This is a genomic window from Micromonospora echinaurantiaca, from assembly GCF_900090235.1.
Taxonomy (GTDB): domain Bacteria; phylum Actinomycetota; class Actinomycetes; order Mycobacteriales; family Micromonosporaceae; genus Micromonospora; species Micromonospora echinaurantiaca.
Genome location: NZ_LT607750.1, coordinates 4,686,594 through 5,596,665 on the forward strand (window position 1 = coordinate 4,686,594; position 910,072 = coordinate 5,596,665).

A 910,072-nucleotide genomic window follows, 5' to 3' on the forward strand; every position below is an offset into this window, starting at 1 on the left:
GTAGGCCCGGGTGGTCTCACCGATCTTCTCGGTCGGGAAGTCGGCGAAGCAGATCGAGATGTCCATCGCGGTGATGACCAGCTCGACCGACCTGACGAACTTCTCCACCTCGAAGTTGCCGTCGGCGCGGAGGAACTTCATCAGGTTGAGCGAGGCCAGGTTGCACGAGGAGTTGTCCAGGTGCAGGTACTCCGAGCACGGGTTGGACGCGGTGATCCGCCCGGTCTCCGGGCAGGTGTGCCAGTCGTTGATGGTGTCGTCGTACTGCAGGCCGGGGTCGGCGCACTCCCAGGCGGCCTGGGAGATGGTGCGGAACAGCTTCTTGGCGTCGATGGTGTCGATCACCGCGCCGTCCAGCCGGCCGCGCAGGTCGAAACTGCCGCCGTTCTCCACCGCCGACATGAACTCGTCCGAGACCCGGACCGAGTTGTTGGCGTTCTGGTACTGGACGCTGACGATGTCGGCGCCGCCGAGGTCCATGTCGAAGCCGGCGTCGCGCAGCGCGCGGATCTTGTCCTCCTCGCGCGCCTTGGTGACCACGAACTCCTCGATGTCCGGGTGGTCCACGTCGAGGATGACCATCTTGGCCGCGCGCCGGGTGGCGCCGCCGGACTTGATGGTGCCGGCGGAGGCGTCCGCGCCGCGCATGAAGCTCACCGGGCCGGAGGCGGTGCCGCCGGAGGAGAGCAGCTCCTTGGAGGAACGGATCCGGGAGAGGTTCACCCCGGAGCCGGAGCCGCCCTTGAAGATCAGCCCCTCCTCCTTGTACCAGTCGAGGATCGAGTCCATCGAGTCGTCGACGGCAAGGATGAAGCAGGCGCTGACCTGCTGCGGCGACGGCGTGCCGACGTTGAACCAGACCGGCGAGTTGAAGCTGAACACCTGGTGCAGCAGCATCCAGGTCAGCTCGTGGGCGAACACCTCGGCGTCGGCCGGGCTGGCGAAGTAGCCGTACTCCTCACCGGCGGTGCGGTAGGTGGTCACCACCCGGTCGATCAGCTGCTTGAGCGACCACTCCCGCTCCGGGGTGCCCACCGCGCCCCGGAAGTACTTGGTGGTCACGATGTTGGCCGCGTTGACGCTCCAGGACTCGGGGAACTCGACCCCGCGCTGCTCGAAGTTGATCGAGCCGTCCCGCCAGTTGGTCATCACGACGTCGCGGCGCTCCCAGGTGACCTCGTCGTACGGGTGCACCCCCTCGGTCGTCCAGACCCGCTCGACCTTCAGACCTGCCCCCGCCTTGCTCCGCGACCTGCTCGTCGTCACGACGTCCGCCCCCTCGTCTACGTGGTCACCCACCACGCGTCCCATCTGTCAGAAATCTGGAAAAACTCAACCGGCCCGGCCGGCGGCCTCGGCCGCGTCGGCCTCGGCGCCCTCCCGGACGCGCGCCCGCAGCGTCTCGATCTCCCGCTCGAAGTCGGCGAGCGAGTCGAACGACCGGTAGACGCTGGCGAACCGCAGGTAGGCCACCTCGTCCAGGTCCCGCAACGGGCCCAGGATGGCCAGCCCCACCTCGTGGCTGGGGATCTCGGCGGCCCCCTTGGCCCGGACGGTCTCCTCGACCCGCTGCGCGAGCAGCGCGATCGAGTCGTCGTCCACCGGCCGGCCCTGGCACGCCTTGCGCACCCCGCCGATGATCTTCGTGCGGCTGAACGGCTCGGTCACCCCGCTGCGCTTGACCACCGCGAGGACCGCCTCCTCGACCGTGGTGAACCGCTTGCCGCACTCCGGGCAGGACCGCCGCCGGCGGATCAACTGGCCGTCGTCGGCCTCCCGCGAGTCGACCACCCGGGAGTCGGCGTGCCGGCAGTACGGACACCGCATCGCCTGACCTCCTTCGTCGATCCACGGGCCCGATCCCACGCACCTCCGGGCACGCCGGACCTCGGCGGGGTCATCCTCCGATGACCGTCGCCGTGCCGGCGGTACGGGAGTGCGGTCGGTAGTCGAACCCAACCTGTAGGCGACTTACGCCCGTGTGACTACTACATCTAGGGGTCGACCGTATGCCGCCGACGATCGGAGGTCAAGTTGGGCGGCGTGTCCGGCGCGTCACCGGCAAACCCCGCCGAACCCCCCTTCCCGGTACCGCCCGAGGACCAACCGAACGGCACCGCCGGGGGTTACCGCCCGGCCGGACGGCACCCGTCGACGATCCGCCAGGATCGAACACCCGTTCGACCCGACGTACCATTACCAGAACGGGCGTACGAGCGACCGGCTTTTCCAGCCCGACACGCCGAGCCGAGGTCGTACAGATGTTTGAAAATGACCGATCTCACCTATACGGTCAGGAACAACCGGTCGCGGCACCCGCCGTACCGGCCAGCACAGCCCCGCCGCACGCACCACGAGCCGCCGAGGCACCCAGCGCCGACCAGGGAGGACGGACGTGACCGAGGACCGGGCCAGCCGGCCCAAGAGCCCGCAGCAGATCACCGAGGCGGGCCCGCCGGCCACCCGACGCCGGGCCGCCGCGCGCGGCCGGGCCGGGCAGCCCGCCGTGCGCCCGGTCACCCCGGTGGTCAGCGCATTCCCCGACCCGGCGACGGTCGACCTGACCGCCCGGCAGCGGCGGATCCTGGAGTTCATCCGCACCTGGGTGGACCGGCACGGCTACCCGCCGAGCGTGCGCGAGATCGGTGAGGCGGTCGGCCTGGTCTCCCCGTCCAGCGTCGCCTACCAGCTGAAGGAGCTGGAGAAGAAGGGCTTCCTGCGCCGCGACCCGAACCGGCCGCGGGCGGTGGACGTCCGCGCCCCGAGCGACGTGGTCGACGACGAGCTGGCCCGCTCGCAGCGCCCCGCCCCGGCCTACGTGCCGATGCTGGGCCGGATCGCCGCCGGTGGCCCGATCCTGGCCGAGCAGGCGGTGGAGGACGTCTTCCCGCTCCCCCGCGAGCTGGTGGGTGAGGGCGAGGTCTTCATGCTCCAGGTCAAGGGCGACTCGATGCTCGACGCGGCGATCTGCGACGGCGACTGGGTGGTGGTCCGGCAGCAGCCGACCGCCGAGGCCGGCGACATCGTCGCCGCCATGCTCGACGGCGAGGCGACCGTGAAGACCTACCGCCGGCGCGACGGCCACGTCTGGCTGATGCCGCAGAACCCGGCGTTCGACCCGATCCCGGGCGACGACGCCACCATCATGGGCCGGGTCGTCGCGGTGCTGCGCCGCATCTGACGCAATCCCCGGGTGGCCGCCGGTCGGCGGTCACCCGGACCGGCCCGCCCCGAACGTCCGGTCAGCCGGCCACCGCCGGACGGTCAGTACCGGTCGCCCCGGTAGCCCCGGCCGGGCACCTGCCCGTACGAGCCGCGCCCGTCGTCGTAGCCACCGTCGCGGCGACGCCCCGGCCGCTGCCCCCGAGGGTCCTGGTCCGGGCCGCCCCGACGCGGCGGCTCCGCCCGGCCACCACCGCCGTACCCGCCGCCACCGGGCTGGCCGCCGTAGACGCCGCCACCGCCGGCGGGCCGGCCGTTGGGGCGACCGCCCCCGTAGACGCCACCGTCGGCCGGGCGGCCGCCACCGTAGACGCCACCGCCACCGCCACCGGCACCGCCGCCCGCCGGGCGACCACCGGCGCCGCCGCCCGCCGGGCGGCCACCGCCGTAGACGCCGCCACCGGCCGGCGCGCCACCACGGGCACCACCTCCGCCGTAGACGCCACCGCCGGGCGCTCCCCCGTAGACGCCACCCCTGGCGGCGCCGGGCTCGGGGAAGTTGTCGTCCGGCCGGCCCCGCCGGTTGTCCCGGAGGTCGTCGTCGAGGTCGCGGCCGTCCGCGTCGTCACCGGACGACCCGGCGCCGCGCTTGCGGGCCCGCAGGATGCCGACGATGCCGGCGCCGACCAGCAGTGCGCCGATCACCCCGACCGCCGCGATGAGGTAGGTGATGTCCTGCAGCGACAGCGAGTCGAACCAGGACAGCGAGGCCTTCTTCTGCTGTGCGTCCTCCTCGCCGGCCACCGGCTTCGCGCCCTCGGTGGAGGGGGTGTAGCTGAGGATGTCGATCGGCTCGTCCTCCTCCATCTGCCCGCCATCGGAGACGGTGAGGAAGGACTTGCCGTCCGGGGTGTAGGCGATCGCCTCGCCGAACGGATCGGCGAGCGCGGTGACCTTGGGTTTGCCGGTGGTCACCGCGGCCAGTACGTCGCCGTTCGTCACGTCGTACTCGAAGGCGTCGGCGTACGTGCGCAGCACCACCCGGGTGCCGTCCGGCGACCTGGCGGCACCGGTGATCGCGACCCGGCCGAAGGTGTTGAACGGATTCTCCGTGGAGGTCTTCGGCAGGTCGATCTCGCCGACCTGCTTCATCGGTACCGGGTCGGTGTCGCCGGTCTTGAGCTTCCCGTCCGGGGTGAACACCTTCGCCTTGCCGCTGGTCACCTTCGTAATGATCAACGGGCTGCCGTCGGAGTTGATCAGCAGCGCCTCGGCGTCGTGGTGCTTGCCCTCCGGGTACGACAGCCGGTGCAGCTGCGGCTTCTTGCTGCCGCTGATCGGCATGCTCCACACCGCGACCCGGTCCCGCCGGTTCTTGCTGGTGACGTTGTCACCGGTGTCGGCGATCCAAAGCGTCTTGCCGTCCGGCGAGACCGCCAGGTCCTCGGTGTCGAACGGGCCGCCGCCGGAGTAGCTGACGTTCTTGGTGACCTCGCACTTGCTGTCGAGGAAGAACACCCGCTTGCGGCTCTCGACGTCGGTGCCGTCGTTGATCACGATGAAGCCGCTCGTGGTGGCCACCAGGCCGGACAACTCGCGCAGCCGCTCGTCGCCCACCGTGCACCGCTTCTTGCCGGAGGCGAGCGCGGACGGGAGCGCGGCGCCGGCGGGCGCCGCCAGGGCGGCTCCGCCGGACGCCACGGTCACCCCGAGCAGGCCGAGGGCAACCATGATCGACGAGACAGCGCGGCGCATGGGGCCAGTGTCGCATGCCCCGCGTTTCGGGCGGGTGACGCCGGGACGCCTCACCGGGCCCCGGCGACCGCCTGTCCCTCCTCCGCCCGGAACGGCGCCAACTCGGCGGCGAGGCCCTCGCCCACCCGTACGTGCAGCAACGTGCCCTCCGGCAGGTGGGCAGTGCTGAGCACCTCGCCCTGCCGGTGGACCCGGGCGACCAGGTCACCCCGGTCGTACGGGAGCACCGCCTGGACCTCCACCGCGGGGCGGGGCAGCCGCGCCTCGATCGCCTCGCGCAGCCCGTCGATGCCGCGCCCGCTGTGCGCCGAGACGAAGGTCGCCTCCGGCCAGAGCCGCTTCAACCGCAGCAGCGTCTCCTCGTCGGCCGCGTCGGTCTTGTTCACCACCAGCAACTCCGGCAGCCGGTCGGCGCCCACCTCGGCGAGCACCTCGCGGACCGCCCGGACCTGCTCCTCCGGATCCGGGTGGGTGCCGTCGACGACGTGCACCACCAGGTCGGCGTCGGCGACCTCCTCCAGCGTCGAGCGGAACGCCTCGACGATCTGGTGCGGCAGGTGCCGGACGAAGCCCACCGTGTCGGAGAGGGTGTAGAGCCGCCCGTCGGTCGTGGTGGCCCGGCGGGTGGTCGGGTCGAGGGTGGCGAAGAGCGCGTTCTCCACCAGCACGCCCGCCCCGGTCAGCCGGTTCAGCAGGCTCGACTTGCCGGCGTTGGTGTAGCCGGCGATGGCCACCGCGGGGACCGAGTTGCGGGCCCGGCGGGCGCGCTTGGTCTGCCGTACCGTCCGCATGCCCTTGATCTCCCGGCGAAGCCGGGCGATCCGGTGCCGGATCCGGCGCCGGTCGGTCTCCAGCTTGGTCTCACCGGGACCACGCAGGCCCACGCCGCCGCCGGCGCCGCCGCCGCGACCGCTACCACCGGTCTGCCGGGACAGCGTCTCGCCCCAACCGCGCAGCCGGGGCAGCAGGTACTCCAGCTGGGCCAGCTCGACCTGAGCCTTACCTTCCTTGCTCTTGGCGTGCTGGGCGAAGATGTCGAGGATCAGCGCCGTCCGGTCGACCACCTTGACCTTGGTGCGCTGCTCCAGGTTGCGCAGCTGGGACGGGGACAGCTCACCGTCGCAGATCACCGTGTCGGCGCCGCTGGCGAGGACCACCGAGCCGAGGTCGTCGACCTTGCCCCGGCCGATGTAGGTGGCCGGGTCGGGCCGGTTGCGCCGCTGGATCAGCCCCTCCAGCACCTGCGAGCCGGCGGTCTCGGCCAGCGCGGCCAACTCGGTGAGGGAGTTCTCGGCGTCGATCTGGGTGCCCTCGGTCCAGACGCCCACCAGGACGACCCGCTCCAGCCGGAGCTGGCGGTACTCGACCTCGGTGACGTCGGTCAGCTCGGTGGAGAGGCCGGGGACCCGCCGCAGCGCCTGCCGCTCCGACAGCTCGAACTCACCGGTGGTGGCGTCGAGCTCATCGTCGTCGAGGGGAACGTAGGTCTCCTGGTCTCGCAAGCTGATCTCCTGTCCGTTCTGTCAGGTACCGAGCAATCCTGACATGTTGCAACGCCGGACGCACCTGCTATATGCCCGCTCCGTACCGGCCGGTAGCGGGGTCGGATGCCGGCCGACCTGCGCGAGCGAGTAGAAATGCGGGGCGACACCCGTTCAGTGCTGACGGAGGGAAACCCGTGGCCATCACCCGACTTCCGAGTGCGGGGTTCTCGATCACCATCCGGATCGCCGTACCCGCCGACGCCTCGTCGATCGGCCGGCTGACCACCTCCGTCGGAGAGGCCGGGGCGATCGTCACCGCGCTGGACGTCGTCGACTCCGACCCCACCCACGTGATCGTCGACCTGACCTGTGACACCGCCGACGCCGGCCACGCCGACCAGGTGGTGGAGGCGCTGACCGGGCTGGACGGGGTGGACGTGCGGAAGGTGTCCGACCGCACCTTCCTGCTGCACCTGGGCGGCAAGATCGAGGTGAGCTCGAAGGTCGCGCTGCGCACCCGCGACGAGCTGTCCCGGGCGTACACCCCGGGGGTGGCCCGGGTCTGCCAGGCGATCGCGGAGAACCCGGCCGACGCCCGCCGGCTGACCATCAAGCGGAACACCGTAGCCGTGGTCAGCGACGGCTCGGCGGTGCTGGGCCTGGGCAACCTCGGCCCGGCCGCGTCGCTGCCGGTGATGGAGGGCAAGGCGGCGCTGTTCAAGCGCTTCGGCGGGGTGGACGCCTGGCCGGTGGTGCTCGACACCCAGGACACCGACGAGATCGTGTCGATCGTCAAGGCCATCGCGCCGGCGTACGGCGGGATCAACCTGGAGGACATCGCCGCGCCGCGCTGCTTCGAGATCGAGGCCCGGCTGCGCGAGGCGCTGGACATCCCGGTCTTCCACGACGACCAGCACGGCACCGCGATCTGCGTGCTGGCCGCGCTGACCAACGCGCTGCGGGTGGTGGGCAAGCAGCTCGCGGACGTCCGGGTGGTGGTCTCCGGCGCCGGCGCGGCGGGCACCGCGATCATGAAGCTGCTGCTGCGCCAGGGCGTGGGCGACATCATCGCGTACGACCGGCAGGGCGCCCTGCACCGCGGCCAGGCCGACCTGAACCCGGCCTGGCAGTGGCTGGCCGAGCACACCAACAAGGAGAACTACGCCGGCGACCTGCCCGGCGCGATCCGGGGTGCGGACGTCTTCATCGGGGTGAGCGCGCCCAACCTGCTCACCGGTGAGGACATCGCCGGAATGGCCAAGGACGCGATCGTCTTCGCGCTGGCCAACCCCGACCCGGAGGTCGACCCGCGGGAGGCGCGCAAGCACGCCGCGGTGGTCGCCACCGGCCGCTCCGACCAGCCGAACCAGATCAACAACGTGCTCGCCTTCCCCGGTGTCTTCCGGGGCATGCTCGACGCGCACGCCGAGGAGTTCACCGAGGAGATGGCGATCGCCGCAGCCCAGGCGATCGCCGACGTGGTCGGCGAGGACAAGATCAACCCGACGGTGATCGTGCCGAGCGTCTTCGACTCGCGGGTCGCGCCGGCGGTGGCCGCGGCCGTCCGGGCCGCCGCGCAGAACCCGCCGCCGGCCCCGGCCGCCGACCCCGGTCCGGCCGACCTCCCCGAGATCGCCGCCGAGGCTTCCGCCACCCCCTGACCCGCCCCTGCCCTCGCCTCCTCGCGCCACCTCGGCGTGACAGGACGGCGGCCTTTCGAGTCTGGGTGCATCTGTTGTCGCCAGAGCAGCAACAGATGCACCCAGCTCGCAGCGCCGATATGGCGGGCCGCCGGCGCAGCAGCAGGCCCGGACCGCCCGCCAGTGCGGGCGGCGGCCGCCCGGCCGCCCGTCAGGCGGGCATGGTCAGGGCGGTGGGGGCGATCTCGCCGGTGGCGACCAGCACGGCCGGGCCGGCGAGCCAGCACGAGTCCGCGGTGACGGTGACCGAGAGCCGGCCGCCGGGGACGTCCACCGCCACCACGCCGGTGTCCCGGCCGGCGTCGCGCAGGGCCACCGCGGCCACCGCGCAGGCGCCGGTGCCGCAGGAGAGCGTCTCCGCGGAGCCCCGCTCGTACACCCGCATCAGCACGTGCCCGTCGGTGCCCTCGACTTGGTCGCCGAGGGTGGTGAACTCGACGTTCACGCCGCCGGGGAAGGCGGCCGGGTCGACCTCGGGCGCCCGGGTGAGGTCGAGCCCGGCCAGGTCCAGCCCGGTCGGCAGCGTGCAGACCAGGTGCGGGTTGCCCACGTCCACCGCGGTGCCGGGCAGGGTCAGCCCGCCCAGCGAGGCGGTCGACGGGTCGGACAGCCGGGGACGGCGCATCTCGACGGCGATGCTGTCGCCGCTCACCCGCGCCCGCACGACGCCGGCCCGGGTGGCCACCGGCAGCGTCCCGTCCGCCGGGTCGGCCAGACCGGCGGCGATCAGGAAACGGACGAACACCCGGGCGCCGTTGCCGCACATCTCGGCGTACGAGCCGTCGGCGTTCCAGTAGTCCATGAACCACTCGGCGTCCCCGGCCTGCCCGGCCGCCTCGGGGTGCGCCGCCGACCGGACCACCCGCAGCACGCCGTCCGCGCCGAGCCCGCGCCGGCGGTCGCAGAGCGCGGCGACCATCCCCGGCGTCAACTCCAGCCGCCCGTCCGGGTCGGGCAGGATCACGAAGTCGTTGCCGGTGCCGTGCCCCTTGGTGAACTCCACGCCCCCATCATCGCGCAGCGGCGGGGAGCAGCCGCAGGGCCTCGGCAACCAGGTCCGGCGCGGCCGCGTCCAGCCAGTGGATCCGCGGGTCGCGGCGGAACCAGGAGCGCTGCCGGCGGACGAATCGCCGGGTCGCCCGGATCGTCTCGTCGTGCGCCTCGGTCTCGGTCAGCTCGCCGGCCAGGAACCGCAGCACCTGCTGGTAGCCGAGCGCCCGGCTGGCCGTACGCCCCTCGGGCAGGCCCCGGCCGACCAGCTCGCGGGTCTCGGCGACCAGGCCGTCCGCCCACATCCGGTCCACCCGAAGGGCGATCCGCTCGTCCAGCAGCGCGGTGTCCAGGTCGACCCCGACCTGCACCGACGGGTAGTACGGCGTCGGCTCGGGCAGCGCGGCGGTGAACGGCGCCCCGGTGAGCTCGATCACCTCCAGCGCCCGGACGATCCGCCGGCCGTTGCCGGGCAGGATGCCCGCCGCGGCGGCCGGGTCGGCCGCGCGCAGCCGCGCGTACAGCGGCGCCGGGCCGGCCTCGGCCAACTCCCGCTCCAGCCGTTCGCGGACCGCCGGGTCGGTGCCGGGGAACTCGAACCGTTCCAGCACCGCCCGCACGTACAGCCCGGAGCCGCCGACCAGCAGCGGCACCCGGCCCCGGGCCAGGATGTCGTCCAGCGCCGTCCGGGCCAGCCGCTGGTACTCGGCGACGCTGGCCGGCTCGGTGACCTCCCAGATGTCCAGCAGGTGGTGCGGCACCCCCGCGCGTTCGGCGGGGGTGAGTTTGGCGGTGCCGATGTCCATGCCCCGGTAGAGCTGCATCGAGTCGGCGTTGACCACCTCGCCGTCCAGGGCGTGCGCGAGGGCGATGCTCAGCGCCGACTTGCCGGCCGCGGTCGGCCCGACCACGGCCACCACCGTGCCGGCCGGCGGGCGGCTGCCACCGGCCTCGACCGGCCCGCTCACGCCGGCCCGCCGCTTCGCCGCGCGCGTCCGCGCGGCACCGCCGCGCGGACGTTCCGCCCGCTCACGCCGGCTCCCAGCCGGCCACGAAGTAGGTAACGCCGTAGGGCGCGGCGTGGTAGCGCAGCTCGCCACGCCAGGCGCCGCCGGCCGCGCGGGCCGCGCCGGCGAGCACCTGCCAGGGGGCGCGCCCGGCGACCTTCAGCTCCGCCGACAACTCCGGGTCCAGGCCGAGCAGGGCCGCGGCGTCCGCGTCGGCCAGCGCCCGGGCGACCCCCTCGTCGTACGGCTCGGCGCGCGGGTCGTGGTAGCCGGGCGACTTCTCCCCCCGGCTGGCGGAGCCGTCCCCCATCACCAGCAGCGCCACCCGGGGGCGGTACCCGTCGACCTGCCGGGCGAGCTCGGCCACCTCGTCGGCGGTCGCGTCCGACGCCACCTGGGCGGCGACCACCCGCGCGCCGACCCGGTGGCGGCCGAGCAGCCACGCGCCGACGGTCACGCTCGACGGCAGCGTCGCCGGCCCGTCGGGCAGCGCGGGGACCAGCGGCACGGTGAGGTCCACGCCGAACGGGCGGAACGTGCCGACCGCGGGCGGGACGATCCAGCCCGTCCCGGGGCCGGAGCCCAGCACCACGACGCAGTCCGGCTCGGTGGCCAGCAGCCGGGCGACGGCGGCGTCGCAGGCGGCCCGGAGGTCGGCCAGCTCGCCGGCGGCGGCGCCCGCCACCTCGGGCACGAGCAGGGGCGGATGCGGGCAGACGGCGGCGGCGACCAGTGGCACGGGTCCACGTTAGCGGGACGTCCCGGTGCGTCCCCGCGCCGATCCGGTCATTCGACGGCTAGGACACCGTATGGTCACGGTCGGCGATAGGCGCTCGACGTGGACGGGGGCGGACCTGTGACAATGCCGGGAGAAACTTTGCTGCGCCGTGGCGGCGATCGCGGGACTGCTCCCCGACGCCGGGAGAACGAGGATGGGCACATGAGCGACTGGACTGCCTTCGGACGGGTGGACGCGGACGGCACCGTGTACGTCAAGACCGCCGAGGGTGAGCGGGTGGTCGGTTCCTGGCAGGCGGGAGCACCGGAGGAGGGGCTGGCGCACTTCGCCCGGCGCTTCGCCGACCTGGTGACGGAGGTGGACCTGACCGAGGCCCGGCTCAACTCGGGTGCGGCGGACGCGGGCCACTCGCTGACGACGATCCGCCGGCTGCGTGCCTCGCTGGCCGAGGCGCACGTGGTCGGCGACATCGACGCGCTCGCCGCGCGGCTCGACAAGCTCGCCACCGTCGCCGAGGAGAAGGCCGGCGAGGCCCGGGCCGCCCGGGACGCCGCCCGTGGCGAGGCGCTGGCCCGCAAGACGGCCCTGGTCGAGGAGGCCGAGAAGATCGCCGCCGAGTCGACCGGCTGGAAGACCGCCGGGGACCGGCTCAAGGAGATCCTCGACGAGTGGAAGACCATCCGCGGGGTCGACAAGAAGACCGACGGTGAGCTGTGGAAGCGGTTCGCCGCGGCCCGGGACGGCTTCACCCGCCGGCGCGGCGCCCACTTCGCTTCCCTCGACGCGCAGCGCAAGCAGGCGCAGTCGGTCAAGGAGGAGCTGGTCACCGAGGCCGAGAAGCTGAAGGACTCCACCGACTGGGCGGCCACCGCCAACCAGCTCAAGGACCTGATGAACCAGTGGAAGGCCGCGCCGCGCGCCTCGAAGGAGGCCGAGCAGCGGCTCTGGGAACGGTTCCGGGCGGCGCAGGACGAGTTCTTCACCCGGCGCAGCGAGGTCTTCTCGGCGCGGGACAACGAGCAGCGGGCCAACCTGGAGCGCAAGCAGGCCCTGCTCGCCGAGGCCGAGGCCCTGGACGTCGACGGCGACCCCAAGGGTGCCCAGGCCAAGCTGCGGGAGATCCAGGCGCAGTGGCACGAGGCCGGCCGGGTGCCCCGGGAGGCGGCCGCCGGGCTGGAGCGCCGGCTGCGCGCGGTCGACGAGAAGGTCCGCGAGGTGATGGACTCGGCCTGGCGGCGGACCACCAAGGAGGACAACCCGCTGCTCGCGCAGATGCGGGCGCAGGTCGCCGAGGCGGAGGAGCGGCTGGCCCGCGCCCAGGCCGCCGGCGACGCCAAGCGGATCCGCGAGGCTGAGCAGGCGCTGGCCTCGAAGCGGCAGTTCCTCCAGCTCGCCGAGCAGTCCGGCTGAATCCGAACGGCCACCGGAGCGCCGGTCCCGCACGGGACCGGCGCTCCGGCGCATCCGGGACCCACCGGGCGCCCGACGACTACCTGCGGGCCGTCCCGCCGGCGCCGGGCCAGGATCGCGCTACAACAGGGATCGAGTGGCCTCGACGTGCGGTCGAGGGCAATCGATCCAGGTTGCAGCGCGATCTTGCGACCGGGCGAGGGTCAGTGCGCGGCGCAGCCCGTGGTCGGCGCGGGCGCCGCGGCCGGCGCGCCGATCGTGGGCAGCCCCAGCAGCACCCCGGGCGTACGCGGGGAGCGCCCCGCCTCGGCCGCGTCACCGGCGCGGGTACGCCGGTGCGCCAGCGGCTCGCCGTCGGCGTTGAGGTGGTGCGGGGCGGCGTACGTCACGGTGGTGTGCACGATGTCGCCGGGGCGGATCTGCCCGGCGTACGACCCGGCGTCGAAGTGCACGAGGCGGCCGTCCCGCGCCCGGCCGGACATCCGCCCGGTGCGCTCGTCCTTGCGCCCCTCGCCGACGGCGACCAGCACCTCGACGGTCTCCCCGACGAGCTTCCGGTTCTCCGCCCAGGTGATCTCCTCGACACAGGCGATCAGCCGCTCGTACCGCTCCTGGACGACCTGTTTGGGCAGCTGGCCGTCCATCGTCGCGGCCGGGGTGCCGGGGCGCTTGGAGTACTGGAAGGTGAACGCGGAGGAGAACCGGGCCTCGCGCACCACGTCGAGGGTGCGCTCGAAGTCGGCGTCGGTCTCGCCGGGGAAGCCGACGATGATGTCGGTGGTGATCGCCGCGTCCGGCATCGCCGCCCGCACCTTGGAGATGATGCCGAGGTAGCGCTCGGCCCGGTACGACCGGCGCATCGCCTTCAGCACGTCGTCCGAGCCGGACTGCAACGGCATGTGCAGCGAGTGGCAGACGTTCGGCGTCTCGGCCATCGCGGCGATCACGTCGTCGGTGAAGTCCTTCGGGTGCGGGCTGGTGAACCGGACCCGCTCCAGCCCCTCGATGTCACCGCAGGCGCGCAGCAGCTTGCCGAAGGCGAGCCGGTCACCGAACTCGACGCCGTAGGAGTTGACGTTCTGCCCGAGCAGGGTCACCTCCAGCACGCCCTCGTCGACCAGCGCCCGGACCTCGGAGAGGATGTCGCCGGGGCGGCGGTCCTTCTCCTTGCCGCGCAGGGCGGGCACGATGCAGAACGTGCAGGTGTTGTTGCAGCCCACCGAGATCGACACCCAGCCGGCGTACGTCGACTCGCGGCGGGTGGGCAGCGTGGACGGGAAGACGTCGAGGGATTCGAGGATCTCCACCTCGGCGGCGGTGTTGTGCCGGGCCCGCTCCAGCAGCACCGGCAGCGAGCCGATGTTGTGCGTGCCGAAGACCACGTCCACCCAGGGCGCCTTGCGGACGATGTCGCCGCGGTCCTTCTGGGCCAGGCAGCCGCCGACGGCGATCTGCATGCCGGGGTGCTTGTCCTTCACGGGGCGCAGATGACCGAGGTTGCCGTAGAGCCGGTTGTCGGCGTTCTCCCGCACCGCGCAGGTGTTGAAGACCACCACGTCCGGGTGCTCGTCGGCCTCGGCGGCGCGCACGTAGCCCGCCTGCTCCAGCAGCCCGGAAATGCGCTCGGAGTCGTGCACGTTCATTTGGCAGCCGTACGTGCGCACCTGGTAGGTGCGCGGGCTGCTCGCCGCTGCGGTAGTCATGACCCGGACAGCGTATCCGGGCCGGGAAGACCGAACCGAACGAGGAGGAGCCGTGTGCCGGAGCATCAAGACCCTGCGTGAGCCGTACGTCGCCGAGGTGACCCCGGCCGACGTCGACGCCGCGGCGTTGCAGTACGTCCGGAAGATCTCCGGGTTCCGCAAGCCGGCCGCGCACAACGCGGCCGCCTTCGACGCGGCGGTGACCGCCGTGGCGGCGGCCACCCGGACCCTGCTGGAGCAGTTGGAGGTCCGGGGCGGGCGGTCCACCGGCCCGACCCGCTGACCCGGGCGCGCGATCGGCCGCCCGCCGGTGGAGCGGCGGGCGGTCAGGCCGCGGCGAGCGCGGGCAGCACCGAGTCGGGCGCCCACCGCGAGCGGTGGCACTGGGACCAGCCCCGACAGCCGGCGTTGGCCTCGGTGCAGAGCCGCTGGTCGCCGAGGACCTCGCCGTCGTCGGTCTCCCGGACGGTGAAGTGCACCGGCCGGATCGTGCCGTCCGGCGCGACGAGCAGGTGCCGGCTGGCGTCGAGGGTGTCGTCGCGCAGCAGGCAGTTGCGGTCCAGCAGCCGCGCCAGGGCGGCGATGCTGGCGTGCTCGGGAAGCCGGTCCGGAACCCCGTAGCAGTCCACGATCGTGCCGAACTCGCCCGGCGCCTCCCAGACGTCGCAGATCACCGCGTACGTCGGCAGACGGGTCGGGTCGGCCACCGCCAGGGGCATCACCACCCGGCCGAGCGCCTCGGCCAGTGCCGGGTAGACCTGCACCGGCGCCGCCCGGTCGATTCTCCAGTTCCACAGCTCGGTCATGCCGCCTCCTCGCTGTGCTCGTCCCACCGGCCTCCGGATCGGGCCTTACTGACGATGGTGGGGTGCATTTGACCTCAGCCGGGGGCAAGTTACCGGTCTGTGACCATTCCGGGCAAAATTTACCCGAGCCGCGTTGCTCCGAGTAGCCGGAAGATGACAGTTTATCGGGTATGGTGCCCCGCCCGGCGCCACCCCGCGTCGCGTTTCCGACCCGTGCCGCTCACCCGACGACCAGCAGATGCTCGCCCCGCGGACGCAGTTCGCCGACCACGGTGGCGCCCGGGAGTTCGCCGGCCACCAGCAGCCCGCCGGAGGTCTGCGCGTCGGCCAGCAGCAGCCGGTCGTCCTCGCCGACCCGGCCGAAGTCCGTCCACGGGGTCACCCAGTCCAGGTTGCGCCGACTGCCGCCGCTGACGTACCCGTCCCGGACCGCCTCCCGGGCGCCGGGCAGGTAGGGCACCCGGGCCGCGTCCAGGGCGACCGTGAGCCCGCTCGCCCGGGCCAGCTTGGCGGCGTGGCCGAGCAGCCCGAAGCCGGTCACGTCGGTGCCGCAGCGCACGCCGGCGGCCACCGCCGCCCGGGCCGCGTCCCGGTTCAGCGTGGTCATCGCCGCCACCGCCTCCGGAAAGCGCTCCCCGGTGTGCTTGTGCCGGGTGTTGAGCACCCCGACGCCGAGCGGCTTGGTCAGCGACAGCGGCAGCCCGACCTGGCCGGCGTCCAGGGTGATCAGCTCGTCCGGCCGGACCACCCCGGTGACGGCCAGCCCGTACTTGGGGCCGTCGTCGTCCACGCTGTGCCCGCCGGCGAGGTGGCAGCCGGCGTCGCGGGCCACGTCCCGGCCGCCACGCAGCACCTCCCGGGCCAGCTCCAGCGGCAGCACGTCGCGCGGCCAGCAGAGCAGGTTCAGCGCCACCAGCGGGGTGCCGCCCATCGCGTACACGTCGGAGAGGGCGTTGGTCGCGGCGATCCGGCCCCAGTCGTACGCGTCGTCGACCACCGGGGTGAAGAAGTCGGCGGTGCTCACCAGGCCGGTGCGCTCGTCCAGCCGGACCACCGCGGCGTCGTCGCCGTGGTCCAGGCCGACGAGCAGCTCGGCCGTGCCGGCGGCCGGGCCGAGGCCGGCGACCATCGCCTCCAGTTCGCCGGGCGGGATCTTGCAGGCACAACCGCCGCCACGGGCGTACCGGGTCAGCCGTACCGGTTCGGTCATCCACACATGATCTCCTCGACCCGCCCAGGTCGCCACGAGGCGCACCAGGACGGTGGTCGAATTCGGACTTCGCGCCGTGATCACGAATGGTGTTACCGCTCCGTGACCAACTGAGTTGCATTCCGCCACATCCCCCCGCCTACAGTTGCCCAACCGGGGGTCATCCGACCCCGCTGGGGCGACGACAGGGACGGTGGACGACGTGACGACGGGCGAACCGCTCATCGTGCTGGACTCGGTCAACAAGTGGTTCGGGCCGCTGCACGTGCTGGACGACGTCTCACTCTCGGTCGGCAAGGGCGAGGTGGTCGTGGTGATCGGCCCGTCCGGCTCCGGCAAGTCGACGCTCTGCCGCACGATCAACCGGCTGGAGCCGATCAACTCCGGCACCATCACCTTCGACGGGCAGCCGCTGCCGGCCGAGGGCAAGGCGCTGGCGAAGCTGCGCAGCGAGGTCGGCATGGTCTTCCAGTCGTTCAACCTCTTCGCGCACAAGACCATCCTGGAGAACGTCACCCTCGGTCCGGTCAAGGTGCGCAAGGAGAAGCCCGCGGCGGCCCGCGAGCGTGCCCTCGCCCTGCTCGACCGGGTCGGCATCGCCAACCAGGCCGACAAGTTCCCGGCCCAGCTCTCCGGTGGTCAGCAGCAGCGGGCGGCGATCGCCCGCGCGCTGGCCATGCAGCCCAAGGCGATGCTCTTCGACGAGCCCACCAGCGCGCTCGACCCGGAGATGGTCGGTGAGGTGCTGGAGGTGATGACCTCGCTGGCCCGCGACGGCATGACCATGGTCGTCGTCACCCACGAGATGGGCTTCGCCCGGCACGCCGCCAACCGGGTCATCTTCATGGCCGACGGCCAACTGGTCGAGGACGCTCCCCCGGCCGAGTTCTTCGGCAACCCGCGCAGCGAGCGGGCCAAGGACTTCCTCTCCAAGATCCTCACGCACTAGGCGTCCGTACCTGGAGCGCGCCGTCCCCCGGCGGCTTCGTCGAAGAAGGAGAAGAGTATGCGTATGAAGCGCGTAGCGGCGCTCGCCGCGGCCGCCACCCTGGCGCTCGGCATGGCCGCCTGCGGTGGCGACGACGGCGGCGAGGGCACCGGCGCCGGCAGCAAGTCGTTCGCCGCCGGCACCACGATGGAGCGGCTGAACAAGGCCCAGTCCATCAAGATCGGCACCAAGTTCGACCAGCCCGGCTTCGGCCTCAAGGGTCTGTCGGGCAAGCCGGAGGGCTTCGACGTCGAGGTCGCGAAGATCATCGTCAAGGAGCTGGGCATCCCCGAGGACAAGATCGAGTGGGTGGAGGCCCCCTCGAAGGTCCGCGAGGACGTGATCGTCAACGGCACCGTCGACCTGGTCGCGGCGACCTACACGATCAACGACAAGCGCAAGGAGCGCGTCGCCTTCGCCGGGCCGTACTACGAGGCCGGCCAGAACATCCTGGTGAAGAAGGACGACACCACCATCACCGGGCCGGACTCCTTCAAGGACGGCACCAAGAAGGTCTGCTCGGTCACCGGCTCCACCCCGGCCGAGGAGATCAAGAAGTACGTCAAGGACGTCGCCACCCAGCTGGTGCTCTTCGACACGTACGACAAGTGCAAGGACGCCCTCAAGGGCGGCCAGGTGGACGCGGTGACCACGGACAACGTGATCCTGCTCGGCTACATCGCCAAGGACGAGGCGTCGTTCAAGCTGGCCGGTGACAACTTCACCAAGGAGCCGTACGGCATCGGGGTGAAGAAGGAGGACACCGAGTTCCGCAACTTCATCAACGACACGCTGGAGAAGGCGTTCGCCGACGGCAGCTGGAAGAAGGCCTGGGACGACACCGCCGGCAAGTTCGGCGCGGAGCTCGGCAGCGCCCCGACCGTCAACCGCTACTGATCTGATTCCGTCGATCTGGAGGGTGGGAAGGAAAACCGGCCCGTGAGTGTGCTCATCGACAAGTTCGACGTCTTCGCGGGTGGTTTCTGGCTCACCCTCCAGATCTGCGTACTCGCCGCGATCGGCGCCCTGATCCTGGGCGCCGTCGTGGCGGTACTCCGGATCTCGCCGGTCCCGCCGCTGCGGGCGGTCGGCACCGGCTACGTGAACGTCTTCCGGAACATGCCACTGACCGTGGTGATGTTCTTCGCCGCCTTCGGCCTGCCGGCGCTCGGCTCCAACGCGGACTTCCTCCGCATCCCCGGGCTGGACGCCATCTTCACCCGGCTCGGCACCGACCTGCCGTACTTCCGCTTCGCGCTGATCGCGCTGGTGCTCTACACCGCCGCGTTCGTCTGCGAGGCGCTGCGCTCGGGGGTCAACGCGGTGCCGGCCGGGCAGGCCGAGGCCGCCCGGTCGCTGGGGCTGACCTTCGGCCAGAACCTGCGGTACGTGGTGCTGCCGCAGTCCTGGAAGGCCTCCGTGGTGCCGCTCGGTTCGGTGATCATCGCGATGATCAAGAACTCGGCGCTGGTCGGCTTCTTCGGCGTGGTCGGCGACCTCTCCCAGACCGCCGACCAGCTCACCTCGGCCGAGGGCTTCGCCTTCGTGCCGGTCGCCATCGGCATCTCGATCGGATACCTGATCATGACCGTCCCCCTCGGCGCTCTCCTCGACCGGATCGAGAAGCGGCAGGCGGTGGCCCGATGAGCCAGCAGACCGTCCTCTACGACGTACCCGGCCCGCGGCAGCGCCGGATCACCCTGGTCAGCAGCCTCGTCGCCACCGTGCTGCTGCTCGTCGGCGCGTACTTCCTGGTCTACCGTCCGCTGGACGAGAAGGGCCAGTTCTCGATGGAGCTGTGGGGCCCGCTGCTGGACCCCGGCAACGAGAACTTCTCGCTGGTCTGGGAGCGGATCGGCATCGGCTTCAAGAACACGCTGATCGCCGCGGCGCTGGCCATCGTCTCCTCGCTGATCGTCGGCACGCTGCTGGCGATGCTGCGGATCCAGCTCAAGAGCCTGGCCCGGCGCCGCTTCACCGGGCTGGCCACGCCGTTGTCGTACCTGCTGCGCGGGCTGAGCGTGCTGCTCTCCGCGGTCACCCGGGTCTGCGTCGAGGTCTTCCGCGGCCTGCCGGTGGTCATCACGATCTTCTTCGTGGCCCGCGGCTTCCCGGAGTTCGGGGTCACCTTCGACACGCTGTGGTACCTGGTCATCGGTCTGACCATCTACAACTCGGTGGTCATCGCCGAGATCCTCCGCTCCGGCATGGAGGGTCTGCCCGGCGGGCAGGCCGAGGCGGCCGCGGCGATCGGTCTCGCCCCGTGGCAGACCACCCGGATGATCCTGCTGCCGCAGGCCTTCCGGATCATGCTGCCGGCGCTGATCAGCCAGCTCGTGGTGGTGCTCAAGGACACCTCGCTCGGCTTCATCATCAGCTACGAGGAGACCTTGAACATCGGCAAGCAGATCATCGGCGCGCTGGACAACCCGATCCAGGTCTACATCGTGATCGGCCTGATCTTCATCGTGGTCAACTACTCGCTCTCCAAGCTGGCCCAGTACGTCCAGCACCGGCTCGCCCGGGGCCGCAGGAGCGCCGGCACCCGCACCGGCGCGGCGGGCACCGAGCTGGAGACCGAGGCGGTCGCCGGCACCACCACCTGACGTCGGAACCGACAAGGGCCGGCCCGGATTCCCGGGCCGGCCCTTGTCGCGTGCTACGGGGTCAGCGGGCGATCTCGGTGACCCGGGACTCCCGGACCACGGTGACCCGGATCTGACCGGGGTAGGTCAGCTCCTCCTCGATCTGCTTCGCCACGTCCCGGGCCAGCACGGCGGCGCCGATGTCGTCCACGTCGTCCGGCTTGACCATCACCCGGATCTCCCGGCCCGCCTGCATGGCGAAGACCTTCTCCACGCCGAGCTTGCCGGCCGCGATCTCCTCGATCCGCTCCAGCCGCTTGACGTACGCCTCCAGGCTCTCCCGGCGCGCGCCCGGCCGGCCGCCGGAGCAGGCGTCGGACGCCTGGGTGAGCACCGCCTCGATGGTCTGCGGGGGCACCTCGTTGTGGTGCGCCTCGATGGCGTGCACCACGTCCTCGCTCTCGCCGTACTTGCGGGCCAGGTCCGCGCCGATGATCGCGTGGCTGCCCTCCACCTCGTGGGTGAGCGCCTTGCCGATGTCGTGCAGGAACGCGCTGCGCTTGATGGTGGGCACGTCCAGGCGCAGCTCGGCGGCCATCACCCCGGCGATGTGCGCGGTCTCCACCAGGTGCTTGAGCACGTTCTGCCCGTACGACGTGCGGTAGCGCAACCGGCCGAGCAGGGTGACCAGCTCCGGGTGGATCTCGGTGATGCCGACCTCGACCAGGGCGTCCTCGGCGGCCCGCTGGCAGAGCTCCTCCACCTCGTGTCGGGCCAGCTCGTAGACCTCCTCGATCCGGTGCGGGTGGATCCGCCCGTCCAGCACCAGCTTCTCCAGGGTCAACCGGCCGACCTCCCGGCGCACCGGGTCGAAGCAGGAGAGCAGCACCGCCTCGGGGGTGTCGTCGATGATCAGGTTGACCCCGGTGACCGACTCGAAGGCCCGGATGTTGCGGCCCTCGCGGCCGATGATCCGCCCCTTCATCTCGTCACCGGGCAGGTGCAGGACGCTGACCACGCTCTCCGCGGTCTGCTCGCTGGCCACCCGTTGGATGGCGTCGACCACGATGTGCCGGGCCCGCTGCTCGGCCGTGCTGCGCGCGTCCGCCTCGATGTCCCGGACCAGCAGCGCCGCCTCCCGCTTGGCCTGCGACTCGATGGCCTCGATCAGCTCGGCCCGGGCGGCGTCCGCGGTGAGCCCGGCCACCCGTTCCAACTCGCGCCGTCGCTGCTCCTCGGCCTCGACCAGCTCCGCCTCCCGGCGAGCCAGCGCGGCCTCCCGGGCGGCCAGCGCCGCCGTCGCAGCCGTCAACTGCCGCTCCCGCTCGGCGAGCCGCTCGACCTCCTCGGTGTGCAGGCGTTCCCGCTCGTCCATCCGGGCCGCCCGCCGCTCCACCTCGGCCGCCTGCTCGCGGGTGGTGGCGGCGAGCACCGCCACCTCACGCTCACCGCTGCGCCGGGCCGCCGCCCGCAGCTGCTCGGCGTCCGCCTCGGCCTGCTTGTGCGCCCGCTCCAGCACGGTGTCCGCCTCGGCGCGGGCGTCGTCGAGCACCCGGCGGGCCTCCGCCCGGGCCGCCTTCGCCTCCGCCTTCGCGGCGGCCGCCTCGGCCCGCGCCGCCGCGGCGGCGGACTTCGCCACGTCGATGGTGCTGTTCGCCTCGTCGGCCGCGCTGCGCAACGCCGCCAGGGACTGCTCCTGCCGGTCCTTCTCGGCGATGAAGGCCGGATCCTCGGGGGCCGGCGCGGCCTGGAAGCGGCGCAGCGTCCGGACCCCCAGCAGCACCGCCCCGACCACCACCACGGTCAGGATCAGCACCACCACGAGGAGCACGACATCGAATCCACTCATGCCGGGACCTCGTGGGGACCACCGGTGAACCTGTGCCGCCCCGCCATGGCCGCCTCCCCTGAACGTCGGCGCCGCAGAGACCGTGCCGGAAGGCACACTCCTGCGGCTCTGGACGCCCGACCGGAGCGACTGGCCGTGGGTAGCTCTCTCCGCCGGCGGTGCCCGAAGCATCGCCGGCGGCCGGGTGCAGTTGTCGCCTCAGCTCCGGACCGGCCTGTCCGGAGCTGCGGTGGTATGGCCGATGATGCTGGCCAAAGTGATGCTGTTCTGTTACGCGATCTATGTTGTGCGCTTAGCCTGCGCTGGTCGGGCAATGTGAGCCTGTATGGCGAGGCTAGGTCGCGAGGGCCGGTCTGGTCAAGAACTCATGATCAAACCCCCCGAACGGAGCGAAGTTGTGGCGTCACTTACCGCTGATGAAACGCCGGACACCAGCGGACAAACGCCACCGGTCGAGCCGGTGTCGGAGGGATGTCATCGCTGCTCAGCCCAGGCCGACCGGGCCGCCGTGCCGCGCACCAGGTTGATCGACTCCGGGTCGCGGGTGTGGCGATGTCCTGGCCCGCCCGATGCCGCCACCTCGCCGATCTGGCGTCCGCCCGGCTCAGCGGGCGCCGGCGGCCAGCGCGGCGCTGACGAGTGCCGGGTTGTCCGGGGCGGGCGTGCCGTCCGGTAGCTGGAGCGTGTCCTCCAGGCCGACCCGGGTGTGCAGTCCCCGGCGGACCGCCTCGGCGAGCACCGGCCAGGTGGCCGGCCCTTCGGCGTGCAGCAGCACCGACGGTTCGATCGGCCCCGCGGCGCGCGGCAGCGCGGCGAGCATCGCGGCCGCGTCCGCGAGCGCCACCGGCGGCTCCTCGGCCATGCACTCGATCAGCAGCCGCCCGGCCGGCACCCGCCAGGCCCGGTAGGCCGCCACCGCCCCGACCGTCCAGAGCCCGGCCTCCACCAGCACGCCCCGCTCGTGCAGCGCGGCGGCGACCGCCTCCGCGCCGTGCTCGTGGGCGTTGACCGACGCGAAGTCGGGCAGGGTCCGCCAGGCGCGGACGGCGGCCACCCGGGCGGCCGGATCCGGCTCGATCCAGGCGCCGGTGCTCACCCCCACCGGCAGCCCGGGCCGGGCGGCCCGGATCGCGGTGAGCGCCGCCGCGACGACGTCGGGACGCAACGACTCGGCGCCGGCGGCGTCGCGCGGGTGGACGTGCACCGCCGCCACGCCGAGGTCGGCGCAGCGGGCGGCGTCGGCGGCCAGCTCGGCCGGGGTGAGCGGAACCGCCGGGTGCTCGGCACGGCCCCGCCCGCCGTTGAGACACGCCTTCAGCACCGGCCGGCCCGCCCCGGCGTCGTCCCCCGCCGGCCGGCCACCGGGAGTGGCCCGCTCGGCCGTTCGCCCGGCCGGAGGGACATCACCCGCCCGGTCACTCGGCCGCCCGGCTGTCGCGGTCCAGTTCGCCCTCGGCGTCGGCGAGGGCGTCGGCGTCGATCTGCTCGGCGAACTCGGCCGCCTCGGCGCTCTGCGCGGCGAGGGCGTCCTTCACCGCCCGGATGGCCACGCCGGGCGGGTAGCCCTTGCGGGCCAGCATGCCGACCAGCCGGCGGAACACCGCGTCGGGCTCGCCGCGGGTGACCCGTAGCTTCCGCTCGACCAGGGCGCGCGCCGTCTCGGCCTCGGTGGTCTCGTCCAGCTCGCCGAGCGCCTCGCGGGCCACGTCGCCGTCGACCCCGCGCTGGCGCAGCTCGTTGGCCAGGGCCCGGCGGGCCAGTCCCCGGCCGGCGTGCCGGCTGCTCACCCAGGCCCGGGCGAAGGCGGCGTCGTCGATGATGCCGACCTCGTCGTAGCGGTCGAGCACCTCGGCCGAGACCTCGTCGGAGATGCCCCGCTTGGCGAGTGCCGCGGCCAGCTCGGCCCGGGTGCGGGGCCGGACGGCGAGCTGGCGCAGGCAGATCTCCCGGGCCACCTCCGCCTCGTCGCGCGGTGGGGCGGCGGGCGCCTCGGCGTCGGCCTCCTCGGACCGGCCACGGCGGCCGCGGCGAGGTCGCGGGGGCGTACTGGCGTCACCCGTACGGGGTGGGCTGGCGTCCCAACCCCGCCCCGTACGGGCGCGTCGTCCTGCCACGAGTCAGGTCAGAAGTCGACCGGCGGCAGCTCCGGGCCACCGGCGGCGTCGCCCGCGCCGACCCCGACGCCGAGCTTCTCCAGGATCTTCTTCTCGATCTCGGCGGCCACGTCCGGGTTCTCGCGGAGGAACTCGCGGGCCTTCTCCTTGCCCTGGCCGAGCTGGTCGCCGTCGTAGGTGTACCAGGCGCCGGACTTGCGGATGATCGCCTGCTCGACGCCGACGTCGATCAGCGAACCCTCGCGGGAGATGCCCTTGCCGTACATGATGTCGAACTCGGCCTGCTTGAACGGCGCGGCGACCTTGTTCTTCACCACCTTGACCCGGGTGCGGTTGCCGACCACGTCGGTGCCGTCCTTGAGGCTCTCGATGCGGCGCACGTCGAGCCGGACCGAGGCGTAGAACTTCAGCGCCCGACCACCGGTGGTGGTCTCCGGGCTGCCGAACATCACGCCGATCTTCTCGCGCAGCTGGTTGATGAAGATCGCCGTGGTGCCGGTGTTGTTGAGCACACCGGTGATCTTCCGCAGCGCCTGGCTCATCAGCCGGGCCTGCAGACCCACGTGGCTGTCGCCCATCTCGCCCTCGATCTCGGCGCGCGGCACCAGCGCGGCCACCGAGTCGATCACGATGATGTCGAGCGCGCCGGAGCGGACCAGCATGTCCGCGATCTCCAGCGCCTGCTCGCCGGTGTCCGGCTGGGACACCAGCAGGGCGTCGGTGTCGACGCCGAGGGCCTTCGCGTACTCCGGGTCGAGCGCGTGCTCGGCGTCGACGAAGGCGGCGATGCCGCCCGCCCGCTGGGCGTTGGCCACCGCGTGCAGCGCCACCGTGGTCTTACCGCTGGACTCCGGACCGTAGATCTCGACGACCCGGCCGCGGGGCAGACCGCCCACGCCGAGGGCCACGTCGAGCGCGATGGAGCCGGTCGGGATCACCGCGGTCTGGATGACCGGGCGCTCCCCCAGCCGCATCACCGAGCCCTTGCCGAACTGCTTGTCGATCTGAGCGAGAGCAAGGTCGAGTGCCTTCTCCCGGTCAGGCCCTGCTGCCATCGTTGCCACCCCTGCCTTCGCCGGCGTCTTTCCTGAGCTTCGCGTCACGCGGACACGCTAGGCGCTGGGTCCGACAGAAAACCAGCCGACGGGCCGCGAGCTGTGGACGAGCACCCCGCTGTGGACAATAGCCGAACAGGTGTACGAGTCGGCAAGCGACACGCGGGAGCGGCGAAAAGGCTGCTCAGCGTAGCCGGGCGGGCACCCGGTCGGGATAGGCGGCGACGACCGCCCGCCACACCACGTGCGTCTCCTCACCCGCGGCGAGCGCCTGCTCGATGGTCCGCCCGCCGAGCTGGGGCAGCACCTGGTCGGCGGCGATGCTGGCCGCGTAGCCCGGCCCGAACGCCTCCTCCAACCGCGCCCAGAAGTCGGTCAGCCGCACGTGATCAGTCCTCCTCGTCCGGTGCGCTCGCCGGCACCGCCCGCAACGCTAGCGCCACCAGCGGCACCACCGCGATCGCCGCGAGCAGGGTGAGCACCGGATAACCGGCGGCCCGCATGACAAACCCGCTGACCGCGGCGGCCCCCGCGCCGGCCAGCCCCATGGTCAGGTCGGAGAACCCCTGCACGCTCGGGCGGACCGCCGCCGGCACCGACTCCGACAGCAGCGTGGAGCCGGCCACCATGGTGCCGGACCAGCCCAGCCCGAGCAGGACCAGCCCGATCGAGAGCCGGGGCGTGTGATGCCCGGCCGTGCCGGCCACCGCGCACGCGGCGAGCAGCAGCCCGACGCCGGTGAGGATCACCGCGCGCCGGCCGAGCCGGTCGGTCAGCCAGCCGACCAGCGGGGAGAGGGCGTACATGCCGGCGATGTGCAGGCTCAGCACGATGCCGACCACCCGCAGCACGTCGGCGTCGCCGTGCGACTCGCCGAGCCGGACCGGCGTCATCGACATCACCGCCACCATCACCACGTGGCCCACCGCCACCGCCGCGATGCCGAGCCGGGCGGCCGGGCGGCCGCGTACCACCTGCCAGGCCGCCCGCATCCCGGCGCCGCGCCGGGCGGTCCGGGCCGGCGCGGCGACGGCCTCCGCCGGCGGGGTGACGTCCGGCGTTCCGGTGGCCACCGGGGCCGCGGCCGCCGCCAGCCGGCGCGCGGTGAGCAGCGGGTCGGGCCGCAGCAGCGCCAGCAGTACGCCCGCGGCGAGCACGAACGCGGCCGCGCTGAAGGCGAACGGGCCGGCCAGCGGCGGCAGCCCCCAGCCGCTGGTGGTGCGGTCGGCGAGCGCGGCGAAGTTCGGTGCGGCCACCGCGCCGATGGTGGTGGCCCAGACGATCAGCGAGAGCTGCCGGCCCCGGCGGGCCGGCTCGGCGAGGTCCACCGCGGCGTAGCGGGCCTGGAGGTTGGCCGCGGTGCCGCCGCCGAAGAAGAGCATGCCGAGGAAGAGCAGCGGCACGGACCGGGTGACCGTGGCGAGCACCACCAGCACCGCCCCGACCGCGCCGGCCAGGTAGGCGAAGGCCAGCCCCGGCCGGCGGCCGTGCGCGTTCATGATCCGGGTGACCGGGACCGCCAGCAGCGCCCCGCCCACCACGGCGGCGCTCTGCGCCAGGCCGGCCACCGCGGTGCCGGCCACCCGGGCGGCGAGCAACGCACCCACCGCGATGCCGATGGTGACGCCGATGCCGCCGATGATCTGGGTGCCGAAGAGCAGCCGCAGGGTCCGCCGCTGGATCGGCGCGACGTCGGGGGCGGCGACCGGGGCGGTCAGTTCCGTGGTCATCGCGGCTCCTGGGTGCGGTAAGGGGTGCTGGCCCCGTCTATCCTTGCGCAGCCACCGGGCCCGATGGCACCCGGTTTAGCTACAGGCCGAGCCCGCGGCCGATGATCTCCTTCATGATCTCGGTGGTGCCGCCGTAGATGGTCTGCACCCGCCCGTCCAGCCACGCCTTCGCCACCGGGTACTCCAGCATGTAGCCGTAGCCGCCGTGCAGCTGAACGCAGCGGTCGGCGACCCGGTTCTGCAGCTCGGTGGTCCACCACTTGGCCTTGGCCGCGTCGGTCACCGAGAGCCGGCCGGCGTTGAACTCGGCGACGCAGTGGTTGACGAAGGTCCGCGCGATGGTCACCTCGGTGTCCAGCTCGGCCAGGAGGAACCGGTTGTGCTGGAAGGCGCCGATCGGCCGGCCGAACGCCTGCCGCGAGCGGGCGTAGTCCAGGGTGACCGCGAGCAGCTTCTCGGCGGCGGCCACCGCGGCGACCGCGATGCTCAGCCGTTCCCGGGGCAGGTTGGCCATCAGGTGGTAGAAGCCGTGGTTCTCGGTGCCGATCAGGTTCTCCGCCGGCACCCGGCAGTCGTCGAAGAAGAGCTCGGCGGTGTCGTTGGCCTTCAGCCCCACCTTGGCCAGCCGCCGGCCCCGGGTGAAGCCGGGGGTGCCGGTCTCCACCGCGATCAGGCTCACCCCGTGCGCGCCCTGGTCGGCCGTGCGGGCGACCACGATCACCAGGTCGGCCAGCTCGCCGTTGGTGATGAAGGTCTTCTGGCCGTTGAGCACGAGCGCGTCGCCGTCGCGTACCGCGCTGGTGCGGACGCCGGCCAGGTCGGAGCCGGCGCCGGGCTCGCTCATCGCGATGGCGGTGACCAGGTCGCCGGAGCAGAACCCGGGCAGCCAGCGCTTTCGCTGGTCGTCGGTGGTCAGCTCGGTGAGGTACGGGGCCACCACGTCGTTGTGCAGGCCGAAGCCGAGCCCGGAGCAGCCGGCCGCGACGATCTCCTCCACCAGCACCGCGTTGTACCGGAAGTCCCGCTGACCACCGCCGCCGTACTCGGGGTCGACGTCCATGCCGAGCAGTCCGGCGGCGCCGGCCTTGCGCCACACCTCCCGGTCGACGATCCCGGCGGCCTCCCAGCGCTCGTGGTGCGGCACCGCCTCGCGGGCGAGGAACTCCCGGCACAGGTCGCGGAACTCGTCGTGGTCACGCTCGTAGAGATGCTGCTGCATGGCGGCAAGTGTGGCACCGGCCACCCGTGCGGAACAGTGCCCGGTGACCGACCGGCGGGTGCCCGTGCGGTCAGGACCACCAGGTGGCCCGGCCGACCGGCCGGAAGCCGAGCGAGTCGTAGAGCGGGCGACCGGCCCGGGACGCGGTCAGCGTGACCGGAGACCCGGCCAGCTCCGCCAGCACCGCGTGCAGCAGCGCCCGGCCGACGCCCCGGGACCGGTGCTCGGGCAGCGTGGTCATCCAGTACAGCCCGGCCACCTCGGCGCGCACGGTCAGGCAGGCGCCGGCGGGTACCCCGTCGACCTCGGCGAGCAGGAACCGGACCCCGGGCCGGTCGAGCAGGGCCACCGGGAACGCCTCGCCCGGACGGTACGGCTGCAGCCGGCTCAGCGGGAAGCCGGACACGACCACCCGCTCGACCGTCGCCAGCCGCTCCGGATCGTCGACCGGCGTCACCCGCAGCGACGGCGCCGGGACCGGCGCGGGCGGGCGGATCATGACCGGCAGGTTCCGGGGCGTCAGGCCCGAGCCGGTCAGGTCCGCCCCGCCGAACGGGTCCTCGACCGTCACCGGGCCCGCGCTCCGCTCCCGGACCAGCGCGGCGATCTCGGCCAGATCGTCCGCGGCGGGTTCCGGGGTGCGCAGCAGGACCCGCAGGCCGGCCCGGTCGTCGCCGTGCACGGCGAGGAAGCCGGGCCGGCGGGTCACCGGGTGCCGCCGGGTCTCGGCGAGCGCCGTCCAGAGCGCGGCGGCGTTGCCGGTGGCCAGCCCGAGCTCGGCGGCGTCACCGGCCAGCCGGGGCGCCGCGTCCGGGGCGGTCGGCGGGGCGGCCGTGACGTCGACCGGGGACGGGGAGCGGGTGCTGCGGTGGGTCGGGCTCATGCCGCCACGGTAGGCGCCCGGGCGGCCGTTCCCGGAGAGCCGATCCCCGGCCGCCCGACCGGACCAATCCGGCTTCATGGACGGTCACCGCCTCCCCCGGCGACCGTCCACCGTCGACGGCTGAGCCGGGGCGGACCGGTGTCAGGCGGCCAGCGCGCGGGCGGCCACGGTGAGGTCGGCGACCAGCCCGTCGTACGCCTTGTCCTGGTCGTCGGCGCGCAGCACGGCGGACGGGTGGATGGTGGCCAGCAGCCGGGCCTCCGGCGCGTCGGCCACCTTGCCCTCGGTGTCCACCGGCACCCGCTGGAAGTCCTCGGGATGCTGGGCCGAGGCGGGCCACGGCAGCAGCTCGCCGCGCTGACGGGTGACCCGGAACGTCGGGCCGAGCAACGCCTTGGCGGCGGTGGCGCCCAGCACCACCACGATCTCCGGGTCCAGCCGGGCGAACTCGGCGACCAGCCAGGGGCGGCAGGCGGTGATGTGCACCCGGTCCGGGGTCTGGTGGATGCGCCGCTTGCCGCGCAGCTCGAAGCGGAAGTGCTTGACCGCGTTGGTCAGGTAGATGTGCCGGGGGTCGAGGCCGGCGTCGTCGACCGCCTTGCGGAGCAGCCGGCCGGCGGGACCGACGAACGGCAACCCCTTCTGGTCCTCCATGTCGCCGGGCTGCTCGCCCACGAAGACCACCCGGGCGCTCTCGTCGCCCCGGCCGAACACCGTCTGCGAGGCGTCCCGGTAGAGCTCGCAGCCACGGCAGCCGGTCGCCGCCGCGCGGAGCGCGTCGATCGTGTCCGCCTCGGGCGGGATGAACCGCTGGGCGCCGGGGGCGCTCTCGGTCTGCTCGGCCATGTCGACTGTTATATACCCGTTCGGGAGACTCCGCCGGGCCCGGCGGGGTCAGTACCCGCCGCCACCGCCGTCACCATCGCCGGAAGCCACCGCGATGAGCACGATGATGATCACGATCACCGCCAGCGCGACGGCGATCCAGACCCCCCGCTTCGATCCCGAAGCCATGGTCGCTCACCTCCGACGCCGCGCTTACCCCCTGCCGGGCGACTCACGCCCTCGCGCCGCGCGGTGCCGCCGCGCGCCGACCCGACCGGCGCGGTGCCACCGCGCGCGCCGACCGATCGGGGCCGCGCCGGTCCGCGTCGGCCCGTGCCGGCCCGCGGTGGCGCCGGTCGCCCGGCCGGCACCGGGAACCGGCGCGGGGCGTCCTGGCGGCGCGGAGCCGCCGGTCAGGCGGTGAAGCCGGCGCCGGGGGCCGGGCGGACCGCGTCGGCCAGCGCGTCGGCGAGCGGCTCGACGTCGCCGTCGGCAAGCCGGCTGACGGTGATCCGCAGCCCGGGCGGGCCGGCGATCCGGTAGAGGGCGCCGGGTGCGACCGCCCAGCCGGCGTCGCGCAGCGCGGTCAGCGCGCTGGTCTCGTCCGCCACCGGCAGCCAGACGTTGATGCCGCTGCGGCCGTGCGCGGCCAGACCGCGCCGGGCCAGCGCGGCGAGCAGCGCCCCGCGGCGCCGCTCGTAGCTGCCGGCCGCCCGGTCGACCAGCTCGGTCACCGCCGGGTCGCGCCAGAGCGCGAGGACCAGCCGTTGCAGCACGGTGGAGACCCAGCCGGCGCCGACCCGGGCCCGGCCGGCCACCCGGGCCACCGTCGTCTCGTCGCCCACCAGCACGGCCAGTCGCAGGTCGGGCCCGAAGGGCTTGCTCACCGACCGGAGGAAGGCCCACGTGGGGGTCGCCCCGGCCAGCGGGTGCAGCGGTACGCGGGCCAGCTCGGCGGCGTGGTCGTCCTCGATCAGCAGCAGGTCGGGCCGCCCGGCGAGCAGCTCGCGCAGCTCGCCGGCCCGCTGCGCGGAGACCGCCGCGCCGGTCGGGTTCTGCGCCCGGCTGGTGACCACCAGCGCGCGGGCACCGGCGGCCAGCGCCGACCGGACGCCGGCGACCAGCGGCCCGTCGTCGTCGACCGGTACGCCGATCGGGCGCAGCCCGAGGGCGGCCACCAGGTCGAGCAGGTTGGCCCAGCCCGGGTCCTCGACCGCCACCGCGTCGCCGGGGCGCAGGTGGGCGCCGAGCAGTCGCTCGATGCCGTCGAGCGCGCCGCCGGTGATGGTCAGCTCGTCGGCCGGTACGCCGTCGGCGGCCAGCCGCGCGCGGGCCGCCTCGACCAGGTCGGGCAGCACCCCGGCGCCGGAGTAGCTCACCGGGGCACCGGCCGCCGCGGCGAGGGTGGCCAGGTGCGGGCCGAGCGGGGGCAGCAGCGTCGCGTCGGGTTCCCCGGTGGACAGGTCGCGCAGGCCGGGCGCCGGCGGTGGGCGCAGCGCCGAGCGGCGGGCCGCCACCGGCGGGCGGGGCCGCACGCGGGTGCCGTACCGGCCGGCGGTGACCACCAGCCCGCGCTGGCGCAGCTCCTGATAGGCCCGGGCGACGGTGGCCGGGCTGACCGCCAGCTCGGCGGCGAGGGCCCGGACCGGCGGGAGCGCGGCGCCGGGCGGCAGGGCGGCGGCCCGGATGCCGGACTCGATGCTGGCCGAAATCTCGACGGCCGTCGTACCGGTGACCTGATAGCGTGCTGACACAAACAGAGAATTGTACTAGAACAAAGGCGGGAGCATGTACCCACCGACCCCTCGGACCACCGCCAGCCGCACCCGGGACCGGATGAGCTACGACCGGGCCGCCGCGCACGCCCTGCTGGACGAGGCTTACCACTGCGCGCTCGGGTTCACCGTCGACGGCGAGCCACGGGTGCTGCCCACCCTGCACGTCCGCCTCGGCGACACCCTCTACCTGCACGGCTCCACCGGCAGCCGGCCGCTGCTCGCCGCCCGGGGCGACGGGCTGCCGGTCTGCGTCGCGGTCACCCTGCTCGACGGCCTGGTCTACGGCCGCTCCCAGTTCCACCACAGCGCCAACTACCGGTCGGTGGTCGCGCACGGCACCGCCCGGCTGGTCACCGACGAGCGGGAGAAGGCCGCCGTCCTCACCGCACTGGTGGAGAAGGTCGGCGCCGGGCGCAGCGCGGACAGCCGCCCGCCGAGCCGCCGGGAACTGGCCGAGACCGCCGTGCTGGCGCTGCCGCTGCGCGAGGTCTCGGTCCGCGCCCGCACCGGGGGCGTACGCGACGACGAGGCCGACCTCGACCTGCCGCACTGGGCCGGGGTGGTGCCGCTGCGGCTGACCGCCGGGGCACCGGAGCCGGACGCCGGCGTCACCGCCCCGGTGCCGGCGTACCTGCGGCCGGACCGGTCGCCGTGGCTGGAGCCGGCGGTGCTGCGCGGCGAGCACGTGGTGCTGGAGCCGCTGCGCCTCGCGCACGCCGACGAGTTGCACACCGCCACCGCCGACCCGGAGGTCTGGCGGCACCTGGGCACCACCCTGCCGGCCGACGCCGCCGGAACCGCCGAGGTGGTCGCCGCCGCGCTGGCCGCGCACCACCGGGACGAGCGGGTGCCCTGGGTGCAGCGCTGCGCGGTCACCGGCGCCGTGGTCGGCACCACCTCGTACTACGAGGTCGACCCGGACCGGCGGGCGGTGGCGATCGGGTACACCTTCCTGGGCCGGCCGTGGTGGCGCACCGGGATCAACACCGAGGCGAAGCTGCTGCTGCTCACCCGGGCCTTCGAGGAGCTGGGCGCGCTGCGGGTGGTGTGGCACACCGACATCCGCAACGAGCGCTCGCAGCGGGCCATCGAACGGCTCGGCGCGACCCGCGAGGGGGTGCTGCGGATGCACCGGCAGCGCCCGGACGGCTCGTGGCGGGACACCGTGCAGTATTCGATGACCGTCGACGAGTGGCCGAACGCACAGGTCACGCTGCGGGAAAGGCTTCGCCGGGCGGCGCCGGTGGCGTGATGATGTCGGGCGTGCTGGGCATCACCGACATCTGGACGTACGTGCTGGGCACCGTGGCGATCATCCTGCTGCCCGGGCCCAACTCGCTCTTCGTGCTCTCCACCGCCGCGCAGCGGGGCGTGGCGGCCGGCTACCGGGCCGCCGGCGGGGTGTTCGTCGGCGACGGGGTGCTGATGGTCCTCTCCGCCGCCGGGGTGGCCTCGCTGCTCCAGGCGTACCCACCGCTGTTCCTGGTGGTGAAGTACGCCGGCGCCGCATACCTCGGCTATGTCGGGCTGACCATGCTGCGCGGGGCCTGGCGGCGCTGGCGGGACCGCAACGACCCGACCACGCCGCGGCTGATCGAGGCCGCGGAGCCGGCCGCGCTGCGCAGCCCGTTCCGCAAGGCGTTGGTGGTCAGCCTGCTCAACCCGAAGGCGATCCTCTTCTTCATCTCCTTCTTCATCCAGTTCGTCGACCCCGGGTACGCCTGGCCGGCGCTGTCGTTCCTGCTGCTCGGGCTGATCGCCCAGGTCACCAGCGCGCTGTACCTGACCGCGCTGATCTTCGCCGGGACGTTCCTGGCGGCGCAGTTCCGCCGGCGCCGCCGCCTCGCCGCCGGCGCCACCACCGGCGTGGGCGCCCTCTTCCTCGGCTTCGGCATCAAGCTGGCCACCGCCACCATGTGACCCGGCGCGGCACCGCTCAGGTGCCGTCGCCGCCGCCGGATCCGCCGCCGATGCCGGCGCCGCCGGCCGTGCCGCCGAGGCCGAAGCCGGGGTGCAGGGGTTCGTCCGGCGGGCGGCTGACATGCGCGGACTCGGTGAGGTTCGCGGACCAGTCGGAGTGCGCGGCCGCTGCCGCGTGCCGGTTGATCGCGTGCCGCAGCCACCCGTCGACCGTCGCGACCCAGTCCCGCCGCTCCGCGCCGGCGTGCCAGACCCGGAACCGGCTGATGCTCTGGTGGGTGATCCCGGCCAGGGCCAGCCGGCGGTCCATCCAGAGGATCACCTCCAGCCCGGCCGAGTTCGTCACGAAGATCACCTCCAGCTCGGTGATCGGCCCGGCGTAGAGCGGTGCCACCCAGTAACCCAGCCGCTGGTGCATCGGCAGCGCCTGTTCCACCCCCGGCAGCCGGCCGTCCAGCAGGCCGGCCTGGCGCAGGCTGAAGCCGAGCGTGTCCAGCGCGGCCAGGATGTGCGCCTGGGTGGGCAGCGGATGCACGAAGACCGGGACCATCGCGCCCTGATCAAGCTGCGGCTCGACGGCCACCTCGGTACGCAACCCCATCCGCAGGCTGAGCAGCGGGACCCCGCCGAAGATGGTCACCGGCGTCTCCCACGGCATCGGGAACGTGAACGGCATGGTGCGGGCCCGCCCGGCCCGCACCACGAACCCGCCGGAGACCGCCGCCTGGTGGAACTGCACCAGCCGGCGGGGTGCCTCCGGATCGTCCGGCTCGACGGAGGTGACCAGGCCGAGCCGGACGTGCCGCACCGGCACGTCGAACCGGCCGGCGGTGATCGTGATCCGCCCGGGCAGCCGCAGCCCTGGACGGGTGCTCGGGTTGGCCAGGGCGGTCTGCACCGACAGCCCGGTCCAGCCGGACTCCGGCGACACCCCGGTCAGCCGCACCGCGCTCCCCCGTCCCGGCGGACCGGGCGGGGGCGGTCCCGCCCGGGCGGGACCGCCCCGCCGCCAGCCGGCTTACCCGGCGGGACTCACCGCAACCGCCGCCCGCGCGGCACCGGGTCGGTCTCGTCGTCGAACTCGCCGATGACCTCCTCGAGCAGGTCCTCCAGCGCGACGAACCCGATCGGCCGGGCCGGGCCGCCACCGTTGCGGACCAGCGCGAGCTGCGACTGCCGGGCCCGCATCGCGGCCACCGCCTCGGTGACCGACGCGGTCGCCGGCAGGGTGAACGCGGCGGTCATCAGCTCGCCCGCGGTGGCCGGCCGGCCGGTCGTGGTGGCCCGCACCGCCTCGCGTACGTGCACCAGCCCGCAGACGTCGCCGGCGCCGTCCAGCACCGCCAGGCGGGACCGGCCGCTGTCCCGGCTGACCTGCTCGATCCGGTCGGCGGCGTCGTCGCGGCGCACCGTCACCATCCGGTCGAACGGCTCCATCACCTGCGCCACGGTGGTGCCCTGCAGCTCCAGCATGCTGGTCAGCAGCTCGTGCTGCTCGGCGCCGAGCAGGCCGTGCTCACGGGACTGCTCCAGCAGGATGCGCAGCTCGTCCGGGCCGTGCACCTGGGCGAGCTGGTCCTGCGGGTTCACCCGGAACAGCCGCAGGATCGCGTTGGCCAGCGCGTTCAGCGCGGACAGCACCGGTCGGGCGACCCGGGCGAAGGCCCGGAACGGCAGCGCCAGCAGCATCGCCGAGCGCTCCGCGTCGGTGATCGCCCAGGACTTCGGCGCCATCTCGCCGATCACCAGGTGCAGGAAGGTGACAATGCTCAGCGCGAAGATCAGCGCGATCGCGTGGCTCGCCGCGTCGGGCAGACCGACCGCGTGCAGCAGCGGGCTGACCAGGTGCTCGATCGCCGGCTCGGCGAGCGCACCGAGGCCCAGCGTGCACAGGGTGATGCCCAGTTGGGCGCCGGCCAGCATCAGGGACAGTTCGCGTACCCCGTCCAGGGCGGCCCGGGCCGCCCGGCCGCCGCCGGCGGCCGCCTGCTCCAGCCGGTACCGCTTGCTCGCCACCAGGGCGAACTCGGCGGCCACGAAGAAGCCGTTCAGCGCCAGCAGCAGCACCGAGCTGAACAGCGCGATCCCGGGGCTCATGCGGACACCTCCCGGCGCTCGCCCGGCTCGGCCAGCCGCAGCCGCACCGAGTCGGCCACGTGCCGGTCGACCGCGAGCACCTCGACCAGGGCGCGCGGCTCCACCGCGCCGTCCTCGCCGTCGGCGGGCAGGCTGATCTCCAGCCGGTCGCCGACCTCGGGCACCCGGCCCAGCTCGCGCATCACCAGGCCGGAGAGGGTGTCGTACTCGGGGGCCTCGGGCAGGGCGATGCCGGTGCTGTCGGCCACCTCGTCGATGCGCCAGCGGGCGGGCACCACCCAGGACCCGTCGTCCTGGCGGGCCGGGGCGCGCTCCGGCGGGTCGTCCTCGTCGCGGATCGGGCCCACCAGCTCCTCGGCGATGTCCTCCAGCGTGATCACGCCGGCGAAGCCGCCGTACTCGTCCACCACGCAGGCCATCTGCCGGTGCCCGGAACGCAGCCGGTCCAGCACCGTGGGCAGCGGCAGGGTCTCCGGCACCAGCAGCGGCGGGCCGGCCACCGCGCCGACCGGGGTGCTCGCCCGCCGGGCCGGGGGTACGCCGAGCACGTCGGCGATGCCGACCACGCCGACCAGGTCGTCGACGCCCTCGGCGCCGCGCACCGGGAACCGGGAGTGACCGGTGTCGAGCAGCTCGACCACCCGGCTGACCGGCTCGTTCGCCCGTACGGTGTGCACGTCGACCCGGGGCACCATGGCCTCGCCCGCGGTCAGCTGACGGAAGTCGAGACCCCGGTCCAGCAGGGTCGACATCTCGGCGTCGAGGTGCCCCTCCTGCCGGGACTCGGCGATGATCTGTTCCAGGTCCTCCGGGGTGGCGCCGCTGGGCAGCTCCTCGATCGGCTCGATGCCGACCCGGCGGAGCAGCCGGACCGCTGAGCGGTCGAAGAGGGTGACCGCCGGCCCGGCCACCTTGAGGTAGATCAGGGTTGACCGGGCCAGCGCCCGGGCGACCGGCTCGGCCCGGGCGATGGCCAGGTTCTTCGGCGCCAGCTCGCCCAGCACCATCTGCACGACGGTGGCGATGAGCAGGGCCAGCGCCACGGAGAGCGGCAGGCTCACCGCGCGGGAGACGCCGGCCACGCCGAGCAGCTCGGTCAGCCCGGCGCCGAGGAACGGCTCCGCGACGTAACCGACCAGCAGCGCGGTGACGGTGATGCCCAGCTGGGCGCCGGAGAGCATGAAGGAGAGCCGGCCGGTGACCTCCAGGGCCCGGGCGGCGGCCTGGTCACCGTCGTCGGCGAGCTGCTTGAGCTTGCCCCGGTCCACGGCGACGTAGCCGAACTCCTGAGCCACGAAGTAACCGGTGGCGGCGGTGAGCACGATGATGAGAAGGAGACCGACGACGATCAGCACGGGACGCTCAGGGCTCCCGGGGACGTCGGGGTCGTCAGCTGCCGGGCACGACCCGGCTGGCTACTGCTGCCCTCCTGGGCAGAGGAGTCGATCATGCACGCCATTTTATCGGCGGCGGCTGTGCGTCCGCTGAAGGTGTGCGGAAGGACCCGGGGTCGCCCGGTCCGGGCGGCCCCGAGCCCTGTCGTCCGGTTTCAGCTCTGGGTGACCGCCATGTCGTCCACGGCCGCCTCGACGAGGCTGGCGGTGCCGGCGTCTGCGGCCTCGACCAGGATCCGGACCGTCTGGCCGCTCAGCGCCGAGACGTCGGCGGCGGCGCTCTGCCAGGACGCCGCCCGGTTGCTCGCCGCGCCGGTCACGGTCAGCGCGGTGACGGTGCTGGTGCCGACCACCCGCACCCGGAGGTAGTCGGCGCTGGTGGCGTTGTTCAGGTGGGCCAGGTACCAGGAGAACGACAGGGTGAGCGTGCCGGTGGCCGGCAGCGTGATCGCCGGCGAGCGGATGCTGCTCACCCCGCCGTCCAGGTCGTACGCCCCGGCGCCGCTACCCGCGGCCGCCCCGGTCACCAGGTCGTAGCTGCCGCTGACCGTGCTGCCCAGCTGGGTGGTCACGCCCGAGCTGCTGGTCGCCGCGGGGTCACCGCGCTCCCACTGGCCCAGGGTGGCGGTGTCGGTGCCGGACGGGTTGGCCGTCCAGCCGGTCGCCGTCTCGAAGGTGTCGCTCCAGACCGTGCTGCCCGGCGGCGTGCCGGTGCCGCCCAGCGTCCAGACCGTGTACGTGATCGCGTCGGCGTTGCGGTCCAGCGCGGTGTCGTTGATGTTGGCGGTGGTGTCGCAGGAGCGGTGGTAGCAGGGGTCGAACGCCTGACCCGCGGTGCCGCCCCAGAGCGACGCCTGCGCGCTGGACTTGATCCCCTCGGCGCCGGTGAAGGTGCCGCCGGCCGGGATGCCGACGCTGATGAACGGGCCGTAGTCGCTGCGGCCGTCGAAGTCGGTGCCCCGGGTCGGCACTCCGATCGACGTGAAGTACGCCTGGATGGTCTGCTCGATCTGGGCGGAGCCGGCCGGGCCGGGGCCGGAGCCGACCCCGTCGGAGTTGTCGCCGTCGTAGACGAAGTAGCCGGCGTTGGGCGAGCCGACCATGTCGAAGTTCAGGTACTGCTTGATCCTGGCGCGTTCTGCCGTCGGCAGGCTGTTCACGTAGTGCCGGGACCCGCGCAGGCCCAACTCCTCCGCGCCCCACCAGGCGAACCGCAGGTGCTTGGCGGGCGCGAAGCCGCTGCGGGCCACCGCCAGCGCCACCTCCAGGATGGCCGCCGAGCCGGAGCCGTTGTCGTTGATGCCGGGACCCGCGCTGACGCTGTCCAGGTGGGCTCCGGTCATCAGCACGGCGTTCGGGTCGCCACCGGGCCAGTCGGCGATCAGGTTGTAGCCGGTGGCGCCGTTGTAGCTGAACGACTGCACGGTGGTGGTGAACCCGACCGCGTCCAGCTGGCCCTTCACGTAGTTGACCGAGGCCAGGTAGCCGGGCCGGCCGTGCGCCCGGTTGCCGCCGTTGGCGGTGGCGATGGACTGGAACTGGGTGAGGTGTGCCTTCACGTTGGCCAGCGGGATGTCCGGGGCGGCGGCGAGCGCGGCGGGCGCGGCGGTGGGCGCCGGGGCGGTGGGAGCGGCGGCGGCCGAGGTGGCGGTCAGCGCGGTCGCGGCCACGACGGCCAGCCCGGCCAGCCAGCCGGGGCGGGGGGTACGGGATCTCATGGGTCCTCCGGGGTGCGGTGGTCCGGTTCCGCCGGGTGGGGCGTCGACCGGGTGGCGGCCATTGATCGATGACCATCACTGCGAAGCGTGCCGCCGGGCCCGGAACCCGGCAAGAGGGAAGACGCAGAATCGCCGCAGTCCCGGAATTGGGACGCGGCGGGACGCATCCCCGCGAGCGGCGGTGGATGCCACCCCGACGGACGACGCGGACAGCCGCGGTACGCCACGCCCGCGCGGCGGGGCTCAGCGGTCGGCGAGCTCGTCCACGTCGAGCAGGCTCGGGTCCACCCGACCGGTGCGGTAGGCGGCGCGGCCGATCATCTGCGCGGCGACCGGGGCGGTGGCCATCTGGAACATCCCGACCAGCGCCACCATGCCGAGGTCCTCCGGGTCGCGCAGCCGCAGCGCCACCCCGACGAGCAGCAGCAGCACCCCGAGCGTCTGTGGCTTGGTGGCGGCGTGCATCCGGTCCAGCACGGTCGGGAAGCGCAGCAGGCCGATGCCGGCGATCAGGCTGAGCAGCGCGCCGGCGATCAGGAAACCGGCACCCACCCAGTCGGCAAGCATGCCGAGCATCAGACCGCCCTCCACCCGATGGTCGGGACGGGCATCGGGACCCGGCCGGCGGGTGGGTCGAGCAGCGGGAACCGGCCGGCGGGCATGGCGGGCATCAGGACTCCTCCCGGACGGCGAAGCGGACCAGCGACACCGAGCCGACGAAGCCGAGCAGCGAGAGCACCACCAGCACCGGCAGGCTGGTGGCGTTCCGGTTGACCGCCGCCTCGGCGCCCACCGCGCCGATCATGGTGGCGAGCAGCATGTCGGCCGCGATCACCCGGTCCAGCAGGGACGGGCCCCGGTAGAGCCGGACCAGCGCGAGCAGCGCGGTGATCGAGAAGAGTCCGGTGAGGACGGTGGCGAGGACGGCGGTCACGAACGGTCTCCCTTCGGTACGGGATCGGGCTGCACCAGGCGCAGCTCCGCAGGCGAGCCGACGGCCCGGACGAGCTGCTGCTCGACGGCGAGGATCCGGTCCCGGCCGGCGGTCAGATCCTGCGGGCCGCGCACGTCGAGCACGTGCACGTAGAGGGTCCCGCTGTCCCGGTCCACCTCGATGATGAGCGTCCCGGGCACCAGCGAGATCACCTCGGCGGTGAGCGCCAGGTTCAGGTCGGTGCGCACCCGCAGCCGCACCGCGATGATCGCCCCCCGGGGCCGGAACCCCGGCCGCACGGCGATCCACGCGACGTGCAGGCTGGCCCTGACCAACTCGCCGGCGAAGCTGACGGCGAACACCAGCAGCGCACCGGGCCGCAGCCGGCCGCCGAAGGTCACCGGTGGCAGCGGGAAGAAGACCAGCACCGCGCCGCCGACCAGCAGCCCGCCCAGCAGGTTGCCGACGGAGAAGTCCCCCCAGAGCAGGATCCAGATCAGCACCAGCCAGCCGTACGCGATCAGCTGGTCGCGCCAGCGGACCACCCGACCGCGTACGTCCCGCCCCCGGTCCGCCGGCTGCGCGTTCACGGCGCTCCATGCGGTAGCACGGCCCGGACGTACGGGGTGCGCTGGCGCAGGTCCACGGCCGCGTCGGCGGTGACCCGGAAGAGCGGTCCGGCGACCACGGTCATCGCCAGCCCGAGGGCGACCAGGGCGACGGTGGCCCCGACCATCAGGCCGGGGGGCCGGACGGCCGGCTCGTCGACGGCCAGCCGGGGCGCCCGCCAGAAGGCGATGTTCCACACCCGGGACGCCACGTAGAGGGTGAGCAGGCTGGTCAGCGCCCCGGCCGCGATCAGCGCCAAGGGCAGCGGGCCGCCGGCGGCCACCCCGGCCTGGAACAGGCTGACCTTGCCGAGGAAGCCGGAGAACGGCGGGATGCCGGCCAGGTTCATCGCGGGCACGAAGAAGATCACCGCAAGCACCGGGGCCACCCGCGCCAGGCCGCCGATGCGGCGCAGGTCGGTGCTGCCGGCCCGGACCTGGATCAGGCCCACCACCAGGAAGAGCGTGGTCTGGATGGTGATGTGGTGCAGCACGTAGAAGATCGCGCCGGTGAGACCGGCGACGCTGCCCAGCGCCACCCCGAAGATCATGTAACCGATGTGGCTGACCAGGGTGAACGAGAAAAGCCGCTTCAGGTCCGACTGGGCCACCGCGCCCAGGATCCCGACGATCAGCGTCAGCCCGGCCACCACCAGCAGCAGCGTCCCGGCGTGGCCGCCCGGGAAGAGCAGCGTCTCGGTCCGGATGATCGCGTACACGCCGACCTTGGTCAGCAGGCCGGCGAAGACCGCGCTGACCGGGGCCGGCGCGGTCGGGTAGCTGTCCGGCAACCAGGCCGACAGCGGGAAGACCGCCGCCTTGATGCCGAAGGCGAGCAGCAGGGTCAGCTCCAGCATCAGCCGTACGCCCGCCGGCAGGGCGTCCAGCCGGTGGGCGAGCTGGGCCAGGTTGACGGTGCCGGTCGCCGCGTACACCAGGCCCACCCCGGCCAGGAAGAGCATCGACGACAGGATGCTGACCACCACGTACGTCGAGCCGGTGCGGATCCGGGCCTCGGTGCCGCCGAGGGTGATCAGGACGAAGCTCGCGGCGAGCAGGATCTCGAAGCCGACGAAGAGGTTGAACAGGTCGCCGGCCAGGAACGCGTTGGTCACGCCGGCGGTCAGCACCAGGTAGGTGGGGTGGTAGATGGTCACCGGCGGGACGTCGCCGAAGTCGCCCTGACCCTGCCCGATGGAGTAGAGCAGCACGCAGAGGGTGACCGCGGCGGAGACCACCAGCATCAACGCGGCCAGCTGGTCGGCGATCAGCACGATCCCCACCGGCGCCGGCCACCCGCCGATCTGCGTCACCACCGGCCCGTACCGGTACGCCTGCACCAGCAGCGCCACGGCCACCGTCAGGGTGGTGACCAGACAGCTCACGCTGATGGCGCGCTGCAACCGGGGCCGGCGGGCCAGCATCAGGGTCAGCGCGGCGCCCAGCAGCGGCACCACCACCGGCAGGCACACCAGCCGGCTCACCGGGCACCCCTGCGCGCTGGCGACGGATGCCCGGTCATCGTTCGCCGTCCGGTTCCGGCGGCCGGCGCGGCGGCTCCGGGTCGACCTGCTCGGGGTCGGAGTTCGGGCCCTCGCCGCCGAGATCGGCGGGGCCTAGTTCGTCGCGCTCGGCCCGCCGCCTGACCTGCCGATCCTCCAGGTCGTCCGGCACCTCGTCGTCGCCGGTCAGATACCAGCTGCGATAGCTGACGGCCAGCAGGAACGCGGTGAACCCGAAGGTGATGACGATGGCGGTGAGCACCAGGGCCTGCGCCAGGGCGCCGCTCATCTCGTCGGTCGGGGCGGTGCCCACCACCGGCGGGGCGCCCGGCCGCCCGCTGAGCAGGATGAGCAGGTTCACCCCGTTGCCGAGCATGATGACGCCGAGCAGGATCCGGGTCAGGCTGCGCTCCAGCAACAGGGTCACCCCGCAGGCGACGAGGATGCCGATGGCGAGCACCACGGTCAGTGTCGGGCCCGTCCCGCCGTCCCTCACGGCCGCTCCCCCTCGGGTTCGGCGGCCAGCCCGCCACCGGCCCGGTCGGCCGCCTCGATGTGCCGGTCCACCTGGGTGCCGAGGCTGCGCAGGATGTCCAGCACCAGCCCGACCACCACCAGGTAGACGCCGATGTCGAAGAAGAGCGAGGTGACCAGGTAGAAATCGCCGATCAGCGGCAGCGACAGGTCGATCTTCGCGCTCTGCAGCACCGACCCGCCGGCGGCCAGCGCGATCACTCCACTGCCCACCGAGACGGCGAGCCCGGCGCCGAGCAGGGTGCCGGCGCTGACCGGGGCCGCCTCGGCCAGCTCGTACCGGCCGCCGGCCAGGTAGCGCACCACCAACGCGAGGCTCGCCACCAGGCCGCCGGAAAACCCGCCGCCCGGCGCGTTGTGCCCGGAGAAGAGCAGGAACAGGGATAACAGCACCACGGTGTGGAAGATCAGCCGGGTGATCACCTCCAGCACCAGGGACCGGCGCCGCTCCTGGAGCCGGGCTCCGCCGCGCAGCCAGACCGGGCGCTCCGGGCGGGCCGGTCGGCCCGAGGGCTCCGGCCGGCGCGGACGCGGCCCGGTGCGGGACCGCTCGAAGATCAGGCTGGCCACCCCGGTCGCCGCCACCACCAGCACCGAGAGCTCACCCATGGTGTCCCAGGCGCGGATGTCGACCAGGGTCACGTTGACCACGTTGCGGCCGTAGCCCTCGCTCACCGCCAGGGCCGGGAAGGCGTCCGCGATGGGAGTCGCCTGACGCGCGGTCGCGGCGGTCAGGGCCAGGCCGGCGGTGACCACGCCGGCGGCCACCCCGATCGCCCGCCGCGCCCAACGGCTGCGCCGCAACGGCCGGGCCGAGAACCGGTCCGGCAGCCGGCGCAGCACCAGCACGAAGATCGCGATGGTGGCCGTCTCCACCAGGAACTGGGTCAGCGCCAGGTCCGGCGCGCCGTAGAGCACGAAGAGCATGGCGGTGCCGTAGCCGGTGGTGCCGACGAGCAGCATCGCGGTCAACCGGCGGCGGGCGTTGACGGCGAGCACCGCGGCCACGGTGATCACCAGGAGCACGACCGGTTGCAGCGGCGTGTACCACAGTGCGACGCCCTGCGCCCAGGGCCGGGCGAGCAGCATCGCTCCGCCGGGGACCACGACCAGCGCCACCAGGATGACGCCGAGGTACTGCGGCAGCGAACCCCGCTGGGTGACGGCGGTGACGTCGGCGGCGACCCGGTCGAAGCGGCCGATCACCCACTCGTACCCCTGGTTGCCGTTCACCGGCGCGCGGAGCCGGGCCAGCACCGGGGCCAGCGGACCGCGCAGCACGAAGAGCAGCGCGCCGCCGGCCACCGCGAGGGCGGAGAAGCCGAGCGCGGGGGTCAGGCCGTGCCACAGCGCCAGGTGCGCGCCGACGCTGCCGAAGAGTTCGGCGTACGGGTTGACCAGGCCGTCCAGCGTTCCGGCGGCCGGGCCGGCGACCAGCCCGACCCCGGCCAGCAGGGCGGGCGGCAGCAGCATCGGCCACGCGACCCGCCCGACGTCGGTGGTCGGCACCTGCGGCCGGGTGGCGAACGCGCCCCAGACGAACCGGGCGCTGTACGCCACCGTCAGCGCGGTGCCGGCGACCAGGACGGCGAGGGCGAGCGGCCGGTCGGTGAACGCGGCCAGCACCGCCTCCTTGGCGACGAAGCCGACCAGCGGTGGCAGGCCGGCCATCGACGCCGCGGCCAGCACCGCGACGGTGGCCAGCAGCGGCGCGGCACGGCCCAGCCCGGACAGTTCGGTCAGGTCCCGGGTGCCGGTGCGGTGGTCGATGATGCCCACGACGAGGAAGAGCGCCGCCTTGAACAGCGCGTGCGCGAGCAGCATCGCGACGGCGGCCAGCGCCGCGTCCGGGGTGCCCACCCCGGTCACCGCCATCAGCAGGCCGAGCTGGCTCACCGTCCCGTACGCCAGCAGCAGCTTCAGGTCGGTCTGCCGCAATGCCGCCCAACCACCGACGACCAGGGTGGCCAGGCCGCCGACCAGCACCACCGGCCGCCACGGGGCGACCGCGGCGAGCACCGGCGCGAGCAGCCCGACCAGGTAGACGCCGGCCTTCACCATCGCCGCCGCGTGCAGGTACGCGCTGACCGGCGTGGGCGCCGCCATCGCCACCGGCAGCCAGGTGTTGAACGGCAGCACCGCCGACTTGGCCAGCGCCCCGACCAGGATCAGCACCACCACCGTGCTGAGGTACGCCCCGTCGGGCAGCGGCCCGGCGGCGATCTCCGACCAGCGGTAGCTGCCGGCGTGCTCGCCGAGCATGACGAACCCGACCAGCATGGTCAGCCCGCCGAGCGTGGTGACGGTCAGCGCCTGGGCGGCCGCCCAGCGGCTGGACCGACGCTCGGTGCTGTGCCCGATCAGCAGGTACGAGAAGACCGTGGTGAGTTCCCAGGCGACGTAGAGCAGCAGCAGGTCGTCGGCGAGGACCAGGCCGAGCATGGCCCCGGCGAAGGCCACCATGACCGCGGCGAACCGGGCCAGCCCGAGCGAGCCGGGCCCGAAGTAGCGGGCGCTGTAGACCAGCACCAGGGCGCCGACCCCACCGATCAGCAGGGTCATCAGCCAGGACAGGGTGGTCAGCCGCAGCGCCAGCGCCATCCCGAGTTGACCGACCCAGGGGTACGTCTCGACCACCGCGCCGCCGTCGCGCACCGCGGGCGTGCGGGCCAGGGCCCAGCCGAACGCGGCGGCCGGTGCCAGCGCCAGCGGGTAACAGGCGCGCGGGCCCCACCACCGGACCAGCAGCGGCGCCACGAGGGCCGCCAGGAGGTGGAGGATCAGCAGTACGAGCACCCGCACTCCAGGTCGAGGTGGCAGCGGCACCGCTGTGGTGGGACGGCACCTACGAGCGATCAGACGCCAGTTCGCCGCTCGACGGGCGGTTTTGCCGGAAATCGCCCGCCCAACGCCGCGCCGTGCCGCCCGTGCCCCGCCGCTCCCGTGCGCGTCCGTCGGCTCCCGGGTCGCGGTCGGTCTCGTGATCGTCTGCTGGCTGGCAGGTCGTCGACGGACGGGCGTGCCTGCCGAGGGACAGACGATCAACGGGACGACTCGGGCTCCGGGCGAGCGCGACGCCGGCGCTGTTGGCCGGGGGCTTTCGGTGTCAGTGGAGCGCGACGTCGGCAGCGGGCAGCGCCTGCTCCCGGGCCGGCCGGTCCCACCGTGCCTCCACCAGCAGGTCGGGGCGGCCGAGCTGGCGTACCACCCGGTTGACCACCCGCTGGGCGGCGGTGAGCGACCGGACCGAGAGCAACCGGCCGCGGCTCTCCCGGCGGAGCACGAAGAAGTGCACCGCGGCGCGGACCTGGCCGCGGTCGGCGGCACTGGCCTGGGCGGTGGAGACCACCAGCTCGCGCAGGCAGGCGGCGAGGCGCTCGGCCAGCTCCAGCTCGGGGCCGGTGAGGCCGGCGCGGACGGCGGCGAGATGACTCTCGACCTTACGGATCAGCACGTCGGTGCCGGGCTCGAAGCTCCGCTGCTCGACCGCCATCCGACCCCTCCGCCCCGCTGCGCGTTGCGAGTGAAGTTACTTTATGTTGCGCCGCCCTAGCAAGCAGTTAAGTGAGACGTACCGCGTTCAACGTCGCATCCGTCGCGTATGAGCCGGACCCGGACAGACTCCCCGCCCGCCATGGGCGGGATGTCAGACCGCCGGGGCAGGATGGAGGGCGTGGCGGAGGTACGAGGCGGCGACGGTCCGGCGGAGCGTCCGGGCGACTTCCCGGCGATGCCGGCGGGCGACCCGGAGGCGGCCGCGGCGCTCGCCGGTTTCGGCCCGGCCACCCGCGAGTGGTTCCGCGCCGCCTTCGCCGCCCCCACCGCGGCGCAGACCGGCGCCTGGCGCTCGATCGCCGCCCGGCGCAACGCCCTGGTGGTGGCGCCCACCGGTTCCGGCAAGACGCTCGCGGCGTTCCTCTGGTCGCTGGACCGGCTGGCCCGCGAGCCGGCGCCGGCCGAGCCCCGGCAGCGCTGCCGGGTGCTCTACGTCAGCCCGCTCAAGGCGCTCGCGGTCGACGTCGAACGCAACCTGCGCGCTCCGCTGGCGGGCATCCGGCAGGCCGCCACCCGGCTGGGCGTCGCCCCGCCCGACATCACCGTCGGCATGCGCACCGGCGACACCCCGGCCGACGAGCGCCGCGCCTTCGCCCGTACCCCGCCGGACATCCTCATCACCACGCCCGAGTCGCTCTTCCTGCTGCTCACCTCCGCCGCCCGGGATTCGCTGCGCGGGGTCGAGACGGTGATCGTCGACGAGGTGCACGCGGTGGCCGGCACCAAGCGCGGCGCCCACCTGGCGCTCTCCCTGGAACGCCTCGACGAGCTGCTGCCCGCCCCGGCCCAGCGGATCGGCCTCAGCGCCACGGTCCGGCCGGTCGACACCTGCGCCCGGTTCCTCGGCGGGGCCCGGCCGGTCGACGTGGTCGCCCCGCCCACCGCTAAGACGATCGAGGTCACCGTCGAGGTCCCGGTGGAGGACATGACCCGCCTCGACGAGCAGGAGCAGCCGCCCGAGGACGACCTCGGCGGGCCGGGTCCGCGCCGCGCGTCGATCTGGCCGGCGGTGGAGGAACGCGTCTTCGCGCTGATCCGGGCGCACCGGTCGACCATCGTCTTCACCAACTCGCGCCGCTCGGCCGAGCGGCTCTGCGCCCGGCTCAACGAACTCGCCGTCGAGGAGCTGGCCGCCGCGGTGGCACCGGACGGCAGCCGCGCCGGGCCGGCGGGTGACCCGGATCCGTCAGTCCCGGGCGGCGATCCGGCGGCTCGGGCCGGCCGGCCGCCGGATGGAGCGGCCGGCCGGCGCGGTGCGGACGCCTGGGGCGGGCCGACGGGGCCGACGCGGGCGCCGCGCCAGCCGGCCGAGCTAATGGCCCAGGCCGGCGCGGTGGCCGGGGCCCCGCCGGTGATCGCCCGCGCCCATCACGGCAGCGTCTCCCGCGAGGAGCGCAAGCAGATCGAGGAGGCGCTCAAGTCCGGGCAGCTGCCCGCCGTGGTGGCCACCTCCAGCCTCGAACTCGGCATCGACATGGGCGCCGTCGACCTGGTGGTGCAGATCGAGGCGCCGCCGAGCGTGGCCGCCGGGCTGCAACGGGTCGGCCGGGCCGGCCACCAGGTGGGCGCGGTCTCCCGCGGCGTGGTCTTCCCGAAGCACCGGGGAGATCTGCTCTCGTGCACCGTGGTGGCCGAGCGGATGTCCGGCGGCGCGATCGAGGAGCTGCACTATCCGCGCAACCCGCTGGACGTGCTGGCCCAGCAGATCGTGGCGATGGTGGCGCTGGAGCCGTGGCGGGTCGGCGACCTCGCGGTGCTGGTCCGCCGGGCGGCGCCCTTCGCCGAGCTGCCCGACTCGGCGCTGCACGCGGTGCTCGACATGCTCTCCGGCCGCTACCCGTCCACCGCCTTCGCCGAGCTGCGGCCCCGGCTGGTCTGGGACCGCGCCACCGACCTGCTCACCGGCCGGCCCGGCGCGCAGCGGCTCGCGGTGACCAGCGGCGGCACCATTCCCGACCGCGGCCTCTTCGGGGTCTTCCTGGCCGGCGCCGAGCGCGCCGCGCGGGTCGGCGAGCTGGACGAGGAGATGGTCTACGAGTCCCGGGTCGGCGACGTCTTCCTGCTCGGCTCCTCCTCCTGGCGGATCGAGGAGATCACCCCCGACCGGGTGCTGGTGTCGCCGGCCCCCGGGCAGGCGGCGAAGATGCCGTTCTGGAAGGGCGACCAGCTGGGGCGCCCGGTGGAGCTGGGCCGGGCGATCGGCGCCCGGGTGCGGGCACTGCTGCGGCAGAGCGACGAGGCGGCGGTCGCCGCGCTGCGCGCCGGCGGGCTGGACGACTGGGCCGCCGGCAACCTGATGGCCTACCTGCGCGAGCAGCGGGCCGCCACCCGCGCCCTGCCGGACGACCGCACCGTGGTGGTGGAGCGGTTCCGCGACGAGCTGGGCGACTGGCGGCTGGCCGTGCACAGCGTGCTCGGCGCCCGGGTGAACGGGCCGTGGGCGCTGGCGATCGGGCGCCGACTGGCCGAGCGCTACGGGGTGGACGCCCAGGTGATGCCGGCCGACGACGGCATCGTCGTGCGGCTGCCGGACACCGCCGACGAGCCGCCCGGCGCCGACGTGGTGGTCTTCGACCCGGACGAGATCGCCCAACTGGTCGAGGAGTCGGTCGGCACGTCCGCGCTCTTCGCCGCCCGGTTCCGGGAGTGCGCCGCGCGGTCGCTGCTGCTGCCCCGCCGCGACCCGCGCCGCCGCCAGCCGCTCTGGCAGCAGCGCCAGCGGGCCGCCCAGCTGCTCGACGTGGCCCGCGATTACGCCGACTTCCCGGTCACCCTGGAGGCGGCCCGGGAGTGCCTGCAGGACGTCTTCGACCAGCCGGCGCTGGCCGAGCTGATGCGCGACCTGGCCGCCCGGAAGGTGCGGCTGGTCGAGGTGGAGACGTCCCAGCCGTCACCCTTCGCCCGGTCACTGCTCTTCGGCTACGTCGGCGCCTTCCTCTACGAGGGCGACGCCCCGCTGGCCGAGCGGCGGGCCGCCGCGCTGGCGCTGGACTCGGCCCTGCTCGGCGAGCTGCTCGGCCGGGTCGACCTGCGTGAGCTGCTCGACCCGGCGGTGCTGGCCGAGACCGAACGGCAGCTGCGCTGGCTGACCGAGCAGCGCCGCCCGCGCGACCCGGAGGACGTGGTCGAGCTGCTCCGCGTGATCGGCGACCTGAGCACAGACGAGCTGGCCGACCGCGGCGCGCCGGCCGACTGGCTGACCGAGCTGGCGGCGGCCCGCCGGGTGCTGCGGGTGCGCATCGCCGGCGAGGAGCGGTGGGTGGGCGTCGAGGACGCCAGCCGGCTGCGCGACGCGCTCGGCGTGGCCCTGCCGGTCGGGGTGGCCGAGGCGTACCTCGAACCGGTCGCCGACCCGCTCGGCGACCTGGTCGCCCGGTACGCCCGCACGCACGGCCCGTTCGCCGCCGCCACCTGCGCCGCCCGGTTCGGGCTCGGGGTGTTCGTGGTGGAGCAGGCGCTGCGCCGGCTCGCCGCCACCGGGCGGGTGGTCTCCGGCGAGTTCGCCCCGGACACCGTCGGCACCCAGTGGTGCGACGCCGAGGTGCTGCGCCTGCTGCGCCGCCGGTCGCTCGCGGCGTTGCGCCGGGAGATCGAGCCGGCGCCGCCCCGGGCGCTGGCCGCGTTCCTGCCGCGCTGGCAGCAGGTGGGCTCGTCGGCCCGCGGGGTGGAGGCGGTGGCCGCGGCGGTCGAGCAGTTGCAGGGGGCGGCGGTCCCGGCGTCCGCGCTGGAGCGGCTGGTGCTGCCCGGCCGGGTCGCCGACTACTCCCCCGCCCAGCTCGACGAGCTCTGCGCCAGCGGCGAGGTGGTGTGGGCCGGCTCGGGGGCGATCTCCGGTGGGGACGGCTGGGTCACCCTGGCGTACGCGGACGCCGCGCCGCTGCTGCTCCCCCCACCGGACGAGGCGCTCACCCGTACCCCGCTGCACGACGCCGTGCTGGACGCGCTCGGCGACGGTCAGGCGCTGTTCTTCCGGTCGCTGGCCGACCGGGTCGGCTCGACCGACGACGCCGCGCTGGCCGCCGCCATCTGGGATCTGGTGTGGGCGGGTCGGCTGACCAACGACACGCTCGCCCCGCTGCGCGCGGCGCTCGGCGGCGGCGGCGCGCACCGGTCCCGCCCGACCGCGGCGCGCACCCGCTACCGGCGCCCCGGCCGGGTGGCGCTGCCGAGCCGGGGCGGCCCGCCCACCGTCGCCGGCCGCTGGTCGCGGCTGCCCGACCGCGACACCGACCCGACCCGCCGGGCCGCCGCGCTGGCCGACGTGCTGCTCGAACGGCACGGGGTGGTCACTCGGGGCGCGGTGGTGGCCGAGCAGGTGGCCGGCGGTTTCGCCGCGGTCTACCCGGTGCTCTCCGCGCTGGAGGAACGCGGCGCGGCCCGGCGCGGCTACTTCGTGGAGGGGCTGGGCGCGGCGCAGTTCGCGGTGCCCGGCGCGGTGGACCGGATCCGCGCGCTGGCCGAGCCGGCCGACGGCGGGCCCGGTCGCGGCGGCGGGCCGACGCTGGTGCTCGCGGCCACCGACCCGGCCAACCCGTACGGGGCGGCGCTGCCGTGGCCGGAGCGGGTGGTCGACTCCGGCGACGGGGCGGCCCCGGCCACCGGGCACCGGGCGGGTCGCAAGGCCGGCGCCCTCGTGGTGCTGGTCGGCGGCGACCTGGTGCTCTACGTGGAGCGGGGCGGGCGGACGATCCTCTCCTTCACCGACGACGCGGACGCCCTCGCCGCAGCCGGCAAGGCGCTCGCCGACGCGGTCCACTCGGGCGCGTTGGGCGCCATGTCGGTGGAGCGCGCCGACGGCGAGGCGGTGCACTCCTCGCCGCTGCGTGACGCGCTCACCGCGGCCGGCTTCCGCACCACCCCGCGCGGGCTGCGCCTGCGCGGCTGACCAGCCGCTCGCCGGTCCAGGCGGGCCGCCGTCGACCGGGCGTGCCGGGGGTCACGCACCGCACCCCGGCCGCACCGGGCACGGTCGCTTCAGGCACGGCCGCACCGGGCCCGGTGGCCCAGGCACGACCGCCGGGCAGGGCGGCAGCAGGAACGGCCACACCGGGCACTGGCGCACGAGGCACGGCCACACGGTCGCCGGTCAGCGCAGGGTGGCCAGGACCTGCTCGTACCGGGCGCGGTCGGCGGCGGGAGTCTTCGCTTCCAGGTAGTTGAGCACCACGGCGCCGCGCCGGAACGACTGACCGCTCCATGTCTCGGCGATGTCGCCGGCGCTGGTCTCGTCCGGGAAGACGTAGACGGTGACCCCGTCGGTGGCGACGATCTCCGAGCAGCCCAGCCCGAGCCCGTCCGGCCCGCAGTCGGCCGAGCGGTCCCGCGGGTTGCCCGCCTTCAGCCCGGCCGCCCGGAACGCGGCGACGACCTGCCGCGCACCGGGCGCCCCGGCGGGCCGGGCGGGCAGCACCACCGGCGGCGGCCCGGCCGGACGGCGTTCCGTGGTGACGCTCGGCCCCACCGGCACGGCGCGGCCCGGCGGATCGGCAGCGGTGGTGCCGCCCGGGGTGGTCGGTGGCGCGGCCGGGACGGCCGGCCCGGTGTGTCCGACGCCGGTCGAGGCGGAGGCACCGGCGGCACCCGGCCGCTGGTCGCCGTCGTCACCGCAGGCGGCGGTCAGCGCGGCCGTGATCACGAGCACCGCGATGGCGGGCAGCTTCCGGTTGGTCACCCCGGCAGTCTGCGGACCGACCCGCCGACCCCGGCAGTGGCCGGTCGGCCAGTGCCGCTGTCCCATATTTGCCAGCACGTCCTGAAAATCCGGCGGACCCGCCCGGCCGGGTGCGGATACGATCCGGCCGGTCGCGGGCGGAGAGGCGGCGGTCGCGGGCGGGAGAGCGACCGTCGCAGACCGTCGCAGGCGGGGAGGCGGGATGGGCGGGGTGCGGGTACGGCCGGCCGGGCCGGAGGACCGGGCGGCGGTCGACGCGTTGCACGAGCGCGAGTGGGGCGGGCCGTACGTGATCGCCCACGACACCCGCTTCGACCTGCGTACGTTGCCCACCCTGGTGGCGGTGGACGGCGCCGGCGCCGTGGTCGGGGCGCTCGTCCACCACACCGACGCGGACGGCCTGGAGGTGGTCAGCGTGGTCGCGGCGACGCCGGGCGACGGCGTCGGCACGACGCTGCTGGCCGCGGCGGCGGAGGCAGCCCGGGCCGCCGGCGCGGCGCGACTCTGGTTGATCACCACGAACGACAACCTGCGGGCGCTGCGCTTCTACCAGCGGCGCGGGCTGCGGCTGGTGGGCGTGGACCGGGGCGCCGTGGACCGGGCCCGCCGGCTCAAGCCGAGCATCCCGACCGTCGGGGAGGACGGCATCCCGCTGCACGACGAGCTGATCCTGGAACTGCGCCCGGCCCCGGCCGAGCAAGCACCGGCCACGGACGGGGAAGCACCGGCCACGGACAAGGCAGCGCCGACCCCGGACGGGGAAGCGTCGGCGCCGGAGCGGAGGAACTAACCTGCCGGCATGGCACCGATCCCGTGGATCTCGCTGACCACCGACTACGGCCTCGCGGACGGCTTCGTGGCCGCCTGCCACGGCGTGATCGCCCGGCTGGCGCCGGCCGCCCGGGTGATCGACGTGACCCACCTGGTGCCGCCGGGCGACGTACGCCGGGGCGCGACGGTGCTCGCGCAGACCGTGCCGCACCTGCCGGTCGGGGTGCACGTGGCCGTGGTGGACCCGGGGGTCGGCACGGCCCGCCGCGGAGTCGGCGTGGCCACGCCGGGCGGACTGCTGGTCGGGCCGGACAACGGCCTGCTGCTCGACGCCGCGGCGGCGCTCGGCGGGATCACCGCCGTCGTCGAGCTGACATCAGCCGGATGGCTGGCGCCAAGGGTGTCGGACACCTTCCACGGCCGGGACGTCTTCGCGCCGGTGGCGGCGCGGCTCGCGCTCGGCGCGCCGCTGGCCGAGGCCGGCCCGGCCGTCGACCCGGACGCCCTGGTCCGGCTGCCCGCGCCGGTGCTCGACCGCGAGGCCGGCGGGTTCACCGCCGAGGTGCTGACCGTGGACCATTTCGGCAACGTGCAGCTCGCCGCGCCGGCGGAGCTGCTCGCCGGCCTGCCCGGCCGGGTACGGGTGGCCGGCCGGGACGCGGTGCGTGGGCGGACCTTCGGCGACGCCCCGGCCGGCGGGCTGGTGGTGCACGGCGACTCGGCCGGCCTGGTGGCGGTGGCGGTCAACGGCGGCCGGGCGGCCGAGCTGCTCGGCGTCGCGCCCGGCGACCCGCTGCGGGTCACCACTGCGGAGCCCGGCTGACCGCTCCGCGCCGCACCGGACGTCAGCCGGGAGCCCGACACCGGCACACCGGCCGCTCAGCGGGCCGGCGGCCCGGCGGCGGGTGGAGGATGGCAGGGTGCCCGAAGGTGACACCGTCTGGAACACCGCCCGCGTGCTGCACCGCGCGCTGGCCGGCGCCCGGCTGACCGGCAGCGACTTCCGCGTGCCCCAGCTCGCCACCACCGACCTCACCGGCTGGACCGTGCGGGAGTCGGCCAGCCGGGGCAAGCACCTGCTGCTCCGACTGGCCGCACCCGACGGGGCGCACTGGACGCTGCACTCCCACCTGCGGATGGAGGGCGCCTGGCGGGCGTACGCCCCCGGCGAGCGGTGGACCGCCCGCCCGGCCCACCTGATCCGGGTGGTGCTGCGCAGCCCCGGGGCGGTCGCGGTCGGCTACCACCTGCACGAGGTGGCGTTGGCGCCCACCGCCGAGGAGGAGTCGCTGGTCGGGCAGCTCGGCCCCGACCTGCTCGGCGCGGACTGGGACCCGGCCGAGGCGGTCCGCCGGCTGGCCGCCCACCCCGACGCGACGATCGGCGAGGCGCTGCTGGACCAGCGCAACCTGGCCGGCATCGGCAACCTCTACAAGTGCGAGGTGCTGTTCCTGCGCGGGATCTCGCCGTGGACGCCGGTGCGCGCGGTACCCGACCTCGCCGGCACGGTCACCCTGGCCCAACGGCTGCTCGCCGCCAACCGGGGCCGCTGGACGCAGAGCACCACCGGCTCGCTGCACCGCGGCCAGACCAGCTACGTGTACGGCCGGCAGGCCCAACCCTGCCGCCGCTGCGGCACCGCCATCCGCAAGGCTGAACTCGGCGAACGGGTCACCTACTGGTGCCCGGTCTGCCAGCCGGAACGCACCCCGGGCGAGGACGGAGGGTGACGCCGGCCGGGCCTGACCGACTGGGCCGTTCCGCGTCTGAGCCGTGGAACTTCCACGGCCCGGGCGACCCGCGACGAGCAGCGTCGATGCCCGGCGTCCTCGGGTGCGGCCGACGACCGGTGCCCGACAGCAGATACGGACGATTGGGTACTTCCTAACCCACCCGTCCGCGTCGCATGCTGCGGTTGAGTGCTCACCGATCGTCAACGCGAGCGCGACCGGGCCGCCACGCCGGGGTGGTGGCCGCCGCGCCCCGACCCCGGGGAGAGCCATGGTGATGTTCCGTCGACTCCGGATCCCCTGGGCGGCCCGCCTCGGCGCCACCGCCGGCCCGACCCCCACCGTCCCGGCGGCCCGCACCGCCGACCCGGTCGCCCCCGCGCCGGCCAGCCTCGACCCGGCCGCCGTGCCGCGCTGCTTCGGCCCGGTGCCGAACTTCGCCGGCAGTCCCCGCCCGGTGGTCGACGCCGACGGCCGGGTGACGGCGGGCACCGGCCTCCGGAAGTTCGTCGACGCGCTGCCCGGCCTCGGCGCGCTGGGCGCCAACGACCTCGGCGCGCACCTGCCGCTGGCCACGCCGGACACCATCAGCTACCCGGGCTGCGACTACTACGAGATCGGCCTGCAGGAGTACGCCCAGCGCCTGCACCGCGACCTGCCGGCCACCCGGCTGCGCGGCTACCGGCAGCTCAACCTGGGCACCGACGCCGACGGGCACAACACCGTCGCGCCCCCGGAGCGCCCCTGGCACCTGGGGCCGGTGGTGCTGGCCCGGCGGGGGCGGCCGGTGCGGATCAAGTTCATCAACCAGCTCCCCACCGGCCGGGCCGGGGAACTCTTCCTCCCGGTCGACCCGACCGTGTACGGGGCCGGCACCGGCCCGCTGGACGGCCCGGCGCCGTACCCGCAGAACCGGGCCGTGCTGCACCTGTCCGGCGCGCAGACGGCCTGGATCTGCGCCGGGAACCCGTGGCAGTGGATCACCCCGGCGGGCGAGATCACCCCGTACCCGAGCGGGCCCGGGCTGACCCACGTGCCGGACATGCCGCCGCCCGGAGCCGGCGCCACCACCCGCTACTACCCCAACGAGCAGAGCGGCCGGCTGCTCTGGTTCCACGACAACACCCTCGGCCTGGCCCGGCTGACCGTCTACTCCGGTCAGGTCGCGCTCTACCTGCTCACCGACCCGGCCGAGGAGCAACTGGTCGCCGACGGCGTGCTGCCGGCCGACCAGGTGCCGCTGGTGATCGAGGACAAGACCTTCGTGCCGGACGACACCCAGCTCGCCAGGGAGGACCCGACCTGGGACCGGGACCGCTGGGGCGCCCGGGGCAGCCTCTGGCACCCGCACGTATACCAGCCCCGACAGAACCCGTACCAGGCCAGCGGGACGAACCCGACCGGCCGGTGGGACTACGGCCCGTGGTCGCGTACCGCCGAGGTGGGCGGGCCGGCCGCTGCGGTCGACGGTGCCGGCCCGGCGCACCCCGGCCCGACGCCGGTGCCGAACCCGCACCACGACCCGGTGACCGACCCGGCGGAGCCGCCGTGGACGCCCGGCGTGCCGCACCCGTCGGCGGTGCCGGAGGTGTTCGGCGACACCATGCTGGTCAACGGCGCCGCCTACCCCTACCTGACCGTCGAACCCCGCACCTACCGGTTCCGGATCCTCAACGCCTGCCCCGACCGCAGCCTCAACCTGGGCCTCTACCGCGCCCGGTCGACCGGGCCGATGTGGGCTGCCGACGGCGGCCTGGCCGACGCCGACGCCGGCGAGGTGCCGATGGTGGACGCGGTCCGGGCGCCGGGCCGCCCGCCCGGCTGGCCGACCGACGGACGCGACGGCGGGGTGCCCGACCCGGCCGCCGCCGGCCCGGAGATGGTCCAGATCGGCAACGAGTGCGGGCTGCTGCCGGCGCCGGTGGTGATCCCGAACCGGCCGGTGGGCTACCGGTACGACCGCCGCGACCCCACCGTGCTCAACGTCGACGGGCACGCCCTGCTGCTCGCCCCCGGCGAGCGGGCCGACGTGCTGGTCGACTTCGCCACCGTCGCCCCGGGTAGCACGCTCATCCTGTACAACGACTGCCCGGCCCCGCTGCCCGGCTTCGACCCCCGTTACGACCAGCACACCGGCGCGCCGGACCGCACCGCCGAGGGCGGCGCGCCGCCCACCCGGGCGGGGTACGGCCCGAACACCCGCACCCTGCTCCAGTTCCGGGTGGCCGGCACGCCGGCGCCCCGGTACGACCTGGCCCGGCTGCGTGACCGGCTGCCCCGGGCGTACGCGGCCAGCCAGCGGCCGCGGATCGTGCCGCAACCCGGCCAGGACGCCGGCACCGGCCGGGCCACCCTGGTGCCGGCGCACGCCACCACGGTCACCTTCACCCCGGTCGGTGCCGCCGCCCCGGTGACCCTGCCGCTGCTCGGCAAGGTGGTGCAGCAGGTCTTCGAGCCCGGGTACGGCCGGCTGACCGGGCGGCTCGGCGTCGAGCACCCGCACGCCGGGCCGCTCTCCCCCGCCACCCTGCCGCTCGACCCGACCGACCCGGCCACCGAGATCCTCTTCGCCACCGACCCGGCGGTCGGGATCGGCGCCCCCGCCGACGGCACCCAGCTCTGGCGGATCAGCGGGCACGCCCGGCAGACCCAGCCGGTGCAGTTCGACGGCTGCGACGTGCAGATCGTCAACCGGGTCGGCTGGGACGGCACGGTCCGGCCGGCGGAGGGAGCCGAGCTGGGCTGGAAGCAGGTCGTCCGGGTCGACCCGCGGGAGGACGTGATCGTCGCCCTGCGGCCGGTCGCCCCCGCCCTGCCTTTCAAGATCGGCGACAGCGTACGGCTGCTCGACCCGACCCGGCCGGCCGGCGCCCGGACCGGCTCGACCCCGGTGAGCCCGGCCGACGGCCGGCCGGCGATGGTCCTGAACCACCTGGTCAACCTGGGCTGGGAGTACCGCTGGCACAGCCGGCTGGCCGGGCACCGCGACCAGGGCATGAGCCGGCCGCTGGTGCTGCGGGTCGCGCCGAAGGCGCCCACCGGGCTGACCGCCACGCCCGCTCCCGGCTCGGCCACCGCGCTGCCGGCCATCGCGCTGGCCTGGACCGGCAACGGCAGCCGCCCCCCGGCCACCAGCCACCTGCTCCAGCGGGCCACCGAGGCCACCTTCACCGAAGGGCTGACCGAGATCACCGTGGCGGCCACCGCCACCCGGTACACCGACGCCACCGTCACGCCCGGGGTGACCTACCACTACCGGATCCGCGCCGAGAACGCGGTCAGCTGCTCCGCCTGGTCGAACAGCGTGCCGGCCGCGGTGCGGCTGACCGCGCCCGCCGGGCTGGCCGCGGTGATCCCGCCGGCCGCGCCGCTGCGGGTCGCGCTGCGCTGGGCGAACCGCTCCTTCGCCACCGGCATCGACGTGCAGCGGGCCACCAACCCGACGTTCACCAGCGGGCCGGGCACCACCGCGATCGGCGTCGGCGACCAGCACCTGGACGCCGCCGTCGCCCCGGACACCACGTACTACTACCGGGTGCGGACGACGTACCTGGGCGCGGCCTCACCCTGGTCGACGGTGGCCACGGTGACCACCCCGCCGGTGCCCGCCACGCCGACCACGGTGAGCGCCACCGCCACCGCGCCCGGCCCGGACACCGCAACGGTGATCCTGGGCTGGTCGGCCAGCACCCCGACCGGGCCGGGCGCCGGGTTCATCGTGCAGCGGGCCCTGGACCCGGGATTCGGCCGCGAGGTGGCCACCTTCACGGTCACCGGCCGGGGGTTCACCAACACGGGCCTGGCCCGCGGGGTCATCTACCACTACCGGATCCGCTCGTTCAACGTCGTCGGCAGCTCGCCGTTCACCACGCCGGTGGCGGTCGCCACGCCGGAGTGACCGGCCGGCTCAGGGGGCGCGCAGCGGGGTGTTGACGGCGCGCAGCTCGGCCAGCGCCGCGGCGACGCCGTGCAGCAGGTCGGTCGCCTCGGTCAGCTGGGCGGCGGCCGGGTGCTCGGCATCCGGGCGGGCGTCCTCGGCCACGTAGCCGGCGGCGGCCACCACCAACCGCTCGTACGCGGCGACGCCGCTGTCGAGTTGCGCGGTGAGCGCCTGGTGCGCCTCGGCCAGCGGCGGGCGGGCGTCGGCCGGGGCGAGCCGCAGCGCGCGCTCCACACTGGCCACCCGGTTGGCGAGGTCACGCAGGGACCGGTCGGCCGTGGCCGCCTCCACCACCGCGGGCTCGGCGAGGCCGGTGAGCCGGGGCGCCATTCCGGCCAGGGTCAGCGCCGCCCGGTCCAGCCGGGCCCACGGCTCGGCGGCGCTGGTGCCGCGCAGCGCCACCCGGGAGCGGACCCGGCGTACCTCGGCGAGCACGCCCGGGCCGACGGGGAGCCGTTCCACCGCGGCGACCAGCCGGGCCCGGGACCGGGCGGCGGCCTCGGCCGGGTCGAGCGGCGGCGGCGCCGGCCGGGCGGCCAGCGCGCGCAGGTCGATCCAGCGCCAGGCGGCCAGCGCCACGGCGCTGCCGGCGCCGGCGGCCCAGGCCGCGTCCGGCAGCCCCAGGCCGGCGTACGGGGTGAGCACGGCGGCGGCGCCACCGAGCCCGCCGGCCAGCACGCTCCACCGGCGGGCGGACCGCCGCAGCCGGCTCAGCCGCCGGAAGTACCGGGTTCGCTCGTCTGCCACCTGTGCCTCCTCGACCCCCGGCCGCTCAGCCGGCGGCGGTGGTGTCCCCCGTGCCTCGTTCCCGGCTCATGCTGGCCCGGATCTCGTCGAGCCGGGCGGCGGCCGCCGGGTCGGCGGCCGGCTCGGCCGGCGCGGCCTGCTCGGCGCGGGGCGCGGCGGGCTGTTGCCGCTGGGCGCCGAGCTGCTCGCCGGCCATGCTGGCCCGGATCTGCTCCAGCCGGGCCGAGCCGGCCGAGTCCAGGGTCGCCTTCTGGATCTCCAGCATCCGACCCTCGACGGAGTTGCCGGCCAGTTCGGCCCGGCCCATCGCGTTGGCGTAGCGCCGCTCGATCCGGTCGCGCACCTCGTCGAGGGTGGGGGTGGTGCCGGAGGCGGTCAGCGCCGACATCGACTCCAGCGACTGGGCGACGCTCTCCTGCATCTTGGCCTGCTCCAGCTGGCTGAGCAGCTTGGTGCGCTCGGCGAGCTTCTGCTGGAGGATCATCGAGTTGTTCTCCACCGCCTTGCGCGCCTGCGCGGCGGCCCCGAGCGCCTGGTCGTGCAGGGTCTTGAGGTCCTCGGTGGCCTGCTCGGCGGAGACCAGCTGGGAGGCGAGGGTCTGCGCGGACTGCTCGTAGCGCCCGGCCTCGGCCTCGTCGCCCCGGGCGCGGGCCTGGTCGGCGAGGACCAGGGCCTGCCGGGCGTTGCCCTGCAACCGCTCGACCTCGGACATCTGGCGGGAGAGCTTCATCTCCAGCTGGCGCTGGTTGCCGATCACCGCGGCGGCCTGCTGGACCAGCGCCTGGTGCTGGCGCTGCGCCTCCTCGATGGCCTGCTGGATCTGCACCTTGGGATCGGCGTGCTCGTCGATCTTGGCGCCGAAGAGCGCCATCAGGTACTTCCAACCCTTGACGAACGGGTTCGCCATCTCCGCGGTATCCCCTCAGTCGCGTCGCTGCGCCGCACCGTGCCGCACGGCCCGACGGTTGCGGTGCGGCACTGGCTCCATCGTCCCAGCCGGACGCCAGCGGGGCATCCGTACCGGCCGGTGGGCAACACCGGCACCGTCCGCGATCAACCCTACGCGGCGCGGGCCACCGACGGCCACGGAGCGCGGCGGGCGGGGATCAGGCGGCGCAGACCACGTCGCGGTCGGCCTGGCGGACCCGGGTGCTGCGCAGGGTGGCCTTGAGCGGGGAATCCTGGTGGACCGAGACGGCGACCTTGCCGTCGGAGCTGACCTGGTGCACGGCGCGGCCGGTGGCCTTGCGGACGGCGGGTCGCGCCACCGCGGCCGGCTCGGCCGGCTCGTCCTGCACCGGCACCAGCACGCCCGGCATCTGCTCGGCGAGCGCGACGGTGTCGCTGACCTCGCGCAGCAGCTCGGACAGGCGCGCGCCGAGCGCGTCGCAGATGGCGGCCAGCAGCTCGCTGGAGGGCTCCTTCTGGCCGCGCTCGATCTCGGAGAGATAGCCGAGGCTGACGTTGGCCGCGGAGGAGACCTCCCGCAAGGTGCGGTGCTGCCCCTGCCGGCGCGCCCGCAGTGCGTCACCGATCACCCGGCGTAGCAGGACCATCGCACCTCCCCCTGAGGGACACCTCTGTCGCCCCCGGCCGCCCGGCCCGGCGCGGCGACCGCGCCGGCCCCGACCGCCGGAGCCTTCCCGCAACCGTACCCGTTGCCGCGCCCGGCGACATCCCACCCCGCCCGGGGATCGCGGGTTGTCTGCCGACCGCAGACCCGCTCCGCCGGCCGCCGCCGCCCGGTGACCCGGGAACGGGCATGATCAGCACCACCTCGCCGGCACGGGGGCGACGGCGGCACCGGGACACCGCGATGCCGGCGGGACGGGGTGGCTCACACGCCGGCGGCGGTCCGATCCGTGTCGGCCTCGTGGATCCGCTCGGCCAGCAGCCGCAAGGCCTCGATCACCGCCGCCGACCGCACGTGGTCCCGCCCGCCGTCCAGGTTCAACTGGCGCACGGTGCTGCCGCCCGGCCCCGCCACGGCCACGTAGACCAGCCCGACGGGCTTGCCGTCCTGCGGCTCGGGGCCGGCCACCCCGGTGGTGGCAAGGCCCCAGTCGGCGCCGCAGCGCCGCCGGCCGCCCTCGGCGAGCGCGACGGCCACGTCCGGGTCGACCGGCCCGCGCTCGGCGAGCAGATCCGCCGGCACTCCCGCCAGCTCGGACTTCAGCTCGGTGGCGTAGACCACCAGCCCGCCGCGGAAGACGCCGCTCACCCCGGCGATCTCCACGATCGAGGCGGCCAGCAGGCCGCCGGTGAGCGACTCGACAGTGGCCAGCGTCTCCGCCCGCTCGGTCAGGCGGTGCACCACCGCCGCCGCCGGGCTACCAACCGGCCGCTCCCCGTTCGCGTCGCTACTCCGCATGTCCTCAATCCTTCCCCCACCACCCCCGACCAACCACACCCCACCCGCCCGCCGGCCGGTTGATCATGAAGTTGTTGACGCCGGCACCGGCGTGTCGCGTCAACAACTTCATGATCGACGGGGTGGGCCCGGAGGTCGACGGGCGGGGGCGGCCCCGGGGTCAGGGGGTGCGGCGGAGGCGGAGGGCCTGGGCGATGTAGTCGAAGCCGGTGATGACGGTCACCGCCACGGCGGCGGCCATGATCCAGGGACCGACGGCGGCCAGCGCGGCCGGCATCGGCCAGAGGTACCAGGCGATGGCCAGGATCTGCAGCGCGGTCTTGATCTTGCCGCCCCGGCTGGCCGCGATGACGCCGCGCCGGATCACCCAGAACCGCAGGGCGGTGATGCCCAGCTCGCGGGCCAGGATCACCGCGGTCACCCACCAGGGCAACCGGTCGTACCAGGAGAGCAGCAGCAGCGCGGCGCCGGTGAGCGCCTTGTCGGCGATCGGGTCGGCGACCTTGCCCACCGAGGTGACCAGCCCGAACCGGCGGGCGATCCACCCGTCGACCAGGTCGGTCACCGAGGCGACGGCGAAGATCAGGCAGGCGGCCATCCGCCAGCCGGCGTTGCTCATCGCGGAGATCACCACGCTGGCCCCGAAGACCGGCACCAGCACCAGCCGCAGCGCGGTGAGCGCGTTGGCCGCGTTCAGCACCGGCACCCGGCCGACCACCGGGGCCGGCGTCGACCCGGTGGCCCCGGTCACCGCCGCACTCCGCACGGACCGCCGTGGCGTTCCCGGTACCCCACCACGTGGCCTCCCCGCTCCGTCCGGGCCCGCCGTCACCGTGCCGCGCCGGGCGCCGCCGAGATCATCTCATCCGGTACGGCGAGCAGATCCACCCCTTCGGTGCCGGTGACCGTGGCCCGGACCAGGTCACCGGGGCGCAGCGCGGCCAGGTCCACCCCGCCGCCGTCCGGGGCGACCAGGGTGGTGGAGCCGTCCACCTCGGGGGCCTGGTGCGCGGCGCGCCCCTCGACCACGCCGTCGGAGACCGAGTCGACCAGCACCTCGACGGTCGAACCGAGCCGCTCCTCGGCCCGCTGCGAGCAGAGCTCGTCGGCGAGCGCGCTGAGCTTGTCGTAGCGGCGCTTGACGGTGGCGGCGGAGACCTTGCCGGAGAGCCCGGCGGCCTCGGTGCCGTCCTCGTCGCTGTAGTCGAACACGCCGATCGCGTCGAGCCGCGCCGCGGTCAGGAACCGGACCAGCTCCTCGACGTCGGCCCGGGTCTCGCCGGGGAAGCCGACGATGAAGTTGCTCCGGGCGCCCGCTGCGGGCGCCAGCTCCCGGGCGGTGGCGAGCAGGTCGAGGAACCGGTCGGTGGAGCCGAACCGGCGCATCCGGCGCAGCACCGGCTCGCTGGAGTGTTGGAACGACAGGTCGAAGTAGGGGGCCACCCCGGGCGTGGTGGCGATCGCCTCGACCAGCCCGGGCCGGGTCTCGGCCGGCTGGAGGTAGCTGGCCCGTACCCGGACGATGCCGTCGATCGCAGCCAGCTGCGGCAGCAGCTTCTCCAGCGCCCGCGGGTCGCCCAGGTCCTTGCCGTACGAGGTGGAGTTCTCGCTCACCAGCACCAGCTCGCGGACGCCGGTCTTGGCCAGCCACTCCGCCTCGGCGAGCAGCTCGTCCGGCGTACGCGAGACGAACGCGCCGCGGAACGCCGGGATGGCGCAGAACGCGCACCGGCGGTCGCAGCCGCTGGCCAGCTTGAGCGAGGCGACCGGGCCGGTGTCCAGCCGCCGGCGCAGCACCTGGCGCAGGTGGGCCGGGGTGTGCGCGTCGGTCTCGACGGCGGCCCGGGCCGGGCTGCCGTGCCCGGGCAGCGACACCGCCGCGGCCCGCCGCTTGACCGGGGTGAGCGGGAGCAGCTCGCGCCGGTCCCGCGGGGTGTGCGCGTCCAGCGCCTCACCGGCGACGACGGCGTCCAGCCGGGCGGCGATGTCCGGGTAGTCGTCGAAGCTGAGCACCGCCTGCGCCTCGGGCAGGCTCTCGGCCAGCTCGCGGCCGTACCGCTCGGCCATGCAGCCGGCGGCCACCACCTTGGCACCGGTGTCGGCCGCGGCGAGCAGGGTCTGGATGGAGTCCTGCTTGGCCTTCTCCACGAAGCCACAGGTGTTCACCACCACCACGTCGGCGCCCTCGCCGTCGGTGGTCACCTGCCAGCCGTCGGCGTGCAGCCGGGCGGCCAACTCCTCCGAGTCGACCTCGTTGCGGGCACAGCCCAGGGTCAGCAGGGCGACGCGGCGGCCGTCGCCGACGGGCGACAGCTCGGACGACAGCTCCAGGTCGCGGCGCGGCGCCAGCCGCGCCGAGCTGGAGTTGTCGGACGGGGAGGTGGCAGACACCATCCGAGGGTACCGGGCGGGACGCCGGTCCCCGCCCGCGGCGGGCCGCCGGCAGTAGGCCGGCTCACATCCGCCCGGCCGCCTCACCTGGCGCGGCCCGGGTGCGCCGCCGGCGCGGACCGGACCGAGGTCAGGCCGCGGCCGCCGCGCCCACCGCGACCAGCCGGTCGAGCAGGAACACCTCGGTGCCGGCCAGACCGACGGAGCAGAAGACCGAGATCTGGTCCGCCCGGGTCCGGCCGGTGGCGGCGCCGGCCAGCACCGCGCCCAGGTCGAGCAGCCGGTGGGCGTACGGCGGGTCGGCCGCCAACATCGGCGGGGCGTACGCGGACGCCTGCGCCGGCGAGTCGGTGACCAGCAGGTCGGCGACGTCCAGCAGGTCGGTGCCGAACTCGGCCCGGTCGCGTTGCTTGAAGCCGACCGCGTTGACGTGGGTGCCGGGGCGCAGGTTGGCGGCGTCCAGCACCGGGGTCGGGCTGGTGGTGGCGAGCACCACCAGGTCCCGGTCGCGCACGGCGGCGCGGGCCGACTCCACCGCCCGGGCGGGGACGTCCAGCTCGGCGCGGACCCGGGCGGCGAACGCCTCCCGCCGGGCCGCGGAGCGGCTGTACACGGTCACCTCGCGCAGCGGGCGCACCGCGGCGGCGGCCCAGACCTGCGTCCAGGCCTGCCGTCCGGAACCGATCACCCCGAGGGTGGCCGCGTCCGGCCGGGCCAGCGCGTCCACCGCGACCCCGCCCAGTCCTCCGGTACGCCGCGAGCCCAGCTCCTCGCCGACGGCCACCGCCCGCACCGCCCCGGTACGCCCGTCGTGCAGCACCACCACCTGCTCCGCCTCCGGGTGGCCGAAGGTGTCGTACGAGCGGAAGCCGTACCACTCGCCGGTCAGGTGCCCCGCGGTCAGCACCATCCGCCCGCCGCCCAGCGACGCGGCCGCCCGGGGCGGGGCCACCAGCCGACCCGCGTACGCGGCCCGGAGGGCGTCCCGCATGGCGTCCACCGTGGTGCCGGCGTCCAGCGCGGCGGTGACCTCGCGGTCGGAGAAGAGCAGCGTCATGAACCCCATCCTGCAAGCTGAAGTGAGGTTCAGGTCAACGGACGGTGGCCCGGCTCACCCTCGCCCGGGCGGGCCGGCGGCCGGTGCTACCGTCGGCCCTGGTGGCCCGGTGTCGGGCCGCTCCGGACGAGTGGTGGGCGTACCCGGTCAGGCCAAGACGCCCCGCGTGACCTGCAGACTCGACTCGTCCCGGCCCCGGCGGTCCGGGCAGACCCGCAGAGGTGGACTCCGATGGCCTGGATCGTGCTGGTGGTCTCCGGACTGCTGGAGACGGCGTGGGCGGTGGCCCTGGACCGCAGCGCCGGCTTCACCCGCCCCGTCCCTTCGCTGGTCTTCGTGGTGACCCTGGTGCTCAGCATGCTCGGGCTCGCGTACGCGCTGCGCGAGATCCCGGTCGGCACCGGCTACGCGATCTGGGTCGGCATCGGCGCGTCCGGCACCGCCCTGGTCGGCATGCTGGCCCTGAACGAGCCGGCCAGCCTGCCCCGGATCGCCTGTCTGGCACTGGTCGTCGCCGGCGTGGTCGGGCTGAAGATCTTCCACTGATCCCCGGCGTGTCGACGTTTCGCGAGGCGTGCCGGGTCTACGTTGTGGGTAGAGATCGGCTGACATCGCAGGCTCTCCGACGGAGGCAGACATGGCCGACATGCCCAGCACCGCCCGTCCGCGCAGCAACGCCGCCCGCATCTGCACCATCCTGGGCTTCGTCTTCGCGGTCCTCGCGCTCCTGCTCAACCCGATCATCTTCGGCGTGCTCGGCGTCATCCTCGGCGTCGTCGGCGCGGTACTGGGCGACAAGCCGCTCGGCTGGTACGCCGCCGTGGCCAGCGTGGTCGGCGCGGTGATCGGCCTGGTGCTGGTGAACGCCCTCGTCAACTGATCGGTACCGCTCCCCCGACGCGACGGGCCCGCCGCACGCCAGCGGGCCCGTGCGTGTCCGGCGAACCCGCGCACGTCCGGCGGGCGTGTCCGCCGGGCCCGTGCGTGTCCGCCGGGTCGGCTGGCCGGCGTGGACCGGCCGGCTCAGGTCAGCGCTCGCCGGCCCAGCCGCGGTCGGCGACGATCACCCGGTGCCCGTCGGGGTCACGGACGACCGCCATCCGTTCGCCCCAGGGCTGCGTCGCCGGGTCCGCCAGCACCGTCACCCCGGCCGCGCGCAGCCGGGCCACCGCGGCGTCGCAGTCGCGGACGTACACCCAGAGCGCGATCCGGTCGTCGGGCGGCGGCCCCGGCTCCGCCTGGCGCCCGATGCCCAGTTGGCCGGCGCCGAAGCTCAGCGCGACGTACTCCGGCTCGCCCGTCTCCGGGAAGCGGTAGGTGACCGCGCCGCCGAGCAGGTCCCGGTAGAAGCCGAGCGCGGCCGGCAGGTCCGCGGCGGTGAGGATCGGAAACAGCTCCTCCGCCAACGGCTTACTCATCGCCACCGCGCAGGCCGACCAGGACCTCCTCCAACTCGTCCGGCTTGACCAGCACGTCGCGCGCCTTGGAGCCCTCGGACGGCCCGACCACGCCCCGGGTCTCCATCAGGTCCATCAGCCGGCCGGCCTTGGCGAAACCGACCCGCAGCTTGCGCTGGAGCATCGAGGTCGAGCCGAACTGCGAGGTGACCACCAGCTCGACCGCCTGCACCAGCAGGTCGAGGTCGTCGCCGATGTCCTCGTCGATCTTCTTCTTGCCCTCCTGCGCCACGGTCAGCACGTCCGGGCGGAACTCCGGCTCGCGCTGGTCCTTGCAGAACTTCACCACGTCGGCGATCTCGCGCTCGGTGACCCAGGCGCCCTGGATCCGGATCGGCTTCGAGGCGCCCATCGGCAGGAACAGCCCGTCACCCCGGCCGAGCAGCTTCTCCGCCCCCGGCTGGTCGAGGATGACCCGGCTGTCGGCCAGCGAGGAGGTGGCGAAGGCGAGCCGGGACGGCACGTTCGCCTTGATCAGGCCGGTGACCACGTCCACCGAGGGGCGCTGGGTGGCCAGCACCAGGTGGATGCCGGCGGCCCGGGCCAGCTGGGTGATCCGGACGATGGAGTCCTCCACGTCGCGCGGCGCGACCATCATCAGGTCCGCCAGCTCGTCCACGATCACCAGCAGGTACGGGTACGGCCGCAGTTCCCGCTCGCTGCCGGGCGGGGCCTTGATCTCGCCGTTGCGCACCTTGCGGTTGAAGTCGTCGATGTGCCGGACCCCGTTGGCGGCGAGGTCGTCGTAGCGCATGTCCATCTCGCGGACGACCCACTCCAGCGAGTCGGCCGCCTTCTTGGCGTTGGTCACGATCGGGGTGACCAGGTGCGGGATGCCCTCGTAGCCGGTCATCTCGACCCGCTTCGGGTCGATCAGCAGCAGCCGCACCTCGTCCGGGGTGGCCCGGGTGAGAATAGACACCAGCAGCGAGTTCAGGCAGGACGACTTGCCCGCGCCGGTGGCGCCGGCGATCAGGATGTGCGGCATCTTCGCCAGGTTGGCCACCACGTAGCCGCCCTCGATGTCCTTGCCGAGCGCGACCACCATCGGGTGGTGATCGCTGGTGGCGGTGCGGGAGCGCAGCACGTCGCCGAGCGCGACGTTCTCCGGGTCGGTGTTCGGGATCTCCACACCGACCGCGCTCTTGCCCGGGATCGGACTCAGGATCCGCACGTCCGGCGACTTCACCGCGTACGCGATGTTGCGGGAGAGCTGGGTGATCCGCTCGACCTTGACGCCGTGCCCGAGTTCGACCTCGTAGCGGGTGACCGTCGGGCCGCGGGTGAAGCCGGTGACCGCGGCGTCCACGTCGAACTGCTCGAAGACGCCGGTGAGCGCGGCGATCACCTCGTCGTTGGCCTTGCTCCGCTTCTTCGGCGCCGCGCCGCTGCTGAGCATGTTCGCCGGCGGCAGGGTGTAGTCGCCGGCCAGCCCGGTCAGCGCCAACTGCTCGGCCCGGGTGGGCGCGGGCGAGTGCTCCGGCGGCTCGACCGGCTTGCGGGTCGCCGGCACCTTGGCCGGCGCCTTGCGCGGCAGCACGATGGTGTCCTGCAGGTCGACGCCCTCGTCGAGTTCCTCGAAGTCGTCCGGGTCCACCGGGGGTGGCATCCGCTTCGCCGGGCGCTTGCGGGCGGGCGTGGCGCGGGCCTCGTCCGCCGCGTCCTCGGCCGCGGGCGCGCCGGTCACCGCGCCGGCCAGCAGGCCCAGCCGTTCCGGGATCTTGTTGATCGGCGTGGCGGTGACCACCAGCAGCCCGAAGACCAGCAGCAGGATCAGCAGCGGCACCGCCACCCAGGCGGTGACCGCCCGCTCCAGCAGGCTGCCCACCCCGGCGCCGACCAGCCCGCCGGCGAAGTCGCGCTGGGTCGCGTCGACCGGCTCCTGCCCGATGTGCAGCAGCGCGGCGGTGGCCACCAGCATCGAGCCCCAACCGACCAGCCCGCGACCGCGGTGCTCCGGGTCGGCCGGCTCGCGCATCAGCCGCCAGGCGCCGATCATCAGCAGCACCGGCACCACGATGGCGATCGCGCCGAGGAAGAGCCGGACGGTGTCGGCCACCCGCTCCCCGACGGGGCCGGCCGCGGAGAACCAGATGCCCACGGCGCTGAGCAGGGCGAGCCCGAAGACCAGCAGGCCGGCGCCGTCGCGGCGGTGCTCCGGATCCAGCTCCCGAGCCGAGGCGGCCTGCCGGCCGGCGGCCCGGACCGCCCAGCCGACGCCGTGCGCCAGCCCCATCCACAGTGCACCGATCGCCCGACCGACGTAGACCGCCGGGCCCGGGCGGGCTGCCGCGGTGCGGCGCCGGGCCGGGGTGCGGCTCTTCTTCGCCGGCTGGCGGGCACGGCTGTTCGTGCCACCGCGCGGCGACGCGCCGCGCCGCCGGCTCGCCTGAGAGGTACGGCCCGCCATAGCATCAACTTAACGGCGTGACCCGGCAGATCGCCGCTTTTCCGGGTCGTGTCCGCGCGTCGCAGCACGGACCTCGCCGTCGGCCGTGATATTCGCCCCCGAAGGGATGCCCCCATGGCGTCGCCGGAAATCGAGGACGGTCCGGACGGCCCCCTGGCCGGGCCGCCCCGGGAACTGCGGCCGTTGACCGGCGAGCTGATCGTCGCCGTGCTGGGCAACCGGGGGTACGTGGTCCAGCGCGACCCGGACGGCGACCTGGTCGGGCGGTGGGACGACAGCCTGATCTGGTTCCTGCGCCTGGGCGCCGCCGGAGAGCTGCTCCAGGTGCGCACCGTCGCCGCACCCACCTTCTCCATCGAGCAGGTTCCCGCGCTGTACGCGTTCTGCAACGGCTGGAACCACGACCGGCTCTGGCCCAAGGCGTTCGTGCACGTCGACGACGACGGCCGGGCCCGGGTCTGCGGCGAGGTGATCGCCGACCTGGAGCGGGGGGTCACCCCGCACCAACTGGACCAGCTGCTCGACTGCGGCATCGCCACCGGCTGCCAGCTCGCCGCCGAGGTGCGCCGGCTGCCCGGCGCGGTGATCGCGTGACCGGGCGGGGCGAGCGCCAGCGGGCGACACCGGGTGGGGCGGGCCGGCCCGGGCCGGCGGACGCGGCGCTGGCCGACGCGCTCGCCGACGCCCGGGACCTGCCCGACGGTGAGGCCCGGACCGCCGAGCTGGAACGCGTCGCCGCGCACGCCGACGCGGCCGGGGACGACCGTTCCGCGGTGGCGGCCCGGTTCGCGCTGGTCGAGGCGTACCTGCTGGACGGGGAGCGGTGGCGGCTGGTGGAACCGGTGCGCCGCTGCCTGGCGGCCGTCGACCGCCGGCCCGACCTGCTGCCCGCGGCCGACGTCGAGCTGCTGCTGCGCTACCAGCGGTACGCGGTGGAGGCGCTGCTCGGCACCCCCCGGGTCGGGCTGGACCAGGCCCGGTCCATGTTGGACGACCTGGCCGGCCGGACCGCCTCCGACGCGGGCGACGCCGCGGTGGTCGCGGAGCTGCGCTGCCGGATCGCCGACCACCTCGGCGACGAGCCGACCGCCCGCCGGTGGTACGACGGGTGGACCGCCGCCGCGCCCGGGCCGGCCGACGGGTGTCCCGGCTGCGCGCCGGTCCGCCGCGCCGAACTGCTCGCCGGTTGGGGCGACTGGTCCGCCGCGCTGGACGTGCTGCGGGACCCGCTCGACGGCACGGTCACCTGCACCGAGCAACCGGAGCGGGCGCTGGCCGGGGCGTTGCTGCCCTGGCTGCGGGCCGGCGAGCCGGAGCGGGCCGGCGCGGCGCACGTGCGGGCGTACCGGCGGCACCGGCGGGAACCGGCGGCCTTTCCGTACCTCTCGGCGCACCTGCGGTTCTGCGCGCTGGGCGGGCACCTCGACCGTGGGCTGGACATCCTCGCCGAGCAGCTGCCCCGGCTGGACCGCCCGGCCGACGACCTGTCGGCGATGGAGTTCGCCGCCGCCGGGGCGCTGCTCTGCGCGCTCGCCGTCGAGGCGGGCCTGGGCCACCGGACGCTGCGCCGCCCCGCCGCCGGCCCGCGACCGGCCGCCGAGCTGGACGTCGAGACGCTGGGGCACACCCTGCTCGGCACGACGACCCGGCTGGCCGGCAGCTTCGACGCCCGCAACGGCACCGGCCACCAGTCCGGCCGGATCGCGTCCTGGCTGGCCGAGCGGCCGCTGGCCGCCCCGGTCCCGCTGCCCGCCGACGACGCCCCGGACGACCTCGACGACCCGGACGACGGCGACGCCGGGCCGGCGGAGCTGGAACCGGTGCCGCTGACCCTGTCGATGATCACGGCCGAGCTGGACCGGCGCGGCGACCGGTACGACGTGGACGGCGGCGGCGCGGTGCTCGGCCGTTGGGGCGAGGCGCTGATCCAGTTCCGCCGGGCCGGTGAGCGCGGTGAGATCCTGCACGTACGGGTGGTCGCCGCGCGTCGGCTGCCGACCGGCCGGCTGGCCGAGGCGTACGCGTTCTGCAACGCGTGGAACCACGACCGGCTGCTGCCGAAGGCGTACGTGCACGACCTCGGCGGCGAGCTGGCGCTGGCCGGCGACGTCAGCACCGACCTGGCGCACGGGGTGGCCCCGGCCCAGCTCGCGGTGCTGGTGGACGCGGCCGTGCGCACCGGCGCCGGGTACGCCGAGGCGGTCGCCGCGCTGCCCTGACGCGCGAACGGCGCCGCGGGTTGCCGCCCCGACGTCCGGAGACCGCCATCCGACAGCCGCGCAACCTGATCCCCGGCCCAGGGGTGGTCTCCGTGTCACCGGCTCCGGGCCGGTCACCGACGTGCACGGGGATGTCGGCGACCGGCCCGGTCGGGTGGCGTCAGCCGGCGGAGAACGCCAGCGTGTAGTCGCCGGAGCCGCGCAGGGCGGTCACCCGGTAGCGGTAGGCGCCGGCCGGGCCCTCGGTGGCCAGCTGGGCCGCCGCCCCGTCGGTGTCGGCGCGGGCCACGGTCCGCCAGCCGGTGCCGGTCCAGCGCTGCAGGGTGAGCGCGAAGGTGGCCCCGTCCGGGGCGTCCAGGCAGGCCCGCTGCGGGCCGGCCGGGGCCCGGAACCAGCGGCCGTCCGGCTGGGTCTGGGTCCGCCCGGCGGCCAGCGAGCCGGCGCGGGTGACCTGGCCGGTGCAGTCGCTCTCGCCGCCGGCTGGCGGGGTCGGCGGCGGGGTGGTGGCGGCCGGCGGCTCGGCCGGCGCGGAGGGCGGCGGCACCTCGCCGCCGTCGGCGGTGACCAGGGTCAGCCGGTTGGCGGCGAGGATCTCGTTGACCGGCTGGAAGAAGGTGACCCCGCCCCGGGTGCAGTCGCCCGAGCCGCCGGAGGTGACGCCCTGGGCCTGGTCGCCGGAGAGCCAGGCGCCGCCCGAGTCGCCCGGCTCGGCGCAGACGTTGGTCCGGGTCAGCCCGGTGACCGTGCCCTCCGGGTAGTTGACGGTGGCGTTGCGGGCCTGGATCACCCCGCAGCGGGTGCCGGTGGTCGAGCCGGACCGGCAGATGGACGCCCCGATCGGCGCCTCCTGCGAGCCGGCCACCGGCACCGTGCCGCCGTTGAAGTCGTTCACCACGCCCTGCGGCGTCCAGTCGCCGTTCACCTCGACGAAGGCCCAGTCGTCGCCGGGGAAGGACGAGGCGCGGAAGGTGCCCTGGGCGACCCGGTTCGAGCCGGTGGTCCGGTCCCCCGGCCGCCCGCAGTGCCCGGCCGTGACGAACCCGCCGACCACCGAGAAGCCGACCGAGCAGCGGCCGGCGTTGTTGATGAAGTACGCGTCCCCGCCGCGCACGTCGAACAGCAGCCGCGGCTGTTCCGTCGCGGTCCGCACCGTGACCGCGCCCGCGGGCGCCCCGCCGGCCACGGCGAACCGCCGGCCGGCCGCCTCGGCGCCCGGCCGGGCGAGCACCACCACGCTGTTGTCGGCCACGTCCACGTACCAGCCGGCCACGTCCGGGCTGGCCTGGGCGCCGGCCCGGTCCAGCCGGCGCTTGACCGCGTCCAGCTCGCCGACGCCCCGGGCCACCTGCTTCGGCACCGCGCCGGCGGCGCGTACCCGGTCGGCGTCGGCCGGGTCGGCGACCGCCACGGTCAGCTGGCGGCCGTCCGCGCTGAGCCAGCTGCCGCCGTAGTCGGCGCCGAGTTCGGTACGGAGCCGGGCCACCGCCCCGGCCGCCTGACGCTCGCTGCGCAGCCGGTCGACCACCTGCTCCGGGCTGAGCGACAGGTCCCGCCGCATCGCGTCGAGCACCTCCGGCGCGACCCCGGCGGCCGCGCCGCCCGGCCGGTCCGCCGGTGGGGCGGTGCCCTCCCCGGCCAGCGCCGGCAGGGTCACCGCCGCCGCCGCTCCCGCCGTCGCCACCAGGACACCGATGGCTGTCATCCGTCTGCGGTCCATCCGCCACGCTCCTCCCGGCCGGCCTGGTCAGGCCTGCCGGGACGGAGTACGGGCGGACGGGGCGGACGGTTGAACGATCGACGGGAAACGATCCAGATCGGTCAGACCTCGACGACCGTCGGCACGATCATCGGCCGCCGGCGGTACGCGTCGTTGACCCAGCGCCCCACGGTGCGCCGGACGATCTGCTGGAGCTGGTGCGGGTCGGTGATGCCGTCCGCCGCGGCCCGGTTCAGCGCCTCGGTGACCAGCGGGATCACCGGGTTGAACGCCCCCGGGTCCTCGGAGAAGCCCTTCGCCGAGACGGTCGGGCCGCCGACCACCTTGCCGGTGACCGAGTCGACCACCACGGTGGTGGCGATGAAGCCGCCGTCGCCGAGGATCCGCCGCTCGGTGAGCAGCGACTCGCTGACGTCGCCGACGGCCAGGCCGTCGACGTAGACGTAGCGGCTCTTCACGTGCCCGACCAGGCTGGCCCGCCCCTCGACCAGGTCGACCACGTCGCCGTCCTCGCAGAGCACCACCCGGTCCGGCGCCACCCCGGACTCGATGCCGAGCCGGGCGTGCGCGCGCAGGTGCCGCCACTCGCCGTGCACCGGCATCAGGTTGCTCGGCCGCACCACGTTGAGCAGGTAGAGCAGCTCGCCAGCGGGCGCGTGACCGGAGACGTGCACCTTGGCCACGTCCTTGTGCACCACCACCGCGCCGGCCCGGGCCAGCCGGTTGATCACGCGGTAGACCGAGGTCTCGTTGCCGGGCACCAGCGAGGACGCGAGCACCACGGTATCGCCGGGGGCGATGGTGATGTGCCGGTGGTCGCCGCTGGCCATCCGGCCCAGCGCGCTCATCGGCTCGCCCTGCGAGCCGGTGGACATCAGCACGATCTGCTCCGGCGGCAGCGTGGTCGCCTCCTCGATGCCGATGACCAGGCCGGCCGGGATGTTGAGCAGCCCCAGGTCACGGGCGATGCCCATGTTGCGGACCATGGACCGGCCGATCAGCGCGACCTTGCGGCCGTGCTCGGCGGCGGAGTCGAAGACCTGCTGCACCCGGTGCACGTGCGAGGCGAACGAGGCCACGATGATCCGGCCGGTGGCCTTCGCGAAGATCGAGTCGAGCACCGGCCCGATCTCCCGCTCCGGAGTGACGAAGCCGGGGATCTCCGCGTTGGTGGAGTCGGAGAGCAGCAGGTCCACGCCCTCGGCGCCGAGCCGGGCGAACCCGGCCAGGTCGGTGATCCGGCCGTCCAGCGGGAGCTGGTCCATCTTGAAGTCGCCGGTGTGCAGCACCAGGCCGGCCGGGGTGCGGATGGCCACCGCGAGCGCGTCCGGGATCGAGTGGTTGACCGCGAAGAACTCGCACTCGAACGGGCCGAGCCGCTCCCGGCCGCCCTCCCGCACGGTCAGCGTGTACGGCTGGATCCGCCGCTCGGCGAGCTTGGCCTCGACCAGGGCGAGGGTGAACTGCGAGCCGACCAGCGGGATGTCCGGCTTGTGGGCGAGCAGGTAGGGCACCGCGCCGATGTGGTCCTCGTGACCGTGGGTGAGCACGATCGCCTGCACGTCGTCGAGCCGGTCCAGGATGGGGCCGAAGTCGGGCAGGATCAGGTCGACGCCGGGCTGCTCCACGTCCGGGAAGAGCACCCCGCAGTCGACGACGAGCAGCTTGCCGTCGTACTCGAAGACGGTCATGTTACGGCCGATGGCGCCGAGCCCGCCGAGCGGAATGATCCGCAGTCCACCCTCCGGCAGCGGCGGGGGGAGCTCCGCCGTGATGTGCGCCTCGGTCACGCGTCCACCTCATTCTGGGACGCCGTCACCGGGCGTCCGTCGTGTCGTTCGGTCATTCGGGGAGTGCCAGGCCCGCCGCCGCGCAGTCCGCGCGCAGCTGGGCCAGTTCGTCGTCGGTGGCGTCCACCAGCGGCGGGCGGACCGGGCCGGCCGGCAGGCCCTGGGCCGCGAGGCCGGCCTTCACCAGGATCACGCCCTGGGTACGGAAGATGCCGGTGTACAGCGGCAGCAGCCGCCGGTGCAGCTCCAGCGCGGTGCCGGTGTCCCCCGCGTCGTACGCCTCGATCATCCGCTTGGTCAGCGCGCCGGTGAAGTGGGTCGAGGTGCCGACCACGCCGACGGCGCCCACCGAGAGCGCGGGCAGGGTCAGCGAGTCCTCGCCGCTGTAGAAGGCGAGGCTGGTGCGGCTGGTCACCCAGCTGGTCGCGGTGAGGTCGCCCTTGGCGTCCTTGACCGCCACGATCCGGGTGTGCTCGGCGAGGCGGACCATCGTCTCGGTGGCGATCGGCACGCCGGCCCGGTGCGGGATGTCGTAGAGCATCACCGGCAGACCGGTGGCGTCCGCGACCGCGGTGAAGTGGCGCAGCAGGCCGCTCTGCGGCGGCTTGTTGTAGTACGGGGTGACCACCAGCAGGCCGTTCGCGCCGGCCTTCTCGGCGGCGGCGGCCAACTCGATGGTGTGCCGGGTGTCGTTGGTGCCCACCCCGGCCACCACCGTGGCCCGGTCGCCGACCGTCTCCACCACCACCCGGATCAGGCGCTCCTTCTCCGCGTCGGTGGTGGTCGGCGACTCGCCGGTGGTGCCGTTGACCACCAGCGCGTCGTTGCCCTGCTCGTCGACCAGGTGGTTCGCCAGCCGAGCGGCGCCGTCGAGGTCGAGCGAGCCGTCGGCGGTGAACGGGGTCACCATGGCCGTGAGCACTCGCCCGAACGGGCGGGACACCGCCCGGGCGGGGGTGTCAGGGTGGTCGTGCGTCATGCCATCCAACCTAGCGGACGACCACCGGGGCGCCGCCGGGGAAGGGCTCAGGAGAGCTCGGCGTGCGGGCTGGCCGCCACCTCGGTGCCGTCCGGCAGGGTCGAGATGACGAAGTCGGCGAAGACGTTCGGGGCGACCCGCTGCAGCTGGCGCAGGCACTCCACGGCCAGCTCGCGGATCTCCACGTCGGCGTGCTCGGTGGCCCGCATGGCGATGAAGTGCCGCCAGGCGCGGTAGTTGCCGGTGACCACGATCCGGGTCTCGGTGGAGTTGGGCAGCACCGCGCGGGCGGCCTGCCGGGCCTGCTTGCGCCGCAGGGTGGCGTTCTCCACGTCGGCGAAGCGTCGCTCCAGCCCCTCCAGCAACTCGTTGTACGCCCGCACGCTGGCCTCGGCGGCCTCGACGAACTTCTTGTGCAGCTCCGGGTCGTCGGCGATCACAGCCGGCTCGACCATGGCCGCGTCCCGCTCCGGCACGTACCGCTGGGAGAGCTGGGAGTACGAGAAGTGCCGGTGCCGGATCAGCTCGTGGGTGAACGACCGGGACACCCCGGTGAAGTAGAAGCTCACCGAGCCGTGCTCCAGCACCGACAGGTGCCCGACCTCCAGGATGTGCGCCAGGTAGCCGGCGTTGGTGGCGGTGGCCGGGTTGGGCTTCTTCCAGCTCTGGTAGCAGGCCCGACCGGCGAACTCGGCGAGCGCCTGGCCGCCCTCGGCGTCGGTCGACCACGGCACCTCGTCCGGCGCCTCGAAGTGGGTCCACGCGATCAACTTCACCTGCGGCTGCACCATGTCCGGCATTCCTCGGACTGTAGTGGTGGGGCTCGCCCCGCCCAAGTCCGGCTCGCCCCGATGCAACCTCGATCACGCCCGGAAGCGCCGCACCCGCCGTCGGACGCTGTGGAGCTGAGTCGTCCAGGACATCACCCGCCCGCCGAGCCGCGCCGGCCGCGCCGGCCGCGCCGGCGGCGACGGACGTGATGACGTGGGACGATTCAGCTCCAAAGGACGCGAGCAGCAAACCCACCGCCGCCGGCCGGGCGGATCCCCGGGCCGGCCGGTGACGACCGGCGGGTCGCGCTCAGGTCAGACGTAGAGCGAGGTGAACGGGGCCCAGGGCAGGTTGCGGACCACCGAGAAGGCCAGCCAGGCGCCGAGGAAACCGGCGATCACCTTGGGGCTGATCCGCAGCTCCGGCAACCGCCAGCCGAACGCCTGCCGGCCGGCCCAGGCGACGAAGAGGTACGCCAGGAAGGGCAGCGCGAAGACGAACAGGAAGTGGTGCCGGGCGGCGGCCGGCAGGTCGGCGTGCAGCAGGTACCAGGCCGCGCGGGTGCCGCCGCAGCCGGGGCAGTCCAGCCCGGTGGTCAGCTTCAGCAGGCAGGTCGGCGCGGCGTCCGGCGCCGACCGGGTCGGGTCGCTGATCAGCGTGTAGCCGATGGCGGCGGCGACGCAGCCGACCGCGGCCAGCGGCACGACCCAGCGCGGCGAGCGCTCGTAGAGCCGGGTCACGAACCGGGTGAGCCGATCGGGCTCGGCGACCGGGTAGGGCGGCACCTGACCCGCGGGCCACGCCGGGTCGTCCGACGCGCTGGTCGGCGACTGCGGTTGGCCGACCGGTCCGTCAACGCTCGTCACGCGCTCACCGTACACCGGCGACGCCCACCAGCGCGGCGGCCAGCGGGCCGGCCAGGTCACCGGCGGCCGGCGGGGCCACCGCGTCCAGGCCGAGCCAGCCGGCGAGCCGGTAGAGCTCGGCGGCGAGCGCCAGCGCGGTCTCGCCCGGCTCGGCGCCCGGTTCCGCCCAGGCGGCCGGCACCTGCAGCACCCGGGCCTTGCGGTCGGCCTTCAGGTCGACCCGCGCGGTGAACCGGTCGCCCTGCAGGAACGGCAGCACGTAGTAGCCGTACACCCGCTGCGGCGCCGGAACGTAGATCTCGATCCGGTAGCTGAAGTCGAAGAGCCGCTCGGTGCGGGCGCGTTCCCAGACCAGCGGGTCGAACGGGCTGACCAGGGTGTTGCCGCGTACCCACCGGGGCAGCCGGGCCTGCGCGTGCAACCAGGCCGGCTGCCGCCAACCCGCCACCGTGACCGGCAGCAGCTCGCCGGCCTCGACCAGCTCGGCGATCGCCTGCCGGGCACCGGCCAGCGGGAGGCGGAAGTAGTCGCGCAGCTCCGGCTCGGCGGCCACCCCGAGCGACCGGGCGGCGATCGCCACCAGCGTGCGGTACGCCTCGGCGTCGGTCGGTGTCGGCGCGTCGAGCGCGGCCGCGGGCAGCACCCGTTCGGGCAGGTCGTAGCGGCGGGCGAAGGAGGTGGTGCGCTCGGCGGCGGTCACCTCGCCGGCCCAGAACAGGAACTCCAGGGCGCGTTTCACCGCCGACCAGTTCCACCCCCAGTTGCCGGTCTCCCGGGGGCCGTCGTGCTCGATCTCGGCCGCGGTCAGCGGGCCCCGGGCGGCGACCTCGTCGCGTACCCAGGCGACCAGCTCGGGCTGCTCCTGGACGATCCGCCGCATGCCGCCCCAGGACTCGCTGTGCGCCCGGTCCATCCGCCAACGCAGCGCCGCGTGCAGCCCGACCGGCACCAGCGACGCCTCGTGCCCCCAGTACTCGAACAGCTCCCTGGGCCGGCGGTAGGCGGCGGTGTCGAGCAGCGTGGTCGGGTAGGGCCCGAGCCGGCTGTAGAGCGGCAGGTAGTGCGCGCGTTGCAGCACGTTGACCGAGTCCATCTGGATCAGCCCGACCCGGTCGAGCACCCGGCGCAGGTGCCGGCGGGTGGGCACCCCGGTGGGTGCCGGGTCGGCGAAGCCCTGGGCGGCGAGCGCCACCCGGCGGGCCTGGGCGAGCGAGAGCGATTCCGGTGCGGTCATCGTCGGCGACGGTAGTCCACCCCTACGACACCGGAGCGGCCGCTGGACCGATCGCCCGCGCCCGCATAGAACGGACACATGCTCACCATCCGCCGCGAAGAGCCCGATGACGCGGAGGCGGTCGCCCGGGTGCACGTGCACGGCTGGCAGGCCGGGTACGCCGGGCTGATGCCGGACGAGGTGCTGGCCCGGCTGAACGTGGCGGCCTGGGCACAGCGCCGCCGCGACGTCGGCACCGCCGACCCGGAGCACCCGTTCACCACCCTGCTCGCCGAGGTCGACGGCGTGCTCGCCGGCTTCACCACGTTCGGCCCGTACCGCAACAACCAGGACCGGGGCGACCTCGACCCGGCGTACGGCGAGGTGCTGGCGGTGTACGTCGAGCCGGCGCACTGGGGCGACGGCACGGCCCGGGCGCTGCTCGCGGCCGCCCGCGCCGGGCTGCGTGAGCGCGGCTGGGTCGAGTACCGGCTCTGGGTGCTGGCGGGCAACCACCGGGCCCGCCGGTTCTACCAGCGGGCCGGGCTGTCACCGGACGGTGAGCGGTCGACCTATCCGGTGCCGCTCGCCGGCGGCCGCCCGCCCGTCGGGCTCGTCGAGCTGCGGTACGCCGGCCGCCTCGACGGCTGACCCGGCGGGCGCCGCCGGACGGCGGATCGGCAGGAACGCCAGCAGGGCCAGGCTGATCCAGACGTACGTGTTGGCGCCGAGGAAACCGTCCACCCCGGTGAAGTCCTTCTCCCAGGCCCAGACGATCCGGCTGGTCAGGAAGCCGTACCCGACGGCGGCGGCGGCCAGCAGCACCCGGCGTCGGCGGCTGCCGGCCGGCGCGGCCATGCCGTTGTCCACCAGCAGGATCAGCCCGGGCAGCAGCCAGACCAGGTGGTGCACCCAGGTGACCGGGCTGACCAGGCACATCACCGCGCCGGTGAGGGCCAGGCCGGTCGCCTCGTCGCCGGCGGCCGCCGCGGCCCCGGCGCGCCAGGCCCACAGCGCCACCGTCGCGGCCACCAGCACCAGCCAGGCCAGGGTGCTCGGCCGCTCCGGGTCGAGCCGGGCCACCACCCCGCGCAGCGACTGGTTGGAGACGAACGCCAGCTCGCCCACCCGCCCGGTGTTCCACAGCGCCTCGGTCCAGAACTCCCGGGAGGCATCCGGGAAAAGCGCCGCGGCGACGAGGGTGGCCACGGCGGCGGTGACGATCGACGTGACCGCCGCCCGCCAGCGGCGGGTGACCAGCAGGTAGACGATGAAGATGCCCGGGGTCAGCTTGATCGCGGTGGCCAGGCCGATGCCCACTCCGGCCCACCGGCTGCCGCCGGGCAGCAGGCGCAGCAGGTCGACCGCGACGAGGAAGAGCAGCAGCGTGTTGACCTGGCCGAAGTTGACCGTCTCGCGCATCGGCTCGTACGCGGCGACCAGGCAGAGCGCGACGGCCAGGGCGAACCAGCGGGTCCACCCGGCCCGGCGGGCGACCGGGTCGAGCAGCCAGAAGATCAACACGGCGCTGGTCAGCACGCTGAGGGTCACGCTCACGGCGATCGCCGCGAGCCACGGCAGGTACGCCATCGGCAGCATGACCAGGGCGGCGAACGGCGGGTAGGTGAAGCCGTACTGGGTGCCCGGCTTGAGGAAGTCGTAGATCTCGCCGCCGTCGTGCACCCACCAGGTGAGCGCGCCGTAGTAGACCTTCAGGTCGAAGAAGCCGTGCCGCACGGCGGCCACGGAGAGGAAGGCGGTCACCGCGACGGCGAGCGCGAGCACGCCGACGACCTGCGCCGCCGTCCTTCTGGCACCCTGGGCCACCGTCGCCTCCCTCGCCCTGCGTAGGCTTCCGTCCCATGGCTCTCGGGTACGTCCGCCCGGCGCGTCCGGAGGACGCCGGCGAGATCGCACGCATCCAGCTCGCGACCTGGCGGGTCGCCTATCGCCGGATCCTGCCCCGGCACGTGCTCGACAACCTGGACGAGGCGTGGCTCGCCCGGCGGTGGAGCGTCGCGGTGCAGGAGCCGCCGTCGCCCAGTCACCGGGTGCTGGTCGCCGTCGAACAGGCCGAGCAATCGTATCTGGTGGGGTTCGCCGCCTCCGGTCCGGCCGACGCCGAGGCGCTCGCCCCGGGCGAGCCGGCCGAGGCCCTCGGTGCGGACGTGGTGGCGGTCACCGACCTGCTGGTCGAGCCGCGCTGGGGCCGGCGGGGGCACGGCAGCCGGCTGCTCGCCGCGAGCGTGGACCTGTGGCGGGAGGACGGTTTCGCCCGGGCGGTGGCCTGGGCGTTCGACGGCGACGAGGCGACCCGGAAGTTCCTCACCAGCACCGGCTGGGAGGCCGACGGCGCCGCCCGCGCCCTCGACGTGGACGACATGCTCGTCCCCCAGCTCCGCCTGCACGTCGCCGTACCCACCGAGCCGGTCCCCGCCGACTGACCCCCCCGTCCGGTGGCGGGGTTCAGCCCTTGTCGGAACCGTCGTTGGCGTCGCGGACGAAGTAGCGCTGGAACACCACGAAGATGATCGCGACCGGGATGGTGGCCAGCAGGGCGGCGCCGAGCTTGAGCGGGTACTGGCTGCCCTTGCCGAGCGAGCCGCTGACCAGGTCGGCCAGGCCGCGCGGCAGGGTGAACAGGTCCGGGTCCTGGACCGCCACCAGGCTGTGCGGGAACTCGTTCCAGGAGCCCTGGAACGACAGGATGGTCAGGGTGATCAGCGCCGGCTTCGCCATCGGCAGCACCACCGACCAGAAGGTGCGGAAGACGCCCGCGCCGTCGATCCGGGCCGCCTCCTCGACGCTGACCGGGATCGACTCGAAGAACTGCTTCATGATGAACACGCCGGCCGCGTCGGCGAGCAGCGGCACGATCAGCCCGGCGTAGCTGTTGTAGATGCCGAGCTGGTTGAGCACCAGGAACTTCGGGATCAGCAGCACCACGCCGGGCACCGCCAGCACCGCGACGACCGCGGCGAAGAGCCCGGCCCGGCCGCGGAACCGCAGCCGGGCCAGCGCGTAGCCGGCCAGCGAGTCGAAGAACACCCGGCCGGCCGTGACCAGCACGGTGACCAGCAGCGAGTTGCCCAGCCAGAGCGGGAAGTCGGTGCCGGCGAAGATCCGCTCGAAGCCGGCCAGCACCAGCGGGTCGGGGATCGGCGAGAGCGGGTCGGCCGCCGCGTTCGGCTCGGTCTTGAACGAGTTGCCGAGCTGGATCACGAACGGGTAGAGGAAGACCAGCCCGAAGAAGGCCAGCGTGGCGTACCCCAGGAAGCGGGAGACCAGGCCGCGGGGGTCGCGGCCGCGGCGCCGGTCGGGCGCCGCGGCCACCGGCGGGCGGTCGGTCAGCACGGCCATCTCACGACCCTTCCGGTACGCGTCGACGCCGCCAGCCCCGCCGCCGCCCGACCGGGTCGCGGTCGGCCATCGCCCGGCGCTGGATCAGGGTCAGCACGATGATGATCAGGAACAGCACGAACGAGATCGCGGCGCCGGAGCCGTAGTCGAAGTCCCGGAAGGCGGTGGTGTACGACAGGTACGCCGGGGTGAGCGTGGTCTTCGCCGGCTCGCCCTGGCTCATCACGTACACCTGGTCGAAGACCTGCCAGGAACCGATCAGGCCGAGGGTGAGCACCAGGAAGGTGGTCGGCCTGATCAGCGGCAGGGTGACGTGCCGGAACCGCTGCCAGCGGCCGGCGCCGTCGAGCGTGCTCGCCTCGTCCAGCGCCACCGGCACGTTCTGCAGGGCGGCGAGGAACATCAGCATGAAGGTGCCGGAGGTGGTCCAGACCACCAACGTGATGATCGACATCATCGCCACGCTCGGCCCGGAGAGCCAGTCCCACCAGGTCAGCCCGAACGGGCCGCCGCCGGTCAGCGCGGCCGGCGGGTCGTCCACGCCGACCGCTCCGAGCAGCAGGTGCAGCACGCCCCGGGAGTCGGCGAACCATTGCGGCCCGTCGACGCCGACCAGGGCGAGCAGCCGGTTGACCGCGCCGGAGTTGGCGAACAGGAAGAGGAAGACCACGCTGATGGCGACCGAGCTGGTGACCGAGGGGAAGTAGAAGGCGCTGCGGAAGAAGCCCTTGCCCTTGAGCATCCGGTTGTTGACCACCAGTGCGAGGCCGAGCGCGAGCGCGGTCTGTGCCGGCACCACGATCGCCACGTAGTAGAGGTTGTTCCGGATGCTGGTCATGAAGTCCCGGCGGTCCAGTCCGTCCTCGGTGAACAGCCGGGTGTAGTTCTCCGCCCCGACGAACGGCACCTGCCCGGTGAACGGGCTGCCCTGGCCGTTCCAGTCGGTGAGGCTGACCCAGAGCGCCATCAGGATCGGCAGCAGCAGGAACAGTCCGAGGATCACCACGACCGGCGCGACGAAGAGCCAGCCGGCCAGGTTCTCGTTGCCGCGGACGCCGGGCCCGCGCCGCCGGGGCGCGGCACCGCGTGTGGTGGCCGGGGCGGTCAGCGCCTCCGTTGCCATCTCCCCTCCCCTGGTGTGGAGGAGGTGCCGGGTCGGGCCCCCGGCGCGTCGCCGGAGGCCCGTCCGGTCACCTCAGCCGCCGAGCGCCGCCTTGGCGTTCTTGTCGAAGTTCGCCAGGATCGTCTTCGGGTCGCCGTTGGCCAGGCCCTGCAGGCCGGCCTCCAGGTCCCGCAGGACGCTGTCCATCTTGGGGGCGTTCACCGGGCCCTGGGCGTACGCGGCGCCGTCGATGAACGGCTTGTCCGCCGGGAACGCGCCGGTGTACTGGTCGCGAACCGACTGCCGGGACGGCATCACGCCGAACGCGGTGGCGAAGGCCATCTGCTGCTCGCCGCTGGTCATCGCCTCGACGAACTTGATCGCCTGCTCCTTGTACCTGCTCTTGGCGGCGATGCCCCAGCACTGGGTGAAGGAGAGGGTGCCCTTGCCGTTCGGGCCGGCGGGCAGCTCGACGACCTTGTACTTCACGTTCGGGAAGTCGTTCTTCAGGGCGCCCTTGATCCAGTTGCCCTCGATGGTCATGACGGCCGCGCCCTTGCCGAACGCCTCCCCCGACCAGCCCGCGTCGAGCTGCTTCGGAAAACGCGCCAGGCCCTCGGCGACCAGGCTCTTGACGTACTGGAGGGCGGCCAGGTTCGCCGGGGTGTCGGCGGCGGGCTGCTTGCCGTCGGCGCTCATCAGCCAGCCGCCGTTCTGCACCAGGAACGCGCCGATCCGGTCCCGGGTGTCGCCGAGCGCCAGCGGCACCTGCCCCTTCGCCTTGATCTTCCGGGCGGTGGCGGTCAGCTGGTCCCAGCTGGTCGGCACGTCGGCGTCGGTCAGCCCGGCCTTGGCCCAGAGGTCCGTGTTGATCTGCAGCGCCAGGGTGGAGAAGTCCTTCGGCGCGCAGTAGAGCTTGCCGTCGTAGGTGAACGTGCTGCGCAGGCTCTGGTAGAAGTCGTCGGTGTTGCTGATCTTGTCGCCGTACGGCTCCAGGGCGCCGACGCTGGCGTAGTCAGCGAACCGGGCGGCGTCGACGTAGAAGACGTCCGGCGGGGTGCCGCCGGCGAGCGCCTGGCCGAGCTGCTGAGTGAGGTCCTGCGCGGGGGTGACGGTGGCGTTGTTGCCCGAGCTGGCGGCCCACTTCGCCGCCGCGTCCTGCACGGCCTTGGTCTCGGCGTCGCCCGAGGAGCCGATCAGGATCTGCAGGTTGGCCGGGCCGCTGGACTGGGCGGTGTCACCGGAGTTGTCGTCGAAGCCGCTGCCGCAGGCGGTGGTGCCGAGCAGGGCGACGGCGGCGAGGCCGGCCACCGCCGCCCGGGTGAGGGATCGGTATGCCATCGGATTCTCCTGGTGGGGGATGGGGGTCATGCGGTGTGTCGGGGCACCAGCGCGGGCTGGAGCAGCACGTGGTCGGTGGTCCGGTGGGTGCCGTCGAGCACCGCGGTGAGCAACTCGACGCAGCGGGCGGCCGCCTCGCCCAGCGGTTGACTGACGCTGGTCAGCCCCACGGCGGCGGCCACCGGGGTGTCGTCGAAGCCGATCACGGCGACGGCGGGATCGGCGGCGCGGGCAACCTGGAGGGCGCCCAGGGCGAGGGAGTCGCTGGCGCAGATCACGGCGGTCGGCGGTTCGGCGGTGGCGAGCAGTTCGCGCATCAGCCGCTCGCCCTCGGCGATGCCGTCCTCGGTCTCCCGGTGCCAGCCGGACGGCTCGATGCCGGCCGCCCGCATCGCCTGTGACCAGCCCGAACGCCGGTCGTCACCGACACCGGAGCCGGTCGGCCAGCCGAGGAAGCCGATCCGGCGGTGGCCGCGGGCCAACAGGTGGCGGGTGGCCTCGGCGGTGCCGGCGGCACCGTCCACGTCGACCCAGGGGTGCGCCTCGGGGGTGTCCCAGGGGCGGCCGAAGGTCACGAACGGCACCCCCCGCGCGGCAAGCCAGGCCGTCCGCGGGTCGCCGTGGTGGGTGCCGGTCAGCACGAAACCGTCGAGGTCGTACGCGCTGAGCAGGTCGTCGTACGCGGCGATCTCCCGCTCGACGTCGGCGGCGGTGTAGAGCATGGTGCGGTAGCCGGCCGCCTCGGCGGCCTCGGTGAGCCCGTGCAGGAACCGGTCGAGCACCGAGCCGTTGATCCCGTCCCGGGTCGGTTCGATCCGCACCGCGATCAGTCGGGACCGGCCGGTGCGCATCTGCCGGGCGGCCTGGTTGGCCCGGTAGCCGAGGGCGTCGATCGCCTCCTGCACCCGCGCCCGGGTCTCCTCCCGCACGATGTGCGGGGCATTGATCACATTGGAGACGGTCTGGCGGCTGACGCGGGCATGCCGGGCCACCGTCGCGATGGTCACCTTTTCAGCCACTTGATCCCTCTCGCCGTCTTGAACGATCCAAATTAGATACGGCAGGATTGGATCGTTCAAGTTGCTGGAATGTTTCGCACTTTGCACCGCCTGGGGACCGCCTGTCAAGAGACCGGTCCGCCCGAGAAGGATCTGGAGCCCCACCGTGACCGAACGCCACCTGCAACCCCTGCTGCACGACCTGGTCGGGGCGGTGCACGCCCCCACCAGCGCGCTGGGGGACGCGGCCGGGCAGATCCGCCCGGTCGGTGTCCAGGGGGTCTTCCACGCCGACGCCCGGGTGCTCTCCCGTGCCGAGCTGCGGGTCGACGACCGCGAGCCGGAAGGGCTGGCCCGGGGCGCGGCCGGGCCGCACGGCGTGCGCTTCGTGACCCTGGCTCGCTGGCTCGGCGACCCCACCCCCGACCCGACCGTCCGGATCGACCGCACCCGCCGGCTCGAACCGGGCGGGCTCACCGAGGAAATCCGGGTCGTCTCCACCGCGTCCACGCCGGTCCGGGCCACGGTCAGCGTGCGGCTGGCGTGCGACCTGGCACCGATCGAGGTGGTCAAGTCCGGCGACGCCACCCCGGCGCTGCCGGCCCGGGCCGCAGGGCCGGGCGAGCTGACCTGGACGGCCGACGGGACGGTGGTCACCGTCACCGGCACCGACGCCGAGGTGCGCGCCGAGCCGGCCGAGACGCCCCGGCTCGCCTGGCCGGTCGAACTGGCGCCCGGCGCCGAGGTCACGTTGCGCTGGCGGCTACGGGTCACCGACTCCCGGGCGGCCGTGGTCAGCCCGCCGGCCGAGGTCGGCTGGGCACATCCGCGGGTCGACGCCGACGACCGGCGGCTGGTGCGGCTGCTCGACCGGGCGCTGGACGACCTGCGCGGGCTGCGGCTGGCCGACGCCGCCGCCCCGGCGGACGAGTTCCTCGGCGCCGGCGTGCCCTGGTTCCTCACCTTGTTCGGGCGGGACAGCCTCTGGGCCGCCCGGATGATGCTGCCGCTCGGCACCGACCTGGCCGCCGGCACGCTGCGGGTGCTGGCCCGCCGGCAGGGCACCCGGGTCGACCCGGCCACCGGCGAGGCCCCCGGCAAGATCCTGCACGAGCTGCGCCGGCACGAGATCGCCTTCGCCGGCGCCGGGCTGCGGCTGCCGCCGGCGTACTACGGCACCGTGGACGCCACCATGCTCTGGGTCAACCTGCTGCACGACGCCTGGCGCTGGGGGCTGCCCGCCGACCAGGTCGAGCCGCTGCTGCCGCCGCTGGAGGCGGCGCTGGGCTGGCTCGGCGAACACGCCGACGCCGACGGCGACGGCCTGATCGAGTACGTCGACACCACCGGGCACGGGCTGTCCAACCAGGGCTGGAAGGACTCCGGCGACGCGGTCCGGTTCCGCGACGGCCGGCTCGCGACCGCGCCGATCGTGCTGGCCGAGGTGCAGGGGTACGCGTACCAGGCCGCGGTCAACGCCGCCGACCTGCTGGACGCCTTCGGCCGCCCCGCCGCGGACCGCTGGCGCGGCTACGCCGACCGGCTCGCCCGGCGGTTCCGCGCCGCGTTCTGGGTCGACGGCCGCCACGGGCCGCAGCCGGCGCTCGCCCTGGACCGGGACAAGCGCCCGGTCGACTCGCTGACCAGCAACATCGGCCACCTGCTCGGCACCGGCCTGCTCACCGGCGACGAGGAGGCGCAGGTGGCCCGGCTGCTCGGCACCGAGGCGATGGCCGGCGGGTTCGGGCTGCGCACAATGTCGAGCGACGACGCCGGGTTCAGCCCGCTGTCGTACCACTGCGGGTCGATCTGGACCCACGACACCGCAATCGTGCTCGCCGGGCTGGCCCGGGCCGGGTTCCACGACACCGCGCTCGGCCTGGCCGACGGGCTGCTGGCCGCCGCCGAGGCGTTCGACTACCGGCTGCCCGAGCTGTACGGCGGCGACGACCGGTCGGTGCTCGGCCGGCCGGTGCCGTACCCGGCGGCGTGCCGGCCGCAGGCCTGGTCGGCGGCGGGGGCGGTGCTGCTGCTCCAGGCCGCCGCCGGACTCTACCCGGACGTGCCGGCCGGCCGGGTCACGGTGGCCCCGCTGGCCGGTCTGGGTGGGATCGCGGCCGAGGGCCTGCGGATCGCCGGCGCACCGGTCGCCGTCACCGTGGACCGGGCCGGCCACGCCACGGTGACCGGCCTGCCGTCCAGCCTGGCCATCGAGACGCCGACCCGCCCGGCGGTGCCCGCCCAGCGGCCCGCCGGCGCCCCGATCCCCCGCTGAGGGCCGCAGCCGTCCCGGCCGGCGGCGGCGACCCCACCGCCGGCCGGCGCGGTTCAGCCTGCGGCCGGAGCCAGTTCGGCGACCAGTTCGTCGTCCTCCATCGCCCCGGTGGGCCGGAAGCCGAGCGCCGTGTAGAGGCGAGCCGCGTCGGTGTTGTCGGGGTGGTACGAGAGCCGCACCGGCTCGCCCTGGGCGGCCAGCCAGCCGGCGAGGGTGGCCACGGCGGCGCGACCGACACCCCGGCCCTGCTCGGCGGCGTCGATGACCATGCCGCCGATCCAGCGGGAGCCGTCGTCGTCGACCCCCCACATGACGTGCCCGACCACCGTTTCGTCCGCGTACACGGCGAGCGAGGTCCACACCTCGGAACGCATGGTCAGCAGCAGGTAGCGGGCCGCCAGCGCGGGCACCCACTCCCGCTGGTCGTCCCGGGGGGCGACGTCGGCCACCGCCCGCCAGTTGTCGTCGTCCACCGGCCGCAGGGTGACCTGGCGCCCGGCCCGGTCCCGTTCTCCCGAATCGATCACCGGGGCAGCGTAGGGGCCGGCCGGGGACCGGGCCAGCGATTTCAGTCCAGCAGGGCGTCCAGGCCGACGGTCAGACCGGGGCGGTTGCGCACCGCGCGCACGGCCAGCAGCACGCCGGGCATGAACGAGGCCCGGTCGTACGAGTCGTGCCGGATGGTCAGCGTCTCGCCGGTGGTGCCGAAGAGCACCTCCTGGTGGGCGACCAGCCCGGTGGCGCGCACCGCGTGCACGCGTACCCCGTCGATGTCGGCGCCCCGGGCGCCGGCGACCTCGTCTTTGGTCGCGTCCGGCGCCGGCCCGAGCCCGGCCTCGGCGCGGACCGCGGCGATCAGCCGGGCGGTGTGCGTGGCGGTGCCGCTCGGCGCGTCCAGCTTGCGCGGGTGGTGCTGCTCGATGATCTCGACCGACTCGAAGTGCCGGGCCGCCCGCGCGGCGAACTGCATCATCAGCACCGCGCCGATGCCGAAGTTGGGCGCGATCACCACACCGACGCCGGGCTTGCGGGCCAGCCAGCCGCGCACCCGCTCCAGCCGCTGCTCGGTGAAGCCGGTGGTGCCGACCACCGCGTTGATGCCCTGGTCGATGCACCAGTGCAGGTTGTCCATGACGACGTCCGGAGTGGTGAAGTCCACGACCACCTCGGCACCGGCGTCGGAGGCGGCGAACAACCCGTCGCCCTGGTCGACCATGGCCACCAGCTCCATGTCGCCGGCCGCGTCGACGGCCTTGCACACCTCGACGCCCATCCGGCCCCGGGCGCCCAGCACACCGACCCGGATCGGCTCGGCCGCGCCCTTCTCCTGCTCGTCAGTCACGGGGCACAACCTATCCCAATCGGGACGACGTCACCCCGCGGGTGGGCCAGCGTCCCATCGGCGTCCGATCCGACCCGGCCCGCCGGCGCCGGGCCTTGGACCCGCCGGCCCGCCGGTGCCGGACCGACCCGCCACGGCCCGCCGGCGCCGGGCGAGCGGCGGTCGGGCGGTCAGCGGGCGGCGAAGTCGTGCTCGCCGAACGGGCCGACCACGGCCAGCGACATCGGCCGGCTCAGCAGCTCGGCGGCGAGGGTGTTGACGTCGTCCACGGTGACCGCGTCCACCCGGGTGAGCAGCTCGTCGACCGGCATCAGGTCGCCGTAGAGCAGCTCCCCCTTGGCCAGCCGGCTCATCCGCGAACCGGTGTCCTCCAGGCCGAGCACGAACGACCCCTTCGACATGCCCTTGCCCCGGGCGACCTCCGCCTCGGTCAACCCGTCGGCGGCCACCCGGGCCAGCTCGGCCCGGGTCAGCTCCAGCACCTCGTCGACCTTGCCCGGAGCGCAGCCGGCGTAGACCGCGAACAGGCCGGTGTCGGCGTACTGGCTGGCGTAGGAGTAGACCGAGTAGGCCAGGCCGCGGCGCTCCCGGATCTCCTGGAACAGCCGGCTCGACATGCCGCCGCCGAGCACGTTGTTGAGCACCCCGAGGGCGAACCGCCGCCCGTCGGTGCGGTCGATGCCGGGGGAGCCGAGGATGACGTGCGCCTGCTCGGTCTCCTTCGGCTCGACCAGGGTGGTCGGGAGCTTCGTCCGTACCGCCGGGGTGGCCGGCCGGTGCGGCGCCGGCGACGCCGGATCGGTGTCCAGCGGGGTGCCGCGCAGCGCCTGGCGGACCAGCTTGACCACGGCGGCGTGGTCCAGGTTGCCGGCGGCGGCGATGACGATCTGCGGCGCGACGTAGCGGCGCCGGTAGAAGCTCTGGATCTGCCGCCGGGTCATCGGGGTGACCGTCTGCTCGGTGCCGGAGATCAGCCGGCCGAGCGGGTGGTCACCGTAGACGGCCCGGGCGAACAGGTCGTGCACCTCGTCGCCGGGCTCGTCGTCGTGCATGGCGATCTCCTCGAGGATCACGCCCCGCTCGGTCTCCACGTCGGCCGGGTCGAGCACCGAGTCGGCGACCAGGTCGCACATCACGTCGATGGCCAGTGGCAGGTCCTCGTCGAGCACCCGCGCGTAGTAGCAGGTGTACTCCTTGGTGGTGAAGGCGTTGGTCTCGCCGCCCACCGCCTCGATCGCCGAGGAGATCTCCAGCGCGCTGCGCTTGCGGGTGCCCTTGAAGAGCAGGTGCTCCAGGAAGTGCGCGGCGCCGGACTGCGGGCCGGTCTCGTCCCGGGAGCCAACCGCGACCCAGATGCCGAACGACACGCTGCGCATCGCCGGAATCGCCTCGGTGAGCACGCGCAGCCCGCTGGGCAGCACGGTACGCCGTACCGTGCCGCCCAGCGGGTCGTCGCTCAGGGTCCGGGTCACCGCCCGGGCGGCACCGCCGCCGCGGGTAGCCCCGGCGGACGCGACCACCCCCCGTCGATCCGGCGGAAACGGCGCAGCTGCGGCCCGACTCACGTGGTGCTCCCAGATCGACGAGGGGTGGGTGGTGCGGTTGTCAGGCGTCAGCTGTGCCGGGTCCGGCGGCGCGGACGCTCGCCGCCCTCGCCACCCTCGCCCCGCTCCGGGCCACGGCCGCCCCGCTCGCCGCCGCGCTCGCGGTCACCCCGGTCGCGCGGGCCCCGGTCGCCCCGGTCCCGGCCGGCCGGCCGCTCGCCACCGGCGGCCTCGCCCTCGGCCGGCGCCTCGGCGCCCTCCGGGCGGACCTTGTCCAGGTAGATCTTGCCGCGCTGGTCGATGTCGGCGATCTCGACCTCGACCTTGTCGCCGACGTTGAGGAAGTCCTCGACCTTCTCGACCCGCTTGCCGTCGCCCACCTTGGAGATGTGCAGTAGACCGTCGCGGCCCGGCAGCAGCGAGACGAACGCGCCGAACGCGGCCGTCTTCACCACGGTGCCGAGGAACCGGTCGCCGACCTTGGGCAGGGTCGGGTTGGCGATCGCGTTGATCCGCTCCACCGCCGCCTGCGCCGACGGGCCGTTGGTGGCGCCGACGTAGATGGTGCCGTCGTCCTCGATGGAGATCTCGGCGCCGGTCTCGTCCTGGATGGCGTTGATGGTCTGCCCCTTCGGGCCGATCACCATGCCGATCTTGTCGACCGGGATCTTGACGGTGGTGACCCGCGGCGCGTAGTCGGACATCTCGGCCGGCGCCTCGATCGCCCGCTGCATCACGTCGAGGATGGTCTGCCGGGCCTCGTGGGCCTGCTGGAGCGCGGCGGCCAGCACGTCGGACGGGATGCCGTCGAGCTTGGTGTCGAGCTGCAACGCGGTCACGAAGTCCCGGGTGCCGGCGACCTTGAAGTCCATGTCGCCGAACGCGTCCTCGGCGCCGAGGATGTCGGTCAGCGTCACGTACTGGGTCTTGCCGTCGACCTCGTCGGAGATCAGGCCCATGGCGATGCCGGCGACCGGCGCCTTCAGCGGCACACCCGCGCTGAGCAGGCCCAGCGTCGAGGCGCAGACCGAGCCCATCGAGGTGGAGCCGTTGGAGCCGAGCGCCTCGGAGACCTGCCGGATGGCGTACGGGAACTCCTCGCGCGAGGGCAGCACCGGGATCAGCGCCCGCTCGGCGAGCGCGCCGTGGCCGATCTCGCGCCGCTTCGGCGAGCCGACCCGGCCGGTCTCACCGGTCGAGTACGGCGGGAAGTTGTAGTTGTGCATGTAGCGCTTGGACTTCTCCGGGGAGAGGGTGTCCAGCGACTGCTCCATGCGCAGCATGTTCAGCGTGGTGACGCCCAGGATCTGGGTCTCGCCCCGCTCGAACAGCGCCGAGCCGTGCACCCGCGGCAGCACGCCGACCTCGGCGGTCAGCGGGCGGATGTCCCGTGGGCCGCGGCCGTCGATGCGGACCTGCTCGCGCAGCACCCGGCTGCGGACCTCGGACTTGGTCAGCGACCGCAGCGCGGCGCTGAGCTCCTTCTCCCGGCCCTCGAAGCGCGGGCCGAGCTCCTCGGCCACCCGGGCCTTGATCCGGTCCAGGGCCTCCTCACGGTCGGCCTTGCCGGCGATCTTCAGGGCCTCGGCCACGTCGGCGCGGGCCAGCTCGGCCACCGCGTCGTACGCGTCGTCCTGGTAGTCCAGGAAGACCGGGAACTCGGCGACCGGCTTGGCGGCCACCTCGGCCAGCTCGCCCTGCGCCCGGCACAGCTCGCGGATGGCCGGCTTGGCGGCCTCCAGGCCGCTGGCCACGACCTCCTCGGTCGGGGCGGGGGCGCCGCCGGCGACCAGCTTCACGGTGTGGTCGGTGGCCTCGGCCTCGACCATCATGATCGCGACGTCGCCGTCGGGCAGCGCCCGGCCGGCCACCACCATGTCGAAGGTGGCCCGCTCCAGCTCCTCGTAGGTCGGGAAGGCGACCCACTGGCCGTCGACGTGGGCCATCCGGGTGGCCCCGATCGGGCCGGAGAACGGCAGGCCGGAGAGCTTGGTCGACATCGAGGCGGCGTTGATCGCCACCACGTCGTACGGGTGCTGCGGGTCGAGGGCCAGGACGGTCTCGACGACCTGGACCTCGTTGCGCAGGCCCTTGACGAACGACGGGCGCAGCGGCCGGTCGATCAGCCGGCAGGTGAGGATGGCGTCCTCGCTGGGCCGGCCCTCGCGGCGGAAGAACGAGCCGGGGATCCGGCCCGCGGCGTACATCCGCTCCTCCACGTCCACGGTCAGCGGGAAGAAGTCGAACTGCTCCTTGGGCTGCTTGCCCGCGGTGGTGGCGGAGAGGACCACCGTCTCGCCGAGCTGGGCGATGACGGAGCCGGCGGCCTGCCGGGCCAGCCGGCCGGTGGAGAAGGTGACCTCACGGGTGCCGAAGGACCCGTTGTCGATCACGGCGGTGCGGGACTGGGTGCCGAGGTTGGTCTCGGTCATGTGCGGTAGTGCTCCTTCGCATCGGGGGCCCACGACGCGGGGAGCTGCTCAGACGGCCGGTCTTCGATCGAAGCGCCCGGGTGGCGGCGAGATGCCGGGTGCCCGGGGGCCACTACCGGAGACCGGTACGCTGACCGGCTCCCTGTTCGGGTGGTCGCGCGGCCCTGTTCTTCTGTGGTGTGGAACGGGGGAGCGGCCTTGCGGCCACTCCCCCGTCACGTCACCGGCGCAGACCGAGCCGCTCGATGAGCGACCGGTAGCGGTTGATGTCCTTCTTCTGGACGTAGTTGAGCAGCCGACGGCGGCGGCCGACCAGCAGCAGCAGCCCGCGGCGGCTGTGGTGGTCGTGCTTGTGCACCTTCAGGTGCTCGGTGAGCTCCGCGATCCGCTTGGTCAGGACCGCGACCTGCACCTCCGGCGAACCGGTGTCGCCCTCGGCGGTCGCGTACTCCGCGCGGATCTTGGCCTTGGCTTCCTGGTCGAGCGCCATGTTCTCCCTGTTTCGTGGGTTGTTCGATGGTGTCCGTCGGATCGGTCAGGGGACCGGAGACGGACCGGTACCTCGCACCCGCGGCGTCGTGCAGGCACGCGAGGCCCCACGTCGGTCAGCCGACGTCTTCGCAAGACTACCAGCCCACCCGGGCCCCGGCCGGCCAAGGGCCGCGAACCGGGGCGTCCGCGCCCGGCGACCCGCCCGCCGAGCACGCTCAGCCGAGCGCCCGGCGGGTCCGCTCCACGTCCTGCTCGATCTGCGCGATCAGCGGCTCGACCGCGTCGAACCGGATCTGCCCCCGCAGGTGCGCCACGAAGTCCAGGGCCAGCCGTTCGCCGTAGAGGTCACCGGTGAAGTCCAGCGCGTACGCCTCCACCCGCCGCTCCCGCCCGGAGAAGGTCGGGTTGGTGCCGACCGACACCGCGGCGGCCAGCGGCTCACGCTGCCCGCGGCGCACCAACCGGGCCGCGTAGACGCCGTCGGCGGGCACCGCCGCGTACCGGTGGCAGAGCAGGTTGGCGGTGGGGAAGCCCAGCTCGCGGCCGCGTTGGTCGCCGCGGACCACCACCCCCTCCAGCCGGTGCGGGCGGCCCAGCGCGGCGGCCGCCGCGCCCACGTCGCCCGCGTCGACGCAGGAGCGGATGTAGGTGGAGGAGAAGACGGTGCCCGCCTCGGCGACCAGCGGACCGGCCTCCACGCCGAAGCCGAAGGTGCGGCCGAGCCGCTCCAGCAGCGCCACGTCGCCGGCGGCCCGGTGCCCGAAGCGGAAGTTGTCGCCCACCACCACCAGGGCCGCGTGCAGGTGCTCCACCAGCACGTCGTGCACGAACGCCTCGGCCGGCAGCCGGGAGAACTCCGGGGTGAACGGCACCACGCAGAGCACGTCGACGCCGAGCGCCTCGATCAGCTCCGCCTTGCGGGCCGGCTCGGTGAGCACCGCCGGGTGCGAGCCGGGACGGACCACCTCGGCCGGGTGCGGGTCGAAGGTGACCACCACCGACTTCACACCCAGCTCCCGGGCCCGGGCCACGGCGTGCCCGATGGTCGCCTGGTGCCCCCGGTGCACCCCGTCGAAGACGCCGATGGTGACGACCGACCGCCCCCAGCCTCCGGGCGCCGCGTCGTACCCCCGCCACCGCTGCATGCTGCTCCTGCTTCCTTTCACCGCTCACCCCTGTGCAGGGATGGGCGTGGTTGGATGATTCGCTCTCCGCCGTCGTTAGCCCGGCTAGAGTCCTGGATCGGCAGTCTGATCCGATGGCGATCGGCCCGTGCCCGCAAGATTCCCTTCACCCGCTTATGGGGGGTGTGGAGGGTGATGTCGGGGTCACCGTGTCTTCGCAGGACGTTGATCGCGGCGGCATGGTCCGCCTGCCACACGACCCCGCAACCGGTGCAGTGAAGCCGATCCCCGTCACGGTGGCCGAGGCCGCCGCATCGAGGACAAACTTGTGACGTGTAGGCGGCGTTTACCAGCACGAACGCAGAACCTCTGCGCTCCGACACATTCTCCAGCGCTTCGGCGGTGACACCCTTCGTCCATGCAGCGAGGCGCCGGCTCATGTTCTTGCCAAGCTTCTTGCGCCCGGCGAAAGTCTGGGTGAGGTCTTCGGCCACGACGAGGTTGGCCTTGTCGACCACGCTGTGGGCGGCTGTGAAGATCTCCGTCCGAATCTGGGCACGCCGCCGGGTAGCCTGTCGGTCCCGCTTTGCCGTGCCGAGGTTGTTCGCCTTGATGCGGGCGGCTTTGGCGTGCTTGCCACGCTGAGTGGCGTTGTTAGCGATCGAGCGAAGTTTCGCACGACGCCGGTTGCGCTGCGTCAGTCGGTCCGACGCGGCGGTCAGCAGCGCGCCTAGGTTGGCACCGTGGTGGTCGCCGTCGGAATCGGTGAGCGCTTCGGTGTAGCCCTTGTCGACACCAATTTTCCGGTCACCGCACGGTCGCCGCGACGACGGCATGTCCGCGGCGTCGTACTGGTAATGGACCTCGACGCGGCCGCCACGCAGGATCAGACGCAGCGTTCCCGACGGAGCGACTGTCGTGGACAGCGGAACCATGACCGGCTTGCGCGGTTCAAGGCCCGGGACGGCAAGCCACACGTTCCCGCCGTCGGTCAGGGTGTAGGTGCGCGCCTTATCGGCACGCACGATGATCTGGTCGTGGGTGTGGTTCTTGCCCCGCCGCCAGCGCCTACGCATCAGCCGGGACAGGTAGGCGTCCTCGGCCCACCGGTCGGCCTTCAGCAGGGCGAACAACCGCTTCCGCTCGACCGGATCAACCGTCCGTCGGGCGACCGTGCGACGAACGTCAGCCTTCGCGGCCTCGCGGTTCGCGGCGATGTCGGCCATCGCATCACGAAGGGTCTCCTTCCACGCGTTCGCCGGCACCCCGAACCGCCATGCGGCGCCGTCGGCCAGCCACCGATCGCGGACCTGCCGGTCCCGCAACGCCGCTCCGGCGACGGAGCCGAATCGCTGCCACACCACGGACCTGACCCGGCCAAGGCGCCGCGCCTGCTCTAGCAGAGCAACATACTTGCCCGGGTTGAGGCGAGCCGAGTAGGCGATGCGGGTGACCTTCACCGGCCACCGCCTGGCAACTCGTCTTTCAGGGCCCTCTCGAAGCGACGCAGACCGCGAAGGCGGCACGAGAAGGTGTGCACGATCGAAAGTAGATCCTCAACAAGCTCCTGCTGCGGCGATAACGACTCCTGGTTCGCCGCGATGATCTCGCAGTCGTTGCGGTTCGCGACATGCTCCAGGAAGTCGACCCCGAACCTGGCCAGTCGGTCTCGGTGCGCTACCACGATCGTGCTGACTTCGCCACGGTCCACGGCGTCCATGAGCGCGAGGAGCTTCTTGCGGCGCAGGTTCATGCCGCCGCCGATCTCGGACACCCACTCGTCGACCGCAAGTCCACGGGCGAGGCAGAACTGCTCCATGGCTGCGACCTGCGCGGCGAGATCATTCTTCTGACCTGGTGACGACACCCGGCAGTAGACGACGGTCCGACGGGCCTGTTCGGCGAAGTTGGGTCGGAGGACCTTCCGAACGTCGCTTTCGTCGAAGTACCGCTGCCCGGATGGGGTGCGTTTGCCTACGAGGCGCCCCTCGGACTCCCAGCGGCGCACAGTGCTCGTCGACCGCCCGATACGCTCCGCGAACTCTCCTATCCGATAGATCTTGCCCACATCAGCGAACTATACGCAACAGTAGACAAGAACTTCCCCACTGATCGGCCCCTCCTCCGCCGGGCGCAGGCTGAGCGACCTGGGGGCTCACCCTCCGGACCTCGCCCCGCCGTCAGGCCGGCGCGAGCACGATCTCCGCGCGGGCCCGACCGTCCCGCTCGCTGACGATAGCGATCAACGTGCCGGCCGGGTCGAAGACCGCGTAGGGGCCGGCGATCCCGACCGGGTCGAGCGGCCCGCCGTGGGAGAGCACCTTCGCCTCGTCCGCGCCGGCGTCGCGGCGCGGGAAGAACCGGTCGGCCGCCGCGGCCAGCGGCAGGTTGACCACCTCGGGCGCGCGCTGCTCCAGCTCGTCGAGGGTGGCGGCCTCGGCGAGGGTGAAACCGCCCACCGCGGTACGCCGCAGCGCGGTCAGGTGGCCACCGACCCCGAGCGCCAGCCCGGCGTCCCGGGCGATGGCCCGGATGTACGTCCCGGACGAGCAGTCCACGGCCACGTCCACGTCCACCACGTCGCCCGCACGGCGGATCGCCAGCACGTCGAGCCGGGACACGGTGACCCGGCGGGCTGGCAGCTCGACGCTCTCCCCCTCGCGCACCCGCTTGTACGCCCGCTGCCCGTCGATCTTGATGGCACTCACCGCGCTCGGCACCTGGTCGATCTCGCCGGTCAGCGCGGCCAGCGCGGCCCGGATCGCGTCGTCGGTGACCCGGCCGGCCGGGGTGGTGGCGATCACGTCGCCCTCGGCGTCGTCGGTGACGGTGGCCTGGCCGAGCCGGATGGTGCCGGTGTAGCCCTTGCCCGCGCCGATCACGTACGTCAGCAGCCGGGTGGCCCGGCCCACCCCGATCACCAGCACCCCGGTGGCCATCGGGTCGAGCGTGCCGCCGTGGCCCACCCGGCGGGTCCGGGCCAGCCGGCGGATCCGCGCCACCACGTCGTGCGACGTCATGCCGCCAGGCTTGTCGACCACGATCAGACCGTCTGTGCTCACGACCCCCAAGCCTGCCAGACGGCACCCGACCGGCCCGCGCCGCCGTACCCGGTGCGGATTGCCGACCAGCGGCTCAGCGCACCGCGCCGACCACGGCCCAGCCGCCGGAGCGCAGCCGCAGCAGCAGGGCGGCCAGTCGGAGCACGATGAACAGGGTCAGCCCGGCCCAGATCCCGCCCAGCCCGAGATCCAGGCCGTACGCCAGCCAGATCGCCGGCAGGAACCCGCCGAGCGCCGACACCACGGTGAGGTTGCGCAGGTAGCGCACGTCCCCGGCGCCGATCAGCACGCCGTCGAGGGCGAAGACCACCCCGGCCAGCGGCTGCATCGCGACGAACCACGGCCAGGCCACCATGGCCTGCTCGCGTACCTGCGGATCGGAGCTGAACCAGCCGGGAACCACGCCCGCTCCGGCGGCGATCAGCACCGCGAACACCACCCCGCAGGCCCCGCCGAGCAGCGCGACCCGGCGGGCCAGCGCGCGGGCGCCGACCGCGTCGCCGGCCCCGAGGGCGGCGCCGACCAGCGACTGGGCGGCGATGGCCAGCGCGTCGAGCACCAGCGCGGTGAAGAACCACAGTTGCAGGGCGATCTGGTGCGCGCCGACCGACGCGGCGCCGAACCGGGCGGCGACCGCCGTGGCGGACAGGAAGCTGGCCTGGAACGCCACGCCCCGGATCAGCAGGTCGCGGCTGAGCACCAGCTGGTGCCGGATCAGCCGCGGCCGGGGCCGCAGGGCGATCCGCTCGCCGACCAGCGCGGCGGCGAACAGCCCGCCGGAGATGGTCTGGGCGATCGCGTTGGCCACCGCCGAGCCGGCCAGGCCGAGCCCCACCGGATAGACCAGCACCGGGCAGAGCACCGCCGAGAGCAGGTTGGGGCCGAGCACGAACCACAGCGGCCGGCGGGTGTCCTGGATGCCGCGCAGCCAGCCGTTGCCGGCCGCGGCGAGCAGCAGGCCGGGGGCGCCGAGCGCCGCGATCCGCAGCCACTGCGCCGCGGCGTCGGCCACCTCGCCGGTGCCCCCGGCGAGGGTACGCGCCAGCGCGCCCCCGCCGAGCTGCATGCCGACCGCGACCAGCAGCCCGACGCCGAGCGCCAGCCAGGACGCCTGCACCCCCTCGGCCACCGCCGCGGCCCGGTCGCCGGCCCCGAACCGTCGCGCCGAACGACCCGTGGTGCCGTACGCGACCACGGTGCCGAGCCAGGCGGTGAGGGTCATCACGGTGCCGCCGACGGCGAGCGCGGCCAGCGGCACCCGGCCGAGGTGCCCCACCACGGCGGTGTCGACCAGCACGTAGAGCGGTTCCGCGGCCAACACGACGAGGGCCGGCAGGGCGAGCGCGGCGATCCGGCGGGGTGACGCCGACCGCGTCGCGGTGAGGGTGTCCTGGCTCATCGCCGCCGATCCTGACATGGCAGGGGTAAGGAGTGCAAGGGGCACGATCACTTACCGGCGCGGAGGTGGACGACGGTCACGGCACCGAGCAGCAGCGCTCCCCCGACGAACGCCGACGCGGGCATCGTCTCGCCGATGAGCCATCCGGCGAGCAGCACCGCGGTGAGCGGCTCCACCAGGGTCGCCAGCGCGGCGCTGCCACCGGTGGTGGTGCGCAGCCCGGCGTAGAACAGCACGTACGCCAGCGCGGTGGTGACCACCCCGAGGTAGACCAGCAGGCCGACGGGCACGGCCCGGGCCGGGACGTCGAGCCCGTCGAGCACCGCGACCGGCGCCAGCACCAGGGCGCCGACCACGGCGGACACCGTGGTGAGCGTCAGCGCGGCGACCCGCTGCGCGGCGTGCCGGCTCAGCACGGTGCTGGCGGCGTAGCCGACGCCGGAGCCGAACGCGGCGAGCAGGCCGAGCAGCGGTCGCGGCGCGTCGGCGCTCGGCTGCCCGGCCGACACCGTGATGAGCACGAGGCCGACCAGGCCGGTCACCAGGGCGCCCAGCAGGCCGCGCTCGGGCAGCCGCCGGGCGCGCAGCGTCTCCCAGCCGAAGACGAGGACGGGGGCGACCCCCAGGCTGACCAGGGTGGCCACGCCGACCCCGCCCGCCGCCACGGCGACGAAGTACAGCGCCTGGTAGGCGCCGAGGCCGACCCCGACCAGGACCGGGACCACCGGCGCCGACCGCAGCGCGGCCAGCATCGGGCCCAGCCGGCCGGCCAGCAGCGCGACGAGCACCACCGCGCCGATGGCCAGCCGGTAGAAGCCGATGCCGGTCGGCGTCAGCGCGGTGGACTGACGCAGCAGTTGAACGGCGACCCCGGTGGTGCCCCACAGGGCGGCGGCACCGGTGATGGACAGCAGGCCGACCCGCAGATCGGCCGAGGACGCCGGGCGTCGGCGAGCGGTGGGCAGGGTTGGCAGGGACGGAGAACGAAAGGATCGGGACATGCGTGCGCTCCAGGAGGATCGAGCCGCGGACAGATCGACATCTGTCGGAGCGCAGGCACGACGAGCAGAACCGTGGACCCCTCAGCGGGACGCGGCGGGAAACCCGTCACCCGGGCAGGCAGCCGTACGGGACCGGCGGTCACCCCACGGACGGGGGGACGCACACCGGCGGCGTGGCGCTCCGATCAGGAGCGCGGTGGGGGCAGCAGGCCCGGACGGCACGACATACCGGGGACACTAACGCACGCCTGCCGGCGCGATCATCCGTACCTCCCGCATGGCGGACACCGGCGGCCGGGCCCGGGCGGCGGCGACCCGGACGTGGAGCGGCGGCCGCCCGGAGGTGGCGGCGGTTCCGACGCGGGGCAGCGGATCGGGTCTCATCCCGGGGGTAGTGCGGCGAGCCAGCCGCGCACCTCGGCGCGGCTGCGGAGCCGGACCACCGGCAGCTCGGGCGCCCAGGCCCGCACGCCGCGCAGCAGCCGGGGGCGGGAGTCGAGGTGGATCAGCGGAAGGTCGAGCCGCCGCGCGACCTCGCGGGCGAGGGTGCTCTTGCCGGCACCCGGGCTACCGGCGACGAGGATGCGGTGCACCCGTGGACGGTAGCCACGCAGGCGCCCGGGCGGGAAGCACGACCGGGTGGCCGAGGGCCTGACCGGCCGGCGCCGAAGCTCACGGTGCCCGGCGGCCGGGCGGGCTGGGCGGCACCGGTCACGATGCCGGTGGGCCAGGTGGGGCGGTGACGTCGTCGGCGTGCGACGTCGGCGGCGTCACCGCCGGTCGGTCAGCGTCACTGACGGGTGTCCATCGACGTCTGCAGCGCGCGGCGCATCTGCTCGCGGGCCTCGTCGGTGGTCTCGGGCTTGGGCTTGTTCGGCATGGTGGTGATCCCCTTCCAGGGTGCGAGCCACCGACGGACGGCAGCTCTCACGGGCGGTCGTGCTGAGCGCCCGGCCAGCGGTCCGGGGTCACCGAAGCGGCTGGTGGGGCAGCGTGAGCCCGGGTCGGTCGACCCTGGAGGGAGGCGGCGCCGGGTGTGGCCCCACCGCCCACGGCCGCCGCCACGCCCGGCGCCGGCCGTTTCCCAAGCTATCGTTCAGGTCCACATGCTGCCCAAGGTTCCCGCCATTCGGACCTGATCAGGTCAGCGGGCCAGGAAGTGCCAGCCCAGCCACCACCAGAAGCCGAAGAGCCCGATCCGGCCGACCGGCACCGAGCCCACCTCGTACCGCATCACGTACGCGCACACCTCGCCCAGCGTGGGGATGCGCGAGCCCTCCCGGCGGGCGAGCCACTCGACGGCGGCGAAGAGCAGCAGCGCGATCAGGAAGCCCGCGATGGCCAGGGTCCGCATCATCGCCGCACCAGCCCCCAGAACGCGGAGAGCCAGACCAGCCAGCCCGCCGAGCGGACCAGTTGGTCCTCCAGCAGCGGGTCGGCCAACCGGGAGAAGGTGGGGAACTCGTCACCCGCGGCGAGCACGAAGGTGGCCCCCTCGAAGACGCCGAAGACCACCACCGGCAGGGTCCACCAGATCGCCCCGGAACCGAGCCGGAACGGTGCCGGCCGCCGGGGCACCCGGTTGCTCAGGCCCAGCCAGATCAGCACGCCGCCGGTGCCGAGGGTGTACAGATTCGCCTCCGTCGAGAAGGACGGGAACCGACCGCCGACCAGGGAGAGGCAGACCAGCACCGGGACGGCCACGGCGGGCCGGTCCCAGGCGCGGGGCGCGTCGACGGTGAGGTCGTGGGGCTGCTCCATCCCGCAATTCTCCCCGCCGTCACCAAACGCGGAAAGGTCAACACTCCCCGGAGCTGTCCCTGATCTATCCGCTCGCCACGCGCACCGGACACGCCGCCCGTGTTGATCGCGCCGCACGCGCCGCCTTCGTCGGCCACCGCACGCACCGCCCGTGTCTGGTCAGCGGGCGCGCGCCAGCCACGACACCGCACCCACGCTCCGCCGGCCGCGCCGCACGCGCCGGACCGCGCCGCCGTCAGGCGTTGGTCGGCTTCAGCAGCGCGCCGGGCAGTTCGGCCCGGATCCCGTCGACCACCTCGTCCACGGTCCCCCGGCCGGTGAAGCCGGCGGCGAACCGGTGCCCGCCGCCGCCGAGGGCAACAGCCACCCGGCTCACGTCGACCGCGCCCTTGCTGCGCAGCGACACCGCCCACTCGCCGGTGGTGGTCTGCTTGACCACGCAGCTCACGTCGGCCTCGGCCGTACACCGGACCGAGTCGATGAGCGCCTCCAGCACGTACGGCCGCTGGTCGTGCCGGGCCAGGTCGTCCTGGGTGGCGTAGGTCCAGACCAGACCGTGCCCGCCGGCCGCGGCCGGCTCCAGCCGGGCCCGGCCGAGCACCTCGCCGAAGAGCCGGACGGCGCCGAAGGGCCGGGTGTCGAAGACCCGCCGGGAGATGTCCCCGGGGCGGATGCCGGTGGCCAGCAGCCGGGCCGCCATCTGGTGCACCGCCGGGGTGGTGGCCTCGAACCGGAACGAGCCGGTGTCGGTGGTCAGCGCCACGTAGAGGCACTCGGCGATGCCGGCGTCCAGCGGCACGTCCAGCCGGGCCAGCAGTTCCTCGGCGACCACCGAGGTGGCCGCGGCCCGGGGGTCCACCAGGTTGACGTCGCCGAAGCCGGTGTTGGACGCGTGGTGGTCGAGCACCACCGCCGCGCCCGCGCCGGTCAGCCGGTCGGCCAGCTCGCCGAGGCGCGACTCGCTCGCCGCGTCGAAGCAGACCACCAGCTCCGGGTCCGGGTACGCCTCGGTGGCCGGCACCAGCAGGTCGAGCCCGGGCAGCCCGCGGAACGGCTCGGGCACCTCCGGCGGGCCGGGGAACGTCGCCTGCAACCGGCGTACGCCGAGCCGGCGCAGCCCGAGGCCGAAGCCGAGCATGCTGCCGAGCGCGTCGCCGTCCGGGTTGACGTGGCAGATCAGCAGCACCCGGGCGTCGGCCGGTAGCTGTCGTACGGCCGCCACGGCCGCCGTCCAGTCGGCCTCGGTGGGCCCGGCGTCGGCCGGAGGCGCCGCCGTGACGACGGCGCTGCCGGGCTGGCTGGCGGCGTCGGTCACCGCCGGTCCCCGCCCCGGGGCGGGGTCTCGTCCTCGGCGTCCTCGCCAACGGCGTCGGCGTCCTCGGACTCCTCCTCCAGCCGGTACGGCTGGGCCTCGCCCGCGTACTCGGCCCGGGCGGCCAGCCGCTGCACCTCGGCGTCGGCGTTGCGGGCCGCCGCGAGCAGGTCGTCGATGTGCTTGACCTGGTCCTGCACGTCGTCGAGGACGAACGTCAGGGTCGGCGAGTGCCGCAGCCCGAGCGCCTTGCCCACCGTGCTGCGCAGCATGCCCTTGGCGCTCTCCAGCGCGGCGGCGGTGCTGGACTGGGCCGCGGCGTCACCGAGCACGGTGTAGAAGACCGTGGCGTCGCGCAGGTCGGCGGTGATCCGGGCGTCGGTGATGGTGATCATCCCGAGCCGCGGGTCCTTGATCTGGCTCCGCACCACCGACGCGACCAGTTCGCGAATGCGCTCCGCGTGCCGGCGTACCCTGGCCGGATCCGTCATCTCCGCCACCTCCACGGCGTCCCGCTCCCGGCCGGGCGACGACGCCCGTGGCGCCGCCGGAGCCGACCGGCCAACATCTCGAACACTACCCGCGCGGCCCGGACCGCCGCGCGGCACCGGGTGGCCCGAGCCGGCACCCGCCGGGGTCAGTCCTCCGCGCCGTAGAGCCGGCGGCGCACCGACAGCAGCTCGGTCTCGGGACGACCGGCGACCAGCCGCTCGCAGGAGTCGAGCACCTCGCGGACGTGGGCCGCCTCGGCGGCCACCACGGCCACCCCGATCTGCGCCCGACCGTGCAGGTCGAGCGCGCCCACCTCGGCGGCGGACACCTCGAAGCGGCGCAGCGCCGCGACGATCGGGCGTACGTATGATCTCTTGGCCTTGAGCGACCGGGAGTCGCCCGGCAGCAGCAGGTCGAAGACCGCGGTTCCGGTGAACATCGCCCCGGACGATACCGGGACGTACCCCCACATGATCAAGGGGTTTACGCCTTCCGGCGTAAACCCCTTGATCAGTGCGTCACCTCGGGATCAGGCGCGCGGCTTCTCCCGCATCTCGAAGGTCTCGATGATGTCGCCGACCTGGACGTTGTTGTAGCCACCCAGAGTCAGACCACACTCGAAGCCCTCGCGGACCTCCGTCGCGTCGTCCTTGAACCGCTTGAGCGAGTTGATCGTGAGGTTGTCCGCCACGACCGACCCGTCCCGCAGCAGCCGCGCCTTGGCGTTGCGGCGGATGAGACCGGAGCGGACGATGCAACCGGCGATGTTGCCGATCTTGGACGAGCGGAACACGTCGCGGATCTCCGCGCTGCCCAGCTCGACCTCCTCGTACTCCGGCTTGAGCAGGCCCTTGAGCGCCGCGTCGATCTCCTCGATGGCCTGGTAGATGACCGTGTAGTACCGGATCTCCACGCCCTCGCGGTCGGCGATCTCGCGGACCTTGTTGGCCGCCCGGACGTTGAAGCCGATGATCGTGACCGCCTCGGACGAGGCGCTCGCGAGCATGACGTCGCTCTCGGTGATCGCGCCGACGCCCCGGTGGATGATCCTGAGCTGGACCTCCTCGGGGATGTCGAGGTTGAACAGCGCGTCCTCGAGCGCCTCCACCGAACCGGAGACGTCGCCCTTGAGCACCAGGTTGAGCGAGGTCTTCTCGCCCTCCTTGAGCTGCTCCATGAGCGTCTCGAGGGTGGCCCGGCCCCGGGAGTTGGCGAATGCCGCCGCCCGCCGCCGTGCCTGCCGCTGCTCGGCGATCTGCCGCACCGTGCGGTCGTCCTCGGCCGCCAGGAACGTGTCGCCGGCACCGGGCACCGCGGTCAGACCGAGCACCAGCACCGGACGCGCCGGCCCGGCCTCGGCGACCTGGTTGCCGTTCTCGTCGAGCATCGCGCGGACCCGGCCGTGCGCCCCGCCGGCGACGATCGAGTCGCCCGCCCGCAGGGTGCCCTTCTGCACCAGCACCGTCGCCACCGCACCGCGGCCCTTGTCCAGGTGCGCCTCGATGGCCACACCCTGCGCCGGCCCGTCGATCGGAGCGGTCAGCTCCAGCGACGCGTCGGCGGTCAGCAGGACGGCCTCGAGCAGGTCGTCGATGCCGATGCCCGGCTTGGCGGCCACGTTGACGAACATCGTGTCGCCGCCGTACTCCTCGGCGACCAGGCCGTACTCGGTCAGCTGCTGGCGGACCTTGTCCGGGTTCGCCTCCGGCTTGTCGACCTTGTTGACCGCCACCACGATCGGCACGTCGGCCGCCTTGGCGTGGTTGAGCGCCTCGATCGTCTGCGGCATCACGCCGTCGTCGGCCGCGACCACCAGGATCACGATGTCGGTGACCTGGGCACCACGGGCACGCATGGCGGTGAACGCCTCGTGACCCGGGGTGTCGATGAAGGTGATCGCCCGGTCCTCGCCCTCGTGCGGGACGTGGACCTGGTAGGCGCCGATGTGCTGGGTGATGCCACCCGCCTCGCCGGCCACCACGTTCGCCTTGCGGATCGCGTCGAGCAGCTTGGTCTTACCGTGGTCGACGTGACCCATGACGGTCACCACCGGCGGCCGGCTGACCAGGCGGTCCTCGTCGACCTCGGCGTCGAGGTCGATGTTGAACTGCGCGAGCAGCTCGCGGTCCTCGTCCTCCGGGCTGACGATCTGCACGTTGAAGCCGAGGTGCTCACCCAGCAGCAGCAGGGTGTCGTCGGAGCACGACTGGGTCGCGGTGACCATCTCGCCCAGGTTGAACATCTCCTGGACCAGCGAACCCGGATTGGCGTTGATCTTGTCGGCGAAGTCCGACAGCGAGGCGCCACGGGAGAGCCGGACGACCTGACCCTGACCCCGGGGAGCACCCGAGCTCATGGTCGGGGCCGACAGGTTGTCGAACTCCTGTCTGCGCTGCTTCTTGGACTTGCGACCGCGGGTCGGCTTGCCGCCCGGACGCCCGAAGGCACCCGCGGCGCCGCCGCCACGGCCACGACCGCCACCACCGGGACGACCCGCGCCACCGGCCGGAGCGCCGGGGCGGAAGCCACCACCGGCACCGCCGCCGGGGCCACCGCGGTAACCGCCGCCACCGCCGGCGCCACCGCCACCGGGGCCGCCACGGTAACCGCCGCCGCCGCCACCGCCACCGGGGCCGCCGCGGAAACCACCGCCGCCACCGGGACGACCGGCACCGCCGCCGGGCCGACCCGCGCCGGGGCCGCCGGGGCGACCGGGACGCTGGCTCGGCATGGAGGCCGGGCTGGGCCGGGGCGGCATGGACGCCGGGCTCGGCCGCGGCGGCATCCCGGCCGGGCTCGGCCGCGGACCACCCGCACCGGCGGCCGGCGGCCGCTGCTGCTGGCCGCCCTGGATACCGAACGGGTTGTTACCGGCGCCACGCGCCGGCGGACGACCGCCCGGACGGCCACCCGGACCCTGGGCCGGGCCGGGACGACCAGCGGTCGCCGGACCCGGACGGGGCGGGATCGCGTTCGGACCCGGTCGCGGACCGGGCCGGGGACCACCCTCGGCCGGGGGCTCCCGGCGGACGTTCTCGCGCTGCTGCTGGCGGGCGGCCTGCGCGGCCTTGACCGCGGCCTCCTGCTCAGCCTTCAGCGCGGCGGCACGCGCCTCGGCGGCCGCCACCTCGATGTCGTGGGCACTCGCCGGCTTGGCGACCGGAGCCGCCGGCTGCGGCGGACCGGGCACCGGCCCCTTCGGCTTCGGACCGGGCGCCGCCGGCCGCCGGGGCGGCGTCGGCTTCGCGGTGATCCGGGGCTCGCCGGGGGTCGGCGCCGGAGACGGCGCCGGAGCCGGGGACGGCGCGGCCGCCGGCGAGGCGGCCGGGGCCGGCGCGCCGGCGGAAGCGACGAATGCGCTGCGCAGCCGTCGGGCGACGGGCGCCTCGACGGTGCTCGACGCGGACTTGACGAACTCGCCCATCTCCTTGAGCTTGGCGAGAACGGTCTTGCTTTCGACCCCGAGCTCCTTAGCAAGCTCGTGTACGCGGGCCTTACCTGCCACTGCACTCCTCACTCCGAGGTCGTGCGGGCAGCACCCGCAGCGACCTCACTCGTGCACTTGAAGCCTGGTCATTTCTGCGACTTCATCGTGTGCTCATGTCGGTCGTCCTACCTTGCTAGCGACCCTCGTCCGGTCGGGTTGACCGGACGTAGTGGTTGGCGCATCGACGTGCTCCGCCAGCGCACCGTGGTCGAGGACCCCGGTGATGCGCAGCGCACGCCCGAAGGCGCGACGCCGCACCGCCAGCGCGAAGCAGGCCGGATCCGGGTGCATGTTCGCTCCCCGACCCGGCAGTCTGCGGGCCGGATCGGGCCGGAGGCTGTAGCCAGCCTCGTCGCCGACCGCGACGATCCGCAGCAATTCGCTGGCCGGCGCACGTCGCCGGCAACCCACACAGGTGCGCTCCGGCAGCGCGCGTCGTACCACTGGCGAAAGTCTACCCCTAGCTGCTCGAGATCGCGCCGCCCGGCTCCGGTACGTGATCAGCTTCGCCGCGGCCCGGTGCGGCCGCCTGCTCCGCGTCGGAACGGATGTCGATCCGCCAACCGGTCAGTCGGGCCGCGAGCCGGGCATTCTGCCCCTCCCGGCCGATCGCGAGCGACAGCTGGAAGTCCGGGACGGTGACCCGGGCGGTCCGGCTGGCCAGGTCGACCACCTCGACGCGTAGCGCCTTGGCCGGCGACAACGCGTTGCCCACGAAGGTCGCCGGGTCGTCCGACCAGTCGATGATGTCGATCTTCTCGCCGTGCAGCTCGCTCATCACCGCGCGGACCCGCTGCCCCATCGGGCCGATGCAGGCCCCCTTGGCGTTCACCCCGGGGGCGGTCGAGCGGACCGCGATCTTCGTACGGTGACCTGCCTCACGTGCGATCGCCGCGATGTCGACGGTGCCGTCGGCGATCTCCGGGACCTCCAGCGCGAAGAGCTTCTTCACCAGGGCCGGGTGCGAACGGGACAGCGTGATCTGCGGACCGCGCATCCCCTTGGCCACGTGCACCACCACGCAGCGGATCCGCTCGCCGTGCGCGTACCGCTCGCCGGGCACCTGCTCGGACTGCGGCAGGACGCCCTCCAGCTTGCCCAGGTCGACGCTGACGATGCCCTTCTCGGCCCGCGCCTCGTGCGCCTGCACCACGCCGGTGACCAGGTCGCCGTCGCGCCCGACGTACTCGCCGAAGTGCACCTCGTCGGTGGCCTCCCGCAGCCGCTGGAGGATCACCTGCTTGGCCGTCATGGCGGCGATCCGGCCGAAGTCGTGCGGGGTGTCGTCCCACTCCCGCGCCACACCGCCCTCGTCGTCCAGTTCCTGGGCGTACACCAGGGCGGCGCCGGTCTTCCGGTCGATCTCCACCCGGGCGTGCGGCTCCGCGCCCTCGGTGTGCCGGTAGGCGGTCAGCAGCGCGGTCTCGATCGCCGCGAGGATCGTGTCGAACGGGATCTCCCGCTCGCGCTCCAGTGCGCGCAGCGCCGCGAGGTCGATGTTCACCTCTCCTCGTCCTCCACATCATCGTCGTCGTCGAAGTCGTCTGTCCCGTCGAGCCCGTCGGTCTCCTCGACCTCGTCGAGGCGGGTGAACTCGACCTGCACCCGGCCCGGGCCGAGGTCGGCGTAGGCCCACTCCGCGCGGCCGGCGTCGGTCTCCAGCACCACGCGCTCGTCGTCGGCAGCGACCACCCGGCCGGTGACCTGCCGGTCACCGGCGGGACGCTCGCCGCGCTGCCCGGGCAGCCCGCCCCGGGCGGTCACCTTCACCAGCCGGCCCACGTTGCGCCGCCAGTGCCGCGGCTGGGTCAGCGGCCGGTCCACCCCGGGTGAGCTGACCTCCAGCTGGTACTCGCCGGCGACCAGGTCGCCGCCGGACTCCTCCGCGGCGTCCAGCGCCGCCGAGACGGCCCGGGAGACGTCGGCGACGGCGTCCAGGTTGATCCCGCCGTCGGCGTCGACGATCACCCGCACCACGTGCCGCCGGCCGGCCCGGGAGACGGTGAGTTCCTCCAGGTCGTAGCCGGCCGCGCCGACCACCGGCTCGATGACCTCGCGCAACCGGGCACGCCGGGCGGCCAGGTCACCTCGGGGGGCGCCGGCGCGCTCGACGCCACGCGGGCCGTCGGCCCGGCGGGGTCGTCCCGTCGGCCCCGTCGACCTGGTGGCTCGGCCACGCTGCGTCATCTGGCGCACCCTTCTCCTGGAGCGGCGGCGGCGATCTGCCGCCATGCCGGCACGCCACCGGGGCGGATGCGCCGGTGGCTGCGCAGAGCGTAACGCGCCGACGCCGTCCCGGACCGGGCGGCGCACCGACGCCTCTGGCCCACGTACCGCCACGGATGGTGTTGACTTGTCCGGTGGCGACGGGCAGAACGACACAACACAGTCAGAGATCCGGGCATTCCCGGCGAACGGTGCTGCGGGCCGGTGCCGTGCTGGTCCTCGGTGGCGCGACCGCGGCGCTGACCGGCTGTGATCTTTTCGACCGCGACGACCCGGCCCCCGGGCCCGACCCGCTCGCGCCACTGGTCGACGAGTCGCTCCGGCTGGCCGCCGGCCTCCGGGCGGCCGCCGGCGCCCACCCGGCGCTGGCCGACCGGCTCACCCCGATCGCCGAGTCGCACCAGGCGCACGCGGCCGAACTCGCCCGGGTGATCGGCACGCCGCTGCCGTCGGCGCCCGCGCCGACCCCGTCCGATCCCGCCGCGGCCGACCCGGACGCCGCCCTCGCCGGGCTGCGCGAGGCCGAGCGCGCCGCCCGGGAGACCGCGACGAAGGCCTGCGCGGCGGCGCCGGCCGAGCGGGCCGCGCTGCTCGGCTCGATCGCCGCCGCCCGGGCCACCCACGTGGAGGCACTGAAGTGACGCAGCCGACCACCCCGGCCGGGCCGCCCGCCGCCCTGGCCGACGCGCTCACCGCCGAGTACGCGGCCATCTGGGCCTACGGCCCGATCGGGGTACGACTCAGCGGGGCCGCCCGGGCGGCCGCCCGGGACGCCGAGGCCGCCCACCGGCGCCGGCGGGACACCCTGGTGCTGCGGTTGAGCACCGGTGGCACGGTCCCGGCGGACCGGGCCGGCTACGCGCTGCCGTTCCCGGTGACCGACCGGGCCAGCGCGCTGCGGCTGGCGGTGGAGGTCGAGGAGCGGACCGCGGCGTTCTGGCGGGCGGCGCTGCCGCACACCACCGGCGCCGACCGGGACCAGGCGCTGGCCGCGCTGGTGGAGTACGCGCTGCGGGCCACCCGCTGGCGGCGCACCGCCGGGATCACCCCGCTGACCGTGCCGTTCCCGGGCCGACCTGGCTGAACCCGGGCCGCCGCGCGGTCGCCTCTCCGGTTGCGGGTGGCATACCAGGTATGCATACTCCGTTTCCATGTCCATCCGTCACGGGCTGCTCGCCCTGCTCGAACGCGGCCAGATGTACGGCTACCAGCTGCGCGCCGCGTTCGAGGAGTCGACCGGCTCGACCTGGCCGCTGAACATCGGGCAGGTCTACACCACCCTGTCCCGGCTGGAACGGGACGGGCTGGTCCGGTCGCTACCGGAGAGCGAGGCCGGGCAGCGTCCGTACGAGATCACCGACGCCGGGCGGGCGGACCTGACGCTGTGGTTCGCCACCCCGATCAGCCGGACCGACCGCCCCCGGGACGAACTGGCGATCAAGCTCGCCCTGGCGCTCACCACCCCCGGGGTGGACGTCCGGTCGGTGGTGCAGAACCAGCGCAGCGCGACCATGCGCACGCTGCAGGAGTTGACCCGGTTGAAGTACGCCAGCGACCGGCCCGAGGACCTGCCGTGGCGGCTGGTGCTGGACGCGATGGTGTTCCAGGCCGAGGCGGAGGTGCGCTGGCTGGACCACTGCGAGACCAGCCTGGTGCGATACCGGCCGCCGGCCGGCGGGCCGGCGGCGACCTCCGGGGCGGTGGACCGGACCGACGAGGAGGCGCGCCGGTGAGCACCGACGGCGGACCGGACGGCCCGCGCAGCGCGACCGACGAGGCCGTGCTCGACCTGCGCGACGTGCACCGCACCCACGGCACCGGACCGGCCGCCGTGCACGCCCTGCGCGGGGTGAGCCTGTCGGTGCGGCCGGGCGAGCTGGTCGCCGTGATGGGTCCATCCGGCTCGGGGAAGTCGACCCTGCTGGCCCTCGCCGGCGGGCTGGACAGCCCGACCGCCGGCGAGGTGCGGGTCGAGGGCCAGCCGCTGGGCGAGCTGGACCGGCGGCGGCTGGCGCAGCTGCGCCGGCGCCGGATCGGCTACATCTTCCAGGACCTCAACCTGCTCGGCAGCCTCACCGCGATGGAGAACGTGGCGCTGCCGCTCGAACTCGACGGCGCCGGCGTGCGGCGGGCCCGCCGGCTGGCCGCCGACGCGCTCGCCGAGGTGGGCCTGCCGGAGCTGGGTGACCGCTTCCCCGACCAGCTCTCCGGCGGCCAGCAGCAGCGGGTCGCGATCGCCCGGGCGCTGGTCGGCGAGCGCCGGCTGGTGCTGGCCGACGAGCCGACCGGCGCGCTCGACTCGCAGACCGGCGAGGCGGTGCTGCACCTGCTGCGCCGCCGGGTGGACGCCGGCGCGGCCGGGGTGCTGGTCACCCACGAGGCGCGGCACGCCGGCTGGGCCGACCGGGTGGTGTTCCTGCGCGACGGGGTGCTGGTCGACACCACCGCGCCGCTGGTCAGTGTCGAACAGCTGCTCAGCGGCAGCGGACGGTGAACCCGGACCGCGCCGCGCGGCTCGCCGGGGCGGTCGGGTCCTGGCGGGCGGCGCTGCGCATCGCCCGGCGGGAGGCCCGCCGGGCCCGGGGCCGCACCGCGCTGGTGCTCGCGATGATCACCCTGCCGGTGCTGGCGCTGACCTTCGCCGCCGCCAGCTACGACATGTCCGAGCTGACCCCCGCCGAGCGGGTCGGCCGCCAGCTCGGAACCGCCGACGCGGAGCTGCGCTGGGTGGCCCGCGGCCCGGTGGTGCAGAGCGCCTGGGGGGACGGCTGGAGCCACGAGGGCGAGCCGGTCCAGGCCGCGCCGGTCACCGCGGAGCAGGTCGGCAGGCTGCTCCCGGCCGGCAGCCGAGTCCTGGAGATACGCCGCTGGGCGCCGGTTCCGTTCCGGATCGACGACCGGGACGAGACGTTCTCCGGCCGGATCGTCGACCTCACCGATCCGCTCGGCGCGGGGCTGGCCCGGGTGCTCGCCGGCCGGCCACCCGGCGGAGCCGGTGAGATCGCGCTGAACCCGGCGGCGCTGCGCCGCCTGCAGGTCCGCCCCGGTGACACCGTCACCGTCGCCGACGGCTCGGCCAGCTACCGGGTCGTCGGCGTGGTCGAGTTCCCCGAGGAACTGCGCCCGGTGGCGGCGCTGCACCCGGCCGCCGCGCCCGGGCCGCTGACGGAGCCGGACAACACCTTCCTGGTCGACCTGCCCTCGGAGCTCGACGGCGACCTGGTCCGCCGGCTCAACGCGTACGGCGTCGTGGTGACCGGGCGTACCCCGGCGCCGGTCGCCCCGCCGGCCGGCGACGCCGTGTTCGTGCCGAGCCGCTCCCCGGCGCTCGACGTCGAGCAGATGAGCACCATGGTGCTGGTCGGCGGGCTCGGGCTGCTGGAGGTCGTGCTCCTGGTCGGGCCGGCCTTCGCGGTCGGCGTACGGCGTCGGCGGCGGGACCTCGCGCTGGTCGCGGTGGCCGGCGGGGACGCCGCCCAGCTCCGCCGGGTCGTGCTGGCCGACGGGGTGGTGCTGGGCGCCGTCGGGGCCGCCGCCGGGGTGGTGCTCGGCGTCGCGGTCGCGTTCGCCGGCCGGCCCCTGGTGGAGCAGTACCTGTTCGGGGCGCGCTTCGGCGGGTACCGCTGCTGGCCGGTGGCGCTGGTGGCGATCGCCGCGGTGGCGGTGCTGGCCGGGGTGCTCGCCGCCCTGGCGCCGGCCTGGACGGCGGCCCGGCAGGACGTGGTCGCCGGGCTGGCCGGGCGGCGCACGGCCCCGGCGCACCGGCGGCGGTGGCTGGCCGTCGGGCTGCTGTTGACGGCCGGGGGCGCCGCGGTGGCCGCCGCCGGAGCGGCCGGAAGCACGCCGAGCGTCACCCTCGCCGGGCTGGTCGTCGGCGAGCTGGGGCTGGTCTTCGCCACGCCGACGCTGGTGGGGCTGCTCGCCCGGCTCGGCCGGGCGCTGCCGCTGGCCCCGCGGATCGCGCTGCGCGACGCCAGCCGCAACCGGTCCTCCACCGCGCCGGCCATCTCCGCGGTGATGGCCGCGGTCGCCGGCAGCGTCGCCCTCGGCGTCTACCTGGCCAGCGACGAGGCCCGCGCCGACCGGATGTACGAGCCGACCGTCCCGTACGGCAACGTGGTGGTCAGCTCGCCCGACCCGGAGCGGGCGGCGGACGCCGGGACGCGGGCCCGGGTCGTCGCGGCGGCCCGCGCCCACCTCGGCGCCGACCACGTGGCGGCACTGACCACGGCGGACTGCCCGCCGGCGGTCGACTCCTGTTCGGTCACCCCGGTGCTGCCACCGGAGCGGACCTGCCCGTGGCCGCCCGGCGACGGCCTCTCCGCCGCCGAGCGCCGGCAGGCGCTGGCCGACGCCCGCTGCCGGGACGCGCCGGCCGACCAGTACGGCCAGTACTTCGAGGTCGTGGTGGACGACGGGACCGCGCTGCCGATCCTCACCGGCGCCGACCCGGCGGACGTGGCCGCCGCCACCGCCGTGCTGCGCGCCGGTGGGGCGGTGGTGACCGATCCGCGCTACCTGGTCGACGACCGGGTGCGGGTGCTGGTCAACCACTTCGGCGACGACCCGGACGCTCCGCCGCCGGCCGCCGCCGCGCTGCCCGGTCACGCGCTGCGCACCGGGACCGGCATCGACCGGCTGCTGCTCTCGGCGCCGGCGGCCGACCGGCTCGGTCTGGTCACCCGGCCCGTCGGCTGGGCGGTCGACGGGGTGGCGGACCAGCGCCGGCAGGACCGCTTCGTCGCCGCGCTGCGGCCGCTCGGCCTGCAGGTGGAGATCGAACGGGGCCGGCCGGACAGCGGGGCGCGTCCCCTGCTGCTCCTGCTGGCGGCGGCGTCCGGGGTGGTCACCGTGGGGGCCGCGGGCATCGCCACCGGGCTCGCGGCGGCCGAGGGCCGCCGGGACCTGTCCACCCTGGCGGCGGTCGGCGCCGGTCCGGGCGTACGCCGGCTGCTGTCGCTCTGCCAGGCCGGGGTGATCGCCGTGCTCGGTTCCACGCTCGGCATCGTCGCCGGGCTCGGCACCGCCCTGATCATCCTCACCGCCACCAACCGCCGGTACGCCTCGACCTGGCCGGTGTCGGAGCCGTACCCGATGGTGGTCCCGTGGACCGTCCTCGGCGTCCTGGTGCTGGTGCCGCTGGTCGCGATGCTCGGCGCGGGTCTGTTCACCCGGTCCCGGCTGCCGGTGGAGCGCCGGCTCGACTGAGCACCGGGTGCCGGTTCCGGGGTGCCGCGGACGGCCGCCGGCCGGCACACTGGACACCGTGCCCGTACTGGGATCCCTCACCCGCCGGGTCGGCCACCACCGCTGGTTCGGTGCCGCCGCCCGCCTGCTCGTCCCCGCCGACCGGTTGGTCGGGCGGCTCACCCGGGGGCGGGTGGTCGCCCTCGGCCTGATCCCGTCGCTGGTCATCACCACCACCGGTCGCCGCTCCGGCAAGCCCCGCAGCAACCCGCTGCTCTACGTGCCCGACGGCGACGCGTACGTGGTGGTCGGCTCGAACTGGGGCCAGGCGCACCAGCCCGGCTGGTCGCTGAACCTGCTCGCCGACCCGGCCGCCGAGGTGGCCGTCAAGGGCCGCCGGATCCCGGTGCACGCCGAGGTGGCCACCGGCGCCGAACGGGAGCGGCTCTGGCGGCTGCTGGTCACCGAGTGGCCGGCCTACCGGGCGTACGTCCAGCGGGCCGGCGGCCGGGAGATCCGCGTCTTCCGGCTGGTGCCCACCGGGCGCGGCGCACCCGCCACCCCGGCGGAGCCTGACTAGGGTGGACCCGGCGCCCGGCCGACGGGCGGCACTCCGCACGAGGCAGGGGTGATCGGCGTGGACGCGAGCACCGCGAACGCCGGGACGGACGGGTACCTGGGCGATCCACGGTGGCCGGTGGCCGAGCGGGTGGCCGACGCCGTCCGGCGGCGGTTCCCGGCCGACGTGCTGGCCGTGGCGGTGCACGGCCCGCTGGCCCACGGCGACGACGACGGCGGCGGGAACGGCGAACTCGGGCTGCTGGTGGTGACCTACCGGCCCGGCGCCGGGCCGCCGGCGGCCACCCGCCGGGTGGACGGCGTGCTGGTCGACCTGACCGTCGCCGGCGCGGAGGACTACCTGGCCCGGGCCCGCGCGATCACCTCGCTGTGGCCGCTGACCGCCGACCGGTTCGTCACCACCCGGCCGCTGCACGACCCGACCGGCTGGCTGCGCACGCTGCGCGACGAGCACCTGGGCCGGCTGGCCCGGGCCCGGCCCGCCGAGTTCAGCACCGCCGCCCGCCGGGCGTGGTACCGGGGCAGCGCGGCGCACGCCCGGGCCGCCCGGCTGGCCGAGTGGTACGAGACGGACCAGGCCCTGCTGATGCTCGGCGAGGCGCGGCTGGCGGCGGCGAGCGTGAGCGGCCTGCTCAGCCGCACCTACTTCCGGGATCCGGGTGACGCGGTGCGGCGAACCGGCCTGGCCGGCGCGGACATGACCGAGGTGGGCGCCGTGCTCGCCCGGCAGGCCGAGGAACTCGCCGCGCGCGGCCGCCCGGTCGACGGCACCGTCGACGACCTGCTCGACGGCTGACCAAGCGCCGCCCCTCCCCGCCCTCCGATCGCCACTCATTCACTGAATGAGTGGCCATCTGCGCGGGAATGGCCACTCATTCAGTGAACGTGCGCGCCGCCGCGGCGGGAAGGCGGGGTCAGCCGAGGCCGCCCTGGACGCCGATCAGGGCGCCGATCAGGTAGGTGGCCGCCGCGGCGGCGGCGCCCAGCAGCAGCTGGCGCAGGCCGCTGGACCACCAGGGCCGGTTGGTGAACCGGGCCACCACCGCGCCGGCCGCGAAGAGCCCGAGGCCACCCACCCCGAGCGCCAGCCAGAGGTTGGTGAAGCCGAACAGGTAGGTCAGCAGTGGCACCAGGGCGCCGACCGAGAAGAACAGGAACGACGAGATCGCCGCCGCCCACGGGCTGGGCTGGTCGTCGGGGTCGACGCCCAACTCCTCCCGGACGTGCACCCGCAGCGCCTCCTCCGGGTTGCGCCGGACCGCCTCGGCGACCTGCGTGGCGAGGTCGCGGGGCAGGCCCCGGGCCACCCAGGCGTCGGCCAGCTCGCGGGCCTCCGCCTCGGGGTGGCGTTCCAGTTCCCGCCGCTCCTTGGCCACCTCGGCGGCGACCTGCTCGTTGGCGGAGCGGACGCTGGTGTACTCGCCCAGCCCCATCGAGATGGCGCCGGCCACCAGGCCGGCGGTGCCGGTCAGCACGATGCTGCGCGGCGACACCCCGCCGCCGCCGACGCCGGCGATCAGGGCGATGTTGGTGACCAGGCCGTCCATCGCGCCGAACACGGCGGGACGCAGCCAGCCACCGGACACGTCCGCGTGGTGTGCCTCGCGCAGGGCGGCCGGGGTCTCGGTCACGGCAGGGTGAGGATCTCGTGGCCGTCCTCGGTCACCACGATGGTGTGCTCGAACTGGGCCGTCCACCTGCGGTCCTTGGTGACCACGGTCCAGCCGTCGTCCCACATGTCGTACTGGTGGGTGCCGAGGGTGATCATCGGCTCGATGGTGAAGGTCATCCCGGGCTCCATCACGTCGGTGGGGCGCGGGCTGTCGTAGTGCGGCACGTAGAGCCCGCTGTGGAAGGACTCCCCGATGCCGTGGCCGGTGAAGTCGCGGACCACGCCGTAGCCGAAGCGCTTCGCGTACGACTCGATGACCCGGCCGATCACGTTGATCTGCCGGCCCGGGGCGACCGCGCGGATGCCCCGCATCATCGCCTCGTGGGTCCGCTCGACCAGCAGCCGGGCCTCCTCGCTCACCTCGCCGACGCAGAAGGTGGCGTCGGTGTCGCCGTGCACCCCGTTGATGTACGCGGTGACGTCGACGTTGATGATGTCGCCGTCCTCCAGCACCGTCGAGTCCGGGATGCCGTGGCAGATGACCTCGTTCAGGCTGGTGCAGCAGGACTTCGGGAAGCCCTTGTAGCCCAGCGTCGACGGGTAGGCCCCGTGGTCGCAGAGGAACTCGTGCACCACCCGGTCGATCTCGTCCGTGGTCACGCCCGGCTTGCAGTGCTCCCCGGCGAGCTGGGTGGCCTGCGCGGCGAGCCGGCCGGCGATCCGCATCTTCTCGATGGTCTCCGGCGTCTGCACGTGCGAGCCACGCCACTCCTGCGGGCGCTTCTTGCCCACGTACTCCGGGCGGGGGATGTGGGCGGGCACCTGCCGCCACGGGGAGAGCGTGCCTGGGGTCAGCGGCGCACGGACGGTCATGGCGCAAGCCTATCGCCGCGGCCGTGGTGAGCAGCGCCACCGCCCACCCGGTGGGGACAGTTGCCCAGCCAGGCAGCCTGTGCCATCGTGTTCGCGTGGATCAAGGGGTCACTCCTCCCGTCTTCTCGGCCAGCGCGGAGATCGACGGTGATCACCTCCGCGTCGTGGTCGTCGGCGAGGTCGACATGGCCACCGCCGACACCATGCTGCAGACCGCGCTGCGCGAGCCGGCCGAGCGGATCACGCTCGACCTGCGCGCGGTGACCTTCTTCGACTCGGCGGCGATCCACGCGCTGGTGCGGCTCGCCCAGCAGTTCCCGGGCACGCTCACCGTGCTGCCGTCGCGGCAGGTCGACCGGGTGCTGGCGATCGCCGGCCTGAGCGACCAGAGCTGGCTGCACTCCGCCTGAACGCACCCGCCGGGTCCGCCCGGCTCAGTCCTGCAACCGCCGGCGCAGCGTCAGCTCCGTCCCGTCCGGGGTGCGGTCGACGGTCAGCTCGCCCAGCGCCCTGATCAGCGACAGCCCGCGTCCGCGGAAGCCGGCCCCGGTCGACTCCCGCCACCGGCCGCTGTCCCGGATGGTGGCCACCACCGTGCGGTCCTCGATGGTCACCTCGATCCCGATCATCGCCTCGGCCGGGTCGACCGGATGCTCGATGGCGTTGGCCGCCGCCTCCGAGACCGCCACCGTCAGGTCGAACAGGTCCGTCTCGCCGACCCGGTGGGCGACCAGGAAGTCCTCCAGCCGCTTGCGCAGCACGCTCAGCCGGGTCGGGTCGGCCGGCAGCCGCAACGCGAACCGGTTGAGTTCGGTGGCCTCCAACGCGAGCACCGCGACGTCGTCCCGGCGGGGCCGCCCGGCGACCCGCCGCACCACCGCGTCGACCAGGTCGGCCACGTGTTCGCCGCGTTCCGCCGCGTCCGCGCGCAGCCGGGCCAGCGCCTCGTCGATGCCGAGCCGCCGGTCCTCGACCAGGCCGTCGGTGTAGAGCAGGAGTCGGCTGCCGGCGGTCAGCTCCCCCTCCGCCGTGCGGTAGGAGGTGCCGGGGATGGCGCCCACGGGTGGCCCGAGTGCCCGGTCGTGCAGGAACGCCACCTGGTCCCCTCGGATCAGCAGCGGGGACGGGTGACCGGCGCTGGCGTACCGGAGCCGGCCGGTGCGGGGACTGAACCAGAGGCAGACCACGGTGGCGAACGAGCGCCCCTCGGTTGTGCCGACGAGCCGGTTGAGTCGGGTCAGCGACTCGCCGGGGTCGAAGCCCTCCAGCACGTACGCCCGCAGCGCGTTGCGCAGCTGGCCCATGGCCGCGGCCGCCCGGACCCCCTTGCCGACCACGTCGCCGATCACCAGGACGAGCTCGTCGTCGCCGAGCGCGACCACGTCGTACCAGTCGCCGCCGACCTCCACGTCGGCGGTGCCGGGCAGGTAGCGGCTGGCGACCACGGCGCCGGGCAGCTGCGGCAGCGAGCGGGGCAGCAGGCTGTGCTGCAACGTGCTGGCGATCCGGTGTTCGGCCTCGTAGAGCTGGGCGTTCTCCAGCCGCACGCCGACCAGCCGGGCCAGCTGGGTGAGCGCGGCCTCGTCGGTGTCCGCGCCGTCCCCGGGCGCGCGCCAGACCCGCAGCTCGCCGAGTTCCTCGCCGGTGGTGCCGGTGAGCGGCAGCGTGAACGAGGGCTCGGGCGGGGTGACGCCGCCCGCGTCCGCCTCGTAGCGGGTCCCGCCGGCCGACACCACCACCCGGGCCGCCTCGGCCAGGTTCAGCGCGTGCCCCGCGGCGACCTGGCACACCTCGGCGGTGGAGCGGGCGCCGTTCACCGCCACCGCCGCGTCGGCCAGCCCGCGCAGCCGCCGGATGATCTGCCCGCGCAGCTGCCCCAGTTCGACGTTGGTCCGGACCCGGGCGACCAGTTCCTGCCCGGAGAAGGGCTTGGTGAGGTAGTCGTCGGCACCGACCGACAGCCCGGCGACCTCCTCGGCCGGGCCGGCCCGGGCGGAGAGCAGCACGATCGGCACGTACCGGGTCCGCGGATCGGCGCGCAGCGCCGCGACCAGCCCGAAGCCGTCCAGCCGGGGCATCATCACGTCGGTCAGCACCAGGTCGAACGGGCTCTCCACGGCCCGCCGCAGCGCTTCCAGGCCGTCGGGGACCGCCACCACCTCCCAGGTCGGGGAGAGCAGCCGGGTGACGTGTTCCCGCAGGTCGACGTTGTCGTCGGCGAGCAGGATCCGGCCGGCGGGCGGCCCGGCCGACGGGCCGGCCGGGGCCTGGTCGGTGACCGGCCCGGTCCACAGCGCGGTCTCCGCGACGTAGAGACCGGCCTGCTGCGGCTCGGCGCGCGGGTACGCCGCCGGGTCGGCCACCCGGTCCCCCGGCAGGTGCCGGGTGCCGAACGGGACGGTCACCGTGAACGTGCTGCCCGCGTCGATCCGGCTGCTGACGGCCACCCGCCCGCCGTGCATCTCGACCAGTTCGCGGACCAGCGCGAGCCCGATCCCGGTGCCCTCGTGGGTGCGCGAGCGGGCGCCGGGCACCCGGTGGAAGCGTTCGAAGACGTGCGGCAGCTCGTCCGGCTCGATGCCGACGCCGGTGTCGGTGACCTCCAGCCGGGCGGCGTCGCCGACCGCCGCGACCCGGACCCGGATCTCGCCGTCGAAGGTGAACTTCACCGCGTTCGAGACCAGGTTGAGCACGATCTTCTCCCACATGTCCCGGTCCACGTGGACCGGCGCCGGCAGCGGCGGGCAGTCCACCACCAGGCGCAGGCCGGCCCGCTCGGTCGCGGAACGGAACGTGCTGGCCAGTTGGGCGGTGTAGCTGGCCAGGTCGGTGGGCTGGTAGCGGGCGGTGAGCCGGCCCGACTCCAGCCGGGAGAAGTCGAGCACCGTGTTGACCAGCTTGAGCAGCCGCAGCGCGTTGCGGTGCATGGTGGTCAACCGGTCGGTGTACGTCTCGGTCAGCGCCGGGTCGGCGAGCAGTTCCTCCAGCGGGCCGAGCACCAGGGTGAGCGGGGTGCGGAACTCGTGACTGACGTTGGCGAAGAAGTTGGTCTTGGCCCGGTCCAGGGCGGCCACCTCCGCGGACCGGGCACGCTCCTGCTCGTACGCCAATTGCCGGCCGACCGCCCGGGAGAGCTGCGCGGCGACCAGGTCGAGGAAGTGCCGGTAGTCGGCGGTGAGCGGGAGCCGGCGCGCGACGCCGAGCACGACGGCGCCGACGGTCTCGTTGGCGGCACTGACCGGCAGCAGCAGCGCCTGCCCGGCGGCGCCGGCCGGCACCGCGTCCAGCAGGTCGGCGGCCTCGACGGCGGTGGCACCGTCGGGGTCGAGGCGGTCGAGCACCGCCGGCGGCGGCAGGGCCGCCGATCCGGCGGCCACCCCCGAGCAGCCGGCGAGGGTGACCGCACCGGCGGCGTCGGGCAGGTAGAGCAGGGCGAAGGGCAGGTCGGCGCGGTGCCGGTCGAGCACGCCGACGGCGGTACGGCCGAGTTCGGCCAGGCCGTTCACCTCGGCCAGCTCGGAGCCGAGCTCGGCCAGGGCCCGCAACCGGCGCTCGCCGAGCACCCGCCCGGTCGTCTCGTTGACGATGCAGAAGATGCCGTCGACCGTGCCGTCGAGGCCGCGGATCGGGTCGTAGGAGACGTTGAAGTAGGTCTGTTCCACGAACCCGTGCCGGTCCAGCAGGAAGAGATGGTCCTCGCCGCGGTAGGACCGGCCGGTGCGTCGGACGCCGTCCAGCAGCGGGGCCAGCACGTCCCAGGTCTCCGCCCAGTACTCGCGGGCCGGCTGGCCGAGCACCTCGGGATGCTTGGCCCCGATGGTCGGCCGATAGGCGTCGTTGTAGAAGGCCAGCCGCTCCGGGCCCCAGAACATCACGATCTGCGCGCTGGAGGCGAGCATGGTGCTGACCGCGTTGGCCAGCGCCGCGGGCCAGTCGCGCGGATGGCCGACCGGGCTGGTGGACCAGTCGAAGGCGGCCAGCCGCCGACCCATCTCGCCGCCGTTGGCGAAGGCGGCGGCGAGCTGCGGAGGAACATTCCCGTCGGCACCATCGAGGGGTCGATCCTCGTTCGCGCCCCCCAGGGCCGAGCTCATGCAGCCTCCCGCTTCGGCCATCCCCGCCTCGGCCGGTGATCGATCGATCGGCCGTGCCCCGCCCAGTACCCCGGCGAAGCGGCAAGGTAACGCATTACCGCCGGAGGACGCTGAATACCGGGCCGCCAACCCGCCGGTGGTGACCCGCCAGTGGGACGACCCCGGCCCACACCGTCCGCGACCCGCCTGGCGCGGGCCGCCCGGGATGCCAGCGAATGCCGGCCTCCCGGTCCTGTTGACGGGACTTACCCCGGGCGACGGAGTCGGATCCGCGGTCTAACTGTGACCTCGGTAACACTTCGGCACCGTCCACATCGCGCACCGGCCATCGAGGGCCGGACGCCACGGTGCGGGGACCGGGCGGCGACGCCGCGGGAACGGACCGGTCGCCGGGCGGCGACCCGCGGGTGGGCCGGTCAGCGGTCACCTCGGCGCGGTGGCGCGCCGGCCGGCGGCCCGGACCAGCGCGGTGAGCGGCCGGGGATCGGCCGCGTTCTCCGGATGCCACTGCACGCCCAGGACGAAGGGCCGGTCCGGGTCCTCCACCGCCTCCACCACCCCGTCGTCCGACCAGCCGGTGACCGCCAGCCGGCCCGGGTCGGCGACCGCCTGGTGGTGGTACGAGTCGACCCGGTCCACGCCGGCCATCACCCGGGCCGCCAGGCTGCCCGGGGCGAACCGCACACCGTGCCCGCCGTAGACGCCCGGCGCGGGGCGGTGCCCCTCGTGGCCGACCAGGTCGGGCAGGTGCTGGTGCAGCGTGCCGCCGCAGGCCACCACGAGCAGCTGCATCCCCCGGCACACGCCGAGCACCGGCAGCCCGGCGGCGAGCGCGCCGTCGAGCAGGGCCAGCTCCCCGGCGTCCCGCCCCGGCCGGCTCTCGGTCCGGGGCGCGGGCAGCTGGCCGTACCGGCCCGGGTCGACGTCGGCTCCGCCGGCCAGCACCAGCCCGTCCAGCACCCGCACCACGTCGGCGTCCAGGTCGTCCGGGGGCAGCACCAACGCCCGGCCGCCGGCCGCGGTGACCGCCCGGACGTACGCCTGCGGCACCAGCACCGCCGGGACCTCCCGCCAGACTCCCCAGCTGGCCGGCTCGACGTACGCGGTGACGCCGATCAGCGGCCGGGTCACAGCGGCGTCACGTACGCGCCGGTGATGCCGCCGTCGACGACGAACTGGGCGGCGGTCATGAACGAGGCGTCGTCGCTGGCCAGGAAGGCCACCGCGGCGGCGATCTCCTCCGGTTCGCCGAACCGGCCCATCGGCACGTGCACCAGCCGGCGGGCGGCCCGGTCCGGGTCGGCGGCGAAGAGTTCCCGCAGCAGCGGGGTGGCGACCGGGCCGGGGCAGAGCGCGTTGACCCGGATGCCCTCCCGGGCGAACTGCACGCCCAGCTCGCGGGTCATCGCCAGCACCCCGCCCTTGCTCGCGGTGTACGCGATCTGCGAGGTGGCCGCCCCCATCAGCGCCACGAACGAGGCGGTGTTGATGATCGAACCCTTGCCCTGCCGCCGCATGTGCGGGATCGCGTACTTGCAGCAGAGGTAGACGCTCGTGGTGTTGACCCGCAGCACCCGCTCCCAGGCCTCGATGCCGGTGGTCAGGATCGAGTCGTCGTCCGGCGGCGAGATGCCGGCGTTGTTGAACGCGATGTCCACCCGGCCGTGCCGCGCGGCCACCCCGTCGAACAGGTCCCGCACGGCCGCCTCGTCGGCCACGTCCGCCGCGACGAACTCCCCGCGGACCTCGTCCGCGGCCCGCTTGCCCGCCTCGGCGTCGATGTCCACGCAGACCACCCGGGCTCCCTCGGCGGCGAACCGCCGCGCGGTGGCCAGCCCGATCCCACTGCCCGCCCCGGTGACCACGGCCACCCGGTCCTGCAACCGACCCTGCACTGGTCCTCCCCCATCTGCTCGTCCGGCCGGACGTCCGCCGCCGGCTCCACCGTCCGCCGGCTCGACCGGCACCCGTTCCGTGCCGGCCGCCGGCTCAGCTCTCCGTCGCGATGAAGACGTTCTTGACGTCGGTGAAGGCGTGCAGCGCGTCCGGGCCGAGTTCCCGACCCAGCCCGGAGCGCTTCATCCCGCCGAACGGGGTCCAGTACCGCACCGAGGAGTGCGAGTTGACGCTGAGGTTGCCGGACTCCACCGCCCGGGCCACCCGCACCGCCCGGCCGACGTCCCTGGTCCAGATCGAGCCGGAGAGGCCGTACTCGGTGTCGTTGGCGAGCCGGACCGCGTCGGCCTCGTCATCGAAGGGCAGCACCGAGACCACCGGACCGAAGATCTCCTCCCGCCAGTGCCGGTCGGTGGGCGCCTCGGCGAGCAGCACGGTCGGGGGGTACCACCAGCCGGGGCCGGTCGGGCAGGAGCCGGTGTACGCCACCCGGGCACCGTCGACGTAGCCGGCGACCCGGTCCCGCTGGCCGGCCGAGATCAGCGGGCCCATCTCGGCGGTCTCCCCGGCCGGGTCCTCCACCCGCAGAGCCCGCACCGCGGGTTCCAGCAGTTCCAGGAACCGGTCGTACACCGGCCGCTGGACCAGGATCCGGGACCGCGCGCAGCAGTCCTGGCCGGCGTTGTCGAAGACCGCGTACGGGGCGGTCGCGGCGGCCCGTGCCAGGTCGGCGTCGGCGAAGACCAGGTTGGCGCTCTTGCCGCCCAGCTCCAGGGTGACCCGCTTCACCTGGGCCGCGCAGCCGGCCATGATCCGGGTGCCGACCTCGGTGGAGCCGGTGAAGCAGATCTTGCGGACCGCCGGGTGGGTGACGAACCGCTCCCCGACCACCGAACCCGCGCCGGGGAGCACGGTGAACACGTCCTCGGGCAGCCCCGCCTCGCGGGCCAGCTCGGCCAGGCGCAGCGCGGTCAGCGGGGTCAGCTCGGCCGGCTTGAGCACCACCGTGTTGCCGGCCGCCAGCGCCGGCGCGAAGCCCCAGGCGGCGATCGGCATCGGGAAGTTCCACGGCACGATCACCCCGACCACGCCGAGCGGCTCGTGGAAGGTGACGTCCAGCCCGCCCGGCACCGGGATCTGCCGGCCGGTGAGGCGCTCGGGCGCGCCGGCGTAGTAGTCGAGCACGTCGCGGACGTTGCCCGCCTCCCACCGGGCGTTGCCGATGGTGTGCCCCGAGTTGCGCACCTCCAGCCCAGCAAGTTCCTCCAGGTGCGCGTCGACCACCGCGGCGAACCGTCGCAGCAGCCGGGCCCGCTCGCCCGGCGCGACCGCCCGCCACCGCTCGAACGCCCCCGCCGCCCGCCCGATCGCCGCGTCGACCTCCCCGGCCGAGGCGCCCGCCACCTCGGCCACCACCTCGCCGGTGGCCGGATTCCTCACCTCGGTCACGACCGCCACCCTCCTGCTCGCCGATGCCGCCGCTGCCGCCCGGACGGCCGCCCGGCAGGGCGGAACCCGGGCGGGACGCCCGCGACCACCCGGGCCGACGCGGCGTCAGAGGCGTTCGAAGCCACGGACCAGTTCCCAGTCGGTGACGGCGGCGTCGAAGGCGGTCAGCTCGACCCGGGCGTGGTTGGCGTAGTGAGCGACCACCTCGGCGCCGAAGGCCTCGGCGGCCAGGGACGAGTCCGCCCAGAGGGCGAGGGCGTCGCGCAGCGTGCCGGGCACCCGCTCGGCGGCCCGGTCGTCGTAGGCGTTGCCGGTGCACTCCTCACCCAGCGGCAGTTCCCGTTCGATGCCGTGCACCGCCCCGGCGATCAACGCCGCGATGGCCAGGTACGGGTTCACGTCCGCCCCGGGCACCCGGTTCTCCACCCGCATGCCCTGGCCGTGGCCGACCAGCCGCAGCGCGCAGGTGCGGTTGTCGGTGCCCCAGCGCAGCGCGGTCGGGGCGAACGAGCCGGGCTGGTAGCGCTTGTAGGAGTTGACGTTCGGGGCGAAGAGGAGGCTGAACTCGCGCATGGTGGCCAGCAGCCCGGCCAGCACCCGCTGCCCGGTCACCGACAGGTGCGCCGGGCCGTCGCCGAGCAGGGCCGACCGGCCGGCGGTGTCGCGCAGCGAGAAGTGGATGTGGCAGGAGTTGCCCTCGCGGGCGTTCGGCTTGGCCATGAAGGTGATCGACATGCCCTCCTGGGCGGCGATCTCCTTCGCCCCGTTCTTGTAGATGACGTGGTGGTCGGCGCAGGCCACCGCCTCGTCGTAGCGGAAGGCGATCTCGTGCTGGCCGAGGTTGCACTCGCCCTTGGCGCTCTCCGGGGTCAGCCCGGCACCGGCCATCTCCCGCCGGATCCGGCGCAGCAGCGGCTCCACCCGGGCGGTGCCGAGCAGCGAGTAGTCCACGTTGTACTGGTTGGCGGGGGTGAGATCGCGGTAGCCGCGCCGCCACGCCTGCTCGTACGAGTCGCGGTACAGCACGAACTCCAGCTCGGTGCCGGCGTACGCGGTCAGCCCGTGCTCGGCGAGCCGCTCCACCTGCCGGCGCAGGATCTGCCGGGGCGAGGCGATCACCGGCCCGGCCCCGTCCAGCCAGGCCAGGTCGGCCAGCACCAGGGCGGTGCCCGGCTGCCAGGGCACCCGGCGCAGGGTGTCGAAGTCGGGCAGCATGGCGAAGTCGCCGTAGCCCCGCTCCCAGCCGGACATGGCGTACCCGTCAACGGTGTTCATGTCCACGTCGACCGCGAGCAGGTAGTTGCACCCCTCGCTGCCGTGCGCGACCACCTGGTCCAGGAAGTAGGGCGCGTGGAACCGCTTGCCCTGCAACCGGCCCTGCATGTCGACCAGGGCCAGCACCACCGTGTCGATCTCGTGCTCGGCGACGGCGACCCGCAGTTGTTCCAATGTGAGCGGCGCTCTCCTCATCCGCGGGCCTCCATCACCAAGGTCTACCGGCAGTACACGATCACCGTCAATGCCCGCCGGCCGGGTGCCGGCAAACCGCCGCCCGGCCGTCACTCACGCCGGCTCGTCGGCCCGATCGCCGTCCGCCCGATCGCCGTCGGCCGCGGCCCGGGGCGCCGGCAGGTCGACGGTACGCACCGGGCCGGTGAACCACCGCCGGGCCGAGGCGTACCACCAGAGCGCCACCAGCAGCAGCACCCCGCCCACCGCGATCGGCGCGTAGTTCACCGCCGACCAGGTGAAGTCGGGGTTGCCGGGCACCCCGGCGGGAACGATCGGCAGCACGAAGTAGATCGAGATCACCGCGATCTCGATCACCGCCATCCAGCCGAGCAGCTTGTACCGCGGGCCGAGCGTCCACGGCCCCGGGACGAATCGGTCCCCCATCCGCAGCCGCAGGTAGATGGGGATGATGAAGGAGAGGTAGAGCCCGATCACCGCGACCGACACCACCGCGTAGAAGGCGACCGGGATGCCGTCCGGGCTCTGGTAGAGGGCGGGCAGGGTGAGCACCAGGCCGGCCAGGGTGGCCCCGATGATCGCGTTCCCCGGGGTGCCGTTGCGGTCCACCCGGGACCAGAGCCGCCAGCCCGGTACGGCCCGGTCCCGGCTGAACGCGTACGCCATCCGGCTCATCGAGGTCACGCAGCTCATCCCGCAGAAGAACTGCCCGATGGTGGAGATGATGATGACCGTCTTGAAGAAGAACGGGGTCAGCGCGGACTCGAAGATCGCGCCGGAGAAGCCACCCGCCGCGTTGACCGCCTCGACGTCGGTGGCGGCGAAGAGGAAGGCCAGCAGCAGGATCCAGCCGCCGACGGCGGAGTAGAAGATCGACTGCCACAGGCCGCGGGCGGCGGCCTGGGAAGCGCCGCGGGTCTCCTCGGAGACGTGCGCGCAGGCGTCGAAGCCGGTGATCGTGTACTGGGTGAGCAGGAAGCCCAGCGGCAGCACGTAGAACCAGAAGGTCAGCCCGCTGGTGTCGCCGTCGCCGAAGCCGGAGTTGTTGAACCGCTCGGTGAAGACGAACTGGAAGCTCTGGTGGTCGTCCGGGACGAGGACCAGGATGGCCACCACGGCGGCCGCGCCGGCCACGTGCCACCAGACCGACACGTTCTGGAGTACGTCGATGATCCGGTGCCCGAGGATGTTGATCAGCCCGTGCAGCACCAGGATGATCACGAAGAGGATGAACGCCTGCCGCAGCGTCCCCGCCCAGCCGTCGAAGAGCGCGGACAGGGTGAGGTTGAGGAACGTCGCGCAGCCGTAGTCGACCGACGCGGTGACCGCGACCAGGCCGATCAGGTTGAGCCAGCCGGTGAACCAGCCGTGCACCGGCCGGCCCATCCGCGCCGCCCACCAGTAGATCCCGCCCGCGGTCGGGTAGGCGCTGACCAGCTCGGCCAGGCAGAAGCCGATGATCAGGATGAACAGCGAGATGAGCGGCCAGCCCCAGGAGACCGCGACCGGCCCGCCGTTGTTCCACGCCTGGCCGAAGGTGGTGAAGCAGCCGGCCAGGATCGAGATGATGGAGAACGAGATGGCGAAGTTGGAAAAGCCGCTCCACTTGCGGCGCAGCTCCTGCTTGTAGCCGAGTTCGGCGAGTCGTCGGGCGTCGTCGTCCATCGGCTGCTCGGCGGTCGGCGCGGGCGTCGTGGCCACTGCACACCTCCTCGAGGCGGATCCCCGGTGCGAGTGGGCAAAGTGTCGTCCCGCCGATCAAGGCGGTCAATACGTCACGGGTGGGAATGTCACCGCCGGCCGGGCTAATTCCGTTGCCGGCCCGGGTCGCCGGGGCGCATCCTTGACCTCGTGACCAGGCCCGATCGCGACGGGCCGACGCCGGGCGCTCGGACCGCCCCGGCACCGCGGCGGCGCGGGGCACGTCACCTCTCTCTCACCGTACGGCGGTGCGCCGTACCCGACACCCGCCCCGCGCCGCCACCCCGCCGTCAGGTCAGCAGCAGCCCGGCGACCCAGAGGGCGGCGATGAGCAGGCCGGCGAGGAACTCGACCAGCATCGCCAGCCCGGCCGCCGCCACCGCCTGCTTCGTCGCCGGCCAGGCCAGCCGCGAGTCGCCCAGGCGCAACCGTTCCGCCGCCCACACCCCGCCGACGAAGCCGAGCACCAGCCCGACCACCGGGACGACGAAGAAGCCGACCAGCCCCAGCAGCCCGCCGGCCAGCAGCGACGAGGTGGGCACGCCGGTGCGCTTCAGGTTCCGCCCCGGCCAGGCGTACTTGACCACCGTCCCGCCGAGGGCCACCAGGGTGGCGGCGGCGAGCACCAGCCAACGGCCGCCGCCCGCGCCGCCGAAGAGCGCCCAGACCAGCACCCCGCCCCAGCACAGCGGCAGCGCCGGCAGGCCGGGCACCACCACCCCGGCCAGCCCGGCCAGGATGGCCAGCGCGGCGAGCACCGAGACGGCCGCCTGCGAGTCGGTCAGGCTCATGCCGCCACCTCTTTGCCGCGCAGCCGGGCGGTTATCCGGTCGGCCGGCATCGGCGGGCCGAAGAACCGGCCCTGCCCGGTGTCGCAGCGCAGCGCCCGCAGCCGCTCGGCCTGCACCGGGGTCTCCACCGCCTCGGCGGTGACCCAGAGCTCCAGCGCGTGCGCCAACCGGACCAGCGCGTCGACGATCCGTTCGTCCCGGTGGTCGGCGGCCGCCTCGACGGCGTCCCCACGGATCCCCTCCACGAACGGCCCGGCCAGCTTCACGCAGTGGATCGGCAGCCGGCGCAGGTACGCCAGGTTGGAGTAGCCGGTGCCGAAGTCGTCGATGGCCAGCCGTACGCCCAGCGCGGCGAGCCGGTGCAGCGACCGCAACGGCTCCCCCGCGGTGCCCATCACCGCGCTCTCGGTCAACTCCAGCTGCAGCAGCTCCGCCGGCAGCCCGGTGGTGGCCAGCGCGTCCGCGACGGTGTCCACGATGGCCGGGTCGTCGGCCTGCCGGGCGGCCAGGTTGACGCTCACCACCAGCCGCGCCTCGGGGAACTGGCGCCGCCACTGCTCGGCGTCCCGGCAGGCCTGCCGGAGCACCCACTCACCCAGCCGGACGATCAGCCCGGTCTCCTCGGCCAGCCCGATGAACCGGTCCGGCCCGATCATGCCCAGCTCCGGGTGCTGCCAGCGGACCAGCGCCTCCACCGCGAGCATCGAGCCCTCCAACAGGGAGACGATGGGCTGGTACCGGAGCACGAACTCGCCCCGGTCCAGCGCGGCGGGCAGCCCGGCGGCGAGCGCGGAACGGGCGATGTCCCGGGCGCCACGCTCCGGGTCGTAGACCGCCCACCTGCCCCGCCCCTCGGCCTTGGCCCAGTACAGGGTGGTGTCCGCGGCCTTCATCAGCTCCGAGGCGCTGGTGCCGCCGACCGGGCACTCCACGATGCCGACGCTGGCCGACACGGCCAGCTGCTGGTCGCCGACGTGCACCGGGGCGGCGACCGCGGCCAGCGCGGCCTCGGCGACCGCCACCGCCTCGTCCATCCCGTCGCCGTCGTCGACCAGGATGACGAACTCGTCGCCGCCCATCCGGGCGACCAGGTGGCCCCGGCTGGCCACCGACTCGGCCAGCCGTCGGGCGATCACGACCAGCAGGCGGTCGCCGAAGTCGTGGCCGAGGCTGTCGTTGATCGCCTTGAAGCCGTCCAGATCCAGGAAGCAGATCCCGACCCGGTGCTCGGGGGACGCGGCGTCGAAGATCCGGCCGAGCGTCTCGAAGAACAGCGTCCGGTTCGGCAGGCCGGTGAGCGGATCGTGCAGCGCCTGGAACCGCAGCCGCTGCTGGAGTTCGTACCGCTCGGTGATGTCCTCGATCATGGCCACGGTGAACCGGGGCCGGCCGTCGTGGTGCCGGATCAGCGACACGGCCAGGTCGGTCCAGAGCACGCTGCCGTCCTTGCGGTGGTAGCGCTTCTCCAGCCGGGCGGAGTCCTGCTTGCCCTCGACCAGTTCCTGGTAGAGCTCCCACATCTCGGGTGCGTCGTCGGCGTGGAACAGCGACCCCACGTCCGTCTGCCGCAGCTCGTCGACGGAGTAGCCGAGCATGTCGGCGAACGCCTGGTTGACGTCGATGATCCGACCGTCCACCCCGGCGATGCCGATCCCGATCGCCGCGCCGGTGAAGACCGCGCGGAACCGGGCCTCGCTGTCCCGCAGCGCCTGCTCCACCTCGTCCCGGGCCTGCCAGGCCGACCGGGCGATCCGCTCCTGCTGGCTGAAGGTGCGGTCGCGCAGCGCCCGGGCGAAACCCTCGGCGAGCCCGCCCTGCAGGGCCGCGATCCGCCCGGTGGCCCCCTCTGGCCGCGCTCGGGCGGGCACCACCTCGGCGAGGAACCGGTCGCCGAGCGAGCGCACCGACCAGTCCAGCATCCGCGGCTCGGTCAGGTGCGCCTCGACCAGCGCCCGGCCGACCTCCTCGGCCGGCCGGGCGGAGAACCGTTCGGCGAGCAGGGCCTGGGCCAGCCGCACGGTGTGCACGAGCAGCAGCCGCTCGGTCTCGGCCGCGTCCAGCGGCACGAACCCGAGCCGGCGCAGCGCGCGGGCCCAGTCCGCCGCGTACCCCTGGGCGCCGGTCCGGCTGATCTCGTCCCCGCCGGGGTCCGGGACGGCGGCCATGGGTCAGCCGGCGGGCTGGTCGTACCGGGCGACGCCGCCGAAGGCGCCGAACCGCTCCGGGTGGTCGTCCACGTCGGACGGCGAGTCGGGCCGCCACAGCGGCATGTGCACCACGCCGGGCTCCAGGATGGTCCAGTCGCCGAAGAAGCCGGTGATCTCGGCCCGCGAGCGCAGGCTGATCTCGGTGTCGGTACGCGCCGAGAGCCGCTGCGCGTCGAGCATCTCCTGCGGCTGGTCCTCGTAGGTCGAGTGGGAGATCACCAGGTAGCTGCCCGGGGCGGCGGCCGCCCGCAGGGTGGCCAGGATCTCGCCGGGCCGGTCGGCGTCCGGGATGAAGTGCACCACCCCGGCCAGCAGGATGCCCAGCGGCCGGGTGAAGTCGAGCAGGTTCAGCTCCCGGGCCTCGGCGAGGATCCGCTCCGGCTCGCGCAGGTCGGCGTGGATCACCCCGGTCAGGTCGTTGCCGGCGAGCAGTTCGCGGCTGTGCGCCACCGCGACCGGGTCGATGTCGACGTAGACCACCCGCGCCTTCGGGTTGGCCGTCTGGGCCACCTCGTGCACGTTGCCCACGGTCGGGATGCCGGAGCCGATGTCGAGGAACTGGTCGATGCCGGCGTCGAGCAGCGCCCGGACGGCCCGGCGGAGGAACTCCCGGCCGGCGCGCATGGTGGCCGCGAGGTTCGGCGTCATGCTGGCGATCTGCTCGGCGAGCTGCCGGTCGATCTCGAAGTTGTGCGCCCCGCCCAGGAAGTAGTCGTACACCCGGGCCGCGCTCGGCCGGGAAAGGTCGATCTCGACGGGAAGTCCGTCCGGCATCTGCACTGTGGCACCCCAAGTCGTCGCCGCGGTGCGGGAGGGAACCGGTGCCGGGGACGCGTGCGGGGCACGCGGCGGCCGCACCGGCCGACCCGCGGATCGTGTGGTGCTGACCACAATAGGCCCGACCGTCCCATTACGGGGAGCTCGGCCGGGCCGGCGGGAACGACCCGCGGACCGGGCGGCGCGAACCGCCTCGCCCGGGCCGGGCAGCGCAGGCCCCGGTGCCGCGGGGCGCGGGAAGTCAGTCCACCGACTCCAGCAGCAGCGAGATGCCCTGCCCGACGCCGACGCACATGGTGGCCAGTGCCCGCCGGCCGCCCCGGCGGCGCAGCTCCAGCGCGGCGGTCAGCGCCAGCCGGGCACCGCTGGCGCCCAGCGGGTGGCCGAGCGCGATCGCCCCGCCGTTCGGGTTGACGTGCTCGGCGTCCTCCGGCAGGCCCAGCTCGCGCAGCACCGCGACCGACTGCGCGGCGAACGCCTCGTTCAGCTCGATCACGTCGACCGCGTCGAGGCCGGTGCCGAGCCGGTCCAGCAGCTTCCGGGTGGCCGGCACCGGGCCGACGCCCATGACCCGGGGCGGCACGCCGGCCGCGGCGGCCCCGCTGACCCGGGCCAGCGGGGTGAGGCCGTACCGGGCCACCGCCGCCTCGCCGGCGACCAGCAGCGCCACCGCACCGTCGTTCACCCCGGAGGAGTTGCCGGCGGTCACCGTGCCGCCCTCGCGGAACGGAGTGGGCAGCGCGGCCAGCTTCTCCAACGAGGTCTCCCGGGGGTGCTCGTCCACCTCGACCAGCCGGGTGCCCTTGCGGCCCTCCGGCACGCTCACCGGCACGATCTCCTCGGCGAACCGGCCGTCGGCCTGCGCCTTCGCGGCGCGCTGCTGGGACCGGTACGCGAACGCGTCCTGCGCGGCCCGGTCCACCCCGTACTGGGCGGCGACGTTCTCCGCCGTCTCCGGCATCGAGTCGATCCCCCAGTGCCGCTTCATCAACGGGTTGACCAGCCGCCACCCGATGGTGGTGTCGTAGACCTCGGCCGTGCGGGAGAACGCGGAGGTGGCCTTCGGCATGACGAACGGCGCCCGGCTCATGCTCTCCACCCCGCCGGCCACCACCAGCTCGGCCTCGCCGGCCACGATGGCGCGGGCGGCGGTGGCCAGCGCGTCCAGGCCGGAGCCGCAGAGCCGGTTGACGGTGCTGCCGGGCACCTCCTCGGGCAGCCCGCCGAGCAGCGCCGCCATCCGGGCCACGTTGCGGTTGTCCTCGCCGGCCTGGTTGGCGCAGCCCAGGATCACGTCGTCCACCCGGGCCCAGTCCACCGACGGGTGCCGGGCGACCAGCTCGCGGATCACGTGCGCGGCCAGGTCGTCGGGGCGTACGCCGGCCAGGGCGCCGCCGTACCGGCCGATCGGGGTGCGGACACCGGCCACCAGGTATGCCACGGTCATCGCGAGTCCTTCGGGGGTGGGAAGGGTGGGACGGGAGCGTCCACCGGGTCGCGGGGGGACGCCCGGCCGCCAGGATATCCACGCCCGGGGCCGATAGGTTGACGGCATGACCCGGGCCCAGTTCAGCGCAGAGACCAGCGGCGGTGGCCAGTTCGTCCGACAGCCCAACCGGTTCACCGACCGGGTCACCCCGCACTCGACGTCCCCGCCCGGCGGCGGGCCGGACGAGCAGGGGCGTTGGCCGCTGGAGGCGGGCCGCTACCGGCTGATCTGGTGCCGGGCCTGCCCCTGGGCGCACCGGGCCCGGATCGTCCGCAACCTGCTCGGCCTGGCGGACGTCATCTCGCTGGGCACCGTCGACCCGATCCGGGACGAGCGGGGCTGGCGGTTCAGCCTCGACCCGGACGGGTTCGACCCGGTGCTGGGCATCGGCTTCCTCTCCGAGGCGTACCTGGTTACCGACCCGGACTACGCGGGGCGGGTGACCGTGCCGGCGCTGGTCGACACGCTCACCGGACGGGTGGTCACCAACGACTATCCGCAGCTCACCCTGGATCTCTCCACCGAGTGGCGGCGCTTTCACGCCCCCGACGCGCCGGATCTCTACCCGGTGCCGCTGCGTCCTGAGTTGGACGCGCTGATGGCGGAGATCCACCGGGACGTCAACAACGGCGTGTACCGGTGCGGCTTCGCCACCTCCCAGCAGGCGTACGACGAGGCGTTCCGGACGCTGTTCGCCCGGCTGGACGCGCTGTCCGAGCGGCTCGCCGGGCGCCGCTACCTGATGGGCGACGCGATCACCGAGGCGGACGTGCGACTGTTCACCACGCTGGTCCGTTTCGACGTGGCGTACCACGGCCACTTCAAGTGCAACCGGCAGAAGCTGACCGAGATGCCGGTGCTCTGGGCGTACGCCCGGGACCTGTTCCAGACCCCTGGCTTCGGCGAGACGGTCGACTTCGACCACATCAAGCGGCACTACTACGCCACCCACGAGATGATCAACCCGACCCGGATCGTGCCGCTCGGCCCCGACCTGTCCGGCTGGACCACCCCGCACGGGCGTGGCTGAACCGGCGCGGCGCGGCGGGATCGCGTCCCGGGCCGCCGCGGCGGTCGCCGCCGGCTGCACCGTGGCCGGAGCGGTCGCGGTGGCGGTCGCCGTGATCGCCGGTCCGGGTCCCGGCCTGACCGGGTACGTCAGCGAGGCCGGCATCGCCGGCACCGGCTACGCCCGGACGTACCGGATCGGCGTCTTTGCCCTGGCCACGGCGCTGTTGCTGCTGGCCGCGGCGCTGCCGCCGGCGCTGCGCGCGACCGCCGGGCTGCTCGCCGCGGGCGGGGTCTGCACGGTGATCTCCGGCGCGGTGACGTGCAGCGCCGGCTGCCCGCTGCCGCCGTTCGAGCGGGCCACCGTGGCGGACCTGGTGCACGGGAGCGCGAGCATCGCCGCGACCGCCTCCGTGGTGCTGGCGATGCTGGCGCTGCTGACCACTCCCGGCGCGCCCGCGGCGCTGCGCCGGATCGCCGGCCTGGGCGCGGTGCTGGCGGTGCCGCTGGCCGCCGCGATCGGGCTGGCGATCCTGCTGGTGGGGCGGGGCGGGCTGGTCGGCACGCTGGAGCGGCTGCTGCTCGCGGTGGTGGCCGGCTGGGGTCTGGTCACCGCGACCACGCTCGGGCTGGCAGCCGATCGTGACGGACGGGTCAACCGGCCATGACGGGCATGTAAGGACCGTCACGCCTGCCACTCCTTCCTCCGCCGGAACGGCGCGGAGTAGCCTCGGCAGGCGATGACCAACGTCTGGCACCTGACCGTGCGCCTGTACGTCGACCTCCGACTGCAGGCCAGCGGCGTCTGTCCGGCGCAGCCGCTCTCCTGACGCTGCCCTGACCGACCCCCAGACCCCTTGGACACATCAGCATGCCTTCCACCCTCCGCAAGATTCCCTTCTCCGTGCAGATCCTGCTCGGCCTCGTGCTCGGTGTGGCGCTCGGCTTCCTCGCCCGCGCCAACGACCTGAGCTGGCTGGCCAGCACCCTCGACACCGTCGGCGGCCTCTTTGTCCAGCTGCTGAAGCTGGCCGTGCCGCCGCTGGTCTTCACCGCGATCGTGGTCAGCGTGGTCAGCCTGCGCGGCGTGGCCAACGCCGCCCGGCTGGCGCTGAAGACGCTGCTCTGGTTCGGCCTCACCGCGCTGATCGCGGTGAGCGTCGGCATCGGCCTCGGCCTGCTCACCGACCCCGGCCGGGGCGTCACCCTGGATGTCGCGGGCGCCAGCGCGCCGAAGAAGACCGGCTCCTGGACCGACTTCCTCACCGGCATCGTGCCGACCAACCCGGTCGGCGCGTTCGTCGAGGGCAACGTGCTCCAGATCGTCTTCCTCGCGCTGGTCGTCGGCGCCGCCGCGCTGCTGGCCGGCGAGGCCGCCGAGCCGTTCGTGGCGCTCAACCGCTCGCTGCTGGAGATCGTCCAGAAGGCGCTCTGGTGGGTGATCCGGCTCGCCCCGATCGGCACCCTCGGCCTGATCGGCAACGCCGTCGCCGCGTACGGCTGGGACCTGGTGGCCCCGCTGGCCCGGTTCACCACCGCCGTCTACGTCGGCTGCGCGATCGTGCTGTTCGTGGTCTACCCGCTGCTGCTGGCGGCGGCCGGCCGGCTCAACCCGCTGCGCTTCTTCGCCGGCGCCTGGCCCGCGATCGAGCTGGCCTTCGTCTCCCGCTCCTCGGTGGGCACCATGCCGGTGACCCAGCGCTCCGTCGAGCGGCTCGGCGTGCCCCGCGAGTACGCCTCGTTCGCGGTGCCGTTCGGCGCCACCACGAAGATGGACGGCTGCGCCGCGATCTACCCGGCGCTGGCGGCGATCTTCGTCGCCCAGGTCTTCGGGGTTGACCTCGGCGTCACCGACTACCTGCTGATCGCCTTCGTCTCGGTGGTCGGCTCGGCCGCCACCGCCGGCCTGACCGGGGCGATCGTCATGCTCACCCTGACCCTGAGCACGCTCGGCCTGCCGCTGGCCGGCGCCGGCCTGCTGCTCGCCATCGACCCGATCCTGGACATGATCCGCACCGCCACCAACGTGGCCGGGCAGGCGCTGGTGCCGACCATCGTCGCGGCCCGGGAGGGCACCCTCGACCGGGCCGCGTACGACTCGGCCGGCCGCCGCTCGCCGGTCGACCCGGTCGAGCCGGCCGCGGCGGCGGACCGGCCCGCCCGTACCGACCGGCCGAGCCCCGTTCCGGCCTGAGCCGATCCGGCGCGGACCCCCGGCCCGGGGGTCCGCGCCGCCGTACCGGGAGGATGTCGCCCATGAGTCAGCTCTTCACGCCCCTGGCCCTGCGCGGGGTGACGCTGCCCAACCGGGTCGCCATGGCGCCGATGTGCCAGTACTGCGCCGGGCCGGACGGCCTGCCCACCGACTGGCACCTGGTGCACCTGGGCGCCCGGGCGGCCGGCGGCGTCGGGCTGGTGCTGACCGAGGCGACCGCGGTGCTGCCGGAGGGGCGGATCAGCCCCCAGGACACCGGCCTCTGGTCCGGCGCGCACGTCGACGCCTGGCGGCCGGTGACCGCCTTCCTCGCCGCGCACGGCGCGGTGCCGGCGGTGCAGCTCGCGCACGCCGGGTTCAAGGCGTCGACGTACCGGCCGTGGGCGCCGCGGCGGGGCGGGGTGCCCGACGCCGAGGGCGGCTGGACCCCGGTCGGCCCGGGCATCGAGCCGTTCCAGCCGGACTACCGGGTGCCCACCGCGCTGGACGCGGCCGGCATCGCCGGCGTGGTCGAGGCGTTCTCCACCGCAGCCGGCCGGGCGGTGGACGCCGGGTTCGCCGCGGTGGAGATCCACGCGGCGCACGGCTACCTGCTGCACGAGTTCCTCTCCCCGCTGACCAACCACCGCCGCGACGACTACGGCGGCGACCGGGCCGGCCGGATGCGGCTGACCCTGGAGGTGGCCCGCGCGGTCCGCGCCGCGGTCGGCGAGGACGTCCCGGTGCTGGCCCGCATCTCGGCCACCGACTGGGTGCCGGGCGGCTGGACGGTCGAGGACAGCGTCGTGCTCGCCGGTGAGCTGGCCGGCGCGGGCGTGGACCTGGTGGACTGCTCGTCCGGTGGGGCCGCCGCCGGCGCGAGCATCCCGGTCGGGCCGGGCTACCAGGTGCCGCTGGCCGCCCGGGTCCGCCGGGAGGCGGGTGTCGCCACCGGCGCGGTCGGGCTGATCGTCGAGCCGGAGCAGGCCGAGCAGATCGTCGCGACCGGCGCGGCCGACCTGGTGCTGCTCGGCCGGGAGCTGCTGCGCGACCCGTACTGGCCGCACCGCGCCGCCGCCAAGCTCGGCGCCACCCCCACCTGGCCCGCCCAGTACCTCCGCGCCACCTGACCCACCCCTTCTGCTCCGTTGATCATGAGGTTAGCGGGGCGTTATGTCGGATTCTTTACCGCCAACCTCATGATCAACGCGGGCGGGGGGCGGGCGAGCCCGAAGGGCGGGGAGGTCAGCCGGCTAGGTGGGACCAGTGGGGTTCCAGGTCGCGCCAGGGGCCCTGGGCGGCGACCGTGCCGGCCTGGAGCACCACCACGTGGTCGGCGCGGACCAGGGCGGCCCGCTTGGAGGTCGAGCCGATCACCGTGACCCCGTGCTCGCGCAGCGCCCGCCAGAGCGCCAGCTCGGTGGTGACGTCCAGCGCCGAGGAGACGTCGTCGGCCACCAGCAGCTCGGTACGCGGAGCCAGCGCGCGGGCCAGCGCCAACCGCTGCAACTGCCCACCGGAGAGCCGGGTCCCCTTGTGCCCGATCAGCAGTCCCAGCCCGCCACCGGCGGCGGCCAGGTCGTGCTCCAGCTGGGCGGTCGTCACGGCCGCCGCGGCGTCCACCGGATGGCCCAGGGTGATGTTGTCGGCCACCGTGCCGGAGAGCACCCGGGGCAGCTGGCCCACGTAGCCGACCTGGTTGGGACGCAGGAACAGCTCCGGCTCGGTGACCGGCTCACCGTTCCAGGTCAGCCGGCCGGTGTGGTGCACGATCCCGGCCAGCGCCCGCAGCAGCGACGACTTGCCCGAGCCGACCGGGCCGACGACCAGCACCAGCTGGCCGCGTTCGACGGTCAGGTCGACGTCCCGGACGGCCACCGTGCCGTCCTCGTGCCGCGCCCCGAAGCCGGTCAGCTCCAGTCGGCGCAGCGGGTGCCGGGGCGGCACCGGCGGGGCCGGCGCGCTTCCCGCGCCCAGGTCCACCCCCGGCACCTCGGCCGAGTACGCCGCCACCCCGGTCATCGCTACCGTCCGCCGGGTCCACACGCTCGCCGACGGGTACTGGGACACCAGCGAGGCGGTGGTCCAGGCGAACCACCGGGCCGCGCCGAGCGTGGCGACCGCGACCAGGGTCGCCCCGGCGGAGAGCCCACCGGCCAGGAAGAGCGCCCAGGCGCCGATCGGCAGCAGCCCGCTGACCAGCGCCGGGGTGGACCGGGCCCACACCTGCACCGAGATCTCCCGGCGCTGCCGGTCGCTGCGCACCACGTCCAGGCCGGCGAGGTGGGTCAGCACCGGTCGGGTCGACCCGGCGAGCTTCACCGTACGGGCCGCCGACAGCGTGGAGACCAGCGCGGTCGCGAACGCCGCCCGGGCCGCCACGGTGGCCCGGGCGGAGCGCTCCAGCCGCGGCCCGAACAGCGTCGCGGCCAGCCCGGAGACCACCATCGTGCCGAGGAAGAACAGCGCCGGCACCACACTCCCGGTGACCACGGTCATCGCCACCACCAGCACCAGCGAGATGAACTGGTCCAGCAGGTTGTCGGCGAGCTGCACCACCCGCTCGGTGTCGCCGCCCTGGGCCACCACCTCGGCCGGGGTGTGCCCGCTGACCCGGCGCGGCCCGGTCTGCCCGTGCACCAGGCGCAGGCTGATCCGCAGCATCTGCCGCACCCACCACTGGGGGAACCAGAGGTTGGTGGCGTAGTGCATCGGCATGGTCGCCAGCAGCGCGACGACGATCCCGAGCGCGGGCAGGTACGGGTCGCCCAACCCGTCGACCAGGTCGGCCCAGAGCCAGGGCAGCACCGCCCCGTCCAGCCCGAGCACCATGATCGCGACGAACAGGGCGACCGCCACCAGGCCGTACCGGGCGTCGTTGCGGCAGAGCCGGAAGATCTCCCGCAGGGTACGGGCGGGCTCCGGTGGCGGCAGCGGCGGCGGTTCGGCCTTCGGCGGCGCCTCCACCCGGTCCGGCTCCGGCGCCCGGTCCGGCCCGCTCGGCGCCAGCCCGTCCAGGTTGGTCGGCGCCAGCCGGTCCAGCTCGCCGGGGGCCAGCGGGTCCGGCCCGGTCGCCGGCCGGTCCAGTTCGGCCGGCGGCCAGCCGTCCGCCGGCTCCGGCCCGGTCAGCAGGTCGGTGCCGCCGCCGGCCCGCACCCCCGACCCGACCTGGGCGTACGCGGCGCTGTGGCTGGTCGCCAGCAGCTCGGCGAAGCGCTCCGACTCGCGCAGCGGGCCGGCCTCGACCACCGTGCCGTCGGCCATCACCACCACCTCGTCGCAGCGGCGCACCGAGGAGAGGCGGTGGGCGATGACGATGCCGATCCGGTCGCGCAGCAACCGTTCGGTGGCCCGCTGCACCCGCGCCTCGGTGACCGGGTCGAGCCGGGCGGTGGCCTCGTCCAGGATCACCACGTGCGGGTCGCGGACCAGGATCCGGGCGAACGCGACCAGCTGCTCCTGCCCGGCCGACAGCACGTGCCCACCCTCGCCGAGCCGGGTGTCCAGCCCGTCGGGCAGCTCCGCGATCCAGCCGGCCAGGCCGAGTTCGCGCAGCGCCCGGGCGGCGTCGTCGAGCAGCTCCGGATCGAAGAGCGCGACGTTCTCGGCGAGCGTGCCGGCGAGGATCTCGGTGCGCTGCGGCACCACGGCGATCCACCGGCGCAGCTGTTCCAGGTCGAGGTCGAGCAGGTCGCGGCCGGCCAGGAATACGGTGCCGCGGGGCAGCTCGACCGCCCGGGTGAGCACCTTGGCCAGCGTGGACTTGCCCGATCCGGTCCGCCCCACCAGGGCGTACGAGCGGCCCCGGACGAAGGTCAGGTCGACGCCGCGCAGCGCCGGCCCGCGCTCGCCGTCCGGGTCGGTGCTCGGGTAGCGGAAGGTGAGGTCGCGGATCGCCAGGTCGCCCTCGGTCGGGCCCGACCCGCCGGTCGGTTCCTGCCGGGCGCCCTCCAGCAGCTGGACCCGGGCCCACGCGCCGAGCGCGTACTGCAGTTCCGGCACCATCCGGGCGACGTGCTCGACGGTCAGCCCGAAGCCGAGCGCGAGCAGCCACACCGCGGTCAGCCGGGCCGCGTCGACCCGGCCGGTGGCCAGCGCCCACGCCCCGCCGAGCACCACCGCGGCGATCCCGCCCCGGGTGACCCCGGCGGCCACCGTGGTGACCTTCGCCGACATCCGCCACACCCGGACGCCCCGGGACAGCACCTCGGCCGCCCGCCGGGCGTAGAGGCGCAGCACGTACGGCCGGGCCAGGCTGGTGCGGACGTCGTCCTGCCCGTGGATGGCCTCCTCCATCACCGCGGCCAGGTCCGACCACGCCTCCTCCTCGGCCATCCGGGCCGGGGCGATCCGGGCGGTCGGGCGGCGCAGCGCGACCGCCAGCACGGCGGTGAGCAGCAGCATGCCGACGCCGACCGGCCACCAGACGGTGAGCGCGACGGCCGCCGAAAGCACCCCCACGGCCAGCCCCTGGGCGATCCGTACGCCGTGGTTGCGCACCGACGCGGCCACCTGGTAGACGTCGCCGTCGATCCGGTCGAGCAGCTCGCCGACCGGGGTGGTCTCCAGGGTCGGCAGGTCCTGGCCGAGCGCCACCCGGCACAGCCGGCGCCGCACGTGCGCGGACCAGTCGGCGGTCAGTCCGGCCATCAGCAGGCTCACCGCGAGGTCGCTCAGCACGGCGGCGACCAGGCCCACCGCCAGCGCGGCGAAGAACCCGCCCGACCGGTGCACCAGCACCGGCCCGGCCAGCGCGGACGCGGCCGCCTGGCCGCCCGCGCCGAGCACGATCAGGCAGGTCACGATCGCCATCCGGCGCGGCGAGGTGGCCCACAGATCTCGGAGCAGGCGCATGGCAGGTCCTCCGGGTATCGGTGGGGGGAAACTCCAGCCTGCGGGTTCGCCGGATGCGGATCAACGGATTTACGCGGCGGGGAGAATGGGCGTCACCACTGTGGGTGACCGGCGCCGCCGCCCGATCAGGTCTGCGCGACCCGGCGGACGATGCCGAGCAGGGCCTCCTGCACGTCCTCGATCGGCCGGTCGGGCTGGAAGACCAGCCAGTCCACGGCCACCACCAGCCCCACCCCGAACAGCGCCGACGAGGCGGTCCGCACGTCCAGGTCGGCGGGCAGGTCGCCGCTGGCCACCCCGGCCCGGACCGTCTCGGCGATCACCTCGATCGCCTCGCCGCGCAGCAGCCGCAGCGTCTGCTGCCACTCCCGGTTGGTCCGCCACATCTCCGACAGCAGCAGTTGGGCGAAGGCCCGGTAGCGCCGGATGTAGTCGAGTTCGGCGCGGACCAGCGCGGCGAGCGCCTCGCGCGGCGGCAGGCCGGCCACCGCGTCCCGGAACTCGGCGGTGAGCAGCCCGATGCCGTGCCGGAGCAACTCCTCGAAGAGCACCGTCTTGGACTCGAAGTTGTAGTAGACGGTGCCCTTGGCCACACCGGCGCGGGCCGCGATGTCGTCCACCGTGGTCGCGGAGAAGCCCTGCTCGGCGATGAGTTCCACGGCCGCCTCGAAGAGGCGCTGCCGGGTGTCGACCCGCCGCCGCGACCGTCCGTCCGTCACTCGCCCTCCCGTCCGCGTCCCGCCCATCCTCACATGGTCAGCTCGGGATGCAGGGTGGCCGGGGTCAGCCGCCGGGACCGGCGAGCGGCGGCCACGGTGAGCGCCAGCGCGCCGGCCGCGAAGCCGGCCAGCACTGCCGCTCCGGTCAGCACCGGCCCGACCGGCCCGCCGTTGACGGTGTGCCGCAGGCCGGTCACCAGGTAGCTCATCGGCAACCACGGGTGGATGGCCTGGAAGAAGCCCGGCGAGGTCTGCACCGGGTAGGTGCCGCCGGAGGAGGTGAGCTGGAGCATCAGCAGCGCCAGCGCGGCCAGCCGGCCGGCCGGGCCGAGCTGCGCGCCCAGCCACTGCACGATCGCGGTGAACGCCAGCGACGCCAGCGCGAGCAGCCCGAACGTGGCGGCCGGGCGGGCCGGGTCCAGCCCGAGCGCCAGGGTGACCACCGCGGAGAGCATCCCGGCCTGGGCCAGCCCGATCGCCGCGGCGGGCAGCCAACCGGCCAGCGCGACCCGCCAGGCGGGCGCGCCGGACATCACATGCCGCCGGTTGAGCGGCCGCAGCAGCAGGTACGTGATCATCGCGCCGACCCAGAGCGCCAGCCCGAGGAAGTACGGGGCGAAGCCCACCCCGTACGCGCCGGCCGGGTTGCGGGTGCTGCGTTCCAGCGCCACCGGGTCGCCGAGCACGTCGGCGCGCGCCTCGGCGTCGTCGTACCCGGGCAGCCGGTCGGCGCCCGCGGCGAGGCCGTCGGCGAGCTCGCCCGCGCCGCCGCCCAGCCGGGTCAGGCCGGCGGACAGGTCACCGGCCCCGGACTCCAGCCGGGTGAGCCCGTCGGCGAGCCGTTGGCTGCCGTCGCCGAGCCGCGTCAACCCGCCGTCCAGCTCCCGCGCGCCGGTGGCGAGCCGGAACAGCCCGCCGCGCAGCTCGTCGGCGCCACCGGCCGCCGTACCGAGGCCGTCACGAAGCTCGGCGGTGCCCCGGGCCAGGGTGCCCAGCCCGGTGGCCAGCTCGTCCACCTTGGCCCGGGCGGCGGCCACGTCGTCGGCCAGGTGCGGCGCGGCCGCGGCGATCTCCCGGGCGGTGGCGGCCACCTGGGTCATCCGGTCGCGGAGTGCGGTCAGCTCGGCGTCGTCCAGCGTGGTGGTGACCGCCCGGGCGGCCTCGACCGCGGCGGCCGCGGCGGCCCGGGCCGCCACCACGCTCGGGTCGTCGGCCAGCTCGGGGTGCTCGGCGACCAGGGTGTCCAGCCGGTCGCGCACCTCCTCCGCCCGGGTGACCGCCGCCTCGGCACGGCGGGGCAGGGCATCGAGGCCGTCGGCGAGCGACTGCGCGCCCTCGGCGATGGCGGTCGCCGCCTCCTCGATCCGTTCGGCGTTGTCCCGCAGCACCGGCTCGATCCGGTCGGCCGCGCCGTTCACCCGGTCGGCCACGGCTCGGGTCTCGGTGGCCGCGCGGGCGGTGCCGTCGGCGAGCTGGCCGGCGCCGGCGCGCAGCTCGCCGAGGCCGGCGGCGAGTTCGTCGGCGCCGCGTACCGACCGGTCGAGTCCGGCGGCCAGGGTGTCCGCGCCGGCGGCGGCGCCGCCCAGCCCGTCGGCGAGCTGGCCGGCGCCCGCCTCGGACGTGCCCAGCCCGTCGGCGATCCTCCCGGCGCCGGCCTCCGACTGGCCGAGCCCGTCGGCGAGCCGCCCCGCCCCGTCGGCCGCCCGGGCTGTCTCGGCCCGGGCGTCGGTGAAGCCGACCAGCATCCGGGCGAAGTAGTCCTTCGCGGCGGACTCGGCGGCGGCGGCCCTGATCTCGCCGAAGGCCGAGCGGGCCAGCAGGCCGGAGAGGTAGTTGGTGGCGTCGTCGTTGACCAGCTTCAGCTCGCCCCGGCGGGCCGGCCGGTCCGGCTCCGGACTGGCCACCAGGGTGGCGGAGAAGTCCACCGGAATGGCGAAGACCAGGTGGTAGCGGCCGCTGCGCAGGCCGGCCGCGGCATCCCGGGAGTCGGTGACGTGCCAGCCGAACACCCGCCGGTCGAGCAGTTCGTCGGTGAGGTCCTGGCCGGCCTGTACCCGGCTGCCGTCGGTCGCGGTGGCCGGTCGGTCGGCGTTCACCAGCGCCACCGGGATCCGGTCCAGCTTCCCGTACGGGTCCCAGAACGCGTAGAGGTAGAGCGCGCCGTAGAGCAGCGGGATGACGGTGAGCACGGCGAGCGCCGCGCGGGGCAGCCGCCCCCGGGTCAGCCGGCGCAGCTCGAACCGGGCGAGTGGGAGCACGCTCATCGGGTCTCCTCGGCGGTCTCGGTAGCGGGTGCGGCCGGGCCATCGGGCGCCGGGGCGGCCGGTTCGGTCGTGGTGGCGCTTCCGGTGGCCGCCGGGGAAGGGTCGTCCTCCCGCCGCCGGCCGGCCGGCTCCGGCTCCTCCGGGTCACCGGCGCCGGCGGCGGCCGGGGCCGGGTGGGCCGAGGCGCGAGGCGGAGCGGGCACGGCGGACGGCGGGTCGGCGGGCGACTCGCCGAGCCGGTGCACGATCGCCCGGGTGTCCGGCTCGACGGCCCGGGCGCTGGCGACCACGGCGTACCCCTGGTCGGTCAGGCGGGCCAGGGCCGACCAGAGCCAGGCGCGCTCCGGCGCGTCCGCGCCGGCGTCCACGTCGTCGGCGACGATCAGGCCGGGCCCGCTCAGCGTGGCCAGCACGAGGCCGAGCACCTGGCGCTGCACCGGGGTGAGGTCGCGGCCCCGGGTGTCCGGGTCGAGCGGCGCGTCGTCGGCGAACCCGGCTCCGCCGAGCGCGGTGGCGAGCGCCTCCCGCCGGTACGCCCGCCGGGCGCGGACCGCCGCCACCGGCGTCAGCCGGCGGCGCCGACCCGGCACCGGACCGAGCAGCAGCAGCCGCTCGCGGACGTGCTCGGCGACGGTCAGCGCGGGATCGGGCTCGTGCACCCCGGCGACCTGCCCGAGCGCCGCCGGCCCGTGCCGGAGCAGCCGCCCCTCGCTGGTCGGGAAGCGCCCGGCCAGGGCGAGCAGCAGCGAGGTGCGCCCGCTGCCCGGCGGCCCGGTCACCGCGTGCAGTTCTCCCGGTGCGGCGGTCAGGTCGACGTCCCGGAACACCCAGCCCCGGCGGGTACGCAGCCCGATCCCGCTCGCCTCGACGACCACCATCGACCCGGCACCCCCTTTGAACTGACCAGTCAGTACAAAAACATGGCCAGCATAGCCCCGCCTCGCGCCGGAGGCCGGAGCCGGGTCAGAAGAGCACGGTGGCCAGGGTGCCGACCGGGCGGAAGCCGCACCGGTCGTAGACCCGGCGGGCAGGCAGGTTGAAGTCGTTGACGTAGAGGCTGACGGTGGGCGCCGCGCGCAGCAGCGCGTCGCGTACCACCGCCGCCATCGCCGCGGTGGCGATCCCCCGGCCCCGCCACTCCGGGGCCACCCAGACCCCCTGCACCTGGGCGGTCCGCCGGGTGACCACCGCCAGTTCCGCCTTGAAGACCACCTGGCCGTCGACGAAGCGGGCGTACGCCCGGCCGGCCCGGACCAGGTCGGCGACCCGCCGCCGGTAGCTGCGCCCGCCGTCGTCGGCGAGCGGTGAGACGCCGACCTCCTCGGTGTACATCGCCACCGCCGCCGGGAAGAGGCGGTCGATCTCCCCGCTGCGCACCCGGCGCACCTCGGGGTCGGCGGGCACCACTGGCAGCGCGTCGGTGGCCAGCAACGGCTGGTTGGGGCGTACGTCCCGGGCGGGTCCCCAGGCCTCGGCGAGGCGGTCCCAGAGCCCGAGCACGGCGTCGGCCCGGCCCACGATCGACGAGCAGAGCCGCTCCTCGCCGGCGAGCAGGTCGGCGTAGGCGGCCACGGCCGGCTCGCTGGCGAGCACCGGGGTGAGGTTGCCGCCCAGCCAGCAGACCGACTCCAGGTGGCGGCGGGTGCCGTAGCCCAGCACCCGGCCCTCGGCCCGCCACCAGGCCAGGCCGCGCGCGGCGACCCGCTCGGCGACCTGCGCGCCCGCGAACGGGTCCAGGTCGAGCAGCCGCTCCACCGCGCGGCGCTCCGATTCCCCCAGTTGCCGTACCGGCACCGTCAGCACGCCTACCAGCCTGCCATGACCGACCCCCGGTTCGCGGGTCGAGTGACGAGCCCGGCTAGCCCACGGGGACCGGGTCGGCCGCGGGCCCGGCCACCCGGGTCCGGGCGGCCCACCGGACCACCACCGGCACCAGCGCCCCGAGCAGCAGGAACAGCCCACCGAGCAGCAACCACCCCGGTACGCCCCAGCCGATCGCCAGCGTGGTCACCACGGCCGGCGCCAGCATCCGGCCCAACTCGAAGCCCATGCTGTAGGCGCCCTGGTACTGCCCGTGGGCGTGCTCGGGCGCCAGCCCGAACGAGATGCCCCAGCCCGCGGCGGAATGCCACAGCTCGCCGATCACGTGCGCCAGCGCCCCGCAGACCAGCAGCGCGATCGCGGCGCCGGTCGGCAGGTCACCCGCGGCGGCGAAGAGCACGCAGGCGACGGCGATGGCCACGCCCGCCCGCCGGGCCGCCCGGCCGGCCCCGGACAGGCTCTCGGTGCCCCGCGCGGCGCGCACCTGGAACAGCACCACCATGCCGGTGTTGACCAGCAGCAACGCGGAGATCACCCAGGCCGGCGCCCGGGTGTGCCCGGCGATCCAGAGCGGAAGGGCGATGTTGAGCAGGCTGAAGTGCATCGACATCAGCCCGTCGAGGACGGTGAACGCGAGGAAGGGGCGGTCCCGCAGCGCGATCAGCCGCGGGCCGTGCGCCGGGACCGGGGCCGGGGCGATCGCCGGAAGCCGGGTGAAGACCGCGGCGGCGGCCAGGTAGGTCCCCGCGGCGGTGAGGATCAGCGCCACGTAACCGGCGCGGGTGTCGAGGGCGATGGCGAACCCGGCGAGCACCGCGCCGACCGAGATCCCGACGTTGGTGGTGGCGCGCAGGTAGGCGCGGGTGCGTACCCGCTGGTCGGCGGGGACGGAGCCGGCGATCAGCGCGCCCCGGGCGCCCCGGTCGGCCGCGTCGGCCAGCGCGGTCGCGGCGCCGACGACGAGGAAGGCCGGAAACGACCCGACCGTCACCAGGGCGGCGGTCAGCACGCCGCCGGCCACCAGTGCGCCGATCTGGGTGCCGCGGGGGCCGAGCCGGTCGGCGAGGTAGCCGGTCGGGGCGCTGGCCAACAGGCCGACCAGCGCCGAGACGGTCAGGCCGAGCCCGACCTCGGTGGCGGTGAGCCCCACCGAGCGGGTGAGGAAGAGCGCGCTGGCCGCCAGCCAGAGGCCACGGCCGACGGTCCGGACCAGGGTGCCGAGGGTGAGGGTCCGGGCCGGGCCCGGTTCTGGGAGCAGTCGCACGCCCGAGAGCCTAACAAGACGTACGTACGGTTTGTTGGTGGCCTCCGCCACAGCCTTGTCGACGACACATTGCCGATATATCGTCGATGCATCAGCGACAGCACGAGAGAAGGTGAGGAACCATGGGGTTCCATCGCAAACTGCACGAACTGCATGAGGCGCGGATGCGCGGCTTCGGCTTCCCGCCCGGCCCGCACGGCCACGGCGGCCGGGGAGGTCACGGCGGTTGGGGCGGCGGCTGGGGCGGTCGCGGCCGGGGCCGGGGACGCCGGCCCAACGTCCGGCACGCCGTGCTGGCCCTGCTCGTCGAGCGGCCGATGCACGGCTACGAGATGATCCAGGAGATCGACTCCCGCACCGGCGGCGCCTGGCGACCGAGCCCGGGTTCGGTCTACCCCACCCTGCAGCTGCTGGAGGACGAGGGGCTGATCGCGGCGAGCACCGACGAGGCCGGCGGCGGGCGCAAGCGGTTCGCGCTGACCGAGGCCGGCCGGGCGGAGGCCACCGAGGCGGCACAGACCCCGCCCTGGGCGGAGTTCGCCCAGGACACGGTCAACAGCTGGCACGACATCCGGGACGCCGGCGCGCAGGCGATGCACGCGCTGCGCCAGGTGATGATGACCGGCACCGACGACCAGCGGGAGCGGGCCGCCCAAGTGCTCGACGAGACCCGCCGCAAGCTCTACGCGATCCTCGCCGAATCCGAGTGACCCGGGGCCGCCCCGGGCCGCCCCGGACCCGCTCGCTCAGACAGCGAAAGAGTGGCCATTCCACGGGGGATGGCCACTCTTTCTCTGTTGGTGCGTGCGCTCGGCCCGGTCGGGACGGCGAGGCGCCCGGTAGGTCAGTGGACGGTGACGGTGGGGCCGGGGAGCATGGCCCGCAGCTCCTCGGGCAGCTCGGCGCCCATCTCGTCGGCGATGCGCAGCGCCTCCTCGATCAGCGTCTCCACGATCTGCGCCTCGGGCACGGTCTTGACCACCTTGCCCTTGACGAAGATCTGGCCCTTGCCGTTGCCGGAGGCCACGCCCAGGTCGGCCTCGCGGGCCTCACCGGGGCCGTTCACCACGCAGCCCATCACGGCCACCCGCAGCGGCACCGGCAGCCCCTCCAGGCCGGCGGTGACCTCCTCAGCGAGCTTGTAGACGTCCACCTGGGCCCGGCCACAGGACGGGCAGGAGACGATCTCCAGGCCCCGCTCGCGCAGCCCGAGCGACTCCAGGATCGCCGCGCCGACCTTGATCTCCTCCACCGGCGGGGCCGACAGCGAGACCCGGATGGTGTCGCCGATCCCCTCAGCCAGCAGCGCGCCGAAGGCGACCGCCGACTTGATGGTGCCCTGGAAGGCCGGGCCGGCCTCGGTGACGCCCAGGTGCAGCGGGTAGTCGCACTTCTCGGCGAGCAGGCGGTAGGCCCGGATCATCACCACCGGGTCGTTGTGCTTCACCGAGATCTTGATGTCCCGGAAGCCGTGCTCCTCGAAGAGCGAGCACTCCCAGAGCGCCGACTCGACGAGCGCCTCGGCGGTGGCCTTGCCGTACTTGGCGAGCAGCCGCTTGTCGAGCGAGCCGGCGTTCACGCCGATCCGGATCGGCACCCCGGCGTCGCCGGCCGCCTTGGCGATCTCCTTGACCTTGTCGTCGAACTGCCGGATGTTGCCCGGGTTCACCCGCACCGCGGCGCAGCCGGCGTCGATCGCGGCGAAGACGTACTTCGGCTGGAAGTGGATGTCGGCGATGACCGGGATCTGCGACTTCTTGGCGATCGCCGGCAGCGCCTCGACGTCGTCCTGGCTGGGCACGGCGACCCGGACGATCTGGCAGCCGGACGCGGTCAGCTCGGCGATCTGCTGGAGCGTGGCGTTGACGTCGGCGGTGAGGGTGGTGGTCATCGACTGCACCGAGACCGGCGCGCCACCGCCGACCGGCACCGAACCGACCATGATCTGGCGGCTGGCCCGGCGCGGTGCGAGCGGCGGGGGCGGTACGGCGGGGATACCGAGACTGACAGCGGTCACTTCAGGCACTCACCTTGAGAAGAGCGTGATCGGGTTGACGACGTCCGCCGTGATGGTCAGCAGCGTGAACGCGCCACCGATCAGAATCACCGCGTACGTGAAGGGCATGAGCTTGAGGTAGTCGACCCGGCCCGGGTCGGGACGGCCGATCCGGGCGTAGAGCCAGGAGCGGGCCCGCTCGAACCAGGCGATCGCGATGTGCCCGCCGTCCAGCGGCAGCAGCGGCAGCAGGTTGAACACGCCGATGAAGAAGTTCAGCGACACGAACAACATGAAGAAGAGGTACCAGGCGTTGTTCTCCACGGCCTCGCCGCCGAGCCGGCTGGCGCCGACCACGCTGATCGGGGTGTCCACGTCCCGCTCGCCGCCGGTGATCGCCGTCCACAGGGCCGGGATCTTCTGCGGGATCCGCTGCAGGGCCTTGGCCGTGTTGACCGCCATGTCGCCGGTGAAGTCGGCGGTCGCGCCGAACGCGGCCACCGGCCCGTACGTCGTCCGCGTGGGGGTGCTGGGGATCAGGCCGACGCCGAGCGCGGCCACGTCACCGACGGCGCCGTTCGGGTCGTCCAGCGGCCGGCGCTGGGTCTTCGCCAGCACCGCCTCCGTGCCTCCCGGCTGGCCGTCCCGGACGTACGCGATCCGCGCCGTCTCGCCCGGCTTGAGCGTGCGCAGCGTGGTGAGCAGGTCGCCGTAGTTGTTGATCGGCGTGTCGTTGACCGCGGTGATCCGGTCGCCGTCGCGCAGCTGCGCCTGCTCGGCGGGGCTGGCCGCGTCGGCGGGCGTGCACGGGCGGATCGCGTTCTCCGGCACCACGCACTCGGAGAGCTGGATGACGGCCGGTTCCTTGCGGATCTCGGCCTCGCTGCTCGGGAAGTCGGGGTTGGGCAGGCCGGCGGTGACCGCGATCACCCAGAGCGCGACCAGCGCCAGGGCGAAGTGGGTGATCGAGCCGGCGGACATCACGATCGTCCGCTTCCAGACCGGGAAGCGCCACATGGCCCGCGGCTCGTCCGCCGGGTCGACGTCGTCGTCCTGCGGCGTCATCCCGACGATCTTGCAGAAGCCGCCGAGCGGGATGCCCTTGACGCCGTACTCCGTCTCGCCGCGCCTGAACGACCAGAGGGTCGGGCCGAAGCCGACGAAGTAGCGGGTGACCTTCATGCCGAACGCCTTGGCGGTGAGCATGTGGCCCGCCTCGTGCAGGCTCACCGAGATGAGGATGGCGAGGGCGAAGAGCACCACCCCGAGCAGGTACGCCATCAAGCTCCTTCCACCGAACCCGCGATGATGATCTCCTGCGCGTGCGCGCGCGCCCACGACTCCGCCGCGAGCACGTCCTCGACGGTACCTGGTTCGCCGAAATCGGGAGCCTCCTCGAGGACCCGTTCGAGGGTGTCGACGATGCCCAGGAACGGCAGCCGGCCGGCCACGAAGGCGGCCACGCACTCCTCGTTCGCCGCGTTGTAGATCGCCGGGCGGCAGCGGCCGGCCTCGCCGGCGGCCTTGGCCAGCGCGACGGCCGGGAACGCCGCGTCGTCCAGCGGCGCGAACTCCCAGGTGTGCGCCGTGGTCCAGTCGACCGCGGCGGCGGCGTCGGCGACCCGGTCGGGCCAGCCGAGGGCCAGCGCGATCGGCAGCCGCATGTCCGGCGGGCTGGCCTGGGCGAGGGTGGAGCCGTCGGTGAACTCGACCATCGAGTGGATCACCGACTGCGGGTGCACCATCACGGTGATGTCGGCGTACGGCACGTCGAACAGTTCGTGCGCCTCGATCACCTCCAGCGCCTTGTTCACCATGGTGGCGGAGTTGATTGTGACGACCGGCCCCATGTTCCAGGTCGGGTGGGCCAACGCCTGCTCCGGCGTGACCCGGGTCAGCTCCTCGCGGCGCTTGCCCCGGAACGGTCCGCCGCTGGCGGTGACGACCAACCGGCGGACCTCGCCGCGGCTGCCGCCGCGCAGGCACTGGGCCAGCGCCGAGTGCTCCGAGTCCACCGGGACGATCTGCTCCGGCCGGGTCACCGCGGCCTTGACCAGCGAGCCGCCGGCGACGAGGGACTCCTTGTTGGCCAGCGCGAGGGTACGCCCGGCGCGCAGCGCGGCCAGCGTCGGCGCCAGCCCCAGCGAGCCCACCACGCCGTTGAGCACGATGTCGCAGGGCCACTGCGCCAGCTCGGTCATCGCGTCCGGCCCGGCCACGATCTTCGGCAGCTTGAAGTCGCCGCTGGCCCAGCCCCGGCGGCTCGCCTCGGCGTAGAAGGCGAGCTGGAGGTCCTGGGCGGCGGAGGCCTTCGCCACCCCGACCGCGTCCACGCCCAGTTCGAGGGCCTGGGCGGCGAGCAGGTCGACGTTGCCGCCGCCGGCGCCGAGCGCGACCACCCGGAACCGGTCCGGGTCGCGCCGCACGATGTCGATGGCCTGGGTTCCGATCGACCCGGTGGAGCCGAGCAGGACCAGTTCTCGGGGGGAGGTCACCCGGCCATTCTTCCCCAGCCCGTCCGCGCGCCCGCCGGGAGCCTCAGCCCTCCCCCGCCGCCGACTCCTCCGCCGGCGCCTCCTCGTCGAGCAGATCCGCCGGGTCGACGGCGAAGTCGAACGGCGTCGTCATGGTGAACACGGTTCCCGCCGCGGCGGCGGAGAGCGGACGGTACTCGCCGTCGGCCAGCTCGAACAGGGCGATGGTCGGAACCCGGTTACGCAGATCGACGCGGAGAAAGAACGGCACACCGGCGGCCGCGTACTCGCAGGGCCGGTCGATGACGTCCTTGCGCCGGTTGCCGGGCGACACGATCTCCCCGAGCAGCACCGCCTGGCCGATGTCGACAGCGGAGCGGCCACCGCCCGAGGACCGGAGCACCGCGATGTCGGGGATGAACAGGTCCTTGCCCGACACCAGGTTGATCTCCGGGTAGACCCAGAGCCCGGCTCGGCGTGCGGCGCGATGCAGCAGGTAGGGCAGTTCCCGTTCGACCGATTGATGATCGATTCCAGCGTGTGGGGTCACGATGACGCTTCCGCTCAGGACCTCGACCTTGGGGCCGTTGGTCTCCGGCAAGAGGTCGAGGGCGAGCTGGGCGGTCCACGGCTCGTCGTGCCACCGCAACACGTCGAACGACGGCTCAGTGGGCTGCGGCGTCGGATCGGGCTCCGGCGTGAACGCGGCCTGGGCCATCCAAGCTCACCCCCTCAGCGGACCATCATCGTCAACCCAGCCTAGTGCCGCCGCCCCTCCGGCACCGGGTCGCACACCGTGTCCGACCTCGGGGAGCTTCGGGTGCCCGCTACGCCACCTCGACGAAGTCGAGTTCCGCCCAGCGGCTCCGGTGCGTGAACCGCAGCGTGTTGAATCCCGCGTTGAGCGTGACGTCGACGCCCGCCTGCCGCCAGACGTCCCACCCGGTGTTGGGATACCTGACGACCTGCGGACTGCCGCCGTTGACGGTCAGCGTGTGCTCAGCGTCGCCGTAGCCGGCGGCGTAGGCCACGTGGGCGCGGTACCCACCGGACCTGGGCGCGAAGACGGTCACCTCGACCCAGCTGTCCGCGTAGTCGATGTACGCCACCGCCTGCCCCTGCGACGCGCCCGGGGCGCTGCGCACCGAGCAGTGGTTGAGCCCGCCGCGCTCCGCCTCGTACCGCACCCGGCTGCCCCGCACGACGGGATAGCCACCCGCCCAGCCCAGCGCCGCCACGTACATGCCCCGCGCGGAGTAGTTGTTGATCCAGCCGTGGAAGACGATGTGGTCGCCGCTCGCCTCGCGCACCACGTCCGCGCCGCCCGGGCCGCGTACGGCCGAATCCAGCGACGCCGTGGTCATCAGCGAGCGGTACGCCTTGGTGTAAGGACCGGTCAGCGAGGTCGAGGTGGCGTAGCTGGTCTGGTAGCCGTCGCCGCCGTAACCGCCGAGCGAGTAGAACAGCACGTACTGCGCGCCGACCTTGGTCAGCACCGGCGCCTCGATGATGCCGGCCTCCTCGGGGCGGCCGCTGCGCAGCAGCTCGACCCGGGCCCCCTGCAGGGTCACCCCGTCGGCCGCGACCTGTTGCAGCCAGAGGCTGGTGGGCTGGCCGATGGCGTTGCCGTCGTCCTTGTAGAGCAGGTAGCGCAGCCCGGTGCTGTCGGTGAAGCTCGCCGCGTCGATGTCGCCGCCCTCGCCGGCGTTGCAGATCAGCGGCTGGGTGCCGACGGCGGTGAACGGCCCGAGCGGCGACGTGGCGAGCGCGGCGCCGATGCACTGCCGGCCGGTGGCCCGGCTGCGCGCGGTGTAGTAGAGCAGGTAGCGCCCGTCGGCCCGCTGGGACACGTCGGGGGCCCAGGTCAAGCCCCCGTTGGCCCAGGCGCCGAGGGTCGGCAGCGCGTCGGGCCGCCTGGTCCACGGTCCGGTCAGCGAGCTGGCCGTGGCGACCGGGACGTTCCCGTTGCCGTTGTTGGTGGAGTACGCGTAGTAGGTGCTGCCGAACCTGACGACGTCAGGGTCCGGAAAGTCGCTGGCGATGACCAGCGACGGCGTCGCGGTGGCAGCCGCGGCCACGCCCGGGCTGACGAGCAGGGGACTGGCGACGAGCGCGGCCGCCAGCCAGACGAGACCTCTCCGCATGACGAAAGTCAACCACAGACATCGATGCATTGAAAAGTTTCGCCATCAGGGCGATGGGCGAGGCGGACGTGCCGTCTCGGCCACCGCCGCCCACTCACCGCCGGCCGGAATCCGCCGGGGATGACGTGGCGGGGGCGGCCAGGACGAACGTCTCCAGCACCTCGCCGGCGTACCAGTCGGTGCGCTGGCCGAGGTGGGTCATGCCGAGGCGGCGGCAGACCGCCATGGACGGGTCGTTGCCGGGGGCGACCACGGCGTACACCTGTCGGGTGCCGGCGGCGAACTCGCGGGCCAGCACCGCCCGGGCCGCCTCGGTGGCGTATCCGTGGCCCCACGAGTCGGGGTGCAGGTGCCAGCCCACCTCGATGTCGTCGGTGGGCGTCACCCCGTCCGCGCCGGGCAGCGGCTTGAGGATCAGCGTGCCGGCCACCCGGCCGGTGTCGCGTACCTCGATCGCCCAGGTGCCGTACCGGCCGCCGTGGTCGGCGTGCCGCTCGCGCCAGATCCGCAACCGGTCGGCGGCCTGCGCCGGGTCGGTCAGCGGCAGCCCGGACGCGGCCAGCCAGCGGGTGATCTCGACCCGGGAGTAGATGTCCCAGATCCGGGCCAGGTCGGCCGGATCGGCGGTCCAGTCCCGCAGGACCAGGCGGTCCGTGGTGAGAACGGTCATGGCCGGCGATCTTAACGAGTCGGGGCGGCCGGGAGGGGAACGGCACGGCCGACCGGGGGTCACCATTCGACCGATGCGGATCTATGTAGCTCTCTTACGATCATCGATTGATATTGGTTAAATACCTTCACTCCACCGCCCCTCGCACCCCTGACCCCCGGGAGGGACCCCGTGAAACTCGCCACCGCCGCGCGCGCCCTGGTCGGCGGGCTGACCGCAGCCGCCATGGTGCTGCTCGGCCCGGCCGGATCCGCGTCCGCGGCGACCGTCACCGTGGACAACGCCACCGCCGGGCGCTTCACCGCCAGCACCAACTGGGGCACGTCGTCCTGGTCCAGCCAGAAGAACGGCGCGGACTACCGGTTCGCGACGCCGTACACCGGTGGCAGCGACGCCGCCTGGTTCAGCGCCTCGATCGCGGCGACCGGCGCGCACCTCGTCGAGGTGTGGTACCCGGCCGACGCCGGCTACAACGACGCCACCCCGTTCATCGTCGCGACCAGCAGCGGTAACCAGACAGTTGTGGTGAACCAGCGCGCCAACGGTGGCCGCTGGGTCAGCCTCGGCACCTTCACCCTGGCCGCCGGCGACCGGCCCGTGGTCGGGGTCAGCCGGTGGACCAACGGCACGGGCTACGTCGTCGCGGACGCCGTCCGGATCACGTCCACCTCCGGCAACCCCGCCTTCGCCCTGCCGCTGCCGAAGAGCGCGCTGCCGCGCAGCGAGTACGACGACCCGCACCACGACTATCCCGCCATCGACCTCCCGGTCGGCACCGGCACCCGGGCGTACGCGGTGCGGGCCGGCACCGTGACCATCATCAACGACAGCTCCTGCGGGCAGGGCGTCAACCTCACCGGCACCGACGGAGCGGTCTACACCTACTGCCACTTCTCGGCCTGGTCGGTCAGCAACGGCGCTTCGGTCGCGCCCGGGCAGCAGCTCGGCCTCACCGGCAACACCGGCAACTCCACCGGGCCGCACCTGCACTTCGGCATCCGCACCGGCAGCACCCGGCGGTGCCCGCAGAACTTCCTGCTGGCGCTCTACGACGGGGTGACCCCGCCCGCGGCGACCAGCCTGCCCACCACCGGCTGCTTCTACGCCACCCGCAGCACCAGCGAGGTGCAGCCGCTGGGCTGACCACCACGCTCCGTCCGCCGACCCCGCCCGGGCCACCCGGGCGGGGTCGGCCGCCTGTCACGACCGCGGGGATCTTGATGAGTGACGGCTGCCGCGAAGGGGTACGGAACCGGGATGGGTGGCGGATGGCGGCGAGTGAAGCGGATCGGCGCCGCGGCGTTCCGTCCGGTGCGTGGCCGGGACCTGTCGCTGCACGCCGCCGCCATCACGTTCTACGGCGCGATCGCCGTGGTCCCGGTGGCGCTGCTGGCGATCTGGTTGACCACCCTGGTCGCGGGCGCCGAGCGGGTCCGCCGGCTCACCTCGTACGCCGTGCGGACGCTGCCGACCGAGATCGGCGCGCCACGGGCGATGGCCGCCCTGGTCGAGGCCGGGGTGGAACTGACCCCGCTGCTGGCGCTGGCCTCGCTACTGCCGGCGTCGCTCTACGGCGAGGGGCTGCGCCGGGCGTTCGTCTCGGTGGCCGCCCCGCGCACCGACGAGTCGCTGGTCGGCTGGCGGGGCCGGCTGCTGCTGCTTCCGCTGCTCGCCCCGGCCCCGGCCCTGCTGCTGTCGATCCTGCTGGCGCTGCCGACCACCACCGGGCTGGTCCGCCAGGGCGGCTGGCTCGGGGCGCTCGGGGTGGTGCTGTCCTTCCTCGGGGTGTGGCTGGTGCTCACCCCGGTGCTGCTCTGGGTGTTCCGGGTGGTCGGGCCGGCGTCGCCGGACTGGCTGTCCGCGCTGGCGGTGGGCTCGTTCACGGCGGCGAACCTCTCCGGCTTCCTGCACGGGTTCGTGCTCTTCGCGTCGCTCCCGATCGACCTGGGCGCGCCGTTCGGCGGCTTCGACGAGATCGGCGCCGGCGTCGCGGTGCTGCTCTGGCTCTACCTCTTCCACGTGATCGTGCTGGCCGGCTACTCCGCCACCCTCGCCCTCTCCCGCTGGCGCACCCACCGCACCCACCCCACTCCGGAAGCGCGTTGATCATGAGGTTGGCGGCATCGGGGAGCGCTCGCCGATGCCGCCAACCTCATGATCAACGCCGCTACCCCCGGCGGGACCGGTCAGGAACGGAAGGGGCCGGTGATCTCGTAGGTGACGCCGGCGGAGCCGGTGCGGTCGCCGGTGGTGCCGCGCTGCGAGGAGAAGTAGAGGCGGGTGCCGTCGGGCGAGAAGGCGGGGCCGGTGAGCTCGGACTCCGGGTGGCCGTGCAGGCGCAGGAACGGGGTGACCACGCCGGCGGGGGTGATCATGTTGATCTCCATGTTGCCGCCGTCCTCGGCCACGTACAGGTCGCCGCCGGCGGTGCCGGTGATGTTGTCCACCCCGGTCAGCGGCGCCGCGCCGGCCGGCACCAGCGAGTCGTCGTACGCCAGGTCGAGGCGCTGCTGAACCGCGTCGTACGCCCAGACCCGGTTGTCGCCCTTCGTGGTGAACCAGCAGGTCCCGTCGGCGTACCAGCAGCCCTCGCCACCGTCGAAGTGCTTGGCCGCGCCGACCTGCCAGCGGGTGGGCACCGGGAAGCCGTCCCGGTCCGGGACGTCCCGCCAGGTCACCGGCCCGGCGGTGGCGTCGGCGGGTGCGCAGAGCACCTGCAACCGCCCGGTGCGCAGGTCGCCCCAGGTGTCCGGGAGGAAGCGGTAGAAGCAGCCGTCGCCCTCGTCCTCGGTCAGATAGACCACCCGGCGGTCCGGGTCGCAGGCCGCCGCCTCGTGCTTGAACCGGCCCATCCGGGTGCGCTCCTCCGCCTCCCGGCCGCCCTGCGGCCAGGTCTCGAAGACCCGTCCGAGCGGCACCTCCTCGCAGGAGAGCCAGGTGCCCCACGGGGTCGCGCCGCCGGCGCAGTTGACGTTGGTGCCACCGAGGATCCGGTACGCCGCGGCGATCGAGCCGTCGGCGGCGAAGCGCACCGCCGAGGCGCCGCCGGCCAGCGGGATCTCCGAGTTGGAGACGTAGATCCAGCCGGTGCCGGCCGGGTAGCAGGCGCCGCCGTCGGGCGCCCAGTGCCAGACGTACGAGGTGCCGGCGACCCGCTGCCCGGAACGGGCGATCACCCGGCTGGTGAAGCCGGCGGGCAGCTGGATCCCGTTGCCGTCGGCGGCGAGCAGTTCCCCGTACGGGCCGGGGCCGGGCTGGGCGGGGGCGGCCAGCGCGGCACAGGCCCAGAGGCTGCCCGAGAAGGCGGCGGTGCCGCCGGCGACGGTGGCGCGCAGGACGGTGCGACGGTCCATCGGAGACCTCCCGGTGAGAGTCGATGCCCCGTCGACGCTAGAGCCGACGGAGCATCGATGGAAGTCTCTATCCGGTGAACGCGGGGTGACGCTCCGCCGGGTCCGACTCGGCGCCCTCGCGGATGCCGTACCGGCGGTAGACCCGGCCGAGCGGGCCGGGCGCCCACCAGTTCCACCGGCCCAGCAGGCGCATGGTGGCCGGCACCAGCAGCGCCCGCACCAGCGTGGCGTCGACCACGATCGCCACGATCATGCCGACCCCGATCAGCTTGATGTACGCCATCCCGCCGGTGGCGAACCCGGCCACCACGATGATCAGCAGCAGTGCGGCGGCGGTGATGATCCGGCCGGTGTGCTGCAACCCGGCGGCCACCGAGGCGGTGTTGTCCCCGGTCCGGTCCCACTCCTCGCGGACCCGGGAGAGCAGGAACACCTCGTAGTCGGTGGCCAGCCCGAAGAGCACCGCGAGCATCAGGATCGGGTTGCTCGGCTCGATGAACCCGGTCGGGGTGAAGCCGAGCAGGTCGGCGAGGTGGCCGTCCTGGAAGATCCAGACCACCACGCCGAACGACGCGCCGATCGAGACCAGGTTCATCAGCACCGCCTTGACCGGCAGCACCACCGAACCGAAGGCGAGGAAGAGCAGCAGCAGGGTGGCCGCGGCCATCAGCAACGCCATCCACGGCAGCCGGTCGGCGAGGCTGTCCAGCAGGTCCCGGTCGGCGCCGGGCCGGCCGCCGACCAGCACCTCGGACCCGGCCGGCGCGGGCAGCTCGCGCAGGTGGCGGACCAGGTCCTGGGCGACCTCGCCGGTCGGCTCGCCCGGGTAGCTCACGGTCAGCAGCGTCGCCTCGCCCCGGTTCGCGGCCACCTGCACGCCGCTCACCCCGGGCAGGCCCGCGATCCGGTCGGCGAACGGGCGTACCGCCTCGGCCGGCGCCCCGGTGACCAGCACGTCGATCGGCGCGACCGTGCCGCCGGGGAACTCCGCGGCGATCCGCTCGGAGACCACCCGGGGCGCGGCGTCCGCGGGCAGCACCCGCTCGTCGAAGCCGCCGAACTCCATCCGCAGCGACGGCACGGCCAGCACGGCGAGCAGCAGCACCACCCCGACCAGGTAGCGCACCGGCCGGCGCATCACGCTGCGGGCGATCCGGGCCCAGGCGCCGCCGTCGGCCGCCGGCCGCCCACCCCGCCGCCACGGCAGCGGTACGCGCCCCGCGTCGATCCGCGGCCCGAGCACCGCGAGCAGGGCCGGCAGCACCGTGAGCGCGGCGAGCATGGCGACCAGCACCGCGGCCATCCCGCCGAGCCCCATCGAGCGCAGGAAGGACTGCGGGAAGATCAGCAGGCTGGCCATGGCGAGGGCGATGGTCAGCCCGCTGACCAGCACGGTACGGCCGGCGGTGGCCATGGTGCGCCGGATCGCGGTGGGGGTGTCCCGGCCGGCGGCCAGTTCCTCGCGGAACCGGCTGACCACGAAGAGCGCGTAGTCGACCGCCATGCCCAGGCCGATCAGCGTGATGATGTTGATCGCAAAGATCGACACCTCGGTGACGAGGTTGACCAGCCGAACCGCGACGAACCCGCCGAGGATCGCCAGCCCGCCGATCAGCAGCGGGGTGGCCGCGGCGACCAGGCCGCCGAAGATGAGCACCAGCAGGACCAGCAGCACCGGCATGGCGAGCAGCTCGGCCCGGGTGATGTCCTCCGTGGTCTGCCGGTTCGCCTCGTGCAGGAACGGCACGTTGCCACCCGTCTCGGTCCGTACGCCGGGCGTCTCGATGGCCGGGCGCAGCGCCTCGTACGCCGCCGTCTTGCCGTCCTCGTCGGCGGGCCGGAGCTGGATCAGCGCGTAGGTGGCCCGGCGGTCGGTGGCGAGCAGCGCGGGCGCCTGGGTGTCGTACCAGGTGGTGACGCTAACGACCTCGGGACGCTCGCGCAGCCGGGTGACGGTCGCGGTGACCGGGTCACGGAAGGCCGGCTGGTCGGCCGACACCGAGTCGCTGGACCAGAGCACGATCACGTCGGCCCCCTGCGGGCCCAGCTCGTCGGTGATCCGCTCGTACGCCCGGCTGGACTCGCTGGCCGGGTCGTCGAACCCGCCCCCGGTGAGCTGCCCGAAGACCCCCGCACCCCAGGTCGATCCGACCACGACCAGCAGCACGGCCGCGGCGAGCACCGCCCAGCGCAGCCGCACCACCATCCGCCCCCACCACGCGAACATGGCTCCCCCTTGACGGCTAAAATGTGACCATCGATCATTTCAGTGAACGCCGTTAACTATCGCAACGGCGTTCGCTTCGGTCAAGGGGGTAGCCGGATGACCGCACCGACCCGGCGGGAACGCCTGCGTACCGCCACCCTCGCCGAGATCAAGGAGGGGGCGCGCCGGCTGCTGGTGACCGGCGGCGCCGACGCGGTCTCGCTGCGCGCCATCGCCCGCGACATGGGCATGACCGCCCCGGCCATCTACCGCTACTTCCCCAGCCTGGAGGCGCTGGTCACGGCACTCGCCGGGGACCTCTACGACGAGCTGCGACGGTGCCTGGAGGCGGCCCGGGACGCCGCCGGCGGTGAGCCGGTCGACCAGCTGGTGGCCATGTGTCGGGCCTTCCGCGCCTGGTCGGTGGCGCACCCCGCCGAGTTCGGGCTGATCTTCGGCGCGCCGACCCCCGGGCTGGCCGCCTTCGTCGACGACTGCGTCGACCCGGACCATCCCGGCGCCCGGTTCGGCGCGGTCTTCCTCGCGCCGATGATCGAGCTCTGGCACCGGTCGCCGTTCCCCACCCCGCCGGCCGAGTTGCTCCGCGAGCGCCTCGGCGACCGGCTGGAGCCGCTGCGGCTCAGCCACGGCGACATCCCGATCGAGGTCACGTACACCTTCCTGGCCGGCTGGACCCGGCTCTACGGGCTGGTCGCTGCGGAGGTCTTCCAGCAGGTGAGCTGGGCGGTCACCGAACCGGAGGCGCTGTTCGAGCTGGAGCTGGAAGCGTTCGCCGCCCAGCTGGGCGGCGGCGACCGGCCGGGCGGCGCGATCCGCTAGGCCCGGCACGCGCTGGCTCCGGCGGCACGCCCGGGTGGCGGGCGGCGAAGGGCTGCCCGGCGGGCCCGGCGGGCACTAGGCTCCCGCGGCATGAGTGACGAGCTGCCGACCCGGGCCGACGTGGTGATCGTCGGGTCCGGGCACAACGGTCTGGTGTCCGCGATCCTGCTGGCCCGCGCCGGCCTCGACGTGCTGGTGCTGGAGGCGGCCGAGGTGATCGGCGGGGCCACCCGCACGGAGAACCCATTCCCGAAGGTGCCGGGCCTGCGCCACTCCACCGGTTCCTACCTGCTCGGGCTGATGCCGCCGGAGCTGCTCGCCACGCTCGACGTACGCATCCCGGTGCTGCGCCGCGACCCGCACTACTTCCTGCCCACCCCGGGCCCGGAGGGCTCCCCGTACCTGCTCTTCGGCAGCGACGTCGCGGCCACCCGGGCGCAGCTCGCGGAGTTCTTCTCCCCCGCCGACGTGGCCGCCGACGACGCCCTCCAGGCCGAGCTGGCAGCGCTGCGCGCCGACCTGGCGCCGGTCTGGCTGGCCGACCCGCTGCCCGTCGAGGAGACCGCCGAGCGGTTCGTCCGGCCGGCGCTGCGGCAGGTCTTCGTCGACCTGGTCCGCGGCTCGGTCGCCGACTACCTGGCCCGCTTCGACTTCCGCTCCGAACTGCTCGTCTCGATGTACGCGGTCACCGACGGCCTGTCCGGGCTGAACGCCGGCCCGGACGACCCGGGCACCGGCCACAACTTCCTGGTGCACAACATGTGCCGGCTGCCCGGCTCGGGCGGCACCTGGATGATCGCCGAGGGCGGGATGGGCACCGTCTCGCGGACCTTCGCCGCGGCCGCCCGCGCCGCCGGGGCCACGATCCTGACCGGTACGCCGGTCAGCGCGATCACCCTGGCCGGCGGTGCGGCCAGCGGGGTGGTCCTCGCCGACGGGCGGGAGGTGGGCGCCCGGGTGGTGCTCGGCGCGTGTGACCCGTACCGGCTGATGGACCTGCTGCCCGACGGCGCGCTCCCGGCGCCGCTGGCCGAGCGGATGGCGGCGGTCCGCCGTCCCGGCACCACGCTCAAGCTCAACCTGGCGCTGAGCGGCCTGCCGCGCTTCTCCTGCCTGCCCGCGGACGCGCCCAGCCCGTTCGGCTCGACCATCCACCTTCTTCCCGGCTCGGCCTCGCTGATCGGCGGCGGCGAGTCGCCGATGACCGCGCTGCGCGCGATGTGGGCGGACGTGCAGGCGGGCCGGCTGCCCGCGGAGCCGACCATCGAGTGGTACCTGCACACCACTGTCGACCCGTCGCTCTCCGACGGGCAGGGCCACCACTCGTCGGCGCTCTTCGTCCAGTCCGTCCCCTACGAGCTGGCCGGCACCAGTTGGGACGAGGCGCTGCCCGGGTACGTCGACCAGTTGATCGCGATCTGCGAGCGGTACGCACCCAACACCGGCGACCTGATCGCCGACGCGGTGCCGCTGACCCCGGCCGGCATCGAGGCGCACTTCGGCATCACCGGCGGGCACATCCACCACGTCGACAACACCGTCTCGTTCACCGACCGGATGCCGTACGTCATCGGGGTCGACGGCGTCTACGCCGGCAGCGCCGGCTGCCACCCGGCGGGCAGCGTCATCGGCGCCGCCGGCCACAACGCCGCCCGTCGCATCCTCACCGACCTAGGCCGCTGACCGATCCTCGGCCGTGGTGGCGGCGCTGGGCAGGGTGCCGGGACCGCGGATGAGGTAGAGGACGACGAGCACGAGGTAGAGGAAGAGGCTCAGGACCGGGTGGACGAAGACGAACGCGAAGGCGACCAGGTAGAGCAGCGGGCGCAGCAGTAGCCGGCGCGCGATCGCCCGGGTCAGCTGGGGATCCAGGTCGGGGTGCAGCAGCCGGTGTCGACGCGCGCACCACCAGATCAGGTTGAAGCAGACCGCCTCACCGAGCACGGTGCCGAGGTAGAGCGCGGCGGTCAGCCGCTGCTCCGCCGCGCTGCCGCGCAGATTGTCCGCGAGCAGGTCGGCGGTGAACGGGATGGCCGCGACGAACAGCAGCAGGAGCAGGTTGAACACCAGCAGCATCTGGTCGACCCGGACCACGTAGCGCCAGATGTTGTGGTGGCCGAGCCAGACCTGACCGGCGATCGCGAAGGTGATCACATACGCCAGGTAGGCCGGCCAGGCGTCGACGAGGGCTTCGGGAAGTTCCCTCCCGCCCACCCGGGCCGGACCGTACTGGAGCAGTTCGACGGCCATCACCGTCAGCACGACCGCGAAGATCCCGTCGCTGAACGTCTCGACCCGGGCGGGGTCCCGCGCCATCTCCTGGTTCCGCCGGTACCGGTACTTCCGCTGCCCAGGTCCAGCCCCGGTCATGCCCCGCCCCACCCTCGTGGATCATGAAGTGGTGGCGTCCCGGTGGGTGCCGGTTAGCGGCTGCTGCCGCCCACCACCCCTGCATGGTCGCCCACCGGGCAGGCCGCGCGGGTCGGGATCGGGGTACGGGGCCGGGGCGGGCCGGTCGCAGTCGCCCGGCACCGGCGTCAGCTGAGGGCTTCGCCGGCGGGGGCGGGAGCCTCGGCGTCGACCCGGCGGGCCCGGATCTTGTGGCCGACGCTGGTCAGGCAGCGGCCGCTGCTCAGGTCGAACCGCCACCCGTGCAGCTGGCAGGTGAGTTGGTCGCCCTCCACGATGCCGAACCGGGTCAGGTCCGCCTTCAGGTGCGGGCAGCGCCGCTGCACCACCCAGTCGCCGAGGGTGATGTCCTCGGCGTCGCTGGTCCGCTCGTGCTCGTCGTACCAGCCCTCGGCGTACTGGAGCCGCTCCTCCGACAGGCACTTGAAGAACGCGTAGACGAACTCGTTGTACTGGCCGATCCGGGCCGCGGAGAACCGGCAGGAGAGGAAGAGCGAGTTGACCCAGTCCACCTCGCCGATGTGCAGCAGGTGCTCGACCAGCGCCCGCTCGGTGCGGAACCGGTACCGGACCTTCTCGTCCGCGTACGGCCGGACCTGCTTGCCCGGGAAGTCCACCACGATCGACTCGACGCTCTCCCCGTCGTAGCCGACCAGGTCGAAGCGGACCGGGCCGCCGACCCCCTTGGCCAGGTAGATCGACTCGTCCAGCAGCGGCTCGACGCGCCGCTTCATCTCCTTCAGGATGTCGATCTCCGGGTGCCGCCAGGACGCCTTCTCCGCCTCGATGATCGGGCGCTTGCGCTCCCGCATCTCCTCCAGGTGGGCGACCTTGTTCGCGAAGAACTCCTCCACCGGCACCGGGTGGGTGGTGGTGGCGCCCTCCGTGGTGACCTCGGCGACGCTGCCGGGCAGCAGCACGATGCCGTTGGTGCCACCGACCTTCGCGTACTCGGCGAGGAACACCGACTGGTCCGGAAAGATGTTCCCCTCGTCGCCGAAGATGTCGTTGAACTGCCACAGCTCGTCGTCGAGGAAGCACGGCGGGCCGGCGATCGGGAAGACGTGCGAGGCGTTCAGGTCGTCGATGTACCGCCAGGTGCGGTCGAACTGCCGGTCACGCTTCTGCTTGCCGAACGCCGTCTTGGCGGCCTGCGGCAGCTCGTAGACCATCGGGTACCAGATCGCCCCGGAGAACTGGAGCATGTGCGCGTGCACGTGGCCCAGCTCGGCGAAGACGCTCAGGTCGGTGGGGCGGGCGTCGTTCTGGTTCAGCAGCCGGACACCGTCGTACTCGACCCAGAGCGAGGAGTCGCCGATCGGGCCGTCGGTCGGGCTGGTCAGCGCCTGAATCATGATCTTGAGGCCGCCGGGCAGCTCCACGACCTGCTCGTTCGGCGCCTTGAGGAACTTGGTGAAGCCCAGCTCCCGGAACTCGTCCTCCATCTCCGAGGTGGGGAACTCGGGGAGCAGCACGGTCGCGTCCTTCGACACGAAGTCGCGCAGGTGCTTGGCGTCGAAGTGGTCCCGGTGCAGGTGCGAGACGTAGAGGTAGTCGACCTGGCCGAGGGTCTCCCAGTCGAGCTGCGAATTGTCGGGGAAAGGGAACCATGAGGCGAAATAGGCCGGATTGACCCACGGGTCGCACAGGATGCTGCCCGCGGCCGTGTCGATCCGCATGCTCGCGTGCCCCGTACCGGTCACTCGCACCGCAGTTCTCCCTCGAGAAGACAGACAAGGTGTACGTCAGAACGCTACCGGAGGCAGTGTGGCCGCCGACCCGCGACGCCGGTAGTGCCGTTCCGCCCTGGTCGCCCTGGCCCCGGATGATCACGTTGGTCCACGTGCGGCGGGGACGGGAAGGCGCAGTCCCCGCTCCCCGGCGAGCGCGTGGTCCGCGCGCTCGCGCAGTTCGCGGTCGTCGGCGCCGGGGTATGGCCCCGACCCCGTCCGGTCGGACCCTGCGCCGGGCCCGGCACGGGGCGTGCCAGACTAACCAGAGATCCGATCGCGAGGGAAGGACCGACAGTGGCAGGAAGCGAGCCGGTAACGTCGCCAGACCAGCACAAGCCCGGGCACCGCAAGTCCGGGCGGATCGGCGCGGTGGTGACCGCGCTGGCGCTGCTGGCGATGATCTGCGGCAACCACGAGGGCAGGGTCGAGGACATCTGGCTGGTCGGCCTCGCCGTGCTGCTGCTGGTCATCGTCGTCGGCGACGCGGTGCTGCGGCGCAACGGCCTGCGCTCCTGACCGGAACGGCCGCCGGCTGCGCACCTCCCGCGACACGTACGAAGGGCCCGCCCCCCACCGGGGAGCGGGCCCTTCGTGACGGCGGTCAGCGGCCGAAGAGGATGTCCTGCACGTCCTTGAGCGCGGCGTCCACCTCGGCCTCGAAGTAGCCGCCCTGCACCAGGCCGAAGCGGAGCGTGTCCAGGTCCTTCGGGTTCACCGGCATCGGGTTGCGCCCGGCCATCCCGCCGAGCAGGCTCTCGAAGAACCGGTCGACCTGGTCGGGGTCGTAGCCGCTGCCGAACCGGCGCACCTGGAAGCTGCGGCGGATCTGGTCGACCCGGTAGAGGTCACTGCCGGGCGGGCCGGCCATCGGCGGGCCACCCATCGGCGGGCCACCCATCGGCGGGCCACCGGCCGGCGGGCCACCCATCGGCGCGCCGCCGAACCCCTGCTGCGGCATCGGCGGCGGTCCGGCCGGGCCACGACCCCGCGGATCCCGCTCCCGCTCCCGTTCCGGCATCCGGATCTCGGCGGTCATGTCGGTCCGGCCGCGCCGGCCCGCCTCGAAGCCGTCGAACCGCTGCTCGTCCGGGCCGTAGCCCTCCGGACCGTAGCCCTCCGGACCGTAGCCGCCGGGACCGGCGGGCAGGCCGCGCGGCGGCGGGCCGCCGTGCCCCATCGGGCCCGGGCCCATCGGCGGGTTCGGGCCGGCTGGGCCGCGCGGCGCGTCGTAGCCCCCACGCGGAGCGTCGTAGCCACCGGCGAAGGCGCCGGTCGGCTCGTCGTAGCGACCGTAGCGGTCCGCCGGCGGCGGGCCGGCCTGCGCCGGCATCGGCCGGGGCGGCAGCGGCGACATGCCCCGCTCGTCGCGCATCGGCGGCCCCATCCGGTCCGGCGGGCCGAGCCGGTCGCCCATCCGGGGGTCGCCGCCGCGCCCGCCGCGCTCCTCCAGCTCGGCGAGCTGCCGCTCCACGCGGTCCAGGTGCAGGTCGACCTGCCACTCGTCGTAGCCGTTGAACCGGACCCGGAAGACGACGTCGTGGACCTCCTGCGAGGCCACCGGGGCGCCGACCGGCTGACCGGCGAGTGTCGCCTCGACCCGGTCGAGGAAGGCATCCACCTCGTCGACCTTGTATCCCCGGCGGAGCGCCTTACGCCGGAAACGCTGACCCTGACTCGCCACTATGTCTCCTGGTCTCGTTCGCTACGGCCGGTCACGCCGTCGTCTCCGCGGTCCGGTCGGTGTCCCTGTCCTCGGCGGCGGCCAGCTGCCCACACGCTCCGTCGATCTCGCGGCCTCGGGTGTCCCGCACCGTCGTGGACACCCCGGCGTCGCGCAACCGCCGGACGAACTCCCGCTCGACCGGCTTCGGGCTGGCGTCCCAGCGGCTGCCCGGAGTCGGGTTGAGCGGGATCAGGTTCACGTGGGCCAGCTTGCCGGCCAGCAGCCGGCCGAGCAGGTCCGCTCGCCACGGCTGGTCGTTCACGTTCTTGATCATTGCGTACTCGATCGACACGCGCCGGCCCGTACGGGCCGCGTAGTCCCACGCTGCGTCCAGCACCTCGGCTACCTTCCAGCGCTGGTTCACCGGCACGAGTTCGTCGCGCAGATCATCATCGGGGGCGTGCAACGACAGCGCAAGAGTCACTGAGAGGTCTTCGCTGGCCAGTCGGCGGATGGCCGGAACCAGCCCCACCGTGGAAACGGTGATGTGCCGCTGGGACAGCCCGAGCCCCTCGGGCGCCGGCGCGATCAGCCGGCGGATCGCGGCGACCACCCGGTTGTAGTTGGCCAGCGGCTCGCCCATGCCCATGAAGACCACGTGCGACAGCCGCGGCGGCGACCCGGCCACCGCTCCGGAGGCGGCCACCCCGGCCAGGTAGACCGCCTGGTCGACGATCTCGGCGGTGGAGAGGTTGCGGGTCAGCCCGGCCTGGCCGGTGGCGCAGAACGGGCAGGCCATGCCGCAGCCGGCCTGGCTGGAGATGCAGACGGTGACCCGGTCCGGGTAGCCCATCAGCACGCTCTCCACCAGCGAGCCGTCGTGCAGCCGCCAGAGCGCCTTGCGGGTCGCGCCGTCGTCGCAGGCCAACTCCCGTACCGGGGTGAGCAGCCGGGGCAGCAGCCGGTCGGCCAGCCGCTCTCGGGTCGCGGCCGGCAGATCGGTCATCTCGGCCGGGTCGCGGACCAGCCGACCGAAGTAGTGGGTGGAGACCTGCTTGGCGCGGAACGCCGGCTCCCCCAACTCGGCGACCAGCGCCCGGCGACCGGCGAGGTCGAGGTCGGCGAGGTGGCGGGGTGGCATGCTCGCCCGGCGTGCGCCGGGGGCGTCCGGGTCCACGGGGATCAGGGGCAGGCTCGTCATGGCGCGTCCAGTCTGTCACGCCGGATGGCGGACGCACCTGTCCGGACGTGCCGAATCGACCCTGGCCTCGCGGAGGACCCCGGCACCAGGACGTGACCCATGCCTCAGCCCGCCACCGGCGCGACGACCACCAGCAGCAGGTACGCGGTCGGCAGGGCGAACAGGATCGAGTCGAGCCGGTCCATCAGCCCGCCGTGGCCGGGCAGCAGGTTGCTCATGTCCTTGATGCCCAGGTCCCGCTTGATCATGGATTCGGCGAGGTCGCCGAGGACCGCCGCGACCGAGACCGCCAGGCCGAAGAGCGCGCCCCACCACGGGGCGACGTCGAGGAGCAGCCAGAGCAGCAGGGCGCTGCCGAGCGCCGCCGCGGTGACCGAGCCGGCGAAGCCCTCCCAGGACTTCTTCGGACTGATCGCCGGCGCCATCGGGTGCTTGCCGAAGGCCACCCCGGCCGCGTACCCGCCGGTGTCGGAGAGCACCACCGCGACCAGGGTGACCAGCACCCGCAGGTGGCCGTCGTCGGGCACCGCCGCCAGCAGCGCGGCGAAACCGCCGAGGAACGGCACGTAGACCGCGATCAGCGTGGCCGCGGTGAGGTCGCGCTGGTAGCCGCCGGGACCGTCGCCCAGCCGCCAGACCATCGTGCCGAGGACGGTGACCAGCAGGCCGAGGCTGAGCGCGTCGGGGCCGGCGAACCAGGCCAACCCGACGGTGAGCACCCCGCCGGCGATCAGCGGCACCAGCGGCGGGTGGGCGCCGCTGCGGCGTACCGCCCGGGCCATCTCCCACACCCCGACGCCGACCGCGGCGGCGACCACCACCAGGAAGGCCGGCCGGTAGAGGAACAGCGGCAGCAGGATCGCGCCGACGCCGAGACCCAGGCCGACCGCGATGGCGGCGGGCAGGTTGCGCCCGGCCCGGCTCGGCTGGGTCGGCGGGCGGTCGGCGCTGGCCCGGCGCCGCCCGCGCGCCCGCCGGCCGCGCGGAGGCTCCGGGTCTGGCGCGGGCTCCGGCTCCCGGTCGGGCCGCACCGGCTCCAGTTGGGCGGTCGGGTAGTCGTCCGGGTCGCGGTGGCCGTTGATGCCGGCCGGCCGCTCGTCGTACGGCTGATCGCGGTACGCCTCCGGGTACGGATCGGCCGGCGGGCGGGTCAGCCCACGCGGCTCGGCGTACCGGTCCGGAACCGGGCGGCGGTCCCACGGGGCCGGTTCGACGTCCGGCTCGGGCCAGGGCAGGGCGGTCGGGCGGTCCGGGCGGTCCCAGCCGCGCGGCTCACCACCGTAGGGGTCGAGGTGGGACATCACGCACCGAGCGGAGCCGGTTCGAGATCCACCACATGACGCAAACGCACAACCATCCCCTACAGGCCCGACTGCTCCTCCGGTCGACCGGCCCGACGACCGGTCGATTCCCGCCGTTCACCGCGAGGTGGCCGGGAATCCTGCCGAGCCTACTGCACCCGCCGGGCCGGCACGGCGGACGATGTCCCGGCCTCCCGCCCGGCCCACCCGACACCCCGCCGACCAGGCACACAAGCCGGGGCGACGCGTCCCGTCGCCACCGCCGGCCCGGATCGGCACGAGGCCCGCCCCCCGGGCCGGGGACGGGCCTCGCCTGACGACGTACGGCTGGCTCAGACCTCGAGCAGCTCGGTTTCCTTGTGCTTGACCAGGTCGTCGACGTTGGCCACGTAGCGCTGGGTCAGGTCGTCCAGCTCCTTCTCGGCGCGGCGGCCCTCGTCCTCGCCGACCTCACCGTCCTTGACCAGCCGGTCGAGCTCCTCCTTGCCGCGGCGGCGGATGTTGCGGATCGCCACCTTGGCCTCCTCACCCTTGTGCCGGGCCACCTTGATCATGTCGCGGCGGCGCTCCTCGGTCATCTGGGGAAGCAGGATGCGCAGCTGGTTGCCCTCGTTGTTGGGGTTCACCCCGAGGTCGGAATCGCGGATCGCCTTCTCCATGGCGTTGATCTGCGAGTTGTCGTACGGCTTGATGATGGCCATCCGCGGCTCCGGGATGGCCACGGACGCCATCTGGGTCAGCGGCGTCGGCGTTCCGTAGTAGTCGATGATGACCTTGGAGAACATGGCCGGAGTGGCGCGGCCGGTGCGGATGGCCCCGAACTCCTCCTTGGCGTGCTCGACCGCACGCTCCATCTTCTCCTCGGCCTCGAGGAGGGTGTCGTCGATCACCGGTCTCCTCGCCTCCTTCTGTGCTCGTCGTGGGCTGTGCTGGGTGTCGGAGGACCGTCGGGTGGGCCGCGGAGCCCGCTCAGGCGGTGATCAGGGTGCCGATCTTCTCGCCCGCCACGGCACGGATGATGGTGTCGTCGCCCTGCGCGCCGAAGACCAGCATCGGCAGGCCGTTCTCCATGCAGAGGCTGAACGCGGCGGCGTCGGCGACCCGGAGGTTGCGCTGCAGCACCTCGGAGAAGGTGACCGAGTCGAACTTGCTGGCGGTCGGGTCGACCCGGGGGTCGGCGGTGTAGACGCCGTCGACGCCGTTCTTGCTCATCAGCACCACGTCGGCGCGGATCTCCAGCGCGCGCTGGGCGGCCACCGTGTCGGTGGAGAAGTACGGCATCCCGGCGCCCGCGCCGAAGATCACCACGCGGCCCTTCTCCAGGTGCCGGATCGCGCGCAGCGGGATGTACGGCTCGGCGACCTGGGCCATCGTGATCGCGCTCTGCACGCGGGTCTCGATGCCCTCCTTCTCCAGGAAGTCCTGCAACGCGAGGCAGTTCATCACCGTGCCGAGCATGCCCATGTAGTCGGCCCGGGCCCGGTCCATGCCGCGCTTCTGCAACTCGGCGCCGCGGAAGAAGTTGCCGCCGCCGACCACCACGGAGACCTGCACGCCGCGGCGGGCCACGGTGGCGATCTGCCGGGCGACGGCCTGTACGACGTCCGGGTCGACCCCGACCGCGCCACCGCCGAACACCTCGCCGGAGAGCTTCAGCACCACCCGGCGGGCACGGCCGGGAGGCGGCGCCGTCGGATCGTCCGCCGCCAGCGTCCGGTCACTCACAACCTGCGTCATCCGCCCCGCCCTTTCCCACGCGCGCGCCCCGTGCGCCGCATACCGCGAACCTGCCGCTGCCGACCCTATGTGACAAGGAGGCCGCGGTGCCTGTCACGTACACCGGCGGCCTCCTCGTCGACGTTCCTGCCCACGGGCGCGTCGCGCCCGATCAGGCGACTCAGGCCTGGCCGACCTCGAACCGCACGAAGCGGGTGACCTCGATGCCGGCCTCGGCCAGCATCTGCTTCACCGTCTTCTTGTTGTCGGCCACCGACGCCTGCTCGATCAGGACGTAGTCCTTGAAGAAGGCGTTGACCCGACCCTCGACGATCTTCGGCAGCGCCGCCTCGGGCTTGTTCTCCTCGCGGGCGGTCTGCTCGGCGATGCGCCGCTCCGACTCGACCACGTCGGCCGGCACCTCGTCGCGGGTGAGGTACTTCGGCCGCATCGCCGCGATCTGCATGGCGACCGCCCGGGCGTCCGAGTCCGACGCCTCGTCGTCCGGGGTCGACCGGCCGGCGCTCGCCGCGGCGGTGGTGTACTCCACCAGCACGCCGACGGCCGGCGGCAGGTCCTGGCTCTTGCGGTGCAGGTAGACCGCGGTGGTGCCGTCGACCTTGGCGAACCGGTTGAGCACCAGCTTCTCGCCGATCTTGGCGGACTGCTCCTGGATCAGGTCGGCGACGGTCTTGCCGTCCAGCTCGCTCGCCAGCAGCTCCTCGGCGTTGGTCACGCCGGTGCGCGCGCCGTGCTCGACCAGCTGCTGTGCGAGCGCGATGAAGGCGTCGGTCTTGGCGACGAAGTCGGTCTCGCAGTTCAGCTCGAGCAGCGCCTTGTCGGAGTGCGCGATCAGCCCGTTGGCGGCGGTACGACCGGCACGCTTGCCGACGTCCTTGGCGCCCTTGACGCGCAGGATCTCGATGGCCTTGTCGAAGTCGCCCTCGGCCTCGGTCAGCGCCTTCTTGCTGTCCATCATGCCGGCGCCGGTGAGGTCGCGGAGCTTCTTGACGTCCGCGGCGGTGAATTGGGACATGGCTCTCTCTTCGGTGTTGAGACGGCGTGTGGATGGTCAGAGGTGCCGGTTACCCGGATCCGGGCCGGATGTGCCCGGTGGGCCCGTCGCCACCCCGCCATCCGCCGAAACGGACGACGGGGCGGCGACGGTGCGCCTCACTCCGCGGCGGCGGCGGCCGGCTGCTCCGGCTGGTCCTCGGCCTTCTTCGGCTCCTCGAGCAGCTCACGCTCCCACTCGGCGAGCGGCTCGTCGGCGGCCACGCCCGGCTCCGGCTTCTCGTCGGTGCCCCGGCGGCGGCCGGAACGAGCGATCAGGCCGTCCGCGACGGCGGCGGCGACGACCTTGGTCAGCAGCTCGGCCGAGCGGATCGCGTCGTCGTTGCCCGGGATCGGGAAGTCGACCTCGTCCGGGTCACAGTTGGTGTCGAGCACGGCGATCACCGGGATGCCCAGCTTGCGGGCCTCGTCGACGGCGATGTGCTCCTTCTTGGTGTCGACCACCCAGATCGCGGCCGGGAGCTTCTGCATGTCCCGCAGGCCACCGAGGGTGCGGGACAGCTTCTCCTTCTCGCGGGAGAGCTGCAGGGTCTCCTTCTTGGTGTAGCCGGCGGCGGTGCCGCTCAGGTCACCGAGGGCCTCCAGCTCCTTCATCCGCTGCAGCCGCTTGTACACGGTCTGGAAGTTGGTCAGCATGCCGCCGAGCCAACGGTGGTTGACGTACGGCTGGCCGACCCGGGTCGCCTGCTCGGCGATCGCCTCCTGGGCCTGCTTCTTGGTGCCGACGAAGAGGATGCTGCCACCCTCGGCGACGGTGCCGCGCACGAAGTCGTAGGCCTTCTCGATGTAGTCGAGGGTCTGGCGCAGGTCGATGATGTAGATACCGTTGCGCTCGGTGAAGATGAAGCGCTTCATCTTCGGGTTCCAGCGCCGGGTCTGGTGCCCGAAGTGGACACCGCTCTCCAGCAGCTGGCGCATGGTCACGACGGCCATGGTGGGGTACTCCTTGCGTCCCTGGTTGTCCCGCCCGGCCGGCGGCCGGGCGTCCTGGCGCCCGGTCGCCGGCCATGGCGGGCCCGACCAAGATCGGGACCAGGGAGGCCGTCGCCCCACGACGGCTCGTGGAGAGGGCGCGCGAGGTCGACCGCGCGAGGCGGTCGCCAGTCGACCAGTGTACGCCCCTTCCCCGCCCGACGACCCCGGGGTGCGCGCGGCACCGGCCGGACGGTCAGTTCGCGGCGAGAGCGGCGGCGACGAAGAGCACCAGGCCGACCGTCAAGTACGCCGTCGGCGGGCGCAGCCAGCCCCGGCCCCCGTCCGCCAGCGCCAGCCCACCGGTGCGCAGCCCGTAGAGACCGACCGCGAAGATCGGCAGGCCGCAGACCAGGAACGTGCCGACGACCACGTCGGCGGCCGACACCGGATCACCCGTCACGCCGGTGAGCAGCACCCGCAGCGCGGGGATCTCGAAGACCGCCACCAGCACCGCGAAGAGCACAGCCAGCGCCGGCCGGCGGGTCCGGTAGACGCCGTCGCCGACCGGCACTCCCGGGCCGACCGCCGGCGGGTAGGCCAGCGGTTCGCCGCGCGGACCGACCGACGGCATCGGCCCGGTCGGCATCTCCAGCGGGTGCGGCGCCTCCGGGACCGGGCTGGCCGGCTGCGCCGGATGCGTCGGCTCGGCCCCCCGTCCGGGCGCCTCCCCGGAGCGGGCCGGCTCGGTCGCGCGGGCGGGCTCGACGATCGGATACCCGGCCAGCGGGGCCGGCCGCATCGGGTCAGCACCCGCACCGGGCAGCGGGGCCGGCCGCATCGGGCCGGCATCGGCGGCACCGGCACCGGTCGACGGGTCCGTGGCGAGCATGGCGGGCGTGGCGGGTGTGGCGCTGTCGCGCGATTCCCAGGCGGCCCGACGGCCCGGACGGTCGCCGGGCAGCTCACCGGAGGTCTCCACCGGGTCCGGTTCCGCCCGGCCCGAGCGGCCCGTCCGGTATCCGTCCGGCTCGCCCCGGCTGTCCCCCCGCGGGTCGACGGCGGCGTACCGTCCCGGGTCCACCGCGGCGAACCGCCCCGAGTCGGGCTCCGCCCCGAAGCGACCGGAGTCCTGCTCCGCCCTCAACCGCCCGGAGTCTGGGTCTACCGGGAAGCGTCCGCTGTCCGGCTGGACGAAGCGCCCGGTGTCGGGTTCCGCCCCGAAGCGACCGTTGTCCGGGTCGGCGCCGAAGCGACCGGGGTCTCCGTTACGGCCAGCGAGGTCGGCGTACCGGCCCGCCTCGGCGGCCCGCTGCTCCGGCGGTCGGAACTCGTCGTCCCGGTACCGCGGCCCGGCCGCCGCACGCCAGTCCGCTTCGCCGTAGCCGCGCTCCGCTTCACCGGAATACCAGCGCGGCTCCTGATCTTCGGCAGAACTCCGTCGTCCGTCCACGTCCGGCACCGTATGTGACCCGTCGGGCAGGCGCCATTCGCCCCCCGGCCAGGCATTCCACCTGCTCGGCCACCACCGCACTCCAAGATCGTCTGATGGTCAGCAGGTGCGGGTGAGCCGCTCTGTCCTGCTCAGCAGCAGACGATCATGGGCGGCCCGGCAACGCTGAGCGGGGGGCCGGACGGCGTGGCCATAGCACGGCGGGGGCATGATCGTCCGTTCGTCCACAGCCGCTCCCGCTGTCCACAGCCTGCCGGTTCGGGGCGGCGGGTACGGCCCGGTCCGCGGGACCGTGCCGGCATGACGATGCGGAACCAGGCGGTCGGCGCGTACGGCGAGCGCTGCGCGGTGCGGCACCTCATCGAGGCGGGGCTGCGCCCGGTGGCCCGGAACTGGCGCTGCCCCGCCGGGGAGATCGACATCATCGCCTGGGACGGGCCGGTACTCGCGTTCTGCGAGGTGAAGACCCGGGGCACGGGCGAGTTCGGCACCCCGGCCGAGGCGGTCGTCCCGGCCAAGGCCCGCCGGTTGCGCGGCCTGGCCGCCCGGTGGCTGGCCGAGACCGGCACCACCGCCGACGAGGTCCGCTTCGACGTGATCGCGGTACGGCTCGGCGACGCCGGGGCGGCCCGGGTGGAGCACCTGAAGGGGGCGTTCTGAGATGCCTGACGTGAGCGGGTGGTGCGGTCCGGCGGGCGGTCGGGGTGGCGCCGACGGGAGAGGAGTGCCGGCATGAGCTACGCCAAGGTGCTCTGTGTGGGGCTGGTCGGGGTGACCGGGCACCTCGTCGAGGTGGAGGCCGACCTCGCGCCCGGCCTGCCAGCGGTGGTGATCTCCGGCCTGCCGGACACCGCCTTGCACGAGGCCCGGGACCGGGTCCGGGCGGCCGTGGTCAACTCCGGCCAGCGTTGGCCGAACCGGCGGATCACCCTCAACCTGCTGCCCGCCACCCTGCCGAAGTTCGGTTCGGCGTTCGACCTGGCCATCGCGGCGGCCTTGCTGGGCGGCTCCGGCGAGCTGCCGCTACTCCCGCTGGAGCGGGTGGTGGTCCTCGGTGAACTGGGACTCGACGGCACGGTCCGGCCGGTGCGCGGCGTGCTGCCGATGGTCGCGGCGGCGGCCCGGGCCGGCGTCGACCGGGTGATCGTGCCGGCCGACAACGCCGCCGAGGCGGCGGTCATCCCCGGGATCCGGGTCCGCGCGGTGGACACCCTGCACCGGTTGGTCAGCTTCGTCCGCGACGGCGAGCCGCTGATCGAACCGGCCGCCGACGAGCCACCGCCGGCCGGGGAGGGCCCCGATCTGGCCGAGGTCGCCGGGCAGGAGCTGGGCCGGCGGGCGCTGGAGGTGGCGGCGGCCGGCGGCCACCACCTCGCGCTGCTCGGGCCGCCCGGAGCCGGCAAGACCATGCTCGCCGAGCGGCTGCCGTCGATCCTCCCCGAACTGGACGACGCGGACGCGTTGGAGGTCACGGCACTGCACTCGATCGCCGGACTGCTGCCGGCGGGCGGCCGGCTGATCCGCCGCCCGCCGTTCCAGGCGCCGCACCACAGCGCCACCGTGCCGTCGCTGGTCGGCGGCGGCTCGGGGCTGGCCCGCCCGGGCGCGGTGTCGCTGGCCCACCGAGGGGTGCTCTTCCTTGACGACGCGAAGTCAAACCTTTGACGCCGCCCCCCTGCTCACCTACCCTGCCCAAGCATCCAGTGGCAGGGGGAAACGTGGGCAGAGTTCTCGGCGTGATCCGGCTCTCTCGGGAGCGCGAAGAGTCGACCTCGGTCGCACGGCAGCGCGCGTACATCACGGCATGGGCTGAGCAGAACGGACACACGATCGCTGGGTGGGCCGAGGACGAAGGCGTGAGCGGCAGCGTTCCGCCGTGGGAGCGCCCGCAGCTCGGCGAGTGGCTGCCAACCAGCCTCGGCGGCAGGGCAGACGTCGCCCGGTTCGACATCCTCTGCGCCTGGCGGTTGGACCGGGTGTCCCGCCGGGTGCTGCACCTCGCCGCACTGATGGACTGGTGCAAGAGCACGGGCCGGGCCATCGTGTCGACCTCGGAAGGGTTCGACATCAACTCCCCGATGGGTGCGGTGTTCGTCAACATCCTTGCCGCGCTGGCGGAAGGCGAACTTGAAGCGATCCGGGAACGTGCCCGGTCATCGTTCGCCCACCTGATGAAGCAGGGTCGCTGGCGCGGTGGGTTCGTGCCGTACGGGTACCGGGCCGTCAAGGCTGAGACCGGCCAGGGTTGGCGGTTGGAGATCGACCCAGAGACCAGCAAGGTTGCGCGGGAGATCGTGCGCCGGATCATCGCCGGGGAGTCGGCCAACTCGGTTGTGCGCTGGCTCAATGAGACAGCCACGCCGAGCCCGCTCGACGCTCAGCGGGTACGCGCCGGGAAGGCAACGACCGGCACCGAGTGGCGCGTGGCCAACCTGCTCAAGATGCTGCGCTCTCACACCCTGCTCGGGTACGCCGAGATGACCGAGACTCGCACTCGGCCGGACGGCACCAGGGAGACGTTCGCTCGGCTGGTCCGTGGCGAGGATGGGTTGCCGTTGCAGCGTGCCGAGCCGGTCGTGAGCGCTGCCCAGTGGGAGCAGCTACAGGAAGCGTTGCGGAAGAACGCCAACCCGAAAGCAGGCAACCGAGTCGGCGGCTCTCCCCTGCTGCGCGTGGCGTACTGCGAGTGCGGGGAACCCCTGTACCGCAACCGAGGACGGCACGGCATGTACTACCGCTGCGGTCTGCGTGCCCGCGCTGGCCGGAACTGTCCCGAGGGCATGACCTCGATCCCCGCTCACGTCCTGGAGCAGATCACCGAACAGACCTTCCTACTCGTGGCCGGCGACCTGGAGGTGATGCGCCGGGTGTTCGTCTCCGGATCGGACCATGCCGCCGAACTCGCCGACGTAGAAGAGTCCCTTGCCGAGTTGCGGGAGCACCTCACCGCCGGTCTGTTCCGTGGCGAGCGAGGCAAGGCAGAGTTTGCCCAGATGTACAGCGCGTTGGAGGCTCGCCGGGAAGCGTTGGAGGCGTTGCCGTCCAAGCCGGATCGGTGGGAGTTGGAGCCGACCGGGCAGACGTACCGGGAGCGGTGGGCGACGCTGACCACGGCAGCGGAACGCAACCGGGAGATGCGGGAAGCCGGGCTCAAGGTGATCGTGTACGCGCTCCCCTCGGATGAAGAGTTGGAAGCGATGAACGATCCCGATGAGTACAAGCGGGTGCGCGTGATCATCCCCGAGGATCTGATGGAGCGGGTGCAGGCGAACGCAGCCAAGGCAGCCTGAGCGTCGCCTGCCGCCGGATCGAGCGTGCCGGTAGCGATGTGAACGGTTGGTAGCCTGCCAGCACCGGACAACCGTCGATCCCCTGGCAGGCATCGTGACTACCGCCGAAAAGATCAACATTGGCATTGCGCTTGTCGCTGCGCTCGGTGTCGGCGCACTGGTTAAGTCATGGGTAGATCACCTGTTGAACCGGCGAACCAGAAGGGTCGACATCGCTGACAAGTCAGTGCAAATCGCCGAGGCGATGATGTCCCGGATGGAGAGCGAGCTATCTCGCGCTCAAGAGGCGCTCGCCAAGGCGCAGCAGGAAAGCGATGAGCTGCGCGCAACGCTGGCAGAGACCAAGACAGCCAAGGGGAAGCTCAGCGAGCAGTTGCAAGAAATGAAGAACTCCCTGCGAGGGGTAGATACCCAGATCACGCATGCAAGTACTGCGATCAGCGGGATGCAAGGCGAGGTTCACCATTTCCGGATCAATGCCGCTGGACTGAAAGACCTCGCCCGTCGGGGCCGGTTGGCGTACACGCCGGAAGCCGAAGAGACGTGGAAGCGTCTGAGGCAGGCCAGCAACGCTGGGCAGGAGCCCGCTCCCGGCTCTGCGGGCGATGTGGCCGCCGGCTCCGCGCGAGATGTCGCCGATGATCTGGGTAGCGCACGCGAGCGTTGACCTCGGGGTGGGTGGGGGTATGACCCCCTGAGCAGGGATCTCCCTACCGCCGAGTCTTAGTCGCGGCCATCGGGCCACCGTCCCAGAGTCGACCGTGACCGGGCCCACGGACCCCCGCGCAGGGCCGATCTACGGGGGTTGCTCGGGAGGATCGCCGGGCATGCCGACCCCCAGGGTGTGAGGTGCCGAGAAATTCGGGAGCACCCCGAGGGGGTCGACGTGACATCGGCGGATCTACCGCAGGCCGGCTCGCTTCATCGCGCGGTGGTTGGCCTGCCGGCAACGATCGCCGCAGAACTCCCGCACGTACGCCCGATCCTCGGGCAGCGGCTCGGCGCACCAGCCGCAGAGACCCTGTTGCCAGCGCCGGATGCGCTCGGCATCGGTTGGGATCACGCTGCCACCCCCTCAACCTGGTCGCGGGTCGCCATGAACAGGGCAACGTGAGCGAGGGACGGACCACCCTCGGGCACCCTGCGGTGCGCGTTGTCGAACCGCTTGTGACAGGGGCGGCACATCGGCGAGTAGTGGTCAGGGTTGGTGCTGTACGGCTTGCGCGCCTCGCGACCCTTGATCATCGCTCGCTCGTCGTAGTCGGCATGCGAGTAGGCCCAGTCCTCGGCCTGGTTCCCGCAGCGGCAGGTGTAGAGGCTGGCGCTGCCTCGCTGAGCCTTCACGCGGTTGTGTGCGCCGTCGTACGTGAGCAGTTCCCGTCGCCGACTGTCCGGGTGGTTGGCCCGGTCGGCGCAGTTGGTCGTGATGCCGTTGGCAACGTTGTTGATCTGCAACGCCTTGACGTTCCCGCACTCGCAGCGGAACAGGGCCCGAGGGTCGCCGCTGGCGCTTGACTCGATCCGCTCGACCAAGGTCAGACTCCCGTACACGTTGCCCGGCTTGTGCTTCTGCCGGCTCGGCATGGTCGCAGCCCGAGGGGTCGGGACGTAGGCGCGCTGATGCTTGGCCTTGCCCTGGCAGATCTTCCCGCAGTAGCGCGGGGCGGGTCCCCGCTTGCCCGCAGGCTTGGGCGGGATGGGTCCGCCGCAGTGCTGGCAGGTCCGGTTGTCGATGTTCACTGTCTCTGTCTCCTGTTCGTCAGATAGGCCCGCGCGCCTTGCGCAGCGAGCCGTAGAGCCCCGATCCGCGGAGCGGGGTGGGTTGGTGCCGGTCCTGCTCTCAGCAGCCGTCAGAGGCTTGATGCGCAGCGGTGATCTCGCGTTGCTGGCGTCGCGCCCAGCGGTTCCGGTGGTAGTCGGTGCAGAACTTGGATGCCCTGCCGCTCTTGATCGGCACAGGCTTGCCGCAGTCGAGACACGCCGGACCGTCGCTCGGCTCCTGGCCGATGAGTAGCCCGAGGTGCCCGTGGTGCCGCCAGCGTCGCCAGTGCGTCTGGCAGAGCCCTCGGGCTCGGTGTGGTCGGGTGCAGTGCTCGACCAGGCACCCCCGGTCGGTGTGTTCGTTGTTCGCCATGTCATGTCCGCAGAGGGAAGGGGAGAGCAGGTGCGGACCTACCTGCCCTCCCCGTTGTCCCTCGGTCAGCCAGCCACCTGGGCGGCAGCCTCAACCCTGACCACCAACCGAACCTCGGTCTTGTGCGCCCGGTTGCTGAACTCCTGCCCCGGCTTGGCGTCCTCGACGGTCCCGTTGCGGCTCATCACGCGGGCGGCCTTGATCCGGCCGACGCCAGCGGCGAACTCATCGACCAGGGCGGCAACCGCAGCGTCGGTGTACTCGGCGACCTGGTCGGGCCGGTAGTGCTTGGTGGTCAGGTTGATCTCGGCCCGGATGGTGCGGCTCACCTTGTCGCCATCGCGAACCTGCTTGGTGACGCTGCACTCGCCGAGCGTCCAGTTGATCCGGTTGACGGTCATGTCGTAGAGCGGGTTGCCGCTGTCGTGCTTGACCGTGCCGCCCCGGCGAGCGATCGACTGAGCAAGGGTGCTGGCCAGATCCTCGACGTGCCGAGCGTTGATCTCCTCGGGCAGCGTCGGCAGGCTCGGCTTGAGGTTGGTGATGTCGACCGTCACCGAGACGCCCTCGGGGCTGAGGCTGGCGAGTCCCTGCACCTGGTCGGCGACACGCTCACGGTCGACGGCAGCCAGACCAGCCAGGATCGCCCCGCCGTCGATGGTCGCCCGGTTGGGGGTGATCACCCGCAGGTTGACCCGACCGGACATCAGGCCGGTCGACTGGTTGACCTTCGTCGCGTTCGACTGCGACAGGTACACCCCCGGCTCGCTCGGCTTGTCGGTGGTCACCCTGACCTGCATGCCGTAAAGACCGAACGCGAACCCGTCAGCCTCGATGCGCTCGGCGAGCCAGCGAGCGAGCGTCGGGTTGTCGATCGCCTCGGCCTTGTCCAGCTCCCGTTCGGCGGCCGGGACCGCACGCTTGGCAGCCTCGATCAGGTAGCCGAGACGGGCGATCTCAGCCTCGGCCGTCAGCAGGTCGAGAGCCGACACGCTCTCATCGCCTCGGGTCAGTCGGCCGACCAGCTCGGCGTGAGTCTCCTCGGCGGTCTCCTGTGCGGCCTCGCGGGTGGCGAGCAGGGCCCGAGCCTCGGCCAGCTTGGCGGCAGCGGTCTCGGTGGCGGTAGCGGTGCGGGCGGTGGTGTTCTTGCGGGCGGTAGCCACGGTGGTTGTTCTCCGTTCTTGGGTGGCGCCCCATGTCGGGGCATGAAAAAAGGCCGGCAGGTAGCCGGCCCGAGGGATGGATGGTGCCTGTTCGGTTGTTCGTGCGCTGGTGCCGCTCAGCGCAAGCGGGAACGCCTCGCCTCGCCGGTCACTGCCCGGCTCCCAGCGCGACGGCAGCGGACCAGTAGACCGCGCTGTACGACGGGCACTCGGGACGGTTGGCGCGGATCGTGGCCTTGTCGGTGGAGCGCAGCTCCATCACCACACCGGGCAGGCCGGCGAGGTAGTCAGGCAGCACGTAACCCCAGCGGTCGATCAGGTCCCGGTGGTTCGGCATGGGCGGCTCGTTGTCCTGAGCGAACGTGACGATGGTCAGCCGCTGAATCATCCGCCCGTTCGCGGTCCAGGAAGCGGCGCGGGGACGAACCCTGATCAGCGGCAGGGACTCAGCCGGGGGGAGGTGGTCACCCCGCTTGATCGCCGTCGCCTCGACAGTGAAGCAGTCACCGTAGGCGTTATACAACACGCGGGTCACCAGGGCGGGAACGATCATCATGTCGGCATCCCACTCCCTGGCGGGACGGATGCGACGGGAGCGGGGGCGGTAGGTCTCACGGTTCACAGTCGGTTGGTTTCTCCTGTTCGGGGTTGCGGGTGGTCAGTAGTTGGCGGCCCGAGCGGCTGCCTCGGCTTCCCGGTAGAGCGAGGTAGCCCGGCTCAGCGCCTCGGTCGCCTCGGCGATGTCGGCAGGGGTGGACTCGGGGTCAGCCATGATCCGGGCGAGCCTCGCAGCGGCATCGGACTTGGCATCGTGGGCGAGCGCCCAACGCTGGTGGGCGAGGTTGCGTGCCGCCTCGCGTTCCCGCTTGCCCTGCTTCGGGCTGCTCACTGGTCACCCCGGATGCGCCGCACAGCGGCAGTCGCGTCGGCGAGCAACCGGCGAGCGATGGCAACCGCCTCCATCGCGTCGCCGATGTCCTGCTGAGTGCCGGTGGCGTAGGCACGGACCAACCGACGCTCGGCCTCGGTCTGCCGATCGAACGCAGCGGCGTAGAACAGCTCGGCCAGGTCGAGAGCGTCGATGTCGTCGGTGGGTCCGGTGATGGTGAGGGGAAGAACGATCGGGGTCACGGTGAGGGGTCTCCGTTCATGGGTGATGGCCGGCTCTCGCCGGCCCCATCGGTTGATCGGGTGTGCTGTCGTGCCGTCGATGCCCGCTCACGCGGGCCCATCGGGTGACCTGATCTGTTGCTTGCTCTCGCCGCCGCATCAGTCCCGCAGGGACGGCCGTCGCGCAGCCGCACGGGGCAGCCGGCCCGTACCGGGCCGATCAGGGCAGGTCGCGACCGAGCGTCAGTCGCTCTCCGAGGCAGGCATGCAGGTGGGGGTAGATAGAGATAGAGGCGGTTTGCGTTTCCGCAGGTCAGCCGCTATCCCTGTCCCCCTCACAGGGGGACACTGTCCCCCTCACAGGGGGACAACCGGGCTACGGACGCCAGCAAGGTCCCGGATGTCGATGCCGTGGAACTTGCAGTAGGTGGTTCCCTTGCCGGTCTGAAACAGGGTGTGCGGCAGGATCAGGCAACGGATGCCGGACTCAGGCAGGATCAACCCCATCTGCTTGGCAGCCGCAACCGCCTTGTCGGTCGCCTTGTCTGCCTGCCGGCCGTAGCCGATGCTGAGCGCCTGAGCCAGCTCGCCGGGTCCGAACTCGGCGTGTCCGATCTGGTTGGCGTAGCCGAGCGCAGCGAAGTGGACTCGGAAGGCTCGGGGGTTGATGTTCTCGTCTCTCGCCATGCGGCGGTACTCGGGTTGATGGATCGCACCGAAGTTGCCGGCGAACTTGAAGCGGCTCACCGAGCGACACCCGTACCCACGGCGATGATCATCGCCAGGTTGCGCCGCCAGTAGTCGCGCATGGCGGCAAGCTGCTTGCCGGTGATGTCGCGCGAGCCGTCGCGGTGCCGCTTGCCTCGCCACTGCAAGGTGACCTCGGGCGGACACTCGTTGCAGTAGCCAACTCCCCAGACCAGGAAGTAGTTCACGGCTTGCGCCTCGTCGGCAGTGACGGTCACTCGCCGGCTGTCGGTGTTGGCGATGCGGTCGGCGGTCTCGCACCCGAGGCTCATCAGCCGGTTGTCGGGGTAGATCACGCCGTCTTCGTCTTCGATGGACACTGACTGACTCACCTCCTGGTCGTGGTTGGCCTGCCGCTCTTGCAGGGCAGGCAGGCTGTCAGGTCCCGCTCGCCGGTGATCCGGTCGACGTAGCGGAACAGGTACTCATGCAGTCGCTCCCGGCAGACCGGGCAGCGGTGGTAGATGTGGCGGAACGGCTCGACGGTCACGGGGTGCCGCCTCACTCGCCGCTGAGCAAGCCACGTAGCCGGGCTCGCTGGTCGGGTGTCAGGGGTGGTGCCTCGCTGGCGATGCGCTCGGCGATGCGCCGCAGTTCCTCGCTCAACGGCCGATCTCCCGTGCGTACCGCTCAACCTCGCTGACCGGGTAGAGCACCCTGCCGAGCTGCCGGATGTAGGTCATGGGAGAGCGAGCCTCGCTGCGCTGGTTCCGCAGGGTGCCGACGCTCAGCCCGAGGTGTGCCGCTGCCTCGCGGGCGGTCATGTACTCGGTGCCGTCGATGATGATCACGGGTGGTGTCCTTCCCGCCCGTTGCCGGGCATGGCTCGATGGGGACAGCCGGGATGGCTGCCCCCTGGTGGGTGGTGGTGGTTGATGCCCCGGCATCACTGGTCAGGGCCATGAAAAAGCGCCGCATCCCTGGTGGGACACGGCGTGCGTGGTGGTGCTGGTGGGTGCTCGGTGAGATGCCCTCACTATTGAGTCCGGCTCAGCTCGGCGTTCTGGCGGGCATCGTGACTGGGGTCACTTCCCGTCGCCTGGTCGCCTGCTCGGCGGGGTCTCGCTCAACCCCTCACTATTGAGTCGGTCCCAGGTCGGCGTTTTGGCGGAACCTGTGACCGGGGTCACGCGGGCCGCCTGGTGCGCAGGGGTCTCGCTCAACCCCTCACTACTTATTCGATCTCAGGTCGGCGTCAGGCAACGTCGGCGTGACCGGGGTCACTGGTCGACCTGGTGAGCAGTGGTCTCGCTCGAACCCCTCTACCTAGATATCGCGGGCAGACCGGCGTTTCAGGCGCAAGCGTGACCGGGGTCACTCACGACAACTGCCCGCCACCCCGAGGACCAGGGCGACGGGCAGCCGGTCTGCCGGTCGGGCTACTCGGTGACCACCTGGGCGACGGCAAGGAGATCCCGCCATGCCTCGGCAGCCTGGTCGACGCTCGGCAGCGAGGTGACCGGCTGTCGCCCGTACAGACCGATGACCGGGCGACCGTCAGCCGTCGTGCCGATGTGGACCAGGTCCCCGTCGTCATCCTCGCTCGGCTGCCAGCCTCGCCGACTCAGGTCACCGATGACGTGATCCCAGTCGGCAGCGTGCAGGCTGACCATGCCGCCGAGGTCGATGTCATCGGCCACCCGAGGCAGGACCAACAGACCCTCGCCGGTCATCGGGTCAAGGTGCGCGGTGTGGCTGGCGTAGGTCAGGGTCTCGATCACTGGCTGATCCTCTCTCCGGTCTCGCTGCCCGCCCACCGGGCAAGATCTGCTCTCGCGTACAGGTCTGCGTTGCCGCTCTTGCCCCTCGGCGTAGGCACCTCGCCCACCTTCCGCTGTAGACGCTTCTTCGCTGCATCCAACTTCCACGGGATCACCCCGGCGTCGATCGCCTGACGCAGCGTCAGGAAGTCCCCGGCAGGGCTTGATAGGCCGCTGACCTGGGAAGTCCCCGAGGACCGGGGACATGCCAGCCGGCGAGCGTCGGCAGCGGACAGGTACGCCACCTGCACCTCGGTCGCCTGCCCACCGATGACCACCTGCCACCGACCGAGGGTCCGGGATGCACGGGGCATGGCTGCCTCGGGAACCAACATCTTCCAGTTGTTCGCCGTGTATCGGGCGAGGCAACGGATGCCGAAGTTCTCCCGTGCCTCGGGTCCGCCAATGGCGCGAGCGGTCAGCATCTGCGCGATGGCCAGCACGTTGACCTTGGCGCTGCGCCCCATGAACAGCAGGTCAGCCAGAGCCGAGACAGCCGGCGACCGCTTGGGGTCACCCTTGCCGCGCACCTCGGCCCAGAAGTTGACCAGTTGCCCGATGGTGGCGTTCAACTCCTCGGCGATGACCAGGACTCGGGGACCGCAGTCCCAGTCTTCCGGCTCGTGCAGGGCCAGCGTGTTCCGCTCATCGGCAAGCGCAGCCAGCCTGACCAGGGCGTCATGCATCTGTGCCGGGCGGGTGCAGTAGTCGACGCCAGCCAGACCGAGCGCCCAGCGGTGCGAGCCCTTGCGGTCGAGGATGACCACCCGCCCACCTCGGGCGAGCACCTGCACGGCGACCAGCTCGGCAAGCACGCTCTTGCCCGCACCCGTCCCGGCAGAGACCGCGATGTGCGGGGAATCGTCCCGCAGGGACAGGATCACCGGCTGATCGCCTGCACCCTGCCCGATGTAGAACTCCCACTCAGCCAGCCGGGGCAGGTGCTCGGCGACCTGGTCGACACCGACCCGAGCCGGCGGACGCTTACGCACCGTCCACGTAGCCGTTACCCGCGGACCGACCTGGTGCCAGGACTCGACCAGGTCAGAGACCGGGATCTTGCTGCCGATGATCGAAGAGACCAGGTGCCGTTGCTCCTTGGTTAGATACGGGGTGTCGGCAACCAGCTCGATACGCGGACCCTTGTCGGGATCGGTCGGCCGGCGGAACACAGCCAGCCGAGAGGTGACCGGCTCTGCCTTGCGCTGGATCGCCCACGCTGCCCGCTGAGCCTGGTCGGGCAGCCACCGGATCACCGGCTCTACCCGCTCGCCGTACCAGGCACGCACGGCCACCTCAGCGGGTGACAGAGGCTTGGCCAGCCGAGGGGTGAGGTTGCCCAACGTCGGATCAACGTGCAGCCGTACGCCGGTCTGTAGACCCATCGCCGGGGCAAGGGCAGCCAGGGTCGGGGTGACGTACTCCCGGTTGAACCGGCGCATGGTGAACCGGCGACGCGCTCGCCAGCCGGCGACCAGTGCAGCCGAGCCGACCAGTGAGCCGACCTGCTCGGGCTGAGCCACTGCCAGCGCAGCCGTAGCCGGCACGCTGAGCCGGATCACCTGACGCTGCCAGCCGGCGAGCCGACCAGCACCCCGGCTCAGGTACGGGTAGCCGTCCCTGCCGGTGATGGGTCGACCCGACACGTAGCGGTAGACCAGCCGGGGCACGGTGTGCTTGCGCCGTAGCCGGCGGATGGCTCGCTCAAGCTCGGTCATGCCGCCACCCCCGCAAGCTCGGGCGTACCGCCGTTGACCGCAGTCGACGCAGGCTGCGCCGGGGAAGGCGAGCCAGCCGAGCGGGTCGGCCGGTACCGCTTCACCGTCGCCACCGAGACCCCGGCAAGCTCAGCGATCCGGGCGTGCGTCGCATCCGGCTCGGCGAGGTGAGCCGACATGATCCGGTCAGCCGACGTGAGCGAGCGGGGAACAGGCTTGCGGCTCGGCTCACTGGTCCGCTTGACCGGCTGAGCCTTGCTCGGGGTAGGGGTCACCTCGGCCGGCTCGGCTACGGGCTCAGGCGCAAGCGGCTCGACCCGCTCGACGGCCACCGGCTCAGCAACCTTGACCGGCTCGACCTGGTCGACCGGCTCAGGCCGGATCAGCTTGCCTCGACGGGACAGCACCTCGACGGCAAGCAGGAAGGCGACCGGGGAGACAGCGGCGACCAGGCGGGCAGTGATGGTCGGCTGCGCGCTGGCGATGTTGGCAGCCAGGGTCGCCACCACACCGAACGCCACGGCGAGCCGAGCGGACAGGCGAGGCTTCCGGCCGTTCCGCTTGTCGTCAAGCATCGCGAGCGTGCCGACCAGGATCAGCCCGTCGATGGACAGCGGGAGCACGGCAGCGACCGACGCTCGCTCGCCAGCCTCGCGGGCTACGTCGTAGATGTGGGTGAACGATGCGTAGCCGGCGACCAGGGCGACCAGGCCGGTAGTCAGTCGAGAGGTGATGGCAGTACGGGACACGGCAGGACTCCTCAGAAGCGGGTGGGGACGTTGGGAACGTCCGAGAGGTGGGCGATGTCGTCGGCGACCTGCTCTGCGTGCCGCTCAGCCAGCCGGCGAGCGATGACGAACGGCGCGAGCATCACGACGGGTCCGCCGATCAGGACCAGGACCAGGGCGTAGGCAGCGGTGTCGGTCACGCCGCACCCCCGATCGCCTCGCTGCGGCAAGGTCCGCAGTTGTTGGCGGGAGATCCCCGGTGCTTGGGGCACTGCTCGGCGCGAGGGTCGGTCGGCAGCGCAGCGCCGCCCCGAAGGGAGCGGCTGCGCGGGGATGGTTCTTGATGGTTCAAGGACGGTTCGTAGGAAGCCTGCTTCCGGCCGGTGCGGAAGCCTGCTTCCGGTCGCTTGGAAGCCTGCTTCCGGTCGGTCGGTACCGGGGGGAAGCAGGCTTCCGGGCGGTTATCCACAGGCTCGGGAACCTCGTTGGGTCGACCAGGCTGCGGCTCGGCGAACGGGTCGAGCGAGGTGGGTAGGGTGCGCCGACGCTCCATCGCGAGATCCCAGACAACCGGCCGCCGGTCGGTGGGCAGGTGCGCTACGTGCCGCTGATCGCCACGGCGGATGATCCCGAGCCGTTCCAGCGTCGCCAGGTCGGTACGCACCGAGCGGGTCGACTTCCGGGCGTAGTGGGCGAGCCGTTCCTGAGACGGGTACGCGGCTCGGCCGTTGGCGTGCGCGTGGTTGGCGAGACCGATCAGCACAGCCAGGCAGGCGGGGGGTACGTCGGGCGCATCGTTCAGCGCCCACGAGACAGCTTCTACACTCAAGGCGGGTCGACCTCCACTGTCGGCCAAGGCCCCGGATCACAGGTGTTGGCGCACCTGCCGGGGCCGCTTTGTAGATGTGGCGTCAATGGTGATCGCTCGACGAGGCGCCCGAGTTCAGCAAGGGGGCGCTGGACGCGCTGCGCCAGCCGTTGGAGAACGGCCGGATCCAGCTGGCCCGCAGCCGGGGCGGCACCGAATATCCGGCCCGGACCCAACTGGTCCTGGCTGCCAACCCGTGCCCGTGTGCCAAGCCGGGCGGCGACACCTACTGCGAGTGCTCACCGCTGGTGCGCCGGCGCTACCTCGGCCGGCTCTCCGGTCCGCTGCTGGACCGCATCGACGTGCAGGTGCGGCTGCCCCCGGTCCGGGCGGCCGAGCTGATGCAGGCGACCGTTGCGAGCGAGTCGTCGGCGGCGGTCGGCCGGCGGGTGGTGGCGGCCCGGCAGGCGGCGGCCGCCCGCTGGTCGGCGATCGGTCGCCGGCTCAACGCGGAGATACCCGGCCCGTTCCTGCGCCGCCCGCCCTGGCGACTCGCCGCCCCGGACACCGCCGAGCTGCGAGCGCGACTGGACTCCGGGTCGATCTCCGCCCGCGGCTTCGACCGGATCATCCGCCTCGCCTGGACCATCGCCGACCTGGACGGGCGGGACCGGCCCGACCGGGAGGACGTCCGGGAGGCCATCGGACTCAGGACGGGGGAAGGATCGTGAGCGGGGACGAGGAACGACTGGCCCGGGTGGCGCTGACCTGGCTCACCGAGCCCGGCACCCGCGCGGTGTACCGGCTGGTCCGGCGGCTGGGGCCGGTCGCCGCGCTCGACCTGCTGCTCGACGGCGGAGCGCCGGACGAGAAGCTGCGGGCCGCGGTGGCCGCCCGGTCGGCCGGCGGGGACGCCCGAGCCGTGGCCGCCGAGGCGGTGGAGCGCACCGAGCGGCTCGGCGCGCGGATCGTGGTGCCCGACGACGACGAGTGGCCGGCACGCATCGAGCAACTCAGCGACCTGCGGCTGCCGGAGGCGTACCGGCGGGTGGACGTCGAGACCGATCCGCCGCTTTGTTTCTGGGTACGCGGCTGCTGGCCGCTGGCCGAGGCGTTCGACCGGTCGGTGGCCGTGGTCGGCGCGCGGGCCGCCACGGCGTACGGCACCCACGTCGCCACCGAACTCGGGTACGGGCTGGCCGACCGGGACTGGACGGTGGTCTCCGGTGGCGCCTTCGGCATCGACGCGGCGGCGCACCGGGGCGCACTCAACGCCGGCGGCATGACCGTGGCGGTGCTCGCCTGCGGGGTGGACCGCCCCTACCCGATGGGCAACGCGGCGCTGTTCGACCGGATCGCCGACACCGGGTTGCTGGTCAGCGAGTGGCTTCCCGGTGCGGAACCGCTGCGGCCACGGTTCCTGATCCGCAACCGGGTGATCGCGGCGGCCACCCGCGGCACCGTGCTGGTGGAGGCCGCGGCGCGCAGCGGCGCGGCCCAGACCACCCACCGCGCGATCGCCCTCGGCAAACCGGGGATGGTGGTGCCCGGGCCGGTGACCTCGGCGATGTCCGTCGGCGCGCACGAACTGCTGCGCGAGTACCCGAAGGCCCGGGTGGTGACCGGCGTCGCGCACGTGCTGGAGGAGGTGGGGCCGATCGGTGAGCTGGCCCCCGTCGCGCGCGGTCCGCAGCGGCCGGCCGACCTGCTCGACGACGAGGCACGGTCGGTCGTCGAGGCATTCCCCCGGCGGGGCACCGTCGCGGTGGACGTGCTGGCCGCGCGGGCCGGCGTCGACGTGCGGACCACGCTGCGGAAGCTGTCCATGCTGGAGGAACTCGCCCTGGTGGTCCGCCGCGAGGACGGCTACCGGCTCGCGCCGCCACCGGCCGGGAGGGCCACCGGTGGCCGGGCACCGGACCGTGACGCCTCAGGGGCGGCCCGGCGGGCCACCGATTGACGACGGGTCCGACGGTGAGGTCAGGCAGCGGAGGAAGTGGCGGAACCGTCGCCGTCCGGTCGCGGCCCCGGCCGGCCGGTGGTGCACGACCCGTGCGGTGACGGGCGCCGCACCGGGATCGACCCGGATGCGGCGCCCGTCGCGGTGGTGCCACCCGCCCATGCCGTCAGCTCCCGTGGCACGGGCGGGATCCGGCTCAGCGGGCGGTCGCGTACGCGGCGCACCCGATCAGCTCGAGCGACACCTGGAGCCGCTCGAGGCTGATGTTCTTGGCGATGGTGTCCTCCGGGGTGTGGTACGGCGGCTCCAGGAGGGCCGGGGTTTCCTCGCCCCGCCAGGAGAAGTTGGCGCTGGCGATGCCGACCTCCTGGAAGGGCTGGTGGTCGCTGGAGCCGCGCTGCGTCACCGGCGAGATCCGCGGGTCGTAGCCGAGACGGGCCGCGGCGGCCGCCACCTCGTCGGTGGCCCGGTTGGCCTCGCCGGTGTAGGAGAGCAGCCAGTACCGGGTCGCCGGGTCCCAGCTGGTGGCCACCATGTCGTTCTGGTACACCGCGAGGATCCGGTCCCGCTCCGCCTGCGGGAGCTGCCGGACGTGGTAGCGGGAGCCGACCAGCCCCTGCTCCTCCGAACCCCACAGGGCGAACCGGAGGTTGGCTTCGACCGGGATCGCGCGCAGCACCCGGGCCAGCTCGAGACAGAGCACCGTGCCGGAGCCGTCGTCGTTGGCGCCGGGCGCGCCGATGACCGTGTCGTAGTGGGCGCTGACCATCACCACCGGTCCGCCGGCACCCGAGCGCCCCGGCCGGTCCGCGAGGACGTTGTGGGAGGTGAGGCCGTGGTGTGCGGAGGTGGTGACGCTCAGCGTGAGCCGACCGGCGGCGAGCAGAGCACGCAGCCGCTCCTTCTGCGCCTGCGCGACCCCGACCACCGGGATCGGTACCGGTGAACTGGCCGAGCCCGGCAGCGTCGGCGAGAACGTCCCGCTCCGCCGCGGGGGTACGCCATCGGCGGCGAGGAGCACGACGGCGGCAGCCCCACGGGCCAGCGCGGTGGCCACCAGTTGTTCCCGGCGCGCCGCCACGTAGTCGACCAGCACGACCCGGCCGGTCACGTCCGGGGGATAGTTCTCCGGCGCACCGGCGCCCACGTCCACCACGTCACCGCTGACCGTGGTGTCCAGCGCGGCGTGCGGGGAGGCGCCGACCTGCCAGTTCAGGTCGGCGGGAAGCCCCGCCGGCGAGGCGAGCTGGCCGAGGAACTTGTCCGCCACGGCGAACGGTTCCAGCTGGACGTCGTACCCCAGGTGGTCCAGCTCCTTGGCGATGTAGTCGGCGGCGCGGCGCTCGGACGCCGTCCCGCCGATGCGCGGCCCGATGTCCTCGCTGAGGACGCGCAGGTGCGACAGCGCCCGCTCGGCCGACACCTGCGCGATGACCTTGCGGTCGTCCGGGGTCAGCGCCGGCGGGCGGTACGCGCCGGGACGCTGGTCGTCGGCCGCCCACGCCGGTGCGGGCAGGGCCACGGTGGCGGCGCCACCGAGGGCGATGGTGAGCATCCGCCGTCGGTTCACGGTGGAGCGAACTGGGTCGGTTGAGGATGTAAGGGGATGGCCGCCGTTGGTCATGGGTCCTCCTGATCTTTCGCGGAGCCCGTCGACCGATGGTGATCGGGCTCACGGAAACTTGAACCTATCCACTCTTCCGCCGTCCTCCAAGATCCGATCGGAGGGCCGCCGGAGGACCGTGCAGCCGCCCTGACCAGGCCGGCTGGCCAGGTCAGAGCGGCGGAGCGCGCTGCGGTTCGGCGGCGAACTCCGTACGCCGACGACGCTGCCGGGCACACCGGGGAGAACGAGCAGAGTGGCCAGAGCACCGGTCGCGCCGACCGCTGAGGCATCAGCGTCCGCCATGGACGGCCGACGACCGCTGCGACCAGTAGACGACCGACGAGGGCACACCCAGCCAGCTAGCCACCGCTGGCGACCCGGTCCTCCTCACACGGGAAGTGCTGCCGCACGTGGCTGTGCGACAGGCGGTCCGAGCCCGATGAGGAGCGTCCCGTGGGCGGCCAGTCAGTCGCCCTCGAACCGGATCTCCATGTCCCGGTTCTGGCACCGCCGGGCGAGCCGGTCCAACCGGCGCACGTGGGTCAGTTCCGGGGTCGTCCGGGCCACCTCGGCCAGGCAGCGTAGTTCGGCGAGGAGCTGGACCACCTGCTCCGCGGGGACCAGCAGCTCACCGATCGGGTCCACCCGGTCGAGCAGCGGGGTACGGCCGCCACCCTGGACCCGCCGGACCAGATCCAGCAGCACGTCGTCCGGGTCGGGCAGCACCTCGGCCGGCACGTACGACGTCCGCCGCCGGCCAGGACCGGCACCGATCACCCGGTAGAGGACGACTTCCACCCCCATGGCCGGTCCCCCTTCGTCGAGCTCGGCCGGGTCGCACGGGTGGAGCCGATCCGGGCTCACCGCGCCCCGTGCAACAAGTCTGCTCGTACCGGCGGCCGGAATCCATCACTGGTGGGTGTGGACAGTCGAAGGAATCCCATATCCGCACCCGTGATCCGGCCCGGAGGGGCGGGCAGGGCCATCCAGCACTGCGCCGAGCCCGGCCGCGCACAAGGCGGACCCAGGGCTCCGACCGAACGCACGCACTGACGTGGGCAGCGCCGTCCAGCACTGCACAGAGGTGGGCGGGGCCATCCAGCACTGCGCCGGGGAAACCGTGTCGCGCCCGGACGCCAGGGCTCCGGCGATTCGCACTCAGCCGAAGGCGGGCAGAGCCATCCGGCATGGCGCGGGAGCCCGGGTCGCGTATCCGGACCGGACCCAGAGCTTCGGCTGCAGCACTCACCGAGCGGGAGCGTGAGGGTGATCGGGCTGAGGTGGCCCGGCACTGGTCCTCGGCCGGCGGCTGCGCCGACCGTAAGGTGGGTCTGTGCGATGTACCGCTACGGCTGGGCCACCAAGCCGACGTGACAGCGTGAGCCGGCCGGTCATGCGGGCGTGGGCGCCGGTCGTTTCGGTCGCGGGCCAGCCGGGAGCGGGGCAGGGGTGAGCCGGGAGTCGCACAGCACCCGGGCCATCCACGAGGCGCTGCCCGCGGCGATGCGCGAGGCGGTGGACGACTTCGCGGCCCACCTGGCCGGCGTGCGTAACCGCTCCGCGCACACCGTGCGGGCGTACGTCGCCGATGTGGTGTCGCTGCTCGACCACGCGCGCCGGATGGGCTGCGCCCAGCCGGCCGACCTCGATCTGACGGTGCTGCGCAGCTGGCTGGCGAAGCAGCGCACGACGGGTGCCGCCCGGTCGTCGCTGGCCCGGCGGGCGGCCGCGGCGCGGACGTTCAGCGCCTGGGCGCACCGGTCCGGGCTGCTTCCCACCGACGTGGCGGCGGCCCTGGCCAGCCCCCGCGCGCGGCGAGAACTACCCACCGTGCTCCGCGCCGACCAGGCGGCCGCCCTGGTCGAGGCCCCCGGCACGCCCGAGCGGACGCCGCCGGACGGGAACGCCGATGCGTACCCCGGTGGCGGCGACGCACCGGCGGAGCCGACAGCCGAGGCGGTGCTGTTGCGTGACCGGGCCCTGCTCGAGCTGCTCTACGGCACCGGGGTCCGGATCAGCGAGGCGTGCGGGCTGGACACCGCCGACGTGGACCACGGCAGGCGGGTGGTCCGGGTGCTCGGCAAGGGCAGCCGGGAGCGCGCCGTGCCGTACGGGATCCCGGCACAGCGGGCGCTCGACGAGTGGTTGCGCCGGGGCCGTCCGGTGCTGGCCGCGCCACACTCCCGGGACGCCCTCTTCCTGGGTGCCAGGGGCGGCCGGCTCAACCCGACCACCGCCCGGCGGATCGTCGGCACGTATGCCGAGGCGGCGGGTCTGCCCCGGATCAGCCCGCACGGGCTGCGCCACTCGGCCGCGACCCACCTGGTGGAAGGCGGCGCGGACCTGCGTGCGGTGCAGGAGCTGCTCGGCCACTCGTCACTGGCCAGCACCCAGATCTACACGCACGTCTCGGTGGAGCGGCTGCGAGCGGCGTACCGCCAGGCCCACCCCCGCGCCTGACGCCCACGGTGCCGTCCCGTGGCCCGGTCGAAGCGGGCAGTGGAAGATCGTCCAGCGGCTACGATCATCGGGTGAGCGTCCCGCAGCCGCCCGAGCCGATTCCGGGCGCCCGCCTGCTCTTCTCCCTCGACCCGGCGGTCAGCCACCTCAACCACGGCTCGTTCGGCGCGGTGCCCATCGGCGTACAGCGGGCCCAGCAGCGGCTGCGCGACGAGATGGAGGCCAACCCGCTGCGGTTCTTCACCCAGGGGCTCGTCGACCGGATCACCCACACCCGCCGGCACCTGGCGACCGCGCTCGGCGCCGACCCGGACGGCACGGCGCTGGTCGCGAACGCCACCACCGGAGTGGCGGTGGTCCTCCAGTCGCTTGGACTACGCCCCGACGACGAGGTGCTCACCACCGACCACGGCTACGGCGCGGTCGACCTGTCCATCCGGCGCGAGTGTCACCGCACCGGGGCGGTGACCCGGACCGTGCGGGTGCCGCTGGCCGCCACCGACGAGGAGCTGGTCGAGGTGATCCGGGCCGCGCTGCGCCCCGGCCGGACCAGGCTGCTCGTGGTCGATCAGCTCACCTCGGCCACCGCCCGGCTCTTCCCGGTCGCCGCGATCGTCGGGGTGGCCCGCGAGCACGGCGTTCCGGTGCTGGTCGACGCCGCGCACGCGCCCGGCATGCTGCCCACCCCGGTGGACAGCATCGGCGCCGACTTCTGGGTGGGCAACCTGCACAAGTGGGGCTACGCGCCGCGCGGCACCGCGGTGCTCGTGGTGGCCCCGTGGTGGCGGGAGCGGATCGAGCCGCTGGTGGTCTCCTGGGAGCAGGACACCGGGTTCCCGCAGCGGGTCGAGTGGCAGGCGACGCAGGACTACACCGCCTGGCTGGCGGCGCCGGCGGGCCTGTTCACGCTGCGCAGCCTCGGGGTCGACCGGGTACGCGCGCACAACGCTGCGCTCGTCGCGTACGGCCAGCGGGTGCTGGGGGACGCACTCGGGGTGGCGCCGGCCGACCTGCCGGACCCCGGCGGACCGGGGATCGCCATGCGGATCGTGCCGCTGCCACCCGGCCTGGCCACCACCATCGACGCGGCTCGGGCGCTGCGCGCCCGCGTCGCCGAGCGGATCGCCACCGAGGTGGCGATCATGGCCTGGGACGGGCGCGGCTGGCTGCGCCTCTGTGGGCAGGTCTACAACTCCGCCGACGAGTACGAGCGGCTGTCGGTGCGGCTGCCCCCGCTGCTCGCCCTGCGCTGACCCCGGCGGGCCACCCGCCGCCCACGCCACCGCTGACCCGACGACACCAGCGGGGGCCGCGCCGCCGGCAGACCCGCCGCGAACCCGGCCACCGGTCAGCGGCAGCAGCCGCACCGGCCCGAGGCCGAGCAGCACCAGCGGGTCGAGGTACTCCGCGCCGCGCCGCAGTCCCCAGTGCAGGCAGGCCGGCGCCGGGCAGCCGGCGTGCCCGGCCAGCAGCGTGCCCAGCGGAGTGCCGGCCGAGACCGGGGTGCCCGGGCGGACCGCCGGCTGGACCGGCTCGTGGGTGGTGCGCAGGCCACCGCCGTGCCCGACGGTGACCACCGGGCGGCCGGCGACCAGCCCGGCGAAGAGCACCGCGCCGGGGCCGGCGGCCCGCACCGTCGCGCCTGGCGCGGCGGCCAGGTCGACGCCCCGGTGGCCGGGCAGCCACGGCTGCGGCGGCGGGTCGAACCGGCGTGCCAGGGGCGGCGGGCCGTCCAGCGGCCACCGGAACCGCGCCTGGGCGGCACCGGTGGCCGGTGCCGCCGGACGATCCGTCGGGGGCGCTGTCCGCCGCCGGCCCGGCGGAGCGGCGGACCTGGGTGCCGCGCCCATCGGCGCAACGATCGCGGCCGTGGTGGCCCGCGCCGGCCCGGCGGTCGGTGGACGGGCGAGCGGCTCCGGTCCACCGGCCAGCAGGGCGGCGCAGAGCGCGGCGACGGTGCGGAACGAGGTGGGTCGCATGGGCGCAGCCTGCCCGGGGAGCGACGGACTTCGCCGCCCTCGGGCGGCCGGCTGTGGACGGCGAAGCCCGCTGTGGACGGCCGCCGATCCGGCCGACGATCTGCTATGTGCCGGCAGCCGACCCCGCCCCTAGGCTGGCTCGATGACCAAGGACTGGTACGCGTGGCACGACGACTACGACGAGCCGGCATCGGCGCTGTCCCGCCGGTTGGCCGAGCTGCGGACGCGGCTGCGGGAGGCGCTCGACAACGCCCGGCCGGGGCCGCTGCGGGCGGTGAGTCTCTGTGCCGGGCAGGGTCGGGACCTGATCCCCGTGCTGGCCGCGCATCCGCGTCGGGACGACGTGACCGCCCGGCTGGTCGAGCTGGATCCGCGCAACGCGGAGGTGGCCCGGGCGGCCGCCGCCGACGCCGGCCTGACCCGGGTGGAGGTGGTGGTCGGGGACGCCGCCAGCACCGACGCGTACGCCGACCTGGCGCCGGCGGACCTGGTGCTGGTCTGCGGGGTGTTCGGCAACATCTCGGAGTCGGACATCCGGCGCACCGTGCGGCACTGCGCGGCGCTCTGCGCCACCGGCGGGACCGTCTTCTGGACCCGGCACCGGCGCAGCCCCGACCTGGTGCCGACGATCTGCGACTGGTTCGCCGAGGAGGGCTTCGTCCCGGTATCGGTCAACAGCCCGGCGGACGGCGTCGGCGTGGGCGTGCACCGCTTCGCCGGCGAACCCCGGCCGCTGCCGGCCGGGGTGACCATGTTCGAGTTCGTCGGTCACGACCACCTGCCGTGACCCGGAACGGGGCAACCATCCCGAGGCGGCCCGCCATCCCGATCCGGAACAGGCAACCACCCCGAGGCGGCACGCCCAGCCCGGCCCGAACCGGGCAGCCACCGGCCGGATCGGCGGCTGGCCGGAGGTTCTAGGCTGGGCCGGGTACGGCGGGCGCCGCCGCCGCGGACCGGGAGGCCACCATGACCACTGTGGACGAGGTGAGCCGGCCGTCCCGGCTGGCCGAGCCGGACGAGGCGATCAGCGCCGAGGAGCTGCAACTGGCGGCCCGCAACCACGGCATCCCGCTGGAGGCGCTCCGCTACGACCTGACCCCGGCGGGGTTGCACTACCTGCTCATCCACTACGACATTCCGGACCTCGACCCGGCCGGTCACACGCTGCGGGTGGACGGCGCGGTGGCGCGGCCGCTCACCCTCGACCTGGCCGACCTGCGGGCCCGGCCCCGGGTCACCCACCGGGTGACGCTGGAGTGCGCGGGCAACGGGCGGGCGCTGCTGCACCCGCGCCCGGTGAGCCAGCCGTGGCTGGTCGAGGCGGTCGGCAACGCGGAGTGGACCGGCACCCCGCTGGCCCCGCTGCTGCGCGAGGCGGGCCTCGACGCCGACGCCGTGGACGTGGTCTTCACCGGCGCCGACCACGGCGTCGAGCGGGGTGTCGAGCAGGACTACCAGCGGGCGCTGCCGGTCGCCGACGCGCTACGCGAGGAGGTGCTGCTGGCGTACGAGATGAACGGCGCTCCCCTGCTGCCGCAGCACGGCGCTCCGCTGCGGCTGATCGTGCCCGGCTGGTACGGCATGGCGCACGTCAAGTGGCTGCGCTCGATCAGCGTGCTGACCGAGCCGTTCACCGGCTACCAGAACGCGGTGGCCTACCGGCTGCGGCAGGACGCCGGGGACCCGGGCGTGCCGGTGACCCGGATCGAGCCGCGCGCGCTGGTCCGACCGCCCGGCTTCCCGGACTTCATGTCCCGCACCCGGGTGCTCCGGCCGGGACCGTGCACGCTGGACGGTCGGGCCTGGTCCGGGCACGCCCCGGTGGTGGCGGTGGAGGTGACCACGGACGGCGGCGCGACCTGGGCGCCGGCCACCCTGGACGAGCCGACCGGCGGCGAGTTCGCCTGGCGGCGCTGGCGCTACGAGTGGGACGCGCGGCCGGGTCGGTACGTGCTGAGCGCCCGGGCCACCGACGCCTCCGGCCGGACCCAGCCCGTCGAGCAGCCCTGGAACCGCGGCGGATTCGCCAACAACGTCGTCCAACGAGTGGAGGTCGCGGTCATCTCCACCTGACCGTCGGGGTCGATCATGAAGTTGTTGTCGGCCGCCACGGCGTGTCGCGACAACAACTTCATGATCAACGCGGCCGTCTACCGGCGGCGCAGCGCGGGGAGGGTGGGGTGGGGCCGGCGGTGGGGGTGCCGACGGGGTGGGTCAGCCGCCGAAGCCGGAGTCGGCGGGCAGCGAGATGTCGGGCTTTTCCAGCTCCTCGACGTTGACGTCCTTGAACGTCATCACCCGGACATTCTTCACGAACCGCGCGGGGCGGTACATATCCCACACCCAGGCGTCGTGCATCTCGACCTCGAAGTAGACCTCGCCGTCGGAGTTGCGCACGTGCAGGTCGACCTGGTTGGCGAGGTAGAAGCGGCGTTCCGTCTCCACCACGTAGGAGAACTGGCGGACAATGTCGCGGTACTCCCGGTAGAGCTGCAGCTCCATCTCGGTCTCGTACTTCTCGAGATCTTCCGCGCTCATCGCACTCCGCCTTCCATGACCACATCTTCCCCCACCGGCGCCGAGGGCCGAGGCTGCTCGCCCAACGCCACGCCGACGGTACCCCTTGACGCGCCGAAGTGCTCCATCGGCTCGTCCGGGCTTGCGCCCACCGGTCGACGCGAACGCGGTGGGCGGCCGTCGCGCCCCGACACGGCGGCCACGTTGACGTACGAGAACCGGTGCTCCCGGCACGGCCCGCGCTCGCGCAGCGCCGCGCTGTGCTCCGGCGTGATGTAACCCTTGTGCTCGGCGAACCCGTAGCCGGGGAAGGCCCCGTCCAGCTCGACCATGATCCGGTCCCGGGTCACCTTGGCCAGCACGCTGGCCGCCGCCACGCAGGCCGCGACCCGGTCGCCCTTCCAGACGGCCAGCCCCGGCACGTCCAGGCCGTCCACCCCGAAGCCGTCGGTCAGCACGTACTCGGGCCGGGTGGTCAGCGAGGCCAGCGCCCGGCGCATCGCGGCCAGGTTGCACACGTGCAGGCCGCGGGCGTCGACCTCCTCGGCCGGGATGACCACCACGGCGTACGCCAGCGCCCGGGCGATCACCTCGTCGTAGACCCGCTCCCGGCTGGCCGGGGTGAGCAGCTTGGAGTCGGCGAGCCCGTCGATCTCGCCGCGCCGCCCCTCGGGCAGGATCGCCGCGGCGGCGACCAGCGGCCCAGCGCAGGCCCCCCGGCCGGCCTCGTCGGCCCCGGCCACGTGCCGGAAGCCGCGCCGCTGCAGCGCCCGCTCCAACGCGTAGAGCCCGGCCTCGCGGCGCACCACGGTGCGCGGCGGGGTCAGCACGGCGCACCCCCGGCGACCTCCGGCAGCACCCGGGCCAGCACCGCGGGCAGGTCGACCGGGTAGTAGCGCTCGCCGGCGCCGAGCAGTTCGTCGACCGGCCACCAGCGATGCCCGTCGACGCTGGCCCGCTCGACGTCGCTGAAGCCGGTCGTGTCCACCTCCCAGGTGGGCACCCGGACCAGGAAGAACTCCTGCTCCTGCCGGTACCAGACCCCGTCGAAGGTGAACTCGATGGTGTCCCGCCAGACCGGCTCGCCGAGCTGCTCGGGGGTCAGCCGCAGCCCGGTCTCCTCGACCAGCTCGCGGGCGGCCCCGACCGCCGGGGACTCCCCCGGGTCGAGCCCGCCGCCCGGGGTGAACCAGTAGCGGTGCTCGGGCCGGGCCGGGTCGAAGCCGGCGAAGAGCAGCACCCGACCGGCCGCGTCGACGAGCAGCACGCGGGCCGCGCGCCGAGGGGTGTAGACCGTCACCGCACCAGCCTGCCAGACGCCGCCGACAACGCCCACGCCCCCGCCGGGATCGGCCCGCCGCTCAGGAGTTGGGGATGCCCTCGTACTGCTTCGGCACGCTCAGCCAGGTGGCCCGGCTGACCGGCCAGAAGACGGTGAACGCCCGCCCGACGACCTCGTCCTCGTCGATGGTGGCCACGGTGATGTCCTGCCCGGACTGCTGCCAGTGCTCCAGCGAGTCGCCGGAGGCGGACCGGTGGTCGCCCATCACCCAGAGCCGGCCCTCCGGCACGGTGATGTCGAACTCCTGGTCGGCCGGCTTGTCCCGGTGCCCGTCGGCGGAGAAGATGTACGGCTCGTCGAGCGACTTGCCGTTGATCACCAGCCGGTCCTGCGGGTCGCAGCAGACCACGTGGTCGCCGCCGACGCCGATCACCCGCTTGATGAAGTCCTCGCCGTCGGGGTTGCTGCTCCACTCCAGCGGCGCCTTGAACACGATGACCTCGCCCCGGCGGGGCGAGCGGAAGTCGTACACCAGCTTGTTGACCAGCACCCGATCGTCGATCTGGAGCGTGTTCTCCATGGACGGCGAGGGGATGAAGAAGGTCTGCAGCACGAAGGCACGCACCAGTACCGCGACCAGGATCGCCACGCCCAGGAGGATGGGCAGCTCCTTCCAGAAGGAGCTGCGGGGCTTGTCGGTCTGCTCGTCAATCACGGGATGGAGCCTACGTTGCCCGGCTGGACGTCACCGTCCGGAACGCGCGAGAACCCCACAGCGCGGCCGTGAGCGGGAGGAGCAGGACGACACCACCCTCCGGGGTGGGCCGCACCGGCGGCGGCGCGTCCGGGGCGGCCACGGCCGGTCCGCGTACGTCGGCGAAGGTCTCCGGCACCGAGAGGGCGCTCCACCGCGACGACGGCCAGACCACCGTGAAGGCCCGGCCGACCACGTTCTCGATCGGCACCGGGCCCTGGCAGCGGGCGTCCTGGGAGACCAGCCGGTGGTCGCCCATCACGAAGATCTGCCCGGGCGGTACGACCACCTCCTCGAAGCGCCGGGAACGGCACTCGCGGGGGTTCGGTGGGATGTCCAGCGGGGAGTCGCGCACCACGTACGTCTCGTCGAGCGGGGTGCCGTTGACGGTCACCCGGCCCTGCGCGTCGCAGCACTTCACCCGGTCGCCGGGCAGCCCGATGACCCGCTTGATGAAGTCCTTCTCGCCGGGGCGACTCACCCCGACCAGGTCGCCGACGGTGCGGCCGAGCTTGCCGACGAAGCCCGGGGCGGGCTCCTCGTCGACCTGCGGGGCCCACCGGTCGGTGCCCCGGAACACCACCACCTCGCCCCGCTTCGGGTCGCGGACGTCGTAGACGACCTTGTTGACCAGGACCCGGTCGCCGACCAGGAGGGTGTCCTCCATCGAACCGGAGGGGATGAAGAACGCCTGGAGCAGGAAGGTGCGGATCAGCACCGCGAGGCAGAACGCGACGACCAGCAGCAGCGGCAACTCCTGCCAGAGCGGCATCTGCCGGCGCCCGCGGCGGGACCGCCGGCGCCACGGATCGACCGCGCCGCCCTCGTCAAGCGTCTGCACCACGCCACTCCCCGGTCCGCAGAAATGACACTACCGCCCGGGAACCCTGTCGAGGCTCCCCGGGCGGTAGTGGACGTCTCCCCGCCGCTGTCGCGGGGTGACCGCCCCGCCGCGCCCGTACGCCCAGCGTAGTGCGGGCCGGGTGGTACGACATACGCGCAGCTCGGGCGGCGTGGCGAGCAGAAGTCAGCTGGGCTGCTTCTCGCGCTTCTCCTTGATCTTGGCCTTCTTGCCCCGCAGCTCGCGCAGGTAGTAGAGCTTGGCACGCCGGACGTCACCGCGGGTGACGACCTCGATCCGGTCGATGGCCGGGCTGTTGACCGGGTAGGTCCGCTCGACGCCGACACCGAAGCTCACCTTGCGGACCGAGAAGGTCTCGCGCAGACCGTCACCCTGGCGGCGGATGACCACGCCCTGGAAGATCTGGACACGGGACCGGTTGCCCTCGACCACCCGGGCGTGCACCTTGACGGTGTCACCGGCCCGGAAGTCGGGGAGGTCGGTCCGCTTCGACTGGGCGTCAAGGGCGTCCAGGATGTTCATCGCAGCAACCTCGTGAGGCTCACGGCGCACCGTCAGTCGGTGCGCGGATGGGTGATTCTGATCCTCGGGTGGTGATCGGTGGCGCCGACCCCGGTCGGGGATCCTCGCAGCCGTCCGCGGCGCGGCCGGATGCGGCAACCCCTCTACTTTGCCACATCCCCCGGTGGCGGCTGAAATCCGGCCCGCTCCAACGCCGCGACGTCCCGTTTGTCCAGGCGCTCCGGGTCCAGCGCGGCGAGCAGGTCGGGCCGGCGGCGCGCGGTACGGACCAGCCCCTCCTCCCGCCGCCAGCGGGCGATCCGGCCGTGGTCGCCGGAGCGGAGCACGTCCGGCACGTCCAGGCCGCGCCAGCTCGGCGGCTTGGTGTAGACCGGGGCCTCCAGCAGGCCGTGCGCGTGCGACTCCTCGTCCAGCGAGCCGGCGTTGCCGAGCACCCCGGGCAGCAGCCGGGTGACCGCCTCCAGGATCACCAGCACCGCGACCTCACCGCCGAAGAGCACGTAGTCACCGAGGGAGACCTCGTTGACCGGCATCCGGGTGGCGGCGTGGTCGAGCACCCGCTGGTCGATGCCCTCGTACCGGCCGCAGGCGAAGAGCAGGTGCGGCTCGGCGGCCAACTCGTGGGCCAGCGCCTGGGTGAACGGAACGCCCACCGGGGAGGGCACCAGCAACCGCGGCGGGGTCAGCTCCGCCGGCGCGAGCGCGTCCAGCGCCTCGCCCCACGGCTCCGGCCGCATCACCATGCCCGGTCCGCCGCCGTACGGGGTGTCGTCGACCGTGCGGTGCACGTCGTGGGTCCAGGTGCGCAGGTCGTGTACGGCCAGCCGGAGCGTGCCGTTGGCCCGGGCCTTGCCGATGAGCGACAGCTCCAGCGGAGCGAGGTACTCCGGGAAGATCGACACGATGTCGACGCGCATGCGGGGATGCTCCGGCGGGTCAGAGGTCGAGCAGACCGGCTGGCGGGTCGACGACCACGCGACCACCGGCCAGGTCGACCTCGGGAACGATCGCCTTGACGAACGGGATCAGCGCGGTCTTCCCCTCGGGCCGGCGCAGCACCAGCAGGTCGGAGGCGGGTGCGTGGTCGATCCGGGCCACCTCGCCGAGCCGCTCACCGGCCGGGGTGACCGCGGCGAGCCCGACGAGCTGGTGGTCGTGGAACTCCTCCGGGTCCTCCGGCGGGGCCACGTCGGCGCTGTCCACCCCGAGCAGGGTGCCGCGCAGCGCCTCGGCGACGTCCCGGTCCAGCACGCCTTCGAACGCGACCAGCAGGCGGCCCTGGTGCCACCGGGCGGACTCCACGGTCAGTTCGGCGGGCACCCGGAACGGCACCCCCGGCCCCGCGGCCGGCGGGGTGGGCGAGGGCGTCGCCCCCGGCTCGGTGCGCAGCACCATGCCGGGGGCGAACCGCGCTTCGGGTTCGTCGGTCCGCACCTCCACGGTGACCTCACCGCGGATGCCGTGCGGCTTACCGATCCTGCCGACGATGAGCAGCATCAGTACGAGTCGACGATGTCGACGCGTACGCCGCGCCCACCGATGGAGCCGATCACCTGGCGCAGCGCCTTGGCGGTCCGGCCAGACCGCCCGATCACGGTGCCGAGGTCCTCCGGGTGCACGCGGACTTCCAGCCGCTTGCCCCGGCGGTTGTCGACCAGCCGGACACGGACATCGTCCGGGTGGTCGACGATGCCCTTGACCAGGTGCTCCAACGCCGGACGCAGAGCCACGTCAGGCCTGCTCGCCGGAGTCCGCACCGGCCTGCTCCTCAGTCTTCGGCGCCTCCTCGGCGGCCGGAGCCTCGGCCTTGGCGGCCTTCTTGGCCGGCTTGGCCGGAGCCTCGGCCAGCCCGGCGGCGGCCTTCGCCTCGGCCTCGTACGCCGCGGTGCGGTCGGCCCGCTCGGGGGCGACCTTCAGCGGCGGCGGGGCCGGCAGGCCCTTGAACTTCTGCCAGTCACCGGTCAGCTCCAGCAGCCGCTGCACCGCCTCGCTCGGCTGGGCGCCGACGGACAGCCAGTACTGGACCCGGTCCGACTTGACCTCGATCACCGAAGGGTCTTCCTTCGGCTGGTAGATCCCGACGAACTCGATCGCCCGGCCGTCGCGCTTGGTGCGCGAGTCGGCGACGACGATGCGGTACTGCGGGTTGCGGATCTTGCCCATCCGCAGAAGCCGGATCTTTACGGCCACAGTTGTTTCGCTCCTGTTGCGATCTCACCGGCCCGATCGGGCGGTGTGCACGGGTGAGCGCCGACCGGCACAGTGGGGTTGGGCCGGAGACTCTCGGTGGACTGGCGACGTGCCCGGGTTAGAGGGCGCCGGGCACACGCCGGATACCAGCCAGCCATTCTGCCAGATCCGACCCGGATCTCTCACACCGGACCGGCACGGGTCACCCGACGGGCGGTCGAGGTGACCGAGAACACACCTCCGGCCCACGGGTCGGCGGACCGGTCAGCGCACCGGCGGGCGGTCCCAGCCGGCCGGCAACGCCTCGGGGACGGCCCAGTCCGGCGGCGGGGTGAAATCGCACCAGGTGCCGTCGAACGGGAACTCCCCCGCCTCGGCCAGCGCGATCACCCGCTTGCCCTCGGCCCGGACCGCGTACTCGTCCGCCACCCAGTAGTCGTCGGGGTACGCCAGCCGCTCGACGAACTCCTCCTCGTCCTTCCACTCCCAGCTCCGGTCCGGGCGAACGAGCACGTCGAGGTCCTGGTCGACCACGTCGACCCCGGCGAGCGCGCCGTCGTCCCAGCGCACCCCCGGCTCCTCGAGGTTGACGTACCAGGTGGCGAACTCGTCGCGCGCGTCGCGGAACCACCAGACCGAGTGGGCCGCGCCGGTGGGCAGGAACTTCAGCAGCGGCGGCCCGTTCCACCGGCCCACCGCCAGCCGGTACGACGCGGCGATCCACTCGGCGAACGGCATCGCCCGCATGCCCAGCCCGGCCACGGTGACCTCGTTGGCCACCGGGGTGTCCCGGGCGATCCAGAGCAGCAGGCCCCGGTCGTCGTCGCTGACCACGCGGGCCGGGCGGACCCAGCCGATCCGGCCACGCCGCACGTTGCGGTGCACGATCAACCGCCCCGGTTCGAACCTCACGGTGCGACCCTACCGGCGGCCGCGAACGGCCACCGGGGGCCGCGCGAGAAGCGGGCCCGACGCCGGAAACGCTCCGGACGGGCACGGTCCTGCCGAAGCGAGGCCGCGCCCCGCGTGACGCGACAGGCGGCCCCGCGAGGCGGGACCGGCTGCCGGCCGGGTGGGTCAGTAGGCGCGGGCCAGGATGGCGACCAGGTCGGGCTCGTCCTCGCTGTCCGGCACCGAGCCGTCGGCACGGACCAGGCAGCGCACCGTCACGCCCTGGCCGTTCGCCTCCGCCTCGCCCTCGACGCCGACCGCCGACCACGGCACCCGGGCCCAGCCGGTGGCCGCCGCCTCGATCGCCTCCGCGAGGGTGCCCACCTCCACGGTCCGGGACTTCCGGTGGGCCAGCGCCTGGTCGTGCAGCGCCTGCTGGTCGGCCTCCAGCGCGGCCAGCACCGCGCCGACCACGTCGGCCACCGGCACCGGGGACTTCGAGCCGTCCGTACGCCGGACCACCACCGCGTTGCCGGCGGCCAGGTCGCGGGGGCCGACCTCGACGCGTACCGGGTAGCCGCGCAGCTCGGCGTCGACGGCCCGGCGGCCGAACGGGGTGTCGGTGCGGTCGTCGAGCGCGACCCGGACGCCGGCGTCGCGCAGCGCGTCGCGCAGCTTGGCCGCCGCCGCACCGACGCCCTCGCCGTCCTTGACCACCATGACGTACGCCTGCACCGGCGCCAGCTTCGGCGGCACCCGCAGGCCGTTGTCGTCGCCGTGGCACATGATCAGGCCACCGAGCATCCGGGTGGAGGTGCCCCAGGAGGTGGTCCAGGCGTGCTCCCGGCCGCCCTCGGCCGACGAGTAGCTGATGTCGAACGCCTTGGCGAAGTTCTGCCCCAGCTCGTGGCTGGTGCCCAGCTGGAGCGCCTTGCCGTCGCCCATCATGCCCTCGCAGGTGTAGGTGGCGGTGGCGCCGGCGAAGCGCTCGCGGGCGGTCTTCAGGCCGACCACCACCGGGATGCCGAGCACGTTGACCATCAGGTCCTCGTACGCCTCGTGCAGGATCCGCCGGGCGTAGGCGCGGGCGTCGTCGCGGGTGGCGTGCGCGGTGTGCCCCTCCTGCCAGAGGAACTCGCTGGTGCGCAGGAAGATCCGGGGGCGCAGCTCCCAGCGGACCACGTTGGCCCACTGGTTGAGCAGCAGCGGCAGGTCCCGGTACGAGTCGATCCACTTGGCCATGAACTCGCCGATGACCGTCTCGCTGGTCGGGCGGACCACGACCGGCTCGGCGAGCTGCTTGCCGCCGCCGTGGGTGACCACGGCCAGCTCCGGCGAGAAGCCCTCGACGTGCTCGGCCTCGCGCTTGAGGTAGTTCTCCGGGATGAAGAGCGGGAAGTACGCGTTCTCCGCGCCGGCCGCCTTGATCCGGGCGTCCATCTCGGCCTGCATCCGCTCCCAGATGGCGTAGCCGGCCGGTCGGATCACCATGGTCCCCCGGACCGGGCCGTTGTCGGCCAGCTTCGCCTTGGCGATCAGGTCCTGGTACCAGCGGGGAAAGTCCTCCGCACGGGGAGTGAGCACGCGTGCCATGACCGCACATCCTATGCGCCGCCCGGCCGCCCGACGCGATCGGGCGGCCCGCGCCACGCGCGCGTCGGGCCGGACACCCCGCCCGGCCGTAGACTTCGATCATCATGAACGAGGTACGGGACGCCGGACGCCAGCGGCTGCGGGACCAGATCGTCGTCGCGGCCCGGACGCTGACCGTGGACCGGGGCTGGGACAGCGTGCGGATGGGCGCGGTGGCGACCGCCGCCGGAGTGAGCCGGCAGACCGTCTACAACGAGTTCGGCAGCAAGGCCGGGCTGGCCGAGGCGCTGGCCCGGCGCGAGGTCGACCAGTTCGTCGCCGACGTGCGGGCGGCCCTGGTCGCGCACGGCACCGACGTGCGCGCCGGCGCGTACGCGGCGATCCGGCACACCCTGGCCGAGGCGGCCGCCAACCCGCTGATCAAGGCGATCCTGACCAGCGCGCGGGGCGGCTCCGACGAGCTGCTGCCCTTCCTCACCACCCGGTCCGGGCTGGTGCTGACCGAGGCGAACGGCCCGCTGCTGGACTGGGTCGCCACGCTGGTGCCCGGCGCCGACCGGGCCGCCCTGCGGTTCGCCGCCGACAGCGTGGTCCGCCTCGTGGTCAGCCACATCGTGCTGCCCGGCGCGAGCGTCGAGCAGACCGCCCGCGCCCTGGCCGACCTGGCCGTCCACCTCTTCACCCGCGCCGCGATCATCCCCCACTCAGCCGGTTGACCAGGACTCCGGCGGCGACCCGAACCCCCCGGAGTCAGCGGACGGGCCGGCCGCGCAGGACGATGCGGCTGGGGGTGCGGACCACGCGCAGGTCGGCGCGGGGGTCCTCGGCGTAGACGACGAGGTCGGCCAGGCCACCCTCGACCAGGCCGGGAAAGCCCAGCCAGTCGCGGGCGCCCCAGGAGGCGGCGGCGAGCACGTCCACCGCCGGCATGCCGGCCCGCTCGTGCAGCAGCAGCATCTCCTCGGCGGCGAGGCCGTGGTCGATGCCCCCGCCGGCGTCCGTGCCGACGTAGATCGGCACCCCCGCCTCGTACGCGGACCGCACCACCTCGGGGAAGCGGTCCCGCAGCGCCAGCATGTGGTCGGCGTACCCGGGGAACTTGGCCCGTGCCTGGTCGGCGATCCCACCGAAGGTCTGAATATTGATCATCGTGGGCACCAGCGCGGTGCGCCGCCGGGCCATCTCGTCGATCAGGTCCAGGCTCAGCCCGGTGCCGTGCTCCACCGAGTCCACCCCGGCGCGCACCATGATCTCGACCGCCGACTCGGAGAAGGTGTGCACGGCGGCGCGCACCCCGGCGGCGTGCGCGGCCTCGACGGCGGCGGTCATGGTGGCGGCGTCCCAGGCCGGCGCCAGGTCGCCGACGCCCCGGTCGATCCAGTCGCCGACCAGCTTGACCCAGCCGTTGCCGGCCCGGGCCTGCTCGGTCACCGTGGCCGCCACCTCGGCCGCGCCGACCTCGACGCCGATGTCGCGCAGGTAGCGCTTGGGCGGGGCGACGTGCCGGCCCGCGCGGGCCAGCCGGGGCAGGTCCGGGTCGTCGTCGAGTTCCGGGTACGGGTACGGCGAGCCGGCGTCCCGGATCGCCAGCACCCCGGCGTCCCGGTCGACCCGGGCCAGCTCCCGGGCCTGGTCGAGCGAGGTGATCGGCGCGCCGCCGCGGGCGATGCCGATGTGGCAGTGCGCGTCGATCAGCCCCGGCAGCACGAAGCCGCCGTCGGCGATGGTCTCCGCGCCCGGCACCGGTTCGAAGGTGACCCGGTCGCCGACCAGCCAGATGTCCCGGACCTCGTCGTCGGGGAGCAGCACACCGCGCACATGCCAAGCCATGAGCACAGTCCTACCGGATCACCCGCGCCCTGGTGCGGGCAGCCCGGCCCGCCGCGCCGGCCGGCGCAGATCGACTCCGCGTACAGCAGGTCGCGGTGTCCCCTCGCCCGGACACCGCGACCTGCCGCACCTCGAGTGGATCTTCAGCTCGGCACCGTGCGGTCAGCGGGGACGGTTGTCGCCCTTGCCGAGCTTGTTGAAGTCGATCTTCGGCAGCTTGAAGCCCGGGGGCAGCCCCTGGCCGGCGGCCAGGTCGTTCGGGTCCATCCCCGGCGGAAGCTGCGGCATGCCGCCCGGGAACCCGCCCGGCATCCCGGCGCCCGCTCCGGCGCGCGGCCGGTTGCCGCCCTTGGTGCCCTTGCGCTTGTTCTTCGGCGACTTGGTCGCCTTGCGCCGGCCGCCGCCGGGCAGGCCCATCATGCCGCCCATCTGCTTCATCATCTTCTGCGCGTCGGCGAAGCGGTTGAGCAGCTGGTTGACGTCCATCACGGTGACCCCCGAGCCGTTGGCGATGCGGGCCCGGCGGGAACCGTTGATGATCTTCGGGTTGCTGCGCTCGCCCGGGGTCATCGACCGGATGATCGCGGTGACCCGGTCGAAGTGCTTGTCGTCCAGCTCGGCGAGCTGGTCCTTCATCTGCCCCATGCCGGGCATCATGGCCAGCACGTTGGCGATCGGGCCCATCCGGCGGACCGCGATGAGCTGGTCGAGGAAGTCCTCCAGGGTGAAGGTCTCGCCGCCCATCAGCTTGGCGGTCATCTTCTCCTTCTGATCGGCGTCGAAGGCCTGCTCGGCCTGCTCGATCAGAGTGAGGACGTCGCCCATGCCGAGGATCCGGCTGGCCATCCGGTCGGGGTGGAAGACGTCGAAGTCCTCCAGCTTCTCGCCGGTGGAGGCGAACAGGATCGGCTGGCCGGTGACCTCCCGGACCGACAGCGCCGCGCCACCGCGGGCGTCGCCGTCGAGCTTGGAGAGCACCACGCCGGTGATGCCGACGCCGTCGCGGAACGCCTCGGCGGTGCGGACGGCGTCCTGACCGACCATCGCGTCGATGACGAAGATGACCTCGTCCGGGTCGACCGCGTCGCGGATGTCGGCCGCCTGCTGCATCATCTCGGCGTCGATGCCGAGCCGGCCGGCGGTGTCGACGATGACGATGTCCCGGGCCGCCCGCCGGGCGTGCTCGATGGAGGCGCGGGCCACCTGCACCGGGTCGCCGACGCCGTTGCCGGGCTCCGGGGCGTACACCTCGACGCCGGCCCGGCCACCGAGCACCTGGAGCTGCCCGACGGCGTTGGGGCGCTGGAGGTCGGCGGCGACCAGCAGCGGCTGGTGCCCCTGGGCCTTGAGCCAGCGGGCCAGCTTGCCGGCGAGGGTGGTCTTACCGGAACCCTGCAGACCGGCCAGCATGATCACGGTCGGCGGCTGCTTGGCGAACTGGAGCCGCCGCCCCTCGCCGCCGAGGACGTTGATCAGCTCCTCGTTGACGATCTTGATGATCTGCTGGGCCGGGTTGAGCGCCTGGGACACCTCCGCGCTGCGCGCCCGCTCCTTGACCCGGGCGATGAAGCCCTTGACCACGGGCAGGGCGACATCCGCCTCCAGCAGCGCGAGGCGGATCTCGCGCGCGGTGGCGTCGATGTCGGCGTCGGTGAGCCGACCCTTGCCGCGGAGCTTGGTGAAGATCCCGGAGAGGCGGTCACTCAAGGTGTCAAACACGCGAACATCCTGTTTGTCGGGGTTCCGGCGGGTAACGGGCCGGCGGGTGCGGGACACCCGGCCACCGCTAGGGTAGCCGCCCACCACCCCAGCCGCCGCGTCACCGCGCACTCCCGGCGATCTTGCCGGCGGGCGGGCCGCCGCCGGCCGGTGCCGGGCGGCCCGCCGGTCAGAGCTCGACCAGGCCGGACTGGTAGGCGTAGACCACGAGCTGGGCGCGGTCCCGGGCGCCGAGCTTGACCATCGCCCGGCTGACGTGGGTACGCGCGGTCGCCGGGCTGACCACCAACCGGTCGGCGATCTCCGCGTTGCTGAGCCCCTCGCCGACCAGCCCGACCACCTCCCGCTCCCGGTCGGTGAGCGTGTCGAGCCGGGGATGCGGCCGGGGCACCCGGGCCGGCCGGGCGGCGAACTCGCGCACCACCCGCCGGGTCACCGACGGCGAGAGCAGCGCCTCGCCGGCCGCCACCAGCCGGATCGCCCGCAGCAGCTCGGCCGGCCGGGTGTCCTTGGTGAGGAAGCCACTCGCCCCGTGCCGGAGCGCGTCGAAGACGTACTCGTCCAGCTCGAAGGTGGTCAGCACCACCACCCGGGTGGCGGCGAGCCCGGGGTCGGCGACGATCCGCCGGGTGGCCTCGATGCCGTCCACGCCCGGCATCCGGACGTCCATCAGCACCACGTCCGGTCGTTCCCGCCGGGCCAGCTCCACCGCCCGCAGCCCGTCCGCTGCCTCGCCGGCCAGCGCCAGGTCGTCCTCGCTCTCCACCAACGCGCGCAGCCCGAGCCGGACCAGGTCCTGGTCGTCGGCGATCAGCACCCGGATCACCGGACCGGCTCCACCGGCAGCCGGGCCGCGACCCGGAACCCGCCATCCGGACGCGGGCCGGCGGCCAGCTCGCCGCCGAGCGCGGTAACCCGCTCCCGCATGCCGGCCAGGCCGTGCCCCACTCCCCCACCGCCGCCCACCCCCCGGTCGAGCACCTCCACGGTGAGCGCGTCCCCGCCGTAGCCGACCGTCGCCTCCGCCTCGGCCACCCCGGCGTGCCGCAGCACGTTGGTCAGCGCCTCCTGCACCACCCGGTACGCGGCCAGGTCCACCGCCCCCGGCAGCTCGCGGGGCTCGCCGGTGACCCGCAGCGTCACGGCGAGCCCGGCGTCGGCCAGCCGTTCGCGCAGCGCGTCCAGCCGGGCCAGCCCGGGCACCGGCTCCCGGCCGCCGCCCCGGCGCACCGCGCCGAGGGTGACCCGCAGCTCGTCGAGCGCCTCCCGGCTGGTGCGGCTGATCGCGGTGAGCGCGATCTCGGCCTGCTCCGGACGCTTGCCGAGCAGGTGCAGGGCGACCTCCGCCTGCATGCTGATCGCCGCCAGGCCGTGCCCCACCACGTCGTGCACCTCCTGCGCGATCCGCAGCCGCTCCTCGTCGGCCTGCCGCCGGGCCGCCTCGGCCCGGCCACGGGCCGCGCTCTCCCGGTTGACCCGCACGGCGACCCCCAGCGCGAACGGTACGACCACCCAGGCCGAGGCGGGCAGGATCCCGAACCAGCCCGGCTCCGGCCCCCGAGACCAGAACGCGTGCACCAGCAGCACCGCCAGCGCCGACCCGACCGCCACCCCGGCCCGGCGCACCGGCAGCCGCACCGCCGCGGTGTAGACGGCGACCAGGAAGGCGAGCAGCACCGGCCCGTACGGATAGCCGAGCACCAGGTAGGCCGAGGTCGCCACGGTGACCACGGCGAGCGTGGCCAGCGGGGCGAGCCGGCGCGCCACCAGGGCCAGCGCCGCCACCGTCAGCAGGGCCCGGCAGCCGGCGTCGACCGGCACCGAGCCGGGCTGGTTGGCGCCGGCCAGCGGGGTGGCGAGCAGCCCGAACACCAGCAGCGCCAGGGCCAGGAGGGCGTCGGTGGCCAGCTGCCACCGGTTGTCCCGCTGCCGCTCCCGCATGGCGGTCATTCTGCCCCGGCCGGCACCCGCCGTCGTGCGTCCGCGGACGGCACCGCGGCTACGTCACCGGACGTACCCGGAGGGCTTTCACCGACGAGCGTGATGACTCTGCGGCATAAATATGCCGGAGAGTCATCGCGCTCGGACGGGCGACCGTCGCCGGACGCGCCACGCCCGACACGCCGCCCGCTCGACACCGAGGCGACGGCCGGGTCAGACCGCGCCGAGGACCGCGGCCTCCAGGCGGGCCCGGGTGTCGTCGTCCGGCCAGCCGCCGACCAGGTAGAACGCGTCCACCACGTCCCCGCCGAGGGTGGAGATGCGGGCGGCGCGCACCTGCGCGCCGGCCTCGTCGAGGGCGCCGGCCACCCGGTAGAGCAGGCCGGCCGCGTCGGCGGCGCGCAGCTCCAGCAGCACCGCGTCGGTGGCCGCCTCGCGGTGCCAGACCACCCGGGGCGCCGCCGCCGACCCGCGCGCGGCCAGCGCCCGGCCGCGCAGCCGCTGGGTCACCGAGACGTCCCCGGCCACCGCCCGGCGCAGGTCGCTGGCGAGCGCGATCGGATCGGGCGGCAGGCCGTAGCGCGGCTGCACCCGGCACTGCACCAGGGCCCGCCCGTCGACCGTGGTGGCGTCGGCGGAGATCACCTCCAGCCGGTGCAGGGCCAGGCAGCCGGCCACCGTCGCGAGCAGGCCCCGCCGGTCCGCCGCGGCCACCGCCACCTGGTCCCCACTCAGGTGTACGACCGGCAGCGGCCCGGCCACCAGCGCCGGGTCCGGGGCGGGCGGGGCGGGCAGCGCGCCGGTGTCCAGCGCGGTCCGGACCCGCCCGACCAGTTCGGCGACCAGCCGGCCCTTCCAGTCCGACCAGGCGGCCGGCCCGGTGGCGGCGGCGTCGGCGCGGACCAGCGCGTGCAGCAGGTCGAGGGTGGCCGGATCGCCGACCGCACCGGCCACCCCGGCGATGGTCTTCGGGTCGGCGAGGTCGCGCCGGGTGGCCACGTCGGGCAGCAGCAGGTGCAGCCGGACCAGCGTGCCGATCAGCGCCACCTCGGGCCCGGGCAGGCCGATCCGGGCGGCCACCGCCTCGGCGATCGGCGCGCCCACCGTGCTGTGGTCGCCGACCATCCCCTTGCCGATGTCGTGCAGCAGGGCGCCGAGCAGCAGCAGGTCGGGGCGTTCCACCTCGCGGGCGTACCGGCTGGCCTCGGCGGCGGTCTGCACCAGGTGCCGGTCGAGGGTGAACCGGTGCACCGGGTTGTGCTGGGGCAGGCTGCGCAGCCGGGTCCACTCCGGCAGCCAGCCGTCCACCAGCCCGTACCGGTCGCAGGTCTCCCAGGCCGGCACCAGCCCGGAGCCGGCGCCCAGCAGGGTGACCAGGGCGGCCCGGGCCTCGACCGGCCAGGGCGCCGGCAGCGGCGGGCAGTAGGCGGCCAGCCACTCGCAGGTGGCCCGGGCGATCGGCAGCCGGGTGGTGGCCGCCGCGGCGGCCACCCGCAGCGACAGGCTCGGGTCGGGGCGCGCCCCGATGGCGGTCCGGGCCAGCACCAGCTCGCCGTCGTGCTCCACCACGTCCCGGGCCACCGGCCGGCGCACCGGGCGCCCGTCGGCGCCCCGGCGGCGCCCGGACCGGAGTCGGTCCACCGCCCGGAAGGCGTCGTCCAGGGCGTGGCTGACGGTCCGGGCGTCACCGGCGACCCGGCGCAGCAGCGCGTCGCCGTCGTCCAGCCCGAGCAGCGCGGCGACCCCGTCGCGTTCCTGCGCCACCAGCCGGTCCACCCGGCGGCCGACCTGCTGGTGCAGCGCGTCGCGGGTGTCCAGCAGCCGCAGGTGCGCGGCGCGGACCGCGGGCCGCAGCGCGTCGGTGACACCGGCCAGCGCGATCGCCCGCAGGATGCCCACGTCGCGCAGCCCACCGGCGGCCTCCTTGAGGTCACCTTCGAGCAGGAAGGCCAGCTCGCCGTGGGCCTGCCAGCGGGCGGTGGTGGCCGCCCGCAACGCCGGCAGCTGGCGTACGGCGGTCCGCCGCCAGTGGTCGGCGGCGGACCGGACCAGTGTCTCGGCGAGCGTGGCGTCCCCGGCCACCGGGCGGGCGTCGAGCAGCCCGAGGGCCACCTTCACGTCGTCCTGCGCCACCGACAGTGCCTCCGGCACGGTGCGCACGGAGTGGTCCAGCCGCAGCCCGGCGTCCCAGACCGGGTACCAGAGCGCGGCGGCCAGTTCGTCGACGCCCGGCACCCCGGCGTGCACCAGCACCAGGTCGAGGTCGCCGTAGGGGGCGCACTGCCGCCGTCCCAGCCCGCCGACGGCCAGCAGCGCCACCCCGTCCCGCGGCGGCAGCAGCGACCGCAGCCAGCCGTCGTACGCCTCGGCCCGGGCCGCCCGGGCCGCGGCGCCGATCCCCCCGGGCACGCCGACGACCTCGTTGACCAGGTCCGCGTCGGTGCTGGACGCGTCCGGCCTGGTCAACGGGGTCATGTCGGTCGGTGCGTGATCAGAGGGCGTCGAGCCCGCGCTCGCCGGTACGGACCCGGACGACCTCCTCGACCCCGGTCACCCAGACCTTGCCGTCGCCGATCTTGCCGGTCCGGGCGGCCGCCACGATGGCGTCCACGATCTTCTCGACGTCCATCTCGTCGGTGAGCACCTCGACCCGGATCTTGGGCAGGAACTCGACCGTGTACTCGGCACCCCGGTAGACCTCGGTGTGCCCCTTCTGCCGGCCGTAGCCCTGGACCTCGCTGACGGTCAGGCCGGCCACCCCGAGGGCGTGCAGGGCCTCCTTCACCGCATCCAGCTGGTACGGCTTGATGACCGCGGTCACCAGCTTCATGTCCAACCCCTCCATCCCAGGAACGTTATCCGCCGACCTTCTCGTCCACCGGCTCGGACGCCGGCTCGGCGGGCGCCTCCACCGGCTTGGCGGCGCCCGCGGTCGCGCCGGGGGAGCCGATCCCGGCCAGCGCGAACGCGCCGCCGGCGCTGCCACCGGCCGGGGAGAGGTCGTAGCCGCTCTCCGCGTGCTCGGCGATGTCGATGCCCTCGACCTCGTCCTCCGGGCGGGCCCGGAAGCCGATCGTCTTCTCGATGGCGAAGGCGAGCAGCCAGGCGATGCCGAACGACCAGACACTGACGATCAGACCGGCCAGAGCCTGCCGGCCGAGCTGGGTCAGGCCGCCGCCGTAGAAGAGGCCGTCGGAGGCGCCGACCACGTCGGAGATGGCCGCGTTGACCGAGTTGGTGGCGAACAGGCCGAGCCAGAGCGAGCCGATCCAGCCGCCGACGAAGTGCACCCCGACCACGTCGAGCGAGTCGTCGTAGCCGAGCTTGTACTTGAGGCTGACCGCCAGCGCGCAGACCGCGCCGGCGACGAGGCCGAGCAGCACCGCCGCCCACGGGGCGATGAAGCCGCAGGCCGGGGTGATGGCGACCAGGCCGGCGATGGCGCCCGAGGAGGCGCCGACCATGGTCGGCTTCCGGTCCTTGATCCACTCGACGGCGATCCAGCCGAGCACCGCCGCCGCCGTGGCGAGCTGGGTGTTGAGGAAGGCGAGCGCGGCCACCGAGTCGACGGTCAGCTCGGAACCGGCGTTGAACCCGAACCAGCCGAACCAGAGCAGGCCGGCTCCGAGCGCGACCAGCGGGATGTTGTGCGGCTTCATGCCCTCCCGCGGCCAGCCGAGCCGCTTGCCGAGCACCAGCGCCACCGCCAGGGCGGCCGCACCGGCGTTGATGTGCACGGCGGTACCGCCGGCGAAGTCGAGCGCGTGGATGTCGCCGCCGATGATGCCGCCGCCCCAGACCCAGTGCGCGACCGGGAAGTAGACCAGGGTGGCCCAGCCGAAGGCGAACAGCAGCCAGCCGGCGAACTTCGCCCGGTCGGAGATCGCGCCGCTGATCAGCGCGACGGTGATCACCGCGAAGACCATCTGGAAGGCCATGAACACGTACAGCGGGACGCCGATGCCGCTGGGGTTCTCCGCCGTCGCGCCCCACAGGTCGGTCTCGGCGAGGAAGGTCTTGGTGCCGAGGTAGGCGCCCGGGTCGCCCCAGAAGCCGTTGACATCGCTACCGAAGGCGATGCTGAAGCCGTAGAACCACCACAGAACCGAGATGAGCCCGATCGCGGAGAAGCTCATCATCATCATGTTGAGTACGCCCTTGGCCCGGTTGAGGCCGCCGTAGAACAGCGCCAGTCCGGGCGTCATGAGCAGCACGAGCGCGGTCGACACCAGCAACCAGACGGTGTTGCCGGAGTCAATCGTCGGTGCTTCAGGCACGCTGGCCTCCTAACGGTGAAGTTCCCTCCTTCACGGCTTCCGGGGCAGCGTCGCCCGTACGCCGGATGCGCGGAAGCCTCGCCGCTGGCTGTTTCCTCCAGCGTCACCCGTCGATTTCCGTACGGTGACGGCTTGTTTCGGACGTGTGAAGAGAACCTCACCGCCGAGGCGGACGGCGGGAACGAGCCGGGGCGAAAGCGGCCGAACCGGTCAGCGGAGGGCGTACTCCAGGGCGTGCCGCTCGTAGTCGAGCAGCCGCAGGTCGCGCATCGGCCGGCGCAGGTGGCCCTTGTGCACGATCCGGACGAACGCCGGCTCGCCGGCCGCGGCCATCCGGCGGATCCCCTCCACGTGGTCGACGATCCGCTTGCGGATGGTCCGGATCAGCCGGTGCCGGTCCCGCGGGATCAGCCCGTACGCGTCGGCGAAGAGGCGCAGCCGGCGCGGCCGGTCCGGGTGCTTCCAGCCGAGCGTGATCGAGTCCCGGTCGGAGAAGATCGGCACCCAGGTCCAGGCTGCGTACGCCACGTCGTAGATCCGCGCGCCGGGCGAGGCCAGGTCGAAGTCGATCAGCCCGAGGGTGCCGTCCGGCCGCCAGATCACGTTGTGCGGAGCGGCGTCGTGGTGGCAGATCACCTCGGTGTCCGGCGGCGGCGGCCCGAACGAGCGCCAGACCGCCCCCGGCGGCGGGACGAAGCCGTACTGGGCGTCGTGGAACATCCGCAGCATGGTGGCGACGGTCACCAGCGCCTCGTCGGTGACCCAGTGCGGGGCCAGCGGGTACTCCCCGCACTCCCCCTCCAGGTACGACAGCACCTCGCGGTTGCGCTCGTCCATGCCGAGGGCGCGGGGGGCGCCGGTGAAGCCGACGTACTCCAGGTGCCGCAGCAGGGCGTGCACGCTCGGCGTCCACGGCCCGGCGTTGCGCCGCACCGTGTCGCCGACCCGGACCACGGTGCTGACGTTCCCGCCGTGCAGCGGGATCTCCTGCGAAGTCACGTACGGTCTCCCGAGGCGTGGCGCCGGGTGGCTGGGGTCGCGCCACCCCGCGTAGGCGCGATCGTCAGTCGTCACTTCGAGGTTACGCGTCCCGTCCGGGGGCTTCAGTGCCCAGCAGCGCATCGACGAACTGCGCGGGGTCGAACGGGGCCAGGTCGTCCGGCCCTTCGCCGAGCCCGACCAGCTTCACCGGGATGCCCAGCTTGCGCTGCACGGCGATCACGATGCCGCCCTTGGCGGTGCCGTCGAGCTTGGTCAGCGCGACGCCGGTCACGTTGACCACCTCGGTGAAGACCCGCGCCTGCTCCAGGCCGTTCTGCCCGGTGGTGGCGTCCAGGATCAGGATGGTCTCGTCGATCGGGCCGTGCTTCTCCACCACCCGCTTGACCTTGCCGAGCTCGTCCATCAGGCCGACCTTGTTCTGCAGCCGCCCGGCGGTGTCGATCAGCACGGTGTCCACGCCGGCGTCGATCCCCCGCTTGACCGCGTCGAAGGCGACGCTGGCCGGGTCGGCCCCCTCCGGGCCGCGGACGGTCTCCGCGCCGACCCGGCCGGCCCAGGTCTCCAGCTGGTCGGCGGCGGCGGCCCGGAAGGTGTCGGCCGCGCCGAGGATGACGCTGCGGCCGTCGGCGACCAGCACCCGGGCGATCTTGCCGCAGGTGGTGGTCTTGCCGGCGCCGTTGACGCCGACCACCAGCAGCACCGCCGGCGCGCCGAGCTTGGGCGCGGTGTGCAGGGAGCGGTCCAGCGTCGGGTCCAGGGCGTTGACCAGCTCGGCGGCGAGCAGGGCGCGCAGTTCCTCGCCGGAGCGGGTGCCGAGCACCCGGGTGCGCTCGCGCAGCCGGTCGACGATCTCGCGGGTGGCGTCGATGCCGACGTCGGCGGTGATCAGGCTGTCCTCGATCTCCTCCCAGGCGTCCTCGTCGAGCCGGTCCCGGCTGAGCAGGCCGAGCAGGCTCTTGCCGAAGACGTTCTGCGAGCGGGACAGCCGGGAGCGCAGCCGGACCAACCGCCCGGCGGTCGGCTCGGGCACCTCCAGCACCGGCGCCGGGGCCTCGACGACCGGCGGCTCCACCAGGATGCCGGTGGCCAGATCGGCCTCCGGTGCCTCCACCGGTGGGCCGGCCAGGTCCTCCTCCGCCCGGGTCCGCACCTCCTCCTTCGGCAGCGGCGGCGCCGGCCGCCGGCGCAGCCGCGGCACGACCAGCCCGATGGCACCGAGGATCAGCACGCCGAGCAGGGCGAGGGCGATGAGGAGGTATTCCGTCATGCCGAAATCCTGTCAGATGGCGGCGACGGCGTCCCAGCCACCGCACCCCGCGGGCCACATCCGCCGGCGGTAGGCTCGGCCGCAGCCAGCAGTGGTGCGACCGCCGGCGGGGTAGTAAAGAAGAAGTCCGCTCACCTCGGAGGTCCACCATGCCCGCGGCACACCTGCTCATCGGCCCCCTGCTGCGGCGGGTCGTCGGCACGCGGGCCACCGTCTGGGTCGAGACCAGCGCGCCCGCCGTGGTCACCGTCCGCACGGCCGACGGCGCCACCGGCACCGCGCCCACCTTCTCCGCGTACGACCACCACTACGCACTGGTGGTGGTGGAGGGGCTCACCCCGGACCGGTCGACCCGCTACGAGGTGCTGATCGACGGCGAGGTCGCCTGGCCGGTGCCGGACAGCGGCTTCCCGCCCAGCGTGATCCGCACCCGGGCGGCGGACGACCGGGAGCAGCCGGTCCGGCTGATCTTCGGCTCCTGCCGGGAGACCACCCAGCACGCCACCACCCGGCGGCTGCCGCCGGACGCGCTGGACGCGTACGCCCGGCGGTTGATGGCCGACCCGGACCCGGCCGCGTTGCCCGACCTGCTGGTGCTCCTCGGCGACCAGGTGTACGCGGACGTGACCTCGCCCACGGTGCGCCGGCTGCTGAAGCGGCGCCGGCAGCGGCCCAAGGACGCCCCCAGCGACCAGGTGGTGAGCTTCGACGAGTACACCAAGCTCTACCTGGAGTCCTGGCGGGACCCGGAGATCCGTTGGCTGCTCTCCACCGTGCCGAGCGTGATGATCTTCGACGACCACGAGATCATCGACGACTGGAACACCTCCGCGTCGTGGCGGACGGACGCCCGACGGCAGCCCTGGTGGGCGGAGCGGATCGGCAGCGGGCTCGCCTCCTACTGGGTCTACCAGCACCTGGGCAACCTCTCCCCGGACGAGATCGCCGCCGACCCGGTCTTCGCCAAGGTGACCGCCGCCGAGGACGCCACCGGCGTGCTGCGCGAATTCGGGCACCGGGTCGACCAGGAGAGCGACCTGGCGCACGACACCGAGCGCTGGCGCGCGGTGCAGTACCAGTGGAGCTACGCGCTCGACCTGGGCCGGACCCGGCTGGTGATGCTGGACAACCGGTGCAGCCGGGTGCTGGAGCCGGGCCAGCGCGCGATGCTGCCGCCGGGCGAGTGGTCCTGGTTCCTCGACCAGGCGCACGGCGTCTACGACCACCTGGTGGTGGGGTCCTCGCTGCCCTGGCTGCTGCCGCCGGGCATCCACCACGTGGAGTCCTGGAACGAGAAGTTGGCCGACTCCCGCCGGCGCTGGGTGGCCAACCTGTCGGAGAAGCTGCGCCGCGGGCTCGACCTGGAGCACTGGGCGGCGTTCCGCCGTTCGTTCGAGGCGCTCGGCGCGCTCTTCGCCCGGCTCGGCAGCGGCACCCCGGGCACCACCGGGGACCGGGTCGGCGCCGGTCCGGCGTACGCGCCGCCCGCCTCGATCAGCGTGCTCTCCGGTGACGTGCACCACTCGTACGTGGCCCGGGCCCGGTTCGACGACCCGGCGGTGGCCACCCCGGTGCACCAGCTCACCTGCTCCCCCATCCACAACCAGGTGCCGGCCGGGATCCGCCCGCTGATGCGGCTGGGCTGGTCGTCCGGGCCGGCCGGGGCCACCCGGGCGCTGGCCCGCTCGGCCGGGGTACGCCGCCCGGCGCTGCGCTGGCGGAAGCTGGCCGGGCCGTACTTCGGCAACGCGGTGGCCACCCTGGTGCACCGGGGCCGGACGGCCGACGTGACCATCGAGGGCACCACCAGCGACGGGCACCTGCGGCCGGTGATGCGGCGGCGGCTCACCGACGCCGCTTGATGGCGGCCGTACCCTCTACGGCGTGGACGACGAGCTTCCGGAGCCGCTGCGGGCGGTCGAGCACGAGCTGACCGTGCTGCTGCGCCGCGGGCGCGCGGTGTCCTGGGAGATCGCCCGGGAGGTGCACCCCAACCTGGAGCCGAACGCGTACGGCCTGCTGCTCTGGCTGCGCCGCTGCGACTCGATCCGGCTCACCGACCTGGCCGCCCGGCTCGGCATCGGCAAGGGCACGCTGAGCCGGCAGATCAACGGGCTGGAGTCGCTGGGCCTGGTCCGCCGCGACCCGGACCCGACCGACCGGCGGGCCGCCCAGCTCAGCCTGACCGAGCAGGGGCGGCAGCGGTTCGACGCGGCCCGGTCGGCCCGACTGCGGCAGTTCCGCCGGACGCTGGAGGACTGGCCGACCCGGGACGTCGAGGAGTTCGCCCGGCTGCTGAGCCGGTTCAACGAGATCCCGCTCTGAACTGACCCCGCCGGCCGGGAACAAAGCCTCGTAGGGCAGAGTTGTTGCTCTAGGCAACAAAGGCATACGGTTGCCCGGGGCAACGCCCGCCAGACTCCCTCGACTTCCTGCCGGAGGCAGCCACGATGAGCTCCGCGCCAGCGCCCGCCCGGGCGACCGCCGTCGACATGACCCACCGGCAGGTGCTGGAGGCCCTCTCCGGCCTGCTGCTGGGCATGTTCGTCGCGATCCTCTCCGGCACCGTCGTCTCGAACGCCCTGCCGAGGATCATCACCGAGCTGGGCGGCGGCCAGTCCGCGTACACCTGGGTGGTCACCGCGGCGCTGCTCGCGACCACCGCGACCACCCCGATCTGGGGCAAGCTGGCCGACCTGACCAACAAGAAGGTCCTGGTCCAGGTCGCCCTGCTGATCTACGTGGTCAGCTCGGTGCTGGCCGGGCTCGCGCAGGACACCGGGCAGCTGATCGCCTGCCGGGTGCTCCAGGGCGTCGGGGCCGGCGGCCTCACCGCGCTGGCCCAGGTGATCATGGCCACCATCATCGCCCCGCGCGAACGCGGCCGGTACAGCGGCTACCTCGGCGCGGTGATGGCGGTGGGCACCATCGGCGGCCCGCTGATCGGCGGTGTGATCGTGGACACCTCCTGGCTCGGCTGGCGCTGGTGCTTCTACGTCGGCGTGCCGTTCGCCCTCGCCGCGCTGGTGGTGCTGCAGAAGACCCTGCGGCTGCCGGTGACCAAGCGGAAGGCGACCATCGACTGGTGGGGCGCCACGCTGATCACCGCCGCCGTCTCGCTGCTGCTGATCTGGGTGTCGCTGGCCGGCGACTCCTTCGCCTGGGGTTCCTGGCAGACCGCCGCCATGGTGGCCGGTGCGCTCCTGCTCGGCGCGCTGGCGATCCGGGTCGAGCAGCGGGCCGCCGAGCCGATGATCCCGCCGCACCTGTTCCGGTCCCGGACGATCACCCTGGCCACCGTCGCCAGCATCGCGGTCGGCGTCGGCATGTTCGGCGCCTCGGTCTTCCTCAGCCAGTACTTCCAGATCAGCCGGGGGCAGAGCCCGACCATGTCCGGCCTGATGACCCTGCCGATGATCCTCGGCCTGCTGATCTCCTCCACGGTCACCGGGCGGCTGATCACCCGCACCGGCCGCTGGAAGCGCTACCTGGTCGCCGGCACGGCGCTGCTCACCGTCGGCTTCGCGCTGATGGGCACGCTCCGCGCCGACACCAGCTTCGTCCTGCTCGCCGGCTACATGGCGGTGATCGGCGTCGGGCTCGGCATGAGCATGCAGAACCTGGTGCTCGCGGTGCAGAACACCGTCGGCACGCACGAGCTGGGGGCGGCCAGCTCGGTGGTCGCCTTCTTCCGCAGCCTCGGCGGCGCGGTGGGCGTGGCCGCGCTCGGCGCGGTGCTCGCCCACAAGGTCAACGACTACCTCGTGGAGGGGCTGACCGCGCTGGGCATCCCCACCTCCCGCTCGGGCAGCGGCGGCGCGCTGCCGGACGTGCACACCCTGCCGGCACCGGTCCGGGCCGTGGTGGAGAGCGCGTACGGCCACGCGGCCGGGGACATCTTCCTGGTCGCCGCCCCGTTCGGGCTGATCGCCCTGATCGCTGTCTGTTTCATCCGGGAGGTGCCGCTGCGCCGGCACACCGGCGACCCGGTCGCCGCCGAGATCGAGCAAGAATCGACGGTGGCGGCCGGCGCCGGAGCCGCCGTGATCAAGACCGGAGAACGGAGCTGACGTGACCGTCGACGCCCCTCGGGAACGGGAGGACTACGGCCCCCGCACCCGTCCGCTGCCCTTCGAACGGGGCACGGACGGGCCCCGGGTGGTGCTGGTGGGCGTGGACGGCACCCGAACCTCCGAGCGGGCCGGCTGGTACGCGGCCGGCCTCGCCCGTCGGCAGGGTGCCGCCCTGGTGGTGGTGCACGTGCGCGCCAACGCCGGGTTCACCGCCCTGGTTCCCGGGGTGGACGCCGGCGCGCTGGAACGCTGCCACGACGAGCTGACCGAGGAGCTGCGCCGGGAGTGCCGGCGCGGCGCCGAGGAGCTGGGGCTGCCGGTGACCTTCGTGTGCCGGCGCGGTGACGCGTACACCGAACTGCGGGCGGCGGCCGACGAGTTCCGGGCGGACCTGGTGGTGGTCGGCGCGTCCGAGCAGGCCGGGCACCGGCTGGTCGGCTCGGTCGCCACCCGCCTGGTCCGCGCCGGCCGCTGGCCGGTCGTCGTGGTGCCCTGATATCCGGTCGCCGGTTGTCGGGGGCACAGAGCAGGATGGCCGGCATGACCTGGAGAGCGCCGGAGATCGTCCGGACCCCCGAGCCCTACGTCGGCGACGAGCGCACCATGCTGGAGGGCTGGCTCGACTACCACCGGCAGACCCTGCTGCTCAAGTGCGCCGGGCTGACCGCCGAACAGCTGCGCACCCCGAGCGTCGAGCCCTCCGGGCTCACCCTGCTCGGCCTGGTGCGCCACCTGGCCGAGGTGGAGGCCTGGTGGTTCCGGGAGAACTTCGCCGGCGAGACGGTCGACTACCCGTACTTCACGCCCGACAACCCGGACGCCGACCACGACGTGCGCGACGCCGACGCCGAGGCCGACTTCGCCACCTTCCACCGCGAGGTGGAGCTGGCCCGGGCCGCCGCCGCGGGCCGCTCCCTGGACGAGACCTTCACCGAGGTCGGGCCGAAGCGCCGGACCTTCAACCTGCGCTGGGTGTACGTGCACATGATCGAGGAGTACGCCCGGCACAACGGCCACGCCGACCTGATCCGGGAGCGCATCGACGGCGTCACCGGCGAGTGACCGCCGCCGCGGGCCGCCCGTCGCCGACCTGAGCGGCCCGGGCGGCCCGCAGCAGGTGCTCGCCCAGCGGGGTCAGCGCGTGCCGCACCGCGGAGCCGGCCCGGTGCGTGGTGATCAGTCCGGCCGAGCGCAGGGTGGTCGTGTGCTGGCTGGCCGAGGCGACCGAGATGCCGACCGTCCGGGCGACCTGCGAGGTGCTCGGACCGCCGACGATCGCGCCCAGCACCGCGGCCCGGGTCCGCCCGAGCAGGTCGGCGAGCGGCTGGCCGGTGGTCAGCTCCCGCCGCGTCGGTCGGATCGGGTAGGCCAGCACCAGCGGACCGTCCGGGTCGTCGAGGACGCAGGGCTGCGGCAGGAGGTAGGACGGCACCAGGGTGACGCCCCGGCCGTCCGGGACGACGTCCAGGTCGGTGCCGAAGGCGCACTCGTACGACAGCCGGTAGGTCGCGCCGGACGGCGCCCAGTGCAGGTACGGGCTGAGGTCGCGCAGCACCCGGTCGATCCCGACGTCCACCATGGTGTGCCCGCGCGCCGCCCGGTCGGCGTGCACCGCCGCCACGATCGTCGGCCAGTACGGCCCCACCGCGACGGCGTGGAAGGCGCCCATCGCCGCGCGGAGCCGCTGCCGCGCGACCGGATCCCCGGCCGCGAGGGGGGCGACCCGGGGCGGCAGGTCGCCGGCCTCGATCCGGGGTCGGAGTTCGGCACCCAGGGTCGCCGTCGGGGTGGCGGCCACCTCGTCGAGCGCGGCCGCGGCGTCCGTGGCGTGGTTGGTCGGGGTGAGGAAGTCCGGCAGCCAGTGCGGCAGCCGACACAGGTCCAGCAGGGGACGCATCCCGGGCCGCAGCGCCGCGCGGGTGCGGGCCCGCCACGCGGCGAGGTGGGCCGGGGCGTCCGGCCGGAAGACCCGCTGCCCCGCCGCGGCCAACTCCAGCAGCACCGACGGCGCCGACCGCACCACCGTGCGGCTGAGATCCGACGCGTTCAGGTGCAGGGTCAGCATGGCGCCGACGCTAGCCACCTTCGGCCGTACCCGAAAGGGGTGGAGCCGGGGCGCGCCCGACCCCGACGCTGCGGTCATGAAGACCTTCGTCGCCGCTGCCACCGCAGCCGTCACCGCCCTCACCGGCACCGTTCCGCTGCCCGCACCCGGGGACCGGCGCCCCGACACGTACGTGGTGTCCCGCGAGCGGGCGGTGCGACCCGAGGGCATCGCGGTGAGCCCCACCGGCACCATGTACGTCACCAGCGTCTCCGACGGCGCGGTCTACCGCGGTGACGTCCGGGACCGGGAGCTGCGTCCCTTCCTGCCCGCCGGCGCGGACGGCCGGACCCGCGCCGCCGGGGTGCGCCTGGACCGGCAGGGCCGGATCTTCGTCGCCGGCTGGGACACCGGAGCCCTCTTCGTGTACGCCCCGGACGGCACGCTGCTGGCCCGCCGGGCGGCCGCCGGAGCAGCCCTGAACGACCTGGCGATCACCGACGACGCCGTCTACGTCACCGACTCGGCCACCGGCGTGCTGTGGCGCGCGGAGCTGGCCGACGGCCGGGTGGGCGACCTGGTCCCCTGGCTCCCGGCCGCTGCCTTTCCGGCGGCCCCGGGCTTCCTCAACGGGATCGTCGTCACCGACGGCGGCCGCATCGCGCTCGTCGCCGACCAGGGCAGCGGCGAGCCGGGCAGCGAGCGGCTCTGGCGGGTGGACCTGGTCGCCCGGTCGGTCACCGCGGTCGACGTGGCCGGCGGGCAGCTCGGCGCCGACGGGCTGCTGCTGGAAGGGAACCGGCTCTACGGCGTGGTGAACTTCCCGGACGGGCAGGACGGCTGGGTCTTCGCGGTCAACCTCGCCGTGCTCGCCCCGGACGGGCGGACCGCCCGGGTGGTCCGGCAGTCGGATACGGCCGGTCTGGCCCAGTCGCCGACCACCATCGCCCGGGACGCCGACCGGCTGCTCTGGGTCAACAGCCAGCTCAACACCACCGCGCCGACCCCGCCGTTCACGGTGACCGAGGTGCCCGGCCTCTGCTGACCGGCGCCGAGGTCCGGCGGCGACACGGGGTGCCGCCGGACCGCGCACCGCCCTCAGTACGCCAGTGCCGCCCGCAGGTAGCGCAGGTCGCCCGGGCCGCTCCAGCGGTGCGCGGACAGCCCGGCCGCCCGGGCGCCGCGCACCGACCAGTCCTCGTCGTCGACGAAGAGCACCCGGTCCGGCGGGGTGGCCACCGCCTGGCAGGCGGCCTGGAAGTACTCCTTGGCCGGCTTGTTCACCCCGAGCCGGTACGAGTTGACCACGGTGTCGAACTCGCTCTCCAGACCGAGCGCGGCGAGGTCGGCGTCGAGCAGGTCGGTGGCGTTGGTGGCGAGGCCGACCGGGAGGCCGGCGGCACGCACCTCGCGGAGGAAGTCGAGCACCTCGCCGTCCACCTCACCCCGGTAGCGCTGCCACTGCTCGACCGCGGCCCGGGCCCGCTCCGGCCCGCCGGCCGGCCCGGCCAGCGCGTCGGCCACGCTGGTCATCCAGTCGGCGTGGCTGACCTGGCCGGTGAGCACCGGCTGGAGCCGGCCCCACTGCATGGCGATCTCGCTGAGCACGCCCTCGGAGAGGCCGTACTCCCGCTCCACGCCGGCGGCCACCGCCGGGTCCCAGCACCGCAGCACGCCGTCGAAGTCCACCAGCAGCGCCGTCGCGCGTTCCCGAGCCACTCAGTTCTCCTCGCCGCGGCCGTGCCGCTCGTCGTCCCCGTCGGCCCGGTTGAGCCGCTGACTGATCACCTGGGTGACGCCGCTGCGCATGGTCACCCCGTACAGGGCGTCGGCGACCTCCATCGTCCGCTTCTGGTGCGTGATGACGATCAGCTGGCTCTTCTCCCGCAACTGTGCCAGCAGCGTGATCAGCCGTCCCAGGTTCACGTCGTCGAGGGCCGCCTCCACCTCGTCCATGATGTAGAACGGGCTGGGCCGGGCGCGGAAGATCGCCACCAGCATGGCCACCGCGGTCAGCGACCGCTCGCCGCCGGAGAGCAGCGACAGCCGCTTGATCTTCTTGCCCGGCGGCCGCGCCTCCACCTCGACGCCGGTGGTCAGCAGGTCGTCCGGGTCGGTGAGCACGAGCCGCCCCTCGCCGCCGGGGAAGAGCACCGTGAAGACCTGCTCGAACTCCCGCGCGGTGTCGGCGAACGCGCTGGCGAAGACCTCCAGGATCCGGTCGTCGACGTCCTTGACCACGGTGAGCAGGTCCCGCCGGGTGGCCTTGAGGTCCTCCAGCTGCTCGGAGAGGAACTTGTAGCGCTCCTCCAGCGCGGCGAACTCCTCCAGGGCCAGCGGGTTGACCTTGCCGAGCAGGGCCAGTTCCCGTTCCGCCTTGGCGGCCCGCTTCTCCTGCACCGGCCGCTCGTAGCGGACCGGCTCGGGCGCCGGCCGACCCTCCTGCTCGGCCAGCGCGAGGTCCACCTGGGTGGGCGGCACCGGCTGGTCCGGGCCGTACTCGGCGACCAGCGTCTCCACGTCCAGCCCGAAGTCCTCGGCGGCCTTCGCCTCCAACTGCTCGATCCGCAGCCGCTGCTCAGCGCGGGCCACCTCGTCGCGGTGCACCTGGCTGGTCAGCCGCTCCAGCTCGGCGCCGAGCCGCTTGGCCGCGCCGCGTACCTCGGACAGCTCGGCCTCGCGGGCGGCGCGCTCCCGCGCCACCGCGTCGCGGTGCTCCTCGGCCGCGGCGATCGAGGCGGTCAGCCGGGTGAGCGCCTCCCGGGCGCCGCCGGCGACGGCCCGCGCGATCCCCGCGCCGCGGGTCCGCGCCGCCCGCCGCGCCGCCGCGCGTTCCCGCGCGGCCCGCTCGGCGGTGGCCTGGCGCCGCAGCGAGTCCGCCCGCCCGGCGATCGAGGCCACCCGCTCCTCGGCGGTACGCACCGCGAGCCGGACCTCCATCTCGTTCTGCCGGGCCTGCGGCACCATCGCGGCGAGCTGGTCCCGCTCCTCGGTGGACGGCTCGGCGTCCACCGGGGTCTCCTCGGCCAGCCGCAGCCGCTCCTCCAGCTCGGCGAGCCGCAGCAGGTCCTGCTCCCGGGCGGCCTCGGCGCGGGCCCGGGACTCGCCCAGACGCTCCGTCTCCGCCTTCGCCGACCGGGCGGCCGCGCCCAGCTCGGCCAGCCGGCGGGCGGCCGCGTTGCGCTGCCCCTCCGCCTCCCGCTTCGCGGCCGCGGCGTGCTGCACGACCTCCTTCGCGGCGGCCACCTCGGCCCGCGCGTCGACCAACTGCTCGCGCAGTTCAGCGCTGCTCCGTTCGGCGGTGATCCGGTTCGACCGGGCCTCCTCGACCGCCGCCTGCACCTCGATGAAGCTGGGTGCCTTGGCCGAACCGCCAGCCGCCGCGTACGCCCCGACCACGTCGCCGTCCGGGGTGACCGCGCGCAGCTCTGGGTTGCCGGCGGCCACCTCGGCGGCGGCCGCCAGGTCGTCCACCAGTACCACGTCGCGCAGCGCCCGGTGCACCGCCGGGCGGATCTCCGCCGCGCACTCCACCAGGTCGGGCGCCCAGCGCGCGCCGTCGGGCAGCTTCGGCCGCAGCGCGTCGGCGGACCCGTCCATGCCCGGCCCGGCGGGGCTGCCCACCAGCAGCCCGGCCCGGCCGGCGTCGGAGATCTTCAGCAGCCGCATCGCCTCGACGGCCTCGTCCACCCCGGTCACCGCCACCGCGTCGGCGAGCCCGCCGAGCGCGGCGGCGAGGGCGGCCTCGTGCCCGGGCGCGACGGTGAGCAGCCCGGACAGGCTGCCCAGCAGGCCGGGGACCTGGTCGGCGCGGGCCAGCAGCGCGCCGGCCCCGTCCTTGCGGCGCAGACCCAGGGCGAGCGCCTCCTCGCGGGCCTTCCAGGTGGCCGCGTCCTTCTCGGCCGCCCGCTCCGCGTCGGTCAACGACCGGACGGTGGCCTGCACCCGCTCCAGGGCGGCGACCGCCTCGGCGTGCCGGGCGTCCAGGTCGGCGTTGTCCCGGTCCGCCTCGGTGGACTCGGCGGCGACCGCGTCCAGGTCGGCCTGGGCCCGCTCGGACCGGGCCAGCGCGTCGGCGTGCGCGGCAGCGAGCCGCTCGATCTCCTCACCGGCGCTGGTGGTCCGCGCACGGGCCGAGTTGACCTGCCCGGTCAGCCGGGCCAGGCCCTCCCGCCGGTCGGCGATGGCCTTCGCCGCGGCGACCAGTTCCCGCTCGGCGGCGGCCAGCTGGCGCTCCAGCTCCTGCCGGTGCTCGACCGCCTCGGCGAGCCGGATCTGGTCGTCGGTGAGCGCCGCGCGCAGCTCCTCCTCCTGCTCACGGACCCGCTCCGCCTCGGCCTCCAGCTGGTCCGGGTCACGGCCCGGCCGCTCGTCGTCCGGGGTGGCGCTGAGGTGGCGCAGCCGCTCCCGGGCCAGCTGCTCGATGGAACGGAACCGCTCCTGCAGCGCGGAGAGCTTGTACCAGGTGTCCTGCGCGGCGGCGAGCAGCGGCGCGTCCTCGGCCAGCGCCGCCTCCAGCTCGCCGAGGCGCCGCTGCACCTCGCCGTGCTCGGCCTCGACCTGTTCCCGCCGCTCGCGCAGCGCGGTCTCGTCGGCGATCTCCTTGTCCAGGGTGGCCCGCAGGGTGGCCAGGTCGTCGGCGAGCAGCCGGAGCCGGGCATCCCGCAGGTTGGCCTGGATCGCGGCGGCCCGGCGGGCCACCTCGGCCTGCCGGCCCAGCGGCTTGAGCTGGCGGCGCAGCTCGGCGGTCAGGTCGGTGAGCCGGTTGAGGTTGGTCTGCATCGCGTCGAGCTTGCGCAGCGCCTTTTCCTTGCGCTTGCGGTGCTTCAGGACGCCGGCCGCCTCCTCGATGAACGCCCGGCGGTCCTCCGGCTTGGCGTGCAGCATGCCGTCGAGGCGGCCCTGCCCGACGATGATGTGCATCTCCCGGCCGATGCCCGAGTCGGAGAGCAGCTCCTGGATGTCGAGCAGCCGGCAGGAGTTGCCGTTGATCTCGTACTCGCTCTCGCCGGAGCGGAACATCCGGCGGGTGATCGACACCTCGGTGTACTCGATCGGCAGCGCGCCGTCGGTGTTGTCGATGGTCAGCGTCACCTCGGCGCGCCCCAGCGGCGCCCGGCCGGCGGTGCCGGCGAAGATGACGTCCTCCATCTTGCCGCCGCGCAACGCCTTGGCGCCCTGCTCGCCCAGCACCCAGGCGATGGCGTCGACGACGTTGGACTTGCCGGAGCCGTTCGGGCCGACCACGCAGGTGATCCCCGGCTCCAGCTTGAGCGTCGTCGCGGAGGCGAAGGACTTGAAGCCCTTCACCGTCAGGCTCTTGAGATACACCTTCTCGATCCTCGTCCGGTGGCCGCCGTACCGTCGCCGGCTGCGCGGACCTGGGTGAACCCGCAGACTAACCCGGAGCCGGGTACGCCGCCGCATGTGACCCGCCCCGACCGTTTCCGGCGGCGTCCGGTAATCGGGGAGACCGGTTCACGTCCGGACCCGTGGGAGCTGTTTTCCCGGCCCGGAGGATCGCAGTTCCGCGAACCCGGTCTGTTACAAGATCGCTTTATGGTCCGCGGAAAAGGGGGCGGACAGAGCTGCGCGCCGGCACAAATGTGTCGGCGCGCTTTTTCGCGTGGTGCGATTCAGTTTTCCCGGATCGAACTCAGGTGAGCGCCGGCTCGGCCAGCCGGAGCAGATCGTCCGCCTCCGAGGCGGCCGCCGCGAGCCGATCGTTCTCGGCACGCACCCGGGTGAGCTCGAACTCCAGTGCCTGAACCCTGGCACGCAGTCGGGTGACCTCGTCGAGCAGGCGCCGGTCGGGCGCCGCACCTACGTGGCCGTAGAGGGCCTTCGCCATGTTGACTCCTTGATATGCGCTGCCGGAAAGGCCGGCCAACGCGCGCCCATGTGTTCGCGGCTGTCATTCCAACTGTTCTTGGGCATGACCGGGCGCGACTGGCGACACCTATATATTGAGCCGATACCCCCTCCTTCGTCAAGTTCCCGCAGGCCGTAGATCATCTCCACGTCGACCTGTCCACTTGCCGGGGGGCCGCCACAAGGCGCAGACACGCTCTGTCCGGACTCCTTTACTGTACGCCTCGGTTCCCCGGAACTCCCTACCCGGACGCCCGACTTCCCCTTAACTCTTTCTTAGCCACGTTGCTGCAGGTCGAGGCCGCCCCGTACCGTCACCCCGGCCCGCAACCGACCCGTGGAGGCTACGGCGTGTACGGATGGACCGACCCGAACGATCCGGATGGCGCCCGTAGGCGCCCCGAGCCGCCGGCCGACGAGCCGGCCTGGCTGACCGACCGTCCGGCACCCCGGTCGTCCTACCTGTTCGGCGACGAGCCGGAGCAGCCGGCCGACGACCGGCACCCGCACCCGCCGACCGGCGCCTGGCACGACGACCGGCCCGCCGGTGGGTGGCACGACGACCGGCCGGGCGCCGCGATGGGCGAGCCGTACCGCGACCAGCCCACCGAGCAGTGGCAGCCGAGCGCCGCCTGGGACGCCGCCCCGCCCGCCGCGGGCGGCTGGCGGGAGCAGCCGGGCGACGCCTGGCGCACCGAGCCGGACCCGGCCTGGTACCGCGACCAGCCCACCGAGCAGTGGCAGCCCGGCGAGGCGTGGCAGGGTGACCGGCCGGGCGAGGCGTGGCACCAGGACCGGCCCACCGAGCGGTGGTCGGCGGTGCCGGACACCGGCTGGCACCGGGATCAGCCCGCTGAGCGGTGGGCCGGTGACCCGGCCACCGGGGAGCTGGACCCGACCGGCGGCTACCCGGCGTACGCCGGTGGAGCCGACCTCGGCGCGCACCGGGCGGCCGGGGTCGACGAGGAACCGACCGACGGCCGGCACCGCACCGGCCGCCGCTTCCCCCGGCCGGCGCTGATCGGCGGCGCCGCCGCGGCGGCCACGCTGGTGGTCAGCCTCGGCATCGGGGCCGTCGCGCTGGGCGGTGGCGACGACCGGCCGGACACCACCGCGACCGGTGACGACACGGTGGCCGCCGCGCCCTTCGACGCCGACGCGGAGTCGCCGGTCGACGCGCTGGCCGCGCCCACCCCGGGCGCCACGCCCACCCCGACGAAGCCCACCCCGTCTCCGACGAAGGCCACCAAGCCCAAGCCGGCGCCCGCCCGGACCACGGCGCCCTCGCGCCGGAGCCCCGAGCGCAGCACCGCGCCGGCCGGCGGTGCCGGTGTCGCCCCGGGCGGCAGCGTCAGCAGCCAGGCCCGCGAGGTGGTCAACCTGGTCAACGCGGAGCGGGCGAAGGCCGGCTGCGGCGCGCTGAGCATCGACGACAAGCTGATGACCGCTGCCCAGCGGCACAGCCAGGACCAGGCCGACCACCGGAACATGTCGCACACCGGCAGCGACGGCAGCGACGCCGGTGACCGGCTGGACCGGGTCGGCTACTCCTGGCGCACCTACGGCGAGAACGTGGCCTGGAACCAGAAGACCCCGGCCGCGGTGATGGACGCCTGGATGAACAGCTCCGGTCACCGGGCCAACATCCTGAACTGCGCCTTCACCGAGATCGGCGTGGGCGTGGCCAGCAGCAACGGGCCGTACTGGACGCAGGTCTTCGCCGCGCCGCGCTGACCGGCTGCGAATCGTGGTCGGGTCCGCGCTCGTTTGACCGGGTAGGTACGCCGGACCGGGCGTACCGGCTCGGGCGGTGGGATGCCGCCCGCGACCCGGGAGCTGCCGATGCGGATCCGGCCGCGTGCGCGCGCCGTCGGGCGCGGCCTGCGCCGGGCCCTGCCGGCCTGCCTGGCGCTCGCGCTGGCGGTCCCGCTGTACGCCTGCCGGGTCGAGCTGGCCCGGCCCGGCGCGCCGACCACCTGGCCGGCCGAGTCGGTCCGCCGCTGGCAGTGGCAGTGGCAGCTGACCGGGGCGCTGGACCCGGGGGTGGACGCGGACGTCTTCCTGCTCGACCCGGTGGCCACCACCGCGGCGCAGACCGCCGAGCTGCGCTCCCGGGACCGTCGGCTGGTCTGCCAGGTGCACGTCGGGTCGGTCCTGCCCACCGATCCGGACGCGGACCGCTTCCCGGCGCGGGTGCGCGGCTCCGCGTCGCGCCGTCCGGAGAGCAGCTGGCTGGACGTCCGGCAGTGGGACACGCTGCGGCCGGTGCTGGCCGACCGGTTCCGGCTCTGCCGGGGCAAGGGGTTCGGCGCGGTGGCGCTGGCCGACGCCGACGGCTACGCGCACCGGTCCGGTTTCCCGCTGGACTTCGACGACGCGCTGCTGTTCAACCGCCGACTGGCCGAGCTGGCCCGCGCGTTGGACCTGTCCCCCGGCCTGCTCGGCAACACCGAGCAGGTGACCGCGCTGGCGCCGGACTTCGACTTCGCGGTGGACGAGGAGTGCGTACGGCTGCGCCGGTGCGCGAAGCTGCTGCCGTTCGTCGAGGCCGGCAAGCCGGTCTTCCACGTCGAGTACACCGGCTCGACCGAGGACTTCTGCGTGGAGACGGTCGGCTACGGCTTCGCCTCGATCCGCAAGGACCGCGACCTCGACGCCTGGCGCGTCGCCTGCCCGGTGCTCTGACCGGCCGTCCCGCCGAGCGGGCCGGGCCGGCCGGCGCTGTCGGCGCGGCAGGGCCGGACCGCGTGCTGCGGTCCGGCCCTGGAGCGGGGTCGGTCAGCGGACGCCGACCAGTTCCGGCGCGGGCGCCGGCGGTTCGGTCGGGGCCGCCGCGGCGCGCGGGCGCAGGAAGCGCGGCGCCCACCAGTTGGCGTCCCCGAGCATGGTCATCAGCGCCGGCAGCACCACCGCGCGGATGATCGTGGCGTCCAGCAGGATCGCCGCCGCCAGCCCGATCCCGAGCTGCTTGAAATCGATCATGCTCAGCGTCGCGAAGATCGAGAAGACGCCGACCATCACGATCGCCGCGCTGGTCACCACGCCGGCCGACGAGGTGATGCCGTACGCCACCGCCTCCCGGTTGGGCATGCCGGCCCGGATCCCCTCACGGATCCGGCTGACCACGAAGACGTGGTAGTCCATCGAGAGCCCGAACAGCACCACGAACAGGAAGAGCGGCAGCCAGGCCACGATCGCGCCCATCGAGGTGAAGCCGAGCAGGCCCTCGGCCCAGTCACCCTGGAAGACCAGCACCAGCAGGCCGTACGCGGCGCCGGCGGAGAGCAGGTTGAGCAGGATCGAGCTGAGCCCGATCACCACCGAGCGGAAGGTCAGCACCATCACCAGGAAGGTCAGCACCAGCACGAAGCCCACCACGAGCGGCAGCTTGTCCCGGACGTGCTGCGCGTAGTCCTCGCTGGCGGCGATGTCGCCACCGACCGCGTACTGCACGCCGGGGACCCCGCCGAGCGCGGCCGGGACGAGGTCGTCGCGGAGCCGGTCCAGCGACTGCCCGGCCTCGGCGTCCCGGCTGGTGTACGGGGTGGCGACGGTCAGCACCGACACCCGCCCGTCGTCCGAGACCCGGATCTTCGGGCCGTCCGCCTCGGTCGGCGCGAAGAGCGGGTCCGCCGACGCCCGGGCGGCCAGCCCGGTCAACGCCGCCGACACCCGGTCGGCCTCGGCGGCCGGGGCCCGCACCGCCACGGTGTGGCTGGTGCCGTTGCTCGGGAAGGCCGCCGTGAGCCGGTCGTACGCCTGCATCGCCGCCGTGCTGCGCGGCACGTCCTCCATGCCGGGGAACTTCAGCTTCATGCCCAGCGCGGGCACGGCGAGAGCGAGCAGCAGCCCCACCGAGATCACCAGGGTGGCCATCGGAGCGCGCAGCGCGGGCTTCAGCACGGCCGGCCAGAACCGGGGCTTGGCGGGCTCGCCGTTCCGCCCGGTACGCGGCGCGGTCAGCCGCCACAGCAGCGGCACCCGGGGCCGGTCGACCCAGCGCCCGAGCTTGGCCAGCAGCGCCGGCAGCACGGTCAGCGAACCGGTCACCGCGACCGCGACCACCAGGATCGAGCCCACCGCGAGGGAGGAGAAGACCACGTCACCGGCGAGCAGCAGCCCGGCCATCGAGATGATCACGGCGAAGCCGGAGACCACCACGGCGTGCCCGGAGGTCTCCGCGGCGATCTCCACCGCGTCCAGGCCCGACCGGCCCTTGGCCCGCTCCTCCCGCTCGCGCCGCACGTAGAACAGCGAGTAGTCCACCCCGACCGCCATGCCGATCAGCAGGATCACGCTGGCCGTCGTGTCGGTCGCCGGCACCAGGTGCGAGGCGAGGGTGGAGAGCCCCATCGCCGCGGCCACCGAGGAGAGCGCCAGCAGCACCGGCACGCCGGCGGCGATCAGCGCGCCGAACGCGATGATCAGGATGGCCAGGGTCACCGGCAGGCTGAGCAGTTCGGCGCGCTTGAAGTCCTTGCCGAGCGTGTCGTCCAGCGCCTTGTTGATCGACGGGCCGCCGACCTGCTCGATCCGCAGCTGCGGGTGCCCGTCCTGCACCTGCGCGGTGGCGTCGCGCAGCGGCTGCACCCGGTCGGCGGCGGTCTCCGGGTCGCCGGACATGGTGATCGGCAGCAGCACCGCGGAGCCGTCCCGGGCCGGCACCGGCTCGCCGACGGAGGCAACCCCGGTCACCGAGCGCAGCCGGGCCGCCGCGTCGTCGGCCGCCGCCTTCGCGGCGGTCTGGTCCAGGGTGCCGCCGCGCGGGGTGATGAGGATGTTCTCCGTCGCCGGGTCGTCGAAGTTGCCGGCCTCCACGATCACGCCGGCCCGGCCGGACTCGCCGATGGCCTGGTCGGCCGAGGTGGCCTCGTTGAGCCCGGCGGCGCTCCCCCCGACGAAGCACACCGCCACGAACACCACCCACATCGCGACGGCGCGCCACGGATGCTCCGCGCTCCAGCGTGCCAACCGCACCGTCACCGGTCTTGCCCCCATCGCGGGTCCCCCTGTCACGTCAACCCCCTGTCAACGGGGCTGACGCTATGGGCGCGACGGGGTTGGGACATCAGGGAACGGCCCCGGTCCGGCCCGGAACCTGTGCGCGTCCGCACCGGGCGCCGCGACCGCACCGAGCGGGCGCAGCCGTACGCCACACCGGATCCTTCCCGGACCGGTCCGGGGCGACGCGCCGACGGCGACCCGGATCCGGCTCGGGGTCATCCCCGAAGCGACCCCCGAGGCCGGGGCTGGCAGCGCGGGCAGCTGAACGACGACCGGTTCATGAACGCCTCGCGGCGGATCGGCGCGCCGCACCGGCGGCAGGGCAGGCCCTCCCGGCCGTAGACGTTCAGCGCCCGGTCGAAGTAGCCGCTCTCCCCGTTGACGTTGACGTACAGGGCGTCGAAGCTGGTCCCACCCTCCTTGATGGCCTCGCCGAGCACGTCCCGGACGTGCCCGAGCAGCCGCAGCGCGGCCGGCCGGGTGAGCGCGTCGGTGGGCCGGGCGCCGTGCAGGCGGGCCCGCCAGAGCGCCTCGTCGGCGTAGATGTTGCCCACCCCGGAGAGCAGGGTCTGGTCCAGCAGCGCCCGCTTCACCTCGGTACGCCGCCGGCGCAGCGCGGCGACGAACTCGGCGTCGGAGAACTGCGGGTCCATCGGGTCCCGGGCGATGTGCGCGATCTCCGCCGGCAGCTCCGCCCCGCCGGCCGAGACGGACAGCCCGCCGAACGTGCGCTGGTCGACGAAGCGCAGCTCGGGGCCGTCGTCGGCGAACCGGAACCGGATCCGCAGGTGGGTCTCGTCGGGCGCGTCGGCGGGCTGCAGCAGCAGCTGCCCGGACATGCCGAGGTGCCCGATCACCGCGTCCCCGCTGTCCAGCGGGAGCCAGAGGTACTTGCCGCGGCGGCGGACGTCGAGCACGGTCCGCCCGGCCAGCACGTCGGCGAAGTGCCCGCCGCCGGGGGCGTGCCGGCGCACCGCACGCGGGTGGCGCACCTCGACCGAGGCGATCCGCCGGCCGGTGACCCACTGGGCCAGGCCCTGCCGGACCGTCTCCACCTCGGGCAGCTCAGGCACGGCGGGCGCCCGTCCCGGCCGCGCCGGACGCGGTGTCGGCGGTGCCCGGAGCAGCGTCGGCGGCCTCGGCGGACTCGGCCAGCTCGGCGGCGGTGGCCGCCCGCTGCCGCGCCGCTTGCTCCTGCTCCGCCTGCTCGGTCAGCATCCGCCAGGCCGACTCGGCGGCCCGCTGCTCGGCCTCCTTCTTGCTCCGCCCCTCGGCGCCGCCGTAGCGGTTGCCGGCCACCACCACCCACGCGGTGAAGGTCTTCAGGTGGTCCGGTCCGGTGCCCTCGATGCGGTACTCCGGCACGCCCAGCCCGTGCGACGCGGTCAGCTCCTGGAGGCTGGTCTTCCAGTCCAGCGCCGCGCCCCGCCCGGCCGACTCGGCCATCAGCGGGTCGAACAGCTTGTGGATCACCGCGGCGGCGGTGTCCAGGCCGTACTGGAGGTAGATCGCGCCGAGCAGCGCCTCGAGCGTGTCGGCCAGGATGCTGGCCTTGTCCCGGCCGCCGGTGGTCTCCTCGCCCTTGCCGAGCAGGAGGTAGGCGCCGAGCCCGTCCGGGCCCAGCCCGCGGGCCACGTCGGCCAGCGCGCGCATGTTCACCACGCTGGCCCGCAGCTTGGCCAGCTGGCCCTCGGGCAGGTCGGGGTGGTTGTGGAAGAGCGCCGTGGTGATCACCACGCCGAGCACCGAGTCGCCGAGGAACTCCAGGCGCTCGTTGGTGGGCAGGCCGCCGTTCTCGTACGCGTACGAGCGGTGGGTCAGCGCCCGCTCCAGCAGTTCCGGGTCCAGCGTGACGCCGAACGCCGCCTCCAGGTGACCGACGGACGCCCGCCGCCGCTTGTCGTTGGTCATAGTGTGCGTACCTCGGTGTCGGTGGTGCGGTCGATGCGGTCCGCCGCGGCGTCGAGCAGCGCGCAGACCAGGTCGGCGGCGCCCCGCCGCCACAGGTGGGCGGCGAGCGCGATGCCGGAGGCCACGTCGTCGGCCCCGGCGGCGCCGTGGCACACGACCACGGTCCCGGCCACCCCGAGCAGGGCGGCCGCCCGCGGCGCCCCGCCGCCGGCCGGTGGTCCGCCGGCCATCGCGTACGCGCCCTCGATCGCCTTGAGCAGCACGTTACCGGTGAACCCGTCGGTGACCACCACGTCGGCCCGGGCGCCGAGGGAGACGTCGTAGCCCTCGACGAGGCCGACGTAGCGGCCGCCGCAGGGCAGCGGCTCGGCGGCCAGCAGCGGGTCGGCGTGCCGGCGCAGGCGGTCGCCCTTGCCCGCCTCGGTGCCGACGGAGAGCAGCCCGACCCGGGGCTCGACGACGCCGTGCGCGACCGCCGCGTAGGCGGCGCCGAGCATGGCGTGCCGGGCGAGGGTGGCCGGGCGCGGGTCCAGCGAGCCGCCGACGTCGAGCAGCACGACCGGGCCGGCGACGGCCGGGAGGGTGGCGACCAGGGCCGGCTGGCGGACGTCCGACCAGCGGCCGAGGCCGAGCGCGGCGGCGGTGACGGTGGCGCCGGTCGAGCCGGCGGAGACCAGCGCGTCGGCGGCACCGTCGCGGACGGCGGTGACCGCGGCCCGGACGGTGCTGTGCGCGCGGGCAGCGCTGGGATGGTCGGCCATGCCGACGGCCGCCTGGACCGGTCGGATGGCGACCCGGGCGCGCTGCGCCGGGTCGAGGGCGGCGATCAGCTCGCCGGCGGCCTCGGCCGGGCCGACGAGCAGCAGGTGCAGGTCGGGGTCGGCGCGTACGGCCCGCAGAGCGCCGTCAACCACGACGGCGGGAGCGTCGTCCCCGCCGAGGAGGTCAACGGCGATCCGCGCGATGCCCGGCTCCGCCGGAACGCCGGCCGGAGCAGGCCGGCCGGCGTTCGTGGGAGCCGGGGCACCGGGCGTTCGCCAGGGCGCGCGCGCCGCCCGACCCGAGGTCGGGGGCGTCACTCGGCGTCCGGTCAGACCTCGAGGACCTGACGGCCGTTGTAGGTGCCGCAGACGGAGCAGGCGGCGTGCGGCAGCTTCGCGGACTTGCACTGCGGGCAGGCCACGGTCGCGACCGCCGCGGTCTTCCACTGCGCCCGGCGGGACCGGGTGTTGCTGCGCGACATCTTGCGCTTGGGGACGGCCACGGTTCTTACTCCTCTTTACGGGTCAGTTGCGACAGGCCCGCCCAACGCGGGTCGATCTGCTGGTGACTGTGGTCGGCCGGCAGCTCGTCCCGGTGCACCCCGCACTCGGGGCACAAGCCTGGGCAGTCCTCCCGGCAGCGCGGGTTGGTCGGCAGTGTGAGCACCACCGCGTCCCGCAGCGCCGGCTCCAGGTCGATCAGGTCTCCCTGCATCCGGCCCACCTCGTCCTCGTCGGTCGTGGTGTCCGTGGTGCTGTTCTCGTACGCGTACAGCTCCTGGATCCGCACGACCACCGAGTCGTTGATCTCGCGCAGGCAGCGCCCGCACTCGCCCCGGACGGGACCGCTGACGGTGCCCGAGACGAGCACGCCCTCGGACACCGACTCCAACCTCAGGTCGAGGTCGAGGTCCGCGCCCTCCGGCACGCCGATCAACTCCACGCCGAGGTCCGCCGGTGCCGGCACCACCCGCTTGACCGTACGCAACGCACCAGGCCGACGCGGCAGCTCCCTCGTGTCGAGGACCAGCGGCGACCTGGGGTTGAGTGAGGAAGGCGTGTGTTTGGGCATAGTCAGACTCCGGCCGGTGAGAGGCCGACAAACGAGGTTACCTGGGCGACCGCCGAACCGTCGAACCGGGGGCGACGCCCGCACCGCCCTGCCGGCTGCTGCGGTGCCGGTCAGAAGGGTAGCGGGCGCTCCGCCTCGTCGCCGGCGAAGGTGCCGATCTCCCGCAGCGCGTGCATCTTGTCGCGCCCGCGCTCGATCGAGGCCAACGCCCGGGTGAGGAACTGCTCGAAGTTGGCCAGCGCGGTGTCGACGTAGTCGTCGACCTCCTCGCGCAGCCGCTGCGCCTCGGCGCGGGCCTCGGCGATGATCCGGGCGCCCTCGTGTTCGGCGGAGACGGTGATCTCGTTCACCGAGACCAGGCGGGCGTGTTCCGCCTCACCCTCGCTGATGATCCGGTCGGCCTCGCGCTTGCCGGCCTCCATGATCTTGTCCCGCTCCTCCAGGAGGGCGGCCGCCCGGCGCAGGTCGGCGGGGAGTTCGCCGCGCAACTCCTCCAGCGCCGCGATCATCTCACCCCGGTCGACCATGCAGTTGTTGCGCGACATCGGGACGGAACGGGCCGTCTCCACCATGGCGATCAGTTCGTCGATGCGGTCGAGCGGGTCCACCGGTACCTCACTCCTGTCGTTCGTACGGCCGACCTACATCATGCGGGCTGCGGCCCGGTTCCCGCTCCACCCATCATCACCCGCACCATCCACCACCGCCCCCACCACCCCCGGCGCGTCGCACGCGCCCGGTCCACGCGATCGTGCACTTTCCGCCCCCGCATTTCGCCCATCACGGGATGAAAGAGGGACCGAAATCGCAAGATCGCGGCGGGGTGGGGCGGGATCAGTCGCGGGGCAGGTTGGGGGTGAGGCGGGTCTGCAGGGCGTGGCGGACCACGTCGGGGACGTGGGCGGAGATGTCGCCGCCCCACTTGGCCACGTCCTTGACCAGGCTGGAGGAGAGGAACGAGTAGAGCGGGTTGGTCGGCATGAAGAGCGTCTCGACGCCGGCCAGCCCGATGTTCATCTGGGCCATCTGCAGCTCGTAGTCGAAGTCGCTGACCGCGCGCAGGCCCTTGACCAGGACGCTCGCCTGCTGGGCGCGGCAGAAGTCGACCAGCAGCCCGCGGAACGACTCGACCCGCACGTTGTCGTATGAGGCGGTCACCTCGCGGAGCATGTCGATCCGCTCCTCGACGGTGAACAGGCCGCTCTTCGACTGGTTCACCAGCACGCCGACGATCACCTCGTCGAAGAGCCGGCTCGACCGGCCGATGATGTCGAGGTGTCCGTTGGTGACCGGGTCGAACGAGCCGGGGCACACCGCACGTCTCATGATCGGCGACCGTACCAAAGGGTGGTCTCGCCGTAACGGCGACTTCGCTCGCCGGTGACACCCGGCACCCACTCGACCGGCCCGGTCCGGCTGGAGCGCTCCACCACCACCAGCGCGTCCGGGGCCAGCCACCCGCCGTCGACCAGCGCGGCGAGCATCGCGGTGACGTCGGCGTCCGGCACCGCGTACGGCGGGTCGGCGAAGACCACGTCGTACGGGTCGCCGTCCGGGCCGGCCGCCAGCACGGTGCCGACCTTCCCGGTGACCAGCCGGGCGGCCGGCGCGGCGCGCAGGGCGGCCACGTTCTCCCGGATCACCCGGGCGGCCCGCGGGTCGGACTCGACCAGCAGCACGTGCCCGGCGCCCCGGGACAGCGCCTCCAGCCCGACCGCGCCGGAGCCGGCGTACAGGTCGGCGAAGCGGGCGCCGGTCAGGTCGACCTCGGCCTGCACGGCGCTGAACAACGCCTCCCGGACCCGGTCGGACGTCGGCCGGGTGCCCGCGCCGGGCGGGGCGGCGATCCGCCGCCCGCCGAGCGTCCCGGCCACGATCCGGGTCACCGTCTCCTCCTGCTCATGACCCCGACGCTACGCGAGGCCCGGGGACCCGCCGACGACACCGCCGGTATGCGCGTCGCGCCGGTCCGGCCACCCTTCGTATATCAATGATCTCGCATTCATAACATCATCCTTAGGTCCCGCTGAACGCTGTAACGCACGCGACGATCTCGCTAGGGTCTGCCGGGTGTCGGCGGTGGACGCCGGCCCACGGCACGGAGCGGCGCCCGCGCCGGACGCGCGGCACGCGACTGCGACCGACCGAACCCGCCCCACTCCGCGCCGACCCCCTTCAAGCTTCCTCACCCCGGGAGTACGCGTGATCCGTACCAGAGCGTCGCTGCGGCGACCACTGGCCGTGCTGGGGGCCGCCTTCCTCGGCCTCACCGCGGCCGTCGCGGTGGCCGCGCCGGCCAGCGCCCACCACACCACCATCACCGCCACCGCCGACTGTGACGGGCTCACCGGCGAGCGGGTGATCACCTGGACGGTGGAGAACAGCGAGCGGGACAAGGCGGCGACGCTGAAGACCGTGACCGCCGACCCGGCCACGCCGGTGAACCTGGCGGCCGACGCCAGCAAGCCGCTGGAGGGCGCCGTCGTCCCCAAGGGCGGCTCGGTGCAGGCGGTGCAGCGGGTGCCCGGCGACACCGCCACCGCGAAGCTGACGGTCTACGCGCTGTGGAAGAAGAACGGCCAGGACCGCACCAACGACGGCAGCATCAACCTGGGCGGCGACAAGCCCTGCACCCCCGCACCGAAGTGTGTGGACGCCAGCAAGGCCAAGTACAGCCACACCTTCGACGGCCCGAAGGGCACCGCGACCGTCAAGCTCGACGGTGACCTGCCGCTGTGCGGCGAGAGCAAGCAGTGGTTCACGCTGGTGTCGTACTTCGCGCCGCGGCCGCAGTTCGCCACCCCGCAGTACGTCTACGGCACGCCGGACAGCGACTGGATCGGCGGCACCCAGACCGAGATCGACCTGAAGGTCGACATCCCGGACTGCCACACCCAGGTGGACCTGATCTGGGGCGGCACCGACGAGATCATCGACCCGCTGGTCGAGGGCGGCAAGCGGTACGGCGACAAGAAGCTCGGTTCCAAGGGCGCCCCGGGCAACCGGTCCACCGGCCCGCAGGGCTGGTACAACGGCGGTGACAAGAGCTGCACCACCCCGGCCGCGACCTTCGCGTCCAACTGCGACGGCACCGTCACCGTGTCGCTGAGCAACGACGGCAAGATCTCCAAGTACCCGGTCGAGTTCGAGGTCCGGGGCGAGAACGGCTGGTCCAAGAAGGTCACCGTCGAGCCGGGCAAGGCCGACAACGGCACCGTGGTGCCGGCCGAGAACGCCGGCAAGGTCGAGGTGCTGGTCGACGGCAAGGTGATCGAGGACGGCAGCTACTCGTGGCAGCGTCCCGAGGACTGCCCGCTGCCCACCATCACCACCAAGGCCGACTGCGAGAACTTCACGCTGACCGCGACCAACCCGGAGGGTGGCCTGCCGGTCAAGGTGGTGTTCACCTACGGCAAGGAGACCGAGACCCGGACCGTGCAGCCGGGCGACTCGGAGACCGTCACCTTCAAGGCCGGCAAGGAGGAGACCGCGCTGGTCGTGCTCCCCGAGCTGGAGCTGGAGATGGAGGCCGTCTACGCCCCCGAGGGTGACTGCGGCGGCGGTGGCGGCGGCGAGGAGCCGGGCCTGCCGGTGACCGGCGCGGCGGCCGGCGGCATCGCTGCGGGCGCGGTCGCCCTGCTCGCCCTGGGCGCGGTGCTCTTCCTGATGGCGCGGCGGCGGCGAGTGCGCTTCACCGCGTGAGCTGAGCCGGACTGAGCGCTGAGGGCGCGTCGACCCACCCGGGTCGGCGCGCCCTCACCATGTCCCGCCGTCACCGCACAGGCGGGCCCGGACCACGACGAGGGCGTGGCCCGCCGTGACCGGCGGAGGGATCGAGCTTGACCGCCCGGAGCCGGTCGCGACGGGCCACGCCCCAACCGCGACCAACCACCGCGACCCGCGGCAGCACGGAACCGCGGTCCACTGCGGGTCGGCAGCGAAGCGCCACCCGACGGCCGCGACCGGAAGGGGTGGCGGGTCAGCCCTTCTCCAGGTATTCCGCGCGTTCCTCGTCGACCAGGGCGGCCACCGAGGCGGCCAGCGCCGGGTGCCGGGCCAGCTCCGGATCCTCCTCGACCAGGTTGATCGCCTCGGCCCGGGCGTCGCGGATCAGGTCGGCGTCGCGCAGCAGCGAGAGCAGCCGCAGGTGCGAGCGGCGCCCGGACTGGGTGGCCCCCAGCACGTCGCCCTCGCGGCGCTGCTCCAGGTCCAGTTCGGCCAGCTTGAAACCGTCGGTGGTGGACGCAACAGCGTCCAGCCGCTCCCGCGCCGGGCTGCCCTCGGCCGCCTCGGTGACCAGCAGGCAGAGCCCGGCCGCGGCGCCCCGGCCGACCCGGCCGCGCAGCTGGTGCAGTTGCGAGACGCCGAACCGGTCGGCGTCCAGCACGATCATCACGGTGGCGTTCGGCACGTCGACGCCGACCTCCACCACGGTGGTGGCCACCAGCACGTCGAGGTCGCCGGCGGCGAAGGAGCGCATCACCGCGTCCTTCTCGTCGGCCGGCAACCGGCCGTGCAGCACGCCGATCCGCAGCCCGTGCAGCGGCCCCTCGGCGAGCAGCGGCGCCACCTCGGTCACCGCCAGCGGCGGTCGCCGCCCGGAGTCGTCCTCCCGGGGCGCCTCCTCCTCCGACCCGGGACCGTCACCGATCCGCGGGCAGACCACGTACGCCTGGTGGCCGGCGGCCACCTCCTCGCGCAGCCGGCGCCAGGCCCGGTCGAGGAAGGCCGGCTTCTCGGCGGCCGGCACCACGTGCGAGGCGATCGGCGACCGGCCGCGCGGCAGCTGGGACAGCGTCGAGATCTCCAGGTCGCCGTAGACGGTCATCGCCACCGTGCGCGGGATCGGGGTGGCCGTCATCACCAGCACGTGCGGCGGCTGCTCGGCCTTGGCCCGCAGCGCGTCGCGCTGCTCGACACCGAACCGGTGCTGCTCGTCGACCACCACCAGGCCCAGGTCGGCGAAGTCGACCCCCTCGTAGAGCAGGGCGTGGGTGCCGAGCACGATGCCGGCGGCGCCGCTGGCCACCTCGGCCAGCGCCCGCCGGCGCGCCGCCGCGCCGAGCGAGCCGGTGACCAGCTCGACCCGGGTCGCGTGCTCGGCGGCGCCCAGCTCGCCGGCCCGGCCGAGCGGCCCGAGCAGGTCGAGCATGCCGCGGTGGTGCTGGGCGGCGAGCACCTCGGTCGGGGCGAGCAGCGCGGCCTGCCCGCCCGCGTCGACCACCTGGAGCATTGCGCGCAGCGCCACCACCGTCTTGCCCGAGCCGACCTCGCCCTGCAACAGCCGGTGCATCGGGTGCGGGGTGGCCAGGTCGGCGGCGATCTCGGTGCCCACGTCCCGCTGGCCGGGGGTCAGCTCGTACGGCAGCCGGGCGTCGAACGCGTCCAGCAGCCCGCCCTGTCGCGGCGGGCGGGGCCGGGCCGGCCAGTCGGCGGCCCGGTGCTTGCGCTGCACCAGGGTCAGCTGCACGGCGAACGCCTCGTCCCACTTCAGCCGCCGCCGGGCCCGGTAGAGGTCCTCCTTGCTGGACGGCCGGTGGATCTCGCGCAGCGCGGTGCCGAGCCCGACCAGGTTGCGGCTGGCCCGCACGGTGGCCGGCAGCGGGTCGTCCGGCGGGGTGAAGGTGTCCAGCACCACCCGCACGCAGCGGGCGATCACCCAGGTCGGCACCGCCGCGGCGGCCGGGTAGACCGGGATCAGCGCGCCGGCGAACTCCTCGATCTCCTCGCTGGCCGCCGCCTCGCCGTCGCCGCCCTCGCCGAGCAACACGTACTCCGGACCGTTGAGCTGCCGCTTGCCCCGGAACTCGGTGACCTTGCCGGCGAACAGCCCCCACCGGCCCGGGCGCAGTTCCCGCTCCCGCCACGCCTGGTTGCCGAAGAAGGTCAGGGTGAGCAGGCCGCCGGAGCCGTCGCCGACGGTCACCTCCAGCAGGTTGCCGCGCCGCTGCCGCATCGGGCGTACGGCGGTGCGCTGCACCTGGGCCAGCACGGTGACCTGCTCGCCGACGTCCAGCGACCGGATGTCGGTGTGCTCGCCGCGCTCGTCGTAGCGGCGCGGGAAGTGGTAGACCAGGTCGCCGGCGGTGTGCAGGTCGAGATGGCTGGCCAGCGCCTTCGCCGTCTTCTCGCCGACCAGCTTCTTCAGCGGCGTGTCCACCGTGGCCGTCTCGGGCATCACTCGACTCCCACCAGCAGCGGATAGTGCGGCTGGCCGCCCGGGTAGGCCTGCACCTCCACGAACGGCCAGTGCCGCCCGACGTGCTCCCGCACCGCGTCGGCCAGCCCGTCCGGGGCGTCCGCCCCGGCGAGCAGGGTGACCAGTTCACCACCGCCGCCGAGCATCCGGTCGACCACGGCGACGCAGGTGTCGAGCAGGTCGGCGCCGATCAGGTGCACCTCGCCCTCGACCAGCGCCAGCACGTCGCCCGGGCGGCACGGACCGGCCACGGTGAGCGCCTCCCGGCTGGCCTGGCAGACCTCGGCGTAGCGGCAGGCGCCGGCCGCCTCGGCCATCGCGATCACGTCGTCCTCGAAGCGCCGACCGGGGTCGCGTACGGCCAGCGCCGCCAGCGCCTGCACCGGCGAGCGGGTCGGCACCACGCTGACCTTGATGCCCAGCGCGTGCGCCTCGCGGGCGGCGGCGCTCGCCACCGTCTGGGTGTTCGGGTCGTTGGGCAGCACCACCACCCGGGCGGCGCCGGTCGCCCGGATCGCGTCCAGCAGCTCGCCGGTGGACGGGTTGCCGGGCACCACCGTCGCGCCCTCGCCGCCGAACAGCTCGGCGATGCCCGCGCCGGCGGCCACCACCACGGCGGCCCGCCCGTCCGCCGCCACGGCCGGCGGCACCGGTGCGACCTGGTCGGCGAAGCGGGTCACCGAGATCCGGTGCGGCCGGCCGGCGACCACCCCCGCCTCGATCGCCGCGCCGACGTCGTTGACGTGCACGTGCACGTTCCAGGTGCCGCCGCCGTCGCCCACCACGACCAGCGAGTCGCCCAGCCCCGCCAGCTCCGCCCGCAGCCGGGTCACCGCCGGCTCGTCGGCGTCGAGCAGGAACTGCACCTCGTAGGCGTACTCGTCGGAGCCGGTCTCGCGGACGGCGACGGCCGGCGGGCGGGCCGCCGGCCGCGCGGGCGCCGGCCGCTGCGGGCTCTCCCCGGTGATCACCTCGACCAGGGCGTCGAGCAGCAGGCACAACCCCCGGCCGCCGGCGTCGACCACGCCGGCCCGGGCCAGCGTGGGCAGTTGCTCGGGGGTGCGGGCGAGCGCCCGGGACGCCTCGCCGGCCGCCGCCCGGGCGACCACGCAGAGCTCGTCGCTGTCCGCCCGCTCGGCCGCCCCGGCGGCCGCGGCGACGACGCTGAGCAGGGTGCCCTCGACCGGGCTGGCGACCGCTGCGTAGGCGGCGGTGGTGGCGTCGCGCAGCGCGACCGCCAGCTCCCGGCCGCGCACCGCGGGCCGGGCGGCCAGCGCGTCGGCGAAGCCGCGCAGGATCTGCGACAGGATCACCCCGGAGTTGCCCCGGGCGCCGAGCAGCGCACCGCGCGCCATCAGCCGCAGCGCGTGACCGTGCGGGGTGGGCCCGTCGCCGGGGAGGGTGTCGAGGTCCATGGCCAGCGCCTGCTGGGCGGAGGTGAGGGTGAGCACCAAATTGGTGCCGGTGTCGCCGTCGGGCACCGGGTAGACGTTCAGGTCGTCGATCTCGCTCTGGTGCCGCTTGAGCGCGGCCAGCCCGCCCGCGCACCAGCGGCGGACCGCGGCGGCGTCGAGGGTGTCCAGCACGGCGTGAAGCCTACTGGCGCGCACCGACACCCACCGGGCTCGGCCGGGCCGGCGCGGCGTGTCCCGGGTACGACCGGCGGGCGGCCCGGCGCTACCCTTGCCGGGCGTCCCGCCGTGCCGCGGGCCGCTTTCCGCCACCCCCCCGGGAGGCCCTGCCGGAGCCGCCCGACCCCGGCGACCGGGCCGGTTGGGCGGGGCGTCGGTTCATCGGGTAACCTGACCAGGTTGCCCGGGCAGCGCCTGGCGGCGACCTCATGAACGTTTCAAACCCAGGAGTATCCCGTGGCTAGCGTGTGCGACGTCTGTGGCAAGGGGCCGGGCTTCGGCCACAACGTGTCCCACTCGCACCGGCGGACCAACCGCCGCTGGAACCCGAACATCCAGTCGGTGCGGACCCCGGCCGGTGGCGGCAACACCAAGAAGATGCAGGTCTGCACCTCGTGCATCAAGGCCGGCAAGGTCACCCGCGCCTGACGCGGTAACGCCGACCGACATACTCGCCAGCGCCGGCGGGCCCTCGTGGCCCGCCGGCTCTGTCGTGTCCGGCCACCGACGTTGACCGGTACGCGACGCTGCGTCGACGCACCCGCACCGGTCCGGTTAGGGTCTGCGTGCGCCGGCCGTCCCCTTCCCGGCGCGCACCCCGAGCACGGAGGACGACTGGTGCAGCTGGACCTGGGCCGAGACGAGATGATCATTGTCGGGGCGTCCCTCGGCATGTTGCGCTGGTACGCCGAGGAGCTGCCGGCCGGCTCCGTGGTCCTGGTCGAGGAGCCGGACGTGATCCAGCGGCGCGGCATCGAGCAGCTGGCCGGCGAGCTGGCGTTCATCTCCCGGGTGGTGCCCGCGCGCTACCAGACCGGCCTGGACGCCGCCGCCCTGGTCGCCCGCGAGCCGGCGCTGCGCTCCGCCCGGCTGGTGGTGCCCGGCCTGGAGTACGCGGTCGCCGGGGCGGCCCGGCTCGCCGCCGAACTCGGCCTGCCCGGCGCCGGGGCGGCGGCCGCCGACGTCTTCTCCGACAAGCACCGGATGCGGCTGCTCGCCGCCGAAGCCGGACTGGCCAACCCGGCGTTCGAGCTGGTCGGCACGGCCACCGAGGCGGTGGCGTTCGCCGAGCGGCACGGCGGCCGGTGCGTGCTGAAGCCGACCCGCCGCTCCGGCAGCCTCGGCGTGCAGATCATCACCGACCCGGCGGAGATCACCGACGCCTGGGCGGCCACCGCCTCCCCTGAGGCGCCGCCGGAGGCGACCGACGGGCTGCCCACCGGGGTGCTCGTCGAGCAGGTCCTGGACGGGCCGGAGCACAGCGTCGAGCTGCTGGTCGCCGACGGCGAGGTGATCTTCGGCAACGTCACCGACAAGCGGGTGCTACCCGGACGCTGCCCGGTCGAGACCGGGCACACCGTGCCCACGGCACTGCCCGCGGCCACCCGCCGGGAGCTGCTCGCGGTGGCGACCCGGCTGGCCACCGCCGCCGGCTTCCGCACCGGCGTGCTGCACAGCGAATGGATCCTCGCCGACGGCCGGCCGACGCTGGTGGAGTGCGCCGCCCGGCTGCCCGGCGACATGATCACCGCGCTGGTCTCGATCGCCTACGAGTGTGGCTTCATCGAGGCGTACCTGCGCGTGCTGCGCGGGGAGCGGCCGGCGCTGCGGCCACGGCCGACCGGCGCGGCGGCGGTGGAGTTCCTGCTCGCGCCGCCCGGCACGGTTACCGCCGTCGACGGGCTGCGCGACGCCCGCCGGGTGCCGGGGGTGCTGGACGTGCAGCTCGAGGTGGCGGTGGGCGACACCGTGACCGAGGTGACCTCGTCGCAGCGGCGCAGCGGCCACGTGCTGGCCTGGGGCATCGACGGCCCGGCCGCCACGGACGCCGCCGGCAAGGCCGCCGAGCAGGTTCGGATCACCACCGGCTGACGCCGCCGGTCACGGCCGCGTGCGGGGCGGTGGCTCAGAGGGTACGGCCGAACGAGAGGCAGCCCGGCTCGTCCTTGTAGAAGCCGAAGTTCGGGATCCGCTCGTAGCCGGTTGAGGTGTACAACCCGATCGCCTCGGGCTGCCGGTCGCCGCACTCCAGGATCAGCCGCTTGCGCCCCTGCTCGCGGGCGGACCGCTCGACCGCCGCCAGCAGCGCCCGGGCCACTCCCCGACCACGCGCCGCCGGCGCGGTGTACATCCGTTTCAGCTCGGCGGTCCCCTCGCCGTGGCTGCGCCAGCCGCCACAGCCGACCGGCTCGCCGTCCAGCCTGGCGATCAGGAACGCGCCGTCCGGTGGCTCGAACTCGGCGGCGTCGACCGGGGTGTCGTCGCCGCTGCCGCCGTACCGGGCGCCGAGGTCGGCCAGCGCGTCCCTGATCAGGCGCTGCGCCTCCGGCGAGTCGAAGCGCGCGGCGTGGATCTCGATCTCCGTCACGGAGTAAAGGTTACGACCGCTCGGGGGCCTTACCGGAAGTGGTCCCAGCCGGTGACCCCCTGGTAGGGCTCGCCGTCGACGGTGACGCCCGCGCCGGCCACCACCCGACCGATCGGGCGCCACTGCTCGGGCAGCGTCACCTCGGGCGGGAAGGTGGCGGCCAAGGCGTGGTCCTCACCACCGGCCAGCAGCCAGGTGTACGGGTCGACGCCGAGCGCCTGCGCCGCGTCGCGCATCTGCCGGGGCACCTCGAAGGCGTCCCGGCGCACGTCGACGCCGACCCCGCTGGCTCTCGCCACGTGCCCGAGGTCGGCGAGCAGCCCGTCCGACACGTCGATCATGGCGGTGGCGCCCAGCCCGGCGGCCTGCGGGCCGGCCGGGTACGGCACCTCCGGCCGCCGGTACGCCTCGACCAGCAGCCGCGGTGTCCGGAAGCCCCGGGAGAGCACGGTGAGCCCGGCCGCCGCGTACCCGGTACGACCGGCGAGCGCGACCACGTCGCCCGGCCGGGCACCGGAGCGCACCACCGGCGTCCGGCCGGCCAGGTCACCCAGGGCGGTCACCGCGATGGTCAGCGTGGGGCTGCCCGACATGTCCCCGCCGACCACGCTCGCGCCGACCGTCGCCGCCTCCGCGGCCAACCCGGCGGCCAGTTCCTCGGCCCATTCGATGGGCAGGTCCGCGGGGATGCAGAGGGCCACCAGCAGGGCGGTCGGGGTGGCCCCCATGGCCGCGATGTCGGCCAGGTTCGCTGCCGCCGCCCGGTGCCCCACGTCCCGCGCGCCGGACCAATCCCGCCGGAAGTGCCGCCCCTCGACCAGCACGTCGGTGGAGGCGACCACCCGCGCGTCCGGGGCGGCCACCAGCGCCCCGTCGTCCCCCGGCCCGAGCAGCACCGTCGAGCCGTACGACAACCGGGCGGTGACCCGGTCGATCAGACCGAATTCGCCCACCCCCGCGACACTCATGCCGGCACTCCGCTCCGCCCGCGGCCGGCATGCGGCGCCGGCGCGCTGAGCCCGACGATCCGCTCGCTCCTGCCGGCGCTCCGCCCCGCCGCACGTGCCCGCGGCACCGTCGCGCAGCCCCCGGTGATCCACTCCCTCATGCCGGCACCTTCCTCGCCGCCGGCGCCGCGCCCGGTCCGACGCCCCGCCCGCTCCTGCCGCGCTCGCTCACCGCTTCTCCTTGACCACCGATAGGGATCAGACCTGGTCCGTAAGGTACTTTCTCCTCTCGGGCCGCTCGCGGGCGGCGACGGACGGAGGTCGAGTCGTGGTACAGGCGTACATCCTCATCCAGACGGAGGTCGGCCGGGCGCGTGACGTGGCCGGTCTGATCGCGGACCTTGCCGGCGTGGTACGGGTCGACGCCGTCACCGGGCCCTACGACGTGGTCGTGCTCACCGAGGCGAACACCGTCGACGAGCTCGGCAAACTCATCGTCAGCAAGGTGCAGATGGTGCCTGGCATCACCCGCACCCTCACGTGTTCGGTGGTACGGCTGTAAGTGGACAAGATCACTGACTCTCCCCGCCCGGAGGCCGGCGGGGTGGACCGGCCCGCGTCCAAGGCGCCGGACGGGACCACCCGCCGCGCCGCGCTGATCGCGACGCTGGTCGCGCTTCCGGTCACCGTGGTGGTGGCCGGGCTCGCCTTCGCCCAGCTCGCGCCGGACGAGCCGGCCGCGTCGCCGAGCCCGTCGGCGACGACCGCCCGCGCCCAGTCCACCGCGCCGGTCGAGATGGCCGCGCCGGCCCTGGCCGAGCGCCCCGCGACGGTGTGCCGCGCGCTGCTCTCCCAGCTCCCGTCGACCGTCCGCGACCTGCAGCAGCGTCCGGTCACCGCCGGTCCGGAGCAGAACGCCGCGTACGGCGACCCGGCGCTGACCGTGGCCTGCGGCGGCGCCGAGCCGGCCGTCGGCGACACCGACGACGTCTGGCTGGTCAACAAGGTCTGCTGGCACGCCACCGAGCAGACCGACGCCACCGTGCTCACCACGCTGGACCGGGAGACCGCGGTCACCGTCCGGGTGCCGCGCGCCTACGAGCAGCCGTTGCAGTGGGTCGCGCCGATCGCCGACACCGTGGTCGCCTCCGTCCCATCCGCCGGCGAGGCCCCCACCGGCTGCCAGGGCTGACCCTCCCCGCCGCACCGGACGCCGCCCCCCGCGCCCCGCCCCCGTCCTGTGCGCACGTTCACCGAATGAGTGGCTTTCCGCGCTCGGGAGGCCACTCATTCAGTGAACGTGCGTGGACCGGGCGCGGCCGCGTGGAGGCCGGATCGCGCGGGGTGCGGGGCGGGCGCGTGGGTGGGTCAGTGCAGGCCGACGCCGCGGGTCAGGGCGGTACGGATCAGGCGGTCGACCAGCTTCGGGTACTCCAGGCCGGAGGCGGCCCACATCCGCGGGAACATCGACGTCGGCGTGAAGCCGGGCATCGTGTTGATCTCGTTGAGGTAGACGTCCAGCTCCGGGGTGACGAAGAAGTCGACCCGGGCCAGCCCGGCGCAGTCGAGCGCGGTGAACGCGCGGACCGCGTACTCCTGGACCTGGCGGGTCACCCGGTCGGGCAGGCCGGCCGGGATGTCGTACTCGCAGGCGTCGTCGAGGTACTTGGCCTCGAAGTCGTACCAGTCGTGGTCGGCGACCACCCGCACCTCGGCGAGCACGGACGCCTCCGGCGCCCCGCCGGCCTCACCCTCCAGCACGCCGCACTCGATCTCGCGCCCGACGATCGCCCCCTCGACGAGCACCTTCGGGTCGATCTGCCGGGCGGTGGCGACGGCCGCGTCCAGGTCGGCCCAGTCGTCGACCTTGGTGATGCCGAACGACGACCCGGCCCGGGACGGCTTGACGAAGACCGGCAGGCCGAGCCGCTGCTTGTCCTCCTCGCTCAGCGTCATCCCGTTGCGCAGCACCGCGTACGGGCCGACCGGGATGCCCTCGACGGCGCAGAGCTTCTTGGTGAACTCCTTGTCCATCGCGGCGGCGGAGGCGAAGACGTTCGCCCCGACGTACGGGATGCCGGCCATCTCCAGCATGCCCTGGATGGTGCCGTCCTCGCCGTACGCGCCGTGCAGCACCGGGAAGACCACGTCCACGTCGGCCAGCGCCCGCGGACCCTCGGTCGGGTCGAGCACCATCAGCCCGTTGCCGGTCGGGTCGGCGCGCAGCACGATGTCGGCGCCGGACTCGGCGGTGATCTCCGGCAGCCGGCGCGAGTTGATCGCCAGCTGCGACGGGTCGCCGCTGGTCAGGACCCACTGCCCGGCCCGGGTGATGCCGACCGGAACCACCTCGAACTCGTCCGGGTCGAGCGCGCCGAGCACACTGCCGGCGCTGACGCAGGAGATGCCGTGCTCCGGGCTGCGGCCGCCGAAGACGATCGCCACGCGGGTCTTGCCTGGGGTGGTCACTCCGGTCACCTCTCGGTACGCGACTGCGGGCTGGCGCTCACCCGGTTGACCTTACTGTGCGTGGCCGGAAACCGATGCCGATACCCGGGGAGATGCGACGCGCCCGGACAACCGGTCACCGAGCGCTTTACGGTGCGTAACCGGGGCATCCGGACGCCCCCGTCCCGGCCGGCACGCCCGGCGGGACCGGGGGCGAGGGTACGCCGGCTTCGCGGGACGCCCACTACGCTGCTCGTCCTATGAGCTCTGATCCCCTCATCGCCTCGCTCTCGGCGGCCCTCGACGCCCGCCCGGACGACCTGCCGCTCCGACTGCACCTCGCCGCGCTGCTGCTCGACGCCGGCCGGGCCGGCGAGGCGATCGCGCAGATCGGGCAGGCGCTGGCCCGGGATCCGGGCAACGGCGAGGCGCAGGCGCTGATGCAGCGGGCGCTGGGCGGCCCCGTACCCCCGGCCCCGGCGGCCCCGCAGTCGGCGGCCCCGCAGTCGCCGGCGGCTCCGACCGCGCCCGCGCAGCGGCCCGCGCCGGCCGGGCCGGACGTGCCGCCGGCCGCCGACGGGTCCGACCCGCTGGCCGCCTACGAGCAGGAACTGGCCGACATCGTGCCGCCACGCTTCGCCCGGGCCGGCGACGAGCCCGAGCCGGTGACCGGCGACGCCGACCGGGTGTACGACGTGGAGGTCTCCGGGATCCGGCTGGCCGACGTGGGCGGCATGGTGGCCGTGAAGGAGCGGCTGGAGCTGGCCTTCCTCGGCCCGCTGCGCAACCCGGAGCTGCGCCGGATGTACGGCAAGAGCCTGCGCGGCGGGCTGATGCTCTACGGCCCGCCCGGCTGCGGCAAGACCTTCCTGGCCCGGGCGGTGGCGGGTGAGATGGGCGCCAAGTTCATCTCGCTGTCCATCGTGGACGTGCTGGACATGTGGATGGGCAACTCCGAGCGCAACCTGCACGAGCTGTTCCAGGCGGCCCGGCGCAACGCGCCCTGCGTGCTCTTCCTCGACGAGATCGACGCGCTCGGCCACAAGCGCTCCCAGGTCAGCTCCAGCTCGATGCGGACGCTGGGCAACCAGCTGCTCGCCGAGCTGGACGGCATGGAGGGCAACAACGAGGGTGTCTTCGTGCTGGCCGCCACCAACACCCCGTGGGACGTGGACCCGGCGCTGCGCCGGCCGGGCCGACTCGACCGGGTGGTGCTGGTGCTCCCGCCGGACGCCGACGCCCGCCGGGCCATCCTCGAGTACCACCTGCGGGACCGGCCGATCGCCGGGATCGACCTGCGCAAGGTGGTCGCGGCGACCGAGGACTTCTCCGGCGCCGACCTGGCCCACCTCTGCGAGACGGCGGCCGAGTTCGCGATGGCCGACTCGGTACGCACCGGCGAGGTGCGGATGATCGAGCAGCGGGACCTGGAGCGGGCGCTGAAGGAGGTGCGGCCGTCGACCCGGCCGTGGATGGCCACCGCCCGCAACGTGGCCATGTTCGCCAACGAGGGCGGCGTCTACGACGACCTGGTGGCGTACCTGAAGCGGCGCAAACTGCTCTGAGCGCGGGGCGGCCCGGCGGGGCGCCGGGCCGCGCCGCCCGCCGGGCCGGGTCCACCACCGCGCGGATGCCGCGCGAGCTGTCACCGCGAGGGTGCCGCACGGCCTGTCACCGCGCGGATGCCGCGCGGGCCGGTTTCAACCGCGGGCGTGCCGCCGGCCGATGGCGATCACCTTGACCCGCTGCCGGCCGGCCCGCACCATGCCCAGCGCCATGAACGCGCCGGCGATCCGCTCGGCCGCCTCCCGGCTGCTCGCGCCGACCACCTGACGGCGCCGCTCGGGACAGGTCCGCTCGTTGCGCCAGCTGCCGTCGATCGGGCGGACGTCCGTGAGCACCACCAGGAACCGGGTCATCGCCGGCCGCCGGCGCGCTCGGCGGGATCCTGCTGACCAGTACGCACGTCGAGTCCCTTCCGGTGTGCGGCCGCCCTGGTGGCGTGGCACGCGGCGATCGGGTACGGGGGAGAAACCCGACCGCCGCGCGCCCCATCCCCTCCGGTCGCTCACCGCCGCCGTCGCCACGACAACCGGCGGTGAGGACGCGATGACAGATTGACACCTTCACAGCCATGAATGCAACTCTCATCGGCGTTCTCTCATGTACTAATTCCCGATACGTGTGCGACCATCGATGCATGGCTCCCAAGACCGCGCGCGCCCGCCGGCTCGGCATCGCGCTGCGCACCCACCGGGAGGCCGCCGGGCTCACCCTGGAGGCGGCGGCCGACGAGATCAACAGCACCCGGAGCACCCTCTCCCGCTACGAGAACGCCCAGACGCTGGTCAGCCCGGCCACGGTGCGCGCCCTGCTCACCCTCTACGGGGTCGCCGCGGACGACGTCACGGCGGCCGTGCAACTGGCCAAGGACGCCCGCAAGCCCGGCTGGTGGGTGTCCTATTCGTACCTGCTGGACCGGCGCACCATCGACTTCATCGCGCTGGAGGCCGAGGCGACCGGGATCGCCAACTTCGAGCCGTCGGTGGTGCCCGGGCTGCTGCAGACCGCCGACTACATCCGCGGCGTGATGCGGGGCGGCCCGCACACACTCGGCGACGACCAGGTGGAGCAACGGGTCCAGCTGCGGCTGGACCGCCAGCAGCGGCTCACCGGCGACGAGCCGCCCATCCTCGACGCGATCATCGACGAGGGCGCGCTGCTGCGTCCGGTGGGCGACCGGGGCGTGATGGAGGGCCAGCTGCGCCACCTGTTGAAGATGGCCGAGCTGCCCAACATCACCGTGCAGGTGATCCCGCTGGCCGCCGGCTACCACCGGGGCACCCGGGGCTCGCTGCACATCCTGGAGTTCGCCGACCCGGAGGACCCGATCATCGCCTCGGTGGAGACGGTGGCCGGGCAGATGGTCCTGGACCGGCCGGGCGACCTGCGTACCTGCACCAAGATCATGGAGCACCTGCGGACCGTCGCGCTCAGCCCGGCGGACAGCCGCGACCAGCTCCTTCAACTCCTGAAGGGACGGTAGGACCATGACCTCGACGACCAGCGCGGCACTGGCCTCGGCCGGGTGGCGCAAGAGCAGCCACAGCGGCGACGAGGGAGCGTGCGTGGAGGTGGCGGCGATCCCCGGCACGGTGGCCGTGCGCGACTCCAAGGACCCGGCCGGGCCGGCCCTGCTCTTCCCGCCCGCGGCCTGGGCGGCCTTCGCCGCGGCACCGCCGCGCCGCTGACCGTCCCGCGCCGCCGACAACCGTCGCGCACCACCGGCACCGTCGCGCGACGCGGTCGCCGGCGCCTTTCACCCGAAGCCGGCGGGCCGCCCGCCCCGGAGAGCGGCGGCCGCCCACCAGCGGTCGCGGGGCCGAGCCGGGCGGCGCGGTCGCGGGTGTCGACTCAGCCGCCCACCAGCGGTCGCGGGGCCGGCTCGGCGCGCAGCGCCTCCAGCGCCGCGATCGCCGCGCCCCGGGCGCCGGCCATGTCCCGCTCGGGCACCAGGGCGAAGGTGGCCACCTCGGCCTGCTCCGCACGCAGCACGGTGTGCTCGCGTACGGTCGCCAGGAACCAGTCCCGGAACTCCGGCTCCGCCTCCACCACGCCGCCACCGACGAAGTACGCGTGCGGGTCGGTGAAGTTCGCCGCGACGGTGAAGAGCCGGCCGAGCGCCATCGCCTGCTGGGTGAAGATCTCCCGGGCCAGCGCGTCGCCGCGCTCCCCGTAGCCGCGGACCAGCTTCGCCGCCCGGGCCGGCGGCTCGGCCGCGAGCGGGTGGCCGGGGTGGCGGGTCAGCCAGTACGGCAGCAGGTTGCGGGCGATCCCGGTCAGCGAGGCGATGCTCTCCGCGTCCCCGGCGAAGCCGCAGGCGCAGGTCGGCACGGGTTGGTCCGGGGCGAGCAGGCCGGTGAGCGGGATGTGCACGTGGCCCAGCTCCCCGGCCATCCCGGCGGCGCCGGCCACCACCCGGCCGCTCTCCACCACGCCGCCGCCCAGCCCGGTGCCGACGATCGCCGACACCGACGAGCGCCGCATCGCCTCGCCACCGAAGTACGCGTGGTGGGCGTAGAGCGCGGCCGCGTTCCCGTCGTTGTGGTAGACCACCGGCAGCCCGAGCCGCCGCTCCAGCGCGCCGCGTACGTCGAAGCCGCGCCAGGCCGGCTGGGAGAAGTTCGTCGACCCACGGGACGAGATCACCCCGGTCGCGCTGGCCGGGCCGGGGGTGTCCAGGCCGACCGCGCGCACCTGCCCGCGCGGGATCCCGGTCAACGCCAGCACCCCGTCGAACGCGCGGGCCAGCGCCTCGATCGCCACCTCCGGGCCGGCCAGCACCTCGCTGGGGGTCTCCACCAGGCCGTCCACCAGGAACCGGCCGTCCACGGTGAGCACCGTGGCGTTGTTGCTGGTGCCGCCGTTGTCCAGGCCGACGACCACCGCGCCCTCCACGCCGCCCACCGCGCCGCCTCCCGTCGTAGTGACCTGCCGGAAGGCTAGTTCCCGGCGCCGGGCTCCGCCATGCCCGCACCCCGGCCGAGCCGGTCACGCCACGGCATCCGCGGCCGCGCCCGTCACGCCCACCGCACCCGCGGTGGCAGGCGCGCCAGGCGACACCGGCGCGCCGGTACGGGCCGGACACCGACGGCCGCCGGAACGCGTCGCGCTCCGGCGGCCGCCGTCGTCGGTCAGCCGTTGTCGATCAGGCTGGCGATCTCGTTGTAGATCAGGTGAGCCTTGGCGCCCTGGTTCGACGGGCAGCCGCCGAGGTGGTGCAGGGCGATCACACGGTGACTGCCGTTCAGCACCGGAGAGCCCGAGTTGCCGCCCGAGGTGTCACAGCTGTAGCTGATGTTCCAGGTGTTGTAGTTCCCGTTCCGTACGGTGCAGAGCGCGCCGCCCTGGCTGTCCTCGTAGATCGACAGCCGCTTCGGCCGGCCGTCGCCGTGGCCCGGGATGTACATCCGCGTGCCGGTGGCGGTGGCCGTCGTCGCCAGGTACAGCGTGCCGAATCCCTGGATGCTGCTGAAGTTGTTGACCGAGAAGAGGGCGTAGTCCAACTGGCTGGAGCCGCCGGCGCTCACCTTGTACAGGGTGGCGCCGCTGACCTTCGTGCCGGCGCCCGGGTTGTTGCCGCCGCAGGTGGCGCACTGGTAGTTGAACTGCATCTCGCTGCCGCTGACGGTGGACTGCGTCGACATGCAGTGCTTGTTGGTCAGCATCCGGTTGGTGTTGCCGACCCGCCAGGTGGTGCACATGCCACCGCCGCTGATCAGCAACCGGGCCACCGCGTTGCCCCGGGCGTACTCGGTGGGGTGGCTGCTCTGGTAGCAGACCACGTCGCGGCGGGCGTCCGTGCTGCACACGGACTGGGTGGAGAAGTTGTACCGGCCGATCTCCGCGGCGTCGTACCCGCGCCAGAGCCGGTCGATGGTCGCGGCCGCACCGCCCGACCGGCGGTTGCTGTGCAGTTTCACCACCGCGGTGTCGCCGTCCACCGACATGGCCCAGAACCCCGGCCGCCCGTCGGTGGTGTAGTCCGAGCCGGTCGCCCGGTTCAGCGAGCGGTCGTACCGGTAGCTCTCCCGGCCGTCCGGGCTGGACACGGTGACGTAGTCGCCGTGCCCCAGCCGCAGCGAGCTGAAGTGCACCTTCACGTACGCCGCGCCGGGGTGCCGGATGACCTGCGTACGGCCGTCGCGGGCGTACGACAGCGACCCGTCGACCGTGCGCAGCTCACCGACCGTGGTGACGCCCTCGGCGGAGAACTGTTCCGACTCGGGAGCCCGCTCGGACTGCGGCGCGAGAGGCTGGTCCGGGTCCGCCGCGACGGCGGGCGCCGACACCAGGCTCAGCCCGAGCGCGCAGGCGGCGAACGCGACCGCCGCCGTCCGCACGCGGAGTCGAGATTGCTTCATCGTCGCTCCTCCCCAAGGAGGCGGCCCGTCGCCGCCCTTGCGGACTTCATACCGGAGCCGATCGATACATACAAGATTATCTATCTGATGGTATGGGTTCAGGTCCCCGCTCGCCGCCGGCGCGGCGTGATCGGGTCAGCCGTCAGCGTCGGGCAGTCGTTCGGCAGCGGCTGGCGGCCTCGGAGTCACGGTCGCGGCGGCCGCGCCGACGACAGCGGTGCGCTGGCCGGGATGGACCGCCTGGCCCGCCCGACCGGAGGGCCGGGCGGGCCGGGCGCGGGGTCAGGTGGGGCGGCGGGCGGTGACGGCGGTGGCCTCCAGGTCGTCGTCCCGCAGCACGGTCGGGATCAGGCCGGCGGCGGAGAGCAGCGCGCACAGCGCGTCCGCCTGGGCGCCGCTGGTCTCCACCACCAGGTGCCCGCCGGGGGCCAGCCGTTCGGCGGCGCCCACGGCCACCCGGCGCAGCACGGCCAGGCCGTCCGGCCCGCCGTCGAGGGCCACCGGCGCCTCGTGCAGCCGCGCCTCGGGCGGCATCAACGCCACCGCCGCCGTCGGCACGTACGGGGCGTTGGCCACCACCAGGTCCAGCCGTCCCCGCCAGGCCGGCGGGACCGGGTCGAACAGGTCGCCCTGGTACACCTCGACTCCGGTGCCGGCGAGGTTGCGCCGCGCGCAGGCCACCGCCGCCGGGTCGATGTCGGCGCCGGCCAGCCAGCGCGGCGCGAGCCGCCGGGCCAGCGCCAGGGTGGTGGCGCCGGAGCCGCAGCAGAGGTCGAGCACGGCGGCCGCCGGACCGGTCACCGCGACGGCGGCGTCGACCAGCAGGGCGGTCCGACCGCGCGGCACGAACACGCCGGGGTCGACGGCGACCCGCATGCCGCAGAACTCGGCCCAGCCGAGCAGGTGCTCCAGCGGCAGGCCGGCGACCCGGCGGTCGACCAGGTCGGCCAGCGCCCGCGGGGAGTCCGCGGCGGCGATCAGCAGGTCCGCCTCGTCCTCGGCGTAGACGCAGCCGGCGGCGCGCAGCCGGCGCACGAGGTCGGCGTGGTCGAAACGGTGGCGGGATGTCATGGGGTACCTCCGGGAACGCTCGTCGGCGCTCCCGGTCCGCCTATTCGGCGGCGACGTGGGAGGGAGCGCCGGTCCGGCTCATCTGGTGGATCGGACTCACCTCCTCGGTTCGGGGCCCCACCCGGGCCACGGTCGGGCCCGGTGCGGGCCACCGAGACGATAGCTCAACCGGCGGTCGCCGCACCGCCCGGTCCGGCGGCGTCCAGCGCGGTGGTGACGTCGGCGACCAGGTCGACGGTGTCCTCCACGCCGCAGGAGAGCCGGACGAAGCCAGGCGCGGTGTCGTCGCCCCACTGGGCCCGCCGGTCGGCGCTGGTGTGCAGACCACCGAAGGAGGTGGCCGCGGCGACCAGCCGGGCGGCGTCGAGGAACCGGGCCACCCGGTCGGCGTCGCCCAGGTCGAAGGAGAGCACCCCGGGCACCCGACGCAGCTGCGCCGACGCCACCGGGTACGCCGGGTCGTCCGGCAGCCCGGGCCAGCGCACCCCGGTCACGTCCGGGCGGTCGGCGAGCAGCCGGGCGAGCGCCTCCGCGTTCGCGGTCTGCCGGGCCAGCCGCAGGTCCAGGGTGGCCAACGAGCGGTGCGCCAGCCAGGCGTCGAACGGGCTGGGAATCGCGCCGGTGGTGGTCCGCCAGGCGGTGACCGTGTCGAGCAGTTCGGCCGACCGGCTGGCCAGGTAACCGAGCAGCAGGTCGGAGTGACCGGTCAGGGCCTTGGTGCCGGAGGCGACCACCAGGTCGGCGCCGAGATCGAGCGGGCGCTGCCCGAGCGGGGTGGCCGTGGTGTTGTCCACCGCCAGCAGCGCGCCGGCGGCGCGCGCCCGGGCGGCCAGCGCCGGCACGTCGACCACGTCCAGGCCCGGGTTGGCCGGCGTCTCCACCAGCACCAGCCGGACCCCCTCCAGGGACGGGTAGGGGCCGACGGTCGGTACGAAGGCCACCCGCACCCCCAACCGCTCCAGGGTGTCGCTGGCGAACGCCCGCACCGGGAAGTAGCCGTCGGCGGGGAGCAGCACGGTGTCGCCCGGCCGCAGCACCGCCAGCAGCAGCCCGGTGATCGCCGCCTGCCCGCTGGCGAAGACCCGGCAGTCGCCGCCCTCCAGGTCGCCGATCGCCGCCTCCAGCAGCCGCCGGGTCGGGTTGTCCGGCCGGCCGTACCCGTTCGGCGTCGCCGCCGGGCCCTGCCACGGGTCGAGGTGGTACGGCGCCGCGAAGACCGGCCCGGGCAGGAACGGCTCCCCCGGCACCGGGTCGGGCAGCCCGGCGTGCACGCACCGGGTTCCGTCGTGCTGGTCGGCCATCTCGCTCACTCCGGTTTCGTCGTACGGCTCATCAGGGCGGCCACCGCCAGTCTGGGGTCGACCCCCTCGTGGCAGACCAGTTCCACCTGCTCGGTGATCGGCATCTCCACCGCGTGCGCCCGGGCCAGGTCGCGGATGGCCAGCGCGCTCTTGACCCCCTCGGCGGTCTGCCGGGTGGCCACCCGGGCCTCCTCCAGGGTGGCGCCCCGGCCGAGGTGTTCGCCGAAGGTGCGGTTGCGGGCCATCGGCGACGAGCAGGAGGCGACCAGGTCACCCATCCCGGCCAGGCCGGCGAAGGTCAGCGGGTCGGCGCCGAGGGCCACCCCGAGCCGGGCCGTCTCGGCCAGCCCCCGGGTGACCAGCATCGCCCGGGTGTTGTCGCCGAAGCCCATCGCGGTGGCGATGCCGTACGCCAGGGCGATCACGTTCTTGACCGCGCCGCCCAGCTCGCAGCCGATCACGTCGTCGTTGGTGTACGGGCGGAAGTACGGCGTGGTGATGGAGCGCTGCACCAGCGTGGCCCGGTCCGAGTCGGTGCAGGCGACCACGGTGGCGGCCGGCTGCTCGGCGGCGATCTCCGGAGCCAGGTTCGGGCCGGAGACCACCACCACCCGGTCCGCCGCCACCCCGGCGGTCTCCACGATCACCTCGCTCATCCGCTTGGTGGTGCCCAGCTCGATGCCCTTCATCAGGGAGACCAGGGTGGCGTCCGGGTGCAGCTGCCCGGCCCAGCCGGCGAGGTTGCCGCGCAGCGTCTGCGACGGCACGGCCAGCACCACCAGCTCCGCACCGGTGATCGCCTCGGCGGCGTCCCCGGTCGCGGTCACCCCCGCCGGCAGCACCAGGTCCGGCAGGTACTCCGGGTTACGCCGCTCGGCGCGGATGGTGTCGGCAACCGGCTGACGGCGGGCCCAGATGGTGACGTCCCGACCGGCGTCGGCGAGGATCTTGGCGAACGCCGTCCCCCACGAGCCCGCCCCGAGCACCGCCACATGCCCGCTCATGCCGCCGCCTCCGGCCGCTGCCCCTCGCTCGGGGTCGGGCGGGTCGGTCGTTCCCACAGCGGCGGCGGGGTGCCGCCACGGATCTCGGCGAGCAGGTCGCGGATGCTCAGCATGATCGCGTCGGTCATCTCCTCGAGGGTGGCCCGGGTCGGGGTGGCGCCCGCCCACGCGCTCAGGTCGACCGGTGGTCCGGCGGCCACCGACACCGGGATCCGGGGCCGCAGGCTCAGCCGCGTGGTCCGCGGGTCGAAGATCCGCTCCGGCCCCCACATGGCGACCGGGATGACCGGGGCGCCGGTGGCCAGCGCCAGCCGGGCGGCGCCGGTCTTGCCCTTCATCGGCCACAGGTCGGGCTCCCGGGTGATGGTGCCCTCCGGGTAGATCACCACCGCGCCGCCCTCGTTCAGCGCGGCGATCAGGGCGTCCAGCGACCGGACCGCGTCCACCGTGCCCCGCTCGACCGGGATCTGCTTGCACCGGTGCAGGATCCAGCCGACCACCGGAACCTTGAACACGCTGGCCTTGCCGAGGTACTGCGGCCACCGCCCGGAGTCGTAGATGAAGTGCGCGGAGACCAGCGGATCGGCGTGCGAGAGGTGGTTGGGCACCACGATCACCCCGCCCTCGCGGCGCAGCTGCTCCATGCCGCGCCAGGTGCGCCGGGTCCAGACGGTCATCACCGGCTTGACCACCACCACGGCGAACCGTTGCCAGAACCCCAGCCTCCGCCGTGTCACTGCGCCTCCTCGTGCCGCCCCGACCCGCGCACCGGACCCGCCGGTGACACCCGCCGCGGGAAATCATGCCTGCTCGCCCTCGGTACGGCCAGTGAGGGTACCGCCGGCCGGCTGGCAGGATTGCGGGTGTGAGTCAGCCGACCTGGACCGTGGTGGTGCCGGTGAAGCGCCTGGCCGCCGCGAAGAGCCGGCTGCGGGGCGCGCTGGCGCGCGTACCGCACGAGGAGCTGGCGCTGGCCCTGGCGACCGACACCGTCGCCGCGGTGCGGGCCTGCCCGGCGGTGGCCGAGATCCTGGTGGTCACCGACGACGCCCGGGTGGCCGCGGCGGCCCGCGACGCGGGCGCCCGGGTGCTGCCCGACCGGCCGGGCGCCGGGTTGAACGCCGCGTTCCGGCACGGCGCGGCCGCGGCCGGCGGCGGGTGGGTGGCCGGGCTCACCGCCGACCTGCCCGCGCTGCGCCCGGCCGAGCTGGCGGCGGCGCTGCGGGCGGTCTGCGCCGGCCCGCCGGGGGTACGCCGGTTCGTGGCCGACGCCCCGGGCGACGGCACCGTGCTGCTCGCCGCGCCACCCGGGACGCCGCTGGACCCCCGGTTCGGGGTCGGCTCGGCCGGCGCGCACGCGGCGAGCGGGGCGCTGCCGCTGGTCGGGAACTGGCCGAGCCTGCGCCGGGACGTGGACACCGCCGCCGACCTGGCGGCGGCGGTCCGCCTCGGGCTGGGGCCGCGCACGGCGGCGCTCGCCGCGGCCCGCTGCCCGGCCTGACCCGCCCGGTGTACGGTGCTGGCATGCAGGGCACGGTGGCCACCTTCGACGCGGCGACCCGCAGTGGGCTGCTGCTCCTCGACGACGGCACCGAGCTGCCCTTCCCCGCCCGGGCGTTCGACGCCTCCGGGCTGCGGCTGCTCCGCCTCGGCCAGCGGGTGCGGATCGACCGGGACGCCACCGGTGCGGTCGTCCGGGTGACGTTGCCGACGATGGCCTGACCGACCGCGCCAAGTTCATTTTGCGTTAACCCGGGTCGGGTGATTATGAGCGGGTGAGCACCCCTCGCGAGCATCCCGCCGGCCCGCCGCGCGCCACCGAGCCGGCCGCCCCCCGCAACGGCACCCGCGCCCGGGGCGCCGACGGCCGCTTCCGTCCCGCCGGCGCCGCCGAGACCGCGCACGCCGCAGTCGACCCGCTCGGGCCGGGCACCGACGCCGGTGCCGCCTCGGCCGGGCTCGAGGAGGTGCTGGACCCGGAGGTCGGCGCGCCGGCCGTCGACGAGGCGCCCGCTGCCCCGCCGCTGCCCGAGGACCGCTTCTTCAACCGGGAGCTGTCCTGGCTCGACTTCAACGCGCGGGTGCTGGCGCTGGCCGAGGATCCCCGCACGCCGCTGCTGGAGCGGGCCAAGTTCCTGGCCATCTTCGCCAGCAACCTGGACGAGTTCTACATGGTGCGGGTCGCCGGGCTGAAGCGGCGGCTCCAGGCCGGGCTGCCGGTCCGCGGCGGCGACCGGATGCCGCTGCGCACCCAGCTGGAGCTGATCGCCGGGAAGACAGCGACGTTGGTCGCCCGGCACGCCGCCTGCTTCGTCGACGACGTGCTGCCGAGGCTGGCCGCCGAGGACGTCCGGATCCTGCGCTGGACGGAGCTGGACGACGCCGAACGGGAGCGGCTGCGCGCGTACTTCCGGGAGCAGATCTTCCCGGTGCTCACCCCGCTCGCGGTCGACCCGGCGCACCCGTTCCCGTACATCTCCGGGCGGTCGCTGAACCTGGCGGTGGCGGTCCGCGAGCCGGACGGCGGCTCGGAGCTCTTCGCCCGGGTGAAGGTGCCGAACAACGTGCCCCGGTTCGTCCGGGTGCACCGCGACCGGCCGGGCGTCCGGATGCTGCCGGTGGAGGACCTGATCTCGGTGCACCTGGGGCAGCTCTTCTCCGGCATGCAGGTGGTGGAGTGCCACCTGTTCCGGGTCACCCGCAACGCCGAGGTGGAGGTCGACGAGGACCGCGACGAGGACCTGCTGCAGGCGCTGGAGCGGGAACTCGCCCGCCGCCGGTTCGGCCCGCCGGTCCGGCTGGAGGTGGCCGCCTCGATCTCGGACCACATGCTGGAGCTGCTCGTCCGCGAGCTGGACATGGCCGACCAGGACGTGCTGCGGGTGCCCGGCCTGCTCGACCTCTCCGCGCTCTGGCAGGTCTACAACGAGGCCGACCGGCCGGACCTGAAGGACCCGCCGTTCGTGCCGGCCACCCACCCCCGGCTGACCGAGGGCGAGGTGCCGCGCAGCGTCTTCGCCACCCTGCGCGACGGCGACATCCTGGTGCACCACCCGTACCACTCGTTCGCCACCAGCGTGCAGCGCTTCATCGAGCAGGCCGCGGCCGACCCGGACGTGCTGGCCATCAAGCAGACCCTCTACCGCACCAGCGGCGACTCCCCGATCGTGGACGCGCTGGTCGACGCGGCCGCCGCCGGCAAGCAGGTGGTGGTGCTGGTCGAGCTGAAGGCGCGGTTCGACGAGGTGGCCAACATCGGCTGGGCCCGCACCCTGGAGCGCGCCGGCTGCCACGTGGTCTACGGCCTGGTGGGGCTGAAGACGCACTGCAAGACCGCCCTGGTGGTACGCCAGGAGGGCAACCAGATCCGCCGCTACTGCCACATCGGCACCGGCAACTACCACCCGAAGACCGCCCGGCTCTACGAGGACTTCGGCATGCTCACCGCCGACCCGGAGATCGGCGCCGACCTGACCGACCTGTTCAACGTGCTCACCGGCTACAGCCGGCAGACCGGCTACCGGCGGCTGCTGGTGGCGCCGCAGGGCATCCGCAGCGGCCTGATCGAGCGGATCGAACGCGAGATCGCGCACGTCCGGCTCGGCGTGCCGGGCCTGGTGCAGTTCAAGGTGAACGCCCTGGTCGACGAGGAGATCACCGACGCCCTCTACCGGGCCTCCCGGGCCGGTGTGCACGTCGACCTGCTGATCCGCGGCATGTGCACGCTGCGTCCCGGGGTGCCGGGGCTGTCGGAGAACATCCGGGTGCGGTCGATCCTCGGCCGGTTCCTGGAGCACTCCCGGATCTTCCGGTTCGGCAACAACGGCAACGCCGAGTTCTGGATGGGCTCGGCCGACCTGATGCACCGCAACCTCGACCGCCGGGTCGAGGCGCTGGTACGGGTCAGCGACCCGATCGCCCGGGCCGAGCTGGACCAGGTGCTGACCGCCGCGATGAGCCCGGAGGTGGACGCCTTCGAGCTGGCTGCGGACGGCACCTGGACCCGGCGTACCGGCACCGCGGAGGCGCCCCTGACCCAGCTGCAGGAACTCCTGCTGCATCGGGTCGCTGGCACCGCGAGCTGACCGTGGCGCGCATAGGCTGACCAGATGCTGGATGAGCGGGATTCGGCCGGCGCGGGCCGGACCGGGCCGGCCGACGATCCCGACGACGCGACGCGGATCCGGGCCGCCGGCGGGGTGGTCTGGCGTCCGGGCGGGCCGGACGGCCCGGCGGTCTGCCTGGTGCACCGCCCCCGCTACGGCGACTGGTCGCTGCCCAAGGGCAAGCTGGAACCGGGCGAGCGACCGCTGGTGGCCGCCGTCCGGGAGGTGGCGGAGGAGACCGACGTGCGGGCCGTGCCGCAGGTGCGGCTGCCCACCGTGCGCTACCGCAGCGAGGGCCGGCCCAAGGCGGTCGACTACTGGTCGATGCGGGCGGTGGCGAACGGCGGCTTCGAGCCCGGCACCGAGGTGGACGAGGTGCGCTGGCTCGGCGTCGACGAGGCGATCCGGCTGGTCAGCTACCCGCACGACGCGGAGGTGCTGGCCGCGTTCGCCGCGCTGCCGGCGGTCACCGCGACGGTGGCGCTGGTCCGGCACGCGCACGCCGGCCAGCGGGGCACCTGGACCGGCCCGGACACCGGCCGGCCGCTGGACGCCCGCGGCTGGTCGCAGGCGCACGCGCTGGTCCCGCTGGTGGCGCTGGTACGCCCGGCGCGGCTGGTGTCGGCCTCGGCGCGGCGGTGCGTGCAGACCCTCGACCCGGCGGCCGCCGAACTCGACCTGCCGATCGAGGTGGTCGGCGACCTGGACGAGCCACGGCCGGGCCAGCAGCCCGACGAGTGCGCGCTGGCCGCCGCCGCCCGGCTGGTCGAGCTGGCCGCCCCCGGCGGGTCGGTGGCGGTGTGCAGCCAGGGCAGGGTGATCCCGGGCGCCCTGGCCCGGCTCACCGGGCGGGCGGACGACTTCAGCACCCCGAAGGGCGGCGGCTGGCTGCTGGCGTTCGCCGGCGACCGCCTGCTCGCCGCCGACCGCCTCTGAGCCGGCGGGGCCGCGGGCCGCCGCCGGGGCACCTGCTGTTGCCCCGCGCCTCGGCAGGGGCGCTGCGCCGCCCGGACCCGTCGCGCCGCTGCGGCTCCGAGCGCCGGCGGCCCGGCTCAGGGCAGGGTGAGCGTCACCGCGACCGGCAGGTGGTCGCTGGCCTCGCTGCGCGGCGCCACCGCGTCCGTGGCGGCGAGACCGGGCGAGACGAGGACGTGGTCGATCTGCTGGCGCGGGTCGTCGGCCGGGCTGGTGGGCAGCGGCCGGGCCGCCGCCAGCGCGTCGACCAGGCCGGCCCGGGTGAACTCGGCGAAGGCCGCGTCGCCCGGTTCGGTGTTCAGGTCGCCGGCGACCACCAGCGGGCGGTCGGCGGCGTACCCGGTGGCGAACTCGGCGACCGCGCGGGCCTGGACCACCGGCTCCTGGCCGGGCGGGGGTTGCAGGTGGGTGCTCACCACCGCGAGCCGGACCCCGCCACCGAGGTCGAGGTCGACCGCGAGCGCCTGCGCCCCGGTGGGCGCGCCGACCGCCGGCAACGCCCGGGTGCGCGGCGCGCTGGTCGGCCAGCGGCTCAGCACGGCGTCACCCCAGACCGGGTCGGCCGCCGGCGCGAAGACGTACGGCATGTCGAGCCGCTTCGCCAGCAGGGTGAGCGTGTCGTGGCCGCCGTTGAGCAGCCAGGCCCGGTCCACCTCGCTGAGCACCACCACGTCCGGCCGTTCGGCGCGGACGACCCGGGCCAGGCCGGTCAGGTCGAACCGCCCGTCCAACCCGAAACCCATCCGCACGTTGTAGGCCACCAGCCGGACGGTCTGCGGCGGACCGGGACGGTTGCTCGACACCAGCCACAGCCCGTGCCCCCACGCGGCGAGCAGGGTCACCGCGGCCAGCACGGCGGCCGTCCGCACCGGGGGCAGCGTCGCCGGCGGGCGGTGCGCGGGCGTCGGGGCGGTCACGTCCACCCCGGCGACCAGCGCGGCCACGGCGACCGGCGCCCAGCCGTTGGGGTAGCCGAGGTCGTAGGCGGCGTAGTAGCCGATGGCGGCGACCGCGAAGACCAGCATCCCGGCGACGGCGGCGTAGCCCCGCCGCAGGTCCGCCCGGCCGTGGCCGGCGGCGTCCTCAGCCACGGTGGCCGGATCGCCGTCGGGTACGGGCGCGTCGGTGCGGGCCAGGCAGCCGCCGAGGCCGATGGCGGTCAGCAGGACCGCCGGGACGAGCAGCGCCGGCCGGTCGAGGGCGAAGAGCAGCGCGCCGAGCAGCAGGGCCACCGGCGCGGCCGGCCACCAGCGCCGTACCGGTGCCAGCGCGGCGAGCACGAAGAGCCCGATCGCCCCGCCGGCCAGCGCCAGGCCCAGCGGCGGTGGCCCGGCGATGCCGTCGCCCGGGCCGGACCAGTAGGACATCGCCGTGCCGGCGAGCGCCGGGGAGAGCGCGACCATGCCGGCCAGCAGCAGTCCCGGACCGACCAACAGCCAGGCCCGACCGCCACCGGCCGCCGGCTGCGCCGGCCGGCTCGACGGGTGCGGGAGCGCCGTGGCCAGGAAGAGCGCAACCAGCACGCCGCTGGCCGACCAGGCCAGCCAGTCGCCGCGCCAGACCAGGTCGTACGTGTCGAGCAACGCGTGCCCGACGGCGGCGAGGGCGAGCCCCAGCGCCAGCCCGGGCACCGGTCGGGGCGTGCCGGCGGCGACGCCGGCCAACCACAGCAGACCGGCCAGCAGACCGGCGGTGGCCAGCCACAGTTGGGCCCGGCCGCCCGGGGCGGCGGTCAGCGCCAGCCGGACCGCGGCCAGCAGCACCGCGGCGGCGAGGGTGATCCGCCGTACGCCGACCCGCCGGACCAGCGGCGGCGCGGCCAGCGCGAGCAGGAACCAGCCGAGCGCGAAGGCGCCCATCAGCTCCGCCGGAGTGGACGCCGCCTGCCCGAAGATGGTGATGATCGACGGCAGCCAGACCCGCAGCACGTCGGTGAGGAGGACGAGGCCCAGGGCGAGCGCGGCGGTGGTGAGGTGGCGGTAGCGCACCGGCGCCCTCTTCTCGTGACCGGCGGGGTTGGTCGGCACGGCGATTCTGCGCGCGGGACCGCTTTCCGGTCAACGGCTGCCGACTCCGGACCCGGTCGACACCGGATCGACGGCCATCATCGCCGAGACAGCGGTACGCCGAGACGGCGATACGCCGATACGCCGAGGGGCGCCCACCACGACGGTGGACGCCCCTGCGGTACGGGCCGGGTCAGCGGCGGGTCGCTGCCTTCTTGGCCGGGGACTTCTTCGCCGGCGCCTTCTTGGCCGCCGCGCTCTTGCTGGCCGTGGCGGTCTTCTTCGCCGCGGTGGCCTTCTTGGTCGCCGCGGCGCTCTTCGTCGCCGGGGCGGTCTTCTTGGTGGTGGTCTTCTTCGCCGCGGCGGCCTTGGTGGCCGCGGCACTCTTCTTCGCCGGGGCGGTCTTCTTGCCGGCGGCGGTCGCCTTGGCCCCGGTGGCCTTGGCGCCGGTGGTCTTGGCGGCGGTGGTCTTGGCGGCGGCCGTGGTGGTCTTCTTCGCCGCCGCCGTGGCCTTCGGCACCTTGCCGCTGGCCACCATCTCCTTGAACCCGGCACCCGGCCGGAAGGTCGGCACGGATGTCTTCTTGACCTTCACCGCCTCGCCGGTACGGGGGTTCCGCGCTGTTCGCGCGCCCCGGACGCGCTTTTCGAACGCTCCGAAACCGGTGATGGCCACCTTCTCGCCCTTGGTTACCGCCGCCTGGACCTCAGCGAGGACCGCGTCGAGCGCGGCCGTCGCCGTCTTCCGGTCCCCCAGGCGAACGGCGAGCGCCTCGATGAGCTCGGCCTTGTTCACGACTTCCTCCCGATTGTGCAACTGACTCGACGCGAGCCATTCTGCGCGCACGGTATGCCCTGTGCTGCCGGGACACAAACATTCGGTGGAAAAAAGCCCTTGTGTCGCAACGGATTCGCCCCCACCGGCAGAACCGGTGGGGGCGGAAACCGATGTGGGCTGGGGCGTACGGCTATCCGACGGTCGGCAGGAACGCCGGCCGGCGCGCCTCGAAAGCGCTGATCTCCGGCTCGTGTCGGAGGGTGAGTCCAATGTCGTCCAAGCCCTCCATCAGCCGCCAGCGGCTGAAGTCGTCCAGCGGGAACGACCAGGTGGCGTCCCCGGCCCGGACCTGTCGGGCGGCCAGGTCGACGGTGACCGGGGTGGTCGGGTCGGCCTCGACGAGAGTCCAGATTTCTTCGACCGCCTTCAATTCCAGCTCGACCGGGAGCAGACCTTCCTTGAGCGCGTTGCCGCGGAAGATGTCGCCGAAGCGCGGGGAGATCACGGCGCGGAACCCCCAGTCCCGCAGCGCCCAGACGGCGTGCTCGCGGGAAGATCCGGTGCCGAACTCGGGGCCGGCCACGAGAATCGACGCTCCCGAATACGCGAGATCGTTCAGCACGAATTGCTGATCTTCGCGCCAGGCGCTGAACAGACCGTCGGCGAATCCGGTCCGGGTCACCCGCTTGAGGTACACGGCCGGAATGATCTGATCGGTGTCCACGTTGGACCGGCGCAGCGGCACGGCGGTGCCGGTGTGGGTGGTGAACCTCTCCATCTGCGGTGTGCCCTTCTACAGATCGGCGGGAGCGGCCAGCCGGCCCACCACGGCGGTGGCGGCGGCGACCGGCGGGGAGACCAGGTGGGTGCGTCCGCCCCGGCCCTGGCGGCCCTCGAAGTTCCGGTTGGAGGTCGAGGCGCAGCGCTGGCCGGGGGTGAGGGTGTCCGGGTTCATGCCCAGACACATCGAGCAGCCGGCGAACCGCCACTCCGCCCCGGCGTCGGTGAAGACCTTGTCCAGCCCCTCCGCCTCGGCCGCCTCACGGACCGCGGCGGAGCCGGGCACCACCAGCATCCGGACGCCGTCGGCGACCCGGTGCCCGCGCAGCACGTCGGCGGCGGCCCGCAGGTCCTCCAGCCGGCCGTTGGTGCAGGAACCGACGAAGACCACGTCGATCGGCAGTTCGCGCAGCGCGGTGCCGGGACGCAGGTCCATGTACTCCAGGGCCCGCCGGGCGGCGGTCCGCTCGCTCTCGCTGACGAACTCCTCCGGATCCGGCACCGAGGCGCCCAGCGGCGCGCCCTGCCCGGGGTTGGTGCCCCAGGTGACGAACGGGGTGATCCGGCTGGCGTCCAGGGTCACCTCGGCGTCGAAGGTCGCCCCCTCGTCGGTGGGCAGCGTCCGCCACCAGGCCACCGCCGCGTCCCAGTCGGCGCCGCGCGGTGCGTTGGGCCGCCCCTTGAGGTACGCGAAGGTGGTCTCGTCCGGCGCGATCATGCCGGCCTTGGCACCCCACTCGATGGACATGTTGGCGATGGTCATCCGCCCCTCCATGGACAGCGACCGGATCGCCTCGCCGCGGTACTCCACGACGTGGCCGCGGCCACCCCCGGTGCCCACCTGGGCGATCAGGGCGAGCACCAGGTCCTTGGCGGTGACGCCCGGGCCGAGCTGCCCGGTGACGTTGACCGCCATCGTCTTCGGGCGGGCCTGCGGCAGCGTCTGGGTGGCCAGCACGTGCTCCACCTCACTGGTGCCGATGCCGAAGGCGAGCGCCCCGAACGCGCCGTGGGTGGCGGTGTGCGAGTCGCCGCAGACGATGGTCATGCCCGGCTGGGTGAGGCCGAGCTGGGGACCGATCACGTGCACGATGCCCTGGTTGTCGTCGCCCAGCGGGTGCAGCCGGATGCCGAACTCGGCGCAGTTGCGGCGCAGCGTCTCGATCTGCGTACGCGAGGTGGGATCGGCGATGGTGAGCAGGTCACCGCGCCGCGACCGGAAAGCCGGATCGGCGTACCCGGTCGGGGTGTTGTGGTCCTCGGTCGCGATCGTCAGATCGGTGCGGCGCACCCGGCGGCCGGCGAGCCGCAGTCCGTCGAAGGCCTGCGGGCTGGTCACCTCGTGCAGCAGGTGCAGGTCGATGAAGAGCAGATCCGGCTCGCCCTCGGCGGATCGTACGACGTGCGCGTCCCAGACCTTCTCGGCCAGGGTCCTGGGCGCCGGCTCGGGAGTGACTCCCACCATCTGGACATCCTAAATTCTGGGAGGTAAATTTCGGCTTGTGGGACACAGTATGAGCGGTGTCGGCGTTCTCGACAAGGCGGTGGTCATCCTGGCCGCCTGCGTCGACGGCGCCAGCCTGGCCGAACTCGTTGAACGCACCAAGCTGCCCCGGGCAACGGCGCACCGGTTGGCACAGGCACTGGAGATCCACCGAATGCTGGTACGCGACACCCAGGGCCGCTGGCGCCCCGGCCCGCGCCTGGGCGAGCTGGCCAACGCCGCGCCGGACGTGCTGCTGACCGCGGCGGAGCCGCTGCTGGCGGCACTGCGGGACGCGACGGGCGAAAGCGCCCAGCTCTACCTCCGCCGCGCCGACGAGCGGATCTGCGTGGCGGCCGCCGAGCGGGCCAGCGGCCTGCGGGACACCGTGCCGGTCGGCTCGGTGCTGCCGATGACCGCCGGGTCGGCGGCGCAGATCCTGCTCGCCTGGGAGCCGCCGGAGGCGGTGATGCCGCTGCTGCCCCGGTCCAAGTTCACCGGCCGCACGCTGGCCGAGGTCCGCCGGCGCGGCTGGGCGCAGAGCGTCGCCGAGCGGGAGGCCGGTGTGGCGAGCGTCTCCGCCCCCATCCGCGACCGCACCGGCCGGGTGATCGCCGCGATCAGCATCTCCGGCCCGATCGAACGCCTCGGCCGCCGCCCCGGCGAACGCCACGCCATGGCCGTAGTCCGCGCCGGCCAACGCCTCTCCGGCCTCTAACCCCCCACCGGCCCCCTCCCGACCCTCGCCTCGTTGATCATGAAGTTATTGGCCCGACACGCCGATGTGCGGAGCAATAACTTCATGATCAACCGGGCGGTGGGAGTGCGCGGGGGCGGCGGGTGGGGAGGGGAAGGGAACAGCCCGCCTCGCGGGAGCGAGGCGGGCTGTTGGGTGTAGCCCCGACCGGATTCGAACCGGCGCTACCGCCTTGAGAGGGCGGCGTCCTGGGCCGCTAGACGACGGGGCCAGGCACTTTCCTGCATTCACCGCCCTCGCGGGCGGCTGCCGCTGTAGTGTAGCGGCGTCCCCTCACCGGGTGTGGACCGGGTCGGGGCGGGTAGACCGGGCAGAAGCGGAACGGCCCGCCTCACCGAAGCGAGACGGGCCGTACCCGGATGTAGCCCCGACCGGATTCGAACCGGCGCTACCGCCTTGAGAGGGCGGCGTCCTGGGCCGCTAGACGACGGGGCCAGAACCTCTGTGTTGCCATGCCGCTCTGTCGAGCGGCGCCGCTGAACCTTACCAGAGACCTCGCCGATCCCTTCGCGGGACCGGCGCGGACTCCAACAGAATCCAGCGACCGACGTTCTCACGAACACCGGTTTGCTGGGGTACCAGGACTCGAACCTAGACTAACTGAACCAGAATCAGTCGGGCTGCCAATTACCCCATACCCCATTGGCCCCTTGCGGCGCCGGGGACAAACTTTACCCTCCCGGTGCCGACAGGCCAAATCGAGCCCCCCGAAACCGCCCTTGAGCTGCGGAAACGGGCTCTCGACGCGTCATGCGACGGGCACCACCGGGTTACTCAGCTCGCCGATGCCCTCGATTCGTACGGTGACCGTATCCCCGTCCGTGAGCGGGCTAACCCCCGCCGGCGTGCCGGTCAGCACCACGTCCCCCGGCAGCAGCGTCATCACGTGCGAGATGTACGACACCAGCGCCGGCACGTCGAAGACCATGTCCCGGGTCCGCCCCAGCTGGCGGACCTCCATCTCCTCCGGCCCGCGCCCCACCTCGCACCGGATCTCCAGGTCGCTGACGTCCAGCCCGGTGGTGATCCACGGCCCGATCGGGCAGAACGAGTCGAAGCCCTTGGCCCGGGTCCACTGGCCGTCGGAGCGCTGCAGGTCGCGGGCGGTGACGTCGTTGGCGCAGGTGTAGCCGAAGATGGCCCGCTCCGCGGCGGCGCGGTCGGCCCGGCGGGCGCCCGGCGCGCCGATCACCACCGCCAGCTCCGCCTCGTGCTCGACCTGCTTGGAGAAGATCGGCAGCCGGATCGCGTCCCGAGGCCCGATCACCGAGGTGGACGGCTTGAGGAAGAGCAGCGGCTCCTTGGGCACCTCGCTGCCGTGCTCGGCGGCGTGCTCGGCGTAGTTGCGGCCGACACAGACCACCTTGCTGGGCAGGATCGGCGAGAGCAGCCGGACGTCGGAGAGCGCCCACCGGGCGCCGCTGAAGGTGAGCTGGCCGAACGGGTGGCCCTCGATCTCGGCGATGGTCAGCCCCTGCGGGCCGGCCCCCAGCTCCCCCTCGACGACCCCGAACGACATTCCCTTGGCATGAGCGAAACGAGCGATACGCACCGGGCCAATCTATCCCCGTTCGGAGCCGTCCCGGCCGCCGCCACGGCCGGCGAGCGGTACCGGCGCGGCGCCCGGGCACGATACCCGGACCACCGGTCGGCGGGGCGGGATTCCCCGCTTCGTACCCGCACGACGTCCGGCCGCCCCTAGCGTCGGCTGCGGAGGTTCGTTCGTATGCCTGCATCGACACGACACCACAAGGCCCTCGCAGTGTTCGTCCACTGCCTCGGCGTCCTCGCCGCGCTGCCGGCGCTGCACCCGGCCCCGGAGGCGGCCGCCGCCCGGCCACGACCGGCGGCGGCCCCGCAGACACCCGCACCGGCCATGCCGTCCGCACCGCCGGCGGTGCCCACTCCGACCCGGGCCGCTCCGGCACCGGCCCCGTCACCGGTCACCGTGGCGGTCGCACCGGAGAGCACGCCGGCACCGCGCTACCGGATCCAGGTGCGCAACACCGGCAGCGCGCCGGTGGACACCACGGTCCGGCAGGAGCTGCCGCCGGGTTCGTCGGCCACCGCGATCTCCTCGGGCGGACGGGCCGTCCGGTCCGCCGGGCAGGCCTCGCCCATCGAGGTGACCTGGCGGCTCCGGCTGCCGGCCAAGAGCACCACCACCCTCGGTACCGCGCTCACCACCGCCGCGCCGGGCCGCCCGCTGACCGCGCCGGCCTGCGCCTTCGCCGGTGACGGCAGCCGGCCGTACGACTGCGCGACGGCGACCTGGAACGCGGCGCCGGTGCGGGCCGCCGAGGTGACCGAGGCTCCGGTGTGGCGCCAGACACCCGTGGTGCTGGCCGGACTCGCCGCGGTGCTGCTGCTCGCCGCGGTCGGCACCCTCTGGGTCTGGCGCCGCCGGCGCCGGCCGGTGGCCGCGGCCCTGGCCAGCGACGGGCCCGGCGCCGTGTACCCGCGCCCGGCCGCGCCCCGGCCGCCGGAGCGTCGCCGCACCCCGCCGGTGTGGCTGCTGGTCGGGGTGGCCGCGGCGGTGCTGGCCGGCACGGTCGGCGCGGCCGGCTGGACGGCCACCCAGCGGGTCGCCGCGGTCGACACCGACAGCCAGCCGACGAGCGGGGCGTGGATCGGCCGCGGGGTGAACGGCCCGGTCGGCGTGCCGCTGCGCGAGTCGGCCTTCGAGTTCACCGTCTACCGCCTCGCCTGCGACCCGGGGGTGGGCGGCCGGCGGTGCCAGGCCACCGTGGGGGTGCGCAACGTCAGCCCGGAGCAGCAGAGCTGGCACGGCCGGCTGCAGCGGGCGTACCTGCCGGACGGCAACTTCGTCAGCACCGACGAGCTGGCCACCCGGGCGGCCAACCAGGGCCGGGACGTCTTCGCCCGGCCGGTGGCGGCCGGCACCCGGATGGTGCTGCCGCTGGTCTTCACCGTCACCGGGCGGCAACCGCCGACCCAGTTGGAGCTGCGCAGCGGGGTCTTCTCCGCCGGGGTGCGGGTGGACGTGCCCTGACCTGCCGGCGGGCGGCGGTCGTACCCTGGGGTCCGTGACCGCCGCCCTCGCCCCCACCGCCGTGCTCGACGCCGCGGACTGGCAGGCCCGGCGGCGGGCGCACGAGGAGCGGGTGGACGCCTGGCTGACGCCGCACCTGGCCCGCCGCCGCCGGGGCGAGAAGCACCCGGTCGAGGACTTCCTCTTCACCTACTACTCGCACCGCCCGGCGCAGCTGCGCCGCTGGCACCCGGGCGCCGGCATGGTGCTGCGGGACGCGGACCCGGCCGAGTTCGGCCGGGACTACCGCCCCACCGCCGGCGGGGTGACCCTCGACACCGCCACGGTGCGCACCCGCCGAGCCGACTCGGTCGACTGGATCCGCTCGCTGCTCACGGCGACCGCCGGCCGGCCGGGGCACTTCGGCTGCTTCGGGATGCACGAGTGGGCGATGGTCTACCGGCAGACCCAGGCCGAGGTACGGCACAACTCCTGGCCGCTGCGGCTCAGCCCGGAGCAGACCGCGCGGACGGTCGAGGCGAACCGGATCCGGTGCAGCCACTTCGACGCGTACCGCTTCTTCACCGCGCCGGCCCGGCCGCTGAACCTGCTCACCCCGACCCGGGAGACCCAGCACGCCAACGAGCAGCCGGGCTGCCTGCACGCCAACATGGATCTCTACAAGTGGGCGTACAAGCTCTCGCCGCTGGTCCCGTCGGAGTTGGTGGCGGACTGCTTCGAGCTGGCCCGGAAAATCCGCACGCTGGACATGCGGGCCAGCCCGTACGACCTGGCCGCGCTCGGCTGTCCGCCGGTCCGGGTGGAGACGGCGGAGGGCCGGGCCGAGTACGTGACCGCCCAGCGCGGCTTCGCCGAGCGGGCGGCCCGGCTGCGGGAACGCCTGTTGGCGGCGGTGCCGGACGAGGGACCGGAGCTCGGCCGAGCCAGCGCGGAGGTCAACCGGCCGGGCGGGCGCGCAAGCCGTCCAGCAGGAGGGTGACGACCGCGTCGAAGTCGTCGTCGAGGTCGGGTTCGGCCCAGTCGGCGACGTGCGCCGGGTGGTGGAACCGCGCGGTGGCCTGGAGCAGGGCGCGGGCGGCCAGCGCGGGGTCGGCGACGCCGAATTCGCCGGCCGCCACCCCGTCGGCGACGACGATCGCGAGCTGCCCGGCCAGCTCGTCCAGGTGTCGTGCGACCACCGTGCGGGACTGGGTGGCCAGTTGCTGGAAGTTGTCGAACAGCTCCGGGTCCTCGCGCGCGATCCGGCGCTTGGTGCCACTCAGCTCGGCCAGCCAGCGGCGTAGCCGGGCCGGCGCGGGGTCGTCGGCGGTGGCCACCGCGACCAGCGGGGTGGAGACCCGGGCCAGCCAGCGTTCGGCGACCGCGTCGCGCAGCGCGGCCTTGCTCGGGAAGTGCCGGTAGACGCTGCCGTGGCTGACCCCGAGCGCCCGGGCGACGTCCAGCACGGTCGCCTTGGCCGGGCCGAACCGGCGCAGCACCTCCTCGGCCGTGTCGAGGATGCGCTCGGCGGTGAGGATCGACGGGTCGGTCATCAGCACAGCCTCCCTGACGGCGTGACCGGCCGGGACGCGGCCCCCACCCGGGGTCGCGTCCCGGTCGCGGGCTCACGACCGCTCGCTGTCCAGGTGCGCCATCTGCGCCTCGTCGTACCGGCCGCCGGCCACCTCCTCGACCGGCACGGCGGCCTCGATCGCGGCGAGGTCGTCGGCGCCCAGGCCGACCTCGAGCGCGCCCAGTGCCTCGGCCAGCCGGTCCCGCCGCCGTGCGCCGACCAGCGGCACGATGTCCTCGCCGCGGGAGAGCACCCAGGCGATGGCGATCTGCGCGACCGTGACGCCTTTGGCCTCGGCGACCTTGCGCAGGGCGTCGACCAGGGCCAGGTTGCGGTCCAGGTTCTCGCCGGTGAAGCGGGGCAGGTAGGTCCGGAAGTCGGTGGGCCCGGTGCCCCGTCCGGCCGTCCAGTGCCCGCTGATCAAACCCCGGGACAGCACCCCGTACGCGGTGACCCCGACGCCGAGTTCGCGGGCGACCGGGAGGATCTCGGTCTCGATGCCCCGGGAGATCAGGGAGTACTCGATCTGGAGGTCGGTGATCGGGTGCACGGCGTGCGCCCGGCGCAGCGATTCGGCACTCACCTCGGAGAGGCCGATGTGCCGGACGTGGCCGGCGGTGACCAGGTCGGCCAGCGTCCCGACGACGTCCTCGACCGGGACGTCCGGGGACAGCCGGGCCGGCCGGTAGATGTCGACGTGGTCGGTGCCCAGCCGGCGCAGGGTGTACGCCAGGAAGTTCTTGATCGCGGCCGGCCGCAGGTCGATGCCGTTCCAGCCGCCCTCGACGTCGCGCAGCGCGCCGAACTTGACGCTGATCACCGCGTTGTCCCGGTTCCGGCCGCGCAGCGCGTCGCGGAGCAGCATCTCGTTGTGGCCCATGCCGTAGAAGTCGCCGGTGTCGAGCAGGGTCACGCCGGCGTCGAGTGCGGCGTGGACGGTGGCGATGCTCTCGGCCTCGTCGGCGGCGCCGTACAGGTCCGACATACCCATCAGGCCGAGCCCGAGGCGGGAGACGGTCGGGCCGGTGGTGCCGAGTGTGCGGGTGTCCATGGGTGCGTCCTCTCACCGTGGTGGTTGACGCGATCGACGCTACATCGTCCGGGTGACAGATTCCAGATTTTGTCAGTCCAACGCATGAGGCGCCGCTCACAGGCGGTACTTCAACGAGGTGGACGCGCTAATCGCCGTCGACGCGGCGGTCCCGCTTGCGCTGCGACTGGCGCTTCTTCTCGGCCAGCCGACGCTCCTTGGCCCTCCGGGACGGCCGGGTCGGCCGGCGTGGCGGGGGCGGTGGGGCCACCGCCTCGCGCAGCAGGGCGACCAGCCGCTCCCGGGCGGCCTCCCGGTTGGCCAGCTGCGCGCGGTGCTCGCTGGCGGCGATGGTGAGCACACCGTCGACCAGCCGGTTGGCCAGCCGCTCCAGGGCGCGCGCCCGCAGCGACGCCGGCACGCTCGGCGACGAGCCGAGGTCGAAGCTCAACTCGACCCGGGAGTCGGCGGTGTTCACCCCCTGACCGCCGGGCCCGGACGAGCGGGAGAAGCGTTCCCGCAGCTCACCGGCGGGGACGACCCACCGGTCGGTCACCCGCAGTCCGTCGTCCACTCCTTGAGGCTAGCGGCCCGACCGCCCGCCGGTTGTGGCTCGGGGGTGGGCGACCGGCTAGCGGCCGGGGCGCCCGCTGGGCGTGACACTCGGGGTGGGCGACGGTTGCGCCGACTCGTCGTCGGCGCCGACCGCCGCGTACGCGACCGCGCCGACCAGCAGCAGGGCGATCACGCCGATCTTCGTGGTGACCGCCCGGATCAGCAGCCACGCGGCGCGACGCGCGCCGGGCACGCTCTTCTTGATGGTCTGGTAGTCGGCCCAACTTCGACGAGCGCGGGCGTACGCCGACCCCACCCCGCACCCGATGACCAGGCCCACCAGCAGGAGGACCGCGATGAGAGGACGCTCCACCCACGCCAGTATCCATACTCAGCGTAATATTTCCATGGCCCGATCATTTCGCGCCGGGTATCCGACACTTCCCGCTTTCCCAGCATGGCCCGCCGGCCCCGGCCGGCACGGCCGACCGGGCCGCCGGGCCGGCACACGCCCGGCGGGCGGCCGGGCCTCAGCCGCCCTTGCCGATGATGGTGTCGGCGGTCTGCTGCACCTGGTCGATCGGGATGGCGAAGCCGATGCCGATCGAGCCGTTGCCGTCGATGGTGGCGATGGCCGTGTTCACCCCGACCACCTCGCCGCGCGCGTTGACCAGCGGACCGCCGGAGTTGCCCGGGTTGATCGAGGCGTCGGTCTGCACCGCGGAGTGCCGGTTGTCCCCGAGCCGGACCTGCCGGTCCAGGGCGCTGACGATGCCGGCGGTGACGGTGCCGGGCAGCCCCAGCGGCGACCCGACCGCGAGCACCGGCTCGCCCACCCGGGTGGAACCGGGTTTCGCCAGCGGCAGCGCCGCCAGCCCGGCCGACGGCGGCACCTTGAGCACCGCCAGGTCACTGCGCGGCTCCCGGCCGACCACCTCGGCGGCGAACCGCCGGCCGTCCGGCAGTTCCACGGTGACCGAGCCGTTGCGGCCCTTGGCCAGGATGTGGTCGTTGGTGATGATGTGCTGCTGGTCGTCGACGGCGAACCCGGACCCGCTGGCCGACGCGCCGCCGGCCCCGCCGACCAGCACCGACACCACCCCGGGCACGGTCTTCCCGGCGGCGGTGACCAGCTCGGCCGGTACCGGGGCGGCGGACGCCGGCGTCTCGCCCGGTACGCCGTCCCGGCTGGCCACCCAGCCGCCGGCCGCCCCGCCCGAGACGGTGGCGAGGGCGACCACCGCCAGCGCGGCCAGCAGCCGGGTCCGCCAGCGCCGCCCCGCCGGATCCCGGCCCGCGCCGGCCCCGTCCCGCCCGCCCCGCCCGTCCGGGTCCAGCTCCGGCGAGATGAACCACGGGCCGCGCGGCTCGCCCAGTCCGGTCTGCACTGCCATGCGTACTCCTCACTGTTGGTGCGGCGGTCAGGGCAGGCGGGAGAACCAGCGCATCGAGCCGGCCGCCGCACCCAGCGCGAACACCAGACCGAGGCCGATGAACCGGGCCGACACGTCCTGCCGTTCGGTGCGGTAGCCGACCGAGCTGCCGATGTCGTCGTAGACCGCGCGCAGCTCGTCGCTGGTGCTGGCCTCGTGGAAGCCACCGCCGGTCTCCTCGGCGACCGCGCGCAGGGTCTGGCCGTCCACCGGCACCTGGATCGGCCGGCCGCCCCGGTCGACGAACCCGCTCGGCGTGCCGAACGAGATGGTGTGCACCGGGACCTCGACCGCGACGGCGTCCGCCGCGGCCTCCATCGGGTCCATCCCGGAGGTGTTCGCCCCGTCGGAGAGCAGGATGACCCGGGCCGGCGGCGGCTCCTTCGCCGCCTGGCTGTCCAGGCCCCTGACCGCACCGAGCGAGGTGCTGATGGCCTCGCCGATGGCGGTGCCCTGCACGCCGGTGGCGCCCTCGGCGAGCCGCTCGATCCCCTCGTGCAGCGCCTCCCGGTCGGTGCCCGGCGGCACCAGCACCGCCGCGCTGCCGGCGAAGGCGACCAGCCCGACGTTGAACTCGTCCGGCAGGCCGTCGACGAACCGGCGGGCCGCCTCCTTGGCCGCGCTGAGCCGGTCCGGTTCGACGTCGGTGGCGAGCATCGAGGTGGAGACGTCCACCGCGACCATCACCGTGGCGCGTTCCCGTGGCACCTGGACCTCGGCGGTCGGCCGGGCGAAGCCGACCACCAGCAGCGCCAGCATGGCCAGGAACAGCCCGGCGGGCAGGTGCCGCCGCCAGACCGGCCGTTCCGGCGCCACCCGGTCGAGCAGCCGCAGGTTGGTGAACCGGACGGCGTAGCGGCTGCGGCGCCGTTGGAGCATCAGGTAGCCGACCGCCAGCGCGAGCACCCCGACCAGCAGCCAGAGCCGTACCGGGGACAGCCAGATCACGCGGCACCTCCCCGGTTCGCGCCGGCCGGGGCGGCCGCGAGCCGGCGCTGCGCCCGCACGTGCCGCACGATGTCCGCCCCCCAGTCCCGGTCGGTACGCAGCGGCAGGTGCGTCGCCCCGCTGCGGCGGACCGCCTGGCGGACCTGCTCGCGTTGGGCGGCCGCGGCGGCCGCGTACCGCTCGCGCAGCCGCTCGTCGCCGGTCCACACCTCGCGCCGGCGGCCGGTCTCCGGGTCAACCAGGGTGATCAGGCCGACGTCCGGCAGCTCCAGCTCGCGCGGGTCGGTGATCTCGACGGCGAGCACCTGGTGCCGGACGGCGAGCCGGCGCAGGGCACGTTCCCAGGGCGGCTCCTGCGCCGGGTCGTCGGGCAGCCCGTCCAGGAAGTCCGAGACGACCACCACCAGCCCGCGCCGGGTGGCCACCCGGTGCACGGCGTCCAGCGCGTCGGCCAGGTCGGGCCCCGCTGGCGGTACGTCCGCCTCGTCGTACCCGCCGGCGCGAGGGGCGGCCAGCAGCGTGCGGAGCAACCCGAGCAGGTGGGTACGCCCGCTGCGGGCCGGATGGCGGCGCAACCCGTCCGGGCCGAGCACCTGCGCGCCGAGCCGGTTGCCGAGCCCGGCGGTGAGGAAGCCGACCGCCGCGACGGCCGCCACGGCCAGCTCGCGCTTGTCCAGCTCGGCGGTGCCGTACTCCATGCTGGGGCTGGCGTCGACCAGCAGCCAGGTGGTCAGTTCCCGGTCGGCGTCGACCTCGCGGACGTGCGGGACGGTGGTCCGGGCGGTCACCGCCCAGTCCATCCGGCGTACCTCGTCCTCACCGGGGCGGTACTCCCGGCTGCCGGCCGGTTCGCTGCCCGGACCGGGCAGCAGTCCCCGGTACTGTCCGTGCAGCAGGCCGTCGAGGCGCCGGGTCACGGTCAGCTCCAACCGGCGCAGCCGCCGGTCGGGGGTGAGGTCGGCCAGTCCGGGATCCGCCGGCGCCGGCGTGGTGGCCTCGCGCCACCTCATGCCGCCGCCAGGTCGTTCGCGTACTCCGGATGGTTGTTGGCGATCCGCGGTGGTGGCACCGCGTCGACCAGCCGGTGGACCACCGACTCGGCGGCCACCCCGTCGGCGATGGCGTCGAAGGAGAGCACCAGTCGGTGGGCCAGCACGTCCACGGCCAGTTCCCGGACATCCTCGGGCAGCACGTACTCGCGGCCGCGTAGCAGCGCCTGGGCCCGGGCGGCGGCCACCAGCCCGAGGGTGGCCCGGGGGCTCGCCCCGTACGCGAGCAGCGAGGCGATCTCCGGCAGCCCGAACCGGCCCGGGTCCCGGGTGGCCAGGATGAGCCGGACCACGTACTCGGCGATGGCGTGGTGCACGAAGATGTTGCCGGCGCGCACCTGGAGTTGGCGCAGCCGCTGCGGGTCGAGCACCTGGCGGGCGCGCGGCCGGTCGGTGCTCATCCGGTAGAGGATGGCCAGTTCGTCGGTGTCGCTCGGGTAGTCGACGACGATCTTCATGAGGAAGCGGTCGCGCTGCGCCTCCGGGAGCTGGTAGACGCCCTCCGACTCGATCGGGTTCTGGGTGGCCAGCACCAGGAACGGCTCGGGCACCGGGTAGCTGCGCCCGCCGATGGAGACCTGCCGCTCGGCCATCGCCTCCAGCAGCGCCGACTGCACCTTCGCCGGCGCCCGGTTGATCTCGTCGGCGAGCACCAGGTTGGCCATGACCGGCCCCAGCTCGATGTCGAAGGTCTCCTTCGAGGCCCGGTAGATCCGGGTGCCGACGATGTCGGACGGGACGAGGTCCGGGGTGAACTGGATCCGGGAGAAGGTGCCGCCGACCGCCGTGGCGAGGGTCTGCGCGGCCAGCGTCTTGGCGACGCCGGGTACGCCCTCCAGCAGGCAGTGCCCGTCGGCGACGAGGGCGGTGAGCAGCCGTTCGACGAGCCGATCCTGCCCGACGATCACGCGTTTGACCTCGAAGAGGGTCTGTTCCAGCTCGGCGCCGGTCGCGTCGGGATCGGCCGGGCTGGGCATGCTGGCCAGGGTGTCCGAGATGTCCGTCACGGTGCTTGCTTCCCGTGGCTGCCCTCGGACAAACGTCGGAATATCCGGCCCTGGGCCACCCATACCGCGCCGAAGCGGCGCGACGACCAGCAACGCCGCAGGCCGGCAGGAACCGGAGAAGCCGGCCCGCACGCTGGCGTGCGGGCCGGCTCCCGGCGGGGGTCGTCGGGTGGCGGAGGTCAGAGGTGTACGACGAGGTGGAACGGCAGGTCGACGGCCACCCCGGCCGAGTTGCGGGTCTGCACGAAGACCCCGTTCGGGGTGAGCAGCCGGGGCGCGACGGCGACCTCGCCGCCGGCCGGGATGCAGCACGAGTCCGGCCGGCCGATGGTGGCCAGGTAGACGCCCCTGGTGACGTTGTACGGGAACTGGACCTCGTACTGGCCCACGCCGTACTTGATCACGGTGCCGGTGCCCCGGGCCTTGGTGCCGTTGGCGTTGACGATGACGGTGTAGTGGGTGCCGGCGGCGGCGGTCGTCTGGGCGCCGGCGGCCAGCGCCGCCTTCGCCTTGCGCGCCGACTCCGCGGTCACCGGCGGCTGGCTGCCACCGCTGGCGCGGGCCGCGGGCTGGCTGCCCCCGTCCGGGGCCTTGGCGACGGCGACCCCGCCGCCGGCCAGGCTGAGCGCCAGGACGGCGAACGCCACCGCCACCGCCTTACGTCTGAAGATCGTGGTCATGACAGGTCTCCCCTTTTTTGACCGTGGTGATACTGCCGCACCCGCGCTGCACGGGACGGTTGATGCCCTTTTCCAGCCGGGACGATAATTGGCCGGAGTCGGCCGAATAATTGCCCGGCTCGCACCTGAACAGTTGATGACTTGTCGTTTTGCACCCTAGCTGAGCTGCGATAACTACTCACGGCTCCGATGTCTCAACCACGTGGAACGTAGCACCGCAAAAAGCTGGGCGTCAATAGTGACCCACCCTTTCCACGGTTGTCGAAGCGCTGTCGGATAATTGTGAGAAGCGAATGCATCCCCATTCACGAAAGGGGCTCGCCGTCCATTGCCGACACCGGAGGAGCCCCGGCGCGGCTAGTCTTCCTCCGTGATCACGGAGAACCTGTCGCGGCCGGCGGGCACCCACTCCGACCGGGTCCGCACGGCGCTCTGCTGGGTCGTCGTGGCGCCCGGGGCGGTCTGGGCCGCGGTGCGGCTGGCGGGGGTGGAGCGCGGGCCGCTGGTGCAGGCGCTCGCGTTCACCCCGTATGTGGCGGCGTGGAGCCTGCTGCCCCTGCTGCTCGCGCTCGGCCTGCGGCGCCGCTGGCCGGCGGTGGTCGCGGCGGTGACCGCGGTCGCGCTGGTCGCCGTGGTGGCGCCCCGGGCGCTGGGCTCGGCACAGCCGGCGGCCGCCGGGCCGACCCTGCGGGTGCTCACCGCGAACCTGCTGGCCGGCTCCGCGGACGCGGCGGCGCTGGTCGACCTGGTCCGCGCGCACCGGGTCGACGTGCTGGCCGTGCAGGAGTTCACCCCGGGCGCACAGGCCGAACTGGACCGCCTCGGCCTCGACCGGCTGCTGCCGCACCGGCAACTGAACCCGCAGGTGGGCACGCCCGGCTCCGGCCTCTACGCCCGCTGGCCGATCAGCGACGGCGGCGTACGGCAGCTGCGCGGCGGCTGGGGCTTCACCCAGGCGCACGGCACGGTGGCGGTGCCGGGCGGGCCCGCGGTGCGGGTCGAGTCGGCGCACCCGGCGGCGCCGTACGCGGTCGACCAGGTCGGCTACTGGCGGGACGACCTCGCGGCCCAGCCGCCGGCCACCCCGGACGGCCCGCTGGGCATCCTGGCCGGGGACTTCAACGCCACCCTCGACCACGCCCCGCTGCGCGCCCTGCTGGCCACCGGGTACGTCGACGCGGCCGACGCCGCCGGCGCGGGCCTGCGCGGCACCTGGGGCCCGTACGACGGCGACCCGATCCCCCCGGTGACCATCGACCACGTGCTGGTCGACCGCCGGATCGCCGTCCGCGCGGTGGAGGTGCACCCGCTTGCGCGCACCGACCACCGCCCCGTCCTGGCCACCCTCACCCTCCCCTGACCGGGCCGCTCCATGCTCGACGGACGGGTCAGACCCGGGTGCGGTCCAGGCCGTAGGTGAGTGCGTCGACCAGGGCGTGCCAGCTCGCCTCCACCACGTTCGGGTGCACGCCGACCGTCGTCCAGTCGCGGCCGGTGCCGTCGGCGGTCTCCAGCAGCACCCGGGTCACCGCGCCGGTGCCGGTGGTGCCCTCCAGGATCCGCACCTTGAAGTCCGCCAGCTCGAAGTCGCGCAGCTCCGGGTAGTGCCGGGCCAGGGCGACCCGCAGCGCCTCGTCCAGGGCGTTGACCGGGCCGTTCCCCTCGGCCGTGGCGATCACCCGCTCGCCGCGTACCCTGATCTTGACGGTCGCCTCGGAGACCACCGCCCCGTCTTCGCGGTGCTCCACCAGCACCCGGTACGACTCCAGCGCGAACGGCCGTACCGGGGCGGCGTCCGGCAGCTCGGAGCGGACCAGCAGCTCGAACGAGGCGTCCGCGGCCTCGAACGACCAGCCGCCGGCCTCCAGTTCCTTGACCCGCCTGGTCACCCGGGACAGCGCCTCCGGATGGCCGGCCAGATCCAGCCCGAGCTCGCGGCTCTTGAGCTCGACGCTGGCCCGGCCGGCCATCTCGGTCACCAGGATCCGCATGTCGTTGCCCACCACCTGTGGGTCCACGTGGTTGTAGAGCAGCGGATCCACCTTGATCGCGCTCGCGTGCAGCCCCGCCTTGTGGGCGAAGGCCGCGGCCCCGGCGTACGCCTGGTGGGTGTCGGGGGCGATGTTGGCGATCTCGGCGATGGCGTGGGAGACCCGCACCATCTGTTCCAGGCACCCCTCCGGTAGGACGGGCAGCCCGAGCTTGAGCTGGAGGTTGGCGACCACCGCGAAGATGTCGGCGTTGCCGGGGCGCTCGCCGTAGCCGTTCGCGGTGCCCTGGACGTGGCGCACCCCGGCCTCGACCGCGGCGACGGTGTTGGCCACCGCGCACGCGGTGTCGTTCTGGGCGTGCATGCCGAACAGTTCCGGGCCGACGCCGAGCCGGTCGGTCAGGTCGGCGATCGCCGTGGTGACCTGCGACGGGAGCATCCCGCCGTTGGTGTCGCAGAGCACCACCCGCTCGGCGCCGGCGGCCAGCGCGGTCTCCACCACGGCGGCGGTGTACGCCGGGTCGTGCCGGTAGCCGTCGAAGAAGTGCTCGCCGTCGACGAAGACCCGCCGGCCCTGGCCCACCAGGTGCGCGACGGTGTCGTGGACCATCGCGAGGTTCTCCGCGGCGGTGGTGCGCAGCGCGCGCTCGACGTGCCGCAGGTCGGCCTTGGCGACCAGGGCCACCGCCGGGGTCTGCGCGTCGAGCAGGCCGCGCACCTGCGGGTCGTCGGCGACCGCCACCCCGGCCCGCCGGGTGGCGCCGAACGCGACCAGCACCGCGTGCTTCAGGTCGAGTTCGCCGTACGCCCGGCGGAAGAACTCGGTGTCCTTGGGCACCGCGCCCGGCCAGCCGCCCTCGATGAAGCCGACGCCGAACTCGTCGAGCAGCCGGGCCACCGCGAGCTTGTCGACCACCGAGTAGCTGAGCCCCTCACGCTGCGCGCCGTCGCGCAGCGTGGTGTCGTACACCTGGAACGTCATGGGGAGTCCTTTCGGGGAGCAACAAAAAGACCCCCCGCGGGATGCGGGAGGTCTGCGCGCTCGGCGGAGGGGGGCCGGCGCGCTAGCTGCGAATAATCAGGACGGTGCTGGTCACGATCACTACTCTGCCACTCTCCGTTGGTTTTGGGAGGCAAAATCCACATGTCGGGACGGTGACGCAGAGTCGCGGCCCTGCGCAGTACCCGACTTCGGGACACAATCCGCCCCCGGTGATCGACTTCACAAATCACCCGGCCGCCATCAGGCGGAAACAACGCTGAGGAAGCATCTGGAACTGATCCAGTTACGGCCTCGTGCCGCTGTCAAGGAGGACCTGTGCTCACTGTCGGTGACCGCTTCCCCGAGTACGAACTCACCGCCTGCGTGTCGCTGGAGGCCGACAAGGCGTTCGAGACGATCAACCACAAGTCCCACGAGGGCAAGTGGCGGGTGGTCTTCTTCTGGCCCAAGGACTTCACCTTCATCTGCCCCACCGAGATCGCGGAGTTCGGCCGGCTCAACGGCGAGTTCGCCGACCGGGACGCCCAGGTCCTCGGTGTGTCGGTGGACAACGAGTACGTCCACTACGCCTGGCGCAAGGACCACCCGGACCTGCGCGAGCTGCCCTTCCCGATGCTCAGCGACATCAAGCGCGAGCTGACCAGCGCCTGCGGCGTGCTCGGCGAGGACGGCGTGGCGCAGCGGGCGACCCTCATCGTCGACCCGAACAACGAGATCCAGTTCGCCATGGTGACCGCCGGCTCGGTCGGCCGGAACGTCTCCGAGGTGCTGCGGGTGCTGGACGCGCTGCAGACCGACGAGCTCTGCCCGTGCAACTGGAACAAGGGGGGCGAGACGCTCGACGCCAACGCGCTCCTCGCCGGCGCCGGGGCCTGAGCATGGGCCTGGACGCGGTCAAGGCGGCTCTGCCCGAGTACGCCAAGGACATCAAGCTCAACCTCGGCTCCACCATCGGCACCTCGACGCTGAAGCCGGAGCAGGCGTGGGGCACCGCCCTGGCCTGCGCGGTCGCCGCGCGCAACCCGGTGGTGCTGCGGGAGATCGCCGCCGAGGCGGCCGACCACCTCAAGCCGGAGGCGATCGAGGCGGCCAAGGGCGCCGCCGCGATCATGGCGATGAACAACGTCTACTACCGGGCCAAGCACCTGATCGGCGACGAGCAGTACCAGTCGATCCCGGCCCGGCTGCGGATGCAGATCATCGCCCGGCCCGGCGTGGAGAAGGCCGACTTCGAGCTGTGGTGCCTCGCCGTCTCGGCGATCACCGGCTGCGGCGTCTGCCTGGAGTCGCACGAGAAGACGCTGCGCGCGGCGGGCTTCAGCCGTGAGCAGGTGCACGAGGGGCTGCGGATCGCCGCGGTCGTGCACGCCGCGGCGGTCACCCTGGACGCGCAGGCAGCGCTGGCCTGAGCGACCTCGCGAGGACCTGTCGGGCGATCCCGCGGGGTCGCCCGACAGGCCAGCGGGCCGGCCGGGTGCACCGGCCGGCCCTTTTCGTGGGGCACAGGTGTAGCGATCTCGACACCGGGTAGGACATGGGGCTGACAGGGCACCAACCCCCGATCAGTCGAGTAGAGGAGTGAAACGCCATGGAGCGGCTCGACCCTCGAACGACCCACGGGACGCCGGATCCGCTCGTGCAGGGTGGTCAGGGCGCCTTCCCGGGCGGCACGCCCGGCGGCACCTTCGACCCGTGGCGCTACCGCGACGACGCCGGGGTGACCGGCGCCGACCTGGTGGGCTACAAGGTCGAGGCGAGTGACGGCGGCATCGGCAAGGTGGACCGGGCCAGCCACGAGGTGAACTCCAGTTACCTCGTGGTCGACACCGGGCCATGGATCTTCGGCAAGAAGGTCATGATCCCTGCCGGCACCGTCAACCACGTCGACCACGACGAGCGGAAGGTCTACGTCGACCGGAGCAAGGACCAGATCAAGGCCGCGCCCGAGTACGACGAGACCGCCGACACCGACCCGGCCTACCGGGACAAGCTCGGTGGTTACTACGGCGACACGTACTCGGCCATCCCGCCGGGTACCGCCAGGTAACGGTTGATCCTGTTTGGACGGCCGGTGGGGCTCCGCCCCACCGGCCGTTACCGTGTCAGGGTGGACGCCATCGAGGTCAATCGCCGGATCCCCTTCTCCGCCATGTTCAACTTTCGGGACGTCGGCGGCTACGCCGGCCACGACGGCCGGACGGTGCGCCGAGCCCGGCTCTACCGCTCCGACTCGCTGCACCGCATCGACGAAACCGACCGGGAGGCGTTCGCCGCGCTCGGCATCCGGACCGTCATCGACCTGCGCCGGCCGTACGAGATCGAGCGCGACGGCCGGGGCCCCGACTTCCCCGGCCTCACCTGGCGGCACGTCGCGCCCGAGCACGACGAGTGGCACCTGTGGCCGTACCAGCCGGGCAGCGACCTGGCCCGCTACCTCGCCGACCGGTACGCCGACCTGGCCGAGACGGGCACCGCCGGGCTGGCCGAGGCGGTCGGGCTGATCGCCGAGGCGGGCAACGGCCCGGTGGTGGTGCACTGCGTGGCCGGCAAGGACCGCACCGGCACCGTCTGCGCGCTGACCCTCGCCGCGCTCGGCGTCGACGACGAGACCATCGGCGCCGACTACGCGCTCAGCACCGAGGCGGGTGAGCGGTTCCTCGCCTGGTTCGCCGGTACCGGCCAGCGGACGCCGTCGGGTCTGCCGCCGCTCGCCTGCCCGCCCGAGGCCATCACGCTCTTCCTGACCGAGCTGCGCGAGCGGCACGGCTCGGTGGAGGACTACCTGCGCCACGCCGGCGTCACCGACGCCCAGCTGGCCGCGCTCCGCGACCACCTGTTGGAGTGACGGCCGGGCCGCACCCGTGGGCCCGGCCGGGCCGCGGGCCGGGCCGCACCGCAGGCCGCACCGCATTGCGGGCCGCACAGCACCGCGGGCCGGCGCCCGTCGGCACCGCGGCGACCCGCGAGGGCCGCCGCGGCGACCGGGGTCAGATGACCCGGGTGACCCAGCCGTGCGGGTCGGCGACCTCGCCCCGCTGGAGGCCGACCAGCTGCCGGCGCAGGGCCATGGTGACCCGCCCCGGCTCGCCGCCACCGATCAGGAACTCGCCGTCCGGGAACCGCACCTCGCCGATCGGGGTGATCACGGCCGCGGTGCCGCAGGCGAACACCTCGCGCAGCCGGCCGCTGGCCGCGTCCGCCTGCCAATCGGCGAAGGTCACCGGCCGCTCCTCGACCCGGTGCCCGCCCTCGGCGGCCAGCGTGAGCACCGACTCCCGGGTGATGCCGGGCAGGATGGTGCCGGTCAGCGGCGGGGTGACCAGGGTGTCGTCGTCGTAGACGAAGAAGACGTTCATCCCGCCCAGTTCGTCGACGAACCGGCGCTCCACGGCGTCCAGGAAGACCACCTGGTCGCAGCCGTGCTCGATCGCCTCGGCCTGGGCGACCAGCGACGCGGCGTAGTTGCCGCCGCACTTCGCCGCGCCGGTGCCACCGGGCGCGGCGCGGGTGTAGTCGGGCGAGACCCAGACCTTCACCGGCTGGACGCCACCGGAGAAGTACGCCCCGACCGGCGAGGCGATCAGCACGTAGAGGTATTCGTTGGCCGGCCGGACACCGAGGAACACCTCGCTGGCGAACATGAACGGCCGCAGGTAGAGGCTGCCGTCCTCGCCCTCCGGGATCCACTCCCGGTCGATCTCGATGAGCCGGTGCAGCGAGTCGACGAACGCCTCCGGCGGCAGCGGCGGCATCGCCATCCGTTGGGCCGAGGCCACGAACCGGGCCGCGTTGGCCTCCGGGCGGAACATGGTGACCCCGCCGTCGGCGGTGCGGTAGGCCTTCAACCCCTCGAAGATCTCCTGCGCGTAGTGCAGCACGGCGCTGGCCGGATCCATCGGGATGGGCGCCCGCGCCTCGACCCGGGCGTCGTACCAGCCCTTGCCGTCGGCGTACCGGATGGTCACCATGTGATCGGTGAACACCCGGCCGAACCCCGGGTTGGCCAGCAGGGCAGCCCGGTCGGCGACGGATACCGGCGCGGGATTCGGACGGATCTCGAACTCGATCTTGTCACCACCGCTCATCGCGCTGACCTCCCTGCTGGGCAACGGCATGCGGGACCACACGCCGGGAAACTGTGCCAGAAACTTACCCCGAACGGTCGTTCAGCGGGTAGCGCCGCCCGGGCGTACCGGGACGGCCGAACCGGTCACGGCCCGCCGGGCAACGCCCGCCGGGCCAACGAAGACCCGCTCAGGCGACGGCGTAGGCCGCCAGCCGGTCGCCTACCTCGGCGGTGTGCAGCGGTACGCCCGGCGTCCGGGCGGCCAGCTCCTGACCGACCGCGGCGGTGACCCGGGCCGCGGCGTCGGCGTGGCCGAGCTGGTCGAGCAGGAGGGCGGCGGAGAGCACCGCCGCCACCGGGTCGGCCACGCCGCGCCCGGCGATGTCCGGCGCGGAGCCGTGCACCGGCTCGAACATCGACGGGTACGTCCCGTCGGGGTTGATGCTGCCGCTGGCGGCCAACCCGATGCCGCCGGTGACCGCGGCGGCGATGTCGGTGAGGATGTCGCCGAAGAGGTTGTCGGTGACCACCACGTCGTAGCGCTGCGGCTGGGTGACCAGGAACATCGCGGCGGCGTCGACGTGCTGGTACTCGGTGGTCACGTCCGGGTGCTCGGCGGCGACCGCCTCGAACGTGCGGGCCCACAGCGAACCGGCGTGGGTGAGCACGTTCGTCTTGTGCACCAGGGTGACCTTGCGCCGCTCCCGGCGCCCGGCGCGGGCGAAGGCGTCGCGGACGACCCGTTCCACCCCGTGCCGGGTGTTCAGGCTCTCCTCGGTGGCGATCTCGGCCGGGGTGCCGCGGTGCAGCGCGCCGCCGGCGCCGGCGTAGAGGCCCTCGGTGCCCTCGCGCACCACCACCAGGTCGACCTCGCCGGGCTTCACGCTGCCCAGCGGGCCGGCCGTGCCCGGCCAGAGCCGCGACGGGCGGAGGTTGACGTACTGGTCGAAGGCGAACCGGAGCTTGAGCAGCAGGCCACGCTCCAGCACGCCGGGCGGGACGGTCGGGTCGCCGACCGCGCCGAGCAGGATCGCGTCGTGCCCGGCCAGCTCGGTCAGCACCGACTCGGGAAGCACCTCGCCGGTGCGGTGGTAGCGGGCCGCGCCGAGGTCGTACTCGGTGGCGGCCACTCCGGGCAGCACGGCGTCGATGACCTTGCGGGCCTGCGCGACCACCTCGGGTCCGATCCCGTCACCGGCCACCACCGCGATGCGTGCCACGTCCTGTGCTCCCTCGATTCGCCGTCGCCCCGACGGTACGCCGCCATCCCGCCCCCCGGTACGGATCTTCCAACATTCGGGAATCGGTGATGCTCAGGAGGCTCCCAGGTGGGATTCATGCTGCGGTCAACTCCGCTGACTAGCGTGGCACCATGCGGATCGACGAGCAGCCCCGGACCCGCTGGGTGGACCAGTCGGCCTTCCACAGCCGCCGCCCGGACCTGCGACTCGGCCCACGCAGCCCGCGGTTCGACCGGCCCGGTGCGGTGACCGGCGACCGGATCGCCGTGCGACACACCGTCAGCACCTCCACCGCCGAATACGCGCTGCTGCTCAACGCCCCGGAGTGGCTCGGCCACCGCGGCGTCGGCGAGGCGCTGCGGGACGCGGTGGCCGAACTGCGCGCGATCGACCTCACCTACGGCCCCAACCGCCCGGAGAGCCTGGTCTCCCGGCTGCGCCGGGGCGAGATCAGCCCCGAGTCGTACCCGCCGCTGGCCGACCTGGTGGACCGGTGCGCCGCGATGCGGGCGGCCACCGACGGCTGGTTCGACGCCTGGGCGGTGCCCGGCGGCTTCGACCCCGGGGGCCTGCTCGGCGGCTGGGCGGTGGAGCGGGCGGCGGCCCGGTTGCGCGCCGCCGGCATCCACGACTACGCCGTGCTCACCGGCGCCGACCTGGTGGTACGCGGGCACGCCCCGCACGGCGGCCCGTGGCGGGTGGCGGTGCACCACCCCACCGACCGGCGCCGGGCACCGCTGGTGCTGGAGATGACGGCGGGCGCGGTCGGCACCTCCGGGGTGACCGGCCGGCAGGGACACGTGGTGGACCCGCACACCGGGGAGCCGGTCGACCAGATGGTGGCAGCCACCGTCGTCGGCCCCGACCTCGCGGTGGCCGACGCGTACGCCACCGCGCTCTACGCCGCCGGCCCCGCCGGGCTGGCCTGGTTCGGCAACGGTTCGGACTACCGGCCGCTCTTCGCCCACCGCCGCTGAGCGTGGCGCCGGATGTGCTGGCCCGCGATCGGCCCCCACGGCCGCGGCAACGACAGTGGAGGCCGGTCAGCGACGAGTGCGCGTGGCTCGCGCAATCGAGGGGTGCGGGCCGGTCGGGCCGGACGTCGACCTCGCCACCCGAAGACGGGCCGCCGCCGCGAGCTCGGCCAGTGACCGCACAGGTACGCTAGCGAATCGACGCAACTCGACGCAAGAGTCTCCACAGCGGACCGTCCCGACAGGAGGATGGCAGGCCGGCGGCCGACCCGCGGCGGGGCAGTTTCGACATGGTGAACGACTGATGGCACGCTGTCCGCCGTGAGTTTCGATCTGAGCGTGTGGGCCCTCGCGGACGGGGCGACACCCGAGGACGTCCGGGGCGCGGTGCAGCGGTGCCGGCAGGGACAGCACCAGGACCGGCACCCGGACCCCCGGGTCGTGGGCTTCTACCGGGCGATTACCGCCACCTACCCGGACCGGCACCCGGGGCCGGACACCCCGTGGGCGGTCACCCCGCTGCACGCGGCCCACGACCACGTCGAGCTGAACCTGCACCCGACCTGCGAGGACCAGGTGCTGCTCGACATCGAGCGGCTGGCCGGCGAGCACGGGCTGATGCTCTTCGACGCCCAGGACGGCACCGTCTACCCGCCCCCGGCGCGGCTGCCCTGAGCGCCCCGACCGGCACCACGGCCCGGTCGGCGTACGACAGCGGGGCCCGGCGGATCGCCGGGCCCCGCCTCGTCGTGCCCGCGACTACTCGTCGCGCAGGTCGGCGGCGCTGGCCGCGGCCGCGCCGATCGACTCCGCGGCCGAGGTGAGCAGGTCGGCGCCGAGCGCCTGGTCGACGGTGAGCGTCATCAGCGTCTCGCCGCCGGCCTCCCGGCGGGCCACCTGCATGGCCGCGATGTTGATGCCGGCCTCGCCGAGCAGCGTGCCGACGGTGCCGACCACGCCCGGACGGTCGACGTAGCGCAGGAAGAGCAGGATGCCCTCGGCGCCGATCTCCACGTCGAAGCCGTCGACCTCGGTCAGCTTGATGATGTCCCGGGTGCCGGCGGTGGTCACCGTGCCGGAGACGCTGACCGTACGGCCGTCCGGCAGCGCGCCGCGGACGGTGACCAGGTTCGGGTGGTCGGCCGTCTCGGCCTGGGTGACCAGGCTGACCTCGACCCCGCGCTCGGCGGCCAGGTGCGGCGCGTTGACGTAGGTGACCTGCTCCTCGACCACCGAGCTGAACAGCCCCTTGGTGGCGGCGAGCTTGAGCACCGAGACGTCGTGGTTGACGATCTCGCCACGCACCTCGACGGTGACGCTGGCGGCGACCCCGCCGGCGACGGCGGTGAAGGCCCGGCCGAGCTTCTCGGCCAGCGGCAGCAGCGGCCGGACGTCCTCGGCGACCACGCCGCCGGCCTGCACGTTCACCGCGTCCGGCACGAACTCGCCCTGCAGCGCCAGCTTGACGCTCTTGGCCACGGCCAGGCCGGCCTTGTCCTGCGCCTCGTGGGTGGAGGCGCCCAGGTGCGGGGTGGCCACCACGTTGTCGAAGGCGAACAGCGGCGAGGAGGTGCAGGGCTCCTTGGCGTAGACGTCGACGCCCGCGCCGGCGACCCGGCCCTCGGCGATCGCGTCGGCCAGCGCCTGCTCGTCGATCAGGCCGCCGCGGGCCGCGTTGACGATCCGTACGCCCGGCTTGACCAGGGCCAGCTCCTTCTCGCCGATGAGCCCGACGGTCTCCGGGGTCTTCGGCAGGTGGATCGAGATGAAGTCACTCTCCCGCAGCAGCTCCTCCAGGCCCACCAGACGGACGCCGAGCTGCGCCGCGCGGGCCGGCTGGATGTACGGGTCGTACGCGATCAGCCGGGTGCCGAAGGCGGCGATCCGCTGCGCGAAGAGCACGCCGATGCGGCCGAGGCCGACCACGCCCACGGTCTTGCCCTGGATCTCCACGCCGGTGTACTTGGACCGCTTCCACTCCCCCGCCTTCAGCGCCGCGCTGGCGCTGGCGGTGTTCCGGGCCACCGCGAGCAGCAGCGCGACGGCCTGCTCGGCGGCGGAGACGATGTTGGAGGTGGGCGCGTTGACGACCATGACACCCCGGGCCGTGGCGGCCGGCACCTCGACGTTGTCCAGCCCGACACCGGCGCGGGCGACGACCTTCAGCCGCGGCGCGGCGGCGATCGCCTCGGCGTCGATCTGGGTGGCGCTGCGCACGATGACGGCGTCGGCCTCGGAGAGCGCCGAGAGCAGGGCCGGGCGGTCGGTGCCGTCGACGTGGCGGACGTCGAAGTCGTGGGCGAGCACCTCGATGGCGGCGGGAGCGAGTTCTTCGGCGATCAGTACGACAGGAGTCATTGGTCCTCGTAGATGTCGTCAGAGCGGTCGGCCGGGCCGCCGGGCGCCGCACTGCGCCCCGCGCTGATCCGTGCCTTATGCCGTCAGGTGCCGGCTACGCACCTACCCGCGATCGTAGGGGGCGGGCCGGCCGGCATGTCGCGGACCGTGGGGTGAGTGCCCTCACAACCGCCGGTGACCGGCCGGTGAACGGCGACCGGCGCGCATACCCGGCTCGGCGTCCGGCGGCCCGGCAGCCCGGCGGGCGGGCTGAGGCGTTGGTCACCCGGTCCCAGCAGGTAGGCGACCGGCGCGGTGGTCCTGGCGGTCGCCGCCGGCCGGTCCCCTCGGCCGAACCGTGCGAACGGGCACCGACGCCCGACGGCCCCGGCCCGGCGCCGGGGAGAGCGCCGGGTCGGGGCCGTCGGTGCGGCGCCCGGTCGTACGCCGACGACCGGGCACCGCGGGCAAAGCGTCAGGCGGTCTCGGTGATCGGGCGGTCGACCCAGCTCATCATGCCGCGCAGCTTCCGGCCGGTCTCCTCGATCGGGTGCGCCGCGCCCTCGGCCCGCCACTTGGCGAAGTTCGGCCGGCCGGCGTCGTCCTCGGCGATCCACTCGCGGGCGAACTCGCCGGACTGGATCTCGGAGAGAATCTTGCGCATCTCCTCCTTGACCCGGGCGTCGACGACCCGCGGGCCGCGGGAGAGGTCGCCGTACTCGGCGGTGTCGGAGACGCTGTAGCGCATCCGGGCGATGCCGCCCTCGTACATCAGGTCGACGATGAGCTTCAGCTCGTGCAGGCACTCGAAGTAGGCGATCTCCGGGGCGTAGCCGGCCTCGGTGAGCACCTCGAAGCCGGTCTGCACCAGGGCGGCCGCGCCGCCGCAGAGCACCGCCTGCTCGCCGAAGAGGTCGGTCTCCGTCTCCTCGGTGAACGTGGTCCGGATCGCGCCGGCGCGGGTACCGCCGATGCCCTTGGCGTACGACAGGGCGAGCGCGAAGGCCGAACCGGAGGCGTCCTGCTCGACGGCGACCAGGCAGGGCACGCCCTTGCCGTCGACGTACTGCCGGCGGACCAGGTGACCCGGGCCCTTCGGGGCCACCATCGCCACGTCCACCTCGGCCGGCGGCTTGATCAGGTCGTACCGGATGTTGAAGCCGTGCCCGAAGAAGAGCGCCTTGCCCGGGGCGAGGTGCGGCGCGATCGACTCCGCGTACAGGGTGCGCTGCACGGTGTCCGGCGCGAGCAGCATGATCACGTCGGCCTCCGCCGCCGCCTCGGCCGGGGTGACCACCCGCAGCCCCTGTTCCTCGGCCTTGACCCGGCTCTTCGAGCCGGTCGGCAGGCCGATCACCACGTCGACCCCGGAGTCGCGCAGCGACAGCGCGTGGGCGTGGCCCTGGCTGCCGTAGCCGATCACCGCGACCTTCTTGCCCTGGATCAGGCCGAGGTCGGCGTCGTCGTCGTAGTACACCTCAACGCTCATGACTTCCCTTTCGCGTACGGCGGCCCGGGCGGCCCGTCGTGGATCGTTGCGTGTTGTGGGCGGGCGGCGGGCCGCCTCAGGCGGCCCGCAGCGCCGGCCCGGCGGTGATCGACCGCGAGCCGCGCCCGATCGCCACCAAGCCGGACTGGACCATTTCCTTGATGCCGAAGGGTTCGAGGTCGCGCAGCAGCGCGTCGAGCTTGTCCGGGGTGCCGGTGGCCTCGATGGTCAGCGTGTCCGGCGCCACGTCGACCACCCGGGCCCGGAACAGGTTCACCGTCTCCAGCACCTGGGCCCGGGCGGTGCGGTCGGCCCGCACCTTGACCAGCAGCAGTTCCCGGGCCACCGAGACCTGCGGGTCCAGCTCGACGATCTTGAGCACGTTCACCAGCTTGTTGAGCTGCTTGGTGACCTGCTCCAGCGGCGAGGACTCGGCGTTGACCACGATGGTGATCCGGGAGACGTCCGGATTCTCCGTCTCGCCGACGGCGAGACTGTCGATGTTGAAACCGCGCCGGGAGAAGAGTCCGGAGACCCGGGCCAGGACACCCGGCTTGTTCTCCACCAGCACCGAAAGCGTGTGCATCGTCATGCCACGACCTCGCTTCGCTCGGTCGCGCCCTGACGACCACGTCGACTGATCTTGATGATTCGTTCGCTTCGCGCACTCATGTCAGACATCGTCCTCATCGAAGACCGGGCGGACGCCGCGGGCGAACATGATCTCGTCGTTGCTGGTGCCGGCGGCGACCATCGGCCACACCATCGCGTCCTTGCCGACCACGAAGTCGATCACCACCGGGGCATCGTTGATCTCCATGGCGGCAGCGATGGTCCCGTCGACGTCCTCGGCCGTCTCGCAGCGCAGCCCGACGCAGCCGAGCGCCTCGGCGAGCTTCACGAAGTCGGGGATGCGGTGCTTGTGGGTACCGAGGTCGGTGTTGGAGTAGCGCTCCCCGTAGAACAGGGTCTGCCACTGCCGCACCATGCCGAGGTTGCCGTTGTTGATCAGGGCGATCTTGACCGGGATGCCCTCCAGGGCACAGGTGGCCAACTCCTGGTTGGTCATCTGGAAGCAGCCGTCGCCGTCCACCGCCCAGACCACCGAGTCGGGCCGGCCGACCTTGGCGCCCATCGCCGCCGGCACCGCGTAGCCCATCGTGCCGAGGCCGCCGGAGTTCAACCAGGTGTGCGGCTTCTCGTACGAGATGAACTGCGAGGCCCACATCTGGTGCTGGCCGACGCCGGCGACGTAGATGGCGTCCGGACCGGCGATCTCGCCCAGCCGCTTGATCACGTACTGCGGGGAGAGCGTGCCGTCGGCCGGCTCCTCGTAGCCCAGCGGGTAGCGCTTGCGCAGGTCGTCGAGCTGGGCCCACCAGTCGGCCAGGTCGGCACGCCGGCCGGCCTCCTGCTCCGCCGTCACCGCGCTGATCAGCTCGTCGATCACGTGCCGGGCGTCGCCGACGATCGGGACGTCGGCGTGCCGGTTCTTGCCGATCTCGGCCGGGTCGATGTCGGCGTGCACCACCGTCGCGTCCGGGGCGAACGAGTCCAGCTTGCCGGTGACCCGGTCGTCGAAGCGCGCGCCGAGGGCCACGATCAGGTCGGCCTTCTGCAACCCGTAGACCGCGGCGACCGTGCCGTGCATGCCCGGCATGCCGAGGTGCTGCGGGTGCGAGTCGGGGAATGCACCGAGCGCCATCAGGGTGGTGACCACCGGGATGCCGGTCAGCTCGGCCAGCCGGCGCAGCCCCTCGGTGGCGCCGGCCTTGAGCACGCCGCCGCCGACGTAGAGCACCGGCCGCCGGGCGGCGGTCATCAGCCGGGCCGCCTCCCGGATCTGCTTGCCGTGCGGGTGCAGGGTCGGCCGGTAGCCCGGCAGGTCCAGCGTCGGCGGCCAGGCGAACGTGGTGGCAGCCTGGAGGACGTCCTTCGGGATGTCGACCAGCACCGGGCCGGGCCGGCCGGTGGCGGCCAGGTGGAACGCCTCGGCCAGCACCCGCGGGATCTCGTCGGCGCTCTGCACCAGGAAGTTGTGCTTGGTGATCGGCAGGGTGATGCCCTGGATGTCCGCCTCCTGGAAGGCGTCGGTGCCGATCGACGGCCGGGCCACCTGGCCGGTGATCGCGACCACCGGCACCGAGTCCATGTACGCGTCGGCGATCGGGGTGACCAGGTTGGTCGCGCCGGGGCCGGAGGTGGCGATGCAGACGCCGACCTTGCCGGTGGCCTGCGCGTAACCGGTCGCCGCGTGCCCGGCGCCCTGCTCGTGCCGGACCAGGATGTGCCGGACGGTGGAGTCGTAGAGCGGGTCGTAGGCGGGCAGGATCGCGCCGCCCGGGATGCCGAAGACGACGTCCACGCCGAGCGCCTCGAGCGAGCGCACCAGCGAACCGGCGCCGGAAACCTGGGCCGGGGCGGGTGGGCGTACCCCCGGAACGGCCGGGGTGGCCGCGGCGCGGACGGCCGCGGCGTGGTCGGCGTCGCTCGCCGGCTCGGCGGCCGTGCGCGCCCGCCGGGCGGAGTGGGCGAGTGTTTCTGGCGTGGGTCTGGTCATGGCGGTTCAGGCCTTCGGCTGGAGTGGGTGAGGCTCTTCAGGCATTGGAACGCGGGCGGGGCCCGCTCCGACGGGTTTCGATGGCAACAAAAAAGCCCTCGTGCAGGATGCACGGGGCCAGCGCACTCTCAGCGGAGGAGAGTGCGCTCAGGTAAGTACTCGCAGCGACCGGGACATGGGGTCAAGCCTGACGCATCTCACGCGATGAGTCAACTGATCCCACATGTTGGTTAACGGACTTCGGCGCGTCGCCGCCCGACACGCCTGCGGCACCCGGCCCGACCTGCCCGGACGCGGCCTCGGCCGGGCGCGGGGCGGGCGGCCGGACCGGCCCGACCACCGGCGGGGTCGGGAACGGGGCGGACGGCCGGGCCGGGCGGGCGCCCGGCGAGGTGGCCGCCTCCAGCATCGCCTCCAGGTGCTCGGCCGGTACGCCCCAGCCGCAGAGCGCGCCCTGGCCGAACCGGCAGCCGGCGGCGACCACCGCGGCCAGCTCGGCCGGGGTGGTCACCCCCTCGGCGATCACCTCCAGACCGAACTGGTGGCCGAGCCGCATCACGATGTCGACCATCGGCGCGAACGCGGGACCGTCCCGCCCCACCGGCCGGACCGGCTCGTGCTCGGCGACCAGGCTGTGGTCGATCTTGAGGATGTCGATCGGCAGGCGGCGCAGCTGCCCGAGCGACGAGTAGCCGGCTCCGAAGTCGTCCAGCGCGATCCGCACCCCGGTCAGCCGCAGCGCGGTCAGCCGGCGGATCAGCTCGTCGAGGTCGGTGGCCACGGCGTGCTCGGTGACCTCCAGCACCAGCCGCTGCGGCGGGACGTGGTGGGCGCGCAACGCCTCGGCCACCTGCACCACGTACTCCGGGGCGTGCAGTTCACGTGGCGAGACGTTCACCGACACCCAGACGTCGTGCCCGTCGGCCAGCCAGCGGGAGAGCTGGTGGCACGCCTGGTGCAGCACCCAGGCGCCGAGCTTGGCGATCATCCCGCACTCCTCGGCCAGCGGGATGAACTCGTCCGGGCGGACGTTGCCCAGCTGCGGGTGGTGCCAGCGCAGCAGCGCCTCCGCGCCGACCGGGCGTACCGAGGGCAGCGAGGCGACCGGCTGGAACACCAGCCGCAGCTCGTCGCGCTCGATCGCGCCGCGCAGCTCGTGCTCCAGCGTGGTACGCCGGCGCAGCAGCTGGTCGTAGGCCGCGTCGTAGCGCTCGATCCGGTTCTTGCCACGCTGCTTGGCGTGCCGCAGCGCCAGGTCGGCGTGGCGCTGGAGCAGCTCCACGTCGGGCTCCCCGGCCCAGCCGGCCAGCCCGATGCTCACCGAGAGGAAGACCGGCCCCTCGGACTGGTCGTAGGCGCGGCCGAGCACACCGAGCAGCCGCTCGGCGACCCGGTCCGCCTCGGCCGGGCGGCCGTGCAGCAGCACCGCGAACTCGTCCCCGCCGAGCCGGGCGGCCACGTCGCCGGGGCGCAGGTTGCCGCGCAGCCGCCGGCCCACCTCGGCCAGCACCGCGTCGCCCACGTCGTGGCCGCGCATGTCGTTGACGTTCTTGAAGCCGTCCAGGTCGAGGCCGAGCAGCACGCACGGGGTGCCGGCCGCGGCGCAGCGGTGCAGCGCGCGGAGCAGCCCGCGCCGGTTGGCCAGCCCGGTGAGCGCGTCGGTGTGCGCCAGCTCGCGGAAGTGCGCCTCCCGCTCGGCCAGCCGGCCGGCGTAGCCGCGCACGTCGTGCAGGGTCAGGAACTGCCGGGTCACCAGGGCGAAGCCCTCCACGCTGCCGGCCGCGACGGCCAGCGCGCCGAACCGGCCGTCCTGGGACAGGTGGTAGACCGCGGAGGCGGCCATCGCGACGATCGGGAGCAGGGCGTACTCGCCGTCGCGGCCGATCAGGTCGAGGTCGGCCCGGTCCGGCGGGTCGACCCGGCGCAGCGCCAGCGCCCCGGTGAGCGCCCCGGCGGCGAGCAACGCCGCCGAGCTCACCGCCACCGTCGGCCCGGCCTGGCAGAGACCGGTCGCCATGCCCATCCCGCCGCAGGTCAGCGCGATGGCACCGGCGCCGGCGGCGGCGAGTCGGGCGCGCGACTGCGGCGCGCGGAAGACCACGATGAGGGCCACCCCGGCGGTGAGCGCCGCGGCCACCGTGGCGATCAGGATCGCCGGGCAGGCCATCGGGGTGGCGTCGCCGAGCAGCCGGGTCGGCTCGGTGAAGAGCACCCAGCCGACGAACCAGAGCGCGCCGGCCATGATCAGCCCGTCGAGGACCAGCCGGGCAGCCGCCGCGCGGGTCGGGGCGACGCCGGGCAGTCGGAGCAGCCCGGCGCAGAAGAGCAGCCCGCCGGCCGCGGTGCCGACCGAGACCAGCGTGGCCCAGTCGGTGCGGGAGCCCTGCTCGTGCTCCCAGTGCGCGGCCGCGTCGGACACCTCGGCGAGGCCGACCAGCACGGTCGCCACCGCCACCGCCCCGGCGGCGGCGAAGAGCAGGTGGGCCGGGCGCCGGGGGGCCGCGCGCCGCCGGGCGGTGGCGGCCAGCAGCACCGCGGCCGAGGCGGTCGCGAGCCCGCTCAGCACCGCTACCGCGACCATGCCCGGGGGGAGATGCACGTCTCAACTCTGCCGGATGAGCGCTCCCCGTGGGGGATCGGGTGCGCAACTGTTGGGACACGGCCCGCGCACCCGCCGGCCGGTGCGGTGGCGGTGCCAGACTGGTAGTCATGCCTGAGCTGCGGTCGAAGACCTCCACGCACGGTCGGACGATGGCCGGCGCCCGGGCCCTCTGGCGGGCCACCGGGATGACCGACGACGACTTCGGCAAGCCGATTGTCGCCATCGCCAACAGTTTCACCCAGTTCGTACCCGGTCACGTGCACCTCAAGGACATGGGCGGCCTGGTCGCCGAGGCGGTGGCCGAGGCCGGCGGGGTGGGCCGCGAGTTCAACACCATCGCGGTCGACGACGGCATCGCCATGGGCCACGGCGGGATGCTCTATTCGCTGCCCAGCCGGGAGTTGATCGCCGACGCGGTGGAGTACATGGTCAACGCTCACTGCGCGGACGCCCTGGTCTGCATCTCGAACTGCGACAAGATCACCCCGGGCATGCTGCTGGCCGCGCTGCGGCTGAACATCCCGACCGTCTTCGTCTCCGGCGGGCCGATGGAGGCCGGCAAGACGACGGCGATCGAGGGGGTCGTGCACAGCAAGATCGACCTGATCGACGCGATGATCGCCTCGTCCAACGAGGCGGTCACCGACGGCCAGCTCGGCGAGATCGAGCGGTCGGCCTGCCCCACCTGCGGCTCCTGCTCGGGCATGTTCACCGCCAACTCGATGAACTGCCTCACCGAGGCGATCGGGCTGGCGCTGCCGGGCAACGGCTCGACGCTGGCCACCCACGCCGCGCGCCGCTCCCTCTTCGTCGAGGCCGGGCGCACCGTCGTGGAGATCGCCAAGCGGTGGTACGACGGCGACGACGCCTCCGTGCTCCCCCGCACGATCGCCAACCGGGCCGCGTTCGAGAACGCGGTCGCCCTGGACGTGGCGATGGGCGGCTCGACCAACACGATCCTGCACCTGCTCGCCGCCGCCCGCGAGGCCGAGCTGGACTTCCACGTCGCCGACATCGACGAGATCTCCCGCCGGGTGCCCTGCCTGGCCAAGGTCGCCCCGAACTCGCCGCAGTACCACATGGAGGACGTGCACCGGGCCGGCGGCATCCCGGCCATCCTCGGCGAGCTGGACCGGGCCGGCCTGCTGCGCCGGGACGTGCACGCGGTGCACTCCCCCTCGCTGTCGCGCTGGCTGGCCGACTGGGACGTCCGGGGCGGCTCGGCGACGCCGGAGGCGGTCGAGCTGTTCCACGCCGCCCCGGGCGGGGTGCGCACCACCGAGCCGTTCTCCACCACCAACCGCTGGTCGTCGCTGGACACCGACGCGGCCGGTGGCTGCGTGCGGGACCGCGAGCACGCGTACTCGGCCGACGGCGGCCTGGCCATCCTGCACGGCAACCTGGCGCCGGACGGCTGCGTGGTGAAGACCGCCGGGGTGCCCGAGGAGTGCCTGACCTTCCGCGGCCCGGCCAAGGTCTACGAGTCCCAGGACGCCGCCGTCGAGGCCATCCTCAACAAGCAGGTCGTCGCCGGTGACGTGGTGGTGATCCGCTACGAGGGGCCGAAGGGCGGCCCCGGCATGCAGGAGATGCTCTACCCCACCTCGTTCCTCAAGGGCCGGGGCCTGGGCCGGGCCTGCGCGCTGCTCACCGACGGCCGGTTCTCCGGCGGCACCTCCGGGCTCTCCATCGGGCACGTCTCGCCCGAGGCCGCCTCCGGCGGGCTGATCGCGCTGGTCCGGGAGGGCGACGAGATCGTGATCGACATCCCGGGCCGCTCGATCGAGCTGAACGTGCCCGAGGACGTCCTCCAGGCCCGCCGCGTCGCCGAGGAGAAGCGGGACCGCCCGTACACCCCGGCCGACCGGCAGCGGCCGGTGTCGGCGGCGCTGCGCGCGTACGCGTCGATGGCCACCTCGGCCAGCGACGGCGCCTACCGCCGCGTCCCGGAGTAGCGCGCCCCCACGCCACCCTCCGGCGCCGGTATGGTCCGGCGTCGGGGGTGGGCGATCATGAGCTACGCGGGACTGGTCCGGCCGGTCGTCGACCGGGTGTACGTGGGCGCCCGGCAGGCGGCCCGGAGCCGGATCACCGCCTACTACGCCGAGCGCGGGCTCCGGCCCGGGTTCGAGGTGAGTTTCAACTTCGGGCTGCTGGCCCGGCCGATGCCGGCCCGGGCGCTCGACGACGTGCTGGTCTACGTCGGCGCGGACATGAGCGCCGAGCTGGCGCAGGGCGTGGCCGAGGTGGACGCCGACGGCGCCTGGCGGCTCACCGGGCTCGGCCGCGAGCTGGCGGCGGCCGTGCAGCGGATGACCGGCGAGGCGGCCGAGGAACGCTGGGCGGCCGCGCCCGCGTACCTGCCCGGCCTGGCCGCGGTGCCCCGGCTCGCCGACCTGGTCGGCCGGCTGCTGGCGCACGGGCTGACCACCGGCGGGACCGGGTTTCGGGCGATGGCCCCGGTGTACGAGCCGCCGGACGCCTCCCCGGCACTGCGGCTGACCTCGCGGCTGGGTGCGCTGCGGCACCACCGCGGCGACGCCCACCGGGCGGCGTGGCGGGCGGCCGGGCTGACCGTTGCGGAGATCACGGCGCTGCCGGACGGGTCCGCCCGCCGGGCGATCGAGGCCGAGACGGACCGCCTCGACGAGCCGGTCTACGCGGCGCTCACCGCCGAGGAACGCCTGGAGCTGCTGGCCGGGCTCGGCGCCCTGCCCGGCTGACCCAGCGGCGTCGGACCGGCACGAGATCCTGGTGAGGACGGCCCTTGACGGGGGCCCTGTCCTACCAGGACCTGGAAGCCGACCCGCCGACCGTCAGGCGGGGTCGACGACGCGGTCGACGACCAGTTGGGCCGCGCCCATGATGCCGACGTCGGGGCCGGTGACGACCCGCTCGATGAGCAGCGCCTGGGTGGCCAGCGGCAGGCACCGCTCATAGAGGGTGGCCCGCATGCTGGCCAGCAGTGGCTCGCACTCGGCGAGCCGGCCGCCGATGGCGACGACCTGCGGGTTGAAGAAGTTGACCACGACCGCGAGGATCTCGCCGATCGACCGGCCTGCTCGGCGGGCCAGCGCGGTGGCGTGCCGGTCGCCGTCGTCGATCAGCCGCATCACGCCGGTCAGGTCCTCGACCGGTACGCCCTGCTCGCACAACGCCGCGACCAGGGCCGCGCCGCTGGCCACCGCCTCCAGACAGCCGGTGTTGCCGCAACTGCACAGCGGCCCGGGGTCGGCCACCACCCGGCAGTGGCTGATGTCGCCGGCGGAGCCCTGGGCCCCCCGGTGCAGCCGGCCGCCGGAGATGACGCCGGCGCCGATCCCGGTGCCGGCCTTGACGTAGACCGCGTGGTCGAGGTCGCCGTGCACCGCCCGGTGTTCGCCGAGCGCCATCAGGTTGGCGTCGTTGTCCACCACCACCGGCACGTCCGTCCGGCGGGCGCAGAACTCGCGGACGTCGAAGCCGTTCCAGCCGGGCATCCGAGAGGGGCTGACGATCCGGCCGGTGTCGTACTGGACCGGGCCGGGGATGCCGATGCCGATGCCGCGCAGCCCGCTGCCGGCGGTACCGCCGCGCTGACCGGGCACCGTGGCGGCGGGCGCCAGCGCGGCGACCTCGTCGAGCAGCGCGCCGAGCACGGCCTCCGGCCCGTCCTCGATGCGTACCGGCCGGGTGCGGGCCTCGACGACCCGCCCGGTGAGGTCGAGGGTGCCGAGCCGGGCATGGTGCGCGCCCAAATCGATCGCCCCGATCAGCGCGCCGCCGGTGGGCACCGCGAGCTGCCGGGGCCGACGGCCGCCGCGGGACTTCCCGGCGCCCGTCTCCTGGAGCAACCCTTCGCTGATCAGTGCCTCGACCCGCTGCGAGACGGTGGACGGCGAGAGCCCGGAGAGCCGGGCGAGATCCGCACGACTGACCGCCGCTCCGCTGGCCACCAACCGGAGCAGCTCCCGTGGACCGCCGCGTAGGCCGTCACGCGGGGCGTCGTCAATCGTCACGCGAGGTTCATAGCATCCGAACTTTCTTCCGGCAAGCTGTTGACTTAGTTTGTGCTCTCGCATTAGATGGCCCCGTTGATTCGAGAAGTGCATAACTTTGTTCGGACGTCGTAGAAAGTGAGGCGAGCTGTGGCACCGACGGCGGCACCCGACCTCGCGGGCCGGAGCGAGCCCACCCGCCCGGGCCGGCCGATGGTGGCCGTCCGCGGCCTGCAGAAGTGGTTCGGCCCGCTGCACGTGCTCAAGGACGTCGACCTGACCGTGGCCGCCGGCGAGGTGGTGGTCGTGATCGGCCCGTCCGGTTCCGGCAAGTCGACGCTCTGCCGTTGCCTCAACCGCCTCGAGGTCGCCGGCGAGGGCAGCATCGAGATCGACGGCGAACCGCTGCCGGCCGAAGGACGCAAGCTCGCCCGGCTGCGCGCCGACGTCGGCATGGTCTTCCAGGCGTTCAACCTCTTCGGCCACCGGACCGTGCTGGACAACGTCACGCTCGGCCCGGTACGCGTCCGCCGGATGCCGAAGGCCGAGGCGCGCGAGCAGGCGCTGGCCCTGCTCGACCGGGTCGGCATCGCCGACAAGGCCGACCACTACCCGGCGCAGCTCTCCGGCGGCCAGCAACAGCGGGCGGCGATCGCCCGGGCGCTGGCCATGCGGCCGAAGGTGCTGCTCTTCGACGAGCCGACCTCGGCCCTGGACCCGGAAATGGTCAACGAGGTCCTGGACGTGATGGTCTCCCTCGCCGCGGAGGGGATGACCATGATCGTGGTGACCCACGAGATGGGCTTCGCCCGCCGCGCCGCGGACCGGGTCGTCTTCATGGACGACGGCCGGATCGTCGAGTCCGGCACCCCCGACGAGTTCTTCGCCGCCCCCAGCACCGAGCGGGCGCGCGACTTCCTCTCCAAGATCCTCCAGCACTGACCCCCGAGGAGGGTGGCATGTCATTTCTCCACACGAGCTTCACGCGACGCCGCGCGCTGACCGTGGCCGCGACGGCGGTGACCGTCGCGCTCGCCGCCGCCGGCTGCGGCGACGGCGGCTCGGCCCCGACCCTGCCCGGCAAGTCCGGCGGCGAGAAGGTGGCCCAGTCGGTGTTCGACGCCGCCCCGGTGGCGTCCGACGCCGAGATCCCGGCCGGCTCCACCATGGACATGATCCGCAAGCGTGGCTACCTGAACGTCGGCGGCTCGCTGGACGCCCCGCTGCTGTCCCAGCAGAACCCGGTCACCGGTGAGATCGAGGGCTTCGACGCCGACATGGCCAAGCTGCTGGCCAAGTACATCATCGGCAAGCCCGAGGTGAAGACGGTGACCATCGGCACCCAGACCCGGGAGGCGATGCTCCAGGCCAAGTCGGTCGATGCGGTCTTCCAGACCTACACGATCACCCCGCAGCGGGCCACCCAGGTCGCCTTCGCCGGGCCGTACCTGACCTCCGGCCTGGCCGTGGCGGTCCGCAAGGACGAGACCGGCATCAAGGGCGTCCAGGACCTGGCCGGCAAGACCGTCATCGTCGGCGCGAACACCCCGGCGGTCACCGCGCTGCCCACCGCCGCCCCCGGTTCGAAGCAGGTCGCGTTCGCCACCGACCCGCAGGCCGTGCAGGCGCTGCTGCAGAAGCGCGGCGACGCCTACGTGCAGGACTTCACCCTGCTCGCCTCGGGCGCCAAGGCGAACCCGGGGATGAAGGTGGTCGGCGAGCCGTTCACCACCGAGGCGTACGGCATCGGCCTGAACCGCGAGGACGCCCAGTTCAAGGAGTTCGTCAACAACTGGCTCAAGAAGATCCAGGCGGACGGCACCTGGGCCAAGGTCTGGGAGAGCACCCTCGGCTCGGTGGTGGAGGGTGGCACCCCGACCCCGCCGGCGATCGGCTCGGTCGAAGGTTCCTGAGGACCCCCACCCGCCATGGACGCCCTCACCGCCCACCTCGACGAACTCGGCCACGGGTTGGTCACGACGGTCCAGCTGACCGTCGTGACCACCCTCGGCGCGCTGTTGCTCGGCGTCGTCGTGGCCACCCTGCGGGTCTGCCCGGTGCCGCTGCTGCGCACCGTCGGCATGGTCTACGTCGAGGTGCTGCAGAACCTGCCGCTGCTGGCCCTGCTGGTGCTCTTCGTCTTCGCGCTGCCCACGATCGGCATCACGTTCCCGCTGTTCACCTCGGCGGCCATCGTGCTCGCCGCCTACGAGGGGGCGTACCTGGCCGAGGCGATCCGCGCCGGGATCAACACGGTGGGGGTGGGGCAGGCGGAGGCGGCCCGCGCCATCGGACTCACCTTCAGCCAGTCCCTGCGGTACGTCATCCTGCCGCAGGGACTGCGCGCGGTGATCCAGCCGATGGGCAACATCTGCATCGCGCTGCTGATGAACACCTCGCTGGCCGCCGCGGTCGGGGTGGTCGAGCTGACCCAGGCCGCCAACAACGTCAACCTCGTCGAGGCCCAGCCGATCGCCGTCTTCACCGGCGCCGGCCTGGCCTACATGCTGCTGGCGCTGCTGATCGGTCGGCTCACCGGCACGCTGGAACGAAGGTTGGCGATCGTCCGATGAGCTCGAACCAGCAGATCCTCTTCGACGTGCCGGGCCCGCGAGCCCAGCGCCGGATCCGGATCGCCACCGTGCTGGGCGCGCTCGCCGTCCTCGGCGGGCTCGCCTGGGCGGTGCACCGGTTCGCCAGCTACGGCGAACTCGCCGCCGACCGGTGGCAGCCCTTCACCACCTGGCCGATCTGGCGCTACCTGCTCGACGCGCTCTGGAACACCCTGCTCGCCGCCGCGGCGACCGCCGTGCTCAGCTCCGTGCTCGGGCTGCTGCTCGCGCTCGGCCGGCTGTCGGCGCACCGGCCGGTACGGTGGCTGGCCGGCGCGTACGTGGAGGTCTTCCGGACCGTACCGGCGCTGCTGCTGATCTACGTGACGCTCTTCGCACTCCCCCGGTACGGCCTGAACTTCCCGCTGTTCTGGAAGCTCGTGGTGCCGCTGGTGATCTCCAACTCGGCGGCCTTCGCCGAGATCTTCCGGGCCGGCATCAAGGCGCTGGACCGGGGCCAGACCGAGGCCGGCCTGGCCATCGGGTTGCGCCGGGGGCAGGTGATGCGGTTGGTCGTCCTGCCGCAGGCCCTGCTCCAGCTCACCCCGTCCCTGGTCAGCCAGCTGGTCGGGCTGCTCAAGGACACCTCGCTCGGCTTCGTGGTCAGCTACACCGAGCTGCTCTACAGCGGTCAGGTGCTCGCCTCGTACACCAACCTGCTGATCCAGACGTTCCTGGTGGTGGCGCTGATCTACCTGGTGGTCAACGCCTCGCTGTCGAAGTTCGCCCGCGTCCTGCAGGCCTGCAACGGGCGGTTCACCGCCCGCGGCCGGTCGGCCGGACCGGATGCGACCGTGCTCACCCGAGGGGGTAACCGGTGACCGACCGCCCGTACGCCGAACTGGCCCGGGTGACCCGCAACGGCTTCGTGGAGAGCCGGCACCACGGCAGCGTCGTGGTGCTCGACCCGACCGGCGCCGTCGCGCTGCGGGCCGGCGTACCCGACGAGCCGGTGCTGCCCCGCTCCACCCTCAAGCCGGTGCAGGCGCTGGCCTGCCTGACCGCCACGGCGGCCGCCGACTCCCCGCTGGCCGGCGTGCTGACCGGGCCCGCGCTGGCCATCGCCGCCGGCAGCCACACCGGCGACGACCGGCACGTGACCGTGGTACGCGACCTGCTGACCGCCGCCGGGCTGACCGAGGACGCGCTCGGTTGCCCGGTCGACTGGCCCGAGGACGAGGCCACCCGGGAGCGGCTGATCCGCACCGGCGAGCGGCGCAGCCGGATCCGGATGAACTGCTCGGGCAAGCACGCCGCCATGCTGGTCGCCGCCGTCGCCCGGGGCTGGTCGACGCCGGACTACCTCGACCCGGCACACCCGGTGCAGCGGGAGATCGCCGCCGCCGTGGCGCGGCTGGCCGGCACCCCGGTCAGCACCGTGGCGGTGGACGGCTGCGGCGCGCCGCTGTTCGGCCTGCCACTGACCGGGCTGGCCCGCACCTTCCAGGCGCTCGCCCAGGCTGCGCCGGGCAGCGTCGAGGAACGGGTGGCCGAGGCGATGCGCCGCCATCCGGAACACGTCGGAGGGTGGCACGGCCACCCGAACACCGACCTCATGCGGGCGCTGCCCGGGGTGCTCGCCAAGGGCGGCGCCGAGGGCGTGCTGGGGGTGGCGACCCCCGACGGCTACGCGGTCGCCGTGAAGGCGATCGACGGCAGCCCCCGCGCCACCACCGTGATCGCGCTCGCCGCGCTGGCCGAGGCCGGCGCGGCGGTCGACGGCGCCCCGGAGCTGCGCCGGGTGCCGGTACTCGGCGGGGGCGAACCGGTGGGCGCCGTCACCGCCGCCATCGACTGGACCGCGGGACCGGCCCGCACGGAAGAGGAAGACTGATGACGACATTCGAGATCTGCATCGACAGCGTCGAGGGAGCGATCGCCGCCGAGGCGGCCGGCGCCGACCGGGTGGAGCTCTGCTCCGCACTGTTCGACGGCGGGCTGACCCCCAGCATCGGCACCATCGAGACCGCGCTGCGCAGCGTGGACCGGATCCGGGTGCACGTCATCGTCCGCCCCCGGGCCGGTGACTTCATCTACTCGCCGGCCGAGGTCGACGCGATGGTGCGCGACGTGCAGGCCGCCGTGGCGGCCGGCGCGCACGGCGTGGTGATCGGGGCGCTGACCCCGGAGGGAGACGTCGACGTCCCCACCACCCGCAAGCTGATCGAGGCGGCCGGCGACGTCAGCATCACCTTCCACCGGGCGTTCGACATGGTCCGGGATCCGTTCCAGGCGCTGGAGCAGCTCGTCGAGCTGGGCGTGCACCGGGTGCTGACCTCGGGTCAGGAGGTGAGCGTGCTGGAGGGGGCCCCGCTCATCGCCGAGCTGGTCCGCCGGGCCGGCGACCGCATCGTCGTCATGCCGGGTGGCGGCATCACCCCGCGCAACATCGCCCGGATCATCGAGGCCACCGGCGCCCGGGAGTACCACTTCGCGGCGCTGGTCAGCTCGGACAGCCCCGCCGTGCACCGCAACCTCCGGCCGCTGATGGGCGGGGCCCTGAACCGGCCCGAGTACGAGCGCTCCGGCACCTCCGGGGAGCTGGTCGGCCAGGTGCTCGCCGCGGCCCGCGGCTGACCGCCCGGCCACCGAAGGCCTGACCGGACGATCCGGCGGGGAGGCGCCCCCGCCGGATCGTCGTCTTTCCGCCGACCGGCGCCGTCGGCTTCGACCCGAGCCCCAACCGAGCACGACGCCGACCGCGCCGGGAGCGCCTGGGAAGATCCGTTCGCCGGCCGGCCTCCCCGGTCAGCGGCCGGTGACGCCGGCGGGTGCGGCCTCGGCCGTCCGGTCACCGGCGAGCGCGATGGACCGGGCGTGCCGGATGGCGCTGGGGGTGTCCGGGAAGACCAGCCCGTCGCGGCGCAACTGGTCGGCCACCCCGAGGGCGGCCAGCACCTGGTCGTGCCCGGGCGCGATCCCGGAGAGCAGCACCGTGATGCCGCGCCCCTGCAACCGGAGGATGGCGTCGCCGAGGACCTGCGCGCCGGTGGCGTCGATGGTGGAGACCCGGGACATCCGCAGGATGACCACCCGCACGTCGGCGACGTCGGAGAGCTGGAGCAGGAAGTTGTGCGCCGCCGCGAAGAACAGCGGCCCGTCCAGCCGGTAGGCGACGATGTGGTCGGCGAGCAGCGCGTGCTCCTCGGCGCTGTGCTCACCCCGGTCCAGCGGCACCTGCTCCACCCGGGCCGTGCGGGCCACCGCCCGCAGGGCGATCACCACGGCCACGCCCACCCCGACCGCCACGGCGGTCACCAGGTCGAGCGCCACGGTGACGGTGAAGGTGAGCACGAGCACCAGCGCGTCGCCCCGGGTGGCCCGGGCCAGCGCCCGCAGCGAACCCGCCTCGACCATCCGCACCGTGGTGGCCAGCAGGACGCCGGCCAGCGCGGCCAGCGGGATCCGGCCGACCAGCGGAGCGGCGGCCAGCACGATGGCGGCGAGCGCGACGGCGTGGGTGAGCGACGCCAGCTTCGAACTCGCGCCGGCGCGCACGTTCACCGCGGTCCGGGCGATGGCGGCGGTCGCCGGAATCCCGCCGAACACCGGTGCGGCCAGGTTGGCCAGGCCCTGGCCGAACAGCTCCCGATCGGGATCGTGGCGCTCGCCGACCGTCATGCCGTCCGCGACGGTGGCGGAGAGCAGGCTCTCCAGCGCGGCCAGCGCCGCCACCGCCAGCGCGGAGGGAAGCAGCACGCCGACGGCGGCCGGGTCGAGGAAGCTCAGCGACGGCGCCGGCAGCCCGTTGGGCAACGCGCCGATCCGGGCCAGTTCGACCGGCACGGTCTCCGCCAGCACGGTGGCCAGCGCCACCCCGATCAGCGAGAACGGCAGGCCGGGACGCCACCGGGCGCCGAGCAGCATGAGCGCGGCGACGCCGAGGGCCACCGCGAGCGGCGCCGGCGCGGGGTGGGCCGCGAACCGGACCACCGCGTCGGCGGCGACCGCCCAGACCCGCTCGCCGTGCGCGTCGGCCACCCCGAGCGCGGCTGGCACCTGTTGCAGGGCGATGACCACCGCGATGCCCGCGGTGAACCCCTCGATGACCGGGACCGGCAGGTAGCGGACGTACCGGCCGAGGCGGGCCAGCGCCAGCGCGATCAGCACCAGCCCGGCCATCGCCCCGACCATCAGCACGCCGGTGGCGCCGAAGCGCTGCACCACCGGCACCAGCACCACGGTCATCGCCCCGGTGGGGCCGGAGACCTGGAGGTTGGAACCGCCGAAGACGGCGGCGACCGCGCCGGCGACCACCGCGGTCACCAGGCCGGCCTGCGCGCCCAGGCCGGAGGTGACACCGAAGGCCAGGGCCAGCGGCAACGCCACCACGGCCACGGTGACCCCGGCGAGCAGGTCCCGCCGGGGCGAGCGGCGCACGGCCCGCCAGTCGGCGGGTTGCGGCAGCAGGCCGAGCAGGCGGTCGCGGACCAGGCCGAGCGCGGCGGTCACCGGGCGGACCCGTCGGCCCGCAGCTCGCCGAGCAGCCCGTCCCGGTCGGTGAGGACCGCGCCGAGGATCCGCCGCCCGGCGGCGAGCAGGTCGGCCACGTCCGGGGTGCTGAGCGCGTACATGACCAGGGAGCCGTCCCGCCAGGTGCTGACCATGCCGGCCCGGCGCAGCACGGCCAGCTGCTGGGAGAGGTTGGACGCCTCGACGTCGATGGCCGCGAGCAGGTCGCGGACCGGTTTCGGCCCGTCCTGGAGCAGTTCCAGCACCCGGATCCGCACCGGATGCCCGAGCGTGCGGAACAGCTCGGCCTTCGCCTGGTACAGCGGCACTGACACGCCGTCGCCTCCCCCTGCCGCATGGCCACCCGCCGCACGACCCTGAAGACTTTAGCACTTGCAGAATTTTTCAAGTCGACAGCGCGATCCGGCCACCTCACCCTCCGCATTTTGGAAACGCTCCCGTAGATCGAGATACGTTGACTTAACCGGATAAGTGATGCCACCGTACGGTCCGGTTGCGGCAGTGTCAACGATCGATTACCGCCGACCTGTCCGATTACTCCGAGGGGTCATGGGAGCACGACCATCAGTGCTAGCCGGTGCTAACGGCGGCAGCTCCGCCACCACTTCGGCCTACTGGCAGGAGGTACTTAACCGAGAAAGCTCCCTGCCTCACGGCGGGCAGCGTCGGCGCGGCAGCCGAGCACCGGCCAGGTGCAGTACCGTGATCTCCGCCGGCCGCCCGGCGGGCGCGTCCCCGGGGCGGGCGGTTCCGCCGCGGGCGGGCAGGCAGCGCGCCGTCCCGCCGGCGGGCGGGAGGGAGGAGGAGCACGCCGGTGAAGCGGCCGACCATCGCCGACGTCGCCCGACGGGCCGGGGTCTCCAAGGGCGCGGTGTCGTACGCGCTGAACGGCCAGCCCGGCGTCTCCGCGGCCACCCGCCAGCGGATCCTCGACATCGCCGCCGAGATGGGCTTCAGCCCGAGCAGCGCGGCCCGGGCGCTCTCCGGAGCCAGCGCCGAGGCGGTCGGGCTGGCTCTGTGCCGCCCGGCCCGGACGCTCGGCATCGAGCCGTTCTTCATGGAGCTGATCAGCGGCGTCGAGGCGGAACTCGCCGCCCGGTCGTACGCCCTCACCCTCCAGGTGGTGACCGACCCGGCGGCCGAGATCGCTGTCTACCGGCGCTGGTGGGGTGAGCGCCGGGTCGACGGCGTGCTCGTCTGCGACCTGCGCACCGACGACCGGCGGGTGCCCGTGCTGGAGGAGCTCGGCCTGCCGGCGGTGGTGATCGGCGGCCCGGCCGGCACCGGCCGGCTGGCCAGCGTCTGGTCCGACGACGCGGCCGCGCTGGTGGAGACGGTGGAATACCTGGTCGCACTCGGGCACCGGCGGATCGCCCGAGTCGGTGGCCTGCCCGACCTGCTGCACACCGAGATCCGCACCGAGGCGTTCGACCGGGCGTGCCGGCGGCTCGGGCTCGCCGACGCGGTCACCGTGCCGTCGGACTACACCGGCGAGGAGGGCGCACGGGCCACCCGCCGGCTGCTCAGCTCCGCCGCCCGGCCCACCGCGGTGATCTACGACAACGACGTGATGGCGATCGCCGGCCTGTCGGTGGCCCAGGAGATGGGGCTGGCGGTCCCCGCCGACCTGTCCATCGTGGCCTGGGACGACTCGCCCCTCTGCCAGCTGGTGCACCCGCCGCTGACCGCGCTCAGCCGGGACATCCCGGCCTACGGCGCGCACGCCGCCCGGCAGCTGCTGGCGGTGATCGGCGGCGCCGACCCGGCCGGACTCCAGGACGAGACGGCACACCTCACCCCGCGCGGGAGCACCGCACCGCCGCGGAGCGGCTGAACCGACACCGGTGGCGCCTCAGCGGAACGCGGACGGGAACTCCTCGAAGTACGCCTCGACCCGCTCGGCGGTGGCCGGCCGGGCCAGCGCGAACCCCTGGCCGTACCGGCAGCCGGCCCGGCACGCGCCGTCGACGTGGGCTGCCGACTCCAGCTCCTCGGCGACGATCTCCAGCCCCAGCCGGTCGCCCACGTTCACCACCACGTCGATCAGCGGACGCTCCGGATCCGCCGGGTCGACCAGCTCCGGGCCGACCTTCAGCAGGTCGATCGGCAGCCGGCGCAGCTGGGCGAGCGAGGCGTGCTCGGCCCGGAAGTCGTCCAGGGCGGTCCGGATGCCGAGCGACCGCAACCCGGCCAGCCGGGCCACCACGGTCGGCAGCTCGGCGCCCACCCGCGGCTCGGCCACCTCGACCACCAACCGGTCCGGCGGCACCCCGAACGCGTCGAGCACCGCCGCGGTGCGCGGCACGAAGTCCGGCGAGACGAGTTCGGGAACGCTGACGTTGATCGCCATCCAGAGCTCCCGGCCGCCGGTGGACCAGGCGGCGAGCTGGCGGCAGGCCCGCTCCAGCACCCAGCAGCCCACCTCGCCGACGAGGCCCAGGTCCTCGGCCACCGGCAGCAGCTCGGCCGGCAGGACCGTGCCGAAGACCGGGCTGCGCCAGCGCAGCAGCGCCTCCGCGCCCACCGGCAGCCGGTCGGCCAGCCCGATCACCGGCTGGTAGACCAGGTCCAGCTCGCCCCGGGCGAGCGCCCCCGGCAGCTCCCGCTCCAGGTCCAGCCGGCGGACCAGCTGTTCCTCCAGGTAGGCGTCGTACCACTCGACCCGGTCCCGGCCGAGCTGGACGGCCCGCCGCCGGGCCAGGTCGGCCTGGCGCAGCACGTCCTCCGGCCCGGATCCGGCGACCTCGGCCAGCCCGATGCTCGCCCGCAGCCGCAGCACCGCCCCGGGCACCTGGTAGGGCTGGGTGAGCGCGGCCAGCAACCGGCTGCCCAGCGCGTACGCCAGAACCGGTCCGGCGGGGGTGAGCACGGCGAACCCGGCGCCGCTCGGCTCGGCGAGCAGGTCCCGGGGGCCGAGCACCGCGCGGGCCCGGCGGAACGCCTCGGTCAGCACGTCGTCGCGGACCGCGAACCCGGGCCCCTCGGCGGCGCCGGTCAGTTCGACGACCAGCAGCGCCCCGGACGGCGCGGGCGCGTCCCGCAGCGCGTCGAGGGCACGCAGCAGTTCCGCCCGGCCGGCCGGCACCGACGCGCGGGCGGCCGGCGGATCGGCCGGGGCCGGCCGGGCACCGAGCAGTCCGCGGAGCAGCAGCGGCGGCACCACCGCGAGCGCGAGCAGGACGGCCGTCGGGTCCGCCGCGCCGACGCGGAGCTGCTGCCCGGCGCCCAGCACGGCCAGCCCGAGCACGCTGGACGCACCGACCAGTTGACAGCGTCCCACTCCGCCGTACCGGTAAGCCTCGGTCAGCGTGACGAGCGCGCAGGCGGTCGGCGCGCCGAGGGCCGCCGCCACGGCGAGCCGGGTCGGGCCGGTGAGCGGGTCGGGCAGCAGCAGCCAGGCGGCGAGGACCAGCGCCACCGCCGGGCCGGCCGCGTCGGCGGCGTGGCGCCGGAGGCGTCGGGGCGCCGGCGGGAGGGAGGCGAGGGAGGGGTACGGAAGGGGCACGGCGATCGCCTTCGTGAGGGGGCACGGGGGCGGTGCGGGGCGCGGACGGCGGCGCGGAGCCGAGTCCACCGTCCACCTGAGCCGAACGACGGGCGGCCCGCCGGGTGACGGGCACCGGACAGTGACCCGCGTCACTACCGAGTCGATGTCCGGGCCGGGTTCCCGCCCGGCGGGAACGGCACCGGGCCGGGGTGGGATCATCGGAGGGTGAGCCGCTCCGACACCGTCCGCTTCCGCCACAACCAGGCGATCCTGGCCGCCGCGGTCATCGCGACCATCGGCGCCCTGCCGCTGGCCAGCGCCCGCTGGTACCTGCTGCCGGTGCTGCTCGTGCCGGTGGCGGTGGCGCTCTGGGCGTGGCGGGCCGGCACCGACGCCGACGCCCGGGAGCTGCGGCTGCGGGCGCTCGCCGGGCAGCGCCGGATCGGCTGGGAGCACGTCGTGGAACTGGCCACCGACCCGCGCGGGCGGGCGGTCGCCCGGCTCGACGACGGGCAGCAGGTGGTGCTGCCGGCGGTACGCGGCGCCGACCTGCCCCGGCTCGTCTCGGCCACCGGGCAGGCCCTGCCGGGCTCGGCCGGCTGAGCGGGAGCCGACCGCCGCGCCGCGGCGGCGTCCGGCGAAACCCACCACAGCGGCTGGGCGACCTGCGGCACGGGCCCGCGGCTCGCGGGCTGGTGGGCTGGTGGGCTGGTGGCTCAGTAGCCGTCGACCACGGCGTTGATCAGCGGCTCTCCGGCCGCGAACCGCCGCACCTGGTCACCGACCAGCCGGTACGCGCGCGGCAGCAGCCCCCGCACCGAACCGGCCACGTGCGGGGTGAGCAGCACGTTCGGCATCGCCCAGAGCGGGTGGTCGGCGGGCAGCGGCTCCGGGTCGGTGACGTCCAGCGCGGCGGAGATCCGGCCGGTGGACAGCTCGGCGACCAGCGCGTCGGTCCGGGTGACCGGCCCGCGAGCGGCGTTGACCAGCAGCGCGCCGTCCCGCATCGCGGCGAGGAACTTCTCGTCGACCAGACCCCGGGTCTGCTCGGTCAGCGGCAACAGCAGCACCACGACGTCCGCCTCCGGCAGCAGCCGCGGCAGCTCGTCGACGGCGTACACCCCCTGTTCGGGGCGGGCGGTGCGGGCGACCAGGGTGAAGTCGACCTCGAACGGGGCGAGCCGGACCCGCACCGCCGTGCCGATCGAGCCGGCCCCGACGATCAGGACCCGCTTGCCGGCCAGCTCGTCGGTCGGCGCCTCCGCGTCGTACGCCCACTCCCGGCGGGCCTGCGCCCGGGCGAAGGCGGGAAAGGCGCGCAGCTGGGACAGGATCGCGGCGACCACCCACTCGGCGGTGGACGGGTCGTGCACCCCCCGCGCGTCGCAGAGCGTCACCCCGCCCGGGATCCGGCCGACCCAGGCGTCCGCTCCGGCGGAGAGCAGCTGCACCACCTCGAGGTCCGGCAGCTCGCGCACCAGCGCCGCGGCGGCCGGACCGGCCAGGAACGGCGGCACCCAGAACCGGACGCCGGCCACCTCCGAGGGGAGCCGGGTCGGGTCCTCGGCCACCTCGACCGTGACGCCCGGCGGCGGCTCGCCGAGCAGCGCCCGCCCGGCCTCGTGCGGGATCCATACCTTCACGTCCGCCGACACTAGGCCCCCGCCCCGGCGCCAGGGCGGTCGGGGCGGGTCCCGGCACCCGGACGGGTGCCGCACGGTGGGCGAGCCGCCCCGGGCCGTCGGCGGGGTGACGCAGTCGGCGAGCGGGACCGCCCGACGGCACGCGTCGCGGGTGAGCAACCGGGGTAAGGGGGTGGCCGGAGCGCCGGTCGGCCTCCCTCCGCCCGCTCGCCAGACAGGTGCACGATGACCGACGGCCCCCGTGCAGAGCGCATCCCGCGCTCCCTGCCGATCACGGCGCTGGCCGACCCCGGCCGGCTGCGTTCGCTGGACGAGACCGGGCTGGGGCCGGCGGCGGACGAGGCGTTCGACCGGTTCGCCCGGCTGGTCGGTGACCTGCTCGACGTGCCGGTGGCGCTGGTCTCGCTGGTCGCCGCCGACCGGCAGTTCTTTCCCGGGGCGGTCGGCCTGCCGGAGCCCTGGGCCGCGCTGCGGCAGACGCCGCTGAGCCACTCGTTCTGCCAGCACGTGGTCGACCTCGAGGCGCCGATGGTGCTGCCGGACGCCCGGCTCGATCCCCGGGTGCGGGACAACCTGGCGGTGCCCGACCTGGGCGTGGTCGCGTACGCCGGGATGCCGCTGACCGACCTGCGCGGCCGGGTGCTCGGCGCGCTCTGCGCCATCGACAGCAAACCGCGCGCCTGGACCGCCGACCAGCTGCGTACGCTCGCCGACCTGGCCGCCGCCTGCTCGTCCGAGCTGCGGCTGCGGATCGCGCTGGACGGCGCCGAGCAGGCCAAGCGGCGGGCGGAGGAGGCGCACGCCCGGCTGGAGATGCTGGCCGGGTTGAGCGAGACGCTGGCCGGCACGCTGGAGGTGTCCGCCGCGCTGCGCCGGCTCGGCGCCACCATGGTGCCGCTGCTGGCCGACTGGTGCCTGGTGACGCTGGTCGGGCCGGACGGCTCGCCGTACGAGGTGGCCACCACCCACCGGGACCCGGCCCACGCCGCCGACGTGGCCCGCTTCGCCGAGCTGATGCGCACCCGGCTCAGCCCGGAGTCGATCACCCGCGCGGTGCTGCGGACCGGCCGGCCGGTGCTGGGCGGCACCGGCGGCCTCGCGGACGTCCGGCGCGGCAGCATCGGCCCGGAGATGCCGGAGATCGCCGCCCGGGTCGGCTTCGCCTCGCACCTGACCGTGCCGGTCGCCGACACCGGACGCGGCCGGGTGCTGGGCACCATCACCCTGGTCAACGGGCCGGGGCGGCGGAGCTTCGACGACGGCGACCTGCTCACCGCGCTGGACGTCGGCCGCCGCGCCGGGCAGGCGATCGGCAACAGCTCGATCTACGGCGAGCAGCGCCACGTCGCGCACGTCCTGCAACACAGCATGCTGCCGCGACTGCCGAAGACCCGGGACCTGGAGCTGGCCGCCCGGTACCAGCCGGCGGCCGACCGGGTGGAGGTCGGCGGCGACTGGTACGACGCGTTCGTCCAGCCCGGCGGGGACCTCGTCGCGGCCATCGGAGACGTCGCCGGCCACGACATCGAGGCGGCGGCGACCATGGGACAGCTGCGCAACCTGGTCCGGGGCAACGCCTTCGGCCGGCCGTACGCCCCCGGCGAGCTGATGACCCACCTGGACGAGGTGATCCGCGGACTGGGCATCCCCGCCGCCGCCACCGCCACCCTGCTCCGGCTGCGCCGCGACGGCGCGGGCGGCTGGTCGGTCAGCTGGTGCAACGCCGGGCACCCGGCCCCGCTGATGGTGCGGGCCGACGGGACGGTCCGGCCGCTCGCCGGGCGGCCGGAGCCGCTGCTCGGGCTGGCCCGGCCGGTGCCCCGCACCACCCGGACCACCGACCTCGCCGCGGGCGACACCCTGCTGCTCTACACCGACGGGCTGGTGGAACGCCGGGACCGGTCCATCGACCACGGCACGTCGGAGCTGCTCGACCGGCTGGCCGACCTCCACGCCCTGCCGCTGGCCGAACTCTGCGACCTGCTGCTGGCCGGCGCCGACAGCCGGGAGGACGACGTCGCGCTGCTCGCCGTCCGGGCCCGCTGACCGCGCGCCCGTTCGAGCCGGGGCGAACCGGACTCGCTGGGGCACCCCGGCGGCGCCCGCCTCGACCGCGCACCGCGGGTCGGCTCCGTCGGGCCGGTTTCCGGGCGCCAGCGGGCTAACCTTGGGCCGGTGAGCGCCCGTCCCCCGTACCCCCGCACCCGCCGCCTCCGGGCGGCCATCGCGGCGCCGTGCGCGGCGCTGCTGCTGGCGGCGACCGGCTGCAGCTTCGGCGAGCCGGAACCCGACCCGGCCGGCGAGCCACCCAACCTGCCGACCCCCTCGGCGACGGCCAGCCCCGGCGGGGCCGGCCAGCAGGTGGTCACCACCGTGCTGGCCAAAGGGCTGCGGGTGCCCTGGGGCATCGCCTTCCTGCCCGACGGCGGCGCGCTGGTCACCGAGCGGGACACCGCCCGGATCCTCAAGGTCGGCCCCGAGTCGGGGCCGGACGGGCTGAAGGTCACCGCGGTGCAGACCATCGCCGACGTGGCCGCCGCCGGCGAGGGCGGGCTGATGGGGATCGCCGTCTCCCCCGACTACGCCAAGGACCGGGCGGTCTTCGTCTACTACACCACCGAGCGGGACAACCGGATCGCCCGGCTGCGGCTCGGCGAGGAACCGACCCCGATCCTGACCGGCATTCCCAAGGCCGGCATCCACAACGGCGGCGGCCTCGCCTTCGGCCCGGACGGGCGGCTCTACGCCAGCACCGGCGACGCGGGTGACCGGCCGCAGTCGCAGGACCCGAAGCGGCTCGGCGGCAAGATCCTGCGGATCACCGCCGACGGCAAGCCGGCACCCGGCAACCCGTACCCCAACTCCCCCGTCTGGTCGATCGGCCACCGCAACGTGCAGGGCCTGGCCTGGGACGCCGGCAAGCGGATGTACGCGGTGGAGTTCGGCCAGAACACCTGGGACGAGATCAACGAGATCACCAAGGGCCGCAACTACGGGTGGCCGCAGGTCGAGGGGCGCGAGGACGACAAGCGCTTCGTCAACCCGGTCGTCCAGTGGCCCACCTCGGACGCGTCCTGCTCGGGAATGGCGGCGGTCGACCGGTTGTTGGTCACCGGGTGTCTGCGGGGCAAGCGGCTCTGGCTGGTCGAGCTGACCGACACCGGCACCGTCCTCGGCCAGCCGCGGGAGCTGCTGACCAACCGGTACGGCCGGCTCCGGGCGGTGGTCGCCGCGCCGGACGGCTCGCTCTGGGTGAGCACCTCCAACCACGACGGGCGGGGCGACCCGGCGCCCGAGGACGACCGGCTGCTGCGGTTGGTCTTCGCCGACGGCGGGGCCGGCCGAAGCTGACGGCAACCGCGGGTTTGTCAAGATCCTTCACTGGGCAGGTCGGTAACACATGGATGGGCAGCAGAACGAGCAGCACGGCGACGGCGGCGAGGAGACTCCGGTGACCGGCCACGCCCCCGACGTGCCGTTCGGCGCGCGCCCGCGCTCCCGGCCCGACTGGCGCCGGCCGCTGCGCCGGCTGGGGGTGACCCTGGCCGTGCTGGTCGTCACCCTGGTCGGAGTGGTGGTCGGGGTGCTGGCCGGCGGGCAGGTAGGCACCGACATCGGGCCGTTCCACGCCGACCTGCGGGTGTCCCCGGCGGTCAGCGGCGGCACCACCGTCGACATCCCGCCGTTGGGCGCGCTCCTGCTGGACAGCCACGACGGGCCGACCCACCTGACCGTGGAGCTGGGCGCGCTCGACCAGGGGCGCACCGAGGCGCTGCTCGACGACCCGGCGAGCATCAACCGGGCGAGCCAGTCGGCCGTCGACGACGTCCGCGAGGGAGTGATGCGGCTCGGCCTGCGTACCGTCGCCTCGGCCGTGCTGGTCACCCTGGTGCTGGCGCTGCTGGTGTTCCGGAACACCCGGCGGGCGGCCTGGGCCGGCACGCTGGCGTTGCTGGTCACCGCCGGCAGCCTCGGCACCGCCGCGGCCACCCTGCGCCCGCAGTCGATCGAGGAGCCCCGCTACGAGGGGCTGCTGGTCAACGCTCCGGCGATCGTCGGCGACGCGCGCCGGATCGCCAACGACTACACCCGCTACGCCGAACAGCTCCAGCGGCTCGTCGGCAACGTCAGCCAGCTCTACACCACGGTGTCGGCGCTGCCGGTCTACGAGCCCGAGCCGGACACCACCCGGGTGCTGCACGTCTCCGACATGCACCTCAACCCGACCGGCTGGCAGCTGATCCGCACCGTGGTGGAGCAGTTCGGCATCGACGTGGTGATCGACACGGGCGACATCACCGACTGGGGCAGCGAGCCGGAGGCCAACTACGTCGGCTCGATCGGGCTGCTCAAGAAGCCGTACGTCTTCATCCGGGGCAACCACGACTCGGGCCGGACGGCGGCCGCGGTGGCCCGCCAGCCGAACGCGATCGTGCTGAACAACAGCACCACGACGGTCGCCGGGCTCACCATCGCCGGCATCGGCGACCCGCGCTTCACGCCGGACAAGAACACCTCGCCGGCCGGCAGCGGCCTCACCAAGCAGGTCGCCGACCAGGTGATCGGCGCCGGCGAGCAGCTGGCGGCGACGGTACGCAGCTCGCCGCGGCCGGTGAACATCGCGCTGGTGCACGACCCGGCCTCGGCGGGCCCGCTCTCCGGGACCTGCCCGCTGGTGCTCGCCGGGCACACCCACAACCGGCAGGTGTCGAAGCTGCCGGAGGTGGCCGGGCAGATGCCGACCCAGCTGATGGTGCAGGGCTCGACCGGCGGCGCCGGGCTGCGTGGCCTGGAGGGCGAGAAGCCGACCCCGCTGACCATGAGCGTGCTCTACTTCGACAAGGACAAGCTGCTCCAGGCGTACGACGACATCACCGTGGGCGGCACCGGCCAGGCCCAGGTGAACTTGGAACGGCACATCGTGGAGGACCCGAAGGCCGGCGCCCCGGTCCCGGTCACCCCCACCCCGACCCGCTGATCCGGGCCGCCGAGACCTGCGGGGCGACCGCGCGGCCCGGCGACCCGGCGGCCCGGCGGCTCGCGGAGACCCGAGGCCGGAGCGAGGGCTGGCCAGCCTGCGGTCAGCGCAGGGCGAGGGCGGCCAGGGCGGCGTTGACGATGCTGCCGGGCAACAGGTCGTGCAGCTCGTACAGCTCGCCGACGCTGCCGGACTGACCGAACTCGTCCACCCCGAGCGGCACCGCCGGGGCGCCGAGCGCCGAGCCGAGCCAGGCCATCGCGTGCGACGCGGCGTCGTGCACGGTCACCACCGGCACCCGGTCGGCGAAGGCGGTGCGCAACGCGCCCGGCACGCTCGGCACTGTCGCGGTGCGGACGCCCTGGCGCAGGGTGCGCTGCCAGGCCCGGTAGAGCCGGTCCAGGCTGGTCACGTCCACCACGTGGGCGGCGATGCCCTCGTCGGCCAGCTCCGCCGCCGCCGCCAGCACCTCGGGCAGCACCGCGCCGGACGCGGCCAGCTGCACCACCGGCGCGTCCGCCAGGTGCGGGTACGCCTGGTGCGCGTCGACCAGCCGGTACGCCCCGGCGACCGCCTGCCGGCGCAGCACCGCGTCGCCCAGCCGGGCCCGGGCCGCCTCGAAGGGCGCCTGGTCGATCGGGCGGGTGCTGAGCCGGAAGTAGTACGCCCCGTCCTCGGCCGGCGCGGCGGTGGCCGACGGGCTCGCCCCGCCGGCGATCTGACCCAGCGCGTCGCAGAGCAGCCAGTCCAGGGTGGCCGCGTACGCGGGCTCGACGAAGGTCACGCCGGGCAGCTCCAGCCCCACCGAGGCGGTGATGGTGGACTGGTGGGCGCCGCCCTCCGGGGCGAGGGTGATCCCGGACGGAGTGCCGGCGACCACGAACCGGGAGCCGGAGTAGGTGCCGTACAGGAAGGCGTCCAGGCCGCGCAGCACGAACGGGTCGTAGACCGTGCCGACCGGCAGCAGCGGCTGGCCGGACAGGTCCCAGGCGAGGCCGAGCTGGCCGAGCAGCAGGAACAGGTTCATCTCCGAGATGCCCAGCTCGATGTGCTGGCCGGCGGGGCTCTCGGTCCAGCGCAGCATCCGGTCCTCGGTCCAGGAGCGCTGCTCGGTCGGGGCGAACACCCCGGTCTTGTTGATGAACCCGGCGAGGTTGGTCGAGGTGGCCACGTCCGGGGCGGTGGTCACCAGGTACTTCCCGACCTCGGGGTCGCGGGCCAGGTCCACCAGCACCCGGCCGAAGACCTCCTGGGTGGAGATCGGCTTGGTGGCGCGTACCCGGGTGGTCTCCGGGACGGTGACGCCCAGCGCCCGCTGCCGCGGCGGGCGGGACAGCGCCTCCCGGCGCTCGCCGGCCCGGATGCCGGCCGGAGACGCCGGGTCGAGGCGGTCCCACTCGGTCTCCGGCGCCAACCCGTGCGCGGCGCGCAGCGTGCCGACCTGCTCGGTGGTGAGCAGCGCCGAGTGGTTGCGCGGGTTGCCGGCGATCGGCAGCCCCCAGCCCTTCACCGTGTACGCGAAGACCACGCTGGGCCGGTCGGTGACCGCGTCGCACTGGGCGTACGCGTCGAGCAGCGCCGCCATGTCGTGCCCGCCGAGGTCGGTGACCAGCGGCCCCAGTTCCTCGTCGGGGATGTCGCCGATGAACTCCGCGATGCCGGCCGGCGCGCCGTCGAGGAACTGCTTACGCAACGCCGGGCCGGCCAGCCCGAACAGCGACTGGTACTGCTCGTTGGGCATCGCGTCGATCCAGGACCGCAGCGCCGCGCCGCCCGGGCGGGCGTACGCCTCGGCGAGCTTGCGGCCGTACTTGACCTCGACGACGTGCCAGCCGGCCGCCTCGAACTGGCCACGCCACTGGTTGATCCGCACCCCGGGGACGACCCGGTCCAGCGACTGGCGGTTGAAGTCGACCAGCCACATGACGTTGCCCAGCCCGGTGGTGGCCGGGTCGGCGACCGCCTCCCAGATGTTCCCCTCGTCCAACTCGGCGTCGCCGATCAGCGCGATGAACCGGGACCGCGGGCGCGGCCCGAAGTGCGCGTCCACGTAGCGCCGGGTGGCGGCGGCGAACAGCGGCGCCGCCGCGCCGAGCCCGACCGAGCCGGTGGAGAAGTCCACCCCGTCCGGGTCCTTGGTGCGCGACGGGTACGACTGGAGGCCGCCCCGGGCCCGCAGCTGCGTCAGGTACGACCGGTCCAGGTTGCCGAGCAGGTACTGGATGGCGTGGAACACCGGCGACGCGTGCGGCTTGACCGCCACCCGGTCCTCGGCGTCCAGGTGCGCGAACCAGAGCGCGGTCATCGCGGTGACCAGCGACGCGCTGGACGCCTGGTGCCCGCCCACCTTCACCCCGTCGCCGGTGTCGCGGTCGTGGTTGGCCGCGTCGACGATCCGGGTGGCGAGCCAGAGCACCCGCCGCTGGATCTCGTCGAGGACGTCGAGGTCGTGCTGGTTCACGGTGGCTCCATCCGGGCGTCGCCGTTGACGCCCTGCCGAGGGGTGGCGCGGATCGCGCGCGTTGCGGAAGTCGGCGGGACGGGCCGCCACCGGTCCCGGCGGCGGCCCGTCCGCGGGTGGTTCAGCCCTGGACGCCGAGGCGCGCCAGGATCAGCTCGCGGACCGTCTTCGCGTCCGCCTGGCCGCCGGTGGCCTTCATGACCGCGCCGACGAGCGCGCCGGCCGCGGCGACCTTGCCGCTGCGTACCTTTTCGGCGATCGCCGGGTTGGCGGCGATCGCCTCGTCCACGGCGGCGGTGAGCGCGCCGGTGTCCGAGACGACCTCCAGGTTGCGGTTGGTCATGATCTCGGTCGGCGAGCCCTCGCCGGCCACCACGCCCTCCAGCACGACCCGGGCCAGCTTGTCGTTGAGCTTGCCGGCGTCGACCAGGCCCTGCAGCTCGGCGACCTGCGCCGGGGTGGCCCCGACGTCGGCCAGCTCCACGCCGGTCTCGTTGGCCCGCCGGGACAGCTCGCCCAGCCACCACTTGCGGGCGGCGGCCGGGCTGGCCCCGGCGGCCACGGTCTGCTCGATCAGCTCGACCGCGCCGGCGTTGAGCACCGACTGCATGTCCAGGTCGGACAGGCCCCACTGCTCCTGCAGCCGGCGCCGGTGCAGCCGGGGCAGCTCCGGCAGGGCGGCCTTCAGCTCGACGACCCAGGCCGGGTCCGGCGCGAGCGGCACCAGGTCCGGCTCCGGGAAGTATCGGTAGTCGGTGGCGGTCTCCTTGGACCGGCCGGGCGTGGTGTCGCCGGTGTCCTCGTGGAAGTGCCGGGTCTCCTGGGTGATCCGGCCACCCGCGTCGAGCACGGACGCCTGCCGGATGATCTCCGACCGGACGGCCCGCTCGACCGACCGCAGCGAGTTGACGTTCTTGGTCTCGGTGCGGGTGCCCCACTCCTGCCCCGGCAGGTTGAGGGAGGTGTTGACGTCGCAGCGCAGCGACCCCTCCTCCATCCGCACGTCGGACACGCCCAGCGAGCGGATCACGTCACGCAGCTCGGTGACGTACGCCCGGGCCACCTCGGGGGCGAGCGCGCCGGTGCCGGCGACCGGCTTGGTGACGATCTCGACCAGCGGGATGCCGGCGCGGTTGTAGTCGACCAGCGACTCGGTCGCGCCGTGGATCCGGCCGGTGGCGCCGCCGACGTGCAGCGTCTTGCCGGTGTCCTCCTCCAGGTGCACCCGCTCGATGCCGATCCGCACCAGCTCGCCGTTCACCTCGACGTCCAGGTAGCCGTCGACGCAGAGCGGCTCGTCGTACTGGCTGATCTGGAAGTTCTTCGGCATGTCCGGGTAGAAGTAGTTCTTCCGGGCGAACCGGCACCACTCGGCGATGGAGCAGTTCAGCGCCAGGCCGATCCGGATGGTCGCCTCGATCGCCGCCTTGTTGGCCACCGGCAGCGAGCCGGGCAGGCCCAGGCAGACCGGGCAGACCCGGGTGTTCGGCGCGCCGCCGAAGTCGGTCGGGCAGCCGCAGAACATCTTGGTGTTCGTGCCCAGCTCGACGTGGGTCTCCAGGCCGATCACCGGCTCATAACGCTCGACAACCTCGTCGTACGACGGCAGGACGATCGTGCTCATCGGTACTCCAGCTCTCGACACCCGGACAGACCCGACCAAGCCTAGTGGCTGGTCCGGCCCGACCTCGCGCGGGATTGTCCGACGCCCGGAATATCGCGTATCACCGGCTCGGGCACGAAGTGGGCTGGCGGTGCGGCGACGATCGCGCGGGGCGCGCCCGCCCACCCGGTGGCGCTCACGCGTCGCGTCGATTCAGCACCAGGTAGCCGCCGACGAGGGCGGCGGCGGCCCAGAGCGCGAGGATGCCCAGTCCGGCCCAGGGGCCGTACGCGCGGGCCCAGCGCGGATCGTCCGGCGGCCCGGCCAGGTGCATGATCACCCAGCCGGCCTGGTCCGGCAGGAACTGCGTCACGGTCTTCAGCTTCGGGATGTTGCCGAGCCCCTGCCCACCGAGGAAGAGCAGCGGGATCAGGATCCCGAGCGACAGCGCCGAACTGCGCAGCATCGTCGCCACCCCCATGGCGAACACACAGATCAGCGTCAGATAGAGCCACGCGCCGACGATCGCCTGCGGCACCCCGTCCGCGCCGAGGGTCGTACCGCGCGGGCCGAGCGCCGCCTGCGCCACGACGAAGGTGGCCAGCACGGTGACCAGCGAGACGCCCGCGACCAGCAGCGCGCCGGCGAGCACCTTGCCGCCGTAGAACACGCCCCGGCGGGGTACCGCCGCCAGCGACGTGCGGATCGTGCCGGAGCCGTACTCAGCGCCGACCACGAGCACCGCGAACGCCACCAGCGCGAGTTGGCCGAGGGTGAGGCTGTAGAACGTGGCGAAGAGCGGGTCGAAGTATGCCGATCCGGTGGGCGAAGGCTTGCGGAAGCTGAGCCCGAACAGGGCGGCGAGGCCGACGCAGAGGGTGAAGCCCAGCAGGAGAAGCCAGCCGGTCGACCGGACAGTCCGTATCTTGGTCCATTCGGAGGTGAGGACTGCCCCGGCGCTCATCGCTGCCCTCCGACGGCCCGGTACTCGACGGTGTCCTCGGTGAGCCTCATGAACGCCTCCTCCAGCGTGGCCGACTGGGTGCTGACCTCGTGGACGGTCAGACCGTGCGCCGCCGCCAACTCGCCAATTTCCGGGGCTTGCGCCCCGTGTGTCTCCAACGCGCCGTCCGCCGCCTGCCGAACCCCGATGCCGGCCGCCGTCAGCGCGTCACGCATCCGCTCCGGCTCCGGCGTACGGATCCGGACGTACGAGTGGGCGTAGGCCTCGATGAAGCCACCAACGGTGGTGTCGGCGAGCAGCCGACCACGGCCGATCACGATCAGGCGTTCCGCGGTGAGCGCCATCTCGCTCATCAGGTGGCTGGAGACGAAGACCGTGCGTCCCTCGGCGGCCAGCCCTTTCATCAGGTTCCGGATCCACCGCACGCCCTCCGGGTCCAACCCGTTGACCGGCTCGTCGAACAGCAGCACCGGCGGGTCGCCGAGCAGCGCCGCGGCGATGCCGAGCCGCTGACCCATGCCGAGCGAGAAGCCCTTGACCCGTTTCCTCGCCACGTCGGCCAGACCGACCAGCTCCAGGACCTCCCGGACCCGGGCCGTCGGAATCCGGTTGCTCTGCGCCAGCCACAGCAGGTGGTGGTACGCGCTGCGGCCGGGGTGCACCGCCCCGGCTTCCAACAGGGCGCCGACCTGGCGTAGTGGTCCGGGCAGCAGCCGGTAGCGCGAGCCGTTGATCAGCACCTGACCGCCGGAGGGCCGTTCAAGATCGAGCATCATCCGCATCGTGGTCGACTTCCCGGCGCCGTTCGGTCCGAGGAAGCCCGTCACCTGCCCGGGCCGCACGGTGAAGGTGAGGCCGTCCACGGCGACCGTGCCCCCGTACCGCTTGCTGAGATTGCGCACTTCGATCACCGGAACCAGGCTAGGGACCGGGCGGAACGGCGACAGTCCTCGAAGGTCCTCGGTCTCCGTCACCAAAGTTGACCCGGCGTCGCGCGCTATAGCCTGCTAGTCGTGGCCAAGTATCTTCTCGCCGCCATCGTGGCCGCGGTGGACACCCTGCTCCTGATGGCCGCCCACTCCGATGGCCTGCCCCCGGCGGCCATCGCGGGATACGCGCTGGCCGTCGTGCTGGTGATCGCCCTGCGGTACCGGAGCCCCGCGGCCTCGTTCGTGGCCGCGCTGGCCCTGGCCACGCTGACCGGTGGCACGTACGTCCTGCTGCTCTGGGCCGCCTACCAGGCCGGGCGGGCGGTCTTCTCCGCGACCGGCACCGCCGTGACCGTGGGCGCGGCGGTCGGCGGTCTCGGTGCCCAGGTCGTGGCCGCCCGGGACGCGCACGGAATCGCCCCCGTCGTCGCCACGTTCGTCGTGTTCGTCGCGCTGCCGCTGCTGGTCGGCAGGTACCTGGCGCAGCACGAGCGGCTGGTGTCGGCGCTCGACCGGAGCAACCGGCAGCTCCGCCGGGAACAGGAGATCCTCGCCGAGCGGGAACGGCTCGACGAACGGCTGCGGATCGCCCGGGACATGCACGATTCGCTCGGTCGCCGGCTCAGTCTCGTGTCGGTCCAGGCCGCCGCGCTGGAGGTGGCGGAGCTGCCACCGCGGCAGCAGCAGGAGGTCCGCCAGTTGGCGACCGCGACGCGCACGGCGATGGTCGAGTTGTACGAGCTGGTGGGGGCGCTCCGCGAACGGGACGAGGCACCCGCCGGGTCGACGGGGGTGCCGGCGATCGGCCGGCTGGTGGCCGAGTTCCAGGCGGCCGGGGTGCCGGTGACGCTGCACGAACACGGCGAGGCGCTGCCGCTGTCGACCACGGCCGAGCAGGCGGCGTACCGGGTCGTCGAGGAGGGGCTGACCAACGCCGTCAAGCACGCCCCGGGTCAGCCGGTCACTGTCGACGTCGGCTGGGAGGACGACGCGCTGCTGCTCACCGTCGTCAATCCGCTGGCCGATCCGCCGACCCCACGCAAGGGCGTCGGGTCGGGCCACGGCCTGACCGGGTTGAGCGAGCGGCTTCTCCCGGCCGGCGGGTTCCTGGATCACCGCTTGGCCGAGGGGTCGTTCCGGCTCTGCGCGATGCTGCCCTGCCTACCGTCCGGCGTCGCGGAACAGCCCGCCGACGACGACCACCCGCTCACGGTCGGACGTTTCCGTATGGTCGCTGTCGGGTTCGCCGCCGCGGTGCTGATGTTCGTGTTCCTCCCCGCGAGCATCCTCACGGGGGTGGGCTGAGTGATCAGAGTGCTGGTCGCCGACGACGAACCGCTGATCCGGGCCGGCATCCGCACCGTGCTGGAGTCGGCGCCCGACATCACGGTCCTCGCCGAGGCGGAGAACGGCCGGACAGCCGTGGCGGAGGCCGTCCGGCACTGCGTGGACGTCGCGCTGATCGACCTCAAGATGCCGGTGCTGGACGGGCTGGGCGCGATCGAGGAACTCCGTCGGCAGGCGCCGGAGCTGCGGGTGGTGGTGCTGACGTCCTTCGGCGCGGAACCGAACGTGCTGCACGCCCTCCAGCACCGCGCGGCGGGATTCGTGCTCAAGAACTGCACCCCCGACGAGCTGGTCCGGGCGGTCCGGGCAGCGTACGTCGGCGACGCCTGGCTCTCCCCCGCCGTGACCCGCCTGGTGCTGGCCATGGTCACGCCGGTGACCGCCCGACGCCGGCAGGATGCCGGCGAACGGCTGCGCGCGTTGACGTCCCGCGAGCGGGAGGTCGTCGGGCTGGTGGCCGAGGGCCTGCCCAACGCCGAGATCGGCCGGCGGCTGCACATGAGCGAGACGACCATCAAGACCTATGTCAGCCGGATCCTCACCAAGCTGGACTGTGCGAACCGCGTCCAGGCGGCCCTGCTGGTCCGCGACACCGAGGGCCGGTAGGTGGCAGACCGGCCGCGCGGTGCCGGCCGGGACCCGGTCGGGATCCGGGCCGGCACCATGCGAACGACGCCGGCTACAGTGCCGGTGGGGTGAACGTGCCGACGGCGCTCTCCAGCGCGGCGGCGACCCGGTACATCCGGTCGTCGGCCATCGTCGGGGCCATGACCTGCAGGCCGACCGGCAGCCCGTCGGAAAGCCCGCACGGCACCGAGATGCCCGGGCCGCCGTACAGGTTGGTCGGGATGGTGAACAGGTCCGCCAGGTACATCTGGTACGGGTCGGAGGTGCGCGCCCCGATCGGGAACGCCACGAACGGGGTGGTCGGCGAGATCAGCGCGTCCACCTGCTCGAACGCGGCGGTGAAGTCGCGGGTGATCAGGGTGCGGACCTTCTGCGCCTGCCCGTAGTAGGCGTCGTAGTAGCCCGACGAGAGCGCGTACGTGCCGATCATGATGCGGCGCTTGACCTCGGGGCCGAAGCCGGCCTCCCGGGTCAGCGACATGACTTCCTCCAGCGACCGGTTGCCGTCGTCGCCGACCCGCAGGCCGAACCGGACGCCGTCGAACCGGGCCAGGTTGGAGGAGCACTCGCTCGGCGCGATCAGGTAGTACGCCGGCAGGGCGTACTTGAAGTTCGGGCAGGACACCTCGACGATCTCGGCGCCCAGCTTGGTGAGCGTGTCGACCGACTCGCGGAACGCGGCCATCACGCCCGGCTCGGCGCCCTCGCCGACGAACTCGCTGACGATGCCGAGCTTCACCCCGGTCAGGTCACCGGTCGCGCCGCGCTTCGCGGCGGCCACCACGTCCGGCACCGGCTGCGGGATGGAGGTGGAGTCGGCCGGGTCGTGCCCGCCGATCACCTCGTGCAGCAACGCCGCGTCCAGCACCGTACGGGCGCACGGGCCGGGGGTGTCCAGCGAGGAGGAGAACGCCACCAGGCCGTAGCGGGAGGTGCCGCCGTAGGTCGGCTTCGCGCCGACGGTGCCGGTGACCGCGCCGGGCTGGCGGATCGAGCCACCGGTGTCCGAGCCGATCGCCAGCGGCGCCTCGTACGCGGCCAGCGCCGCGGCGCTGCCGCCGCCGGAGCCGCCCGGGATCCGGTTCAGGTCCCACGGGTTGTGGGTCGGGCCGTACGCGGAGTACTCCGTGGAGGAGCCCATCGCGAACTCGTCCATGTTGGTCTTGCCGAGCATCACCGTGCCGGCCGCACGCAGCCGCCGCACGATCGTCGAGTCGTACGGCGGGCGCCAGCCCTCCAGGATCTTCGAGCCGACGGTGGTCGGCACGCCCTTGGTGGTGAGCACGTCCTTGACCGCGACCGGCACCCCGGCCAGCGGGCCGAGCCGCTCACCGGCGGCCCGCCGCTCGTCCACGTCGCGGGCCGCGGCCAGCGCGCCCTCGGCATCGACGTGCAGGAAGGCGTGCACCCGGTCGTCGACGGCCGCGATCCGGTCCAGGTGGGCCTGGGTGACCTCGACGGCGGAGGTCTCGCCCGCGGCCACCAGCCCGGCGATCTCCGTCGCGGTCAGCTTGGTCAGGTCGGTCATGACGCCACATCCTCATCCAGGATCCGCGGTACGCGGAACCGCTGCTCCTCGGCGTCGGGCGCGCCCGACAGCGCCTCCTCGGGGGTCAGGCACGGCGTCACCACGTCCTCGCGCAGGACGTTGGTCAGCGGCACCGAGTGCGAGGTCGGCGGGATGTCCGCGGCGGCGACCTCGCCGACCTGGGCGACCGCCTGGAGGATCACGTCGAGCTGGCCGGCGAAGGTGTCCAGCTCCTCCTCCGTGACGGCGAGCCGCGACAGTCGCGCCAGGTGCGCGACCTCCTCGCGGGAGATGGCGGCCATCAGTGCCCCCTTCGTGACTGTGCTGCTTCCTCCGGGCGGTGTGCCGACCACGCGACGTACAGCGTGACGCGCGGTGACCGGAGCGAGTCTATTGTTCCGCCCCGGCGCCGCGCCCCCGACTCCCCCTCCCCGCGCCGCGCGCCGTCCGGCGACCGGCTTCCGCCCGGGCGGGCCGGGTCAGCGGGTCGGCCGGCGCGGCAGGTCGTTGTCCGGGCCGCCGAGCGGCCGGACCGGGCGGTACCGGGCCAACCAGCCGACCAGTTCCTCGGCCGGCATCGGGCGGGCGTAGAACCAGCCCTGGGCGGCGTCACAGCCGGCCGCGTGCAGCATCCGCCAGGTCCGCTCGTCCTCCACGCCCTCGGCGACCACCCGCAGCCCGAGCGCCCCGGCCAGCTCGATCATCGAGCGGACGATCGCCGCGTCGTCGGCGTCCTCGGCCATCCCGAGGACGAAGGACCGGTCGACCTTCACCTCGGACAACGGCAGCCGGCGCAAATGTTGCAGCGACGAGTAGCCGGTGCCGAAGTCGTCCAGCGCGATACCCACCCCGATCCGGTGCAGCCGGGCGATGGTGGCCAGCACCCGGCGCGGGTCGGCCATCAGCGCCCCCTCGGTGATCTCCAGTTGCAGCCGCTGCGGCGGTACGCCGTACCGGGCGAGCCGGTCGGCGATCTGGTCGGCGATCTCCCCGGTGTGCAGGTCCCGGACGCTGACGTTCACCGCCGCCCGCAGCCCGATGCCGGCCGCCGACCACTTCGCGAGCTGTTCCACCACGTCGTCGACCACCCGCCGGGTGAGCAGGCGCATCACCGCACTCTGCTCGGCGACCCGGATCAACTCCTCCGGGTCGACCATGCCCCGCCGTGGGTGCCGCCAACGCAGCAACGCCTCGACGCCGACCACCTCGCCGGTGGCGATGGCGATCTGCGGCTGGTAGTACATGGTGATCTCGCCCGCTTCGGCGGCCGGCGCGGCGGGGTGGGCGGCCGGCAGGGCGTCGCCGTCCCGGCCGGGCAGGGACGCCACGCCGCCGGGCTGCACCCCACCGGCGGCGAAACCAGCCGGCTCGGCGTGGAGAACCTCGGCCGGCTCGCCCACCGGCGGCGGTCGCTCGGGCTCCGCCGCGCGCCGCCGGTCCACCGTGGGGGTGGCGGACGCCCGCCGCCGGATCGGGTCGGCGCCGGTGAGGATCCGGGCGATCAGCTCGTCGTCCTGGTGGGCCGGGTCGGGCCGCTGCCGCCGGCTCCGGGTCCACCACCGGCGATCGGGACGTCCCTCCGCTGACCGGCGCGAACGCCGCCCGCCCCCGGTCGCCCCCGCCCCGCTCGGCACCGCCGCTCCGCCCGGCCCGGTCGTCGCCGCGCCGTTCGGGACCGCCGCGCCGCCGGGCTGGGCGGTCGGGACATCGCGCCACACCGGCTCCCCGCCCGGCCCGGCCGGTTCCGCGCCACTCGGCGCCGCCTCCGCGCGCGACCGGGCATTCGCCGCACCGTTCGGCACCGGCTCCCCGCCGGGCACGGCGGTCGGGGCGCCGTTGCGCACCGCCTCCGCGGCGGGCAGCGGCGACGTGGGCAGGGTGGCGCCGTCGCCGCCGCGGGCGCCGCTCGGCCCGACGGGCCGCTCGACAGCCAGCGGCCCGGTGCCGGCCGAGCCGCCGCTCGACGGCCCGCCGATGGCCGGGCCGGACTCCAGCACCCGGCGCAGGTCGGCGAGGAGCCCGAGCCGCTCGGCGGAGTTGTGGTCGGACTCGGCGGCGTAGACCGCGACCGTGTCGTTGCGGTGCTTGGCGTCGTACATCGCCACGTCGGCGTGGCGCATCAGGGTGGCGAAGTCCTCGCCGTGCTCGGGGAAGAGGGCGATGCCGATCGACCCGCCGACGTCCAGCGGGAGCCCGTCCAGCGACACCGGCTCGGCCAGCACCCGTACCACCCGGTCGGCCAGCTCGCGCGCCTGCCCGACGTCGGTGAGCCCGGTCATCACGATGGCGAACTCGTCACCGCCGAGCCGTGCCACCATGTCCGGCTCGTCGACCACGGTGGTCAGCCGGGCGCTCACCTCGACCAGCAGCCGATCCCCCACCGCGTGACCGAGGGCGTCGTTGACGTTCTTGAACCGGTCCAGGTCGATCAGCAGCAGCGCCAGGTGCGCCTCCGGCTCGCCGCGCGCCGCCCGCTCGGCGTGCAGGTGCACCTGCTCGCCCACCTCGGCCAGCAGGGCCTTGCGGTTGGGCAGCCCGGTGAGCGGGTCGAGGGAGGCCACCTGCTGCTGCTCGACGGTGAGCCGGGCCATCCGGTACACGGCGAAGAGCGGCACCAGCACCAGCGGGATCAGCGCCGCGCTGGCCCGCGCCGCCGCCACCAGCACCGGCGCCAGCAGCAGCAACGAGCCGGTGGACAGCAACTCGAACGGCAGGCCCTGCCGGGCCGACGGCCACCAACGGTCGCCGAATCGCAGCCGTACGGCCGCGCTGACCAGGCCGTAGTTGACCGCGAACCAGGCCACCGTGGCACCGCCGACGGCCGCCACGTCGGCCCAACCCAGCCGGTGGCCGTCGAAGATGCCGTCCGGGCCGAGCCGGGTGATGCCGTACGCGGCGGCCAGCGCGCAGGCGTACTGGCCGGCGTTGAACGCGGTACGCCAGGCGGCGTGTCCCATCCGCCACCCGGAGACCACCACCGCCACGGCCTGCACCGCGACCGCCGGACCCAGCCCCCAACCGAGCAGGATGGCGAAGGTGAAGCAGGTCGACGGGAAGACCGCGGAGGACTGCCGTCGCCCCGGCGGGACGAACGGGCGGGCGTCGCAGCCGATCGCGAGCACCGCCATCGTCCAGAACGCCGCCGGCAGCCGGGCCAGCTGCTCGGGAAGCGCGGCCAACGACGGTGCCGAGACCAGTACGGCGACGGCGAGCACCGCGGCCACGAAGGCGGAGAACGGTCCGGTGCGTCCAGGTGGGACGGAGTTGCGCGGATCGGCGGTCTCCATCACACCTCCCGGGACGCCGTGGCGCGTTCACGCGCCGTGCACCAATGAAACGCCCTCGGTGCCGGGTTCCCCGGTATGACAGTCACGAATCGGTCGTAGTCGTAATTAAGTTGGTATACGCGGCCAGGTGCCCGCAAGATCCCCATCCGACCCGTTCGAACCGGGTGGCGGATCGAGTGGCAGTCACCCCTCGACGCGGGCGACCTCGCGGGCGGCGTCCGGCCCGGCGTCGAGGAGCACCTGGAAGCCCTCCTCGTCGAGCATCGGCACCTTGAGGCTGGCCGCCTTGTCGGCCTTGGAACCCGGGTTGTCGCCCACCACCACGAAGCCGGTCTTCTTGGAGACCGAGCCGCTCACCTTCCCGCCCCGGGATTGGATCGCCTCGGCGGCCTGGTCGCGGGAGAAGCCGGCCAGGGTGCCGGTCACCACCACCGTGACCCCCTCCAGCGGGCGCGGCCCCTCGTCCACGGCCTCCTCGGCCATCCGTACCCCGGCCTCGGCCCACTTGCGCACCACCTCGCGGTGCCAGTCGACGGCGAACCACTCGCGGATGCTGGCGGCGATCGTCGGGCCCACCCCGTCGACCGAGGAGAGCTCCTCCTCGCTGGCCTCGTCGATCGCCTCAATGGAGCGGAAGTGCCGGGCCAGCGCCTGCGCGGCGGTCGGGCCGACGTGCCGGATGGAGAGCGCCACCAACACCCGCCACAGGTCGCGTTCCTTGGCCACCGCCAGGTTGTCCAGCAGCTTGACCGCGTTGCTGCCCAGGGTGCCGTCCTTGTTGACGAAGAACGGCGACCGCGCCAACTGGTCGGCGTCGAGCAGGAAGAGATCGCCCTCGTCCTGGATGATCTCGGCGTCGAGCAGCGCGGCGGCCCCCTTGTAGCCGAGCACCTCGATGTCGAACGCGCCGCGGCCGGCCAGGTGGAAGACCCGCTCGCGCAGCTGCGCGGGGCAGCTGCGGGTGTTGGGGCAACGGATGTCGACGTCGCCGGACTTGGCGGGGGCGAGCGGCGTGCCACAGGCCGGGCAGTTGGTGGGCATCACGAACGGCCGGGCGTCGGCGGGACGCAGGTCGACCACCGGGCCGAGCACCTCGGGAATGACGTCGCCGGCCTTGCGGATGACCACCGTGTCGCCGATCAGCACGCCCTTGCGTTCCACCTCGCGGGCGTTGTGCAGGGTGGCCAGCGCGACCGTCGAGCCGGCCACGCGCACCGGTTCCAGCACCGCGAACGGGGTGACCCGGCCGGTACGCCCGACGTTGACGTCAATGTCGAGCAGCTTGGTGTTGACCTCCTCCGGCGGGTACTTGAAGGCGATCGCCCAGCGGGGCGCGCGGCTGGTCGAGCCGAGGCGGCCCTGGATGGAGACCGGATCGACCTTGACCACCACGCCGTCGATCTCGTGCTCGACGTCGTGCCGGTGCTCGGCGTAGTAGGCGATGTACTCGGCCACGCCGGCCAGGTCGGGCACCACCCGCCACCGGTCGCTGGTCGGCAGGCCCCACGCCTTCAGCGCCGCGTACGACTCGGACTGGGCGGTCGGCTGGAAGCCGCGGCGGGCGCCGATGCCGTGCACGACCAGGCGCAGCGGGCGGGACGCGGTGATCCGTGGGTCCTTCTGCCGGAGACTGCCGGCAGCCGCGTTGCGCGGGTTGGCGAACGGCGGCTTGCCCTGCTCGACGAGCCCCGCGTTGAGGTCGGCGAAGGCGGCCACCGGGAAGTAGATCTCGCCCCGGACCTCCAGGAGCTCCGGAATGTCGGGGAACTCGGCGGACGGGGTGAGCCGCCCCGGCACGTCCCGGATGCTGCGCACGTTGGCGGTGACGTCCTCGCCGGTGCGGCCGTCGCCCCGGGTGGCGGCCCGGACCAGCCGGCCGCGCTCGTAGGTGAGGTTGATGGCCAGACCGTCGACCTTGAGCTCGCACAGGTAGGGCACCGGGCCGCCGGCGTCGCGCTCGACCCGCTCGGCCCAGGCGGCCAGTTCCTCGTCGGCGAAGGCGTTGTCGAGCGACATCATCCGCTCGGCGTGGGTGACCGCGGTGAAGTCGGTGGAGAAGGTGCCGCCCACCCGCTGCGTCGGCGAGTCGGGCGTACGCAGCGCCGGGTACTGCTCCTCCAGCTCCTCCAGCTCACGCAACTGCCGGTCGAACTCGGCGTCGGAGATCGTCGGCGCGTCCAGCACGTAGTAGCGGTACTGGTGCTCGGTCAGCTCCTGGCTGAGCGTGGCGTGCCGCTCCCGCGCCTCCGGGGTGGGCTCGCCACCCGCCGCGGCCTCCTGCGCCGGGCTCACCTGCTGCGCGACCGCATCCTCGGACATCGCCCCGGACCCGTCGCCGTCTGTGGACACCTTGCCGTCCTTGGACACCTCGTGCGACCTCCCTGATCACGCTACCCCCGCACGGTATCCGGAAGGTGAGACAGTCCGCCGCCCACCCGCCGTGGCCCGGGCTTTCGGCGGGGCCGGCCGCGCCGTGCGAGGATCGCGCACGGCGGACCCTACGACCGCCGTGCGACGACACCGGCGAGTGACGGGGGTACGGATGCCTGAGTGGCTGCTCTGGGCGGCGGCGATCGTGCTGGCAGTCGCGGCGGGCTGGGCCTGGAGCGAGCTACGCCGACGCCCGAGCCGCCGCCCCCCGGCCGGCCGCCCCGACAGCACCGGCCCCGGTGGGCGGCCCGGCGCCCGTGGTGAGCCGGGACGACCCGGTGCCCGGCCAGGTCGGGGTGCCCCGCCCCGGTCCCCGGGTCGGTCGACCGCCGCACCGCGACCGCGCGGCGCCGACCGGGCACCCGACGGCGCGCCCCGGCCGGGCGACATCTGGTGGGCCGACGTGCCCTACGCCGACGGCACCGGCTCGAAGGTGCGGCCCTGCCTGGTGCTCCGGATCGACGGACGATCCGCCGAGGTACTGAAGATCACCAGTCAGGACAAGAGCGGCCGGGACGACCACGTCCGGATCCCCACCCGGGACTGGGACCGGGGCGCCGAGCACGACAGCTACCTCGACATCGGCGACCCGATCCGGGTCCCCCTGCCGGCCTTCCAGGACCGGGCCGGCCCCTGCGACCCCACCCTCTGGCGCCACCTCCGCACCCTCCCCCACCTCCCCCTCCGCTAGTCCCCGCTGCGCTGCGGGCCCGCCAGGGCGGCGAGTTGGTCGGCGTACTCGATGCGGGTGGCCCAGTCGGCGGGCCAGGCGGGCATGCCGGCGGCCGCGCCGACGAAGGCGCCGGCCAGGGCGGCGATCGAGTCGGAGTCGCCGGCCGTGGTGGCGCCCCGGGCCAGCGCGCCGACCGGGTCGTCGGCGTGCCGGACGGCGCAGTACAACGCCGTGGCCAGCGCCTCCTCGGCCACCCAGCCGTCGCCGGTGTGGCGGCACGGGTCGCCGCTGTCGTCGGGTCGGGCCAGCGCGGCGGTCAGCCGGTCCAGCGCCGAGCGGCACTCGTCCCAGCCGCGGGCGATGAAGTCGGCCGGCGACTGGCCGCCCGGCCGCTGCCAGAGGTCACCGAGCCAGTCCGTCCGGTAGGTGCGGCGCTGCTCCCGGGCCCGGTCGGTGAGCAGCCCGGGCAGTTCGGCCAGCGCGGCCCCCTCGCGCAGCAGCCGCACCGCGTACGCGGTCAGTTCGCTGGCCGCGAGACCGGTCGGGTGACCGTGGGTCAGCCCGGCCTGGAGCTGGGCCAGCCCGGCGAGGGTGTCCAGGTCGACGTCGAGCAGCCCGACCGGGGTGACCCGCATGTTCGCGCCGCACCCCTTGGAACCGGCCACCGTCGCCTCCTGCCAGCGCAGCCCCCGGCCCAGCTCGGCGCAGGCCCGCAGGCAGGTCATGCCCGGGGCCCGGTTGTTGTCGGGGCTGACCGCCCAGTCCAGGAAGCGCCGGCGCAGCAGCGGCTCGACCGCCTCCGGCGTCCACGCCGGGGCGTCGCGCAGCGCCCAGCCGACCGCGAGCGCCATCTGGGTGTCGTCGGTGACCAGCACCGGGTCGCCGGAGAGTTCCCGGGGGCCGGCCGGGCCGTATCGGTCGACGATCTCGGCGACGGTCAGGAACTCGGTCGGCCGGCCCAGCGCGTCGCCGTAGGCGAGGCCGAAGAGCGAGCCGGCGGCCCGCTGGAGCGAGGAGTCGATCACGCCCGCGATCATGCCCGCCCACCGCCACCCCACCCAGGGGCGGGTGGCCGCAGGGCGGTGCGCGCGGGTCAGTCCCAGCAGAGGCAGAACGGGTGGCCGGCGGGGTCGGCGTAGACGCGCCAGCCCTCACCCTCGCCGGGCAGCCGGCGGGCGCCCAGCGCCAGCACCGCCTTCTCGGCGGTCTCGATGTCGTCCACCGTGACGTCGAGGTGGAACTGCTGGGGCCGCTCCGGATCCGGCCAGGACGGCGGACGCAGGTTGGGCGCGTACTGGAACGCCAACCTCGGCTGGTGCCCGGCCCGGCCGCCGAGGACCACCCAGTCGTCCGCGCAGTCCTCCTCGATCAGCGGCAGGCCGAGCAGCTCGGAGTAGAACGCGGCCAGGGTCCGCGGGTCGGGGCAGTCGATCACCGTGGAGCGCAGCTGTCCAATCATGCCCGTCATCCTGCCCAGTGGGTACGACGGAAACGTCAGTCCTCGGCGAGCCGCCGGCCCGCGTCCCGGCAGGCGGTCAGCACCGCGCGGGCGTACTGCGGCGGCGCACCGGCGAGCCCGCAGGCCGGGGTGACCACCACCTGCTCGGCGAGCCGGCGGCGCGGGAAGCCGAGGCGGTCCCAGAGCTGGCGTACCCGGTCGGCGACCTCGGCCGAGCTGGGCGCGCGAGCGGGCGACGGCGGCCGGGTGGGCGCGGCGCCCGCCAGCAGGCCGAGCCCGGCGTCGATGGCCTCGCCGAGCGGGTCGAGGTCGGTGACCAGGCTCAGGTCGAGCGCCACCCCGACCGCTCCGGCCGAGCGGATCAGCTCCAGCGGCACGTCGGGAGCGCAGCAGTGCACCACGGTCGGCACGCCGGCCGCTTCGACCACCGTCCGCAGCAGGGCGCCGGCGGCGCCGGACTCCACCGCCCGGTGGGTGCCGAAGCCGCTCTCCGTGGGCACCCGCCCGGCCAGCACGGCCGGCAGCGACGGCTCGTCCAGCTGGAGCAGCACCGAGGCGCGCGGCAGCCGGCGGTTGACCGCCGCGACGTGCTCGCGGACCCCCTCGGCGAGGGATCCGGCGAGGTCGCGCACCGCGCCGGGGTCGCCCAGCAGCCGGCCGCCGATCGGCAGCTCCAGCGCGGCGGCCAGGGTGAACGGCCCGCCGACCTGCACCTTGACCGGCCCGGCGTACTCCTCGGCCTGCTCGGCGAGCTGGTCGAGGTCGCGTTCCATGAGGTCGCGGGCGCGGCGCAGGTCCCGGCCGGGCCGGGGCGCGATCCGCCAACGGGCGGCGTAGAGCTCCACCGGCAGCTCGACCAGCAGCCCGGCCGTCCGGCCGATCAGGTCGGCGCCGGGGCCGCGCGCCGGCAGTTCCGCGAGGTGCGGCAGGGCGGGCAGCTCACCGAGGACGATCCGCTGCGCCTCGGCGATGTCGGTGCCGGGCAGCGAGCCGATGCCGGTCGCCGCGCCGGACGGCCACGGCCATGCCTGGTCTGTCACGGCCGAAGACTATCCGGTACGCGGACCCCGGCACGCCGCCGCCGGCCACTCCGCCAATCGGCCGGCGCGCCGATCGGCCGGCGCGCCGTCGGGCGGCCGTGACGGCGGCGGCCCGCCGCCGGGCGGCCGTCAGGGCGGCGGCGCGTCCGTCCAGAGGCCGTGAAGGCGGCGTGAACGTCGGGAGCCGCCGAGGTCGCGGCGGACGGGGTGGTCAGCCGGCGATGGTGGCGGAGCCGAGCACGATGTCACCGGCCGGATCCGGCCGGTACGCCACCACGGCCTGCCCGGCGGCCACGCCCCGCACCGGCCGGCGCAGCTCGGCCTGGAACGTGTCGCCGTCCAGCGTGACGGTGGCGGGCACCACGTCGCCGTGCGCCCGCAGCTGCACCTCGCACTCCACCGGCGCCTCCGGACGCGGGCCGCCGGTCCACACCGGACGCTCGGCGCGCACCCGGGCGACCTCCAGCGCCTCGGCCGGGCCGACGGTCACCGTGTTGGTCTTCGGGGTGATGGAGAGCACGTAGCGTGGCCGGCCGTCCGGCGCGGGGCGGTCCAGGTGCAGCCCTCGCCGCTGGCCGACCGTGTACGCGTACGCGCCGGTGTGGCTGCCGACCACCGCGCCGGTGGTCGCGTCGACCACGTCGCCCGGGGCCTGGCCGAGCCGCTGGGCGAGGAAGCCACGGGTGTCGCCGTCGGCGATGAAGCAGATGTCGTGCGAGTCGGGCTTGTCGGCCACCGCCAGCCCGCGCCGGGCGGCCTCCTCGCGGACCTGCGCCTTGGTCGAGTCGCCGAGCGGGAACATCGACCGGTCCAGCTGCTCGCGGGTGAGCACCGCGAGCACGTACGACTGGTCCTTGGCCGCGTCGACGCTGCGCCGCAGCAGCCCATCGGCGCCGAGCCGGGCGTGGTGGCCGGTGACCACGGCGTCGAAGCCCAGGGCCACCGCGCGGTCCAGCACCGCGGCGAACTTGATCTTCTCGTTGCAGCGCAGGCAGGGGTTCGGCGTACGGCCGGCGGCGTACTCGGCGACGAAGTCGTCCACCACGTCGGAGTGGAACCGGTCGGCCATGTCCCAGACGTAGAACGGGATGCCGATCACGTCGGCGGCCCGCCGGGCGTCCCGGGAGTCCTCCTGGGTGCAGCAGCCGCGCGCACCGGTGCGGTAGGTCTGCGGGTTCCGGGCGAGCGCCAGGTGCACGCCGGTCACCTCGTGCCCGGCCGCCACGGCACGCGCCGCCGCGACCGCCGAGTCGACCCCGCCGGACATCGCCGCCAACACCCTCACCGGCTCACTCCCTTCACCCCACCGAGCCTATCCCCGCACCCACCCCACCCCCTCCCCCGCCCACCACCGCTACCCCGCCGCCCCCACCACAGCCGCGATCTTGCACTTCACGCCCGGGCAAAAGTTACTAATGCCGCGAATGAAGGGCCGAAAGTGCAAGATCGCGGGGGTGGGGGTGGGGGCGGGGGCGGGGGCGGGGGCGGGGCGGGGTGGGGTGGGGGTGGGGTGGGGGTTAGCGGGGGGTGCGGAGGGCGGCGGCGCGGCGGGCGCGGTCGACGGCCGCGGGGAGGGCGGCGATCAGGGCGTCGACGTCGGCCGGGGTGCTGGTGTGGCCGAGGGTGAAGCGCAGCGAGGAGCGGGCCCGGTCGTCGTCGGCGCCCATCGCGAGCAGCACGTGCGAGGGCTGGGCCACCCCGGCCGAGCAGGCCGACCCGGTCGAGCAGGCGATCCCCTGGGCGTCCAGCAGGAGCAGCAGGGCGTCGCCCTCGCAGCCCGGGAAGGAGAAGTGCGCGTTGCCGGGCAGCCGGCCGGCCGGGTCGCCGTTGAAGACCACCTCGGGCACCGCCTGCCGGACCCGCTCGACCAGGTCGTCGCGGAGGGCGGCCACCCGGGCCGCGTACTCCTGCTGGCCCTTCACCGCCGCTTCCACGGCGACCGCGAAGGCCACGATGCCCGCGGTGTCCAGGGTGCCGGAGCGGACGTCGCGCTCCTGACCGCCGCCGTGCAGCAGCGGGGTGGCCGGCACGTCCCGGGCGAGCAGCAGGGCACCCACCCCGGTCGGCCCGCCGAGCTTGTGCCCGGTGACGGTCAGCGCGGCGACGCCGCTGGCGGCGAAGTCGACCGGCACCTGGCCGACCGCCTGGATGGCGTCGGTGTGGAACGGCACACCGTACTCTGCGGCGACGGCGGCCAGTTCGCTGACCGGCTGCACGGTGCCGACCTCGTTGTTCGCCCATATCGCGGTGACCACGGCCACCCGGTCGCCGTGCTCGGCCAACTCGGCGCGGAGCGCATCGGGGGTGAGCCGGCCCGCCTCGTCGACCGGCAGCCAACCCACGTCGGCGCCCTCGTGCCCGGCGAGCCAGTCGACCGCGTCGAGCACCGCGTGGTGCTCGACCGCGCTGGAGACCACCCGGTTCCGCCGCTCGTCGGCGCCCCGGCGAGCCCAGAAGATGCCCTTGACCGCCAGGTTGTCGCTCTCCGTGCCGCCACCCGTGAAGATCACCTCGGACGGCCGGGCACCGAGCGCGGCGGCCACCCGCTCCCTCGACTCCTCCACCCGGCGACGGGCACGACGACCCGCCGCGTGCAGGGAGGACGCGTTGCCCACCTCGCGGGCGGTGGTGACGTACGCCTCCAGTGCCTCGTCGAGCATCGGCGTGGTCGCGGCGTGATCCAGGTAAGCCATCACGACTCAGCCTACGACCGTCGACGGACCGGCCGGACGCCGGAGGCCGGCCGGCACCGGGCCAGGGAGAGCGCACTCCCCGCCCCGGCGCCCCCGGCGATCACTCGGGCACGGCCGTGACGACGATGTCGTCGCGGTACCGGCGGACGTCGCCGGCGAGGCCCGGGTGTTCGACGACGGGCGGCTGCACCTGCACGTGGCGAATCTCCCGAACGTCCCGGGGTACTACGAGGTCTGGCTCATCAACCCACGGACCATGGAGATGTTCTCGGTCGGCGTACTCGGTGACGGGGCGGACGAGCTACTCCCGTTGCCACCGGCGGTCGACCTTCAGGCATACTCGGTTGTCGACGTTTCCGCCGAGCGGTTCGACAACAACACCGCCCACTCCGGCGAGAGCCTGTTGAGGGGCACCTTGACGGGCTGATCGGCGGGCCGGCTCAGCTCCCCGGCCCGCCGATCAGCTCCCCACCGCCCGCCCGGCCTGCTCAGCCCAACCGCCGGCCGAACCAGCCCAACCGCTTGTCCAGCGCGACGACGACGGAGACCAGCGCGGCGATGCCGAAGATCCGCAGCCACGTCGTCCCGCTGATCGGGGCGGTCCGGAACAGGTCGTTGAGCACCGGCAGGTAGGTCAGCGCCAGCTGGGCGAGGGCCTGTGCCAGCACCCCGACGATCAGCCAGCGGTTGCTGAACAGGCCCAGCCGCCATGGCGACCGGGTCAGCGAGCGGCAGCTGAACAGGTAGCCGGCCATCACGACGACGAACAGGTTCACCGCCGCGGTGCGCGCCTGCGCCAGCTCCGACCCGGCGTTCAGCTCCCACTCGAACAGCCCCCAGGCGCCGACCACCAGCAGCGCGGAGACCAGCAGGACGCGGACCACCAGCGCGGCGGTCAGCAGCGGCTGTTTCGGGTCGCGCGGCGGGCGGTCCATGATCCCGGGTTCCTTCGGCTCGAAGGCCAGCGTCAGGCCGAGCGCCACGGCGGTGGTCATGTTGATCCACAGGATCTGGCTGGGCAGGATCGGCAGCACCGTGCCGAGCACGATCGCCACCAGGATGACCATGCCCTCGGCGGCGTTGGTGGGCAGCGTCCAGGTGATGAACTTGGTCAGGTTGGCGAAGACACCGCGCCCCTCCTCGACCGCCGACTCGATGGTGGCGAAGTCGTCGTCGGTGAGCACGATGTCGGCGGCCTCCTTGGCCACCTCGGTGCCGCTGCGTCCCATGGCCACCCCGATGTTGGCCTGCCGCAACGCCGGGGCGTCGTTGACCCCGTCGCCGGTCATCGCCACCACCTGGCCGGCGGCCTGCAACGCCTCCACCAGCCGCAGCTTCTGCTCCGGCGAGACCCGGGCGAAGACCGACGCCTGGCGTACCGCGGCGGGCAGCTCGGCCGCCGGCAACGTCGCCAGGTCCGTCCCGGTGAGCACGTCACCCGGGCCGGGCGCGTCCCGGAGCAGGCCGAGCCGGCCGGCGATGGCGGTCGCGGTGGCGCGATGGTCCCCGGTGATCATCTTCACCGCCACGCCCGCCCGTTGACACGACCGCACCGCGGCCGCGGCGGCGGCCCGCGGCGGGTCGAGCATCGCGTGCAGGCCGGTGAACACCAGCCTGCCGGGCAGTTCCTCCTCCACCAGCCCGTCGGCCGGGCCGACCGGGCGCATCGCGGTGGCCAGCACCCGCAGCCCGTCGGCGGCCAGCTCGTGCGCGGCGGCCAGCACGGCCTCGACGTCGAGCGGGCCGGTCGAGCCGTCCTCGCGCAGCGCCGCGGCGGACCACTCGACCACCCGCTCGACCGCCCCCTTGACCAGCACCACCCGGCCGTCCTCGCGCCGGTCGTGCAGGGTGGCCATGTACTGCCGCTCGGAGGTGAACGGGACGGCCGCCAGCCGGGGCAGTTCCTCGGCGACCCGGTGCCGGCTCAGCCCCACCTTGGCGCCCACCACCAGCATGGCCCCCTCGGTGGGGTCGCCCAGCACCGCCCAGCGGCCGTCCTGCTCGTCCAGCCGGGCGTCGTTGCACGCCACCCCGGCCAGCAGCGACCAGCGCAACGCCCCCACCCCGGTCGGGGCCGGGCCGCCGTCGGCGTCCCGGATCTCACCCGTCGGGGTGTAGCCGGCACCGGTGACCTCGTAGCGGCCCTGCGGCGTCCAGAGCAGCTGGACCGTCATCTGGTTCTCGGTCAGCGTGCCGGTCTTGTCGGTGCAGATCACCGTCGTGCTGCCGAGCGTCTCCACGGCCGGCAGGCGCCGGACCACGGCCCGCCGGCGGGCCATCCGGGACACCCCGATGGCCAGCGTGATGGTCACCGCGGCGGGCAGCCCCTCCGGGATCGCGCCCACGGCCAGCGCGACCGCGGCGGTGAAGGTCTGGCCGGCGTCCTGGCCGCGCAGCAGGCCGATGCCGAAGGTCACCGCGGCCAGCACCAGGATCGCCACGGTGAGCAGCCGGCTGAACCGGGCCAGCTGCACGGTCAGCGGGGTGTCCAGCACCCGCGCGCCGCCGACCAGCCGGTGGATCCGGCCCAGCTCGGTCTCCGCCCCGGTGGCCACCACGACGCCGGCCGCCGAGCCGCCGGTGAGCAGGGTGCCGGAGTAGAGCAGGTTGCGGCGGTCGGCCACCGGCGTCTCGGCCGGTACGACCAGCTCGTCCTTGCGGACCGGCAGTGACTCGCCGGTCAGCGCCGACTCGTCCGCGCGCAGCTCGGCGGCGTGCACCAGCCGCAGGTCGGCGGGGACCTTCTCACCGGCCTCGACCAGCACCAGGTCACCGGGGACCACCTCGGTGGAGGGCACCCGCCGCTGGCGCCCGCCGCGCACCAGCCGCGCCTCGGTACGCACCATCGCCCGCAACGCGTCGAGGGCCGCCTCGGCCCGGGACTCCTGCAGGAAGCCGACCACCGCGTTGACCACCACCACCCCGAAGATCACGGCGGAGTCGACGTACTCGGCGAGCAGCAGGGTGACCACGCCGGCGCCGATCAGCACGTAGATGAGCGGGTTGTGGAACTGCCGCAGCAGCCGCCGGAACACCCCGCCCTGGGTGGCCCGGGGCAGCAGGTTCGGCCCGAACCGGCGGAGCCGGTCGGCCGCGTCCGCCTCCGTCAGCCCGTGTTCGACGTCCGTCCCGAGCAGCAGCACGACCTCGTGCGCGGCCAGGGCGTGGTGGTCACCCTCGGGCCTGGGGGCGGGCATGTCGCGCTCCTTCGTCCATCGGCGGGCGGGGGTGCGCGGGGGTGCTCCCCCGATGGTCCCAGTTCCGGGTACGCCGCGGGTGGTTCCCGGGAACGCGGAAGGCCGGGACCGAACGCGAAAGGCCGGGACCGAACGCGAAAGGCCGGGACCGAACGCGAAAGGCCGGGACCGAACGCGGAAAGGCCGGAACCGCGGCGCGGTTCCGGCCTTTCCTCGGTCGAGCCTCAGCTCACTTGCGCTTGCGGATCTCCTCCGCGGCCTGCGGGACCACCTTGAACAGGTCGCCCACCACGCCGAAGTCGGCCAGCTCGAAGATCGGCGCCTCGCCGTCCTTGTTGACCGCGACGATGGTCTTCGAGGTCTGCATGCCGGCCCGGTGCTGGATCGCGCCGGAGATGCCCAGCGCGATGTAGAGCTGCGGGGAGACGGTCTTGCCGGTCTGGCCCACCTGGAACTGGTGCGGGTAGAAGCCGGAGTCCACCGCCGCCCGGGACGCGCCGACCGCGCCGCCGAGCAGGTCGGCCAGCTCCTCGACCAGCTTGAAGTTGTCGGCGTTGCCGACGCCGCGGCCACCGGAGACGACCACGGACGCCTCGGTCAGCTCGGGACGCGAGCCCTTCTGCTCGGCGACCCGGTCCACCACCTTGGCCAGCTTGTCGGTGTCGGCCACGGTGACGGTGAGCTGCTCGACCGCCGGGGTGGCGGCGGCCGGCACCGGGTTGACCGAGTTCGGCCGCAGGGTGACCAGCGGCAGGCCGCGGGTGACCTTGGACTTCACGATGGTGGAGCCGGCGAAGGCCACCTGGGTGGCGGTGCCGTCGGCGTCCAGCGCGACCACGTCGGTCAGGATGCCGTTGTCCAGCTTGACCGCCAGCCGGGCGGCGATCTCCTTGCCCTCCTGGGAGGAGGCGAGCAGCACGGCCGCGGGCTCGACCCGCTTGACCAGCTCGGCCAGCACGGTGGCCTTGGGCGCCACCAGGTAGCCGTCGATCTCCTCGCTCTCCGCGGCGTAGATCTTCGCCGCGCCGTACTCGCCCAGCTTGGCGCTCAGCGCCTCGGCCGCGCTGGCGCCGCCGAGCACCACCGCGCTGGGCGTGCCCAGCTCGCGGGCGAGGGTGAGCATCTCCAGGGTGACCTTCTTGACGCCGAATTCCCGGGTGGCTTCGACGACGACGAGAACCTCAGACATGTCCGGACCCCTCACACGAACTTCTCGGTGGCGAGGAACTCGACCAGCTTGACGCCGCCCTCGCCCTCGTCGGTGATCTTGGCGCCGCCGGAGCGCGGCGGCCGCTTGCTGTGCTCCAGCACGGCGCTGGTCGCGCCGTCGAAGCCCACCTCGGCCGGGGCGACCCCGAGGTCACCGAGGGAGAGCGTCTGCACCGGCTTCTTCTTGGCGGCCATGATGCCCTTGAAGGACGGGTAGCGCGGCTCGTTGATGGTGTCCCAGACGGAGACCACGGCCGGGGTCGAGGCGGTGACCACCTCGTAGCCCTCCTCGGTCTGCCGCTCGACGGTGAGCGTGTCGCCGTCGACGGTGAGCTTGCGGGCGCCGGTCAGCGCCGCGACGCCCAGCCGCTCGGCGATCATGTGCGGCATCACCTGGACCCGGCCGTCGGTGGACTCGGCGCCGCAGATGACCAGGTCGGCGTTGAGGGTGCCCAGCGCGGCGGCGAGCACCTTCGAGGTCGCCACGGCGCAGGATCCGTGCAGCGCGTCGTCGACCACGTGCACGGCCTTGTCCGGCCCCATCGAGAGCGCCTTGCGGATCGACTCGGTCGCCCCGCCCGGACCCATGGTCAGGATGGTGACCTCGCCGCCGTGCGCCTCCTTGATCTTCAACGCCTCTTCGATGGCGTACTCGTCCATCTCGTTGATGACGTTGTTCGCCGAACCGCGGTCGACGGTGTTGTCGTCAGTACGCAGGTTGCGGTCCGCGCCCGAGTCGGGCACCTGCTTGACGAGTACGACGATGTTCATCGCGCTTCGACGACCCTCCTGTTTGGTGTAGCGATCGCTCGCCCGGTCTGGGGCGCAGCCTCGCGCGTCGGGTGACGCCGGTCAACCGCGGGCTGCTGTGCGGTTGCCCACGACGCCATGTTACCTGTCAGTAGCATCGCTCCCCCGGGCACTCAGAGTGACACAGCTCACCGGTCGTCCCGGAGCCGGGTAAGCTGGCAAATCGGGAGGTATCGGAACATGTCAGGACAGCGCGTGTCGGGGCGGACGGCTGCGACCAGGCTCGGCTGCCGGCGGGCGCTGCCCGAGTCGTACCGCTGCGGCTGCGGCCGGATCCGCGACCGCTGTGTGCGGGCGGCCGTCCGGGCGCTCTGGTCTTCGGCGCCGCCCTCCGCCGGCCCGCTCAGGCCGGCTCATCCAGCGCGTCCCTGATCCGGTCGATGACCGCCGCCTCGGCCGCCGCGACACCCCGGTGGGCCCGGGCCACCCGGTCCGCGGCGGCCAGCACCACCGAGCGGTAGACCGGCACGTCCTGCGGGGCCTTCTCGCGCAGGATCCCCATCGCCCGGCCCAGCGCCGGCAGCACCACCGACTCGACCTCCAAGGCCGAGTCCCGGGGTAGCTTCGGCAGCGGCCCGGTGGTCAGCGCCTCCTTCACCACGCCGCTGGCGCCCGACATCGCCCCGGAGGCGGCGAAGCTCTCCCGGAACAGCGCCAGCATGCCGGGATCGGCGTTCGAGACCAGGAAGACCGCGCCGAACGCGCCGGTCTTGAGGGTGAGAAGCTCCTCGGCCGTCAACCGCTGCTGCATGATCACGGAGTGTAGACGTACGGCGTGGTGGTGGTGACCGGGACGAGGCCGAGCCGCTCCAGGATCGGCCGGCTGTCCGGCGAGGCGTCCACCTGCAGCAGGGTCCGGCCGCGCTGGGCGGCCAGCCGGGCCCGGTAGGTGACCAGCGCCCGGTAGATGCCCCGCCCCCGCCACCCCGGCAGCGTCGAGCCGCCCCACAGAGTGGCGAAACCGGTGTCCGGCACGTACCGCACCCAGCCCGCGCAGACCACCGTGTCCGCCGCCTCCGCCACCACCACGGTGATCGACTGCGGGTCGGCGGCGATCTCCTTGGCCAGCCCGTCGGCCAGGTGGCCCCGGTCGGCCTGCCAGACCTCCTCCTCCATCGCCACGATCCGGTCCAGGTCCGCCCGGGCGGTCACCTCACGCAGACGTACGCCCTCGGGCAGCACCGGCAGCGCGGCGGCGAGCGGCGCGGCCGGGCCGATCACCACGGTCTCCAGCTCCTCCGGCACGAAGCCGGCCGCGCGCAGCCGGTCCGGGAGGTCCGCGGGCTCGTCGTGGCCGTGCAGCTTCCACTCCACCTGCTCGCCCCGGCGCCGGAAGAACTCCACCTGGCGGGCGATCAGCTCGTCCAGCGCCGCGCCGGTCAACCCGCCGAGGTCCCGGTAGGTGAGGAAACCGCCGTGGTCGAAGCCGAGGATCCGCACCAGAGGGCCGTCCCGCTCCACCGTCACCCCGGCCGGCAGCGGGTCCGGCACCGCGGCGCGCAGCTGGTTGTCGTACGCGTTCCGCAGGGTCGTCACATCAAGATCCGTCACCTTTCCAGGCTAGGCCGGGCCGCCAACGGATAATCGGAGTGTGTGGCAGTCGATCAGGCGGTGGTTCGACCCGCGGGAGTTGCGGTCCGTCGGCAGCACCCCGGACTACCGGTTCTCGCTGGCCAACGAGCGGACCTTCCTGGCCTGGCTGCGCACCGGGCTGGCGCTGGTGGCCGGTGGGCTGGCCGCCGCGCAGTTCCTGCCGCCGCTGCCGGTGGCGCACCTGCGCGAGCTGATCGCCGTGGCGCTGTTGCTGCTCGGCGGCGCCGTCGCCATCCACGCCGTCGACCACTGGGCGCGCACCGAGCGGGCCATCCGGCTCGGCGAGGAACTGCCCGCCTCCCGCTTCCCGGCGGTGCTCGCCCTGACCATCGGCCTCGGCGCGGTGCTGCTGGTGGCCGCGGTGCTCGCCCGGGCCTTCGGCGATTCGTGAGCGCCGACGACCGGGCGCCCGACCCATCGGAGCCGCCGACGCGGGCCGGCGCGGCGGGGCCGCCCGCCCGGCCGGTCGGAGCGCGTGACCCCGGGCTGCAACCCGAGCGGACCCGGCTGGCCTGGCGGCGGACCGCGCTGACGCTGACCGTGGTCCTGCTGCTGACCCTGCGGCTCGCGTTCCCCGCCGGCCTCGTCGGCGCGCTGCTGGCCGGGGCGGCGCTGCTCGGTTGGGGCGCGGCGGTCACCGTCTGCTGGCCCCGGGCCGCCGCCGCCGGACCGACCCGCACCGGCGGCCGGACGCTACCGCTGGTCGCCCTGGCCACCGCCGGATTCGCGCTGGTCGGCACCGCGCTGGTGCTACGCGGGCTGTGGTGACCGGCGCCCGTGCGCCATCATTGACGCATGGCCCGGCTGTACGTCCTCCTCTTCCTGGCGCAGATCGTCCTCGCCGTCTGCGCACTGATCAGCTGCCTGTCCGCCGAGGAGGGCGAGATCCGCGCCCTGCCCCGGATCGCCTGGGTGCTGATCATCCTGTTCTTCCCGCTGCTCGGCTCGATCGCCTGGTTCGTCGCCGGCCGGGACACCGCGGGCGCCCGCCCCCGGTCGGCCTGGCCGATGGGGAACGGCTTCGCCGAGCGGAAGCCGGCCCGGCCGGTCGCTCCCGACGACGATCCCGAGTTCCTGCGCTCGATCGAGGAACGCTCCCGGCGGCAGGATTCCGAGCTCTTCCGCCGCTGGGAGGAGGACCTGCGCCGGCGCGAGGAGGACCTGCGCCGCCGCGAGGGCGAGGAGGACCGCCCCCCGGCGTAGCCGACCCGCGCGGTCCTTGGCTGGTCACACCCGCCGCCGGAGCCCGCGTACCGCCAGCGGGGCGAAGATCGCGGCGAGGACGACCGCCCAGAGCAGCGACTGCACCACCGGCGCGGCCACCGGCCCGCCGACCAGCAGGCCGCGCAGCCCGTCGGCGAGGATGGTCACCGGGTTGACCTCGACCCAGGACTGCAGCCAGCCCGGCATGGTCTCGGTCGGCACGAACGCGTTGCTGGTGAAGGTGAGCGGGAAGATCACCATGAAGCCGAAGATCTGCACCTTCTCCGGCTCGTTGACCAGCACCCCGACCAGCACCGAGATCCAGGACGCGGCCAGCGAGAATGCCAGCAGCAGCGCGAACGCCCCGAGCAGGCCGAGCAGGCCGTTCTCCAGCCGGAAGCCGAGGATCATGCCGACGCCGACCAGCAGCGACACCGACCAGGCCTGCTTGACGGTGTCGGCGAGGATCCGCCCGGCCAGCGGCGCCCAGCGGGCGATCGGCAGCGCCCGCAGCCGGTCGAACACGCCTTTGGTGAGGTCAGTGTTCAGTCCGAAGCCGGTGGTCATGGTGGCGAAGAAGGCGTTCTGCACGATGATGCCGGGCAGCGCGAAGGTGAGGTACTCCCCCGGCGAGCCGGAGATCGCCCCGCCGAACACGTACGTGAAGAGCAGCACGAACATGACCGGCTGGATGCTCAGGTCGAGCAGTTCCATCGGGTTGTGCTTGATCTGCACCAGGCTGCGCCAGGCCAGGGTGAGGGTGTGCCGCAGCCCGGCGGTCGGGCCGAGCCGGCGCGCCGGGGTGAGCGGGGCGGTCACGGTGGCGGCGGTCATGCCACGCTCCCTTCCAGATCGGCCCCGGCGGGGGCGTCGGACTCGGCGCGGTGGCCGGTGAGCGAGAGGAAGACCTCGTCCAGGCTGGCGCCGCGCAACGACAGCTCGGCGACGGCGATCTCGGCCGCTTCGAGCCGGCTAACCACGGCGGGTAGCACACCCGGGTCGTTCACCGGCACGGTGACCGTGGTCTGGGCCACCTCGGGGGCCGCCCCGGCCACCTCGGCGGCGATGGCCACCACGGCGGGCAGGTCGTCGGAGTCGGCGGGGCGGACGGCCAGGGTCTGCCCGCCGGTCCTGGTCTTCAGCTCCTCCGGGGTGCCCTGGGCGATCACCCGGCCGTGGTCGACCACCGCGATCTCGCTGGCCAGTTGGTCGGCCTCCTCCAGGTACTGGGTGGTGAGCAGCACGGTCACCCCGTCGGAGACCAGGTTGCGGACGATGTCCCACAGCTCGTTGCGGCTGCGCGGGTCCAGCCCGGTGGTCGGCTCGTCGAGGAAGAGCACCAGCGGGCGGCCGACCAGGCTGGCGGCGAGGTCGAGCCGCCGGCGCATGCCCCCGGAGTAGGTCTTGGCCGCCCGGTCGGCGGCGTCGCTGAGCTGGAAGTCGGCCAGCAACTCGCGGGCGCGGGCCTTGGCGTCGGCCCGACCGAAGCCGAGCAGCCGGCCGATGAGCAGCAGGTTTTCGAAGCCGGTGAGCGTCTCGTCGACGGAGGCGTACTGCCCGGTCAGTCCGACCAGTTGGCGCACCCGGTGGGCGTCGCGCACCACGTCGAAGCCGCCCACCGTGGCGTGCCCCTCGTCGGCCCGCAGCAGGGTGCTGAGCACCCGCACCGCGGTGGTCTTGCCCGCCCCGTTCGGGCCGAGCAGGCCGAAGACCGTCCCGGTGGACACCGCCAGGTCGACTCCGGCGAGGGCGGTGGTGTCGCCGAAGCGGCGCACCAGACCCTCCGCGCGGATCGCGTGGTCCATCGCAACTCCTGTCGTGTCCGCTGGTCGCACCCCCGTGACCGGCGCTGACCTCCCACGGCGCTGACGTTACGGCGACAGGCGCTGACGGTCCGCTGATTTCCCGCTGGCAGAGCCCGTTCAGCTGCTGGTGAAAACGCGCCCGCCGCCGTCGCCGCGGTGGCGGCGACGGCGGCGGGCGGTGGATCAGGCCAGGTTCGACGAGCGGGGGTACGCGTCGGCCGGGTCGGTGAGCACGTTCACCAGGTACGGCACCCCGGCGTCGAAGGCCCGCTGCAGGGCCGGCCCGAGGTCGGCCGCCTTGGCCACCGTCTCGCCGGCGCCGCCGAGCGCCGCGACCACCTGGTCGTAGCGCAGCTCGGGCTGGAGGTCGGCGGCGACGTCGTAGCCGTACATGGCGCGCATCGGGTGCTTCTCCAGGCCCCAGATGCCGTTGTTGCCGACCACGATCACCACCGGCAGCTTCTGCCGGGCGAGGGACTCCACGTCCATCAGCGAGAAGCCGGCCGCGCCGTCGCCCATCAGCACGCAGATCTGCCGGTCCGGGTGGCTGACCCGGGCGCCCATCGCGTAGCCCATACCGGTGCCGAGGCAGCCGTACGGGCCGGGGTCGAGCCAGGTGCCGGGCTGCGCCGGCTCCAGGTAGCGGCCGGCGTACGAGACGAAGTCGCCACCGTCACCGATGGTGATGGCATCACGGGCGAGCACCTTGCGCAGCTCGCCGTAGACCCGGGCCGGGCGGATCGGGTCGGTCTCGGCGGCCATCTCCTCGGCGTCGCGGGCCTTCGCGGCGTCCTCGGCGGTGCGCAGCTCGGCGATCCAGCCGGCGTGGTCGGCCCGGTCGCCGGGGTGCTCGGCCAGCGCGCTGAGGATCAGCCGCAGGTCACCGGCGGGCGCGGCGGCCGGCTGCACGTGCCCGGCCCGCTGGCTCGGCGCGTCGACGATGTGCACCACCGTGGCGTCGCCGAAGTCGCCGAAGCCCAGCCGGAAGTCCAGCGGGGTGCCGATCACCACGACCACGTCGGCGCCCTTGAGGGCCACCCGGCGGGCCTTGGCGAAGGCGAGCGGGTGCTCCGGCGGCAGCGCGCCCCGGCCCATCCCGTTGGTGAAGACCGGCACCTGCAACGCCTCGGCCGCGGCGCGCAGCGCGTCGACCGCGTCGCCGGCGTAGACGTCGGAACCGGCGATGATCACCGGGCGGCTCGCCGCCGCGATCAGCTCGGCCGCCGTGCGCACCTCGTCCGGGTCGGCCTCGACGGGCGCGATGCCGGGCAGCGCCGGCAGTTCCGCGTCGGCGACCGAGAAGACCGCCTCCAGCGGGAAGTCCAGGAAGACCGGGCCGCGGTGCGGGGTGAGCGCGGTGGTCAGCGCCGCGGTCACCGCGCGCGGGATGTCGTCCGGACTGAACACCGTTCCGGCGTGCTTGGTGACCGGGGCGACCAGCGGCAGGTGGTCCATCTCCTGCAGGCTGCCGGAACCCCAGCGGAACTGCGGGGCCCGACCGCCGAGCACCAGCACCGGTGAGGCGTTGAAGTACGCGCTGGTCAGGCCCGAGATGCCGTTGGTGACGCCGGGGCCGGCGGTGAGCACGGCCAGACCGGGGCGGCGCTGGAGCTTGGCCACCGCCTCGGCGGCGAAGACGGCGGACTGCTCGTGCCGGACGTCGTAGATCGGGAAGTCGGTCTTGTGCGCGGCGTCGTAGAGCGGGAAGACGTGCCCGCCGGAGAGGGTGAACATCTCGCGCACCCCGTACGCGCGCAGCGCCGCGAGCGCCAGCTCGCCGCCGTGACCTTCGATCCGCTCCGTCATGCCGCTTCCCTTCGTCGCCCGGCCGGAGTCACACGCTACTGGCCGGTAGGCCGAATGTGAACCGCCGCCTGACGGCGGCGGTTCACCGGCGCAGGGGTCACCGGCCGGTGAAGTCCGGCTTGCGCTTCGCCACGAACGCGGCCATGCCCTCGCGCCGGTCGTCGGTGGCGAACAGCGCCGCGAAGAGCTGACTCTCCCAGGCCAGGCCGGAGTTGAGGTCCATGTCCAGGCCGCCGTCGACCGCGAGCTTCGCGGCGCGCAGCGCCTGCACCGGGCCGGTGAGGTACGGGCGGACCAGCTCGACAGCGGTGTCGTAGACCTCGGCGGCCGGGGCGACCCGGTCGGCCAGGCCGATCCGCAGCGCCTCCTGGGCGTCGACCATCCGGCCGGACATGATCAGATCCTTGGCCCGGGCCGGGCCGACCAGCCGGGCCAGCCGCTGGGTGCCGCCCGCGCCGGGGATGATGCCGAGCTTGATCTCCGGCTGGCCGAGCTTGGCGTCCTCGGCCACCACCCGCCAGTCGCAGGCCAGCGCCAGCTCGCAGCCGCCGCCGAGGGCGTAACCGGTAATCGCCGCGACGACCGGCTTGGGGATCCGGGCGATCGCGCCGAGCGCGCTGGACAGGTCGGCCGCCCGCGCCGCCATGTCCACGTAGGACATGTCGGCCATCTCCTTGATGTCCGCGCCGGCGGCGAAGACCTTCTCCCCGCCGTACACGATGACCGCGCGGACACCCGGGTCGGCGGTGGCCGCCGTCGCGGCGGCGCGCAACTCCTCCTGCACCTGGGTGTTCAACGCGTTCATCGGTGGCCGCTCCAGGCGGATGGTGCCGATCCCGTCCTTGGTCTCCAGCCGCACGAACTCGCTCACGCGCACCCTCACTTCCTCGTCGAAGTCGCGAGCCAACCTTACGGCGCGACCCGTCGGGGTAAGTAGTCTGGTATCAGCCCCGCTCAGGGAGTCCAGCGATGATCACGTACTACGACGACAGGTCGGTCCAGGTCACCTCCACCGCCGTACGGGTGGACGGCCGGACGTTTCCGCTCACCGAGATCAGCCTGGTGTGGCACCAGCGGGGCAGCCGGTCCTGGCGGGTGCTGGCCGGTCGGGGGGCGATCGGCGCGGCGCTGGCCGGGCCGCTGGTCGCGGCCGCGCTCGGCATCGCGCTGGCGCTCTGGCTGGACCGCTCGCCCACCGTCACGATCGCGATCGTCGGCGCCTCGGTGCTGGTCGGGCTCGCCGTCGGGCCGGTCGCCGACTTCCTCTTCGAGCACCTGGACCGCTCGTACGCCCGGGGCAGCCGGCAGCTGGAGCTCTGGGCGCGCTGGCGCGGCCACCCGGTACGACTGCTGCGGACCGGCGACGCGCTGCGCTTCGGCCAGATCTACCGCGCGGTGCAGCGGGCGGTGGAACGCAGCCAGCCGGCGGCGGCCCGCCGCGGTTAGCGCTCAGAACTCGATCGGACCGTCCGGCAGCACGCCCAGCCCGCGCAGCAGCCCGAACAGGTCCTGCTCGCCCCAGAACTGGACGATCACGCCACCGGCCAGCCGGTACATCTTGCAGGCGCTCTGCACCGCGGTCGCGCCGGTGGCGTCCCGCCGGTAGGTCTGCGCCAGCGAGACCACGACCCGGTCCCCGGCGGCGAAGAGTTCGACGATCTCCTGGTCGAGCACGGTCAGCCCGGGCGAGGCGACCGCCTGCTCGACGAAGCGCCGGCCCCGCACCGCGGTGCCGGAGCCGTAGATGGCCACGTCCTCGGCCACCACCGCGCGTACCTCGGCCAGATCCTTCGTCACGAAGGTCCGCAGGTAGCGGCGGACCGCCTCGATGTTGCGCTCCTACTCGGTCCCGATGTTGCGCTCCTGCTCGGCCACGAGCCGGACGCTATCCGACCGGCGGCCGCCGCACCGCCCCGGTCCGCCACCGTTGGGCGGGCCACTCCCGCGCGCACTGTGGGGCTGATGTCGTGGACGACTCAGCGCCACACCCGCGCCCTCGGGTCCCGGTGGTCGTTCGACGGGCCGGTTGGTCGTTCGACGGCCCGTGGGCGACGCGCCGGGTTGCCGGGAAGTGCTTAAGCTTAGTGATGACCCTCTATTACCGGGACGACGCGGTGCAGGTGACCTCCGAGTCGATCCGGGCGGGCGGCCATACCGTGGCGATCGCCGACCTGACGTACGTCTGGCATGACCGCGGGCGGACCACGGCGGCGGTCCGGGGGCGGGTGCTCGGCCGGGGCGTGCTGGTCCTGCTGTTGTCGCTGCCGCCGCTGCTCGCGGTGGTCTGCGTGCTCTCGCTGGCCTGGTCGGCGCAGGACCGGGGCGAGTGGCGGCTGGCGCTGGTCATCCTGGCCGCGTGCACGGTCGGCGCGCTGGCCCTGACCCCGTTCCTGGAGGTACCGCTCGGCTGGCTGGACCGCTCCTACGAGCGCGGCAACCGGGTGCACGAGCTCTGGGTGCAGCACCACGGGCGGGAGGAGCTGCTGCTGCGTACGCCGGACGCGCTGCGGTTCGGCCAGATCTACCGCGCCGTGCAGCGGGCCGTCGAGCAGCACGGGCCGGTCGGCTGACGCCGCCGGGCGGTTGTCGCGGCGACGCCGCACACTTGGTGCCATGGCGATTCCCCTCCCCCGGCCCGCCGCGGTCGTCGGTCTCACCCGCTCCGCCCTCGACCAGGCCCTCGGTTCGGCCGCGTCGTTCGCCGCCGTGCCGGTCCGCGCGTTCGCGGTGCTCGACGGGGTGGAGGCCCTGCTGGCGCGGATCAACGGCGTGGTGGACCGGATCGAGCAGACGCTGGACCGCACCGACCGGGTGCTCACCGACGCCGAGGCCGCGGTCCGCGAGGTCGCCGTGATCAGTGCCGCCGCGACCGCCGCGATCGACAACGCGACCGAGGTGGCCGCCGCGGCCACGGTGGTGGTCAACGAGGCCGACAAGGTGGCCCGGACGGCCGCCACGGTGGTCGCCGAGGCCGACTCGGCGGCCGGCCGGGTGACGGCCACGGTGGGCACCGCGGCGGAGGCGGCGGCCACCGCCGCGGAGCTGCTGGCCGCGTACGAGCCGGCGCTGCGCCGGGCCGCGCCGATGGCGAACCGCTTCGTCGAGCAGCTCAGCCACGAGGAGGTGACCGCCGCGATCCGGCTCGTCGACGAGCTGCCGAAACTCAAGCAGCACCTGACCTCGGACATCCTGCCCATCCTGGCCACCCTGGACCGGGTCGGCCCGGACCTGCACGACCTGCTCGACGTGACCCGCGACCTGAAGCTCGCCGTGGCCGGCATCCCCGGGCTGAACATGCTCCGCCGGCGGGGCGAGAAGCTCACCGACGACGCCGAGGGGTGACCGGCCCGGCGGCGGTCAGCAGTCGCAGGTGGTGGTGGCCCGGGGCGCGGTCAGGTCGTCGACCGGGCGGCGGGTCAGCCCCGTCCCGGTGACCACCGGCAACCCCTCGCGCACCCAGTACTCGTACCCGCCGATCAGTTCCTTGACGGCGAAGCCGAGCCGGGCGAACTCCAGCGCGGCCCGGGTGGCGCCGTTGCAGCCCGGGCCCCAGCAGTAGGTGACCACCCGGGACCCGGCCGGCACCAGGCCGGTGGCCCGCCCGGCGATCTCGGCGGTCGGCAGGTGCACCGCGCCGGGCAGGTGCCCCTGGGCCCAGGCGGCGGCGCCCCGGGAGTCGACCACCACCAGACCTGGCGTCCGGGCGGTCAGGTCGGCGTGCACGTCGCTGACGTCGGTTTCGAAGGTCAGCCGGGCGAGGAAGTGGGCGGCGGCGACCGTCGGCTCGGCGGCCGGTACGGCGAAGGTCTGTGTCATGCCCACGATCCTCCGGTGGTCTGGCCGGCCGGGCGAGTGGCGGGAACGACGACGAGCGCTAACATCTCGCCATGTCCCTGCGCGCCCCGGCCGACCGTAGCGTCGCCGTGCTGGCGTACCCGGGGATGTCGGTCTTCGAGACCGGCATCGTCACCGAGGTGTTCGGGCTGCCCCGGCCCGAGTTCGACGTGGACTGGTACCAGCTGACCGTCTGCGCCGAGCGCCCCGGCCCGGTGCCGGTCGTCGGCGGGGCCAGCCTGCACACCCCGTACGGGCTGGACGTGCTGGCCGGTGCCGCGACGGTGATCGTGCCCGGGGTGCCGGACGTCACCGTCGACCCGTCACCGGAACTGGTCGCCGCGCTGCGCCGGGCGCACCGGGCCGGCGCCCGGATCATGTCCATCTGCTCCGGCGCGTTCGCGCTGGCCGGTGCCGGGCTGCTGGACGGCCGGCGGGCCACCACCCACTGGCGGTACGCGGACCTGCTGGCCCGCCGGTATCCACGGGTCGAGGTGGACCCGGGCGTGCTCTACCTCGACGACGGTGACCTGCTCACCAGCGCCGGCAGCGCGGCCGGCCTGGACCTCTGCGTGCACCTGGTCCGCCGGGACCACGGTGCGGCCATCGCCAACGCGGTCGCCCGCCGGCTGGTGATCCCGCCGCACCGCGACGGCGGTCAGGCCCAGTTCATCGAGGCGCCGGTGACCGTCGACCCGGACGACGACCGGATCGCCGCAAGCATCGCCTGGGCGCTGGCGCACCTGGCGGAGCCGGTCACCGTCGACCGGCTGGCCCGGCAGGCGCACATGTCGCCGCGCACCTACCTGCGGCACTTCGCCCGGGCCACCGGCACCAGCCCGATCCGCTGGCTGGTCGACCAGCGGGTCCGGGCCAGCCTGCCGTTGCTGGAGGGCACCGACGCGCCGGTCGAGGAGATCGCCGCGGCCGTCGGGTTCGACAGCCCGGTCACCTACCGCCACCACTTCGGCCGGGCCATGCACACGTCGCCGTCGGCGTACCGCCGCGCCTTCCGCAGCGGCACGGCCGGCCACGCGGCCGGCCCGGCGGACGGACGTCCGGCGACAGTGGACGGGCGGACCGACCCGGCAGCCGACCGGACCGGCCTGGCCGGGCTGCGCACCGGGTAGCGCCGGTCAGCCCGGGACGTACAGCTCGTCGATCTCGGCCCGGCGGGGCAGCGCCACCGAGGCGCCGAGCCGCCGGGCGCACGCCGCGCCGGCGGCGGCCGCCCAGCGCACCGCGTCGACCAGGTCCCGACCCTCGCCCCAGGCGACCGCGAGGGCGGCGGTGAACGCGTCGCCGGCGCCGGTGGAGTCGACCACGTCGACCTTCACCGCCGGCACGTGCACGTCGGTGCCGTCCCGGTCGCCGTACCAGGCACCCTCGGCGCCGAGGGTGAGCACCGCCCGGGGCACCAGGTCGAGCAGGGCGCGCGGCTCGTCCCGGCCCCGGCCGGTGAGCGCCCGCGCCTCGTTCTCGTTGACCACCAGCAGGTCCACCGCGGCCAGCAGCTCGGCGGGCACCGGCCGGGCCGGCGCCGCGTTGAGCACCACCCGGGTGCCGGCCGCGCGGGCGGCCAGCGCCGCGGCGGTCACCGTCTCCACCGGCACCTCCAGCTGGGCGACCAGCACGTCCGCGTCCCGTACGGCGGCCAGTTCGGCCTCGGTGAGCCCGGTGAACGCGCCGTTCGCGCCGGGAGTGACCAGGATGGCGTTCTCCCCGTCGGCGTTCACCATCACCAGGGCGACACCGGAGGCCCCGTACACCACCCGCAGCTGCCCGGTGTCCACGCCGGCCGCGGTGATCCGGGCCCGCAGGGTGACCCCGAACGAGTCGGAGCCGATCGCGCCGAGGAAGGCGCAGGCGGCGCCGGCCCGGGCGGCGGCGACCGCCTGGTTGGCGCCCTTGCCGCCGGGCACCGTCACGAAGTCCGTGCCGAGCAGGGTCTCGCCCGGCCGGGGCAGGGCGGGAGCGGTGGCCACCAGGTCCATGTTGGCGCTGCCGACCACGACCACCCGGGTCTGCCGCACGCTGGCCTCCTTACCGCGGCCCTCAGGCCGCGCGAGCCGTGTACCGGTCGCCGGAGCGCTGGACCACCAGCGGCAGGCCGAAGGCCTTGGAGAGGTTGTCCCCGGTGAGCGTCTCGCCGAGCAGCCCCTGCGCCACCACACCACCCTCACGCAGCAGCAGCGCGTGGGTGAAGCCGGGCGGGATCTCCTCCACGTGGTGGGTGACCAGCACCATCGCCGGGGCGTCCGGGTCCTGCGCCAGCTCGGCGAGCCGGGCCACCAGGTCCTCCCGGCCGCCCAGGTCGAGCCCGGCCGCGGGCTCGTCGAGCAGCAGCAGCTCCGGGTCGGTCATCAGGGCGCGGGCGATCTGCACCCGCTTGCGCTCCCCCTCCGACAGGGTGCCGTAGCTGCGCTCCGCGAGGCCGCCGACGCCGAGCTGGCCGAGCAGCGCGCGGGCGCGGGCCTCGTCGGTGGGGTCGTAGCTCTCCCGCCAGCGGCCGACCACCGACCAGGCGGCGGTCACCACCACGTCGGTGACCCGCTCGTCGGCGGGCACCCGCTCGGCGAGCGCGGCGGTGGAGAGCCCGATCCGGGTACGCAGCTCGGTCAGGTCGGTACGGCCGATCCGCTCGCCGAGCACGTGTGCGACGCCGGTGGTCGGGTGCAGCCGGCCGGCCGCGATGTTGAGCAGGGTGGTCTTGCCGGCGCCGTTCGGGCCGAGCACGACCCAGCGCTCGTCCAGCTCGACCCGCCAGGTGAGGTCGTGCAGCAGGGCGGTGCCGGACCGGCGTACGCCGACGCCGTCGAGGCTGACCACCAGATCCGCGTCCACGGGCGGGGGTGCGGGTGCGGCGCCGCCGGCGCCGGGGATCAGGTCACCAGTCACCCGACCATCCAACCACGCAGCGCCGCGGTGCCCCCCATGGGCGGCGGGCCGGCCGTATGGTGGGGCGCCGTGTCGTTGGTCACCCCACCCGGAGGACGGTTCATGCCCGGTCGGAGCAGGGAGCCGCGCGGATGAGCGCGGTCATCGAGATCGAGGGTCTGCGCAAGACCTTCCACAGTCTGCGGCACGGCCGCCGGGTCGCGGTCGACGGCTTCGACCTGCTCGTGGAACCCGGTCAGATCCACGGCTTCCTCGGCCCGAACGGCTCCGGCAAGACCACCACGTTGCGCGCCCTGCTCGGCCTGGTCCGCGCCGACGCGGGGCGGATGACGGTGCTCGGCGCGCGGTCGCCGGAGCAGCTGCCCCAGGTGTCCGGGCGGGTCGGGGCGATCGTGGAGAGCCCGCAGTTCTTCGGCAACTTCACCGCCCACCGCACGCTGCGGCTGCTCGCCCGGGCCGGCGGCGTTCCGGTCTCCCGGGTCGACGAGGTGTTGACCCAGGTCGGCCTGTACGACCGCGGCCACGAGCGGGTCAAGGGCTACTCGCTCGGCATGAAGCAGCGCCTCGCCGTCGCCTCCGCCCTGCTCAAGGACCCGGAGCTGCTGATCCTCGACGAGCCGGCGAACGGGCTGGACCCGGCCGGCATCCGGGAGATGCGGGACCTGATGCGGTCGCTGGCCGCGGCCGGGGTGACCGTGCTGGTGTCCAGCCACATCCTGGCCGAGATCCAGCTGATCTGCGACCACGTCACGATCATCTCCCGGGGCCGACGGGTGGCGGCCGGCCGGGTGGACGAGGTGCTGGCCGGCTTCGACCGGCACGAGTTCCTGGTCCGGGTGGCCGAGCCGGCGCGGGCGGTCGAGTTGCTCGGCGCCGCCGGGCTGGCCGCCACCGCGCACGACGACCACCTGACCGTGGCCGAGGTGACCGACCCGACCGTCGTCAGCCGCACCCTCGGTGAGCAGGGCATCTGGGTGAGCGAGCTGACCCCGCTGCGGCCGGACCTGGAGAGCGTCTTCCTGGAGCTGACCGGCACGGCCGGGCATCCGGGGGTACCCCGGCAGGTCGACGACTCGGTGCTGCCCGACCGCCCGACGCCGGACGCGACGATCGACCTCGACGCGGGGGTCGGCGAGACCAGAGGAGTGGACGCGTGAACCTGGTCCGTGCCGAACTGGAGCGGCTGAGCGCCCGGCGCTTCGTCCAGCTCATGGTCGTCCTGCTGGTGCTGGCCTTCGGGATCACCGCGGCGACCACCCTGGCCGGCTCGCACCGGCCCACCGCCACCGAACTGGCCGAGGCGCAGCGGCAGGCGGCCGAGGAGCGGCGCAACCTGGAGGTCATCCACGAGCAGTGCCTCGCCCGCGAGCGCGGTGTGCTGCCGCCGGAGCAGGCCGACCAGTACTACCCGCCCAACTGCAGCGAGGTGGACCCGGCGCTGCGGGAGCGGCTGCCGGTGGCCGCCGACTACCTGGTCGGGGTGTTCACCTTCGCCACGGAGGCCCGGCCGCTGCTCTACTTCCTGATCGCCTTCCTGGTCCTCTTCGGCTTCCTGGTCGGCGCCTCCTACATCGGCGCCGACCTGAACTCCGGCGGCGTGGTCAACCTGCTGCTGTGGCGGCCACGCCGGATGACGGTGCTCAGCGCCAAGCTGGGCACGCTGCTGGGCGGGGTGCTGGCGCTGTCGCTGGTCGCCTCGGTGGTGTACCTGGGCGCCTTCTGGTTCATCGGGCAGGCAGCCGGGCAGCCGGGCCACCTCGACGAGGAGTTCTGGCGATCGCTGGGGACGCTCTGGGGTCGCGGGCTGGTGCTGGTGCTGCTGGCCACGGCGCTCGGCTTCGCCATCGCCACGCTGGGCCGGCACACCTCGGCGGCGCTCGGCGCGGTCGCCGCGTACCTGGTGGTGTGGGAGCTCGGCGCCCGGCTGGTGTTCGAGATCCTGGAGGTGGCCCGGCCCGATCAGCTGATGCTCTCCAGCCACCTGGCCGCCTGGCTGACCGGGCGGGCGGAGTTCTGGGACAACCAGGCCTGCGCAGGTGTCTTCGACGGCAGCTGCGACGGCTTCTACGCGCTGACCTGGGCGCCGGCGCTGGTCGTACTGGTCACGCTGACCGCCGCGCTCACCGCGGCGGCCTTCGCCCTGTTCCGCCGGCGGGATCTGATCTGAGCTGGCCGGGCACCCGGTCGGGGTGCGGCAAGACCTTGCAGCACCCCGACCGATGGTGAAGAATTCCTTCACATGACGGACGGCGCGGGCGACCACGCACGCCCCGCCGAGGCGGGCGCGGCGTCCCGCGCCGCCGCGACGGCATCACCCGGAGCGGGGGCGGGCCGGCGCGCCGGGTCAACCGACGGTGGAACCGAAGACCTCGTCACGGACGGCGTCCAGCGCGGTCCGCAGCGCGCCGTTGAGGATCGGCTCCTCGGTCAGCCCGGTCGGCACCACCCGGGGCCGGACCAGGGTGATCGCCGCCACCTCGTGCTGCACCCGCTCGGCCAGTGCCGCGCCGCCCGCCTGGCCGACCTCGCCGGCGAGCACCACCAGCGGCGGGTCCAGCACCACGCAGGTGCTGGCCACGCCGAGCGCCAGCCGCCGGGCCAGCTCGTCGAGCATCGGGCCGCCCGCCGTGCCGTCCGCGATCGCCGCGCGCACCGCCGCGGTGGCGCTGTCGCCGGGGTAGCCGTGCTCGCGGGCCAACGCGCGCACCGCGTCCCCACCGACCAACTGCTGGAAGGCCGGCTTGGCCCGGCGGGACACGTCACGCGGGATGGGCGCGCCGGGCACCGGCAGGTAGCCGATCTCGCCCGCGGCGCCGCTGCTGCCGTGGTGCAGCCGCCCGCCGAGCATGATCGCCAGACCGACGCCCGCGCCGACCCAGACCAGCACGAAGTCGGTCACCCCGCGGGCGGCGCCGGACTGCGCCTCGGCCACCGCGGCCAGGTTGACGTCGTTCTCGAAGACCACCGGGGTGTGCAGGTCGTCTCGGAGCGCGCCGAGCAGGCCGCTGTGCCAGCGCGGCAGGTTGAAGGCGAAGGTGATGTCGCCGGTGGCCGGGTCGACCAGACCGGGGGTGCCGAGCACGATCCGCCGGACGCTCGACAGCTGGGCCTGCGCGCTGCTGGCCGCCTGGACCACCGCGTTGTGCACCACGCCGACCGGGTCATCGGTGTCCCGGGTGGACTGCTCGACCCGGCCGATCACCGCGCCGGTGATGTCCGCGCAGGCGGCGACCACCCGGTCCGGGCCGACGTCCACCCCGACCACGTGCGCGCTGCCCGGCCGCACCGCGTAGAGCTGGGCGTTCGGTCCCCGCCCGCCGGCCTGCTCGCCGACCCGGGTGACCAGCCCGCGCTCCTCCAGCCGCTCGACCAGCTGGGAGGCGGTGACCTTGGACAACCCGGTCAGCTCGCCGAGCCGCGCCCGGGTCAGCGGCCCCTGCTCGAGCAGCAGTTCCAGCGCGGCGCGGTCGTTGAGCGCCCGCAGCAGGCGGGGGGTGCCGGGCAACCGGGTCGCACTCATGCCACGTCCTTCTGCTTCTATAAACTTTGCTAACTGTAAACCGACCGGTGAGCGGGTAGCCGTAGCGTATCGGCCACCGGGCACCGGAGAACTCGGACGACCCGGCACCGAATCACCGCCGGGACGGCCGCCTCCGTCACGACGTCCGTGCCGTCCGGGCACCGGAAGGGGAGATCACGTGGGGCTCGATCCAGGACTGCGCCGGCTCGCGCTCGGCACGCTGCTGGCCGCGTACCCGGGCCCGGTGCCACCGGACTGGGCGGTGGACCTGGTCGCCGAGGGGCTCGCCGGGCACACCCTGTTCGGCACGAACGTGCACAACCCGGCCCAGGTGGCGGCCAGCACCGCCGCGCTGCGGGCCGGCCGCGCCGACGTGCTGATCGCCATCGACGAGGAGGGCGGCGACGTCACCCGGCTCGCCCACGCCACCGGCAGCCCCTATCCCGGCAACGCGGCGCTCGGCGCGGTCGGCGACGTGGCGCTGACCCGACGCGTCTACGAGGCCATCGGGGCCGAGCTGGCCGCGCTCGGTATCACTGTCAACCTCGCGCCCACCGTCGACGTCAACACCGCCGACGAGAACCCGGTGATCGGCACCCGCTCGTTCGGCGCCGATCCGATCCGGGTCGCCGCACACTCCGCCGCCGCGGTGGCCGGGCTCCAGGCCGCCGGCGTCGCCGCCTGCGCCAAGCACTTTCCCGGGCACGGCGCCACGATCGCCGACTCGCACCACGAACTGCCCACCGTGGACGTACCGGTCGAGGTGCTGCGGGAGCGCGACCTGCCCCCGTTCGCCGCGGTGGTCGCCGCCGGTACCCAGGCGGTGATGACCGCGCACATCCGGGTACCCGCGCTGACCGGCGACGGCCCGGCCACCTTCAGCCGGGCCGTCCTGGTGGACCTGCTGCGCGGGGAGTACGGCTTCACCGGCACCGTGATCACCGACGCGCTGGAGATGAAGGGCGCCGCGATCGCCGCGGGCGGGGTGGGGCCGGCCGCCGTCCGGGCCCTCGCCGCCGGCGCCGACCTGCTCTGTATCGGCGCCCAGGTCGACGCCGAGCTGGTCGAGCGGGTGGTCGCCGAGATCGTCGCGGCGCTGGCCGACGGCCGGCTGGACCGCTCCCGGGTGGAGGAGGCCGCCGGTCGGGCCGCCGCGCTGGCCGCCTGGACCGGGGCCGCCGGCGGGATCTCCGCCGCCGCCACCGACCTGGGGTACGCGGCCGCGCGCCGCGCCGTCCGGGTGGAGGGCACCCTCACCGACCTGGACCGGCCGCTGGTGGTCCAGTTGCACGCCGCCGCCACCATCGCCGAGGGCCGGGTGCCCTGGGGACTCGGCCCGCACCTGGCCGAGGCCGAGGAGATCCGGGTGGTCGCCGCGGAGACCGAACCGGCCACCCTGCGCGGGCTCGCCGGGTCCCGGCCGATCGTGCTGGTCGGCCGGCACCTGCACCGGCTGCCCGGCGGTCCCGAGCTGGTCACCGCGCTGGCCGCCGAGCATCCGGTGACCGTGGTCGAGATGGGGTGGCCGGCGAGCTGGCGGCCGGCCGGCGTCCGGGCGTTCGTCACCACCTACGGCGCCAGCCACGCCAACGGCCGGGCCGCCGCCGAGGCCCTCGGGCTGACCGCCTGACGCCGGGCCAGCGGACCGCACCGCCGGGCGGGTCAGGCGGATCGCCTCGCCGGGCGGACGGCCGGGCGGACCGCCCCCGCCCGCCCGCGGACCAGGCGAGCAGCCCCGCCGGGTGGGCGGACCAGGCGGGCAGGCCGGGCAGCCCTGGGACCGGGCGGAGCCAGGCCGGGCATTGACCGGGCCGGCGCGGGGTATGCGGATGGGATGACCGCCTCCGACCCCTGGCGCCGGGCACTGGCCGACCTCGTGTCCCGGTCGCACCGGCTGCCGCCGGACGAGCTGGCGGTGGCGGTCGGCGTCGTACTGCGACCACTGGGCGCCACGGCCACCGTCTACCTGGTCGACGCCGAGCAGTGCGACCTGCGTCCGCTGCCCGAGCCGGGCCGGCCGGCGCCGGACGCGCTGCCGATCGACACCAGCCTGGCCGGCCGCGCCTTCACCCACGTCGAGCCGCTCATCGGGCACGGGCCGCCGCCCCGGCTCTGGGTGCCGATCGTGAACGGCACCGACCGGCTGGGACTGCTGGAGGTCTTCCCGGCGGCCGCCGTCGACCCGTCCGACTCGTCGCTCCAGGACGGCTGCCGGCTGATCGCCGGCCTGATCGGGCACCTGGTGACGAGCAAGATCGCGTACGGCGACGTGCTGCACCGGGCCCGGCGCAGCCGGCCGATGGCGGTCTCCGCCGAACTGCTCTGGCAACTGCTGCCACCGCTGACCTTCGCCGCCCCGAACACCGCGATCAGCGCCCTGCTCGAACCCTGCTACGAGGTCGGCGGGGACGCGTTCGACTACGCCCTGGACGCCGGGGTCCTCTCCCTGGCGATCCTGGACGGGGTGGGTCGCGGCCTGCCGGCGGTGCTCACCACCTCGGTCGCGCTCTCCGCGCTGCGCGCGGCGCGGCGGGCCGGCAGCGATCTGCCCGGGCTGGCCCGCTCGGTGGACACCGCCATCACGAGCCAGTGGCGCGACGCCCGCTTCGTCACCGGGGTGCTGGCCGAGTTCGACACCCGCACCGGCGTGCTCCGGTACGTCGTCGCCGGGCACCCGCCGCCGCTGCTGCTGCGGGGCGGGCGGGCGGTGCGGGAGATGACCGGCGGCCGGCGCCTCCCGCTCGGCCTGGCCGACCAGGCCGTGCCGGCGCAGACCCGGCTGGAGCGGGGCGACCGGTTGCTGCTGCACACCGACGGGGTCACCGAGGCGCGCAGTACGAGCGGCGAACTGTTCGGCCTGCCCAGGCTGACCGATCTCGCCGAGCGCCAGATCAGCTCCGGCCTGCCGGCGGCCGAGATCCTGCGTCGGCTGAGCCACGCGGTCACCGAGCACCTGGGCGGGACGGACCGCGACGACGCCACGCTGCTGCTGGTCGAGTGGTCGGCCGAGGCGTCCGCGAACGCCGAACCCTGACCGTCAGTCCGGCGCGGGCAAGCCGTGGTCGGCGTGGTCCTCGGCGCCCCCGTCGGTCAACCCGAGCAGGGCATCGACCGAGGTGATCCGCAGCACCCGGGCCACCACCGGCTGCGGCCGGGCCGCCCGGAGCGTCACGGCGCGCTCCCGGGCCACCACCGCGCCGTGGACCAGCACCCGAACCCCGCTGGAGTCGAGGAACGCGACGCCGGCCAGATCGACGAGGACTTCGTCGACATCGGCGGAACGCACCGCGTCCAGCAGTTCCCTCTCGAGGGCGTCGGCGGTGGACATGTCGATCTCACCGGCCGGCCGCAGCACCACCTGCCGCCGCTCCGCGTCCTGCGCCCGCACGTCGTCCACCGCCTCACCAGGGAGCCCGGCGCCCGTGCCGGTGCCGGTGCCAGCCGACCATACCCAGCCCGGGGTCGCGTGGCCATTCGTCGACGCAGTCTTGAACGTGTTCAACTCATCGCCTACGCTGAGCCAAATCGATTTGAACGCGTTCAAGAGAGGTTCAGGATGGACACGAAGGTCTGGATGTACCTGGTCTACCTGGCGATCAGCATCGGGCTCACCATCTGGGTGGCCCGGGCGCTCTCCCGCAACGGGCTGGTCTTCCTCGAGGAGGTGTTCGCCGACGAACGCCTCGCCAAGGCGGTGAACAGCCTGTTGGTGGTCGGTTTCTACCTGCTCAACCTCGGCTACGTCACGGTCGCCATGCGGCACCCCGACCCGGTGCGTACGACCAGTGGGGCGATGGAGGAGCTGTCGCTCAAGGTCGGCCTGGTGCTGCTGGTGCTCGGCGCGCTGCACTTCTTCAACGTCTTCGCGCTCAACCGCTACCGCCGGGGCCGGCTGCGCCAGTTCGCCACCCACCCGCCGCTCGCCCCGGTCGGCCAGCTGCCGATGACGCCCGCACCGCACGCCGGCCACCCGGTCGGCCCGCAGCCGCACGCCAGCCCGTACGCCGGCGGCCCCCGCCCCCAGCCCGGTCCGGCGGGCGGCGGCCAGCCCGGCGCCGGCCCGACCGCTGCCCCGCCGGCCCGATGACCGTCCCGCCCGCCGGCGCGGCGGGTCTCCCGGATGCCACCACGCACTCCGGTGGTGGCATCCAGGGGTTCACCGTCCTGTTCGACGCGCACTGCCCGCTGTGCCGGGCCGCACGCGGCTGGCTGGCGTCCCGGCCGCAGCTCGTACCGCTGGACTTCGTGCCGGCCGGCTCGGCGGAGGCCCGGCGGCGGTTCCCCGGCCTGGACCACGCCGCGACGCTGCGCGACCTCACCGTCATCGCGGACACCGGCGCGGTGTACGCGGGCGACGGCGCATGGTTCGCCTGCCTGTGGGCGCTGGCCGAGCACCGGTCGACGGCCGAACGGCTGGCCCGCCCGCACCTGCTCCCGCTGGCCCGGCGGGTGGTGGCGGTCGCCTCGGCGGTACGCGAGCGGGTCCGCGAGCCGTGGCCGGAGCCGACGCCCGACCCGCCGGGTTACGGTGGCCCCGATGACCGAGCAGACTGCGCCGACGACCGCTGCGGGTGAGCCGGCGACCGCCCGCGGCGAGCAGACGCGGCAGCTCATCCTGGACACCGCGATGCGGCTGTTCCGCGAGCGCGGGTACGCCCAGACCACCATGCGCGCGATCGCCCAGGAGGCCGGGGTGGCGGTGGGCAACGCCTACTACTACTTCGGCTCCAAGGACCACCTGATCCAGGAGTTCTACGCCCGCGCGCAGGTCGAGCACCGGGCGGCGGCCCAGCCGGTGCTCGACCGCGAGTCCGACTTCGCCGCCCGGCTCGCCGGGGTGCTGCACGCCGGCATCGACGTGCTCACCCCCTCGCACGACTTCGCCGCCAGCTTCTTCAAGACGGCCGCGGAACCGACCTCCCCGCTGAGCCCGTTCTCGGCGGAGTCCTCGGCGCCGCGCCAGGCGGCGGTCGCGCTCTTCGCCGAGGTGCTGGACGGCTCCACCGCCAAGGTGGACGCCGACCTGCGCCCCCAACTGCCGGAGCTGCTCTGGCTGGCGTACATGGGGGTGATCCTCTACTGGGTCTACGACCGGTCACCGGGGCAGGCCCGGACCCGGCAGCTCATCGACGGGGCCGTGCCGCTCATCGACCGGCTGGTGGCGCTGTCCCGGCTGCGGGTGCTCCGCCCGGTCACCCGCCAGGTCCTCGACCTGATTCGTACGCTGCGTCACTGAGCGGCCGGACCGGCCCCGTCGACTCCGCTCCAGGTCAAGTCCGCTATTCGACACTCCGAGTCGAGCACTGGCGTCTTGCCGTCGCGCATGTCGATACGTAGCGTAATCAGCGTCGCCCGACCCACGGGGACCTGGGGGGAGGCTGCGGACCGTGGATCCGGCCCGGGATCCACGGTCCGCGTCCTGCGCCGGCCGCCGGTCGGGACCGCTCCGCCCTCGGTCGTGGCCCGCTTCGCGGGTCAGCTCGGGTAGACCCCGAACGACCGCCATCCCCGGTCCGGGAAGCCGGCGGCCTCCGCCACCCGGGCCGAGGCGGCGTTGCGGAGATCGTGCAGATAGGTCGGTACGGCGCCCTCGTCGAGCACCCGGCGGGCCGCCTGGGCGACCAGGCGCCGGGCCAGGCCGCGGCTCCGGGCGGCGGGCACCGTCCCCACCGCCAACTCGTGGCCGTACGCGTCGTGCCGCTTGATCCCCACCCCGGCGAGGTAGTGGCCACGGTCGTCGCGGACCACCAGCACCGCCCGGTCGAACAGCCGCAGCCAGGCCGGCAGCCCCGGATCCTCCGGGGAGATCCACTCCCCCACGTCGGGCAGCGGGGCCGGCGCCGAACTCCACCGGAAGACGTCGTCGTGCAGCGCCCAGCCCCGGTGGCCGACCGCCGCGGGCAACTCCGGCAGCAGGCGCTTCGGCCGCCGGGCCAGCTCCCGGACCGCCGCGACCCGGTCCGGTGGCACCGACAGCACGGTGCTCGCGCCGGCCCGGACCGCGATCGCCGGGCGGAGTCGGCCGTCCCAGGCGGGGCGGGCCCGGCGGTGCGAACCGACCACGTGCAGACCCGGGCCGGCGGGCCACTGCCCGAGCCAGCTGGCCAGATGCAGGTGGAGTCGCCGGTCGAGCACCGATCCACCTCCCTGCGCCGTCGTCCACCGGACCGGAATCCGATCACGGTACGCCGGGCGGCTCCGCCCGGCGTACCGAACCGGTCAGCGCCGACCGCGCCCCGCGTCGTGCCCGGCGTGGTCGGCATGCCCCGTGTCGCGCCCGGCGTGGTCGGCGTGCCCGGCCTCCGCGCCATGCCCCGCGTGACCGGCGTGCTCGCCGTGGTCGGCATGCCCGGCGGCCGCGCGCCCTTCGTGCTGCCCTGCGTCGTGTCCGGCGTGCTGGCCGTGGCCGGCGTGGTACTGGTGGGTGACCGCGTGGCCGCGACCACGGGCGATCAGCGCGCGGTTGACCGGCACGGTGACCACGAAGGCCACCGCCAGGGCGCCGGCCAGGCTGGCCCAGAACACCCAGCTGGTCAGGCCCGCTTCCATGGCGCCGGGGATGGCCAGCATGACGCCGTTGTCGACCACCTCCATCACGCCGATGCTCACCGTGTCGGCGATCAGCGCCACCTTGACCGCCGTGCGCAGCGGCACGCCCGAGCGGAGCACCGGGCGGATGGTGAACGAGTAGCCGAAGAGGAAGGCCAGGCCGACCGCCAGCGCGATGGTGCCGAGGTCGGACCAGCCGAGGGCGGTGCCGATGACCATGCCGAGCACCTCGCCGATGGCGCAGCCGGTGAGGCAGTGCAGCGTCGCGGTGATCGCCAGTCGGGTCAGGTTCGCGTTGCTCATGCCACCGACCATATACCCCCCAGGGGTATTAGAGGAAGTGGTGCCCGTCACTGCGCTGGTCGAGCCGTAAGGAGATGGCAAGACCTGCGGCGGCGTACCTCTAGCTACGCTGGGCCGGCGCGAGGGAGGTGCCCGGTGACCCAGCGGGTGCTGGTCGTCGACGACGACCGGACGGTCAGCGACGTCGTCTGCCGCTACCTGGAGCACGCCGGATACCAGGTCGACCACGTCGGCGACGGCGCCGCCGCGCTGGCCGCGGTCGCCGCGGAGCCGCCCGACCTGGTGGTGCTCGACCTGATGCTGCCGGTGCTGGACGGCCTGGAGGTCTGCCGGCGGCTGCGCTCCCGGCCGGACGGCGTACCCATCGTGATGCTCACCGCGCGCGGTGACGAGGCCGACCGGATTCTCGGCCTGCAACTCGGCGCGGACGACTACCTGGGCAAACCGTTCTCTCCCCGGGAGCTGGTGCTGCGGGTCCGCTCGGTGCTGCGCCGGGCCGGCGGCGAGCCGGCCGGGACGGTGCCGCAGGTGCTCACCGACGGCGGGCTGGAGGTGCTCACCGGGCCCCGGGTGGCCCGGCTGCACGGGCGCGAGCTGGCCCTGACGCTGCGCGAGTTCGACCTGCTGGCGCACCTGATGCGACACCCGGCACGGGCGTTCCGCCGGACGGAGCTGCTGGAGCGGGTGTGGGGCTGGAGCTTCGGCGACGAGTCGACGGTGACCGTGCACGTACGGCGGCTGCGCGAGAAGGTGGAGGCCGATCCCGCGGACCCACGGCGGATCGTGACGGTCTGGGGCGTGGGCTACCGGTACCAGCCGACCGATGCGTGACCTGGCCCTGATCTTCGCGGCGGCGCTCGCCGCGGCGCTCTGCGTGGGCGCCGCCGGCGCGCTCGCCCTGCGGCTGCTGCGCGGCCGGTCGATCACCGTCCACATCGTGGTGCTGCTGACGGTCACCGTGACCGCGGTGGTGGCCGGCGTGGCAGTGGTCGCCGAGGCGATGTTCCTCTCCGCCCACGACCTCGAGGTGGTGCTGATCACCGTCGCGGCGGCGGCGACGGTCAGCCTGGCCGTCGGCTGGCTCTTCGCCCGCCGGCTCGCCGCCGCCGCGGTCTGGGCCGACCAGGCCCGCGAGCGGGAACGGCGGATCGAGCAGGGGCGGCGCGACCTGGTCGCCTGGGTGTCGCACGACCTGCGCACCCCGCTGGCCGGGCTGCGGGCGATGGCGGAGGCGCTGGAGGACCGGGTGGTGCTCGACCCGGAGACGGTCGCCGAGTACCACCGCCGGATCCGGGTCGAGACCGACCGGATGACCCGGCTGGTCGACGACCTGTTCGAGCTGTCCCGGATCAACGCCGGCGCGCTGCGGCTGTCACTGTCGGCGGTGCCGCTCGGCGACGTGGTCTCCGACGCGCTGGCCGGCGCCGCGCCACTGGCCGCCGCCCGGCGGATCCGGCTGGTCGCCGCCGAGACCGGCTGGCCGACCGTGCAGGCCAGCGAGCCGGAACTGGCCCGGGTGGTGAGCAACCTGCTGCTCAACGCGGTCCGCTACACCCCCGAGGACGGCACGGTACGGATCGACGGCGGGCGCGACGCCGACGCCGCCTGGCTGGCGGTGGCCGACACCTGCGGCGGGATCCCGGAGGACGATCTGCCCCGGGTCTTCGACGTGGCGTTCCGGGGCGAGCCGGCGCGTACGCCGCGACCGGGCAACGGGCACCGCGCCGGGTCGGGCGGGCTGGGCCTGGCGATCGTGCGCGGGCTGATTGAGGCGCACGGCGGCCGGGTAGACGTACAGAACCTCACCGACGGGTGCCGGTTCGTGGTCCGCCTGCCCGCCACGGGAACCTGATCCATCGATCCCGCGTCATATTCATTTCCATACATGTACAACTTTCTTTGGGACGGTAATGGTCATGCCGAATCAGCCGAATGACCGGTACCAGCAGGACACCGAGCGCCTCTGGCGGGTCCCCGGGACCGCCGGACGGTTCCCGGGCCAGCCGCCGTACCGGGGCAACCGGGCCCCCGCCGGCACCGATGCGCTGCCCTGGAGCGAGCTGAACAAGCTGCCGGCCGGCGCCTCCGCACGGCGCGGCCTCAACACCCGCTGACGCACCAGACCGCGCCGCAAGCTGGTGCCTCACGGCGCGACGGTGCTCCACTACGACGCCGACCAGGACCGGATCGCCGCGCTCACCGGCCAGCCCACGGAGTGGGTGGCGCCGAAGGGCAGCCTCTGACCCGGGCGACACTCCCGGGCGGTCCAACGGGGGCTTTCGCACACCTGTCGGGTAATTTCTTGGGGTCCGGAACCCGGCCCACGACAGGAGAAGCTCAGCGCATGGGCAAGAAGACGATCCACGTCTCCGACTTCAGCGGCACGGTGCTGCGCCCCGACGACGAGGTGGTCCGCGTCGTCGTGCTGGAGCACCCTGACCTGGTGGCCGGGCCCGTGCAACTGGACGCCACCCCGGTCGAGGTGGAGAGCATCGACGACGCGGCGCTGGACGTCGCGGTGGTCGAGATCCACGACCGGCACGGCGGCGGCGAACCGCGCCGGGTGGTACTGACCGCCAGCGAGTTCGACGCGATGGCCACCGACGTGCCGATGGCACAGCTGCTCAGGACCGCGGAGCGGGTCCGCCCGCCCAAGTCCCGCCGCAGCGCCGAGCGGCTCGACTACGGCACCGTCGAGCACGCCGGCAAGCCGCACCGGGGCCGGGTCACCGAGGAGGAGGCCCGGCTGGTGCGCGAACGGCTCGACGAGGTGAACAAGCGCCTCGCCGACGCCGGGATCCGCCAGATCGACCCGGCCGACCCGGAGCACGCCGCCCGGTACGGCTTCCCCGCCACCTCCTGACGACGCGTCAGGAGGCCTTCTTCGTCAGGGCTTCCAGCGCGGCGACGAGCCAGGTCTCGGCGGCGGTCTTGTCGACGCCGAGGCCGGCCAGCACGCCGCTGCCGTGCTCCAACTCCAGCAGGGCGAGCAGGATGTGCTCGGTGCCGATGTAGTTGTGCCCGAGCCGGAGCGCCTCGCGGAAGGTCAGCTCCATCGCCTTCCTGCTCTGCGCGTCGTACGGGATGAGGTCGGGGACCTCGGCGGCCGACGCCGCCGGCAGCGCGGCGAGCGCGGCCTCGCGGACCCGCTCCAGCGGGACGCCCTGCGCGACGATCGCCTTCGCGGCCAGCGCCTCCGGCTCGCTGAGCAGCCCGAGCGTGATGTGCTCCGGGCGGATCTCGGCGTGCCCGGTGGCCCGCGCCTCGTTCTGGGAGGCCATCGCCACGTTGCGGGCCCGCTGGGTGAACCGGCTGAAGCCCTGCTGCGGGTCGAGCGGCGCGTCGGCGGACTTCGGCACGAACCGCTTCTGCGCGGCCTGCTTGGTCACGCCCATGCTGCGGCCGATCTCGGTCCACGAGGCGCCGGAGCGCCGGGCCTGGTCCACGAAGTGGCCGATCAGATGGTCGGCCACCTCACCGAGGTGGTCGGCGACGATGACCGCGCCGGCCAGCTGGTCGAGCGCGTCGGAGTGCGCCTTCTTGATGGCCTCGATCAGGTCGTCGAGCCGGACCGGGTTGTTCATGGGAAGTGGATTGGTCATGCGTCAACCCTAAGTTGACGCTACTGGCTTCGTCAACCATCGGTTGACGATTGGTTGCCCCCGGTCGTCCGTGCGCGCGGGTCGGTCTCCGGGACGCCGGGGTCGCCGCGACGCACGGCATCGACGTGGCCGGACTCCCGGCCTCAGTCCCGACTCGCGGCGGCGACGAAGAGCGGGACGGCGACGAGGGCGCGGTCCCGCTCCGCCCGGCGCCGCTGGTCGGCGAGCCAAGCCTCCGCCTCCGCCCGGTTGACCACTCCTGCCGCGACCGCGGGGCCGGCGAGCCCGGCCAGCATCGGCAGGACCTCCTCGCCGGTGCGCACCCAGGTGTGCACCTCCACCTCCGGCGCCGCGAAGCCGGCGTCCAGCAGCAGGCCGCGGTAGCCGCGGGCGGCCCGCGGGCTGACGATGCCGTCGGCCCGGGCCTGCACGATGGCGCGGGTCAGCGCGGGTTCGCCGGAGTCGACCACGATGGCGTCCCAGTCCTGGCCGACCAGCACGATCCGGCCGCCGGGAGCGAGCACCCGCCGCGCCTCCGCCAGCGCCCGGTCCGGTCGGGCGAGGTCGTGCAGGACCTTGTCCGCCCGGTACCCGAGGACCGCGCCGTCCGGCAGCGGCAGCGCGGCGGCGTCCGCCACCCGCAGGTCCGCACCGGGCTGCCGGTCCCGGGCCACCGCGATCATCCGCGGGTCCCGGTCCACGCCGACCGGCCGCGCCCCGAGCGCTGCCAGCTCCGCCACCGCCCGGCCGGTCCCGCAGCCGACGTCGACCACCGGCGCGCCGTCGGTCAGGCCCAGCAGGGCGTACGAACGGGCGCGGAGCGCCGTCGCGTCCAGACTGTCGTCGCTGGCGTCGAGCAGCCGGATCAGCCGGTGGACCTCGTCGTACGTTGACATGCCGGCCATGGTGCGACTTCATGTCGACATGAAGTCAACCAGCGACCAGCCGGACCTGAGCATCGGCGAGATCGCCGCCCGGTTCGGGCTGCCCACCCACGTGCTGCGGCACTGGGAGTCCGTCGGGCTGCTCTTCCCCGCCCGGGCGGTGGCCGGCCGGCGGCGCTACGGCACCGCCGACCTGTACCGGATCGCGACGATCCTGCGGGCCAAGGAGGCGGGCTTCAGCCTGGACGACGTCCGCGCCGTGCTCGACGAGCCGGACCCGGCCGAGCGTCGGCGGATCCTGGCCCGGCAACGGTCCGCCCTGACCGAGCGGATCGCCCGCGCCCAGGCGTCGTTGGAGATCATCGACGTCGCGCTCCGGTGCGAGCACGAGGACATCGCCGAGTGCCCGCACTACCGGGCGAGCCTCGCGGCGCGAATCGGCGGGCGCTAGGCCGACGCCGGGCCCCTCCCCCGCCGGTGCCCGCGACCGGCCGGGCCGGTCCACCGTCGTCTTGCCGGTGTCACCGGCCCGGTCGGTGCGCCCCGGTCAGGCCCGCCCTTCGAGCAGCCGGTCGAGGTGGGTCGCGGTGCTGATCAGCGACAGGTGGCTGAACGCCTGGGGGAAGTTGCCGATCTGCTCGCCGCTGGGGGCGATCTCCTCCGAGTACAGCCCGAGCTGGTTGCTGTAGGTCAGCATCTTCTCGAAGGTCAGCCGCGCGTCGTCGAGCCGACCGGACTGGGCGAGCGCCTCGACGTACCAGAACGTGCACATGCTGAAGGTGCCCTCGTTGCCCGCGAGGCCGTCGGGTGAGGCGCCCGGGTCGTACCGGTAGACGAGGCTGTCGGAGACCAGCTCGGCGTCCATGGCGCGCAGGGTCGACCGCCACATCGGGTCGGTCGGCGCGATGAACCCCAGCGACGGCATGGCGAGCAGCGACGCGTCCAGCACGTCGCTCGCGTAGTGCTGCACGAAAGCGCCGCGCCCGGGGTGGAAGCCGCGCGTCATGATCTGCTCGTACGCGGCGTTGCGCGCGTTCCGCCACCGGGTGACGTCGCCCGGCCGCCCGAGCCGCTCGGCGAGCCGGATGGCGCGGTCGAACGCCACCCACGACATCAGCCGGCCGTAGGTGAAGTCCTGCCGGCCGGCGCGGGTCTCCCAGATCCCGTCCTCGGGCTGGTCCCAGTTGGCGCAGAGCCAGTCCACCAGGTGCACGATGTGCTGCCACTCCTGGTGGGAGCTGTGCAGGCCGCGGTCACCGGCGAGGTGCACCGCGTTGAGCGCCTCGCCGTAGATGTCGAGTTGCAGCTGGCGCGCGGCGCCGTTGCCGATCCGTACCGGCGCCGAGCCCCGGTAGCCCTCCAGATGGTCGAGGACCTCCTCGGTGAGGTCGGGCGAGCCGTCGACCCGGTACATGACCTGCAGCGGTGACTCGTCCTGCCGCGCCTGCCGGATCCGGTCGTTGAGCCAACCCAGGTAACCGTTGGCCTCGTCGGTGAAGCCCAGGCTGAGCAGGGCGTGCACCGAGAAGGACGCGTCCCGAACCCAGGTGTAGCGGTAGTCCCAGTTGCGTTCGCCGCCGAGTTGCTCGGGCAGCCCGGCGGTGGGCGCGGCGATGAGCGCGCCGGTCGGGGCGTACGTCATGAGCTTCAGCGTCATCGCGGACCGCTCGACCATCTCCCGCCACCGGCCCGAGTACTGGGAGCGGGCGAGCCAGCGCCGCCAGAAGTCACGCGTCTCCTCCAGCAGCTCCCGCACCTCCATCGGGGCGTACGGGCGTGGCGGCGTGGGCGCTGCGGTCTCCAGCACCACGCCCCCGGCCTCGCCCTCCTGGAAGGTGGCGGTCATGCAGATGCCGTCCTGCTCCCGGTGGATCTCCTCGTCGCGCAGGCGAGGCCGGTCGCCGTAGCGGACCGGGTTGAGGGTGAGCGAGAGGGTCGGGCTACGGAAGACGGTGCCGTCCGGATGGACCTCGAGCTGGTGCGGGTCACGTCCGTAGTTGAACCGCGGCCGGCAGTCGATCCGGAACCGCATGCTGCCGCGGACGACCCGCAGCATCCGGACCAGCCGGTGGTGCTCGGTCGCCCGCTCGCCGGCGACCGGCATGAAGTCGATCAGCTCCCCGACGCCGTCCGCGCTGAGGAACCGGGTGATCAGGATCGGCGTGCCGGGCAGGTAGAGCTGCTTGCTCACGTAGTCGATCCCGCACGGCGAGGCCTGGAAGTGGCCCCCCTTCCGCCGGTCCAGCAGCCCGCCGAACACGCTCGGCGAGTCGAACCGGGGCGCGCAGAACCAGTCGATGGTCCCGTCCCTGGTGATCAGCGCCGAGGTCTGCAGGTCACCGATCAGGCCGTGCGCCTCCACGGGGGGATACCTCTCCACCAGACCTCCCGGCTCTCGGCTGACGGAGTGAGGCGACTACCCGCCGGCCGGCCCGGCACACCTGCGGCCACGCTCCCGCGACAGCCCCGCTGACCTGGGCTTTCCGCCACTGCCGGGCACCCGGCCGGTCACGGCCCAACCACCGCGGCGGGTGGCGCGACATCGACGCCGGAGAGGCCGAGCCAGGACCCCAACGCGTCCAGTTCGGCGCGCACGGCCGCGGCCACGGGCGGGGTGAAGCGGACGTCCTGATGGACGGCGTCCACCCGCAGGACCGATGCCGGGCGGTCGGCCGTGGCGTCCACCTTGCCGATCAGCTGGTCGTGGTGCAGCACGGGCAGCGCGAAGTAGCCCCAGCGCCGCTTCGCCTTCGGCACGTACATCTCCAGGCGGTAGTCGAAGTCGAACAGCTCCAGCGCCCGGCGGCGGTCGTGGATGAGCCGGTCGAACGGGGACAGCAGCGCGGTGCGCCCGGCGAACGGCTCGCCGAGCTCCGCCGGGTCGACCCGCCACGTGCCCGACGTACCCTCGACCTCCACCGGTTCGCCGGCCTCGCCGACCAGCGACGGGCGGGCGATGCCCAGCGACCGCAGCAGCCGCTCGGCCCGGATCCGGCGGGCCTCCGGCGCCGGGACGACCGGCGTACCGGCCGGGTAGACCCGCTCCGCCAGGTCCCACCGTCGCTGCCGCCCGACCCGGTCGGCGACGGCGATCTCGCCCCGGGCGGCGAGGAACTCCAGCATCTGGGTGACGTTGCGGTTGTTCGTCCAGCCGGTCGACGGCCACGGCACGACGCTGCGGTCCGGCACGTCCCGCGACAGCAGCGGCCCGGAGTCGCGCAACAGGTCGAGCACGTACCGGCGGAACGCGTCGTTGGCCCGCAGCCACTCGCGCCGCCGCGCCTCCTGCGGCCACGCGGCCATCTCGGCGAGGTGGAGCCGGAGGTCGGACATCGGCCACACCATGGCCCGGTGCTCGAACAGGGCCCGATCGCGCTCCAGCGCCCGGCGCAGGTCGGCCGGCTGGTATCCGGCGCCGAGGCGGCCCCACGCGACGAGGTCGGCGCTGGGCGCCACCGCGGCTGTCGGGTCCAGCTGCAGGAACGTCAGCTGGCGGACGACCGCGAGCAGGTCGGCCCGACGGCGCGCGTCGAGCAGCTGGGCGCGCACGGCGATGCGCCGCGCCTGTGCGCGGGTGAGCCGGGTGAGCGACATGCCTGGAGGCTAGTGGGGACGGCCGACACCGAACCGGGGTGATCCGCACGACATCCGCGATGTCGCGGTATCGACGACGCCCCGACACCCCGTTGTCCGGGATACCGAGCGGATCAGCGCGCGGGAGAATGGGGCCCGGCGAGGGAGGCAGGCGATGAGCGAGGACCGAAAGCACCCCGACCGGTCGACGGACGACGAGTTCGAAGCCAAGCGGCACGTCCGGTTCGGCAAGCTGCCGGCGCGGGTCGCGCCGGAGGACCAGGTCGAGACGACCGACACGGATCCGCCGCCCGAGGGGCCGGGCGAGCCCCAGGTACGCCGCGAGTGGGGCTGAGCGCGGGCTCTGCCGGGCTGGAACGTCGGGGCGTACCCGGGCCGGATGGCCTGTGTCACGGCGGCTAACTAGTCATTGACAAGATTGCGGATGGGCGATAGCTTCGATCGTATCTTTACAGTGACTAGATGGGATCCGTCATGACCCTTCCCGTTCTCCTCATCGCGCTCCTGGGGCTACGCGGGCTCGGCGCGCTCGGCGTCCGTCGGTTCGCCACCTGGCCCGCCGCCGCGGCCCACGCCCTGGCGATCATGCTCGTCATGACCGCGAGCGCGCACTTCGTCCCGGCAGGCGTCACCGTCATGCCGACCCACGACGACCTTGTCCGGATGGTGCCGCCCGCGGTGCCGTTCCCCTCGGCGGCGGTCTATCTCACCGGCGTACTGGAACTCCTCGGCGCTCTGGGCCTGGTCATCCCGCAAACCCGCCGCGCCGCCGGCTACTGCCTGGCGCTGTTGTTCGTGGTGATGCTGCCGGCGAACATCTACGCCGCCACCGCCGACGTGCCGCTCGCCGACGAACCGGCGTCCCCGCTGTGGCAGCGCATCCCGGAGCAGATCCTGTACATCGCGGTCGCGCTCTGGGCCACTCGCGGGGCGAGCGCCCGCACCCTTCGCCGGGCACCCCACCGCAGCCTCGCCGCCCCGTCCCGAAGCTGACTCCCCCGACGCGCCCCGGCGGCTGGGCCGGCCGGTGACGAACCGCTGGTGCGCCGCGGGCCGCCGCTGCGCCTTTCGGATCAGGTGTTCTACGAGTGGACGCCGGCTGGTGCTGCGTCCTCTGGTGGTCGGCCCCATGCCTGTCGGGCGTCGGCCAGGGCCATGCCGAGCAGGATTGCGAGGGCGCCGATGGCCACGATCAATGGTGTGGTGAAGATCAATGGCAGTGCCGCAGCGGCCAGGGTGGCGATGCCGACGAGTCTGCGTCGGGCGAGCCTGTTGAAGACCACGCGTTCCAACACGATCCGGCCGACGACGAAGATGATGGGACCGCCGAGGATCGCGACCAGCCAGGCCGGCCGCACATGGCCACCCGGGTGGGCCAGGACGATTTCGTAGCCAACGGCCACGAGCACGATGCCTAGGACCATCAGCATGTGGGCGCGTCCGGTGTTCCGGCCGGCTCTGACCTGGTCGCCGGCCGAGTCGACAGCTTCGGGGAGCACCTGCCCGGCCCGGTAGTAGTAGATCCGCCACAGCAGCACCGTGGTGGCGAAGCCGACCACGAGTGCCAGCGTCGTGGCCAGTGACACCGGTGTGTCGGTGTAGCTGATCCCGAGGGACAGCACGCTCTCGCCGAGTGCGATCAGCAGGAGTTGCTCGTACCGGTCGGCGAGGTGATGGGTCTTGGTGGGTTCCCAGGCGCTGTCCAGTGTTCGGCTCATACCGGGCACCGGCCAGGCGGAGCGGGCCGCCAGGAGGTCGATCGTGATAGCCAGCGCCCACAGGCCCACCCGGTTCCAGTCCCCAACCAGGACGCCGGCCAGCCACGGCACGGCCGATACGGTGAACCAGAGCGCCGACCGTGTGTTGAGGCTTCGTTGTGCGCGATCGCGCACGAGCGTGTTGAGGACCAAGGGTCGTCCGACCTGAAGGACGACGTACGGTACGGCGAACGCGTAGCCGCGCTCGAAGAACGCGTACGGCAAGGCCGAGGCCATGAACACCACGCCCAACGCCGTGAGCAGCACCATTGCTTGGACGACCGGCCGGCGCGGATCGAAGCGGCTGGTGATGTGGGCGGTGGTTGTCCACAGCCACATGATCGGCAGGACCAGCACCAGGATGTACAGCAGGCCCGCCCACCGCTTGGCGACGCTGTCGGCGGACAGGTCCGGCGCCACCCGCGAGACGACTCCCGCCAACGCGAATACCAGCACCAGATCGAAGAACAACTCCAGGAAGTTCGCCCGGCGCCCGTCTCGCACGGCGCTTTCAGCCCTCCCCACGTCGTGCCTGGGCGGATCCGGATTCCGCCCTCCCCCTCCTTCCCGCCGACCACCGGCCCCACCCTCGGTCATCGATCCAGTTTTCCCTCGAACAGAGCTAATTACGGCGAGATCCATGGAAGAACGGGCTGGCAACTGCGACATCAGCGTTCGAGCCGAGATGGGCCCTCTGCGTTGGGAAGACCACTAGGCCGGGCGGTCCAACTCGTTCCCGCCCGGCGGATGGTTCAACGGCTCATGCCTGCCGGCGGCGAGGGGCCGGCGTGCTCCGGGTCGACGCGATCCACGAGGACGAGGCCCTCGACCGGGCCACACGCCACGCTGCACGCCGAGATCAGCGACTTGGCCGGCTCGAGGGGCCGCCCAACAGATCAGGGCCGGTCTAACCGACCGGCCCTGAGGGTGTTCCTGCTGGTGCGCCGCCAGGGACTCGAACCCCGAACCCGCGGATTAAGAGTCCGCTGCTCTGCCAGTTGAGCTAGCGGCGCTCGCTGGCAACGGGGAGAACATTAGCACGGTCGCGGAGCCGGGTTCCAATCCGATCCCGGGCTCCCCCCTTCGGTCGAGCTTAAGCCGCGAAAGCGACAAACACCCCGGTCCTACGGCCAGGGGGACCAGGGGAGCGCCGCGGATGCGGCACGATGTCCGCCAGGTACGCGAGAACAGAGGTGGGGATGGGCAGGTTCGCGCGGGCCGGGGCGATGGTGGGAGCCCTCGGCCTGGTGGCATCGCTGGCTCTGACGGGCTGCGGCGCCGGTCCGAAGAAGGCCGAATTCGTGGACGGGGCGGCGCCGAGCGCCAGCGCCGGCGCCTCGGCCGATCCGTCGACTCCGGCCGCCCCGACCGGCCCGGCGCTGTCGGTCAGCCCGGTCGACGGGGCGAAGAACCGGCCGGTCAGCTCGGAGATCGGCGCCAAGCTGCCGGACGGCGGGAAGGTGTCCAGCGTCACGCTGACCACCGCGGACGGCAAGCAGGTCGACGGCAAGCTGCGCACCGACGGCTCCTCGTGGGTGCCCTCGGCGCCGCTGAAGTGGGGCACCCGCTACACCGCCACCGTCACCGCGACCGGGGCCGACGGCCAGACCAGCCAGGGCACCAGCACGTTCACCACGATGGCCAAGCCCAAGTCGATGATCAGCTCCGGGCTCTACCTCTTCGACGACAAGACCTACGGCGTGGCGATGCCGGTGGTCGCCGAGTTCCACCCGGGCATCCCGAAGAAGGACCGGGCCGCGGTGCAGAAGCGGATGTTCGTCAGCACCGACCCGCCGCAGCCGGGCGCGTGGCACTGGGTCGACAACGGCACCCAGGCCTACTACCGGGCGCCGGAGTACTGGAAGCCGGGCACCACGCTCACCGTGCGGATCGCGCTGGCCGGGATCCCGCTGAGCAACGGCCGGTACGGCAACGTCGACCGGAAGGCCACGGCCAAGATCGGCCGGGCGTTCGAGATGAAGGTCGACAACGCCGACAAGCAGATGCGGGTGTACGAGGACGGCCAACTGGTCCGCACCCTGCCGGTCAGCCTGGGCAAGCGGAAGACCCCCTCCTCCAGCGGCACGATGGTGGTGATGGAGAAGAAGGAGTCCACCGTCTTCGACACCCGCGACGACCCCGATCCGGAGAACCGCTACGTCACCGAGATCGACTTCGCGCAGCGGCTCACCTGGGGTGGCGAGTACATCCACGCCGCCCCCTGGTCGGAGCACGTGCAGGGCCGGCAGAACGTCTCGCACGGCTGCGTGAACGTCTCGATGGCCAACGCCCGGTGGCTGTTCGGCAAGACGAAGATCGGCGACCCGATCACCATCAAGGGCACCGAGCGACGGCTGGCCCCCGGCAACGGCTGGACAGCCTGGAGCGTGAGCTGGTCGGAGTTCATCAAGGGCAGCGCCCTCCCGGTCCCCGACGGCGGCGCCGGCCCCACCCTCTAACCCCCCACCCCACCCCCCGGCCCCCCGCCCCACCCCACCCCCCGTTGATCATGAGGTTGGCGGTGCCGATTCCGACATTCCGCCCCGCCAACCTCATGATCAACCGTTTGGAGGCGGGCGGAAGGTGGGCGGGAGAGCCGGGGTGGGTGGAGTTGGTGTCGGGTATATCCAATTACCGACATGATGGTCGGGGTGTTTCAGGGCACCCCTGGCAACGGGTATCCCTCCCCGTGCGTCAGTTGAGAGACGATGGGCAACCGGGGACCACGACTGTGAGGGAATCATGCGAGCTGTCCAGGACCAGCTGAAGCGCCACGGTGGGCGGCGCCGCGGGCTCGCGGCGGCAGTGCTCGCCGCGGCACTCGCGCTGACCACGGCCTGCACCGACGGCGGCGGCGACAAGCCGTCGGGGTGGCAGGCCGGCAGCCAGAGCGCCGCGCCGAAGGCCGCGGCCACCATCACCGAGCCGCAGGCCGACGCCAAGGACGTGCCCGCCTCCACCGGCATCACCTTCACCACGAAGGACGCCCAGGAGACCAGCGTCGAACTCAAGGACTCGGCCGGCGAGGCCGTCGAGGGCGAGCTCGCCGCGGACGGCAAGAGCTGGCTCCCGGCCGGCGCGCTGGAGTACGGCGAGACCTACACCGCCACCGTCACGGCGACCGGTGACGACGGCCGGCCCGCCACCGCGACCAGCACCTTCACCACCATGAAGAAGCCGTCCAAGCAGGTCCGGGTGAGCAGCTTCCTCGGCGACGGCCAGGTGGTCGGCGTGGGCATGCCGCTGATCGTCAAGTTCAGCCGCGCCGTGCCGGAGGACCACCGCGACGACGTCCAGCGCCGGATGACGGTGACCTCGACGCCGGCCCAGGAGGGCATCTGGCACTGGGTCAGCCCCACCGAGATCCGCTACCGGCCGAAGGAGTTCTGGAAGGCCAACAGCACCGTCTCCTACCGGGTCCAGGCCGGCGGCCTGCCGATGGGCGACGGCTGGTACGGCCGCGCCGACCTCACCGTCGACATCAAGATCGGCCCGTCGTTGATCATGACGGTGGAGAACAAGACCAAGCGGATGACCGTCCGCAAGGACGGCGCCGTGGTCAAGACCATCCCGGTCAGCCTGGGCAAGAAGAGCACGCCGTCGTCCAGCGGCACGATGGTGGTGATCGAGAAGCTGCGCAAGACGGTCTTCGACACCTTCGAGGAGCTCGGCCCCGAGGAGGGCTACCGGACGAAGATCGACTACGCCCAGCGGCTCACCTGGGGTGGCGAGTTCATCCACGCCGCGCCCTGGTCGGAGGGGCAGCAGGGCCGGGTGAACGTCTCGCACGGCTGCGTGAACGTCTCGATGGCCAACGGTGCGTGGCTGTTCGCCAACACCCGCATCGGCGACCCGATCGTGGTCAAGGGCACCGAGCGGAAGCTGCAGAACGGCAACGGCTGGACGGACTGGAACATGAGCTGGGAGCAGTACGTCAAGGGCAGCGCCCTGCCGTACGAGCCGCCGGCCGCGCCGGGCGCCGACGCGACGGCCGACCCGGACGTCGCGCCGAGCACGAGCCCGACCGCCTGAGGGCGGCGCCCCGGCCGCCCCGGAAACGACGGAAGCCCCCTCCGCGGAGGGGGCTTCCGTTCGTGGGGTGACTGATGGGAATTGAACCCACGACAACCGGGACCACAACCCGGTGCTCTGCCAACTGAGCTACAGCCACCATGCCGTCCACCCGGTCGATCGCCCCGGGCGGGTGCGGACCAATCATAGCCGCACTCCGGCCCGCCGCGTCCAGCGGGTTACCCGCCGCCGGCGGGCGGCCGGTTCAGAGCTGGGCGGCGATCGCCTTGGCGCTCTCCACGTCCGGCCCGGGCAGCGGGACGAAGATCGTGCGCCGGTAGTACTCCAGCTCCCGGATGCTCTCCCGGATGTCGGCCAGCGCCCGGTGCGCGAGACCCTTCTGCGGCTGACCGAAGTACACCCGCGGGTACCAGCGGCGGCAGAGCTCCTTGATCGAGGAGACGTCGATCATCCGGTAGTGAAGGTGGGCGTCGAGGCGCGGCATGTCCCGGGTGATGAAGCCCCGGTCGGTGGCGATGGAGTTGCCGCAGAGCGGGGCGGTACGCGGATCCTTCACGTAGCGGGTGACGTAGTCGAGGACCATGTCCTCGGCCTCCGCCAGGGTCACCGTCGACCGGCGGACCTCCTCGGTCAACCCCGACTTGCCATGCATCGTCGCCACGATCTCCGGCATCGCCTCCAGCGCCGCCTCGTCGGCGTGGATCACCACGTCGACGCCGTCCCCGAGCACGTTGAGGTCGGGGTCGGTGACGAGCGCGGCCACCTCGATCAGCTTGTCCCTGCCGAGGTCCAACCCGGTCATCTCACAGTCGATCCAGACGAGGAGATCAGCCACCGGCACAGCCTACGCGCAGCCCACGATGCGCGGCTGCGCGCTCCCGGCCGAGCGGACCGTTAGGGTTTGCCCGTGCCAGCAAAACCCGCCGCACCGCCCGCCGTCACCACCGAGGACGCCGGCGGCGGCCGTCGGGTGCGTCGGATCCTCGCCGTGCTGGCGCTCGCCGCCGTGCTGCCGGCGCTCTACCTGCCGGGCCTGGTGCACGACTTCTTCGACCTGAAGATCTACATGCGGGCGATGGACTGGTGGGCCGCCGGCAATCCGCTCTACGACTACGTCCAGCCGGACCGGGTGCAGGGCGAGCTGTACTTCACCTACCCGCCGTTCAGCGCGCTGCTGCTGCTGCCGTTCGGGGCGCTGCCGCTGGGCGCCACCGTGGCAATCTTCACGGCGCTGACCGCGCTCGCCGTGGTGGTCACCACCCGGTGGCTGGTCCTGCCGGTGATCGACCGGCACCACCTGCCCCGGCTGTTCACCCTCGTGGTGGCGGTGCTGCTGGTGCTCGCCGTGGAGAGCACCCGCGAGACGATCACCTTTGGTCAGATCAACATGCTGCTGGTCGTGCTGATCCTGGCCGACCTGCTGTTCGCCGTACCGCAGGGGCGGAAGTGGGCGGGGGTGGGGGTCGGGCTGGCGACGGCGCTCAAGCTCTTCCCCGGCATCTTCATCGTCTACCTGCTGGCCACCCGGCGGTGGCGGGCCGCCATCGTGGCGAGCGCCACCGCCGCCGCGGCGACCCTGCTCGCCGCGGCCCTGGCACCACGGGACTCGTGGCGGTTCTGGACCCACGAGCTGTGGGCCACCGACCGCGTCGGCCGCACCGACTACACCGGCAACCAGTCGCTGTTCGGGCTGCTCAGCCGGATCACCGCACCGGAGCAGCCGTCCCGGCTGGGCTGGCTGCTGCTGGTCGCGGTCGTCGCCGGGTACGGGCTGTGGCGGGCGGCGCGGGCGGCCCGCGCCGGGGACGCGCTCGCCGGGCTGGCCCTGACCGGCCTGGTCGGGGCGCTGGTCAGCCCGATCACCTGGACGCACCACATCTACTGGTTCATCCCCGCGGTGGTGGTGCTGGCGGACGCCGCGTGGCGCGCCGATCCGTCCACCGTGGCCGGCGCCCGACGCCGCCGCCGGCTGGCCGCGCTGGCGGTGGGCACCACCGCCCTCATCGTGTACGGGGTGGTCACCTTCTACGACTGGGGGGTCGCCCCCGCGCGTACCGACTCGCCCGTGGAGTTCCTGGTCCGCAACACGTACGTGCTGCTCAGCCTGCTGCTGCTGGTCACGCTGCCGGTGCGACCCGGGGCACCCGCGCGGGAGTCGGCGCCGGGCCGGGAGAAGTCGCATCAAATGGACGGACTTCCCGAGTAGCACCGTTCACCGCTAATCTGGTCACAACTACCTCAGACGACTCTCGGGTAGCACCGATCCCCCGGTGAGGGCGGCCCTCCGCGTCGGCAGCGCGGAGGGCCGCTCGCCGTCGTCACCCGGGCTGACGGACGCCGGCGGCGCGCCGGCGCTCAGTCCGCGGTGTCGGGCCGGTCCGCCGGAGCGGCGGGGCCGGTCCGGTAGGCCACCTCGACCGGGCGGACCGTCTCCACCGGCCCGGTCGGCGGCCAGGCCAGCGTCAGGGTCACCCCGCGCGGGCGCGGGGCCTCCGCCGTGCCGGGCCCGGCCAGGTCGGCCAGGGTGGACGGCCGGCGGGCGGGCACCGACCCGATTGCCGGCCGGGTGGCCCCGGCAGCGCCGACCGCCGCCAGTTGCCGCCCGCCGACCAGAGACCGGTCGGTGTCCCGGGTCGGCTGCGCGCCCAGGCCGCTCAACGAACTCACCCCGAGCCGCCCGGCCAGCACCGGCACCTGGTCCGGCTCGACCACGAAGACCACCTCCCGGGGCCGGACCGGCCGCAGCAGGAGCAGCAGCGCCAGCGTCACCAGCAGCACCCCGCCGGCCAGCAGGCCCGCCGTGGCCGGAGCGGTCCAGCCGGACCGCAGTTCGGCCCGCAGCCGCAGCGTCAGGTCGGCCCGCCCGTCAGGATGCATCACCACCAGGCTCAACCGCCGGTCGGCCAACTCCTGCGGACTCCACTCCAGGGCGCCGATCCCCTCGCGTACCCAGAAGGAACGGCCGACCGGCGCCACGTCCGCGGCCGGCGCGACACCGGCGGCGGGCGCGACACCGGCCGCAGGCGCGGAGCCGGCGGGTGCGGGGTCGGCGGGCGCGGGGTCGGTGGCCGGGCCGGCGCGGTCCAGCCGGACCGGCAGCGGGCCCCGGGACAGCGCCACCCGGCGGACCGTGGCGTGCGGCACCGGGTCGAGCCAGCGCCGCACCTCGTCGGTGGGAGCCAGGCCGACGAAGGCCGGCCCGTCGGCGGTACGCGCCTCCAGCCGGAGCGTCGACCCGACCCGCGCGAACGGCGCCTCCGCGCGGAGCAGCGCGTCCACGTCCTGGACCACCACCGCGTGCCCGGCGGTCTGCACCGGCTCGAACCGGGCGGTGAACGCGCCGCCGGGGTCGGCGTGCCGAGCCAGCATCCAGAGCGCGCCACCGGCCAACAGCGCCGGAATCCCGAGGATCAACAGCACCGTTCCGAGCAGCGCCCGCACGACCCGCATCCGCTCCGTCCCCCTCCGTAGCCGAGTACCCGGCCGACCTTACCGACGTCGGCCTCTTGATCAGCGGATATCCACGGTCGAGGATCCGGAAAAGACGTCGGCCCGCCGGATCACCGGCGGGCCGAGGCGTCGATTCGTGACTCAAGCCGTCGGGTCCCGGCGGGTACGCGCGAACGCCAACCCGCCGAGCAGCAGGCCCGCCACGCCGGCGACCAGTCCGGCGATGCCGAGGCCGGTCGCCAGGCCCACGCCCTCGGCCTCGACCTCGTCGGCATCGTCGTCGTCCGCCGGGGCTCCGGCGGTGGGGCTGGCCGACGCGCCGGCCGCGGTGAGGGTGAGCACCGGCGCCGGGCTCTCCGGCTCCTCGGCACCGGGCGTCGGCTCCTCGATCCAGCGCTGCACGTTGCCGTCGGAGTAGGTCTGCAGCGTCTTGAAGACCATCCGGTCCACCTGCGGCAGCGGGCCCAGCGAGACCGGGAACTCCTGGAACTCGCCGGGCTTGACCCCCGCGTTCCCGGCGGCCGTCCAGGTCAGCTTCGACACCACCTCGCTGAGCTGGCTGCCGTGCACCTCCACCGGCGGGTCGACCTTGCGCTTCTCCACCGTCACCGTCCAGCCGGGCACCGGCATGGTCGACACCGAGCCGACCGGGGCGTTCTCCGGCAGCACCACCTCCACCTTGGTGGTCGACGCCGTGTCGCTCTCGTTCGGCACCCGGAACGCGATCCGGGCGTACCCGCCCTGCGCCGCGTCCTTCGGGTTGACCGTGACGTGGGCCGACGCGGGCGCCGCGAAGCCGAACACCGCGGTGGCGACGGCGCCGAGCGCCAGCGCGGCGACGGCAGTGAGGGAACGCCGGTGACGGGTCATGAACGAGGACCTCTCTAACGGATCGGCACGGTGGCGGTCACCGTGGCCTGGTCGATGTCGGACGTACGGGCGGTGACGCGCAGCTGCCACTCCCCCGCCGCCGGCAGGTTCATCTCGCCGGTGGCGTGGTTGTCGGTCAGCGGCAACAGCGGAACCTCGATCGGTTCGATCCCGGCCGACGGCAGCGCGGCGGTGGCCTTCCACTCGACCACCGGCTGCGGCCGGTTGTCCGGCGTGTACGCGTAGAAGTGCACGGTGTTGTTGCCCCGTTCGGCCGGGTCGATCTCGATCTGCAGGGAGTAGAGGGAGCTGGACACGGTGGTGGAGAAGTAGCCGGCCTCGGAGCCGGCCACGTCGGTGGCGGCGGTGCGGGCCGGGGTGGTCTGCACCAGGGTCGCGGTCGCGCCGAGCACCACGGCGCTGACGGCCAGCTCCACCCAGACCGCCCGGCGCACCTGCCCCGGCCGCTCCACCCCGGTACGCCGGCGCACCAGCTGACGGGAGTACGCGGCCACGCCGATCACCAGCGCGAACAGCGCGATCTTGGCCAGCACCAGCCGGCCGTACGTGGTGTCCACCAGGGCGCTCGGGGTGGCCACCTCGATCAGCGCCTGGACGGTGCCGGCGAGCAGCAGCGCGGAGACCGCGAGCGCCGCCCAGCGGGACCAGATCGGCAGGATGGCGCCCAGCTCCCGCTCGTCGGCCCGGGGCAGCAGGAAGCCGGCGAGCATCACCAGCCCGCCCAGCCAGACCGCCATGCTGCCCAGGTGCACCGCGTCGACGACCACCGAGACCGCCGGCGCCGGCGAGGCCGCCGGGTGCCCGGCCACCGGCCAGGTCAGCAGCGCGGCCCCGCCCAGCACGCCCAGGATGACCAGGTCGGCCCGGCCGACCGGCCCGGCCAGCAGCGGGCGGAGCAGGAACGCCGCCGCGGCCAGCAGCCCCAACCGGACCAGGTGCGCGGCGCCGAAGGCGCTGCCCAGCACCACGCTCAACCCCTCCCCGGTCACCTCGAAGAGCCCACCGCCGGCGGTGTACGGCACCTGGAGCAGCAGGGTCGCCACGGTGGAGAGCGTCACCAGGCCGAGGCCGACCCAGGCCAGCCGGGCCGGACCGCGCCGGGGCAGCCGCCGCGGCCAGAGCGCGGCGAGCACCAGCGCCGGGCCGACGAGCAGCAGCAGCCCGACGTAGCCGACGTACTTGGCGACCTTGACCGCGACGCCGACCACCGGGTCGGCGCGGCTGTCGTCGCCGGTGTCGACCGGGGGCGCCGAGGGCGCGCCGACCGAGTAGGTGAACGCCCCGGAGACCGGGTGGCTGTCGGCGGAGATCACCCGGAAGCTGACCAGGTAGGTGCCCCGCCCGCCGGCCGGGTCCACCGGGATGGTCACCACCGAGCCTTCGAAGGTCGGCTCACCCCGGTCGGCGCGGTCGCCGTCCGGGGCGATCACCCGGATCTTGCCGGGCACCTTGCGTACCGACTCGCTGAACGTCAGCACCACCTCGGCCGGCGCGCTCGGCACCACCGAGGAGGAGACCGGGCTGCTGCTCACCAGCACCGCGTGGGCGCTGGCCGGGCCGGCCGGGGCGATCAGCAGGGCGACGACGGTGACCAGCAGGCCGGCGGTGGCGGTCAATCGGGCGGACCAACGGCGGATGGCGGCAGTCATGCCGATCATGCTCGCCGACGATGGCCCACCGCGGCGACCCGGCGTCACCCGCGCCCCACCGCGGCGACCCGGCGTCATCCGCGCCCCGCCGCGACCGCCGCCGACAACGGCCGGTCCGGCTCGCCGCTGACCCGGCCGAGCGCCCAGAGCAGGCCCGCCTGGACCACGGCGGCCAGGTGGCCGACCTCGTGCACCAGGGCCGTGGTGGAGTTGGCGATGTCCACCGCGCTGGTGCCGGCCAGGCAGACCGCCAGCACCAGGGCCACCGGCACGAACGCGCGGGCCCGCTCGGGCCGCCAGGCGGCCAGTGCGAAGCCGACCGCGAGCGCCACGTCGAACGACGCCATCTCCCGGCTGGTGTGCGAATCCACCGACACCCCGAGCCCGGCGAGCAGGATCGGCAGCGCGATGGCCAGCTGGGCGACCGCGGCCACCGCGACCGCCACCCGCAGCAGCTGCCGGCGGGCCCGCGCCGCTGCCGCCGCCGTCCGCCCGGCGGCCTGCGGGTCGGCGGCGACCGCCGCCAGCACCGAGGCGGTCAGATCCGGTACGGCCACCGCCTGCACGCGTACCAGCCGGGTCACCCGCTCGGCCCGGGCCAGCCAGTCCCGGCAGCCCGGGCAGCCCTCGGTGTGCGCGTCCAGCGCCGCCGGCGCCGTCCGCGGATCCTCGCCGTCCAGCCGCGCCGACAGCGCCGCGCGTACGTCGTCGCATGTCATGAGCGGGTAGTCGGCCCGGGACCGGGAAAAGTTCCCGGCGTGGCGCAGGACATGGAAGGGCCGAACGACCCTCTCGCCCGGCACGGCGCCGCGTAACCTGGTCTGTCGTGATCCCCGCCCCGCGCGACGCCACCGCCGCCGGTCCGGCCGACCCGGCCGGTGCCGCCGGGCGGGAGTCGGCGACCGGCTGGGCGCTCGCCGCCCGCGACGGTGATCCGGTGGCCCAGGCCGCGTTCGTCCGGCTCACCCAGGCCGAGGTGTGGCGCTTCGCCGCCGCCCTGGTCGACCCGGACAGCGCGGACGACCTCACCCAGGAGACGTACCTGCGGGCGTTCCGGGCGCTGCCGTCGTTCGAGGGTCGCTCCAGCGCCCGCACCTGGCTGCTCGGCATCGCCCGCCGCACCTGCGCCGACCACCTGCGCGCCGTGGTACGCCGGCGGCGCCTCGACGAACGGCTGGCCAGCCACGCCTGGACCGACCGGCCGCACCCGGACCCGGCCGGCCACCTCGGCGCCGCCGATCTGGTCCGCCGGCTGCCCGCCGAGCGGCGCGGCGCGTTCGTGCTCACCCAGTTGCTCGGCCTGTCGTACGCCGAGGCCGCCGTGGTGGAAGGGGTCCCGGTGGGCACCATCCGCTCCCGGGTCGCCCGGGCCCGCGCCGACCTGGTCGAGGCGGTCGGCGACGCCCTCGCCGGGTGATCCGGGAACTTCCACCGGAGCCGGAACGACCAATGACCGTGACCGCACCGAGCATCCGGGCCGCCCGCTGGCCCGCCATCCGGCCCTGGCTCGGCATCGCCGCGCGGCTGGGCCTGGCCGCCGTCTGGCTGCTCGCCGGCGGTTCCAAGATCGACGACCTGGCCGCCTCCGGCCGCGCCGTGCACGCCTACCAACTCCTGCCGTACGACGTGGCGACCGTGGTCGGTGCCGCGCTGCCGTTCGTGGAGCTGGCGCTGGGCGTACTGCTGCTGCTCGGGTTGGCCACCCGACTCGCCGCCGGGGTCTCCGCGGCGCTGCTGGTGGTCTTCATCGCCGGCATCGCCTCGGCCTGGAGCCGGGGCCTGGCGATCGACTGCGGCTGCTTCGGCAGCGGCGGGCAACTCGCCCCGGGCCAGGCGCCGAGCTACCTCCCGGAGATCCTCCGGGACCTGGGATTCCTGGCACTCGCCGGATTCCTGCTGATCTGGCCCCGCACGCCCGTCTCGGTCGACGGCTGGCTGACGGGCGACGCACCCGTGGAGGACGAGGATGAGTAGTCGCAAGGCGCAGAAGGGTTCGGCCCGGGTGGTCCGCGAACAGCTCGCCCGGGAGCGGCGGCGCAAGCGGACGCTCTGGGTGTCGATCGGCGCCGTGCTGGTGCTGGTCGTCGCCGGCCTGATCGGCTGGAGCGTCTACTCCAGCCAGCAGGCCGACGAGTTCACCGCCCCGCCCGGCGCCAACGAGCCCGGCACCGGCGTCGTGCTCGGCAGCGGACCGGTCACCATCGACCTCTACGAGGACTACCTCTGCCCGGCCTGCAAGCAGTTCCAGCAGGTCAGCGGCGACACGATCGACCAGCTGGTCAGCGAGGGCAAGGCCAAGGTGGTCTTCCACCCGGTGGCCTACCTGAACCGCTTCTCCACCACCGACTACTCCACCCGGTCGTCGGCCGCCTCCGGCTGCGCGGCGGAGGGTGGCAAGTTCAAGGAGTTCACCGACGTGCTCTTCGAGCGGCAGCCGCCGGAGGGCGGCGCCGGCCTCAGCGACGACGAGTTGATCGACATCGGGGCGGGCGTCGGGTTGAACCGGGACGACTTCGGCTCCTGCGTGCGGGACGGCACGTACGAGCCGTGGACCGAGCACGTCACCGAGGAGGCCAGCAAGGCGAACGTCACCGGCACCCCGACCATCCTGGTCGACGGCAAGCCGGTCGCCGACCGCAGCCCGGAGGGGATCAGGGCGGCCGTGGAGGCGGCCGGGAAGTGATCCGCGTCCTGCTGACCCGCGCCGGGCTGGTGCTCGCCGGGGCGCTCACCGCCACGCTCGCCACCGCCGCGCCGGCCGCCGCGCACGGCGCGGACGCCCCGGACGGGACCGACTACCGCACCGCGATCACGTCGGTCACCCCGGCCCGGCCGGGGCTGAGCGTACGGGTGGTGGAGGCGGGCGCCCGGCTGCAGCTGACCAACACCGGCGACGCCGCGGTGGAGGTGCTCGGCTACTCCGGCGAGCCCTACCTGCGGGTCGGCCCGGACGGGGTGTACGAGAACCTGCGCTCCCCGGCGACGTACCTGAACCGGACCCTCGCCGGCGACACGAAGCTGCCGGCCGAGGCCGACCCGGCCGCCGCGCCGGACTGGCGGCGGGTCGACGACTCGGCGACGGTGCGCTGGCACGACCAGCGGGCGCTGTGGCGCGAGTCGGCGCCGCCGCCGCAGGTGCGGGCCGCCCCCGACCGGGAGCACCGGGTGCGGGACTGGGTGGTGCCGCTGCGCGCCGGCGGCGAGCCGGCGGAGATCCGCGGCACCCTCGACTGGGTGCCGCCGCCGGACGCGTACCCCTGGTGGGCGGCGGCCGTCGTCGGGCTGCTCGCGGTGGGCGCGCTCGGGCTGCTCCCGGCCCGGTCCGCGGCCGGCGGGCGGGCGCTGGCCGGGCTCGGTGCGCTGCTGGTCGCCGGCGGGCTGGCCGCCGTCGTGTTCACCGTGGGCCGTGAGGTCGACGCCGGGGCCCGGGGCGTCGGCGGGCTGCTCACCGGCCTGCTCGCCGGGCAGGTGTGGGCGTTGCTCACCGGGCTCGGCGCGATCGCCGCCGGGGTCTACGCGCTGGCCCGCCGGCCGGCCGCCGAGTTCGCGCTGGCGCTGGCCGGCGCCTGCCTGGCGCTCTTCGCCGGGGTGGCCAACGCGGCGGTCTTCGCCCGCGCCGTCGCCCCCGTGCCCTGGCCGGGCACCACGGCCCGGCTCCTGGTCGCCCTGGTCCTCGTCGCCGGCGCCGGCGCCGCCGCGGCCGGCGCCCTCCGCCTGCACGCCGCCTCCCGCCAGCCCACCCCGACCACCGCCCCCACCCCCCACCCCTGACAGATCCCCCCGCGCCGCCCCTTACCTCGTCGATCTTGCACTTTCGGCCCCCGATTCGCGGGTTACATCCGCTTGTGCCCGGGCAGCAAGTGCAAGATCGCGGGGCGCTAGCGCGGGGTGGGGGTGAAGCCGTAGGGGAGTTCGAGGCGGTGGCGGGAGAGGAGGTCGGGGTCGGTCAGGAGGTCGGGGGTGGGGGCGTCGGCGACGATCCGACCGGCGTCCAGGATCACCGAGCGCTCGCAGAGTTCCAGCGCGTACGGCAGGTCGTGGGTGACCATCAGCAGGGTGACCGGCAGGCCGCGGAGGATCTCGGCCAGCTCCCGTCGGGCGGCCGGGTCGAGGTTCGACGAGGGCTCGTCGAGCACCAGGATCTCCGGGTGCATGGCGAGCACGGTGGCCACCGCGACCCGGCGGCGCTGGCCGAAGGAGAGGTGGTGCGGGGCCCGGTCCCGGTGCTCGCCCATGCCGACCGCGGCGAGGGCCTCGTCCACCCGGGCGGCCAGCTCGGCGCCGCGCAGCCCGAGGTTGGCCGGGCCGAACGCCACGTCCTCGGCCACCGTGGGCAGGAAGAGCTGGTCGTCCGGGTCCTGGAAGACGATCCCCACCCGACGACGCACCTCGGCGAGGGTGGCCCGGTCCTGGCTCACCGCCAGCCCGCCGACGCGCACGCTGCCCTCGGTGGGCGTCAGGATGCCGTTGAGGTGCAGCACCAGCGTGGTCTTGCCGGCGCCGTTCGGCCCGAGCAGCGCCACCCGCTCGCCGCGCGGCACGGTCAGGTCGACCCCGTGCAGCGCCACGTGCCCGTCCGGGTACGCGTACCGCACGCCACGGACGTCCAGGCTGGGAGGTGTCGGCTGCACGACACCGATCATCTCAGCACGACGGCGGTGGCGGCGACGGCGGCCGCCAGGACCGGCACGGTGGCCGCGACCAGCCACTGCCCGGCCGTCGCCGCACCGGCACCCTGCCACACCGCCGGCATCCGCCCCGAGTAGCCGCGCGACAGCATCGCCAGGTAGACCCGCTCGCCCCGCTCGAACGCGCGCAGGAAGAGCGCCCCGACGCCGGCCGCGAAGCCGCGCAGCTGCCAGAGGAAGCGCGGGTCGTCGCCCCGGGAGACCCGGGCCACCCGCATCCGGCGGGCCTCGCCGACCAGCACGTCCAGGTAGCGCAGCATGAACGTCGCGATCTGGGTGAGGATCTGCGGGCAGTGCAGCCGGTCCAGGCCGACGATCAGGTCCCGGGTGGTGGTGGTCGCGGCCAGCAGCAGCGAGGCGAGCACGCCCAGGGTGCCCTTGGCGAGGATGTTCCACGCCCCGTACAGGCCGTCCTCGGACAGCCGCAGGCCGAGCAGCTCGACCCGGTCGCCGGCACCGAGGAACGGCAGCGCGACCGCGAACAGCACGAACGGCAGCTCGATCAGGGCCCGGCTGAGCAGCCAGCCGGGGCCCACCCGGGCCAGCGTCGCCACCACCGCCACCAGCAGGGCGTACGCGCCGAACGCCCAGAACGCGGTGCGCGGGGTGGCCACCACGGCCAGGGTGAAGACCACCATCGCCACGATCTTGACCTCGGGCGGGAGCCGGTGCACCGGTGAGCCGGACTCCCGGTACAGCACGTGCGCGTGCCCGGCGCCCATCGTCGTACCGCCGCTCAGCCGGCGGTGCCGGCGCGCTGCCGCCCGTCGGCGGCCTCGCCCTCGGCGGCGGTCTCGCCCCCGGCGGTGGTGGTCCCGCCTTCGGCGGCGGCCGAACCCCGGCGGCGGACCAGCCAGAAGGCACCGCCGGCCACGGCGAAGGTGAGCAGCACGCCGACCACCCCGGACAGGCCGGTGGAGAGGAACTCGTTGTCGAGGCCCGAGACGGCGTAGTCGGCCAGCGGGCCGCCGATCTCGTGCTCCTGCTCCGCCTGCGCGGGGCAGTTGCCGCCGGTGATGTTGTCGTCGGCGTCGAACGTGCAGCCCTCGCGCAGTGACGAGTCCAGCCCGTCCGGGTGCGACGAGGCGAAGTTGCTCACCACCCCGGCCAGCAGCAGGGCCACCAGCAGCCCACCGACGACGAACCCCCAGGAACGCTTCCTCACCGGACACCTCCGACGGCCGGAACGGGCGCCGGCGTGGCCGGCTTCAGGGCGCGCAGCGCGTAGACGAGGTCGGGCCGCACCTTGGCGACGGTGACCACCGTGGTCGCGGTGATCAGGCCCTCGCCGATGCCGATCAGCAGGTGCGCGCCGGCCATCGTGCCGGCCAGGCCGCCCAGGTTGCCGCCCAGGTCGGTGGTGCCGCCGAGCCAGTACTGGCCGACGAAGCCCATCGCCGCGATCACCACGCTGACCAGGGCGGAGACGAACGCGGTCACGCCGAGGCCGGCCGGGGTGCGTGGCAGCACCCGCAGCAGCAGCGCGATCAGCAGGTACGCCGCGGCGGTGCCGAGGACCGCCATGTTGGTGATGTTGAGCCCGAGCATGGCCACCCCGCCGTCACCGAAGACGAGCGCCTGCACGACCAGCACCACCGCCACGCAGAGCGCGCCGACCCACGGGCCGACCAGCATCGCGGCGAGCGCCCCACCGAGCAGGTGGCCGCTGACCCCGGCGGTGAAGATCGGGAAGTTGAGCATCTGCACGGCGAAGATGAAGGCGGCGACGAGGCCGGCCATCGGGGCGAGCCGGTCGTCCAGGTCGGCGCGGCCACGCAGGACGCAGAACGTCATCGCGACCAGCGCCACCGCCGCGAACACCGCGGCGACGGGACCGTCGATGATCCCGTTCGAGATGTGCATCGCCAGGGTTTCCACGCGACCTCCCACGCGACGGCGGGCCTCTCCACGCCGGCGGGCTCAGCCTATTTCCCGTACATCGCTGTTGCCAATATCTGGCAACAAGCCATGGTCCTGATCACCACCGCCTTCGGGCGCCGACGCTGATCCTCGCCCGGGACGACGCGACGACATCCGCGCTCCGCCTCGGCCCCGCTCGCCGGTCGGGGGCGAGCCGCTGGGGTGGCTGCGCGACACCGGGCCGGTCGCCACACGTCGCCACCGGCCCGGCCGGCCCGGGCGGCGGTAGGGTCTCAGCCATGACCGCGCCCGAGCGACTCTCTCCCGGCGACCCCGCGCCCGAGTTCAGCCTCCCCACCGACACCGGGGACACCCTCACCCTGACCGACCTGCGCGGCCGCAAGGTCGTGCTGTACGCCTACCCGGCGGCGATGACGCCCGGCTGCACCAAGCAGGCCTGCGACTTCCGCGACTCGCTCGCCTCGCTCCAGGCGGCCGGCTACGAGGTGGTCGGCATCTCCCCCGACAAGCCGGAGAAGCTGGCGAAGTTCCGCGAGCGCGACGCGATCACCTTCCCGCTGGTCTCCGACACCGACAAGAGCGTGCTCAGCGCGTACGGCGCCTACGGCGAGAAGCAGATGTACGGCCGCACCGTCACCGGCGTGATCCGCTCGACCTTCGTCATCGACGGCGACGGGAAGATCGAGCGCGCGCTCTACAACGTCAAGGCCACTGGGCACGTCGCCAAGCTGCGCCGGGACCTCGGGCTGGACTGAGGCTGTCGTACCGGGCCACTACGGTGCGTACGTGGTCCGGTACAAGTACACCCCCGAGGCGCTCGCCGCCGCGGCGGCCGTCGCGCGCAGCGTCACCGAGGTGATGCGGTTGCTCGGAGTGCGGGTCAGCGGCGGCTCGCACGCGCACATCAGCCGCCAGCTGAAACGCTTCGGCATCGACACCTCTCACTTCACGGGCGCGCTCAACGGTGCCGGGCGGCGCGAGCGGCGGATGACCTCCGCGCAGCTGCTGGTGCGGCTACCGGAGGGGTCCCGGCGCATTCCTGGCAGCCGGTTGAAGTGGGCCCTCGGCACCATCGGCGTGCCCGAGGAGTGCGAAGAGTGCGGCATCGGGCCGAGGTGGCAGGGCCGGCCACTCGCCCTGCACGTCGACCACGTCAACGGCGACTTCCTCGACAACCGCCCGCCCAACCTGCGCCTCCTCTGCCCGAACTGCCATTGCCAGACCGGGACCTACGCCGGGCGGAACCGCCGGTTGCGGGCTGGGAGTCGAGAGGTCAAGGCCGCACCTCGATCGGCCGGGCAGCGGCGAGTCCGTTCCGGCTCCCAGGCGCACCTTCGAGAGGAGCAGCTTGTCGAGCTCTTCGATCGGGTGGACGCGAAAGAGCTGACCATCACGGAAGTCGCCCGCGACCTCGGTTGTTCCCGCGCCCACCTGTATCAGGTGCGTGAACGCTTGCGAGAGGCCGGCCTGGTCGCGCCACGACCCGCTGTCCAGCCGCCATCCGTGAGGCGGGAACTGGTGCTCAGCCAAGCGCTCGCGCATCCGGAACTCGGACCGAAGCCACTGGCCCGTCTGCTTCGCGAGCTGCCAGGCGGATGCCATGTCAGTCACGGAACGATCTCGAACATCCTGCGGGAGGAAGGCCTCAACACCGCCGCGGCCAGACGCTCTAGACTCTCGGACGCAGGCGGGAGTGGCGGAATCGGCAGACGCGCAGGTCTTAGGAACCTGTGTCCGTGAGGGCGTAGGGGTTCAAGTCCCCTCTCCCGCACCAACGGTGTGGTCGCGAGCCGGCAGGGCTGTCTCAATCGCGACATCTCTGCCGGTCACGACGTGAACCGGTGCTGTCGGAAGCGTCACGATCGCGGGCTGCCGAACCGCCGTCCGGGCCAGGATGGCGGGCGTGAGTCTGCGTTTCGTCCTCGACCCCGAGCTGACCCCCGAGCTGCGCGAGCAGATCGTCGCGCTCTGGGTCGAGGTCAGCAACGCCGGCGGTGCCGTCGGTTTCGTAGCGCCGGTGACGGCGGCCGAGGTCCGCGCCACCGCCGACCCGACGTTCGCCGGCATCGTGGGCGGCCCGGACCGGCTGCTGGTCGGCTACGCGGACGAACGGCTGGCCGCAGTGCTGATCTTCAGCGACAACCGGTTCGACCTGAAGGCGCACTGGTGCGTGCTGAAGCGGGTGATGGTGCACCCGGGCACCCAGGGCCGCGGGTACGGCGCCGCGCTGATGCGCGAGGCCGAGCGGATCGGCCGCGAGCTGGGCTGGGAGGCGCTGCACGTGACGCTGCGCGACGGCCTCGGCCTGGACCGCTTCTACCGCGGCCTCGGCTACCGGGAGATCGGGCGGCTGCCCGGCGCGCTACGCGTCGCGCCCGGCGACGACCGCGACGAGATCCTGATGTGGCTGGACCTCGTCGACCGCCGCGGCGCCGCCTGACCAGCCCGGCATCGAGCGGCTGGTCCACCGCCGGCCCGGCCGGATCGGCGCGGGCGACGGTCAGCTGAGCGCCGGCTCAACCCTCGCCCTCTCAGGTCTGCCGGTAAGTGTGCAGGTGCAGGTCGCGGAGCAGGCACACCTCGGCCAGGTGGTGGATCAGCTCGCGGTTGATGTGCAACACCAGCGCCGCCAGCGGTTGCTCGGCGTACGGTCCCTCCGCCTCCCCGCACGGGCGGGCGAGGCCGGCCTCACCGAGGGACTCGACCCCGGCCTGCCACGTCGCGTACTCCGCGTCGAGCTGGGCCAGCGCCTCGGTGGCGGTGGCGGCGTACTCGAACGACTGGTAGTCGGTGGGGGCGCGACCGAAGTGCGCGGCGTTGCGCACGGCGAGCACGCCGACGATCACGTGCCCGAGTCGCCAGGCGATCGTCGTGAACGGCGGCGGGTCGGGCTGCGGCACCGCGAAGTCGATGGTCATCGCGCCCGATCCGGCCCGCAGCGGAGCGTCGCCGGCGCCGCCGGGGCGCACGCTCCAGCAGCCGGGCACCGGCTCCCAGAAGTACTCGTCGTCGGTGAGCCCGTCGAGGCGGTCGCGCAGCTGCCTGGTCCAGTGCCAGGCGAGTTGGTCTCGGAGCAGCGGGTTCCAGGTCTGGTCGGTCATGGACCCAGCCTCCCGCGGATAGCGGACAGGAACGTTCCGTGAGCCGTGCGACGATGTGCGCGTGACCGTCGAGGGGACCACCGAGCGGGTGCTGCGGTTGCTGGCCCTGCTGCAGCGGCGGCCGTCCTGGACCGCTGGCGAGCTCGCCGCCGAGCTGGGCGTCACCGACCGTTCGGTGCGCCGCGACGTGCAGCGGCTGCGCACGCTCGGCTACCCCGTGCACGCGACGGCGGGCGTCGGTGGTGGCTACCAGCTCGGTGCGGGTACCCGGCTGCCGCCGCTGCTCCTCGACGACGAGGAGGCCATCGCCACGGCGGTCTCCCTGCGGTTGGCGTCCGGTGGCACGGTCGCCGGGGCGGGCGAGGCGGCACTGCGGGCGCTGGCGAAGCTCGACCAGGTGATGCCAGCCCGGTTGCGCGCCGAGGTGCGGGCGGTGCACGGGGCCACCGAGACCCTCGTCGGCCCCGGGGTCGAGATCGACGGTGAGCTGCTGGTGACGCTCGCCCGGGCCTGCCGGGACGCCGTGCGGGTGCGGTTCCGGTACGCCGGCCGCGACGGCGGGGAGCGCGAGCGCACGGTCGAGCCGGTGCGGATGGTGACCACCGGCCGCCGCTGGTACCTGATGGCCCGGGACGTCGACCGCGACGACTGGCGCACCTTCCGGCTGGACCGGATGCGCGAGGTGGTGGCGACGACGTGGCGCTTCCGGGCGCGGGAACATCCGGATCCGGTCGCCTACGTGCAGCGGTCCGTCACCGAGGCGCCGTACCGGTATCTCGCCCGGGTGCGGCTGCACGCCGGGCCCGACCGGGTGCGGGAGCTGGTGCCGCCGCAGGTGGGGCGCGTCGAGGACGATCGCGACGGGTGGTGCGTGCTCGTCGTCGGCGGGGAGAACCTGGACTGGCTCGCCGCGCAGGTGGCCCGGCTGGGCTACGAGGCGGAGGTGTTGGAGCCGCCGGAGCTGCGGGAGGCCGCTGCCCTGCTCGCGCGCCGCCTCGCGGCGATGGCCGGGGGCGGCGCGACAGCTAGCCCGTGACCCGCCGGTCGCGCAGCAGCCGGGCGCAGTTCTCGGTCAGCTGCCGGATCGGCTCGGCGGCCTCCGGGCGGGTCCGCAGCGCGTCCTCCAGCCGCACCCGCCACAGTCCGGCCTCGACCAGCAGCCGGTCGCCGTCGGTGTTCCAGCGCAGCCGGTCCCGGGTGTCCCGCAGGGACTGTTCGTAGCCGGGCCCGAGCAGGTCGCCGAGTCCGGCGCCGAGCCGGTCGAGGACGGCGTCGTCGGTCACCGCCCAGACGAGCACCCGGGCCGCGTCCCACGCCACCCGAGGTTGGTGGATCACCGCCATGTCGACTCCTTCGCCGGTGTGACCGTTTCGGCCATCATCGATCCGCGCGGGCGCCGCCGGCAAGCCCCTGAACGGCGATGCCGCGACGGCCGGTCAGCCGTCGACGCGTACCGCGTCGCCGACGGCCACGGTGCCGGTCGTCGCGGGCACGAGGTGGAGTCCGAACAGCAGCTTCTGCTCGACCTTGCGGTACCGGGCGAGGGTGCGCAGCGGTTCCTTCCCGCGTACCCCGGTCTCCTGGTCGGTGGTGGTGACCACGCAGCGGTCGCAGCGCCCGGCGGCGCGGAAGCGGACCCCGCCGATCCACAGCGGCCGCCCGGCCCAGCCGTCCTCGGCCCAGGCCGGGGCGCCGTCGACCACCAGGTTCGGCCGGAACCGGCTCATCGGCACGGCCTCCTCGCCGGCCTCGGCGAGCCAGTCGTTGAGCGCGGCGAGCGAGGCGGTGCTGGCCAGCAGCAGCGGGTAGGCGTCGGCGAAGCTGACCTGGTCGCCGGTGTCGTACTCGCGGTCGCCGGCGGGGATGTGCCGGGTCGGTTCGGCCAGCCAGACCAGCCGGACCGGCCGGCCGAGCAGCCCGCTGAGCCAGCCGTCGGCCGCCGGCCCGGCGGGCAGCGCCGGGACCGGCAGCTTCCGGTTGCGGAAGGTCCGCACCGCGACCGGTGCGCCGCCGGCCGGCTCGGGCACGTCCAGGTCGGGCCGGCCCGGCGCGCGCAGTAGCAGGCCGCCGTCGCGGAGGGTGGCGCGCAGGGCGACCAGGCGGGTGCTCTCCCGCTGGGTGACGCCGACGCCGGCGGCGTCGACCACCATCCAGCGCCGGTCGCCAGCCAGGCCCCACGGTTGCACCCGCGCGTCGTCGTGGTCGAGCCGGTGACAACCCTTGACCGGGTACGTGTGGATCCCGCTCAGCCGCATCCGATCACCATGCCACGCCGATGCCGTCTCCCGGGTACCAGTGGTTGGCCGGGGTCTCCCGGTAGGCGAGGAACCGGCGGCCGGTGCGTTCGGCGTGCTCGGCGAGGACGTTGGTGGCGGTGACGTTGTCGGTGAGCAGCAGCGCGTTCGGGGCCAGTTTGCTCTCCACGGCCTCGAACTCGCGCCGCTCGTGGGCGCGGCTGTGGTCGCTGTCGTGCAGGAAGAGGTCCACCGGCCGGTCCAGCGCGGCGATGGAGGCGATCGAGTCGCCGATCACCAGGTCGACCACTTCGGCCCAGGGGGCGGTGCGGGCCAGATAGCCGGCCTCGGGGTTGATGTCCAGCGAGGTGACCCGGCCGGTGTGCCCCTCGGCGGCGTTGCGCAGCAGCGCGGCGGCGAGCACGCAACTGCCGAGTCCCTTGTCGACACCCGTCTCCACCACGTGCGTCGGGCGGCTGGCCCGGACGATGGCGTACCAGCCGATCCGGCGGGCGTAGCGGACCTGCTTGTCGGCGAGCCCGCGGCGGGCGGCGCCGGCGGTGGCCTGCTGGATGTGCTGGCGCAGGGTGTCGTCGGACTCGATCTCGTCGAGGTACGCGCGGACCTGCTTGACCGGGATGTCGCAGACCACGCTGACGAACCAGGCGAGGTGGTGCCGGCTCAGCTTGGTCAGGTCGTAGGTGTAGTTGTGATGTTCGCGCGACGTGAGCAGCCAGCGCGCCGAGGTGCGCAGCACCTTGGCGTCGTGGCGGGCGACCCGGGCCAGCCGCTTGGGGAAGGCGGCCACCGGGGCGAGCGGGGTGCGGGCGATGGCCCGTCGGAGCTTCGTTGCGTCCACCGGAGCGTTGTACCAGCCCGAGGGAAACGGTGGGTGTGAAAGTTTTCATTCACGGGGCGGGCTCATCGGCACGAACGGTGGGTACGCGAGCCGGAACCGGAATCAGTAGCATCGCGCCATGCGCCATCGCCAGGAGTACGCGGAGCCCGAGACCCGGTTCTTCGACGAGCAGTCAGCTTCGGAACCGACCGAGCAGCCGCGGCCGCGGCGGCGCCGGTGGCGCAAGGTCGCACTGATCACGCTGCTCGTGGTGGCCTTGCTCGGCGGCGGCGGCCTGATCGCCGGTGGCCTGTACTTCCGGTCGATCAACTCCGACATCGAGCGCGTCGACGCCTTCGACGACGTGCCCGAGGCGTCCCGCCCGGAGGTCGTGGCGAAGGGCGCCATGAACATCATGATCCTGGGCAGTGACTCCCGCGACCCGGAGAACAGTTCGGGCTCCCGCAGCGACACCATCATCGTGGCCCACCTGCCCAAGGACCGGTCGAGCGCGCAGCTCATCTCGATCCCGCGGGACACCTGGGTGCACGTGCCGAAGTCGAAGGACGGGCAGCACGGCGGCCGGGACGCCAAGATCAACGCTGCGTACGCCTGGGGTGGCGTTCCGTTGATGGTGCAGGCGGTGGAGAAGTTCACCGGCGTCCGCGTGGACCACGTGGCGATGGTGGATTTCGCCGGCTTCAAGGAGATCGTCGACGCGCTCGGCGGCGTCGAGATCGACGTGGAGAAGGGCTTCACCACGCGGTACTCGCTCAACGGCACCCGGACGTTCCCCCAGGGGCGGCAGACCATGGACGGGGCCGCCGCGCTCGACTACGCGCGCGAGCGGCACGCCTTTCCCGACGGCGACTTCGCGCGGATCCGTCACCAGCAGCAGGTGATCAAGGCGATCCTGGACAAGGCGGCCTCCGGCGGCGTGCTGGCCAACCCGGGCAAGCTGAACTCGTTCATGAAGGCCACCGCGAACGCGGTGGCGGTGGACAAGTCGATGTCCATCCTGGACCTGGCGATGGAGCTCCGGCACCTGCGCAGCGGCAACCTCGGGTTCTACACCTGCCCGGTCAAGGGCACCGGCCGGGTGGGCAGCGAGAGCGTCGTCTTCGCGGACACCGGCCGGGCCAAGCGCCTGTTCGACGCGGTGCGCCGCGACGCGGTCCCCGAGATCCAGGCTGCCGGGAAGTAGGACCCCGAATTGTCAGGCCGGCGATAGCGTTGCGGCTGACCTGGTCGTATCCTTCCCTCGCCCACTGGTCGTCGCGTACGCCCCGAGGGCTGTCACGGGGGAGGATCGACCATGTCAAGCCAACCGGCGATTAGTCGTCCGGCTGCGCCGGCGTCCCATTTGGGCGGAGCGACACAGCAGGTGGTGGAGCCGCCGCGGCACACCGCGGCCGGCGACGAGGAGAACGCGGCCCCGGCCGACCGGGCGAGCGGCCCGGCGGCCCGCGCCACCACGCGGGCCGGTCTCGACACGACGGCGGTGCTGCCGTACGCCGGCTCCCGGGCCTCGACGCGTACGCGCTGGCTGCGGGCCTGGATGATGACGGCCCCCATCGACGTCGTCGCGCTGCTCACTCCGCTGCTGATGAGCCAGGCCTACTGGCGGGGCACGCTGGCCAACGCGGTGCTGACGGTGGCCATCTTCGCCACCGGCGGGCTCTACCGGGCGCGCCGCCACCTCAGCATCCTGGACGAGTTGCCGATCCTCGGCGGGCGGCTGCTGGCCTCCGCCGCGGTGGTGGCCATCATCGCCGCCGAGCGGCACTCCTCGGTGTCGTACGTCGGTGGCTTCATGCGCGGTGTAGCGCTCTCCGCCGGGCTGGTGATCGTCGGCCGCGCGTTCAGCCGGACGCTCACCAACGTCCTGCGCAAGCGCCGGTGGGTGGAGCACAACGCGATCGTCATCGGCAACGGCCCGGTCGGCGCGGAGCTGGCCCGGCTGCTGCGCCGCTACCCGCAGTACGGCCTCCGCTTCGTCGGCTGTGTCGACGTGGCGTCCCGGCAGGGCGCGGGGGCCCTGCCGCTGATCGGCACCCTGGGCGAACTCGAACAGCTCGTCCGGCTGCTGGAGTGCGACGTCCTGGTCATCGCCGACCCGGAGTGCCCGGAGCCGGTCCTGATGGAGACGCTGCTCCAGCCGGCCAGCTCGCGCTGCGACCTCTGGGCCGTGCCGCGCCTGTGGGGTTCGCGCACCCAGGGCGGATACCCCGACCACATCGGCGCGATTCCGATCGTCAAGATCGGTGACACCTCGCTGTCCGGCCCGCGATGGGCCGTCAAGCGGGCCTCCGACGTGCTCTTCGCGCTGGTCGCGCTGATCGTGCTGAGCCCGCTGCTGCTGCTCTGCGCGATCGCCACCTTCCTCGACGGCGGTCGCGGCATCTTCTTCCGCCAGGAGCGGATCGGCCGGTACGGCAAGCCGTTCCAGGTGATCAAGTTCCGGTCGATGCGCCCGGTCGACGAGCACGAGTCGCAGACGAACTGGTCCATCGCGCACGACCGGCGGGTCGGGCCGATCGGGCGGTTCATGCGCCGTACGTCGCTGGACGAACTCCCCCAGCTCTGGAACATCCTGCGGGGGGAGATGAGCGTGGTCGGCCCGCGACCGGAACGGCCGTACTTCGTCGAGAAGTTCTCCGCCGAGTACCCCGACTACGCGATGCGCCACCGGGTGCCCGTCGGGCTCACCGGGCTCGCCCAGGTCAGTGGCCTGCGCGGCGACACGCCCATCTCCGACCGGGCGCGGTTCGACAACTACTACATCGAGAACTGGTCGCTGTGGCTGGACACCAAGGTGGTGCTGCGGACCGTGGCGGAGATCTTCCGTGGTGGCGGTCGCTGAGCCCACCGGGTCCCCGTCCGTCTTCTCGCCGACCAGGTCAAACGTTAGGGAGTTCAAGGTGACAAGCGAGGTCGTCGCGCCCAGGACCGGGCAGGTGCCGGCTCGGCAGCCGCAGGGCGGCGGGGCCCGGTGAGCACCACCGCCGGGCAGACCCCGCCGGTCGGGCAGCAGGGCGGGCTCCCCGCTCTCGCCGACTCGTCGGTGGCACTCGTCCACGAATGGTTCGGCGTCACCGGGGGCTCCGAGAAGGTCTTCCGGCACATCGCCGACCTCGTACCGCACGCGGAGCGGTTCGTGCTCTGGAAGGACTCGGGCGTCGAGGAGCCGCAGTTGCGGGAGTCGTGGCTGGCCCGGACCCCGCTGCGGCACAGCAAGGCGGCGGCGCTGCCGCTCATGCCGATGACCTGGCGGACCCTCACCCGGCAGCGCTTCGACGTGGTCATCTCGTCCAGCCACGCCTTCGCCCACACGGTGAAGCTGGGACCGCCGGAGACGACCCGGCACCTGAGCTACGTCCACGCTCCGGCCCGGTACATCTGGAGTCCGGCCTTCGACGGCCGCGGCTCCAGCCCGCTGCTCGCCCTCCCCCGACGCGCGCTCCAGGCCGTCGACGTACGGTTCAGCCGGCACGTGCACAGCTACGCGGCGAACTCCCGCGAGGTACAGGCCCGGATCCGCCACTACTGGCGACGGGACGCCGTCGTGGTCAACCCGCCGGTGGACGTGGACTACTTCTCGTCCGCGCCCGCCGCGGACCAGGCCCAGCCCCGGGACTACCTGCTCGGCGTCGGCCGGTGGATTCCGTACAAGCGGTTCGACCTGATCATCGAGATCGCCGAGGCCGCCGGCCTGCCGGTGGTCATCGCGGGCTCCGGGCCCGAGGAGGCCAACCTGCGGCGGCTCGCCGAACGCGTCCGCGTCCCGGTCACCGTCGAGGTCATGCCGAGCATGGAGCGCCTGCGCCAGCTCTACTGGGGGGCGCGCGCCCTGCTGTTCCCCGTGCACGAGGACTTCGGCATCATCCCGGTGGAGGCGCAGGCGTGCGGCACCCCGGTCATCGGCATCAACCGGGGCGGGTTGCTGGAGACGGTGGTCGACGGCGAGACCGGCTTCCTCATCGACTCCACCACCCCCGACCGGTTCGCCGCGCTGACCGCCCGCCTGGGCGAACTGCACACGGACCGGATCAGGGCCAACGCCGCCACCTTCTCCGCGGCCACGTTCGCCGCGAAGTTCTCGGCCTGGGTGACCGATGCCGTCGCGTAGGGTCGCCGGGGTGACGGCCCGATGAGCACCGTCGGTATCGCCATCGTCAACTACCTGAGCGCCGACGACACGGCGGAGCTCGTCCGGTCGATCGCGGCCCACACCAGCCCGCAGGGCCCGCGGGTGACGATCGCGATCGTCGACAACAGCGCCCAGGGCCAGCGGCTCGAACCGATCGCCGAGGTCGCGCGGGGCCACGGGCTGTCGGCCCGGGTGATCCACGGTCACGGCAACGTCGGGTACGCCGCGGGGAACAACATCGGCGCGCGCTGGCTCCTGGAGCAGGGCGCCGACGTGATCTGGGTGCTCAACCCGGACACCCGGATCACCGGCGGCGACCTCTCCGCGGCGCTGGAGGTGTGCCGCGCCGGGGACTTCGCGATCGGCGCGACGACGAGCACCGACGCCGCCGGGTTGACCCGCCCGGACCTGGGCGCGCTCGACCTCTGGACGGGGCAGAGCGGGCAGCCGTCGGCCGACACCCCGGGGTCACGCCGGCTGACGTACGTCGCGGGCCACTCGCTCCTCATCACCCGACTGGCGTTCGAGAAGCTGAACGGCTTCAGCGAGGACTTCTTCCTCTTCTACGAGGAGGCCGACCTCGCCGTGCGGTGCGCGCGCCTCGGCATCCCGGTCACCGTCGTCTCCGGCCTCGAGGTCGAGCACGCTGGCGGCGGCGCGACGGGCGCGAGCAGGGACATGAAGGCCAAGTCGCTGATCACCTACTTCCACGCCAGCCGGAGCTGCATGATCTTCTTCCGCAGGCACTACGGCCGCCGGCTGCCCCTGGCGGCCGTCGCCCGGCTGCTCTACGCGGGGAAGGCGCTGCTGGTGGCCGGCCCGGGGGCGGCGAGCGCGGTGGTCCGGGGAACGGTCGCGGGGTTGCGGGCATGACCCTGTCGTTGCGTGGTTCGGTCCGGCAGGCCGCCGGCAGCGCCACCATGATGTACCTCTCCGCCCTGGCGATGTCCGGCGTCGCCATCCTGCTCAGCGTCGCGCTGCCACCGGCCGAGCGCGGTCTGCTGGTGGCGACGACGACCAGCGCCACCATCGGCGTCGCCGTCGGCGGGTTGTCGTTGGAGACGTTCCTGCTCGCCCAGGGCCGGCAGTGGCTGGACGAGACGGCCGGTCGCCGCAGTCTGGCGATCTACACCGGCACGGTGCCGCTGACCGCGACGTTGGCGTGGATCTTCGCGCGTTACTCGGAGGAGGCGAATCCGGGCATCGCCGCCGTCGGCGCCGCGTGCATCGCGGCGAGCAACATTCCGGCCGCGGCCGGGCTCACGCTGGGCCAGTTCCTGAGCGTCTACCGGTATCGCGCCGCGTTCGCCGCCATCGCGCCGGCGCTCTATCTCGTGCTGATCGTCGCCGCCGTCGAGGACGCGGAGTTGTGGCTGCTCGCCTGGCTCGGGTGCCAGGCGCTGATGGCGGTCGCGCTCTGGACGAAGCACGGGTTGTCGCTGGTCCGGATGGCTCGCCGGCCGGCGCCGGAGCAGGAGCGGCTCGCCCGGCTGGGCCTCACCCACGCGGGAGCGGTCGCCCAGGTCTTCACCTACCGTTTCGACCAGCTCGCGCTGGCCCGTCATCAGGGGCCCGACGTGCTCGCCGTGTACTCGCTGGCGGTGGCGGCGATCGAGTTCACCCAGGCCGGCGCGGTGGTGGCGGCCCAGCGGACCCTCGGGGACCATGCGGACGGCTCGGCCCAGCGGCTGCAGGGCGTGTTGCGGCGGGCGCTGTACCTCGCCGTCGGAATGGGGTTGCTGGTCCTCGTCGGGTTGGCCGCGATCGGGGTGCTGACCAGCGGATACGAGGCGGCGCTCCTGCTCGGCCTCATCCTGGTCGCGCGCAGCGTGGCGGTGACCTTCGGCAAGATCCTGAGCGCCCGGCTGGTCAACCTCGGTGGCGAACGCGCGACCGCCGTGATCGCGGCCGGCACCGCCCTGGCCGCGGTCGTGGGCTATTCGTTCACCGCCCCCGAGTTCGGCGCCGCCGGTGTCGCCGTCATCTCCGTCGGGCTGTTCGCGCTGCACAGCACAGTCACCGCCGTCGTGCTGCGCAAGCGGTCCGAGCCGCAGGTCACGGCAGCTCCCCAGGCGGATTCCAGCGAACCTAAGGTTGGCAACGTTGTCTGACAGAGTCGTCGCAGTGATCCTCAACTGGAACTGCGCGGACGACACCATCCGGTGCCTCCGGGCCGTTCTCGGCGGCAGCCACGTGCCGGACGTCATCGTCGTCGACAACGGTTCGAGCGATGACTCGATCGGCAAGCTCGACCGGGTGGCCGAGCCGTTCACCCTGCTCCGGCTGGACCGCAACCTGGGCTACGCGGGCGGCATGAACGCGGGCATCCGCGAGGCGGAGGCCCGCGGCGCCGACCGGGTCTGGCTGCTCAACGCCGACGCGGTCCCCCGGCCGGACGCGCTGGCGACGCTGCTGCGGCACGCTGACCGCTTCGACGTGTCGACGTCGTTGCAGACGACCTCAGCGGCGCCGGACGATCCGGACGCCGAACCCTACGTCGTCGCCGCCATGCTGCCCAACGGCAAGGTCCGCCCGGTCCGGTGCGCCGGCTGCGACCAGGCGGCGCACGAGGTGGACATGGTCACCGGCGCGGCACTGCTCCTGCGGCTCTCCTCGGTCACCGGGGTCGGCCTGTTCGATGAACGGTTCTTCCACTACAAGGAGGAGTTCGACCTCGTCCGGCGGATCGCCGACGCGGGCGGCCGGATCGGGTTCGTGTGCGCTTCCGAGGTGTGGCACCAGCGGGGTGCCAGCCTCAGCGGGTCCAGTCCTCGGGCCCGCTACTACCACCACCGCAACGAGGTGCTGTACGTGTGGAAGCACTACCCCCACCCGTGGCGGCGGCTGCTGATCGGTGAGCCGATCCACTACAAGAACGTGGCGAACGCCCTGTTCCGGATCGCCGCCGGTGGCCGGGCGCGCAGACGGAGCTCGCTGGCGGTGCTGGCCGGCTACTGGGACGGCGTACGGGGCATCCACGGCCCCACCGAGAGGTTCTAGCGTGCACATCCTGTTCGTGAGTCACTCCGCCGAGCTGATGGGCGCGGAACGGTCACTGGTCGCGCTGGTGCGGGAGGCGGTCGAGGTCCGTGGTCACCGCGTCACCGTCTCGCTGCCGGACGACGGCCCGCTGCGGGCCGAGCTGGCCCGGGTGGGTGCGGACGTCGTGGTCCTGCCGACGCGGCTCTGGATGGGAAAGCGGCACACGCCGGTGGTCGGGCTGGTCCGATCGGCCCAGGCGGCGGTCTCCGTACCCCGGTACTGGCGCCACCTGCGGCGGGCCAGGCCCGACCTGGTGGTGACCAACTCGGCGGTCGTCCCGGCCGGGGCGATCGCCGCCCGGATGGCGGGCGTCCGCCAGGTCTGGACGATCAGGGAGAGCCTGCTGAGCAACCCGAACCTGCGGTCGGCGCTGCCCCGACGGACGATCGCCCGGATCATCGCCTCCCTACCCGACGGCGTCGTCGTGATCTCGAAGTACGTCGCCGGGCAACTGCTGAGCGCGGCCCCCGCCGCCGGACCGAAACTGCGGGTGGTTCCGCCGTCGGTGGCGCCACAGGCGGCGCCGGTGGCCGCCCGGCGGCCCGGTCCCGGGAAGCTGGAACGACTCGTCCTGCTCGGGCGCTACACGCCCGAGAAGGGTCAGGCGGACGCGATCGAGGCGCTCGGGCGGTGCCTGCGGGCGGGGCGGCCGCTCCATCTGAAGCTGGCCGGCGTGGGCGACGGCGCCGCCCGGCGGGCCGTCCAGGCGCTCGCCGAGGAGCACGGGGTCGGCCACCTCGTCGAGGCATCCGAGTGGACGGACGATCCACACGCGCTGTACTCGTGGGCGGACGCGACCCTGATGCTCTCCCGCAACGAGGCGTACGGCCGGGTGACCGTCGAGTCGCTGATGTCGGGTACGCCGGTGATCGGCTACCGGGCCGGCGCCACGACCGAGATCCTCGACGGCGGCGGCGGGGTGCTGGTGGCGCCCGACGCCGAGGCGTTGGCGCGGACCCTGCTGGCGCTCGCCGCCGGCGACGGGGCGTTCGACCGGCTCGCGAACGACGCACTGCTGCGGGCGAACGAATTGAACAACGCACCGTCGTCGGCGGGAGCCTTCGTCTCGTACCTGGAAGAAGTGCGGGCAGGACGGGCATGACGGCGTCGGTGCGGGCCCTCGGTCTGCCGGCGGTGCTCGCCCTCACGGTCGGCGTGCTGGCGAGCTGGCACCCCGTCCTGCTCGCCGTGCTGGGGCTGGCCGCCCTGCTCGTCTGGGGCCTCTGGACCCCGTCCCGGCTGATGTACGCGCTGTTCGCGGTGTTGCTGCTGGTGCCGGTCACCGCAGACCCGGGTTACCCCACCGAACCGGTGTGGGTCGTCCTGCTGGCCGCCACCGCGATCGCCCTGTTCGGTCGCATCCAGCGCTTCGACCCGGACCGACCGCTCGCGTCCGTCGGGATGGCCGGGTTCGTGCTGCCGGTGACGGGGGTGGTCGCCGGCCTGGTGCACTGGCACGGGCCAAAGACCTTGATCGTGTCCCTCATCCCGTTCGTCTGCTACGCCGTCATCGGCTGGCACGTGGTGGAGGAGGCGCGGCGCGACCCGGAGCTGGTGAAGCGGGTCGCCACGGCCGTCGCCTGGTTGGGTGTGCCCATCGCGCTGCTCGCTGTCTACCAGCGCGCGAGCGGGACCTGGCCGGTCCTCGACGCGCTGGCGACGAGCAACGCGTTCACCTCGTCCGGGGGCGCCGGCCGGTCGGTGGGCACGATCGGCCACCCGATCGTGTACGGCACGTACTGCATGATGTCGATGTGCGTCACGCTCGCCCTGCGCGGCCGCCTGTGGCAGGTGCCCTTCGCCGCCGGTGCGGTGGGGCTGCTGCTGTCCGGCTCGCGCAGCGCGTGGATCGGCATGGCCGGGGCTCTGCTGGTCTGGTACCTGTCGCAGGAGCGGAAGGTGACCCGCCGGGGTGTCGGCCTGGTCGCGGCCTTCGTCGCCGCCGGCGGGGTGCTGGTGCTGGCCGGCCCGGGGCCGGTGCGGGGCGCGGTCGACATCCTCCGTTCCCGCCTGTCCAACGTGACCGGCTCGTCCTCCGCCACCGCGCGGTACAGCCGCTACGACGTGGCGTGGTCGGGCCTGTGGGACCGCGTCGACACCGTGCTGTTCGGGTTGGGGCCGGAGGCGCACGTGCGGTACTTCCAGCAGGTGGGTATCGGCGACTTCCTGGCCCAGACCTTCGACAACAGTTACCTCACGCTGTGGTACGACTTCGGCCTGATCGCGCTCCTGCCGTTCGTCGCCATACTGGTCGCGCTGTTCGTCAAATCCAGGTCGTTGGCTGCCCGGATGCTCGTCGCGGCAATGGCGGCGCAAATCTTCTTCTTCGACTTCTACCTGTGGCCGTGTGCCGCCGCCGTCCTGATCCTGGCGGCCGGCCTGGCAATTTCCCCGGGTCGTCGAAACGGCACTCAGCAGGGGGTGCGCGGAATGGCGAAAGTCCCGCTCGCCCGGGCCGGATGAGCGAAACTCGCGGCGGCTGGAGCACTGCTAGGATGACGGCCGCCGCGGCTCGTGCGCACGAGTTGACTGTTGGCTCCTGCCAGGCGGCCAGCGACGCAGATGAGGATCAAGAGTGAGGCTTTCCGGCAAGCTGCTGCCAGCCAGGACGCCCGGTCGGCCAACGGATGATCTACGGGACCGCAGTGGTCTTCGCGGCGTCGTCGACATTTCCCGCCGGGCCGTACGTCAGTGGGTCGAGTTGACGCCTCGGCACTATTTCAAGGCCCTGCGCGCACGCCGGTGGATGGTGCTCACACTCCTCCTGATCAGCACGGCCGGTGGCGGCCTGGCCACCCTGTTGCAGACGCCGATGTACAAGGCGGAGGTGCAACTCTTCTTTTCGCCGAACTTCCCCACCAAGGACATTCGTCAACTCGACACCGGCGGAAACTACATCCTGCAACGGGTCCGGTCGTATTCCGAGATCGCCGACAGTCCCGAGGTCGCCACCACCGTCATCGAGCGGCTGGGCCTGCCGTACTCGTCGGAGGAGCTGCTGTCCCGGGTCAGCGTCACGGGCAAGGCGAGCACCGCCATTTTGAACATCGAGGTCCTTGATCCGGAGCCCGGGCGGGCCCGGGACATCGCCAACGCGATCGGGGCGGAGATGCCCGGCTTCATCGGCCGGCTGGAGCAGCCGACCGGGATCGACAGCCCACCGGTCAAGGTCTCCGTCGTCCGCCCGGCGACCGCGTCGTCGGCGCCGGAGTCGCCGCAACCCGTGGTCAACATCGGCCTCGCCGTTGCCGGCGGGCTGATCGTCGGCACGGTGACGGCGGTCACCGCGTACGCCCGGGAGCGCACCGTGCGGGACGCGGACCACGCCGCCGAGGTCGCGGACCTGACCCTGGTCGGGGTGGTCGAGGCCGCTCCCGGAGCGACCCGCCTCCTGGCGCCCGACGAGCGGTCCGCCCGCGCGGAGGCACTGCGGCAGACGCGGGCGACTCTGCGGGTCCAGGCGGTCGGCGAACGGCTGACCAGCGTCACGGTCATCGGCTCCGCCGGCGACGATGGTGGCGCACTCACCGCCGGGAACCTGGCGGTGGCGTTCGCCCGTGCCGGCGAGACGGTGGTGCTGATCGACGGGAACCTGCGGAACCCCGAGATCCACGAGTTGTTCGCCGTGCCCAACGAGACCGGACTGGCGAACGTCCTGCGGGGTGAGGCGTCCGTCAACGACGTGACGGTTCAGTGGCGTGCCGAATTCCCGCTCTATCTCCTCCCCGCCGGCCGGGACGAGTCGGGGCCGACCGAGCGGCTGTTCCAGCCCGACAAGATCGCCGACCTGATGCAGTCGTTCCGGCTGGGTCAGGTCTTCGTGATCGTCAACGGTCCGCCGCTGCTGTCGGACGCCGAGGCGACGTTCCTGGTGACGGCCACGGACGCGACGGTGGTCGTCGCCCGGGTCGGTACCACCCGGACCGACCAGCTGCCGACCACTGTGGACGCGCTGCGACGGATGCGCGCGAACCTGCTGGGTCTGATCGCGGTCGGCGGGACGAGGTAGCGACACCGTCCGGATCGGACGGACCCCCTCCGCGGTACCGGCCCGGTCCGTGGAGGAAGCTGCCGGTACGGGTGGCACAGCATGGTCCGTTAGACTGGCTCGCGCCTGGTCCCACCACAGGCAGTGGACGACCCGGACCGGTTCTGAGATCCGGCGACCTTTCCCTAGGGCGACGAGGATGCACGACGACGTCGGGATGCTGTTGCGGCGGGCGGGCTTCGGTCCGACGGCGTCTGAGCTGGCGGCCGCGAAGAAGGCGGGTTACCGGGCAACGGTGGCCCGGCTGATGGCGCCCGCCGGGCCGGACCGGGGCGCCGCCACCTCACCGATGCCGGAGCTCGGCCGGGATCCCTTCGACGATCTTCCTGATCCGACGACGGAGCAGCGGGCCGCGGCGGAGTCGCTCCGGAAGCAGCACACCGACGCGATCATCCGTTGGTGGCTGGACCGGATGACGGTCGCGGACCACCAGGCGAACGAGAAGCTGCTGTTCTTCTGGCACGGGCACTGGGCCACCTCCATCCGGAAGGTCGGCAGTCCCCAGTTCATGCTCGCGCAGCACCGGAAGATCCGCAGCTCGCCGAACTTCCGGGTGATGGCGCGGAAGCTGGTTTCCGATCCCGCGCTGGTCTACTGGCTGGATGGGCAGCTCAACACCAAGCACGCGCCGAACGAGAACCTCGCCCGGGAACTGATGGAGCTGTTCATGCTCGGCATCGGGAACTACACCGAGCAGGACGTGAAGGAGGCCGGGCGCGCGCTGACCGGTTGGAAGACCGACCTCGGCGTCCCGGAGACGGCCATCTTCTTTCCGGCCGACCACGACGCCAGCCGCAAGAAGATCCTCGGCACCACCGCACGGTTCGACGCCTACACCCTGGTCGACCACCTGGCGAAGCAGCCGGCCTGTGCGCGCTTCATCGCCGCCCGCCTGTGGTTCCGGTACGTCTCCTCGTCCGCGCCGATCGCCCGGTCCACCCAGGAGAAACTGACCTCGGCGTTCCCGGTGGGCCTGAACATGCTCCGGGTCCTCTTCGAGGACGAGCAGTTCCGGTCGGGCCGGCACCGGCTGGTGAAGCAGCCGGTCGAGTGGCTGATCGGCGCGATGCGCCAGTTGAACATCCGGCCGGCCCACTTCTCCGAGCAGACGCTGCACCAGGTGGTGAGTGGACTGACCGGGCTGGGGCAGGTTCCCTTCGCACCCCAGAGCGTGGGTGGCTGGCCGAGCGGAGCGGCCTGGCTGAACTCCGCGGCGGCCCAGGTCCGCCTCGGTCTGGCCGACCTGCTCGCCGGGCTGGCCGAGTTCGACCACCTCACCGCCGAGGGGCTGGCGACCGTCCTCGCCATCGACACCTGGACCAACCGCACCTATCAGACCTTGAAGCAGGCGAAGAATCCGCGACAGCTCCTGATCCTCGGGCTGGCCAGCCCGGAGTACCTGGTGAATTGACATGGACCCGTTGACCCGACGCAAGTTCCTTCTCGCCTCGGCCGGGGCCGGCGGCGCCGCCGCGATCGCCGCCAGCGGGTTCGGGTTTGCCGAGCTGCTCGCCACCGCCAGGGGAAACCACGAGGCGGATGCCGACGACGGTACCGACAAGCTGGTCCTGGTCACGCTCTACGGCGGCAACGACGGGCTCAACACCGTCATCCCGTACGCGGACCCGGCGTACCACTCCGCCCGACCGGAGCTGGCCTACGCCCCGGAGAAGGTGCTGCATCTCGACGACTCGCTCGGGCTGAACCCGGTGCTGACCGGGCTGAAGCGGTGCTGGGACAGCCGGCAGCTGGCCGTCGTGCTCGGCGTCGGCTACCCCAGGCCCGACCGGAGCCACTTCCGGTCGATGGACATCTGGCAGACCGGGTCACCGGAGGCGCCCGTTCCCACCGGCTGGGTGGGCCGGTGGCTGGACGGCACCAACGCCAACGCCGAGGCGGCGGTCAGCTTCGAGCCGGCGCTCCCGCCGCTGCTCGTCGGCGAGACGCGGGTGGGCGCCTGTGTGGCCGTCGGTGGGCTGCAACTACCCCGTGGGGTCGACGCGGAGCTGGTCGCCGCGCTCGGGCGGCTCCAAGACGGCGAGTCGGAGCTGCAGGTGCGCGCGGCGGAGTCGTACCAGGACTTCCTCCGGGTGAACGAACTCGTCGAACAGGCCGCGAACAGCCCGGCACCCCCGGAGGTGGCCGAACTTCCGCCCTTGCCGGCCACCGCGACCGGTGGAGCCAGCTCCCTGGCCGCCCAGCTCGCCCTGGTCAGCCGGTGCGTCGAGGCGGGCGTGCCCACCCGGGTCTACTCGGTGAGCCTGGGTGGCTTCGACACCCACGCGAACGAGCGAGTCGGCCAGGAGTGGCTGCTGAAGCAGCTTGACGAGGCGCTTTCCGCGTTCCTCGACCGGATGGCGAAGACGAAGGCGGGTCGGCGGGTGACCGTGGCCGTCTACAGCGAATTCGGCCGCCGGGTCAGGGCCAACGCCTCGGATGGCACCGACCATGGGACGGCCGGGCCGCTGCTCGTGATGGGCCCGGGCATCGCCGGCGGGTTCTACGGCGAGCAACCGAGCCTGACCGACCTGGACGACGGCGACCTCAAGGCGACGACGGACTTCCGCGACGTCTTCGGCACGCTACTCGGTTCCGTGCTGCGGGCCGACCCCGCCCAGTACCTCAACGGATACCAGCCGAAGCTGCTACCACTCGTCCGCGGCCGGGTGTAACGGCGACGACGGACGACCGGGACCGGCCCGGCACCGCGCCCGCTACGGGCGGCGGCACCGGGCTCCGGCTCAGTCCCCGTTCCCGATCTTCTGGCGGTCGGCCGCGTGCTGCCGGTAGGTCTGGGCGACGAGGTTGGTGGGCGAGCTGTCGGTGGTGCTGGCGAGCTTGGTGATGGCGCCCGCGTAGTCGCCGGCGAAGTAGGCGTCGAGGCCGCTGCGGTACAGCCGGTCGGTGTCACCGAGCTCGTTGGTGACACCCGCTTCGCCGAGCATCGCGGCCAGCGTGGCCGCCGGCACGACGGCGCGGTTGGCCTTGTCGGGCAGCTCCTCGTCGTTGTCCAGGATGCCGGCCACCCGGCCGCTGGTGTCGATGACCAGGCCGCCTCGGGAGTGGATCCCGACGTCACCGTTGACCCGGTGGCCGGACACCTGCCCGACGCTGCCCGAGCCCGCCACGATCACCGGCTTCGACGCCACGGTGTAGGTGGCGGTGAGGGGGTCCTTGTCGCTGGTGGCGTAGCCGACCGAGACGAGCTGCGTGCCCTGCTGGACGGCGTCCGTGGTGTTCAGTTCGGCGACCGGGAGACGCTCCTGGGCGAGCTTGACCAGGGCGACGTTGCCCATCTCGGGATCCCACGTCCGGACGATCTCGCCCGGGATCGCCGGGCTGTCGGTGACATTGCCCTTGGCCACGTTGAACTGCCCGAACAGCCGGACCTCCGGCTCCTGCCCGGCGTCCATGCCGGTGAAGACGCTCTTCTTCAGGTTGGTCGCGACGTACTCGTCGAGCTTGGCGGATTCGAGCTTCTTCTCCTCGATCAGGATCCGGCCCAGCGAGTAGAGGGCGTTCTGGGTCGCGGTGTCGGCCGCGGGCCGCACGCAGAGGCCGTTGGTGAACGCGTGGCCGGTGGTGCTCACCACGAAGCCGCTGCAGCGGCGGTTGAAGGTGATCGGCGCCGCCCGCAGCGGGGTCTTGGTGGCCTTGTCCCGCAGGTATCCGGTGTAGACGACCTCCACGTAGACCAGCGACGGCGAGGCGATCGCTACCGCCCGCTCCTCGAGGGTGTACGGGGGCGGGGACTTCTTGGGGTCGCCCGAGTTCGCCCAGACGATGGCACCGCCGACGCCCGCGAGGACCACCAGGACCAGCGCGGTGATGCCGAGCCAGAGCCCGGTGCGGCGGGGACGCGGCTCGGAGGGCTTGATCCGGCGGTCCGGCGCGGCGAACGGGTCGTACGAGGTCGGCTCGGCCGGCGCGGTGGCGTGCGGCCCGGGCGACTGGGGCGTGCCCGAGACGGGCTGCGCCGACACCGGGTGCGCCGAGACGGGCTGGGCCGACACCGGCTGCGGCGAGACCGGCTGCGCGGAGACCGGCTGCGCCGAGACCGGGCCGACCTGGATCGCCCACGGCATGACCGGTGCCCCGGACGTCGGCTGGGGCTCGCCGGACACCGGCTGCGGCGGGTTGGGGATGGTCTGCGGGGCGCCGGAGACGGGCATCTCGGCGCCGATGTCGGTGGGCACCGGCTGGTAGTCCGCGCTGAGCGCGCGCAGCAGCCTCTCCGCGCCCGGCCCGGCCTCCGAGGGGTACGCCACCCAGGGCGACTCGGCCGAGAAGTCGGCGTACGCGTAGGCCTGCCCGCCCGGCTGCTGGGCGAGCGAGTCCGCCATCCCGGCGAACGCCTCCCGCCAGCGCTGGTCGGCGGCGGCGGCGCCCTCCAGCACGGCGACCGTGACGAACCGGCCCTGCGAGTCGATGGCCGCCCACGCCTTCCCGACCACCGACCCGCCCAGCACGTGGGTGAACCTGTAGGGGCCAACCGGCTGCATGCCAACTCCTCTGTTCAATCGCCGTGCGGATCCTACAGAGCCGGCGCTCGCCTCTCCGCCCGCCGGTCACCGGCCCGACACAATTCGGGACGCCAGGTCCGACCTGCGGAATCCACTGTGGACCTCCGGTCCGGCCGGGACGCGCCCCGGGCGGCGCGCACGGAGGGCGGCCTTGCGCTCTGAAAGTTTTCATGCATAGAGTCGCAACGTGAATGAGGGAACTGCCGTCGCCCCCAGCGAGCAGGTGCTCGACCTGTTCCACGGGGTCCGGCTCACTCCCACCCAGCGCCGGATCGCGCACTGCCTGGTGCAGCACGCCCCGGCCGCGGCCTACCTGTCGGCGGCCGAGGTGGCCGAGCTGGCCGGGGTCAGCCAGCCGTCGGTCACCCGGTTCGCGGTCGCGCTCGGCCACGACGGCTACCCGGCGCTGCGCCGCCGGCTGCGCGAGCTGACCGCCGCCACCACCGCCGGGCCGGACGGCGGCGGCAACGAACTCCAGCAGGCGGTACGCGCCGAGATCGGCAACCTGGACCGGCTGGCCGGGCAGCTCACCGACCGGGAGCCGATCGCCGAGAGCGGCCGGCTGCTGGCCGCCAGCCGCCCGCTGCCGGTGCTCGGCCTGCGCGCCGCCGCGCCGCTGGCCGCGTACTTCGCCTACTTCGCCGCCAAGGTGCACCCGGACGTGCGGGTGCTCGACGACGGCGGCAGCCTGCTCACCGACCGCCTGGAACAGGCCGCCGAGGCCGGGGCGTCCGCCCTGCTCGCCTTCGTGCTCCCCCGCTACCCCCGGGAGACCCTGGACGCACTGCGCGAGGCCCGGGCCGCCGGCCTGCGCGTGGTGGCGATCACCGACTCGCCGGTCAGCCCGGCCGCCGAGCACGCCGACGTGGTGCTGCCCGCCGCGGTCGGCGCGCAACTCGTGTTCGACCTGCACACCGCCCCGATGACGCTGGCCATGGTGCTGCTCCAGGCGATCTGCGACGCCGCACCGGCCGAGACCCAGCGCCGGCTGGAGGCGTTCGAGGCGTCCGCCGCCCGCCGTCAGTTGTTCCTCGGCTGAGAGGAGACCGAGATGTCCCAGGTTGTCCGCGCCGCCCGCGGCGCCGACCGCACCGCCCGTGGCTGGCCGCAGGAGGCGGCGCTGCGGATGCTGATGAACAACCTCGACCCCGAGGTGGCCGAGCGCCCCGACGACCTGGTGGTCTACGGCGGCACCGGGAAGGCCGCCCGGGACTGGCCGTCGTTCCACGCGCTGGTCCGTACGCTGACCGACCTGCGCGACGACGAGACCATGCTGGTGCAGTCCGGCCGGCCGGTGGGGGTCATGCGCACCCACGAGTGGGCGCCCCGGGTGCTGCTGGCCAACTCCAACCTGGTGGGCGACTGGGCGACCTGGCCGGAGTTCCGCCGCCTCGAACAGCTCGGCCTGACCATGTACGGGCAGATGACCGCCGGCTCGTGGATCTACATCGGCACCCAGGGCATCCTCCAGGGCACCTACGAGACGTTCGCCGCGGTGGCCGCCAAGCGGTTCGGCGGGACGCTGGCCGGCACGCTGACGCTCACCGCCGGCTGCGGCGGGATGGGTGGCGCCCAGCCGCTGGCCGTCACCATGAACGGCGGCGCCTGCCTGATCGTCGACGTGGACCGCAGCCGGCTGGAACGGCGGGTGCACGACCGCTACCTCGACGAGATCGCCGACGACCTGGACGACGCGGTGGCGCGGGTGCTCGCCGCGAAGCGGGAGCGCCGGGCGTTGAGCGTCGGCGTGGTCGGCAACGCCGCCGTGGTCTTTCCCGAGCTGCTGGTCAGGGGCGTCGAGATCGACATCGTCACCGACCAGACCAGCGCGCACGACCCGCTGTCGTACCTGCCGGTGGGGGTCGAGCTGGCCGACGCCCGGGACTACGCGGCGGCGAAGCCGGCCGAGTTCACCGACCGGGCCCGGGCGTCGATGGCCCGGCACGTGGCGGCGATGGTCGGCTTCCTCGACGCCGGGGCGGAGGTCTTCGACTACGGCAACTCGATCCGCGGTGAGGCGAAGCTCGGCGGGTTCGAGCGGGCCTTCGACTTCCCCGGCTTCGTGCCGGCGTACATTCGGCCGCTGTTCTGCGAGGGCAAGGGCCCGTTCCGGTGGGCGGCGCTCTCCGGCGACCCGGCCGACATCGCCGCCACCGACCGGGCCATCCTCGACCTGTTCCCGGAGAACGAGTCGCTGGCCCGGTGGATCCGGATGGCCGGCGAGCGGGTCGCCTTCCAGGGCCTGCCGGCCCGGATCTGCTGGCTCGGCTACGGCGAGCGGGACTCCGCCGGGGTGCGGTTCAACGAGATGGTCGCCTCCGGCGAGCTCTCCGCGCCGGTGGTGATCGGCCGGGACCACCTGGACTGCGGCAGCGTGGCCAGCCCCTACCGGGAGACCGAGGCGATGGCCGACGGCTCCGACGCGATCGCCGACTGGCCGCTGCTGAATGCGCTGGTCAACACCGCCAGCGGGGCGTCCTGGGTGTCCATCCACCACGGCGGTGGGGTGGGCATCGGCCGGTCCATCCACGCCGGGCAGGTCTGCGTCGCCGACGGCAGCGCGCTCGCCGGGCAGAAGATCGAGCGGGTGCTCACCAACGACCCGGCGATGGGCGTCATCCGGCACGTCGACGCGGGCTACGACGACGCCCGCGAGGTCGCCGCCCGTACCGGCGTGCGCGTCCCGATGGCGGAGAAATGAGCGAGCGCCAGCGAGCGAATCATCGACTCAGGGCGAACGTGCCTCAGGGTGGCCCGGAGCGCAGCGGAGGGCCGGCATGAGCGCCTCCGACGACCTGGTCGGCCGGTTCCGCGCGCTGTGGAACGAGATCGCGCCGGTCGGTCGGGACGGCCGCACCGGCGGCTACCTGCGCTACGCGCTGACCGAGCCGGAACTGCACCTGCGCGCCTGGTTCCGCGACCAGGCCGGCCGCCGGGACATGCCGGTCACCGACGACGGCAACGGCAACCTGTTCGCCTGGTGGGGTGACCCGGAGGCGGGCGACGCGGTGCTGACCGGCAGCCACTTCGACTCGGTGCCGCACGGCGGGGCGTACGACGGGCCGCTCGGCATCGTCAGCGCGTTCCTCGCCGTGGACGCGCTGCGGGCGGCCGGCGTGGCGCCGGTCCGGCCGCTGGTGGTCGCCGCGTTCGTCGAGGAGGAGGGGGCCCGGTTCGGCGTACCCTGCCTGGGCTCCCGGCTGCTCACCGGGGAGCTGGCGCTGGAGCGCGCGGCGGGGCTGCGCGACTCCGCCGGGGTGAGCTTCGCCGAGGCGCTGGGCGCCCGGCCGGCGGGCGCCCAGCCCGAGCTGCTGGGCCGCTTCTCGGCCTTCGTCGAGCTGCACGTCGAGCAGGGGCGGGCGCTGGTCGAGACCGGTGCGCCGGTCGCGGTGGCCAGCGCCATCTGGCCGCACGGCCGCTGGCGCTTCGACTTCCTCGGCGAGGGCAACCACGCCGGTACGACCCGGATGGCCGACCGCCACGACCCGATGCTCACCTACGCGTTCACCGTGCTCGCGGCGAACAAGGAGGCGCGGCTGCGCGGGGCGCACGCCACCATGGGCCGGGTGACCGTGGAGCCGAACGCCACCAACGCGATCCCGTCCCGGGTGACCGGGTGGCTGGACGCCCGGGCGGCCGAGCCGGAGACGCTCGCCGGCCTGGTGGCCGCGGTGCACGGCAAGGCGGTCGAGCGGGCGCACCGGGACGGCACCGAGGTGACGCTGGCCGAGGAGTCGGCGACCCCGCTGGTGGCCTTCGACGGTGGCCTGGCCGACCGGCTCGCCCGGCTGCTCGACGCGCCGGTGCTGCCCACCGGTGCCGGCCACGACGCGGGCGTGCTCGCCGGCTACCTGCCGACCGCGATGCTCTTCGTGCGCAACCCGACCGGGATCTCGCACTCGCCGTCGGAGTGGGCCACCGACGCCGACTGCGCCGCCGGGGTGCGGGCGCTGGCCCGGGTGCTCCAGGAGCTGGCATGCGCCTGAGCCACGCTGGCGGACCGGGGTCGTTGGGCCCTGCGGGGCTGATGTCGCGGACGATCCAGGCGGACCGGCGGGTATCCCGGGCGACCCCGGGCCGCGCGAGGGCGCGGACGATTCAGCTCCGAAGGGGGCGACGGAGATGACCGCGAGCCGCTGGCTGGCCGAGTACGCCTGGCTGCCCGAGCACGCCGAACCGACCCCGGACGTGCTGATCGAGACGGCCGACGGGCGGATCAGCGCGGTGACGCCGCTGACCGCCGGCCGGGCCGGGGTCACCGCCGGCGTCGAGGTGTACGCCGACGCCGTCCGGTTGCCCGGCCTGACCCTGCCCGGGCTGGCCAACGCGCACTCGCACGCGTTTCACCGGGCGCTGCGCGGGCGCACCCAAAGCGGCCGGGGCGACTTCTGGAGCTGGCGCGACCAGATGTACGCGGTCGCCACCCGGCTGGACCCGGACTCGTACCTGGCGCTGGCCCGGGCCGCGTACGCCGAGATGGCGCTGGCCGGGATCACCTGCGTGGGCGAGTTCCACTACCTGCACCACGGCCCGGACGGCGCGCCGTACGCCGACCCGAACGCGATGGGCGAGGCGCTGGTGGAGGCCGCCGCCCAGGCCGGCGTACGGATCACCGTGCTGGACACCTGCTACCTGACCGCCGGCGTCGACGGCCGGCCGCTCACCGGCCCGCAGCGGCGTTTCGGCGACGGCGACGCGGTGCGCTGGGGCGAGCGGGCGGCGGCGTTCACGCCGGCCGGTGGGCACGCCCGGGTCGGCGCCGCGGTGCACTCTGTACGGGCCGTCCCCGCCGAGCAGTTGAGCACCGTGGCCCGGTGGGCGCGGGAGCGGGACGCGCCGCTGCACGTGCACCTGTCGGAGCAGCCGGCCGAGAACGACGCCTGCCGGGCGCTGCACGGCTGCACCCCGACCCGGCTGCTGGCCGAGCACGGCGTGCTCGGCCCGGCCACCACCGCGGTGCACGCCACCCACCTGACCAGCGGTGACCTGGGGCTGCTCGGGGAGCACCGCAGCGGGGTCTGCCTCTGCCCGACCACCGAACGCGACCTGGCCGACGGCATCGGCCCGGCCCGGCGGATGGCCGACGCCGGCATGCCGTTGAGCCTGGGCAGCGACAGCCACGCGGTGGTGGACCTCTTCGAGGAGGCCCGCGCGGTGGAGCTGGACGAGCGGCTGCGCACCCGCCGGCGGGGGCACTTCGCGGCCGTGGAGCTGATGACGGCGGCGACCGCCGACGGGCACGCGGCGCTGGGCTGGACGGACGCCGGGCGGATCGCCGTCGGGGCCCGGGCCGACCTGGTCACGGTCCGGCTGGACAGCGCCCGGACCGCCGGCGTACCACCGGTGGGGGTGTTCTTCGCGGCCGGCGCGGCGGACGTCACGCACGTGCTGGTCGACGGTCGCCCGGTGGTGCGCGACGGGCGGCACCTGACCGTCGACGTGCCGGCCGAGCTGAGCCGCGCCGTGGCGGAGGTGGCGCCGTGAGCGCGAGGAGTGAGCCGGTCTTGCGAGCCCCGCAGTCGCGAACCGAGGTGACGCCGTGAGCACGCTGCTGGTCGACAACATCGGTGAGCTGGTCACCAACGTGCCCGGCCACGGCGAGGGCGGCCCGCTGGGCCTGCGCCGCCGGGCGGCGGTGCTGGTCGAGGCGGGCGAGGTGGTCTGGGTCGGCCCGGCCCGGGAGGCGCCGGCCGCCGACCGGCGGATCGACGCCGGCGGGGCGGCGGTGCTGCCCGGCTTCGTGGACAGCCACGCCCACCTGGTGTTCGCTGGCGACCGGGCCGCCGAGTTCGCCGCCCGGATGGCCGGGCAGCCGTACACCGGCGGCGGCATCCGGACCACGGTCGGCGCCACCCGGGCGGCCAGCGACGACGAGCTGCGGGCCACCGTGCGGCGGCTGCGCGGCGAGGCGCTGCGGCAGGGCACCACCACCATCGAGGTCAAAAGCGGGTACGGCCTCACCGTCACCGACGAGGCCCGCTCGCTGCGGATCGCCGCCGAGGTCACCGACGAGACCACCTTCCTCGGCGCGCACGTGGTGCCGGCCGAGTACGCCGACCGTCCGGACGACTACGTCGGGCTGGTGTGCGGGCCGATGCTGGCCGCCGCCGCGCCGTACGCCCGCTGGGTGGACGTCTTCTGCGAGCGGGGCGCGTTCGACGCCGACCACACCCGGGCCATCCTGACCTGCGGGCAGGCCGCCGGGCTCGGGGTGCGGGTGCACGCCAACCAGCTCGGCCCCGGCCCGGGGGTACGCCTCGGGGTGGAGCTCGGCGCGGCCAGCGTCGACCACTGCACCCACCTGACCGACGCCGACGTCAACGCGCTCGCCTCGACCCGGCTCGACCCCGGCGACGGCGACGGGCCGCACACCACCACGGTGGCCACCCTGCTGCCCGGCGCCGAGTTCTCCACCCGGTCGCCCTATCCGGACGCCCGCCGGCTGCTCGACGCCGGGGTCACCGTGGCGCTGGCCACCGACTGCAACCCCGGCTCGTCGTACACCTCCTCGATGCCGTTCTGCGTGGCGCTCGCCGTCCGCGAGATGCGGATGACCCCGGCGGAGGCGGTCTGGGCCGCGACCGCCGGCGGCGCGCGGGCGCTGCGCCGCGACGACATCGGGGTGCTGCGCCCCGGTGCCCGGGCCGACCTGGTCGTCCTGGACGCCCCGTCCCACCTGCACCTGGCCTACCGGCCCGGTGTGCCACTGATCCGCCAGGTCCTGCACAACGGAGTGCCCCAATGAGTGAGCAAGGCGAACGAATCATCGAGCACAGCCGCGACGAGGCTCGTGCCGCCGGTGAGCGAAGCGAGGCGGCGGCATGAGTGTCACCATTCAGTCCACCGGAATCTCCCCCGCCGACGTGCTCGCGGTGGCCCGCGGCGCCGCGAAGGTGGTCCTCGACCCGGCCGCGGTGGAGGCGATGGCCACCAGCCGGGCGATCGTGGACGGCATCGAGGCCGCCGGCCGCCCGGTCTACGGGGTCTCCACCGGTTTCGGGGCACTCGCGAACACCTTCGTCGCGCCGGAGCGGCGGGCCGAGCTGCAGCACGCGCTGATCCGCTCGCACGCCGCCGGGGTGGGCGCGCCGATGCCGCGCGAGGTGGTCCGGGCGATGATGCTGCTGCGGGTCCGTTCGCTCGCGCTGGGCCGCTCCGGGGTCCGCCCGCTGGTCGCCGAGGCCCTGGTCGACCTGCTCAACCACGACATCACTCCGTGGGTGCCGGAGCACGGCTCGCTCGGCGCATCGGGCGACCTGGCCCCGCTGGCGCACTGCGCGCTGGTGCTGCTCGGCGAGGGCTGGGTGCTCGGCCCGGCCGGCGAGCGGGTCGACGCGGCCGAGGCGCTGCGCCGGGCCGGGCTCAAGCCGGTCGAGCTGGCCGCCAAGGAGGGCCTGGCGCTGATCAACGGCACCGACGGCATGCTCGGCATGCTGCTGCTGGCGGTCCACGACGCCGCGCACCTGTTCACCATGGCGGACGTGACCGCCGCGCTGGCGATCGAGGCGATGCTCGGCTCCGAGCGGCCGTTCCTGCCCGAGCTGCACAGCATCCGGCCGCACCCGGGGCAGGCCGCCTCGGCGGCGAACATCCACCGGCTGTTGCAGGACTCCCGGGTGATGGACTCGCACCGCGACGACCTGGCGCACGCCGTGCAGGACGCGTACTCGATGCGGTGCGCGCCGCAGGTGGCCGGGGCCGCCCGGGACACCCTGGAGTTCGTCCGCACGGTGGCCGGGCGGGAGTTGGTGTCGGTGGTGGACAACCCGGTGGTGCTGCCGGACGGCCGGGTCGAGTCGACCGGCAACTTCCACGGCGCCCCGCTCGGCTTCGCGGCGGACTTCCTGGCCATCGCCGCCAGCGAGGTGGGCGCGATCGCCGAACGGCGGGTCGACCGGCTGCTGGACGTCACCCGCTCCCGGGAGCTGCCGGCGTTCCTCTCCCCCGACGCCGGGGTCAACTCCGGGCTGATGATCGCGCAGTACACCGCCGCCGGCATCGTCGCGGAGAACCGCCGGCTGGCGGCGCCCGCCTCGGTGGACTCGCTGCCGACCAGCGGCATGCAGGAGGACCACGTCTCGATGGGCTGGGCGGCGACCAAGAAGCTGCGCACCGTGCTGGACAACCTGACCAGCGTGCTCGCGGTGGAGCTGCTGTCGGCGGTGCGCGGGCTCCAGCTGCGCGCGCCGCTGACCCCGTCACCGGCCGGCCGGGCGGCGGTCGAGGCGCTCGGCGGGATCGCCGGCGAGCCCGGGCCGGACGTCTTCCTCGCCCCGCTGATGGAGGCCGCCCGCGCCGCTCTCACCGGCCCCGACCTGCGGGCCGCCATCGAACGCCAGATCGGCCCCCTCGGCTGATCCCCACCCCGCCGCGGCACAGCCGCCTCGTTCACGGAAAGAGTGGCTGTCCGACGCGGAACAGCCACTCTTTCCGTGAACGAGCGCGGGGCGCGTGCGTGGGGCGGGGTCAGGGGGTGGGTGGGAGGACCTTGGCGGCGAGCTTGGCCAGTTCGCGCAGGGCCTTGCCGCGGTGGCTGATCGCGTCCTTCTCCTCCGGCGTCAGCTCGGCGTTGGTCCGGTCCTGCCCGTCGCCGAGGAAGATCGGGTCGTAGCCGAAGCCGCCGTCGCCGCGCGGCGACCGCAGCAGCCGACCGGGCTGCCGGCCGTCGACCAGGTGCTCCTTGCCGCCGGGCAGGACCAGCGCCACCGCGCAGACGAAGGACGCGCCGCGGTGCTCATCCGGCAGGTCGCCGATCTGGTCCAGCACCAGCTGGAGGTTGGCCTGGTCGTCGCCGTGCCGGCCGGCCCAGCGGGCGCTGAACACCCCGGGCATCCCGTTGAGCGCGTCGACCGCCAGCCCGGAGTCGTCGGCGATGGTCGGCAGGCCGGTACGTCGGCAGCCCTCCCGCGCCTTGATCAGGGCGTTCTCGGCGAAGGTGAGGCCGGTCTCCGGCAGTTCCGGGTACTCCTCGACGTCGTCCAGCCCGAGCAGCGCGATCCGGTGCGCGCCGAGCGCGGCGTCCAGGATCCGCTGCAGCTCGATGAGCTTCTTGCGGTTACGGGTGGCGAGCAGGACCTTGTTCATGACAGCGCCTTCCGCTGAGCCTCGGCCAGTTCCACGCACCCCGCCACGGCCAGGTCGAGCAGGGCGTCGAGTTGCTCGCGGGCGAACACGCCCGCCTCCCCGGTGCCCTGCACCTCGACGAACTCGCCGGCGCCGGTGCAGACCACGTTCATGTCGACCTCGGCGGCCACGTCCTCGGCGTAGTTGAGGTCCAGCCGCGGCTCGCCGGAGATCACACCGACGCTGATCGCGGCCACCGAGCGGTGCATCACCTTCTCCGGCTTGCCGGCCAGCGCCTTGCGCTCGGCCAGCCAGGTCACCGCGTCGTGCAGGGCCACGTACGCGCCGGTGATCGCGGCGGTCCGGGTGCCGCCGTCGGCCTGGAGCACGTCGCAGTCGAGCACGATCGAGTTCTCGCCGAGCGCCTTGAGGTCGATGGACGCCCGCAGGCTGCGGCCGATCAGCCGGGAGATCTCGTGGGTACGCCCACCGACGCGGCCCTTGACGCTCTCCCGGTCGGAGCGGGTGTTGGTGGCCCGGGGCAGCATCGCGTACTCGGCGGTGACCCAGCCGAGCCCGGAGCCCTTGCGCCAGCGGGGCACCCCCTCGGTGACACTGGCGGTGCAGAGCACCCGGGTGTCACCGAACTCCACCAGGACCGAGCCCTCCGGGTGGGTGCTCCAGCCCCGGGTCAGCGTCACCGGTCGGAGTTGGTCGGGCCGCCGCCCGTCAGGTCGCGCCATGCCTGCACCCTATGCAATGCGGTGATCGAACCGTCCCGGGGTGTCCCGAACCGACCGGTGGCCGCCGGCCGCGGGCGTCAGATGTCGTAGCCGGCGCCGGGGCGGACCACCTCGAGCGGTCCGGCGTACGCGGCGGCGGCCGAGGCGACGGTGTGCGCCTCGCTGCCCCAGGCGGCCACCAGGTGGGTCAGCAGCAGCCGGCCCACGCCCGCCTTGGTCGCCGCCTCGGCGGCCTCCCGGCCGGTCAGGTGCAGGTCCGGCGGGTTGTCCACGCCGTCGAGGTAGCTGGCCTCGCAGAGGAAGACGTCGGCGTCCTGGGCCAGCCGCAGCAGCGCGTCGCAGGGCGCGGTGTCGGACGAGTAGCAGAGCACCCGGCCGCCGTGCTCCAGCCGGACGCCGTACGTCTCGACGGGGTGGTTGACCCGGTCGACGGTGACGGTGAACGGGCCGATCGGGAAGGTGCCCGGCTCCAGCGCGTAGAACTGGTAGACGTCCTCGACCGTGCCGTCGTCCTGGCCGTAGATGGCCGAGAGCCGGTCCGGTGCGCCGGCCGGTGCGTACACCGGCAGCGGCGGGTACGGGCCGTCCGGGGCGTACCGGCGGACCACCACGTACGACGCGGCGTCGAGGATGTGGTCGCAGTGCAGGTGGCTCAGCAGGATGGCGTCCGGGGTCTTCAGCCCGGCGTAGCGCTGGAGGGTGGACAGCGACCCCGACCCGAAGTCGAGCAGGAGCCGGAAGCCCTCGGCCTCGACCAGGTACGCGGAGCAGGGGGACTCGGGCCCGGGGAAGCTCCCGGCGCAGCCCAGCACCGTCAGTCGCATGAGGTTGTCTCACTGTCACGCTGTGTAGTGCTCGCGCCGGCCCGGGCTCCGTCGATGATCTCTACCGACGCGTACGCCACGCTGCGCAGCCTACGCTGGCGCGCGCACGGGCAAGAATGATCCGCTGGAAGTTGTCACCAACGTGACACCCGCTCCGACCCGCGGCCGGGACACGCCGGGGCCACCGGCGTCCCCGCCGATGACCCCGTCGTCCAACGCGCCCAGATCAGGCCCAGAGCTGCCCCTCCAGAGCGTCCTCGGCGTCGGCCAGCGTGCCGCCGTAGGCGCCGGTGGAGAGGTACTTCCAGCCGCCGTCGGCGACCACGAACGCCACGTCCGCGCGCCGGCCGTCGCGGACCGCCTCGTGCGCCACCGCCAGTGCGGCGTGCAGGATGGCGCCGGTGGAGAACCCGGCGAAGATGCCCTCCACCTCCACCAGTTGCCGGGTGCGCAGCACGGCGTCCCGGGTGCCCACGGAGAAGCGGCGGGACAGCACGGTCGCGTCGTACAGCTCCGGCACGTAGCCCTCGTCGATGTTGCGCAGGCCGTAGACCAGTTCGCCGTAGCGCGGCTCGGCGGCGACGACCTGGATCCCGTCGACCTTCTCGCGCAGGTAGCGCCCGGTGCCCATGAGCGTGCCGGTGGTGCCCAGCCCGGCCACGAAGTGGGTGATGGTGGGCAGGTCGTGCAGCAGCTCCGGCCCGGTCGTCTCGTAGTGCGCCCGGGCGTTCGCCTCGTTGCCGTACTGGTAGAGCATCACCCAGTCGGGGTGCTCGGCGGCGATCTGCTTGGCGGTGGCGACCGCCTGGTTGGAGCCGCCGGCGGCCGGCGAGAAGATGATCTCCGCGCCGTACATCCGGAGCAGCTGCACCCGCTCGGTCGAGACGTTCTCCGGCATCACGCAGACCAGCCGGTAGCCGCGCAGCTTCGCCACCATGGCCAGCGAGATGCCGGTGTTGCCGCTGGTCGGTTCGAGGATGGTGTCGCCCGGCCGGAGCCGGCCCGCCTCCTCCGCCGCGCGGACCATGAACAGCGCAGCCCGGTCCTTGATGCTCCCGGTCGGGTTCCGGTCCTCCAGCTTGGCCCAGAGGCGTACCGGCGGCGCCCCGTCGGGCACCGTCGGCGAGAGCCGCGGCAACCCGACCAGGGGCGTGCCGCCACAGGCGTCGAGCAGACTGTCGTACCGCGCCATGGCGGCCGCCTCAGCGGGCGGTCGGGATGCGGCCGCCAGCCCGCGTGGCGAGCGCGTGCTGGGCGATCGCGGCGGCGGCCGCGAAGCCGAACGCGCCACCGGCCACGGCCGGCAGGATGGTGACGCTGTCACCGTCGGAGAGCTTGGCGTCGAGCGCGCCGAGGAACCGGACGTCCTCGTCGTTGACGTAGACGTTGACGAACCGGTGCAGCGCGCCGGCCTCGGTGACCAGCCGGCCGCGCAGCCCGGCGTGCCGGGAGTCCAGGTCGGCGAGCAGGTCGCCCAGGGTGTCGCCGGTGCCCTCGACGACCTTCGCGCCGCCGGTGTAGCTGCGCAGGATGGTGGGGATGCGAACCTCGATGGCCATGATTGTCGTGCTCCTCTTTCGGGTGTGCCGGACGGTGACGGGACGTGAAACGGGTGTTACGGCGCCGGGGTCAGCGGCCGGAACACTCGTAGTCGACCGTCGCCGGGCTCTGCCCGAACATGTAGGACTGCACGGCATGCGGGTCCACCCCCGCGTCGAGGATGCGCACCGGCTCCTCGGTCACCACGCCGTCGACGATCCGGAACGAGCGGATCTCCTCGGTGTCGGGCTCCCGGGTGGAGACGAGCAGGTAGTGCGCGCCCGGCTCACCGGCGAAGGAGACGTCCGTCCGGGACGGGTAGGCCTCCGTGGCGGTGTGCGAGTGGTAGATGACGACAGGCTCCTCGTCCCGGTCGTCCATCTCCCGCCACACCCGCAACTGCTCCATCGAGTCGAACTCGTAGAAGGTCATCGAGCGGGCGGCATTGTCCATCGGGATGTGCCGGGTGGGGGTGTCGCTGCCGGCGGGACCGGCGACCACGCCGCACGCCTCGTCGGGGTGGTCCCGACGAGCGTGGGCGACGATCGCGTCGACGATCGACCGGTCGATGCTCAGCACGCGTTCCAGCCTAACCCGTGCCGGCCGGCAGCTTAAGGTGGTGCCGGTCACGCCTAGTCGATCAAGGCGTTGAGCAGCGACTCCTGGAGATATCCGAGGTACGCGTAGACCGACAGCTGGAACACCCGGCTGGAGGTCGGATCCTCGGCCACCGCGTCGTCGAGTTCCTCGCCGAGGTCGGTGCCGTCCTTGATCTCCAGCCGTACGCCCATCGCCAGCCGGGCGTCGTTGAGCGCGCGCAGCCACGCCTCGGCCGCCTCGGCGTCGAGCCGGACCTCGCCGCCGGCCTCGCCGGGCAGCGCGGCCAGGATCGCCCCGGCCTGGTCGATCTTGGCGGTCTTCAGGTCGCCCTCGGTGTACCGGCGGAACTCGGCGGTGCCGCCCGGGTCGTCCGGGTAGACCTCGGGGAAGAGCCGGCAGACCACCGGGTCGGAGTGGTCGAAGCCGTCGGTGAGCAGGCCGACCACCTCGGAGGCCACCTTGCGGAGCACCCGTACCTCGTCGGCGGCGAAGGTGGCGACGTAGCGGCCGCTCTGGCGGCGGAACATGCTCACAGCACCATCCCCGTTCGCGACTGCGGGGCTCGCAAACCCGGCTCACTCCCCGCGCTCACGAGCGGTCCACCGTCGCCCAGAGCCCGTACGCGTGCAGCTGCGACGCGTCGTGCTCCATCCGCTCGCGGGCGCCGCTGGAGACCACCGCCCGCCCCTTGTGGTGCACGTCGAGCATGAGCCGCTCGGCCTTCTCCCGGCTGTAGCCGAAGAGCTTCTGGAACACCCACGTCACGTACGTCATCAGGTTGACCGGGTCGTCCCACACGATCGTCACCCACGGCCGGTCGGCAGCCGGCACCTCTTCGGTGTCCGGCGTCTCGACCGGTGCAACCTGCGGAGCCGTCATGCCCCCCATGGTGCCACCGCTGTCGGCGAACCGAGGAACCGGAACGCCGGGCCGGTGCGGATCACCATGAGCGGCCGCCCGCACCACGCGTCGGGTGAGCGCGGCGGCACCCCCGGTGGGGCGGCCGGCCGGGGCTGCGGGGCCGCCGTCAGGCGAGCAGGATGCCGTGGTCGACCGCATCGGCCAGCACCGCGGAAAGCGAGACGCGGACCACCTCGAACCGCCGGGAGACCTCCCGGGACAGCTCCAGCTCGATCTCGCGCAGCGCCCGCTGGGCCCAGGCGCGGGCGGCGTTGGCGTCGTCGTTGCCGGGGCTGCGCCAGTGCTGCCAGCAACCGCCGGAGAGGGCGACCGCCACCGGCGGCAGCACCTCGGCCCGGGGCGCGCCGGGATAGCCGGCGAGCGCGTCTACCGCCGCCGCTCCGGTCAGCCCGGCCACCCCGGCCGTGCTGGTGACCAGCAGGACCCGGTCGAGGTCCTGCCCGGCGGGGTGGTCGGCGAGGCCCCACCGCACCGCAGCCAGGATCCGCCGGCGTACCCCCTCGGGCAGCGGCACGCCGAAGACCAGCCCGGCGCACTCCTCGACGATGCCCCGCACGGCCTGGTCGCACTGGGCGGTGGCGAGCAGCGAGAGCGCTTCCATCTCGCGGTCGAGCAACTGCGGCAGGCCGGCGCAGCCGACCCCGAAGACGATCTCCTGCACCACCCGCAGGTGGGTGTTCGCCAACTCCAGCGCGAGGTGCTGACGGATCCGCCGGGCGCACGAGCGGGCCCGCCGGTCGAGCCCTTCGGACCAGTCACCCGGCTCGGCGAGCACCGGCACCCGGCCGTGCGCGCCGGGCAGCACCGGCGGTTCGGCGCTGGCCCGGCGCAGCCCCTCGTCGGCGGCCCAACCGACCAGAGCCCGACGCAGGTCGGCGCCGTCGTCGCCGCCGACCGGGAACCAGCGGGCGTCCGCCAGCCGCGGCACCGCGGACAGCAGGGCCGCGCGGTGCGCCGCGACGGTGACCGCGACCGAATCGACCGTCTCGGCGCCGGGACCGTGAGGGACGGCCCCGGTGCCGGCCGGCGGGACGGACGCCCCCGCGTCCTCCGTCGTCGCCGCGCCGTCAGGCACCGGGGCCCAGCCGGTGGCGGCCGGGGTGACCGCGAAGAAGACCTCGACCTCGGCCCGGGCGACCTCGGCGAGCAGGTTGAGTTCCGGGGCGGTGAACGCCTGGTCGGCGGCGATCACGAAGAGCAACGCGCCCGCGCGACCGATCGCGTCGAGCAGCAGTGGGCCGCCGGCCGCACCGAGGGCCCCGGTGTCGGGCGTGTCGACCACGTTGAAGTGCCGCAGCAGCGGATCCGGCAGGCTCAGCTCCACCCGACGCGGTGGCCGGGCCAGCGCCGGACCGGCGGCCAGCGGGTCGGCGCCGTAGGAGTGCGGCTGCCGGTAGCCGGGCACGTACGCCGCCCGGGTCGACACCCGGGCATGCCGCACCACCAGCCAACTGCCGGCGGGCACGGCGAGCATCGCCGGGTGCACCCGCAGCAGGCCGGCGAGCACCTCCGGCCGACCGGCGCCGGCCGGCCCGGCCGCAACCACGGCCAGCGGTTCCTGCGGCCCCGGCTCGGTCACCCCGAGCCGGGTGGGCAACGGCCCACACCGTGGCGCGTCGGCAGGCCCGGCCGTGTCATCGGGCATGTCGACACCAGGAAGAGGACCCGACTTCATCGGTAGACGGCCTCCAAGGCAGGCGGCCGGTTGCGGCCGGCCGCGTGGAAAATCCGGTTCGCACCCCCGGATGCCGGAAGCGTACGGGCGTTTTGACTCCCCGGCCGAACACTTCGGATACTCAGCAGTAATCACTAGATTACTCAACTTCGGTGCGTGACGGTCTGCACGCGGACGGAATCCGGTCGATATGCTGCCCGGATGAGTCGGTGGAGTTTCGTCGGCCGAACAGATGAGCTCAACCGTCTGTTGTCGGCGGTGACCGGCACGGAGGGACGCGGGATCTTCTTCAGCGGCAGCGCGGGCATCGGCAAGAGCCGGCTGCTGCGGGAGGGGGTGGCCGCCCTCCCCCGCGACGGGTACGCGATCTGGTCCATCGCGGCCAGCGCCACCACGGCCGCGCTGCCGTTCGGCGGGCTGGTCCAGGTGCTCCCGGCCGAACAGCCGCAGGGCCTCTCCCCGGCCGGCATCCTGCGCTGGGCGGTGGACGTGCTGCAACAGCAGGCCGCCGGCCGCCGGATCGTGCTCGCCATCGACGACGCCCACCTGCTGGACCCACCCTCGGCCGCGCTGGTGCACCTGGTCGCCCGGGCCGAGAACGCGATCGTGATCGGCACGCTGCGCAACGGCGAGCAGATCCCGCTGCCCATCCGGGCACTCTGGACCGACGACCTGGTCGACCACGCCGAGCTGAGCCCGATGGCGCCGGCCGACACCGCCGGGCTGCTCGCCGCCATCCTGGAGGGTCCGGTCGACGCCGCCTCCGCCGACCGGTTGGGCCGGCTCTCCGCCGGCAACCCGCTGCTGCTGCGCGAGCTGGTGCACGCCGCCGCCGGCAGCGGGGAGCTGACCCGCACGTACGGGATCTGGAAGTGGACCGGCCGGTTCGAGCTGGCGCCCAGCCTGACCGACCTGATCGACACCCGGATCGGCCAGCTCACCCCGGGCGTACGGGCGGTGGTGGAGCTGGTCGCCTTCGGCGAGCCGCTCGGCCTGCACCTGCTCAACCAGGCCGTCGACCCGGCCGACGTGGAGACCGCCGAGGAGCGCGGCCTGATCACCATGGTCCAGCACGACCGGCGGCTCAACGTCCGGCTGGCCCACCCGCTCTACGGCGAGGTGATGCGCCGGCAGTGCCCGGTCAGCCGGACCCGCCGGCTGCAGGCCCGGCTGGCCGAGCTGCTGGAGCAGGTCGGCAAGCGCCGCCGCGACGACCTGCTCCGGGTGGCCGTCTGGCGGCTCGACTCGGGCACCGCACAGGACCCGGCCATGCTGCTCGACGCGGCCGGGCAGGCGTTCGCCCGGTACGACGTACCGCTGGCGACCCGGCTGGCCCGCGCGGCGCTGGACGCCGGGGGCGGGTTCGACGCCGCGGAGTTGCTGGCCACCATCCTGATGTTCGCCGACCGGCCGGACGAGGCGATCGCGGTGCTCGACGCGGTCTCCGCCGACATCGAGGGCGACCGGCGGCTCAGCCGCTGGCTGACCGTGCGCGGCATGGTCAGCTACTGGGGGCTGAGCCGGGAGTCCACGGTGGAGGAGATCTCGGCCCGCGGCGCGGCCCTGCAGGACTCCGCCGACCAGGCCCGGGTGCTGGCCTTCGAGGCCATCATGCGGCTGCACCGGCTGGACACCGCCATCGCGCTGCGGCTCGGGCAGACCGTGCTGGACCGGCCGGCGGCCAGCGTCGCGGCCCGGGAACTGGCCCGCAGCACGATCGCCTACCTCCAGGCCGCGCAGGGCCAGCTGCGCCGCAGCGCCACCGCGATCAACCAGGTGCAGGCCGAGGCGGCCCGGTGGCGGGCCGACATGCCGTACCTGCAACTCGCCCTGGAACTGGCCCGCGGCACCCGGTTGGCGCTCGCCGGCGACCTGGCCGGCATCGACGCGATCGTGGCCGACGAGTTCGCCGACCTGGCCGGCGCGGGTGACTTCCGGCTCGGCACCGGCTACCTGGCCATCCTCCAGGCGTACGCGGCCCGGCTGCGCGGGCGCAGCGACGAGGCGCTGCGGACCAGCCTCGGCGCCTGCGCGGTGCTGGCCACCAGCCGGGTCTACGCCGGGTTGGCGCAGGCCGAGCGGGCCCAGGCGGCGGCGCTGCGGGGCGACGCGGCGCAGGCGGCCGAGGCGATGGCCGAGGCCGACCGCACCCAGGCGCCCGGCATGGCGGTGCTCTACCCGTGGCTGGAGCAGGCCCGCGGCGCGGTGCTGGCCGCCGGCGGCGACTCCGCCGGCGCGGTGAAGCAGCTGACCTCGCTGGCCGAGCGGCTGCGCACCGACGGGTTCGCCGGCCACGAGGTGCACGTGCTGCACGATCTGGTCCGGCTCGACCAGGCCGACGCCCAGGTCGGCCCGACCTGCTCCGACGGCAGCCGGCGTACCGTCGCCCAGCGGCTGGCCGAACTCTCCGAACGGGTCGACGGGATGCTGCCGCCGCTGCTGGCCCGGCACGCCCGGGCCGCCGCGGGCGGCTCCGCCGACGAACTGCTGGCCGTCGCCGACGGATTCGCCGCGCTGGAGCTGACCGTCTACGCCGCCGAGGCGACCGCCACCGCGCTGCGCCGGCTGCGCGAGCAACGGTCCCCAGCCGCGGCGGCCGCCCGGGAACGGCTCGCCGACCTGCTCGGCCGCTGCGATCTGGTCCGCACCCCGGCGTTGCAGGCCGGCATGCCGTCGCTGTCCGAGCGGGAGTGGCAGGTGGCCCGGCTGGCGGCGGCGGGAGCGAGCAGCCGGGCCATCGCCGAACGGCTCTTCCTCTCGGCGCGCACGGTGGAAAACCACCTCCAGCGGATCTACAGCAAGCTCGGCGTGACCGGCCGCGCCGAACTGCACGCCGCGCTGCGGGCGATCCCGGGCCACGAGGACGGCGCACCGGAGTGAACTCTAGGCTGGGGCGGTGAGCACCCTCCGCCCCGCGCTGCTGACCGACCACTACGAGCTGACGATGATCAGCGCCGCGCTGCGCGACGGCACCGCCGACCGCCGCTGCGTCTTCGAGGTGTTCACCCGGCGGCTGCCCACCGGCCGCCGCTACGGCGTGGTCGCCGGCACCGGCCGGCTGGTCGAGCTGATCCGCGACTTCCGCTTCGACGCCGACGAGGTCGACTTCCTGCGCCGGACCGGGGTGGTCGACGAGCAGGCCGCCGCCTGGCTGCGGGACTACCGCTTCACCGGCGACGTCCACGGGTACGCCGAGGGTGAGCTCTTCTTCCCCGGCTCGCCGATCCTCACCGTCTCCGGCGGCTTCGCCGAGTGCGTGGTGCTGGAGACGCTGGTGCTCTCCGTGCTCAACCACGACTGCGCGGTGGCGGCCGCGGCCGCCCGGATGGTCACCGCGGCCCGCGGGCGCACCCTGATCGAGATGGGCTCCCGCCGGGCGCACGAGGAGGCGGCGGTCGCCGCGGCCCGGGCTGCGTACCTGGCCGGCTTCCGGTTCACCTCCAACCTGGCCGCCGGCCAGCGGTACGGCATCCCCACCGCGGGCACCGCGGCGCACGCGTTCACCCTGCTGCACGACGACGAGCGGGCGGCGTTCGCCTCGCAGGTCGCCACGCTGGGCAAGGACACCACGCTGCTGGTCGACACGTACGACATCACCCAGGGCATCCGCAACGCGATCGCGGTGGCCGGGCCGGAGCTGCGGGCGGTCCGGATCGACTCCGGCGACCTGGCCGTGATCGCGCAGCAGTCCCGGGAGCTGCTCGACTCGCTCGGCGCCACCGAGACGAAGATCATCGTCTCCGGCGACCTGGACGAGTACTCGATCGCCGCGCTCGCTGCCGAGCCGGTCGACATGTACGGCGCCGGCACCTCGGTGGTGACCGGTTCCGGCGCGCCGACCGCCGGCCTGGTCTACAAGCTGGTCGAGGTCGACGGACGGGCGGTGGTGAAGCGCTCGGAGCAGAAGGCCACCATCGGCGGCCGGAAGGTGGCCGTACGCCGGCACAAGCCGACCGGCACCGCCACCGAGGAGGTCATCGTCCCGCAGGGCGAACCGGAGCGGCAGCCGAACGACCGGCTGCTGCAACGGCCGTTGCTCACCGGGGGCGAGCCGGTCGAGCTGCCGACCCTGGACGAGTCGCGGGAGCACCTGCGGCAGTGCCTGATCTCCATCCCCTGGGAGGGGCTGAAGCTCTCCGCGGGCGACCCGGCCGTGCCGGTCACCGTCGTTCCCGCGCACCGAGCCGGCAAGTCGTAGGCGGACCGAACCGAGAGAGGAGCACCCGGTGGGCAAGGCGCTGATCATCGTCGACGTGCAGAACGACTTCTGTGAGGGCGGGTCGCTGGCGGTCGGGGGCGGGGCCGGCGTGGCGGCCGGCGTCACCCGGCTGCTCGCCGACGAGCCGGGCCGCTGGGACCACGTGGTGGCGACCAAGGACTACCACATCGACCCGGGCGCGCACTTCGGCGATCCGCCGGACTTCGTGGACTCGTGGCCGCGGCACTGCGTGGTGGGCACCCCGGGCTCCGAGTTCCACCCCGACCTGGCCACCGACCGGGTCGAGGCGATCTTCCACAAGGGCGAGCACGCGGCCGCGTACTCGGGCTTCGAGGGGCACACCGACTCCGGCGAGTGCCTGGCCGACTGGCTGCGCCGGCACGGGGTCGACACGGTGGAACTGGTCGGGATCGCCACCGACCACTGCGTCCGGGCCACCGCGCTGGACGCCGCCGAGGAGGGCTTCCACACCACCGTGCTGCTGGACCTGACCGCCGGCGTCGCCCCGGACACCACGGACGTGGCGCTGCGGTCCATGGACGGTGCCGGCGTCAACCTGCACGGGAAGCCTGTGATCAGGGCCGCATGAGGCGGTAATCGGTTGGCGAGTGTCGTACCCCCGGTCGAGGATGTCCGGCGGAGGTACGGACCGTCGTGAACCTGAAGCCTTACCGGGAGGCACTCGCCCTGCCCGGTCTCCGTTCGCTGCTGCTGGTGGCGGTGCTCGCGCGCGTCCCGCTCACCGCGACCGGGATCACGCTGACCTTCTACGTCGTGCAGGATCTCGGCCGGGGCTACGGTGCGGCGGGCCTGGTCGGCGCGGCGATCACCGTGGGCGCGGCGATCGGCGGCCCGCTGCTCGGCCGGCTGGTGGACCGCCGCGGCCTGCGGCCGGTGCTGGTGCTGACCGGGGTCGCCGAGGCGGTCTTCTGGTCCACCGCGCCGCTGCTGTCGTACCCGTTGCTGCTCCCGGCCGCCTTCGTGGCCGGGGCGCTGGCCCTGCCGATCTTCTCGGTGATCCGGCAGTCCATCGCCGCGCTGGTCCCGGCGGATCGGCGTCGCCCGGCCTACGCGCTGGACTCGATGTCCGTCGAGCTGTCGTTCATGGTCGGCCCGGCCCTGGCCACGGTCGCGGTCGCCGCGATCTCCGCCCGCACCACTCTCTACCTGGTCGGCGCCGGGATCGTCGCGGCCGGTATCGGGCTCTGGCTGCAGAACCCGCCGATCCGGGCGGCCAGCGAGGCCGTCGGGCCACGGGTGCGCGTTCCCCGGCGGGAGTGGCTCACCCCACGGCTGCTCGCCGTCCTCGCGGTGAGCACAGCGGGCACGCTGGTGCTGGGCGGCACGGACGTGGCGGTGATCGCGGTGCTCCGGGAGAGCGGCGAGGTCGGCTGGACCGGGGCGGTGCTGGCCATGTGGGCGGTCGCCTCGCTGGTCGGCGGCTTCGCGTACGGCGCGGCCAGCCGGTCGGTCTCCCCGCTGGCGCTGATGGCCGCGCTCAGCCTGTTCACCATCCCGATCGGGCTGGGCGGCTCGCACTGGTGGCTGCTCGGCCTAGCGCTGATCCCGGCCGGCCTGCTCTGCGCGCCCACCATCGCGGCCACCTCGGACGCGGTGAGCCGGCTCGCGCCGGCGGCCGTCCGCGGCGAGGCGATGGGCCTGCACGGCTCGGCGGTCACCGTCGGCATCGCGCTCGGCGCCCCGCTGGCCGGAGCGGTCATCGACGCGCGGGCGCCGTGGTGGGGCTTCGCCGTCACCGGCGCGATCGGTGTGCTGGTGGCGCTGGTCGTGCTCCCGATCGAGCTGCGCCGTCGCCGTACGGTAGCCCGGTCGGTGCCCACGCCGGACGCCCCGGAAGCCGAACTCGCCCCGGCCCCCGCCGCCTGACCCCCGGCCGCCGCCGGCTGACCCGGGCCGACTCGGCTGACTCCCGCGCTGGCGCCGCCTGACCCCCGGGCCGCCGCCGGCTGACCCCGGCCGACTCGGCTGGCCCCTGGCCGGCGCCGGCGCCGCCCGCCGGGGGTTACCGGCCTCGCAACCCGTCCGCCGGTCTTCCGCACCGACCTGGCCGAGGAACGGCGCCTCCGCGCCACCGCCGGACGCCGTCTCGTCCTCGGTGGCGGCCAGTGATCGACTCGGTGTGCGGCATGTCGGGGTGTCCGCGTGCCGGTGACAGCCCCACATGCCGCACGCCGAGTAGATCTCACGTCCCGACCTCGGCACCCGGATGACTCCCGCGGGCGCCGCGCCAGCGGCCAGGCAGCGCCGATGGAGGCTGCCGGGGGGCGTCCCGCCAGGTAGCCGACCTGCGGAGACGCCTTGATCGACTCCGGATCGCCGATGTAGCGGTATCCCGGCCCGCCGGACTCCCCCATCTCGCCGAACCGGAGTCGATCTCCGCCCCCGCGCGTGGTCAGGCCAGGCCCAGGGCGGGTGGTCGGAGGGCGGGAACGGCGACGGGCGCCCTCCCCGGGTGGGGAGCGGCGCCCGTCGTACGTGGAGCTGAGCGTCAGTTGCGGTCGACGTCGCTGGCGACGTCCTCGGTGTAGCTGGCGCCGCCGTCCGACTCGCTGGTCAGCGGCTTGGCACCGCCCTCGGGCGGGCCGGCCAGGCTCTGGCCGGCGGCCAGCTCGGGGAACTTCTGGTCGAACGCCGGCCGCTCGGAGCGGATCCGCGGCATCCGGTCGAAGTTGCGCAGCGGCGGCGGCGAGCTGGTCGCCCACTCCAGGGAGTTGCCGTGGCCCCAGGGGTCGTCGACCTCGACGACCGGGCCGGCCTTGTACGACTTCCAGCAGTTGTAGATGAACGGCAGCGTGGAGATACCGGTGATGAACGCGCCGATCGTCGAGATCATGTTCAGCGTGGTGAAGCCGTCGCTCGGCAGGTAGTCGGCGTACCGCCGCGGCATGCCCTCGTTGCCCAGCCAGTGCTGCACCAGGAAGGTGGTGTGGAAGCCGATCATGGTCAGCCAGAAGTGCACCTTGGCGAGGCGCTCGTCGAGCATCCGGCCGAACATCTTCGGGAACCAGAAGTAGATGCCGGCGAAGACGGCGAACACGATCGTGCCGAAGAGCACGTAGTGGAAGTGGGCCACCACGAAGTACGAGTCGGAGACGTGGAAGTCCAGCGGCGGGCTGGCCAGCAGCACACCGGTGAGGCCGCCGAAGAGGAACGTCACCAGGAAGCCGATCGACCAGAGCATCGGCGACTCGAAGCTGATCTGGCCGCGCCACATGGTGCCGATCCAGTTGAAGAACTTCATACCGGTGGGCACGGCGATCAGGAAGCTCAGGAAGCTGAAGAACGGCAGCAGCACCTGGCCGGTGGCGAACATGTGGTGCGCCCAGACGCTCATCGACAGGGCGGCGATGGCGACGGTCGCGGCGACCAGGCCCTTGTAGCCGAAGATCGGCTTGCGGGAGAAGACCGGGATGATCTCGCTGATGATGCCGAAGAACGGCAGCGCGACGATGTACACCTCGGGGTGGCCGAAGAACCAGAACAGGTGCTGCCAGAGCATCGGCCCGCCGGTTGCCGGGTCGTAGACGTGGGCGCCCATGAGGCGGTCCGCGGCGAGCGCGAAGAGCGCGGCGGCCAGCAGCGGGAAGACCAGGATCACCAGGAGGCTGGTGACCAGGATGTTCCAGGTGAAGATCGGCATCCGGAACATCGTCATGCCCGGGGCCCGCAGGGTGAGCACCGTGGTGATCATGTTGACCGCGCCGAGGATGGTACCCAGACCGGAGATGGCCAGACCCATGATCCACATGTTGGCGCCGACACCCGGGGAGTGCTCCACGCCGCTGAGCGGGGCGTAGGCGAACCAGCCGAAGTCGGCCGCGCCACCCGGCGTGATGAAGCCGGCGGTGGCCATGGTGCCGCCGAAGAGGTACAGCCAGTACGCGAAGCTGTTCAGCCGCGGGAACGAGACGTCCGGCGCGCCGATCTGGATCGGCACGATGTAGTTGGCGAAGGCGAACACGATCGGCGTCGCGAAGAACAGCAGCATGATCGTGCCGTGCATGGTGAACAGCTGGTTGTACTGCTCGGGCGACAGGAACTGCAGCCCGGGCCGCGCCAACTCGGCCCGCATGACCAGGGCCATCAGGCCACCGATCATGAAGAACGCGAACGCGGTGACCATGTACATGATCCCGATCTGCTTCGCGTCCGTGGTACGCAGCAGCCGCGCGATGGCCGAACCCCTGACCGGCGCTCGGACCGGCCAGGGCCGGGTCACGACCGGCTTGGGTGCGACGGTGGTCACGAGTGGCCTCCGGTTCTGGGTTGTCCCGCTCGGCACGCGCTGTTGTCTGCGAGCCGTCATCCGCAAGGAGGATAGTCCCCGGCAGGTGGCAGCGCCGCGTGGGGTGGCCGGGTACCCTCCGCCACCCGACCCGGCGCCCGACCACCGGCCGGCGTCCCGGCTCGGTCCGTCGATCCCTTACAGCGGGCCGAGCAGCAGCCGGTAGTGCTCGCCGAAGATCCGGCCGCCGCGACCGCGCAGCAGCGGGTCGCGCAGCGCCGGCGGGACGTCCCGGGTCCGGTTGCGGTCCCGGGTCCGGTCCCGCACCCATCGGGTACGCGGGCGGCGCCGACTTTCGTACGCGGTCAGCGCGGCCTCGACGCTGCCGGCGGCGTGCAGCGACTCGGCGAGCACCACGGCGTCCTCCAGCGCCATCGCGGCACCCTGGGACAGCGTCGGCGCGGTGGCGTGCGCGGCGTCGCCGACCAGCAGCACCCGGCCGCGGGACCAGCGCCCCAGTTCGACCTCGTCGGTGATCCCGACGTGCACGTGCTCCAGGGAGTCCAGCACCTCCGGCACCGGTCCGCCGTACGAGCCGAAGAGTTCGCGCAGCCGCGCCACCGGGTCGGCCGGCGGCTCGGTGCCGGTCTCGTCGGCGTAGCAGTGCAGCCGCCCGGCGCCGATCGGCACCATGAGGAACCCGGCCCGCTGCCCGAGCAGCGCGGTCCACTCGTCGACCGACGGGCCGTCGCGAACCACACTCCGGTAGACCACCTGCCCGGTGGGCCGCGGCGGGCCGCCGAGGGCGGCCAGGGTGCGGATCGAGGAGCGCGGCCCGTCCGCGCCGATCACCAGGTCGTACTCGGTGCTGGTGCCGTCGACGAAGGTGACGCCGACCGCGCCGGGCAGCAGGTCGATGGTGCGGACCTCGGCGCCGTGCCGGACGGCGCCGCCGGCCCCGGTGAGCAGCACCCGGTGCAGTTCACCCCGGGGCAGCGCGCGGCACTCGCCGACGCCCGCCCAGAGCGCGTCGAGGTCGACCTCGCAGAGCGGGGCCCCGGCGGCGTCGAGGAACCGCTGCCGGTGGATGACCTGGCCGAGCGGGCGGACCGGGCCGTCGAGGTCGAGCCGGCGCAGCGCCCGGGCGGCGTTGCCCGGCAGGTAGAGACCGGTGTCGGCGAGTTCCCCCGGGGGGAGCTTCTCGGTGACGTCGGGCCGGAAGCCCGCCATCCGCAGTGCCCGGGCCACGGCCAGACCGGCGATGCCCGCGCCGACGACGAGGATGCGTAGGGGAGAGCCACCCATGGTGGTGTACGCCTCCGGAGGGGTTCGGCACGCGTTGGAGGCAAGACACTACTCGGCGCTACCGACTCGCACCAGAGTCAAATCGGTCCATGCGTGACACTCGTCGGCGGGCCGGCCCGGTCGGCCGGCGGATCGGTGGCCGACCGTGCGGCGCCAGCGTGACAAACCTCACTTTCTTCGCCAATACCGCAGCACCATTGCGCCAGAGTTTCAGAAGTGTAAATGTGTCGACGAAGCGTGGGAGCGCTCCCGTCCGGGTCTTCGTCCGACATGTCCGGCGTCTTCGACGTCGTATGCCAAGGAGCATCATGAAACGTCCACTCCGGGCCCTCGCGGCGGCCGGCCTGCTCGCCGCCGGGTCGATCGTCGCCGTGGCCCTCGGCGGCACCGCCTCCGCCGACACCCAGATCTGCGAGCAGTACGGCTCGACCACCATCCAGGGCCGGTACGTGGTGCAGAACAACCGCTGGGGCACCAGCGCCCAGCAGTGCATCAACGTCACCGACACCGGCTTCGAGATCACCACGCAGAACGGCAGCAATCCCACCAACGGCGCGCCGACCGCGTACCCGTCGGTCTACCTGGGCTGCCACTACACGAACTGCTCCCCCGGCACCAACCTGCCGATCCAGGTGAGCCAGATCAGCAGCGCCCCCAGCAGCATCAGCTACCGCTACGTCAGCGGCGCCACCTACAACGCCTCGTACGACATCTGGTTGGACCCGACGCCGAAGCGGGACGGGGTGAACCAAATGGAGATCATGATCTGGCTCAACCGGCAGGGCTCCATCCAGCCCATCGGCTCGCCGGTCGGCAACGCCACCCTCGCCGGCCGGACCTGGGAGGTCTGGCGGGGCAGCAACGGCTCCAACAACGTGATCTCGTACGTGGCGCCGTCGGCGATCAGCAGCCTGAACTTCAGCGTGCTCGACTTCATCAACGACGTCCGCAACCGGGGCGCGATCACCAACTCCTGGTACCTGACCAGCATCCAGGCCGGCTTCGAGCCCTGGCAGGGCGGCGTCGGGCTGGCGGTGACCTCGTTCTCGGCAGCGGTCAACGGTGGCGGCAACCCGACCACCCCGCCGCCGACCACCCCGCCGCCCGGCGGCTCGGGTTGCGCGGTGAAGTACACGCCCAACTCCTGGAACAACGGGTTCACCGCCGACGTGCAGATCACCAACCGCGGCTCCAGCACCGTCAACGGCTGGACGCTGACCTACTCACTACCCGCCGGGCAGCAGGTGACCAGCGCCTGGAACGCCACGGTGAGCCAGAGCGGGTCGACGGTGACCGCGCGGAACCTGAGCTGGAACGGCTCGATCGCGCCGGGCGGCACGGCGAGCTTCGGCTACCAGGGGACGCTGAGCGGGTCGTACTCCTCGCCCACCAGCTTCACCCTCAACGGCGTCGCCTGTTCGCGTACCTGAGCGGCCGCCGGAGCTGTGAGGAAGGAGCGCGGCCTGGGGCCGCGCTCCTTCTCGAACCGACCCCGCCGGTGATCCGGACCTGGCAGCCGGGCCAGGCCCGCTCCACCAGCTGTGCCGTATCAGCCGGTCAGGAGAAAGACGGACAGGCCGAAGGAAGCACCCGAGCCCACCACCAGCAGGACGCTGCCCAGACGAAGGGTGCGGTCCACAGACCCGGTCGTCGGAGCAACGGGAACATCGTCGATCATCTGAAGAAGTGTTCGAACCTTGCCGAGGAGACGGCGGCGGCCCGGACCACCGCCGGGGCTACCGATGGCGGGTAGCACGGCATGCACCGGTATCTCCGCCCCGTCCTTGGTGACCAGGTCGACCGCGATGTTCTCCAGAACGCCGATGTCCGCGAAGAGGTGCCGTGGCACCGAATACCTGAAGAACGGGTTGTCGACGACGACCCGGTCCGGCGTGACCCCGAAGGCCGCTGCCGGCCCCGCCAGGTAACCGAGGCAGACGGCCAGCGGAAGCATGCCCAGCAATCCCACGATCTCCCCGGCGGAGTGCGGCCCGTTGAGGACCGCGTTCGCCACGGGACCGGCCGCCAGCAGGATCGCCACCACCAGCGGCAGTTTGTCGTCCCTTCGATATCGGGCTCGACCCCCTCCGGACGCCTTCATGGCATGACCTGACCTCCGAGAGATCCGACGACCACGCCATCGAGGGGAGCACACCCGGGCAACTGGGCGCGAGACTGGTCGACACTCTCCACCGCGTGGCCGCCGGCGATCCTCGCTGGCGGTTCCCCGGATCAGCGCCAACCCGCAGTGCGCGGCGTCCGCCAGGCCCTGGAGCCTGGCGGACGTCGCGCGGATGCCGTCGGCGGTCAGACCCGGGTGAGCCGGACGGCGTCGGCGATGATCAGCCCGGGGGCCGAACTCCACCGGCTCACCGCGACCCGGTTGGCGTCCCCGGCCGGCAGCGCGAAGGTGCCCAGGATCCGCCACTGCCCGCCGGTCACCCGCTGGTCGACGTGGACCGTCTGGTTCCCGCTCGACGTGGCGATGATGTACGGGGTCGAGGCGTTGTAGCCGGCGTTCGCCGGCCACCAGGCGTCCACCCGGTAGTTGCCGGCCGCCGGGACGTTGAACTTGTACCAGGCGGCGTCGCTGGCCAGGACGGGGTCCGCGAAGCGGTAGTCGCCGCCGTAGCGCTGCCCCGAGTACGACGACGTGCCCCAGTTGGTGCTGGCGGTGAACCGGCCGGCGGTGGCGTTGTCCACGATCGACGACCAGGCCGGGCCGCCGGCCATCTTGGCGGCGACGTCGGACCGCATCACGTTCAGGTCGATGAAGGACGGGTCGATCTTGCCGGTGGTGCTGGTCTCCCGGTGGCCCCGGGCGTAGCTGGAGTCCTTGCCGAGCTGCTTCAGCACGGCGGCGGTGGCGGCGACGGACGCGTTGTACTGCGCCGCGGTCATCTCCTGGCTGACGCCGTTGTAGTCGATCTCCCAGCCGATCAGCATGGTGTTGCCGTCGCCGGCCGGGATGGGCCCGCTGGCCCGGGCGGTGCCGGCGTGGTTGCAGCGCCCGGCGGAGATGACGTGGAAGACGCCGTGGTAGTCGACCAGGGCCTGGCAGAGCGGGCCGGGCAGGTCGGACCGGCCGTTGATGCAGATGTTCAGCGCCGGGTGCGGGTTGCTGGCGCTGGAGGTGGCCGCGGTGTGGTGCCAGAGCACACCGATCGGGTCGAAGGAGCCGGGGCGCATCCGGTTGAGCCAGTCACCCTCGACGACGACCTGGACGCCGGCCGAGCGCAGCACGTCCACCAGCCAGGGAATGGTGGCCATCAGGACTCCCCGAGCAGGTCGGCGAGGCACTCGGGCTTCGGCGCGGCGAGCGGCGCGGCACTCGCCGCGGCGGGGCGGACGGCGACGGCGGTCAGCGCGCCGGCCACCAGGGCCGGAATGCCGAGCAGACCTCGACGCCGCAGACGGACGGTTCGGGACGTGGCCATGGCGCTCCTTCAACCGGGGGCGGAGGGGTACGACGGATCGACGACCGTCGTGACGCGCACGGTATATCGTCACGAGCGTCTATGTCGATACCCTTCATCGCCCTAGCTTCGGCTGAAGGAAATTGGCAAGAAGTGGACGCCGTCGGGCGGCCGTACCGCCGTCGGGTCGCACGCCGCCCGGGTATGCCCGGCCGGACGGCTCAGGTGCTGCCCAGCGCGTCGATGTCGCGGATCTCCTCGGCGGTCAGCGCGAACTGGAACACGTCGGCGTTGGCCCGGATCCGCTCCGGCGTCACCGACTTCGGGATCACCACGATCTCGTGGTCAATGTGCCAGCGGAGCACCACCTGAGCCGGCGAGACGCCGTGCGCGCCGGCGATCCGGGTGAGCACCGGATCGGAGAGGTCGCTCCGCTTGAACGGGCTGTAGCCCTCCAGCACCACACCCCGGTCCCGGTGCTCGATGTGCCGCTGGCGGTCGTACAGGAAGGGACTCCACGGGATCTGGTTGACCGCCGGGTTCTCCTCGGTGGCCTGGATCAACTCGTCGATCTCCGCGGTGCTGTAGTTGCTCACCCCCACCGCCCGGGTCAGCCCCTCGTCCCGGGCGGCCAGCATCTCCCGCCAGACCGGGATGCTGTCCGCCGGGTTCGACGGCGGCCAGTGCACCAGCCACAGGTCGACGTGGTCGGTGCCGAGCGCGCGCAGGCTCGCCTCGATGGTCTCCCGCTCCCGGCCCACCCGCTCCGGCGGGAGCTTCGTGGTGAGAAAGATGTCCTCGCGGCGCAGCCCGCTCTCCTGCACCGCCCGGCCGACCTCCTCCTCGTTGCCGTACATGGTGGCGGTGTCGATGTGCCGGTAGCCGGCGTCCAGCGCGGCCAGCACGGCGTCGTAGCCGGCCTTGCCGGTGGCCTGCCAGGTGCCGAAGCCGAGCAGGGGCATCCGCACCTCGCCGGGCAGCGGAACGGTGGGCTGGTCCAGGTCCATGCCGACGGTTCTACCCGTGATGGCCCCCGACATGCCCGGAAACCGGGCATCCGGGTCGTCGGCGGCGGGTCGGCACCGGCGTCCGGCAGTCCGGGCCGGATTGCCGGAGAATGCGGGTGTGGCCGACCGGCTGGAGGAGTACCGGCGCAAGCGGGACGCGGCACGCACCCCGGAGCCGGTGCCGCGGCGCGCACCCAAGCGGAAGAAGCCGGCCGACGGCGCCGGCCGGTTCGTCATCCAGCAGCACCACGCCCGGAGCCTGCACTGGGACCTGCGGCTCGAACACGAGGGCGTGCTCGCCTCCTGGGCGGTGCCGCGCGGCCTGCCCCGCGAGCCCGGCCGCAACCACCTCGCCGTGCACACCGAGGACCACCCGATGGAGTACCTCACCTTCCACGGTGAGATTCCGGCCGGCGAGTACGGCGGCGGCCGGATGACCATCCACGACCGGGGCACCTACCGCGCGGAGAAGTGGCGCGACGACGAGGTGATCGTCGTGCTCGACGGCGAGCGGACCAGCGGCCGGTACGTCCTCTTCGCCACCGGCGGCAAGGAGGGCCGCGACTGGATGGTCCGGCGCACCGATCCGGCTCCGGAGGGCTGGACCGGCATGCCGGAGCTGGTCCGCCCGATGCTCCCCAGCCCGGGCGGGAAGCTGCCCCGGGACCAGCGCGAGTGGGGCTACGAGCTGCGCTGGGACGGGGTGCGCGCGGTCGCGTACGTCTCCGGCGGTCGGCTGCGGCTGCTCTCCGACACCGACGAGGAGGTCACCGGGTCGTACCCCTGGCTGCGGGACATGGCCGAGGAGCTGGCGCCCACCGAGGCCGTGCTGGACGGAGTGCTGGTACGCATCGACCGCGCCGGCCGGGTGCGGCCGGCGCGCGGCGGCCGGGCCACCGCGGACGCCCAGTACCTGATCTTCGATCTGCTCTGGCTGGAGGGGGTGACCAGCGTCGAACTGCCGTACGCGCAGCGCCGGGAGCTGCTCGACGGTCTGGCGCTGACCGGTGCGCACTGGCAGACTCCGCCCTGGTTTCCCGGCACCGGCGCCGAGGCCCTGCGGACCGCTCGCGAGCAGGGGCTGCCCGGGGTGGTGGCCAAGCGACTCGACTCGGTCTACGAGCCGGGCCGACGCAGCCGGCGCTGGCTGAGCATCGACACCAGCTGAGACGGCGAGGAGCGACGTGTACCTGACCCACCTGGAGTGCCCACGCTGCGGCCGGGAACACGACGCCGACAAGCCGCGCAACCTCTGCGACTGCGGGTCGCCGCTGCTGGCCCGCTACGACCTGGCCGCGGTGGCCGAGGTGGTCACCCCGGAACGGTTCGGGCTGCGCCCGGCCGACCTGTGGCGCTACCGGGAGCTGCTGCCGGTGGCCGACCCGCGGCACGTGACCACGCTGGGCGAGGGCTGGACGCCGCTGCTGCGCGCCCCGGCGTACGGTGCGGAGATCGGTATTGCCGAGCTGCTGGTCAAGGACGAGGGGCTGACCCCGACCGGGTCGTTCAAGGCGCGCGGCGCGGCGATCGGCGTGAGCCGGGCCCGGGAGCTGGGCGTGGCACGGATCGCGATGCCGACCAACGGCAACGCGGGCGCCGCCTGGGCGACGTACGCCGCGCGGGCCGGGCTGGGCGCGACGGTGGTCATGCCGGTGGACGCGCCGGGCATCTGCCGGCGGGAGTGCGTGGCGGCCGGCGCCGACCTGCGCCTGGTCGACGGACTGATCGGCGACGCCGGGCGGCTGGTCGCCGAGCTGGTGGCCGGCTCGGCGGGCGCGGTCTTCGACGCGGGCACGCTGCGCGAGCCGTACCGGCTCGAGGGCAAGAAGACCATGGGGTACGAGATCGTCGAGCAGCTCGGCTGGCAGGTGCCGGACGTGATCATCTACCCGACCGGTGGCGGGGTGGGGCTGATCGGCATCCACAAGGCGCTGCAGGAGCTGCAGGAGCTGGGCTGGATCGGCGACCGGCCGCCCCGGCTGGTGGCCGTCCAGTCGACCGGGTGCGCCCCGATCGTCCGGGCGTTCGCCGCCGGCGAGGAGCGCGCCCAGCCCTGGGCGGACGCGCACACGGTGGCGTTCGGCATCACCGTGCCGGCCCCGCTCGGCGACGAACTGATCCTGGCCGCGCTGCGGGCCAGCGGTGGCACCGCGGTGGCGGTCGAGGACGCCGAGATCCTGACCGACCTGCGCGACTTCGCCGCCCGGGAGGGGCTGCTGCTCTGCCCGGAGGGGGCCGCCTGCCTGACCGCCGCCCGGCAGCTGCGGGCGGGTGGGTGGATCCGGGCCGGCGAGCGGGTGGTGGTGCTCAACACCGGCGCCGGCCTGAAGTACCCGGAGACGGTGGACGTGGCCGGGGTGCCGGTGCTGCCTTCCTGACTCGCCCGACCGGGCGGCCGGGCCGATGCGCCGGCCCGGCCGCCGGGTGGCCCCGCGGGCCGTTCGATCCGCGGGGCGGTCAGCGGTAGGTGATGTCGGAGCTGGTGTAGAAGCAGTTGACCCCGTCGGCGCCCTCGCCGATCCGAGGTCACTCGGCGGTCGGCGCGGTGAGCCGCCAGGCCGCGTTGATCAGGCCGACGTGCGAGAGCGCCTGCGGGGTGTTGCCCAACTGCGCGCCGTCGCGCGGGTCGATCTGCTCGCTGAGCAGGCCCACGTCGTTGGCGTGCTCGACCACCCGCTCGAACAGCCGCCGGGCGCGCTCCCGCTCGCCGGCCATCACCAGGCACTCCACCAGCCAGAACGAACAGAGCAGGAAGGCCGCCGGCTCGTCGGCCCAGCGCCGGACCAGCCCGTCGGGGGTGCCCAGTTCCCGCTCGACCGCCTCGATGGTGGCGCGCATCCGCGGGTCGGTCGCCGGCAGGAAGCGCACCACGGGCAGGTAGAGCGCCGAGCCGCCCAGCTCGGCCGAGCCGAAGGACGCGGTGTACGCCCCCACCCGGTCGTTCCAGCCCTCGCGCAGCACGGTGGCCCGGATCTCGTCCCGGACCGCGGCCCACCGCCGCGGGTCGGCGCTCTCGCCGAGCCGGGGCGCCAACGCCACCGCCTTGTCCATCGCCGCCCAGCAGAGCACCTTCGACGACAGGTAGTGCCGCTCCTCCTCCCGGGCCTCCCACATCCCCCGGTCGGGCAGGTGCCAGGTGGTGGCCACCTGCTCGGCCAGCCCGAGCACCATCTCGCGCAACTCCTTGTCGAAGCTGGTGCCGAGGTAGTCGCCCAGCTGCCAGATGGCCAGGATCACCTCGCCCGGGACGTCCAGCTGGCGTTGCCGCCAGGCGTCGTTGCCGACGACCACCGGCCGGCTGCCGGCGTAGCCGGGCAGGTGTGCGAGTTCGTGCTCGGAGAGGTCCCGCTCCCCCGCCAGGCCGAACATCACCGGCACCGGCATCTGGCCGACCTGACCGATCGAGCGGGCCACCCAGGCGAAGAGGCGGGACGCCTCGTACGGGCAGGCGGCCACCCAGAAGGCGCGCAGGGTCATCGCGAAGTCGCGCAGCCAGGAGAGGCGGTAGTCGTAGTTGCGGTTGCCGCCGAGCTCCTCCGGCAGCGACGTGGTGAGCGCCGCGGCCACCGCGCCGCTGCGGGTGTACGTGAGGCCGGTCAGCACGGTGGCGCTGTGCCGGACCAGGTCGGCGTACTCGCCGGGGTAGTGGTGCGACTCCCGGTACGCCTCCCACGCCTGCACCGTCTCGGCGAGCGCGACGGCCGGGTCCAGCCGCGCGGGCGGGTCACCGTAGGCGGGCCCGTACGCCAGGTCGAAACCGACCACGTCGCCGGCGGAGACCGCGAACTCGTGCCGGACCCGGTCCCGCCCGGCGCGCAGCGGCAGGCCGTCGCCGCGCAGCGTCAGCGTCACCGAGCCGCACGCCGCCAGCACCCCGCCGTCCGGCTGGTCGTGCAGGTACGGGGTGAGCAGCCCGTAGTCCGGTCGGGGGCAGAAGTCCAGCACCATCGGCACCCGGCCGCTGAGCCCCTCGACCACCCGCAGCAGCACCGCCGGCGAGTTCCTGCCCAGCTCGTGTCCCCGGGCACCGAGTTCGGCGGCCAGCGCGTCGGTCACCGCGACGCTGCCCTCGGGAGTGTGGTGCACGGTACGCAGCACCAGGGTGTCCGGTCGGTAGGAGCGCTCCACCCGGTGCCCGGCCCGACCGGCGGCGACGGGCGCCAGCAGCCAGTGCCCGGCCTGCGGGCCCAGGATCCGGCCGAACACCGAGGGGGCGTCGAACCGGTCCGGGCACCACCAGTCGATCGAGCCGTCCCGGCCGACCAGCGCGCCGGAGCGGCAGTCGGACAGGAAGCCGTAGTCGGAGATCGCCGGCTGGTCCACCCGCTGCGGGTACCCGGATCAGCCCGCCTCAGACGGGTCGCCGCCCCGGGTCAGGAGGTGGGCGGCTCGTCCTCGCCGGCGGCCTCCGCCGCGTCCGCCTCCTCCTTGGTGCGGTGCACCGCCTGGTCGGCGTGCTCCGGCGGGCCGTAGACGGTGTAGAGGACCAGCGGGTTCGGCCCGGTGTTGACGAAGTTGTGCTTCGTGCCGGCCGGCACCACCACCAGGTCCCCCTGGACGACCTCGCGCTTCTCCCCGGCGACCCGGGCCTCGCCGGTGCCGCTGACGAAGGTCAGGATCTGGTCGATGTCCTCGTGGACCTCCTCGCCGATCTCACCGCCCGGCGGGATGGTCATGATCACCAACTGGGTGTGCGCACCGGTCCACAGCACCCGCCGGAAGTCCGGGCTCTTCTCGGCGACGGTCGCGATCGTGAAATGCTCCATGCCGGGCTCATACCCGGTCCGGCCCCGCGTCACGCCGGGACTGGCAGATGGTGGAATTTGCCACGTCTTCGAGGTTTGGCTCCATCCAGGACGGGGATCGACACTTCGACCGGTGCAGCGCGGGCCGGTCGAGCCAGGTCCCCGCTGACGTACCGCCGTACGGCTGCGGTGGTGGGAGACGGCCAGAGCGCGGCGACGCTTCGACCCAGGTCGAGCGGCGCCGTGCGCTCTTTCTGTCCGCCGTTCGCCCGGTGCTGTCCGCTGTTCGCCCGGTGCTGTCCGCCGTTCGCCCGGTGCTGTCCGCGCCACGGGGCGACGGCGCGGTCAGGAGAGCACCGTCAGGTGGAACGGCCGATCGGCGACGCTGCCGTCACCGGCGAAGGTGGAGACGAAGACACCGTTCGGGATGCCGGTGCGGCCGGCCACGGCCACCTGACCGGGCGGGGCGACGCCCGCGCTGCCGGGAAGCCCGATCGTTCCCACGTATCCGGCGGCGGTCACGTCCTGGTCGAAGATGACCTGGTACTTGCCCCGGGCGAGGCGGGTGGCCTGCGCGGCGCCGAGGCCGCGGACCAGGTTGCCGTCGGCGGTCACCACCGCGAACAGCACCCGCGCCGTGATCGGCAGGCCGACCGTGGCGCAGGTGGTGACCTGCGCGTCGGCACGGGTGGCGTCGTCGTCCCCCGAATCGGGCTGTGCCGGCCCGCGCCGGGCCCTGGAGCTGGACATCGGTGCCCTCCCGGGCCGCCCGGGGGGGCGGCGATGAGGCAGTTGTCGCGGCAAGGGCGGGACCATCGCCGATCGCACCCTTTGTCATTCGAACGTAGGTCGTGACCGATCCGGCAACCAGGCCGGCGATTGTCCGATCACTGACACTCTGGCCGCTGCGCCGCAGGTCAGGGGCCGTTGTCGCGATCAGTCGTCGGGGACGGCCACCGGTTCCCGCCCCACGCAGCGCACCTTCAGTTCGTGCTCGCCGGACGGGCCCTCGAACTTCACCTCGACGTCGTCATCGGGCCCCCGGTCGACGTCGCCGGCCCGGTAACCCTGGGCCGGCGACCAGGACACCAGCCGCACCCCGCCCGGCACGCACTCCGCCACCGCGGTGCCGCCCGCGGTGGTGAACACCCGCCGGCCCGCGGCGGGCGCGCTCGGCGTGGCGCCGGACGGGCCGGGTGCCGCGGTGGTCGGGCCGGGCGAGGTTGGCTCGGCGGCCAGCAACCGCTCGACCTCCCGCTGGCTGAGCACGCCGCCCGGGGTACCGGTGATGCTCTCCCCCACCAACCGGATCGCCGCCAACCCGATCAGGGTGGCGACCACGGCGGTGGCCAGCCACCCGGCGACGGCGAGGATCGAACGGCGGCGCATACCCCGACTATCCCCGATCGAAGGTTGGGCGGGGCACCGGCGGACGCTAAGGGAGGGTTAACGTCCGAGGCCGGACAGGCCGGCGGCGATAGCCTGCCAGCTGTGGCCCGCCTGCTGCTCATCGAGGACGACCTGACGATCCGCACCCCGCTGATCCGGGCGCTGCACGAACGCGGACACGCGGTGGCGGCCGCCTCGACCGCGATGACCGGGCTGCGCGACGCCCTGGACGAGCGGCCCGACCTGGTCGTGCTCGACCTCGGGCTGCCCGATCTCGACGGCCGCGAGCTGCTGCGGATGCTGCGGGCGGTCAGCCCGGTGCCGGTGATCGTGGCCACCGCCCGCGACGACGAGACCGAGATCGTCCGGGTCCTCGACGCCGGCGCCGACGACTACGTGGTCAAGCCGTTCACCGCCGCCCAACTGGACGCCCGGATCCGGGCGGTGCTGCGGCGCGGTCCGGCCGGCGCCGGGACGGACGACCCGACCCTGGTGGTCGGCGGGCTGCGGATCGACCCCCGCTCCCGCCAGGTGAGCCTGGACGGCGAACCGGTCGAGCTGACCCCGCGCGAGTTCGACCTGCTGCACCACCTGGCCGGCCGGCCCGGCGAGGTGGTCACCAAGCGGGAGCTGCTCACCGAGGTGTGGCAGATCCCGTACGGCGGCGCGGACAAGACCGTCGACGTGCACCTCTCCTGGTTGCGCCGCAAGTTGGGGGAGAACGCCCAGCAGCCCCGCTACCTGCACACCGTGCGGGGGGTCGGGGTGCGGCTGGAGGCACCCGGGGAGGCCGGGTGAGGGCGCGACTGGCCCTGCTGGTGGCCGCGGTCAGCGTGCTCACCCTGGCCGCCTTCCTGGTGCCGCTGGCGCTGCTGGTGCGTACCGTCGCCGAGGACCGGGCCACCGTCCGGGCGACCGCCGACGCGCAGAGCCTGGTGTCGGTGGTGGGCACGGCGGACCCGGAGACCATCCGGCTGACCGTCGAGCAGCTCGCCGCCGAGTCCGGCCGGCCGGTCAGCGTCTTCCTGCCCGACGGCACCGTGCTCGGCGCCGCCGCCCCGCGTACGCCCGCCGTGGCGTTGGCCGAGCGGGGGCGGAGCCTGACCGCGGAGTCGGCGCGGGGACGCGAGGTGGTGATCGCGGTGCAGGGCCGGCCGGACGGCACCGGGGTGATCCGCACCGAGGTCCCGCGCGCCGAGCTGACCGCCGGGGTGACCCGGTCCTGGCTGGTGCTGGCCCTGCTCGGCGTGCTGCTGGTGCTGATCGGGCTGGCCGTCGCCGACCGGTTGGCCCGCACCCTGGTCCGGCCGATCAGCGAGCTCTCCGCGGTGTCGCACCGGCTCGCCAACGCCGAGCTGGACGCCCGGGTGGCCCCGGCCGGGCCGGCCGAGCTGCGCGAGGTGGCCGGCGCCCTCAACCACCTGGCCGGCCGGATCCAGGTGCTGCTGGCGCAGGAACGGGAGCGGGTGGCGGACCTCTCGCACCGGCTCCGCACCCCGCTGACCGCGCTCCGGCTGGAGGCCGAGTCGCTGCGCGACCCGAAGGACGCGGACCGGGTCACCGCGGCGGTGGACGGGCTGGAACGGGCGGTCACCGGCCTGATCCAGCAGGCCCGCTGGCGGTCGCCGGCGGCCGGTCCGGCGGTCGCGGACGCGGCCGCGATCGTGGCCGAGCGGGTGGCGTTCTGGTCGGTGCTGGCCGAGGACACCGGGCGGGCGGTCACCCTCGACCTGGCGCCCGGGCCGCTGCCGGTCGCGGTGCCCGCCGACGAACTGGCCGCCGCCGTGGACGCGTTGCTCGGCAACGTCTTCGCGCACACCCCGGAGGGCACCGCGTTCGGCGTCCGGCTCGCCCTCGACGCGGGACAGGTGGTGCTCGCGGTCACCGACGAGGGCCCCGGCATCCCGGCCGGCACGGTCCGGCGCGGCGCCAGCCCGGCCGGGTCGACCGGTCTCGGGTTGGACATCGCCCGCCGGGCGGCGCAGGCCGGCGGCGGCCGGCTGGAGCTCGGCAGCACCCCCGACGGGGGCGCCGAGGTGCTGCTCACCTTCGGTCCGCCGGCCGCCTGAACCCCGCCCGCTGGTCTTAACCCGGCCTTAGCGTCCGGGCAGCGCGCCGCTATCCCGCTCCGGCCGATGCTCGGATGCAGAGACCGAGGAAAGGTGGACCGAGATGAAGCGCAACTCCCTGATCCTGGCGTCGCTCGGCGGCGCGGCCGTGCTCGCCGTGACCGGCGTGGCCGTCGGCACGGCGGTGGCCGACGACGGGCGGGCTGGACGGACCGCCCTGGCCGCAGCCACCACGGCGCCCAGCACCACCGCGACCCCCGACGACGACCCGACCGGCGCCACGCCCGGCACCCCCGGCACGACCGGTGGTACGCCCGGCACGACCGCTCCGGCCACCGGCGGCGACGCGGTGAGCCAGCAGCGGGCCGGCGAGATCGCGCTGGCCTCGGCCGGCGGCGGCCGGATCACCGAGATCGAGGCCGAGCAGGAGCACGGCCGTCCGGTGTGGAGCGTCGAGATCGTCGCCGGGCAGACCGAGCACGAGGTCGACGTGGACCGGGAGACCGGTGCGGTGGTCAAGGCCGAGCAGGAGCCGGTCGACGATGACGACGGGGACGACTCGGATGACGACTCCGACGACGACCGCGACGACGACTCCGGCGACGACGACGATGACGACGACCGCGACGACGACTGAGCCACGGCCGGTGCCGCCGCCCGCAGTGCCACTGCCGGACGGCGGCACCGGCGCGTCGACGGCCCGGACCGGTGGTACGCGCGCCGCGGCCGGCTCCACCCGCCGGAACATCCCGGTGACGACCGACGATGTCTGACATAGGCTGAGGTATGGAGCCCGCCCACGGGGGTCGGGCGGCGGAACCGGTCTACCGCCCCGTCCTCGCCTGCCGGCGGGGTGAGCTGGAGGCGCTCAGCCACCTCGACGGCGTCGTCGTTTCCCTGCTCGCCCCGATCCTCCAGGTGTCCACTCCGGACGCGTACCCACCCGACGCCCTCGGCCGGCTGCCGGAGGGTCTGGTGCCGGCCGTCGACGTCGGCGCCCTGCCCGACCTGCCGGAGACCGAACTGGTCCGCTGGGGCGTACCGCTGGTGCCGGTGGTGGGGCTCGCGGACAGCGACCGGCGGCTCGTCGCGCACGGCCTGACCGCCCGGGCCTACTCCCACCGGGCGGTGGTGCGGCTGCGGGTGGCCCAGGACCGGGCCGGGCCGGACGCCACCACCGCCGCCGTGGAGCGGGTGTGGCGGTTCACCCGGCTGGCACCAGAGCAGTGCGACCTGCTGGTCGACGCCGGCGACGTGTGCTGCCCGGCCGACGTGCGGGCGGCCGAACCGCGGGTCCGCCGGCTGCTGGACTGGGCACGCCGGCACGCCTGGCGGTCGGTGACCGTGGCGGCCGGCGGGATGCCGCCGAGCCTGTCCCGGCTGCCCACTGACGAACCGGTCCGCCTGGACCGCTGGGACTGGCTGCTCTGGCAGCGCCTGGCCGACCTCGGCGTCGGATACGGCGACTACGGGGTGGCCTCCGCGGTGCCCGTCGCGGACCATCCGGCCGACCGGCTGCCCACCGTGCGCTACACCGCCGACGGCGCCTGGTGGGTCTACCGGTGGTCGCGGCGCGGCGGGCGGGGCGACGACCGGTTCGCCGACCTGTGCCGCGCCCTGGTTTCGGCCCCGCACTGGCCCACCGACGGGGCGGCCTACTCGTGGGGCGACCACGAGATCCTCCGGCGTGCCCGGCGGGTCGCCGGCGCCGGGTCGGCGAGCAACTGGGCGGCGTGGAGCACCTCGCACCACCTGGCGCACGTGCTGGCCACCCTGCTGCGCCCGGACGTCCGGCCGGGGCGGCCCGGCGCACCCGGCCGGCCGGCCCGGCCTCGGGGCGCGCAGACCCGCCGGGCCGGCTGACCGGGCCCGGCGGCGGATCGCCGGTGACTACTGCTGCTTGTCCGTGAACCCGAACTGGATGATGCCCTCGTCGTCGACGGTGGCGTCCACCGAGGCGTCACCGAGCAGTTCGGCGGCGTCCGCGTCGAGGAAGATCCGGGCGCCCTGATTGTCCACCACCTGGTCGCCCTGCGCCGGCTGGGCCGCCAGTTCGACGGTGAGCGACCCGGCCTGGGTGTCGGCGGCGATGCGCACCCCGCCCTCTTCGGCGACGTCCTGCTGGTTGGCGAGGTCGCGGATGACCAGGACGGCGTTGTCGGTCATGGTGAGCATGGCGAAACTCCTCGTGGATTTCTCGGATTCACGGCGCGGGCCGGACCGGCCCACGGGCGAGCACACGTGGGAGGCGATTGCCGGGGCCTCGATCGCCCCGTCGCGTCGGGGCAGCTGAGGCCCCCTTCACGGCCTACGGTGCCCGCTGCCGGCGGATCCGTCAAATAGAGCCCGGTCAGTGCGCGACGGCCGCCGGGGCGAGCAGCGCCCGGATGTCGCGTACCGCCGCGCGGCCGGCCCGGTTGGCGCCGATCGTGCTCGCGGACGGCCCGTACCCGATCAGGTGAATCCGCTCGTCGGCCACCACCCGGGTGCCGTCCATGGTGATGCCCCCACCCGGGGCGCGTAGCCGCAGCGGGGCGAGGTGGTCCAGCGCGGCCCGGAAGCCGGTGCACCAGAGGATCACGTCGGCGGCGACGAACCGCCCGTCGGCCCAGGCCACGCCGTCGGGCGTGATCCGGTCGAAGACGGGTAACCGGTCGAGGACGCCGCGCTCGCGCAGCCGGACCAGCTCGGGGGTGAGCGGCAGCCCGGTCACCCCGACCACGCTCGACGGCGGGCGGCCGGCGCGCACCGCCTGCTCCACCAGGGCCACCGCGGCGCGGCCGCGCTCGGGGCCGAACTCGCCGGCCCGGAAGTCGGGTGGCCGCCGGGTCACCCAGGTCGTTCCGGCGGCGACCGTGGAGACCTCGCCGAGCAGCTGTACGGCGGAGGTGCCCCCGCCGACCACCACCACCCGCTTGCCGGCGAACTCGTCCGGTCCCCGGTAGTCGGCGGTGTGCAGTTGGCGGCCGCGGAACAGCGACCGGCCCGGGTAGTGCGGCCAGAACGGCCGGGTCCAGGTGCCGGTGGCGTTGACCAGGGCCCGGGTGGACCAGTTGCCGTGGTCGGTGGCGACGTCGAGCCGGCCGTCGGGGCGCGAGGTGACCGCCCGGACGTGCACCGGCCGGCGTACCGGCAGATCGAACCTGCGCTCGTACGCGGCGAAGTAGGCGCTGACCACCTCGGCCGCCGGACGGTCCGGCTCGGCCGCCGGGAAGGGCATGCCGGGCAACTCGTGGAAGCCGTGCACCCGGTCCAACCGCAGGGTCGGCCAGCGGTGCCGCCACGCCCCGCCCGGGCCGTCGTCGGCGTCCAGCATGACGAACCCCGTTGCGGGGGTGAACCCGGTGCGGCGCAGGTGGTAGCCGGCGGAGAGGCCGGCCTGGCCGGCGCCGATCACCAGCACGTCGACGTCGCGGGCGTCCATGTGCCGTGCAACAACGCCGGCCGCCGCAGGCTGCCCGCCGGGAGCGTCTTTCCGCTCACACCGCGCCGGCCGCCGGCCCGGACGCAGCCCGCCGGCTCGGCCGGGCGGTGGTGGAACGGCGCGCGGGTGGAACCGGTGCCCCGCCGGCGGGGTCTGATCGGGCAGGATCGATGGGCGGAGGGCGGCATGGGTGGACGGGTCGGGTGGCGGGCGCTGCTCCCGGCGGTGGCGCTGGGGCTGCTGCTGACCGGGTGCCAGGGCGTGGGCGTGGCCGACGCGCCGGACGAGGGTCGGGCCTCGTACCAGGCGTGGGGGCTCAACGAGGCGTCCAGCGACCTCGATGGCGAGGACCGGACGGTGGTGCTCAACGGCGACCTGGAGCGGGACAGCGGCCCGCTCTTCACCGTGGACGGGCGGTGGGACGCCACCGGGTTCGTGCTCGACGACTCCTCCGCCGAGCAGGTCCGCGCCCTGGCCGGACGGCTGCCCGAGCGGACCGGTGACCCGGCTTGCCACCGGTTGGTGCTGGTGAGCGACAGCCTGGTGGACCGGGCGGTCGCCGTCCTCACCCCCGACGAGCAGCCGCCGGACGGGCCGGTCACCGCCCGCCGGCTGGACGGCTGACCGCGACACCGGCGGGACGGCCGCCGCACCGCCACGCCACCGCCGCGCCGCCGCGCCGCCGCACCACCGCAGCACCCCGCCGCGCTGGCCGCCGCCGCACCACCGCAGCGCCGCCGGGCAGCGGCGCCGCGCCACCGATGGCGATTTCTTTTCGGCTCGGGGACTTTTCCGGCAGATATCTCCATGACAGCATCGACGCATGCATCGACGTCTCTTCCCCCGGACGCTCGCGCTGGTCGCGCTGGTCGCCGCGGCGGCCACCGCCGGCGCGCCCACCGCCACCGCCGAATCGCCGACACCCGCGGCGACCCGCCTGAACGCCACGATCGACGCGATCCTGGCCGACTCCCGGCTGGCCGGAGCCCAGGCCTCGGTGGTGGTGGTCGACGCCGCCAGCGGGGAGACCGTCTACAACCGCAACGGCGACCGCCGGCTGATCCCCGCCTCCAACACCAAGCTGCTCACCTCCGCCGCCGCCCTGGAACTGCTCGGCGCCGGGCACCGGTTCCGCACCGACGTGCTGACCAGCGGCACCCGCCGGGCCGGGGTGGTCTCCGGCAACCTGCACCTGCGCGGCGGCGGCGACCCGACCATGCTCGCCGCCGACTACGACGCGCTCGCCGCCCAGGTGGCCGCCGCCGGTGTCCGGCTGGTCACCGGGAACCTGGTGGCCGACGACACCCGCTACGACCGCACCCGGCTGGGCCCGGACTGGACCTGGGACGACGAGCCGTACTACTACGCCGCGCAGGTGTCCGCGCTGACCGTGGCGCCGGACACCGACTACGACGCCGGCACGGTGATCGTGCACGCGGCACCGGGAGCCACCGCCGGCGACCGGCCGGTGCTGACCACCACGCCGGCCACCGGCTACCTGCGCTTCGACAACCGGGCCGAGACGGTGGCCAGCGGCGAGACCTCGATCTCCTTCGAACGTGAGCACGGCAGCAACACCGTCGTGGTCACCGGCCAGATCGTCGTCGGCGACGAGCCGGAGAGCGACTGGGTGACGGTCTGGGAGCCCACCGGGTACGCCGCCGACGTCTTCCGGGCGGCGCTGCGCAAGCACGGCGTACGGGTGCTCGGCCGGACCGTCCTCGGGCAGTCCACCCCGGAGTCGGCCGCCACCGTGGCCCGGCATGACTCGATGACGCTGGCCGAGCTGATGGTGCCCTTCCTCAAGCTCTCCAACAACGGCCACGCCGAGGTGCTGACCAAGGAGATCGGGCGGATGCGCTCCGGCTCCGGCACCTGGTCGGCCGGGCTCGCCGCGATCACCGGGTACGTGGCCGACGCCGGGCTGGACACCGGCACGCTGCGCCAACGGGACGGCTCCGGGTTGTCCCGGCGGAACCTGGTGCCGGCCGACGAGTTCGTCCGGCTGCTCGCCGCGGTCCGCGCCGAACCCTGGTTCGACGCCTGGTACGCGGCGCTGCCGATCGCCGGCGAGCCCGAGCGGTTCGTCGGCGGCACCCTGCGCAGCCGGATGCGGGGCACCCCGGCGGCCGGCAACGTGCACGCCAAGACCGGCAGCCTGACCGGCGTCTCCAGCCTCTCCGGCTACGTCACCGACGCCGACGGCCGGGTGCTGGCGTTCTCGGTGCTGCTGAACAACTACCTCGCCTCGTCGGTGAAGGGACTGGAGGACCAGATCGCGATCGCGCTGGCCGCGTACCGCGAGGACGGCGTGAGCGCGGCGCGGGTGGCGCCGCCGGCGGCCCCCGACGCACCCCGGGCGCCCGAGGGCCGGGAGTGCTCCTGGGTGAAGCCGATCGCCTGCTGACACCGGTGCGGGCCCCCGGCCCGGGGGCCCGCACCGGCTCAGGCGCCCGGCCGGCGCGGCGGCGGCACCGCGGCGGTCGGGTCACCCCGCTCGATCAGCGCGGCGATGTCGGCGGCGTGCAGGCCGCGCAGCGCCAGCACCCGGGTACCCCACCGGTGCAGCCGGCACGGGTGCGGGCTGGCGTCGTTGCGGCAGACCGTCCCGCCCGACCAGCGCCGCGGCGCGTGCACCACCACCGCCCGCACCGCGAACTGGGCGTCCTCCCCCGTCACGTACGGCGGCAGGGGGATCTCCCGGAGCACCTCCCCGGCCGGTTCCCGCGCGGCGGTCGGTCGGGCGGTACGGGTGGCGCTGCTCATCGGTGACCCTCCACACAGGATCGTCGGACCGGACAGCAGAACGCTACGACGCTCCGGACCCGGCGCGACGGACAAACTGTCCCGGCCGGGGCGGAGTCACCGCCCGCACGCCGGGCAGGCGCGACGGGTGCGCCGGTGGTAGTCGACGGCGGCCACCCCGAGGCCCCAGCCCCACACCCAGTACGCCAGCTCGGCCACCCAGAAGAACGCCAGCGGGTAGCGCCCGTCCCCGGGGTCGAAGGTGCCGGTGACCGTCTGCGCGGTGAGCTGGGCCAGACCGATGCCGAAGTAGCAGACCAGGCCCACGGCGAACCCGGCCGCCGGGACGAGCGGCAGCAGGCGCGGCACCCGCCGGCCGGCCAGCAGCGGCACCCAGCGGGGCCAGATCCGCCCCCAGCGGTGGACCAGGGCCAGCGGCAGCAGCACCCCGGCGAGCAGGAAGCCGACTTCGAAGGCGACCATCGACGCGCCCTGACTCAGCGGCATCTCCTCGAAGCCGACCCACACCTGCGCGGCCAGCCGCACCAGGCAGCCGACGACCGCCGCCCACGCCGCCGCCCGGGCCCACTTCGGCACCGCGGCGGCGTGGGCCCGCGGTTCCCCGGTCCGGCCGCACCGCCGGCAGTCGCCGCGCCACCGGCGCCGGTGGTCGACCAGCGCCACGGCGAGCAGCGCCGCCCCGGTCAGGCAGCCGAGCCGGCTGGCGAAGGCCCCCGGATGGAACGCCGTGCCCGGGTCCAGGATGAGCAGCCCGACCAGGTCGAGCAGGAGCAGGGCGCAGGAGAGCGCCAGCGCCGCGCAGACCGCCCAGCCGGCCGCGACCAGCGCGGGACGCCAGCCGCGGGCGCGGCCCAGCGCCGCGCCGAGCAGCGCCGTGGCGGCGCAGAGCCCCACCGACCACCACCCGGTGAAGACCATCAGGTCGGTGTCCAGCGGCGGGAACGCGGGAGCGCCGACGACCGCCCAGCACAGTCGCAGCGCGCCGTAGGCCAGGGCCCAGCCGAGCACGGCGTACGGCAACGTCGGGCGACGGGTCACGGCGGGCGGGGCCGGCGGCGGCAGGGTGCGGGTCATGCCGTCCACCCTGCTCGGCCGCCGGCCGGCGGCCCTCCCGCCGCGGGGTGGAGCGACTCCCCCGCCCGGGGGAACCGGTGGCTCAGCCGGCGGTCCGGCGCGGGGCGCAGGGCCGGTCAGCGCAGCGTGAGCGCCTGGAGGCTCACGCTGCCGCACTCACCGGTGAACACCTCCTCGGCCACCCAGTTCAGCACCACCCGGGTCCCCTTCGGAGCCTGGAACCGGACGGTGAACTCGGCGGACCGGAGCGTGTGCGGGTCCTCCATCCGCAGCGTCCGGCTCAGCTCGCCGAGCCGGACCTCGAGCCGGCCCCGGGCCATCCAGACCCCGGCGTACAGCCGTACCGTGCGCGCCTCGCCGGCGCCCGCCACGGCCAGCGTGAACCCGCTGCCGGCCCCGCAGGTGTAGACCCCGGTCGCGGTGCCGTCGGCCGAGCGGACCGGTGCGCCGTCGCGCCAGCTGACCGTCTCCTGGTTGGCGTCCCAGCCGCCCCGGACGCCGCGACCGCCGGCGTCGACCAGTTCGCCGGAGCCGTCGCGCTTGCGCACCGTCGAGTCGCCGCCGCGCAGTCCCCAGTGGATCCAGTCGCGGCTGCCCGACGCGGTCAGGTCCACCTGCGCCGGCACGTCCCGCTGCTCGACGGTGAGGGTGGGGCGGACCGGCGGGCCGGGAATCGCCGACCCGGACGGGGTGGGGCTCGGCGGGCGTTGGCGGGGCTGCAACCCCGGTGAGGCCGGCCCGGTGGCCGGAGGGCGCAGTTCAGCGCCGGGGAACGCGCTGGGTCGGCCGATGCCGGCCGGCAGGCCGTCCGGGCGGGTGCCCCCTTCGCCCGGCGGATCCGGCTCGGTGGCCAGGTACGACACCAGGACGGCCAGGCAGGCGATCGCGGCGAACCCTTCCAGGACGAAGCGGCGGCGCTGCCGGAACCGGGCCAGCCACCGCAGCGCCGCCCGGACCCGGGCCGGCACCGGCAGGGTGGAGCGGTGCCGGGCCGGTGTGCCGGACGCGCGGTGGCTGGCCGGACCGGTCGCACCGGCGCGCGTTCGGGTGAGGTCTTCCTCCGCCACCGACCCTCCACTCCCCACCGGCCCGCCCCGGTGGCACGCGCCGCCCGCGGTGAGCCGTCTCACGATCGCACCGGCCCGACCGTTCCGCACAGTGGACGATCGACGCACCCCGGTTCGTCACCGGAAGGTAGCGGATGCACCGGAAAATCGGGAATCCCGGTCCCGGGCCGGAGGGCGCCGTCGGCGGGGGTGCTGCGCGGCGCACGCACCCGGCGCGGTGGGGGCGGGTCAGCGCCGCTCGCGCCGCCGCAGACCCCGGCCCGGATGCCAGCTCTCGATGAGCAGGTGGTCCGCCGGGTCGCCGACCCGGGTCAGCACCACCTCGGTCAGTTCGATCCGGAACCGGTGCGAGCCGTCCTCGCCCGCCGGCTCCTCGTGGGCGATCCCGGCGATCTTCGCGTCGCCGCCCCAGACCCGCGGGTCATCCTCGGGCGCGTCCTCGGTCGGGCAGTGCAGCGCCACCCGGGGGTCGCGGCGCAGGTCGAGGGCCTTGAGCGCGCCGGCCATGCTGCCCAGCCGCAGGTGTTCGGGGTCGAAGTCGAACTCGGTGCCGCTGATCCGCGGCGAGCCGTCGCGGCGCAGCGTCGCCATCGTGCCGTGCTTGCGCACCGTGAAGCGGGCGCGCACCCGCGCGGCGAACTCGGGTTGCTCGTCGACCAGGTCGGACCACCATGCCATGCCAACTACCCTGGCAGGGAAACCTGACAACCGGCGTCGACTTTTTCAGCGGATCTCGAAGCCGAGCGCCTGGGCGATCACCACCGTCTGCTCGGTGTCGACGATCGCGCCGGCCCGCTCCACCACCGTCGGGTCGAGCGCGGTCAGGTCGCTGCCCCGCAGGTCGGCGCCGGAGAGCCGGGAACTGTGCAGCTGGGCGGCGGACAGGTCGACACCGGTGACGGTGGCGCCGGTCAGGTTGGCCCCGGTCAGGTCGGCCTCCCGCATCCGCACGTCGGTGATCCGGACGCCGCGCAGGTCGGCGCCGGGCAGCGCGACGAACGACCAGTCACCGCCGGCGATCGTCAACGGCCGCAGGTCACACTGGGCGAAGGTGCTGCCGACCAGCTTGCAGCCGGTGAACTCGGCCTCGAAGAGGTTGCACCGGGTGAAGGTGCACCGGGTGAAGGCCGAGTCGGTGTGCCGGGAGGCGTTGAACCTGACGTTGCCGAAGGTGCACCCGTCGAAGACCGCGCCCCGGCTGACCGCCTCGGTCAGGTCGACGTGGAAGAACGAGCAGCGGACGAAGTGCCGGTCGACCAGTTCCTCGCCGTACCAGTCCTCGTTGCGGAAGGTCGCGTCCTCGGTCAGCTCGGGCATCGGGCCAGGCTACCGACGGGCACCGACATGTGTGGCCGTCCGCCCTTCCGGCCGAGGGGTACCGCCGAGTAGGTTCGGCGGCGTGAGTGTGGCACGCAGCATCGACCCGGACCAGGTCGGCTTCGACCCGGCGCGGCTGGCGCGGATCGACGAGCACTTCGGCAGGTACGTCGACGCCGGCCAGCTGGCCGGGTGGCAGGTGGTGGTCACCCGCCGCGGCGAGGTGGCGCACGCCTCGACGTACGGGCTGCGCGACGTGGAGGCCGGTCGGCCGGTGCAGCCGGACACGCTGTGGCGGATCTACTCGATGACCAAGCCGGTCACCTCGGTCGCCGCGATGATGCTCTGGGAGGAGGGCCGCTTCGAGCTGACCGACGAGATCAGCCGCTGGCTGCCCGAGTTCGCCGACCTGCGGGTCTACTCGAAGGGTTCGACGCTCAAGCCGTACACGGTGCCGGCGATCGAGCCGATCCGGGTCTGGCACCTGCTCACCCACACCGCCGGCCTGACGTACGGCTTCATGCAGACCTCGGTGGTCGACGGCCTCTACCGGGCCGCCGGCTACGACCTCTACCCGCCGGCCGACGTCGACCTGGCCACGGCCTGCCGGGCCTTCGGCGAGCTGCCGCTGCTGTTCCAGCCCGGCACCGCGTGGGGCTACTCGGTGGCCACCGACGTGCTCGGCCGGCTGGTCGAGGTGGTCTCCGGGCAGAGCCTGGACGCCTTCTTCGCCGACCGGATCTTCCGCCCGCTCGGCATGACCGACACCCACTGGTGGGTCGACGGCGACGCCGCCGACCGGCTCGCCGCGCTCTACGCGCCCGACCCGCGCACCGGCCGCGCGTTCCGCTACGACAAGCTGGGCGCCCTGGCGTACGAGAAGCCGGCGTTCCGGTCCGGCGGCGGCGGCCTGATCTCCAGCGCCGCCGACTACCACCGGTTCACCCAGATGCTGCTGCGCGGCGGCGAACTGGACGGCGCCCGCCTGCTGGGCCCCCGCACGGTGCGCTTCATGACCCGCAACCACCTGCCCGGCGGGCAGGACCTGGGCACGCTGTCCACCGGCGGCTTCGCCGAGACCACCCTCGACGGGATCGGCTTCGGGCTCGGCTTCGCCGTGGTGCAGGACCCGATCCCGAGCCGCGTGCCGAGCAGCGTCGGCGAGTACTACTGGGGCGGCGTGGCGAGCACCGCGTTCTGGGTGGACCCGGTCGAGGAGATCACCGCGCTGCTCTTCACCCAGCTGCTGCCGTCCAGCACCTACCCGCTCCGGCCGCAGCTGCGCCAGCTGGTCTACTCCGCCCTGGTCGACTGACCGGGATCGGCGTTCCACCCACAGGCGCCGGGGCCGCTCCCTAGCCTGGGGTCGTGAGCAGCATCGTCGTGTTCGGCGCGGGCGGCACCGCGGGATCGCGGGTCACCGCCGAGGCGGTCAACCGGGGGCACCGGGTGGTCGCGGCGGTCCGGCGCCCGGAGGCCACCTCCTACCTGCCGGCCGGCGTGCACGTGGTGACCGGCGACGCCACCAGCGAGCAGAGCGTCCGGGAGTTGGCGCCGGACGCGGACGCGATGGTGCTGGCGATCGGCGGAGGCGAGCACGGACTCTGGCTGGCCGCGGCGCGGAACCTGGTCACCACGCTGCGCGGGATGCCGGACGCGCCCCGCATCATCCACTTGGGTGGCGGCTCCACGCTGCTCACCCCGCGCGGCACCCGGTACCTCGACGAGCCGGACTTCCCCGAGGAGTACCGCCCCTCGGCGTTGGGCCAGGCCGAGGCGCTCGACTACTACCGGTCCTCGGCCGACGGGGTCCGCTGGACGTACGTGTCACCGCCGCCGCTGGAGTTCCACCCGGGCGAGCGCACCGGGCACTATCGCACCGGCGGCGACCAGCCGGTCACCGACGACCAGGGCCGTTCGGTGCTCAGCTACGAGGACCTGGCGGTGGCGATCGTGGACGAGATCGAGCAGCCGCGGCACGAGAACACCCGCTTCACCGCCGCGTACTGACCGGTGTCAGTCGGCGAGGCGGGCGGGGAAGCCGCCGGTGGCGATCGGACCCCAGGCGTCGATGGTGACCCGGATCAGCGACTTGCCCTGGCGCACCATCGCCTGCCGGTACTCGTCCCAGTCCGGGTGTTCGCCGGAGATGCAGCGGAAGTACTCCACCAGCGGCTCCAGCGCCTCGGGCAGGTCGAGCACCTCGGCGGTGCCGTCGAGCTGCACCCACGGGCCGTTCCAGTCGTCGGAGAGCACGCACGCCGACACCCGCGGGTCGCGGCGGATGTTGGTGACCTTGGCCCGCTCCGGATAGGTGGAGACGACCAGCCGGCCGGCCGGGTCCACCCCGGCGGCGACCGGCGACGACTGCGGGCGGCCGTCGGCCCGGGTGGTCATCAGGATGACCCGGTGCCGGGGTCGGATGAAGTCGAGCAGGGACTCCCGGTCGACCCGGGTGTTCGTCGCGATGCTTCGTGCCACCGCTCGTTTCTACCAGCACCTCGGGCCGGGCACGGCCCGGGCGGGCGCCACCGGGTCAGCGGGGGCGGGCCGGGGCGCGGCCGCCGGCCGGCTGCGCCGGGACCCGGGGCCGCACGGCCGGCCGCCACGCCCGGCCGTTGGCGTAGATCACCCGGAAACCGAGGTACGACGCCAGCGGCGCCCAGTGCGCCGAGCCCATCCGCAGTTCGGCGGCGTTGTGCCGCTGCCCGTTGGCCAGTACGTCGAGCAGCACGGTCTCGAAGGCTGCCGATTCGACCCAGTCCACTTCCCGGGTGTATCCACAGATCAGCGCGGCCCCGGTGACCTGCAGGAATTCGCGCAGCGCGGCGTCGGAGGCGCGGAGCACCGAGCAACTGCCGAAATAGAGCCGGCGGCCCTCGCAGCGGCCAGACATCAGTTCCGCGACGTCGGCGAGTTCGACGGAGTTCCAGTCGGTCAGGCAGAGCCGGCTGGGCTCGCCGTGCATGGCGAAGAAGCCGACCCGGTAGTCGGCGTACTGCTTGAGCAGCCAGCGGTCGAGGAAGTAGAAGAGCTCGTCGCGGGTGGCCGCGTCCCGGTGGATGAACCGGATCTTCCCGAGCCGCTCCAGCAGTTCCAGCGTGGGCAACACGGAGCCCCGCTCGTTGAGGTCCCGGTGCCACTGCCCCTCGACGCAGAAGACGCCACCGCGCGCCACGCCCACCTCCGCCAGTCCGCCGCCCGGGCTGACGTTACCGGCCGCCCCGGCCCGGAGAACATCACCCTCGGTGTGAACGATTGTGACGTCGCGTGCCGTTGCGCTGTTCCTGCGCCTCGTCGGCGGTGAATGGGTGATTCGCGATTGGGCCTAATTCCCAGCCAAGCCCCAGGAACCGCGAATCGTGAGGACAATTCTCGTTTATCCCCTCCTAAGCCCCGGATCAGTGCCAGGGTGGAAATCGCGGGACGTCCCGGTCGATGTCCTGGATGCCACCCCAATCGCACTCCTATCGGGAGGACTTCTGTGCGCGTAAACACCTTGAAGCGGGCTCTCGTCGCGTTCGCCCTGGCCGTGCCCGGGGCCGCGATCGCCACCGTGGTCGCCGCGCCAGCGGCGCATGCCGACGGCTGCTACACCTGGCAACGGAACCTCTACCAGGGCCGCTCCGGCGACGACGTGCGCCAGCTCCAACTCCGGGTCGCCGGCTGGGCCGGCAACCGGGACATCGTCGAGCTCGACGGCCGGTTCGGCCCGAAGACCGCCGCCGCGGTCCGCCGCTTCCAGGCCGCGTACGGGCTGCGGGTGGACGGCATCGCCGGCCCGCAGACGTACGCCAAGCTCTACGAACTCCAGGACAACGACTGCACGCCGCGGCACTTCAGCTACACCGAGATGGACGACGGCTGCGGCCGGGGCGGGTGGAGCGGGGGCCCGCTCTCGCCCGCGGAGACCCGACAGAACGCGCTGCGCACGATGTGGAAGCTGGAGGCGTTGCGGCACAGCATGGGCGACAAACCCATCTACGTGAGCAGCGGCTTCCGCAGCCGTGCGTGCAACGACCAGGTCGGTGGCGCGTCGGACAGCCAGCACCTCTACGGCAACGCCGCCGACATCACCTCACGCACCAGCTCGCTCTGCCAGCTGGCCCGGGACGCCCGGAACCGCGGCTTCAGCGGGCTCTACGGCCCGGGCTACCCGGACCACGACGACCACGTGCACGTGGACTCGCGGCGGGAGAACAACCGGGACAACAGCTCGAACACCACCAGCTGGTCCGCGCCGGACTGCGGGATCGGCGCCGGCAACGACTGAGCCACGACGGCGACGCCGGCCCGGGCGGGAGGGGAATCCCGAGCCCGGGCCGGCGTCGTCCTGCCCCGGTGGGCGCTGGCGGCCGTACCCTCCGCTCAGCTCGCCCGGGGCCAGCGCGGCGCGGTGGCGGGGGGTGCCACCGGCCGGCCGGAGCTGGCGGGCCGAACCACCGGCCGCGCACCCGGCGCGGCAGCCCGGGCGGCCTGGCCGTGCAGCGGGTAACCGGGGCGCGGCGCGGCCGTGCCGGTACGCGCCGGCGCGGGACCGGTCACCGTGAACGGGAACGGCACGTGCACGAACGGGTTGCCGTGCCGGATCAGGGCGTCGATCTGCCGCTCGTTGAGCCCGTGCTCGGTCAGCACCCGGCGTCCCCAGCGGTGCAGCCGGCACGGGTACGTCGCGCCGTCGTTGCGGCACAGCGGCCCCGAGGGCCACTCCTCGGCGGTGTGCACCACCACCGCCCGCACCGCGAGCCGGACGTCCTCCGGGGTCAGCGGGGCCGGGACCGGCACCTCGCCCAGTACCTGATCGATGGGATCCGTCGACTGCTCACCAACTCGCACGGTAGGCCTCCCGCGGCTCCGGCAGCGGTGCGGCCGACCCGCCGCACCGCATCCTCGGCCAGTGGTACGGCCCCCGCCCCCCGAAAGTTCAATCCTGGTACGCGACGAGCAGGTCCTCGGGTGACAGCACGCGGACGCCCGCGGCGGTCGCCCCGCTACGGGAGACCGCCACCAGCGCCACGTCGTCGGCCGCTCCCGGCAGCTGGGCCCGATGCCGCAGCAGCCGCCCCAGGTCATGCGGGTCGAAGGGGCGTTGCTCCAACCATTTCACCGAACCGACGAAGGTGATCCGGTTCGCGATCGGCTCACGGTCGGCGCCCACCAGGTCGATCTCCGGATCGTTCGTCCGCGTCCAGTAGCCGCCCACGACCGAAGTTCCCTCGGGTAGGTAGCCGTCGGGCAGTCGGTGAGCACCCGCAGCGCTCGCGTCAGCGATGCCTGCGGGAGCCCTCCGGACGCGCGGGAGATCATCGAGAAGGTGCGTTCGCCGGGCCATGCCCAACGAAGCCGTCCATACAACCATCCTTGATGGTTTCATTCATGAAACACTCATGGATGAGTGTATTCCAAACGCGGCCTCGGGTCGGGCATCGGACGAGTCAGACCAGGCCGGCGTCGTGCACCAGCAGGGCCACCTGCACCCGGTTGTTCAGGTCGAGCCGGGTGAGCAGCCGGGAGACGTACGCCTTGACCGTCGCCACGCTCATGTACAACTCGGCGGCGATCTCGGCGTTGGTGCGGCCCTGCCCGAGCGCGACCGCGACCTCCCGCTCCCGCTCACTGAGCCCGGCCAGCAGCCGCAGCGCCCGTTCCCGGCGCGGATCCGGCCCGGCCGCCGGGCCCGGGCCGGTGACATGGTCGATCAGCCGGCGGGTCACCGTCGGGGAGAGGGTGGCCTCCCCCGCCGCCACCCGGTGCACCGCCCGCACGATCTCGGCGGGCGGGGTGTCCTTGAGCAGGAAGCCGCCCGCCCCGGCCCGCAGCGCGCGCAGCACCTGGTCGTCGGCGTCGAAGGTGGTCAGCACCAGCACCTCCGGCGGCCGGGGCAGCGCACGCAGCGCCTCGGTGGCGGCCAGCCCGTCGAGCCGGGGCATCCGGATGTCCATCAGGACCACGTCCGGCGCGTACGCGGCGACCGCCGCGGGAACCTCGCTGCCGTCCGCGGCCTCGCCGACCACCAGCAGGTCGGGCACCCCGCCGAGGATCATCGACAGACCGGCCCGGACCAGCGGGTCGTCGTCGACGATCAGCACCCGCACCGGCCCGTCGGGCGTCGGCGGCGGCTCGGCGGCCGGTCCGGGTGCGCCCGGCGTCGGCCCGGTCACGCCGGCCACGGCAGCCAGGCGGCCAGCCGGAAGTCACCGGTGTCGTCGCGGCCGTACTCCAGCCGCCCGCCGGCCAGGTGGACCCGTTCGGCGATGCCGACCAGACCGGTGCCGGCACCGGGGATCTCCGGATCGGCGACCCCGCCGACCGGCCACCGGTTGCGGATCTCCACGGTCAGCCCGTCACCCGGAGCGCCGGCCACATCGACGGTGACCGCGGCCCCGGCGGCGTGCTTGCGGGCGTTGGTCAACCCCTCCTGCACGATCCGGTAGACGCTGCGCCCGACCGCCGCCGGCAGCCGCTCCGCCGCACCGACCAGGTCGCGCACGCTGACCCGGACCCCGGCGACCCGGGACTCCTCGACCAGCGCGGGCAGATCGGCCAGGGTGGGCTGCGGGCGCTCCGGCTCCTGCCCGGCGCCGGTCTCGGCGCGGAGCACCCCGATCACCTCGCGCAGGTCCTGCAACGCGGCGTGCGCGCTGCCCCGGATCACGCCGGCCGCCCGCGCCACCTCCTCCGGCGGCGCGTCCGGGCGGAACTCCAGCGCGCCGGCGTGCAGGCTGAGCAGCGAGATCCGGTGCGCCAGCACGTCGTGCATCTCCCGGGCGATCCGGGTGCGCTCCAGCTGCCGGGCCTGCGCCACCCGCAACTGCTGCTCCGCCTCGGCCCGCTCGGCGCGTTCCCGCAGCGACACCACCAGCTGGCGGCGGGCCCGGACGAACATCCCCCAGGCGAGCACGGCGACCAGGACCAGCACCGTCCAGATCATCGCCGGCCAGAACCTCATGGTCGGGTCGGGGCGCAGCTGGTAGTAGCCGAACGCGGTCAGCAGGTGCACGCCGGTCACCCCCGCCGCCAGCGGGATGGGCCGGTGCACGGTGAGCGTGAAGATGATGATCAGCAGCGCGCCGGAGGCGGTGACGGAGAAGGCGGAGAGCGGCAGCGTGGCCACCGCCAGCCCGACCGGCCAGCGCCGGCGGACCCAGAGCCCGGCCGCGGCGGCCAGGCCGCAGACCGCGTCGACCTCCTCCAGCCACGACGGGCCGGTGTTCAGCGCGTAGCTCGGCTCGGGCGACGCCGCGTCGGCGGCCGAGAGCAGCACCCAGACCAGGGCGATCAGGAAGCAGAGGCTGTCGATGATCCAGTCGCGGGTGGTCCGCCGCGGCTGCCCGGCCGCCTCGGTCAGCGCGCCCGGCAGCAGCCAGGGGTGGTCCGGTGCGGCGGCGGTGCTGGTCACCTGGCCATGCTAGGCAGCGGTGCCGAGCACCAACCAGCTACCAAAGTCGAGACCTCGGCCTCGACCAAGGTAGCCGCGAGGCGAGACCGCCGGCCGCTGCGGGCGACCGACCGGCTCCGGCAGGGTCGTCGGCATGATCACCGTCGAACACCTCACCAAGCGGTACGGGCGGCACACCGCCGTCGACGACGTGTCGTTCCGCTGCGAGCCGGGCACGGTCACCGGCTTCCTCGGTCCGAACGGCGCCGGCAAGTCCACCACCATGCGGATGATCTGCGGCCTCACCCCGCCGACCGCCGGTGGCAGCACCGTCGGCGACCGCCCCTACCGGCACCTGCCCAACCCCGGCCGCGAGGTGGGCGTGCTGCTGGACGCCTCCGCTCAGCACGCCGGGCGGACCGGCCGGGAGGCGCTGACCGTCGCCGCCCAGACGATGGGCGTGGACCGCCGGGAGGTGGCCGTCAAGCTCGACCTCGTCGGCTTGGACGGGGCCGCCGCGAAGCGCCGGGTGCGGGCGTACTCGCTGGGCATGCGGCAGCGGCTCGGCCTGGCGCACGCGCTGCTGGGCGACCCCCGGGTGCTGATCCTCGACGAGCCGGCCAACGGCCTCGACCCCGAGGGCATCTTCTGGATGCGGGGCCTGCTGCGCGACTTCGCCGACCGGGGCGGCACCGTGCTGCTCTCCTCGCACCTGCTGCGCGAGGTCGAAGCGGTGGCCGACCGGCTGGTGGTCATCGGCGGCGGCCGGATCGTGGCCCAGGGCGACAAGGCCGAACTGCTGGCCGGCGCCGGCACCCGGGTGCGCGCCCGGGACCAGCAGGCCCTGCGCCGGGCGCTGGACGCCGCCGGCCTCGACGTGACCGGTGGCGCCGACGGGGGGCTGCTCGTGCACGCCGAGGCCGAGGCCGTCGGCCAGGCCGCCGCCGACGCCGGCGTCGCCCTCACCGAGCTGCGCCCCGCCGACGGCGGCGGCCTGGAGCAGCTCTTCCTCACCCTCACCGCCAGCGAACCGAACGGCGCCGGCGCGAACCCCGGTGCCGGCGACAGCCGCACCACCGGCCAGCCGACCAGGGAGACCGTCCGATGACCACCAGCACCGTCGCCACCGCACCCGCCGCCGCGCCCCGGCACCACCCTGGCCTACGCCGGCCGTCCCTGCTCCGGCTCACCGGGGTGGAGCTGCGCAAGCTGGTGGACACCCGGGCCGGGTTCTGGCTGCTGGTCACCATCGGGTTGGTCGCCGCCGCCATCGTCGTCCTCCAGTTGATCTACGCCAAGGACGCGGACCAGACCTTCACCAACTTCTTCCTCCCCTCGCTGCTGCCGGTCGGCATCCTGCTGCCGGTGCTCGGCATCCTGTCGATCACCAGCGAGTGGTCCCAGCGCACCGCGCTCACCACGTACGCCCTGGTGCCCCGGCGGGAGCGGGTGATCGCCGCGAAGCTCGCCGCGGTGGTGCTGGCCGCGCTGGCGTCGGTGCTGGCCAGCCTGGCGGTGGCCGCCGCCGGCACGCTGGTCGCCGGGGCCACCGGCGGCGCCGGCACCTGGCGGATCGAGGGGTCGCTGCTGGTGAACGCGGTCGTGCTCCAGGTGGCCAGCGTGCTGATGGGCGCCGGCTTCGGCCTGCTGCTGCTGAACACCCCGCTGGCCATCGTCAGCTACCTGGTGCTGCCGACCCTCTGGTCGATCCTCGGCGAACTCGTCCGGCCGCTGCGTGGGCCGGCCGGCTGGCTGGACACCGGGCGCACCATGGAGCCGCTGCTCACCCCGGACGTCACCGGCGAGCAGTGGAGCCGGCTTGCGGTGTCGCTGCTGGTCTGGCTGGTCGTGCCGCTGGTCGCCGGCCTGGTCCGTACGCTGCGCCGCGAGGTGTCCTGAGCATGGACGGTCACGGCGTGCCCACCCGGGTCGACGGCGGCGCGACCGAGCTGGCGATCCTCTGGGTGGGCCTGCCGGCGGCCGGCGCCGGGGCCGGCGCGCTGCTGGCCCGGTTCGCCGGCTGGATCGCCGAGCTGCCCTGGGCGCCGGTGCAGCAGCTGTTCGAGGTCGTCGACCGGCTCCCTGACCCGCAGGCCGGCATCGGCGGACTGGCCGTCGGCGCGCTGGGCGGGTTGGCGCTCGGCGCCATGGGCGCCGCGGATCGGCTGGTCGTCACCATCGACGTCGAGCGGGTCCGGCTGCGCCGCGGCGGCGCGGAACGGGACGTCGAGCGGCGGGCGGCCCGGGCGGTCTTCGTCGACGGCAAGGACCTCGTGCTGCTCGGCGGCGACGACGAGGAACTGGCCCGGGAGCGGTCGGACCTGTCCGCCGGGCGGCTGTCCGAGGCGTTCCGCGGGCGTGGCTGGCCGTGGACCGACGGCGACCCGCACCGGGACGCGTACCGGCGGTGGGTGCCGGGACTGCCGGGGCTGCCGAGTGGCGCGGACGCGCTGCTGCGGGCCCGCCAGCGCGCCGTGGACAAGGAGAAGGGTGGCGAGGTCCGCGAGTTGCGGATGGAGCTGGCCCGCCTCGGGGTGGTGGTCCGCGACGACGGCGAGCGCCAGTACTGGCGGCTGACCCGATCGGCGGTACCCGGACCGGACCCGGCGACTTCCGGTGAGCGGGAGGTCGACGAACGGTAGCGTTGCTGGCGACGGAGCCTTCGGGCTGGGCGCTGGGAGCGCACGATGACCGAGCAGCAGCCGTACCGGGTGGTGGCGCGGCAACCCGGCTTCGAGCTGCGCCGCTATCCGGCCCACCTGGTGGCCGAGATGCAGGTCGAAGGGACCTTCGAACGGGTCGCCGCCGAGGCGTTCCGGCCGCTGGCCGCGTACCTCGGCGGCGCCGACCGGACGCGGGCGGCCGGCGCGGTCGGCCCGGTCGCGCAGCGGGCCGGGGCGGAGGCGATCGCGATGACGACGCCGGTCGTGCAGGAGGAGGGGGACCGGCCGGGCAGCTGGCTGGTGCGGTTCGTGCTGCCGGCCCGGTTCACCGCGGCTACCCTGCCCGAGCCCACCGATCCCCGGGTGCGGATCCGGGAGATCCCCGAACAGCTCGCCGCCGCCGTCCGGTTCGCCGGACGGTGGACGGCGCGGGAGTTCGACCGGCGAGCCACCGCGCTGGGCCGGGCGGTCATCGCCGCCGGGCTGCGCCCGACCGGCGCAGTCCGCTACGCCCGCTTCGACCCGCCGTGGAGACCCTGGTTCCTGCGCCGCAACGAGGTGGTGCTTCCGGTCGCCGAGTGAGTCGGGCGCACCTCCCCGGCCGCGCTCCTCGTTGGAGATGTGCGCGTGCCGGGTGCGGGTGACGCAGGGACACGTCCCGCGCCGGGCGGGACCGGGAAGGGGGGACGACGATGACCTCCGGCAGCGGCGTCACCGGCGGTGGCAGCGGCATCTTCCGGCGCAAGCCGGTCGAGGAGATCGCCGACACCAGCGCGGAGCAGCTGTCCCGGTCCCTCGGGCTGTGGCAGCTCACCGCGATCGGTGTCGGTGGCATCATCGGCGCCGGCATCTTCGCCCTGGCCGGCGCGGTGGCCAGCGAGACCGCCGGCCCGGCGGTGCTGGTGTCCTTCCTGATCGCCGGTCTGGCCAGCGCGGCCGCCGCGCTGTCCTACGCGGAGTTCGCCGGCATGATCCCGAAGGCCGGCTCGGCCTACACCTACGGCTACGCGGTGCTCGGCGAGGCGGTGGGCTGGTTCATCGGCTGGGACCTGCTGCTGGAGTACACAGCGATCGTGGCGGTGGTGGCGATCGGCATCTCCGGCTACTTCAGCTTCCTCGTCGGCGAGCTGGGGCTGGAGCTGCCGGCCTGGATGCTCGGCGCGCCGGGCACCGGCGAGGGGCATGTGGTCGACCTCTTCGCGGTGGTGCTCTGCCTGCTGATCGCCTTCCTGCTCAACCGGGGCATCAAGACCGCCGCCCAGTTCGAGACGTTCGTCGTCGGGCTGAAGGTCGCCGTGGTGCTGCTGGTGATCGTGGTCGGCTTCTTCTACGTCAAGACGGCGAACTACTCGCCGTTCTTCCCGTTCGGGCTCAGCGGGGCGTTCACCGGCGCGGCCACCGTCTTCTTCGCGGTCTTCGGCTACGACGCGATGAGCACCGCCGCCGAGGAGTCCCGGGACGCCCGCCGGCACATGCCGAAGGCGATCGTCTACTCGCTGGCCATCTCGATGGTCCTGTACGTGCTCGCCACCCTGGTGCTGACCGGCATGCAGAACTACCGGGACATCGACCCGGAGAGCGGCTTCTCCTCGGCCTTCGCCTCGGTGGGCCTGTCCGGGCTGGCCAGCGTGATCGCGGTCGGCGCGATCATCGGCATCCTGACGGTGATGTTCACCTTCATGCTCGGCGTGACCCGGGTGTGGTTCTCGATGAGCCGGGACGGCCTGCTGCCCGCGTGGTTCGCCAAGCTGCACCCGGTGCGCCGGGTGCCCAGCCGGGTGACCTGGATCGTCGGGATCGGCTCCGCGTTGATCGCCGGCTTCCTGCCGATCCGCGAGGCCGCGGAACTGACCAACATCGGCATCCTGCTGGCCTTCGTGGTGGTCTGCATCGCGGTGATCGTGCTGCGCTACCGCCACCCGACGCGCCGCGGACGTTCCGGCTGCCGGGCATGCCGGTGGTGCCGGCGGTCGGCGCGCTCTTCTCGGTCTGGCTGATCACCTTCCTGGCGCCGGAGACCTGGCTGCGGTTCGCTGTCTGGTTCGTGATCGGCGCGTTGATCTACGCCGGCTACGGCTACCGCCGGTCGGCGCTGGCCCGGCGCAGCCCGTCCGGCCCCTCCGGCTCCTCCGGCCCCTCCGGCTCGTCCGGCTCCTCCGGCCCCTCCGGCTCGTCCGGCTCCTCCGGCCCTTCCGGCTCGTCCGGCCCGTCGGGTCCGTCGGGGCGCTCCGGGCCGGCCGGGCGGTAGCCGAGGGCGGGCGGGAAGGCCAGCAGCAACGCCATCCCGAGGCCGGCGAGCACCCCGGACAGCGAGTAGAGCACGTCGGAGTCGGCGCTGTTGATGGCGGTGTTGCCGGCCAGCGCGGTCAGCGGCGCGCCCAGGTTGAGCGGCAGGGTGCCGATGACCACGATCAGCAGCATCGCGTACGGGCCGAGCAGGGCGGCCAGGGCGGCGAGGGCGTGCCACCGCCAGACCGGCCGCCCGTGCGGCCAGTCCCAGGCCAGCAGGGTGACCCCGGTCAGCAGCACCGCGCCGAGCAGCACTCCGGGCAGGATCCGCGGGCCGGGCGGCACCGCCCGCACCAGCAGGACGGCGGCGGCCGCCGCCGCGCCGATCCCGACCGCCAGCCGCTGCCGGGCCGGGTGCCACCCCGGGGCCGCCGCCAGCGCGCAACCGAGGGTCAGGGCGAGCAGCAGCAGGCTGGTGACGACCGCTGCCCGGTTCAGTTCCGGCTCCCGGTCGGTCGGTGACTCGATGCCCGCGGCGATCAGCACCGACACTGCGGTGACGCAGGCGGTGGCGACCAGCGCCCGCCGATCGCGGCCACCGCGCTGCCGGCGTACGGCGAGGGTGGCGGCGCCGGCGACGGCCGCGCAGCCGGCGACGGCGAGCAGCACGGTGAAACCCGCGCCGGTGGGGTCGGCCCGGTCCACGGCCACGTCGGCGGCCAGCCACGCGCCGCCCAGCAGCACCGCCGGAACGCTCCACCGGCGGTTGCCGCCACCGGCCAGCACGAGCCCCGCCACCGCCCCGACGATCGCGACGAAGCGCAGGTCGCGCGCCCAGTAGGCGTTGTTGCCGCGCAGCGCCTCGGGCCACGGCCCGACCTGCTCGGTCAGCGGTTGCAGGACGGTCATCCCGAGCGCCCAGAGCACCGCGGCGACCGCGGCGAGGAGGAGTCCGGCAGGACGTACGCGCATGGCCCGCACCCTAGCCGGCCGTCCGCCCGACCGGCGGCCCCGGACGGCCGTGGGCCCGCACCGGCGAACCGGTGCGGGCCCACGGGTTATGGGGTGGTGCAATCGCTTGTCGCCGGTGTCGCCGCGCCGGAAGGTGTAGTCCGGGTAGCGGTGAGAACCGCTGCTCGCCTGCGCTTTCGCTCCCTAGCAGACCACCGGGAACGATCGATGCGAAGAGCCGTCGGATCACATCTGCGTCACGAACCGGTCACCCGCCGGCCCGCACGGCCGACCCCCGGCGCAGCAGCCGCCAGGCCGGCACGACGCTCGCCGCGAGGGCGAGCAGCAGGCAGAGCCCGACGACGCCGCCGACCACCGGCCACGGGACGACGAGGTCGACCGGCGCGCCGGCCTGCTCGGCGAGGCCGGCCCGGATGCTGACCAGGCCGGCGAACGCGACCGCCCCGCCGAGCAGCGCGCCGAGCGCCACCACCAACGCCGACTCCGCGGCGACCAGCCGCAGGACCTGCCGCCGGGTCGCCCCGGCCAGCCGGATCAGGCGCAGGTCGGCGGCCCGGCCGGCGGCGGCCGCCAACAGCGTGTTGACCACCGCGATCCCGCCGTAGCCGGCCGTCACCGCGATCAGCAGCAGGGTGGCCAGCCAGACCAGCCGGTCCTCCGCCTGGTCCGCCTCGGCGGCCCAGGTGGCGACGTCGACCACCCGGGCGCCGGCCGGTGGGTCGACCGGCGCGGTCAGGTACACCGCCGAGGTCAGCGCCGACGGGTCGTGCGCCCGGACGGCGGCGCGGGGCAGGAGCAGGTCACCGGGGAGCGAGTCGTCGGTCACCACGGCGACGACCCGCAGCGGCACCCGTTCCCCGTCGGCGAAGACCACCGGATAGGGCCGGGTGGGCAGCGCGGCGGTGGCTCCGGCCGCCGAGGCGCTGGCTCCGGCCGCCGAGGCGCTGAGCACCACGGCGTCGTCGCCGCGCAGGTCCGACAGGGAGCCGGCGAGGACGGTGAGCGCCCGGTTCGCCGTGGCGAACGCCGCCGGTTCGACACCGAGCGCGGTCAGCGGGCGGATCCCGTCGGCCGACGGGTCACCGGCCACGAACACCGTGGTCGGCAGGACGGACGCGCCGCCCGCCGCGGCGACCGCCGGGTCGGCGAGGCCGGGGGCCCGGTCCGGCAGCAGCACCCAGCCGGCGTTCACGGCGCTCAGCCGGCCGGCCGCGTACACGGCGGTGGAGGTCTGCACCATTCCGGACACCAGCACGGCGAAGGCGACGGTGAGCAGGACCGGGGCGGCGGTCGACGCGGTGCGCCGGGTGGCGGTCGAGGCGCCGGCGCGTACCAGCAACCCGATGGCGCCGCCGCGCCGCCGCACCGGCGGGTGGAGCAGCCGGACGAGCGGCCCGACGAACACCGGCGCGAGCGCGGCCGCGCCGGTGACCAGCGCCATCACCGCGAGCAGCGCGGACGACGCCCCCTCCTGCGCGTCGGCGCTGGTGGCGGTCGCGAGCCCGAGCGCCGCACCGGCGGCGACGAGCAGCCCGCCCGCCGCCGCCCGCAACCGCCCGATCGGCCGCTGCTCCACGGCCGACTCGCGCAGCGCCGCCAGCGGCCGGACCCGCGCGGCCCGCCGGGACGCCGCCCACACGGCCAGCAGCGCGATCACCGGCCCGGCCACCAGCGAGACCGCGACCGGCCAGAGGGGGTACCGGAGGCGGAAGGTCGCCGGCTCGAAGCCCACGTCGACCAGCAGCCGGCCCACCGCCGGGGCGAGCGCGGCCCCGACCAGCAACCCGACGACCGCCCCGCCGGCACCGACCACCAGGGCGTGCCGGTACAGCATCCGGCGGACCTGGCGCGGGGTGGCCCCGACGGCGCGCAGCAGCGCCAGTTCCCGGCGGCGCTGCGCGACGGCATAGGCGAACGCGGCGGCGACCACGAAGACCGTGACGAAGCCGGCGAGCGCGGCGGTGGCGGTGAGCACCTGCAGGCCGATCCAGCGGGTACGCGCGTCCGCCCGCGGTTCCAGCCGGCCCCGCTCGGCGCCGGTGAGGACCCGGCCGTCACCGGCCACGACGCCGCGCGCGGCGGCGGCGACCCGGTCGGGGTCGGCGCCCGGCGCCAGCACCAGACCGATGACGCCGACCCCCGGCGCGAGGGTGGCGGCGACCTCGTCGGCCACGTGCACGCCCGGCGCGTCGAGCAGGCCGGTGACGGTGTACGCCCGCGGCCCACCCGCGGTCAGCAGGGTGACCGGGTCACCGGGGCGCAGGCCGAGCGCGGCGTCGACGACCACCTCGCCGGGGTGCCGGGGCGGCGTGCCCGCCGTCAACCGCGGCCCGCCGAGGCGGGTGCTCGACCAGCCGTGTCCCTGGTGGGCGTCCTGCCGCTGGCCGTCGGTGGCCGGGGGACGGCCGGCCACCAGTGGCTGGGCGTAGAACGTCCGGTCCGGCACGGCTGCCGCGACGCCGGGCAGCCCGGCCAACCGCGCCACGAGTTCGCTCGCCCGCGCCGACGACCAGGGCCGGGTGGGCGGGAAGGGGTCGGCGGGTGAGTACGCCTCGGGGCTGGCGACCACCACGGCGGCCCCGGCCAGCCGCTCCGGCGTCGACGGCCGGCCGGACGCGAGCAGCAGCGTGCTCGCGAAGACCAGCGCGACACCGACGGCGACGGCCACGAACGCGCCGGCCGAGCGCCGGACGGTCAGCACGACGGCTCCGGAATCGCGTCGGCGATCCGGGCGGCGACGGACGCGGCGGTGAACGGGCCGGTCAGCTCGTCGGCGAGGCGACCGTCGGAGAGCAGCAGCACCCGGTCGGCGTACGCGGCGGCCGCCGGGTCGTGGGTGACCATGACGACGGTCTGCCCGTGCTCGTCGACCAGCGCCCGCAGCAGCCGCAGCACCTGCCGGGACGCGGCGCTGTCCAGCGCGCCGGTGGGCTCGTCGGCGAAGACCACCGCCGGCCGGGTGACCAGGGCCCGGGCGATGGCGACCCGCTGCTGCTCGCCACCGGAGAGTTCGCTGGGCCGGTGCCCGGCCCGGTCGGCCAGCCCGACGGCGGCGAGCCCGGCCGTGACGTCCCGGTCCGCCGGGCGTCGACCGGCCAGCCGCAGCGGCAGTTCGACGTTCTGCGCGGCGGTCAGCGAGGAGATCAGGTTGAACGCCTGGAACACGAAGCCGATCCGGTCCCGGCGCAGCCGGGTCAGCTCGTCCTCGCCCAGGTCGCCCAGGCGGATCCCGTCGACGGTGACGGTCCCCGCCACCGGTCGGTCCAGCCCCGCGGCGCAGTGCAGGAGGGTCGACTTGCCGGAGCCGGACGGTCCCATCACCGCCGTGAACGTGCCGCTCGCGAAGCTGGTCGTCACCCCGTCCAGCGCCGTCACCCGTCGGCTGCCCGAGCCGTACACCGCCCGGAGCCCGGTCAGCGTCACCGTGTCTGTGGTCATACCGCCACCGTGCCGGGCCGGCGGGGCCGTACGCGTCGTGCCGGGGCCGGCACTTTCCGACCCGCCCGCAGGGGTATCCGGGCAGCCTCGCGGTCGCCGCGTCATCCCCGAGGATGACCTGCCTCGGGTGGACGCGCCGCCCCCGGTCGGCGGTTACCGTCTGTCCCGTGGGCACGCTGCTTGCCCGGCGACTGCGGCCGGTGGACCTGTACCTGGTGGACGGTGTGCTGGCCGTGGTGGTCGGTGCGGCGCTCTGCGCGTACGCGGCCCTGGAGTCCCCGCTGCGTGGCGGGGTCCGGGAACCGGTGTGGGCGTCGGTGCTCACCGGGCTGGTCATCGGACTGCCGGTGGCGGTCCGGCGGCGCTGGCCGGTCGGCGTGGCCCTGCTGGTGAGCCTGGCCGCCGCGGCGGCGCTGGCGACCGGCGTGATCCCCAACTTCGCGGCCGCCGCCCCGGCGTTCGCCATCGGGCTGGCCTGCTACACGCTGGCCGTCGCCACGCCCCCGCTGCGGTCACTGGTGTACGCCGTGGCCTGCCTGGCGGTGGTGAGTGCCGCGCTGGCGACGACCGCCGGTGACCTGTGGTCCCGCACCGGCGCGGTCGGCTACGCCGCCGTCATGATCGCGCCGGGCTGGTTGGTGGGCTGGTCGGTACGGGAACGGCGGGCGCTCGCCGCCCGGCAGAGCGAGCAGCTGGTGCGCCAGGCGGTCACCGAGGAACGGCTGCGCGTCGCCCGCGAGCTGCACGACGTGGTGGCCCACACGATGAGCCTGATCGTGGTGAAGGCGGCGGTGGCCAACCACGTCGCCGACGCCGAACCGGGCGAGGCCCGGGACGCGCTGCGGGTGATCGAGGAAGCCGGCCGGGCGGCGCTGACCGACATCCGCCGGGTGCTCGGCGCGCTCCGCGAGGACGCCGGGTACGCGCCGGCGCCCGGCTTGGACGAGCTGCCCGGGCTGGCCGAACGCGCGGCGATCGGCGGGGTGGACGTGCGCGTCGACGTCCGCCGGGACGTGCCGGACGTCGGGGCGGTGCCGGAGTCGGTGGGCCTGGCGGCGTACCGGATCGTGCAGGAGGCGGTCACCAACGTGGTGAAGCACGCCGCGCCGGCCGCCTGCCGGGCCACCATCGTCGTCGCGCCCGACGAGGTACGCGTCGAGGTGGTCGACGACGGCCGGCGCCCGGTGCGGATGAACGGGCACGGCCACGGGCTGACCGGCATGCGGGAGCGGGTGACGCTGCACGGCGGCGAGTTCTCCGCCGGCCCGCGCTCCGGTGGCGGGTTCGCGGTGAGCGCCCGCCTGCCGTACCGGGCCGTCGCATGATCCGGGTGCTCATCGCCGACGACCAGGCGCTGCTGCGCGGCAGCTTCCGGGTGCTGGTCGACCTCGACCCGGGCTGCACCACCGTCGCCGAGGCGGGAACCGGCGCCGAGGCGGTGGCCCTGGCCGCCCGGCACCGCCCGGACGTGGTGCTGATGGACGTCCGGATGCCAGAGATGGACGGCATCGAGGCGACCCGGCACATCTGCGCCGACCCCGCGACGGCGAGCTGCCGGGTGCTCATCCTGACCACGTTCGACCTCGACGAGTACGTGTACGGCGCGCTGCGCGCCGGGGCCAGCGGTTTCCTGCTCAAGGACACCCCACCGGCCGAGCTGCTGGCCGGCATCCGGGTGGTGGCGGCGGGCGAGGGGCTGCTCGCGCCGACGGTCACCCGCCGGCTCATCGACGAGTTCGCCCGGCGCGCGGAGCCGTCCCGACCGCTGCCCCGCCGGCTCGACGGGGTGACCGACCGCGAACGCGAGGTGCTCACGCTGATCGCCCGCGGGTTGTCCAACGTGGAGCTGGCCGCGCACCTGCAGCTGAGCCTGGCGACGGTCAAGACGCACGTCGGTCGGCTGCTCACCAAGCTCGCCGTCCGCGACCGCGCCCAGCTGGTCATCGTCGCCTACGAGACCGGACTGGTGGGCCCGGCCGGGCGGGAACCCGGCAAGCGGTCCCCGGGTTCCGCGCCGCGTCGCGGGCAGCCGGGCGGCGCCGGGTCGGCCTAGGCTGGCAGCGCCGGACCGTCGAGGAGGTCGTCATGCACCGGTACGTCGCCCTGCTGCGCGGGGTCAACGTCGGCGGGACGAAGGTCGCCATGACCGACCTGCGTCGGCTCGTCACTGACCTCGGGCACGCGGACGTGCGGACGTACCTGCAGAGCGGCAACGTCGTCTTCGGCAGCGACGTGCGCGACGCCGACCGGTTGGCCCGCGGCATCGAGCAGGCGATCGCCGACGAGTTGGGGGCGACCGTGCCGGTGCTGGTCCGCAGTGGCCGGGAGATGGCGGCGGTGGCGGGCGGGAACCCGTACGCCGGACGGGAGGACGACCCGACGCGGCTGCTGGTGGCCTTCCTCGCGACCGCGCCGAAGCCGTCCGCCGTGGACGCGCTGGCCGTGCCCGGCGGGGAGAACGTCGCGTTCACCGTCACCGGCCGGGAGGTCTACCTGCACTTCCCCGACGGCGGCTACGGCCGGTCGAAGTTCACCAACACGTACCTGGAGAAGAAGCTCGGCGTGGTGGCGACCACCCGCAACTGGCGGTCGGTCCGCGCCCTGGCCGAGCTGGCGGCGGCGTAGCGGGCGGCCGGCCCGGCCGGCGGGCCGCTCAGGCCGTGCGACGCCCCTCGGTGTCGCCGCGCAGCCGGGCGTCGAGCGCGTCGAGGTCGGGCAGGAACCAGATGTGCCCGGCCCGGTTCGACTCCTCCACCAGGGCGCGCAGGGCCGAGCTGGCGGCCAGGTGCCGGGTGATGTCGCCGACCACGGCCAGCCGCAGCCGGTAGTTGACGAACTTCTGCATGACCTCGCCGGCGAAGCGGGTGCCCAGCGTGAAGAAGCGCTCGTCCAGCCGGCTCGCGGGGACGGCCACCACCTGCGCGCCGAGGAAGGCCGCGCCGATCAGGTCCAGCGCGTCCTGCTCGGTGGCCACCGGCGGGCCGGCCGGGTCGCAGACCAGCACCTGCACCCCGGCCCGCTGCTGAAGGACGTCAGGCATCGCCGGCCTCCCCCGCCAGCAGGCCGTCGTCGCCGTCGAGCACGGCGTCGACCAGGCGCAGCAGCTCGGCGGTCGCGGCGGCGCCGCCGAGTATCACGATCTTCATGCGGTTCCGTTCCTCGTCGTGGACGGTCTGGACGCGCAGCGGCTGCCCGCCGCCGCTGCCGGTGTTCGCCGCGGCCAGCACGAGCGTGCCGAGCCGGTCGGCCGTCGCCCGGTCGACGCCGTCGACCTGCACGATGCTCGACACCTCGGCCGGCACGACGGTGGTCGGCCGGGCCGGCCGCGGCCGCCCGGTCAGCGCGTCGAGGTCGGTGCGGGCGATCCGGTACTGCTTGCCGATCCGCACCGCCCTGAGCCGGCCGGAGCGGATGTAGCCGCGCACGGTCCGCACGTGCAGGCCGAGCCGGTCGGCCACCTGCTCGACCGAGTACATTTCCTCACCCATCGCTCCCTACCCTAGCTCAGATAGGGAACGATAGGTAATGCATGGCGGGGGGCGGATGGCACCCGCCGTCCGCCCCCCGGCCGGCTCAGAAGTGGTACGCGGTGCCGTACTCCGGCACCAGCACCCGGCTGCGCGGCGACACCCGCCGGATGGTGGCGATGAACTCGTCGAGGCGCTCGCGGTCGTTCGGCGCCACCGGCACCGGGTTGCGCAGGTCGGTCTCGAAATTGTCGAAGTGCACCGGCACCACCACCTTCGGGTGGTCCAGCGCGGCCAGCAGCCGGGCCGCGTAGTCGGCGGTGGCGGTGCTGCTCGGCAGCGCCACCATGGCCACGTCCGGGGCGAGGCCGGTCAGGTTCCGCTCGACGAAGTCGCTGGCCCCCATGAAGAACACCGCCGGGCCGCCGTCGACCCGCAGCTGGTAGGACAGGGTGTCGCCCTCGGGCAGGTCGGCGATGGTCGCCGGCTTCGGCGGCGGGCTGACCCGTACGCCCGGGAAGGCCATCGAGTACGACAGGTTGCGGCTGTGCAGCGCGCCGACCACCTCCACCGTGTGGTCGCCGAAGTCCAGCACCTCCCCGCCCTTGACCGGGCTGAGCTGCCCGGACGGCACCCCGTGCGCCAACCCCAGGTGGTACGCGGTCAGCGTGCCGAAAACCCGGGCGCCGGTGCGGCCGGCGATGTACGGGACGTCCATGTAGTGGTCCCAGTGGGTGTGCGTGACGAACACCGTCGCGGCCCGGTCCACCAGCGCGTCGACCACCGAGGTGTCGACCTCCAACGACGTCGACTGGTTGAAGGCGCCCGTGAACAGCCCGGTGTCGATGCGGCTCAGGTAGGGGTCGACCAGGACGGTCCGGTCGCCGATGTCGACCCGCCAGCCCGACGTACCCCACCAGCGGAAGCTGACCGGGCCACGGCGCCGGCCGGCCGGGGCGGCCGCGACCGGCGCGGCGGCCGGCGGCGCGGCCTGCGCCGGCGCGGCCAGGGTGGCGCCGGCGAGCCCGGCGGTGGAGACCAGGGCGGTGCCGGCGGCGGCGTCGCGGAGGAAGCGGCGGCGGTCCAGGTTGGGCATGCGGAACTCTCCCCGTCGTGGTGCTGATCGGTCGGTCCCGAGCCAACCAGCGCCACCGGCGGCAAGTCCAAGATCGACGGCCGACACGGTCGATATCCGTCCGGATATCGGGCCAGGTCAGCGCCGGGACGACCGGGCGGCGGCCGCCGGAAAATCACCCCGCGCGCAGCGCCTCGACGGCCGTCCGGGCGGCCTCCCCCATGGCCAGGTCCACGTCGATCCGCCGGGTGGCCAGGTCGGCCATCCGGGCGAAGACGGCGATCGCGTACCGGCCGCCGTCGGGGTACTCGGCGACGCCCGCCTCCAGGTGCAGCCCGGGCAGGGTGCCGGTCTTGCCGGCGACCCGCACGCCGGGCGGGAAACCCGAGGCCAGCCGGGTCCAGAACAGTTGCCGGGACATCCACTCCCGGACCATCGCGCACGCCTCGGCCGGGCCGGCCTCGTCGCGCCAGATCAGGCCCAGCAGCCGGGTGATCTCCCGCGCCGTGCTGGAGGTGGTCCGCTCGGGATCGAAGACCCGCATCGCCCGGACCCGCTCGACCGGCAGGGTCGGGAAGATCCGGGCGAAGTCCGCCTCGGTCCGCGCGCCGACGTCGGCCAGCATCGACTCGGCGAGCTGCCGGGGGCCACCCACGATCCGGGTTCGGGACAGCCCCAGCTCGGCGGCGAGCATCGGCAGCACGTCCGGGCCGACCCGGCGCAGCAGCAGGTCGGCGGCGGTGTTGTCGCTCACCGACATGGCGAAGTACGCGAGGTCGCGCAGCGACACCTCGGCGTCGTCGGCGCAGCCGGCGATCCCCCAGCCGCCGAGCCGGTCGTCGGCGGTCACCAGCACCCGCTCGCGCGGGTCGAGCTGACCGGCGACCACCTGCCGGGCGAACTCCAGCACCAGCAGGATCTTGAAGATCGAAGCGATCACCACCTGCTCGTCGGCCCGGACCGCCACCTCCCGGCCGCCGTCCGCGGCCGACCCGCCCCGGCCGCCGGCCAGCTCCACCACGTGCAGGCTCGGGGTGATGCCGAGCCGGTCGAAGATCCCGTCGATCCGCTCCCGCACCGTCACCCCTGGCACGCTAGTGGCCGTCCGGGCCGGGCCGCGGCGCCGGGTGCGCCGCCGCCCCTGGCGTAGCCTGCGGCGGTGGACCTGCTCCGACACCTACGGCACTTCGTGGTGGTCGCCGAGGAGCTGCACTTCGGGCGCGCGGCCGAACTGCTGGGCATGGCGCAGCCGCCGCTGAGCCAGTCGATCCAGCGGCTGGAACGGGAGCTGGCGGTCGAACTGTTCGACCGGTCCCGCCGCCAGGTGCGGCTAACCACCGCCGGCGAGCTGCTGCTCGCCGAGGCCGAGGAACTGCTGGCCGGCGAGCACCGGCTGCGCAACGTGCTGCGCCAGGTACGCGACGGCGCGCTCGGCGTGCTGCGGGCCGGCGTGCCGCCGGAGACCCCGGCGGTGAGCCTGCGGGCGCTGCTGGACCGGCTGGCCGACCGGGCGCCCGGCCTGGACGTCGAACTGCACGAGCTGACCAGCGGCGAACAGGAGCGGATGCTCGCCGAGGGACGGCTGGACGTGGGGCTGCTGCACCACCCGGTCGCCGCCGACGGGCTGCGCTTCGGCGCGGCGGTGGACGTACCGCTGGGGGTGCTGCTGCCGCGGACCTCGCCGCTAGCCCGGGCCCGGGAGGTCGAGCTGGCCGCGCTGGTCGGCCTGGACCTGGTGACCGCGCCCCGGGCCACCGCGCCGGGCTGGCACGACCACCTGCTCGACGTCTGCCGCCGGCACGGTTTCACGCCGGCCCGGGTGCGCCCGGCCCGCAACCCAGAGTTCCTCTTCGGGCTGGTGCTGGCCGGCGGCGGGGTGGCCGTGGAGCCGGCGGCGCTGGGCCGCCGGGAGCCGCGGATCGCCTGGCGGCCGGTGGCCGGCGCCCCGCTGGTCAAGCGGACCTCGGCGGCGTGGCCGCGGCGGGCAGCGCACCCGGCCGCGCCGATGGTCGGGCAGCTCGCCGCTGAGGTGCTGGCCGCCGCCGACCCGCCGGCGCCACCGGCGGTGCCGGCGCCGCGGCCGTGGCGGGTGCTCTTCGACACCGCCGGCTGAGGCGGGGATCACCGGTGAGAAACTGGGGTCCGGGGGTACGCGGACAGACGGCAGACGGTACGTGGAGGCGCATCCGCGACCCGGCGACGACCGGCGAAGGAGCCGCAATGGCGAACACCATCCCCGACATCACCCTCAACGACGGCAACACCATCCCCCAGTTCGGCTTCGGGGTGTTCCAGATCGAGCCGAAGGACACCGTGGCGGCGGTGCGCACGGCCCTCGAGGTCGGCTACCGGCACATCGACACCGCCGAGATGTACGGCAACGAGGCCGAGGTCGGGCAGGCGATCCGGGAGGCCGGGCTGGACCGCGGCGAGGTCTTCGTCACCAGCAAGCTGAACAACGGCTTCCACCGCCCGGACGACGCCCGCAAGGCGTTCGACTCGACGCTGGCCGCGCTGAAGACCGACTACGTCGACCTGTTCCTGATCCACTGGCCGCTGCCCACCCGCTACGACGGTGACTTCGTCTCGACCTGGCGGACGCTGGAGGAGTTCCAGCGCGACGGGCGGGCCCGCTCGATCGGGGTGTCGAACTTCCAGGTGCCGCACCTGGAGCGGCTGGCCGCTGAGGCCCGGGTGGTGCCGGCGGTGAACCAGGTCGAGGTGCACCCGTACTTCGGCAACGAGCAGGTGCGCCAGTACGGCCGGACGCACAACATCATCACCGAAGCGTGGGCGCCGATCGCGCAGGGCAGGGTGCTGGACGACCCGACGGTGGTCGACGTCGCCCAGGAGGTCGGCCGGACGCCGGCTCAGGTGGTGCTGCGCTGGCACGTGCAGCGCGGCGACGTCGTCTTCCCGAAGTCGACCACGCCGGCCCGGATCGAGGAGAACTTCCGGATCTTCGACTTCGAGCTGGACGACGTGGCGATGGAGCGGATCACCGCGCTGGACAAGGGCGCGTCGGGGCGGCAGGGGCCGGATCCGGACACCTTCGACTACATCCCGGCGTAACGGGGCGGGCCGCGGCGGCGCTGCTGGCAAGGGGGCCCGGTTGGGCCCCCTTTTGCCGTACGAAAGGACCGCGCCCCCGCGATGATGCGCCGCCGTACCCCGCTGCTGCTCCTGTCGATGCTGGCGCTGCTCGCCCCGACCGCCTGCGGGCCGGCCGGAGCCGACACACCCCGCTGGTCCGCACCGGCCGAGTCGGCCTCGCCGAGCGCGCCGGCGCCACGTCCGGCGCCGACCTCCACGGCCGAGGTCCGCAGCCGGGTGAAGGCGGCGATGCTGGACCTGGACGCCGGCTTCCACCCGGAGACCGCGGAGTTCACCGAGGAGAACAGCGAGGCGTGGAAGCTGATCTCGCTGTGCCGGGACAGCCTGCCCTCGGACCGCAAGCGCACCGCGTACCGGGAGCGGGTCTGGGACGGCGAGACGGTCTGGATCCGGCAGTACGTGGTCGGCTACCTCAAGGTGCCCGGGCGCAAGCTCGCCGACGAACTGCGCTCCGTGCTCAGGACCTGCAAGAAGTACGAGGTACCCGACGACGGGCGCACCTCGGAGATCGTCCGGCCGACGCCCCCGCCGGTGGCCGAGGGCCCGGACACCATCACCTTCTGCGAGAAGCTGATCGGCCAGGCCACCCGGCACCAGTGCACGCTGCTGCTGGTCCGGGGCAACTTCGTGCTCCAGGTGGACGCCTCGGCGGACGAGGGCGATCTGGCTGCCGGCAGGGACCTGCTGGCCAAGCTGGCCCCGCTGGCCACCGCCGCCCTGGAGCGGGCCACCTGAGCCGGCGTGCGCTACCGCCGGCCCGCCGCGCCGAGGGTCCGGTGGACGGCCGAGCGGGTCAGCTGGCCACCCGCTCGGCGAGCCGGCGGAAGGTGGCCGCGGTGGGCGAGCCCGGTTCGGGGACGTAGACGATCAACCGCTGGTCGGTCTCCGGCACGTGCAGCACCCGGCACTCGAACTCCAGCAGCCCGAGGTCGGGGTGCGGCACCCGCTTGACGATCAGGCGGCGTTCCGCCACGTCGTGCTCGGCCCAGAGCCGCGCGAACCGGGGCGAGGTACCGAGCAGCTCGGTGACCAGCTCGGCGAGGCCCCGGTCGCGGGGGTAGCGGCCGTAGGCGGCGCGCAGGTCGGCGATCGTGGTGCGGGCGAAGTGCACCACCTCGGGGTCGGCCCAGTGCGCGTCGTCGGACATCCGGAACATCCAGCGGACCATGTTGCGGTCGGCGGCCGGCACCGCCGCGAGATCCCCGACGAAGTACGTGGCCAGCCGGTTCCAGGCCAGGATCTGGTAGCTGGCGTCGACCAGGTACGCCGGGGTCTCGGTCATCGCGTCCATCAGGTGCCGCAGGCCGGCGGGAACCTCCCGGCTGGGCCCGGCGGCCGGGGGCGGGGACTCCCCGGCCACCCGGAACAGGTACTCCCGCTCGTCCCGGGTGAGCAGCAGCGCCCGGGCCAGCGAGGACAGCACCTGGCGGGACGGGTGCGGGCCGCGGCCCTGCTCCAGCCGGATGTAGTAGTCGACCGACATGCCGGCCAGTTGGGCCACCTCCTGCCGGCGCAGCCCGGGCGTGCGGCGGCGCACCCCGTCGGGGAGGCCCACCTCGGCGGGGCGCAGCCGCTCCCGGCGGCTGCGCAGGAACGCCGCCAGCTCCGCCCGGCGCAGGCAGTTTCTGGTCATGCCGTCAAGCTTGCCTCAGCCGGCGGCGCCGAGGGTGGTACCGCCGGTCCCAGCCTCGGCCGGTCTCTCCCGCCGGCCCGTCCGGGCGGGCACCGTCGACGGCATGACGAACATGATCGCCCTGGTCACCGGGGCCAACAAAGGAATCGGCTTCGAGACGGCCCGGCAGCTCGCCGCGCGCGGGATGACCGTGCTGGTGGGCGCGCGGGACGCCGAGCGGGGCCGGGCCGCCGAGCGGCGGCTGCGCGATGGCGGCGCGCAGGCCCGCTTCCTGTCGCTGGACGTGACCGACGAGGAGTCCGTGGCGACCGCCGCGAAGCTGGTGGACGAGGAGTACGGCAAGCTCGACGTGCTGGTCAACAACGCCGGCATCGTGCTCAGCGACGGCGAGCGGGCGCTGCCCAGCGAGACCACCCTGGCCACGCTGCGCCGGGTGTTCGAGACGAACGTCTTCGGCGTGGTGGCGGTCACCAACGCGCTGCTGCCGCTGCTGCTGCGGGCCCCGGCGGCGCGGATCGTGAACGTCTCCAGCGAGGTGGGTTCGATCGGCACCATCACCGACCCGGAGAGCTTCATCTGGCGGTTGACCTCGGTGCCGTACCCGACGTCGAAGGCGGCGCTGAACATGGTCACCGCGATGTACGCCAAGGAGCTGCGGGACACCCCGGTCAAGGTGAACGCGGCCAACCCCGGCTACTGCGCCACCGACTTCAACGGGCACACCGGTTTCCGCAGCCCGGAGCAGGGCGCCGAGGTGAGCGTCCACCTGGCGACGCTGCCGGCGGACGGCCCGTCCGGCCAGCTCTGGGGCCACCTCGCGGACAGCGGCGGCGGGTACGGCGTACTGCCCTGGTGAGGGGTTGACTTCGAGTGCGCTCCAGCAGCCAGGCTCGTCCCCGACCGCCCGGAGGAGGACGCAGCCGGGCCGCGTGAGAGGGGACGCCCGTGAGGTACCGCACCATCGGCACCGACCCGAAGACCCGCCGCGAGGTGAGCGTGCTGAGCCTCGGCGCCATGCTGTTCGGCACCGCCACCGACGAGGCGACCTCGTTCGCCATCCTGGACCGGTACGTCGAGGCCGGCGGCACCTTCATCGACACCTCGGACAACTACGCCTTCTGGCTCACCGGCGGGCAGGGCGGGGAGAGCGAGGAGCTGCTCGGCCGGTGGCGGCGCAGCCGCGGGATCGGCGACGAGATCGTCGTCGCCACCAAGCTCGGTGCGCGGCCGCTGGCCCCCGGCACCGGCTACGTCGACAACCCGGAGGGGCTGTCGGCGACGGTGATCCGGGAGGCCGCGGAGCGCAGCCGGGAGCGGCTCGGCATGGCGAAGCTCGATCTGCTGTACGCGCACATCGAGGATCACCGGGTACCGCTGCGGGAAACCGTGGCGGGCTTCGCCGAGCTGGTCGCCGAGGGCACGGTCGGCCTGCTCGGGGTGAGCAACCACCGGGCGTGGCGGGTGGAGCGGGCGCGCAGCCTGGCGGCCGCCGCCGGGCTGCCCGGCTACGAGGTGCTCCAGTACCACCACACCTACCTGCAGCGGCGTGCCGACCTGCCGAGCGAGCTGGACCGGGACGGCGACGTCGGCTCGGCCGGCCCGGACCTGATCTCCTACCTGCGGGCCGAGCCGGAGTTGGCGCTGGTGGCGTACTCGCCGCTGGTGCGGGGCGCCTACACCCGCCCGGACAAGCCGCTGGGCGCTGGGTACGACCTGCCGAGCGCCCCCGGCCGGCTGGCGGCGCTGGAGGCGGTGGCGAAGGAGACCGGGGCGACGGTGAACCAGGTGGTGCTGGCCTGGCTGATCGACGCCGAGGTGCCGGCGATCCCGCTGGTCGGGGCGTCCTCGGTGGCCCAGCTGGAGGAGTCGCTGGCCGCGGTGGACCTGGAGCTGACCGCCGAGCAGCGGGCCCGGCTGGACGCGGCGCGGTAGCGGCACCCGATCGTCTGCACTCATCGGTGACGTTGCATCATAGTGAGGCACACTCACTATGAAGGCAGGTAACGATGCCGGGCGCGGATCGGTTGACCACCGCGCTGGACCGGGTGCTCGAACTGGTCGTGGTGCTCAGCGACGACATGAGCCGGGGCCTGGCCCGGGAGGGGTTGACCACCTCCCGGGCCACCCTGCTCTGGGAGCTGCGCCGCAATGGCCCGGCCACCCAGCGCGACCTGGCCGACGCGCTCGGGGTCGCCCCGCGTACCGTCACCGGGCTGGTCGACGGCCTGGTCGACACCGGCTTCGTCACCCGCGAACCGCACCCCACCGACCGGCGCGCGTTCCTGGTCACCTTCACCGAGCACGGCGCCCGCACCATCGCGGCGATGGAGCGGGACCAGCGGGGCTTCGCCGAGCTGCTCTTCGGCGGGCTGCCCGCCGAGCGCCTGGACTGCTTCGTCGCCGGGCTGGACGACGTGCTGGGGCGGCTGCGCGAGCAGGGCCTCTCCCCCGAGATCCGCGAGGAGGACCAGTGATCGCCACGGCGTGGAAGCTGCTGCGCTTCGCCGTCCGCTACGAGATCGGCCTGTGGCGCAGCCTCTACCGGTGGATCTTCCGCCGGCCGGAGCCGCTGCGTCCCGGGGACCGGACGTTCGGCTACACCGGCGCGGTGATGACCCTGATGTGGATCTTCATCATCGTCTCCGCGGTGGAGATCCCGATCTTCGAGATGATCCTGCCCTGGGAACTGGTCAGCAACATCGTGCTCGGCCTCGGCGTCTACGGCCTGTTCTGGATGTTCGGCCTGCTGGCCAGCCTGAAGGTGCACCCGCACGTGGTCGGCGAGGCGGGCGTCCGGATCCGCAACGGGATCACCCTCGACCTGACCGTGCCCTGGTCGGCCATCGACCGGGTACGGGTCAACCGGCGCTCGCTGCCGCCGGAGGGCAGCGTCCAGGTGGAACGCAGCGACGACGACGTGACGGTGAGCCTCGGCATGGCCAACCAGACCAGCGTCGACCTGCTGCTGCGCGAGCCGATCGCGGTGCCGACCCGCAAGGCGCGCGGCGAGGCGGTCACCGAACTGCGCTTCCACGCCGACGACCCGGAGGCGCTGGTCGAGGCGGCCACCGCCCACCTGGTGGCGCACCGCCCCGACCCGTCGGGCCGGGCGGCCGCCTGAGGCGGTGCCTTCCGACGCGGGCCGGTCCTGGAATCGGCCCGCGCGCTCTCCCGAGCCGGGGTCCTGAACCCGTCCCGCGCGCCCCGCTCCCGAACCGACGGGCGCCGGCGAGGTCAGGCCGCCAGGTCGAGCCGCCAGTCGTTGGAGCGCATCAGGTGCCCGGGCGGGTACTCGAACTCGGTCTCGCCGAGCAGGGTGAAGCCGGCCTTGCGGCAGACCGCGTTCGACGGGGCGTTGTCGACCGACGGGTAGGCGTGCGCCCAGCGGAGGGTGCGCCGGTCGCGGACCACCGCCACCGCCGCGCGCACCGCCGCGGTCGCCAGCCCGCGCCCCTGGTGCCCAGGCAGGATCGCCCAGCCCAGCTCGTAGACCTGCTGGCCCCGCCACTCGCGCTCCCAGTAGCCGACGCTGCCCACCGCGGCGCCGTCGGGCAGCAGCACCGCGTACATGCAGCCCTTGCCGGTGTCGCCGAAGCGCACGTAGCGCTCGTGCCGGGCGAGGACCTGCTCGTCGGTCTCCGGGCCGCCGGTGTGCGCCCGGACCTCCGGCGTGTTGAGCCGCCGCAGCAGGTCGAGGTCGCCCTCGCGCCACGGCTCGATCCGTACCTCGGTCATCGTGTCCCCCCGTTCCTCCGGGGAGCATTCAAACAGCCACCACCGACACCCCGGCGCACGAACGGTCCGGCGCCTCGCGGGGGCGCTAGTTCTGATCTAGCGGATCGCCGGCCGCCCTCTCGCGCCTGACGGGTGGGACCGGAGCGGCCGGGAGGAGGAACCATGGACCGACTGCGACTCGTCGTGATCATCGGCAGCACCCGCGAGGGGCGGGCGGGCGACCGGATCGCCCGCTGGTTCGTCGACCAGGCGGGGCGGCACGACGGGCTGGCGGTCACCGTGGTCGACCTCGCCGACTACGACTTCCCCGCCGGCTACCCGGCGGAGCCGACCCCGGCGATGCGGTCGTTCGCCGGGCAGGTCGGCCGGGCGGAGGCGTTCGTCGTGGTCACCCCGGAGTACAACCACAGCTTCCCGGCGTCGTTGAAACAGGCGATCGACTACGCGTACGACGAGTGGCAGGCGAAGCCGGTCGGTTTCGTGTCGTACGGCTGTGGTTCCGTCGGCCTGCACGCGGTCGACCAACTCCGGACGGTCTTCACCGCCCTGCACACGGTCACGGTGCGCGACGTCGTCGCCGTCGACCTGCTCTGCGGCGAGCCGTCCCCGCTGGCCGCCGACGAGTTGCGCCGGTCCGCCCGCGTCCTGCTCGACCAGCTCTGCTGGTGGGGCCTGGCGCTGCGCGACGCCCGCGCCGCGCGCCCGTACGTCTCCTGAAGAGTTCGCGAAGGAAAGGTAGGGATCATGAGTAGACGCAGCACCGGCCCGGCCATCGAGGCCGAGGGGCTGGCCAAGTCGTTCGGGGACACCCGGGCGCTGGACGGCCTGGACCTCACGGTGCCCGCCGGCACTGTCTACGGGGTGCTCGGCCCGAACGGCGCCGGCAAGACCACCGCGGTACGGGTGCTGGCGACGCTGCTGCGCCCCGACGGCGGGCGGGCGCGGGTGTTCGGTCACGACGTGCTCACCGAGGCCGACGCGGTCCGGGCCCGGGTCAGCCTGACCGGCCAGTACGCCTCGGTGGACGAGGACCTGACCGGGCTGGAGAACCTGATCCTGCTCGGCCGGCTGCTCGGTCACCAGAAGCCGGCCGCCAAAGAGCGGGCGGAGAGCCTGCTCGCCGCGTTCGGGCTGACCGAGGCGGCCGACCGGCAGGTGAAGAAGTACTCCGGCGGCATGCGGCGACGCATCGACATCGCGGCCAGCATCCTCAACACCCCGGACCTGCTCTTCCTGGACGAGCCGACGACCGGGCTGGACCCGCGCAGCCGCAACCAGGTATGGGAGATCGTCCGGGCGGTGGTGGCGCACGGCACCACGGTGCTGCTGACCACCCAGTACCTGGACGAGGCCGACCAGTTGGCCGGCCGGATCGCGGTGGTCGACCACGGCCGGGTGATCGCCGAGGGCACCCCGGGCGAGCTGAAGGCCTCGGTCGGCTCCGGCACCGTCCACCTGCGGCTGCGCGACGCGCACCAGCGGCCGGAGGCCGAGCGGCTGCTGCGGGCGGCACTCGACGTGCCGGTGCAGCTCGAACCCGACCCGGTGGCGCTGACCGCGCGGGTCGGCGGCGACGGCAGCGACCTCGACGCCAGCGAGCAGGCCGCGCGGGTGCTCGGCGACCTGGCCCGCGCCGGCATCGTGGTGGACAACTTCTCCCTCGGCCAGCCGAGCCTGGACGAGGTCTTCCTGGCCCTGACCGACCACCCCGCCGTGCCGGCCGACGAGCGGGACGAGCAGCTGGAGGCAGCCCGATGAGCAGCGACGTCACCACCACGACCGGGCCGGCCCCGACGGTCTACGTACCGTCGGCGGAGGCACTGTCGACCGTCCTCGCGCCCGGTGCGCGGCCACCGCGACCGAGCCCGCTGTCGGCGTCCCTGACGTTCGGCTGGCGGGCCCTGCTGAAGATCAAGCACGTGCCGGAGCAGCTGTTCGACGTGACGGCGTTCCCGATCATCATGGTGCTGATGTTCACCTATCTGTTCGGCGGGGCGCTCGCCGACAGCCCGCGGGACTACCTGCAGTTCTTCCTGCCCGGCATCATGGTGACCAGCGTCGTGATGATCACCATGTACACCGGCGTCGGGTTGAACACCGACATCGAGAAGGGCGTCTTCGACCGGTTCCGGACGCTGCCGGTCTGGCGGCCGGCCGCGCTGGTCGGCATGATCTTCGGCGACGTGCTGCGCTACGTGCTGGCCGCCGTGGTGATCCTCGGCGTCGGGCTGGTGCTGGGCTTCCGCCCCGACGGCGGGCTGCTCGGGGTGTTGGGCGGCATCGGCCTGCTGGTGGTCTTCTCGTTCGCGTTCTCCTGGGTGTGGACGTTCTTCGGGCTGGTCCTGCGCAGCGAGAAGTCGGTGATGGGGGTCAGCATGATGGTGCTGTTCCCGCTGACCTTCCTGAGCAACGTCTTCGTCGAGCCGGCCACCATGCCCGGCTGGCTGCAGGCGTTCGTCAAGGTCAACCCGATCACCCAGCTGGTCGCCTCGGTGCGGGCGGTGATGTCGGGAACGTCGGACCCGTCCAGCACGATGTGGACGCTGGTCTGGAGCGCCGCGTTCGTGGTCGTCTTCGGCACGCTCACCATGTACCGCTACAACCGCCGCTGATCCCGCTCTGCCCGACGGGCGTCGCCACCTCGGTGGCGGCGCCCGTCTGCGGCTTCGACCGCCGTACGTCGCGACCTGCTTGGCCGCGTCCCCCGGGTGGGCGTTGCCGCCGAGGAGCCGCCGCCCTTCAGGCTGAACGAAATTTCTTATGAATCCTGCGGACGACCACCGAGGCACCGAGGGTCGCTCCTGCGGCAACCGAGAGGAACGCTGTCGAAGCTGCCGCATTTACCGCGAATGCGGTTGCCGCCGACGCCGTACGCGCGCGAAGGGGTTCGCCTTTCGAATTCGCCAAGCTCTCAACGGCGCCCAGCCCGCCCGGTAGCCATACGGGCGAGGAGAGCAGGGCCAGCACGCTCGCCCCAAGACCATATGTTCCGATCTTCTCCTTAGCCACGCCGTAGCGAAGATCACGGAGAAGCGCCCTTCTCGTCAACGCCTCTGCAGTCGCCTCACGCTGCTGCTCGAGCAATTCACGCAACTCATCAGACGCCACTTCTTCATAGCTGGCGCCAGGGTCGGCGGTTCCCGGATCACTGCTCGCACCAGCGGCGGCTGCGGCTTCCCGCTCGTTCTTGTACACCTGCTGCCAGATCGACGCGAGGAGTGCGCCGTTTCCCAGGAAACCACCTACGGTCAGCGCGAACCCCAGCTCCCTCAATGAGGTCGTGGTCATCAGCGCCACACCGCCGGCTATTGCTGCAAGATGGAGTGAGATAAAAGTCTTGGCGACCTGTTGCGCACTCCACCGCAAATGCAGTCGAGCCGGCCCGAGTTTGAGCACCAAATCGGTCTTCTTCAGGGCCTCTGCCTGCTTTTCGAGCCGCCGGAGCCGCCGGACATCCACCTTCCGGTTCGCGCTCTCCCGCAGGCGGCCCTGCGCCACTTCAATCTCGGAGTAAAGTTTACGCAGCTCCTCTGTCTTGTTCGGCGGCGGTCGGTAATCTCCCAATTTCGCCTCCTGCGGTGCTGAGAGCCTTAGAGGTTAGCTACGGAACGCAAGTTCTGATATCGGCGGTCGGGGCAGCCAGGCGAAGCTTCAGCTGGTCGGTCAACCTGTCCGGTCCCGCATCGCGGTAACGACAGGCTTCTTTCAACGGTCATGCCCATGCCGTGACTGGGCGCGGGGTGAAGGTTCTCCAAGCCCGGTGGCGGGTTGACGCCAAGCTTCAAAGGCGCCAGGGCAGCGGTTCGGGTGGGAGGTAGCGGCAGGTGCCGCCGGTGGAGACGGTGTCGCGCAGGTGAGCGGCGAGCGCCGGGTGCCGGTCGTCGAGCTTGCGCAGCACGTCCCGGATCCGGGCGGTCACCGTCTTACGGGCCCGCTCGGCCTCGTCGCCGAGGCGGCGGCTGCGCCCGGCCAGCCCCGCGGCGGCCCGCAACTCGGCGAGCAGCGCGGCCCGCTCGGCGTCGAGGGCGGCCACCTTCGGCTCGTCGCCCCGCTCGGCGGCCCGGTCGATCTCGTCGTCGAGCCGGGCCAGGTGCCGCCGGTAGCGGGCCTTCGCCTCGTCGTCGAGGACCGGGTCGCCGCCCATCCGGCGGGCGGCGACCAGCTCCGGCCCGGCGGCGGGGTCGAGCAACTCGACCGCGGGCACGTTGACGCCGGGCCGGCTCAGCAGCAGGTGCAGGTCGTGCAGGCCCTTGGCGTCGGGTAGGTGCACCACCGTGCCGGCGTAGCCGAGCTGCCAGACCGGGCCGTCGCGGCGGAACTCGTACGCCTCGACCGCCGGCAGCCCGGCCGCGGACCCGGCCGGATTCCCACCCGCGCCCGGAGCCGGGGTGGATGCGCCGGTCGGCGTGCCGGGCGAGGTGGCGGGCGCGCCGATCAGCGGACCGGCCGGAGTGGCGCCGGCCGGCGGCCCGGCGAGCGGGAGCGAGCCGTCGGGCGCCAGCGATGGCAGGGCGCCCGCCGGGCCGGCCACCTGGTGCATGCCGAGCGTGGCGGCGTCCCGGGCGACGGCGGCGCGCAGTTCGCTGGCGGCCGCCGCGTCGCCGCGGCGGTCGCGCCCGGCCAGCGCGTCGGCCAGCGCGGCGCGGGCCAGCACCGACCACGGCCGGGCGCCCATCCGGTCGGCGGCGTCGCGGGCCGCTTCGAACCCGGCGATGGCGTCGTCCCAGCGCTGCTGCGCGGCGTCGACCAGGGCCAGCCAGTGGTCGACCGGGCCGCTGACGTCGCAGCCGAACAGGGCAACCAGCCACTGCCCACGGTGCGGCGCCAGCGCCTCGCGCGCCTCGGCGCAGCGGCGCGGGTCACCGGTCGCGGCGGCGACCTGCGCGCGCAGCCGCAGCCAGATCGGCGACACCGCGCGGGGGTACGTGGTGCCGGCCGCCTCGATGGCGGCGGTCAGCCGGAGCGCGGTCGCCGGATCGCCGCGCTCGGCCGCGGTGATGGCCCGGGCCAGGCCCAGGTACGGATGGTCGCCCGGGTCGAGCCCGTCGAGCAGCGCATCGGCCTCGTCGAACCGCCCCTGCAGCAGCAGCCACGACCAGCGGATGTGCTGGCCCATGAAGGCGAAGTCGGCGTGCTCCCATTCGCTGAGGTCGCCGAGCTCGGCGAAGTGTTCACCGGCCCGGGCGAAGTCGCCCCGGAAGGCGGCGATGATGCCGCCGTCGATGTTGGCGGCGAACCGGTGTCGGGCGTCGCCCTCGCGGGCGCCGGTGACAAAGGCGGTGAGTTCGGCGTGGTAGCGCGGGTCGCCGAGTTCCAGCAGGGCGACCCAGCGCAGCGAGGTCGCCCAGAGCTCGGTCTCCCGGTCGCCGGTCCGGCGGGCCACCTCGCGAATCTCGGCGGTGATCGGTGCCCGGGCGGCGGCCGTGCCGGGTCCCCAGCTGGTGTCGTGCCGGGCCCACAGGCTGAAGGTGAGCGCCTCGTCGTCGTGGCCGAGCCGGGCGCGCGACTCGGCGGCGGTGATCAGGTCGGCCACCAGCGTGCCGACCGGCAGGTCGTCGCCGGGCTCGCCGATCAGCCGCCGGTACGCCTCCCGCAGCAGCCTCTCCGGGTCGGGCACCCGCTTGGTGCCGGCCAGGCACGCACGGTGGACGGTGAGGGCGACGCGGGCCAGCACCACCGGATCGTCGACCGTCAGGGCCAGCTCGGCGGCCTCGGCGAAGAGGCGCAGAGCCTCGGCGCCGTCGCCGCCGTGGTGCTGCAACTCCCCCAGGTCGATCATGATCTTCACTCGCTGCGCCGGGTCGGTGGCGACCTCCAGCGCCCGGCGGAAGTGGATGAACGCCTCATCCACGGCCATCCGGCGGCCGGCTTCCCGGGCCGCGGCCACCAGCAACTCGGCGGCCCGGAACGGGTCGAGCCGGTCGCCGGCGAGGTGGGCGTGCCGAGCCAGGTCGGCCGGGATCAGCCGCTCGGCGAGCGCCGCCGACCCGTCGACCGCCCGGACCACGGCGGCGTGCCGGGCCCGCCGGTCGTCGTCGCCGAGCCCGTCGTAGAGGGTCTCCCGAACCAGGTCGTGGGCGAAGGCGAACCGGCCGCCGCCCCGGGCCAGCACCAGCCGGGCGGTCACCGCCCGGTCGAGCAGCCGATCGACCTGGGCTGCCGGGACACCGCCGCCGGCGGCCAGCACCTGCCGGTGGAACTCGCGGCCCAGCACGGCGGCGACGGTGAGCACCTCGACCACCGGCGCCGGCAGTTGGGCCAGCCGCCGGCGCACCGCCTCCCGTACGCCGGGGGCGATCGTGCTCACCTGGCCGTCGGCGCGCCAGAGCCGGGCGGTCTGCTCGACGAAGAACGGGTTGCCGCCGGTGCGCCGGTGCACCTCGTCGACCAGGTCGGCGTCGGGCTCGCGGCCCGCGGTGCGGCTCATCAGCGCGCCGACCTCGTCGCGGGACAGGCCGGTGAGGGTGACAGTGGTGGCCTTCGCCACCAGCGGCATCAGCAGCGGGCGCAGCGGATGGTCGGCGGCCTCCACCTCGGCGTCGCGGTAGGTGCCGATCAGCAGCAGCCGTTCGAACCAGGTGTGCTGGGCGGCGAACTGGAGCAGCCGCATCGAGGCCGGGTCGGCCCAGTGCAGGTCGTCGAGGACGACCACCACCGGCCGGCGCTGGGCGACCGCGACCAGCGCGGTGGTCACCGCGTCGTGCAGGTCGAACTCGTCCCGGTCGCCGCGCCCCTCGCCGGCCACCTCGGCCAGCGCGGTGCCGCCCGCGCGGTCGAGCGCCTCGCGGATCGCGCGGTCGCTGGTCTCGCCGAGCAGCGGGGCCAGGCCGGGCTCGGCCGCCTCCCGGGCCGCCGCCCAGTCGTCGGGTGAGCGGCGCAGCCCACGCAGCACCTGCACCCAGGGCCAGTACCCGGGTGCGCTGTCGGAATCCCAGCAGGCGGCGCCGAGCACCAGCGCGCCGCGCTGGCGCGCCTCCTTCGCCGCGGCGGTGACCAGCGTGGTCTTGCCGATGCCGGGCTCGCCGGCGACCAGCACGAGACCGCCGTGGCTGGCGGCCGCCCGGTCGACCTCGGCGCGCAGCAGACCCGCGGGGTGCTCCCGCCCGATGACGACCTCGCCGAACCGCGGCTCCATGACGCACCGACGGTAGCCGAACCGTCGGACATCCCGCCGCTCCCCGACCGGCCGCGGCGGCGGTCGTTCCAGGCTGACCGGCGACCCGTCGACCGGCACCGGCGGGCTGCGGCTCGGCTACGCGCGTACCGCCGGCTGACCGACCGGTGCGGGCGCGGCGGCCGGCTCCGACCGCTCGGCCACCGCGGCGCCGGTCGCGGCGAGGACCGCGCAGCCGGCCGCCAGCAGGTACGCCGGCGCCGGCAGCCACGCGGTCAGCGTCATCCGATCGCCCACCGCCTGCCCGGCCAGGATCGCGACGTTGACCAGGTGGAACGCCGTGAAGGCGAGCAGCAGCGCCACCACGAACCCGTGGTACACGTGGCGCAACCCGACCGCCAGCGTGCCGGCGGCGGCCAGCAGCAGCACCGCCAACGCGACGGTCACCAGCGCGAACAGCCGGTAGCGAGCCACCTCGGCCGGCTTCCAGTAGTCCGCCACGCCGGCGAGCAACCCGGCCGCCGACGCCACGGTCAACGCGGCGGCCAGGACGACCACCACCACCGCGACGATCCGCGCCCACCGCCGCCGCACCGCCACCGTGAACGCGAGCAACAACCCGACATACGCCGGCAGCGGCGCCAGTTCCAGGAAGTACTGGGTCAACGGGTTCGGCGTGCCGGGCAGCTCGGGTTCGACGTAGGCCAGGTCGAGGCCGATGATCACCTCTCCGGAATCGCCGCGGAACCACGGCAGCGTGAACATCCCGAACGCCACCACGGCGAACAGCACCAGACCCAGCCGACCGGCACGACGCACTCTGATCCCCGTCACTGCAGTGACAGTAGTGAAGCGCCCCGGATCGCGTGGACCCGTCCCGAGTGGACAGCCGCACTCTCCCCGGCCAGGTGCTGGCAGCAGGCCGGGCAAGGTGCCGGCGGCCGGGGCCGTACCGCGGCAGGGAGCTGCCGCCACCTGGGGGACCGGTGAAGGGCCGGCGAGGGTCAGTGGGCGTCGGTGACGACGTGGGAGCAGGCGGCACAGGCGGCGGCGCCCTGCTCGGCGTACCAGCGGCAGGTGCGGCGGATCGCGCAGCGGGGCAGCGTGGTCTCCGGGGCGCCGGCCGTCTCCTGGTACGAGGCGACCAGGCGTTCGCCGAGGCCACAGTGCTCGCCGGTCCAGAAACCGCAGCGCGCGGTGACGCACGGGCCGGCGAGCCGGTACCGGGACTCGACCGGGGTGTCCGAGCCGGCCTGGGTGGCCAGCGCCACCTCGGCCGGCAGTTGCGGCGTGACATAGGCGACCCGACCCGCCGGAGTGATCATGCCGAGGAAGACCGTGGCGTTGGCCGCGGGCGTACTCGGGCACATCCGCTCCGGCGGATCCGGCCGGCGGACCGGGTCGGTCACTTCTGCATCCAGAAACCGAGCTCGTTGATCTTCAGGCCGAGCTCGTCGGCGAACGGGCCGTCGATGACCCACAGGCCGTACCACTCGGGGCGGAGCCGGAGGTTCGCGTGGCCGACGGAGAGCGGGTTGGTCAGCTTGGTGTTGACCTCGGCGAGGGCGTTCAGTCCGGCCTTCTGGATCTCGCCGGCGATGCGGCTCTGCTGCTCGGTGGTCAGCTCGACGCCGTCGACCACGAACCGGAACTCGCTGCGTGCCATGGGTTTCCTCCGACTACTCGTACGACTCGGTCCGCAGCCCGCGCCGCAGACTGGCTCTGGTGAAGGCCACCCACCCGGCGCGGGTGGCGGCGTCGGCCCGGTGACCGGCGCGGGCGAGCGCCCGGCCGGCGTGCTCGCGCCAGCTGGCGGCGGTGCCGGCCGGCGCGGCCCAGAGTTCGCGGCACGCCGCGACCGCGAACTCGACCTGCTCGGCCGAGCCGGTGAAGCCGGCGGGCGCGTCGGTCACCCGCAGCCCGCCGCCAGGTTGCGGCCGAACGGACGGGAAGTGGTGGTGCAGGCTCGCCGCCGTCGCCCACCAGGCGGCGTCCACCCGGCCGGCGGTGAAGCCGTCATGGAGCTGGTCGTCGCGCTGGTAGCGGATGGCGTGCAGGGTGAAGGCGTCGCCGGCCGCGTCGACGTGGCCGGCCACCTCCACCGGCGTACTCCAACTGCGGGGTGTGTTGGCCGACCAGAAGGCCAGCCAGCCGACGAGCCGCTCGTGGAAGTCGGCCTGGAACCGCGCCGGCTCGGGCAGCCGGGCGGTGGCGATCCGGTCGCGGGTGACGAGCGGGACCGAGGGTGGGCTGGCTCCGGCGGCCTGGGCGCCGGTGACCCCGGCGACGGTGACCGCCGAGGCCACCGCGGAGCCGACCAGCAGCCCGCGCCGGGACAGCGAATGGGAAGTGGGATTCATCGTCCGCCTTTCATTGACGGCCTTTGTCCCGGACCCTAACGGCCGCGACAGATCACCTGAACAGCCCCGTTATCGGCATTGCGACATTGACGACTCTGATTGGTGGCGGCGGTAATTCCTGATCTGTGCTGTCTTGATCGTCGCCGGCCGCGGCGGACGGCGGATGCGTAGCGGGCGGCGTACCGGGTACGCGCCGCCCATGGGTAGCCACAAGGAGAACAAGCACGATCCGGGCGGCGAGTCGGCGCGCGGGCGGCGGCATCCGGGCAGCGGCGCGCGCGGCCACCAGGGCTCGCCGGTGGAGCACTCGCCGAAGGCCCGCCACCTGCACACCGCTACCGGGTCGGCCGGCAGCGAACGCGACCAGGGGCGCGCCAAGGTCGAGGGCGCCGACCGGGTCCAGCGGCAGGGCACGGGCTGAGCCCGGGCGGTCCGATCGCAGGGAGGTGATGGCGGCGTGGCCATGTTCCTACTGAAGTCGACCTACACGATCGACGGGATAAAAGGGCTGACCACCGACGGCGGCACAAAACGCGTCGAGGTCGTCCGGAAGATGATCGAAGGTGCCGGCGGCCGGATGGAGTCGATGTACTTCGGATTCGGCGCGGACGACACCTACGTGGTGTGCGACCTGCCGGACCACAAGACCGCAGCGGCGCTGGCCATCGACATCCGCGCGGCGGGCGGCGTGGACACCCGGGTCACGCCGATCCTGACCGCCGACGAGATCGACGAGGCGACCCGGGAGCGGCTCGAATACCAGCCTCCCGGCCGATGACGGGCGGTCACGCGGCCTGGTGGAGCCGCCCCGTTCGACGGGGCGGCTCCACGAAGCTGGGCGGTTACGCCGTCGCGCAGATGGCGTACGCGGTGTTCGTCCAGTTGCCGGCGAACGCGTCCTCCTCGTACGCGCCGGAGAAGACCGAGGTCGGCGCGGTGGCCGGGCCACCGTTGGGGCGGAAGTCGTCCACTACCGCCTCGCCGGTGACGCCGTTCAGTTCGTAGCCGGCGCCGGTGAGCACCTTGCCGGCCGGGCAGGTGGCGGTGACGCTGTGGAAGTCGTTGGAGTTGCTGGCGCTGACCGCCGAGTTGCGCACCAGGCCGGCGAGCGGGTTGGCGCAGATCGCGTACGCCGTCGCGGTCCAGTTACCGGCGAACGCCTCCGCCTCGTACGCCCCCACGGTGACCGACGTCGGCGCGGTGGCCACGCCGCCGTTGGGCCGGAAGTCGTCGACCACGCCCTCGCCGGTGACGCCGGTCAGCTCGTAGCCGGTGCCGGTCAGCACCTTCCCGACTGGGCAGGTCGCGGTGACGCTGCGGAAGTCGTTCGAGTTGCTGGCGCTGATCGCCGACACCCGCACCAGCCCGGCGACCGGGTTGGCGCAGATCGCGTACGCGGTGACGGACCAGTTGCCGGCGAACGCCTCCGCCTCGTACGCCCCGACCGTGACGGCGGTCGGCGCGGTGGCCGCGCCGCCGTTTGGTCGGAAGTCGTCGACGACCGCTTCACCGGTCGCCCCGTTGAGTTCGTAGCCCGCGCCGGTGAGCACCTTGCCGACCGGGCAGGTGGCGGTGACGCTGCGGAAGTCGGTGGAGTTGCTGGCGCTGGTCGTGGAGACGCGGACCAGGCCGGGGACCGCGGCGGACGCCGGGGCGGCCGGGACGACGACCGCGGCGGCCACCGCGGCGCCCGCGATGAGGCTGAGCGCGCGGGGGCCGAACCGGCGGGAGGTTCGCTGAGCTGACATGTGACTCTCCTGTCTGTCACGCCCGCGGCGCTGCCCGGTCGGGCTGACCACCGCGGAGCTTCGTCGATGACGCGCTCACGCTAAGTAGTCGGCCGACCAGGCATTATCTCCAAACCGACTACGTCAAGTAGTCGACTGAGTGCCGGCTGTTTGCGGCGAGTCGCCGCCACCGGTAAGGGGCGCGGCGCGGGTCAGGAGAAGTGCGTCTTCGGCCGGCTGAGCCGCTCGCCGTCGACGATCAGGTCGACCTTCTCGTTGTAGAAGGCGATCAGGCCGGCGATCGGCAGGAGCGCCCCGGTGGGGAAGGTGTACGACCAGGCCAGGTCCGGGTGGACGGTGCCGCCGACGCGGACGGACCAGTAGTCGCTGGTCCGGCCCTTGTACGGGCAGGCCGTCCTCGTCTGCGACGGCACGAGGTGGCTGAAGTCCACATCGGTGCGGTTGAGGTAGTAGCGGGTCGGGAGGCTGGTCTCGAAGACCAGCACCGGCGAGGTCGATTCGGCCAGCACCACCCCGTCCAGCTCCACCCGCAGGCTGCGGCTGGAACGCAGCGCGTCCACCCGGGCGTACGGGTTGCGGGGGTGCACGAACACCTCCTCGTCCTCCTCGAACCAGCTGTCCATCGCGGCCCAGTCGAACCGGATCGTGTCGACGAGCGCCGGCGGCGCGTCGTCGCCGTACCAGCGCGCGCACGAGTGCCGGATCGTCTCGCCCACCCGCAGCCCGTGCAGCCGCGCCGTGCCGCGCCGCGACTCGTCCGTGCGCTGCTCATCGACCAGCAGGCTGCGGTTCACGTCGGCGGCCGGGAGGTAGTACTGGGGGTAGAACGGCCACTCCCACACGTACCGGGCCTGCGTGGTGTCCAGCATCTGCTGTCCGGCGAGGAAGGCGCGGATCCGGCGCGGCACCGGCTCGACATGGTCGACCGGAACGTTCGCCTTCGGATAACCCGGCACGTGTCCTCCTGCGCTGCCACCGACGATCGGGCACTGGTTCAACGATCAGCGCGGCGGCTACGAATCGACGGCGTCCTCGACGGTTGCGCAGGGTCCGTCGTGGTCGTCGCGCCGCCGGCAGCGGCCGGGCCCGTCGAACCTGGCGTCACACCAGATGCGGGTACGCAGGAACTGGCGGTCTCCTCGCTGAGCGTGGTCTCGCCGAAGTCGACTCGCCGGCCCCAGCGGCGCAGTCGGTGCGGTGCGCGGTCGTTGCGGCAGCGCGGACCGTCGGGCCGTTGCTCGGCGGCGTGCGGCATCCGGCTAGACAGCGACTGCCGGGAACACTACGAGCGATCCGTCGCTGCTTCGTTCGATCTCGATCGCAACGTCAGCTTGACGAATTCCCACATTCAGGCCATCGCCCAAGGCGCGAAGGCGATATGCGGCTTTGAGCAGGTCATCAACCTCGCCCTGCGTGAACATGATGCTACGGAAACCGCCGGGACGCTTCAACTCGAGAGTCGACAGTCGAAGTAGGACCGAAATTAGGCCTGATTCCAACTCGTCGACGCGACGCTCGTCGTCGCGCAATGCTCCGATAAAGCTCTTGAACGGGTTGTCCGTTCCCGCGAGTTGAGCGTGCTCAACTGCTTGAAGCACGAGCACCCGGCGTTTGAGAGCAATGGCGAGTCGCGCAAGCTCCACGTGTGCGCGGAAGGCGCCGCCTTCCTCGTTGATACCGGGGAACGATTTCGTCAATGCAGCAACTTCAACCGGGCCTTCGGGCAGCGTGGCTAGCGCATCTTGCCACTTCTCAAGCCGACGCTTGGTTCGTTCGATCGCCCTGCTGATCGCGTACGACGAGGAATCCAATCCCAACGACAGGCCGATTCTACCCTGGTCGAGGAGAATCGACGTCGCCTTCTCGATTGCGTCACGACAACCGTCCAACTCGCTGCGTTCGTCCTCGAGCTTGTCCTCGTGGAGCTGCTCCAGGAGGTCGGTGATCCGCTCGATCGCTTTCTGGCGTTGGTGGTCGGCGTAGGCGCTGACGCCGACCGCGACGGCCATCAGCACAAGCGGCGCGGCCACTGTCAACGCTCCGGCGCCGGCAGCGGCCACCCCAGCTGTGGTGGCCGAGCCGGTTGCAGCACCTGCAACAGCGGCCTTGCCAGTAACGGGCACGAACGTGGCTTGGGCTGCGATGCCGGTGGAGTTGACCAGCGCGCTGTGAATGCCTCCGGCAGGTGCCTTCGAAGCCATGGGCTGGACAAGTCCTCTACCGACCTGTGCGGCAACCTTCGCCGGTACCACCATTCGGTAGAGAACGTCACCGGTAGCGGCGACGTTCAGCGTCGGCGGCGCTGACTTCGCCGTCTGAGCCACGAGGTGCGACAACTGCTGGGCGAGCGGACTGGCTGCATGAAGGGGCATCCCGCCGTTCCGATCGCGCCTGGTTGACACCGGGTGGGCTTCCAGCGTGGCGATGGGGGAATCGGCAAGCGCTGCCAGGACAGTTCTCAGTTCTGCAAGGCGAGCGGGGGTCATGCCCTCATCGCCCAGCACGTCCGGCACGCTCGCGGTTTCCGTAGCGAGTGTCCATACCGGCACGGGTGCCTTGTTGTCAGTGACCACGCTTGTCCCTCCCCGAAGCGACACCCACCATAGGTGGTGGCCGCGAAACCAACAACAACCTCGGGCCGCAGAGTCCTTGCCCAGATTGTCACCGCTATTCGTTATCGGGCTCTTCGGACATTTGATGGAATGCGGCTCTCCGGGTGATGGGCGACGGGTAGGGGTCGAGGCCCCCGGAGGATCAGTAGCGCTAACCGCTGGCCAGACCCCGAGGACCTCGATGAGGGAGTGCAGGTTGGACTCTGCGAGCGCAAGCGCGTCATTGTCGGGACAGTGTCGACACCGTCGCAGCCGGCGGGATGCCCGACCTGTGAGGTTCCCATGGTGGGCCGCGGCCGACGTCACCGGGTCTTTGACGACGTGCCGGGAACCAGTTCGGGTGGTCTGGGGCAGCAGGTCTGGTGGTGCGTCGATCTCGGTTGGTTGGGGTGGACGGCTCACCCGGGAGGGCAGTTGTGTGCGGCACGGACAAACCGATCGGCTACTGGCTCAAGCAGCTGCAACACAACCTGATCGAGGAGCAGTTCGACGCGACGCTGGGCGGCCTCCGCCTCGACCGCCAGCATTCGCAGATCGAACCTGCTCTCCGGCGCGACGCGCAGCCGCCGCGAGATAGAGCAGGCACTCGCCCTATTCTGGCCGGATGGCGTACCCCAACTCGACAGCGCCCTCGACGGGGCGACGGCCTGGTCACGCGGGTTGGGCAGCGTTTCGACGGCCAGGCGTTCAGCCTGACGGAGGGGGCGCGCCGCACACGATACGGCGGCGGAGCGCGTCGGCATGACGCCGGCGGCGGCTGCGCGGGCTCACCCTCGACCAGTACGCCGAGACCGTCCGGATCCCGTCGATCATGGCCGGCAACCTCGAGGCGGCGTTGGCAGGCCGCGCACTAAAGTTAGCGCCAGATGATTCAGCGGATGGGCCGTGTCATCCGCCCTAAGAAGGACGGGCGACCAGCGGCCTTTCATCGTTCTCTACGTCAGAGGAACCGCGGAGGACCCGACCAGTGGAGCTCACGAGGGACTTCCTCGAGGAGCTCACCGAGGTCGTTCAGCAGGAACCCGTTGACTTCGGCCGAAGAGTGTCTGATATGGATCCTCTTTGCTGGTACATCGAGGGTAGGTTCCGGAGTTAAGCCCTAACCGCCGTCGGCAGCAGGACGACCGGCGAATGCTAGCGGTGACTCGCTCATCCTCGGACATGCAGCTCGGCGATGCCGCCGGCAGCCGCTCCGTCGCTCATCCATAGTGGTCGGCTGGTCGGCGGATGTGATACGGGGTCCGGGCGGGCGACAATTGCGCGCATGTCAGCGATGGGACACAGACCGTGACCGCACCGCCGATCACCGTGCAGGGGCCGGCCTGGTGTGAGCCGGGGCTGTCGGCGCACGCCGGTCGCTACCCGTTGGCGGTGGAGGCACCGGTCATGGCCGGCGTCGACATCCTGGTGCCCGGCGTCTCTACGCTGACCCACTACGCTCGCTACTACACCCTCTACTGGGCGCTGGCCGCACGCGCAGAAGCCGTCGGCCTGGACGAGCAGCGCTGTCGGCGGCTGGTCCGGCGGGCCGAGGTGGCGCTCGCCGTGGTCCACCGCAGCGCCGGCACCGACGGGCCTGATCCGGCTCCGGCGCACGGCGTGGAGTCCCTGGCCCGGCTCGCTCCTGAGCCGGGCCGCGAGTTCAGCGTCGCCGACCACGAGGGCCAACGGTCCTATTCGCCCCGGGCCTGGGGATTCTGGTCCCAGTACGGCGGGTCGAGCGTCAGATTGGGCACCGTGACCGTGGAGCGAGGTACCCTGCGCAGCGGCCGGCACCCCTGCCCGTCGTCGGTGGCCGACAGCTTCGCCCCGCTGCTCGAGATCGCCGAACGCGACGCCGGGGTGAACGACCCAGCGACGCTGGCCGGCCGCCCCGAGGATCTCGCACCGCTGACCGGGCTGATGACCGCGACAGTGGCCGGCCGCCACGACCCGGACGCCTGGACCGGCGACGACCAGACCCGCCGGTCAACCCTGCGGATCCTCGCCCGCGCCTGCCAGCTGCACCCGACCGAGCCGACCTGGCGGGGGGCGTTCCGGAAGGCTGTCGCATACGGGCCGGCGGCGCGCGAGGACCGGGTCCTCGCCGACGACGAGCGGACCCAGGCGTGGCGGGGTCTGCTGTTGCGCCACCACTCGGTGGGTGCGTGGCGTCACCTGTGGGCCGCCGTGGTCGACGAGGTGCACCGCAACGGTCCGGTCACCCGCGAGCACCTGCACAACTGGATCACCGGCCAGCTCCCCACCGGCACGGTCGCCGGACTCGAGGCCGGACTGCCCGACCTGGTGGACAGCCGCGCTGACCCGCTCCCCGCCGAGCTGTCCTTCGACCGGGACAAGAGCCTCGCCGCCGACGTGTCGCTGCTGCTGCTGGGCGCGCGGCGGTTGGATTGGCTCACCGGAGTCGCCCGGCGCTATTTCCTGGGTCGGCGGCGGGCCTACCTGGACCCGTCGTGGATGGCGCAGCGGCGCGCCGAGTACGCCGACCGGTCGCTGCGTGACCTGGGCCGCCGGCTCGTTGACGACATGCTCGCCCAGTCCCGGCGGGTCGCCCTGCGCAAGGCGAAACTGCATCGCGGCAGCGGCACGCTCTCGATGCCCAGCCGGCTGCACGAGCGGGGCGGGGCCTACGTGGCGGCCACCCGGGAGAGCGGCGACAACATCGGGCTGCGAATCGACCAGCTCGGAGGTCTCGCCGTACAGCTCGGACTGCTCACCCCGGAGGTACACGAACCGGTCACCCCGCTCGGGTCGACCCTCTTGGCGGTGCCGGCATGAGCGACGACGCGCAGTGGTCGTTCCGGTCACCACTCAGCCTGCTGGAACGGTGGCGGGACCGGGCCGACGGGGCCCGGCTGCGGGAGCTGCTCGTCACCGGGTTCACCTTGGACCTGGGGTTCCTGGAGCGGTTCGCAGTGCCCACCGTCCGGGCGCTCGGCGCGCGGATCACCGTGCTGGCCGACGCCGGGCAGGCGGTGCACGACCCGGTGGACGTCCGGCGTGCGGGCGTGGCGTACCAGCACGGTCACGCGTTCTGCCGGGGCGCCTTCCACCCGAAACTGGCCGTCCTGCTCGGAGACGAAGACGTGTGGCTGGCGGTGGGGTCCGGCAACCCGACCACGTCCGGGTGGGGCCACAACCGGGAGGTGTGGCTCACCGTCGGCAGCGGCCTCGACCGTGGCCCACGGCTGCTACACGACGTGGCGAACTGGCTGGTCGACCTGCCGACGGTGGTGGCGGTACCGAGCTGGATCGCGGCGACCATGCGGGAGATCGCCGGACGGATGCGCCCTGCGGAGGTGAACGAGGACTGGTCGTCGGTGCGCGTCGTCGGCAACCTGCGCCAGTCGCTGCTGGGTCATCTGCCCACCGACGCGGTGGCGGAGCTGCGTCTGGCCGCACCGTTCTACGACCCGGAGGCCGCGGCGGTACGCGCGCTGGTCGACCGGATGAAACCCCATGCGGTACGCGTCGCGGTGCAGCCGGCCTTCGGCCGGTTCGAGGGCCGGTCGCTGCTGCGGGCCACCGAACCGGCGGTGGAGCGCGAGTTCCGGGAGCTGGCCGCGAGCCCGGCGCTGCACGGCAAGGTGGTCGAGTGGACGACCCCCGCCGGGGTGACCAGCGGGCTGACCGGGAGCGCCAACATCACGGCGGCAGCGCTGCTGCGCAGCACCGTGCAGGGCGGCAACTGCGAGCTGGCCGTCCTGGCACCGCACCCGGTGTCGCTCTTTCCCGAGGGCGACGACCGGGGCGAGGGCGCGGTGGCCCAGTTGCGGGCAGGTCGGAGCACGAGCGCGACAGGCAGTCCGGCGCCGACCCTGCTCGGTTGCGCGGTCGTCGAGGGGGCGCTGCTGGTGGAGCTGGCCGCCCCGGTGACCGGGCGGGTGGTCGTGGAGATCTCGCACTCCGGTGAGCCGGACACCTGGCAGGCCGTGGGTGTCGTTCCGGTCGCCCAGGCCACGGCGCGGTTCCTGCTGCCGGAGGTGGCCGGCGGCGCGGTGCGCGTGGTCGTCGACGTCGACGGCGTTCGCGTCGAGTCGGCCGCCGTCTTCGTCACCGACCCGTACCGGTGCCGACCGGTGCGGGACGCCGTTGATGGGCCACGCCTGGGCCGGGGAACGCCGTATGAGGCGATCGAGGTCTTCACCGACCCGATGCTCGCCGCGCGGTTCACCGCCGACCTGGAACGGCTGTCCGGCCTGCTGCCGCCCCGGCGCCACACCCAACCGTCGACGTCGGATCGGCAGGTCGTGGACGTCCGCACCGGCACCGATCGGTGGCGAGACTACCTCGAGGACTGCGACCGCATCCTCGGGCCGGATCTGTCCCGGCTCGTCTTTCCGCACCGGCCGGGGACGGTCGACGACACCGCGTCGGGCTTCGTCGTCGACGACGTACGCGAGAACGAGCCGACCGACGAGGAGGACGCCGCCGGGGCCGACACGACGACGGAGAAGGACCCGTCGGCGGACGGCGACCCGTTGGGCGTCGACCGGCTGAGCGAGAGCGAGCGGGCCCGTTACCGGGACTTCGCCACTCGGTGGGCCGAGGCGGTCAGCACGCCGGCCGTGGAGGGCGACCGGACCTCGCTTCCACCGATGAGCCTCCGGATGCTCGTCGCCTCGATGTACCTGACGCTGCTCGCGGAAGGCATGTGGCGCGACGACGACTGGCGTACCGATCTGCGGTGGCTGGCGTGGGCGCTGGTGCCCGACGACAGCGCCCTGGACGAGCTGCCCGCCGAGGCGTTCGCGCACCTGTACGCGTGGCTCGCCCTGGTGGTGGCGACCCTGCGGGAGGGCGCGCGACTGCACGGCAGCCGGGACGCCGACGCGCTGCTCACCGCCGCTTGGCGGGACGCCGCCGAGTGGGTGGCCGACACCGACCTGGCGCTGGCCGAGGAGCTGCTGCTGCCGGCCGGGCACCTGTTCGCCGTGGCAGCGAGCGCGTCCGCGCTACGGGAGACCGTCGAGCTCGCGCACGCCGCCAAGCACGACTCGTACGCCGAGGCCAGATCGGCGTTCGCCGCCGCCGGGCTCGACGTGCGCCTCGACGGGGGCGTCTGGCGGCTCGACGGCGTCACCGGCAGCCCGCAGCGGGCCGCGGCCGACGTGGTCACCACGGTGCGCCTTGTGAGCCGCCGACCGGTGGTGGCGGTGGCCCGTACCGGGAACCGTGCGGTGCTGGTCGCCTGCGACGACCGGACCATGCTGCTGGTCGACTCCCGCGCTGTGATGTGGTCCGTGTACGACCTGTCGCCCTTGCGTACGCCGCTCTCCCTCGTCGCGGATGCGGGCAACGGGCCGCCGCCCGGCGCCCGCACCCGCCGGCCGCTGCACACCCCACCTCCACAGGTGCGTGAGCTGGGCGAACTGCTCGGCGTCGACCTCGCCGCCACGGCCGCCGGCCTGCGATCCTGACGCCACCGGCACGACGGTGGTCCCTGCCGTGCCCAGTCGAGCTGTCAGATGTGCAGGGCGTCTTTGATGCGCTGGTTTTCGACCAGGGCGCGGTCCCGCTCCCGGATGCGTTCGCGCAGCTCGTGGGCGAGCCGGTGGAGCAGGGCGTCGACGCCAGCGGGCCGGTAGCCGCGCCGGCCGACCCGGGTAAACGGCAGCGCCAGCGCGGCGAGACGGTCGAGGCCGAGCGGCCCGGCGAGGGCGTCGCGGCTGCGGTAGACGGCCATCACCCTCCGTGAGGTGCGGCAGGTGGATGCGGTCGGCCGGCACCCCGGCGGCGAGCAGCCGCAGCCGGGAGCCGGCCAGCATCGCCGGTGGCCCGCGAAGGAGGACGTCCTGTTCGGGGCGGAGGTGATCGAGGGCGACGGTGAGCGCGCCGCCCCACTGGCCGGGCGCGGCGTGCGGGTCGTGGGAGAAGGCAGGTACGAAGGTCAGCCACCGCCGCCAGGGGCGGATGGTCGGGGTGGCGACGCCCCCGCAGGGGCGGTCGTGGGCGAGCACCTCGGCGGGCCGCCAGGGCGGGCCGTCGCCCGATCCGGCCGCGGCGGCCAGGTCACAGCCGGTGAGCCGGTGAGCCGGCGATGACGTGGGCGTGCGGGCGCAGGTCGAAGTGTCGGGCGGCGTGCCCGAGAACCGTCCGCGGGGCGGCCCGCTCCACCGGGTCGTCGGTGTCGGCGTGCCGGAACAGGGCGGCGACCAGCAGCCGCGCGTCGTCCTCCGCGAGCCGGGGCCGCAGCGCGTCGCAGAGCTCGTCGATCATCGGCTGACCACCGCCCGCGACGCGCTCTTCCGGCAGGTCCAGCGCCCACAGCACGCCGACCAGGCGGTCCACGATCCGCCGGTGCTGCGCCTCCGACAGGCCTAGGCCGCACCAGCCGTCGCGCCCGACCGCGCCCGCCGCTGGCCCGTCGCCGAGCGCCGCGGCAAGGCTCCCGGTCAGGTGCGCGCCGAACCGCCCCAGGTCCACCCCGATGAGATACGGCGACAGCTCCGCATCGGCCACCACCAGGCGTAGCCACTGGGCGGTGATCTGGTCCGGGGTCACCGCCGTGCAACCCGTTCCGTGCTGCCGTGCGGATGCTCGGCGCACATTTCTGGTGCTACCGGCCTGGCCTATCCCGGCTGGCCGGCGTGCGCTTGTGGTCCGACCAGCGCGCCCGCTGGACTGCGCGTACGCGCGCCTTGACCTCCTTGACGGCTTCGTTCTGACCCTTAACCCGCCGTCCCATGACCGGCGCGAGGAAGGTCGCCGAAGCCTGCCTGAGCCGCTGCACGCGTCCCAGAAGTCCGAGAAGCCGATGAGAAACGTATGGAAGCCTCCGGCCAAGGCGCCCATGGTCAACTGAAGTGATCCGTAGAACAATCTCGGCAACTGTCGGTCACGATCTTCGCGACTCACGTCCAGGATGTGAAGGCTGAATAAACCATGGCAAGAGCTCAGGAGGGACAGATAATGGATCTAAGCTCAGCGTCAGATGGCGAGATCGTACGCGCGATCAACAGCGGCTCAATTGATGCGGAAGATCTGGCAAATAGCAGCGGGTGGCGGAGAATCTGCCAGGCCAGGGGCCGGAATTTCTCGGGGGTGGATGATGAGGCGTGGCAGGAGCTCTGCTCGTACCGAGGATACGTCCTGTCACGACGCAATCCTCGAGGATTCTAGGCGGCATTTTAAGGGCCTTGGCGTCGGAGAACCTAGCGAGAGCTCGTCGCGATGAGCTGCCGGACGCTGAGTGGAGACGTTGTCCAGGTACCTGCCGCCGACGTGGCGGGTGCGCGACTGCGGGCGGTACCAGCGGCGCGGCCGCCCGGACCAATCATCGGCGAAAGGGCGACAGCCCCAAGGCGGTCAGGGTTGAGTTCTGCCGGCGCGGCATCGCGATCGCGCCGGCCAGCAGGCAAGGCCGAAGACGAAGCAGCCGAGGCGTTTGGCTTCGTCAACGCCGGGACGACATGGGTCGTGCGCAAGATCTGGGGCCGCAACACGGAGCCGACTCTGAACACTCTCCGCGATGCACTCCCAGGGGCAGGAGTGAGCCCAGCGCGCCAGGTGACGGGCGTCCGGCTACGCCCCGGCCGCCGTCGCTTCATCCGCGCGGACCATTTCCTGAAGGTCGAGGAGATGCTTCTCGGTGTAGCTGACGACCACCGGCGAGCCACAGAGCTCGATCCGAAGGCCACTACCGCCACCGCCTTCGGCGCTCGTCCTCCACTGCTGGATTTGCGCCAGCAGATCGTCTGACTCGACCTGGCCGTGTAGCAACTTGCTTGCGCAAGTGGGGCACAGGCAGAGGGTGTTGCCGGGACGGTCAGTCCAGGCAGCAGCCGTATGGGAGACCAGGTGGATGACTTCGAAATAGGGGGTCCAATCCCGTTTGGGGAACGTGGCACCGCAGATCTGGCAGTGGCCGGCATACTGCTCCAACAGGAACTGCCGCACCGCCGGGTCCTTGCCGTCCCACACCCTGCGCCCGATGACTCGGAACCTGTCTCTGGGCGTCGGCTCGTCCGCTAGATCTTCGTTGATGTCGTCCCGGGTCCGTTGCCGCCTGATCGCCGGGGCCGTGACCCGACCGTCGGATACGAAGGAAATCTCCGCCTCGGCGTGGACGGCAGGTCTATCGAAGGCGTCATGGAGAGCGCCGGCGTATTCGTCGGGAGTGAGCCTGGCGTCCGCCCCGATCCCGCGCCGGTCCTGCTCCTTCTGTTCGTGGCGCCGGCGCAGCTGGTCGAGCTCAGCGGCGGCATCCGGGTTCTCCCGCAAGAAGCGCAAGGCCTCCACAGACACGTTGAGCTCGGCACTCGCCTGGACGATGGCGGAGGAGATCATGCCAAGTGCGTCAGCGAGGGCCTGGCTGGGCTCGAAGTCGTCAGGTAGATCGTCCAGCGCCAGTTCGGCTGGTTTCACGAAGGCGCCGGCTGCTGTCGGAAGCCAGGCGCGCGAGGTGGCGAGTTGCAGCGTCTTGGACGCCGTATCGACGGACTTACGGTTGGAGTAGTCCTGCCGGCCTGACGACTCTACGGTCCCTCGTAGCCGACTCGCGTAGGGCAGCAGCAGCCAATTCCACACGTAGACCGATCGCCGATGATCGGGCTGCCTCAAGGCATCCTCGAGGCCGGCAAAGCGCAGATTTGGATCGAATCCGTGCAGTCCCCGGCTGTGATCTCCCCAGTTCGCCCGGAGGACCACGTGCCCGAGTGCATCCGGTGGCGCCGCAGAGACCCGGACAGCATCTGCCACGCCTAGCAGGCTGAGTTCCTTGTGATATGGCTGGTAGCGGTCGTGGAGGAAACGGCCATGAGCGCTGGGCAGGAAGTAGTGCTCCAGGTCCTCCTGTGGCCAGTACGCGACCGAAGGGGGATGAAACGTGTACGTCGACTCGTTTGCGGGTCGGCATTGCAGGAACGGCGTGGTGCGTAGCACCTCCACCAGGTCGTCCCTGCGTCGTCTCGTTGCCGTTCGCATCGCCCGCTGGATCATCTCCAGGTCGGCGCCGTGCTGGCCCTCATCGATTTTGCTCGAAGTGTTGCGATACCTCGGCACGACGTATTCGAGAACCTCGTCCACGGCATCTGGCTCGGACAGGCCCAGATCGTCGAGGAACGCCCGCGCCTCGGGATTAGCTGCGATCTCGTGACGCACCGTCGGGAAACTCGACCGCGCGGGACCCGGCAGGTATGCCTGCGGACGACCACCTGCGTCAAAAGGCACGACGTTGCTACCGTCCTCGAGCCGGATCAGCGGCAGCAGACGTGCGGGCCCAGGACGGTTCCATGGCGGCCGCGGCGCGCGCCACAGCGCCGGGGTCTGGACGAGGAAACGGTAGAGCCGGACCAGCCAGGCATCCTCGATCGTCTCGAGGAACTTCCTGTCAAGTTGCTCGACGAGCCACTCGGCATCGAGCTCGTCGATTTGGACGACGTTGTTCAGGTAGTCCCACACATCGCGATTTCGGTCCCGCGTGAGACGCGCCGGCTGCCACTGCAGCGGCTCAGTGACTCCCTCCAGTGCAGCCAGCTGCTCCGGTGTCAACAGCTCCCGAAGCCCTGCGCTGCGGGCAAGACGCATCTGGGTCGCCGACGCATGGCCCAGGGGTCCAGCCACGGGAATGAGTGGCCGGGTCCGTACAGCCTGCAGGAGCGCGTCGAACAACGGCCGTAACAGTGAGCCCTCGGGGAAGTCGATCTGCCTGATCGGAAGAACCTCGAGCAAGTCCAGACCAAGGCGACCTCTACGGCGCAATTCCTCCAGCACGTCGATCAGTAGGTGGCTCGCTTCCGCGATGATCCGGGCATTGTCCGCGTCCCGGTCGGGGATGTTGTCGCGTGCAGGGGTGGTGCGCAGTGGCGCCTGCAGGAGGAAACCCAGACCGCTCGGCTTGTCGGTGGGAAAATATACGACCAGCGGCGCGTGGGGAATCGGTTCCACTGGCGCTTCCGGCGCACCGCTCGTGCGCTTGAACGCGATCTCGACTCGCCGGCCGGCATGCCCGACTCTGGCGAGGTCCCGCCGAAAAACCTGCCAGTGCTGGTGGTTGATGACCCGATCGTTCTGCTTGACGACCAGCTCGACGTCTGCGGACGATTCGCCCCGCTGCCGACGCGAGAAGATGAGCGCGCCACTACCGCCAGCCACGGTGACCTGCCGGACATGCTGGAGGAACAGCAGTGCCACCGGATCGAATCGCTGCAGGCCAGCGCGAATCTCGCCGTGCGCGGTCTGAGGAGGAACGTCCTCCCGGTCGAAGGGAAACTCAAACCGAGTGAGGTTGTGGGGCAGGTCAGCTGGAGCATCGGCCGTCTCGGGACGGACGTAGTGCCGGATCCGGAAATGTTCGGCCCCGGAGTGCACCTCCGGTGCGAGGGTGTACGCGTAGACAGACTTGAAGCCGATACCGAACTTGCCGATGCTGGTCAGCTCGCCGGTCTTGGTGGACGCGTCGACTCCGCAGATGCCCCGAACGTCCCGCTCATCAAAGGGGCGGCCGTCGTGCTCTACGACGAGTCGGTCCGGGTGCAGTGCGAACGTGACGTGCGAGGCGCGAGCATCCTCGGCGTTCTGCAGCAGCTCGAGGATGAAATGGGTGCGATCGGCGTAGAGCCGTTGCAGGAAGTCGAGGTGCCGGATGCCCTGGCCGTACTCCCGGATGTTGTCCTGGCGGATGCGCGCGTAGTCGCTAGGCATGGCTGATGGTCAGCACTCCCTCCGCGATCCGGCGGCTGACGATGTCGACTCGGCGTCGGTCCTCCAGCTGCTCGCGGCGCTGCGCGAAGTGACGGATGGCTCGTGCTCGTTGCGCCGTCAGCATGGTGAGGATCCGGGACTCCGTCTCGCCGGTGAGACGTTCGTCGAGTCGCTGCAAGCTTCGTTGGTGGTGCGCTTCGAGGCTCCCGATCCGGCGGGCCAATAGCACCTCGTTGAGGGCGTGGGCGTCACTCACCGCGTCTCGGCGCCGCCGTTCCGTGTACCTGGCCAGCCCTGCATCCGCCTCAGCAAGATCGGCGGTGCGCGCTTCGCCCTCGGGGGCGGCGTCTGCGAGGAGGGCGAAGAGGCGACGCTCGACGGCCGGGCAAGGTTCCAGGTCAGCAGCGTTCACGACGAACGGCACGGTGCGGAACTCCGGCCGGACGGCAATCGTCTCCCAGGTGTCGCACGCAAAGGCGTAACGGCCCGCAGGCAGGTCCGGATCGACGGCGTGGAGATGGGCGCGGAGTTGGTGGCCCTGGGTCGGCGCAAGCGCCTGTACGGCGAGCCGGACCAGCGGGTGGGTCGCGGTCAGGAAGACGAGTGATCGGTCGGCGCTGGCTGCCTCATCGGAGAACGTCAGCCGCAGTCCGCCGTCCTTCTCGCTCAGCCAGCGGCGTAGTTCTTGGAGGAGCCGGCCTGCGCCGAGCGTCGCCTCATTTCGGTTCAGCTCGACAAGCAGCTCCGCGCGCGCCGACTGAGACAGTCGCAGCCGCAGCACGTCGCTGGCCAACCGATCAAGGTGGCCTGATACCGGCGGCTTCGTCAGATAGGCGCGAACAAGCTCCTCTAGCTGCTGCTCGGTAACGGCTCGGCCGTTCTCGACCAGGGCGTTCAGATCCTGGGTGAGGCTGTCGTCGAGGCCGAGAAGGTCCTGGCTCGCATCCTCGACTCCGCGGGTTTCGGTGATGAGCCGTACAGCGTTGTCGGCGAGCTGGCGGGCTCGTTCCTCCATTTGCTCCGGCGTCAGTTCGGTGCTGCTGACGACGGCTGTCAGGTCCTGCGTCATCTCGCCGAGCACGCCCTCGAGGTCACCCACGGTGTCTCGGAAGAGGTCCAGCCGCTCCCAGCATCGGAAGAAGACGCGCTCCTCGACGGTCTCGGGGGTCACAAAGTTGAGAATCAGCACCTTTGGGCTTCGCTGCCCGAACCGGTCGATGCGGCCGATGCGCTGCTCGATGCGCATCGGGTTCCAGGGGATGTCGTAGTTGACGAGCCGGTCGCAGAACTCGTAGTCGAGGCCCTCGCAGCCGACTTCGCTGGAGAGCAACACGTCGATTGCCTCCGGGTTCTCACGGTCGAGGCGGAACCGGTCCCGCAGCCGTTGCCGCTCCAGCTCGTCTACCCGGCCGGTGACCACTCCGACTCGGACACCGGCGGTGGTGAGGTGCTCCGCGAGGTAGTCGAGAGTGCCGAGAAAGAACGAGAAGACGAGAAGCTTTCCCGGACCGTCGGCGGCGCGGGCTTCCGTGACGACTTGGAGCAGCCGCTCCAGTTTCGGGTCGTCGGGCGGAAGCTGCCGCGCCATCTCGACAAGGTCCGGGTTCGTCGGAAGCGGGAGCCGCGGCGAGGAGTCGTCCGGCACGACCTCTGGCGCATCGGTGAGATCCGTGACAGCAGGCTCGCCTGCGGTCAGGATGCGGCGGGCGAGTGCTGGCAGGCAGCTCGACGCCTGCCGCTCGAGGGTGTCGAGAATCAGCCGGACCACAACCGGGTCGTACCGGGTGAGGAGCTGGTCGCGGCGGGCTTCGAGAAGCCGTTCGTAGAACTTCCGCTGTACGGGCGTGAACGGCACCGATACGGTGTGCGGCTCGCGGATCGTGAATCCGCCGATGTCCCGCCGCCGGGTGCGGTTCACCAGCGGAGCAAGAGTGTTCAGCTCTTCGATCTCGCGCACGCACCGTACCCGGTCGTCTCTCGTAAGGGCATCCGCGCTCAAGCGTCTACGGACGTCGTCGTACCTGGGATCGATCGCGATGGCCTGCCGCCCCCAGTTTGTAGACGCAGCGGCCTGCAACGCCTCGAGTGCCTCATGGGCGGCGCCCGGCGCGCCGTTCCGCAGCACCCGCACGGCGGTATTGAGGTGTCTATTGGGCTCGACGACCTCGAGGAACGTCTGCCGGTCCGGGAAAAGCTCCGGGCGTAGCAGGTTGAGCAGCGTAAACAGATCTCGGGCGTGCGTCTGCACCGGCGTCGCCGAGAGCAAAACAAGCGCTGTGCTGATGTGGCCGAGGTACTGCGCGAGCGTATGTGAGTTCGTTCCGGGCGTGCGCAGGTGGTGTGCCTCGTCGGCGATCACAAGATCGAAGGAAGGGGGCGGGTCAAGCTCACGTAGCCCCTTGTCCCTCTTGCGCATCGGATCGCCGTTCAGGTATGCCTCGCGCGCGAACAGCTCGTAGTGCACGATCGCGCGCCGGTACTCCTGCGGCCAGGTGCCGTCCAGGTGGGCCTCGTTCAGGCAGTAGCGCAGACTCGCCGAGTCGAGCACTCGGAAGTCCTCGTCGAAGCGGCGCATCTCCTCGCGCCACTTCACGGTCAGCGCTTTTGGGCAGAGGACGAGCACGTGGTCCAGCGGCTGCCGAGCAGCCAGCTCTTTCATGATCAGGCCGGCTTCGATCGTCTTACCGACGCCGACGTCGTCGGCGATGAGCAGCCGCGGCTCATCGGCACGGGCGAGGCGCAAGAGCGGTCTGAACTGAAACGGAACGTACTTGATCCGCGCTGCCCGAAGCGAATAGACGTGATCGGTGAGCGGATGACTGAGCCGGGCGGCGATCAGTCGGGCTCGGAACTCATCGGGAGCCAAGCCGGCCGTCGACGACGCCGGTCGAGTCGCTGCAAGCACCAGCTGGTCCTCTGCGTACTCCCAGATGCTTCCTGCTCCGTGGAACACGCGATAGCGGCCGAACCCATCGACCTCTTGCAGAATCTCGATGACGGGCCCGACTCGACTAGGGTCCGCTTGAACGGCAACCACGTCACCGACGTTGAATCCCACGCGCGCCCCTTGAATTAGCCCCCACGCGGCTGGTCACAGCCGCTGCATCGCCGGCTCCGAGAGCATAGGCATGCTTCGACGTTCTCTGCGGGGCCGTTCAGCCGTACGACGGATGATCCGGGCCGAAGGTCGGAGGCACGGGACGCACATGTCCGAAGGACACGGTCCGGATCCACCCGTAGGGTCGGTCTGCGCTGATCTTTCAGTCCCGCTGGGGAGGGACGGCCAGATGAAACCTAGAAGAGTAAGTCTCCTTGATCTCGGCTTGGACTCGTCTTTCGACGCCGCAATGACGTTCGTGCAGTCAACCCTGCAGAACATCAACGCCGGATGGGAAGAACCGGTGGTAGACATCGACTTCGTACGATCACGAGACCCCGACACGGTGCTCACCGCGTTCACCGCATCCTGCGACGTCCTGCATGTCATGGCGCATGGCGATCACAGCGTCACCCCCATGTTCATCAGCTCGGACGAAAAGACCAGCATCTCTCTTGAGGAGCTGGGCGCGGCGGCGGCCGACAAGGGCCGGGGCATCTCAACGGGCGCCATCATCGCGGACGGCTGCAAGACTGGCACTGGGGTGTGGCAGAAAGCGGTGCGGGACTGCCTTCAGGGTGAAGTGACCTACATCGGCACCTCTGCGATCATCGGCTGGCACGAGAGCGGCGTCTTCTGCTCTGCCTTCTACGGGGCGCTCTTCCGCAACAAGGGCAAAGGCATGTCTCCCACAAAGCAGGCCCGGGATGCAGCCGTACGTGCGATCGAGGCGTACAAACTACTGACCGACAGAACCTGCCCGTACCGCGTCATGACCTTGAAGCCGAGCAAGCGAGCGCAGCTGCTGCTCGGGTAGCGGCCCAGTCGCTGTACGTCGCGGTCCTAGCGTGCCCCGTCGCCGTAGCGCGGGTTCGGTACCTGCCGGTTGAAGCGGGGATTGAGGGCCAGGACCAGGGCTTCCTTCGTACCCTTCGGGTTGTCGGTCTCCTGCCAGCGGACCTCGCGCTCGCCCAGCCAGCCGGCGATGTCCTGCGCTGTCGCCACCAGGCCCTGCTTGTCGAGGAGCTGGCCGACCTGCTCGTGCAGCACTGACGAGTCGCGGTTGCCGGTCAGGTGCTGCCGAAGGCGGTTGCGCAGGTTCCCGGTCCGGCCGACGTAGATGACCGTGCTGCCGTCGAGGACCACGTGCACGCCGGGCGCGCGGGGAGCGTCGGCGGCGGCCTCCATCGTGTACTGCACGGGAGGCGTGAAGCCGGCTAGCAGGTCGTCGATCAAGGGGTCGGGCATGCCCGGAGGCTACTCCCCCGTTGCCCCGCAGGGGCCGTCGTGGTCGTTGCGGCGTCGGCAGCGGCCGGCGCCGTGGAGCCGGGCGTCACACCAGATTCGGGTACGCAGGAACTGGCGGTCCTCCTCGCTGAGCGTGGTCTCGCCGAAGTCGATGGCGGTGACGTGGGCGAGGGATTCGCGCAGTGCGGTGGAGAGGATGATGGCGCCGTCGAGGCTGGTCAGCGTGGTGGGCAGGTGGATGACCCAGCGGGGTGCGCTCATCACGGCCACCTGTTGTTGGGTGAGCCGGGCGTGGTGTGGCGGCAGCCGGCGTGGCGGGACTGCCACTGCCGCAGCGCCTGGCGGATGCGTTCGGCCTCGGTGTTGGCGGTGGCCAGGTCGCGGTGCAGGCGGTCGAGTTCGTCTGCGAGTTGGTTCAGGTAGGCGTGGACCTGGGCGGAGTCGAGGCCGCGCCAGCGGGTGTCGAAGGCGGCGGCCCGCACGTGGTGTGGGAGCAGGCGCTCGCCGGTCACGTAGATCATCGCTGTGGTGCCTGCTGCTCAGCGATCAGCACCTGGACCTGCCGGTCGGTGAGGCCACGCTGGTCGAGGACCCGCTGGCCCCAGCGGTGCAGCCGGCACGGGTGTGGGGCGCGGTCATTGCGGCAACGCGGGCCGTCCGGCCACTGCTCGGCGGCGTGCACGGCCAGCGCCTTGACGGCGAAGCCGACGTCCTCGGCGGTGACGTACGGCGGCAGCGGCAACTCACCGAGCACCTCGTCGATCGAATCCATATCCCTCCCTCGCGTTGTGGGGCACCGAGGCGGGCGGGGACGGCAATCGTCGTTCGGGTCGACGCCGCCGGAGCCCAGCACCCGCCCCAGGCCTCCATCGCAGGGTTGTGGATCAGTGCGGCGGCCCGTATGACGTGCGCGTGGTAGCCGATATGCACGACTCGTATGCGGGGCTCTACCGAGCGTTGATCCGTTCTCGGTAGTCCCGCCACTGACTTGCGGCATCAAGCAGTGGCCCGTGGTGGGGACCGGGCACCGCCTGCTGCTTGCGTTCCCAGAGGCGCACCAGCCCGTCGGCGAAGGCGTTCACCGCCTCATCGGGCGCGTGCGCCCACGCCGGGACCTGCCGGGCCCACGCTTCGGCGGCGGCCGGTTCGTGGCCGGCGCGGATGAGGCGTACCAGCATGAAGGCGGTGTCGATCCACGCCGCTCCGCGCGCCGGGCTGGACCAGTCGACGAGCCGCAGCCGGTCGCCCAACAGAAAGTTCCGCGGCGTCATGTCGGTGTGTAGGAGCGTGTCCCCGTCGACCAGCTCGGATGCGATGAGGTCCCGCCAACGGTCGGCGAATCGCTGCACCGGTATGGGCGGAGCAGGGGTCAGCTGACGGTTCAGCGAGCTCAGCAGTTGCACCACCGGGAGCAGGTCGGGCGATTCCGGGCCCAGATCGGGGTGGCGGCCGGCTACGTACTCGAACCCGAGGAGTAGCCAACCCTGCTCCTCCACCGTCCATCGGAGGCGAGGGGCGACTTCGGGCAGGTAGGGATTGACGCGAGCCTCGTTCCGGTAGAGCCAGGCGGTCGGGCCGTCGGTCTCCCCGCCCTTGCAGAAGATGCGGCCGATGTCGGTGTCGAGGACGGCGGCCAGGTCGCAGGAGGCGCCGGTCGGGACCGAGTACGCCGCGCGGACAGTGCCGGTGTGGTGTTCGACGTGGCGGCGTACCGCGTCGGGAAGCTCCTGCCAGTGGCGGCGACGCGGCATGCGGTGGTCTCCCGACGGCGAGCAGTCCCGGGCAGTGTATGCCCGAGACCGCCGACGAGCCCGCTATCGCGTGGGGCTGTCGGTGCAACCGGCGTGGCACTGGGTGCACTTCGAGGTGCAGTCGGCGGCCGGGCCGCCCCACAGCCCGTGGTCAAGAGCTAAACCGGCGGCGACGATGGCGGCAGTCGCCCGGGAGATCGGAGCGCCGATCGGCTCGGATCGAGAGGGCGGGTCATCGGGCGTGGGCTCGGGCTGATGGTGGATGAACCGGCCGGCGATGCGCTGACAGGAGTCGGCGTACTCGCGGGTGTGCAGGATGACGGTGTGCCAGCCGATGTCGACCAGGTCGCTCGGGCCGAGCGGATCGGTGGCGGTGGCGCAGGCGGCGAGGATGGCGAGCGCTTGATCCATGATCCGGGCCGGCAGATCGCCGACGACTCACGCGTCGAGGTACGGGCATTGGCCTGCATGTCCTTGCTCCTGCGGCAGGACCGGCCGAGCGAAGCGGTGCACTGCGCCATACTTCGCGCTCCGCCGCACCATCCGCGCAGCCACCTGCTTCCGATCCGTTATGACTGTGCCGGGTGAGGGCTTTCGGCGGAACAAGCTCTACTACACCGTCCAGCTCGCGAGAGCAGCACGACAGCAGGGCAACTTCGTGGGTGCAGCACAGGCTGGCCTGGAGGCATTGCCGGAGATAGGGCGGGTGCGATCTGGACGAGTGAGCGCGCTGCTGGCTGAGGTGCGGTCCAGCCTTGAGGGCACTTCCGCCTCGCTCCCCCGGGTCCGCGAGTTCGTGGACGCTTACGACGAAACGTTGGCGTGATGCAGGAAGACTGGCAGCTGCGGCACCACACGGCCGAGGAATCTCGAGAGCTAGTCGGCCAACTCGTCGACGTCTACCTCGATGCCCACGCCGATGACGGGCCGCTGTACAACGCCGATCGATACCGGCAGCAACTCGCCGCGCACATGCCACGACCCGGGTGGGAACTGGTGACAGCGATGGCCGACGGCGAATTGGTGGGATACATCTATGGATTCCCATTAGCAGCGGATACTCGCTGGTGGGACGGCATCCAGGAGCCGGTCGCGGCCGGCTTCACGGAGGAGAACGGCCGGCGCACCTTCGCCATCAGTGAGTTGCTGGTGTGCCGCGCCTGGCAGCGACGCGGCATAGCCCGGGCCTTGCATGACGAGCTAGTAAAGAGCCGTAGCGAGGAACGGGCTACGCTGCTCGTCCGTCCCGACAACACCGTTGCTCGGCATGCCTACGCCTCCTGGGGATGGGGAGACGTTGCACGGCTCAGGCCGCGGTGGAAGGACGCGCCGACGTACCTGGTTCTGACAAGACCCATAGGCAGGTAGTCCGGCCTCGCTACGCACCGAGCTCGCAAACCCGGCTACCTCACGGCGTTGACGATCATCTGGCTTGGTGCACCAAGCTTGTTGTGGCCGAGCCGGCGAGTAGCGCCAGGATCGTCTGGTTCGCCTCCCAGCCGTCCGGGAACTTCACCGGTACGTCGAGGTGCACGGACTCGGTCGACGGATGTGCGTCGAGCAGCTCACCGATGCCCGCCCGGGCCACCACGATGCACGCGTGCCGATGCCGCGACGTCAGAACGCAGAGCCGCCCCGACTCCAGGTGGAACGCCGTCGCGTCCCGCCGCCCGGACAGCGGATGCAGCACGATCGTCACGTCGTACTCCCGCCCCTGGAGCCGGTTTGCGGTGTCCACGGTGATCCCGGCTCCCGCCGCGCCCAGGTGCACGCGAATGGCCGCGGCCTGGTCGCGATGCGCGGCCCCGATGGCGATCCGGTCTGCCGTGACCGGTGCGCCAGCGGGTGCGTGCTCGGAGACGGCGACCGCTCCCCGCTGCAACACGCGCAGCGCCAGGTCCGCACAGGCCGCGGCCGCCTCGCCATCGGTACGGATGGTCTGCCGTGCTGGCAGCTCGTAGAGCGCCCAGCCACTGAAGGCGGCGATGTTCACCACCTGGTCCATCGCGTCCCCGCGTCCCGGATGGCTGAACGACAGCGTCCGGTCAGACGCCGACGTACCGGCGCGGAACCCGGTGAACGGATAGAACGCCGCCGCCACCACCGGGGCCGCCGACGCCGGCAGCCGCCACGAGACCGGAAGCCGGTGCACCGGCAGCTCCGGGTTGTGCCGCAGCAGGACCGCCACGGCCGACTGCATCGGGTCCCAGGTCAGCCCCGTCCAGCGCGCGGTCTCGACCGTCGAGAACGGGTCCAGCTGACCAGGATCACCCACGAACAGCGCCCGCTCGAACCGGCCAGCGACGCGCAGCAGGGCGTCCGAGCGCATCTGGTACGCCTCATCCACGATCGCCCACGGCCAGGAGCCCTCGCTGACCGTGGCCCACTTGGCGGCCGTACCGATGATGACGCCCGGACCACCGAGGTCGGCGACCTTGGCGGCGACGCGGACCGTCTCGTGGCCCCGGACCCGCTCGGACGGCTTGTAGTCGGCGGCCGAGAGTCGGCCGATGCGCAGCTCGGGCGCCTTCCGCGCCAGACGGTCGATGAGGTCGTCGACCTGTTCGTTGGTCTGCGCGATGATGATCAGCGGCTCGCCGGCGGCGGCCAGCTCCACGGCGGCACGCACCACCAGGGTCGATTTGCCGGCCCCGGGCGGCGAGTCGACCACCACGCCGCGATGGTCACCGGAGCGCAGGTCAGCCAGCACAGCCGTGATGACCCGCTCTGCCGCGACTGCGGGCGGCACCTCCAACCCGGCGCGCATCGATCCCACCTTCCCGACGAGGTCTACGGGACCCTACGCCAGAGGGACGACGGGCGGCAGGCGAGGACCGGGGGCGTTTTGGCGGGAGATGTCCGAGCGGATGGCCCCCGCGTGGTGGAAGGCGTTCGGTCGCGCACTCGCCCAGGCCCGGCTGCCCGGCAGGCGTGGCGGGGCGGCAAGCGGGTACCCGCGGTGGGGTGCGCGAGCGTGAGGAAGGCAGGTGCCAACGTGGCGAAGTTCATGATCCGGGCGACCTACACCACCAAGGGGATCGCCGGGCTGGGCAAGGAGGGTGGCACCGCTCGCGCCGAGGTGGTCCGGGCGCTGATCGAGAACTCCGGTGGTCGGGTGGAGTCGCTGTACTTCGCGTTCGGCGAGCACGACCTGTACGTGGTGAGCGAGGTGCCGGACAATGTGACCGCCGCCGCGCTGGGCATCGCCGTGCGGGCGGCGGGCGGGGTGGAAGCCCGCGTCGTCCCGCTACTGACCCCGATGGAGATCGACGCGGCAGCCAGAATGCCGGTCACCTACCAGGCGCCGGGCCAGTGACGCCGGGAGGCCCCGGCTCGGCGTAGCGCGGGTGAGCCGCCCACCCGACGGGCAACTGGGACGGGCCAGGTCACCGCATTCCGGCCACTTCGCGGCGGTGGGCGCGCAGCGCGGCGGCGTCCGGGCGGTCCGCCGTACGGGCCGGCAGATGCAGTTCTTCGCCGTGCCATCGGGCGTAGTGCGCGGCCTCCGCCTTCACTCGGACGCGGAACTGCTCGTCGACCCAGATCAGGCCGCGGTCGAAGAGGTTGTGCAGGTCGGCTCGGAGCAGCAGGCCGTTGGTCACCCTGTTCGTGGCGGGCCCGTCGTACGGCGAGATGTGGGCGGCCTATAGGGCAGCCTCGGTGTCGCAGCCGGTGATCGCGCACCGTCCCCCGTACGCCTCAAGGAGTCGGCGGCGGAAGTCGGGCTGGCCCTGGCGGGCGGTGATCTCCGCGAGCCGCCGGCGACGCCCCTCTGGCAGCCCTTGCGGCTCCAGTGCGCGGCGGCCGTCCAGCGCGTCGGTGAGGCGCTCGACTTCCTCCTCCCGCATGCCGCGCACCCGGCGGACGGACATCGCCGGCACACCGGGCACGGCCTGCTCGTCGGCCAGGAGGAATCGGGTGAGCTCGTGGTCCCAACGGATGGGCACTCGCCACTGCGGCTTGTCCCCGTCGGCCTGCTGGTAGGGCGCGTCCCAGATCACCCCACCGGCGACGAGCCGGCCGATGGGTTCGGTGGCGTACGCCCAGATCCGGTCGCCGGGTGCGATCTGGTGGTACCCGGAACCGAGCCGCCAGTCGACCACCCCCTCCGCCGTGGTGAAGTACTCCCAAACACTGCGGTCTTCGCCCCACTGCGGGCCGCGCTCGTTGACCGGGTAGATCCAGTGGCCCGTGCCGCGGGGCACGGTGCTGTGGGGTCCGGCGTGCCCGGAGAGCTGCCGGTTGAATCGGGGTCGCAGCCGCTGGAGCAGGGCGTCCTTCAGCCCTTCAGGGTCGTCGGTTTCCCGCCACCGGACCTCGCACGCGCCCAGCCAGTCGGCGATCTCGACAGTCGTCGCCTCCCGCCCAAGCCGCTCGTCGAGCCACCGACCGACGTGCTTGTGCAGCGCCGACGAGCCCCGATTGCCGGTCAGGTGCTGGCGCAACCGGTCGCGTAGCGGCTGCTTGGTGGTGTTGCCGACATAGATGGCCTCGTCACCGTCGAACACGACGTGCACGCCGAGCCCTCGGGGTGCGCTGGCGGCAACTTCTCTGGTGTAGGGCTGGGCGGGGCTGAAACCGACGAGCAGATCATCGTGGGGGATGTCGGCCATCCCCGGACGCTACCGGCCGCCGCGCTGGCCCGGCGTCCGCCGGACGGCGCCCCTCATCGGCCGGCGTGCCCTGCCTGTGCTCATCGGCCGGTGTGCCCGGGAGTGCGCTCATCGCTGGTTTGCTGGCCCTACACCGGCAGGGCCGTGGCACGCGCAACCTTGCGCACTACACCCTTCACCGCTGCGACATGTTCCACGATCGCCGCGCCTACTGCCTTTGCAAGCAGTGGTGGCACCGCATTTCCGATGAGACGCCCGAGTGGCGCGAACTGTGCCGGCTCGCCCGGTGGGACGAATTCGTAGTCCTCGGGAAAGCTCTGCAAGATGGCAGCCTCCCTGAGGGTCATCGCCCGGTCCTGTTCGGGGTGCCCGAACCGTCCAGCGCCGAAGCTGTACGACAAGGTGGTGATGGTGGGCGATGGCTCGTCCCACGTCATGCGGGCATACACGTTCCGGAACGTTGCACCTGACGCCTTGCGGTGACACGGAGCGCGTAGTTCTTCCGGCCACTCGTCCCAACTTCCGCCAGGGCTGGACCGCTTGATTCGCTCGAGGTTCAGCGGTGTCAGCGTGCGGCTCTTGTGAAGGGGGTCCGCGGAGTGGGTCTCGCCGTGGCCGATCGGCGGCAGGCTGCCGATCGCCTGACGGACGGTGGTGTACTCGCCGGGGGCTACGGGGCCCTTGGGCACGGCGATGTCACCGAGCAACGAGGCGACCAGGACCAGACGTCGGCGGTGTTGCGGCACCCCGTAGGCCGGGCAGTAGCAGGACCCGAAGTCCACGTGGTACCCGTACTCGCGCAGTTGCTCGACGAAGTCTCTGAAGATCCGCGTGCCGCCGATCCGAGGGACGTTCTCCATGGTCACGATCTCCGGCATCGTGCCTTCGACCAGCCTGCGAACCTCGTCTACGAGGGGCCACTGGGCCTCGTTCGACGTGTCGACGCCGCGCCGATACGACGAGAACGGCTGACACGGCGCGCATCCAGCGAGGACGCGGACGGCGCCGGCGGGCCACATGGCCGAGAGTTCCTCGACGGTGAGGTCACGGACGTCTCGTCGATGGAACGGCGCCCGAACGTTCCGCCGGTACGGATAGTCACACGTCCGGTCGAGGTCTACGCCGGCAGCAACGTGGATGCCTGCATCCTGTAACCCGTGCGAGAGCCCACCAACGCCACAGAAGAGGTCGACGGCGGAGATCCTGACAGCTCGGGCGGGCATGCTGGGACTGTAGTAGATCACGCGGTGACGGCGACGTCGTGCGGGTGCGCTACGTGGGCTCCATCGCATGGACAGATGTCTGCCGACACTACGGCCCGGACCATGGTCGAAGCGTGGACGTCGACCGCAGCTGGCAGAGGATAGGCAGGGACCCCTCGCGAGCCCAACGCACACATGTGACTACACCCCAGTTCGAATGCGCTGTTGATCACGGCCGCCGGTAGACGTTGGCGTAGTGCCAGTCCAGGTACCTCGCTCCAGGTGCCGTGGCTCCCTGCGGTAACAGCAATCGGCGTGACAGCGGTGGGCTCCCGAACGACGATCGCGCCGCGGGATCTGCTTGGACCGCCTCCTGTACGTCTGGACGAACATGTACCCGCAGCTCGTGGTCGACCGCCAGGAGCCCGGTGTCGAAGGCGACGTCGTGTGTGGGACAGGCAGCAACCCCATTCTGCGGGTCGAGCCTCTCAGCGGAGGTACTCACTCGCCACGGCTTGATGTGGCTGGCCACGAGCATGCGCTGCGCCACACGGCCCCTCGTCTTGACACCCAGACCACAGAAGGCGCAACGGTGTCCATGGTTGTCGAGGACGTCACGCGCAAACCGATGCTGCCCGACCCGCACCGAAGCCATGAGAAGTCGTTCGGTCAATCGCTCAGGTAGGTCCGGTGCCTTGCGCGACCAGGCGGCGACCTTCTCTTGAACCGCCATCTCCAGGTCCGAGTGGGTCAGCTCTTCCTGCCCGAGGAGGTGCAGCTCGTCACCGCCCTCCAAGCCGAGGAAGTCGGGCAGCTCGTCCGGCCCGATCCCTGCCTCGCGGCCCGCTTGCAGGATGAGTCGGTAGATCGCTTCCAACCGGCCCGGGTCGGAGAGGAGGGCCGATGCGACGTAGACCTCGTACCGAGCCCCGTGGGCCAGACCACCGTCGAGGTTCCCCATCTTGGCTATCAAGCTTCCGTTCGGGCGCCTGAACAGCCGGGCGAGTGTAGGAATGGGTTCTTCGGCGAGGTGGGCGGTCGATCCGCGGTACCGACGATGGTTGAAGACGAGACTGGCCGCGAGGCACAGGAGGGTCTCGACGGGGGTGAAGTCCTCTTGCCTTGCACCAGGCCTGGGAGTTCGTTGGAGGATGGCTCTCCACTGGCTCACGGCTTGCCCGGCACTCAATTCGAGGTAGTCACCGATGGTTGGCATCGATGGGCTCCTTCAAACTTGGTCGCCTGCTGGTGGAGACACCCTGCTGCCGGACCCAGCGTTCACCTTCGGCTCACCACCACAAGTTGGTCTCGGGCGCGGGTGGCTGCCACGTACCTCAGGGATCGGGCCCGCAGTTGTGCATCCGCCCGTTCGGACGGATCCAACGACTCGATACGCGCCAATTCAGCGGGCGACGGATTGCCAATCACGAGGACGACCTTGGAGAACTCCGTACCCTTCGCGCGGTGCATGGTCATGACCGGCACCCTCTTGGCTTGGGGTCGGTCGCGATCGACGGCGCGGGCAGGGAGGCCCTCCTCGGTGAGGGCGGTGACCACGCGGTCCCGGTGGAACCGGTCCGGTACCAGGACCGCCACGGTCTCGGGGGCGTCTCCGTCGTCGAGCCAGGCACGGACGTGGCGGACGATGGCCCGCAGCTCGCCGGTGAGCGAGTCGACCGACTCGATGGCAGGGGCGGGCCCCGAGCGAGCGGAACGGTAGCCCGTCGTCTCGCCTTCGTCCTCGAGGTCGACGTACTGCCCGCCGTCGAGGATGCTCATCGCGTAGTGCAGGTTCTGGGCGGTGGTGCGGTAGTTGAGGGTGAGCCGCTGGGAACGACCCACGATGGCGACGCCGTACCGGCCGAGAATGACCCGTGTGCCGTAGATGCGCTGGTGGGAGTCCTCGGCGATGAACAGGTCGTCGGGGTGTTCGCCGGCGAGGGCGCGCAGCAGCAGCCAGTGAGTGGGGGAGAGGTCTTGGCCCTCGTCGACGAGCACGTGGTCGGCGGGCCGGTCAGTCTGCTTCGCCAGGTATGCGGCGGCGACGGCGGCCGCCTCGGTGAAGTCGAGGCTGCCGTCGATGCGGCTCTGGGCACGGTACGCGGCGATCAGCGCCCAGACGGCCGAGCGCTTGGCGCGGTCGAGGGCGACGCTGCGTCCGGGGCGGCGGACCCGCAGGTAGCCGGCCTCGTCGTGGATCTTGTTGGGCAGCACGATGTGGGCGTACTCGGTGGATAGGAACGTCTCGTTGGCGAGCTCGTGCGACAAGGTGGTGCCGGTCGACTCGACGATCTCGCGCCACCGGGTTCCCACCGTGCGAGCCAGGGGCGCGGAGCGCTCCTCGCCGAGGACCTCGCGCATCGCTCCGGTGAGGCTGCTGCCGGCACCGCGCAGCACCGCCGCGGCAAGGGCGTCCACGCCGGCCACGTGGACACCGGACTGGCCGAGCGCCTTGGCTTGGCGCACGCGCGGGTCGAGCTGGATGAGACCTTCGCCGAGAGCTTCGGCGAGGTTCGTGGTGAAGGTCGTCAGGACGATGCGCGCATCTGGGTTACGGCGCGCGAGAGCGCGGGCGCGATGGATGAGCACCACCGTCTTACCGGTGCCGGCCCCGCCGGAGAGGCGGAAGGGGCCGTTGTAGCTGCGGTCGACGTAGCGACGCTGCTCAGGGTGCAGAAAGATCCGCCACGCGCCGAAGTCGCCCTCCTCGATGACCCTGCGAAGCTCGTCCTGGTCGTCGATGAACGCGTACTGCAGCTTAGCGGCGGGCCGTTTGAGAGACTGCAGGACGTCGGCGTCGGCGTCGCCCGACGGGGAGGTCTTCTCGAGCTGCATGCGCGCGACGATCGCTTCGACGGTGTCACCGGCGGCGAGGTCGACGAGGATCGTGCCGATCCACCCTTCGTGACGTTGGGCGAGATCGAGCACGGCATCCTCGTCGGCGGCGGCCATCGCCTGTTCGACGATGCCTTCGGGCAGGCCGAGGGTGTCGACGAGGTCGACGGGACTGTGCCCGAGGCGGACGAACAGCGGTTTCGCGGGCTGCTCCATCGCCGGCGTGGCGACGGGCACGATCACGGTCGACGGAGTGATCTCGTCGATCTGCGGTAGGCCGTTGATCGGGTTGACCTTCAGCCGTACGCGTCGGGCGACGGCGATCGCGTCGTCGTGTGGCCAGATGCCGTGGATGACGTAGTGGGTCTCGCCGTCGCCGTCGAGGCGGAACATGACCGCTCGCCAGAAGTCGTCGACGCGACCGGTTCGCACGCGGGGGTCGGCGCAGTCGTTGATCGGTTCGACGTGCAGACCCGCCGTCGTGTCGTCGACACCGAGCTTCTGCAGGAACGCCATCGCCTTGCCACGGATCGAGCCGTCGATCTTGCTGGCGAGCTTGCCCATGATGATCGTCGGCATCATCCGTCTCCGTGCTTCTCAGGGGCGACGTCGGCCAAGGTAGCGGCGACGAGTTCGGGCGACGGGTCGAGGACGCGCCAACCCGCGGCGGCAAGATCGACTCGATCCTGGCGCGGCATGTGTGGGAACGCAACCACGATCTGCAGGTCTGGCCAAGACAGGTCCAGCGGGATGCCGTCGGGGCCTTCGGCACCGACCACGGGTGTAGCGAGGCCGTCCTGGGCGGCGAGAGCGGCAACGAGATTGCGTTCGTCGCCAGGCGCGGCTGCGTCGTAGACGTCTGCCCAGGCACCCATCGGACGGCCAGGTCCGGAGGCGTCATCGGCGGAGGGACTGTCGGACGGCCCGCCGACCAGACTCGTCGTCGTCACGACGGTCGGCCAATCGCGCAGTGCGAGCGCGTTGGAGAAGCGAAGCCACGCCCGCCACGCCTTCGCGTGGGCATCGTCGAGGACCTCGTCACGGTCGTCGAGGACGGCAGCGACCTGCACGACCATGGTCGTCGAGGACATCTCGACGACGACAGCGAGCGCGCCCGCGCGATGGACGAACACGCGCCGATCACCGGCCGGCAGGTGCTCGTCGACCAGGACCGCCCGGCCGATCTCCTCCAGAACCACCGTCTCGGAAACCTGGACGGGTCGGGACTTGCCCGACACGAACATGGGTACGGCTCGGGCGACGGCGCCGACCGCCGACGGGTTCGGATCGACGATCCAGTCGATGAGCCAGTCGACAGGGCCCCTGCCGAGAGCCCTGTAGGCCTCGGGCGGCGCCTGGAACTGTGGAATGTTCATCAGGTTGCCGGCCAAAGCCGGGTTGTACCAGTCCGGGGCCGACCCGCTGCCATCCTCGGCGGCGACGTCTTGGATGGTCACGGCCAGGACGATCAGTCCCGCGTCCCGCAGGTTCGCTCGTTTCCGGGCGTCGTCTGCGAGCCGGTTGACCGCCGCACTCGCGTGGTAGGCCCGGCCGTCGGTGAAGATCGCGACATCGGGCACGTTCATGTCGTTCGTCTCGAGCAGGAAGTCGGGGCGGGAGCCGGCGAGGTCGACCTGCGGGGTGAGCGTCCACTGCCGGTGGGCGCCCGGCAAGGTGAAGCGCACGATGTTGCCACTCGGCCCGGGTACCTCCGTCACCGCCGCGCCGTTCCTCCGCAACCGGCCGACGATCAGCCGGTGGAATGCCCGCTCCAGGTGCGACTCGGGCTCCTCGTGAGGTGCCACCTCAGTCACCGTCCAGGTCGTTCCTTCGGCGGTCTCCGTCTCGGGAGCCAGGCCGAGGAGGGTGCGCAGGTGCCGTTCGGCCGACGCCCGCGACACCCGACGGATGGCGCCCGGAGCAGTGAAGGGTAGCAGGCACCGATGGCAAGCGAGCCGCTCCTCGTGGCGGCATTCGCAGTCACGAACCCGGTTCCACGCGAGGACCAGCAGATCGCGCAGGCGTTCCGGGTCGGCGGTCTCGGCGAGGTAGCCGGTGCCGCCGGGAACCGCGTCGTGCAGCAGCAGCGCCTCGTGGTTGTCGGTGCCGTCGGAGAGCGTCGGATCGACGATGTGCTCGACGCGGATGTGGTCGGGGTGGCCGCCCATCTGTTCCCGCAGGCCGAGCAGCAGTGCAGCGGAGAGGCTGGGCAGGGCGAAGTCGTCGCCGAGGCTGACCGCGTGGGGCAGCCGGATCAGCAGACCCTGGGTACGCAGCGTCCGAGCCAGGGCGACGGTCTTGGTCGTCTCCTTCGGGGAGGTGCGGTAGGGACACCAGGGCCGGTGTTCGTGGGGCCGGTTGCGCCCGGACTCGGTGTCTTTCTTGCCGCAGCCGGCGCAGACCCGGAAGAGCGTGCCTTGACGTTCGCCGCCGGCGATGGTGCGTGTCGCACCATGGCCGGACGGGCCCATGTTGAGCCAGCGCAGGTCGACCGTCCGTAGGTAGGTGCAGCCAAGGCCGGTGCTCTCGGCGAACCAGCGGCGGGTGATGTGGGCTGGATCGATGTCGGCGGTCGGGACGACATGGAAGGCAACCCGTCCGCGTTCGTCCTTGCGATCGGAGATCGTCACTTCGTCGCGCCGTACTTCGGCGGAGACCCGCGTCAGCTCGACCACGTCGAGGCGTTGCCCGGTGTCGCCGATTCCCGTGCTGCCGCAGCGTGGGCAGGACGAGACTGGCACCTCCCGGCCGGACTCCGCGATGTCGACCGCGTATCCGCAGTGGGGGCAGAAGGCCCAGGTGCGGATGGAAGCGCCGTCCAGGCCGAGGTCGACCGCGTCGATCTCGATCTCCCAGCCGCGGGCATAGAACGTCGCGCCGGGGGCGAACTCGCTGAGGGCTTGCGCGGAGCCCCGCTCGAACCGGGCACTGCCGTACTCGTGGGTGCCGCTGTCCGGGTCGGTCCAGGACAGCCCGACGTCGAGGGTGACGGTGTCGTCGAGGAGGGTGTAGTTGGGCAGCAGCCCGTACTCCTCGAGGACGCTGATCCAGTAGGTGCTGCGCAGGTGCGCGAGCTGGCTTGTGGTGAGCTTGCGGGTGGCCTTGGCCGAGCGCAGCGCCTGCTTGTCGTCGTCGGTCGCAGCCGGGGAGTGAACGCGCGCCTCGAGTTCGGGCAGGAGTGCGTCGATGTCCTTCTGCCGGCGTTGCAGCGTCTCGACGGTGTCCTGCCAGCGCCGGCTGGCCGCCTGCACGTGTGCGGCGAAAGCGCTGGTCCTCGGGCCGTTGGCAGGACGCAGCCAGTCGCGCAGCCCCGACACGACCTCCTCTGGCAGCTCGCCAAAGGTCGCGAGGAACCGGGGCAGATACTCGTCTGCGCTCTGCTCGGCGTGCAGCACGAGGTCGCCGAGAAACGTGCCCGGCGCGCTCGATCCGATGGCTCCGGAGGCCGCCCTCGGGTGCCGTCGCTTGGTGACCCTGCCGAAGCCGTCCACCAGGTACGCCGTGTACTGCCGGCGCAGGATCTCCTCCGCCGCCAGATACGTGGCGGGTGGCCGAACTTCGCCGTCGATGACGGAGAGGGGGTCGCCGAGCTTGGGCAGGTGTTCCCCGCGGCCGGTGACGAAGGCGAGGTTGAGCGCGTTGCCGGTGAGGCGACCGGCGCGACCGACGCGCTGGAGGTACGAGGCGACGGTGCGGGGCAGCGAGGCGAGGAAGACCGCCGACAGGTCGCCGATGTCGATGCCCATCTCCAGGGTGGGCGTGGCGACGAGCACGTTTGGTGCCTGCGGACTGGTGGCGGCATCGCGGAAGCCGTCCTCGTACTGCAGCCGGGTCTCGTCGTCGAGGAGGCTGGTGTGCTCCCGGGCGACGATGCGGCGCATGTCCGGGGAGGCGTAGAGGCGCCGGTAGAAGTTGTCGGCCAGCTCGCTGGCACGGAGGTGACCGCCGCAGCGTACGTTCAGGCAGGGCGCGGCGGTGAGCTGTTCGACGGTGGCGGCGGTACCGGGCGTGGCGGCACGGCAGGTGTCGCAGGTCAGTAGGTGACGCCCCTCGGCGAGATCGGTCTCCGTCGTGGGAGCGATGACGATCCCGGACGAGGGGATCGCGTAGACCGTCGCACCGGATTCGCTGGTCGTGGTCGTAAGCAAGCCTTCGCGGGCAAGCCGGTCGAACAGGCCGCGGGCGAGGCGTCCGCCGTCGAGCGGCGAGACGTCGAGCACCCGGGAGGTCCAGCGGGCGTACCAGGACTTCGGCGAGGTGACCGGGTCGAGTCCGCCGTCGCGCGCCGGTTCGCTCGAACCGCCGACCTTCGGGTACGCCGGCGCGGGACGGCCACGGGGGAACGCTGGCATACCCTCGCTGCGAGGCCGCCCGGCCCAGATCGACCAGCGGCGCCCGTCTTCCAGCCGGTACCGGGCGAACCACGGGTGATCGATTGCGCCCTGGGCGCGCATTCGTTCCAGCACACCACGTACCCACTGCACCAGCGTGACGTCGTCAGGGCCTTCAGAGTCGAGCTTGTCCTGCCAGGACGTGCCCTGTAGAGCGGCATGGGCGACTCTGGCCATTCGTGCAGGTTTCCCGGCTTCGACCGCGACCGCCACGGAACCGGTGAGTTCGAGGGTGCGACCGAGATGCGAGTTGAGCCCGAACTCCAGCGCGGCGTCGAGGGCGAGGCGCTTGCGGACCCGCGCCCGCACCGCGGCGGGCACGGATCGAAGGGTCTTCGCCTGCCAGAAGGGCGTGAACGACTCCCGGTCGGCGCAGTCGGGGGCGATGACGCGGTACCGGGCGAAGGGTTTGTCGCCCGCCTGCTGGATCACCTCGTCTACAAGCGCGTCGAGCGTGAGGGCACCCTCCGCGACCGCTTCGCGAAGCACGGAGCGCAGAGTGAGGGTGTGCGAGCGGGCCTGCACGAAGCCGGCCCGGTGAGCGGCATCCTGCACGGAATCGGTGAAGACCAGGGCCTTCTTCTCGGCGGCGTCGAGGGCCGGCGAGCCGAAGAGAGTGGAGAGCGACACCGACAGCAGGGTGGCGACGGCGCTGCCCAGGAACCGGATGCCATCCTCCTGACCGCAGGACGGGCAGGTGTCCTTACGGCTCTGCTCGTCGGCGTCGTTCCCGACGTTGGTGAGCACCGGCAGCACCCATCCGTCCCGCAGGTCCCGGTCGTCCTCGGCCACGTCGTTGACGAGTTCCCGGTTGCGCACCGAGAACCAGACCAGCCCCTCGACCTTCTTGTCCTCTTCGATGTGGATGGCGGCTTCGGCGGGGGCGTACAGCAGCGGCCGGAATCGACCTTCCCTGGTCGCATGGTTGCGGCGGATGCCCTCGTCCTCAGCGGCGAGGCTGTGGCCGACGGGGGCGAGGCCGATGCCCCAGCCGGAGCGGCCGCAGTGCCGGCAGTAGATCGCGGGAAACGAGGGCCGCACCTCTTCGCCGTCGGTGCCGGCGACGGGCGGCCCGTCGTCGCTCCATCGGAAGCGGGTGGTCGCGGCGGCGGCGCGGTCGATGCGGGTGAGTTCGCGTACCCAGAGGTGGACGTCCACCGAGAGGGCGTCGCGCCCAACGACGGCGCGGACGTAGCCAAGCATGGCGAGCAGGTACGACAGCAGGGTTTCGGCTCGGGAGCTGTTGCCGTCAACGTAGCCGAGCACGCGGCCCATGAGGGTGTCGAGCGCGACGGCGTGCTCCGCTTTGCGGGCGAGGTCCTGGACGAGGGGATGCGCACGGCAAAGCGCCAAGAGCAGCTCGGGGCTTGCGTCGGCGAACCGATCGGCTTCGACTCCGTAGAGGAGGCCGAGAACGGTGGCAGTGACCTCTTCCCCGGTCGGGTTGTGGCCGAGCGCTCCGAGGGCGTCGACTGCGGCGGCTACGTCGAGCGTGCCGAGGTCTGCAGGGGCGAAGCCGGCGGCGGCGACCTCGACGGCGTTGCCGATCCACTCGTCGAGGCTGAGCCGCGTCTCCGTGACGACCGCGTCGGCGTCGAACCGCTCGCCGAAGACCGTGTGGGCAAAGTCGAGCATCACCGTCGGGTCGCCCTTGTCGCCGAGCGTCGCCGACGTCGCTACCGGGGTGATCAAACCGAGTGGCCGGCTGCGTGTTGCCTCGTCGATCTGCGGGTCGTCGTCGCTCCAGTGGCTCTTGAGGGCCAGTCCGAGGCGGCGTAGCAGCATCGCCACGTCGGTGCCTTGCGCCCCGTCGTAGGTGTGGAATTCGTCGAGTACGAGGTAGCGCAGACTCGTCGCCGACTGCTGCCACAGTTCCTGGTCGTCGGCGCGCAGCAGCAGCTGATCGAGCATCTTGTAGTTGGTGAGCAGAATGTCGGGCGCCGCGTCCCGGATGATCGCCCGGTCGGTGATGAGTCCGTCGGGGGTCACCGCGGTGCGGGTCGGCCCGGTCTGCCCGGTGTAGAGGGCGGCGGTGACGTCGGCCAGCTCCGGGTTGGTGGTGAGCAACTTCGTCAGTCGCGCCGCCTGGTCGTTGGCGAGCGCGTTCATCGGATAGAGGATCAGCGCCTTCGTCCCCGTCACGCCGTGGCGGCGGGCGCGCAGCACGTGGTCGAGGATCGGGTACAGGAATGCCTCGGTCTTACCCGAGCCGGTGCCGGTCGTGACCAGGGTCGGCGCCGGCCGGCGCGGCTGACCGCCGGCCGACGACGCGAGACGCGCGAACGCCGCCGCTTGGTGCCCGTAGGGCGGGAAGCCCTCGTACCACTCCAGCGTGTCCCGCCAGCCCTCGTCGGCGGGACGGAACGGCAGCCGGAGCCGCACATACGGGCCCTTGAACATGCCGGACTCGGGATCCGACAGGAACCGGTGCAGGCTGTCGCGCGCATCCCCGTCGGTCAACCCGAACGTCGTCGTCAGGTAGTTGACGAGGCTTTGTCGGATGCTGCTCGCTTGGAGCGTGGGGAGCAGCGCGCTCACGAACGCTCCTTGAGCAGCCGCTCGAAGTGGGCGTACGCCTGCCGCATGTCGGCCTCCCGGTCCAGGGTCATGAACGGCAACTCGTAGGTGTAGGTGTTGCCCGCCTGGTTGGTTGCGGTGCGCTCGTCCTCGGTGATCCGGTCACCCTTCTTGCGCCAGACGGTCAGGACCGAGTTGGGTACGAGGCGCCCGTTGGCGTCGTAGCGGTAGACGTTCCGGTCGTAGCCGTAGAGAACGGCGAACTGCGTGCGGTAGATCGTGCAGAGCTCGTCCGCTGTGACGCCTAGCATCACGGCGACAACCGCGTCGATCTCGACAAGAGCTTGACGACGGTCGGCGGCGATACGGAGGGGGATGTCGGGATTCCACTCAAGTCCCACCTCGCCGAGGGCGACCCGTCCGGGACGCGCCGATCCACTCCTCCACGAATCATTTTGAAACGACGACACGTAGCATTCTTGCCAAAGCTCCGCATACTCGTTTGTGATGCAGTTAAGCCGTAGAGTGCGCAGCGTCAGTTCAGGCATTAGCGGGCCGTCCACGAATGGAAGGCGTTCTACCGTAGCCAGAGAGATCGTGGATTTTGGGGCAGCTCGAACGAAGAAATCGGACAATAGGGACGATATAAAGCCGGCTACGCCGACAAGGGCGGTGAGTGTGATAGTAGGCGAGCCTGCTGCTGAGACGCCGTGAATGTGGGTTGTTCCCGGCGGAATTATGGCAGGAATTAGAGTTCGTTCTCCCGTGTTGTTGGCCATGTTTCGCCAAGCAATACGGTAGAAGTCGCGCGCAGACCGCCGGTTATCGCTGCCCCAGTGGGTGTAATCGCGTGCATAGAGGCTGCTTTCTCCTTCGGGCTTGTAGGCTGTAATTGGGACGGCGTCTGAGGGGAGCGCCTCGATGTCAGTTGGGAACCAGTCGCGGTGGTTCAGCATCGTCTTGTTGGGGGACTTATAGAACGGCGTTGCTACAAAGATGTTTGGTCCTTGCAGAATCACCTCACGCCAAGATTTCGGCGCACCCCATTCCAGTCGGAAATAGCCCTTCTTCCGATCGTTCGTCTCGTTCCAGCCGCTGGATACATATAGGCCAACGTCTGCAATGCGATTGGCGGCTGAGAGCTTATCGAGAGCTGACGCAGTCGAACTGTTGACGACGTATACCATGCGAGTTTCGAAAGCGCTAGTGCGGGCGGATTCGAGAAGGGCTCGCCAACTTGCCAACGTCTTACTGTTGACGAGAGTGATCCGATTGCGGTGTGGCCGCAAGTCCCAATTTCCATCTAGATTCTTGAGGCCCGGCTCAGGTCCCGACCCGTCGTGCTCTAGTGAGCGGACAACGGTGTCTGGGTGATAGAGGGAGGTAGCCATTAGAAATATCGGCTCCTCTTGCCGTTGGCCGTACACGTGGACGCCGTAAGTGACGAGGTTGCCGATTTCGAAGAGGCGGAGTTCGTTTGTGAATTGCCAGTGGCGACGCAAGCGACCGTAAGTAGCTTTGCGAAGCAAGCCCGCCTTTTCGTCAGTGAAGTGCGTCTCCGGGTGAATGAGGCCGACGACTCCTAGTGCTGAAGCGTTGCGCCAGGTCTGTTCCATGAAACAGCGGTAGAGATCCGGTCTGAGCCCCTGGAGATGTGGGAACTGCGCCATGCTCGACACGAAGTCGCGGGTGGCCACCAGGCTAGCCGCCGTGTCGATGAAGAATGCCTTTGCATCCTCGTCGGCAAGCGTCTCCGCCCGCATCTTCACCGCGGCGGCCTGCGGGATCTTGCCACTCAGCGCCCACCGCGGGTCGAACTCCGCCAGAGCTGCGTTCTCGTCGAAGTCAGGCCGGACCCACGGCGGGTTACCCACCTGCAGGTCGAATCCGCCCCGCACGAAGACCGTCGCGAAGTCCAGGTTCCAGTGAAAGAACCCCTGCTGTTCCGCTACCCGCTCGCACACCACGAGCCACGGATGCTCCTGGAGCAGGTCAGCCACGGGACGTGCGTTTGCGAAGCCGAGTTCGAGTTGCTCGGCGGTGTTGAGCTCGTCCCATGCCGCCCCACCGGTCAGGGTTTCCCTCGGCAGCGATGGCTTGCGCAGCTCGGGGCTGCGGCCGAGTAGTGCCTGCAACCCAGCAATCCACTGCGCCATCGTGGGCGGCTCTACCCGGACGCCGTCAACCGTGGTCGTCTCGGCGGTAAGCGGCCAAAACCACAGCGCGGTCCAGGCGTCCATTACTCGGCGTAGGCGCCGATACGCGCCGTTGGGGTCGGCGAGCGCCGCTTCGATGTGCTCGCGCTGCACGGCCCCGCCGGAGGGAAGTTCGTCCGCTCCCCAGACGGGAATCTGGCGGCGAACCTCATGCTCCGCGATCTGCAGCCGGCGGTGGGCGATCTGCCAAAGCACCTCGACGCGGTGCGCCAGCTCGACCAACGCGTTCACCTGCTGCTGCGTCGGCTTCGACTTGACGCTGCTGCGCCAGGTCTTCAGGCGCTTGGCCGTGTCGGGCGCAAGCGCGATGGCCTCCGTGGCATCGGCGGCGGCACCCCATCCGTCGGCGGGCAGCAGGAAGTGGTGGACGCCGTCGGAGGCAACGCGTCCGGCAGCGATGTCCTCGATCAGCAACGTCAGCGGGACGTCCTGGGGCACTGCGGAAAGCCATGACTTGTCGCTGATCTGGCTGCGCCGGTACACCGCACGTCTCGCGCCGACCAGCGAGTTGCCTCGCCGTAGATGCAGCCCGAACCACGGCGCCGACAGGTTCTCGACCATCGTGTCGAGCCAGAGTGAGATCTCGGCCAGCTCGACGGCGGTGGCGTTGAGGTCGACGCCGTATACATTGTGCAGCGCCAGGTATGCCTTGACTTCCTGAAGCCGGCGTTGGTACTCGTCCGGGTCGATGCGCTCACCCAGCTCGTCCTGGCGTCGCTTCAGATACTGCTCGGCGAGCTGTCGCACCGCCTCGATGGCGAACGCGCCCGACCCGAGCGCTGGCTCGCAGACCGTCAGCTCCAGGATCTCGGCCGCCGTCGTCGTCCTGCCATTTTGGTCGAGCAGCTCCTCCAGCGCTTGGCCGACCGTGAAGCGGGTGAGCACCTCGGGCGTGTAGTACGACGCTGACTGCTGCCGCTCCCGCCCCGCCAGACGGAACACGAAACTGCCCTTGTGGTGCACCACCGGCTGAAGCTCACCGGTCACCGGATGCTGGGTCTTCACGAAGTCGGCCGCCGAGATCCCCTCCGCCCGCTCGACCGGCACCACCCATGAGCCCTTGGACGCCTCACCATTCTTGGCGACCTCGTAGAGGTCGGTCTCGGCGAAGAAGCCGGTGTACGACATCAGGCCCTCGTAGACCGCGCCGAGCTGGTTGATGCCCAGCTCTGCATACGAGATGAAACCCCGGTCCTTGCCCCGTGCCTCCTTGCTGAGCAGCAGGTGGGTGAGGACCTTCTGCATAGCCTGGTTGCCCAGCCCGACGGCGTCGATGTGTGCGGTCGCCTCCGGCCGGAACAGGTCGGCGCGCAGCGCGTTGAACGTCAAGCCCTGCGCGGTCGCGGGTCCCTCGCTGTCTTCGTCCTCTGCGACAGTCGTGGCCGGGGAATGGCCGGCGTCGACCAACCGGAACAGCACGCCGAGCGAGTCGTAGAGGTGAATGCCGTTCTGGGCACGCGGCGTGGCCAGCTCCACCTGTACCAGTTCTCGCAGCCGGTCCAGGCTGTAGCCCTGGTCGTACTCCGGCGCGCCCACCGGCAGCACACCCAACTCGGGTGATGCCTCGGCGTACAGGAGGAACAGGATGCGGTAGAGGAACCGCAGTGACTGTTTCGCCAGCGGTTGGGCCTCACTCGCCGGCAGCGGATCGAGCCCTTGGTCGCGACGGCGGTTGACGACCTCGTTGGCGATGATCTCGATGGAGAGGCGGACACCGTCGCGCAGGTCTTTGGAGACGCCGACGGTGTGCTTGACAGAGGCCTCGAGGATGCTGTGCCACCACAGCTTGCCGTCCGCGTCTGGCGCGATCGACTGGGCGCAGAGGCAGGTCAGGGCCCGGTCGATCTCACCGCCCTTCTTCGCGTCGTTGCGCTCGCAGACGAGCTGCACGTCAACGGCGAGGTAGCGTCCCTCGGCCCAGCGTTCCCGTTCGGCGAGCAGCGCCCAGCGACCGGCCAGCACGAGGACCAGGTCCGGGGCGTCGTCGGCGACGAAGAGCGCCGACACCAGCCGGGCGGCCGACTTCAGCTCGTCGCCGTCCTCGGTGAGCTGCACCGGTTCGCGCAGCGTCACCGCATCGCGGGCCATCAGCTCCTCGACGGTGGTCACCGGTCGTGCGGCGACGACGACCAGCGGCGCCCGATCGGTGATGCCGGGCGATGAGACCCTCCACAGCGGCCCCTGCTGGTCGAGGACGAGGCCGTGCCCACGCAGTTCCAGCACATCGAGCAGCTGGTCGTGCACCCCGACGGCAACGTCGTCAGGGTTGCGGCCGTCAACACTGCGCCCCTCGCGTACCTCCGTGCCCCCGGACGGGTCGAGCAGCTCGGCCAGGGTCGCCAGCTCGGCCTCGAGCTTCTGCCGGGCGTCGATGAACCGTGACCGCGGCGTCTCCCGGCCCGCCTTCGCCTCGGCATCCCACTCGTCCCGGCGCTTCTTGACCTCTGCGCCGAACGACTCGCCCTTCGCCTCTGTGGTGAAGTAGTGCTCCGAGATCCAACCCTCACCGACGATGATCGCGTCAGACACGCTCACCACTTGCCACCTTCCGTGTCTGGCACGACCATCAGCAGCGGCCGTACGAGCTGCCGGTCGGGTGCCATCGCCTGCACCAGCGCCTTCTCCTGTTCCACACTCGTCCTGCGCTGCTTGAGGTCGCTGCGCTGGATGAGCACATCGGCGTCGGCGTCCCAGAGGTCCAGCCGCCGCGTCCAATCCTCGACCCGCTGCGCCGCGTCTCGCTCCGCCGCCTTGAAGATATTGAGCAGGTGGCTCTCCGCCTCGTGCACGGCAGGAGCCACCAGCTGGCTCAGGGCCTCCAGGTCGGCGACCGGCGTCGGGTTGTTTCGTGCGGCGTCCCAGCCGAGCGCGCGTAGCGCCGCCCGAGCCGACTCGTGTGGGGAGATCAGCCTGAAGGACGGATTCTCGGGTGTCGGAAACTCCGCCGTCAGCCAGGCGGTGGAGACGACCTGGCCGCGCCGGTTGGTCAGCGTCCCCAGCAGCAGCACCGTCGGAGCGTCGACGGTGCCGCGTACGGCGAAGACCTCGTTGCGGCCCAGCGCCGCCAGTGCCCGGTCTGCCGCCCAATCCAGCACTGGGTGCAGCGGGCTGAGGTAGTGGGCGTCGGGCCAGGAGATCTTGTCTTCGCGCCGTGCGGCGGCCAGCCGTTCCTTGCCGCGTGCCTGGGTCGTGGCGAGCACCAGCCGCTCGGTGACCTTGCGCTCGGCGAGGTAGGTCTGCGGCAGCACCTCCAGCCGCTGCACCAGGTCCGGGGGCGGACTCAGCTCGACCGTGCCGAATGCTTTATCTCGACGCCAGCCCACACCACCACGGCTCGGCGGCGCCGTTGGGTCGATGAACGCCTCCTGCAACGCGTCCTCGAGGTACGAGACGTCGTCGTCGTAGAGGCCCGAGTCGAGGTCGAGCCCACCTTCCGGCTGATCGTCGGCCGGCTCGGCGGCGGGCTGCTCGCTCGGCGCGTCGAAGAGCTGGGCAAACATCGCCGCCACGTCGTTGCCTGCCGCTACCGCCGCGACTGGGCGTACCACGTCATCGAGTTGCTTCTTGCCGGCGAGGACGTCGCGGATCTCGTCCTCTTCGCCCTTGACGTCGTAGCGACCCATAAGCGAGGCGACGTCGCCGAGCGCGCTGTGCGCCTCGTCCTCCTTCTCCACCAGCTTCGCCAGGATCCGGACGTCCCCGGCGAAGCGCTGGCTCGTCGGGTCCAGCAGCAGCGCCGTCACCCGAGGCGGATGCTTCTGCCCGTACCGGTCGATGCGGCCGTTGCGTTGCTCGATGCGGATGAGGCTCCACGGGATGTCGTAATGGACCAGCTCGTGGCACTGCACGTGCAGGTTGACGCCCTCGGACGCCACGTCACCGGTGACGAGGACGCGTACGGTTGCCTGTTCCTGCTTGAAGGCCTCCACGATGCGCTGCTGCTCGTCGTCGGCCAGCCCGCCGTGCATGATCTGCACTGCCTCGGCGGGCAAGCCGAGGTCGTTCGGCAGGTTGCGGTGCAGCCAGCGCAGGGTCTCCAGGCGCTCGGCGAACACGACCACGCGGGCGGGAGAGCCGCGGCCGACGCCGCACTGCTTCAGGTGCGCCACGAGCCGGGTGTACTTCGCCGAGGGCTGCTGCAGCGTCCTCTTGTTCAGCGCGGCGAGTCGTTCCAGCGCCTGGCGCTCGCGCGCCTGCCGCCCCGGATCTCCCTTTTCATCCTTGCCGAGCCGGCTCAGCCGTCCCTCGATCGTCTCCTTCAGCGCGGCGGGGGAGGAGAGGAACGCCTTCGCGAGGGTCCACGGGAAGAGGGAGGCGTTCTGGCCCGAGTAAGGGCTGCCGCCCTTGCCGGGCCAGAGCCACGTCTGCTCCAACTCCTGCGCGACGGCGTTCTCCGCCGCCGTCGCCGGCACGAGTACGTTGTGCGGCTCCTGCCGCTCCGCCCAGTCGGCGCCGACGACCTGCGCGACCTCCGGGCTGTGTCGATGCCGCCGCACCACGAGTCGCCGTACCTCGTCTGGGACGAGTTCGCCGTCCGGTTTGACGGCGGACGGGTCTAGCAGCCGGATCAACTCGGCGAAGGATTCCGCCCGGCCGTTGTGCGGGGTGGCCGAGGCAAGGATCAGCGCCTCGGTGTTGCGCGCCAGCAGCCGCGCGAGCCGGTTGTTCAGCGTCGTGGCGTTCGCCAGGTTGTGCGACTCGTCGATGACGACGGCGTCCCAGCGCTGCTTGCGAAGGCTCGCGACGTACCGGTCGGACTTGAGCGTGTCGATCGAGATGATCGCGCGCTTGTAGTAGGTGAACGGGTTGCGGGTGGCCGGCAGCTTCTGCCGCACCCGCTGGATGCCGGCCGAGTCGAGCCGAACGAACGGCAGCGCGAACCGCGTCCAGAGCTCGTGCTGCATCTGCTCCAGCACGTGCCGCGGCGTCACGATCAGGATCCGGTCGCCGCGGCCACGGCGGACCAGCTCCGCGAGGATCATGCCGATCTCGAGCGTCTTGCCGAGACCGACGGCGTCGGCGAGCAGGATCCGCGGCCGCAGGTTCTCGGGGTCGAGCGCCTTGCGTACCGCCGACTGCTGGTAGCTGAGGGCGTCAGCCAGGCCGCGGGCAGCAACGGAGAGTGAGCGTTCGCCAACGGGAACAGCGGTCTTGCGGATCGTCGATTCCAGCCACAGCCGTGCCGTGCGGTATCGCGGGCTGCTGTCGGCCACGACCTTGGCCTGCGCCGGGTCCAGCGGCTTCACCTCGTCGAGACGGGTGTAGAACGACGCGCTCGTGTCCCGGACCAGTTCGCCGAGGCCCTGGACGTGCACCACGGTGCCGTCGGCGGTCTCCTCGGTCGAAAGGACGAGCCACTCCTCGTCGCGGACCACGACGACCGACCCTGGCGCGAGCGCTTCACGGACGTCAGGCATGGTTGCCGTCACAGGTGCGTTCTCCGTCTTCGAGATGTCACTGCAAGTTAGTTGCGGCCGGGAAGATAGCCTAGCTGCGCGTATTCGCTCATACCGTCCCCGGATAGGTCGCAGACATGGACCGAAAGTCCACCCCGCCACCGCCACTCGATGCTGCTACGTCGGCCCGGTTCCAGCGGATGCCACGATCCTCTACCAAGCCTGAGTTGGCACTGCGGCGTGAGCTGCACGGTCGAGGCCTACGGTTTCGGGTCAACCATCCAGGGCTGCCCGGTCGCCCTGACCTCGCGTTCACTCGGGCGAAACTCGCGATCTTCGTTGACGGCTGCTTCTGGCACCGCTGCCCCGAACACGGCACCCTGCCTCGCAACAATCGGGACTGGTGGCAGCAGAAGCTCGACCGCAACGTGGCCCGCGACCGCGCCAAGGACACTGCCCTAACCGAGTTGGGCTGGATGGTGCTGCACGTCTGGGAGCACGAGGCCACCAACGCCGCCGCCGACCGAGTGGAGGCCGAATGGCGGCGCCGGGTGTCTCCTGCTACGCCCTGACCGACGTACGCAGGTATCCGTTGGTACCGAAGAGCACCTTCCGATCCAGGAAACGGTTGAAGAACCGGCACGACGGCTCCCCCAGATGGACGCAAGCGCTGCACGCGCCACTGCCGCGGTCACATCCGGGATCTAGCGGGCAGCGGTGCTCTGCATCGACGAACGCGTCGAGCAACTCGTCGAGGTTCGACTCGAACACCGCCTGCATGCCGCCGAGGACGAAGTCACCGCGGGCGGCGGCGTAGACGAAGAAGCCGAGGTGACCGGGTACCAGGTACTCACTCAACGCGTCCCGCTCGATCCCCGAGAAGACGGCGGCCTGCCGAATGAACCTGTGGGCGTAGGTGTGCACCAGCTTGAGCAGGTCGGTGCCGGCGGACTCGACCGACGGATCGTCACGCTTGGACGGCACTTGCACCTCCTGCAGGATCACGACTCGCGCCGCGACCGCCCCGTCTCCGGAGGTCCATCCCTGCAGCCGGTGCCCTCTCCCGACCAGCCAGGTGGCGACCCGTACCGGGTCCAGGCGGACCAGGAAGGCCTCCGTCTCGGCGAGGTTGCCGTAGAGCCGATAGCCGCCCTTCTTCCGGCGGAAGGGCACCAGCCGACACTTCGACGGGTCGTCCTCGCCCCGCGTGTAGCCGTACATCGCGTTCAGCACCGGGAACCGGTCGACGAGGTCCAGGCCGTCGATCCCGGCCCGCTCGAGCGCCACCGGATAGCGGTTTTCGTAGCGCACGTCGAGGGCATCGCCCCGCGTGGCGCTGCGCAGTGCCGTCGTCGGCGTGCGGCTCTCCGCGAGCGCCATTGCGATGTCGACCGCTTCCCGCTCTGCTTCGTCGCGCCGTTCGCCCGACAGCCCGTCGATCGGGTGGTCACCGGCCTTCGCCAGTCCCCCCTGATCGGCGGCGCTCTTTGCGGCAACCTCAGCGATCTCCCGAGGAAGACCGGTGCGCATGAGCTGCTCGATCAGTTCTTCGAGGGTCGGCGGGGAGACCACGTCAGCGGGCCGCGGCACGGTCAGCCCATCGACCACCCAGACCAACGCCTTACGAGCACCACCGGCTAGCTTGAGCCCCTCCCTGTGCTCGGGCCGTGGCGGGTTGATCAGCACCATGCCGCGCGGGGTGTAGACCATGCGGGCCTTGTGCACGTTCCAACGGAAGGACCCCTGACCGCATGCGCAGGGCTTGTTGAAGCCAAGCCCCTGCATCAGTCGTGTGTCGCAGACGGGACAGACGAAGGAGATGTCCGCGGCCTTGGCGCTCTTGGGAATCACGACCTTGACGTCGTCGTGCGTCGGGCACCGCTTGATGTATGGCTCAGCGATGGCGCCGCATTCGTGGATGCCAACGAAGTGCAATTGGCCCCATTTGTTGCGCTGACCGCACTTGCACGGCCGATCCATCGACCTCCCAATACGCTTGCACTTCGGGCAGAGCCATACCTGCGGATACCGTTCGACGGTCACGCCGCGCCGCTCGTCGAGCTCGACCACTTCCACAGGAGCCCTACGCATCAGGTCGTCGCCGACTCCACCGTCCTTACCGTGGAAGGCCCAGGCGCCCACCTCGCGAAGCAGGTGGCGTCGTACGAGGTCGGTGTCGACCTGGATGGGACTAGGCGCGGACCACTCTGCGACCCGGTAGATGTCGCCGCGGAGGTCGACCGTCTGATCGGGGAGGAAGGTACGAAGGATCTGGCTGCCGCTGCGGGATCCGAGGACTGTCATGTCGTCCGCCTGTCAGTCGTGGATGGGAGCGCTGGCCTCGACGTCGCGGAGGCTCGTCATCGGTGATCGGGGGCCCAGTTCGCTGACGAAGGTGGCCTTGGTGGCAGGGTCTTCGAGATCGGCGAACCAAGCCTGCAGCCAATCGGCGATCTGTTCGCGATGCAGGGAGTCCTCCGTCCCGTCGAGGCCCAGGACCTTGGCCACTGCGGCTGCCTCGGCCGCGGGCGTCATCCCGGAGTCGCGCGCGTACTGACGCAGCTTCGCTGGCGTGCTGAGCCGCTGCTTGCTGGCCGGCTCACGGATCATCAACGTCCGCGCGCCCACGACGCCGGCCACGGTGAGGTCCAGGACCCGGCGACTGCGGCGTGTGATCGGGATGGCGTCGACGAAGCGGTCGCCCTGCCGCACGTACTGCGTGAACTGCCGGAACGTCTGCGCATCGCGTTCCCGGCCGATCTTGTGCAGAACGTAGACCAGGCCAGGGTGCCTACGACCGACCCGCGCCGTGGTCTGGATGAACTCGGCAGTCGTCAGCGGCAGGCCCAGCATCACCATGGTGTTCAGCCGGTCTACGTCGACCCCGTGCGAGAGCATCGAACTGGCGGCCACGACGTGGATCCGCTCGGCGAAGTCCTCCTCCGGCTTCTCCAACCGGTCCAGGATGGCCCGGACGTCGTCGAACTCGGTCTGCCCGGTGAGCTGCTCGACGTTGATGCCCTCGACCGTGTTGTTGCTGCCAAGACTTCGCCCGGCGGCTTCCACGTCGTAGAGCGTCGACCCGTAGACGACGTCGGTGCCGTACAAGCTGACCAGCATGTCCACGTGCTTCCGGTCGATGCCGGCTTCGGCGCACACGGTCGCGGGGTCGTCCTTGAGCTGGCGGACGCAGCGCTGCAAGGCGTCTAGCGTCCGGTCACTGACGTGCTCCAGCGTGACGCCACGGGGCGCGACGGCCACGAACCGCCGCAACGGCTTCTCCGTCGGGCTCGTCCAGAACGATTCACCCGCTCGCGGGCCCGGCTGCGGAAAGACCCGTCCCTCCCGCTGGTAGAGGACCCTGGTCTGGTGTTCGTATCCGGTCAGCGTCGCGCTGCTCGCCACGATCTTCGCCCGAGTGCCACACAGCTCGATCTGGAGATGATCGAGCAGGCTCTCGTAGTGGGAGTCGACGGCGCCGAGGCTGTCCCGTAGGAGGTGCAGCTCGTCCTGCAGCCGCAGTGATGGGCCGAACCGCTTGGCGTCCATGGGCAGCGGCCTGAGGGCCTTGCCGCCCTGGCAGTCCGGCACCAGACAGCCGTTGGGGTTCTTGGACCGCTCCGCGTACGTGAAGCCGTGCCATTCCACCGGGCATAGCTTCTGTGGCGGCCCTACCAGGCCGCGCATCGCCTGCTGCAGACCGATCGATGCGGCCTTGTCGAGGGTGCCGACCACCACCGTCGGTAGGAACCTGAACACTTCCTGGTCGACGACGTACATCGGCAGGGCCTGCCCCTTCCAGGGGCATGCCCGGTTCGTGCAGCGATGGTCGAGCTTCCACCGCTGGCGGTCGAAGCGCATCTGGAGGTTCTCGTCCCGACAGAAGGGGCAGTGCAATAGGACTCGGTACTTGTCCGGCATGCCCGGGCTGTCCGGGGTGATCTCGTCGGTCTCGGTCTTCGGCACGATCTTGTTGGGTGTGCCTGCCCGCCCGACGAGGAAGCCGAGACTGAATGGTGCACCCTTGACGCCCTCTTCCTGGCGCACCATCTCCGCGCCGGCGAGAGCATCGGCGAATCGCTGGGTCTGCTGGAGGCTCAGTAGCCGCAGCGGGAAACGCGACCAGGCCGTCACTCCCAGGGCTTTGCCGGTGAGGCGGTCGAAGAACGCCGCCGTCAGGAGCAGCCCCAAATAGGTCTCCGTCTTGCCGCCACCGGTCGCGAACCAGACCGTGTCGACGTACCTAGCCTCGTCCTCCGGCTCGGCGAGGAAGCGAATGGTTGAGAGCAGGAAGCCGACCTGGAAGGGCCGCCAGGAGGCGTACCCGCGCCCCTTGGCGCTACGGGCGATGGCCTTGTTCATGAGTTGGAAGGCACGGAGGATCTCGGGACGGTCCTGTAGCAGCGCCAGACCGGACCGGAGCCTCCTCAGTTCCTCGAACACCTGCTCGGCAGACCCGTCGGCCTTGGCTCGCATGGTCGGCGTCCAACCTTCGGCGGCCTGCCGAGCGTCGAGAGCTGTCGAAGACCAGTGGGCGTGGTCGTACGCGTCGAGCGCATCGACCAGGACTTGGAGCTGAGGGAGCGGGTCGGATGCGAGCCTCATGAACGACAGGTCCGGCTGCGGAGCTGCGCCACTCCAGTAGTCGGGACGGTAGGTCTGCACGCTCACGGTGTCCGACGTGCGGAACACGCCCGGCGCCAGGACCTCGACGCCGACGTTCACACCGTAGGCCGGCACCTTCCGGTCGTACCGGAAGCTGTCCGGTAGCGCCTCCAACTCGAACGGCACGGTCGGAAGGCCAGAGACTTCGAGCTGCGTCTCGTACAGGTGGGAGTCGGTCAGGCCGGGTGCCTTCTCCGGGCTCGTGTTGACCAGCTGCACCACGACTTCGGTCTGCCGATGCCAGTCCTCCACGTCCACCCGCACCTCGGCGGAGAGACCTGGGGCACCCACCGCGGCGAATGCATCCCGGAGCTGCTTGCCACCGAACGTTCCGCCCTCGCCGTAGGCGAGGACCGACACGACCTCCTCGACGAGGTCCGTCCGCCACCAGCGCCGGTCCGGGTCCGGCCCGTCCTTCGGGTCCTTCACCCACGCCCGTGCCCGGACGGTCACCGTCATCGACCACGGTGGCGCCGTCGCGGGACGGAGCCGGATGGCGATCGCACAGGGGTCCAGACGTTCCGACCGATCGTCGGAGGCATCTTTGCGCACCTCGTCCTCGCAGGCGAGACGGCCCAACCAGAACGTGCCGGAGGGTGCCACCTCGAGACGGCTCAAGCCGTCGCCGCGGCCCGCCGCTACCACCCGTCGGTCGAGCCAGTCGACGAACGCCTCGCAGGCCTGCTCCAGAGACTGGTCCCCCACGCCGCTCATGACGCCTTCCTCCTCACGGGAACGCCGAACTCGCCGGCCTTCGAATCGTCGACCAGGTAGGAACGCAACGCAACGACCTCCTCGCTCTCCCGCAACGTCGCCAACGTCTTGACCTGGATCTGTCGGATGCGTTCACGCGTGACCCCGAAGTCGGCTCCGATGACGTCCAGCGTCTCCTCGTCCCCTGTTCCGAGACCGAACCTGCGTTCGATGATCTGGACCGCCCGCTCCGACAGGAGCGCGGTCAAGGTGCGGGCGACGTCCGTACGGAACATCGCGTGGATGACGATCTCGGCGGGATCCGTGCGCCCGTCGCGGTTCTCGTCGTCGAGCAGCACGTCCGACAGGTGGAGGTCGCCCTCCTCCCCGAGAAGCATGTCGATGCTGACGAAAGGACGTCCGAGATCTAGGACTGCCTGCACCGATCCCAGCTCCACGCCGGTCTCTTCGGATATCTCGGCCAACGTGGGCTCCCGATCGAGTCTCGACGTCAGCCTCGAGACCGCTCTTCGTACCTTCTGCACCTTCTCGTGCATGTGCACCGGGATCCGGATCGTCCTACCTCGGTCTCCGATACCGCGCTCGATGGCCTGTCTGATCCACCATGTGGCATAGGTCGAGAACTTGAACCCCTTCGAGCCATCGAACTTCTCTGCCGCCCGCATCAGACCGATGTTTCCGTCCTGGATGCGGTCGGCGAACTCCACGCCGCTGGAGTCGTAGTGCCGGCTCCTGGCGATCGAGACCACCAACCGTAGGTTCGAACACACCAATTCGGCATGCGCGCGTCTTCCATCCGCTACACGGCTTTCGAGGCTCGATCGGACGCTCGGCGGAAGCCCCTCTTCACCTACTGCTGCGAGTTGTTCCTGGGCAGCAAGCCCCTGCGAGATCAACGACCAGAGCTCGACCTCACGTGACGCGCCGATCAACGGATAGCGGGCGATCGCCTGGAGATACTGGCCAACGGAGTCACCCTGGATTTCGTAGCCCTTGGGCGCGGCCTGCTTCGGCCGCACGTCCGCTGACCGTGGAAGGTCGACGCCCGCGTCCTCCAGCAGGCTCAGCAACTCGCCGTGCTGCGCCGAGGACAAGTTCCGCTTCGTGGCCAGCAGTGCGACGTCGGCGCGGCTCAGCTGCCCGCTACGCGCCCAGTCTCCTAGGAGATCGTCGAGTGCTCGTCCCACGACGTCGTCGGCGGCTGTCGACGACGGTGTCTGCGGATCCTCCCCGAACATCCATGCAAGGTCGTCGTCCGGTGTCTCGTTCTCGGCCTCGACGGCCTCGGCATCCAAGCCGCTCTGACCGGCGTCGGACGGTTCCGCTGGAACGGAGGTGCCGGTGGGAGCCACGTCCATCATCGATCCAGCGACGGTCAGGTCGGTCGCGCCCAATGCGGCGTTGGGAGTCGTAGTTGAGGAGGCCCGAGTCAGAGCGACCACCAGCGCATCGACCTGATGGTTGGTCAGACGATGCCTGGAGACGAAATCGGCTACGACCGACTGCGCCGACCGGGAACCGCGGCGATCGAGGATCGTGCGCAGCTCGTCCACCAGCGCATCCGCAAGGGGTGCGGAGACCTTCGAGGTGGTGGTCCGTGAGGACAGCGGCACGACGACCGAAGCCTTCACGACGGGCGCAGGATCTGCGACCGAGTCGTCGGCGACGGTAACCGAAGTAGCGACACAGGGCGACGGTGACACGGCAACCGACGCCCCGATGGGGGCCGGTTCGGCAGCCGAAAGTCGCTCCCGATCGGGCGCCGGCCGGCCGAGCACGACGTCAGGAGTCTGCGGAGCGAGTTCCTCGACCGCACCGGCCGACGCGACTTCCATGGCTGACGGTGCATCGAACAGCGCGGCGGGCGGCGGAGGGGTAGACGGCTCGACGGTCGCCTCGACTGGCGACACGTGAGGTTCGTCGACCACCGCTGTGAGGGGTTCGACGACCGGCACCGACAAGTCCGGACTCACTACAGCGACACGCTCGACGGGCTCGGCCGACGGCATGGGAGGTGCCGACGCCCGCGCAGAAGGCGGTGCAGGAACAACCGCAACGAAACGAGCCGCGGGCGTGTCAGACCTCGCTGCGACGACCGTGCCGCCGTTTGGAGCAGATGGAACCGGAGGGACTGGCGGAACCGGCGGAGTCGGTGGGGCCGGCGGATCTGGCGGGACGGTAACGCCCAGCTCCTCGATGCGCTGCCACAGCGGCTCCAGTGCCGCCTCCGGATCGCGGCTGAACACACTCCCCCGGATGCGGACGAAGACGCAGTTGCCGACCCGCTCCAGCACGGCCTGCCGGCGCATGTCGCTCTCCCACTGGTCCGGCCCGTGGTAGGCGTCGCCGTCGCACTCGATGGCGAGCCGCCGCCCGTCCGGCGCCGGCAGCACGAAGTCGATCCGGTACCCGCCGATGCGGAACTGCGGCAGCGGCCGGTAGCCCCGGCGCAGGATCCGCCGCAGCACCGCGCGTTCGAAGTCGCTGTCGCAGCGCTTCTCCAGGTCGTCGTACTCCTCGTCGGCGGCGGCGACGTTCTGGCAGTAGGTGAGCAGCAGCCCTCGGGCATCGTCCTCGCGCAGGTCGGCAGGCTGCACGGAGTGGAAGACCCAGAGCTGGTCGCGGGCCCGAGAGGCAGCGACGTTGACCCGTCGGTGGTGGTCGCGCTTGGTGAAGGCGGAGACGACGCCGTTGTGCGGTGAAACGACCATCGACACGAGGACGATGTCGCGCTCGTCGCCCTGGAAGGTGTACGAGTCACCGACGCGCAGCCGGCGCCGTTCCATCTCCTCCTCGCCCACCATTTCGCGCAGGCGGGTGAGCAGATAGAGGGCCTGCCCGCTGGTGCTGAGCAGGCTCACCACCCCGATCGTGCGTCCGGAGTACGCGGGGTCGGCGACGATCGCGGCCACCCGCTCGACGAGCGCCTCGGCCTCGGCGACGTTGACGTTGCCGTACGTGGGGAGGTCCTGGCGAATGCCCTCCGGCACGTGCACGGCGATGACGGGGTCGCCGATGCCGGCGGGCCGGTCGGTCCGCAGGGGCTCGATCTCCCCGCCGTAGTACGTCTGGCTGGAGAAGCCGATGATCGCCGGTACGGACCGGAAATGCTCGGTCAGCAGGATGCGCTCGGGTGAGCGGCGTACTGCGTGGTCGTAGAGGCTGCTCTCCGGGTCGAAGTGCTCGGCGGAGGGCACGTCGAACAGGTGGGAATTGATCAGGCCGGTGACCGTGCCGACGAACGAGAGCTGCGGGCCGATCTGCTGGTCGTCGCCCACGACGACGGCCCGTTCGGCGAGGCTGAGGATCGGCAGGGAGAACATGTCCGCCTGGGACGCCTCGTCGACGATGACGACGTCGAAGTGGGCGCCGCCGGCGAACTGTTCGATGGCGCGGTCGACGGACATGACCCAGACGGGCACGGCGTCGACCGCGGCGTTCATCGCCCGCTGGGCGTGGGCCTGCCACTGGGCAGCGTTCTTGCCCGTACCCTTGCCAATCTTGCGCAGGGCGGTGGTCCAGTCGGCGAGCGCGGCCCGGCGTCGATCGTCGAGCGCCTTGGAGACCTCCAGCCAGGAGGAGGCGACGACGAGTTCTTGGGTGAGTCGTCGGATCCGTTCCCGCGTCTGTTCGATCCGGCGGCCGAGAGCGACGGGGTCGACGCTGCCAACGACAGCGTCGAACCAGGTCTGCGCCCGGCGCCACTGCCAGCGGTGCAGGCAGTCTGCCCCGGTGCCGCCGAGCGCGGTCGCCGTGGCGTCCTCGATCTGGGCGGTCCAGCCCGGCGCGGCCGAGCGCAGCCGTTCCGCGAGCTGGGTGAAGCGTTGTGCGTCGGGACGCAGCGCGGCGAGCCGGCGTACCTCGGCGACGATGCCGTCCCAGCCGGCGAGGTCGGCCCGCTGGCGGGCCTGGTCGAGCAGCCGCCACAGCTCACTGGCGTCGGTGGCCGACATGCCCTCCTGGAGGGCCGCGCCGAGGGTCCGCTCGTCGGCGACCAGCCGGTCGTACTCGAACACCGTCGCGCACCGGGCGACCAGGTCGGTGAGGGCGGTGAGCCGTCGGGCGTCGACCGCCTGCTCGGCCCGGGGGACCAGCCGGCGGACGGCGGCATGCAGGGTGGGCCAGCGGCGATGGTCCCAGTCCAGCGCCGTCGCCGCGTCGGTGAGCAGCCGGCCCACCCACAGGTCCGGCTGGTCGGCGAGGTCGGTGGGCAGGTTGAGTAGCTGCCGCCAGTCGGTCCACCGGGTGTTCAGCTCCTGGCGCAGCCGCAGCCGGGCGACGTACGCGACGACGATGTCGACGTCCTCGGTAGTGCGCAGGGCCTCGCCGTCGATGTGGCACTCGGCGGCGAGCCGGGCGAGGGTGGCCTGGAAGAGCCGGTTGACGCCCTTGCCGGTCGCGAACCGCTGCCTCAGCTCGGCGAGCTGAGCTAGGAGGCGACGCGGCTCGGCGAGCTGCGTCTCGGGGACGTTCACCTGGTGGCCGGCCAGGATCCGGGCCGCCGCGGTCAGGTCGGTGAGCGCCCGCTGGCAGGCCGTCACGTGGTCCTGCCACATCGTCTGCCAGTTCGGGTCGGCCTGGAGCAGGGTGGCCAGCCGGTCGGTCCACGCGCCCTCGCGCCCGGCGAGCAGCGTCAGCGCCTGACGCAGCTCCCCGACGAGGTCGTCGAGGGCCGGCCGGCCGATCGCCCGTACCTCCGGCAGGACCACCCCGGCGGCGGCGAGCCGGTCGAGCTCCTCGCGGGCGGCGGCTAGTTTGCGCCGCGCGGCGAGGACGGTCGCCTCGGCGGGCAACTCGGCCGCCGTTGGCAGGTACCGGAGCGCCTGCGCGCGGTCCTGTGCGATCGTACGGCGGGCGATCTCGAGCAGTTCGGTGAACTCCTCGACGCTCAGCGGCGCGTCCGCGTCGAGCGGTAGGGCGTCGGGGATGTCGCCGTAGCGGTCGGCCCGCTCCCGCAACCAGTTCCCGACGTCGCTCGGTGACAGCCGGATGCCGTCGATCTCGTAGTGCGCGGACTCGTTCTCAGCCATCGCCCGCAGGCCGCCGAGCGCCTGGCCGAGGTCCCGCTCGGCTTCCTCCAGTTGCCGCCGCAGCCGGTCGACCCGCTGCTGTTCGGCCCTCTTGTCGAGGGTCGCCCCACGGTCGGAGAGCTCACGGGCGGCGAGTTGAAGCTGCACGAGCTGGTCGGTGGAGCGGCCGAGCACGGCCAGGCACAGGGACTGGATCTCCTGCGGTAGGCCGTCGCGCAGGACGCGGAGCGGGTCCTCCTTCTGCGCCACCACGAGCACCCGCTTGCCGTGCGCCATGAGGTGGCAGATGAGGTTGCGGATGGTGTGGGTCTTGCCGGTGCCGGGCGGTCCCTGCACGGCGACGTTGCGGTGCTGCGCCAGCCGGCGCGCGATGGACTCCTGGGCCTCGTTGGTCGGCAGCGGCATGAGCAGCCGCTCCCCCAGCGGCGCCCACCGCGCCGGCTGGTCGTGCGGCATCTCCAGCCGGCTCGGCTCGTGGGCCAGGATGGCGGCCAGCGAGCCGATGGTCGCGGTGTCTCCGGCGAGCAGTCGGGCACGCAGCTCCTCCAGGAAGCGGCGCAGCATCCGCTGGCGGGGACGCAGGAAGAGCACACCCGTGTCGTGGACGTGCGGGCCGGCCGATGCCGCCGCGCCGGCGTCCGGGACGACGGGGTCGTGGCCCAGCCGGCGCAGGGCTCGCTCGAAGAACTCGACCCGGTCGAGGTCGTGCCAGACGTCGAGGTCGAGCTGGCCGCCGGAACCGGCAAGCGCGAGCAGTTGACCGAGGTAGCGCTCGTCGAGGCCGGTCAGCGGGTCGGTCTGCAACCGGGCGGCACCCTGTGGCACCACCGTGACCACGGAACGGTCGGCGTCGAACTCGATGGCGACCGGCGTCACCACCAGCGGGTACTGCACCCGGTGCCCGCCGACGTCGGTGCGGAGGACGCCGTGTCCCCACACCAGCTCGTGCGTGGCCGCGTTCATGTCGACGCGGTGCTTCAGGTCGAACAGGCTCCGGTGCAGCTGCCGTGCCGCCTCCGTACGCCTGGCCTGGTCGGCCCACGGACGCCACTCTCGCTCCCGCCACTGTGCGAACCGTTCCTGGAGCCGCTCGGTCGTCTCCTCGTCGGCGGCGAGCCGGGGTTCGGCGGCGTACGACGGCGTGCCGGCCACGTACGGCGCGAACTCGCTCGGCGTCCTGATCGGCTTCGCCGGAGCCGGCAGGCCGACCCGCAACCAACTGGCGCCGTCGGAGGAGACACCCACCTCGCAGGAGGCGTGGTCCGGGAAGTCGTGCTGCCAGAAGGCGTCGACCGCGGGCACCGTCCGGGCCGGCTTCTCCATCTGGGCCCGCACGGCCATCAGGTACTCGACCAGGGAGGTGGCCCGGTCGAGGATCAGCCGGGGCGATTCCGTCGAGGATGTGGAGGGGGAGAGCATGCGGCACCTTTGGTTCTGGGATGGATCTGCCATCGTGAGGTCGGCTCGACCCGTCGTCAGGAAGGCCGGCCGACCCTGCCTGATCGGAAAGCGCCCCGATGGCGTGAATCGGGCATGGCAGCGCGGGCAACCCACAGGAGCCCGTGACATGGACTCCGTCGCATGACCCCACGGCCGGCCCGCCGTCGCACTAGCTGAACACACCCTTCGCACAGGCGCACAGCTCCCACCTCACCACTGGCGGTCCCCGGACCATACCCGGACGAGTCCTGCCCGCGGGACCCCCTGGCGCTCCGCCGATCGGCCGGCCTCGGGTAACCTCTTCCCGCCGTCAATTGCCTTCAGGGTCAATATTGCCCCGAGGCAACTACTTGCCGACGATCTTCTCCTCTCCTGCTCAGCGGGGCCAGCCCTTCGAACCTGGCGTCGCGACGCTTTATCGCAGGGTCGCTTCTCTCGAGGTCCTACGCACACCGACGGGGCGCCGCTGTCGGAGATGCGACAGCAGGCGGGGCCACGGCTTTTACGGGACCTGTCCGGAACGCGATCAGCGGAGCACGGGTGCGAAGCCGACCGCCTGCTTCAGGCAGGTGGCCACGTCCGTCGCGTGATACACCCGCTCGCTCGCCTCGATCCCGGCCAGGAACATCGCGTACACCGCCGCCAACCGCAACGCCGCCACCGGCCGCAACAGCTCCACGGCCCGCTCCGGCTCACACCCCGGCACGCTCTCGCGCCACCGCGCACACCACTCCGCCAGCACCCGAGCGGCAGCCGCAGGCTCCAACCCTTCACTCAGCCGCAGCACGTCGAACGCCGGATGCCCGACGAACGCGTCCCCCCAGTCGATGACCACCCGCTGGTCGCCGCACACTCGCACATTCCCCGGGTGCAGGTCCCCGTGCACCAACGTCTCCGGCAGCCCGCACCGCTGCACCTCGTCCAGCCGCGACTCCAGCCCCGCCAGCAGCGACTCCACCGACGAGGTGTCGTGAGCGGCAAGGTGACCGCGGATCCATGTAGCCAGGCCGGCTGCCCGCAGATCCGGCACCCCCGCCGCCACCAGTTCTGCCACGTCCGGCACCGACCGCACCTGCACCGGGTGGTAGTCGGCGGCCATGGCCAGCCGCTCCTCGATCGGCGCGCCGTACCGGTCCTCGCCGGGCACGTGTTCCAGCAGCATTCGTCCGTCGCCGTCGTCGGCGAGCAGCGTCGAGGTGCGTCCCGGCACGGCCCGGCCGAGCCAGCGCAGCACCGCGGCCTCGTGCCGGAAGAACACCGGCACCTGCTTCAGCCACGCCGTCCCACCCGCGCCGTCGAGCCGCCAGATCGCCGACAGGTTCCAGGTCCGCTGTTGGGTGACGGTCTCTACCGGCCGGCCGAGCCACCGCAACTGCGCCGTCGCCCAGGTCAGGCTGCGGGCTGGTCCGCCGGGTTCGGCGTAGGGGGCGCGCAGCGGGTCCGCCGCCAGTTCCGGGTCCGCCGGCCGCAGCGGCGTGAGCAGCGGGTCGCTCACCTGTCCGAGGTACGTCACCGCGCCGCCGATGGTGCCGGTGTCGTCCCCGGCGAGCAGGCGGAGCACCTGCACGTCGACCCCGTACCGCTCGCGGGCCGCCTCGACGACCGGGGCGACGTCCTGCCACCAGGGCGTCGACACCTCGAACGGCGGCAGGGCGCCCAGCGGCGCGCCGGCGGCGTCGAGCAGGACGAGGGTCACGGTGCGGCTCACGCCGGGACGCTACCGCCGGGCCACAGCGGGCAGCGAGCGCTTAATCGCGGCCAGCCCGCCAGCGTGTCCCCGCCGCCCGCCACCACCGGCCCGCGCTCGCGGCCGGCCGCTTGCGCGGCCGGTCCACGTGATGAAGGTTGGCCCCATGTCCTGGTTGCGCCGCCTTCGCTACTCCGTGCCAGGTGTCTCGCCGAGCAGTTCGTACCAGGGCTGGGACGAGTACGACGGCCCCTTGCTGTCTGGCCGTCCCACGGTCGCGGCGGCGCTTGCCCGGGCACCTCGGCGGTTCGTCGACCTCGTCGTCCAGCCGGGCGACCCGGAGCTGGCGCTCAGCCGCGCCGATCTCCTGGCGGCCATCACGGTCGGCACCGGGGACGGACGGTCGTGGACCATCAGCCTCGCCGAGGAGATGAAGCCCGTGGTCGACACCGGGCCGGACGTGACCGACGACGATATCCTCCTGGCCGCGTTCGCCGCGCACCCCGAGGTGACGCTGGCGCAACACCCGGACCGGGAGTGTTTCGAGCTCGCCCTTGCCAGACTGCTGCGGGTCGACGAACTGCTCGCCCTGACCGTGGACGCCCTCTCGGCCGCGCACCGGGAGCTCGCCCGTCGTCTGCGCATCGAGCTACCCGACTGACCGCCGGCCCCACGCCGATTTCCGGTCAGCCTGACCGGCATCCGGGACACCCGTCGCGGGTTCACGCATCGTCACCCGGCGTGCCACTACGGTGGTCGATACGCCACAAGGGAGGGTGGGTCCTGGGTGTTGCGCATCAGCGTGCTCGGCCCGGTACAGGTGACGCACGGCGACCGGCCCGTCCGGCTGGGGCCTAAGCTGGTGGAGCTGCTGGCGATCCTCCTGGTCGAGGCGGGCTCGGCGGTACCGGCGTCCCGGGTCGTCCAGCTGTTGTGGGACGCGACGCCGCCGGCCGGTGCCCGGGCCACCCTCCGCAGCCACGTCTCCCACCTCCGCCGCGCCCTGGAGACCAACCCCGCCGAGCACCACCGGGTGAAAGCGGAACGGGATCCGCGCCCCGCGTTGAAAGCGGAGAGCGGGGAGCACCACCCGCCGGAAGCGGCACCCTCCGTGCGGGAAGCGGCACTCCGCGAGCCCTCCGCGCCGGAAGCGCCGACGCTCGGCGAGCGGCCTGCGCGGGAGGCGGAACGCGGCCCGCGCCTGACAGAAGCGGAATGGCGGGCGCGCCGCGCTTCGAGAACCGCATCTGGCGTGGCACCTGTGTCGGACCCGACGGCGGCCACGCCGATTATCAGGACCGTCGGCTCCGGGGCAGGCTCCGCCTACTGCCTCGACCTTCCACCCGACACCGTGGACGCGGACCGCTTCGAGCGCTGGTGCGCCGACGGCCGCCGGCTGGTGGCGGCCGGCGAGACCGCACTGACCGAGCGCGGGGTGGCGCTGCTCCGGGACGCGCTGGCGCTGTGGCGCGGTTCGGCCTTCGCCGACCTGGCCGACCGCCCGTTCGTCCGGCCGCGGGCCGGGCAGCTGGCGGCGGGACGCCGGGCGGCCCGGCGCGGCTACGCCGAGGGACTGGCCGCGCTCGGCCGGCACGCCGAGGCGGTCGCTCAACTCTCCGCCGCCCTCGCCGACGACCCCTACGACGAGGCCGTACGCCGGCTGCTCGCGCTGTCGCTCTACGCCGAGCAGCGGGTGGACGAGGCGGCCGAGGTGTGCCGGGAGGGCGTCGTCCTGCTCGGCGAACGCGGGCTGGACGCCCCGGAACTCCAGGAACTCCAGCGGGACATCCTCCGCCGGCTCGTACCATCGCCACGCGGGGCCGCCGACCCGGTGAAGCTGGCGCGGCCCTGCCTGCTGCCGCCCGACCCGCCGCAGTTCGTGGGCCGCGCCGAGGATCTCGCCGCCGCCCGCCGGCTGCTGCTCTCCCCCGCCGACGGCTCCCCGACCGTGCTGGTCAGCGGGTTGGCCGGGGTCGGCAAGACGCTCTTCGCGGTGCGCCTGGCCCACACGCTGCGCGCCGACTTCCCGGACGGTCAGCTGTACGTGGACATGCGCGGCTTCGACCCGGACGGCACTCCGCTCGGCGCGGGTGCGGCGGTGCGCGGCTTCCTCGACGCGCTGGCCGTGCCGCCCGACCGGGTGCCGGCGACCCTGGAAGCGCAGGCCGGGCTCTACCGGAGCCTGCTCGCCGGCCGGCGGGTGCTGGTGGTGGTGGACAACGTCCGCGACGCCGACCAGGTCCGCCCGCTGCTGCCGGGGGCGGCGGGCTGCGCCACGGTGGTGGTCAGCCGCAACCAGCTGCCCGCCCTGGTGGTCGCCGAGGGCGCCCGGCCACTGCGGCTCGACCTGCTCACCGACGGCGAGTCCCGGGAGCTGATCGGCCGCCGGCTGGGGGCCGCCCGGCTGGCCGGGGAACCGGGCGCCGTCCGGCAGATCGTCCACGCGTGCGGGCGGCTGCCGCTGGCGCTGGCCATCGTGGCAGCCCGCGCGGCCAGCCACCCCGAGTTCACCCTGGACGCCCTCGCCGGGGAGCTGCGCGGCGACGGTGGCGGGCTCGACGCGTTCGCGGTCGGCGGCACCGACGTGCGGGCGGTCTTCTCCTGGTCGTACCACGGGCTCACCGCGCCGGCGGCGGGGCTGTTCCGGCTGCTGGCGGCGCACCCCGGTCCGGAGGTCACGGTCGCGGCGGCGGCGAGCCTCGCCGCCGCACCCCCCGAGGAGGTACGCGCGGCGGTGCGCGAGCTGGCGGCGGCGCACCTGCTCGTCGAGCACGTCCCGGGCCGGTACGCGCTGCACGACCTGCTGCGCGCGTACGCCAACGAGTTGGCCGACGACGGCGGGCGACGGGCGGCGCTGCGCCGGACGCTCGACCACTACCTGCACACCGCGCTCGCCGCCGACCGGCTGCTCTGGCCGCACCGGGATCCGCTGGCGTCCCCCGCGGCCGCGCCCGGCGTACGGCCGGAGGTGTTCGCGGACCGCGACGCCGCGCTGGCCTGGTTCACCGCCGAGCACCCGGTGCTGCTCGCCGCGCTGGACCGGGCGGAGCGGGCCGGCCTGGACGGGCACGTGTGGCGGCTGGCCTGGGCGGCGGCGAACTTCCTCGCCCGGCGTGGGCACTGGCGGGACTGGGTGCGGGTGGGGCAGGCCGCGGTGGCCGCGGCGCGGCGGCAGGACGACCGGGCGGCTGAGGCCGAGGCGCACCGGATCCTCAGCGGCGCGTACGTGCGGCTGCGCGACTTCGACGCGGCGCGGGAGCACTACGGACGGGCGCTGGAGTTGTTCGGCGGGCTCGGTGACCTGGTCGGGCAGGGGTTCACCCGGCGCAGCCTGGGCTGGCTGTGCGAGCAGCAAGGTGACGTCCGCGCGGCGCTGGGGCACGACCTGGCGGCGCTGGAGCTGTTCGAGCGTGCCGGGCACGAGCGCGGGGTGGCCAACACGCACAACTCGGTGGGCTGGTGTCACGCGCTGCTCGGCGACCACGAGCCGGCGATCTCGCACTGCCGCCGCTCGCTGGCGTTGCTGGAGCGGCTCGGCGACCCGGTCGGCATGGCCGGCGCCTGGGACAGCCTCGGGTACGCCTACCGGCAGGTCGACCCGCACGAGGCGCTGGCCTGCTACCGGCAGGCCCTGGGGCTCTACCGGCAGCTCGGCGACCGGATGAACGAGGCGGTCACCCTGCGCCAGTTGGGCGAGACCCAGCACGCGGGAGGGGACAGCGCCGCCGCCCGGGAGTCCTGGCGGCAGGCGCTGGACATCCTCACCGACCTCGACCATCCGGACGCCGAGCGGGTCCGCACCCTGCTGGCTGGAGCGACCACAGCCTGAAGGGTCGGCCGGCCACTGGCCAGGGCGGCCACGGCCTGAGCGCCCGGAGGGCCGGCCGCAGCCGGGCCGGCCCTCGGGTAGCGGGGTGCTCAGCCGGCGTCCTCCGCTGAGGCGGTGCCGGTGGTCCCGGCCGGCGGCGTCCACCGCAGGCAGGTGCTGTGGTGCTGCTCGAAGCGCTGCTGGAACGGCGCGGCGAGCGGGTGGTTGCGCAGCGCCACGATGTTCTCGTCGTTCTGCCGCAGCGCCCGGTAGGTGAGGTTGTGGCTGCCGGTGTAGAGGGTCGACTGGCTGCCCCGACGGATGATCATGAACTTCTCGTGCATCGGGACGCCCCCGGCGGCGGTGTAGCCGCACAGGTGCACCGGCATCGCGCGGGCCAGGTCGACCAGGGCCTTCATCGGCGCGCCCGCGTCATGTGGCCGGCCGGATTTGGCGCCGGTGACGATCCGCACCTGGCAACCGCGGGTGCGCGCCGCTTTCAGCTCCCGCACCACGGCCGCCCGCTGGATGCGGAAGTTGGCCAGGTCGATCCGGGTGCCGCCGGAGCAGTCGGTGGAGCGCAGCAGGCTGGCGACCGGGTCGTTGCTGGCGCTGCCCGGCGTACGCCCGGCGGCCTCGCGGCGGGGGAAGGTGTAGACGCGGTGCGCGCCGACGGTGGTCGTCCGGCCGTAGTTCGGGTTGTTCCGCCCGGAGGCGCCGTAGCTCATCAGGTCGTTGAAGTAGCTCAGGTAGGCGTTGTACAGGCCGGCGTGGCTGATCGTGATGGCGTTCTCGTACGCCCGGTAGTGGTCGAGGTTTGCCGAGGAGACGTAGAGGACGTTGCCGGCCGTACCGCCGCCGGCCAACTGCACCCGGGAGATGGTCATGAACTTGTCGTGCAGCAGCGGCGGGTTGTGCAGCGGTGACGCCCCGGTCCGGCGGGTGACGCAGCCGCGGGTGGACTGGCCGTCGGATCGCCGCTGCCCGCAGGCCACCACCCGGGCGTTGGGGATCGCCTTGAGCGCGGTGTAGTGCGGGGTCCCGACCTGGCTGCCGTTGATGACGATCCGCACCCGTACGCCCCGGGCGGCCGCCGAGCGCAGCGCGTCGACGATCTCCTGGCGGTTGAAGAAGTAGAGGGTGAGCGAGAGCGTCGCCCCGGGTGCGGCGGCGTTGATCAGCCGGGTGACGTGCGCGGCGACTCCGGCGTGCATGTCGCTCTCGGTCTTCTGGTTGAACCAGGCGTAGTTGCGTACCTCCGACGCGGCGATCGGCACCGCCGCCGCGGCGGCGGCCGGCGCCTCCGTGGTGGCGGCCGGCGTCTCCGTGGTGGGTTCGGCCGCGCTGGCCGGGGTGATCGGCAGGGACAGCGCGGTCGTCGCGACCAGCGCCAGGGCGAGGCCGCGCCGGCCCACCCGTCGGGTCATCCGGCGCACACCTCCCCGGTCGGGGTTCTCCAGCGGTTCGATCTGCATTCCGATGCCTCTCCGTTGGCCAGCGGCTGGCCCCCGTCGGTGCCGTGGCCGTCCCCGAGGGTCGGCACAGGCCGTTCGGCCCCACGATCCAGCCGCTGGTCGATGGCCGGAACCGGCGCGTTGCGGTGCACCCGTCCCGGATTGATGTCGACGAGGCGAGGTGGACGCCACTCCCCTCGTCTACCGGGAGGGTCGCGCCGCTGCTGGGGTTGCGACGCGCCCCTTCCGGATCGACATCCACGATTGCAGTGCCGCGTGGAAGCACCGTGGAAGCAGCGTGCAGGCAGCGCGGCAACCCGCGGCCGCGGTTCCGGCGCCGCGCGCGATGGTCCGTTTGGTCGCGGCTGAATTGGTTGGCAGCCTCCGGACTGGTAACCGCTGCCACGGAGGCGCGGCGGTCGCCGATCACTGCAGGCAGGGCGCCGACATAAGGGTTATCCGCCCGCTTGGGATAACACTTATCAGCCCTTGCGGCCGCCCCCGTCCGATAGTCCTCCTACATGACGGTCGTCAGCGTGGGAAACGCGGGCGGGCCAGGGTGCGGACGGTGGTGAGGGAGGCGACCGCCGCCCCGGCGATCACCACGGCCATCGGCAGCGCGCTGCCCTCGCCGCCCAGCCCGACCAGCGGCGCCGCCAGCGCCCCGACCACCGACTGGATCGCGCCGAGCAGCGCGGCGGCCGTGCCGGCGTGCGCGGCGTGCCGGTCCAGGGCCAGCGCGGTGCCGTTCGGCGTGACCATGCCGAGCGACCCGACGAAGGCGAACAGCGCCACCGCCACCAGCGGCAGGCTGTCCAGCAGCGCACCGGCGAGCACCGCGGCGGCGGCCAGCACGCTCACGCCCAGCGCGCGCATCAGCAGCGGGCGGAGTTCGAAGCGGTCGAGCAGCCGGGCGTTGAGCTGGCCGACCGCGACCAGGGCGAGCGCGTTGACGCCGAAGAGCACGCTGAACCCGGCGGCGGAGACGCCGAAGACGTCCTGGAAGACGAAGGACGACCCGGAGATGTAGGCGAACAGCCCGGCGAAGGCGAGGCCCTGGGTCAGCGCGTACCCGAGGAAGATCCGGTCGGTGAAGAGCGCGCGGCCGGCGGCGGCCGTGGCGGCGAGGCCGCCGGTGCTGCGCCGCGCGGCGGGCAGCGTCTCGGGCAGCCGCCACGCGACGGCGGCGGCGAGCAGCGCGCCGATCACCGCGAGCGCGACGAAGACGGTACGCCAGTCGCCGAAGCGCAGCACCAGGCTGCCGAAGGCCGGGGCGGCCATCGGGGCGATGCCGAAGATCAGGGTGAGCCGGGAGAAGTACTTCGCGGCGTCCCGGCCGGCGTAGAGGTCGCGGACGACGGCGCGGGCCACGACCACGCCCATCCCACCGGCGAACCCCTGCGCGAATCGCGCCGCGGCCAGCAGGTCCGCGGTCGGCGCGGCCGCGCAGGCCAGCGACAGCAGGGCGTACGCGCCGACGCCGGCGAGCACCGGGCGGCGGCGCCCCCAGCGGTCGCTGAGCGGGCCGGTGACCAGTTGGCCGAGGGCCATGCCGACCAGGCAGGTGGTCAGCGAGAGCTGGATCCGCGCCTGGTCGGCGGCCAGGTCGCGGGTCATCTCGGGGAACGCCGGCAGGTAGGTGTCCAGGGAGAGCGGGCCGAACGCGGTGAGCGTGCCGAGCAGCACCAGCAGCACGGCGGCGGCCCGGCCGGTCGGCGCGGCGACGCGCTCGCCCGGGCGTACGGGCGGCGCGGTGGTGTGCGACATGGTTGTCCTCTCGGGGGCGGCTCGGCCCAGCTACGATAGCTCTGACTACAGAGGTATCGCGGCGTGGAGAGGGCGGACTGTGACCGACGAGATGGTCGATCGCCTCGGCGGGGCCGTCGGCGAGCTGCACCGGGCGCTGCGCCGGCGAGCCGTCCAGCGGGCCGGCCGGGTCGCTCTGCCGGACGCCCAGGTGGAGGTGCTCCGGCTGGTGCAGCGGCAGCCGGGGGTCAGCGTCCGGGAGGCCGCCGAGCGGCTGGGCACCGCGCCGAACACGGTCAGCACGCTGGTCGGCGAGCTGACCGGGGCCGGCCTGCTGCACCGGGAACGGGACCCGGCCGACCGGCGCAGCGTCCGGCTGGAGTTGACCGACGCGGCCCGGGAGCGGATCGCCGCGTACGGGCTGCACCGGCGCGAGCTGCTCGCCGCCGCGCTGTCCGAACTGGACGAATCTGACCGGGCCGCAGTGCTGGCCGCCGGGTCGGCGCTGGGCCGGCTCGCCGACCGGATTGCCAGCCAGCACTGAGCCGCTACCCGGCCGGTGGGGCCGGGGTCAGCGGGGCGGACCGGCCAGGATGCGGTCCCGGGCGGCGTCGACGCCGCCGCGCCACCAGCCCATCGCCTCGACCCACCAGGTCAACCCGGCGTCGACGTACGGCGCGACGATCCGTTCGGCGTTCTGCGGCGTCGTCCAGCCCTCGAGGACGACGTCGAAGCCGTCCAGCGAGCCCCGCTCGGCGGCGACGAACCGGACCGCGTCGGCGAAGTCCTCGACCGGCACGGGGATCTCCCGGCCGGCGTCGCGGAAGGTCGCCATGAACCCGTCCCACCGGGCGGAGCGGCGGAAGCCGGGACGGTTGGGCCAGCGGCCGGCGCACCAGACGGGGATGCGGGGGCGCTGCACCGGGGTCGGCAGCATCCGCACCCGCTCGCCCGACGGCAGGGGCACCTCCTGGCCCGACCAGAGCGCGGCGAGCTGCTCCAGCGACTCGTCCAGGCGCCGGCCGCGCCCCTGCAGGTCGGGATCCTCGCCGAAGGCCGCGTACTCGCGGTCCATCGACCCGATGCCCGCGCCGAAGACGAGCCGACCGCCGGAGAGGGTGTCCAGGGTGGCGGTCTCCCGCGCCACGATCTGCACCCGCCGCCGGGGCAGCGCGGTCACCAGCACCCCGAGCCGGATCCGGGCCGTACGGGCGGCGATCGCGGCCGTCACCACGACCGGGTTCACCACCGGCCAATCCGGATCGTGGTAGAGCAGGTGGTCCCAAAGGAAGACGCCGTCCCAACCCCGTTCCTCGGCCGCGACGGCCAGCTCGACCAGAGTCGCGGCGTCGGCGAAGGGCCCGACGTTCGGTAGACCGACAGCGAAGCGGGGCATCGCCCCACCCTAGTCACGGCTCGTCCCCGGCGGGAGCCACGGGGGACGGGTCAATCGGCGCGCAGTTCGAAGTGGACGGTACGGCCGGTGCGCCGCCGGCCGAGCCGGTGCGCCAGCGGTACGAGCATCCCGTGCAGCAGCGGGTACTTGCGGCGCAGCGCGCGGGCGGCCGCGGCGTACTCCGCGCCGGTGAGCCGCCGGGCGGTGGCCGGCAGCGCCGGGCCGGTCGGCCGGCCGCGCCCCGTCGACGCGGCCACGGTGACGGCCGGGTTGGCCCCGATCCGCCGGGTCTTCCAGGCTCGTTCGAAGCTGCGCACGTAGGCCCGCTCGCCGGCGACGGCGATGCTCACCGGGGTAGCGACCGGGGTGCCGTCGCGACGGTAGCTGGTCAGCGCGACAGTCTTCTGCCGGGTGAACCCGGCCCACGGCGGTGCCGCGTCCGGCTCGACCCGGCCGAGCACCGAACCGAGTTCACGCCACCGCAACATCAGGGCCCCGGCGGCCACCAGCGCGAAGACGGCGATCAGCGCGGTCTGCCCGGTGGCTCCGCCGAGGTCCCGGTCCATGATGTGCGAGGCGGTGTGCGCGACCGCCCCGACCAGGTAGCCGGCGAGCGCGACCGCCAGCCCGTCCGCCCAGATCAGCGCCAGCAGCAGGGTGGCACCGATGCCGAGTTGGAAGGCGCCGACGTCGTGGACGAAGTGCCGGTGCTCCGGGAAGTTGACCGCCGCGCTGAACGAGCCCGGTGCGACCAGCGCCCACACCCCGGTCACGACCGCGGACAGACCGAGCAGGGCGGCGATGACGCGAATGATGCCTCTCATGCCCCTTCGACGGAACGGGGCCGGTCGAGGTGACATCCTGCCCGGCCCAGCCTGCGAGCGGCGAGCCGGACGGCAACGACGTCGAGGCCGGACTGCCACCCGCCGGAATGATCCGGCGCTAGGTTGGCGGCATGGAGCAGCGGATCAGCCTGGTCACCCTCGGGGTCGCCGACGTGGCCCGGGCGCGGACCTTCTACGAGCGGCTCGGCTGGCGCGGCCAGGAGGTCGAGGAGACGGTCTTCTTCCAGGCCGGCGGGCTGGCGCTGGTGCTGTGGGGCCGGGCGAAGCTGGCCGACGACGCGGGCGTCGACGACCCCGGCGACGGGTTCGGCGGGATGACGCTGGCGCAGAACGTCCGCTCCCGCGACGAGGTGGACGACCTGCTCGCCGCGGCGGCGGCCGCCGGCGCCGAGGTGACCCGCCCGGCCCGGGAGACCTTCTACGGCGGGTACGCCGGGTGTTTCGCCGACCCGGACGGTCACGTCTGGGAGATCGCCTGGAATCCGGGCTTCCCGCTCGGCCCGGACGGCACCATCACCGTGCCCGACTTCGGCGGCTGACCGGCGGGTCAGGGGCTGGGCGTCGGGCAGAGCAGCGGGTCCAGCAGGGGCAGTTCGAGCGGGTCCAGGCAGAGCGTGAGCAGGTTGCCGGGGTCTGCCGACGGTGGGGCGGTGGTCGGCGGCGCGCTCGGGGCCGCCGGCGGGGCGGTGGTCGGGGCGGGCGCGGTGGTGGGCGGCGGCGCGATCGTCGGCGGCGCCGGGGTGGGCGCCGCAATCGCCGGCGGTACGGGGATTCGCCGGCTCGCCGGGGGCGTGGGCCGGGTCGACCGGTGCCGCCCGGCGCCGCCGGTGGCCCGGGGTGCCGGCTCGCCGGTCACCGACGCGGCCGTCCCGCCGCCCGCCGGCTCGCCGGGGATGGGCGGGGCGGTGAGCTCGAGCGGTCGCGGCGCGGCGTCCACGGCGGGGGAGCTGCCCACCTGCGCCCGGTACGTCGGACCGGTCGGCCCGGCGTCGACGGCACCGGCGGTCAGCGTGCCGAACGCCAGCGTGGCGAGGGCGGTGACGGTGGCCACCCGGCGGTCGGGGCGCCGCGCGACCAGCGGGGCGTGGGCCGGCACGACCAGCGGCGGCGGCACCGGCCGCGCCTGCCGGTGCGCGTCGAGCAGGTCGTCGACCTGCGCGGCGACGGCCGCCCGGCACCCGGTGGCGGTGGCGAAGGCGAGGGTGAGGTAGAAGCGGAAGTTCACCGCCGCGGTGTCCGGCACCAGCAGCCCGGCGAGCCGCCCGCCGTCGGTGCGGTGCAGCAGGGTGAGCGGGGCGTGGGGGTGGTGCGCGGGCCCCACCAGGTCCGGGTACGTCCACTCGCGCCGCTGCTCCCGCCCGCCGAACGCGACCCGGTGGTTGGTCACCACCGCCATGCCGGTGTCGACCGACCGCACGCCTCGCGGCAGGGCCCGGTCGGTGCGGTCGGGGCCGGTCGCGGCACCGGCCAGGCCGGGGGTGGGCAGGCCGGTGACGTGCCGGGCCTCGGCCTCGACCAGTTCGGCGGTGGGCAGCACCCGGTAGACGACCTCGTCGTCGGCGAGGTCCACCGGCAGGCCGGTACGGGGCTGGGTGCAGCCGAGGAAGCTGGCGGCCTCGATCTGGAGCCGCACCAGTTGGTCGTGCCGCCGGAGCCAGGCCGCGGTCTCGGCGTCGTACGCGCGCCGCCGCCGGTCGTTCTCGCGCTCCGACCAGGTGGTGCGCCAGCGGGATTCCGCCGGCGCCGAATCTCTGATGGTGGCCGGTGATGTCGCCGTCACGTCTGGTACAACCGCTCGTCCCGTCGACAGGACACGCATGACGATCGATATATCCGCGTTGTTCCGGAAAGGAGAGAATTGGCCCGGCGGCCGTCGAGTGGGTCGCCGGGGGCTACGACACGACCCGCCGGGGGTACGCCTCGACCTCCCCCGCCCACTGCTCGGCGGCCGTGGCCAGCGCGTCGGCCGAGACCGTCAGCGCCAGCGGATACACCGCGCTGAGCGGGCGTCGCGGCATCCACGGGGGCAGCGACTCGTAGGAGAACTCGACCACCAGTTCCACCCGCCGGCGCCGGATGACCCGGCTCCGGAAGGTCAGGTTCGGCTCGGTGAACCGCACCACCGCCGGCGGCGCCCCCGGAGTCAGCGCGGACTCGGCCCGCCACCGCAGCCAGCCGGTCAGCGCCGCCGCCTCGGCCACGGTCAGGCAGGGCTCCAGGTGCGACCACGCCTGCCCGTCAGCGGTACGGGCGTCCGTCTCCACGAGCAGCCAGTCGTCCCAGCCCTCGGCGGGGTGGACCGGCGGCTCGACGCCCGGCTGGTAGCCGACCGGGCGGATCCTCACCCGGGCGCCGTCGTCGGAGCGGATCTCCATCCGCCCATCATTCCGGACATCAGGGCCGATTCGGAGCGAATTACCGGGGCCGGGCCATCCCCTGCGGAACCCGGGTCCGGGGCCGGTACGGGAAGACCCCGATGCCGCTGGACGGTGGCCCGGCGAGGCTGGGGACATGACGACCGTCCACCCCCGGACCTCCGCGAACCTCGTCCCGACCGCCGCCCTCGGCGCGCCGGCGCTCCTGCTCCTCTACGGCCTGCTGCGGCTGGTCGACGGGCTGGACGGCCACCGGGGGCCGGGCTGGGCGTGGAACCTCGGGCACACCTTCTTCCTGGTGGCGTTCGTGCTCTTCGCCGTACTCCTGGTCGGGCTGCGGCGGCTGCTGCGCGCCGCCGCGCCCCGGCAGCGGGCACTCACCATGGTCGCGACCACGCTGGGGCTGGCCGGCGCCGCCGGATTCCTCTGGGTGATCCTCGGCGACCTGTTCCCCCGACTCTCCGACGCCGCGCCGCTGCCGGACCCCGCGATGGCGCTCGGGCCGCTGCTGTTCCAGGTCGGCATCCTCACCCTGCTGGTGCAGGCGGCCACCACCCGGCCCCGGCTGCTGCCGGCCTGGAGCCCGGCGCTGGTGCTGCTCGGCTTCCTGCCGATCGCGGTGAACCTCGACCTGCTGCCGTTGGGCGCCGCGCTGATCCTCGTCGGCCTGCTGCCCCTGCACCGGCTGACCGAGCATCACCCGGCCGAGCGTGACACCGGAGAGTCATCCTGATGCCTCCGCGCCATCCCGCCCGAGGGGAGAACGCGGGCCGGCGGCCGCTCAGGTCCAGACGGTACGGCGCACCCCCCGGTGCTCCGCGCAGGCGTCGCGCTGCCCGCCGGTCAGGCTGACCGCGCCGTCCCGGCACTGCACCAGGTAGCCCCGCCCGGCCCAGAACTGCGGTGTGCAGTCGAACCAGTCGCAGATCTCGGCGTCCGGCTTGCGGATCCGGTAGCCGCCGCAGAAGTCGTACCCCATCGGGTTGGCCGGCGCGCCGCAGAGCCGCTCCCCGGACGTCGTCTTCGACGGCGCCGGCGTGGGTGGCGTGCTGCTGCGTTTCGGCTTCGGCTTCGCCGTCGGCGTGGGTCTGGCCACGGCGATCGGCGGCACCGACGGGCCGAGCCGCGGCACGGCGGTCGGCGCGGGGGTGGCCGCGGCCGCCACCTCGCGGCGGGTCGGGTCCGACGGGTCCGACTCGATGAGCGCGGCGGGCACCAGCACGGCGATGGCCGCCGCGACCGCCACGGTACGCCGGCCGCCGGGCAGCATCGCGCTGCGCCGGGCCTGCCCCGGCGTGGCGATGCCCGGCCGGATCGGCTTGAGCTGCGCGTGCTCGGCGATCAGCTCGTCGAGTTGGGCGATGACGGCGTCGCGCTGCTCGATGGCGTCGGCGAAGGCCAGGGTCAGCTTGAACCGGAAGTCCGCGGCGGCGTCGACGGGCAGCATCAGCCCGGAGGTGCGCCGGCGGTCCAGCACCTGCATCAGCGTCACCGGGGCCGCCGGGTCGTGGGCCAGGCCGGTCATCCGGCCGTACGCCCAGTCGCGCCTGCCGCGTCCGCCGAGCAGCACCAGCCGCCGGTTGGTGATCACCGCCATGCCCGCGTCGGCGATCCGCACCCCGTCGGGGCGGCGGGGCCGCAGCGGCGCGGCGTCGACGGCGACCGTCAGGTCGGGGGCCGGGAGCACGCTGGTGTGCCGGACCTCGACCAGTTGCGCGGCGGGCAGCGCCCAGAGGACCACCTCGCCGGGGCCGAGCTCCAGCGGCAGCCCGGCGCCGGCTGCGGCCGACCCCTGGAACTCCTCGGCGAGGGTACGCAGTCGCCGCAGTTCGTCGTCGCGTCGCCGCCAGGCGGCCTCGGCACCGCGATGCGACCGCAGCCGCCGCTCGTTCTGCCGGTGCGCCCACCGGTACCGCCAGGTGGAACCCGTCGAATCAGTCCTCGCCACGCCGACTCCTTCGCCGCGCAGACAACCAACCGGGGTGTCACAGGTGTTAACTCCGGCGGCGTCCGGCGTGGACACGCCACATCGGGCGAATCACCCGATCGGCTGAGCAAACCGAACCATTGGGAGGTTCTGCGCCGCGATTTCACATTTCCCGGCCGACCCGCCCACGCTCCGGCGTCAGGGCGGGTCGACGGCGTCGGCGGAACGTCCCCGCAGCACCGGCCGGGTACGATCACCGGCATGCAGACGGAGCCTCCGGCATCGCTTGCGCCGGCGGCGTGGAAGCGCTCCCGCTCGCGCTCGGCTCTGCCGAGGCGCACCGCGACCTGCTCCGATCGGCTCACCCGTGGCCGCTGACCCGCCGGCACCCAGCCGTCGCGTCCGGCGGCACCGCCTGTCCGGCCTGACCGTCCGATGACCGAGCCGAACCGATTCGGCCTGCTGCTGCGGCGGCACCGCGGCGAGGTTGGATTGACGATCGAGGAGTTGTCCGCGGCCTCGCGGGTGAGCGTCCGGGCGATCAGCGACATGGAACGCGGGCGGAGCCGGGTACCGCAGCGGCGCACCGTCGAGGCGTTGGTACAGGCGCTGGGCCTGCCGGACGGTGCGGCCACCGCACTGCGGGAGAGCGCGCGCGCCGGCCGCCAGGCCACGTGGCCGGCGCCGGCGTTGGCGCCGCCGCGGATCGTCGCCGACTTCACCGGCCGGGATCGCGAGCTGCGCTGGTTGGGCGACCTCGTCACGCTCAGCGCCGAACCGCCCGACCAGCAGCGCCCTCCGGTGGTCGCAGTGGTGTCCGGGCCGGCCGGCCTGGGCAAGACCGCGCTCATGCTGCAGGCCGCGGCCCGGTACGCCAGGTCCTTTCCGGACGGCGTGCACTTTCTCGACCTGCGCGGCCTGGATGATGATCCGCCACGTCCAGGCGACCTGCTGCTGCGCCTGCTGACCGCGCTCGGCGTGGAGGAGACCCGGGTGCCCGGCGACGAGGACGCCCGAAGTGCCCAGTACCGGGCCGTGCTGCGCGAGCGGCGCTGCCTGCTGCTGCTCGACAACGCCGCCGACGAGACGCAGGTGCGCCCGCTCCTGCCGGGCACCGGGAGCACGATGACGATCGTCACCAGCCGGCGCGGCCTGGCCGGCCTGGAAGCGGTCGACCGGCTCGCCCTCGCGGCGCTGCCCAGAGGCGAGGCCGTCGCGCTGCTGCAACGGATCATCGGACCGGAACGATCCGCCGCCGAGCCGGACACCACGCTGTCCGGCCTCGCCCACGCCTGCGGAAACCTGCCGCTGGCGCTGCGGATCGCCGGCAACCGACTGCTCAGCCGCCCGGACTGGAGTATCGAGTACCTGGTGCGCCGGCTGGCCGGCCAGGACGACCGGCTCGATCTGCTGGTTGCCGGAGACCTTCAGATCGCGGCGCCGTTCATGCTCTCCTACCGGCAACTGTCCGCCGCCGCCGCCCGTACGTTCCGCCGGCTGTCGCTGCTGCCCGGCCCGGACGCCGGGCTGGACCTGGCCGCCCAGGCGGCCGGCCTGAGTGTCCGGGAAACCGAGGTGGCCCTGGAGGAGTTGGCCGAGCTCGGCCTGCTTCAGCCGGCCACTGACGGTCGTTACCGCTTCCACGACCTCATCAGGTTGTTCGCCCGGGCCCGGTTGGCCGCGGAGGAGACCACGGCGGAGCGGCGGCACGCCGCGGACCGGGTGGTCACCTGGTTGCTCGCCACCGCGGTCGCCGCCGGACGGTGGTTCGAGCCGGAGCACGCGGCCGAGAGGCGGAGCGGACCAGCCTCGGCCGAGGAGGCCAGCCGCTGGATCGAGCAGGAGAGCCTGAACTGGCTCGGCGCGCTGCGGGCCGCCTCCGCCGCGGGCCGGCACGCCGAGGTGATGGCGGTCGCGGACGCCATGCACTGGTTCTCCGACCGGTGGACGCACTGGGAGCACTGGCTGGAGGTGTTCCAGCTGTCGGCGGCCTCGGCTGAGGTGCTCGGCGACCCCCGCGACCAGGCGGTCCACCTGAACTACGTCTCCTGGGCGTACACCACCTGCGCCCTGCGTCCCGACCTGGCCGAGGCGCCGGCGCGGGAAGCGCTGCGGCTCGCCGGCCTGGCGGGTGACCTCAGCCAGCAGGGGTGGGCCTGGCTCTACCTGGGATTCGCGGCCCGGCGCCGCGGCGATGCCAACGAGGCGCAGGCGGCGGCCCGGCAGTCGCTGCCGCTGTTCGACGCCGCGGCGGACTGGGACGGCTACGCGCAGGCACTGTCGCTGCTGGCCGGCAGCCTCGCCCAGGCGGGCCGGCATCGGGACGCCCTCGAGCAGTACCGGCGGCTGGAGCTGATCCTGGCGGATCCACGCCGGGCACCGTCCCCGACGGTCAGCGGGGTGACCGCCGGGCACCTCCACCTGAATGTCGGCCAGAGCCTGCTGGCCCTGCGGCGGTGGGCACCGGCCGCCGCCAGCTTCCGGGTGGCGCTGCCGGTGCTGCAGCGTTCGGGGGTGCGGCAGAGCGAGGCGCGCTGCCGGCTCGGGCTGGGCACCGCCCTCATGCGGTTGGGTCGGGCGGAGGAGGCCCGGGGGCAACTGCGACGCGTCGTGCGGATCGCCCGGCGGGTCGGGCCGGTGGACCTGGTGGACCAGGCCCTCGGCCGGCTCGCCGAACTCGACTCGACAGCCGGCCGTCGGGTGTCCTGAGCAGCGGGGCCGGGCGGTCGCCGCCCGGCCCCGCACGCCCGCACCGTTACCTGAGCTGGTAGGCCCGGTAGACGGTGGTGGTGACCATGTTCCCCTTGCTGTCCTCAGCGGTGGCGCGCAGCGACACGAAGCCCGACGTCGCCTTCGGGTGGGAGACCGCAGCGGTGTACTGCCCCCGCTTCTCCGTGGTCGGAACCGCCACCCAGGTGCGGCCGTCGTCGTACGACACCGACACCCTCGCCGACGTCACCCGCCCCGCGGTCTCCTCTTGGGCGAACGTCAGGGGGATGTTCAGCCTGCTGCCGGCCTGGGCGGTGTTGTCCAGCGCCAACGCCGGCCGGAACCCGATCGAGGTCAGCGGCAGCGCCCCCGCCTGGTCGGCGGAGCTGGTGAAGGTCCACTCCGTGTCCATGCGGCGGGCCAGCCGGTACGGCTCCGGCAGGTCGAACGCGTACCGCATCCGGTAGGTGGTCGGCTCGGCGGCCACCTCCCAGTTGCCGTACAGGTAGTCGTACTCGCCCACCAGCGTGTCGCCCTTGTGCAGGGTGACGTGGTGGTTGGTCATCGAGTACGGCAGGCCCACGTGGCCGGCCCCGTCCGTGTAGCCGTTGAAGGTGGCCCGCACGGTGTTGCCCTGCCGTACCGCGACCGGCGAGCCGGGATACACCGGGATCAGGGTGGTGTTGAGCGCCGCGCCGTTCCAGCGCTCGGTGTAGTCGCGGCCGGCCCGGTAACCGGCGTCCTGAGTCTGTGCCAGGTCGAGGATCCACAGGTCGTCCGCCGCGGTCTTCTCCAGAATGTGCGAGCGCCACGACACGTCGCCGTTGTAGAACTCGGTTCGCCGGCCGGGCGTCGCCACCGGCGGCAGCTGGCTGGTCAGCATGTACCCGGAGGACACGTCCGGGTCGGGGGTGCTGTTGCTGCGCCAGGCCACCACGCCGGTCGCGTTCTGCGCGTACTCGGCTCGGACCGTGGCCAACTCGCGCCGCGAGACGTGCTGGACCAGGCCGGTGATGAAGGAGCCCCGCACCCGCCAGCCCAGCTGGTAGACGTCCGGTGCCCTGCTCTTCTCGGCGGGGCCCTGGAAGACCGCGTGCACCTGGGTGGTCACGCCCGGCAGATCCGTCGGACCGACATCCGCGGTGAGGATCGTGTCCAGCTCACCGGAGACGGCGGCGTACGTCAGGATCGGATCGGCCGTGCGCTGCACCAGCACCGAGGCGTCGTACGGACGGGCTTGGCGGTCCGGGACGGTGATGTCGAGCGGCCGCGCCCTGCGCCCGTCGAGCACCACCTCCTGGTTTCCGTCGGCGACGACCTTGTTGTTGGTCAGCAACGCGACCGTGCCGTCGGCGTTCTCGATGTACGCCGAGACGTTCCAGGAGCTGTTCAGCGGCACCCGCACCGTCTGGCTCGCCGAGTAGAAGGTGTAGCTGGTGTAGTTCTCGGGATCGGGATTGACCATCTCGATCAGCACGGTGCCGGGTGCGTCGCCGTCCTTCCCGATGGCGGAGATCGTCACGCCCGCCGCCGGCTCCTCGTGGTAGACGCTGAACGGCGTCTGCACCTTGGCGTCACCGCCGGTGGCCACCAGGCGCCCGCTGTAGAGGCCGTACGAGGCACTGGCCCGCTCGGCCACGGTGACCTCGACGGTCGCGTCACCGTGAGCCGGAACGGTCAGGCTGCTCGCGCTCAGCGTCAACAGCCCGGCCGGCGCGTTGCCGTCCAGGGCCAGGTCGAGCGTCACCGGCTGGTCACCGCGGTTGTGGTAGGTCATGGTCCGGACGGTCGGGTCCTCGGTGTGCGGCCACTCGAGCACGCCGAGGCTCAGCGAAGCCGGCGTGACGGTGATCGGCTGCCCCAACGCCTTGGCCACGTCGACGAAGCCGGCGCCCTGCCCGAAGACGTCGTACGCCGGATTCGGTGACGCCGTCGCCATCAGCGCCTCCTTGACCTGGCTGGCCTTCCAGTCGGGGTGAGCCTGCGCCAGCAGGGCGGCGGCGCCGGCCACGTGCGGTGCCGCCATCGAGGTGCCGGTGGCGGCGAAGTACTGAGCCGTCGGCAGGTGACTGAGGGCACTCGGCGACCGGGCAGCCGTGATCTCGGTGCCGGGCCCCGCGATGTCCGGCTTGACGCCGAAGTCGCCGATCCGGGGGCCGCGCAGCGACGACCAGTTCAGCTCGCCGGCCTTGTCGAAGTTCGCCACCGACAGCGCCGCGTCGGCCGTCGACGGCGAGCCGACCCGGAACTGCCAGCCGTTGTAGTTGCCCGCAGCGACGACGAACAGGGTGCCGTACTCGGCGGTCAGGTCGTTGACGGCCGCCTCCAGCGGGTCGACGCCGATCGCGTCGGCGGTGCCGAGGCTCATGTTGACGATGTCGGCGCCGGATTCGGCCGCCCACTGCATGCCGGCCAGGATGGCCGAGTCGGAGCAGCTGCCCTGGCCTTCCACGTTCCAGCACACCTTGCCGTCCAGCAGGGTCGCGCCCGGAGCCACGCCCTTGTACTTGCCGCCCGAAGCGGCGCCGCTGCCGGCGAGCGTCGACGACACGTGGGTGCCGTGCCCGTTGAGGTCCACGCCGGTCTCGCGCTCGGGGACGAAGTTGTGCCGTCCCACCACCTTGCCGGCGAGGTCGGGGTGACTGTCGTCGATACCGCTGTCGAGCACCGCGACCTTCACGCCGGTGCCGTCGAACCCGGCCGCCCAGCCGGTCGGTGCGCCGATCATCGGCACGCTGGTGTCGAGCTTGGCCTTGCGGATGCCGTCGAGCCAGATCTTGCCGCCGGACAGCGACGTCCGCGTCGTCTGCCAGGTCTTCGCCAGCTCGGTGGTCGGCACCTTGGTGGCGAAGCCGTCGACCGCTTCCAGTTCCGGCCCGGTGGACAGGCCACGCACGGCGGTCGCGTCGGAGACAACCAGCGGCAGGTGCGTGAGCTTGTCGAAGTCGAACTCGAGCAGGGCGGTGACGTTGAACGGTCGCTCGTCCAGCCGGTCGGCCTTCAGCAGTGGGATGGCGTCGGACGGGATGACGTAGTCGGCCTTGTCCCGCTGGAGGCGTACGAAGTGGACGCCCGCACGGGGGGCGACGCTCACCTCCTTGCCGCGGACCGTGACCTGGTCGCCGGTGAACAGGGTCAGCTTCCGCGCGGGCTCCGGATCCTGGGCAACGGGAGCCACCGGAGCCGATGCTGCCGCGGGGTCTGCGGTGGCGGGCGCGACTCCGATGAACAGGGTCGCCAGCGTGGCGCCCAATGTGCCGTACGCCAGTAGACGGCGTTGTCGCATGGGGGTCCTCTCCACTTCGGTGCGTCGATCAGCGTGATCGCCTGAGTCAGGTGCCTGGGTGTTCGGGATGAGTTCATCCGCACGTTTCGTAGCGGCGGCAACGTCGTGCCACAACGGTTGCGCAGACGGTGGCGGCCACCGGGGTCGCCGACGTTCGCCCAGCTCAGAGCGAGGAGCCGAGAAGTGGCCTGTGACGTACGTCGCAGCGACGCACACAGCTTCCGCAGCAACTTCTGCCTGTTGTTCTGCCGGAGCCGGATCGAGCACGAGCATGCGTGTTCCGGTCCGCACGGCTCGCTGTGCCCGGCGCGGCGGTCGTCGTACGAGGCAGGACCGACGCCGTGGCAGGGTCGCCGGTCAGCTCGGGCTCACCGCCGCACGCGGTCCGCGGCGCTCGGCGGTCCGGGCTGCTGGCACACGTACGGTCGGAGCGGATCCAAACGGCAAGCCTGGCAACGCGTCGCGTCCATCGGTGCAGCGACCGACGGACGCGACGACGGGTGGGGTGACCGGCTCAGTGCCGGCGGCCCTCCGAGATCCGGTAGGTGCGCAGGTTCGGGTCGGCCCGCAGCTGCGCCTCGGTGTACTTGACGGTGTCCCAGCCCTTGCCCGAGTAGAGCCGGGTCTGGTCGGCGTACCAGGGCGAATTCGGGTTGGTCGACTGCGAGTAGGTGAGGATCTGCCGGCCGGACGGGCCGTTCGGGCCCAGTTCGACGGCCATCACGAAGGACGAGCCGTGCACCACCTTCGGGTAGCCGACCCCGGGGCGCAACGGGTTGATGATCATGTTGAAGATGCCGGCCTCGGCCGGTCCACCGTGGATCGGGATGCGCTGGTCGCCGCGCGGTTCGGTCTGCACGTCGCCGAGCCGGGCGTCCAGCGGGATGCCGGCGAGCCGGCGGACGGCGTCGGCGAGCGCCCGCAGCACCCTCGGGTCGGTACTGGCCAGCCGGGCCGGGGTCTGCACCGGGTCGGCGGCGTCGAACGCGTCGGCGAACCGGATGCCGCCGGCCAGGGCGAATTCGGTGAACAGGTGGGCGCCGCGGCTGTCGGTGTCGGCCCGCAGGTCCCAGCCCCGCAGCGCGGCACAGGCGTCCCGCAGGTCGACGGTGGTGCCGTCGGAGGCGGTCGCGGTCGGCTGGGCGGTGCAGAGCGCCACCAGGTCGTCGCGGACCAGTTCGCCGCCGTACGCGCGGTTGCCGAACACGGTCTGCCAGAGCCGGCCGGTGGTGAACCGGGTGCCCGGCAGGTCGTCGGTGCCGGTCAGGCGCCGCTGCACCTGGTCGAGGCCGAGCCGGGTACGCAGGCTGCGCTGGGTGCCCTCGTTGCCGATGATCCGCGGGTAGCCCTCCAGCGGGGCCTCCGGGTTGGCCAGCCAGTGGCTGTCGTTGGAGTTGGTCACGTAGTCGGTGCGGAACCGGACCGGCAGGTTCGCCGGGCCGAGGATGCCGGGCACCACCGCGTCCGGGTCGGCGCCGAGCGCGCACGCCGACCGGGAGCCGTCCAGGACGGCCTGGCCGCTGCTGGCGTAGAGCGGCTGGAACGGCGCCGGGATGCACGCGGCGGCGAGTTCGTCGGTGACCCGGGGCACCACCGAGTGGTCGGCGTAGAGCGCCTCGCCGCGGGCGTCGGCGGCGATCACGTTGACCCAGGGCAGGAACTGGTAGCGGTCCAGCACCCGCTTCAGGTCGCGGACCGTCTTCGCCCGGCCCATCTGCAACCAGCCGTCGAAGGCCCGGTTGTTGGTGGCGTTCACGTCGGTGACGGCGTACGCGGCCTCGGCCGTCCAGTCGAAGCTGCCGGGCACCACGACCACCGGCCCGTAGTGGGTGTCGTGGAAGGTGCGGCTGACCGGAATGGTGCCGCCGGCCGGGTTCGGCACCTGCACGGTGACCGTGCGGGTGGTCATCTTCCGCGGCCGACCGTCGACGTAGTAGGAGGTCGGGTCGCCGGGCACCAGGGCGAGCCGGTGCCAGACGAACCGGCGGGCGGTGGAGACGGTGTGGCTCCAGGCGAGGGTGCGGTTGTGCCCGATCTCCACGATCGGGTCGCCGATCAGCGCGGCGCCCTCCACGTCGTAGCGGCCGGGCACCTTGAGGTGCATCCGGTAGAACCGCTCCGCGCCGTCCCACGGGAAGTGCGGGTTGGCCAGCACCATCCCGCCGCGGTGGGTGGTGGCCCCGGCGCCCAGCCCGTACGCGTTGCTGCCGACCCCGGCCGGCGCCCCGTCGACGGCGGCGAGCACGGCGGCGGCGCCCGGCGCGTCCTGGGCGGCGGCCGGGCCGGTGGCGGTCGGTGGGGCGGCGGCGACGATGCCGTCGAGCAGCGCGCGCGAGCCGGCCCGGACCATGCTGGCCCAGGTGGTACGCCACAGGTCCAGTTCGGTCAGCGGGCGTACCCACGGCTTGGCCCGGCAGGCCGGGTCGGTGAGGTTCGCCGCGCCCCCGACCCGGCGCAGGTAGTGGTTGTAGCCGGCGACGAAGCCGCGGATCTGGTCGCGGACGTCGTCGGAGGGCGAGTGCACGCCGTCGCGCCGGCCGGTCAGCAGCCGCTCGACCGCGCGGTCCTCGATCGCCTTGCGGAAGAACAGGTCGCTGCGCACGTTGGCGTCGGTCGGGCCGCTCGCGCCGAACCAGCGGGACCGCTCGCCGCTGACCGTGACCACCTTCTCGGCGATGACGCAGAGGTTGTCCTCGGCCTGGACGTAGCCCACGCCGAAGCCGAGGCTGCCGAAGTTGTGCGCGGTGATGTGCGGGACGCCGTAGGACGCCCGGCGGATCTCGGCGGAGTAGCCCCGCCCGTCGCGCGGCTTGCCGGCGGCCGGCGCGCCGCCGACGGCCAGCCCGGACACGACCATGCCCAGGGCGGCCACCGCCGCGCCGAGGCGAAGAGCTGGACCGGTCACGCCATCCTCCCCCGCCGGACGTCATCGTCCAGAAACATCCACGTTGCTCGGCATTCTCACCCCGGCCGGCCCCTCGCGTACACCCCCCAACCGGCGGCCCCCGCCGAGTCACTGCTCAGGCGGGATACCAGGGATCAGGGAAGGTCCAGGACCAGGCCGGCGGCGGCGACGTCGGTCTCGCCGTCGTACCCGTCACCGGCGGCGGCGTGGGCGGCCGCCGGGTCGGTGCCCGGCCAGAGGTGGGTCAGCAGCAGGTAGCCGACGCCGACGGCCGCGGCCAGCCGGCCCATCTGCCGCGCGCTGGACAGATAGCGCCGCGAGTCCCCCGGCACCTCGTCGACGTAGGTCGCCTCGGCCAGCAGCAGGTCCGCGTCCCGGGCCAGCTTCGGCAGCACGGGGCTCGGGCCGGTGTCACCGGTGTAGGCGAGGACCCGGCCGCCCGCGGTCAGTCGTACGCCGGCGTTCGGCACCCAGTGCGGCAGCGGGAAGGTCTGGGCACGGAACGGGCCGATGTCGAGGCGGCCGCCGAGGGTGATCTCGTGCAGCGTGTAGGCGTCGGCCAGCATCCCGGGCCGGTCCAGCGCCAGCACCGCGTCGAGCGCGCCCGGCGGCGCGTACACCGGCAGTGGGGCCGGCGGGTCGTCGCGCAGCGCCCGCGCCCGCAGCAACGGGTTCAGGTCGGCGCAGTGGTCGGGGTGGCCGTGGCTGACGAACACGGCGTCGACCTGGTCCGCGTCGAGCCACTCCAGCAGCCGCGGCACGGTCGCGTAGCCGACGTCGACGAGCAGCCGGAATCCGTCATGTTCCACCAGGTAACCGCTGCACGCCTGGCCCGCCTCCGGCCACGCCCCGCACCCGCCGAGAACCCTGAGCCGCATGCCGGCACCCTAGCCGCCGGCCCGCCGGGCCGTCGCCGGCAATTCCGGCGGCCAGCGGGAGATCGCCCGGCCAACGGCCGCCGTCCGCTTTCGCCGTACGGGGTGGTCCGGCGCTCGGTAACGTCAGCCACAGCCGGTGAGGCCGGCGCGGGCGGAAGGGGTGAGCGCCGGTGACCGAGACGGGCGGCCGTCGCGACGCGATGATCGCCGTCGACATCGGCACCGCCAGCGCCAAGGTGGTCGCCTACGACACCCAGGGCCGCCAGCTCACCCAGTACGGGGTGCCGTATCCGTTGGACGAGCCGCAGCCCAGCTGGGCCGAACAGGATCCGCTGCGGATCCACGCGGCGGTACTGGAGGCGATCGGGGCGGTGGTGGTCGACCTGGGGCGGCCGGTGGCCGGGCTGGCGTTCAGCACCGCGATGCACAGCCTGATCGGGTTGGACGCCGACGGCGAGCCGATCACCCCGTCGATCATCTGGGCGGACGCCCGGGCCAGCCGGCAGGCCGAGCGGCTGCGCGCCGTACCGTCCGGGCTGGCCCTGCACCGGCGCACCGGCACCCCGGTGCACCCGATGGCGCCGCTGCCCAAGCTGCTCTGGCTGGCCGAGCAGGAGCCGCAGCTGTTCGGACGGGCCGCGTACTGGGTGGGGATCAAGGACTGGATCCTGCTGCGGCTCTGCGACGAGCTGGTCACCGACCACTCGGTCGCCTCCGGCACCGGGCTGATGGACATCCACCGGCTGGCCTGGGACCCCGAGGCGCTCGGCATCGCCGGCATCACCGAAGCGCAGCTGCCCCGGCTGGTCTCCACCACCGCCGTGCTGCCCGGCCTGACCGCCGAGGCGGCCGCGGCGACCGGGCTGCCCCGGCGTACGCCGGTGGTGGTCGGCGCCGGCGACGGGCCGCTGGCCAACCTGGGCCTCGGCGCGGTGGCCCCCGGGGTGATGGCCTGCTCGATCGGCACCAGCGCCGCGATGCGGGTGGTGGTGGAGCACCCCGGCGTGGACCCGCTCGGCGGGGTGTACTGCTACGCGCTGACCGAACGGCGCTGGGTGGTCGGCGGGGCGATCAACAACGGCGGGGTGGTGCTCGACTGGGCCGGTGACGCGCTCGCCCCGGAGCTGGGCGAGGACGCCGAGGAGGAGCTGATGGCGCTGGCCGCCCGCGCCCCGGTCGGCTCCGGCGGGTTGATCATGCTGCCGTACCTGCTCAGCGAGCGGGCCCCGCACTGGAGTGCGCTGCCGCGCGGCGCGTACGTGGGGCTGACCCGCGGCCACCGCCGGTCGCACCTGGTGCGGGCCGCGATCGAGGGGGTCTGCCAGCAGCTGGCGCTGGTGCTGGCGTCGGTGCGGGCCGCCGGCAACGAGGTGCACGAGGTCCGGGCCAGCGGCGGCTTCGCCCGCAGCGGCCTGTGGCGGCAGATCCTCGCCGACGTACTCGGCATGCCGGTGCGGTTCCCGGCCGGGCACGAGGGGTCCAGCCTCGGCGCGGCGCTGCTCGGCATGCAGGCGCTGGGTCAGATCGCCTCGGTCGACGTGGCCGCCGACCTGGTCCGGATCGAGGAGACCGTGCAGCCCGACGCGGCGGCGGCCGCCACGTACGCGACGCTGCTGCCGCTCTTCTCCGAGCTGTACGACGCGCTGGTTCCGACGTTCACCTCGCTGCGCCGGCTGGCACCGGGCCTGCCGCCCGAGCCCGTCCCCACCCCGCCACCGCTGTGAGCGGCTGGACGGGGGTGGCGACCGGCGTCAGGCCGACGCGTCGGCGTCGAGCAGCCGCTGGGCGGCCGCGCGGGCGTCGCGCGCCGGTTCCGGGCTGCCGACGATGGCCGCGGTGACCATCGCGCCGTTGGCCAGCACCAGCAGTTGGGCGGCGAGCGCCGGTGGCCGGCCGGCCGCGGCGACGAGGGCGGCGAGGTGGTCGGCGACCGCCTGCTTGTGGGTGCGGACGATGTCGGCCACGTTCGCCGACGCCGGGCCGAGTTCGGCGAACGAGTTGATGAACGCGCAGCCGCGGAAGTCGGGCTGGCCGAACCAGTCGTACAGGTAGTCGAAGACCGCCAGGACGCCCTCGGTCGGGGTCGGCCGGGCCGAGGTGTACGCCGAGATCTGCTCGCGGATCGCCAGGTCCCGGCGGCGCAGCACCGCCTCGACGAGGTGCTCCTTGGACGGGAAGAGCTGGTAGGTGCGCTTGAGCGAGACGCCGGAGGCCTGCCGGATGGCGTCCATGCCGACCGCCTGGATGCCGCGCTCGTAGAAGAGCGTGTCGGCCGCGTCGAGCAGGCGCGCCTCGGCCGTCGTGTGGTCCATGTCAAAGCCCCTTGCGCGGAGAACCGTCGTTCTCCTACGGTAGCAGCCAGCCGGAGAACGCCCGTTCTCTCGATGTCGAGGAGTCCCCGTGTCCCCCTTCGCCACCCGCCACCGCACCGTCGCCCTCGCCGGCCAGCAGGTCTTCTACCGCGAGGCCGGCGACCCGTCGCGGCCCACCCTGGTGCTGCTGCACGGCTTCCCCACCAGCTCGCACATGTTCCGGAACCTGATCCCCGCGCTGGCCGACGAGTACCACCTCATCGCGCCGGACCACATCGGATTCGGGCGGTCCTCGACGCCGCCCGTGGACCGGTTCGAGTACAGCTTCGAACGGCTCACCGAAATCACCGTGGCCCTGCTGGACACCCTGGGCATCGAACGCTTCGCCCTCTACCTGCACGACTACGGCGCGCCGATCGGGCTGCGCATCGCCAGCCGGAACCCGGACCGGGTCACCGGGCTGGTCGTGCAGAGCGGGAACGCCTACACCGACGGGTTCACGCCCTTCTGGGAGGTGCTCTTCGCGCACGCGAAGGACCGGGCGACCCACGAACCGGCGGTCCGCGAACTGCTGACCGCGGAGGCCACCCGCTGGCAGTACACCCACGGCGTGCCGGCCGACCGGCTGGACCGGATCGCCCCGGAGACCTGGACGCTCGACCAGGCCGGCCTGGACCGGCCGGGCAACAAGGAGATCCAGCTCCAGCTCTTCTGGGACTACCAGTTCAACCTGGACGCCTACCCCGACTTCCAGCGCTACTTCCGCCAGCACCAGCCGCCCACGCTGGTCACCTGGGGCCGCAACGACGAGATCTTCGGCGCCGCCGGGGCCGAGGCGTACGCCCGGGACCTGCCCGACGCCGCGATCCACCTGCTCGACACGGGCCACTTCGCGCTGGAGACGCACGGCGACGAGATCGCCGACCTGATCCGCGGCTTCCTGCGCCGGAACCGGTAGCCGGATGTCCGCCACCACCCTGCGCCCGCCGGCCACCGGCCGGCGGGCGGCCTGGGCCACCGCGCTGACCGCGGGCGCCATGCTGCTCGGCGCGACGGCCCTGCTGGGCGCCGTCGAGGCGGTGACCGGGCGGGACGTCTTCGCGCTGCCCTTCGTCGCCTCGGCGGCGGTGCTCGCCCTGGCGCCCGGCGCGCCGCTGGCCCGACCGGCGGCGGTGCTGCTCAGCTATCCGCCGTGCGCCCTCGTCGCGGTGGCGGTCACCGCTGTCGTCGGCCCGTCGGTCTGGACGGCCAGCGCGGCGGCGGGGGCGTCGGTCGTCACGATGCTGCTGCTGAGGGCGCCGCACGCACCGGCCGCGGTCTGCGCCGCCTTCATCGGCCTCACCGATCCGGGCATCGCCTATCCGCTGCACACCGTGCTGCCGGCGGTGCTGGTCGTGCTCGGCGCGGCCCTGCTCGCCGGGCGGCTGCTGCCCCGTTACGGCTACCCGCCGTCGCGGCACTGACGCGCCGGCTCCGGCCGGGCCCGCCGGGCGCCGCCCCGGTGGGCCCGGTCAGGGGGCCTCGACTGCCGAGATCCGGTACTTGTGCACCTCGGCGCCGCGGATCGCCGCCACCTGCGCCTCGGGTGGGCCGGAGCCGCGGAAGGCGAGCAGCCGCTCGTCGGACTCCCAGCGCTCGTAGACGTTGATCCGCCCCGGCTCGACCGGGTCGCCGCTGATCGCGAAGTCGACACAGCCCGGCGCGGAGCGCGCCTGCTGGATCGTCTCGACGCAGGACGCCAGGTAGGCGCCCCGCTCGGCCGGGTCGACGTAGAGGCTGCCGGCGACGATGAGCACAGTGGACCTCCCGGGTCGGTGGGCGACGACCTTGTGATACTCCCCCGGTGTGACGCTTCCGCGCGGCCGCCGCACCCGAACGGGTGACGCCGCCGTCGGCGTGCACGAGGAGCAGGTCAGGCGCCCGGGATGTTGGCCGGCGGGTCGTCCCGCACCAGCTCGGCGGCCGGCTGCTGCACCGACACCGGCAGGCCGAAGTCGGCGTACGTCAGGTCGAGCGACGCCGCCCGCCCCGGCTCGGCGGCCAACTCGATCCGGTAGCGGACCAGCCGGCCCCGCTCGTCCAGGGTGGCGGTGAACGGCACCGCCCCGGCCCGGTCGCCGAGCACGGCGCCGACCCCCTCGCCGAGCACGTCGGCGCTGTCGCGCAGGTCGAGGGTGCCGGCGTACTCGCGGTCGCCGGTCTGCCGCACCCCGCTCGGGGCGCGCAACGTGCTGGCCAGCCGGGTGTTGTCCAGGCCCCGGCCGCCGTCGACCGGCACGTGCCACCAGGTGCGGCCGTCCCACTCCGGCACCCGCCGGTCCGGGGCGCTCACCCGCACGTAGGCGTCCGTCCCGGTGACCAGCCGCTCCACCTTCACCTCGCCGGCGGGCACCTTCAGCGAGGTGGTCTCCAGGCCCCGCCGGGCGCGCGGGTCCCAGACCAGCACGGTGCCGTCCCCCTCCGCGCCGGAGCCGACGGTCAACCGGTAGGACTCCCGGTCGATCGCCGCGGCGGCGTCGACCAGCACGGCGGCCGGATCGGCGCCCGCCGCCGGCCGGTCGGCGGACGGCGACTCGGACCGGCCGAAGGCGGCCCAGCCGCCGACGACCGCGGTGGCGGCGAGGACGGCGCCGACGGCGACCAGCTTGCGACGGTTCACGGCGGCGCTCCTCGGGGAGTGTGCAAGCCCGCCGGTGGACACCGATCGACGCTCACGACAGTGCGGCCCGGCCAGCGTAGCCGGACCGCACCGCCGCGCTCACGCCCGGCTGATCGCGTTGGCGTGGATCGCCTCGCTCAGGTACGCCGTCAGTCCCGGCGCGATGGCCTCGTAGTGCGCGGTGAACCGCTCGTCGGCCAGGTACATGTCGGCCAACCCGGTGTGGATCTCGTACGAGCACTCGTAGAACGACCGGCTGATGAGCTGCCGGTGCTCCTCGGCCAGCTCCATCGCCTCCGGGCTGTCGGCCGGCGCGCCGGAGGACATCAGCGCCACGATCCGGCGGCCCCAGTCCTCGTTCTCCGCCTTGATCCGCAGCCAGTCCTCCTTCGTGTAGCGGGACACCCGCCGGTTCGACTCCCGGTACGCCTCGCTGCCGCCCCACCGCCGCTCCGCCTCCTCGGCGTGCGCGTCCGGGTCGACGTCGCCGAAGACCTCGAACCGCTCCTCAGGGGTCAGTTGGATGTTCATCTTGCTCGCCTCCATCGCGAACTCGATCGCCGTGACCATCTCCTGCAACCGCTTGATCCGTACGGTCAGCAGCTCGTGCTGGCGGCGCAGGTGCGCCGTCGGGCCACTCGCCGGGTCGCCGAGGATCGCGGCGATCTCCTCCAACGGGAACCCCAGCTCCCGGTAGTAGCGGATGTGCTGCAACCGCTCCAGGTCCGCGTCGTCGTAGCGGCGGTAACCGGTGCCGCTGCGACCACTGGACGAGAGCAGGCCGATCTCGTCGTAGTGGTGCAGCGTCCGCACGGTCACCCCGGCCAGCCTGGCCACCTGTCCCACCGTGTACGCCATGGTTTCCCTCCCTTCCGGAAACCAGGCTCCAGCCTGCCGTTACGTGAGGGTCAAGTCTGATTCTGCGACGCCGGTCACCCCGACCGCCGTGGCTTGCCCGAGCGCGCCCCGGCGCGGTGCCCGGCCGGGCGCTCAGGGTCGGGTGAGCGCGGTGTGCAGCTGGGCCAGCCCGGCGGGGCGGCCGTAGCGGTAGCCCTGCCCGTGCACGCAGCCGATCGCCGCCACCGCGGCGTGCTGCCGCTCGGTCTCCACCCCCTCGGCGACCACCGACAGCTCGAACGCCCCGGCGAGCCGGGTCACCATCTCCACCGTCGCGTACGCCCGGGCGTCGGTGTCGAGCCGCGCCACGAAGGACCGGTCGATCTTCAGTTCAGTGGCCGGGATCCGGTGCAGGTAGCTCAGCGCCGAGTAGCCGGTGCCGAAGTCGTCGATGGAGATCCGGATGCCCAGCTCGCGCAGCTGGCGCAGCCGGTCCAGCACGGCCTCGCTGCCGTCGATCAGCGCCGACTCGGTCAGCTCCAGGGTGAGCGCCCGGGGCGCCAGGCCAGCGCTGGCGGTGGCCGCGGTCACCGTGGCGATCAGGTCCGGCCGGCGCAGGTGCGCGGCGGCGATGTTCACCGCCACGGTCGCCTCGGTCCGCCGGTCCCGCCAGGTCGCCGCCGCCCGGCACGCCTCGTGGATCACCCATCGGTCGATCGGCACGATCAGACCGGTCTCCTCGGCCAGCGGCAGGAACCGGGCCGGGCTGAGCAGCCCGAGCCGGGGATGCCGCCAGCGCACCAGCGCCTCGGCGCTGCGTACCGCCCCGGTGGCCAGGTCGACGATCGGCTGGAACTCCAGGTGCAGCTGGCCCTCGTCGACCGCGCGGCGCAGGTCGGCGATCAGCTCCGCCCGGGTCACCGCCGACTCCCGGAGGGCCGGCGTACAGGTCCGGTACGCGGACTTGCCGGCGGCCTTGGCCGCGTACATGGCGATGTCGGCGTCACGCAGCAGGTCGGTGTGCGAGGCGTGCTGCGGGCCGTACTCGGCGATGCCGATGCTGGCCGACGGGTGCAGCCCCAGGTCGCCGTCGTCGTCGACCGGCTCCAGCGCGGCCAGCAGCCGCTCGGCGAGCCGCTCCGGCGACACCGGCCCGTCGCCGTCGACCAGCACAGCGAACTCGTCGCCGCCGAGCCGGGCGATGGTGCCGTCGCCGTCGACCGCCGTCCGCATCCGGTCGGCGACCCCGGTCAGCAGGCTGTCCCCGGTGGCGTGCCCGAACCGGTCGTTGACCTGCTTGAACCCGTCGAGGTCGAGCAGCAGCACGGCCACCGGCCGGCGGTCGCGCAGGGCGGCGCGCAGCTTCCGGTTGAACATCAGCCGGTTCGGCAGGCCGGTGAGCTGGTCGGCGTACGCCAGCCGGCGCAACCGGACCACCAGCCGCAGGTTCTCGTTGGCGGCCAGCCCCTGCCGCAGCGCCAGCGCGGCGAGCAGCGCCATCATGCCGAAGAAGACCAGGTGCGGGGTCTGCCCGGTCGGCTGGCGGGCCAGCACCACGGCCACGATGGCTCCACCCACCGGCAGGTACGGCAGCGCCACCCGCCACCACGGTGGCAGCGGCGATTCGGCCTCGTCCCCGTGGTCACACTCCGGCGGCGGCGGGTACCGGGTGGCCAGGCCGACCAGCAGGTAGCTCAACGGCCAGCAGAGGTCGATCGGGTGGCCGGAGAAGTAGTCGCCGCGTACGGCGAGCGAGACGTAGCCGGTGTCCGCCACCGCCCGCAGGGTGAGGCTGGCGCCGATCACGGTCATCGGCCGCCACGCCGGCCGGGCCACCGCGACCAGGATGGTCAGCTGCATCAGGTCGAGCATCGGGAAGAGCAGCCCGAGCGTACGCACCGGATCGGCCAGGTCGGCGGCGGCGACGTCGCGGACGACCACCACCCAGCCGATCGGCACCAGGGCGAGCCCGACGATCACCCCGTCCAGCACGGTCCGGGCCCGCCCGACGGCGGTGCGCGGGGCGGCGAGCGAGCAGAGCAGCGCGCCGGTGCCGGTGAGGATGCCCGCGATGAAGATCGCGCCGACCAGCGGCGTGTGCGGCAGGTCGCCGCCGAGCAGCCGGTCGACCGTCCACACCGCCCGGCCGAGCGCCGCCAGCGCCATGGTGGCGGCCAACAGCAGCCAGAACCGGCGCAGCGTCGTGGGATGCCGGCGGGCCGCCCCGAGACAGGCCAGCGCCGCCCAGCCGGCGACCAGCAGCGCGCCGACGTCGCTGACCAGGGCCGCGGCGGGCAACTCGGCGACCAGCCAGAGCGCCTCGCCGACCAGCACCGCGCCCGTGCTGAGCAGGCCGATCCGAGCGGTACGTGCCGACATCGGGCCGGCCGGGCGTCCCCACAGCGTCGGCGGTGCCACATCGGCCGGCGGGCCAGAGTCTGCGGGGTGGACCGCGGCGGCCGGCGCGGGGACGCCCCCGGCGGCCTGCTCGACGTGCTGTCGCGATCCGATCGCTCCGGCTCTCTCTCGTGCGCACCCTCGACGGCGAGGACCGGCCCGGCAAACCCGGAAAGCGTAGCGACGCGCTCAGCCGCCCCGCCAGAGCCGGACGGTCACCGGCACGCGTCGCGCGGCTCTGCCCGGAATCGGCGCGAACGTGCTCGCCCAGCGTCTCAGCGAGTTGGAGGTTTCGGCGTCCCGCACAAGCGCCGGCTCCCGCTACCCGCCAGCGCGACGGTCGGTGAACTCGCCAGTTGGGGGTACCCACAAACGGCACGCTTTGGCGCCAGGACACTGCAAGGCCCTCCTGAAACGCCAGGTCATGGCATCGATCCCGGCGTGTTTAGCGGACAGCAGATTGATCATCAGCAGCTCGGCGGCCTACCGTGGTGGTCGTGCATGAGGTTCACACGGGGGACGGACGGATCCTGGCAGTCGAGGAGTGGGGCGTTCCCGACGGAGCACCGGTGCTGTCGGTGTGCGGTAGTCCGATGAGCCGCCTGGCGCGGTATCCCGATCCGGCGCTTTTCGAGCGGCTCGGTGTACGGCTCGTCACCTACGACCGGCCGGGGTTCGGTCGCTCCACATCGAGACCGGGCCGTCGGGTCGTTGACGGTGCCGACGACATCGCGGCTATCGTCGACGCGCTCGATCTGGACCGGCTTTCGGTCGTCGGGGTATCTGGTGGCGGGCCACACGCTCTGGCGTTCGCCGCCCGGTACCCGGAGCGGGTCGTCCGGGTGGCGGTGCTGGCGAGCCTGGCGCCCCGCGACGCCGCCGGCCTCGAGTGGACGGCCGGCATGGCCGACGGCAATCGCCGCAGCGCGGCGGCAGCCTTACAGGGCCGCGCGGCCGTCGAGGCGCACCTCGCTGCTGTGGACCGGGCCGGGCCGGCGCTGTTGCCCGCCAACGACCAGGCCGTGCTCGCCAGGCCGGAGATCAACGCCATGGTCAGGGCGGCGTTCGCCGAGGCCGTCCGGCCGGGCCTCGACGGCTGGGTCGACGACGTGCATGCCCTCTTCGGTCTGCCGTGGGGTTTCGACCCGGCGACCGTGTCGCGACCGGTACGGGTGTGGCACGGCGCTCTCGACCAGGCCGTGCCCGCCGCGCACGGCCGGTGGCTCGCGGCGCGCATCCCCGGCGCCGAGCTCGAAGTCCAGCCGGACGCCGGTCACGCCGGTCACTTCGACGCGACACCGGCCGTCCTCGAGTGGCTGGTTGCGGCGCACGTCACCGCAAACGGACGCTGAATCCACCACCGCCCGCCGCCGGTCGTCGGCCGGGCCGGCCGCCACCGCTCGTTGATCATGAGGTTAGCGGCAGCGACGGAGATCGAGTCCGCCGCCAACCTCATGATCAACGGGGGTGGGCGGGCGGGGTCAGGTCCAGGGTTCGTCGGGGTGGGTGGGGAGGGGGTCGGTGGGGGTGGGGGCGGGGGTGGGTGGGCCGCCGTGGGTCCAGGGAGTCTCCTCGACGGCGGGGAACGTGGCGGCCGGCAGGAAGGCCTCCGACAGGGTGGTGTAGCAGAGCCGCTCCCCCGCCTCCGGCACGCTGCCCGGCGCGGCGGTCAATCCGCGGCCCATCCCGCCGGAGAGTTCCAGCACCACCTCGGTCTTGCCGTCCGCGGCCGGCGTCACGAACACCACCCGGGCCTTCTGCGCCGGCCGGGCCGGCGAGTACAGCACCGCCCCGACCGGCACCAGCACCGGCTCGGTGGTGACCAGCTGGATCCGGGGGCGCAGCACCGGCCGCTTGCCGCTGTCGTCCACCCGCTTCGGGTCGGCCAGCGTCACCTCGCCGACGAACGCCTCACCGGCCAGCCGGTGCTCGGCCATCACCAGCGCGTCGTCGTAGGCGCGCTGCACCGCGTAGGAGGTCAGCGCCCGTTCCAGGCGGTGCAACCGGGCCGCCGCCGCCACCGCCCCGTCGCGCCGCGGCTGCGGCCCGCCGCCCGCGTCGAGGTGCTCCGTGTAGCCGGTGAACGCGTCCCGGTCGCCGGCCCACCGACCCTCGACCCGGGCGCCCGGCGGCAGCGCGCGCAGCAACCCCACGCCGCGCCACATCAGCTCCCAGGTGGGCGCGAGCTGGTCGCGCAGCAGCCGTTCCAGCTCCGCGTACGCCGCCGCGCGGGCCGCCGGGTCCGCCTCGGCGGCGGCGTAGCCGGCGATCGCCGGGGCGAGCAGCCGGTTGTCGAACTCGGGATCGGTGGCCGGCCCGGCCGGCGGGCAGCGCGTCGGGTCCTCGGCCAGCGCCGCCGCCTCGGCGCCGGTGAGCCCGGCCGGCGGGTCGATCCAGCCGAGCAGCGCCGGCAGGTGCAGGTCCTCCACCGCGCTCTGCCCGGTCGCCCAGTGCAGGGTCAGCGCGTCGGTCATCGCCACCAGCGCCGACGAGCCCGGATGCTCGGCCCGCTCGGCGAAGAACGTCGACCAGCGGCCCAGCAGCGGCACCGACGGGGGCACCGGATGCTCGCCGTCCGTCCGGCGGAACCGGGTGGAGCGGCCGAGCAGCCGCAGGAAGGTGACCCCCGCCGGGTTCGGCACCAGCAGCTGCGGCGCGTCGACGTACCGGTGGCGGACGTCCCGGCCCCGGTCCACCGCGACCGCCTCGGTGGCTCCCCGGTGCCCGTCCAGGTACGGCAGCAGCACCGCCGCCAGCTCGGCGGCGAACGCGAAGCGCTGGTCGCGGTTGCGGGGCTGGGGCACGATCAGCAGCCGCGCCTCGTCCGGCGCCGCGCCGACCAGCATCGCCAGCGGGGCGTTCGCCTCGCCGGCCATCGCCAGCGGCACCAGCACCAGCGGCCGGGGCGACAGGTGCAGGTGCCGTACGGTGGCCACCGGCTGGGCCACCCCGGCGGCGAGCGCCTGCGCCTTCGCCAGCGCGCGCAGCGTACTCATGCGGGCAGCCCGAGGGCCTCGGCGCGCAACCGGGCGGCGGCGCGCAGCAACGCGGCGGCCTCCGCCTGCTCCGGCTCCGGGGTCCGCTCGCCGGTGGCGAGCGCCAGCACCTCGGGCACCGTCGGCACGCCGCCGAGCGCCTCGCGCACCGGTCGGCCCAGCGCCGCGGTCTGCTCCCGGGCCTCGTGCCGGCAGAAGTACGCCAGCTCGCAGGCGGCCAGGCAGTCCGGCGCGTAGCGGGCCTCCACCGTGGACAGCGCGGCGGTCAGCGTCGCCGGGTCGGCGGTCAGGTCGGCGGTGAACTCCTCGGGCACGGCCGCCAGCAGCGTGTCGATCCGGGCCATCCGGTCCAGCTGCCGGCGCAGCACCAGCAGCTGCTTGCGCACGTCGAGCAGGCTCGCCACCGGCTGGTTGGCGAAGTCGCGCGGGCAGACCAGCACCACGTCGTGCGACACCAGCTCCGGGTCGTGCCCCTCGACGGCGAGCAGCTCGCGCAGCGCCAGCACGTAGACGGCCGACTGGATCGCCGCGGCGGCCACCTTGCCCGGGTCGGCCTGCCCGTCGATCACCGGAAACGACTTGATCTCCACGACGTGGAACCGGCCGGCGAGCCGGGCCGCGACCAGGTCCGGCTCCAGGTGCACCCGCCGGCCGGCGACGTCCAGGCCGAGCAGCGGGTGGTCGAAGAGCGCCGCCGGCTCGTCCGGCCCGGCCGGTACGGCGGCGGTGAGCACCGCCCGCGAGCGCCGGTGCCGGTCCGGCAGGTCGTCCGCGCCGAGGTCGGTCCAGTCGGCCCGCTCACCGGGCGGCACCCCCAGCCGCTCCGCCACCAGTCGCAGCAGCTGTGCGCCGCCGTCCGCCTTGACCTGCGCCTCGAACGCGTTGCCCCGGGTGATGGCGAACCGGGACTGCCCGAACCGGGCCGGGAAGCCGATCCGCTCGGCCAGCTTCGGCTTGTCCACCCCGGCGCCGTCGAGGACCGCCCGCCGGGTGCAGCCCGGGTTGCCGGTCAGCGCGGCGATGGTGCGGGCGTTGTGCCGCCGGGCCGGCACCCCGCCGCGGATCGCCGCCAGTCGCTGCTCGCTGCTCGTCATGATCCGCCCAGAATAGGCCCGGACCGGCTCCGCGCCACGCGTGCCGCGACCGGGGTCAGCGGCGGCCCGCGGTGACCGGCACCGGCGCCGCTACGCCGCGCCGCACCAGGACGGCGACGAGCGCGGCGGCCACCAGCGCCACCCCGGCCATCGACCAGAGCACGGCGTGCAGCCCGCCGGTGAACCCCGGGTCGGCGAGCCGGCCGGCCGTGGTGCTGGCGACCACCGCCCCGACCACCGCGATGGCGACCGTCTCGCTCGCCAGCCGGGCCGTGTTGATCATCCCGGCGCCGGTCGCCGCCCGGTCCGCCGCCACGCTGCCGATGGCCAGCGCGTCGAGCAGCCCGATGGAGAGCCCCACCCCGACGCCGATGGTGAGCAGCGGCCCGGCCAGCACGCGCGGACCGCTGTCCGGGCCGAGAACGGTGGCCCAGGCAGCGCCGACGGCCACCACCGCGACCGACGCGACGATCACCGCCGGGGCCGGCACCAGCCGGGTCAGCGCCCCGCTGAGCAGCGGCAGGACCAGCGTCGGCGCGGTCAGCAGGATCAGCGTCGCGCCCGCCCCGGCCGGGCTCAGCCCGACCACCGTGGTCAGGTACGACGGCAGGTAGACCAGCAGCGGCACCAGCACGGCGACGATGGTGGCCGCCGCCAGGCAGATGCCCAGGAACCGGGGGCTGGCCAGCAGCGCCAGGTCGAACATCGGCTCGGCGCGACCCCGCTCGACCCGGACGAACACCACCAGCAGCGCCAGCGCGGCGGCGAACGCGGCGACGATGACCGGGTCGTCCCAGCCGTGTTCCGGGCCCTGCACGAAGCCGAAGATGAGCAGCAGCAGCGCGGCGGTGAACGACACCGTGCCCGGCCAGTCGATCCGGCCGCCCTCGGGCCGGCGGGACTCGGGCAGCAACGGCACCAGGGCCAGCACCACCAGACCCGCCAGCGCGGGCGCGGCGAAGACCGACCGCCAGCCGAACGCGTCGACGAGCAGCCCGGCGATGGACGGGCCGAACGCCAGGCCGGCGCCGATCGCCGTACCGAAGAGGCTGAACGCGCGGGCCCGGGCCCGGCCGTGGAAGGTGCCGGCGAGGATCGCCGACGCGCTGGTGGCGGCGGCCGCCGCGCCGACACCGGCGAGCGCGCGGACGGCGTCGAGCAGCACGATGTCGTCGGCGACCGCGGCGAGCAGCCCCGCGCCGGCGAAGATCGCGACGCCGGTGGCGAAGACCCGCCGCCGGCCCAGCAGGTCGGCGAGCGCACCGCTGGCGAGCATGAAGCTGGCGAAGGTGGCGTTGTAGCCGTTGACCACCCACTGCACGCCGGCCAGCCCGGCGTCGAGATCACGCCCGATGTCCGGCAGGGCGACCGAGGCGCCGGTCAGCGACACCGGCAGCGAGAGGGTGGACAGCAGGACAGCGACCAGCACGACGGCCGGATGGTTACGCACGATTCCCCCGTTCGGACGGCCGCCTCAGCGTAGGTGCCGCCGGTGGGGGCGGGATCCGCTCCGGGTCGAAGATCACACGAGATCGACAGCGCCGGGGGCTACCGGCCGGCCGAACGGTTCCAGGGGGAACGGGGAAGCGCGGTGCCGGCCAGCGGGCGGCGGTCGCGCCGGCGCCGGCGACGGCGGCCGGGGGTGCAGGGCGGCCGGGAGACGGTGTGCACGGGTGCCGCGGCGTCGGGCCGCCGGCCGATCAGCCAGCAGAGGAAGTGGGCCATCGGGGCGCTCAGCCGACCGCGATGCGCTCGGCGGCGGCCTTGGGGATCTCGTACTGGGCGCCGCAGAAGGTGCACTGCTGCAGGTAGCGGGTGCGGATCGGAATGATCGGGATGAAGAACAGGCTGAACTTCGTCGACCGGCGGGTGACCACCTGCGCGGCGTGGTTCCCGCAGTTACGGCAGACCTGCTGCGTCACGCCCGACTGGGTGACCTTGGTGCGGAGTCCGAAGATGAAGAACATCGCCCGGCAATACCCCGCGGGACGTCGTACCTCACCACCGACGGCGTCGTGTCGCTGCGAACCCGGCGAGGGAACGGCTGAACGCCCGTCCCGTGATGCCGGGCCGGGCGTTCAACCTGTCGCGCGTCGACAGGGTCACTCGTCGGAGTTCATCCACGCGGGCCAGCGGTCGCCGTCCTTGCCGTGGTCCCGGTCCTCGTCCTTCTTGTCCCGGTCCTCGTGGTCCTTGTCGTGGTTCCGGTCCTCGTCGCACTTGTCCCGGTCACGGTCCTTGTCGTCCTTGTGCCAGCCCCAGTCCTCGTGGTCCTTGTCCCGGTTCCGGTCGTCGTCGCACTTCCGGTCCTCGTCGCTCTTGATCTGGCCCCGGATCTCGCCGTTCGGGTACTTCTTGGTGTGCACGTTGACGTACGTGACACCGGCCTCGATGGCGTCGACGAGCTCGTCGAACTCGCCGGGCTCGATGCCCTGCGCGGCGGGGCCGACGACGTCATCGCGCTTGATGGTTCCCTCGACCTTGGCCGGGGACTTGGGGCAGGCCGGGACGTGCTTCGGCGCCCCGCCCTTCGCGTCCTTCAGGTTCGAGCACAGGAAGGCGGCGACCCCGCCGCTCTGGTGCCGGCCCCCGAAGTGGATGTGCGCCTGCTCGACGTCCTTCAGCTCGTCGTAGGTCAGCTTGTACTTGATTTCCTTGTTGCGTTCGTCGATGTGTGCCACGAACCGGCCGAAGCCGGGTGTGGAGATGGTCAGCGGGTCCTCCTCGTAGCCGCTGAGCTTGGCCCGGACGACCTGCTTGCCGCGCGAGTCACTCCAGTCCCACGAGCCGCCGTGCGAGTCGCGGGAGTCGTGCGACTCACGCTTGTCGCCCGAGTCGTCCCGGCCGTCACCCATGGCTGCGGTGCCCAGGGCGGTGGCCGCCACCGCCGCGCTGGCCGCCACCGCCACTGTCCACAGTCGAGTACGTCGGATCAGCATCTGTCGTTCCCCTCCTAGACGGGGCCCGAGCCCGGAACCGACGGGGTGGTGCTCGTCCGCCCCGGGCGCAGGCATGCGAAGGCGCCGCGCGCCGGAGAGACGTGACGTCGAAACCTCCGGCGCTCGGGATCGATTAACGCCCTATGGTGAAATTGTCCCATGTTTGGCGGAAACCTGAGACATCTTCACTGATTCGACCGTCAGGGACCTACGAGCGCTATGCAGCGGGCTGCGGCCTGTGCCGTCGGCCGGCCGGGGTGCGGCGTTTCTCCTGCGACACGCCGAACTGCCCGACCGCCGTCAGCGGTCAGGCAGTTCGGGGCGCCGGGCCGGTGGGGAGGCCCCGGCGCGGTGGCGGCTCAGCCCGCGGCGTTGGCCGTCTCGGTCTCCAGGCCGGGGATCTCCGCCGGCAGCCAGATCGGCTGCCAGTCCGCCACCTCATGGAAGCGGCGCAGCTCGGCCAGCCCCGACACCGACCCGGCCCAGGCCGCGTACGGCGGGTTCGTCTCGTCGAAGCCGCTCTGCACGAAGGTCAGCCGGGTCTTCCCGGCCGACTCGGCCAGCTCCCAGGTGACCACGCCCGTCGGGCCCCAGTCCACGGACATCTTCCGGCCGGGCTCCAGGTCGATGACCTTGGCCGCGTAGCCGGCGTCGAAGCCGCCCATCGCGTAGCGGCCGCCGACCCAGGGCTCGATGCCGATCGGGTAGCCGAACCAGGCGCTGGCCTGCTCGGAGTCGGTCAGCGACTCGTACACCTTGGCCATCGGGGCGTCGATGAGCAACTCGCCGCGCAGCTCCGCGGAGGTGAAGTCGACCTTGGGCACCAGCGGCGCGCCCTCCAGGTGGGCGGCCAGGTTGGCGATGGCGAGACTCCAGAACGTCTGCAGCACACCCCGGATGCTGCTGCCGCTCATCATCTCGTTGATGTCGAAGTGGCTCTGCGTCAGCGTGAGGACGGTCGTCTCCGCGCCCTCGGCGCGCAGCGCGAACTCGGTGGTCGTCTCCACCCCGTCGAGCAGCCAGGCGAAGCGGAGCGTGTCGTCGTCGACGTGCAGCAGCCGCTGGTGGGGGGCGTCACCCTCGGGAGTGAACCGGCCCCAGAACTCGTACCGCCCGGGAAGCTCGACCTCGGCGTGCTCGGCCAGCCAGACGCGCAGCTCGGCCGGGTCGGTCAGGGCGCGGCGGACGGCGTCGATCGGCGCGGCCAGGCGGGCGTGCAGCTTCATCGGTTCACTCACGGTCTCTCCCCTTCGGGTAGCAGGCCACGGCGAGCTTGAAGGCGTCCCCCTCGGCGCCCCCGTAGCGGGTGAAAAGGTCCTGCAGGGCGGACTGCAGGTCGTGCAGGAACTGCTGTCGTTGCGCCGCCGGCACGCGGATCTCGCCGGACACCCCGACCGAGGGCAGCTCGGGCGCGGCGCGGTCCAGCCCGGCGATGTCGGCCTGGACCTCCTCCATCAGGTCGAGCAGGTAGCCCAGGCTCAGCTCGTCCCGCGCCCGGCGCAACCCGATCCGGCCGACCAGCCGGGGCGAGAGCCAGTACGACCGCGCGGCCGCCTGGTAGATGCCCTCGGTGATGCCGCGGACCTTGCGCTCGTTGACCCGCTCGACCAGGCCGGCCGCCACCAGCTGCTTGACGTGGTAGTAGACGCGCTGCGGCGTCTGCTCCAGCCGGGTCGCGACCTCGGTGCAGGTGCGGGGTTCGGCCAGCTGCCGCAGCACCTCGACGCGCTGCGGCTTGAGCAGGGCCTCGGCCTGCTCGATCTGCTCCAGGTACAGGACTTCTCTCATGGCAAAGTTAGTTTGTACGTACAAAACTTGCTTGTCAATGAGTTCGACGAAAGGCCGCGCCTGCGCGCGGCCTTTCGTCAACGGGTGGTGGTCAGGGCAGCCAGTCCGGGCGCAGCGGGTAGCTGTTCGCCCCATCCGGCCCGTTGCGGGTGGCCAGCACCTGATGCAGCTGGATGCCGTTGAGCTCGAACGCCAGGCGGGAACCGGCCATGTAGAGCCCCCAGACCCGGGCAGTGCCCACCCCCACCTCGTCGACGCAGAAGTCCCAGTTCGCCACCAGGTTGCGGCACCAGCCGGCCAACGTCAGCGCGTAGTGCTGCCGCAGGTTCTCCTCGTGGTGCACCTCCAGCCCCACGTCGTGCAGCTCGCTGATCAGCCGCCCGGGGCCGGCCAGCTCCCCGTCCGGGAAGACGTACCGGTCGATGAACGCGCCCGAGCGGTGCGGGGCGTGGTTGTCCGCGCGGGTGATGCAGTGGTTGAGCAGGCGCCCGCCCGGGCGCAGCCGGTCCCGCAGGAAGCCGAAGTAGGCCGGGTAGTTGCGCACCCCGATGTGCTCGGTCAACCCGATCGAGGAGACGGCGTCGAACTGCTGCGGCGGCACGTCCCGGTAGTCGAGGTGGCGCACCTCGGCCAGCTCGGTCAGCCCCTCCCGCTCGATCGCCGCCTGGGCCCACTGCGCCTGCGCCCGGGACAGCGTCACGCCGAGCGCCTTCACGCCGTACTCCCGGGCCGCGTGCCGGACCATCCCGCCCCAGCCGCACCCCACGTCGAGCAGCCGCATCCCCGGCTTGAGCGCCAGCTTGCCGGCTACCAGGTCGTACTTGGCCGCCTGGGCCTGCTCCAGGGTGTCATCCGGGCTGTGGAACAACGCGCAGGTGTACGTCATCGACGGGCCGAGCACCTTCTCGTAGAAGGCGTTCGACACGTCGTAGTGGTGGGAGATCGCGTTGCTGTCCCGGGTACGGGAGTGCCGCAGCCCGTTCACCACCCGCTTCCACCGGGGCTGGGCCTCCTGCGGCGGCGGGGGCGGCGGCAGCAGCCGCTCCCAGCCCAGCCGGCGGACCAGGCTCAGTCCCTCGGCCAGCGGCGGCATCCGCAGGCGCATCTCGTCCTTGAGCACCCGCAGCGCCTCGTACGGGTCGCCCGGGTGGACCCCCTCCAGCGCCAGGTCGCCGCTGACGTAGGCGCGCGCCATGCCCAGGTCGCCCGGGGCGGTGAGCAGGTAGGACAACCCCCGCTCGGAGTTGATGGCCAGGGTGATCCCGGCGTCGGTCGGGCCGAACGCGCTGCCGTCGTACGCGGTGATCCGCACCGGCAGCGGGCCGGCGGTGACCGCACGGATCACGTCGGCCACGGTCAGGCCCCTGGGCCGGCCCCCCGCCGGCGGGGTGGCGGGAGTGCTCGCCGCTCCCTGGTCTCGATCGGTCAGGCTCATTGTCGTGCAACCGCCTTCTCGTACAGTCCGGTCAGCCGGTGATCCGGGTCGTAACGGTCCTTCACCGCGCGCCAGGTCTCGCCCCCGTAGAGCCGGTCGAAGGACGCCCGGTCGTAGTACGCGTCGGAGTAGAGCGACTTGTGCCCGCCCAGCTCCGACACCTCGCGCTCGATCGACCGGTTGACGTCGCCGTCGGCGGCGCCCTCCGCGATCGGCACACTCCCCCAGAATCCGATGTTGACGTAGTCCTGCCCCGGCCGTAGCGGATACAGCGGCCAGGCCCGCGCCGTTCCGGGGCCGGTCGGCTCGCGCAGCCGCAGCGGGCAGAGCCAGACCGGGCTCATCCCGACCTCACGGGCGAACCAGCGCAGGAACTCCGCCGTCCGGTCCAGCGGGATCTCCACGTCCTGCACCACCCGCTCCCGCGCCGGCAGGCCGCGCAGCCGGTCGATCCGCGCGGCCACCCCGTGCCGGTTCTCCAGCCGGACCAGCCGGTGGTAGACGTCGCTGCGCCGCCACCGCGCCGGCCAGATCCGGCGGACCACCGGATGCTGCACCCCGAAGGCCGCCGAGCACCAGAACCAGTCGGTGTCCCAACGCCACAGATAGTCGTACGCGGTCAGCGCGTCCCGGGTACGCCGGCGCAGCGACCGGTAGTAGATGTCCTGGCCGGTGTAGTCGCTGGTTTCGCCCGCGTCGTCGGTGAACGTGCCCAGCACCAGGTACGCCTCGCCGGGGCTGAACATCACCCCGTCCATCGCGTCCACCTCGACGCCGCCGAAGGAACGGGTGGCGCTCACCTCGCCGATCGCGTCGACCAACTCCTCCAGCCGGGTGAACCGCACGTTGCGCAGCGCCACCTGCCGGCGGACCGGCTGCAGTTCGATGCGCAGCCGGGTGGCGTAGCCGAGGCTGCCCAGCGAGTTGGGGAACGCGGCGAACAGGTCCGCGTGCTCACCATCGGGCCGGGCGGTGACGATCTCGCCGGCGCCGGTGAGCACGTCCAGTTCGAGCACCGACTCGTGCGGCAGGCCGTTGCGGAACGAGGTGGACTCGATGCCCAGCCCGGTCACCGCGCCGCCGAGGGTGATGGTGCGCAGCTGCGGCACCACCAGCGGCATCAGCCCGTGCGGCAGGGTCGCGTCGACCAGGTCCTCGTACGTGCACATGCCCTGCACGTCGGCGGTGCGGGCGGCCGGGTCGACGGCCAGCACCCCGGTCAGGCCGCTGACGTCCAGGCCCGGAACGCGGGGCGCAGATCGCGGGCGGAACAGGTTGGAGGTGCGCTTGGCGAGCCGCACCGGCTCACCGGCGGGCACCGCATCGTAGGAGCGCCGCAGCTGAGCCACCGCACTCTCGTGGTCGACCGGATGATGATCCACACGGACCGCGCACATGAGATCACTTTACGCTCCGAGGCGTGCTCGGCGTGGGATGTCCACGGTGGCCTTTTCGCATCACGGAAGGACCGGGAGGGTTAACGTGGCCGGCGTGCCCTCTCCCGCGTACGCCGCCCTGGACGCCACCGGCCTGCCCTACCGCGTGATCCGGCACGGGCCGGTACGCAGCCTGGCCGAGGCAGCGCGGGCGCGCGGGGTGGCCGTACCGGACGTGGTGAAGACCATCGTCGTCCGGCGCGGCCCGGACGACCACCTCTTCGTGCTCACCCCCGGCGACCGGGTGATCTCCTGGCCGAAGCTGCGCGCGCTGCTCAACGTCAACCGGCTCTCCCTGCCCGACGCGGCCACGGCGAAGGCGGTGACCGGCTACGAACGGGGCACCATCACCCCGTTCGGCGCCAGCACCGCCTGGCCGGTGATCGCCGACGAGCGGCTGCGCGGCCGGCAGATCACCCTCGGCGCGGGCGAGCACGGGGTGGCCCTGGCGGTGGACGCGGACCGCGCCCTCGACCTGCTGGCGGCCACGGTCGCCGACGTCACCGACCCCGAACCGGCCCGCTGAACCCGGTCCGCCGGCCGCCGCGCGCCGGCCACCAGCCGCCGATCGCGGGCACGGCCGCCGGCATTCGCAGCCACTGGCCGCCGGCATTTGCAGCCACCGGCCGCCGGTGTGCTCGCGCACTGGCCGCCGCCGGCCGGCCGGCATAGCGTGGGAGCCATGCCGAAAGCCGTCTGGAACGACCTGGTCGTGGCCGAGAGCGACGACACCGTGCTGGTCGAGGGCAACCACTACTTCCCCCGGGCCGCGCTGCGCGACGACCTGGTCCGCGATTCGCCGACCCACACGTTCTGCCCGTGGAAGGGCACCGCGTCCTACTACACGCTGGAACACGACGGCCGGACCAGCGCCGACGCGGTCTGGTACTACCCCGACCCGAAGCCCGAGGCGGAGCTGGTGCGCGACCGGGTGGCCTTCTGGAAGGACGTCCAGGTCGTCGATTGAACGCCCGGGGTCACCCCGGCGGGGGCCGGCTGGCCGCCGGCGGCCGGGGTGGGTCAGGATGCCGGTATGACCGAAGAGCGCAACGACCCGGCCGGCACGGTCTACGGCGGCCGGGGCGCGTCGCGCCCGCGGCTGCCCCGCGACCCGCTGATGCGGACGGCGCTCGGCGTCGGGTTGGCCGGCGTCCTGCTCGGGGTCTTCTTCGCCACCGGCGTGCTCGGCGGCGGCGACAGCGCGCCGGTGGTGCCGGCGTCGGCCGGCACGCCGTCGACGGCGCCGGAGAGCACCCCGGCGGCGAGCGAGCCGGCGGCCAGCAGCCCGGCCGCGCCGACGGCCGCCCCCACCACACCGGCGGCGCCGGCGGCCGGCCCGCGGGTGTTCCGGGCCGCGGCCTCCGGGCTCTGCCTCGGCCTGGACGGCACCGGCGAGCGGGCACCGGCCCAGCTCGCGGTCTGCACGGGCGGGCCGGAGCAGCAGTGGGTGGTCAACCCGGCCGGCCCGGACGTGGTGACGCTCACCAACGCCGCCACCGGGCAGTGCCTCGACGTCGAGGGCGCCAGCACCGACGACGGCACGAAGCTGCTCCAGTTCCCCTGCCACGGCCAGGCCAACCAGCAGTGGCGGCTGACCCCGACCGGCACCGGCCCGGTGCTGCTGGTCGCCGTGCACAGCGGCCGGTGCGGGCAGGTGGACGACGGCGGCACCGAAGTCGGCGACGACGTCGAACAGGCCGCCTGCGCCGGCGCGGTCGAGCAGCAGTGGACCGTGGCCTGACCGGTCAGCCCCGGTAGCTCCAGGCCCGCCGGGCGGGCACCGCGACGGGCACGGCCAGCGGCTCGACCGGGACGCCCCGGCGGCGCCGCAGCAGCAGCGACAGCCCGGCCGCGCCGATCGACAGCGCCCCGGCGGCGTACCAGGCCGGCGCGTAGTCGCCGAGCTGGTCGCGGACCAGCCCGGCGCCGGTCGCGGCGAGCGCGGCACCCACCTGGTGCGCGGCGAACACCCAGCCGAAGACGACCGCCGCAGACGCCCCGAAGTACTCCCGGCACAGCGCCACCGTCGGCGGCACCGTGGCCACCCAGTCGAGCCCGTAGAAGACGATGAACACCAGCATGCTCGGTTCGGCGCTGGCCGCGAAGAGCCCGGGCAGCACCAGCAGCGACGCGCCGCGCAGCGCGTAGTAGGCGCCGAGCAGCAGCCGGCTGTCCACCCGGTCGGTCAGCCAGCCGGAGGCGATGGTGCCGACGATGTCGAAGAGCCCGACCAGCGCCAGCAGCCCGGCCGCCGTGGTCTGCGGCATGCCGTGGTCGTGCGCGGCCGGCACGAAGTGGGTGCCGACCAGCCCGTTGGTGGTCGCGCCGCAGATCGCGAAGCCGCCGGCCAGCAGCCAGAACGGCCGGGTCCGGGCGGCCTGGGCCAGCGAGCCGAGGGCCCGCGCGGCGGCCCCGCCGGCCACCGGCGGCGGGGGCGTGACCTCGGTCGCTCCGTAGGCCGGCAGCCCCAGGTCCGCCGGGTGCTCGCGCAGCAGCCACACCACCAGCGGTACGACCGCCAGCGCGGCCCCGGCCACGACGAGCGCCGCCGACCGCCACCCGTACCTGTCGACGAGCACGGCCACCAGCGGGAGGAAGACGAGTTGCCCGGTCGCGCCGCCGGCGGTGAGCACCCCGGTGACCAGCCCTCGGCGGTGCACGAACCAGCGTCCGGTGACCGTCGCCACGAAGGCCAGCGCCATCGACCCGGTGCCCAATCCGACCAGCACGCCCCAGCAGAGGATGAGCTGCCAGCTCGCGGTCATGAAGACGGTCAGCCCGCTGCCCGCCGCGACCAGCAGCAGCGCGCTGGCGACCACCCGTCGGATGCCGAACCGGTCCATCAGGGCGGCGGCGAACGGCGCGGTGAGCCCGTAGAGCAGCAGGTTGACCGAGACCGCGGCGGAGATGGTGGCCAGCGGCCAGCGGAACTCGGCGTGCAGCGGGTGCAGCAGCACCGACGGGGCGGCGCGGAAGCCGGCCGCGCCGACCAGCGCGACGAAGGCGACCGCGGCGACGGTCCAGGCCGGGTGCAGGCGACGGGATCGGGTCACGTGTCGAGTCTCGGGAGCCGCGCCCGGAACGACGAGTGGCCGGAAAGCCATCATGCGCAATAATCGGGCCATGACCCTTCGCCGGCACCGGATCGCGGTGCTCGCCCTCGACCACGTCGTCGGCCTCGACCTCGGCACCCCCGCCCAGGTCTTCGGCACCGCCCGCGACGCCGACCTGACGCCGCTCTACACCGTCGAGGTCTGCAGCCCGGGTGCCCGGCCGGTCCGCAGCAGCGGCGGCTACCAGGTGCTGCCCGACCACGGGCTGGAACTGCTCGCCACCGCCGACACGGTGGTCGTGCCGGGGATCCACGGCGGGACGCCGCTGACCGACGGCACCCTCGACGCGGAGGTGGCCGAGGCGCTGCGCGCGGCGTACCACCGGGGCGCCCGGGTCATGTCGATCTGCACCGGCGCCTTCGTGCTGGCCGCCGCCGGCCTGCTGGACGGCCGGCGGGCCACCACCCACTGGGGGTACGCCGAGCGGTTCCGCCGGCTGCACCCGGCGGTGGACCTCGACCCGGACGTGCTCTTCATCCACGACGACCAGCTGCTCACCTCGGCCGGGGTGGCCGCCGGGCTCGACCTGTGCCTGCACGTCATCCGCACCGACCACGGCAGCGAGGTGGCCAACCGGGCGGCCCGGCGCTGCGTGGTGCCCCCGTGGCGGGACGGCGGCCAGGCCCAGTACATCGAGCGGCCGGTGCCCCGGGCCGCCGACGCCAGCACCGCCGCCGCCCGGGAATGGGCCCGGCAGCGGCTGCACGAGCCGGTGACCCTGCGCGACCTGGCCGAGCAGGCCCGGATGAGCGTGCGCACCTTCACCCGGCGCTTCCGCTCGGAGACCGGCCTCAGCCCGGCCCAGTGGCTGCTCCAGCAGCGCACCGACCACGCCCGGCTGTTGCTGGAGACCACCGACCTCACCGTCGACCAGGTGGCCCGCCGCTGCGGCTTCGGCACCGCGGCGGCCCTGCGCCAGCAGTTGCACCTGCGGATCGGGGTGGCCCCGTCGGCGTACCGCCGCGCCTTCCGCCGCCAGCCCGAGCCGGCCTGACGGCGGCCCTACCGACCCGGGAAGCCGGCCGTCGCCCCGCCCCGGCCGCCGAGCGGCGGCTCAGCGTCGCCGCCACCACCGTGTCAGCACGCCACCCGTCCGTCAGCCGGCGCGGAGCATGCGCAGCTGTGCTAGGTGCTTGGGCAGGTGCACCCGGCTGTGCAGGTCGAGGGTGCGGCCCCAGGGCAGCGGCTCGTCCACGTTGAGGTCGTAGCCCTCGCGCAGATGGGTGTCGACGGGGGTCTGGGCGGCCGGGCCGAGCCGCTCGGTGAGCGCACAGAGCTTCTGGCTGGTGGCGCGCAGCAGGGTGGCCAGGGCATCCAGCCCGCCGCACTCGGCGACCAGCGCGTCGACCTGCGGGCGGTGGATCGTCTCCAGGTCGTAGTAGGCGAACGGCGCGCCGGCCAGCACCGCCTCGGTCGCCTCGACCATCAGTTCGTCGTTGGCGGCCAGGTGGGCGACGATCTGCTCGGCGCTGAGCTGCCCCTGCGGTGGCGGCCCGAACCCGCCCGCGTCGACCTCCGCGAGCAGGTCCGCGTACGCCCGCCGGAGCCTGTCGACCTCCATCCGCCCAGGCTAATCCGATCGGGGCGGCGGCGGGCCGGACTCCGTGCGTCGGTCAGGCCGCCAGCACCCCCCGGGTGACCGCGCGGCTGACCAGGGCGAGGAGTTTGCGCGGGCGGCGCGGCTGCAGGTGCGCGAAGGCGAAGTTGCTCCGACCCGGCACGACGTACCCCTGGTTGCGCTCCAGCGCCCGCAGCGCCCTGGTCACCACCCGCTGCGAGGTCTCCATCCGCCCGCCGATGGCGGCTCTGCGGGTGCCGATGGTGGCGAAGAACTCGGTCTCGACCGGGCCGGGGCACAGCGCCAGCACCCGGATGCCGCGGTCGCGGTACTCGCTCCACAGGGCGAGGCTGAAGTTGAGCACGAACGCCTTGGCGGCGCTGTAGACGGCGAAGTACGCCGCGGGCTGGAAGGCGGCGGTCGAGGCGACGTTGAGCACCGCGCCCCGGCCCCGGACCAGCATGGGGGGCACCAGCGCGTGGGTCAGGTCCGTCAGCGCCACCACGTTGACCATGAGCTGGTCGTGGTCGCGGGCACCGGGGATCTCCTCGAAGCGGCCGCAGGTGCCGAAGCCGGCGTTGTTGACCAGCAGGTCCACCTCCAGGTCGCGGGCCCGCAGCTCAGCCGTCACCCGCTCGGTGGCGTCGGGCGCGGCGAGGTCCTGCCCGATCACCTCGACCCGTACGCCGTGCGCCTGCCGCAGCGTCGCGGCCAGTGCCTCCATCCGGTCGACCGACCGGGCGACCAGGGCCAGGTCGTGCCCGCGGGCGGCGAGCTGGCGGGCGAACTCGGCGCCGATCCCGGAGGACGCGCCGGTGATGAGAGCAACATCAGTCATGCGTCTCACTGTAGCGGCTAGAGACATCATCTGCAACATGCTGTTGCAGTTGTCGGGAGAACGAAAACCTGGCGTATTGTTTGACGGGTAGGAGGGAGACGACGTGGTCGAGGGTCAGCGACGGCTGCGGGCCGACGCCGAGCGGAGCATCCGCACCATCACCGAGGCGGCGGAGCGGCTGCTGGCCGCGAACCCGGCCGCCACCATCGAGCAGATCGCCGAGGCGGCCGGGGTCGCCCGCACCACCGTGCACCGGCGGTTCGCCAGCCGGGAGGCCCTGATCACCAGCATGACCCGGGCCGCCTGGGAGCAGATCGGCGCCGCCGTCGCCGCGGCCCGGCCGGCCACCGCGCCCCCGCTGGTCGTCCTGCACCAGGCGACCGCCTCCATCCTGGAGATCAAGTCCCGCTGGCGGTTCGCGCTCGACCAGCCCACCGACGACCCCGCGACCGCCCGGAGCCAGCAGGAGGTCTTCGCCGGCTGCGACCTGGTGCTGCGGCGGGCGCAGCAGGAGGGCGTGATCCGTCCGGACGCCGACCTCACCTGGACGCGTCGGGTCTACCTCGCCCTGATCAACGAGACCATGCACGGCACCCCGGCACCGACGGGCGACCCGGACGCGCTCGCCACCCGCATCCTGGACACCCTCCTGCACGGCGTCGCCCCGACGTCGCGGCCCTGACCACCGCGGCGGCTCCGGTCCCGCAGACGGGGCAGCTCGACAGCGTGCAACTGCCGGCCCCCGCGCCCGAAGTCGCCGCCGCCGGAACGCAGCCGAACGGCCGGTTCAGGGCGACCCGGGTCAGCGGCGACCGTGCCGGGCGCGCAGGTAGTCGGAGACGACGTACTCGCCCAGGTCGTCCAGGTCGGGGGTGAACATCCGGCCGCGGCTGCGCCGGGCCACCGCGTCGACGAAGCGACGCAGCCCCTCGTCCTCGCCGAGCATGAACAGGTTGAGCGTGGCGCCGTAGCGGGTGAGCCGGTCCACCTCGCGGATCGTCGCCTCGATGGTCTCCGGCAGCGGCGGCCAGTGGAAGAGCGCCTCCCCGTCGTCCGGGTCCAGGTGCGCGGTCGGCTCCCCGTCGGTGACCACCAGCACCACCGGCTCGGCGTCCGGGTGCCGGCGCAGGTGCCGGCCGGCCAGCCGCAGCGCGTGCTGGAGGTTGGTGCCCTGTTCCATGTCCGGCTCGACGGCGGCCAGCTCGTGCTGGCTCAGCGGCAGCGCCTGCCGGCCGAACCCGATGATCTGGAGCGCGTCCTGCGGGAACCGGGTCGCCATCAGGTGCGCCAGGGCCAGCGCCGTCTGCTTCATCGGCCCCCAGCGCCCCTGCGAGATCATCGAGTAGGACAGGTCGACGCAGAGCGCCACCGCCGCCGAGGCCCGCCGCTCGGTCTCCACCACCTCGAAGTCCTCGACGGCCAGCTGCACCGGTACGCCCGGCCCGGCCCGGCGGACCGCCCGGGTCAGCGTCCGCACCACGTCCAGCGGCTGCTCGTCGCCGTACTCCCAGGGCCGCGAGCCGCCGCTGACCTCGCCGGCGGCGCCCGCCGAGCGCAGGTCGTGCTGGCCCCGCGGCCCGGCGGTCAGGTCGGCGAAGACCCGCCGCAGCGCGGTGCCGCCGAGCCGGCGCAGCGCCTTCGGGCTCAGGGTCAGCCCGTCCGCGTCCCGGCTCACCCAGCCCTGCCGGCGCAGTTCCTGTTCCAGCTCCCGCAACCGGCGTACGTCGTCGGCCGCGTCCCGGCCCAGCGTCCGGGCCACCGCGTCGACGTCGACGTCGTCCAGGGTCGCCCCCGGATAGTCCTGGTCCAGGGCGTCCAGCAGCTCGTCCAGCTCGGCGATCTCGCCCAGCGCGCCGGCCGCCTCGCCGTAGCCCAGCGGTCGATCGCCGCGGACCCGCTCGCCACGCCCCCAGGCCAGATCGGGGCGGAGCGCGCGCAGGTGGGCGTCCAGCGCGGACAGTTCCCCGGCCAGCCGATCGCCGAGCGACTGCCGCATCAGCCCGGCCAGTTCCTCGCGCTGCCGGTCCGACAACGACCGCATCAGCCGCTCACCGGCCGCCGCCCGCCGGGCCAGCACGTCGACCAGCTCGTCGACGTCCTTCGGCTGCTCCGGGAAGAACTCGCCGTGCCGGCGCATGAACTCGGCGAACGCGTCGGTGGTGTCCTCCGCGCGGGCGTGCCGGGCCAGCAGGTCGTTCAGGTCGCGCATCATCTCGGCCAGCCGCCGCTGGGCCGCCGGGTCGGCGGACGCCCGCACCGCGTCGCGCAGCCCGGCGAACCGCTGGCCCAGCACGTCGTCGCGGAGCCCGTCCAGGATCTGCTGGTACGACCGGCGGGCCTCGTCGCTGGCCCACTCGTAGCCAGCCAGTTCCTCCACCGCCCGGGCGGTGGACCGGGGCAGGTTGTCCAGCACCGCCTCGGCGAACCGGGCGCCGTCGTCGTCCCGGCCGCGCAGCTCGTCCCGCTCGGCCGCGAGCGCCTGGTCGAGCAGCGCCCGGGACCGGGTCACCGCCCCGTCCAGGTCGCCCCGGCGCAGCGCCTCACGACGCAGCCGCCGGGCCCGCGCCGCCAGGTCGTCCAGGCCGCCCCGGCCCTGCGGACCCCGGCGCAGCAGGTCCCGCAGCGCCTCCCGCAGGCTGCCGCCGGCCAGCACCTCCGCGCCGACCGCGTCGACCGCCGCGCGCACGTCGTACGGGGGCGCCAGCGGGTCCGGGCCGCCGCGCCACTGCCCGTACCGGAACCGGTTGCCGGCCACGCTCAGCCCCGGCCGCCGTAGCGGGTGCGGCCGGAGTCGGTGACGTCCTTGCCGAGCCGCCGGGTCAGGTGCAACCCCTCCAGCACGAACTCGACGCCGGCGGCGGCCTCCTCCTGGGTCGGGGCATCGCCCATGCCGAGCCGGTCCAGCGCCTTGGCCAGCCCCGGCACGGTGCCCACCTGGCGCAGCAGCTCGGTCGAGCTGACCAGCTCACCGGTCTCGATGACGGTGCCCTCGGCGACCAGCCCGGTGAACCCGGACAGGTCCAGCCCGGCCAACCGGGCCCGGAACGTCTCGGCGGTGGCGGTGCGCAGCAGGTGGCCGAGGATCTCCACCTCCCGCCCCTCCTCGCCGCTCTCGAACTCCACCTTGCCGCGCAGCGTCGAGGTCACCGACACCGCGTCGCCGACCCGAGCCACCGGCGCCTCCGGGCGTACCCCCTCGGGGGTGTCGGCGGCGGCCAGCAGGCCGGCGCGGCGCAGCGCTGCCGCGGCGACCGTCTCGGCGGCGGCGATGGCGAACCGGGCGGAGACCCCGGAGCGCGGGTCCACCGACGGCGACTCGCGCACCGCCCGGGCGAACCGGGCGAGCACCTCCAGCACGTGCTCCGGCACCTCGGCGACCAGGTCGGCCTCCTGCCGGATCAGGGCCAGCTCCAGGTCCAGGTCGACCGGGTAGTGGGTACGGACCTCGGCGCCGAACCGGTCCTTGAGGGGGGTGATGATCCGGCCCCGGTTGGTGTAGTCCTCCGGGTTGGCGCTGGCCACCAGGAACAGGTCCAGCGGCAGCCGGAGCTGGTAGCCGCGGACCTGGATGTCCCGCTCCTCCAGCACGTTGAGCAGCGCCACCTGGATCCGCTCGGCCAGGTCGGGCAGTTCGTTGACCGCGAAGATGCCCCGGTTGGTCCGCGGCACCAGGCCGAAGTGGATCGTCTCCGGGTCGCCGAGGCTGCGCCCCTGGGCCAGCCGGACCGGGTCCACGTCGCCGATCAGGTCGCCGACGCTGGTGTCCGGGGTGGCCAGCTTCTCGCCGTAGCGCATCGAGCGGTGCAGCCAGCCGACCGGCAGGTCGTCGGCGGCCTCGGCGACCAGCGCCCGGGAGGCCGGGGTGATCGGGTGCAGCGGGTGCTCGTTGAGGGCCGAGCCGGCGATCACCGGGGTCCACTCGTCGAGCAGGCCCACCAGCGAGCGGATCAGCCGGGTCTTGCCCTGGCCACGCTCGCCGAGCAGCACCATGTCGTGCCCGGCGAGCAGGGCCCGCTCGACCTCGGGCAGCACGGTGTCGTCGTAGCCGACAATGCCCGGGAAGCGGTCGGCGCCGGCCCGCATCCGGGCCAGGAGGTTGTCACGGAGCTCCTGCTTCACGGTGCGGTAGCGGTGGCCGGCCGCGCGCAGCGCGCCGAGCGTGCCGGGCAGGTCGGCCGGTGGGGCCGGGATTACCGGGTTGGGCGCAGTCACCCGCCCACGCTAGCTCGGGCCGGGCGGGGGTGCCCGTTCGTTGCCGGGTACCCCCGCTCCCACCCTCAGCCCTGCCCGCAGCGCGGGCAGCCGGCCCGGCGGCGCAGGTGGTACGCGTACGCGGCCGCGCCGAGCGCCGGCCCCCACGCCGGCCAGAGCAGCATCGGCGCGCTGGCCAGGCTGAATTCGTCGCCGGTCAGCGCCCAGAAGTCCGGGTTGGCGACCAGGCCCAGGGTGGCGGCGGTGACCGCGACCGCGACCAGGGTGGCCGGCACCACGGCCAGCCGCACCGGCACCGGGCGACCGCCCAGCACGGGCACCCAGCCGGGGAACCGCTCGCCCCAGCGCTGGACCAGTCCGAGGGTGAGCACCGCGCCGACGGTGGCGAACGCGCCCAGCCCGAAGCCGGCCCAGACCATGCCGTTGCCCTGCATCTCGGTGAGGAACTCGCGGGAGATGCCGAGCGGGATCCCGGCCGCCCAGGCGAACCGGGTCAGCGCGTAGGCGAAGGGGATCGCGGCGGCGATCCCGGCGGCCCACCGGCCGAAGCGGGCGGCGGCGGCCGGAGTGGTCCAGTCCCGGCCGGCGCCGCCCCGGCCGCATCCGACGCAGGCGCCGGCGGTCCGCCGCTGCCAGGCGAGCACCGCGCCGGCCAGCAGCAACCCGCCGACGACGGCGGCGAACCGGACGGCCAGCGGCCAGGTGAAGATGTCCGCGTAGTCCACCGGCGGCCAGCCGAACGGCGCCCCGAGGATCAGCATCGGCGCGTACCCGAGCATGATCAGCACCTGGGCGTCGGGCACCACCACGGCCAGCAGCGCGGCGACGGCCCAGGCGTAGCCGGCGAGCAGGGTGCGCAGCGGCCGGGACGCCCGGGCGGTGGGCCCGGTCATGGCCAGCGCGGCGACCGCCGCACCGAGCAGCAGCGCGGCGAACAGCGGCGGCCCGACGTCGGCCGGGACCAGCCGGAGCAGGCTGGTGCCGGTGTCCGGGTCGTCCGGGCCGAACGGGTAGCCGGCCCCGGTGACGGTGGCGACCAGGGCGAGCACGCCCCAGAGGCCGAGCCAGCCGGCGGCCAGCGGAGCGAAGCGGTCCGGCCAGGGGGAGGTGGTTCGGTGGCGGGGATCGGTGATCGTCGTCATGGCTCCAGCCTCGGCCAGCGGCCCCCGCGATCCATCCCGTACGCCGGTGAACCCGCTCCCCCGGCGGGGGGAGCCGGTCAGCCGGCGGGCGTGACGAACCCCGACTCGTACGCGGCGATCACCGCCTGGGTGCGGTCGCGCACCCCGAGCTTGGCCAGCACGTTGCCGACGTGGGTCTTCACCGTCTCCACCCCGACCACCAGGTGCGCGGCGATCTCCGGATTGGACCGGCCGGTCGCCATCAGCCGGAGCACCTCGGCCTCCCGGTCGGTGAGCCGGGCCGCCGCCAGCCGGTCCCCGCCCCGCCCCCCGTACGCCCCGACCAGCCGGCGGATCGCGGCCGGGAAGAGCAGCGAGTCGCCCCGGGCGACCACCCGGACCGCCTCCACCACCTCGGCCGGCCGGGCCCGCTTGAGCAGGAAGCCGCTCGCCCCGGCGCGCAGCGCGTCGTAGACGTACTCGTCGTTCTCGAAGGTGGTGACCACCAGCACCCGGGGCGGGTCGGCGGACGCGGCGAGCAGCGACCGGGTGGCCTGGATGCCGTCGATGCCCGGCATTCGCACGTCCATCAGCACCACCCGGGGCCGGTGCCGGGCGACCAGCGGCAGCACCTCGGCGCCGTCCGTGGCCTCGGCGAGCACCCGCAGGTCGGGCTGGGCGTCCAGGATCGCCCGCAGGCCGATCCGGACCAGCTCGTCGTCGTCGACGATCAGCACCCCGGTCGGCTCGCCGTCGGTGGTCTGCCCGGTCATCGCGTTCCCTCCAGCGGCAGTCGCACCCGGATCCGCCAGCGGTCGCCGTCCGGCCCGGCGGTCAACCGGCCGCCGAGCAGCAGCACCCGCTCCCGCATCCCGTCCAGGCCGCGCCCGCCGCGTCGCGGGTCGGCCGGCACGTCTCCGGCCAGCTCGTTCACCAGCTCCAGCTCCAGCGCCTCAGGGCTCACGTCGAGCCGCAGCGTCACCGGTCCCCGACCGTACCGGGCGGCGTTGGTGAGCCCCTCCTGCACGATCCGGTAGCCCTCCCGGGACACCACCGCCGGCAGGTCGGCCGGATCCCCGGCGCACCGCGCGTCGACCGCCAGCCCGGCCGCCCGGGTGTCCGCGACCAGCCGGTCCAGGTCGGCGAGCGTACGCTGCGGCGCCGGCCCGGCCCGGCCGGCCTCGCTGTCCCGGAGCAGGCCGAGCACGTGGTCCAGGTCCTCGGTCGCGGCCCGGGCGGTCTCCTCGATCGCGGTCAGCGCCCGCCGGACGAACTCCGGGTCCCGGTCCAGCACCTCCCGGGCCGCGCCGGCCTGCAGGGTGGCCACGGTCAGCGCGTGGCCGACCGAGTCGTGCAGTTCCCGGGCCAGCCGGTTGCGCTCGGCGAGCCGGGTGGCCCGGGCCTCCAGCGCGGCGATCCGTTCCGCCGGGGCGGGGCCGAGCAGCACCGGCGCCATCGACGCGGCCAGCGCGCCCAGCCCGGCGACCGCGTAGCCGAGCGCCACCAGCATCACCACCCCGGTCAGGGTCAGCCAGCCGGTGTCCCGGCCGTCCAGCGGGCCGAAGCTCTCCCGGCTGATCTGGTCGGTGCCGAGCCCGAACTGCTGGGCGATGAAGGCCAGCGCCATCGGCAGCGCGCTGATCAGCGCGAACATCACCAGGCCGCCGATGATCAGGTGGGTGGCGATCCAGAGCGCGGAGCGCAGCCGGGTCTCCCGGTCGGCCCGCAGCCCGGGCGTCGGGTCGGGCAGTGCGACGCCGAGCAGCGCCCGGGCCGCGGCGATCTCCAGTGCCCGGCTGCCGTCGAGGAAGAGCGGCACCACGGCGATCGCCGCCGCCACCACCAGCAGCCCGAGCACCAGCGCCCGGTACACCTCCGCCTGGCCGAGCAGCTGCGCGAAGATCACCGCGAGGAGCACGTACGGCAGCACGAGCACCCCGCCCAGCAGGAGGAACACGCCGCGGCGCCAGGTGCTGCCGGCGACCAGCGGGGCCAGGGCCGCCCGGGGAGTCATCCGCCCATTCTGCCGGCGGCACCCGAGCGGGCGACTCCCCCGTGCCGGGGAGATCGTCAGCGGTGCTCGCGCACGTAGCGCTCCGGGTCCTTGTCCCGGAACGGCAGGTTGCGGCCGTTCTTGTGCTCGCCGTAGAAGGTCAGCCAGCGCCGGCCCAGCTCGGCGCGCAGTTCGGTGCCGGCGTGCCGGCGGAAGTCCGGCAGCGCCTCGTCCTCCTCCTCGGCGAGGTGCTCGCTGTTCTCCCGGCGGGCCTGCCAGACCGCCGCCCACCACTGCTCGGAGCCGACCGGGTGCAGCTTCGACTCGGCGATGGCGTCGCGGATCTTGTTGTGGTCGCCGACCGCGTCCGCCGTCTCGGCCTCGCCGTCGTCGCCGTGCCGGACCAGGTGCGGGTAGAGGATCGCCTCCTCGGCCTCGGCGTGGATGTCCAGATGCAGGGCGAGCGCCTCCCAGATCGCCAGCAGTTCCTGCTCGTCGCGGGCGTCGTCGAGGCGGGCGAAGCCGCGCCGGAACGCGGCGTGGTCGTCGAGGATCAGCGCGGTGATGTCGTCCATCTGGTCATTCCCCCGTTCGGATGTCGGCCGGCGACCCTCGGCGTCGAGGGCGCGACCCGTGCTGGTCAACTCCCCGGCTTCCGGCCGGGTGACGCGCTCCGCGGGTGACGCGCTCCGCGCGCCGGCCGGGTGCCCGCGCCGCACGCCGGCCAGGTGGCGCGCTGCGCGCCGCGCCGGCCGGGGGTGTCCCACCCGGCGACTAGGCTCATGATCGTGACCTACCTCGCCGCGGACGACCGCTACGACACGATGACCTACCGGCGCAGCGGGCGCAGTGGCCTGCGGCTGCCCGCCATCTCCCTCGGCCTGTGGCACAACTTCGGGCCCGACCGGCCCTTCGAGCGGCAGCGGGACATCGTCCGGCGCGCCTTCGACCTCGGCATCACCCACTTCGACCTGGCCAACAACTACGGCCCGCCGCCCGGTGCGGCCGAGGAGAACTTCGGCCGGCTGCTCGCCACCGACCTGGCGCCCTACCGGGACGAGCTGGTCATCTCCAGCAAGGCCGGCTATCTGATGTGGCCCGGCCCGTACGGCGAGTGGGGCTCCCGCAAGTACCTGATCTCCTCGCTCGACCAGTCGCTGCGCCGGATGGGGCTGGACTACGTCGACGTCTTCTACTCGCACCGCTTCGACCCGGACACCCCGCTGGAGGAGACGATGGGCGCGCTCGACGCCATCGTCCGCTCCGGCAAGGCCCTCTACGTCGGCGTCTCGAACTACAACTCCGAGCAGACCGAGCGCGCCGCGGCCATCCTGCGCGACCTGGGCACGCCCCTGCTGATCAACCAGCCGGCCTACTCGATGCTCAACCGGTGGACCGAGTCCGACGGCCTGCTCGACACCCTGGAGCGGGTGGGCGCCGGCTGCATCGCGTACAGCCCGCTGGCGCAGGGCCTGCTCACCGACCGCTACCTCGGCGGGATCCCGGCGGACTCGCGGGTGCGCACCAGCGTCTTCCTCAACGAGAGCGACCTGGACGAGCAGCGGATGGCGACCATCCGGGCGCTCGGCGCGATCGCCGAGCGGCGTGGCCAGTCGCTGGCTCAGCTCGCGCTCGCCTGGGCGCTGCGCGACCCGCGGATGACCAGCCTGATCATCGGGGCGAGCAGCGTGCCGCAGTTGGAGGCGAACGTCGCCGCGCTGGGCAACCTGGACTTCACCGCCGAGGAGCTGGCCGAGATCGACCGGCACCTGGGCTGAGCGTCACCAGGTGCGGGGCCGGTTCGCCCGGTGGCTGCGTACCTCGCAGGGCCGGCCGACCGGGGCCCGGCCGTCGCGGCGCAACCGCGTCCCGGCCATGGTGAGCAGCAGCACGGCGAGCGCGACGGCGGCGCCGGCCAGCAGTGGCCGGCCGCCGGTTGGCCCGTCCCGCACCGAGGCCACCGCCACGCCGGGCTCGCTCGCCGCCGGTTCCGCCGGCCCCGCGCCGGCCGGTCCCGTCCCGGCGGTACGCGACGGCGCGGCCGGGCTCGCGGCGTCCCGGTCCCCGGCGGCTCCGCCGAATCCGGCGGTGCCGGCCGGCGGCCGGAGATCGACGTCCGAGCAGGAGTAGTAGGTGTCCGGGGTGTCGGAGTTCTGCCAGATCGTGTAGATCAGCTGCCGGCCGGTCCGGTCCGCCGGCAGCCGCCCCCGCAGCTGGTACGCCCCGTCGCGCACCGGCGGATCGGTCACCCGCAGGAACGGCGCCCTCTCCAGGTCGTCCCAGGTCAGCGGGGTGTTGGCGGCGTAGCCCGGCCGGGTCAGGTAGAGCCGGAAGGTGCTCCGGTGCGGGATGGTGGTGCGGTAGCGGAAGGTGAACCGGGCGCCGGCGGTCAGCTCGGTGGCCGGCCAGTCGGTACGCGCCAGGTCCAGCCCCCGGTAGGCCGACAGCCCGCCGCTGCACAACTCCCCGTCGGGGATCCGCTCCCGGTCGCGCCCGTTCACCGCCGCCACCCGGACGTTGTCCCACTCGCGCACCGCGGCGCCCGCCTCGACCGCCGCCCGGCAGGCCGCGGTGGCCGCGTACCGGCTCTCGGGGGCGCAGGCCGCCGCGCGGCTGAGCGGATCGGTCGGTGCGCCGTGCGCGGTGGCGGGTGCGGCGGTGACCGGCACGGTCGCGACGGCGACCAGCACGGCGATGGCGGCGCGGCGTACGGTCATGGCTTCGACCTCCCGCGCACTGGTACGCGCGCCGGCCGGCAAAGGTTCGACGGCGGGCCGGGCCGGTGCCCGGCCGGGAATCGCGACACCGGCCGGGGCGTTCCCACCACCGGAACCGCACGACCGAGAAGAGGCAGACATGAAGGTACGCAGCTCGCTGCGGGCGCTGAAGCAGAAGCCGGGTTCGGTGGTGGTCCGCCGCCGTGGCCGGGTGGTCGTGGTGAACCGCGCCAACCCGCAGTGGAAGAGCCGCCAGGGCTGATCCGCCGGCCGGGCGCCGTCACCGGCGCCCGGCGGCTCCCGATCCGGGTCTGGCCGCGGATGGTGACAATGGAGCCATGCCGCTCAGCCAGCACGAGGTCGCCCTGTTCGAGGATTCCAGGGCCCGCCTGGAGGCGATCGCCTACCGCCTGCTCGGCTCGGCGAGCGACGCCGAGGACGCGGTCCAGGACACCTTCCTGCGCTGGCAGGCCGCCGACCGGGAGCGCGTCGAGACGCCCGAGGCGTGGCTGACGAAGGTGCTCACCAACCTGTGCCTCAACCAGCTCACCTCGGCGCGGGCCCGGCGGGAGGCCTATGTCGGCATGTGGCTGCCCGAGCCGGTGCTCGCCGGGGACCGGATGCTCGGCCCGGTCGACACCGTCGAGCAGCGCGAATCGGTCTCGATGGCGGTGCTCACCCTCCTGGAGCGGCTCTCGCCGAACGAGCGGGCGGTGTACGTGCTGCGCGAGGCCTTCGGCTACCCGCACGGCGAGATCGCCGAGATCCTCGACATCACCGAGTCGAACTGCCAGCAGATCTACCGGCGCGCCAAGCAGCACGTCGCCGCCGCCGACCGGACCCGCGCGGAGGTCGACCGGGCCGCCGCGCGTCGGGTCGTCGAGGAGTTCCTCGCCGCGGCCACCAGCGGCGAGACCGAGCGGCTGGTCAGGTTGCTGACCGACGACGCGGTGAGCGTCGGCGACGGCGGCGGCAAGATCCCCGCCGGCACCAAGCCGATCATCGGTGCGCTGGCGGTGGCGAGGTTCCTGCGCGGGCTGCTCAAGCCCACCGACGTCAAGCGGAACGTGGTGGGCGGCAGCCCGTCCCTGTACGCCGACGTCGTCAACGGCGCGCCCGCGGTGGTGGCCGTGGTCGCCGACCGGGTCGTCGGTGTCATGTCCCTGGAGCTGACCGCCGAGGGCGTCGCGGCCGTCCGCAGCCAGGTCAACCCCGACAAGCTCGCCCGCTTCACCCGCCACTGGTCCGCGTCCGATCACGGGGAACCCGTCATCGGCCACTGGTGACCCAGGTCATAGCCGGCTCCTGTCAGGAATCGCGTCGCCGTCCGGTTCAGGAAGCGAACACGCCGAGACAGGAGTGGGACCATGAAGCACCGGATCGTCGTCCTCGGGGCCGGGTACACCGGAGCCATCGCCGCCGGCCGCCTCGCCCGGCGGCTGCACCCCGGCGACACCGAGATCACCGTCGTCAACGCCGACTCCGACTTCGTCGAGCGGGTCCGCATGCACCAGCTCGCGACCGGGCAGGACCTCAAGCGCCGCCGGCTGAGCGACATCTTCGCGGGCACCGGCGTGCGGCTACGACTGGCCCGGGTCACCGCCGTCGACGTCGACCGCAGGACCGTCGCGCTGGTCGACGCCGACGGCGCCGAGGAGATCGCGTACGACACCCTCGTCTACGCCCTGGGCAGCGCGGCCGCCGACCACGGTGTCCCCGGCGTCGCCGAGCACGCGTACGACATCGCCGGCAAGCAGTCCGCGCTGCGGCTGCGCGAGCGACTGAACGGCCTCGCCGCCGGCGGCACCGTGCTGGTCGTCGGCGGCGGCCTCACCGGCCTCGAGGCGGCCACCGAGATCGCCGAGGCCCGGCCGGACCTCGACGTGGCGATCACCGCCCGGGGCGGGCTCGGCGACTGGCTCGACGGGAAGGCCCAGCGGCACCTGCGCGGCGTCTTCGACCGGCTCGGCATCACGGTCCACGAGCACACCGACGTCGCCCGGGTCGAGGCGACCGGCGCGGTCACCGCCGACGCACGAGTGATCCCGGCCCAGGTGACCGTCTGGACGACCGGTTTCGCCGTCCACCCCATCGCCGCCGCCACGACCCTGTCGGTCGCCGAGACCGGGCAGATCGTCGTGGACGACACGATGCGCTCGGTCTCCCACCCCGACGTGTACGCCGTCGGCGACGCCGGACTCGCCGAAGGGCCGGGCGGCAAGCCGCTGCGGATGTCCTGCGCCTCGGGGACGCCGATGGCCTGGCAGGCCGCCGACGCCATCGCCGCCCGGCTGACCGGTCGGAAGATCCCCCGGGTGCCGGTGCGCTACTTCAACCAGTGCATCAGCCTCGGCCGCCGCGACGGCATCATCCAGTTCGTGACCGCCGACGACCGGGCCAAGCCCTCGCTGCTCAAGGGGAAGTTGGCGGCCCGCTACAAGGAGGTCATCTGCAAGGGGGCGGCCTGGGGCGTCGCCAACCCGATGCTGATGCTGCCGACCCGCCGCCGGCGCCTCGCCGCGCCCCGGACGGAGAGCAGCACGGCTGCCACCGCGTGAAAAGACGAGCGCCGGGCGGGAACCCCGACCACCGATCGAGGGCTGGCCCCGGTGCCAGCCCTTGATCGGCCACCGGCCGGCCCGGCAACTGTCACTGCCGCGGGCTTGCATCCGGTACCTGGGTACAGGCTTACCGTCGGAGGATGAGCCACCGACACGTCACCACCGACGACTCCTGGGTGCCGGACGCCTGCACCCTGCCGACGGCGCAACGGCCACTGCGGCTCGCCGAGTTCGATCAGTTCTTCCGCGACGCGGTCCAGGGGGCCGACCGCCTGTCGGCGCGGCATCTGCGGCTGCGTCTCACCGGAGGCGCGCGGGTTGAGCGGACGGCGCGGGACCTGACCGCCCGGGAGTCGTCCTGCTGCTCGTTCTTCGCCTTCGACATCTCCCGGTCCGGCCCGGATGCGCTCACGTTGGACGTCCGGGTGCCGGCGGCCCACGTCGACGTGCTCGACGCCCTCGCCGATCGTGCCGCCGCGGCCGCCGGCTCACGATGAGCGGCCCAGGGCTACGCAGCGGCCAGCTCGCCGAGGCGGCCGGGGTCAACCCGCAGACCCTGCGCTACTACGAACGCCGAGGGCTGCTCGCCTCCCCGCGGCGGTCGCCCGGCGGGCATCGGCTCTACCCGTCCGACACGGTCACCCTGCTGCGGGTGATCAAGACCGCGCAACGCCTCGGCTTCACCCTCAACGAGGTCGCCGACCTGCTCGACGCCGGCCGACACCAGCACCGCAACCAATCCGACACCGGCCTCCAGGCGCGAGCCAGAGAGAAGCTCGCCGAGGTGGAACGGAAGTTGGCCGACCTCGCCGTCATCCGCGACACCCTCCGCGCCGCCATCTCCGCCGGCTGCGACGACCTGGTCGCCTGCGCCGGCAGCTCCTGCTGCCCCCTGCCGTTCGCCGAACTCGCCGGACCCGCCGAGAGGACCAACTGTGCCGACACCTGTTGACCGGCTGCGCCGCCTGCTCCCGTCCGGGATGACCGGCCTCGCCGGGGTAGCCTGCGCCGCCTGCTGCGCGCTGCCGGCGCTGCTCGCCGCCGGGGTCCTCGGGGGTGCCGGCTGGGCCGCGGTCAACCGTTACCTGCCTGGCGTCGCCGTCGCCCTGGCCGTGCTCGCCGGCCTGTCCTGGTGGTGGGCGAGCCGGCGCCGCCACATCACCGGCTGCGCCGGCGGCAGCTGCTCCTGCGGCCCGGCTGACCAGAGGAATCGCCAGGTGCTGACGCTACGGTCGGACACATGACGGTTGCCCGCTCGATCCTGCTGTTCCTGCTCGCCGCGCTCGCCGAGATCGGCGGGGCCTGGCTGGTGTGGCAGGGCTGGCGGGAGAACCGCGGCCTGCTGTGGATCGCGGCCGGAGTCATCGCGCTCGGGGTGTACGGCTTCGTCGCCACCTTCCAACCCGACCCGAACTTCGGCCGCATCCTGGCCGCCTACGGCGGCGTCTTCGTCGCCGGCTCCCTCGCCTGGGGCATGGTCGTCGACAAGTTCCGCCCCGACCGCTACGACATCGTCGGCGCGGCCATCTGCCTCGTCGGCGTCGCCGTCATCATGTACGCCCCGCGCGCCTCCTAGCTGCCTGGCTTCGGGACGCCCAGCCGGGCGCCGCCTCCTTAGTACATCATCGGCTGTACTATCGGTGGGCGTGGAGACGTTGACGCACGGGCAGGTGCTGGCCCGCTTCGGTCACGCCCTGTCCGACCCGACGCGGGCGCGGCTGCTGCTGGCCCTGCGCGACGGGCCGGGCTACCCGGCCGAACTGGCCGAACTGCTGGGCACGACCCGGCAGAACCTGTCGAACCATCTGTCCTGTTTGCGCGGCTGCGGCTTGGTCGTCGCGGCGCCACAGGGCCGGCGCACCCGCTACGAGTTGGCCGACGCCCGGCTGGCACACGCCCTGGTCGACCTGCTCGGCGTCGTGCTGGCGGTCGACCCGGCAGCGTGCCCGGATTCCGCCGACAAGGGCTGCTGCTGATGAACCTGCCCCTGATCAACCGGACACCGGCGGGGCCGTCGCCGGCGCGTCGTCGGGTGCTGGCCCGCCGGGTGCGGCTGCTGGTCGCCGCCACGATCACCTACAACGTCATCGAGGCGGTGGTGGCGATCACCGCCGGCCGGATCGCGTCGTCGACGGCGCTGATCGGCTTCGGGCTGGACTCGGTGATCGAGGTGTCCTCGGCGGCGGCGGTGGCGTGGCAGTTCGCCGGCCGCGACCCGGAGGCTCGGGAGAGGGTGACGCTGCGGATCATCGCGGTCTCGTTCTTCGCACTCGCCGCCTACGTGACGGTGGAGTCGGTGCGGGCGCTGGTCGGCGGCGCCGAGGCCGAGCATTCCAGCGTCGGTCTGGTGCTGGCCGCGCTCTCCCTGGCGATCATGCCGGTGCTGTCGTACGCGCAGCGCAGCGCCGGCCGGGAACTCGGCTCGCGCTCGGCGGTCGCGGACTCCAAGCAGACGCTGCTGTGCACGTACCTGTCCGCCGTCCTGCTGGTCGGCCTGGCCTTGAACAGTCTGTTCGGCTGGTCCTGGGCGGACCCGGTCGCCGCGCTGGTCATCGCCGCCGTGGCGGTCAAGGAAGGCCGCGAGGCGTGGCGCGGTGACAGCTGCTGCGCCGTCCCGCTGACCGCCCCCCTTGTCGACAGCACGGGCGGCGGGCACGGCGCCGGCGAGGGTGACGCGTGCGGCTGCCGGCAGGGCTGCTCCTGCTGCTCGACCGACCCGACATGACCAGGCTGCCTGCCTGGCTGCCGCCGGTGTCCGAAATGACGAAGGGCGTCCGTCATTGCGACGAACGCCCTGGTCGTGAAGGGTGGAGCCGAGGGGACTCGAACCCCTGACCCCCACACTGCCAGTGTGGTGCGCTACCAGCTGCGCCACGGCCCCTTGCTGCGTCCCGGTCGCCCGGGCACTGGGAGAACTATACACACGCCCGTCGGCATGGTCATCTCGCGGGGTCCCTCCCCGCCCCGACCGGCCACCGGGCGGCCGGGCCGGCTCAGTTGAGCGCCACGTCCGGCGGAAAGTGGGCCACCGCCGCCATCATGCCGCCCTGCCGGCGCAGCACCATCGGCCAGAGGTCGTCGGGGCGGTCGACGAAGGCGTCGCCGGGCAGCGCGTCCAGCACGAACCAGGAGCCCTCCTCGACCTCCTGCTCCAGCTGGCCGGAGCCCCAACCGGAGTAGCCGGCGAAGACCCGGATGCCGGTGACACTCTCCCGCAGCCGCTCCGGGTCGACCGACAGGTCCAGCGTGCCGACCGCGCCGGAGACCTGGTGGAAGCCCTTCAGCCGGCGTACCGGGTTGCGCATCCGGGCCAGGCAGATCGCCGAGTCGGGCTGCACCGGGCCCCCCTCGAAGAGCACCGCCGGGTGACGCGCCAGGTCGCTCCAGTCGCCGAGCACGTCCGCGACCGGCACCTCGGTGGCCCGGTTCAGCACCACGCCGAGCGCCCCGCCCGGCTCGTGGGCGACCAGCAGCACCACCGTACGGTCGAAGTTCGGGTCCTTGAGCGCCGGAGTCGCGACCAGCAGCCGCCCGGTCATCGACTCCATCGCCCGCCCGCCGATCGCCTGTCCCTCTCCCTGCATGCCGTACACCCGTCAGCCGTGCGGCCGGACGCGGTGCCCGTCGCCTGCCGGGAGGGCGGGGCGCCCCGGGACCCTCCGCGCTGTCAACGCCATGCCTGGCACCATAGCCTGCGGCCGGGGCGCTGGTTAAGGTCTGACCGGCGCGTGATCGACGGGAATTGGGGAGGACCGATGGGCCCGACGGCGGAACTGGCGGTGATCGGCGGATCAGGTCTCTACGCCCTGCTCGACGGTGCCACCGAGCACGAGGTGGAGACGCCGTACGGGCCACCGTCGGACGCCGTCACCATCGCCGAGGTGGCCGGCCGCCGGGTGGCCTTCCTGCCCCGGCACGGCCGGGACCACCGGCACCCGCCGCACCTGATCCCGTACCGGGCGAACCTCTGGGCGCTGCGGTCGCTGGGGGTACGGCAGGTGCTCGCCCCGTGCGCGGTCGGCGGGCTCCGCCCGGACCTCGGGCCGGGCACCTTCGTGGTGCCGGACCAGCTGATCGACCGGACCAGCGGCCGAGCGCAGACGTACTACGACCGGGGGGCCGTGCACGTCTCCTTCGCCGACCCGTACTGCCCGAACGGCCGGCGTACGCTGCTCGCCGCGGCGGCCGGCCGGGACGTCCCGGCGGTGGACGGCGGGACGGTCGTGGTGGTGGAGGGTCCGCGCTTCTCCACCCGTGCCGAATCCCGCTGGTTTGCCGCGATCGGCGGCACGGTGGTCAACATGACCGGCCACCCGGAGGCGGTGCTCGCCCGCGAGCTGGCCCTGTGCTACTCGTCGATCGCCCTGGTCACCGACCTGGACGCGGGCGTCGAGGGCGGCGGCGCGGTGACCCAGGAGGAGGTGTTCCGGGTCTTCGGCGAGAACACCGAGCGGTTGCGCGGACTGCTGCTGACGGCCATCGCCGAGTTGCCCGCCGAGCGGGACTGCGACTGCGGGCGGGCGCTGGACGGGATCAGGTTGCCCTTCACGTTGCCCTGATCCGGCGGGCGAGCGAATCGCCCGACACGCCCGGTCTGCGCCGATAGATTGGGTGGCGATGGCAACGGTCCGCGACACCACGTACGACCTGCTGCGCGCCCTCGGCCTGACCACCGTCTTCGGCAATCCCGGCTCCACCGAGGAGCCGTTCCTGACCGGCTTCCCGGACGACTTCCACTACGTGCTCGCCCTGCACGAGGCGTCCGCGGTCGGGATGGCCGACGGGTATGCCCAGGCCACCGGCCGGCCGGCGCACGTCAACCTGCACACCGCACCGGGCACCGGCAACGGCATGGGCAACCTGGTCACCGCCTGGCACAACCGCACCCCGCTGATCGTCACCGCCGGCCAGCAGAACCGGGAGATGCTGCTCATCGAGCCGCGGCTGGCCAGCCGCCGCGCGGCCGAACTGCCCCAGCCGTACGTGAAGTGGAGCCACGAGCCGGTCCGCGCGCAGGACATCCCGGCGGCGCTGATGCGGGCGTACGCGACCGCGGTGCAGCCGCCCGCCGGGCCGGTCTACCTCTCGCTCCCCCTCGACGACTGGTCGCAGCCGGCCGACCCGCCACCGCCGCTGCGCACCGTGGCCACCCGGTACGCCCCGGATCCGCAGCGGCTGCGCGAGTTCGCCGCCGTGCTCGCCGCCAGCCGGGCGCCCGCCCTGGTGCTCGGCGCGGCCGTGGACCGGGCCGGCGGCTGGCCCGCCGCCGTGGCCCTGGCCGAACGGTTGGCCGCGCCGGTCTGGTCCGCGCCCGCGCCGGAGCGGGCCAGCTTCCCCGAGGACCACCCGCACTACCAGGGGGTGCTCCCGTTCGCGATCGGGCCGCTGGCCGAGAAGCTGCGTGGGCGGGACACCGTGCTCGTCATCGGCGCCCCGGTGTTCCGCTACTACCCGCACGTGCCGGGCGACCACCTGCCCGACGGCACCCGGTTGCTGCACGTCACCGACGACCCGGACGAGGCGGCCCGCGCCCCGGTCGGCGACAGCGCACTCGGCGACGCCGGGCTGACCCTGGCCGCCCTGCTCGACCTGCTGCCCGCCACCGACCGGCCGCCTCCGCCGCCGCGCCCCGAACCGGCGCCGCCGCCCGAGGAGCAGCCACCGAGCGCCGACTCGCTCTTCGCCGCGCTCGCCCGGCACTGGCCGCCGGACGGGGTGCTGGTCCAGGAGACCCCGTCCAACCTGCCGGCGCTGCGCCGCCAACTGCGGATCACCCGGCCGGCGTCGTACTTCACCATGGCCAGCGGCGGCCTCGGCTACGGCCTGCCGGCGGCGGTCGGGGTCGCACTCGCCGAACGGGACACCGGACGGCACCGGCCGGTGGTGGCGGTGATCGGCGACGGCTCGTTCCACTACTCGGTGCAGGCGCTCTGGACCGCCGCGCGGCTGCGGCTGCCGCTGGTGGTCGTCGTCCCGGTCAACCAGCAGTACGCCATCCTGAAGGCATTCGCCGAGTTCAAGCACACCCCCGGGGTACCCGGGCTGGACCTGCCCGGGGTGGACGTGACCGCGCTGGCCCGCGGCTACGGCTGCGCCGCACAGGTGGTCGGGACGCCCGACCAACTCGGGGACGCGCTCGCCGCCGGATTGCGGGCGGACGGGCCGACCGTGCTGCCGGTGCCGATCAGCACCGACGTGCCGGCGATCCTCTGACCGGGCGGTCAGTTCGCGGTGAGCCGCAGCGGGGCGCCGGTGAGCACGTCGAGCACCGGGCGGGCGCCCAGCGGCGCGGCCAGCGTCACGGTGACCGGTTCGAGCTTGAGCATCGCGGTGCAGACGCCCTCGGCGGGGACCACGCTGCCACCGACCACCACCACGTCGTCGCGTTCCTGCACGAGTGGCGTGATGCCGGTGTCGCAGGCGCCCACGCCGAGCCGGTAGGTCACCGTGCTGCCATCGACCTTCTCGAGGTCCTGGGCGCCGACGATCCCCTCCGGCGCGGGCCGGGCCGGCGCGGTCGGCTCCGGCGCGGCGGCGGTCGCGCCCGGGGTGACGGCGACCCGGGCCACCGGCGCGGTCAGTTCCGCCACGGTGAACACCCATGCCGGCACCTGCGCCTCGCCCCGGCTGGTCCGCACCGGCGCGGTGCCGAGCTTCACCTCGGTGACGGTCAGCGGGAGGCAGGCGGTCTGCGGGCTGCTGCTGACCGGGCCGTCCGGACCCGGCTCGACGGTCGGCCCGGACTTCGGCCGGTCGGGCCCGGTCGGCCGCCCGGGACACGGTGGCGGGTCCCCCTGGTCGAGCTGCCGGTACGCCTCCGCCGCGCCGACCAGCGGGACGGTGAGCGTGCCGTCCGGGAACCGGATGGTGCCGTCGGCCGGGCGGGTGCTCGGCAGGTCGATCTGCTGGCGGTACCAGCCGGCCCGGAAGGCCGCCTCGGTGTCCGGGGTGAAGCCGGGATCGCCGAGCAGCACGGTCGGCTCCTGCATCGGCAGGTATCCGCCGCGCCACTGCGGGCCCGGCCGCCACGCCTCCGCGACCTCGGTGGCCCGCTGGGCGAAGGCCTCCTGCCGGTGGTCCGGTGTGGTCGGTCCGCCGGAGCCGGCCGGCGCGCAGCCGGCGACCATCACCATCAGGGGCAGCCCCAGCAGGGCGACTGATCGACGCATACCGGTTCGACGCGGGCCCGGCCGGCCCGGTTCCCGGCGCGCACCGACCAGCCCGGTTCCCGCCAGCCCGCCCGGTTGCCGACGGCCGGTCAGGTCTCTCCGCCGAGGTCCGTCTGGTACGCCTGCCAGAGCAGGTCGGCGCCGCGGCGGCGGTGTCGGGCCAGCGCCCGCAGCAGCCGCCCGGCCCGGTCCAGCAGGACGTCGACCGGCACCCCGGGCAGCTCGGCGGCCTCCTGGAGGTCCGCGAGGGCCGCCGAGATGAGGTCGTGCTCGCGGGTCAGCAGGCGTACGCCCCGGTAGAGCCGCGGAGCGTGCGCGAGCAGTTCCGCGTAAAGGCCGCTCGGGCCCTCGGTGACCTGGACGTGCTCGGCGAAGCTCTGCCGGACCGGGACCAGCCGCAGCGCGACGAGTTCCCGGAACCGGGGCTCGCCGGGCGGGCCGGCCAGTGCTCGGGCCAGGGCGTGGACGTCGCCGGCCAGCGGACCCCGGTGGGCGGCGTGCGGGCGGACCGCCTCGAAGACGGCTGACGGTTGCTGGATCGGACCGGTGACCATGGGGCACCTCCCCGCGCTGCGTCTGACCGCGTACAGCGATGGTGGACCCGACAGTGGCCGGTGTCCAGGGTGCGGGGTCACCTCATCCGTCCCGCCGGCCCCGCTGTTCCCGCAGGTCACACCGGCCCCACCGGAAACACCCGGGAACGGGTCCGCAGACGACTGTGCGCCCCGGTCCGGGTGGACCGGGGCGCACAGGTCAGGTGGTGGAGGTGCCGGGAATCGAACCCGGGTCCTTCGCCGCCTTGTCAGGGCTTCTCCGAGCGCAGCTCGCTGTGCCTCTACTCGGCCCCTCCGATCACGCGAGCGAGTCGGTGTGACGGGCCCAGTCGCTGATTGATCTCGCCGCACGGACCCCGCGACCGGGTCCGATTGGCCAGCCTCCTAGCTGATGCCGGCTAACTGGGTCGAAGGCACTCCCAGGCCGACAGACTTGCTACCCGCCTCAGGCGGCGAGAGCGAAGTCAGCGCGATTCTGCTTGGCGCTTATTGTTTTCCGACGAACGATTCACGAGACGACGTCGGCTTCCTCGGCTCGCTTCCCCTGCTGCAACGTACGAAGTCGAAACCAGTCACCCCCTCGAAGGGCCGCCCCTGTCGGCGGCACCATCAAGACTAACGCCTGCCGCAACCGGATTCATCCCGAGCCCGGGCCGGCACGCCGACCCGGACAAACGGGTGGATATCAGTCACCCATGCCCTTGCCGCGCCGACCCACGACCCGGGCGATCTCCCGGTCCGCGTCCCGCTTGGCGAGGTCCTGCCGCTTGTCGTACGACTTCTTGCCCTTGGCCAGGGCGATCTCCACCTTCGCCCAGCCGTCGGAGAAGTAGACCTGCAACGGCACCATGGTCAGGCCACCCTCGCGGGTCTTGCCGATCAGGCGGTCGATCTCCAGCCGGTTGAGCAGCAGCTTGCGGGTACGCCGGGGCTCGTGGTTGGTCCAGGTGCCCTGGGTGTACTCCGGGATGTGCATCCCGTGCAGGTAGAGCTCGCCGTTGCGCTCCTGGGCGAACGCGTCGACCAGCGACGCCCGCCCGGCCCGCAGCGACTTGACCTCGGTGCCGGTCAGCGCCATCCCCGCCTCGTACGTGTCGAGGATCGAGTAGTCGTGCCGGGCCTTCTTGTTGGAGGCGACGACCTTGCGTCCCTTTTCCCGTGGCATCGGCGCCACCCCCTTTCCAGGTGACCCGTGACCGGTCCGGCCGGCCGCGGGGCGGAGATCATGCTACCCGAACCACAAGGGCCCTCCCGCGCCGTTTATTCCGGCGCGGAAGGGCCCACGGAGAGCCGTACGGTAGCTAGACCCGCAGGTAGAAGCGGAGCGTGACCCAGGCGGTGACCGCACTGACGAGGCCACCGACGGCGGCCATCAGCGGGAAGGTCAGGGCGATGTCGGACCAGGAGATCGGCGTGATCAGGCCCTCCAGGGCGGCCAGCGAGCCGCCGCCGGCGGCGACCTTCAATCCGGCCAGCGCGACCAGGCCGAAGATCGAACCGATCAGGCCGGCGACCACGGCCTCCAGCACGAACGGCGCCTGGATGAACCAGTTGGAGGCGCCGACCAGCTTCATGACCGCGACCTCACGCCGCTTGCTGTAGGCGGCCACCTGGATGGTGTTGGCGACCAGGAGCAGCGCGGCGACGGCCATCACGACAGCGATCGCCAGCGCGAAGTTCTGGATCCCGGTGAGTACGCCGAAGACCTTGTCCAGCAGCCGGCTCTGGTCGACGATCTCATCGACCCCCTCGGCGTCCTTGTACTGGTCGTAGATGTTCTTGTACTGCTCGGGGTTGTTCAACTTGAGTCGGAACGACTCCGGAAGGCTGTCCGCCTTGACCGCGCTGAGCAGGTCGGGAGCGTCCTGGAACATCTCCTGGAAGCGCTTGTACGCCTCGTCCTTGTTGACGTAGAGCGCCTCCTTGACCAGGGGATCGCTCTTCAGCTTGGCGTCCAGCGCGTCCCGCTGCTCCGGGCTCACCTCCTGGTCCAGGAAGATCGAGACCTCGACGTTCTCGTAGTAGAGGTCCTTCATGTCGCCGACCTTCTGGTACAGCAGGCCGCTGGCGCCGAGCATGAACAGCGACACCGCCATGGTGATGATCATGGCGATCGTCATGGTGACGTTGCGCCACAGTCCGACCAGTACCTCGGACAGGACGTACTTCATCCGCATCGGGAATTCCTCCGGCTCTCCGGCGTGAGGTGTTCGTCGTCAGGTCGTACGGCTGAGGGTGGTCGGTCGGCTCACCCGTAGACGCCGCGGGCCTGGTCGCGCACGATGCGGCCGCTCTCGATCTCGATCACCCGGCGGCGCATCTGGTTCACGATGTTGGAGTCGTGCGTGACCATCACGACGGTCGTGCCGGTGCGGTTGATCCGGTCCAGCAGGCGCATGATCTCGATCGAGGTGTCCGGGTCCAGGTTTCCGGTCGGCTCGTCGGCGAGCAGGATCAGCGGGCGGTTAACGAACGCCCGGGCGACGGCCACCCGCTGCTGCTCACCACCGGAGAGCTCGTGCGGGTAGCGGTGCTCCTTGCCACCGAGCCCGACCAGCTCCAGCACCTCCGGCACGACCCGGCGGGCGACCGCCTTGGTCTTGCCGATCACCTCGAGAGCGAACGCCACGTTCTCGTAGGCGGTGCGGTTCGGCAGCAGCCGGAAGTCCTGGAAGACGCAGCCGATCGAGCGGCGGAAGTGGGGTCGCTTCCAGGACCGCATCGAGGTGACGTCCTTGCTGTTCACGATGACCCGACCCTTGTTGGGCGTGACCTCGTGCAGCAGCATCTTGATGATGGTGGACTTGCCGGAGCCGGATGGACCGATGAAGAAGACGAACTCGCCCTTCTCGATCGAGACGGACACGTTGTCGAGCGAAGGCCGGGACGCCTTCGGGTACGTCTTCGTCACTTGCTCAAGCTGAATCACGGGTGGTGAGTCTACGCGGTGTAACCGAAGAGCCAAGCCCCACGCCCCACGGTTGCGAGGCGAGTCATCAATCTAGGGCGTATCGGGAAGATCGACGAAGCGCTCCGCCCGCGGCCGATCACGCACCGTCGCCGGCGAGCTGCTGCTGCTTACGCCACCGGATACCGGCCTCGATGAAGTCGTCCAGATCGCCGTCGAAGACCGACGACGGATTGCCGGTCTCCTGCTCGGTTCGGAGATCCTTCACCATCTGATAAGGGTGCAGCACGTACGAGCGCATCTGGTCGCCCCACGAGCCGGCCGCGTCCGTCTTCAGGCCCTGGAGCTTGGCCTGCTCCTCCTGGCGCTTGCGCTCCAGCAGCCGGGCCTGCAGCACCCGCAGCGCGGATGCCTTGTTCTGCAGCTGGGACTTCTCGTTCTGGCAGGTGACCACGATGCCGGTCGGGATGTGGGTGATCCGGACGGCCGAGTCGGTGGTGTTCACGCTCTGCCCGCCCGGGCCGGAGGAGCGATAGACGTCGATCCGCATCTCGTTCTCGGGGATGTCGATGTGGTCGGTCTGCTCCACCACCGGCAGCACCTCGACGCCGGCGAAGCTGGTCTGCCGGCGGCCCTGGTTGTCGAACGGGCTGATCCGGACCAGCCGGTGGGTGCCCGACTCGACGCTGAGCGTGCCGTAGGCGTAGGGGACCTTGACCGTGAAGGTGGCCGACTTCAGGCCCGCCTCCTCGGCGTACGAGGTCTCGTAGACCTCGGTCGGGTAGCCGTGCCGCTCGGCCCAGCGCAGGTACATCCGCAGCAGCATCTCGGCGAAGTCCGCCGCGTCCACGCCACCGGCGCCGGCCCGGATGGCGACCAGCGCCTCCCGGGAGTCGTACTCGCCGGAGAGCAGGGTGCGGACCTCCATCTCCTGGATGGCCTTGGTCAGCCCGGTGATCTCCGACTCGACCTCGGTCAGCACGCCCGGGTCGGACTCCGCCTCGGCCAGCTCCAGCAGCACACCGGCGTCGTCGAGCCGGGAGCGCAGGCTGGAGAGCTTGCCGATCTCGCCGTTGACGTACGACAGCTGCGAGGTGACCTGCTGGGCCTTGGCCTGGTCGTCCCAGAGGTCGGGGGCGGACGCCTCCTGCTCCAGGCGGGCCTTGTCCGCGCGGAGCCGGTCGATGTCGAGCACCGACTCGATGTTGCGCAGGGTGGCGTCGAGTTCCTTGAGCTGTTCGGCGTAATCGGCAGCGGTCACGACAGACAAGCGTACTGCGCGAGCGAGGAGTGAGCTTGCGAGCCCCGCAGTCGCGCGCCAGATCGGCACTGCGCGAGCGAGGAGTGAGCTTGCGAGCCCCGCGGTTTCGGGCGGGAGGGTCGGGCGGGGGTCACCCGACGGGGGCGCTCTTGAGCCACGACAGGGCCGCCTTGTGGTACGCCACGGCGAACTCGAGCGCACTGGCGTCGTACGTCTCGCCCTCCTTCTTGGCGTTCTTGACCTGCTCCCGGACCCGGGCGAGGGCCTCGGTGTGGTACTCGTTCGCCGCCGCCTGGAGGTTCTTCAGCTGGCTGGGCGAGTGCAGGTCGCCGAAGGCGATGCGCAGCGCGATCGGGTTGCGGATGGTGTCCCGCCCGGGGTCCTCCGCCAGCCAGCGGGAGAACGTCCGTTTTCCGGCTGCGGTGATCGCGTACGGCTGGCTCATGCGCGGGCCCGGCTTGCCCATCCGGACGAACCCTCGCTCGGCCAGCACCGGCAACTCGCGGTAGACCTGGCTGCGGGTCATCGACCAGTACGGCGCCAGCCGGCGCTCGGCGGCGGCCATCAACTGGCCGCCTGTCATGGGGCCCTCGTGGAGCAGCCCGAGCAGGGCTGCCGCCGTGGGGTTGACTGCGGATTCCGCCATGCCCCTCACGCTGCCACTTTGCCGACCCTCCGTCCAGGATTTCCCGGTTTCGCCACCCGGTAGGGGTTCCTATGTGCACTGTCGGCGCGAGACAGTCCCCGCCGGAGTCGTCGATGTCTCTACAACCGGCTGCGCAACTCCCACAGTTCCGGGTAGAACCGGGTCTCCACCCGGGAGCGCAGATACGCCCCGCCGGCCGAGCCGCCGGTGCCCGGTTTGGTGCCGATCTGCCGCTCGGCCATCAGCACGTGCCGGGCCCGCCACAGCGAGAACGCCTGGTCGTGGGCGACCAGCGCCTCGGCGAGGTCCCACAACGGTCCGTACCGCTCCCGATCCGCGGCGATCGTGGCGTACGCGGCGAAGCGCGCCTCCGCCGTGGCCACGTCGAAGCCGGCCCGGTCGAGTACGGCCAGGAACCCGTCCCACAGGCTCGGCTCGGCCAGCCGGCGCTCCAGTCGCTCCCGCTCCGGCGCGGCCAGCCCCCGGAACCGGCGCAGGAAGTCCGGGTCCTTCAGGCCGGAGAGGAACTCGATCTCCCGGAACTGCACCGACTGGAAGCCGGACGCCGGGGCCAGCTTGGTGCGGAAGACCAGGAAGTCCTGCGGGGTCATCGTGTCGATCACGTCGACCTGGCCGATCAGCACCCGCTCCACCACGTGGCAGCGTTCCAGCCGGATCCGGGGCAGGTACGTCTCGCCGGCCAGCAGCCGGTCCCGGGCGTCGGTCAGCTCCGACAGCAGCAGCTTGAACCAGAGCTCGTAGACCTGGTGGATGGTGATGAAGAGCAGCTCGTCGTGGGAGGCCGGGTCGGACTCCGGCACCTGGGCGGCGAGCAGGTCGGTCAGTCGTAGGTAGTCGCTGTAGGTGAGCAGGCCACCCTGCTCACCGAACCGGGGGTCGTACGCGGGGGTGGGGTGGCTCATCGCGCCACGCTACCGCCGCGCCGGGGCGCCCGCCGGCCGCCGACGAGCCCGCTCCGGCACCGGCCCGCCGGCCCGCCGACCGGCCCGATCCGGCACCGGCCGGCCGGCGGGCGGGCAGCTCGGACGAAAGGCCCGCCGGCGGGTCCGCTCGGGCGGGAGGCCCGCCGGCCGGCGCGAGTCGCGCCGCCGGCGGGCCCGTCGCCGGTTCAGCCCATGTGGGGGTACGTGTGGTCGGTCGGCGGGACGAAGGTCTCCTTGATCGTCCGCGGCGACATCCAGCGCACCAGGTTGTGCCAGGAGCCGGCCTTGTCGTTGGTGCCGCTGGCCCGGGCGCCGCCGAACGGCTGCTGCCCGACCACGGCCCCGGTCGGCTTGTCGTTGATGTAGAAGTTGCCGGCCGCGTACCGCATCTTCTCCGCCACCGCGTCGACCACCTGGCGGTCGGTCGCGAAGATCGAGCCGGTCAGCGCGTACGGGGCGATCGCCTCGGCCTGGGTGACCACCTCGTCGAACCGGGCGTCGTCGAAGACGTGCACGCCGAGGATCGGGCCGAAGTACTCGGTGGTGAAGGTCTCGTGCGCCGGGTCGGTGCACTCGAACAGGGTCGGCCGGACGAAGTAGCCGACCGAGTCGTCGGCGGTGCCGCCGGCGATGATCCGGCAGGTGTCGTCCCCGCTGATCAGCTCCAGCGCGGCGGTGTGCCGGTCGAAGGCCTTGGCGTCGATCACCGCGCCGCCGAAGTTGCCGAAGTCGGTGACGTCGCCGTAGGTGAGCGCCTCGGCGGTGGCGGCCAGCCGGTCGCGCAGCCCGCCCTCCCAGATCGAGCGCGGCACGTACGCCCGCGACGCCGCCGAGCACTTCTGGCCCTGGTACTCGTAGGCGCCCCGGATCAGCGCGGTGTGCAGGGCGTCCACGTCGGCACTGGAGTGCGCGACGACGAAGTCCTTGCCGCCGGTCTCGCCGACCAGCCGCGGGTAGCCCCGGTAGCGGGAGATGTTGTCGCCGACCGTCTTCCACAGGTGCTGGAAGACCTTGGTGGAGCCGGTGAAGTGGATGCCAGCCAGGTCGGGGTCGGCCAGCACCACGTCGGAGACCTCCTCGCCCCGCCCGGTGACCATGTTGATCACACCGGGCGGCAGGCCGGCCGCCTCGAACAGCCGCATGGTGAAGTGCGCGGCGAACTGCTGGGTCGGGCCCGGCTTCCAGACCACCGTGTTGCCGAGCAGGGCCGGCGCCGAGGGCAGGTTGCCGGCGATCGCTGTGAAGTTGAACGGGGTGATCGCGTAGACGAACCCCTCCAGCGGCCGGTGGTCGAACCGGTTCCAGGTGCCGGCCGACGAGAGCGGCTGCTCGGCGAGGAGCCGGCGCGCGAAGTGCACGTTGAACCGGAGGAAGTCGATGAACTCGCAGGCCGCGTCGATCTCCGCCTGGATGGCGGTCTTGGACTGGCCGAGCATGGTGGCCGCGTTCAGGGTGTCCCGCCAGGGGCCGGCCAGCAGCTCGGCGGCGCGCAGGAAGATCGCCGCCCGCTCCTCGAACGGCAGCGCCCGCCACATCGGGGCGGCGTCCTTGGCGGCCTTGACCGCCGCGCGCGCGTCGTCGTGGGTGGCGTGCGCGGTGACCCCCAGCACGTGCGCGTGCTTGTGCGGCTGGACCACGTCGATCGACTCGCCGCCCGCCATCCGCTGCTCACCGGCGATCGTCATCGGCAGGTCGATGCGCTCGGCGGCCAGTTCGGTCAGCCGCCGTTGGAGCCGTTCCCGGTCGGCGCTGCCCGGCTCGTAGTTGCGTACCGGCTCGTTGCGGGGCTCGGGTACGGAGAACACGGCGTCCATCAAGGCTCCTGGCGATCTCGACAGCGGTGGCGAAACCGGACCCGCGGGCGCGTGGCCGGGTGACCTGCGCCGGAACGCCGCGCGACGGTAGCCGGTCGCGGCGGCGGGACCGAGCCCAATCTTCCCACGCGCCCCCCTCCCCACCACCCTCCCCCAGCCTCCCCGCCCGCCCTGCCCCGCGCCCCGTCCCGCCCCCTGCTCGGTGATCAAGGGGTTGGGGTCAGGATCCGCTCCGGTCCTGCCCCCAACCCCTTGATCACCATGGCGGTCAGGGGGACGGCGGCGGGGTGGGTGGGGTGGGTGGACGCGTACGCTGGGGTGCCGGTGACCTGCCTGCCCCGGCCCGGCCGACCGCCCGGATGCCGGCCCGCCTCGAAGGGGAGACGATGACCAAGCAGCCCGGCGGCTCCGCGGCCGCGGAGTTCGACCAGCCGGTGGCCGGCGACCCCACCGCGGCCGCTGACTCCGGCACCACCGGGTCGGCAACCGCCGCCGTCCAGCAGGCGACCGGAGCGGACCGGGCGGGCGCGACCGGCGACCCCACCGCGGCCGCTGACTCCGGCACTACCGGGACCGGGTCGAAGACCGCCGCCGTGCAGCAGGCGACCGGAGCGGACCGGGCGAGCGCGACCGCCGATCCCGACGCGGTCGACGCCGAGCGGGACGCGTCCACCGACGACGAGCCCGCCGCCGGGAGCGGGCCGGCACCCGTACCGGGGGCGGCGCTGCTCGCGCTGCTGGCGCTGGGGTGGCTGGCCGCCATGCTCTGGTCGACCCGCGAGGCGATCAACTCGGCGGCGGCCGGGGTCACCGCGATCAGCCTCTCCGCCTTCGCGCTGCCCGGGGTGATCTCCGCCGCGCTGGTCGCCGGGGCCGCCTTCGCCCTCTCCGGGGTCGACCTGCTCGGCCACCGGGTCGGCGAGCGGGCCACCCTGCGCTTCCTCGCGGCGACCGGCGCCGGCCTGCTCATCGGGCTCGCCGCCGCGTTCGCGATCAACCTGACCTATGCCGACAACGCGACCACCAACGTGATCGCCGGCACCAGCGCCGCCGCGGCGATCATCGGCGGGGCCGTCGCCGGCGCCCGCAGCGCACCGACCGTCGGCGCCGTGGTGGCCGCCGCGCTCGGCACGCTGGTCTTCGTGGTGGCGTTCAGCCGGGCCCGGGATCCGCTCTTCGACCTCTTCGGCGCCGGGGACACCCAGGAGTCGCTGGTCAACGCGGCCAAGTGGGTGTCGCGTACGGAGTCGCTGCTCGCCGGGGTGGTGGCCGGGCTGCTCGCCTTCGGCTACCTGGCCTGGGCGCGCCGGCGGGCCATCCGGCGGAACCCGGACGCCCCGGCGCTGCGCTGGCCGGCGTACCTGGTGGCCGGGGCCGGCCCGGGCCTGCTGCTGCTGGTCGCCGAGGTGATCATCCGGGTCGGCGGGCGCTCCCTGCTCGACCTGGCCGCCGCGCTCAGCGAGGCGGACGCGGTGGCCCAGACGTCGCTGGGCACCTCGCGGGTGGACAACGCCATCTGGGTGCTCTTCGTGGGCGCGCTGACCGCGCTGATCGCGTTCGGCCGGACGCTCGGCCCGGCCGGCGACGACGACGACGACGACCCGGGGCCGGTGGCGGGCACCGAGCGCTGACTCCGGCCGGCGTCAGGTGGCGGTACGGAGCAGCAGCTCCAGCTCGGTGACGTCGTACCACTCCAGCTCGTGGTCCTCGGCGCCGTCGACGGTGAATTGGGCGTCCGGGTCACCGGCGAGCGCCTCGGCGACCACCTCCGCGGCGGCGGCCACGTCCTCGACCGCCTCCGACCCGTCCACGTGGATCGCGGCGACGGCGTCGATCGGCACCGGCCGGGTCAGCTCCACCGCGCTCGACCCCAGCTCGCCGTCGCCGCGCCCGACCGCGGCGGCCGGCAGGTCGGCCGAGACCACCACTCGGCGGCGGGGCGCGTCCGGGTCGGCCCGGAGCAGCTGCAACGCGTCCTGGGCGGCCCGGGTGAAGGCGACGTACTCCAGCTCCTCCTCGTCGCCCTCGGCGTACCACTCCCGCAGGGCCGGAGTCACCGCGTGCGCCCGCTCCACGCTGAGCCCCTGCTCACGAAGCCGGGCCAGGATCGGGACGGTCGCCGGCACGTACACCCGGACAAGGTCGTCGGTCACCGGTGTCTCCCTGCTGAGATCCTCCGCCGGCGTGCACCGGCCCGGGCGCCGATCATGCCGTACGCCGTGACCGTCATACACCTCGCACCTCGCCGGTGGAAGTTCCGCCCCGGCGTGTCCCGACCCGGACATCGCCGGGCGGCCGGTCGGGCGCTGGGCGGCGTCGGCGGGTGATGGCAAACTGAGCCAAACGTCTCCAACCCCGGGAGTTTCCGTGGAGCCGAGGTTCCTGCTCCTCTCCGACGTGGCCGCCGAACTCAACGTGTCGGATTCGCAGGTCTACCACATGGTGCGCAGCGGCGAACTGCCCGCGATCAAGATCGGGGGGCGTGGCCAGTGGCGCGTGGAGCGCGCCCAACTGGAGGAGTACATCCAGCGCAAGTACGCGGAGACCGCCGAGTGGGTACGCAGCAACCCGCTCGCCGACCGCGACCCGGAGTGACCTGGGCGGCACCCTGAGCCATTGACCGCGGGCTCTGTCATGCCCAAGAATGAACCTCGTTCGGAGGCAAACGAAGGCAAACGTAAGGATCAGGGGGCAGCGCGATGACCGATTCCCGCCGACCCGGCCCGTCCCGGCCACCCGTGCGGCTGCGACCCGCGCCCTCCTTCGAGCCGCCCTTCGCCGACGAGGACGGCAGCCAGTGGCCGCTGCCCGGCGACGGCCAGCTCGCCCTCGACCTGTTCGAGGCGGCCCGCCGACAACCGAGCCGTCCGCCGGACCGGCGACTGCCGGCCGGGCCCACCCCCGCCCGGCCGGGCCGGCGCACCGCCGGCCCGCTACCGCCCGGCGCCCTGGTGACCGCCACGCCGGAGGCGACCCGAGCCGCCCACCGCTTCCTCGGCACCTGCCTCGAGGTGCTCAACGGCTACCGCCCACCCGGTCAGCTCCGGCCGCTGCTCGACCCGGGCCGGGCCGCCGAGCTGCTGCCCGAGCTGGCCCGGGCCGGCACGCGGACCGGCCCGGTACGCCGCCGGTCCACCCGGCCCGCGGTGCGGTTGCGCCGGCTGCGGGTCTGCGAACCTCGGGCCGCGGCGGTCGAGGTGGCCGCGGTGCTGGCCGGCGGCAGCGGCCACACCTGGGCGATGGCGCTGCGTCTGGAACACCGCCGGGGCAGCTGGCTCTGCACCGCCCTCCAGGTCCTCTGACGCCCGCGACCCCCACCCCGGCCAGCCATGCTGCGGGACGGCGGCCTGTTGATCCACTCCGGGTGCGGCATGCCGCGGCTTCCCCGCGACGCACGACAGCGACCTGCCGCACCCGGTGGTGATCAGACGGTGCCGTCGTGACGGTCGTCAGCCTCGCCGGCGCGGACCGCCCGGGGTGTCCACCTGGCTCGGTCGGTGGGCGTCCCGGGTCTCCAGCTCTCCGCACCGGCGGCCGCGCCCTCGGTTCCCTGGGGACGTGTTCGCCGGTGCCGGCCCGGCACGGGTGGAGCGAGAGACGCCGACGGGCCCCGGCCGAGCTGGCCGGGGCCCGTCGGGCGCGCGTCGGATCAGGCGCCGCCGTTGGGGGCGCCGTGGCAGCGCTTGTACTTGCGGCCGGAGCCGCACGGGCAGGGCGCGTTGCGGGACGGGCCGTTGCTCGCCTCCGCCTGCCCGGGAGCCGCCCGCCGGGCCGCGTTCGACGCCACGGCCGGGCCACGCAGCCCGCTTGCCGGGCGCTGCGGGGCGTTCGGCGCGGTGCCGCCCGGACCGGCCGGGGCGGCCTTCACCCCGCGTCCGATGCCCAGCGCCGGGGCCTGCTCGTCGGCCTGCTCGACGGCCACCGAGCCGCGGCCCGCCTCGCCGTCGATGGTCGGCGCGGAGTACTGCAGGCCCTGCTGCTGCGGCGCCCGGTTCAGGCCCTTGGCCCGGATCTCCACCGGCTTGTCGAGCAGCTTGACCTCTTCGGCCTCCGGCTCCGGCTCGGCGACCTGGACCTCCAGGTTGTAGAGGAAGCCGACCGTCTCCTCCTTGATGCCGTCCATCATGGTGGCGAACATGTCGAAGCCCTCGCGCTGGTACTCGATCACCGGGTCGCGCTGGGCGTACGCCCGCAGGTTGATGCCCTCCTGCAGGTAGTCCATCTCGTAGAGGTGCTCACGCCACTTGCGGTCGATGACCTGGAGCAGCACCATCCGCTCGAGCTGGCGTACCGCCTCCTCGCCGAGCTGCTCCTCCCGCCGGTCGTACGCGGCGTGCGCGTCCTCCTTGAGGCGGGACATCAGGAAGTCGGCGTCCATGCCGGCCCGCGAGCCGCCGGCCTCCTCCTCCAGCTCCTCGATCGTGATGCCGACCGGGTAGAGCTGCTTGAGGCTGGACCAGAGCTGCTCGAGGTCCCAGTCCTCGCCGTAGCCCTCGGCGGTGGCCCCCTGCACGTACGCCTCGACGACGTCGTCGATCATGTTGCGGACCTGGTCGGAGAGGTCCTCGCCGTTGAGCACCCGGAGGCGCTCGGCGTAGATCACCTGGCGCTGCTTGTTCAGCACCTCGTCGTACTTCAGGACGTTCTTGCGGATCTCGGCGTTCTGACCCTCGATCTGGGCCTGCGCGTTCTTGATCTGCCGGGTGACCATCTTCGACTCGATGGGCACGTCCTCCGGGATGTTGAACCGGTCCATGACCGCCTCGACCGCGCCGGAGCGGAACCGCTTCATCAGCTCGTCCTGCAGCGACAGGTAGAACCGGGACTCGCCCGGGTCACCCTGCCGGCCGGAGCGGCCGCGCAGCTGGTTGTCGATCCGCCGGGACTCGTGCCGCTCGGTGCCCAGCACGTAGAGGCCACCGGCGGCGGCCACCTCCTCCGCCTCGGCGTCGCAGGCCTGCTTCCACTTGGGCAGGACCTCCTCCATCGCCTTGGCGTACTCCTCCTCGTGCTCGATCGGGTCGAGGCCGCGCTGGCGCAGCTCGCTCGCGGCGAGGAACTCGGGGTTGCCGCCGAGCAGGATGTCGGTGCCCCGGCCGGCCATGTTGGTGGCCACGGTGACCGCGCCCTTGCGGCCGGCCTGGGCGACGATCTCGGCCTCCCGGGCGTGGAACTTGGCGTTCAGCACAGAGTGCGGGATGCCGCGGCGGCGCAGCAGCTGGGAGAGGATCTCGGAATTCTCCACCGAGACGGTGCCCACCAGCACCGGCTGCCCGGCCTCGTGCCGCTCGGCGATGTCCTCCACCACGGCGTTGAACTTGGCCTTCTCGGTCTTGTAGATGACGTCCGGGCGGTCCTGCCGGATCATCGGCCGGTGGGTCGGGATGGTCACCACGCCGACCTTGTAGACCTTGTTGAACTCGCCCGCCTCGGTCTGGGCGGTACCGGTCATGCCGGAGAGCTTCTCGTAGAGGCGGAAGTAGTTCTGGAGGGTGATGGTGGCCAGGGTCTGGTTCTCCTGCTTGATCTCCACCCCCTCCTTGGCCTCGATGGCCTGGTGCATGCCCTCGTTGTAGCGGCGGCCGTGCAGGATGCGGCCGGTGAACTCGTCGACGATCAGGACCTCGCCGTCGCTGACGATGTAGTCCTTGTCGCGCTTGTAGAGCTCCTTGGCCTTGATCGCGTTGTTGAGGTAGCCGACCAGCGGGGTGTTCACCGACTCGTAGAGGTTGTCGATGCCGAGCCGGTCCTCGACCTTGGCCACGCCGCGCTCGGTGACCGCGATGGTCCGCTTGGCGTAGTCGACCTCGTAGTCGCCCTCGCCGTCCTTGCCGGCCTGGAGCCGGGCCACCACCGCGGCGAACTCGCCGTACCAGCGGGCGGAGTGCTCGGCCGGGCCGGAGATGATCAGCGGGGTCCGGGCCTCGTCGATCAGGATCGAGTCGACCTCGTCAACCACCGCGAAGTTGTGCCCGCGCTGGACCAGTTCCTCCCGCGACCAGGCCATGTTGTCGCGCAGGTAGTCGAAGCCGAACTCGTTGTTGGTGCCGTAGGTGATGTCGCACTCGTACGCGGCCCGGTGCTCGCTGGCCGGCCGGTTGGGCAGCACCACGCCGACGGTGAGGCCGAGGAACTCGTGCACCCGGCCCATCCAGGCGGCGTCGCGCTGGGCCAGGTAGTCGTTGACCGTGACCACGTGCACGCCCTCGCCGGAGAGCGCGTTCAGGTAGACCGGCATGACCGAGGTCAGGGTCTTGCCCTCACCGGTCTTCATCTCGGCGATGTTGCCGAAGTGCAGCGCCGCGCCGCCCATCACCTGGACGTCGTACGGGCGCTGGCCGAGCACCCGGGCGGCCGCCTCGCGGCACACCGCGAAGGCCTCGGGCAGCAGGTCGTCGAGGGTCTCGCCGTCGGCCAGCCGCTCCTTGAACTGCACGGTCATGTCGCGCAGTTCCTCGTCGGTGAGGTTGACGTAGTCGTCCTCGATCGAGTTGACGGCGGCGGCGATGGCCTTGAGCCGGCGCACCATACGGCCCTCGCCCGCGCGGAGGACCTTTTCCAGAATCGACACGGATCAACGCTCCCCTAGACAGTCTCGAACCATCGTAGGCGCTCCATCGGGGCGATGGTCACTGGTGGCGGCGGTCCGGCCCGGCGAAAACGACATAACGCGCAGCCGATCCGCCGGTGCCGCGATTATCCGTTACGCCGTCCGCGAACGATCCGGCACGATGACCCGGTGGAACCCGTGGAGATCACCGAGGACGGCCTGCTGCTGCGCCCGTGGCAGGCCACCGACGCCGACGCCGTGCACCGGGCGTGCCAGGACCCGGACATCCAGCGCTGGACCACCGTACCGCGCCCATACCGGCCCGAACACGCCAAGAGATTCGTCACCGAGGTGGCCCCGGGCGACTGGGCGGCCGGCCGGGGCGCGCCGTTCGCGGTCTGCGACGCGGCCACCGGCGAGCTGCTCGGCTCGTGCGGGCTGGTCTCCATCGACACCGGCCTGGGCTCCGGCGAGATCGGCTACTGGACCGCCCCCTGGGCCCGCGGCCGCGGGGTCACCGTACGGGCCGCCCGGGCGGTCGCCCGGTGGGCCTTCGACAGCCTCAAGCTGCGCCGGCTGATCTGGCAGGCCGAGGTCGGCAACCACGCGTCCCGGCTGGTGGCGCTGCGCGCCGGGTTCCGCGTCGAGGGGCGGCTGCGGCTGGCCGACCCGGCGCCGGAGGGCGGCAACCAGGGCTGGATCGGCTCGCTGCTGCCCGGCGAGGTGCCGGCCGCCGGCAGCACCGGCCCAGCCGGACCGGGCACCCTGGAGGCCCGGCGGGCCGCCGTCTTCGGCCGCCCGCAGCCGGTCCTCTTCGCCACCGCCGGCGCCACCGAGCTGCGGCTGCGCCCGCTGGAGGAACGCGACCTGGACGCGATCGTGGCCACCTGCCAGGACCCGGAGACGGTCCGCTGGACCACCGTGCCCGACCCGTACCAGCGCGAGCACGCCGAGGGGTTCCGCCGGGACGTCGCCGAGGCGGCCTGGACGGGTGGCACCGGGGCGACGTACGCGATCGCCGACGCCGACGACCGGTACGCCGGCTCGATCGACCTGCGGATCTCGCCGGCCGACCCGCTGGTCGCCGACGTCGGCTTCATGACCGCCCCACCCGCCCGGGGGCGGGGCTACCAGCCGGCCGCGCTCGCCGCGCTCTGCGCCTGGGGCTTCGCCACGCTCGGCCTGGCCCGGATCGAGTGGCGGGCCAACGTGGGCAACACCGGCTCCCGCCGGGTCGCCGAGAAGGCCGGCTTCACCTTCGAGGGCACCGCCCGCGGCGGGGTCAACCACCGCGGCGAGCGGCAGGACGTCTGGGTCGCCGGGCTGCTCGCCGAGGACCTGACGTGACGCCGAAGGTCATCGAGGCGTACGGGGTGCGGTTACGGGAGAACCGCGCGGACGACGTCGCCGACACCGCCGCCGCCTGCGCCGACCCGTTGACCCAGCGCTTCATCTCCGGCCTGCCGTCGCCGTACACCGAGGCGGACGCCCGCTGGTGGGTCACCGAGGGGGCGCCCGCGGCCTGGGCCAGCGGCGGGGCCGCCTACGTGGTGGCGGACCCGGACACCGACCGGCTGCTCGGCGCGGTCGGGCTGAGCCACCCGGTGCCCTACCGGAGCGAGGCCGAGATCGGCTACTGGGTGGCGCCGTGGGCGCGCGGGCGGGGCGTGGCCACCGCGGCGACCCGGGCGCTGGCGGAGCACGCGTTCGCCACCGGGACCGCCCGGCTGGAACTGTTCACCCACGAGGAGAACACCGCCAGCCAGCGGGTCGCGCTGGCCGCCGGCTTCCGCCCCGAGGGCGTACGCCGGGACGCCAGCCCGGTCCGCGGCGGCGGCCGGCATGACCTGCTCGCCTGGGTACGCCTCGCCGTCGACCCGCCCGGACCGGCCCCGCGCCCGCTGCCCGACCTGCCCGACGGCCGGCTCACCGACGGCGTGGTGACCCTGCGCCGGCTGGCCCCGGACGACGCGGACCTGATGTTCCGGCTGCACACGCTGCCCGAGGTGGTGGCGAACCAGGCACCACCGGTGCCGCCCACCCGGGAGGCGACCGAGCGGCGCTGCCGGCTGGCGGAGAGCGGCTGGCTGACCGGCGTCATCGCGCGGCTGCTGATCGTCGACGCGGCCACCGGCGAGCCGCTCGGCAGTTGCGGGCTGTCGTACACCGACCTGCCGGCGGGCGAGGCGAGCCTCGGCTACGCGTTGCTGCCGGCGGCGCGCGGCCGGGGTCTCGCCACCCGGGCGGTCCGGCTGCTCGCCGGCTGGGCGTTCGGGCCGGTCGGGATCGCCCGGCTGACCGCCGGCACCATGCCCGACAACATCGCCTCGCACCGGGTGCTGGAGAAGGTCGGCTTCCGCCGCGAGGGGCTGCTGCGCGGGCGGCTGCCCGGGCTGGCCGGGACCCGGATCGACGACCTGGTCTTCGGCCTGCTGCCGGACGAGCTGCGCTGACCCGCGCGGTCTGGTCCACGCGCGCTGGCCTGCGCTGGCCCGGCGATCGACGCCGATGGCGACCCGGTCGACCAGGACGCCGGCGACCAGCGCCTGACGCGCGAGGCCGTCCGGGTGGCCGGTCGTGGTGGCGGTCGGTGCCGCCACCACGACGGCGCTCGACCCGTCAGATGGCCAGCGAGATGATCCCGTAGTCGTAGGCGTGCCGGCGGTAGACGACGCTCGGCCGGCCGGACTCCTTGTCCTGGAACAGGTAGAAGTCGTGGCCGACGAGTTCCATCTGGAACAGCGCGTCGTCGACGGTCATCGGCTCGGCGGGGTGCACCTTCTCCCGCGCGATGTGCCAGGGCTGGTCGTCGTACTCCTCCTCGGCGTCGACCCGTTCCGCGACCGCGGTGGCGGTCGCCGCGCTGGCGCCGTTCACCGGCGCCGACAGCGGCGGCGCGTCGAGGTCCGCCACGGGCAGGCCGGCGGTGGCTGCGGCCACGGAGAGCGGCGCGTGCCGGCCCCGGTGGACGCGGCGGCGGTCGGCCGCCCGGCGCAACCGGGTGTCGAGCTTGGCGATCGCCGCGTCGAGCGCGCTGTAGAAGTCGTTCGTGCAGGCCTCGGCCCGGATCACCGGGCCACGCGAGACGCACGTTATCTCCACTCGCTGGCAGTGGTCCGCCTGACGCGGGTTGCGCTCGTGGAACAGCTCCACATCGACACGAATGAGTTTGTGATCGTAGCGTTCGATCTTCGCGAGTTTCTCCGCGACGTGCACCCGGTAATGGTCGGGAACTTCGACGTTCCGGCCCTTGACCACGATGTCCACGTGACCTCCTTGCTCGGATGGTCGTTCGATCCGGCATCCGGTCGCACGCCCCGGGGAGGCCCCACTCGGCGTCGACCGGTCGATACGGCTACGCCTCCTTTCACCGCCGGGGGCGGGTGGGAAGACCTCCTACCCCCGACAGCCAAACGCTAACTCCTGTTCAGGGCACAGTCACCCCTGGTTGCCGAGACGGCTCAGGAATTTTCACAGCTCGTACACCATCGGGTGAAACGGAAACACGAAGGGTTACGACTGTTGCCGTTTCTCGGTCGCCGCGAGCACCGCCGCTACGGTGGGTGACCGGCCGGACGCGGCCAGCACCCGGCTCACCGCGGCGATCGTCGCGCCGGTGGTGACGATGTCGTCCAGCACCACCACCGCGGCGCCCGGCGGTGCCGGTGCCGCCCGGCGGCGCAGCCGGAACGCCGATTCGGCCGCCGCCGCCCGGCCCGCGCTGTCCAGCGTCACCGAGTCCGGGCGGGGCAGGGCGCGCAGCGGGCGGGAGACCCGCACCGGCCAGCCGGCCCGCCGCAGCCGGTGCGCACAGTGCCGGGCCAGCCGGCCGAGGTGGTCGCCGTAGCGGGCCCGGGCCGCCGCGGCGGTGTCCGGCACCGGCACCAGCGCCACCGGGCGCACCCCGCCGAGCGCGGTCGCCACCACCTCGGCGAGCAGTCCGCCCAGCGGTCGGGCCAGCCCGTGCCGGCCGTGCTCCTTGTACGCCAGCAGCGTCTCCCGCAGCGGCCCGGCGTACGGGCCGAGGGCGACGCAGGGCGGCAGGCCCGGCGGGGCGGGCGTGGGCTGCGCCGGGCGGGGTCGCAGCGCCTGCAACAGCCCGGCGCACTCCGGGCACACCCCGTGCCGCAGGCCGGGCCGGTGTTCCCGGCAGCCCGCGCAGTCGGCGGGCAGCACCAGGTCGGCGAGGTCCGCCCAGAGCGCGCCGACGTCCCGCACCGGGATCAGTAGAGGAAGAAGGGCGCGGTCGGGTTGCCGGACCGGTTTCCGGTCGGCTCCGGGCTGACGTTGAGCACCTGATCCGACTGGATTCGCGACGAGCCGCTGTAGGACACCCCGTTGGCCTCGTACATCACCGCGCTGGGCTGCGGTGCCGCCGGGTTGACCGGGTACGCCGCCAGGTGGGTCACCTTGGCGCCCAGCTTCTCCTGCAGCGGGGTCTGCCGGGCGCCGTCGATGCTGACGTCGTAGACCGCCGGTCGGTCGGCCGAACCGCCCACCACCAGCCGGTCCTCACCGGCCCAGTCGACCGCCGAGAGCGCGGTCAGCGAGGTGAACACCTTCCGCGTCGGCCCGACGGTGACGCTGTCGTCGTCCAGGTCGACGGCGGCCACGTAGAGCCCGCCGCCGACGATGAGCGCGATCCGCTGACCGTCCAGCGACGCCGCCACGGCGGTGACCGCCCCGGTCACGCCGTTGAGCTGCACCCTGCTCATCCGCACGTCCCGGTCCACCTCGAAGAGGTGGAGGTTCCCGTCGGCCACCACCAGCCCGCGCGGCTTCAGCGGGTCGAGCGTACGCAGCCAGACCGGCCGGCCCATCGCGTTGTGCGCGGGCCCCTTACGCAGGTCGGTCAGCGGGGCGGCGCCGCTGCCGACGGCCAGCCGCTGCCGCTTGTCCGAACCGGTGACCACCAGCGCGGCCAGCGTCCAGTCGTTGATCCGGTCGAAGTTGGCCGACACCACGTTGCGGTTGTCCTCCGCGGCCAGCGGCACCGTCCCGGGATCCCCCACCACGGCGAGCGGGTGCACCGCGCCGTCGTACACGCAGAACCGGTGCGGGTTCTGCGCCAGCTCGTAGACCGGGTTGGCCCGCCGCTGGCCGGCCAGGTCGACCACCCGGCGGGACTGGTTCTGCACCTTCAGCTCCACCTGGCCGTCGAGGTTCGGCAGCGACCAGGCCAGCTGGGTGGCGAACTGGTCCAGCCGCTCCTCGTCGTTGGCGGGCAGCGCCAGGTTGACCTCCCACCGGTCGGCGCTCCCGGTGGCGTTGTTGATCAGCTCGGTGCGGTCCGGCAGCGGGACGACCGCCGTGCGCAGCCAGTCGGACGGGCCGCCGATCAGCCACCGGACCACCTCGGTCACCTGCCGCTCCTCCGGCACCGCCTCGGGCAGGTAGCGCAGGTCGGGCACCAGTCGGGCGCGGTCCGAGCTCCAGAAGTAGACCGAGGACTCCTTGTAGTACTGCGCCAGCGCCACGTCGCTGAGCAGCAGCACGTTCGGCGGGTCCTGCACGTACAGGCCGGCCTGCTCGACGTCGCCCTGCCCGGGGAGGGCCGCGCTGACCAGCTTGAACTCGTAGCTCCGCTCGGTGGCCACCGGGGACACCAGCGTGCCGTTCGCCCGCAGCACGCCGACCTGCTGGACGTTGATGGTCACCTTCGTGCTGTCGACGTCGGGAGTGATCACCGGGTCGTCGGTCAGCCGCACCACGGTGAGGGTGATCTCGCTGCCCTGCCTCTCCTGGAGGCGGTGGTGCTGCCGCGGGTCGATGTACTCCTTCACCCGCTCGTACGCGCGGTCCGGCTCGCCCGCGGCGGCGGCCAGGAAGTTGTTCACGAACGTCTGCGCGTTGCTTCCGGCGGCCGCCCGGGTCGGCGGCTGCACACTGCCGCCGCTGACGGACCCGGCCTCGGCCGTGGAGACCCGGCGCTCCACCTCGACGTCGGTGCTGGCCGGGATGCCGCAGCCGGTCAACCCGAGGGCGAGCAGTGCGACGCCGGCGACGCCGGTCAACCGGGCATGCCTCACGACCGCGCCTCCGCCCGCTCCCCGGCCGACCCGTCACCGGCCGGCGCCGGCGTGATCGCCAACGCGCCCCCGGCACCCGGGCCGATGGCCAGCAGCCCGCCGTCGCGCGGACCGCCGAACGGCAGGGCCGCGTCGGCCGGCACCAGGCGCAGCGGGGAGGTGGTGAGCCGGTCGCCGGCGCGGGCCGGCAGGGTGAGCCGGAACTGGGCGCCCTGCCCCGGCGCGCCCCAGGCCTCCAGCCAGCCGCCGTGCAGCCGGGCGTCCTCCAGGCTGATCGACAGCCCGAGCCCGGTACCGCCGGTCTGCCGCGCCCGGGACGGGTCGGCCCGCCAGAACCGGTTGAAGACCAGCTTCTCCTCGCCCGGCTTGAGCCCCACCCCGCGGTCGCGGACGGTGATCGCCACCGCTGTCTCGTCCGCGCCCAGGGTGATCACCACCGGCTTGCCCTCGCCGTGCTCGACGGCGTTGCCGACCAGGTTGCGCAGCACCCGCTCGACCCGGCGCGGATCCACCTCGGCGATCACCGGGGCGGCCGGCACGTCCAGCTCGATGGCCACCCCGACCCGCTCGGCCAGCCCGGCCAGCCGGTCGGCGACCCGGTGCACCACCGGCACCAGGTCGGTCGGCTCGGCGTCGAGCATGGCGAAGCCGGCGTCGAAGCGGCTGATCTCCAGCAGGTCGGTGAGCAGTTCCTCGAACCGGTCCAGCTCGGCCTGGAGCAGCTCGGCGCTGCGGGCGACCGCCGGGTCGAACTCGTCGCGCTCCGCGAAGATCAGGTCGGCCGCCATCCGGACCGTGGTCAGCGGCGTACGCAGCTCGTGCGACACGTCCGAGGTGAACCGACGCTGCAACCGGGACATCTCCTCCAGCCGGAGGATCTGCCGTTGCAGGTTGGTGGCCATCTGGTTGAAGGACGCGGCGAGCAGCGCCAGGTCGTCCTCGCCGTTGACCGCCATCCGCTGGTCGAGCAGCCCGGCGGAGAGCCGCTGCGCGGTCCGGGCGGCCACCCGGACCGGGGTCACCACCAGCCGGGTGACCAGCGCGGCCAGCAGCCCGAGCAGCAGCACCAGGGCGACCCCGGTGGCCGCCACGGTGGTCCGGGCGTCGGCGGCGGCGGCGTCCTGCCGGGCCAGCGGTACGAAGTAGTAGATCTCGATCTGGCCGAAATCGGTCGGCACCGGCGAGCCGTACACCAGGTACTTCGTGCGCTCGCCGGTGAGCGTGCCGGTGCGGATCTGCTTGGCCACGTTGCCGTCGGCGACCGCGGCCCGCAGCTCCGGGCTGATCAGCGGCCGGACGTCGATCGCCGGCGCGCTGCGGGTCTGCAGGATGCCGGGATGGTCGTCGGCGGTGATCGCCACCACCACGCCGCTGGTCTGCTGCGGGTCACCGCCGGCCAGGTAGTTGACGGTGCCCTCGATGGTGTTCTGGAGCTGGGCCTCCTGCGGCTGGCTGAAGAGCGAGACCTGCTTGGCGGTGTAGTCCGCCCCGCTGGTCAGCCGCAGCCGCGCGTCGGTGACCGCGTTCTCCAGCAGGATGTCGGTGATCTTGTTGGCGATCACGTACGCGAACCCGCCCACCAGCAGGCTGGAGGCCACCAGGGTGATGGTCACCACCCGCAGCTGCAACGAGCGCCGCCAGGTCTGGTGCAGCCCGGCGAGCAGCCGGGCACCGCGGGCGGCGAGCCCACGCCACAGCTCCCACGCGGCGCCACGGCGGCGGGGAGCTGCTGACGGGGAGTCCTGGACCGGGGAGGTGACCACAGTAGGACCAGGCTATCCGGTCCCCGCCTTGTAGCCCACGCCGCGAACCGTGAGGATGATTTCCGGCCGCTCGGGATCCGGCTCGATCTTGGCGCGCAGCCGCTGCACGTGCACGTTGACCAGCCGGGTGTCCGCCGCGTGCCGGTAGCCCCAGACCTGCTCCAGCAGCACCTCGCGGGTGAACACCTGGCGCGGCTTGCGGGCCAGCGCGACCAGCAGGTCGAACTCCAGCGGGGTGAGCTTCACCTCCTCGCCGTTGCGGCTCACCGTGTGCGCCGGGACGTCGATGGTGATCTGGTTGCCGGGCGGCCCGATGGTCAGCATCTCCGGGGCGGCGTCCTCGCCACGGCGCAGCCGGGCGCGCATCCGGGCGACCAGTTCCTTGGGCTTGAACGGCTTCACCACGTAGTCGTCGGCGCCGGACTCCAGGCCGAGGACCACGTCGACGGTGTCGCTCTTGGCGGTCAGCATGACGATCGGAACGCCCGATTCGGCGCGGATCGACCGTGCGACGTCAATACCACTCATACCGGGCAACATCAGGTCGAGCAGCACGATGTCGGGCCGATTGTCGCGGAAGGCGGCCAAGGCCCGCTCCCCGTCGGCCACGAACGAGGGCAGGAAACCCTCGCTGCGCAGGACGATGCCGAGCATCTCGGCGAGCGCTGGGTCGTCGTCGACCACCAGTACCCGGGCTCTCATGGGATTAATATTCCATCCCCGTTCAGTTCGGTGGGATCCACGTCACCCGGCACGGTACTGCCGCGGGACGCCGTCGCCCAGCAACCGGCCCCCGGACGACACCGCCCGGCGTGCGGGTCCACCTCGGCGGACCGCGCGTGACACCATGATCCCCGCGTGCGCCCTCACGCGCCACCACCGTTCGTCCCGTCAGGAGTACGCGTGCCCGACGCCGGCCCGACCGCCGTGCTCCCGCGTCGTCCGCTCACCGTCGGTGAGCTGCTCGACTCGGCGGTCCTGCTGCTGCGCGACCACGCCCGGGTGCTGGTCCCGTTCGCCGCGCTGCTGGCCGCCGGCGAACAGCTGCTGCTCCTGCCGGTACGCCTGGCCGCCGGCACCGACCAGCCCGTCTGGTTCGCGGAGTTCGGCCGGTTCGGCTGGTACTGGCTGCTGCTGGTCATCGGCGCGGCGACCGAGGCGATGATCATCATGGTGCTCGGCAATCCCGCCGCGCGGGCCGCCGGGGCGGCGCTGCTCGGCCGCCGGGCCGGCGCCCGGGAACTGCTCCGCCCCGCCGGGGCGCGCTGGGGAGGGACCCTGCTCCTGGTGCCGGTGGTCGGGGCGGTGATGACCACCGCCGCCCTGCTCGGGCCCACCTGGATCATCGGTTTCGCCCTGCTCGGCGCGGTGGCTCCGGCGCTGGTCGTGGACCGGGTCCATCCGCTGCGCGCCCCGCTGCGCTCGGCCACGCTGGCGGTCCGCGCCGGGGGCCGGGCCGGCGCCGTCCGGCTGCTCGGCTACCTCGCCTGGTGGCTGGTCCGGGTCGGCCTCGGGGTGGGCGTCTACTACGGGCTGGACGGGCTCGACCTGCTGCCCGAGACGTGGCAGATCCCGGTCTCGCTGCTCATCTGGGCGGGCGTGAACAGCGTCGCGTATCCGGCCATCGCCTGCCTGGACGCGGTGGTCCACCTGGAGACCCGGATCCGCACCGAGGGGCTGGACATCCTGCTCGCCCGGGCACCGGCCGGCACGCCGGACGCCGCACTGCTGGCGGCCCTGCGATGAGTTTCAGCCGGTGGTGGACCGAGACCACGGCGTCCCTCGGCGACCGCGTACCGCTGCCGCTGGCCGCGCTGCTGCTGGTGCTCGCGGCGGCGACGATCGCTGTCGCCTGGTACACCTACCCGGCCTGGGTGCCCCGCCGGTTGCCCCGGCTGCGCCGACGCAAGGCACGCCGGGAGCGCCCGCGCCCGGCGACCGCCGCCGCGCCGGCCGTGCCGGCCGCCCGGGAGCCGGTCGACGAGCCACCGGCCGCCGTCCACCTGTCCCTGGCCGACCGGCTGGCCGCCGAGGGCCGCTACGCCGAGGCGGTCCGCGAACGGCTGCGCGGGATGCTCCGCGAACTGGTCACCCGCCGGATGGTGCGGGTGCGCTCCGGGATGACCGTCACCGAGGTGATCGCCGCGGCGAGTGAGCACCACCCGCCGGCCGGCCCGCCGCTGCGCGCGGCCGGCGCGATCTTCTCCGAACTCTGGTACGCCGAGCGCCCCGCCACCGCCGAGCACGACCGTCGGATGCGGGAGCACGCCGGCGACCTGCACCGGGCGCTGGCCGAGCCGGCCGAGCGGGAGGACCGGCCGTGACCGCGACCACGACGACCACCGGTGCGCGGACCGGGGCCACGACGAGCGCCACGGGGCGCGGCGGGCGGCGCCGGCGGTGGCACCGGATCGCGATCCCGCTCGGGCTGGCCGCGCTGCTGCTCACCACCACCCTGGTCACCCACGCCGTCGACCAGCCCGATCCGGACGCCGGCTTCCTCTCCCCGGTGGCGACGGGCGAGCACGGGGGCAGCCGGCTCGCCGCCGCGCTGCGGGAGCGCGGGGTCACCGTGCAGCGGGAGACCACCACACCGGCGGCGCTGACGGCCGTCCGGTCCGCGCCGGCCACGCTCTTCGTCCCCGCGCCGGCGCTGCTGCGCCGGGAGACCGTCCGGGCTCTGGACCGGCTGCCGGCCCGGACCCGGCTGGTCCTGGTCGACCCGGCCCGCCCGGTGCTGATCTCCGCCGGGCTGCCGCTGCTGCCCGGCGAGCGCCGCTGGGCGGCGCAGGCGCTCGGCCCGGCGGCCGACGGGCTGCCCTGCCAGCTGCCCGAGCTGAACGGGGTCGGCACGGCGGCCGTCGGCCTGCAGCGCTACACCGCCGGCGGCTACCGCCCGGACCAGGTCCAGTTCTGCTTCGCCGGCACGCTGGCCCGGGTGCCCGGGGCGGTCGAGCAGGTGGCGGTCGGTGCCAGCGACCCGTTCCGCAACGACCGGATCGCCGAGTGGGACAACCTCGCCTTCGCCACCGGCCTGCTCGGGGTGACCGGCCGAGTGGTCTGGCTCGACCTAGCCGAGGCCGAGCCGCCGCCGGCCACCGGCACCGGCCGCCCGTCCCGGGCGCCCGCCACCGAGGGCGACCCGGGCACCGGGACCGGCGACGGCAGCGGCGACGGGGACGGCACGGGCACCGGCGACGGCCGGGGCGGCCCCGGAGAACCCGGCTCGCCCGGCGGGCCGGGCGGGGGCGACCAGTCCGGCTCCGGTGACGGCGACAGCGACGCCGCCGAGCGGGAGGATCCACCGAACCCGCTCTGGGCCGCCTTCCCGCCCTGGTTCTGGGCGTTGCTGGCCCAGCTCGCGCTGGCGGTGCTGTTCCTGGCGCTCTGGCGGGCCCGCCGGCTCGGCCCGCCGACGGCGGAGCCACTGCCGGTGACCGTCCGCTCCGCCGAGACGGTCCTCGGCCGGGCCCGGCTCTACCAGCGCGCCGGCGCGCGCGAGGCGGCCGCCCGGACCCTGCGGGAGGCCGCCCTGACCCGGCTGCTTCCCCGGCTCAACCTGCCGGCGGACGCGGCACCGGACCGGGTCGCCGGCGCCGTCGCCGCCCGCACCGGCGCCGATCCGGCCACGACCGAGGAGCTGCTGTACGGCGGCGCGCCGGAAACCGACCAGGACCTGCTGGAGCTGGCGCGCGCGCTGGACGGGGTGACCCGTACGGTGGCACCGCCGGCCTCCCCCGACGTGCCACTGTCGAACCGAACCGAAGGAGAACCGCGGTGACCCGACCCGCCGGAACCGCCGAGCCCCAGCTCGCCGACCCGGACGACGCCCGAGCCGCCCTGCACCGGCTGCGCGCCGAGGTGGCCAAGGCGGTCGTCGGGCAGGACGCGGTCGTCACCGGCCTGGTGATCGCCCTGCTCTGCCGCGGCCACGTGCTGCTGGAGGGGGTGCCCGGGGTGGCCAAGACGCTGCTCATCCGCACCGTGGCCACCGCCCTGGACCTGACCTCGAAGCGGGTGCAGTTCACCCCCGACCTGATGCCCGGCGACGTCACCGGGTCGCTGATCTTCGACCCGCACACCGCCGCGTTCACCTTCCGGGAGGGGCCGGTCTTCACCAACCTGCTGCTCGCCGACGAGATCAACCGGACGCCGCCGAAGACCCAGTCGGCGCTGCTGGAGGTGATGGAGGAGCGGCAGGTCTCGGTGGAGGGCGACCGGCGGCCACTGCCGGAGCCGTTCATCGTCGCCGCCACCCAGAACCCGATCGAGTACGAGGGCACCTATCCGCTGCCGGAGGCGCAGCTGGACCGGTTCCTGCTCAAGCTCACCGTGCCGCTGCCCAGCCGGGAGGAGGAGCTGGGCGTGCTGCGCGCGCACCACGCCGGCTTCGACCCCCGCGACCTGTCCGCCGCCGGCGTACGACCGGTGGCCGGGGCGGCCGACCTGGCCGCGGCGCGGGCGGCGGTGGGCCGGGTGCACGTGGCCGAGCCGCTGCTCGGTTACCTGGTCGACCTGTGCCGGGCCACCCGGGCCACCCCTGCGCTGGAGCTGGGCGCCTCCCCCCGGGGCGCGACCGCCCTGCTCAGCACCGCCAAGGCGTGGGCCTGGCTGGCCGGGCGGGACCACGTGGTGCCGGACGACGTCAAGGCGGTCGCCCGGCCGACCCTGCGGCACCGGCTGCGGCTGCGGCCGGAGGTCGAACTGGAGGGCGTGAGCGTGGACGCGGTGCTGGACACGGTGCTGGCCACCGTGCCGACTCCGCGATGACCTGGCGGGCGGCGCTCCTGCTGGCGGCCGGTGCGCTGACCCTGCCGGCCTGGCCGTCGCCGCTCGCCGGGGTGCTGGTGATGACCGGTGCGGTGCTGCTCCTGGTCGTACTGGACCGGGCGCTGGCGGTGCCGCCGAGCGCGGTGACCGCCACCCGGGACGGTGACCGCGCGGTCCGGCTCGGCGGCACCGCCACCGTCGTGCTGCACCTGGGCAACACCTCCGGCCGTCCGCTGCGCGCCCAGGTCCGCGACGCCTGGGTGCCGTCGGCCGGCGCCCGCCCGGACGTCCCGCCCACCCGGCCGGTACGGGTGGAACCCGGCCGGTCCGTCGCGCTGCCCAGCCGGCTCACCCCCACCCGTCGCGGTGACCGGCCGGCGGTGGCGCTGACCGTCCGCTCCCTCGGCCCGCTCGGGCTCGGGTTCCGGCAGCGCTCGGAGCGCCCGGCCACGCCGCCGTGGACGCTGCGCGTACTGCCCCGCTTCGACTCCCGCCGGCATCTGCCGGAGAAGCTGTCCCGGCTCCGGGTGATCGACGGCACCCAGGTCACCCGCGGCCGCGGTCAGGGCACCGAGTTCGACACCCTGCGCGAGTACGTGGTCGGCGACGACGTCCGCTCGATCGACTGGCGGGCCAGCGCCCGCCGGGCCGACGTGCTGGTGCGCACCTGGCGGCCGGAGCGGGACCGGCGGCTGGTCTGCGTGCTGGACACCGGCCGCACCTCGGCGATCCGGGTCGGCGACGAACCCCGGCTGGACACCGCGATCGACGCGGCGCTGCTGCTCACCGCCCTCGCCGCACGCGCCGGTGACCGGGTCGACCTGCTCGCCGCCGACACCGCCGTACGGGCCACGGTGACCGGGACCGGCCGGCCGGCCCTGCTGCCCCGGCTGGTGCACGCGCTGGCCCCGCTGCAACCGGCCTTGGTGGAGACGGACTTCGACCTGATCGCCGGCGAGCTGTTGCGGCGGCAGCGGCAGCGCAGCCTGGTGGTGCTCTTCACCGCGCTGGAGGCCGGTGCGCTGAGCGCGGGGCTGCTACCGGTGCTGCCCCGGCTGGCCGCCCGGCACCGGGTGCTGATCGCGGCGACCCACGACCCGGTGCTGACCACGCTCACCACCGCCGTACCGGCCCGGCCCGGGGACGCCTACGCGGCGGCGGCCGGCTGGCGGGCGCTGGCCGAGCGGGACCGGATCCGCACCGCGCTGGGCCGGCACGGCGTCCTGGTCGTCGACGCTCCCGCGGGCCGCCTCGCCCCCACCCTCGCCGACACCTACCTCCGCCTCAAATCCCAAGCCCAACTCTGACCCGCCCCGCCCCCACGGTCGGCCGGCCGGTTGATCATGAAGTTATTGCTCGCCAGCCCGGCGTGTCGCGTTAACAACTTCATGATCAACGGGGGTGGCGGTGGGGGGAGGCGTGGTGGTGGCGCGGGGGCCGAGGATGAGGACGTACGCCAGGAAGGCCAGCCAGATGGCGGCGCCGGCGGCGACGCGGAAGGGAATCGGCACCGGCGCGGGGGTGATGAACGCCTCGATGACGGCGGAGACCGCGAAGAGCCCGACCAGCCCGACGGCGACCAGGATGGCCTGGCGACCCGCCCGGGCCACCGACTGCCCCCGGGTCAGCCCGGCCGGCGGCGAGATCCACGCCCAGCCGGTCCGCAGGCCGACGCCGGCGGCCACGAAGACCCCGGTCAGCTCCAGCAGCCCGTGCGGGGTGATCAGGCCGAAGAAGACGTCACCCCGGCCGTAGGAGACCATCACCCCACCGGTGACGCCGATGTTCAACGCGTTCTCCCACAGCAGGTAGAGCACCGGGATGATCAGCACCCCGGCGGCCAGGCAGCGGGCGGCCACCCAGGCGTTGTGCGTCCACAGCTGGACCGCGAACGTCGGCGCGGAGTACTCGGTGTAGTAGTCGGCGAAGCCGGAGTCGACCAGTTCGGCGGCCGCCTGCTCGCCGATGAACGCCGCCGCGGTGTCCGGGTTGCCCGCCACGAACCAGATCAGGAAGAAGCTGAGCAGGGTGAACCCGGTCGCCACGCCGCACCACCACGGCCAGGCCCGGTAGACCGCGCCGGGGAAGCCGCTCAGCAGGAAGCGGCCCACCACCGCCCACGACGGCCGGGGCCGCCCGGTGAGCCGGGCCCGGGCCCGGAGCACCACCTGGGAGAGCTGGCCGACCAGCGCCGGGTCGGGCGAGCGGCTGCGCAGCACCGAGAGTTGGGTGGCGGCCCGCTGGTAGAGCACGACCAACTCGTCGATCTCGTCGGCGTCCAACCGCCGCCGACCGGTCAGCACCTCGAGCCGACGCCACTCCCCGCCGTGCTCCGCGACGTACGCGTCGAGATCCACCGCCCACCCCCGTTCGCGGATCATAGTGTTCACTGTCGGGGTGAGCGCGCAACCACGACCGCCGGCCCCGGGCTGGGGTGACGCCGGGCTGGTCAGCGGAGAGGCCGTGGCGCTGGACGTGCGGGTCGCCCGGATCGGCTCCCGCGCGCTGGCGCTGCTGCTCGACGTGCTGACCCAGCTGCTGCTCGCGATGGCCCTGGCCATGCTGGTCGGCATCGTGCTCGCGGCGCTGCCGATGCGCGTGGTGGACGCGGCGCTGAGCAACGCGTTCGGCACCGTCGCGCTGGTCGCCGTGCTGGTCGGCTACCCGGTGCTGTTCGAACGGTTCAACCACGGCCGGACGCCCGGCAAGATGGCCGTCGGCCTGCGGGTGGTCAGCGCCGACGGCGCCCCGGTGGGTGTCCGGCAGTCGCTGACCCGCGCGCTGGTCGGCGTCGCGGTGGAGTGGCCCGGCCTGGTGCTGCCACTGCTGAGCTGGGTGGCCGGCGTGACGGTGATGCTGACCGACAAGCACGGCCGGCGGCTGGGTGACCTGGTGGCCGGCACGATGGTGGTGCACACCCGGTCGGCGACCATCTGGCGACCGGTGCCGACCTCGGTGCCGGCGCTGGTCGGCTGGGCGTACACGCTGGACCTGAGCCGGCTGGACGACGGCCTGGCGCTGGCCGCGCGGCAGTACCTGGCCCGGGTGCACCAACTGGCCGAGCCGGCGCGGGACCGGCTGGCCCGCGGCCTGTGGGCCGAGATGGCGGCGGTGATCACCCCGCCCCCGCCGCCCGGCCTGCCGGCGACCGTCTACCTGGCGGCGGTGCTCGGTGAGCGGCACCGCCGGGCGCGGCTGCGGTTGGCCCGGGGACGCGCGGTCACCGCGGCGCTCTGGCCGGAACTGCTGCCCGGCCCGGCCACCCCGCCGGCCGACCCGGCATCCGCCGCGCCCTCGCCGGCCGCCGCGCCGCCGCCGGCCGGCGAGCCCTCGTCGTTCGTCCGGCCGGCGGTGCCCGGCGAGTCGCCGGCGGCCGTGCCGGCGCAGGCCGGCCCGCCCACGCTGCGGCCGGCGACGCTGCCCGACAACCGCCGGTGACCGTCGTCGTTCCGGCGCGCGGCCTCCCCGGCCTCGGCTGACGCGGCGCAGGGTCCGCCCGCACGGACCGGTTGTTTGTGTGTGGCAGTATCCGGCCTGCCGTTTCCTCTCATGTAGCTGAAGTGAGTACATGATTGGATGTCCTACCTTCCGGTGGGACGGTCCCGGTCTTGCCCACCGTGGCGGTGCCGGGTAGACGCTTCACGGCCACCGGCCCCGGGTGCGGGGTCTTACGGTCGGCTCCACGTCCGTTTAGCGTCTCCGAGCCACTCCCGGCGACGGTGGCGCCACATTCCACGCCCGACGCAACGCCGGCAAAGACCAACCGATCGTAGCGGTGAGCTGACCTTCGGGGATGCCGTAGCTGCGTTCGGCAGCTCGCTGATCCATCACTGCCTTGATCCGCTTCAGTCCCCAGTTGTACGCCTTGCGGGCAGCACCCGCATGGCCCACCAACGCCCGCTCCTGGACCGGGGACAGATAGAGGGCGAACCGGTACGACTGGATGACGCTCAGCCGATCCCGGTGCCCCATGCCGGGCACACTAGCCATCCGGTACGACACTCACCCGCTCCAGCCACGCCCCACTGCACCACGTCGCCAGACACCCGATCTACACCCCGCCACGACGCACCACCCACGCTGACACCACTCTCTAAGAGTCACCAACGCATACGTGCACCTAATTGACCGGCAAGAGTCCACAACCCCTATCGCAGACAGGACCACCCGTGGCCGACGACCTGTTCACCCCCACCATCGCCCCGGCGGCGTACGAACCGAAGCGCCCGCCGTGGCGTCCCCAGTCGCTGCTCTTCCCCGCCGTCTTCGGCGGCCCGACCGCGGTCGCCGTGCTCGCCCTGGTCAACGCCGCCCGGTTGGGCCTGCCCCGGCGGGCCGGGCTGGCGGTGGCCGGCGCCGGGCTGGCCGCCCTGGTCGCCCGGACCGGGATCACCCTGGCGGTCTTCTCCGGCTCGGCGGACCGGCCCGTCCGGCTGATCGGTGCGCTGGCCGGCGCCCTGGTCTGGCTGGTCGTCTCGGCCACCCAGAAGGGCCGGTTCCGGGCGTACCAGCTGCGCGGCGGCGACCCGGCGTCGCTCTGGCTACCGGGCATCGCGGCGGTGCTGCTGCTCGGCGGCGCCGAGGCCCTCCTGATCGCCCTGCTGGCCGCCGCCGCATGAGCGCCCCCGACACCGCCTTCGTCCGGGCCGCCCAGCTGCTGGAACTGAATCGGGCCGAGCAGGCCCTGACCGAGCTGAGCCGGCTGCCCGCCGCGCTGGCCAGCAACGTGGCCGCGTTCCGGCTGCGCGCCGCCGCGCTGTCGGAACTGGACCGCTGGACGGAGGTCGCGACGGTCGCCCGGCAGGGCCTCGCCGAGACCGGCCCGGACGCGGAGCTGCTCGGCCGGCTCGGTCTCGCCCTGCGCCACCTCGACGAGTACGCCCCGGCCGAGCGGGCGCTGCTCGACGGGCTGGCGATCGAGCCGCAGAACCCGTGGCTGCTCTGCCAGTACGCCGACCTGTGCAGCGCGGTGGGGCAGACCGACAAGGCTGAGCGGCTGCTCGCCCGGGCCGCCGCGCTGGCCCCGGAGGCGCCGCCGGTGTTCGCCTCCCGCTTCCAGCTGGCGTACGCCCGGGGCGACGACCGGGAGGCCGAGCGGGTGGCCCGGGAGTTCCTCGGCGCCTGGCCCGGCCACCCGGTGGCGCTCGCGCTGCACGGGGCCGCGGCCGCCCAGCGGGGCCGGGTGGACGCGGCGCACCGGTCGTTCGGCCAGGCGGTGGCGCACGACCCGACCGACGCCGACTACGCCGACGCCGCCTGGGAGTCCCGGGTGTACACCCACCCGCTGCTGCTGCCGCTGCGCCCGCTCTACCGGCTCGGCATCCTGCGTACCTGGCTGATCGCGGTGGGCGTGATCGTGCTGCTCAACCTGGCCGGGATGGACCTGCTCGCCGGGCTGTTCGGGCTGGCCTGGCTGCTGTTCTGCGTCTGGTCGTGGGTCGCCCCGGCGCTGGTGCGGCGGCTGGTGCGCGGCCGGTGGCGAGCGTGAGGGCGTTCGGGCCGTGGCTGGCGGTGCTGGCCGTGGTGCTGCTGCTCAGCGCGCTGCGGCTGCGGACGCTCGCCACCGTCGTCTCGCTGGCCTGGCTCGCCTGGTGCGTGTGGACGTGGGTCCGGCCGACCCGCCGCGGCCCCCGCTGACCAGCCGGGCACGGACGGGCACCACGGGGGTCGAGCCGGGTAGGTGCGGGTCGAGCCGGACGCGCACGGCCACCACGGCGTCGAGCCGGGCCTGCGGCATCGGACCGAGCCCAGCGGCCGGCCGGAACGACGAACCGGGCCGGCCGCGGGTGCAGCCGGCCCGGTCGTCAAACGCGTCGGATCAGTAGCGGTAGTGCTCCGGCTTGAACGGGCCCTCCACGGAGACGCCGAGGTAGGCGGCCTGTTCCTTGGTGAGCTGGGTGAGTTTGGCGCCGAGGGCGTCCAGGTGCAGGCGGGCGACCTTCTCGTCGAGGTGCTTGGGCAGCACGTACACGCCGATCGGGTACTCGTCGGTCTTGGTGTACAGCTCGATCTGGGCGATGGTCTGGTTGGCGAACGAGTTCGACATCACGAAGCTCGGGTGACCGGTGGCGTTGCCCAGGTTCAGCAGCCGCCCCTCGGACAGCACGATGATCGCGTGCCCGTCGTCGAACTTCCAGAGGTCGACCTGCGGCTTGATGTTCTCCCGGGTCACGTCCGACCGCTTGGCCAACCCGGCCATGTCGATCTCGTTGTCGAAGTGCCCGATGTTACCCACGATCGCCTGGTGCTTCATCCGCGCCATGTGCTCGTTGGTGATCACGTCATAGCAACCGGTCGCGGTGATGAAGATGTCCGCCTGCTCCACCACGTCATCCAGGGTGGCCACCTGGTAGCCGTCCATCGCCGCCTGCAGAGCGCAGATCGGGTCGACCTCGGTCACCACCACCCGGGCACCCTGACCCCGCAGCGACTCCGCGCAGCCCTTACCCACATCGCCGTAGCCCATCACCACGGCCATCTTCCCGCCGATCAACACATCGGTCGCCCGGTTGATGCCATCGATCAGCGAGTGCCGACACCCGTACTTGTTGTCGAACTTGCTCTTCGTCACCGAATCGTTGACGTTGATCGCCGGGAACAGCAGGGTGCCGGCGCGGTGCATCTCGTAGAGCCGGTGCACACCGGTGGTGGTCTCCTCGGTCACGCCCTTGATGCCCGAGGCGATGCGGGTCCACCGCTGCGCGTCCTCGGCGAGGGAGCGGTGCAGCAGGCCGAGGATGACGGCGAACTCCTCCGAGTCGGCCGACTCCACCGGCGGCACCACACCGGCCTTCTCGTACTCCGCGCCCTTGTGCACCAGCAGCGTGGCGTCACCACCATCGTCGAGGATCATGTTCGGACCCTGACCGTCCGGCCAGGTCAGCACCTGCTCGGTGCACCACCAGTACTCCTCGAGGCTCTCGCCCTTCCACGCGTACACCGGCACACCCGCCGGCGCCTCCGGCGTGCCGTCCGGGCCGACCACGATCGCCGCGGCCGCGTGGTCCTGGGTGGAGAAGATGTTGCACGACGCCCACCGCACCTGCGCACCGAGAGCGACCAGCGTCTCGATCAGCACGGCGGTCTGAATGGTCATGTGCAGCGAACCCGTGATCCGAGCGCCAGCCAACGGCTGCGCCTCGGCGAACTCACGACGAATCGCCATCAGACCCGGCATCTCGTGCTCGGCAAGCCGGATCTCCTTGCGCCCGAACTCGGCGAGCGACAGATCCGCCACCTTGTAGTCGCCCTCGGCGAGGGTGCGCGGCCGGGCCTCGGACGGCGTGCCGCTGGCGGACGCCGGGAGGGTGCTGGTCATGAAAGCTCCTGTCGAACGTTGTCCTGCGCGACCCCCCACCTTACGCGCGTCGGCGGACGGCGCAGGGGGCGGCCGGCAGACAGCGGCCGGGGCGGTCGGAGCGCGCCCGACAGGGACCGGCGGCGGACAGCGCACGGGGCGGTCGGTCATGGACGGACTTTCCGTCCACTCGCCGGCCGCCCCGTGCATCCCCCCGGTTTGGTTCCCCCGCGCGTTCTCGGACCGTCGTCGCGATAACGCTGCGCACCCATAGAGTCACACTGAGCGAGCATCACGTCAAGCTATTTCGGGAAAGTCGGACTTGCCGCCGCCGAGTTTGCCGCGCCGGAACGTCGGCGCAGCGCCGCGAGCCGCCGGGCTAGCCGTGCCGGAACGCCAACGCCTCGACCGCGAGCCGGCCGATCAGCGCTGGCCGGCGGTCGCCACGTACGCGTGCCCCGCGCCGGTGACCACCAGCGGCCCGCCGGCCGCGGATCCGACCGCGGCCCGGCCCGGCCCCAACTTCACCGCGCCCGAGCCGTCGTCCACCACGAGTTCGCCGCCGCAGCAGAGCACCACCCGGGGCCCGGTCAGCGCCAGCGTCACCTCGGGTACCTCCGGGTCCACGGTCACCCGGTGCAGCGCGAAGTCGTCCACCGGGACCGGCCAGCACACCACGCCCGGGGCCACCGCACGCGGCGTGACCACCGGGTCCGCCAGCACCTCGAACCGCAGCACCCGGAGCAGTTCCGGCACGTCCACGTGCTTGGGTGTCAGGCCGCCGCGCAGCACGTTGTCACTGGCCGCCATGATCTCCACGCCGGTGCCGCGCAGGTAGGCGTGCATGTTGCCGGCCGGCATCCAGATCCCCTCGCCCGGCGCCAGCCGCACCCGATTGAGCAGCAGCGCGACCAGCGCGCCGGGGTCGCCCGGGTAGGCGGTGGCCAGGTCCCGGGCCAGCTCCGCGTCCGGCCCGGTCACCCCCGAACCCCGCACGGCCGCCAGCAGCCCGGCACACTCCGCGCGCGGCCAGGTCAGCAGCAGCTCCACCGCGTCGCGCAGGCCCGCCGGGCCGGCCCGCAGCGCGGCCACCACCGGCTCCAGCTCGCGTACGCCGAACGTGGCCAGCGCCGCGGCCGAGACCGCCGGGTCGCGGAAGCCGCAGAGCGCCTCGAACGGCGAGAGCGCGACCAGCAGCTCCGGCTTGTGATAGGGGTCCACGTAGTTGCGGTGCCCGTCGGTGCGGACCGCGTCGGCGGCGTGGCCGGCGCGGGCCTGCTCGGCGTCCGGGTGCGCCTGCAGGCTCAGCGGCGCGTCGGCCGCGAGCACCTTGAGCAGGAACGGCAACCGGGTGCCGAACCGGTCGACCACCGGCGCGCCGAGCCAGTGCCCCGGCTCGGCCCGCAGCAGGTCGGCCAGGCTGACCCGGACGCCCTCGCGGTCGACTGCGGCCGGGGCGCCCGGATGGGCGCCCAGCCACAGCTCGGCCTCGGGGCCGTCGCTGGGCGCCGGGCGCCCCTGGAGTTCGGCGATCGCCGAGCGGGAGCCCCAGGCGTAGTCCTTGATCGGCCCGTACAGCAGTTCCACGGATCAGCTTCCGGGCCGCCCGGCGGCCTCGTCCGGCTCGGCTCCCGGCTGCGCCACCGCGGTGTGCGCCGCCGCGCCGGTGCCCGCCTGCGCGGCCGCGGCGCTGTAGATGTCCGGCTCGAGGTAGATGACCCGGGCGATCGGCACTGCGGCGCGGATCCGGGCCTCGACGACGTTGATGCCGCGGGCCAGTTCCTCGGCGTTGTCGCACGCCGGCACGCCGACCTTCGCCGCGACCATCAGCTCCTCGGGGCCGAGGTAGAGCGTCTTCATGTGGATGATCCGCTCGACCTCCGGGCCGTCGGTGATGGCCTTCTCGATGGCGGCGACGTCGTGCGCCTCGGCGCCCTCACCGAGCAGCAGGCTCTTGGTCTCGATGGCCAGCACGACCGCGATGACGACCAGCAGGATGCCGATCATCGCGGTGCCGATGGCGTCCCATTCGCCGTTGTCGGTGATCAGGGTCATGGTGACGCCGAAGAGCGCGAAGACCAGACCGACCAGCGCACCCAGGTCCTCCAGCAGCACCACCGGCAGCTCCGGGGCCTTGGCCCGGCGGACGAAGTGCACCCAGGACTGGTTGCCCCGGACGTGGTTGGACTCCTTGATGGCGGTACGGAAGGAGAACGACTCCATGATGATCGCGACCACCAGCACGGTGACCGGCACCCACTGCCACTCCTCGATCGGGTGCGGGTCCGACCACTTGTGCCACGCCTCGTAGAGCGCGAAGAGGCCACCGACGCTGAAGAGCACGATGGAGACGATGAACGCGTAGATGTAGCGCTCCCGGCCGTAGCCGAAGGGGTGCTGCGGGGTGGCGGCCCGCTTGGCCCGCCGCCCACCGAGCAGCAGCAGCGCCTGGTTGCCGGAGTCGGCGACCGAGTGGATCGACTCGGCCAGCATCGACGACGACGCGGTCAGCAGGAACGCGATGAACTTGGTGATCGCGATGCCGACGTTGGCCAGCAGGGCGGCGACGATTGCCTTGGTACCGCCGTTGGCGCTCACGCCGCCGCTCCGCTCCGCTGCGCGGCGGCGCGAGGCGCCGCGCTGCTGAGCCGAATGGCTCGCTCACTGCGTTCGCTCACTGGTTTGCCAGCTCCTTCATCTCGGTGATGGCGGGCACCGCCATCGGGTCCAGTCCGTGCGCGAGCGCGAGGTAGATCGACGCGAAGTCCGGCACCGCGATCAGGGACGCGAGCCGCTCCAGCGCCGAGCCGCCCTCGGCGGTCACCACGTCGCAGCGCACCCCCCGCCGCTCGGCGAGGGTCTGCACCGCATCCGCGCGGCGCTCCTCGACGGCGAGCGGTTCGTCGGCGTCGTCCTCGGGGTTGAGGCCGCCGTCGCGCAACAGCACCAACCGCAGCCGGGTGGTCCCGCCGGCGCTCTCGTCGGGGTCGGCGAAGATGTCCCGCTCCCCCTCGACCAGCCCGCCGAAGACGCCGTCGAGCAGGCCGACCCGTCCCCGGCCGGCCTCGCCCAGGGCCCCGCTGACCACCGGGTAGCGGGCGTTCGCGGAGAGCGTGTCGCCGAACCGGCGGGCCGCGACGGTGGCCAGCGGCGACGACCCCCAGACGATCGGGATCGAGCCGGCCAGGCCGAGCGCGAGCGACTTCGCCGGGTTGACGAAGGACTCCGCGGTGGGCCGGCACCGGTCGGCGTCCGCGTCCAGCCGGGCCGCGGTCTCCGCCAGGTCCGCCTCGTTGACCTTGACGAGACCGAGCGTACGGGCGGCCAGCAGGACCGGCACGGTCAGCGCCCAGAGGCTGGCCCGGGCCGGCGCGCGGCGCGGCACCGGAATGAACGGGGCGCGGGCCCGCTCGGCCACCGACTGCAACTCCGAGTCCGGCGCGCCGACCGCGACCAGCCGGGCGCCCCGGCGGTGCGCGGCCTCGGCGGCGCCGAGCGCCTCGGGGCTGCGGCCGGATGCGCTGACCGCGATCACCACGTCGGCGGCGCCCACCCAGCCGGGCACGCCGGCGCTGCGGTGCGGGATGACCGGCACCGGGCAGCGCGGCCCGGCGACCGTGGCCAGCACGTCACCGGTACGACCGGCGGTGCCGATGCCGGCGATCACGACCGCCCGCGGCCGACCCTCGTCGGCGAGCACCTGGAGGTTCGCCTCGGCTGCCAGGGCCGCGGACTCGCGAACCTGCGCCCCGGCGGACGCGGTGTGCCGCAGCATGCCGCCCGGGTCGCGCTCGGCGAGCGCCTCCGGGTCGTCGAGCAGTGCCTCGTCGGCGTCACGCCGGCCGCTGACCCCGGCCGTACCGTCGATCACGGCTGCTCCGCGGGGCCGCGCGCCTCGTCGAGCAGCAGCACCGGCACGTCGTCGCGGACCTCGAAGATCCGGCCGCACTCGGTGCAGGTCAGCGTCTGCGCCTGCGCGTCGTAGTCGAGCGGGGCGTGGTGCGTGTCCGGGCAGGCGAGGATTTCCAGCAACTGCGGGTCCAGGGCCACGGCGCGGCTCCTTCCACGTATGCGGCGTCAGCGGGCGGCGGTGCCGACCGGCGCAGGCGATCTTATCGGCGAACCCGGTCGAGCACCTCGTCACGGAGGGCCATCATCCGCTCCATGGTGGGGGCCTCGACGTTCAGCCGCAGCAGCGGCTCGGTGTTGGAGGCGCGCAGGTTAAACCAGGCGCCGTCCGGGAAGCGCAGGGTGAGCCCGTCCAGCTCGTCGGCCTCCGCCTCCGGGTAGGCGGCCCGCACCTCGGCGACCTTCGCCGCCTGGTCGCGCACCGTGGAGTTGATCTCGCCCGAGGCGACGTACCGCTCGTACTCGCTGGCCAGCACGGAGAGCGGCTGCGACTGCTCGCCGAGCGCGGCGAGCGTGTGCATCGCGGCCAGCATGCCGGTGTCGGCGAACCAGAAGTCCCGGAAGTAGTAGTGCGCCGAGTGCTCCCCGCCGAAGATGGCGTTGGTGCGGGCCATCTCGGCCTTGATGAAGGAGTGGCCGACCCGGGCCACCACCGGCTCACCGCCGTGCTCCCGGATGATCTCCGGCACCGCGTTGGAGGTGATCAGGTTGTGGATCACCGTGGAGCCGGGGTGCTTGGCCAGTTCGCGGGCCGCGACCAGGGCGGTGATCGCCGACGGCGAGACCGGCTCGCCGCGCTCGTCCACCACGAAGCAGCGGTCGGCGTCGCCGTCGAAGGCGAGCCCGATCTCCGCGCCGTGCTCGACCACGGCCCGCTGCAGGTCGACCAGATTGGCCGGGTCCAGCGGGTTGGCCTCGTGGTTGGGGAAGGTGCCGTCGAGTTCGAAGTAGAGCGGCACGATCTCCAGCGGCAGCGCCGGCAGCGCGGCGTCGCCGAGCACCGTCGGCACGGTGTAACCGCCCATCCCGTTGCCGGCGTCGACCACCACCTTCAGCGGCCGGATGCTGGCGAGGTCGACCAACTTGCGCAGGTACGCCGCGTAGTCCGGGAGCAGGTCGCGGCGTTCGGCCGGGGCGGCCGGTTCGCCCGCCGGGGCGGACCCGCCCTCGTCGAGCCGCGCCTGGGCCCGGTCGCGGATCTCGGCCAGCCCACTGTCCTGCCCGATCGGGCGGGCGCCGGAGCGGCACATCTTGATCCCGTTGTACTGCGCCGGGTTGTGGCTGGCGGTGAACATCGCGCCCGGCAGGTTCAGCGAGCCGGAGGCGTAGTAGAGCATGTCGGTGGAGGCCAGCCCCAGCTCGATGACCGTGCGCCCCTCGGCGCGTACGCCGGCGGCGAAGGCGGCGGCCAGGCCGGGCCCGGTAGCGCGCATGTCGTGCGCGATGAGGACCGCCTCGCCCGGCTCCCCGGAGCCGTTGAGCACCTGGGTGAAGGCCGCCCCGAGCGCCTCGGCGACACGCTCGTCCCACTGGTCAGGCACCGTCCCGCGGACGTCGTAAGCCTTCACGATCTGGGACAGATCAGACACCGGTTCCACTCCTCGGCCGCTCGTCATCGACGGCCTGAGCGTATCGGAGGGTCGCCGCGCCGCCCGGCTCAGCCGGGTAGCCGGGGCATGAAGACGGTGTGGTCGCCGCCGCCGTCGCCCTCCGGCGGGTTGCCCGGCTGCCCGGGTGGCGCCGAGGTCGGTGCGGCCGGCGACGCCCCGGGCTGCCGGGGCGCGGGCTGCTCCGGCCAGTCGGCGCGCGGCGGAGCGGGCGGACCGGAGACGGGCGGGGTCGGCGGGCCGGAGACCGGCGGGGTCGGCTGCCAACTGTCTGCCGGCGGGCCGGAGACGGGCGGGGTCGGTGGGCCGGAGACCGGCGGGGTGGGGGCGGCGTGTCGGCCGGGCATCACCTGGGTCGCCTCGGGGGTCGGGCGTCCGCCGTAGACGCCACCGGTGGGACGCGGGGCGGGCGGGCCGCCGTACACCGCGCCGGTGGTCGGCGGCTGCTGGCCGTACACCTGGCCGGGCCGGACCCCGGCGGCGGCCGGGCCCTGCCCGGAGCGGTAGGTGGTGCCGCCCGGGTTGCCGGGCAGCGGGCCCGGCGGCACGGCGTCGATCGGCTCCTTGTCGGCGCGGGAGCGGCGGAACAGCAGCACGATGAGCAGGATCCCGACGGCCACCATGGCGATGCCGAAGAACATCACCACGGAGCCGAGGCCCGAGGACTCCTCGGCCGCGTTCGAGGTGTTCCCGGCCGGGTTGGCGAGCGCCGCCACGGGGGTGACGTCCTCGGCGGCCTCCTCGGTGGGCACGGCGCTCGGCGTGGGCGACGGCTTCTTCGACGGCGTCGGCGAGGCGGAGGCGCGCCCGCCGACCACCCGGGAGGCGTCCGACCCACGGCCCAGCACCTGGCCCATGGCGTTCGTCGCCTCGGCCGTGACCGTGAGCCGTCCGCTCGGCGCGGCGGCGGTGAACGACACCCGGTAGCGCACGGTGATGCTCTTGCCCTTGCACAGCCGCGGGTTCGGCGGCGAGGTGGTCGTGCTCGCCACGCTGCCCCCGCCGCCGCCCAGCGGCACCGGGAACCACTGGCCGTTGTAGCTCACCTGCACCCGAGCCTGGTCGGCGCGGACGCCGGCGAGGCGCAGCCCGAGCGCGGTACGCAGCAGCACGCAGCCGTCGGTGCGCCGGCGCACCTCGACCGCGACGCCCTCGGCGGACCCACCCGCGGTGAAGCTGCCCGCCGAGCGCACCCGGACCTGGTCGTCGGCCAGCGCCGGCGACCCACCGAGCGCCACCAGGCCGCCCAGCAACGCGCCGATCGTCGCCAGCCGCACCGCGTGCCGACGCACCGCCATGATCACCTCGCCGTTCCTCCCCCGAGCGGGGGACCGTCGGTCAGGCTACTACCGGGGGCTGACGGCCCCTGGTCATAGAGCGCCCCAGATGTGTGCCGTATTACCCACCACCTGCGAGACTGACGCACTTGCCGCGGGAGGTGCCGCCGACAGTCCGGCCGATGTCAGTTCGTCGGCGTCGGGCGCTGCCGCTGAAGACGCCACGGCGACGGGGCGGCGAGGGCCTCACGGCAGGAACGTCACGACGACGCAGCGGCGGCCAGCGCGTCGCGGCAGAGCCGGTCGGCGGCTCGGGTGGTCTCCGGCAGCCGGAAGCGCGGGGTGAGAGCCAGCACCTGGGTGGTGGCGTTGTCGAGGCTCATCCGGTGGCCGACGCTGACGAAGACGGGCTTCACCCCGGCCCGGGTCCGCAGCACCCGCCCGACGACCTCGCCGCCGTCGCGCAGCGGCGACCAGGCACCCCGGACGTCCGCCGGCGGCCTCCAGTCGCCGACCAGTGGCGTCTTGCCCACTCCGATCGCCGGCAGGTCGGTCACCACGCCCAGGTGGCAGGCAAGCCCGAACCGGCGCGGGTGGGCCAGCCCGTGCCCGTCGCAGACCAGCAGTTCCGGGCGGGTGGTCAGCCGGTCCAGCGCGTCGAGCAGGGCCGGCAGCTCGCGGAACGCGAACAGCCCCGGCACGTACCGGAACGCGGGCCGGCCGACGCTGACCGCGCTCTCCACCACCACGAGGGTCCGGGCGTCCAGCACCGTGACGGCCGCCGCGAGCCGGTCACCGCTCTCGGCGTACGCGACATCGAGGCCGGCCACCGTCGCGGGCACGGCCGGCCCCGGCCCGACCAGGTCCACCAGCGGCCGCAGCCGATCTTGTACGGCCACCGCCTTCGCCACACTTCCCGGCGCGCTGGCCCCGTCCGGCGGGGTGGGCGGGGTGGGCGGGGTGATCGACTCCGGTTCCCGGATATTGCGGTATCCCGGCTGGTCGGACACCGCCATATCCGGGATCTCGTGTCGATCACCACCCCGACGGCCCGTCATGAGGTCTTGTCCGGCCCCTGCGCGTCGCCGCGAGGGCGGGAGGCGGCGCCGAACGCGAGCGCGAAGGCGATCCCGATCCCGATGCCAAACGCGACACCGCCGGCACCGCCCAGCGCCACCAGGCCGATCACCAACCCGAGCAGCATCCCGACCGGCCAGGCCCAGGCGTTCGACCCGCCCCGCGACGGCTGCCCACTCTGCGTCGACGGTCCGTCCAGCTTCGGCGGCCCGTCTCGCGGCGGCTCGGCCAGCGTCGGCGGCTCGGCCAGCGTCGGCGGCTCGGCCAGCGTCGGCGGCTCGGCCGACATCGGCGTCGGCGTCCCACTCTGCGTCGGCGAGCCGTCCAGCGTCGGCGACCCGTCAGGCCGAGGCGGCTCGGTCGGGTCCGATGGTCCGGCCGGCTTCGGCGGATCCGCCGGGTCGGTGGGTCCGGCCGGCTTCGCCGGGTCCATGGGTCCGGTCGGCTTCGGCGAGTCCGCCGGATCCGGTGCTCCGTCCGATTGCGGCCACTCCGCTGGCTTCGGCCCCTCGTCCTCCTGCGCCATCGCCTGAGCGTATTGCGGTCCGGCCGTCGGAGCTTCGTCGATGCCAACGGCGCCCCTCGCTGGCGGCGGCAACCGGGGCGTCCTGCCCATCCCAGGCCGGTCAGCCGGACAGGGTGGCCCGGGCCTGGTCCACCCAGCGCGCGACGCCGTACGCCTCGCTGCCTGCCGCAAGCTCCGCCGCCTCGTCGAGCAACCGCTCCGCCTCGTCCGAGCGGCCCTGTTCGCCCGCGAGATACGCCAAACCGATCAGGTTCGCCGCGACGCCCGCGGTGAACCCCAGTTCCCGCCGCAGTCGCGTCGACTCGGTCAACAGTTGCCGGGCCGCGTCGAGCCGGCCGGCGCCCTGCTCGATGAAGGCCAGGTGACGCAGCACGTACGACATCGTCAGTTGGTCGCCCGCCCGCGACGCCAGTTCCCGCGCCCGGGCGAAGGCCGGTGCGGCGGCACCCTCGTCCTGGCGGACGACCTGGTGGACCGTGCCGATCCAGAACAACGCCTCGCCCGCGCCGCGGTCGTCCCCCAACTGCTGGAACAGCTCGGCCGCCCGCTCGAAGAGCACCAGCTCGCGCGGATCCTCCACCCGGTCGTCGAGAAAGCGTGCGTGCAGGATGCGGCCCCGGGCCAGGGCGAGATCCGCCTCGATCCCGGTCAGGTGCCGGTCGGCCTCGGCCAGCGCGGCGGCGTCGCCACCGAACACGGCTCGCTCGTAGAGCGCCTGCGCCAGCCCGAGCCGGTCCTCGGCGCTCGCTTGTCGCCGGTCGGCTGTCGTCACTACTGACCGACCCGGCCGTCGATCAGCTCGCGGAGCAGGTCGGCGTGACCGTTGTGCCGGGCGTACTCCTCGATCATGTGCACCAGCAGCTCACGGAGCGAGATTTCCCGGCCGTCCCGCTGGCGGCCCTTGACGCCGAGGTCGGGCGCCTCGGCGACCAGCCGCTCGGCGTACTCCACCTCGGCCCGCCAGTTCCGCCACGCCTCGGCGACCACGTCGGGGTCGGCCGCCGCGCCGTTGAAGTCCAGGTCCCGGTCGGTGTCGGAGCCGTAGATCTTCGGCGCGTCTTCGCCGGCCATCACCCGCCGGAACCAACCCCGCTCCACCTCGGCCAGATGCCGGACCAGGCCGAGCAGCGACAGCGTCGACGGCGGTACGGCCCGCCGGGCCAGCGCCTCGGCGTCCAGGCCGGCGCACTTGAGTTCCAGCGTCAGGCGCTGGTCACGCAGGTACTGCACGAGGATCGTGCGCTCGTCGTCGAAGCCGCCCTCAGAGCGCGGGTCGTCGTCGGGGTGCACGAACATGTTCGACCAGGCGAAGTTCTGGGCGGGCCGGTCGGCAGCGCGGGTTTCGCTGTCCTGAGCGGCGGGCGAGTCAGCCATGCCAGCGACCCTGACCAAGCCAGGGCGCGCCCGCAACCAGGTTTCGACTGTCGGTACTACGGGGCGTGGTGAGATCCCTGCCCCTCCTCCAACATCGTCTTGAGAGCACGCTCGTCTGGGAGGGGAGAACCCGTCACGGTTTCCGTCAGGCCTTGGAGCGTGACCCGGTCGACGGCCTCGTACCGGTCGACATTGCGGGGATCGTCCAGGAACCGCACCACCAAGGCCGGATCGTAGGACCAGCCTCGGCTGCGGTGGTTCCATAGAACGGCGGCGCCCGTGGCCACGTCCATCACGAAGATGCCAGCGGGCTCGGTCTTCGCCTCAGTCCGGTAGACGACGTAGTAGGTCAACATCACTTCTCTCCAGCTTCATCGCGAGCTCCCGCGCTATCGGGAAGTCCTCAGACGTCAACCGGTACTCGGCAACGATCTTCCCGAAGGTTCGTCTCCGCGCGTCGAGGTAACGGAGATACTCCCGCCACAAGGTCCCATTGGCCAAGATCCACTTAGCGAAGCTGGCGTCCTTGGCCGGAAACTGTTCATGCAGGTCAGGTGGCATCTCACCCGGGATACCGCTGCTTCGGTTGGCGGCCAGCATCTGCAGGAAGGCCCGGACCCGCCGCTCGGGGGGTTCCGCGGTGCATCGGAGAACCTCGTAGGCGCGATGAGTTCGAAGCCAGACGTCTCTGGAAGCCTCGGTGTGTAGCTGGAGCTCGAAGGTGAAACCACCCGGCGAGGTCAGCGTGCAGTTGAAGCCGTAGAAACGGTTCCCCAGCTTCCGGAAGTTCTTGCACTCCTCGACCCGGAAACCCAGCCGCGTCAACCGATCCAGCAGAGCAACTACAGCATCGCGGTACCGCTCCCCAGAGGGCATTGAGAACGAAAACCTGAGGACGTCGTTCACCTCCCGGACGAAGTCCTCGACCGGCACTCCGACAATCTGCGCTTCGTCGAGATACTTACGCGCCAGCGACTCGAAGCTCTTGATGCGGAACTCCTGATCCGTCAGTTGGACAGGCGAAGGCAACTGAAGATCTTCCGTCACCCGTAGACCGACCATGCCGAGGGCGGCCTCGACGTCGTCCGCCTCAGCGACTGCCCGATCTCGTACGGTGCTCAGTGCCGCCCGCTCCGCGGCTGACAGCGGAAACTGCCCGTCCCCGGGGTCAGACCCTCCATGATCCGATGCGTCGTGCCGCCCATCGCCCGCCGGAACCGAGCCGGGGCCGTCCAGGAGGTGCATGCGGTTGACGTACGGCTCGCCGTAGCCCTCATCGTCCACGGCCGGCGGGTATTCCGGCAGGTCGGGCCGGGCGCTGAACCGTCCGCGACGCAACCCGGCCATCGGCATCGGCCGGCCGTCGGGACCGAGGACGAGGATGTCGGCGTCCACCGCGTTACGCGGATGCGGCGCACCCGAGTGACGGTACAGCGGTTGGTCGGCGATCCGGCCGGTCTGCGGGTCGAGGTAGAGCACCGTCCCGTGCTGGTTGAGGGTCACCCAGATGTGGGATCCGCCCTGCTCCCAGCTGTTGATGACGAAGGCGAAGCTGCCGTGGCCGCCGAGGAGCAGCTGGTCGTGGAGGTTCCGGTAGCCGATCTCCATGGCCTGCCGCCGCTCGCCGGCCGTCATCGCGCTGCCCGGCTGGCAGAGCCGCTGGAACCGGCCGCCGGTGACGTCCTCGATCCGGCCGACGCCGTCGCGTTCGCCGTCCAGCGGCCGGGTGACGTCGCCCGCCTGATAGGCGTCGAAGGTACGGGGAGCCGACACCCGGGGCCGGCCGTGCATCCAGGTGTCGAAGAGGGACAGCGTGCAGTCGAGGCAGTTGATGCCGCGGGTCGGGTCGGCGGCCGGACCGCCGTCGTTCAGCAGCCGGAACCAGTCGCCCCGCCGCGGATCGGCGGTGCGGGTCACGCTGCCGTCGGGCTCCCGGGGCATCCGCCGCTCGACGTCGGTCTGGTGCAACGCCAACGGCGGGCGCAACCCGCCCGGCCGGCCGTACCTGCGGGACCGGTCGATCGGCGGCGGGTCCTCGTCGCCGGTGAGGGCCGACCGGTCGGCCGTCTCGACCGCCCCCACGGCGAGGTCACCGACGTCGTCGTTGATCCGCCGGAAGTCCGACGGGTCGTGCACGCCCACCACCGACGGTACGGCGGTGCCGGCCAACACCTCGTCCGCGAGGTCCTGGCACTCGCCGTACGCCCGGGTCTCGTCGTCGGCGTAACGCTGCCACGTGCCGGCCAGGTACGGCTGACCCGCGCGGTTCAGCCGCCGGGCATGGATGGTGTAGTCCCGCGCCTGTTGGTGGTGCTCCTCCGCCCGGGCCCGCAACCGCGCCGCCTCGTCCCGCCGGCGGTTCTCCTCGAACCAGGCCCGCTGGGATTCGTAGTAGCCGCGATACCGGCGGCGTTCGAACGCGTCCCGATCGATGGCCCACCGCTCGGCGTACCGGTTGGCGGGAGCCGGCGGGGGCGGACCGCCACGCTCCGGTGCGGTCGCTCCGGCGCGCGTCGGCGGTCGCACCGGTGCGAGCGCGTCGAGCAGCGGAAACCGCGCCGACGGCGCCGGTCTCGGGTCGACGCTGCCGGCCGCCGGATGTGCGGTGGCAGCGGCCCCGGCGCGCGGCGGCAGAGGCGGGCCCGCCTCACCGCCCGGCGTGGTGGACGCCGGACCGCCAGCCGTGCTGCCGCCGGTCGCCGGGACGCCGGCGCCGATCGCGGCGTCGGCAACCGGCGGCACTGAGCCGCCGATCAGCGCCCCGGCCGCTGGCAGGGCCGAACTGGCGGGGATCGGAGCGCCAGCCTCCGCGGGCAACGTCGGACGGAGAGCGGACGGAGCGCTGTCTACGATGGACAGTGTCGGGCTGGACGCGGACGCGCCGGAACCGTCAGCGGAGGTCCCGATGGGTGTCGGCGTACCAGGCCCGCCGCCTGGCGTCCCGGCCGTCGGGAGGCTCCGATCCCCGGAGTTGGCGAGGTCGGCCGGCTGGCGCTCCGGATCGCCCGCCCGCGATGCCTCTGCCGCCGCCGTCGGCGCGGAGAGGGTCTCGACGCCCGGCGCGCCCCGCTGAGCCGGCACCACCCCCTCCGCCACCGGAGCCACCGGCACCGCCGAGCCGGCCGGCACCGCCGAACCCGCCGGCACCACCGAACCCGCCGACGCCGCCGAACCCGCCGAACCCGCCGAACCCGCCGACGCCACCGGTTCGCCGCCGGACGCCGAGGGCTCGGCGCCGAGCTGGACCGCAGGGCTGGGCAGGTCACCGATCCCCTGACCCGACACGCCGGCCAGGGCGCTCAGCTGACCGTCCAGCCGGCTCCGCAGCGCCGCGTCCGCCTGCCCGGTGAGCGAGCCGCGCGCCCCCGAGACAGCGGCGCGGGCGGCGTCCTCCAGCGAGGTCGGGCCCTGGCCGGTGGCCAGGCTGGCGGCCTGCTCGGCCAGCACCTCACCGGCCATCTCCCGGGTCACGTGCTCACCGACCTGCGCCCCGCGCCCGCTGGCGTGCCGGCCCAGCCCGGCCAGCGGCGCCACCGCCCCGCCGGCCAGACCGCCGACCGCGGAGGTGCCCAGGTCGGCGACGTCCAGGCCGTGCCGGCGGCCGGTCGAGTTCTGGTACGCCTGGGTGGCGAGGTTGACCCCGGCCTCCTCCCCCGCCTCGGCGAGCCCGCCGAGCGCGGCGCGCCGGGCCAGCCCTCGGGCACCGTCCCGGGCGACCTCCTTGGCGGCCCGCTCGCCGGCCTCTTTGAGCCCGTGCCGCAGCGACTTGCGGGCCAGTTGCCCCATCAACCGCTGGAAGATCCGCTGCACGATCAGCCGGCTGGCGGTGATCGCCGCTCCGGCGGCGGGCGAGGCCGCACCGGCGGTGAGCACGGTGGCGACGGCCAGCGAGAGCAGCTCGACCACCAGGATGCCCAGCTCGATCCAGACCTCGAGCTTGGCGGCCTCGATGTCGCAGCCGCACTCCTCGACCAGCCGGCCCAGGTCCGCGCTGATCGCCAGCAGCACCGGCAGCGGGGCCTCGTCCCCCTCGGCCACCCGCCGCCAGGCGGTGTCGAACGCGGCCGCGACGGCACCGACGCCGCCGTACCCGTCGCGTACCTCGGTCGCGGCGGCGATCGCGTCGGCCCGCGGCCCGGCGAGGGCGGCGGCCACCGCGTACCACTGGTCGGCCAGGTCCCAGACCGCCTGCTCGTTCCCCTCCGGCCACTCCACCCCGACCACCCAGTCGAGCGCCTCGTAGACCCAGCCGGGCAGTTCCCAGGGCGAGTAGTCGAGCGGGTGCGGGACGGGGCTCGGCAACAGACTCATCCGGCTCTCCAGGACGGCGTCGGCAGAACGGGTCAGCGCTGGTGCGGTCGGCCCAGCCGGCCGGCGGCGGCCGCGTCGGCCGCGAGGTTGGCCTCGACGGAGGCGACCACGTCGGCACCGAGCCCGGTCAGCTGCCGCCCGACGCCCGCCCAGGCGCGCAGCACCGTGTCCTCGAACCCGCGGTACCGCTGCTCGAACGCGGCCCCGAGGTCGTCGCGGCCCCAGGGTCGTTGCGCGCTGGCCGCCGCGATCGCCCCGCCGAGCTGCTCCCGGCGCGCGGTCACCGCCTCGCCCGCGTGCGACAGGTCGGCGCCGCCGCGCCGGGCCCGCCACGGGTCGAGCCAGAGCTGGCCGGCCATCACCGCTCCCCACGCAGCGCGGCGTCCGCCCGGCCGAGCAGCGCCCCGAAGTCACCGGTACGCACGAAGTCGAGCGACCCGGAGCCGGCGGGCAGGTAGCCGGCCACCAGTTCCTGGGTGGCCGCCACGGCGGCGGTGCTGGCCCGATGCACGGTTTCGGTGATCTTCCGGCCCAACCCGGCCGCGTCCCGGTCGCGGTAGACCGTCGGGCTCAGCTCCACCGAGATCAGCTCGCCCCGAGCGCCGACGGTCGCGGTGACCTGCCCGTCGTCGGACCGCCGGGTGATCCGCAGCTCGGTGACCCGGGCCTGCAGTTCGTCCAGACCGGACCGCAGCCGCTGGTACTGCCCGTACACCTCGTCGAACCGCGCCCGCAGCGCACGGTTGGCGTCGCGGTCCACGCTCTCTGCCAACGCCGGCCTCCCCGTCACCGTCAGTAGGGCGAACCATACCGGCTGCCACGGAATCGCGTTGTCCGGTAGGTTCGGAGGGGTGATCGACCGTCATCAGGCCGAGCAGCTCGCCGCTGTGTGGGCCCGCCGCGACTCACAGCGACTGGGATACGAGTGCACCCCGACGGTCGACGAGTTCGACCTCGGCTACGTCATTACGTCCACAGTGGCGTTGGCGGCGCGGACGGTGCCGGGCGACCTGCCGACCACCGTGGTCGACAAGGAGACGGGCGAGATCACCACCTGGCCCCGGGTGCCGGTCCCGACGGTGGCGGAGATGTACCGGCGCAGCCGGTCGGCCCGGCCGACCGCCCCGCGTACCGTCGCCCCGGCCGGCCGCCTGCACCGTGAGATCCGCCGGATCCCCACTCCGGACACGGCCGCCCACCTGACCATCGACGGCCGGATCTTCACCGCCCGGGGCGCCAAGGGCGACCTCACGCTGCACCACCACCCGCTGGTCCGGCGATACCTCGACGGCCTGTCGCCCGGTCACCTGGTGCGCGGCGGCGACCGGCACGCCGAACTCGTCGTCGTCTCCGACGTCCTGCACGAGTACGACCACCGCCGCGCCGCCGAGGGCATCGCGCCGATGGGCATGGCCGAGGCGCGGGATCTCCTCCGGTCGGCCCGGTTCGAGGTGTTCCGGGTGCGGGAGCCGGGTGACCCGCACGGCGGCCCCGCCGACCGCCCGTGTGACTCGTGCGTCGACGCGTTGGTCGAGTTCAACGTCCTACCGTGGTCCGAGCGGGGCTACACCGTGCCCTGGCGACCAGAGCCGCAGCCGGATCCGGCGCCGGGTCGCTTTCCGCCCGACGTCGCGCAGGCGCTCGTGGCCGCGGGCTGGCGCCCGCACGAGGGCGACATGATCGTGGCCGCCTCGGCCGTCCGGGACGTCAGCGCGGTGCGCGGGCGGGCCCACCGCCACGCCGCCTTCCCGGCCGCCACCTCGACCCTCACCGAGTTCCCCAGCCTGGTCGGCGCGCGCCGGGGTCCGGGCGAGCAGGTGTGGATCTCCCGGTTCGACCTCCGGCCGCGGCAGGTCGCGCACACCGCCGACACCCTGGCCGACTTCGCCGCCGTGCTCGGCGCGCGGCTCTTTCCGATCGGCACCGAGCGGCAGGACAGCATCATCGCCGTCGACGAGCACGGCCGGGTCTTCGCGCTCGATCAGGCCGGCGAGTGGTTCCTCGGCGCGGATGTCGACGCGGCGCTGACCACGCTGCTGCTCGGGCGCGCCCCGGCCCGGGTCCGCGACGACGGCACCTGGTGAGCTACAGCGACAAGCCGGTCAGCACCATGACCCGCGGCTCGGTGTAGTCCTCCATCGCGCTGCGCAGCCCTTCGCGCCCGACGCCGCTGCCCTTCACCCCGCCGTACGGCATCTGGTCGGCCCGGTACGACGGCACGTCGCCGACGATCACCCCGCCCACCTCCAGCGTCCGGCCGGCGAGGAAGGCCGTCTGGAGGCTGTGCGTGAAGACGCCGGCCTGCAACCCGTACGCCGAGTCGTTGACCGCGGCGAACGCGGCCTCGTCGTTCTCCACCCGGGCGACCACCAGCACCGGCCCGAACACCTCCTCGGCACTCACCTTGGCGTCCGCCGGCACCCCGGACAGCACGGTCGGCGGGTAGGTCGCCTCTTTCCGCCGGCCGCCGACCTCGATGGTGGCGCCCGCCGCGACCGCCTCGTCCACCCACGCCTCGACCCGGCGCGCGGCGTCCTCGGACACCAGCGGCCCGACGTCGGTCAGCTCGTCGGACGGGTCGCCGGTGCGCAGCTCCTGCACCGAGGCGACCAGCCGGGGCAGGAAGCCGTCGTAGAGCCATTCGTGCACGTAGACCCGCTGCACCGCGATGCACGACTGCCCGGCCTGGTAGTTGGCGAAGGTGGCGATCCGGTGCGCCGCGAAGGTCAAATCCTCGTCGCTGTTCCAGTCCTCGCAGATCACCGCGGCGGCGTTGCCGCCCAGCTCCAGGGTGACGTGCTTGTCGGGCACCGACCGGCGGATCGCCGCGCCGACCGGCCCGGAGCCGGTGAACGAGACCACCGGCAGCCGCGGGTCGGCGACCAGTTCGGCGGCCCGCTCGTTGGGCAGCGGCAGCACCGAGAACATCCCGGCCGGCAGCTCGGTCTCGGCGAGCAGTTCGCCGAGCAGCAGCGCCGACAGCGGGGTGGCCGGCGCCGGCTTCACGATAATCGGGGCGCCCACCGCGATGGCCGGCGCGACCTTGTGCGCGACCAGGTTGAGCGGAAAGTTGAACGGCGCGATGCCCAGCACCGGCCCCTTCGGCACCCGCCGCACCAGGGCGATCCGCCCGGTGGCGGCGGGGTCGGTGTCGAGTCGTTGCAGCTCGCCGGAGAAGCGGCGTGCCTCCTCGGCCGCCCAGCGGAACGTGGAGACCGCCCGCCCCACCTCGGCCCGGGCCCACTTCAGCGGCTTGCCGTTCTCGGCGGTGATCAGCCGGGCCACCTCGTCGGCCCGCTCGGCGAGCCGCCGGGAGACGTGGTCCAGGGCCGCCGCGCGGGCGTGTGCGGGCAGGGCCGCGGCCGCCGCCGCCACCTCGGCCGCCGCGGCGACGGCTGCTTCGACCTGGTCGGGCGTGGCCTGGGTGGTACGACCGACAGCCCGACCGTCGTACGGGTGGTGCACGGTCAGCTCGCTCTCGCCGTGGGCGGGGCGGCCGGCGACATAGAAGGCAACGGGCTCCACGCTGAGCAGCCTAGACCACCAACCTGTCGACGGATACAGTCGCGTTAGCCCTTGTCTGCCGCGAATTCAGTAGCGAAGATGGCACACAGACTGCGATTACCGCCGCAGACCCGTACCCCCGGCCCCCCTTCGGAGAGATCGAGTCATGAGTGACCAGCAGAAGCTGCGCAACTTCGTCAACGGCGAGTACGTCGAGCCGGTGGACGGCGGCTACGCCGACCTGATCGACCCCTGCACCGGTGAGGTCTTCGCGCAGGCCCCGGTCTCCGGAGCCGCCGACGTGGACGCGGCGATGAAGGCCGCCGCCGACGCGTTCGAGAGCTGGCGGGACGCCACCCCGGCGGAACGGCAGAAGGCGCTGCTCAAGCTCGCCGACGCGGTCGAGGCCCGGGCGGCCGAACTGGTCGACGCGGAGGTCCGCAACACCGGCAAGCCGCGCCAGCTCACCGCCGACGAGGAGTTGCCGCCGGCGGTGGACGAGTTCCGGTTCTTCGCCGGCGCGGCCCGGCTGCTGGAGGGGCGCTCGGCCGGCGAGTACCTGGCCGGCCACACGTCGTACGTGCGGCGCGAGCCGATCGGCGTCTGCGCGCAGGTGACGCCCTGGAACTACCCGCTGATGATGGCGGTCTGGAAGATCGCCCCGGCGTTGGCCGCCGGCAACACGGTGGTGCTCAAGCCGTCCGACACCACCCCGGTGTCCACGCTGCTGCTGGCCGAGATCGCCGCCGAGTTCTTCCCGCCCGGTGTGTTCAACGTGGTCTGCGGCGACCGGGACACCGGTCGTACGCTCGTCGCGCACCCGACCCCGCAGCTGGTGTCGATCACCGGCTCGACCCGGGCGGGCATGGAGGTGGCCGCCGCGGCCGCGCCGGACCTCAAGCGGACCCACCTGGAGTTGGGCGGCAAGGCACCGGTGGTGCTCTTCGACGACGCGGACGTGGCGGCGGCGGCCGAGGCGATCGCGGTCGGCGGCTACTTCAACGCCGGGCAGGACTGCACGGCGGCGACCCGGGTGCTGGCCGGCCCCGGCATCCACGACGACTTCGTCGCGGCGCTCACCGAGCAGGCCCGCAACACGAAGACCGGCGCCCCGGACGACGAGGACGTGCTCTACGGCCCGCTGAACAACGCCAACCAGCTGGCCCGGGTGCGCGGCTTCGTGGATCGGCTGCCGGACCACGCGAACGTCGAGACCGGCGGCTCGCAGCTCGGCGAGCGCGGCTACTTCTACGCCCCGACCGTGGTCTCCGGCCTGCGCCAGCAGGACGAGATCATCCAGGACGAGGTGTTCGGGCCGGTCATCACCGTGCAGCGGTTCACCGACGAGGACGAGGCGGTGCGCTGGGCCAACGGCGTCGAGTACGGCCTGTCCGCCTCGGTCTGGACCCGGGACCACGGCCGGGCGATGCGGATGACCCGGCGGCTCGACTTCGGCTGCGTCTGGGTCAACACGCACATCCCGTTCATCTCCGAGATGCCGCACGGCGGCTTCAAGCACTCCGGGCACGGCAAGGACCTTTCGGTCTACAGCCTGGAGGACTACACCCGGATCAAGCACGTCATGCACAACATCGAGGGCTGACCCATGGCGTCGAGCGAGGAGCTGCACAAGCGGCGCGGGGCGGCGGTCGCCCGGGGGGTCGGCAGCGTCATCCCGTCCTACGTGGACAGCGCGAGCGGGGGCACGCTCACCGACGTCGACGGGCGGGAGTGGATCGACTTCGCCGCCGGCATCGCGGTGACCAACGTCGGCAACTCCGCCCCGCGGGTGGTGGAGGCGGTCCGGGCCCAGGTCGAGCGGTTCACCCACACCTGCTTCATGGTGGCGCCGTACGAGTCGTACGTGGCGGTCTGCGAGCAGCTCAACGCGCTCACCTCGGGCGGGTTCGAGAAGCGCTCGGCGCTGTTCAACTCCGGCGCCGAGGCGGTGGAGAACGCGGTGAAGATCGCCCGGCACGCCACCGGGCGGCCGGCGGTGGTGGTCTTCGACCACGCGTACCACGGCCGGACCAACCTGACCATGGCGCTGACCGCGAAGAACATGCCGTACAAGCACCGGTTCGGGCCGTTCGCCGGGGAGATCTACCGGGTGCCGATGTCGTACCCGCTGCGCGACGGCGGCCTGCCGGGCGCGGAGGCCGCCGCCCGGGCGATCGAGCTGGTGGAGAAGCAGGTTGGCGCGGAGAACGTGGCGGCGCTGCTGATCGAGCCGATCCAGGGCGAGGGCGGGTTCGTCGTACCGGCGCCGGGGTTCCTGCCGGCGCTGCGCGAGTGGGCGACCGCCGCCGGGGTGGTGTTCGTTGCCGACGAGATCCAGACCGGCTTCTGCCGTACCGGCGACTGGTTCGCCTGCCAGCACGAGGGGGTCGAGCCAGATCTGGTCACCCTCGCCAAGGGCATCGCCGGCGGGTTGCCGCTGGCCGCGGTGACCGGCCGGGCCGAGCTGATGGACGCGGTGCACGTCGGCGGCCTCGGCGGCACGTACGGCGGCAACCCGCTCGCCTGCGCCGCCGCCCTGGCCAGCATCGAGACCATGCACGAGCTGGACCTGGCCGCCGCCGCCCGGCGGATCGAGGCGACCATGGTGCCCCGGCTGCAGGCCATCGCCGAGCGCACCGGGGTGGTCGCCGAGGTACGCGGCCGGGGCGCGATGCTCGCCGTGGAGATCGTCCAGCCCGGCACGCTGACCCCCGATCCGGCCACCACGGCGGCGGTGTCGGCGGCCTGTCACGCCGCCGGCCTGCTCACCCTCACCTGCGGCACGTACGGCAACGTGCTGCGCTTCCTGCCCCCGCTGGTGATCTCCGCCGCCGAGCTGCGCCGGGGCCTGGACATCCTGGAGGCGGCTTTCCCCGGCTGAGGCCGGACGAAGCCCGCGGGAGAGCCGGTGAGCCGGCCGTCGCCGGTCGTACAGCCGAACGGGCCCTCGCCGCACGCGAGGGGCCGTTCGGCTGCCGGGCCGGCCCGCGGAGCTGCCCGATCAGCTCGGCGGAGCCGCCCGGCCGGTCAGCGGAGCACCTCGACCACGTTGCGCCGGATCACGTTCTTGCCGGGCTCGCGCACCTGGTCCATCGCTGTCGCGTTGAGCAGCACGCAACTGCCGGACGGGCCGGTCACCGTCACCGTGGTCGACCGGTTGTTGTCCAGGTTGGTCACCCGCAGCCGGGTGCCCACCGGGAACCGGTCGCTGGTCGCCGCCGGCGCACCACCCTCGGCCGAGAAGGTCACCGAACCCGGGCAGGCCGAGACGGCACCGCCACCGGGCTGCCCCGCGCCCGGCTGGGCCGCACCGCCGCCCGGCTGGGCCACGCCACCACCGGGCTGGGCCGCGCCACCGCCGTCCAGGCGCTCGACCACATTGCGGCGGATCACGTTCTTGCCGGGCTCCCGCACCAGCTCCATGGCGGCCGCGTTGAGCAGCACGCAACTGCCCGACGGGCCGGTCACGGTGACGGTCGCCGACCGGTTGTTGTCCAGGTTGGTCACCCGCAGCCGGGTACCTACCGGGAACCGGTCGCTGGTCGCCGCCGGCGCACCACCCTCGGCCGAGAAGGTCACCGAGCCCTGGCACACCGAGGCGCGCGCCGGCGCGCTGTCCGCGAACCCGAGCCCGGTGCCCACCGCCACGACCGCCGAGGCGACCACCGCCACGCCCGCCGCCAGCACGTGCTTCCGCTGCACCCTCACCGTTGTCTCTCCCGTCGTCGGTGTCTCCTACGGCGCCTGGTACGGACTGGGAGCGCTGCACCGTTCACCGCGATCCGGAAGTTGACCTGAAGTCGGCTTCAGGTCCTAGCGTCGGAACGGCGATCAAGGAGGGATCCGATGACGTATCTGGTGACCGGCGCGACGGGCAGGGCCGGCCGGCACGTGGTGTCCGAACTGTTGGCGCGCGGGGTGCCGGTACGGGCCCTGACCAGGGATCCGGCCCGGGCGACGGTGCTGCCGGCCGGGGCCGAGGTGGTGGCCGGCGACCTCACCGACCCGGCCACTCTCCGGACGGCCTTCGAGGGGGTCGTCGGCGTCCACCTGCTGACCGCCGCCGGTGACGACTACGCCACGTTGCGTACCGGGCCGGAGATCGTCGCCCTGGCGGAACGGGCCGGCGTCCGGCGGCTGGCCGTGCTGTGGAACGGCAAGGCCGGCCCGGTCGAGGAGGCCGTCCGGGCCGGCCGTCTGGAGTGGACGATGCTCCAGCCGGTCGACTTCATGAGCAACACCCTGCACTGGACCGAGTCGATCCGCGCCGCCGGCGAGGTACGCGAGCCGTTCGCCGACGTGCGCGCCGCCGTGGTCGACGAGGCCGACGTCGGCGCGGTCGCGGCCGAGGTGCTCACCGGCGAGGGGCACGCCGGTCAGGCGTACACCCTCACCGGCCCGCAGGCGCTCACCCCGCGCCAGCGGCTGGCCGCCGTCGCCGCGGCGACCGGCCGCGAGCTGCGCTTCGTCGAGCTGACCGAGGAGCAGGCCCGCGCCCGGTGGCGGCAGGCCGGCTACGACGAGGAACTGATCGACCTGCTCGCGTCCTGGCAGGGCGACCCGCCACCGGTCGCGTACACGGTCACCGACACCGTGCAGCGGCTGCTCGGCCGGCCGCCGCGTACCTTCGCCGACTGGGCCCGCGCGCACGCCGACGCCTTCCGCTGAGCGCCCCGCCCGGTCACACCGGGCCGTAGCGGGTGTGCGGGGCACCGGTCAGCAACGCCCAGTAGCGGTCGCCGTAGGACCAGTGCCACCACTCAGTCGGGTAGTTCACCAGGCCCGCCCCGCGCAGGGCGGCACCCATGATCCGCCGGTGCCGCCGGGCGGTGGCCGAGACGGCCGGCGAGTCGGTGAAGCAGGCGTCGGCGCTGGCCTCCGGGGTGGCGTCGATCTCGGTGCCGAGATCCAGCTCGACCCCGTCCTCGCTGCACAGGGTCAGGTCGACCGCCCCGCCGGTGCTGTGCGGCGCCACCTCGACCGGGGAGACGAACTTGGTGGTCTCCCGGTGCAGCCGCTCCGGCGGCCAGTCCGGGTGCGCCCGGCGCAGTTCCTCCCGGTAGCCGGTGAAGATCTCCAACTGGGCCCGGTACGGCCGGTACCCCTCGACGACCAGCAGGCGCAGGCCGGCCGGCAGCGCACGCTGCGCGGCCAGCAGCCGGTCCGCGACCCCGCGCCGCACCCGGGCGTACGCGCTGGCGGAATCGGCCGCCCGGGGGTCCAGCCGCAGCTCCGGCAGGTCGCGCAGGTCCACCAGCGGGTCGCCGTCGTCGGCGCTGGGCACGGCCGCCACCCGGGGATCGGCGAGCAGGATCATCGCGGCTCCCCGGTGGCGGCACTGGCGGTCGCGGTGGCGGCGCTGGCGGTGGCGGCGCGTTCCGCGTGGCGGGCGAAGGCCAGCTCCACCAGCCGGTCCACGACCTCCCGGTAGCCGACGCCGACCGCCGCCCACACCTTCGGATACATCGAGTGCGCGGTGAAGCCGGGCATGGTGTTCAGCTCGTTGACGTACAGCTCGCCGGCCGCCTCGTCGTAGAGGAAGTCGACCCGGGCCAGCCCCCAGCCGCCGATCGCGGCGAACGCCCGCAGCGACAGCTCCCGGATCCGGTCCGTCACCTCCCCGGGCAGCACCGCCGGGACGATCATCGGGTCGGCGTCGCCGAAGTACTTCTGCCGGTAGTCGAACCAGCCGCCGGAGACCCGGACCTCGCCCACCGCCGACGCCTCGGGCCGCCACCCGCCGAGCACCGCGCACTCCAGTTCCCGGCCGGTGACGCCCTGCTCGACCACCACCTGCTGGTCGTGACGCAGCGCCTCCTCGATCGCGGCCGCCGGGTCGTCGCCCTCGGCCACCCGGGAGATGCCGATCGACGAGCCCATGCTGGCCGGCTTGACGAACAGCGGCCGTCGCAGCCCCACCACCAGCTTCTCCGGGTCGTCGGCGGCCCGGTAGGTCTGCGCGTCGAACGCCACGTGCGGGGTGATCGGCACCCCCTCGGCGCGCAGTGCCCGCTTCATCGCCACCTTGTTCATGCCGACCGCGGCGGCGAGGATGCCGCACCCGACGTACGGCACGCCCAGCGACTCGAGCAGTCCCTGGACCACCCCGTCCTCGCCGAACGGGCCGTGCAGCACCGGGAAGACCACGTCCAGCTCGGCGTGCACCGCGCCGGACGCGTTCGCCGCGGTCACCACGGCCGTGCCGGGCCGGCGGCCGGCCCGCAGCTCGACCGGCGGCCCGGTGACCGTCAGCCGGTCGTCGATGGCCCGGTCCGCCCCGGCGCCGTCGCGCAGCTCCGCCAGCACGGCGTCCGGCACCAGCCGCAGGCCCCCGGTTCGGGTCACCCCGATGGCGACGGTGCGGTAGCCGCCGCCGGCCAGGGCCCGGGCCACCCCGAGGGCCGAGGCGCAGGACACCTCGTGCTCCGCGGACGGGCCGCCGAACAGGATTCCGATCCGAACCGGCGCACTCATGCCGCTGCCCCTTCCACACTCGTGACCTCGGCGAACCGGTCGGCCGCCAACCGGGCCACCAGCTCCGCCTCGACATTTCCGCCGGTCAGCACCACGCCGACGGTGTGGTGCCGGCCGTCGGCCGCGATCCGCAGCGCGCCGGCCAGGCCGGCCGCCCCGGACGGCTCGGCCAGCACCTTCAGCTCCAGCAGCAGCAGCCGGAACGCCGCGGCGATCTGCTCGTCGTCGACCCGGACCACCCCGCGCAGCGCGGTGCGCAGGATGGCGAACGGCAGCTCGCCCACACAGGCCGGCCGGAGCCCGTCGGCGATCGTCGGCGCCGGCGGGACCGGGGTCGGCCGGCCGGCGGCCAGGCTCCGGGCCAGCGAGTCGCAGCCGACCGGCTCCACGCCGTACAACTCGATCGGCCGGCCGGTGGCGGCGAGGCAGGCGCCGGCCGCCCCACCGCCGCCGCCGACCGGCAGCACCAGCGCGTCCAGCGGGGTGCCGGCCCGCTCGGCGTCCTCGATCAGCTCCAGGCTGGCGCTGCCCTGCCCGGCGATCACGTCCGGGTGGTCGTACGCGTCGACGACCGGGTGGCCGGTGGCGGCGCTGATTTCGCGGGTCAACGCGAGCCGCTCCGCGGCGGTGTCGGCCAGCACGATCCGGGCCCCGGCCGCCCGCGCCCGGGCGACCTTTGTCGGCGCCGCGTCCGCCGGCAGCACCACGGTGGCGGCCAGCCCGTGCCGGCGCGCCGCCAGCGCCACCGCCACCGCGTGGTTGCCGGTGCTCTGCGCGACGACGCCGCCGTGCCCGCCGGCCGCGAGCCGGCCGACCGCCAGCGACGCGCCGCGCATCTTGTACGAGCCGCCGTGCTGGAGGTTCTCCGCCTTGATCAGCACCCGGACGCCGGCCAGCCGGTCGATCGCCGGGGAGCGCAGCACCGGGGTGCGCACCACCTGGCCGGACAGCCGGCGGGCGGCCTCCTCGACGTCGGCCCGGACCGGGACGGCCGGGGCCGGCTCATCGATGCGGGACATCTCGTCTCCTTCCGTCTTCGTGGTCGGCGGGCGCGGCTGGGCGCCTGGCCGTACCGGGTCGCAGGTCGGGGCGGCGCCGGTTTCCGGGCACGCCGGAGGAGGGGGTGCCGCTTCATGCGGCCCCCGCGGGGCGTCGCTGGTTGTGTGCCGGCCGGTCGGCCGGGTCAGTGCGGCAGTCGGACCTCGACCCGCAGGCCGCCGTACTCGGCGGGTCGGGCGGCGATGATGCCGTCGTGCGCCTGGGTGATCGAGCGGGCGATGGCCAGGCCGAGGCCCGCGCCGCCGCCGTGGCCGGTACGGTCCGCGGCCAGCCGCCGGAACGGCTCGAAGAGGCCGGCCACCGCCTCGGCCGGCACAACCTGACCGGTGTTCACCACGGTCAGCGCGGGGGTGCCGCCGACCGCGACGGTGAGGGTGCCGCCCGGCCGGTTGTACTTGATCGCGTTCTCCACCAGGTTGCTGACCAGGCGCTCCAGCAGCACCCGCTCGCCGGGCACCACCCGGGGTGTGAGGTGGCTGTCGATCGTCACGCCCGCCTCCCGGGCCCGGTCCTGGTAGCCGGCCAGCACTCCGGCCACGATCTCGTCGAGCCGCTGCGGCGTACGCGAGCGCAGGCCCTGGTCGCTCTCGCTGAGCGTGAGCAGCCCCTCGATCAGCCGCTCGTTGCGCTCGTTGGTCTCCAGCAGTTGGGCGGTCAGCAGCTCCAGCTGCTCACCGGTGAGCGTCCGGGCCATGCCGACCTCGATCAGCGTCCGCTGCACCGCCAGCGGGGTGCGCAGCTCGTGCGAGGCGTTCGCGGCGAACCGCCGCTGCCCCTCGTACCCGGCGGAGATCCGCTCCATCATCTCGTCGATGGCCCCGGTCAGCCGGGCCAGCTCGTCCCGGCCCGGCCGGCGGATCCGGTGCCCGAGGTTCTGCGGGCCGACGTGGGCGATCGGCTCGGCGAGGTCGCGCACCGGGCGCAGGCACCAGATCGCGGCGGCCCAGATCGCCACCACCGCGGCCACCAGCACCGCGAGCATGATCAACGGGTACAGGGCGACGCCGAGGTCGCGCGCCGGCTGGCACACCAGCCCCGATCCGGGCAGCGGCAGGTGGCAGAACTCCCGGCCGCGCAGCCACACCGTGGCCAGCAGCCACTTCTCCAGGCCGGGCCGGAAGTAGCCGACGAGCAGGGCGAGCACCCCCACCAACAGGATGCGGCGGCGCGGGGTCACTCCGGGCCGCCGATCCGGTAGCCGGCCTTCGGCACGGTGTGGATGACGGCCGGCTGGCCGAGCTTCTTGCGCAGCGTCATCACGGTGACCCGGACGGCGTTGGTGAACGGGTCGGCGAACTCGTCCCAGGCCTGCTCCAGCAGTTTCTCCGCGCTGACCACCCGGCCGCCCGCGCGCATCAGCACGTGCAGCACGGCGAACTCCTTCGGGCTCAGGTTCAGCGGGTGGCCGTCCCGGGTGGCGACGTGCTGGGCCACGTCGAGCACCACCCCGTGCCGGGCCAGCACCGGCGGCAGCGCGGGCGCGGAGCGCCGGCCGAGCGCCTGCACCCGGGCGACCAGCTCGGCGAAGGCGAACGGCTTGGTCAGGTAGTCGTCGGCGCCCAGCCCGAGCCCCTCCACCCGGTCCCGAATGCCGGCCGCCGCGGTGAGCAGCAGCACCCGGGTGCCCGCGCCCGAGTCGGCGATGCTGCGGCACACCTCGTCGCCGGTGTGCCCGGGCATGTCCCGGTCCAGCACGGCCACGTCGTAGCGGTTCACCCCGACCCGCTCCAGCGCGCCGTCACCGTCGTAGCAGACGTCGACCGCCATCGAGAAGCGGCGCAGCCCCTCGGCGACCGTGTCCGCCAGCAACCGCTCGTCGTCCGCCACCAACACCCGCACGCCTGCTCTCCCCGTGGTTCCTCGCTGTCCGGGACACCGTCTCAGGCCGGAGTTAAGGGTTCTGTAAACACCGGCAGGAGCCATCCTCCACGGCGGCGATCCCGGGACAAACACTCCCGAGCCGGGCCGGAGCGCTTGCCGCCCCGGTACGCCGTCTGGGGGCGTCCGTCCCTCGTCTCCGGCGGCACTTGGCGATCGGGGGTGAGCTGCGTCACGATGGGCGCGAGGAGGTCGCCGATGGCCGACCCGTGGCTCGCCCTGGAATTCGGCGTCGATCCGGCGGAGCGGATCGCGCAGGTCGGCGCCGCCCACGAGGCGTTCCTGGCCGGTGGGCCGGAGGCGGCCCGGCGTACCGACCGGCGGCTGCGGGAGGTGGTGGCGCACTCCTGGCGCCGCTCGGCGGCGCTGCTCGACCCGGAGTCCACCCCACCGGTCGAGCTGACCGACGACGCGCTGGCGAGCTACCGCGCCACCCACCCGTTGGCCCGGGTGCTGCCGCTCTTCCGCGACCTGCTCGGCGGCATCGCCCAGGACGGCGCGCACCTGATGGCGGTCTGCGACGCCCACGGCCGGCTGCTCTGGGTGGAGGGGCATCCGGGCGTGCTCCGGCACGCCGAGCGGATGAACTTCGTGCCCGGGGCGCGCTGGGACGAGCCGCACGCCGGCACCAACGCCCCCGGCACCGCCCTGGCGATCGACCACAGCGTGCAGATCTTCGCCACCGAACACTTCAGCCGGCGGGTGCAGCGGTGGACCTGCGCCGCCGCGCCGATCCACGACCCGGCCACCGGGCGGCTGCTCGGGGCGGTCGACATCACCGGCGGCGACCATCTGGCCAACCCGCAGAGCCTGGCGCTGGTCCGGGCCACCGCCCGGGCAGCCGAGGCGCAGCTCGCCGCCGACCGGCCGGTCGAGCCGGGGGTGGCCACCGTCGCCGCGCTCGGCCGGGACGAGGCGGAGCTGCGGGTCGACGGGCGCCGGATCCGGCTCGGCCGCCGGCACAGCGAACTGCTGGTGCTGCTGCTCGACCATCCCGAGGGGCGCACCGGCGAGCAGCTCGGCCTCGACCTGTACGGCGACGACCGGCTGCACCCGGTCACCCTGCGCGCCGAGCTGTCCCGGTTGCGCCGCATCCTCGGCCCCGACCTGCTCGACTCCCGGCCGTACCGGCTGCGCGGGACCGTCCGGGCCGACTTCCGTACCGTCGGCGAACTGCTGGAGCGCGGCGATCCGGCGGGCGCGCTCGACGCGTACGCCGGACCGCTGCTGCCCTCGTCGGACGCGCCGGGAGTGACCCGACTGCGCCGGCTGGTCGACGGCCAGCTCCGCGCGGCCGTGCTGGCCACCCGCGACCCGGCGCTGCTCGCGGCCTGGACCGCGACGCCCGCCGGCACCGACGACCTGACCGCCTGGCAGGCGCTGGCCGCGGCGTCGCCGCCGGGCGCGCCACGCCGGCCGCTCGCGCTGGCGCGGGTCGACCAGCTCTCCCGGGAGTACGACCTGCCGCGCGCAACGTTGCTGCAACGTCCCGGAAACTAGCTTCTCCGCCGTCACCCGACCCGATCGGACGGCGGAGGTAACCATGACGCGCTACGACGCGCCCACCCACTGGCAGTCCCGCTACGACCACTTCATCGGCGGCGAGTACGTCACGCCGCACTCCGGCCGCTACTTCGAGAACCCCACCCCGGTGACCGGGCAGACCTTCTGCGAGGTGGCCCGGGGCACCGCCGAGGACGTCGAGAAGGCGCTCGACGCCGCGCACGGCGCCGCCGACGCGTGGGGGCGTACCCCGGTCGCCGAGCGCGCGCTGATCCTCAACCGGATCGCCGACCGGATGCAGGAGAACCTGGAAGCCCTGGCGGTCGCGGAGACCTGGGAGAACGGCAAGCCGGTCCGGGAGACCCTGGCCGCCGACATCCCGCTGGCGATCGACCACTTCCGGTACTTCGCCGGGGCGATCCGGGCCCAGGAGGGTTCCCTCGGCGAGCTGGACGACGACACCGTCGCCTACCACTTCCACGAGCCGCTGGGCGTGGTCGGGCAGATCATCCCGTGGAACTTCCCGCTGCTGATGGCCACCTGGAAGCTCGCCCCGGCGCTCGCCGCCGGCAACGCGGTGGTGCTCAAGCCGGCCGAGCAGACGCCCGCGTCGATCCACTACTGGCTCTCGTTGGTGGCCGACCTGCTGCCGCCCGGCGTGGTCAACGTGGTCAACGGCTTCGGCGTCGAGGCGGGCAAGCCGCTGGCGTCCTCGCCGCGGGTGGCGAAGGTGGCGTTCACCGGCGAGACCACCACCGGGCGGCTGATCATGCAGTACGCGAGCGAGAACATCAAACCGGTCACCCTGGAGCTGGGCGGCAAGAGCCCGAACATCTTCTTCGACGACGTCAGCGCCGCCCGGGACGACTTCTTCGACAAGGCGCTCGAAGGGTTCACCATGTTCGCCCTCAACCAGGGCGAGGTCTGCACCTGCCCGTCCCGGGCGCTGATCCAGCAGGGCCACTACGCCGACTTCCTCGCCGCCGCGGTCGAGCGGACCCGCGCCGTGGTGCAGGGACACCCGCTGGACACCGACACGATGATCGGCGCGCAGGCGTCGAACGACCAGCTGGAGAAGATCCTGTCCTACCTGGACATCGGCCGGCAGGAGGGCGCTCGCGTCCTCACCGGCGGCGCGCGGGCCGACCTCGGCGGCGAACTTTCCGGTGGGTACTACGTCGAGCCGACGATCTTCGAGGGCGACAACTCGATGCGGATCTTCCAGGAGGAGATCTTCGGCCCGGTGGTCTCGGTGACCTCCTTCGCCGACCTGGACGACGCCGTGAAGATCGCAAACGACACGCTGTACGGGCTGGGCGCGGGCGTGTGGACCCGGGACATCAACACCGCGTACCGGGCCGGGCGGTCGATCCAGGCCGGCCGGGTCTGGACGAACTGTTACCACGCCTACCCGGCGCACGCGGCGTTCGGTGGCTACAAGCAGTCCGGCATCGGCCGGGAGAACCACAAGATGATGCTGGAGCACTACCAGCAGACCAAGAACCTGCTGGTCAGCTACTCACCGAAGAAGCTCGGCTTCTTCTGATGGGTGACGTGGTGTCGGTGACGCCGGCCGCGGCCGAGCTGATCCGGTCGCTGCGGGGGCAGCACGGTCCGCTGATGTTCCACCAGTCCGGCGGCTGCTGCGACGGCAGCGCCCCGATGTGCTACCCGGCCGGCGAGTTCCGCACCGGCTCGTCCGACGTCCTGCTGGCCGCGCTCGAGATCGAAGGGGTCCCCGAGCCGGTCGAGTTCTGGATGTCCACGGCGCAGTGGGAGCTGTGGAAGCACACCACGTTGACCGTGGACGTGGTCCCCGGCCGGGGCAGCGGCTTCTCCCTGGAAGCCCCCGAGGGCGTCCGCTTCCTCATCCGCTCCCGCCTCGCCTAACCCCCCGGTCCCCCGCGATCTTGCACTTTGTGCCCTAGGGATGCAACGAATGCCCGGAAAGTCGGGGCAGAAAGTGCAAGATCGCGGGGAGCTAGGAGAGGGCGGCGCGGATGGTGGTGATGATGTGGTGGGGGCGGCGGTAGAGGTCCTGGTCGGTGAAGTAGCGCATCCGCCAGCCATTGGCGTCGAGCCAGTTCACCCGCTCCCGGTCGCGCCGAAGGCGCTCCCGGTCCAGGTGGGACATTCCGTCGTATTCGATGCCGATCCTGCGCTGCCGATAGCCCAGATCAAGCCGGTACCGGCGGATGCCGTACGAGTCGTACACCCACAGCTGCGGCTCGGGCGGCGGCAGTCGGCCGTCGAGCAGCACCAGTCGCAGCTGGCTCTCCTGGCGACACTCCGCCCGTCCGTCCGCCAACGGCACGAGATCGCGCGCCTGCCTCACGCCCCGCAGGGATTGGTGGGCCGGCAACTCCGCCGCCAACTCGTCGTGCGTCACCGCTCCGCACCGGAGAGCGGCGTCGAGCACCGGCAGGGCGTCGAGCCGTCGCACGGTGCGGGTGAGGTCGACCGCGCAGCGGGCGGCCGGAACGCACGGCAGTCCGCCGACGAGAACGGGTTGCACGGGTAGGACGGAATGGTGAACGACCAGCCCGGGTAGCCGAGGTCGGGGCACATGGGGTGGCAGCTGGATGTGGATCTGGTTCTCCCGCAGCACACCGAAGCCGTGACGGCGCGCGGCACTCTGCCGGGTCAACGCAGCGCCCTCCGGCAGGCACATCAGGAGTGCCCGCAGTTCATCCTCATCCCCGCAGGGCTCGGCCGCGTAGATCCCTCTCCGCACCCGGATCAGCTCCTCCTTGCTGACCCGGGTCCGGATGCGCTTCACGGTCAGGCTCCGCAACAAGTCCTCGACGCGCCACAGCTGAGTCGCCACGCCGGGCAATATGCCGAAACCCCACCCCCGCCCGTCCCCGTCCCACCCACCCCTGTGGACAACCCACCCCCCTGTGGACAACCCCCACCACCCCCACCCCTCTGCTACACGCCACCCGCCCTTCCTCCGCGATCTTGCACTTCAGGCCCTAGATATGCCCGAGAAAGCCCGATAGGTCGGGGCAGGAAATGCAAGATCGCGGGGGGGGTCAGCGGTTGTCGAGCAGGGGTTGGCGGGGATCCCACGGCGGGCCGCCGGCGGCGTCGTGGCGGCGGCGGGCGATGGCCGACAGCGCCTCCAGCACCACCCGGTTGCCCAGGTACGCGGTGATGTCCGCGTGGTCGTACGGCGGAGCGACCTCGACCACGTCGACGCCGACCACCGGCAGCTCGTAGCAGCACCGGCGGACCGCGTCGAGCAGCTGCCGGGAGGTCAGCCCGCCCGGCTCCGGAGTGCCGGTGCCCGGCGCCATGCCCGGGTCGACCACGTCCACGTCGACGGAGAGGAAGACCCCCTCGCACTCGTCCACCGCGACCCCGAACGCCTCGGTCAGGCACTCGTCCAGGCCGCGCGACACCAGCTCGGTCATCTCGTACGAGCGCATCCGCTGGTCCGCCATCCAGCGCAGGGTCGGCGGGTCGGGCCAGTAGCCGCGCAGGCCGATCTGGAGGAACCGGTCGCCGCGTACCGCGCCGGACTCGATGAGCCGGCGCATCGGCTGGCCGTGCCCGTGCAGCGAGCCGAACTCGATGTCGCCGGTGTCGGCGTGCGCGTCGAAGTGCACCAGCGACACCCGGCCGAGCCCGTGGTGCCGGGCCACCCCGGTGGCGTCGGGCAGCGCGATGGAGTGGTCGCCGCCGAGCACGATCGGGATCGCCCCGGCCGCGGCGACCGTGAAGACCGCGGACTCCAGTGCAGCCAGCGACCGTTCGATGTCGCCGGAGAACATCTCCACGTCGCCGGCGTCGTACACCCGCAGGTCGCGCAGGCCGTCGACGCGCAGCGCGAGCGACGGGCGGGAGCCGTCGTGCGGCAGGTAGCAGGCCTGCCGGATGGCGGACGGGCCGAACCGGGTGCCGGGCCGGTGCGAGGTGCCGCCGTCGAAGGGCGCGCCGAGGATCACCACGTCCGCGTCGGCGAACGTCGCCGGCTCGTCCAGCGTGCAGCGGGGCACCCCGAGGAAGGTGACGTCGGGGCCGAACATCGGGCCGTAGCGGGTCATCGCTCCTCCATCCCCCACGGTGAACCGTAGCCGGTGAGCAGGTCCAGGAACGGCTTCGACGGCAGCGCCTCCGGGCCGAGCACCCCGGTCCCGCGCCACGCGCCGGCGGCCAGCAGTTCCAGCGCCACCACCGGATTCACCGCGGTCTGCCAGACCACCGCCTGGTGGCCGTACTCCCGCATGGACCACTCGTTGTCGACCACGTGGTAGAGGTAAACCTCGCGCGGGTTGCCGTCCGGGCCGGTCCCGCGCACCCAGGTGCCGGCGCAGGTCTTGCCGCGCATCCGGTCGCCGAGGGTGGCCGGGTCGGGCAGGCAGGCGGCCACCACGTCGCGCGGCGACACGGAAACCCCGCCGACCCGCACCGGCGCGGTCCCGTCCAGGCCGAGCTTGTGCAGCGTCCTGAGCACCTCGATGAACTCGTTGCCGAGGCCGTACTTGAAGGTGACCCGCCGCGCGTCGACCCAGCGAGGGATCAGCAGCACCTCCTCGTGCTCCACGTTGACGCACTCGACCGGCCCGATCCCCTCCGGGAACTCGAAGACCTCGGGCTCGGAGAAGGGCGGGGTGGTGTACCAGCCCCGGTCGGCCTCCCAGACCACCGGCGGGTTGAGGCACTCCTCGATGGTCGTCCAGATGGAGAACGACGGCGCGAAGTCGTAGCCGTCGACGGTCAGGTTGGCCCCGTCCCGCACCCCGATCTCGTCGACCTCGGCGAACAGCTCGTCGGCGGCGTACCGGGCGAAGACGTCGGACAGGCCCGGCTCGACGCCGATGCCGCAGAGCGCCAACCGCCCGGCCGCCGACCACTGGTCCGCGACGGCGAACTGCTCGTCGCCGAGCTTCACGCCGGTCTCGGCGTAGGGCCGATCGGGGTGTGGCCGGGACAGCGACATGGCCATGTCGAGGTAGTCCGCGCCGGCCGCGAACGCCCCGTCGAAGATCGGCATGACGAAGCGCGGGTCGACCGCGTTGAGCACGTGCGTGATCTGGTGCTCCCGGCAGAGCGCGGCCACCGCGTCGGCCGAGGAGGCGTCGACCGTGGCGGCGACGAACCGGTCACCGTGCCCGGCCACCGCCCGGGCCGCCCGCGCCGGGTCGTGGTCGGCGACCACCATCGTGTCGAAGAAGGTACGGCGGGCGGCGATGGCGACCGCGGCGGAGCCGACCCCGCCGGCCCCCACGAGCAGGATGCGCATCAGGAATCGAACCCCAAACCGAAACGATCGAGCGTACGGAGCCAGAGGTTGCGCCGGCCCTGACGCACGTCGGCCTGGGCCAGCGACCAGCGGGTGAGATTGATGCCGACCGCCCGGGCCGGCTCGGGCGGGAACGGCAGTGGCATCCGGCGCACCAGGTCGAGCCGGGTCAACGGGGTCTCCTCCCCGTCGAGCAGGTCGAGCATCACCCGGGCGGCGAACCGGGTCGCCCCGACGCCGAGCCCGGTGAACCCGGCCGCGTACGCCAACCGCCCCTCGTACGCGGTGCCGAAGAACGGGCAGAACCGGGTACAGGTGTCGATCACCCCGCCCCAGCGGTGGCTGAATCGCAGCCCGTCGAGCTGCGGGAAGGTGGTGAAGAAGTGCTCGGCGAGGGTGCAGAAGGTGTCCCAGCGCTGCTCCAGCGACGGGGCCATCCGGCTGCCGAAGTGGTAGACGGCGTCGTACCCGCCGAACAGGATCCGGTTGTCGGGGGTGATCCGGTAGTAGTGGAACTGGTTGCCGGTGTCCGCGAGCCCCTGCCGGTTCGCCCAGCCGATCGCGCGCCGCTCGTCGTCCGCGAGCGGCTCGGTCATCAGCGCGTAGTCGTAGACCGGCACCACCCAGGCGCGCAGCCGGCGCAGCAACGGCGGGAACGCGTTGGTCGCCAGCACCACCCGCCCGGCGCGGACGCTGCCCGGAGCGGCGTCCCGGCCGGCGGCGGTGGCGGCCCGCAGCGCCGCGCCGTCGCGGCGCAGCCCGGTCACCCGGGTGTGCTCGGCGATCCGCACCCCGACGCTGAGACAGGCCCGGCGCAGCCCCCAGGCCAGCTTCGCCGGGTCGAGCAGGGCCGTGCGGTCCCGGTCCCACATCCCGCCGAGGTACGTCGGCGAGTTCACCTCGGCGCGTACCTCGTCGGCGTCGAGCAGCCGCACGTCGTGGCCGTACCGGCGGCCCAGCTCCGCGTCGGCGGCGAGCCCGTCGAGCTGGTACGGCTCGACCGCGACGGCCAGTTCGCCGGTGCGCTCGAAGTCGCAGTCGATGCCGTACTCGGCCACGGTCGCGGCGATGGCGTCCAGGTTCTCCCGGCCGAGCCGCTCCAGCAGCTCGATCTCGTCCGGGAAGCGCTCGACGCCGTTGGTCAGCCCGTGGGTGAGCGAGGCGGCGCAGAACCCGCCGTTGCGCCCGGACGCCGCCCAGCCGCAGGTGCCCGCCTCGACCAGCAGCACGTCCCGGCTCGGGTCGGCCCGCTTGGCCAGCAGCGCGGTCCACAGCCCGGCGTACCCGCCGCCCACGACCAGCAGGTCGGCGGTGTCAGGGCCGGTCAGCGGCGGCAGCGGGTCGGGGCGTTCCGGGCGGTCCAGCCAGTACGGCACGGGCACCGCGTCGGCCAGCGCCCGGCCGGGATGCGGCCCGGTCATGACGGGCGCCGCGCCGGCCCGCCGCCCGCCGCGACCCGCAGCGCGGCGCGGCGGCCCCGCCGGCCGCGCAGCATGCTGGCCAGCACCAGCAGCAGCGCGATCACGAACATCGCCGTGCCGATGACGTTGACCTGCGGCGGGATGCCCCGCTGGGCGGCGCCCCAGACGTACATCGGGAACGTGACGGTGGTGCCGGCGTTGAAGTTGGTGATGATGAAGTCGTCGAACGACAGCGAGAAGGCGAGCAGCGCGGCGGCCACGATGCCGGGCATCACCAGCGGCAGGGTGATCCGCCGGAAGGTCTGCCACTCGCTGGCGTAGAGGTCCATCGCGGCTTCCTCCAGCCGGGAGTCCATCCCGGCCAGCCGCGCCTTCACCGTGACCACCACGAACGACACGCAGAACATCACGTGCGCGATGACGATGGTCCAGAACCCCTGCGGCACCCCGGCGGAGACGAAGAGGGCGAGCAGCGAGGTGCCCATCACCAGCTCCGGCGTGGCCATCGGCAGGAAGATCAGCACGTTGATCCCGGACCGGCCGCGGAACCGGTGCCGCACCAGCGCGAACGCCATCAGGGTGCCGAGCACCGTGGCGACCACGGTGGCGATGAACCCGATCTGGACGCTGCGCACCACCGCGTCGCACATGTCCGAGGTGGCGCACGGGTTACGCCAGTTGTCCAGGGTGAACTCGTGGAAGTCGTACGACAGCCGGCTGGACGGGCGGTTGAAGGACAGGCCGGCGACCACGGCGATGGGCAGGAAGAGGTAGCCGAGCACCAGCAGCCCGACGCCCAGCACCCAGTGGTCGGCCAGCCAGCGACCGATGCGGTGGGCCACGGTCACTGCGCCCCCCCTTTCGTTCGCGGCTGCGGGGCTCCGCTGCGCTGCACTCCTCGCGCTCACGGCGCCCCCCTTTCGTTCGCGACTGCGGGGCTCCGCTGCGCTGCACTCCTCGCGCTCACAGGACCTCCTCGGTGCCGGCGCGGCGCAGGTAGCCGAAGACCACCGCGAGGATCGCCGCCATCAGCAGGAAGGACAGCGCCGCGCCCTGCGGGTAGTCCAGTCGGACCAGGAACGCCGAGTCGATGACGTTGCCGATCATGTACTCGTTCGGGGTGCCGAGCAGTTCGGCGTTGATGTAGTCGCCGCTGGCCGGGATGAAGAAGAGCAGCGTGCCGGCGACCAGGCCGGGCATCGAGAGCGGCAGGGTGACCTTGCGGAACGCCCGCACCGGGCTGGCGTACAGGTCGCTGGCCGCCTCCAGCAGCCGGGGGTCGAGCCGCTCCAGGCTCGCGTACAGCGGCAGCACCAGGAACGGCAGGAAGTTGTACGTCAGCCCGAGCACCACCGCGACCGGGGTGGCCAGCAGCCTGCCGTCGGGGGCGAGCAGGTGCACGTCACGCAGCAGCCCGACCAGCCAACCGTTGTCGGAGAGGATGGTCTTCCAGGCCAGGGTGCGCACCAGGAAGCTGGTGAACATCGGCGCTATCACGCAGACCAGCAGCAGGTTCTTCCACCGGCCGGCCTTCTGCGCGATGGCGTACGCCAGCGGGTAGCCCATCAGCAGGGCCAGCACCAGCGCGATCCCGGCGTAGAGGAAGGACCGGGTGAACTGCGGCCAGTACGCCGCCAACGCGTCCGGGTAGTTGCCGAACGCCCAGGTCAGCGCGTACCCGGTGGAGAGCGAGCCGCTGGGGTCGTAGAGGCTCGCTGCGGCGAGCTGGAACAGCGGCACGGCGAAGAAGAGGAACAGCCAGGCCGCGCCGGGCAGCAGCAGCAGGTACGGCAGGAACCGGTACCGCCCGGACCGGGCGGCCCGCTCCGGCGCCGCCGGCTGCCCCGACCCGGTCGGTACGTGGGCCAGGACGCTCACGAGGACGCCCCGACCGGTTCGTCCAGCACCGGCGTGGTCCGGTCGTCGGCGCCGGGCTCGCGGGGCAGCACGAAGGCGTGCCGCGGATCCCAGTGCGCCACCGCCTCGGTGCCGACCGGCAGCTGCGCGGTCGCGCCGCTGTTCGCCACGAAGACCGACAGCTCGCTGCCCCAGCCGGTGCGCAGCAGGTACTGGGTGCTGACCCCGACGTAGGAGGCGTCGCTGACCACCCCGGTGACGTGCTGGTGCCCGGCGGGGACCTGGTCGGCGGAGCCGACCAGGTGCAGCTTCTCCGGGCGTACGCCCAGGTAGACCGGGCCCCGGTCGACCCGGGCGCGCTCCGCGGGCACGGCGAAGCGGGAGCCGTGCGCGGAGACCGGCACCTCGCCCCCGGCGGCGCCGGCGGCCTCGCCGGCGAGCAGGTTGGACTGGCCGAGGAAGTTCGCCACGAACGCGGTGGCCGGGAACTCGTAGAGCTCGGCCGGGGCGCCCAGCTGCTCGATCTTCCCGGCGTTCATCACCGCGACCGTGTCGGCCATCGTCATGGCCTCCTCCTGGTCGTGGGTGACGTGCACGAAGGTGATCCCGACCTCGGTCTGGATCCGCTTCAGCTCGATCTGCATCTGCCGGCGCAGCTTGAGGTCGAGCGCGCCGAGCGGCTCGTCGAGCAGCAGCACCTGCGGGTGGTTGATCAGCGCCCGGGCCAGCGCGACCCGCTGCTGCTGGCCGCCGGAGAGCTGGGCCGGCCGGCGCCGGCCGTACCCGTCGAGCTGCACCAGGGCCAGCATCCGCTCGACCTGGTCGTCGACCTTGCGGATGCCGCGCCGGCGCAGCCCGAACGCCACGTTCTCGAAGATGTCCAGGTGCGGGAAGAGGGCGTAGCTCTGGAAGACGGTGTTCACCGGCCGCTTGTACGGCCGCAGCCGGGCGATGTCCCGGTCGCCGAGCAGCACCTGCCCGCTGGTCGGTTCCTCCAGCCCGGCGATCATCCGCAGCGTGGTGGTCTTGCCGCAGCCGGACGCCCCGAGCAGGGCGAAGAACGAGCCCTGCGGGATGGTCAGGCTGAGGTCGTCGACAGCTGTGAAGATGCCGAACAGCTTGGTGAGGTTGGCCAGCCGCAGGTCGCCGGCCGGTGTCTCGCGCCCCACAGATGCCACGCCCACTCCCGTCACGCCCCGATGACCTGCTGGAACTTGCCTTCGTACTCGCGTTCCTGCTTCTCGTCCAGAGCCATGAAGACCTTGGACTTCGCGAGCATCGCGTCGTCGGGGAAGATCAGCGGGTTGGCCGCCAGCTCCGGGTCGATCTTCTCCATCTCCGCCTGTGCCCCCTGGACCGGGCAGATGTAGTTCACGTACGCGGCGAGCTGGGCGGCCACCGCCGGGTCGTAGTAGTAGTTGATCAGCTGCTCGGCGTTGGCCTTGTGGGTGGCCTTGTTCGGCACCAGCATGTTGTCCGACCAGAGCATCACGCCGGACTCGGGCACCACGAACTTGACCTTCTCGTCCTCGAAGCCGAGCTGGATGACGTCGCCGGACCAGCCGATGCACGCGGCGATGTCGCCCTTGGCCAGGTCGGGGGCGTAGTCGTTGCCGGTGAACTTGCGGATCTGCCCGGAGTCGACGGCCTTCTTGAGCTTGTTCAGGGCGTCGTCGAACTGGGCGGGGGTGAAGTTCGACGGGTCGTGCCCGTTCGACTGGAGCAGCAGGCCCATGGTGTCGCGCATCTCGGACAGGGCGGTCACCTTGCCCTTGAGGTCGGGACGGGTGAGCAGCTCGTCGACGGTACGGATCTCCGTGGTCACCTTGCCGTTGTAGGCGAGGCCGGCCAGGCCGGACTGCCACGGGATGGCGAGCTGGTTGTCCTTGTCGAAGGAGCGGCCACGCAGCGAGGGCAGCAGGTTCGCCTCGACGTTGGGCAGCTTCGACCTGTCCAGTTTCTGGATCCAGCCGAGCCGGATCATCCGGGCGGCCATCCAGTCGGTGAGCACCATGATGTCCCGCTCGGTCGCCTGACAGGCGGCGAGCTGGTTCTGCACCTTGCCGAAGAACTCGTTGTTGTCGTTGACGTCCTCGGTGTAGGTGACCGCGATGCCGGACTTGGCGATGAACGCGTCGAGGGTGGGCCGCTTCGACTCGTCCTTCTCATCCACGTCCATGTACTGCGGCCAGTTGGAGAAGGCGAGCTTCTTCTCGGTGCCGGAGAGGTCCTCGCTGACGCAGCCCGCCTCGGTCTGCTGGGCGCCCTTGGTGCCGCAGCCGGTCAGGGCGCCGCCGGCGGCGAGCAGCGCCGCCGAACCGAGGGTGCCGGTGAGCAGTCCACGCCGGGTGAGGGGCCGAAGGGGAGTTCGCATGTGACGACTCCTAAATGGTCATCGTCGGCGGCGGGACGGGGGTGGCGCGCCGGCGGGAGGGTCAAGTGCGGTGGACGACTGATCCTGACATGAGGTGACCTCCCTTACAAGGGATTCCGTTGCGGGATTAGCTCTCCACGACGAAATACGCCACACTGCGCGAGGGCATTAGGCTCAGCCCGGGAACGGACATGGGGAGCGGTCGATGACGAACCGGCAGCAGGACAACGGCAACGGCGGGCGGCGGGTAGCCGTGCGTGAAGGCGCCAGTCACGCTCTGCTCGACGACGTGGCGAAACAGATCATCGAGCAGCTCCAGGAGGACGGCCGCCGCCCGTACGCGACCATCGGCAAGGCGGTCGGGCTCTCCGAGGCCGCGGTGCGGCAGCGGGTGCAGCGGCTGCTCGACGCCGGGGTGATGCAGATCGTCGCCGTGACCGATCCGCTCCAGCTCGGCTTCCCCCGCCAGGCCATGATCGGGCTGCGTACCGACGGCGACCTGGAGGCGGTCGCCGACCGGCTCGCCGAACTGGAGGAGGTGGACTACGTGGTGATCACGGCCGGCTCGTTCGACCTGCTCACCGAGGTGGTCTGCCGCAACGACGACCACCTGCTGGCGATCCTGCAACGGCTGCGCGCGGTCGAGGGCGTGCTCTCCACCGAGGCGTTCGTCTACCTGAAGCTGCGCAAGCAGACCTACACCTGGGGCACCGCCTGATCAGTCGGCGCCCTCGGGCCCCCCGACCATCCCGATGAACGCCCGCCAGGCGCCCGGGGTGAAGCTGAGCGTGCCGCCGTCGCGGTCCTTGCTGTCGCGGACCAGCACCCGGCCCGGCAGATTGTCAGCCACCTCGACGCAGTTGCCGCCGTTGTTGCTGCTGCGGGTGGCGGTACGCCAACGGGCGTCGGTCAGGTCCATGTCTGCGCCACTTCCCGGATCAGTGCGATCGACCGGCGGCGGGGTAGCGCCTCACCGGTGACGCTCTCCCACCTCCGGCTCAGGCTAGCAATGTCGCGGCTGTCGGTCACCATCTGACCACGGAGCTGATTGTCCAGATAGGCCACCTCAGCGCCGTCGGGCAGGCGAGCCAACACGAACGGCCCAGCCAGCCCCGTATGCCACGGCCCGTCGGCCGGAATCACCCGGATCTGCACCTGCTCCCGCTGCGCCATCGCGGCCAGATGGCTCAACTGCTCAGCCATCACCGCCCGGTCGCCGACCAACCGGCGCAGTACCACCTCGTCGATCACGACGACGAGCTGCGGAGGTTCCTCGCGGCAGAGAATCTCCTGCCGCTCCAGCCGGCCTGCCACGATCTGGTCCACCTCGGGCGCCGGCAGCAGGCCACCGGTCCTGAGCACCGCACGGGCGTACCGCTCCGTCTGCAACAGTCCCGGCACCAGCAGCGGCTCGTATGACCGGATTGACGTGGCGTCCTGCTCCAGCTCTGCCCACGGTCGGAACCAGGGCAGGTCGCGCCGGCGGTACGGTTCCGGCCACAGCTCGGCGGCGTCGCGGCCGAGCACCTCGGCGACCGCGATCCGGGTGCGCGGATGCGGGATGCGTCCTGACGTGAGCCACCGGCCGGCCGTCTTCGGGTCGACGCTGACCTTCGCCGCCAGCGACTCGACGGTCTCGCCCTTCTCCGCCATCGCCACCCGCAGCACCTCGTTCGCCATCGGATCCACCCTCCACCCGGGACTCACGCTCCGGCGCACGATAGCGACGCTACGTGTCGATGTCCCGAGCGCGCCGGCGTGTTGGGGCGGGACCTGTTTCGCGCATCTGCGATGGCCCGGCCAGTGTCCGGAGAAGGCCCCGGAACTGTCCCGGCCATCCCGTCGACGCGCCCTTTGGAGCTGATGTCGCAACCGACTCACCCGAAGCGACCCCGCAGCGCGACGCCACAGCCCACCCGACCCGGAACGCCCCACACCGGGACCCCGCAGCCCACCCGACCCGGAACGCCCCACACCGGGACCCCGCAGCCCACCCGACCCGGAACGCCCCACACCGGGACCCCGCAGCCCACCCGGCCCCGAGCGACCCGCACCGCGACGCCACAGCCCACCCGGCCCTGAGCGACCCGCACCGCGACGCCGCAACCCACCCGGCCCCGAGCGACCCCGCAGCGCGACGCCGCAACCCACCCGGTCCGCAGCGCGATGCCGCAGCCCACCCGGTCCGCAGCGCGATGCCGCAGCCCACCCGGTCCGCAGCGCCCCCACAGCGCGACGTCGTAACCGACTCGCACCGGAGCGACCCTGCGGGCGTGATGTCGCAAACGGTTCAGCTCCAAAGGGCCCGCCGACCACCTGGGGGGGGTCGGCGTGGTCGCACAGATGGGGCTCGACAGCGCCCAAAGGTTGGGCCACCACGCCCGCGACCCGCCCCGGACCACCGATTCGGGGCCCCAACCCGATCGATGCGGATTCCGTTGTTCACAGTCTTGCCACTCGCTGAATCCGTTGCCGGATCGGCGATAGACCACCGATCCCACTTGCTTTCCGGGCTCGCGCTGTGGGATAACCGTGGGCAGAGCGGCCGGTGTCCCCTGACCGGCCCGAGACCCGATGGGGCTGACATGGCCAACGCCACCGACCACCTCTGGATGCACTTCACCCGGATGGCGAGCTACTCCGCCGGCGAGGTGCCGACCATCGTCCGCGGTGAGGGCGCGTACGTCTGGGACGCCCAGGGCCGCCGCTACCTCGACGGGCTCGCCGGGCTCTTCGTGGTCAACGCCGGCCACGGCCGCGCGGAGCTGGCCGAGGCCGCCGCCAAGCAGGCCGGCGAGCTGGCCTACTTCCCGCTCTGGTCGTACGCCCACCCGAAGGCCGTCGAGCTGGCCGAGAAGATCTCGGCCCTCACCCCCGGCGACCTGAACCGGGTCTTCTTCACCACCGGCGGCTCCGAGGCCGTCGAGGCGGCCTGGAAGCTGGCCCGGGCCTACTTCAAGCGCACCGGCCAGCCGAACAAGTACAAGGTGGTCAGCCGCTACATCGCCTACCACGGCACCTCGATGGGCGCGCTGTCGATCACCGGTCTGCCCGGCATCAAGAGCGACTTCGAGCCGCTGGTGCCCGGCGGGATCAAGGTGCCGAACACCAACTTCTACCGGGCGCCGGAGCACGGCGACGACCCGGAGGCGTTCGGCCGCTGGGCCGCCGACGAGATCGGCCGCGCCATCGAGCGGGAGGGGCCGGACACGGTGGCGGCGGTCTTCCTGGAGCCGGTGCAGAACTCCGGCGGCTGCTTCCCACCGCCGCCCGGCTACTTCGAGCGGGTCCGCGAGATCTGCGACGCGTACGACGTGCTGCTCGTCTCCGACGAGGTGATCTGCTCCTGGGGCCGGCTCGGCGAGTACTTCGGCGCCGTCCGCTACGGCTACCAGCCGGACATCATCACCACCGCCAAGGGCATCACCTCCGGCTACGCCCCGCTTGGCGCGATGATCGCCAGCGACCGGCTGATGGAGCCGTTCCTCACCGAGACCGGCATGTTCGCCCACGGGGTGACCTTCGGCGGGCACCCGGTCTCCTGCGCGGTGGCGCTGGCCAACCTGGAGGTCTTCGCCCGCGAGGACCTCATCGGGCACGTCCGGGCCAACGAGGCGACGTTCCGCGCCACCCTGGAGAAGCTGCACGACCTGCCGATCGTCGGCGACGTCCGGGGCGACGGCTACTTCTACGGCATCGAGCTGGTCAAGGACAAGACCACCCGGGAGACCTTCGACGAGGCCGAGTCGGAGCGGCTGCTGCGCGGCTTCCTCTCCACCGCGCTCTTCTCCGCCGGGCTCTACTGCCGCGCCGACGACCGGGGCGACCCGGTGGTGCAGCTCGCCCCGCCGCTGATCGCCGAGCAGCAGCAGTTCGACGAGATCGAGCAGATCCTGCGCGCCGTGCTGACCGAGGCATGGGCACGCCTCTGACCGGCGGGTCGGGGCCTTCGCCCGCCGCGGCCGGGTCCCGCTGCGCCGGGGCCCGGTCACCGGCCGACGCCGACGTCGGGCGGACGACGCGCACCCGCGTACGCCGGCTGCCCGACCTCGCGGCGCACGACCGGGCGAGCCTGTACGCGGTGCTCGACACCGGCCGGGTCGGCCACCTGGCGATCGTCGACGGCGACCAGCCGTACGCCCTCCCGGTCGGCTACGCCCGCAACGGCGACCGGGTGCTGGTGCACGGCTCCACCGGCAGCCGGCTGTTCCGGCACCTCGCCGCCGGCGCGCCGGCCTGCCTGACGGTCACCCTGCTGGACGGGCTGGTGCTGGCCCGCAGCGCCTTCGAGTCCTCGATGAACTACCGCTGCGCGATGGTGCTCGGCACCCTGGCCAGCCTCGACGGCGACGAGAAGCTGGCCGCGCTGGAGCGGATCTCCGAGCACCTGCTGCCCGGCCGGTGGGCGGTGATCCGGCCGCCGTCGGCCAAGGAACTGGCGGCCACCCTGGTGCTCGCGCTGCCCTTGGCCGAGTGCTCGGTGAAGATCAGCGCCGGGCCGCCGGACGATCCGCCCGAGGACCTGTCTCGCGAGGTGTGGGCCGGCGTGATGCCGATCGTGGAGTCGCTCGGCCGCCCGGAACCCGACCCCGCGCTCCGCTTCGACCTGCCGCCCCCGGAGTGGTGATGTGTTACCCGAAGCTGTCCTACTGGCTCTCCAGCGTGGACGAACCGCTGGTCCCGCGCCCGCCGCTGCCCGGGGACGCCGACGCCGACGTGGTGATCGTCGGGGCCGGCTACACCGGGCTGTGGACGGCGTACTACCTGGCCGGGGCCGACCCGACGCTGCGGATCACGGTCCTGGAGGCGGAGATCGCCGGGTACGGCGCCTCCGGGCGCAACGGTGGTTGGTGCTCCGCGCTCTTCCCCACCTCGCTGCCCGCGCTGGCCCGCCGGCACGGCCGGGACGCCGCGCTCGCCATGCAGCGCACCGTGCAGGCCACAGTGCGCGAGGTCGGCCGGGTGGTCACGGCCGAGAGCATCGACTGCGACTGGGCGTACGGCGGGACGGTGGTGCTCGCCCGGACGGGCCCGCAGCTCGCCCGCGCCCGGGCGGCCGTCGAGGAGGCCCGGGAGTTCGGACTCGGCCCGGCGGACCTGGCGCTGCTGGACGCCGGCGAGGCGTCGGCCCGGTGCGCGGCCGACGGCGTGCTCGGCGGCACGTACACGCCGCACTGTGCGGCGGTGCACCCGGCGCGGCTGGTCCGCGGCCTGGCCCGGGCGGTGGAGCGGCGCGGGGTGACCATCCACGAGCGCACCCCGGTGACGGCGATCTCCCCGGGCGCGGCGGTGACCCCGGCCGGCTCGGTACGGGCGCCGGTGGTGGTCCGGGCCACCGAGGGTTACACGCCGATGCTGCCCGGGCAGCGGCGCACGGTCGCGCCGGTCTACTCGCTGATGGTGGCCACCGAGCCGCTGCCGGCCCGGATCTGGGAACGGATCGGGCTGGCCGAACGGGAGACCTTCTCCGACCACCGGCACGTCATCATCTACGGCCAGCGCACCGCCGACGGGCGGCTCGCCTTCGGCGGGCGGGGCGCCCCGTACCACTTCGGGTCCCGGGTCAGGCCGGGGTACGACCGGGAGCCACGGGTCTTCGCGGCGCTGCGCCGTACGCTCGGCGAGCTGTTTCCGGTGCTCGGCCCGGACGTGCCGGTGGCGCACACCTGGGGTGGGCCGCTCGGGGTGGCCCGGGACTGGGCGGCCTCGGTCGGTTACGACCCGGCCAGCGGGCTCGCCTGGGCCGGCGGGTACGTGGGCGACGGCGTCGGCACCAGCAATCTCGCCGGCCGTACGCTGGCCGACCTGATCCGGGGCGAGTGCACCGACCTGACCGCCCTCCCCTGGGTCAACCACCGCTCCCCCCGCTGGGAGCCGGAGCCCCTGCGCTGGCTGGCCGTCAACGCCGGCCTCCGCCTGATGTCCTCCGCCGACGCCGCCGAACTCCGCAAGGACCGCCCTTCCCGCCGCGCCGCCACCTTCTCCCACCTCCTCGGCCACTAACCCACTCCCACCAGCCTCAACCCGACTCCACCCCGTTGATCATGGGGTTAGCGGCAGCACGGGAGATCGAAAACGCCGCCAACCTCATGATCAACGGCGGAAACCGGCGGGCGCGGGGACGGACCGGGTGGGGTCAGTGGTTGGGGGGGATTACGCGGAGGTGGCCGCGGCGGGCGGTGTGGCCGGGGGTGGGGAGGTCGTGGTCGTCCTCGGGGGGACGGGGGGTGGGGCGGGCGGCCTCGCGGACCGCCTCGGCCAGCGCGACCAGGTCGTCCGTGGTCGGCGGCGGCGGTTCGAACTCGCCCTCGTGCCGGACCACGTCCCAGCCCCGCGGCGCGGTCAGGCTGCGGGCGTGCGGCTCACAGAGGTCGTACGTGTGCGGCTCGGCGAAGGCCGCCAGCGGGCCCACCACGGCGGTCGACTCGTTGTAGACATAGGTCAATGTGGCGACCGCTTGCCGGGGGCAGCCGTTACGGGAGCAGCGCCGTGGTGACCTCACGGCGGCAGGGTATCTCCATTACCGGCTCCGGCGCACCGCTTCGCGTTGCGACACGCCCGTCATGGTGATCACAATTCGACCGGCCCGGCCGCGCCGCGCCACGGTGGCGGCACTGCCGCAGGCTAGGCTGGCCCGGGGGCTACCCTTTGCCTCATGACGAGCCCGGAACACCGCCGCCCCGGCGCCGGCCGGCGCGCCCACCGTGACCGGCACGGGCGCGGGCTGCGCGGACGGCTGGTGCCGGCGACCGTGCCGCTGGCCCGGACCAAGGCGGAGGTCTTCGACGACCTGGTCCTGGACACCGTCGAGACGCTGGAACGGCGGTTCGCCAAGGAGTTGGCCGGGGTCGAGTTCGCGGTCGAGGACGTGCCACCGGAGTTGAACGTCTACGACTCCGACGTGCTGGAGGACGGTGAGGTGCCGCTCGCCCGGCTGCTGCCCGGCCGCCCCGGCCGGCAGGAGGTGCCGCCCCGGATCGTGCTCTACCGCCGCCCGCTGGAGTTCCGCGCGATGGACCGCGAGGACCTCGCCGACCTGGTACATGACGTGATCATCGAGCAGGTGGCGAACCTGCTCGGCGTCGATCCCGACGAGCTGGCCTGACCGCACCCGGCCGGGCCGGCGCCCGCGTGCCGGGCGGCCACGTCACCGCCCATCGGACGGGCGCCGTGGCGCCCGGGTCCGAGCCGGGCGGCCCCCACCGCCCCGGCCCGGCACCGCTCAGGCGGCCCGCCGCTTCAGCTTGCGCCGCTCCCGCTCGGAGAGCCCACCCCAGATCCCGAACCGCTCGTCGTGGCCGAGAGCGTATTCGAGGCATTCCGTCTTGACCTCGCAGCGCGAGCAGATCCGCTTCGCTTCGCGGGTCGAACCGCCCTTCTCGGGAAAGAACGCCTCCGGATCGGTCTGCGAGCACAGCGCCCGCTCCTGCCACTCCGGCGCGTTTCCGAGCAGGTCGGCCACCTCAAGCTGGCCGTCCATCTGATGCCTCCTTGTCGCGCACCGGCGTCATCGCCGCTGCAACCCCCCACGCGAAAGGCGTGCGTGTCCGTCCGGTCCCGTTTTGTTGCGTTCCGTGCGAACAACCCCATTCAAATTACACGCGTGTAATGCGTGCGCCGTCAAGCCAAACTTGATAATGGAGTCGCCCTCCCGACACGCATCCGGACAGTCACCGCGACCACCCGGCCTCGCAACCTGCCCTATCGATTCAGACCCCGGCCGAGTAACGCCCTCTCCGGCGAGTTGCCCGAGTTTTCTCCCGTGGCGTCGCCGCGCCGGCCCGGGACGGGCGCGCCGGCGAGGACTCCCGGGAGATCACCCATCAAGATGGTGATCTTGATGGGTGCCAGGTTAACCCGAGGACGCCAGGACCGCCCGTCGAGCCGGAAACGCCGACCGCGCTCCGCCCACAATGTGGACGGAGCGCGGTGCTCGGTGAGCTGGACGGGGTCAGCCGCCACCCGGCGGGACCCTGGTCGGCCAGACGAACTCGGCGACCGAGCCGCCGCTGACGGTGACCGCGCCGGCCGGCGTCCGGTCGTCCCACCAGACGGTATAGAGACCGCCGGGCAGGTCCGGGTAGACGGCACTGTGGAAGGTGCCGTCGCGGACCCGCCGCTCCCGCACCGCCGAGTGGGTGCGTGGCGCGTCGTCGGCACCCGCCGCCGAGTCGGCGGTCCGGCTGATCTCGATCTCCCGCCCGCGCAGGTCCCGTCCGGTGTAGATGATCAGGGCGCCGGTGTCGCCGCCCAGGTCCAGGACGACGCTGCCGGTCTCCGACGGCCCGTACGCGTGCTCCATCCGCTCTCCCGTCACCTCGCCGCCGGTGGGTTGTTGAACCCGTCGTAGGGCGTGCCCAGGTAGGGGAAGGCCGGCAGGAACCCGGCGGTCACGTCGGCGGCGCTCAGCCCCGGGGTGACCGCGGCCGCCGCCGCGTCCGGCCGGAACGTCCGGTCGACCAGCGGCACGGTCAGCCCGGCGATGGCCCGCAGCGCGATGGTGACCACGTCGTCGACGGGTCGGCGGCCGTTCGGGAACCCGGCCAGGTCGCCGCCGAGCACGCCGAACCGGTCCGGCCGACGGCTGGGCGGGATGGCCGTGTTCAGCCGCAGCATGTCGGCCTGCACGTCGCCGGTGGCGTTGGTGAACCCGTCGATCAGTCCCGCCGGTACGCCGGTGAGCAGGATCGCCACCAGGTCGGCCCGGGCCTTCTTCGCCTTGTTCAGCCGGTCCAGGTTGCCGAAGACGCCCGGGTAGAGCGCCGGCAGCAGGGCGGCCAGCTCCGGCTGCTCGACGAACTGGGCGAACCGCTTGTCCTCCGTCGGCGGCAGCGAGTTCCACAGGTCCTTCTGCGACATCGGCACGATGACCTCGTTGAACAGCGGATTGCCCAACCGGGACACCTGGACGAACGGCCCCGCCGCCACGCCCCGCCCCGATTCGCCGCCGATCACCCGGGCCTGCCGCCGTGCGGCCGAGGTCCAGACGCCGATCACCGACGCCTGGTCGGCCACCCCGTAGCGGTTGGCGCGCCGGCGCACCTTGCCCAGCGGCACCTGCAACGCGATGCTGTGCACGTTCATCCGGTCGGTCGCGTTCACCGGTTCGCCCTCGGCCCGGAAGACCTTCCTGCCGGCCACGTGCAGCTGCTGGAACGGGCGCAGCGTACCGAGGTCGAAGACCGCGCCCAGGTCGACGAAGAAGCCGTCGGCCCGCTGCCCGGCGAAGACGCGCTCGCCGGTGGAGAGGCTGTAGGTGGCCTGCTGGACCAGGTCGGTGTAGTTGGGCGTGGAGAGCGGGCCCACGTTGCACGGCGGGCAGGGCAGTTTGTGCGCCAGCCGGTGCTCGCGGCCGTCGGCGATCCGGGTCAGGCTGTAGAACTGCCGCCGGTTCCAGTTCTCGCTGTCCAGTGAGTCGATCGGGCCGGTGTTGTAGAGAAAGCTGTTCGGATTGGTGATCTCGGTGGTGAATTCGAAACGGTAGACGATGTCGGGACGACCGTCGCTGTCGTTGTCGATATTGATGTCGTACTGCACGTCGTCGCCGAACTCGAAGAAGTTCGGCCCGCCGGACGGCAACTGCAACGGCACGTAGTTCGCGATCAGGGTCACCGTGTCGGGCCGGTCGGGGCTGACGAACGCGTACAGGTCGGACGAGTCGGCGACCGGGTCCTTGGCTATCTCCGGTGCCTCGCGGTGGGAAGACATGGCGGACCACCCTCCGTTCAGGCCCGGCCGGCGGCGCGGCGCAGCCGGTCGGTCAGGCCGCGGTCGCGTACCTCGACCCGGGTGGTGCCGACGAAGACGTCCAGCTTTCCGGCGGCGGCGTCCCGCAGGTGCACGACGATCGGCTCGTCGGCCGCCGCGTCGGGGGCGTTCTGCGCGGCCGACAGGCCCGGCACGGTGAGGGCGGCCGCGCCGAGCGTGGCGCTGGCCGCCGCTGTCAACGTCTGCCGTCGGGTCAGGCGCGGCCAGGGCCGCTTCCGCTGATCACTGGTCATGGGCAACCTTTCCGGCTGCGGCGCGGGTGCGCCCGGGTGGCGGACCAGGGCCGGCGCCGCGCCGCGGAACGACGCCGCCGGGCCCCTGCGGGGATGCCGGCGGCGGTCCTCGCCGCGACCGCCGCCGGCGTCCAGTGGTACGGCCGGCGGCGGGGAAAGGTTCGACGCTACGGACGCGGGTGACCGTACGCGGTCGTACGTCTGCGGGCCGGTCGTCCGGCCTTCGCCGCGATGGCCCGCAACTGCTCCTCGGTCCGGGCCGACCCGTTGGCGGAGCCGGCCATCCGGGAAATCGTCTCCTCCATCAGGGTGCCGCCGAGGTCGTTGCAGCCACCGCGGAGCATCTCCGCCGTGCCGTCGTCGCCGAGCTTCACCCAGGAGCACTGGATGTTGTCGATCCGCCCGTGCAGCAGCAGCCGGGCCATCGCGTGCACCACCCGGTTCTCCCGCCAGGTCGGCCCGGGCCGGGCGATGCCGGCCAGGTAGATCGGGGCGTTGGTGTGCACGAACGGCAGCGCCACGAACTCGGTGAACCCGCCGGTGCGGTCCTGCACCCCGGCCAGCACCCGGAAGTGCGCGAGCCACTGGCCGGGATGGTCGACGTGGCCGTACATCATCGTGGAGCTGGACCGGATGCCCAGCTCGTGGGCCGTGCTGACCACCTCGACCCAGGCGGCGGCCGGCAGCTTGCCCTTGGTGAGCACCCAGCGCACCTCGTCGTCGAGGATCTCCGCGGCGGTGCCCGGGATGGTGTCCAGCCCGGCGTCGCGCAGCAGGCCCAGCCACTCCCGCACCGGCACGCCGGCCTTGGCGGCGGCGGTCACGATCTCCATCGGCGAGAACGCATGCACGTGCATCCCGGGCACCCGCGCCTTGATCGCGCGGACCAGGTCGGCGTAGCCGGTGACCGGCAGCTTCGGGTCGATGCCGCCCTGCAGGCAGACCTCGGTGGCGCCGGCCGCCCACGCCTCCTCGGCCCGGTCCGCGACCTGGTCCACCGAGAGCCGGTACGCGTCGGCGTCCCGCTCCCGCTGGGCGAAGGCGCAGAACCGGCACCCGACATAGCAGACGTTGCTGAAGTTGATGTTGCGGTTGACCACGTAGGTCACGTCGTCGCCGACGGTGTCCCGGCGGACGTCGTCGGCCAGCCGGCAGAGTTCGTCCAGCGCCGGGCCGTCGGCGGCGAAGAGCGCCAACGCGGCGTCGGTGTGCCGCGGGTCGAGCAGCGCGGCCGGATCGTCGGCCGCCAGCCGCAGCCCGGCCCGCAGGTCGGCGTCGCCGCCACCCGGCCCGGCCGGCGCGGCGCCGACCTTGGTGGCCACCTCGGCCCAGTCGCCGTAGACGCTGTCGAAGTCGCCCCGCCGGTCGCCGGTACGCCCGGTGGTGTCGATGCTGGCGTACAGGTCGGTCCGCCCGCCGAACACCTCCTCCGGCTCCTGCCAGGGGCGGCCGGTCGGCCGGGCCTGCTCGACGGCGAGGCCGGTGGCCGGGTCGGCCAGCGCGGTCACGTGCGGCAGCAGCCGCGGGTCGAGCCACGGGTCGCCGGCCCGGACGTACTCCGGGTAGATGGTCAGCCGCTCGCGCAGGGTGAAGCCGGACTTCTCGGTGTGCCCGGCCAGCTCGTCGAGCTGCGGCCAGGGCCGCTCCGGGTTGACGTGGTCCGGGGTCAGCGGCGACACCCCGCCCCAGTCGTCGATGCCGGCCCGCAGCAGCAGGTCGTACTCGCCGGCGATGAGGTTGGGCGGGGCCTGGATCCGGGCCCGCGGGCCGAGCAGCACCCGGGCCACCGCCACCGTGGCGGCGAGGTCGTGCAGCTCCGCGTCGGGCATGCCGCGCATCGCGGTGTCCGGCTTGGCGCGGAAGTTCTGCACGATCACCTCCTGGAGGTGGCCGTACTCGCGGTGCGCCCGGCGGATCGCGAAGATCGCGTCGACCCGCTCGGCGGGCGTCTCGCCGATGCCGATCAGGATGCCGGTGGTGAACGGCACGCCGACCCGGCCGGCGTCGTCGAGCACCCGCAGCCGCACCGCCGGCTCCTTGTCCGGCGAGCCGTAGTGCGGGCCGCCCGGCTCCGACCAGAGCCGGGTCGCGGTGGTCTCCAGCATCATGCCCATGCTCGGCGCGACCGGCTTGAGCCGTTGCAACTCGGCCCAGGAGAGCACGCCGGGGTTCAGGTGCGGCAGCAGGCCGGTCTCCTCCAGCACCGCCACCGCACAGGCGCGCAGGTAGTCCAGGGTGGAGTCGTAGCCGCGCTCGTCCAGCCAGCGGCGGGCGGCCGGCCAGCGCTCCTCGGGCCGGTCGCCGAGGGTGAACAGGGCCTCCTTGCAGCCCTGGGCCGCGCCCGCCCGGGCGATCGCCAGCACCTCGTCGCGGTCCAGGAAGGCCGCCAGCAGCCGGTGCGGCACGGTGGCGAAGGTGCAGTAGTGGCAGCGGTCCCGGCAGAGCCGGGTGAGCGGGATGAAGACCTTCTTGGAGAAGGTGATGACGCCGGGCCGCCCGGCCTCGCGCAGGCCCGCGTCGCGTACGGCGCCGGCGATCCGGAGCAGTTCGTCCAGCGCGGCGCCCCGGGCGCTCAGCAGTGCGGTCGCCTCGTCGACGTCCAGCGCCCGCCCGGTCTCGGCCCGGCGCAGCGCCCGGCGCACGCTCGCGTCACTCGGGCCCGGGTCGGTGCGATCAACCATCCGCTCAGCCTATGCGCTGATCCACCCCGCCCCGCCCGCCCCGGCCACCCGGTGGGAAACCCCACCCCGCCCCGCCGCCCGCGCTCGGAGGCGAGCGCGGGCGCGGGGTGCCGGGTCAGCGAGGCTGCTCGGGGTTGTCGCCCGGGTTGATCCGCTGGGTGCGGTCGCTGTCGCCGTCGCGCGGGATGGCCTGGGTCGGCTCGGCGGACTGGCGCGGGATCGCCTGGGTCGGGTCGGCCGAGGGCGGCTGGCCGAACGGCGGCGCGGGCTGCGGCTGCCCGAAGCCCGGGACGGGGTTGTCCGACTGACCGAAGCCGGGGACCGGGTTGGCCGGCGGCGCGGACTGCGGGGCCGGCGGCGCCGACTGCGGGGCGTACGGCCCGGCCGGCTGGCCACCGTACTGACCGGGGGCGGCGGTCCAGCCGGTCGGCTGGCCGGGGGCCGGATAGGCGCCGGGCTGGCCGGGCACCGGGTAGCCACCCTGGCCCGGCGCCGGGTAGCCACCCTGCTGCGGCCAGCCGGGCTGGGGCTGGCCGTAGACGCCGGGCTGCGGCTTGGGCTTCGGTACGTAGTAGAGCTTCCGCCACACCGTGTAGACGACGTAGCCGGCGGCCGCGAAGACGGCCAGCCAGGCCACCCGGGCGAGCAGGCCGAGCAGCGAGTCGAGCACCTCGCCCTGGGACAGCCGGCCGACCGTCCAGATGAGCAGGGTCAGCACACCGAACAGGGCGCTGACCGCGTACTCGACGAGCGCCACCTGGGTGATCAGTTTCGCCTTGGCCACCACCGGCTGCACGTGCGTGGCCAGCAGCACGGCCAGCACGGGCAGCACCACCGCCTCCCAACCGGCGAACGCGTAGAAGGCGGTCCCGGCCCGGCCGGTGAAGGTGCCGTACTCGGTCGGGGTCAGCAACCGGATCAGCCCGACGAACAGCAGCACGGCGTTCGCGCCGAGAAGCACGAGCGCGGCGGGTTCGCGGAACGGCTTGGTCAGCTGGCTGGCCCGGGTCGCGTCGGTGGACGCGGGCTCGGCGGGGCTGGTCACGAAGATCCCCCTGGGGGCGAAAGCGGACAGTTGCCGACGTGAGCCTAGTCTCCCCGGCCTCCGGCGGACCGACGGCGTCACGTGCGCGAGGATGGTCGGCATGCGCATCGTGGTTCTGACGGGCGGCATCGGGGGCGCCCGCTTCCTGCTCGGCGTCCGGGCGTACGCGCGGGAGGTCGGCGCCGAGGTGACCGCCGTGGTCAACGTCGGCGACGACCTGCTGCTGCACGGCTTGAAGGTCTGCCCGGACCTGGACAGCGTCATGTACACCCTGGGCGGTGGCGCCGACCCCGAGCGGGGCTGGGGGCGCGTCGGGGAGAGCTGGACGGTCAAGGAGGAGCTGGCCGCGTACGGCGCCGAGCCGACCTGGTTCGGCCTGGGTGACAAGGACGTCGCCACCCACCTGGTGCGCAGCACGATGCTCAACGCCGGCTACCCGCTGCACGCGGTGACCGAGGCGCTGGCCACCCGCTGGCAGCCCGGCGTACGGCTGCTGCCGGCGACCGACGACCGGCTGGAGACGCACGTGGTGGTCGACCTCGACGGCGGCCAGCGGGCGATCCACTTCCAGGAGTGGTGGGTGCGCCACCGGGCCCAGTTGCCCACCCACCGGTTCGTCTTCGTCGGCGCCGAGACGGCCAAGCCGGCGCCCGGCGTGGCGGAGGCGATCGCCGGCGCGGACGTGGTGCTGATCGCGCCGAGCAACCCGGTGGTGAGCGTGGCGCCGATCCTGGCGGTGCCCGGGCTGCGCGAGGCGGTCGCCGACGGTCCGGCCCCGGTGGTCGGCGTGTCGCCGATCATCGGCGGCGCGCCGGTCCGCGGGATGGCCGACCGCTGCCTGGAGGTGCTCGGCGTCGAGTGCAGCGCGGCCGGGGTGGGCCGGCTCTACGGCGGCCGGGCGGCGGGCGGACTGCTCGACGGCTGGCTGGTCGCCGAGGAGGACGAGGGCACCGTGGTGCCGGAGGTGACGGTCCGCGCGGTGCCGCTGCGGATGACCGACGAGGCGGCGACGGCGGCGATGGTCCGTGCCGCGGTGGAGTTGACGTGAGGCTGGAGATCCTGCCGGTGCCGGGCATCGGCGACGTGACCGAGGGCGACGACCTGGCGGCGCTGATCGCCACCGCGGCGCCCTGGCTGCGCGACGGCGACGTGCTGGTGGTGACCAGCAAGATCGTCTCCAAGGCGGAGGGGCGGCTGGTGGACGTCCCGGCGGACGGGCCGGACCGGCTCGCCGCGCGGGACGAGGTGCTGGCCGCGGAGACCGCGCGGGTGGTGGCGACCCGGGGCACCACCCGGATCGTGCAGACCCACCACGGCTTCGTGATGGCCTCGGCCGGGATCGACGCGTCCAACGTCGACAAGACCCGGTTGGTGCTGCTGCCCAAGGATCCGGACGCCTCCGCCCGGGCGCTGCGGGCCGCGCTGCGCGAGCGCTACCACGTCGACGTCGCGGTGATCATCAGCGACACGATGGGCCGGCCGTGGCGCAACGGGCTCACCGACGTGGCGCTCGGCGTGGCCGGGATGGACGCGATCCGCGACCACCGGGGCGAGACCGACCCGTACGGCAACGAGCTCCAGCTGACCCAGATGGCGGTGGTCGACGAGCTGGCCGGCGCCGGTGAGCTGGTCAAGGGCAAGTGCGACCAGGTTCCGGTCGCGGTGGTGCGCGGCTACCTGGGCGCGGCCGGTCCGGACGACGGCGTCGGCGCGGCGGCGCTGGTCCGGGACGCCTCGATGGACCTCTTCTCACTCGGCACCGCGGAGGCGCGGGCCGCCGGGCTGGCCGCCGCCGCCACCCTGCCGGACGGCCCCGGCGCCACCCCGCCCGACCCGGCCGCGGTGCGCCGGGCGATCGCCGCGGTCGCCGAGGTGGTCGCGCCCGGCACCACCTTCACCCTGGTCGCCGACGAGGAGGTACGCGCCGGACTGGTCGCCGCGGTGCCCGGCTGGCCGGCCGAGGCCAGCACCCTGGTGCTCGGCTCCCCGGCCACCCCGGTCGCCCCGGCCGACCTGGTCCGCTTCGGCGCCGACCTGCAACGCCTCCGCACCGCCCTGGCCGCCGAAAACATCCCCTCCGCTCTCCTCCCACCCCCCGCCCACACCACCGCCACCGCCGCCCTGGCCCTCTGAGGCACCGCGCCGTTGATCATGAAGTTGTTGGCACGACACGCCGAGACGACCGACAACAACCTCATGATCGACCGGGTTCGACTCAGGCGGGGTGGGGTCAGGCGTCGAGCATGGCGCGGCCGAGGGGGGTCAGGGTGTGCAGGACGGTGTTGCGGTCGCGCTGGCTGACCAGCAGGCCGGCGTTGCGCAGCACGGTGGCGTGCTGGCTCGCGGCGGCCGGGGAGATCCGCAACCGGCGGGCCATCTCCCCGGTGGTGCAGCCGTCGTCGCTGGCCTCCAGCACCGCGGCCCGGGTGCGGCCGAGCAGCGCGGCCAGCGCCTCCCGGCCGGCGGTGGACCCGGCCCCGCCCGGCTCCAGGCCACCCAACCGGTCCACCGGGTAGACCAGCACCGGCGGTAGCGCCGGGTCGAGCAGCGCGACCGGGGTGCGCGCGCAGAAGAAGGACGGGACCAGCAGCAACCCGCGCCCGTCCAGGTGCAGTTCCCGGCTGTCCGGATAGTCGCGCACCTCGAGCATGCCGGACTCCCAGCGCATCGCCGGCCGCAAGCTGGCCAGCAGCCCCTCCACCCCGTCGTCGAGCAGGGCCCGGGCCCGGCGGGTCCGGTCGGCCTCCACGGCCGCCTGGATCCGCGCCCAGTACGGGTTGATGGCCAGCGACCGGTACTGCTCCATGGCACCGGTGAGCTGCCGCAGCGACTCCGGCTCGCCCCGGGCCAGCGCGGAGGCCCCCCCGGGCAGGCTGGTGCCGCCGGCCAGCAGGGCGAGGTCGCGCTGGAGCAGCGGGACCGGGGTGCTGCGGACCGCGTCCAGGCCGGCCTCGAACCCGGTGACGCTCTGGTAGGGGGTCAGGAAGTCGGGGAAGTAACCGCGCGGCGGGTTCAGCGCGAACAGCAGGCGGAGCCGTTCGGAGGCGCTCTCCTGGCGTAGCCCCTGGGCCACCGAGCGCCGCCAGTTGGCCATCAACGGGTCACGGCTGCGCCCCTGCAGCAGGTGCAGGCTGAGGACCAGCTCCCAGACCGGGTCCGCACCCGGGGCGACCCGGGTCCGGAGGATGTCCTCCTCGGAAAAGTAGATCTTCAGCATGGTGCGCTCCCGCGCCGCCGGGTCAGGGGGATGGCGGGCGACCCTTCGCACTGTACCTGGCCGGCACTTATCTCCATCTTTAAGCGTGGGCTGAAAAACCTCGACGCCCCCGGGGACGGTTAGGCATGCTTCCAGATGCCCGATGAGGCCGGCGCGTCGACGACGCGCCACGTGCCCGGGGCGCCGGGACCGGGGAGGAACCGGTGGCCGGGCGGCACCACGAGGGTCTGCGGCCCACGCTCCGCAGAGGTGCCGTCCGGTCGTCTCGTCCCGGGTGGTCCGCCGGCTCAGCCGACCCAGAGCGCCACCCGGTGGTCCTCGTCCGTCACGTAGAAGCACCGTCCGTCCAGCTCGGCCAGTCCTTCGACGTGGTGGAACGGCGCCAGGTCGGCCACCAGCTCACCGGCGGCCAGGTGCCCCTGCGACGGCAGCCGGAACCGGACGTGCCGCGAGGTGACGTCGCCGCCGGCCGGATGGTCGTCGAGCAGCACCGAGCCCTTGCCCAGCGCGTCGATCGAACCGATCACCGCCGCGTACCCGCCGTCGGGGGCCGGCGCGAAGGCCCGGAAACCGGTGAGCGCGCCGCGCGGGGTCACCCCGGTCAGCGCGTACGCGGCCACCGCGGTCGGCCAGGCCGGGACGTCGGCGAACATCTCCGGCACACCGGCCAGCTCCACCAGGATCGGCTCACCGTCGACGGTCACCGGGAACCGCAGCCCGAGCAGCACCGTGCCGGCCGGGGTGAACGCGGCCGCCTCGACGTTCAGCGGCAGGTCGTCCGGGTTCAGCCGGTTCACCCAGCCCTTCGCCCGGGCGGTGCCGCGCACCAGGGTCGCCTCGACGAACCGGGACCGCACCCGGTCACCGGGCGGCAGCGGGGTGAACGCCGCCTTGGTGAGCGCGTCGTTGACCGCCCGGTGCACCCGGAACCGGTTCCGCACCACCCGCACCGGCAGCACCCCGGTCGCCGCGTCGTCCTCCCGGAACCGGGCGACGAAGGCGCGCCGCGGGCGCAGCGGCCCGCCCTTGGAACCGAAGTGCGAGCCGAACACGTAGACCCAGCCGTCGTGGTGGGCGAGCGCCTCGCCGTCCTCGGTCCGGCCGTTCTCCGTACCCGCGTCGGCGCTGACGTGGTGGGCCGTCCACCGGCCGTCGTCGAGTTCCAGCAGCAGGGCCAGGCAGTGTTCCACCGGGCCCTCGTCGAGCACCGTCCAGAAGCCGCGCCGGGCGCCGTGGGCGCGCAGCAGCGCCGCGGAGCGGACCGGCAGCAGGTCGCTGGCCTCGTTGCCGCCGACCACGAACTCGAGCAGTCGCAGGGTCACCCGGCCAGGGTACGAACCGGCGGCTCGTACAGTGTCGGGATGCCGGACGCCACGACCGCCACCCGCACCACCGACCCGGCCGGGCACCCGGCGCTGCACGCCGACGCGCTCGCGGTGCTCGGCGCCTGGGCGCCGACCAGCCCGGCCGCCGCCGCGGCCCGAGACCGCACCCTCGACCTGCTGGCCGCGGGGCCGGTGGCGACGAGCCGGGCGCACCGCGCCGGGCACGTCACCGCGAGCGCGCTGGTGCTCGACCCGACCGGCGAGCGGGTGCTGCTCTGCCTGCACGGCAGGTTCAAGCGCTGGGTGCAGCTCGGCGGGCACTGCGAGCCGGCCGACCGGACGCTCGCCGGGGCCGCGCTGCGCGAGGCGACCGAGGAGTCCGGGATCGCCGGCCTGCGGGTCGACCCGGTGCCGATCGACGTGGACGTCCACCCGGTCGCCTGCCAGGGCGGCTCGCTGCACTACGACGTCCGGTTCGCCGTCCTCGCCCCGCCCGGCGCGGTGGAACGGGTCAGCGACGAGTCGGAGGCGCTGGGCTGGTTCCCGCCGGACCGGCTGCCGCAGCCGCTGGCCGGCGGGACCGCGCAGCTCGTCGCGCCGGCCCTGGCCGCGCTCAGACGAGCCCCTCTTCGCCCCGCTCCTTGAGCTCGTCGACGATCTTCTTGACGTCCTGCGCCCGGTCCCGGGGGCAGACCAGCACCGCGTCCGGGGTGTCGACCACGATCAGGTCGTGCACCCCGACGGTGGCCACCAGCCGGCCGGAGTGCGGCACCACCACCAGGTTGCTGCTGTCCCGCAGCAGCACCCCCGGCTTCGCCGCGCCCAGCACCACGTTGCCGACGGCGTCGGCCGGCAGCACGTCGCCGAGGGTGTGGAAGTCGCCCACGTCGTTCCAGCCGAACTCGCCGGGCACGGTGGCCACCCGCCCGGCCGCCGCCGCGCCCTCCATCACCGCGTAGTCGACGGAGATCCGGGGCAGCGTGGGCCAGACGGTGCCGAGCACGTCGTCCTGCTCCTCGGTCCCCCACGCCGAGGCGATCGCGGTGATCCCGGCGTGCAGGGCCGGCTGCTGCCGGGCAAGTTCGGCGAGGAAGACGTCCACCCGCCAGACGAACATGCTGGCGTTCCAGAGGTGGCGCCCGGAGCGCAGGTACGCCTCGGCCACCTCGGCGCTCGGCTTCTCCTTGAACTCGGTGACCGGCCGCATCGGCCCGTCGCCGACCGGGTCGCCGGTCTGCAGGTAGCCGTAGCCGGTCTCCGGGCGGGTCGGGTTGATCCCCACCGTCATCAGCAGCCCCTGCTCGGCGCCGCGGACCGCCTCGCGGACCGTCGCCACCCAGCTCTCCGAGTCGGCGATCAGGTGGTCGGCGGCGAACGAACCCATCACCGCCTCCGGGTCGCGCAGCGCGATCACCGCCGCGGCCAGCGCGATCGCCGCACACGAGTCCCGCGGCGAGGGCTCGACCAGGATGTTCTCCTCGGGCAGGCCGGCCAGTTGGCGGGCCACCGCGGCCACGTGCGCGGCCCCGGTGACCACCAGGGTGCGCTCGGGGGTGGTCAGCGGCGCCAGCCGCTCCACCGTGGCCTGCAGCAGCGAGGCGGTGGTGCCGGTCAGCGGGTGGAGGAACTTGGGGTGGCCCGCGCGGGACAGCGGCCACAACCTCGTGCCGCTGCCGCCCGCCGGGATGACGGCGTAAATCACCCGCACATCATGCCCGATTCGCCCGGCCTGGTACGCCGCGGTCGTCGACCCCCCGCACCAGCCCTCAGGCCCGGGCCCGGGACCAGGCCGCGATGTGCACCTCGGCGCTGGACTCCCAGGTGAATTCCTTGGCCCGGTCGAAACCGGCCTTGGCCAGGGTCAGCCGGCGCTGCTCGTCGTCGAGCAGGGCGGCCAGGTCGGTGGCGATCTGGTCGGCGTCCTCGCTGGTGTAGGCGACGGCGTCGCCGCCGACCTCGGGCAGCGACAGCCGGGGGGTGGTGAGCACCGGCGCGGCACACGCCATCGCCTCCAGGATCGGCAGGCCGAAGCCCTCGCCGTAGGAGGGGTACGCGGCGACCAGCGCCCCGCCGAGGAAGCCGGGCAGGTCGGCGTAGCGCAGGTAGCCGGGGCGCAGCAGGCGCAGGTGCGAGGGGACCTCGGCCACCGCGCGGTCGATGTCGTCGTCGTGCCCCTGCCCGCCGGCGATCACCAGGGCCGGCGGGTCGGTGCGGTCGGCCACCGCCCGGGCCCAGCCCCGGATCAGGTTGGGGACGTTCTTGCGCGGCTCCTTGGCGCCGAGGAACGCCACGTAGCTGCTGCTGCCCAGCCCGAGCCGGGCCCGCACCCGGGCCTTCTCCTCCTCGCTGGGCGCGTGGAAGGCGGCGTGGTCGACCCCGTGGTAGGCCACGTCGATCCGGGTCGGGTCGGCGTCGAGCAGCCGGATCAACTCGTCCCGGGTGGCCTTGCTGGGCACGATCACCCGGTCGGCGCGGCGCAGCGAGGTCTTGATCGCGCTGCGGAAGAACGTGCGGCGGGACTTGTCGTAGTGCTCCGGCTCGGTGAAGAAGGTGGCGTCGTGCACGGTCACCGTCACCGGGCAGCCGGCCCGCAGTGGGCAGGTGTAGAAGGGCGAGTGCAGCACCTGGGCGCCGACCTGCTGGGCGAGCAGCGGCAGGCCGGTCTGCTCCCAGGCCAGCCGGGCCGGGCGGTGCGCGACGGCGGCCGGCGCGGGAATGATCTCCGCGCCGGGCAGCATCCGCGTGTAGCGCTCGAGGTCGGTGCGGAGGCTCACCACGGCCAGGTCCACCCCCGACCCGCACACCTTGCCGAGCGCGCCGAGCAGGCCGTCGACGTATCTACCGACGCCGCCGCGGTCGGCGGGGACACTCGTGGCGTCGATGAGCACGCGGGGCGGGCGACCGGCGGTCACGGGGCGACTCCTTGAACTGGCGGGTCTGTGGGGAACAACACTCCGGCAAGCCTACGCCGGAGCCCGGCTCGGGCGCTGACTGCGACCCGACGGTACGCCGACTTGACGTCGTCATCGAGTACGGCCCGCGGGGGCGTATCGTTCGCGTCGATGGCCGACAACATTGCCCGGGTGTTCGCCGGCGCGATCGCGCCCGATCCCACCCGCCCGCTGCTGACCTGGTACGACGACGCCACCGGCGAGCGGACCGAGCTGTCCGGCGCGACGCTGGCGAACTGGGTGGCCAAGACGGCCAACCTGCTGGTCGACGGCGCGGCGCTGGGCCCGGGCGACACCGCCGCGGTGCTGCTCCCGCCGCACTGGCAGACCGCGGGGGTGCTGCTCGGCTGCTGGTCGGCCGGGCTGGCGGTGGCCCGGGAACCGGGGCCGGTGGGCGCGCTCTTCGCCACCGCCGACCGGGCCGGCGAGGCGGACGCCTGGCCGGCCGACGAGCGCTACGCGCTCGGCCTGCACCCGTTCGCCCTACCGCTGCCCCAGGTGCCGCCCGGCTTCGCCGACTACGTGGTGGAGGTACGCACGCACGGCGACCAGTTCACCCCGTACGCCCCGGCCGGGCCGGGCGAGCCGGAGCTGATCGCCCGCGCGGTCGAGCGGGCGGCGGAGCTGGGCATCGCCCCCGGCGACCGGGTCCTGATCGACACGGCGGCGTACCCCGACCCGCTCGACTGGCTGCTGGCCCCGCTCACCGCCACCGCCAGCACCGTCCTCTGCGCCAACCTCGACCCCGCCCGCCTCCCGGCCCGGGCGGAGACGGAGAAGGTCACCCGCACGCTGCCCTGAGCCCTCGCCGGGTCAGGCCGGGGTGGGGTGGTCCTCGGTGGAACGGCGCTGGGCGAAGCTGGCGAACGCCGCCAGCGACTCGGGATTGGCCAGGGCGCCCTTGGCCGCCGCCGAGTCCACCGGCGTACCGGTGAGGATCTTCTTGACCGGCACCTCGAGCTTCTTCGCGGACAGGGTGCGGGGCACCGCCCGGACCTGGTGGATCTCGTCGGGCACGTGCCGGGGCGACAGCGCGGTCCGCAGCTCGCGGCAGATCCGGGCGCGCAGCGCGTCGTCGAGTTCCAGGCCCTCGGCGAGCACCACGAAGAGCAGCAGCTCACCGGCGCCGCCCTCGTCGTCCTCCAGGTGCACCACCACCGAGTCGACGACCTCGTCCAGCCCCTCGACCACCGAGTAGAACTCGGCGGTGCCGAGCCGGACGCCGCCGCGGTTGAGGGTGGCGTCGGAGCGGCCGGTGATCACGCAGCCGCCCCGCTCGTCGATCGTGATCCAGTCGCCGTGCCGCCAGACCCCCGGGTAGTGGTCGAAGTAGGCCTCCCGGTAGCGGGTGCCGTCCGGGTCGTTCCAGAACCCGACCGGCATGCTCGGCATCGGCTCGGTGATCACCAGCTCGCCCAGCTCGCCGATGACGGGGGTGCCGTCGCCGGAGCGGGCCTCCACCTTGGCGCCGAGCGCCCGGCAGGTGATCCGCCCGGCGTGCACCGGCAGCAGCGGCACGCCGCCGACGAAGCCGGTGCACACGTCGGTGCCGCCGGAGAGCGACTGGAGCTGGAGGGTGTCGCCGACGGTGGCGTACACCCAGGTGAAGCCCTCGGCCGGCAGCGGCGCGCCGGTGGAGCCGAGACCGCGCAGCGCGGAGAGGTCGGCGATCTCCTTGGGCACCAGACCGGCCTTGCGGCAGGCCAGCAGGAACGGCGCCGAGGTGCCGAAGTAGGTGGTGCCGGTCCGCTCCGCCAGCCGCCAGAGCGCGCCCAGGTCGGGGTGGCCCGGGTTGCCGTCGAAGAGCACGATCGCCGCGCCGACGGCCGGCCCGGAGACCAGGAAGTTCCACATCATCCAGCCGGTGGTGGTGAACCAGAAGAACCGGTCCGCCGGGCCCAAATCGTGGTGCAGGGCGAGCATCTTCAGGTGTTCCAGCAGGATGCCGCCGTGCCCGTGCACGATCGGCTTCGGCAGGCCGGTGGTGCCGGAGGAGTAGAGCACGTAGAGCGGGTGGTCGAAGGGGACCGGGGTGAAGGTGAGCGGCTCGTCGGTGTCGGCCGCCAGCTCGTCCCAGGAGATCGCGCCCGCCGGCTGCTCGCCGGCCGGGTCGAGGTAGGCGATGCCGACGGTGTGCTCCAGCGACGGCAGGGCGGCCCGGATGGCGGCCACCTCGCCCCGGCGGTCCACCGGCTTGTCGCCGTAGCGATAGCCGTCCACCGCGACCAGCACCTTCGGCTCGATCTGCTGCCACCGGTCGGTGACGCTGCGGGTGCCGAACTCGGGCGCGCAGGAGGAGAAGATCGCCCCGACGCTGCTGGTGGCGAGCAGCAGCACGTACGTCTCCGGGATGTTCGGCGCGTACGCCGCCACCCGGTCGCCGGCGGTGACGCCGAGCCGGCGCAGCCCGGCCGCCACCCGGCGGACCTGCTCGCGCAGGTCGGCGGCGGTGAGGGTGACCGGCTCCTGGGTCTGGCCGTGCGCGATGACCACCGGGTCGTCGTCGGCGCGGCCGGGCATCCGCAGCACGTTCTCGGCGTAGTTGAGGGTGGCGCCGGGGAACCAGCGGGCGCCGGGCATCCCCCGGTCGGCCAGCGTCGCGGTCGGCGGGGTGTGCGCGATGACCTCGAAGTGGTCCCAGATCGACCGCCAGAACGCGTCCAGGTCGGTGACCGACCACCGCCACAGCTCGTCGTAGCCGGCGAAGCCCAGCCCCCGGTGCTCCCGCAGCCAGCTCAGGTAGGTCCCGATCCGGGACCGCTCGCGTACGTCCGCCGGCGGCGTCCACAGCACGTCAGTCACTGCTCCACCCTCCCCTGGCCCCGCACGACGCTGTGAAATGGGCCGTGGCGCCATCTTGCCCTACCTCAGATCGTCATTCTGCGCACCGGGTGCCGTCCAGGGCGCGTGGCCGGGCCACATGCCGCACCGCGCGGTTGTGTGGATCCGGCGGCTCAGCCGGCCCGGTGGGCCTGGATGGCGCGGCGGCGGGCCAGCCGGTGCGCGCGGCGGATCTCCGCCTCGCGGAACCGGCGCTCGTCCTCCGGGGTCTCCGGCAGCACCGGGCGCACCGGGCGCGGCGTCCCGCCCACGTCCACCCCGACGAAGACCAGGTAGGCGGTGGCCACCCCGACCGGTTCGTCCTCGGCCGAGTCCCAGCGCTCGGCCACCACCCGCACGCCCACCTCCATCGAGGTCTGCCCGGTCCAGTTGACCTGGGCGTGGGCGTGCACCAGGTCACCCACCCGGACCGCCTCGGAGAAGACGATCTCGTCGATCGCGGCGGTGACCGCCGTGCCGCCGCTGTGCCGGGCCGCCGCGGCGCCGGCCACGTCGTCGACGAACTTCATCAGCACGCCGCCGTGCACGGTCCCGTAGAGGTTCACGTCGACGGCGGTCATGATCCGGCTCAGCGTGACCCGGGAGTACGACGTCGGCTTGCCCGACGGTGCGGCGGAGGGGTGCTCTGTCATGTCGGAAACGGTACGGTGCGCGGATGCGACATCTCTGGAGCTTCCTCGCCGGGTTGGTGGTGGCACCCGTCACGTGGGTGCTGGTCGCCCTCGGGCAGGACGGGTCGGCCGGCACCGTCGACCGCTGGGTGGAGATCGGCACCTTCAACACGGCCAACCTCATCGAGCCGGCCGTCTACCTCGCGGTCGGCGGGATCCTGCTGGGTCTGCTCGGCACGCTGCGCATCTCACCGCTCGGCCCGCTGGTGGCCGGGCTGCTGCTGGCCATCCCGTACGTGGGGCTGTTCGTCGCGCCGTTCCAGGTGCGCAACCGCATCCCGGACGACTGGAAGGCCTTCGGTGATCCGCTCCCCCTGCGCCTGCCGGTGGAGAACGGCACCCTGTTCCTGATCGGCCTGCTGCTGATCGTGGCGGTGTTCAGCGGGCACCGCTGGCGGCAGTGGCCGGAGTCGGCGACCGAGCCGGCCCCGGCCGCCGGGCCGGCCGGGCAGGACTTCACGCTGACCGACTGGTCGTCGTCGGGCACGTCGGACCGGGACACTCCCCCGCTCACCCTGGGCTACCCCGATCCCACGCCGCCCGAACCGCTGCCCCGCCGCACCGGTGGCGAGTCGCCCTGGTCGGCACCGCCCCGCTCGACCAGCCGCGCGGAGGACACCACCACCGAGATCAAGTGACGGACGGGCGGGCCGGGTGACCGGCCCGCCCATGATCCGCCGTACCCGCCTGCGGACCGGGTCGGTCCGCCGCGGCGACCCGTCAGGCCAGGCCCTTGAGCAGCTGGCGGGCCATCACGATGCGCTGCACCTGGTTGGTGCCCTCGTAGATCTGGGTGATCTTGGCGTCCCGCATCATCCGCTCCACCGGGTAGTCCCGGGTGTAGCCGTAACCGCCGAGCAGCTGCACCGCGTCGGTGGTGATCTCCATGGCCGCGTCGGAGGCGAAGCACTTGGCCGCCGCGCCGAAGTAGGTCAGGTCGGCGTCGCCGCGCTCGGACCGGCCGGCCGCGGCGTACGTGAGCTGCCGCGCCGCCTCCAGCTTCATGCCCATGTCGGCGAGCATGAACTGCACGCCCTGGAAGTCGGCGACCGGCTTGCCGAACTGCTTGCGCTCCTGCACGTACCCCTTGGCGTAGTCCAGCGCGCCCTGCGCGATGCCGACCGCCTGGGCGGCGATGGTGACCCGGGTGTGGTCCAGGGTCTTCATCGCGGTGGCGAAGCCGGTGCCCTCCGCGCCGATCATCCGGTCCGCCGGGATCCGCACGTTGTCCAGGTAGACCTCGCGGGTCGGCGAGCCCTTGATACCCAGCTTCTTCTCCGGCGCGCCGAAGCTGACCCCGGAGTCGGACTTCTCGACCACGAAGGCGGAGATGCCCCGGGAGCGGGCGGCGGGGTCGGTCACCGCGAAGACGGTGTAGTACTCGGACACCCCGGCGTTGGTGATCCAGCGCTTCACGCCGTTGAGCACCCAGTGGTCGCCGTCGCGGACCGCGCGGGTGGTCATCGAAGCCGCGTCGCTGCCCGCCTCCGGCTCCGAGAGGCAGTACGAGAACATCGCGTCACCGGAGGCGACCTTCGTCAGGTAGCGGCGCTTGAGCTCGTCGGAACCGGCCAGCAGCAGCGGCATGGTGCCGAGCTTGTTCACCGCGGGGATCAGCGAGGAGGAGGCGCAGGCGCGGGCCACCTCCTCGATCACGATCGCGGTGGCCAGGGCGTCCGCGCCGGCGCCGCCGTACTCGACGGGGATGTGCGGGGCGTGGAAGTCCGCGGCCCGCAGCGCGTCGTACGACGCCTTCGGGAACTCACCGGTCTCGTCCGCCTCGGCGGCGTGCGGCGCCACCTTGGCCGCACAGACCTCACGGACCGCCTCCCGGATCGCCTGGTGCTCCTCCGGCAACCGGTAGACGTCGAACGACTCCTCTGCGGCCATGTCGGCCCCTCCCCTTCACGGCTATCATGCGCAGTCGGTAACGTCACCTGATCGCCCGACGGCGCAGACTGAAGGATAGCGACCGGTTCAGCTGATGTTACCGCCGCGTAGGCTTGGACCTGACGGAGCGCCCACGCCGCCGGCGATGATGGAACAGACAGGCATAGAGTCCCTCTGGTGCCCGGCCCAGGCGCCGCAGCGGCAGAACGCGACGCGACGACGCGCCGCCAGTGCGAGCGGAGAAGACAGGCGTGACGATCCCGTACCCGAACATCCAGCCGGTACCCGCCATCGCCGCGGTGACGCCCCCCTCGGGCGCACCCCGGCCGCGGGTCACCTTCCTGGGCACCGGCTACCTCGGCGCGACGTACGCCATCTGTTACGCCGAACTCGGTTACGAGGTGCTCGGCTTCGACGTCGACGCGGACAAGATCGCCAAGCTGAACGCGGGCGAGGTGCCGATCCACGAGCCCGGCCTGGACGAACTGCTCAAGCGCAACCTGGCCGCCGGTCGGCTGCGGTTCAGCACCGACATCGCCGAGACCGCCGACTTCGGTGACGTGCACTTCATCTGCGTCGGCACCCCGCAGCGGGCCGACGGCATGGGCGCCGACCTGTCGTACGTCGAGGCGTCGGTGACCAGCCTCGCCCAGCACCTGACCCGCAAGGCGCTGATCGTCGGCAAGTCCACCGTCCCGGTCGGCACCGCCGAGTGGGTCGAGCAGCTGGTCGGCAAGCACACCCCGGCCGACCTCGGCGTCGAGGTGGCGTGGAGCCCCGAGTTCCTCCAGGAGGGCTTCGCCGTCGACGACGTGCTGCGCCCCAACCGGATCGTGGTCGGGGTCAAGAGCGAGTGGGCCAACGGCATGCTCTACGCCGCCCACAAGGGCGTCTTCGACCTGGCCGCCAACGAGGACCGCGAGGTGCCCCTGGTGGTCACCGACTTCGCCACCGCCGAGCTGGTCAAGGTCGCCGCGAACGCCTTCCTGGCCACCAAGATCTCGTTCATCAACGCGATGGCCGAGGTCTGCGAGGCCTCCGGCGGCGACGTCACCCAGCTCGCCCGGGCCATCGGCTACGACCCGCGGATCGGCAACCGGTTCCTCCAGGCCGGCCTCGGCTTCGGCGGCGCCTGCCTGCCCAAGGACATCCGGGCGTTCCAGGCCCGCGCCCAGGAGCTGGGCGCCGGCGAGGCGCTGCGCTTCCTGCACGAGGTCGACCTGATCAACCTGCGCCGCCGGACCCGGGTCCTCCAGCTCGCCGCGGAGCTGCTCGGTCGCCGCTCCGGGCCGGCCGGTCCCGACCTGTCCGGCACCCGGATCGCCGTGCTGGGCGCGACCTTCAAGCCCAACACCGACGACGTGCGCGACGCGCCCGCGCTGGCCGTCGCCGCGCTGCTCCGCAAGGCCGGCGCCGACGTGCACGTCTACGACCCGCAGGGCACCGAGAACGCCCGCCGGGTGGCGCCCGAGCTGACCTACGAGGCCAGCATGAACGACGCCGTCACCGGGGCCGATCTGATCTGCGTGCTCACCGAGTGGGCCGACTTCCGCAACGCCGACCCGGTCGCCCTCGGCGAACTGGCCGCCGGCCGGAAGGTCGTCGACGGCCGCAACTGCCTCGACTCCACCCTGTGGACACAGGCCGGCTGGGAGTACCGCGGCATGGGCCGCCCCTGACGGGTTCTCCCTTCCCCTGACACCGACGGCCGGCCGCGGAGCGTGCTCCGCGGCCGGCCGCGTCATTGGTTTGCCGGGACCCGCCGTCAACGGTCGAATTCCGCGCCGGCATTGGGCATGCTGCGACAGTGGAAGTCCACAGTGCGGGTGGAGGGGTGTCGTGGCGACGTTTCAGTGCTCCTCGTGCGGCCGGGAGATCAAGCCGGCTGTCCGCTGCCCGCACTGCGGGGCCGAGCAGCCACAGTGGATCGAGCACCTGGCCGAGATCGAGCGTTCCATCGCGGAGATGAAGGCCCGCGAGGCCGCCATCGCCAGCGAGCAGCGGCAGATCGCCGCCAAGATGCAGGCCGCGCTCTTTCAGCGGGACATCCTCGCGCACGCCGGTGAGGAACGGCTCAAGCAGGCCACCCGGCCCCGCCGGGTGCTGCGCCGCCGGCCCGGTCGCCGGCCACCCACCGCCACCACCGGCGCCCCGCCCCGGGTGCCCCGGCAGGGCACCCCGCCGCCCGGCCCGGACGACCCGGAGCCGCCTCTGTCGACCGCCACCTGGCTCGACGCCGACGACCCGGAGCACCCGCCGGAGGCGTCCTCCCGGGAGGTGCAGAACATCCCGCTCGGCTTGGGCGCGCTGCTGCTCGGGGTGGCCGCGGTGGTCTTCGCCGCGGTGGCGACCAGTTCGATGGACGCGCTGGGCCGGCTGGGCATCCTGCTGCTCGCCACGGTGCTGATGCTGCTCGCCCCGCCCGCGCTGGCCCGCCGGGGGCTCACCTCCACCGCCGAGACCATCGCCGCGGTGGGACTGCTGCTGGTGCCGCTGGCCGGGTACGCGCTCTGGGCGGTCGACCGGATCGGCGGCAGCGGCGCCTCGGGGGCGGTCTTCGCCGGGCTGGTCTTCGCGGTCACCGCCGGCGTCGCCTTCGGCTACGCCAACTGGACCGGCCTGCGCGCCCCGCGGTTCGCCACCGTGCTCGCCGCCCAGCCGGTGCTGCCGCTGTTCGCGTACGACCGGATCACCGGACCGGCCGGCTGGGCGCTGGCGCTGACCGCGGTGGCCGTCCTCGACCTCTGGCTGGCCCGCACCGCCGTCACCGTGGAGCGGCCGGTACGCCGCGACCTCCCGCCGCCCGCCCCGACCGAACCGACCGAGCCGAGCGAACCGGCCGAGGCTGGGCCGGCCGGCGCCCCGACGGCGCCCCGGCAGCGGCAGCCCGAGGGCCGGCCGGAGGGCGCCCCGGAGGAGTCCGGTGAGGTGCTCACCGGCACCACCCCGACCGGCCCGGACGCCGCACCGACCCGTCCGGTGCCGTGGCTGCGCGAGCTGACCTGGCTGTTGCACGGCGTCGCGGTCGTGGTCGCCCTCGCGTACGCGGTCACCGCCCTGCTGCGCGCGCAGGCCGTGCCCACCGCGGTCGGTGCGGGCGCGGTGCTGCTGCTGGCCGCCACAGTGGCGCTGGCCGGGACGATCGCGCTGCGCCGGCCGCCGCTGCCGGACGTCGGCGCCGGCATCCTCACCCTCGCCGTGATCGGGGCGCTGGGCCGGGTCGCCTCGGTGGCGTTGCCCGGCCGGTCGCTGCTGCTGATCGCGGCGGTGATCACGGTGACCGGGTTGGCCGTCCGCGCGGTGCCGGAGGCGGCGCGGCGGGGCCCGCAGTTCGCCTCCGCGGTGGCGCTGACGGTCAGCGGCGTGGTGGTGGCCGGCGGCGCCCTGCGGGCCGGCGTGGCCCCGGTCCGCGCCGCGCTGCCGGCCTGGGCCGCCGACCTCGACCGCCACCCGGCCGAACTGGCCGCGGCGGTCGGCCCGGCCGCGTGGCAGCTCGCCGCGAGCGCCTTCCTGCTCACCGTCGCCGCGGTGCTGGCCCTGCCGCCGGAGATCCGCCGGGAGTTCGCGGTGGTCGGCGCGGCGCTGACCGCGCTCGCCGTCCCGGCCTCCTTCGGGCTCGACTGGACGGTGGCGCCCTGGCCGATGGTGCTGGCCGCGGTCGGCATCGGCGTGGCCGGCGTCTCCGCCCGCACGGAACGGGCCGCGCTGGCCCACGCGCTCACCGCCGCCGGGGTGGGCCTGTTCGGCGCGGGCGCCGCGCTGGCCCGGCCGGCGCTGACCACCGCGGTGCTGCTCACCCTCTTCGCGGCCGGCGTCCTGGTGGCGGTGGCGCCCCGGGTCCGGCTCGCCCCGGCGGCGACCGAGACCCTCTCCGCCTGGGCCGCCGGCGGTGCGGTGTTCGCGCTGCCCGGGGCGGTGGCGGCCTTCGTCGCCGCGACCGTGCCCAGCGGCCCGACCCCCACCCCGGCCAGTCTGCGCGAGGTGACCGTCCCGGTGCTCGCGGCCGCCTTCCTCGCGGTCTGCGTCACCCTCGGGTACGCCGCCATCGTGCAGGTCTCGCAGCGGCAGATCCCGGTCCCGCTGGCGGTCGGCACCGGGCTCGGTGCGCTGGTCGTCACCGCGGCCGCGTTCGGCGCGCCCGGCGCGACCGTCGCCGACGCCTGGGTGGGCGCGCTGCTGCTGGTCGCCGCGGTGCTGCTCTTCCTGGCCCCGTCGATCGACGCGGGTCGGCGCTCCGACCTCACCCTCGACGGGTCCGACCTCGCGGCGGCCGCGGTGACCGCCGCCCTGATCGCCACCCTGGTCCGGGTGGCCGCCGTGCTCGCCCCGGGCGGCCAGCTCGCGGTGGCCGCCGCGCTGGTGCTGGTGGTGGCGGTCGCCGCCCGGGCGATGCCGACGGAGTGGCGGCGCGGGCCGGTGCTCGGGATCGCCCTCGGCGGGACGCTGATCGGGGTGCTCGCCGGCTGGATGGCGCTGCGCGGCGGAGTGGGCGTCCTGGCCACCCCCGGTCCGATCTGGGCCGGTGACCTGAGCGGCTGGCCGGCCGCGCCGACCGGCGGCGCGACCTGGCAGGCCCCGGTCGCGCTGGCGCTGCTCGGCGTCGCCGCCGCGATCCTCCTGCCGTCGCCCTGGCGGTACGACGTGTCCGGGGTGACGGCCGTGCTCGCCACCATCGGCGCCCCGGCCGCGTTCGACCTGCCGTGGTGGTCACCGGTGCTGGTCGGGGGCATGGTCGCCACGGTCTTCGGGATGGCGGCGGTGGCCTCGGTCGACCCGCGCGCCGCGCTGTCCCGGGCCACCGTGGCCGGGGTGGTGGCCCTGCACGCGGCCGGCGCCGGGCTGGTCCGGCCGTGGACCACCGCGCTGGCGCTGGGCAGCATCGCGCTGATCGGTGTCGTGGTGGCGGCGCTGGCCAGGTCGCTCGCCGAGCCGCTGGTGCCGGACATCGACGCCGACGGGATGCCGCCGTACCTGGCCCAGATCGGGGGCGCGGCGGCCGGCGCGGCGGTGCTCGCGCTGCCCGGTGCGGTCGCCGCGTTGGCCGCCGAGTTCGGCCGCTCGCCGCAGGTGGTGCTGACCGCCGCGCTGGCCGCGTCCAGCCTCGGCCTCGCCGGGGTGGCCGCGGTGCGCCGGCAGGTTCCGCAGTATCTGCCGTGGACCAGCGCGGCGGCGGTCGGCGGCGCCACCGTCAGCGCCCTGGCCGCCGTCCCCAGTGGCCTGCCGGTGGGCGTGTACGCCGCCGCCGCGGCCCTGCTCGGGGTGCTGGCCGAACTGGTCCGCGGGGCCACCGAGCCACCGGTCGGCTCGGCCCAGCCGGTACGGCGCTGGTCGGTGCTGCTCGACGGCGCGCTACGGCGGTTGCCGGAGGACGACGGCCGGCGCCGCTGGCGGGTCAGCCCGGCGGCCGGCGCCCTCGCCGCGGCCGCCCTGCCGACCGCGCTCGCGCTGGTGTCGATCATGCCGGCGCTGGTCGTGGCGCTGGTCGAGCCGCAGGCCACCGTAACCCGGGTGTGGCAGGGACCCCCGCCGGGGCTGCTCGACCCGCCGCCCGGCGCGGTCGACCCGGCGCACGTGCTCACCGCGCTGCTGCTGACCGCGACCGCGGCGCTGGCCGCCACCGGCTTCAGCGGTGGCCGCCGGTCCCGGGCGGTGCCGGTGGTGCTGCCCGGCGCGGCGGTCACCCTGCTGATCACCCCGACCGCGCTCGGCATGGGCTGGCCGACGAGCACGCTCGCCGCGCTCTCCGTCTTCACCATCTCGATGCTCGGGCTGGCGCTGACCCCGCCCCCGCCGCTGGTCGAGCCGGCCCGCTCACTACGCCTGGCGCGGGTGCTGGTCTTCGTCATCGGGCTGGCGGCCGGTGGCGCCGGGCTGGCCGGCAGTCTGGCCACCCGGGAACTGACCCTGTTCACGCTCGGCGGCGCGGTCGGGGTCGGCACGGTCGCCGCGCTCTTCGGCAGCAACCAGCGGGCCCGCATCCTCGGCTGGCTGTTCGCCTCGCTGATGGCGCAGCTCTTCGTGCTCACCGCCGGCCTGGTCGCCGGGCTGGCCGCGGTCTGGTCCGCGTTCGGCGTACTGGCGGTCGGGGCGGCGTTGCAGGTCTTCGCGGCCACGCTGCCCCGGCTGCGCCGCCCCGAGGCGCAGCGCGAGGCGGCCACCGTGGAGTGGAGCGGCCACGCCGCCGCGCTGATCGCCCTGGCGCTGGCCTTCGACTCGCCACGGCACATCGCCGCCCTGCTGGCAGCCTGGGGTGCGGTCCTCGGGGTGGCGGCGACCCGGCCGGGCCGCCGGCCGATGGAGCGGCGGATCCTGTTCTGGGCGGTGGTGGTCTGCGAGATCAGCGCCTGGTGGATCCTGATGCGGGTCGCCGACGTGGCGCTGCCCGAGGCGTACACGCTGCCGTTCGCGGCGCTGGCTCTGCTGGTCGGCGTCCTGGAGCTGCGGCAGCGCGCCGACCTGAGCAGCTGGGTGGCGTACGGGCCGGCGCTGGTCGCCGCGTTCCTGCCGACCCTGGCGATCGTGCTGGCCACCGATTCCAGCACGCTGCGACAGGTGTTGCTGCTGCTCGGCGCGGTGGCCGTGCTGATCTTCGGCTCGATGAGCCAGCAGCAGGCCCCGGTGATCGTCGGCGCCACGGTCACCGCGATCACCGCGATCCACGCGCTGTTCGCGTTCGGCCCGTGGCTGGCGCTGATCCCGGTCGGCATCCTGCTGCTGGTGCTCGGCGCCAGCAACGAGCGGCGCCGCCGCGCCCAGGAGCGGTTGCAGACCGCCCTGCGCGGCATGCGGTGAAACCGGAGGGTCCCCGCGGGCCTCGGCCCGGGCCGGCGCGCACGGCGTGTGGGCCGGGCACGGTGGGCCGGGCGCGGACGCGTGCACCACGGGCCGGGTCCGGGTTGGCTAGGCTCCGGCCGTGCGGATCATCGAAGGTGCCGGGGTGTGGACGCCGCCCGCCGGGGCGGCCAACGACTGGGTGGAGCACCTGCGCGTGCCGGACCTGTCGGTGGGGACGTACTGCATCCCGGCCGGCGGGGTCGACGACCAGAGCCCGCACACCGAGGACGAGATCTACGTGGTCACCGCCGGGCGGGCCCGGATCGTGACCCCGGGCGGCGCGGCCGAGGTCGGCCCCGGTTCGGTCATCTTCGTGCCCGCCGGCGAGGAGCACCGGTTCGTGGAGGTCACCGAGGACCTGGCGCTGCTGGTGGTGTTCGGCCCGGCGTACGGCTCGCGCGCGTCGGGCCCACCGACCGGCTAGCTCGGTCGACCGGCACCGGTCCGGCAGGCGACCCGATCCCACGGCACCCGATCCGGGCGGGCAGCGCCGCGGGCGCTCCGGCGGGTCAGGCCAGGGAGGCGCGGAGGGCGGCGTCCTTCTCGGCCACCAACTGCTCCAGGTCGGCCTGGTAGGCCGACATCCGGTCGAGCAGGGCACGATCGGCCGCGGCCAGGATCCGGACGGCGAGCAGCCCGGCGTTGCGGGCGTTGCCGATCGAGACGGTGGCCACCGGCACGCCGGCCGGCATCTGCACGATGGAGAGCAGCGAGTCCATCCCGTCCAGGTGCTTCAGCGGCACCGGGACGCCGATCACCGGCAGCGGGGTGACCGAGGCGACCATGCCGGGCAGGGCCGCGGCGCCACCCGCGCCGGCGATGATCACCTTCAGGCCGCGGTCGGCGGCGGCCCGGCCGTAGTCGATCATCTTGACCGGGGTGCGGTGCGCCGAGACGACCTCGACCTCGTAGGGCACCTCGAACTCGGCCAGCACCTCGGCGGCCGCCTTCATGGTGGGCCAGTCCGAGTCGCTACCCATGATCAAGCCGACGGTGCTCACTCGTGCCTGCCTTTCGTTCGCGACTGCGGGGCTCGCAAGCTCACTCCTCGCGCTCACCGAGCCGGCCTTTCGTTCGCGACTGCGGGGCTCGCAAGCTCACTCCTCGCGCTCACCGAGCCGGCCTTTCGTTCGCGACTGCGGGGCTCGCAAGCTCACTCCTCGCGCTCACCGCGACCCTCCCGCAGCCAGCGGGCGGCCCGCGCGGCCCGCGCCCGTACCTCGTCCAGATCGTCGCCGAGCAGCGTGACGTGCCCGATCTTGCGGCCGGGGCGTACCTGCTTGCCGTAGAGGTGCACCTTCGCGCCCGGCTCGGCGGCGAAGAGGTGGTGCAGCCGCTCGTCGATCGACATCCCGCCCGGCTCGCCGCCGAGCACGTTCGCCATCACCACCACCGGCGCGGTCAGCGCGGTGTCGCCCATCGGGTAGTCGAGCACCGCCCGCAGGTGCTGCTCGAACTGTGAGGTGCGGGCGCCCTCGATGGTCCAGTGGCCGGAGTTGTGCGGCCGCATGGCCAGCTCGTTCACCATGATCGCCGGCCGGCCGGCGGGGTCGGCGACCTCGAACAGCTCGACCGCGAGCAGCCCGACCACGCCGAGCGCGGTGGCCAGGTCGATGGCGAGCTGCTGGGCGGCGACGGCCAACTCCTCGGGCAGGTCCGGCGCGGGGGCCAGCACCTCGACGCAGATCCCGTCCCGCTGCACCGTCTCGACCACCGGGTACGCGGCGACCTGCCCGAACGGCGAGCGGGCCACCTGCACGGCCAGCTCGCGGCGCAGCGGCACCCGCTCCTCGACGATCAGCCGGGTCCCGCCGGCCAGCAGGGTGCCGGCCAGCTCGGCGGCCTGCGCCGGGCCGTCGACCAGCCAGACGCCCCGGCCGTCGTACCCGCCGCTGGCCGCCTTGAGCACCACCGGCCAGCCCACCTCGTCGCCGAAGCCGACCAGGTCGGCGGGCTCGCCGACCGGCCGCCAGGCCGGGTTGGGCGCGCCCAGCTCGGTCAGCCGCTCGCGCATCGCTCGCTTGTCCTGGGCGTACCGCAGCGCCTCGGCCGGCGGAAAGAGCTTCACGCCCTCGGCCGCCAGGGTGCGGATGTGCTCGTTCGGCACGTGCTCGTGGTCGAAGGTGACCACGTCACAGCCCTTGGCGAAGGTGCGCAGCGCGGCGAGGTCGGTGTGGTCGCCGTACTGGACGTCGGCGGCGACCAGCGCGGCGCCGTCGTCGGGGGCGAGCGCCAGCACGCGCAGCGACTGGCCGAGGGCGATCGCGGACTGGTGGGTCATCCGGGCCAGCTGGCCGCCGCCCACCATGCCGACAACAGGCAGACCGGTACGGGAATCCATAGCGGCGCCAGCCTATCCGGCCCGGCCGCCGCCGCCCCTACCGGCCGGCGAGCTGGGCGATCAGGTCGTCCACGCCGGTGACCGGGCGATCGCAGACGAAACCCCGGCAGACGTACGCGGTGGACCGCCCGTCGACCATCGTCCGGTCGGCGAGCAGCGGCACCCCCGGCTGGTCGGCCCGGCCGGCCACGACCACCGCCCCGGGTGGAGCGTGCCGGTGCGCCGCCGCGACCAGCGGGTCCCCCGCCGGGTCGTCGGTGACCACCGCGATCTCGTACGGCCCGGAGAGCAGCGCCTCGCCGGCGGTGGCCGCGTACCCGGTGAACCGGGCGTGCCGGCCGACGATCGGCGCGACGGTGCCGAGCGCCGCCTCGGCCGCCTCCCGGTAGCGCTGCTCACCGGTCAGCGCCGCGTACGCCACCAGCGCGGCGACGATCGCCGACCGGCCGGACGGGGTGGCGTTGTCGGTGGGGTCCGCCGGCCGGGTGACCAGCCGCTCGGCGTCGTCGGCGGTGTCGTAGAAGCCGCCACCGGGTGCGGCGAACCGCTCCAGCGCGACGTCCAGCAGCCGACCGGCCAGCTCCAGCCAGCGCCCCTCGCCGGTGAGCTGGTGCATGGCGCAGAACGCCTCGGCGACGCAGCCGTAGTCCTCCAGCACCCCGACCGGCTCACCGACCACCCCTGCCCGGGAGACCCGGCGCAGCCGACCGTCGACGACGTGCACCTTCGCCAGGTGCTCGGCGGCGTCGCGCATCGCGCCGTCGGTCACGATGACGACGCCCTCCATCAGGTTGGCGTCCTCGTCGTCCGGGCTCGCGTAGAGCGCGGCCACCTGCTGGAACTCGGCGATGGCGGTGATCGCCAGGCCGTTCCAGGCGGCCACCACCTTGTCGTCCCGGGCCGGTTGCGGGCGGGTGTCCCGTGCCGTCAGCAGCCGGCCGACGGCGCCCTGCCAGCGGGCCCGGACCGCCGGGTCGGCGTCGTCCACGTCGCGGGCCAGCTTGAGCACGCTGGTGCCGTGCTCGAACGTCCCCTCCGGGGTGACGCCGAACAGGTCGGCCGCCCACCGGCCGTCCTCCTCGCCCAGCGCCGCCACCAGCTGATCGGGGGTCCAGACGTACGTCAGGCCCTCGACGCCCTGGGTGTCGGCGTCGAGAGCGGACGCGAAGCCCTCCCCCGGCCGGTGCAGCTCGTCGGCGAGGAACCGGGCGGTGTCCCGGGCCACCCGCCGGGCCAGCCGGTCCCCGGTGAGCCGCCACAACTGGGTGTACGCCCGCAGCAGCAGCGCGTTGTCGTAGAGCATCTTCTCGAAGTGCGGCACGGTCCAGTGCCCGTCCACCGCGTAGCGGGCGAAGCCGCCGGCGAGCTGGTCGTAGATGCCGCCCCGGGCCATCGCCTCGCAGGTGTGCCGGACGATCTCCAGGCTGCGCTCCGAGCCGGTGCGCTGATGGTGCCGGAGCAGGAACAGCAGGTTCATGTGCGGCGGGAACTTCGGCGCGCCGCCGAAGCCGCCGTTGGTCTCGTCGTACTCCTTGGCGAGCTGGTCGGCCGCGGCGTCGAGCAGCGCGGCGTCCAGCGGCGCGGTGGGCCCGCCCACGGCCTGGGCGCCACCGATCGCCTCGACCACCGCGGCGCCCTGGCGCAGCACCGCCTCCCGCTGGTCGCGCCACGCGGTGGCCACCGACTGCAACAGCCGGACGAAGTTGGGCCGCGGGTAGTAGGTGCCGCAGAAGAACGGGGTGCCGTCCGGGGTGGCGAAGACGGTCATCGGCCAGCCGCCCTGGCCGGTCATCGCCTGGGTGGCGGTCATGTAGACCGCGTCCACGTCCGGCCGTTCCTCGCGGTCCACCTTGATGCACACGAAGTCGTCGTTCATCAGCGCGCCGACCTGCTCGTTCTCGAACGACTCGTGGGCCATCACGTGGCACCAGTGGCAGGCGGCGTAGCCGACCGAGACGAGCACCGGCACGTCCCGCCGCTTCGCCTCGGCGAACGCCTCGTCGCACCACGGCCACCAGTCGACCGGGTTGTCGGCGTGCTGGAGCAGGTACGGGCTGGTGGCGTCCGCGAGTCGGTTCACCCGACGACCATAACCAGCCGCCGCCCGACCTGCCGGTCGGTCAGGAGGCGTCGTCGGCGCGCAGCGGGAAGACGTTGGGCCGGGCCTCGTCGAGCAGCGTGCCGAGCACGGCGCCGATCTTGTCGGCGGGCATCGGCTTGAAGAAGTGGTAGCCCTGGGCGGCGGTGCAGCCCAGCTCGGCCAGGGCGATCCGCTGCTCGGCGGTCTCCACCCCCTCGGCGACCACCCGCAGCCCCAGCTCGTGGGCGAGCCCGACGGTGGTCCGGACGATCGCCGCCGCCTCCGGGGAGTCCGCCATCCGGATCACGAAGGACCGGTCCACCTTGAGCTCGTCCACGGCGATCCGGGTGAGGAAGGTGAGCGAGGAGAAGCCGGTGCCGAAGTCGTCCACCGCGAGCTGCACGCCCATCGACCGGAGGGTGGCGAGCACCTCGTCGATCACCTCGAGCTCGCTCATCACCACGGTCTCGGTGATCTCCAGGACCAGCCGATGCGGCGGGACCTGGTGCCGGCGCAGCGCGTCGGCGATCTCGGCGGGCAGCCGCGGGTCGAGCAGGCTGCGCGCCGAGAGGTTCACCGAGATCGGGATCTCCAGCCCCTCGCGGGCCCAGCCGGCGGCCACCGAGAGCGCCTTGTCCAGCACGTAGCGGGTGAACGTGCCCAGCTGCTCGCTGTTCTCCACCGGCCGGATGAAGTCGTGCGGGCCGAGCCAGCCGCGGCGCGGGTGCCGCCAGCGGATCAGCGCCTCCACCCCGGTCGGCGCTCCGCTGGCCAGGTCCACCGCCGGCTGCAGCGCCAGCACCAGCTGGTCGTCGGCGGCCAGCGCCTCGCGCAGCTCGGCCAGCAGGGCCAGCTGGTCGGTGCTGGCCGCGTCCCGCGCCGAGTCGTACGCGGCGACGTTGCCGCCGCCCTCCTTGGCCTGGTACATGGCGATGTCGGCGCGGCGCAGCAGCTCGGTCAGGTCGGCGGTGCCGGCGTCGGCGACCACCACCCCGACGGAGACCTCCACGGACATCCGCACCCCGGCCACCTCGGTCGGCGCGGCCAGCCGCTCGGCGATCTCGCGGGCCTGGCGCAGCGCGTACGCCATCGGGGCCGTCCGGCCGCCGAGCACCGGGACTGAGGTGAGCAGCAGCGCGAACTCGTCGCCGCCGAGCCGCCCGAGCAGGTCGCCGGAGCGGGCCAGGGTGCCCAGCCGGCTGGCGGTCAGCCGCAGCAGCTGGTCGCCGGCCGCGTGCCCGAGGGTGTCATTGACCTCCTTGAACTGGTTGATGTCCAGCAGCAGCAGGGCCACCGGGTGGTCGTGCGCGAGCTGCCGCAGCGCCTGGTCGCCCTTGCTGAGCATGGCCGCCCGGTTGACCAGGCCGGTGAGCTGGTCGTGCACCGCCTCGTACGACGAGCGGGCGGTGACCAGCCGCAGCTCCCGGTGGGTCGCGGCGTCGTGCAGCGCGGCGGCGAGAGCGTCACCGAAGGCGGCCACCGCGTCGTGTTCCCGGGCGCTCGGCGGTGCCGACCGGGGGAACCGGACCCGCAGTTCGCCGACCCGGGCGGTGCCCACGGTCAGGGTGCGGACCAGCTCGTGCTCGTCGGGCTCGGCCCGCCCGGGCGGGCCGACCTCGCGGTCGACCACCTGGCCGGCGGCGTCGGCCCGGTAGCGGCGCCACCGTCCGTCGCCCCGGGCCACGTCGACGTCGACCAGCTCGGCGTTGAACAGGGTCACGGCGCCGGTCACCGCCGCGGTGGCCACCCCCCGCTCGTCGAGCTGGTTGAGCGCGGCGGTGGCGTCGGCGAACGCCCGCCAGGTACGCCGCTCCTGGTCGGCCCGGAGGCGGTGCCGGTAGGTCTGCTGAAGCAGCCAGAGCGGCGGCGGGAGCAGCAGCAGCCAGTGCGCGTCGAGTTCCAGCAGGGTCACCACGGTCAGGCCGACGGCGACGTTGCCGACGAACATCAGCAGCTTGCCGCGGAGCGCGGCGAGCAGCGGCGGCCCGATCGGCACCCCGTGCCGCAGCGCCAGGGTGACCCCGCCCAGCCATGCGCTGGCGAACAGGTAGGTGACCGAGCCGGCGACCACGGCGAGGGCGAGCGCCGGGGTCGGCGCGGCCAGCAGCGGCTGGCCCAGCGCGGTGGTGACCGACACGGCGAGCGCGGTGGCGGCGGTGAGCGACACCGCGATGCGGACCACCTCGAGGGCGCTGCGACGTTCGCCGAACAGCGAGATCACCGACCAGGCCAGCCCGGCGCCGAGCAGGGTGGCCGCGGGCAGCCAGCCGCCCGGCACCAGGTAGAGGCAGATGATCAGCGCGGCCTCGCCCCAGGTGATGCTGACCATGCCGGTGGCGGCGCGGAACCGCAGGCGGGCCAGCTGGGCGAGGGCGAGGACGGCGACCGCGACGCCGAACCGGGCCGGGCCGCCGAGCGGGTCATCGGCCGGCAGCCGGGCCGGCAGGGTCAGCCCCACCGTGGCGGCGACCAGCGCGGTGACCGCGACCGCGGCGGTGAGCAGGAGCACCCGTGGCGGCGTGTCGCGCAACCCGAGCCGGTCGAACTCCGTACCGGCCCGATCGGAGGTCACCGACCCCCTCCCGTCCACCGGCGGAGGGTACGGCGGGCGGCCGCGACTGTGACGGTCATCGGCGCCCCCTCCCGCGCACGGCTCGGGGACGCGTGGTCCCCCCGGCGGAAGGCTAAGCCAAACCCGGTGGCCGCAACAGGGGGCGACGACCCGGTTCGGCGTGAATCATGCCGGGACTAGCCGTTGCGCTCCTGCTGACGCCCGTTGGGAGCGTTCGCGGATGAATCCTGCGCGGCGGTCCCGTCTGTCGGATCGGCGACTGCGGCGTCCGCCCGACCCGGCTCGCCCGACTGCGCCTGCCCGGGGAACCGGTCCGGCAGCCGGCGCAGCCGGGAGTTCATGTTGCGGATCAGCAGAACGGTGGCGGTGCCCAGCAGCAGGATGAGGAGGAGGCCCATCGGGCCGGCCAGGCCACCCGTGCGGGTGTCCCCGAAGTTGTTCTGGGCGAGCACCTGGGCAGCGGTCAGCATGGCGTTCCTCCGATGTGCGACTGGCACCCAGCGTAACGCCGGGCCGGATCAGCGGGCATGCGCCGTCTCGCGCACGCCGGCGAAGAGGTCCGACTCGGGCAGCGGGCTGTCGACCATCGACCGGGCGAGCTGGAAGTCCTCGGTGGGCCAGGCACGGCGCTGGAGCTCCATCGGCACCTGGAACCAGAAGCCGTCCGGGTCGACCTGGGTGGCGTGGGCGCGCAGGGCGTCGTCGCGGACCGGGAAGTATTCGGCGCACTCGACCCGGGTGGTGATCCGGCTGCCCTTGTCGGGCCGGTCCTCCCAGCGCTCCAGCCACTCCTGGTAGGGCGACTCCAGGCCGGCGGCGAGCATCGCCTCGTGCAGGGCCATGATCTTGCCCTTGGAGAAGCCGACGTCGTAGTAGAGCTTGAGCGGCTGCCACGGCGCGCCGAGTTCCGGGTAGCGCTCCGGGTCGCCGGCCGCCTCGAAGGCCGCCACGCTGACCTTGTGGCACATGATGTGGTCGGGGTGCGGGTAGCCGCCCTCCTCGTCGTACGTGGTGACGACGTGCGGACGGAACTCGCGCATCAGGCGCACCAGCGGCCCGGCGGCCACCTCGACGTCCTGCAGGGCGAAGCAGCCCTCGGGCAGCGGCGGCAGCGGGTCGCCCTCGGGCAGCCCCGAGTCGACGAAGCCCAGCCAGGCCTGCTCGATGCCGAGGATCGCCCGGGCGGCGTCCATCTCGGCGCGGCGGATCTCGCCGATGTTGGCCCAGACGTCCGGCCGGTCGAGCTTCGGGTTGAGCACGCTGCCGCGCTCACCGCCGGTGCACGTCACGACCAGGACGTCCACCCCCTCGGCGACGTACTTCGCCATGGTCGCGGCGCCCTTGCTCGACTCGTCGTCCGGGTGGGCGTGGACGGCCATGAGTCGCAGTTGCTCTGCCAACGTGCGCTCCTCGTTCGTGCCCAGCGGCGGGCCCCGACCCCGGGACCACCTGCTGGCCTGCTGACCTGCCGAAATCCTCCCCGCCTCGAGGACCGCCGGCACCGAGGTGTCATCCTTGAGTGGCGAAGCCGGGCCGGGAGGATGGACTCTCATTCTTGCCGATACCGCCGACAACAACGCCAGGAGATACCCGCCGGTGACCGAGACGCACGCCACAATCCCCCCGGGCACGCCCGTCTTCCCGCCCGGGCGGTACGGCCGCCGCCGCCAGCCCGGCCGCCGCCGCCCGCTGCTGGCGGCGCTGCTGGCGGTGGTCCTGGTGGCGCTGCTCGGGCTGGTCGCGCTCCGGCTCTACCGGCAGTACGGCGATCCGAACTACCAGGCCCAGGTGATCACGTACACCGACATCACGGACACCCAGGTGCTGGTCAACTTCCGGGTGACCGTGCCGGACGGCGGATCCGCGGTCTGCGTGCTGCGGGCCCGGGACCGCGCCGGCGCCGAGGTGGCCCGCGAGGAGGTGACCGTGACCGCCCCGCCCGGCGAGCGGCAGATCAGCACGGTGCACCACCTGGCGACCAGCGGCCGGCCCTTCATCGGCGAGGTGCTGCGCTGCCGACCGGCCAGCTGAGCGCCAGCTGAGCGGCCACGGTGCGCACCGGCGCCCGCATCGGGCACCGGTGGTGATCGGCGACACCTCGTGTCGTACCGCACTGGTAACTTGGAAGTTCACCTGTCAGCCAGCCACGCACATCTGAGGAGATCGCCTGTGTCCAACGGCAACGAGGCGCCCGCCACCTGGCTGTCCCAGGACGCTTACGACCGCCTGAAGGCCGAGCTCGACGAGCACATCGCGAACCGGCCGGTCATCGCCGCCGAGATCAACGCGCGGCGCGAGGAGGGCGACCTGCGGGAGAACGGCGGCTACCACGCGGCCCGCGAGGAGCAGGGCAAGGCCGAGGGCCGCATCCGCTACCTCCAGGAGCTGCTGCGGACCGCCAAGGTCGGCGAGGCGCCGTCCGTCGACGCGGTGGCGCCCGGCATGGTCGTCACGATCTACTTCGACGACGACAAGGACGACACCGAGACCTTCCTGCTCGGCTCCCGGGAGATCGCGTCCACCACCGACCTGACGGTCTACAGCCCCGAGTCGGCGCTCGGCAAGGCGATCCTGGACTGCAAGGCCGGTCAGACCTGCACCTACACGGCGCCCAGCGGCGCCGACATCAAGGTGACCGTGGTCAGCTTCGAGCCGTTCTCCGGCTAGGCCAGCGCCGGGCGCGCGGCGTCCGGCGGCATCGCGTACGACCGAGGCGTGGCACCGGCGGGTGTCACGCCTCGGCCGCGAAGACCACCTGATAGCCGCTGGCCCGCAGCGCGCTGATCAGCGTGTCGGAGTGCTCCACCCCGCGGGTCTCCACCGACAACGCCACCTCCACCTCGCCCAGTCGCAGGTGCGGGTTGACCCGCTGGTGCTCCACGTCCACCACGTTCGCCCGGTGCTCGGCGATCTCGCCGAGCAGCGAGGCGAGCTGGCCAGGACGGTCCGAGCAGCGCACGGTGAACCGCAGATAGCGGCCGGCGGCGGCTAGGCCGTGCTCGATCACCCGCAGCATCAGCAGCGGGTCGATGTTGCCACCGGAGAGCACCGCGACCACCGGCGCCTCGACCTCCACCACGCCGGCCAGCAGGGCGGCCACCCCGACCGCGCCGGCCGGCTCCACCACCTGCTTGCCCCGTTCCAGCAGCATCAGCAGCGCCCGGGAGATGTCCTCCTCGGAGACGGTCACCACCTCGTCGACCAGCTTGCGGACGTGGGTGAAGGTGATCTCGCCCGGCCGGCCGACGGCGATGCCGTCGGCGATGGTGGCGAACGCGGGCAGGCGTACCGGCTCACCGGCGGCGAGCGAGGGCGGGAAGGCCGCCGCACCGGCCGCCTGCACCCCGATCACCCGGACGTCCGGGCGCAGCGCCTTGGCGGCGACCGCCATTCCGGAGATCAACCCGCCGCCACCGACCCCGGTGACGATCGTCCTGACGTCCGGGCACTGCTCCAGGATCTCCAGCGCCACGGTGCCCTGGCCGGCGATCACGTCCCGGTGGTCGAACGGGTGGATCAGCACCGCGCCGGTGCGCTCGGCGAAGGTCTGCGCCGCGACCAGCGACTCGTCGACGTTGGTGCCGACCAACTCGACCTGCGCGCCGTACCCCTTGGTGGCGGCCACCTTCGGCAGCGGCGCGTTCACCGGCATGAAGACCGTGGCGTGCGTGCCGACCAGGCCGGCGGCGAGCGCGACCCCCTGGGCGTGGTTGCCGGCGCTCGCCGCGACCACGCCGCGGGACCGTTCCTCCTCCGACAGCCGGCAGATCCGCACGTACGCGCCGCGCACCTTGTACGAGCCGGCCCGCTGGAGGTTCTCGCACTTGAGCCACGCCGGCCCGCCGAGCGCCGCGCTCAGCGGGCGGGAGGGCTCCAGCGGGGTGGTGCGGGTGACGCCGGCGAGCAACTCCCGCGCGGCCCGTACGTCGGCGAGGCCGACCAGTTCCGTCATGCCCCGATCGTGCCACCCGCCGATGACGGACCGGCGGCGACGCCCCCGCCTCGCCACGTCTGAACGGTCGGTCCCGGGTCGCCCACGGAACGCACCGACCGCCCCGGTCAGGCAGGGCGGGAAGCGCCGGCGCGGCGGGTCAGACGGGGGCGGGGATCCGCGGGTAGCCCGGGGCGTGCCGGGACCAGGGGGCCTGCATCTCGAACTGGCCGGCCACGCCGAGCAGCAGCAGCTCCGAACCGGGCGGGCCGACCAGTTGCACCGCCACCGGCAGCCCGTCCGGGCGACGGCCGACCGGCACCACCAGCGCGGGCAGGCCGGCGACGTTCCACGGCGCGGCGTACGGGGCGTAGCGGATGTTCGCCACCATGTTGGCCCGCCAGGACCGGCCGGACCAGTGCGCGGCCTCCGGCGGCGGGCCGGCCAGCGCCGGGGTGAGCAGCAGGTCGACCGAGTGGTCGGAGAAGAAGCCGATGGACCGCTCCCGCCAGGCGGCCCGGTCGGCCTCCCGCACGTACCCGCGCCGCTGCGCCCAGTCACCGAGGGCGACGTGCCGGCGGCTGCGCGGTTGCAGGCTGCGCCGGTCCAGCCCGGCGGCGCGGGCGTCGGCGGCGGCCGCGGCGAACCAGGTGGCGATCCCCTGCAGGCCGAGCCGGGTCGGGTAGACCGGGTCGGCGGGGACGGTGTCGTGCCCGGCGGCGGCGAGCAGCCGGCCGGCGGCCGCGACCGCGTCCCGGTTCGGCTGGTCGGGGCGGACGCCGCGGACCGGTGAGCGGAGCGAGACGCCGACCCGCAGCCGCTGCGGCGGGACCAGCTTCTCCGGCCGGCGACCGGCCAGCACCGAGAAACCGACCGCCGCGTCGGCGACCGTGGTGGTCAGCATGCCGTGCTCGGTGAGGCCGAACCAGTCCTCCGCGCCGAGCTGGCAGGGCACCACGCCCCGGCCGGGCTTGAGCCCAACCAGGCCGCAGCAGGCGGCCGGGATGCGGATCGAGCCGAGGCCGTCGTTGCCGTGCGCGATCGGCACCAGGCCGGCGGCGACCGCGGCGGCCGCTCCGCCGGAGGACCCGCCGGGGGTGCGGCCGGTGTCCCAGGGATTGCGGGTCACCGCCGTCTCGTCGTCGGTCAGGCCCCAGAGGCCGAGTTCCGGCATCCGGGTCACCCCGAGGATCACCGCGCCGGCCCCGCGCAGCCGGCGGACCACCTCGTGGTCGGCCTCCGCCACGCCGGTACGCACCGCGGCCGACCCGTTCCAGGTGGGCAGCCCGGCGACCGGGGTGTTCTCCTTGACCGCCACCGGCACCCCGGCCAGCGGCAGGTTGGCCAGGTCCTCCTGCTCGTCGACCTTCTCCGCCTCGGTGATCGCCTCCCCGCCGCGCACGGTACGGAACGCGGCGAGGTCGGCGTCGGCGCGGGCGATGTGGTCGAGGTGGTCGGCGACGACCTGGGTGGCGGAGACGTCGCCCCGGCGTACGCCGCGGGCGATCTGCTTGGCGGTCGCCCCCACCCAGGTCGGCATGATGTCCTGCACGGCCACCCTCCCCAGCCAGCGGTCAGCCCAGCGCCTGCTCCAGATCGGCGAGCAGGTCGTCGACCGTCTCGATGCCGACAGACAGTCGCACGAGATCGCCGGGAACTTCAAGCGGCGAGCCGGCAGCACTTGCGTGTGTCATCCGGCCCGGGTGCTCGATCAGGGATTCCACCCCGCCGAGCGACTCGGCGAGCACGAAGAGCTTCGCCCGGTTGCAGATCTCCACCGCGTGGTCCTCGCCGCCGGCCGCGCGGAACGAGATCATGCCGCCGAACCGGCGCATCTGCTTGGCGGCCACCTCGTGCCCGGGGTGCGCGGGCAGGCCCGGGTAGATGACCTCGGCCACCTTGGCGTGCCCGTCCAGGTACGCGGCGATCCGCTCGGCGTTGTCGCAGTGCCGGTCCATCCGTACGCCCAGGGTCTTGATCCCGCGCAGGGTGAGCCAGGCGTCGAACGGGCCGTTGATCGCGCCCATCGCGTTCTGGTGGTAGCGCAGTTCCTCGCCCAGCCCGGCGTCGGCCGCGATCAGCGCCCCACCGACCACGTCGGAGTGACCGCCGATGTACTTGGTGGTGGAGTGCACCACCACGTCGGCGCCGTGCGCGATCGGCTGCTGCAGGTACGGCGAGGCGAAGGTGTTGTCGACCACCAGCAGGGCACCCGCGTCGTGCGCGACGGCGGCCAGCGCGGCCAGGTCGGCGATGCCGAGCAGCGGGTTGGTCGGCGTCTCCACCCAGACGATCTTCGTGCTGCCGGGGCGGATGGCGGCCCGGATCGCGTCCGGGTCGGAGACCTTGGCCGGGGTGAAGTCCAGGCCCCACCGCTCGGCGACCCGGGCGAAGAGGCGGTACGTGCCGCCGTACGCGTCGTCCGGGATCACCACGTGGTCACCCGGCTTGCAGACGGTGCGCAGCAGGGTGTCCTCGGCGGCCAGGCCGCTGGCGAAGGCGAGCCCGACCGGGCCGCCCTCCAGCGCCGCGAGGCACTCCTGGAGCGCGTCGCGGGTCGGGTTGCCGGAGCGGCTGTACTCGTAGCCCTGGCGGGGCGCGCCGACGGCGTCCTGGGCGTAGGTGCTGGTCTGGTAGATCGGTGGGATCACCGCGCCGGTGCGGGCCTCGGGGTCCTGACCGGCGTGGATGGCGAGCGTCTCGAAGCCGTGACTCATTCCCGGAACGTTAGTCGTCCAGCCCGTCCCAGCCCATGGAACCCACCCCGCGTCATGCTGCGGCCTGAGCCCCTCTGCCTGCGGCGTTGGGCGGGGCTGGGCCCGCGGCCCTAGCCTGTGGCGATGGCGGGGTGCGTGTTCTGCGGAATCGTGGCAGGCGAGGTGCCGGCGTTCCGGGTCACCGACGAGCCGGACGGCGTGGCGTTCCTGGACACCCGGCCGGTGTTCAAGGGGCACGTGCTCGTCGTGCCCCGCACGCACCTGGTGACGCTGGGGGACCTGCCGCCGGAGTCGCTGTCCGGATACTTCGGGCTGGTCCGGCGGCTCGCCATCGCGGTCGAGGCCGGCTTGGCTGCCGGCGGCACCTTCGTGGCGATGAACAACAAGGTCTCCCAGTCCGTGCCGCACCTGCACACCCACGTGGTGCCCCGGACCAAGGGCGACGGCCTGCGCGGCTTCTTCTGGCCCCGCACCCGTTACGCCGACGACGCCGAGGCGACCGGCTACGCGGAGCGGATCGAAGCCGCGCTTCCGGCTGGCTGAGAGACACCGGCATTCCGCTCGCCCAGAACAGAAATCGCGCAGCGAGGATCGGCGCGCTACGCAATTGGCAGACATTCGCGGTAAGAATTCACAATGAAGCGGATGTTAAATTGTCGGGCTGGCGACTCTTACAATGACCGATACCGATCTGATGGAAAGGTGCGTTCTGCCTGGGCGGGGCATCGGGCCCTGCCCACACCCGTTGTGAGGGAGTGCAGATGGCACGACGAACGACAGTGGGCGCCGTCGCGTTGGCGACCGTGGCCGCGCTGCTGCCGCTGACACCGGCCACCGGTGCGAGCGCAGCACCGGTGGTCGAGAGTGCACCCGCCGAGGCGGCTGCCCGGACGGCGACCGCCACCGTCCGGCCGGAGGGGCCGCTGCGGCGCTCGACGGCCACCGCCAAGCAGATGGCGGACCTGGACCAGCGGCACCGCGAACTGCGGGAACGGATCGCCTCGACCCAGCCCGGGACGGCCGCGGGTCAGCGCACCCTCGACCGGCCCCGGCAGGTCCCGCAGACCGAGGCGGGCGGGGAGGTGACCGCCCAGTCACTGCTGATCCGGCGCAACAACGCCAACACGCGTGCGTCGGCGGTGAGCAACACGCTGGGCGAGACCGCAGCGGCCAACGAAGGCTCCTCGGTCTTCTACACCGGAAACACGTACGCGTCGTATTCCACCAACGACGGCGTCACCTGGACCGGGGTCGGCCTGCCGGCCGGGCCGGCCGACGCCCCCAACGCCTGCTGCGACCAGGACGTCGTCCGCGCGCACAACACCGACCGCATCTTCAGCATCCTGCTCTACACGAATGCGGCGCTGAACAATGGCGGTGTCCGGATCTTCGTCCGTGACAATCCCGCCAGCGCACCTTTGTGCACCTACTACATCGATCCGGGCGGCGCCGCCAACGATGTACTGCCGGACTATCCGCACATCGGCCTCAGCGCCAATGCCCTCTATCTGACCGTGCAGAACCAGCGCGCCGGTTCCTGGATCGGTTCACAGATCATCCGGTTCAATCTGGCGCAGATGTCGGCTTGCACCACCGCCACCACCCACACCCTGACCCATGTCGGGTCGGTCGGCCAGCGGGTCTTCACCCCCGTCGAAGGTGCGCAGGGCTCGACCACCATGTACTTCGGGGCGATGGAGAACTCCAACTCGTTCCGCATCTTCAGCTGGGCAGAGTCGAGCACATCGGTTCCGCAGACCGTACGCACCATCAGCTCGTCCAACTTCAGCAACCCCGACTGCCGGGGCGGTACCGGCAACTTCGACTTCATCGAGCGGGCCACGTCCTGGACGGCGGCCGGATTCCGGATGCGCGGGGCACTCCACGGCAGCCGGGTCACCTGGTACTGGCACTCCGCGCCGACCGGCGGCATCACGCAGGGGCACGTCCGGGCGGCGTCGTTCCGCACCTCCGACCTGACGCTGGTGGAGGAGCCGCACATCTGGAACGCCGGGCACTGCTTCGGCTACCCGGTGGTGAGCGGCAACGTCTTCGGTGACCTAGGGATCTCCATCGCCGCAGGTGGTGCCGCCGGTGGTGGGGGCGCGGCGGCGCAGGGCTACGTGGGGGTGGACGACACCCCGGGTAACCCGATCGCCTTCGGCACCGTGATCCTGACCGCCTCCGGCACGCACAACCGCACCGACGGTCGGTACGGCGACTACTTCACGGTCCGCACCAACGCGAAGTGCCAGCAGACCTGGGTCGGCACCAACTACGCGCTGTCCGGCGGCAACACGACGTCCGCCCACGTCAACGCGCGGTACGTCGAGTTCGGTAGCACCCTCGACTCGGGCTGCTTCTGACCCTCGGGACCGGGTGGGTGGTCGGGCGACCGGTCACCCACCGCCGTGCGTAGGCGCGTCCCTCGGCGCGGACCGCGTTCCGCTGCCCGACGCGCGGGTATGGCCTCGTCCCGGCGGTTTCAGCCGATCCGGAAGTCCGCCGAATGGACCCGCTCGGCCACGGTCCCCTCCGGCGTGGACGACCGGCGGAAGCCGAAGGTGATCCGGTAGGACCCGGCCGGCAGCGGCGTCGCCGAGAAGCTGCTGCCGGCCGTGTCGAGCCGGAGTTCGCGCCGTTCACCCGGTGCCCATACGACGACGCTGCTCGCCCGTTCGACGCCGCAGTTGTCGTAGCCGGTCCAGGTCCCGTCCTCGCGGCGTTCCAGCAGCACCGGGGAGCAGTCGGTCCTGAGGTCGTCGGCGAAGAGGGTCCGTCCGCTGTCGTTGGCCACCGTGAGCACGATGACCTCGCCCGCCCGATAGCGCTCGGCCGCGACGGTCACCGTGACCCCACCTGTGGTTGCGGTGGGGCCGGCCGTGGCCGGGGCGGCGTCGGGGGCCGACCGGGCGCAGCCGGCGAGCACGACGACGCCGAGGATCGCGACGGCGGGGAGGTACCCGCTCCATCTGCTCATAGCGGTCAGACGCATCGCCACCTCGAGCCGTTCCGGTCGGTCGGATGGCCGGCATCCGCCCGGATCTCGGGCGAGCGAGTTCAGCGCGCGTAGCGGGTGATCGCCGCCCACCTACCACCCCGTGCAGAAAGTAGTGACGCGATCACCGACAAGGAGGCGACGCCACCCGCGCAACCTGCGACGTCGGGGCAGGTTCGATGCGTGGGACGCCCGGTCTGGTGCTGACTTGTCCGGTGAAGCTCCCGGGCCGCCCTGGATGTGACGTAACCGCGCCTGACAGCGGGTCGGACGGGTAAGGAATACGGGTTTGCCGGCGTTGCAGGCTGCGAAGGGTACGAGAGGAGTCCCCACCGTGTTCCTGCGCCGCATGAAGGCCGAGATGATCACCCCGGAGCAGGCCCTGCCCGGCCGCCTGATCGCGATGCCCGTCGCCGACCGGCACGAGGTCCTTGGCACCCCGCTGAAGGGCCCGTTCCCCGAGGGGGCACAGGTCGCCGTCTTCGGGATGGGCTGTTTCTGGGGCGCCGAGCGGCTGTTCTGGACGCTGCCCGGCGTGATCACCACCTCCGCGGGCTATGCGGGCGGCTACACGCCGAACCCGACGTACGAGGAGGTCTGCTCGGGCCGCACCGGGCACGCCGAGGTGGTCCAGGTCGTGTACGACCCCACGCAGATCACCTACGAGGACCTGCTCAAGGTCTTCTGGGAGAACCACGACCCGACCCAGGGCATGCGCCAGGGCAACGACGTGGGCACCCAGTACCGGTCGGCGATCTACACGACCACCGACGACCAGCTCGCCACCGCGGAGGCGTCCCGGGACGCGTTCGCGCCGATCGTGGCCCGCGCGGGCAAGGGTGAGATCACCACGGAGATCGATCGGCTCGGCGACTACTACCTCGCCGAGGACTACCACCAGCAGTACCTCGCCCCGACCAAGAACCCGAACGGCTACTGCAACCACGGCCCCAACGGGCTGAGCTGCCCGGTCGGCATCGCCCGCACCGGCGACTGAACGCATTGACGAAGAGGGCCCGCAGCCAGGTGCTGCGGGCCCTCTTTCCCCGTCCGGTCGCTCTGTGCCGGCAGGTCGGAGAGGTTGCCCCGGACTGGGCCGAGACCTTCCCGAAAGCGGCTTTCCTCGTATATAACGTGAAAGCGCTACACATATAACCACTACCCCCAATCGCGTCATAAACCTGGAAAACGTTCCGATTTGGCATGAACACTCCTAACGTTCCTCGTGGCTCGTCCTCCTGAGCCGACCACTGAAGGGAGTGAGGATCATGTCGATGAGGTTTCTGACCAAGCTCGCCGGCGGGGTGGCGCTGGGGAGCGCTGCCCTGCTGCTCGGTGCGCCCGCGACCGCGTTCGCCGCGACCGACGACGGAGCGACCAAGGAGCCCAGGAGTTCCCACGAGGAGAAGTCGAAGAAGAAGTCGGACGGCGGGCACGATACGTACAACCTGCGCGACAAGGAGGGCAAGGAGCTCGTCTGCGCGGCCAACAAGCAGACGAACGAGCTGAACGTCTCCAACATCATCAAGGGCAACACCATCACGGACAGCGTGATCGTCATCACGCAGAATGTCGCGAGCTCGCAGACGAACGAGAGTGGACCACGCACCATCGTCTGCATCCGCGACCTCGAGTTGGACGCGAAGGTGGAGGCGGATCTGCTCGGCGACCTCTTCAAGATGGTCGAGCGGTCCGGTATCGGCCGGGTCGCCTCGCCGGCGGGCCAGCGTGCCGGCAAGGCCACCGAGCCAACCGTCGCGTACGCGGGTCCGGAAGGTGCCTGGGTGTTCCCGGCGACGGGCAGCGTCGCGGCCGGTGACGGTGGCGCGTTCACCGACGCCAACACCGGTGCTCTGGTGACCACCGGTGCCGGCATGATGGGCGTCGCCGCGCTCGTTGGCATCGCTCTGCTGCGTCGGCGGTCCGCCAATGGCACCGTCGCCTAGGTCGACCCCGAGCGTCAGCGGCCGCCACGGTTTCCCGTGGCGTGCCGCTGGCCTCGTTCTGGTGGTTCTTTTCACGCTCACCGGGGCAGGACTGATCGGGCTCGGGGTCACGGCTGCTGATCCGGTCCGGCCGCCACAGCCCGATCCCGCCGCCGCACCGGCGTTCCTCCTCCCACCGGTGGCGGAGGACGCCGCCGCACCGGCCCCGACCCCGAGCGCATCGCCGGCCGCCGGTCAGGCGCGCGGTGCTCGCGGCCGCGACGCCGGTCGTCAGTCCGGCGCGGCCCAGCCGTCGCCCTCACCGACGGCGGCCGGGATGCCGCGGTCGCAACCCACCCGCATCAAGATCCCGCGAATCGGCGTCGACGCACCGACGGCTCCGCTCGGGCTGGACCGGAACCAGCAGATCGCGGTCCCGCCGCCCCAGCAATCCAATACGGCCGGGTGGTACAAGCTGGGACCGAGCCCCGGTGAGGCCGGGACCGCGGTGGTGGTGGGCCACGTCGACTCCCGCGCGACCGGGAGGGCTGTCTTCTTCCGGCTGGGTGCGCTCAAGCGGGGAGACAGCATCGAGGTGCTCCGCAAGGACGGCAGGACAGCCCGATTCACCGTCGACGGAGTAGCCCGCTACCCGAAGAACAAGTTCCCGTCCGCGCTGGTCTACGGCCACACCGGCAAGGCGCAGCTCCGGTTGATCACCTGTGGTGGTGGCTACGACAAGGCGGCGAGGTCGTACAAGGACAACGTCGTGGTGTTCGCGAGCCTGGCTGCGGGGCGTGTCGCGTGAGGCGGTGAATGGCGGGCGGCTTCACGTGCGGGCGGCGACGGCCAGCTCCGAAGCCGGGAAACCGAGGTGCGTGGTCCCGGCACCGCTGCACCCGAGAAGGACGAGGCCAGCGGCCGCCACGGGGAGACCGTGACGGCCGCTGGCACTCCTGGTCGCCTCAGGCGGCCCAGCCCACCGGCCAGCCGACGCTGTCGAGCAGATCAGTCCAGCTCCAGGTCCAGTTCCACGTCGTTGATGCAGACATTGACGATGTTGTTGTTTGGACCAAATTCCGTGCTGTTCTCCTGGTTGACGGACTGCTCAACGACGATGGCAATCTCGCTGTCCTCGATGAAGTTCCTCTCGAAGACGCTGACGGCGGCCGCTTCGTTGGACTGCTCGATGGTGCCGCAGGTGTTGCTGTCCGACGCCTCGCCGTCGTAGGCCATCGCGGCTGTGGGCGTGCCGAGCAGCAGGGCGGCACCGCCCAGGGCGACCGCGCCGGCGAGCTTGGCCAGGTACCTCTTCGACATGTTTCCTCTCCCTTCCGGTCGGCTCGGTAGATGAGCCACGACAAACGTAAGGAGGATTCATGTCCGGTCGCGCCGGTTTCCGGGTTTCTGCGGCAAACCGACCTACAGATGATAAGTGTAGTTTTTTCGGCTTTGGGGCGTCAGGCCCATCTGGTCAACTCGCGCGCCCTCTGAGCATCTTGAGCTCGGGCGAGGCAGTCTGGCTGGCACCGCCGAAGCGTCGCCCCGACTGGGGGGTTTATCACAGCAGCGGGCGGCTGAGATCCGCCCAGGGTGACGGCCTACGACACGAACGGCCACCGTCGCCCCGCCCACGACCACGGTACGTGAGCGGGGGTGCGGATTGTAGCAACTCTTCACACGATCGTCATCGTCTCAACAGGCGAATCGCAACATCCTCTGGCAGCATGGCCTCGCATGTGCGGACTTGCGGGTGAGTTCCGCCGTGACGGTCTACGCGCCGATGTGGCGGCGGTGGAGCGCATGGCGGCCACGATGAGTGACCGAGGGCCCGACGACAGCGGCGTGTGGTCCCAGGGGGCGACGGCCCTGGGACACCGACGGCTGAAGATCATCGACCTTTCCGCGGCGAGCGGTCAGCCACTGGTCGACCCGGACGCCGGGTTGACCGGCGTCTTCAACGGCTGCGTCTACAACTACCGGGAACTGCGGGCGGAGCTGACCGCCCGGGGCCACCGCTTCTTCTCCACCGGCGACAGCGAGGTCGTGGTCAAGGCGTACGCCGAGTGGGGCCTCGACTTCGTCGACCACCTGGTCGGCATGTTCGCCGTGGCGATCACCGAGCGGGACACCGGCCGGCTGGTGCTGGCCCGGGACCGGCTCGGCATCAAGCCGCTCTACCTGGCCGAGACGCCGGGCGTGGTGCGGTTCGCCAGCACCCTGCCGGCGCTGCTGGCCGGCGGCGGGGTCGACACCAGCCTCGACCCGGTCGCCCTCGCCCACTACCTGAGCTTCCACAGCATCGTGCCACCGCCGCGCACCATCCTGCGCGGGGTGACCAAGCTGCCCCCGGCCACCGTGCGGGTCTACGAGCCGGACGGCCGCACCCACGAGCGGGTCTACTGGGATCCCTCGTTCACCCGGGACACCGGCCGGGCCGGCTGGTCCGCGCAGGACTGGCAGGACGCCCTGCTGGAGTCGCTGACCACCGCCGTACGCCGACGGATGGTCGCCGACGTGCCGGTGGGCGTGCTGCTCTCCGGCGGCCTGGACTCCAGCCTGGTGGTGGCCCTCCTCGCCGAGCAGGGGCAGCGCGGGCTGGCCACCTTCTCCATCGGCTTCGACGCCGTCGGCGGCCGGGAGGGCGACGAGTTCGTCTACTCCGACCTGGTGGCGAAGACCTTCGACACCGACCACCACCAGATCAGGGTCGCCGCCGGCGACCTGGTGCCGCCGCTGGAGGCCGCCGTGGCGGCCATGAGCGAGCCGATGGTCAGCCACGACTGCGTCGCGTTCTACCTGCTCAGCGCGGAGGTCGCGAAGCACGTCAAGGTGGTCCAGTCCGGTCAGGGCGCGGACGAGATCCTCGGCGGCTACCACTGGTACCCGCCGCTGGCCGGCGTCGACCGGGAGCGGGCCCTCGACACGTACGCCAGCGCGTTCTTCGACCGGGACGCGCCCGGACTGGCCCGGGTGCTCAACCCGGCGTGGCTGGCCGACGGCGACCCGGCCCGGGAGTTCGTGGCCGCGCACCTGGCCCGGCCCGGCGCGCAGACCGCCGTCGACGCCGGCCTGCGGATCGACACCCAGGTGATGCTGGTCGACGACCCGGTGAAGCGGGTGGACAACATGACCATGGCGCACGGCCTGGAGGCCCGGGTGCCGTTCCTCGACCACGAGTTCGTCGAACTCGCCGCCGGTTGCCCGCCCGAGCTGAAGCTGGCCCAGGGCGGCAAGGGCGTGCTCAAGGAGATCGGCCGTCGGGTGCTGCCGCACGAGGTCATCGACCGGCCCAAGGGCTACTTCCCGGTACCCGGCCTGACTCACCTGGAGGGGAAGCTGCTCGGCCGGGTCCGGGACGCGCTCACCGCCCCCGCCGCCCGCCGCCGTGACCTGTTCCGCGCCGACTACGTCGACGCGCTGCTCGCCGACCCGAACGCCGAACTGACCCCGCTGAACGGAAACAAGCTGTGGCAACTCGGACTCCTGGAAATGTGGCTCCAGAGCCACGGAATCGACTGACCGTGACCGACACCATCGCGACCGGGATGGCGCGGCTCGACCGGGCCCGCGGCGACGTCCGGCGGTACGAGCGGGTCGGTCCGGGCGGCGACCCGGTGGCGCCAGGCGGCGACGAGCGGCCGGCCGACGACGCGGGCGTGGTGCTGGACTGCGGCTGGGGCCGCCTGGTCTTCGGGCAGACCTTCGCCGACCAGGCGGAGGTCGCCGACGTGCTGCGCTCCGAGGCGGCCGGCTCCCGGGACATCTGCATCTACCTGCGGGACCCGCACGTGCTGGTCTCCCGGCTGCCGGACGAGCTCTTCATCGACCCGTCGCTGACCTACCGGCTGTCGCTCGGCGCGAACCGGCGGGCCGCCGCCGACCCGCCGGTCGACCTGCCCGGGGTACGCGTCCGGCCGCTGCGCGACGCCGCCGACGCGGACGCGGTCAACCGGATCTACGCGGCCAACGGGATGGTCACCGCACCGGTCGACGTGCTGGTCGCCAACGCCCGCACCGACCGCTTCCTGCACCTGGTGGCCGAGGCGGCCGACGGCGCGATCGTCGGCACCGTCACCGGCGTGGACCACGTCGCGGTCTTCGCCGACCCGGAGCGCGGCGCCAGCCTGTGGTGCCTCACCGTCGACTTCAACCGGGCCCCGCCCGGCACCGGGCAGGCGCTGATCACCGAGCTGGCGTCCCGGTTGGTCGACCGCGGCCGGGCGTACGTGGACCTGTCGGTGCTGGCCGAGAACGAGGGGGCGATCCGGCTCTACGAGCGGCTCGGCTTCCACCGGACCGCCACGCTCTGCGTGAAGCGGAAGAACCCGATCAACGAGCGGCTCTTCCTGCCCGCCCTGCCCGAGGGCTACGACCGGCTCAACCCGTACGCCCGGATCGTCGCGGACGAGGCGATGCGGCGGGGCATCCGGGTGGAGGTGACCGACCCGGCCTGGGGCGAGCTGCGGCTGACCAGCGGAGGCCGGACCATCCTCACCCGGGAGTCGCTGTCGGAGCTGACCTCGGCGGTGGCGCTGAGCCGCTGCGACGACAAGCGGGTGACCCGGCGGATCCTCGCCGAGGCCGGCCTGTCGGTGCCGCGCGGCCGGACCGCCACCGGCGACGCCGGCGACACCGCCTTCCTGGCCGAGGTCGGCCGGGTGGTGGTCAAGCCGGCCCGCGGCGAGCAGGGCAACGGCATCACCGTCGGGGTGGCCAGCCCGGAGGCGCTGGCCACCGCGGTCGAGCTGGCCGCCCGGTTCTGCCCGGACGTGCTGATCGAACAGCTGTGCGCCGGCGAGGACCTGCGGGTGATCGTGATCGACCACGAGGTGGTGGCCGCGGCGGTGCGCCGGCCGGCCGCGGTCACCGGGGACGGCGTGCACGACATCGCCGAGCTGATCGAGCGGCAGAGCCGCCGCCGGGCGGCCGCCACCGGCGGCGAGTCCCGGATCCCGGTGGACGACCTGACCCTGGACGTGCTGGCCGAGGCCGGCTACGGCCTGCACGACGTCCTGCCCGAGGGGGAGGTGCTGGTGGTGCGCCGGACCGCCAACCTGCACACCGGCGGCACCATCCACGACGTCACCGGCGAGCTGCACCCGGAGATCGCCGAGGCGTGCGTGGCCGCGAGCCGGGCACTGGACATCCCGGTCACCGGGCTGGACCTGCTGGTCGGCTCCCCCGACCGGCCCGAGCACGTCTTCATCGAGGCGAACGAGCGGCCCGGCCTGGCCAACCACGAGCCGCAACCGACCGCCGAGCGCTTCGTGGACCTGCTCTTCCCCGGCACCCGGGCCCCGCAGCGGCTCTGGTCGCCGGCCGGCCCGGGAGGTGCCACGTGAGCGAGCGGAGCGAGCGAATCAGCAGGCTCAGCGCGCAGGTGCCTCATGACGGCACGCAGCGAAGCGGAGTGCCGGCATGAGCCCGCGACCGCTGGCGATCGACCTCGACTACCTGCGCCAGGTGCTGGTGGAGCTGCTGGAGATCCCCAGCCCGTCGGGGCGTACCGACCACGTGCAGCAGTACGTCGGCGAGCGGCTCTCCGCGCTCGGCATCGGCTCCACGCTGACCCGGCGCGGGGCGTTGAGCGCCTGCCTGCCCGGGCCCCGCGCCACCGGCGCCGACCGGGCGATCGTGGTGCACACCGACACCATCGGCGGGATGGTGAAGCGGCTCAAGGAGAACGGCCGGCTGGAGCTGAAGCCGATCGGCACGCACAGCGCCCGGTTCGCCGAGGGCGCCCACGTGCGGATCTTCACCGACGACCTGGACCGGGTGATCACCGGCCAGGTGCTCCCGCTCAAGGCCAGCGGGCACCGCTACAACGAGGGGGTGGACTCCCAGGGCATCGGCTGGGAGCAGGTCGAGGTACGGGTCGACGAGCCGGCCGAGGACATCGCCGGGCTGCGGGCGCTCGGCATCGACGCGGGCGACTTCGTGGCGTTCCTGCCCAACCCGACGGTCACCCCTCACGGGTACGTCAAGTCCCGGCACCTCGACGACAAGGCCGGCGTGGCGGCGGTGCTGACCGCGTTCAAGGCGCTGGTCGACGCCGGCGTCCGCCCGGCGGTCACCGCACACCTGCTGGTCACCGTGACCGAGGAGATCGGGCACGGCGCCTCGCACGGCCTGGATCCGGACGTGGCGGAGATCGTCTCGGTGGACGCGGCGGTGGTCGCCCCCGGCCAGCAGTCCCGCGAGGACGCGGCCACGCTGGCCATGGGCGACGGGGTCGGGCCGTTCGACTACCACCTGACCCGCAACCTCGCCTCGATCGCCGCCGAACACGGGGTACGGCTGGTCCGGGACGTCTTCGACTACTACCGCTCGGACGTGGCGGCGGCGGTGGAGGCCGGGGCGCACGCCCGGGTGGCGCTGCTCGGCTTCGGCGTCGACGCCACCCACGGGCACGAACGCACCCACCTCGACGGGCTGCGCCACCTGACCCAGTTGCTCTGCCTCTACCTGCAGAGCGACCTGGTCTTCCCGGAGTGGGACGCCGAACCGGAGGGCGACCTGGCCGACTTTCCGTCGCTGGCGGTGCAGCCGGCCGGCGGGGAGGGGCCCCGTGAGGGACCGATCGGCATCGCCGACGCCGCCGGGGCCGCCGGGGCCGACCCGCATTCCCGTTCGGCGGTGTGATCGAAATCCGTTGCCGGGGGCACCGGCACTGGATAGCGTGGCCGTACACGGGAAAGGAGGTGGTCCAGACTTGTATAGCAATCGGACTCGTGAGGTGGCTGTCCGCTAGCCGCTGTCCTCGACAGTAATCCCGTCCGCCGCGAGGCGGGCACAGGCACCATCGTCGAGACCGTGTGGCAGCGGTGCGGCGAATCCACGACAGCCACCCGACCCCCGGGGTACCGGCCCAGTCCAGCCGGTCCGCGCGAGCGCGGAAGCCCCGGGGGTCGCTTCATGTTCCGGGAGGGCCCGTGTCGATGCGCGAGCTGGTGGTGCTGGGTACGGCCAGCCAGGCGCCGACCCGGCAGCGCAACCACAACGGCTACGTGCTGCGCTGGGACGACGAGGTGATCCTCTTCGACCCGGGCGAGGGCAGCCAGCGGCAGATGCTCCACACCGGGGTGACCGCCACCGACCTGACCCGGGTCTGCGTCACCCACTTCCACGGCGACCACTGCCTGGGCCTGCCCGGCACCATCCAGCGGCTCTCCCTGGACCGGGTGCCGCGCCCGGTGGCGATGCACTTCCCGGCCGGCGGCGCCGAGTACTTCGCCCGGCTGCGGCACGCGTCCAGCTTCTACGAGACGGCCGAGCTGCGGGTCGAGCCGATCGAGGCCGACGGGCAGCGGATCGCGCTGCGCAGCGGCACGCTGGAGGCCCGCCGGCTGCGGCACCCCATCGAGACGTACGGCTACCGGCTGGTCGAGCCGGACGGCTGCCGGATGCTGCCGGAGAAGCTGGCCGCGTACGGCGTCACCGGGCCGGCGGTCGGCGAGCTGATCCGGCTCGGCCACCTCGACCTCGACGGACGCCGGGTCACCCGGGACGAGGTGAGCGTGCCCCGGCCCGGGCAGCGGTTCGCCTTCGTGATGGACACCGGCCTCTGCGACGGGGTGTACGCCCTCGCCGAGCACGCCGACCTGCTGGTCATCGAGTCGACCTTCCTGGAGTCGGAGGCCGCGCTCGCCGCCGAGGTCGGCCACCTGACAGCGGCCCAGGCCGCGCGGGTGGCGGCCGAGTCGGGGGTACGCCGGCTCGTGCTCACCCACTTCTCCCAGCGGTACGCCGACGCGAGCCGGTTCGCCGACGAGGCGCGCGAGCACTTCGACGGGGAGCTGGTGATCGCCGAGGACCTGCTCACCGTGCAGGTGCCGGCACGGCGGGTAGCCTCGGCCGGGTGAGCGTCACCCTCCGCCGGGCCACCCGGGACGACCTGCTCGCGGTCGGCGCCCTCCACCAACGCTCCCGCGTCGCCGCGTACTCGTCCTTCCTGCCCCCGGCGTCGCTGGCCGAGCCGACGCCCGAGGCGATGGGCAGCTACTGGGTCGAGCGGTGGACCTGGGAACGCGACGACCACCTGATGACCGTCGCCGAGCGCGATGGAACGCTGGTCGGCTTCAGCTACGTGGGCCCGGACGACGAGGGTGACCCGGAGACCGGGCTGCTCCACGCCATCCACCTGGCGCCGGCCGAACGGGGCCGCGGGGTGGGCCGGGAGCTGATGGTCGACGCGCTGACCACCATGCGGGAGCGCGGCTGGCGACGCGCGGCGCTCTGGGTGCTCGCGGGGAACAGCCACGCCCGGCGCTTCTACGAGCGGGGCGGGTGGGCGCCCACCGGGCAGGAGCGGGAGGACCTGATCGGCTCGGCGGTCACCATCCAGCTGCGCTACGCCCGCCCGTTGTGACCGCCCGTTCGCTCTGAGCTGATCGGGGCATGCCCGTCGATGCCGCCGCGTTGCCGGGGTCATGGAGAACGATCACACGGTGCCGGAGCCGGCCGAGGCCGCCGCTCTGGACGCGTACTCCCGGGTGGTCACGACCGTGGCGGCCCGGGTGCTGCCCAGCGTGGCCGCGCTGTCGGTGCGGACCGCGCGGGGGGCCGGCGCCGGCTCCGCGGTCACCGTGGGCGCCGACGGCCTCCTGCTGACCAGCGCACACGTGGTGCAGGGTGCCGGGAGCGGGACGGCGAGCTTCGCCGACGGCACCGAGACCCGGTTCCGGGTGGTCGGCGCCGACCCGCTGTCCGACCTGGCGGTGCTCCGGGTCGACGAGGCCACCGTGCCGCCGGTCGAGCTGGGCGACGCCGACGCGCTGCGGATCGGCCAGCTGGTGGTCGCCGTCGGCAACCCGATGGGGCTGGCCGGCTCGGTCACCGCCGGCGTGGTCTCCGGGCTGGGCCGCTCGCTGCCCGCCCGGGACGGCCGGGTGACCCGGCTGATCGAGGACGTCATCCAGACCGACGCCGCACTGAACCCGGGCAACTCCGGCGGCGCGCTCGCCGACTCGGCCGGCCGGGTGATCGGGGTGAACACCGCTGTCGCCGGCTACGGGCTCGGGCTGGCCGTGCCGATCAACACCACCACCCGGCAGATCATCGCCGACCTGACCACCGACGGCCGGGTCCGGCGGGCCTGGCTCGGCGTCGCCGGGGCGCCGGTGCCGCTGCCGCCGGAGGTCGCCGCGCGCACCGGCCAGCGGCGCGGCCTGCGGGTGGTGGAGGTGGTGCCGGGCAGCCCGGCCGGGGTGGCCGGGATCTACCTGGGCGACGTCATCGTCTCGGCCGGCGGACGGCCGGTCCGCGACGGCCAGGGCCTGCAACGGCTGATGCTCGGCCGGGCGATCGGCACCCGGCTGCCGGTCACCGTGCTGCGCAAGGGCGCCTTCGTCGACGTGGTGGCGGTGCCCACCGAACTGACCCGCTGAGTCCGCCACAGCGAACGGGCCGCTCCCCCGGAGGGGAGGCGGCCCGTGCGCGGTCAGTGCTCGGTCAGCGGGCGCCCAGGTGCGCGAGCAGGTCCTGCCGGGTGAGCACGCCCTTGGGCTTGCCGTCCACCAGCACCAGCGCCGCGTCGGACTTCTCCAGCAGGTTGACCGCCTCGCTCACCGGCTGGCCGCCGCCGATCATCGGCAGCGGGTCGCCCATGTGCCGCTCGATCGTGTCGTGCAGGTGCGCCTGGCCGGTGAAGAGCGCGTCGAGCAGGTCCTTTTCGGCGATCGAACCGGCCACCTCACCGGTGACCACCGGCGGCTCGGCCTTGAGCACCGGCAGCTGGGAGACGCCGTACTCGCGCATGTAGTCGATCGCGTCGCGGACCGTCTCGGTCGGGTGCACGTGCACCAGCTCGGGCAGGCCGCCCGGCTTGCCGGCCAGCGCGTCGGCGACCGTCGGCTCGGCGCCGGAGTTGTCCAGGAAGCCGTACCGGGCCATCCACTGGTCGTTGAAGATCTTGGACAGGTAGCCCTTGCCGCTGTCCGGCAGCAGCACCACGACCACGTCGTCCGGGCCGGCCTTGCGGGCCACCTCCAGGGCGGCCACCACGGCCATCCCGCAGGAGCCGCCCACCAGGAGCCCCTCCTCGCGGGCCAGCCGGCGGGTCATCTCGAACGACGCCTTGTCGGAGACCTCGACGATCTCGTCGGCCACGCCCCGGTCGTAGGTCTCCGGCCAGAAGTCCTCGCCGACGCCCTCCACCAGGTAGGGCCGGCCGGTGCCGCCGGAGTAGACCGAGCCCTCCGGGTCCGCGCCGATCACCTTGACCCGGCCCTGCGAGGCCTCCTTCAGGTACCGGCCGATGCCGGAGATGGTGCCGCCGGTGCCCACCCCGGCCACGAAGTGGGTGAGCCCGCCCTCGGTCTGCTTCCACAGCTCCGGGCCGGTCGTCTCGTAGTGCGAGCGCGGGTTGGCCGGGTTGCTGTACTGGTTCGGCTTCCAGGCGCCGGGGATCTCCCGGGCCAGCCGGTCGGAGACGTTGTAGTAGGAGCGCGGGTCCTCCGGGGCCACCGCGGTCGGGCAGACCACCACCTCGGCGCCGTACGCGCGCAGCACGTCCTGCTTGTCCTGGCTGACCTTGTCCGGGCAGACGAAGACGCACTTGTAGCCCTTGAGCTGCGCCACCAGGGCCAGCCCGACGCCGGTGTTGCCGCTGGTCGGCTCGACGATGGTGCCGCCCGGCTTCAGGATCCCGGCCGCCTCGGCGTCCTCCACCATGCGCAGCGCGATCCGGTCCTTCACCGAACCGCCCGGGTTGAGGTACTCCACCTTCGCCAGCACGGTCGCCTGGATGCCCTCGGTGACGTTGCGCAGCCGCACCAGCGGGGTGTTGCCGATCAACTCGACGACGTTGTCGTAGTACTGCACCTCGTTGTGCCCTTCTCCTCCGGCGCCGGCGCCGGCGGCCGGGCTGGTGATTCGCGGTTTCCCGGGCCCAGGGTACGTCGGGTCAGGGCACCACGTGACCGGGGATCACCGACCGGCGACGCTCCTCCCACTCCAGGAAGCGCTCGGTCTCGGCGAGCACGCTGCCGGCCAGCCAGGTGACCATGACCGCGTCGTCGGCCAGGCCGAAGATCGCCAGCGGGATCTCCGGGAGCAGGTCGACCGGCGAGACGATGTACGCCGTCGCCGCGGTCATCAGGGCCAGCCGGAGGCCGCCGTCGTACTCGCCGCGGGCGGTGGCCCGGATCATCCGGGGCAGCGCCGCCAGCCGCGCCCCGAGCGACGGGCCGCCCCGCGCGCCGGCCATCAGCGCCCGCGCCAGCGCGGTGAAGGCCGCGCTCCGCTTCAACGTCTTCGCCATCTCTTCCGCCCCTCTCCGGGTGCCAGGGTGCCGCGCCCGCGCAACCCCCGCGCCGACCGGCCCGGCCGGCACCGGTACTGGTACCCAGTCGTCGTGTTCCCGGCACCCGCCCGCCGGCACGACGACAGCGTCCTGTCGTGCCGGCGCGATAATGTCGCCTCATGGGGGTCGCTGGTTCCGTCGTACCGGTTGGTCCGGGCTGGCAGCGCGCCCGGCGGGTCGCCCGCCTGGCGGCGATCGGCACGGGCGCCACGGTGGCGGCCGCGGCGGCGACCACCGGGGTGCTGCTCGGCCAGGCCCGGCAGGCCCGGCGCACCATCCCGATGGCCGAGGCCCCGCCGCCGCGCTGCGACGGGGTCTACGGCGCCAAGCTGCCCGGCCCGCCGGTCACCGTGGTCATCCTCGGTGACTCCTCGGCGGCCGGCTACGGGGTGCACCGGCGCCGGGAGACACCCGGCGCGCTGCTCGCCACCGGCCTGTCCCGCCGGTTGCAGCGGCCGGTCCGGCTGCACCGGTTCGCCGTGGTCGGCGCGATCTCCGCCGGGCTCCGGCACCAGGTGGAGGCGGCACTGGAGTGCCAGCCCGACATCGCGGTGATCCTGATCGGCGGCAACGACGTCACCAACCGCACCCCGCTCGGGCTCGCCGTGCGCTACCTGGTCGAGGCGGTCCGCGCGCTGCGCGCCGCCGGCTGCGAGGTGGTCGTCGGCACCTGCCCCGACCTGGGCGCCATCCGGCCGATCCAGCCGCCGCTGCGCTGGCTGGCCCGGCGCTGGAGCCGCCAGCTCGCCGCCGCGCAGACGGTGGCCGTGGTCGAGGCCGGCGGCTGGACGGTCTCCCTCGGCGATCTGCTCGGCCCCCGGTTCGCGGCCGAGCCCACCCGGATGTTCGCCTGGGACCGCTTCCACCCGTCCGCCGAGGGCTACGCGGTGGCCGCCGCCGCGCTGCTGCCGACCATCCTCTCCGCGCTGGGCGCCGGGCCGGAACGCCGGCCTGCGCCGGTGCGCGGAGAAGGCGTACGGTCGCTGCCGGAGGCCGCGCAGGAGGCGGCCCGGCACGCGGGCACCGAGGTCAGCGGCACCCAGGTCCGAGGCCGCGACCGAGGTCCCGCCGGACGGTGGGCGCAGCTGCGTCGGCGGGCGTTCTTCGGGGCCGGTGCCGTGCCGCAACCCGGTCGCGCCACCGACTCACCCACAGTGGAGGGACTGGCATGAGCGAGCGAGTCATCAGGCTCAGCGCGGGGGTGCCTCATGACGGCACGCAGCGCAGCGGAGTGCCGTCATGAGCGAGCGCAGCGAGCGAATCGTCAGGCTCAGCGCGGGGGTGCCTCATGGCGGCACGCAGCGCAGCGGAGTGCCGTCATGAGCGAGCGCAGCGAGCGAATCGTCAGGCTCAGCGCGGGGGTGCCTCATGGCGGCACGCAGCGCAGCGGAGTGCCGTCATGAGCGAGCAGATGATCACCTCGGGGATCGCCCGCCGGCTGGGCCGGGCGGCGGCGCTCTCCCTGCTCGCCGGCACGGTGGGCGGCGCGGCCGTCCTCGCCGGCCAGGCCTTCCTCGCCCGCCACCGCCAGTACGCCCAACCCGAGCTGGGGCTCGCGCTGCGCGCCACGGTCGGGCGGTCCGGCGCCCCGCCGCTGCGGCTGGTGCTGCTCGGTGACTCGTCGGCCCTCGGGGTCGGCGTCGCCCGCCTCGACGACACCATCGGCGGCCAGCTGGCCAACCTGCTCGCCGAGGGCCCGTCCGGGCGGCAGGTCCACCTGTCCAGCGTCGGCGTCTCCGGCTCCCGCGCCACCGACCTGGCCACCCAGGTGGCCCGGGCACTGCTCGGTGAGCGGCCCGACGTGGCGGTGATCCTGATCGGCGCCAACGACGCCACCAGCCTGCGCCGGCCGGCCGACGCCGCCGCGTACCTCGGCGCGGCGGTGCACCGGCTGCGTGAGGCCCGGGTGGAGGTCGTCGTCGGCACCTGCCCCGATCTCGGCGCGGTACGCGCGATCGCGCCCCCGCTGCGGCAGCTCGTCGGCTGGTCCGGGCGGCGCATCGCCCGCGCCCAGACCGCCGCGGTGCTCGACGCCGGCGGCACGGTGGTCGACCTGGCCACCGAGACCGGGCCGGTGTTCCGGGCCGACGCCGGCACCCTCTGCCACGACGGTTTCCACCCCTCCGCCGACGGCTACCGGGTCTGGGCGCACGCCCTGCTGCCCGCCGTCGCCGCCGCGGCGGCCGTCGCCTCCCGCCACTGACCCACGCCCCACCGGCGACGCGGATCGCCCGATGCCCGGGCTCGGCGCCCCTGGCCCCGCGCCCGGCGCCCGAGGGGCACGGGCGCCCGAAGCCCTCCCGACGCCAGCCGAAGCCCGAGCCCCGAGACCGAAGGCCCGACGCCCGAGGCCGGAAGCCCGAGGCCGGCAAGATCGTGCTTGATCCTGGATGTAGTGGCCTTCGGGGCGCCGCTCCGACGCCACCACATTTAGGATCGAGCGTGATCATGCGGCGACCGGCGACCGGCGACCGCCGACCGGCGATCCGCGGGCGGCGACCGGCTCCAGGGGTGACATTTCCCGCCGGGTGCGCGCCTTCCGCGCCAAGTTACCCGCGGGTTAACGTTGGTTCATGCCGACTGAGTCGTCCCGCGACGCTGTCATCGTCGCCACCGCCCGCTCCCCCATCGGCCGGGCGCACAAGGGGTCCCTGCGCGAGGTCCGGCCGGACGACCTCGCCGCGACCATCGTCCAGGCCGCGCTCGACAAGATCCCGGCGCTCGACCCGACCGAGATCGACGACCTCTACCTCGGATGCGGCCTGCCCGGCGGCGAGCAGGGCTTCAACATGGCCCGCGTGGTGGCCACCCTGATGGGCCTGGACGGCCTGCCGGGCGCCACCGTCACCCGCTACTGCGCGTCGTCGCTGCAGACCACCCGGATGGCGATGCACGCGATCCGGGCGGGCGAGGGTGACGTCTTCATCTCCGCCGGCGTGGAGTGCGTCTCCCGCTACGCCCGTGGCAACTCCGACGCCCTGCCGCCGGAGGCGCAGGCGCTGGTCGGTGGCGGCTGGGAGAACCCGCGGTTCGCCGAGGCGCGTCAGCGGTCGAAGGCGCGCGCCGAGGCCGGCGCCCCGGTGTGGACCGACCCGCGGGAGGCCGGCGAGCTGCCGGACATCTACCTCGCCATGGGGCAGACCGCCGAGAACCTGGCCCAGGTGTACGACGTGACCCGCGCCGACATGGACGAGTTCGGCGTACGCAGCCAGAACCTGGCCGAGAAGGCGATCGCCGACGGTTTCTGGGCCCGGGAGATCACCCCGGTGACCACCCCGGACGGCACCGTGGTCAGCACCGACGACGGCCCGCGTCCCGGCGTCACCCTGGAGGGTGTCGCCGGACTGAAGCCGGTGTTCCGCCCGGACGGCCGGATCACCGCCGGCAACTGCTGCCCGCTCAACGACGGCGCCGCCGCCGTGGTGGTGATGAGCGCCCAGCGGGCCCGGGACCTGGGGCTCACCCCGCTGGCCCGGATCGTCTCCACCGGCGTCACCGCGCTCTCCCCGGAGATCATGGGCCTCGGCCCGGTCGAGGCGTCCAAGCAGGCGCTGAAGCGGGCCGGCATGACCATCGACGACGTCGACCTGGTGGAGATCAACGAGGCGTTCGCCGCGCAGGTGATCCCCTCCTACCGCCAGCTCGGCATCCCGCTGGAGAAGCTGAACGTGGCTGGCGGCGCCATCGCCGTGGGGCACCCGTTCGGCATGACCGGCGCCCGGATCACCGGCACCCTGCTCAACGCGCTGGAGTGGCACGACAAGACCATCGGCCTGGAGACGATGTGCGTCGGCGGTGGCCAGGGCATGGCCATGGTGCTCGAACGCCTCAGCTGAGCCCGCCGCCGGCCGGTCACGCCCGTCACCACGCCGCATCCCGGCGAAGACGGCCGTGGCCGGCACAGCGGACCGCAAGACCGGCCGTGACCGGCGCTGGCCGCGTCGTGCCGTGGGCGCAGGGCAAGCCGTACGCCCGGGTCAGAGCGCGCTGCGGGTCGCCGTCACCTCGGCGGCGGCCCGCGCCAGCACCTCGGGTGGCGGGCCGGCGGCGACCAGGTCGGCGGCGACCACCCGGAGCTGGTCGGGCAGGGCGAGGTCGTTGTCGAGCCGGGGCACCGTACGGCGGGGCTGCCCCTCTGCGTCGGCGGCCAGGTTGGCCACCTCCTGCACCAGCCGGTGCACCAGGTCCCCCCGCGCGGCGTTGCCGCCGGCCGCCTGGGCCGCCCAGCGCGGCTGCTCCCAGTGCCCCACCTGCCGCACCAGCAGCTCCACCGCCCGCCCCAACTCCATCCCACTCACCCACCCACCCTACGACCACCACCCGCCCCCACCCGGCCCAACCCGCAGGCGTCGATCATGAAGTTGTTGACCACTCGATCGGCGTGTCGCGACAACAACTTCATGATCGACGGGAGTGCACCGGGGGGTCAGCGGCGGAGGTAGGAGAGGAGGCGGAGGATCTGCCAGTAGAGGAAGATCAGGCCGACCAACATGCCGAACGCGCAGAGCCAGGCGTACCGGCGGGGTAGGCCGGCGCGGATGGATCGCTCGACCAGGTCGAAGTCGAGGATGAAGCTGAGCGCGCCCGCGATGATCGCGACCACCGAGAACGCGTACGCCGGCCAGCCGACCTCGCCGGTGAGGCTGTAGATCTCCAGCCCTTGCCGGCCGGTGACCAGGTAGACGGCCAGGTTGACCAGGCTGATCGCGACGATCCCGAGCAGCGTGCCGACCACCAGCCGGGCCAGCAGCGGCGTGGCCCGGACCAGCCGGGCCCGGTAGAGCAGCGCCATGCCGAGGAAGACGCCGAAGGTGCCCGCCACCGCCTGCACCACGATGCCCGGGTAGACCAGTTCGAACGCCCGGCTGGCCACGCCCAGCAGCAGCCCCTGGAGCAGGGCGTAGCCGACGATCGGCACCGGGTTGGCGATGCCGCGCCAGGAGATCACCACGGCGAGCACCAGCCCGGCCAGCGCGGTGCCGGTCAGCGCGGCGGGCACCCAGACCGCCTGCGGCACCACCACCCAGGCGACCGCGGCGGTGAGCCCGGTGAGCAGCAGCAGCCCGACCGTGCGCACGACCACGTCGTCGACGGTCATCGCCTCCGCGCCGCCGACCCGCCGCTGCACCCGACTGGTCTCGTCCAGCCGAGTCAACACCGGGTTGCTGCTGCGCACGTCGCCTCCTCCGCCGCGTACCCCTCGCTGTCACTCTGCCCCGGACGGCCCGGTGGTGGCGGGCAAACGCCACGGCCCACCGCGGCCCGCGAAGCGACGGGAGGCCGGAGAGCGACGGCGGCCGGAAAGCCACGGTGCGCGGCCCGGAAGCGACGGGGCCGGCCAGAAAGCGACGGCGCCCGCCCCCGGGTGCGGGGACGGGCGCCGGTCGGCTGCGGGCGAGGTCAGTCGTCGCCCTGGAAGTAGCTCAGCAGGCGGAGCACCTCCAGGTAGAGCCAGACCAGGCTGACCAGGATGCCGAAAGCGGCCACCCAGGAGTAGCGCTGCGGCAGGCCCATCCGGACGCCGTCCTCGACCTCCTTGAAGCTGAGCACGAAGCTCAACGAGGCGACCACGATGCAGACCAGGCTGAAGCCGATGGCCAGCGGGCTGCCGTCGCGCAGGCCGGTGTTGACGCCGAAGAGCGCGAACACGAGGTTGATCAGCATGACCGCGAACAGGCCGGCCATGACGGCGATCATGCCCTTGACGAACTTCGGGGTCGCCCGGATGACCTTCGCCTTGTAGAGCATGGCCATCAGGAAGAAGACCCCGAAGGTGGCCACCACGGCCTGCAGCACGATGCCGTCGTAGAGCGACTCGAAGGCCTTGCTGACCATGCCGACGAAGACGCCCTCGACGACGGCGTACGTGACGACCAGCGCCGGGTTCGCCATCCGGGAGAACGAGATGATCAGGCCGAGCACCAGACCGACGATCGCGGCGCCCATCCAGGCGACGCCGACCAGCGCGTCAGGCACGAGCACCCAGGCGGCCGCGGCGGAGACGCCGAGGATGCCCAGGAGCGTGACGGTCTTGACCACCACGTCGTCGAGCGTCATGGGGGCGACGGTGGGCGGAGCGACCGGGTAGCCCGCCTCCGTCGGGTACTGCTGGGGGTAGCCGGGCTGTCCGTAGGGCCCGGTCGGGGCGTACCCGGCGGAGCGCTCCCGCTCGGCCGCCTGGCCGAGCCGGGCGAGCACCGGGTTCGAAGTCTTCACTGTCAGGCCTCCCTCAGGGGGTCGATGCACGTGAACGTGCACCGTCAAGAGTAAACGTCCCGGCCAGTCCCGTGGAGATCGGTGACCTGAGGGGAAGCTGAAAGTGTCGGTGCCCGGGGCGGGGGTCGAACCCGCACGCCTTGCGGCAGCCGCTTTTAAGGCGGCCGTGTCTGCCGTTCCACCACCCGGGCGGGGGACACCGGCGCGTCGACACGCGTGGGTGCAGTGTCACGGTAGCGGGTCCTCGGCGACCCGGCGTACCCCGATGCCCGGCCCACACTAGGGTCAAGACCGTGAGCAGCGCAGCGCCCACGGCCCCCGACGCCGTCCCTGACCAGGCTGTCCACTCCACCGAAAGGGCGCTCGGGGCCCGGCTCGCCCGGTTGCGGGCGGCCGCCGCGCGCAACCGTACGGACCTGCTCGTCGGCCTGCTCTTCGTGGTGCTCGCCGGCTGGCTCACCCACGGCCTGTGGCCCGACCCGACCGGCCGGACCCTGGCGCTCAACCCGGAGGACCAGGCCCTCTACGAGTGGTTCCTGGCGGTGGACGCACGCGCGCTGCTGGGCGACTTCGGCCTGCTCAGCGACCGCCTCAACGCGCCGGACGGGGTGAACCTGATGACCAACACCTCGGTCATCGCGCTCGGCGTGCTGCTCGCCCCGGTCACCCTGCTGCTCGGTGCGCCGGTCACCTTCGCGCTGCTCGCGGCGGGGAACCTGGCCGGCACCGCGATCGCCTGGTACCTGCTGTTCACCCGGACCCTGCGGGCCCGCCGGCTCGCCGCCGGGCTGGGCGCCGCGGTCTGCGGCTTCGGCCCGGGCATGGTCTCGCAGAGCAACAGCCATCTGCACATGACCGCCCAGTGGCTGGTGCCGATGATCGTCTGGCTGGTCATCCGGATGCTGCGCGCCGCCGACCCGGGCCGTGCGGGCGGCGACGGCGCGGGGAGCACCGGGCCGGACCGGCGCCGGCTGACCACCTCGGCGATCGGCCTCGCCGCCGCGGTGACCGCGCAGGTCTTCATCGGCGAGGAGGTGCTCTTTCTCTGCGCGGTCACGCTGCTGGTCATGGCGGTCGGCTACGCGGTGGTGGATCGGGACCTGGCCCGGCGCGCGCTGCCCGGCTTCGCCGGCGGGATGGCGCTCGCCACCGGGCTGGCCCTGCTCGCGCTCGCCGGGCCGCTGTGGTTCCAGTTCGCCGGCCCGCAGGGCGTCGCCGACGGGATGTTCAGCCCCGACTACTTCTCGGCGGACCTGCGCAGTTGGTGGTCGATCTCCCCGCTGTCGCTGGCCGGTGGCGCGGAGGCGGCCCGGCTCACCACCGGCCCGGCCGAGTACAACACCTTCCTCGGCTGGCCGCTGCTGACGGTCACCGTCGGCTGCGCGGTCTGGCTGGGCCGCCGCCCGCTGGTCGTCGCCTGTGTGGCCGGCGCGCTCGCGATGGGGGCGCTCTCCCTCGGCCCCCGGCTCGTGCTGGACGGCGACCGCACCGCGCTGCCCGGCCCGTACGCCCTGATCGCCGGGCTGCCGGTGGTGGACGGGGCGCTGCCGATGCGGTTCGCCCTCGCCGTGCTGCCGCTGACCGCCACCCTGCTGGTGCTGGCGGTGGACCGGGCACTGCGCGACACCGGCCGGGTCCGCCGGGTGGTGCCGGCGCTGGTCGGCGCGGCGCTGCTGCCGCTGGTGCCGACGCCGCTGCCGACCGCCGACCGGCCGCCGGTGCCGGAGTTCATCACCGCCGGCCACTGGCGGCAGTGCGTGGAGCCGGGCGGGGTGCTGGTGCCGGTGCCGCTGCCCACCCCGAAGGATCCGTGGCCGATGCGCTGGGCGGCCGCCGCCGACGCCGGCTTCGGCATCCCGGAGGGCTTCTTCATCGGCCCGTACGGCCGGGGGGGCACCGCCGCGATGGGCACCTACAAGCAGCCCACCTCGGCGCTGCTGGCCGAGGTCGCCAAGCGCGGCCTGCAACCGGCCATCGGCGACGAGCAGCGCCAGCAGGCGAAGAAGGACGCCGACTTCTGGGGCGCGTCGTGCGTGGCGCTGGCGGTGGACACCCCGCACGCGGAGAGCCTGCGCGGCACGCTGGAGCAGCTCTACGGCCCGGCCACCCGGATCGCCGACGCCTGGATCTGGCGGGTCTGACCACCCTCGGCACGGCCGGGCGCGAGACGGCGAACGCCCCTCCGCCGGGGGCGGAAGGGCGTCCGTCGACGTGCCGTGGGTCAGCGGCGCGCGGCGCCGACCGGCTGGGACGCCTCGGCGAACTCCTCGCGCGGGTCGTGCAGCTGGCCGAGGGCGACCACCTCGCGCTTGAGGAAGAACGCCAGGGTCCAGTCGACCACCACTCGGACCTTTCGGTTGAACGAGGGGATCCGGCTCATGTGGTACGTCCGGTGCATGAACCAGGCCGGCCAGCCCTTCATCTTGACGCCGTACACCTGGGCCACGCCCTTGTGCAGGCCGAGGCTGGCCACGCTGCCGGCGTGCTTGTGCTTGTACTCCACCGGCTCCCGGCCGCGGATGACGGCGACGATGTTGTCGGCCATCCGGGCGGCCTGGCGCACCGCGTGCTGGGCGCTCGGCGAGCAGTACGCCCCGGGCGGGCCGGTCAGGTCGGGCACGGCCGCGCAGTCGCCAGCGCTCCACGCGCCGTCGATCACCCGGCCGCCGTCGACCACCTGCAGCGTCGGCAGGCAGGTGACCCGGCGCCGCTCGTCGCGCGGGAAGTCGGTCGCGTCCAGCAGCGGCGACGGCTTGACGCCGGCCGTCCAGACGATGGTGTCGGACTTGAAGCTGTCGCCGTCGGAGAGCTTGACCACCCCGTCGACGCAGGACTCCAGCCGGGTGTCCAGCCGGATGTCCATGTCCCGCTTGAGCAGCTGCTGGACGGTGTAGGCGCCCATGTCCCGGTCGACCTCGGGCAGCACCCGCTGGGTCGCCTCGACCAGCACCCAGCGCATGTCCGTCGGCTTCAGCTCCGGGTAGTAGCGCAGCGCGTCGCGGGCCATGTCCTCCATCTCGGCGAGCGCCTCGATGCCGGCGTACCCGCCGCCGACGAAGACGAAGGTCAGCGCGCTGCGGCGGACGTCCGGGTCGGGCGTGGCGGCCGCCACGTCGAGCCGGTCCAGCACGTGGTTGCGCAGGTAGATCGCCTCGCCGATGGTCTTGAACCCGATGCCGTGTTCGTGCAGGCCGGGGATCGGCAGGGTCCGGGAGACCGAACCGGGTGCCACCACCACGTGGTCGTACCGGATCTCCCGGGTCGGGCCGCTGATCGGCTGCACCACGGCGGTCCTGCGGTCGTGGTCGATCCGCGTCACCGCGCCCGCCACCACCTTGCACCGGCGCAACTCCCGTCGCAGCGGCACCACGGAGTGCCGCGGGGAGATGTTGCCGGCCGCCGCCTCGGGCAGGAACGGCTGGTAGGTCATGTGGGGCTGCGGGTCCACCACGATGACCTCAGCCTCACGGGAGCTGAGCTTCTTCGACAGGCGCAGGGCCGCGTAGAGACCGACGTGCCCGGCACCCACCACAAGGATCCGCTTCGGATTCACGTCATCTATCTTTCCCCGGGCGGCTCGGCTAATCCCGTCCGCGCCCCCCTTCTGTGACCGAGCACAACCCCTGTGACCTGCGCAACGTGGGCGGCTGGGGTGCCGTCGCCGGGCCTGCCCCGGGCGTCACCTGCGGCGCAGCAGCCACCCCAGCAACGCGGTCACCCCGGCCGCCACCAGCAGACCAGCGACCGTCACCAGCTGGAATCCGCCGTCGCCGCCGGCCCCGGCGATCTCCGCCAACAGCACCCCGAGCACCGCGGCGGCGAGCACCACCGCGCCGGCCCGGATCAGCCAGCGGACCAGCACGTCCGGGTCGACCACCGCGTCGTACGGCAGCACCGCGGCGAGCGCGCAGAGGGTGTGGGTGAGGTACAGCACCGCCGCCACGGCGAGCAGCCGCCAGAGCGCGATCGGCCGGCCGTACCCGTCGGTGGCCAGCAACCACCCGCCGACGGTGACCAGCGCCGCGAAGGTCGGCCAGACCCGGCGTGGCCCGACCGCGGGCAGCACCGCCACCAGCACCAACGCGCCGAGCGGCCGCCCGGACAGCACCTGCGCCGGGTACGCCAGCACGAAGCCCACCAGCACGCTGAGGAAGATGCCGGCGCGTACCAGCAGCGGGGTGAGGCTGACCCGACCGGCCGCGCGCCGGACCGCCCGGACCCGTTCGGTGACCGCGTCGATCATCCGCGCCCGCTCCCGTCCGCCACCGCGAGCCGCCGCCCGCTCACCGGACCGCCTTCGTTCGCGACTGCGGGGCTCGCAAACCCGGCTCACTCCTCGCGCTCACCGGACCACCTTCGTTCGCGACTGCGGGGCTCGCAAACCCGGCTCACTCCTCGCGCTCACCGGACCACCTTCGTTCGCGACTGCGGGGCTCGCAAACCCGGCTCACTCCTCGCGCTCACCGGGCACCCACCCGGGGAGCGGTGGCCAGCCGGGCCACGTCGCGCAGCACCTGGTCCAGGCTGCCCGCGCCGGCCCAACCCACCACCGGCACGCCGTGCTCGCGCAGCTGCCCGATCATCGTGTCCCGGTCCAGCCGCCACAGCCGGTACGCCACCTCCGCCCAGCCGCGGTCCTTCGGCACCGGCAGGTCGGCCGGCAGGGTGTCCACCGCGACCACGAACCGACCCGAGCGGGCCAGCCGGGCCAGCATCTGCGCCGACCGCTCGTCCAGCAGCGGGGTGAGCACCACCACCAGCGCGTCGGCGGCGAGCAGCTGCGGCCCGAACACCTGGTCGTACGGCTCGTGCGGGGAGTGCTCGGGGCGCACGTCGAGCAGCCACTCCAGCACGGTCAGGTACTGCCGGCGGCCGGTGGCCGGGCGCAGCCGGCGGGCGCTCGGGCCGTACTCGAGCAGCGAGACCCGGTCGCCCCGGTGCAGGTAGTGCTCGGCGATCGCGGCCGCCGCCCGGACCGTGGTGTCCAGCACCGAGGCGGCGCCGTCGACGCCACCGGAGCGGCCCGCCTCGGCGAGCACGTCGAGCAGGACGACCACCTCCGCGTCCCGGTCGGACAGGGTGGCCGCCACGTGCAGTTGCCGGGCCCGCAGCGAGACCCGCCAGTCGATGCGGCGCAGCCGGTCACCGGGCGCGAAGACGCGCACCCCGGCCAGCTCGCCGCCCTCGCCGGGCCGGCGCGAGTGGTGCGCGCCGACCAGGCCGGCGGCCCGGGGCATCGCCTCGACCGCCTCGAACGGCTCGGTCTTCGGGTAGACCCGGGTGCGGACCGGTTCGGTGATCACCGCGCGGGAGACGAGCAGGCCCTGCGCGGCGGCGACCCGCGCTCCGGCCGGGCCGACCGGGTGTCGCCCCCAGCGCAGCGCCCGACCGGCGAGCTCCAGGTCGACCGCGGTGGCGGTGGCGAGCGAGGTGACGAACGGGCGGTCGGCCACCGCCGGGGCACCCGGCCCGGGGGCGGTGGCGATCGCGGCGCCGGCGATGCTGGCCCGCTCGATGCGCAGCCAGGGGGAGACCCGGGCGCGGACCACCGTCACGTCGTAGTCCACCCTGTCCGGGTTGCCGACGGTGACCGTGCCGACGACCTCGCCCCCCTCGACCAGGTGGTCGTCCCCGCCGGCGATCCACACCTGGGGCAGCCCGGTCGGCCGGCGGTGCAGCGCGTACGCCGTGCCGAGCGCGATCGGCGCGGCCAGCACGATCAGGTCGACCCGGCCGAGCAGCACCGCCGCGATCAGCAGCAGGCCGGTCAGCAGCACCGCCCGGCCGAGCGCCCAGGTGGGCACCCAGCCGGGCGACGGCTCCGGCTCACCCGCGTCGACGCGCGGCACCGTGGACCTGGCCATCAGCGCCCGGGCCGGCCGGCGGCGTAGCTGGGCAGAGCGCCGCTGGCCGGGGCCGGCGTGCCGGCGAGCACCTCACCGACCACGAAGGACGGATCGACCCGGCGCAGCCACATCTCCGGGCGCAGCGTGATCCGGTGCGCCAGCGCCGGCGCGGCGACCTCCTTGACGTCCTCCGGCACCACGTAGTCCCGGCCGGCGAGGACCGCCCGCACCCGGGCCAGCAGCAGCAGCGCCAGCGATCCGCGCGGTGAGGCGCCGACCAGCACCGACGGGTGCTCGCGGGTGGCCGCCGTCAGCGCCACGATGTAGCGGCCCACCGAGTCCTCCACCACCACGTCCTCCAGCGCGGCCTGCATGGCGCGCAGCGTGACGGCGTCGACCACCGGCTTGATCTCGGCCTCCTCGCGGCGGCGGGCCATCCGCCGGCGCAGCACCTCCCACTCCTCCTCCTGCTCCGGGTAGCCGAACGACACCCGCAGCAGGAACCGGTCGAGCTGCGCCTCGGGCAGCGGGTAGGTGCCCTCGTACTCGATCGGGTTGGCGGTGGCCAGCACGTGGAACGGCTCGTCCAGCCGGTACGTCACGCCCTCGACCGAGACCTGCTTCTCCTGCATCGCCTCCAGCAGCGCCGACTGGGTCTTCGGCGGGGTCCGGTTGATCTCGTCGGCGAGCAGCAGGTTGGTGAAGACCGGGCCGGCCCGGAAGGCGAAGTCACCGCTGCGCTGGTCGTACAGGAACGAGCCGGTGACGTCGGCGGGCAGCAGGTCCGGGGTGAACTGGAGCCGGCGGAAATCCAGCCCGAGTGCCTGGGCGAAGGAGCGGGCGGTCAGCGTCTTGCCCAGCCCGGGCAGGTCCTCCAGCAGCACGTGGCCGCCGGCCAGGATCCCGGCGAGGACGAGCTCCAGGGCTTCCCGCTTGCCGACCACGACCTGGCCGACCGCGTCCAGCACCGCCCGGGCGAGGTGGCCGACCTCGGTGGCGGGGATCGTCCGGTCGACGTCGTTCATCAGATGCTCTCCAGTTCGGCGACGATCGCCGCGAGGTCACGCGGCGACGGGGTACGGCGGGGCGGGGTCTCCAGGAACGTCCACAGCCGCTCGCCCAGCAGGGCGCGGGCCCGGGCCGGATCCGACTCGCGGGTCACGCCGTGCCGCTGGCGCAGCCGCTCGTCGGCCAGCTCACCGAGCCGGGGCAGGATCACCTTGGTGAACCGTTCCGGCCGGGTGGCGGACCAGTCCAGCGGCACCTCCCAGCCGTTGATCGCGGTCCGCAGTGCGTCCCGGGCGCCCCAGTTCCAGACGCCGTCGTCCACGCCGACGGAGGCCCGGGGTCCGGCGCCCGGCAGCGGCGGCGGGGGCGTCAGCGCGGCGACGATCCGGCGCACCGCGAAGAGCGCGAGCACCCCGGCGACCAGGATCAGCAGGGAGACCCGCAGGCCGACCGCGCGCAGCCCGGCGACCAGCACGACCACCACCGCCGCCATGCCGGCCAGGGTGCGCAGCACCTGCCCGACCCGGCCGCCCCGGTCCCGCTCGTCGGCCCGGGGCCGCTCCTCCTCGAAGCTGAGCAGGTCGTCGATGCTGGTGCTGCTCATGACGCCGGCTCCGCCCCGACCACCGTGGTGAGCTCACCACGCAGCCGGCGCAGCGCGGCGCGGGCCTGGTCCCGGGTGTGTTCGTCGACCGGGTGGGTGGCGTACCGCGCCTCCCGGTAGACGTGGGCGAACTCGGCCAGCACGTCGGCGCTGACGATCGCCGGCACACCGGCGTCCGGGTCCCCCCGCAGCAGGCGGGTGACCAGGTCGGTGGGGGTGTCCCCGGGCAGCCGGGGGACGCCGGCCGCGGCGGCCGCCTCCTCCAGCCGGACCCAGCAGGCGATCACCGCGGTCCGCGGGTCGGTGTCCCGGTCGTCCAGCTCGACCAGGCCGGCGTCGAGGGCGGCGACCACCTCGCGGGCGGTGCCCTCGGCGGTACGCCGGGCCGGCTGCACCGGCAGCGCCCGGGTGGTCCGGCGGATCGCGCCCCGGACCAGGGTCCAGGCCAGGTAGCCGAACGCGACCAACGCGGCCAACCCGAGCAGCACGATCGCCACGGTGCCGAGCCACTGCGGGATCTGCGCCCTGGTGGCCTCCCCCGCGTCCCGTGGCTCGACCGGTATCGACGGCGGCGGTTGCACCGACGGGTAGTCCGGGACGTAGGGGACGTTGTCGGCGGCGGGCGGAATCCGGCTCGCGCCGATCGACGAGTGCGCGGCCGCCAGCGCGGCGACGGCGAGCAGGGCGACTACCGCCGCCACCGGCCACCACCTGCGCAACCCGCTGAGATCCATCCGGGACTACCTCCGGACCATCGGGGCACACCGCAACGGTCGGTGAGTTCCGTCCGTCATCGTCACCGCCCCGCCGTTTCAGTCCACCCCGGCCGACCGCTTCGCCCGGGCGAACACATCGTCCAGCATCCCTGGTGTCAGCCGTCCCGTGAAGGTGTTCTGCTGGCTGACGTGGTAGCAGCCGAGCAGCTCCGGGGCGGCCGTGCCGGACCAGTGTGCCCCATGCGCGAACGCCGGTCGCGGGCTGGGCGGGCGCTGGCCGTACACCTGACGCAGCACCGGCCACCACGCGGCCCAGGCGAACGCGCCCAGCGCGACCACGACGCGCAGGGTGGGACGGATCAGCGCGACCTCGCGGTGCAGCCACGGCGCGCAGGTGTCCCGCTCCTGGGGCGTGGGCTTGTTGTCCGGCGGCGCGCAGCGCACCGCGGAAAAGATCCGGGTGTCCCGCAGGGCGAGGCCGTCGTCGACGGAGACGCTGGTCGACTGGTTGGCCAGGCCGGCGCGGTGCAGCGCGGCGAAGAGCACGTCGCCGGAGCGGTCGCCGGTGAAGATCCGTCCGGTGCGGTTGCCGCCGTGCGCGGCGGGGGCCAGGCCGAGGATGGCGATGCGCGCGTCCGGAGCGCCGAAGCCGGGCACCGGCCGGCCCCAGTACTCCTGGTCACGGAAGGCCGCCCGGCGGGTCCGGGCCACCTCCTCCCGCCAGTCGACCAGCCGGGGGCAGGCGAAGCAGTCGCTGACCGCGCCGTCGAGGTCGGCCAGGTCGGTCGCCCGCGCGGCGCGGGCGACCACCTCCTCGGGCGTACGCGGCTCAGCCAAGCTTGGCCCGGAAGAGTTCGAGGGTACGGGCCCAGGCGGTGGCGGCGGCCCGCTGGTCGAAGTTCTCCGGCCGGTCCTCGTTGAAGAAGGCGTGCGCGGTGCCCGGGTAGTCGTAGGTCTGGCAGCTGCCGCCGGCGGTCTCGATGGCCCGCCGGACGGTCTGTACGCCGTCGGCGGCGGAGGTGCCGTCCGCTTCCGAGCAGTGGATGTGCGCGGCCTTGCCGGCGTAGTCGGCCCACTCGGCGCGCATCCCGTCCCACGGCAGCCGGGGGTAGAACGCGGCGGTGGCGACGATCCGCTCGGAGCGGGTGGCCGCCCAGAGGGCCAGGCTCGCGCCGGCACAGAACCCGGCGCACCCGACCTTGCCGGCGACCTCGGGACGGCCGGCGAGGTAGTCGGCAGCGTTGGCGATGTCCGCCGCCGCCTCGTCCATCTGCCGGGCGTTCAGCATCTGCCGGGGCTCGTCCGGCTTGCTGGCCGGGCCGCCGTGCCGGAAGTCGGGAGCGAGGGCGACGAAGCCGGCCTCGGCGAACCGGTCGACGACGGCCTGGACGTGGGGCACCAGCCCCCACCAGTCCTGGATGACGATGACCGCGGGGCTCGCCGCACCGCCGGAGGGTATCGCGAGATACCCCTCGCTCGTCCCCCCGTTGCTGGTGAAGCTCACCATTTCGCCCATCGACCCGTCCTCCTAGCGGTCAGTCATCGTTGGCTGGTCGCCCAGTGGTCCTACGTGCCGGTAGCCTGCCACGCCCCCACCGTCGGCGGGAAGACGCTGGAACAGTGGCATTCACCTCCCGTTCGCCTCCCGGTACGCCGACGGCGGCGCGGAGGTCTCCGCGCCGCCGTCGGGGTTGCCCTACGGGAGGTCAGGCCTTCTTGGTGAGGCAGAGCAGGTAGCCCTTCTTGCCGGGCTCGATGCTGTAGAAGACGTACCCGTCCTCACCCTCCTTGATGTACTGCTCGCAGGCCTCGCCCGTCTTGGCCTGCGCCTCGGTCTGGCCGTCGACCCGGCCGACCACGTTGTACACCGCCTCGGTGGAGGTGCAGTCGACGACCTTGGCGTTGTCGACCTCCTCCTCCTCGGTGCCGGTGATCTCGGGCAGCTCGGCGATGCAGTCGCCCGCCTTGGCCTCGGCCGTCTCGTCCTTGTTCAGGAAGTTGCCGATGGCCGTACCGAGGCCGAACTTCAGCCCGGCGATGACCAGGAACACGACGATCGCGCCCACGATGCCGAGCACCTTCTTGCCGCCGGACTTCTTCGACTGCGGCTCCGCCGGGGGCGGCGCCTGGACACCCGGCTGGGACTGCGGGGCGTCCGGGGCGGGGGGCGGTGCGACCTGCTCTGACACGGATTTTCCTTCCGAGGGGTTGATGAGCAGACGACACCGTAACGATCACCCGCCGACCCCGCTGCCCCGCCGACCTCATCCGTTCAGCTATTTCCCAGCTTCGGCCCGCACGTGCGGACCCCGGTCACTCCAGGGTGGGTGACCGGGGTCTCGGGCGGATCGCTCAGCCGGTGGCGCTCGGGGTGGGGGTGGTGCTCGGGCTCACCGTCGCACCCGGGGTCGGCGTGCCGGTGGCGTCCGGCCCACCGGTGGGCTCCGGCGTGTCGGTGGCGCCCGGCGTCGGGGTGCCCAGCGGGGGTACCGTCGGCGCGGGTGCGGCCGGGGCGCGCGGCGCGAAGGGCGCCTGGTCCGGGCAGTACGGGTAGGTCCGCAGCAGCGGGTTGCCGGTGCCGATCGGGTCGCGCGGGTCCGGGCAGTCCGGGTAGCCCAGCCGGATCGGCGCGCCGTTCTGGTCGAACAGGCGCGCGTTCTCCACCAGCCGCCCCTCGCTGTCGTAGACGAAGACGTCCCGCACCCGCTCGTACGGGTTGTCCACCGAGATCGCGTCGTAGCCGTAGTCGTGGTAGCCCGCCCGGTCCTCCGCGTTGGCCAGCCCGGCCAGGGCGAAGACGACGAGCACCAGGCTGGCCGCGTGCATCGCCCAACGCGGCCAGCGTCGCAGCCGCGTCGAGCGGTGGCCCAGCCAGATCGAGGCGAGCAGGAAGCCGACCAGCATCACCAGCCCGCCGACCAGCTCGCCACCGAAGCGCGGCAGCAGGCCGAAGCCGCCGCCGGTGGTGATCACGGTGACCAGCATGGCGGCCAGGTAGCCGCGCACCACCCACCAGGCCGGGCGGAGCAGGCGCAGGAACTCGCTCGCCCGCGCGTACCCCAGCAGCGGGCCGAGCTGGGTGTCCAGCTGGCGCGCCTGGCGGCGGGTCCGGCCCACGACGGCGGCCACCCGCTGGTCGAGGTTCCGCCCGGCGGCGGTGGCCGGCGCGCCGGCGGCGGCCCGCAGTTCGGCCGCGTACGCCTCGGGCTCGCCGAGGCGCTCGACCAGCGAGCCGTCGGCCTCGGCGGCCACCTCGGCGAGGTGCTCCGGCAGATCCTCGGTCAGTTCGTCGCGGACCTCAGCGGGCAGGTCGGCCAGCGCGGCCCGGACCCGCCCGACGTAGTTCGCGATCTCCTGCTCCGTGACGGTCATGCCGCCATCCCCCGATCGTCGAGCAGTGTGTCCATCGTGGTGGCGAACGAGCGCCAGAGCTTGCCGGAGCGGGCGAGCTGGTCCCGCCCGGCGGCGTTGAGTGAGTAGTACTTGCGGTGCGGGCCGGACTCGCTGGGCACGACGTACGTGGTCAGCAGGCCGGCGGCGAAGAGCCGGCGCAGGGTGCCGTAGACGGAGGCGTCGCCGACCTCCTCCAGGCCGGCCTCGCGCAACCGGCGGAGGATGTCGTAGCCGTAGCCGTCCTCCTCGCGCAGCACGGCGAGGACCGCGAGATCCAGCACGCCCTTCAGCAGCTGTGTGGTGTCCACGATCCGCACACTACTGTGCGATGCGTAGTACCGTCAACGAAACAGTACTTCGCCGCGCCGGTGGCCGCCCGTCCTCCGCCCGCCTAGGGTCGGGGCATGTCGTGGAGCAGCTACGGATCGTTCCTGGTCTTCGCCCTGGTGCTGATCCTCATCCCCGGCCCGGACTTCGCCGTGGTCACCCGCAACACCCTGGCCTCGGGGCGACGGCGCGGCGTGTGGAGCGCCGTCGGCGTCACCGGTTCCAACGCGGTGCAGGGCATCGCGGCGGCCGCCGGCCTGGGCGCGCTCGTCGTCCGCTCCCAGCCGCTGTTCGAGGCGATCCGCTGGGTCGGCGTGGCCTACCTGGCGTACCTCGGCGTGCAGGCGTGGCGCTCGGCGTGGGTCGGCCGCTACCCGCCGCTCGCCGGCGACGCGGCCCCGCCAGGTCAGGCGGCGGCTGGCTTCCGGCAGGGCTTCCTGTCCAACATCACCAACCCGAAGGTGCTCGCCTTCTACCTGGCCGTGCTGCCGCAGTTCGTCGGCGGTTCGGCGCCGCTGACGGTGCTGATGGCGTTCGCGCTCAGCCACGCGGTGCTCTCACTGCTGTACCTGCTGGTGCTGGTCGGCGCCCTGCACCGGGCACGGCGGATCCTCTCCCGGCGACGGGTGCGCCGCTGGCTGGACGGGCTGACCGGGTTCGCCCTGCTCGGCTTCGGCGCCCGGCTCGCCACCGAACGCGCCTGACCGCTACGGCCTCACGGCTGGAGGCTCCAGGCGATGCCGTCGAGGATGTCGTGCTCGGAGGCGACCACCGAGGGCATCCCGGCCCGCTCCATGATCACCCGGAGCACCAGGGCGCCGGCGCCGATCACGTCGGCCCGGCCCGGGTGCATCACCGGGATCGCCAGCCGCTGCTCGCGGGTCTTGCCGAGCAGGTCGGCGGTCACCTCCGCCACCGCCTCGTACGACACCCGGGCGTGGTGGATGCGGGCCGGGTCGTACTCCTGGAGCCCCTCGGCGATGGCGACCACGGTGGTGACCGAGCCGGCGAGCCCGACCAGCGTGGCGGCCTCCCGACCGGGCACGACCTCCAGCGCCCGATCGACGGCGACCCCGATGTCGGCCTGCGCGGCGGCGATCTCGTCCAGGCTCGGCGGGTCGCCGTGCAGGTGCCGCTCGGTCATCCGGACGCAGCCGATGTCCATCGAGACGGCCGCCTCGACCCCGCCGGTGCGGGTGCCGACCACGAATTCGGTCGAGCCGCCGCCGATGTCGATGACCAGGAAGGGCTCGGGCGCGTCGGCGGGCAGCCCGCGCACCGCGCCGGTGAAGGAGAGGCGCGCCTCCTCGTCACCGGTCACCACCTCGGGCGCGACCCCGAGGGTCCGCTCGACCATCTCCCGGAAGTCGGCGGCGTTGGCGGCGTCCCGGGACGCCGACGTGGCACACATCCGGATCCGCTCCGCGCCGAGCTTGTCGATGTCGGCGGCGTACGAGGCCAGCGCCACCCGGGTCCGCTCGATCGCCTCCGGGGCCAGCCGACCGGTCTTGTCGACACCCTGGCCGAGCCGGACGATCTCCATCCGCCGGCTCAGGTCGACCAACGGCGCCTCCGGCCCCGCGTCGGTGTCGGGCAGGTCGGCCACCAGCAGGCGGATCGAGTTGGTCCCACAGTCGATGGCGGCCACGCGCGTCGTCACGGCAGCAACCCTACGGCAGTCCACCGCCCCCGGCCCGGCGGTCCGGCCCGCCGCGGGCGCCGCCGGCCGCGCCGGAGCAGGCCCGGCGACCGACCGTCCGCTCATAGGCGCAGCAGCATGCGGGTGTTGCCGAGGGTGTTCGGCTTGACCCGCTCCAGATCCAGGAACTCGGCGACGCCCTCGTCGTACGAGCGCAGCAGCTGCTCGTAGACCGGCTGCGGCACCGGCGCGCCGTCGATCTCGGTGAAGCCGAACGAGCCGAAGAACCGGGTCTCGAAGGTGAGCACGAAGATCCGGGAGACGCCGAGGTCGCGAGCGGCGTCGATCAGCTCCCCGACGATCCGGTGGCCGATCTTGCGACCCCGGCACGACGGGTCCACCGCCACCGTCCGGATCTCGGCCAGGTCCTCCCACATCACGTGCAGCGCGCCGCAGCCGACCACCGCGTCGTCGGCGGCCCGGACCGCCACCCGGAACTCCTGCACGTCCTCGTAGAGGGTGACGGTGGCCTTGCTGAGCAGCCGCCGGTCGTCGGTGTAGGTGTCCACCAGCCGCCGGATGCCGCGGACGTCACGGGTGCGGGCCCGGCGGACGACGATCTCGTCCGCGGCGACCCGGTCCGGTTCGGCGACCCCGGTCATTCGGCCGCCGGCACGTCCACGCACGGCCCGGCGGTCCACCAGGGCTCCACCAGCTCCAACGTCTCGTCGCCGAACGGGTTCACCCCCGGCCCGGCGGCCAGCGCGTGACCGAGGTGCACGTGCAGGCACTTCACCCGGCCGGGCATGCCACCGGCGGAGATGCCGGCGATCTCCGGCACGTGGCCGATCGCCTCGCGGCGGGTGAGGTAGTCCTGGTGCGCGGCCTGGTAGCGGGCGGCCAGCTCCGGGTCGGTGGTGAGCCGGTCGGCCATCTCCTTCATCAGCCCGGCGGACTCCAGCCGGCTGCACGCCGCGGTCGCCCGGGGGCAGGTCAGGTAGTACAGCGTCGGGAAGGGGGTACCGTCGGCCAGCCGCGGCGTCGTCTCCACCACGTCGGGCAGGCCGCACGGGCAGCGGTGGGCCACCGCCCGGGTGCCCCGGGGCGGGCGGCCGAGCTGCGCGGCCACCGCGGCCAGGTCGGCCTCGGTGGCCGGTTCCCGCTGCGGCAGGGGTACGGAGTCCGCCGCCGGCTCCTGCGGTGGTACGACAGTCACGGTGCCCATCTCTCGTTCGGTGCCCGGCCGGTGCTCACTTGTCGGGCTGCTCGGCGTTGGCGGCCTCCACGCTCGACCAGAGGGTGTCGTACCACGGATCCGGGGTGGTTGGCCGGGACGGGGTGCCGCGGCCGGCGTCCCGGGCGGCGCCCTCCGGGTCGTTGAGCAGGATCACGATCTTCTCGCCCGGCCGGGTCATGAAGAACCGCTCCCGGGCCTTGGTCTCGATGAACGCGTCGTCCTGCCACTTGGCCGCCTCGGCGGACAGGTCGGCGATCAGCTTCTCCTGCTTCGCCTGGGACGCCTCCATCCGCTCGATGTCGGCCTGCTGGTCCAGGTAGACCCGCACCGGATAGGTGTAGGCCAGGGCGAGCGCGATCAGCACCGCGAAGAGCACGGTGGCCCGCCCGGTGAAGCGTCGGGGGTGGGGTGCGGTGAGCCGCTTGACCGAGCCACCCGCCGCCGCACGACGGGCAGCGGCGGGCCGGTTCGCGGAGCGTACGCCCTCGGCACCGCGGGCGGCACCGGGCGCGCGGCCGGCGGCGGCGCGCGGGTCGGCACGGACCCCGCCGTCGCGGGCCGATCCCCGGGCGGCCCGGCTCCCGCCCGGCCGACCCGGCCGGCGGGCGGGACGCTGACCGCCCGGTGTGCGGCGCTGCTGCATCGTCACACCCCTCCCCCGAGGCTTCGCGGGACTCAGGCCGAACGGTAGCGCGGGAACGCGCCCGCCCCGGCGTACCGCGCCGCGTCGGCCAGCTCCTCCTCGATCCGCAGGAGCTGGTTGTACTTCGCCACCCGGTCCGAACGGGCCGGGGCGCCGGTCTTGATCTGGCCGCAGCCGGTGGCCACCGCCAGGTCGGCGATGGTGGTGTCCTCGGTCTCGCCGGAGCGGTGGCTCATCATGCACATGAAGCCGGCCCGGTGGGCCAGGTCCACCGCGTCGAGGGTCTCGGTCAGCGAACCGATCTGGTTCACCTTGACCAGCACGGCGTTGGCGGCCTTCTCGGCGATGCCCCGGGCGATCCGCTGCGGGTTGGTGACGAACAGGTCGTCGCCGACGATCTGGATCCGGTCGCCGATCGAGGCGGTCAGCGTCTGCCAGCCGCTCCAGTCGTCCTCCGACAGCGGGTCCTCGATCGACACGATCGGGTAGTCGCCGATGAGCTTGGTGTAGTAGTTGCTCATCTCCTCGGCGGTCTTCGTGGCGCCCTCGAAGGTGTAGGTGCCGTTGTCGAAGAACTCGGTGGCGGCCACGTCGAGCGCGAAGACGATGTCGGTGCCGAGCCGGTAGCCGGCCTTCTCCACCGCCTCGGCGATCAGGTCCAGCGCGGCGGAGTTGGTGGGCAGGTTCGGCGCGAAGCCGCCCTCGTCGCCCAGCCCGGTGGAGAGGTCCTTCTTCTTCAGCACCGACTTCAGCGCGTGGTAGACCTCGGCGCCGGAGCGCAGCGCCTCGCGGAAACTCGGGGCGCCGATCGGAGCGATCATGAACTCCTGGATGTCGACGTTGGAGTCGGCGTGCGCCCCACCGTTGAGGATGTTCATCATCGGCACCGGCAGCAGGTGCGCGTTCGGGCCGCCCAGGTAGCGGAAGAGGCTCAGCTCGGCGCTGCCGGCGGCGGCCTTCGCGACCGCCAGGGAGACCCCGAGGATGGCGTTGGCGCCCAGCTCGGACTTGGCGTCGGTGCCGTCGATGTCGAGCATCTTCTGGTCGATGAGCCGCTGCTCGCTGGCCTCGTAGCCGATCAGCTCGTCGACAATCTTGTCCTCGACGTTGGAGACCGCCTTCTCCACGCCCTTGCCCTGGTAGCGGTCGGCGTCACCGTCGCGCAGCTCGATCGCCTCGAACGCGCCGGTGGAGGCGCCGGAGGGCACCGCGGCGCGGGCCACCGTGCCGTCGTCCAGGCCGACCTCGACCTCGACGGTCGGGTTGCCCCGCGAGTCGAGAATCTCCCGGGCGACGATTCCCTCGATGGTTGCCACTGAGTCGCTCCTCGTTTGTGTGGTTCCGGTCCGTATGGGCCGCGACGGTGCGGCTGAGGCAGGTGTTGAACGCAGCGTATCGGGCGGCGGTCGGGGCCGGGCCGTCCGGGCACACCGGGCCTGCCCGCTCGGACGCAGCTTGACCCGAAACCTGCCCCCGACGGCGGGTTACCCGGACATTCCCGGATTCTCGTACCTCAACCGGCAACGGGTTTGCGTACCGTGGACCCGATCGAGGAGGCTGAGCGCCATGCCCGCCGCCTCGACCACCCTCCGTATGCTCGCCGTGTCGGTCATCGCGTCGCTCACCGTCACCGGCTGTCAGGCCCTCGACGACGCCGGCCGGGCGATCGGGCGGTCCGACCTGGTCAACGATCTCGCCGCCCGGCTGGACCGGGCGCTGGAGCTGACCTACTCCGCCGACTACCAGTTGCCGGGCGGGCAGACCGCCAGCATCGCCCAGGCGCAGCAGCCGGCGCGCTCCGCGTACACCTACCCGGGTGGCAGGCTGACCGTCACCGACGAGGCGACCACCCGCTGCGAGACCACCGGCGCCCGGACGACCTGCACCCTGGAGGCGCCGCCGGCGCCGAACAGCAAGCCGTCGGTGGCCGTGTTCACCGAGGCCAAGCGGCGCGGCCTGGTCACCCCGCCGGTCGTGGTGGGGATGTTGACCGAGGCCGCGCTCGACCCGGACGCGGTGATCACGCAGAGCGACACCACCGTGGCCGGGCGGCACGCCACCTGCGTGGACGTACGCCAGGCCGCCGGCAACTTCACCGCCTGCGTGACCACCGAGGGCGCCCTGGGCAGCTTCACCGGGCAGGTTGACGGCAAGCCGGTGGAGCTGGCGCTGAGCCGCTACCGGGAGACCGTCGACCAGACGGCGTTCGACCTGCCGCCCGGCGCCGGCGTGGTCGACCGCCGCACGGCCGACTCGTGACCGCGGCGACCGGCGCCGGCGCCCGCTTCGTGCCCGGGGCGGGGCACGCCGGGCCGCCCGCGCCGGACGACCCGGCGCTGCTGGTGGCCGGCCGGAAGCTGCTGGTCGGCGCGGACGGGCGGTTCCTCCGGATCGCCGACCTGCCCGCCGGCACCGACTGGATGCCGCTCGGCACGCTCGACGGCGTCCCCGTCTGGGGCGCCGCCCGGCCGGCCGAGCACACCGGCGATCGTCCGGGCGGTGGCGAGGACGGCACCGGGCACCCGGGCCGCTGGTTGAGCTGGCGGGCGCTCGCCGCCGAGGTGCCGGAGCCGCTGGCCGCGCTGGCCGGGCGGGCCCTGCAGGTGGTCACCTGGCGGCACGCCCACCGCTGGTGCGGCGCCTGCCGGGCCGAACTGGCCGACGTGCCGGGCGAGTCGGCCCGGCGCTGCCCCGACTGCGACCTGTACGTGCCGATGCAGCTCTCCCCGGCGGTGCTGGTGGCGATCACCCGCCCCGGTCCGGCCGGCCGCCCCGACGAGCTGCTCCTGGTCCGCCACTCGTACGGGCCGACCGAGCTGTGGGCGCTGGTCGCCGGCTTCGTCGAGGCCGGCGAGACGCTGGAGGCGGCGGCGCACCGGGAGGTCGGCGAGGAGGTCGGGCTGGCCCTCGACCGGCTGACCTACTTCGGCAGCCAGCCGTGGGCGATGTCCGGCCCCGGGGTGCTGCTCGCCGGCTTCACCGCCACCGCCGCCGACCCGACCGCCGAGCCGGTCATCGACGGGCGGGAGCTGACGCAGGCGCGCTGGTTTCCGCTGGACGCGCTGCCGGCGGAGCTGCCGCCGGCGTACTCCATCTCGCGCTGGCTGATCGACGCCACGGTGACCGCGGCCCGGGGCTGACCGGCGACGGACGCCGCCCGGAGCCGGGCCGGGCTGACCGGCGACGGCCGTTGGCGCGACCGCGCGGGGCTGACCGGCGACGGGCGCCGCCCGGAGCCGGGTGGGTCAGACGCCGAGCAGGGTGCGCAGGTGGCGCGGGGGCGGGCAGTCGTGGGCGAGCATCGCGTCGTGCCAGTCGCGCACCGGCACGCCGTCCGGACGCGCGGCGGCGATCTCGGCCACCTCGCTGTAGCCGACGAAGTAGGTCGACAGCTGCGTCGAGGTGAGCAGCGCGCGCCGCCACTTGCCGGCCGCCTCCCCCTCCTCCTGGAAGCCGCGCCCGGTCATCAACGCCATCGCCTCTGCCTCGGGCAGCTCCTCGCAGTGCACCAGCTGGTCGAGCAGCGCGTTGATGGTCATCCGCAGCTGCATCTTGAGCTGCTGCAGCCGCACCGGCAGGCCGCCGAAGCCGAGCCCGGCCATCAGCTCCTCGGCGTAGACCGCCCAGCCCTCGATGAACGGGCCGGAGCGCGCCACCGCCCGCACCCGGGTGTCGCCGACGTAGCGGCGGGCGTGGGCGAGCTGGAGGAAGTGCCCGGGCATCGCCTCGTGCACGGTCAGGTTGCGGATCATGTGGTCGTTGTACTCGCGGTAGAAGGATTCGATTCGGTGCGCCGGCCAGTCGGCGGGGGTCGGCGCGATGCAGTAGAAGGTGGGCACGTTCGCCGTCTCCAGCGGGCCGGGCGAGTCGCAGTAGGCGACCGCCACCCCCCGGGCGAACTCCGGCATCACCTGGATCACGCACGGGTCGTCGACCAGGGTGACCAGGTCGTGCGCGCGGACGAAGTCGCTCGCCTCGTCCAGCGTCACGCCGGCCAGGTCCACGATGGAGTGGTCGTCCGGGTGCTCGGCGGCGAGCAGGTCCAGCGCCCGGCGTACCGTCTCGTCGTCGGCCGGGCCGCCGACCAGCTCGACCGCCGCCGCGCGGATCTCCTCGGTGACCCGGTCCAGGTTGGCCCAGGCGCGGCGCTGGATCTCGGCGGCGCCCAGCTCGGTGTCCAGGGTGTGCCAGAGCCGCGCCTCCCAGCGGCGCCGGCCCAGCCGCGGGTCCCGCCCCGGGCCGGCGTCGGCGGCCAGGCCGATGCGCAGCCAGGCGACGAACTCCTCCAGCGCCGCGATGGCCGCGGTCGCCGCCGGCTCGACCCGGTCGTGCAGCGCGGGCGCCTGGTTGAGCAGCGCCGACACCTCGTCGCGGATCAGCGCCGCCGTGCCGGTGAACTGCCCGACCGCCGTCTCGGCGTGGATCCGGGGCATGTCCCGCAGCGTCGCCCGCGCCGTGGCCATCGCGTCCGGTACGGCGGCGAGCCGGCCGGCCAGGCTTTCCAGCCGGACCTCGGCCGGGGCGTACGGGCGGGCGACCAGCGCGTGCAGCAGCGGGCCGGGATTGTGCCGCAGCGGATCCCACTCGTGGGTACGGATCTCGGTCGCCTCGAACAGCGCCCGGTCGACCAGGCCGGTCAGCAGTGCGTGGTCGACCCGCTCCTCGACGTCCAGCGCGTCGGGGTCGAGTTCGGAGAGGGCGTGCGCGGCGTCGGTCAGCATCGCCCGGTCGGCCGCCACGGCGTCGGCGGAGAGGTCCGGCAACCGGTCGTCGTACCGGTGGTCCCCCGCCGACGAGGCCAGCCCCGGCCGGCTCTCCAGCAACGCGTCGACGATCCGCTCCGCCACCACCCCGAACGACTCCACCCACCGACCCTAACCAACCCGAGCGTCCGGCGCGCCGCACTCGTCCGGCGCGTTGATCATGAAGTTGTTGTCATCCGCCTCGGCGTGTCACGACAACAACCTCATGATCAACCGGGCTGGTCGGGGGTGCGGGCGGTGCGTTCGGCGGCGCGGACGGCGTCGGCGTAGGCGAGGGTGGTGCGGCGGAGGGCGGCTTCGGGGTCGATTCCTGCCTCGCGTGCGGCGGCGACGGTAGCCAGCAGGCTGGCGCCGAGTCTGGCCTCGGGGTCCACCTGGGACTCGGCGAGCGGAGGCGGGACGGCCAGACCGATGCGGCCGGCGCGCTCCAGGATCTTCGCGGCCAGCGCGAGCGCGGGCTGGCTGGGCGCCACCCCGTCCAGCACCGAGCCGCGCGGCTTCTCGGCCCGCTTGATCTGCTCCCAGTTCTCGGTGATCTCGTCCAGGGTGCCCGCCTCGGCGCCGGCGAAGACGTGCGGGTTGCGCCGGATCATCTTGTCGACCAGCCCGCCGGCCACGTCGTCGACGTTCCACCGCTCGCCCTCGGGCAGCTCCTCGGCCAACCGGGCGTGCAGCACCACCTGGAGCAGCACGTCACCCAGTTCCTCGCGGAGGGCGTCGGTGTCCCCGGCGCCGATCGCGTCGTACGCCTCGTAGCACTCCTCGAGCAGGAACCGGGCCAGGCTCTCGTGGGTCTGGGCCCGCTTCCACGGGTCACCGCCGGGCGACGCCAGCCGGTCCATCACCGCTACCGCGTCCAGCAGCCGGGCGCCGGGCGGATCCCACGAGCCGTACATCAGCTCCAGCTCGGCCAGGCCCGGCTCGCGGGCCAGCCGCAGCCCCAGCTCCCGGGCCAGCGCCTCGTCGCCGGTCGGCCCGGCCAGCCAGACCGCGGTGCCCCGCGCGGCGGCCGCGTCCAGCAGCGCGGTGGTCGCCGCGCCCTCGACCACGGTGACCTCGGCGCCCGCCGCGCGGACGGCCGTGGTCAGCTCGCTCTCCGCGCCGGCCAGCACCGGGGCCTGCCGTACGACGTCCCAGGCCGCCGCGGTCAGCAGACCGGCCGGCAGCCGGGGCGAGGTGACCAGCAGGACGATCCGGGGCATGCTCAGAGGTCGGTCACCGCGTCGGAGCCGGGCTCCCCCAGCGGCACGTTGACCGCGGGAGCGCCACCGGAGAAGGTGAGCACGGGGAACTCCAGCGGGCGGTAGCGCGGGTTCACCGTGACGTCGTGGCCCTCGACCGCCTCGGCCAGCGCCTTGCGGATGGCCAACGCACCGCGCAGCTGGTCGTCGTTGAGCTGCCTACCGGCGACCTCGTCAGTCATCTCGGCCGAGATCGCCCCGGCCTTGCGGCCCGCCGCGATCACGTCGGCGATGTCCTGCGCCGTCGGCTCTACCGGCTCGCCAACCGGCATCCCGGACAGGCAGGTGTAGAGCTCGGCCAACCGCCGCACGTAGTCGCTCTCCGGCGAGAGCCCGACCTCCTGCGCGACCTGCTGCGGCATCGCCTGCCCGCGCGGCTGGTAGTTCCGCTCGGCCGACACCCGCTCGCACACCTCGGTCAGCACCAGCACGCTCGCCACCTGGCGACGCGCGGGCAGCTGCGGCCCGGGCAGGTCCGGCTGCTCCTCGCCGGGGCTGGGCGTGGCGGCGGAGGTCGGCGCCGGGTTCTTCACCCGCGCGTCGTCCAGCACGGCGGTGACCGCATCCTCGGTGATCCGGTGATCACCGACGTACGCGGCGACGCCGGGCTCGGCACGGCAACCGGAGAGGGCGACGAGGCCGACCGCCACGCTGGCGACGGCGACAAGACGGCGAGCACGCATGGGGGTCACTCTCTCACGCCAACCCACGTCGCTGTGACGCCCCCCACCTCCCCGACCGGCCGGGGTCCGTACAGCGCGGCGGCCGGTCCCAGGCCCGTACAGCGCGGCGGCCGGTCCCAGGCCCGTACAGCGCGGCGGCCGGTCCCAGGCCCGTGCAGCGCGGCGGCCGGGGAGGGCGTGGCGCCCTCCCCGGTCGAGCCGGGCTCGTCCCGGTCAGGCGGTCGCGCCGGCCGGGACCGCCGAGGCCGGGGCGCCGAGGACGTCGGAGAGGAGCTGCGCGCACCACTCCAGCAGCGCCTGGTCGCGCAGCGGCTCGCCGCCCACCCGCCGGGTGCTCGGGCGGGGCACGCTGACCTGGTCGAGCGCGGACTTGTAGACCGCGTCCGGGTGGTAGCGCTTGAGCCGGAGCTGCTTGGAGTCCGGCAGCGGCAGCGGGCCGAACCGGATGTGCTTGCCCTGCATGCTCACGTCGGTGAGGCCGTACCGGCGGGCGAGCAGCCGGAACCGGGCCACCGCGACCAGGTTCTGCACCGGCGCGGGCGGTTCGCCGTACCGGTCGGTCATCTCGGCGACCACCTCGCGCAGCCGCTCGGAGTCGCGCGCCTCGGCGAGTTTGCGGTACATCTCCAGGCGCAGCCGCTCCACGCCGACGTAGTCGTGCGGCAGGTGCGCGTCGACCGGCAGGTCGATCTTGACGTCGACCTCTTCCTCCGGGCGCTCACCCTTGAACGCCTGCACCGCCTCGCCGACCATCCGCACGTACAGGTCGAAGCCGACGCCCTCGATGTGCCCGGACTGCTCGCCGCCGAGCAGGTTGCCGGCGCCCCGGATCTCCAGGTCCTTCATCGCCACGTACATGCCGGCGCCCAGCTCGGTGTGCTGGGCGATGGTGGCCAGCCGCTCGTGGGCGTGCTCGGTCAGCGGCTTCTCCGGCGGGTAGAGGAAGTAGGCGTACGCCCGCTCGCGGCCCCGGCCCACCCGGCCGCGGATCTGGTGCAGCTGGGCCAGGCCGAGCAGGTCGGCCCGTTCCACGATCAGGGTGTTGGCGTTCGGGATGTCGATGCCGGACTCCACGATCGTGGTGCAGACCAGCACGTCGAACTCCTTCTCCCAGAAGCCGACCATGACCTTCTCGAGCGCGTCCTCGCCCATCTGGCCGTGCGCCACCGCGACCCGCGCCTCGGGCACCAGCTCGCGGATCCGGCGGGCCGCCCGGTCGATCGACTCGACCCGGTTGTGCAGGTAGAAGACCTGCCCGTCGCGGAGCAGCTCGCGGTGGATGGCCGCGGCCACCTGCCGGTCGTCGTACGCCCCGACGGCGGTGAGCACCGGGTGCCGCTCCTCGGGCGGGGTGGCGATGGTGGACATCTCCCGGATGCCGGTGATCGCCATCTCCAGGGTGCGCGGGATGGGCGTGGCCGACATGCTCAGCACGTCGACCGAGGCCCGCATGCTCTTCAGGTGCTCCTTGTGCTCGACGCCGAACCGCTGCTCCTCGTCGACGATCACCAGGCCGAGCTGCTTGAACCTCGTCGCCGCCTGGAGCAGCCGGTGGGTGCCGATGACGATGTCCGCCGTACCGTCGGCGGCCATCGCCAGGGTCTGCTCGGCCTCCTTCGGCGTCTGGAACCGGGACAGCTGCCGGATGGTCACCGGGAACTGGTTCATCCGCTCGGCGAAGGTGTTGTAGTGCTGCTGCACCAGCAGGGTGGTGGGCACCAGCACGGCCACCTGCTTGCCGTCCTGCACCGCCTTGAAGGCCGCCCGGACGGCGATCTCGGTCTTGCCGTAGCCGACGTCGCCGCAGATCAGCCGGTCCATCGGGACCGACTGCTCCATGTCCCGCTTGACCTCCTCGATCGCGGCGAGCTGGTCGGGCGTCTCCTGCCACGGGAAGGCGTCCTCCAGCTCCCGCTGCCACGGGGTGTCCGGGCCGAAGTTGTGCCCCTTGGACGCCTTGCGGGCGGCGTACAACTGGATCAGCTGGGCGGCGATCTCGCGGACCGCCTTGCGGGCCCGGGCCTTGGACTTCTGCCAGTCCGAGCCGCCCATCTTGTGCAGGGTGGGCTGCTCGCCGCCGACGTACCGGGAGAGCTGGTCGAGCTGGTCGGTGGGGACGAAGAGCCGGTCGCCGGGCTGGCCGCGCTTGCTCGGCGCGTACTCGATGACCAGGTACTCCCGGGAGGCGCCGTTGACCGTGCGCTGCACCAGTTCGAGGTAGCGGCCGATGCCGTGCTGCTCGTGCACCACGTGGTCGCCGGCCCGCAGCTCCAGCGGGTCGATGGTGTTGCGGCGGCGGCTCGGCATCTTGCGCATGTCGCGGGTCGAGGTGCCCCGGCCGCCGGTGACGTCGTTGCCGGTGAGCAGCACGAACCGGGACGCCTCGTCGACGAACCCGCTGGTCAGGCTGCCGCAGGTGACCAGCAGCTCGCCGGGGGCCGGCGCGGTCGGCACCTTCTCGACCAGACGGGCGCCGAGCCCGGCGTCGCGGAGCACCTCGACCGCCCGCTGGGCGGGGCCGTGCCCCTCGAAGACCAGCGCGATCGACCAGCCCTCGCCGGCCCAGCGCTTCAGGTCGTCGACCACCCGGGCGGTCTCGCCGTGGTAGAGCGGGGCGGGCTGGGCGGCCAGGGTCACCGCGATCGCGTCGTCCGGGGTCACCGCCACCTCGGTCGGTTCGTCCTCCCACGGCTGACGGGCGGGCGCGGCGGCGGCCTCCGCCAGGCCGAACGGAGAGAGCGTCCACCACGGCTGGCGCAGCGCGGCCGCAGCGGCGCGTACGTCGGCCAGGGTGCGGAAGGCGGCGGCGCCGAGGTCGACCGGGGCCTGCCCACCGGTGGCGGCCGCGGCCCAGCTGGCCTGGAGGAACTCCTCGGAGGTACGCACCAGGTCGTGCGCCCGGGTGCGGATCCGCTCCGGGTCGCAGAGGATCACGTGGGTGCCGGCCGGCATGGTGTCCAGCAGCAGCTCCAGGCTCTCCTCGCCGAGCAGCGCCGGGACCAGCGACTCCATCCCCTCGACCGGGATGCCCTCGGCCAGCTTGTCCAGGATCTCGGCCAGCTCGGGGTGCCGCTGGGCCAGCGCGGCGGCGCGCTCGCGTACGTCGGGGGTGAGCAGCAGCTCGCGGCAGGGCGGGGCCCAGAGCTGGGCGACCTGCTCGATGGTGCGCTGGTCGGCGACGGCGAAGGTGCGGATCTCCTCCACCTCGTCGCCCCAGAACTCGACCCGCGACGGATGCTCGTCGGTGGGCGGGAAGACGTCCAGGATGCCGCCGCGGACCGCGAACTCGCCGCGCTTGGTGACCAGGTCGACCCGGGCGTACGCCATGTCGGTGAGCCGGCGCGCCACGTCCTCCAGATCGGCCTCGGCGCCGGCCGCCAGCTGCACCGGAACGAGGTCGCCGAGGCCCTTGAGCTGCGGCTGGAGCAGCGAGCGGACCGGGGCGACGACCACCCGCAGCGGGCCGGTACGGCCGTGCGCGTCGGCCGAGTCGGGGTGGGCGAGCCGGCGCAGCACGGCCAGCCGCCGCCCGACCGTGTCCGACCGGGGCGAGAGGCGCTCGTGCGGCAGCGTCTCCCAGGACGGGAAGACCGCCACCTGCTCGGCCGGGAGCAGGCTGCCCAGCGCGGTGACCAGGTCGTCGGCCTCCCGGCTGGTGGCCGTCACGGCCAGCACCGGCCGGCCGGCTCCGCCGGCTTTCCCGTCGGCGTCCGCCGCGACGGCCGCGACCGCGAACGGCCGCAGCGCCGCCGGCGCGGTGATGTCCAGCCCGTCGACCTGGGCGGCACCGGAGCGCGCCAGGTCACGCGCCCGGGCCAGCCCGGGGTCGGCCAGGGCGGCGGAGAACAGACCGGTGAGCATGTGATCACTTCCGTGGGGAGTCGGCACGCGTGGACAGGCACACGACAGATGCCCCTCGTCCGGCCGGACGGGGGGTGCACGACTGCCAGCCTATCTCCGCCGCCCGACACCCCACCCCCTTCCCGCGCCCTCCGAACCGGAAGGACCCGCCGGAGCACCGGCGCGGTGAACCGTCCCGCGCCCCGCGCCCCGCGCCCCGCGCTCGATCCTGGATGTAGTGGCCTTCGACACGCAGCGAGGCCACTACATCCAGGAAATTGCGCGATCTTGGACCGGCAGATGCCGTCGGGCCCGGCCGGGAACGCGACCAGGGACGCTTGACCGGGTCGGCGGCTTCATGATCGGGTTTTGTCATGGCTGAGGAGTGGCGGGCGCAGTTCGACGCGGAGGTGAGCTTCGCCAACGGCGGCGGGCTACGGACGGACGGGTTCCGGCTGGACATCCCCGGCCGGGAGATCAGCGACGCCGACCTGGGCGCGCTCCTGGTGCGGCACCTCGGCCTGTTGATGGTCGCCGAGGTACGGATCAGCAACAAGACGATCATCCAGGAGCCGCACAAGGGCGGCCGCGGCCTGGCCGCCACCGAGGGCGCGACGGCCGGTGGGGCGCGGCGGCTGGTGGAGCTGAGCTACGTGATCAGCGACGGAATGGTCACCCTGCCCGGCTGGCCGGCGCCGCGGATCGGTGACTGGCTGACCTTTGCGGCGTCCCGGGGGAACTACGCGCCGGGCACCGAGTTCCGGGTGGCCCGGGTCGACATGATCGCCAACACCGGCACCTACCTGGACACTCCCGCGCACCGCTGGGCCGACGGGGCCGACCTGTCCGGGGTGCCGCTGGACCGCCTCGCCGACCTGCCCGGCATCGTGGTGCGGGTGCCCGCCGGCACCCGGGCGATCGACCAGCTGATGCTGGCCCCGTACGACGTCGCCGGGCGCGCGGTGCTGCTGCACACCGGCTGGGACGCGCACTTCGGCACCGACCGGTACGGCGCGCCGGAGGCGCCCCACCTGACTGGGGAGGCCGCTCGGGCGCTGGCCGAGGCGGGCGCGGCGCTGGTCGGCATCGACTCGATCAACATCGACGACATGAGCCCGGCGGCCGGCGGCGAACGCCCCGCACACAGCAGCCTGCTCGCCGCCGGCATCCCGATCGTGGAACACCTGACGGGTCTGGATGAGCTGCCGCCGGACGGCTTCCGGTTCACCGCCGCCCCGCCGCGGGTCGCCGGCATGGGTACCTTCCCGGTCCGCGCCTTCGCCCTCGTCGACGCCTGACCACCCCCGCTGGCCCGGGGCCGGCTTGTAGATCCACACGAGATTGGCGATATGGCGGTATCCGCCGCGCGTGGATACCGCCATATCCCGGACATGGAGTGGATCTCGCGGCCCTGCCGGGTGGTCAGTAGCGGACGCTGATGCGGCGCGCGACGGCGTCGACGCGGATCTCGCCGCCGTAGGGCACGATCAGTTGCGGGTCGGTGTGGCCGAGGTCGACGTCGAAGACCAGCACCGCGTCCGGGGCGTACTCGGCGAACGCCCGGGTCACCGCCGCCCGCTGCTCCGCCGCGTAGGCCTGCCGCTGCTCGGGGGTGTGCGGCCGCGCGAAATCCCAGGCCTTGGCCCGGCCGACCACGGCGGCCGGGAAGGTGGCCAGCAGGCCGCGCTCGCCGAGGTTGCGCAGGATCCGGTAGACCTCGGTGCCCGGCGGCAGCTCCTCGGAGGTCTCGATCAGGAAGACCGAGCCGGCCAGCTCGGCGGCCGGGGCGACCCGGTCGGCGGCGAGCAGCCAGTGCAGGATCTCCAGGTTGCCGCCCCAGGTGCGTCCCTCGACCACCCGCTCGGGTCCCTGCCAGCTCCAACCGCTGCCCGGGAACATCAGCGGCTCATCCGCCAGCGACGCCGGGTCCTGCCAGTCGTTGGGCTGGTCGCCCCACTCCGTCGCCGGGGTCAGCTCGTACCAGCCGGAGGTGAACAGGGCGGCGCGCAGCGAGTCGAAGGTCAGCGGGTGTGGCGAGCCGGGCCGGCCGAGGTGAACCAGCACCGACCCGCCGTGGTAGCTCACGATGCCCAGCCGGTGCAGGTGGTTGAGCACGTTGGTGTTGTCCGAGTAGCCGTAGTAGGGCTTCGGGTTGGCCCGTAGCACCGCGTCGTCCAGGTGCGGGGTGACCGTGATCAGGTCGTCGCCGCCCACGGTGGCCAGTACGGCGGTCACCGACGGGTCGGCGAAGGCGGCGGTCAGGTCCCGGGCCCGGTCGCGCGGGTCGGCGCCCATCACCCGGGTGGTCGGGTACTCCACCGGTTCCAGGCCGAACTCCTCCCGCAGCCGGCGCAGGCCCAGCTCGTACACGTGGGGGAAGAGACCCGGCAGGCCGGCGGAGGGTGAGACGACCGCGACCCGGTCGCCGGGTCGCGGCTTGGGGGGATAACTGAGCGGCGTCATGATCGAACGCTAACCGGCCGGTCGAGCGGTTTCCGGCCGGCAAAGAAGCATGAGTCCGGCAAATCCCGTCATAGGCTGAGGTTCAGGCCCCCTCCTTCCCGCCGGGGCCACGCGGATACGATCCAGGGAGTCGGACAGCGCTGTCCTTCGTACTCGCGTAAGGAGCGCACCGTGACCGACCAGCACGACCACGACGGCCCCGACGCCGCCCTGCGGGCCGACATCCGCCGCCTCGGCACCCTGCTCGGCCAGACCCTGGCCCGTCAGGAGGGCCGCCCGCTGCTCGACCTGGTCGAGGAGATCCGCGCGCTGGTCCGCTCCGACGCCCCCACCGCCGCCCGGCGGCTCGGCAGCCTGGACGTCACCACCGGCACCAAGCTGGCCCGGGCCTTCTCCACCTACTTCCACCTGGTCAACATCACCGAGCAGGTGCACCGGGCCCGCGACCTGCGCCGCCGCCGGGCGATCCAGGGCGGCTGGCTGGACCAGGCGGCCAAGATGATCGCCGAACGCGGGGTGCCGGCGGAGGAGATCGCTGCGGTGGCCCGCCGGCTCGCGGTCCGGCCGGTGTTCACCGCGCACCCGACGGAGGCGGCCCGCCGGTCGATCCTGTCGAAGCTGCGGGCCATCGCCGACGAGCTGGACACCGAGACGGCGAACGCGATCCTCTACGGGGCCAGCGACGAGGGGCCGGCCAACCGTCGGCTGGCCGAGCTGCTCGACCTGATGTGGCAGACCGACGAGCTGCGGCTGGACCGGCCGGACCCGACCGACGAGGCCCGCAACGCCATCTACTACCTGCGCGACCTGTTCGCCGAGGCAGCTCCGCAGGTGCTCGACGACCTCGCCGACACGCTGCGCACCCTCGGCGTCGAGACCTCGCCGACGGCGCGTCCGCTGACCTTCGGCACCTGGATCGGCGGCGACCGGGACGGCAACCCGTTCGTCACCCCGACGGTGACCCGCGACGTGCTGACCATCCAGCACGAGCACGGCATCGAGGCCACCGAGAAGGCCATGGATCACCTGATCAACGAGGTGTCGGTCTCCCGCCGGCTGCGCGGGGTGTCGCTGGACCTCTCCGCCAGCCTGGCCGCCGACCTGGACGCGCTGCCCGAGGTGGCGCCCCGGTTCCGCCGGGTCAACGCCGAGGAGCCCTACCGGCTCAAGGCCCGCTGCGTGAAGGCCAAGCTGGCCAACACCCGGCAGCGGCTGCGGCAGGGCACCGCGCACGTGCCCGGCCGGGACTACCGCGGCTCGGCCGAGCTGATCGCCGACCTGGAGCTGCTGCGCGCCTCGCTGGCCCGCAACTCCGGCCAGCTCACCGCGGTGGGCCGGCTCGCCTCGACGATCCGTACGGTCTCCGCGTTCGGCCTGCACCTGGCCACCATGGACGTCCGCGAGCACGCCGAGGCGCACCACGCGGTGCTGGCCCAGCTCTACGGGGCGGTCGGTGAGGTCTCCGACTACCCGTCGCTGACCCGGCTGGAGCGCACCAAGCTGCTCGCCGACGAGCTGGCCGGCCGCCGGCCGCTGTCCACCCTCGACACCCCGCTCACCGAGGCGGCGCGCAAGACGTTCGACGTGTTCGGCACCATCCGCGAGGCGCAGGACCGGTTCGGCAACGAGGTCATCGAGTCGTACATCATCTCGATGACCCTCGGCGTGGACGACGTGCTCGCCGCGGTGGTGCTGGCCCGCGAGGCCGGGCTGGTCGACGTGCACAGCGGCCGGGCCCGGATCGGTTTCGTCCCGCTGCTGGAGACCCCGGCCGAGCTCAACGCCGGCGGTGACCTGCTCGACGAGCTGCTCTCGCTGCCGGCGTACCGGGCGCTGGTGGCCGCCCGCGGGGACGTGCAGGAGGTCATGCTCGGCTACTCCGACTCCAACAAGGAGGCGGGCATCACCACCAGCCAGTGGTCCATCCACCGGGCCCAGCGCGCGCTGCGCGACGTGGCCGCCCGGCACGGCGTGCACCTGCGGCTCTTCCACGGCCGGGGCGGCACGGTGGGTCGCGGTGGCGGGCCGACCCACGAGGCCATCCTGGCCCAGCCGTACGGCACCCTGGACGGCGCGATCAAGGTCACCGAACAGGGTGAGGTGATCTCCGACAAGTACACCCTGCCGTCGCTGGCCCGGGAGAACCTGGAGCTGACCCTGGCCGCGGTGCTGCAGGCGACGCTGCTGCACACCGCCCCGCGGCAGCCCGCCGAGCTGCTGGAACGCTGGGACGCGACGATGGAGCTGGTCTCCGAGGCGGCGTTCCGGTCGTACCGGTCGCTGGTCGAGGACCCGGACCTGCCGGCGTACTTCTGGGCGTCGACGCCGACCGAACTGCTCGGCGCGCTGAACATCGGCTCCCGCCCGGCGAAGCGGCCGAACACCGGGGCCGGGCTGGCCGGCCTGCGGGCCATCCCGTGGGTGTTCGGCTGGACGCAGACCCGGCAGATCGTCCCGGGCTGGTTCGGGGTCGGCTCCGGGCTGGCCGCGGCCCGCGCCGAGGGCCGAGCCGACGTGCTGGCCGAGATGCACCGCAACTGGCACTTCTTCCGCACGTTCCTGTCCAACGTGGAGATGATGCTGACCAAGACCGACCTCAGCATCGCCCGCCGGTACGTCGAGACGCTGGTGCCGAAGAAGCTGCACCCGATCTTCCACAAGATCGAGCAGGAGTACGAGCTGACCCGGCAGGAGGTGCTGGCGGTGACCGGGTCCCCGGCGCTGCTGGACGGCTCGCCGGTGCTCCAGCGCACCCTCGCCGTACGGGACACCTACCTGGAGCCGCTGCACCACCTCCAGGTGGCGCTGCTGCGCCAGTACCGCGACTCCGGCGCCGCCGGCCGGGCGGTGGCCACCGCACCGGGTGGCCGGCGCGCGCCGAGCGACGGCACCGCCCTGGAGCGGGCGCTGCTCACCACGGTCAACGGCATCGCCGCCGGCATGCGCAACACGGGCTGAGCCGTCCCGGACCGCCGGCGGGACTGGCGAACCCGCCCGCGCGGGCGCCGGCACCGGCCGGGCGGATCAGGCCCGGCCGGATCAGAAGTCGCCGCCGCCGAAATCGCCACCACCGAAGTCGCCGCCGCCGAAGTCGCCGGCCTGGTCAGCACCGACGTCGCCGCCCTGGTCGCCGTAGTCGGCGCCCTCGGCGTAACCCTCCTGGTAGCCCGCGTCGTAGCCGTAGCCCGGGTCGGCGAACGCCGGCGAGAAGAGCGCGTCGGCGATCAGCAGGCCGCCGAGCACGCCGGCGCCGGCGCCCAACGCCGTCTTCCACCACGGGGTGGAGTACCAGCCGGCCGGCACCGGCCGGCCCTGGAATCGCCCACCCGGGTAGTAGTAGGGCGTGTCCCGGCCCGGCTGCGGGCCGGCCTTGAACGTCTGCCCCTGCACGTCGACCTGCCGCTCCCTGGTGAGCTGCCCGGCGCCCGCCGCTGCCGCCAGCGGGGGCAGCTCCGGACCGGGGTCGATGCCGAGCGCCACCCGGGCCGCCCGCGCGTACGCGAGCCCCTCCAGCGCGGTCTCCCGGGCCAGCCGGTACTGCTGGACGGTGCGAGCCTGCTCCAACTGGCCGCCGGCGGCGTTGTAGCGCTCCCCGGCGTCGACCAGCGCCTGGCGGACCGCCGGGTCGTCGCCGTGCAGGTTCATCACCTGGCCGCCCAGGCGCTCGTACCAGCGCTGGGCGTCGGCCCGCGCGTCGGCCAGGTCCCGCTCCTGCCGGGCCGCGCTCTCCCGCCGCCACCACAGGAACGCGCCGAGCAGCAGCGCCGCCAGGATCACCACCAGCAGAAGTTCCATGGCCGGAAGGTACCCGCGCCGCCGACGTCGTACTCTTCTGGCAAGCTCCGGGGGTGGACTTCTCGACGCTGGCCGTGGTGGTCGTCTGCCTCGCCGCCGGTGGCGCCCTGGGCTGGCTCGCCGCCCGGTCCCGTGCCGCGGCCGAGATCGCCCGGCTGGACGCCACCCTGCGCGCCACCCGCGAGGGCGAGGGCCGGCTGGAGCAGTCCATGCGGGCGCTGAGCTACGAGGCCACCGCGCAGTCCCAGGAGGCGGTCGCCCGGGCGGTCGCCCCGCTGCACGACACGCTGCGCCGCTACGAGCAGCGGGTCGCCGAGCTGGAGCGCGACCGGGTCGACTCCTACGCCGAGCTGCGCGAGCAGGTCCGCGCGATGAGCACCGTCTCGGGCGAGCTGCGTACCGAGACGAAACAGCTGGTGGCGGCGCTGCGGGCGCCCCAGGTGCGGGGCCGCTGGGGGGAGCACCAGCTGCGCCGGATCGTCGAGGCGGCCGGCATGCTGGAGCACTGCGACTTCGCCGAGCAGGTCACCGCCGCCACCGACCACCAGGGGGTCCGCCCCGACCTGGTGGTACGCCTGCACGGCGGCCGGTCCGTGGTGGTGGACGCCAAGGCGCCCTTCGACGCGTACCTGACCGCGATGGAGGCGCGCGACGAGCGCGGGCGGGACACCCACCTCGACGCGCACGCGAAGCACCTGCGGGCGCACGTCGACGCGCTGGCCGCGAAGTCCTACTGGGCCGCGTTCGACAGCACCCCCGAGTTCGTGGTGCTCTTCGTGCCCGCCGACCCGTTCCTCGACGTCGCCCTCCAGCGCGACCCGACGCTGCTGGAGCACGCGTTCGCCCGCAACGTGGTGCTGGCCACCCCGGCCACCCTGGTCGCGCTGCTGCGTACGGTCGCCTACTCCTGGCGGCAGGAGGCGCTGGCACGCAACGCGGTGGCGGTGCACTCGCTGGCCCGCGAACTCTACGGCCGGCTGTCCACACTGGGCGACCACGTCGGCAAGCTCGGCGCCTCGCTCAGCGGCGCGGTCACCGCGTACAACCGGGCGGTCGGGTCGCTGGAGGCGCGGGTGCTGGTCAGCGCGCGCAAGCTCGCCGAGCTCGGGGTCTCCGACCAGGAGCTGGCCGCGCCGGCGCAGATCGAGCTGGCGCCCCGCCAACCGCAGGCGCCGGAGCTGCTCGACACCGCCGACGCCGAGGTCCCCCCGCTCCGCGCCTCCCTGGATTGACCCCACGCGGCCCGGGGCGCGCCGGCGCGGGCGGGTCGCCCGGCGGGCCGCGACGCGGGCGGGCACGCCCGACGGGTTCGCGGCGGGTATGCCCAGCGGGGTCGCGGTGCGGGCGGGTCGCCCGCCGGCAGGCCGCAACGCGGGCGGCCACGGCGCGGGCGGGCCGGGCCGGGGCGGCGTCAGCCGCGCCGGGCGGACTCGACCAGGAACGGGATGCCCTGCTGGCAGGTGGTCATCATGCCGGGTTGGGCCCGGCCGGTGACGCTCACCTTCGCGCCCACCGCCAGCACGTCGCGCGGTCCGCCGATCAGCAGGTAGCCGTCGAGCAGCCGGCAGTTGGGCTCCACTCCGGCGGTGACCGTGCCGGTCAGCGTGGTGTCACCCACCGGCGGTGGCGGGGTCGGCCCGCCCGGGCGCTTGGTGCCCAGCGGCGGGTCGGGAATCGTCGGGTCGACCGGGTCGTCCGGGACCCGGGTGCTCGGTGACGGGCTGGGGCTCGCCGGCGTCGGGTCGGGCGGACTGGTCGCCGGTTGCGCTCCCGTCGGGCTGGGGTTGGAGGTGCCGTCGCCGCCGTCCTGGCCGCCGCAGGCGCTCAGCGCCACGCAGACCACCAGCGCGGAGAGGGCGAGCCGAAAGGTCCTCATACCCGTATCGGACGCAGCGGCGCCGGCCGCCGTTCCCGAGCCGGGCGGCCGACCGTCCCGCGCCGCCCCTCGGTGCCCGGGGCGAGCACCTGCCCGCGGCCGGTGGACGCCGCGCCGGCTGCCGGGGCCACGGACGAGGCGATCCCACGCACCGCCGACACCTGAGCCGCCGCCGTCAGCCGCGGGCCGCCGCGGCGGCCTTCATGTCGCGCTTGAGCTCCTGCGGCAGCGAGAAGGTCAGCCGCTCGTTGGCGGTGACCACCTCCTCGACGTCGGTGAAGCCACGCGCGGCGAGGTGGGCGAGCACCTCCTGGACCAGCTCGTCGGGGACGCTCGCGCCGGAGGTCAGGCCGACCGTCCGCGCCTCGGCCAGCCAGGCGTCGTCGATCTCGTCGGCGAAGTCCACCAGGTGCCCGGCGCGCGCACCGGCGTCCAGGGCGACCTCGACCAGGCGTACCGAGTTGGAGGAGTTGCGCGAGCCGACCACGATCACCACGTCGCAGTCCGGGGCGATCTCCTTGACCACGTGCTGCCGGTTGGAGGTGGCGTAGCAGATGTCGTCGCTGGGCGGCGACTGGAGCATCGGGAGCCGCTTCTTCAGCCGGGCCACCGTCTCCAGCGTCTCGTCGACCGACAGGGTGGTCTGGGAGAGCCAGACGACCTTGTTCGGATCGCGGACGGTGATCTTGTCGGCGTCCTCCGGGCCGTCGACCAGCTGGATGTGCTCGGGTGCCTCGCCGGAGGTGCCGATGACCTCCTCGTGCCCCTCGTGGCCGATCAGCAGGATGTCGTAGTCCTCGGCGGCGAACCGCTTGGCCTCCTGGTGCACCTTCGTGACCAGCGGGCAGGTCGCGTCGATGGCCTTCAGCGACCGCGCCTTCGCCTGCTCGTAGACCTCGGGGGCGACGCCGTGCGCGGAGAAGATGACGGTGGCGCCCTCCGGCACCTCCTCGTTCTCCTCCACGAAGATCGCGCCCTTGGCCTCCAGGGTGCGCACCACGTGCTTGTTGTGCACGATCTGCTTACGCACGTAGATCGGGGCGCCGTAGAGCTTGAGCGCCTCCTCCACGGTCTGCACCGCGCGGTCGACCCCCGCGCAGTAGCCGCGGGGCTTGGCCAGGAGCACGCGCTTGCCGGTCCGGGAAGTCGCTTCAGCCTGAGTCACCCGCCCATCGTACGTGCCGTCCCGGCGACCCACAGCGGGCCCGACCTCGGTTGATCATGAGGTTGGCGGCACCTTCCGCGATCGACATCGCCGCCAACCTCATGATCAACGGGGGGATGGTCGGGGGTGGGCCGTAGGGTGGGCGGGTGAACGCGGGCGAGGTGGGCGGAAAGAGCAGCTCCGAGGAGCCGTGGCCGGTCCGGGTGGTGAGCCAGAAGGTCGGGCAGTGGATCGCGCGGCTGGGGTGGGTGTGGGTGGATGGGCAGGTGGCCCAGATCAGCCGCCGGCCCGGCGCGACCACCGTCTTCCTCACCCTGCGGGACCCGTCGGCCGACCTGAGCCTGACCGTCACCACCAACCGCGACGTCCTCGACGCCGGCGCGCCCGAGCTGCGGGAGGGCGCCCGGGTGGTGCTGCACGCCAAGCCCGAGTTCTACGCCGCCCGGGGCACGCTGAGCCTGCGCGCCGACGAGATCCGGCAGGTCGGCCTCGGCGAGCTGCTGGCCCGGCTGGAGAAGCTCAAGAAGCTGCTCGCCGCCGAGGGGCTCTTCGACCGGACCCGCAAGCGCCGCCCGCCGTTCCTGCCCAGCCGGATCGGGCTGATCACCGGCCGCGCCTCGGCCGCCGAGCGGGACGTGCTGACCAACGCCCGGCGGCGCTGGCCGGCGGTGGAGTTCCGCACCGTCAACGTGGCCGTGCAGGGGCCCAGCGCCGTCCCGCAGATCGTCGACGCGCTCAAGGTGCTGGACGCCGACCCGGCCATCGACGTGATCATCCTGACCCGGGGCGGCGGCAGCATCGAGGACCTGCTCCCCTTCTCCGACGAGGCGCTCTGCCGGGCCGTCTTCGCCTGCCGTACACCGGTGGTCAGCGCGATCGGCCACGAGACGGACGCGCCGCTGGTCGACTACGTCGCCGACGTGCGTGCCTCCACCCCCACCGACGCGGCCAAGCGGGTCGTCCCCGACCTCGCCGAGGAGGTACGCCTCATCGGCCAGGCCCGGCACCGGCTGGAACGGGCGGTACGCAACCTGGTCGACCGCGAGTCGCACCGGCTCGACGGGCTGCGCTCCCGCCCGGTGCTGGCCCGACCGGAGGTGATGGTCGAGCAACGGGCCACCGAGGTCACCGCGCTGCGCCAGCGCGCCGGCCGCTGCCTCGACCACCGGCTCGCCGCCGCCAGCGACGACCTGCGGCACACCCTGGCCCGACTGCGCGCCCTCTCCCCCGCCGCCACCCTCGACCGGGGGTACGCGATCGTCCAGCGCGCCGACGGCCACGTGGTACGCGCCGCGTCCGAGGTGGCCAAGGGTGACCCGTTGCGGGTTCGGCTCGCCGAGGGCGAGCTGGCCGCGACGGTCGACGGATGAGCCGGGCCGCAGGCACGATGTGGTGGGATGGCAGCGATGACTGACGAGAAGAACGACGAGCGGCTCAGCTACGAGCAGGCCCGCGCCGAACTGGCGTCGGTGGTCGAGCGGCTGGAGGCCGGCGGCACCTCGCTGGAGGAGTCGCTGGCGCTCTGGGAGCGCGGCGAGGCGCTCGCGGTGATCTGCCAGCGCTGGCTCGACGGCGCCCGGGCCCGTATCGACGCCGCCCGCCAGCCGGCCGACTGACCGTCACACCCGCCGGCTGAGCGCCACACCCGCCGGCTGAGCGGCACGCCGGTCGTGGTGGGCGGACCCGCGCCCACCACGACCGCGTGGTCACCTCAGTTGAAGAGGTTGTACAGCTCCTGCGGGGCCTCGACCACCTGGTCCGCCGGGGGCTTCCGGGCGGCGGTGGCGTTGCCGTAGTCGGAGTAGGTGATGCGGACGTCCTGCGCCGTGTTCTGGCCGGCCGCCGGGATCTGGATGACCAGCTCGCTGAGCCGGCCCTGCGCGTCGAGCCGCGCGGTGAACGGCACCGACTTCGCCTGGGCGCCGAGCGCGGTGATCACACCGGGGTCCATCGAGCCGGCCTCGGCGGCCTTCGACACGTCGATGGTGCCGGCGTAGCTGCCCTCGCCGGTCTGCCGCACCTCGGTGATGCCCTGGGTGAGCACGTCGCTGCCGGCCGGGTCGAGCTTGTCGAAGTCGAAGCCGAGGTTGCGGTTGCCCTTGATCCGGGTCTGGTCGAGGTGCTGGTACTTGCCCAGGTTGAGCTTCTGCACGGCGGGCAGGCTGCCGGCCGTCTTCCCACCCAGCTCCAGCTTGACCCAGCTGTCCGGGCGGGCGTGGATGAGGTCGAGCTTCATGAACAGGTCGTCGGTCGGCGCGCCGACGGTCACCTGCATCTCGGCGCTCTGGCTCGGCTCGTGCACCTGCCCCTCGGCGGTGGAGCCGGCGCCGGACATGGTGAACCGGAAGTTGCCGTTGCTGATCTCCCGGGTGGAGTTCAGCAGCGCCTGCTTGGCGTCACCGGCCACCGGGGATGCGGCGCCGGAGGCGGTCCCGGACGCCGAGACGGTCGGGGTGGCGGAGGAGCCCGCCGAAGGGGTCCCGGTGGCGTTGCAGGCGGCTAGACCGGGAGTGAAGAGCGCGGCGGCCACCAGGCCGGCACCCAGTCGTCGAACAGTCATCTGTGTCTCCCAAGAGGGTCACCCGACGCACCTGGCGGCGGCCGGAAACCGGGCGGCGCGGCAGCACGGTCGGCCACGCCGCGCGGGCCCGCCGGAGTCGGCCGGGCGAGTCCGCTCCTCTCCTGTTCCCTGCCGCCGCGTCGCACAATCACCGTTCTGTCCGGTTGCCCCGGTCGGGTGCGGCGCGGGCGCGGTGACGACCACCGGCCGGTGCCCGCCGGAACTCGGCCCCGACATGCGGAAACGGGGCGGCCGAAGCCGCCCCGTTTCCCGGTCCGGGACCGGTCAGGTACTCGTCGCCCGCCGGCCGGTCAGCGCAGCGAGATGGCGAGGTGACGCAGTTCGTTGTCCCGGGCGTCGCCCACCACGATGATCGTCCGGGTCGGCTCCAGCAGCACCAGCGCCTGCTCGTTGCCCCGGGCGGTGTACCGCTGCCAGGTGCGTCCGCCCAGGTCGGTCTGCCCCTGTGGCTGCCCCTGGTCGGTCAGCTCGGTCGGCAGCAGCCGCTCCGCGGGCACGCTGCTCTGTACCAACTGGGCCCCCCGGCCCTCCGGCGTGAGGTAGCCCAGGCGCAGCGTCGACCCGCCCTCGACGGTCTGGAAGTTGGCGCTGACCGTACGCCAGCCGTCGCCCAGGTCGGCCGGGACGGCCACCGGGAACGCGTTGGCCGCCCGGGCCGACTCGACGGCCGGCGCCGAATCGACCGTGACCGGCTGGTCGCCGCCGAGGAAGCCCCGGTAGAAGGCGAGCAGCAGGGCGATCGGGATCAGCAGCACCAGCAGCGAGATGGCCATGTCCTTGGGCGACCGCTCGGACTTGCCGGCGTCCACCCGCGGCGGCGGGGCGGGCACCTCCCCGGTCTCGGCAACCCCGTCGACCTCGGCGCCACCGGCGGGCACCGGCCCCGCCCCGGGTACGCGGGCGGCCGGGCCCGGCTCGACCATGGCCGGCTCGCCGGCCGGGGCGGCGGCGGGGGGTCGGCCGCCCTCCGTCACCGGCGGCTGGCCGTCCGGCGGGGTCGAGTCGGCGGGTACGCGATCGGCAGGCTGTGCGGGTTCCACCCCGCCATCTTCCCGCACCGCCCGACCGGCGGTATCCGGGCCATCACCGCCCCGCTCCGGCGCCGGCTCGGCCATCGTGTGAGGATCAGCGACAAACCGGCAGCTGCGACACGGAATGCTGCCGGCCCACCCCGCACCGTCGCGAGGAGGAGCCGTCATGACGAACACCAGGACGCGGATCCCACAGGATCTCGACCGCAACCTTGCCCTCGACCTGGTCCGGGTCACCGAAGCCGCGGCGATGGCCGCCGGCCGGTGGGTCGGCCGGGGCGACAAGGAGGGCGGCGACGGGGCCGCCGTCGACGCGATGCGCAAGCTGATCAACTCGATCCCGATGCGGGGGGTCGTGGTGATCGGCGAGGGTGAGAAGGACAACGCGCCGATGCTGTTCAACGGCGAGGAGGTCGGCGACGGCACCGGCCCGGAGGTGGACGTCGCGGTCGACCCGATCGACGGCACCACCCTGATGAGCAAGGGCATGCCCAACGCCCTGGCGGTGCTCGCGGTCGCCGAGCGGGGGGCGATGTTCGACCCCAGCGCGGTCTTCTACATGGAGAAGCTCGCCGTCGGGCCGGTCTACGCCGACGTGGTGGACATCAACGCCGGGGTGGCCGAGAACCTGCGTCGGATCGCCAAGGTCAAGGGCACCGACATCTCCGAGGTGACGGTCTGCGTCCTCGACCGGTCCCGGCACGACGACCTGGTGGCGCAGATCCGCCGGGCCGGCGCGGGCATCCGGTTCATCTCCGACGGGGACATCGCGGGCGCCATCGCCGCCGCCCGCGGCGAGTCGGACGTCGACGTGCTGATGGGCATCGGCGGTACGCCGGAGGGCATCACCGCCGCCTGCGCGCTCAAGTGCATGGGCGGGGCGATGCAGGCCAAGCTCTGGCCGCGCGACGACGAGGAGCGGGAGAAGGCGCTCGCCGCCGGGCACGACCTGGACCGGGTGCTCACCACCGACGACCTGGTCACCGGGGACAACTGCTTCTTCGTGGCCACCGGCGTCACCTCCGGCGACCTGCTGCGCGGGGTCCGCTACAAGGCGGGCGGGGCGTACACCCAGTCGATCGTGATGCGCTCGAAGAGCGGCACCATCCGCGTGATCGACTCGTACCACCGGCTGGAGAAGCTGGCCCTCTACTCGGCCGTCGACTTCGACGGCCGTCCGCTGGCCGAGCAGGAGTGAGCGCCGCCGGGACGACGGTCCGACCCGTCCCGCCGGCGACCCGCCGGATCGTCGGGGTGGGCTTGGCGATCGCCTCCGGGGTCGCCGTGGCCGTGCAGTCCCGGATCAACGGCGAGTTGGGCGTACGGCTGGCCGACGGCATCGCCGCCGCGGTGGTCTCCTTCGGGCTGGGCCTGCTGGTGCTGCTGGTGCTGGTGCCCGCCACCCCGACCGGGCGGCGCGGGCTGGCCGCCCTGCGCCGCGCGCTGGCGGCCGGCGAACTGCGGCCGGTGCAGTGCCTGGGCGGGGTCTGCGGCGCGTTCCTGGTGGCCACCCAGGGGCTGACCATCGGCGCCCTCGGCGTGGCGGTCTTCACCGTGGCGGTGGTCGCCGGCCAGTCGGCGAGCAGCCTGGCCGTTGACCGCGCCGGGGTCGGCCCGGCCGGCCGGCAGCCGGTCACCGGTCAACGGCTGGCCGGCGCCGGGCTGACCGTGGTCGCCGTGCTGCTCGCCGTCGGCGACCGGTTCGGCGACCCGGCCGCGCTGGCGCTGGCCGTGCTGCCGCTGCTCGCCGGGGTGGCCATCGCCTGGCAGCAGGCGGTCAACGGCCGGGTACGGGTGGCCACCGGCAGCGCGCTGACCGCCACCCTGGTCAATTTCACCGCGGGCACGCTGGCGCTGCTCGTCACGTTCGCCGTCGACCTGGCGGTACGCGGCCGCCCGGCCGGCGGGCTGCCCACCGAGCCCTGGCTCTATCTCGGCGGCCCGATCGGCATCGTGTTCATCGCCGTCGCCGCCGCGATCGTCCGGTTCACCGGCGTGCTGCTGCTCGGCCTGGCCACCATCGCCGGTCAGGTGGTCGGCGCGGTGGTGGTCGACGTGGTGCTGCCCACCGCGGCCTCGCACCCCGGCCCGGCCACCCTGCTGGGCGCGGCGCTGACCCTGGCCGCGGTGGTGGTGGCCGCCGTCGGCCCACCAGTGCGCCGGTAGCCGCCGGTCAGGTGTCGCTCCGGCCCGCTGAGCGGGCGGATCGGATGCCCGTGGATCAGACACTGGTCGGGTGCGGGGCGGGCAGGGTGGCGGCGAGGGCGTCGTCGAGCGGCGTGGGGTCGATGCCGAAGGTGGCCGTGGCGGCCGTGGAGTCCAGCACGAACGGCCCGGCGAACTGGTAGGCCACCTCGCGCATCTCCTTCGCCGTCGGGTCGAACAACCCGCCCAGCCACAGCACCGGCCCGGGCATCCGGGTGAGCTTCGGCGCGGGCGCCCCGGCCAGGGCCGCCGCCCGGGTGGCCAGTTCCCGGATCGAAACCGCCGGCGCCGTCGGCACGTGCCAGGCCCGCCCCCAGCCACGCTCGTCCGTGGCCACGGCCACCAGCGTCCGGGCCACGTCCCCGACGTACGTCCAGCTGTGCGGCGCGTCCAGGTCGGCCGGCACCAGCGCCCGCTTGCCGGCCGCCACCCGGGGCAGCACCAGCATGTTCACCATCGACTGCGCGCCGGCGCCCAGGTAGTCGGAGCCCCGCACCTCGGTGACCCGGACCCGACCGGCCCGGTGCGCGGCCAGCGCGTCCGTCCACATCCGCACCCGGACCTGCCCCTTCACGCTGTTCGGCCGCAGCGGCGTCGACTCCGTCATCGGCGCGTCCACCGGGCCGTAGCCGTAGAGGTTGCCGACCGTGGCCAGCACCGCACCGCTGCGCTCGGCGGCGGCGAGCATCGCGCCGGCCAACGGCGGCCAGTCGGTGGTCCACCGGTGGTAGGCCGGGTTCGCGCAGTTGTAGAGCGCCGCCGCGCCGGTGGCCAGCTCGGCCAGCCGCCCGGCGTCCGTGGCGTCCGCCGCGATCCGCTCGACGCCCGGGTGCGCCGGCCCGCCGCCCCGGCGGGTCACCAGCCGCACTCGCTCCCCCCGGTCGGCGAGCAGTCGGGCGGTGGCCGAGCCGACGGGGCCGGCGCCGACGATCAGGTGCAGTGCCATCAGAGTTCCTCCAGAGCGGTCGTACGTTCCGAGAGCGCTGCTCTCACTCGGGCATCAGCATGACCCGTTCTCGCCGACTCCGTCAAGAGCACTGCTCTCGATTTTGATCCGCGCTCTCATCGTGGCAGGGTGGTCCCATGTCCGCGTCCTCGATCCGCGCCCGGGTCCGCGCCGAGATGATCGACGAGATCAAGGCGGTGGCCCGACGGCACCTGGCCACCGACGGCGCCAACCTCTCCCTCCGGGCGGTGGCCCGCGACATGGGCATGGTCTCGTCGGCGATCTACCGCTACTTCCCCAGCCGGGACGACCTGCTCACCGCGCTGATCATCGAGGCGTACGACGCGCTCGGCACTGCGGTGGAGGCGGCGGACGCCGGCTGTGACCGCCTCGACCTGCGCGGGCGTTGGCACGCGGCCTGCCGGGCGGCCCGCCGCTGGGCACTCGCCCATCCCGCCGAGTACGCGCTGCTCTACGGCAGCCCGGTGCCCGGTTACGCCGCTCCCGACGACACCATCGGGCCAGCCCAGCGGCCACCGCTGACCCTGGTCGGCATCCTCCGGGACGGGTTCGCCGCCGGCCGGATCGATCCGCCGCCGGCCACCGAGCCGGCCGACCCGCTCCGCGCCGACCTGGCGGAGATGTCCACACTGGTGGGCGGCGGTGTGCCGGAGGCCCTGCTGGCCCGGGGCATGGCCGGCTGGACCCAGCTCTTCGGGCTGATCAGCTTCGAGCTGTTCGGCCGGATCAACCGCGCGCTCCCGCACCGGGACGACTACTTCGATCACCAGATCGCGCTGATGGCCGACCTCATCGGCCTGCCCCGCACGACCTGACCCGAGCGGCCGGCTACGACGCCCAGCCCGGCTGGACCGGCCCGGGGCACCACTTAGTCGTACGAGGCGAGTGCCGGGTAGGGCGGATCGGCCGTCCCCCGAGGGTCCGACGGCTGCACCAGCCGAGCGGCCCGGCGCACCAGCACCAGCCCCGGCACGGTTGCGACGACGGCCAGCAGCACGGTCATCCAGGTGCGCGGCGGCGTGCCCAGCACCCATCCGGCAGCCGGTACGCCCACCAGCGCGACGGTCAGCAGGAAGGCCCGGAACACCGCGCCCGACCAGCCGTCCTGGGCGCCCCGGTGCCACGTGACCACGAGCGGGACGAACGCGGCCAGCGCGCCGAGCGCCGCCACCACACCCACTGCCAACACCGTGCCGAAGTCATCGGACCTGGACCAGCCCGTCGCCAGCAGCAGGACGACCGGGAGCATCGCCACGAGACCGGCGAGCCCCCAACCGGCTCCGCGACCGAGCCGACGCAGCGCGGCGTGGGCGGCCGCCACCAGCACCAGGAACCCGAGCGTCAACGCCAGCGCGGCAGCCAGCAGCGCGTCCGTCTGCCGCTGCTCCGGCGCGACCTCGCCGAGCGTCGGTGGACCGTCCCGGAATGGGCCGGCGAACCCCTCGGACGATGGGAAACCGATCCGCTCCCACCGGCCGTCCGCGCGGCGCACCAGGTATCCGTCCCGGCCGTTCGCGACCACCACCAGGTGGCCACCGTCCGCCCCGGCCGCCACCGCGAGCTGACGGGACGAGAAGTGCTTCCCCACATCGCCCGGATCCGGGTAGCGGCGGGCCAGCGTCTCGCGCTGCGCGTCCGAGATCTCCCAGGCCATCCGCCAGGTCCGGCCCGCGTCGTCGCTCTCTTCCACCCGAAGATGCCCGACGACCACCCGGTAGCACCGGGCCGGCACGTCCGGCACGCATCCCATCCGCCGTGGTTCGTCCCGCCGCTCGTGCAGCTGCCGTCGCTCCGCCTCCGCGGGTTCCCGCCACCCCGCCGCCCCGTCGTCGCTGACCGACCACGCCCACTGCGAAGGTTCCTGTGGCCAGTTGCCGGCGAAGCCGCCGCCGGTGGCGACCGCCGGCCGGCCGTCGACGACCGCCGCGGCGAGGGCGTAGGGGTAGTGCACGGCGCTGGTCGCGGCGACCGCGAACATGGCCGTCGGCAGTACCACCAGCAGGCGGACCAACCGGGCCGAGCGGTACCGCAGCGGAGCCCGGCGCGCCCGCGTCCAGCCCCACCAGGACAGCAGGAGGGCGGGCAGGGTGAGCAGGTCGGTGGGGTCGGTCCGGACGAGGGACGGCCCGGCGACCGCCGTCCACGCCGCCGACGCGAGTTCGGCCGGGTAGGCGTGGGACTTGACAGCGGTGAAGCCGACGCCGACGAGGCCGAACCCGACCGCGACGACGGTCCGGTCCGGCAGCCGTGGCGCCGCCAGCGTGATCAGCGCCGCGACCAGTGGGGGCGCGAGCACCAGGCCGGCGACGTCGCTGAGCTTGCCGGTCGCCGGGCCGGGGAAGGCCGCCTTCAACACGTGATCGTTGATCAGCAGCAGGGCCAGACCGGCGAGCGTCACCGGGTGGACCAGCCAGGCCAGGGCCGCGGGTGCGCCGTCGCGCGGGGGTACGGGGGCGCTCATGCCGTCACGGTCCCAGCGGCCGGTCGCGATCGGGACACGGGCCGGCCGTGATTGCGTAGCGTCCGCTCAGGTGCCGTCGGAGGAGTGCCCGGGGAAGAGGTGCGCGCTCGGGTCGATGGCCACCGCCGCGTTGTTGATCGCGGTGGCTGCCTCGCCGAAGCCGGTGGCGATCAGCCGCACCTTGCCCGGGTACTCGGTGATGTCGCCAGCCGCGAAGATCCGGGGCAGGTTGGTCGCCATCGCGCTGTCCACCACGATGTGCCGACGGTCCAGCCGCAGTCCCCACTCGGCGAGCGGCCCGAGGTCGGCGGTGAAGCCGAGCGCCGCGATCACGGTGTCCACCGGCAGGGTCTCGGCGGCACCGCCGCGTACGGTGATCTCGGCGCCGGTCACCGAACCGTCGCCGTGCAGCCGGGTCACCTCGGCGTTGACCACCACCCGTACCGGCAGCGCCAGCACCCGGGCCACCGTGGCGGCGTGTGCCCGGAACTTCTCCCGGCGGTGCACCAGGGTCACCGACCGGGCCAGCGGCTCGAGGGTGGCCGCCCAGTCGAACGCCGAGTCGCCGCCGCCGACGATCAGCACGTCCCGCCCGGCCAGTTCGGCCGGCTGCGGTACGAAGTAGACGATCCCGGCGCCGACGAAGTGCTCGGCGACCGGCAGCGGGCGGGGTGTGAAGCTGCCCAGCCCGCCGGTGATGACGACCGCGCCGCAGCTCACCTGCTCGCCACCGGCGAGCCCGAGCACCGGCCGCTCGCCGGCGTAGCTGAGCTTCTCGGCCCGGGTGCCGAGCAGGTAGAGCGGGTCGAACGGGGCGGCCTGGGCGACCAGGTTCGTCACCAGGTCCCGCCCCTTGATCGACGGAAAGCCGGCCACGTCGTGGATGAGCTTCTCCGGGTACATGGCGGTGATCTGCCCGCCGGGCTCCGGCAGCGCGTCGACCACCGCGACCGACAACCCACGGAACCCGGCGTAGTACGCCGCGAACAGCCCGGCCGGGCCGGCCCCGATCACCGCGACATCGACCTCACGCATGGGCGTACCGTCGCTTTCCGCTCACGGATCTACGCGTGCTGATCCCGACGGTAGGGCCGCCGGCCGGCCCGGGCAAGCACGTCCCACCACGCCGCGCGGGCGGCGCCGGCGCCCTGGTCAGGGCAGGGTGAGCGAGGACTCGGAGTGGTAGGGGCCACCGAGGTCGGGGCGGCGGCGCCGGAAGACGATCGCGGCCACCACCCCGCCGAGCAGCCCGAACAGGTGCCCCTGCCAGGAGATCCGGTCGTCGGTGGGAAGGATGCCGACCAGTTGCCAGCCGTAGAGCAGGCCGACCAGCAGGAAGACCGCGAAGTTCCACCAGCTGCGCTCGACGATGCCCCGGGTGAGCAGGATGCCGAGGTAGCCGAAGATCACTCCGCTGGCCCCCACCACCACCGAGTTGGGCGAGCCGGTGAACCACACCCCGAGCCCGCTGACCAGCACGATCACCAGAGTGGACCAGAGGAACCGGCGGGCGCCCGCGGCGAGCACGAAGGTGCCGAGCAGGATCAGCGGGATGCTGTTGCTGTAGAGGTGGTCGAAGCCGTGGTGCAGGAACGGTGAGAAGAAGACCCCGTCCAGCCCGTCGATCCGCTGCGGGATGATCCCGGCGGCGGCGTCCAGCCCGAAGGCCAGGCCCTGGTCGGCGGCCTCGACGAGGAAGAGGAACGGCACCACCGCGCACATGGCGACGAAGGCCCGGCCGAGCGCCGCGTAGAACGCCTCGGTGCCGAACCGGTGCGGGTCGCCGCTTCCGGGGAGCAGGGTCACCCTCCAATGGCTATCAGCAATCGCCGGCCACCGCCACTCACGGCCCGGTCCGCGGACGCGGAACGGCGGCGGGGCGGGTGGTAGGCCACCCGCCCCGCCGACCAGGATCGATCAGTACCAGCCCACGTCCTGCGAGTGCGCCCACGCCTTGCAGGGAGTGCCGTAGCGGCCCTCGATGTAGCCGAGGCCCCACTTGATCTGGGTGGCCGGGTTGGTCCGCCAGTCGTCGGCGACCGAGCCCATCTTGCTGCCCGGCAGCGCCTGGGGGATGCCGTACGCCCCGGAGGAGGGATTCTCGGCCTTGTGGTTCCAGCCGCTCTCCTTGTCCCAGAGCTTGTTCAGGCAGGGGAACTGGTCGATCTTGAAGCCGGCGTCGAGCGTCAGCGCGCAACCGACCTTCCGGTTGCCGCTGAACTCGGCGCAGGACGCCGGGATCGGCCCGTCGTACGGCTTGCTCTCCGCCGCCTTGCGCTCCGCCTCTTCCCGCGCCTTCTTCCGCGACGCCGCGGCGGCCTCGGCCTCGCGGGCCCGCTTGGCGGCCTCCTTGGCGGCCGCCTCCGCGCGCAGCTTGGCCTGGTACTCGGCGGCCCGCTGCTTGGCGGACTCCACCTGATGGGCAGCCTGCCGCTCGCGCTGGTAGTCGAACTCGGCCTGCTCGACCGCGACTCCGGCCTGCGCGGTCAGGCCCTGCTGCTGGGTCTCCCGGTCTTCGCCCAGGTAGAAACCGCCGGCAACGCCCACGGAGAGCAGCGCGACAGCGGCCGTGCGGGCGCCGAACCGGCTCCACAGCCGACTCACGAAGTGGTCCCTTCGTCGGGGGCAAGGACACGGCACGGGATCGCCCTGGCCGGGCGGTCCACGCCGTGAGCGCCGGCGGCCCTGGGCCGGTGACGACCGGCTCGCCGGGCCGCACCGCCGGGGCCGTCCGCCGTGTGACGAACGATCACCAACGATCTTCCCGGTACCTGGGCGCTCGTGGGACACCATCGCGCACAGTGAGGCTGATGGGAAACCAAGAGCCTCAATTGTGACTTGCGCCACTACGAAAATGCGGACAAACCGGTTTCAATCGCCCGTCAGGTCGGGATGTCCTCCAGCAGATCCGTCACCATCGCCGCGATCGGAGAACGCTCCGAACGGCTGAGCGTGACGTGGGCGAAGAGCGGATGCCCCTTGAGCGCCTCGATGACGGCGGTCACCCCGTCGTGCCGGCCGACCCGGAGGTTGTCCCGCTGCGCCACGTCGTGGGTGAGCACCACCCGCGAACCCTGACCGATCCGGGACAGCACGGTCAGCAGAACCCCGCGCTCCAACGACTGCGCCTCGTCCACGATCACGAAGGCGTCGTGCAGACTACGGCCCCGGATGTGGGTCAGCGGCAGCACCTCCAGCAGGCCCCGCGAGGTGACCTCCTCCAGCACGTTCTCGTGCACCACCGAGCCGAGGGTGTCGAAGACCGCCTGCGCCCAGGGCGACATCTTCTCCGTCTCCGAGCCGGGCAGGTAGCCCAGCTCCTGCCCGCCGACCGCGTACAGCGGGCGGAAGACGATCACCTTCCGGTGCCGGCGGCGCTCCATCACCGCCTCCAGCCCCGCGCAGAGCGCGAGCGCCGACTTGCCGGTGCCGGCCCGGCCGCCCAGCGACACGATCCCGATCGACTCGTCCAGGAGCAGGTCGAGGGCGATCCGCTGCTCGGCCGAGCGGCCGTGCACGCCGAACGCCTCCCGGTCGCCACGGACCAGCCGGACCGTCTTGTCGGGCAGCACCCGAGCGAGCGCGGAGCCCCGGGCGGACTGCAGCACCAGGCCGGTGTGGCAGGGCAGCCCGGCGGCGGCGTCCAGGTCGAGCGTCTCACCGGCGTAGAGCCGGCCGATCTCCTCCTCGGCCAGCTCCAGTTCGGACATCCCGGTCCAGGTGGGATCGCTGGCCTGGCCGTGCCGGTACTCGTCGGCACGCAGGCCGACCGACGCGGCCTTGACCCGCAGTGGCATGTCCTTGCTGACCAGGGTGACCTCGCGCCCCTCGGCGGCCAGGTTCAGCGCCACGGAGAGGATCCGGGCGTCGTTGCTCTCGTTGCGGAAGCCGGGCGGCAGCACCCCGTCGTCGGTGTGGTTCAGCTCCACGCGCAGCGTGCCGCCGGCGTCGTTGGCGGGCACCGGCCGGTCCAGCCGGCCGTGCCGCACCCGCAGCTCGTCCAGCATGCGCAGGGACTGCCGGGCGAACCAGCCCAGCTCCGGATGGTGCCGCTTGCCCTCCAGCTCGGAGATCACCACCAGCGGCAGCACCACCTCGTGCTCGGCGAACCGGTGGAAGGCCGCGGGGTCGGAGAGCAGTACCGAGGTGTCCAGGACGAAGGCCTGGCCTCCTGGTCGGGGCTCCTTGGCGTCGGCCGGCGCGGCGGCCGCCGTACGGCGGCTTCGGGTGGCGCGGCGGGTCGTGGCAGTCGCGGCCGGGGTCTGGTCGGCACCGGCGGTCGTACGGCGAGTCGTCACAGGCCTGCTCCGGCGGATGGGCACCCGGCCACCCGCGTTCCGCCTCCTCCGGTGCCCGGGGACACGGGGTCGGATGCGGGCCCCGTGTGCGAGGTCGCAGGTCCGGGCTGGCCGGCTGGCCCGGGACAACCCCGTGCCATGCCTAGACGCTAGCCGCGTGCGACCGTCCCGGCTAGAGGGGCGATCGTGGATCTCTGGTAACGCTCCCGTCAACGCCGTGTGACCCGGGGCGCGGGACGGTTGCGGCCCTGGCCACGGCGGAACCGGCCGGGATGCATGCCCCCTGCGCGCATCCCGGCCGGCGGGACCACCGTCACCGGTCTGACGTGGCCCCGACGGTGCGTGTCCGCCGCGGACGACGCACCGTGCCCTGGGTCCGGCCGGCGGGGCTCTCGGGTGCCCCGTCGACCGGGCTCAGCCGGTCCGTCGGACGAGGGTGCCGGTCGGGTGCCGCCCGGTGACCGGGGCGGCCGGCGCCGAGAACGACGATCCGGTGTACGTGGTGCCCGGACGGACCACCGTGGCGCTGACCCGGGTGGTCGGCGGCGGGGTGGACAGCGCGGAGGCGATGGCCGCCTGGGCGTCCCGGCGACGGCGGTTCCAGGCGCCCCGGTCGCCGTCGAAGTAGCCCTGCCGGTAGCCGAACCGGTAGCCGATGCGGTAGCTGAGCTGACCGTGCAGCCGCCCGGCCGCGTAGCTCGTCGAGCCGAGCAGGAGGACGAGGAAGACCGCGAGGAAGGGACTCATCGGGCGGCTCCGGTGGGCCGCGCGTACCGGGTCATCGCTCCTCCGGCTCGACCGACGTGGGATCGGCCACCAGGAGCCGGTCCAGGTCGTCCGTGCTGACCTCCTCGACCAGCTCGACGCTGATCCGGCAGCCGTCGAGGACCACCTCGGCCACCGACGACCGGCGGATCTCGCCGCCGGCGTCGTAGACCCGAACGCTGAGTTCCGGGCAGCCGAGGTGGGTGCGCCACGCGTTCCACTCGGCCCGGTCGCCGACGCTGAGGGAGAGGAACCGGCAGCCCCGGGCGAGGTAGAGGCGCCACGGCGCGCTGAGGCCCGCGGCCACCCCGTCGGCGATCAGGGCGAATGCCTGGGCACGGGTAGCGAGCTCGGTCACCACACCCCCCTCGCGCCGGGGGCGTGACGCATGTGAGCACTGATCGTCTCAAGCACGTGACACACCGTAGGTTGTCTCATGAGCGTGACAGTATCAGCTTTTCGTGCGTTTACCCCCGCACCTACGGTCATCTATTCTGCCCGGGTGACACCCCTCGAAAAGCGCACTGGATCGTTAACCGGGAATCCGAAGATCCCGTCACGTCAGCGTGACAGGAGCGTGCCGGGACGCCCGTCGACGACGAACTGGCCGTACCGTCACGAGGTGACCGAGACGGCCAACGCACGGAAGATCGCCTTCGCCACCTTCGTCCGCCGCGCGCTCGACGAGGCGCGCGCCACCCGGGCCTGGAGCGGCACCGAGGTCTCCCGGCGCACCGGAGTCTCCCGACAGACCATCAACCGCTGGGTTCGCGGCGACTGGGCCAGCGACCCGGAAGCGGAACGCGTGGTCGCCTTCTGCGAGGGCCTCGGCCTCGACCCGGCCACCGCGTTCGCCGCGCTCGGCTGGGACCGGGCCGCCCGCCCCCGCAGCGCCCCGACGCCTCCGCCGATGGACCCGGACGTCGAGGCGCTGCTGCGCCGGCTGGTCGATCCCAACGTCTCCGACGCGGAGAAGTTCCACATTCGAGAGACCATCCGTTACCTCGCATACCGCCCGACCCTGCCGGTCGATGTCCGAAAGCGAGGGAAACAAGCCGGGTAGTTCCTCAGATGGCGAAAGAACAGCAGGTCAGACTCATTCGTTTCGCTCCGGGGCCGGAACAGGCGCGCTAGCGTCCCTATTCGTACTGCTTGGGCTCGTCGTCGGCGGGGGGACGGGACAAGGCCGAACCCAGCCCTGCGGGACAGAAGGAGGGGTCTGTCCATGACCCTGAAATGGTTGGCAGTCGTAGTGGCCACCGTGTCGCTGACACTGTGCGCGACCGGGAACGCGGTGACCCTCGCGGTCGACGGCGGGCAGCTTCCCGTGCTCGTCAATCTCTTCGCGCTCACCACCGCCGGCACCGCGGTCGTCCTGGCCGTCGTCGCCGAGCTGCACGACCGGCTGAACGACCGGGTCAGCGCGCTCACCGAGTTCCTGGTGGCGCGACTCAACGAGATCGAGGCCCACACCGGCGACCGGAACACCGGCTTCGTGGAGGGCTACCTGCTCAGCCACGGCCAGGACGCGGCCGTGGTGCCGTTCGGGCGCCGGGGACGGGGAGCCGCCGAAGGCTGACCCTCCCCGCGTCAGGCCGTCTTTCCGGCCGAGGAATGACCCCTCGGAGCCGGGGTACGCTGTCGCGCGTGCCGCCGTTGAATCTGGGCAACCAGCAGCCGAGGACCCCGTTGGACGTCGACCAGGCGTGGCGGACGACCGCGCCCCGGGCAGCCGAGACCGTGCTCTTCTTCGACTTCGACGGCACCCTCGCCCCGGTGGGCGACGACCCGACCGCGGTGCGGCCGGCGCCGAAGGTGCTCGAGGCGATCGAGGCGCTCGCGCCGGCGGTCCGGCGGATCGCGATCGTCTCCGCCCGGCCGGTCGAGTTCCTCCGTGACCACTTCGGCGGGCTCACCGGTGTGGACCTCTACGGCCTCTACGGGCTGGAGCACAGCCACTCCGGCGGCGAGACGGTGACCGAGCCGGCCGCGCTGCCCTGGGTGCCGACCATGGCGGAACTGGCCGACCTGGCCCGGACCGAGCTGCCGCCCGGCGCCCTGGTCGAGTACAAGCGGCTCTCCGTGGCGCTGCACTACCGCACCGCGCCCCAGCTCGCCGGCGCCGTCGAGGAGTGGGGCCGGGCCCAGGCCGAGCGGCTCGGGCTGCGGATGCAGGCCGGCCGGATGGTGCTGGAGCTCAAGCCCCCGGTCGACCAGGACAAGGGGCTGGTGATCGGCGAGGTGATCCGGGACGCCGGGGCGGCCTGGTACTTCGGCGACGACGTCTCCGACATCAAGGCGTTCGCCGCGCTGCGCGCCCGGGCCGCCGCCGATCCGGCCTTCTACGGCGTCTGCGTCGCCGTCGCCAACCCGGAAACCGGTGAGGAGGTCGCCTCCGCCGCCGATCTCACCATCGACTCCCCCGCCGCCCTGGGCGACTTCCTCACCCAGGCCGCCCACCACCTGCGCTGACCACGCCCTGAGCCCGACCCGCCGGGTCGGACCGGGGGTCAGGCGCCGTAGCGGCGTTGGCGGTTGGCGTACGAGCGCAGCGCCCGGAGGAAGTCGATGTGCCGGAAGTCGGGCCAGTTGAGTTCGCAGAAGTAGAACTCGGAGTGCGCCGACTGCCAGAGCATGAAGTCGGAGAGCCGCTGCTCGCCGCTGGTACGGATGACCAGGTCGGGGTCGGGCTGGCCGCGGGTGTAGAGGTGCTCGGCGATGTGCTCGACGTCCAGCACCTCGGCCAGCTCCTCGATGGTGCCGCCGGCGGCGGCGTGTTCCAGCAGCAGCGAGCGCACCGCGTCGGTGATCTCCCGCCGGCCGCCGTAGCCCACCGCGATGTTGACCTCGGCCCCGCCGCTGCGCTCCCGGGTGCGCTCCTCGGCCGCCTTGAGCGAGGCGGCGGTCTGCGCCGGGAGCACGTCGAGCGCGCCGACCATGCGCAGCCGCCAGGGGTTGCCCTCCTCGGCCAGCTCGACCACCAGGCGCTCGATGATCTCCAGCAGCGGGTCCAGCTCGCTGGCCGGCCGGCGCAGGTTGTCGGTGGCGAGCAGATAGAGCGTGACGTGCGCGATGCCGGCCTGGTCGCACCAGCCCAGCACGTGCTTGATCTTGGCGGCGCCGACCCGGTGCCCGTCGTTCGGGTCGACGTAGCCCATCTCCTTGGCCCACCGGCGGTTGCCGTCGCACATCACGCCGACGTGCCGGGGCACCGGCTTGCCCGCGAGCTTCGCCGTCAGCCGGCGCTCGTACACCGAGTAGATAAGGTTCCGCAGCGTCATCACCTTGCAGCGTAGCGACCTGCCGGGCCGGTCACGGCCCCGGAGCCCGTTCCCACGCCGAGAGACCGATGCCGATCATGCCCAGGGTCCGCGCGTCCAGCCGGCCGTCGCCCAGCCCCAGCTCCACGATGGCGCGGTAGGTCCGGTCGTCGCGGCGGGCCGCGCGGACCGCCGCGTCGACCACCCGGCGCCGCCGGGCCAGCCAGGCCGCGACCGAGCTGTGCCGCAGGTGGGTGCCGAGGCGGCGACGCAGCGCGGCGGCGTACCGGCGGGCGGCCTGCTCGGGTGCGCCGGCCGCCGCCGTGCCGGCCAGCGCCCCGGAGAGCAGGGCGTAGAAGATCCCCTCGCCGGTGAACGGGTTGATCAGCGAGAGCGCGTCGCCGGCGAGCACCACCCGGCCCCGGCCGGGCGGCGGGCGGTGGGTGGACAGCGGCAGGTGGTGGGCGCGCAGGTCGCTGACCGTGGCCGGGTCCGTCCCGGGCAGCAGCGCGCCGAGCCGGTCGAGCAGGTGGGCGCGGGTCAGCGGCTCGCCGCGCAACACCTCCCCGTACCCGACGTTCGCCCGGCCGTCGCCGATCGGGAACGACCAGGCGTACGCCGGCCAGCGCGGCGCCGAGGTGACGATGAGCTGCTCCGGCGGGCCGGGCAGGGCCGGGGCGTACCCCCGGATGGCCAGCGCCAGGTGCCGGTCGGGGTTCATCGGGTGGCCGAGCGCCCGCCGCACCACCGACCCGGCGCCGTCGGCGCCGACCACGGCCCGCGCGGCCACTTCCCCGTCGAGCACCACCCGGTCGGCGCGGACCTCGACCCGGCGCACCGCGTGCCGGCGCAGCCGCGCGCCGGCCGCCACCGCCGCCGACACCAGCCGGGCGTCGAAGACCGACCGAGGCACCGTGTGAGCGGGCCGGGGCAGCGCCCGGGCAACGGCGCCGCCACCGGGGCCGACCAGCCGCAGCGCGGGCAGCGGCGGGTAGCCGGCGACCGCGTCGGGCACCCCGAGGTCGGCGAGCACGTCCAGCGCGTGCGCGGCGACGCCGTCCCCGCACGCCTTGTCCCGCGGGAAGTCGGCCCGGTCCAGCAGCAGCACCCGGGCCCCGCTGCGGCGGGCCGCCAGCGCCGCGGCCGCGCCGGCCGGACCCGCTCCGACCACCACCACGTCGAACTCGTCGCTCACCGCACCCGCCTCCTCCCGGCGGCCGTCGCCGGGCCGGCCGCGATCGACGCCCGATGCCTCCCCGGCCCCTCTGCACTGCTTGAACCACCGCGCGGGAAAGCCCTTTGCACTGCTTCAACCACCGCCCAGGAAGGAGGTCGCGGGTGTTGCGTGGATTGAAGCAGAGCCAAGGAGGTGCCGCCCGGTACTTCCCGCCGTGCGACGAGTGCCCGATGAGCGCAGGCCCGGCGGGTCAGGCCGGAGGGGTGCGCTCGGCGCGGGTGGCGCGCCGGAGCCCGTAGAGGGTCAGGCCGGCCGCCGCGACCAGCGGCCCGCCGTCGCGGACCAGGCCGTCCAGGCCGAGCAGCCACCAGCACAGCGGCAGGTCGACGGCGAGCACGACGAGGGTGACCACCACCAGCAGGGTGCGGGCCCACCGCTTGCCGCGCATCAGGAAGGCGGTGCAGAGCAGCACCGCGTAGCTGGTCGCGATGCCGGCGCCGAACCAGAACAGCACCGCCGGGGCGGCGGCCAGCCGGCCGTCCAGGATCGCGGCGGTGGCCACCAGCGCCGGGACCAGCATCAGCGGGCTGTAGGTGAACGCGGCGACGCGGCTGGTCAGCAGCCAGCCGCTGACCTGCGGTCGGCGCGGCGGGGTCTCCCGCCAGGAGATGCCCGAACGGTCGATCACCAGCCGGGGCCGGTGCCGCACCAGGTGCCCGGCCAGCGCCGGCGAGCGGTAGAGCAGCCAGACCACGGCCGCGCAGAGCGCGCTGAGCGCGGCGAAGCCGGCCAGCCCCGGCAGCGGCGGCACCCCCTGCCGGGGGACGATCAGCCGGCCGACCGCGAAGACCGTGGTCACCGCGAGGATCAGCCCGAACGGGCGGGCCACCGTCCGGCCGCGCCGGACATGCCCGATCAGCAGCAGGAAGCCCAGCGACCGCAGCATCGCCCAGCCGGTCCGGACGGCCAGCCCGAAACCCTGCTCCGGGGCGTACCACCAGTTGAGCAGCTCGACCACGACGGTGGCCGCCGCGGTCAGCGCGAGCAGCGCGGTCAGCACCCGGACGGCGGACGGCCGCCGGACCTCGGTCTCGGCGGCCGTCCTCATGGGATCCGATGGTGCCCGGTACGGGCAACCGTCACACCTACTTGCGCGGCTGCTCCGCGTCCAGCCGGGCGCGCAGCGCGTCCAGCTCGGCCCAGAGCACGCCGGGCAGCTTGTCGCCGAACTTCTCGAACCACTCGGTGACCAGCGGAAGCTCGTTGCGCCACTCCTCCGGGTCGACCTTGAGCGCGATCCGGACGTCCTCCGGGGTCATGTCCAGGCCCTCGACGTCGAGCGCGTCCGGCGCCGGGACCATGCCGATCGGGGTCTCCACCGCCTCGGCGCGACCCTCGATCCGCTCGATGATCCACTTGAGCACCCGGGAGTTCTCGCCGAACCCGGGCCAGAGGAAGTTGCCCTCCGGGTCCTTGCGGAACCAGTTGACGTAGTAGATCTTCGGCAGCTTGGACTCGTCGCCGTCGGCGCCCTTGCCCATCTCGATCCAGTGCCGGAAGTAGTCGCCGCCGTGGTAGCCGATGAACGGCAGCATCGCCATCGGGTCGCGCCGGACCACGCCGACCGCGCCGGAGGCGGCGGCGGTGGTCTCCGAGGAGAGCGTGGCGCCCATGTAGACGCCGTGCACCCAGTCCCGCGCCTCGGTCACCAGCGGGACGGTGTCCCGGCGGCGGCCACCGAAGAGGATCGCGTCGATCGGCACGCCGTTCGGGTCGTAGTAGTCCTCGGCGAGGATCGGGCACTGCGTGATCGGGGTGCAGAACCGGCTGTTCGCGTGCGAGGAGAGGCTGTCGCTCTCCGGCGTCCAGTCGTTGCCCTTCCAGTCGATCAGGTGTGCCGGCGGCTCGCCCATGCCCTCCCACCAGATGTCCCCGTCGTCGGTCAGGGCCACGTTGGTGAAGATGGAGTTGCCGCGGTCGAGCGTGCGCATCGCGTTGGCGTTGGTCTTCCAGTCGGTGCCGGGCGCGACGCCGAAGAGGCCGTACTCGGGGTTGATCGCGTAGAGGCGGCCGTCCGGGCCGAACCGCATCCAGGCGATGTCGTCACCGATCGTCTCGACCTTCCAGCCCGGAATGGTCGGCTCCAGCATGGCGAGGTTGGTCTTGCCGCAGGCCGACGGGAAGGCACCGGCGATGTGGTAGACCCGGCCCTCCGGCGAGGTGATCTTCAGAATGAGCATGTGCTCGGCGAGCCAGCCCTCGTCGCGCCCCATCACGCTGGCGATCCGCAGCGAGTAGCACTTCTTGCCGAGCAGCGAGTTGCCGCCGTAGCCGGAGCCGTACGACCAGATCTCCCGGGTCTCCGGGAAGTGCGAGATGTACTTCGTCTCGTTGCACGGCCAGGCCACGTCCTGCTGGCCGGGAGCGAGCGGGGCGCCGATCGAGTGCAGCGCGTGGACGAAGTCCGCGTCGTCGCCCATCGCCTCGAGGATCTTCGACCCCATCCGGGTCATGATGCGCATCGAGGCGACCACGTACGGGCTGTCGGTGATCTCCACGCCGAACATGGGGTTCTCGGCCTCGACCGGGCCCATGCAGAACGGGATGACGTACATCGTGCGGCCGCGCATCGACCCGCGGTAGAGCTCCGTCATCGTCCGCTTCATCTCGGCCGGCGCCATCCAGTTGTTGGTGGGACCGGCGTCCGCCTCGTCGACGGAGCAGATGAAGGTGCGCTCCTCGACCCGGGCGACGTCCGTCGGGTCGGTGCGCGCGTAGAACGAGTTGGGCTTCTTCTCGGGGTTGAGCCGGATCAGGGTGCCGGCCTCGACCAGTTCGTCGGTGAGCCGACGCCATTCCTCGTCGGACCCGTCCACCCAGACCACCCGGTCGGGGGTGGTCAGTTCGGCGACCTCACGGACCCAGGCGAGAAGTTTGGGGTGGGACGTCGGGGCCTGATCGATACCCCGAACGGTAGCCGGAGCAACCATGACACATCTCCTTGTGGTCGACGCTGACCGGTCTATGGGATGCACGAGTCTCGGCGGCGCGATGCGTCGCCTTCGTGGAAACCTGGGATTGGGCTCAGCGTAAACCGGTGGACCTCGCCAGTCAGTGGTACTGGTTGTGAAGAACTGCACAAGGTACGGCCACGCTGCGGCATCACGAGCTAATACCCGCTTTCGCGCGCAGTTTCACGCAAATCCTGTCGTGCACCCTCGACCGACGGCGGATCGCCAGACCCGCCGGGGCGTCTCGGTACGACCGGCTCACGGCGGATGGTTACCCGCGAACCGGCGCCGGATTCCCCTCCGGACGGTTACGCTCCGTTCATCGACATCGCACCCGCCGCGGCGGCTCGCCGTTGCTACCCGTACCGGGTGACGACAGCCGGTACGCTCGCTCCGTGGCCGCGACGATGACCGGGGAGCCGAGCTCCCGGCAGGAGCCGAGCTCTCGGGGGAAGCGCCCGGGTCTCGTCCGCTCGTTGCTGGACCGGTTCGGTCATCTCGTCCGGGAGCTGAGCAAGTTCGCCACGGTGGGCGGGATCGCCTTCCTCATCGACTTCGCGCTGTTCAACTACCTGACGGGCGTACGGGACGTCGAGCCGGTCATCGGGAAGACCATCTCGACCGTCATCGCGGCCACCGTCGCCTTCCTCGGCAACCGGTTCTGGACGTGGCGGCACCGCCGCGGCGCCAACCCGGCCCGCGAATACGCACTGTTCTTCTTCTTCAACGGGGTGGGCCTGGGCATCGCGGTCGCCTGCCTCGCGGTGAGCCGTTACGGGCTCGGCAGCATCTGGCCGGAGGTGTTCCAGACCCCGCTGGCGGACAACATCGCCAGCTTCATCGTCGGCACCGGGCTCGGCACGCTGTTCCGGTTCTGGTCGTATCGACGGTTCGTCTTCGTGGAAGCGGGAACTCCGACCGTTCCGGAAGTGACGCACGACCGACCCGGGGCGTGACCTGCCGCCCACCTCGTCCGGCCGGCCCCTCCCGGCCCCATCCACTGGCCTAAGGTGTTCCGCATGCGTCTTGTCCGTCTGCTGCCCGAGCGCTGGCAGAAGTTCATCCACGAGGCGCTCAAATTCGGCATCGTCGGCGGCATCAACACAGTCATCAATTACGCGGTGTTCAATGCGCTGGCACTCACCGTTTTTGTCGACGGTCAACTGAAGGCGACGGTCATCGCCACAGTGGTGGCGACGATCACCTCGTATCTGATGAACCGGCACTGGACGTACCGGGATCGCCCTAAATCGGCCCTGCGGCGCGAATACGCCCTGTTCTTCCTGTTCAATGCCACCGGCCTGCTCATCGAGTTGGGTGTGCTCGCGCTGGCCAAGTACGGCCTGGGCGTGACCGGCCTACTCGCGTTGAACGTGGCGAAGACCGGCGGCGTGCTGCTGGCCACGCTGTTCCGGTTCTGGTCGTACCGCACCTTCGTCTTCCAGCCGGCGCCGGCCGAGGCCCAGCCGACCTGGCACAGCATCCCGCGCGACGAGTGGGACAACATCGCCGAGCTGGACCCGGTGGCCGAGCTGGCCGAGTCGATCTCCGAGTTGGAGGAGGTCCAGCCGCCACCGTCCGGCGCGAGACGCGGACCGGCCGCCGAGCCGGCGCACGGCCCGGGCGCCCCGGTGCAGGGCCGCCCGGTTCCACTCGACGCCGGCGTCGGCGCCCTGGATCGCGAACTCGAGGCCGAGCTCGCCGCCGAACTGCAGGCCGCCTCCCGCCGCACCCCGCGCCGCTGACCGCACGCCGCCCGCCCGCGGGGCGAGCGGGACGGAGTGGATCAGGCAGTGGGATCGCGCAGCGGCTTGCCCTCGTTCAGGTCGGCGAGGATCTCGCGCATCTCCGAGTCGCCGAGCGAGTGCTTGTCGTGGTGCGCCTCGACCAGCTCGTAGAGCTTGGTCTGCACCTGGCCGACCCGGGGCACGTCGTGCAGCACGGACTGGCCACGCTCGCCGGCCGACTCGATGGTCAGCGTGCCGCAGCCGAGCAGACGCTCGATGAAGCGCTGACTCATCGCGTGGTCGTTGATCCGGGTGAGCGGGATGTCCCGCCGGTCCCGGGAGAGCACTCCCTGCTGGAGCAGCACCCGCTCGTTGGTGAACAGGTAGTGCGTGGTGCGCCAGACCAGGAACGGCCAGAGCGCCAGCCAGAGCACCGCCACCAGGGCCAGCACCCCGATCACGGCGAGCGCGATCGAGCCACCCCCGCCGGACGGCAGCAGGACCAGCCCGGCCACCACCGCGCCGACGGCGAGCACCAGCACCGCCACCGGCCGGATCAGGGCCTTCCAGTGCGGGTGCAGGTGCAGCACGACGTGCTCGTCCTCGGTGAGCACGTCTTCGGGGAACGCCACGGGAACCTCCTCGCAGGAACGGACGCGCTGACCGTAACCGGTCAGCGCCCGCCCCGACATCAGCCGCGCGGGCGGCACGCGCCCACTCGCGCGATCTTGGACCTACCGCCCCTCGTGCACGTCTTCCGCCCCTTCCGCCGGGGCGCCTACCGCTGGATCACCGAGGAGGTCAGCGGAGGTGCAGGACGTCGCCGGCGGCCAGGTGGCGCTCACCCGTGGGGGTCTGGACCAGGAGTTGGCCGTCCGAATCCACCCCGGCGGCCAGGCCGGTGACGTCCGTGCCGTCCGGCAGCAGCACCCGTACCTCCTTGCCGACCGTGACGCAGGCGGCCAGGTAGGCGTCGCGCAGCCCGCTGGCCACCGCGTCGCCGCCGGCCGTGCGCCAGCGGTCGTACCAGTCGGCGACCGCGCGCAACAGGGCCCGCAGCAGCGGATCCCGGTCGGTCGCCGCCGCGCCCGCCAACTGGAGCGAGGTGGCGGGCAGCCCGGTCGGGTTCACCGGGAGCTCGTCGGCGCGCAGCGTGACGTTCAGCCCGACACCGAGCACGATCGCGGGCAGGTCGCCGGGCCGGGCCGCCGGCACCGCCTCGGCCAGGATCCCGGCGCACTTCGCGTCGCCGACCAGCAGGTCGTTCGGCCACTTCAGGCCGGCATCCAGCTCGGCCAGCCGAGCCACCGCCTCGACCAGCGCCACGCCGGCCAGCAGCGGCAGCCAGCCGTACCCGGCGGACGGCGCCGCCGGCCAGCGGCGCTCCGGAACGGCCTCGCCGGGCCGCAGCAGCACGCTGGTCGCGATGCCGGCCCGCGGCGGCGACTGCCAGACCCGGCCCCGACGGCCGCGCCCGGCGGTCTGCCGCTCGGCGACCACGACCAGGCCCTCGGGCTCACCGGCCAGCGCCGCCTCGGCCGCGTCGGCGTTGGTCGAGCCGGTCTCGGCCCGCAGCTCCAGCCGGTTCCACGGCCCGTGCGGGGCGACCAACGCCCGCCGCAGCCGCGCCGCCGACAGCGGCGGGCGGTCCAGATCGGTGTACGGCGAGCCCGGCATTCCGCCAGCCTACGGCCCGCCCGTCGGCGGGCTCGCCGGGTCGCCGCGACCAAGCTGAGGCGAACTGCACAGCGGCGACGACCTGAACCATCGTTATATTCCCTGGGTGACTACCGAGACCGGGATCAACATCCACAGCACCGCGGGCAAGCTGGCGGACCTGGAGCGCCGGGTCGACGAGGCGGTGCACGCCGGATCGGCGCGGGCGGTGGAGAAGCAGCACGCGCGGGGCAAGAAGACCGCCCGGGAGCGGATCGAGCTGCTGCTCGACGAGGGCTCCTTCGTCGAGCTGGACGAACTGGCCCGGCACCGGTCCACCAACTTCGGGCTGGAGAAGACCCGCCCGTACGGCGACGGCGTCATCACCGGCTACGGCACCATCGACGGCCGGCAGGTCTGCGTCTTCGCCCAGGACTTCACGGTCTTCGGCGGCTCGCTCGGCGAGGTCTTCGGCGAGAAGATCGTCAAGGTGATGGACCTGGCCATGAAGATCGGCTGCCCGGTCATCGGCATCAACGACTCCGGTGGCGCCCGGATCCAGGAGGGCGTCGCCTCGCTCGGCCTCTACGGCGAGATCTTCTTCCGCAACGTGCGGGCCAGCGGCGTCATCCCGCAAATCTCCCTGATCATGGGGCCGTGCGCGGGCGGCGCGGTCTACTCCCCGGCGGTCACCGACTTCACCGTGATGGTCGACCAGACCTCGCACATGTTCATCACCGGTCCGGACGTCATCAAGACGGTCACCGGCGAGGACGTGGCGATGGAGGACCTGGGCGGCGCCCGGACGCACAACACCCGCAGCGGCAACGCGCACTACCTCGCCACCGACGAGGAGGACGCGATCGAGTACGTCAAGGCGCTGCTGTCGTACCTGCCGTCGAACAACCTGGACGAGCCGGTGGTGTACCCGGTGGACGCCGACCTCGACATCACGGACGAGGACCGCGAGCTGGACACGCTGATCCCGGACTCGGCGAACCAGCCGTACGACATGCACCGAGTGATCGAGCACGTCCTGGACGACGGCGAGTTCCTGGAGGTCCAGCCGCTCTACGCGCAGAACCTGGTCATCGGCTACGGCCGGGTCGAGGGGCGGCCGGTCGGGGTGGTGGCCAACCAGCCGATGCACTTCGCCGGCACGCTGGACATCGCCGCCAGCGAGAAGGCCGCCCGCTTCGTGCGCACCTGCGACGCGTTCAACATCCCGGTGCTGACCTTCGTGGACGTGCCCGGCTTCCTGCCCGGCACCGGCCAGGAGTGGGACGGCATCATCCGCCGCGGCGCCAAGCTCATCTACGCGTACGCCGAGGCCACCGTCCCGAAGGTCACCGTCATCACCCGCAAGGCGTACGGCGGGGCGTACGACGTGATGGGCTCCAAGCACCTCGGCGCGGACCTGAACTTCGCCTGGCCGACCGCCCAGATCGCGGTGATGGGCGCGCAGGGCGCGGTGAACATCCTCTACCGGCAGGAGCTGGCCGCCTCCGAGGACCCGGCCGCGGTGCGCGCCGAGAAGATCGCCGAGTACGAGGACACCCTGGCGAACCCGTACATCGCGGCCGAGCGTGGCTACGTCGACTCGGTGATCCCGCCGCACGAGACCCGCGCCCAGATCGTCCGCGCCCTTCGCGTGCTGCGTACCAAGCGGGAGACCCTGCCGCCCAAGAAGCACGGCAACATCCCGCTCTGAGCACCGTCCCGCCGCGCGGCTTCCGGAGTTGCCCGGAGACCGCGCGGATCGTGGCCGGCGGTCAGCAGCCGGGGTTGGCCGCCACGCACATCCGGCGCGCCGCGGTCCTGCCCAGCACCTCCAGGTCGGTGTAGCTGAGGCCGTCGGGTCGGGCGCCGTCCACCGTGTCCTTGACGGTGTCCGGGCCGGTGGCGACCACGGTGACCAGATCGCCGACCCGCACCACCATGGTGACCTCGACCGGCGGGGTCGCCGCGACCGGCTTCCCGCCGGTGCGGCTGCGGGGCGCCAGCGGGACGTGCCGCACCATCACCGACTCGTCGCCGGCGAAGCCGCTGACCGGCGTCTCCCATCGGTGCGGGTTCACGGTCGGCACCACCCGGCCGTTCAGCACGGCGGAACCGGTGAACTCCCATTCCGCGCAGGCGTGCAGCAGCAGCTTGACCAGGCCGAAGACCGCCGGGCTCTGGTCCGGTTCCACCCGGTAGACGTCCTGGGTGAGCACCGGGCGCTGGCCCGTCCGGCCGGTCGCCGGCGGCAGCAGGGTCTGCGACCGCGAGTAGCGGGAGGTGGGCGCGGTCGACGCAACACCCCGTTGGCGGCCGCAGGACTCCAGCACCGGGTCGACCCGCACCGGTTCCCGCAGGCCGGCGGCGCCGAGGCGCGTACCGGTCTTCAGCGGCACGTCCCGGGGGTCGAGCAGGGCTTCCTGCGGGATCTCGGTCAGCCCGGCGGTCGCCGGTGGCGTCGGTGGCCCGGGGGTAGCGGCGACCAGCGGCGCGGGCAGCGCCGAGCGGTCCGCCGCCACGTACCCGAGACCGGTGACCAGGACGAGCACGGCGGTCGCCGCGCCGGCCGCCGTGCGGCGGCTGCGCCGCCGGGCCCGGGCCCGAATCTCGGCCGGCTCCGGCCACTGGACCTCCCGCAGCGCGCGGTTCAGCTGGTCGACGACCGTCACGTCCTCACGCATCGGCGGCCTCCTCCAGGTCAGCGACGGCGAGCAGCCCGGCGAGCGCGGCCCGCCCCCGGGAGAGTCGGGCCTTGACCGTGCCGACCGGGGCGGCCGTCTCCCGGGCCACCTCGGCGACCGGCATCCCGAGCAGGTAGTAGAGCGCGATGGCGGTGCGCTGCTCCTCGGGCAGCCGGCGCAGCGCGGCGACCACCTCGACGGTGTCGGTGTCCGGCCCGGGGACGCTCTCGGTGGCGCCGTGCCGCAGGTAGGCCCGCGCCCGGCTGCGCAGGCTGCGCCACCGGCTCACCGCGATCCGCGTCGCCACCACCCGCACCCACGCCTCCGGCTCGTCGTACCGGCTGACCGTCGACCAGCGCTGCCAGGCCCGGATGAACGCCTCCTGGACCGCGTCCTGCGCTTCGGCGAAGTCGCCGGTGAGCACGTAGACGAAGCCGAGCAGCCGTTGCCGGCTGCCGCGGTAGAACTCGTCGAACTCGTCGACGTCCGACACCTGGTTACCTCCCCCGTGGCGGTCGCAGAGGACACGCGCGACCCGGTGCCATCGGTTGCCGGCTCAGCCGATCATCTTCGTGAGCTCGGCGAGCGGGAACCCGCCGGCCGGGATCCGCTCCCGCACCGCGCGGCGGACCGCGACCTGCACTGCCGCGTTGGCCGGCGTCGGTACGCCGTGCAGCCGGCCGAGCAGCACGATCTCGCCGTTGAGGTGGTCGGCCTCGGCCGAGCCGGCGCCGCGGGCGAGGCTCTGCCAGGTGGAGCCGCCGGCCCGTTCCGCACCGCCGACCGGCCGGTGCTGCACCAGGTCACCCCGCTCGGCCACCTCCTCGGCCCGGCTGGTGTGCGCGATGCCGGCGGCGGCGAGCACCGCCTCGGCCTCCGCGCGGACCCGGCCGGCCAGGTCGTCAGGGATGTCCCGGCCGAGCAGCGCCTGCAGGCCGTTGCCGAGGTTGGCCAGCAGCTTGCCGTACTTCCAGCGCATCACGTCGTCGCGGACCGGGGCGACGAAACCGGCGCCGGTCAGGTCGGCGGCGACGGCCCGGTCGACCGCGTCCGAGCCGGTGGGGTAGCGACCCAGGTGGAGCATCCCCGGGTGCGGGTGGCCGTTGGCCACCACCACGCCCGGCTCCAGGTGGGTGGCGGGCAGCCAGACACAGACCGGGTGCACCTCGGCGAAGAGCCGCAGCGCGGCCGGTTCGTTGGCCACCCCGTTCTGCGCGATGAACAGGGGCAGTCGCTCGCCCGCCGTACCGCCGCCGGCCACCGGCGCGTCCGCCCAGGCCGCCAGCGCGCCGACGGTGTCCTGCGACTTGACGGTCAGCACCAGCACGGTGTCCGCGGGCAGCGGGCGGTCACCCGGCCGGTCCACGGCGGGCAGCCGGGCGGTCTGCTCGCGCTCAGGCTGGCGCAGGGTCAGACCTCGCTGCCGGATCGCGTCCAGATGCGCGCCGCGGGCCACCAGGGTGACGTCGTGGCCGGCCTCCGCCAGCCGTACGCCGATGGTGCCGCCGACCGCGCCCGCCCCGATGATCACATACCGCACGGCCCCATTCTGCCTGGTACCAACGGGGCTCAGCCCGGCCCGTCGACCCGGGCACGCGCGCGCTCGTACGCCGCCCGGTTCCGCTCGACCAGCTCGGTCGTCCCGCCTCCTGGCCGACGCTCGTGCCGCTCGTCGCGGCTCGTGCCGGTCACCGGCGCTCGTGCCGGTCACCGGCGTTCGTGCCGGTGACCGGCGACCGTGGGCTCAGAGCGTGAGGCCGGCGTCGGTGAGGATCGGGCCGGCCAGCAGGAGCGCGCCGACGGCCAGGGTGACCAGGTTGACCAGCGCGAAGACGGTCACCCAGAAGAACGCCGGCAGCGGGGTGATCCCGGCCAGTTGGTCGGCGTCGGATTCCGGCATCCGGCCCCGGCCCCGCAGCCGTTGCAGCTCCAGCACCGGCCGGACGCCGCCGAGCAGCAGGAACCACACCCCGGTGTACGCGAACACGGCCTGCACCTCCGGCGAGGCGTACCAGGAGACGGCGAGCACGATCCCGCCGGTGACCAGCAGCGACAGGACGCCGAACACGTTGCGGATCATGACCAGCATGGCGAGCAGCAGCGCCACGGCGACCCAGAGCAGCAGCGTGATCCGGTTGCCGCCGAGCAGCCACGCCCCAGCCAGCCCGACCAGCGGCGGGGCGAGGTAGCCGGCGAGCAGCGTGAGGATCATCCCGGGGCCGGTCGGCCGGCCGGCCGAGAGGGTCAGCCCGGAGGTGTCCGAGTGCAGCCGGATGCCGCGCAACCGGCGGCCGGTGAGCAGGGCGGCCAGCGCGTGGCCCCCCTCGTGCGCGATGGTGACCGCGTTGCGGGCGATCCGCCAGGGCAGCCGAGTGGAGACCACCACCAGGGCGACGGCGGCGGTGAGCAGCACCAGCAGCGGCGGCGGATCCGGCTGCGCCCCGAAGAGGCGGTCCCAGAGTCCGGTCAACCCGTCGATCGACACCATGGGGCGCGAGCCTACCGGCCCCCGCCGTCTCGACCGCCATCCGCTGCTCGTTCCGACGGAGACCGGTTGCCGCTGCTCGAAGGCGACAACACTCGATGTCGCGCCGTCGGCACGCTGCGTCGATGCCGACTCGCCACATCAAGAACAATGTCGAACATCGATGTAGATTTCTTTAGCGCCCCTTGTGATCGAGGGCACTTACCTCCAAAGATAGGCGTCAATTCCATCGGCGTCCTTGGAGGCATCCATGACCCGTACCAGATCATCGCTGCGCAGAATGCTCGCCGCCGGGCTGACCGTCCTCGCCACCGCGGCGGCGGGGCTCGTGGCCACCGCGGGACCCGCGCAGGCCGCCACCGTCCCTGGCATCGACGTGTCCCACTACCAGGGGGCCATCAACTGGACCAGCGTCCGCAACGCCGGCATCCAGTTCGCCTTCATCAAGGCCACCGAGGGCACCAGCTACAAGGACCCGCGGTTCAACACGAACTACGTGGCCGCCTACAACGCCGGCGTCATCCGGGGCGCGTACCACTTCGCCCGGCCCAACATCTCCTCCGGCGCCGTGCAGGCGAACTACCTGGCCTCCAACGGCGGAGCCTGGTCAGCCGACAGCCGCACCCTGCCCGCCGCGCTGGACCTCGAGGCCAACCCGTACTCCGGCGGCTACTGCTACGGCCTGAGCACGACCGGCATGCGCAACTGGGTGCAGGACTTCCTGAACACCTACCGCTCCCGCACCGGCCGGTACGCGGTCATCTACACCACCACCAGCTTCTGGAACACCTGCACCGGCAGTTGGAGCGGCCCGTGGGGCAACCACCCGCTGTGGATCGCTCGGTGGGCGAGTGCGCCCGGCACCCTGCCGCCCGGCGCCCCGTTCTGGAGCTTCTGGCAGTACACCAGCACCGGCAGCGTCTCCGGCATCGCCGGCAACGTGGACCGCAACTACTGGAACGGTGACCGGAGCCGGCTGATCGCACTGGCCAACAACACCTGACCCGCGCCTGATCCGCCCCTGGAGAGGCAGTTGGCGGCAGCGGGATCGGCTGTCACCGTACGGTGGACAACTGGTCCGGCTGCCGCCACGCCGCCCGGGGTCAGGCCCGTCGCCGGCTCATCGCCGGGACCGGGGAGTCCTCGCGGGCGAGGGCGCCGCGCCGCGACAGCCGCCAGCCAGCCACTCCGGCAACGGTGACGGTCACGACGCTGAGCAGCGCGACCAGCACCGGCAGCCCCACGCTGACCAGGACCAGGACGATGTCGCCGAGCGCGACCAGCATCCACAGTGCCACCCGGGGACGGGCGTCCTTGCGTCGGTAGCCCATGTCGTACCTCCTTCCGTCGTGCCGGATGAGATACCCCGGTGGACGGGAGGCCATGCGAACCAATTGGTAGTCCCTAGCCGGGCTGGGAGATCGACTGGCGGTTGAGGTAGCCGAACTGGGCGGCGAAGGCCAGCAGAGCCAGCACCGTGCCGACGCCGATCGCGAACCCGACCGACACCCCCGCGAGTGCCCGAATCAGTCCTTGCGGTCGGGCACGAAGCCCTTCGCGATCAGCTCGAAGTTGGGCAGGTTGGCCGCCCAGTCCTTGTCGGCCACCTCCCAGCGCAGGGCATAGCCACGGTTCTTGGCGGTGACGAAGCCACGGTTACGGACCCGGATCCGGGTGCCGTCGCGGGTCTCCCGCCACTCCCAGTCCGCGCAGGTCTTCCAGAAGTCGCAGCGTTCGATGCTGATGTACTCGTAGTTGTTGACGATCTTCCTGCGGTCTGGCTCGATCCGCTCCCAGTCGGCCTTCGCGTCCGACTTCGGCGTGCTGGTCCACTGGACGAGCAGCTCACGCACCCCGTTGGGCTCGTCGAAGACGACGGTGTCGGTTCCGGCGTTACGGCGCACCCAGCCCTCCGGCAGCGGCAGGGTGAAGCCGGCCGGGTCCTTGTGCAGTTTCCAGCCGGGCGGCAGGACCAGCCCGGAGGCCGAGGCCGACGGCGTCGGGCTGGGTGCGGCGCTGGTCGGCGGGGGCGGGGCCGGCGCGGAGGCCTGCGTCGGGGCCGAGGTCGCCGCGGCACCGGTCGGGTCGGCCTGCGGGTTCTCGTCGTCGCCGCTGCTGAGCAGCGGGACCACCACGACCAGACCGAGCAGGAGCAGCGCGACCGCCACCCCGATCAGCACGTTGCGCCGGGTGTTGTCCGGCTTCGTACCGTCGGACGGCAGCACCGGCGCGCGCCCGGACGGCGGGCTCACCGGCGCGGGCATCACGGAGGTGGGGTTCACCGGCTTACGCGGCTCGGCCTTCGTGCCGCCGGCGGCCGACGCCGGCGGGTCGACCTTCGTCGTGGGACCGGCGTCCACGCTGGACGGCGGCGGTTCCACCTTCGCGGTCGGTGCGACGTCCGACCCGGCCGGCACCTTCGCGGTGGCGTCCTCCGCGGTCGCCCCCGCAGCGGCCGCCGAGGCGGGTGTCTGTGGCGCCCGGGGCGCCGGCGGGCTGACCGGCCGGTGCTCCTCCGCCGGTCGCGGCGCGGGCACCAGCGGCGGGCGCGGTTCGCGCGGACCGTTCGGCCCCGGCCGGCGTACGCCGTCGAGCAGCGGGATGGTCCGCGACCGCTTGCCGCCGGCCCGGCGCAGCAGCCGCTCGGCGACCTCGGCGGTGATCCGGTCGTTCGGGTCCTTGCGCAGCAGGCCGTTGAGCACCGGCTTGAGCGGCCCGGCGTTCTTCGGCGGCGGCAGCGGTTCGGTGGCCAGCGCGGCCAGCGTGGCGATCGCCGACGGCCGGGCGTACGGCGACTTGCCCTCCACCGCCGCGTAGAGGGTGGCGCCCAGCGACCAGAGGTCGGCCTCCGGCCCGGCGGTGCCGTCGCGGGCCCGCTCCGGCGCGATGTACGCGGGCGAGCCGAGCACCATGCCGGTGCGGGTGACGTTCGGGTCGCCGGGGATGGTGGCGAGACCGAAATCGGTCAGCACCACCCGGCCGTCGTTGCCGAGCAGCACGTTGCCCGGCTTGATGTCGCGGTGCATCACGCCGGCCTTGTGCGCCGCCTTCAGCGCACCGAGCACGCCGAGCCCGATCTCCACCGCGCGGGCGGGCGGCACCGGGCCGTCCTCGGCGAGAGTGTCCTGCAAGGACTTCGACGGCACGTACTCCATGACGATCCACGGGTCGCCGTCGGTGCGCAGCACGTCGAAGATGCGGACGACGTTGATGTGGTTGAGCCGGGCGATGGCCCGCGCCTCCCGCAGCGAACGTTCGCGCATCTCACGGCGCTCGTCGTTGGTGAGGCTGGGCGGCGGGACCAGTTCCTTGATCGCCACGTCCCGGTGCAGCACCTCGTCGCGCGCCTTCCACACCCGACCCATGCCACCCTGACCGAGCGGCGATATCAGCCGGTATCGGTCAGCGACGAGTTGGGGAAGCGGGTTCGACATCGCAGAGACGGTACCCGGAGCCCCCGACTGTCACACCGGCGGCACGCCACTGTGCGGCGTAGGTCAACTTCTCGACGCGTACGCTGACGGCATGTCTGCCGAAGAGCCGCTGTTCCGGGTCGTCCGCGGCGTACCGACCGCCGAGGAGCTGGCCGCCCTGGTGGGCGCGATCGCCGTGCGGTCCCGGCCGGCCGCCGCCCCCGCGCCGGCCGCCGTCTCGGCCTGGGCGCGCAGCGCGCGACCGGCCGGCGCGGCCGGCGCGGCCGTCGCCGCCGGCCCCGGCGCGTGGCGCGCCTCCGGCCTGCCCCGCTGACTTTTTCCAGGTACGGATCACCGCAGCTCGGTGGCGGTGATCCGGAGGCCGGATGACGGATGTCCGTGGCCTTGGGGCTGCCGCCGTCGTCGCGCAGCCATTAACCTCACTCAGGGAAACCGAGCCGTAACAGGTAGGGAGGGCCGATGATCCCTGAGGAGGACCGCCCAGCGTCCTGGCTCCGCGGCTACGGCGGCATCGAGGCCGACATCCGCAAGATGCGCGAGTTCGCCGACCGGCTCCAGGCCGAGGTGGAGCGCAACTACGCACCGCACCTGTCGTACATCGCCGAGGACATGACGGCGAAGGTGCCCAACCCGGCGGACGCCTTCATCGAGCTGGTCGACTTCCTGCGCGCCCACCACGAGACCCAGCAGGCCACCGCCGACCTGGTCTGGGGCGTCGGCGGCGTCACCGGGCACCTTGCCGCCGCCGCCGGGACCGTCGCCGAGCAGTACAGCGGTTCCGACGCCTTCTCCTCCGCCCGGGTGGCCGACGTCGAACGGGCGCTCGCTGCGCCCGGCCCGATCGCGCCGACCGCTCCCCCGCCGGTGCTGGGCGACCCCACCGGGCCGGAGAGCGGGCCGGTGGTGCTGCCGTGATCGAACGGGGCAGCGGCCGCACCTCCGGCCTCACCGACTGGCACCTGATGGATGTGGCGAGCATGTGGGCCTGCCTGCAGGACCACGACACCACCAACCACTGGAAGCAGGTCGCCGGCTGGCGCAAGGTCTGCGACCTGGCCCAGACCCACCTGGCCCGGCTCCAGGAGTACCGGCGCGGTCTCGCCGAGGCATGGCCGCCGGAGACCAACGAGGCCGCCCGCGCCTACCTGCGCGAGCTGGACGAGCTGATCGACAAGGTACGCCGCACGCACGACGCCGCCATCGCCAACTACACGGCGCTCTCCGCCGCCACCGAGGCCATCGGCAGCAGCCGGGCGGAGCTGGAGAAGGTGTACGAGGAGTGGGCGGTCAAGCTCCAGCAGAAGCGGGCGTACGAGGCGACGGCCGCCGACCCGAAGGCGGCCATGGGCAGCCGGGTGCCGGACCAGCCGGTGACGGACGCCGACCTGGAACGGCTCAACGTCCAGGCGCGCGGCATCATGTACGGCCTCAGCAGCGAACTCCAACACGCCCAAGTAATGCTCCGCCAGCCCCCGCCAGCACGTCCTCCGATCCAATCCGACAATCCAGATATTTACGGCGGGGCAAGTGCACCGCCGCCGATAATCCCCCCAGTTGTGCCGGTGCCAATCTCGGCCAAGGCCCCCTCGCCGACGCAACCGAAGCTGGTTCAACAGCTGCCTGCACCCTCAACGTCCGGACCTGGACCAGTCCTCGGTGGTGCTAGCGCGGCGCTGGCGCCCACGCCAACCCACCCAGCCCTTCCGAGCCCACCAACCCCCGGCTCGCCCCACCCAACGCCTAGCGTCGGAGTGTCGCTGACGCTTCCGCCAACCCCGAGAAATCGGCTTACCCCACCTGGATTGCCCCGGCCCGGGACCCTACCGAGCGGGGGCCATAACACTGTGCCGCACGCATCCCCGCCGGCCTCGCCTCGCCCAATGCCACCTGGTGGTTTGATCGGAGGCGCGCCTGGCATGGGGCTCGCTCAGCCCGCTGGAAGTAACGGCCAGCCACGGCGTGTCAACCCGATCGGCGGCATCATCGGAGGCGGGGGCGCCGGTACCGCACCTACGGGAGGTGCGGGTTCACGCCCAGGCGGCGGTAGGAGCTTCGGAATACATGGAGTCGCCCCCATGGGGGGCGCGCCGAATCTAGGCGGCATTCCCGGCATGACCGCTGCGGGCAAGCGCGAGGTTCGACCCGAGCACCGGGATCAAGCTGGGGCGGAACCGCGCCACTGGGATCCCGACCGTCCGTGGGAAACGGATCAGGGCGTTAATCCGGTTGTGTTGCCACCCGACGACGATGGGCCGATCGACCCTGGCCCGGCAATCGGTCTCAATCGGTGACTCCGCATACCAGCTCGCGAATAGCCACACTCTTTATTGCATCGGCGATAGCCGTAACGCTTATAACACCAGCCTCAGCCCAATCCACGCAACTTTCACCTCTAGGCGACGGCGCTGACAGGGTTCGCAGAGATCAGTGGCACCTGGGCTATTTGGAGGTAAGTCGGGCACACCGACTGAGCGAAGGCGAGGGAGTGACCGTTGCAGTACCCGACACCGGAGTGGATCCGCATCCCGACCTTCGCAACAATCTGCTACCAGGCACCGACATCATTCCCGGCGGTGGCGGCGACGGCCGCCGCGATCTAGATAGCCATGGGACTGCAATGGCTGGATTGATTGCCGCACATGGACAAGGGGGTTCGGTCGGAGCGCTCGGCATAGCCCCAAGAGCCAAGATACTTCCCATCTTCGACTCCCCACCCAACGGAGAAGGCGAGCCGGACGCTCTGGCGCAGGGAATCGATTACGCAGTCGATCATGGCGCTGGGGTGATTAGCATCTCCTCGGTCGGTTCTAGTAGCGCCCCTCTACGTCAGGCCGTGCAACGCGCCATAGCCTCCGACGTGGTCGTGGTTGCTGGCGTAGGCAACCGTCCCCGAAACCAAGCTGTCGGATACCCCGCGAATCAACCGGGGGTGATAGCAGTTGGAGGCATCGATCGCAACGGCGAGCACGCCAAGTTCTCCGTGGCGGGAGCGGAGCTTGATGTCGTTGCGCCCGCCGTAGACATCTACAGCACCAGCTACGACGGGAAGTACTCGAAGGGTGAAGGCACGTCGGGCGCAACTGCCATCGTGGCAGGGGCGGTTGCTTTGATTCGGTCGCGGTTCCCCGGCCTGCCCGCGTCGGAGGTGGCGCATCGACTCACGGCTACCGCCATCGACAAGGGGCCGCCCGGGCGCGACGACGAGTACGGCCACGGGGTGATCGACCTGGTGGCGGCGTTGACGGCAGACGTACCGCCGCTGGGTTTCGGATCGGCGACGGCGAGCGCGCCGGCTGCCGGAGCCTCGAGCACGACGGCGGCCGGTCAGCCGAGCGACGACGGCAACCCTGGCTCCGTCGTGCGTGGGTGGATAACCCTCGGCGTGCTGGTGGCAGCGGGTGTGGCGTGGGTGCTGATCGCGCGACGGCGTAGGCGGGACGACCCACCGCCCCGGATCAGCCGCTGACGCCCACCTGGTGAAACGGGAAGGCCAGTCCCCCGCACCGAACCGGCGCGGATGTACCGCTGACCACGCTACGACGTTAGCCTGGGAGCCAGCGCTAAGGAGGACGCGGTGACCGGCAGGAACTCAGCTCCACGGGGCTACGCCAAACCGATCGTGGTGCCCGATCGCCTGGATCTGCTTCGTGGCCCAGAGACAGGTGTAGTGCACCTACCCCGACACTTGAAGTGGTCGGGCAGTGCTCACTATGACCTGACGCAGCCCGGCAGGATCGTCGATCTCTACCGAACGGTTCTGAACGAGGCAGCAAACCAGGATGAATTGCATACCTACGTCAACAAACGCATCTTGACTGGGCTCTGGGCATCCATCTGGCTGCCTCCCGCGGTGCGGCACGCTTGGGAAGAACGCTTCCCGGAGTTGCGCCGTCGCCGCCAAACGGCAGCCTGACCTGATGCTGCGCCGACATCAGCGGATCGCCGAGATAGCACTCACGGCATCGGGTCAGTATGGGTTCGCTCTCGCAGGCGGATACGCCGTCAGCGCCCATGGCATGGGTGACCGTTTGAGCGGTGATGTCGACCTCTTCACCGCCTGGCAACTGCGAAACGATTTTCCCGAGGCGGTCGACGCAGTCGTCCAAGCACTCACCGAGCACGGATACCTGGTCAGCACTGTCATCCGCAATGACACCTTCGCCCGGTTGCTCCTTGAGGATCAGAAAGGATCAGAAGAGGAGCCGGACAAGTTGGAGATGTCGGCCGACTGGCGAGCGCACCCTCCCGTGACGCTGGCGGTCGGGCCTGTGCTGCACCCCGACGATGCCGTGGCAAACAAGATGTGCGCTCTCTATGGCCGGGCAGAGGCACGCGATTTCCTCGATGTCGACGTGGCCTTGACCAGTGGTCGATACTCCCGGAAGCGTCTTCTGGAGTTGGCCTCAGCAGCCGACCCCGGCTTTGACCCTGCCGCGTTCGCAGCCGCGTTGGGGTCGCTCGACCAGGTCACCGACGCCGATTTCGACTGTTACGGTCTGCCCACATCTGCTCTGCCAGCGATAAGGGAACGTTTCGCAGACTGGCGCGCAGAGATCCTTGCATCGCTGGAGTTCCCGCAACCCTGACGGTGGGTGGTACTCAGTGATGTCGGGCCAACGCGAGCATCCAGTCGCCTCGCGCGGCTTTCGGCCAGAGTCACCGCCCCGGGGAGGCGGCCGGTAACGTCGGCGACGTGTCAGACGCCGCGCCACTTCGCCTCGTGCTCGCCTCGGCGAGCCCCGCCCGTCGCAAGAGCCTCCAGGCTGCCGGCATCGAGCCGGACGTGCTGGTCAGCGGGGTGGACGAGTCTCTCGTCGTCACCGACCGGGCCGAGGAACTGTGCCTGGAACTGGCCCGCCTGAAGGCCCAGGCGGTGCTCACCCGGCTACGGCCGACCGACGACGAGCGGACGCTGGTGCTCGGCTGCGACTCGGTCCTCGCCTTCGACGGCGAGATTCTCGGCAAGCCGGCCGACTCGGCCGACGCGACTCGGCGCTGGGAGCGGATGCGGGGCCGCAGCGGCGTGCTGCACAGCGGGCACTGCCTGATCGACATCGTGGCCGGCCGGCGGGCCGAGGCGGTCGCCTCCACCACCGTGCACTTCGCTGACATCAGCGACGACGAGATCGCCTCGTACGTGGCCACGGGCGAGCCGCTCGCGGTGGCCGGCGCGTTCACCATCGACGGGCTGGGCGGGCCGTTCGTGGAGCGGATCGAGGGCGACCCGGGCACGGTCGTCGGGCTCAGCCTGCCGCTGCTGCGCCGCCTCCTCGCCGACCTGGACTGCCGGATCACCGATCTGTGGACGAAGGTCGCGCCCGGCAACCAGACGGTCGAACCGCTCGGTTAGCGTCGCCGGCATGACCACCAAGTCGATCCCGCTCACCGAGGAGCTGCACGCCTACCTGGTCGGGCACGGCTCGCCGCCCGACGAGATCATGCGTGACCTGGCCGAGGAGACCCGGGCGGTGCTCCCGCAGCACGCCCAGATGCAGGTGGCGCCGGAGCAGGCGGCCTTCCTGACCTTCCTCACCCGGCTGCTCGGCGTACGGCAGGCGGTCGAGGTCGGTACCTTCACCGGGCTCTCGTCGCTGGCCATCGCCCGCGGGCTGGCCGAGGGCGGGCGGCTGACCTGCTTCGACATCTCGGAGGAGTACACCGGCATCGCCCGGCACTACTGGGACCGGGCGGGGGTGGCCGACCGGATCGAGCTGCGGATCGGGCCGGCCGGTGACCGACTGCACGAACTGCCGCACGAGCGCTACCTCGACTTCGCCTTCATCGACGCCGACAAGACCGGCTACCCGATCTACTGGGCCGAGCTGGTGCCGCGGATGCGCCCGGGTGGCGTCATCGCGGTCGACAACGTGCTGCGCGGCGGCCGGGTGATCGCCCCGCAGAACGCCGACGACCGGGCGATCGCCGCGTTCAACGACGAGGTGCTCGCCGACGTCCGGGTGGACGCCGTGATGCTGCCGGTCGCCGACGGACTGACCCTGGCGCGGGTGCACTGACCACCGCGCCCTGGGCCGCTGATTGATCCACACGGGATACGCGATATCGGGGTGTCCGCGACGCTGGGACACCCCGACATCCCGGAAACGGTGTGGATCAACGCCGACCTCCGTGTGGATCAAGCCGAGACGGCGGTCGCCGGGAGCGGCGGCTGGTCGGCCGGGTGCTGCGCGCGGAGCGCGCGGCCGAGGCGGACGGCGAGCAGCACGGCGGCCGCGATGAAGCCGGGCACCAGCAGGAAGGCCAGGTGCGGGCCCACCCCGTCGGCCACCCAGCCGAGCGCCACCGGCGCGATGCCGAAGCCGACCCCCATCGAGTACGACGCCCAGCCCGCCGCCCGGTCGGCGGCCGGCCCGGCCACCGCCAGCGCGATCGAGATGGCCAGCGGGTAGTGCAGGGCGTTGCCGAGACCGAGCACGACCAGGCCGGCGACCGCGAGCCAGCCGATCGGGGCCACCCAGAACACCGTGAACCCGGTCAGCGACACGGCCAGTGCCGCGAGCAGCAGCGGCACCGGCCGGTACCGGAGCGCGATCCGGCCGCCCAGCAGCCGCCCGAGGAACATCCCGCAGACGATCGCCGCGACCGCTGCCGAGGCGGCGCCGGCGGTCATGCCGGCGTGGGAACGGAGCACGTCGGCGGTCCAGAGCGACAGGCACACCTCGATCGAGCCGGTGACCGCCATCAGCACCCAGGCGATCCAGTACGCCCGCGGCAGCCGCCGGTCCGCCTCGCCGCCAGCGCGGACGCCGGAACCGGCCCGGGCGCCGGAACCGGCCCGGACACCAGAGCCGGCCCGGACACCAGAGCCGGCCCGGACGGCGGAGCCGGCCCGGACGGCGGAATCAGCGCGGACGGCGGACACAGCGCGGGCGCCGACGCCGGCCCGGACGCCGGAACCGGTCCGGACGGAATCAGCGCGGGCGTCGGCGGCTGGTGGGCGTACGCGGAAGGTCAGCGCGGCGAGCGCGACCAGCGCGATGAGGCCGACCTCGACGGCCATCGCCGGTCGCCAGCCCCAGCCGGCGTCGACGCTGGCGCCGATCACCAGCGGGGCCAGGATGCCCATGCCGGCGCAGGCGGCGTTGGCCTCGGTGAGCGCGGCCGGCGCGGCGGGGCCGTGCCGGGCGGTGAGCACGACGTTGACCCCGCTGATCACCATCATCCCGAAGGTGGCGATGAGCGCGACCGCGGTGATCGTGGCCGGCAGGGCGCGGAACGTGCCGAGGGCGGCGACACCGACGGCCACCCCGACCAGGCCGAGCCAGGTGGCCGGCCCTCGGCCGAACCGTCGGGCGAGGGGCGCGAAGAGCGCTCCGCCGGCCAGCGCACCGACCGCGATGCCAGTGCTGTGCAGGCCGGCGACGGCGGCCGAGGTGCCCTGCTCGTCGCGGAGCAGCGGGACGACCGGGCCGAACCCGTAGAGGAAGAACCCCCACAGCCCCAGCTGGGCGTAGGTCAGCCAGGTGATGCGGTCACGGGTGAGGCGGGGCACCGGCCTTACGCTACAAGCGCTCGACCGGTACCCCGCCGGTGGTGAGAGGCAACTCTCGGGTCAACGGACGCTGCGGGCGAACTGCCGGGCGGCCCAGACCACCCCGGCGGCGGCCAGCACCGCGATGATGCTCAGCCCCTGCCAGACCTTGTCGTCGCCGAGGTCGCCGGCGAAGAGGGCGCGGGTGCCGTCGACCGCCCAGGAGAACGGGTTCCAGTCGGCGATGCCCTGCAACCAGCCGGGCGCGAAGGTGAGCGGCAGCAGGATGCCGGAGAGCAGCAGCACCGGCTGGGCCACGGTGTTCATCAGCGGGGCCAGCGCGTCCTCGCTCTTGACCTTGAGCGCCACGCCGTAGGAGACGGCCGAGGTCATCAGCGCGATCAGGGCGAGCATGAGGTACGCCAGCAGCAGGTCGCCGATGAAGACCCGCAGGTCGAACAGGAGGGCGAGCAGGGTGATGATGACCGCCTGCACGATCAGCGACACCACGTCGCGCAGCGAGCGGCCGAGCAGCAGGGCCAGCCGGCTGACCGGGGTGACCCGGGAGCGTTCGATGACCCCGGCGCGCAGCTCGGCGATCAGGCCGAAGCCCTGGAACAGGCCACCGAAGATGGCCAGCAGCACCAGCAGGCCGGGTACGAAGATCTTGTAGGCCTCGGCCTGGCTGGGTGCGTTCAGCGCCGGCTTGAGCAGCGGGGCGAAGAGCAGCAGGTACATCACCGGCTGGAAGACGCCGACGAAGACCCAGACCGGGTTGCGCAGCAGCAGTTGGAGCTGGCGCTGGAAGATCAGCCAGGTGTCACGGGCGAGTTTCATGAGGTCTCTCCGGGTCTCGGGTCAGGACTCGCGCAGCGAGCGGCCGGTCTTGGTGAGGAAGACGTCGTCGAGGCTGGGCCGGTGCAGCTCGATGGAGCTCAGCGCCAGGCCGGCGTTGTCCACCCGGCGCAGGATCTGCGGGATGGCGGTGGCCCCCTCGTCGACGTAGAGCCGCAGCCCGCCCTCGTCGGCGGTCTCCAGCTTGTTGACGTACGGCTCGCTGTCGAGCAGCTGCGCGGCCTGCGGGGTGGCCGCGACGTCCAGCCCGAGCAGCACGACGTCGCCGGAGATCTCACGCTTCAGGTCGGCCGGGGTGCCCTCGGCGACCACCTCGCCGTGATCCATGATCGCGATCCGGTCGCAGAGCGCGTCGGCCTCGTCGAGGTAGTGGGTGGTGATGAAGACGGTCATCCCCTCGGTGCGCAGCCGCCGGATCTCGTCCCACATGTGCGCCCGGCTCTGCGGGTCGAGGCCGGTGGTCGGCTCGTCCAGGAAGACGATCTTCGGCTCGTGGATGATGCCGAGGGCGATCTCGACCCGCCGGCGCTGGCCGCCGGAGTAGGTCTTGCACTTGCGGTCGGCGTACTCGCTGAGCTGGAAGGCGTCCAGGGCGCGGACGGCCCGGCGGTGCGCCTCGGCCTTGCCGATGCCGTACATCCGGGCGTGCAGCACCAACTCCTCGCGGGCGGTGGACTCGTCCCAGGTGCTGCCGCCCTGGGCCACGTAGCCGATCCGGCGGCGCACCTCGGCCGGGTCCTTGCGCAGGTCGGCGCCGGCGATGGTGGCCTCGCCGCCGTCCGGCTCGATCAGCGTGGCCAGCATCCGCAGGGTGGTCGTCTTGCCGGCGCCGTTCGGGCCGAGGAAGCCGAAGATCTCGCCCTCCGCGACCTGCAGGTCGACCCCGCGCACCGCCTCGACGGTCTTCGTCTCCCGACCCGCCCGGGAGCGGAACGACTTCCGCAGCCCTCTGGTCTCGATCATCTCTGCTCCTGGTCGTCCGGGCCGGCGGCGGCCGGCCGGCTGTCCCTTGGGGACGGACGCTGGACGGCGCGCTCCCCCGTGTACCGCGAAAGGCTAACGCGATATAGCTCTTGTGGTCAACGTTGACTATTCGGCTGTCGGCTCGCGGCCCGCGCGCCCGCTCTCCCGCCACCCGTTCCAACCCTCCGCCTCGGCCACCTCATCAGGCAGGTACGACACACCCGAGTCGATCCGCTCGGCGATCTGTTCGCACCAGGTGGCCTCGGCCTCCGATCGAGCCACCCACAGCTCGAACATCCACGCCACGTGCGCCGGCTTGCTGACCCGGATCCAGTCGGACTCCAGCGACGCCCGCGTCGACTCGGCGCTGGCCCGCATCAGGTTCGCCCGGTTGCGCAGCGCCGCCGCCGCCTCCTGCCGCGGCAGCGCGGGAAGGAAGGAGAACGCCGCCAGGAACGGGTCGGGCTGCTGGTGCACGTGCCACCACTGGCCGCGCAGCAGCGTCTCGAACTCGTCCTCACCCTTGGCGGTGACCTCGTAGGTGGTGCGGGCCGGTCGGCCGCCGACCTGCTCGGTGGCCACCTCGCGCAGCAGCCCCTCCTCGGTCAGCTTGCGCAGGGCGTGGTAGATCGATCCCGGTTGCACGTTGGCCCACTTGTCGGCGCTCCAGCTCAGCAGTTCGCGGCGGACGTCGTAGCCGTGCACCGGCTGCATCCAACGGACCAGGCCGAGGATCATCATTCGGGTGGCAGACACCGGTCAAGCGTAATAAACAAGTTTGACTAAAGCCCCTCCGGACAGTGCGGCATCCCACACTGAGCGATCGTTAGGGCCGTCAGAGTGGCCGATACACTCCCGGTCAGTAACCACCCGGGAGGAGCCCCCAAGGTGCGCAAGGTACTCATCGCCAATCGCGGCGAGATCGCCGTACGCGTCATCCGCGCCTGCCGTGACGCCGGCCTGGGCAGCGTCGCGGTCTACGCGGACTCCGACCGGGACGCCCTGCACGCCACGCTGGCCGACGAGGCGTACGCCCTCGGCGGGGACACCGCCGCCGAGAGCTACCTGCGGATCGACAAGCTGCTGGCGGTCGCCGCGCAGGCCGGCGCCGACGCGGTGCACCCCGGCTACGGCTTCCTCTCCGAGAACGCCGACTTCGCCCAGGCCGTCATCGACGCCGGGCTCACCTGGATCGGCCCCACCCCGCAGGCGATCCGCGACCTCGGCGACAAGGTCACCGCCCGGCACATCGCCCAGCGCGCCGGCGCGCCGCTGGTGCCCGGCACCCCGACCCGGTCGGCAGCCCGGACGAGGTGATGGCGTTCGCCGTCGACCACGGCCTGCCGGTCGCCATCAAGGCCGCCTTCGGCGGCGGCGGGCGCGGGCTGAAGGTGGCCCGCACCATGGAGGAGATCCCGCACCTGTTCGAGTCGGCCACCCGCGAGGCGGTCGCCGCGTTCGGCCGGGGCGAGTGCTTCGTCGAGCGCTACCTGGACAAGCCCCGGCACGTCGAGGCGCAGGTGCTGGCCGACCAGCACGGCAACGTGATCGTGGTGGGCACCCGCGACTGCTCGCTGCAGCGCCGGCACCAGAAGCTGGTCGAGGAGGCCCCGGCGCCGTTCCTGACCGACGCGCAGCGGGCCCAGATCCACGACAGCGCCAAGGCGATCTGCCGGGAGGCCGGCTACCACGGCGCCGGCACGGTGGAGTACCTGGTCGGCGCGGACGGCACCATCTCCTTCCTGGAGGTGAACACCCGCCTTCAGGTGGAGCACCCGGTCACCGAGGAGACCGCCGGCATCGACCTGGTCCGCGAGCAGTTCCGGATCGCCGACGGCGAGAAGCTGCGGTTCACCGAGGACCCGACCCCGCGCGGGCACTCCATCGAGTTCCGGATCAACGGCGAGGACCCGGGCCGCAACTTCCTGCCCGCCCCGGGCACGGTCACCGCGCTGCGGCTGCCCACCGGCCCCGGCGTGCGGGTGGACACCGGCATCTCGGCCGGCGACGTGATCGGCGGCAACTTCGACTCGCTGCTGGCCAAGGTGATCATCACGGGCGAGACCCGTACCGAGGCGCTGGAACGGGCCCGCCGGGCGCTGGACGAGATGGTGGTCGAGGGGATGGCCACCGCGCTGCCCTTCCACCGGCTGGTCGTGCGGGACGAGGCGTTCACCGCCGAACCGTTCACCGTGCACACCCGGTGGATCGAGACCGAGTTCGACAACACCGTCCCGGCCTTCACCGCCACCGCCGGCGCCGCCGAGGCGCCGGCCGAGCGGGAGACCGTCGTGGTCGAGGTCGGCGGCAAGCGGCTGGAGGTCACCCTCCCCGCCGGCCTCGGCGGGGGTACGGCCACCGCCGCGCCCGCCGCCCGCAAGCCGGCCCGCCGCGGCGGCGGGACCAAGGCCGGTACGGCGGCCAGCGGCGACTCGCTCACCTCCCCGATGCAGGGCACCATCGTGAAGATCGCGGTGGCCGACGGCGACACGGTGGCCGAGGGCGACCTGGTCGTGGTGCTGGAGGCGATGAAGATGGAGCAGCCGCTGCACGCCCACCAGGCCGGTACGGTCAGCGGCCTGAACGCCGAGGTCGGCGCGGTGATCACCGCCGGCGCCACCATCTGCACCATCGCCTGAAACTCGGGCCGGCGGCGTCAGCGCAGGGTTTCGGCGGCCACCGCGCGGACGGCGGCGGTGAGGGCGTTCAGCACGTCCGACTCCAGCCGCCAGTGCTGCCAGTAGAGCGGGATGTCCAGGTGCCGGCCGGGCGCGAGGTCCACGCAGCGCCCGGTGGCCAGGTCGGCGGCGGCGATCTGCTCGGGCACCAGGCTCCAGCCGAGCCCCAGCCGGATCGCCTCGCTGAAGGCGGGCACCGACGGCACGTAGTGCACCGGCGGCTCCAGCGGCCGGCCGGTCACCGCGCGCAGGAACCGGTGCTGCACCCGGTCCTTGCGGTCGAAGACCACGAGCGGCGCCGTGGTCACCGCCGCCGCGGTGAGCCCGTCGGCGAAGTGGGCCGCGGCGAACTCCGGGGTGGCCAGCGCCTGGTAGCGCATCGCGCCGAGCCGGATCACCCGGCAGCCCTGCACCGCCTCCCGCTGGGCGGTGACCGCCGCGGTCACCGAGCCGTCCCGGAGCAGCTCGGTGGTGTGGTCCTGGTCGTCCTGGCGCAGGTCGAAGAAGAGGCCCGACCGCTGCGGCAGCCGGGCCAGCGCGGCCGGGAACCAGGTGGCGAGCGAGTCCGCGTTGACCACCACGGCGACCCGGGTGCGGCCACCGCCGGTCAGCGGGCCCCGCGCGTCGGCCAACGCCTCCCGCTCCAGCAGCGCGAGCTGGCCGGCGAGCCGCAGCAGCGGCCGGCCCGCCTCGGTCGCCGCGCACGGCCGGGTACGCCGGACCAGCACCTGGCCGACGGCCTCCTCCAGTGCCTTCACCCGCTGGCTGACCGCGGACGGGGTGATGTGCAGCAGCCGGGCCGCCGCCTCGAAGCTGCCCTCGGCGACCACCGCAGCGAGCGTACGCAACTGCGCCGAATCCAGGCCGTTCATAAGTTCAGCTTAAGCCGCCTCAGAACGTTTAGCTGGACTGATGTTCGGCGGCGGCTCTAGCGTCGTGCCGTGCTCACCTCCGCCGTCGCCGGGTTCTCCATGTCCATCGCGCTGATCGTCGCCATCGGCGCCCAGAACGCCTTCGTCCTGCGCCAGGGGCTGCGCCGCGAGCACGTGGTACCCGTGGTCCTCACCTGCGCCGCCTCGGACGCGCTGCTGATCGCGGCGGGCATCGCCGGGGTCGGCACCCTGGTCACCGGTCGGCCCGTCCTGCTCACCGCGATCCGCTGGGGCGGCGCCGCGTTCCTGCTCTGCTACGCCGCCCTGGCCGCCCGCCGGGCCCTGCGTCCGGGCGCGCTGCTGCCCACCGAACGCCCACCGGCCACGCTGCGGGCGACCCTGCTCGCCTGCGCCGCCTTCACCTACCTGAACCCGCACGTCTACCTGGACACCGTGCTGCTGCTCGGCGGGATCGCCCAGCAGCACCCGCACCGCTGGCTGTTCGGGGTCGGCGCCGCGCTGGCCAGCATCGTCTGGTTCACCGCGCTGGGCGTCGGGGCGCACCGGCTCGCCCCGCTGCTCGCCCGTACCGTCGCGTGGCGGCTGCTGGACGGCGTGATCGCCGCCGTGATGGCCGCGCTCGCCGTCGCGCTGCTGCTCGGCTGACCGCCGCCGACCGCACCGCCGGCCCTACCCCGGGGGTGGGCGAGGGTGTTTTCCGTGACCACCGGGGGCGGGCCGACCGGTGGTCACGGATGATTGCCGGGTGCGGTTCCTTCATGGCGCGGTCCCCGCGCACGACCTGACCTACAACGACGTCTTCATGGCGCCGGCCCGCTCCGACCTGGGCTCGCGGCTCGACGTCGACCTGGCCACCGGTGACGGTACCGGCACCACCATCCCGCTGGTGGTGTCGAACATGACAGCGGTGAGCGGACGCCGGATGGCCGAGACGGTGGCCCGGCGCGGCGCCATCGCGGTGATCCCGCAGGACATCCCGATCGAGGTGGTGGCGAACGTCGTCGCCTGGGTCAAGCAGCGCCACCTGGTGCACGACACCGCGATCACGCTCGGCCCGACCGACACCGTGGGCGACGCGATCCACCTGCTGCCGAAGCGGGCACACGGCGCGGTGATCGTGGTCGACCCGGCGGGCCGGCCGCTGGGCGTGGTGACCGAGGCGGACACCGTGGGCGTCGACCGCTTCGCCCAGCTGCGCCACGTGATGTCGACGGAGCTGCACACCGTACCGGCGGACGCCGACCCGCGGACCGGTTTCGACCGGCTCTCGGCCGGCCGGCGCCGGCTCGCCCCGGTGGTGGACGCCGACGGGCGGCTGGTCGGGGTGCTCACCCGGCAGGGCGCGCTGCGCGCCACCCTCTACAAGCCGGCGGTCGACGACCGGGGCCGGCTGCGGATCGCGGCGGCGATCGGCATCAACGGGGACGTCACCGGCAAGGCGGCGGCGCTGCTGGAGGCGGGGGTGGACACGCTGGTCGTGGACACCGCGCACGGGCACCAGGAGCGCATGATCTCCGCGCTGCGGGCGGTCCGCAAGCTGGACCCGGCGGTGCCGGTGGCGGCCGGCAACGTGGTCACCGCCGAGGGCGTACGCGACCTGGTGGAGGCCGGTGCGGACATCATCAAGGTGGGCGTCGGACCGGGTGCGATGTGCACCACCCGGATGATGACCGGGGTGGGCCGGCCGCAGTTCTCCGCCGTGCTGGACTGCGCGGCGGCGGCCCGCGACCTGGGCCGGCACGTCTGGGCCGACGGCGGCGTACGGCACCCGCGGGACGTGGCGCTGGCGCTGGCCGCGGGCGCGTCGAACGTGATGGTCGGCTCCTGGTTCGCCGGCACCTACGAGTCGCCCGGCGACCTCTACACCGAGCCGGACGGCCGGCGCTACAAGGAGAGCTTCGGGATGGCCTCGGCGCGGGCGGTCAGCGCGCGCACCGCCGACGACAGCCCGTACGACCGGGCCCGCAAGGCGGTCTTCGAGGAGGGCATCTCCTCGGCCCGGATGTACCTGGACCCGAACCGGCCCGGCGTGGAGGACCTGATCGACGAGATCATCGCGGGGGTACGCAGCGCCTTCACCTACGCCGGGGCGCGCAACCTCGCCGAGTTCCACGAGCGGGCCGTCGTCGGGGTGCAGAGCACCGCCGGCTACACCGAGGGGATGCCCCTGCCCACCAGTTGGTGAGCGGCCTGACGGTCGGCGGCGGTCACCAGAAGAGGCGGCGGATCACCACCCGCGCCGCCTCCCGGGGATCGCCGCCGACGCGCTCCGGCAGCGCCCCGGAGAGCCAGAGCGTGGCGAAGCCGTGCACGATCGACCAGGCGGCCAGGGCGTCCTGCCCCGGGTCGGCGCCCGGCCGGGCGGGCAGCGCCGCCACCCCCGAGTTGAGCGCTGCGCCGGCCCGCTCCCGCGCCGCCCGCACCTCGGCGTCGTGCACCCGGTAGAGCTCCGGGCGGAACATCACCTCGAAGTGCGCGCGGTGCCCGACCGCGAAGTCGACGTACGCGACGCCGGCCTCCAGCAGGTCGCCGCCGGCCCCGTGCAGCCGGGCGGCCAGCAGGTCGAAGCCCTCGACGGCGAGCGCGGTGAGCAGCCCGGCCTTGTCGCCGAAGTGGTGCGCCGGCGCGGCGTGCGAGACGCCGGCCCGACGGGCCAGGTCGCGCAGGCTGAGCGCGGTGACGCCGGACTCCTCGATCGCCTCCACAGCGGCGGCGAGCAGGGCGCGGCGCAGGTCGCCGTGATGGTAGCCACGTGTGCCGGTCATCCCGGAATCCTAACTTGCCATTGACAAGATGACGCCCGCGAGGGCAATCTTGTCGGCGACAAGATTGGTTTCCTGGGAGGTATCGATGGCTCCGCTGATCGCGCTCGTCGCCGGCACCGCGCTCGCCCGGCTGGCCGGCCTGCTGGGTGTGGGCGCGCTCGACGGCTGGCACCCCGCGCTGCGGGTCGGGCTGGCCCTGATGTTCGTACTGACCGGCTTCGCGCACTTCGCCGAGCCACGGCGGTCGGGGTTGATCGCGATGGTGCCGCCCGGGCTGCCCCGGCCGGACCTGCTGGTCACCCTCACCGGCGTGCTGGAACTGGCCGGCGCGGCGGCGCTGCTGGTGCCGGCCACCGCCGGTTGGGCGGCAGCGGGGCTGGCCGTGCTGATGCTCGCCATGTTCCCGGCCAACGTCTCCGCCGCCCGGCGCGGGCTCACCCTCGCCGGCAAGCCGGTGACCCCGCTCTGGCCGCGCACCGCACTCCAGGTCGTGTTCGTCGGCGCGGCCGCGGCAATTTCGTTTGGGGCCTGACAATCAGGGGGCTAACATACCCTCGTGCATCTGGTCACCCTTCACGACGTACCGATCGGCCGACTCCTGGTGGTCGCCGGCCACGTGGTCAGCCAGCGGTGGAACCGCCTCCTGGCGGAGCAGTTCAACCTCACCCAGGCCGGCATGGTCACGCTGATGACGCTCGACAAGCACGGCGCGCTGCCGCACGGCGAGGTCGCCCAACGCTGCTTCGTCCGGCCGGCCACCCTGACCGGCATCATCGACACCCTCGAGCGCGACGGGCTGGTCGAGCGACAGCGCGACGAGAGCGACCGGCGCAGCATCCGGCTCGCCATCACCGACGCCGGCCGGGCGCGGCTGGGGGCGTTGACCAGCCTGATCCAGTCCAATCCCCCGCTCACCTCGGTCGACGCCGACCCGGCGAAGGCCGCCGTGATCCGCGAGTTCCTGCTCGAGGTCATCGGTAGCGCGGAGGAACCGTCCGGGCCGGGCCGCGCCGGCCTGCCGGGAGGTCCGGCGTGCTGATCCGACTGCTCCGCGACCAGCTGCGCCCGTACCACCGGGCGCTCGCCGCGGTGGTGCTGCTGCAGTTCGTCGGCACCATGGCCTCGCTCTACCTGCCGAGCCTCAACGCCGACATCATCGACCTGGGCGTGGCCCGCGGCGACACCGACTACATCCTGCGTACCGGCGGCTGGATGCTGCTGGTCAGCCTGGCGCAGATCGTCTGCTCGATCGGCGCGGTGCACCTCGGCGCGCGGACCGCGATGGGCTTCGGCCGGGACGTCCGGGCCGCGGTCTTCACGCACGTGAACCGGTTCTCGGCCCGCGAGGTCGCCCGGTTCGGAGCGCCGTCGCTGATCACCCGGAACACCAACGACGTCCAGCAGGTGCAGATGCTTGTGCTGATGAGCTGCACCATGCTGGTGGCCGCACCGATCATGAGCGTCGGCGGCGTGGTGATGGCGCTGCGCGAGGACGTCGGCCTGTCCTGGCTGATGCTGGTCAGCGTGCCGGTGCTCGCCGTCGCGCTCGGGCTGGTGACCCGGCGGATGGTGCCCGGCTTCCGGCTCATGCAGACCCGCATCGACGCGGTGAACCGGGTGCTGCGCGAGCAGATCACCGGCATCCGGGTGGTCCGGGCGTTCGTCCGCGAGCCGTACGAGACGCGCCGCTTCGCCACGGTGAACGCCGACCTGACCGCGACCGCGCTGCAGACCGGCCGGCTGATGGCGCTGGTCTTCCCGGTGGTGATGCTGGTACTCAACGTCTCCAGCGTCGCGGTGCTCTGGTTCGGCGCGCAGCGGGTGGACGCCGGGGCGATCCAGGTGGGCGCGCTGACCGCCTTCCTGCAGTACCTGATGCAGATCCTGATGGCGGTCATGATGGCCACCTTCATGCTGATGATGGTCCCGCGCGCGGCGGTCGGCGCGGAGCGCATCGTCGAGGTGCTGGACACCGACTCGTCGGTGCTGCCCCCGGCGGCGCCGGTCACCGAGGTGCCGACGCGGGGCGAGCTGGAGCTGCGCGGGGTGCGGTTCCAGTACCCGGGCGCGGCCGAGCCGGTGCTGCGGGACGTCTCGTTCCGGGTCACCGCCGGGACCACCACGGCGATCGTCGGCAGCACCGGCGCGGGCAAGACCACCCTGCTGTCGCTGATCCCCCGGCTGGTCGACGTCACGGCCGGCGCGGTGCTGGTCGACGGGGTCGACGTGCGCGAGCTGGCACCGGACGAGCTGTGGCGGCGGATCGGCCTGGTGCCGCAGCGGCCCTACCTGTTCACCGGAACGGTGGCGAGCAACCTGCGCTACGGCAACCCGGACGCCACCGACGCGGAACTGTGGGCGGCGCTGGAGATCGCCCAGGCCCGGGACTTCGTGGCCGCGATGCCGGAAGGGCTGGCGGCACCGATCGCCCAGGGCGGCACCAACGTCTCCGGTGGACAGCGGCAGCGGCTGGCGATCGCCCGCGCGCTGGTCCGCCGGCCGGAGATCTACCTCTTCGACGACTCGTTCTCCGCGCTCGACCTCGGCACCGACGCGCGGCTACGGGCGGCGCTGCGGCCGGTCACCGCCGACGCCGCCGTGGTGATCGTGGCCCAGCGGGTCTCCACGATCGTCGACGCCGATCAGATCATCGTGCTGGAGAACGGGGGCGTGGTCGGGGTGGGCCGACACGGACAGCTGCTGAAGTCCTGCCCGACCTACGCGGAGATCGTCGCCTCCCAGCAGACGGCGGAGGTGCCGGCGTGAGCGAGCGCAACGAGCGAGTCGCCCGGCAGAGCGCGGCCGAACCGCAGGCCGGCGTCGGCACGAGTGAGCAGCAGGGGGCCCGGGCGGCCGTACCCGCGCAGAAGCCGGCGGCCGACGGGCCGACGCCGAAGCGGTTGCCCGGCGGCGGGCAGCGCGGCCCCGGCTGGATGGGCGCCGGGATGCCCGCCGAGCGGTCGATGAACTTCGGGCCGTCCGCGCGGCGGCTGCTCGGCCGGCTCCGGCCGCACCGGCTCCACCTCGGCGCGATCATCGCGCTGGCGGTGGTCAGCGTCGGGCTCAGCGTGATCGGTCCGAAGGTGCTCGGCCACGCCACCGACCTGATCTTCACCGGGGTGATCGGCCGGCAACTGCCGGCGGGCACCACCGCCGAGCAGGCCGTGGCCGCCGCCCGGGCGGCCGGCAACGACAGCTTCGCCGACATGCTCGCCAGGATGGACGTGGTGCCCGGGGTGGGCGTCGACTTCGCCGCGCTGGGCCGGGTGCTGCTGCTCGCGCTCGGGCTCTACCTCGCCGCCAGCCTGCTGATGTGGTGGCAGGGCTGGCTGCTCAGCGGCGTCGTGCAGCGGACCGTGCAGAAGCTGCGCGCCGACGTGGAGGACAAGCTCAACCGGCTGCCGCTGCCCTACTTCGACCGGCAGCCGCGCGGCGAGCTGCTGAGCCGGGTCACCAACGACATCGACAACATCTCGACCAGCCTCCAGCAGACGCTGAGCCAGCTGCTCACCTCGCTGCTCACCGTGGTCGGCGTACTGGCGATGATGTTCTGGATCTCGCCGCTGCTGGCCCTGATCGCCCTCGTCGCGGTGCCGCTCTCGGTGCTGGTCACCCAGCGGATCGCCAAGCGGTCGCAGCGCCAGTTCATCGCCCAGTGGACGCACACCGGCCAGCTGAACGGCCAGATCGAGGAGGCGTTCACCGGCCACGAGCTGGTCAAGGTCTTCGGCCGCCAGCGGGAGGTGGAGGCCGCCTTCGCCGCCAAGAACGAGGAGCTGTTCAAGGCCAGCTTCGGCGCCCAGTTCATCTCCGGGATCATCATGCCGTCGATGATGTTCATCGGGAACCTCAGCTACGTGGCGATCGCCGTGGTCGGCGGCCTGCGGGTGGCCACCGGGGCGATGAGCCTCGGCGACGTGCAGGCGTTCATCCAGTACTCCCGGCAGTTCACCCAGCCGCTGACCCAGGTCGCGTCGATGGCCAACCTGCTCCAGTCCGGGGTGGCCTCGGCCGAGCGGGTGTTCGCGGTGCTCGACGCCGCGGAGCAGAGCCCGGACCCGGCCGAGCCGGCCCGGGTGCGCGAGCCGCGCGGCCGGGTCGAGTTCGAGCACGTGTCGTTCCGGTACGAGCCGGACAAGCCGCTGATCGAGGACCTGTCGCTGGTGGCCGAGCCGGGTCACACGGTGGCCATCGTCGGCCCGACAGGGGCCGGCAAGACCACCCTGGTCAACCTGGTCATGCGCTTCTACGAGCTGGACGCCGGCCGGATCACCCTGGACGGGGTGGACGTCACCACGATGCGCCGCGACGACCTGCGCGGCCGGATCGGGATGGTGCTGCAGGACACCTGGCTCTTCGGCGGCACCATCCGGGACAACATCGCCTACGGGCGTCCGGACGCCACCGACGAGGAGATCCTGGCCGCCGCCCGGGCCACCTTCGTGGACCGGTTCGTCCGCAGCCTGCCGGACGGCTACGACACGGTGATCGACGAGGAGGGCAGCAACGTCAGCGCCGGCGAGAAGCAGCTGATCACCATTGCCCGGGCGTTCCTGGCCGAGCCGTCGCTGCTGATCCTGGACGAGGCGACCAGCTCGGTGGACACCCGTACCGAGGTGCTGCTCCAGCGGGCGATGGCCGCGTTGCGGTCGGACCGGACCAGCTTCGTGATCGCGCACCGGCTCTCCACCATCCGGGACGCTGACCTGATCCTGATGATGGAGGACGGCCGGATCGTCGAGCAGGGCACGCACGAGGAGCTGCTCGCCGCCGGCGGCGCGTACCACCGGCTGTACCAGGCCCAGTTCGCCCGACCGGTAGTCGACGACGAGGTCGACGCCGAGCCGGTGGCGCGGTGACGGTCAGCGGTGGACCCGGTCGAGGAAGTCCCGCAGCAGCCGCACCACCTCGTCGAGGTGGGTCTCCAGCAGCCAGTGCCCGCCGTCGAGCAGGTGCAGCTCCGCGTCGGGCAGGTCCCGCAGGTAGGCGCGCGCCGCGCCGGCCGGCATGTAGCCGTCGTGCGGCCCCCAGACGATCAGCGTCGGCGGCCGGTGGGTCCGCAGGTACTCCTGTTGGCGGGGGAACCACGCGACGGTGCTGCCCTGGTCGGCCAGCAGGCGGACCAGATTGTGCCGCCGCGCCGGTTCGGCCCGTACCAGAGCCCAGGACAGCCGCCACAGGTCGGGGCTGACCCGGTCGGTCAACCCGTCCGGCAGCTCACCGAGGAACTCGCCGCGGAAGCCCGCCTCGCTGACCGCCTCGGCGAGGCGGGCCCGGCCCTCGTCGGTCGGGTCGCGCCAGAACCGCTTCAGCGGCTCGTACTTGGGGCCGTGCTGGTCGGGGTAGATGTCGCCGTTCTGGATGACCAGGCCGGCGACCCGCTCCGGCGCGGCCATCGCCAGCCGCAGCCCGAACTGGCTGCCGTAGTCCTGCAGGTAGATCACGTAGCGGGTGAGCGACAGCACCTCGGCGAACCGGCGCAGCAGCTCGGCGTAGGCGTCGAAGGTGTACCCGAACCGGGCCGGGTCCGGCGTGTCGCTGTAGCCGAAACCCGGCAGGTCCGGCGCGATCGCCCGCCACCGGTCGCCGAGCGCGGGCAGCAGGTTGCGGAACTGGAACGACGACGACGGGTAGCCGTGCGGCAGCAGCACCACCGGGGCGTCCGGCGGCCCGGACTCCCGGTAGAAGACGTCGATCCCGTCGACGTCGACGGTGCGGTGCGCGACAGCTGCGTGGGCCACGGTCTCCTCCTGACCGCCACGCTACGGCCGCACGCCCCGGCCCACGTCGGAACCGACCGGGCCGGGGGCGTCGCCGACCTGCCCGGCGCGGGTTCAGCCCGCGCCGAGCAGGTCGGCCGAGCGGGCGGCCACCACCCGGGCGACCAGCCCGAGCGCGTCGCCGGCGGGCATCGGGTCGAGCCCGCGGCCGTCGCGCAGCCGCAGCGAGACCCGTCCGTCGGCCGCCTCGCGGGGCCCGATCACCGCGACGTACGGCACCCGGCGCCGGGCGGCGCCGCGTACCCGGGCGCCCAGCGAGCCGGCGCGGTCGACCTCGGCCCGCAGCCCGGCCGCCAGCGCGTCGGCCGCGAACCGGTCGGCCGCCTCGGCCTGCCCCTCGTCGACCGGCAGCACCACCAGCTGCACCGGGGCGTACCAGGCCGGAAAGGCTCCCTGGTGCACCTCGATGAGGTACGCGAAGAGCCGCTCCATGCTGCCCACCAGGCTCCGGTGCACCAGCACCGGCCGCCGCCGCGCCCCGTCCGCGTCGGTGTACCAGAGGTCGAACTTGGCCGGCTTGTCGAAGTCGAGCTGCACGGTCGACAGGGTCGACTCCCGGCCGGCGGCGTCCACGATCTGGATGTCGATCTTCGGGCCGTAGAAGGCGGCGTCGCCGGGCGCCTCGGCGTACTCCACCCCGGCCAGGGCCTCCCGCAGCAGCTCCTCGGCCCGCGACCACTGCGCGTCGTCGCCGACGTAGCGCTGCTCCGGCCCGCGCAGCGACAGCCGGAAGCCGGCGGGCCGTACGCCGAGCGCCGCGTGCGCCTCGCGGATCAGCCCGAGGATGGCGGCGACCTCCGCACCCACCTGCTCCAGGGAGCAGAAGTTGTGCGCGTCGTTGAGCGAGATGGCGCGCACCCGGGACAGCCCGCCGAGCACCCCCGAGCGCTCGGCCCGGTACATCCCGCCCAGCTCGGCGATCCGCAGCGGCAGCTCGCGATAGGAGCGCCCCCGAGCCCGGTAGACCAGGGCGTGGTGCGGGCAGAGCGCCGGCCGGAGCACGAACTCGTCGTCGGCACTGAGCCGCAGCGGCGGGAACATGTCGTCGGCGAAGTAGTCGAGGTGGCCGGAGATCTCGAAGAGCTGCCGTTTGCCCAGCGGCGGGGAGTAGACGTGCCGGTAGCCGGCCCGGCGCTCCAGCTCCCGCACGTACTCCTCGACGGCGTGCCGGGCGGCGGCGCCGGCCGGCAGCCAGATCGGCAGTCCGGCGCCGGCCAGCGGGTCGGAGACGAACAGGTCCAGCTCCCGGCCGAGCCTGCGGTGGTCGATCATGTCGCGCTCCTGGTTCGGGTACGCCCCACGGGCGAGCCGGTCCGGAACGCCACGAGGCCCCGGGGCGGATCGCCCCGGGGCCTCGTCGACGGATTGGTCAGTACGGCGCGCCGGGGTCTCCCGGCGTCGTGGTCAGCACCGCACTGCGCATGCCGCGACGGTACGCCGGCCGCGGCGCGGCCCGCACCCGCATTTCCCGGCGGAGCGCGGCCGGGCGGACGGGGAGCGGTGGCGGGCCGCCGGCACGGGACCTGCCGGCGGCCCGCGGCGGCCCGCCGTCGGAAACGGGGGACCCGACGGTCCTGGGCCGCGCGCCGACAACGGTACGCCGACGACCGCCGATCCGCCGACCGCCGACGCCTGCGTCACTTCCCGGACGTCCGATCGTTGGACCTCCGGTGGCGCAGCCGTGTCGGCGGTCACCACCGGCCAGGGCCGTTCCCGGTGGCACCGGCGGAGACGTCAGGCTCGTTACACCCAATCGGCCCCGTCCGGCGAGGTGGCAGTCGTGCCCGAACTACTCACTGAGGTCGCATCGCCGACCTGGGCGTACCTCGCGCTGCTCGGACTGCTGGTCGCGGACGCCTTCGTGCCGGTGATCCCCACCCAGGTCGTCATGATCACCGGCGGCGCGCTGACCGTGTACGGCGGGCTGAACCTGCCGCTGACCATCGCCGTCGGCGCGCTCGGCGTCTTCGCCGGCGACCTGGTCTGTTACCTGCTCGGCCGGAGCGCGCCCGGCCGCCGGCCGCCCCGACCCGGCGGACCGGGCCGGGCCCGGCGGGTCGCCGGCCGGGTCACCCGGGGCCTGCGCCGGCCCGGCCCGCTGGTGATCCTGCTCTGCCGGTTCGTACCGGGCGGGCGGATGGCGGCCTGCTTCTCGGCCGGGCGCAGCCGGTACCCGTACCGCCTCTTCCTGCTCTACGAGGCGATGGCCGCGCTGGCCTGGGCGTCGTACGGAGCGCTGGTGGGGCACCTGGGCGGGACCGCGCTGACCGGGTCGGCGTGGCGGCTGGCTGTGGTCGCCGGGGTGGCGGCGCTCGGCTTCGCGGCCGCCGGCTGGGCGATCACCCTGCTCAGCGCCCGCCAGCAGCCCCCCACCCCGGCCGAGGCGACCGCCGACTAGCCGCCCGGGGCGGGGCTCGGCCCGCCATGCCGGCGACATGGCGGTGTCCGGGTCCGGTCGATACCGCCACATCGGCGACCCGGAGTCGATCAAGCCCGACCTCTAGGGGTGGTCCCCGGGATCGATTTCGGTGTCCGGCCCCGATCCGTTTCGGGTGGTTCCGGCGGCAGGCTGAGGCATGCCTGGAATCCGGAACAGTGGCCTGCTGGCCCTCGGCGGGATCGCCCTGGCGGCGCTGCTCGCCGTGATCGGTCACCTCGAGGTGAACGAGGACCTGAATCCCTGGTCGCTGACCGTCAGCGACTACGCCGTCTCCGACCGGGGCGGCGTGATCGACGTGGCCATGGTCGTGCTCGCGGTGGCCACCGCCGCACTCCTGCCCGCCCTGCGGCGGGCCGCCCCGCCACCCGACGGCGGCCGGCCCGACGCCCGCCGGGCCGGGGCTCGCCAGACCGGTGCCCGCCAGGCCGGGGCCGGGCGGCTGACCGAGGTGCTGCTCGCCGCGTGGGTCGGCGGGCTGCTGCTCGCGGCGGTCGTGCCGACCAACGAGCCCGGGCTGCCCATGGACACCGCCGCCTACGTGCACCGGTACGCCTCGGTGGTCGCCTTCCTCGCGCTGCCGGTCGGCGGCTGGCTGCTCGCCCGCCGATTGCCGGACGCCGCCGGCCGCTGGGTACGCGGATTCGCCCTGGCCAGCCTGACCCTGGCGGCGGTGATGGTCTGGTCGGCCTACCCCGGTGACCGGGTCCTGCTCGGCCTGATCGAGCGGCTGCTCATCCTCACCGAGGTGGCCCTGCTCGCCACGGTCGCGCTGACCCTGCTCCGCCGCGTGGAGCACGCCGTCCCGGTGCCCGGTGCGACCGGCGTGCCGGGGTGGCGCGGGCGGCACCCCGGGGCCACGATCGACGAGCCCCGGCGGCGGGTCACTCCAGTTCGTGGAGCATGAGCTGGCGGGCCGCCTCGGTGATCGAGCCGGAGAGCGACGGGTAGATCGTGATGGTCTGGGCCAGCTCGTTGACGGTGAGGTTGTTCTCCACCGCCATGGTGATCGGCAGGATCAGCTCGCTGGCCTTCGGGGCGACCACCACGCCGCCGATCACCTGGCCGCTGGCCGGCCGGCAGAAGAGCTTCACGAAGCCGTCGGCCAGGTCGGCCATCTTGGCCCGGGCGTTGCCGGAGAGCGGCAGCATCACCTGCCGGGCCGGCACCTTGCCGGCGTCCACCTCGTCCTGGGAGACGCCGACGGTGGCCAGCTCCGGGTCGGTGAAGACGTTCGCCGCGACGGTACGCAGCCGCAGCGGCCGGACCGCCTCGCCGAGCGCGTGCCACATCGCGATCCGACCCTGCATGGCGGCGACGCTGGCCAGCGGCAGCACTCCGGTGCAGTCGCCGGCGGCGTAGATGCCGGGGACGTTGGTGCGGGACACCCGGTCGACCGTGACGTAGCCACCCTTGGCCAGCTCGACGCCGTACTCGGCCAGGCCCAGGTTGGCGGTGTTCGGGATGGAACCGACGGCGATCAGCGCGTGCGAGCCGTACACCTTGCGGCCGTCGGAGAGCTCGACCTCGACGCCGCCGTCGGTCCGGCGGACCGCGTCGGCCCGGGAGTTGTTCAGGATGCTCATGCCGCGGTTGCGGAAGACCCGCTCGATGGCCATCGCCGCGTCGGCGTCCTCGTGCGGCATCACCCGGTCGCGGCTGGAGACCAGGGTCACCTCGACGCCCATCGCGAGGTAGGCGCTGGCGAACTCGGCGCCGGTGACGCCGGAGCCGACCACGATCAGGTGCTCGGGCAGCTCGGGCAGGTCGTACACCTGGCGCCAGGTCAGGATGCGCTCGCCGTCCGGTACGGCGGTGGGCAGCTGGCGCGGCGTGGCGCCGGTGGCGATCAGCACGGTGGACGCGTCGATGGAGTAGTCGGCGCCGCCCTCGGCCGGCGTGACGACCACCCGGTGGGTGTGCCCCAGGGTGTCCTCACCCAGCCGGGCGCTGCCGGCGACGAAGGTCACCCCGGCCTTGAGCAGCTTGGCGTGGATGTCGGCGGACTGGGCCAGGGCGAGCCGCTTGACCCGCTCGTGCACCGCCCGGGCGTCGACGGTGACCGCCTCCAGCCCGTCGGAGTGCACCCCGAACTCCTCGGTGTCCCGGTAGCCGGTCACCACCTCGGAGCTGGCGATGAAGGTCTTCGACGGGACGCAGTCGGACAGCACGCACGCCCCGCCGGCGCCCTCGGCCTCCACCACGGTGACATCAGCGTCCAGCTGGGCGGCGACCAGCGCCGCCTCGTACCCGGCCGGCCCACCGCCGATGATCACGATCCGGCTCACAGCGCTCGCCCTTCGTCGATGCTCACAGTGACTTTCTTCTCCCGAACGCGCTCGACACGCACCGTCGTATTCTCCCCCACCGGCCGGCCGGGCTATCGTCATCGCCGTGCGTCATTACGCCGCCTACGGCTCAAACCTCGACCCCGCCCGGATGCGCGCCTACTGTCCGCATTCGCCGATGGTGGGCACCGGCTGGCTGGAGGGCTGGCGGCTCACCTTCGCGGGCGAGGACGTGATCGGCTGGGAGGGCGCGGTCAGCACCGTCGTCGAGTCCCCCGGCGACCGGGTGTTCGTGGCGCTCTACGACATCCACCCGTACGACGCCGCCCAGCTCGACGAGATCGAGGGGGTGACCTCCGGCACGTACCGCAAGCTGCACGTGCGGGTCTCGACCCTCGACGGGGACGTCACCGCGTGGATCTACGTCTTCGACGGCTACGAGGGCGGGCTGCCCACCTCGTGGTACCTCTCGGAGATCGCGAACGCCGCCGAGAAGGCGGGCGCGCCGGACGACTACGTCACCGAACTGCGGTCCCGTCCCACCGGCACCGCTTCGGCCTAGCCGCGCGTATCCCACGACCCACAGTCTGCTCCCAGCCGGGACCGCCCGGCGAGGCGGCCCCGGCCAGGGTCGTCAATCACACACCGGTGGCCGGTACCACCCGCTCGTACATGTCCGTCCAGCGCACCTCGCGCAGCCCGACCGACCGGTAGAGCCCCACCGGCGCGGTCGGGTTGGTCAGGTCCACCCCCAGCCCGGCGTACTTGCGCCCCTTCCCGGCGTACGTCGTGAAGGCGCGCCACAGCAGCGCCGCGCCCACCCCGCGCCGCCGGTACGCGGGCAGCACCGACAGCGTCCGCACGAAGCCCTCGTCCTGATCCAGCGCTTGGTCGGAGGACTGCAACGCCCCCGCGGGCACCCCGTCGACCTCGGCGAAGAACCATTCGTCCCAGAGCGTCCCGGGCACCCGAAGCGCCTCGCGCCAGCGGTCGAAGCCGGCCGGTTCGTAGTCCAGGGTGTCCCGGAACGCGGTGTCGTAGATCTGGTGGAACAGCCGCAGGTCGGCCTCGTCGCCGGCGCGCAGCGGCCGGACCGTCACGCCCGGCGGCAGCGGCGGCTCGGCGGGCAGGTCGGCCAGCTCCCGGCGCATCCGCACGTACCGCTTGGCCCGGCGGAACCCGGCCTCGGCCAGCTCGGCCGCCCAGCGCGTCTCCGGCGCGAACACCGAGGTGCGCACGGTCAGCTCCGGTCGGCCCCGCTCGGCGGCCCGTTCGGCGATCCGGTCGAGCTGCCGGGCGAGCAGCGGGGCACGCACCCCCTCGCCGCGCTCCGGGTCGACGTAGACCTCGACGAATTCGCGGCCCACGCCGGTCGGGTTCGACAGGATCGCCCAGCCGACCACCACGCCCTCGGGGTCGGTAACCAGCCAGGAGTCGCGCTGCGGGTCGACGAAGGGTGCGGTGAGGGCGTCCCGCACGTCGTCGGCGTCGAAGTCGGGGTAGCCGACGGCGAAGGTGTCGGCGGCGTGCACCACGGCCAGGATCGCGGGGATGTCGTCGAGGGCGGATCGGCGGGCGGTCCATCCGGCGGGGAGATTCACGGGGGTGATCCTGGCAGGCCGGCCCGAGGAGCGCCGCCCAATTACCGGCGGCCCGGGGAGCGCCGCCCAATACCGGCGGCCCGGGTGGGCCGGGTCTCACCGGGGGCTCAGGTGGGACCGGGTGGCGGCGAGCAGGTCCAGCAGCTCGGTGCCGTCGGCCGGGCCGAGCGCCGCGAACGCGGCGGCGGTCAGCCGGTCGGTCACCGCCTCGGCCCAGAGCCGGCGCCGCACCAGCGGCCCCACCGGCGGGTACGGCGGCGGCCAGCCGCAGGCCACCGCCCCGGCCTCCCCCTCCGGCCCGGCCAGCACCGCCTCCAGCGGGCTCATCCCGCTGGCCCGTACGGCGAGCAGGTGCGCACCGGCGAAGTGCTCGCGGAGCAGGCGCAGCCCGGCGGCGGCCCGGCCACCCGGGGTCTGCCCCGGCACGGTCACCGCGCGCCAGGCGGCGAAGAGCGGCATGCCGCTGGCGTCGGCGGCGAGGACCGCCCGGCCAAGCAGGTCGGCGAGGCGCTCCACGGCGGGGAAGGCGGCCAGCCGCTCGTCGCCCCAGCGGCAACACTCGGCGAGGCTGGCGAGGGCCACCTCGAACGGCCGGATGGTTCGGGCCGCCGTGTCCCAGCCGTCGGCCACCGCACCCGGCTCGATGAACCCGAGCGCCGCGGCGGCCGTCTCGGCCCGGACGTCGCCGAGCGCGCCGGCCCGACCGGTGATGTAGAACGCCCAGCCGGAGATGCCGAGCAGCCGGGCCCGGCGCAGCGTGATCGGGCACCGGGTGTACGCGTCGCCGAGTTCGAGCACGATCGGCTTGCTGGCCGCGGCGATCTGTTCCGGCGTCATCCGCCCGCTCCCCGCCGTCCGCTCATGCCGGCACTCCGCTGCGCTGCGTGCCGTCATGAGGCCCCGCCGCGCTGAGCCTGATGATTCGCTCGCTCCGCTCGCTCATCGGGGATCAGTCTGCCGTGCCCGGTTCGCGTCGTCAGCCCCCCTCTTCGGCGTCCAGCGCCTCCACCGCCGCCTCCACCTCGCCGGCGCGGCGGCGCGCGGCGGTGAGCGACCGTTCGGCCGCGCGACGGGCCAGCTTGGACCGGCTCAGTTCCTGCTCGACGACCGCCCGCCGGCGTTCCAGCTCGGCCAGCTCCGCCTCCACGGCGTCCAGGGCGGCGGCGCCGTCGCGTTCAGCCGCCGCCGCGCCGGCCAGCTCCGCCTCCGCCCGCTCCTGTTCGGTACGCGCCTTCGCCAGCTCCTTCTCCAGCGCCCGGCGCCGCCGGGCCCGCTCCGCCCGGGCGGCCCGTTCGGCCTGCTCCGCCCGGAGGGCGGCCCGGTCCGGGCGGCCGCGTTCCGGGCGGGGCGGCTCCGGTTCCGCCTCCTCCCCGCCGGTGACCAGCCGCAGCTGCGGCCGGGGCACCTCGCCGAAGCCGGCGTAGCTCGCCGCCCGCAGCAGCCGGCCGGCGCGGACCTGCTCGGCCACCTCGGTGTCGGAGAGCGCGGCGTTCAACGTCGCCTCCACCTCGGCCAGCGGCAGCTTCCCGGCCGCCGGCGCCCCGTCGGTCTGCGCCGCCAGCTTGCGGACCTCGCCGACCAGCGCGCCGACCACCGCCCGCCGTTGGGCGGAGAGTTCGCGCAGCCGGGAGCCGCGCAGCTCGCGCTGGGCGGACCGGAGCGACTCGGCCAGCTGGGCCAGGTCGGCGACCAGTTCGGGGCGGCGGTGGGCGAGCAGGTTGACCAGCCAGGCGGCCACGGTGGGCCGGCGCAGCTTGGCGATCTCCCGGGCGGTCTTCGGATCGCCGGCCTGACGGGCCTCGGCGGCTGCCGCGTCGCGGGCCGCGACGAACCGGTCGGGCGGAGTGCTGTAGAGCTGCTGGACGAGGTCGCGGGAGGGGCCGGCCATCGCCTCAGCCGTCGATCTTGGTACCCGGCTCCAACCGCTGGTACTCGCAGTTGGACAGCGCGGTGTACTGCCGGTCGAGTACGCCGTAGCCGTTGCTGTTGAGCAGCGCGTCGTGCGCGGCGAAGGCGCGTCGCGGCGCGACCGCCCGGATGAAGTCCACCACCTCGGAGAACTTCGACCAGGGCGCGTGGATCGGCGCGAAGAGCGTGTCGACCTGCACGTCGTCGGGGACGACCAGCGCGTCGCCGGGGTGGTAGACGACGTCGTTGAACAGATACCCCAGGTTGTCCACCACCGGGATGTCGGGGTGGATCACGGCGTGCCGCCCGCCGTAGGCGCGGACCGCCACCCCGGCGGCGGTGAACGACTGGCCCGCCTCGACCGGTTCGAGCGCCTCGGCCGCCTCGCCGAGGGTGCGGGCGAGCGAGGACGGTCCGTACACGGGCACCGGCCGCCGATCGAGCTGCCGGACCAGCGTCTCGACGTGGACGTGGTCGGGATGCTCGTGGGTGATCAGCACCGCGTCCGCCCCGTCCAGCGCCGCCGGCTCGCTGAACCCGCCCGGGTCGATGACCAGCACTCCCCCGTCGTGCTCCAGCCGTACGCAGGAGTGGGCGTACTTGGTGAGCTGCATCGTGACTCCTCGATTATCGAATCGTGACGTCCTGAGCGCAGTCTGCCGGAACCGACGTGCCGACGCGTCGCGTCTGAGGTATCGCCCCGGAGCGGGGCGGTGGAGGAAGGGACGGGGATGGACGGACGGAGAGCACGTCGCCGCGGGACGGCGCTGGTCGCGGCGGGTGTCGTCGCGCTGCTGGCCCTCGCGGGTTGCGGGAGTGGCGACTCCGGCGGTGCCCGGGACTCGGCAGCCGTGGCGCCGGGTGGGCAGGAGGGTGCCGCGGCGGACCAGAACAAGGCCGGTCCGGGGGCACCGGAGCAGGCCGGCGCGGGCGCACCGGACCTGCGGGTCGACCAGCGGGCGATCATCTACACCGGAACGATGCGGGTGCAGGTGGACGATGTGGACGCCGCCGCGCGGGAGGCGACCGCCACGGCCACCCGGGCCGGCGGTTTCGTCGGCGGCGACGAGCGGCGCAGCTCGGCGGCCGACGCGGTGGCGGAGCTTCAGCTGCGGGTGCCGGCGGCGAAGTTCAACGAGGTCGTCGACGAGATCGCGAAGCTGGGCCGCCAGCAGCGCCGGGACATCAAGACCGAGGACGTCACCGAGGAGACGATCGACCTCGACGCCCGGATCACCAGCCAGCGCGCCCGGGTGGAGAGCGCCCGCCGCCTGCTCGCCCGGGCCACCTCGATCACCGATCTGGTGTCGCTGGAGAACGAGCTGGCCCGCCGGGAGGCGGACCTCGCCTCGCTGGAGGCGAAGAAGCGCCGGCTGGCCGACCTCACCGCGCTGTCGACCATCACCGTGTCGCTGGTCGGGCCGGACGCCACCACCGCCGAGGAGGAGCCGGAGACCGGCTTCCTGGTCGGGCTGGCGGCCGGCTGGAAGGTCTTCCTCGCCTCGATGACGCTGCTGCTGACCGTGCTGGGCGCGCTGCTGCCCTGGCTGATCGCGTTCGGCGTACCGCTGACGGTGCTGCTGGTGGTGCTGCGCCGGCGGCGGCGTCGCCAGCCGGCGCCGCCGGTCAGCGCGCCGCCGCCAGTGCCCGCAGCGCGGTCTGCACCATGACGCGTACGCCCACCGCGATGGCCCGCTCGTCCACGTCGAACGAGGCGCGGTGCAGGTCCACGTTCGGGCCGGAACGGCCGACGCCGAGCCGGGCCAGCGCGCCCGGCACGTACTCCAGGTACCAGGAGAAGTCCTCGCCCCCCATGCTCTGCGGGGTCTCGGCGACGCCGTCGGCGCCGAGCGCGGCGGCGGTGGCGGCGGTCAGCACCTGGATGGCCCGGGAGTCGTTGCTCACGGGCGGGCGGCCGCGCAGGTACTCCAGGTCGACGGTGGCGCCGGTCGGCGCGATGACGTCCCGGATCACCTGACCGACGATCTTGGGCGCGAGTTCCCAGGTGTCGCGGTCCATCACCCGCAGGGTGCCGGCCGCGCACGCCTCGGACGGGATGACGTTGTACCGGGTGCCGGCCGAGGCGTGGCCGAACACCAGCAGCAGCCCGCTGTTGGCCGGCACCCGGCGGCTCACCAGCGCGGGCACCTCGGTGATCAGCCGGCCGAGCGCGTCGACCAGGTCGACGGTCAGGTGCGGCCGGGCGGTGTGGCCGCCCGGCCCGGTCAGCCGGACGGTGACGTTGTCGGCGGCCGCGGTGATCGGGCCGACCCGCAGGCCGATCTGCCCGACCGGCAGATTGGGGTCGCAGTGCAGCGCGAAGATCTGCACCACGTCGTCCAGCCCGCCGGCCTCGATGACCTCGAGCGAGCCGCAGGGCAGGATCTCCTCGGCCGGCTGGAAGATCAGCCGGACCCGGCCGGGCAGCTCGCCGCGGTCGGCGAGCTGGGCCAGCAGCATGCCCACACCGAGCATGATCGAGGTGTGCACGTCGTGGCCGCAGGCGTGGCAGACCCCGTCCACGGTCGAGCGGTACGGCACGTCCTTGACGTCGGTCAGCGGCAGCGCGTCGATGTCGGCGCGCAGCGCGACCACCGGACCGTCCGGGCGGCCGTCGATGTCGCAGATGACCCCGTTGCCCTTGGGCAGCAGCCGCGGGTTCAGCCCGGCCAGGGAGAGCTCCCGGGCGACCAGCGCGGCGGTCTCGAACTCCTCGCCGGAGAGCTCGGGGTGGGAGTGGATGTGACGGCGGGTGGCGATGAGCCCGGGTACCCGGAGGGCGAGAAGGTGGTCCAGCTCGAACGGCAGGGGTTGGGACCCGGTGGGCGCCTCCGGCCAGGACGACGCCAGCTGGCTGCCCGTGGGCAGCGTCAACGCACTCGTCACGTCGAATTCTCGATCACTAGAGATGGATGGATCATCAGGAACAGCAGACAGCCTAGACCTCCGGCGGTGACGCTGCGCAACCTCGTTACGGTAGTGATCGGACCGCACAGCGTCACGAATGCCCTGCTGAGAGCGCTCGTAGATCTGCGGGACAGCAGGTAGATCGCGATTGAACGCCGTCATCTGCCCCACACCTCCTACAACGCGTAACCGTTTCGCGGGTCACGAAGTCGAGCGCCGACCTCGGGCCGTTGTTCCGAATTGTCGCATTAGTCGGTTCGATGAACTGACACTCCGACAATTACCCGACCACTCTCGGCAACGAGGCATCCGCCGACGTTCACACGTCCGGGCACCATCCGACCGCACACGGTGTGCGTCCCCGATCACCCGGCCGGGTTACCCGTAAACCTCCCCGGCACACGCCGCGGCCGGTGGGCCGCGCCGCCCCGGGGGACGCGGGGTTCCGGCGGCGTCGCCGGGCCCGCTCCACGCCTGCGCCGCCGATCGGCGGCGGGGTACCTGCTGAAACTGTAGCGCCGCGCCGGCGGCACCGACGCGCCCGGCGAAGTGCCCGGGCTCCGGTGACCGGCCCGGGCACGCCGGCGGCCACCGGCGACGCGTCGACGGCGTCGCCGGTGGCCGCCGGCGGTCGGGCTCAGAACTGGTCGGACGGGCGGTACAGCCCCCAGACCTCCCGCAGCGTTCCGCAGACCTCGCCGACGGTGGCGCGGGCGCGCAGCGCCGCCTTCATCGGGTAGAGCACGTTCTCGGTGCCGGAGGCGGCGGCGCGCAGGTCGGCCAGGGCCCGCTCCACGGCGCCGGCGTCCCGGGTACGGCGCAGCTCGGCCAGCCGCTCCGCCTGCGCCTTCTCGATCGCCGGGTCGACCCGCAGCGGCTCGTACGGCTCCTCGGCGTCGATGGCGAACCGGTTGAGCCCGACCACCACCCGCTCGCCCGAGTCGATCTCCTGGGCGATCCGGTACGCCGACTGCTCGATCTCCCGCTTCTGGAAGCCGGCCTCGATGGCGTCGACCGCCGAACCGTGGTCGAAGACCCGGTCCATCAGCTCGGTCGCCGCCGCCTCCAGTTCGGCGGTCATCGCCTCCACCACGTACGACCCGGCGAACGGGTCGACGGTGGCGGTCAGGTCGGTCTCGTACGCCAGCACCTGCTGGGTACGCAGCGCCAGCCGGGCGGCCTTCTCGGTGGGCAGCGCGATCGCCTCGTCGAAGCTGTTGGTGTGCAGCGACTGGGTGCCGCCGAGCACCGCGGCCAGCCCCTGCACCGCGACCCGGACCAGGTTCACCTCGGGCTGCTGGGCGGTCAGCTGCACCCCGGCGGTCTGGGTGTGGAACCGCAGCATCATCGACTTCGGGTTCTTCGCGCCGAAGTCGTCCCGCATCAGCCGGGCCCAGATCCGCCGCGCGGCCCGGAACTTGGCCACCTCCTCCAGCAGCGTGGTGCGGGCGACGAAGAAGAACGACAGCCGGGGCGCGAAGTCGTCCACCGCCAGCCCGGCGGCCAGCGCTGCCCGGACGTACTCGACGCCGTTGGCCAGGGTGAACGCGATCTCCTGCGCGGGCGTCGCACCGGCCTCGGCCATGTGGTAGCCGGAGATGGAGATGGTGTTCCACTTCGGCACCTCCTTGCGGCAGTAGCCGAACGTGTCGGCGACCAGCCGCAGCGAGGGCTTCGGCGGGAAGATGTACGTCCCGCGGGCGATGTACTCCTTGAGGATGTCGTTCTGGATGGTGCCGTTCAGCGCCGAGCCGGGCACCCCGTTCTCCTCGGCGACCAGCTGGTAGAGCAGCAGCAGCACCGAACCGGGCGCGTTGATGGTCATCGAGGTGGAGACCTTGTCCAGCGGGATGCCGTCGAAGAGCAGCCGCATGTCCTCGATGGAGTCGATGGCCACCCCGACCTTGCCCACCTCGCCGTGCGCGATCGGGTCGTCGGAGTCGTAGCCCATCTGCGTCGGCAGGTCGAAGGCGACCGAGAGGCCCATCGTGCCGGCGCGCAACAACTGGTGGTAGCGCGCGTTGGACTCGGTGGCGGTGCCGAAGCCGGCGTACTGGCGCATCGTCCAGGGGCGGGAGGTGTACATCGTGGGGTAGACGCCACGGGTGTACGGGTACTCGCCGGGGCCGCCCAGCCGGGAGTCCAGGTCCTCCGGGAGGTCGGTCGCCGTGTAGACGCCCTTGATCGGGAAACCGGACTCGCTTGACCGCCGTTCGCTCATTACCGGATGGTAGGACGAGCGGCGGCGCGGACGGGTGAGGGATACCGCACACTGCGTCGACGAAGGTCGACGGGAGGTGAACGTCCGGGCACGTACTGTCGAGTTCGGTAAACGTCCGCCGCGTCGGCTTTCGCATCGGGCGTCGGAACCAGCAAGATAGGGGGGTTGTGTCCCAGCCCCCTCGATTTCCCCCGGTGGCTTTTCTGTGACTCAGATCCCGACGTGGAGCGGCGGACCAGTCAGTCCCCCGACCGGACGCGCGGCACCCGGCACCACCATCGGTGGGCGCTACTCGCTGCGGTCGGCGGTGGGCAACGGCGGCATGGGCACGGTCTGGCGTGCCACAGACACACTCCTGCGCCGGGACGTGGCGGTGAAGGAGGTCGTCCTCCCGCCGGGGCTGGCGCCCAGCGACCGCGACGCCATGTACGAGCGCACCCTGCGCGAGGCCCGCGCCGCCGCAGCCATCCAGCACCCGGCCGTGGTGCAGGTCTACGACGTGGTCACCGAGGGCGGCCGGCCGTGGATCGTGATGGAGCTGCTGGACGCCCGCAGCCTCGCCGACATGGTGATCGAGGACGGGCCGGTCGCGCCCCGGGTGGTCGCCAAGATCGGCATCGCGCTGCTCGGCGCGCTCGAGGTGGCCCACGCGATCGGTGTGCTGCACCGCGACGTGAAGCCGGCCAACGTGCTGATCTGCTCCGACGGCCGGTGCGTGCTGACCGACTTCGGGGTGGCCCGGATGCCCACCGACGTACAGCTCACCACGCCCGGGATGGTGCTCGGCTCGCCGCACTTCATCTCGCCGGAACGCGCCATGGGCCAGGAGTTCGGCCCGCCCAGCGACCTCTTCTCGCTGGGCGTGACGCTCTACACCGCGGTGGAGGGGCGGCCCCCGTTCGACAAGGGCGACCCGATCGAGACGATGCACGCGGTGGTCGAGGACCCGCCCGCCACCCCGCAGCGCAGCGGCCCGCTGACCCGGGTGCTGATGGGCCTGCTGGAGAAGGACCCGAGCCGCCGGCTGGACGTGCACACCGCCCGGGCCATGCTGCGCGAACTGCTCGCCGGCCCGCTGACCAGCACCGCGGCCGCGGTGAACTCGGTGACCGACCCCTACTCGGTGGTGCCGGTCCAACGGCCGGTGTCCGCCCCGCCGCCGGCCCAGCCGGAGCCGAAGCCCACCGGGCAGATCGGCGGCCGGGCGATGCTCGCCCCCGGCGAGTCGCTGACCGACCGGTTGGCCGCGCTGCGCCGGGGCGAGCGCCCCGGCCAGGCCGCCCTGCCGAGCGCCGCCGCGTTGGACGAGACCAGCGCCGACGCCCTGGCCGGCCCGCTGCACACGCCGACCGGCGCCATGTCGCCGCCGGCCGCACCGCGCACCGGCCGCACCTACGGCGGCGCCGACGCCACCCAGCGGGTGGGCGGCGCGGGGCAGCCGGAGGCCACCCAGCGGGTCAGCTGGGGCGCTCAGCCGGACGCCACCCAGGCGGTTCCCTACGCCGCCACGCCGGACGCCACCCAGCGGGTGGGCGGCACCTACGGCGGCGGCGCCCAGTGGTCGGTGCCGGGCACCGGCCAGCCGTGGACCACCCCGGCCGCCGCGCCCGCCGGCGGCGCCAGCCCGGTCGACCGGGTCCGCCGGGTCGGCGGGGAACTGGTCGGCACGGTCAAGGGCTGGCCCCGCAAGGTGCAGCTGGCCGCGGCCGGTGGGCTGGCCGTGGTGCTGCTGATCGGGGCGGTCGCCCTGTTCAGCGGCGGCGACGACCCCGCGCCCCCGCCGCCGCAGGCCCAGCCCACCACCGCCGCCCCGGCCGGCCCCGGTGTCGAGATGCAGGAGCACTCCGCCCGGGGCGTCCGGGTGATGGTGCCGAAGGGCTGGGAGAAGGCGACCGGCGGCGTGTACGTCGACTACCTGGACCCGGAGGACGACGGCCGCAAGGTCCGGGTGCTGAACGAGAAGTTCGGCGGCAGCAGTTCGATGCGTTGGGCCGAGGTGGCCGAAGGCGTCCTGAAGGGCTCGAAGAGCTCCTGCGTCAAGCCGTACAACCAGATCGCGATGACCGAGGCGGAGCTGGCCGGCAAGCCGGCGGCCGAGCTGGAGTACACCTGCGGCGAGGGCGACACCATGCGACACGGCGTGTGGCGCGGCGTGGTGCACGACGGCCGGGTCTACTCGTTCTACCTCACCTCCACCGACGCCAAGTTCGAGGAGAGCAAGCCGATCTTCGACGAGATGGTGAAGACGTTCCAGCTGACCGACGCCGGCTGAGGCAGGGGAAGCGGACGGGGTGATCCGCCGGCGTGCTATCAAGAGGCATGCCGGCGGACACCACTGACATCGACGACATTCGCGAGCAAGCCCGGCGCTGGCTCGACGACGACCCGGACCCGGCCAGCCGGGCGGAACTCCAGGCGGTGCTCGACCGGCTGCCGACCAGCGCCCCGGAGCTGGCCGACCGGTTCGCCGGGCCGCTCACCTTCGGCACCGCCGGGCTGCGCGGTCCGCTGCGCGCCGGGCCGAACGGGATGAACCTCGCGGTGGTCACCCAGGCCGCCGCCGGGCTGGTCGGCTGGCTCGCCGCCCAGGGCGGCTCCGGCCCGCTGGTGATCGGGTACGACGCCCGGCACGGCTCCCGCCAGTTCGCCGAGCGGACCGCCCAGGTGGCCACCGGCGCCGGCCGGCCCGCGCTGCTGCTGCCCCGCCCGCTGCCCACCCCGGTCCTGGCGTACGCGGTGCGCCACCTCGGGGCGGTCGCCGGGGTGATGGTGACCGCCAGCCACAACCCGCCGCAGGACAACGGCTACAAGGTCTACCTCGGCGCCGACCTGGGCGGTGCGCTGGGCGCCGGCGCGCAGATCGTGCCGCCGGCCGACGCCGGAATCGAGGCCGCGATCCGGGCCGTCGGCCCGCTGGCCGAGGTGCCACTCGGCCCACCCGGGCAGGTGCTCGGCGACGACCTGGTGGCGTCCTACGTGGAGCGGGCCGCCGCGGTGATCGCGCCGGACGGGCCGCGGGACCTCGCCGTGGCGTACACCCCGCTGCACGGGGTGGGGGCCGCCGTGCTCACCGCGGCCTTCGCGCGGGCCGGCTTCCCGGTGCCCGGGGTGGTGCCGGAGCAGGCCGAACCGGATCCGGCGTTCCCGACCGTCTCGTTCCCCAACCCCGAGGAGCCGGGGGCGGTGGACCTGCTGGTGGCGCTCGCCGAGTCGACCGGCGCGGACCTCGCCATCGCCAACGACCCGGACGCGGACCGCTGCGCGGTGGCCGTTCGGGACGCGACGACCGGGTGGCGGATGCTGCGCGGCGACGAGGTGGGCGTGCTCCTCGCCGACCATCTGATGCGCCGCGGGGTGAGCGGCCTCTACGCCACCACGATCGTGTCGTCGTCCCTGCTGCGGGCGATGTGCGCCACCCGGGACGTGCCGTACGACGAGACGCTGACCGGGTTCAAGTGGATCGTCCGGGCCGGCGGTGGCAGCGCCCCGCTGGTCTTCGGCTACGAGGAGGCGCTGGGCTACTGCGTGGCCCCCGACCACGTACGCGACAAGGACGGCATCACCGCCGCGCTGACCGTGGCCGAACTGGCCGCCGGGCTCAAGGCGGAGGGCCGGACGCTGACCGACCGGCTGGACGAGCTGGCCGCCGAGTTCGGCGTGCACCACACCGACCAGCTCTCGGTGCGGGTGGACGATCTGCGGGAGATCGCCGCCGCGATGGCCCGGATCCGGGCGGCCACCCCGACCGAACTGCTCGGCCACCCGGTGACCTCGGCGCAGGACCTGCTTCCCGAGGCCGACGTGGTGATCCTGCGCACCGGGGCCGCCCGGGTGGTGATCCGGCCCTCCGGCACGGAGCCGAAGCTCAAGGCGTACCTCGAGGTGGTCGAGCCGGTCGCGGACGGCGACGTGGCCGCGGCCCGGGCCAGGGCGACGGAGGCCGTCGCCGCCCTCCGCGCCGAGATCTCCACCGCCCTCGGCCTCTAGCGGCCCCACCCGACCGCGGTTGATCAAGGGGCTCGCGGCGCCGGGACGCTTCCCGGCCGACGCGAATCCCTTGATCGACAGGTGCCGGGCGAAGGGGGCGCGAGGGCGGGGTGGGTCAGCGGCGGGGGCCGAGGGCGGCGTCGACGGCCTGGCCGAGGGCGACGACGACCAGACCGACGGAGGGGCGGACCACCGAGTCCTCCAGGCTGACCTCGCCGGAGAAGCCGGCGCCGGTGGCGATCTCGGCCAGCCGGCGGCGGGCGTCCGCGGTGGCCTCGGCGCTGATCCCGAGCGCCGGTTCCATCCGGAGCACGGCGACCAGGGTGGCCAGCGCGGCGGTGCGCTCGTCAGGTACCGCCGAGCCGGTGAGCGCCGCGGCGAGCCGGCGCCGGGTGTCCGCCTCCACCGACGGGTCCACCACCGGGTACCGGTGCACGTGGATGAAGCCCAGCTCGGTCTCGTCCACGTCGCGCACCACGCCCTGGCGGCACAGGTCGCCGAGGATCCGGTCGCGCAGGCCGTGCCGCAGCCGCTGCACCCAGGACGACGGGGAGTGCGGGGTGTCGGCCGCCATCCGCTCCAGGACGGCGTCGGTGACCGGCTCGCCGGTGGGCGTCGGGTCGACCACCGTCAGCGCGCCCTCGGAGTACGCGATCCGGCCGGCGAGGGCCAGCTCGATCAGCACTGCCGCGGCCATCCCCAGGTCGAGGCTGATCCGCGGCATGGTCGCCTTGCCGGTCTCGTCGTCGTAGGCGAGGAGGAGCAGCTCTTCGGCGAGTGCAACACCTGTCATGGCCCGTGACGCTAGCCGCTGCGCGCACCCCACGCACGAACTCGGCGTGGGGCGCGCCCGACGGGTTCAGAACCGGGGCATGCCGCCGAACTGGCGGTCACCGGCGTCGCCGAGGCCGGGGACGATGAACATCTTGTCGTTCAGGCCCTCGTCAATCGAGGCCGTGACCAGCCGCAACGGCAGCCCGGACCGCTTGAGCCGTTCGATGGCGACGGGTGCGACCAGGACGCAGAGCACGGTGATGTCGGTGCAGCCCCGGTCGGCGAGCAGCCGGCAGGAGTGCTCCAGCGAGCCGCCGGTGGCCACCATCGGCTCGAGCACCAGCACCGGCAGCCCGGTCAGGTCGCGGGGCAGCGACTCCATGTAGGCGCGGGGCTCGTAGGTCTCCTCGTCGCGGGCCAGCCCGACGAAGCCCATCGAGGACTCCGGCAGCAGCCCGAGCGCCGCGTCGGCCATGCCGAGGCCGGCCCGCAGCACCGGCACCAGCAGCGGCGGGTTGGCCAGCCGGGTGCCCTCGGTGTCGGTGACCGGGGTCCGCACCGGGTACCGCTCGACCGGGAAGGACCGGGCCGCCTCGTACACCAGCATGGTGGTCAGTTCGTGCAGCGCCGCGCGGAAGTTGGCGGAATCGGTGCGCGCGTCCCGCATGGCGGTCAGCCGCGACTGAGCGAGCGGGTGGTCAATGACGAGTACGTCCACGGTCGCTCAACCTACCGAACCGGCGGCCCGGGCACTGCCGGTGCGGGCGGACCAGCGATCCCGCTCACCGGCCGGCGCCGTGACCAAGATCACTCATCGGTCGGATGCGTAGACTTCCAGGCATGACGGCGACAGCGACGTCGGCCCGGTCGGATCTCTCCGAGCTGGGACGATCCGAGACCGCTCTGCGGACCTTCCTGCACGGCCTGCCGGGCGTGGACCAGGTCGGCGCGGAGCAGCGGGCGGCACAGCTCGGCACCCGCTCCATCAAGACCACCGCCAAGGCCCAGGCCATCGACCTGGCGATCCGGATGGTCGACCTGACCACCCTCGAAGGCGCGGACACCCCCGGCAAGGTGCGCGCGCTGGCCGCCAAGGCGCTGCGCCCCGACCCGGCCGACCCGTCCTGCCCGCACGTCGGCGCGGTCTGCGTCTACCCGGCCATGGTCCCGTACGTGGCCGAGGTGCTGCGCGGCTCCGGCGTCCACCTGGCCAGCGTGGCGACCGCCTTCCCGTCGGGTCAGGCCCCGCTGGAGGTCAAGCTCGCCGACACCCGGGCCGCCGTCGAGGCGGGCGCCGACGAGATCGACATGGTGATCAACCGGGGCGCGTTCCTGGCCGGCCGCTACAACGAGGTGTACGACGAGATCGTCGCCACCAAGTCCGCCTGCGGGGACGCCCACCTCAAGGTGATCCTGGAGACCGGCGAACTGGCCACCTACGACAACGTGCGGCGCGCCTCCTGGCTGGCCATGCTGGCCGGCGCCGACTTCATCAAGACCTCCACCGGCAAGGTGCCGGTCGCGGCCACCCCGCCGGTGACCCTGGTGATGCTGGAGGCGGTCCGCGACTTCCGGGCGGCCACCGGCCGGCAGGTCGGCGTGAAGCCGGCCGGCGGCATCAAGACCACCAAGGACGCGATCAAGTACCTGGTGATGGTCAACGAGACCGTCGGCGCGGACTGGCTGGACCCGGACTGGTTCCGCTTCGGCGCCTCCAGCCTGCTCAACGACCTGCTGATGCAGCGCACCAAGCTGACGACCGGCGTCTACGCCGGTCCCGACTACTTCACCCTGGACTGAGCGCCATGTTCGAATACGCCCCCGCCCCCGAGTCCCGCTCGGTGGTGGACATCAAGCCCTCGTACGGGCTCTTCATCGACGGGAAGTTCGTCGACCCCACCGACGGCGGCTCGTTCAAGTCGATCAACCCGGCCTCCGAGGAGGTGCTGGCCGAGGTCGCCGAGGGCGGTGCCGGCGACGTCGACCGCGCGGTGCGCGCCGCCCGGGCGGCGTACGAGAAGGTCTGGGGCCCGATGCCGGGCCGGGACCGGGCCAAGTACCTGTTCCGGATCGCCCGGATCATCCAGGAGCGTTCCCGCGAGCTGGCGGTGCTGGAGTCGCTGGACAACGGCAAGCCGATCAAGGAGTCCCGGGACGTCGACATCCCGCTGGTGGCGGCGCACTTCTTCTACTACGCCGGTTGGGCCGACAAGCTGGAGCACGCCGGGTTCGGCCCGAACCCCCGGCCGCTCGGCGTCGCCGCGCAGGTCATCCCGTGGAACTTCCCGCTGCTGATGCTGGCCTGGAAGATCGCCCCCGCCCTCGCGGCGGGCAACACGGTGGTGCTGAAGCCGGCCGAGACCACCCCGCTGACCGCGCTGCTCTTCGCCGAGATCTGCCAGCAGGCCGACCTGCCCGCCGGTGTGGTCAACATCGTCACCGGCGCCGGCGACACCGGCCGCGCGCTCGTCGAGCACCCGGGCGTGGACAAGGTCGCCTTCACCGGCTCGACCGAGGTCGGCCGGGCCATCGCCCGCGCGGTCGCCGGCACCCGCAAGAAGCTCACCCTGGAGCTGGGCGGCAAGGCCGCCAACATCGTCTTCGACGACGCCCCGGTCGACCAGGCGGTCGAGGGGATCGTCAACGGCATCTTCTTCAACCAGGGGCACGTCTGCTGCGCCGGCTCCCGGCTGCTGGTCCAGGAGAACGTCGCCGACCGGGTGCTGGAGGCGCTGAAGCGGCGGATGGCCCAGCTGCGCGTCGGCGACCCGCTGGACAAGAACACCGACATCGGCGCGATCAACTCAGCCGCCCAGCTGGCCCGGATCCGGGAACTGTCCGAGGCCGGGTCCGCCGAGGGCGCGGAGCGCTGGTCGCCGCCGTGCGAGCTGCCCGACCGGGGCTTCTGGTTCGCGCCGACCATCTTCACCGGGGTCACCCAGGCGCACCGGATCGCCCGCGAGGAGATCTTCGGCCCGGTGCTGTCCGTGCTGACCTTCCGCACCCCGGCCGAGGCCGTCGAGAAGGCCAACAACACGCCGTACGGGCTGTCGGCCGGGATCTGGACCGACAAGGGGTCCCGGATCCTGTGGATGGCCGACCGGCTGCGCGCCGGAGTGGTCTGGGCCAACACGTTCAACAAGTTCGACCCCACCTCGCCGTTCGGCGGCTACAAGGAGTCGGGCTACGGTCGCGAGGGCGGCCGGCACGGGCTGGAGGGCTACCTCAATGTCTGAGCGGGTCGCGGTACGCAAGACGTACAAGCTCTTCATCGGCGGGAAGTTCCCGCGCAGCGAGTCGGGACGGTCGTATCTCGTGCAGGACGCGAACGTGTCTTTGGCGTCTCGGAAGGACGCGCGGGACGCCGTCGTCACCGCCCGCGCCGCGGTCAAGGGCTGGGCCGGCGCCACCGCGTACAACCGGGGGCAGATCCTCTACCGGGCGGCCGAGATGCTGGAGGGCCGGCGCGAGCAGTTCGTCGCGCTCGGCGTGCCCGGCGACGAGGTCGACGCGGCCATCGACCGCTGGGTCTGGTACGCCGGCTGGTCGGACAAGCTCGCCCAGGTCTACGGGGGCGCCAACCCGGTCGCCGGGCCGTACTTCAACCTGTCGGCGCCCGAGCCGACCGGCGTGGTGGCCGTGGTGGCCCCGGCGTCCCCGGCGCTGCTCGGCCTGGTCAGCGTGATCGCCCCGGCGATCGTCACCGGCAACACCGTGGTGGTGGCCGCCTCGCCGGCCGAGCCGCTGGCGGCGGTGACCCTGGCCGAGGTGCTCGCCACCTCGGACCTGCCGGGTGGCGTGGTGAACATCCTGACCGGCCGGCTGTCGGACACGGTGCCGACGCTGGCCAGCCACATGGACGTCAACGCGATCGACCTGACCGGGGTGGCCGACGCCGACCTGGCGGCCGACCTGGAGGTCAAGGCGGCGGAGAACCTCAAGCGGGTGCTCCGGCCGGCGCCGGCCGACCACGACTGGTTCGCCGACCCGGGCGTCACCCGGATGACCTCGCTCCTGGAGACCAAGACCGTCTGGCACCCGAAGGGCGTCTGAGTCAGCGGCCCACCGCCACCGCCTCGACCGTGCGTTCGAACACGATCGGTGTAGGCGTCGAGCCGGAAGCCGCATTGATCCGATATATCGTTCGGGAGAGGCTGCCCGACTGACACCCGAGGTAGAACAGCGACGCGCTGTCCCGGGCCCAGGCGACCGGGTACCCGGTGCAGTAGTTGGCCGGCGTCAGGCTCCACAGCCGGACGCCGGCCGGCGAGTACCCGTACACGGCGCCGCCGTGGGTACCGAACGCGATGGTCGAGCCGTCCGGTGACCACGCGGCCGGGCTGAAGCCTTCCCCGCTGCGCCCGGTGTAGACGGTCTGCTTACCGCTGCCGTTGCTCGCGCTCGTGTAGAGGGTCGGGGGCTGGGTCGCGGTCGTGACGGCCCACCGGCTGTTGCCGGGGTTCCAGGACGGCGGGCCGTCCTCGCGTCGGGTGGAGATCCGGGTCGGCGTGCCGCCGCTGGCGGGGACGGTGTAGATGCCGTCGGTGGGACAGGTGTACCAGCCGAAGCTGCTGCTGCGCGAGAAGCTGATCGTCGCACCGTTCGGGGACCACACCGGGAACTTGTCGAAGGTGTCGACGCTGCAAGTGGGGTCCTGGTACGTGAGCTGCCGGTCCTGCCCGGTGGCGATGTTGCGGACGAAGAGGGTGAGACCGCCGCCGGGCGCCGCGCGACGGTACACCACCTCGGTGCCGGCCGGGTTCACCGCCAGTCCTAGCCCTCCGCCGGTGTAGGTGCCGCCGATCTGGCGCCGCGCGCCGCCCCGGTCGTCGGTCTGCACCAGCCGCAGGGTGGTGTAGCAGTCGCTGCTCACGCACTCCACCACGTAGAGGTGCTGAGGCAACGGAGCACGCGCGAGCACCTTGCGGTAGTGGAGGATCGACGGGTTGCTCTTGTCGAAGCCGAGCGAGGGCAACGCGATCCCGGCGCCCGCGTCCAGGCCGCCGGTGAGCGTCCACCACGGTTCCGCGGTCGGGTTGGCCGACAGCTCGACGGTGATGCCAGCCGTCAGGTAGGGGCCAGCCAGCCCGTACAGGAACAGCTCCAGCCGGGGCCCGACGCTCGCTCGCAGCGACGCGCTTGCTGACGGGGTGGGCGGCGTGTAGCTGAAGCTGCTGCTGGTCTGGGCGATCGGGCGGAGGCCGGCATCGGACCAGGACAGCCCCAGCGTGCCGGAGGCGCGCTGGACGGCGGCGGCGGTGACCTGGGCGCTGACGGTGCCGTTGGCAGAGAGGTAGAACTGCAGTTGCGGCGTGACGACCACCGGCACCGGCCCGATGCTGAAGGTGATCGGCGTGAAGCGGACCGGAGTCGGGAGCAGCGGCACCGGGCCCAGGGTGCAGCCGCTCGCGGCCTGGGCTGACGCGGTCAGCGAGGCGTCCTGCGAGAGAGTGCCGGTGAACGTGGCCGACTTGACCGAGAACCAGCCCCATTCGACCGAGAGGTTGACCGACGGGCTGACGCTGACGCTGCCGATCACCCGGACCGAGCCACCGCCAGAGCAACTGACCGCCCGGTCGATCGGTTGCGCCACCGCGCGGAGCGACTCCCGCGCCGCCAGGCGCCGCTGAAGGCGTTCCGGGGTCAGTGCCGGCTTGCCCCCCGGAGCCGTTCCAGCGGGTGTCACGTCGTCGGCGGACAGTGGCGCCGACACCGAGAAGTGCCCGGCCCCGAAGGCTTCCTGGAGCGTCGCCGGCTCGGTGGTGAGAACCGGGTTCCCCGCCGCGTCCGTGCCGGTGTCGACGACCTTGACCAGCAGTCCGTCCGGGGTGGCCGGAGCGACGCCGGCGGCGAGCACCTCGCCGATCTCCGGTACCGCGGCCGCCGGGGTCAGGACGACCTGACGGGTGTTTCCGGGCGTCCCGGTGACGGCCTCGACGTCGCCCGGCCGGGCCTGCCGGGTGCTGCTGGGCGTAGCGGTGTCGCCCAGGAAATAGCCGACCACGTCGATGACGACGTGGGTGGCGCCGGCGTGGTTGTAGACGAGCGTCGCACCGTCCACGCCGAGTGGCGCCACGGAGAGGTTGGGCACGACCGCGCCGGCGGTGAAGTTGAGATCGGATGCGGTGGGTCGCTCGGTGAGCGACGGGTAGACGGTCAGGAAGCCCGGATTCGTGGGCGCGACCGCGGTGACGTTGGCGATGAGGCCGGTGGCCGGCACCGGCGCGCTCGCCGCCGGCAGGCCGGCGCGACCGGCTACCGCGACCGGCAGGGAGACGCCACCGGCCACCGGACCCGCCGCGGCGCCAAGGCCGGTGCGGGTGTCCACGATCCGGGTGGGTGGGACGCTGGCGAGGTAAGCGCCGCCCGCCGCCGGATCCGATCCGTCACCGAACCACCCGGTGACGTCGACGACGAGCGGAGTCGATCCCGCCCGGTTGTAGAAGCTCACCTTGCCGTCGCTGCCGACCGGCACGATCACGCGGTTCGCGAGAACCTGCTTCGCGGCGAAGTTGACCGTGGAAGCCGTCGGCCGGGGCTGTCCCGCCGGGAAAGCCGTCACGAATCCGGCGGCCGTCGACCCGGCCACCGTGGTGTTGAGCACCACCGCCGACACGCCGGAGGTGGGCACCCCACCAGCCCCGGTGACCTGGAGGTCGAGCCGGCCGTCTGGACCGGGGGTGGTGCCACCGAGCCCGGTCCGGGTGTCGGCCAGCCGGGCGGGGCTCAGTCCGTGGAAGAGACCGGCGGCGGGTGACGCCGTCGCGGCGGTCGAGAACCAGCCCGCCGCGTCGGCTACCAGGTGGGTCACAACGGACGAGTAGAGGACGACCGTGCCCTCCGACCCGACCGGCACCACGACCAGGTTGGAGACCGTCTGACCCTTGAGGAAGTTGAGGTTCGACGCCGTCGGTCGCGCCGTGCCGCCCGGGTACGCCGTGACGAAGCCCGGGCCGAGCGGCTGGGTAACCGTCAGGTTCAAGGCCACAGCGGCCACGTCCGTGCCGGGTATGCCGCCCCGACCGGTCACCGTGAGGGTCACCTGTCGGGTGGCAGCCGGTGGTGCCCCCAGGCCCGAACGGGTGTCGAGCAGCCGAGCCGGCGGCACGGCGGTGAGCGACCCGCCCGGGGCGGCGACGGTGACCGGCTGCTCGGCCTGCGTGACCGGCGACACCTCGCTGCCCGCGAGCGCCGCCACCTGCGCGACGTACGGCGTGTTGGGTCGTACGCCGGCCAGCACCGCGCTGTCCGCGCCGGGCGGGAGGTCGATGGACAGCCCGGCCGGCACGGTGCTCACCCGGTATCCGGTGATGCCGCTGGCGTCGGCTGGCGGCGTCCAGCTCACCCGGACGGCGAGGTCGTCGACCTCGGCGACCACTGCGGCGGGCGCGGGGGGCGCGGCGGCGGCCGCGGCCGCCGGCCCGGCGTCGAGCGGCAGGAGTGCCGCCGTGGTGAGCACGACGGCCAGCCGGCGAACGCGAGCGCTCATGGTCGCCTCCTCGGTAGGTAAGGTCGTCTACCAATCTCGAGACGGTGGCGGAAAGCCGACGGTCTGGTAGCGGACACCGCAGCGCGGCAAGCCGGACCGAACGGCCGCGCCGGTGTCGATCGCCCGGGGCCGGTGTCGGCCTCAACGGACCGGCCTGTTCACCCGACCGTCCCTGCCGCGGCCGTCGAGCAGCCTCCGCCGGTCCCCCGACGGACTCCGGGGTCTGGACCGGGCGAGTTTCTGTCCGCTCGACCGCACGGCGATGTGGCCGATCGCACGTCCTACTACGAGGGGTAGGATTGCGGGGTGACTCGGCTTGGTGATCTCGAACGTGCGGTGATGGACGTGCTGTGGGACTCGGTCCCCGCCACGTCGGACGGCGTCACCGTGCGGGAGGTCGCGGACGCGCTGGCCGGGCGCGAGCTGGCGTACACCACGGTGATGACGGTGCTGGACCGGCTGGCCGGCAAGGGCATGGTGCAGCGCGAGCGGGAGGGGCGGGCCTGGCGCTACCGGGCCGCGGCCAGCCGTGAGGCGTACATCGCCCAGCTCATGCTCGACGCGCTCGACCTGGGCGGCAGCCGGGACGCCGCGCTGGTGCGCTTCGCCCGCTCGGTGACCGGCACCGAGGCCGAGGTGCTGCGCGCCGCGCTGGCCGCCGACGCCGCCGCCGCAGGGTCGGCCGCTTCCGGTGAGCTGACCGACCGGGTCGAGGCGCCGACCGACCGGGTGGTCCGCCCGCCCGTCGCCGACGAGGCCGCGGACCGGTAGGGCGGCGGCCGTGGCGTACGCTCTGCACTTCGCCGCGTCGATGGCGGCCTGCCTGCTGACCGCGCAGGTGCTGGCCCGCTCCACCTGGACGTGGCGCAGCCCCCGGGTGGCGATCCTCTGCTGGCAGGCGGTCGGGCTGGCGCTCGGCCTCTCCGAGATGGGCCTGCCGATCGCGGTCGGGCTGGCCCCGTACGATCGGCCGACCGGGAGCGCGCTGCTGGCCCTGGGCGACGACCTGGTGCACGGCACCCTGCCGCCGGGCCTCGGGGCCGTCCAGCTGAGCCTGGTCGCCCTCGGCTTCGGCATCGGCGGAGTGCTGCTGACCACGACCGTACGCACCCTGCTGCACACCGTGCGGGCCCAGCGCCGGCACCGGGAGCTGCTCGCCCTGGTGGCCCGGAACGATCCGGCGGCGCCCGGCGCGCTGGTGCTCGACCACCCGAGCGCGGCGGCGTACTGCCTGCCGGGGGTGAAGCCGCAGGTGGTGGTCAGCGCCGGGACGCTCAGCCTGCTGGACCGCGCCGAGCTGGCGGCAGTGCTCAGCCACGAGCGGGCGCACGCCCAGGAGCGGCACGACCTGGTGCTGCTGCCGTTCACCGCGCTCTGCCGGGCGCTGCCCTGGTTCGGCTGGGTCCGCGGGATCCACGAGCGGGTCGCCCTGCTGGTCGAGATGCGCGCCGACGACAAGGCCCGCGAGGCGCACCCCGAGGCCCTGGGCCGCGCGCTGCGCCGGTTCGCCACGGCCGGCGACAAGATCACCCCCGTCGGTGCCCTCGGCCTCGGCGACCGCGACCTGGACGTCCGGGTGCAGCGGCTGCTGGTGCCCGATCGGCCGCCCCGGGTGCTCGGCGCCGTCGCCCTGGCGGTGGCCACCACCGTGGCCGCCCTGCCGATCTCGCTCTTCCTCAGCTGATCCCCGCGCCTAAATGCGCCCCCCGAACTACTACGCTTTGTCGTAGGCTCTCCTACGACAAGGCGTAGTAGTTATGTGTAGAGAATCTACGTGTAGGCTCACTACGACAAGTGAGCCGACAGTACGGAGAGCCGGCCATGGACACCCTCCTCCTCGCCCGACTGCAGTTCGCCACCACCACCTCGATCCACTTCCTGTTCGTGGTGGTCACGCTCGGCCTGGTCACCCTGCTGGTGGGGCTGCAGACCACCGCGGTGCTGACCGGCAAGCCGGTCTACTGGCGGCTGACCCGGTTCTGGGGTCAGCTCTACGTGATCAACTACGTGCTCGGCATCGCCACCGGCATCGTGATGGAGTTCCAGTTCGGCCTGAACTGGAGCGGACTGTCGCGCTACGTGGGCAACGTCTTCGGCGCCCCGCTGGCGATCGAGACGCTGGTGGCGTTCTTCCTCGAGTCGACCTTCCTCGGCATGTGGATCTTCGGGTGGCACCGGCTGCGCAAGGGCGTCCACCTCGCGCTGCTCTGGGGCGTCGCGCTCACCGCGTACGCCTCGGCGTTCTGGATCATGGTGGCCAACTCCTGGCTGCAGAACCCGGTCGGCTACGAACTGCGTGACGGAGTCGCCCACCTCACCGACTTCACCGCCCTGCTCACCAACCCCAGCCTCGGCATGGCGTTCGGCCACGTGGTCTTCGCGGCGCTGCTGGTCGGCGGGATGCTGATGGCCGCGGTCAGCGCCTGGCACCTGATCCGGCGCACCCCGGATTACGGGCTGTTCCGTACCTCGCTGCGGATCGGCCTGGTCACCGCGGCGCTGTCGATCACCATGGTGCAGGGTTTCGGCTTCGCCCAGTTCGCGCCGGTCGGGCAGGTGCAGCCCACCAAGTTCGGCGGCGGACCGGAGGCGGACGCCCTGGTGGCCGAGTGGACCACCCGGTTCGGCCCGGGCGACTACACCCCGCCGGTGCTGGCCAGCGTCGGACTCGGCTTCATGATCCTGATCGGCTTCACCCTCGGCGCCCTCTGGCTGCTGCTCCCGCTGCTCTGGCGGGACTGGGCGATCCGGCTGCGCTTCCCGCTCTGGCTGATCCTGCTCGCCCTGCCGCTGCCGTTCGTCGCGGTGATCCTCGGCTGGATCGCCCGCGAGGTGGGCCGGCAGCCCTGGGTGGCGTACGGCCTGCTCCCCACCGACCAGGCCGTCTCCGGCGTCGCTCCCGGCGTGATGCTGGCCTCGCTGATCGGCTTCAGCCTGCTGCTCGGCACCCTGGCGGTGGCCAACTGGGTGCTGCTGGCCCGGCACGCCGCCCGGGGCGCCGCCGACCCGGCGCTGGGCCGGTCGCCCACCCAGCCGCCCGCCGACACCCGCCCCGTGCCCGTCTTCGCCTGAGGGAGACCACCGTGGAACTCGCCTGGTACGCCCTGCTGGGCCTCTTCTTCGCCACCTACCTGGTGCTCGGCGGCTACGACTACGGCGTCGGCCTGCTGCTCGCCCGGGGCACCGACCCGGCCCGCCGCCGGGCGGCGCTCAACGCCGTCGGGCCGTTCTTCCTCGGCAACGAGGTGTGGCTGGTCGCCGCCGTCGGCATCCTGTTCGGCGCCTTCCCGATGCTGGAGGGCGAACTGCTCTCCGGGTTCTATCCGGCCGTGGTCGGCGCGCTGGTCGGGGTGATCCTGGTGACCGCCGGGGTGCAGTTGCGCAGCCGCCCGTCCGGCGAGCGGTCCCGGGCCGGCTGGGACCGGGTGGTGGTGATCGGCAGCCTGCTCGCCGCGCTCGGCTGGGGTGCCCTGCTCGCCGGCCTGCTCCAGGGCGTACCGCTGCACGCCGACGGGCACGTCGCCGGGGTGACCCACCTGTTCACCCCGTTCGTGGCCGCCGCCGGGCTCGCGGTGCTGGCGCTGGTCGCGGCGCACGGTGCGACCTTCCTCACCCTGCGGCTGCCGGCCGCCGACGCCGAGGCGACCGGCCGGCTGGCCCGCCGGCTGGTCCCGGTGGCGCTCGCCGCGGTCGGCGCGGCCACCGTCCTGGGCCTGCTCTCCGAGCGGGTACGCGACACCGTGCAGCGGCCGGTCGCCGGGCTGCTCGCGCCGGTGCTGCTGGCCGGGGCGTTGCTGCTGGCCCGGGCGGCGCTCGCCCGCCGGCGGCCGGGGTTGGCCTTCGCCGCCACCGGCACCGCACTGGCCGCGCTGGTGGCGCTGGTCGGCGCGGCCCTCTGGCCGTACGCGCTGGTCTCCACCGTCGATCCGGGCGCGTCGCTGACCGTGGCCGACGCGGCGGCGAGCGACCCCACGCTGCGGCTGCTGGGCTGGCTGACGGTGCCGCTGCTGCCGGCCCTACTAGGCTTTCAGCTGATGTGCTGGTGGGTTTTCCGGGGACGGACCGACGGCAGGGCACCGGTGTACTGGTGAACCGCCGTCCCTTCGACCCGCGTCTGCTGCGCCGGGTCCCCGCGGCCCGGCGCGACCTCGCCGTGCTCGCCCTGCTCGGCGTGGTCGCCGCGGGGCTGGTCGTGGCCCAGGCCACCGCGTTGGCGGCGCTGCTGGCGACCGCGTTCGACGGGCGGCTCGACCGGCCGGCGCTGGCCGGCCTGGTCGCCGCGGTCGCCGCGCGGTCGCTGCTGGTCTGGGCGCAGGGCACGGTGTCGGCGCGGGTCGCGGCGACGGTCAAGGCGGCGCTGCGGGTGGAACTGCTCGCCGCGGTCGGCCGGCACGGCCCCGGCTGGGTCGCCGGTCAGCGCGCCGGGCAGTTGGCCACCCTGGCCGGGCGCGGGCTGGACGCCCTGGACGCCTACTTCACCGGCTACCTGCCGCAGCTCGTGCTCAGCGTCACCGTGCCGGTGGCGGTGCTGGGCCGGATCTTCCTCGCGGACTGGAGCTCCGCGCTGATCATCGCGGTCACCCTGCCGCTGATCCCGATCTTCGGAGCGTTGCTCGGCTGGCAGGCCCAGGCCGCCACCGAACGCCAGTGGCGGCGGTTGTCGCTGCTCGGCGGGCACTTCCTCGACATGGTCGCCGGGCTGCCCACGCTGCGCGCCTTCGGCCGGGCCCGGGCCCAGGTGGACGTGGTCCGCCGGATGGCCGACGGGCACCGGGTGGCGACCATGAAGACGCTGCGCATCGCCTTCCTCTCCGCCCTGGTGCTGGAACTGGTGGCCACCCTCTCGGTGGCGCTGGTCGCGGTGCCGGTGGGGCTGCGGCTGCTCGGCGGCGGGCTGACCCTGCAGACGGCGCTGCTGGTGCTGCTGCTCACCCCCGAGGCGTACCTGCCGCTGCGGGCGGCCGGGGCCCGGTTCCACGCCAGCATGGAGGGGCTCACCGCGCTGGACGAGGCGCTCACCGTCTCGGCCACCCCACCGGCACCGGCCGAGCGGCGCGGTCCCGCCCCGGACGGCCGGGCGGAGATCCGGTTCGAGTCGGTGACCGTCGAGTACGAGCGCACCACCGCGCTGCGGGACGTCACGCTGACCATCCGGCCCGGCGAGCGGATCGCGATCGTCGGGCCCAGCGGCGCCGGCAAGAGCACCCTGCTCAACCTGCTGCTGGGCTTCGTCACGCCGACCGCCGGCCGGGTCACGGTGGGCGGCGTCGACCTGGCCGACGCGGATCCGGACGCCTGGCGCCGGCAACTGGCCTGGGTGCCGCAGCGCGCCCACCTCTTCGCCGCCTCGCTGGCCGACAACATCCGGCTCGGCGCCCCCGACACCCCGGACGCCGCACTCGCCGCCGCGGTGCGCGACGCTGCGCTGGACGACGTGGTCGCCGGACTGCCGGACGGGCTGGCCACCGTGCTCGGCGAGCGCGGGCACGGCCTCTCCAGCGGCCAGCGGCAGCGGGTCGCCCTGGCCCGCGCGTTCCTGCGGGACGCCCCGGTGGTGCTGCTCGACGAGCCCACCGCCCGGCTGGACAGCGCGTCCGAGGCGGTCGTGCTGGCCGCCACCCGCCGGTTGGTCGCCGGCCGGACGGCGCTGCTGGTGGCACACCGCCCCGCGTTGCTCGCCGACGCCGACCGGGTGCTGCGGGTCGAGGACGGCCGGGTCACCGAGCTGACCCCGGTACCGACCGCGGAGGTGCTCCGGTGATCGCGGTGACCCGTCCCGAGCGCACCGTGCTGCGGCTGGCCCGGCCGTACCTGGGTCGGCTGCTCGGCGCCGGACTGCTCGCCGCGGTGACCGAGTTCGCCGGGCTGGCCCTGATGGCCACCGCCACCTGGCTGCTGATGAGCGCGGCCGGCCGGCCGCCGCTGGACCGGCTCACGGTGGCGATCGTCGCGGTCCGCGCCCTGGCCGTCAGCCGGGGCGTGTTCCGCTACACCGAGCGGCTCGCCGGGCACGACGCGGTGCTGCGGCTGGTCACCGACGTCCGGGCTCGGGTGTTCGCCGCCCTCGCCGCCCGCCGGGCGCCCGAGCAGCGCACCGGGGACGCGCTGAGCCGGCTGGTCTCCGACGTGGAGGCGGTGCAGGACCTGCTGCTGCGGGTGCTCGTCCCGGCCTCGGCGGCGGCGCTGGTCAGCGTGGTGGCGGTGGGCGCGGCGGCACTGATCGACCCGGCCGCCGCCGGGGCGCTCGCCGTGGGGTTGCTGGTCGCCGGTGTGGCGCTGCCCGCGCTGGCCACCGCGCTGACCCGACGCGCCGCCGCCGAGGTGGCACCGCTACGCGGGGCGCTGGCCGCCGACGCGGTCGACCTCACCCACGGCGCCGCCGACCTGGCCGCGTTCGGCGCCACCGGCTCCGCGCTGGCGGCCGCCGGCCGGCGTACCGCGCGGCTGGCCCGGCTGGAACGGCGGCTGGCCGCCACCGGGTTCGCCATCGACGCGGCCGGCGTGCTGGTCGCCGGGCTGACCGCCGCCGCCGTGGTGTTCGTCGCGCTGGCCCGGGACGTCGACGGGGTGCTGGTCGGGGTGCTCGCGGTGGGCGCGCTCGCCGCGGTGGAGGTGGCGCTGGCGCTGGTCGGCGCCGCCCGGCAGCGGACCCAGCTGAGCGCCGGCCTGACCCGGGTCGCCGCCCTGCTCGACGCCGCACCGACCGACACCGCACCGGTGGAGGCCGAGCCGGCGGGGACCGGTGTCGCACCCGCCCGCGTGGGCGCCGGCGCGGGAGGCGAGACGGCACCCGCCACGGTGAGCGCGGCGGCGCCGCACGACGTGCGGTTCACCGACCTGACGGTGCGCTACCGGGCCGGCGCCGCGCCCGCGCTGGTCGGGTTCGACCTCGACCTGCCGGCCGGGCGACGGGTGGCCGTGGTCGGGCCGAGCGGCGCGGGCAAGAGCACCATCGCCGCGGTCCTCACCGGGTCGGTCCGGCCGGAGGCGGGCCGGGTCACGCTGGACGGGCGGGACCTGTCGGCGTACTCCGAGCGGGAGCTGCCCCGCGCGGTCGGCGGCCTGCTCGCCGAGGCGTACGTCTTCCACGCCTCGGTCCGGGACAACCTGCTGCTCGGCCGCGCCGGGGCGAGCGACGACGAGCTGGCCGCGGCCACCGCGGCGGCCGGCCTGCTGGACTGGGTACACGAACAGCCGGACGGCTGGGACACGGTGGTCGGCGAGGAGGGCGGGCAGCTCTCCGGCGGCCAGCGGCAGCGGCTCGCGCTGGCCCGGGCGCTGCTCGCCGCTCCCGGCGTGCTGGTGCTCGACGAGCCGACCGAGGGGCTCGACCCGGCCGCCGCCGACGCGGTGCTCGCCGCCACCCTGGCCGCCACCCCGCCCGGGCACTCGGTGCTGCTGATCAGCCACCGGCTCAGCGGGCTGGCCGGGCTGGACGAGGTCGTGGTGCTGGACGCCGGACGGGTGGTGCAGCGCGGCCGGCACGCCGACCTGGTGGCGGCTCCGGGCTGGTACCGGGACCAGTGGCGGCTCCAGGAGGCGGCCGAACGCGGGTACTTCGCGCTGAGCCCCTGACCTGGCCTCCGGGTCAGTCCAGGGATGTCCCGGACGACGCTCGGCGGCCGGTCGTGGCAGGGTGGGTGCCATGGCCGGCGGTGACGAGGTGTTGGTGGAGGAGCGCCTGCGCGAGCTGGGTGACCGGCTGCGCGGGCCGGTACGGCTCAAGTCCGACCTGCTGACCGAGGCCCGGCACGGCCTGCTGGACGCCGTCGAGGCGTACCGCGAGGGCGGGCTGTCGGCGGCGGAGGCGCAGCGGCGCGCGGTGACCGAGTTCGGCAGCCCAGCGCAGCTGGCCCCGGCGTACCAGGCCGAGTTGGCGGTCGGCGCGCTGCGCGGGCTGGCGCTGCGGGTGGTCACGGTGGCCGCCGTCGCGATCGTCGCCGGCGACCTGACCTGGCAGGGGGCGAGCTGGAGCGAGGGTCCCCGGCCGCCGGCCGGCTACCTGCTGCTCTCCGCCTCGATGGACTGGTTGTGGATCACCGCGTTCGTGCTGGCCGCGGCCGGGCTGCTGGTCGCCACGAGCGCCGACCGCTGGGGCGTGCCGGGCGGCGCCGTGCTCCACCGCGCGGTCGGCGCGAGCCTGACCGGCGTCCTCCTCCTCGCCGCCGCCGCCGGCGCCGGGCTGTTCGCCTGGTCGATGGGGCTCTGGGAGGCGGCCCTGACCTGGCCACCGATGATCATCGGCGCGGTCGTGGCCACCGCCGCCCTGCTCTGGATCGGCCGCGCGGCCCGCTACTGGCTGACCGCCTCGCTGACCACCGCGCGCTGAGGCCCGCCCTCCTGCCCTGCCCCTGGCCGGCTCGGCCAGCGCCCTCTGGCCGCGGCACGCCCCGGCCCCGCCGCGCCCGCGCCGCATCGCTGTCCGCCTGAAGCGACCGGGCCGCATCCCTGTCCGCCTGACGCCGCGGTCGGGGCGCGGTCCGGCTGACGCGCGGTCCGGCTGCGGCGCGGTCGGGCCGCGAGGCGCGTCAGGTCGGGGCGACCGGCGGGGCCGCGGGGTCGAGGAAGCGGCCGACAGTCGAGCTGAACTCCCGCCAGCCAGAGCGTTCCCCGGCCAGGGCCCGCCGGCCGGCGTCGGTGAGCTCGTACGTCCGGCGCTCCCGCCCGTTGACGGTGCTCCAACTGCTGGCCACGTGCCCGGCCCGCTCGAGCCGGCGCAGTGCCGGATAGATGGTGCCGGTGGGCAGGTCCAGGTGGCCGTCGCTGCGGATGCGCAGCGCCTCGATGATCGCGTAACCGTGCAGGGCGCCCCGCTCCAGCACCGCCAGCAGCAGCGCGTCGAGGTGTCCGTGCAGCGCCTGGGCCTTCATGTGTAGCTACGCTACTTGTATAGCGGCCGGATCGCCACCGGGGTGCGGGCACGACCTCCCGGAGCCGCCCACTAGGGTATGTGCCCAGAGTCACTCGCCGGCACGGGACGCCGACGGGTGGGCAACCCGAAGCACACGGAGGTCAGCGTGGCCCGTCAGTCGCCCCAACGGCCCGACGCCGACGAGCCGGAGCTCGACGAGACCGAGGGCAGCGTCGAGTCCGACACGGCGTCCGCGTCGGCCGAGGCCGCCCGCGCGCTCTGGGAGGAGCTGCGGATCGACCCGGTGGAGATCGCCCTGCCCGCCGGCACCGGCTACACGCTGCGGGCGTACCGGCCGGCCCGGGAGCTGACCCCCACCGACGTCGCCGAGCGCGACCAGGACGACCCGTTCCTGGCCCGTCGCCAGGTGGTCGAGGAGGACGAGGACGACGAGACCGTCGTGATCCTCGACGAGCAGGTCGCCCAGGAGTTCGCCGAGAGCGACGAGGAGGAGACGAAGTCCCGCCGCCGCGCCAAGGGCGGCAAGGACGACGAGGACGCCGAGGACGCCGAGGCGGAGGAGGCCGAGGCCGAGGACGAGGCGGGCGACGAGGAGGTCCCGGTCTTCCTCAGCCACCGGGGCCGGCTGTTGCTGTTCAAGACCCCGGAGTCGCTGGTCAGCTTCGTCCGCTCGGGCGCGCCCAACGATCTGTCCCAACTGGACAGTTGGAATGAATTGTCCGAACGGGTGGAGCCGGCCGACATCGCCCCGTTGGACGAGGACATCTACGAGCTGGACCTGGTGGTCGAGAACCTGCGCGGCGGGCACGACGCCTGGGACACCACCCTGCTGATCGAGGCCGGCGAGATCGCCCGCGACCTGTCGTACGCGCTGCGCCTGCCGGCCGTGCTGGACATGCTCTCCGCCGGCTCCAGCCTCGACGACCTGGACGAGGCGCTGCGGGCCACGGTCAACGGCGGCATCGGCGGCTTCCTCGGCCGGCGGCGGCTGAAGAAAATCGGGGCACAAACCGCAAGTCTGGGTTGGCGCACCATTGTCGGCAAGATCTCTGCGGTCGTGGACTGGCGCGACTGACGCGTTCCAGGGAGCATCAGTCTCTGGCAGAGAAAGACCTGTGTCCCGGGAGGAGGACGACGCCGTGGCGCTCGTGCGCGTGTACTGCGGTCTGGCCTCGGCGGATCCGGCCGACCGACCGGCTTCGGCCGGTTCGACGCTGACGTCCGCTGTGGTCGACGACGCAGGCCGTCTGCTGCATGTCTGCGAGATCGGCGACGACGCGGCGGGCTACGCCCAGCTGGTCGCGCTGCTCGTGGAGCGGTCGGGCGGGCCGAGCGGTGCGGCGATCGCCGCGGACAGCGACGACCACACGGTCACCTCGCTGCTCAGCGCGGCGGGCCGCCCACTGGCGATCGCCGACGACGACTCGGTCGACGACTTCGCCGAGCGGTTCGCCGACGACGACTCGCTGGAGGAGATGCAGTCCCCGCCCGCCGAGCGGCGCGCGGTCGGCCTGGCCCGCGCCCTGCAGGCCGGCGCGCTCTCCGCGATCACCCTGCCGGCGCACCGCGACCTCGCCGGCTACAAGCAGGTGCTCGCCGCGCACGCCGCGCTGGCCAGCGGCCGGCACTCGGCCGCCGTGGCGCTGCGCGAGGTGCTCCGCGAGCTCTACCCGGCCGCGCTGCGCGCCTACCCGGACCCGGCCGAGCCGGTCCCACTGGCCGTCCTCGACGCCCTGCCGGAGCCTGGCATGCTGGCCGGCACCGTCGCCCGGGGCCGGGAGGTCTCCGTCGCCGCCGACGCGGTGGCGGCTCACCTCGCCGCGGACGGCGTGGCCGAGGCCGAGGAGATCGAGGAGGCGGTGACCGCGCTGCGGGTGGCCATCTCCGAGACGCCCCGGCGGGCGACCGTGAACCGCGCCCTCACCGCTGCCGTGGCGGAGACCGTACGCCAGGCCGTCGCCTCGGTCCGTGCCTGCGACGCCGGCTGCGAGGCACTGGTCGGCGCGCTCAGCGCCCGGGTCAGCGCGCCCGCGCCGGCCGCGCCCGGCCGCCGCGCCGCCGGCCGCCGGGCCGAGCCGACCGGCGACCGGCCCGGCCTGACCACCAGCACCGCCGGGCTGCGCACCATCCGGCCGGCCGAGCAGCCGACCCCGTCCGGCGGGCGGCGCAGCCGTCCCGAGCCGGTTTCCGGCACCACTCCCCCGCCGGCGCCCCGCCCGCTCGGCCCGCCGCCGGTCGCCCCGGCGCCGGTCGCCCCGCCGCCGGTCGCGCCACAGCCGGTCGCGCCACAGCCGGTCACCCCGGCCGCGGCGGCCGGCACCCCGGTCTCCGGCGCGCCGAGCCACACCGAGCCGGCCCGCCGGGTGGACGCCCCGACCAACCGGCCGGTCTCCGCGCCGCCGCCACCGCCACCCGGGATCACCCCGATCGCGCCCGCGCAGCGCGGCGCGGTGCCGCCGGCCGAGGCGGGTGAGCCGTTCCGGCCCACGCTGACCACCGCGGCGATCAACAGCGCGCGTGCCGAGCGGCAGCGCACCGTCATCCCGCCCCGCCCGAAGACCAACGGCGAGGCGCCCACCGGCGGGTTCAGCGCCACCGACCTCAGCATTCCGGTGCCCACGCCCCGACCGGGCAAGGAAGCCGCCCCACCGGGCTCCCGGGCCAACTGGCCGCTGGTCAACAACCCGGAGGATCCGGCCGACAGCTCCGCCAACAACCCGGTCGTCGGCTCGTACGGCGACCGGGGCGGGCGCGGCGTGGACGCACCGACCGATCCCGGGGCGGAGCGTCGGGTCACCCCGCCGTGGCTCGCCGACGACCTGCCCCAGGAGCCGCCGATGCTGCGGCTGGTTGAGCCCCCGCCGATGGCCGACCGGGCACTGCGCGACGGGCCGAACCCGCCCACCGACCCGCAGCTGGAGAACCCGCCGCTGCGCCTGGTCGACCGCGAGGAGGCCCCGCGCAACGGCCGGCCGGCCGCCCCGCGTGCCGAGCGCCCGGCGCCCGAGCACCGGCCGGCGCCGCCGGTGGAGCGGCGTCCCCCGCCCGTCTCCGACGAGGGCGACGGTGACCTGCTGATCTTCGCCCAGGCGAAGTCCGCCTGGTTCGTGGGGCACGGCGACTCGGCGGCCGACCTGGACTGGTCGACCACTGCCGACACCGGCTGGCAGGCGGCCGAGCAGGCGGCCCGGCCGTCGGTCGGTGCCGAGACCAAGGCCGGGCTGCCCAAGCGGGTCCCCCAGGCCAACCTCGTCCCCGGCTCCCCGCTGCGCGAGGAGCGTCCACTGCGGATCGTCCGGGACGCGGCGAGCCTCGCCGAGAACACCACCGGCTACTTCCGCGGCTGGCGTCGCGGGCAGGAGATCGGCGGGTTCGCGGTCGGCGGCCGGCCGGGCCGCGAGGCCGCCGGCGGCTGGGACTTCACCCGCGACACCGGTGACCGCGACGACGATCGGGAGTACGAGTACCGCTCGGCCGGCTACCGCTCCTGACGGCGGCACCCGCACCAGACAGCGCGCCCCCGGTCACTGTGGACGTCCACAGTGACCGGGGGCGCTGTCGCGCTACCGGCCATCGCCGGCGACCGGCCGGCATGGACAGCCGCGGCGGTGATCGCCGACATTTCCACGGCCGGTGGCCCGCGGTTCCACCGCGCACGGCCGTGCCGCCCGCACGCCGCCCGTCAGCGGCGCCAGGGCGGGCCCGGCACCCCTGAGGCGCCAGCGTGGCAGGTCCGCCCGCCAGCGGGCGCTACAAAGGGCTGGACGGCCACGCTGGCGGGCAGGCGCGGCGCAACCCCCGCGAAACCACCCGGGACCGGACGGCGACGTCACCGGACCGGGGCAGCACGCAGCGCCCGGTGGCGGAAGGACCACCGGGCGCTGGGCGGAACGATCAGGCCGGCGCGACCTGGCGCGAGCGACGCATGGTGAGCACGTACTCGACCAGCGAGATCAGCACGTGCTTCGTCGACTCCCGGTTGCGGGCGTCGCAGGCCACCACCGGCACGTCGCTCGAGATCGCCAGCGCGTCCCGGACGTCCTGCGGGTCGTGGTACTGCATCCCGTCGAAGCAGTTGATGGCCACCAGATACGGCAGCCGCCGGTGCTCGAAGAAGTCGATCGCCGCGAAGCAGTCGGCCAGCCGGCGGGTGTCCACCAGCACGACCGCGCCGATCGCCCCGCGCACCAGTTCGTCCCACATGAACCAGAAGCGGGTCTGACCCGGCGTACCGAACAGGTACAGGATCAGGTCACGGTCGATCGAGATACGGCCGAAGTCCATCGCCACCGTGGTCGTCGTCTTACCCGGCACCTGCCGGTTGTCGTCGACGCCCACGCCGGCGGAGGTCATGATGGCCTCCGTGGTCAGCGGCGTGATCTCCGAGACCGAGCCGACCAGCGTCGTCTTGCCGACGCCGAAGCCACCGGCGATAACGATCTTCGCCGACGTCACGCGCCCGCTCGGGGTCGGCGGGCGGTGCGACATGTCAGAGCCTGCGAAGTCCACTCAGCACCCTCTCCAGCAGTTCAGTGCCCACCGCGTCGTCCGAGTCGTCCAGGATGGTCGGCTCGTGGACCGCGACCAGGCCGTCCGTCGCCATGTCGGCGATGAGCACCCGGGCCACACCGAGCGGGAGCTGCATTCGCGCCGCGATCTCGGCTAGCGACTGCACGCGTCCGTCACACAGCGCGGCGATGTACTGGTGCTCGCGACCCTGGCCGCCACTGCCGTTGGCAGCGGCCCGGCCGCGCACCGTCGTCTCGACGAGCGCCTCCAGCGCGATGTCGAGTCGGGGGCGGGTACGACCACGGGTCACGGCGTATGGACGGACCAACGCTCCGGTCGGTTCGTCACGATCAACCATGTCGCCGCTCACCTCCTTCGTACCCGACACCGGCTCCCTCCGTCGGAGCCCGTCCGTCCCGTCGTTGCCGCCCCGCCGACCTCAAGGTCAGCAGAACGTCAGCCCAGCATGCCCGCGGCCGCGCGCGGCTGCGGGGTCAACGCGTCGCCCACCCGGTCGACCAGCAACGCCATCTCGTAACCGACCTGCCCGACGTCGCAGCTGCGGGCGGCGAGCACGGCGAACGACGAGCCGTCCGAGATGGACATCAGGAACAGGAAGCCATTGTCCATCTCGACCACCGTCTGCAGCACCGCGCCGCCCTCGAAGCAGCGGGCCGCGCCCTGGGTCAGGCTGACCAGGCCGGACGCGATCGCGGCCAGCTGGTCGGCCCGGTCCCGCGGGAGGTCCCGTGACGACGCGAGGAGCAGGCCGTCCGCGGAGACGGCGACCGCGTGCGCGACACCGGGAACCCGATCGGCGAAGTTGGCGAGCAGCCAACCGAGATCCTGCGTAGTAGTCATCCTTCTTGCTCCTTCTGCCCGCTCCCGGCCACCGGGCCTGAGCCAGACTGCGAGGATTGCTGCCCTCCCGGAGTCGCCTCCGGGCTGGTCGGGTTGCTGTCGGACGGGTGGCTACGCCCTCGCTGGACGCCACGGTGGTAGGCGGAGAGCAGGCCGCGCACGGACTCCGGCGTCCGCCGCTGCACCGAGGTGGTCGGCTTCTCCACCGCGCCGGGCACCAGCTGGGCCATCGGGGTGCGCTTCGGCAGACCCGTCGGGGTGGTGGCCGCCACCGGCACCTCACTGGCGGCCGACGCCGCCCGCCAGCCCTCGTCGGCCGCGGTCGCCCAGCCGCCGCCCTCGCTGGGCTGCGGACGACGGGTGGGGAGGCTCCCGGCGGACGCGGGTCGCGCCCCACCGTTCGCTGTGGCCCCGTTCTCGCGCGGCGCTCCTCCGGCCGTCGGTGTCTGTGCCATCGGTGCGTTACCTGTCGTTGCGGGTGGTGTCTGCGGCACGGCGCGACCCGCCGCGTCGACCTTGCTGAACTGCTGGGTCGCGGCGGAACCGTTCGTCGCCGGCTGCCGGGCGCCAGCCGCCTCCTCCGGCCCCGGTCGCCGGGTACGGAACCAGGCCGACTCGAGCTCCCGGAAGATCGGCAGCTCCATCGTCTCGTCCGCGTACCGCTGCCGGTTCTGCGGCTGCGGGGTGGTCGGCCGAGCCGGCGCGGGCGGAGCAGCCGGCGTGGCCGGCGTGGCGGCCGGTCGGACCGCCGGGGCCGCCGCCTGGTTCGGCGCGGTCGGCTGGTCCGTACGCGGCATCCGCGGCAGCTCGGTGGTCATGTCGAGCGCGGCGGCCAGCCGCTCGGGCACCGGCGGCGTGGCCGGGTCCGCCCCGGCGACCGGTGGCCAGGCCGGCGGCGCCGAGGTGTTCGGCGGTGTCACCGGGCGCTGCGGCAGCGGGCCACCGGGCGGCGACGAGATCGGCTGACCGGAGACCGGCATGCCCGACACCGGCGACGCGGAGACCGGCATCCCGGAGACCGGGGACGACGAGACCGGCATCCCGGAGACCGGCGGCGAGGAGACCGGTCCGGCGTACGGCGGCCCGGAGTACGGCTGGCCCGAGTACGGCGGCGCCGAGTGCGGCGGCACCGGCGGAGCCGACACCGGCGGCGGGAAGTACGGCTGCGCCTCCGGGCTGCTCGGCAGCTGCCGCGGGATGCCGGACTGCTGACCGGTGGTGGCCGGGTCGCCGTCGGTCGCCCGCCGCTGCGGCAGCGGGTCGATCGGCTGGCCGTTGGAGGTACGCGGGCCGAACGCGTCGCCGCCGCTGGCCGCGGTCGCGCCGGTGAGGTCCGACCAGGCCGGCATGCTCCGGCCGGCGCCGGCCGGAGCCGGGCTGCCGGTGCCGTTGGCAGGTGCCGGCTCGAACGGCCGGCCGCCCAGGGTGACCTGGTTGCCGGAACCGCTCGGCCGCGGGCTGTTGGGCAGGTTGCCGAGGGCCGGCAGCGCACCGAAGGCGGGCGCCGGACCGGAGGACGGCGCGTTGCCCGCGGGCAGCGCCGGGGCCGACTGGGCCCGCCCGGCGAGCGCCCGGGGCACCAGCACCGACGGCGGCAGCGTGACATCCGCCACAGTGCCCCGGTCAGCACCTGGCCGCAGCTCGACCTTCACCCCGTGCCGGGACGCCAGCCGGGCGACCACGACCAGGCCCATCATCCGGGAGACGGCCACGTCCACCTGCGGCGGCGTGGCGAGCCGCTCGTTGAGTTCGTGCAGCTGGTCGGGGCTGATGCCGATACCGCGGTCCTCGACGTAGAGCGAGGCGCGGTCGCCGACCCGGCGGGCCTCGATCAGCACCTGCGAGTCCGGCGGCGAGAACGCGGTGGCGTTGTCGAACAGCTCGGCGACCAGGTGGACCAGGTCGTTGACGGCGTGCGCGGCGACCTCGATGTCCCGGTCGATGACCCCGAACTCGATCCGGGTGTAGTGCTCGACCTCGGACTGCGCGGCCCGGAGCACGTCGATCAGCGCGGCCGGCTCCCGCTGCACGCGGGTCGAGTCGGCGCCCGCGAGGACCAGCAGGTTCTCGTCGTTGCGGCGCATCCGGGTGGCCAGGTGGTCCAGCTGGAACAGCTCGGCCAGCCGGTCCGGGTCCTCCTCGCCGCGCTCCAGCCGGTCGAGGTGACCGATCAGCCGGTCGACCAGGATCTGCGACCGACGGGCCAGGTTGACGAACATCGTCGCGACGGAGGCGCGCAGCGCGGCCTGCTCGGCGGCGGTCCGGACGGCCTCCAGGTGGACGGCGTTGAACGCCTCGGTCACCTGACCGAACTCGTCCTTGCTGCGCACCGGCAGCGGCTCGGCGATCTGGTTGGCCAGCTGGGTCGGCGTCAGCTGCCCGGTGACCTGCGGGTCACGCAGCCGGGCCACCGCCTGCGGCAGGCCGTACTGGGCGACCGAGAGGGCGCCCTGGCGCAGGTCGCGCAGCGAGCGGGCCATCGAGCGGG

The 910,072-nt window shown here is 73.5% G+C and carries 818 protein-coding genes, 8 tRNA genes, 1 other RNA gene, 11 pseudogenes and 1 riboswitch (2 of these 839 only partly in view); of the genes and pseudogenes, 320 read left to right on the forward strand and 518 right to left on the reverse strand.

Annotated elements, in window-relative coordinates; genetic code table 11:
• Both GA0070609_RS21005 and nrdR read right to left on the reverse strand, forming a co-directional pair.
• Positions 1–1,299, reverse strand: the 5' end (the start) of a protein-coding gene (locus tag GA0070609_RS21005) for a vitamin B12-dependent ribonucleotide reductase (RefSeq protein ID WP_231928365.1). It extends 1,593 nt beyond the left edge of the window; 1,299 of the gene's 2,892 nt are visible here — the first part of the coding sequence; it begins with the start codon at positions 1,297–1,299; the stop codon falls past the left edge of the window.
• 33 nt (positions 1,300–1,332) lie between these two features.
• Positions 1,333–1,827, reverse strand: a complete 495-nt coding sequence (gene nrdR / locus GA0070609_RS21010) for a transcriptional regulator NrdR (protein ID WP_088995360.1) — start codon at positions 1,825–1,827, stop codon at positions 1,333–1,335.
• A gap of 568 nt (positions 1,828–2,395) precedes the next feature.
• Between nrdR and lexA the strand changes: the two genes are divergently transcribed.
• Complete coding sequence (lexA, locus tag GA0070609_RS21015; RefSeq protein ID WP_088995361.1) at positions 2,396–3,181, forward strand: transcriptional repressor LexA; 786 nt, start codon at positions 2,396–2,398, stop codon at positions 3,179–3,181.
• An 83-nt stretch (positions 3,182–3,264) separates the two neighbouring features.
• Here lexA and GA0070609_RS21020 read toward each other — a convergent pair whose 3' ends face one another.
• A complete protein-coding gene (locus GA0070609_RS21020; protein ID WP_157748263.1) occupies positions 3,265–4,917 on the reverse strand; it encodes a hypothetical protein in 1,653 nt (550 codons plus the stop codon).
• A 50-nt stretch (positions 4,918–4,967) separates the two neighbouring features.
• Positions 4,968–6,419, reverse strand: coding sequence for a GTPase HflX (hflX, locus tag GA0070609_RS21025; RefSeq protein ID WP_088995363.1), 1,452 nt, complete (start codon positions 6,417–6,419; stop codon positions 4,968–4,970).
• A 176-nt stretch (positions 6,420–6,595) separates the two neighbouring features.
• Between hflX and GA0070609_RS21030 the strand changes: the two genes are divergently transcribed.
• Positions 6,596–8,062, forward strand: coding sequence for an NAD-dependent malic enzyme (locus GA0070609_RS21030; protein ID WP_088995364.1), 1,467 nt, complete (start codon positions 6,596–6,598; stop codon positions 8,060–8,062).
• Positions 8,063–8,252: 190 nt separating this feature from the next.
• Here the strand turns inward: GA0070609_RS21030 and dapF are convergent, their stop codons facing one another.
• The 3 genes from dapF to GA0070609_RS21045 all read right to left on the reverse strand — a co-directional run bounded on the left by dapF (position 8,253) and on the right by GA0070609_RS21045 (position 10,837).
• Positions 8,253–9,104 carry a diaminopimelate epimerase gene (dapF, locus tag GA0070609_RS21035; protein ID WP_088995365.1) on the reverse strand — a complete coding sequence of 284 codons (852 nt, stop codon included), beginning with the start codon at positions 9,102–9,104 and terminating at the stop codon, positions 8,253–8,255.
• A gap of 7 nt (positions 9,105–9,111) precedes the next feature.
• On the reverse strand, positions 9,112–10,059 hold the full coding sequence (gene miaA / locus GA0070609_RS21040) for a tRNA (adenosine(37)-N6)-dimethylallyltransferase MiaA (protein ID WP_088995366.1): 948 nt from the start codon (positions 10,057–10,059) through the stop codon (positions 9,112–9,114).
• Positions 10,060–10,120: 61 nt separating this feature from the next.
• Entirely contained in the window at positions 10,121–10,837 is a 717-nt protein-coding gene (locus GA0070609_RS21045; protein ID WP_088995367.1) for a class III extradiol ring-cleavage dioxygenase family protein, read from the reverse strand.
• Positions 10,838–11,038: 201 nt separating this feature from the next.
• On the opposite strand from GA0070609_RS21045, the gene GA0070609_RS21050 reads away from it, so the two are divergent.
• Positions 11,039–12,247, forward strand: coding sequence for a DUF349 domain-containing protein (locus GA0070609_RS21050; RefSeq protein ID WP_088995368.1), 1,209 nt, complete (start codon positions 11,039–11,041; stop codon positions 12,245–12,247).
• A gap of 203 nt (positions 12,248–12,450) precedes the next feature.
• On the opposite strand, the gene miaB is transcribed toward GA0070609_RS21050, so the two are convergent.
• The gene (gene miaB / locus GA0070609_RS21055; protein ID WP_088995369.1) at positions 12,451–13,950 is read right to left on the reverse strand and encodes a tRNA (N6-isopentenyl adenosine(37)-C2)-methylthiotransferase MiaB; all 1,500 of its coding nucleotides are present in this window, start codon (positions 13,948–13,950) and stop codon (positions 12,451–12,453) included.
• Between the two features lie 52 nt (positions 13,951–14,002).
• On the opposite strand from miaB, the gene GA0070609_RS21060 reads away from it, so the two are divergent.
• Positions 14,003–14,233 (forward strand): DUF2277 family protein, encoded by a 231-nt coding sequence (locus GA0070609_RS21060; RefSeq protein WP_088995370.1) that lies wholly within the window; start codon positions 14,003–14,005, stop codon positions 14,231–14,233.
• Positions 14,234–14,276: 43 nt separating this feature from the next.
• Here the strand turns inward: GA0070609_RS21060 and GA0070609_RS21065 are convergent, their stop codons facing one another.
• Positions 14,277–14,756: a hypothetical protein gene (locus tag GA0070609_RS21065; RefSeq protein ID WP_088995371.1), complete on the reverse strand. Its 480-nt coding sequence runs from the start codon at positions 14,754–14,756 to the stop codon at positions 14,277–14,279.
• 220 nt (positions 14,757–14,976) lie between these two features.
• Positions 14,977–15,966, reverse strand: coding sequence for a selenide, water dikinase SelD (gene selD / locus GA0070609_RS21070; protein WP_088995372.1), 990 nt, complete (start codon positions 15,964–15,966; stop codon positions 14,977–14,979).
• A gap of 193 nt (positions 15,967–16,159) precedes the next feature.
• On the opposite strand from selD, the gene GA0070609_RS21075 reads away from it, so the two are divergent.
• Genes GA0070609_RS21075 through GA0070609_RS21090 form a run of 4 tightly spaced genes read left to right on the forward strand, consistent with a single transcriptional unit; the run spans position 16,160 to position 19,560 of the window.
• Positions 16,160–16,915 (forward strand): amino acid ABC transporter ATP-binding protein, encoded by a 756-nt coding sequence (locus tag GA0070609_RS21075; RefSeq protein ID WP_088995373.1) that lies wholly within the window; start codon positions 16,160–16,162, stop codon positions 16,913–16,915.
• 57 nt (positions 16,916–16,972) lie between these two features.
• Positions 16,973–17,851 (forward strand): glutamate ABC transporter substrate-binding protein, encoded by an 879-nt coding sequence (locus tag GA0070609_RS21080; protein WP_088995374.1) that lies wholly within the window; start codon positions 16,973–16,975, stop codon positions 17,849–17,851.
• Between the two features lie 42 nt (positions 17,852–17,893).
• Positions 17,894–18,601, forward strand: coding sequence for an amino acid ABC transporter permease (locus GA0070609_RS21085; protein ID WP_088995375.1), 708 nt, complete (start codon positions 17,894–17,896; stop codon positions 18,599–18,601).
• Positions 18,598–19,560, forward strand: a complete 963-nt coding sequence (locus GA0070609_RS21090; protein ID WP_088995376.1) for an amino acid ABC transporter permease — start codon at positions 18,598–18,600, stop codon at positions 19,558–19,560. Before GA0070609_RS21085 ends, GA0070609_RS21090 begins: the two co-directional genes overlap by 4 nt.
• Positions 19,561–19,621: 61 nt before the next feature.
• Here the strand turns inward: GA0070609_RS21090 and rny are convergent, their stop codons facing one another.
• The 10 genes from rny to GA0070609_RS21140 form a co-directional block, all read right to left on the reverse strand.
• Positions 19,622–21,388, reverse strand: a complete 1,767-nt coding sequence (gene rny / locus GA0070609_RS21095) for a ribonuclease Y (protein ID WP_088995377.1) — start codon at positions 21,386–21,388, stop codon at positions 19,622–19,624.
• Positions 21,389–21,992: 604 nt separating this feature from the next.
• A complete protein-coding gene (locus tag GA0070609_RS21100) occupies positions 21,993–22,709 on the reverse strand; it encodes a 3-keto-5-aminohexanoate cleavage protein (RefSeq protein ID WP_088995378.1) in 717 nt (238 codons plus the stop codon).
• Positions 22,710–22,803: 94 nt separating this feature from the next.
• Entirely contained in the window at positions 22,804–23,502 is a 699-nt protein-coding gene (locus GA0070609_RS21105) for a regulatory protein RecX (protein WP_088995379.1), read from the reverse strand.
• A gap of 8 nt (positions 23,503–23,510) precedes the next feature.
• Complete coding sequence (gene recA / locus GA0070609_RS21110) at positions 23,511–24,557, reverse strand: recombinase RecA (RefSeq protein ID WP_088995380.1); 1,047 nt, start codon at positions 24,555–24,557, stop codon at positions 23,511–23,513.
• A gap of 184 nt (positions 24,558–24,741) precedes the next feature.
• Complete coding sequence (locus tag GA0070609_RS21115; protein WP_088995381.1) at positions 24,742–24,942, reverse strand: DUF3046 domain-containing protein; 201 nt, start codon at positions 24,940–24,942, stop codon at positions 24,742–24,744.
• 4 nt (positions 24,943–24,946) lie between these two features.
• The gene (locus GA0070609_RS21120) at positions 24,947–26,287 is read right to left on the reverse strand and encodes an MFS transporter (protein WP_088995382.1); all 1,341 of its coding nucleotides are present in this window, start codon (positions 26,285–26,287) and stop codon (positions 24,947–24,949) included.
• 79 nt (positions 26,288–26,366) lie between these two features.
• The gene (locus GA0070609_RS21125; RefSeq protein WP_088995383.1) at positions 26,367–27,506 is read right to left on the reverse strand and encodes an acyl-CoA dehydrogenase family protein; all 1,140 of its coding nucleotides are present in this window, start codon (positions 27,504–27,506) and stop codon (positions 26,367–26,369) included.
• A gap of 70 nt (positions 27,507–27,576) precedes the next feature.
• A complete protein-coding gene (locus tag GA0070609_RS21130) occupies positions 27,577–28,389 on the reverse strand; it encodes a GNAT family N-acetyltransferase (protein ID WP_088997879.1) in 813 nt (270 codons plus the stop codon).
• 141 nt (positions 28,390–28,530) lie between these two features.
• Positions 28,531–29,235: a UdgX family uracil-DNA binding protein gene (locus GA0070609_RS21135; RefSeq protein WP_088995384.1), complete on the reverse strand. Its 705-nt coding sequence runs from the start codon at positions 29,233–29,235 to the stop codon at positions 28,531–28,533.
• 392 nt (positions 29,236–29,627) lie between these two features.
• On the reverse strand, positions 29,628–30,968 hold the full coding sequence (locus GA0070609_RS21140; RefSeq protein ID WP_088995385.1) for an aminotransferase class I/II-fold pyridoxal phosphate-dependent enzyme: 1,341 nt from the start codon (positions 30,966–30,968) through the stop codon (positions 29,628–29,630).
• Positions 30,969–31,002: 34 nt separating this feature from the next.
• Between GA0070609_RS21140 and GA0070609_RS21145 the strand changes: the two genes are divergently transcribed.
• Together GA0070609_RS21145 and leuE are read left to right on the forward strand one after the other, a co-directional pair.
• Complete coding sequence (locus tag GA0070609_RS21145) at positions 31,003–32,244, forward strand: bifunctional pyridoxamine 5'-phosphate oxidase family protein/GNAT family N-acetyltransferase (RefSeq protein WP_088995386.1); 1,242 nt, start codon at positions 31,003–31,005, stop codon at positions 32,242–32,244.
• Complete coding sequence (leuE, locus tag GA0070609_RS21150; protein WP_088995387.1) at positions 32,244–32,912, forward strand: leucine efflux protein LeuE; 669 nt, start codon at positions 32,244–32,246, stop codon at positions 32,910–32,912. Before GA0070609_RS21145 ends, leuE begins: the two co-directional genes overlap by 1 nt.
• A gap of 16 nt (positions 32,913–32,928) precedes the next feature.
• Here leuE and GA0070609_RS21155 read toward each other — a convergent pair whose 3' ends face one another.
• From GA0070609_RS21155 to GA0070609_RS21205, 11 genes are all read right to left on the reverse strand, one after another.
• Positions 32,929–33,858 carry a sporulation protein gene (locus GA0070609_RS21155; RefSeq protein ID WP_088995388.1) on the reverse strand — a complete coding sequence of 310 codons (930 nt, stop codon included), beginning with the start codon at positions 33,856–33,858 and terminating at the stop codon, positions 32,929–32,931.
• Positions 33,859–33,944: 86 nt separating this feature from the next.
• Positions 33,945–35,009 (reverse strand): hemolysin family protein, encoded by a 1,065-nt coding sequence (locus GA0070609_RS21160; RefSeq protein WP_088995389.1) that lies wholly within the window; start codon positions 35,007–35,009, stop codon positions 33,945–33,947.
• Positions 35,006–36,364 (reverse strand): hemolysin family protein, encoded by a 1,359-nt coding sequence (locus tag GA0070609_RS21165; RefSeq protein WP_088995390.1) that lies wholly within the window; start codon positions 36,362–36,364, stop codon positions 35,006–35,008. The genes GA0070609_RS21160 and GA0070609_RS21165 overlap by 4 nt, the downstream gene beginning before the upstream one ends.
• 194 nt (positions 36,365–36,558) lie before the next feature.
• Positions 36,559–38,121 (reverse strand): M28 family metallopeptidase, encoded by a 1,563-nt coding sequence (locus tag GA0070609_RS21170; protein WP_088995391.1) that lies wholly within the window; start codon positions 38,119–38,121, stop codon positions 36,559–36,561.
• 243 nt (positions 38,122–38,364) lie between these two features.
• Complete coding sequence (gene mnhG / locus GA0070609_RS21175; protein ID WP_088997880.1) at positions 38,365–38,697, reverse strand: monovalent cation/H(+) antiporter subunit G; 333 nt, start codon at positions 38,695–38,697, stop codon at positions 38,365–38,367.
• A gap of 94 nt (positions 38,698–38,791) precedes the next feature.
• Entirely contained in the window at positions 38,792–39,055 is a 264-nt protein-coding gene (locus GA0070609_RS21180) for a monovalent cation/H+ antiporter complex subunit F (protein WP_088995392.1), read from the reverse strand.
• Positions 39,052–39,645: a Na+/H+ antiporter subunit E gene (locus GA0070609_RS21185; RefSeq protein WP_088995393.1), complete on the reverse strand. Its 594-nt coding sequence runs from the start codon at positions 39,643–39,645 to the stop codon at positions 39,052–39,054. Before GA0070609_RS21185 ends, GA0070609_RS21180 begins: the two co-directional genes overlap by 4 nt.
• The gene (locus tag GA0070609_RS21190) at positions 39,642–41,147 is read right to left on the reverse strand and encodes a Na+/H+ antiporter subunit D (RefSeq protein ID WP_088995394.1); all 1,506 of its coding nucleotides are present in this window, start codon (positions 41,145–41,147) and stop codon (positions 39,642–39,644) included. The genes GA0070609_RS21185 and GA0070609_RS21190 overlap by 4 nt, the downstream gene beginning before the upstream one ends.
• Before the next feature lie 34 nt (positions 41,148–41,181).
• The gene (locus GA0070609_RS21195) at positions 41,182–41,661 is read right to left on the reverse strand and encodes a Na(+)/H(+) antiporter subunit C (RefSeq protein WP_231928366.1); all 480 of its coding nucleotides are present in this window, start codon (positions 41,659–41,661) and stop codon (positions 41,182–41,184) included.
• On the reverse strand, positions 41,658–44,495 hold the full coding sequence (locus GA0070609_RS21200; RefSeq protein ID WP_088997881.1) for a Na+/H+ antiporter subunit A: 2,838 nt from the start codon (positions 44,493–44,495) through the stop codon (positions 41,658–41,660). Before GA0070609_RS21200 ends, GA0070609_RS21195 begins: the two co-directional genes overlap by 4 nt.
• A gap of 310 nt (positions 44,496–44,805) precedes the next feature.
• Positions 44,806–45,192, reverse strand: a complete 387-nt coding sequence (locus tag GA0070609_RS21205; RefSeq protein WP_088995396.1) for a hypothetical protein — start codon at positions 45,190–45,192, stop codon at positions 44,806–44,808.
• Positions 45,193–45,456: 264 nt separating this feature from the next.
• Between GA0070609_RS21205 and GA0070609_RS21210 the strand changes: the two are divergent.
• Positions 45,457–50,139: pseudogene (locus GA0070609_RS21210) on the forward strand (Lhr family helicase); the annotation flags it as partial.
• A gap of 201 nt (positions 50,140–50,340) precedes the next feature.
• Here the strand turns inward: GA0070609_RS21210 and GA0070609_RS21215 are convergent.
• Positions 50,341–50,925, reverse strand: a complete 585-nt coding sequence (locus GA0070609_RS21215) for a hypothetical protein (protein ID WP_157748264.1) — start codon at positions 50,923–50,925, stop codon at positions 50,341–50,343.
• Between the two features lie 202 nt (positions 50,926–51,127).
• Between GA0070609_RS21215 and GA0070609_RS21220 the strand changes: the two genes are divergently transcribed.
• The 4 genes from GA0070609_RS21220 (at position 51,128) to GA0070609_RS21235 (ending at position 57,324) form a co-directional block, all read left to right on the forward strand.
• On the forward strand, positions 51,128–51,715 hold the full coding sequence (locus tag GA0070609_RS21220; protein WP_088995398.1) for a GNAT family N-acetyltransferase: 588 nt from the start codon (positions 51,128–51,130) through the stop codon (positions 51,713–51,715).
• A 9-nt stretch (positions 51,716–51,724) separates the two neighbouring features.
• Positions 51,725–52,519 (forward strand): SAM hydrolase/SAM-dependent halogenase family protein, encoded by a 795-nt coding sequence (locus GA0070609_RS21225; RefSeq protein WP_088995399.1) that lies wholly within the window; start codon positions 51,725–51,727, stop codon positions 52,517–52,519.
• A 97-nt stretch (positions 52,520–52,616) separates the two neighbouring features.
• Complete coding sequence (locus GA0070609_RS21230; RefSeq protein WP_088995400.1) at positions 52,617–53,426, forward strand: DNA-formamidopyrimidine glycosylase family protein; 810 nt, start codon at positions 52,617–52,619, stop codon at positions 53,424–53,426.
• A gap of 271 nt (positions 53,427–53,697) precedes the next feature.
• Complete coding sequence (locus tag GA0070609_RS21235; protein ID WP_088995401.1) at positions 53,698–57,324, forward strand: hypothetical protein; 3,627 nt, start codon at positions 53,698–53,700, stop codon at positions 57,322–57,324.
• A 9-nt stretch (positions 57,325–57,333) separates the two neighbouring features.
• On the opposite strand, the gene pspM is transcribed toward GA0070609_RS21235, so the two are convergent.
• From pspM to GA0070609_RS21270, 7 genes are all read right to left on the reverse strand, one after another.
• A complete protein-coding gene (gene pspM / locus GA0070609_RS21240; RefSeq protein WP_088995402.1) occupies positions 57,334–58,113 on the reverse strand; it encodes a phage shock envelope stress response protein PspM in 780 nt (259 codons plus the stop codon).
• Between the two features lie 25 nt (positions 58,114–58,138).
• Positions 58,139–59,020, reverse strand: a complete 882-nt coding sequence (locus tag GA0070609_RS21245) for a PspA/IM30 family protein (RefSeq protein WP_088995403.1) — start codon at positions 59,018–59,020, stop codon at positions 58,139–58,141.
• A gap of 199 nt (positions 59,021–59,219) precedes the next feature.
• Complete coding sequence (locus tag GA0070609_RS21250; protein ID WP_088995404.1) at positions 59,220–59,669, reverse strand: helix-turn-helix domain-containing protein; 450 nt, start codon at positions 59,667–59,669, stop codon at positions 59,220–59,222.
• Between the two features lie 281 nt (positions 59,670–59,950).
• The gene (locus tag GA0070609_RS21255; RefSeq protein ID WP_088995405.1) at positions 59,951–60,484 is read right to left on the reverse strand and encodes a CinA family protein; all 534 of its coding nucleotides are present in this window, start codon (positions 60,482–60,484) and stop codon (positions 59,951–59,953) included.
• Positions 60,485–60,644: 160 nt separating this feature from the next.
• The gene (pgsA, locus tag GA0070609_RS21260) at positions 60,645–61,235 is read right to left on the reverse strand and encodes a CDP-diacylglycerol--glycerol-3-phosphate 3-phosphatidyltransferase (RefSeq protein ID WP_088995406.1); all 591 of its coding nucleotides are present in this window, start codon (positions 61,233–61,235) and stop codon (positions 60,645–60,647) included.
• A gap of 77 nt (positions 61,236–61,312) precedes the next feature.
• The gene (gene rimO, locus GA0070609_RS21265; protein ID WP_231928367.1) at positions 61,313–62,878 is read right to left on the reverse strand and encodes a 30S ribosomal protein S12 methylthiotransferase RimO; all 1,566 of its coding nucleotides are present in this window, start codon (positions 62,876–62,878) and stop codon (positions 61,313–61,315) included.
• A gap of 127 nt (positions 62,879–63,005) precedes the next feature.
• Positions 63,006–63,932 (reverse strand): ornithine cyclodeaminase family protein, encoded by a 927-nt coding sequence (locus GA0070609_RS21270; RefSeq protein ID WP_088995407.1) that lies wholly within the window; start codon positions 63,930–63,932, stop codon positions 63,006–63,008.
• Positions 63,933–64,030: 98 nt separating this feature from the next.
• A riboswitch (guanidine-III (ykkC-III) riboswitch) is annotated at positions 64,031–64,099 on the forward strand.
• A 64-nt stretch (positions 64,100–64,163) separates the two neighbouring features.
• On the opposite strand from GA0070609_RS21270, the gene GA0070609_RS21275 reads away from it, so the two are divergent.
• Positions 64,164–64,478: a DMT family transporter gene (locus GA0070609_RS21275; protein WP_088995408.1), complete on the forward strand. Its 315-nt coding sequence runs from the start codon at positions 64,164–64,166 to the stop codon at positions 64,476–64,478.
• A gap of 91 nt (positions 64,479–64,569) precedes the next feature.
• Positions 64,570–64,812: a hypothetical protein gene (locus GA0070609_RS21280; RefSeq protein ID WP_088995409.1), complete on the forward strand. Its 243-nt coding sequence runs from the start codon at positions 64,570–64,572 to the stop codon at positions 64,810–64,812.
• Between the two features lie 148 nt (positions 64,813–64,960).
• On the opposite strand, the gene GA0070609_RS21285 is transcribed toward GA0070609_RS21280, so the two are convergent.
• Entirely contained in the window at positions 64,961–65,350 is a 390-nt protein-coding gene (locus GA0070609_RS21285) for a VOC family protein (RefSeq protein WP_088997884.1), read from the reverse strand.
• Entirely contained in the window at positions 65,343–67,625 is a 2,283-nt protein-coding gene (locus tag GA0070609_RS21290; protein ID WP_231928368.1) for a DNA translocase FtsK, read from the reverse strand. Before GA0070609_RS21290 ends, GA0070609_RS21285 begins: the two co-directional genes overlap by 8 nt.
• Positions 67,626–67,913: 288 nt before the next feature.
• Between GA0070609_RS21290 and GA0070609_RS21295 the strand changes: the two genes are divergently transcribed.
• Positions 67,914–68,393 carry a YbjN domain-containing protein gene (locus GA0070609_RS21295; RefSeq protein ID WP_088995411.1) on the forward strand — a complete coding sequence of 160 codons (480 nt, stop codon included), beginning with the start codon at positions 67,914–67,916 and terminating at the stop codon, positions 68,391–68,393.
• Positions 68,390–70,018, forward strand: coding sequence for a type III secretion system chaperone family protein (locus tag GA0070609_RS21300; protein WP_088995412.1), 1,629 nt, complete (start codon positions 68,390–68,392; stop codon positions 70,016–70,018). Before GA0070609_RS21295 ends, GA0070609_RS21300 begins: the two co-directional genes overlap by 4 nt.
• Before the next feature lie 160 nt (positions 70,019–70,178).
• Here GA0070609_RS21300 and GA0070609_RS21305 read toward each other — a convergent pair whose 3' ends face one another.
• The 6 genes from GA0070609_RS21305 to GA0070609_RS21330 all read right to left on the reverse strand — a co-directional run bounded on the left by GA0070609_RS21305 (position 70,179) and on the right by GA0070609_RS21330 (position 77,375).
• The gene (locus tag GA0070609_RS21305) at positions 70,179–71,735 is read right to left on the reverse strand and encodes a S1 family peptidase (RefSeq protein WP_088995413.1); all 1,557 of its coding nucleotides are present in this window, start codon (positions 71,733–71,735) and stop codon (positions 70,179–70,181) included.
• Between the two features lie 101 nt (positions 71,736–71,836).
• Positions 71,837–73,525: a ribonuclease J gene (locus tag GA0070609_RS21310; RefSeq protein WP_088995414.1), complete on the reverse strand. Its 1,689-nt coding sequence runs from the start codon at positions 73,523–73,525 to the stop codon at positions 71,837–71,839.
• A 52-nt stretch (positions 73,526–73,577) separates the two neighbouring features.
• Positions 73,578–74,504 carry a 4-hydroxy-tetrahydrodipicolinate synthase gene (dapA, locus tag GA0070609_RS21315; protein ID WP_088995415.1) on the reverse strand — a complete coding sequence of 309 codons (927 nt, stop codon included), beginning with the start codon at positions 74,502–74,504 and terminating at the stop codon, positions 73,578–73,580.
• 47 nt (positions 74,505–74,551) lie between these two features.
• Positions 74,552–75,295 carry an FAD-dependent thymidylate synthase gene (thyX, locus tag GA0070609_RS21320; RefSeq protein ID WP_088995416.1) on the reverse strand — a complete coding sequence of 248 codons (744 nt, stop codon included), beginning with the start codon at positions 75,293–75,295 and terminating at the stop codon, positions 74,552–74,554.
• A 294-nt stretch (positions 75,296–75,589) separates the two neighbouring features.
• Complete coding sequence (locus GA0070609_RS21325; protein ID WP_231928369.1) at positions 75,590–76,141, reverse strand: DUF2752 domain-containing protein; 552 nt, start codon at positions 76,139–76,141, stop codon at positions 75,590–75,592.
• A 4-nt stretch (positions 76,142–76,145) separates the two neighbouring features.
• Positions 76,146–77,375, reverse strand: a complete 1,230-nt coding sequence (locus GA0070609_RS21330) for a winged helix-turn-helix domain-containing protein (RefSeq protein WP_088995417.1) — start codon at positions 77,373–77,375, stop codon at positions 76,146–76,148.
• A gap of 78 nt (positions 77,376–77,453) precedes the next feature.
• On the opposite strand from GA0070609_RS21330, the gene GA0070609_RS21335 reads away from it, so the two are divergent.
• The gene (locus tag GA0070609_RS21335; RefSeq protein ID WP_088995418.1) at positions 77,454–78,005 is read left to right on the forward strand and encodes a GNAT family N-acetyltransferase; all 552 of its coding nucleotides are present in this window, start codon (positions 77,454–77,456) and stop codon (positions 78,003–78,005) included.
• Here GA0070609_RS21335 and GA0070609_RS21340 read toward each other — a convergent pair.
• Positions 77,904–79,181 (reverse strand): glycosyltransferase 87 family protein, encoded by a 1,278-nt coding sequence (locus GA0070609_RS21340; protein WP_088995419.1) that lies wholly within the window; start codon positions 79,179–79,181, stop codon positions 77,904–77,906. The two genes, GA0070609_RS21335 and GA0070609_RS21340, sit on opposite strands and share 102 nt — an antisense overlap.
• Positions 79,182–79,216: 35 nt before the next feature.
• Here GA0070609_RS21340 and GA0070609_RS21345 point away from each other — a divergent pair, with 35 nt between their 5' ends.
• A complete protein-coding gene (locus GA0070609_RS21345; RefSeq protein ID WP_088995420.1) occupies positions 79,217–79,798 on the forward strand; it encodes a GNAT family N-acetyltransferase in 582 nt (193 codons plus the stop codon).
• Between the two features lie 22 nt (positions 79,799–79,820).
• Here the strand turns inward: GA0070609_RS21345 and GA0070609_RS21350 are convergent, their stop codons facing one another.
• The 4 genes from GA0070609_RS21350 to GA0070609_RS21365 form a co-directional block, all read right to left on the reverse strand.
• On the reverse strand, positions 79,821–80,714 hold the full coding sequence (locus GA0070609_RS21350; RefSeq protein ID WP_088995421.1) for a carbohydrate ABC transporter permease: 894 nt from the start codon (positions 80,712–80,714) through the stop codon (positions 79,821–79,823).
• Position 80,715: 1 nt separating this feature from the next.
• On the reverse strand, positions 80,716–81,837 hold the full coding sequence (locus GA0070609_RS21355; RefSeq protein WP_088995422.1) for a carbohydrate ABC transporter permease: 1,122 nt from the start codon (positions 81,835–81,837) through the stop codon (positions 80,716–80,718).
• Positions 81,838–81,909: 72 nt separating this feature from the next.
• Positions 81,910–83,157, reverse strand: coding sequence for a sugar ABC transporter substrate-binding protein (locus tag GA0070609_RS21360; protein ID WP_088995423.1), 1,248 nt, complete (start codon positions 83,155–83,157; stop codon positions 81,910–81,912).
• Between the two features lie 26 nt (positions 83,158–83,183).
• Positions 83,184–84,176 (reverse strand): LacI family DNA-binding transcriptional regulator, encoded by a 993-nt coding sequence (locus tag GA0070609_RS21365; RefSeq protein ID WP_088995424.1) that lies wholly within the window; start codon positions 84,174–84,176, stop codon positions 83,184–83,186.
• Positions 84,177–84,321: 145 nt separating this feature from the next.
• Between GA0070609_RS21365 and GA0070609_RS21370 the strand changes: the two genes are divergently transcribed.
• A complete protein-coding gene (locus tag GA0070609_RS21370) occupies positions 84,322–86,430 on the forward strand; it encodes an amylo-alpha-1,6-glucosidase (protein ID WP_088995425.1) in 2,109 nt (702 codons plus the stop codon).
• Positions 86,431–86,483: 53 nt separating this feature from the next.
• On the opposite strand, the gene GA0070609_RS21375 is transcribed toward GA0070609_RS21370, so the two are convergent.
• The 21 genes from GA0070609_RS21375 to rimP form a co-directional block, all read right to left on the reverse strand.
• Positions 86,484–86,957, reverse strand: coding sequence for a GNAT family N-acetyltransferase (locus GA0070609_RS21375; protein ID WP_088995426.1), 474 nt, complete (start codon positions 86,955–86,957; stop codon positions 86,484–86,486).
• Between the two features lie 41 nt (positions 86,958–86,998).
• On the reverse strand, positions 86,999–87,772 hold the full coding sequence (dapB, locus tag GA0070609_RS21380) for a 4-hydroxy-tetrahydrodipicolinate reductase (RefSeq protein ID WP_088995427.1): 774 nt from the start codon (positions 87,770–87,772) through the stop codon (positions 86,999–87,001).
• Between the two features lie 170 nt (positions 87,773–87,942).
• The gene (locus tag GA0070609_RS21385) at positions 87,943–89,337 is read right to left on the reverse strand and encodes a M16 family metallopeptidase (RefSeq protein WP_088995428.1); all 1,395 of its coding nucleotides are present in this window, start codon (positions 89,335–89,337) and stop codon (positions 87,943–87,945) included.
• A 47-nt stretch (positions 89,338–89,384) separates the two neighbouring features.
• Entirely contained in the window at positions 89,385–91,748 is a 2,364-nt protein-coding gene (locus tag GA0070609_RS21390) for a polyribonucleotide nucleotidyltransferase (protein ID WP_088995429.1), read from the reverse strand.
• 220 nt (positions 91,749–91,968) lie between these two features.
• Positions 91,969–92,238: a 30S ribosomal protein S15 gene (rpsO, locus tag GA0070609_RS21395; RefSeq protein WP_043962418.1), complete on the reverse strand. Its 270-nt coding sequence runs from the start codon at positions 92,236–92,238 to the stop codon at positions 91,969–91,971.
• Positions 92,239–92,455: 217 nt separating this feature from the next.
• Positions 92,456–93,385: a bifunctional riboflavin kinase/FAD synthetase gene (locus tag GA0070609_RS21400; RefSeq protein WP_088995430.1), complete on the reverse strand. Its 930-nt coding sequence runs from the start codon at positions 93,383–93,385 to the stop codon at positions 92,456–92,458.
• Between the two features lie 17 nt (positions 93,386–93,402).
• Positions 93,403–94,824: an RNA-guided endonuclease TnpB family protein gene (locus tag GA0070609_RS21405; protein ID WP_088995431.1), complete on the reverse strand. Its 1,422-nt coding sequence runs from the start codon at positions 94,822–94,824 to the stop codon at positions 93,403–93,405.
• A complete protein-coding gene (locus GA0070609_RS21410) occupies positions 94,821–95,432 on the reverse strand; it encodes an IS607 family transposase (RefSeq protein ID WP_088995432.1) in 612 nt (203 codons plus the stop codon). The genes GA0070609_RS21405 and GA0070609_RS21410 overlap by 4 nt, the downstream gene beginning before the upstream one ends.
• A gap of 112 nt (positions 95,433–95,544) precedes the next feature.
• Entirely contained in the window at positions 95,545–96,426 is an 882-nt protein-coding gene (gene truB, locus GA0070609_RS21415; RefSeq protein ID WP_088995433.1) for a tRNA pseudouridine(55) synthase TruB, read from the reverse strand.
• A gap of 73 nt (positions 96,427–96,499) precedes the next feature.
• The gene (locus tag GA0070609_RS21420; RefSeq protein ID WP_088995434.1) at positions 96,500–97,825 is read right to left on the reverse strand and encodes an MATE family efflux transporter; all 1,326 of its coding nucleotides are present in this window, start codon (positions 97,823–97,825) and stop codon (positions 96,500–96,502) included.
• 47 nt (positions 97,826–97,872) lie between these two features.
• Positions 97,873–98,826: a DMT family transporter gene (locus GA0070609_RS21425; protein ID WP_088995435.1), complete on the reverse strand. Its 954-nt coding sequence runs from the start codon at positions 98,824–98,826 to the stop codon at positions 97,873–97,875.
• A 380-nt stretch (positions 98,827–99,206) separates the two neighbouring features.
• Positions 99,207–99,419 carry an AAA family ATPase gene (locus GA0070609_RS33945; RefSeq protein ID WP_088995436.1) on the reverse strand — a complete coding sequence of 71 codons (213 nt, stop codon included), beginning with the start codon at positions 99,417–99,419 and terminating at the stop codon, positions 99,207–99,209.
• A gap of 551 nt (positions 99,420–99,970) precedes the next feature.
• Positions 99,971–100,180 (reverse strand): DUF6186 family protein, encoded by a 210-nt coding sequence (locus GA0070609_RS21435; protein ID WP_172899541.1) that lies wholly within the window; start codon positions 100,178–100,180, stop codon positions 99,971–99,973.
• On the reverse strand, positions 100,180–100,587 hold the full coding sequence (locus GA0070609_RS21440) for a hypothetical protein (RefSeq protein ID WP_088995438.1): 408 nt from the start codon (positions 100,585–100,587) through the stop codon (positions 100,180–100,182). The genes GA0070609_RS21435 and GA0070609_RS21440 overlap by 1 nt, the downstream gene beginning before the upstream one ends.
• 235 nt (positions 100,588–100,822) lie before the next feature.
• On the reverse strand, positions 100,823–101,809 hold the full coding sequence (locus tag GA0070609_RS21445) for a DHH family phosphoesterase (protein WP_231928908.1): 987 nt from the start codon (positions 101,807–101,809) through the stop codon (positions 100,823–100,825).
• Between the two features lie 89 nt (positions 101,810–101,898).
• Entirely contained in the window at positions 101,899–102,390 is a 492-nt protein-coding gene (gene rbfA, locus GA0070609_RS21450; protein WP_088997886.1) for a 30S ribosome-binding factor RbfA, read from the reverse strand.
• A gap of 146 nt (positions 102,391–102,536) precedes the next feature.
• Complete coding sequence (locus tag GA0070609_RS21455) at positions 102,537–102,830, reverse strand: DUF503 domain-containing protein (protein ID WP_088995440.1); 294 nt, start codon at positions 102,828–102,830, stop codon at positions 102,537–102,539.
• Positions 102,831–102,920: 90 nt separating this feature from the next.
• Positions 102,921–105,896 (reverse strand): translation initiation factor IF-2, encoded by a 2,976-nt coding sequence (gene infB / locus GA0070609_RS21460; protein WP_088995441.1) that lies wholly within the window; start codon positions 105,894–105,896, stop codon positions 102,921–102,923.
• Positions 105,897–105,989: 93 nt separating this feature from the next.
• Positions 105,990–106,322: a YlxR family protein gene (locus tag GA0070609_RS21465; RefSeq protein ID WP_088995442.1), complete on the reverse strand. Its 333-nt coding sequence runs from the start codon at positions 106,320–106,322 to the stop codon at positions 105,990–105,992.
• Between the two features lie 16 nt (positions 106,323–106,338).
• Positions 106,339–107,382 (reverse strand): transcription termination factor NusA, encoded by a 1,044-nt coding sequence (nusA, locus tag GA0070609_RS21470; RefSeq protein WP_088995443.1) that lies wholly within the window; start codon positions 107,380–107,382, stop codon positions 106,339–106,341.
• Positions 107,379–108,065, reverse strand: a complete 687-nt coding sequence (rimP, locus tag GA0070609_RS21475; protein WP_088995444.1) for a ribosome maturation factor RimP — start codon at positions 108,063–108,065, stop codon at positions 107,379–107,381. Before rimP ends, nusA begins: the two co-directional genes overlap by 4 nt.
• 230 nt (positions 108,066–108,295) lie before the next feature.
• Between rimP and GA0070609_RS21480 the strand changes: the two genes are divergently transcribed.
• The 7 genes from GA0070609_RS21480 to GA0070609_RS21510 all read left to right on the forward strand — a co-directional run bounded on the left by GA0070609_RS21480 (position 108,296) and on the right by GA0070609_RS21510 (position 114,666).
• Entirely contained in the window at positions 108,296–108,745 is a 450-nt protein-coding gene (locus GA0070609_RS21480) for a hypothetical protein (RefSeq protein WP_172899380.1), read from the forward strand.
• Positions 108,742–109,188, forward strand: a complete 447-nt coding sequence (locus tag GA0070609_RS21485) for a ferritin-like domain-containing protein (RefSeq protein WP_088995445.1) — start codon at positions 108,742–108,744, stop codon at positions 109,186–109,188. Before GA0070609_RS21480 ends, GA0070609_RS21485 begins: the two co-directional genes overlap by 4 nt.
• Before the next feature lie 67 nt (positions 109,189–109,255).
• Positions 109,256–109,837, forward strand: a complete 582-nt coding sequence (locus tag GA0070609_RS21490) for a PadR family transcriptional regulator (RefSeq protein WP_088995446.1) — start codon at positions 109,256–109,258, stop codon at positions 109,835–109,837.
• Complete coding sequence (locus GA0070609_RS21495) at positions 109,834–110,598, forward strand: ABC transporter ATP-binding protein (protein ID WP_172899381.1); 765 nt, start codon at positions 109,834–109,836, stop codon at positions 110,596–110,598. Before GA0070609_RS21490 ends, GA0070609_RS21495 begins: the two co-directional genes overlap by 4 nt.
• The gene (locus tag GA0070609_RS21500; protein ID WP_088995447.1) at positions 110,595–113,312 is read left to right on the forward strand and encodes an ABC transporter permease; all 2,718 of its coding nucleotides are present in this window, start codon (positions 110,595–110,597) and stop codon (positions 113,310–113,312) included. Before GA0070609_RS21495 ends, GA0070609_RS21500 begins: the two co-directional genes overlap by 4 nt.
• A gap of 58 nt (positions 113,313–113,370) precedes the next feature.
• Positions 113,371–113,871, forward strand: a complete 501-nt coding sequence (locus GA0070609_RS21505) for a nitroreductase/quinone reductase family protein (RefSeq protein ID WP_088997889.1) — start codon at positions 113,371–113,373, stop codon at positions 113,869–113,871.
• Between the two features lie 57 nt (positions 113,872–113,928).
• Positions 113,929–114,666, forward strand: a complete 738-nt coding sequence (locus GA0070609_RS21510; protein ID WP_231928370.1) for a nucleotidyltransferase domain-containing protein — start codon at positions 113,929–113,931, stop codon at positions 114,664–114,666.
• 118 nt (positions 114,667–114,784) lie between these two features.
• Here GA0070609_RS21510 and GA0070609_RS21515 read toward each other — a convergent pair whose 3' ends face one another.
• Both GA0070609_RS21515 and map read right to left on the reverse strand, forming a co-directional pair.
• Positions 114,785–115,501 carry a VIT1/CCC1 transporter family protein gene (locus GA0070609_RS21515; RefSeq protein WP_088995448.1) on the reverse strand — a complete coding sequence of 239 codons (717 nt, stop codon included), beginning with the start codon at positions 115,499–115,501 and terminating at the stop codon, positions 114,785–114,787.
• On the reverse strand, positions 115,498–116,355 hold the full coding sequence (gene map, locus GA0070609_RS21520) for a type I methionyl aminopeptidase (RefSeq protein WP_088995449.1): 858 nt from the start codon (positions 116,353–116,355) through the stop codon (positions 115,498–115,500). The genes GA0070609_RS21515 and map overlap by 4 nt, the downstream gene beginning before the upstream one ends.
• A 95-nt stretch (positions 116,356–116,450) precedes the next feature.
• Between map and GA0070609_RS21525 the strand changes: the two genes are divergently transcribed.
• Complete coding sequence (locus GA0070609_RS21525; RefSeq protein WP_088995450.1) at positions 116,451–116,765, forward strand: STAS domain-containing protein; 315 nt, start codon at positions 116,451–116,453, stop codon at positions 116,763–116,765.
• A gap of 24 nt (positions 116,766–116,789) precedes the next feature.
• On the opposite strand, the gene GA0070609_RS21530 is transcribed toward GA0070609_RS21525, so the two are convergent.
• The 10 genes from GA0070609_RS21530 to pcaF all read right to left on the reverse strand — a co-directional run bounded on the left by GA0070609_RS21530 (position 116,790) and on the right by pcaF (position 132,187).
• Complete coding sequence (locus GA0070609_RS21530) at positions 116,790–120,449, reverse strand: SpoIIE family protein phosphatase (protein WP_088995451.1); 3,660 nt, start codon at positions 120,447–120,449, stop codon at positions 116,790–116,792.
• Positions 120,450–120,872: 423 nt separating this feature from the next.
• Positions 120,873–121,580, reverse strand: a complete 708-nt coding sequence (locus tag GA0070609_RS21535; protein WP_088995452.1) for a gamma-glutamyl-gamma-aminobutyrate hydrolase family protein — start codon at positions 121,578–121,580, stop codon at positions 120,873–120,875.
• Complete coding sequence (locus GA0070609_RS21540; RefSeq protein ID WP_088995453.1) at positions 121,577–122,344, reverse strand: 3-oxoacyl-ACP reductase; 768 nt, start codon at positions 122,342–122,344, stop codon at positions 121,577–121,579. The genes GA0070609_RS21535 and GA0070609_RS21540 overlap by 4 nt, the downstream gene beginning before the upstream one ends.
• A 94-nt stretch (positions 122,345–122,438) precedes the next feature.
• Complete coding sequence (locus GA0070609_RS21545; protein WP_088997891.1) at positions 122,439–123,794, reverse strand: aldehyde dehydrogenase family protein; 1,356 nt, start codon at positions 123,792–123,794, stop codon at positions 122,439–122,441.
• 105 nt (positions 123,795–123,899) lie between these two features.
• Entirely contained in the window at positions 123,900–125,264 is a 1,365-nt protein-coding gene (locus GA0070609_RS21550) for a glutamine synthetase family protein (RefSeq protein WP_088995454.1), read from the reverse strand.
• 93 nt (positions 125,265–125,357) lie between these two features.
• Positions 125,358–126,965, reverse strand: a complete 1,608-nt coding sequence (locus tag GA0070609_RS21555; RefSeq protein WP_088995455.1) for an amino acid permease — start codon at positions 126,963–126,965, stop codon at positions 125,358–125,360.
• 290 nt (positions 126,966–127,255) lie between these two features.
• Positions 127,256–127,756 (reverse strand): DUF456 domain-containing protein, encoded by a 501-nt coding sequence (locus GA0070609_RS21560; protein WP_088995456.1) that lies wholly within the window; start codon positions 127,754–127,756, stop codon positions 127,256–127,258.
• Positions 127,753–129,921 (reverse strand): putative bifunctional diguanylate cyclase/phosphodiesterase, encoded by a 2,169-nt coding sequence (locus GA0070609_RS21565; protein WP_088995457.1) that lies wholly within the window; start codon positions 129,919–129,921, stop codon positions 127,753–127,755. Before GA0070609_RS21565 ends, GA0070609_RS21560 begins: the two co-directional genes overlap by 4 nt.
• A gap of 3 nt (positions 129,922–129,924) precedes the next feature.
• Positions 129,925–130,743 (reverse strand): SAM-dependent methyltransferase, encoded by an 819-nt coding sequence (locus GA0070609_RS21570; RefSeq protein ID WP_088995458.1) that lies wholly within the window; start codon positions 130,741–130,743, stop codon positions 129,925–129,927.
• A gap of 238 nt (positions 130,744–130,981) precedes the next feature.
• Positions 130,982–132,187, reverse strand: coding sequence for a 3-oxoadipyl-CoA thiolase (pcaF, locus tag GA0070609_RS21575; protein WP_088995459.1), 1,206 nt, complete (start codon positions 132,185–132,187; stop codon positions 130,982–130,984).
• A gap of 106 nt (positions 132,188–132,293) precedes the next feature.
• Here pcaF and GA0070609_RS21580 point away from each other — a divergent pair, with 106 nt between their 5' ends.
• The 4 genes from GA0070609_RS21580 to GA0070609_RS21595 all read left to right on the forward strand — a co-directional run bounded on the left by GA0070609_RS21580 (position 132,294) and on the right by GA0070609_RS21595 (position 136,561).
• Positions 132,294–133,259, forward strand: a complete 966-nt coding sequence (locus GA0070609_RS21580; protein ID WP_088995460.1) for a glutathione S-transferase family protein — start codon at positions 132,294–132,296, stop codon at positions 133,257–133,259.
• Positions 133,252–133,905: a DUF998 domain-containing protein gene (locus tag GA0070609_RS21585; RefSeq protein ID WP_172899382.1), complete on the forward strand. Its 654-nt coding sequence runs from the start codon at positions 133,252–133,254 to the stop codon at positions 133,903–133,905. The genes GA0070609_RS21580 and GA0070609_RS21585 overlap by 8 nt, the downstream gene beginning before the upstream one ends.
• Positions 133,906–134,108: 203 nt before the next feature.
• Complete coding sequence (locus GA0070609_RS21590; protein WP_088995461.1) at positions 134,109–135,431, forward strand: dicarboxylate/amino acid:cation symporter; 1,323 nt, start codon at positions 134,109–134,111, stop codon at positions 135,429–135,431.
• A gap of 62 nt (positions 135,432–135,493) precedes the next feature.
• On the forward strand, positions 135,494–136,561 hold the full coding sequence (locus GA0070609_RS21595) for an NADH:flavin oxidoreductase/NADH oxidase (protein ID WP_088995462.1): 1,068 nt from the start codon (positions 135,494–135,496) through the stop codon (positions 136,559–136,561).
• Positions 136,562–136,676: 115 nt separating this feature from the next.
• Here the strand turns inward: GA0070609_RS21595 and GA0070609_RS21600 are convergent, their stop codons facing one another.
• From GA0070609_RS21600 to GA0070609_RS21625, 6 genes are all read right to left on the reverse strand, one after another.
• Positions 136,677–140,285, reverse strand: coding sequence for an ATP-binding cassette domain-containing protein (locus tag GA0070609_RS21600; protein WP_088995463.1), 3,609 nt, complete (start codon positions 140,283–140,285; stop codon positions 136,677–136,679).
• Between the two features lie 125 nt (positions 140,286–140,410).
• Entirely contained in the window at positions 140,411–141,004 is a 594-nt protein-coding gene (locus GA0070609_RS21605) for a TetR/AcrR family transcriptional regulator (protein WP_231928371.1), read from the reverse strand.
• A 29-nt stretch (positions 141,005–141,033) separates the two neighbouring features.
• Positions 141,034–143,268 (reverse strand): YhgE/Pip domain-containing protein, encoded by a 2,235-nt coding sequence (locus tag GA0070609_RS21610; RefSeq protein WP_088995465.1) that lies wholly within the window; start codon positions 143,266–143,268, stop codon positions 141,034–141,036.
• Positions 143,265–144,146, reverse strand: coding sequence for an ATP-binding cassette domain-containing protein (locus GA0070609_RS21615; RefSeq protein ID WP_088995466.1), 882 nt, complete (start codon positions 144,144–144,146; stop codon positions 143,265–143,267). Before GA0070609_RS21615 ends, GA0070609_RS21610 begins: the two co-directional genes overlap by 4 nt.
• Before the next feature lie 85 nt (positions 144,147–144,231).
• Positions 144,232–145,071 carry a GNAT family N-acetyltransferase gene (locus GA0070609_RS21620; RefSeq protein ID WP_088995467.1) on the reverse strand — a complete coding sequence of 280 codons (840 nt, stop codon included), beginning with the start codon at positions 145,069–145,071 and terminating at the stop codon, positions 144,232–144,234.
• Between the two features lie 55 nt (positions 145,072–145,126).
• On the reverse strand, positions 145,127–146,353 hold the full coding sequence (locus GA0070609_RS21625) for an MFS transporter (protein ID WP_088995468.1): 1,227 nt from the start codon (positions 146,351–146,353) through the stop codon (positions 145,127–145,129).
• Between the two features lie 122 nt (positions 146,354–146,475).
• On the opposite strand from GA0070609_RS21625, the gene GA0070609_RS21630 reads away from it, so the two are divergent.
• Positions 146,476–147,063 (forward strand): PadR family transcriptional regulator, encoded by a 588-nt coding sequence (locus tag GA0070609_RS21630; RefSeq protein ID WP_088995469.1) that lies wholly within the window; start codon positions 146,476–146,478, stop codon positions 147,061–147,063.
• A 134-nt stretch (positions 147,064–147,197) separates the two neighbouring features.
• Here the strand turns inward: GA0070609_RS21630 and ispG are convergent, their stop codons facing one another.
• From ispG to GA0070609_RS21660, 6 genes are all read right to left on the reverse strand, one after another.
• Positions 147,198–148,370 carry a flavodoxin-dependent (E)-4-hydroxy-3-methylbut-2-enyl-diphosphate synthase gene (ispG, locus tag GA0070609_RS21635; RefSeq protein ID WP_088995470.1) on the reverse strand — a complete coding sequence of 391 codons (1,173 nt, stop codon included), beginning with the start codon at positions 148,368–148,370 and terminating at the stop codon, positions 147,198–147,200.
• Between the two features lie 9 nt (positions 148,371–148,379).
• Entirely contained in the window at positions 148,380–149,630 is a 1,251-nt protein-coding gene (locus GA0070609_RS21640; protein ID WP_088995471.1) for a M50 family metallopeptidase, read from the reverse strand.
• Entirely contained in the window at positions 149,630–150,844 is a 1,215-nt protein-coding gene (gene dxr, locus GA0070609_RS21645) for a 1-deoxy-D-xylulose-5-phosphate reductoisomerase (RefSeq protein WP_088995472.1), read from the reverse strand. Before dxr ends, GA0070609_RS21640 begins: the two co-directional genes overlap by 1 nt.
• 43 nt (positions 150,845–150,887) lie before the next feature.
• On the reverse strand, positions 150,888–151,541 hold the full coding sequence (locus tag GA0070609_RS21650) for a Uma2 family endonuclease (RefSeq protein WP_088995473.1): 654 nt from the start codon (positions 151,539–151,541) through the stop codon (positions 150,888–150,890).
• Between the two features lie 109 nt (positions 151,542–151,650).
• Positions 151,651–152,967 (reverse strand): family 43 glycosylhydrolase, encoded by a 1,317-nt coding sequence (locus GA0070609_RS21655; RefSeq protein WP_088995474.1) that lies wholly within the window; start codon positions 152,965–152,967, stop codon positions 151,651–151,653.
• 94 nt (positions 152,968–153,061) lie between these two features.
• Positions 153,062–153,637: a GNAT family N-acetyltransferase gene (locus GA0070609_RS21660; protein WP_088995475.1), complete on the reverse strand. Its 576-nt coding sequence runs from the start codon at positions 153,635–153,637 to the stop codon at positions 153,062–153,064.
• Between the two features lie 171 nt (positions 153,638–153,808).
• Here GA0070609_RS21660 and GA0070609_RS35050 point away from each other — a divergent pair, with 171 nt between their 5' ends.
• Together GA0070609_RS35050 and GA0070609_RS21670 are read left to right on the forward strand one after the other, a co-directional pair.
• On the forward strand, positions 153,809–154,780 hold the full coding sequence (locus GA0070609_RS35050) for a golvesin C-terminal-like domain-containing protein (RefSeq protein ID WP_331716884.1): 972 nt from the start codon (positions 153,809–153,811) through the stop codon (positions 154,778–154,780).
• A 114-nt stretch (positions 154,781–154,894) separates the two neighbouring features.
• A complete protein-coding gene (locus GA0070609_RS21670; protein ID WP_088995476.1) occupies positions 154,895–155,743 on the forward strand; it encodes a YhjD/YihY/BrkB family envelope integrity protein in 849 nt (282 codons plus the stop codon).
• Between the two features lie 80 nt (positions 155,744–155,823).
• On the opposite strand, the gene GA0070609_RS21675 is transcribed toward GA0070609_RS21670, so the two are convergent.
• A complete protein-coding gene (locus tag GA0070609_RS21675; RefSeq protein WP_088995477.1) occupies positions 155,824–156,990 on the reverse strand; it encodes an alkaline phosphatase PhoX in 1,167 nt (388 codons plus the stop codon).
• 67 nt (positions 156,991–157,057) lie between these two features.
• Positions 157,058–159,217, reverse strand: coding sequence for an MMPL family transporter (locus GA0070609_RS21680; RefSeq protein ID WP_088995478.1), 2,160 nt, complete (start codon positions 159,215–159,217; stop codon positions 157,058–157,060).
• 96 nt (positions 159,218–159,313) lie between these two features.
• On the opposite strand from GA0070609_RS21680, the gene GA0070609_RS21685 reads away from it, so the two are divergent.
• Together GA0070609_RS21685 and GA0070609_RS21690 are read left to right on the forward strand one after the other, a co-directional pair.
• Positions 159,314–160,036, forward strand: coding sequence for a TetR/AcrR family transcriptional regulator (locus GA0070609_RS21685; RefSeq protein ID WP_088995479.1), 723 nt, complete (start codon positions 159,314–159,316; stop codon positions 160,034–160,036).
• Between the two features lie 90 nt (positions 160,037–160,126).
• Positions 160,127–161,719 carry a phytoene desaturase family protein gene (locus tag GA0070609_RS21690; RefSeq protein ID WP_088995480.1) on the forward strand — a complete coding sequence of 531 codons (1,593 nt, stop codon included), beginning with the start codon at positions 160,127–160,129 and terminating at the stop codon, positions 161,717–161,719.
• On the opposite strand, the gene GA0070609_RS21695 is transcribed toward GA0070609_RS21690, so the two are convergent.
• Both GA0070609_RS21695 and GA0070609_RS21700 read right to left on the reverse strand, forming a co-directional pair.
• Positions 161,708–162,406, reverse strand: a complete 699-nt coding sequence (locus GA0070609_RS21695) for a TMEM175 family protein (RefSeq protein WP_088995481.1) — start codon at positions 162,404–162,406, stop codon at positions 161,708–161,710. The two genes, GA0070609_RS21690 and GA0070609_RS21695, sit on opposite strands and share 12 nt — an antisense overlap.
• Before the next feature lie 167 nt (positions 162,407–162,573).
• Positions 162,574–164,154 carry a Rieske 2Fe-2S domain-containing protein gene (locus GA0070609_RS21700; protein WP_088995482.1) on the reverse strand — a complete coding sequence of 527 codons (1,581 nt, stop codon included), beginning with the start codon at positions 164,152–164,154 and terminating at the stop codon, positions 162,574–162,576.
• Between the two features lie 318 nt (positions 164,155–164,472).
• Between GA0070609_RS21700 and GA0070609_RS21705 the strand changes: the two genes are divergently transcribed.
• Positions 164,473–164,694, forward strand: a complete 222-nt coding sequence (locus tag GA0070609_RS21705) for a DUF2631 domain-containing protein (protein WP_088995483.1) — start codon at positions 164,473–164,475, stop codon at positions 164,692–164,694.
• Between the two features lie 85 nt (positions 164,695–164,779).
• Here GA0070609_RS21705 and GA0070609_RS21710 read toward each other — a convergent pair whose 3' ends face one another.
• The 8 genes from GA0070609_RS21710 to GA0070609_RS21745 form a co-directional block, all read right to left on the reverse strand.
• Complete coding sequence (locus tag GA0070609_RS21710; RefSeq protein WP_088995484.1) at positions 164,780–165,859, reverse strand: DivIVA domain-containing protein; 1,080 nt, start codon at positions 165,857–165,859, stop codon at positions 164,780–164,782.
• Positions 165,860–165,890: 31 nt separating this feature from the next.
• On the reverse strand, positions 165,891–167,042 hold the full coding sequence (gene rlmN / locus GA0070609_RS21715; RefSeq protein WP_088995485.1) for a 23S rRNA (adenine(2503)-C(2))-methyltransferase RlmN: 1,152 nt from the start codon (positions 167,040–167,042) through the stop codon (positions 165,891–165,893).
• A 104-nt stretch (positions 167,043–167,146) separates the two neighbouring features.
• Positions 167,147–168,343 carry a phosphatidate cytidylyltransferase gene (locus GA0070609_RS21720; protein WP_088995486.1) on the reverse strand — a complete coding sequence of 399 codons (1,197 nt, stop codon included), beginning with the start codon at positions 168,341–168,343 and terminating at the stop codon, positions 167,147–167,149.
• A 332-nt stretch (positions 168,344–168,675) separates the two neighbouring features.
• A complete protein-coding gene (gene frr / locus GA0070609_RS21725) occupies positions 168,676–169,233 on the reverse strand; it encodes a ribosome recycling factor (protein ID WP_088995487.1) in 558 nt (185 codons plus the stop codon).
• Positions 169,234–169,312: 79 nt separating this feature from the next.
• A complete protein-coding gene (gene pyrH / locus GA0070609_RS21730) occupies positions 169,313–170,080 on the reverse strand; it encodes a UMP kinase (protein WP_088995488.1) in 768 nt (255 codons plus the stop codon).
• Between the two features lie 160 nt (positions 170,081–170,240).
• Positions 170,241–171,095: a translation elongation factor Ts gene (tsf, locus tag GA0070609_RS21735; protein ID WP_088995489.1), complete on the reverse strand. Its 855-nt coding sequence runs from the start codon at positions 171,093–171,095 to the stop codon at positions 170,241–170,243.
• Positions 171,096–171,232: 137 nt separating this feature from the next.
• Complete coding sequence (rpsB, locus tag GA0070609_RS21740; RefSeq protein ID WP_088995490.1) at positions 171,233–172,066, reverse strand: 30S ribosomal protein S2; 834 nt, start codon at positions 172,064–172,066, stop codon at positions 171,233–171,235.
• 235 nt (positions 172,067–172,301) lie between these two features.
• A complete protein-coding gene (locus tag GA0070609_RS21745) occupies positions 172,302–173,498 on the reverse strand; it encodes a hypothetical protein (RefSeq protein WP_231928372.1) in 1,197 nt (398 codons plus the stop codon).
• A 300-nt stretch (positions 173,499–173,798) separates the two neighbouring features.
• Here GA0070609_RS21745 and GA0070609_RS21750 point away from each other — a divergent pair, with 300 nt between their 5' ends.
• From GA0070609_RS21750 to GA0070609_RS21765, 4 genes and pseudogenes are all read left to right on the forward strand, one after another.
• Entirely contained in the window at positions 173,799–174,158 is a 360-nt protein-coding gene (locus GA0070609_RS21750; protein WP_088995491.1) for a YraN family protein, read from the forward strand.
• Positions 174,159–174,230: 72 nt separating this feature from the next.
• A pseudogene (locus GA0070609_RS21755) lies at positions 174,231–175,148 on the forward strand (YifB family Mg chelatase-like AAA ATPase); the annotation flags it as partial.
• An 86-nt stretch (positions 175,149–175,234) separates the two neighbouring features.
• The gene (locus tag GA0070609_RS21760) at positions 175,235–176,788 is read left to right on the forward strand and encodes a recombinase family protein (protein ID WP_197700176.1); all 1,554 of its coding nucleotides are present in this window, start codon (positions 175,235–175,237) and stop codon (positions 176,786–176,788) included.
• Between the two features lie 94 nt (positions 176,789–176,882).
• Positions 176,883–177,455 carry a kinetochore Spc7 family protein gene (locus tag GA0070609_RS21765; protein WP_157748266.1) on the forward strand — a complete coding sequence of 191 codons (573 nt, stop codon included), beginning with the start codon at positions 176,883–176,885 and terminating at the stop codon, positions 177,453–177,455.
• 234 nt (positions 177,456–177,689) lie between these two features.
• Here the strand turns inward: GA0070609_RS21765 and GA0070609_RS33375 are convergent, their stop codons facing one another.
• The 15 genes from GA0070609_RS33375 to GA0070609_RS21825 form a co-directional block, all read right to left on the reverse strand.
• A complete protein-coding gene (locus GA0070609_RS33375) occupies positions 177,690–177,851 on the reverse strand; it encodes a hypothetical protein (protein WP_157748267.1) in 162 nt (53 codons plus the stop codon).
• A complete protein-coding gene (locus GA0070609_RS21770; protein WP_157748268.1) occupies positions 177,848–178,528 on the reverse strand; it encodes a hypothetical protein in 681 nt (226 codons plus the stop codon). The genes GA0070609_RS33375 and GA0070609_RS21770 overlap by 4 nt, the downstream gene beginning before the upstream one ends.
• A 459-nt stretch (positions 178,529–178,987) precedes the next feature.
• Positions 178,988–180,085, reverse strand: a complete 1,098-nt coding sequence (locus GA0070609_RS21775; RefSeq protein WP_088995495.1) for a hypothetical protein — start codon at positions 180,083–180,085, stop codon at positions 178,988–178,990.
• Positions 180,086–180,233: 148 nt separating this feature from the next.
• Complete coding sequence (locus GA0070609_RS21780) at positions 180,234–180,641, reverse strand: hypothetical protein (protein WP_157748269.1); 408 nt, start codon at positions 180,639–180,641, stop codon at positions 180,234–180,236.
• Positions 180,642–180,743: 102 nt separating this feature from the next.
• A complete protein-coding gene (locus GA0070609_RS21785) occupies positions 180,744–180,974 on the reverse strand; it encodes a hypothetical protein (RefSeq protein ID WP_088995497.1) in 231 nt (76 codons plus the stop codon).
• Entirely contained in the window at positions 180,971–181,216 is a 246-nt protein-coding gene (locus tag GA0070609_RS21790) for a hypothetical protein (RefSeq protein ID WP_088995498.1), read from the reverse strand. Before GA0070609_RS21790 ends, GA0070609_RS21785 begins: the two co-directional genes overlap by 4 nt.
• Before the next feature lie 336 nt (positions 181,217–181,552).
• A complete protein-coding gene (locus GA0070609_RS21795; protein WP_088995499.1) occupies positions 181,553–181,942 on the reverse strand; it encodes a hypothetical protein in 390 nt (129 codons plus the stop codon).
• Positions 181,939–182,262, reverse strand: a complete 324-nt coding sequence (locus GA0070609_RS21800; protein ID WP_088995500.1) for a hypothetical protein — start codon at positions 182,260–182,262, stop codon at positions 181,939–181,941. Before GA0070609_RS21800 ends, GA0070609_RS21795 begins: the two co-directional genes overlap by 4 nt.
• A gap of 8 nt (positions 182,263–182,270) precedes the next feature.
• A complete protein-coding gene (locus GA0070609_RS33380) occupies positions 182,271–182,432 on the reverse strand; it encodes a hypothetical protein (protein WP_157748270.1) in 162 nt (53 codons plus the stop codon).
• A gap of 112 nt (positions 182,433–182,544) precedes the next feature.
• Positions 182,545–182,733, reverse strand: a complete 189-nt coding sequence (locus GA0070609_RS21805; protein WP_088995501.1) for a helix-turn-helix domain-containing protein — start codon at positions 182,731–182,733, stop codon at positions 182,545–182,547.
• 588 nt (positions 182,734–183,321) lie between these two features.
• A complete protein-coding gene (locus tag GA0070609_RS21810; RefSeq protein ID WP_088995502.1) occupies positions 183,322–183,663 on the reverse strand; it encodes a hypothetical protein in 342 nt (113 codons plus the stop codon).
• Complete coding sequence (locus GA0070609_RS21815; RefSeq protein ID WP_231928373.1) at positions 183,660–185,372, reverse strand: type IV secretory system conjugative DNA transfer family protein; 1,713 nt, start codon at positions 185,370–185,372, stop codon at positions 183,660–183,662. Before GA0070609_RS21815 ends, GA0070609_RS21810 begins: the two co-directional genes overlap by 4 nt.
• A 44-nt stretch (positions 185,373–185,416) precedes the next feature.
• Positions 185,417–186,169, reverse strand: a complete 753-nt coding sequence (locus tag GA0070609_RS21820) for a DUF2637 domain-containing protein (RefSeq protein ID WP_157748271.1) — start codon at positions 186,167–186,169, stop codon at positions 185,417–185,419.
• 11 nt (positions 186,170–186,180) lie between these two features.
• On the reverse strand, positions 186,181–186,348 hold the full coding sequence (locus tag GA0070609_RS33385) for a hypothetical protein (protein ID WP_157748272.1): 168 nt from the start codon (positions 186,346–186,348) through the stop codon (positions 186,181–186,183).
• Positions 186,345–186,911, reverse strand: coding sequence for a helix-turn-helix domain-containing protein (locus GA0070609_RS21825; protein ID WP_157748273.1), 567 nt, complete (start codon positions 186,909–186,911; stop codon positions 186,345–186,347). The genes GA0070609_RS33385 and GA0070609_RS21825 overlap by 4 nt, the downstream gene beginning before the upstream one ends.
• 161 nt (positions 186,912–187,072) lie before the next feature.
• Between GA0070609_RS21825 and GA0070609_RS21830 the strand changes: the two are divergent.
• Together GA0070609_RS21830 and dprA are read left to right on the forward strand one after the other, a co-directional pair.
• Positions 187,073–187,687: pseudogene (locus GA0070609_RS21830) on the forward strand (ATP-binding protein); the annotation flags it as partial.
• Positions 187,684–188,916 (forward strand): DNA-processing protein DprA, encoded by a 1,233-nt coding sequence (gene dprA / locus GA0070609_RS21835; protein ID WP_172899383.1) that lies wholly within the window; start codon positions 187,684–187,686, stop codon positions 188,914–188,916. The pseudogene GA0070609_RS21830 and the gene dprA, both read left to right, overlap by 4 nt.
• Before the next feature lie 196 nt (positions 188,917–189,112).
• On the opposite strand, the gene GA0070609_RS21840 is transcribed toward dprA, so the two are convergent.
• Both GA0070609_RS21840 and GA0070609_RS21845 read right to left on the reverse strand, forming a co-directional pair.
• Positions 189,113–190,471, reverse strand: coding sequence for a M28 family peptidase (locus tag GA0070609_RS21840; RefSeq protein ID WP_231928374.1), 1,359 nt, complete (start codon positions 190,469–190,471; stop codon positions 189,113–189,115).
• Between the two features lie 516 nt (positions 190,472–190,987).
• On the reverse strand, positions 190,988–191,326 hold the full coding sequence (locus GA0070609_RS21845) for a hypothetical protein (RefSeq protein ID WP_088995507.1): 339 nt from the start codon (positions 191,324–191,326) through the stop codon (positions 190,988–190,990).
• 699 nt (positions 191,327–192,025) lie between these two features.
• Here GA0070609_RS21845 and GA0070609_RS21850 point away from each other — a divergent pair.
• Together GA0070609_RS21850 and GA0070609_RS21855 are read left to right on the forward strand one after the other, a co-directional pair.
• Complete coding sequence (locus tag GA0070609_RS21850) at positions 192,026–192,982, forward strand: tyrosine recombinase XerC (RefSeq protein ID WP_088997895.1); 957 nt, start codon at positions 192,026–192,028, stop codon at positions 192,980–192,982.
• A 71-nt stretch (positions 192,983–193,053) separates the two neighbouring features.
• Positions 193,054–194,235, forward strand: a complete 1,182-nt coding sequence (locus GA0070609_RS21855; protein WP_088995508.1) for an aminotransferase class V-fold PLP-dependent enzyme — start codon at positions 193,054–193,056, stop codon at positions 194,233–194,235.
• A gap of 87 nt (positions 194,236–194,322) precedes the next feature.
• On the opposite strand, the pseudogene GA0070609_RS21860 reads toward GA0070609_RS21855, so the two are convergent.
• Positions 194,323–194,961, reverse strand: a pseudogene (locus tag GA0070609_RS21860) (murein hydrolase activator EnvC family protein); the annotation flags it as partial.
• Positions 194,962–195,103: 142 nt separating this feature from the next.
• Between GA0070609_RS21860 and GA0070609_RS21865 the strand changes: the two are divergent.
• Together GA0070609_RS21865 and GA0070609_RS21870 are read left to right on the forward strand one after the other, a co-directional pair.
• Positions 195,104–195,748, forward strand: coding sequence for a class I SAM-dependent methyltransferase (locus GA0070609_RS21865; protein ID WP_088995509.1), 645 nt, complete (start codon positions 195,104–195,106; stop codon positions 195,746–195,748).
• A gap of 182 nt (positions 195,749–195,930) precedes the next feature.
• Positions 195,931–197,037 (forward strand): sulfite oxidase, encoded by a 1,107-nt coding sequence (locus tag GA0070609_RS21870; protein ID WP_088995510.1) that lies wholly within the window; start codon positions 195,931–195,933, stop codon positions 197,035–197,037.
• 141 nt (positions 197,038–197,178) lie between these two features.
• On the opposite strand, the gene GA0070609_RS21875 is transcribed toward GA0070609_RS21870, so the two are convergent.
• The 12 genes from GA0070609_RS21875 to proS all read right to left on the reverse strand — a co-directional run bounded on the left by GA0070609_RS21875 (position 197,179) and on the right by proS (position 205,575).
• Positions 197,179–197,502 carry a DUF2469 domain-containing protein gene (locus tag GA0070609_RS21875; protein ID WP_007075222.1) on the reverse strand — a complete coding sequence of 108 codons (324 nt, stop codon included), beginning with the start codon at positions 197,500–197,502 and terminating at the stop codon, positions 197,179–197,181.
• On the reverse strand, positions 197,499–198,311 hold the full coding sequence (locus GA0070609_RS21880) for a ribonuclease HII (protein ID WP_088995511.1): 813 nt from the start codon (positions 198,309–198,311) through the stop codon (positions 197,499–197,501). Before GA0070609_RS21880 ends, GA0070609_RS21875 begins: the two co-directional genes overlap by 4 nt.
• Positions 198,305–198,781 (reverse strand): NUDIX hydrolase, encoded by a 477-nt coding sequence (locus GA0070609_RS21885; RefSeq protein WP_088997896.1) that lies wholly within the window; start codon positions 198,779–198,781, stop codon positions 198,305–198,307. Before GA0070609_RS21885 ends, GA0070609_RS21880 begins: the two co-directional genes overlap by 7 nt.
• A 61-nt stretch (positions 198,782–198,842) precedes the next feature.
• Positions 198,843–199,478, reverse strand: coding sequence for a signal peptidase I (lepB, locus tag GA0070609_RS21890; protein WP_088995512.1), 636 nt, complete (start codon positions 199,476–199,478; stop codon positions 198,843–198,845).
• Between the two features lie 10 nt (positions 199,479–199,488).
• Positions 199,489–200,361, reverse strand: coding sequence for a signal peptidase I (gene lepB, locus GA0070609_RS21895; RefSeq protein WP_088995513.1), 873 nt, complete (start codon positions 200,359–200,361; stop codon positions 199,489–199,491).
• A 183-nt stretch (positions 200,362–200,544) separates the two neighbouring features.
• Positions 200,545–200,901 carry a 50S ribosomal protein L19 gene (gene rplS, locus GA0070609_RS21900; protein ID WP_088995514.1) on the reverse strand — a complete coding sequence of 119 codons (357 nt, stop codon included), beginning with the start codon at positions 200,899–200,901 and terminating at the stop codon, positions 200,545–200,547.
• A gap of 143 nt (positions 200,902–201,044) precedes the next feature.
• The gene (gene trmD, locus GA0070609_RS21905) at positions 201,045–201,818 is read right to left on the reverse strand and encodes a tRNA (guanosine(37)-N1)-methyltransferase TrmD (protein WP_088995515.1); all 774 of its coding nucleotides are present in this window, start codon (positions 201,816–201,818) and stop codon (positions 201,045–201,047) included.
• A gap of 19 nt (positions 201,819–201,837) precedes the next feature.
• On the reverse strand, positions 201,838–202,395 hold the full coding sequence (gene rimM / locus GA0070609_RS21910; RefSeq protein WP_172899543.1) for a ribosome maturation factor RimM: 558 nt from the start codon (positions 202,393–202,395) through the stop codon (positions 201,838–201,840).
• Between the two features lie 2 nt (positions 202,396–202,397).
• Positions 202,398–202,658, reverse strand: coding sequence for an RNA-binding protein (locus GA0070609_RS21915; RefSeq protein WP_172899384.1), 261 nt, complete (start codon positions 202,656–202,658; stop codon positions 202,398–202,400).
• Positions 202,633–203,091: a 30S ribosomal protein S16 gene (gene rpsP / locus GA0070609_RS21920; RefSeq protein WP_088995517.1), complete on the reverse strand. Its 459-nt coding sequence runs from the start codon at positions 203,089–203,091 to the stop codon at positions 202,633–202,635. The genes GA0070609_RS21915 and rpsP overlap by 26 nt, the downstream gene beginning before the upstream one ends.
• Positions 203,092–203,355: 264 nt before the next feature.
• Complete coding sequence (locus GA0070609_RS21925; RefSeq protein WP_088995518.1) at positions 203,356–204,003, reverse strand: DUF402 domain-containing protein; 648 nt, start codon at positions 204,001–204,003, stop codon at positions 203,356–203,358.
• Positions 204,004–204,168: 165 nt separating this feature from the next.
• Complete coding sequence (gene proS, locus GA0070609_RS21930; protein WP_088995519.1) at positions 204,169–205,575, reverse strand: proline--tRNA ligase; 1,407 nt, start codon at positions 205,573–205,575, stop codon at positions 204,169–204,171.
• Between the two features lie 104 nt (positions 205,576–205,679).
• Between proS and GA0070609_RS21935 the strand changes: the two genes are divergently transcribed.
• Positions 205,680–206,291, forward strand: a complete 612-nt coding sequence (locus tag GA0070609_RS21935; protein ID WP_088995520.1) for a TetR family transcriptional regulator — start codon at positions 205,680–205,682, stop codon at positions 206,289–206,291.
• A 34-nt stretch (positions 206,292–206,325) separates the two neighbouring features.
• Here the strand turns inward: GA0070609_RS21935 and GA0070609_RS21940 are convergent, their stop codons facing one another.
• From GA0070609_RS21940 to ftsY, 9 genes are all read right to left on the reverse strand, one after another.
• The gene (locus GA0070609_RS21940; protein WP_088995521.1) at positions 206,326–207,405 is read right to left on the reverse strand and encodes an amidohydrolase family protein; all 1,080 of its coding nucleotides are present in this window, start codon (positions 207,403–207,405) and stop codon (positions 206,326–206,328) included.
• 162 nt (positions 207,406–207,567) lie between these two features.
• Positions 207,568–209,124 carry a signal recognition particle protein gene (gene ffh / locus GA0070609_RS21945; protein ID WP_088995522.1) on the reverse strand — a complete coding sequence of 519 codons (1,557 nt, stop codon included), beginning with the start codon at positions 209,122–209,124 and terminating at the stop codon, positions 207,568–207,570.
• 169 nt (positions 209,125–209,293) lie between these two features.
• On the reverse strand, positions 209,294–209,950 hold the full coding sequence (locus tag GA0070609_RS21950) for a response regulator transcription factor (protein WP_088995523.1): 657 nt from the start codon (positions 209,948–209,950) through the stop codon (positions 209,294–209,296).
• Positions 209,947–211,065: a sensor histidine kinase gene (locus tag GA0070609_RS21955; protein ID WP_269459256.1), complete on the reverse strand. Its 1,119-nt coding sequence runs from the start codon at positions 211,063–211,065 to the stop codon at positions 209,947–209,949. The genes GA0070609_RS21950 and GA0070609_RS21955 overlap by 4 nt, the downstream gene beginning before the upstream one ends.
• A 213-nt stretch (positions 211,066–211,278) precedes the next feature.
• On the reverse strand, positions 211,279–213,540 hold the full coding sequence (locus GA0070609_RS21960) for a [protein-PII] uridylyltransferase (RefSeq protein ID WP_088995525.1): 2,262 nt from the start codon (positions 213,538–213,540) through the stop codon (positions 211,279–211,281).
• Positions 213,541–213,556: 16 nt separating this feature from the next.
• Positions 213,557–213,895, reverse strand: a complete 339-nt coding sequence (locus tag GA0070609_RS21965; protein WP_170839442.1) for a P-II family nitrogen regulator — start codon at positions 213,893–213,895, stop codon at positions 213,557–213,559.
• A gap of 25 nt (positions 213,896–213,920) precedes the next feature.
• Positions 213,921–215,342, reverse strand: a complete 1,422-nt coding sequence (locus GA0070609_RS21970) for an ammonium transporter (protein ID WP_088995527.1) — start codon at positions 215,340–215,342, stop codon at positions 213,921–213,923.
• A 210-nt stretch (positions 215,343–215,552) separates the two neighbouring features.
• Positions 215,553–216,464 (reverse strand): phosphotransferase, encoded by a 912-nt coding sequence (locus GA0070609_RS21975; RefSeq protein WP_088995528.1) that lies wholly within the window; start codon positions 216,462–216,464, stop codon positions 215,553–215,555.
• Complete coding sequence (gene ftsY / locus GA0070609_RS21980; protein ID WP_088995529.1) at positions 216,424–217,611, reverse strand: signal recognition particle-docking protein FtsY; 1,188 nt, start codon at positions 217,609–217,611, stop codon at positions 216,424–216,426. The genes GA0070609_RS21975 and ftsY overlap by 41 nt, the downstream gene beginning before the upstream one ends.
• A 149-nt stretch (positions 217,612–217,760) precedes the next feature.
• Between ftsY and GA0070609_RS21985 the strand changes: the two genes are divergently transcribed.
• The 5 genes from GA0070609_RS21985 (at position 217,761) to GA0070609_RS22005 (ending at position 222,746) form a co-directional block, all read left to right on the forward strand.
• Positions 217,761–219,473 (forward strand): alkaline phosphatase D family protein, encoded by a 1,713-nt coding sequence (locus GA0070609_RS21985; protein ID WP_088995530.1) that lies wholly within the window; start codon positions 217,761–217,763, stop codon positions 219,471–219,473.
• Between the two features lie 22 nt (positions 219,474–219,495).
• Positions 219,496–219,936 (forward strand): MarR family winged helix-turn-helix transcriptional regulator, encoded by a 441-nt coding sequence (locus GA0070609_RS21990; RefSeq protein ID WP_088995531.1) that lies wholly within the window; start codon positions 219,496–219,498, stop codon positions 219,934–219,936.
• Between the two features lie 125 nt (positions 219,937–220,061).
• Positions 220,062–221,681: an MDR family MFS transporter gene (locus tag GA0070609_RS21995; protein WP_088995532.1), complete on the forward strand. Its 1,620-nt coding sequence runs from the start codon at positions 220,062–220,064 to the stop codon at positions 221,679–221,681.
• A 1-nt stretch (position 221,682) separates the two neighbouring features.
• Complete coding sequence (locus tag GA0070609_RS22000) at positions 221,683–222,180, forward strand: universal stress protein (protein ID WP_088995533.1); 498 nt, start codon at positions 221,683–221,685, stop codon at positions 222,178–222,180.
• Between the two features lie 44 nt (positions 222,181–222,224).
• Positions 222,225–222,746: a DinB family protein gene (locus GA0070609_RS22005; protein WP_088995534.1), complete on the forward strand. Its 522-nt coding sequence runs from the start codon at positions 222,225–222,227 to the stop codon at positions 222,744–222,746.
• On the opposite strand, the gene GA0070609_RS22010 is transcribed toward GA0070609_RS22005, so the two are convergent.
• Positions 222,733–223,749 (reverse strand): ArsR/SmtB family transcription factor, encoded by a 1,017-nt coding sequence (locus GA0070609_RS22010; RefSeq protein WP_088995535.1) that lies wholly within the window; start codon positions 223,747–223,749, stop codon positions 222,733–222,735. The two genes, GA0070609_RS22005 and GA0070609_RS22010, sit on opposite strands and share 14 nt — an antisense overlap.
• 76 nt (positions 223,750–223,825) lie before the next feature.
• On the opposite strand from GA0070609_RS22010, the gene GA0070609_RS22015 reads away from it, so the two are divergent.
• Positions 223,826–224,773: an SMP-30/gluconolactonase/LRE family protein gene (locus tag GA0070609_RS22015; protein WP_088995536.1), complete on the forward strand. Its 948-nt coding sequence runs from the start codon at positions 223,826–223,828 to the stop codon at positions 224,771–224,773.
• A gap of 53 nt (positions 224,774–224,826) precedes the next feature.
• Here the strand turns inward: GA0070609_RS22015 and GA0070609_RS22020 are convergent, their stop codons facing one another.
• From GA0070609_RS22020 to GA0070609_RS22030, 3 genes are all read right to left on the reverse strand, one after another.
• The gene (locus GA0070609_RS22020) at positions 224,827–225,447 is read right to left on the reverse strand and encodes an HAD family hydrolase (RefSeq protein ID WP_088995537.1); all 621 of its coding nucleotides are present in this window, start codon (positions 225,445–225,447) and stop codon (positions 224,827–224,829) included.
• On the reverse strand, positions 225,448–229,059 hold the full coding sequence (smc, locus tag GA0070609_RS22025) for a chromosome segregation protein SMC (RefSeq protein ID WP_088995538.1): 3,612 nt from the start codon (positions 229,057–229,059) through the stop codon (positions 225,448–225,450).
• Between the two features lie 325 nt (positions 229,060–229,384).
• Positions 229,385–229,579 (reverse strand): hypothetical protein, encoded by a 195-nt coding sequence (locus GA0070609_RS22030; protein WP_088995539.1) that lies wholly within the window; start codon positions 229,577–229,579, stop codon positions 229,385–229,387.
• 371 nt (positions 229,580–229,950) lie between these two features.
• Here GA0070609_RS22030 and GA0070609_RS22035 point away from each other — a divergent pair, with 371 nt between their 5' ends.
• Together GA0070609_RS22035 and GA0070609_RS22040 are read left to right on the forward strand one after the other, a co-directional pair.
• Complete coding sequence (locus tag GA0070609_RS22035) at positions 229,951–231,333, forward strand: CAP domain-containing protein (RefSeq protein WP_088997897.1); 1,383 nt, start codon at positions 229,951–229,953, stop codon at positions 231,331–231,333.
• 108 nt (positions 231,334–231,441) lie between these two features.
• Complete coding sequence (locus GA0070609_RS22040) at positions 231,442–232,284, forward strand: endo alpha-1,4 polygalactosaminidase (protein ID WP_088997898.1); 843 nt, start codon at positions 231,442–231,444, stop codon at positions 232,282–232,284.
• Between the two features lie 93 nt (positions 232,285–232,377).
• Here the strand turns inward: GA0070609_RS22040 and GA0070609_RS22045 are convergent, their stop codons facing one another.
• The 9 genes from GA0070609_RS22045 to rsmD all read right to left on the reverse strand — a co-directional run bounded on the left by GA0070609_RS22045 (position 232,378) and on the right by rsmD (position 240,233).
• Complete coding sequence (locus GA0070609_RS22045) at positions 232,378–234,597, reverse strand: MMPL family transporter (protein WP_088995540.1); 2,220 nt, start codon at positions 234,595–234,597, stop codon at positions 232,378–232,380.
• A gap of 221 nt (positions 234,598–234,818) precedes the next feature.
• Complete coding sequence (gene mutM, locus GA0070609_RS22050; protein WP_088995541.1) at positions 234,819–235,676, reverse strand: bifunctional DNA-formamidopyrimidine glycosylase/DNA-(apurinic or apyrimidinic site) lyase; 858 nt, start codon at positions 235,674–235,676, stop codon at positions 234,819–234,821.
• Complete coding sequence (gene rnc / locus GA0070609_RS22055) at positions 235,669–236,514, reverse strand: ribonuclease III (RefSeq protein WP_172899385.1); 846 nt, start codon at positions 236,512–236,514, stop codon at positions 235,669–235,671. Before rnc ends, mutM begins: the two co-directional genes overlap by 8 nt.
• On the reverse strand, positions 236,511–237,479 hold the full coding sequence (locus GA0070609_RS22060; RefSeq protein WP_231928912.1) for a phosphate acyltransferase PlsX: 969 nt from the start codon (positions 237,477–237,479) through the stop codon (positions 236,511–236,513). The genes rnc and GA0070609_RS22060 overlap by 4 nt, the downstream gene beginning before the upstream one ends.
• A gap of 125 nt (positions 237,480–237,604) precedes the next feature.
• Complete coding sequence (rpmF, locus tag GA0070609_RS22065; RefSeq protein ID WP_012181392.1) at positions 237,605–237,778, reverse strand: 50S ribosomal protein L32; 174 nt, start codon at positions 237,776–237,778, stop codon at positions 237,605–237,607.
• A gap of 5 nt (positions 237,779–237,783) precedes the next feature.
• The gene (locus GA0070609_RS22070) at positions 237,784–238,347 is read right to left on the reverse strand and encodes a YceD family protein (RefSeq protein WP_088995543.1); all 564 of its coding nucleotides are present in this window, start codon (positions 238,345–238,347) and stop codon (positions 237,784–237,786) included.
• Between the two features lie 110 nt (positions 238,348–238,457).
• Complete coding sequence (locus GA0070609_RS22075) at positions 238,458–238,955, reverse strand: hypothetical protein (RefSeq protein ID WP_088995544.1); 498 nt, start codon at positions 238,953–238,955, stop codon at positions 238,458–238,460.
• Positions 238,956–239,181: 226 nt separating this feature from the next.
• Complete coding sequence (gene coaD, locus GA0070609_RS22080) at positions 239,182–239,673, reverse strand: pantetheine-phosphate adenylyltransferase (RefSeq protein ID WP_088995545.1); 492 nt, start codon at positions 239,671–239,673, stop codon at positions 239,182–239,184.
• Positions 239,670–240,233: a 16S rRNA (guanine(966)-N(2))-methyltransferase RsmD gene (rsmD, locus tag GA0070609_RS22085; RefSeq protein WP_088995546.1), complete on the reverse strand. Its 564-nt coding sequence runs from the start codon at positions 240,231–240,233 to the stop codon at positions 239,670–239,672. The genes coaD and rsmD overlap by 4 nt, the downstream gene beginning before the upstream one ends.
• A 316-nt stretch (positions 240,234–240,549) precedes the next feature.
• Between rsmD and GA0070609_RS22090 the strand changes: the two genes are divergently transcribed.
• On the forward strand, positions 240,550–242,049 hold the full coding sequence (locus GA0070609_RS22090; protein ID WP_088995547.1) for a cell wall anchor protein: 1,500 nt from the start codon (positions 240,550–240,552) through the stop codon (positions 242,047–242,049).
• Positions 242,050–242,326: 277 nt separating this feature from the next.
• Here the strand turns inward: GA0070609_RS22090 and recG are convergent, their stop codons facing one another.
• Positions 242,327–244,525, reverse strand: a complete 2,199-nt coding sequence (gene recG / locus GA0070609_RS22095; protein WP_408630607.1) for an ATP-dependent DNA helicase RecG — start codon at positions 244,523–244,525, stop codon at positions 242,327–242,329.
• On the reverse strand, positions 244,525–246,132 hold the full coding sequence (locus tag GA0070609_RS22100; protein ID WP_088995549.1) for a DAK2 domain-containing protein: 1,608 nt from the start codon (positions 246,130–246,132) through the stop codon (positions 244,525–244,527). The genes recG and GA0070609_RS22100 overlap by 1 nt, the downstream gene beginning before the upstream one ends.
• 282 nt (positions 246,133–246,414) lie before the next feature.
• Between GA0070609_RS22100 and rpmB the strand changes: the two genes are divergently transcribed.
• Positions 246,415–246,606: a 50S ribosomal protein L28 gene (gene rpmB / locus GA0070609_RS22105; protein WP_088963534.1), complete on the forward strand. Its 192-nt coding sequence runs from the start codon at positions 246,415–246,417 to the stop codon at positions 246,604–246,606.
• A 189-nt stretch (positions 246,607–246,795) separates the two neighbouring features.
• A complete protein-coding gene (locus tag GA0070609_RS22110; protein WP_088995550.1) occupies positions 246,796–248,049 on the forward strand; it encodes an ATP-grasp domain-containing protein in 1,254 nt (417 codons plus the stop codon).
• A 34-nt stretch (positions 248,050–248,083) separates the two neighbouring features.
• Here GA0070609_RS22110 and GA0070609_RS22115 read toward each other — a convergent pair whose 3' ends face one another.
• Both GA0070609_RS22115 and GA0070609_RS22120 read right to left on the reverse strand, forming a co-directional pair.
• On the reverse strand, positions 248,084–248,545 hold the full coding sequence (locus GA0070609_RS22115) for a GNAT family N-acetyltransferase (RefSeq protein WP_088995551.1): 462 nt from the start codon (positions 248,543–248,545) through the stop codon (positions 248,084–248,086).
• 29 nt (positions 248,546–248,574) lie between these two features.
• Positions 248,575–249,513 carry a thiamine-phosphate kinase gene (locus GA0070609_RS22120; protein WP_088995552.1) on the reverse strand — a complete coding sequence of 313 codons (939 nt, stop codon included), beginning with the start codon at positions 249,511–249,513 and terminating at the stop codon, positions 248,575–248,577.
• A 307-nt stretch (positions 249,514–249,820) separates the two neighbouring features.
• Between GA0070609_RS22120 and GA0070609_RS22125 the strand changes: the two genes are divergently transcribed.
• Positions 249,821–250,054, forward strand: a complete 234-nt coding sequence (locus tag GA0070609_RS22125) for an Lrp/AsnC ligand binding domain-containing protein (protein WP_013284547.1) — start codon at positions 249,821–249,823, stop codon at positions 250,052–250,054.
• A gap of 9 nt (positions 250,055–250,063) precedes the next feature.
• Entirely contained in the window at positions 250,064–250,684 is a 621-nt protein-coding gene (locus GA0070609_RS22130; protein ID WP_231928913.1) for a DUF3515 family protein, read from the forward strand.
• A 176-nt stretch (positions 250,685–250,860) separates the two neighbouring features.
• Here GA0070609_RS22130 and GA0070609_RS22135 read toward each other — a convergent pair whose 3' ends face one another.
• A complete protein-coding gene (locus GA0070609_RS22135) occupies positions 250,861–251,961 on the reverse strand; it encodes a D-alanine--D-alanine ligase family protein (protein ID WP_088995553.1) in 1,101 nt (366 codons plus the stop codon).
• 239 nt (positions 251,962–252,200) lie between these two features.
• On the opposite strand from GA0070609_RS22135, the gene GA0070609_RS22140 reads away from it, so the two are divergent.
• The gene (locus GA0070609_RS22140) at positions 252,201–253,505 is read left to right on the forward strand and encodes an ATP-binding protein (protein ID WP_088995554.1); all 1,305 of its coding nucleotides are present in this window, start codon (positions 252,201–252,203) and stop codon (positions 253,503–253,505) included.
• 135 nt (positions 253,506–253,640) lie between these two features.
• Here GA0070609_RS22140 and GA0070609_RS22145 read toward each other — a convergent pair whose 3' ends face one another.
• Entirely contained in the window at positions 253,641–253,859 is a 219-nt protein-coding gene (locus GA0070609_RS22145) for a hypothetical protein (protein ID WP_088995555.1), read from the reverse strand.
• Between the two features lie 281 nt (positions 253,860–254,140).
• Between GA0070609_RS22145 and GA0070609_RS22150 the strand changes: the two genes are divergently transcribed.
• Together GA0070609_RS22150 and GA0070609_RS22155 are read left to right on the forward strand one after the other, a co-directional pair.
• Positions 254,141–254,986, forward strand: a complete 846-nt coding sequence (locus GA0070609_RS22150) for a helix-turn-helix domain-containing protein (protein ID WP_088995556.1) — start codon at positions 254,141–254,143, stop codon at positions 254,984–254,986.
• A 4-nt stretch (positions 254,987–254,990) separates the two neighbouring features.
• Positions 254,991–255,191 (forward strand): DUF397 domain-containing protein, encoded by a 201-nt coding sequence (locus GA0070609_RS22155; protein ID WP_088995557.1) that lies wholly within the window; start codon positions 254,991–254,993, stop codon positions 255,189–255,191.
• Positions 255,192–255,354: 163 nt separating this feature from the next.
• Here the strand turns inward: GA0070609_RS22155 and GA0070609_RS22160 are convergent, their stop codons facing one another.
• The 6 genes from GA0070609_RS22160 to GA0070609_RS22185 all read right to left on the reverse strand — a co-directional run bounded on the left by GA0070609_RS22160 (position 255,355) and on the right by GA0070609_RS22185 (position 261,977).
• Positions 255,355–256,407 (reverse strand): ROK family protein, encoded by a 1,053-nt coding sequence (locus GA0070609_RS22160; protein WP_231928375.1) that lies wholly within the window; start codon positions 256,405–256,407, stop codon positions 255,355–255,357.
• A gap of 227 nt (positions 256,408–256,634) precedes the next feature.
• Complete coding sequence (locus GA0070609_RS22165) at positions 256,635–257,864, reverse strand: trypsin-like serine peptidase (protein WP_088995558.1); 1,230 nt, start codon at positions 257,862–257,864, stop codon at positions 256,635–256,637.
• Positions 257,865–258,146: 282 nt separating this feature from the next.
• Positions 258,147–258,935 carry a putative protein N(5)-glutamine methyltransferase gene (locus GA0070609_RS22170; RefSeq protein ID WP_088995559.1) on the reverse strand — a complete coding sequence of 263 codons (789 nt, stop codon included), beginning with the start codon at positions 258,933–258,935 and terminating at the stop codon, positions 258,147–258,149.
• Between the two features lie 164 nt (positions 258,936–259,099).
• Entirely contained in the window at positions 259,100–260,236 is a 1,137-nt protein-coding gene (locus GA0070609_RS22175; RefSeq protein ID WP_088997901.1) for a cystathionine gamma-lyase, read from the reverse strand.
• Between the two features lie 5 nt (positions 260,237–260,241).
• Positions 260,242–261,240 carry an NAD(P)H-dependent glycerol-3-phosphate dehydrogenase gene (locus GA0070609_RS22180; RefSeq protein ID WP_088995560.1) on the reverse strand — a complete coding sequence of 333 codons (999 nt, stop codon included), beginning with the start codon at positions 261,238–261,240 and terminating at the stop codon, positions 260,242–260,244.
• Positions 261,237–261,977, reverse strand: coding sequence for a lysophospholipid acyltransferase family protein (locus GA0070609_RS22185; protein WP_088995561.1), 741 nt, complete (start codon positions 261,975–261,977; stop codon positions 261,237–261,239). Before GA0070609_RS22185 ends, GA0070609_RS22180 begins: the two co-directional genes overlap by 4 nt.
• Before the next feature lie 128 nt (positions 261,978–262,105).
• On the opposite strand from GA0070609_RS22185, the gene cofC reads away from it, so the two are divergent.
• The 4 genes from cofC to GA0070609_RS22205 are packed head-to-tail and all read left to right on the forward strand — an operon-like array spanning position 262,106 to position 266,282.
• A complete protein-coding gene (gene cofC / locus GA0070609_RS22190) occupies positions 262,106–262,741 on the forward strand; it encodes a 2-phospho-L-lactate guanylyltransferase (protein WP_088995562.1) in 636 nt (211 codons plus the stop codon).
• Between the two features lie 23 nt (positions 262,742–262,764).
• Positions 262,765–262,962: a cold-shock protein gene (locus tag GA0070609_RS22195; protein ID WP_088995563.1), complete on the forward strand. Its 198-nt coding sequence runs from the start codon at positions 262,765–262,767 to the stop codon at positions 262,960–262,962.
• A 53-nt stretch (positions 262,963–263,015) separates the two neighbouring features.
• The gene (locus GA0070609_RS22200; RefSeq protein WP_088995564.1) at positions 263,016–265,325 is read left to right on the forward strand and encodes an RNA degradosome polyphosphate kinase; all 2,310 of its coding nucleotides are present in this window, start codon (positions 263,016–263,018) and stop codon (positions 265,323–265,325) included.
• Positions 265,326–265,349: 24 nt separating this feature from the next.
• Positions 265,350–266,282, forward strand: a complete 933-nt coding sequence (locus GA0070609_RS22205) for an NUDIX hydrolase (protein WP_088995565.1) — start codon at positions 265,350–265,352, stop codon at positions 266,280–266,282.
• A gap of 116 nt (positions 266,283–266,398) precedes the next feature.
• On the opposite strand, the gene GA0070609_RS22210 is transcribed toward GA0070609_RS22205, so the two are convergent.
• The 4 genes from GA0070609_RS22210 to leuC form a co-directional block, all read right to left on the reverse strand.
• A complete protein-coding gene (locus GA0070609_RS22210; RefSeq protein ID WP_231928377.1) occupies positions 266,399–268,348 on the reverse strand; it encodes an endonuclease/exonuclease/phosphatase family protein in 1,950 nt (649 codons plus the stop codon).
• 172 nt (positions 268,349–268,520) lie between these two features.
• Positions 268,521–269,123, reverse strand: coding sequence for an HU family DNA-binding protein (locus tag GA0070609_RS22215; protein ID WP_172899387.1), 603 nt, complete (start codon positions 269,121–269,123; stop codon positions 268,521–268,523).
• Between the two features lie 172 nt (positions 269,124–269,295).
• Positions 269,296–269,883 carry a 3-isopropylmalate dehydratase small subunit gene (gene leuD / locus GA0070609_RS22220; RefSeq protein WP_088995567.1) on the reverse strand — a complete coding sequence of 196 codons (588 nt, stop codon included), beginning with the start codon at positions 269,881–269,883 and terminating at the stop codon, positions 269,296–269,298.
• A gap of 15 nt (positions 269,884–269,898) precedes the next feature.
• Positions 269,899–271,350: a 3-isopropylmalate dehydratase large subunit gene (gene leuC, locus GA0070609_RS22225; protein WP_088995568.1), complete on the reverse strand. Its 1,452-nt coding sequence runs from the start codon at positions 271,348–271,350 to the stop codon at positions 269,899–269,901.
• A gap of 49 nt (positions 271,351–271,399) precedes the next feature.
• On the opposite strand from leuC, the gene GA0070609_RS22230 reads away from it, so the two are divergent.
• The gene (locus tag GA0070609_RS22230; protein ID WP_013284529.1) at positions 271,400–272,086 is read left to right on the forward strand and encodes an IclR family transcriptional regulator; all 687 of its coding nucleotides are present in this window, start codon (positions 271,400–271,402) and stop codon (positions 272,084–272,086) included.
• A gap of 177 nt (positions 272,087–272,263) precedes the next feature.
• Here GA0070609_RS22230 and GA0070609_RS22235 read toward each other — a convergent pair.
• The 4 genes from GA0070609_RS22235 to GA0070609_RS22250 all read right to left on the reverse strand — a co-directional run bounded on the left by GA0070609_RS22235 (position 272,264) and on the right by GA0070609_RS22250 (position 273,677).
• A tRNA-Glu gene (locus GA0070609_RS22235) sits at positions 272,264–272,336 on the reverse strand.
• 151 nt (positions 272,337–272,487) lie between these two features.
• Positions 272,488–272,560: transfer RNA gene (locus GA0070609_RS22240), tRNA-Glu, on the reverse strand.
• 135 nt (positions 272,561–272,695) lie between these two features.
• Positions 272,696–272,767 (reverse strand) — tRNA-Gln (locus tag GA0070609_RS22245).
• 106 nt (positions 272,768–272,873) lie between these two features.
• Entirely contained in the window at positions 272,874–273,677 is an 804-nt protein-coding gene (locus GA0070609_RS22250) for a fumarylacetoacetate hydrolase family protein (protein ID WP_088995569.1), read from the reverse strand.
• A gap of 174 nt (positions 273,678–273,851) precedes the next feature.
• On the opposite strand from GA0070609_RS22250, the gene GA0070609_RS22255 reads away from it, so the two are divergent.
• Positions 273,852–275,138: a hypothetical protein gene (locus tag GA0070609_RS22255; RefSeq protein ID WP_088995570.1), complete on the forward strand. Its 1,287-nt coding sequence runs from the start codon at positions 273,852–273,854 to the stop codon at positions 275,136–275,138.
• A 34-nt stretch (positions 275,139–275,172) separates the two neighbouring features.
• Positions 275,173–276,117 (forward strand): 3-methyladenine DNA glycosylase, encoded by a 945-nt coding sequence (locus tag GA0070609_RS22260; protein WP_231928378.1) that lies wholly within the window; start codon positions 275,173–275,175, stop codon positions 276,115–276,117.
• On the opposite strand, the gene GA0070609_RS22265 is transcribed toward GA0070609_RS22260, so the two are convergent.
• The 9 genes from GA0070609_RS22265 to GA0070609_RS22305 all read right to left on the reverse strand — a co-directional run bounded on the left by GA0070609_RS22265 (position 276,074) and on the right by GA0070609_RS22305 (position 283,392).
• The gene (locus GA0070609_RS22265) at positions 276,074–276,670 is read right to left on the reverse strand and encodes a TetR/AcrR family transcriptional regulator (protein ID WP_088997903.1); all 597 of its coding nucleotides are present in this window, start codon (positions 276,668–276,670) and stop codon (positions 276,074–276,076) included. The genes GA0070609_RS22260 and GA0070609_RS22265 overlap by 44 nt on opposite strands.
• Positions 276,671–276,742: 72 nt before the next feature.
• Positions 276,743–277,741, reverse strand: coding sequence for an aldo/keto reductase (locus tag GA0070609_RS22270; protein WP_088995571.1), 999 nt, complete (start codon positions 277,739–277,741; stop codon positions 276,743–276,745).
• 127 nt (positions 277,742–277,868) lie between these two features.
• Complete coding sequence (gene arfB, locus GA0070609_RS22275; protein WP_088995572.1) at positions 277,869–278,294, reverse strand: alternative ribosome rescue aminoacyl-tRNA hydrolase ArfB; 426 nt, start codon at positions 278,292–278,294, stop codon at positions 277,869–277,871.
• A 57-nt stretch (positions 278,295–278,351) separates the two neighbouring features.
• Positions 278,352–278,648: a hypothetical protein gene (locus tag GA0070609_RS22280; RefSeq protein WP_088995573.1), complete on the reverse strand. Its 297-nt coding sequence runs from the start codon at positions 278,646–278,648 to the stop codon at positions 278,352–278,354.
• Between the two features lie 157 nt (positions 278,649–278,805).
• Entirely contained in the window at positions 278,806–279,669 is an 864-nt protein-coding gene (locus tag GA0070609_RS22285; RefSeq protein WP_088995574.1) for a S1C family serine protease, read from the reverse strand.
• 27 nt (positions 279,670–279,696) lie between these two features.
• On the reverse strand, positions 279,697–280,656 hold the full coding sequence (locus tag GA0070609_RS22290; protein ID WP_088995575.1) for a VWA domain-containing protein: 960 nt from the start codon (positions 280,654–280,656) through the stop codon (positions 279,697–279,699).
• Positions 280,653–281,666 carry a DUF58 domain-containing protein gene (locus tag GA0070609_RS22295; protein WP_088995576.1) on the reverse strand — a complete coding sequence of 338 codons (1,014 nt, stop codon included), beginning with the start codon at positions 281,664–281,666 and terminating at the stop codon, positions 280,653–280,655. The genes GA0070609_RS22290 and GA0070609_RS22295 overlap by 4 nt, the downstream gene beginning before the upstream one ends.
• Positions 281,663–282,712, reverse strand: a complete 1,050-nt coding sequence (locus GA0070609_RS22300; RefSeq protein WP_088995577.1) for an AAA family ATPase — start codon at positions 282,710–282,712, stop codon at positions 281,663–281,665. The genes GA0070609_RS22295 and GA0070609_RS22300 overlap by 4 nt, the downstream gene beginning before the upstream one ends.
• A gap of 179 nt (positions 282,713–282,891) precedes the next feature.
• On the reverse strand, positions 282,892–283,392 hold the full coding sequence (locus GA0070609_RS22305; RefSeq protein WP_088995578.1) for a hypothetical protein: 501 nt from the start codon (positions 283,390–283,392) through the stop codon (positions 282,892–282,894).
• Positions 283,393–283,777: 385 nt separating this feature from the next.
• Between GA0070609_RS22305 and GA0070609_RS22310 the strand changes: the two genes are divergently transcribed.
• Complete coding sequence (locus tag GA0070609_RS22310; protein WP_231928914.1) at positions 283,778–284,752, forward strand: endonuclease/exonuclease/phosphatase family protein; 975 nt, start codon at positions 283,778–283,780, stop codon at positions 284,750–284,752.
• Positions 284,753–284,780: 28 nt separating this feature from the next.
• Here GA0070609_RS22310 and cimA read toward each other — a convergent pair whose 3' ends face one another.
• Positions 284,781–286,364 carry a citramalate synthase gene (gene cimA / locus GA0070609_RS22315; RefSeq protein WP_088995580.1) on the reverse strand — a complete coding sequence of 528 codons (1,584 nt, stop codon included), beginning with the start codon at positions 286,362–286,364 and terminating at the stop codon, positions 284,781–284,783.
• A 336-nt stretch (positions 286,365–286,700) separates the two neighbouring features.
• Here cimA and GA0070609_RS22320 point away from each other — a divergent pair, with 336 nt between their 5' ends.
• The 4 genes from GA0070609_RS22320 (at position 286,701) to GA0070609_RS22335 (ending at position 289,230) form a co-directional block, all read left to right on the forward strand.
• The gene (locus GA0070609_RS22320; RefSeq protein WP_088995581.1) at positions 286,701–287,261 is read left to right on the forward strand and encodes a peroxiredoxin; all 561 of its coding nucleotides are present in this window, start codon (positions 286,701–286,703) and stop codon (positions 287,259–287,261) included.
• Positions 287,262–287,263: 2 nt separating this feature from the next.
• Positions 287,264–287,794 (forward strand): carboxymuconolactone decarboxylase family protein, encoded by a 531-nt coding sequence (locus GA0070609_RS22325; RefSeq protein WP_088995582.1) that lies wholly within the window; start codon positions 287,264–287,266, stop codon positions 287,792–287,794.
• A gap of 179 nt (positions 287,795–287,973) precedes the next feature.
• The gene (locus GA0070609_RS22330; RefSeq protein ID WP_088995583.1) at positions 287,974–288,432 is read left to right on the forward strand and encodes a PRC-barrel domain-containing protein; all 459 of its coding nucleotides are present in this window, start codon (positions 287,974–287,976) and stop codon (positions 288,430–288,432) included.
• Positions 288,433–288,492: 60 nt separating this feature from the next.
• Positions 288,493–289,230 (forward strand): tyrosine-protein phosphatase, encoded by a 738-nt coding sequence (locus tag GA0070609_RS22335; protein ID WP_269459257.1) that lies wholly within the window; start codon positions 288,493–288,495, stop codon positions 289,228–289,230.
• 142 nt (positions 289,231–289,372) lie between these two features.
• Here the strand turns inward: GA0070609_RS22335 and GA0070609_RS22340 are convergent, their stop codons facing one another.
• Together GA0070609_RS22340 and GA0070609_RS22345 are read right to left on the reverse strand one after the other, a co-directional pair.
• Entirely contained in the window at positions 289,373–290,470 is a 1,098-nt protein-coding gene (locus tag GA0070609_RS22340) for a branched-chain amino acid aminotransferase (RefSeq protein ID WP_088995584.1), read from the reverse strand.
• A 169-nt stretch (positions 290,471–290,639) separates the two neighbouring features.
• Entirely contained in the window at positions 290,640–291,671 is a 1,032-nt protein-coding gene (locus GA0070609_RS22345; protein WP_088995585.1) for a 3-isopropylmalate dehydrogenase, read from the reverse strand.
• Positions 291,672–291,823: 152 nt separating this feature from the next.
• Here GA0070609_RS22345 and GA0070609_RS22350 point away from each other — a divergent pair, with 152 nt between their 5' ends.
• Together GA0070609_RS22350 and GA0070609_RS22355 are read left to right on the forward strand one after the other, a co-directional pair.
• Positions 291,824–292,669 (forward strand): FAD:protein FMN transferase, encoded by an 846-nt coding sequence (locus GA0070609_RS22350; protein ID WP_088995586.1) that lies wholly within the window; start codon positions 291,824–291,826, stop codon positions 292,667–292,669.
• A 318-nt stretch (positions 292,670–292,987) separates the two neighbouring features.
• Complete coding sequence (locus GA0070609_RS22355; RefSeq protein WP_172899388.1) at positions 292,988–293,341, forward strand: hypothetical protein; 354 nt, start codon at positions 292,988–292,990, stop codon at positions 293,339–293,341.
• An 84-nt stretch (positions 293,342–293,425) separates the two neighbouring features.
• Here the strand turns inward: GA0070609_RS22355 and serA are convergent, their stop codons facing one another.
• The 5 genes from serA to GA0070609_RS22380 all read right to left on the reverse strand — a co-directional run bounded on the left by serA (position 293,426) and on the right by GA0070609_RS22380 (position 301,633).
• Entirely contained in the window at positions 293,426–295,024 is a 1,599-nt protein-coding gene (gene serA / locus GA0070609_RS22360) for a phosphoglycerate dehydrogenase (protein WP_088995587.1), read from the reverse strand.
• Positions 295,025–295,478: 454 nt separating this feature from the next.
• Positions 295,479–296,492 carry a ketol-acid reductoisomerase gene (ilvC, locus tag GA0070609_RS22365; protein ID WP_088995588.1) on the reverse strand — a complete coding sequence of 338 codons (1,014 nt, stop codon included), beginning with the start codon at positions 296,490–296,492 and terminating at the stop codon, positions 295,479–295,481.
• A gap of 76 nt (positions 296,493–296,568) precedes the next feature.
• A complete protein-coding gene (gene ilvN / locus GA0070609_RS22370) occupies positions 296,569–297,084 on the reverse strand; it encodes an acetolactate synthase small subunit (RefSeq protein WP_088995589.1) in 516 nt (171 codons plus the stop codon).
• Positions 297,085–297,165: 81 nt separating this feature from the next.
• A complete protein-coding gene (locus GA0070609_RS22375) occupies positions 297,166–299,052 on the reverse strand; it encodes an acetolactate synthase large subunit (RefSeq protein WP_088995590.1) in 1,887 nt (628 codons plus the stop codon).
• Between the two features lie 181 nt (positions 299,053–299,233).
• Entirely contained in the window at positions 299,234–301,633 is a 2,400-nt protein-coding gene (locus GA0070609_RS22380) for a putative bifunctional diguanylate cyclase/phosphodiesterase (RefSeq protein ID WP_088995591.1), read from the reverse strand.
• Between the two features lie 128 nt (positions 301,634–301,761).
• On the opposite strand from GA0070609_RS22380, the gene ilvD reads away from it, so the two are divergent.
• Together ilvD and GA0070609_RS22390 are read left to right on the forward strand one after the other, a co-directional pair.
• Positions 301,762–303,609 carry a dihydroxy-acid dehydratase gene (gene ilvD / locus GA0070609_RS22385; RefSeq protein WP_088995592.1) on the forward strand — a complete coding sequence of 616 codons (1,848 nt, stop codon included), beginning with the start codon at positions 301,762–301,764 and terminating at the stop codon, positions 303,607–303,609.
• A 57-nt stretch (positions 303,610–303,666) separates the two neighbouring features.
• The gene (locus GA0070609_RS22390) at positions 303,667–304,377 is read left to right on the forward strand and encodes a hypothetical protein (RefSeq protein WP_088997906.1); all 711 of its coding nucleotides are present in this window, start codon (positions 303,667–303,669) and stop codon (positions 304,375–304,377) included.
• Between the two features lie 93 nt (positions 304,378–304,470).
• On the opposite strand, the gene GA0070609_RS22395 is transcribed toward GA0070609_RS22390, so the two are convergent.
• Positions 304,471–305,652 carry an ROK family transcriptional regulator gene (locus GA0070609_RS22395; protein ID WP_197700177.1) on the reverse strand — a complete coding sequence of 394 codons (1,182 nt, stop codon included), beginning with the start codon at positions 305,650–305,652 and terminating at the stop codon, positions 304,471–304,473.
• A 192-nt stretch (positions 305,653–305,844) separates the two neighbouring features.
• Here GA0070609_RS22395 and GA0070609_RS22400 point away from each other — a divergent pair, with 192 nt between their 5' ends.
• Genes GA0070609_RS22400 through GA0070609_RS22425 form a run of 6 tightly spaced genes read left to right on the forward strand, consistent with a single transcriptional unit; the run spans position 305,845 to position 310,820 of the window.
• Positions 305,845–306,573: an amino acid ABC transporter ATP-binding protein gene (locus tag GA0070609_RS22400; RefSeq protein ID WP_088997907.1), complete on the forward strand. Its 729-nt coding sequence runs from the start codon at positions 305,845–305,847 to the stop codon at positions 306,571–306,573.
• 17 nt (positions 306,574–306,590) lie between these two features.
• Positions 306,591–307,544 (forward strand): glutamate ABC transporter substrate-binding protein, encoded by a 954-nt coding sequence (locus GA0070609_RS22405; RefSeq protein WP_088995594.1) that lies wholly within the window; start codon positions 306,591–306,593, stop codon positions 307,542–307,544.
• Between the two features lie 15 nt (positions 307,545–307,559).
• Positions 307,560–308,204 (forward strand): amino acid ABC transporter permease, encoded by a 645-nt coding sequence (locus tag GA0070609_RS22410; protein WP_088995595.1) that lies wholly within the window; start codon positions 307,560–307,562, stop codon positions 308,202–308,204.
• Positions 308,201–309,064 carry an amino acid ABC transporter permease gene (locus GA0070609_RS22415; RefSeq protein ID WP_088995596.1) on the forward strand — a complete coding sequence of 288 codons (864 nt, stop codon included), beginning with the start codon at positions 308,201–308,203 and terminating at the stop codon, positions 309,062–309,064. The genes GA0070609_RS22410 and GA0070609_RS22415 overlap by 4 nt, the downstream gene beginning before the upstream one ends.
• Positions 309,061–310,077 (forward strand): asparaginase, encoded by a 1,017-nt coding sequence (locus tag GA0070609_RS22420; RefSeq protein ID WP_088995597.1) that lies wholly within the window; start codon positions 309,061–309,063, stop codon positions 310,075–310,077. Before GA0070609_RS22415 ends, GA0070609_RS22420 begins: the two co-directional genes overlap by 4 nt.
• On the forward strand, positions 310,077–310,820 hold the full coding sequence (locus GA0070609_RS22425; RefSeq protein WP_088995598.1) for a copper homeostasis protein CutC: 744 nt from the start codon (positions 310,077–310,079) through the stop codon (positions 310,818–310,820). The genes GA0070609_RS22420 and GA0070609_RS22425 overlap by 1 nt, the downstream gene beginning before the upstream one ends.
• Positions 310,821–310,991: 171 nt before the next feature.
• Here GA0070609_RS22425 and GA0070609_RS22430 read toward each other — a convergent pair whose 3' ends face one another.
• Positions 310,992–312,695, reverse strand: coding sequence for a SulP family inorganic anion transporter (locus tag GA0070609_RS22430; RefSeq protein WP_088995599.1), 1,704 nt, complete (start codon positions 312,693–312,695; stop codon positions 310,992–310,994).
• Entirely contained in the window at positions 312,692–313,030 is a 339-nt protein-coding gene (locus tag GA0070609_RS22435; RefSeq protein WP_088995600.1) for an ArsR/SmtB family transcription factor, read from the reverse strand. The genes GA0070609_RS22430 and GA0070609_RS22435 overlap by 4 nt, the downstream gene beginning before the upstream one ends.
• Positions 313,031–313,530: 500 nt before the next feature.
• Here GA0070609_RS22435 and GA0070609_RS22440 point away from each other — a divergent pair, with 500 nt between their 5' ends.
• Positions 313,531–314,550, forward strand: a complete 1,020-nt coding sequence (locus GA0070609_RS22440) for a LacI family DNA-binding transcriptional regulator (RefSeq protein ID WP_088995601.1) — start codon at positions 313,531–313,533, stop codon at positions 314,548–314,550.
• A gap of 18 nt (positions 314,551–314,568) precedes the next feature.
• Here the strand turns inward: GA0070609_RS22440 and GA0070609_RS22445 are convergent, their stop codons facing one another.
• Entirely contained in the window at positions 314,569–316,221 is a 1,653-nt protein-coding gene (locus GA0070609_RS22445) for a putative bifunctional diguanylate cyclase/phosphodiesterase (RefSeq protein WP_231928379.1), read from the reverse strand.
• 207 nt (positions 316,222–316,428) lie between these two features.
• Between GA0070609_RS22445 and GA0070609_RS22450 the strand changes: the two genes are divergently transcribed.
• Positions 316,429–316,806, forward strand: coding sequence for a PH domain-containing protein (locus GA0070609_RS22450; RefSeq protein WP_088995603.1), 378 nt, complete (start codon positions 316,429–316,431; stop codon positions 316,804–316,806).
• Positions 316,807–316,919: 113 nt separating this feature from the next.
• Here the strand turns inward: GA0070609_RS22450 and GA0070609_RS22455 are convergent, their stop codons facing one another.
• Positions 316,920–317,846 (reverse strand): 2-hydroxyacid dehydrogenase, encoded by a 927-nt coding sequence (locus GA0070609_RS22455; protein ID WP_088997908.1) that lies wholly within the window; start codon positions 317,844–317,846, stop codon positions 316,920–316,922.
• Between the two features lie 225 nt (positions 317,847–318,071).
• On the opposite strand from GA0070609_RS22455, the gene GA0070609_RS22460 reads away from it, so the two are divergent.
• From GA0070609_RS22460 to GA0070609_RS22470, 3 genes are all read left to right on the forward strand, one after another.
• On the forward strand, positions 318,072–319,892 hold the full coding sequence (locus GA0070609_RS22460; RefSeq protein ID WP_088995604.1) for a SpoIIE family protein phosphatase: 1,821 nt from the start codon (positions 318,072–318,074) through the stop codon (positions 319,890–319,892).
• Between the two features lie 129 nt (positions 319,893–320,021).
• Positions 320,022–321,197 (forward strand): PQQ-dependent sugar dehydrogenase, encoded by a 1,176-nt coding sequence (locus GA0070609_RS22465; protein ID WP_088995605.1) that lies wholly within the window; start codon positions 320,022–320,024, stop codon positions 321,195–321,197.
• Positions 321,198–321,246: 49 nt separating this feature from the next.
• Positions 321,247–322,824, forward strand: coding sequence for a metallophosphoesterase (locus GA0070609_RS22470; protein WP_088995606.1), 1,578 nt, complete (start codon positions 321,247–321,249; stop codon positions 322,822–322,824).
• A 103-nt stretch (positions 322,825–322,927) separates the two neighbouring features.
• Here the strand turns inward: GA0070609_RS22470 and GA0070609_RS22475 are convergent, their stop codons facing one another.
• The 4 genes from GA0070609_RS22475 to GA0070609_RS22490 form a co-directional block, all read right to left on the reverse strand.
• Positions 322,928–325,285 (reverse strand): transketolase-like TK C-terminal-containing protein, encoded by a 2,358-nt coding sequence (locus tag GA0070609_RS22475; protein WP_088995607.1) that lies wholly within the window; start codon positions 325,283–325,285, stop codon positions 322,928–322,930.
• Between the two features lie 121 nt (positions 325,286–325,406).
• A complete protein-coding gene (gatB, locus tag GA0070609_RS22480) occupies positions 325,407–326,909 on the reverse strand; it encodes an Asp-tRNA(Asn)/Glu-tRNA(Gln) amidotransferase subunit GatB (protein WP_088995608.1) in 1,503 nt (500 codons plus the stop codon).
• Between the two features lie 175 nt (positions 326,910–327,084).
• Positions 327,085–327,852 carry an ABC transporter permease gene (locus GA0070609_RS22485; protein WP_088995609.1) on the reverse strand — a complete coding sequence of 256 codons (768 nt, stop codon included), beginning with the start codon at positions 327,850–327,852 and terminating at the stop codon, positions 327,085–327,087.
• Positions 327,849–328,763, reverse strand: coding sequence for an ABC transporter ATP-binding protein (locus GA0070609_RS22490; RefSeq protein WP_088995610.1), 915 nt, complete (start codon positions 328,761–328,763; stop codon positions 327,849–327,851). The genes GA0070609_RS22485 and GA0070609_RS22490 overlap by 4 nt, the downstream gene beginning before the upstream one ends.
• Before the next feature lie 102 nt (positions 328,764–328,865).
• Here GA0070609_RS22490 and GA0070609_RS22495 point away from each other — a divergent pair, with 102 nt between their 5' ends.
• A complete protein-coding gene (locus GA0070609_RS22495) occupies positions 328,866–330,086 on the forward strand; it encodes a sensor histidine kinase (protein WP_088995611.1) in 1,221 nt (406 codons plus the stop codon).
• Positions 330,087–330,734 (forward strand): response regulator, encoded by a 648-nt coding sequence (locus GA0070609_RS22500; RefSeq protein ID WP_088995612.1) that lies wholly within the window; start codon positions 330,087–330,089, stop codon positions 330,732–330,734.
• A gap of 73 nt (positions 330,735–330,807) precedes the next feature.
• Here GA0070609_RS22500 and gatA read toward each other — a convergent pair whose 3' ends face one another.
• From gatA to ligA, 4 genes are all read right to left on the reverse strand, one after another.
• Positions 330,808–332,283 (reverse strand): Asp-tRNA(Asn)/Glu-tRNA(Gln) amidotransferase subunit GatA, encoded by a 1,476-nt coding sequence (gatA, locus tag GA0070609_RS22505; protein ID WP_088995613.1) that lies wholly within the window; start codon positions 332,281–332,283, stop codon positions 330,808–330,810.
• The gene (gene gatC, locus GA0070609_RS22510; RefSeq protein ID WP_088995614.1) at positions 332,280–332,585 is read right to left on the reverse strand and encodes an Asp-tRNA(Asn)/Glu-tRNA(Gln) amidotransferase subunit GatC; all 306 of its coding nucleotides are present in this window, start codon (positions 332,583–332,585) and stop codon (positions 332,280–332,282) included. Before gatC ends, gatA begins: the two co-directional genes overlap by 4 nt.
• Positions 332,586–332,762: 177 nt before the next feature.
• Positions 332,763–335,570, reverse strand: a complete 2,808-nt coding sequence (locus GA0070609_RS22515; RefSeq protein ID WP_088995615.1) for a bifunctional diguanylate cyclase/phosphodiesterase — start codon at positions 335,568–335,570, stop codon at positions 332,763–332,765.
• Between the two features lie 183 nt (positions 335,571–335,753).
• Positions 335,754–337,889, reverse strand: coding sequence for an NAD-dependent DNA ligase LigA (ligA, locus tag GA0070609_RS22520; protein WP_088997909.1), 2,136 nt, complete (start codon positions 337,887–337,889; stop codon positions 335,754–335,756).
• 223 nt (positions 337,890–338,112) lie between these two features.
• On the opposite strand from ligA, the gene GA0070609_RS22525 reads away from it, so the two are divergent.
• Positions 338,113–338,691 (forward strand): type II toxin-antitoxin system PemK/MazF family toxin, encoded by a 579-nt coding sequence (locus tag GA0070609_RS22525; RefSeq protein WP_088995616.1) that lies wholly within the window; start codon positions 338,113–338,115, stop codon positions 338,689–338,691.
• On the opposite strand, the gene GA0070609_RS22530 is transcribed toward GA0070609_RS22525, so the two are convergent.
• The 5 genes from GA0070609_RS22530 to GA0070609_RS22555 all read right to left on the reverse strand — a co-directional run bounded on the left by GA0070609_RS22530 (position 338,688) and on the right by GA0070609_RS22555 (position 343,865).
• The gene (locus GA0070609_RS22530; RefSeq protein ID WP_088995617.1) at positions 338,688–339,710 is read right to left on the reverse strand and encodes an ADP-ribosylglycohydrolase family protein; all 1,023 of its coding nucleotides are present in this window, start codon (positions 339,708–339,710) and stop codon (positions 338,688–338,690) included. The genes GA0070609_RS22525 and GA0070609_RS22530 overlap by 4 nt on opposite strands.
• Positions 339,711–339,766: 56 nt before the next feature.
• Complete coding sequence (locus GA0070609_RS22535; protein ID WP_172899389.1) at positions 339,767–340,132, reverse strand: VOC family protein; 366 nt, start codon at positions 340,130–340,132, stop codon at positions 339,767–339,769.
• Positions 340,133–340,167: 35 nt separating this feature from the next.
• The gene (locus GA0070609_RS22540; protein WP_088995619.1) at positions 340,168–341,172 is read right to left on the reverse strand and encodes a methionine synthase; all 1,005 of its coding nucleotides are present in this window, start codon (positions 341,170–341,172) and stop codon (positions 340,168–340,170) included.
• Between the two features lie 211 nt (positions 341,173–341,383).
• Positions 341,384–342,457 carry a tRNA 2-thiouridine(34) synthase MnmA gene (mnmA, locus tag GA0070609_RS22545; RefSeq protein ID WP_088995620.1) on the reverse strand — a complete coding sequence of 358 codons (1,074 nt, stop codon included), beginning with the start codon at positions 342,455–342,457 and terminating at the stop codon, positions 341,384–341,386.
• 232 nt (positions 342,458–342,689) lie between these two features.
• Positions 342,690–343,865: a cysteine desulfurase family protein gene (locus tag GA0070609_RS22555; protein WP_088995621.1), complete on the reverse strand. Its 1,176-nt coding sequence runs from the start codon at positions 343,863–343,865 to the stop codon at positions 342,690–342,692.
• 166 nt (positions 343,866–344,031) lie between these two features.
• Here GA0070609_RS22555 and GA0070609_RS34925 point away from each other — a divergent pair, with 166 nt between their 5' ends.
• A complete protein-coding gene (locus GA0070609_RS34925; RefSeq protein ID WP_231928380.1) occupies positions 344,032–344,292 on the forward strand; it encodes an anti-sigma factor in 261 nt (86 codons plus the stop codon).
• 61 nt (positions 344,293–344,353) lie between these two features.
• Here GA0070609_RS34925 and GA0070609_RS22565 read toward each other — a convergent pair whose 3' ends face one another.
• The 5 genes from GA0070609_RS22565 to GA0070609_RS22585 form a co-directional block, all read right to left on the reverse strand.
• A complete protein-coding gene (locus tag GA0070609_RS22565) occupies positions 344,354–347,062 on the reverse strand; it encodes an HAD-IC family P-type ATPase (protein WP_088995623.1) in 2,709 nt (902 codons plus the stop codon).
• Between the two features lie 229 nt (positions 347,063–347,291).
• The gene (locus GA0070609_RS22570) at positions 347,292–348,251 is read right to left on the reverse strand and encodes an electron transfer flavoprotein subunit alpha/FixB family protein (RefSeq protein ID WP_088995624.1); all 960 of its coding nucleotides are present in this window, start codon (positions 348,249–348,251) and stop codon (positions 347,292–347,294) included.
• 11 nt (positions 348,252–348,262) lie between these two features.
• Complete coding sequence (locus GA0070609_RS22575; RefSeq protein ID WP_088995625.1) at positions 348,263–349,042, reverse strand: electron transfer flavoprotein subunit beta/FixA family protein; 780 nt, start codon at positions 349,040–349,042, stop codon at positions 348,263–348,265.
• A gap of 382 nt (positions 349,043–349,424) precedes the next feature.
• A complete protein-coding gene (locus tag GA0070609_RS22580) occupies positions 349,425–349,838 on the reverse strand; it encodes a hypothetical protein (RefSeq protein WP_172899390.1) in 414 nt (137 codons plus the stop codon).
• Entirely contained in the window at positions 349,835–350,632 is a 798-nt protein-coding gene (locus GA0070609_RS22585) for a GNAT family N-acetyltransferase (protein WP_088995626.1), read from the reverse strand. Before GA0070609_RS22585 ends, GA0070609_RS22580 begins: the two co-directional genes overlap by 4 nt.
• A gap of 40 nt (positions 350,633–350,672) precedes the next feature.
• Here GA0070609_RS22585 and GA0070609_RS22590 point away from each other — a divergent pair, with 40 nt between their 5' ends.
• Genes GA0070609_RS22590 through GA0070609_RS22600 form a run of 3 tightly spaced genes read left to right on the forward strand, consistent with a single transcriptional unit; the run spans position 350,673 to position 351,877 of the window.
• Positions 350,673–351,065, forward strand: a complete 393-nt coding sequence (locus tag GA0070609_RS22590) for a YidH family protein (protein WP_088995627.1) — start codon at positions 350,673–350,675, stop codon at positions 351,063–351,065.
• Positions 351,062–351,442 (forward strand): DUF202 domain-containing protein, encoded by a 381-nt coding sequence (locus tag GA0070609_RS22595; RefSeq protein ID WP_157748274.1) that lies wholly within the window; start codon positions 351,062–351,064, stop codon positions 351,440–351,442. Before GA0070609_RS22590 ends, GA0070609_RS22595 begins: the two co-directional genes overlap by 4 nt.
• Positions 351,443–351,469: 27 nt before the next feature.
• A complete protein-coding gene (locus GA0070609_RS22600) occupies positions 351,470–351,877 on the forward strand; it encodes a PLD nuclease N-terminal domain-containing protein (RefSeq protein WP_088995628.1) in 408 nt (135 codons plus the stop codon).
• A 24-nt stretch (positions 351,878–351,901) separates the two neighbouring features.
• Here GA0070609_RS22600 and GA0070609_RS22605 read toward each other — a convergent pair whose 3' ends face one another.
• The 4 genes from GA0070609_RS22605 to GA0070609_RS22620 all read right to left on the reverse strand — a co-directional run bounded on the left by GA0070609_RS22605 (position 351,902) and on the right by GA0070609_RS22620 (position 356,359).
• Entirely contained in the window at positions 351,902–352,711 is an 810-nt protein-coding gene (locus GA0070609_RS22605) for an ABC transporter permease (RefSeq protein ID WP_088995629.1), read from the reverse strand.
• On the reverse strand, positions 352,708–353,682 hold the full coding sequence (locus GA0070609_RS22610) for an ATP-binding cassette domain-containing protein (protein ID WP_088995630.1): 975 nt from the start codon (positions 353,680–353,682) through the stop codon (positions 352,708–352,710). Before GA0070609_RS22610 ends, GA0070609_RS22605 begins: the two co-directional genes overlap by 4 nt.
• A 183-nt stretch (positions 353,683–353,865) precedes the next feature.
• Complete coding sequence (locus tag GA0070609_RS22615) at positions 353,866–355,488, reverse strand: acetolactate synthase (protein WP_088995631.1); 1,623 nt, start codon at positions 355,486–355,488, stop codon at positions 353,866–353,868.
• A 97-nt stretch (positions 355,489–355,585) separates the two neighbouring features.
• On the reverse strand, positions 355,586–356,359 hold the full coding sequence (locus tag GA0070609_RS22620; RefSeq protein WP_088997912.1) for an enoyl-CoA hydratase-related protein: 774 nt from the start codon (positions 356,357–356,359) through the stop codon (positions 355,586–355,588).
• Between the two features lie 98 nt (positions 356,360–356,457).
• Between GA0070609_RS22620 and GA0070609_RS22625 the strand changes: the two genes are divergently transcribed.
• Positions 356,458–356,934 (forward strand): DUF6232 family protein, encoded by a 477-nt coding sequence (locus GA0070609_RS22625; RefSeq protein ID WP_088995632.1) that lies wholly within the window; start codon positions 356,458–356,460, stop codon positions 356,932–356,934.
• Between the two features lie 3 nt (positions 356,935–356,937).
• On the opposite strand, the gene GA0070609_RS22630 is transcribed toward GA0070609_RS22625, so the two are convergent.
• Positions 356,938–357,285, reverse strand: coding sequence for a nuclear transport factor 2 family protein (locus GA0070609_RS22630; protein WP_231928381.1), 348 nt, complete (start codon positions 357,283–357,285; stop codon positions 356,938–356,940).
• A 290-nt stretch (positions 357,286–357,575) separates the two neighbouring features.
• Between GA0070609_RS22630 and GA0070609_RS22635 the strand changes: the two genes are divergently transcribed.
• Both GA0070609_RS22635 and GA0070609_RS22640 read left to right on the forward strand, forming a co-directional pair.
• Positions 357,576–358,058, forward strand: a complete 483-nt coding sequence (locus tag GA0070609_RS22635; RefSeq protein ID WP_088995634.1) for a DUF6232 family protein — start codon at positions 357,576–357,578, stop codon at positions 358,056–358,058.
• Positions 358,059–358,101: 43 nt separating this feature from the next.
• Entirely contained in the window at positions 358,102–358,830 is a 729-nt protein-coding gene (locus tag GA0070609_RS22640) for a hypothetical protein (protein WP_088995635.1), read from the forward strand.
• A gap of 15 nt (positions 358,831–358,845) precedes the next feature.
• Here the strand turns inward: GA0070609_RS22640 and GA0070609_RS22645 are convergent, their stop codons facing one another.
• Positions 358,846–359,304: a rhodanese-like domain-containing protein gene (locus GA0070609_RS22645; protein ID WP_088995636.1), complete on the reverse strand. Its 459-nt coding sequence runs from the start codon at positions 359,302–359,304 to the stop codon at positions 358,846–358,848.
• 71 nt (positions 359,305–359,375) lie between these two features.
• On the opposite strand from GA0070609_RS22645, the gene GA0070609_RS22650 reads away from it, so the two are divergent.
• Positions 359,376–360,452 carry a helix-turn-helix domain-containing protein gene (locus tag GA0070609_RS22650; protein ID WP_088995637.1) on the forward strand — a complete coding sequence of 359 codons (1,077 nt, stop codon included), beginning with the start codon at positions 359,376–359,378 and terminating at the stop codon, positions 360,450–360,452.
• Positions 360,453–360,458: 6 nt separating this feature from the next.
• Here GA0070609_RS22650 and GA0070609_RS22655 read toward each other — a convergent pair whose 3' ends face one another.
• Both GA0070609_RS22655 and GA0070609_RS22660 read right to left on the reverse strand, forming a co-directional pair.
• Positions 360,459–361,355, reverse strand: a complete 897-nt coding sequence (locus GA0070609_RS22655) for a ribokinase (RefSeq protein WP_088995638.1) — start codon at positions 361,353–361,355, stop codon at positions 360,459–360,461.
• Positions 361,356–361,377: 22 nt separating this feature from the next.
• Positions 361,378–362,220 carry an ABC transporter ATP-binding protein gene (locus GA0070609_RS22660; RefSeq protein WP_088995639.1) on the reverse strand — a complete coding sequence of 281 codons (843 nt, stop codon included), beginning with the start codon at positions 362,218–362,220 and terminating at the stop codon, positions 361,378–361,380.
• Positions 362,221–362,351: 131 nt separating this feature from the next.
• Between GA0070609_RS22660 and GA0070609_RS22665 the strand changes: the two genes are divergently transcribed.
• Positions 362,352–363,377: an ABC transporter ATP-binding protein gene (locus tag GA0070609_RS22665; protein ID WP_088995640.1), complete on the forward strand. Its 1,026-nt coding sequence runs from the start codon at positions 362,352–362,354 to the stop codon at positions 363,375–363,377.
• A complete protein-coding gene (locus GA0070609_RS22670) occupies positions 363,374–364,387 on the forward strand; it encodes an ABC transporter permease subunit (protein WP_088995641.1) in 1,014 nt (337 codons plus the stop codon). Before GA0070609_RS22665 ends, GA0070609_RS22670 begins: the two co-directional genes overlap by 4 nt.
• A gap of 177 nt (positions 364,388–364,564) precedes the next feature.
• On the opposite strand, the gene GA0070609_RS22675 is transcribed toward GA0070609_RS22670, so the two are convergent.
• Positions 364,565–365,740 (reverse strand): ROK family transcriptional regulator, encoded by a 1,176-nt coding sequence (locus tag GA0070609_RS22675; protein ID WP_088995642.1) that lies wholly within the window; start codon positions 365,738–365,740, stop codon positions 364,565–364,567.
• Positions 365,741–365,918: 178 nt separating this feature from the next.
• Here GA0070609_RS22675 and GA0070609_RS22680 point away from each other — a divergent pair, with 178 nt between their 5' ends.
• Positions 365,919–367,370 (forward strand): glycoside hydrolase family 3 N-terminal domain-containing protein, encoded by a 1,452-nt coding sequence (locus tag GA0070609_RS22680; RefSeq protein ID WP_088995643.1) that lies wholly within the window; start codon positions 365,919–365,921, stop codon positions 367,368–367,370.
• Positions 367,371–367,574: 204 nt separating this feature from the next.
• Positions 367,575–368,774, forward strand: coding sequence for a PP2C family protein-serine/threonine phosphatase (locus tag GA0070609_RS22685; RefSeq protein WP_088995644.1), 1,200 nt, complete (start codon positions 367,575–367,577; stop codon positions 368,772–368,774).
• A gap of 3 nt (positions 368,775–368,777) precedes the next feature.
• Here the strand turns inward: GA0070609_RS22685 and GA0070609_RS22690 are convergent, their stop codons facing one another.
• The gene (locus GA0070609_RS22690; protein WP_088995645.1) at positions 368,778–369,137 is read right to left on the reverse strand and encodes an STAS domain-containing protein; all 360 of its coding nucleotides are present in this window, start codon (positions 369,135–369,137) and stop codon (positions 368,778–368,780) included.
• A gap of 159 nt (positions 369,138–369,296) precedes the next feature.
• Between GA0070609_RS22690 and GA0070609_RS22695 the strand changes: the two genes are divergently transcribed.
• Genes GA0070609_RS22695 through GA0070609_RS22705 form a run of 3 tightly spaced genes read left to right on the forward strand, consistent with a single transcriptional unit; the run spans position 369,297 to position 370,976 of the window.
• A complete protein-coding gene (locus GA0070609_RS22695) occupies positions 369,297–369,827 on the forward strand; it encodes a hypothetical protein (protein ID WP_088995646.1) in 531 nt (176 codons plus the stop codon).
• On the forward strand, positions 369,824–370,315 hold the full coding sequence (locus GA0070609_RS22700) for a thiol-disulfide oxidoreductase DCC family protein (protein WP_088995647.1): 492 nt from the start codon (positions 369,824–369,826) through the stop codon (positions 370,313–370,315). The genes GA0070609_RS22695 and GA0070609_RS22700 overlap by 4 nt, the downstream gene beginning before the upstream one ends.
• A complete protein-coding gene (locus tag GA0070609_RS22705) occupies positions 370,278–370,976 on the forward strand; it encodes a TetR family transcriptional regulator (RefSeq protein ID WP_088995648.1) in 699 nt (232 codons plus the stop codon). The genes GA0070609_RS22700 and GA0070609_RS22705 overlap by 38 nt, the downstream gene beginning before the upstream one ends.
• 239 nt (positions 370,977–371,215) lie before the next feature.
• Here the strand turns inward: GA0070609_RS22705 and GA0070609_RS22710 are convergent, their stop codons facing one another.
• Together GA0070609_RS22710 and GA0070609_RS22715 are read right to left on the reverse strand one after the other, a co-directional pair.
• Positions 371,216–371,875 carry a GNAT family N-acetyltransferase gene (locus GA0070609_RS22710; RefSeq protein ID WP_088995649.1) on the reverse strand — a complete coding sequence of 220 codons (660 nt, stop codon included), beginning with the start codon at positions 371,873–371,875 and terminating at the stop codon, positions 371,216–371,218.
• Between the two features lie 84 nt (positions 371,876–371,959).
• The gene (locus tag GA0070609_RS22715) at positions 371,960–372,592 is read right to left on the reverse strand and encodes a DUF4396 domain-containing protein (protein WP_231928382.1); all 633 of its coding nucleotides are present in this window, start codon (positions 372,590–372,592) and stop codon (positions 371,960–371,962) included.
• A 135-nt stretch (positions 372,593–372,727) separates the two neighbouring features.
• Between GA0070609_RS22715 and GA0070609_RS22720 the strand changes: the two genes are divergently transcribed.
• The 4 genes from GA0070609_RS22720 to GA0070609_RS22740 all read left to right on the forward strand — a co-directional run bounded on the left by GA0070609_RS22720 (position 372,728) and on the right by GA0070609_RS22740 (position 375,455).
• Complete coding sequence (locus tag GA0070609_RS22720) at positions 372,728–373,423, forward strand: response regulator transcription factor (RefSeq protein WP_088995651.1); 696 nt, start codon at positions 372,728–372,730, stop codon at positions 373,421–373,423.
• Positions 373,416–374,444, forward strand: a complete 1,029-nt coding sequence (locus tag GA0070609_RS22725; RefSeq protein ID WP_088995652.1) for a sensor histidine kinase — start codon at positions 373,416–373,418, stop codon at positions 374,442–374,444. Before GA0070609_RS22720 ends, GA0070609_RS22725 begins: the two co-directional genes overlap by 8 nt.
• Positions 374,445–374,508: 64 nt before the next feature.
• Positions 374,509–374,706 carry a DNA repair protein gene (locus GA0070609_RS22730; protein WP_088997913.1) on the forward strand — a complete coding sequence of 66 codons (198 nt, stop codon included), beginning with the start codon at positions 374,509–374,511 and terminating at the stop codon, positions 374,704–374,706.
• A 230-nt stretch (positions 374,707–374,936) separates the two neighbouring features.
• A complete protein-coding gene (locus GA0070609_RS22740; protein WP_088995653.1) occupies positions 374,937–375,455 on the forward strand; it encodes a hypothetical protein in 519 nt (172 codons plus the stop codon).
• A gap of 7 nt (positions 375,456–375,462) precedes the next feature.
• Here the strand turns inward: GA0070609_RS22740 and GA0070609_RS22745 are convergent, their stop codons facing one another.
• Both GA0070609_RS22745 and GA0070609_RS22750 read right to left on the reverse strand, forming a co-directional pair.
• Positions 375,463–376,194, reverse strand: coding sequence for a Clp protease N-terminal domain-containing protein (locus tag GA0070609_RS22745; RefSeq protein ID WP_172899392.1), 732 nt, complete (start codon positions 376,192–376,194; stop codon positions 375,463–375,465).
• A gap of 143 nt (positions 376,195–376,337) precedes the next feature.
• The gene (locus GA0070609_RS22750) at positions 376,338–377,090 is read right to left on the reverse strand and encodes a methyltransferase domain-containing protein (protein ID WP_231928383.1); all 753 of its coding nucleotides are present in this window, start codon (positions 377,088–377,090) and stop codon (positions 376,338–376,340) included.
• 28 nt (positions 377,091–377,118) lie between these two features.
• On the opposite strand from GA0070609_RS22750, the gene GA0070609_RS22755 reads away from it, so the two are divergent.
• A complete protein-coding gene (locus tag GA0070609_RS22755; RefSeq protein ID WP_088995656.1) occupies positions 377,119–377,529 on the forward strand; it encodes a MerR family transcriptional regulator in 411 nt (136 codons plus the stop codon).
• A gap of 96 nt (positions 377,530–377,625) precedes the next feature.
• Here GA0070609_RS22755 and GA0070609_RS22760 read toward each other — a convergent pair whose 3' ends face one another.
• Complete coding sequence (locus GA0070609_RS22760; RefSeq protein ID WP_088995657.1) at positions 377,626–379,458, reverse strand: glycoside hydrolase family 15 protein; 1,833 nt, start codon at positions 379,456–379,458, stop codon at positions 377,626–377,628.
• Between the two features lie 128 nt (positions 379,459–379,586).
• On the reverse strand, positions 379,587–380,672 hold the full coding sequence (locus GA0070609_RS22765; RefSeq protein ID WP_088995658.1) for a DNA glycosylase AlkZ-like family protein: 1,086 nt from the start codon (positions 380,670–380,672) through the stop codon (positions 379,587–379,589).
• A gap of 154 nt (positions 380,673–380,826) precedes the next feature.
• On the opposite strand from GA0070609_RS22765, the gene GA0070609_RS22770 reads away from it, so the two are divergent.
• On the forward strand, positions 380,827–381,006 hold the full coding sequence (locus tag GA0070609_RS22770) for a hypothetical protein (protein WP_088995659.1): 180 nt from the start codon (positions 380,827–380,829) through the stop codon (positions 381,004–381,006).
• 140 nt (positions 381,007–381,146) lie between these two features.
• Complete coding sequence (locus GA0070609_RS22775; RefSeq protein ID WP_088995660.1) at positions 381,147–381,665, forward strand: DoxX family protein; 519 nt, start codon at positions 381,147–381,149, stop codon at positions 381,663–381,665.
• Between the two features lie 89 nt (positions 381,666–381,754).
• On the opposite strand, the gene GA0070609_RS22780 is transcribed toward GA0070609_RS22775, so the two are convergent.
• Entirely contained in the window at positions 381,755–383,098 is a 1,344-nt protein-coding gene (locus GA0070609_RS22780; protein ID WP_088995661.1) for a low temperature requirement protein A, read from the reverse strand.
• A gap of 268 nt (positions 383,099–383,366) precedes the next feature.
• Positions 383,367–383,442, reverse strand: a tRNA-Lys gene (locus GA0070609_RS22785).
• 186 nt (positions 383,443–383,628) lie between these two features.
• Here GA0070609_RS22785 and GA0070609_RS22790 point away from each other — a divergent pair.
• Both GA0070609_RS22790 and GA0070609_RS22795 read left to right on the forward strand, forming a co-directional pair.
• Positions 383,629–384,888, forward strand: coding sequence for a L,D-transpeptidase (locus GA0070609_RS22790; protein WP_088995662.1), 1,260 nt, complete (start codon positions 383,629–383,631; stop codon positions 384,886–384,888).
• Positions 384,889–385,171: 283 nt separating this feature from the next.
• Positions 385,172–386,461, forward strand: coding sequence for a L,D-transpeptidase (locus tag GA0070609_RS22795; RefSeq protein ID WP_088995663.1), 1,290 nt, complete (start codon positions 385,172–385,174; stop codon positions 386,459–386,461).
• A gap of 63 nt (positions 386,462–386,524) precedes the next feature.
• Here GA0070609_RS22795 and GA0070609_RS22800 read toward each other — a convergent pair.
• Positions 386,525–386,600, reverse strand: a tRNA-His gene (locus GA0070609_RS22800).
• Positions 386,601–386,705: 105 nt separating this feature from the next.
• Entirely contained in the window at positions 386,706–387,302 is a 597-nt protein-coding gene (gene orn, locus GA0070609_RS22805; protein WP_088995664.1) for an oligoribonuclease, read from the reverse strand.
• A 66-nt stretch (positions 387,303–387,368) separates the two neighbouring features.
• Here orn and GA0070609_RS22810 point away from each other — a divergent pair, with 66 nt between their 5' ends.
• Positions 387,369–388,667: a glycosyltransferase family 87 protein gene (locus tag GA0070609_RS22810; protein ID WP_088995665.1), complete on the forward strand. Its 1,299-nt coding sequence runs from the start codon at positions 387,369–387,371 to the stop codon at positions 388,665–388,667.
• Between the two features lie 149 nt (positions 388,668–388,816).
• Here the strand turns inward: GA0070609_RS22810 and GA0070609_RS34570 are convergent.
• The 4 genes and pseudogenes from GA0070609_RS34570 to GA0070609_RS22830 form a co-directional block, all read right to left on the reverse strand.
• Positions 388,817–389,320: pseudogene (locus GA0070609_RS34570) on the reverse strand (hypothetical protein); the annotation flags it as partial.
• A gap of 732 nt (positions 389,321–390,052) precedes the next feature.
• Complete coding sequence (locus GA0070609_RS22820; RefSeq protein ID WP_088995667.1) at positions 390,053–390,781, reverse strand: YcnI family copper-binding membrane protein; 729 nt, start codon at positions 390,779–390,781, stop codon at positions 390,053–390,055.
• 14 nt (positions 390,782–390,795) lie between these two features.
• Positions 390,796–392,460, reverse strand: a complete 1,665-nt coding sequence (locus tag GA0070609_RS22825; RefSeq protein ID WP_088995668.1) for a copper resistance CopC/CopD family protein — start codon at positions 392,458–392,460, stop codon at positions 390,796–390,798.
• A 65-nt stretch (positions 392,461–392,525) separates the two neighbouring features.
• Positions 392,526–393,170, reverse strand: coding sequence for a zf-HC2 domain-containing protein (locus tag GA0070609_RS22830; protein ID WP_088995669.1), 645 nt, complete (start codon positions 393,168–393,170; stop codon positions 392,526–392,528).
• Positions 393,171–393,277: 107 nt separating this feature from the next.
• On the opposite strand from GA0070609_RS22830, the gene GA0070609_RS22835 reads away from it, so the two are divergent.
• The 4 genes from GA0070609_RS22835 to GA0070609_RS22850 are packed head-to-tail and all read left to right on the forward strand — an operon-like array spanning position 393,278 to position 396,222.
• Positions 393,278–393,868: a sigma factor gene (locus GA0070609_RS22835; RefSeq protein WP_088995670.1), complete on the forward strand. Its 591-nt coding sequence runs from the start codon at positions 393,278–393,280 to the stop codon at positions 393,866–393,868.
• A 32-nt stretch (positions 393,869–393,900) separates the two neighbouring features.
• A complete protein-coding gene (locus GA0070609_RS22840) occupies positions 393,901–394,425 on the forward strand; it encodes a MauE/DoxX family redox-associated membrane protein (RefSeq protein ID WP_088995671.1) in 525 nt (174 codons plus the stop codon).
• Positions 394,418–395,134, forward strand: a complete 717-nt coding sequence (locus GA0070609_RS22845; protein WP_088995672.1) for a DsbA family protein — start codon at positions 394,418–394,420, stop codon at positions 395,132–395,134. Before GA0070609_RS22840 ends, GA0070609_RS22845 begins: the two co-directional genes overlap by 8 nt.
• Positions 395,131–396,222 (forward strand): hypothetical protein, encoded by a 1,092-nt coding sequence (locus tag GA0070609_RS22850; protein ID WP_408630608.1) that lies wholly within the window; start codon positions 395,131–395,133, stop codon positions 396,220–396,222. Before GA0070609_RS22845 ends, GA0070609_RS22850 begins: the two co-directional genes overlap by 4 nt.
• Before the next feature lie 107 nt (positions 396,223–396,329).
• On the opposite strand, the gene GA0070609_RS22855 is transcribed toward GA0070609_RS22850, so the two are convergent.
• From GA0070609_RS22855 to GA0070609_RS22870, 4 genes are read right to left on the reverse strand one after another with little or no spacing between them, the layout of a single operon-like run.
• Positions 396,330–397,094, reverse strand: coding sequence for an energy-coupling factor ABC transporter ATP-binding protein (locus GA0070609_RS22855; RefSeq protein ID WP_088995673.1), 765 nt, complete (start codon positions 397,092–397,094; stop codon positions 396,330–396,332).
• Complete coding sequence (gene cbiQ, locus GA0070609_RS22860) at positions 397,091–397,861, reverse strand: cobalt ECF transporter T component CbiQ (RefSeq protein ID WP_088995674.1); 771 nt, start codon at positions 397,859–397,861, stop codon at positions 397,091–397,093. Before cbiQ ends, GA0070609_RS22855 begins: the two co-directional genes overlap by 4 nt.
• A gap of 14 nt (positions 397,862–397,875) precedes the next feature.
• Positions 397,876–398,304, reverse strand: coding sequence for a PDGLE domain-containing protein (locus GA0070609_RS22865; RefSeq protein ID WP_088995675.1), 429 nt, complete (start codon positions 398,302–398,304; stop codon positions 397,876–397,878).
• The gene (locus GA0070609_RS22870; RefSeq protein ID WP_088995676.1) at positions 398,301–399,017 is read right to left on the reverse strand and encodes an energy-coupling factor ABC transporter permease; all 717 of its coding nucleotides are present in this window, start codon (positions 399,015–399,017) and stop codon (positions 398,301–398,303) included. The genes GA0070609_RS22865 and GA0070609_RS22870 overlap by 4 nt, the downstream gene beginning before the upstream one ends.
• Before the next feature lie 281 nt (positions 399,018–399,298).
• On the opposite strand from GA0070609_RS22870, the gene bcp reads away from it, so the two are divergent.
• The gene (bcp, locus tag GA0070609_RS22875) at positions 399,299–399,775 is read left to right on the forward strand and encodes a thioredoxin-dependent thiol peroxidase (protein ID WP_088995677.1); all 477 of its coding nucleotides are present in this window, start codon (positions 399,299–399,301) and stop codon (positions 399,773–399,775) included.
• A gap of 18 nt (positions 399,776–399,793) precedes the next feature.
• Here bcp and GA0070609_RS33690 read toward each other — a convergent pair whose 3' ends face one another.
• Complete coding sequence (locus tag GA0070609_RS33690) at positions 399,794–399,952, reverse strand: hypothetical protein (protein WP_172899393.1); 159 nt, start codon at positions 399,950–399,952, stop codon at positions 399,794–399,796.
• 82 nt (positions 399,953–400,034) lie between these two features.
• Positions 400,035–400,622, reverse strand: a complete 588-nt coding sequence (locus tag GA0070609_RS34575) for a hypothetical protein (protein WP_231928384.1) — start codon at positions 400,620–400,622, stop codon at positions 400,035–400,037.
• 85 nt (positions 400,623–400,707) lie between these two features.
• Here GA0070609_RS34575 and GA0070609_RS22885 point away from each other — a divergent pair.
• Both GA0070609_RS22885 and GA0070609_RS22890 read left to right on the forward strand, forming a co-directional pair.
• Positions 400,708–400,794 (forward strand) — tRNA-Leu (locus tag GA0070609_RS22885).
• 129 nt (positions 400,795–400,923) lie between these two features.
• Positions 400,924–401,460: a GNAT family N-acetyltransferase gene (locus GA0070609_RS22890; RefSeq protein WP_172899394.1), complete on the forward strand. Its 537-nt coding sequence runs from the start codon at positions 400,924–400,926 to the stop codon at positions 401,458–401,460.
• 91 nt (positions 401,461–401,551) lie between these two features.
• Here the strand turns inward: GA0070609_RS22890 and GA0070609_RS22895 are convergent, their stop codons facing one another.
• Positions 401,552–402,121, reverse strand: coding sequence for a DinB family protein (locus tag GA0070609_RS22895; protein ID WP_088995679.1), 570 nt, complete (start codon positions 402,119–402,121; stop codon positions 401,552–401,554).
• 61 nt (positions 402,122–402,182) lie between these two features.
• On the opposite strand from GA0070609_RS22895, the gene GA0070609_RS22900 reads away from it, so the two are divergent.
• Positions 402,183–403,157 carry a helix-turn-helix transcriptional regulator gene (locus tag GA0070609_RS22900; RefSeq protein ID WP_088995680.1) on the forward strand — a complete coding sequence of 325 codons (975 nt, stop codon included), beginning with the start codon at positions 402,183–402,185 and terminating at the stop codon, positions 403,155–403,157.
• On the opposite strand, the gene GA0070609_RS22905 is transcribed toward GA0070609_RS22900, so the two are convergent.
• The 3 genes from GA0070609_RS22905 to GA0070609_RS22915 all read right to left on the reverse strand — a co-directional run bounded on the left by GA0070609_RS22905 (position 403,147) and on the right by GA0070609_RS22915 (position 405,214).
• Complete coding sequence (locus GA0070609_RS22905) at positions 403,147–403,464, reverse strand: hypothetical protein (protein ID WP_088995681.1); 318 nt, start codon at positions 403,462–403,464, stop codon at positions 403,147–403,149. The two genes, GA0070609_RS22900 and GA0070609_RS22905, sit on opposite strands and share 11 nt — an antisense overlap.
• 93 nt (positions 403,465–403,557) lie before the next feature.
• Positions 403,558–404,376 (reverse strand): MOSC domain-containing protein, encoded by an 819-nt coding sequence (locus GA0070609_RS22910; protein WP_088995682.1) that lies wholly within the window; start codon positions 404,374–404,376, stop codon positions 403,558–403,560.
• Between the two features lie 4 nt (positions 404,377–404,380).
• Positions 404,381–405,214 (reverse strand): class I SAM-dependent methyltransferase, encoded by an 834-nt coding sequence (locus GA0070609_RS22915; protein WP_088995683.1) that lies wholly within the window; start codon positions 405,212–405,214, stop codon positions 404,381–404,383.
• Positions 405,215–405,332: 118 nt separating this feature from the next.
• Here GA0070609_RS22915 and GA0070609_RS22920 point away from each other — a divergent pair, with 118 nt between their 5' ends.
• The 11 genes from GA0070609_RS22920 (at position 405,333) to GA0070609_RS22975 (ending at position 419,105) form a co-directional block, all read left to right on the forward strand.
• The gene (locus tag GA0070609_RS22920; protein ID WP_088995684.1) at positions 405,333–406,397 is read left to right on the forward strand and encodes an LCP family protein; all 1,065 of its coding nucleotides are present in this window, start codon (positions 405,333–405,335) and stop codon (positions 406,395–406,397) included.
• A gap of 354 nt (positions 406,398–406,751) precedes the next feature.
• The gene (locus GA0070609_RS22925; protein WP_172899545.1) at positions 406,752–408,056 is read left to right on the forward strand and encodes a sugar transferase; all 1,305 of its coding nucleotides are present in this window, start codon (positions 406,752–406,754) and stop codon (positions 408,054–408,056) included.
• Between the two features lie 129 nt (positions 408,057–408,185).
• The gene (locus GA0070609_RS22930) at positions 408,186–409,322 is read left to right on the forward strand and encodes a glycosyltransferase (protein ID WP_088995686.1); all 1,137 of its coding nucleotides are present in this window, start codon (positions 408,186–408,188) and stop codon (positions 409,320–409,322) included.
• Between the two features lie 21 nt (positions 409,323–409,343).
• A complete protein-coding gene (locus GA0070609_RS22935) occupies positions 409,344–410,216 on the forward strand; it encodes a glycosyltransferase family 2 protein (RefSeq protein WP_088995687.1) in 873 nt (290 codons plus the stop codon).
• Positions 410,213–411,454 (forward strand): lipopolysaccharide biosynthesis protein, encoded by a 1,242-nt coding sequence (locus GA0070609_RS33390; RefSeq protein WP_157748276.1) that lies wholly within the window; start codon positions 410,213–410,215, stop codon positions 411,452–411,454. Before GA0070609_RS22935 ends, GA0070609_RS33390 begins: the two co-directional genes overlap by 4 nt.
• Complete coding sequence (locus GA0070609_RS22950) at positions 411,447–412,343, forward strand: glycosyltransferase family 2 protein (RefSeq protein ID WP_157748277.1); 897 nt, start codon at positions 411,447–411,449, stop codon at positions 412,341–412,343. Before GA0070609_RS33390 ends, GA0070609_RS22950 begins: the two co-directional genes overlap by 8 nt.
• 1 nt (position 412,344) lies before the next feature.
• A complete protein-coding gene (locus GA0070609_RS22955; RefSeq protein WP_088995691.1) occupies positions 412,345–413,487 on the forward strand; it encodes a glycosyltransferase family 4 protein in 1,143 nt (380 codons plus the stop codon).
• Positions 413,484–414,848, forward strand: a complete 1,365-nt coding sequence (locus tag GA0070609_RS22960; RefSeq protein WP_088995692.1) for an O-antigen ligase family protein — start codon at positions 413,484–413,486, stop codon at positions 414,846–414,848. Before GA0070609_RS22955 ends, GA0070609_RS22960 begins: the two co-directional genes overlap by 4 nt.
• 112 nt (positions 414,849–414,960) lie before the next feature.
• Complete coding sequence (locus GA0070609_RS22965; protein WP_269459259.1) at positions 414,961–416,394, forward strand: polysaccharide biosynthesis tyrosine autokinase; 1,434 nt, start codon at positions 414,961–414,963, stop codon at positions 416,392–416,394.
• A gap of 178 nt (positions 416,395–416,572) precedes the next feature.
• On the forward strand, positions 416,573–417,844 hold the full coding sequence (locus GA0070609_RS22970; protein WP_088995694.1) for a DUF1800 domain-containing protein: 1,272 nt from the start codon (positions 416,573–416,575) through the stop codon (positions 417,842–417,844).
• 1 nt (position 417,845) lies between these two features.
• Entirely contained in the window at positions 417,846–419,105 is a 1,260-nt protein-coding gene (locus GA0070609_RS22975; protein WP_088995695.1) for a DUF1501 domain-containing protein, read from the forward strand.
• Between the two features lie 69 nt (positions 419,106–419,174).
• Here the strand turns inward: GA0070609_RS22975 and GA0070609_RS22980 are convergent, their stop codons facing one another.
• On the reverse strand, positions 419,175–420,935 hold the full coding sequence (locus GA0070609_RS22980) for a trypsin-like peptidase domain-containing protein (protein ID WP_088995696.1): 1,761 nt from the start codon (positions 420,933–420,935) through the stop codon (positions 419,175–419,177).
• 208 nt (positions 420,936–421,143) lie between these two features.
• Here GA0070609_RS22980 and GA0070609_RS22985 point away from each other — a divergent pair, with 208 nt between their 5' ends.
• The 6 genes from GA0070609_RS22985 (at position 421,144) to hutH (ending at position 429,313) form a co-directional block, all read left to right on the forward strand.
• The gene (locus GA0070609_RS22985; protein ID WP_088995697.1) at positions 421,144–421,995 is read left to right on the forward strand and encodes a MurR/RpiR family transcriptional regulator; all 852 of its coding nucleotides are present in this window, start codon (positions 421,144–421,146) and stop codon (positions 421,993–421,995) included.
• Positions 421,996–422,007: 12 nt separating this feature from the next.
• Complete coding sequence (hutU, locus tag GA0070609_RS22990) at positions 422,008–423,657, forward strand: urocanate hydratase (protein ID WP_088995698.1); 1,650 nt, start codon at positions 422,008–422,010, stop codon at positions 423,655–423,657.
• Between the two features lie 76 nt (positions 423,658–423,733).
• On the forward strand, positions 423,734–424,942 hold the full coding sequence (locus GA0070609_RS22995; RefSeq protein WP_088995699.1) for an allantoate amidohydrolase: 1,209 nt from the start codon (positions 423,734–423,736) through the stop codon (positions 424,940–424,942).
• 136 nt (positions 424,943–425,078) lie between these two features.
• Complete coding sequence (locus tag GA0070609_RS23000) at positions 425,079–426,440, forward strand: formimidoylglutamate deiminase (protein WP_088995700.1); 1,362 nt, start codon at positions 425,079–425,081, stop codon at positions 426,438–426,440.
• Positions 426,441–426,495: 55 nt separating this feature from the next.
• The gene (gene hutI / locus GA0070609_RS23005; RefSeq protein ID WP_088995701.1) at positions 426,496–427,701 is read left to right on the forward strand and encodes an imidazolonepropionase; all 1,206 of its coding nucleotides are present in this window, start codon (positions 426,496–426,498) and stop codon (positions 427,699–427,701) included.
• 76 nt (positions 427,702–427,777) lie between these two features.
• Positions 427,778–429,313, forward strand: coding sequence for a histidine ammonia-lyase (hutH, locus tag GA0070609_RS23010; protein ID WP_088995702.1), 1,536 nt, complete (start codon positions 427,778–427,780; stop codon positions 429,311–429,313).
• Positions 429,314–429,422: 109 nt separating this feature from the next.
• Here the strand turns inward: hutH and rdgB are convergent, their stop codons facing one another.
• From rdgB to GA0070609_RS23055, 9 genes are all read right to left on the reverse strand, one after another.
• A complete protein-coding gene (gene rdgB / locus GA0070609_RS23015; RefSeq protein WP_088995703.1) occupies positions 429,423–430,040 on the reverse strand; it encodes an RdgB/HAM1 family non-canonical purine NTP pyrophosphatase in 618 nt (205 codons plus the stop codon).
• A complete protein-coding gene (gene rph, locus GA0070609_RS23020; RefSeq protein ID WP_088995704.1) occupies positions 430,037–430,762 on the reverse strand; it encodes a ribonuclease PH in 726 nt (241 codons plus the stop codon). The genes rdgB and rph overlap by 4 nt, the downstream gene beginning before the upstream one ends.
• 77 nt (positions 430,763–430,839) lie before the next feature.
• The gene (locus tag GA0070609_RS23025) at positions 430,840–431,586 is read right to left on the reverse strand and encodes an MBL fold metallo-hydrolase (RefSeq protein ID WP_088995705.1); all 747 of its coding nucleotides are present in this window, start codon (positions 431,584–431,586) and stop codon (positions 430,840–430,842) included.
• Between the two features lie 226 nt (positions 431,587–431,812).
• Positions 431,813–432,778 carry a PLP-dependent cysteine synthase family protein gene (locus GA0070609_RS23030; RefSeq protein ID WP_088995706.1) on the reverse strand — a complete coding sequence of 322 codons (966 nt, stop codon included), beginning with the start codon at positions 432,776–432,778 and terminating at the stop codon, positions 431,813–431,815.
• A 10-nt stretch (positions 432,779–432,788) separates the two neighbouring features.
• Positions 432,789–433,145 (reverse strand): MoaD family protein, encoded by a 357-nt coding sequence (locus tag GA0070609_RS23035; protein ID WP_088995707.1) that lies wholly within the window; start codon positions 433,143–433,145, stop codon positions 432,789–432,791.
• Between the two features lie 70 nt (positions 433,146–433,215).
• A complete protein-coding gene (locus GA0070609_RS23040; protein ID WP_088995708.1) occupies positions 433,216–433,704 on the reverse strand; it encodes a Mov34/MPN/PAD-1 family protein in 489 nt (162 codons plus the stop codon).
• Between the two features lie 53 nt (positions 433,705–433,757).
• Positions 433,758–434,252, reverse strand: a complete 495-nt coding sequence (locus GA0070609_RS23045) for a DUF2017 domain-containing protein (RefSeq protein WP_172899546.1) — start codon at positions 434,250–434,252, stop codon at positions 433,758–433,760.
• Positions 434,253–434,313: 61 nt separating this feature from the next.
• Positions 434,314–434,604, reverse strand: a complete 291-nt coding sequence (clpS, locus tag GA0070609_RS23050; protein ID WP_088995710.1) for an ATP-dependent Clp protease adapter ClpS — start codon at positions 434,602–434,604, stop codon at positions 434,314–434,316.
• 148 nt (positions 434,605–434,752) lie between these two features.
• Positions 434,753–436,243, reverse strand: a complete 1,491-nt coding sequence (locus tag GA0070609_RS23055) for a P-loop NTPase family protein (protein ID WP_231928386.1) — start codon at positions 436,241–436,243, stop codon at positions 434,753–434,755.
• Positions 436,244–436,522: 279 nt separating this feature from the next.
• Between GA0070609_RS23055 and GA0070609_RS23060 the strand changes: the two genes are divergently transcribed.
• From GA0070609_RS23060 to GA0070609_RS23075, 4 genes are all read left to right on the forward strand, one after another.
• Entirely contained in the window at positions 436,523–439,201 is a 2,679-nt protein-coding gene (locus tag GA0070609_RS23060) for a helix-turn-helix transcriptional regulator (RefSeq protein ID WP_088995712.1), read from the forward strand.
• Positions 439,202–439,217: 16 nt separating this feature from the next.
• Positions 439,218–440,519, forward strand: a complete 1,302-nt coding sequence (locus GA0070609_RS23065; RefSeq protein ID WP_088995713.1) for a nicotinate phosphoribosyltransferase — start codon at positions 439,218–439,220, stop codon at positions 440,517–440,519.
• Positions 440,520–440,547: 28 nt separating this feature from the next.
• Positions 440,548–441,129: an isochorismatase family protein gene (locus GA0070609_RS23070; protein ID WP_088995714.1), complete on the forward strand. Its 582-nt coding sequence runs from the start codon at positions 440,548–440,550 to the stop codon at positions 441,127–441,129.
• Between the two features lie 65 nt (positions 441,130–441,194).
• Positions 441,195–442,427: an MFS transporter gene (locus GA0070609_RS23075; RefSeq protein WP_088995715.1), complete on the forward strand. Its 1,233-nt coding sequence runs from the start codon at positions 441,195–441,197 to the stop codon at positions 442,425–442,427.
• A 622-nt stretch (positions 442,428–443,049) separates the two neighbouring features.
• Here GA0070609_RS23075 and ctaD read toward each other — a convergent pair.
• The gene (ctaD, locus tag GA0070609_RS23080) at positions 443,050–444,807 is read right to left on the reverse strand and encodes an aa3-type cytochrome oxidase subunit I (RefSeq protein WP_088995716.1); all 1,758 of its coding nucleotides are present in this window, start codon (positions 444,805–444,807) and stop codon (positions 443,050–443,052) included.
• A gap of 177 nt (positions 444,808–444,984) precedes the next feature.
• On the reverse strand, positions 444,985–446,091 hold the full coding sequence (locus GA0070609_RS23085) for an FAD-dependent monooxygenase (RefSeq protein ID WP_088995717.1): 1,107 nt from the start codon (positions 446,089–446,091) through the stop codon (positions 444,985–444,987).
• Between the two features lie 308 nt (positions 446,092–446,399).
• Between GA0070609_RS23085 and GA0070609_RS23090 the strand changes: the two genes are divergently transcribed.
• Positions 446,400–447,521, forward strand: a complete 1,122-nt coding sequence (locus tag GA0070609_RS23090) for a GH12 family glycosyl hydrolase domain-containing protein (RefSeq protein ID WP_088995718.1) — start codon at positions 446,400–446,402, stop codon at positions 447,519–447,521.
• A 119-nt stretch (positions 447,522–447,640) separates the two neighbouring features.
• Here the strand turns inward: GA0070609_RS23090 and GA0070609_RS23095 are convergent, their stop codons facing one another.
• The 4 genes from GA0070609_RS23095 to GA0070609_RS23105 all read right to left on the reverse strand — a co-directional run bounded on the left by GA0070609_RS23095 (position 447,641) and on the right by GA0070609_RS23105 (position 450,514).
• Positions 447,641–448,135, reverse strand: coding sequence for a hypothetical protein (locus GA0070609_RS23095; protein ID WP_088995719.1), 495 nt, complete (start codon positions 448,133–448,135; stop codon positions 447,641–447,643).
• Positions 448,136–448,398: 263 nt separating this feature from the next.
• Positions 448,399–449,361, reverse strand: coding sequence for a golvesin C-terminal-like domain-containing protein (locus tag GA0070609_RS23100; protein WP_088995720.1), 963 nt, complete (start codon positions 449,359–449,361; stop codon positions 448,399–448,401).
• Positions 449,361–449,528, reverse strand: coding sequence for a hypothetical protein (locus GA0070609_RS33695; protein ID WP_172899395.1), 168 nt, complete (start codon positions 449,526–449,528; stop codon positions 449,361–449,363). Before GA0070609_RS33695 ends, GA0070609_RS23100 begins: the two co-directional genes overlap by 1 nt.
• Before the next feature lie 200 nt (positions 449,529–449,728).
• Complete coding sequence (locus GA0070609_RS23105; protein ID WP_088995721.1) at positions 449,729–450,514, reverse strand: aldo/keto reductase; 786 nt, start codon at positions 450,512–450,514, stop codon at positions 449,729–449,731.
• A 118-nt stretch (positions 450,515–450,632) separates the two neighbouring features.
• Here GA0070609_RS23105 and GA0070609_RS23110 point away from each other — a divergent pair, with 118 nt between their 5' ends.
• Positions 450,633–451,682, forward strand: coding sequence for a DNA polymerase ligase N-terminal domain-containing protein (locus GA0070609_RS23110; RefSeq protein ID WP_088995722.1), 1,050 nt, complete (start codon positions 450,633–450,635; stop codon positions 451,680–451,682).
• Between the two features lie 16 nt (positions 451,683–451,698).
• On the forward strand, positions 451,699–452,892 hold the full coding sequence (locus GA0070609_RS23115) for a threonine synthase (protein ID WP_088995723.1): 1,194 nt from the start codon (positions 451,699–451,701) through the stop codon (positions 452,890–452,892).
• Between the two features lie 148 nt (positions 452,893–453,040).
• On the opposite strand, the gene GA0070609_RS23120 is transcribed toward GA0070609_RS23115, so the two are convergent.
• From GA0070609_RS23120 to GA0070609_RS23135, 4 genes are all read right to left on the reverse strand, one after another.
• A complete protein-coding gene (locus GA0070609_RS23120) occupies positions 453,041–454,837 on the reverse strand; it encodes a glycoside hydrolase family 15 protein (RefSeq protein ID WP_088995724.1) in 1,797 nt (598 codons plus the stop codon).
• Between the two features lie 50 nt (positions 454,838–454,887).
• A complete protein-coding gene (locus GA0070609_RS23125; protein ID WP_088995725.1) occupies positions 454,888–455,280 on the reverse strand; it encodes a cupin domain-containing protein in 393 nt (130 codons plus the stop codon).
• Positions 455,281–455,604: 324 nt separating this feature from the next.
• Entirely contained in the window at positions 455,605–456,009 is a 405-nt protein-coding gene (locus GA0070609_RS23130; protein WP_088995726.1) for a hypothetical protein, read from the reverse strand.
• Positions 456,010–456,195: 186 nt separating this feature from the next.
• Positions 456,196–456,648: a septum formation initiator gene (locus GA0070609_RS23135; protein ID WP_088995727.1), complete on the reverse strand. Its 453-nt coding sequence runs from the start codon at positions 456,646–456,648 to the stop codon at positions 456,196–456,198.
• A 102-nt stretch (positions 456,649–456,750) separates the two neighbouring features.
• On the opposite strand from GA0070609_RS23135, the gene GA0070609_RS23140 reads away from it, so the two are divergent.
• The 4 genes from GA0070609_RS23140 (at position 456,751) to GA0070609_RS23155 (ending at position 460,580) form a co-directional block, all read left to right on the forward strand.
• Positions 456,751–457,446, forward strand: coding sequence for a response regulator transcription factor (locus tag GA0070609_RS23140; protein ID WP_088995728.1), 696 nt, complete (start codon positions 456,751–456,753; stop codon positions 457,444–457,446).
• Positions 457,443–458,717, forward strand: a complete 1,275-nt coding sequence (locus tag GA0070609_RS23145) for a sensor histidine kinase (protein WP_088995729.1) — start codon at positions 457,443–457,445, stop codon at positions 458,715–458,717. Before GA0070609_RS23140 ends, GA0070609_RS23145 begins: the two co-directional genes overlap by 4 nt.
• Positions 458,718–458,820: 103 nt before the next feature.
• Positions 458,821–459,354: a PepSY domain-containing protein gene (locus GA0070609_RS23150; protein WP_088995730.1), complete on the forward strand. Its 534-nt coding sequence runs from the start codon at positions 458,821–458,823 to the stop codon at positions 459,352–459,354.
• 149 nt (positions 459,355–459,503) lie between these two features.
• Positions 459,504–460,580, forward strand: coding sequence for a beta family protein (locus tag GA0070609_RS23155; protein WP_088995731.1), 1,077 nt, complete (start codon positions 459,504–459,506; stop codon positions 460,578–460,580).
• Between the two features lie 27 nt (positions 460,581–460,607).
• Here the strand turns inward: GA0070609_RS23155 and GA0070609_RS23160 are convergent, their stop codons facing one another.
• Both GA0070609_RS23160 and GA0070609_RS23165 read right to left on the reverse strand, forming a co-directional pair.
• On the reverse strand, positions 460,608–460,892 hold the full coding sequence (locus GA0070609_RS23160; RefSeq protein ID WP_088995732.1) for an adhesin: 285 nt from the start codon (positions 460,890–460,892) through the stop codon (positions 460,608–460,610).
• 175 nt (positions 460,893–461,067) lie between these two features.
• Complete coding sequence (locus GA0070609_RS23165) at positions 461,068–462,141, reverse strand: NAD(P)-binding domain-containing protein (protein ID WP_088995733.1); 1,074 nt, start codon at positions 462,139–462,141, stop codon at positions 461,068–461,070.
• Positions 462,142–462,327: 186 nt separating this feature from the next.
• Here GA0070609_RS23165 and GA0070609_RS23170 point away from each other — a divergent pair, with 186 nt between their 5' ends.
• Both GA0070609_RS23170 and dacB read left to right on the forward strand, forming a co-directional pair.
• On the forward strand, positions 462,328–462,765 hold the full coding sequence (locus tag GA0070609_RS23170) for a hypothetical protein (protein WP_157748279.1): 438 nt from the start codon (positions 462,328–462,330) through the stop codon (positions 462,763–462,765).
• 199 nt (positions 462,766–462,964) lie between these two features.
• Positions 462,965–464,548: a D-alanyl-D-alanine carboxypeptidase/D-alanyl-D-alanine endopeptidase gene (gene dacB / locus GA0070609_RS23175; RefSeq protein WP_088995735.1), complete on the forward strand. Its 1,584-nt coding sequence runs from the start codon at positions 462,965–462,967 to the stop codon at positions 464,546–464,548.
• A 38-nt stretch (positions 464,549–464,586) separates the two neighbouring features.
• Here the strand turns inward: dacB and GA0070609_RS23180 are convergent, their stop codons facing one another.
• From GA0070609_RS23180 to GA0070609_RS23200, 5 genes are all read right to left on the reverse strand, one after another.
• Entirely contained in the window at positions 464,587–464,907 is a 321-nt protein-coding gene (locus GA0070609_RS23180; protein ID WP_088995736.1) for a hypothetical protein, read from the reverse strand.
• Positions 464,908–465,003: 96 nt separating this feature from the next.
• Positions 465,004–465,981: a hypothetical protein gene (locus GA0070609_RS23185; RefSeq protein ID WP_157748280.1), complete on the reverse strand. Its 978-nt coding sequence runs from the start codon at positions 465,979–465,981 to the stop codon at positions 465,004–465,006.
• Between the two features lie 116 nt (positions 465,982–466,097).
• Positions 466,098–467,048, reverse strand: coding sequence for a hypothetical protein (locus tag GA0070609_RS23190; protein ID WP_231928387.1), 951 nt, complete (start codon positions 467,046–467,048; stop codon positions 466,098–466,100).
• A gap of 228 nt (positions 467,049–467,276) precedes the next feature.
• Positions 467,277–467,726, reverse strand: a complete 450-nt coding sequence (locus tag GA0070609_RS23195) for a pyridoxamine 5'-phosphate oxidase family protein (RefSeq protein ID WP_088995738.1) — start codon at positions 467,724–467,726, stop codon at positions 467,277–467,279.
• Between the two features lie 45 nt (positions 467,727–467,771).
• Entirely contained in the window at positions 467,772–468,365 is a 594-nt protein-coding gene (locus GA0070609_RS23200) for a pentapeptide repeat-containing protein (protein ID WP_088995739.1), read from the reverse strand.
• 82 nt (positions 468,366–468,447) lie between these two features.
• Here GA0070609_RS23200 and GA0070609_RS23205 point away from each other — a divergent pair, with 82 nt between their 5' ends.
• Both GA0070609_RS23205 and GA0070609_RS23210 read left to right on the forward strand, forming a co-directional pair.
• A complete protein-coding gene (locus GA0070609_RS23205; protein WP_088995740.1) occupies positions 468,448–469,680 on the forward strand; it encodes a serine hydrolase domain-containing protein in 1,233 nt (410 codons plus the stop codon).
• 53 nt (positions 469,681–469,733) lie between these two features.
• Complete coding sequence (locus GA0070609_RS23210) at positions 469,734–470,375, forward strand: NAD(P)-dependent oxidoreductase (protein WP_088995741.1); 642 nt, start codon at positions 469,734–469,736, stop codon at positions 470,373–470,375.
• 6 nt (positions 470,376–470,381) lie between these two features.
• On the opposite strand, the gene GA0070609_RS23215 is transcribed toward GA0070609_RS23210, so the two are convergent.
• Together GA0070609_RS23215 and GA0070609_RS23220 are read right to left on the reverse strand one after the other, a co-directional pair.
• Entirely contained in the window at positions 470,382–470,846 is a 465-nt protein-coding gene (locus GA0070609_RS23215) for a PPOX class F420-dependent oxidoreductase (RefSeq protein ID WP_088995742.1), read from the reverse strand.
• 55 nt (positions 470,847–470,901) lie between these two features.
• A complete protein-coding gene (locus tag GA0070609_RS23220) occupies positions 470,902–471,543 on the reverse strand; it encodes a DUF6642 family protein (protein ID WP_088997916.1) in 642 nt (213 codons plus the stop codon).
• Positions 471,544–471,849: 306 nt separating this feature from the next.
• On the opposite strand from GA0070609_RS23220, the gene GA0070609_RS34930 reads away from it, so the two are divergent.
• On the forward strand, positions 471,850–472,638 hold the full coding sequence (locus GA0070609_RS34930) for a D-Ala-D-Ala carboxypeptidase family metallohydrolase (protein ID WP_088995743.1): 789 nt from the start codon (positions 471,850–471,852) through the stop codon (positions 472,636–472,638).
• Between the two features lie 95 nt (positions 472,639–472,733).
• Here the strand turns inward: GA0070609_RS34930 and GA0070609_RS23230 are convergent, their stop codons facing one another.
• The 4 genes from GA0070609_RS23230 to GA0070609_RS23245 all read right to left on the reverse strand — a co-directional run bounded on the left by GA0070609_RS23230 (position 472,734) and on the right by GA0070609_RS23245 (position 475,764).
• Positions 472,734–473,201 carry a hypothetical protein gene (locus GA0070609_RS23230; RefSeq protein WP_088995744.1) on the reverse strand — a complete coding sequence of 156 codons (468 nt, stop codon included), beginning with the start codon at positions 473,199–473,201 and terminating at the stop codon, positions 472,734–472,736.
• A gap of 88 nt (positions 473,202–473,289) precedes the next feature.
• The gene (locus tag GA0070609_RS23235) at positions 473,290–473,568 is read right to left on the reverse strand and encodes a hypothetical protein (protein ID WP_197700178.1); all 279 of its coding nucleotides are present in this window, start codon (positions 473,566–473,568) and stop codon (positions 473,290–473,292) included.
• A gap of 232 nt (positions 473,569–473,800) precedes the next feature.
• Positions 473,801–474,544, reverse strand: coding sequence for a response regulator (locus GA0070609_RS23240; RefSeq protein WP_088995745.1), 744 nt, complete (start codon positions 474,542–474,544; stop codon positions 473,801–473,803).
• Positions 474,523–475,764 carry a sensor histidine kinase gene (locus GA0070609_RS23245; RefSeq protein ID WP_088995746.1) on the reverse strand — a complete coding sequence of 414 codons (1,242 nt, stop codon included), beginning with the start codon at positions 475,762–475,764 and terminating at the stop codon, positions 474,523–474,525. Before GA0070609_RS23245 ends, GA0070609_RS23240 begins: the two co-directional genes overlap by 22 nt.
• A gap of 133 nt (positions 475,765–475,897) precedes the next feature.
• Here GA0070609_RS23245 and GA0070609_RS23250 point away from each other — a divergent pair, with 133 nt between their 5' ends.
• From GA0070609_RS23250 to GA0070609_RS23270, 5 genes are all read left to right on the forward strand, one after another.
• Positions 475,898–476,851: an ABC transporter ATP-binding protein gene (locus tag GA0070609_RS23250; RefSeq protein WP_088995747.1), complete on the forward strand. Its 954-nt coding sequence runs from the start codon at positions 475,898–475,900 to the stop codon at positions 476,849–476,851.
• Positions 476,848–477,642, forward strand: coding sequence for an ABC transporter permease (locus GA0070609_RS23255; RefSeq protein ID WP_088995748.1), 795 nt, complete (start codon positions 476,848–476,850; stop codon positions 477,640–477,642). The genes GA0070609_RS23250 and GA0070609_RS23255 overlap by 4 nt, the downstream gene beginning before the upstream one ends.
• Before the next feature lie 2 nt (positions 477,643–477,644).
• Positions 477,645–478,385, forward strand: coding sequence for a YqeB family protein (locus GA0070609_RS23260; protein WP_088995749.1), 741 nt, complete (start codon positions 477,645–477,647; stop codon positions 478,383–478,385).
• Between the two features lie 45 nt (positions 478,386–478,430).
• Positions 478,431–478,988 (forward strand): SOUL family heme-binding protein, encoded by a 558-nt coding sequence (locus GA0070609_RS23265; RefSeq protein WP_088995750.1) that lies wholly within the window; start codon positions 478,431–478,433, stop codon positions 478,986–478,988.
• Between the two features lie 110 nt (positions 478,989–479,098).
• Positions 479,099–480,403, forward strand: coding sequence for an amino acid permease (locus GA0070609_RS23270; RefSeq protein ID WP_231928388.1), 1,305 nt, complete (start codon positions 479,099–479,101; stop codon positions 480,401–480,403).
• Between the two features lie 79 nt (positions 480,404–480,482).
• Here GA0070609_RS23270 and GA0070609_RS34590 read toward each other — a convergent pair whose 3' ends face one another.
• The 3 genes from GA0070609_RS34590 to GA0070609_RS23285 form a co-directional block, all read right to left on the reverse strand.
• Positions 480,483–481,607: a hypothetical protein gene (locus GA0070609_RS34590; protein WP_231928389.1), complete on the reverse strand. Its 1,125-nt coding sequence runs from the start codon at positions 481,605–481,607 to the stop codon at positions 480,483–480,485.
• Between the two features lie 247 nt (positions 481,608–481,854).
• On the reverse strand, positions 481,855–484,308 hold the full coding sequence (locus GA0070609_RS23280; RefSeq protein WP_088995752.1) for an FtsX-like permease family protein: 2,454 nt from the start codon (positions 484,306–484,308) through the stop codon (positions 481,855–481,857).
• Positions 484,302–485,045 carry an ABC transporter ATP-binding protein gene (locus GA0070609_RS23285; RefSeq protein WP_088995753.1) on the reverse strand — a complete coding sequence of 248 codons (744 nt, stop codon included), beginning with the start codon at positions 485,043–485,045 and terminating at the stop codon, positions 484,302–484,304. Before GA0070609_RS23285 ends, GA0070609_RS23280 begins: the two co-directional genes overlap by 7 nt.
• Positions 485,046–485,212: 167 nt before the next feature.
• Here GA0070609_RS23285 and GA0070609_RS23290 point away from each other — a divergent pair, with 167 nt between their 5' ends.
• The 3 genes from GA0070609_RS23290 to GA0070609_RS23300 are packed head-to-tail and all read left to right on the forward strand — an operon-like array spanning position 485,213 to position 487,670.
• A complete protein-coding gene (locus tag GA0070609_RS23290; RefSeq protein ID WP_231928390.1) occupies positions 485,213–486,370 on the forward strand; it encodes a sensor histidine kinase in 1,158 nt (385 codons plus the stop codon).
• Positions 486,367–487,098 carry a response regulator gene (locus GA0070609_RS23295; RefSeq protein WP_088995755.1) on the forward strand — a complete coding sequence of 244 codons (732 nt, stop codon included), beginning with the start codon at positions 486,367–486,369 and terminating at the stop codon, positions 487,096–487,098. Before GA0070609_RS23290 ends, GA0070609_RS23295 begins: the two co-directional genes overlap by 4 nt.
• Before the next feature lie 32 nt (positions 487,099–487,130).
• Positions 487,131–487,670: a DUF1697 domain-containing protein gene (locus tag GA0070609_RS23300; protein WP_088995756.1), complete on the forward strand. Its 540-nt coding sequence runs from the start codon at positions 487,131–487,133 to the stop codon at positions 487,668–487,670.
• Positions 487,671–487,698: 28 nt separating this feature from the next.
• On the opposite strand, the gene GA0070609_RS23305 is transcribed toward GA0070609_RS23300, so the two are convergent.
• From GA0070609_RS23305 to GA0070609_RS23320, 4 genes are all read right to left on the reverse strand, one after another.
• On the reverse strand, positions 487,699–488,085 hold the full coding sequence (locus tag GA0070609_RS23305; protein ID WP_088995757.1) for a DUF4180 domain-containing protein: 387 nt from the start codon (positions 488,083–488,085) through the stop codon (positions 487,699–487,701).
• Positions 488,078–488,533 (reverse strand): helix-turn-helix domain-containing protein, encoded by a 456-nt coding sequence (locus GA0070609_RS23310; RefSeq protein ID WP_231928391.1) that lies wholly within the window; start codon positions 488,531–488,533, stop codon positions 488,078–488,080. Before GA0070609_RS23310 ends, GA0070609_RS23305 begins: the two co-directional genes overlap by 8 nt.
• A gap of 85 nt (positions 488,534–488,618) precedes the next feature.
• The gene (locus GA0070609_RS23315; protein ID WP_088995759.1) at positions 488,619–489,608 is read right to left on the reverse strand and encodes an MBL fold metallo-hydrolase; all 990 of its coding nucleotides are present in this window, start codon (positions 489,606–489,608) and stop codon (positions 488,619–488,621) included.
• A 154-nt stretch (positions 489,609–489,762) separates the two neighbouring features.
• A complete protein-coding gene (locus GA0070609_RS23320) occupies positions 489,763–490,671 on the reverse strand; it encodes a serine hydrolase (RefSeq protein ID WP_088995760.1) in 909 nt (302 codons plus the stop codon).
• A 75-nt stretch (positions 490,672–490,746) separates the two neighbouring features.
• Here GA0070609_RS23320 and GA0070609_RS23325 point away from each other — a divergent pair, with 75 nt between their 5' ends.
• The 3 genes from GA0070609_RS23325 (at position 490,747) to GA0070609_RS23335 (ending at position 493,436) form a co-directional block, all read left to right on the forward strand.
• Complete coding sequence (locus GA0070609_RS23325; RefSeq protein ID WP_088995761.1) at positions 490,747–491,700, forward strand: LysR family transcriptional regulator; 954 nt, start codon at positions 490,747–490,749, stop codon at positions 491,698–491,700.
• Positions 491,701–491,807: 107 nt separating this feature from the next.
• Entirely contained in the window at positions 491,808–492,659 is an 852-nt protein-coding gene (locus GA0070609_RS23330) for an aldo/keto reductase (protein WP_088995762.1), read from the forward strand.
• An 81-nt stretch (positions 492,660–492,740) separates the two neighbouring features.
• Positions 492,741–493,436, forward strand: coding sequence for a hypothetical protein (locus tag GA0070609_RS23335; protein WP_088995763.1), 696 nt, complete (start codon positions 492,741–492,743; stop codon positions 493,434–493,436).
• 58 nt (positions 493,437–493,494) lie between these two features.
• Here the strand turns inward: GA0070609_RS23335 and GA0070609_RS23340 are convergent, their stop codons facing one another.
• Positions 493,495–494,334 carry a helix-turn-helix transcriptional regulator gene (locus GA0070609_RS23340; RefSeq protein ID WP_088995764.1) on the reverse strand — a complete coding sequence of 280 codons (840 nt, stop codon included), beginning with the start codon at positions 494,332–494,334 and terminating at the stop codon, positions 493,495–493,497.
• Between the two features lie 103 nt (positions 494,335–494,437).
• On the opposite strand from GA0070609_RS23340, the gene GA0070609_RS23345 reads away from it, so the two are divergent.
• The 4 genes from GA0070609_RS23345 to GA0070609_RS23360 all read left to right on the forward strand — a co-directional run bounded on the left by GA0070609_RS23345 (position 494,438) and on the right by GA0070609_RS23360 (position 497,455).
• Positions 494,438–495,190, forward strand: coding sequence for an SDR family oxidoreductase (locus tag GA0070609_RS23345; protein WP_088997918.1), 753 nt, complete (start codon positions 494,438–494,440; stop codon positions 495,188–495,190).
• Between the two features lie 89 nt (positions 495,191–495,279).
• The gene (locus tag GA0070609_RS23350; protein ID WP_088995765.1) at positions 495,280–496,266 is read left to right on the forward strand and encodes an aldo/keto reductase; all 987 of its coding nucleotides are present in this window, start codon (positions 495,280–495,282) and stop codon (positions 496,264–496,266) included.
• A gap of 74 nt (positions 496,267–496,340) precedes the next feature.
• On the forward strand, positions 496,341–496,808 hold the full coding sequence (locus GA0070609_RS23355) for a MarR family winged helix-turn-helix transcriptional regulator (RefSeq protein ID WP_088995766.1): 468 nt from the start codon (positions 496,341–496,343) through the stop codon (positions 496,806–496,808).
• Positions 496,805–497,455 carry a hypothetical protein gene (locus tag GA0070609_RS23360; protein ID WP_231928392.1) on the forward strand — a complete coding sequence of 217 codons (651 nt, stop codon included), beginning with the start codon at positions 496,805–496,807 and terminating at the stop codon, positions 497,453–497,455. Before GA0070609_RS23355 ends, GA0070609_RS23360 begins: the two co-directional genes overlap by 4 nt.
• 113 nt (positions 497,456–497,568) lie before the next feature.
• On the opposite strand, the gene GA0070609_RS23365 is transcribed toward GA0070609_RS23360, so the two are convergent.
• Entirely contained in the window at positions 497,569–498,069 is a 501-nt protein-coding gene (locus GA0070609_RS23365; RefSeq protein ID WP_088995767.1) for a GNAT family N-acetyltransferase, read from the reverse strand.
• 162 nt (positions 498,070–498,231) lie between these two features.
• Between GA0070609_RS23365 and GA0070609_RS23370 the strand changes: the two genes are divergently transcribed.
• From GA0070609_RS23370 to GA0070609_RS23380, 3 genes are read left to right on the forward strand one after another with little or no spacing between them, the layout of a single operon-like run.
• Positions 498,232–498,786, forward strand: coding sequence for an NADPH-dependent FMN reductase (locus tag GA0070609_RS23370; RefSeq protein WP_088995768.1), 555 nt, complete (start codon positions 498,232–498,234; stop codon positions 498,784–498,786).
• Positions 498,787–498,813: 27 nt separating this feature from the next.
• Positions 498,814–499,827, forward strand: a complete 1,014-nt coding sequence (locus GA0070609_RS23375) for an ATP-binding cassette domain-containing protein (protein ID WP_088995769.1) — start codon at positions 498,814–498,816, stop codon at positions 499,825–499,827.
• Entirely contained in the window at positions 499,824–500,681 is an 858-nt protein-coding gene (locus GA0070609_RS23380) for an ABC transporter permease (protein WP_088995770.1), read from the forward strand. Before GA0070609_RS23375 ends, GA0070609_RS23380 begins: the two co-directional genes overlap by 4 nt.
• 127 nt (positions 500,682–500,808) lie before the next feature.
• Here the strand turns inward: GA0070609_RS23380 and GA0070609_RS33395 are convergent, their stop codons facing one another.
• The 6 genes from GA0070609_RS33395 to GA0070609_RS23410 all read right to left on the reverse strand — a co-directional run bounded on the left by GA0070609_RS33395 (position 500,809) and on the right by GA0070609_RS23410 (position 507,543).
• The gene (locus GA0070609_RS33395) at positions 500,809–501,633 is read right to left on the reverse strand and encodes a hypothetical protein (protein WP_157748281.1); all 825 of its coding nucleotides are present in this window, start codon (positions 501,631–501,633) and stop codon (positions 500,809–500,811) included.
• Between the two features lie 217 nt (positions 501,634–501,850).
• Positions 501,851–505,204 carry an AAA family ATPase gene (locus GA0070609_RS23390; RefSeq protein WP_088997920.1) on the reverse strand — a complete coding sequence of 1,118 codons (3,354 nt, stop codon included), beginning with the start codon at positions 505,202–505,204 and terminating at the stop codon, positions 501,851–501,853.
• A 117-nt stretch (positions 505,205–505,321) separates the two neighbouring features.
• The gene (locus GA0070609_RS23395) at positions 505,322–506,017 is read right to left on the reverse strand and encodes a hypothetical protein (protein ID WP_157748282.1); all 696 of its coding nucleotides are present in this window, start codon (positions 506,015–506,017) and stop codon (positions 505,322–505,324) included.
• Positions 506,018–506,187: 170 nt separating this feature from the next.
• Positions 506,188–506,592 carry a hypothetical protein gene (locus tag GA0070609_RS23400; RefSeq protein ID WP_231928393.1) on the reverse strand — a complete coding sequence of 135 codons (405 nt, stop codon included), beginning with the start codon at positions 506,590–506,592 and terminating at the stop codon, positions 506,188–506,190.
• Entirely contained in the window at positions 506,589–506,849 is a 261-nt protein-coding gene (locus GA0070609_RS23405; protein ID WP_088995773.1) for a hypothetical protein, read from the reverse strand. Before GA0070609_RS23405 ends, GA0070609_RS23400 begins: the two co-directional genes overlap by 4 nt.
• Before the next feature lie 13 nt (positions 506,850–506,862).
• Positions 506,863–507,543 (reverse strand): hypothetical protein, encoded by a 681-nt coding sequence (locus tag GA0070609_RS23410; RefSeq protein ID WP_088995774.1) that lies wholly within the window; start codon positions 507,541–507,543, stop codon positions 506,863–506,865.
• A gap of 199 nt (positions 507,544–507,742) precedes the next feature.
• On the opposite strand from GA0070609_RS23410, the gene GA0070609_RS23415 reads away from it, so the two are divergent.
• On the forward strand, positions 507,743–507,964 hold the full coding sequence (locus GA0070609_RS23415; RefSeq protein ID WP_088995775.1) for a hypothetical protein: 222 nt from the start codon (positions 507,743–507,745) through the stop codon (positions 507,962–507,964).
• Between the two features lie 42 nt (positions 507,965–508,006).
• Positions 508,007–508,321, forward strand: a complete 315-nt coding sequence (locus tag GA0070609_RS23420; RefSeq protein WP_088997922.1) for a GYD domain-containing protein — start codon at positions 508,007–508,009, stop codon at positions 508,319–508,321.
• A gap of 64 nt (positions 508,322–508,385) precedes the next feature.
• Here GA0070609_RS23420 and GA0070609_RS23425 read toward each other — a convergent pair whose 3' ends face one another.
• From GA0070609_RS23425 to GA0070609_RS23435, 3 genes are all read right to left on the reverse strand, one after another.
• Entirely contained in the window at positions 508,386–509,291 is a 906-nt protein-coding gene (locus GA0070609_RS23425) for a hypothetical protein (RefSeq protein WP_088995776.1), read from the reverse strand.
• Between the two features lie 191 nt (positions 509,292–509,482).
• A complete protein-coding gene (locus GA0070609_RS23430; RefSeq protein WP_088995777.1) occupies positions 509,483–510,247 on the reverse strand; it encodes a DUF427 domain-containing protein in 765 nt (254 codons plus the stop codon).
• Positions 510,248–510,550: 303 nt separating this feature from the next.
• Positions 510,551–511,864, reverse strand: a complete 1,314-nt coding sequence (locus tag GA0070609_RS23435; protein ID WP_088995778.1) for a hypothetical protein — start codon at positions 511,862–511,864, stop codon at positions 510,551–510,553.
• Positions 511,865–513,190: 1,326 nt separating this feature from the next.
• Between GA0070609_RS23435 and GA0070609_RS23440 the strand changes: the two genes are divergently transcribed.
• Positions 513,191–514,681 (forward strand): hypothetical protein, encoded by a 1,491-nt coding sequence (locus tag GA0070609_RS23440; protein ID WP_197700179.1) that lies wholly within the window; start codon positions 513,191–513,193, stop codon positions 514,679–514,681.
• A complete protein-coding gene (locus tag GA0070609_RS23445; RefSeq protein ID WP_088995779.1) occupies positions 514,678–517,323 on the forward strand; it encodes a phospholipase D-like domain-containing protein in 2,646 nt (881 codons plus the stop codon). The genes GA0070609_RS23440 and GA0070609_RS23445 overlap by 4 nt, the downstream gene beginning before the upstream one ends.
• Before the next feature lie 44 nt (positions 517,324–517,367).
• On the opposite strand, the gene GA0070609_RS23450 is transcribed toward GA0070609_RS23445, so the two are convergent.
• The 4 genes from GA0070609_RS23450 to GA0070609_RS23470 all read right to left on the reverse strand — a co-directional run bounded on the left by GA0070609_RS23450 (position 517,368) and on the right by GA0070609_RS23470 (position 525,605).
• Entirely contained in the window at positions 517,368–517,589 is a 222-nt protein-coding gene (locus GA0070609_RS23450) for a DivIVA domain-containing protein (RefSeq protein ID WP_088995780.1), read from the reverse strand.
• A gap of 326 nt (positions 517,590–517,915) precedes the next feature.
• Complete coding sequence (locus GA0070609_RS33955) at positions 517,916–518,407, reverse strand: hypothetical protein (protein WP_197700180.1); 492 nt, start codon at positions 518,405–518,407, stop codon at positions 517,916–517,918.
• A gap of 1,020 nt (positions 518,408–519,427) precedes the next feature.
• Positions 519,428–522,547: a sacsin N-terminal ATP-binding-like domain-containing protein gene (locus tag GA0070609_RS23465; protein WP_088995781.1), complete on the reverse strand. Its 3,120-nt coding sequence runs from the start codon at positions 522,545–522,547 to the stop codon at positions 519,428–519,430.
• Complete coding sequence (locus GA0070609_RS23470; protein WP_088995782.1) at positions 522,540–525,605, reverse strand: SNF2-related protein; 3,066 nt, start codon at positions 525,603–525,605, stop codon at positions 522,540–522,542. Before GA0070609_RS23470 ends, GA0070609_RS23465 begins: the two co-directional genes overlap by 8 nt.
• 289 nt (positions 525,606–525,894) lie before the next feature.
• Between GA0070609_RS23470 and GA0070609_RS23475 the strand changes: the two genes are divergently transcribed.
• On the forward strand, positions 525,895–526,461 hold the full coding sequence (locus GA0070609_RS23475) for a hypothetical protein (protein ID WP_231928394.1): 567 nt from the start codon (positions 525,895–525,897) through the stop codon (positions 526,459–526,461).
• Positions 526,462–526,487: 26 nt separating this feature from the next.
• Here the strand turns inward: GA0070609_RS23475 and GA0070609_RS23480 are convergent, their stop codons facing one another.
• The 6 genes from GA0070609_RS23480 to GA0070609_RS23505 all read right to left on the reverse strand — a co-directional run bounded on the left by GA0070609_RS23480 (position 526,488) and on the right by GA0070609_RS23505 (position 529,054).
• The gene (locus tag GA0070609_RS23480) at positions 526,488–526,892 is read right to left on the reverse strand and encodes a GIY-YIG nuclease family protein (RefSeq protein WP_088995784.1); all 405 of its coding nucleotides are present in this window, start codon (positions 526,890–526,892) and stop codon (positions 526,488–526,490) included.
• A gap of 9 nt (positions 526,893–526,901) precedes the next feature.
• Positions 526,902–527,153 (reverse strand): hypothetical protein, encoded by a 252-nt coding sequence (locus tag GA0070609_RS23485; RefSeq protein ID WP_088995785.1) that lies wholly within the window; start codon positions 527,151–527,153, stop codon positions 526,902–526,904.
• Positions 527,153–527,413 carry a DivIVA domain-containing protein gene (locus tag GA0070609_RS23490; RefSeq protein ID WP_088995786.1) on the reverse strand — a complete coding sequence of 87 codons (261 nt, stop codon included), beginning with the start codon at positions 527,411–527,413 and terminating at the stop codon, positions 527,153–527,155. The genes GA0070609_RS23485 and GA0070609_RS23490 overlap by 1 nt, the downstream gene beginning before the upstream one ends.
• Positions 527,410–527,664 carry a hypothetical protein gene (locus GA0070609_RS23495; RefSeq protein WP_088995787.1) on the reverse strand — a complete coding sequence of 85 codons (255 nt, stop codon included), beginning with the start codon at positions 527,662–527,664 and terminating at the stop codon, positions 527,410–527,412. The genes GA0070609_RS23490 and GA0070609_RS23495 overlap by 4 nt, the downstream gene beginning before the upstream one ends.
• Before the next feature lie 175 nt (positions 527,665–527,839).
• Positions 527,840–528,643, reverse strand: coding sequence for a hypothetical protein (locus GA0070609_RS23500; protein ID WP_088995788.1), 804 nt, complete (start codon positions 528,641–528,643; stop codon positions 527,840–527,842).
• A 63-nt stretch (positions 528,644–528,706) separates the two neighbouring features.
• Positions 528,707–529,054, reverse strand: coding sequence for a glycine-rich domain-containing protein (locus GA0070609_RS23505; RefSeq protein ID WP_231928395.1), 348 nt, complete (start codon positions 529,052–529,054; stop codon positions 528,707–528,709).
• 414 nt (positions 529,055–529,468) lie between these two features.
• Here GA0070609_RS23505 and GA0070609_RS23510 point away from each other — a divergent pair, with 414 nt between their 5' ends.
• A complete protein-coding gene (locus tag GA0070609_RS23510; RefSeq protein ID WP_088995790.1) occupies positions 529,469–530,011 on the forward strand; it encodes a GNAT family N-acetyltransferase in 543 nt (180 codons plus the stop codon).
• Between the two features lie 55 nt (positions 530,012–530,066).
• On the opposite strand, the gene GA0070609_RS23515 is transcribed toward GA0070609_RS23510, so the two are convergent.
• Positions 530,067–531,410, reverse strand: coding sequence for an AAA family ATPase (locus GA0070609_RS23515; protein ID WP_088995791.1), 1,344 nt, complete (start codon positions 531,408–531,410; stop codon positions 530,067–530,069).
• Positions 531,411–531,650: 240 nt separating this feature from the next.
• On the opposite strand from GA0070609_RS23515, the gene GA0070609_RS23520 reads away from it, so the two are divergent.
• A complete protein-coding gene (locus GA0070609_RS23520; RefSeq protein WP_088997924.1) occupies positions 531,651–531,959 on the forward strand; it encodes a GYD domain-containing protein in 309 nt (102 codons plus the stop codon).
• 70 nt (positions 531,960–532,029) lie between these two features.
• On the opposite strand, the gene GA0070609_RS23525 is transcribed toward GA0070609_RS23520, so the two are convergent.
• The 8 genes from GA0070609_RS23525 to GA0070609_RS23560 all read right to left on the reverse strand — a co-directional run bounded on the left by GA0070609_RS23525 (position 532,030) and on the right by GA0070609_RS23560 (position 551,834).
• On the reverse strand, positions 532,030–532,278 hold the full coding sequence (locus tag GA0070609_RS23525) for an HNH endonuclease (RefSeq protein ID WP_088995792.1): 249 nt from the start codon (positions 532,276–532,278) through the stop codon (positions 532,030–532,032).
• A gap of 9 nt (positions 532,279–532,287) precedes the next feature.
• On the reverse strand, positions 532,288–533,256 hold the full coding sequence (locus tag GA0070609_RS23530) for a GIY-YIG nuclease family protein (protein ID WP_157748284.1): 969 nt from the start codon (positions 533,254–533,256) through the stop codon (positions 532,288–532,290).
• Between the two features lie 128 nt (positions 533,257–533,384).
• Entirely contained in the window at positions 533,385–534,479 is a 1,095-nt protein-coding gene (locus tag GA0070609_RS23535) for a DNA cytosine methyltransferase (RefSeq protein ID WP_088997925.1), read from the reverse strand.
• 208 nt (positions 534,480–534,687) lie between these two features.
• Positions 534,688–535,674 (reverse strand): HNH endonuclease, encoded by a 987-nt coding sequence (locus tag GA0070609_RS23540; protein ID WP_088995794.1) that lies wholly within the window; start codon positions 535,672–535,674, stop codon positions 534,688–534,690.
• Positions 535,675–535,736: 62 nt separating this feature from the next.
• On the reverse strand, positions 535,737–537,872 hold the full coding sequence (locus tag GA0070609_RS23545; protein WP_088995795.1) for a UvrD-helicase domain-containing protein: 2,136 nt from the start codon (positions 537,870–537,872) through the stop codon (positions 535,737–535,739).
• Positions 537,872–544,222 (reverse strand): DEAD/DEAH box helicase, encoded by a 6,351-nt coding sequence (locus GA0070609_RS23550; RefSeq protein WP_088995796.1) that lies wholly within the window; start codon positions 544,220–544,222, stop codon positions 537,872–537,874. Before GA0070609_RS23550 ends, GA0070609_RS23545 begins: the two co-directional genes overlap by 1 nt.
• The gene (locus GA0070609_RS23555) at positions 544,219–548,952 is read right to left on the reverse strand and encodes a restriction endonuclease subunit M (protein ID WP_088997926.1); all 4,734 of its coding nucleotides are present in this window, start codon (positions 548,950–548,952) and stop codon (positions 544,219–544,221) included. Before GA0070609_RS23555 ends, GA0070609_RS23550 begins: the two co-directional genes overlap by 4 nt.
• The gene (locus GA0070609_RS23560; RefSeq protein ID WP_088995797.1) at positions 548,949–551,834 is read right to left on the reverse strand and encodes an SNF2-related protein; all 2,886 of its coding nucleotides are present in this window, start codon (positions 551,832–551,834) and stop codon (positions 548,949–548,951) included. The genes GA0070609_RS23555 and GA0070609_RS23560 overlap by 4 nt, the downstream gene beginning before the upstream one ends.
• A gap of 116 nt (positions 551,835–551,950) precedes the next feature.
• On the opposite strand from GA0070609_RS23560, the gene GA0070609_RS23565 reads away from it, so the two are divergent.
• On the forward strand, positions 551,951–552,385 hold the full coding sequence (locus GA0070609_RS23565) for a very short patch repair endonuclease (RefSeq protein WP_088995798.1): 435 nt from the start codon (positions 551,951–551,953) through the stop codon (positions 552,383–552,385).
• Here the strand turns inward: GA0070609_RS23565 and GA0070609_RS23570 are convergent.
• The 3 genes from GA0070609_RS23570 to GA0070609_RS35055 are packed head-to-tail and all read right to left on the reverse strand — an operon-like array spanning position 552,375 to position 562,813.
• Positions 552,375–554,117, reverse strand: a complete 1,743-nt coding sequence (locus GA0070609_RS23570; protein WP_088995799.1) for a hypothetical protein — start codon at positions 554,115–554,117, stop codon at positions 552,375–552,377. The two genes, GA0070609_RS23565 and GA0070609_RS23570, sit on opposite strands and share 11 nt — an antisense overlap.
• Positions 554,118–554,129: 12 nt before the next feature.
• Positions 554,130–557,192 (reverse strand): helicase-related protein, encoded by a 3,063-nt coding sequence (locus GA0070609_RS23575; protein WP_088995800.1) that lies wholly within the window; start codon positions 557,190–557,192, stop codon positions 554,130–554,132.
• Entirely contained in the window at positions 557,189–562,813 is a 5,625-nt protein-coding gene (locus tag GA0070609_RS35055; protein ID WP_331716885.1) for a sigma-70 family RNA polymerase sigma factor, read from the reverse strand. The genes GA0070609_RS23575 and GA0070609_RS35055 overlap by 4 nt, the downstream gene beginning before the upstream one ends.
• Positions 562,814–562,822: 9 nt before the next feature.
• Between GA0070609_RS35055 and GA0070609_RS34595 the strand changes: the two genes are divergently transcribed.
• Complete coding sequence (locus GA0070609_RS34595; RefSeq protein WP_231928397.1) at positions 562,823–563,788, forward strand: hypothetical protein; 966 nt, start codon at positions 562,823–562,825, stop codon at positions 563,786–563,788.
• Between the two features lie 400 nt (positions 563,789–564,188).
• On the opposite strand, the gene GA0070609_RS23590 is transcribed toward GA0070609_RS34595, so the two are convergent.
• The gene (locus GA0070609_RS23590) at positions 564,189–565,370 is read right to left on the reverse strand and encodes an aminoglycoside phosphotransferase family protein (RefSeq protein WP_088995801.1); all 1,182 of its coding nucleotides are present in this window, start codon (positions 565,368–565,370) and stop codon (positions 564,189–564,191) included.
• A gap of 145 nt (positions 565,371–565,515) precedes the next feature.
• Here GA0070609_RS23590 and GA0070609_RS23595 point away from each other — a divergent pair, with 145 nt between their 5' ends.
• From GA0070609_RS23595 to GA0070609_RS23600, 3 genes and pseudogenes are all read left to right on the forward strand, one after another.
• Positions 565,516–566,010 carry a hypothetical protein gene (locus GA0070609_RS23595; protein ID WP_088995802.1) on the forward strand — a complete coding sequence of 165 codons (495 nt, stop codon included), beginning with the start codon at positions 565,516–565,518 and terminating at the stop codon, positions 566,008–566,010.
• Between the two features lie 159 nt (positions 566,011–566,169).
• A pseudogene (locus tag GA0070609_RS35270) lies at positions 566,170–566,385 on the forward strand (AfsR/SARP family transcriptional regulator); the annotation flags it as partial.
• 315 nt (positions 566,386–566,700) lie between these two features.
• A complete protein-coding gene (locus GA0070609_RS23600; RefSeq protein WP_231928398.1) occupies positions 566,701–569,178 on the forward strand; it encodes an ATP-binding protein in 2,478 nt (825 codons plus the stop codon).
• Positions 569,179–569,267: 89 nt separating this feature from the next.
• Here GA0070609_RS23600 and GA0070609_RS23605 read toward each other — a convergent pair whose 3' ends face one another.
• Positions 569,268–570,632 carry a phospholipase D-like domain-containing protein gene (locus GA0070609_RS23605; RefSeq protein WP_088995804.1) on the reverse strand — a complete coding sequence of 455 codons (1,365 nt, stop codon included), beginning with the start codon at positions 570,630–570,632 and terminating at the stop codon, positions 569,268–569,270.
• A gap of 510 nt (positions 570,633–571,142) precedes the next feature.
• Entirely contained in the window at positions 571,143–572,378 is a 1,236-nt protein-coding gene (locus GA0070609_RS23610; protein ID WP_088995805.1) for a multidrug effflux MFS transporter, read from the reverse strand.
• Positions 572,379–572,469: 91 nt separating this feature from the next.
• Between GA0070609_RS23610 and GA0070609_RS23615 the strand changes: the two genes are divergently transcribed.
• Positions 572,470–572,901, forward strand: coding sequence for a MarR family winged helix-turn-helix transcriptional regulator (locus GA0070609_RS23615; protein WP_088997928.1), 432 nt, complete (start codon positions 572,470–572,472; stop codon positions 572,899–572,901).
• A 27-nt stretch (positions 572,902–572,928) separates the two neighbouring features.
• Here GA0070609_RS23615 and GA0070609_RS23620 read toward each other — a convergent pair whose 3' ends face one another.
• Together GA0070609_RS23620 and GA0070609_RS23625 are read right to left on the reverse strand one after the other, a co-directional pair.
• The gene (locus GA0070609_RS23620; RefSeq protein WP_088995806.1) at positions 572,929–573,753 is read right to left on the reverse strand and encodes an LLM class flavin-dependent oxidoreductase; all 825 of its coding nucleotides are present in this window, start codon (positions 573,751–573,753) and stop codon (positions 572,929–572,931) included.
• Positions 573,754–573,803: 50 nt separating this feature from the next.
• Positions 573,804–574,577 (reverse strand): PPOX class F420-dependent oxidoreductase, encoded by a 774-nt coding sequence (locus GA0070609_RS23625; RefSeq protein ID WP_197700181.1) that lies wholly within the window; start codon positions 574,575–574,577, stop codon positions 573,804–573,806.
• 131 nt (positions 574,578–574,708) lie between these two features.
• Here GA0070609_RS23625 and GA0070609_RS23630 point away from each other — a divergent pair, with 131 nt between their 5' ends.
• Positions 574,709–575,137: a VOC family protein gene (locus GA0070609_RS23630; RefSeq protein ID WP_088995808.1), complete on the forward strand. Its 429-nt coding sequence runs from the start codon at positions 574,709–574,711 to the stop codon at positions 575,135–575,137.
• Between the two features lie 8 nt (positions 575,138–575,145).
• Here the strand turns inward: GA0070609_RS23630 and GA0070609_RS23635 are convergent, their stop codons facing one another.
• A complete protein-coding gene (locus GA0070609_RS23635) occupies positions 575,146–576,378 on the reverse strand; it encodes a hypothetical protein (protein WP_088995809.1) in 1,233 nt (410 codons plus the stop codon).
• A gap of 112 nt (positions 576,379–576,490) precedes the next feature.
• Complete coding sequence (locus GA0070609_RS23640; RefSeq protein WP_088995810.1) at positions 576,491–576,973, reverse strand: WapI family immunity protein; 483 nt, start codon at positions 576,971–576,973, stop codon at positions 576,491–576,493.
• Positions 576,974–577,109: 136 nt separating this feature from the next.
• Here GA0070609_RS23640 and GA0070609_RS23645 point away from each other — a divergent pair, with 136 nt between their 5' ends.
• Entirely contained in the window at positions 577,110–577,706 is a 597-nt protein-coding gene (locus GA0070609_RS23645; RefSeq protein WP_088995811.1) for a hypothetical protein, read from the forward strand.
• A gap of 48 nt (positions 577,707–577,754) precedes the next feature.
• Here GA0070609_RS23645 and GA0070609_RS23650 read toward each other — a convergent pair whose 3' ends face one another.
• Positions 577,755–578,921, reverse strand: a complete 1,167-nt coding sequence (locus GA0070609_RS23650) for a hypothetical protein (protein ID WP_088995812.1) — start codon at positions 578,919–578,921, stop codon at positions 577,755–577,757.
• 414 nt (positions 578,922–579,335) lie between these two features.
• On the opposite strand from GA0070609_RS23650, the gene GA0070609_RS23655 reads away from it, so the two are divergent.
• A complete protein-coding gene (locus tag GA0070609_RS23655) occupies positions 579,336–581,609 on the forward strand; it encodes a helix-turn-helix domain-containing protein (RefSeq protein ID WP_088995813.1) in 2,274 nt (757 codons plus the stop codon).
• Positions 581,610–581,655: 46 nt separating this feature from the next.
• Here the strand turns inward: GA0070609_RS23655 and GA0070609_RS23660 are convergent, their stop codons facing one another.
• The 3 genes from GA0070609_RS23660 to GA0070609_RS23670 form a co-directional block, all read right to left on the reverse strand.
• Positions 581,656–584,787, reverse strand: coding sequence for a S8 family serine peptidase (locus GA0070609_RS23660; RefSeq protein ID WP_157748285.1), 3,132 nt, complete (start codon positions 584,785–584,787; stop codon positions 581,656–581,658).
• 622 nt (positions 584,788–585,409) lie between these two features.
• A complete protein-coding gene (locus GA0070609_RS23665) occupies positions 585,410–587,752 on the reverse strand; it encodes an acylase (protein ID WP_088997929.1) in 2,343 nt (780 codons plus the stop codon).
• A 182-nt stretch (positions 587,753–587,934) separates the two neighbouring features.
• On the reverse strand, positions 587,935–588,678 hold the full coding sequence (locus GA0070609_RS23670) for an MBL fold metallo-hydrolase (protein ID WP_088995815.1): 744 nt from the start codon (positions 588,676–588,678) through the stop codon (positions 587,935–587,937).
• 170 nt (positions 588,679–588,848) lie between these two features.
• On the opposite strand from GA0070609_RS23670, the gene GA0070609_RS23675 reads away from it, so the two are divergent.
• Positions 588,849–590,402, forward strand: a complete 1,554-nt coding sequence (locus GA0070609_RS23675) for a gluconokinase (protein WP_231928399.1) — start codon at positions 588,849–588,851, stop codon at positions 590,400–590,402.
• A 27-nt stretch (positions 590,403–590,429) separates the two neighbouring features.
• Here GA0070609_RS23675 and GA0070609_RS23680 read toward each other — a convergent pair whose 3' ends face one another.
• Positions 590,430–590,990 carry a TetR/AcrR family transcriptional regulator gene (locus tag GA0070609_RS23680; protein ID WP_088995816.1) on the reverse strand — a complete coding sequence of 187 codons (561 nt, stop codon included), beginning with the start codon at positions 590,988–590,990 and terminating at the stop codon, positions 590,430–590,432.
• Between the two features lie 88 nt (positions 590,991–591,078).
• Here GA0070609_RS23680 and GA0070609_RS23685 point away from each other — a divergent pair, with 88 nt between their 5' ends.
• On the forward strand, positions 591,079–591,948 hold the full coding sequence (locus GA0070609_RS23685; RefSeq protein ID WP_088995817.1) for an alpha/beta fold hydrolase: 870 nt from the start codon (positions 591,079–591,081) through the stop codon (positions 591,946–591,948).
• A gap of 4 nt (positions 591,949–591,952) precedes the next feature.
• Positions 591,953–592,453: an HPP family protein gene (locus GA0070609_RS23690; protein WP_088995818.1), complete on the forward strand. Its 501-nt coding sequence runs from the start codon at positions 591,953–591,955 to the stop codon at positions 592,451–592,453.
• A gap of 48 nt (positions 592,454–592,501) precedes the next feature.
• On the opposite strand, the gene GA0070609_RS23695 is transcribed toward GA0070609_RS23690, so the two are convergent.
• From GA0070609_RS23695 to GA0070609_RS23710, 4 genes are all read right to left on the reverse strand, one after another.
• Positions 592,502–592,786, reverse strand: coding sequence for a putative quinol monooxygenase (locus tag GA0070609_RS23695; RefSeq protein ID WP_088995819.1), 285 nt, complete (start codon positions 592,784–592,786; stop codon positions 592,502–592,504).
• 116 nt (positions 592,787–592,902) lie between these two features.
• Entirely contained in the window at positions 592,903–593,649 is a 747-nt protein-coding gene (locus tag GA0070609_RS23700; protein ID WP_088995820.1) for a hypothetical protein, read from the reverse strand.
• Positions 593,650–593,748: 99 nt separating this feature from the next.
• Entirely contained in the window at positions 593,749–594,507 is a 759-nt protein-coding gene (locus GA0070609_RS23705; protein WP_088995821.1) for a MerR family transcriptional regulator, read from the reverse strand.
• Positions 594,508–594,639: 132 nt separating this feature from the next.
• A complete protein-coding gene (locus tag GA0070609_RS23710; RefSeq protein ID WP_088995822.1) occupies positions 594,640–596,865 on the reverse strand; it encodes a putative bifunctional diguanylate cyclase/phosphodiesterase in 2,226 nt (741 codons plus the stop codon).
• Positions 596,866–597,380: 515 nt separating this feature from the next.
• Between GA0070609_RS23710 and GA0070609_RS23715 the strand changes: the two genes are divergently transcribed.
• Positions 597,381–598,235: an alpha/beta fold hydrolase gene (locus GA0070609_RS23715; protein WP_231928400.1), complete on the forward strand. Its 855-nt coding sequence runs from the start codon at positions 597,381–597,383 to the stop codon at positions 598,233–598,235.
• A gap of 129 nt (positions 598,236–598,364) precedes the next feature.
• On the opposite strand, the gene GA0070609_RS23720 is transcribed toward GA0070609_RS23715, so the two are convergent.
• From GA0070609_RS23720 to GA0070609_RS23760, 9 genes are all read right to left on the reverse strand, one after another.
• On the reverse strand, positions 598,365–599,879 hold the full coding sequence (locus tag GA0070609_RS23720) for a hypothetical protein (protein WP_088995823.1): 1,515 nt from the start codon (positions 599,877–599,879) through the stop codon (positions 598,365–598,367).
• Positions 599,876–600,973 (reverse strand): hypothetical protein, encoded by a 1,098-nt coding sequence (locus GA0070609_RS23725; RefSeq protein ID WP_088995824.1) that lies wholly within the window; start codon positions 600,971–600,973, stop codon positions 599,876–599,878. The genes GA0070609_RS23720 and GA0070609_RS23725 overlap by 4 nt, the downstream gene beginning before the upstream one ends.
• A 55-nt stretch (positions 600,974–601,028) precedes the next feature.
• The gene (locus GA0070609_RS23730) at positions 601,029–602,423 is read right to left on the reverse strand and encodes an MFS transporter (protein ID WP_088995825.1); all 1,395 of its coding nucleotides are present in this window, start codon (positions 602,421–602,423) and stop codon (positions 601,029–601,031) included.
• Positions 602,424–602,706: 283 nt separating this feature from the next.
• On the reverse strand, positions 602,707–602,940 hold the full coding sequence (locus GA0070609_RS23735; protein ID WP_088995826.1) for a zinc-ribbon domain-containing protein: 234 nt from the start codon (positions 602,938–602,940) through the stop codon (positions 602,707–602,709).
• Positions 602,941–603,075: 135 nt separating this feature from the next.
• On the reverse strand, positions 603,076–603,912 hold the full coding sequence (locus tag GA0070609_RS23740; RefSeq protein WP_172899397.1) for a CHRD domain-containing protein: 837 nt from the start codon (positions 603,910–603,912) through the stop codon (positions 603,076–603,078).
• 359 nt (positions 603,913–604,271) lie between these two features.
• Positions 604,272–605,150 carry an SRPBCC family protein gene (locus tag GA0070609_RS23745; RefSeq protein ID WP_088995828.1) on the reverse strand — a complete coding sequence of 293 codons (879 nt, stop codon included), beginning with the start codon at positions 605,148–605,150 and terminating at the stop codon, positions 604,272–604,274.
• Positions 605,143–605,700: a winged helix-turn-helix domain-containing protein gene (locus GA0070609_RS23750; protein ID WP_088995829.1), complete on the reverse strand. Its 558-nt coding sequence runs from the start codon at positions 605,698–605,700 to the stop codon at positions 605,143–605,145. Before GA0070609_RS23750 ends, GA0070609_RS23745 begins: the two co-directional genes overlap by 8 nt.
• A gap of 91 nt (positions 605,701–605,791) precedes the next feature.
• Positions 605,792–607,135 carry a class I SAM-dependent methyltransferase gene (locus tag GA0070609_RS23755; RefSeq protein WP_088995830.1) on the reverse strand — a complete coding sequence of 448 codons (1,344 nt, stop codon included), beginning with the start codon at positions 607,133–607,135 and terminating at the stop codon, positions 605,792–605,794.
• Positions 607,132–608,532: an FAD-binding oxidoreductase gene (locus GA0070609_RS23760; RefSeq protein ID WP_088995831.1), complete on the reverse strand. Its 1,401-nt coding sequence runs from the start codon at positions 608,530–608,532 to the stop codon at positions 607,132–607,134. The genes GA0070609_RS23755 and GA0070609_RS23760 overlap by 4 nt, the downstream gene beginning before the upstream one ends.
• Positions 608,533–608,569: 37 nt before the next feature.
• On the opposite strand from GA0070609_RS23760, the gene GA0070609_RS23765 reads away from it, so the two are divergent.
• The 3 genes from GA0070609_RS23765 (at position 608,570) to GA0070609_RS34935 (ending at position 610,312) form a co-directional block, all read left to right on the forward strand.
• Entirely contained in the window at positions 608,570–609,097 is a 528-nt protein-coding gene (locus tag GA0070609_RS23765; RefSeq protein WP_088995832.1) for an aminoacyl-tRNA deacylase, read from the forward strand.
• Between the two features lie 156 nt (positions 609,098–609,253).
• Positions 609,254–609,538, forward strand: coding sequence for a DUF427 domain-containing protein (locus GA0070609_RS23770; protein WP_088995833.1), 285 nt, complete (start codon positions 609,254–609,256; stop codon positions 609,536–609,538).
• A gap of 66 nt (positions 609,539–609,604) precedes the next feature.
• Complete coding sequence (locus tag GA0070609_RS34935) at positions 609,605–610,312, forward strand: RICIN domain-containing protein (RefSeq protein WP_088995834.1); 708 nt, start codon at positions 609,605–609,607, stop codon at positions 610,310–610,312.
• 4 nt (positions 610,313–610,316) lie between these two features.
• On the opposite strand, the gene GA0070609_RS23780 is transcribed toward GA0070609_RS34935, so the two are convergent.
• Positions 610,317–611,624 (reverse strand): MFS transporter, encoded by a 1,308-nt coding sequence (locus GA0070609_RS23780; RefSeq protein ID WP_088995835.1) that lies wholly within the window; start codon positions 611,622–611,624, stop codon positions 610,317–610,319.
• Positions 611,625–611,676: 52 nt separating this feature from the next.
• Between GA0070609_RS23780 and GA0070609_RS23785 the strand changes: the two genes are divergently transcribed.
• A complete protein-coding gene (locus GA0070609_RS23785) occupies positions 611,677–612,678 on the forward strand; it encodes a GlxA family transcriptional regulator (RefSeq protein ID WP_088995836.1) in 1,002 nt (333 codons plus the stop codon).
• Positions 612,679–612,780: 102 nt separating this feature from the next.
• Here the strand turns inward: GA0070609_RS23785 and GA0070609_RS23790 are convergent, their stop codons facing one another.
• Both GA0070609_RS23790 and GA0070609_RS23795 read right to left on the reverse strand, forming a co-directional pair.
• Positions 612,781–613,245 carry a hypothetical protein gene (locus GA0070609_RS23790; protein ID WP_088995837.1) on the reverse strand — a complete coding sequence of 155 codons (465 nt, stop codon included), beginning with the start codon at positions 613,243–613,245 and terminating at the stop codon, positions 612,781–612,783.
• 52 nt (positions 613,246–613,297) lie between these two features.
• Complete coding sequence (locus GA0070609_RS23795) at positions 613,298–614,080, reverse strand: SDR family NAD(P)-dependent oxidoreductase (RefSeq protein ID WP_088995838.1); 783 nt, start codon at positions 614,078–614,080, stop codon at positions 613,298–613,300.
• Positions 614,081–614,183: 103 nt separating this feature from the next.
• Here GA0070609_RS23795 and GA0070609_RS23800 point away from each other — a divergent pair, with 103 nt between their 5' ends.
• Positions 614,184–614,762, forward strand: coding sequence for a TetR/AcrR family transcriptional regulator (locus GA0070609_RS23800; protein ID WP_088995839.1), 579 nt, complete (start codon positions 614,184–614,186; stop codon positions 614,760–614,762).
• A 120-nt stretch (positions 614,763–614,882) separates the two neighbouring features.
• Here the strand turns inward: GA0070609_RS23800 and GA0070609_RS23805 are convergent, their stop codons facing one another.
• From GA0070609_RS23805 to GA0070609_RS23830, 6 genes are all read right to left on the reverse strand, one after another.
• Positions 614,883–616,835, reverse strand: a complete 1,953-nt coding sequence (locus GA0070609_RS23805) for a VWA domain-containing protein (RefSeq protein WP_088995840.1) — start codon at positions 616,833–616,835, stop codon at positions 614,883–614,885.
• Positions 616,836–616,837: 2 nt separating this feature from the next.
• Positions 616,838–618,292, reverse strand: a complete 1,455-nt coding sequence (locus GA0070609_RS23810) for a magnesium chelatase (protein WP_088995841.1) — start codon at positions 618,290–618,292, stop codon at positions 616,838–616,840.
• 65 nt (positions 618,293–618,357) lie between these two features.
• A complete protein-coding gene (locus GA0070609_RS23815) occupies positions 618,358–619,434 on the reverse strand; it encodes a hypothetical protein (protein WP_088995842.1) in 1,077 nt (358 codons plus the stop codon).
• Positions 619,435–619,511: 77 nt separating this feature from the next.
• Positions 619,512–620,186 carry a response regulator transcription factor gene (locus GA0070609_RS23820; RefSeq protein ID WP_088995843.1) on the reverse strand — a complete coding sequence of 225 codons (675 nt, stop codon included), beginning with the start codon at positions 620,184–620,186 and terminating at the stop codon, positions 619,512–619,514.
• Positions 620,183–621,427 (reverse strand): sensor histidine kinase, encoded by a 1,245-nt coding sequence (locus tag GA0070609_RS23825; RefSeq protein ID WP_088995844.1) that lies wholly within the window; start codon positions 621,425–621,427, stop codon positions 620,183–620,185. Before GA0070609_RS23825 ends, GA0070609_RS23820 begins: the two co-directional genes overlap by 4 nt.
• A gap of 56 nt (positions 621,428–621,483) precedes the next feature.
• Positions 621,484–621,981 carry a hemerythrin domain-containing protein gene (locus GA0070609_RS23830; RefSeq protein ID WP_088995845.1) on the reverse strand — a complete coding sequence of 166 codons (498 nt, stop codon included), beginning with the start codon at positions 621,979–621,981 and terminating at the stop codon, positions 621,484–621,486.
• A gap of 207 nt (positions 621,982–622,188) precedes the next feature.
• Between GA0070609_RS23830 and mgrA the strand changes: the two genes are divergently transcribed.
• Positions 622,189–623,184, forward strand: a complete 996-nt coding sequence (mgrA, locus tag GA0070609_RS23835) for an L-glyceraldehyde 3-phosphate reductase (RefSeq protein WP_088995846.1) — start codon at positions 622,189–622,191, stop codon at positions 623,182–623,184.
• Positions 623,185–623,187: 3 nt separating this feature from the next.
• On the opposite strand, the gene GA0070609_RS23840 is transcribed toward mgrA, so the two are convergent.
• Positions 623,188–624,123, reverse strand: a complete 936-nt coding sequence (locus tag GA0070609_RS23840) for a lytic polysaccharide monooxygenase auxiliary activity family 9 protein (protein WP_088995847.1) — start codon at positions 624,121–624,123, stop codon at positions 623,188–623,190.
• Between the two features lie 139 nt (positions 624,124–624,262).
• Here GA0070609_RS23840 and GA0070609_RS23845 point away from each other — a divergent pair, with 139 nt between their 5' ends.
• From GA0070609_RS23845 to GA0070609_RS23885, 9 genes are all read left to right on the forward strand, one after another.
• Complete coding sequence (locus GA0070609_RS23845; RefSeq protein ID WP_030490864.1) at positions 624,263–624,385, forward strand: 50S ribosomal protein L36; 123 nt, start codon at positions 624,263–624,265, stop codon at positions 624,383–624,385.
• Between the two features lie 76 nt (positions 624,386–624,461).
• Positions 624,462–625,409 (forward strand): RNA polymerase sigma-70 factor, encoded by a 948-nt coding sequence (locus tag GA0070609_RS23850; RefSeq protein WP_088995848.1) that lies wholly within the window; start codon positions 624,462–624,464, stop codon positions 625,407–625,409.
• An 81-nt stretch (positions 625,410–625,490) separates the two neighbouring features.
• Positions 625,491–626,681 (forward strand): NAD(P)/FAD-dependent oxidoreductase, encoded by a 1,191-nt coding sequence (locus tag GA0070609_RS23855; RefSeq protein ID WP_088995849.1) that lies wholly within the window; start codon positions 625,491–625,493, stop codon positions 626,679–626,681.
• Between the two features lie 143 nt (positions 626,682–626,824).
• Positions 626,825–627,181 (forward strand): hypothetical protein, encoded by a 357-nt coding sequence (locus GA0070609_RS23860; RefSeq protein ID WP_088995850.1) that lies wholly within the window; start codon positions 626,825–626,827, stop codon positions 627,179–627,181.
• Entirely contained in the window at positions 627,178–627,636 is a 459-nt protein-coding gene (locus GA0070609_RS23865; RefSeq protein ID WP_088995851.1) for a MerR family transcriptional regulator, read from the forward strand. Before GA0070609_RS23860 ends, GA0070609_RS23865 begins: the two co-directional genes overlap by 4 nt.
• The gene (locus GA0070609_RS23870) at positions 627,620–627,928 is read left to right on the forward strand and encodes a hypothetical protein (RefSeq protein ID WP_157748286.1); all 309 of its coding nucleotides are present in this window, start codon (positions 627,620–627,622) and stop codon (positions 627,926–627,928) included. The genes GA0070609_RS23865 and GA0070609_RS23870 overlap by 17 nt, the downstream gene beginning before the upstream one ends.
• Positions 627,925–628,260, forward strand: coding sequence for a YnfA family protein (locus tag GA0070609_RS23875; protein WP_088995853.1), 336 nt, complete (start codon positions 627,925–627,927; stop codon positions 628,258–628,260). The genes GA0070609_RS23870 and GA0070609_RS23875 overlap by 4 nt, the downstream gene beginning before the upstream one ends.
• Positions 628,261–628,324: 64 nt before the next feature.
• Positions 628,325–628,660 carry an ArsR/SmtB family transcription factor gene (locus tag GA0070609_RS23880; protein WP_088995854.1) on the forward strand — a complete coding sequence of 112 codons (336 nt, stop codon included), beginning with the start codon at positions 628,325–628,327 and terminating at the stop codon, positions 628,658–628,660.
• Positions 628,660–629,409 (forward strand): cation transporter, encoded by a 750-nt coding sequence (locus GA0070609_RS23885; protein WP_088995855.1) that lies wholly within the window; start codon positions 628,660–628,662, stop codon positions 629,407–629,409. The genes GA0070609_RS23880 and GA0070609_RS23885 overlap by 1 nt, the downstream gene beginning before the upstream one ends.
• Positions 629,410–629,492: 83 nt before the next feature.
• Here GA0070609_RS23885 and GA0070609_RS23890 read toward each other — a convergent pair.
• Together GA0070609_RS23890 and GA0070609_RS23895 are read right to left on the reverse strand one after the other, a co-directional pair.
• Positions 629,493–629,565, reverse strand: a tRNA-Ala gene (locus GA0070609_RS23890).
• 112 nt (positions 629,566–629,677) lie between these two features.
• Positions 629,678–630,268, reverse strand: coding sequence for a YqgE/AlgH family protein (locus GA0070609_RS23895; protein ID WP_088997932.1), 591 nt, complete (start codon positions 630,266–630,268; stop codon positions 629,678–629,680).
• A gap of 171 nt (positions 630,269–630,439) precedes the next feature.
• On the opposite strand from GA0070609_RS23895, the gene GA0070609_RS23900 reads away from it, so the two are divergent.
• Both GA0070609_RS23900 and mdlC read left to right on the forward strand, forming a co-directional pair.
• The gene (locus GA0070609_RS23900; RefSeq protein ID WP_088995856.1) at positions 630,440–631,243 is read left to right on the forward strand and encodes an S-methyl-5'-thioadenosine phosphorylase; all 804 of its coding nucleotides are present in this window, start codon (positions 630,440–630,442) and stop codon (positions 631,241–631,243) included.
• Positions 631,244–631,301: 58 nt separating this feature from the next.
• The gene (gene mdlC / locus GA0070609_RS23905; protein ID WP_088995857.1) at positions 631,302–632,897 is read left to right on the forward strand and encodes a benzoylformate decarboxylase; all 1,596 of its coding nucleotides are present in this window, start codon (positions 631,302–631,304) and stop codon (positions 632,895–632,897) included.
• 8 nt (positions 632,898–632,905) lie between these two features.
• On the opposite strand, the gene GA0070609_RS23910 is transcribed toward mdlC, so the two are convergent.
• The 10 genes from GA0070609_RS23910 to pruA form a co-directional block, all read right to left on the reverse strand.
• Positions 632,906–633,853 carry a hypothetical protein gene (locus GA0070609_RS23910; RefSeq protein ID WP_088995858.1) on the reverse strand — a complete coding sequence of 316 codons (948 nt, stop codon included), beginning with the start codon at positions 633,851–633,853 and terminating at the stop codon, positions 632,906–632,908.
• 89 nt (positions 633,854–633,942) lie between these two features.
• On the reverse strand, positions 633,943–634,407 hold the full coding sequence (locus tag GA0070609_RS23915) for a hypothetical protein (protein WP_088995859.1): 465 nt from the start codon (positions 634,405–634,407) through the stop codon (positions 633,943–633,945).
• 204 nt (positions 634,408–634,611) lie between these two features.
• Positions 634,612–634,987, reverse strand: a transfer-messenger RNA (tmRNA) gene (gene ssrA, locus GA0070609_RS23920).
• Between the two features lie 105 nt (positions 634,988–635,092).
• A complete protein-coding gene (gene smpB, locus GA0070609_RS23925) occupies positions 635,093–635,572 on the reverse strand; it encodes an SsrA-binding protein SmpB (RefSeq protein ID WP_088997933.1) in 480 nt (159 codons plus the stop codon).
• A gap of 136 nt (positions 635,573–635,708) precedes the next feature.
• Entirely contained in the window at positions 635,709–636,584 is an 876-nt protein-coding gene (gene ftsX / locus GA0070609_RS23930) for a permease-like cell division protein FtsX (RefSeq protein ID WP_088995860.1), read from the reverse strand.
• 71 nt (positions 636,585–636,655) lie between these two features.
• Complete coding sequence (ftsE, locus tag GA0070609_RS23935) at positions 636,656–637,336, reverse strand: cell division ATP-binding protein FtsE (protein ID WP_007455859.1); 681 nt, start codon at positions 637,334–637,336, stop codon at positions 636,656–636,658.
• 118 nt (positions 637,337–637,454) lie between these two features.
• Positions 637,455–638,576, reverse strand: coding sequence for a peptide chain release factor 2 (prfB, locus tag GA0070609_RS23940; RefSeq protein WP_088995861.1), 1,122 nt, complete (start codon positions 638,574–638,576; stop codon positions 637,455–637,457).
• A gap of 130 nt (positions 638,577–638,706) precedes the next feature.
• A complete protein-coding gene (locus tag GA0070609_RS23945; protein ID WP_088995862.1) occupies positions 638,707–639,222 on the reverse strand; it encodes a PadR family transcriptional regulator in 516 nt (171 codons plus the stop codon).
• Positions 639,223–639,341: 119 nt separating this feature from the next.
• Positions 639,342–640,145, reverse strand: a complete 804-nt coding sequence (locus GA0070609_RS23950; RefSeq protein WP_088995863.1) for a tryptophan 2,3-dioxygenase — start codon at positions 640,143–640,145, stop codon at positions 639,342–639,344.
• Positions 640,146–640,351: 206 nt separating this feature from the next.
• A complete protein-coding gene (pruA, locus tag GA0070609_RS23955; RefSeq protein WP_088995864.1) occupies positions 640,352–641,980 on the reverse strand; it encodes an L-glutamate gamma-semialdehyde dehydrogenase in 1,629 nt (542 codons plus the stop codon).
• Positions 641,981–642,366: 386 nt separating this feature from the next.
• Between pruA and GA0070609_RS23960 the strand changes: the two genes are divergently transcribed.
• Complete coding sequence (locus GA0070609_RS23960; protein ID WP_231928402.1) at positions 642,367–643,611, forward strand: hypothetical protein; 1,245 nt, start codon at positions 642,367–642,369, stop codon at positions 643,609–643,611.
• Between the two features lie 12 nt (positions 643,612–643,623).
• On the opposite strand, the gene GA0070609_RS23965 is transcribed toward GA0070609_RS23960, so the two are convergent.
• A complete protein-coding gene (locus GA0070609_RS23965) occupies positions 643,624–644,133 on the reverse strand; it encodes a DUF6912 family protein (RefSeq protein ID WP_088995865.1) in 510 nt (169 codons plus the stop codon).
• 214 nt (positions 644,134–644,347) lie between these two features.
• Between GA0070609_RS23965 and GA0070609_RS23970 the strand changes: the two genes are divergently transcribed.
• The gene (locus tag GA0070609_RS23970; RefSeq protein ID WP_088995866.1) at positions 644,348–644,575 is read left to right on the forward strand and encodes a helix-turn-helix transcriptional regulator; all 228 of its coding nucleotides are present in this window, start codon (positions 644,348–644,350) and stop codon (positions 644,573–644,575) included.
• Between the two features lie 104 nt (positions 644,576–644,679).
• Complete coding sequence (locus GA0070609_RS23975; RefSeq protein WP_088995867.1) at positions 644,680–645,282, forward strand: Rv3235 family protein; 603 nt, start codon at positions 644,680–644,682, stop codon at positions 645,280–645,282.
• 347 nt (positions 645,283–645,629) lie between these two features.
• Here GA0070609_RS23975 and secA read toward each other — a convergent pair whose 3' ends face one another.
• Positions 645,630–648,551, reverse strand: coding sequence for a preprotein translocase subunit SecA (gene secA / locus GA0070609_RS23980; protein WP_088995868.1), 2,922 nt, complete (start codon positions 648,549–648,551; stop codon positions 645,630–645,632).
• 168 nt (positions 648,552–648,719) lie between these two features.
• Here secA and GA0070609_RS23985 point away from each other — a divergent pair, with 168 nt between their 5' ends.
• Together GA0070609_RS23985 and GA0070609_RS23990 are read left to right on the forward strand one after the other, a co-directional pair.
• A complete protein-coding gene (locus GA0070609_RS23985) occupies positions 648,720–649,877 on the forward strand; it encodes a GNAT family N-acetyltransferase (protein ID WP_088995869.1) in 1,158 nt (385 codons plus the stop codon).
• Complete coding sequence (locus tag GA0070609_RS23990; RefSeq protein WP_088995870.1) at positions 649,874–650,983, forward strand: GNAT family N-acetyltransferase; 1,110 nt, start codon at positions 649,874–649,876, stop codon at positions 650,981–650,983. Before GA0070609_RS23985 ends, GA0070609_RS23990 begins: the two co-directional genes overlap by 4 nt.
• A gap of 166 nt (positions 650,984–651,149) precedes the next feature.
• Here the strand turns inward: GA0070609_RS23990 and hpf are convergent, their stop codons facing one another.
• From hpf to mtrA, 5 genes are all read right to left on the reverse strand, one after another.
• Complete coding sequence (gene hpf / locus GA0070609_RS23995) at positions 651,150–651,797, reverse strand: ribosome hibernation-promoting factor, HPF/YfiA family (RefSeq protein WP_088995871.1); 648 nt, start codon at positions 651,795–651,797, stop codon at positions 651,150–651,152.
• Positions 651,798–652,043: 246 nt separating this feature from the next.
• A complete protein-coding gene (locus tag GA0070609_RS24000; protein ID WP_088995872.1) occupies positions 652,044–652,748 on the reverse strand; it encodes a ComF family protein in 705 nt (234 codons plus the stop codon).
• 5 nt (positions 652,749–652,753) lie between these two features.
• Positions 652,754–654,559 carry an LpqB family beta-propeller domain-containing protein gene (locus GA0070609_RS24005; protein ID WP_231928403.1) on the reverse strand — a complete coding sequence of 602 codons (1,806 nt, stop codon included), beginning with the start codon at positions 654,557–654,559 and terminating at the stop codon, positions 652,754–652,756.
• Positions 654,556–656,322: an MtrAB system histidine kinase MtrB gene (mtrB, locus tag GA0070609_RS24010; protein ID WP_088995874.1), complete on the reverse strand. Its 1,767-nt coding sequence runs from the start codon at positions 656,320–656,322 to the stop codon at positions 654,556–654,558. The genes GA0070609_RS24005 and mtrB overlap by 4 nt, the downstream gene beginning before the upstream one ends.
• A 12-nt stretch (positions 656,323–656,334) precedes the next feature.
• On the reverse strand, positions 656,335–657,024 hold the full coding sequence (mtrA, locus tag GA0070609_RS24015; RefSeq protein ID WP_088995875.1) for an MtrAB system response regulator MtrA: 690 nt from the start codon (positions 657,022–657,024) through the stop codon (positions 656,335–656,337).
• A gap of 201 nt (positions 657,025–657,225) precedes the next feature.
• On the opposite strand from mtrA, the gene GA0070609_RS24020 reads away from it, so the two are divergent.
• The 5 genes from GA0070609_RS24020 to GA0070609_RS24040 are packed head-to-tail and all read left to right on the forward strand — an operon-like array spanning position 657,226 to position 662,399.
• A complete protein-coding gene (locus GA0070609_RS24020; RefSeq protein ID WP_088995876.1) occupies positions 657,226–658,068 on the forward strand; it encodes a hypothetical protein in 843 nt (280 codons plus the stop codon).
• Positions 658,065–658,646: a DUF4129 domain-containing protein gene (locus GA0070609_RS24025; RefSeq protein WP_088995877.1), complete on the forward strand. Its 582-nt coding sequence runs from the start codon at positions 658,065–658,067 to the stop codon at positions 658,644–658,646. The genes GA0070609_RS24020 and GA0070609_RS24025 overlap by 4 nt, the downstream gene beginning before the upstream one ends.
• Entirely contained in the window at positions 658,643–660,103 is a 1,461-nt protein-coding gene (locus GA0070609_RS24030; protein WP_197700182.1) for a DUF4350 domain-containing protein, read from the forward strand. The genes GA0070609_RS24025 and GA0070609_RS24030 overlap by 4 nt, the downstream gene beginning before the upstream one ends.
• Positions 660,100–661,092 (forward strand): AAA family ATPase, encoded by a 993-nt coding sequence (locus GA0070609_RS24035; RefSeq protein WP_088995878.1) that lies wholly within the window; start codon positions 660,100–660,102, stop codon positions 661,090–661,092. The genes GA0070609_RS24030 and GA0070609_RS24035 overlap by 4 nt, the downstream gene beginning before the upstream one ends.
• Positions 661,089–662,399, forward strand: coding sequence for a DUF58 domain-containing protein (locus tag GA0070609_RS24040; protein ID WP_088995879.1), 1,311 nt, complete (start codon positions 661,089–661,091; stop codon positions 662,397–662,399). Before GA0070609_RS24035 ends, GA0070609_RS24040 begins: the two co-directional genes overlap by 4 nt.
• A 42-nt stretch (positions 662,400–662,441) precedes the next feature.
• Here the strand turns inward: GA0070609_RS24040 and GA0070609_RS24045 are convergent, their stop codons facing one another.
• On the reverse strand, positions 662,442–663,473 hold the full coding sequence (locus tag GA0070609_RS24045) for a stage II sporulation protein M (protein ID WP_231928404.1): 1,032 nt from the start codon (positions 663,471–663,473) through the stop codon (positions 662,442–662,444).
• Positions 663,474–663,489: 16 nt separating this feature from the next.
• Between GA0070609_RS24045 and GA0070609_RS34940 the strand changes: the two genes are divergently transcribed.
• Positions 663,490–664,530, forward strand: a complete 1,041-nt coding sequence (locus tag GA0070609_RS34940) for an RDD family protein (RefSeq protein ID WP_269459260.1) — start codon at positions 663,490–663,492, stop codon at positions 664,528–664,530.
• 252 nt (positions 664,531–664,782) lie between these two features.
• Here GA0070609_RS34940 and GA0070609_RS35275 read toward each other — a convergent pair whose 3' ends face one another.
• Positions 664,783–665,082, reverse strand: coding sequence for a helix-turn-helix domain-containing protein (locus GA0070609_RS35275; RefSeq protein WP_408630675.1), 300 nt, complete (start codon positions 665,080–665,082; stop codon positions 664,783–664,785).
• Positions 665,083–665,261: 179 nt separating this feature from the next.
• Between GA0070609_RS35275 and GA0070609_RS24060 the strand changes: the two genes are divergently transcribed.
• From GA0070609_RS24060 to GA0070609_RS33400, 3 genes are read left to right on the forward strand one after another with little or no spacing between them, the layout of a single operon-like run.
• Positions 665,262–665,711 (forward strand): hypothetical protein, encoded by a 450-nt coding sequence (locus GA0070609_RS24060; RefSeq protein ID WP_088995882.1) that lies wholly within the window; start codon positions 665,262–665,264, stop codon positions 665,709–665,711.
• Positions 665,708–666,580, forward strand: coding sequence for a tetratricopeptide repeat protein (locus GA0070609_RS24065; protein WP_088995883.1), 873 nt, complete (start codon positions 665,708–665,710; stop codon positions 666,578–666,580). The genes GA0070609_RS24060 and GA0070609_RS24065 overlap by 4 nt, the downstream gene beginning before the upstream one ends.
• Complete coding sequence (locus tag GA0070609_RS33400; RefSeq protein ID WP_157748288.1) at positions 666,568–666,729, forward strand: hypothetical protein; 162 nt, start codon at positions 666,568–666,570, stop codon at positions 666,727–666,729. Before GA0070609_RS24065 ends, GA0070609_RS33400 begins: the two co-directional genes overlap by 13 nt.
• A gap of 181 nt (positions 666,730–666,910) precedes the next feature.
• Here the strand turns inward: GA0070609_RS33400 and ahcY are convergent, their stop codons facing one another.
• The 15 genes from ahcY to GA0070609_RS24140 form a co-directional block, all read right to left on the reverse strand.
• Entirely contained in the window at positions 666,911–668,410 is a 1,500-nt protein-coding gene (ahcY, locus tag GA0070609_RS24070; protein WP_088995884.1) for an adenosylhomocysteinase, read from the reverse strand.
• Between the two features lie 402 nt (positions 668,411–668,812).
• Entirely contained in the window at positions 668,813–669,976 is a 1,164-nt protein-coding gene (gene manA / locus GA0070609_RS24075) for a mannose-6-phosphate isomerase, class I (RefSeq protein WP_088995885.1), read from the reverse strand.
• A 3-nt stretch (positions 669,977–669,979) separates the two neighbouring features.
• Positions 669,980–670,987 (reverse strand): cation diffusion facilitator family transporter, encoded by a 1,008-nt coding sequence (locus GA0070609_RS24080; protein ID WP_088995886.1) that lies wholly within the window; start codon positions 670,985–670,987, stop codon positions 669,980–669,982.
• 76 nt (positions 670,988–671,063) lie between these two features.
• Positions 671,064–672,260, reverse strand: coding sequence for an SIS domain-containing protein (locus GA0070609_RS24085; protein WP_088995887.1), 1,197 nt, complete (start codon positions 672,258–672,260; stop codon positions 671,064–671,066).
• On the reverse strand, positions 672,257–672,439 hold the full coding sequence (locus GA0070609_RS24090; protein WP_088995888.1) for a Trm112 family protein: 183 nt from the start codon (positions 672,437–672,439) through the stop codon (positions 672,257–672,259). Before GA0070609_RS24090 ends, GA0070609_RS24085 begins: the two co-directional genes overlap by 4 nt.
• Before the next feature lie 62 nt (positions 672,440–672,501).
• Positions 672,502–673,887 (reverse strand): phosphomannomutase/phosphoglucomutase, encoded by a 1,386-nt coding sequence (locus tag GA0070609_RS24095; protein WP_088997936.1) that lies wholly within the window; start codon positions 673,885–673,887, stop codon positions 672,502–672,504.
• Positions 673,888–673,955: 68 nt separating this feature from the next.
• Positions 673,956–675,203, reverse strand: a complete 1,248-nt coding sequence (locus GA0070609_RS24100; RefSeq protein ID WP_408630676.1) for a hypothetical protein — start codon at positions 675,201–675,203, stop codon at positions 673,956–673,958.
• 239 nt (positions 675,204–675,442) lie between these two features.
• Positions 675,443–676,093 (reverse strand): deoxyribonuclease V, encoded by a 651-nt coding sequence (nfi, locus tag GA0070609_RS24105; protein ID WP_231928917.1) that lies wholly within the window; start codon positions 676,091–676,093, stop codon positions 675,443–675,445.
• 143 nt (positions 676,094–676,236) lie between these two features.
• Positions 676,237–676,548, reverse strand: a complete 312-nt coding sequence (locus GA0070609_RS24110) for a hypothetical protein (protein ID WP_157748289.1) — start codon at positions 676,546–676,548, stop codon at positions 676,237–676,239.
• A gap of 337 nt (positions 676,549–676,885) precedes the next feature.
• Positions 676,886–677,557: a tetratricopeptide repeat protein gene (locus GA0070609_RS24115; protein WP_231928405.1), complete on the reverse strand. Its 672-nt coding sequence runs from the start codon at positions 677,555–677,557 to the stop codon at positions 676,886–676,888.
• Positions 677,557–678,159 carry a DinB family protein gene (locus GA0070609_RS24120; protein WP_197700184.1) on the reverse strand — a complete coding sequence of 201 codons (603 nt, stop codon included), beginning with the start codon at positions 678,157–678,159 and terminating at the stop codon, positions 677,557–677,559. The genes GA0070609_RS24115 and GA0070609_RS24120 overlap by 1 nt, the downstream gene beginning before the upstream one ends.
• A 56-nt stretch (positions 678,160–678,215) precedes the next feature.
• Positions 678,216–678,515: a hypothetical protein gene (locus GA0070609_RS24125; RefSeq protein ID WP_157748290.1), complete on the reverse strand. Its 300-nt coding sequence runs from the start codon at positions 678,513–678,515 to the stop codon at positions 678,216–678,218.
• Entirely contained in the window at positions 678,484–682,470 is a 3,987-nt protein-coding gene (locus GA0070609_RS24130; RefSeq protein ID WP_088995893.1) for a toxin glutamine deamidase domain-containing protein, read from the reverse strand. Before GA0070609_RS24130 ends, GA0070609_RS24125 begins: the two co-directional genes overlap by 32 nt.
• A gap of 32 nt (positions 682,471–682,502) precedes the next feature.
• Positions 682,503–682,829: a hypothetical protein gene (locus GA0070609_RS24135; protein ID WP_231928406.1), complete on the reverse strand. Its 327-nt coding sequence runs from the start codon at positions 682,827–682,829 to the stop codon at positions 682,503–682,505.
• Positions 682,829–683,242, reverse strand: coding sequence for a YbaB/EbfC family nucleoid-associated protein (locus GA0070609_RS24140; protein ID WP_088995895.1), 414 nt, complete (start codon positions 683,240–683,242; stop codon positions 682,829–682,831). Before GA0070609_RS24140 ends, GA0070609_RS24135 begins: the two co-directional genes overlap by 1 nt.
• Before the next feature lie 79 nt (positions 683,243–683,321).
• Here GA0070609_RS24140 and GA0070609_RS24145 point away from each other — a divergent pair, with 79 nt between their 5' ends.
• The gene (locus GA0070609_RS24145) at positions 683,322–684,554 is read left to right on the forward strand and encodes an SUKH-3 domain-containing protein (RefSeq protein ID WP_088995896.1); all 1,233 of its coding nucleotides are present in this window, start codon (positions 683,322–683,324) and stop codon (positions 684,552–684,554) included.
• A gap of 1 nt (position 684,555) precedes the next feature.
• Here the strand turns inward: GA0070609_RS24145 and GA0070609_RS24150 are convergent, their stop codons facing one another.
• Complete coding sequence (locus GA0070609_RS24150; RefSeq protein WP_088995897.1) at positions 684,556–685,995, reverse strand: aldehyde dehydrogenase family protein; 1,440 nt, start codon at positions 685,993–685,995, stop codon at positions 684,556–684,558.
• A 145-nt stretch (positions 685,996–686,140) separates the two neighbouring features.
• On the opposite strand from GA0070609_RS24150, the gene GA0070609_RS24155 reads away from it, so the two are divergent.
• Positions 686,141–687,577, forward strand: coding sequence for a gamma-aminobutyraldehyde dehydrogenase (locus tag GA0070609_RS24155; protein ID WP_088995898.1), 1,437 nt, complete (start codon positions 686,141–686,143; stop codon positions 687,575–687,577).
• 3 nt (positions 687,578–687,580) lie between these two features.
• Positions 687,581–688,855 (forward strand): 4-aminobutyrate--2-oxoglutarate transaminase, encoded by a 1,275-nt coding sequence (gene gabT, locus GA0070609_RS24160; protein ID WP_088995899.1) that lies wholly within the window; start codon positions 687,581–687,583, stop codon positions 688,853–688,855.
• A gap of 146 nt (positions 688,856–689,001) precedes the next feature.
• On the opposite strand, the gene GA0070609_RS24165 is transcribed toward gabT, so the two are convergent.
• A complete protein-coding gene (locus tag GA0070609_RS24165) occupies positions 689,002–689,682 on the reverse strand; it encodes an RlpA-like double-psi beta-barrel domain-containing protein (RefSeq protein WP_088995900.1) in 681 nt (226 codons plus the stop codon).
• 138 nt (positions 689,683–689,820) lie between these two features.
• On the opposite strand from GA0070609_RS24165, the gene GA0070609_RS24170 reads away from it, so the two are divergent.
• A complete protein-coding gene (locus GA0070609_RS24170) occupies positions 689,821–690,642 on the forward strand; it encodes an NmrA family NAD(P)-binding protein (RefSeq protein ID WP_088995901.1) in 822 nt (273 codons plus the stop codon).
• A gap of 13 nt (positions 690,643–690,655) precedes the next feature.
• Here the strand turns inward: GA0070609_RS24170 and GA0070609_RS24175 are convergent, their stop codons facing one another.
• From GA0070609_RS24175 to GA0070609_RS24195, 5 genes are all read right to left on the reverse strand, one after another.
• Entirely contained in the window at positions 690,656–691,291 is a 636-nt protein-coding gene (locus GA0070609_RS24175; RefSeq protein WP_088995902.1) for a M15 family metallopeptidase, read from the reverse strand.
• A complete protein-coding gene (locus GA0070609_RS24180; RefSeq protein ID WP_088995903.1) occupies positions 691,288–692,448 on the reverse strand; it encodes a D-alanine--D-alanine ligase family protein in 1,161 nt (386 codons plus the stop codon). Before GA0070609_RS24180 ends, GA0070609_RS24175 begins: the two co-directional genes overlap by 4 nt.
• Complete coding sequence (locus GA0070609_RS24185) at positions 692,445–693,467, reverse strand: threonine ammonia-lyase (protein ID WP_088995904.1); 1,023 nt, start codon at positions 693,465–693,467, stop codon at positions 692,445–692,447. The genes GA0070609_RS24180 and GA0070609_RS24185 overlap by 4 nt, the downstream gene beginning before the upstream one ends.
• Before the next feature lie 164 nt (positions 693,468–693,631).
• Positions 693,632–694,684 (reverse strand): sensor histidine kinase, encoded by a 1,053-nt coding sequence (locus GA0070609_RS24190; protein WP_088995905.1) that lies wholly within the window; start codon positions 694,682–694,684, stop codon positions 693,632–693,634.
• Complete coding sequence (locus tag GA0070609_RS24195) at positions 694,681–695,346, reverse strand: response regulator transcription factor (RefSeq protein ID WP_088995906.1); 666 nt, start codon at positions 695,344–695,346, stop codon at positions 694,681–694,683. Before GA0070609_RS24195 ends, GA0070609_RS24190 begins: the two co-directional genes overlap by 4 nt.
• A gap of 237 nt (positions 695,347–695,583) precedes the next feature.
• On the opposite strand from GA0070609_RS24195, the gene GA0070609_RS24200 reads away from it, so the two are divergent.
• From GA0070609_RS24200 to GA0070609_RS24210, 3 genes are read left to right on the forward strand one after another with little or no spacing between them, the layout of a single operon-like run.
• Complete coding sequence (locus tag GA0070609_RS24200; protein ID WP_088995907.1) at positions 695,584–696,885, forward strand: GAF domain-containing protein; 1,302 nt, start codon at positions 695,584–695,586, stop codon at positions 696,883–696,885.
• 43 nt (positions 696,886–696,928) lie between these two features.
• Positions 696,929–698,434, forward strand: coding sequence for an aldehyde dehydrogenase (gene adh, locus GA0070609_RS24205; RefSeq protein ID WP_088995908.1), 1,506 nt, complete (start codon positions 696,929–696,931; stop codon positions 698,432–698,434).
• Positions 698,434–698,778 carry a DUF779 domain-containing protein gene (locus tag GA0070609_RS24210; protein ID WP_088995909.1) on the forward strand — a complete coding sequence of 115 codons (345 nt, stop codon included), beginning with the start codon at positions 698,434–698,436 and terminating at the stop codon, positions 698,776–698,778. Before adh ends, GA0070609_RS24210 begins: the two co-directional genes overlap by 1 nt.
• A 91-nt stretch (positions 698,779–698,869) precedes the next feature.
• Here GA0070609_RS24210 and GA0070609_RS24215 read toward each other — a convergent pair whose 3' ends face one another.
• The 8 genes from GA0070609_RS24215 to GA0070609_RS24255 all read right to left on the reverse strand — a co-directional run bounded on the left by GA0070609_RS24215 (position 698,870) and on the right by GA0070609_RS24255 (position 707,788).
• Positions 698,870–699,715 carry a DUF559 domain-containing protein gene (locus GA0070609_RS24215; protein ID WP_231928407.1) on the reverse strand — a complete coding sequence of 282 codons (846 nt, stop codon included), beginning with the start codon at positions 699,713–699,715 and terminating at the stop codon, positions 698,870–698,872.
• Positions 699,716–699,923: 208 nt separating this feature from the next.
• Positions 699,924–700,937, reverse strand: coding sequence for an agmatinase (gene speB / locus GA0070609_RS24225; RefSeq protein ID WP_088995911.1), 1,014 nt, complete (start codon positions 700,935–700,937; stop codon positions 699,924–699,926).
• Positions 700,934–702,136 carry a saccharopine dehydrogenase family protein gene (locus tag GA0070609_RS24230; RefSeq protein ID WP_088995912.1) on the reverse strand — a complete coding sequence of 401 codons (1,203 nt, stop codon included), beginning with the start codon at positions 702,134–702,136 and terminating at the stop codon, positions 700,934–700,936. The genes speB and GA0070609_RS24230 overlap by 4 nt, the downstream gene beginning before the upstream one ends.
• Positions 702,136–703,557, reverse strand: coding sequence for an NAD(P)/FAD-dependent oxidoreductase (locus tag GA0070609_RS24235; protein ID WP_088995913.1), 1,422 nt, complete (start codon positions 703,555–703,557; stop codon positions 702,136–702,138). Before GA0070609_RS24235 ends, GA0070609_RS24230 begins: the two co-directional genes overlap by 1 nt.
• Positions 703,554–704,405: an ABC transporter permease gene (locus GA0070609_RS24240; protein ID WP_231928408.1), complete on the reverse strand. Its 852-nt coding sequence runs from the start codon at positions 704,403–704,405 to the stop codon at positions 703,554–703,556. The genes GA0070609_RS24235 and GA0070609_RS24240 overlap by 4 nt, the downstream gene beginning before the upstream one ends.
• A gap of 115 nt (positions 704,406–704,520) precedes the next feature.
• On the reverse strand, positions 704,521–705,435 hold the full coding sequence (locus tag GA0070609_RS24245; RefSeq protein ID WP_088995914.1) for an ABC transporter permease: 915 nt from the start codon (positions 705,433–705,435) through the stop codon (positions 704,521–704,523).
• Positions 705,432–706,592, reverse strand: a complete 1,161-nt coding sequence (locus tag GA0070609_RS24250; protein WP_088997939.1) for an ABC transporter ATP-binding protein — start codon at positions 706,590–706,592, stop codon at positions 705,432–705,434. Before GA0070609_RS24250 ends, GA0070609_RS24245 begins: the two co-directional genes overlap by 4 nt.
• A gap of 11 nt (positions 706,593–706,603) precedes the next feature.
• Complete coding sequence (locus GA0070609_RS24255; protein ID WP_088995915.1) at positions 706,604–707,788, reverse strand: polyamine ABC transporter substrate-binding protein; 1,185 nt, start codon at positions 707,786–707,788, stop codon at positions 706,604–706,606.
• A 205-nt stretch (positions 707,789–707,993) separates the two neighbouring features.
• Here GA0070609_RS24255 and GA0070609_RS24260 point away from each other — a divergent pair, with 205 nt between their 5' ends.
• Positions 707,994–708,506: an Lrp/AsnC family transcriptional regulator gene (locus GA0070609_RS24260; protein WP_088995916.1), complete on the forward strand. Its 513-nt coding sequence runs from the start codon at positions 707,994–707,996 to the stop codon at positions 708,504–708,506.
• On the opposite strand, the gene GA0070609_RS24265 is transcribed toward GA0070609_RS24260, so the two are convergent.
• Together GA0070609_RS24265 and GA0070609_RS24270 are read right to left on the reverse strand one after the other, a co-directional pair.
• The gene (locus GA0070609_RS24265; protein WP_088995917.1) at positions 708,507–708,707 is read right to left on the reverse strand and encodes a DUF397 domain-containing protein; all 201 of its coding nucleotides are present in this window, start codon (positions 708,705–708,707) and stop codon (positions 708,507–708,509) included.
• Positions 708,698–709,468 carry a helix-turn-helix domain-containing protein gene (locus tag GA0070609_RS24270; RefSeq protein WP_088995918.1) on the reverse strand — a complete coding sequence of 257 codons (771 nt, stop codon included), beginning with the start codon at positions 709,466–709,468 and terminating at the stop codon, positions 708,698–708,700. Before GA0070609_RS24270 ends, GA0070609_RS24265 begins: the two co-directional genes overlap by 10 nt.
• A 905-nt stretch (positions 709,469–710,373) precedes the next feature.
• Here GA0070609_RS24270 and GA0070609_RS24275 point away from each other — a divergent pair.
• The 3 genes from GA0070609_RS24275 to GA0070609_RS24285 are packed head-to-tail and all read left to right on the forward strand — an operon-like array spanning position 710,374 to position 713,791.
• Positions 710,374–711,720, forward strand: coding sequence for an aspartate aminotransferase family protein (locus tag GA0070609_RS24275; protein ID WP_088995919.1), 1,347 nt, complete (start codon positions 710,374–710,376; stop codon positions 711,718–711,720).
• Positions 711,705–712,415, forward strand: a complete 711-nt coding sequence (locus GA0070609_RS24280) for a pyridoxamine 5'-phosphate oxidase family protein (protein ID WP_088995920.1) — start codon at positions 711,705–711,707, stop codon at positions 712,413–712,415. The genes GA0070609_RS24275 and GA0070609_RS24280 overlap by 16 nt, the downstream gene beginning before the upstream one ends.
• Entirely contained in the window at positions 712,415–713,791 is a 1,377-nt protein-coding gene (locus GA0070609_RS24285) for an NAD(P)/FAD-dependent oxidoreductase (protein ID WP_088995921.1), read from the forward strand. The genes GA0070609_RS24280 and GA0070609_RS24285 overlap by 1 nt, the downstream gene beginning before the upstream one ends.
• A gap of 133 nt (positions 713,792–713,924) precedes the next feature.
• On the opposite strand, the gene GA0070609_RS24290 is transcribed toward GA0070609_RS24285, so the two are convergent.
• A complete protein-coding gene (locus GA0070609_RS24290; RefSeq protein WP_088995922.1) occupies positions 713,925–714,290 on the reverse strand; it encodes a DUF3499 domain-containing protein in 366 nt (121 codons plus the stop codon).
• 153 nt (positions 714,291–714,443) lie between these two features.
• On the opposite strand from GA0070609_RS24290, the gene GA0070609_RS24295 reads away from it, so the two are divergent.
• The gene (locus GA0070609_RS24295; protein ID WP_088995923.1) at positions 714,444–714,893 is read left to right on the forward strand and encodes a metallopeptidase family protein; all 450 of its coding nucleotides are present in this window, start codon (positions 714,444–714,446) and stop codon (positions 714,891–714,893) included.
• A 117-nt stretch (positions 714,894–715,010) separates the two neighbouring features.
• On the opposite strand, the gene GA0070609_RS24300 is transcribed toward GA0070609_RS24295, so the two are convergent.
• The 6 genes from GA0070609_RS24300 to GA0070609_RS24325 form a co-directional block, all read right to left on the reverse strand.
• A complete protein-coding gene (locus GA0070609_RS24300; RefSeq protein WP_007455784.1) occupies positions 715,011–715,268 on the reverse strand; it encodes a WhiB family transcriptional regulator in 258 nt (85 codons plus the stop codon).
• A gap of 471 nt (positions 715,269–715,739) precedes the next feature.
• Complete coding sequence (locus tag GA0070609_RS24305; RefSeq protein WP_088995924.1) at positions 715,740–716,090, reverse strand: phospholipase; 351 nt, start codon at positions 716,088–716,090, stop codon at positions 715,740–715,742.
• Between the two features lie 11 nt (positions 716,091–716,101).
• Positions 716,102–717,496 (reverse strand): DUF4331 domain-containing protein, encoded by a 1,395-nt coding sequence (locus GA0070609_RS24310; RefSeq protein ID WP_088995925.1) that lies wholly within the window; start codon positions 717,494–717,496, stop codon positions 716,102–716,104.
• Between the two features lie 17 nt (positions 717,497–717,513).
• Entirely contained in the window at positions 717,514–717,789 is a 276-nt protein-coding gene (locus GA0070609_RS24315) for a hypothetical protein (RefSeq protein ID WP_088995926.1), read from the reverse strand.
• 167 nt (positions 717,790–717,956) lie between these two features.
• Positions 717,957–720,470, reverse strand: coding sequence for a bifunctional FO biosynthesis protein CofGH (locus GA0070609_RS24320; protein ID WP_088995927.1), 2,514 nt, complete (start codon positions 720,468–720,470; stop codon positions 717,957–717,959).
• 115 nt (positions 720,471–720,585) lie between these two features.
• A complete protein-coding gene (locus tag GA0070609_RS24325; protein ID WP_088995928.1) occupies positions 720,586–721,515 on the reverse strand; it encodes a hypothetical protein in 930 nt (309 codons plus the stop codon).
• 100 nt (positions 721,516–721,615) lie between these two features.
• Between GA0070609_RS24325 and cofD the strand changes: the two genes are divergently transcribed.
• Positions 721,616–722,563, forward strand: a complete 948-nt coding sequence (cofD, locus tag GA0070609_RS24330) for a 2-phospho-L-lactate transferase (protein WP_088995929.1) — start codon at positions 721,616–721,618, stop codon at positions 722,561–722,563.
• Positions 722,560–723,648, forward strand: a complete 1,089-nt coding sequence (locus tag GA0070609_RS24335) for a coenzyme F420-0:L-glutamate ligase (RefSeq protein ID WP_088995930.1) — start codon at positions 722,560–722,562, stop codon at positions 723,646–723,648. Before cofD ends, GA0070609_RS24335 begins: the two co-directional genes overlap by 4 nt.
• 97 nt (positions 723,649–723,745) lie before the next feature.
• Here the strand turns inward: GA0070609_RS24335 and GA0070609_RS24340 are convergent, their stop codons facing one another.
• Together GA0070609_RS24340 and GA0070609_RS24345 are read right to left on the reverse strand one after the other, a co-directional pair.
• The gene (locus tag GA0070609_RS24340; RefSeq protein ID WP_088995931.1) at positions 723,746–724,732 is read right to left on the reverse strand and encodes an ArsR/SmtB family transcription factor; all 987 of its coding nucleotides are present in this window, start codon (positions 724,730–724,732) and stop codon (positions 723,746–723,748) included.
• Between the two features lie 287 nt (positions 724,733–725,019).
• Positions 725,020–726,054, reverse strand: a complete 1,035-nt coding sequence (locus GA0070609_RS24345) for a hypothetical protein (protein WP_088995932.1) — start codon at positions 726,052–726,054, stop codon at positions 725,020–725,022.
• Positions 726,055–726,093: 39 nt separating this feature from the next.
• Here GA0070609_RS24345 and GA0070609_RS24350 point away from each other — a divergent pair, with 39 nt between their 5' ends.
• Complete coding sequence (locus GA0070609_RS24350; RefSeq protein WP_088997941.1) at positions 726,094–726,702, forward strand: NUDIX hydrolase; 609 nt, start codon at positions 726,094–726,096, stop codon at positions 726,700–726,702.
• On the opposite strand, the gene GA0070609_RS24355 is transcribed toward GA0070609_RS24350, so the two are convergent.
• Together GA0070609_RS24355 and GA0070609_RS24360 are read right to left on the reverse strand one after the other, a co-directional pair.
• Positions 726,671–727,759: a mannose-1-phosphate guanylyltransferase gene (locus GA0070609_RS24355; protein ID WP_088997940.1), complete on the reverse strand. Its 1,089-nt coding sequence runs from the start codon at positions 727,757–727,759 to the stop codon at positions 726,671–726,673. The genes GA0070609_RS24350 and GA0070609_RS24355 overlap by 32 nt on opposite strands.
• Positions 727,760–727,823: 64 nt before the next feature.
• Entirely contained in the window at positions 727,824–728,969 is a 1,146-nt protein-coding gene (locus GA0070609_RS24360; protein WP_088995933.1) for a glycosyltransferase family 4 protein, read from the reverse strand.
• A gap of 150 nt (positions 728,970–729,119) precedes the next feature.
• On the opposite strand from GA0070609_RS24360, the gene GA0070609_RS24365 reads away from it, so the two are divergent.
• Positions 729,120–729,809, forward strand: coding sequence for a TIGR03089 family protein (locus GA0070609_RS24365; RefSeq protein ID WP_088995934.1), 690 nt, complete (start codon positions 729,120–729,122; stop codon positions 729,807–729,809).
• 12 nt (positions 729,810–729,821) lie between these two features.
• Here GA0070609_RS24365 and GA0070609_RS24370 read toward each other — a convergent pair whose 3' ends face one another.
• Positions 729,822–731,810 (reverse strand): acetoacetate--CoA ligase, encoded by a 1,989-nt coding sequence (locus tag GA0070609_RS24370; protein WP_088995935.1) that lies wholly within the window; start codon positions 731,808–731,810, stop codon positions 729,822–729,824.
• Between the two features lie 152 nt (positions 731,811–731,962).
• The gene (locus GA0070609_RS24375) at positions 731,963–732,481 is read right to left on the reverse strand and encodes an acyl-CoA thioesterase (RefSeq protein ID WP_088995936.1); all 519 of its coding nucleotides are present in this window, start codon (positions 732,479–732,481) and stop codon (positions 731,963–731,965) included.
• A gap of 23 nt (positions 732,482–732,504) precedes the next feature.
• On the opposite strand from GA0070609_RS24375, the gene GA0070609_RS24380 reads away from it, so the two are divergent.
• Entirely contained in the window at positions 732,505–733,158 is a 654-nt protein-coding gene (locus tag GA0070609_RS24380) for a hypothetical protein (RefSeq protein ID WP_088995937.1), read from the forward strand.
• A gap of 82 nt (positions 733,159–733,240) precedes the next feature.
• Here GA0070609_RS24380 and GA0070609_RS24385 read toward each other — a convergent pair whose 3' ends face one another.
• A complete protein-coding gene (locus GA0070609_RS24385; RefSeq protein ID WP_088995938.1) occupies positions 733,241–734,410 on the reverse strand; it encodes an acyl-CoA dehydrogenase family protein in 1,170 nt (389 codons plus the stop codon).
• A 251-nt stretch (positions 734,411–734,661) separates the two neighbouring features.
• Between GA0070609_RS24385 and GA0070609_RS24390 the strand changes: the two genes are divergently transcribed.
• From GA0070609_RS24390 to GA0070609_RS24400, 3 genes are all read left to right on the forward strand, one after another.
• Entirely contained in the window at positions 734,662–736,089 is a 1,428-nt protein-coding gene (locus tag GA0070609_RS24390; RefSeq protein WP_088995939.1) for a UDP-glucose dehydrogenase family protein, read from the forward strand.
• A 160-nt stretch (positions 736,090–736,249) separates the two neighbouring features.
• Entirely contained in the window at positions 736,250–741,202 is a 4,953-nt protein-coding gene (locus GA0070609_RS24395) for an SCO7613 C-terminal domain-containing membrane protein (RefSeq protein WP_088995940.1), read from the forward strand.
• Between the two features lie 121 nt (positions 741,203–741,323).
• The gene (locus GA0070609_RS24400) at positions 741,324–741,668 is read left to right on the forward strand and encodes a cupin domain-containing protein (RefSeq protein ID WP_088995941.1); all 345 of its coding nucleotides are present in this window, start codon (positions 741,324–741,326) and stop codon (positions 741,666–741,668) included.
• An 85-nt stretch (positions 741,669–741,753) separates the two neighbouring features.
• Here the strand turns inward: GA0070609_RS24400 and purE are convergent, their stop codons facing one another.
• From purE to mca, 6 genes are all read right to left on the reverse strand, one after another.
• Complete coding sequence (gene purE, locus GA0070609_RS24405; protein ID WP_088995942.1) at positions 741,754–742,245, reverse strand: 5-(carboxyamino)imidazole ribonucleotide mutase; 492 nt, start codon at positions 742,243–742,245, stop codon at positions 741,754–741,756.
• 152 nt (positions 742,246–742,397) lie between these two features.
• Positions 742,398–743,585, reverse strand: a complete 1,188-nt coding sequence (locus GA0070609_RS24410) for a 5-(carboxyamino)imidazole ribonucleotide synthase (protein WP_088995943.1) — start codon at positions 743,583–743,585, stop codon at positions 742,398–742,400.
• Positions 743,586–743,622: 37 nt separating this feature from the next.
• Complete coding sequence (locus GA0070609_RS24415; protein WP_088995944.1) at positions 743,623–745,665, reverse strand: thioredoxin domain-containing protein; 2,043 nt, start codon at positions 745,663–745,665, stop codon at positions 743,623–743,625.
• A 40-nt stretch (positions 745,666–745,705) separates the two neighbouring features.
• Positions 745,706–748,195 (reverse strand): putative bifunctional diguanylate cyclase/phosphodiesterase, encoded by a 2,490-nt coding sequence (locus GA0070609_RS24420; protein ID WP_231928918.1) that lies wholly within the window; start codon positions 748,193–748,195, stop codon positions 745,706–745,708.
• 218 nt (positions 748,196–748,413) lie between these two features.
• Complete coding sequence (locus GA0070609_RS24425) at positions 748,414–748,707, reverse strand: hypothetical protein (RefSeq protein ID WP_088995946.1); 294 nt, start codon at positions 748,705–748,707, stop codon at positions 748,414–748,416.
• A 48-nt stretch (positions 748,708–748,755) separates the two neighbouring features.
• A complete protein-coding gene (mca, locus tag GA0070609_RS24430) occupies positions 748,756–749,637 on the reverse strand; it encodes a mycothiol conjugate amidase Mca (protein WP_088995947.1) in 882 nt (293 codons plus the stop codon).
• Between the two features lie 196 nt (positions 749,638–749,833).
• On the opposite strand from mca, the gene GA0070609_RS24435 reads away from it, so the two are divergent.
• Together GA0070609_RS24435 and greA are read left to right on the forward strand one after the other, a co-directional pair.
• On the forward strand, positions 749,834–750,268 hold the full coding sequence (locus tag GA0070609_RS24435) for a DUF4307 domain-containing protein (RefSeq protein ID WP_088995948.1): 435 nt from the start codon (positions 749,834–749,836) through the stop codon (positions 750,266–750,268).
• Between the two features lie 138 nt (positions 750,269–750,406).
• Positions 750,407–750,904 carry a transcription elongation factor GreA gene (greA, locus tag GA0070609_RS24440; protein ID WP_088995949.1) on the forward strand — a complete coding sequence of 166 codons (498 nt, stop codon included), beginning with the start codon at positions 750,407–750,409 and terminating at the stop codon, positions 750,902–750,904.
• Positions 750,905–750,968: 64 nt separating this feature from the next.
• Here the strand turns inward: greA and ilvA are convergent, their stop codons facing one another.
• From ilvA to GA0070609_RS24455, 3 genes are all read right to left on the reverse strand, one after another.
• Positions 750,969–752,189 (reverse strand): threonine ammonia-lyase, encoded by a 1,221-nt coding sequence (ilvA, locus tag GA0070609_RS24445; protein ID WP_088995950.1) that lies wholly within the window; start codon positions 752,187–752,189, stop codon positions 750,969–750,971.
• A 139-nt stretch (positions 752,190–752,328) separates the two neighbouring features.
• A complete protein-coding gene (locus GA0070609_RS24450; protein ID WP_088995951.1) occupies positions 752,329–753,726 on the reverse strand; it encodes an amidase in 1,398 nt (465 codons plus the stop codon).
• Positions 753,727–753,742: 16 nt separating this feature from the next.
• Positions 753,743–754,885, reverse strand: coding sequence for a cystathionine gamma-synthase (locus GA0070609_RS24455; RefSeq protein WP_088995952.1), 1,143 nt, complete (start codon positions 754,883–754,885; stop codon positions 753,743–753,745).
• Between the two features lie 123 nt (positions 754,886–755,008).
• Here GA0070609_RS24455 and GA0070609_RS24460 point away from each other — a divergent pair, with 123 nt between their 5' ends.
• Both GA0070609_RS24460 and GA0070609_RS24465 read left to right on the forward strand, forming a co-directional pair.
• Positions 755,009–755,428: an HIT family protein gene (locus GA0070609_RS24460; protein WP_088997942.1), complete on the forward strand. Its 420-nt coding sequence runs from the start codon at positions 755,009–755,011 to the stop codon at positions 755,426–755,428.
• A gap of 218 nt (positions 755,429–755,646) precedes the next feature.
• Positions 755,647–757,251 carry a hypothetical protein gene (locus GA0070609_RS24465; RefSeq protein ID WP_157748291.1) on the forward strand — a complete coding sequence of 535 codons (1,605 nt, stop codon included), beginning with the start codon at positions 755,647–755,649 and terminating at the stop codon, positions 757,249–757,251.
• A 119-nt stretch (positions 757,252–757,370) separates the two neighbouring features.
• On the opposite strand, the gene GA0070609_RS24470 is transcribed toward GA0070609_RS24465, so the two are convergent.
• The gene (locus tag GA0070609_RS24470; protein ID WP_157748292.1) at positions 757,371–757,880 is read right to left on the reverse strand and encodes a hypothetical protein; all 510 of its coding nucleotides are present in this window, start codon (positions 757,878–757,880) and stop codon (positions 757,371–757,373) included.
• Between the two features lie 337 nt (positions 757,881–758,217).
• Between GA0070609_RS24470 and msrA the strand changes: the two genes are divergently transcribed.
• From msrA to GA0070609_RS24485, 3 genes are all read left to right on the forward strand, one after another.
• Complete coding sequence (gene msrA, locus GA0070609_RS24475; protein WP_088995955.1) at positions 758,218–758,880, forward strand: peptide-methionine (S)-S-oxide reductase MsrA; 663 nt, start codon at positions 758,218–758,220, stop codon at positions 758,878–758,880.
• A 277-nt stretch (positions 758,881–759,157) separates the two neighbouring features.
• Positions 759,158–759,829 (forward strand): hypothetical protein, encoded by a 672-nt coding sequence (locus GA0070609_RS24480; protein ID WP_088995956.1) that lies wholly within the window; start codon positions 759,158–759,160, stop codon positions 759,827–759,829.
• Positions 759,830–760,007: 178 nt separating this feature from the next.
• Positions 760,008–760,616 (forward strand): class F sortase, encoded by a 609-nt coding sequence (locus GA0070609_RS24485; RefSeq protein ID WP_408630609.1) that lies wholly within the window; start codon positions 760,008–760,010, stop codon positions 760,614–760,616.
• 200 nt (positions 760,617–760,816) lie between these two features.
• Here GA0070609_RS24485 and GA0070609_RS24490 read toward each other — a convergent pair whose 3' ends face one another.
• Entirely contained in the window at positions 760,817–761,128 is a 312-nt protein-coding gene (locus GA0070609_RS24490; RefSeq protein ID WP_088995958.1) for a hypothetical protein, read from the reverse strand.
• A gap of 417 nt (positions 761,129–761,545) precedes the next feature.
• Here GA0070609_RS24490 and GA0070609_RS24495 point away from each other — a divergent pair, with 417 nt between their 5' ends.
• From GA0070609_RS24495 to GA0070609_RS24520, 6 genes are all read left to right on the forward strand, one after another.
• Positions 761,546–763,330, forward strand: a complete 1,785-nt coding sequence (locus GA0070609_RS24495; protein WP_088995959.1) for an N-acetylglutaminylglutamine amidotransferase — start codon at positions 761,546–761,548, stop codon at positions 763,328–763,330.
• A gap of 2 nt (positions 763,331–763,332) precedes the next feature.
• Positions 763,333–765,153: an N-acetylglutaminylglutamine synthetase gene (ngg, locus tag GA0070609_RS24500; RefSeq protein ID WP_088995960.1), complete on the forward strand. Its 1,821-nt coding sequence runs from the start codon at positions 763,333–763,335 to the stop codon at positions 765,151–765,153.
• Between the two features lie 76 nt (positions 765,154–765,229).
• Positions 765,230–766,453, forward strand: coding sequence for an osmoprotectant NAGGN system M42 family peptidase (locus tag GA0070609_RS24505; RefSeq protein WP_088995961.1), 1,224 nt, complete (start codon positions 765,230–765,232; stop codon positions 766,451–766,453).
• A gap of 290 nt (positions 766,454–766,743) precedes the next feature.
• A complete protein-coding gene (locus tag GA0070609_RS24510) occupies positions 766,744–767,673 on the forward strand; it encodes a ribonuclease Z (protein WP_088995962.1) in 930 nt (309 codons plus the stop codon).
• Positions 767,670–768,179 (forward strand): GNAT family N-acetyltransferase, encoded by a 510-nt coding sequence (locus GA0070609_RS24515; RefSeq protein WP_088995963.1) that lies wholly within the window; start codon positions 767,670–767,672, stop codon positions 768,177–768,179. Before GA0070609_RS24510 ends, GA0070609_RS24515 begins: the two co-directional genes overlap by 4 nt.
• A 61-nt stretch (positions 768,180–768,240) precedes the next feature.
• Positions 768,241–769,197, forward strand: a complete 957-nt coding sequence (locus tag GA0070609_RS24520; protein WP_088995964.1) for a S1C family serine protease — start codon at positions 768,241–768,243, stop codon at positions 769,195–769,197.
• 64 nt (positions 769,198–769,261) lie between these two features.
• Here the strand turns inward: GA0070609_RS24520 and GA0070609_RS24525 are convergent, their stop codons facing one another.
• Positions 769,262–770,632 (reverse strand): cystathionine beta-synthase, encoded by a 1,371-nt coding sequence (locus GA0070609_RS24525; RefSeq protein ID WP_088995965.1) that lies wholly within the window; start codon positions 770,630–770,632, stop codon positions 769,262–769,264.
• A gap of 82 nt (positions 770,633–770,714) precedes the next feature.
• Positions 770,715–771,071, reverse strand: a complete 357-nt coding sequence (locus GA0070609_RS24530; protein ID WP_088995966.1) for a YkvA family protein — start codon at positions 771,069–771,071, stop codon at positions 770,715–770,717.
• A gap of 161 nt (positions 771,072–771,232) precedes the next feature.
• Here GA0070609_RS24530 and GA0070609_RS24535 point away from each other — a divergent pair.
• The 3 genes and pseudogenes from GA0070609_RS24535 (at position 771,233) to GA0070609_RS24545 (ending at position 774,949) form a co-directional block, all read left to right on the forward strand.
• Positions 771,233–772,356 (forward strand): annotated as a pseudogene (locus tag GA0070609_RS24535) (SGNH/GDSL hydrolase family protein).
• Between the two features lie 156 nt (positions 772,357–772,512).
• Positions 772,513–773,316 (forward strand): SGNH/GDSL hydrolase family protein, encoded by an 804-nt coding sequence (locus tag GA0070609_RS24540; RefSeq protein WP_088995967.1) that lies wholly within the window; start codon positions 772,513–772,515, stop codon positions 773,314–773,316.
• A gap of 370 nt (positions 773,317–773,686) precedes the next feature.
• The gene (locus GA0070609_RS24545) at positions 773,687–774,949 is read left to right on the forward strand and encodes an acetyl-CoA C-acetyltransferase (RefSeq protein ID WP_088995968.1); all 1,263 of its coding nucleotides are present in this window, start codon (positions 773,687–773,689) and stop codon (positions 774,947–774,949) included.
• Positions 774,950–775,090: 141 nt separating this feature from the next.
• Here GA0070609_RS24545 and GA0070609_RS24550 read toward each other — a convergent pair whose 3' ends face one another.
• The 4 genes from GA0070609_RS24550 to GA0070609_RS24565 form a co-directional block, all read right to left on the reverse strand.
• Positions 775,091–775,402: a hypothetical protein gene (locus GA0070609_RS24550; RefSeq protein ID WP_088995969.1), complete on the reverse strand. Its 312-nt coding sequence runs from the start codon at positions 775,400–775,402 to the stop codon at positions 775,091–775,093.
• Positions 775,403–775,539: 137 nt separating this feature from the next.
• On the reverse strand, positions 775,540–776,289 hold the full coding sequence (locus tag GA0070609_RS24555) for a Bax inhibitor-1/YccA family protein (RefSeq protein ID WP_088995970.1): 750 nt from the start codon (positions 776,287–776,289) through the stop codon (positions 775,540–775,542).
• Positions 776,290–776,513: 224 nt separating this feature from the next.
• Positions 776,514–777,329 (reverse strand): Bax inhibitor-1/YccA family protein, encoded by an 816-nt coding sequence (locus tag GA0070609_RS24560; RefSeq protein WP_088995971.1) that lies wholly within the window; start codon positions 777,327–777,329, stop codon positions 776,514–776,516.
• A 110-nt stretch (positions 777,330–777,439) separates the two neighbouring features.
• Positions 777,440–777,520 (reverse strand) — tRNA-Leu (locus GA0070609_RS24565).
• A gap of 102 nt (positions 777,521–777,622) precedes the next feature.
• Here GA0070609_RS24565 and GA0070609_RS24570 point away from each other — a divergent pair.
• A complete protein-coding gene (locus GA0070609_RS24570; RefSeq protein ID WP_088995972.1) occupies positions 777,623–779,470 on the forward strand; it encodes a hypothetical protein in 1,848 nt (615 codons plus the stop codon).
• Positions 779,471–779,550: 80 nt separating this feature from the next.
• Here GA0070609_RS24570 and GA0070609_RS24575 read toward each other — a convergent pair whose 3' ends face one another.
• The 11 genes and pseudogenes from GA0070609_RS24575 to GA0070609_RS24625 all read right to left on the reverse strand — a co-directional run bounded on the left by GA0070609_RS24575 (position 779,551) and on the right by GA0070609_RS24625 (position 789,204).
• A complete protein-coding gene (locus GA0070609_RS24575; protein ID WP_088995973.1) occupies positions 779,551–780,882 on the reverse strand; it encodes an NAD(P)/FAD-dependent oxidoreductase in 1,332 nt (443 codons plus the stop codon).
• Between the two features lie 126 nt (positions 780,883–781,008).
• The gene (locus GA0070609_RS24580; protein ID WP_408630677.1) at positions 781,009–781,569 is read right to left on the reverse strand and encodes a hypothetical protein; all 561 of its coding nucleotides are present in this window, start codon (positions 781,567–781,569) and stop codon (positions 781,009–781,011) included.
• 220 nt (positions 781,570–781,789) lie between these two features.
• Positions 781,790–783,193 (reverse strand): DUF58 domain-containing protein, encoded by a 1,404-nt coding sequence (locus GA0070609_RS24585; RefSeq protein ID WP_088995975.1) that lies wholly within the window; start codon positions 783,191–783,193, stop codon positions 781,790–781,792.
• Positions 783,193–784,200, reverse strand: a complete 1,008-nt coding sequence (locus GA0070609_RS24590; RefSeq protein ID WP_088995976.1) for an AAA family ATPase — start codon at positions 784,198–784,200, stop codon at positions 783,193–783,195. Before GA0070609_RS24590 ends, GA0070609_RS24585 begins: the two co-directional genes overlap by 1 nt.
• Entirely contained in the window at positions 784,200–784,787 is a 588-nt protein-coding gene (locus GA0070609_RS24595) for a hypothetical protein (RefSeq protein ID WP_088995977.1), read from the reverse strand. Before GA0070609_RS24595 ends, GA0070609_RS24590 begins: the two co-directional genes overlap by 1 nt.
• Positions 784,784–785,521 (reverse strand): DUF4129 domain-containing protein, encoded by a 738-nt coding sequence (locus GA0070609_RS24600; RefSeq protein ID WP_088995978.1) that lies wholly within the window; start codon positions 785,519–785,521, stop codon positions 784,784–784,786. The genes GA0070609_RS24595 and GA0070609_RS24600 overlap by 4 nt, the downstream gene beginning before the upstream one ends.
• Positions 785,522–785,599: 78 nt before the next feature.
• Positions 785,600–786,313 carry a uracil-DNA glycosylase gene (locus GA0070609_RS24605; RefSeq protein ID WP_088995979.1) on the reverse strand — a complete coding sequence of 238 codons (714 nt, stop codon included), beginning with the start codon at positions 786,311–786,313 and terminating at the stop codon, positions 785,600–785,602.
• A 19-nt stretch (positions 786,314–786,332) separates the two neighbouring features.
• On the reverse strand, positions 786,333–787,019 hold the full coding sequence (locus GA0070609_RS24610) for a dienelactone hydrolase family protein (RefSeq protein WP_088995980.1): 687 nt from the start codon (positions 787,017–787,019) through the stop codon (positions 786,333–786,335).
• A gap of 190 nt (positions 787,020–787,209) precedes the next feature.
• Positions 787,210–787,704, reverse strand: a pseudogene (locus GA0070609_RS24615) (LppU/SCO3897 family protein); the annotation flags it as partial.
• Between the two features lie 151 nt (positions 787,705–787,855).
• Positions 787,856–788,875, reverse strand: a complete 1,020-nt coding sequence (locus GA0070609_RS24620; RefSeq protein WP_088995982.1) for an HAAS signaling domain-containing protein — start codon at positions 788,873–788,875, stop codon at positions 787,856–787,858.
• The gene (locus GA0070609_RS24625; protein WP_088997943.1) at positions 788,872–789,204 is read right to left on the reverse strand and encodes a PadR family transcriptional regulator; all 333 of its coding nucleotides are present in this window, start codon (positions 789,202–789,204) and stop codon (positions 788,872–788,874) included. Before GA0070609_RS24625 ends, GA0070609_RS24620 begins: the two co-directional genes overlap by 4 nt.
• A 96-nt stretch (positions 789,205–789,300) precedes the next feature.
• Between GA0070609_RS24625 and GA0070609_RS24630 the strand changes: the two genes are divergently transcribed.
• A complete protein-coding gene (locus tag GA0070609_RS24630; protein WP_088995983.1) occupies positions 789,301–789,927 on the forward strand; it encodes a LysE family translocator in 627 nt (208 codons plus the stop codon).
• Between the two features lie 11 nt (positions 789,928–789,938).
• Here the strand turns inward: GA0070609_RS24630 and GA0070609_RS24635 are convergent, their stop codons facing one another.
• The 5 genes from GA0070609_RS24635 to eno form a co-directional block, all read right to left on the reverse strand.
• Positions 789,939–790,871: a Ppx/GppA phosphatase family protein gene (locus GA0070609_RS24635; RefSeq protein ID WP_088995984.1), complete on the reverse strand. Its 933-nt coding sequence runs from the start codon at positions 790,869–790,871 to the stop codon at positions 789,939–789,941.
• Positions 790,872–790,984: 113 nt separating this feature from the next.
• Entirely contained in the window at positions 790,985–791,524 is a 540-nt protein-coding gene (locus GA0070609_RS24640) for an amino-acid N-acetyltransferase (RefSeq protein WP_088995985.1), read from the reverse strand.
• A complete protein-coding gene (locus tag GA0070609_RS24645) occupies positions 791,521–792,078 on the reverse strand; it encodes a DUF501 domain-containing protein (RefSeq protein ID WP_088997944.1) in 558 nt (185 codons plus the stop codon). Before GA0070609_RS24645 ends, GA0070609_RS24640 begins: the two co-directional genes overlap by 4 nt.
• 34 nt (positions 792,079–792,112) lie before the next feature.
• Positions 792,113–792,742, reverse strand: coding sequence for an FtsB family cell division protein (locus tag GA0070609_RS24650; RefSeq protein ID WP_088995986.1), 630 nt, complete (start codon positions 792,740–792,742; stop codon positions 792,113–792,115).
• Between the two features lie 32 nt (positions 792,743–792,774).
• On the reverse strand, positions 792,775–794,058 hold the full coding sequence (eno, locus tag GA0070609_RS24655; protein WP_088995987.1) for a phosphopyruvate hydratase: 1,284 nt from the start codon (positions 794,056–794,058) through the stop codon (positions 792,775–792,777).
• A gap of 250 nt (positions 794,059–794,308) precedes the next feature.
• Between eno and GA0070609_RS24660 the strand changes: the two genes are divergently transcribed.
• Together GA0070609_RS24660 and nudC are read left to right on the forward strand one after the other, a co-directional pair.
• Entirely contained in the window at positions 794,309–795,001 is a 693-nt protein-coding gene (locus tag GA0070609_RS24660) for a hypothetical protein (protein WP_088995988.1), read from the forward strand.
• The gene (nudC, locus tag GA0070609_RS24665; RefSeq protein ID WP_088995989.1) at positions 794,998–795,882 is read left to right on the forward strand and encodes an NAD(+) diphosphatase; all 885 of its coding nucleotides are present in this window, start codon (positions 794,998–795,000) and stop codon (positions 795,880–795,882) included. The genes GA0070609_RS24660 and nudC overlap by 4 nt, the downstream gene beginning before the upstream one ends.
• 105 nt (positions 795,883–795,987) lie before the next feature.
• On the opposite strand, the gene GA0070609_RS24670 is transcribed toward nudC, so the two are convergent.
• The 4 genes from GA0070609_RS24670 to mfd all read right to left on the reverse strand — a co-directional run bounded on the left by GA0070609_RS24670 (position 795,988) and on the right by mfd (position 803,290).
• A complete protein-coding gene (locus tag GA0070609_RS24670) occupies positions 795,988–797,607 on the reverse strand; it encodes a DUF885 domain-containing protein (RefSeq protein ID WP_088995990.1) in 1,620 nt (539 codons plus the stop codon).
• A gap of 107 nt (positions 797,608–797,714) precedes the next feature.
• On the reverse strand, positions 797,715–798,707 hold the full coding sequence (locus tag GA0070609_RS24675) for a nucleoside triphosphate pyrophosphohydrolase (RefSeq protein WP_088995991.1): 993 nt from the start codon (positions 798,705–798,707) through the stop codon (positions 797,715–797,717).
• 2 nt (positions 798,708–798,709) lie between these two features.
• Positions 798,710–799,429, reverse strand: a complete 720-nt coding sequence (locus GA0070609_RS24680; protein ID WP_088995992.1) for a hypothetical protein — start codon at positions 799,427–799,429, stop codon at positions 798,710–798,712.
• 213 nt (positions 799,430–799,642) lie between these two features.
• Positions 799,643–803,290, reverse strand: coding sequence for a transcription-repair coupling factor (gene mfd, locus GA0070609_RS24685; protein ID WP_088995993.1), 3,648 nt, complete (start codon positions 803,288–803,290; stop codon positions 799,643–799,645).
• 353 nt (positions 803,291–803,643) lie between these two features.
• On the opposite strand from mfd, the gene GA0070609_RS24690 reads away from it, so the two are divergent.
• Complete coding sequence (locus GA0070609_RS24690) at positions 803,644–804,567, forward strand: cyclase family protein (RefSeq protein WP_088995994.1); 924 nt, start codon at positions 803,644–803,646, stop codon at positions 804,565–804,567.
• 124 nt (positions 804,568–804,691) lie between these two features.
• Here the strand turns inward: GA0070609_RS24690 and GA0070609_RS24695 are convergent, their stop codons facing one another.
• Entirely contained in the window at positions 804,692–805,732 is a 1,041-nt protein-coding gene (locus tag GA0070609_RS24695; RefSeq protein WP_088995995.1) for a S66 family peptidase, read from the reverse strand.
• Between the two features lie 171 nt (positions 805,733–805,903).
• Here GA0070609_RS24695 and ppc point away from each other — a divergent pair, with 171 nt between their 5' ends.
• The gene (ppc, locus tag GA0070609_RS24700) at positions 805,904–808,690 is read left to right on the forward strand and encodes a phosphoenolpyruvate carboxylase (protein WP_088995996.1); all 2,787 of its coding nucleotides are present in this window, start codon (positions 805,904–805,906) and stop codon (positions 808,688–808,690) included.
• Positions 808,691–808,771: 81 nt separating this feature from the next.
• Here ppc and GA0070609_RS24705 read toward each other — a convergent pair whose 3' ends face one another.
• The gene (locus GA0070609_RS24705; RefSeq protein WP_088995997.1) at positions 808,772–809,527 is read right to left on the reverse strand and encodes a hypothetical protein; all 756 of its coding nucleotides are present in this window, start codon (positions 809,525–809,527) and stop codon (positions 808,772–808,774) included.
• 53 nt (positions 809,528–809,580) lie between these two features.
• Between GA0070609_RS24705 and rmuC the strand changes: the two genes are divergently transcribed.
• Positions 809,581–810,759, forward strand: a complete 1,179-nt coding sequence (gene rmuC, locus GA0070609_RS24710) for a DNA recombination protein RmuC (protein ID WP_088995998.1) — start codon at positions 809,581–809,583, stop codon at positions 810,757–810,759.
• Between the two features lie 179 nt (positions 810,760–810,938).
• Here the strand turns inward: rmuC and GA0070609_RS24715 are convergent, their stop codons facing one another.
• Positions 810,939–811,403 carry a hypothetical protein gene (locus GA0070609_RS24715; RefSeq protein ID WP_088995999.1) on the reverse strand — a complete coding sequence of 155 codons (465 nt, stop codon included), beginning with the start codon at positions 811,401–811,403 and terminating at the stop codon, positions 810,939–810,941.
• A gap of 175 nt (positions 811,404–811,578) precedes the next feature.
• Complete coding sequence (locus GA0070609_RS24720; RefSeq protein WP_088997945.1) at positions 811,579–812,568, reverse strand: 4-hydroxy-3-methylbut-2-enyl diphosphate reductase; 990 nt, start codon at positions 812,566–812,568, stop codon at positions 811,579–811,581.
• Between the two features lie 146 nt (positions 812,569–812,714).
• Between GA0070609_RS24720 and xseA the strand changes: the two genes are divergently transcribed.
• Together xseA and GA0070609_RS24730 are read left to right on the forward strand one after the other, a co-directional pair.
• A complete protein-coding gene (gene xseA, locus GA0070609_RS24725; RefSeq protein WP_197700185.1) occupies positions 812,715–813,938 on the forward strand; it encodes an exodeoxyribonuclease VII large subunit in 1,224 nt (407 codons plus the stop codon).
• A 36-nt stretch (positions 813,939–813,974) separates the two neighbouring features.
• Complete coding sequence (locus GA0070609_RS24730) at positions 813,975–814,184, forward strand: exodeoxyribonuclease VII small subunit (RefSeq protein ID WP_088996000.1); 210 nt, start codon at positions 813,975–813,977, stop codon at positions 814,182–814,184.
• A gap of 95 nt (positions 814,185–814,279) precedes the next feature.
• On the opposite strand, the gene GA0070609_RS24735 is transcribed toward GA0070609_RS24730, so the two are convergent.
• Positions 814,280–815,128, reverse strand: coding sequence for a hypothetical protein (locus GA0070609_RS24735; protein WP_088996001.1), 849 nt, complete (start codon positions 815,126–815,128; stop codon positions 814,280–814,282).
• A gap of 311 nt (positions 815,129–815,439) precedes the next feature.
• A complete protein-coding gene (locus tag GA0070609_RS24740) occupies positions 815,440–816,189 on the reverse strand; it encodes a DUF4245 domain-containing protein (RefSeq protein WP_088997947.1) in 750 nt (249 codons plus the stop codon).
• A gap of 157 nt (positions 816,190–816,346) precedes the next feature.
• Here GA0070609_RS24740 and glpX point away from each other — a divergent pair, with 157 nt between their 5' ends.
• Together glpX and GA0070609_RS24750 are read left to right on the forward strand one after the other, a co-directional pair.
• Entirely contained in the window at positions 816,347–817,378 is a 1,032-nt protein-coding gene (gene glpX, locus GA0070609_RS24745) for a class II fructose-bisphosphatase (RefSeq protein WP_088996002.1), read from the forward strand.
• Positions 817,375–818,346, forward strand: coding sequence for a DMT family transporter (locus GA0070609_RS24750; protein WP_088996003.1), 972 nt, complete (start codon positions 817,375–817,377; stop codon positions 818,344–818,346). Before glpX ends, GA0070609_RS24750 begins: the two co-directional genes overlap by 4 nt.
• 55 nt (positions 818,347–818,401) lie before the next feature.
• Here the strand turns inward: GA0070609_RS24750 and GA0070609_RS24755 are convergent, their stop codons facing one another.
• On the reverse strand, positions 818,402–819,331 hold the full coding sequence (locus tag GA0070609_RS24755) for an NAD-dependent epimerase/dehydratase family protein (protein WP_088996004.1): 930 nt from the start codon (positions 819,329–819,331) through the stop codon (positions 818,402–818,404).
• Positions 819,332–819,468: 137 nt separating this feature from the next.
• On the opposite strand from GA0070609_RS24755, the gene GA0070609_RS24760 reads away from it, so the two are divergent.
• Positions 819,469–820,167 carry a TetR/AcrR family transcriptional regulator gene (locus GA0070609_RS24760; RefSeq protein ID WP_088996005.1) on the forward strand — a complete coding sequence of 233 codons (699 nt, stop codon included), beginning with the start codon at positions 819,469–819,471 and terminating at the stop codon, positions 820,165–820,167.
• Positions 820,168–820,220: 53 nt separating this feature from the next.
• Here GA0070609_RS24760 and GA0070609_RS24765 read toward each other — a convergent pair whose 3' ends face one another.
• The 7 genes from GA0070609_RS24765 to GA0070609_RS24795 form a co-directional block, all read right to left on the reverse strand.
• Entirely contained in the window at positions 820,221–821,813 is a 1,593-nt protein-coding gene (locus tag GA0070609_RS24765; RefSeq protein WP_088996006.1) for a hypothetical protein, read from the reverse strand.
• Between the two features lie 66 nt (positions 821,814–821,879).
• Positions 821,880–822,848 (reverse strand): NAD(P)/FAD-dependent oxidoreductase, encoded by a 969-nt coding sequence (locus GA0070609_RS24770; protein ID WP_088996007.1) that lies wholly within the window; start codon positions 822,846–822,848, stop codon positions 821,880–821,882.
• Between the two features lie 117 nt (positions 822,849–822,965).
• Entirely contained in the window at positions 822,966–823,619 is a 654-nt protein-coding gene (locus GA0070609_RS24775; RefSeq protein WP_088996008.1) for a rhomboid family intramembrane serine protease, read from the reverse strand.
• A 111-nt stretch (positions 823,620–823,730) separates the two neighbouring features.
• Positions 823,731–824,417, reverse strand: a complete 687-nt coding sequence (locus GA0070609_RS24780) for an aggregation-promoting factor C-terminal-like domain-containing protein (RefSeq protein WP_088996009.1) — start codon at positions 824,415–824,417, stop codon at positions 823,731–823,733.
• A gap of 278 nt (positions 824,418–824,695) precedes the next feature.
• A complete protein-coding gene (locus GA0070609_RS24785; protein ID WP_088996010.1) occupies positions 824,696–826,111 on the reverse strand; it encodes a PhoH family protein in 1,416 nt (471 codons plus the stop codon).
• Between the two features lie 414 nt (positions 826,112–826,525).
• Complete coding sequence (locus GA0070609_RS24790) at positions 826,526–826,858, reverse strand: hypothetical protein (RefSeq protein ID WP_088996011.1); 333 nt, start codon at positions 826,856–826,858, stop codon at positions 826,526–826,528.
• Positions 826,859–826,889: 31 nt separating this feature from the next.
• Complete coding sequence (locus tag GA0070609_RS24795; RefSeq protein ID WP_088997948.1) at positions 826,890–827,234, reverse strand: hypothetical protein; 345 nt, start codon at positions 827,232–827,234, stop codon at positions 826,890–826,892.
• Between the two features lie 264 nt (positions 827,235–827,498).
• Between GA0070609_RS24795 and GA0070609_RS24800 the strand changes: the two genes are divergently transcribed.
• From GA0070609_RS24800 to otsB, 3 genes are all read left to right on the forward strand, one after another.
• The gene (locus tag GA0070609_RS24800) at positions 827,499–827,939 is read left to right on the forward strand and encodes an XRE family transcriptional regulator (protein WP_088996012.1); all 441 of its coding nucleotides are present in this window, start codon (positions 827,499–827,501) and stop codon (positions 827,937–827,939) included.
• Between the two features lie 162 nt (positions 827,940–828,101).
• Complete coding sequence (locus tag GA0070609_RS24805) at positions 828,102–828,455, forward strand: hypothetical protein (RefSeq protein ID WP_088996013.1); 354 nt, start codon at positions 828,102–828,104, stop codon at positions 828,453–828,455.
• A 68-nt stretch (positions 828,456–828,523) separates the two neighbouring features.
• On the forward strand, positions 828,524–829,348 hold the full coding sequence (gene otsB / locus GA0070609_RS24810) for a trehalose-phosphatase (RefSeq protein WP_088996014.1): 825 nt from the start codon (positions 828,524–828,526) through the stop codon (positions 829,346–829,348).
• Between the two features lie 38 nt (positions 829,349–829,386).
• Here otsB and GA0070609_RS24815 read toward each other — a convergent pair whose 3' ends face one another.
• The 4 genes from GA0070609_RS24815 to GA0070609_RS24830 form a co-directional block, all read right to left on the reverse strand.
• The gene (locus GA0070609_RS24815; protein WP_088996015.1) at positions 829,387–830,157 is read right to left on the reverse strand and encodes an isoprenyl transferase; all 771 of its coding nucleotides are present in this window, start codon (positions 830,155–830,157) and stop codon (positions 829,387–829,389) included.
• 31 nt (positions 830,158–830,188) lie between these two features.
• The gene (locus tag GA0070609_RS24820) at positions 830,189–831,331 is read right to left on the reverse strand and encodes a geranylgeranyl reductase family protein (protein ID WP_088996016.1); all 1,143 of its coding nucleotides are present in this window, start codon (positions 831,329–831,331) and stop codon (positions 830,189–830,191) included.
• A gap of 232 nt (positions 831,332–831,563) precedes the next feature.
• Entirely contained in the window at positions 831,564–832,421 is an 858-nt protein-coding gene (locus tag GA0070609_RS24825; RefSeq protein ID WP_088996017.1) for a hypothetical protein, read from the reverse strand.
• A 37-nt stretch (positions 832,422–832,458) separates the two neighbouring features.
• Complete coding sequence (locus tag GA0070609_RS24830) at positions 832,459–834,303, reverse strand: phosphoenolpyruvate carboxykinase (GTP) (RefSeq protein ID WP_088996018.1); 1,845 nt, start codon at positions 834,301–834,303, stop codon at positions 832,459–832,461.
• Positions 834,304–834,439: 136 nt separating this feature from the next.
• Here GA0070609_RS24830 and GA0070609_RS35280 point away from each other — a divergent pair.
• The 3 genes and pseudogenes from GA0070609_RS35280 to GA0070609_RS24840 form a co-directional block, all read left to right on the forward strand.
• Positions 834,440–834,536, forward strand: a pseudogene (locus GA0070609_RS35280) (GtrA family protein); the annotation flags it as partial.
• A 141-nt stretch (positions 834,537–834,677) separates the two neighbouring features.
• Positions 834,678–835,280: a GtrA family protein gene (locus GA0070609_RS24835; protein WP_331716886.1), complete on the forward strand. Its 603-nt coding sequence runs from the start codon at positions 834,678–834,680 to the stop codon at positions 835,278–835,280.
• Positions 835,281–835,343: 63 nt separating this feature from the next.
• A complete protein-coding gene (locus tag GA0070609_RS24840; protein WP_088996019.1) occupies positions 835,344–836,069 on the forward strand; it encodes a GtrA family protein in 726 nt (241 codons plus the stop codon).
• Positions 836,070–836,110: 41 nt separating this feature from the next.
• Here the strand turns inward: GA0070609_RS24840 and GA0070609_RS24845 are convergent, their stop codons facing one another.
• Together GA0070609_RS24845 and GA0070609_RS24850 are read right to left on the reverse strand one after the other, a co-directional pair.
• On the reverse strand, positions 836,111–836,683 hold the full coding sequence (locus GA0070609_RS24845; RefSeq protein ID WP_088996020.1) for a PH domain-containing protein: 573 nt from the start codon (positions 836,681–836,683) through the stop codon (positions 836,111–836,113).
• A 169-nt stretch (positions 836,684–836,852) separates the two neighbouring features.
• Positions 836,853–837,728 (reverse strand): biotin--[acetyl-CoA-carboxylase] ligase, encoded by an 876-nt coding sequence (locus tag GA0070609_RS24850; protein ID WP_088996021.1) that lies wholly within the window; start codon positions 837,726–837,728, stop codon positions 836,853–836,855.
• A gap of 106 nt (positions 837,729–837,834) precedes the next feature.
• Here GA0070609_RS24850 and GA0070609_RS24855 point away from each other — a divergent pair, with 106 nt between their 5' ends.
• Entirely contained in the window at positions 837,835–839,418 is a 1,584-nt protein-coding gene (locus tag GA0070609_RS24855; protein WP_088996022.1) for an acyl-CoA carboxylase subunit beta, read from the forward strand.
• A 61-nt stretch (positions 839,419–839,479) separates the two neighbouring features.
• On the opposite strand, the gene GA0070609_RS24860 is transcribed toward GA0070609_RS24855, so the two are convergent.
• The 5 genes from GA0070609_RS24860 to GA0070609_RS24875 all read right to left on the reverse strand — a co-directional run bounded on the left by GA0070609_RS24860 (position 839,480) and on the right by GA0070609_RS24875 (position 842,876).
• Complete coding sequence (locus tag GA0070609_RS24860) at positions 839,480–840,388, reverse strand: hypothetical protein (protein ID WP_088996023.1); 909 nt, start codon at positions 840,386–840,388, stop codon at positions 839,480–839,482.
• The gene (locus tag GA0070609_RS24865; RefSeq protein WP_088996024.1) at positions 840,381–840,881 is read right to left on the reverse strand and encodes a SigE family RNA polymerase sigma factor; all 501 of its coding nucleotides are present in this window, start codon (positions 840,879–840,881) and stop codon (positions 840,381–840,383) included. Before GA0070609_RS24865 ends, GA0070609_RS24860 begins: the two co-directional genes overlap by 8 nt.
• A 63-nt stretch (positions 840,882–840,944) precedes the next feature.
• Complete coding sequence (locus tag GA0070609_RS24870) at positions 840,945–841,928, reverse strand: ketopantoate reductase family protein (protein WP_088996025.1); 984 nt, start codon at positions 841,926–841,928, stop codon at positions 840,945–840,947.
• A gap of 29 nt (positions 841,929–841,957) precedes the next feature.
• Complete coding sequence (locus tag GA0070609_RS34945; protein ID WP_269459261.1) at positions 841,958–842,080, reverse strand: hypothetical protein; 123 nt, start codon at positions 842,078–842,080, stop codon at positions 841,958–841,960.
• Positions 842,081–842,132: 52 nt separating this feature from the next.
• Positions 842,133–842,876, reverse strand: coding sequence for a M50 family metallopeptidase (locus GA0070609_RS24875; RefSeq protein WP_088996026.1), 744 nt, complete (start codon positions 842,874–842,876; stop codon positions 842,133–842,135).
• A gap of 247 nt (positions 842,877–843,123) precedes the next feature.
• Here GA0070609_RS24875 and GA0070609_RS24880 point away from each other — a divergent pair, with 247 nt between their 5' ends.
• Entirely contained in the window at positions 843,124–843,876 is a 753-nt protein-coding gene (locus tag GA0070609_RS24880; RefSeq protein ID WP_088996027.1) for a GH25 family lysozyme, read from the forward strand.
• Between the two features lie 100 nt (positions 843,877–843,976).
• Here GA0070609_RS24880 and GA0070609_RS24885 read toward each other — a convergent pair whose 3' ends face one another.
• Together GA0070609_RS24885 and GA0070609_RS24890 are read right to left on the reverse strand one after the other, a co-directional pair.
• Positions 843,977–844,204 carry a hypothetical protein gene (locus GA0070609_RS24885; RefSeq protein ID WP_088996028.1) on the reverse strand — a complete coding sequence of 76 codons (228 nt, stop codon included), beginning with the start codon at positions 844,202–844,204 and terminating at the stop codon, positions 843,977–843,979.
• A 195-nt stretch (positions 844,205–844,399) separates the two neighbouring features.
• Positions 844,400–846,307 carry a serine/threonine-protein kinase gene (locus tag GA0070609_RS24890; protein WP_088996029.1) on the reverse strand — a complete coding sequence of 636 codons (1,908 nt, stop codon included), beginning with the start codon at positions 846,305–846,307 and terminating at the stop codon, positions 844,400–844,402.
• A 91-nt stretch (positions 846,308–846,398) separates the two neighbouring features.
• Here GA0070609_RS24890 and GA0070609_RS24895 point away from each other — a divergent pair, with 91 nt between their 5' ends.
• Both GA0070609_RS24895 and GA0070609_RS24900 read left to right on the forward strand, forming a co-directional pair.
• Positions 846,399–846,620, forward strand: a complete 222-nt coding sequence (locus tag GA0070609_RS24895; RefSeq protein ID WP_088996030.1) for an acyl-CoA carboxylase subunit epsilon — start codon at positions 846,399–846,401, stop codon at positions 846,618–846,620.
• Positions 846,621–846,766: 146 nt separating this feature from the next.
• Positions 846,767–847,222 (forward strand): hypothetical protein, encoded by a 456-nt coding sequence (locus GA0070609_RS24900; protein ID WP_088996031.1) that lies wholly within the window; start codon positions 846,767–846,769, stop codon positions 847,220–847,222.
• A 292-nt stretch (positions 847,223–847,514) separates the two neighbouring features.
• Here GA0070609_RS24900 and GA0070609_RS35060 read toward each other — a convergent pair whose 3' ends face one another.
• A complete protein-coding gene (locus GA0070609_RS35060) occupies positions 847,515–847,727 on the reverse strand; it encodes a hypothetical protein (RefSeq protein ID WP_157748294.1) in 213 nt (70 codons plus the stop codon).
• A gap of 891 nt (positions 847,728–848,618) precedes the next feature.
• Between GA0070609_RS35060 and mycP the strand changes: the two genes are divergently transcribed.
• From mycP to GA0070609_RS24930, 5 genes are all read left to right on the forward strand, one after another.
• Positions 848,619–849,773, forward strand: coding sequence for a type VII secretion-associated serine protease mycosin (mycP, locus tag GA0070609_RS24910; RefSeq protein WP_408630678.1), 1,155 nt, complete (start codon positions 848,619–848,621; stop codon positions 849,771–849,773).
• 108 nt (positions 849,774–849,881) lie between these two features.
• On the forward strand, positions 849,882–850,220 hold the full coding sequence (locus GA0070609_RS24915) for a hypothetical protein (protein ID WP_088996033.1): 339 nt from the start codon (positions 849,882–849,884) through the stop codon (positions 850,218–850,220).
• Between the two features lie 4 nt (positions 850,221–850,224).
• Positions 850,225–850,893 (forward strand): nucleotidyl transferase AbiEii/AbiGii toxin family protein, encoded by a 669-nt coding sequence (locus GA0070609_RS24920; protein WP_088996034.1) that lies wholly within the window; start codon positions 850,225–850,227, stop codon positions 850,891–850,893.
• Positions 850,894–851,000: 107 nt separating this feature from the next.
• A complete protein-coding gene (locus GA0070609_RS24925) occupies positions 851,001–851,657 on the forward strand; it encodes a Maf family protein (RefSeq protein WP_088996035.1) in 657 nt (218 codons plus the stop codon).
• A gap of 10 nt (positions 851,658–851,667) precedes the next feature.
• Positions 851,668–852,321, forward strand: a complete 654-nt coding sequence (locus GA0070609_RS24930) for an O-methyltransferase (RefSeq protein ID WP_088996036.1) — start codon at positions 851,668–851,670, stop codon at positions 852,319–852,321.
• Between the two features lie 119 nt (positions 852,322–852,440).
• Here the strand turns inward: GA0070609_RS24930 and GA0070609_RS24935 are convergent, their stop codons facing one another.
• The 4 genes from GA0070609_RS24935 to GA0070609_RS24950 form a co-directional block, all read right to left on the reverse strand.
• A complete protein-coding gene (locus GA0070609_RS24935) occupies positions 852,441–853,817 on the reverse strand; it encodes an MFS transporter (protein WP_088996037.1) in 1,377 nt (458 codons plus the stop codon).
• 60 nt (positions 853,818–853,877) lie between these two features.
• Positions 853,878–854,633 carry an ABC transporter permease gene (locus GA0070609_RS24940; RefSeq protein WP_088996038.1) on the reverse strand — a complete coding sequence of 252 codons (756 nt, stop codon included), beginning with the start codon at positions 854,631–854,633 and terminating at the stop codon, positions 853,878–853,880.
• Between the two features lie 21 nt (positions 854,634–854,654).
• Positions 854,655–855,614: an ATP-binding cassette domain-containing protein gene (locus GA0070609_RS24945; protein WP_088996039.1), complete on the reverse strand. Its 960-nt coding sequence runs from the start codon at positions 855,612–855,614 to the stop codon at positions 854,655–854,657.
• A 126-nt stretch (positions 855,615–855,740) separates the two neighbouring features.
• Entirely contained in the window at positions 855,741–856,355 is a 615-nt protein-coding gene (locus GA0070609_RS24950) for a PadR family transcriptional regulator (RefSeq protein WP_088996040.1), read from the reverse strand.
• A gap of 147 nt (positions 856,356–856,502) precedes the next feature.
• Between GA0070609_RS24950 and GA0070609_RS24955 the strand changes: the two are divergent.
• A pseudogene (locus GA0070609_RS24955) lies at positions 856,503–858,253 on the forward strand (acetyl/propionyl/methylcrotonyl-CoA carboxylase subunit alpha).
• Positions 858,254–858,270: 17 nt separating this feature from the next.
• Here GA0070609_RS24955 and GA0070609_RS24960 read toward each other — a convergent pair.
• Entirely contained in the window at positions 858,271–859,164 is an 894-nt protein-coding gene (locus GA0070609_RS24960) for a LysR family transcriptional regulator ArgP (protein WP_088996041.1), read from the reverse strand.
• Between the two features lie 69 nt (positions 859,165–859,233).
• Here GA0070609_RS24960 and GA0070609_RS24965 point away from each other — a divergent pair, with 69 nt between their 5' ends.
• Together GA0070609_RS24965 and GA0070609_RS24970 are read left to right on the forward strand one after the other, a co-directional pair.
• Complete coding sequence (locus GA0070609_RS24965) at positions 859,234–859,830, forward strand: LysE/ArgO family amino acid transporter (RefSeq protein WP_088996042.1); 597 nt, start codon at positions 859,234–859,236, stop codon at positions 859,828–859,830.
• Positions 859,831–859,930: 100 nt separating this feature from the next.
• Positions 859,931–861,370, forward strand: coding sequence for a GuaB1 family IMP dehydrogenase-related protein (locus tag GA0070609_RS24970; RefSeq protein WP_088996043.1), 1,440 nt, complete (start codon positions 859,931–859,933; stop codon positions 861,368–861,370).
• A 22-nt stretch (positions 861,371–861,392) separates the two neighbouring features.
• Here the strand turns inward: GA0070609_RS24970 and GA0070609_RS24975 are convergent, their stop codons facing one another.
• Positions 861,393–861,950 carry a TetR/AcrR family transcriptional regulator gene (locus GA0070609_RS24975; RefSeq protein WP_088996044.1) on the reverse strand — a complete coding sequence of 186 codons (558 nt, stop codon included), beginning with the start codon at positions 861,948–861,950 and terminating at the stop codon, positions 861,393–861,395.
• Between the two features lie 85 nt (positions 861,951–862,035).
• Between GA0070609_RS24975 and GA0070609_RS24980 the strand changes: the two genes are divergently transcribed.
• The 4 genes from GA0070609_RS24980 (at position 862,036) to GA0070609_RS24995 (ending at position 866,809) form a co-directional block, all read left to right on the forward strand.
• Positions 862,036–862,482, forward strand: coding sequence for a DoxX family protein (locus tag GA0070609_RS24980; protein ID WP_088996045.1), 447 nt, complete (start codon positions 862,036–862,038; stop codon positions 862,480–862,482).
• Between the two features lie 24 nt (positions 862,483–862,506).
• Positions 862,507–862,989 carry a MarR family winged helix-turn-helix transcriptional regulator gene (locus GA0070609_RS24985; protein WP_088996046.1) on the forward strand — a complete coding sequence of 161 codons (483 nt, stop codon included), beginning with the start codon at positions 862,507–862,509 and terminating at the stop codon, positions 862,987–862,989.
• Complete coding sequence (locus GA0070609_RS24990) at positions 862,983–864,716, forward strand: ABC transporter ATP-binding protein (protein ID WP_088996047.1); 1,734 nt, start codon at positions 862,983–862,985, stop codon at positions 864,714–864,716. Before GA0070609_RS24985 ends, GA0070609_RS24990 begins: the two co-directional genes overlap by 7 nt.
• Positions 864,717–864,895: 179 nt before the next feature.
• Complete coding sequence (locus tag GA0070609_RS24995) at positions 864,896–866,809, forward strand: ABC transporter ATP-binding protein (RefSeq protein ID WP_172899548.1); 1,914 nt, start codon at positions 864,896–864,898, stop codon at positions 866,807–866,809.
• A gap of 3 nt (positions 866,810–866,812) precedes the next feature.
• On the opposite strand, the gene GA0070609_RS25000 is transcribed toward GA0070609_RS24995, so the two are convergent.
• Both GA0070609_RS25000 and thrS read right to left on the reverse strand, forming a co-directional pair.
• A complete protein-coding gene (locus tag GA0070609_RS25000; RefSeq protein ID WP_088996048.1) occupies positions 866,813–867,691 on the reverse strand; it encodes an alpha/beta fold hydrolase in 879 nt (292 codons plus the stop codon).
• A gap of 93 nt (positions 867,692–867,784) precedes the next feature.
• Positions 867,785–869,005 (reverse strand): annotated as a pseudogene (gene thrS / locus GA0070609_RS25005) (threonine--tRNA ligase); the annotation flags it as partial.
• A 505-nt stretch (positions 869,006–869,510) separates the two neighbouring features.
• On the opposite strand from thrS, the gene GA0070609_RS25010 reads away from it, so the two are divergent.
• Both GA0070609_RS25010 and GA0070609_RS25015 read left to right on the forward strand, forming a co-directional pair.
• On the forward strand, positions 869,511–870,128 hold the full coding sequence (locus GA0070609_RS25010; protein WP_088996050.1) for a DedA family protein: 618 nt from the start codon (positions 869,511–869,513) through the stop codon (positions 870,126–870,128).
• Positions 870,129–870,306: 178 nt separating this feature from the next.
• Positions 870,307–871,074 carry a DUF998 domain-containing protein gene (locus GA0070609_RS25015; RefSeq protein WP_088996051.1) on the forward strand — a complete coding sequence of 256 codons (768 nt, stop codon included), beginning with the start codon at positions 870,307–870,309 and terminating at the stop codon, positions 871,072–871,074.
• Here the strand turns inward: GA0070609_RS25015 and GA0070609_RS25020 are convergent.
• A complete protein-coding gene (locus tag GA0070609_RS25020; RefSeq protein WP_088996052.1) occupies positions 871,052–872,455 on the reverse strand; it encodes an NAD(P)H-quinone dehydrogenase in 1,404 nt (467 codons plus the stop codon). The two genes, GA0070609_RS25015 and GA0070609_RS25020, sit on opposite strands and share 23 nt — an antisense overlap.
• 106 nt (positions 872,456–872,561) lie before the next feature.
• Here GA0070609_RS25020 and GA0070609_RS25025 point away from each other — a divergent pair, with 106 nt between their 5' ends.
• On the forward strand, positions 872,562–873,017 hold the full coding sequence (locus GA0070609_RS25025; RefSeq protein ID WP_088996053.1) for a gamma-glutamylcyclotransferase: 456 nt from the start codon (positions 872,562–872,564) through the stop codon (positions 873,015–873,017).
• Positions 873,018–873,093: 76 nt separating this feature from the next.
• Here GA0070609_RS25025 and GA0070609_RS25030 read toward each other — a convergent pair whose 3' ends face one another.
• From GA0070609_RS25030 to GA0070609_RS25045, 4 genes are all read right to left on the reverse strand, one after another.
• Entirely contained in the window at positions 873,094–874,056 is a 963-nt protein-coding gene (locus GA0070609_RS25030) for a GNAT family N-acetyltransferase (RefSeq protein WP_088996054.1), read from the reverse strand.
• 96 nt (positions 874,057–874,152) lie between these two features.
• Positions 874,153–874,893, reverse strand: coding sequence for an SCO6745 family protein (locus tag GA0070609_RS25035; RefSeq protein ID WP_088996055.1), 741 nt, complete (start codon positions 874,891–874,893; stop codon positions 874,153–874,155).
• Positions 874,894–875,032: 139 nt separating this feature from the next.
• The gene (locus tag GA0070609_RS25040; RefSeq protein WP_088996056.1) at positions 875,033–875,944 is read right to left on the reverse strand and encodes a hypothetical protein; all 912 of its coding nucleotides are present in this window, start codon (positions 875,942–875,944) and stop codon (positions 875,033–875,035) included.
• Between the two features lie 4 nt (positions 875,945–875,948).
• Positions 875,949–876,578: an MBL fold metallo-hydrolase gene (locus GA0070609_RS25045; protein ID WP_088996057.1), complete on the reverse strand. Its 630-nt coding sequence runs from the start codon at positions 876,576–876,578 to the stop codon at positions 875,949–875,951.
• Positions 876,579–876,695: 117 nt separating this feature from the next.
• Here GA0070609_RS25045 and GA0070609_RS25050 point away from each other — a divergent pair, with 117 nt between their 5' ends.
• Positions 876,696–877,634: a DUF4349 domain-containing protein gene (locus tag GA0070609_RS25050; RefSeq protein ID WP_088996058.1), complete on the forward strand. Its 939-nt coding sequence runs from the start codon at positions 876,696–876,698 to the stop codon at positions 877,632–877,634.
• On the opposite strand, the gene GA0070609_RS25055 is transcribed toward GA0070609_RS25050, so the two are convergent.
• Positions 877,591–878,850, reverse strand: a complete 1,260-nt coding sequence (locus tag GA0070609_RS25055) for an amidohydrolase (protein ID WP_088996059.1) — start codon at positions 878,848–878,850, stop codon at positions 877,591–877,593. The genes GA0070609_RS25050 and GA0070609_RS25055 overlap by 44 nt on opposite strands.
• A gap of 658 nt (positions 878,851–879,508) precedes the next feature.
• A complete protein-coding gene (locus GA0070609_RS25060) occupies positions 879,509–881,092 on the reverse strand; it encodes an acyl-CoA mutase large subunit family protein (RefSeq protein WP_088996060.1) in 1,584 nt (527 codons plus the stop codon).
• Positions 881,093–881,297: 205 nt separating this feature from the next.
• Here GA0070609_RS25060 and GA0070609_RS25065 point away from each other — a divergent pair, with 205 nt between their 5' ends.
• Positions 881,298–883,364 carry a serine/threonine-protein kinase gene (locus GA0070609_RS25065; RefSeq protein WP_088996061.1) on the forward strand — a complete coding sequence of 689 codons (2,067 nt, stop codon included), beginning with the start codon at positions 881,298–881,300 and terminating at the stop codon, positions 883,362–883,364.
• Between the two features lie 47 nt (positions 883,365–883,411).
• Positions 883,412–885,079: a phospho-sugar mutase gene (locus GA0070609_RS25070; RefSeq protein WP_088996062.1), complete on the forward strand. Its 1,668-nt coding sequence runs from the start codon at positions 883,412–883,414 to the stop codon at positions 885,077–885,079.
• 115 nt (positions 885,080–885,194) lie between these two features.
• On the opposite strand, the gene GA0070609_RS25075 is transcribed toward GA0070609_RS25070, so the two are convergent.
• The gene (locus GA0070609_RS25075; RefSeq protein WP_088996063.1) at positions 885,195–885,872 is read right to left on the reverse strand and encodes a GOLPH3/VPS74 family protein; all 678 of its coding nucleotides are present in this window, start codon (positions 885,870–885,872) and stop codon (positions 885,195–885,197) included.
• 66 nt (positions 885,873–885,938) lie between these two features.
• Complete coding sequence (gene upp, locus GA0070609_RS25080) at positions 885,939–886,571, reverse strand: uracil phosphoribosyltransferase (protein ID WP_088996064.1); 633 nt, start codon at positions 886,569–886,571, stop codon at positions 885,939–885,941.
• A 122-nt stretch (positions 886,572–886,693) separates the two neighbouring features.
• On the opposite strand from upp, the gene deoC reads away from it, so the two are divergent.
• Genes deoC through GA0070609_RS25095 form a run of 3 tightly spaced genes read left to right on the forward strand, consistent with a single transcriptional unit; the run spans position 886,694 to position 889,906 of the window.
• Positions 886,694–887,653 carry a deoxyribose-phosphate aldolase gene (deoC, locus tag GA0070609_RS25085; protein ID WP_088996065.1) on the forward strand — a complete coding sequence of 320 codons (960 nt, stop codon included), beginning with the start codon at positions 886,694–886,696 and terminating at the stop codon, positions 887,651–887,653.
• Between the two features lie 5 nt (positions 887,654–887,658).
• Complete coding sequence (locus GA0070609_RS25090) at positions 887,659–889,089, forward strand: aldehyde dehydrogenase family protein (protein WP_088996066.1); 1,431 nt, start codon at positions 887,659–887,661, stop codon at positions 889,087–889,089.
• A complete protein-coding gene (locus tag GA0070609_RS25095) occupies positions 889,082–889,906 on the forward strand; it encodes an aldehyde dehydrogenase family protein (RefSeq protein ID WP_088996067.1) in 825 nt (274 codons plus the stop codon). Before GA0070609_RS25090 ends, GA0070609_RS25095 begins: the two co-directional genes overlap by 8 nt.
• 1 nt (position 889,907) lies before the next feature.
• Here GA0070609_RS25095 and GA0070609_RS25100 read toward each other — a convergent pair whose 3' ends face one another.
• On the reverse strand, positions 889,908–893,342 hold the full coding sequence (locus GA0070609_RS25100; RefSeq protein ID WP_088996068.1) for a fibronectin type III domain-containing protein: 3,435 nt from the start codon (positions 893,340–893,342) through the stop codon (positions 889,908–889,910).
• A gap of 306 nt (positions 893,343–893,648) precedes the next feature.
• On the opposite strand from GA0070609_RS25100, the gene GA0070609_RS25105 reads away from it, so the two are divergent.
• The 7 genes from GA0070609_RS25105 to GA0070609_RS25135 all read left to right on the forward strand — a co-directional run bounded on the left by GA0070609_RS25105 (position 893,649) and on the right by GA0070609_RS25135 (position 901,671).
• A complete protein-coding gene (locus GA0070609_RS25105; RefSeq protein WP_088996069.1) occupies positions 893,649–894,113 on the forward strand; it encodes a BlaI/MecI/CopY family transcriptional regulator in 465 nt (154 codons plus the stop codon).
• Positions 894,114–894,123: 10 nt separating this feature from the next.
• The gene (locus GA0070609_RS25110; RefSeq protein WP_088996070.1) at positions 894,124–895,026 is read left to right on the forward strand and encodes a M56 family metallopeptidase; all 903 of its coding nucleotides are present in this window, start codon (positions 894,124–894,126) and stop codon (positions 895,024–895,026) included.
• A gap of 137 nt (positions 895,027–895,163) precedes the next feature.
• On the forward strand, positions 895,164–896,414 hold the full coding sequence (locus GA0070609_RS25115) for a cytochrome ubiquinol oxidase subunit I (protein WP_088996071.1): 1,251 nt from the start codon (positions 895,164–895,166) through the stop codon (positions 896,412–896,414).
• Between the two features lie 11 nt (positions 896,415–896,425).
• A complete protein-coding gene (gene cydB, locus GA0070609_RS25120; RefSeq protein WP_088996072.1) occupies positions 896,426–897,433 on the forward strand; it encodes a cytochrome d ubiquinol oxidase subunit II in 1,008 nt (335 codons plus the stop codon).
• Positions 897,430–899,103, forward strand: coding sequence for a thiol reductant ABC exporter subunit CydD (gene cydD, locus GA0070609_RS25125; protein WP_088996073.1), 1,674 nt, complete (start codon positions 897,430–897,432; stop codon positions 899,101–899,103). The genes cydB and cydD overlap by 4 nt, the downstream gene beginning before the upstream one ends.
• Positions 899,100–900,917: a thiol reductant ABC exporter subunit CydC gene (gene cydC / locus GA0070609_RS25130; RefSeq protein ID WP_088996074.1), complete on the forward strand. Its 1,818-nt coding sequence runs from the start codon at positions 899,100–899,102 to the stop codon at positions 900,915–900,917. Before cydD ends, cydC begins: the two co-directional genes overlap by 4 nt.
• A gap of 70 nt (positions 900,918–900,987) precedes the next feature.
• On the forward strand, positions 900,988–901,671 hold the full coding sequence (locus tag GA0070609_RS25135; protein WP_088996075.1) for a permease prefix domain 1-containing protein: 684 nt from the start codon (positions 900,988–900,990) through the stop codon (positions 901,669–901,671).
• 199 nt (positions 901,672–901,870) lie between these two features.
• On the opposite strand, the gene GA0070609_RS25140 is transcribed toward GA0070609_RS25135, so the two are convergent.
• On the reverse strand, positions 901,871–902,212 hold the full coding sequence (locus tag GA0070609_RS25140; protein WP_088996076.1) for a PadR family transcriptional regulator: 342 nt from the start codon (positions 902,210–902,212) through the stop codon (positions 901,871–901,873).
• A gap of 117 nt (positions 902,213–902,329) precedes the next feature.
• Here GA0070609_RS25140 and GA0070609_RS25145 point away from each other — a divergent pair, with 117 nt between their 5' ends.
• Positions 902,330–903,289: a DNA primase gene (locus GA0070609_RS25145; protein ID WP_088996077.1), complete on the forward strand. Its 960-nt coding sequence runs from the start codon at positions 902,330–902,332 to the stop codon at positions 903,287–903,289.
• A gap of 40 nt (positions 903,290–903,329) precedes the next feature.
• Entirely contained in the window at positions 903,330–905,705 is a 2,376-nt protein-coding gene (locus tag GA0070609_RS25150; RefSeq protein WP_088996078.1) for a transposase, read from the forward strand.
• Positions 905,706–906,108: 403 nt separating this feature from the next.
• Here the strand turns inward: GA0070609_RS25150 and GA0070609_RS25155 are convergent, their stop codons facing one another.
• From GA0070609_RS25155 to GA0070609_RS25170, 4 genes are all read right to left on the reverse strand, one after another.
• A complete protein-coding gene (locus GA0070609_RS25155; RefSeq protein WP_088996079.1) occupies positions 906,109–906,702 on the reverse strand; it encodes a GTP-binding protein in 594 nt (197 codons plus the stop codon).
• Position 906,703: 1 nt separating this feature from the next.
• The gene (locus GA0070609_RS25160; protein ID WP_088997952.1) at positions 906,704–907,081 is read right to left on the reverse strand and encodes a DUF742 domain-containing protein; all 378 of its coding nucleotides are present in this window, start codon (positions 907,079–907,081) and stop codon (positions 906,704–906,706) included.
• A 98-nt stretch (positions 907,082–907,179) separates the two neighbouring features.
• Positions 907,180–907,584 (reverse strand): roadblock/LC7 domain-containing protein, encoded by a 405-nt coding sequence (locus tag GA0070609_RS25165; protein ID WP_067370442.1) that lies wholly within the window; start codon positions 907,582–907,584, stop codon positions 907,180–907,182.
• Positions 907,581–910,072: the 3' portion of a sensor histidine kinase gene (locus GA0070609_RS25170; protein WP_088996080.1), read on the reverse strand. It continues 1,063 nt past the right edge of the window; the window shows 2,492 of its 3,555 coding nt (coding positions 1,064–3,555); its start codon lies off the right edge, out of view; the stop codon is at positions 907,581–907,583. The genes GA0070609_RS25165 and GA0070609_RS25170 overlap by 4 nt, the downstream gene beginning before the upstream one ends.

What these genes read in the sequence shown, in the direction of transcription:
- nrdR (WP_088995360.1), bottom strand. Translation starts at nt 1,827, where the DNA reads ATGCGGTGTCCGTACTGCCGGCACGCCGACTCCCGGGTGGTCGACTCG.
- GA0070609_RS21020 (WP_157748263.1), bottom strand. Translation starts at nt 4,917, where the DNA reads ATGCGCCGCGCTGTCTCGTCGATCATGGTTGCCCTCGGCCTGCTCGGG.
- GA0070609_RS21050 (WP_088995368.1), top strand. Translation starts at nt 11,039, where the DNA reads ATGAGCGACTGGACTGCCTTCGGACGGGTGGACGCGGACGGCACCGTG.
- miaB (WP_088995369.1), bottom strand. Translation starts at nt 13,950, where the DNA reads ATGACTACCGCAGCGGCGAGCAGCCCGCGCACCTACCAGGTGCGCACG.
- GA0070609_RS21065 (WP_088995371.1), bottom strand. Translation starts at nt 14,756, where the DNA reads ATGACCGAGCTGTGGAACTGGAGAATCGACCGGGCGGCGCCGGTGCAG.
- selD (WP_088995372.1), bottom strand. Translation starts at nt 15,966, where the DNA reads ATGACCGAACCGGTACGGCTGACCCGGTACGCCCGTGGCGGCGGTTGT.
- GA0070609_RS21080 (WP_088995374.1), top strand. Translation starts at nt 16,973, where the DNA reads ATGCGTATGAAGCGCGTAGCGGCGCTCGCCGCGGCCGCCACCCTGGCG.
- GA0070609_RS21090 (WP_088995376.1), top strand. Translation starts at nt 18,598, where the DNA reads ATGAGCCAGCAGACCGTCCTCTACGACGTACCCGGCCCGCGGCAGCGC.
- rny (WP_088995377.1), bottom strand. Translation starts at nt 21,388, where the DNA reads ATGAGTGGATTCGATGTCGTGCTCCTCGTGGTGGTGCTGATCCTGACC.
- recA (WP_088995380.1), bottom strand. Translation starts at nt 24,557, where the DNA reads ATGGCAGCAGGGCCTGACCGGGAGAAGGCACTCGACCTTGCTCTCGCT.
- GA0070609_RS21120 (WP_088995382.1), bottom strand. Translation starts at nt 26,287, where the DNA reads ATGACCACGGAACTGACCGCCCCGGTCGCCGCCCCCGACGTCGCGCCG.
- GA0070609_RS21125 (WP_088995383.1), bottom strand. Translation starts at nt 27,506, where the DNA reads ATGCAGCAGCATCTCTACGAGCGTGACCACGACGAGTTCCGCGACCTG.
- GA0070609_RS21130 (WP_088997879.1), bottom strand. Translation starts at nt 28,389, where the DNA reads ATGAGCCCGACCCACCGCAGCACCCGCTCCCCGTCCCCGGTCGACGTC.
- GA0070609_RS21135 (WP_088995384.1), bottom strand. Translation starts at nt 29,235, where the DNA reads ATGGCCGAGCAGACCGAGAGCGCCCCCGGCGCCCAGCGGTTCATCCCG.
- GA0070609_RS21145 (WP_088995386.1), top strand. Translation starts at nt 31,003, where the DNA reads ATGTACCCACCGACCCCTCGGACCACCGCCAGCCGCACCCGGGACCGG.
- leuE (WP_088995387.1), top strand. Translation starts at nt 32,244, where the DNA reads ATGATGTCGGGCGTGCTGGGCATCACCGACATCTGGACGTACGTGCTG.
- GA0070609_RS21160 (WP_088995389.1), bottom strand. Translation starts at nt 35,009, where the DNA reads ATGAGCCCCGGGATCGCGCTGTTCAGCTCGGTGCTGCTGCTGGCGCTG.
- GA0070609_RS21170 (WP_088995391.1), bottom strand. Translation starts at nt 38,121, where the DNA reads ATGAGATCCCGTACCCCCCGCCCCGGCTGGCTGGCCGGGCTGGCCGTC.
- mnhG (WP_088997880.1), bottom strand. Translation starts at nt 38,697, where the DNA reads ATGCTCGGCATGCTTGCCGACTGGGTGGGTGCCGGTTTCCTGATCGCC.
- GA0070609_RS21205 (WP_088995396.1), bottom strand. Translation starts at nt 45,192, where the DNA reads ATGGCGGTCGAGCAGCGGAGCTTCGAGCCCGGCACCGACGTGCTGATC.
- GA0070609_RS21220 (WP_088995398.1), top strand. Translation starts at nt 51,128, where the DNA reads ATGGGCGGGGTGCGGGTACGGCCGGCCGGGCCGGAGGACCGGGCGGCG.
- GA0070609_RS21225 (WP_088995399.1), top strand. Translation starts at nt 51,725, where the DNA reads ATGGCACCGATCCCGTGGATCTCGCTGACCACCGACTACGGCCTCGCG.
- GA0070609_RS21235 (WP_088995401.1), top strand. Translation starts at nt 53,698, where the DNA reads ATGGTGATGTTCCGTCGACTCCGGATCCCCTGGGCGGCCCGCCTCGGC.
- GA0070609_RS21245 (WP_088995403.1), bottom strand. Translation starts at nt 59,020, where the DNA reads ATGGCGAACCCGTTCGTCAAGGGTTGGAAGTACCTGATGGCGCTCTTC.
- GA0070609_RS21250 (WP_088995404.1), bottom strand. Translation starts at nt 59,669, where the DNA reads ATGGTCCTGCTACGCCGGGTGATCGGTGACGCACTGCGGGCGCGCCGG.
- GA0070609_RS21255 (WP_088995405.1), bottom strand. Translation starts at nt 60,484, where the DNA reads ATGCGGAGTAGCGACGCGAACGGGGAGCGGCCGGTTGGTAGCCCGGCG.
- rimO (WP_231928367.1), bottom strand. Translation starts at nt 62,878, where the DNA reads ATGGTGTCTGCCACCTCCCCGTCCGACAACTCCAGCTCGGCGCGGCTG.
- GA0070609_RS21270 (WP_088995407.1), bottom strand. Translation starts at nt 63,932, where the DNA reads ATGACGCTGCTCTTCTCCGACCGCGAGGTCACCGCCGCGCTGGACGCC.
- GA0070609_RS21275 (WP_088995408.1), top strand. Translation starts at nt 64,164, where the DNA reads ATGGCCTGGATCGTGCTGGTGGTCTCCGGACTGCTGGAGACGGCGTGG.
- GA0070609_RS21280 (WP_088995409.1), top strand. Translation starts at nt 64,570, where the DNA reads ATGGCCGACATGCCCAGCACCGCCCGTCCGCGCAGCAACGCCGCCCGC.
- GA0070609_RS21285 (WP_088997884.1), bottom strand. Translation starts at nt 65,350, where the DNA reads ATGAGTAAGCCGTTGGCGGAGGAGCTGTTTCCGATCCTCACCGCCGCG.
- GA0070609_RS21290 (WP_231928368.1), bottom strand. Translation starts at nt 67,625, where the DNA reads ATGGGGCTGGCGCACGGCGTCGGCTGGGCGGTCCGGGCCGCCGGCCGG.
- GA0070609_RS21295 (WP_088995411.1), top strand. Translation starts at nt 67,914, where the DNA reads ATGGCGTCGCCGGAAATCGAGGACGGTCCGGACGGCCCCCTGGCCGGG.
- GA0070609_RS21305 (WP_088995413.1), bottom strand. Translation starts at nt 71,735, where the DNA reads ATGGACCGCAGACGGATGACAGCCATCGGTGTCCTGGTGGCGACGGCG.
- dapA (WP_088995415.1), bottom strand. Translation starts at nt 74,504, where the DNA reads ATGACGCACGACCACCCTGACACCCCCGCCCGGGCGGTGTCCCGCCCG.
- thyX (WP_088995416.1), bottom strand. Translation starts at nt 75,295, where the DNA reads ATGGTGCAGCCGCAGGTGAAGTTGATCGCGTGGACCCACTTCGAGGCG.
- GA0070609_RS21330 (WP_088995417.1), bottom strand. Translation starts at nt 77,375, where the DNA reads ATGACCGCACCGGAATCGCTCTCGCTCGCCCAGGCCCGCCGGGTGGCG.
- GA0070609_RS21335 (WP_088995418.1), top strand. Translation starts at nt 77,454, where the DNA reads ATGCTCACCATCCGCCGCGAAGAGCCCGATGACGCGGAGGCGGTCGCC.
- GA0070609_RS21345 (WP_088995420.1), top strand. Translation starts at nt 79,217, where the DNA reads ATGGCTCTCGGGTACGTCCGCCCGGCGCGTCCGGAGGACGCCGGCGAG.
- GA0070609_RS21350 (WP_088995421.1), bottom strand. Translation starts at nt 80,714, where the DNA reads ATGGCCGTGCTGACCGACCGCCCGCCGGTGGCCGCGGCGCCCGACCGG.
- GA0070609_RS21355 (WP_088995422.1), bottom strand. Translation starts at nt 81,837, where the DNA reads ATGGCAACGGAGGCGCTGACCGCCCCGGCCACCACACGCGGTGCCGCG.
- GA0070609_RS21360 (WP_088995423.1), bottom strand. Translation starts at nt 83,157, where the DNA reads ATGGCATACCGATCCCTCACCCGGGCGGCGGTGGCCGGCCTCGCCGCC.
- GA0070609_RS21390 (WP_088995429.1), bottom strand. Translation starts at nt 91,748, where the DNA reads ATGACCGAGACCAACCTCGGCACCCAGTCCCGCACCGCCGTGATCGAC.
- rpsO (WP_043962418.1), bottom strand. Translation starts at nt 92,238, where the DNA reads ATGGCGCTCGACCAGGAAGCCAAGGCCAAGATCCGCGCGGAGTACGCG.
- GA0070609_RS21400 (WP_088995430.1), bottom strand. Translation starts at nt 93,385, where the DNA reads ATGCAGCGGTGGCGGGGGTACGACGCGGCGCCCGGAGGCTGGGGGCGG.
- GA0070609_RS21420 (WP_088995434.1), bottom strand. Translation starts at nt 97,825, where the DNA reads ATGAGCCAGGACACCCTCACCGCGACGCGGTCGGCGTCACCCCGCCGG.
- GA0070609_RS21425 (WP_088995435.1), bottom strand. Translation starts at nt 98,826, where the DNA reads ATGTCCCGATCCTTTCGTTCTCCGTCCCTGCCAACCCTGCCCACCGCT.
- GA0070609_RS21435 (WP_172899541.1), bottom strand. Translation starts at nt 100,180, where the DNA reads ATGCGGACCCTGGCCATCGCGGGCTTCCTGATCGCGCTGCTGCTCTTC.
- GA0070609_RS21440 (WP_088995438.1), bottom strand. Translation starts at nt 100,587, where the DNA reads ATGGAGCAGCCCCACGACCTCACCGTCGACGCGCCCCGCGCCTGGGAC.
- rbfA (WP_088997886.1), bottom strand. Translation starts at nt 102,390, where the DNA reads ATGACGGATCCGGCCAGGGTACGCCGGCACGCGGAGCGCATTCGCGAA.
- GA0070609_RS21455 (WP_088995440.1), bottom strand. Translation starts at nt 102,830, where the DNA reads ATGTTCACCGGAACCGCGGTCTTCGACCTGCTGCTGCCGGGCGACTCC.
- rimP (WP_088995444.1), bottom strand. Translation starts at nt 108,065, where the DNA reads ATGACGCAGCGTGGCCGAGCCACCAGGTCGACGGGGCCGACGGGACGA.
- GA0070609_RS21490 (WP_088995446.1), top strand. Translation starts at nt 109,256, where the DNA reads ATGTCCATCCGTCACGGGCTGCTCGCCCTGCTCGAACGCGGCCAGATG.
- map (WP_088995449.1), bottom strand. Translation starts at nt 116,355, where the DNA reads ATGACCGTCCGTGCGCCGCTGACCCCAGGCACGCTCTCCCCGTGGCGG.
- GA0070609_RS21530 (WP_088995451.1), bottom strand. Translation starts at nt 120,449, where the DNA reads ATGAGCTCGGCCCTGGGGGGCGCGAACGAGGATCGACCCCTCGATGGT.
- GA0070609_RS21550 (WP_088995454.1), bottom strand. Translation starts at nt 125,264, where the DNA reads ATGAGGAGAGCGCCGCTCACATTGGAACAACTGCGGGTCGCCGTCGCC.
- GA0070609_RS21560 (WP_088995456.1), bottom strand. Translation starts at nt 127,756, where the DNA reads ATGAGCCTGACCGACTCGCAGGCGGCCGTCTCGGTGCTCGCCGCGCTG.
- GA0070609_RS21565 (WP_088995457.1), bottom strand. Translation starts at nt 129,921, where the DNA reads ATGGCCGCCGTCCCGGACCCCGGCGGGGACGAGATCAGCCGGACCGGC.
- pcaF (WP_088995459.1), bottom strand. Translation starts at nt 132,187, where the DNA reads ATGACCGTGGCATACCTGGTGGCCGGTGTCCGCACCCCGATCGGCCGG.
- GA0070609_RS21580 (WP_088995460.1), top strand. Translation starts at nt 132,294, where the DNA reads ATGACCCGGGCCCAGTTCAGCGCAGAGACCAGCGGCGGTGGCCAGTTC.
- GA0070609_RS21590 (WP_088995461.1), top strand. Translation starts at nt 134,109, where the DNA reads ATGCCTTCCACCCTCCGCAAGATTCCCTTCTCCGTGCAGATCCTGCTC.
- GA0070609_RS21595 (WP_088995462.1), top strand. Translation starts at nt 135,494, where the DNA reads ATGAGTCAGCTCTTCACGCCCCTGGCCCTGCGCGGGGTGACGCTGCCC.
- GA0070609_RS21600 (WP_088995463.1), bottom strand. Translation starts at nt 140,285, where the DNA reads ATGCGCCTGCTCCGAGATCTGTGGGCCACCTCGCCGCGCCGGATGGCG.
- GA0070609_RS21610 (WP_088995465.1), bottom strand. Translation starts at nt 143,268, where the DNA reads ATGAGCGTGCTCCCACTCGCCCGGTTCGAGCTGCGCCGGCTGACCCGG.
- GA0070609_RS21615 (WP_088995466.1), bottom strand. Translation starts at nt 144,146, where the DNA reads ATGGTGGTCGTCGAGGCGAGCGGGATCGGGCTGCGTACCCGCCGGGGC.
- GA0070609_RS21630 (WP_088995469.1), top strand. Translation starts at nt 146,476, where the DNA reads ATGGGGTTCCATCGCAAACTGCACGAACTGCATGAGGCGCGGATGCGC.
- GA0070609_RS21640 (WP_088995471.1), bottom strand. Translation starts at nt 149,630, where the DNA reads ATGGCGTACCTGCTCGGGGTGGTGCTCTTCGCCCTCGCCATCCTCATC.
- GA0070609_RS21650 (WP_088995473.1), bottom strand. Translation starts at nt 151,541, where the DNA reads ATGGCCCAGGCCGCGTTCACGCCGGAGCCCGATCCGACGCCGCAGCCC.
- GA0070609_RS21655 (WP_088995474.1), bottom strand. Translation starts at nt 152,967, where the DNA reads ATGCGGAGAGGTCTCGTCTGGCTGGCGGCCGCGCTCGTCGCCAGTCCC.
- GA0070609_RS21660 (WP_088995475.1), bottom strand. Translation starts at nt 153,637, where the DNA reads ATGACCGTTCTCACCACGGACCGCCTGGTCCTGCGGGACTGGACCGCC.
- GA0070609_RS21670 (WP_088995476.1), top strand. Translation starts at nt 154,895, where the DNA reads ATGGGTGGCGGATGGCGGCGAGTGAAGCGGATCGGCGCCGCGGCGTTC.
- GA0070609_RS21675 (WP_088995477.1), bottom strand. Translation starts at nt 156,990, where the DNA reads ATGGACCGTCGCACCGTCCTGCGCGCCACCGTCGCCGGCGGCACCGCC.
- GA0070609_RS21680 (WP_088995478.1), bottom strand. Translation starts at nt 159,217, where the DNA reads ATGTTCGCGTGGTGGGGGCGGATGGTGGTGCGGCTGCGCTGGGCGGTG.
- GA0070609_RS21685 (WP_088995479.1), top strand. Translation starts at nt 159,314, where the DNA reads ATGACCGCACCGACCCGGCGGGAACGCCTGCGTACCGCCACCCTCGCC.
- GA0070609_RS21690 (WP_088995480.1), top strand. Translation starts at nt 160,127, where the DNA reads ATGAGTGACGAGCTGCCGACCCGGGCCGACGTGGTGATCGTCGGGTCC.
- GA0070609_RS21695 (WP_088995481.1), bottom strand. Translation starts at nt 162,406, where the DNA reads ATGACCGGGGCTGGACCTGGGCAGCGGAAGTACCGGTACCGGCGGAAC.
- rlmN (WP_088995485.1), bottom strand. Translation starts at nt 167,042, where the DNA reads ATGACGAGCCTGCCCCTGATCCCCGTGGACCCGGACGCCCCCGGCGCA.
- GA0070609_RS21720 (WP_088995486.1), bottom strand. Translation starts at nt 168,343, where the DNA reads ATGTCCCACCTCGACCCCTACGGTGGTGAGCCGCGCGGCTGGGACCGC.
- pyrH (WP_088995488.1), bottom strand. Translation starts at nt 170,080, where the DNA reads ATGACGCAGGTTGTGAGTGACCGGACGCTGGCGGCGGACGATCCGACG.
- tsf (WP_088995489.1), bottom strand. Translation starts at nt 171,095, where the DNA reads ATGTCCCAATTCACCGCCGCGGACGTCAAGAAGCTCCGCGACCTCACC.
- rpsB (WP_088995490.1), bottom strand. Translation starts at nt 172,066, where the DNA reads ATGGCCGTCGTGACCATGCGCCAGCTGCTGGAGAGCGGTGTCCACTTC.
- GA0070609_RS21750 (WP_088995491.1), top strand. Translation starts at nt 173,799, where the DNA reads ATGACGATGCGGAACCAGGCGGTCGGCGCGTACGGCGAGCGCTGCGCG.
- GA0070609_RS21780 (WP_157748269.1), bottom strand. Translation starts at nt 180,641, where the DNA reads ATGATGATCGTTCCCGCCCTGGTGACCCGCGTGTTGTATAACGCCTAC.
- GA0070609_RS21840 (WP_231928374.1), bottom strand. Translation starts at nt 190,471, where the DNA reads ATGCTCACCATCGCCCTCGGTGGCGCCGCCACCGTGGCCCTGCCCGCA.
- GA0070609_RS21845 (WP_088995507.1), bottom strand. Translation starts at nt 191,326, where the DNA reads ATGGGGGTGGAAGTCGTCCTCTACCGGGTGATCGGTGCCGGTCCTGGC.
- GA0070609_RS21850 (WP_088997895.1), top strand. Translation starts at nt 192,026, where the DNA reads ATGCGCGAGGCGGTGGACGACTTCGCGGCCCACCTGGCCGGCGTGCGT.
- GA0070609_RS21865 (WP_088995509.1), top strand. Translation starts at nt 195,104, where the DNA reads ATGACCAAGGACTGGTACGCGTGGCACGACGACTACGACGAGCCGGCA.
- GA0070609_RS21870 (WP_088995510.1), top strand. Translation starts at nt 195,931, where the DNA reads ATGACCACTGTGGACGAGGTGAGCCGGCCGTCCCGGCTGGCCGAGCCG.
- GA0070609_RS21875 (WP_007075222.1), bottom strand. Translation starts at nt 197,502, where the DNA reads ATGAGCGCGGAAGATCTCGAGAAGTACGAGACCGAGATGGAGCTGCAG.
- rplS (WP_088995514.1), bottom strand. Translation starts at nt 200,901, where the DNA reads ATGAACATCCTGGACGCCCTTGACGCCCAGTCGAAGCGGACCGACCTC.
- trmD (WP_088995515.1), bottom strand. Translation starts at nt 201,818, where the DNA reads ATGCGCGTCGACATCGTGTCGATCTTCCCGGAGTACCTCGCTCCGCTG.
- proS (WP_088995519.1), bottom strand. Translation starts at nt 205,575, where the DNA reads ATGGCACGCGTGCTCACTCCCCGTGCGGAGGACTTTCCCCGCTGGTAC.
- GA0070609_RS21935 (WP_088995520.1), top strand. Translation starts at nt 205,680, where the DNA reads ATGAACGAGGTACGGGACGCCGGACGCCAGCGGCTGCGGGACCAGATC.
- GA0070609_RS21940 (WP_088995521.1), bottom strand. Translation starts at nt 207,405, where the DNA reads ATGGCTTGGCATGTGCGCGGTGTGCTGCTCCCCGACGACGAGGTCCGG.
- GA0070609_RS21955 (WP_269459256.1), bottom strand. Translation starts at nt 211,065, where the DNA reads ATGCGGGAGCGGCAGCGGGACAACCGGTGGCAGCTGGCCACCGACGCC.
- GA0070609_RS21960 (WP_088995525.1), bottom strand. Translation starts at nt 213,540, where the DNA reads ATGACCCCGTTGACCAGGCCGGACGCGTCCAGCACCGACGCGGACCTG.
- GA0070609_RS21965 (WP_170839442.1), bottom strand. Translation starts at nt 213,895, where the DNA reads ATGAAGCTGGTGACCGCGGTCATCAAGCCGTACCAGCTGGATGCGGTG.
- GA0070609_RS21975 (WP_088995528.1), bottom strand. Translation starts at nt 216,464, where the DNA reads ATGCGCTGCTGGGCACTGAAGCCCCCGGACGGGACGCGTAACCTCGAA.
- ftsY (WP_088995529.1), bottom strand. Translation starts at nt 217,611, where the DNA reads ATGACGGAATACCTCCTCATCGCCCTCGCCCTGCTCGGCGTGCTGATC.
- GA0070609_RS21985 (WP_088995530.1), top strand. Translation starts at nt 217,761, where the DNA reads ATGCCCGCGGCACACCTGCTCATCGGCCCCCTGCTGCGGCGGGTCGTC.
- GA0070609_RS21995 (WP_088995532.1), top strand. Translation starts at nt 220,062, where the DNA reads ATGAGCTCCGCGCCAGCGCCCGCCCGGGCGACCGCCGTCGACATGACC.
- GA0070609_RS22005 (WP_088995534.1), top strand. Translation starts at nt 222,225, where the DNA reads ATGACCTGGAGAGCGCCGGAGATCGTCCGGACCCCCGAGCCCTACGTC.
- GA0070609_RS22010 (WP_088995535.1), bottom strand. Translation starts at nt 223,749, where the DNA reads ATGCTGACCCTGCACCTGAACGCGTCGGATCTCAGCCGCACGGTGGTG.
- GA0070609_RS22015 (WP_088995536.1), top strand. Translation starts at nt 223,826, where the DNA reads ATGAAGACCTTCGTCGCCGCTGCCACCGCAGCCGTCACCGCCCTCACC.
- GA0070609_RS22030 (WP_088995539.1), bottom strand. Translation starts at nt 229,579, where the DNA reads ATGGCGAAGGCCCTCTACGGCCACGTAGGTGCGGCGCCCGACCGGCGC.
- GA0070609_RS22040 (WP_088997898.1), top strand. Translation starts at nt 231,442, where the DNA reads ATGCGGATCCGGCCGCGTGCGCGCGCCGTCGGGCGCGGCCTGCGCCGG.
- GA0070609_RS22045 (WP_088995540.1), bottom strand. Translation starts at nt 234,597, where the DNA reads ATGGGGGCAAGACCGGTGACGGTGCGGTTGGCACGCTGGAGCGCGGAG.
- rnc (WP_172899385.1), bottom strand. Translation starts at nt 236,514, where the DNA reads ATGACCAACGACAAGCGGCGGCGGGCGTCCGTCGGTCACCTGGAGGCG.
- GA0070609_RS22070 (WP_088995543.1), bottom strand. Translation starts at nt 238,347, where the DNA reads ATGCCCAAACACACGCCTTCCTCACTCAACCCCAGGTCGCCGCTGGTC.
- coaD (WP_088995545.1), bottom strand. Translation starts at nt 239,673, where the DNA reads ATGAGACGTGCGGTGTGCCCCGGCTCGTTCGACCCGGTCACCAACGGA.
- recG (WP_408630607.1), bottom strand. Translation starts at nt 244,525, where the DNA reads ATGCCCGAGACGGCCACGGTGGACACGCCGCTGAAGAAGCTGGTCGGC.
- GA0070609_RS22120 (WP_088995552.1), bottom strand. Translation starts at nt 249,513, where the DNA reads ATGAGTGTCGCGGGGGTGGGCGAATTCGGTCTGATCGACCGGGTCACC.
- GA0070609_RS22140 (WP_088995554.1), top strand. Translation starts at nt 252,201, where the DNA reads ATGAGCTCTGATCCCCTCATCGCCTCGCTCTCGGCGGCCCTCGACGCC.
- GA0070609_RS22145 (WP_088995555.1), bottom strand. Translation starts at nt 253,859, where the DNA reads ATGACCCGGTTCCTGGTGGTGCTCACGGACGTCCGCCCGATCGACGGC.
- GA0070609_RS22150 (WP_088995556.1), top strand. Translation starts at nt 254,141, where the DNA reads ATGGCTCCCAAGACCGCGCGCGCCCGCCGGCTCGGCATCGCGCTGCGC.
- GA0070609_RS22155 (WP_088995557.1), top strand. Translation starts at nt 254,991, where the DNA reads ATGACCTCGACGACCAGCGCGGCACTGGCCTCGGCCGGGTGGCGCAAG.
- GA0070609_RS22165 (WP_088995558.1), bottom strand. Translation starts at nt 257,864, where the DNA reads ATGAAGCAATCTCGACTCCGCGTGCGGACGGCGGCGGTCGCGTTCGCC.
- GA0070609_RS22170 (WP_088995559.1), bottom strand. Translation starts at nt 258,935, where the DNA reads ATGACATCCCGCCACCGTTTCGACCACGCCGACCTCGTGCGCCGGCTG.
- GA0070609_RS22175 (WP_088997901.1), bottom strand. Translation starts at nt 260,236, where the DNA reads ATGGCCGACCAGCACGACGGAACCCGGTGCGTGCACGCCGGGCTGCCC.
- GA0070609_RS22180 (WP_088995560.1), bottom strand. Translation starts at nt 261,240, where the DNA reads ATGAGCGGGCATGTGGCGGTGCTCGGGGCGGGCTCGTGGGGGACGGCG.
- GA0070609_RS22195 (WP_088995563.1), top strand. Translation starts at nt 262,765, where the DNA reads ATGCAGGGCACGGTGGCCACCTTCGACGCGGCGACCCGCAGTGGGCTG.
- GA0070609_RS22205 (WP_088995565.1), top strand. Translation starts at nt 265,350, where the DNA reads ATGCTGGATGAGCGGGATTCGGCCGGCGCGGGCCGGACCGGGCCGGCC.
- leuD (WP_088995567.1), bottom strand. Translation starts at nt 269,883, where the DNA reads ATGGAGAGGTTCACCACCCACACCGGCACCGCCGTGCCGCTGCGCCGG.
- leuC (WP_088995568.1), bottom strand. Translation starts at nt 271,350, where the DNA reads ATGGTGGGAGTCACTCCCGAGCCGGCGCCCAGGACCCTGGCCGAGAAG.
- GA0070609_RS22230 (WP_013284529.1), top strand. Translation starts at nt 271,400, where the DNA reads ATGAGCGGTGTCGGCGTTCTCGACAAGGCGGTGGTCATCCTGGCCGCC.
- GA0070609_RS22255 (WP_088995570.1), top strand. Translation starts at nt 273,852, where the DNA reads ATGCCTGCATCGACACGACACCACAAGGCCCTCGCAGTGTTCGTCCAC.
- GA0070609_RS22265 (WP_088997903.1), bottom strand. Translation starts at nt 276,670, where the DNA reads ATGACCGACCCGTCGATCCTCACCGCCGAGCGCATCCTCGACACGGCC.
- GA0070609_RS22270 (WP_088995571.1), bottom strand. Translation starts at nt 277,741, where the DNA reads ATGGACACCCGCACACTCGGCACCACCGGCCCGACCGTCTCCCGCCTC.
- GA0070609_RS22285 (WP_088995574.1), bottom strand. Translation starts at nt 279,669, where the DNA reads ATGGCAGTGCAGACCGGACTGGGCGAGCCGCGCGGCCCGTGGTTCATC.
- GA0070609_RS22295 (WP_088995576.1), bottom strand. Translation starts at nt 281,666, where the DNA reads ATGAGGTGGCGCGAGGCCACCACGCCGGCGCCGGCGGATCCCGGACTG.
- GA0070609_RS22305 (WP_088995578.1), bottom strand. Translation starts at nt 283,392, where the DNA reads ATGACCACGATCTTCAGACGTAAGGCGGTGGCGGTGGCGTTCGCCGTC.
- cimA (WP_088995580.1), bottom strand. Translation starts at nt 286,364, where the DNA reads ATGACGTTCCAGGTGTACGACACCACGCTGCGCGACGGCGCGCAGCGT.
- GA0070609_RS22325 (WP_088995582.1), top strand. Translation starts at nt 287,264, where the DNA reads ATGGGCCTGGACGCGGTCAAGGCGGCTCTGCCCGAGTACGCCAAGGAC.
- GA0070609_RS22330 (WP_088995583.1), top strand. Translation starts at nt 287,974, where the DNA reads ATGGAGCGGCTCGACCCTCGAACGACCCACGGGACGCCGGATCCGCTC.
- GA0070609_RS22340 (WP_088995584.1), bottom strand. Translation starts at nt 290,470, where the DNA reads ATGAGCGGTGGTGACAAGATCGAGTTCGAGATCCGTCCGAATCCCGCG.
- GA0070609_RS22350 (WP_088995586.1), top strand. Translation starts at nt 291,824, where the DNA reads ATGCGGATCGACGAGCAGCCCCGGACCCGCTGGGTGGACCAGTCGGCC.
- serA (WP_088995587.1), bottom strand. Translation starts at nt 295,024, where the DNA reads ATGACTCCTGTCGTACTGATCGCCGAAGAACTCGCTCCCGCCGCCATC.
- ilvC (WP_088995588.1), bottom strand. Translation starts at nt 296,492, where the DNA reads ATGAGCGTTGAGGTGTACTACGACGACGACGCCGACCTCGGCCTGATC.
- ilvN (WP_088995589.1), bottom strand. Translation starts at nt 297,084, where the DNA reads ATGACGATGCACACGCTTTCGGTGCTGGTGGAGAACAAGCCGGGTGTC.
- GA0070609_RS22375 (WP_088995590.1), bottom strand. Translation starts at nt 299,052, where the DNA reads ATGACCAGACCCACGCCAGAAACACTCGCCCACTCCGCCCGGCGGGCG.
- GA0070609_RS22380 (WP_088995591.1), bottom strand. Translation starts at nt 301,633, where the DNA reads ATGGTCGCGGTAGCGGTGCTGAGCGGGCTCGCGACCGCCTCGGCCGCG.
- ilvD (WP_088995592.1), top strand. Translation starts at nt 301,762, where the DNA reads ATGCCTGAGCTGCGGTCGAAGACCTCCACGCACGGTCGGACGATGGCC.
- GA0070609_RS22390 (WP_088997906.1), top strand. Translation starts at nt 303,667, where the DNA reads ATGAGCTACGCGGGACTGGTCCGGCCGGTCGTCGACCGGGTGTACGTG.
- GA0070609_RS22400 (WP_088997907.1), top strand. Translation starts at nt 305,845, where the DNA reads ATGGTGGCCGTCCGCGGCCTGCAGAAGTGGTTCGGCCCGCTGCACGTG.
- GA0070609_RS22405 (WP_088995594.1), top strand. Translation starts at nt 306,591, where the DNA reads ATGTCATTTCTCCACACGAGCTTCACGCGACGCCGCGCGCTGACCGTG.
- GA0070609_RS22410 (WP_088995595.1), top strand. Translation starts at nt 307,560, where the DNA reads ATGGACGCCCTCACCGCCCACCTCGACGAACTCGGCCACGGGTTGGTC.
- GA0070609_RS22415 (WP_088995596.1), top strand. Translation starts at nt 308,201, where the DNA reads ATGAGCTCGAACCAGCAGATCCTCTTCGACGTGCCGGGCCCGCGAGCC.
- GA0070609_RS22425 (WP_088995598.1), top strand. Translation starts at nt 310,077, where the DNA reads ATGACGACATTCGAGATCTGCATCGACAGCGTCGAGGGAGCGATCGCC.
- GA0070609_RS22460 (WP_088995604.1), top strand. Translation starts at nt 318,072, where the DNA reads ATGACCGACGGCCCCCGTGCAGAGCGCATCCCGCGCTCCCTGCCGATC.
- GA0070609_RS22470 (WP_088995606.1), top strand. Translation starts at nt 321,247, where the DNA reads ATGGATGGGCAGCAGAACGAGCAGCACGGCGACGGCGGCGAGGAGACT.
- gatB (WP_088995608.1), bottom strand. Translation starts at nt 326,909, where the DNA reads ATGAGCACGATCGTCCTGCCGTCGTACGACGAGGTTGTCGAGCGTTAT.
- GA0070609_RS22485 (WP_088995609.1), bottom strand. Translation starts at nt 327,852, where the DNA reads ATGAGCGCCGGGGCAGTCCTCACCTCCGAATGGACCAAGATACGGACT.
- gatA (WP_088995613.1), bottom strand. Translation starts at nt 332,283, where the DNA reads ATGACCGACCTGACCAAGCTGACCGCGACGGAGATCGCCGGGCTGGTG.
- gatC (WP_088995614.1), bottom strand. Translation starts at nt 332,585, where the DNA reads ATGGCCGCCATCTCCCGCGAGGAGGTCGCGCACCTGGCGCGACTGTCG.
- GA0070609_RS22515 (WP_088995615.1), bottom strand. Translation starts at nt 335,570, where the DNA reads ATGGAGACCGCCGATCCGCGCAACTCCGTCCCACCTGGACGCACCGGA.
- ligA (WP_088997909.1), bottom strand. Translation starts at nt 337,889, where the DNA reads ATGTCCGAGGATGCGGTCGCGCAGCAGGTGAGCCCGGCGCAGGAGGCC.
- GA0070609_RS22525 (WP_088995616.1), top strand. Translation starts at nt 338,113, where the DNA reads ATGCCTGAGTGGCTGCTCTGGGCGGCGGCGATCGTGCTGGCAGTCGCG.
- GA0070609_RS22530 (WP_088995617.1), bottom strand. Translation starts at nt 339,710, where the DNA reads ATGATCGCGGGCGTGATCGACTCCTCGCTCCAGCGGGCCGCCGGCTCG.
- GA0070609_RS22535 (WP_172899389.1), bottom strand. Translation starts at nt 340,132, where the DNA reads ATGATTGGACAGCTGCGCTCCACGGTGATCGACTGCCCCGACCCGCGG.
- GA0070609_RS22555 (WP_088995621.1), bottom strand. Translation starts at nt 343,865, where the DNA reads ATGGCTTACCTGGATCACGCCGCGACCACGCCGATGCTCGACGAGGCA.
- GA0070609_RS22565 (WP_088995623.1), bottom strand. Translation starts at nt 347,062, where the DNA reads ATGCCCGCCCCCAGGCCCGAGGGTGACCACCACGCCCTGGCCGCGCAC.
- GA0070609_RS22570 (WP_088995624.1), bottom strand. Translation starts at nt 348,251, where the DNA reads ATGTCTGAGGTTCTCGTCGTCGTCGAAGCCACCCGGGAATTCGGCGTC.
- GA0070609_RS22575 (WP_088995625.1), bottom strand. Translation starts at nt 349,042, where the DNA reads ATGAACATCGTCGTACTCGTCAAGCAGGTGCCCGACTCGGGCGCGGAC.
- GA0070609_RS22600 (WP_088995628.1), top strand. Translation starts at nt 351,470, where the DNA reads ATGGCCCGGCTGTACGTCCTCCTCTTCCTGGCGCAGATCGTCCTCGCC.
- GA0070609_RS22605 (WP_088995629.1), bottom strand. Translation starts at nt 352,711, where the DNA reads ATGACCGCCGCCACCGTGACCGCCCCGCTCACCCCGGCGCGCCGGCTC.
- GA0070609_RS22610 (WP_088995630.1), bottom strand. Translation starts at nt 353,682, where the DNA reads ATGGACCACGCGATCCGCGCGGAGGGTCTGGTGCGCCGCTTCGGCGAC.
- GA0070609_RS22615 (WP_088995631.1), bottom strand. Translation starts at nt 355,488, where the DNA reads ATGACGGAGCGGATCGAAGGTCACGGCGGCGAGCTGGCGCTCGCGGCG.
- GA0070609_RS22625 (WP_088995632.1), top strand. Translation starts at nt 356,458, where the DNA reads ATGATCACGTACTACGACGACAGGTCGGTCCAGGTCACCTCCACCGCC.
- GA0070609_RS22635 (WP_088995634.1), top strand. Translation starts at nt 357,576, where the DNA reads ATGACCCTCTATTACCGGGACGACGCGGTGCAGGTGACCTCCGAGTCG.
- GA0070609_RS22640 (WP_088995635.1), top strand. Translation starts at nt 358,102, where the DNA reads ATGGCGATTCCCCTCCCCCGGCCCGCCGCGGTCGTCGGTCTCACCCGC.
- GA0070609_RS22645 (WP_088995636.1), bottom strand. Translation starts at nt 359,304, where the DNA reads ATGACACAGACCTTCGCCGTACCGGCCGCCGAGCCGACGGTCGCCGCC.
- GA0070609_RS22650 (WP_088995637.1), top strand. Translation starts at nt 359,376, where the DNA reads ATGTCCCTGCGCGCCCCGGCCGACCGTAGCGTCGCCGTGCTGGCGTAC.
- GA0070609_RS22665 (WP_088995640.1), top strand. Translation starts at nt 362,352, where the DNA reads ATGAGCGCGGTCATCGAGATCGAGGGTCTGCGCAAGACCTTCCACAGT.
- GA0070609_RS22675 (WP_088995642.1), bottom strand. Translation starts at nt 365,740, where the DNA reads ATGAGTGCGACCCGGTTGCCCGGCACCCCCCGCCTGCTGCGGGCGCTC.
- GA0070609_RS22685 (WP_088995644.1), top strand. Translation starts at nt 367,575, where the DNA reads ATGACCGCCTCCGACCCCTGGCGCCGGGCACTGGCCGACCTCGTGTCC.
- GA0070609_RS22695 (WP_088995646.1), top strand. Translation starts at nt 369,297, where the DNA reads ATGGACACGAAGGTCTGGATGTACCTGGTCTACCTGGCGATCAGCATC.
- GA0070609_RS22700 (WP_088995647.1), top strand. Translation starts at nt 369,824, where the DNA reads ATGACCGTCCCGCCCGCCGGCGCGGCGGGTCTCCCGGATGCCACCACG.
- GA0070609_RS22705 (WP_088995648.1), top strand. Translation starts at nt 370,278, where the DNA reads ATGACCGAGCAGACTGCGCCGACGACCGCTGCGGGTGAGCCGGCGACC.
- GA0070609_RS22715 (WP_231928382.1), bottom strand. Translation starts at nt 372,592, where the DNA reads ATGAGCAACGCGAACCTGACCCGACTGGCGATCACCGCGACGCTGCAC.
- GA0070609_RS22725 (WP_088995652.1), top strand. Translation starts at nt 373,416, where the DNA reads ATGCGTGACCTGGCCCTGATCTTCGCGGCGGCGCTCGCCGCGGCGCTC.
- GA0070609_RS22730 (WP_088997913.1), top strand. Translation starts at nt 374,509, where the DNA reads ATGCCGAATCAGCCGAATGACCGGTACCAGCAGGACACCGAGCGCCTC.
- GA0070609_RS22740 (WP_088995653.1), top strand. Translation starts at nt 374,937, where the DNA reads ATGGGCAAGAAGACGATCCACGTCTCCGACTTCAGCGGCACGGTGCTG.
- GA0070609_RS22745 (WP_172899392.1), bottom strand. Translation starts at nt 376,194, where the DNA reads ATGACCAATCCACTTCCCATGAACAACCCGGTCCGGCTCGACGACCTG.
- GA0070609_RS22750 (WP_231928383.1), bottom strand. Translation starts at nt 377,090, where the DNA reads ATGTCAACGTACGACGAGGTCCACCGGCTGATCCGGCTGCTCGACGCC.
- GA0070609_RS22755 (WP_088995656.1), top strand. Translation starts at nt 377,119, where the DNA reads ATGAAGTCAACCAGCGACCAGCCGGACCTGAGCATCGGCGAGATCGCC.
- GA0070609_RS22765 (WP_088995658.1), bottom strand. Translation starts at nt 380,672, where the DNA reads ATGTCGCTCACCCGGCTCACCCGCGCACAGGCGCGGCGCATCGCCGTG.
- GA0070609_RS22770 (WP_088995659.1), top strand. Translation starts at nt 380,827, where the DNA reads ATGAGCGAGGACCGAAAGCACCCCGACCGGTCGACGGACGACGAGTTC.
- GA0070609_RS22775 (WP_088995660.1), top strand. Translation starts at nt 381,147, where the DNA reads ATGACCCTTCCCGTTCTCCTCATCGCGCTCCTGGGGCTACGCGGGCTC.
- GA0070609_RS22780 (WP_088995661.1), bottom strand. Translation starts at nt 383,098, where the DNA reads ATGTCGCAGTTGCCAGCCCGTTCTTCCATGGATCTCGCCGTAATTAGC.
- GA0070609_RS22790 (WP_088995662.1), top strand. Translation starts at nt 383,629, where the DNA reads ATGGGCAGGTTCGCGCGGGCCGGGGCGATGGTGGGAGCCCTCGGCCTG.
- GA0070609_RS22795 (WP_088995663.1), top strand. Translation starts at nt 385,172, where the DNA reads ATGCGAGCTGTCCAGGACCAGCTGAAGCGCCACGGTGGGCGGCGCCGC.
- GA0070609_RS22820 (WP_088995667.1), bottom strand. Translation starts at nt 390,781, where the DNA reads ATGACCCGTCACCGGCGTTCCCTCACTGCCGTCGCCGCGCTGGCGCTC.
- GA0070609_RS22825 (WP_088995668.1), bottom strand. Translation starts at nt 392,460, where the DNA reads ATGATCGGCATGACTGCCGCCATCCGCCGTTGGTCCGCCCGATTGACC.
- GA0070609_RS22830 (WP_088995669.1), bottom strand. Translation starts at nt 393,170, where the DNA reads ATGACATGCGACGACGTACGCGCGGCGCTGTCGGCGCGGCTGGACGGC.
- GA0070609_RS22840 (WP_088995671.1), top strand. Translation starts at nt 393,901, where the DNA reads ATGACCGTGACCGCACCGAGCATCCGGGCCGCCCGCTGGCCCGCCATC.
- GA0070609_RS22845 (WP_088995672.1), top strand. Translation starts at nt 394,418, where the DNA reads ATGAGTAGTCGCAAGGCGCAGAAGGGTTCGGCCCGGGTGGTCCGCGAA.
- GA0070609_RS22855 (WP_088995673.1), bottom strand. Translation starts at nt 397,094, where the DNA reads ATGATCGGTGTCGTGCAGCCGACACCTCCCAGCCTGGACGTCCGTGGC.
- cbiQ (WP_088995674.1), bottom strand. Translation starts at nt 397,861, where the DNA reads ATGGGCGCCGGGCACGCGCACGTGCTGTACCGGGAGTCCGGCTCACCG.
- bcp (WP_088995677.1), top strand. Translation starts at nt 399,299, where the DNA reads ATGACCGCGCCCGAGCGACTCTCTCCCGGCGACCCCGCGCCCGAGTTC.
- GA0070609_RS33690 (WP_172899393.1), bottom strand. Translation starts at nt 399,952, where the DNA reads ATGCCGAAGCGTTTCAGCTGGCGGCTGATGTGCGCGTGCGAGCCGCCG.
- GA0070609_RS34575 (WP_231928384.1), bottom strand. Translation starts at nt 400,622, where the DNA reads ATGGCATCCGCCTGGCAGCTCGCGAAGCAGACGGGCCAGTGGCTTCGG.
- GA0070609_RS22895 (WP_088995679.1), bottom strand. Translation starts at nt 402,121, where the DNA reads ATGACCGACCAGACCTGGAACCCGCTGCTCCGAGACCAACTCGCCTGG.
- GA0070609_RS22905 (WP_088995681.1), bottom strand. Translation starts at nt 403,464, where the DNA reads ATGGCGGTGATCCACCAACCTCGGGTGGCGTGGGACGCGGCCCGGGTG.
- GA0070609_RS22910 (WP_088995682.1), bottom strand. Translation starts at nt 404,376, where the DNA reads ATGCGGCTGAGCGGGATCCACACGTACCCGGTCAAGGGTTGTCACCGG.
- GA0070609_RS22920 (WP_088995684.1), top strand. Translation starts at nt 405,333, where the DNA reads ATGCGCCATCGCCAGGAGTACGCGGAGCCCGAGACCCGGTTCTTCGAC.
- GA0070609_RS22925 (WP_172899545.1), top strand. Translation starts at nt 406,752, where the DNA reads ATGATGACGGCCCCCATCGACGTCGTCGCGCTGCTCACTCCGCTGCTG.
- GA0070609_RS22935 (WP_088995687.1), top strand. Translation starts at nt 409,344, where the DNA reads ATGAGCACCGTCGGTATCGCCATCGTCAACTACCTGAGCGCCGACGAC.
- GA0070609_RS33390 (WP_157748276.1), top strand. Translation starts at nt 410,213, where the DNA reads ATGACCCTGTCGTTGCGTGGTTCGGTCCGGCAGGCCGCCGGCAGCGCC.
- GA0070609_RS22960 (WP_088995692.1), top strand. Translation starts at nt 413,484, where the DNA reads ATGACGGCGTCGGTGCGGGCCCTCGGTCTGCCGGCGGTGCTCGCCCTC.
- GA0070609_RS22970 (WP_088995694.1), top strand. Translation starts at nt 416,573, where the DNA reads ATGCACGACGACGTCGGGATGCTGTTGCGGCGGGCGGGCTTCGGTCCG.
- GA0070609_RS22975 (WP_088995695.1), top strand. Translation starts at nt 417,846, where the DNA reads ATGGACCCGTTGACCCGACGCAAGTTCCTTCTCGCCTCGGCCGGGGCC.
- GA0070609_RS22980 (WP_088995696.1), bottom strand. Translation starts at nt 420,935, where the DNA reads ATGCAGCCGGTTGGCCCCTACAGGTTCACCCACGTGCTGGGCGGGTCG.
- hutU (WP_088995698.1), top strand. Translation starts at nt 422,008, where the DNA reads ATGTCCCAGGTTGTCCGCGCCGCCCGCGGCGCCGACCGCACCGCCCGT.
- GA0070609_RS22995 (WP_088995699.1), top strand. Translation starts at nt 423,734, where the DNA reads ATGAGCGCCTCCGACGACCTGGTCGGCCGGTTCCGCGCGCTGTGGAAC.
- GA0070609_RS23000 (WP_088995700.1), top strand. Translation starts at nt 425,079, where the DNA reads ATGACCGCGAGCCGCTGGCTGGCCGAGTACGCCTGGCTGCCCGAGCAC.
- hutH (WP_088995702.1), top strand. Translation starts at nt 427,778, where the DNA reads ATGAGTGTCACCATTCAGTCCACCGGAATCTCCCCCGCCGACGTGCTC.
- rdgB (WP_088995703.1), bottom strand. Translation starts at nt 430,040, where the DNA reads ATGAACAAGGTCCTGCTCGCCACCCGTAACCGCAAGAAGCTCATCGAG.
- rph (WP_088995704.1), bottom strand. Translation starts at nt 430,762, where the DNA reads ATGGCGCGACCTGACGGGCGGCGGCCCGACCAACTCCGACCGGTGACG.
- GA0070609_RS23025 (WP_088995705.1), bottom strand. Translation starts at nt 431,586, where the DNA reads ATGCGACTGACGGTGCTGGGCTGCGCCGGGAGCTTCCCCGGGCCCGAG.
- GA0070609_RS23030 (WP_088995706.1), bottom strand. Translation starts at nt 432,778, where the DNA reads ATGGCGCGGTACGACAGTCTGCTCGACGCCTGTGGCGGCACGCCCCTG.
- GA0070609_RS23035 (WP_088995707.1), bottom strand. Translation starts at nt 433,145, where the DNA reads ATGGCCATCGAGGTTCGCATCCCCACCATCCTGCGCAGCTACACCGGC.
- GA0070609_RS23045 (WP_172899546.1), bottom strand. Translation starts at nt 434,252, where the DNA reads ATGTTCCGCCGCCAGAGCGGCCGCTACGTCGCCACCTTCGCCGCCGAC.
- clpS (WP_088995710.1), bottom strand. Translation starts at nt 434,604, where the DNA reads ATGACGGCTCCGCAGGTTGCACCGGTCGAGACGCCGGACACCGAAGAG.
- GA0070609_RS23060 (WP_088995712.1), top strand. Translation starts at nt 436,523, where the DNA reads ATGAGTCGGTGGAGTTTCGTCGGCCGAACAGATGAGCTCAACCGTCTG.
- GA0070609_RS23085 (WP_088995717.1), bottom strand. Translation starts at nt 446,091, where the DNA reads ATGGGTGGCTCTCCCCTACGCATCCTCGTCGTCGGCGCGGGCATCGCC.
- GA0070609_RS23090 (WP_088995718.1), top strand. Translation starts at nt 446,400, where the DNA reads ATGAAACGTCCACTCCGGGCCCTCGCGGCGGCCGGCCTGCTCGCCGCC.
- GA0070609_RS23100 (WP_088995720.1), bottom strand. Translation starts at nt 449,361, where the DNA reads ATGGCCACCATTCCCTGGCTGGTGGACGTGCTGCGCTCGGCCGGCGTC.
- GA0070609_RS33695 (WP_172899395.1), bottom strand. Translation starts at nt 449,528, where the DNA reads ATGGCCACGTCCCGAACCGTCCGTCTGCGGCGTCGAGGTCTGCTCGGC.
- GA0070609_RS23105 (WP_088995721.1), bottom strand. Translation starts at nt 450,514, where the DNA reads ATGGACCTGGACCAGCCCACCGTTCCGCTGCCCGGCGAGGTGCGGATG.
- GA0070609_RS23125 (WP_088995725.1), bottom strand. Translation starts at nt 455,280, where the DNA reads ATGGAGCATTTCACGATCGCGACCGTCGCCGAGAAGAGCCCGGACTTC.
- GA0070609_RS23130 (WP_088995726.1), bottom strand. Translation starts at nt 456,009, where the DNA reads ATGTCCAGCTCCAGGGCCCGGCGCGGGCCGGCACAGCCCGATTCGGGG.
- GA0070609_RS23135 (WP_088995727.1), bottom strand. Translation starts at nt 456,648, where the DNA reads ATGCGCCGCCGTTCGATCCTCGCCGTCGCCGGGTGGCTGGCCACCGCC.
- GA0070609_RS23150 (WP_088995730.1), top strand. Translation starts at nt 458,821, where the DNA reads ATGAAGCGCAACTCCCTGATCCTGGCGTCGCTCGGCGGCGCGGCCGTG.
- GA0070609_RS23155 (WP_088995731.1), top strand. Translation starts at nt 459,504, where the DNA reads ATGGAGCCCGCCCACGGGGGTCGGGCGGCGGAACCGGTCTACCGCCCC.
- GA0070609_RS23160 (WP_088995732.1), bottom strand. Translation starts at nt 460,892, where the DNA reads ATGCTCACCATGACCGACAACGCCGTCCTGGTCATCCGCGACCTCGCC.
- GA0070609_RS23165 (WP_088995733.1), bottom strand. Translation starts at nt 462,141, where the DNA reads ATGGACGCCCGCGACGTCGACGTGCTGGTGATCGGCGCCGGCCAGGCC.
- GA0070609_RS23170 (WP_157748279.1), top strand. Translation starts at nt 462,328, where the DNA reads ATGGGTGGACGGGTCGGGTGGCGGGCGCTGCTCCCGGCGGTGGCGCTG.
- dacB (WP_088995735.1), top strand. Translation starts at nt 462,965, where the DNA reads ATGCATCGACGTCTCTTCCCCCGGACGCTCGCGCTGGTCGCGCTGGTC.
- GA0070609_RS23180 (WP_088995736.1), bottom strand. Translation starts at nt 464,907, where the DNA reads ATGAGCAGCGCCACCCGTACCGCCCGACCGACCGCCGCGCGGGAACCG.
- GA0070609_RS23185 (WP_157748280.1), bottom strand. Translation starts at nt 465,981, where the DNA reads ATGACCCGCACCCTGCCGCCGCCGGCCCCGCCCGCCGTGACCCGTCGC.
- GA0070609_RS23195 (WP_088995738.1), bottom strand. Translation starts at nt 467,726, where the DNA reads ATGGCATGGTGGTCCGACCTGGTCGACGAGCAACCCGAGTTCGCCGCG.
- GA0070609_RS23200 (WP_088995739.1), bottom strand. Translation starts at nt 468,365, where the DNA reads ATGCCCGAGCTGACCGAGGACGCGACCTTCCGCAACGAGGACTGGTAC.
- GA0070609_RS23250 (WP_088995747.1), top strand. Translation starts at nt 475,898, where the DNA reads ATGATCACCGTCGAACACCTCACCAAGCGGTACGGGCGGCACACCGCC.
- GA0070609_RS23255 (WP_088995748.1), top strand. Translation starts at nt 476,848, where the DNA reads ATGACCACCAGCACCGTCGCCACCGCACCCGCCGCCGCGCCCCGGCAC.
- GA0070609_RS23260 (WP_088995749.1), top strand. Translation starts at nt 477,645, where the DNA reads ATGGACGGTCACGGCGTGCCCACCCGGGTCGACGGCGGCGCGACCGAG.
- GA0070609_RS23265 (WP_088995750.1), top strand. Translation starts at nt 478,431, where the DNA reads ATGACCGAGCAGCAGCCGTACCGGGTGGTGGCGCGGCAACCCGGCTTC.
- GA0070609_RS23270 (WP_231928388.1), top strand. Translation starts at nt 479,099, where the DNA reads ATGACCTCCGGCAGCGGCGTCACCGGCGGTGGCAGCGGCATCTTCCGG.
- GA0070609_RS34590 (WP_231928389.1), bottom strand. Translation starts at nt 481,607, where the DNA reads ATGCGCGTACGTCCTGCCGGACTCCTCCTCGCCGCGGTCGCCGCGGTG.
- GA0070609_RS23285 (WP_088995753.1), bottom strand. Translation starts at nt 485,045, where the DNA reads ATGACCACAGACACGGTGACGCTGACCGGGCTCCGGGCGGTGTACGGC.
- GA0070609_RS23295 (WP_088995755.1), top strand. Translation starts at nt 486,367, where the DNA reads ATGATCCGGGTGCTCATCGCCGACGACCAGGCGCTGCTGCGCGGCAGC.
- GA0070609_RS23300 (WP_088995756.1), top strand. Translation starts at nt 487,131, where the DNA reads ATGCACCGGTACGTCGCCCTGCTGCGCGGGGTCAACGTCGGCGGGACG.
- GA0070609_RS23305 (WP_088995757.1), bottom strand. Translation starts at nt 488,085, where the DNA reads ATGCCTGACGTCCTTCAGCAGCGGGCCGGGGTGCAGGTGCTGGTCTGC.
- GA0070609_RS23310 (WP_231928391.1), bottom strand. Translation starts at nt 488,533, where the DNA reads ATGGGTGAGGAAATGTACTCGGTCGAGCAGGTGGCCGACCGGCTCGGC.
- GA0070609_RS23315 (WP_088995759.1), bottom strand. Translation starts at nt 489,608, where the DNA reads ATGCCCAACCTGGACCGCCGCCGCTTCCTCCGCGACGCCGCCGCCGGC.
- GA0070609_RS23330 (WP_088995762.1), top strand. Translation starts at nt 491,808, where the DNA reads ATGGCGAACACCATCCCCGACATCACCCTCAACGACGGCAACACCATC.
- GA0070609_RS23335 (WP_088995763.1), top strand. Translation starts at nt 492,741, where the DNA reads ATGATGCGCCGCCGTACCCCGCTGCTGCTCCTGTCGATGCTGGCGCTG.
- GA0070609_RS23340 (WP_088995764.1), bottom strand. Translation starts at nt 494,334, where the DNA reads ATGACCAGAAACTGCCTGCGCCGGGCGGAGCTGGCGGCGTTCCTGCGC.
- GA0070609_RS23345 (WP_088997918.1), top strand. Translation starts at nt 494,438, where the DNA reads ATGACGAACATGATCGCCCTGGTCACCGGGGCCAACAAAGGAATCGGC.
- GA0070609_RS23355 (WP_088995766.1), top strand. Translation starts at nt 496,341, where the DNA reads ATGCCGGGCGCGGATCGGTTGACCACCGCGCTGGACCGGGTGCTCGAA.
- GA0070609_RS23365 (WP_088995767.1), bottom strand. Translation starts at nt 498,069, where the DNA reads ATGACCGAGGTACGGATCGAGCCGTGGCGCGAGGGCGACCTCGACCTG.
- GA0070609_RS23370 (WP_088995768.1), top strand. Translation starts at nt 498,232, where the DNA reads ATGGACCGACTGCGACTCGTCGTGATCATCGGCAGCACCCGCGAGGGG.
- GA0070609_RS23375 (WP_088995769.1), top strand. Translation starts at nt 498,814, where the DNA reads ATGAGTAGACGCAGCACCGGCCCGGCCATCGAGGCCGAGGGGCTGGCC.
- GA0070609_RS23380 (WP_088995770.1), top strand. Translation starts at nt 499,824, where the DNA reads ATGAGCAGCGACGTCACCACCACGACCGGGCCGGCCCCGACGGTCTAC.
- GA0070609_RS23390 (WP_088997920.1), bottom strand. Translation starts at nt 505,204, where the DNA reads ATGGAGCCGCGGTTCGGCGAGGTCGTCATCGGGCGGGAGCACCCCGCG.
- GA0070609_RS23405 (WP_088995773.1), bottom strand. Translation starts at nt 506,849, where the DNA reads ATGGCACGCAGCGAGTTCCGGTTCGTGGTCGACGGCGTCGAGCTGACC.
- GA0070609_RS23410 (WP_088995774.1), bottom strand. Translation starts at nt 507,543, where the DNA reads ATGAATCCCACTTCCCATTCGCTGTCCCGGCGCGGGCTGCTGGTCGGC.
- GA0070609_RS23415 (WP_088995775.1), top strand. Translation starts at nt 507,743, where the DNA reads ATGGGTAGCCACAAGGAGAACAAGCACGATCCGGGCGGCGAGTCGGCG.
- GA0070609_RS23420 (WP_088997922.1), top strand. Translation starts at nt 508,007, where the DNA reads ATGTTCCTACTGAAGTCGACCTACACGATCGACGGGATAAAAGGGCTG.
- GA0070609_RS23425 (WP_088995776.1), bottom strand. Translation starts at nt 509,291, where the DNA reads ATGTCAGCTCAGCGAACCTCCCGCCGGTTCGGCCCCCGCGCGCTCAGC.
- GA0070609_RS23445 (WP_088995779.1), top strand. Translation starts at nt 514,678, where the DNA reads ATGAGCGACGACGCGCAGTGGTCGTTCCGGTCACCACTCAGCCTGCTG.
- GA0070609_RS23450 (WP_088995780.1), bottom strand. Translation starts at nt 517,589, where the DNA reads ATGGCCGTCTACCGCAGCCGCGACGCCCTCGCCGGGCCGCTCGGCCTC.
- GA0070609_RS23465 (WP_088995781.1), bottom strand. Translation starts at nt 522,547, where the DNA reads ATGCCTAGCGACTACGCGCGCATCCGCCAGGACAACATCCGGGAGTAC.
- GA0070609_RS23475 (WP_231928394.1), top strand. Translation starts at nt 525,895, where the DNA reads ATGACGTTCGTGCAGTCAACCCTGCAGAACATCAACGCCGGATGGGAA.
- GA0070609_RS23480 (WP_088995784.1), bottom strand. Translation starts at nt 526,892, where the DNA reads ATGCCCGACCCCTTGATCGACGACCTGCTAGCCGGCTTCACGCCTCCC.
- GA0070609_RS23485 (WP_088995785.1), bottom strand. Translation starts at nt 527,153, where the DNA reads ATGAGCGCACCCCGCTGGGTCATCCACCTGCCCACCACGCTGACCAGC.
- GA0070609_RS23490 (WP_088995786.1), bottom strand. Translation starts at nt 527,413, where the DNA reads ATGATCTACGTGACCGGCGAGCGCCTGCTCCCACACCACGTGCGGGCC.
- GA0070609_RS23495 (WP_088995787.1), bottom strand. Translation starts at nt 527,664, where the DNA reads ATGGATTCGATCGACGAGGTGCTCGGTGAGTTGCCGCTGCCGCCGTAC.
- GA0070609_RS23500 (WP_088995788.1), bottom strand. Translation starts at nt 528,643, where the DNA reads ATGCCGCGTCGCCGCCACTGGCAGGAGCTTCCCGACGCGGTACGCCGC.
- GA0070609_RS23505 (WP_231928395.1), bottom strand. Translation starts at nt 529,054, where the DNA reads ATGGATCAAGCGCTCGCCATCCTCGCCGCCTGCGCCACCGCCACCGAT.
- GA0070609_RS23510 (WP_088995790.1), top strand. Translation starts at nt 529,469, where the DNA reads ATGCAGGAAGACTGGCAGCTGCGGCACCACACGGCCGAGGAATCTCGA.
- GA0070609_RS23515 (WP_088995791.1), bottom strand. Translation starts at nt 531,410, where the DNA reads ATGCGCGCCGGGTTGGAGGTGCCGCCCGCAGTCGCGGCAGAGCGGGTC.
- GA0070609_RS23520 (WP_088997924.1), top strand. Translation starts at nt 531,651, where the DNA reads ATGATCCGGGCGACCTACACCACCAAGGGGATCGCCGGGCTGGGCAAG.
- GA0070609_RS23530 (WP_157748284.1), bottom strand. Translation starts at nt 533,256, where the DNA reads ATGGCCGACATCCCCCACGATGATCTGCTCGTCGGTTTCAGCCCCGCC.
- GA0070609_RS23535 (WP_088997925.1), bottom strand. Translation starts at nt 534,479, where the DNA reads ATGCCCGCCCGAGCTGTCAGGATCTCCGCCGTCGACCTCTTCTGTGGC.
- GA0070609_RS23540 (WP_088995794.1), bottom strand. Translation starts at nt 535,674, where the DNA reads ATGCCAACCATCGGTGACTACCTCGAATTGAGTGCCGGGCAAGCCGTG.
- GA0070609_RS23545 (WP_088995795.1), bottom strand. Translation starts at nt 537,872, where the DNA reads ATGCCGACGATCATCATGGGCAAGCTCGCCAGCAAGATCGACGGCTCG.
- GA0070609_RS23560 (WP_088995797.1), bottom strand. Translation starts at nt 551,834, where the DNA reads ATGCCTGACGTCCGTGAAGCGCTCGCGCCAGGGTCGGTCGTCGTGGTC.
- GA0070609_RS23565 (WP_088995798.1), top strand. Translation starts at nt 551,951, where the DNA reads ATGGACCGAAAGTCCACCCCGCCACCGCCACTCGATGCTGCTACGTCG.
- GA0070609_RS23570 (WP_088995799.1), bottom strand. Translation starts at nt 554,117, where the DNA reads ATGACAGTCCTCGGATCCCGCAGCGGCAGCCAGATCCTTCGTACCTTC.
- GA0070609_RS23575 (WP_088995800.1), bottom strand. Translation starts at nt 557,192, where the DNA reads ATGAGCGGCGTGGGGGACCAGTCTCTGGAGCAGGCCTGCGAGGCGTTC.
- GA0070609_RS23595 (WP_088995802.1), top strand. Translation starts at nt 565,516, where the DNA reads ATGTCCTGGTTGCGCCGCCTTCGCTACTCCGTGCCAGGTGTCTCGCCG.
- GA0070609_RS23605 (WP_088995804.1), bottom strand. Translation starts at nt 570,632, where the DNA reads ATGCAGATCGAACCGCTGGAGAACCCCGACCGGGGAGGTGTGCGCCGG.
- GA0070609_RS23610 (WP_088995805.1), bottom strand. Translation starts at nt 572,378, where the DNA reads ATGTCGCACACCACCGCGCCGCCCGTACGCCCGGGCGAGCGCGTCGCC.
- GA0070609_RS23615 (WP_088997928.1), top strand. Translation starts at nt 572,470, where the DNA reads ATGGTCGATCGCCTCGGCGGGGCCGTCGGCGAGCTGCACCGGGCGCTG.
- GA0070609_RS23620 (WP_088995806.1), bottom strand. Translation starts at nt 573,753, where the DNA reads ATGCCCCGCTTCGCTGTCGGTCTACCGAACGTCGGGCCCTTCGCCGAC.
- GA0070609_RS23625 (WP_197700181.1), bottom strand. Translation starts at nt 574,577, where the DNA reads ATGAGAGGCATCATTCGCGTCATCGCCGCCCTGCTCGGTCTGTCCGCG.
- GA0070609_RS23630 (WP_088995808.1), top strand. Translation starts at nt 574,709, where the DNA reads ATGGAGCAGCGGATCAGCCTGGTCACCCTCGGGGTCGCCGACGTGGCC.
- GA0070609_RS23640 (WP_088995810.1), bottom strand. Translation starts at nt 576,973, where the DNA reads ATGGAGATCCGCTCCGACGACGGCGCCCGGGTGAGGATCCGCCCGGTC.
- GA0070609_RS23645 (WP_088995811.1), top strand. Translation starts at nt 577,110, where the DNA reads ATGACGACCGTCCACCCCCGGACCTCCGCGAACCTCGTCCCGACCGCC.
- GA0070609_RS23655 (WP_088995813.1), top strand. Translation starts at nt 579,336, where the DNA reads ATGACCGAGCCGAACCGATTCGGCCTGCTGCTGCGGCGGCACCGCGGC.
- GA0070609_RS23665 (WP_088997929.1), bottom strand. Translation starts at nt 587,752, where the DNA reads ATGGTCGTGTCCGGGCTGGCCGTCGGCGGCGCGCCGGCCGCCGGCAAG.
- GA0070609_RS23670 (WP_088995815.1), bottom strand. Translation starts at nt 588,678, where the DNA reads ATGCGGCTCAGGGTTCTCGGCGGGTGCGGGGCGTGGCCGGAGGCGGGC.
- GA0070609_RS23680 (WP_088995816.1), bottom strand. Translation starts at nt 590,990, where the DNA reads ATGGACCACACGACGGCCGAGGCGCGCCTGCTCGACGCGGCCGACACG.
- GA0070609_RS23690 (WP_088995818.1), top strand. Translation starts at nt 591,953, where the DNA reads ATGTCCGCCACCACCCTGCGCCCGCCGGCCACCGGCCGGCGGGCGGCC.
- GA0070609_RS23705 (WP_088995821.1), bottom strand. Translation starts at nt 594,507, where the DNA reads ATGGCGTACACGGTGGGACAGGTGGCCAGGCTGGCCGGGGTGACCGTG.
- GA0070609_RS23710 (WP_088995822.1), bottom strand. Translation starts at nt 596,865, where the DNA reads ATGTCGGCACGTACCGCTCGGATCGGCCTGCTCAGCACGGGCGCGGTG.
- GA0070609_RS23720 (WP_088995823.1), bottom strand. Translation starts at nt 599,879, where the DNA reads ATGAGTACGCTGCGCGCGCTGGCGAAGGCGCAGGCGCTCGCCGCCGGG.
- GA0070609_RS23725 (WP_088995824.1), bottom strand. Translation starts at nt 600,973, where the DNA reads ATGACGAGCAGCGAGCAGCGACTGGCGGCGATCCGCGGCGGGGTGCCG.
- GA0070609_RS23735 (WP_088995826.1), bottom strand. Translation starts at nt 602,940, where the DNA reads ATGTTCTTCATCTTCGGACTCCGCACCAAGGTCACCCAGTCGGGCGTG.
- GA0070609_RS23740 (WP_172899397.1), bottom strand. Translation starts at nt 603,912, where the DNA reads ATGCTGATCCGACGTACTCGACTGTGGACAGTGGCGGTGGCGGCCAGC.
- GA0070609_RS23750 (WP_088995829.1), bottom strand. Translation starts at nt 605,700, where the DNA reads ATGAGAGAAGTCCTGTACCTGGAGCAGATCGAGCAGGCCGAGGCCCTG.
- GA0070609_RS23755 (WP_088995830.1), bottom strand. Translation starts at nt 607,135, where the DNA reads ATGAGCCTGACCGATCGAGACCAGGGAGCGGCGAGCACTCCCGCCACC.
- GA0070609_RS23760 (WP_088995831.1), bottom strand. Translation starts at nt 608,532, where the DNA reads ATGTGCGCGGTCCGTGTGGATCATCATCCGGTCGACCACGAGAGTGCG.
- GA0070609_RS23765 (WP_088995832.1), top strand. Translation starts at nt 608,570, where the DNA reads ATGTCCACGGTGGCCTTTTCGCATCACGGAAGGACCGGGAGGGTTAAC.
- GA0070609_RS23770 (WP_088995833.1), top strand. Translation starts at nt 609,254, where the DNA reads ATGCCGAAAGCCGTCTGGAACGACCTGGTCGTGGCCGAGAGCGACGAC.
- GA0070609_RS34935 (WP_088995834.1), top strand. Translation starts at nt 609,605, where the DNA reads ATGACCGAAGAGCGCAACGACCCGGCCGGCACGGTCTACGGCGGCCGG.
- GA0070609_RS23785 (WP_088995836.1), top strand. Translation starts at nt 611,677, where the DNA reads ATGCGCAATAATCGGGCCATGACCCTTCGCCGGCACCGGATCGCGGTG.
- GA0070609_RS23790 (WP_088995837.1), bottom strand. Translation starts at nt 613,245, where the DNA reads ATGGAGGTCGACAGGCTCCGGCGGGCGTACGCGGACCTGCTCGCGGAG.
- GA0070609_RS23795 (WP_088995838.1), bottom strand. Translation starts at nt 614,080, where the DNA reads ATGACTGATGTTGCTCTCATCACCGGCGCGTCCTCCGGGATCGGCGCC.
- GA0070609_RS23815 (WP_088995842.1), bottom strand. Translation starts at nt 619,434, where the DNA reads ATGACGACGATCACCGATCCCCGCCACCGAACCACCTCCCCCTGGCCG.
- GA0070609_RS23820 (WP_088995843.1), bottom strand. Translation starts at nt 620,186, where the DNA reads ATGACCGGGCAGACCACCGACGGCGAGCCGACCGGGGTGCTGATCGTC.
- GA0070609_RS23825 (WP_088995844.1), bottom strand. Translation starts at nt 621,427, where the DNA reads ATGACTCCCCGGGCGGCCCTGGCCCCGCTGGTCGCCGGCAGCACCTGG.
- GA0070609_RS23830 (WP_088995845.1), bottom strand. Translation starts at nt 621,981, where the DNA reads ATGGACGACATCACCGCGCTGATCCTCGACGACCACGCCGCGTTCCGG.
- mgrA (WP_088995846.1), top strand. Translation starts at nt 622,189, where the DNA reads ATGATCGTGACCTACCTCGCCGCGGACGACCGCTACGACACGATGACC.
- GA0070609_RS23840 (WP_088995847.1), bottom strand. Translation starts at nt 624,123, where the DNA reads ATGACCGTACGCCGCGCCGCCATCGCCGTGCTGGTCGCCGTCGCGACC.
- GA0070609_RS23845 (WP_030490864.1), top strand. Translation starts at nt 624,263, where the DNA reads ATGAAGGTACGCAGCTCGCTGCGGGCGCTGAAGCAGAAGCCGGGTTCG.
- GA0070609_RS23850 (WP_088995848.1), top strand. Translation starts at nt 624,462, where the DNA reads ATGCCGCTCAGCCAGCACGAGGTCGCCCTGTTCGAGGATTCCAGGGCC.
- GA0070609_RS23855 (WP_088995849.1), top strand. Translation starts at nt 625,491, where the DNA reads ATGAAGCACCGGATCGTCGTCCTCGGGGCCGGGTACACCGGAGCCATC.
- GA0070609_RS23860 (WP_088995850.1), top strand. Translation starts at nt 626,825, where the DNA reads ATGAGCCACCGACACGTCACCACCGACGACTCCTGGGTGCCGGACGCC.
- GA0070609_RS23865 (WP_088995851.1), top strand. Translation starts at nt 627,178, where the DNA reads ATGAGCGGCCCAGGGCTACGCAGCGGCCAGCTCGCCGAGGCGGCCGGG.
- GA0070609_RS23875 (WP_088995853.1), top strand. Translation starts at nt 627,925, where the DNA reads ATGACGGTTGCCCGCTCGATCCTGCTGTTCCTGCTCGCCGCGCTCGCC.
- GA0070609_RS23885 (WP_088995855.1), top strand. Translation starts at nt 628,660, where the DNA reads ATGAACCTGCCCCTGATCAACCGGACACCGGCGGGGCCGTCGCCGGCG.
- GA0070609_RS23895 (WP_088997932.1), bottom strand. Translation starts at nt 630,268, where the DNA reads ATGCAGGGAGAGGGACAGGCGATCGGCGGGCGGGCGATGGAGTCGATG.
- GA0070609_RS23900 (WP_088995856.1), top strand. Translation starts at nt 630,440, where the DNA reads ATGGGCCCGACGGCGGAACTGGCGGTGATCGGCGGATCAGGTCTCTAC.
- mdlC (WP_088995857.1), top strand. Translation starts at nt 631,302, where the DNA reads ATGGCAACGGTCCGCGACACCACGTACGACCTGCTGCGCGCCCTCGGC.
- GA0070609_RS23910 (WP_088995858.1), bottom strand. Translation starts at nt 633,853, where the DNA reads ATGCGTCGATCAGTCGCCCTGCTGGGGCTGCCCCTGATGGTGATGGTC.
- GA0070609_RS23915 (WP_088995859.1), bottom strand. Translation starts at nt 634,407, where the DNA reads ATGGTCACCGGTCCGATCCAGCAACCGTCAGCCGTCTTCGAGGCGGTC.
- smpB (WP_088997933.1), bottom strand. Translation starts at nt 635,572, where the DNA reads ATGCCACGGGAAAAGGGACGCAAGGTCGTCGCCTCCAACAAGAAGGCC.
- ftsX (WP_088995860.1), bottom strand. Translation starts at nt 636,584, where the DNA reads ATGCGGATGAAGTACGTCCTGTCCGAGGTACTGGTCGGACTGTGGCGC.
- GA0070609_RS23945 (WP_088995862.1), bottom strand. Translation starts at nt 639,222, where the DNA reads ATGGCGGAATCCGCAGTCAACCCCACGGCGGCAGCCCTGCTCGGGCTG.
- GA0070609_RS23950 (WP_088995863.1), bottom strand. Translation starts at nt 640,145, where the DNA reads ATGAGCCACCCCACCCCCGCGTACGACCCCCGGTTCGGTGAGCAGGGT.
- pruA (WP_088995864.1), bottom strand. Translation starts at nt 641,980, where the DNA reads ATGGACGCCGTGTTCTCCGTACCCGAGCCCCGCAACGAGCCGGTACGC.
- GA0070609_RS23960 (WP_231928402.1), top strand. Translation starts at nt 642,367, where the DNA reads ATGACCAAGCAGCCCGGCGGCTCCGCGGCCGCGGAGTTCGACCAGCCG.
- GA0070609_RS23975 (WP_088995867.1), top strand. Translation starts at nt 644,680, where the DNA reads ATGACCGATTCCCGCCGACCCGGCCCGTCCCGGCCACCCGTGCGGCTG.
- mtrA (WP_088995875.1), bottom strand. Translation starts at nt 657,024, where the DNA reads ATGAGAGCCCGGGTACTGGTGGTCGACGACGACCCAGCGCTCGCCGAG.
- GA0070609_RS24025 (WP_088995877.1), top strand. Translation starts at nt 658,065, where the DNA reads ATGAGTTTCAGCCGGTGGTGGACCGAGACCACGGCGTCCCTCGGCGAC.
- GA0070609_RS24040 (WP_088995879.1), top strand. Translation starts at nt 661,089, where the DNA reads ATGACCTGGCGGGCGGCGCTCCTGCTGGCGGCCGGTGCGCTGACCCTG.
- GA0070609_RS24045 (WP_231928404.1), bottom strand. Translation starts at nt 663,473, where the DNA reads ATGATCCGCGAACGGGGGTGGGCGGTGGATCTCGACGCGTACGTCGCG.
- GA0070609_RS35275 (WP_408630675.1), bottom strand. Translation starts at nt 665,082, where the DNA reads ATGGCTAGTGTGCCCGGCATGGGGCACCGGGATCGGCTGAGCGTCATC.
- GA0070609_RS24065 (WP_088995883.1), top strand. Translation starts at nt 665,708, where the DNA reads ATGAGCGCCCCCGACACCGCCTTCGTCCGGGCCGCCCAGCTGCTGGAA.
- ahcY (WP_088995884.1), bottom strand. Translation starts at nt 668,410, where the DNA reads ATGACCAGCACCCTCCCGGCGTCCGCCAGCGGCACGCCGTCCGAGGCC.
- GA0070609_RS24100 (WP_408630676.1), bottom strand. Translation starts at nt 675,203, where the DNA reads ATGGCGGTGCGTCGGCACGCGGTGCGGCTGGCGACGATCGGCGCGTTG.
- GA0070609_RS24110 (WP_157748289.1), bottom strand. Translation starts at nt 676,548, where the DNA reads ATGTCGGCCGAGCCGCCGACGCTGGCCGAGCCGCCGACGCTGGCCGAG.
- GA0070609_RS24120 (WP_197700184.1), bottom strand. Translation starts at nt 678,159, where the DNA reads ATGGCTGACTCGCCCGCCGCTCAGGACAGCGAAACCCGCGCTGCCGAC.
- GA0070609_RS24125 (WP_157748290.1), bottom strand. Translation starts at nt 678,515, where the DNA reads ATGTTGACCTACTACGTCGTCTACCGGACTGAGGCGAAGACCGAGCCC.
- GA0070609_RS24130 (WP_088995893.1), bottom strand. Translation starts at nt 682,470, where the DNA reads ATGAGTCTGTTGCCGAGCCCCGTCCCGCACCCGCTCGACTACTCGCCC.
- GA0070609_RS24135 (WP_231928406.1), bottom strand. Translation starts at nt 682,829, where the DNA reads ATGGCCGGCCAGCTCTGGCTCGACCCGTGGCGGGCCCGGCGCGGCGGC.
- GA0070609_RS24155 (WP_088995898.1), top strand. Translation starts at nt 686,141, where the DNA reads ATGAGTGACCAGCAGAAGCTGCGCAACTTCGTCAACGGCGAGTACGTC.
- gabT (WP_088995899.1), top strand. Translation starts at nt 687,581, where the DNA reads ATGGCGTCGAGCGAGGAGCTGCACAAGCGGCGCGGGGCGGCGGTCGCC.
- GA0070609_RS24170 (WP_088995901.1), top strand. Translation starts at nt 689,821, where the DNA reads ATGACGTATCTGGTGACCGGCGCGACGGGCAGGGCCGGCCGGCACGTG.
- GA0070609_RS24175 (WP_088995902.1), bottom strand. Translation starts at nt 691,291, where the DNA reads ATGATCCTGCTCGCCGATCCCCGGGTGGCGGCCGTGCCCAGCGCCGAC.
- GA0070609_RS24180 (WP_088995903.1), bottom strand. Translation starts at nt 692,448, where the DNA reads ATGAGTGCGCCGGTTCGGATCGGAATCCTGTTCGGCGGCCCGTCCGCG.
- GA0070609_RS24185 (WP_088995904.1), bottom strand. Translation starts at nt 693,467, where the DNA reads ATGTCCCGCATCGATGAGCCGGCCCCGGCCGTCCCGGTCCGGGCCGAC.
- GA0070609_RS24200 (WP_088995907.1), top strand. Translation starts at nt 695,584, where the DNA reads ATGGCCGACCCGTGGCTCGCCCTGGAATTCGGCGTCGATCCGGCGGAG.
- adh (WP_088995908.1), top strand. Translation starts at nt 696,929, where the DNA reads ATGACGCGCTACGACGCGCCCACCCACTGGCAGTCCCGCTACGACCAC.
- GA0070609_RS24210 (WP_088995909.1), top strand. Translation starts at nt 698,434, where the DNA reads ATGGGTGACGTGGTGTCGGTGACGCCGGCCGCGGCCGAGCTGATCCGG.
- speB (WP_088995911.1), bottom strand. Translation starts at nt 700,937, where the DNA reads ATGACCCGCTACGGCCCGATGTTCGGCCCCGACGTCACCTTCCTCGGG.
- GA0070609_RS24230 (WP_088995912.1), bottom strand. Translation starts at nt 702,136, where the DNA reads ATGCGCATCCTGCTCGTGGGGGCCGGCGGGGTCGGCTCCGCCGCGGTC.
- GA0070609_RS24235 (WP_088995913.1), bottom strand. Translation starts at nt 703,557, where the DNA reads ATGACCGGGCCGCATCCCGGCCGGGCGCTGGCCGACGCGGTGCCCGTG.
- GA0070609_RS24255 (WP_088995915.1), bottom strand. Translation starts at nt 707,788, where the DNA reads ATGCGAACTCCCCTTCGGCCCCTCACCCGGCGTGGACTGCTCACCGGC.
- GA0070609_RS24260 (WP_088995916.1), top strand. Translation starts at nt 707,994, where the DNA reads ATGACGAACCGGCAGCAGGACAACGGCAACGGCGGGCGGCGGGTAGCC.
- GA0070609_RS24265 (WP_088995917.1), bottom strand. Translation starts at nt 708,707, where the DNA reads ATGGACCTGACCGACGCCCGTTGGCGTACCGCCACCCGCAGCAGCAAC.
- GA0070609_RS24270 (WP_088995918.1), bottom strand. Translation starts at nt 709,468, where the DNA reads ATGGCGAACGAGGTGCTGCGGGTGGCGATGGCGGAGAAGGGCGAGACC.
- GA0070609_RS24275 (WP_088995919.1), top strand. Translation starts at nt 710,374, where the DNA reads ATGGCCAACGCCACCGACCACCTCTGGATGCACTTCACCCGGATGGCG.
- GA0070609_RS24280 (WP_088995920.1), top strand. Translation starts at nt 711,705, where the DNA reads ATGGGCACGCCTCTGACCGGCGGGTCGGGGCCTTCGCCCGCCGCGGCC.
- GA0070609_RS24285 (WP_088995921.1), top strand. Translation starts at nt 712,415, where the DNA reads ATGTGTTACCCGAAGCTGTCCTACTGGCTCTCCAGCGTGGACGAACCG.
- GA0070609_RS24295 (WP_088995923.1), top strand. Translation starts at nt 714,444, where the DNA reads ATGACGAGCCCGGAACACCGCCGCCCCGGCGCCGGCCGGCGCGCCCAC.
- GA0070609_RS24300 (WP_007455784.1), bottom strand. Translation starts at nt 715,268, where the DNA reads ATGGACGGCCAGCTTGAGGTGGCCGACCTGCTCGGAAACGCGCCGGAG.
- GA0070609_RS24305 (WP_088995924.1), bottom strand. Translation starts at nt 716,090, where the DNA reads ATGGAGCACGCGTACGGGCCGTCGGAGACCGGCAGCGTCGTCCTGGAC.
- GA0070609_RS24310 (WP_088995925.1), bottom strand. Translation starts at nt 717,496, where the DNA reads ATGTCTTCCCACCGCGAGGCACCGGAGATAGCCAAGGACCCGGTCGCC.
- GA0070609_RS24315 (WP_088995926.1), bottom strand. Translation starts at nt 717,789, where the DNA reads ATGACCAGTGATCAGCGGAAGCGGCCCTGGCCGCGCCTGACCCGACGG.
- GA0070609_RS24320 (WP_088995927.1), bottom strand. Translation starts at nt 720,470, where the DNA reads ATGGTTGATCGCACCGACCCGGGCCCGAGTGACGCGAGCGTGCGCCGG.
- cofD (WP_088995929.1), top strand. Translation starts at nt 721,616, where the DNA reads ATGCGCATCGTGGTTCTGACGGGCGGCATCGGGGGCGCCCGCTTCCTG.
- GA0070609_RS24340 (WP_088995931.1), bottom strand. Translation starts at nt 724,732, where the DNA reads ATGCTGAAGATCTACTTTTCCGAGGAGGACATCCTCCGGACCCGGGTC.
- GA0070609_RS24350 (WP_088997941.1), top strand. Translation starts at nt 726,094, where the DNA reads ATGCCGGACGCCACGACCGCCACCCGCACCACCGACCCGGCCGGGCAC.
- GA0070609_RS24365 (WP_088995934.1), top strand. Translation starts at nt 729,120, where the DNA reads ATGGCCGACAACATTGCCCGGGTGTTCGCCGGCGCGATCGCGCCCGAT.
- GA0070609_RS24375 (WP_088995936.1), bottom strand. Translation starts at nt 732,481, where the DNA reads ATGACAGAGCACCCCTCCGCCGCACCGTCGGGCAAGCCGACGTCGTAC.
- GA0070609_RS24380 (WP_088995937.1), top strand. Translation starts at nt 732,505, where the DNA reads ATGCGACATCTCTGGAGCTTCCTCGCCGGGTTGGTGGTGGCACCCGTC.
- GA0070609_RS24385 (WP_088995938.1), bottom strand. Translation starts at nt 734,410, where the DNA reads ATGGCCGCAGAGGAGTCGTTCGACGTCTACCGGTTGCCGGAGGAGCAC.
- GA0070609_RS24410 (WP_088995943.1), bottom strand. Translation starts at nt 743,585, where the DNA reads ATGGATTCCCGTACCGGTCTGCCTGTTGTCGGCATGGTGGGCGGCGGC.
- GA0070609_RS24425 (WP_088995946.1), bottom strand. Translation starts at nt 748,707, where the DNA reads ATGCTGACCGCTGCCCAGGTGCTCGCCCAGAACAACTTCGGGGACACC.
- ilvA (WP_088995950.1), bottom strand. Translation starts at nt 752,189, where the DNA reads ATGACGGAACTGGTCGGCCTCGCCGACGTACGGGCCGCGCGGGAGTTG.
- GA0070609_RS24455 (WP_088995952.1), bottom strand. Translation starts at nt 754,885, where the DNA reads ATGAGTCACGGCTTCGAGACGCTCGCCATCCACGCCGGTCAGGACCCC.
- GA0070609_RS24460 (WP_088997942.1), top strand. Translation starts at nt 755,009, where the DNA reads ATGGCGGGGTGCGTGTTCTGCGGAATCGTGGCAGGCGAGGTGCCGGCG.
- GA0070609_RS24465 (WP_157748291.1), top strand. Translation starts at nt 755,647, where the DNA reads ATGGCACGACGAACGACAGTGGGCGCCGTCGCGTTGGCGACCGTGGCC.
- GA0070609_RS24470 (WP_157748292.1), bottom strand. Translation starts at nt 757,880, where the DNA reads ATGCGTCTGACCGCTATGAGCAGATGGAGCGGGTACCTCCCCGCCGTC.
- GA0070609_RS24480 (WP_088995956.1), top strand. Translation starts at nt 759,158, where the DNA reads ATGAGGTTTCTGACCAAGCTCGCCGGCGGGGTGGCGCTGGGGAGCGCT.
- GA0070609_RS24490 (WP_088995958.1), bottom strand. Translation starts at nt 761,128, where the DNA reads ATGTCGAAGAGGTACCTGGCCAAGCTCGCCGGCGCGGTCGCCCTGGGC.
- GA0070609_RS24495 (WP_088995959.1), top strand. Translation starts at nt 761,546, where the DNA reads ATGTGCGGACTTGCGGGTGAGTTCCGCCGTGACGGTCTACGCGCCGAT.
- GA0070609_RS24505 (WP_088995961.1), top strand. Translation starts at nt 765,230, where the DNA reads ATGAGCCCGCGACCGCTGGCGATCGACCTCGACTACCTGCGCCAGGTG.
- GA0070609_RS24520 (WP_088995964.1), top strand. Translation starts at nt 768,241, where the DNA reads ATGGAGAACGATCACACGGTGCCGGAGCCGGCCGAGGCCGCCGCTCTG.
- GA0070609_RS24530 (WP_088995966.1), bottom strand. Translation starts at nt 771,071, where the DNA reads ATGGCGAAGACGTTGAAGCGGAGCGCGGCCTTCACCGCGCTGGCGCGG.
- GA0070609_RS24540 (WP_088995967.1), top strand. Translation starts at nt 772,513, where the DNA reads ATGAGCGAGCAGATGATCACCTCGGGGATCGCCCGCCGGCTGGGCCGG.
- GA0070609_RS24545 (WP_088995968.1), top strand. Translation starts at nt 773,687, where the DNA reads ATGCCGACTGAGTCGTCCCGCGACGCTGTCATCGTCGCCACCGCCCGC.
- GA0070609_RS24550 (WP_088995969.1), bottom strand. Translation starts at nt 775,402, where the DNA reads ATGGAGTTGGGGCGGGCGGTGGAGCTGCTGGTGCGGCAGGTGGGGCAC.
- GA0070609_RS24585 (WP_088995975.1), bottom strand. Translation starts at nt 783,193, where the DNA reads ATGGCCAGGTCCACGGTGCCGCGCGTCGACGCGGGTGAGCCGGAGCCG.
- GA0070609_RS24590 (WP_088995976.1), bottom strand. Translation starts at nt 784,200, where the DNA reads ATGAACGACGTCGACCGGACGATCCCCGCCACCGAGGTCGGCCACCTC.
- GA0070609_RS24595 (WP_088995977.1), bottom strand. Translation starts at nt 784,787, where the DNA reads ATGAGCAGCACCAGCATCGACGACCTGCTCAGCTTCGAGGAGGAGCGG.
- GA0070609_RS24600 (WP_088995978.1), bottom strand. Translation starts at nt 785,521, where the DNA reads ATGGATCTCAGCGGGTTGCGCAGGTGGTGGCCGGTGGCGGCGGTAGTC.
- GA0070609_RS24610 (WP_088995980.1), bottom strand. Translation starts at nt 787,019, where the DNA reads ATGGGCGAAATGGTGAGCTTCACCAGCAACGGGGGGACGAGCGAGGGG.
- GA0070609_RS24620 (WP_088995982.1), bottom strand. Translation starts at nt 788,875, where the DNA reads ATGACCGTCACGGAGCAGGAGATCGCGAACTACGTCGGGCGGGTCCGG.
- GA0070609_RS24630 (WP_088995983.1), top strand. Translation starts at nt 789,301, where the DNA reads ATGTCGTGGAGCAGCTACGGATCGTTCCTGGTCTTCGCCCTGGTGCTG.
- GA0070609_RS24640 (WP_088995985.1), bottom strand. Translation starts at nt 791,524, where the DNA reads ATGACCGGGGTCGCCGAACCGGACCGGGTCGCCGCGGACGAGATCGTC.
- GA0070609_RS24650 (WP_088995986.1), bottom strand. Translation starts at nt 792,742, where the DNA reads ATGCAGCAGCGCCGCACACCGGGCGGTCAGCGTCCCGCCCGCCGGCCG.
- GA0070609_RS24660 (WP_088995988.1), top strand. Translation starts at nt 794,309, where the DNA reads ATGCCCGCCGCCTCGACCACCCTCCGTATGCTCGCCGTGTCGGTCATC.
- GA0070609_RS24675 (WP_088995991.1), bottom strand. Translation starts at nt 798,707, where the DNA reads ATGCCCCGGATCGTCCTGCTGGTCACCTCGCCCCGGCTGCCGGCCGGT.
- GA0070609_RS24680 (WP_088995992.1), bottom strand. Translation starts at nt 799,429, where the DNA reads ATGCGTGCTCGCCGTCTTGTCGCCGTCGCCAGCGTGGCGGTCGGCCTC.
- mfd (WP_088995993.1), bottom strand. Translation starts at nt 803,290, where the DNA reads ATGCTCACCGGTCTGTTCTCCGCCGCCCTGGCCGACCCCGGGCTGGCC.
- GA0070609_RS24690 (WP_088995994.1), top strand. Translation starts at nt 803,644, where the DNA reads ATGGCTGAGGAGTGGCGGGCGCAGTTCGACGCGGAGGTGAGCTTCGCC.
- GA0070609_RS24695 (WP_088995995.1), bottom strand. Translation starts at nt 805,732, where the DNA reads ATGACGCCGCTCAGTTATCCCCCCAAGCCGCGACCCGGCGACCGGGTC.
- GA0070609_RS24705 (WP_088995997.1), bottom strand. Translation starts at nt 809,527, where the DNA reads ATGGAACTTCTGCTGGTGGTGATCCTGGCGGCGCTGCTGCTCGGCGCG.
- GA0070609_RS24715 (WP_088995999.1), bottom strand. Translation starts at nt 811,403, where the DNA reads ATGAGGACCTTTCGGCTCGCCCTCTCCGCGCTGGTGGTCTGCGTGGCG.
- GA0070609_RS24730 (WP_088996000.1), top strand. Translation starts at nt 813,975, where the DNA reads ATGACTGACGAGAAGAACGACGAGCGGCTCAGCTACGAGCAGGCCCGC.
- GA0070609_RS24735 (WP_088996001.1), bottom strand. Translation starts at nt 815,128, where the DNA reads ATGACTGTTCGACGACTGGGTGCCGGCCTGGTGGCCGCCGCGCTCTTC.
- glpX (WP_088996002.1), top strand. Translation starts at nt 816,347, where the DNA reads ATGACGAACACCAGGACGCGGATCCCACAGGATCTCGACCGCAACCTT.
- GA0070609_RS24755 (WP_088996004.1), bottom strand. Translation starts at nt 819,331, where the DNA reads ATGGCACTGCACCTGATCGTCGGCGCCGGCCCCGTCGGCTCGGCCACC.
- GA0070609_RS24760 (WP_088996005.1), top strand. Translation starts at nt 819,469, where the DNA reads ATGTCCGCGTCCTCGATCCGCGCCCGGGTCCGCGCCGAGATGATCGAC.
- GA0070609_RS24765 (WP_088996006.1), bottom strand. Translation starts at nt 821,813, where the DNA reads ATGAGCGCCCCCGTACCCCCGCGCGACGGCGCACCCGCGGCCCTGGCC.
- GA0070609_RS24770 (WP_088996007.1), bottom strand. Translation starts at nt 822,848, where the DNA reads ATGCGTGAGGTCGATGTCGCGGTGATCGGGGCCGGCCCGGCCGGGCTG.
- GA0070609_RS24790 (WP_088996011.1), bottom strand. Translation starts at nt 826,858, where the DNA reads ATGAGTCCCTTCCTCGCGGTCTTCCTCGTCCTCCTGCTCGGCTCGACG.
- GA0070609_RS24805 (WP_088996013.1), top strand. Translation starts at nt 828,102, where the DNA reads ATGACCCTGAAATGGTTGGCAGTCGTAGTGGCCACCGTGTCGCTGACA.
- GA0070609_RS24815 (WP_088996015.1), bottom strand. Translation starts at nt 830,157, where the DNA reads ATGACGCTGCGGAACCTTATCTACTCGGTGTACGAGCGCCGGCTGACG.
- GA0070609_RS24825 (WP_088996017.1), bottom strand. Translation starts at nt 832,421, where the DNA reads ATGAGGACGGCCGCCGAGACCGAGGTCCGGCGGCCGTCCGCCGTCCGG.
- GA0070609_RS24830 (WP_088996018.1), bottom strand. Translation starts at nt 834,303, where the DNA reads ATGGTTGCTCCGGCTACCGTTCGGGGTATCGATCAGGCCCCGACGTCC.
- GA0070609_RS24840 (WP_088996019.1), top strand. Translation starts at nt 835,344, where the DNA reads ATGCGTCTTGTCCGTCTGCTGCCCGAGCGCTGGCAGAAGTTCATCCAC.
- GA0070609_RS24850 (WP_088996021.1), bottom strand. Translation starts at nt 837,728, where the DNA reads ATGCCGGGCTCGCCGTACACCGATCTGGACCGCCCGCCGCTGTCGGCG.
- GA0070609_RS24860 (WP_088996023.1), bottom strand. Translation starts at nt 840,388, where the DNA reads ATGCGTGAGGACGTGACGGTCGTCGACCAGCTGAACCGCGCGCTGCGG.
- GA0070609_RS24875 (WP_088996026.1), bottom strand. Translation starts at nt 842,876, where the DNA reads ATGGTGTCGATCGACGGGTTGACCGGACTCTGGGACCGCCTCTTCGGG.
- GA0070609_RS24880 (WP_088996027.1), top strand. Translation starts at nt 843,124, where the DNA reads ATGACCCGTACCAGATCATCGCTGCGCAGAATGCTCGCCGCCGGGCTG.
- GA0070609_RS24885 (WP_088996028.1), bottom strand. Translation starts at nt 844,204, where the DNA reads ATGGGCTACCGACGCAAGGACGCCCGTCCCCGGGTGGCACTGTGGATG.
- GA0070609_RS24890 (WP_088996029.1), bottom strand. Translation starts at nt 846,307, where the DNA reads ATGTCGAACCCGCTTCCCCAACTCGTCGCTGACCGATACCGGCTGATA.
- GA0070609_RS24895 (WP_088996030.1), top strand. Translation starts at nt 846,399, where the DNA reads ATGTCTGCCGAAGAGCCGCTGTTCCGGGTCGTCCGCGGCGTACCGACC.
- GA0070609_RS24900 (WP_088996031.1), top strand. Translation starts at nt 846,767, where the DNA reads ATGATCCCTGAGGAGGACCGCCCAGCGTCCTGGCTCCGCGGCTACGGC.
- GA0070609_RS35060 (WP_157748294.1), bottom strand. Translation starts at nt 847,727, where the DNA reads ATGATGCCGCGCGCCTGGACGTTGAGCCGTTCCAGGTCGGCGTCCGTC.
- GA0070609_RS24920 (WP_088996034.1), top strand. Translation starts at nt 850,225, where the DNA reads ATGCTGCGCCGACATCAGCGGATCGCCGAGATAGCACTCACGGCATCG.
- GA0070609_RS24930 (WP_088996036.1), top strand. Translation starts at nt 851,668, where the DNA reads ATGACCACCAAGTCGATCCCGCTCACCGAGGAGCTGCACGCCTACCTG.
- GA0070609_RS24940 (WP_088996038.1), bottom strand. Translation starts at nt 854,633, where the DNA reads ATGAAACTCGCCCGTGACACCTGGCTGATCTTCCAGCGCCAGCTCCAA.
- GA0070609_RS24945 (WP_088996039.1), bottom strand. Translation starts at nt 855,614, where the DNA reads ATGATCGAGACCAGAGGGCTGCGGAAGTCGTTCCGCTCCCGGGCGGGT.
- GA0070609_RS24950 (WP_088996040.1), bottom strand. Translation starts at nt 856,355, where the DNA reads ATGATGATCCTCGGCCTGGTCCGTTGGATGCAGCCGGTGCACGGCTAC.
- GA0070609_RS24960 (WP_088996041.1), bottom strand. Translation starts at nt 859,164, where the DNA reads ATGAACGGCCTGGATTCGGCGCAGTTGCGTACGCTCGCTGCGGTGGTC.
- GA0070609_RS24975 (WP_088996044.1), bottom strand. Translation starts at nt 861,950, where the DNA reads ATGACCGGCACACGTGGCTACCATCACGGCGACCTGCGCCGCGCCCTG.
- GA0070609_RS24980 (WP_088996045.1), top strand. Translation starts at nt 862,036, where the DNA reads ATGGCTCCGCTGATCGCGCTCGTCGCCGGCACCGCGCTCGCCCGGCTG.
- GA0070609_RS24995 (WP_172899548.1), top strand. Translation starts at nt 864,896, where the DNA reads ATGCCCGCCGAGCGGTCGATGAACTTCGGGCCGTCCGCGCGGCGGCTG.
- GA0070609_RS25015 (WP_088996051.1), top strand. Translation starts at nt 870,307, where the DNA reads ATGCCTGGAATCCGGAACAGTGGCCTGCTGGCCCTCGGCGGGATCGCC.
- GA0070609_RS25035 (WP_088996055.1), bottom strand. Translation starts at nt 874,893, where the DNA reads ATGACGCCGGAACAGATCGCCGCGGCCAGCAAGCCGATCGTGCTCGAA.
- GA0070609_RS25040 (WP_088996056.1), bottom strand. Translation starts at nt 875,944, where the DNA reads ATGGCCGGCCCCTCCCGCGACCTCGTCCAGCAGCTCTACAGCACTCCG.
- GA0070609_RS25045 (WP_088996057.1), bottom strand. Translation starts at nt 876,578, where the DNA reads ATGCAGCTCACCAAGTACGCCCACTCCTGCGTACGGCTGGAGCACGAC.
- GA0070609_RS25050 (WP_088996058.1), top strand. Translation starts at nt 876,696, where the DNA reads ATGGACGGACGGAGAGCACGTCGCCGCGGGACGGCGCTGGTCGCGGCG.
- GA0070609_RS25060 (WP_088996060.1), bottom strand. Translation starts at nt 881,092, where the DNA reads ATGAGCGAACGGCGGTCAAGCGAGTCCGGTTTCCCGATCAAGGGCGTC.
- GA0070609_RS25070 (WP_088996062.1), top strand. Translation starts at nt 883,412, where the DNA reads ATGCCGGCGGACACCACTGACATCGACGACATTCGCGAGCAAGCCCGG.
- GA0070609_RS25075 (WP_088996063.1), bottom strand. Translation starts at nt 885,872, where the DNA reads ATGACAGGTGTTGCACTCGCCGAAGAGCTGCTCCTCCTCGCCTACGAC.
- deoC (WP_088996065.1), top strand. Translation starts at nt 886,694, where the DNA reads ATGACGGCGACAGCGACGTCGGCCCGGTCGGATCTCTCCGAGCTGGGA.
- GA0070609_RS25090 (WP_088996066.1), top strand. Translation starts at nt 887,659, where the DNA reads ATGTTCGAATACGCCCCCGCCCCCGAGTCCCGCTCGGTGGTGGACATC.
- GA0070609_RS25095 (WP_088996067.1), top strand. Translation starts at nt 889,082, where the DNA reads ATGTCTGAGCGGGTCGCGGTACGCAAGACGTACAAGCTCTTCATCGGC.
- GA0070609_RS25100 (WP_088996068.1), bottom strand. Translation starts at nt 893,342, where the DNA reads ATGAGCGCTCGCGTTCGCCGGCTGGCCGTCGTGCTCACCACGGCGGCA.
- GA0070609_RS25115 (WP_088996071.1), top strand. Translation starts at nt 895,164, where the DNA reads ATGGACACCCTCCTCCTCGCCCGACTGCAGTTCGCCACCACCACCTCG.
- GA0070609_RS25135 (WP_088996075.1), top strand. Translation starts at nt 900,988, where the DNA reads ATGGCCGGCGGTGACGAGGTGTTGGTGGAGGAGCGCCTGCGCGAGCTG.
- GA0070609_RS25140 (WP_088996076.1), bottom strand. Translation starts at nt 902,212, where the DNA reads ATGAAGGCCCAGGCGCTGCACGGACACCTCGACGCGCTGCTGCTGGCG.
- GA0070609_RS25155 (WP_088996079.1), bottom strand. Translation starts at nt 906,702, where the DNA reads ATGTCGCACCGCCCGCCGACCCCGAGCGGGCGCGTGACGTCGGCGAAG.
- GA0070609_RS25160 (WP_088997952.1), bottom strand. Translation starts at nt 907,081, where the DNA reads ATGGTTGATCGTGACGAACCGACCGGAGCGTTGGTCCGTCCATACGCC.
- GA0070609_RS25165 (WP_067370442.1), bottom strand. Translation starts at nt 907,584, where the DNA reads ATGACTACTACGCAGGATCTCGGTTGGCTGCTCGCCAACTTCGCCGAT.